Annotated in this window: 736 protein-coding genes, 4 tRNA genes, 2 other RNA genes, 6 pseudogenes and 4 riboswitches (2 of these 752 running past the window's edge); of the genes and pseudogenes, 360 read left to right on the top strand and 388 right to left on the bottom strand. The window is 38.4% G+C overall.

Annotated features, from left to right (window positions below):
* Together QF042_RS14815 and QF042_RS14810 are read right to left on the bottom strand one after the other, a co-directional pair.
* Nucleotides 1-224, bottom strand: partial view of a DUF294 nucleotidyltransferase-like domain-containing protein gene (locus tag QF042_RS14815; protein ID WP_307529686.1) — the 5' portion only. 1228 nt of this gene lie to the left of the window's left edge; 224 of the gene's 1452 nt are visible here — the first part of the coding sequence; the start codon lies at nucleotides 222-224; its stop codon lies beyond the left edge, outside the window.
* A complete protein-coding gene (locus QF042_RS14810; protein ID WP_307529684.1) occupies nucleotides 214-891 on the bottom strand; it encodes a 3'-5' exonuclease in 678 nt (225 codons plus the stop codon). The genes QF042_RS14815 and QF042_RS14810 overlap by 11 nt, the downstream gene beginning before the upstream one ends.
* A 250-nt stretch (nucleotides 892-1141) precedes the next feature.
* Here QF042_RS14810 and QF042_RS14805 point away from each other — a divergent pair, with 250 nt between their 5' ends.
* Nucleotides 1142-2431, top strand: a complete 1290-nt coding sequence (locus QF042_RS14805) for a pitrilysin family protein (RefSeq protein ID WP_307529682.1) — start codon at nucleotides 1142-1144, stop codon at nucleotides 2429-2431.
* An 11-nt stretch (nucleotides 2432-2442) separates the two neighbouring features.
* Nucleotides 2443-3726, top strand: a complete 1284-nt coding sequence (locus QF042_RS14800; protein WP_307529680.1) for a pitrilysin family protein — start codon at nucleotides 2443-2445, stop codon at nucleotides 3724-3726.
* Nucleotides 3727-4600: 874 nt separating this feature from the next.
* Here QF042_RS14800 and QF042_RS14795 read toward each other — a convergent pair.
* From QF042_RS14795 to QF042_RS14785, 3 genes are all read right to left on the bottom strand, one after another.
* Nucleotides 4601-5341: an MIP/aquaporin family protein gene (locus QF042_RS14795; protein ID WP_307529678.1), complete on the bottom strand. Its 741-nt coding sequence runs from the start codon at nucleotides 5339-5341 to the stop codon at nucleotides 4601-4603.
* Nucleotides 5342-5449: 108 nt separating this feature from the next.
* A complete protein-coding gene (gene glpK, locus QF042_RS14790; protein ID WP_307529676.1) occupies nucleotides 5450-6940 on the bottom strand; it encodes a glycerol kinase GlpK in 1491 nt (496 codons plus the stop codon).
* 14 nt (nucleotides 6941-6954) lie between these two features.
* Nucleotides 6955-8547, bottom strand: a complete 1593-nt coding sequence (locus QF042_RS14785; protein ID WP_307529674.1) for a glycerol-3-phosphate dehydrogenase/oxidase — start codon at nucleotides 8545-8547, stop codon at nucleotides 6955-6957.
* A gap of 158 nt (nucleotides 8548-8705) precedes the next feature.
* Between QF042_RS14785 and QF042_RS14780 the strand changes: the two genes are divergently transcribed.
* Together QF042_RS14780 and QF042_RS14775 are read left to right on the top strand one after the other, a co-directional pair.
* Nucleotides 8706-9470, top strand: a complete 765-nt coding sequence (locus tag QF042_RS14780; RefSeq protein ID WP_108198946.1) for a DeoR/GlpR family DNA-binding transcription regulator — start codon at nucleotides 8706-8708, stop codon at nucleotides 9468-9470.
* A gap of 44 nt (nucleotides 9471-9514) precedes the next feature.
* A complete protein-coding gene (locus tag QF042_RS14775; RefSeq protein WP_057934181.1) occupies nucleotides 9515-9904 on the top strand; it encodes a response regulator transcription factor in 390 nt (129 codons plus the stop codon).
* 67 nt (nucleotides 9905-9971) lie between these two features.
* Here QF042_RS14775 and QF042_RS14770 read toward each other — a convergent pair whose 3' ends face one another.
* Nucleotides 9972-10649 (bottom strand): acetyltransferase, encoded by a 678-nt coding sequence (locus tag QF042_RS14770; RefSeq protein ID WP_307529669.1) that lies wholly within the window; start codon nucleotides 10647-10649, stop codon nucleotides 9972-9974.
* 713 nt (nucleotides 10650-11362) lie between these two features.
* Here QF042_RS14770 and QF042_RS14765 point away from each other — a divergent pair.
* The 27 genes from QF042_RS14765 (at nucleotide 11363) to QF042_RS14635 (ending at nucleotide 41532) form a co-directional block, all read left to right on the top strand.
* A complete protein-coding gene (locus QF042_RS14765) occupies nucleotides 11363-12121 on the top strand; it encodes a polysaccharide biosynthesis/export family protein (RefSeq protein ID WP_307529667.1) in 759 nt (252 codons plus the stop codon).
* Between the two features lie 22 nt (nucleotides 12122-12143).
* A complete protein-coding gene (locus tag QF042_RS14760) occupies nucleotides 12144-14432 on the top strand; it encodes a polysaccharide biosynthesis tyrosine autokinase (RefSeq protein ID WP_307529665.1) in 2289 nt (762 codons plus the stop codon).
* A 450-nt stretch (nucleotides 14433-14882) separates the two neighbouring features.
* Entirely contained in the window at nucleotides 14883-15431 is a 549-nt protein-coding gene (locus tag QF042_RS14755; protein ID WP_307529663.1) for a UpxY family transcription antiterminator, read from the top strand.
* Nucleotides 15424-16722: a nucleotide sugar dehydrogenase gene (locus QF042_RS14750; RefSeq protein WP_307529660.1), complete on the top strand. Its 1299-nt coding sequence runs from the start codon at nucleotides 15424-15426 to the stop codon at nucleotides 16720-16722. Before QF042_RS14755 ends, QF042_RS14750 begins: the two co-directional genes overlap by 8 nt.
* Nucleotides 16723-16726: 4 nt before the next feature.
* Nucleotides 16727-18169, top strand: a complete 1443-nt coding sequence (locus tag QF042_RS14745) for a lipopolysaccharide biosynthesis protein (protein WP_307529658.1) — start codon at nucleotides 16727-16729, stop codon at nucleotides 18167-18169.
* The gene (locus QF042_RS14740) at nucleotides 18166-19323 is read left to right on the top strand and encodes a DegT/DnrJ/EryC1/StrS aminotransferase family protein (RefSeq protein WP_307529656.1); all 1158 of its coding nucleotides are present in this window, start codon (nucleotides 18166-18168) and stop codon (nucleotides 19321-19323) included. The genes QF042_RS14745 and QF042_RS14740 overlap by 4 nt, the downstream gene beginning before the upstream one ends.
* 14 nt (nucleotides 19324-19337) lie before the next feature.
* The gene (locus QF042_RS14735) at nucleotides 19338-20207 is read left to right on the top strand and encodes a glycosyltransferase (RefSeq protein ID WP_307529654.1); all 870 of its coding nucleotides are present in this window, start codon (nucleotides 19338-19340) and stop codon (nucleotides 20205-20207) included.
* 6 nt (nucleotides 20208-20213) lie between these two features.
* Nucleotides 20214-21308, top strand: a complete 1095-nt coding sequence (locus QF042_RS14730) for a glycosyltransferase family 4 protein (protein ID WP_307529652.1) — start codon at nucleotides 20214-20216, stop codon at nucleotides 21306-21308.
* On the top strand, nucleotides 21305-22522 hold the full coding sequence (locus QF042_RS14725) for an O-antigen ligase family protein (RefSeq protein ID WP_307529650.1): 1218 nt from the start codon (nucleotides 21305-21307) through the stop codon (nucleotides 22520-22522). The genes QF042_RS14730 and QF042_RS14725 overlap by 4 nt, the downstream gene beginning before the upstream one ends.
* A 55-nt stretch (nucleotides 22523-22577) precedes the next feature.
* The gene (locus QF042_RS14720) at nucleotides 22578-23852 is read left to right on the top strand and encodes a DegT/DnrJ/EryC1/StrS aminotransferase family protein (RefSeq protein ID WP_307529648.1); all 1275 of its coding nucleotides are present in this window, start codon (nucleotides 22578-22580) and stop codon (nucleotides 23850-23852) included.
* Entirely contained in the window at nucleotides 23849-24451 is a 603-nt protein-coding gene (locus tag QF042_RS14715; RefSeq protein WP_307529646.1) for a sugar transferase, read from the top strand. Before QF042_RS14720 ends, QF042_RS14715 begins: the two co-directional genes overlap by 4 nt.
* 6 nt (nucleotides 24452-24457) lie before the next feature.
* Nucleotides 24458-25558 (top strand): glycosyltransferase, encoded by a 1101-nt coding sequence (locus QF042_RS14710; RefSeq protein ID WP_307529644.1) that lies wholly within the window; start codon nucleotides 24458-24460, stop codon nucleotides 25556-25558.
* A 20-nt stretch (nucleotides 25559-25578) separates the two neighbouring features.
* The gene (gene asnB, locus QF042_RS14705) at nucleotides 25579-27420 is read left to right on the top strand and encodes an asparagine synthase (glutamine-hydrolyzing) (RefSeq protein ID WP_307529641.1); all 1842 of its coding nucleotides are present in this window, start codon (nucleotides 25579-25581) and stop codon (nucleotides 27418-27420) included.
* A 4-nt stretch (nucleotides 27421-27424) separates the two neighbouring features.
* Entirely contained in the window at nucleotides 27425-28318 is an 894-nt protein-coding gene (locus QF042_RS14700) for a hypothetical protein (protein WP_307529640.1), read from the top strand.
* A gap of 12 nt (nucleotides 28319-28330) precedes the next feature.
* A complete protein-coding gene (locus QF042_RS14695) occupies nucleotides 28331-29413 on the top strand; it encodes a glycosyltransferase (protein ID WP_307529638.1) in 1083 nt (360 codons plus the stop codon).
* Nucleotides 29414-29532: 119 nt separating this feature from the next.
* Complete coding sequence (locus tag QF042_RS14690; protein WP_307529635.1) at nucleotides 29533-30624, top strand: NAD-dependent epimerase; 1092 nt, start codon at nucleotides 29533-29535, stop codon at nucleotides 30622-30624.
* A 210-nt stretch (nucleotides 30625-30834) separates the two neighbouring features.
* A complete protein-coding gene (locus QF042_RS14685; RefSeq protein WP_307529633.1) occupies nucleotides 30835-32238 on the top strand; it encodes a polysaccharide lyase family 1 protein in 1404 nt (467 codons plus the stop codon).
* A 78-nt stretch (nucleotides 32239-32316) separates the two neighbouring features.
* Entirely contained in the window at nucleotides 32317-33474 is a 1158-nt protein-coding gene (locus QF042_RS14680; protein ID WP_307529631.1) for a glycosyltransferase family 4 protein, read from the top strand.
* Between the two features lie 50 nt (nucleotides 33475-33524).
* Nucleotides 33525-34328, top strand: coding sequence for a phytanoyl-CoA dioxygenase family protein (locus tag QF042_RS14675; protein WP_307529630.1), 804 nt, complete (start codon nucleotides 33525-33527; stop codon nucleotides 34326-34328).
* Between the two features lie 11 nt (nucleotides 34329-34339).
* Nucleotides 34340-35311, top strand: coding sequence for a hypothetical protein (locus QF042_RS14670; RefSeq protein WP_307529628.1), 972 nt, complete (start codon nucleotides 34340-34342; stop codon nucleotides 35309-35311).
* On the top strand, nucleotides 35308-35802 hold the full coding sequence (locus tag QF042_RS14665; RefSeq protein ID WP_307529626.1) for a GNAT family N-acetyltransferase: 495 nt from the start codon (nucleotides 35308-35310) through the stop codon (nucleotides 35800-35802). Before QF042_RS14670 ends, QF042_RS14665 begins: the two co-directional genes overlap by 4 nt.
* 40 nt (nucleotides 35803-35842) lie before the next feature.
* Nucleotides 35843-36880 (top strand): GNAT family N-acetyltransferase, encoded by a 1038-nt coding sequence (locus QF042_RS14660; protein ID WP_307529624.1) that lies wholly within the window; start codon nucleotides 35843-35845, stop codon nucleotides 36878-36880.
* Between the two features lie 28 nt (nucleotides 36881-36908).
* Entirely contained in the window at nucleotides 36909-37967 is a 1059-nt protein-coding gene (locus QF042_RS14655) for a GNAT family N-acetyltransferase (protein ID WP_307529622.1), read from the top strand.
* A gap of 31 nt (nucleotides 37968-37998) precedes the next feature.
* Entirely contained in the window at nucleotides 37999-39927 is a 1929-nt protein-coding gene (locus tag QF042_RS14650; protein WP_307529620.1) for a nucleoside-diphosphate sugar epimerase/dehydratase, read from the top strand.
* Nucleotides 39928-40061: 134 nt separating this feature from the next.
* Nucleotides 40062-40478 carry a hypothetical protein gene (locus tag QF042_RS14645; RefSeq protein ID WP_307529617.1) on the top strand — a complete coding sequence of 139 codons (417 nt, stop codon included), beginning with the start codon at nucleotides 40062-40064 and terminating at the stop codon, nucleotides 40476-40478.
* Nucleotides 40479-40631: 153 nt separating this feature from the next.
* On the top strand, nucleotides 40632-41189 hold the full coding sequence (locus QF042_RS14640) for a hypothetical protein (protein WP_307529616.1): 558 nt from the start codon (nucleotides 40632-40634) through the stop codon (nucleotides 41187-41189).
* Nucleotides 41190-41232: 43 nt separating this feature from the next.
* Entirely contained in the window at nucleotides 41233-41532 is a 300-nt protein-coding gene (locus QF042_RS14635) for a hypothetical protein (protein WP_307529614.1), read from the top strand.
* Between the two features lie 598 nt (nucleotides 41533-42130).
* Here the strand turns inward: QF042_RS14635 and QF042_RS14630 are convergent.
* A complete protein-coding gene (locus tag QF042_RS14630) occupies nucleotides 42131-43144 on the bottom strand; it encodes a zinc-binding alcohol dehydrogenase family protein (protein ID WP_307529612.1) in 1014 nt (337 codons plus the stop codon).
* A 229-nt stretch (nucleotides 43145-43373) separates the two neighbouring features.
* On the opposite strand from QF042_RS14630, the gene QF042_RS14625 reads away from it, so the two are divergent.
* Nucleotides 43374-44288: a pentapeptide repeat-containing protein gene (locus tag QF042_RS14625; RefSeq protein ID WP_307529610.1), complete on the top strand. Its 915-nt coding sequence runs from the start codon at nucleotides 43374-43376 to the stop codon at nucleotides 44286-44288.
* Nucleotides 44289-44752: 464 nt separating this feature from the next.
* Here the strand turns inward: QF042_RS14625 and QF042_RS14620 are convergent.
* The 5 genes from QF042_RS14620 to QF042_RS14600 form a co-directional block, all read right to left on the bottom strand.
* Nucleotides 44753-44842: transfer RNA gene (locus QF042_RS14620), tRNA-Ser, on the bottom strand.
* A 94-nt stretch (nucleotides 44843-44936) separates the two neighbouring features.
* The gene (locus tag QF042_RS14615; RefSeq protein WP_307529608.1) at nucleotides 44937-45926 is read right to left on the bottom strand and encodes a YihY/virulence factor BrkB family protein; all 990 of its coding nucleotides are present in this window, start codon (nucleotides 45924-45926) and stop codon (nucleotides 44937-44939) included.
* Between the two features lie 8 nt (nucleotides 45927-45934).
* Nucleotides 45935-46342: a thioesterase family protein gene (locus tag QF042_RS14610; protein WP_057934757.1), complete on the bottom strand. Its 408-nt coding sequence runs from the start codon at nucleotides 46340-46342 to the stop codon at nucleotides 45935-45937.
* Entirely contained in the window at nucleotides 46342-47397 is a 1056-nt protein-coding gene (gene mltG, locus QF042_RS14605) for an endolytic transglycosylase MltG (protein ID WP_307529604.1), read from the bottom strand. Before mltG ends, QF042_RS14610 begins: the two co-directional genes overlap by 1 nt.
* A 19-nt stretch (nucleotides 47398-47416) precedes the next feature.
* The gene (locus tag QF042_RS14600; RefSeq protein WP_307529602.1) at nucleotides 47417-48187 is read right to left on the bottom strand and encodes a PASTA domain-containing protein; all 771 of its coding nucleotides are present in this window, start codon (nucleotides 48185-48187) and stop codon (nucleotides 47417-47419) included.
* A gap of 235 nt (nucleotides 48188-48422) precedes the next feature.
* Here QF042_RS14600 and QF042_RS14595 point away from each other — a divergent pair, with 235 nt between their 5' ends.
* The 3 genes from QF042_RS14595 to QF042_RS14585 all read left to right on the top strand — a co-directional run bounded on the left by QF042_RS14595 (nucleotide 48423) and on the right by QF042_RS14585 (nucleotide 50720).
* Nucleotides 48423-49409 carry a D-alanine--D-alanine ligase gene (locus QF042_RS14595; RefSeq protein WP_307529600.1) on the top strand — a complete coding sequence of 329 codons (987 nt, stop codon included), beginning with the start codon at nucleotides 48423-48425 and terminating at the stop codon, nucleotides 49407-49409.
* A 205-nt stretch (nucleotides 49410-49614) separates the two neighbouring features.
* Nucleotides 49615-50199, top strand: coding sequence for a Crp/Fnr family transcriptional regulator (locus QF042_RS14590; protein ID WP_307529598.1), 585 nt, complete (start codon nucleotides 49615-49617; stop codon nucleotides 50197-50199).
* Between the two features lie 128 nt (nucleotides 50200-50327).
* On the top strand, nucleotides 50328-50720 hold the full coding sequence (locus QF042_RS14585; RefSeq protein ID WP_307529596.1) for a DUF983 domain-containing protein: 393 nt from the start codon (nucleotides 50328-50330) through the stop codon (nucleotides 50718-50720).
* Between the two features lie 95 nt (nucleotides 50721-50815).
* Here the strand turns inward: QF042_RS14585 and QF042_RS14580 are convergent, their stop codons facing one another.
* Together QF042_RS14580 and QF042_RS14575 are read right to left on the bottom strand one after the other, a co-directional pair.
* Nucleotides 50816-52117: an IS4 family transposase gene (locus QF042_RS14580; protein ID WP_307526034.1), complete on the bottom strand. Its 1302-nt coding sequence runs from the start codon at nucleotides 52115-52117 to the stop codon at nucleotides 50816-50818.
* A 543-nt stretch (nucleotides 52118-52660) separates the two neighbouring features.
* Nucleotides 52661-53116 carry a hypothetical protein gene (locus QF042_RS14575; RefSeq protein ID WP_307529594.1) on the bottom strand — a complete coding sequence of 152 codons (456 nt, stop codon included), beginning with the start codon at nucleotides 53114-53116 and terminating at the stop codon, nucleotides 52661-52663.
* A 101-nt stretch (nucleotides 53117-53217) separates the two neighbouring features.
* On the opposite strand from QF042_RS14575, the gene QF042_RS14570 reads away from it, so the two are divergent.
* Entirely contained in the window at nucleotides 53218-54111 is an 894-nt protein-coding gene (locus QF042_RS14570) for an IS982 family transposase (protein ID WP_307529593.1), read from the top strand.
* A 510-nt stretch (nucleotides 54112-54621) separates the two neighbouring features.
* Here QF042_RS14570 and QF042_RS14565 read toward each other — a convergent pair.
* The 5 genes from QF042_RS14565 to QF042_RS14545 form a co-directional block, all read right to left on the bottom strand.
* Entirely contained in the window at nucleotides 54622-55383 is a 762-nt protein-coding gene (locus QF042_RS14565) for a copper homeostasis protein CutC (RefSeq protein ID WP_307529592.1), read from the bottom strand.
* A 24-nt stretch (nucleotides 55384-55407) separates the two neighbouring features.
* Nucleotides 55408-56286, bottom strand: a complete 879-nt coding sequence (locus QF042_RS14560) for a YegJ family protein (RefSeq protein ID WP_307529589.1) — start codon at nucleotides 56284-56286, stop codon at nucleotides 55408-55410.
* Nucleotides 56287-56328: 42 nt separating this feature from the next.
* Nucleotides 56329-57363: a N(4)-(beta-N-acetylglucosaminyl)-L-asparaginase gene (locus QF042_RS14555; RefSeq protein WP_307529587.1), complete on the bottom strand. Its 1035-nt coding sequence runs from the start codon at nucleotides 57361-57363 to the stop codon at nucleotides 56329-56331.
* A 164-nt stretch (nucleotides 57364-57527) separates the two neighbouring features.
* Entirely contained in the window at nucleotides 57528-58331 is an 804-nt protein-coding gene (locus QF042_RS14550) for an amidohydrolase (RefSeq protein WP_307529585.1), read from the bottom strand.
* Between the two features lie 20 nt (nucleotides 58332-58351).
* Entirely contained in the window at nucleotides 58352-59497 is a 1146-nt protein-coding gene (locus QF042_RS14545) for a methionine aminotransferase (protein WP_307529583.1), read from the bottom strand.
* Between the two features lie 282 nt (nucleotides 59498-59779).
* Here QF042_RS14545 and QF042_RS14540 point away from each other — a divergent pair, with 282 nt between their 5' ends.
* Together QF042_RS14540 and QF042_RS14535 are read left to right on the top strand one after the other, a co-directional pair.
* Nucleotides 59780-61312, top strand: a complete 1533-nt coding sequence (locus QF042_RS14540; protein ID WP_307529581.1) for a DUF2271 domain-containing protein — start codon at nucleotides 59780-59782, stop codon at nucleotides 61310-61312.
* The gene (locus QF042_RS14535) at nucleotides 61278-61967 is read left to right on the top strand and encodes a PepSY-associated TM helix domain-containing protein (RefSeq protein ID WP_307529579.1); all 690 of its coding nucleotides are present in this window, start codon (nucleotides 61278-61280) and stop codon (nucleotides 61965-61967) included. Before QF042_RS14540 ends, QF042_RS14535 begins: the two co-directional genes overlap by 35 nt.
* A gap of 231 nt (nucleotides 61968-62198) precedes the next feature.
* On the opposite strand, the gene QF042_RS14530 is transcribed toward QF042_RS14535, so the two are convergent.
* A complete protein-coding gene (locus tag QF042_RS14530) occupies nucleotides 62199-63425 on the bottom strand; it encodes a multidrug effflux MFS transporter (protein WP_307529577.1) in 1227 nt (408 codons plus the stop codon).
* A gap of 192 nt (nucleotides 63426-63617) precedes the next feature.
* On the opposite strand from QF042_RS14530, the gene QF042_RS14525 reads away from it, so the two are divergent.
* From QF042_RS14525 to QF042_RS14515, 3 genes are all read left to right on the top strand, one after another.
* Nucleotides 63618-64388 (top strand): queuosine precursor transporter, encoded by a 771-nt coding sequence (locus QF042_RS14525; protein ID WP_307529575.1) that lies wholly within the window; start codon nucleotides 63618-63620, stop codon nucleotides 64386-64388.
* Nucleotides 64389-64426: 38 nt separating this feature from the next.
* Nucleotides 64427-64876, top strand: coding sequence for a hypothetical protein (locus QF042_RS14520; RefSeq protein ID WP_307529573.1), 450 nt, complete (start codon nucleotides 64427-64429; stop codon nucleotides 64874-64876).
* Nucleotides 64877-65011: 135 nt separating this feature from the next.
* The gene (locus tag QF042_RS14515) at nucleotides 65012-65812 is read left to right on the top strand and encodes a type II toxin-antitoxin system antitoxin SocA domain-containing protein (protein ID WP_307529571.1); all 801 of its coding nucleotides are present in this window, start codon (nucleotides 65012-65014) and stop codon (nucleotides 65810-65812) included.
* 420 nt (nucleotides 65813-66232) lie between these two features.
* Here QF042_RS14515 and QF042_RS14510 read toward each other — a convergent pair whose 3' ends face one another.
* The 3 genes from QF042_RS14510 to QF042_RS14500 form a co-directional block, all read right to left on the bottom strand.
* On the bottom strand, nucleotides 66233-67477 hold the full coding sequence (locus QF042_RS14510; protein WP_307529569.1) for a homoserine dehydrogenase: 1245 nt from the start codon (nucleotides 67475-67477) through the stop codon (nucleotides 66233-66235).
* A 145-nt stretch (nucleotides 67478-67622) separates the two neighbouring features.
* Nucleotides 67623-68723 (bottom strand): homoserine O-acetyltransferase, encoded by a 1101-nt coding sequence (gene metX / locus QF042_RS14505; RefSeq protein ID WP_307529567.1) that lies wholly within the window; start codon nucleotides 68721-68723, stop codon nucleotides 67623-67625.
* A gap of 41 nt (nucleotides 68724-68764) precedes the next feature.
* Nucleotides 68765-70096 carry an O-acetylhomoserine aminocarboxypropyltransferase/cysteine synthase family protein gene (locus tag QF042_RS14500; protein ID WP_307529565.1) on the bottom strand — a complete coding sequence of 444 codons (1332 nt, stop codon included), beginning with the start codon at nucleotides 70094-70096 and terminating at the stop codon, nucleotides 68765-68767.
* Between the two features lie 263 nt (nucleotides 70097-70359).
* Nucleotides 70360-70470: riboswitch (SAM riboswitch) on the bottom strand.
* A 208-nt stretch (nucleotides 70471-70678) separates the two neighbouring features.
* Here QF042_RS14500 and QF042_RS14495 point away from each other — a divergent pair.
* A complete protein-coding gene (locus tag QF042_RS14495) occupies nucleotides 70679-71695 on the top strand; it encodes a hypothetical protein (protein ID WP_307529563.1) in 1017 nt (338 codons plus the stop codon).
* A gap of 154 nt (nucleotides 71696-71849) precedes the next feature.
* Here QF042_RS14495 and QF042_RS14490 read toward each other — a convergent pair whose 3' ends face one another.
* The gene (locus tag QF042_RS14490; protein WP_307529561.1) at nucleotides 71850-72965 is read right to left on the bottom strand and encodes a PLP-dependent aspartate aminotransferase family protein; all 1116 of its coding nucleotides are present in this window, start codon (nucleotides 72963-72965) and stop codon (nucleotides 71850-71852) included.
* Between the two features lie 123 nt (nucleotides 72966-73088).
* On the opposite strand from QF042_RS14490, the gene QF042_RS14485 reads away from it, so the two are divergent.
* The 6 genes from QF042_RS14485 (at nucleotide 73089) to QF042_RS14460 (ending at nucleotide 78577) form a co-directional block, all read left to right on the top strand.
* Complete coding sequence (locus QF042_RS14485) at nucleotides 73089-73583, top strand: hypothetical protein (protein WP_276904671.1); 495 nt, start codon at nucleotides 73089-73091, stop codon at nucleotides 73581-73583.
* A 684-nt stretch (nucleotides 73584-74267) separates the two neighbouring features.
* Entirely contained in the window at nucleotides 74268-75461 is a 1194-nt protein-coding gene (gene mqnE, locus QF042_RS14480) for an aminofutalosine synthase MqnE (RefSeq protein ID WP_307529557.1), read from the top strand.
* A 100-nt stretch (nucleotides 75462-75561) separates the two neighbouring features.
* The gene (locus QF042_RS14475; RefSeq protein WP_307529555.1) at nucleotides 75562-76185 is read left to right on the top strand and encodes a histidine phosphatase family protein; all 624 of its coding nucleotides are present in this window, start codon (nucleotides 75562-75564) and stop codon (nucleotides 76183-76185) included.
* Between the two features lie 216 nt (nucleotides 76186-76401).
* Entirely contained in the window at nucleotides 76402-77127 is a 726-nt protein-coding gene (locus QF042_RS14470; protein WP_307529553.1) for a menaquinone biosynthetic enzyme MqnA/MqnD family protein, read from the top strand.
* 265 nt (nucleotides 77128-77392) lie between these two features.
* On the top strand, nucleotides 77393-77965 hold the full coding sequence (locus QF042_RS14465) for a Fic family protein (protein WP_307529551.1): 573 nt from the start codon (nucleotides 77393-77395) through the stop codon (nucleotides 77963-77965).
* Between the two features lie 6 nt (nucleotides 77966-77971).
* On the top strand, nucleotides 77972-78577 hold the full coding sequence (locus QF042_RS14460) for a hypothetical protein (protein WP_307529549.1): 606 nt from the start codon (nucleotides 77972-77974) through the stop codon (nucleotides 78575-78577).
* A gap of 118 nt (nucleotides 78578-78695) precedes the next feature.
* On the opposite strand, the gene QF042_RS14455 is transcribed toward QF042_RS14460, so the two are convergent.
* Together QF042_RS14455 and QF042_RS14450 are read right to left on the bottom strand one after the other, a co-directional pair.
* On the bottom strand, nucleotides 78696-79010 hold the full coding sequence (locus tag QF042_RS14455) for an HPF/RaiA family ribosome-associated protein (RefSeq protein ID WP_215127322.1): 315 nt from the start codon (nucleotides 79008-79010) through the stop codon (nucleotides 78696-78698).
* Nucleotides 79011-79084: 74 nt separating this feature from the next.
* The gene (locus QF042_RS14450) at nucleotides 79085-79834 is read right to left on the bottom strand and encodes a phospholipase D-like domain-containing protein (RefSeq protein WP_307529545.1); all 750 of its coding nucleotides are present in this window, start codon (nucleotides 79832-79834) and stop codon (nucleotides 79085-79087) included.
* 538 nt (nucleotides 79835-80372) lie between these two features.
* Here QF042_RS14450 and mutS point away from each other — a divergent pair.
* The 4 genes and pseudogenes from mutS to QF042_RS14430 all read left to right on the top strand — a co-directional run bounded on the left by mutS (nucleotide 80373) and on the right by QF042_RS14430 (nucleotide 84982).
* A pseudogene (gene mutS / locus QF042_RS14445) lies at nucleotides 80373-82986 on the top strand (DNA mismatch repair protein MutS).
* A 75-nt stretch (nucleotides 82987-83061) separates the two neighbouring features.
* Nucleotides 83062-83589, top strand: a complete 528-nt coding sequence (locus tag QF042_RS14440; RefSeq protein ID WP_307529543.1) for a C40 family peptidase — start codon at nucleotides 83062-83064, stop codon at nucleotides 83587-83589.
* A 313-nt stretch (nucleotides 83590-83902) separates the two neighbouring features.
* Nucleotides 83903-84370, top strand: coding sequence for a TlpA family protein disulfide reductase (locus QF042_RS14435; RefSeq protein WP_307529541.1), 468 nt, complete (start codon nucleotides 83903-83905; stop codon nucleotides 84368-84370).
* A gap of 6 nt (nucleotides 84371-84376) precedes the next feature.
* Complete coding sequence (locus QF042_RS14430) at nucleotides 84377-84982, top strand: thioredoxin family protein (RefSeq protein ID WP_307529540.1); 606 nt, start codon at nucleotides 84377-84379, stop codon at nucleotides 84980-84982.
* Nucleotides 84983-85975: 993 nt separating this feature from the next.
* Here QF042_RS14430 and QF042_RS14425 read toward each other — a convergent pair.
* A complete protein-coding gene (locus tag QF042_RS14425) occupies nucleotides 85976-87163 on the bottom strand; it encodes a DUF1624 domain-containing protein (protein ID WP_307529538.1) in 1188 nt (395 codons plus the stop codon).
* Nucleotides 87164-87452: 289 nt separating this feature from the next.
* On the opposite strand from QF042_RS14425, the gene QF042_RS14420 reads away from it, so the two are divergent.
* The 3 genes from QF042_RS14420 (at nucleotide 87453) to QF042_RS14410 (ending at nucleotide 90544) form a co-directional block, all read left to right on the top strand.
* Nucleotides 87453-88877, top strand: coding sequence for a glycoside hydrolase family 125 protein (locus QF042_RS14420; protein ID WP_307529536.1), 1425 nt, complete (start codon nucleotides 87453-87455; stop codon nucleotides 88875-88877).
* Nucleotides 88878-89166: 289 nt separating this feature from the next.
* Nucleotides 89167-90366 (top strand): GAF domain-containing sensor histidine kinase, encoded by a 1200-nt coding sequence (locus QF042_RS14415; RefSeq protein ID WP_307529534.1) that lies wholly within the window; start codon nucleotides 89167-89169, stop codon nucleotides 90364-90366.
* Nucleotides 90350-90544, top strand: coding sequence for a hypothetical protein (locus QF042_RS14410; protein ID WP_307529532.1), 195 nt, complete (start codon nucleotides 90350-90352; stop codon nucleotides 90542-90544). Before QF042_RS14415 ends, QF042_RS14410 begins: the two co-directional genes overlap by 17 nt.
* Before the next feature lie 272 nt (nucleotides 90545-90816).
* Here QF042_RS14410 and QF042_RS14405 read toward each other — a convergent pair whose 3' ends face one another.
* The 3 genes from QF042_RS14405 to QF042_RS14395 form a co-directional block, all read right to left on the bottom strand.
* On the bottom strand, nucleotides 90817-92118 hold the full coding sequence (locus tag QF042_RS14405; protein WP_307526034.1) for an IS4 family transposase: 1302 nt from the start codon (nucleotides 92116-92118) through the stop codon (nucleotides 90817-90819).
* A 345-nt stretch (nucleotides 92119-92463) separates the two neighbouring features.
* Entirely contained in the window at nucleotides 92464-92817 is a 354-nt protein-coding gene (locus QF042_RS14400) for a nuclear transport factor 2 family protein (RefSeq protein WP_307529530.1), read from the bottom strand.
* A 184-nt stretch (nucleotides 92818-93001) separates the two neighbouring features.
* Complete coding sequence (locus QF042_RS14395) at nucleotides 93002-95269, bottom strand: glycoside hydrolase family 95 protein (protein ID WP_307529528.1); 2268 nt, start codon at nucleotides 95267-95269, stop codon at nucleotides 93002-93004.
* Between the two features lie 221 nt (nucleotides 95270-95490).
* Between QF042_RS14395 and QF042_RS14390 the strand changes: the two genes are divergently transcribed.
* The 6 genes from QF042_RS14390 (at nucleotide 95491) to QF042_RS14365 (ending at nucleotide 106138) form a co-directional block, all read left to right on the top strand.
* Entirely contained in the window at nucleotides 95491-97644 is a 2154-nt protein-coding gene (locus QF042_RS14390) for a GH92 family glycosyl hydrolase (RefSeq protein ID WP_307529526.1), read from the top strand.
* A gap of 108 nt (nucleotides 97645-97752) precedes the next feature.
* The gene (locus QF042_RS14385; RefSeq protein WP_307529524.1) at nucleotides 97753-98046 is read left to right on the top strand and encodes a hypothetical protein; all 294 of its coding nucleotides are present in this window, start codon (nucleotides 97753-97755) and stop codon (nucleotides 98044-98046) included.
* Between the two features lie 318 nt (nucleotides 98047-98364).
* Nucleotides 98365-98514: a hypothetical protein gene (locus QF042_RS14380; RefSeq protein ID WP_307529522.1), complete on the top strand. Its 150-nt coding sequence runs from the start codon at nucleotides 98365-98367 to the stop codon at nucleotides 98512-98514.
* Between the two features lie 1309 nt (nucleotides 98515-99823).
* On the top strand, nucleotides 99824-103219 hold the full coding sequence (locus tag QF042_RS14375; protein WP_307529520.1) for a TonB-dependent receptor: 3396 nt from the start codon (nucleotides 99824-99826) through the stop codon (nucleotides 103217-103219).
* 9 nt (nucleotides 103220-103228) lie between these two features.
* A complete protein-coding gene (locus tag QF042_RS14370) occupies nucleotides 103229-104719 on the top strand; it encodes a RagB/SusD family nutrient uptake outer membrane protein (protein ID WP_307529518.1) in 1491 nt (496 codons plus the stop codon).
* Nucleotides 104720-104752: 33 nt separating this feature from the next.
* On the top strand, nucleotides 104753-106138 hold the full coding sequence (locus QF042_RS14365; RefSeq protein ID WP_307529516.1) for an arylsulfatase: 1386 nt from the start codon (nucleotides 104753-104755) through the stop codon (nucleotides 106136-106138).
* Between the two features lie 638 nt (nucleotides 106139-106776).
* Here QF042_RS14365 and QF042_RS14360 read toward each other — a convergent pair.
* The 3 genes from QF042_RS14360 to QF042_RS14350 form a co-directional block, all read right to left on the bottom strand.
* On the bottom strand, nucleotides 106777-107823 hold the full coding sequence (locus QF042_RS14360; protein WP_307529514.1) for a toll/interleukin-1 receptor domain-containing protein: 1047 nt from the start codon (nucleotides 107821-107823) through the stop codon (nucleotides 106777-106779).
* A gap of 93 nt (nucleotides 107824-107916) precedes the next feature.
* Nucleotides 107917-108564 (bottom strand): hypothetical protein, encoded by a 648-nt coding sequence (locus QF042_RS14355; RefSeq protein ID WP_307529512.1) that lies wholly within the window; start codon nucleotides 108562-108564, stop codon nucleotides 107917-107919.
* A gap of 47 nt (nucleotides 108565-108611) precedes the next feature.
* A complete protein-coding gene (locus QF042_RS14350) occupies nucleotides 108612-110651 on the bottom strand; it encodes an ATP-binding protein (protein ID WP_307529510.1) in 2040 nt (679 codons plus the stop codon).
* 246 nt (nucleotides 110652-110897) lie between these two features.
* Here QF042_RS14350 and QF042_RS14345 point away from each other — a divergent pair, with 246 nt between their 5' ends.
* From QF042_RS14345 to QF042_RS14335, 3 genes are read left to right on the top strand one after another with little or no spacing between them, the layout of a single operon-like run.
* A complete protein-coding gene (locus QF042_RS14345) occupies nucleotides 110898-112772 on the top strand; it encodes a DUF4209 domain-containing protein (protein WP_307529508.1) in 1875 nt (624 codons plus the stop codon).
* Nucleotides 112773-112774: 2 nt separating this feature from the next.
* Nucleotides 112775-113260, top strand: a complete 486-nt coding sequence (locus tag QF042_RS14340; RefSeq protein WP_307529506.1) for a hypothetical protein — start codon at nucleotides 112775-112777, stop codon at nucleotides 113258-113260.
* Nucleotides 113238-113660: a hypothetical protein gene (locus QF042_RS14335; protein WP_307529504.1), complete on the top strand. Its 423-nt coding sequence runs from the start codon at nucleotides 113238-113240 to the stop codon at nucleotides 113658-113660. The genes QF042_RS14340 and QF042_RS14335 overlap by 23 nt, the downstream gene beginning before the upstream one ends.
* Nucleotides 113661-114077: 417 nt before the next feature.
* Here QF042_RS14335 and QF042_RS14330 read toward each other — a convergent pair.
* The 3 genes from QF042_RS14330 to QF042_RS14320 all read right to left on the bottom strand — a co-directional run bounded on the left by QF042_RS14330 (nucleotide 114078) and on the right by QF042_RS14320 (nucleotide 115709).
* Nucleotides 114078-114150: transfer RNA gene (locus QF042_RS14330), tRNA-Lys, on the bottom strand.
* 187 nt (nucleotides 114151-114337) lie between these two features.
* Nucleotides 114338-115036, bottom strand: coding sequence for an NUDIX domain-containing protein (locus QF042_RS14325; protein WP_307529502.1), 699 nt, complete (start codon nucleotides 115034-115036; stop codon nucleotides 114338-114340).
* Between the two features lies 1 nt (nucleotide 115037).
* Nucleotides 115038-115709 (bottom strand): HAD family phosphatase, encoded by a 672-nt coding sequence (locus QF042_RS14320; RefSeq protein WP_307529499.1) that lies wholly within the window; start codon nucleotides 115707-115709, stop codon nucleotides 115038-115040.
* A 192-nt stretch (nucleotides 115710-115901) separates the two neighbouring features.
* On the opposite strand from QF042_RS14320, the gene QF042_RS14315 reads away from it, so the two are divergent.
* On the top strand, nucleotides 115902-116183 hold the full coding sequence (locus QF042_RS14315; RefSeq protein WP_307529498.1) for a hypothetical protein: 282 nt from the start codon (nucleotides 115902-115904) through the stop codon (nucleotides 116181-116183).
* Nucleotides 116161-117054, top strand: coding sequence for an aldose epimerase family protein (locus QF042_RS14310; RefSeq protein ID WP_307529495.1), 894 nt, complete (start codon nucleotides 116161-116163; stop codon nucleotides 117052-117054). The genes QF042_RS14315 and QF042_RS14310 overlap by 23 nt, the downstream gene beginning before the upstream one ends.
* Nucleotides 117055-117209: 155 nt before the next feature.
* On the opposite strand, the gene QF042_RS14305 is transcribed toward QF042_RS14310, so the two are convergent.
* The 5 genes from QF042_RS14305 to QF042_RS14285 form a co-directional block, all read right to left on the bottom strand.
* Nucleotides 117210-118379, bottom strand: a complete 1170-nt coding sequence (locus tag QF042_RS14305) for an alpha-hydroxy acid oxidase (protein WP_307529494.1) — start codon at nucleotides 118377-118379, stop codon at nucleotides 117210-117212.
* A gap of 424 nt (nucleotides 118380-118803) precedes the next feature.
* Nucleotides 118804-119625 (bottom strand): amidohydrolase, encoded by an 822-nt coding sequence (locus QF042_RS14300; RefSeq protein ID WP_307529492.1) that lies wholly within the window; start codon nucleotides 119623-119625, stop codon nucleotides 118804-118806.
* 10 nt (nucleotides 119626-119635) lie between these two features.
* Entirely contained in the window at nucleotides 119636-119965 is a 330-nt protein-coding gene (locus QF042_RS14295) for an L-rhamnose mutarotase (RefSeq protein ID WP_307529490.1), read from the bottom strand.
* 1 nt (nucleotide 119966) lies between these two features.
* Nucleotides 119967-120821, bottom strand: coding sequence for a fumarylacetoacetate hydrolase family protein (locus QF042_RS14290; RefSeq protein WP_307529488.1), 855 nt, complete (start codon nucleotides 120819-120821; stop codon nucleotides 119967-119969).
* Between the two features lie 33 nt (nucleotides 120822-120854).
* Entirely contained in the window at nucleotides 120855-121619 is a 765-nt protein-coding gene (locus QF042_RS14285) for an SDR family NAD(P)-dependent oxidoreductase (RefSeq protein ID WP_307529486.1), read from the bottom strand.
* A gap of 264 nt (nucleotides 121620-121883) precedes the next feature.
* Here QF042_RS14285 and QF042_RS14280 point away from each other — a divergent pair, with 264 nt between their 5' ends.
* The 7 genes from QF042_RS14280 to QF042_RS14250 all read left to right on the top strand — a co-directional run bounded on the left by QF042_RS14280 (nucleotide 121884) and on the right by QF042_RS14250 (nucleotide 137334).
* On the top strand, nucleotides 121884-124619 hold the full coding sequence (locus QF042_RS14280) for a hypothetical protein (RefSeq protein ID WP_307529484.1): 2736 nt from the start codon (nucleotides 121884-121886) through the stop codon (nucleotides 124617-124619).
* Nucleotides 124619-126172 (top strand): glycosyl hydrolase family 65 protein, encoded by a 1554-nt coding sequence (locus tag QF042_RS14275; protein WP_307529482.1) that lies wholly within the window; start codon nucleotides 124619-124621, stop codon nucleotides 126170-126172. The genes QF042_RS14280 and QF042_RS14275 overlap by 1 nt, the downstream gene beginning before the upstream one ends.
* A gap of 513 nt (nucleotides 126173-126685) precedes the next feature.
* A complete protein-coding gene (locus tag QF042_RS14270; protein WP_307529480.1) occupies nucleotides 126686-128272 on the top strand; it encodes a glycoside hydrolase family 28 protein in 1587 nt (528 codons plus the stop codon).
* 1 nt (nucleotide 128273) lies between these two features.
* Complete coding sequence (locus QF042_RS14265; protein ID WP_307529478.1) at nucleotides 128274-131090, top strand: glycoside hydrolase N-terminal domain-containing protein; 2817 nt, start codon at nucleotides 128274-128276, stop codon at nucleotides 131088-131090.
* A 179-nt stretch (nucleotides 131091-131269) separates the two neighbouring features.
* The gene (locus QF042_RS14260) at nucleotides 131270-134677 is read left to right on the top strand and encodes a malectin domain-containing carbohydrate-binding protein (protein WP_307529476.1); all 3408 of its coding nucleotides are present in this window, start codon (nucleotides 131270-131272) and stop codon (nucleotides 134675-134677) included.
* A 152-nt stretch (nucleotides 134678-134829) separates the two neighbouring features.
* Entirely contained in the window at nucleotides 134830-136344 is a 1515-nt protein-coding gene (locus QF042_RS14255; RefSeq protein ID WP_307529473.1) for a sodium:solute symporter, read from the top strand.
* A gap of 57 nt (nucleotides 136345-136401) precedes the next feature.
* Nucleotides 136402-137334, top strand: a complete 933-nt coding sequence (locus tag QF042_RS14250) for a dihydrodipicolinate synthase family protein (protein ID WP_307529471.1) — start codon at nucleotides 136402-136404, stop codon at nucleotides 137332-137334.
* A gap of 414 nt (nucleotides 137335-137748) precedes the next feature.
* Here QF042_RS14250 and QF042_RS14245 read toward each other — a convergent pair whose 3' ends face one another.
* Entirely contained in the window at nucleotides 137749-138618 is an 870-nt protein-coding gene (locus QF042_RS14245) for an AraC family transcriptional regulator (protein ID WP_307529469.1), read from the bottom strand.
* A 222-nt stretch (nucleotides 138619-138840) separates the two neighbouring features.
* Here QF042_RS14245 and QF042_RS14240 point away from each other — a divergent pair, with 222 nt between their 5' ends.
* The 7 genes from QF042_RS14240 (at nucleotide 138841) to QF042_RS14210 (ending at nucleotide 153574) form a co-directional block, all read left to right on the top strand.
* Complete coding sequence (locus QF042_RS14240) at nucleotides 138841-140481, top strand: fucose isomerase (protein ID WP_307529467.1); 1641 nt, start codon at nucleotides 138841-138843, stop codon at nucleotides 140479-140481.
* Nucleotides 140482-140488: 7 nt separating this feature from the next.
* The gene (locus QF042_RS14235; RefSeq protein WP_307529465.1) at nucleotides 140489-141157 is read left to right on the top strand and encodes a DUF3826 domain-containing protein; all 669 of its coding nucleotides are present in this window, start codon (nucleotides 140489-140491) and stop codon (nucleotides 141155-141157) included.
* Between the two features lie 502 nt (nucleotides 141158-141659).
* Nucleotides 141660-144815, top strand: coding sequence for a SusC/RagA family TonB-linked outer membrane protein (locus QF042_RS14230; protein WP_307529464.1), 3156 nt, complete (start codon nucleotides 141660-141662; stop codon nucleotides 144813-144815).
* A gap of 11 nt (nucleotides 144816-144826) precedes the next feature.
* Entirely contained in the window at nucleotides 144827-146713 is a 1887-nt protein-coding gene (locus QF042_RS14225; RefSeq protein ID WP_307529462.1) for a RagB/SusD family nutrient uptake outer membrane protein, read from the top strand.
* A 47-nt stretch (nucleotides 146714-146760) separates the two neighbouring features.
* Nucleotides 146761-147750: a hypothetical protein gene (locus QF042_RS14220; protein WP_307529460.1), complete on the top strand. Its 990-nt coding sequence runs from the start codon at nucleotides 146761-146763 to the stop codon at nucleotides 147748-147750.
* A 719-nt stretch (nucleotides 147751-148469) separates the two neighbouring features.
* Nucleotides 148470-151718, top strand: coding sequence for a SusC/RagA family TonB-linked outer membrane protein (locus QF042_RS14215; protein ID WP_307529458.1), 3249 nt, complete (start codon nucleotides 148470-148472; stop codon nucleotides 151716-151718).
* Between the two features lie 11 nt (nucleotides 151719-151729).
* Nucleotides 151730-153574 carry a RagB/SusD family nutrient uptake outer membrane protein gene (locus QF042_RS14210; protein WP_307529456.1) on the top strand — a complete coding sequence of 615 codons (1845 nt, stop codon included), beginning with the start codon at nucleotides 151730-151732 and terminating at the stop codon, nucleotides 153572-153574.
* Nucleotides 153575-153794: 220 nt separating this feature from the next.
* Here QF042_RS14210 and QF042_RS14205 read toward each other — a convergent pair whose 3' ends face one another.
* On the bottom strand, nucleotides 153795-154187 hold the full coding sequence (locus tag QF042_RS14205) for a hypothetical protein (RefSeq protein WP_307529454.1): 393 nt from the start codon (nucleotides 154185-154187) through the stop codon (nucleotides 153795-153797).
* Between the two features lie 654 nt (nucleotides 154188-154841).
* On the opposite strand from QF042_RS14205, the gene QF042_RS14200 reads away from it, so the two are divergent.
* From QF042_RS14200 to QF042_RS14120, 17 genes are all read left to right on the top strand, one after another.
* Nucleotides 154842-156497: a polysaccharide lyase family 1 protein gene (locus tag QF042_RS14200; RefSeq protein ID WP_307529452.1), complete on the top strand. Its 1656-nt coding sequence runs from the start codon at nucleotides 154842-154844 to the stop codon at nucleotides 156495-156497.
* Nucleotide 156498: 1 nt separating this feature from the next.
* A complete protein-coding gene (locus tag QF042_RS14195; protein ID WP_307529450.1) occupies nucleotides 156499-158139 on the top strand; it encodes a polysaccharide lyase in 1641 nt (546 codons plus the stop codon).
* 185 nt (nucleotides 158140-158324) lie between these two features.
* Nucleotides 158325-161486: a DUF6298 domain-containing protein gene (locus QF042_RS14190; RefSeq protein ID WP_307529447.1), complete on the top strand. Its 3162-nt coding sequence runs from the start codon at nucleotides 158325-158327 to the stop codon at nucleotides 161484-161486.
* Between the two features lie 202 nt (nucleotides 161487-161688).
* On the top strand, nucleotides 161689-163089 hold the full coding sequence (locus tag QF042_RS14185; protein WP_307529445.1) for a glycoside hydrolase family 140 protein: 1401 nt from the start codon (nucleotides 161689-161691) through the stop codon (nucleotides 163087-163089).
* Nucleotides 163090-163392: 303 nt separating this feature from the next.
* Complete coding sequence (locus QF042_RS14180; RefSeq protein ID WP_307529443.1) at nucleotides 163393-164322, top strand: glycoside hydrolase family 43 protein; 930 nt, start codon at nucleotides 163393-163395, stop codon at nucleotides 164320-164322.
* Nucleotides 164323-164448: 126 nt separating this feature from the next.
* Nucleotides 164449-166278 carry a six-hairpin glycosidase gene (locus QF042_RS14175; protein WP_307529441.1) on the top strand — a complete coding sequence of 610 codons (1830 nt, stop codon included), beginning with the start codon at nucleotides 164449-164451 and terminating at the stop codon, nucleotides 166276-166278.
* A 185-nt stretch (nucleotides 166279-166463) separates the two neighbouring features.
* Nucleotides 166464-167882, top strand: a complete 1419-nt coding sequence (locus tag QF042_RS14170) for a sialate O-acetylesterase (RefSeq protein ID WP_307529440.1) — start codon at nucleotides 166464-166466, stop codon at nucleotides 167880-167882.
* Nucleotides 167882-170656, top strand: coding sequence for a glycoside hydrolase family 2 TIM barrel-domain containing protein (locus tag QF042_RS14165; protein ID WP_307529438.1), 2775 nt, complete (start codon nucleotides 167882-167884; stop codon nucleotides 170654-170656). Before QF042_RS14170 ends, QF042_RS14165 begins: the two co-directional genes overlap by 1 nt.
* A 110-nt stretch (nucleotides 170657-170766) precedes the next feature.
* Nucleotides 170767-173505, top strand: a complete 2739-nt coding sequence (locus tag QF042_RS14160; protein WP_307529436.1) for an alpha-L-rhamnosidase — start codon at nucleotides 170767-170769, stop codon at nucleotides 173503-173505.
* A 248-nt stretch (nucleotides 173506-173753) separates the two neighbouring features.
* Nucleotides 173754-174419 (top strand): DUF3826 domain-containing protein, encoded by a 666-nt coding sequence (locus QF042_RS14155; RefSeq protein WP_307529434.1) that lies wholly within the window; start codon nucleotides 173754-173756, stop codon nucleotides 174417-174419.
* Between the two features lie 93 nt (nucleotides 174420-174512).
* Complete coding sequence (locus QF042_RS14150) at nucleotides 174513-175649, top strand: exo-alpha-sialidase (protein ID WP_307529432.1); 1137 nt, start codon at nucleotides 174513-174515, stop codon at nucleotides 175647-175649.
* 1 nt (nucleotide 175650) lies between these two features.
* The gene (locus QF042_RS14145) at nucleotides 175651-177174 is read left to right on the top strand and encodes an acetylxylan esterase (protein ID WP_307529430.1); all 1524 of its coding nucleotides are present in this window, start codon (nucleotides 175651-175653) and stop codon (nucleotides 177172-177174) included.
* A gap of 5 nt (nucleotides 177175-177179) precedes the next feature.
* Nucleotides 177180-178109 carry a sugar phosphate isomerase/epimerase gene (locus QF042_RS14140; protein ID WP_307529428.1) on the top strand — a complete coding sequence of 310 codons (930 nt, stop codon included), beginning with the start codon at nucleotides 177180-177182 and terminating at the stop codon, nucleotides 178107-178109.
* A gap of 70 nt (nucleotides 178110-178179) precedes the next feature.
* Nucleotides 178180-180702, top strand: a complete 2523-nt coding sequence (locus QF042_RS14135) for a right-handed parallel beta-helix repeat-containing protein (protein ID WP_307529426.1) — start codon at nucleotides 178180-178182, stop codon at nucleotides 180700-180702.
* A 134-nt stretch (nucleotides 180703-180836) separates the two neighbouring features.
* A complete protein-coding gene (locus QF042_RS14130) occupies nucleotides 180837-181922 on the top strand; it encodes a Gfo/Idh/MocA family protein (protein WP_307529424.1) in 1086 nt (361 codons plus the stop codon).
* A gap of 261 nt (nucleotides 181923-182183) precedes the next feature.
* Nucleotides 182184-183773 carry an SLC5 family protein gene (locus QF042_RS14125; protein WP_307529421.1) on the top strand — a complete coding sequence of 530 codons (1590 nt, stop codon included), beginning with the start codon at nucleotides 182184-182186 and terminating at the stop codon, nucleotides 183771-183773.
* 162 nt (nucleotides 183774-183935) lie between these two features.
* Complete coding sequence (locus QF042_RS14120; RefSeq protein WP_307529419.1) at nucleotides 183936-186101, top strand: alpha-L-rhamnosidase C-terminal domain-containing protein; 2166 nt, start codon at nucleotides 183936-183938, stop codon at nucleotides 186099-186101.
* A gap of 868 nt (nucleotides 186102-186969) precedes the next feature.
* Here the strand turns inward: QF042_RS14120 and QF042_RS14115 are convergent.
* Nucleotides 186970-187743: an IclR family transcriptional regulator gene (locus QF042_RS14115; protein WP_307529417.1), complete on the bottom strand. Its 774-nt coding sequence runs from the start codon at nucleotides 187741-187743 to the stop codon at nucleotides 186970-186972.
* A gap of 274 nt (nucleotides 187744-188017) precedes the next feature.
* Here QF042_RS14115 and QF042_RS14110 point away from each other — a divergent pair, with 274 nt between their 5' ends.
* The 18 genes from QF042_RS14110 to QF042_RS14025 all read left to right on the top strand — a co-directional run bounded on the left by QF042_RS14110 (nucleotide 188018) and on the right by QF042_RS14025 (nucleotide 214916).
* On the top strand, nucleotides 188018-190777 hold the full coding sequence (locus tag QF042_RS14110) for a family 78 glycoside hydrolase catalytic domain (protein WP_307529415.1): 2760 nt from the start codon (nucleotides 188018-188020) through the stop codon (nucleotides 190775-190777).
* Nucleotides 190774-191880, top strand: coding sequence for a glycosylase (locus QF042_RS14105; protein ID WP_307529413.1), 1107 nt, complete (start codon nucleotides 190774-190776; stop codon nucleotides 191878-191880). Before QF042_RS14110 ends, QF042_RS14105 begins: the two co-directional genes overlap by 4 nt.
* 1 nt (nucleotide 191881) lies before the next feature.
* On the top strand, nucleotides 191882-194458 hold the full coding sequence (locus QF042_RS14100; RefSeq protein ID WP_307529411.1) for a glycoside hydrolase family 2 TIM barrel-domain containing protein: 2577 nt from the start codon (nucleotides 191882-191884) through the stop codon (nucleotides 194456-194458).
* A gap of 181 nt (nucleotides 194459-194639) precedes the next feature.
* Nucleotides 194640-195800 carry an ABC transporter substrate-binding protein gene (locus tag QF042_RS14095; RefSeq protein WP_307529408.1) on the top strand — a complete coding sequence of 387 codons (1161 nt, stop codon included), beginning with the start codon at nucleotides 194640-194642 and terminating at the stop codon, nucleotides 195798-195800.
* On the top strand, nucleotides 195797-196948 hold the full coding sequence (locus tag QF042_RS14090) for a CaiB/BaiF CoA-transferase family protein (RefSeq protein ID WP_307529407.1): 1152 nt from the start codon (nucleotides 195797-195799) through the stop codon (nucleotides 196946-196948). Before QF042_RS14095 ends, QF042_RS14090 begins: the two co-directional genes overlap by 4 nt.
* Nucleotides 196949-197132: 184 nt before the next feature.
* Nucleotides 197133-198296, top strand: a complete 1164-nt coding sequence (locus QF042_RS14085; RefSeq protein WP_307533294.1) for a CaiB/BaiF CoA-transferase family protein — start codon at nucleotides 197133-197135, stop codon at nucleotides 198294-198296.
* Nucleotides 198289-199527, top strand: coding sequence for an extracellular solute-binding protein (locus QF042_RS14080; RefSeq protein ID WP_307529406.1), 1239 nt, complete (start codon nucleotides 198289-198291; stop codon nucleotides 199525-199527). The genes QF042_RS14085 and QF042_RS14080 overlap by 8 nt, the downstream gene beginning before the upstream one ends.
* Nucleotides 199524-200606: a Gfo/Idh/MocA family protein gene (locus tag QF042_RS14075; RefSeq protein ID WP_307529404.1), complete on the top strand. Its 1083-nt coding sequence runs from the start codon at nucleotides 199524-199526 to the stop codon at nucleotides 200604-200606. The genes QF042_RS14080 and QF042_RS14075 overlap by 4 nt, the downstream gene beginning before the upstream one ends.
* 180 nt (nucleotides 200607-200786) lie before the next feature.
* Nucleotides 200787-201233 carry a MaoC/PaaZ C-terminal domain-containing protein gene (locus QF042_RS14070; RefSeq protein ID WP_307529402.1) on the top strand — a complete coding sequence of 149 codons (447 nt, stop codon included), beginning with the start codon at nucleotides 200787-200789 and terminating at the stop codon, nucleotides 201231-201233.
* A gap of 135 nt (nucleotides 201234-201368) precedes the next feature.
* On the top strand, nucleotides 201369-202670 hold the full coding sequence (gene fucP / locus QF042_RS14065; protein WP_307529400.1) for an L-fucose:H+ symporter permease: 1302 nt from the start codon (nucleotides 201369-201371) through the stop codon (nucleotides 202668-202670).
* Nucleotides 202671-202776: 106 nt separating this feature from the next.
* Nucleotides 202777-206202, top strand: a complete 3426-nt coding sequence (locus QF042_RS14060; protein ID WP_307529397.1) for a glycosyl hydrolase — start codon at nucleotides 202777-202779, stop codon at nucleotides 206200-206202.
* Between the two features lie 3 nt (nucleotides 206203-206205).
* A complete protein-coding gene (locus QF042_RS14055; RefSeq protein WP_307529394.1) occupies nucleotides 206206-208230 on the top strand; it encodes a glycoside hydrolase family 127 protein in 2025 nt (674 codons plus the stop codon).
* Nucleotides 208231-208378: 148 nt separating this feature from the next.
* A complete protein-coding gene (locus tag QF042_RS14050) occupies nucleotides 208379-209806 on the top strand; it encodes a sialate O-acetylesterase (protein ID WP_307529392.1) in 1428 nt (475 codons plus the stop codon).
* 286 nt (nucleotides 209807-210092) lie between these two features.
* Nucleotides 210093-212234, top strand: a complete 2142-nt coding sequence (locus QF042_RS14045; RefSeq protein ID WP_307529390.1) for a DUF5703 domain-containing protein — start codon at nucleotides 210093-210095, stop codon at nucleotides 212232-212234.
* Between the two features lie 110 nt (nucleotides 212235-212344).
* Entirely contained in the window at nucleotides 212345-213133 is a 789-nt protein-coding gene (locus QF042_RS14040) for an SDR family oxidoreductase (RefSeq protein WP_307529388.1), read from the top strand.
* 122 nt (nucleotides 213134-213255) lie between these two features.
* On the top strand, nucleotides 213256-214275 hold the full coding sequence (locus QF042_RS14035) for a zinc-binding alcohol dehydrogenase family protein (RefSeq protein WP_307529387.1): 1020 nt from the start codon (nucleotides 213256-213258) through the stop codon (nucleotides 214273-214275).
* Between the two features lie 183 nt (nucleotides 214276-214458).
* Nucleotides 214459-214653, top strand: a complete 195-nt coding sequence (locus tag QF042_RS14030) for a transcriptional regulator (protein ID WP_307529385.1) — start codon at nucleotides 214459-214461, stop codon at nucleotides 214651-214653.
* Between the two features lie 8 nt (nucleotides 214654-214661).
* Complete coding sequence (locus QF042_RS14025) at nucleotides 214662-214916, top strand: virulence protein (RefSeq protein WP_307529384.1); 255 nt, start codon at nucleotides 214662-214664, stop codon at nucleotides 214914-214916.
* Between the two features lie 377 nt (nucleotides 214917-215293).
* Here QF042_RS14025 and araA read toward each other — a convergent pair whose 3' ends face one another.
* The 4 genes from araA to QF042_RS14005 all read right to left on the bottom strand — a co-directional run bounded on the left by araA (nucleotide 215294) and on the right by QF042_RS14005 (nucleotide 220629).
* A complete protein-coding gene (gene araA / locus QF042_RS14020; RefSeq protein ID WP_307529383.1) occupies nucleotides 215294-216784 on the bottom strand; it encodes an L-arabinose isomerase in 1491 nt (496 codons plus the stop codon).
* A gap of 424 nt (nucleotides 216785-217208) precedes the next feature.
* A complete protein-coding gene (locus QF042_RS14015; RefSeq protein ID WP_307529381.1) occupies nucleotides 217209-217910 on the bottom strand; it encodes an L-ribulose-5-phosphate 4-epimerase in 702 nt (233 codons plus the stop codon).
* A complete protein-coding gene (locus QF042_RS14010; RefSeq protein ID WP_307529379.1) occupies nucleotides 217907-219607 on the bottom strand; it encodes a ribulokinase in 1701 nt (566 codons plus the stop codon). Before QF042_RS14010 ends, QF042_RS14015 begins: the two co-directional genes overlap by 4 nt.
* Nucleotides 219608-219756: 149 nt before the next feature.
* On the bottom strand, nucleotides 219757-220629 hold the full coding sequence (locus QF042_RS14005; protein WP_307529376.1) for an alpha/beta hydrolase: 873 nt from the start codon (nucleotides 220627-220629) through the stop codon (nucleotides 219757-219759).
* Between the two features lie 263 nt (nucleotides 220630-220892).
* Here QF042_RS14005 and QF042_RS14000 point away from each other — a divergent pair, with 263 nt between their 5' ends.
* Nucleotides 220893-221420: a DinB family protein gene (locus QF042_RS14000; protein ID WP_307529374.1), complete on the top strand. Its 528-nt coding sequence runs from the start codon at nucleotides 220893-220895 to the stop codon at nucleotides 221418-221420.
* A 1-nt stretch (nucleotide 221421) separates the two neighbouring features.
* Nucleotides 221422-221868: an SRPBCC domain-containing protein gene (locus QF042_RS13995; RefSeq protein WP_307529372.1), complete on the top strand. Its 447-nt coding sequence runs from the start codon at nucleotides 221422-221424 to the stop codon at nucleotides 221866-221868.
* A gap of 68 nt (nucleotides 221869-221936) precedes the next feature.
* Here QF042_RS13995 and QF042_RS13990 read toward each other — a convergent pair whose 3' ends face one another.
* Nucleotides 221937-222215 (bottom strand): DUF6150 family protein, encoded by a 279-nt coding sequence (locus QF042_RS13990; RefSeq protein WP_307529370.1) that lies wholly within the window; start codon nucleotides 222213-222215, stop codon nucleotides 221937-221939.
* A 134-nt stretch (nucleotides 222216-222349) separates the two neighbouring features.
* On the opposite strand from QF042_RS13990, the gene QF042_RS13985 reads away from it, so the two are divergent.
* Nucleotides 222350-222748: a VOC family protein gene (locus QF042_RS13985; RefSeq protein ID WP_307529368.1), complete on the top strand. Its 399-nt coding sequence runs from the start codon at nucleotides 222350-222352 to the stop codon at nucleotides 222746-222748.
* A gap of 44 nt (nucleotides 222749-222792) precedes the next feature.
* Here the strand turns inward: QF042_RS13985 and QF042_RS13980 are convergent, their stop codons facing one another.
* Nucleotides 222793-223245: a VOC family protein gene (locus QF042_RS13980; protein ID WP_307529366.1), complete on the bottom strand. Its 453-nt coding sequence runs from the start codon at nucleotides 223243-223245 to the stop codon at nucleotides 222793-222795.
* 1012 nt (nucleotides 223246-224257) lie between these two features.
* Between QF042_RS13980 and QF042_RS13975 the strand changes: the two genes are divergently transcribed.
* The 7 genes from QF042_RS13975 (at nucleotide 224258) to QF042_RS13945 (ending at nucleotide 235795) form a co-directional block, all read left to right on the top strand.
* Nucleotides 224258-228286 (top strand): DUF5977 domain-containing protein, encoded by a 4029-nt coding sequence (locus tag QF042_RS13975; RefSeq protein ID WP_307529364.1) that lies wholly within the window; start codon nucleotides 224258-224260, stop codon nucleotides 228284-228286.
* 48 nt (nucleotides 228287-228334) lie between these two features.
* The gene (locus tag QF042_RS13970) at nucleotides 228335-231781 is read left to right on the top strand and encodes a DUF6443 domain-containing protein (protein WP_307529362.1); all 3447 of its coding nucleotides are present in this window, start codon (nucleotides 228335-228337) and stop codon (nucleotides 231779-231781) included.
* 4 nt (nucleotides 231782-231785) lie between these two features.
* Entirely contained in the window at nucleotides 231786-232214 is a 429-nt protein-coding gene (locus QF042_RS13965; RefSeq protein ID WP_307529360.1) for a DUF5958 family protein, read from the top strand.
* A gap of 210 nt (nucleotides 232215-232424) precedes the next feature.
* Nucleotides 232425-232652, top strand: coding sequence for a hypothetical protein (locus QF042_RS13960; protein WP_307529358.1), 228 nt, complete (start codon nucleotides 232425-232427; stop codon nucleotides 232650-232652).
* Nucleotides 232653-232808: 156 nt separating this feature from the next.
* Nucleotides 232809-233060: a CPCC family cysteine-rich protein gene (locus QF042_RS13955; RefSeq protein ID WP_307529356.1), complete on the top strand. Its 252-nt coding sequence runs from the start codon at nucleotides 232809-232811 to the stop codon at nucleotides 233058-233060.
* Nucleotides 233061-233306: 246 nt separating this feature from the next.
* Nucleotides 233307-233525 carry a hypothetical protein gene (locus QF042_RS13950; RefSeq protein ID WP_307529354.1) on the top strand — a complete coding sequence of 73 codons (219 nt, stop codon included), beginning with the start codon at nucleotides 233307-233309 and terminating at the stop codon, nucleotides 233523-233525.
* Between the two features lie 827 nt (nucleotides 233526-234352).
* On the top strand, nucleotides 234353-235795 hold the full coding sequence (locus QF042_RS13945) for a hypothetical protein (RefSeq protein ID WP_307529352.1): 1443 nt from the start codon (nucleotides 234353-234355) through the stop codon (nucleotides 235793-235795).
* Between the two features lie 219 nt (nucleotides 235796-236014).
* Here QF042_RS13945 and QF042_RS13940 read toward each other — a convergent pair whose 3' ends face one another.
* From QF042_RS13940 to porV, 9 genes are all read right to left on the bottom strand, one after another.
* On the bottom strand, nucleotides 236015-236911 hold the full coding sequence (locus QF042_RS13940; protein ID WP_307529350.1) for an AraC family transcriptional regulator: 897 nt from the start codon (nucleotides 236909-236911) through the stop codon (nucleotides 236015-236017).
* Between the two features lie 170 nt (nucleotides 236912-237081).
* Nucleotides 237082-238080, bottom strand: coding sequence for an aldo/keto reductase (locus QF042_RS13935; protein WP_307529348.1), 999 nt, complete (start codon nucleotides 238078-238080; stop codon nucleotides 237082-237084).
* Between the two features lie 179 nt (nucleotides 238081-238259).
* The gene (locus tag QF042_RS13930; protein WP_307529346.1) at nucleotides 238260-240812 is read right to left on the bottom strand and encodes a hypothetical protein; all 2553 of its coding nucleotides are present in this window, start codon (nucleotides 240810-240812) and stop codon (nucleotides 238260-238262) included.
* 43 nt (nucleotides 240813-240855) lie between these two features.
* Nucleotides 240856-241374: a DUF4402 domain-containing protein gene (locus QF042_RS13925; RefSeq protein WP_307529344.1), complete on the bottom strand. Its 519-nt coding sequence runs from the start codon at nucleotides 241372-241374 to the stop codon at nucleotides 240856-240858.
* A 14-nt stretch (nucleotides 241375-241388) separates the two neighbouring features.
* Entirely contained in the window at nucleotides 241389-250634 is a 9246-nt protein-coding gene (locus tag QF042_RS13920) for a hypothetical protein (RefSeq protein ID WP_307529342.1), read from the bottom strand.
* Nucleotides 250555-251937 carry a fibronectin type III domain-containing protein gene (locus QF042_RS13915; protein ID WP_307529340.1) on the bottom strand — a complete coding sequence of 461 codons (1383 nt, stop codon included), beginning with the start codon at nucleotides 251935-251937 and terminating at the stop codon, nucleotides 250555-250557. The genes QF042_RS13920 and QF042_RS13915 overlap by 80 nt, the downstream gene beginning before the upstream one ends.
* 40 nt (nucleotides 251938-251977) lie before the next feature.
* Nucleotides 251978-252832: a hypothetical protein gene (locus QF042_RS13910; RefSeq protein WP_307529338.1), complete on the bottom strand. Its 855-nt coding sequence runs from the start codon at nucleotides 252830-252832 to the stop codon at nucleotides 251978-251980.
* A 59-nt stretch (nucleotides 252833-252891) separates the two neighbouring features.
* Nucleotides 252892-253398 carry a DUF4402 domain-containing protein gene (locus QF042_RS13905; RefSeq protein ID WP_307529336.1) on the bottom strand — a complete coding sequence of 169 codons (507 nt, stop codon included), beginning with the start codon at nucleotides 253396-253398 and terminating at the stop codon, nucleotides 252892-252894.
* A gap of 321 nt (nucleotides 253399-253719) precedes the next feature.
* Complete coding sequence (gene porV / locus QF042_RS13900; RefSeq protein WP_307529334.1) at nucleotides 253720-254961, bottom strand: type IX secretion system outer membrane channel protein PorV; 1242 nt, start codon at nucleotides 254959-254961, stop codon at nucleotides 253720-253722.
* Nucleotides 254962-255309: 348 nt separating this feature from the next.
* Between porV and QF042_RS13895 the strand changes: the two genes are divergently transcribed.
* The 3 genes from QF042_RS13895 (at nucleotide 255310) to QF042_RS13885 (ending at nucleotide 258987) form a co-directional block, all read left to right on the top strand.
* Nucleotides 255310-255570, top strand: a complete 261-nt coding sequence (locus QF042_RS13895; RefSeq protein WP_307529332.1) for a hypothetical protein — start codon at nucleotides 255310-255312, stop codon at nucleotides 255568-255570.
* Between the two features lie 11 nt (nucleotides 255571-255581).
* Complete coding sequence (locus QF042_RS13890) at nucleotides 255582-255989, top strand: VOC family protein (protein ID WP_307529330.1); 408 nt, start codon at nucleotides 255582-255584, stop codon at nucleotides 255987-255989.
* 1174 nt (nucleotides 255990-257163) lie between these two features.
* Complete coding sequence (locus QF042_RS13885; RefSeq protein ID WP_307529328.1) at nucleotides 257164-258987, top strand: ABC transporter ATP-binding protein; 1824 nt, start codon at nucleotides 257164-257166, stop codon at nucleotides 258985-258987.
* 880 nt (nucleotides 258988-259867) lie between these two features.
* Here the strand turns inward: QF042_RS13885 and QF042_RS13880 are convergent.
* On the bottom strand, nucleotides 259868-260359 hold the full coding sequence (locus QF042_RS13880) for a hypothetical protein (RefSeq protein ID WP_307529326.1): 492 nt from the start codon (nucleotides 260357-260359) through the stop codon (nucleotides 259868-259870).
* A gap of 391 nt (nucleotides 260360-260750) precedes the next feature.
* Between QF042_RS13880 and tcmP the strand changes: the two genes are divergently transcribed.
* Both tcmP and QF042_RS13870 read left to right on the top strand, forming a co-directional pair.
* Nucleotides 260751-261914 (top strand): three-Cys-motif partner protein TcmP, encoded by a 1164-nt coding sequence (gene tcmP, locus QF042_RS13875; protein WP_307529324.1) that lies wholly within the window; start codon nucleotides 260751-260753, stop codon nucleotides 261912-261914.
* A gap of 1 nt (nucleotide 261915) precedes the next feature.
* On the top strand, nucleotides 261916-262677 hold the full coding sequence (locus QF042_RS13870) for a DUF5131 family protein (RefSeq protein WP_307529322.1): 762 nt from the start codon (nucleotides 261916-261918) through the stop codon (nucleotides 262675-262677).
* A 706-nt stretch (nucleotides 262678-263383) separates the two neighbouring features.
* On the opposite strand, the gene QF042_RS13865 is transcribed toward QF042_RS13870, so the two are convergent.
* Nucleotides 263384-263971, bottom strand: coding sequence for a hypothetical protein (locus tag QF042_RS13865; protein WP_307529320.1), 588 nt, complete (start codon nucleotides 263969-263971; stop codon nucleotides 263384-263386).
* Between the two features lie 92 nt (nucleotides 263972-264063).
* The gene (locus QF042_RS13860) at nucleotides 264064-264975 is read right to left on the bottom strand and encodes a HEPN domain-containing protein (protein WP_307529318.1); all 912 of its coding nucleotides are present in this window, start codon (nucleotides 264973-264975) and stop codon (nucleotides 264064-264066) included.
* A gap of 375 nt (nucleotides 264976-265350) precedes the next feature.
* On the opposite strand from QF042_RS13860, the gene QF042_RS13855 reads away from it, so the two are divergent.
* From QF042_RS13855 to QF042_RS13835, 5 genes are all read left to right on the top strand, one after another.
* Nucleotides 265351-265671, top strand: a complete 321-nt coding sequence (locus tag QF042_RS13855) for a hypothetical protein (RefSeq protein WP_307529316.1) — start codon at nucleotides 265351-265353, stop codon at nucleotides 265669-265671.
* A 19-nt stretch (nucleotides 265672-265690) separates the two neighbouring features.
* Nucleotides 265691-266329, top strand: coding sequence for a hypothetical protein (locus QF042_RS13850; RefSeq protein ID WP_307529313.1), 639 nt, complete (start codon nucleotides 265691-265693; stop codon nucleotides 266327-266329).
* Nucleotides 266330-266408: 79 nt separating this feature from the next.
* Nucleotides 266409-266918: a DUF416 family protein gene (locus QF042_RS13845; RefSeq protein WP_307529311.1), complete on the top strand. Its 510-nt coding sequence runs from the start codon at nucleotides 266409-266411 to the stop codon at nucleotides 266916-266918.
* A 23-nt stretch (nucleotides 266919-266941) separates the two neighbouring features.
* Nucleotides 266942-267406 carry a DUF4265 domain-containing protein gene (locus QF042_RS13840; RefSeq protein WP_307529310.1) on the top strand — a complete coding sequence of 155 codons (465 nt, stop codon included), beginning with the start codon at nucleotides 266942-266944 and terminating at the stop codon, nucleotides 267404-267406.
* Nucleotides 267407-267409: 3 nt separating this feature from the next.
* The gene (locus QF042_RS13835; protein ID WP_307529308.1) at nucleotides 267410-267958 is read left to right on the top strand and encodes a hypothetical protein; all 549 of its coding nucleotides are present in this window, start codon (nucleotides 267410-267412) and stop codon (nucleotides 267956-267958) included.
* 129 nt (nucleotides 267959-268087) lie between these two features.
* Here QF042_RS13835 and QF042_RS13830 read toward each other — a convergent pair whose 3' ends face one another.
* Together QF042_RS13830 and QF042_RS13825 are read right to left on the bottom strand one after the other, a co-directional pair.
* A complete protein-coding gene (locus tag QF042_RS13830) occupies nucleotides 268088-269419 on the bottom strand; it encodes a Gfo/Idh/MocA family protein (protein WP_307529306.1) in 1332 nt (443 codons plus the stop codon).
* Nucleotides 269420-269799: 380 nt separating this feature from the next.
* Nucleotides 269800-269872: transfer RNA gene (locus tag QF042_RS13825), tRNA-Lys, on the bottom strand.
* Between the two features lie 183 nt (nucleotides 269873-270055).
* On the opposite strand from QF042_RS13825, the gene QF042_RS13820 reads away from it, so the two are divergent.
* The 3 genes from QF042_RS13820 (at nucleotide 270056) to QF042_RS13810 (ending at nucleotide 273236) form a co-directional block, all read left to right on the top strand.
* Entirely contained in the window at nucleotides 270056-271177 is a 1122-nt protein-coding gene (locus QF042_RS13820) for a formylglycine-generating enzyme family protein (protein WP_307529304.1), read from the top strand.
* A gap of 103 nt (nucleotides 271178-271280) precedes the next feature.
* A complete protein-coding gene (locus tag QF042_RS13815; RefSeq protein ID WP_307529302.1) occupies nucleotides 271281-272567 on the top strand; it encodes a sugar MFS transporter in 1287 nt (428 codons plus the stop codon).
* A gap of 162 nt (nucleotides 272568-272729) precedes the next feature.
* Entirely contained in the window at nucleotides 272730-273236 is a 507-nt protein-coding gene (locus QF042_RS13810) for an HAD family hydrolase (protein ID WP_307529300.1), read from the top strand.
* Between the two features lie 1618 nt (nucleotides 273237-274854).
* On the opposite strand, the gene fsa is transcribed toward QF042_RS13810, so the two are convergent.
* Nucleotides 274855-275514 carry a fructose-6-phosphate aldolase gene (gene fsa, locus QF042_RS13805; protein ID WP_307529298.1) on the bottom strand — a complete coding sequence of 220 codons (660 nt, stop codon included), beginning with the start codon at nucleotides 275512-275514 and terminating at the stop codon, nucleotides 274855-274857.
* Between the two features lie 86 nt (nucleotides 275515-275600).
* An RNA gene (ffs, locus tag QF042_RS13800) (signal recognition particle sRNA small type) lies at nucleotides 275601-275700 on the bottom strand.
* A 423-nt stretch (nucleotides 275701-276123) separates the two neighbouring features.
* Between ffs and gltB the strand changes: the two genes are divergently transcribed.
* Entirely contained in the window at nucleotides 276124-280623 is a 4500-nt protein-coding gene (gene gltB / locus QF042_RS13795; protein WP_307529296.1) for a glutamate synthase large subunit, read from the top strand.
* Between the two features lie 3 nt (nucleotides 280624-280626).
* A complete protein-coding gene (locus QF042_RS13790) occupies nucleotides 280627-282093 on the top strand; it encodes a glutamate synthase subunit beta (protein ID WP_307529294.1) in 1467 nt (488 codons plus the stop codon).
* Between the two features lie 482 nt (nucleotides 282094-282575).
* Here the strand turns inward: QF042_RS13790 and QF042_RS13785 are convergent, their stop codons facing one another.
* Entirely contained in the window at nucleotides 282576-283778 is a 1203-nt protein-coding gene (locus tag QF042_RS13785) for a DUF763 domain-containing protein (protein WP_307529292.1), read from the bottom strand.
* A gap of 521 nt (nucleotides 283779-284299) precedes the next feature.
* Here QF042_RS13785 and QF042_RS13780 point away from each other — a divergent pair.
* Entirely contained in the window at nucleotides 284300-285403 is a 1104-nt protein-coding gene (locus tag QF042_RS13780) for a metallophosphoesterase (protein ID WP_307529290.1), read from the top strand.
* Here QF042_RS13780 and QF042_RS13775 read toward each other — a convergent pair.
* Entirely contained in the window at nucleotides 285389-286480 is a 1092-nt protein-coding gene (locus QF042_RS13775; RefSeq protein WP_307529289.1) for a sensor histidine kinase KdpD, read from the bottom strand. The genes QF042_RS13780 and QF042_RS13775 overlap by 15 nt on opposite strands.
* Nucleotides 286481-286637: 157 nt before the next feature.
* Here QF042_RS13775 and QF042_RS13770 point away from each other — a divergent pair, with 157 nt between their 5' ends.
* Entirely contained in the window at nucleotides 286638-288104 is a 1467-nt protein-coding gene (locus tag QF042_RS13770) for a glycoside hydrolase family 130 protein (protein WP_307529287.1), read from the top strand.
* Nucleotides 288105-288313: 209 nt separating this feature from the next.
* Here the strand turns inward: QF042_RS13770 and QF042_RS13765 are convergent, their stop codons facing one another.
* Entirely contained in the window at nucleotides 288314-290584 is a 2271-nt protein-coding gene (locus QF042_RS13765) for a glycosyltransferase family 4 protein (protein ID WP_307529286.1), read from the bottom strand.
* Between the two features lie 129 nt (nucleotides 290585-290713).
* Here QF042_RS13765 and QF042_RS13760 point away from each other — a divergent pair, with 129 nt between their 5' ends.
* Nucleotides 290714-291484, top strand: a complete 771-nt coding sequence (locus tag QF042_RS13760; protein ID WP_307529284.1) for a Ku protein — start codon at nucleotides 290714-290716, stop codon at nucleotides 291482-291484.
* A 178-nt stretch (nucleotides 291485-291662) separates the two neighbouring features.
* On the opposite strand, the gene QF042_RS13755 is transcribed toward QF042_RS13760, so the two are convergent.
* The gene (locus QF042_RS13755; RefSeq protein ID WP_307529281.1) at nucleotides 291663-292781 is read right to left on the bottom strand and encodes an alpha/beta hydrolase; all 1119 of its coding nucleotides are present in this window, start codon (nucleotides 292779-292781) and stop codon (nucleotides 291663-291665) included.
* 134 nt (nucleotides 292782-292915) lie between these two features.
* Here QF042_RS13755 and QF042_RS13750 point away from each other — a divergent pair, with 134 nt between their 5' ends.
* From QF042_RS13750 to QF042_RS13740, 3 genes are read left to right on the top strand one after another with little or no spacing between them, the layout of a single operon-like run.
* On the top strand, nucleotides 292916-293284 hold the full coding sequence (locus QF042_RS13750; RefSeq protein WP_307529279.1) for an STAS/SEC14 domain-containing protein: 369 nt from the start codon (nucleotides 292916-292918) through the stop codon (nucleotides 293282-293284).
* 15 nt (nucleotides 293285-293299) lie between these two features.
* On the top strand, nucleotides 293300-293452 hold the full coding sequence (locus QF042_RS13745; protein WP_307529277.1) for a hypothetical protein: 153 nt from the start codon (nucleotides 293300-293302) through the stop codon (nucleotides 293450-293452).
* 25 nt (nucleotides 293453-293477) lie between these two features.
* Nucleotides 293478-294284 carry a mechanosensitive ion channel family protein gene (locus QF042_RS13740; RefSeq protein WP_307529275.1) on the top strand — a complete coding sequence of 269 codons (807 nt, stop codon included), beginning with the start codon at nucleotides 293478-293480 and terminating at the stop codon, nucleotides 294282-294284.
* A gap of 4 nt (nucleotides 294285-294288) precedes the next feature.
* Here the strand turns inward: QF042_RS13740 and QF042_RS13735 are convergent, their stop codons facing one another.
* Nucleotides 294289-294657, bottom strand: a complete 369-nt coding sequence (locus QF042_RS13735; RefSeq protein WP_307529272.1) for a response regulator transcription factor — start codon at nucleotides 294655-294657, stop codon at nucleotides 294289-294291.
* A gap of 147 nt (nucleotides 294658-294804) precedes the next feature.
* Here QF042_RS13735 and QF042_RS13730 point away from each other — a divergent pair, with 147 nt between their 5' ends.
* The 4 genes from QF042_RS13730 to QF042_RS13715 all read left to right on the top strand — a co-directional run bounded on the left by QF042_RS13730 (nucleotide 294805) and on the right by QF042_RS13715 (nucleotide 298460).
* Nucleotides 294805-297018, top strand: a complete 2214-nt coding sequence (locus QF042_RS13730; protein WP_307529270.1) for an ATP-binding protein — start codon at nucleotides 294805-294807, stop codon at nucleotides 297016-297018.
* 1 nt (nucleotide 297019) lies between these two features.
* Nucleotides 297020-297439, top strand: a complete 420-nt coding sequence (locus QF042_RS13725; RefSeq protein ID WP_307529268.1) for a response regulator — start codon at nucleotides 297020-297022, stop codon at nucleotides 297437-297439.
* 74 nt (nucleotides 297440-297513) lie between these two features.
* Nucleotides 297514-298098: a biliverdin-producing heme oxygenase gene (locus QF042_RS13720; protein ID WP_307529266.1), complete on the top strand. Its 585-nt coding sequence runs from the start codon at nucleotides 297514-297516 to the stop codon at nucleotides 298096-298098.
* Between the two features lie 182 nt (nucleotides 298099-298280).
* The gene (locus QF042_RS13715) at nucleotides 298281-298460 is read left to right on the top strand and encodes a hypothetical protein (RefSeq protein WP_010602585.1); all 180 of its coding nucleotides are present in this window, start codon (nucleotides 298281-298283) and stop codon (nucleotides 298458-298460) included.
* A 297-nt stretch (nucleotides 298461-298757) separates the two neighbouring features.
* Here QF042_RS13715 and QF042_RS13710 read toward each other — a convergent pair whose 3' ends face one another.
* Together QF042_RS13710 and QF042_RS13705 are read right to left on the bottom strand one after the other, a co-directional pair.
* Nucleotides 298758-299804, bottom strand: coding sequence for an HmuY family protein (locus QF042_RS13710; RefSeq protein WP_307529263.1), 1047 nt, complete (start codon nucleotides 299802-299804; stop codon nucleotides 298758-298760).
* A gap of 25 nt (nucleotides 299805-299829) precedes the next feature.
* Nucleotides 299830-301902: a TonB-dependent siderophore receptor gene (locus tag QF042_RS13705; protein WP_307529261.1), complete on the bottom strand. Its 2073-nt coding sequence runs from the start codon at nucleotides 301900-301902 to the stop codon at nucleotides 299830-299832.
* A gap of 178 nt (nucleotides 301903-302080) precedes the next feature.
* Between QF042_RS13705 and QF042_RS13700 the strand changes: the two genes are divergently transcribed.
* Nucleotides 302081-303016 carry an AraC family transcriptional regulator gene (locus QF042_RS13700; protein WP_307529260.1) on the top strand — a complete coding sequence of 312 codons (936 nt, stop codon included), beginning with the start codon at nucleotides 302081-302083 and terminating at the stop codon, nucleotides 303014-303016.
* 21 nt (nucleotides 303017-303037) lie between these two features.
* Here QF042_RS13700 and QF042_RS13695 read toward each other — a convergent pair whose 3' ends face one another.
* Nucleotides 303038-304054: a LacI family DNA-binding transcriptional regulator gene (locus QF042_RS13695; protein WP_307529258.1), complete on the bottom strand. Its 1017-nt coding sequence runs from the start codon at nucleotides 304052-304054 to the stop codon at nucleotides 303038-303040.
* A gap of 669 nt (nucleotides 304055-304723) precedes the next feature.
* Between QF042_RS13695 and QF042_RS13690 the strand changes: the two genes are divergently transcribed.
* From QF042_RS13690 to QF042_RS13655, 8 genes are all read left to right on the top strand, one after another.
* Nucleotides 304724-305818 (top strand): MBL fold metallo-hydrolase, encoded by a 1095-nt coding sequence (locus QF042_RS13690; RefSeq protein ID WP_307529256.1) that lies wholly within the window; start codon nucleotides 304724-304726, stop codon nucleotides 305816-305818.
* A gap of 50 nt (nucleotides 305819-305868) precedes the next feature.
* A complete protein-coding gene (locus QF042_RS13685) occupies nucleotides 305869-306231 on the top strand; it encodes a hypothetical protein (protein ID WP_307529254.1) in 363 nt (120 codons plus the stop codon).
* Nucleotides 306232-306286: 55 nt separating this feature from the next.
* The gene (locus QF042_RS13680) at nucleotides 306287-307069 is read left to right on the top strand and encodes a hypothetical protein (RefSeq protein ID WP_307529253.1); all 783 of its coding nucleotides are present in this window, start codon (nucleotides 306287-306289) and stop codon (nucleotides 307067-307069) included.
* The gene (gene miaA / locus QF042_RS13675) at nucleotides 307069-307992 is read left to right on the top strand and encodes a tRNA (adenosine(37)-N6)-dimethylallyltransferase MiaA (protein WP_307529251.1); all 924 of its coding nucleotides are present in this window, start codon (nucleotides 307069-307071) and stop codon (nucleotides 307990-307992) included. Before QF042_RS13680 ends, miaA begins: the two co-directional genes overlap by 1 nt.
* Nucleotides 307993-308113: 121 nt before the next feature.
* Nucleotides 308114-308632 carry a hypothetical protein gene (locus QF042_RS13670; protein WP_307529249.1) on the top strand — a complete coding sequence of 173 codons (519 nt, stop codon included), beginning with the start codon at nucleotides 308114-308116 and terminating at the stop codon, nucleotides 308630-308632.
* Nucleotides 308633-308784: 152 nt separating this feature from the next.
* A complete protein-coding gene (locus tag QF042_RS13665; protein WP_307529247.1) occupies nucleotides 308785-309336 on the top strand; it encodes a hypothetical protein in 552 nt (183 codons plus the stop codon).
* 96 nt (nucleotides 309337-309432) lie between these two features.
* On the top strand, nucleotides 309433-309963 hold the full coding sequence (locus QF042_RS13660) for a DUF3347 domain-containing protein (RefSeq protein WP_307529245.1): 531 nt from the start codon (nucleotides 309433-309435) through the stop codon (nucleotides 309961-309963).
* 132 nt (nucleotides 309964-310095) lie between these two features.
* Nucleotides 310096-311385, top strand: coding sequence for a citrate synthase (locus tag QF042_RS13655; protein WP_307529243.1), 1290 nt, complete (start codon nucleotides 310096-310098; stop codon nucleotides 311383-311385).
* Nucleotides 311386-311557: 172 nt separating this feature from the next.
* Here the strand turns inward: QF042_RS13655 and QF042_RS13650 are convergent, their stop codons facing one another.
* The 5 genes from QF042_RS13650 to QF042_RS13630 form a co-directional block, all read right to left on the bottom strand.
* On the bottom strand, nucleotides 311558-312676 hold the full coding sequence (locus tag QF042_RS13650) for a DUF3667 domain-containing protein (RefSeq protein WP_307529241.1): 1119 nt from the start codon (nucleotides 312674-312676) through the stop codon (nucleotides 311558-311560).
* 15 nt (nucleotides 312677-312691) lie between these two features.
* Nucleotides 312692-314071, bottom strand: coding sequence for a nucleoside permease (locus tag QF042_RS13645; protein WP_307529239.1), 1380 nt, complete (start codon nucleotides 314069-314071; stop codon nucleotides 312692-312694).
* 183 nt (nucleotides 314072-314254) lie between these two features.
* Nucleotides 314255-314869, bottom strand: a complete 615-nt coding sequence (locus QF042_RS13640; protein WP_116249859.1) for a bifunctional nuclease family protein — start codon at nucleotides 314867-314869, stop codon at nucleotides 314255-314257.
* 71 nt (nucleotides 314870-314940) lie between these two features.
* The gene (locus QF042_RS13635; RefSeq protein WP_307529236.1) at nucleotides 314941-315909 is read right to left on the bottom strand and encodes an electron transfer flavoprotein subunit alpha/FixB family protein; all 969 of its coding nucleotides are present in this window, start codon (nucleotides 315907-315909) and stop codon (nucleotides 314941-314943) included.
* A gap of 101 nt (nucleotides 315910-316010) precedes the next feature.
* Nucleotides 316011-316748 carry an electron transfer flavoprotein subunit beta/FixA family protein gene (locus QF042_RS13630; RefSeq protein ID WP_307529234.1) on the bottom strand — a complete coding sequence of 246 codons (738 nt, stop codon included), beginning with the start codon at nucleotides 316746-316748 and terminating at the stop codon, nucleotides 316011-316013.
* A gap of 127 nt (nucleotides 316749-316875) precedes the next feature.
* Between QF042_RS13630 and QF042_RS13625 the strand changes: the two genes are divergently transcribed.
* Both QF042_RS13625 and chrA read left to right on the top strand, forming a co-directional pair.
* Nucleotides 316876-317211, top strand: coding sequence for a tetratricopeptide repeat protein (locus QF042_RS13625; protein WP_307529232.1), 336 nt, complete (start codon nucleotides 316876-316878; stop codon nucleotides 317209-317211).
* Between the two features lie 36 nt (nucleotides 317212-317247).
* Entirely contained in the window at nucleotides 317248-318465 is a 1218-nt protein-coding gene (chrA, locus tag QF042_RS13620) for a chromate efflux transporter (protein WP_307529231.1), read from the top strand.
* 550 nt (nucleotides 318466-319015) lie between these two features.
* On the opposite strand, the gene dnaB is transcribed toward chrA, so the two are convergent.
* Nucleotides 319016-320578: a replicative DNA helicase gene (gene dnaB / locus QF042_RS13615; protein ID WP_131532207.1), complete on the bottom strand. Its 1563-nt coding sequence runs from the start codon at nucleotides 320576-320578 to the stop codon at nucleotides 319016-319018.
* Nucleotides 320579-320777: 199 nt separating this feature from the next.
* Between dnaB and rlmB the strand changes: the two genes are divergently transcribed.
* Nucleotides 320778-321545, top strand: a complete 768-nt coding sequence (gene rlmB, locus QF042_RS13610; RefSeq protein WP_307529227.1) for a 23S rRNA (guanosine(2251)-2'-O)-methyltransferase RlmB — start codon at nucleotides 320778-320780, stop codon at nucleotides 321543-321545.
* Between the two features lie 531 nt (nucleotides 321546-322076).
* Here rlmB and QF042_RS13605 read toward each other — a convergent pair.
* Nucleotides 322077-323169, bottom strand: a pseudogene (locus QF042_RS13605) (mannose-1-phosphate guanylyltransferase).
* 14 nt (nucleotides 323170-323183) lie between these two features.
* Nucleotides 323184-324152 carry an SIS domain-containing protein gene (locus QF042_RS13600; protein ID WP_307529225.1) on the bottom strand — a complete coding sequence of 323 codons (969 nt, stop codon included), beginning with the start codon at nucleotides 324150-324152 and terminating at the stop codon, nucleotides 323184-323186.
* A 91-nt stretch (nucleotides 324153-324243) separates the two neighbouring features.
* Here QF042_RS13600 and recQ point away from each other — a divergent pair, with 91 nt between their 5' ends.
* From recQ to QF042_RS13575, 5 genes are all read left to right on the top strand, one after another.
* Nucleotides 324244-326433, top strand: coding sequence for a DNA helicase RecQ (recQ, locus tag QF042_RS13595; RefSeq protein ID WP_307533293.1), 2190 nt, complete (start codon nucleotides 324244-324246; stop codon nucleotides 326431-326433).
* Between the two features lie 109 nt (nucleotides 326434-326542).
* The gene (gene kdsA, locus QF042_RS13590; RefSeq protein WP_307529223.1) at nucleotides 326543-327355 is read left to right on the top strand and encodes a 3-deoxy-8-phosphooctulonate synthase; all 813 of its coding nucleotides are present in this window, start codon (nucleotides 326543-326545) and stop codon (nucleotides 327353-327355) included.
* Nucleotides 327356-327569: 214 nt separating this feature from the next.
* A complete protein-coding gene (locus QF042_RS13585; RefSeq protein ID WP_307529221.1) occupies nucleotides 327570-328193 on the top strand; it encodes a (2Fe-2S)-binding protein in 624 nt (207 codons plus the stop codon).
* Nucleotides 328190-329173 (top strand): xanthine dehydrogenase family protein subunit M, encoded by a 984-nt coding sequence (locus tag QF042_RS13580; protein ID WP_307529219.1) that lies wholly within the window; start codon nucleotides 328190-328192, stop codon nucleotides 329171-329173. The genes QF042_RS13585 and QF042_RS13580 overlap by 4 nt, the downstream gene beginning before the upstream one ends.
* Before the next feature lie 2 nt (nucleotides 329174-329175).
* The gene (locus QF042_RS13575) at nucleotides 329176-331299 is read left to right on the top strand and encodes a xanthine dehydrogenase family protein molybdopterin-binding subunit (protein ID WP_307529217.1); all 2124 of its coding nucleotides are present in this window, start codon (nucleotides 329176-329178) and stop codon (nucleotides 331297-331299) included.
* A 647-nt stretch (nucleotides 331300-331946) separates the two neighbouring features.
* On the opposite strand, the gene QF042_RS13570 is transcribed toward QF042_RS13575, so the two are convergent.
* The 4 genes from QF042_RS13570 to QF042_RS13555 form a co-directional block, all read right to left on the bottom strand.
* Entirely contained in the window at nucleotides 331947-333560 is a 1614-nt protein-coding gene (locus tag QF042_RS13570; protein ID WP_307529215.1) for a S8 family peptidase, read from the bottom strand.
* A 154-nt stretch (nucleotides 333561-333714) separates the two neighbouring features.
* Entirely contained in the window at nucleotides 333715-334311 is a 597-nt protein-coding gene (locus QF042_RS13565; protein ID WP_307529213.1) for a DUF4142 domain-containing protein, read from the bottom strand.
* Nucleotides 334312-334369: 58 nt separating this feature from the next.
* Nucleotides 334370-334816, bottom strand: coding sequence for a GNAT family N-acetyltransferase (locus QF042_RS13560; protein WP_307529211.1), 447 nt, complete (start codon nucleotides 334814-334816; stop codon nucleotides 334370-334372).
* 165 nt (nucleotides 334817-334981) lie between these two features.
* Nucleotides 334982-335473, bottom strand: a complete 492-nt coding sequence (locus QF042_RS13555) for a YajQ family cyclic di-GMP-binding protein (protein WP_307529209.1) — start codon at nucleotides 335471-335473, stop codon at nucleotides 334982-334984.
* A 77-nt stretch (nucleotides 335474-335550) separates the two neighbouring features.
* Between QF042_RS13555 and QF042_RS13550 the strand changes: the two genes are divergently transcribed.
* From QF042_RS13550 to QF042_RS13540, 3 genes are all read left to right on the top strand, one after another.
* Complete coding sequence (locus QF042_RS13550; protein WP_307529207.1) at nucleotides 335551-336162, top strand: hypothetical protein; 612 nt, start codon at nucleotides 335551-335553, stop codon at nucleotides 336160-336162.
* A gap of 100 nt (nucleotides 336163-336262) precedes the next feature.
* Nucleotides 336263-338323, top strand: a complete 2061-nt coding sequence (gene ppk1, locus QF042_RS13545; RefSeq protein WP_307529205.1) for a polyphosphate kinase 1 — start codon at nucleotides 336263-336265, stop codon at nucleotides 338321-338323.
* The gene (locus tag QF042_RS13540) at nucleotides 338323-339204 is read left to right on the top strand and encodes an exopolyphosphatase (RefSeq protein WP_307529203.1); all 882 of its coding nucleotides are present in this window, start codon (nucleotides 338323-338325) and stop codon (nucleotides 339202-339204) included. Before ppk1 (QF042_RS13545) ends, QF042_RS13540 begins: the two co-directional genes overlap by 1 nt.
* A 348-nt stretch (nucleotides 339205-339552) precedes the next feature.
* On the opposite strand, the gene QF042_RS13535 is transcribed toward QF042_RS13540, so the two are convergent.
* The 5 genes from QF042_RS13535 to QF042_RS13515 all read right to left on the bottom strand — a co-directional run bounded on the left by QF042_RS13535 (nucleotide 339553) and on the right by QF042_RS13515 (nucleotide 344605).
* Nucleotides 339553-339921, bottom strand: a complete 369-nt coding sequence (locus tag QF042_RS13535) for a DUF5655 domain-containing protein (RefSeq protein WP_307529201.1) — start codon at nucleotides 339919-339921, stop codon at nucleotides 339553-339555.
* A 5-nt stretch (nucleotides 339922-339926) separates the two neighbouring features.
* Complete coding sequence (gene pgl / locus QF042_RS13530) at nucleotides 339927-340652, bottom strand: 6-phosphogluconolactonase (RefSeq protein WP_307529199.1); 726 nt, start codon at nucleotides 340650-340652, stop codon at nucleotides 339927-339929.
* Between the two features lie 147 nt (nucleotides 340653-340799).
* On the bottom strand, nucleotides 340800-342314 hold the full coding sequence (gene zwf / locus QF042_RS13525) for a glucose-6-phosphate dehydrogenase (protein WP_307529196.1): 1515 nt from the start codon (nucleotides 342312-342314) through the stop codon (nucleotides 340800-340802).
* A 30-nt stretch (nucleotides 342315-342344) separates the two neighbouring features.
* Nucleotides 342345-343760 (bottom strand): NADP-dependent phosphogluconate dehydrogenase, encoded by a 1416-nt coding sequence (gndA, locus tag QF042_RS13520; protein WP_307529194.1) that lies wholly within the window; start codon nucleotides 343758-343760, stop codon nucleotides 342345-342347.
* Between the two features lie 86 nt (nucleotides 343761-343846).
* Entirely contained in the window at nucleotides 343847-344605 is a 759-nt protein-coding gene (locus tag QF042_RS13515) for an ROK family protein (protein WP_307529192.1), read from the bottom strand.
* Nucleotides 344606-344767: 162 nt separating this feature from the next.
* Between QF042_RS13515 and QF042_RS13510 the strand changes: the two genes are divergently transcribed.
* From QF042_RS13510 to QF042_RS13480, 7 genes are all read left to right on the top strand, one after another.
* A complete protein-coding gene (locus tag QF042_RS13510) occupies nucleotides 344768-345988 on the top strand; it encodes a sterol desaturase family protein (RefSeq protein ID WP_307529190.1) in 1221 nt (406 codons plus the stop codon).
* Between the two features lie 647 nt (nucleotides 345989-346635).
* Nucleotides 346636-349809, top strand: a complete 3174-nt coding sequence (locus QF042_RS13505; protein WP_307529188.1) for a SusC/RagA family TonB-linked outer membrane protein — start codon at nucleotides 346636-346638, stop codon at nucleotides 349807-349809.
* A 10-nt stretch (nucleotides 349810-349819) separates the two neighbouring features.
* Complete coding sequence (locus QF042_RS13500) at nucleotides 349820-351385, top strand: SusD/RagB family nutrient-binding outer membrane lipoprotein (RefSeq protein WP_307529186.1); 1566 nt, start codon at nucleotides 349820-349822, stop codon at nucleotides 351383-351385.
* A 25-nt stretch (nucleotides 351386-351410) separates the two neighbouring features.
* On the top strand, nucleotides 351411-352973 hold the full coding sequence (locus QF042_RS13495; protein WP_307529184.1) for a DUF5689 domain-containing protein: 1563 nt from the start codon (nucleotides 351411-351413) through the stop codon (nucleotides 352971-352973).
* 96 nt (nucleotides 352974-353069) lie between these two features.
* A complete protein-coding gene (locus tag QF042_RS13490; protein ID WP_307529182.1) occupies nucleotides 353070-354476 on the top strand; it encodes a calcineurin-like phosphoesterase family protein in 1407 nt (468 codons plus the stop codon).
* A 217-nt stretch (nucleotides 354477-354693) separates the two neighbouring features.
* Complete coding sequence (locus tag QF042_RS13485) at nucleotides 354694-355593, top strand: glycerophosphodiester phosphodiesterase family protein (protein ID WP_307529180.1); 900 nt, start codon at nucleotides 354694-354696, stop codon at nucleotides 355591-355593.
* Nucleotides 355594-355622: 29 nt separating this feature from the next.
* The gene (locus tag QF042_RS13480) at nucleotides 355623-356321 is read left to right on the top strand and encodes a GDSL-type esterase/lipase family protein (protein WP_307529178.1); all 699 of its coding nucleotides are present in this window, start codon (nucleotides 355623-355625) and stop codon (nucleotides 356319-356321) included.
* 372 nt (nucleotides 356322-356693) lie between these two features.
* On the opposite strand, the gene bioD is transcribed toward QF042_RS13480, so the two are convergent.
* The 4 genes from bioD to QF042_RS13460 all read right to left on the bottom strand — a co-directional run bounded on the left by bioD (nucleotide 356694) and on the right by QF042_RS13460 (nucleotide 359806).
* Nucleotides 356694-357302: a dethiobiotin synthase gene (gene bioD / locus QF042_RS13475; RefSeq protein WP_307529176.1), complete on the bottom strand. Its 609-nt coding sequence runs from the start codon at nucleotides 357300-357302 to the stop codon at nucleotides 356694-356696.
* Complete coding sequence (locus QF042_RS13470; RefSeq protein ID WP_307529174.1) at nucleotides 357303-358424, bottom strand: pyridoxal phosphate-dependent aminotransferase family protein; 1122 nt, start codon at nucleotides 358422-358424, stop codon at nucleotides 357303-357305.
* 73 nt (nucleotides 358425-358497) lie between these two features.
* Complete coding sequence (locus tag QF042_RS13465; RefSeq protein WP_307529172.1) at nucleotides 358498-358950, bottom strand: hypothetical protein; 453 nt, start codon at nucleotides 358948-358950, stop codon at nucleotides 358498-358500.
* Between the two features lie 79 nt (nucleotides 358951-359029).
* On the bottom strand, nucleotides 359030-359806 hold the full coding sequence (locus QF042_RS13460; RefSeq protein WP_086546492.1) for a LexA family transcriptional regulator: 777 nt from the start codon (nucleotides 359804-359806) through the stop codon (nucleotides 359030-359032).
* 133 nt (nucleotides 359807-359939) lie between these two features.
* On the opposite strand from QF042_RS13460, the gene QF042_RS13455 reads away from it, so the two are divergent.
* On the top strand, nucleotides 359940-360290 hold the full coding sequence (locus tag QF042_RS13455; protein ID WP_086546491.1) for a GIY-YIG nuclease family protein: 351 nt from the start codon (nucleotides 359940-359942) through the stop codon (nucleotides 360288-360290).
* 91 nt (nucleotides 360291-360381) lie between these two features.
* Here QF042_RS13455 and blaB3PEDO read toward each other — a convergent pair whose 3' ends face one another.
* The 3 genes from blaB3PEDO to QF042_RS13440 all read right to left on the bottom strand — a co-directional run bounded on the left by blaB3PEDO (nucleotide 360382) and on the right by QF042_RS13440 (nucleotide 367066).
* Entirely contained in the window at nucleotides 360382-361239 is an 858-nt protein-coding gene (gene blaB3PEDO, locus QF042_RS13450) for a PEDO-2 family subclass B3 metallo-beta-lactamase (RefSeq protein ID WP_307529168.1), read from the bottom strand.
* A 27-nt stretch (nucleotides 361240-361266) separates the two neighbouring features.
* On the bottom strand, nucleotides 361267-364440 hold the full coding sequence (locus QF042_RS13445) for a peptidase MA family metallohydrolase (RefSeq protein WP_307529166.1): 3174 nt from the start codon (nucleotides 364438-364440) through the stop codon (nucleotides 361267-361269).
* 175 nt (nucleotides 364441-364615) lie between these two features.
* Nucleotides 364616-367066, bottom strand: coding sequence for a transglycosylase domain-containing protein (locus tag QF042_RS13440; protein ID WP_307529163.1), 2451 nt, complete (start codon nucleotides 367064-367066; stop codon nucleotides 364616-364618).
* Nucleotides 367067-367210: 144 nt separating this feature from the next.
* Here QF042_RS13440 and QF042_RS13435 point away from each other — a divergent pair, with 144 nt between their 5' ends.
* The gene (locus tag QF042_RS13435; protein WP_307529162.1) at nucleotides 367211-368089 is read left to right on the top strand and encodes a polyphosphate kinase 2 family protein; all 879 of its coding nucleotides are present in this window, start codon (nucleotides 367211-367213) and stop codon (nucleotides 368087-368089) included.
* Here QF042_RS13435 and rnpB read toward each other — a convergent pair.
* From rnpB to QF042_RS13385, 10 genes are all read right to left on the bottom strand, one after another.
* Nucleotides 368089-368468: RNase P RNA component class A (rnpB, locus tag QF042_RS13430), an RNA gene on the bottom strand. The two genes, QF042_RS13435 and rnpB, sit on opposite strands and share 1 nt — an antisense overlap.
* A gap of 158 nt (nucleotides 368469-368626) precedes the next feature.
* Nucleotides 368627-369049, bottom strand: a complete 423-nt coding sequence (locus QF042_RS13425) for a cytochrome c (RefSeq protein WP_307529160.1) — start codon at nucleotides 369047-369049, stop codon at nucleotides 368627-368629.
* Between the two features lie 56 nt (nucleotides 369050-369105).
* On the bottom strand, nucleotides 369106-369756 hold the full coding sequence (locus tag QF042_RS13420; RefSeq protein WP_307529158.1) for an SCO family protein: 651 nt from the start codon (nucleotides 369754-369756) through the stop codon (nucleotides 369106-369108).
* A gap of 147 nt (nucleotides 369757-369903) precedes the next feature.
* Complete coding sequence (locus QF042_RS13415; protein ID WP_307529156.1) at nucleotides 369904-370164, bottom strand: YHS domain-containing protein; 261 nt, start codon at nucleotides 370162-370164, stop codon at nucleotides 369904-369906.
* Between the two features lie 101 nt (nucleotides 370165-370265).
* Entirely contained in the window at nucleotides 370266-370709 is a 444-nt protein-coding gene (locus QF042_RS13410) for a hypothetical protein (RefSeq protein WP_307529154.1), read from the bottom strand.
* A gap of 10 nt (nucleotides 370710-370719) precedes the next feature.
* A complete protein-coding gene (locus QF042_RS13405) occupies nucleotides 370720-371697 on the bottom strand; it encodes a transporter (RefSeq protein ID WP_307529152.1) in 978 nt (325 codons plus the stop codon).
* Nucleotides 371660-372670: a cytochrome-c peroxidase gene (locus QF042_RS13400; protein WP_307529150.1), complete on the bottom strand. Its 1011-nt coding sequence runs from the start codon at nucleotides 372668-372670 to the stop codon at nucleotides 371660-371662. The genes QF042_RS13405 and QF042_RS13400 overlap by 38 nt, the downstream gene beginning before the upstream one ends.
* A gap of 27 nt (nucleotides 372671-372697) precedes the next feature.
* On the bottom strand, nucleotides 372698-373468 hold the full coding sequence (locus QF042_RS13395; RefSeq protein WP_307529148.1) for an MbnP family protein: 771 nt from the start codon (nucleotides 373466-373468) through the stop codon (nucleotides 372698-372700).
* Nucleotides 373469-373672: 204 nt separating this feature from the next.
* Complete coding sequence (locus QF042_RS13390; protein ID WP_307529146.1) at nucleotides 373673-373957, bottom strand: hypothetical protein; 285 nt, start codon at nucleotides 373955-373957, stop codon at nucleotides 373673-373675.
* Nucleotides 373958-374436: 479 nt separating this feature from the next.
* Entirely contained in the window at nucleotides 374437-374646 is a 210-nt protein-coding gene (locus QF042_RS13385) for a hypothetical protein (protein ID WP_307529144.1), read from the bottom strand.
* 205 nt (nucleotides 374647-374851) lie between these two features.
* Here QF042_RS13385 and QF042_RS13380 point away from each other — a divergent pair, with 205 nt between their 5' ends.
* Nucleotides 374852-375586: a hypothetical protein gene (locus QF042_RS13380; RefSeq protein WP_307529142.1), complete on the top strand. Its 735-nt coding sequence runs from the start codon at nucleotides 374852-374854 to the stop codon at nucleotides 375584-375586.
* Between the two features lie 210 nt (nucleotides 375587-375796).
* Here QF042_RS13380 and QF042_RS13375 read toward each other — a convergent pair whose 3' ends face one another.
* Nucleotides 375797-377533, bottom strand: a complete 1737-nt coding sequence (locus QF042_RS13375) for a phospho-sugar mutase (RefSeq protein ID WP_307529140.1) — start codon at nucleotides 377531-377533, stop codon at nucleotides 375797-375799.
* 183 nt (nucleotides 377534-377716) lie between these two features.
* On the opposite strand from QF042_RS13375, the gene QF042_RS13370 reads away from it, so the two are divergent.
* Nucleotides 377717-379030 carry an aspartate kinase gene (locus QF042_RS13370; RefSeq protein WP_307529138.1) on the top strand — a complete coding sequence of 438 codons (1314 nt, stop codon included), beginning with the start codon at nucleotides 377717-377719 and terminating at the stop codon, nucleotides 379028-379030.
* On the opposite strand, the gene QF042_RS13365 is transcribed toward QF042_RS13370, so the two are convergent.
* Nucleotides 379019-379183 (bottom strand): hypothetical protein, encoded by a 165-nt coding sequence (locus QF042_RS13365; protein WP_158273013.1) that lies wholly within the window; start codon nucleotides 379181-379183, stop codon nucleotides 379019-379021. The genes QF042_RS13370 and QF042_RS13365 overlap by 12 nt on opposite strands.
* 165 nt (nucleotides 379184-379348) lie before the next feature.
* Here QF042_RS13365 and lysA point away from each other — a divergent pair, with 165 nt between their 5' ends.
* Entirely contained in the window at nucleotides 379349-380518 is a 1170-nt protein-coding gene (gene lysA, locus QF042_RS13360) for a diaminopimelate decarboxylase (RefSeq protein ID WP_307529135.1), read from the top strand.
* 64 nt (nucleotides 380519-380582) lie between these two features.
* Here the strand turns inward: lysA and QF042_RS13355 are convergent, their stop codons facing one another.
* The 4 genes and pseudogenes from QF042_RS13355 to QF042_RS13340 all read right to left on the bottom strand — a co-directional run bounded on the left by QF042_RS13355 (nucleotide 380583) and on the right by QF042_RS13340 (nucleotide 383279).
* The gene (locus QF042_RS13355) at nucleotides 380583-380795 is read right to left on the bottom strand and encodes a hypothetical protein (protein WP_307529133.1); all 213 of its coding nucleotides are present in this window, start codon (nucleotides 380793-380795) and stop codon (nucleotides 380583-380585) included.
* Between the two features lie 42 nt (nucleotides 380796-380837).
* The gene (locus tag QF042_RS13350) at nucleotides 380838-381650 is read right to left on the bottom strand and encodes a hypothetical protein (RefSeq protein ID WP_307529131.1); all 813 of its coding nucleotides are present in this window, start codon (nucleotides 381648-381650) and stop codon (nucleotides 380838-380840) included.
* Nucleotides 381651-381663: 13 nt separating this feature from the next.
* On the bottom strand, nucleotides 381664-382044 hold the full coding sequence (locus QF042_RS13345) for an SRPBCC domain-containing protein (protein WP_307529130.1): 381 nt from the start codon (nucleotides 382042-382044) through the stop codon (nucleotides 381664-381666).
* 43 nt (nucleotides 382045-382087) lie between these two features.
* Nucleotides 382088-383279, bottom strand: a pseudogene (locus QF042_RS13340) (acyl-CoA dehydrogenase family protein).
* Between the two features lie 113 nt (nucleotides 383280-383392).
* Between QF042_RS13340 and QF042_RS13335 the strand changes: the two are divergent.
* Together QF042_RS13335 and QF042_RS13330 are read left to right on the top strand one after the other, a co-directional pair.
* A complete protein-coding gene (locus tag QF042_RS13335; protein WP_307529128.1) occupies nucleotides 383393-383758 on the top strand; it encodes a dihydroneopterin aldolase in 366 nt (121 codons plus the stop codon).
* Nucleotide 383759: 1 nt separating this feature from the next.
* Complete coding sequence (locus QF042_RS13330) at nucleotides 383760-385175, top strand: FAD-binding oxidoreductase (protein WP_307529126.1); 1416 nt, start codon at nucleotides 383760-383762, stop codon at nucleotides 385173-385175.
* Nucleotides 385176-385325: 150 nt separating this feature from the next.
* Here QF042_RS13330 and QF042_RS13325 read toward each other — a convergent pair whose 3' ends face one another.
* Nucleotides 385326-385766 (bottom strand): acyl-CoA thioesterase, encoded by a 441-nt coding sequence (locus QF042_RS13325; RefSeq protein WP_373459071.1) that lies wholly within the window; start codon nucleotides 385764-385766, stop codon nucleotides 385326-385328.
* Between the two features lie 122 nt (nucleotides 385767-385888).
* On the opposite strand from QF042_RS13325, the gene QF042_RS13320 reads away from it, so the two are divergent.
* Both QF042_RS13320 and QF042_RS13315 read left to right on the top strand, forming a co-directional pair.
* Entirely contained in the window at nucleotides 385889-386323 is a 435-nt protein-coding gene (locus QF042_RS13320; RefSeq protein ID WP_307529124.1) for an Hsp20/alpha crystallin family protein, read from the top strand.
* A gap of 365 nt (nucleotides 386324-386688) precedes the next feature.
* Nucleotides 386689-388005: a nicotinamide mononucleotide adenylyltransferase gene (locus QF042_RS13315; RefSeq protein ID WP_307529121.1), complete on the top strand. Its 1317-nt coding sequence runs from the start codon at nucleotides 386689-386691 to the stop codon at nucleotides 388003-388005.
* Between the two features lies 1 nt (nucleotide 388006).
* Here QF042_RS13315 and QF042_RS13310 read toward each other — a convergent pair whose 3' ends face one another.
* The 11 genes from QF042_RS13310 to QF042_RS13260 all read right to left on the bottom strand — a co-directional run bounded on the left by QF042_RS13310 (nucleotide 388007) and on the right by QF042_RS13260 (nucleotide 397068).
* Nucleotides 388007-388198: a Txe/YoeB family addiction module toxin gene (locus tag QF042_RS13310; protein ID WP_307533289.1), complete on the bottom strand. Its 192-nt coding sequence runs from the start codon at nucleotides 388196-388198 to the stop codon at nucleotides 388007-388009.
* Between the two features lie 70 nt (nucleotides 388199-388268).
* A complete protein-coding gene (locus tag QF042_RS13305; RefSeq protein ID WP_307529119.1) occupies nucleotides 388269-388499 on the bottom strand; it encodes a DUF2683 family protein in 231 nt (76 codons plus the stop codon).
* 10 nt (nucleotides 388500-388509) lie between these two features.
* Nucleotides 388510-389208 (bottom strand): LytTR family DNA-binding domain-containing protein, encoded by a 699-nt coding sequence (locus tag QF042_RS13300; RefSeq protein ID WP_307529117.1) that lies wholly within the window; start codon nucleotides 389206-389208, stop codon nucleotides 388510-388512.
* On the bottom strand, nucleotides 389205-390248 hold the full coding sequence (locus QF042_RS13295) for a sensor histidine kinase (RefSeq protein WP_307529116.1): 1044 nt from the start codon (nucleotides 390246-390248) through the stop codon (nucleotides 389205-389207). The genes QF042_RS13300 and QF042_RS13295 overlap by 4 nt, the downstream gene beginning before the upstream one ends.
* Before the next feature lie 203 nt (nucleotides 390249-390451).
* A complete protein-coding gene (locus tag QF042_RS13290; protein WP_307529114.1) occupies nucleotides 390452-391675 on the bottom strand; it encodes an ABC transporter permease in 1224 nt (407 codons plus the stop codon).
* An 11-nt stretch (nucleotides 391676-391686) separates the two neighbouring features.
* A complete protein-coding gene (locus QF042_RS13285) occupies nucleotides 391687-392433 on the bottom strand; it encodes an ABC transporter ATP-binding protein (protein ID WP_307529111.1) in 747 nt (248 codons plus the stop codon).
* Nucleotides 392433-393626 carry an efflux RND transporter periplasmic adaptor subunit gene (locus QF042_RS13280; RefSeq protein WP_307529108.1) on the bottom strand — a complete coding sequence of 398 codons (1194 nt, stop codon included), beginning with the start codon at nucleotides 393624-393626 and terminating at the stop codon, nucleotides 392433-392435. The genes QF042_RS13285 and QF042_RS13280 overlap by 1 nt, the downstream gene beginning before the upstream one ends.
* A gap of 44 nt (nucleotides 393627-393670) precedes the next feature.
* The gene (locus tag QF042_RS13275; protein ID WP_307529106.1) at nucleotides 393671-394144 is read right to left on the bottom strand and encodes a TolC family protein; all 474 of its coding nucleotides are present in this window, start codon (nucleotides 394142-394144) and stop codon (nucleotides 393671-393673) included.
* A gap of 21 nt (nucleotides 394145-394165) precedes the next feature.
* Nucleotides 394166-394972 (bottom strand): TolC family protein, encoded by an 807-nt coding sequence (locus QF042_RS13270; RefSeq protein WP_307529104.1) that lies wholly within the window; start codon nucleotides 394970-394972, stop codon nucleotides 394166-394168.
* 288 nt (nucleotides 394973-395260) lie between these two features.
* Nucleotides 395261-396283, bottom strand: a complete 1023-nt coding sequence (locus QF042_RS13265) for an LD-carboxypeptidase (protein WP_307529102.1) — start codon at nucleotides 396281-396283, stop codon at nucleotides 395261-395263.
* A gap of 623 nt (nucleotides 396284-396906) precedes the next feature.
* Nucleotides 396907-397068, bottom strand: a complete 162-nt coding sequence (locus tag QF042_RS13260) for a hypothetical protein (protein WP_307529100.1) — start codon at nucleotides 397066-397068, stop codon at nucleotides 396907-396909.
* A gap of 344 nt (nucleotides 397069-397412) precedes the next feature.
* Here QF042_RS13260 and QF042_RS13255 point away from each other — a divergent pair, with 344 nt between their 5' ends.
* On the top strand, nucleotides 397413-398711 hold the full coding sequence (locus QF042_RS13255) for a DEAD/DEAH box helicase (RefSeq protein WP_307529098.1): 1299 nt from the start codon (nucleotides 397413-397415) through the stop codon (nucleotides 398709-398711).
* A gap of 145 nt (nucleotides 398712-398856) precedes the next feature.
* On the opposite strand, the gene QF042_RS13250 is transcribed toward QF042_RS13255, so the two are convergent.
* The 4 genes from QF042_RS13250 to QF042_RS13235 all read right to left on the bottom strand — a co-directional run bounded on the left by QF042_RS13250 (nucleotide 398857) and on the right by QF042_RS13235 (nucleotide 403044).
* Nucleotides 398857-400137, bottom strand: a complete 1281-nt coding sequence (locus tag QF042_RS13250) for an OmpA family protein (protein ID WP_307529096.1) — start codon at nucleotides 400135-400137, stop codon at nucleotides 398857-398859.
* 236 nt (nucleotides 400138-400373) lie between these two features.
* Nucleotides 400374-401039 carry a YdeI family protein gene (locus tag QF042_RS13245; protein ID WP_307529094.1) on the bottom strand — a complete coding sequence of 222 codons (666 nt, stop codon included), beginning with the start codon at nucleotides 401037-401039 and terminating at the stop codon, nucleotides 400374-400376.
* 241 nt (nucleotides 401040-401280) lie between these two features.
* Nucleotides 401281-401811: an RNA methyltransferase gene (locus tag QF042_RS13240; RefSeq protein ID WP_307529091.1), complete on the bottom strand. Its 531-nt coding sequence runs from the start codon at nucleotides 401809-401811 to the stop codon at nucleotides 401281-401283.
* A 66-nt stretch (nucleotides 401812-401877) separates the two neighbouring features.
* Complete coding sequence (locus QF042_RS13235; RefSeq protein ID WP_307529089.1) at nucleotides 401878-403044, bottom strand: galactokinase; 1167 nt, start codon at nucleotides 403042-403044, stop codon at nucleotides 401878-401880.
* 76 nt (nucleotides 403045-403120) lie between these two features.
* On the opposite strand from QF042_RS13235, the gene QF042_RS13230 reads away from it, so the two are divergent.
* Both QF042_RS13230 and QF042_RS13225 read left to right on the top strand, forming a co-directional pair.
* On the top strand, nucleotides 403121-404170 hold the full coding sequence (locus QF042_RS13230) for an aldose epimerase family protein (RefSeq protein WP_307529087.1): 1050 nt from the start codon (nucleotides 403121-403123) through the stop codon (nucleotides 404168-404170).
* A 3-nt stretch (nucleotides 404171-404173) separates the two neighbouring features.
* Nucleotides 404174-404569 carry a DUF1398 domain-containing protein gene (locus QF042_RS13225; protein ID WP_307529085.1) on the top strand — a complete coding sequence of 132 codons (396 nt, stop codon included), beginning with the start codon at nucleotides 404174-404176 and terminating at the stop codon, nucleotides 404567-404569.
* A gap of 150 nt (nucleotides 404570-404719) precedes the next feature.
* On the opposite strand, the gene QF042_RS13220 is transcribed toward QF042_RS13225, so the two are convergent.
* The 4 genes from QF042_RS13220 to ribD form a co-directional block, all read right to left on the bottom strand.
* Nucleotides 404720-405580 carry a nucleoside phosphorylase gene (locus tag QF042_RS13220; RefSeq protein WP_307529083.1) on the bottom strand — a complete coding sequence of 287 codons (861 nt, stop codon included), beginning with the start codon at nucleotides 405578-405580 and terminating at the stop codon, nucleotides 404720-404722.
* 67 nt (nucleotides 405581-405647) lie between these two features.
* Entirely contained in the window at nucleotides 405648-406262 is a 615-nt protein-coding gene (locus tag QF042_RS13215; RefSeq protein ID WP_307529081.1) for a YigZ family protein, read from the bottom strand.
* Nucleotides 406249-407118, bottom strand: a complete 870-nt coding sequence (locus tag QF042_RS13210) for a DMT family transporter (RefSeq protein ID WP_307529079.1) — start codon at nucleotides 407116-407118, stop codon at nucleotides 406249-406251. Before QF042_RS13210 ends, QF042_RS13215 begins: the two co-directional genes overlap by 14 nt.
* Nucleotides 407119-408171 carry a bifunctional diaminohydroxyphosphoribosylaminopyrimidine deaminase/5-amino-6-(5-phosphoribosylamino)uracil reductase RibD gene (gene ribD, locus QF042_RS13205; protein WP_307529076.1) on the bottom strand — a complete coding sequence of 351 codons (1053 nt, stop codon included), beginning with the start codon at nucleotides 408169-408171 and terminating at the stop codon, nucleotides 407119-407121. It abuts the gene before it with no gap.
* An 80-nt stretch (nucleotides 408172-408251) separates the two neighbouring features.
* On the opposite strand from ribD, the gene prmC reads away from it, so the two are divergent.
* Nucleotides 408252-409139 carry a peptide chain release factor N(5)-glutamine methyltransferase gene (prmC, locus tag QF042_RS13200; RefSeq protein ID WP_307529073.1) on the top strand — a complete coding sequence of 296 codons (888 nt, stop codon included), beginning with the start codon at nucleotides 408252-408254 and terminating at the stop codon, nucleotides 409137-409139.
* Nucleotides 409140-409287: 148 nt separating this feature from the next.
* On the opposite strand, the gene xerD is transcribed toward prmC, so the two are convergent.
* Nucleotides 409288-410187, bottom strand: a complete 900-nt coding sequence (xerD, locus tag QF042_RS13195; protein ID WP_307529071.1) for a site-specific tyrosine recombinase XerD — start codon at nucleotides 410185-410187, stop codon at nucleotides 409288-409290.
* A 49-nt stretch (nucleotides 410188-410236) separates the two neighbouring features.
* Here xerD and aroQ point away from each other — a divergent pair, with 49 nt between their 5' ends.
* A complete protein-coding gene (gene aroQ, locus QF042_RS13190; RefSeq protein WP_307529069.1) occupies nucleotides 410237-410653 on the top strand; it encodes a type II 3-dehydroquinate dehydratase in 417 nt (138 codons plus the stop codon).
* A 183-nt stretch (nucleotides 410654-410836) separates the two neighbouring features.
* Here aroQ and QF042_RS13185 read toward each other — a convergent pair whose 3' ends face one another.
* Together QF042_RS13185 and QF042_RS13180 are read right to left on the bottom strand one after the other, a co-directional pair.
* Entirely contained in the window at nucleotides 410837-411850 is a 1014-nt protein-coding gene (locus tag QF042_RS13185) for a glycosyltransferase family 2 protein (RefSeq protein ID WP_307529067.1), read from the bottom strand.
* Between the two features lie 5 nt (nucleotides 411851-411855).
* A complete protein-coding gene (locus QF042_RS13180) occupies nucleotides 411856-412731 on the bottom strand; it encodes a lysophospholipid acyltransferase family protein (RefSeq protein ID WP_307529065.1) in 876 nt (291 codons plus the stop codon).
* A gap of 39 nt (nucleotides 412732-412770) precedes the next feature.
* Between QF042_RS13180 and QF042_RS13175 the strand changes: the two genes are divergently transcribed.
* From QF042_RS13175 to bioB, 4 genes and pseudogenes are all read left to right on the top strand, one after another.
* Nucleotides 412771-413382 carry a WbqC family protein gene (locus tag QF042_RS13175; RefSeq protein ID WP_307529063.1) on the top strand — a complete coding sequence of 204 codons (612 nt, stop codon included), beginning with the start codon at nucleotides 412771-412773 and terminating at the stop codon, nucleotides 413380-413382.
* A 3-nt stretch (nucleotides 413383-413385) separates the two neighbouring features.
* Complete coding sequence (gene corA / locus QF042_RS13170) at nucleotides 413386-414507, top strand: magnesium/cobalt transporter CorA (protein ID WP_307529061.1); 1122 nt, start codon at nucleotides 413386-413388, stop codon at nucleotides 414505-414507.
* Nucleotides 414508-414842: 335 nt separating this feature from the next.
* Entirely contained in the window at nucleotides 414843-416192 is a 1350-nt protein-coding gene (mgtE, locus tag QF042_RS13165; protein WP_307529059.1) for a magnesium transporter, read from the top strand.
* A 109-nt stretch (nucleotides 416193-416301) separates the two neighbouring features.
* Nucleotides 416302-417305 (top strand): annotated as a pseudogene (bioB, locus tag QF042_RS13160) (biotin synthase BioB).
* A gap of 151 nt (nucleotides 417306-417456) precedes the next feature.
* Here bioB and QF042_RS13155 read toward each other — a convergent pair.
* Nucleotides 417457-417867 carry an organic hydroperoxide resistance protein gene (locus QF042_RS13155; RefSeq protein WP_307529057.1) on the bottom strand — a complete coding sequence of 137 codons (411 nt, stop codon included), beginning with the start codon at nucleotides 417865-417867 and terminating at the stop codon, nucleotides 417457-417459.
* Between the two features lie 445 nt (nucleotides 417868-418312).
* Here QF042_RS13155 and QF042_RS13150 point away from each other — a divergent pair, with 445 nt between their 5' ends.
* Both QF042_RS13150 and QF042_RS13145 read left to right on the top strand, forming a co-directional pair.
* Nucleotides 418313-420685 (top strand): gliding motility-associated C-terminal domain-containing protein, encoded by a 2373-nt coding sequence (locus QF042_RS13150; RefSeq protein WP_307529055.1) that lies wholly within the window; start codon nucleotides 418313-418315, stop codon nucleotides 420683-420685.
* Entirely contained in the window at nucleotides 420685-421683 is a 999-nt protein-coding gene (locus QF042_RS13145; RefSeq protein ID WP_307529052.1) for a PorP/SprF family type IX secretion system membrane protein, read from the top strand. Before QF042_RS13150 ends, QF042_RS13145 begins: the two co-directional genes overlap by 1 nt.
* A gap of 55 nt (nucleotides 421684-421738) precedes the next feature.
* On the opposite strand, the gene QF042_RS13140 is transcribed toward QF042_RS13145, so the two are convergent.
* Nucleotides 421739-423898 carry an FUSC family membrane protein gene (locus QF042_RS13140; protein ID WP_307529050.1) on the bottom strand — a complete coding sequence of 720 codons (2160 nt, stop codon included), beginning with the start codon at nucleotides 423896-423898 and terminating at the stop codon, nucleotides 421739-421741.
* Between the two features lie 754 nt (nucleotides 423899-424652).
* On the opposite strand from QF042_RS13140, the gene QF042_RS13135 reads away from it, so the two are divergent.
* Nucleotides 424653-426005: a PhoH family protein gene (locus QF042_RS13135; RefSeq protein ID WP_307529048.1), complete on the top strand. Its 1353-nt coding sequence runs from the start codon at nucleotides 424653-424655 to the stop codon at nucleotides 426003-426005.
* Between the two features lie 248 nt (nucleotides 426006-426253).
* Here the strand turns inward: QF042_RS13135 and QF042_RS13130 are convergent, their stop codons facing one another.
* A complete protein-coding gene (locus QF042_RS13130) occupies nucleotides 426254-427465 on the bottom strand; it encodes a TCR/Tet family MFS transporter (protein WP_307529046.1) in 1212 nt (403 codons plus the stop codon).
* Between the two features lie 534 nt (nucleotides 427466-427999).
* Between QF042_RS13130 and gyrA the strand changes: the two genes are divergently transcribed.
* The 3 genes from gyrA (at nucleotide 428000) to QF042_RS13115 (ending at nucleotide 432951) form a co-directional block, all read left to right on the top strand.
* Complete coding sequence (gene gyrA / locus QF042_RS13125; protein WP_307529044.1) at nucleotides 428000-430591, top strand: DNA gyrase subunit A; 2592 nt, start codon at nucleotides 428000-428002, stop codon at nucleotides 430589-430591.
* Between the two features lie 26 nt (nucleotides 430592-430617).
* A complete protein-coding gene (locus tag QF042_RS13120) occupies nucleotides 430618-431706 on the top strand; it encodes a tetratricopeptide repeat protein (RefSeq protein WP_307529042.1) in 1089 nt (362 codons plus the stop codon).
* A gap of 156 nt (nucleotides 431707-431862) precedes the next feature.
* The gene (locus QF042_RS13115) at nucleotides 431863-432951 is read left to right on the top strand and encodes a lipopolysaccharide assembly protein LapB (protein WP_307529040.1); all 1089 of its coding nucleotides are present in this window, start codon (nucleotides 431863-431865) and stop codon (nucleotides 432949-432951) included.
* Between the two features lie 127 nt (nucleotides 432952-433078).
* Here the strand turns inward: QF042_RS13115 and QF042_RS13110 are convergent, their stop codons facing one another.
* Nucleotides 433079-434110, bottom strand: a complete 1032-nt coding sequence (locus QF042_RS13110; RefSeq protein WP_307529039.1) for a hypothetical protein — start codon at nucleotides 434108-434110, stop codon at nucleotides 433079-433081.
* A 106-nt stretch (nucleotides 434111-434216) separates the two neighbouring features.
* Here QF042_RS13110 and QF042_RS13105 point away from each other — a divergent pair, with 106 nt between their 5' ends.
* Nucleotides 434217-434918 (top strand): endonuclease V, encoded by a 702-nt coding sequence (locus QF042_RS13105; RefSeq protein WP_307529037.1) that lies wholly within the window; start codon nucleotides 434217-434219, stop codon nucleotides 434916-434918.
* A 15-nt stretch (nucleotides 434919-434933) separates the two neighbouring features.
* Here QF042_RS13105 and QF042_RS13100 read toward each other — a convergent pair whose 3' ends face one another.
* The 4 genes from QF042_RS13100 to QF042_RS13085 form a co-directional block, all read right to left on the bottom strand.
* On the bottom strand, nucleotides 434934-435278 hold the full coding sequence (locus QF042_RS13100; protein WP_307529035.1) for a hypothetical protein: 345 nt from the start codon (nucleotides 435276-435278) through the stop codon (nucleotides 434934-434936).
* The gene (hemF, locus tag QF042_RS13095; protein ID WP_373459070.1) at nucleotides 435279-436193 is read right to left on the bottom strand and encodes an oxygen-dependent coproporphyrinogen oxidase; all 915 of its coding nucleotides are present in this window, start codon (nucleotides 436191-436193) and stop codon (nucleotides 435279-435281) included.
* 106 nt (nucleotides 436194-436299) lie between these two features.
* Complete coding sequence (locus tag QF042_RS13090) at nucleotides 436300-437532, bottom strand: MFS transporter (protein ID WP_307529033.1); 1233 nt, start codon at nucleotides 437530-437532, stop codon at nucleotides 436300-436302.
* 101 nt (nucleotides 437533-437633) lie between these two features.
* Nucleotides 437634-437855, bottom strand: coding sequence for a coproporphyrinogen III oxidase (locus tag QF042_RS13085; protein WP_307529031.1), 222 nt, complete (start codon nucleotides 437853-437855; stop codon nucleotides 437634-437636).
* A 415-nt stretch (nucleotides 437856-438270) separates the two neighbouring features.
* Here QF042_RS13085 and QF042_RS13080 point away from each other — a divergent pair, with 415 nt between their 5' ends.
* The 4 genes from QF042_RS13080 to QF042_RS13065 all read left to right on the top strand — a co-directional run bounded on the left by QF042_RS13080 (nucleotide 438271) and on the right by QF042_RS13065 (nucleotide 442152).
* Nucleotides 438271-438756, top strand: a complete 486-nt coding sequence (locus QF042_RS13080) for a DUF4442 domain-containing protein (protein WP_307529029.1) — start codon at nucleotides 438271-438273, stop codon at nucleotides 438754-438756.
* An 11-nt stretch (nucleotides 438757-438767) separates the two neighbouring features.
* The gene (locus tag QF042_RS13075) at nucleotides 438768-439397 is read left to right on the top strand and encodes a helix-turn-helix domain-containing protein (protein WP_307529027.1); all 630 of its coding nucleotides are present in this window, start codon (nucleotides 438768-438770) and stop codon (nucleotides 439395-439397) included.
* Nucleotides 439398-439420: 23 nt separating this feature from the next.
* Nucleotides 439421-440617 carry a serine hydrolase gene (locus QF042_RS13070; RefSeq protein ID WP_307529025.1) on the top strand — a complete coding sequence of 399 codons (1197 nt, stop codon included), beginning with the start codon at nucleotides 439421-439423 and terminating at the stop codon, nucleotides 440615-440617.
* A 176-nt stretch (nucleotides 440618-440793) separates the two neighbouring features.
* Nucleotides 440794-442152 (top strand): MATE family efflux transporter, encoded by a 1359-nt coding sequence (locus QF042_RS13065; RefSeq protein ID WP_307529023.1) that lies wholly within the window; start codon nucleotides 440794-440796, stop codon nucleotides 442150-442152.
* Between the two features lie 247 nt (nucleotides 442153-442399).
* Here QF042_RS13065 and QF042_RS13060 read toward each other — a convergent pair whose 3' ends face one another.
* The 8 genes from QF042_RS13060 to QF042_RS13025 all read right to left on the bottom strand — a co-directional run bounded on the left by QF042_RS13060 (nucleotide 442400) and on the right by QF042_RS13025 (nucleotide 448834).
* Entirely contained in the window at nucleotides 442400-443134 is a 735-nt protein-coding gene (locus tag QF042_RS13060) for a hypothetical protein (RefSeq protein WP_307529021.1), read from the bottom strand.
* A gap of 38 nt (nucleotides 443135-443172) precedes the next feature.
* Nucleotides 443173-443856 carry a pseudouridine synthase gene (locus tag QF042_RS13055; protein ID WP_307529019.1) on the bottom strand — a complete coding sequence of 228 codons (684 nt, stop codon included), beginning with the start codon at nucleotides 443854-443856 and terminating at the stop codon, nucleotides 443173-443175.
* Between the two features lie 192 nt (nucleotides 443857-444048).
* Nucleotides 444049-444951, bottom strand: a complete 903-nt coding sequence (locus tag QF042_RS13050; protein WP_307529017.1) for a histone deacetylase — start codon at nucleotides 444949-444951, stop codon at nucleotides 444049-444051.
* Nucleotides 444951-445811 (bottom strand): bestrophin family protein, encoded by an 861-nt coding sequence (locus QF042_RS13045; RefSeq protein ID WP_307529015.1) that lies wholly within the window; start codon nucleotides 445809-445811, stop codon nucleotides 444951-444953. The genes QF042_RS13050 and QF042_RS13045 overlap by 1 nt, the downstream gene beginning before the upstream one ends.
* A gap of 3 nt (nucleotides 445812-445814) precedes the next feature.
* Entirely contained in the window at nucleotides 445815-447128 is a 1314-nt protein-coding gene (gene kynU / locus QF042_RS13040; RefSeq protein WP_307529013.1) for a kynureninase, read from the bottom strand.
* 64 nt (nucleotides 447129-447192) lie between these two features.
* Nucleotides 447193-447681: a pyridoxamine 5'-phosphate oxidase family protein gene (locus tag QF042_RS13035; protein WP_307529009.1), complete on the bottom strand. Its 489-nt coding sequence runs from the start codon at nucleotides 447679-447681 to the stop codon at nucleotides 447193-447195.
* A gap of 53 nt (nucleotides 447682-447734) precedes the next feature.
* Nucleotides 447735-448340 carry a DNA-3-methyladenine glycosylase gene (locus QF042_RS13030; RefSeq protein ID WP_307529007.1) on the bottom strand — a complete coding sequence of 202 codons (606 nt, stop codon included), beginning with the start codon at nucleotides 448338-448340 and terminating at the stop codon, nucleotides 447735-447737.
* A gap of 14 nt (nucleotides 448341-448354) precedes the next feature.
* Nucleotides 448355-448834: a GAF domain-containing protein gene (locus QF042_RS13025; RefSeq protein WP_307529005.1), complete on the bottom strand. Its 480-nt coding sequence runs from the start codon at nucleotides 448832-448834 to the stop codon at nucleotides 448355-448357.
* Nucleotides 448835-448941: 107 nt separating this feature from the next.
* Here QF042_RS13025 and QF042_RS13020 point away from each other — a divergent pair, with 107 nt between their 5' ends.
* The gene (locus QF042_RS13020) at nucleotides 448942-449655 is read left to right on the top strand and encodes a DUF3291 domain-containing protein (RefSeq protein WP_307529003.1); all 714 of its coding nucleotides are present in this window, start codon (nucleotides 448942-448944) and stop codon (nucleotides 449653-449655) included.
* Between the two features lie 16 nt (nucleotides 449656-449671).
* Nucleotides 449672-449923 (top strand): hypothetical protein, encoded by a 252-nt coding sequence (locus tag QF042_RS13015; protein WP_307529001.1) that lies wholly within the window; start codon nucleotides 449672-449674, stop codon nucleotides 449921-449923.
* Nucleotides 449924-450588: 665 nt separating this feature from the next.
* On the opposite strand, the gene QF042_RS13010 is transcribed toward QF042_RS13015, so the two are convergent.
* From QF042_RS13010 to QF042_RS12980, 7 genes are all read right to left on the bottom strand, one after another.
* Nucleotides 450589-450924, bottom strand: coding sequence for a Dabb family protein (locus tag QF042_RS13010; RefSeq protein ID WP_307528998.1), 336 nt, complete (start codon nucleotides 450922-450924; stop codon nucleotides 450589-450591).
* 93 nt (nucleotides 450925-451017) lie between these two features.
* Complete coding sequence (locus QF042_RS13005) at nucleotides 451018-451518, bottom strand: YMGG-like glycine zipper-containing protein (RefSeq protein WP_307528996.1); 501 nt, start codon at nucleotides 451516-451518, stop codon at nucleotides 451018-451020.
* A 129-nt stretch (nucleotides 451519-451647) separates the two neighbouring features.
* The gene (locus QF042_RS13000) at nucleotides 451648-452373 is read right to left on the bottom strand and encodes a diphthine--ammonia ligase (protein ID WP_307528994.1); all 726 of its coding nucleotides are present in this window, start codon (nucleotides 452371-452373) and stop codon (nucleotides 451648-451650) included.
* Complete coding sequence (locus tag QF042_RS12995) at nucleotides 452363-453049, bottom strand: Sir2 family NAD-dependent protein deacetylase (protein WP_307528992.1); 687 nt, start codon at nucleotides 453047-453049, stop codon at nucleotides 452363-452365. Before QF042_RS12995 ends, QF042_RS13000 begins: the two co-directional genes overlap by 11 nt.
* 26 nt (nucleotides 453050-453075) lie before the next feature.
* The gene (locus QF042_RS12990) at nucleotides 453076-454017 is read right to left on the bottom strand and encodes an ABC transporter substrate-binding protein (protein WP_307528990.1); all 942 of its coding nucleotides are present in this window, start codon (nucleotides 454015-454017) and stop codon (nucleotides 453076-453078) included.
* A 211-nt stretch (nucleotides 454018-454228) separates the two neighbouring features.
* A complete protein-coding gene (locus tag QF042_RS12985; protein WP_307528988.1) occupies nucleotides 454229-454816 on the bottom strand; it encodes a DUF6580 family putative transport protein in 588 nt (195 codons plus the stop codon).
* A 39-nt stretch (nucleotides 454817-454855) separates the two neighbouring features.
* Complete coding sequence (locus tag QF042_RS12980; RefSeq protein WP_307528986.1) at nucleotides 454856-456724, bottom strand: TonB-dependent siderophore receptor; 1869 nt, start codon at nucleotides 456722-456724, stop codon at nucleotides 454856-454858.
* A gap of 97 nt (nucleotides 456725-456821) precedes the next feature.
* Nucleotides 456822-457018: riboswitch (cobalamin riboswitch) on the bottom strand.
* Nucleotides 457019-457102: 84 nt separating this feature from the next.
* On the opposite strand from QF042_RS12980, the gene QF042_RS12975 reads away from it, so the two are divergent.
* A complete protein-coding gene (locus QF042_RS12975) occupies nucleotides 457103-458350 on the top strand; it encodes a serine hydrolase (RefSeq protein ID WP_307528984.1) in 1248 nt (415 codons plus the stop codon).
* A 106-nt stretch (nucleotides 458351-458456) separates the two neighbouring features.
* The gene (locus tag QF042_RS12970) at nucleotides 458457-459860 is read left to right on the top strand and encodes a sigma-54 dependent transcriptional regulator (RefSeq protein ID WP_307528981.1); all 1404 of its coding nucleotides are present in this window, start codon (nucleotides 458457-458459) and stop codon (nucleotides 459858-459860) included.
* A gap of 188 nt (nucleotides 459861-460048) precedes the next feature.
* On the opposite strand, the gene QF042_RS12965 is transcribed toward QF042_RS12970, so the two are convergent.
* From QF042_RS12965 to QF042_RS12935, 7 genes are all read right to left on the bottom strand, one after another.
* Nucleotides 460049-461599, bottom strand: coding sequence for a chloride channel protein (locus QF042_RS12965; RefSeq protein WP_307528979.1), 1551 nt, complete (start codon nucleotides 461597-461599; stop codon nucleotides 460049-460051).
* Nucleotides 461600-461648: 49 nt separating this feature from the next.
* Complete coding sequence (locus tag QF042_RS12960; protein WP_307528977.1) at nucleotides 461649-461840, bottom strand: hypothetical protein; 192 nt, start codon at nucleotides 461838-461840, stop codon at nucleotides 461649-461651.
* A gap of 75 nt (nucleotides 461841-461915) precedes the next feature.
* Nucleotides 461916-462638, bottom strand: coding sequence for an RluA family pseudouridine synthase (locus QF042_RS12955; protein ID WP_307528975.1), 723 nt, complete (start codon nucleotides 462636-462638; stop codon nucleotides 461916-461918).
* Between the two features lie 233 nt (nucleotides 462639-462871).
* Complete coding sequence (locus QF042_RS12950; protein ID WP_029274338.1) at nucleotides 462872-463561, bottom strand: response regulator transcription factor; 690 nt, start codon at nucleotides 463559-463561, stop codon at nucleotides 462872-462874.
* Nucleotides 463562-463664: 103 nt separating this feature from the next.
* Nucleotides 463665-464777, bottom strand: a complete 1113-nt coding sequence (locus QF042_RS12945; protein WP_307528970.1) for a TlpA disulfide reductase family protein — start codon at nucleotides 464775-464777, stop codon at nucleotides 463665-463667.
* A complete protein-coding gene (gatB, locus tag QF042_RS12940; RefSeq protein ID WP_307528968.1) occupies nucleotides 464777-466240 on the bottom strand; it encodes an Asp-tRNA(Asn)/Glu-tRNA(Gln) amidotransferase subunit GatB in 1464 nt (487 codons plus the stop codon). The genes QF042_RS12945 and gatB overlap by 1 nt, the downstream gene beginning before the upstream one ends.
* Before the next feature lie 113 nt (nucleotides 466241-466353).
* On the bottom strand, nucleotides 466354-467541 hold the full coding sequence (locus QF042_RS12935) for an ATP-binding protein (RefSeq protein ID WP_307528966.1): 1188 nt from the start codon (nucleotides 467539-467541) through the stop codon (nucleotides 466354-466356).
* A gap of 318 nt (nucleotides 467542-467859) precedes the next feature.
* Here QF042_RS12935 and QF042_RS12930 point away from each other — a divergent pair, with 318 nt between their 5' ends.
* The 3 genes from QF042_RS12930 (at nucleotide 467860) to QF042_RS12920 (ending at nucleotide 469721) form a co-directional block, all read left to right on the top strand.
* A complete protein-coding gene (locus tag QF042_RS12930; RefSeq protein WP_307528963.1) occupies nucleotides 467860-468459 on the top strand; it encodes a hypothetical protein in 600 nt (199 codons plus the stop codon).
* Between the two features lie 110 nt (nucleotides 468460-468569).
* A complete protein-coding gene (locus QF042_RS12925) occupies nucleotides 468570-469091 on the top strand; it encodes a hypothetical protein (protein WP_307528962.1) in 522 nt (173 codons plus the stop codon).
* 126 nt (nucleotides 469092-469217) lie between these two features.
* Entirely contained in the window at nucleotides 469218-469721 is a 504-nt protein-coding gene (locus tag QF042_RS12920; RefSeq protein ID WP_307528960.1) for a hypothetical protein, read from the top strand.
* A gap of 79 nt (nucleotides 469722-469800) precedes the next feature.
* Here the strand turns inward: QF042_RS12920 and alaS are convergent, their stop codons facing one another.
* On the bottom strand, nucleotides 469801-472419 hold the full coding sequence (gene alaS, locus QF042_RS12915; RefSeq protein ID WP_307528958.1) for an alanine--tRNA ligase: 2619 nt from the start codon (nucleotides 472417-472419) through the stop codon (nucleotides 469801-469803).
* 116 nt (nucleotides 472420-472535) lie between these two features.
* On the opposite strand from alaS, the gene QF042_RS12910 reads away from it, so the two are divergent.
* From QF042_RS12910 to QF042_RS12885, 6 genes are all read left to right on the top strand, one after another.
* Nucleotides 472536-472871, top strand: a complete 336-nt coding sequence (locus QF042_RS12910; protein WP_029274329.1) for a MerR family transcriptional regulator — start codon at nucleotides 472536-472538, stop codon at nucleotides 472869-472871.
* A gap of 153 nt (nucleotides 472872-473024) precedes the next feature.
* On the top strand, nucleotides 473025-475256 hold the full coding sequence (locus tag QF042_RS12905) for a helix-hairpin-helix domain-containing protein (protein ID WP_307528953.1): 2232 nt from the start codon (nucleotides 473025-473027) through the stop codon (nucleotides 475254-475256).
* Nucleotides 475257-475258: 2 nt separating this feature from the next.
* Complete coding sequence (locus QF042_RS12900) at nucleotides 475259-477346, top strand: ComEC/Rec2 family competence protein (protein ID WP_307528951.1); 2088 nt, start codon at nucleotides 475259-475261, stop codon at nucleotides 477344-477346.
* Nucleotide 477347: 1 nt separating this feature from the next.
* The gene (locus QF042_RS12895) at nucleotides 477348-478124 is read left to right on the top strand and encodes an enoyl-CoA hydratase/isomerase family protein (protein ID WP_307528949.1); all 777 of its coding nucleotides are present in this window, start codon (nucleotides 477348-477350) and stop codon (nucleotides 478122-478124) included.
* Between the two features lie 21 nt (nucleotides 478125-478145).
* Nucleotides 478146-478793 (top strand): DUF4412 domain-containing protein, encoded by a 648-nt coding sequence (locus QF042_RS12890; RefSeq protein ID WP_307528947.1) that lies wholly within the window; start codon nucleotides 478146-478148, stop codon nucleotides 478791-478793.
* Between the two features lie 98 nt (nucleotides 478794-478891).
* Nucleotides 478892-481063 carry a S9 family peptidase gene (locus QF042_RS12885; protein ID WP_307528946.1) on the top strand — a complete coding sequence of 724 codons (2172 nt, stop codon included), beginning with the start codon at nucleotides 478892-478894 and terminating at the stop codon, nucleotides 481061-481063.
* A 34-nt stretch (nucleotides 481064-481097) separates the two neighbouring features.
* Here QF042_RS12885 and QF042_RS12880 read toward each other — a convergent pair whose 3' ends face one another.
* Together QF042_RS12880 and QF042_RS12875 are read right to left on the bottom strand one after the other, a co-directional pair.
* On the bottom strand, nucleotides 481098-481808 hold the full coding sequence (locus QF042_RS12880; protein WP_307528944.1) for a DUF3307 domain-containing protein: 711 nt from the start codon (nucleotides 481806-481808) through the stop codon (nucleotides 481098-481100).
* Nucleotides 481808-482419 (bottom strand): SatD family protein, encoded by a 612-nt coding sequence (locus tag QF042_RS12875; protein ID WP_307528942.1) that lies wholly within the window; start codon nucleotides 482417-482419, stop codon nucleotides 481808-481810. The genes QF042_RS12880 and QF042_RS12875 overlap by 1 nt, the downstream gene beginning before the upstream one ends.
* A 155-nt stretch (nucleotides 482420-482574) precedes the next feature.
* On the opposite strand from QF042_RS12875, the gene QF042_RS12870 reads away from it, so the two are divergent.
* From QF042_RS12870 to pdeM, 6 genes are all read left to right on the top strand, one after another.
* A complete protein-coding gene (locus tag QF042_RS12870) occupies nucleotides 482575-483603 on the top strand; it encodes a ligase-associated DNA damage response exonuclease (RefSeq protein WP_307528940.1) in 1029 nt (342 codons plus the stop codon).
* Between the two features lie 2 nt (nucleotides 483604-483605).
* Nucleotides 483606-485201, top strand: a complete 1596-nt coding sequence (locus QF042_RS12865) for an ATP-dependent DNA ligase (RefSeq protein ID WP_307528937.1) — start codon at nucleotides 483606-483608, stop codon at nucleotides 485199-485201.
* Nucleotides 485202-485593: 392 nt separating this feature from the next.
* The gene (locus QF042_RS12860) at nucleotides 485594-486214 is read left to right on the top strand and encodes a DEAD/DEAH box helicase (RefSeq protein WP_307528935.1); all 621 of its coding nucleotides are present in this window, start codon (nucleotides 485594-485596) and stop codon (nucleotides 486212-486214) included.
* Nucleotides 486215-486242: 28 nt separating this feature from the next.
* Nucleotides 486243-487688 carry a helicase-related protein gene (locus QF042_RS12855; protein ID WP_307528934.1) on the top strand — a complete coding sequence of 482 codons (1446 nt, stop codon included), beginning with the start codon at nucleotides 486243-486245 and terminating at the stop codon, nucleotides 487686-487688.
* A 10-nt stretch (nucleotides 487689-487698) separates the two neighbouring features.
* Nucleotides 487699-488073, top strand: coding sequence for a hypothetical protein (locus QF042_RS12850; RefSeq protein WP_307528932.1), 375 nt, complete (start codon nucleotides 487699-487701; stop codon nucleotides 488071-488073).
* Between the two features lie 76 nt (nucleotides 488074-488149).
* A complete protein-coding gene (gene pdeM / locus QF042_RS12845) occupies nucleotides 488150-488788 on the top strand; it encodes a ligase-associated DNA damage response endonuclease PdeM (protein ID WP_307528931.1) in 639 nt (212 codons plus the stop codon).
* Here the strand turns inward: pdeM and trxA are convergent.
* From trxA to QF042_RS12820, 5 genes are all read right to left on the bottom strand, one after another.
* Nucleotides 488785-489081: a thioredoxin gene (gene trxA, locus QF042_RS12840; RefSeq protein ID WP_307528929.1), complete on the bottom strand. Its 297-nt coding sequence runs from the start codon at nucleotides 489079-489081 to the stop codon at nucleotides 488785-488787. The two genes, pdeM and trxA, sit on opposite strands and share 4 nt — an antisense overlap.
* Nucleotides 489082-489274: 193 nt before the next feature.
* On the bottom strand, nucleotides 489275-489889 hold the full coding sequence (locus tag QF042_RS12835; protein WP_307528927.1) for a hypothetical protein: 615 nt from the start codon (nucleotides 489887-489889) through the stop codon (nucleotides 489275-489277).
* Between the two features lie 73 nt (nucleotides 489890-489962).
* On the bottom strand, nucleotides 489963-491312 hold the full coding sequence (locus QF042_RS12830) for a dihydrolipoamide acetyltransferase family protein (RefSeq protein WP_307528925.1): 1350 nt from the start codon (nucleotides 491310-491312) through the stop codon (nucleotides 489963-489965).
* Nucleotides 491313-491368: 56 nt separating this feature from the next.
* The gene (locus QF042_RS12825) at nucleotides 491369-492613 is read right to left on the bottom strand and encodes a competence/damage-inducible protein A (RefSeq protein WP_307528923.1); all 1245 of its coding nucleotides are present in this window, start codon (nucleotides 492611-492613) and stop codon (nucleotides 491369-491371) included.
* 4 nt (nucleotides 492614-492617) lie between these two features.
* Nucleotides 492618-495188, bottom strand: coding sequence for a putative LPS assembly protein LptD (locus QF042_RS12820; protein WP_307528921.1), 2571 nt, complete (start codon nucleotides 495186-495188; stop codon nucleotides 492618-492620).
* 164 nt (nucleotides 495189-495352) lie between these two features.
* Here QF042_RS12820 and QF042_RS12815 point away from each other — a divergent pair, with 164 nt between their 5' ends.
* The 3 genes from QF042_RS12815 to QF042_RS12805 all read left to right on the top strand — a co-directional run bounded on the left by QF042_RS12815 (nucleotide 495353) and on the right by QF042_RS12805 (nucleotide 498128).
* The gene (locus QF042_RS12815) at nucleotides 495353-496216 is read left to right on the top strand and encodes an N-acetylmuramoyl-L-alanine amidase (RefSeq protein ID WP_307533285.1); all 864 of its coding nucleotides are present in this window, start codon (nucleotides 495353-495355) and stop codon (nucleotides 496214-496216) included.
* Nucleotides 496217-496228: 12 nt separating this feature from the next.
* Nucleotides 496229-497005 (top strand): N-acetylmuramoyl-L-alanine amidase, encoded by a 777-nt coding sequence (locus QF042_RS12810; protein ID WP_307528919.1) that lies wholly within the window; start codon nucleotides 496229-496231, stop codon nucleotides 497003-497005.
* Nucleotides 497006-497174: 169 nt separating this feature from the next.
* Nucleotides 497175-498128: an MlaD family protein gene (locus QF042_RS12805; protein ID WP_307528918.1), complete on the top strand. Its 954-nt coding sequence runs from the start codon at nucleotides 497175-497177 to the stop codon at nucleotides 498126-498128.
* Between the two features lie 302 nt (nucleotides 498129-498430).
* Here the strand turns inward: QF042_RS12805 and QF042_RS12800 are convergent, their stop codons facing one another.
* The 4 genes from QF042_RS12800 to QF042_RS12785 form a co-directional block, all read right to left on the bottom strand.
* On the bottom strand, nucleotides 498431-499336 hold the full coding sequence (locus tag QF042_RS12800) for a ribonuclease Z (RefSeq protein WP_307533283.1): 906 nt from the start codon (nucleotides 499334-499336) through the stop codon (nucleotides 498431-498433).
* A 70-nt stretch (nucleotides 499337-499406) separates the two neighbouring features.
* Nucleotides 499407-499784 (bottom strand): STAS domain-containing protein, encoded by a 378-nt coding sequence (locus QF042_RS12795; RefSeq protein WP_307528916.1) that lies wholly within the window; start codon nucleotides 499782-499784, stop codon nucleotides 499407-499409.
* Nucleotides 499785-499827: 43 nt separating this feature from the next.
* A complete protein-coding gene (locus QF042_RS12790; RefSeq protein ID WP_307528914.1) occupies nucleotides 499828-500772 on the bottom strand; it encodes a phosphoribosylaminoimidazolesuccinocarboxamide synthase in 945 nt (314 codons plus the stop codon).
* 97 nt (nucleotides 500773-500869) lie between these two features.
* Nucleotides 500870-501829 carry a PhoH family protein gene (locus tag QF042_RS12785; protein ID WP_057934214.1) on the bottom strand — a complete coding sequence of 320 codons (960 nt, stop codon included), beginning with the start codon at nucleotides 501827-501829 and terminating at the stop codon, nucleotides 500870-500872.
* A 103-nt stretch (nucleotides 501830-501932) separates the two neighbouring features.
* Between QF042_RS12785 and QF042_RS12780 the strand changes: the two genes are divergently transcribed.
* From QF042_RS12780 to QF042_RS12765, 4 genes are all read left to right on the top strand, one after another.
* On the top strand, nucleotides 501933-502712 hold the full coding sequence (locus QF042_RS12780; protein WP_307528911.1) for an S-adenosyl-l-methionine hydroxide adenosyltransferase family protein: 780 nt from the start codon (nucleotides 501933-501935) through the stop codon (nucleotides 502710-502712).
* A 193-nt stretch (nucleotides 502713-502905) separates the two neighbouring features.
* Nucleotides 502906-504059 (top strand): IS3 family transposase gene (locus tag QF042_RS12775; protein ID WP_307528909.1). Its coding sequence is split into 2 segments (ribosomal slippage): nucleotides 502906-503140 and nucleotides 503140-504059, totalling 1155 coding nucleotides; the frame shifts between segments, so codons are not numbered across the junction.
* A gap of 229 nt (nucleotides 504060-504288) precedes the next feature.
* Nucleotides 504289-504813 carry a hypothetical protein gene (locus QF042_RS12770; RefSeq protein WP_307528907.1) on the top strand — a complete coding sequence of 175 codons (525 nt, stop codon included), beginning with the start codon at nucleotides 504289-504291 and terminating at the stop codon, nucleotides 504811-504813.
* Between the two features lie 50 nt (nucleotides 504814-504863).
* A complete protein-coding gene (locus QF042_RS12765; RefSeq protein WP_307528905.1) occupies nucleotides 504864-505010 on the top strand; it encodes a hypothetical protein in 147 nt (48 codons plus the stop codon).
* 65 nt (nucleotides 505011-505075) lie between these two features.
* Here the strand turns inward: QF042_RS12765 and QF042_RS12760 are convergent, their stop codons facing one another.
* The 10 genes from QF042_RS12760 to QF042_RS12715 all read right to left on the bottom strand — a co-directional run bounded on the left by QF042_RS12760 (nucleotide 505076) and on the right by QF042_RS12715 (nucleotide 515068).
* A complete protein-coding gene (locus QF042_RS12760) occupies nucleotides 505076-506026 on the bottom strand; it encodes a D-2-hydroxyacid dehydrogenase (protein ID WP_307528903.1) in 951 nt (316 codons plus the stop codon).
* A 62-nt stretch (nucleotides 506027-506088) separates the two neighbouring features.
* Entirely contained in the window at nucleotides 506089-507162 is a 1074-nt protein-coding gene (serC, locus tag QF042_RS12755; protein ID WP_307528901.1) for a 3-phosphoserine/phosphohydroxythreonine transaminase, read from the bottom strand.
* Nucleotides 507163-508000: 838 nt separating this feature from the next.
* Nucleotides 508001-509191, bottom strand: coding sequence for a TonB-dependent receptor (locus QF042_RS12750; protein ID WP_307528899.1), 1191 nt, complete (start codon nucleotides 509189-509191; stop codon nucleotides 508001-508003).
* Complete coding sequence (locus QF042_RS12745; protein WP_307528897.1) at nucleotides 509151-509654, bottom strand: hypothetical protein; 504 nt, start codon at nucleotides 509652-509654, stop codon at nucleotides 509151-509153. Before QF042_RS12745 ends, QF042_RS12750 begins: the two co-directional genes overlap by 41 nt.
* Nucleotides 509635-510423, bottom strand: a complete 789-nt coding sequence (locus QF042_RS12740; protein ID WP_307528895.1) for a carboxypeptidase-like regulatory domain-containing protein — start codon at nucleotides 510421-510423, stop codon at nucleotides 509635-509637. Before QF042_RS12740 ends, QF042_RS12745 begins: the two co-directional genes overlap by 20 nt.
* 83 nt (nucleotides 510424-510506) lie before the next feature.
* Entirely contained in the window at nucleotides 510507-511178 is a 672-nt protein-coding gene (gene rpe / locus QF042_RS12735) for a ribulose-phosphate 3-epimerase (RefSeq protein ID WP_307528893.1), read from the bottom strand.
* Nucleotides 511179-511519: 341 nt separating this feature from the next.
* Complete coding sequence (pnp, locus tag QF042_RS12730; RefSeq protein ID WP_307528891.1) at nucleotides 511520-513655, bottom strand: polyribonucleotide nucleotidyltransferase; 2136 nt, start codon at nucleotides 513653-513655, stop codon at nucleotides 511520-511522.
* A gap of 175 nt (nucleotides 513656-513830) precedes the next feature.
* Nucleotides 513831-514115, bottom strand: a complete 285-nt coding sequence (gene rpsO / locus QF042_RS12725; protein WP_029275143.1) for a 30S ribosomal protein S15 — start codon at nucleotides 514113-514115, stop codon at nucleotides 513831-513833.
* Between the two features lie 290 nt (nucleotides 514116-514405).
* The gene (locus tag QF042_RS12720) at nucleotides 514406-514858 is read right to left on the bottom strand and encodes a hypothetical protein (RefSeq protein WP_307528887.1); all 453 of its coding nucleotides are present in this window, start codon (nucleotides 514856-514858) and stop codon (nucleotides 514406-514408) included.
* Between the two features lie 6 nt (nucleotides 514859-514864).
* Nucleotides 514865-515068, bottom strand: coding sequence for a hypothetical protein (locus QF042_RS12715; protein WP_307528885.1), 204 nt, complete (start codon nucleotides 515066-515068; stop codon nucleotides 514865-514867).
* A gap of 103 nt (nucleotides 515069-515171) precedes the next feature.
* Between QF042_RS12715 and QF042_RS12710 the strand changes: the two genes are divergently transcribed.
* The 6 genes from QF042_RS12710 (at nucleotide 515172) to QF042_RS12685 (ending at nucleotide 521253) form a co-directional block, all read left to right on the top strand.
* Nucleotides 515172-515591: a thioesterase family protein gene (locus tag QF042_RS12710; protein ID WP_307528883.1), complete on the top strand. Its 420-nt coding sequence runs from the start codon at nucleotides 515172-515174 to the stop codon at nucleotides 515589-515591.
* Nucleotides 515592-515928: 337 nt separating this feature from the next.
* Nucleotides 515929-517353, top strand: a complete 1425-nt coding sequence (locus tag QF042_RS12705; protein ID WP_307528881.1) for an MATE family efflux transporter — start codon at nucleotides 515929-515931, stop codon at nucleotides 517351-517353.
* Between the two features lie 298 nt (nucleotides 517354-517651).
* Entirely contained in the window at nucleotides 517652-519439 is a 1788-nt protein-coding gene (gene lepA, locus QF042_RS12700; RefSeq protein WP_307528879.1) for a translation elongation factor 4, read from the top strand.
* Between the two features lie 84 nt (nucleotides 519440-519523).
* Nucleotides 519524-520444, top strand: coding sequence for a bifunctional 5,10-methylenetetrahydrofolate dehydrogenase/5,10-methenyltetrahydrofolate cyclohydrolase (locus QF042_RS12695; RefSeq protein ID WP_307528876.1), 921 nt, complete (start codon nucleotides 519524-519526; stop codon nucleotides 520442-520444).
* Between the two features lie 125 nt (nucleotides 520445-520569).
* Nucleotides 520570-520830 (top strand): DUF6364 family protein, encoded by a 261-nt coding sequence (locus tag QF042_RS12690; RefSeq protein WP_307528874.1) that lies wholly within the window; start codon nucleotides 520570-520572, stop codon nucleotides 520828-520830.
* A 3-nt stretch (nucleotides 520831-520833) separates the two neighbouring features.
* On the top strand, nucleotides 520834-521253 hold the full coding sequence (locus QF042_RS12685) for a PIN domain-containing protein (RefSeq protein WP_307528872.1): 420 nt from the start codon (nucleotides 520834-520836) through the stop codon (nucleotides 521251-521253).
* Between the two features lie 85 nt (nucleotides 521254-521338).
* On the opposite strand, the gene QF042_RS12680 is transcribed toward QF042_RS12685, so the two are convergent.
* Complete coding sequence (locus QF042_RS12680; RefSeq protein ID WP_307528871.1) at nucleotides 521339-521674, bottom strand: Rieske 2Fe-2S domain-containing protein; 336 nt, start codon at nucleotides 521672-521674, stop codon at nucleotides 521339-521341.
* A gap of 107 nt (nucleotides 521675-521781) precedes the next feature.
* Between QF042_RS12680 and QF042_RS12675 the strand changes: the two genes are divergently transcribed.
* The 6 genes from QF042_RS12675 to QF042_RS12655 all read left to right on the top strand — a co-directional run bounded on the left by QF042_RS12675 (nucleotide 521782) and on the right by QF042_RS12655 (nucleotide 526199).
* Nucleotides 521782-522405 carry a 7-carboxy-7-deazaguanine synthase QueE gene (locus QF042_RS12675; protein ID WP_086546275.1) on the top strand — a complete coding sequence of 208 codons (624 nt, stop codon included), beginning with the start codon at nucleotides 521782-521784 and terminating at the stop codon, nucleotides 522403-522405.
* A gap of 38 nt (nucleotides 522406-522443) precedes the next feature.
* Nucleotides 522444-524192 carry an OmpA family protein gene (locus QF042_RS12670; RefSeq protein ID WP_307528867.1) on the top strand — a complete coding sequence of 583 codons (1749 nt, stop codon included), beginning with the start codon at nucleotides 522444-522446 and terminating at the stop codon, nucleotides 524190-524192.
* Nucleotides 524170-524331, top strand: coding sequence for an OmpA family protein (locus QF042_RS26340; protein ID WP_373459101.1), 162 nt, complete (start codon nucleotides 524170-524172; stop codon nucleotides 524329-524331). The genes QF042_RS12670 and QF042_RS26340 overlap by 23 nt, the downstream gene beginning before the upstream one ends.
* A 12-nt stretch (nucleotides 524332-524343) precedes the next feature.
* Complete coding sequence (locus tag QF042_RS12665; RefSeq protein ID WP_307528865.1) at nucleotides 524344-524637, top strand: hypothetical protein; 294 nt, start codon at nucleotides 524344-524346, stop codon at nucleotides 524635-524637.
* A 22-nt stretch (nucleotides 524638-524659) separates the two neighbouring features.
* Entirely contained in the window at nucleotides 524660-525076 is a 417-nt protein-coding gene (locus QF042_RS12660; RefSeq protein ID WP_307528864.1) for a DUF6526 family protein, read from the top strand.
* A 472-nt stretch (nucleotides 525077-525548) separates the two neighbouring features.
* Nucleotides 525549-526199, top strand: a complete 651-nt coding sequence (locus QF042_RS12655) for a YceH family protein (protein WP_307528862.1) — start codon at nucleotides 525549-525551, stop codon at nucleotides 526197-526199.
* Nucleotides 526200-526948: 749 nt separating this feature from the next.
* Here QF042_RS12655 and fabF read toward each other — a convergent pair.
* The 5 genes from fabF to QF042_RS12630 are packed head-to-tail and all read right to left on the bottom strand — an operon-like array spanning nucleotide 526949 to nucleotide 530337.
* Nucleotides 526949-528199, bottom strand: coding sequence for a beta-ketoacyl-ACP synthase II (gene fabF / locus QF042_RS12650; protein ID WP_307528860.1), 1251 nt, complete (start codon nucleotides 528197-528199; stop codon nucleotides 526949-526951).
* Between the two features lie 11 nt (nucleotides 528200-528210).
* Nucleotides 528211-528429: a DUF2798 domain-containing protein gene (locus tag QF042_RS12645; protein ID WP_307528858.1), complete on the bottom strand. Its 219-nt coding sequence runs from the start codon at nucleotides 528427-528429 to the stop codon at nucleotides 528211-528213.
* Nucleotides 528430-528442: 13 nt separating this feature from the next.
* Nucleotides 528443-529213 carry an SDR family oxidoreductase gene (locus QF042_RS12640; RefSeq protein ID WP_307528855.1) on the bottom strand — a complete coding sequence of 257 codons (771 nt, stop codon included), beginning with the start codon at nucleotides 529211-529213 and terminating at the stop codon, nucleotides 528443-528445.
* Nucleotides 529214-529224: 11 nt separating this feature from the next.
* Nucleotides 529225-529710 (bottom strand): PaaI family thioesterase, encoded by a 486-nt coding sequence (locus QF042_RS12635; protein ID WP_307528853.1) that lies wholly within the window; start codon nucleotides 529708-529710, stop codon nucleotides 529225-529227.
* 39 nt (nucleotides 529711-529749) lie between these two features.
* The gene (locus tag QF042_RS12630) at nucleotides 529750-530337 is read right to left on the bottom strand and encodes a TetR/AcrR family transcriptional regulator (protein ID WP_307528851.1); all 588 of its coding nucleotides are present in this window, start codon (nucleotides 530335-530337) and stop codon (nucleotides 529750-529752) included.
* Between the two features lie 147 nt (nucleotides 530338-530484).
* Here QF042_RS12630 and QF042_RS12625 point away from each other — a divergent pair, with 147 nt between their 5' ends.
* From QF042_RS12625 to QF042_RS12615, 3 genes are all read left to right on the top strand, one after another.
* Nucleotides 530485-531396: an AraC family transcriptional regulator gene (locus QF042_RS12625; protein WP_307528849.1), complete on the top strand. Its 912-nt coding sequence runs from the start codon at nucleotides 530485-530487 to the stop codon at nucleotides 531394-531396.
* 89 nt (nucleotides 531397-531485) lie between these two features.
* Nucleotides 531486-532322 carry an SDR family NAD(P)-dependent oxidoreductase gene (locus QF042_RS12620; protein ID WP_307528847.1) on the top strand — a complete coding sequence of 279 codons (837 nt, stop codon included), beginning with the start codon at nucleotides 531486-531488 and terminating at the stop codon, nucleotides 532320-532322.
* Between the two features lie 20 nt (nucleotides 532323-532342).
* Nucleotides 532343-533194, top strand: coding sequence for an SDR family oxidoreductase (locus QF042_RS12615; protein ID WP_307528845.1), 852 nt, complete (start codon nucleotides 532343-532345; stop codon nucleotides 533192-533194).
* A 275-nt stretch (nucleotides 533195-533469) separates the two neighbouring features.
* Here the strand turns inward: QF042_RS12615 and QF042_RS12610 are convergent, their stop codons facing one another.
* Genes QF042_RS12610 through QF042_RS12595 form a run of 4 tightly spaced genes read right to left on the bottom strand, consistent with a single transcriptional unit; the run spans nucleotide 533470 to nucleotide 534844 of the window.
* A complete protein-coding gene (locus tag QF042_RS12610) occupies nucleotides 533470-533889 on the bottom strand; it encodes an arsenate reductase ArsC (protein ID WP_307528843.1) in 420 nt (139 codons plus the stop codon).
* A gap of 19 nt (nucleotides 533890-533908) precedes the next feature.
* Nucleotides 533909-534169, bottom strand: coding sequence for a DUF6428 family protein (locus QF042_RS12605; RefSeq protein ID WP_307528840.1), 261 nt, complete (start codon nucleotides 534167-534169; stop codon nucleotides 533909-533911).
* On the bottom strand, nucleotides 534159-534476 hold the full coding sequence (locus QF042_RS12600; protein WP_307528838.1) for a DUF6428 family protein: 318 nt from the start codon (nucleotides 534474-534476) through the stop codon (nucleotides 534159-534161). The genes QF042_RS12605 and QF042_RS12600 overlap by 11 nt, the downstream gene beginning before the upstream one ends.
* Before the next feature lie 38 nt (nucleotides 534477-534514).
* Nucleotides 534515-534844, bottom strand: coding sequence for a helix-turn-helix transcriptional regulator (locus QF042_RS12595; protein WP_307528835.1), 330 nt, complete (start codon nucleotides 534842-534844; stop codon nucleotides 534515-534517).
* Nucleotides 534845-534986: 142 nt separating this feature from the next.
* On the opposite strand from QF042_RS12595, the gene QF042_RS12590 reads away from it, so the two are divergent.
* Nucleotides 534987-535400, top strand: coding sequence for an EamA family transporter (locus tag QF042_RS12590; RefSeq protein WP_307528833.1), 414 nt, complete (start codon nucleotides 534987-534989; stop codon nucleotides 535398-535400).
* Nucleotides 535401-535650: 250 nt separating this feature from the next.
* On the opposite strand, the gene QF042_RS12585 is transcribed toward QF042_RS12590, so the two are convergent.
* Nucleotides 535651-537936, bottom strand: coding sequence for a GH92 family glycosyl hydrolase (locus QF042_RS12585; protein WP_307528831.1), 2286 nt, complete (start codon nucleotides 537934-537936; stop codon nucleotides 535651-535653).
* A 667-nt stretch (nucleotides 537937-538603) separates the two neighbouring features.
* On the opposite strand from QF042_RS12585, the gene mnmA reads away from it, so the two are divergent.
* Nucleotides 538604-539695 carry a tRNA 2-thiouridine(34) synthase MnmA gene (gene mnmA, locus QF042_RS12580; RefSeq protein ID WP_307528829.1) on the top strand — a complete coding sequence of 364 codons (1092 nt, stop codon included), beginning with the start codon at nucleotides 538604-538606 and terminating at the stop codon, nucleotides 539693-539695.
* 365 nt (nucleotides 539696-540060) lie between these two features.
* Here mnmA and QF042_RS12575 read toward each other — a convergent pair whose 3' ends face one another.
* The gene (locus tag QF042_RS12575; protein WP_307528826.1) at nucleotides 540061-540378 is read right to left on the bottom strand and encodes a hypothetical protein; all 318 of its coding nucleotides are present in this window, start codon (nucleotides 540376-540378) and stop codon (nucleotides 540061-540063) included.
* A gap of 291 nt (nucleotides 540379-540669) precedes the next feature.
* On the opposite strand from QF042_RS12575, the gene QF042_RS12570 reads away from it, so the two are divergent.
* Entirely contained in the window at nucleotides 540670-541032 is a 363-nt protein-coding gene (locus QF042_RS12570) for a response regulator transcription factor (RefSeq protein ID WP_307528825.1), read from the top strand.
* A 318-nt stretch (nucleotides 541033-541350) separates the two neighbouring features.
* Here the strand turns inward: QF042_RS12570 and QF042_RS12565 are convergent, their stop codons facing one another.
* The 5 genes from QF042_RS12565 to QF042_RS12545 form a co-directional block, all read right to left on the bottom strand.
* Nucleotides 541351-541947, bottom strand: coding sequence for an FMN-dependent NADH-azoreductase (locus QF042_RS12565; protein ID WP_307528822.1), 597 nt, complete (start codon nucleotides 541945-541947; stop codon nucleotides 541351-541353).
* 451 nt (nucleotides 541948-542398) lie between these two features.
* Nucleotides 542399-543145: a glycoside hydrolase family 97 catalytic domain-containing protein gene (locus QF042_RS12560; protein ID WP_307528820.1), complete on the bottom strand. Its 747-nt coding sequence runs from the start codon at nucleotides 543143-543145 to the stop codon at nucleotides 542399-542401.
* 4 nt (nucleotides 543146-543149) lie between these two features.
* A complete protein-coding gene (locus QF042_RS12555) occupies nucleotides 543150-544349 on the bottom strand; it encodes a glycoside hydrolase family 97 N-terminal domain-containing protein (RefSeq protein WP_307528819.1) in 1200 nt (399 codons plus the stop codon).
* Between the two features lie 65 nt (nucleotides 544350-544414).
* The gene (locus tag QF042_RS12550) at nucleotides 544415-546016 is read right to left on the bottom strand and encodes an FAD-dependent oxidoreductase (protein WP_307528816.1); all 1602 of its coding nucleotides are present in this window, start codon (nucleotides 546014-546016) and stop codon (nucleotides 544415-544417) included.
* A 284-nt stretch (nucleotides 546017-546300) separates the two neighbouring features.
* Nucleotides 546301-546984, bottom strand: coding sequence for a DUF4142 domain-containing protein (locus QF042_RS12545; protein WP_307528814.1), 684 nt, complete (start codon nucleotides 546982-546984; stop codon nucleotides 546301-546303).
* Between the two features lie 167 nt (nucleotides 546985-547151).
* Between QF042_RS12545 and QF042_RS12540 the strand changes: the two genes are divergently transcribed.
* A complete protein-coding gene (locus QF042_RS12540; RefSeq protein WP_307528812.1) occupies nucleotides 547152-547463 on the top strand; it encodes a hypothetical protein in 312 nt (103 codons plus the stop codon).
* A gap of 56 nt (nucleotides 547464-547519) precedes the next feature.
* Here QF042_RS12540 and QF042_RS12535 read toward each other — a convergent pair whose 3' ends face one another.
* From QF042_RS12535 to QF042_RS12525, 3 genes are read right to left on the bottom strand one after another with little or no spacing between them, the layout of a single operon-like run.
* The gene (locus tag QF042_RS12535; protein ID WP_307528810.1) at nucleotides 547520-548344 is read right to left on the bottom strand and encodes an ion transporter; all 825 of its coding nucleotides are present in this window, start codon (nucleotides 548342-548344) and stop codon (nucleotides 547520-547522) included.
* Between the two features lie 34 nt (nucleotides 548345-548378).
* Nucleotides 548379-549008 (bottom strand): SDR family oxidoreductase, encoded by a 630-nt coding sequence (locus tag QF042_RS12530; RefSeq protein WP_307528808.1) that lies wholly within the window; start codon nucleotides 549006-549008, stop codon nucleotides 548379-548381.
* A gap of 23 nt (nucleotides 549009-549031) precedes the next feature.
* Nucleotides 549032-549232: a hypothetical protein gene (locus tag QF042_RS12525; protein ID WP_307528806.1), complete on the bottom strand. Its 201-nt coding sequence runs from the start codon at nucleotides 549230-549232 to the stop codon at nucleotides 549032-549034.
* A gap of 188 nt (nucleotides 549233-549420) precedes the next feature.
* Between QF042_RS12525 and QF042_RS12520 the strand changes: the two genes are divergently transcribed.
* From QF042_RS12520 to QF042_RS12505, 4 genes are all read left to right on the top strand, one after another.
* On the top strand, nucleotides 549421-550770 hold the full coding sequence (locus QF042_RS12520) for an alpha-L-fucosidase (protein ID WP_307528804.1): 1350 nt from the start codon (nucleotides 549421-549423) through the stop codon (nucleotides 550768-550770).
* 233 nt (nucleotides 550771-551003) lie between these two features.
* On the top strand, nucleotides 551004-551255 hold the full coding sequence (locus tag QF042_RS12515) for a hypothetical protein (RefSeq protein ID WP_307528802.1): 252 nt from the start codon (nucleotides 551004-551006) through the stop codon (nucleotides 551253-551255).
* A 42-nt stretch (nucleotides 551256-551297) separates the two neighbouring features.
* Entirely contained in the window at nucleotides 551298-552017 is a 720-nt protein-coding gene (locus QF042_RS12510) for a DUF481 domain-containing protein (protein ID WP_307528799.1), read from the top strand.
* 390 nt (nucleotides 552018-552407) lie between these two features.
* Entirely contained in the window at nucleotides 552408-552581 is a 174-nt protein-coding gene (locus tag QF042_RS12505) for a hypothetical protein (RefSeq protein ID WP_307528797.1), read from the top strand.
* A 476-nt stretch (nucleotides 552582-553057) separates the two neighbouring features.
* On the opposite strand, the gene cobA is transcribed toward QF042_RS12505, so the two are convergent.
* Complete coding sequence (gene cobA / locus QF042_RS12500) at nucleotides 553058-553822, bottom strand: uroporphyrinogen-III C-methyltransferase (protein WP_307528795.1); 765 nt, start codon at nucleotides 553820-553822, stop codon at nucleotides 553058-553060.
* Nucleotides 553823-554173: 351 nt separating this feature from the next.
* Between cobA and nirB the strand changes: the two genes are divergently transcribed.
* The 7 genes from nirB (at nucleotide 554174) to QF042_RS12465 (ending at nucleotide 564603) form a co-directional block, all read left to right on the top strand.
* Nucleotides 554174-556588 (top strand): nitrite reductase large subunit NirB, encoded by a 2415-nt coding sequence (gene nirB, locus QF042_RS12495; protein WP_307528792.1) that lies wholly within the window; start codon nucleotides 554174-554176, stop codon nucleotides 556586-556588.
* 37 nt (nucleotides 556589-556625) lie between these two features.
* The gene (nirD, locus tag QF042_RS12490) at nucleotides 556626-556973 is read left to right on the top strand and encodes a nitrite reductase small subunit NirD (RefSeq protein WP_029276048.1); all 348 of its coding nucleotides are present in this window, start codon (nucleotides 556626-556628) and stop codon (nucleotides 556971-556973) included.
* 58 nt (nucleotides 556974-557031) lie between these two features.
* Nucleotides 557032-557427, top strand: coding sequence for a hypothetical protein (locus tag QF042_RS12485; protein ID WP_307528787.1), 396 nt, complete (start codon nucleotides 557032-557034; stop codon nucleotides 557425-557427).
* A 34-nt stretch (nucleotides 557428-557461) separates the two neighbouring features.
* Nucleotides 557462-558829 (top strand): MFS transporter, encoded by a 1368-nt coding sequence (locus QF042_RS12480; RefSeq protein WP_307528785.1) that lies wholly within the window; start codon nucleotides 557462-557464, stop codon nucleotides 558827-558829.
* 36 nt (nucleotides 558830-558865) lie between these two features.
* The gene (locus tag QF042_RS12475; RefSeq protein WP_307528783.1) at nucleotides 558866-562414 is read left to right on the top strand and encodes a nitrate reductase; all 3549 of its coding nucleotides are present in this window, start codon (nucleotides 558866-558868) and stop codon (nucleotides 562412-562414) included.
* A gap of 197 nt (nucleotides 562415-562611) precedes the next feature.
* Nucleotides 562612-563118, top strand: a complete 507-nt coding sequence (locus QF042_RS12470) for a nitrate reductase associated protein (protein ID WP_307528781.1) — start codon at nucleotides 562612-562614, stop codon at nucleotides 563116-563118.
* Between the two features lie 3 nt (nucleotides 563119-563121).
* Nucleotides 563122-564603 carry a rubredoxin gene (locus tag QF042_RS12465; RefSeq protein WP_307528779.1) on the top strand — a complete coding sequence of 494 codons (1482 nt, stop codon included), beginning with the start codon at nucleotides 563122-563124 and terminating at the stop codon, nucleotides 564601-564603.
* Here the strand turns inward: QF042_RS12465 and QF042_RS12460 are convergent.
* Nucleotides 564598-565182, bottom strand: coding sequence for a molybdenum cofactor guanylyltransferase (locus QF042_RS12460; protein WP_307528777.1), 585 nt, complete (start codon nucleotides 565180-565182; stop codon nucleotides 564598-564600). The two genes, QF042_RS12465 and QF042_RS12460, sit on opposite strands and share 6 nt — an antisense overlap.
* Nucleotides 565183-565644: 462 nt before the next feature.
* Nucleotides 565645-566289 carry a Crp/Fnr family transcriptional regulator gene (locus QF042_RS12455; RefSeq protein ID WP_307528775.1) on the bottom strand — a complete coding sequence of 215 codons (645 nt, stop codon included), beginning with the start codon at nucleotides 566287-566289 and terminating at the stop codon, nucleotides 565645-565647.
* A 235-nt stretch (nucleotides 566290-566524) separates the two neighbouring features.
* On the opposite strand from QF042_RS12455, the gene QF042_RS12450 reads away from it, so the two are divergent.
* On the top strand, nucleotides 566525-566725 hold the full coding sequence (locus tag QF042_RS12450; RefSeq protein WP_121285015.1) for a hypothetical protein: 201 nt from the start codon (nucleotides 566525-566527) through the stop codon (nucleotides 566723-566725).
* A 444-nt stretch (nucleotides 566726-567169) separates the two neighbouring features.
* On the opposite strand, the gene QF042_RS12445 is transcribed toward QF042_RS12450, so the two are convergent.
* Genes QF042_RS12445 through QF042_RS12435 form a run of 3 tightly spaced genes read right to left on the bottom strand, consistent with a single transcriptional unit; the run spans nucleotide 567170 to nucleotide 572140 of the window.
* Complete coding sequence (locus QF042_RS12445) at nucleotides 567170-568471, bottom strand: PepSY domain-containing protein (protein ID WP_307528772.1); 1302 nt, start codon at nucleotides 568469-568471, stop codon at nucleotides 567170-567172.
* A gap of 37 nt (nucleotides 568472-568508) precedes the next feature.
* A complete protein-coding gene (locus tag QF042_RS12440; RefSeq protein ID WP_307528770.1) occupies nucleotides 568509-569756 on the bottom strand; it encodes a DUF4374 domain-containing protein in 1248 nt (415 codons plus the stop codon).
* 14 nt (nucleotides 569757-569770) lie between these two features.
* Nucleotides 569771-572140: a TonB-dependent receptor gene (locus QF042_RS12435; protein ID WP_307528768.1), complete on the bottom strand. Its 2370-nt coding sequence runs from the start codon at nucleotides 572138-572140 to the stop codon at nucleotides 569771-569773.
* 270 nt (nucleotides 572141-572410) lie between these two features.
* Between QF042_RS12435 and QF042_RS12430 the strand changes: the two genes are divergently transcribed.
* Nucleotides 572411-572992, top strand: coding sequence for a DUF4142 domain-containing protein (locus QF042_RS12430; protein ID WP_307528767.1), 582 nt, complete (start codon nucleotides 572411-572413; stop codon nucleotides 572990-572992).
* 124 nt (nucleotides 572993-573116) lie between these two features.
* On the opposite strand, the gene QF042_RS12425 is transcribed toward QF042_RS12430, so the two are convergent.
* The gene (locus QF042_RS12425) at nucleotides 573117-573794 is read right to left on the bottom strand and encodes a competence protein (RefSeq protein WP_307528765.1); all 678 of its coding nucleotides are present in this window, start codon (nucleotides 573792-573794) and stop codon (nucleotides 573117-573119) included.
* Nucleotides 573795-573985: 191 nt separating this feature from the next.
* On the opposite strand from QF042_RS12425, the gene QF042_RS12420 reads away from it, so the two are divergent.
* The 3 genes and pseudogenes from QF042_RS12420 to QF042_RS12410 all read left to right on the top strand — a co-directional run bounded on the left by QF042_RS12420 (nucleotide 573986) and on the right by QF042_RS12410 (nucleotide 577961).
* On the top strand, nucleotides 573986-574204 hold the full coding sequence (locus QF042_RS12420; protein WP_307528763.1) for a hypothetical protein: 219 nt from the start codon (nucleotides 573986-573988) through the stop codon (nucleotides 574202-574204).
* 473 nt (nucleotides 574205-574677) lie between these two features.
* Nucleotides 574678-576765, top strand: a complete 2088-nt coding sequence (pta, locus tag QF042_RS12415; RefSeq protein ID WP_307528761.1) for a phosphate acetyltransferase — start codon at nucleotides 574678-574680, stop codon at nucleotides 576763-576765.
* 1 nt (nucleotide 576766) lies between these two features.
* A pseudogene (locus tag QF042_RS12410) lies at nucleotides 576767-577961 on the top strand (acetate/propionate family kinase).
* Between the two features lie 201 nt (nucleotides 577962-578162).
* Here the strand turns inward: QF042_RS12410 and QF042_RS12400 are convergent.
* Both QF042_RS12400 and QF042_RS12395 read right to left on the bottom strand, forming a co-directional pair.
* Nucleotides 578163-578546, bottom strand: coding sequence for a VOC family protein (locus QF042_RS12400; RefSeq protein ID WP_307528755.1), 384 nt, complete (start codon nucleotides 578544-578546; stop codon nucleotides 578163-578165).
* Nucleotides 578547-578781: 235 nt separating this feature from the next.
* Entirely contained in the window at nucleotides 578782-579258 is a 477-nt protein-coding gene (locus tag QF042_RS12395; protein WP_307528753.1) for a DinB family protein, read from the bottom strand.
* A 114-nt stretch (nucleotides 579259-579372) separates the two neighbouring features.
* On the opposite strand from QF042_RS12395, the gene QF042_RS12390 reads away from it, so the two are divergent.
* Nucleotides 579373-580446 (top strand): aminotransferase class V-fold PLP-dependent enzyme, encoded by a 1074-nt coding sequence (locus QF042_RS12390; RefSeq protein WP_307528751.1) that lies wholly within the window; start codon nucleotides 579373-579375, stop codon nucleotides 580444-580446.
* Here the strand turns inward: QF042_RS12390 and QF042_RS12385 are convergent.
* Genes QF042_RS12385 through QF042_RS12365 form a run of 5 tightly spaced genes read right to left on the bottom strand, consistent with a single transcriptional unit; the run spans nucleotide 580443 to nucleotide 586484 of the window.
* The gene (locus tag QF042_RS12385; protein WP_307528749.1) at nucleotides 580443-581417 is read right to left on the bottom strand and encodes an L-histidine N(alpha)-methyltransferase; all 975 of its coding nucleotides are present in this window, start codon (nucleotides 581415-581417) and stop codon (nucleotides 580443-580445) included. The genes QF042_RS12390 and QF042_RS12385 overlap by 4 nt on opposite strands.
* A 7-nt stretch (nucleotides 581418-581424) precedes the next feature.
* Nucleotides 581425-582576: an ergothioneine biosynthesis protein EgtB gene (egtB, locus tag QF042_RS12380; RefSeq protein WP_307528747.1), complete on the bottom strand. Its 1152-nt coding sequence runs from the start codon at nucleotides 582574-582576 to the stop codon at nucleotides 581425-581427.
* Entirely contained in the window at nucleotides 582576-584147 is a 1572-nt protein-coding gene (locus QF042_RS12375) for an ABC transporter permease/substrate-binding protein (protein ID WP_307528745.1), read from the bottom strand. Before QF042_RS12375 ends, egtB begins: the two co-directional genes overlap by 1 nt.
* Nucleotides 584140-585099 (bottom strand): ABC transporter ATP-binding protein, encoded by a 960-nt coding sequence (locus QF042_RS12370; protein WP_307528743.1) that lies wholly within the window; start codon nucleotides 585097-585099, stop codon nucleotides 584140-584142. Before QF042_RS12370 ends, QF042_RS12375 begins: the two co-directional genes overlap by 8 nt.
* A 2-nt stretch (nucleotides 585100-585101) precedes the next feature.
* Nucleotides 585102-586484, bottom strand: a complete 1383-nt coding sequence (locus QF042_RS12365) for a mercuric reductase (protein WP_307528741.1) — start codon at nucleotides 586482-586484, stop codon at nucleotides 585102-585104.
* A 194-nt stretch (nucleotides 586485-586678) separates the two neighbouring features.
* Between QF042_RS12365 and QF042_RS12360 the strand changes: the two genes are divergently transcribed.
* Nucleotides 586679-586813 (top strand): hypothetical protein, encoded by a 135-nt coding sequence (locus QF042_RS12360; RefSeq protein ID WP_307528739.1) that lies wholly within the window; start codon nucleotides 586679-586681, stop codon nucleotides 586811-586813.
* A 292-nt stretch (nucleotides 586814-587105) separates the two neighbouring features.
* On the opposite strand, the gene QF042_RS12355 is transcribed toward QF042_RS12360, so the two are convergent.
* From QF042_RS12355 to QF042_RS12300, 12 genes are all read right to left on the bottom strand, one after another.
* A complete protein-coding gene (locus tag QF042_RS12355; RefSeq protein WP_307528737.1) occupies nucleotides 587106-589667 on the bottom strand; it encodes a M1 family aminopeptidase in 2562 nt (853 codons plus the stop codon).
* A gap of 12 nt (nucleotides 589668-589679) precedes the next feature.
* Complete coding sequence (locus QF042_RS12350) at nucleotides 589680-590861, bottom strand: NRAMP family divalent metal transporter (protein WP_307528734.1); 1182 nt, start codon at nucleotides 590859-590861, stop codon at nucleotides 589680-589682.
* Nucleotides 590858-591619 (bottom strand): 5-oxoprolinase subunit PxpA, encoded by a 762-nt coding sequence (locus QF042_RS12345; protein ID WP_307528732.1) that lies wholly within the window; start codon nucleotides 591617-591619, stop codon nucleotides 590858-590860. Before QF042_RS12345 ends, QF042_RS12350 begins: the two co-directional genes overlap by 4 nt.
* The gene (locus QF042_RS12340; RefSeq protein ID WP_307528730.1) at nucleotides 591616-592620 is read right to left on the bottom strand and encodes a biotin-dependent carboxyltransferase family protein; all 1005 of its coding nucleotides are present in this window, start codon (nucleotides 592618-592620) and stop codon (nucleotides 591616-591618) included. The genes QF042_RS12345 and QF042_RS12340 overlap by 4 nt, the downstream gene beginning before the upstream one ends.
* A complete protein-coding gene (gene pxpB / locus QF042_RS12335; protein WP_307528728.1) occupies nucleotides 592617-593357 on the bottom strand; it encodes a 5-oxoprolinase subunit PxpB in 741 nt (246 codons plus the stop codon). The genes QF042_RS12340 and pxpB overlap by 4 nt, the downstream gene beginning before the upstream one ends.
* 213 nt (nucleotides 593358-593570) lie before the next feature.
* Entirely contained in the window at nucleotides 593571-594344 is a 774-nt protein-coding gene (locus QF042_RS12330; protein ID WP_307528726.1) for a GDSL-type esterase/lipase family protein, read from the bottom strand.
* A 51-nt stretch (nucleotides 594345-594395) separates the two neighbouring features.
* The gene (locus QF042_RS12325; RefSeq protein WP_307528724.1) at nucleotides 594396-595709 is read right to left on the bottom strand and encodes an ATP-binding protein; all 1314 of its coding nucleotides are present in this window, start codon (nucleotides 595707-595709) and stop codon (nucleotides 594396-594398) included.
* Between the two features lie 84 nt (nucleotides 595710-595793).
* Nucleotides 595794-597410, bottom strand: a complete 1617-nt coding sequence (locus QF042_RS12320) for a Na+/H+ antiporter (protein ID WP_307528722.1) — start codon at nucleotides 597408-597410, stop codon at nucleotides 595794-595796.
* 303 nt (nucleotides 597411-597713) lie between these two features.
* On the bottom strand, nucleotides 597714-598586 hold the full coding sequence (gene cysM, locus QF042_RS12315) for a cysteine synthase CysM (protein WP_307528720.1): 873 nt from the start codon (nucleotides 598584-598586) through the stop codon (nucleotides 597714-597716).
* Nucleotides 598587-598598: 12 nt separating this feature from the next.
* Complete coding sequence (epsC, locus tag QF042_RS12310; protein ID WP_307528718.1) at nucleotides 598599-599411, bottom strand: serine O-acetyltransferase EpsC; 813 nt, start codon at nucleotides 599409-599411, stop codon at nucleotides 598599-598601.
* Nucleotides 599412-599623: 212 nt separating this feature from the next.
* Nucleotides 599624-601507, bottom strand: a complete 1884-nt coding sequence (locus tag QF042_RS12305) for a heparinase II/III family protein (RefSeq protein WP_307528716.1) — start codon at nucleotides 601505-601507, stop codon at nucleotides 599624-599626.
* A 40-nt stretch (nucleotides 601508-601547) separates the two neighbouring features.
* The gene (locus tag QF042_RS12300) at nucleotides 601548-604154 is read right to left on the bottom strand and encodes a hypothetical protein (RefSeq protein ID WP_307528714.1); all 2607 of its coding nucleotides are present in this window, start codon (nucleotides 604152-604154) and stop codon (nucleotides 601548-601550) included.
* 353 nt (nucleotides 604155-604507) lie between these two features.
* On the opposite strand from QF042_RS12300, the gene QF042_RS12295 reads away from it, so the two are divergent.
* From QF042_RS12295 to QF042_RS12275, 5 genes are all read left to right on the top strand, one after another.
* A complete protein-coding gene (locus tag QF042_RS12295) occupies nucleotides 604508-604678 on the top strand; it encodes a hypothetical protein (protein WP_307528712.1) in 171 nt (56 codons plus the stop codon).
* Nucleotides 604679-604943: 265 nt separating this feature from the next.
* The gene (locus QF042_RS12290) at nucleotides 604944-606032 is read left to right on the top strand and encodes an acyl-CoA desaturase (protein WP_307528710.1); all 1089 of its coding nucleotides are present in this window, start codon (nucleotides 604944-604946) and stop codon (nucleotides 606030-606032) included.
* 64 nt (nucleotides 606033-606096) lie between these two features.
* On the top strand, nucleotides 606097-607338 hold the full coding sequence (locus QF042_RS12285) for a serine hydrolase (RefSeq protein ID WP_307528707.1): 1242 nt from the start codon (nucleotides 606097-606099) through the stop codon (nucleotides 607336-607338).
* A gap of 74 nt (nucleotides 607339-607412) precedes the next feature.
* Nucleotides 607413-608111, top strand: coding sequence for a GDSL-type esterase/lipase family protein (locus tag QF042_RS12280; RefSeq protein ID WP_307528705.1), 699 nt, complete (start codon nucleotides 607413-607415; stop codon nucleotides 608109-608111).
* Nucleotides 608112-608176: 65 nt separating this feature from the next.
* Complete coding sequence (locus tag QF042_RS12275) at nucleotides 608177-608905, top strand: esterase family protein (protein WP_307528704.1); 729 nt, start codon at nucleotides 608177-608179, stop codon at nucleotides 608903-608905.
* 21 nt (nucleotides 608906-608926) lie between these two features.
* Here QF042_RS12275 and QF042_RS12270 read toward each other — a convergent pair whose 3' ends face one another.
* Complete coding sequence (locus QF042_RS12270; protein WP_307528702.1) at nucleotides 608927-609448, bottom strand: hypothetical protein; 522 nt, start codon at nucleotides 609446-609448, stop codon at nucleotides 608927-608929.
* 205 nt (nucleotides 609449-609653) lie between these two features.
* On the opposite strand from QF042_RS12270, the gene QF042_RS12265 reads away from it, so the two are divergent.
* Both QF042_RS12265 and QF042_RS12260 read left to right on the top strand, forming a co-directional pair.
* On the top strand, nucleotides 609654-610436 hold the full coding sequence (locus tag QF042_RS12265; RefSeq protein WP_121285161.1) for an HAD-IIA family hydrolase: 783 nt from the start codon (nucleotides 609654-609656) through the stop codon (nucleotides 610434-610436).
* An 802-nt stretch (nucleotides 610437-611238) separates the two neighbouring features.
* Complete coding sequence (locus QF042_RS12260) at nucleotides 611239-612540, top strand: IS4 family transposase (RefSeq protein WP_307528698.1); 1302 nt, start codon at nucleotides 611239-611241, stop codon at nucleotides 612538-612540.
* 241 nt (nucleotides 612541-612781) lie between these two features.
* Here the strand turns inward: QF042_RS12260 and QF042_RS12255 are convergent, their stop codons facing one another.
* From QF042_RS12255 to QF042_RS12220, 8 genes are all read right to left on the bottom strand, one after another.
* The gene (locus QF042_RS12255) at nucleotides 612782-614284 is read right to left on the bottom strand and encodes an alpha-L-fucosidase (RefSeq protein ID WP_307528696.1); all 1503 of its coding nucleotides are present in this window, start codon (nucleotides 614282-614284) and stop codon (nucleotides 612782-612784) included.
* 23 nt (nucleotides 614285-614307) lie between these two features.
* Nucleotides 614308-615966: a beta-N-acetylhexosaminidase gene (locus QF042_RS12250; RefSeq protein WP_307528695.1), complete on the bottom strand. Its 1659-nt coding sequence runs from the start codon at nucleotides 615964-615966 to the stop codon at nucleotides 614308-614310.
* A gap of 57 nt (nucleotides 615967-616023) precedes the next feature.
* Nucleotides 616024-617457: a hypothetical protein gene (locus tag QF042_RS12245; RefSeq protein ID WP_307528693.1), complete on the bottom strand. Its 1434-nt coding sequence runs from the start codon at nucleotides 617455-617457 to the stop codon at nucleotides 616024-616026.
* A 389-nt stretch (nucleotides 617458-617846) separates the two neighbouring features.
* On the bottom strand, nucleotides 617847-618122 hold the full coding sequence (locus tag QF042_RS12240) for an alpha-L-fucosidase C-terminal domain-containing protein (protein ID WP_307528692.1): 276 nt from the start codon (nucleotides 618120-618122) through the stop codon (nucleotides 617847-617849).
* Nucleotides 618123-618376: 254 nt separating this feature from the next.
* Nucleotides 618377-620122 carry a RagB/SusD family nutrient uptake outer membrane protein gene (locus QF042_RS12235; protein ID WP_307528690.1) on the bottom strand — a complete coding sequence of 582 codons (1746 nt, stop codon included), beginning with the start codon at nucleotides 620120-620122 and terminating at the stop codon, nucleotides 618377-618379.
* Between the two features lie 11 nt (nucleotides 620123-620133).
* Nucleotides 620134-623223, bottom strand: a complete 3090-nt coding sequence (locus tag QF042_RS12230; RefSeq protein ID WP_307528688.1) for a TonB-dependent receptor — start codon at nucleotides 623221-623223, stop codon at nucleotides 620134-620136.
* Between the two features lie 90 nt (nucleotides 623224-623313).
* Nucleotides 623314-624942, bottom strand: a complete 1629-nt coding sequence (locus QF042_RS12225; RefSeq protein ID WP_307528686.1) for a RagB/SusD family nutrient uptake outer membrane protein — start codon at nucleotides 624940-624942, stop codon at nucleotides 623314-623316.
* A 9-nt stretch (nucleotides 624943-624951) separates the two neighbouring features.
* Entirely contained in the window at nucleotides 624952-627858 is a 2907-nt protein-coding gene (locus QF042_RS12220; RefSeq protein WP_307528684.1) for a SusC/RagA family TonB-linked outer membrane protein, read from the bottom strand.
* A 609-nt stretch (nucleotides 627859-628467) separates the two neighbouring features.
* Between QF042_RS12220 and QF042_RS12215 the strand changes: the two genes are divergently transcribed.
* A complete protein-coding gene (locus tag QF042_RS12215; RefSeq protein ID WP_307528681.1) occupies nucleotides 628468-632547 on the top strand; it encodes a hybrid sensor histidine kinase/response regulator transcription factor in 4080 nt (1359 codons plus the stop codon).
* A gap of 517 nt (nucleotides 632548-633064) precedes the next feature.
* On the opposite strand, the gene QF042_RS12210 is transcribed toward QF042_RS12215, so the two are convergent.
* From QF042_RS12210 to QF042_RS12175, 8 genes are all read right to left on the bottom strand, one after another.
* Nucleotides 633065-635275 (bottom strand): alpha-galactosidase, encoded by a 2211-nt coding sequence (locus QF042_RS12210; protein ID WP_307528680.1) that lies wholly within the window; start codon nucleotides 635273-635275, stop codon nucleotides 633065-633067.
* 46 nt (nucleotides 635276-635321) lie between these two features.
* The gene (locus tag QF042_RS12205; RefSeq protein WP_307528679.1) at nucleotides 635322-637364 is read right to left on the bottom strand and encodes an alpha-galactosidase; all 2043 of its coding nucleotides are present in this window, start codon (nucleotides 637362-637364) and stop codon (nucleotides 635322-635324) included.
* A gap of 4 nt (nucleotides 637365-637368) precedes the next feature.
* Nucleotides 637369-639705 (bottom strand): glycoside hydrolase family 95 protein, encoded by a 2337-nt coding sequence (locus QF042_RS12200; RefSeq protein ID WP_307528677.1) that lies wholly within the window; start codon nucleotides 639703-639705, stop codon nucleotides 637369-637371.
* Between the two features lie 191 nt (nucleotides 639706-639896).
* Nucleotides 639897-641117, bottom strand: coding sequence for a DUF4998 domain-containing protein (locus QF042_RS12195; protein WP_307528674.1), 1221 nt, complete (start codon nucleotides 641115-641117; stop codon nucleotides 639897-639899).
* A gap of 26 nt (nucleotides 641118-641143) precedes the next feature.
* Nucleotides 641144-642379: a DUF5000 domain-containing lipoprotein gene (locus QF042_RS12190; protein ID WP_307528672.1), complete on the bottom strand. Its 1236-nt coding sequence runs from the start codon at nucleotides 642377-642379 to the stop codon at nucleotides 641144-641146.
* Nucleotides 642380-642397: 18 nt separating this feature from the next.
* The gene (locus QF042_RS12185; RefSeq protein ID WP_307528670.1) at nucleotides 642398-644329 is read right to left on the bottom strand and encodes a RagB/SusD family nutrient uptake outer membrane protein; all 1932 of its coding nucleotides are present in this window, start codon (nucleotides 644327-644329) and stop codon (nucleotides 642398-642400) included.
* Nucleotides 644329-647580, bottom strand: coding sequence for a TonB-dependent receptor (locus QF042_RS12180; protein ID WP_307528667.1), 3252 nt, complete (start codon nucleotides 647578-647580; stop codon nucleotides 644329-644331). Before QF042_RS12180 ends, QF042_RS12185 begins: the two co-directional genes overlap by 1 nt.
* 1701 nt (nucleotides 647581-649281) lie before the next feature.
* Complete coding sequence (locus tag QF042_RS12175; RefSeq protein WP_307528665.1) at nucleotides 649282-650304, bottom strand: GntR family transcriptional regulator; 1023 nt, start codon at nucleotides 650302-650304, stop codon at nucleotides 649282-649284.
* 290 nt (nucleotides 650305-650594) lie between these two features.
* Here QF042_RS12175 and QF042_RS12170 point away from each other — a divergent pair, with 290 nt between their 5' ends.
* Both QF042_RS12170 and QF042_RS12165 read left to right on the top strand, forming a co-directional pair.
* Complete coding sequence (locus QF042_RS12170; RefSeq protein WP_307528663.1) at nucleotides 650595-651497, top strand: tail fiber protein; 903 nt, start codon at nucleotides 650595-650597, stop codon at nucleotides 651495-651497.
* A 235-nt stretch (nucleotides 651498-651732) separates the two neighbouring features.
* Nucleotides 651733-651933, top strand: coding sequence for a YtxH domain-containing protein (locus QF042_RS12165; protein ID WP_307528662.1), 201 nt, complete (start codon nucleotides 651733-651735; stop codon nucleotides 651931-651933).
* Between the two features lie 251 nt (nucleotides 651934-652184).
* Here QF042_RS12165 and QF042_RS12160 read toward each other — a convergent pair whose 3' ends face one another.
* Nucleotides 652185-653621, bottom strand: coding sequence for a SusD/RagB family nutrient-binding outer membrane lipoprotein (locus tag QF042_RS12160; protein WP_307528660.1), 1437 nt, complete (start codon nucleotides 653619-653621; stop codon nucleotides 652185-652187).
* Nucleotides 653622-653632: 11 nt separating this feature from the next.
* A complete protein-coding gene (locus QF042_RS12155; protein ID WP_307528657.1) occupies nucleotides 653633-656800 on the bottom strand; it encodes a SusC/RagA family TonB-linked outer membrane protein in 3168 nt (1055 codons plus the stop codon).
* A gap of 325 nt (nucleotides 656801-657125) precedes the next feature.
* A riboswitch (SAM riboswitch) is annotated at nucleotides 657126-657232 on the bottom strand.
* A 137-nt stretch (nucleotides 657233-657369) separates the two neighbouring features.
* Between QF042_RS12155 and QF042_RS12150 the strand changes: the two genes are divergently transcribed.
* Nucleotides 657370-658638 (top strand): peroxiredoxin, encoded by a 1269-nt coding sequence (locus tag QF042_RS12150; protein ID WP_307528656.1) that lies wholly within the window; start codon nucleotides 657370-657372, stop codon nucleotides 658636-658638.
* A 1214-nt stretch (nucleotides 658639-659852) separates the two neighbouring features.
* Here the strand turns inward: QF042_RS12150 and QF042_RS12145 are convergent.
* The 12 genes from QF042_RS12145 to QF042_RS12090 form a co-directional block, all read right to left on the bottom strand.
* Nucleotides 659853-661529: a trypsin-like peptidase domain-containing protein gene (locus QF042_RS12145; RefSeq protein WP_307528654.1), complete on the bottom strand. Its 1677-nt coding sequence runs from the start codon at nucleotides 661527-661529 to the stop codon at nucleotides 659853-659855.
* Between the two features lie 3 nt (nucleotides 661530-661532).
* The gene (locus QF042_RS12140; RefSeq protein WP_307528652.1) at nucleotides 661533-662117 is read right to left on the bottom strand and encodes a TlpA disulfide reductase family protein; all 585 of its coding nucleotides are present in this window, start codon (nucleotides 662115-662117) and stop codon (nucleotides 661533-661535) included.
* Between the two features lie 59 nt (nucleotides 662118-662176).
* Nucleotides 662177-664045, bottom strand: a complete 1869-nt coding sequence (locus tag QF042_RS12135) for a protein-disulfide reductase DsbD domain-containing protein (RefSeq protein WP_307528650.1) — start codon at nucleotides 664043-664045, stop codon at nucleotides 662177-662179.
* Between the two features lie 20 nt (nucleotides 664046-664065).
* On the bottom strand, nucleotides 664066-665199 hold the full coding sequence (locus QF042_RS12130) for a TlpA disulfide reductase family protein (protein ID WP_307528648.1): 1134 nt from the start codon (nucleotides 665197-665199) through the stop codon (nucleotides 664066-664068).
* A 171-nt stretch (nucleotides 665200-665370) separates the two neighbouring features.
* Nucleotides 665371-666792, bottom strand: coding sequence for a PKD-like family lipoprotein (locus QF042_RS12125; RefSeq protein ID WP_307528646.1), 1422 nt, complete (start codon nucleotides 666790-666792; stop codon nucleotides 665371-665373).
* 10 nt (nucleotides 666793-666802) lie between these two features.
* Entirely contained in the window at nucleotides 666803-667612 is an 810-nt protein-coding gene (locus QF042_RS12120) for a DUF4843 domain-containing protein (RefSeq protein ID WP_307528643.1), read from the bottom strand.
* 30 nt (nucleotides 667613-667642) lie between these two features.
* The gene (locus tag QF042_RS12115; RefSeq protein ID WP_307528641.1) at nucleotides 667643-669133 is read right to left on the bottom strand and encodes a RagB/SusD family nutrient uptake outer membrane protein; all 1491 of its coding nucleotides are present in this window, start codon (nucleotides 669131-669133) and stop codon (nucleotides 667643-667645) included.
* Nucleotides 669134-669165: 32 nt separating this feature from the next.
* Complete coding sequence (locus QF042_RS12110) at nucleotides 669166-672498, bottom strand: SusC/RagA family TonB-linked outer membrane protein (protein WP_307528639.1); 3333 nt, start codon at nucleotides 672496-672498, stop codon at nucleotides 669166-669168.
* 273 nt (nucleotides 672499-672771) lie between these two features.
* Complete coding sequence (locus tag QF042_RS12105; protein WP_307528637.1) at nucleotides 672772-673890, bottom strand: FecR family protein; 1119 nt, start codon at nucleotides 673888-673890, stop codon at nucleotides 672772-672774.
* Nucleotides 673891-674036: 146 nt separating this feature from the next.
* Complete coding sequence (locus QF042_RS12100) at nucleotides 674037-674621, bottom strand: RNA polymerase sigma factor (protein ID WP_307528635.1); 585 nt, start codon at nucleotides 674619-674621, stop codon at nucleotides 674037-674039.
* Nucleotides 674622-674930: 309 nt separating this feature from the next.
* Nucleotides 674931-675422, bottom strand: a complete 492-nt coding sequence (locus QF042_RS12095; protein ID WP_307528632.1) for a DUF1772 domain-containing protein — start codon at nucleotides 675420-675422, stop codon at nucleotides 674931-674933.
* A 297-nt stretch (nucleotides 675423-675719) separates the two neighbouring features.
* Nucleotides 675720-675941, bottom strand: a complete 222-nt coding sequence (locus QF042_RS12090) for a cold-shock protein (protein ID WP_307528630.1) — start codon at nucleotides 675939-675941, stop codon at nucleotides 675720-675722.
* A gap of 121 nt (nucleotides 675942-676062) precedes the next feature.
* Here QF042_RS12090 and QF042_RS12085 point away from each other — a divergent pair, with 121 nt between their 5' ends.
* Nucleotides 676063-676788: a LytTR family DNA-binding domain-containing protein gene (locus QF042_RS12085; protein WP_307528628.1), complete on the top strand. Its 726-nt coding sequence runs from the start codon at nucleotides 676063-676065 to the stop codon at nucleotides 676786-676788.
* 144 nt (nucleotides 676789-676932) lie between these two features.
* Here the strand turns inward: QF042_RS12085 and QF042_RS12080 are convergent, their stop codons facing one another.
* The 4 genes from QF042_RS12080 to QF042_RS12065 all read right to left on the bottom strand — a co-directional run bounded on the left by QF042_RS12080 (nucleotide 676933) and on the right by QF042_RS12065 (nucleotide 679986).
* The gene (locus QF042_RS12080) at nucleotides 676933-677112 is read right to left on the bottom strand and encodes a histone H1 (RefSeq protein WP_307528626.1); all 180 of its coding nucleotides are present in this window, start codon (nucleotides 677110-677112) and stop codon (nucleotides 676933-676935) included.
* Nucleotides 677113-677327: 215 nt separating this feature from the next.
* Entirely contained in the window at nucleotides 677328-677858 is a 531-nt protein-coding gene (locus QF042_RS12075) for a hypothetical protein (protein WP_307528624.1), read from the bottom strand.
* Nucleotides 677859-677868: 10 nt separating this feature from the next.
* Nucleotides 677869-679071, bottom strand: coding sequence for a chromate transporter (locus QF042_RS12070; RefSeq protein ID WP_307528622.1), 1203 nt, complete (start codon nucleotides 679069-679071; stop codon nucleotides 677869-677871).
* A 63-nt stretch (nucleotides 679072-679134) separates the two neighbouring features.
* The gene (locus tag QF042_RS12065) at nucleotides 679135-679986 is read right to left on the bottom strand and encodes a chromate resistance protein ChrB domain-containing protein (RefSeq protein WP_307528620.1); all 852 of its coding nucleotides are present in this window, start codon (nucleotides 679984-679986) and stop codon (nucleotides 679135-679137) included.
* Nucleotides 679987-680262: 276 nt separating this feature from the next.
* On the opposite strand from QF042_RS12065, the gene QF042_RS12060 reads away from it, so the two are divergent.
* From QF042_RS12060 to QF042_RS12045, 4 genes are all read left to right on the top strand, one after another.
* On the top strand, nucleotides 680263-681417 hold the full coding sequence (locus QF042_RS12060; RefSeq protein ID WP_307528617.1) for an AraC family transcriptional regulator: 1155 nt from the start codon (nucleotides 680263-680265) through the stop codon (nucleotides 681415-681417).
* Nucleotides 681418-681591: 174 nt separating this feature from the next.
* Nucleotides 681592-682203, top strand: coding sequence for a Crp/Fnr family transcriptional regulator (locus QF042_RS12055; protein ID WP_307528615.1), 612 nt, complete (start codon nucleotides 681592-681594; stop codon nucleotides 682201-682203).
* Between the two features lie 120 nt (nucleotides 682204-682323).
* Nucleotides 682324-683124 (top strand): type I methionyl aminopeptidase, encoded by an 801-nt coding sequence (gene map, locus QF042_RS12050; RefSeq protein ID WP_307528613.1) that lies wholly within the window; start codon nucleotides 682324-682326, stop codon nucleotides 683122-683124.
* A gap of 106 nt (nucleotides 683125-683230) precedes the next feature.
* A complete protein-coding gene (locus QF042_RS12045; RefSeq protein ID WP_307528611.1) occupies nucleotides 683231-683560 on the top strand; it encodes a hypothetical protein in 330 nt (109 codons plus the stop codon).
* Nucleotides 683561-684170: 610 nt separating this feature from the next.
* On the opposite strand, the gene QF042_RS12040 is transcribed toward QF042_RS12045, so the two are convergent.
* Both QF042_RS12040 and QF042_RS12035 read right to left on the bottom strand, forming a co-directional pair.
* Nucleotides 684171-685175: a 2-hydroxyacid dehydrogenase gene (locus QF042_RS12040; protein WP_307528609.1), complete on the bottom strand. Its 1005-nt coding sequence runs from the start codon at nucleotides 685173-685175 to the stop codon at nucleotides 684171-684173.
* A gap of 56 nt (nucleotides 685176-685231) precedes the next feature.
* Nucleotides 685232-687991: a glycoside hydrolase family 2 protein gene (locus QF042_RS12035; RefSeq protein ID WP_307528607.1), complete on the bottom strand. Its 2760-nt coding sequence runs from the start codon at nucleotides 687989-687991 to the stop codon at nucleotides 685232-685234.
* A gap of 199 nt (nucleotides 687992-688190) precedes the next feature.
* On the opposite strand from QF042_RS12035, the gene QF042_RS12030 reads away from it, so the two are divergent.
* The 3 genes from QF042_RS12030 to QF042_RS12020 all read left to right on the top strand — a co-directional run bounded on the left by QF042_RS12030 (nucleotide 688191) and on the right by QF042_RS12020 (nucleotide 691857).
* Nucleotides 688191-688445, top strand: a complete 255-nt coding sequence (locus QF042_RS12030) for a hypothetical protein (RefSeq protein WP_307528605.1) — start codon at nucleotides 688191-688193, stop codon at nucleotides 688443-688445.
* A gap of 17 nt (nucleotides 688446-688462) precedes the next feature.
* Nucleotides 688463-688681 (top strand): KOW motif-containing protein, encoded by a 219-nt coding sequence (locus tag QF042_RS12025; protein ID WP_307528603.1) that lies wholly within the window; start codon nucleotides 688463-688465, stop codon nucleotides 688679-688681.
* Between the two features lie 467 nt (nucleotides 688682-689148).
* A complete protein-coding gene (locus QF042_RS12020) occupies nucleotides 689149-691857 on the top strand; it encodes an outer membrane beta-barrel protein (protein WP_307528602.1) in 2709 nt (902 codons plus the stop codon).
* 150 nt (nucleotides 691858-692007) lie between these two features.
* Here the strand turns inward: QF042_RS12020 and QF042_RS12015 are convergent, their stop codons facing one another.
* Nucleotides 692008-693132, bottom strand: a complete 1125-nt coding sequence (locus tag QF042_RS12015) for an AI-2E family transporter (RefSeq protein WP_307528600.1) — start codon at nucleotides 693130-693132, stop codon at nucleotides 692008-692010.
* A 227-nt stretch (nucleotides 693133-693359) separates the two neighbouring features.
* Here QF042_RS12015 and mnmE point away from each other — a divergent pair, with 227 nt between their 5' ends.
* From mnmE to QF042_RS12000, 3 genes are all read left to right on the top strand, one after another.
* Nucleotides 693360-694718: a tRNA uridine-5-carboxymethylaminomethyl(34) synthesis GTPase MnmE gene (gene mnmE, locus QF042_RS12010; RefSeq protein ID WP_307528598.1), complete on the top strand. Its 1359-nt coding sequence runs from the start codon at nucleotides 693360-693362 to the stop codon at nucleotides 694716-694718.
* A gap of 181 nt (nucleotides 694719-694899) precedes the next feature.
* The gene (locus QF042_RS12005; protein ID WP_307528596.1) at nucleotides 694900-695181 is read left to right on the top strand and encodes a hypothetical protein; all 282 of its coding nucleotides are present in this window, start codon (nucleotides 694900-694902) and stop codon (nucleotides 695179-695181) included.
* Between the two features lie 236 nt (nucleotides 695182-695417).
* Nucleotides 695418-695897, top strand: coding sequence for a hypothetical protein (locus QF042_RS12000; protein WP_307528594.1), 480 nt, complete (start codon nucleotides 695418-695420; stop codon nucleotides 695895-695897).
* A 269-nt stretch (nucleotides 695898-696166) separates the two neighbouring features.
* Here the strand turns inward: QF042_RS12000 and QF042_RS11995 are convergent, their stop codons facing one another.
* The 7 genes from QF042_RS11995 to QF042_RS11965 form a co-directional block, all read right to left on the bottom strand.
* Nucleotides 696167-697174: an NAD(P)-dependent alcohol dehydrogenase gene (locus QF042_RS11995; RefSeq protein WP_307528592.1), complete on the bottom strand. Its 1008-nt coding sequence runs from the start codon at nucleotides 697172-697174 to the stop codon at nucleotides 696167-696169.
* Nucleotides 697171-697731 carry an alpha/beta fold hydrolase gene (locus QF042_RS11990; RefSeq protein WP_307528590.1) on the bottom strand — a complete coding sequence of 187 codons (561 nt, stop codon included), beginning with the start codon at nucleotides 697729-697731 and terminating at the stop codon, nucleotides 697171-697173. The genes QF042_RS11995 and QF042_RS11990 overlap by 4 nt, the downstream gene beginning before the upstream one ends.
* Before the next feature lie 77 nt (nucleotides 697732-697808).
* Nucleotides 697809-698048, bottom strand: a complete 240-nt coding sequence (locus tag QF042_RS11985; RefSeq protein ID WP_307528588.1) for a dihydrofolate reductase family protein — start codon at nucleotides 698046-698048, stop codon at nucleotides 697809-697811.
* Between the two features lie 429 nt (nucleotides 698049-698477).
* Complete coding sequence (locus tag QF042_RS11980) at nucleotides 698478-699032, bottom strand: peroxiredoxin (RefSeq protein WP_307528586.1); 555 nt, start codon at nucleotides 699030-699032, stop codon at nucleotides 698478-698480.
* 34 nt (nucleotides 699033-699066) lie between these two features.
* Nucleotides 699067-700599 carry a hypothetical protein gene (locus tag QF042_RS11975; protein WP_307528585.1) on the bottom strand — a complete coding sequence of 511 codons (1533 nt, stop codon included), beginning with the start codon at nucleotides 700597-700599 and terminating at the stop codon, nucleotides 699067-699069.
* Between the two features lie 10 nt (nucleotides 700600-700609).
* Complete coding sequence (locus tag QF042_RS11970) at nucleotides 700610-703621, bottom strand: SusC/RagA family TonB-linked outer membrane protein (protein WP_307528583.1); 3012 nt, start codon at nucleotides 703619-703621, stop codon at nucleotides 700610-700612.
* A 15-nt stretch (nucleotides 703622-703636) separates the two neighbouring features.
* A complete protein-coding gene (locus tag QF042_RS11965; RefSeq protein ID WP_307528581.1) occupies nucleotides 703637-705859 on the bottom strand; it encodes a transferrin receptor-like dimerization domain-containing protein in 2223 nt (740 codons plus the stop codon).
* Between the two features lie 78 nt (nucleotides 705860-705937).
* Nucleotides 705938-706042: riboswitch (SAM riboswitch) on the bottom strand.
* A 332-nt stretch (nucleotides 706043-706374) separates the two neighbouring features.
* Between QF042_RS11965 and QF042_RS11960 the strand changes: the two genes are divergently transcribed.
* On the top strand, nucleotides 706375-707259 hold the full coding sequence (locus QF042_RS11960; RefSeq protein WP_307528578.1) for an EamA family transporter: 885 nt from the start codon (nucleotides 706375-706377) through the stop codon (nucleotides 707257-707259).
* A gap of 79 nt (nucleotides 707260-707338) precedes the next feature.
* Here QF042_RS11960 and QF042_RS11955 read toward each other — a convergent pair whose 3' ends face one another.
* The 6 genes from QF042_RS11955 to QF042_RS11935 form a co-directional block, all read right to left on the bottom strand.
* On the bottom strand, nucleotides 707339-709858 hold the full coding sequence (locus QF042_RS11955) for a glycoside hydrolase family 38 C-terminal domain-containing protein (protein ID WP_307528576.1): 2520 nt from the start codon (nucleotides 709856-709858) through the stop codon (nucleotides 707339-707341).
* Nucleotides 709859-710129: 271 nt separating this feature from the next.
* Nucleotides 710130-711275: a retropepsin-like aspartic protease gene (locus QF042_RS11950; RefSeq protein WP_307528575.1), complete on the bottom strand. Its 1146-nt coding sequence runs from the start codon at nucleotides 711273-711275 to the stop codon at nucleotides 710130-710132.
* Between the two features lie 305 nt (nucleotides 711276-711580).
* A complete protein-coding gene (locus tag QF042_RS11945; RefSeq protein WP_307528574.1) occupies nucleotides 711581-711973 on the bottom strand; it encodes a helix-turn-helix domain-containing protein in 393 nt (130 codons plus the stop codon).
* 100 nt (nucleotides 711974-712073) lie between these two features.
* The gene (locus QF042_RS11940; RefSeq protein ID WP_307528572.1) at nucleotides 712074-712763 is read right to left on the bottom strand and encodes an alpha/beta fold hydrolase; all 690 of its coding nucleotides are present in this window, start codon (nucleotides 712761-712763) and stop codon (nucleotides 712074-712076) included.
* A gap of 123 nt (nucleotides 712764-712886) precedes the next feature.
* Entirely contained in the window at nucleotides 712887-713258 is a 372-nt protein-coding gene (locus QF042_RS26335) for a VOC family protein (protein WP_373459069.1), read from the bottom strand.
* Between the two features lie 408 nt (nucleotides 713259-713666).
* Nucleotides 713667-714125 (bottom strand): MarR family winged helix-turn-helix transcriptional regulator, encoded by a 459-nt coding sequence (locus tag QF042_RS11935; RefSeq protein ID WP_307528570.1) that lies wholly within the window; start codon nucleotides 714123-714125, stop codon nucleotides 713667-713669.
* 562 nt (nucleotides 714126-714687) lie between these two features.
* Here QF042_RS11935 and QF042_RS11930 point away from each other — a divergent pair.
* Nucleotides 714688-715812, top strand: a complete 1125-nt coding sequence (locus QF042_RS11930) for a polysaccharide lyase family 1 protein (protein ID WP_307528568.1) — start codon at nucleotides 714688-714690, stop codon at nucleotides 715810-715812.
* A 112-nt stretch (nucleotides 715813-715924) separates the two neighbouring features.
* On the top strand, nucleotides 715925-716230 hold the full coding sequence (locus tag QF042_RS11925) for a hypothetical protein (RefSeq protein WP_307528566.1): 306 nt from the start codon (nucleotides 715925-715927) through the stop codon (nucleotides 716228-716230).
* A 221-nt stretch (nucleotides 716231-716451) separates the two neighbouring features.
* Here the strand turns inward: QF042_RS11925 and QF042_RS11920 are convergent, their stop codons facing one another.
* The 4 genes from QF042_RS11920 to argS all read right to left on the bottom strand — a co-directional run bounded on the left by QF042_RS11920 (nucleotide 716452) and on the right by argS (nucleotide 724250).
* Nucleotides 716452-718092 (bottom strand): RagB/SusD family nutrient uptake outer membrane protein, encoded by a 1641-nt coding sequence (locus QF042_RS11920; protein WP_307528564.1) that lies wholly within the window; start codon nucleotides 718090-718092, stop codon nucleotides 716452-716454.
* Between the two features lie 20 nt (nucleotides 718093-718112).
* Nucleotides 718113-721076, bottom strand: a complete 2964-nt coding sequence (locus QF042_RS11915; protein WP_307528562.1) for a TonB-dependent receptor — start codon at nucleotides 721074-721076, stop codon at nucleotides 718113-718115.
* Nucleotides 721077-721593: 517 nt separating this feature from the next.
* A complete protein-coding gene (locus QF042_RS11910; RefSeq protein ID WP_307528559.1) occupies nucleotides 721594-722367 on the bottom strand; it encodes a TSUP family transporter in 774 nt (257 codons plus the stop codon).
* Nucleotides 722368-722477: 110 nt separating this feature from the next.
* Nucleotides 722478-724250, bottom strand: a complete 1773-nt coding sequence (gene argS / locus QF042_RS11905; RefSeq protein ID WP_307528557.1) for an arginine--tRNA ligase — start codon at nucleotides 724248-724250, stop codon at nucleotides 722478-722480.
* A gap of 618 nt (nucleotides 724251-724868) precedes the next feature.
* Between argS and QF042_RS11900 the strand changes: the two genes are divergently transcribed.
* The 5 genes from QF042_RS11900 to QF042_RS11880 all read left to right on the top strand — a co-directional run bounded on the left by QF042_RS11900 (nucleotide 724869) and on the right by QF042_RS11880 (nucleotide 732159).
* Complete coding sequence (locus QF042_RS11900; RefSeq protein WP_307528556.1) at nucleotides 724869-726314, top strand: arginine deiminase family protein; 1446 nt, start codon at nucleotides 724869-724871, stop codon at nucleotides 726312-726314.
* A gap of 87 nt (nucleotides 726315-726401) precedes the next feature.
* Nucleotides 726402-727316: a citrulline utilization hydrolase CtlX gene (gene ctlX, locus QF042_RS11895; RefSeq protein ID WP_307528554.1), complete on the top strand. Its 915-nt coding sequence runs from the start codon at nucleotides 726402-726404 to the stop codon at nucleotides 727314-727316.
* A gap of 817 nt (nucleotides 727317-728133) precedes the next feature.
* A complete protein-coding gene (locus QF042_RS11890; RefSeq protein WP_307528552.1) occupies nucleotides 728134-728712 on the top strand; it encodes an alkylphosphonate utilization protein in 579 nt (192 codons plus the stop codon).
* A 987-nt stretch (nucleotides 728713-729699) separates the two neighbouring features.
* The gene (locus QF042_RS11885) at nucleotides 729700-731088 is read left to right on the top strand and encodes an arginine decarboxylase (RefSeq protein ID WP_307528550.1); all 1389 of its coding nucleotides are present in this window, start codon (nucleotides 729700-729702) and stop codon (nucleotides 731086-731088) included.
* Nucleotides 731089-731262: 174 nt separating this feature from the next.
* Nucleotides 731263-732159, top strand: coding sequence for a DUF72 domain-containing protein (locus tag QF042_RS11880; RefSeq protein WP_307528548.1), 897 nt, complete (start codon nucleotides 731263-731265; stop codon nucleotides 732157-732159).
* A gap of 319 nt (nucleotides 732160-732478) precedes the next feature.
* On the opposite strand, the gene QF042_RS11875 is transcribed toward QF042_RS11880, so the two are convergent.
* A complete protein-coding gene (locus tag QF042_RS11875) occupies nucleotides 732479-732976 on the bottom strand; it encodes a DUF1579 domain-containing protein (RefSeq protein ID WP_307528545.1) in 498 nt (165 codons plus the stop codon).
* 94 nt (nucleotides 732977-733070) lie between these two features.
* Between QF042_RS11875 and QF042_RS11870 the strand changes: the two genes are divergently transcribed.
* From QF042_RS11870 to QF042_RS11850, 5 genes are all read left to right on the top strand, one after another.
* On the top strand, nucleotides 733071-733784 hold the full coding sequence (locus QF042_RS11870) for a 3'-5' exonuclease (protein WP_307528543.1): 714 nt from the start codon (nucleotides 733071-733073) through the stop codon (nucleotides 733782-733784).
* Nucleotides 733784-735490 carry an ABC transporter ATP-binding protein gene (locus tag QF042_RS11865; RefSeq protein ID WP_307528542.1) on the top strand — a complete coding sequence of 569 codons (1707 nt, stop codon included), beginning with the start codon at nucleotides 733784-733786 and terminating at the stop codon, nucleotides 735488-735490. Before QF042_RS11870 ends, QF042_RS11865 begins: the two co-directional genes overlap by 1 nt.
* Before the next feature lie 6 nt (nucleotides 735491-735496).
* Nucleotides 735497-736537, top strand: a complete 1041-nt coding sequence (locus QF042_RS11860) for an exo-alpha-sialidase (protein ID WP_307528540.1) — start codon at nucleotides 735497-735499, stop codon at nucleotides 736535-736537.
* Between the two features lie 298 nt (nucleotides 736538-736835).
* On the top strand, nucleotides 736836-738968 hold the full coding sequence (gene rnr / locus QF042_RS11855; RefSeq protein WP_307528538.1) for a ribonuclease R: 2133 nt from the start codon (nucleotides 736836-736838) through the stop codon (nucleotides 738966-738968).
* A gap of 46 nt (nucleotides 738969-739014) precedes the next feature.
* Nucleotides 739015-739989: a polyprenyl synthetase family protein gene (locus QF042_RS11850; RefSeq protein WP_307528536.1), complete on the top strand. Its 975-nt coding sequence runs from the start codon at nucleotides 739015-739017 to the stop codon at nucleotides 739987-739989.
* 175 nt (nucleotides 739990-740164) lie between these two features.
* On the opposite strand, the gene QF042_RS11845 is transcribed toward QF042_RS11850, so the two are convergent.
* The 4 genes from QF042_RS11845 to rplU form a co-directional block, all read right to left on the bottom strand.
* Nucleotides 740165-741318 (bottom strand): IS3 family transposase gene (locus tag QF042_RS11845; protein WP_307528534.1). Its coding sequence is split into 2 segments (ribosomal slippage): nucleotides 740165-741084 and nucleotides 741084-741318, totalling 1155 coding nucleotides; the frame shifts between segments, so codons are not numbered across the junction.
* Nucleotides 741319-741465: 147 nt separating this feature from the next.
* Nucleotides 741466-742302 (bottom strand): hypothetical protein, encoded by an 837-nt coding sequence (locus QF042_RS11840; protein WP_307528532.1) that lies wholly within the window; start codon nucleotides 742300-742302, stop codon nucleotides 741466-741468.
* Nucleotides 742303-742776: 474 nt separating this feature from the next.
* On the bottom strand, nucleotides 742777-743193 hold the full coding sequence (rpmA, locus tag QF042_RS11835; protein WP_307528530.1) for a 50S ribosomal protein L27: 417 nt from the start codon (nucleotides 743191-743193) through the stop codon (nucleotides 742777-742779).
* Between the two features lie 52 nt (nucleotides 743194-743245).
* Nucleotides 743246-743557: a 50S ribosomal protein L21 gene (gene rplU, locus QF042_RS11830; protein WP_025146774.1), complete on the bottom strand. Its 312-nt coding sequence runs from the start codon at nucleotides 743555-743557 to the stop codon at nucleotides 743246-743248.
* A gap of 1790 nt (nucleotides 743558-745347) precedes the next feature.
* Between rplU and QF042_RS11825 the strand changes: the two genes are divergently transcribed.
* The 3 genes from QF042_RS11825 to QF042_RS11815 are packed head-to-tail and all read left to right on the top strand — an operon-like array spanning nucleotide 745348 to nucleotide 748965.
* The gene (locus QF042_RS11825; RefSeq protein ID WP_307528525.1) at nucleotides 745348-746307 is read left to right on the top strand and encodes a GLPGLI family protein; all 960 of its coding nucleotides are present in this window, start codon (nucleotides 745348-745350) and stop codon (nucleotides 746305-746307) included.
* Nucleotides 746304-747248, top strand: a complete 945-nt coding sequence (locus QF042_RS11820; RefSeq protein WP_307528523.1) for a carboxypeptidase-like regulatory domain-containing protein — start codon at nucleotides 746304-746306, stop codon at nucleotides 747246-747248. The genes QF042_RS11825 and QF042_RS11820 overlap by 4 nt, the downstream gene beginning before the upstream one ends.
* Nucleotides 747172-748965 (top strand): hypothetical protein, encoded by a 1794-nt coding sequence (locus QF042_RS11815; protein ID WP_307528521.1) that lies wholly within the window; start codon nucleotides 747172-747174, stop codon nucleotides 748963-748965. The genes QF042_RS11820 and QF042_RS11815 overlap by 77 nt, the downstream gene beginning before the upstream one ends.
* A 370-nt stretch (nucleotides 748966-749335) precedes the next feature.
* Here QF042_RS11815 and QF042_RS11810 read toward each other — a convergent pair whose 3' ends face one another.
* From QF042_RS11810 to QF042_RS11795, 4 genes are all read right to left on the bottom strand, one after another.
* Nucleotides 749336-750832 carry a M56 family metallopeptidase gene (locus QF042_RS11810; protein WP_307528520.1) on the bottom strand — a complete coding sequence of 499 codons (1497 nt, stop codon included), beginning with the start codon at nucleotides 750830-750832 and terminating at the stop codon, nucleotides 749336-749338.
* A 5-nt stretch (nucleotides 750833-750837) separates the two neighbouring features.
* Entirely contained in the window at nucleotides 750838-751200 is a 363-nt protein-coding gene (locus QF042_RS11805; RefSeq protein ID WP_307528518.1) for a BlaI/MecI/CopY family transcriptional regulator, read from the bottom strand.
* A 469-nt stretch (nucleotides 751201-751669) separates the two neighbouring features.
* Nucleotides 751670-752170 carry a hypothetical protein gene (locus tag QF042_RS11800; RefSeq protein WP_307528516.1) on the bottom strand — a complete coding sequence of 167 codons (501 nt, stop codon included), beginning with the start codon at nucleotides 752168-752170 and terminating at the stop codon, nucleotides 751670-751672.
* Between the two features lie 99 nt (nucleotides 752171-752269).
* Complete coding sequence (locus QF042_RS11795; RefSeq protein ID WP_307528514.1) at nucleotides 752270-753652, bottom strand: dicarboxylate/amino acid:cation symporter; 1383 nt, start codon at nucleotides 753650-753652, stop codon at nucleotides 752270-752272.
* Nucleotides 753653-753954: 302 nt separating this feature from the next.
* Here QF042_RS11795 and QF042_RS11790 point away from each other — a divergent pair, with 302 nt between their 5' ends.
* The 3 genes from QF042_RS11790 to QF042_RS11780 all read left to right on the top strand — a co-directional run bounded on the left by QF042_RS11790 (nucleotide 753955) and on the right by QF042_RS11780 (nucleotide 755723).
* Nucleotides 753955-754452, top strand: coding sequence for an RNA polymerase sigma factor (locus tag QF042_RS11790; RefSeq protein ID WP_086546642.1), 498 nt, complete (start codon nucleotides 753955-753957; stop codon nucleotides 754450-754452).
* Entirely contained in the window at nucleotides 754439-755038 is a 600-nt protein-coding gene (locus tag QF042_RS11785) for a hypothetical protein (protein WP_307528512.1), read from the top strand. The genes QF042_RS11790 and QF042_RS11785 overlap by 14 nt, the downstream gene beginning before the upstream one ends.
* Before the next feature lie 118 nt (nucleotides 755039-755156).
* Nucleotides 755157-755723, top strand: coding sequence for a DUF922 domain-containing protein (locus tag QF042_RS11780; protein ID WP_307528510.1), 567 nt, complete (start codon nucleotides 755157-755159; stop codon nucleotides 755721-755723).
* On the opposite strand, the gene QF042_RS11775 is transcribed toward QF042_RS11780, so the two are convergent.
* From QF042_RS11775 to QF042_RS11745, 7 genes and pseudogenes are all read right to left on the bottom strand, one after another.
* On the bottom strand, nucleotides 755712-756083 hold the full coding sequence (locus tag QF042_RS11775; protein ID WP_307528508.1) for a diacylglycerol kinase family protein: 372 nt from the start codon (nucleotides 756081-756083) through the stop codon (nucleotides 755712-755714). The genes QF042_RS11780 and QF042_RS11775 overlap by 12 nt on opposite strands.
* Nucleotides 756084-756485: 402 nt before the next feature.
* Nucleotides 756486-757106 carry a hypothetical protein gene (locus QF042_RS11770; RefSeq protein ID WP_307528506.1) on the bottom strand — a complete coding sequence of 207 codons (621 nt, stop codon included), beginning with the start codon at nucleotides 757104-757106 and terminating at the stop codon, nucleotides 756486-756488.
* Nucleotides 757107-757164: 58 nt separating this feature from the next.
* Complete coding sequence (locus QF042_RS11765; protein ID WP_307528504.1) at nucleotides 757165-759075, bottom strand: beta-N-acetylhexosaminidase; 1911 nt, start codon at nucleotides 759073-759075, stop codon at nucleotides 757165-757167.
* 1812 nt (nucleotides 759076-760887) lie between these two features.
* Complete coding sequence (gene trxB / locus QF042_RS11760) at nucleotides 760888-761844, bottom strand: thioredoxin-disulfide reductase (protein WP_215128265.1); 957 nt, start codon at nucleotides 761842-761844, stop codon at nucleotides 760888-760890.
* A gap of 291 nt (nucleotides 761845-762135) precedes the next feature.
* Nucleotides 762136-763299 (bottom strand): annotated as a pseudogene (locus QF042_RS11755) (dipeptidase).
* A gap of 107 nt (nucleotides 763300-763406) precedes the next feature.
* On the bottom strand, nucleotides 763407-764051 hold the full coding sequence (locus QF042_RS11750) for a hypothetical protein (protein ID WP_307528501.1): 645 nt from the start codon (nucleotides 764049-764051) through the stop codon (nucleotides 763407-763409).
* A gap of 136 nt (nucleotides 764052-764187) precedes the next feature.
* Nucleotides 764188-765816, bottom strand: coding sequence for an acyl-CoA carboxylase subunit beta (locus QF042_RS11745; protein ID WP_307528499.1), 1629 nt, complete (start codon nucleotides 765814-765816; stop codon nucleotides 764188-764190).
* A 202-nt stretch (nucleotides 765817-766018) separates the two neighbouring features.
* Between QF042_RS11745 and QF042_RS11740 the strand changes: the two genes are divergently transcribed.
* Both QF042_RS11740 and QF042_RS11735 read left to right on the top strand, forming a co-directional pair.
* A complete protein-coding gene (locus QF042_RS11740) occupies nucleotides 766019-766462 on the top strand; it encodes a DUF2721 domain-containing protein (protein ID WP_307528497.1) in 444 nt (147 codons plus the stop codon).
* Between the two features lie 7 nt (nucleotides 766463-766469).
* Nucleotides 766470-766925, top strand: a complete 456-nt coding sequence (locus QF042_RS11735) for an iron chaperone (RefSeq protein ID WP_307528495.1) — start codon at nucleotides 766470-766472, stop codon at nucleotides 766923-766925.
* Here the strand turns inward: QF042_RS11735 and QF042_RS11730 are convergent.
* The 5 genes from QF042_RS11730 to guaB all read right to left on the bottom strand — a co-directional run bounded on the left by QF042_RS11730 (nucleotide 766922) and on the right by guaB (nucleotide 774733).
* Nucleotides 766922-767461 carry a hypothetical protein gene (locus QF042_RS11730; RefSeq protein WP_307528493.1) on the bottom strand — a complete coding sequence of 180 codons (540 nt, stop codon included), beginning with the start codon at nucleotides 767459-767461 and terminating at the stop codon, nucleotides 766922-766924. The two genes, QF042_RS11735 and QF042_RS11730, sit on opposite strands and share 4 nt — an antisense overlap.
* Nucleotides 767462-767521: 60 nt before the next feature.
* Nucleotides 767522-767983 carry a MaoC family dehydratase gene (locus QF042_RS11725; protein ID WP_307528491.1) on the bottom strand — a complete coding sequence of 154 codons (462 nt, stop codon included), beginning with the start codon at nucleotides 767981-767983 and terminating at the stop codon, nucleotides 767522-767524.
* A 139-nt stretch (nucleotides 767984-768122) separates the two neighbouring features.
* The gene (locus QF042_RS11720) at nucleotides 768123-768716 is read right to left on the bottom strand and encodes a TIGR00730 family Rossman fold protein (RefSeq protein ID WP_307528489.1); all 594 of its coding nucleotides are present in this window, start codon (nucleotides 768714-768716) and stop codon (nucleotides 768123-768125) included.
* A 1261-nt stretch (nucleotides 768717-769977) separates the two neighbouring features.
* Nucleotides 769978-772557 (bottom strand): TonB-dependent receptor, encoded by a 2580-nt coding sequence (locus QF042_RS11715; RefSeq protein ID WP_307528487.1) that lies wholly within the window; start codon nucleotides 772555-772557, stop codon nucleotides 769978-769980.
* A gap of 706 nt (nucleotides 772558-773263) precedes the next feature.
* Complete coding sequence (gene guaB / locus QF042_RS11710) at nucleotides 773264-774733, bottom strand: IMP dehydrogenase (protein ID WP_307528486.1); 1470 nt, start codon at nucleotides 774731-774733, stop codon at nucleotides 773264-773266.
* A 228-nt stretch (nucleotides 774734-774961) separates the two neighbouring features.
* Between guaB and QF042_RS11705 the strand changes: the two genes are divergently transcribed.
* From QF042_RS11705 to QF042_RS11685, 5 genes are all read left to right on the top strand, one after another.
* Nucleotides 774962-775711, top strand: coding sequence for a sterol desaturase family protein (locus QF042_RS11705; RefSeq protein ID WP_307528484.1), 750 nt, complete (start codon nucleotides 774962-774964; stop codon nucleotides 775709-775711).
* Nucleotides 775650-775970: a hypothetical protein gene (locus QF042_RS11700; RefSeq protein ID WP_307533343.1), complete on the top strand. Its 321-nt coding sequence runs from the start codon at nucleotides 775650-775652 to the stop codon at nucleotides 775968-775970. The genes QF042_RS11705 and QF042_RS11700 overlap by 62 nt, the downstream gene beginning before the upstream one ends.
* 143 nt (nucleotides 775971-776113) lie before the next feature.
* Complete coding sequence (locus QF042_RS11695; RefSeq protein ID WP_307528483.1) at nucleotides 776114-778120, top strand: DUF3857 domain-containing protein; 2007 nt, start codon at nucleotides 776114-776116, stop codon at nucleotides 778118-778120.
* Nucleotides 778120-780015: a DUF3857 domain-containing protein gene (locus QF042_RS11690; protein WP_307528481.1), complete on the top strand. Its 1896-nt coding sequence runs from the start codon at nucleotides 778120-778122 to the stop codon at nucleotides 780013-780015. The genes QF042_RS11695 and QF042_RS11690 overlap by 1 nt, the downstream gene beginning before the upstream one ends.
* Before the next feature lie 8 nt (nucleotides 780016-780023).
* On the top strand, nucleotides 780024-780305 hold the full coding sequence (locus tag QF042_RS11685; RefSeq protein WP_307528479.1) for a pyrimidine/purine nucleoside phosphorylase: 282 nt from the start codon (nucleotides 780024-780026) through the stop codon (nucleotides 780303-780305).
* A 122-nt stretch (nucleotides 780306-780427) separates the two neighbouring features.
* Here QF042_RS11685 and QF042_RS11680 read toward each other — a convergent pair whose 3' ends face one another.
* Together QF042_RS11680 and QF042_RS11675 are read right to left on the bottom strand one after the other, a co-directional pair.
* Nucleotides 780428-781699, bottom strand: a complete 1272-nt coding sequence (locus QF042_RS11680; protein WP_307528477.1) for a pitrilysin family protein — start codon at nucleotides 781697-781699, stop codon at nucleotides 780428-780430.
* Nucleotides 781692-782936, bottom strand: a complete 1245-nt coding sequence (locus tag QF042_RS11675) for a pitrilysin family protein (protein ID WP_307528475.1) — start codon at nucleotides 782934-782936, stop codon at nucleotides 781692-781694. Before QF042_RS11675 ends, QF042_RS11680 begins: the two co-directional genes overlap by 8 nt.
* A 152-nt stretch (nucleotides 782937-783088) precedes the next feature.
* Between QF042_RS11675 and QF042_RS11670 the strand changes: the two genes are divergently transcribed.
* Nucleotides 783089-784213 carry a CofH family radical SAM protein gene (locus tag QF042_RS11670; RefSeq protein ID WP_307528473.1) on the top strand — a complete coding sequence of 375 codons (1125 nt, stop codon included), beginning with the start codon at nucleotides 783089-783091 and terminating at the stop codon, nucleotides 784211-784213.
* 161 nt (nucleotides 784214-784374) lie between these two features.
* Here the strand turns inward: QF042_RS11670 and QF042_RS11665 are convergent, their stop codons facing one another.
* Nucleotides 784375-785268 carry a ferritin-like domain-containing protein gene (locus QF042_RS11665; protein ID WP_307528471.1) on the bottom strand — a complete coding sequence of 298 codons (894 nt, stop codon included), beginning with the start codon at nucleotides 785266-785268 and terminating at the stop codon, nucleotides 784375-784377.
* Between the two features lie 18 nt (nucleotides 785269-785286).
* A complete protein-coding gene (locus tag QF042_RS11660; RefSeq protein ID WP_307528469.1) occupies nucleotides 785287-786012 on the bottom strand; it encodes a ferritin-like domain-containing protein in 726 nt (241 codons plus the stop codon).
* A gap of 120 nt (nucleotides 786013-786132) precedes the next feature.
* Between QF042_RS11660 and QF042_RS11655 the strand changes: the two genes are divergently transcribed.
* The 6 genes from QF042_RS11655 to QF042_RS11630 all read left to right on the top strand — a co-directional run bounded on the left by QF042_RS11655 (nucleotide 786133) and on the right by QF042_RS11630 (nucleotide 792203).
* A complete protein-coding gene (locus tag QF042_RS11655) occupies nucleotides 786133-786687 on the top strand; it encodes a LytTR family DNA-binding domain-containing protein (RefSeq protein ID WP_307528467.1) in 555 nt (184 codons plus the stop codon).
* Nucleotides 786680-786919 carry a LytTR family DNA-binding domain-containing protein gene (locus tag QF042_RS11650; RefSeq protein WP_307528465.1) on the top strand — a complete coding sequence of 80 codons (240 nt, stop codon included), beginning with the start codon at nucleotides 786680-786682 and terminating at the stop codon, nucleotides 786917-786919. The genes QF042_RS11655 and QF042_RS11650 overlap by 8 nt, the downstream gene beginning before the upstream one ends.
* Complete coding sequence (locus QF042_RS11645) at nucleotides 786909-789914, top strand: two-component regulator propeller domain-containing protein (protein WP_307528463.1); 3006 nt, start codon at nucleotides 786909-786911, stop codon at nucleotides 789912-789914. Before QF042_RS11650 ends, QF042_RS11645 begins: the two co-directional genes overlap by 11 nt.
* Nucleotides 789915-790165: 251 nt before the next feature.
* The gene (gene scpB, locus QF042_RS11640; RefSeq protein ID WP_307528461.1) at nucleotides 790166-790732 is read left to right on the top strand and encodes an SMC-Scp complex subunit ScpB; all 567 of its coding nucleotides are present in this window, start codon (nucleotides 790166-790168) and stop codon (nucleotides 790730-790732) included.
* Between the two features lie 87 nt (nucleotides 790733-790819).
* Nucleotides 790820-791011, top strand: coding sequence for a hypothetical protein (locus tag QF042_RS11635; RefSeq protein WP_307528459.1), 192 nt, complete (start codon nucleotides 790820-790822; stop codon nucleotides 791009-791011).
* Between the two features lie 73 nt (nucleotides 791012-791084).
* Entirely contained in the window at nucleotides 791085-792203 is a 1119-nt protein-coding gene (locus tag QF042_RS11630) for a GNAT family N-acetyltransferase (RefSeq protein ID WP_307528457.1), read from the top strand.
* A gap of 131 nt (nucleotides 792204-792334) precedes the next feature.
* On the opposite strand, the gene QF042_RS11625 is transcribed toward QF042_RS11630, so the two are convergent.
* From QF042_RS11625 to QF042_RS11590, 8 genes are all read right to left on the bottom strand, one after another.
* Nucleotides 792335-793264: an EamA family transporter gene (locus QF042_RS11625; protein WP_307528456.1), complete on the bottom strand. Its 930-nt coding sequence runs from the start codon at nucleotides 793262-793264 to the stop codon at nucleotides 792335-792337.
* A gap of 4 nt (nucleotides 793265-793268) precedes the next feature.
* A complete protein-coding gene (locus QF042_RS11620; RefSeq protein ID WP_307528454.1) occupies nucleotides 793269-793748 on the bottom strand; it encodes an Lrp/AsnC family transcriptional regulator in 480 nt (159 codons plus the stop codon).
* A 119-nt stretch (nucleotides 793749-793867) separates the two neighbouring features.
* Nucleotides 793868-794188: a helix-turn-helix domain-containing protein gene (locus QF042_RS11615; protein ID WP_307528452.1), complete on the bottom strand. Its 321-nt coding sequence runs from the start codon at nucleotides 794186-794188 to the stop codon at nucleotides 793868-793870.
* 144 nt (nucleotides 794189-794332) lie between these two features.
* A complete protein-coding gene (gene murC / locus QF042_RS11610) occupies nucleotides 794333-795685 on the bottom strand; it encodes a UDP-N-acetylmuramate--L-alanine ligase (RefSeq protein ID WP_307528450.1) in 1353 nt (450 codons plus the stop codon).
* Between the two features lie 146 nt (nucleotides 795686-795831).
* Nucleotides 795832-796671 carry a 50S ribosomal protein L11 methyltransferase gene (prmA, locus tag QF042_RS11605; protein ID WP_307528448.1) on the bottom strand — a complete coding sequence of 280 codons (840 nt, stop codon included), beginning with the start codon at nucleotides 796669-796671 and terminating at the stop codon, nucleotides 795832-795834.
* Entirely contained in the window at nucleotides 796671-797432 is a 762-nt protein-coding gene (gene tpiA / locus QF042_RS11600) for a triose-phosphate isomerase (protein WP_307528447.1), read from the bottom strand. The genes prmA and tpiA overlap by 1 nt, the downstream gene beginning before the upstream one ends.
* Before the next feature lie 47 nt (nucleotides 797433-797479).
* Nucleotides 797480-798646 (bottom strand): putative sugar nucleotidyl transferase, encoded by a 1167-nt coding sequence (locus QF042_RS11595; RefSeq protein WP_307528445.1) that lies wholly within the window; start codon nucleotides 798644-798646, stop codon nucleotides 797480-797482.
* A gap of 73 nt (nucleotides 798647-798719) precedes the next feature.
* Nucleotides 798720-798968, bottom strand: a complete 249-nt coding sequence (locus QF042_RS11590) for a type B 50S ribosomal protein L31 (RefSeq protein WP_025142617.1) — start codon at nucleotides 798966-798968, stop codon at nucleotides 798720-798722.
* A 379-nt stretch (nucleotides 798969-799347) separates the two neighbouring features.
* Here QF042_RS11590 and QF042_RS11585 point away from each other — a divergent pair, with 379 nt between their 5' ends.
* Nucleotides 799348-799515, top strand: coding sequence for a hypothetical protein (locus tag QF042_RS11585; protein WP_307528440.1), 168 nt, complete (start codon nucleotides 799348-799350; stop codon nucleotides 799513-799515).
* Between the two features lie 7 nt (nucleotides 799516-799522).
* Nucleotides 799523-800212 carry a hypothetical protein gene (locus QF042_RS11580; RefSeq protein ID WP_307528439.1) on the top strand — a complete coding sequence of 230 codons (690 nt, stop codon included), beginning with the start codon at nucleotides 799523-799525 and terminating at the stop codon, nucleotides 800210-800212.
* A gap of 12 nt (nucleotides 800213-800224) precedes the next feature.
* Here QF042_RS11580 and QF042_RS11575 read toward each other — a convergent pair whose 3' ends face one another.
* A complete protein-coding gene (locus QF042_RS11575; protein WP_307528436.1) occupies nucleotides 800225-800509 on the bottom strand; it encodes a hypothetical protein in 285 nt (94 codons plus the stop codon).
* A gap of 310 nt (nucleotides 800510-800819) precedes the next feature.
* Nucleotides 800820-801227, bottom strand: a complete 408-nt coding sequence (gene mce, locus QF042_RS11570) for a methylmalonyl-CoA epimerase (protein WP_307528435.1) — start codon at nucleotides 801225-801227, stop codon at nucleotides 800820-800822.
* Nucleotides 801228-801344: 117 nt separating this feature from the next.
* Here mce and QF042_RS11565 point away from each other — a divergent pair, with 117 nt between their 5' ends.
* The 4 genes from QF042_RS11565 to QF042_RS11550 all read left to right on the top strand — a co-directional run bounded on the left by QF042_RS11565 (nucleotide 801345) and on the right by QF042_RS11550 (nucleotide 805722).
* A complete protein-coding gene (locus tag QF042_RS11565; protein WP_307528432.1) occupies nucleotides 801345-802556 on the top strand; it encodes an IscS subfamily cysteine desulfurase in 1212 nt (403 codons plus the stop codon).
* Nucleotides 802557-802671: 115 nt separating this feature from the next.
* The gene (iscU, locus tag QF042_RS11560) at nucleotides 802672-803085 is read left to right on the top strand and encodes a Fe-S cluster assembly scaffold IscU (RefSeq protein ID WP_025142622.1); all 414 of its coding nucleotides are present in this window, start codon (nucleotides 802672-802674) and stop codon (nucleotides 803083-803085) included.
* Between the two features lie 85 nt (nucleotides 803086-803170).
* Complete coding sequence (locus tag QF042_RS11555; RefSeq protein WP_025142623.1) at nucleotides 803171-803497, top strand: iron-sulfur cluster assembly accessory protein; 327 nt, start codon at nucleotides 803171-803173, stop codon at nucleotides 803495-803497.
* 308 nt (nucleotides 803498-803805) lie between these two features.
* The gene (locus tag QF042_RS11550) at nucleotides 803806-805722 is read left to right on the top strand and encodes a long-chain fatty acid--CoA ligase (protein WP_307528425.1); all 1917 of its coding nucleotides are present in this window, start codon (nucleotides 803806-803808) and stop codon (nucleotides 805720-805722) included.
* 73 nt (nucleotides 805723-805795) lie between these two features.
* Here the strand turns inward: QF042_RS11550 and QF042_RS11545 are convergent, their stop codons facing one another.
* The gene (locus QF042_RS11545; protein ID WP_307528423.1) at nucleotides 805796-806485 is read right to left on the bottom strand and encodes a DUF2461 domain-containing protein; all 690 of its coding nucleotides are present in this window, start codon (nucleotides 806483-806485) and stop codon (nucleotides 805796-805798) included.
* Between the two features lie 234 nt (nucleotides 806486-806719).
* On the opposite strand from QF042_RS11545, the gene QF042_RS11540 reads away from it, so the two are divergent.
* The 3 genes from QF042_RS11540 (at nucleotide 806720) to QF042_RS11530 (ending at nucleotide 809383) form a co-directional block, all read left to right on the top strand.
* On the top strand, nucleotides 806720-807046 hold the full coding sequence (locus QF042_RS11540; RefSeq protein ID WP_307528421.1) for an MGMT family protein: 327 nt from the start codon (nucleotides 806720-806722) through the stop codon (nucleotides 807044-807046).
* 278 nt (nucleotides 807047-807324) lie between these two features.
* Nucleotides 807325-809034 carry a lysine--tRNA ligase gene (gene lysS / locus QF042_RS11535; RefSeq protein WP_307528419.1) on the top strand — a complete coding sequence of 570 codons (1710 nt, stop codon included), beginning with the start codon at nucleotides 807325-807327 and terminating at the stop codon, nucleotides 809032-809034.
* Between the two features lie 136 nt (nucleotides 809035-809170).
* Nucleotides 809171-809383 carry a hypothetical protein gene (locus tag QF042_RS11530; RefSeq protein WP_057934006.1) on the top strand — a complete coding sequence of 71 codons (213 nt, stop codon included), beginning with the start codon at nucleotides 809171-809173 and terminating at the stop codon, nucleotides 809381-809383.
* 71 nt (nucleotides 809384-809454) lie between these two features.
* On the opposite strand, the gene QF042_RS11525 is transcribed toward QF042_RS11530, so the two are convergent.
* Nucleotides 809455-810009, bottom strand: a complete 555-nt coding sequence (locus tag QF042_RS11525) for a pyridoxamine 5'-phosphate oxidase family protein (RefSeq protein WP_307528416.1) — start codon at nucleotides 810007-810009, stop codon at nucleotides 809455-809457.
* Between the two features lie 176 nt (nucleotides 810010-810185).
* On the opposite strand from QF042_RS11525, the gene QF042_RS11520 reads away from it, so the two are divergent.
* Entirely contained in the window at nucleotides 810186-810683 is a 498-nt protein-coding gene (locus tag QF042_RS11520; protein ID WP_307528414.1) for a YdeI/OmpD-associated family protein, read from the top strand.
* 259 nt (nucleotides 810684-810942) lie between these two features.
* Here QF042_RS11520 and QF042_RS11515 read toward each other — a convergent pair whose 3' ends face one another.
* On the bottom strand, nucleotides 810943-811482 hold the full coding sequence (locus QF042_RS11515) for a DUF2892 domain-containing protein (RefSeq protein ID WP_029280631.1): 540 nt from the start codon (nucleotides 811480-811482) through the stop codon (nucleotides 810943-810945).
* Between the two features lie 114 nt (nucleotides 811483-811596).
* Between QF042_RS11515 and QF042_RS11510 the strand changes: the two genes are divergently transcribed.
* The 3 genes from QF042_RS11510 to QF042_RS11500 all read left to right on the top strand — a co-directional run bounded on the left by QF042_RS11510 (nucleotide 811597) and on the right by QF042_RS11500 (nucleotide 813660).
* Nucleotides 811597-812115, top strand: a complete 519-nt coding sequence (locus tag QF042_RS11510; protein WP_307528409.1) for a thioredoxin family protein — start codon at nucleotides 811597-811599, stop codon at nucleotides 812113-812115.
* Between the two features lie 202 nt (nucleotides 812116-812317).
* Nucleotides 812318-812998, top strand: a complete 681-nt coding sequence (gene ung, locus QF042_RS11505) for a uracil-DNA glycosylase (RefSeq protein ID WP_307528407.1) — start codon at nucleotides 812318-812320, stop codon at nucleotides 812996-812998.
* Nucleotides 812998-813660, top strand: a complete 663-nt coding sequence (locus QF042_RS11500) for an alpha/beta hydrolase (protein ID WP_307528404.1) — start codon at nucleotides 812998-813000, stop codon at nucleotides 813658-813660. The genes ung and QF042_RS11500 overlap by 1 nt, the downstream gene beginning before the upstream one ends.
* A 200-nt stretch (nucleotides 813661-813860) precedes the next feature.
* On the opposite strand, the gene QF042_RS11495 is transcribed toward QF042_RS11500, so the two are convergent.
* Entirely contained in the window at nucleotides 813861-814331 is a 471-nt protein-coding gene (locus QF042_RS11495) for an Lrp/AsnC family transcriptional regulator (protein ID WP_025142637.1), read from the bottom strand.
* Between the two features lie 127 nt (nucleotides 814332-814458).
* Here QF042_RS11495 and QF042_RS11490 point away from each other — a divergent pair, with 127 nt between their 5' ends.
* Together QF042_RS11490 and QF042_RS11485 are read left to right on the top strand one after the other, a co-directional pair.
* Nucleotides 814459-815121: a metal-dependent transcriptional regulator gene (locus QF042_RS11490; RefSeq protein ID WP_307528396.1), complete on the top strand. Its 663-nt coding sequence runs from the start codon at nucleotides 814459-814461 to the stop codon at nucleotides 815119-815121.
* Nucleotides 815108-816973 (top strand): Nramp family divalent metal transporter, encoded by a 1866-nt coding sequence (locus QF042_RS11485; protein ID WP_307528394.1) that lies wholly within the window; start codon nucleotides 815108-815110, stop codon nucleotides 816971-816973. Before QF042_RS11490 ends, QF042_RS11485 begins: the two co-directional genes overlap by 14 nt.
* A 121-nt stretch (nucleotides 816974-817094) precedes the next feature.
* Here the strand turns inward: QF042_RS11485 and QF042_RS11480 are convergent, their stop codons facing one another.
* Nucleotides 817095-817574: a redoxin domain-containing protein gene (locus tag QF042_RS11480; protein WP_307528393.1), complete on the bottom strand. Its 480-nt coding sequence runs from the start codon at nucleotides 817572-817574 to the stop codon at nucleotides 817095-817097.
* Nucleotides 817575-818267: 693 nt separating this feature from the next.
* Here QF042_RS11480 and smpB point away from each other — a divergent pair.
* Nucleotides 818268-818717 carry an SsrA-binding protein gene (smpB, locus tag QF042_RS11475; RefSeq protein WP_307528390.1) on the top strand — a complete coding sequence of 150 codons (450 nt, stop codon included), beginning with the start codon at nucleotides 818268-818270 and terminating at the stop codon, nucleotides 818715-818717.
* A gap of 77 nt (nucleotides 818718-818794) precedes the next feature.
* Here smpB and QF042_RS11470 read toward each other — a convergent pair whose 3' ends face one another.
* The 3 genes from QF042_RS11470 to QF042_RS11460 form a co-directional block, all read right to left on the bottom strand.
* Entirely contained in the window at nucleotides 818795-819451 is a 657-nt protein-coding gene (locus QF042_RS11470) for a protein-L-isoaspartate(D-aspartate) O-methyltransferase (RefSeq protein WP_307528388.1), read from the bottom strand.
* Nucleotides 819452-819687: 236 nt separating this feature from the next.
* On the bottom strand, nucleotides 819688-822168 hold the full coding sequence (gene priA / locus QF042_RS11465) for a primosomal protein N' (protein ID WP_307528385.1): 2481 nt from the start codon (nucleotides 822166-822168) through the stop codon (nucleotides 819688-819690).
* Nucleotides 822168-822554, bottom strand: a complete 387-nt coding sequence (locus QF042_RS11460) for a DUF423 domain-containing protein (RefSeq protein WP_029279875.1) — start codon at nucleotides 822552-822554, stop codon at nucleotides 822168-822170. Before QF042_RS11460 ends, priA begins: the two co-directional genes overlap by 1 nt.
* A gap of 90 nt (nucleotides 822555-822644) precedes the next feature.
* Between QF042_RS11460 and QF042_RS11455 the strand changes: the two genes are divergently transcribed.
* Both QF042_RS11455 and QF042_RS11450 read left to right on the top strand, forming a co-directional pair.
* Entirely contained in the window at nucleotides 822645-824213 is a 1569-nt protein-coding gene (locus tag QF042_RS11455; protein ID WP_307528383.1) for a hypothetical protein, read from the top strand.
* 31 nt (nucleotides 824214-824244) lie between these two features.
* Nucleotides 824245-825651, top strand: a complete 1407-nt coding sequence (locus tag QF042_RS11450; RefSeq protein WP_307528382.1) for a DUF5723 family protein — start codon at nucleotides 824245-824247, stop codon at nucleotides 825649-825651.
* A gap of 5 nt (nucleotides 825652-825656) precedes the next feature.
* On the opposite strand, the gene tsaB is transcribed toward QF042_RS11450, so the two are convergent.
* The 9 genes from tsaB to QF042_RS11405 form a co-directional block, all read right to left on the bottom strand.
* Complete coding sequence (gene tsaB / locus QF042_RS11445) at nucleotides 825657-826352, bottom strand: tRNA (adenosine(37)-N6)-threonylcarbamoyltransferase complex dimerization subunit type 1 TsaB (RefSeq protein WP_307528380.1); 696 nt, start codon at nucleotides 826350-826352, stop codon at nucleotides 825657-825659.
* Nucleotides 826353-826544: 192 nt separating this feature from the next.
* Nucleotides 826545-826697 carry a hypothetical protein gene (locus QF042_RS11440; RefSeq protein ID WP_307528378.1) on the bottom strand — a complete coding sequence of 51 codons (153 nt, stop codon included), beginning with the start codon at nucleotides 826695-826697 and terminating at the stop codon, nucleotides 826545-826547.
* Nucleotides 826698-827639: 942 nt separating this feature from the next.
* Nucleotides 827640-827870 (bottom strand): membrane protein insertion efficiency factor YidD, encoded by a 231-nt coding sequence (gene yidD, locus QF042_RS11435; RefSeq protein ID WP_108201106.1) that lies wholly within the window; start codon nucleotides 827868-827870, stop codon nucleotides 827640-827642.
* Entirely contained in the window at nucleotides 827854-828252 is a 399-nt protein-coding gene (locus QF042_RS11430; protein ID WP_307528372.1) for a ribonuclease P protein component, read from the bottom strand. Before QF042_RS11430 ends, yidD begins: the two co-directional genes overlap by 17 nt.
* 67 nt (nucleotides 828253-828319) lie before the next feature.
* Complete coding sequence (rpmH, locus tag QF042_RS11425) at nucleotides 828320-828478, bottom strand: 50S ribosomal protein L34 (protein ID WP_010601723.1); 159 nt, start codon at nucleotides 828476-828478, stop codon at nucleotides 828320-828322.
* Between the two features lie 447 nt (nucleotides 828479-828925).
* Nucleotides 828926-829660: a LytTR family DNA-binding domain-containing protein gene (locus QF042_RS11420; RefSeq protein ID WP_307528370.1), complete on the bottom strand. Its 735-nt coding sequence runs from the start codon at nucleotides 829658-829660 to the stop codon at nucleotides 828926-828928.
* Nucleotides 829638-830699, bottom strand: a complete 1062-nt coding sequence (locus QF042_RS11415; RefSeq protein WP_307528368.1) for a sensor histidine kinase — start codon at nucleotides 830697-830699, stop codon at nucleotides 829638-829640. The genes QF042_RS11420 and QF042_RS11415 overlap by 23 nt, the downstream gene beginning before the upstream one ends.
* Nucleotides 830689-831036 carry a DUF4288 domain-containing protein gene (locus QF042_RS11410; protein WP_307528366.1) on the bottom strand — a complete coding sequence of 116 codons (348 nt, stop codon included), beginning with the start codon at nucleotides 831034-831036 and terminating at the stop codon, nucleotides 830689-830691. The genes QF042_RS11415 and QF042_RS11410 overlap by 11 nt, the downstream gene beginning before the upstream one ends.
* Before the next feature lie 23 nt (nucleotides 831037-831059).
* The gene (locus QF042_RS11405; protein ID WP_307528365.1) at nucleotides 831060-831824 is read right to left on the bottom strand and encodes a LiaF domain-containing protein; all 765 of its coding nucleotides are present in this window, start codon (nucleotides 831822-831824) and stop codon (nucleotides 831060-831062) included.
* 131 nt (nucleotides 831825-831955) lie between these two features.
* On the opposite strand from QF042_RS11405, the gene QF042_RS11400 reads away from it, so the two are divergent.
* Nucleotides 831956-832828, top strand: a complete 873-nt coding sequence (locus tag QF042_RS11400; RefSeq protein WP_307528363.1) for a ChaN family lipoprotein — start codon at nucleotides 831956-831958, stop codon at nucleotides 832826-832828.
* A 216-nt stretch (nucleotides 832829-833044) separates the two neighbouring features.
* On the opposite strand, the gene mscL is transcribed toward QF042_RS11400, so the two are convergent.
* Nucleotides 833045-833428: a large conductance mechanosensitive channel protein MscL gene (mscL, locus tag QF042_RS11395; protein ID WP_307528361.1), complete on the bottom strand. Its 384-nt coding sequence runs from the start codon at nucleotides 833426-833428 to the stop codon at nucleotides 833045-833047.
* A 160-nt stretch (nucleotides 833429-833588) separates the two neighbouring features.
* Here mscL and rpoN point away from each other — a divergent pair, with 160 nt between their 5' ends.
* Entirely contained in the window at nucleotides 833589-835061 is a 1473-nt protein-coding gene (gene rpoN / locus QF042_RS11390) for an RNA polymerase factor sigma-54 (RefSeq protein WP_307528359.1), read from the top strand.
* 949 nt (nucleotides 835062-836010) lie between these two features.
* Here the strand turns inward: rpoN and QF042_RS11385 are convergent.
* The 7 genes from QF042_RS11385 to QF042_RS11355 all read right to left on the bottom strand — a co-directional run bounded on the left by QF042_RS11385 (nucleotide 836011) and on the right by QF042_RS11355 (nucleotide 842555).
* Nucleotides 836011-836697, bottom strand: coding sequence for a PorP/SprF family type IX secretion system membrane protein (locus tag QF042_RS11385; RefSeq protein WP_307528357.1), 687 nt, complete (start codon nucleotides 836695-836697; stop codon nucleotides 836011-836013).
* Entirely contained in the window at nucleotides 836666-837022 is a 357-nt protein-coding gene (locus tag QF042_RS11380; RefSeq protein ID WP_307528355.1) for a type IX secretion system membrane protein PorP/SprF, read from the bottom strand. Before QF042_RS11380 ends, QF042_RS11385 begins: the two co-directional genes overlap by 32 nt.
* A 1-nt stretch (nucleotide 837023) precedes the next feature.
* Entirely contained in the window at nucleotides 837024-839141 is a 2118-nt protein-coding gene (locus QF042_RS11375) for a PKD domain-containing protein (protein WP_307528353.1), read from the bottom strand.
* 31 nt (nucleotides 839142-839172) lie between these two features.
* Nucleotides 839173-840582, bottom strand: a complete 1410-nt coding sequence (locus tag QF042_RS11370; RefSeq protein WP_307528351.1) for an IgGFc-binding protein — start codon at nucleotides 840580-840582, stop codon at nucleotides 839173-839175.
* A 266-nt stretch (nucleotides 840583-840848) separates the two neighbouring features.
* Nucleotides 840849-841061, bottom strand: coding sequence for a hypothetical protein (locus QF042_RS11365; RefSeq protein WP_307528349.1), 213 nt, complete (start codon nucleotides 841059-841061; stop codon nucleotides 840849-840851).
* Nucleotides 841062-841118: 57 nt separating this feature from the next.
* Complete coding sequence (locus QF042_RS11360; protein WP_086546713.1) at nucleotides 841119-841259, bottom strand: twin-arginine translocase TatA/TatE family subunit; 141 nt, start codon at nucleotides 841257-841259, stop codon at nucleotides 841119-841121.
* A 441-nt stretch (nucleotides 841260-841700) separates the two neighbouring features.
* Nucleotides 841701-842555, bottom strand: coding sequence for an HD domain-containing protein (locus QF042_RS11355; protein WP_307528344.1), 855 nt, complete (start codon nucleotides 842553-842555; stop codon nucleotides 841701-841703).
* Nucleotides 842556-842778: 223 nt separating this feature from the next.
* Between QF042_RS11355 and QF042_RS11350 the strand changes: the two genes are divergently transcribed.
* Both QF042_RS11350 and QF042_RS11345 read left to right on the top strand, forming a co-directional pair.
* A complete protein-coding gene (locus QF042_RS11350; RefSeq protein ID WP_307528342.1) occupies nucleotides 842779-843432 on the top strand; it encodes a TetR family transcriptional regulator C-terminal domain-containing protein in 654 nt (217 codons plus the stop codon).
* 7 nt (nucleotides 843433-843439) lie between these two features.
* On the top strand, nucleotides 843440-844744 hold the full coding sequence (locus QF042_RS11345; RefSeq protein ID WP_307528340.1) for an AarF/ABC1/UbiB kinase family protein: 1305 nt from the start codon (nucleotides 843440-843442) through the stop codon (nucleotides 844742-844744).
* Nucleotides 844745-845313: 569 nt separating this feature from the next.
* Here the strand turns inward: QF042_RS11345 and QF042_RS11340 are convergent.
* A complete protein-coding gene (locus QF042_RS11340; RefSeq protein ID WP_307528338.1) occupies nucleotides 845314-845670 on the bottom strand; it encodes a two-component system response regulator in 357 nt (118 codons plus the stop codon).
* A gap of 268 nt (nucleotides 845671-845938) precedes the next feature.
* Here QF042_RS11340 and QF042_RS11335 point away from each other — a divergent pair, with 268 nt between their 5' ends.
* Nucleotides 845939-846541, top strand: a complete 603-nt coding sequence (locus tag QF042_RS11335; RefSeq protein ID WP_307528336.1) for a GIN domain-containing protein — start codon at nucleotides 845939-845941, stop codon at nucleotides 846539-846541.
* 274 nt (nucleotides 846542-846815) lie between these two features.
* Here the strand turns inward: QF042_RS11335 and QF042_RS11330 are convergent, their stop codons facing one another.
* From QF042_RS11330 to QF042_RS11310, 5 genes are all read right to left on the bottom strand, one after another.
* Nucleotides 846816-849140, bottom strand: coding sequence for a GAF domain-containing protein (locus QF042_RS11330; RefSeq protein ID WP_307528334.1), 2325 nt, complete (start codon nucleotides 849138-849140; stop codon nucleotides 846816-846818).
* Between the two features lie 243 nt (nucleotides 849141-849383).
* A complete protein-coding gene (locus QF042_RS11325) occupies nucleotides 849384-852986 on the bottom strand; it encodes a BamA/TamA family outer membrane protein (protein WP_307528332.1) in 3603 nt (1200 codons plus the stop codon).
* Nucleotides 852987-853402: 416 nt separating this feature from the next.
* Complete coding sequence (locus tag QF042_RS11320) at nucleotides 853403-854308, bottom strand: SdiA-regulated domain-containing protein (RefSeq protein WP_307528330.1); 906 nt, start codon at nucleotides 854306-854308, stop codon at nucleotides 853403-853405.
* A gap of 268 nt (nucleotides 854309-854576) precedes the next feature.
* The gene (gene ppk1 / locus QF042_RS11315) at nucleotides 854577-856616 is read right to left on the bottom strand and encodes a polyphosphate kinase 1 (RefSeq protein ID WP_307528328.1); all 2040 of its coding nucleotides are present in this window, start codon (nucleotides 856614-856616) and stop codon (nucleotides 854577-854579) included.
* Nucleotides 856616-857836: a Pycsar system effector family protein gene (locus tag QF042_RS11310; protein ID WP_307528326.1), complete on the bottom strand. Its 1221-nt coding sequence runs from the start codon at nucleotides 857834-857836 to the stop codon at nucleotides 856616-856618. The genes ppk1 (QF042_RS11315) and QF042_RS11310 overlap by 1 nt, the downstream gene beginning before the upstream one ends.
* Nucleotides 857837-858215: 379 nt before the next feature.
* On the opposite strand from QF042_RS11310, the gene QF042_RS11305 reads away from it, so the two are divergent.
* Nucleotides 858216-860402 carry an alpha-galactosidase gene (locus tag QF042_RS11305; RefSeq protein WP_307528324.1) on the top strand — a complete coding sequence of 729 codons (2187 nt, stop codon included), beginning with the start codon at nucleotides 858216-858218 and terminating at the stop codon, nucleotides 860400-860402.
* Between the two features lie 1012 nt (nucleotides 860403-861414).
* Here QF042_RS11305 and QF042_RS11300 read toward each other — a convergent pair.
* From QF042_RS11300 to QF042_RS11290, 3 genes are all read right to left on the bottom strand, one after another.
* On the bottom strand, nucleotides 861415-862356 hold the full coding sequence (locus QF042_RS11300) for an ROK family protein (RefSeq protein WP_307528322.1): 942 nt from the start codon (nucleotides 862354-862356) through the stop codon (nucleotides 861415-861417).
* Nucleotides 862357-862626: 270 nt separating this feature from the next.
* On the bottom strand, nucleotides 862627-863553 hold the full coding sequence (locus QF042_RS11295) for a sugar phosphate isomerase/epimerase (protein ID WP_307528320.1): 927 nt from the start codon (nucleotides 863551-863553) through the stop codon (nucleotides 862627-862629).
* 318 nt (nucleotides 863554-863871) lie between these two features.
* On the bottom strand, nucleotides 863872-864435 hold the full coding sequence (locus tag QF042_RS11290) for a porin family protein (protein WP_307528318.1): 564 nt from the start codon (nucleotides 864433-864435) through the stop codon (nucleotides 863872-863874).
* Nucleotides 864436-864669: 234 nt separating this feature from the next.
* On the opposite strand from QF042_RS11290, the gene QF042_RS11285 reads away from it, so the two are divergent.
* The gene (locus QF042_RS11285) at nucleotides 864670-866268 is read left to right on the top strand and encodes a solute:sodium symporter family transporter (RefSeq protein WP_307528316.1); all 1599 of its coding nucleotides are present in this window, start codon (nucleotides 864670-864672) and stop codon (nucleotides 866266-866268) included.
* A gap of 4 nt (nucleotides 866269-866272) precedes the next feature.
* Here the strand turns inward: QF042_RS11285 and QF042_RS11280 are convergent, their stop codons facing one another.
* Nucleotides 866273-867280: a GlxA family transcriptional regulator gene (locus tag QF042_RS11280; protein WP_307528314.1), complete on the bottom strand. Its 1008-nt coding sequence runs from the start codon at nucleotides 867278-867280 to the stop codon at nucleotides 866273-866275.
* Between the two features lie 95 nt (nucleotides 867281-867375).
* Here QF042_RS11280 and QF042_RS11275 point away from each other — a divergent pair, with 95 nt between their 5' ends.
* Together QF042_RS11275 and QF042_RS11270 are read left to right on the top strand one after the other, a co-directional pair.
* A complete protein-coding gene (locus QF042_RS11275) occupies nucleotides 867376-867930 on the top strand; it encodes a dihydrofolate reductase family protein (protein ID WP_307528312.1) in 555 nt (184 codons plus the stop codon).
* Between the two features lie 31 nt (nucleotides 867931-867961).
* The gene (locus QF042_RS11270) at nucleotides 867962-868351 is read left to right on the top strand and encodes a VOC family protein (protein ID WP_307528309.1); all 390 of its coding nucleotides are present in this window, start codon (nucleotides 867962-867964) and stop codon (nucleotides 868349-868351) included.
* 208 nt (nucleotides 868352-868559) lie between these two features.
* Here the strand turns inward: QF042_RS11270 and QF042_RS11265 are convergent, their stop codons facing one another.
* From QF042_RS11265 to QF042_RS11240, 6 genes are all read right to left on the bottom strand, one after another.
* Nucleotides 868560-869009 (bottom strand): SRPBCC family protein, encoded by a 450-nt coding sequence (locus QF042_RS11265; protein WP_307528306.1) that lies wholly within the window; start codon nucleotides 869007-869009, stop codon nucleotides 868560-868562.
* 684 nt (nucleotides 869010-869693) lie between these two features.
* Nucleotides 869694-870800, bottom strand: coding sequence for a glycoside hydrolase family 105 protein (locus QF042_RS11260; RefSeq protein WP_307528305.1), 1107 nt, complete (start codon nucleotides 870798-870800; stop codon nucleotides 869694-869696).
* Nucleotides 870801-870832: 32 nt separating this feature from the next.
* Complete coding sequence (locus tag QF042_RS11255) at nucleotides 870833-871168, bottom strand: hypothetical protein (RefSeq protein ID WP_307528303.1); 336 nt, start codon at nucleotides 871166-871168, stop codon at nucleotides 870833-870835.
* Between the two features lie 49 nt (nucleotides 871169-871217).
* On the bottom strand, nucleotides 871218-872888 hold the full coding sequence (locus QF042_RS11250; protein ID WP_307528301.1) for a RagB/SusD family nutrient uptake outer membrane protein: 1671 nt from the start codon (nucleotides 872886-872888) through the stop codon (nucleotides 871218-871220).
* A 10-nt stretch (nucleotides 872889-872898) separates the two neighbouring features.
* Nucleotides 872899-875964 (bottom strand): TonB-dependent receptor, encoded by a 3066-nt coding sequence (locus QF042_RS11245; RefSeq protein ID WP_307528299.1) that lies wholly within the window; start codon nucleotides 875962-875964, stop codon nucleotides 872899-872901.
* Nucleotides 875965-876176: 212 nt separating this feature from the next.
* The gene (locus QF042_RS11240) at nucleotides 876177-877748 is read right to left on the bottom strand and encodes a family 43 glycosylhydrolase (protein WP_307528297.1); all 1572 of its coding nucleotides are present in this window, start codon (nucleotides 877746-877748) and stop codon (nucleotides 876177-876179) included.
* Nucleotides 877749-878020: 272 nt separating this feature from the next.
* On the opposite strand from QF042_RS11240, the gene QF042_RS11235 reads away from it, so the two are divergent.
* Nucleotides 878021-881200 carry a two-component regulator propeller domain-containing protein gene (locus tag QF042_RS11235; protein WP_307528295.1) on the top strand — a complete coding sequence of 1060 codons (3180 nt, stop codon included), beginning with the start codon at nucleotides 878021-878023 and terminating at the stop codon, nucleotides 881198-881200.
* A gap of 2 nt (nucleotides 881201-881202) precedes the next feature.
* Entirely contained in the window at nucleotides 881203-881985 is a 783-nt protein-coding gene (locus QF042_RS11230; protein ID WP_307528293.1) for a DNA-binding response regulator, read from the top strand.
* Nucleotides 881986-882037: 52 nt separating this feature from the next.
* Here QF042_RS11230 and QF042_RS11225 read toward each other — a convergent pair whose 3' ends face one another.
* Together QF042_RS11225 and QF042_RS11220 are read right to left on the bottom strand one after the other, a co-directional pair.
* Nucleotides 882038-883393, bottom strand: coding sequence for a Gfo/Idh/MocA family protein (locus QF042_RS11225; protein WP_307533282.1), 1356 nt, complete (start codon nucleotides 883391-883393; stop codon nucleotides 882038-882040).
* A gap of 8 nt (nucleotides 883394-883401) precedes the next feature.
* Nucleotides 883402-884139: a DUF1080 domain-containing protein gene (locus QF042_RS11220; RefSeq protein ID WP_307528290.1), complete on the bottom strand. Its 738-nt coding sequence runs from the start codon at nucleotides 884137-884139 to the stop codon at nucleotides 883402-883404.
* A gap of 612 nt (nucleotides 884140-884751) precedes the next feature.
* Here QF042_RS11220 and QF042_RS11215 point away from each other — a divergent pair.
* Nucleotides 884752-886395 (top strand): family 43 glycosylhydrolase, encoded by a 1644-nt coding sequence (locus tag QF042_RS11215; protein WP_307528287.1) that lies wholly within the window; start codon nucleotides 884752-884754, stop codon nucleotides 886393-886395.
* A 441-nt stretch (nucleotides 886396-886836) separates the two neighbouring features.
* Here QF042_RS11215 and QF042_RS11210 read toward each other — a convergent pair whose 3' ends face one another.
* From QF042_RS11210 to QF042_RS11195, 4 genes are read right to left on the bottom strand one after another with little or no spacing between them, the layout of a single operon-like run.
* A complete protein-coding gene (locus QF042_RS11210) occupies nucleotides 886837-887838 on the bottom strand; it encodes a DUF4973 domain-containing protein (protein WP_307528285.1) in 1002 nt (333 codons plus the stop codon).
* 19 nt (nucleotides 887839-887857) lie between these two features.
* The gene (locus QF042_RS11205; RefSeq protein ID WP_307528283.1) at nucleotides 887858-889936 is read right to left on the bottom strand and encodes a RagB/SusD family nutrient uptake outer membrane protein; all 2079 of its coding nucleotides are present in this window, start codon (nucleotides 889934-889936) and stop codon (nucleotides 887858-887860) included.
* 11 nt (nucleotides 889937-889947) lie between these two features.
* Complete coding sequence (locus QF042_RS11200; protein ID WP_307528281.1) at nucleotides 889948-893028, bottom strand: TonB-dependent receptor; 3081 nt, start codon at nucleotides 893026-893028, stop codon at nucleotides 889948-889950.
* Nucleotides 893029-893049: 21 nt separating this feature from the next.
* A complete protein-coding gene (locus QF042_RS11195; protein ID WP_307528279.1) occupies nucleotides 893050-894435 on the bottom strand; it encodes an IPT/TIG domain-containing protein in 1386 nt (461 codons plus the stop codon).
* A gap of 1361 nt (nucleotides 894436-895796) precedes the next feature.
* Here QF042_RS11195 and QF042_RS11190 point away from each other — a divergent pair.
* From QF042_RS11190 to QF042_RS11180, 3 genes are read left to right on the top strand one after another with little or no spacing between them, the layout of a single operon-like run.
* The gene (locus QF042_RS11190; RefSeq protein ID WP_307528277.1) at nucleotides 895797-897005 is read left to right on the top strand and encodes a GAF domain-containing sensor histidine kinase; all 1209 of its coding nucleotides are present in this window, start codon (nucleotides 895797-895799) and stop codon (nucleotides 897003-897005) included.
* A gap of 31 nt (nucleotides 897006-897036) precedes the next feature.
* On the top strand, nucleotides 897037-898278 hold the full coding sequence (locus QF042_RS11185; RefSeq protein ID WP_307528275.1) for a YaiO family outer membrane beta-barrel protein: 1242 nt from the start codon (nucleotides 897037-897039) through the stop codon (nucleotides 898276-898278).
* Nucleotides 898278-899444 carry a hypothetical protein gene (locus QF042_RS11180; RefSeq protein ID WP_307528273.1) on the top strand — a complete coding sequence of 389 codons (1167 nt, stop codon included), beginning with the start codon at nucleotides 898278-898280 and terminating at the stop codon, nucleotides 899442-899444. The genes QF042_RS11185 and QF042_RS11180 overlap by 1 nt, the downstream gene beginning before the upstream one ends.
* On the opposite strand, the gene QF042_RS11175 is transcribed toward QF042_RS11180, so the two are convergent.
* From QF042_RS11175 to QF042_RS11135, 9 genes are all read right to left on the bottom strand, one after another.
* Complete coding sequence (locus tag QF042_RS11175; protein WP_307528271.1) at nucleotides 899445-900644, bottom strand: LTA synthase family protein; 1200 nt, start codon at nucleotides 900642-900644, stop codon at nucleotides 899445-899447. It lies immediately after the preceding gene.
* Nucleotides 900645-900654: 10 nt separating this feature from the next.
* Entirely contained in the window at nucleotides 900655-901467 is an 813-nt protein-coding gene (locus tag QF042_RS11170; RefSeq protein ID WP_307528269.1) for a hypothetical protein, read from the bottom strand.
* A 2-nt stretch (nucleotides 901468-901469) separates the two neighbouring features.
* Entirely contained in the window at nucleotides 901470-902795 is a 1326-nt protein-coding gene (locus QF042_RS11165; RefSeq protein WP_307528267.1) for a glycosyltransferase family 2 protein, read from the bottom strand.
* Between the two features lie 95 nt (nucleotides 902796-902890).
* Nucleotides 902891-903955, bottom strand: coding sequence for a HEAT repeat domain-containing protein (locus QF042_RS11160; protein ID WP_307528265.1), 1065 nt, complete (start codon nucleotides 903953-903955; stop codon nucleotides 902891-902893).
* Nucleotides 903952-904314, bottom strand: coding sequence for a response regulator transcription factor (locus QF042_RS11155; RefSeq protein ID WP_307528263.1), 363 nt, complete (start codon nucleotides 904312-904314; stop codon nucleotides 903952-903954). The genes QF042_RS11160 and QF042_RS11155 overlap by 4 nt, the downstream gene beginning before the upstream one ends.
* A gap of 574 nt (nucleotides 904315-904888) precedes the next feature.
* Nucleotides 904889-909211 (bottom strand): PAS domain S-box protein, encoded by a 4323-nt coding sequence (locus QF042_RS11150; protein ID WP_307528261.1) that lies wholly within the window; start codon nucleotides 909209-909211, stop codon nucleotides 904889-904891.
* A gap of 530 nt (nucleotides 909212-909741) precedes the next feature.
* Nucleotides 909742-910194, bottom strand: a complete 453-nt coding sequence (locus tag QF042_RS11145; protein WP_307528259.1) for a GNAT family N-acetyltransferase — start codon at nucleotides 910192-910194, stop codon at nucleotides 909742-909744.
* 340 nt (nucleotides 910195-910534) lie between these two features.
* Nucleotides 910535-911248, bottom strand: coding sequence for a DUF3891 family protein (locus tag QF042_RS11140; protein ID WP_307528257.1), 714 nt, complete (start codon nucleotides 911246-911248; stop codon nucleotides 910535-910537).
* An 82-nt stretch (nucleotides 911249-911330) separates the two neighbouring features.
* Nucleotides 911331-912860 (bottom strand): DEAD/DEAH box helicase, encoded by a 1530-nt coding sequence (locus QF042_RS11135; RefSeq protein ID WP_307528256.1) that lies wholly within the window; start codon nucleotides 912858-912860, stop codon nucleotides 911331-911333.
* 231 nt (nucleotides 912861-913091) lie between these two features.
* On the opposite strand from QF042_RS11135, the gene QF042_RS11130 reads away from it, so the two are divergent.
* Nucleotides 913092-913457: a PleD family two-component system response regulator gene (locus QF042_RS11130; protein ID WP_307528255.1), complete on the top strand. Its 366-nt coding sequence runs from the start codon at nucleotides 913092-913094 to the stop codon at nucleotides 913455-913457.
* A gap of 84 nt (nucleotides 913458-913541) precedes the next feature.
* Here the strand turns inward: QF042_RS11130 and QF042_RS11125 are convergent, their stop codons facing one another.
* The 6 genes from QF042_RS11125 to QF042_RS11100 all read right to left on the bottom strand — a co-directional run bounded on the left by QF042_RS11125 (nucleotide 913542) and on the right by QF042_RS11100 (nucleotide 919161).
* Nucleotides 913542-915014, bottom strand: a complete 1473-nt coding sequence (locus QF042_RS11125; protein WP_307528253.1) for a PAS domain-containing sensor histidine kinase — start codon at nucleotides 915012-915014, stop codon at nucleotides 913542-913544.
* Between the two features lie 15 nt (nucleotides 915015-915029).
* A complete protein-coding gene (locus tag QF042_RS11120; protein WP_307528251.1) occupies nucleotides 915030-915827 on the bottom strand; it encodes an alpha/beta fold hydrolase in 798 nt (265 codons plus the stop codon).
* Between the two features lie 413 nt (nucleotides 915828-916240).
* A complete protein-coding gene (locus tag QF042_RS11115; RefSeq protein ID WP_307528249.1) occupies nucleotides 916241-917365 on the bottom strand; it encodes an ATP-binding protein in 1125 nt (374 codons plus the stop codon).
* Nucleotides 917366-917774: 409 nt separating this feature from the next.
* Nucleotides 917775-918392 (bottom strand): hypothetical protein, encoded by a 618-nt coding sequence (locus QF042_RS11110; RefSeq protein WP_307528247.1) that lies wholly within the window; start codon nucleotides 918390-918392, stop codon nucleotides 917775-917777.
* A 36-nt stretch (nucleotides 918393-918428) separates the two neighbouring features.
* Entirely contained in the window at nucleotides 918429-918770 is a 342-nt protein-coding gene (locus QF042_RS11105; RefSeq protein WP_307528245.1) for a hypothetical protein, read from the bottom strand.
* Nucleotides 918771-919087: 317 nt separating this feature from the next.
* Nucleotides 919088-919161 (bottom strand) — tRNA-Ile (locus QF042_RS11100).
* 225 nt (nucleotides 919162-919386) lie between these two features.
* Between QF042_RS11100 and QF042_RS11095 the strand changes: the two genes are divergently transcribed.
* Nucleotides 919387-921480 (top strand): HRDC domain-containing protein, encoded by a 2094-nt coding sequence (locus QF042_RS11095; protein ID WP_307528242.1) that lies wholly within the window; start codon nucleotides 919387-919389, stop codon nucleotides 921478-921480.
* Nucleotides 921481-921487: 7 nt separating this feature from the next.
* On the opposite strand, the gene QF042_RS11090 is transcribed toward QF042_RS11095, so the two are convergent.
* Nucleotides 921488-922456: a hypothetical protein gene (locus QF042_RS11090; protein WP_307528241.1), complete on the bottom strand. Its 969-nt coding sequence runs from the start codon at nucleotides 922454-922456 to the stop codon at nucleotides 921488-921490.
* Between the two features lie 215 nt (nucleotides 922457-922671).
* On the opposite strand from QF042_RS11090, the gene QF042_RS11085 reads away from it, so the two are divergent.
* Nucleotides 922672-922746, top strand: the 5' portion of a protein-coding gene (locus QF042_RS11085) for an Hsp70 family protein (RefSeq protein ID WP_307528239.1). 1134 nt of this gene lie beyond the right edge of the window; the window shows 75 of its 1209 coding nt (coding positions 1-75); it begins with the start codon at nucleotides 922672-922674; its stop codon lies beyond the right edge, outside the window.

The following is a 922746-nucleotide window of genomic DNA, read 5'->3' as shown; positions in this document are numbered from 1 at the left end:
GAATTCAGTTGTTTGGCAATTACATTATCCCTTAAAGTAATATCGGTTACGAAACCCAGATAAACATCCTGATCATTTTTAATAAAGAGGCAACTGGTTTTCTGTTCTGACATTTTAATTGCAGCTTCAAAAATAGGGGTGCCGGGGCTGCAACTCACTATTTTCTTGAAGGTAATGTCTCCAATACGGGCAGTATATATTTGATCGGCTAATTTATCTTCCATTAAAAAGTTCCTGTAAAATTCTTTTAAACGAAAATTCTTTTGTCTTTTTCTTTTCCAGGTTAAAAGTATGCTCCTGATGGTAGGCTGAAGTTAAGCTAATTTTGCCTGTTTTTAAAAGATGAAAGAAAATCTTTGCCGTGTTTAGTGTATCAGATAAAGCATTGTGTGTATTTTCGGGTACTTCATTAAATAAAATGGTATAAAATTTATCCAGCTTCAAATGACTAATTACCGTGTTGGTGATATAGGGTGCACTTGCCTTCATCGTACAGAAAAATGCCAAGTTTTTAAATATGTTTTCCTTGCCGATGCGGTATAATTCAACATTCACCATATGATAATCGAGCTCAATAAAATGCCCGATAACTAAAGGCTGGTATTTTTCTATATCTTCAGAAAACTGCAACATTACTTTTTCTTTGTTTTCGCCATGCGTATGCAAATATTCAGGGGTGATTTTGTGGATTTTTAAAGCAGCCTTATCAATGGTGAAATCGGTATTTTTAATGTAGTGGTTCTCCCGCTTAATTTCCTGATAAGACTGATCATAAATAATCCAGGCAATTTGGACAATATGAGGCCAGTTCTTTTCTTTAGAATAAGGCGCCGTCCAATTTTTAGGTAGACCTGAAGTTTCGGTATCAACAACGAGGAAGTATTCTTGCAATTTTAAATGGTTAGCGTATAAGATTGAACTATTTCAAAGGTAATTATTTAACCATATAAACTATAATTATTCATATATGCTTTCAATAATGGCGATTTATAAATAAAGCGTTTTTTATTTGTTAAAGTGGAAGATTAACACTTATTTGGTGTTAAAATTTAATTAAAATATGCGCTCTCTATTATTTAGCTCCCTGGCCTATATATTATGTCTTAGTTCTGCTTTTGCTCAGGAAAAACTCGGAGAAAACATGCACTTCAAAAAACTTGATAACGGTTTGGAAGTGCTGGTCGTTGTAGATCGGACGGTACCGCTGGTTACCATCGAAATGGCCTGTAGAAATGGTTCTTTTACCGAAACCGATGAATTTAACGGCTTAAGTCACCTTTACGAACATTTATTTTTTAAGGCTAATAAAGATTATCCCGATTTCGAGCGTTTAAATTCGAGAATGAACGATCTTGATATTAATTCGAATGCCACTACGCGAGAAGAAGTGGTGAATTATTTTTTTACACTTCCTGCTGCTAATTTAAAGCCAGGTTTAAATTTAATGAACTCCTCTATCCGTTATCCAAAATTCATAAAAGAAGATATGGCTTTGGAAAATGAAGTGGTAAATGCCGAGTTTACGAGACACGAATCGAGTCCGGTATTTGCTTTGATAGAGGCCAATTCGCGACATATGTGGGGTGCAAATTATTCCCGTAAAAATGTAATCGGTAGCCATGAGGTAATTTTATCAGCTACTCCATCAAAAATGGATTCTATTAAAAATAAATACTATTGGCCAAATAACGCTGTTCTGGTAATTGCCGGCGATGTTAAAGTTGATGAGGCCTTTAGCTATGTAAATTCTGTTTTTGGAAGCTGGAAACGATCACCTGTTGATCCTTTTGTTAAATGGCCAATTCCAGAGTTTAAACCACTTCAAAAAAATGATTATTATTTTGTAGAATCGAATAAGAGCCCTGTTCCATTTATGCTTTTTAGCTGGCATGGTCCCGATACCAGAAACGATATTCCGGCCACTTATGCTGCCGATGTTTTTTCTTTTATTGTTAATCAAAACGGCTCTAAAATGAAACAGGCACTCATTAATTCCGGATTGGCCCAACAGGCAGATGTAAATTATTATACGCAAAAATATACCGGGCCAATTAGTTTGATGGTGAGTCCTAATCCAGCAAAAATAAAAGAATGTTATCAGGAAGTACTGAAGCAAATTTCGCTTTGGGCCAATGACGATTATTTATCTGATTTACAGATTGAAAGAGCCAAAAGGTTATTGTCTATTGAACAGGTTGAAAGGAGAGAGGTTACTTCCGATTATGCACATTTACTTTCATTTTGGTGGGCTTCAGCATCCATTGATTATTATACTCATTACGAAGAAAATGTAAATAAAGTAACAAGGAAAGATTTGCTCGATTATGTACGCAAGTATATTAAAGACAAACCTTATTGTGCTGGCCTGATGATGGATAAAGCAGGTATGAATGAAGTGAAGCCAGAAACATTTTTTAAATCAGCTAACTAACCTTACGCTCCATGAAAAGATTCATATTTTTTATAAACTTAATCTTAGTTTTTCATATTGCCAACGCGCAAACCAAAGCCATTTCATTTGATGTAAATGGTTTAAAAGTGATTTTAAAACCTACACAGAAGGAAACGGTTAGCATGAGCATGTTTTTTAAAGGTGGTGTAATGAATTATAATGCGGAAAGGGCAGGGATTGAAAATCTGGCTTTGGCATCTGCAGCTACCTGCGGTACTAAAAATTACAGTGTTGTTGATTATCAGGAGTTAGCTGATGAGTACGGAATTGATATTTCAGGCTCATCAGGAACTGACTATGGCACCATTAGCATGGATTGTATTTCTAAATATCTTGATCAGGGCTGGAAACTTTTTTCAGATGCAGTAGTTAATCCTGCCTTTGATAAAACGGAGTTTCAAACCACTAAAGAGCGTATGATTACCGGTATTTATCATAGTCAATCTGATCCTGAAACAAGGATTGAGCAGTTGGCCATGGAGAACATGTTTAAAGATTCGCCTTACAGCATTAATCCTTTGGGCACAAGCAAAACTGTAGGTGGCTTTACCGCTGAAATGGTGAGCAATTATTACCATAACGAATTGCTGAACAAGAATAAAATGTTTTTGGTAGTGGCTGGAAATATTACAAAAGAAGAACTGGAAAAGAAGATTCAAGCTTCTTTTAGTGCACTTAAAGGAAAAGACTATACACCACCAACTTACGATCGTAAGACTTTAACAGGAGAGCATTTGGTAATAGAACAAAGAGATATTGCAACCAATTACATGAGTTGCATTATGAATGCGCCTACCATGACGAATGCCGATTATTATGCTTTTGTGCTAACCATTAATGCATTAAGCGGGAGTATGAATTATGAACTGAGAACTAAACTTGGTTTGTCGTATGCACCAGGAGCAACGGTTAAAGTGCAACAGATTCCTTATACTTCTATGTTTGTAAGTACCACTCAACCTAAAAAAGCCTTTAAAGCAATGGTTACGGTTTACAACAATATTAGAGAAGGGAAGTATGGTGAACGTTATCTTGAGGCATTAAAAAAAGATCATCGTGACAGGTACTACAGGCATCAGGAGAGCGCAAGCTCGATTGTGAAGGATTTAGGTGAGGCTGAAGTTCTTGGCGATTATAGTATAACTGAGAATATGGTGGCAAACTTTAATAAAGTAAGCTTGCAAGACATGAAAGATTCTTTTGGGAAATATTTAAAAGGTGCCATTTGGATATACTTAGGCGATGAACAAGTAGGAAGAGCAGCATTTCAGTAACTTTTATGGGTCGTCATTGCGAGGAGGAACGACGAAGCAATCTAATAAGATAAATTTAAAGATTGCTTCCCCGATAAATCCTATCGTGTGGACACTCTTTGTTAGCACATATTCCTAAGGCGATCGTCATGCTGTCCCGAAGCTTCGGGATCAGTATCTTTCCTGCTATTAAGAGCCCCCTGATTCTAAAAAAAACTATCAAGTGTCGGCACAAATATTTGTTTATTTTTCCGCTCTATGCCGCGGTGGCATGGTACTTTGAAGCGCCAAAGTACCCAAAGCGCTTTGTCAATCCAGCAATGTGGCTTCTCACCACCCCACGCTCATCAAAAAAACAGTGGCACTTCGTTTTGTGTTCAATTTATATTAAAATTGAATTCAGCGCTAATGAACACAAAACCACTGCGTTTCAGGTTTGATAATGCTATTTGGGCCATTGTACACCTGTTTTTTTGATTCTCCCGCCACTTGGGATTGACAGCGTCCTTCGGTAAAGACTGTGGTTTATTAAAGCCAGCTGGCATGATGCCCAAACCATTCTGGAAAAAGATGTGTCCACACGATAGGAACGTTCGGGACTGCGTTTCAGTCGAGATGATGATTTCCCTATTTTTATTGTACCTGCACTTGCGATTTCTTTAATTCGCATCGAAAGAATTAATTACTTGTTCGTGAAGTCAGATGTTACTATCTGACACTAAATAAGTTTTGAAATTATACTTCTTCAATGTTCGTGATGTCAGATGTTACCATCTGACTGATAGACAACGTCGTGTGAGTTGGGAACAACAGACACCACAAAGTATTTAACCACAGATGGTAACATCTGACTACACAACTAAAGCCTTCTCGCAATGACGATAAAGAGGATGTATTACTTACTAATCAGTAAAAATGCAACTGCGGCTAATACCGAGCCGATTATCGGACCAACAATTGGTACCCAGGCATAACCCCAGTCGCTACTTCCTTTTCCTTTCATTGGGATTAAAAAGTGAATAATCCGGGGACCTAAATCTCTTGCCGGATTTATGGCGTATCCGGTTGTTCCTCCCAAAGCCAAACCAATTACCCATACTAGAAATGCTACTGGGATGGCGCCCATTGAACCTAAGCCAATAGGGGTGGTAACCGTTTCTTTTGTGCCCATACTGGCATCAGTAAAATAAAAGATTACGAAGATTAAAACGAAAGTGCCAATAATTTCAGACACCAAATTTGACGACATATTTCTAATGGCTGGGGCAGTTGCAAAAGGTGCGGCCTTTAAGCCCTGATCATCTGTGGCATCGAAATGATCTTTGTAAATAAGCCAAACCAGAAAAGATCCTGTCATTGCACCAGCCAGTTGTGCAATAATATAAAATGGAACCAATGCCCAGCTGAAGCCTTTTCCGATGGCAAGTCCGAGTGTTACAATTGGATTTAAGTGCGCTCCACTATACGGGCCGGCAACAACAACGCCTACAAATACGGCAAGCGCCCAGGCAGTTGTAATTACAATCCACCCACTATTATTGCCTTTGGTGCCTTTAAGTACTACATTAGCTACTACACCGTTTCCTAAAAGAATCATTAGTGCAGTACCAATAAATTCTGCGAGATATACATTCATCGTAAAAATTTTAAGCGATTCATAATTAATTTACTATTCAGAAATAGATTAATACTTATTCCGGAATAAAAGACCCTGAACTAAATTCAGGGTGACGACGGCTCTTTGTTAGTCTTCTGCATTTACCCTGGCCGCTTTTATTGCCCTGTTCCAGCCTTTTATTCTTTCTGTATTATCAATTCCTGCTTCAGCAACAAAAGTTCTGTTAATTTTCCATTGCGAACGGATTTGATCTATACTTTTCCAGAAACCGGTAGCTAATCCGGCCAGGTATGCCGCACCAATAGCGGTAACTTCGGTTACATCTGGTCTGATTACTTTACAGTTTAACAGATCGGCCTGAAACTGCATCAATAAATCGTTAGCCGTAGCGCCACCATCTACCCTTAATTCGGCAATATTTACGCCTGCATCTGCTTCCATAGCTTTCAAAACATCCATGGTTTGATAGGCTATACTTTCTAAGGCTGCCCTGGCAATATGCGATTTGTTTGTGCCGCGGGTTAATCCAGTTATGGTACCCCGTGCATGTTGATCCCAGTGTGGCGCGCCTAAGCCTGCAAAAGCAGGAACAACATAAACCCCATCGGTATCTTTTACTTTTTTAGCCAATGTTTCTACATCTGCCGATTTAGAGATGAGACCCATTTCATCGCGAAGCCATTGTACAACAGCGCCTCCAATAAAAATACTTCCTTCTAAAGCGTAATTTACCTCTCCATTAATCTGCCAGGCGATAGTAGTTAATAAATTATTGGCAGAAATCTTTGGCTTCGACCCAATATTCATCAACATAAAACAACCCGTACCATAGGTGTTTTTTACCATCCCGATTTCGGTACACATTTGCCCAAATAAGGCCGACTGCTGATCGCCAGCTATGCCTGCAATTGGAATTTTTGCTGCCAATATACGGCCAGCAGTTTCACCATAAACCTCGCTCGATGATTTTACCTCCGGAAGCATTGCTTTCGGTATAGAAAAAAGTTCAAGCAATTCGTCATCCCAGCTTAAAGTGTGGATATTGTAAAGCATGGTTCGCGATGCGTTACTAACGTCGGTTACATGTTTCTCACCTGCTGTTAATTTCCAGATTAACCAGGTGTCGATGGTTCCGAAGGCAAGTTTTCCCGCTTCAGCCTTTTCCCTGGCACCTGCAACATTTTCTAAGATCCATCTGGCCTTAGTAGCAGAGAAATAAGAATCTATAATCAGCCCCGTTTTTTCCTGTATTTTACTGGCCAAGCCTTGTGCTTTAATTTCATCGCAATAGGCAGAAGTACGCCTGTCTTGCCATACAATGGCATTATAAATAGGTTGTCCGGTTTCTTTATCCCAAACTACTGTGGTTTCGCGTTGATTGGTAATGCCGATAGAATCAATATCGCCTACCGTTAAGCCTGCTTTAACGATCACTTCTGTTACAACAGCCAATTGTGTCGACCAGATTTCCATTGGATCGTGCTCTACCCAACCAGCTTTGGGATAAATCTGTGTGAATTCTCGTTGTGCAATGGCAACAATTTCGCCATCGTGATTAAAAATAATTGCTCTCGAACTTGTGGTTCCCTGATCGATAGACAAGATGTATTTACTCATAATTAGGAATTTGGTTAATTGGCTAAAGCCGATTCGGTTATTTTAGGTGTTGAATGATAAATATAACCATCGGCTAATTTATTAAAAGTTTCGATTTGGTTAATTTCCCAGTTTTTATCAGCAGATAATTCTTTGGCTAAGAGCGAAGCTACTCTAGGTGCCATATCTTTAGCTGCTTGTGCATTAATAAACAGAATCCTTAATCGTCTGCTTAAAATATCTTCTACCGTTTCGGCCATTTCGTTTCGTGCAGACCAAAGTACTTCGGCTTCTGTATAAGGAAATGCAGGGTTTAATTTATTTCCAAGATTTGGATCTTGTGCAATTAAAGCTTCAATTTTACTGCGATCAGATCCATATATAGCTAAATGATGATCTGCAATAGTGGTCGAGTTGCCATGGATGCTTAAATTTTGGGTTACGCATGCTTTCGATTCTAAACCTGCATGAGTAATGGCCAGATTAACAGTTTCTTCTGCCATTCGGCGGTAGGTAGTCCATTTACCACCTGTAATGGTAATCAACCCCTTTGCAGAAACAATCAGTTTATGGTCTCTGCTAATTTCTTTCGTACTATTTCCATCACCATTGGTAGGGGCAGCCAAAGGGCGTAAACCTGAGAATACGCTTAAGATATCTTTTTCCATGGGTTTGCGGTTAAAATAACTTGCCGCAGTACTCATAATAAAATCTACCTCTTCTTTTAATGCCCTGGGTTCTAAACTATGCTCATCTAACGGCGTGTCCGTTGTGCCTACCAGTAAATGTTCATGCCATGGAACGGCAAATAAAACACGTCCATCCGAAGTTTTGGGGATCATTAACGCCGATTCGCTATTTAAAAAACTTTTATCAAGCACCACATGTACGCCTTGACTAGGTCGCACCATTTTTTTTGAATTCGGGTTATTCATTTGCAGGATGTCATCTACAAACACACCTGTTGCGTTAATTACTACCTTGCCATTATATTTAGCCACTAAGCCGGTGATCGTATCTTCTGTTTCAATACCAGTAACCGTATCGCCATTTTTTAATAAACCAGTTACCTTTGTATAGTTCAATAATGATGCGCCCTTTTCGATAGCGGTTTGTGCAATGTTTATTGCTAAACGGGCGTCATCAAACTTTCCATCGTAATACCTGATGCTTCCTTTTAATCCCTTTTCTTTAATACCTGGCATCATATTTAAGGTCTCTTTTTTAGAGAAAAATTTAGATTTGCCGAAGCTATATTTACCCGCTAACCAATCGTAAAGCGTAAGCCCGGTTAAATATTTTATAACAGAGAACCAATCGTAGCAGGGAATCAGGAATTCTTCTTTATTTACCAGGTGTTTTGCATTTTGTTGTAATAGGCCACGTTCTTTTAACGCATGTTTAACCAAACCGATATCACCCTGGGCAAGGTAGCGAACGCCACCATGTACGAGTTTAGTACTCCGGCTGGATGTTCCTTTGGCAAAATCAGATTGTTCTACCAGTAAAGTTTTAAAGCCCCGGCTTGCAGCATCTAATGCTGTGCCCAAACCTGTGGCACCTCCGCCGATAATAATGAAGTCCCAATTTATGTTTTCTGCTATATGATGCGGGTGTAATCTTTCCATTTAAATCTGTAAAAATAATAAAACGAAACAATACGCAATTATAAGAAATCATAATCGAAATAATATAATATGTGTGTTAAAAATTTATTAAATATTTGTGTAAAATATTTTAAAGAATGTTTTTATTGCTAATTTGCAGCACGCTAATTAAATATACTATGATGAATTTGGCTGAGAGGCACCAGTTTATTTTAAGTCGCCTGCAACGTGATCAATACATAAATGTAGTGGATTTATGTAAGGAATTGAAAGTATCGTCTGTAACAATAAGAAAGGACTTAAAACTACTGGAAGATAAAAGCCTTCTGTTTAGAACACATGGAGGTGCAACTGTAAACAATCCCTATACGGTAGATCGCCCGGTTAATGAGAAAGAGAAAATACAATCTACCGAAAAGAATAAAATAGGCATTGCTGCTGCTGCATTGTTAAATGATAATGATTCTATTGTGATTGCATCGGGTACGACAGTGCTTTATTTTGCGAAGAACATTGCGCCTGCAACAAATTTAACGGTTGTTACTTCTGCATTAAATGTAGCGCTTGAATTAATGCGCGAGCCTAGTATTGAAGTGATACAATTAGGTGGCCTGCTTAGAAAAAGTTCTTCATCGGTAATGGGCGCTTATGCAGAACAGGTTTTGCAGGATTTTTATTTTAACAAATTGTTTTTAGGGGTTGATGGGATCGATCTTGATTTTGGTTTAACCACTACAAACGCCATGGAAGCACATTTAAACCGTAAAATGATCGGTGCATCGCAAAAAACAATTGTACTGGCCGATTCTACTAAATTTGGAAAAAGAGGCTTCGGAAAAATATGTGGATTAGAAGAAATTGATCATATTATTACCGATAAAGGAATTTCTGAACAAATTGTTAAACATTTAGAGAGTTTAGGTGTTACTGTTACTATTGTATAGCGCATTCCACGCAAACGGTATATCCCAAACATTATAATTTGAATATGGAAAGAAAACGAATACACATTTTAGAGGATGATCAGGAGATCAGAAACGTTATTGAAATTCTATTAAAGGATGAGGGCTTTGAATTACAACTTTCATCATCATTTGCTGAATTAAAGAAAAATATTCAGGATGCAATGCCTGATCTTTTCTTGCTTGATGTAATGTTGCCGGATGGAAACGGGGCAGAAATTTGTGAAGATTTAAAAACCGATATTTTTACTAAACACATCCCAATTATTGTAATGTCTGCTCAGAATAATAGCGAACAGAAAGCTATTGATGCATTTGCAGATGATTATATCAGTAAGCCTTTTGATATTTATGATGTTTTGGAGCGTATTAATGCACAGTTAAAACGCAGCGCAGAAAATAGAACAAAAGTTTAATTACATTTAGGCTAAATAAAAAAGGGAAGTCATAAAAATGGCTTCCCTTTTACGCGTTAAGCATTTCTTAAGGCTGTTTAACCTCCTGAGCTTTGTTAAACATTACAAAACGTTTAGAATCTCCTACGCGTTGTGGTACTGTAGCGTTAGAAACAATAGCATAATCTTCAGTATTCTTGTTTATAAAAACACCTCCGCCAATAATGTTATGGCTGCCAATGGTAATATCTTCTTTAACAGCGGAGTTTATACCTAAGAAAGAGTTATTGCCAATAGTTACATTACCCGCTAATATATTACCCGATAATAAAACATTGTCTCCTATGGTAGAGTGATGGCCGATTCGGGCACCTATAAGCATACAGTTATTGTTTATAGTAACAAAAGGTTGTATATCGCAACATTGATCGATAAAAGTGTTATGGCCAAATACTAAATCGGGCCACACATTAGCTTTCGAAGAAATATAATTTGCAAAACTATAGCCAGATTCACTTACCTTTTGGTATACACTTTCTCTGGCGCTGTTTCTACCAATGGCAATATGCATTTTATGGGTTTCTGGAGGGCAATCTTTAAGCACCTGTGCGAAGCTTAATATGGGTAATCCCAATAACGTATGGCCTGCAGGAGGCACATAGGCATCATCAACACAAAATGCATCAACATTATAATCGCTGTCATTCATAAATGAGTAACAGATAAATTCAGCCATTTTTCCAGTTCCATAAATAATAACTTTCATATTTCATTCTTTTTTGGTTTCTTACGAATTTATGCATAAAACATGCTTATAAACCCTTTTAAAACATACTGTGCACATTTTGCTAATTCATGTTTACAGCATTTACAGTTGCGCATTTTACTTAATTTTCGGTCTTGCTTAAGGCGTCTGACTTTAATGTTAATCGTTTTATCTCGGTGGATTGCTCACAGCGAACAGTTGTTGATGAAACCTCAATACTACTGGGCAACATGTAATTTTTAAAAGCTTAAAAATGTATTGTAAAATATGTTGCACAGAAATATGCGAAGCGCAACATATAGCCTGTTAGTTAGGGTAAAATAATCTGCTAACCCATCAATCTAAGCTTCGTGATCAGTGGTTTTGATTTGAAATTTTATAAAAATCATTTTATACCTCCTATAAATTGTAGTATTAAACAGCTTTTTTAAATGTTAAAACATTTTCTGCTGTTTTTTGAGTTCGACCGGTTAAGATTTTAACCGAAACCGAGCTTTTTTGAGTGAAAATCCCGCCAGAATATTATACAAGTTATGCGTTGTAAAATTTACAAATGATGTGCAATTTATGGGCACAGCATTTAATATGCTGTGCATGCTGTTTATATTTTATACAATTTAAATACAACCCCAATCTGTCTATAAAACATTGAATCTTAATTGCATAGCTTAGTTCTCAATAAATCAAAACAAAAACTAAACATTACTTAAGCTATGAAGAAAGTAATATTATTTATCGCAATATATACAGGCATTATCACCGGATGCGCTCCCAGAAGAGATCTTGTATACTTCAGTAACCTGGCTAAACAAACTAGCGAAGTGAAACTTCAAGGTCAGGAAGTTAAAATTCAGCAGAATGACCTTTTAAGTGTAAGCATAAATAGCTTAAATCAAGAATCTAATGTATTATTTGCTGTTAATACCAGAAATGCAAACGCTGATAATAATTATAAAATAGAAGGTTACCGGGTAAGTAAAGACGGAATGATTAACCTACCCGTTGTAGGCAACATTCGCCTGGAAGGTTTAACCATTGAGCAAGCACAGGCTAGCATCTCGAAAGAATTAGATAAGTATGTTAAAAAGCCGGTAGTTGATGTTCAGTTGGTCAATTTTAAAGTAACGGTAATTGGTGAAGTAAACCGACCGTCGACCTTTACCGTGCAGGGAGATAATATTAACCTCTTAGAAGCATTGGGCATGGCGGGCGATATGACCGTTTATGGCAAAAGAGAAAATGTTTTGGTGATCAGACAACAGGATGGCCAAAGGGTGATGAAAAGACTTAACCTCAATAATCAGGATGTAATGGATTCTCCATTCTTTTATCTGAAACAAAACGATGTGGTGTATGTAGAGCCAGATAAATCAAAAGCGATTGAATATAGTCCTAATACACGCATTATGCCAGTAGTTATTGCTTCTATATCAGCAGTTGCAGTATTAATCACAGCAGTTCTTCGTCGATAAACGTCTCTTAAAACATTATATCATGCTTAAACAAAGTACAAATGGTGGCGCAAAAGATTTTGCAGAAACTATGACAAGATTTGCCAGGAACTGGCACTATTTCTTAATCAGTATCATGATTTCTATGGCTGCTGTATATGCTTTTGTATACGTTACCCCGCCAAAATACAAGGTAAGCAGTACACTTTTAATCTCTGATGATAAAAATGGTGCAGCAATGTCTAACAGTACCGCTTTCAGCGATCTTAATATGTTTCAAACGGTTAAAACGGTTGATAATGAAATTGAGATTTTAAGGTCGAGAGATTTGATTTTTAAGGTATTAAAAAAACTAAACTTAGAAACCGCCTATTTTAAAAAAGAGGGGATCAGGGAAAAAGAGCTTTACGGAAAAACCTCGCCACTTGTAGTTACCGCTATCAGTTTAAAAAATGGCGCCTACGCCAGAAAAATTAATGTTTCTTATCTGGATGAAATCTCTTACATCATTCAGGACAGCCTGAATACTAATATTGTGAAGTATGGCGATACCATTAATACTAAAAATTACGCCATTAAAATAAATAAAGGTCCGGCTTTTAAAGCAGAATTTGGTAAAATTAAACTGCAGTTTAAAAACCTCTATAAAATGACAGAGGCTTATAACCTGGTTTCATTAAAGATAGTTCCGGTTGTTAAAGATGCCAATACCATTACCATTAGTTTGAACGATGTTGTTCCACAGCGTGGAATTGATATTCTTAACGATCTGATTGAAACCTATAATATTAACAACGTTAATAATAAAAATACCATTGCCCGAAATACCATTAAATTCATCGATAACCGCCTGAAATACCTGGTTGCAGATCTTACAGGTACTGAAGAGGATGTAGAGAGCTACAAACAACAAAACCGTGTTACTGATGTTAATATGGATGCGCAGATGAATGCTGCACGCTCAGGAGAATATAATCAATTATTAGAAACATCTTCAGTACAACTGAGGTTATTGCGGTCTATCGAAAATTATTTCAGAGGTAAACAAAGTCAGTTTAACCTGGCTCCGAGTGCAATGGGTTTAAAAGATCCGATTTTGAATTCATTAATTTCAAAATTTAACGATCTGCAATTGGAAAGAAACAGGATGCTGCGTACCGCCAACGCAGAAAATCCCTTGGTACTAAACCTTAACGAACAAATAGCAAGCTTAAAAACTAATATTTTGGAAAACCTATCCAGCATTAAGCAAGGTTTTGTTATTGAAAGAAATAACCTGAGTGCCAACTACTCTCAATTCGACAATAAAATTAAATCGGTACCTACAATAGAGCGTGGTTTATTGGAAAGAAGCCGTGAACAAAGCGTAAAATCAGGTTTATATAAATATTTGTTGCAAAAAAGAGAGGAAACTGCTTTATCACTTTCTGCTACCGTTCCAACCTCACAAGTGGTAGATAAACCGGCTTACAATACTATACCAGATAGCCCTAAGCAGCCACTTTTGTACCTGTGTGGGTTTATTTTTGGTTTTTTTGTTCCGGCTGGGGTAATTTATGCAAAAGGATTTTTTAACAATAAGGTACAAGATGCCAGTACTATTGAGTTAACAGGCGCAAAAATGCTGGGTGAACTTTCTCATAACCTCGATAAAAGTACCATTGTGTTTCAAAAAGATAACCGTTCTACCATATCAGAGTTGTTTAGGTATATCAGAATGAATTTAGGACTGATGTCTAACAATATCGAAAATAAAGTAATGTTGGTTACCTCTAGTATGAAAGGAGAGGGTAAAACATTCTTTAGTGTAAATCTGGCTACCACCTTAGGTATGCTTGATAAAAAAGTGGTTGTACTGGAGTTCGATTTAAGAAAACCTGATCTCTTGAATAAGGTTGGTTTACAACAAACTACCGGGTTAACTGACTATTTAATTGGTGAATCTGTGTTAGATGATATTATTAAACCCACCAATGTTTCTGAGAACATTTCTGTTATTGGATGTGGCCAATCGCCTGAAAATCCTGCTGAGGTAATGATGAGTCCTAAAATGGATCTATTATTTGATGAACTGAAAGAAAGGTTCGATTACATCATTATCGATACTTCGCCGGTTGGCCAGGTGGCCGATGCCTTTAGTTTAGCCGAATATGCCGATGTAAGCATTTATCTGGTGCGGTATAACTATACCAATAAATACCAGCTAGCCATATTGAAAGACATTTGCGATAACAATAAACTTAAAAATCCGATGGTTGTTTTTAACGATGCCAAAAGAGAGAAAAACCAAAAATACAGTTATGGTGGTTATGGTTATGCCATGGCAAACTAAAGCTACTTGTTTTAAAAGAGAATACCAATACCTTTTACCAAATAAACGTCCCCAAACGATTTAATTCCGTTTACAAACAATAAAGCCAGGATGCTTAAACTGAGCATCGATTAAAGCATTTACTGCCTGTAAACAACTCCTGATTAGATTGCCATTTGCCTAAAAAGCAAAAGTTAAGATTTGAAAGTAAAATTGTCATGTAAGTGATATAGCGAAGCTGTATCCGGCCCACTTAATAAGGGGTTTAGCATACGATTTAAAATAATTAACCAATAGCTATCATGTAAGTGATATAGCGAAGCTGTATCCGGTGAGCAAACAAATTTAGAATAGTGTTTAATGGTTAACTGTGTAAAGCGGTTAATTGGTTAATCGGGAAATACAAATTGCAATTAACCGGTTCTAACAGTTTAAAAAAATTAATCAATAAACATAACCCCATCAAAAAAAATGGAATCTACAATTAACATCAGGCCCTCGTTCGCAAAAAAATGGTTTGTGATCTATACTCGTCCCCGCTGGGAGAAAAAAGTCGATCGTATGCTGCAAGAGCAAGGTTTCGAATCTTTTTGCCCTGTTCGTAATGTAGAAAATCAATGGGCCGATAGAAAGAAAGTAGTTAGCCTTCCACTTTTTACCGGGTACGTATTTGTGAAAATAGATGAAAGAGAGGGTTACAAAATCAGGTATACGCTGGGGGTTTTAAACTTCATTAACTACATGGGTAAACCTGCAGTAGTTCGGGATGGTGAGATTGATAAGTTAAAACAGATTATGGATACCTACAATGATGTAGACGTGGTGAGTTTAACCGGTGTTTCGAAAGGAGACCGTGTTCGGATCAGTAATGGTCTTTTCCATAACCAGGAAGGAGAGGTGATCCAGATCCAAGGTAAGTATGTTTTAATGTCATTCGATCATTTAGACTGCGCTTTAGTTACCAGAGTGCCCATAAGCAACCTAACATTAACCGTAAATACGCAACAACATTATGTATAACGCTGAAGATAATCTGAAAATGGCGGTAATCGGCCTTGGCTACGTTGGCTTACCGTTGGCAGTAGAATTTGCTAAAAAATACAAAGTATTTGGCTTTGACATTAACCAGAGCAGGATTGCAGAATTAAAAGCCGGATATGACAATACATTGGAAGTGAATGAAGCTGAATTAAATGAGGTTTTAACGTTCGAATGCACAACTTTAAAAGGCCTGTACTGTACCAATGAAATCGAAAAATTACGCAGCTCGTCGGTTTACATTGTTACAGTGCCAACGCCTGTAGATAAGAACAACAGACCAGATTTAACGCCTTTAATTAAAGCAAGTACGGTTGTAGCTAAAGTTTTAAAGAAAGGTGATATAGTAGTTTATGAATCAACAGTATATCCCGGTGTAACTGAAGACGAATGCGTGCCTATTCTAGAAAAAGGATCTGGTTTAATTTTCAATAAAGATTTTTTTGCTGGTTATTCTCCTGAACGTATTAATCCTGGAGATAAAGAACATACTGTTGCCAATATCTTAAAAATCACATCAGGTTCTACCCCCGAAGCCGCCGAAAAAATAGATGAGCTGTACCGGTCGGTAATTACAGCCGGAACTTATAAAGCTTCATCCATTAAAGTGGCCGAAGCGGCTAAAGTAATTGAAAATGCCCAGCGCGATATCAATATTGCTTTTGTAAACGAATTGGCTATGATTTTTAACCAGATTGGCATCGATACTTCTGAAGTTTTAGCCGCGGCTGGAACCAAATGGAATTTTCTAAATTTTAAACCAGGCTTGGTTGGTGGGCATTGTATTGGTGTAGATCCGTACTATCTGGCCCAAAAAGCACAAGAAGCTGGTTATCATCCTGAAATTATTTTAGCCGGCCGACGTGTAAACGATGGAATGGGTAAATATGTAGCTGATCAGATCATCAAAAAAATGATCGCTAAAAACATCCACATTGTAGGAGCAGAAGTCCTGGTGTTGGGTTTTACATTTAAAGAAAACTGCCCTGATGTACGCAATACCAAAGTAATTGATATTGTAAGACGGTTGGAAGAATATAAAGTTAAAGTAACCATTCATGATCCCTGGGCAAATGCCGATCAGGCCAACCATAACTATGGCATTATCTGCGAAAATGGTTCATCAAAAACCAGAAAGTACGATGGAATTATACTGGCAGTAGCACACGAAGCTTTCAATAATTTAAATATTACAGCATTGCGTAAACCAGCATGTGTGGTGTACGATATCAAAGCGGTATTACCAAAATCAATAGAAACGGTTCGATTGTAAGGTCATGAATTTAACATATAAAGCGCGATCGGGCATTATATGGTCGATTGGACAGCAGTTTAGTGTTAAATTCATAAGCCTGTTCGTTACCATCATATTGGCCCGCTTGTTAAGCCCTGCAGAATTTGGCTTAATCGCAATGCTCTCTATTTTTATTGCTGTAGGCAATTCGTTAATGGATAGCGGATTAACATCGTCACTAATCCGGACAAGGACCGCAGGACAAAAGGATTTTTCTACTATATTTTTTTTTAACCTGTTCGGAAGCATCATCGTGTATGGTGTTTTGTTCTTTGCAGCACCGCTAATTGCTAGTTTTTACAGGCAGCCCTTGCTTACCAATATTGTCAGGGTTTATGGATTAACTTTTTTAATTAATGCCTTTTTCAGCATCCAAAGTACTTTATTAACGAAGGAAATGAAATTTAAACTGCAAACGGTAATTCAAATACCTGCAGTAATATTGGGTGGTTGTTTAGGTATTTACCTTGCAAAAAATGGTTATGGAACCTGGAGTCTGGTTTGGATGAGTTTGCTCAGCGCGAGTATTTCTACCGTATTGCATTGGTTTTATTCAGATTGGCGGCCACGATTGATTTTTAATAAAAAAAGTTTCAGAAAGCATTTTCATTTTGGCTATAAGATGACGCTTTCTGGTTTGTTGGATACCATCTATCAAAATCTATATACCGTAATTATAGGTCGCTTTTATGCTGCAGCCCAATTGGGGTTTTATGCCAGGGCAGATAGTTTAAGTCAATTGCCTATAGGTATTATTTCTACAGCAATTAGTAAGGTAACCTATCCTATGTTTTCGAACATCAGCAATGACGATGCAAAACTTAAAATGGTTTACCGAAGGTTAATGCAGCAGGTATTGTTTTGGAATGCGCCCATCCTGATATTTTTGGCGCTTATTGCTCAACCTTTAATCTCCTTGCTCTTAACCGATAAATGGCTGCCTTCTGTACCTTATTTTCAGATTTTATGTATTGCAGGTATCCTATATCCCGTACATGCATATAACCTGAACATTTTAAAAGTTAAGGGTCATAGCGGGCAGTTTTTGAAATTAGAAATTATAAAAAAGGTGCTTAGTGTAATCGGAATTATATGTGTAATTCCATTTGGCATTATGGGGCTGCTATATTTTCAACTCTTCTTTACTGGTTTTGCTTACTATATCAATTCAACATATAGCGGTAAATTAATCAATTACCCACTTAAAGAACAGCTTCAAGATATCTTACCTATTTTAATGTTATCTAGCCTGTTAGGTATTGCTTGCTATTACCTTGATGCATGGTGTTTAGCACATTATCACCTCAACAATGTTTTCCGCATTATTGGCATAAGCATTATCTATGGCAGTTTTTACCTCGGTATAAGTAGCAGCATCAAACTAGCTGCCCTCGTTGATTTTAAACAATTAATTCTCAAACAATGATACCTGTAACTAAACCCTTTTTGCCAAAACAGGCAGATTTTAAAAGCTATGTAAGTAGCATTTGGGCCAGACAGTGGCTCACCAATAATGGTCCGTTAGTAAATGAGCTGGAGTTAAAGTTACAGCAATACTTAGGGCTACCACATTTGTTATATGTAACCAATGGTACTATCGCATTACAACTGGCCATACAGGCTTTAGAAGTTAAAGGTGAAATTATTACCACACCATTTTCTTTTGTAGCAACCACCAGCAGTATTATTTGGCAAGGCTGTAAACCTGTTTTTGTTGATATTAATGAAGATACACTCAATATAGATCCTAATAAAATTGAAGCAGCGATTACGCCCAATACCTCTGCAATTTTAGCTACGCATGTTTTTGGAAACCCCTGCGATATCGAAGCGATAGATCGCATTGCAAAAAAACATCGATTAAAAGTAATTTACGATGCCGCTCATTGTTTTGGTACAAAATATAAAGGCAAATCTATTTTCGCTTATGGCGATATAAGTACAACAAGTTTCCATGCTACAAAACTCTTTCATACCATTGAAGGTGGGGCTGTTTTTACTCAAGATCCTGAAATTTTAAAGCGAATGGCGCTGATGCGTAATTTCGGTTATAGTGGGGTAGATACTTTTTCAGAGGTCGGCACCAATGCTAAAAACTCCGAATTTCACGCCGCAATGGGCCTTTGCAATTTAAAGCATATCGATCAGATTTTAAGTAAACGCAAAGAACTATCACTGCATTACGAAATGCGGCTGAATAAAATTGAGGCCCAGTTTCAAGTTATTCAAGGCGATACGGAATTTAATTACGCTTACTATCCTGTAATATTCCGATCAGAAGAAATTATGCTCGATTGCATGAAACAGTTAGAACTCGTTCAGGTGTATTGCAGACGATATTTTTATCCTTCTTTATCGGCCTTGCCATATATCGACAAGGTAAATATGCCAATCTGCGATTCTATTTCAAGACGCATTATGTGTTTACCACTTTACCATACCTTAACCAGTGCCGATCAGGATTTAGTGGTCAGGATTATTTTGAGAACGCAGAATTACCGCAAAAAACAAGTGCTTAAACTTGCCGATTATGGCACGTTGGTTAATGGCAGTATAGGCATGGTAGTTAATGGCAATTAAGAGCAGCTTCTATTATGAAACAAGACGATACAGATGTAATGGTTAGCATTTTTTGCATCACTTATAACCACAGTAAATTTATTGCGAAAGCCCTGGATGGATTTCTGATGCAGAAATGCAATTTCAAAACAGAAATTATTATTGGCGATGATTGTTCTACCGATGGAACCACAGAGATTATTGACGAATATGTTGCCAGGTATCCTGGTAAAATTAAGCGCTTAAAAGCACCTCAGAATATCGGCGCGACGAAAAACGTTATTCGCGTGGCCTTAGAAACCAGAGGGAAATATGTGGCCACTTGCGATGGTGACGATTATTGGACAGACCCATACAAGCTGCAAAAACAGGTTGATTTTTTAGAAAACAATCCTGATTACGTAATGTGTTGCCATTATACTCGGGAAATTAATTCAGATGATACTGAGCTGATTTACATGGATTTTAGCCCGGTTCCTTTACAGTATAGCTTTAACGATCTGATTGTAAATAAACAAGCCGAAACATGTACAGCAACTATTGTTTATCGCAATATCGACGCCATTCGAAACCTTTACAAAAATGACTGGCTTTTAAAATGTTATGCCTGCGATAAGATATTGAAACTTTACTGCACCTGGGTAACAGGTAAAAAAGTATATGTTTTGCCAGAAGTAATGAGCTGTTACAGGCGTCATCCCGGTGGTATCTGGAGTCCGGTGTCTTATGTTCCATTAAAAAAAATGCAACTGAGCGATTTCTATATTATTATTAAAATTTTCACTTATACCGGTTTGCAAAAAGCTAAGCTTTTGTACTTCTACTTTAGAAAATACTTCTTCTTCGAAGTGAAATATAAAACATTTAGAAACGCCTTCCAGACCATTAAAACGATTGTAAACTAATTCGAAATGGCTACTAAATTATGCTTCGTAATCAACAGTTTAGAAGGTGGTGGTGCTGAGCGGGTAATTAGCAATCTGGCTAATCACTTTAGCGATAAAAATTGCAGCGTTACCATGATTTGTCTCAACACGGCTAAAGTTAGGTATGAAATAAATAAAAAAGTTAAAATCATAAACCTGGTGGAGCGAAAAGGTCATCAAACTCTTTTAAACAGGCTTAAATATGCTTACCTAACTTTTTACCGGTTACTTTCTGTATTAAAGAAAGAAAAACCAGTTTGTACCATTTGTTTTATGACATCTGCAAATATTTGGGCTGGTTTATGTTGTGTGATTTTAGGTTTGCCCTACCTGGTTTCGGAGAGAACTGCGCCGGTTTATACATTACATCAATACAATAAATTGTTGAAGTGGGTTGTGTTTCATATTTATAGGAAATCAAAAGCCATTGTTTTGCCCGCATTTGAGATGTTTAAAGGATTTAAAAGAATTAAACAGTTCGAAAAGCTGCACAATTTTAAGACCATACACAATCCAATCCATCACTTTTCTCATTCAAACGCAGCCGCCGTTAATAGTAAAAGATTTATACTCTCTGTCGGAAGATTATGTCACGAGAAAGGCTTCGACAACCTTATTGAAGCCTATAGTAAACTGGAATTGACTGATGTTGATCTTTTAATCTCCGGAGAAGGACCGGATAGAGGAAGTCTCGAAAAACAGATTGCCGATTTAAATCTCAAAGATAAAGTTAAGCTGATTGGTTTTAAATCTAATCTGCAGGATTATTATGCACAAGCTGAGGTTTTTGTGCTTTCTTCAAGGGGTGAAGGTTATCCTAATGTGCTGGTAGAAGCAATGGGAATGGGCTGTGCCTGTGTAGCAATGGACTGTGAATTCGGCCCTTCAGAGATTATCAAACACGGAATTAACGGACTTCTGGTTGCTAAAGAAGATATAGCAGGACTTTCATTGTCTATTGATAAAATACTTAATAACAGATATTTAAGAAGTGAATTTTCAGAAAAAGCAAAATCAATCAATGAAACAAATTCTATTGAACGCATTTCTGCCAACTGGGAGCAACTCATCATGTCATGATTAAAAAAATAATGTTTCTCTTTTTGTTGTTCGCCTACGTTTACGCAACAACATTCAATATCTTCATGACTGGGGTTTTCAGAATTCCGGCACCCATGGTTTTCCTGGCTCCGTTAATTTATTTCTACCGCACAGAAGAAACATCTTTTCTATACGGCAAAGAGTTATTTATTTTCTTTATTGCTGCCCTGTTTTTCTATGTCATAGGTCAGGCAGATGTTACCGGTTTTTTTGCCCTATTAATTGTTGCGGGCTGTTTTGCCTTGTTATTCAACTATGTTATTGGCACTAATTTAAAGCGAATGAACATCGCTGTCGGATTTTTCTTCGGCCTGTTATTGCTTTCCGGAATTATTATGTTTATCGATCATGAGTACAATATGGCGCCTATACGTTCGCTTTTAGTGCAGGAAGACGTATTGCAGGCGCCAGCAGGTATATCGACCACTATTTTTACTTTCGGCTACCAGATGGCTGCTTTAACACCATTTCTAGTGATTAACGCCATACTATTTAAAAGAAGCTGGCTAATTAACCTTCTCTTATTTGGATTATCGCTCTCCCTTATTTTCTTCGGCATGCAAAGATCGGTTTTGGTGGCTTTTGCGGTTGTAACCGGATTGTTTTTCTTAAGCTATTATAAAGCCAAATCAATTTTAATATTTGGTGTGTTTTGCGCCATATTTTTTATTGCGCAAGGCTCAATTGAACAATTTTCTGAAGGTAAAAAGCAACAAAATATTTTAAATAAGAGTGCTGAAAATGCGAAGGGTAAAGAAGAACGCGGCGATTTGATGGGAGAGAACATCCAAATTATAACCGAGTATCCTTTTGGACTATTGTTTTATGGAAAAACCTGGAATGATGTAGTACAGCACAACTTTGTTTATAAAAAAGGACCTATTGTAATTACCTCTCATAATGCCTATTTAATGTTTATTACTTATTTGGGGCCTTTGCTGGGCTTTATTTTACTTGTTTTATTATACCGAAAAGTCGGGAAGATTATTTTTTATGCTTTTCTACATATTAAAGATAAGAAGAATGCACTCCTGGTCTGTTTAAGCTGTTCTTTTCTGGCTATATCCATCAACTCATTTTTTCATAACGAATGGCTTCTGGCTACAAGCGGCCCCACGTTGTTTCTTTACTTTGCCATTCTACAACTCTCCAAAATCAAAATGGAAGATCCCATTCTGGTTAAATCCAATTAACAGTTCAGGTTATCCTACCTACAGGTTATTAATTCTCACAATTAAATTGACGAATATGAACATTCCATTTTCACCACCGTTTATCGATCAATCTGTGGTTGATCAGGTATTAGATACTCTTAATAATAAGTGGATCACAACTGGGCCTAAAGTGAAAGCCCTTGAGCAAGAAATTAAAAGTTTCACCGGAACGAAAGAAGTGGTATGCGTTAACTCCTGGACATCTGGCGCTATTTTAATGTTAAAGTGGTTTGGTATTAAAGCCGGTGATGAAGTAATTATTCCAGCTTATACTTACAGCGCTACAGCCTTAGCGGTTCTTCATTGTGGCGCTATACCCGTTATGGTTGATATACTGGATGATTTTAACATCGATCCGGATAGGGTAAAGGCCGCCATTACGACTAAAACAAAAGCCATCATTGCAGTGGATATTGCCGGCTGGCCTTGCGATTATACCGCATTAAAAGCGCTTATTACCGACCCAAAAGTGCAGAAAAAGTTTAAGTGCGGATCAGAAAAACAATCGCTGCTAAAAAGAATCCTGTTAATTTCTGATGCAGCCCATTCAATTGGTAGTTTATTTCACGATAAACCAGCTGCTCAAAAATGTGATGTAACTATATTTTCTTTTCATGCTGTGAAAAATATTACAACAGCAGAAGGTGGTGCGATATGCTTAAATCTTCCGTACCCATTCGATTCAGAGGCAGAATACAGCTATTTAAAAATGTACACGCTTAATGGACAAAATAAAGATGCACTTTCCAAATCAAGAGGCGGGGGTTGGCGTTATGATATTTTATTCCAGGGATTAAAAATCAATATGCCCGATATATGTGCTGCTATTGGCCTGGCGCAGATCAGAAAATATAATCAAGAACTTTTACCTCAACGGAAAAAAATTGCCCTTCAATATTGCGCTGGCTTTCAGCACGAGGATTGGTTTATTGCCCCGCCTTTGGTGAGTACACAGAGAGAATCCTGCTATCATCTTTTTCCGATGCGGGTTAAAGGGCTAACTGAAGAACAAAGAGATCAGGTTATTGATGACCTGGCGTCTTTGGGTATTGCAAGTAATGTTCACTTCATTCCAATGCCAATGCTTACTCTATTTAAAAATCTGGGCTATAAAATTGAAGATTACCCAATGGCTTATCAGAATTATGCAAATGAAATTTCACTTCCTATTTATCCACAATTAACGGAAACAGAGGTAGAGTTCATTATCAATTCGGTGATCAGCTGTGTGAGTATACAATTGAATAACCGCATTAAAACTATAGAGGAAACTTTTATTGTACATAAACAAATGGCAGTAGCATCATGAAAAAGAATAAAAAAAGAGTGTTCGACGTGGTATTCGCAAGTTTATGCCTAATTCTTTTCAGCCCACTTTTAATCCTGATTGCGATTTTGGTTAAACTCGATTCTAAGGGGCCTATCTTCTTTAAACAGATCAGGGTAGGGCGAAATATGAAAGATTTTCACCTGGTAAAATTTAGAACCATGTGCGTAGTCCAGAGTAGCCATAGCTTGCTCACCATCGGGAATCACGACAACCGAATTACCAGGGTTGGTTATTGGCTAAGGAAATACAAATTAGATGAACTGCCACAGCTTTTAAACGTTTTAAAAGGGCAAATGAGTTTTGTAGGCCCGAGGCCGGAAGTTCGAAAATATGTAAACCTCTATAATGATGAACAGCGTTATGTTTTATCGGTTAAGCCTGGCATTACCGATTGGGCTTCTGTAGAGTTTTGTAATGAAAACGAACTTCTTAAACATGCTGAAGACCCTGAAACTTATTATGTGGAGCGCATTATTCCGGCAAAAATAAAACAGAATATGAGGTATATCAACCATAACGATATCCTAACCGATTTCAAAATTATTTGGTTAACGATTAATAGAATTGTCATCAACTAAAACAGCATGTACGCTTCACAAAACACTATTAAAGAAGAAGTTAATATTAAAAAGAAGGTTTTCTTTGTACTTAGCTCATTAACTTCGGGCGGCTCAGAACGTGTATTCTGGAACCTGGCCCAGGGATTTAACAAAGATAAGTTTGATGTTACCATTGTGATTTTAGATTCAACGGTGAATTGTTTCTCGATGGATTTAGCTAGTGTTCGTTTTATAGATCTAAAAACGAAAAAAGCATCTAAATCTTTTTTTGCGCTTTACAACTTGCTAAAAAAGGAAGCGCCTCATACCGTTTTTTCCACTACCGATCATATCAATATTTTAGTATCGATGGTTGGGCGCTTTTTGAAAATTCCAATGCTTATTGCAAGGGCTTCCAATATCCCGCACGAACAAAGATTGTTTGCAGGATTTAAATCGAGATTTTATGAACTTTTTGCCAGCGCAAGTTACAGGGGTTACAAACAGATCGTTTGCCAGTCGGAAGAAATGAAACAATCATTGATCAATACCTATAATGTCAATCAAGAACTGATTAAGGTGATTGCCAATCCAGTATTGAAAACCAATAAGTTAAAGGAGGTTAAAATACCTGATAAAATTTATAGGTTATTAGTTGTGGCCCGGTTTGCACTAGAAAAAGGCTTAGACAGACTGGTTGATATTATGGCGCATTTGCCAGAAAATTATCACCTCGATTTTGTGGGAACAGGCGTACTAAAAGAGCAGATTAACGCCAAAATTAAGAACCTCCGGCTAGATCACAGGCTTAAAATTTTAGGGGAGATTAAAAACATCCATGAGGTAATGGTTCAGCACGATTTAATGGTACTCAGCTCTTACACTGAAGGTTTCCCCAATGTGGTTTTAGAAGCGCTTACCGTAGGCTTGCCGGTGGTAACTTTTAAAGTGAGCGGAATCCCGGGGTTAATTATCGATGGCTTTAACGGTTTTGTTTTAGAGCAGGATGATTTAGCAGGCTTTAGGCGGCGAATTATCCAGGCCTGCACCCAAGGCCAATGGAACCCGGCAGAGATTAGGCGAAATGTATATCAGAAATGTGCACTGGATAAAATCAGCGCCCAATACGAAGAATTAATCAATTAACAACCTAAAATATTATCCTTATGTGTGGAATATACGGCACAACCATACCTTACTCAAATGGAACTATCCGAGAGAAAATGGCTAGAATCAGTTTTCGGGGTCCAGATTATACTGGCATTCAACGTTACGATCAGGTTATTTTTGCACACAATAGATTGGCCATCATCGATCTCGATGCCCGCTCCAATCAACCGTTTTCATATATGCACCTCCATATTGTTTTTAACGGCGAAATATACAATTACAAAGACATTAGAAAGGATCTGGAAAGGAAAAACTACCCGTTTAACACTAGCTCCGATACCGAAGTAATATGCGCGGCTTATCTGGAATATGGTGCCGATTGCTTAACCCGCTTTAATGGGATGTTTGCTTTTGTGATTTATGATACCCATAAAAATGAACTGTTTGGTGCCAGAGACCGCTTTGGTAAAAAACCTTTTTATTATGCACACGATCATCTTTCATTCGAATTTGCAAGTCAGCCATCACAAATTAATATAGACAGGAGTCTTAGTGTTAACGAGGAAGCCATTAATCAATATTTGATTTGGGGTTATGTGCCAGAGCCTCAGTCTATTTATGCAGAGGTAAAGCAATTGCCTGCTGCTAACTATTTTAAATACGATCTTAAATCTCATCAGCTTAAAATTACCGAATACTGGACTTTGGATTATGGCTGGAAGAACAAGTTTGAAGGTAGTTATGAAGAAGCTAAAGAAGCTTTATCACTCATTTTGGCCGATGCGGTTAAAATCAGGATGAATGCCGATGTACCATTGGGCGTATTTTTATCTGGTGGTATAGATTCATCGTTAATTGCAGCTTTGGCCACAAAAGAAATCGACCATGTTAAAACGTTCTCCATAAAATTTAACGAGAAAGGTTTCGATGAAAGTGCCTATGCCAATCAGGTTGCGAAACACTTGGGCACCGAGCATTATACTATTGAGTGTAATTACAATGATGGTATTGAGTTAATTGAAAACTTTAACCGCTTTTATGATGAGCCTTTCGCCGATTCGAGTGCGATACCCACCATGTTACTCAGTAAAAATACCAGGAAATATGTAACTGTTGCGCTGAGTGGAGATGCAGGCGATGAGGCTTTTTTAGGTTATCACCGTTATAAATGGATTAAACAGGTAAACAATTTGTTTTATGCGCCACATGGCGTTAGAAAAGTATTGGCAGGCTTAATTAACCAATCGCCAAGTTACCGCCATAAATTAATTGCCATGGGCATTTCTATGGAAGACGTAGAAAAACTATATGTGAAGATGTTTGGCAATATGGAAAACTCGTGGGTAAAACAACCCGATTTGGCTAAATATAACCCATTGATGCATATTTTAACCAATCCATCTAAACCTTTGTTAGAACGTATTTCTGATTTTGATATCAAAACTTATTTAAATGGCGATATCAATACGAAGGTAGACCGCGCATCAATGGCCTTTTCGCTGGAATCGCGCTCTCCTTTAATGGATTATCGGGTAATGGAATTTTCGCGAAGCCTGCCCACAGCATTTAAATATACCAAGGGAAACCAAAAACGGATATTAAAAGATTTATTGTTCGATCATGTTCCTGCCCATATGTTCAATCGGCCAAAGGCTGGCTTTACTATGCCGTTTCAACATTGGTTTAGGAATGAGCTAAAAGATTATGTGATGGATAATTTATCTGCCGATAATCTGAAAAACATTCCTGGCATTCACCTAAAAAGAACACAGGAAATTATTAAAGAGCATATGACTGGAAAGTGGAACAGGTATCCACAGATCTGGAAATTGCTGGTACTCTCTCAATGGTTAATTAAAAATAAATCAACGGCAAATACAGCTTCATTAGTAGCATAATAGGATGAATGCAACAATTAATCTCTTTAATAAAATATTCTCTGCTGATAAATGGAACATTGGTTTTGTTTATCAAACGCCTGAAGAGCTGATCAGCACAAAAAAGCTTAGCACGGCTATAAACTGGTTGCAGGAAGATACCATCGATTACGCAGCTGATCCTTTTGTGGTGAGTGTAAATAATGCACCAAGAATCTACTACGAAGAACTGGATTTTTGGAAAGGGAAGGGCGAGATTATGATGATTGATGGATTTGACTTTAAAAACAAGAAGAAAGTGCAGGGCATTAAGCCAGATGCGATCCATTTATCTTATCCTTATCTTATTGAAGAAAATGGTTGTTTATACTGCATTCCAGAAACATCAGAAGCGAAAGAAATATCACTTTATCAGGTTGATCAGGAGCATCCGGATCAATTAACCAAAATAAAAGTGCTGGTTAGCGGAAAAGCTTTTGTAGATAGTTCGATTATTTATCACGAAAATAAATATTGGCTTTTTACCAGTGTATCCGGAGATCATCATCACCTGTATATTTATCATTCAAAAACTTTAAATGGCCAATACACCGGGCATTATCAGAACCCCATCCCTGTAGAAAAAGAACTTAGCAGGGCTGCAGGAAGTTTATTTAAAGTTGGTAAATCGCTGTACCGGCCAACACAAAACCCCATCAACCGCTACGGAGGTTCAATTATCATTAACGAAATTGAAATACTCAGTGAAAAAGAATTTATAACCACCAATAAATTCGAAATATTACCAGATAAACCCTACAGTAAAGGGCTCCATAACATCAGTTTCGCTAATAACATTATTGTAATAGATGGCAAGCGGAAAGTATTGAGCCTGATGATGCCGTTCAAAAAAATTGTTAGAAATCTTAAGAAAAGATAATTACCATTCCAAATGAATACACCAGCACAAAGAATGATTTTCATTTCGTTAACCGATGCTCCTAATGGTGCTGAAAATGTGCTGCTGATGATGGCGACCGCTGTTAAAGGCGAAATATACTTTTTAAAGAAACATGCTTTTACAGGACTTAAAATTTCGGAAGGCATTGTTAAAAGATACTTATCCAAGAAAACAATTTTTTTGGGTTTTATAAAATTGATACCGCTACTCAGAAAATATAAAAAGGATGATGTGGTCATGAGCACACACCCGTATTTAAATGCTTTTTTGGGTTTTTTGAAACGTATAGGTTATCTCAGGTCTAAATTAATTGTACGCGAATGCACTTCTGTTTTTACCCGTTTTATCGGAATTAAAAAACGCATTTATCAAATCATTTACCGCATGGGTTATCCGGCTGTAGATTTAGTGGTTTGCCAAACAGCCTTAATGAAAATACAGCTGCTTGATCATAATAGATTTTTATCAAAGCAAAATATATTGGTTCAACCCAATCCCATCGATTTTAATAAGATTATTGCTAAATCTGCCCAGCCTTTAATTAATGGCGACGCCAAACTAGATTTTATTTGCTCCGCAGGAAGGTTGATCCCGGAAAAAGGATTTCCGGTTTTGATTAAAGCTTTTAAAATGATTCAGCAAGATTATCCTAAACTGAAATTGCTGTTGCTTGGAGAAGGAAAAGAAAGACAATCATTAACCAATATTATTCAGGAAAATAATTTAAGCGATTCGGTTTTTTTAAAGGGACAGGTAGATAATCCGGCTCCTTATTTTAAACAGGCAAAACTTTGCGTGGTATCTTCCATAAAAGAAGGTTTTCCGAATGTGCTGTTAGAAATGATGTCGGTAAACAATGTAGTAGTATCTACACTTTGCGCAGGGGGCATCAGCGAAATTCCGGCTATTGCCAAAGTTGAAGTAAACAATGTAGCAGCCCTTGCCGAGGCGATGGGCAAAAAATTAAAGCAAAACCAACATCAAAATTCTGAAACTGCGATGCAGTATTTATATAGCCGCAGGCCGGAAATATTTGCACAATCTATTTTAAACGCTTTACAGCACTCAAACTAATCCGAAAATATAACAAACCATTGCCGCATTTTTTGATGGGATGCTTTGCTGTATTCTTAAAAACGAACAAACGAGCCTTTTTCGGGGCCATTCTTAACTGTTTCTCAAACTTAAATTTTATGAAAATTTTAATTACCGGTACAGCCGGATTTATTGGTTTCCATTTGGCAAAACGCTTATTGGAAAGAGGAGATGTTGTTGTGGGCATTGATAACATCAACGATTATTATGATGTGAACCTAAAACATGCCCGCTTGGCCCAAACTGGTATTAACCATGCCAATTTGGTTTATGGTGTTCCTCAGGTAAGTGATAGATATGAAAATTATACTTTCATAAAATTAGATATCTGCGATAAAGAAAGTTTAGAAAATTGTTTTAAAACCTATCAGTTCGATGCGGTTTGCAATTTGGCTGCTCAGGCAGGTGTAAGATACAGTTTAACTAATCCGGAAGCCTACATTGAAGCAAACATTAAAGGATTTTTAAATATCCTGGAGTGTAGCCGTCATTTCCAAATTGGTCATTTATTATATGCCAGCTCTTCGAGTGTTTACGGATTAAATAAAAAAATGCCATTTTCTGCACACGATAATGTAGATCATCCGGTTTCATTATACGCTGCATCTAAAAAAAGCAACGAATTAATGGCACATGCTTATAGCCATTTATTTAATTTACCAACCACTGGTTTACGTTTCTTTACAGTTTACGGTCCCTGGGGCCGCCCGGATATGGCCTTATTCTTGTTTACAAAAGCAATTTTAGAAGGTAAACCCATTGAAGTTTTTAATAACGGGGAAATGAAAAGAGATTTTACCTATGTAGATGATATTGTTGAAGGTATTGTAAGAGTTTTTGATCAACCAGCACAGGCAAATCCAAACTGGAATAATCAAAACCCCGATCCAGCTACATCTGCAGCACCTTTTGCCGTGTTTAACATTGGGAGAGGGGCACCGGTTAACTTGTTGGATTTTGTAGAAGAAATTGAAAAAGAAACGGGATTAACTGCGCAAAAAATATTTATGCCCATGCAAGATGGCGATGTAGCAGAAACATCAGCAGATATAGATGATTTAAAAAACTTATTAAATTATGAACCCGCTGTTTCTGTACAAAAAGGTGTAAAGAATTTTGTAAACTGGTTTACAGCATTTTACCATCCTAATTTACAGCTGGTTCCTAAAACAGTTGGAGTTGTAATTTAGTTTGTCATGACTGTGTAAACTAGATGTATTATAAATTTTATTAAACTGAATTATTAAACTGTCAATTTACTATCTGTAAGCAATTGGTTTACAGTATCAATAATAACAAATATTAAGCCTATTATTTAATTATCAGCGTTTTAACTGCATTTTCTTAAGTATACTCATTTATCGCATATAGCGTTAAGTTGTAAATTTAAAAAATAGAAAATGCAGAGAATGACAAAATTGTTTAAAAAAGTGAGTTTAATTGGTTTAATATTATCAACAATTATCTTCTTTAGTAATTGTAAAAAAAGTGTGAAGGCCGATGACGCCTTGACTGACAGTACCGAATTGTTTTCAGGCGATTCAGCATCAGTATTAGCAGCTACAAGTGGCAGTACTGGTCAATTAAGCCTTTCCGGATTAAAATCTGAAGGAGGTTATGCATATAAAATTTCACAATCAATTTCTGGTGGTGACAATTCTACCTCAAAAGAACAATCAATTTTACGATTATTTGAAAACGGAGTAGAAATAGGTCCTGCCCATAGTATACACGATGATATCAGGAATTTAGGTAAAGGCAGGTTTAGCCATTGGGGTACTACGGTAATATTTTCAGCATCTGACAATACCGACCCAAGAACTAATGGCCGTTCTTATACTTATTTAATGGGCGGTACAAGTGCTGCTTTACTACCGGCAGAAACTGTAACTCCTCCTCCTACAAATACAACTATCAATGCAGCCTTAGCAGGTTATGCTTTGGTAAATGGTAAAACAACAGGCGGCCAGGGTGGTGTTGAAACTACAGTAACCACACTTGACCAGTTAAAAGCAGCTGTTGGTGATAACATTACACGTACTATTTATGTGAGCGGTACCATTAAAGGCGCTGGTAAAGATATTGTATATGTAAAATCAAACAAATCTATTATTGGCAGATCTGGTGCTGTTATTGAAGGTGTGAATTTATTTATTTATACCGTAAGCAACATTATCATCCAGAACATTACCTTTAAAAATTACGTAGAGCAGGCAGCCGTGCAAATTAAAGATGCTGCTCACCACGTATGGGTAGATCACTGCGATTTCTCTACAGACCGTAGTCATGGTTGGGAATATTGGGGTAAAGATATTACCATTACCAGAGAATCTGATTACGTAACTGTTTCATGGAGTAAATTTCACGATACCAACCTATCAGTATTAATTAGTGGCGGTATCGAAGGTCACGAAGCTGATAGAGGTAAACTGCACGTAACCATGCACCATAACATGTGGTACAACATTACAGAGAGAGAGCCTTCAATGAACTATGGCAGCGTGCACATGTTTAATAACTATCACCTTAACAATGCTGGTTACTCTATTGGTACAAGAGCAGGTGGTATAGTGAGAACAGATAATGAGTATTTCTCAAATTGTGTTAAACCATTAACTACAAAAGTGGCAAGTGATCCGGAAGGATATTTTAGCGGCATTACCACCAACATTTACGATAAATGTGGTGCAAACAATATAACGACGGCAGTTTCTACCTGGGTTCCAGAGTATGATTACAAATCATTCCTTAACGATGCAGCGAGTGTACCTGCTATTGTTACGGCAAATGCTGGTGCCAGGTAGGTAAACCAAAACCTTCATATTTTTTCTGCAATAAGCCACCTGGATAGGTGGCTTTGCAGTTTAAATTAAAATTTTGACATGATGAATAATATAACCAGGAAAAAGATCTTTATCGTTTGCGACTCTTCCAGATCTCTGCTCGATTTTAGAGGGAAGCTAATCGAAAAGATGCAGCAACATAATCAGGTTTATGTGTTTACGCCAAAAATTGAACAAGAATCGGTTCGAAGTAAACTAAAAGAACTAAATGTGATTACCTACGAAAGTAAATTAGACGGTAGTAATGTTTCTATCTTATCCGATTTAAGGTTTATTTTTTCGCTGTATAAACTCATCAGGCAAATAAAACCCGATATTTTTTTTCCTTACACCTTTAAGCCTGTTATTTATGGCTCTTTCTTAGCTAAAATATGTAAGGTTAAATTAATTGCCCCAATGCTTACCGGTTTGGGTTATAACTTTACCGATAATTCTTCCAGTAATAAACTAATTGTTAAAATAACGAGGCTTTTATTAAAACTGAGTCTGAAGCCCAATCCACATTTAAATATTATTTTTCAGAACAAAGATGATTCTCAACGTTTAATCGACCTGAAGATCCTGAATAAAAAACACCAGGTTTATGTGGTCAACGGATCGGGTGTAGATTTAAGTCACTATCACTATTCCAAACCCAGTATCTCGCCCATAACTTTTTTAATGGTATCGAGGCTCATCAATGCAAAAGGCATTAAAGAATATTACGATGCCGCTAAATTGATCAAACAACGGTTTCCACAAGCCGTTTTTAAACTGATTGGGCCCTATGATCCTAACATTGATGCCATAGCGCCTGATCTATATCAAAAAATTGCCAACGGAGATACCATTCAATACATGGGGCAGGTTGATGATGTGCGGCCCGATATTGAGCGAGCCTCGGTAATGGTGCTTCCTTCTTATTATGGAGAAGGCGTTCCGCGCTGTGTGCTTGAAGGAATGGCCATAGGTAGGGCTGTGATTACCTGCGATTCTGTAGGATGTCGGGAAACCATTAATAAAGACCCAGAGCAAGCCAACGGATTTCTTATTCCGGTTAAAGATGCAAGCGCACTAGCCAATAAAATGGAATATTTTATGAATAACAGTGATGCTATTATTGCTTTTGGAAACAAAGGACATGAATTTGCAAAAACAAAATTTGATGTGAATATCGTTAATGCAGAACTCTTTAAGATTATGCATTTACAGGCTTAACCACCCTTTGCATCAATAACTAACCAAATAAATAAACTAAACCTAAAATTGTGAACAATACATTTATTTACAAACGGGCCACTTTAGCCGACTTTAGGGAAGCTATTGATGAATATGGATGGGTTGTCTATGAAAAGGCAATCAATCAGAAATTAATTTCAGAAATAACGACTGGTTTCGAAACTTCCTATCTTTTAAGAAGAGAAATACAGGTTTTAAATGGAATTGATGAAAATATGGAGGGAACATTACATCATTTGCTTGAGAAAGATAATTTCGCTATCGAGCTTTTGAGTAAGTTGTACTGTCACAGAGAAATCCGTGATTTTTTGGGTGGAAATTATATTCTTAATGGAATAAATGGCGTAATTAATACCAAAAAAACCAAGTCTTATATCCAGGATATCCATCGCGATGTACGTACGTTTTCTTCTGAATCTAAATTTATGATCCAGATGATTATCGTGCTTGATGATTTTACCATATTTAATGGGGCCACGCACTTTTTATCGGGCTCTCATAAATTGGATATCAAACCCGAAGAAAAGCATTTTAAAGCTTTCGCTAAACAAGCGATTACCAAAAAAGGAAGTATTATACTATTTGATTCCAATATCTGGCATGCAGGAGGCATCAATTTCACCCGTAAGCAACGCAGAGCTCTAACCTTAGGTTTTACTAAACCTTATATTAAACAACAATTCGATTATCCGAGATTTTTGGGGTATGAATTCGGCGAAAAAATAGATGACGATTTAAGGCAGATTATTGGTTATAATGCCAGGGTACCAGCCAGTTTACAGGAATATTATAAACCTGTAGAAAGCAGGATGTATAAAACAGATCAAGGGTAGAAGATAATGCTATGGAAAGAGAAACGCACTCACCTAAAACTATTGGTGGCTACATACCGCTCGAGTTATCAAAAGGAGCGCTTTATTACCCTGATTTAATTGCACTTAATACAGGCAGAAATGCGTTGGAGTATGTGTTAAGGATAAGAAAGTACACCACCATATATCTTCCATACTATACCTGCGAGGTTTTGCTGGAACCGCTCAAAAAACTAAATATACATTATCGCTTTTACCATATTGACGAAGATTTAGATCCGGTTATAGATTTTGAGATAGGCGAACGTTGCTGCCTGCTTTATACCAATTACTTTGGCCTTAAAACGGAAACCGTTAAAAAGTTAGCCAAAGAAATCAAGAATCTGATTATAGATAATGCACAAGCTTTTTTTTGCAAGCCAATAAACAATTGCGACACCTTCTACTCGTGCCGGAAATTTTTCGGCGTACCCGATGGTGCTTATCTTAATATCTCTACAACATTGGGTCTAAATTTAAAACAGGATCAATCAATAGACCGGTTCTCTCATCTGATTAAAAGTATTGATATTAATATAGAAGAGGGTTATACTGATTATATAGAAAACAACAAACAGCTGTGCAATAACGAAATAAAAAAGATGTCGGTATTAACAGAAACCATTCTTTCGGGTATTGATTACGATAAGTGCGCCGATAGGAGAAGAAAGAACTTTGCTTACCTGGATGAGCACTTAGGGCAGGAAAATATCTTGAGGTTAAACTTTTCAGGAGAAGATGTACCGATGGTTTACCCGTTTTTGGTAGAAGATCCATCTGTAAAACAGCAACTCATCAATCAAAAAATATTTGTGGCTACCTATTGGCCTAATGTTTACGAATGGGCCCATATTGATAGTTATGAATACTTTCTGGCTAAGCATCTTGTTTCATTACCAATCGATCATCGCTACAACATAGCCGACATGAAAGTAATTGTTAAAGCTTTAAAACCGTTCATATGAATACTCAAATTTACTTAAGGCCGCTAGAATTAAAAGATGCTAATGTGTCTTATAAATGGAGAAACGACCCTGAAGTATGGTCGTACACCAAATTTGTATTAAGGGACCCCATTACAGTCGAAATTGAAAAACAATGGCTTTTAAATAAGCTGGATCTGTCCAACGAAAAACGCTTTGCTATCTGCGTAAAAAACACGAATGAATATATAGGCAACATTCAGCTACTCGATATTGACAATGAGAGTGCAGAATTTCACCTCTTTATTGGCGAAAAGAAATATTGGGGAAAGGGTATAGGTTATAACGCTTCTTTAATGTTATTAAAATATGCCTTTTATAACCTTAATCTTAAACACATCTTTTTAGAAGTACATTCAGATAACCTGGCTGCGTATTCTATTTATAAAAAAGTAGGTTTTCAACGTGTTTCGCAACAGGCTGATTTTATAAAAATGGTAATTAATTCTTCTGTTTTACTTACCGCAAATTGACCTATTTACTTTAAATCTACCCTAATTTAATAGCTCAAAAATGAGAAAGATTATTACAATTGATGATAAACAAGAATGGTCTGCTTATGTAAAGCGTGCTCTACAGTACGATTTTTATCACACCTGGTATTACCACTCTTTAGATAAAAGCGGTTTGCCCATATTGTTTGTGTACGAAGAAGGCGAAAATTACATTGCCTTCCCACTTTTAAAGAGAAATATCCCTGGTTCCGATTTTTTTGATTTTACATCGGTTTATGGATATACCGGCCCCATTTCAAACATGGATTTTAATGCGCTGGATGATGCTTTTATGGAACGCTTTAAAAGCACATTCATCACTTTTCTGGAAACCGGACAAAACGTAACTGTTTTTTCCAGATTACATCCGTTTTTTAATCAAGAGCGGTTAATGAAGAAGTTTTCTGGGCTACACGCCAATGGAAAAACAGTTGCAATTGATTTAACCACAACCATTGAGAGCCAACGGGCGGGTTACCGGAAAAGCGTAAAGGAAAAAATCAGACGTTTACGAAAGCGGGATTATGAAGTCAGAATTTCAACCGATATTAATGACGCGAGTATATTTTCTGAAATATATACTGAGAATATGATTCGCATAGGCGCAAAAGACCATTACTTATTTAATAATGCCTATTTCGTTGCGCTACTTTCTTCTGATGAATTTGATAGCAAACTTTTTTTGGTGTATAAAGATGGTATTGCCATATCGGGCGCCATTGTAGTTTGTACAAAAGAAATTATGCAGGTGCATCTTTTAGCTACCAAAACCACCTATCTGTTCGAATCTCCCGCTAAATTATTAACTGATGAAATTACTGTAATTGGCAGGCAATTAGGATATAAATATTTTAACCTGGGCGGTGGCGTTAATTTTAAAGAAGATAATCTTTTCGGCTGGAAGATGGGTTTCTCTAATTTATGCTTCGAATTTAATAGCTGGCGGTATATTGCCAATAACGAATTATACAATACACTTTTAAGCGAAAGATCGCTTGATCCTTTTTCAAATGTTGACTTTTTTCCACTCTACCGTAGTCCTGTAATTGCTTCGTAATTAATTAATATTTCTTTTTATAATGGATATGCTGATTGAAAATAATGCTAGAGGCACTACTTTGCAATTAACTTTACAACAAAAGAATGATTGGATAAAGTATATTAGTCTGGCTGCCGATTATGATTTTTATCATACCTGGCACTACCATGCTATGGCAACCAATGGGAGGCCCATTTTATTTGTGTATTGCGAAGCCCAAAATTTTATCGCCATACCTTTATTGGAACGTGCAATCCAGGATACACCATATTACGATCTGCATTGTGTTTACGGTTATTCAGGCCCGGTTTCTAACCTGAAATTTGCGGAGATGAGCGATAATTTGAAAGAAAATTATCTATCTGCATTTTTAGCATTCTTACAGAAAGGTAGCTACGTTTCTGTTTTTTCCAGGCTTCATCCTTTTTTCGATCAAAATATACTGTTACAAAAAGCCGATGGTATATATGAAAATGGAAAAACAATAGCTATTAACTTACAACAAAGTTTAGAAGAACAGCGGAAACAATATCGGCAAACAACAAGAGATAGCATAAAGAAGTGTAGAAGGTTTGGTTATGTTGCTCTAGAAGCTACTTTACAGAAAGATATTGCCGCATTCACAAAGCTCTATCAGTCTAATATGAACCGCATCAGTGCGACAGATTTTTATCTTTTTACTGAAGAGTACTTTACTAAGCTGGTTAAGTCAACAGAATTCGATTGCAAGCTAATCTTGGTTTATTCAAACGAGGATATTGTTTGCGGCAGTATCATTATATGCACTAAAGGCATTATTCAAGGCCACTTAATTGCGACTAGTATCAATTATCTTAAAAATTCTCCAGCTAAATTTTTGGTCGATGAAATTAGTGAGCTTGGGCGCAAATGGAAAATGAAATACTATCATTTAGGTGGTGGGCTTGGTTTTAAAGAAGATTCGCTTTTTGAATGGAAACTTGGTTTTTCGAATATGGTTTTAGACTATTACACTTGGCGTTTTATTGCCAATAAGGCTGTTTACAATCAGTTAGTAGAAAAATCGGGTAACCAAATACATGCAGATGCAGATTTTTTCCCTCTTTATAGAATGGTGCCGCAATAAACTTTACACAAATATTTAATGATTCTCAATTATGAAAAAGTTCTTTTTTCCAGATAAAGCACACTCAAGGTGGTTAATTTTATTGATCGATCAGATGATCGTTGTTTGGACATTGTTTATCTCTATTGTATTAACCAATACCTTAAGCTATGTCGACGTTTTTAATTCTGGTAATGCTGTTTATGTGGCACTTTATTGTTTCATTGCTGCAGGTGTTTTCATTTCTTTAAGAATACACACCGGCATTATACGGTATTCCAATACCGAAGATATTTTGAGGGTTTTTCTGGCAGTATTTGTAACCAGTTTGCTCTTTATCAGCGTAAACAAAATACTTTCGCAACGGTTTCAATTGCTTTGGCACCAGATGGATAAAGCATTGATATTAAATTTTTTCATTTCCTCATCGCTGCTTATTCTCATGCGCATTTTGGTAAAAGGGGTGTTTTTCTTTTTTAAAGAACTCAAATCAGAGACCAAAGAGAATATTCTGATTTATGGTTCGGAAAAAAAAGCGATTCTGATCAAAAAAGCAATAGAACAAAATGAAGATTCTAACCTGAACATCATTGGCTTTATTGATGATAACAGGGATCGCGTTGATAAATACCTCGAGCAGAAAAAGGTATACCATTCTTGCTCGGTTGAACTATTAAAAGGAAAGCACAATATCAAAAAAATACTTTTTGCCGAAGATGCACTAAACACTTTAAACAAAAAGAAAATCATCGATATCTGTGTGAACGAGGGCATTAAAGTAATTATGGTGCCACCATCAGATAAATGGCTGTACGGTAAGTTAGATTCGCACCAGTTACGCGATCTGAAAATTGAAGATTTGTTAGAACGCGAACCGATTAAGCTCAACAAAAAGAATATCCTGAAGGATTTAAGTGGTAAATGTATTTTGGTTACAGGCGCTGCGGGCTCCATCGGATCGGAGATTGTTAGGCAGGCCTTACAGTATAATCCTAAATCGGTAATTCTCTGCGACCAGGCAGAAACGCCGCTTCACGATTTAAAGCTAGAACTGGAAGATAGCTTAAACGCCGCAAATGTGAAGATATTTATGGCCAATGTGCAGAATGTAAACCGGATCAGAACATTATTCGAACTTTATAAACCTGAAATTGTTTTCCATGCTGCGGCTTACAAACATGTTCCCATGATGGAAAATAACCCGGCTGAGGCCATTTTAACCAATGTGCTGGGTACTAAAAACATGGCTGATATTTCAATGGAATTTGGAGTAGAAAAGTTTGTAATGATCTCTACTGATAAAGCCGTTAAACCAACCAACGTAATGGGTGCATCCAAACGTTTAGCCGAAATTTATATTCAGTCGCTAAACAGCCCTGAGATTATTTCAACAGGAGAAATTACGACACAAGCATCATGCACCCGTTTTGTGACCACTCGTTTTGGAAATGTTTTGGGTTCAAATGGCTCTGTTATTCCAAGATTTAAAAGCCAGATTGAAAAAAGGGGGCCCATTACAGTAACCGATCCGGAAATAACCCGGTACTTTATGACCATTCCCGAAGCCGTACAATTGGTAATGGAAGCGGGAGCAATGGGCAAAGGAGGAGAAATATACCTTTTCGATATGGGTAAACCAGTTAAGATTGTCGATTTAGCTGTAAATATGATCAAGTTAGCAGGCTTAACGCCTTATGTTGATATTGATATCATGTTTACAGGGTTGAGGCCTGGAGAGAAGCTGTACGAGGAACTTTTGCTTATTGATGAAGAAATTATACCTACCCATCATCCAAAAATTAAAATATCGCAAAAAGTAGCCTACAATTACTTGTACGTTAATCAGATTATTAAAGACCTGATTGTACTGAACAACGATGGCAACGATCTGAATATGGTTAAGAAAATGAAAGAAATTATACCTGATTACATCAGTAATAATTCGAGATTTGAAGAATTAGACCTGTTGGTTGCCAATTGATTACCGTAAAAACACCCTAATAAAATTATTTTATTTTTGTTCGCGAAATAATTATTAAATTGCATTAAATAGTAATAGTCGTCCCAGATTGTTGATCGAATTTAAATGTTTTATTTTAAATTAAATTAACTGCTATGAGTTTAAATGTAGGTCAGGTTCTTGAGCGTGTTGTACGCAGAGACAGAATGGGGATAAGTGAATTATCCCGGAAATTAAAAGTAAGTAGAAGAACTATTTACAATTGGTTTGATCAGAAAAGCCTAAATCCCGAAATTATTTGGAAAGTAGGTACTGTGATCGGTCACGATTTTTCTGTTGAGTTACCCGAAACTTTTTCTAAGAACAGTAACTATATCAATGAAGCTTTTGATTCACATACAGAAGATCAAACCAAAGGTGATGCGAATTCTGTATATTTCTGGATGAATAAATACATCAAGTTACTTGAAAAATATAACGAAATATTAATTCATAACAACACTGAAAAGGATATTTCTGAAACTGTTGCACATCATACTATGCCAAGAAATAACAATCGGTCTATTTCTTAAGCCATTACTGGTATTTTAATTTATCTTAAACTAATATCTTCTTAGGGTTTACCATCCTGGCGAACTCTCCCTTTTTTTATAGTATCTCTCTAAATAATTCACCATAAGCACGCGCTATGGTGATGGATTTCTATTCACTAAAATTTTGAAATCATGAAAACAATTAACGCATTAACTCTACTGTTACCATTGTTCGTTTTTCAAGGCGCAAAAGCACAATCGCAGGTTTATGGTGGTACAGGTATTCGGTACTCAGTTGGTATCGAAACGGGTTTGGCAACTGGCTATTTGGCCGAAAAGTATGAAGCACCCCTGGGTGTTTCCGTTCAGGCCGAATTTCCCATTACCGAAAGCATTTTATATGCCTCGGTAAATACCGGGTTCAATAACATGTTTGTATCAGGCAATTACTCCCATTTGGTTGATGATTTACAGCTTGTGCCAGTTAAAGCCGGTTTAAAATATTTCTATAGAAGTAACCTTTATCTGCAATCGGAAATAGGTTTTTCCTTCCTTTTAAATAAAACAAATTGTGTTGAGGGCAAAAAAGCGGCATTTGTATATGCGCCGCAAGCAGGAATGATATTTTATCTGCACAACAATAATTACATCGATGCCGGATTACGCTATGAAAGCAATGGCAAATTCTATCACTGCGACCATACGAACAACTTTGTAGGCTTCAGAATTGCCTGGGGCTTTAGTTTATAAAAACGGATATTCCTTAGTAATCATCTTTAATAAGCTTCATAATATGAAAGCAAGTATACAATACAATACAATGAATGGATTGTGGATCCTTTTTATTGATTGTAAATATGAGGATTCTCCGAAATACATCAGGATGATTACGAAAATTATAGTCAAAATGCTATCGGGAACGATCATTCCTGGTAATCGCCGAAGGGTTAGATCAGGCAGGCATTATCTTATTCATGAGCATGTTGTAGAATTACATACCGACGAATGGTTTCCATTGGTACTGGCAAGCGAGAGAAAAGAGCTTTTAGAAGGCATTAAATCTATTTTTATGGATATGAGTGGGAAAAAATAATTCTCCAGTTTATTTTATCAATTAAAAATACGGGAAGGTTGCTCCGAAAGGAGTAGCCTTTTCTTGTTTCTGGGTTAGCGTACGCAATAAAGGTTGTAACGTAAAGTTAAAATCCATCCGAATCTGTTACGTGAGCTGTAGAAACGCTTAATTAAGCATTTAAACTGGTCCTTCGACAAACTATCAATGACAGATTTCAAAATCGGTCGTCATTTCGACTGAAGCGCAATCCCGAACTTTCGAGAGAGAAATCTTTTAACGTATCTCCACTGCGGTCGAGATGACGATACCTAGCAGTATGTCATCTCCACTCCAATGTTCTTTCTAGAACCTCTACTATTGACAGATTTCTATAGAAAGGTCGTCATTTCGAGGAGGAATCCCGAATTTTCGGGAAAGCAATCTTTCCTGCTAGTGATCCTGCTATAAAGATTGCCTGCCTGCAGCAGGCAGGCTTCGCCAGCTGAAAAGCCTGCTCGAAATGACGATAATCTGAGGAGATTTATCTCCTTAAAATCCCTGTTATTTATATTGATTTTATACAATAAATTACCTTCAGCATGACAATTCTATATTTGATACAATCGGCATCTAATCCCTAATATTCGATTACAACCTTACCAATCGTTTTTCCGCTCTCTAATAAGCGGTGTGCTTCTTTTAGGTTATCAGCTGTAAAGCCATTCAAAGTAGTGTTTAAAGTGGTTTTAAGGGTGCCGTTATCAAAAAGTTCGGCAAGTTTATTTAAAATATGGTGCTGCTCTTCCATATCGTCGGTTTGGTACATCGAACGGGTGTACATGAATTCCCACGAAAAAGTAACACTTTTATTTTTTAACTTATTCAGTGCAATAGGATTGGCTGAGCCAGTTATAGAAACAATATGCCCCTGTGGTTTTATCAGTTCTGCTATTGCATCCCAATAAGCATTTAAATCAACAAAATCTAGTATAAAGTCTACTTCCTGATAACCTGCTGCACGTATTTCTTCTACCAGGTTTTTATGATCCACCACCAAATCAGCTCCCATGGACAGGCACCATTCTTTAGTTTCGGTACGCGAAGCTGTGGTAATTACCTTTAGCCCGCTTATTTTTTTTGCGAGTTGTATCGCAATTGAACCCACACCACCGGCTCCTCCAATAATGAGTATACTTTTCCCCTTATCTTTTTGATCGCTAATGCGGATACGGTCGTACAACGATTCCCATGCGGTAAGCGCGGTTAAGGGCATAGCTGCAGCTTCTGCATGGCTGAGCTTGCCTGGCTTTAAGCCTACAATCCGTTCATCTATCAATTGATATTCAGCATTGCTGCCACTGCGGGTAAGATCGCCAGCGTAATAAACTGCATCACCTGGTTTAAAAAAAGTAACCGCCTCTCCAACAGCTTCTACCGTTCCGGTCGCATCCCAGCCTATCACCTTCGGCGTTTCCAATATCGTATCTTTAGCACTATTCTGACGTATTTTATAATCAACCGGATTTACACTAATCGCGTTTATCTTAACCAGTATATCGCGTCCGCTTGGTTGCGGAACAGCTGTTTCAAATTCGATAAAACTTTCTTCTGCCGAAATGGGTAGTGAGGTTTTAAATCCTATAGCTTTCATTGTCTTTTTATATGAATATACAATTTTTATGATTTCTGTAAGGCAAATATAAACTGATATTGCGTTATTAGCTTTTAGAAATTCGCTTGTGACTTAAATACAACGGACAGTTGCTAAAAAGCAACAATAAGTAGGGGAATTACAACTATAATGAGCGGCTGACTTGCTGAATCTGGCTAATTGACTAGCTACTTTTGCCATGTCGAAAGATTAAAAAAAGACAGTACATATGGATGCAAAAATGATCGGCAACAAAATTGCCGGAGCACGAAAAAAAGTAAATATGTCTCAGGCCGGACTTGCCGGACATGTATTTGTAAGCCCACAAGCCGTTGGAAAATGGGAGCGGGGAGAATCAATGCCAGACATTATTACCTTAAACCAACTCGCCAAGATTCTGGATGTAGATCTCAATTATTTTTCAGAGAATCTCTCCTCTCCAAATGCCATCAGTGCGGTTGAAGAGACAACACCAGAGGTAAAGAGTTTAGCAGATTCGCCTCAACCACAGCTACTGACCAATTTTAGTGGGAACGATCTTGCCAGTACCGATTTTTCTGGTATTATTGCGCATAAGCTCAAATTTAACGGGAGTAATATACGTGGCTCAGATTTTACTGGTGCTGACCTGACTGGCAGTTCGTTTCTGGGTAGCGATGCACGCGAAGCCAATTTTCAAGGTGCAAACCTCACCGATTCCAGCTTCTCGGCTACTGATCTTACGGGTGCTAATTTTGATCAGGCCATTTTGGTGTGTACAAAATTCTATGCTTTAGAACTGGCTGGGGCAAAAATCAGCAATACCAAACTAACTGGGGTAAAACTGAGCAAAACCGATTTAAGGAAAACAGTTTTTGAAAATTGCGTGTTTGAGGCTGTAGACTTTGATTATTCGGATCTGCGCGGACTCCGTTTGGATGGGCAGACTTTTATAGGGGTTTTGTTTCACAACGCAGCACTTAACGAAACTACATTTAAAGGCACAACGCTTAAAAACGTGTCTTTCCGCTCTACCTTCGCCCTCACCAATAAATATTACAGAGCCATTAAAACGATCTGTTTTGAAGGAGCAATGATGGATAAGCTAACCTATGCTTCACTCAAAGGTTTGGGTGCAGATTTATCGAAGGTTAACCTGGTGTAATTAGGTATATTTATGTGGATGCTGAATAACTAGAGTTCGTTTCTAACGTATTGACTTTTACAAAAGGCTATTTGATTTCGAGTAGCCTTTTTTATGTTAAGCATTCGTTTTCTTCTATTGCGCTAGTATAACTCACTACTATCGAAATTTTTAATAGTTCTTATTAACAGCAGTTGAACCGATAACCTCTTTTAATCAAACAAGATATGACCACGATCCAAACCACCCTTACCAGTGTAAATTTTAGTGTGTAGCATGTAGAGCTGGCTGAATCTGCTTTTACAATACTTAACTTGTTGAGGTTTTTAGAGGGATCAAGATCAATATGTTAATTCACTAAAATAAATTCAGGCGATGGCTTGGGCACGAGGCACTAAGACTCGCGCCAGAATGCAATAGAGTTTGCTAAAAAAAAGCCTGCTATCGTAAGATTTGCAGGCTTTTGTTGGTTTTTGAAACCATTTTGGCGGAGAGTGGGGGATTCGAACCCGCGGACCCTTTAACAAGTCAACAGTTTTCAAGACTGCCGCAATCGACCACTCTGCCAACTCTCCGCCGCAAAAGTACGAACTCCCGTTAAATCTGCAAACTATGAATGCTTTTTTTTTATATAAACTTGATAATTACTTAACACAGAGGAAGAAAAAATTATTTCTTCTGTATATTTTCTTCAATTGGCTCTGATTTTTTGAATAAATTAAAAGTTGGGCGGATAATCTTCACACTTCTTTTACTTACATCCACGCTGGCATTCAGTTCAAAACCGATCAATAAAATCAAAGAGTTGAGGTAAAGCCAGATCATGATTACGATTAATGTTCCGATAGAGCCATACACTTTGTTGTATGAAGCAAAATGGTTGATGTAGAAAGAAAAACCCCAAATAGTAAGGAAAGCTAAAATGGTAGCCAGCCAGGAACCTGCACTAAAGAAACGCCACTTTTTTGAATGTGCTGGCCCGTATCGATATAAGATAGATACCGTTAAAAAATATAAAATAGCCAGTAGTGCCCACTGGGTAAACTGTACAGCAAAGGCCAAGAAACTACCTTTAATGTGGAGTTCGTTTGTGATCTTATTCAGTAAAACTTCTCCCAGAGTCATGGCGCTGATGCAGATGATAATGGAAAAACAAATAATCGTAGTTAATACCAGTGCAATTAAGCGTTGTTTTAACCAGCCCCTGGTTTCGATAATCAATGATGATTTATTAAAAGCCTTCATTAAATTTTTAACGCCATTTGTAGCAAAAAATATGGCTGATAAAAAACCGAACGATAACAAACCCTTGTTCTGGTTTTTGATAATGTCTTTTAACGTAGTTTCAAAGGCATCAAAAGCGTTGTGTGGCAGTACAAGCTGTATTAAATTTAGAAGCTGATCCTGAAAGCCTTTGATCGGAATAAAAGGAATTAACGTAAATAAGAAGATAATGCCAGGGAAGATAGCCAGCATGAAACTATAAGCTAATGATGATGATTTGTTTACCAAAGCATCTTTACCAATTTCACGAAAGAAAAATGTAGCTACAGTATACAATGGAAGTGGACTAAAACCAGGCAAAACGCATCCCTTTGTCCATTCGATAAATCTAGAATAGAGTTTAAGATGTAATAATTGCCTATGTAACCATTCCATTGTATTTGTTAATTAAAAAACACCGATAGTTTTTCCATAAAATTTTCGGGTGGATTTGTAGGTTTATTTTTCTTCATATCAACAAAAACCAGTGTAGTGGCCCCAATGTTTATGAGTTCTTCTTTTTCGTTATACAACTCGTACTCGAAAAAAATCCTGATGCCCGGTAAAGTTTTGATGATTGTTTTTACCGTAATTTCCTGATCGTAAAGGGCAGGTTTAATGTATTTGCACTTTAATTCTAAAACAGGCATCATAATTCCGTCAGCTTCCATAGAGCTATAGCTCATGCCTAAACTGCGCAACATTTCTACCCGGCCTACTTCATAATACTGTGCATAATTGCCGTAATACATATAGCCCATCTGATCGGTTTCGCCATATCGAACCCTGATTTTTGTACTGTGGCTATACATTATTTAAATATATTTCTTTTGTTTAAAGCTTCACGGTATTTCTTTGCATTGATTTCGTGCTGTGCTTTATTTTCTGCGAAATTATGGTAGCCAGAAAAATCTTCTTTGGCACACATGTAAATGTAATTGTTATTGTCGCGGTTTAGTACAGCATCAATGGCGTTAATACTCGGCATCATAATCGGCCCGGGAGGTAAACCTGCATACTTATAAGTGTTGTAAAGCGACTGTACCTGTAATAATTTTCCGGTTACTCTTTTCACCGTAAAATCGTTGTTGGCAAAAATTACCGTTGGATCAGCCTGTAACAATATGCCTTTATTTAAACGGTTTAAATACAAGCCTGCTATAATTGGCATTTCTTTATCGTAAAGTGCCTCTGCATCAACAATAGAAGCTAAGGTATATATTTGTACCGGAGTCAGGTTTAAACTTGCTGCTTTTTGTTTGCGATCGGCAGTCCAGAATTTATCGTATTCTTTGTGCATGCGCTCAAAGAAATCAACCGGAGAAACATTCCAGTACATTTCATAAGTATTCGGAATAAACATAGCATATACGTTATCCTGGTTAAAGCCATATTTGCTAATCAGCGCAGTAGAATCTAAAACATTGATAAAGCTTAACGAATCGGCTTCCAGATTGCTGGCCAGGTATGCCGCAAAATTTTCTTTCTTACGGATATTATGGAATTTCAATTTAACGGGATCTTGATTTCCGGCTTTAATTAAGTTGATTAAACTGCGGTTGGTCATCCCTTTGGTTAAACGGTAACGGCCGGGTTTAACATTCGTGGCTAAATTCATTTTTCCGGCAGCTGCAGTAAAAGAAGAGATGCTTTTTACCAGATCTTTCTTTTTAATCTCTGCAATTAAATCGTCGTAACTGCTTCCTGTTTTGATATATAAATATTTTTGATTTTCAGTAATGTTAGGGGCAAAGTAAAGCCTGTAAATATTTAACGCAAAGTAACCAGCAATTAAAATAACAACAAGTGCAATAACTATTGCCACTTTTTTGCCTGTACTCATGTTCTTTTTTTCTACTTCAGTCATCTGTAAATATGATACGTGTTTATTGTTGTTTGTTAGATAGGGTAATGTTAATCTTGGTGCCTATAGCCACTTTGGTTAGCGAATCAACCAGCATAGGATCTTGTTTAGTAATAACAGCAGCAGCACTATCGGTAATAGGGCCATCGTAAATAATGGTGCCTAAACTTAAGTTCGAACCTCTTAAGCTAAATTTAGCTTCATCCATGGTTAATCCCATGAGTTGTGGGATATCTACTTCTTCGTTTCCACGCCCATCGCCCAAAACCAGGTTAATCCTCGAGCCAACAGGCACAATCTGTCCGGCAGCTATCGGCTGGCCGCCAAAGGAGGCTTCTAAAACCACATCACGGCTTACATCTGGCTTATAGGTCGTATCTCCAAGTTTTAATCGCGAACTTTCTATAATAGCTTGTGCTTCCCTTAAAGTTTTAAACGCTATATCAGGGAATTTTGTATTCGGTGTTTTTCCTGCATTAATCGTTAAGTAAATGGTACGGTTATCTTTTACAAAAGTATTGGGGTCAGGATCCTGATCAATCACAATTCCCGCAGGTTGATCCATTATAAAAACAGAATCGACTTCGTATTTTAGTCCGGCGTCTTCTAGTTTCTTAACCGCCTGCTCAAATGATAAACCTTTTACCATAGGTACATTTAAGCCCTGGCCGTGTTTGGTATAATATCTTAAACTAAAAAAAGCGATCAATAGAAGTACTACAACGGTTATTATTGCAGCTAAAATGTTGTTTCTAAACGATTTGGTTTTTAAATAATCTATAAATTTAGACATGAATCTTAAATTGGGTTATGCGTATAAGCTCAAATGTAACTATTTTAATGATTGATTGAATTATAGAATCCATTCCTTCATTCAATCCATCTCTAATTCTTTCATTCAATCATTCTCTAATTCATTCATTCAATCATTGAATAATTCTCTCAATCAATATTACTAAAGCACAAAGATATTTATATTTTTGAGGATATATTTATATTCAATTTCTATTTACAAAAGGATTTTTAACATGAAGAAAACGATAGCATTGTTAACAGGCGGTACCACAGGCGAGTGGGTTGTTTCGGTGAAAAGCGCAGCCACTATTGCTCAAAATATCGACCCGGATTTATACGATGTGTATAAAATTATGCTGAACGAAAAGAGCTGGTTTTATGAACCTGCCGATTCTGTTAAAATTGAAATTGATAAAAATGATTTTTCCTTAACGCTGGAAGGAAGAAAAATTAAGTTTGACGGCGTTTTTATTGCCATACATGGTTCGCCTGGCGAGGATGGGAAATTGCAGGGCTATTTCGATATGTTAGGTATTCCCTATACCGCGTGCGATGCATTAACTTCATCAATTACCATGAATAAAGGTTATACTAAGGCTGTTGTTGAAGGTATTGATAACCTTTACACCGCAAAATCTGTTCAGATATTTAAAAATGGAAACTATAGCTTAAATCAAATTAAACAAGATTTAAGATTGCCTTATTTTGTTAAACCAAACAGTGGGGGCAGCAGCATTGGCATGAGTAAGGTGAAACATGCCGATGATCTTGAAGAAGCCATTGAAAAAGCCTTTAAGGAAGATACTCAGATTTTAATCGAAGAGTTTGTGAGCGGCAGGGAGTTTTCGATCGGCATTTTTGGCGCTGAAGGAAAGATTATTGTTTTGCCAACTACAGAGGTTATTCCAGCAAATGAGTTTTTTGATTTTGAAGCCAAGTATACACCAGGCGCAACTGAAGAAATTACCCCGGGTAGAATGAATGAAGAAGAGGTGAGTCGTGTGCAACAGGTGGTAAAAGATGTATATAAGAAACTAAATTGCAGGGGAGTGGTACGCGTTGATTACTTTCTGGAAGAAGGAACCGGTAAGTTTTATTTTATCGAAATTAATACCATTCCTGGCCAAACGGCAACCAGTTTTATTCCGCAACAGGTAGCCGCCATGGGGATAACACTTAAAGAATTTTATACCCGTTTAATGAAAGAAACGCTGGGGTAATTTTTGAATATGAGTCATATATATATATAGCGTCATTTCGACCGTAGTGGAGAAATCTTTGATCTTAGTTTAAGAAAGTATCTTTTTCAAAGATTTCTCGACTCCGTTGCACTTTGCTCGAAATGACGACCGACTTTTGAAATCGGTAATTGATAACAAGTTTAGGCTGAGCGAAGTCAATTGAGACAATCCATTTTGATTTTTTATGATGAATATCCAAAAACTGATTGATAAGGGTTTAAAACTCAAAAGCTATCCTAAAGATTCTGTCATTTACGAGCCCGGTATGCAACCGCGCTACGTATATTTTATCAAATCAGGTGAGGTAAGAATGGTTACCGTGAGTGATGAAGGAAAGGAATTTATTCAAGGCGTTTTTAAAACGGGGCAGTATTTTGGTGAACCTGCTTTATTAATTGACAGGCCTTATTTAGCTTTTACTATTACCAATAAAGATTCGCACATTATTGCTGTAAATAAAGAAGATTTCTTTGATCTGATTAAAAATGAGCCCGATTTTAGTATGGATCTGATTCGTACTCTAAGTAACCGCCTTTTTTATAAATCGATGATGCTGGAGGAACTGGCAAGCGAAAAGGCCGATCATCGGCTGCTAACCATTATCAATTACCTCCTTAATGATATTGCTGTAGGTGAAAATTTAAAGGTAACGCGACAGGAATTAGCCGATATGACTGGTTTGCGGGTAGAAACAGTTATCCGTGGAACTAAAATACTGGCCGAAAAAGGCCTGATTAAAACAGTTAAAGGGAAAATAGTAAAAGTTTAGGATATATTAATCAGGTATTAAATACGCCAATGGACCAATGAACTAATTAACGAACTCTTAAACATGATGTAGATCATAAATTAGTTTTTAATTTTAGGCTTATCTTTGTGCTATTAAATTAGAAGATTATGGCTGAGTTATCTAAATTCCAGGCTTTTGTACAGTGTAAATGTCCGCGCTGCCGCAAAGGTGATATTTTCACCGGGAGTGCTTATTCTTTCAGATTACAAAAAACAAATATTAATTGTCCGCATTGCAACTTAAAATTTGAGCGTGAACCAGGTTTTTTCTATGTTGCGATGTTTGTAAGTTATGCCATGAATGTTGCAGAAATTATTACTATTGGAGTAGCATCGTATGTTTTGGGTTTGCCTTTAGTTTATGAAAACCTGTGGTATTATGTGAGTTTAATCTTAGCGGGTGTTTTATTATTATCGCCAATTAATTACCGCTATTCGAGAGTTATTTTGCTTCATTACCTTACCCCAGGCTTGCATTATGTTCCGGGAAGTGGAGATTAGTAAATTACAAATAAAAAGAGGCAGTATCATAAAACTAATTTCTCTTCAGGTTTTGTCTCATGTTGAGGTTCCAGATGAATCGCATGCGCGTCAAGTTAATCTGAAAATAGTTGGTTCAAATTAATCCTATGGTTTCTTTTTTCATATTTACAGTACTTATCTATCACATCCCTGCACTGTTTACTGCCTATAGCGATTAACTCTTTCATGTTCAATACAAATAACTGTACACATTTGATCAAGCTAATTGTGCCTTTGGCATATCGGATAACTGGCAGGAATATCTTTTGCATAAACAGGCACATAAACATCAACAAGAGGTATACGTTTGTGCTGATCCGTTTTTCATTGGTACAACCATTATGCAGCAACTGCTGTAGGTGGAAGCCACTTTTCCAGGATTTGAATACAATCTCTATCTGCCAACGTACCCGGTATGCCTGATCGGCCTGGGCAGCTGTCCAGGTTTCTTCACCTACATTGGTTATCAGTACCGTATACTCCAGCCATCTGTAATAGTCCTGGCTGTGGTTCAGTCGCCTGTCCCTATCCTGTTTGGCCTTTCTGATTCTTTGTGCTGCAAGCTGCTTTGGCAGGGGAATCATGATCATTCTCACTTTTACATTCTTTTGTTTGCCTATCATTAGCCACATATCCCTTTTCGATCTGCTTTTCAGCAAGTCTTTCAGGTGTAGTTGTTTTCCATTGCAATCGTACATATTCAGACCAAAACGTAACCTGCTCAGAAAGAAGGCACCTTTGCCGGTAAGCTTTTCGAAGACCTCCAGTACAAAATACCCCAAATCTCTGATAAGCAGTTCGCCGGCTGATATCTTTTCAAGGATTTGCTGACTGGCCGATTGGTCATTATCGGTAAAGGAACCCAACGAGAAATGCAGGAACTGCATATTGCATATATCGATGAAGGCCTGTATACGGGCTACTGCCTTTTGTTTGCCCTTACTGAAATTACCTCTGAACACTTCTGAGAGTTTCTGGGGGAGATGTAAGGTGGTGCTGTCTTGTAGGATGACCCTTTTAAAATGGCTGAAAAGATTGCTCGGACGTCTATATCTGTAGAAGATACCTTGCAGCAACACATGCTCCAGAAGTGCTTTGGCAAAAGCTACCGATGATGGCCCCAAACGATCAAATACTGCTTGTTTGCTTACAGGAGTTCCGCTAAGCTGGCTAATATGAAAAGCCCATTGACTGAATGTGTTTTGCATTTGAGAACAGCTTAACACAAAGCCCATAACAAAATCTATCGGAGAAATCTTCTTTGCACTGCGCCGGAGAAAACCACTACTTCGGGCTATAGTAGCAACGGTTGATCCACCAAAAAAAATATTAAATCTTTTCTTTATTTTTGAATTGAAAAAGCGGCTTGTAGACATTGTTAAATGTGTTAGAACTACAAGTTGCTTTTTCTCTTTCAAATAATAATCACATACTTTTCAACCTCTGTCAATATCATTAACTTGACGCGCATGAGATGAATCGGGACAAGTAATCAAAACGCTCTGCCAATGCTATTTAATCTAGTCCATCGAGAGGCTATCAATGACAGAATCCGTTAGTGTGGTCGTCATTCCCGCGCATGCGGGAATCTTAATGCAAGCGATTTAAGATTATCTGCGATGAGCACTTCGTGGTTCCCAATCAAGTTACCAATGACAGATACTAAATATCGGCGTCATCTCGACCGGAGCAACGCGTAGTGGAGAGATCTTTGGCCTATGTTTAAAGATTTCTCCACTGCGGTCGAAATGACGCTATTCACTTCCTTAAATCACGTCATTTATATTGATTTTTATACAATAAATTAATCCTAAGGATTACATCTATTTATGATACAGCTTCTTTTTCGCTATTTCTTCATTGGATGTTGAACATATTCTGATAATCTGACAACCTTTCCGTTTTTCAATTTAATATCGTTAAATATAAGCCACTGTATCGGATTTGCCTTCTTTGGTTGTAGAAACCTGGCTGTACCATAGGCTTACCCATTCTTCGCTTTTATCTTTGTTCACCACAGATTCCATATCCTGCATTTCGATTTTAAAGCCCTTCATTTTATTAAACTCACCCTGTATTTCTTTCAGGAACTGAGCTTTTGTCCCTTTAAATTTGTAGCCATCTACATCCAAAGCCATACTGTCAGCAAGTACCTTGCTCATACTGGCCGTATCTAAATTTTCGAATGTTTTAATAAGCGTCATTGCGGTTATTGCATTTTTGGTATCGGGATTCATTTGCCAATTTTGCACTTGCTTAATGGTATAGGGATACTTGGTGTTATCTGCTGTTGCAGTATCAGCAGTTTTAGCTTCCTTGTTTTGACATGCTGCAAAAAGCAAGGCAGCCATGATCAGGGATGATAATTTCTTCATAACCTGAGTTCGATAATTATTTTATGATAAAATTGTAATCATGCTAGTAAATATTTATATTTAAGTATCTGACATTCAAATATTTATATTTACAAAGAAGCATGATTACATACGATAAAGTTACCGATATTTTCTGCATAGTTGACGAATTCTGCAAGAACTTTAAGCAAAACACTAAAAACTTCATAATTGGAAAGGTTTCCAGACGCCCACCTACAATGTCCGATAGCGAGGTCATCAGCATTTTGCTATTGTTTCATATGAGCGGATTTAAATGCTTTAAGCATTATTATATCTTTTACTTACAGAAGCATATGCAGGATGATTTCCCAAAAACGGTATCTTACAATCGCTTTATAGAACTTACCCAAAGTGTGATCATGCCATTAACCATATTCCTTAAAACATGTTGTTCGGGTTCGTGTACCGGGATCTCGTTTTTAGATTCTACTCCGATCAGGGTTTGTAAGAATAAGCGTATCAAAGCCAACAAGGTATTCAAAGGCACCGCAGAGGTTGGGAAATCTACAATGGGCTGGTTCTATGGCTTCAAGCTTCACCTGGTTATCAATGACAGGGGCGAAATACTGAATTTCCTTATCAGTCAGGGAAATATGGATGACAGGGAACCCTTAAAAAGGGAAAGCTTCCTTAAAAAGATATTTGGGAAGCTGTTTGGAGACAAGGGCTACATCTCTAAAGAGTTATTTGAAATCCTTTTTACCGATGGCTTACATTTGGTCACGGGCATCCGTAACAATATGAAAAACAGCCTTATGAGTATGAATGATAAGATTATGCTCAGGAAGAGATCTGTTATAGAAACCGTGAATGACGAACTGAAAAACATCTGTCAGATTGAGCATTCCAGACATCGTTCATTCATAAACTTTATCGTAAATATCCTAGCAGGATTGGCCGCATATAGTTTTTTCCCAAAGAAGCCATCTATAAAATATGAAACTGTCAAAACCAATCAATTGTATGCTTTTTAATTGTCGAGTTCAGGTTCATAACAATTAGTTTTTTGGTTAATTAAATATAACTAATTGCCTGGAGATTAATTGAATGTATACCGTTTTTATTCGTGGGTTTACATACTCAAATTGGAACAACAGCTAAATAAAATGAATAAAAATGTAAACCAAGCTCAAAGTATTGGATGCTAAAAATGATTTTAACAATTTATAGCATGATGCGAATAAAAATATAACACGCCTATCCTATAATTAGTTTTTTATTAGAAAATGAACGTTCAGTAATGCTTCTGAAACAGCAGCCCCGTTATTCGCTATAGCTCCGATAAAAGATCGGAGGCTGCCGCTTCTACCGGGTTTAGGAACAGAGGCCCGTATAAAAAGTCATCAATTTTCCCTGCTAAGCTAAAATTATTTTTAGCATATCATCCTCGTTTGCAACGGAGGATGAAGGGGAAGGACGATTTATCGCCTTTAAATTACTCTTTTCACATTACAAATGCGGTGCGGTCGAAATGACGATTGAAATTAATGATTTATAGAACTATTTATACAATCAACTAATGCTTTCACTTTTGTTTCTGATGTGAGTTCGTACCGGTATTCGTCTTCCATACTACCCATTTTAGTTTCCGTATTTCTGAATTCCATTTTACTTGGTACAAATTCCTTAGCAGAGGCATGGAATTGTGTGGCACCGGTTTGATCAATGAGGTTTTTGATGTTGTTTTCATTTATCCCCGCACCAGGCATGATGGTAATCCGGCCATTTGCCTTTTTCACCAGCTGCACTAGTCTTTCTGCGCCCAGAATTGCAGAAGAAGCACCTCCGGAGGTGAGTACTCTTTTTATGTTGAGTGCGATTAAATCTTCCAGCGCCTGATCCATATCGTTGCTCATATCAAATGCCCGGTGGAAAGCTACCTCCATAGGTTTGGCTAACTCAATTAATTCAGCACATCTTTCTTTATCGATAGTGCCATCAGCTTTAAGTATTCCGGTAACGATACCTTCACAATTTAATGATCTGCAGATTTTTAGATCTTCTTTCATTAATTCAAACTCAATTTCAGAATATAGGAAATCTCCACCACGCGGACGTATAATTGGCCATACTTCGATGGATAGATTTTTCTTGGCTAATGAAATTTGGGCATAACTTGGTGTGGTGCCACCTTCTGCCAGGTTATCGCACAACTCCACTCTTTTCGCCCCGCCATTTTGGGCAGCCAATGCCGATTGATAAGAATTAGCGCATACTTCTAAGCAACCAATTGCTTTTTCACTCATTATGTTAGATTTAGTTAATTTATATTATTCCTGTGGCCCTGCAGGTCCTAGCACTACCCATCCCTTCGGAGATTTGTAGGTATTAAGTAACTGTACTGATTTTCCGCCATCCGGATACCAGCATACTTCTGTAATTACCCAGTGGGTTTCATCAACTTTTTTACGTTCGGGAAAAGCATTTTGAACGGTAGAAAAATCAGGAAAACCATGTTCTTCTATATTGTTAATGAAAGATAGTTTAAGTACTTCTGCCGTTTCATTGATCGTATGCTGATCAATCTCCATTTTCATCACAGAAAGTAAAGATTTAGCTTCTTCAAAAAAATCCTTACAAGCTATAGCAGCATCAATATCTTTATTGTTGTATGCTTTTTCGATCGCCAGGATAGCACCTTCTGGTGTTTCGAGATTGGCCTTGAAATGATCAACACCTTCATCAATATATAAACCTATACTGTTGTCAAATGCTGCTTTCTCTTTTTCTGCAACGCCATCCCTGATGGCCCGTATGGTATAGCCGCCAATTAGCCTGCCGTTTTCAATAATCATCCAATCTGAAATTAAATCGCGCCTTATGCCGATCTTTTGATTAAATTTTACTGAACGAATGTTTACCGGTTCGTTGCCAACGGTACCAAATAAGTTCCCTTCATCATCAAATTGCGGATCTGTTAACCAAATATGTTCGCCTTCATCACCATCGGTAATGAGAACTTTAATAGAAAAATAGTTCTGGTATGCCTGTGGGTTTTTTAAACTTTTTTCGAAATACCAAAGGGTTAAGTTGGCTTTTTCGATCGCCCAGTTCATGCGCTCATCTTCGTTGGGCACATAAACCATATCTGGTTCACCCTCGCGTTCGGCGACATTTTTCTTTCCGAAAATTTTAGATAATAATCCCATTTACAGGTTCATTTTGTTTATCGTTTGGGAAAATTCAATAGATTAATAATAGCTTTTGCCTTTGATTAAAAGATCTTGTTTTTCTGCATTGCAAACAGCATAACTAAAACCTTGCTGAATGGCATAAGCACCATATTCGCCCTTTTTATTGATGGCTAAAAATCCTACCTGTATATTCTTGGCGGTTTCGGGCTTCTTTTTAATGATCCGCATTACGGCTTCTTTGCATGCGGCTTCGGGCGTATAACCCTGACGCATTAATTCGACCACCAAAAAAGATCCAACGTTTCTGACCACCTCTTCACCTACACCGGTTGAGGTTGCACCACCAACTTCATTATCTACATAAAGGCCAGCCCCAATAATAGGACTATCACCAATCCTTCCATGAAGTTTATAGGCCATACCACTGGTTGTACAAGCGCCAGAAATATTTCCTTTAACATCGATAGCAAGCATGCCAATGGTATCGTGGTTATATTGGTTTCCGGGAAGTTTTTGCGGAGCAGCTTTTTGATAGAGTTTATTTTCGATATTCATTACAGGCGCATACTTCGCTGTCTTTAACCATTCTTTCCACGCCTTTTCACTGGCAGGAGTAAGCAAGTTTTCCTTTTTAAAACCCTGCTCTAATGCAAACTGCAAAGCACCATCGCCAGCCAACATCACATGTGGCGTTTTTTCCATCACTTTACGCGCTACCGAGATAGGGTGTTTAATATGTTCGAGCGCTAACACGGCGCCGCAGTTACCAAGTTCGTCCATAATACAGGCATCAAGAGTAACGTGGCCATCGCGGTCTGGTAAACCGCCATATCCAACAGATTGATTGTGCTCATCAGCCTCCGGTACCCAAACACCTTGTTCTACCGCATCTAAGGCACGTCCGCCGGTTGATAATACCTTCCATGCATCGGCATTAGCCGCAATCCCAAAATCCCAGGTAGAAATTACAATCGGGAAGTTTTCTGCTTTTGTTTCTTCTTGTGGAATGATATTGGCGATACTCTTTTTATCAATAGCCAGCAATCCTGCCGATAGGGCAGATGCTTTTATAAATTTGCGGCGGTTAAACATTTTGATGGTTAAGTGTTTGTGATGGTTAATCGTTTAATTGATCGATCGCAAGTTTTGAAAATTACGATTCGAAATATTGATTATTTTTTAAATTGTTGTGATTGCTAAATTGTTGAGACTATCGTTCCCATTTGATCATTGTGATTTAAATATTGGTTATTAATTTAACTAATGGTAAACCGATCTGCATCCTTTAAAAACGGAAATTGCCTTCTTACTTTAACCAGTTCTTCGTAATTGATACTGAATGTATATAAATCTTCGTCTTCAGGTTTATAATAAACGGTATTGCCATATGGATCCAGGCACATCGATAATCCGCTATGGTAAATCTGGTTTCCATCATGCCCAACACGGTTTACAGCAATCACATAACTTTGGTTTTCAATTGCCCTGGCCGGGATTAATGCCTTCCAATGGGCCGATCTTTTATCTGGCCAGTTGGCAACCAGGAGTAAGATATCATATTCCTGGTCTACATTACGCAACCAAACCGGAAAGCGCAAATCGTAACAAATGGCCAATCTGATTTTCCATCCTTTAAGTTCGACAATAAGTTTTTCTTTACCAGGACTAAAGTGTTGATCTTCATCACCCATGCCAAACAAATGGCGTTTATCGTAATGCTGATTTTTGCCATCTGGCTCCATCCAGATCAAACGGTTAAAATATTGATTGTTTTCTTTTATAATGATACTTCCTGTAACCACACAATTGTATTGGTGCGCCATTTTTTGCATCCATTGCATCGTTTTTCCACCCATTTCTTCAGCCAAGGCTTCAGAATTCATACTAAAACCTGTATTAAACATTTCGGGCAAAATAATAATATCAGTTTTCTCCCTTACACCCATCGATAATCGAAGTGCCAGATTTAAGAGGTTTTTCTCAATGTTCTCCCAAAAAAGATAGGCCTGAAAGACGGTTACTTTCAGATTTTCTATTTGGGTGTAAACAGGTGCTTCCATTGTATATAGGTTTAGTCTGGTTAAACGTTTTTTAATTTCTCTGCCGCTAAGGCAAGTGTAGCGTCTTCTTTAGCAAAGCAGAACCTGATGATTTTATGATCCGTTGCTTTTTGGTAAAATGCAGAAACCGGAATGGTAGCCACTCCAAACTCCTTGATCAGTCTGATGCTAAAATCGGTATCCTTCTCATCGCTAATGCTGCTGTAGCTTGCGCATTGAAAATATGAACCATTACAAGGCAAAAGTTTAAAACGGCTTTCGGCCAGGAGGCTTCTAAAATAATCTCTTTTCTGTTGAAAGAAACTACTTATTTCAGTATAATTTTTTGGCTCTTTAATGTAATCGGCAATAGCCTGCTGCATGGGACTATTAACGCTGAAAACATTAAATTGGTGTACCTTCCTAAATTCTTTGGTTAATTTCTCTGGCGCCAAACAGTAGCCCAGTTTCCAGCCTGTAGCGTGCAAAAGCTTGCCGAACGAGGCTACAATAAAACTTCTTTGCTTTAATTCAGGATAGAGCATTACACTTTGGTGCTTTTGTTCATCGTAAATTAAATGCTCATAAACTTCGTCGCTCAAGATTAAAATGTCGGTGCCAGTGACGAGTTTAATAAGCGATTTCATATCATCTGATGATAAAATACTACCTGTTGGGTTTTGTGGCGTATTTAAGATGATCATTCTGGTTTTTACTGTAAACAGCTTCTTAACCATATCCCAGTCAATGGCATAAGTAGGCGGGGCAAGTTCGTATGTTTTAACCAGGCCACCTAACAGTTTAATTGTAGGTGCATAACTATCGTAAGCGGGTTCGAAAATAATAACTTCATCACCTGCATTAATAATGGCCGCCAATGCGGTAAAAATAGCTTGCGTTCCACCTGCTGTAACGGTAATTTCAGTATCGGGATTGTATTTTATGTTATATAGTTTTTCAACTTTCTCTGCAATGGTTTCTTTTAAAAAAGTAGAACCAGGCATTGGCGCATATTGGTTAAAACCATCTTGCATGGCTTTATTTACCAATTCAACTAGTTTTGGATCGCAGGCATAGTCAGGGAAGCCCTGAGAAAGATTAATGGCATTGTGTTCTGTTGCAAGTTTACTCATCACCGAAAAAATGGTGGTACTTACGCCAGGGAGTTTAGATTGTATATTAAGCATCTTGTAAGCGAAAATAGGAAAAAAAAGCTTAAAGCGTAAAAAGCTATGACAAAAGCAAGGTTACTTAATCGGGTTATTTCAATTATACCTGTAACAAAACTATTTCAGGATCATTAAACCCTTGCACTAAATTAACGTCAAAAAGAACGCATTAAACAACTTAATTATAGGCGAATTTTATAGGTGAAATTTTGTATTATTTCAAATATATTTCTTCTTATTTAAAATTATTCCAGATAAAGCCGTTTCTTTGCGTTTTAAAATCTCAATTATCCATTAAATATGAAGTTTAAACACTTAACTGTTGCCTTTTTATTGGTCATAAGCGCATCTGCATTTGTTAGCCCGAAAAAAGCTTTAAGAACATTTGTTTCCAACTACGAAAATGTATTGGGCACATCGTTAGAATTAAAATTTAAGACAACTAGCCAGGTTGATGCAGATTTAGCAGAAGAGCGTGCATTAAACGAAATAGATAGGCTGGATAATATTTTAAGTGCTTATAAAGCTAACAGCGAATTTAGTAAATGGATGAGTAGTGGTAAACAAACCACTAAAGTTTCGTCAGAATTGTTTGAGGTTTTAAAACAGTTTGAAAGTTATAAAGTGTTAACCAATGGTGCCCTTGATGCATCAGCTAAAGTAATTGGCGATGTTTGGAAAAAGGCAGCTGCCGAAGGCCGTTTGCCATCTACTGCAGCATTACAAAATGCAGTTACTTTGGTAAAGCAAAAACATTATGTATTAAATGAGCAGGATAAAACCGTTACGCGTTTGGATGATGTGCCATTAGCATTAAATTCTTTTGCAAAAAGTTATATCATTAATAAAGCCGCTGAGAAAGCTGCACAAAGCCCTGGAATTGAAAACGTAGTGGTGAATATTGGTGGCGATATGGTAATTAAGGGAAATCAACCAGAAACCATTGAAATTGCAAATCCTAAAGCTGATGCTGAAAACGATGCTGCACTAACCACAATCAAAGTGTCGAACATGGCCGTGGCAACAAGTGGTAATTATCGCAGAGGTTTTAATGTAAATGGCAAATGGTATTCGCATATTGTTGATCCACGCACCGGAAAGCCTGTTTCCGAAATAATTAGTGCAACGGTTATTGCCCCTGATGCTAGTGAAGCAGGTGCTTTAGCTACTTCCTTTAATGTGCTTTCTCTTGCCGAGATTAAAGCAATGACTGCAGTTAGAAATGATATCGCATACTTGTTAATTACCAAAAATGGCGAAGAAATTAAAAGCAAGGAATGGGCTAATTACGAGGTTGCTTTAAGGAAACCAGCGACTGTTTTAGAAAAAGCAAACAAAGCAGATAAACTTTGGAATACTAAATATGAATTAGTAGTAAACTTAGAAATTGCCAATATAGAATCTACCGATGGTAAACGTGTTCGTCGCCCGTTTGTGGCCGTATGGATTGAAGATGCTGCTAAAACACCTGTGCGTAACCTGGCCATTTGGTATAATAAACCACGTTGGCTGCCTGATTTAAAATCATGGAACCGCGCCAATGGCGAAGAGTTTAAAAAAGGAGCAGAAGGCAAATTGAGCTCAACGAGTTCGGCTACACGTGGCCCTGGTAAATACAGCTTATCATGGGATGGAAAAGACGATAGCGGGAAGTTGGTAAAAGCAGGTACTTACACTGTTTTTATTGAAGTAGCCCGCGAGCATGGAACTTACCAGGTGATTGCTCAGGAAATGAAATTTACCGGCTCAGCAAAAAAAATAGAATTAACGCCAAATACAGAACTAACATCAGCATCTCTTGACTACAGAAAAATCGGAACCTCAAAAAAATAACATCACCGTTGCACCTAGCGGCCTCGGAAAAAAACAGGTTAAAAAAGATAACGGGAAGAGTAAGGGTAAAAAACGTTTAGCTGGTTTATCGCGCTGGCTGCATATTTATTTATCGATGGTGAGTTTTACGATTCTGCTATTCTTCGCTATATCGGGTTTAACCTTAAATCATGCAGATTGGTTTACTTCAGGCAAGGAAGTGATTACCAAAGATTCTGGATCAGTAAACTTGAAATGGGTAAACCAACCAGATACCAATAAAATCAATAAGTTGCAGATCGTCGAGTTTTTTAGGCGTAAACACGCGGTTAAAGGCGCATTGAGCGATTTTAGAATGGATGACAGAGAACTGAGCTTAACCTTTAATGGGCCTGGTTACCTGGCCGATTCTTTTATAGACCGCGAAACCGGTAAATACGAATTAACCACAACCCGGTTTGGCGCGGTGGCTGTGATTAATGATCTGCACAAAGGCAGGGATTCTGGTAAGGCATGGTCGTGGATTATTGATATTTCGGCGGTGCTGATGACCTTGGTGTCTATCTCCGGAATTATCTTAATCTGTTTTATCAAAAAGAAACGATTGAGCGGCTTTATCATTGCAGCAATGGGTACAATTGTTTGCTATTTAATTTATAAATTATTTGTACCATAGTTTAACACCAAGACACACTATCATATTTGTGATTCCAATAGAAAGGTCGTCATCTCGACTGGAGTGCAATCCCGAAATTTCGGGAGAGAGATCTTTGAAGCAAAAAAATGAATTTAAAAGATTTCTCCACTTCAGTCGAAATGACGACCCCTCGAGATTGATTTTTATACAATAAATTAACCCTCAGGATGAAAATTCTATATTTATGATACAGCCTTTTGTTGTAAAATATTAATGGGCTATAACTGCCGAATCAGACGATGCTTCTACTTCAGTGGTGATAAACCTCCTGCCGATTAACAAGCAGCATAAAGCGATAAATGCGGCTGCTGTCATGACCAAGGGCATAGGCACAACCGAGTGTTCGCTAAATAAACTTACCATTACCGAAGCCAAAGCGCCTAACCCCATTTGCAAGGCACCCATCAAGGCAGATGCACTGCCGGCGTTTTTGGAAAAGGGTGCAAGCGACAAGGCGGCAGCATTAGGATTAATTAAGCCTAAGCAAGCTAAGAACAATGCAATAAAGCCTATTGTAGCATATAAATTTAACCAGTTATTTAAAGCAAAAATCAAAAAGATTAAACTGAAAATACATTGCGCAATAAGTGCATAGGTTACAATATTTTTGCTGGTAAACCATCTTAATATCAGGCTATTTACCTGGCTTGAACCAATAAACGATACCGATAACAGCGCAAAAATCCATCCATAACCAGTCTTACTTACTTCGTATATTTTCATAAACACCTGAGGCGATGAAGATACATAAGCAAATAAACCTGAAAAGGTAATTGAGCTGATTAAAGCATAAGTGTAAAATTGAGGTTCTTTTAAAACGGTAAAGAAATTGGTTAAAATGGGTTTAGGTTTTAAAGAGTAACCCGGATCAGGTTTATAACTCTCTGGTAATTTGAAAATTGATGCAAGGAGCATTAAAACCGCCATTAATCCTAAAAACACAAACACATATTTCCAGCCTAATGCCGAAATTAAGTAGCCACCTGCAGTTGGGGCAAGCATAGGTGAAACAGCGATTACCAGCATTAAGGAAGCAAATACTTTCGGGCTTTCTTCTACAGAAAACAGATCTCGCACCATAGCTACCGAGGCTACTGCGGTGGCACAGCTTCCAATGGCTTGTACAAAACGTAAAACAATTAGCTGGTTAACATCTGTTACGGCCAAACACAAGAAAGAGGAAAGGATATAAAGTGCCAAACCAAAATATAGCGGTTTCTTTCTTCCAAATTTATCCAAAAGCGGGCCATATAATAACTGGCCGGCAGAAATCCCGATAAAAAAGCTCGAAAGTGAAAGGGCTACAGTTGATTCATTGCTTCTTAAATCCTTTGCAATATCAACGAAACCAGGCAGGTACATATCGATAGAGAAGGGGCCAAGGGCTGCTAATGAACCTAAAATGAGTATGAGATAGAAGTGTTGTTTTTTAGCCATGAAGATTACCGGATTTTGATGGCTCAAAGATTGGGAGATTTAATTTCTTAACCTATTTTTATGGTCGAACGATTGTAAAAATCTTTTTTTGCTAAGCTATAAAGGGATACCTGCGTAATCTTTGTGTTATCTAGGTTAAAAATATGATGATCGCTATGCTAAATCTGCTATTTATTTATAGATTTATAGTCTATGACTTTTAAGACAAAAGAAAGCCGTTTACTACTCATTCTGGGTAGCTTTTTTGTAGCAAACGCTATATTATCAGAGTTTATTGGTGTTAAATTGTTCAGTGTTGAAGAAACGCTGGGTTTTAAAAAGTTCGATATAAATTTATTAGGTGTTCCACATCTATCCTTTGTAATGTCGGCAGGGGTATTAACCTGGCCAATCATTTTTATTATGACGGATATTATAAATGAATATTTTGGTGTTAAACAGGTCCGGTTCTTATCCATTCTTACCGCCATATTAATTTCATTTGCCTTTCTTGTAGTTTGGGGATCTATGCATTTAACTGCTGCCGATTTTTGGGTGCATCAAAATATAAATGGCGAAGACCTTAATATGAATAATGCCTTTGCAGGGATATTCGGACAAGGGATGTGGATCATTGTAGGATCGATTACTGCCTTTATTATCGGCCAAATGGTTGATGTAATGATATTTCATAAAATTAAGAGAATAACAGGGGAGCGGGCGCTTTGGTTACGTGCTACAGGCTCTACTTTGGTCTCTCAGTTTATTGATAGCTTTGTGGTTATATTTATTGCATTTTATATAAACCCTCAATATCATTATAGCTGGCAACAGGTTTTCGCCATTGGCTTAGTAGGCTATACCTATAAGTTTGTAGTTGCCATTTTAATGACCCCTATTTTGTATATTGTACATGCCATAATTGATGGTTACTTAGGAAAAGACCTTGCACATAAGCTAATCAAAATGGCTGGCAGAGGATAAATATTTAAAACAACACAATAACCAAATACATCCGATTTATGAGAAACATTTTAATACTCTTTGCTGTGCTTTCATTATTTTCATGTACCAACAAAGATGGAAGCAAAAAAGATTCAGATCTTGATATTCATGGCACCTGGCAGTTATTATCGGCTACAACCATTGAAAATGGAACAAGTCAGACTACAGATTTTTCGGGCAAGTTGAAAATGATCAAAATTATTAATGGTACACATTTTGCATTTTTAAAGCATAGTCTTAATCCAAAGGACACAAGCAGTTTTGATGCGGGAGGAGGAAGTTTTGTGTTAAATAAGGATGATTATACCGAACACCTCGAATATTACAAAGATAAAAACTGGGAAGGCAAGACTTTTAAGTTTAAACTCGTCATTAATAAAGATACTTTGATTCAGAAAGGTGTTGAAAAGGTAGAAAAAGCAGGAGTAGACCGGGTGATTATCGAGAAATACATTAAGGTAAAGTAATAGCCTAAACGTTTTATCTGCTCCCTTTATCAGCTTGAAGTTTTCCAACTTACATACATTATTTAGAATAGAGGATTTGTTCTTAAAACTATCATTTCGTTGTTTTATTTTAAAACATGTTGTATATTTGTGGTTATGGGAAACGAACTATCAAAAAAGGAAATTGGCGAACGAATAGCTAACCTACGTTTAAGAAAAGGTTTCTCGCAAGAAGATTTAGCAAAAAGTATTGCGATTTCAAGACCATCTTTAACCCAGATAGAATTGGGGAATAGAGTAGTTAGTCTTAGTGAGATGCAAAAACTCTCGATGGTGCTGGGCTTTTCTTTGGATGATTTTATGACCAAAGATTTTCTGGCCAATCAGAGTTTAGAACCATCCAATGAAATACACGAAGAGATTGTTGAAGAGCGTATTTCTGTTCCAACCTTAAATATAAATAAGTTTAAAAATGTTTTGCTTTATATTTTGGAGCGCTGCGCTGGCAAGCCTAATGTTGGAGAAACCGTTCTGTATAAATTGCTTTATTTTTCTGATTTTAACTACTACGAGTTATATGAAGAGCATTTAACAGGGGCGAAGTACAAAAAGTTGCCCTATGGTCCTGTCCCCCAAAAATTAGATTCCATTATCAATCAAATGATAGACGCAAATCAGCTTCAACGAATTAAGACAGAATTCAGAGGCTATCCACAAAAGCGCTATTTACCACTCGAAAAAGCCGATTTAACTGTACTTAAAGCAAGTGAAAAAGATGTTATAGATAAGGTTATCGAACAAATGAGCGATTGGTCGGCTACAGCGATAAGCGATTATTCGCATAAAGATTTACCTTGGGAAGTTACAGAAGAAGGCAAGGATATTAGTTATAATTTAGCTTTCTATCGGGAACTACCTTATTCTGTTCGAGTTTATGATGAAGAAGAAAATAATTAATTATGCTCTTTGAATCAATAGAAGAGTTTAATAAGGATATTAAAAAGCTTTTAAAGCGATATCGTAGTTTGCAATCTGATTTGGAAGATGTAAAGATCATTTTGAGGGTAAAGCCTGATGAGCGCAATCCTTTTAGTTTTCGTATTGATAATTTAGGTATTACCACATGTGTAATTAAAATTAAAAAATTACCTGCGATAGTTTAAAAGGCCGGGGAGCGAACTCTGGTTTGAGGTTAATTTATGCATACTTTGTCGAAGAGAAAAAGATAATCTTCATTGAACTTTACCATAAAAACGATAAGGAAAATGAAGATAGGCAACGTATTGTAGAAAATTTTAAATAACGCAAAAGGTCGGACTCGCTCCGACCTTTGTACTTAACAACAAAACAAATAAAAAAATTAACCTTAAAAATAAGTTATAGGCTTGCCAATTCCTCGGCAAAAACATTTTCACTCAATTGCTCTTGTTTGTAAATCTGTCTGCCTGTGTAAGCCACAAAAACAGATTCATCCAAAAGCAAGTCGCGGTTTTTAATTAAACTTTGTAGCTTAACAGTACCAACCACATATTTATAGCTGCTTGCAGCATAACGTTCGCTGATGTTGTCAAATTCCAATAGGGTAATCAGATCTTCATCGGCATAACGCAGATAGATTTCCAACAGAATATCTTCAGTATGTTTTACACCGTTTTCTGAGTGGTATTTTTTGTATTCATAACGGTAATCGTAACGTAAGGCGGCAATGTCTGAAAGTACAGCGGCACCGGTAGGATGGCCACCCGCACCTTTACCATAGAAAAACTGCTTATCAGCAAAAGCCGCCTGAACGGCAACTGCATTATATTCGTTCTCCACATTGTAAAGAAAATCATCCTTTGCTACCAGTTTCGGCAGTACATAAGTCACAATATCTTTTGTGTTTACCTTACGTGCAGTAGGAACCAACTTAATTTTAAAGTTTTTCTCACGTGCATATTTAATGTCATGGTTAGAAAGGTTCTGAATACCAATGTTTAAAATGGCATCAGGATTTACAAATAAACCATAAGCGTGTGCTGTAGCAATGGCCAGTTTATATTTTGGATCGTAACCTCCCACGTCTAAAATCGGATCGGTTTCCGCGAAACCTAAGTCCTGTGCTTCTTTTAATGCCGAATCGTAACTTTGGTTTTCGTTAAATATTTTCGACAGTATGTAATTGGACGAGCCATTAAAAATTCCACTCAAAGCATGGAATAATTCATTATCGTAGTATTCTTCTAAATTGCGGATAATTGGAATACTGCCACAAACAGCGCCTTCATACAATAAAGAAGTACCATGCTCTTGCTGTAAATCTACCAGTTCTTTCAAATGCGTGGCGATCATTTTTTTATTGGCAGAAACTACATTTTTACCGTTTTTTAATGCTGTAGTTACAATTTCATAAGCCGCATCTGCATCATTAATTAATTCTACAATCGTATTGATCTCTGTATTGTTCAGTATTTCGTTGCGATCAGTAGTAAAAAGATCTTTATTAAGGGTACGTTTCTTTCTTGGGTCTTTTATCGCAATTTTAATGATCTCCAGGTTTAAGTTCTGGCTTTGGATGATATCCAATAAACCTTGTCCTACAACGCCGAAACCAAATAAACCGATTTTTAAATTCTTACTCATTATTTTAGACTTGATTACACAGATAAACAGATTACACTGATTAACTATATTTATTTTATATTATTTTTTGTTGATTTGATGGTACAGATATTAGCTGTTCTCTTTATTTTTCACCCTAAACCCTAAACCCTAACCTTCTACCTTTCTAAGCGGTATGCTGTAATTGGATGATTTTTTTGTTACGGCTTTCTTTAATGAAATTTCCGATTACGTTAGTCAAGGCATCAGTTTCGATCAAAAATCCATCATGTCCATAATCCGAATGCAAGGCGCTAAATTCTGCTCCCGGAATATGATCGGCCAGATATTTTTGCTCTGACAGCGGAAACAATACATCGTTTTCTATTCCAATTACCAAGGTATTCGCCGTAATTAATTTTAGTGCATCGGCAATACTTTTACGGTTGCGGCCCACGTTATGGCTGTCCATTGCTTTGGTTAAATAATAATAACTATAAGCATTAAAGCGATTAATCAGTTTCTCTCCCTGATAATTCTGGTAAGAAGACGATCTGAAATTATCTGTCTTATCGTTTACACTTTCAACCTGTGTACTGCCATAAGCGCTGTAGGTTCTATAACTTAAAAGTGCAATGCTACGGGCTGTTTTTAAACCTTTACTGCCACCGTTTGGTTGGTTAGCATAAAAAGTTCTATCGGTAGTAATGGCCAAACGCTGACTTTCGTTAAAAGCAATTCCCCAGGGAGAATGCGCCGCATTGGTAGCAATTAAAATCAGGTTTTCAATTTTATTCGGTTCCGAAATACTCCACTCAACAGCTTGTTGCCCGCCTAAAGAACCACCTATTAATAATTTAATATAATCAATCCCTAAATGCGAAGCTAATAACTGGTGTGCCGATACTAAATCGCGGATGGTAAATTGTGGAAACGAAAGGTAATAAGGTAAGCCAGTTACCGGATTGGTGCTCAACGGGTTTGTGCTGCCATAATGCGAACCCAAAACATTGGCACAAACGATATAATGTTCTTCTGGATTGAACAAAGCATTTTCTCCAAATAAACCTTCCCACCATTCAAAAACATCAGCATTGGCGGTTAGTGCATGGCAAACCCAAATCACATTATCTTTATTTGCATTTAATTTGCCATAAGTTTGATAAGCAATTTGCAGATTGCGGATTTTTTTTCCGCTCTCTAGTTTGAACTGTTTATTATAATGATATGTTGCTCCTAAATCCCCTGAAGGCGACTTTGAAGTGCTATCGTTTTTACTGTTATGCATTTTGTAATGATGTTGTGGTTTTAAAAAGCCCCTAAAGGGGTTTAGGCTTGTAAATGCTCTGTTGGAACTGTAGCATTAATTGTCGCAAATGCTTGTTCGAAATCGGCTTTAATATCATCAATATGCTCAATGCCTACCGAAACCCTTAATGCATTTGGTTTTACCCCTGCGGCTAATTGTTCTGTTTCGCTTAATTGCTGATGTGTGGTGGCTGAAGGCTGAATAATCAGCGTTTTTGCATCGCCAACGTTAGCCAGGTGCGACACCAGTTTTAAACTATCAATCACCTGCGAAGCATTTTCTTTGCTTCCTTCTAATTCGAATGATAATACAGCACCAAAACCGTTGCTTAGATATTTTTTAGCCAGATTATTGTATTTACTGCTAGCAAGGCCAGGATAATGTACCTCCTTAACTAAAGGGTGGTTTTCTAACCAGGTTGCTAATTCTAATGCATTATCTACATGGCGTTGAACGCGGAGTGATAAAGTTTCTAATCCTTGCAATAAAAGGAATGAATTGAAAGGCGATAGGGCAGGTCCCAAATCTCTTAATCCCTCCACACGGGCACGGATAATAAACTGGATATTCCCGAATGGTCCACCGATGCCGAAAACATCGCTGAAAACCAAACCATGGTAACCTTCTGATGGCTCAGAGAATTGAGGGAATTTACCATTGCCCCAATTGTAGTTTCCACCATCAACAATAACCCCACCAATGCTTGTTCCATGACCGCCGATCCACTTTGTTGCAGACTCGACAACTATGTTGGCACCATGTTCTAATGGCTTAAATAAATAACCTCCCGCACCAAAAGTATTGTCGACTATTAAAGGTAGATCATATTTTTTTGCAATTGCGGCAATTTTTTCGAAATCAGGTACACTAAACGCCGGGTTGCCAATGGTTTCTAAAAAGATTGCTTTTGTTTTATCGGTAATTTTATTTTCAAATTCTTCAGGTACATCAGGATTTGCGAAATCTACGTGTATCCCCAAACGTTTAAAAGCTACTTTAAACTGGTTATACGTTCCGCCGTAAATGTGAGAGGAAGAAACGATGCTGTCGCCAGCTTCTAATATATTGTTTAACGCTATAAATTGAGCTGCTTGCCCTGATGCCACTGCCAAAGCAGCTACACCACCTTCTAAAGCGGCAATACGTTTTTCGAAAACATCATTTGTAGGATTCATAATCCTGGTATAGATATTCCCAAATTCTTTTAGCGCAAATAAATTGGCACCGTGTTCTGCATTTTTAAAACCATAAGAAGTGGTTTGGTAAATAGGAACAGCCCTTGAACCTGTTGTTGGATCTATTTCCTGGCCAGCGTGTAATTGTAAAGTTTCAAATTTATATGATGTTGACATGATTTCTATTTTTTTAGTTGATGTGATGAGATAGCAGAGATTAAGAGAATCTTAAACCTAACAGGGCGTATCCCGATTTCCCGGGACCTTCCAATTTGAAAAGAAACAAAAAAGGAAGATTTTTAAATTACTGTATGCAACAGCACATACAAGTAATCGCACGCATATCGCAACAAATAAAAGAAATAGAAGCTCTTTCTACCTTTTTAAGGTTTGCACTGGGTTCGCTTAGCGATTGAAGATTTAATGTTTTCATCAGTTCTAATTTATATCTCCAAATAACACCATGTTATCCGGTCAGGAATTGGCACCTTCTCTTTCTGAGGGTTGCCAGTGGGTCATCGAGCCAGTCTCTCGCCACTTCTTTATAAATCAACCTGTGAAGATTGACTTTTATTTAGCTTTCTACCAAATAATATTTCAAATGTCTGAATTTAATTTTAATCCACAAAATAAAATTTCGAATTTACATTAACTAGTTGAAAATGAATGGAGTATTTTTATGATGGCATAACAAACTTAACTTTTAATATAAAATTTACGCTTAAAATTCTAAGTTTGTTTTCCTATCTAAATTTAATCATGATGAAAAATACAAAAGTTCTCTGTTTAAGCCTGCTATTAACTATAGTGTGTTTAAGCAATGCAAACGCGCAATTTGGAGGTTTAAAAGACAAATTATTAAAAGTTGGCACCGCTCAGGGTGCTAAAGCTTTAGGCGTAGATAAATTTTTAAAACAGCCCGCTGCCATTACCACCAGCTTTGAAGATGTAAATAGAGAAGGCGAAAAGCTGCCAGATTTTATTAATTCTTTAAATTTAAAAGCCCAGCCATTATATTTATTGCCTAAAAATCCAGAGGGTGGTTTTTTGCTTTGCGAAGGTTTGTACGAAATGACCAATAAAAGCTACTGCTTAAAAGCCGGAACTTTTGCTCCATCAAAAGGTGACGGTTATATGTTTGCACCCGTTTTGGGACCGAAAGAAGAAATCGTGGTTTCTATACTGAAAAGCGCAGAAAAACATTCGGATGTAGAACAACACGATATTCAGGTGTTGTTATGGACCATTATTGCCAGAACAAAATTTGCCGATTTTAACGGACAGGTTAAACTTACTGCAGTAAAATTATTAACGCCAAAACAACTTACGCAATTAGAAGGTGGTGCTTTAGGAGTTTTACCTTTCGATATAATGGAAAAAGCTAAAGACCAATTGCCTGCAGGTGTAAGGGCCGTTTTTGAGGCAGAAAATAATATCCGCCAGCTGGTAGCTTCTGGAAATTACACTTATGCCGACATGGAAAAATATGCTATTATAGCAGGTATGGCTCCTCCAAGAAGCGATGTACCGAGCGGTATCTGGACCAAACACCCTGATGGTTATTATGTGCGTTATTTTCCTTCAGGTTATTCCATTACCAAAGTACAGGTATATGTACCAAAAGAATTATTAGCTAATGGAACTAAACTGATTTATGATGCTGCCGGTGATATTGCCTGCCCAGCCAATACAGGATCACAACGTTTAGCGCAAACGAATGAGCCGCTGGAAGCAAATTATTCAGCTAAGTTGACTACGATCTGTAATCCTAAATAAGATTTTAAATTGGTTGTCGTCATTCCCAACTTGATTGGGAATCCTAATGCAATAACGCTTTAAGATTCCCACCTGCGTGGGAATGACGATCATTCTTTTCTGAATTTCTTGTATAAAACCTATAAGGTCTCTAAGACCTTGTAGGTTTTATATTTTAACCCAACGCCTGTGCTAAATCAGCAATAATATCATCTACATGCTCTAAACCTACAGAGATACGGAGTAAATTTTTAGGCGTTTTACTATCAGGGCCTTCAACTGAATAACGGTGCTCAATCAAACTCTCTACGCCGCCTAAACTGGTGGCCTGAGCAAATAACTGAACTTTATTGACCACTTTATGGGCAGCCTCAACATCACCTTTAACCAGGAACGACATCATCCCGCCATAATCTTTCATTTGTTTTTTTGCAATGTCATGCTGTGGGTGACTTTCTAACCCTGGGTAAAAAACGGCTTCAACATTCGGATGTTTGTTTAAATAACCCGCTATAATTTTTCCATTTTCGCAATGGCCTTTCATGCGATAGGCCAGGGTTTTAATGCTTCTGGTTAATAGGAAACAATCGAAAGGGGAAGGAACCGCACCACCGGTTTGCTGGATATTTTTGATTTTCTCCCACAGCTCATCTTTTTTGGCTGTTATTAAAATTCCGCCCAGCACATCGCTATGACCGCCCAGGTATTTAGTACTGCTATGCATTACAATATCAGCGCCTAATAAAACCGGATTTTGTAAAACAGGAGAAGCAAAGGTGCTGTCGCAGACCAAGGTGATGTTTTTAGCTTTAGCTATTTTGGCAATCTCTTCGATATCTGTAACCTTTAATAACGGGTTGGATGGGGTTTCAATCCAGATCAGTTTGGTATTGGGCTTAATGCTCGATTGTATCAGGTTTAAATCAGTTTGGTCAATAAAATCAAATTCCAAACTATCGTTAAAAATAGTAAGCAACTGTTTTTTAATTCCCCAGTACATATCATCCGGTGCAATAATGTGGCTGCCGGGTTTCAACGCCTGAAATAAAACCATTCCACAGGTATTTCCAGAAGAAAAAGCTGCTGCATCTTCGCCATATTCTAATTTGGCTACAGTGTTTTCTAAAGCAGACCGGTTTGGATTGCTTACCCTGCTATACATATGCCCTCCGGGATAACCCCCGTCTTCATCGCGAAAAAAAGTGGTTGATAAATTAATAGGAGGAGTGACATCGCCTGTAGTGCTTTTTACAAGATTAGAAGCGTGAATAGCAAGGGTTTCTGGTTTCATAAAATTTGATGTTTATCGAAATAATATCGGGATGCAATTTAATAATTTGGCGCTAATTTAAGGTTCGTAATGGTTTTGGCAAGATTTATGTAACAACTTTGACGAAATTTAAATTAAACAAAAATGAAAAGATTATTTATAGCTATCGCAATAGCATGTTCTACTTTAGTAATGTTACAAAGTTGTAATACTGCAAAAAGAGTAACTGCAGGTGTAACAGGTAGCAGAGGTACAGTTGTTCGCGAATGGGTAGTGAGCAATGTAGCTTTAGAAGGATTGCCTGATGGCGCTGTTCAAGGATTGTTTGGAGAGAAATCTTATAAATGTTTCCAGGGAAGTACATGGAATTTAACTAATAGTGGTAATGGTTCTTATACCTTGCCTGCATCGAGTACTTGTGGTTCGGTAATGCAGACTATTTTCTGGTCGGCAGCCCCTAAAGATCAAACGTTCCAGTTTAAGAAAATATTTGAAGGCGATAAAGCTAAAAACGTAACAGAAGGTTACCGTTTAGTATTAACTGATCTTTCCAGCACACAAATGATCTTGAAATCGCCGATCGAATTTGGTGGCAAAACTGCAAACATCGTTTTAACGTTTGTACCTGCAGCAAGATAATAGATAAAAATATCAACCTGTGAAAAACATATAAAGCACTTCTGAAAAGAGGTGCTTTTTTTTGTAACCGTTGCTGATTTATTTAATTGATAGTTTTCTCTAAAGTGTCGTCATTTCGAGCGAAGTGCAACGAAGTCGAGAAACCTACAAAGATAGATCTCTCCATTCCACTGCGTTCCAGTCGAGATGACGATTTTCGTTGTGGTTTTTTCTTGATATGTCACTCTGAGGGATAATTTATTAAATAAAATCAATATGAATAACAGAAGAATTAAGAGAAATAAATCTCCTCAAAGTGTCGTCATTTCGAGCGGAGTGCAACGCAGCCGAGAAATCTATCTTCCAATTTAATTTGGCTCATAGATCTCTCCACTCCGCGTTGCTTCGGTCGAGATGACGAACCTCTCTCTTGGAATCTGTCATTGATAGCTTAGTCGAAGGATTGCCACGGAAACACGGATTTACGCGGAGGTTTGGCGTTTGTTTTTTCCGTGACTTCCGTGTTTCCGTGACTAATATTAACACCTACAGCTAAGCTTAGATAAAAAAGCAATCAACATCTGTGTTTATCAGTGTTCATCTGTGGTTAATAATCAAGAACAACATTCAAAAATCGCGGTTTGTTACAAGAAAATGATTTTCAAATCGGCTCATTATTGTATTTTTGTTCAAAATAAATCAGGAATGAATACAACTGAGCAAGTTGAAAAAATATTAGCTGATACCAATTTATCAACTGAATTACAAAACATAGCACACAAAGTTCTTCTCGGAGAGCGTATTACCTTTGATGAAGGTGTTTATCTGTATGAACATGCTGAATTAGGTTACCTTGGTGTTCTCGCAAATTTTATCCGGGAACAAAAACACGGTGATAAAACTTATTTCAACCGGAATTTCCATTTAGAACCAACCAATCTTTGTGTTTACGACTGCAAATTTTGCTCGTACTCCCGTTTAATCAAACAAAAGGAAGAAGGCTGGGCCTTAACTATGGAGCAAATGCTCGATATCGTTAAAAAATATGATGGTGAGCCTGTAACTGAGGTGCATATTGTGGGTGGAGTACTTCCTCAATATGATGTTGCCTTTTATTCTGCTTTATTTACCGCAATTAAACAGCATCGCCCTGATTTGCACGTGAAAGCATTAACGCCGGTTGAGTATCATTATATTTTTAAGAAGGCTAAAATTGATTATGCAACAGGTATGCGTTTGATGAAAGAAGCTGGATTAGAATCGATACCAGGCGGAGGGGCAGAGATTTTTCACCCTGAAATCAGAGAACAGATTGCTAAAGATAAATGTACAGGCCAGCAATGGTTAGATATACATGAAGAATGGCATAAACTAGGTATGCGCAGTAATGCGACAATGCTTTACGGACACATCGAAAAATATTGGCACCGGGTAGATCACATGGAAAAATTACGTGATTTACAGGATCGTACCGGTGGTTTTCAGACTTTTATTCCGCTAAAATTCAGAAATCAGCATAACCAGATGAGTAATGTGCCTGAAACTTCAGTAATTGAAGACTTAAGAAATTATGCCATTGCCCGTATTTATATGGATAACTTCGACCACATTAAGGCTTATTGGGCAATGATCAGTCGCGAAACAGCTCAGTTATCATTAAATTATGGTGTTGACGATATTGACGGTACTTTAGATGATACCACCAAAATATATTCTATGGCTGGGGCTGAAGAGCAAACGCCTGCAATGAGCACTAAAGAACTGGTGAATTTGATTAAACAGGTAGGAAGAAAAGCAATAGAGCGCGATACTTTATATAATGTGGTTACTGATTTTGAGAACGTAGTTTTTGAAGAAGAAAAGAAACCGCAATATTATAAGTTACCGGTAGTGAATTAATGAGGGAATGACTTAATGATAGAGTGAGTGAATGCTTAGGATAATGGATGTTAGATTTACATTCAATCATTCAAAATTCACTCATTCAATAACTTAATAAATGAAGGAAATATACATCATACGCCACGGCGAAACGGAACTCAATAGACAAGGCATAGTACAGGGCAGAGGTATAAATTCTGACTTAAATGATTTAGGCAGGTCACAGGCGGAGGCTTTTTACCAAAAGTATAAAGATGTTCCTTTTGATAAGATTTACACTTCTGATTTAAAACGTACCTGGCAAACCGTTCAAAAATTTATAGATGCTGATTTACCCTGGGAAAAACTTTCGGGGCTGGATGAATTGGCTTGGGGCGTTTGGGAAGGACAACCGAATACGGAGGACGCACGTGATGCTTTCCGAGAGATGTTGCAAAACTGGCAGGATGGAAATTACACGGCTCATTTCGAAGGTGGTGAAAGTGTTCAGGATGTTTACGAACGTTTAAAACACCCCATGAAAGTTTTAATGACCAGACCTGAAGAAAAAACAGTTTTACTTTGTATGCACGGCAGGGCAATGCGTGTTTTCTTATGCTTGCTACTGGATAAACCACTCAGCGAAATGACTGAATTTCCGCATCAGAATACCGTGCTTTATAAGATGGGTTTTGAGGATGGAAAGTTTAGCGTTCTGGAATTTAACAGTGCCGTTCATTTGGACGGTTTAGTGATTGGATAAGTCCAAGATAATTCGTCATCCTGAACTTGTTTCAGGATCTGTTGGCACGATAAAAAAGATTTATATAATGGTTCGTGAGGACTCAAACCATGGCTAATAAATGGTTTTCGAACATGGAAAATTTACGGTGCTCGAATTTAACAGTGCAGTGCACTAGACGGTTTAGTAATTGAATAATACGCTTAACGCCAAACGCGAAGCGCAAAACATAACACCTTGAATAAGATTAAAATATCGGCTGTTGCTTACACCAATACCAAAGCTTTTATATACGGATTAGAACATTCGGATATTATAAATAAAATTGATTTAAGTTTAGACATCCCTTCAGATTGCGCAGCTAAAGTGATTAACGGTCAGGTTGATATCGGTTTGATGCCTGTTGCTGCCATTCCTTTGGTCCCTAATGCCAATATTGTTGCCGATTATTGTATTGGAAGTGATGGTGGGGTAAACTCTGTGTTCATTTTTAGTGAAGTTCCCGCCCGGGAAATTAAAACGGTAAGATTGGATACCCACTCGCGTACATCGAACAATTTGGCTAAAGTATTGCTTAAGTTCCATTGGAAAAAGGAAGTTGAATTTACTACTGATCCAAATGCAAAAACGGATGCTTTTGTTTTAATCGGTGATCGAACCTTTGGCAAAAAAGACGATTTCGCTTACGCCTACGACATGGGTGAGGAATGGAAAAATTTTACCGGGTTGCCATTTATGTATGCGGCCTGGGTAGCCAACAAAGAAATCTCACAGGAATTTAAAGACGAATTTAATGCAGCTTTAAAATTCGGACTGGAGCATAGAAAAGAAGTTTTAGCGGAATTGCCTGAAAGTACTAATTTCGATCTCGAAGATTATTTATACCATAGGCTTCAATTCGATGTTACCGATGATCGGAAAAAAGCATTGAATCTGTTTTTGGGGTATATAGAGCAGTTATAAAATTAGAATCGCTTTTTACAAAACCAAACCCTAAATTAGCGTAAAAACGAATTTCGTAATGTTTAATGAACTGAAAATTATTCCTGTTGAATTGCTAGAGTCTTATTACGAACTAGTAGACAGTGATTTAGGTTCGAAGTTTGAAAATTTAAAGGACGCAGATATTTCGACCGAATCTTTTAATTTTTACACTTCAGTATCGGCGATCACATCGTCGCGGATAGAGGGTGAGCAAATGGAGGTAGATAGTTATATTAAACATAAGATGTTAAATATAGATTATCAACCTGATTTAGTTCAAAAACCAAATGATTTATACAATGCTTATATATTTGCTCAGCAAAATAATCTAACCAACAAAAACTTTTTAAACAGCCATAAATTAATAACCAAACATTTATTGCCAGCAAATAAACAGGGTACTTACCGTAAAGGTAATATGTTGGTAATGGAACATAAAACAGGAAGAATACAGTACGAAGCTGCAGCTGGAACTGAGGTTGATAATCTTTCTAAAATTTTATGGGAAGACATTCAAAAACTCGTTATTGCGGATCTAGATCATCAGCAGGTTTTCTATTTTGCTTCTTTTATCCATGTTATATTTGTTAATATCCACCCTTTTGAAGATGGTAATGGAAGGGCAGGTAGGTTATTGGAAAAGTGGTTCCTGGCTCAGAAACTTGGAAAAAAGGCTTGGTATTTACAAAGTGAACTAAACTATTATTCTAATATTAGTGAATATTATAGAAATCTTAATCGATTAGGTGTCTTTTTTGAAGAACTTGATTATAAAAAGGCTATTCCATTCTTGTTGATGTTGCCAAAAGCACTATAGTTGTTTATGATTAAACAGATCAAAAGGAAGAAATGCCTTGCAGCATATCCGATATTTCCGCAAAGAAATTATAATGAGGATATTGAAGATTACGATTATTTCTATCCGGACACTTTTTCCAGTTACATTTTGATATTAAAATCGAAAAGCTATAAAAAGCATCTTAAGAATTTGGGAAAAGAAATGTCCAGCCTTTGTACTGCTTTGAAATCGGGTACTCTTATTTTTCTTGGCGACGAAAAATTAGCATGGCGGTTTCGTGAAGGAAAATATAAAAACTTCAAAAAGGGAATGAAATATCTTGCAAATGAAGGTATTAAGAAAATCTTCGCTGGTGGTTTAGTAGTTGGCGAAGGTAGTATGGTTCAATTCATTAAACACCTTGCTAATCTGATAGCCATAAATGGACTTATACCGTACGTTCACTTTACTGATGAAGCTCAAAACATTGTAGCCTCAATTTGCAAATACGGAAATGTTCATGTAAGTGTAAGGAACGAGGATAGCAATAATTTGTTTAAGAATGTCGTATCAAATACCAGATTTGAATTTTTAGAGGGAAAATGTTATTCCCACTTCGAGATTAAAGGCAGAAAATCAGCAATGCATTAAAATAACAAAAAAGCAATCATTCCGATTGCTTTTTTTTTTTAACTATTCCGTCGGATAGACCCTGAAATAAATTACCTTGGTGAGCTCGCCAGGGCTCGGTTCAGGGTGACGTCCAAGGTTAGTGGGTTTTCATTTTCCCAGCCACCTTTTCGAGTGTGCTTTTTAGCTTGGTTAAAGCACCTGTAATGGCTAAATCGTAGGTATTCCCCATATTAGTGACCGCAATAGGGTCTTTTCCGGTAATTCTAGCCTCTAACAAACATCTTTTGTCGTCTAAGCCATCCTTACTGCCGTTTTCATCAGATAAATGAACCTCCAGACGTGTGATTAAATCGCTATATCTGCTTAAGCCTTCATTTAATTGTGTTTGAATTTTTTCATCGTATTCCTGGTGTATGGTTAAGTTTTTGTCGGTATTCAGTTGGATCGTCATAATTAAATTATTAAGTTGAATTTATACTAATGTAACAGTTATAGAGGCAAAACGTTTTAAAATTACTGTTAATTTTAGTTAATAGGTTCAAGGTATAATTGTTTCCCCCAAAGTTGTAAATCTACTGCAGGCATATAAGGATTTTCAAAAAGCTCATCAATTTCCAGCTTTATCTTCTCAATCGCTTTGGCATCTGTTGTTCTGATTCGGGTTTCATGGTTAAACTGAGTTCCGCTTTGGGTAAAGTTTAATGATCCCATATAGGCTATTTGATCATCGATTAAATATATTTTACTGTGAATTAAAGATGTTTTCTCATTAGACATATATACTTTGAAAGGAAATAGCTGTGTATAGCTGTAAGAATAAATCTGAAGGTTTTTTATTTTAGTCTTGTAAAAACTTCGTATTAAAAAAAGAACAACAATGGGTACAAAAACAAGAAATACTTTAAGGTCTCTGAAATAATAGGCCAACGCAATCAATAAAGCTATTAAACCATAGCTGATGCGTGAAAGTGTTTCTGCAAACTTAATCCACTTATTCCTGACTATTTGCTTGTTAAAATCAGTATTGCGTTTTTGAATAATGAGTTTATAGATATTTCTTTCACGATCACCATAAAAATCTTCGATATTGTTTGTTGTAATTAACTTAACATTAATATTTTTATTTTTTAAATATATCAACTCCAAAATCAAGTCTGGTGATAAGTAAGGAGATATGATTTTGACAGAATGTTTAGCATTATTCATGTCATCCATTAGCTTTTTGCCTGCTCCCTTTCCAATGTAAATATCACAAAGTGCATTATTGTAAAACATGTTTAAAATATTGAGTTTCTATTTTTAATCTATTTCTATTATTCAGTTACATTTATGATTAAGTTAAGGTTTTTTCTTAAATAAGCATTTTTATAAAGCCTACTTTGTGCCTAAACCTGGTAGGGAACACGAGTGCAACGAAGTAAAGCGGATAACAGGACTGCGCAACCCGAAATGAACAGAACCCTTCCTTTTCAAATAATGTTTAACCGTTGAAGAAAGAAAACTATTATGCAGTTGGTTTTAAGCAGACTTTTGTGCCTAAACCTGGTAGGAGCGAACACGAGTGCAACGAAGTAAAGCGGATAACAGGACTGGATAACCCGAAATGCTCAGAACCCTTCATTTTCAAATAATGGTTAACTGTAGAGTAATGGTTAACTGTTTAAATTGTATAAACTGGTTAACTGTCATCCCCTCAATTAACCGATTTAAACAATTAACCGGTTAAACAACTATTTTTTTTAACTTTTCAACAAAACAGCCGTAGAATGCTTATTCGTGTTATCTTTATGGCTTTTGTAAATTAATTTCAGTTTTGGCTAAAGACACAAATAAAGAAACCCCGTTAATGCAGCAATACAACGCGATTAAAGCGAAGTATCCGGGCGCACTTTTACTATTTAGGGTTGGCGATTTTTATGAAACCTTTGGCGAAGATGCCATTAAAACGGCACAGATTTTAGGCATCGTATTAACCAGAAGAGGTACTGGCCCTAATGGCGGTGCTTTAGAACTGGCTGGTTTTCCGCATCATTCTTTGGATAACTATTTATCGAAACTGGTGAGGGCAGGACAACGCGTAGCCATATGCGATCAGCTCGAAGACCCTAAAACCACAAAAACCATTGTTAAACGCGGTGTAACCGAATTGGTTACACCTGGCGTAGCTTACGGTGATAATATTGTAAACCAAAAATCGAACAATTTCCTGGCCTGTGTTTTCTTTGATAAAACGCAATTGGGCGTTTCATTTTTAGATATATCAACAGGTGAATTTCTAATTGCGCAAGGTAACAGCGATTATATTGATAAACTTTTGCAGGGCTTTAAGCCAACAGAGGTTATTTTTCAGAAATCGAAGCGACAGGCGTTTACCGAGCACTTCGGCGACCGTTTTTACACTTTTGGTTTAGATGAATGGCCTTTTACAAGTGATTTTGGAAACGAAACCCTGATGAAACACTTTGAGGTTTCCTCTTTAAAAGGTTTTGGTGTAGAGCGTTTGCAGAGCGGAATTGTAGCTGCAGGTGTTATTTTACACTATCTGGGCGAAACCGAGCACCGTAATCTACAACACATCAGCTCGATAGGCCGTATTGAAGAAGACCGTTACATGTGGTTAGACCGTTTCACCATCCGTAACCTTGAATTGGTGAATTCGCCTAACGACAATGCGGTAACCTTGTTCGATATTCTGGATCATACCTGTACCCCAATGGGTGCGCGTTTGTTGCAGAAGTGGATCATCATGCCATTAAAAGAATTGAAACCCATCCAGGAACGCCTTGGAATGGTGGAGTATTTTGTAAAACATGAAGAACTGCAGGGCGAATTTTTAAATAACATTAAACAGATTGGTGATTTAGAACGATTGATTTCTAAAGTAGGTCTGCAACGTGTGGGCCCCAGAGAATTGGTTGCTTTAAAACGTGCACTATATCATATTGAAGCGGTTAAAAAATTGGCTGCCGATTCTAAAAATCCTTTCCTCATTAAGATAGCCGATCAATTGAATCCATGTTTGGCCATACGCGAAAGGATTGAAAGGGAATTACAGCCCGAGCCACCGGCATTGCTGATTAAAGGAAATGTAATTGCCGACGGAATTGATGAAGATCTAGATCGCTTGCGTAAAATAGCTTTCGGCGGTAAAGATTATCTGGTTCAGATACAAAAACGCGAAGCAGAGGCAACGGGAATACCATCGTTAAAAATTGCCTTCAATAATGTTTTTGGTTATTATTTGGAAGTTACCCATACGCATAAAGATAAAGTGCCTGAAGGCTGGATCCGTAAACAAACGCTGGTAAATGCCGAGCGTTACATTACACCAGAGCTTAAAGAATACGAAGATCAGATTTTAGGTGCCGAAGAAAAGATACAGGCCATTGAAATCCGGTTATATAATGAACTGATGTACGAAACCGCCAGTTACATTAAACCGATCCAACTTGATTCGTTTTTAATTGCACAGCTTGATTGTTTATTGTGTTTTGCACAGTTGGCAGTTAAGAACCACTATAACAAACCCAAAGTTACCGAAAATAAGGTGCTTGATATTAAAGGGGGCCGCCACCCGGTAATTGAAAAGCAATTGCCTGTGGGGCAGGAATACATTACAAACGATGTATACCTGGATACGGAGAGCCAACAGATTATTATGATTACCGGACCCAACATGGCGGGTAAGTCGGCTATTTTAAGGCAAACTGCGCTGATTGTATTGATGGCACAAATGGGGTCCTTCGTTCCTGCTAAAGATGCGGAAGTTGGAATTGTAGATAAGATTTTTACCCGTGTAGGAGCATCAGATAATATTTCTTCAGGAGAAAGTACGTTCATGGTCGAAATGAATGAAACAGCCAGTATCCTGAACAACATTTCTGATGATAGTTTAATTTTACTCGATGAGATTGGCCGCGGAACGAGCACCTACGATGGTATTTCAATCGCCTGGGCCATTGCCGAATTTTTGCATCAGCACCCAACAGCACGGCCAAAAACCTTATTTGCCACCCACTATCATGAGTTAAATGAACTGGCCAATACCATGCCGCGCATCAAAAATTTTAACGTATCGGTAAAGGAAATGACCAATAAGGTGATTTTTTTTAAGGAAACTGGTTCCTGGTGGCAGTGAACACAGTTTTGGTATACACGTAGCGAAAATGGCGGGTATGCCGACAAAATTAATTGGTCGCGCGAACGAGATATTAAAGAAACTGGAAATAGACCGGACAGAAGGGCAGAGCATTAAAGACAGCATTAAAAAGGTGCAGAACCAGGCTTATCAGTTGCAGATGTTCGCTATTGATGATCCTGTGCTGGTAAAAATCCGCGATACATTGAATAATTTGGATGTAAATGCATTAACGCCAGTAGAAGCTTTGTTAAAACTGGATGAAATACAACGATTGATTAAGAATTAAGAAAGGTGTAGGGTGTGGGGTTTAAGGCATAAGGTTTTAATCCCTCAACACCTAGCAACTAACGATACTGAAACTATGGAAAGAGCCGTAAACCCTAAATCTTACACCCTTAGCCTTAATAAAAATATTTTTTATATAATAGCACTCATGCTATTCCTATCGTCATGCGGTGCTCGAAAATACACCGTTAAAAGCGATACGAAAGCTTCGAGAGCGGCCGATGCAATGGCGAATTTACAAAGCAAACCGCTTTATCGTTTCATTACCGACTGGACTGGTGTAAAATATCGTTTTGGAGGTTTAGATAAAGGAGGGATTGATTGTTCTGGTTTTGCTTTTTTGTTGGAGAAAGAAATTTATGGGATTACACTTCCTCGTATTTCACGCGAGCAAGCCAATGTGGTGAAGCGTAAAAATATCGATAATTTAAAGGAAGGTGATTTGGTGTTTTTCTCTTTTGGCGGTAATGATGTAGATCACGTAGGGGTATACCTCAATAATGGCTTTTTCGTGCATGCAAGCACTACTCGCGGTGTAATTGTTGATGATTTAAACCTTCCTGCTTATCAACGTGTATTGGTTAAATCGGGATCGGTTAATTAGTTTTTTGCCCGTTGGTTGAAACCAACGGTAAGCTAAACCAAATTTTATAAAGTAAATTAGCCATAATCAAAGTTTTAAGCTATTTGTATAGCGGCTTTTTATAAAAGCACGGTTTTAGGTTAGCTAAACCTGACAGTAGCGAACACGAAGTGCAAGGGAGTAAAGCGGATGGCAGGGCTTTCGGAACCGATGAAAACTGAACCTTGCTTTTCAAGGTATAATAAACTAAATTGGTATTCATGCCTATCTCTCAGACACTCGCTTTGCTCAGAATGACAATAAAACAAAACCAAACAAATTTCGTTATCCATTTATGCGTATATTTTTTGTAATCTGCTTATCTTTAATTACTTATTCAGCTGCTGCGCAGGTAAAATTGCTCAGATTGGATGAGTTGGAGAAACGCATTGCCAATGGAAAAGACACCACTTTTGTCATCAATTTCTGGGCAACCTGGTGTTCGCCATGTGTGTCCGAGTTGCCGAATTTCGAGAAATTACGTTTAGCCAATTTAAATAAGCCGGTCAAGGTGCTTTTGGTGAGCCTGGATTTTAAATCAAAATTGCAAAAGGAAGTGATTCCATTTGTGCAGAACAATAAAATTAATGCGGAGGTATTTCTTTTAAACGAACCCGATCAGCAACAGTATATTGAACGGGTCGACAAAAAATGGTCGGGTGCTATTCCGGCTACATTATTTGTAAACAAGAAAGCCAGACGTTTTTATGAGAAAGAATTTACCGAAACTGAACTGAAAAATACTTTGTTAAACATAAAATAGATCGTTATGAAAAGATTGATTTTAATGACTTTTATGCTGATCTCGGGATTCGCATTTGCACAGACTGACGGTTATAAAGTTGGCGATGTAGTAAAAGATTTCTCGCTGAAAAACGTAAATAACAAAATGGTTGCCCTGGCCGATTACAAGGATGCAAAGGGATATATTGTTGTTTTTACTTGTAATACCTGCCCCGTGGCAAAAGCCTATCAAGCGCGTATTTCGGCTTTAAACGCTACTTATTCTGCTAAAGGTTACCCGGTGGTGGCTATTAATCCAAACGATGCCGGAGCCGTTCCGGACGAAAGTTTTCAAAAAATGCAGGCTTTGGCCTCAGAAAAGAAATTCAATTTCCCTTATTTATTAGATCCCGATCATGTGGTAACCAAACAGTTTGGTGCAACCAGAACACCACATGTATTTGTGCTGCATAAAACTGACAAAGGAAATGTGGTTGAATACATTGGCGCGATAGATAACGATCCGGAAGAAGCAAACAGTACAAAAATGGAGTACGTTAAAAATGCAGTTAACGAATTATCAGTTGGTAAAAAGCCTGCAATTGCATCAACTAAAGCTGTTGGCTGTGGGATAAAATGGAAAAAAGGATAAACAAGGAGATTATATCAAAATGTAGATTTGTTATCCAGTGGGTTAATTTATTAGATAAAAATCAATATAAATGACAGCGTGATTTTAGTGGATTGATAGGCTGCGAGGGATCGTCATTCCCAACTCGATTGGGAACCACGCAGTGCTCATCGAAGATAATCTTAATGCAAGGGCTTTAAGATTCCCGCCTGCGCGAGAATGACGACCACACTAATGGATTCTGTCAATGGTAGGGTTAATTTATCTTATAAAGATCAATATAAGTTACAGAATTAAAGGAATAAATCCCCTCCAATTATCGTCATCTCGACCGCAGTGGAGAGATCTTTTGACATAGTCCAAAGATTTCTCCATTCCACTACGTTCCAGTCGAAATGACGCTGAATTTAGAAATTTGTACTATCAATTAAATAAAATATCTATCATTGATAGCGTAGTTGAAGACCTTACCCAAATATTTCCCGCTAATTTCGCAGATTAACTTTCATGGTTTTTGTTCGTCCGGATTTGTGACCTGGTTTAGCCGTTTTGTAATTGCAAATCGCGTCTAGTTTTTATATTTATTTTTAGCTTTTGCAGCACCAACCATAGTTCCTAAACCCGATCGGCGTGCAAAGCCCGCAGACCCGAAGCATGAGGGCGAGGACTTGGAACAAAGAGCGGGACAGCAGGCCTCCAAAGATCATTGTCCGTTCATTTCCAAATCTTTTTGAAACGCAAAACCTAAGGCACTGTCATTCTGAGGGATAAATTACCTTCAATTATCGTCCTCTCGACCGCAGGATAGATCTTTTAACATAATTCAAAGATTTCTCCATTCCACTACGTTCCAGTCGAAATGACGCCCAATTTTAGAAATCTGTAATTTGACAGCCTGTCGAAGGGCCCGTTTAAATACGCTTTAAGGTGTTTCGATAGGCTCTCCTTAGGAGTCATTTGGACGAGATAACAGCATCTGAGGTGAATCACCTTTATGAAACACACCTTCTTTGTTTAAACATAGCTTAACCACCATTGTCTGTGTGTTTGCTTATATTGTTTAAACCATCTGCAAGGAAGATACAAAGAAGCTACCGTGCAAAACCATATCAGATAAACGATCGGTAAACCAAAGCCAAATGTTGCTGGTCTGAATAAAAACGGAACCTGTATAATTTCCTTGGTGTTATGCCCTGTGGCAAAAAATACCACTACCAGGAGGGTATGCAACAGGTAAAAGTGTATTACATAATAAAAGAAAGGTACGGCACCATACACAGCAGTTATCCTGGTAAACCAGTTGCTCAGGTTTTCGGTGAAAGCCAAAAATAACATGGCCGGACCTAATGTCATAGCGGTATATTGTAAGGACGGTGGATATTTACTTACATTAAAAAAGACAAGTAAATTCTTAAAGAAATCGTGGTATTCTTTTCGCGGGGCAGGATCGCCATAGATATTGATTAACCTTAGCGAGATAAACACAAATATAGTGAGCAAGCCTATAATTAATAAATTGCGCTGTCTACGTTCGGCGGCGTAACCTTTTTTATACCAGGCACCAACGCCATAGCCCACAAACATTATACCCGTCCACGGGAGGATGGCGTAAAATACGCCGATGAGGTGATTGCTTGAAAGCGGTACAACAGTTCCTGATGCCGTGAAGAATATTTTTAAGATCAAACCACCATTGGAATCTGTTGGAGCGGGAAATAAATTAAAAAGATTATGTCCGAAAACCAATATCAAGCCGATTATGAGCACGGCCTTATGTGAAATTCGACTGGCCAATGCCAGGAATACCATACTACAGCCAATAGCCCAGATCACCTGAAGAATAATAAAATTGTACGATGGATTAAAGGTTAATCCGAGTGTAATCACCATAATTTCGATCAGTATTAGCCATAAACCCCGTTTTAATAAAAAAGAACTTGCCTGGGCTGGTGTTTTATGCTGTGCCGATAAATAGGCAGATAATCCTGATAAGAAAACAAAGGTTGGTGCACAGAAGTGTGTAATCCAACGGGTAAAAAACAACATGCCTGTAGTGGTGTCTGGATTTAGCGGATCGCCGGTCATGGCCCCAACATGAAAGAAATCTCTCGTATGATCCAGCGCCATAATGATCATCACTAATCCGCGTAATATATCGATGGATAAAATTCGTTTAGATAAGGTAATGTTGTTAGCATTCATAAGAATAGGTTTGGTTATTTAAATATACTCATTCATAATTATTTTTCTGACATACTTTATTACCTTTAGCTTTCGTCAAAAATGTTACCTGAGCCTATTTCATTATGATGTATAAGAAAATCGATTTAGGAATAGCTAAATTGACTATAATGATTTTGATGTTCGAGAAATTATAATAATATTTGTTAAGCGCTAACCGAATAAGATCTTACCACTACTATTTATCATAATCGATAATGGATAGATTTCGTTTAGTAGAAATTAAACTAAAATATCATAACACATCATAATGAAAAGAAGAACATTTATACAAAACACAGGCTTGTTAGGGGCAGGAGTTGTCGCATCGAAATTTTCTTTTGCCGCTAATCTTGCACCAGAATTTCCTGTGGTACGTGTAGCAGCCGCAAAACGACACTTTCAAAGTAAAGCTGTAGATGCTGCCATTAAAACTTTCCAGGCAAACGTTAAAAATCCCGAATTAGCCTGGCTGTTCGAAAACTGTTTCCCAAATACTTTAGATACTACGGTTTATCATTCAGAAAAGGATGGCAGGCCAGATACTTATGTGATTACCGGAGATATCGACGCGATGTGGCTACGTGATAGTTCGGCGCAGGTTTGGCCATATCTACAATTTGTAAATGAAGATGAGCCACTTAAAAAGTTAATAGCTGGCGTAATTATCCATCAAACCAAGTGTGTTTTAAAAGACCCTTATGCAAATGCTTTTTATGGCGATTCTACTAAGGTAGGTGAGTGGAAAACTGATAAAACGACCATGCAAGCCGGTGTGCACGAGCGCAAATGGGAAATAGACTCTTTATGTTATCCCATCCGCCTGGCTTACCACTACTGGAAAAAAACCGGCGATAAAACACCTTTTGATACCAATTGGAAAAAAGGAATTGAAGCCACTTTAAAAACGTTTAAAGAACAACAGCGGAAAACGGATAAAGGACCATACCATTTTCAGCGGGAAACTACCCAGCCTACCGATTCATTACCAATGGCCGGTTACGGTTTTCCTGTAAATCCCGTTGGCCTGATCTGTTCAGCCTTTCGTCCGAGTGATGATGCCACCATTTTTCCATTTTTGGTTCCCTCAAACTTTTTCGCAGTATCAAGCTTAAAGCAAGCGGCTGAAATGATTAAAGCTTTACAGCATGATCAGGCTTTGGAAAGTAGTTTGTTAAACCTGGCTGATGAAGTGAATGCAGCGCTACAGAAACATGCTATCGTTAATCATCCTAAATATGGCAAAATTTACGCCTTTGAGGTAGATGGTTTTGGAAGTTCGTATCTGATGGACGATTCTAATGTGCCAAGTTTGTTGGGTTTACCTTATTTGGGTGCAATGAAAGTTGAAGATCCTATTTATCAAAATACAAGGAAATTTGCGCTTTCTAAAGATAACCCATATTTCTTTAAAGGTACAGCTGCTGAGGGCATTGGTGGCCCGCATGCTGGTCAGGATATGATTTGGCCAATGAGTATCACCATGCGTGCCTTAACATCGAAAGATGATGCAGAAATTAAATCGTGCATCGATATGTTACGTAAAACACATGCTGGCAAGGGCTTTATGCACGAGTCTTTCCATAAAGATAACCCGGCAAACTTTACAAGGGCTTGGTTTGCCTGGTCTAACACCTTATTTGGTGAGTTGCTTTGGAGAACTTATCACGAAAAACCAGCTTTATTAAAAGCTTAATATAACCGACCGTATTGATTGGTGGTAGTGACTGATTTTGATATGCAGTTCAATTCCCAATCAATACGGTTTCGTTTTGTCTTTCCTAATCCTCTCCAGATAAGGCACAAAAGATATTGCAGCCTTACTAGTTTACGTTATGTTGCACAATTTGACGGTAATTATGACAAATTTATACGCAATTTAGGAATAATGTGTTCAATCTATGTAAAAGCTATGTTAGAACACTAAATACTACTCTTTGCACAGGTAAATATTTGTAAATTGCTTCAAATTATCTCCTATAGCATTGCGAAAATTTAGTAAAACCATACTTGATGATATTGAATCCATAAACAAGATTCCTGCTGTTGCGCATATTTTAGAAATTGTTTGTAGAACCACAGGTATGGGGTTTTCGGCGATAGCCAGAGTAACATCTGATAAATGGATAGCCTGCGCTATTCGTGATGAAATAAACTTCGGATTAGATGTGGGTGGAGAACTTAAACTGGGAACAACCATTTGTAACGAGATCAGACAACATAAACAAGCTGTTATCATTGATCATGTGGCAGAAGATCCTGATTTTGCCCACCACCACACGCCATTAATGTATGGCTTTCAGAGCTACATTTCAGTACCCATTACGTTAAAAAACGGAGTATTTTTTGGTACACTTTGTGCCATAGATCCTAAACCTGCTAAGCTGAAAAATCCAACAGTAACAGGCATGTTCACCATGTTTGCCGACTTAATTGCCTTTCATTTAGATGCACTGGAAGAACTGGCCAAAACCGAGCGGGCATTAAAAAAAGAACAAGAAATTGCTGTTTTAAGAGATCAGTTTATTGCTATTTTAGGTCACGATTTGCGAAACCCACTAAATGCAATTTTGAACAGTGCACAGCTTTTATCGCGCTTAAATTTAGATGAACGCAGTGGTCGTATCACTAAAATTATTAAAGATTCATCTTTTAGAATGAATGGTTTAATTGAAAATATGCTCGATTTTGCCAGCGGTCGTTTAGGCGAGGGAATTACCATCTGCAGAACAGCAGACGAAGATCTGGAAAAGCTACTTCTCCAGGTAGTAGAAGAGTTGCAGGCCATTTGGCCATCCAGAGAGATTAGAGTAAGTTTCAATTTTGATTACCCGGTTAATGCAGACGGGAAGCGACTGGCACAGCTTTTTTCTAATTTATTGGCCAATGCCTTAAATTATTCTCCATCAGATTCTACAGTTGAAATCAGCGCTTTGAGCACCGAAAAAGAGTTTAATCTTCGTGTGACGAATCAAGGTAAACAAATTCCGGCAGCTGCAATGGGTCGGCTGTTTCAGCCTTTCTCCAGAGGTGAAGTAGAACCCAATCAAAAGGGCCTGGGCCTGGGTTTATATATTGCATCAGAAATTGCCAATGCCCATAACGGAACACTTAAGGTTTCTTCTACACCTAAAAAAACATGTTTCACCCTGCACATACCTATTACAAATGACAGCAATAAGTGATAACTTGCCTACCTCTACACTTTTAGAACTGAAAGTAGGAGATGAGATTACAAACGGGAATGATCAATCAGGTACAATAAAAAGTATCGAGATCAGTGAAACTGATGAGTATTTAATGTTTCTTTTTCAGTTGGAAAACAGCCCCATTATTATCAAAAAACTTAAACAAATCTGTTAGTTATATTCTTATTCGTCATTTCGACTGAAACGAAGTGGAACGGAGAAATCTATTTTTAGTTATTTATTTGACAATAAAATCGTAAAAGATCCTTCGCTCCGCTATCAATGACTTTTAACCTGTCATCCAACTCTTTTGTTTTGGCTAAAAAACTGATCTCTATCAATGACAGATACTTTATTATGCTGATAATAAGTGTTTTATACCTATCAGTTACGAAGCGTCGTCATCTCGACTGAAATGCAGTCCCGAACGTTCGCATGCGCGTCAAGTTAATCTGAAAATAGTTGGTTCAAATTAATCCTATGGTTTCTTTTTTCATATTTACAGTACTTATCTATCACATCCCTGCACTGTTTACTGCCTATAGCGATTAACTCTTTCATGTTCAATACAAATAACTGTACACATTTGATCAAGCTAATTGTGCCTTTGGCATATCGGATAACTGGCAGGAATATCTTTTGCATAAACAGGCACATAAACATCAACAAGAGGTATACGTTTGTGCTGATCCGTTTTTCATTGGTACAACCATTATGCAGCAACTGCTGTAGGTGGAAGCCACTTTTCCAGGATTTGAATACAATCTCTATCTGCCAACGTACCCGGTATGCCTGATCGGCCTGGGCAGCTGTCCAGGTTTCTTCACCTACATTGGTTATCAGTACCGTATACTCCAGCCATCTGTAATAGTCCTGGCTGTGGTTCAGTCGCCTGTCCCTATCCTGTTTGGCCTTTCTGATTCTTTGTGCTGCAAGCTGCTTTGGCAGGGGAATCATGATCATTCTCACTTTTACATTCTTTTGTTTGCCTATCATTAGCCACATATCCCTTTTCGATCTGCTTTTCAGCAAGTCTTTCAGGTGTAGTTGTTTTCCATTGCAATCGTACATATTCAGACCAAAACGTAACCTGCTCAGAAAGAAGGCACCTTTGCCGGTAAGCTTTTCGAAGACCTCCAGTACAAAATACCCCAAATCTCTGATAAGCAGTTCGCCGGCTGATATCTTTTCAAGGATTTGCTGACTGGCCGATTGGTCATTATCGGTAAAGGAACCCAACGAGAAATGCAGGAACTGCATATTGCATATATCGATGAAGGCCTGTATACGGGCTACTGCCTTTTGTTTGCCCTTACTGAAATTACCTCTGAACACTTCTGAGAGTTTCTGGGGGAGATGTAAGGTGGTGCTGTCTTGTAGGATGACCCTTTTAAAATGGCTGAAAAGATTGCTCGGACGTCTATATCTGTAGAAGATACCTTGCAGCAACACATGCTCCAGAAGTGCTTTGGCAAAAGCTACCGATGATGGCCCCAAACGATCAAATACTGCTTGTTTGCTTACAGGAGTTCCGCTAAGCTGGCTAATATGAAAAGCCCATTGACTGAATGTGTTTTGCATTTGAGAACAGCTTAACACAAAGCCCATAACAAAATCTATCGGAGAAATCTTCTTTGCACTGCGCCGGAGAAAACCACTACTTCGGGCTATAGTAGCAACGGTTGATCCACCAAAAAAAATATTAAATCTTTTCTTTATTTTTGAATTGAAAAAGCGGCTTGTAGACATTGTTAAATGTGTTAGAACTACAAGTTGCTTTTTCTCTTTCAAATAATAATCACATACTTTTCAACCTCTGTCAATATCATTAACTTGACGCGCATGCGAACGTTCGGGAGAGAGAGCTACCTAGGCAGATTTCTCGACTGCGTTGCACTCCGCTCGAAATGACGATAGTTTGAGGGAGCTATCTCCTTATTAAGGACAGATGCTTTATTTAACTGATATAAGTATTTTATATCTATCAGTTACGAATCCGTCATCAACCCTCCATTGTATTTGAAAAATTATAACCTCTACCATTGACAGATTCCCATAGAAGAGGCATCATCCGATAGCCCTGTGCTTTCTATCTTACAATATTGGCCTCGGATCGAATATCACCTGAAACGACTTAATCTTTTCGTCGGCTAACTGGTACCAGCCACAGGCATATATAGTGCTTTTACCCATGTTAATATCGTACCACAAACAAACATCCTCATGATCTAGAAATACTTTTTTAACATCGTATTTGAATTTCATTTTCTTCATGTCGTCGATATAAATATCGGCTCCATTTCTTTCGCCCATCACCCCTTTGAAAGTCATATTATCATGCAATTGTGCTCTGGCCATTTCAAAATTTTCGGTGTTTAAGGCATTGATAAAATCAAGTACAACAACCTTTGCATTGTGTTCGGTTAACAGTTTATCGGATGTGCTCATAAGAAATTTATTTATTACTAAACGAAAGTTAGATTCAAAATGTTTGGAAGGGAATGATTGAATGACGGAGGTGAATGATTGAATGAGTGAATTTTGAGTGATTGAATGGCTAATCTATATCAATATGTAATTCAGTCATTCTCTAATTCTGTCCTTCACTCATTCAATCATTCTCTCATTTGCTTTAGCCTTCAAAATGATATACTTTTCCGACGCGTGTTTTAAAACTGTATTTGAAGTCGTTTCCTGATTTTTCTTCGTCAATACCCTTTGTTATACGTTTTAATGTATTTGGAGATCTCACAATACAATCTTCACCTGATAGCGATTTGATTGATAGCTTTACAATTTTACCATCTTTCCATTGCAGATCTGTAATTTCGAAGTTGCCCCTGGCTCTTAATCCTTGAATACTTCCTGTTGACCATTGATCGGGTAGGGCTGGTAAAAATTGCAGTTCACCCGCCTGGCTTTGCAAAAGCATTTCTGAAACACCGGCAGTGTAACCAAAATTTCCATCAATCTGGAAGGGTGGATGAGCACAGAAAAGGTTGGTGTAAATTCCGCCACCTTTATTGTAATCGGTACCCGAGCCACCCACTGGCGTAATGAAATTCTGCAATATTTTGTAGGCGTGATTACCATCCTGCAGCCGGGCCCAGAAATTAATTTTCCAGGCCATAGACCATCCTGTTGATTCGTCACCACGTGCGGTTAAAGTTACTCTGGCGGCTTTGGCAAGTTCAGGTGTTTTAATGGTACTGATTTCTCTACCGGGATGTAAACCAAAAAGATGAGAAATGTGCCTGTGTTGATCTGTGGGGTCATCACGGTCGGTTTCCCATTCCTGTAATTGTCCCCATTTGCCAATTTTTGGTTTTAACAAATGTGCTTTAAGATCTGTAATGTGTTTTTTATAATCACTATCAATGCCTAAAATTTCAGCTGCCTCTATATAATTGGTAAACAAATCATATACAATTTGCTGATCATGCGTTACGCCATCTTCAGTTGGCCCATGCTCTGGCGACCAGCCTAATGGTGATACCAAAGTACCATCTGGCCTTCTTTTTAAGTGGTCATCCCAAAACTCCGATATTTCTTTGATAATTGGGTAGGCAAAATTTCTCAGATAATCTTTATCCCTGGTAAAAGCATAGTGCTCCCACAGCGCCTGCGCATACCAGGCACTTCCAGGTGTGTTCCATAAAAAACTCATTCCGCCGAAAATATTATTTTCCGTTTGTACGGTCCACCCACGGGTATTTGGATATTTTTTGCGCGTGGCGATGGCACTTACCTCCCGCATGCTGTTGATGTAATCCAGATAGGGAATATGACACTCTGAAAGGTTGGTCGGCTCCGCCAGCCAATAATTCATCTGGATATTAATGTTAGAGTGATAATCGCTACCCCACGGTGGGGTATTACTTTCATTCCAAAGCCCCTGCAGGTTGGCTGGTAAACCTCCCGGTCTTGATGAACTGATCAGGAGATATCTTCCGTATTGAAAAATTAGCGCTTCTAAGGCTGGGTCGGGCGTTTTTTTATAATTGATAAGCCTTTGATAAGTTGGTAAACTGTCATTCTTAATATCATGCTGACCTAAATTAATTGCCAAACGGTTAAATAACTGCTGGTAGTCCTGAATATGTGTTTTTAACAGATTTGAATATGATTTCGTAGCCGCTTGCTTCAGTATACGGTCTATTTTTAAAGCTGGTTCTTCTCCTTTCCAATTCTGACTGCGTTGATTACTGTAATTAGTAGCAGCGGTAAAGATGATGGTTATGGCATTGGCATTTTCGATTTTTAATTTTTCACCATCCTCGTCTTTAACGGCATGGCTGCTCCCGTTTTCGATTTTAACCAAAGCAGTAGCCTGAAAAGGCATTCCGTTGTTTAATTTGCCTGTAAACTGAATGGTATTTCCATTAACCGTTATATTACCCTGATGTGCATTTTTAAGTCTAACCGTGCCCGAATATGATTTTTTTTGATCAGAAGTCAATCTTAAAACCATTACTTTATCCGGAAAGCTGCAAAAATATTCACGTTTATAACTGACTCCGTTTTGCTTGTAATTGATGGAATGGACGGCATCAGTTAGATTTAATTCGCGTGTATAATTGCTGAAATTTTGTTCTTTATTGTCGAACTCAATCAATAGATCTCCAAAAGCCTGGTACATCCCCCGATCATTTTCATCTCCCGTCCAGAGTGTATTATCATTAAACTGAATATGCTCCTGATTTACACCGCCGAAAATCACACCACCAATCCGGCCATTTCCAATAGGGTAGGCTTCCGTCATCCATTTGGTTGCCGGCTTGTTATCCCATAGTAATAAAGATGGTTTTTCTTTCTTTTGAGCGAAAATAGGTGGAGAAAAACTAATGGCTAAAAATGAGATTAGCGTGCAGAGAATAGCTTGCTTGCAATTAAAAAACATGTGGGTTATTTGATTAGTGTGTAACCAAATATATAGATAATCAAACGATTGTGCTATTGGCGAAGTAGACGAATGCTTATCGATTATTGGCATACTATTCAATTATTTAAGCATCGGGTACTTGCATCAGCGAAATTAATTGGTAACTATTGTGATATTTTTGATTGGATTTTAATAGATTTTCTATATTTGGTATGACACACTAAAACGTTTTATGTAAAATGAAATCGCTAACCAAATTTTTATCCTTAATCTTCTTTTTCAACCAAATGGGCATTTATACTGCTCAAAGTCAGTCAAAAACTTCTTTTACCAAATACGTAAATACTTTTATCGGTACTGCGCCTTTAACTGATCCTAAAATTTTAGGTTATGAGTTGCCACAAGGTTGGCGATCGTGGGCGGGTTTAACCTTTCCGGGTAGCTCATTGCCTAATGCTATGGTGCAATTAAGTCCAATTACCGAATTTGGATCTGGTGCTGGTTACGAATATGAAGATGATACCATTTATGGCTTTGCACACACCAATAAAGGGCATTGGAACCTGTGTAATATTCCGATATTGCCGTTATCTCATGCTAACGGTAAGTTCGGATCGAAATTTTCGCATAAAAATGAAAGTTCAGCACCAGGTTTTTATCAGGTTTATCTGGATGATTATCAGGTTAACGTGAAGCTTACTTCTACCTTAAGATGTGGATTCCACCAATATGAATATAAAAATCCCAGTAACAGACAGATTCTTTTCGACATGGGAAAGGCCAATAGCAGGGTTTCTACCTGGAATATCGAACAAGTTGGTACTTCGGCTATACAAGGCTTTCAGGGAGGAGAGAATATTTACTTCTATGCAACTGTAAATGGCAAGATCGAAAAGCTGGAACAGAATGATATAGGTAAACGTTCAGGTTATGCCATTGTTCACCTCGCCGATGGTAGCAAAGGACCTGTAGAACTTAAGATCGGCCTATCGTTTGTCAGTACGGCCAATGCTAAAGAAAACCTGGAAAAGGAAATCGGCGATAAAACTTTTACGCAGATTCGCAATGAAGCCACTGAAAAATGGGAAGCGCTTTTGTCCAACATCCAGGTAAAGGGCGGAACGGAGAAACAAAAACAGATGCTGTACTCTTGCCTGTACAGGTCTTTTTTATGGCCGGCTTTGCGGAGCGATGTTAATGGTGAGTTTAAAGATGCTAAGCACAATGTGGTAAAAGGTGATTTCAATTATTATACTGAACCATCGCTTTGGGATACTTATCGTAATAAAGATGTGCTTTTAGGACTGATTACACCTAAAGTAACCTTAGATGTAATTAAATCGATGAAAGATGTTGGCGATAAAACGGGCTTTATTCCCACATTTTTTCATGGCGATCATGGTGCATCTTCTATTGCAGGAGCTTATTTGAGGGGAATTGATGATTTCGATATCAAAGGTACTTACCAGATTTTGTTGCGTAATGCCAATGTAGAGGGTGGTGCCCGTCCATTTGTGAAAGAATATATTGAGAAGGGTTATATCTCAGATCCAGATGTTAAAAACCCACATGTCGAAACCAAAGCTAAAGCTGGTGTTTCTAAAACACTGGAATATTCGTATGATGATTATTCGTTAGCACAGATTGCTAAAAAACTTGGCGACAGCGCCAATTACCGGATTTTAACGGCCCGATCGAAAAACTATAAAAACATGTTCGATCCGGCTACGCGGTTTATGCGAGGCAGATTAGAGAATGGCGATTGGATCAAACCTTTTAACCCACAATATCCTTATTATGAATATATGTACAGAGAAGCCAACGCCTGGCAGGTTTCGTTTTATGCTCCTCATGATATGAAAGGTTTAATCGAACTCTATGGCGGTGCCAAAGGGTTCGAGTCCAAGTTAGATTCCTTGTTCACTTTACCCTGGAATCCGAAATATATTGCACGGAATGTCGAAACGATGATTGGTCAATACTGCCAGGGCAACCAGCCAGATCATGAAGCCCCTTTTGCTTATACTTTTATCGGGAAACCAGAAAAATCACAAAAAATTATCGATAAAATCTTAAATGAACTATATGGTATAGGGAGCGATGGTTTGGCGCTTTCGGGAATGGATGATGCCGGCGAAATGTCTGCCTGGTATGTATTCAGTTCTTTAGGTTTATATCCGTTCTCTGCAACTGATGCCGAATATTTGGTTACTGCTCCACTTTTTGATGAAGTTAAATGGAAAACCAGTACAGGGAAACTATTAACGATAACCAAACCGGGTAAGGGAAGGGGTATTAGCCAGATTAAAGTGAATGGGAAAGCAAATAATGGATATTTCATCTCACACGATCTGTTTAAAAACGGCGGTAAAGTAGAGATCGTTACTCAATAGACTTATATTGTTTAGTTAAGCGAAATATTTATTCACAAAGCGGTTTTTCTAAAATAGGAAGCCGCTTTTTTTGTTGATTTAAGCTGCCTTAAAATAAACGATGTCGAAATGAACAAAGGAGTTATAATAGGAATAGCGTTATTGACAATAGTTTTTATTTCCAGACAATTTTATACTTTATCTGATACTTATATTAAAAAACATACTTGGTTGCATGGGGAAGGACATGGTTCCGATCTTTTTCTCTTCGATAAAGACGATGATATTCGAAGTGACACCATTTATATAAACGGACAAGCCGAAGGGTTTATCCTGAAAAGAGGTTATCGTCCACTTATTCCAAACTATTTGGTAATAAAATCATTGAGCACAAATGAAATTGGAACCTTTCATGAAAAGTAAAAGAGGAATAGGGCAATGTCATTAAGTTAAGTGCCATTGTTGTCAGTCTGAGCTTGTCGAAGACGTTTTAAGTAATCGAAAAACAAAAAAAACTTTTGTCCTTCGACAGGCTACCATTGACGTTATTTTGTAATTATCTTAAATATGCGTTATTTATATCGGACGCGTATTTCCGCCCAACAAGGCCGTAGCACTGTATCCCCGTTCTACTTAAATCCGGCCTAACAAATTTTTCGGGTTCCACAGACCCAGCCAACCTACTAACTTCGAAAGAAAACGGCGAAGCCCTCATGAATGCAGCTGAAAACTATAATACAAATGAATAAATTTTCAGCCGGTGTTTTTTGTTTTTTCATGGATCTTTATGTTTTCAACGGCATTCAAGCTAGCTGCGCTGGTCTTTTTGACACCAAAAAGAAAGAGCCCATCGGCGGCGGTGAGCCGAGGAAAGCATGTGCTGTAGGGTAAAGAATAATTAATTAATACGTCATTTATATTGATTTTTATACAATAAATTAACCCTCAGGATGACAATGTTTTTTTGTTTTTTCCTTAACTTAATGACATTGCGAATAGGGGGTGATCAGGAACTGGATTATCATAAATTTTCATATTTTAGTTGCAAAATAGAGTACCTGATACTCAGATTGTTGACTCAAATGTTAATTGCATGGCAAGATATACGGTAACACAAAGAAGCAGATACCCTTTTGTTTTTATTGAAATAGCTGGTATTTCCATATTTTCAGCTTATTGGTTATGTAAACATTATGAATGGGACTGGATTGTAGGCATTGCCATTTTCGTGGCTTGCATTGTCGTTATGGGAATGCTGTTTTTCCGATTCCGGATTTTCCGGTATATTTTTTCAATTGTATTTTCATTATTCTGGGGCTTTTTAGCCTTTACGTTTGCTTCCAGCGTAAGTAAGTCCGACTTGAGCCACTGGATAGCGCTCATCTTGGTGTTCATTATCAGTCTTTTTATCCATCGCAGCTATTTCTATATCGAAACGAATACTGAAAGAATAGATATCAGAGGTTGATTAAACCTACCCGCCAGGTCTTACTGGCCATCTTTGTTCTGGGATACGACAAAATGTTTTATGAATAGCATAATTTTTATACCTATAAATTTTTATGCCATCGTTGCCGGAAGTCGAAAAATTATCAAAATCGTAAATTTTGTTAAATGTTTGTAAGGCATGGTAAGATAATATAGTTTTGCCTACTAATACTATAGATTTTATATACATTATGATTTCCGAAACTTTTACTTGTTTACTTATTTTAGTCCCAGATACATCAAGTGATAGTTCTTGTTGCTGTTGTTAAATCTGATTTTCTATCTATTTAACCGTCTCTTCTCTAGTTTTTATTTTTAAATACCCAATATGGAAAGAGAAAAATCAGATCTGAATAAATCCGTTAATGCTTTTGGTGGTTATATGATCTTCGCCATGTAGTAATGTCCTGAAGTTATGGCCAACGGAAATTGGAAGTATAAATATTGAACTGTCAATTTAGACACCAAATAATAAAACATGATACTTAAGGTATAGAAAGGAGCTTGCAAACAGAGAATAGTCACAAACAATACAGAAAGGGAAATGCATTTCTGCACTTCCCTAAATTTCGACCACTTACCGGAGATCAATTGGCGTTGCATCCGGTCAATTTATTCAATGATCATGTTAAAATTATGAATTTTGCACGGGAATTTCTCCTACTGATGAAGCTTGTTGCAATTTCATGATTGGCATAAACCAATATATATTATGAAGATAAGCGGAAAGTCCTGGAAGGACTCGCATAACACACCTTTGTCTAATTTCTTTTTACGGTCTGGCTTAACAGGAATTCTTCTGATTTCCGTAATCTTACAGGCCTCAGCAAAAAGAAGCGGCGAAGGAAAAAACATTAACCTCCTCTCTCACCCAAAAATAGCTGTTGGAGCAAATCTCACAGCATACCGTATCCCCGGTGGTTCTTCGGAGATTTCAAATTTTGCTGGTCTACGATCGGAGAGAATCACCATTAAAGGGAAAGTAACAGATGAAAGAAACCTGCCTCTACCGGGTGTAAGTGTAAGGCTCAAAGGAGCTGCCCAGGTGGTATCAACAAATCTCGATGGCGAATTTCAACTGGTTACTGAGCTAAATCAGCCTACTTTGGTTTTTACCTATGTAGGTTATAAAACCCAGGAAGTGGTTTACAACGGTCAGCCGCTTACCGTAAAACTAGATCCTGATCAAAGTAAGCTCGAAGAGGTACTTGTGGTAGGGTATGGTACCCAGAGAAAAAGCGATGTACTAGGTTCGGTAGCCACTTTTAATGCAAAAGCAGTAGAAGAAAAACCGATATCAAGAGTTGAGCAAGCGCTTATCGGTCAGATGGCTGGCGTTCAGGTAAGGCAGCAAAGCGGCACGCCCGGAGCTGGTTTAAGTATTCAGGTACGTGGGGCTGGCTCCATCACTGCAGGCAACGAACCACTTTATGTATTAGATGGCTTCCCATTAGATGTGGCCAGCCAAAATGCCTCCGGAGGTATTTCAAACAGTCCACTAGATAACCTTAATCCAAACGATATCGAGAGTGTTCAGGTATTGAAAGATGCAGCAGCAGGGGCCATTTACGGTTCGCGTGCCGCAAATGGGGTAGTGATTATCACCACCAAAAAAGGTGTTGCTGGGAAACCCAGAATTAGTGTAAATGCGAATGCAGGTATCAGTTCGGTAGCCAGAAAGGTCGATATGCTGAGTGCCGATGAATGGGTTGCCCAGGCAACAGAGCTGGCTAACACTGCATGGGTAGCCTCTGGTACCGGAAGAACGGCTACCCAGACCAACGCTGAAAGAGCTACAATCTTAGGCCTTGCTCCAGGTACCATTAACACCTCTTTTATGACCGATCCGAGATGGGCACAGCCTGGACACCCCGGACTTGATTATGTAGATTGGCAGGATGCCATCTTTACCCATGCACCTTATCAAAATTATGAGGTTTCGGCAAGTGGAGGATCAGAAAATGTGACCTACTTTATTTCAGGCAACGTACTTAATCAAAACGGAACACTGATCAATTCCAATTTTAAGAACTATGGTTTAAGGGCTAATGTGGAGGCGAATGCCAGCAAGAAACTTAAATTCGGAATCAATCTTGCGCCATCATATTCTGTTAATAATGCTCCGCCAGGCGAGGGTAAGGATAACCAGCTCATGAATGCTTTACAGATGGTGCCGGTAGTCGAAAGTTCAGCAGGATTAAATTCCGGCGCTTATGGAAACAGTACTTACACCTGGGCGAGCCCAAGGCTGATTAGTCCGTATGCCTATCTGGAAACTGCTGTAAACAAGGTTAAAACTTCAAGACTATTGGCTTCGATATATGCAGATTATCAAATAGTTAAAGGACTGTCATTAAGATCGAGCGTAAATTACGATAATGTAGACAGAAATACCTCGAAATATACATCCGATCAGGTTACCGTTGGTGCAGCATCGGCCTTGTTAACCAATCCCGGTCTTTACTCAACCGGCTCTTACGCAGTAACCAAGAAACAAAACTTTCTTAACGAAAATACGCTGAACTATAGCACAACAATTGCCGGTGTCCACAAGATTTCAGCGATTGCAGGAGTGTCGTACAATATAGTGCATACCGAAGGGGTAAGCCTTGCAACGGCCGGAGGTTTTGCCAACGATATCATCAAAACCTTAAGTAATGCCATTGCTAACTCAGCCGGGGTAACCACTACAGGAACATCGACGGCTGCTAATAATACGCTATTTTCTTACTACAGCAGGCTTCAATATGCTTTTAAAGACAGGTACCTCTTATCTGGTACCATCAGAAGAGATGCCTCTTCTAAATTTGGTTCCGAAAACCGATGGGGAACCTTTCCTTCAGTATCTGCCGGATGGAAGGTTTCAGAAGAATCTTTTCTTAAAGATGTTAAAGCCATCAGCGAGTTAAAACTAAGGTTGAGCTGGGGTAAATCGGGGAACAACAATATTGGCGACTACAATGCCATCAGCACCCTGGTAAATTCGAACTATGTATTTGGTGGCAATACGCCAATAACGGCCACTGGTCAGGTGGTTTCCGGACTTGCAAACAAAGCACTGAAATGGGAAACATCAAACACTTATGATCTTGGTGTAGACCTGAGCCTTTTGGCCAACAGGATCAATTTCACTTTCGATGCCTATCATAAAAAGAATACCGATCTGCTGTTAAACTTACCCGTATTATCTGCAAGCGGTTTCAGTACAAGTCTGCAGAATATAGGTGCAGTGGTAAACAAGGGCCTGGAGTTCGGCCTCAATACCGTAAATGTAAAAACGGCCAACTTCACTTGGTCTATGAGCGCCAATATTGCCTTTAATAAAAATACCGTAACCGATCTTGGCCCAACACATGCTGATATAGAAATCGCATCTGCCTATAGCGGTAGCAATGCGCCATACCTGTTAAGGGAAGGGCTTGCTGCATTCAGCTATTACATCACCAAAACAGATGGGATTTTAACGGCTGCTGATATGGCCAATCCAAGCATAGCGAAGGTATCCGGACAAAAAGTTGGAGACGCCAAGTACGTGGATACCAATGGCGATGGGAAAATCAGTGCTGCAGATAGAGTAGTTGGTGGACAGCCTTCTCCCAAATATACCTGGGGTTGGACAAACAACTTTAAATACGGAAATTTTGATTTGGGCATACAGTTGTATGGTCAGCATGGAGGATCTATACTTTCATACCTGGGCCGTGCAATCGACTTTTCGGGAAGTACAACGGCAAATGTTCTTGGCGTATGGAGAGACCACTGGACAGCGGCAAATCCTAATCCGGATGCACCAAGGGGAAAATTAGGCGCAACCTATACCTATCCAAATGTAACATCTGATTGGGTTTACTCCAGTGATTTCTTTCGGGTGCAGAACATTACTTTGGGCTATAACCTGAAAGGATTGATCAAAACCCCTGGCATTTCGTCGGCAAGGATATTTTTGGCATTAGAAAACTATTTCTCTCACGATAAATACAAGGGCGGCGCGAACCCGGAAGCGCAGAATACGAATGTAAGTGGCGATGCCAGTTATGCCATATCGGGCGATTATGGTTCGGCGCCATTAAGTAAAACAGCTTCTATTGGTATAAACATTGGCTTTTAGTAAAATAAGATGAAAACGAAAATATACTTAACCCTGTTTTCCGTACTGCTGATATTGAGCAGCTGCGAAAAGCAATTAAATCAAACACCAGAGTCGAGCTTAGCTGCCGATAATTTTTTCACCAATAACAACGACTTTCTCCAGGCGGTAAATGGTGTTTATGCGCAACTGAGCAATTATCCAAGTCAGGCTTTGTGGCTTAGCGAAATGCGTAGCGATAATCTAAATGCCACCTCTGATGGTAACCGTGACTGGGACGGAATCAATAATTTTACACAAAGCATTACTACTACAGGATTTATCACTACGGCCTGGAAAGCCAATTTTAACGGGATATATAATGCAAATACCGTTCTGGCAGCATTAGAAACAAAGGGAAGTGTGCTTACCGCTGCAAACGCAACACGCTATACTGCCGAAGTCCGTTTTTTAAGGGCATTTTATTATTTTTCTCTGGTACGAACTTTCGGACAGGTGCCATTGATATCGACGGTAAAGAGCGCTGCTGAAGTATCCACTATTCCCAGAAGTCCGGTAGCGGAGGTTTATGCCCTGATCGAATCTGATCTGCAGTATGCAGCGGCCAATCTGCCTGCAGCTTTTACCGGTGCAGATCTTGGAAGACCGACTTCCTATGCTGCCAAAGGACTGTTGGGACTGGTTTATCTCACTAAATCAGGACCTACTTATGGTATAAACGGACCTGGCCTTAACAGCAATGAATATGATAAGGCCGCTGCCTTATTCGATGCTGTACTTACCGGGAGCCCTTACAGCTTTGCCGCTAATTATGCATCAATATTTTCTTATACCAACGAGAACAATAGTGAAGTTGTTTTCGATGTACAGTTTGCCTCAAGTTTAAACGGAGCAGGTTTCCCCTCACATTTGGTGCCTGTAGCTTATTGGACCAGTAACGGGATTTCTAACAGTTTTGGGAACGGCTATGGAGCCAGTACTTTTCCGGTATCAAAAAGTTTGGTAAATGCTTACACCGCCAATACGGTTAGCGGAACAGATGTGCGGTATCCTTTCAATGTAGCGACTACCTATACCGCTGGCCCTTTTATTAAAAAATATATCGATGTAGCCAAAAAAGGCTTGACGGGAAAAGACTGGCCTATTAACTTTATTGTATTGCGTTATACTGATATACTTCTCATGAAAGCCGAATGTATTCTTCATGGTGCTGCAGGTGCTCAAAGTGATGTTGATGCTGCCGTGAATAGGGTGAGGGCAAGGGCTGGCGTAGGTGCATTGTCGAATGTGAATATTCAAACCCTGATGCAGGAGCGGCAAAGAGAATTTTTAGGCGAAGGACTCCGCTGGAACGACCTTGTGCGGGAAGGACTGGCCGTTTCGCAGATGAATACCTGGAGAGTAACCGATGCGATCACGAAAATTAACGAGATTGTACCAAACTATGTGATTTATCCGGTGCCTGCATCAGAAATTCAGACTGCACCAGGCCTTTATATTCAAAATCCTGGTTATAACTAGTATATGATGAGTAGAATATTTAAATTTAACAGCATGATCAAAAGAAGTTTAATCATCATCGGTTTTTCGCTCCTGTACAGTGGAGCAACGTTTGCCCAGCGAAAGCCAGGGGAAAAGCCTAACATTGTTTTTATTTTGGCAGATGACCTGGGTTATGGAGATGTTGGTGTTTATGGACAAAAACAGATCCTTACGCCTAATATCGATAAATTGGCCAGTGAAGGAACGCGGTTTACTGATTTTTATGCGGGTGCGCCGGTGTGTTCGCCATCGAGGGGATCAATTCTTACAGGCCTTAACACCGGGCATGCTACGATTAGGGGAAATGCCACCGAACAAGGAGGGCTTGCCGGGAAAAAGGGAAAAAATGTAGTGTATCGGGCCAACCTCACCAAAGATGATTATACCATTGGAAACTTGATGCAGGATGCCGGTTATAATACCGCTTTGGTTGGGAAATGGCATGTAGATGGATATGATTCGCTCGCCACACCCTTACAAAGAGGCTTCGATCAATTTTCAGGTTGGCTCATCAATATTCCCTCTACCTATGCCAGCACCTATTGGCCAGACCATCGTTACATCAATGGAAAGCTTGTGACCGTAGAACCCAATACCAATGCGAGAAAGGGATATTATGAGACCAATATCTGTACGGATGAGGCATTGGCTTATCTCAATACGCAGAAAGATAGCAAAAAGCCCTTCTTTTTAATGTTGAACTTTAATAACCCGCATTCTCCGCTTGATGTGCCGGATCAGGCGATCTACAAGAATAAAGATTGGCCAGAGGACATGAAAACCTATGCCGCCATGGTGTATTATTTGGACCAATCAGTCGGTAAAATAAAAGATTACCTCATTAAAAGCGGACTATCAGAGAATACGATTGTGTTTTTTGCATCCGATAACGGCCCAAGGTCGGAGCCGACCAGCCAGCTGAAAGCGGTATCTGAATTCTTTGATTCGAATGGTCAACTTAAGGGATACAAAAGAGATATGTACGATGGTGGAATCAGAATCCCATTTATTGCATGGGCACCCTTCATTAAAAATGCGCCGAAAATAAGTAATGTGCCGGGCTATTTTCCTGACATTATGCCAACTTTTGCAGAGATTGCCGGTAAAACCACCGGATTCCGTACCGATGGCACCAGTATATATCCTTTGATTAAGGGTGGTAAGATTAAAACCGATCGCTTTTTATATTGGGAGTTTTTTGAATTGGGTTTTGAACAAGGTGTACGTTATGGGCGGTGGAAAGGCGTAAAAAGACACCATAAACTCGAACTTTATAATATCAAAACAGACATAGGCGAAACCCATGATGTAGCAGCGGCTCATCCTGATATTGTCAGGAAAATTGAGGAATACCTTCTGACTGCAAGAACAGATTCTCCCTACTGGACAGTAAAATAAAGACAGGTAATATTATAGCTAGGGTAGCGGATGTTATCCCTAAGCTTTTGTATAACAGATTCTCACTAGGAAACCCTTGGATTTGTCTTTGTTTACCTATAAGTACACAGCATTAATAAGAAATAGTAGCCTTTTAATTGGAAATACAGTCATTATCTACTGGTTTTTTATCCGCTATTCATTTAAAGTAAACATGTTATTTTCCGGACTGATCGGCACAACGGCTTATGCTAAAACTGATTCGATAGGTGGGGAGCCCAATGGGGGACAACAAATTTAAATCATAAAATGGCCAGCGAATTCACCATCATACAGATTGGATTAAGTTGCATTTGATTGATTTATCTTAGAAAAGCTTTTGCTTAAATACTATTAAAGCAAAAAGACGCAAGTTCTTGAGTCTTCGTGATCCCGCTGGGATTTACACCTCGTGTAAAAATCAACGTTTGCAATATTTTAGAGTGGTTTTGAAATTCGAACTCCCCGAATAACGCACCTTTTATTTAATAGAGAATAGCTGCAAATGCTATACATAAATATAGCATTTTATACTAAAAAATGCAAATCAAAGTATCTTCTATATTTAATTCTGTCATAACCAACAACATTTTAATTACTCTTAGTATGTTTATGAATGCTTATTTCTCTGATCTCTTGTCTGTATAAAAGCGTTCCAAATAACGATGGAACATATGCCTTGTTTCCTTGAAAAGGAAATAGTTATCTTTCGATTCTCCATGGAACTCTCTCATTATTGGATGAGAAAGCATTTCAGTTGCACGTTCAAAAGCGCGGATGATTTTTTCACGCTCAGCATTACTTTTAACCGCTTTTAAACCTCGGTAGGTATCAACACCTATTTCATAAAACCAGGGAAAATCGTCCTTGTACAAACTGACTAACATCAAAAATCCGATAGACGGCTCTTCATCTTCAAATCCAAAATGAAGCATTTCTTCCAGCATCATAGGATGTGATTTTCTTCTCTTTCTACGCATATCGGGATCAATTCTATTTTCAATTCTTGAAGGGAGGCTATCAAACATAATCTTAACCTCTTCAAATAATTTGGCTACAGAATTTTCATCTACACTTTCGACTTTTTCAATTTCGCCACCATCTTCTGTCTTTTTTTCTGTGATCTCCTTAACCTTTTCGACAAATTTATCTACTAGTAACCTTACTAGGCTTTTGTCAGGATCTAATCCTGGAACCTTCATGACCAGTTCAAGTACGAGCTTGGTAATGGATTCCGAATCACCACTGTTGTTCTGAAATAGGGCAAATGGCCCAGTTATGGCAGAACTAAAAGGAATACCTAGTGCGATTCCAATCACCTTTTTATCAAGTTTACCTTTTGCCACACCAGCTTCATATAGAATCCAAGGCCTGTCCACGCTGTGTTGGGTCAACAAGCAAACAACATCAGATGCCTCATCAATCTTATCCATAATTGCTGGATACCATTCCATACCATATTCTATTCCTTGAGTTCCTTTTTTATCTGATGATCTGAATGATTTTAGTGCTCCAGCACTCGCACTTTTTAATAGATTGCTGAATTCTTCGGCCAGTTCTGCATCTCTAGTATCATGGCTAATAAATACTAATGGATTAATATTTGAGCTGATGTTTTCATTTTCAGATTGTGTTGTTGGATTAGTTACCTTTTTTCTAGGAGACATACTAAGAATGGTTTAGATAAGATTAATGTTATTTCGGTTTAGGTAGCGATTGTTAAAGAGAGCAACACGATCATAATGTTTAATGGATAAACCTTACACATCAATCAAATTTTCGAGGATAATTTCTACTTCCAACCTCATTTCCTGTAAGTCTTCAATGGCCTTGTCTAAATGATAGGTTAAGCTACCAATGGCGTATTTATCACCGTAATGCTGGGATGTATTTTTTTTATCAAAGACCTTAATTTTTTCCAAATATCCTGGCAGCGTGTTAATACTCGCAGAAACCTTACTGGCTTTTAATGATAATTCTTCAATTTTGCCTGAAAAGAATAATTTGGCCTCTGTTTGGTATTCCAGGGATAATTCAAAATCGCATAGATAATATAGATAAATTTCAATCCTAGAAATAAGGTCATGAGAAGGAACAGACTTATATCTCTTGTCAATAATATATTTAATGCTCATGCTGTCTGTATGAATTTTAGCTGCAAACTGGGCAGATCCTCTATGTCCCACTACTCTTGTCAATACCGGCCTTAGGCGTTCAATCTTTGCTTCTCTCACCTCCAGCATTTTAGCAAGTAATTCATCTAATTCTTTTAGTGTTGGATAGCCGCCTAGAAACAGGCGCTCTATATCTTTAGGGCTCAGCCCCATTGAATAAGCAATAAATGGTCGTTTAATTATTTCTGCTTTTAATCTTTTCCATTTTCCTTTTTGAGGCGTTGTAAGTTCCATTTAGATATTAATTGGGCTTAAATAATTTAGTCTTGGTATTTTCTATATCAATTGTTTTGTACTGCTTTTAACCTGACAGTATTAGTAATGGTTTGCGAGCCTGAAATATCCAATTTAATCCCCTTAATATTAAGTTCTTCTTGGATTGCTTTCTGATCGAAATCAAGTTTATCCAGCAAGTATTTATGTTTAATAGTAAAGCTTCTGAATACATCATCCCATGTCATTGCAAAAACCTCTAGGTTTCCCCATGACTTTACTAGGTATCGTTTACCCTTATCCTTAAATTCATCATATTGCTTTTCGATATATTCGTCAACCTTGTTGCTGACTACGAAAAATTTCCATTTTCTGGTTTGTGAATTGAACTGATCTTCCCGTGTAATGAAGTCCATATAATCTTCGATCTGCCTAAGTTGATCCTTTCCAATTGTTACGTTAGGGCGTTTAAGTTCTACCATAATATTTTCCTCTATATCATCATCGTGATTGTTAGGATCAGGAATACTTCTTTGCCGACACATAAATAGATCTGGCCTGCGGTTTTTTTCTTCATCTTTTAGCTTGGATTTAGACGGTTTGGATAAACCGTCAACCAGATATAGATAATTAGATAATAGTTTTTCAAAACCTTCATTGGCGGTTACTAAATGAAATTGCTCGCCAAAAAGCCAATAATTATCGGCAATTGCATGTTGAATATGATCCCTTTCGTTAGAAAAATGTTTGAGGTCAAATACTAGAGTTTTTAAAAGCTCCACTGTCTTAAACCTGCTCTCTATCAGATTTATAGTTTTCGTAATATGCCCAAAGCTCGTTTTTTTAAGAAGGATGGAAAGGTTTTCACGTTCTTCACTTGATATACTCACAATACCTTCAAGAATAGACAATATATTCTCACGTTCATCTGTGTCCAACAAGAGATTGATGAACCCAATGCTTGTTTTCTCCTGAGTCTCGTTTAAGCCCTTGAATATTTTGGGTTGAATACAATATATTTCCCTTACAACTTCTACAAGGTCTTTTCGCTTTTCCTGTTCATATTTGTTGTTCTTAAACTTTGGAAAAACGCCATTTTTCTCATACCGGGATATAAGTTCATCGGCAGCATTAATGCGAACAAATTCTTTCTGCTTTAAATTGATTATTCTTTGCAGTTCCTTAACTAGTATTTTAAATACCGGGCTGTTCTGTGTTTGCCCAAAAATTGGCTCCGAATCCTCATTGTCGGAAAAAGTGAAATCGTTAAAAAAGTCTGACTCAATATAAATACTATGAAAGAAATTAATAGCATTGTTATTAAATGAAGTGAGTTGCTTAAAAAGCTCTTTTTTCTCTCCATTTAAAAAGTAATAATAGAACTTATCGCCGATTTTTTCATTCCATCTGACGTAAGTAATAATGAAATTGTGGTCTACGCCTTTAATATCAGTAATTATCCTGTTGGAAACTTCGTGATCTCCCAATATGTCATCATATTCCAAAGGTCTTCCATTGATGCTCAGCGTATATCCTTTCTTACTATTGAGAAGTAAAAACCAGCCGAATTCATATTTTAAATAATTTATGAAATCATCACATTGAAAAGAATAGGCCGTCACGCCGTGGAGATTGGTTAGTTTTAGCCACGTGCCTGTTTCTTCGGTATCGGCTATTCTTTTATTCTCATCGTTATAGTGGTCTTTATCATTAGCGTGTACTGTTACGTCATAGGCCAAGCACTTTTCGGAATCAGGATCTAAAAAAACGGTAGACCAAACAGCTGTACCTGCAAAGGCAATAAAGGAAAACCGACCCTTACCTTTTTTTCCCCGCACATAGGAAGATCGTTGGAAAGAGCCTCGTTTTACAGAGTCTAAAAAAGAGCCAAATGTCTCACTTAAGTCTGGAAAGCAAATGCCTGTACCGTTATCAACGATATTGATTTCATCAATATGGTCTATCTCGTTGGAGCTGAATTTGATGTCGATTTTGGAAGCTCCTGCATCAAAACCGTTCCAGATCAATTCTGAAACAGCGTCCATGTAGTCTTTGGTTATTCCAGCAGAATCAATACTGTTGTTGTTTACACCTACTTTATTCTTCATTGTATTTAAGTGTTTAGCCTCTCTGTTTACATTATGATGCGAAAATGGCATATCAACATCAGATCGTGAAGTTATTAATTTATTGGTTGAATTCATCATGGCAGAAATGTGGCATGCAATTTACTAAATAAATTAGTAAATTGATTAGCTATTTTAAAGGAATAATATAAATGATAGCACCGTTTTAAAATAGTTAGTTAGAAATTACAGAGGAAGATTTGCAAAAATATCGATACCTTTAACTTTATGAGTGTCATATCTGATTTTTATAAAAGTCTAGAAAAAGTTGATTTTTTAAGAGATGAATCTGAAATCGAAATAAATTCCCAATATATTGGGATTATTGAGGAGATAGAAAAGACGGATCTGGATCAGGCGGTGCTCCTCAACAGAGAGCGAGAGGCATTGATGTTTGTTAAAACAGCAGAAGAAGGCTTGACTCCAAAAATTACAGGAACAGGAACTGATGAAGATGGCAATCAAATTCCAATACAGTGGCCTGATAGTAATAATTTCCGGGAGGAAGATTATTCTAATATAGAAAAACGCTACAAATCAACCCAAAACAAATATCTTAAAACAGAATTTGGGCTTTTTCTTTTCTATTCCAAGCGGCTTAAAAGGAATGAAGATTTATTAGAACTGTTGGAGGTGTTGCAAGAAAGATGTGATATCCTCTGGGATTTATCCGACTCACAAGAAAAAAATTATAACCTGCTCAAATATTTTGCTTCAATAAAGCAGCTACTGAATATCGCATCTGCCAGGAGAAAGGCGGAAATTACTATTGCGAGTGTTTATGATAAGATGTTAAATAAGATATATTCAAGACATTTAAGCTGGAATATAAACAATTTTGGTCTTATGAGATTCATCGTGGACTCAACAGGATTGATAAATGAACGGTCAAAGGATATTTTACAGATGGGTTTGGATCTAAAAGTAATTCTCGACAAAAATGAGCAGGTTATTGATGCTATCGCGGCTAACGATCCATGGGAGATTATTCCTATATGCAGTGAAAGTGATCGCCTCGCTAATAAAATAACGGACGAGCGATATAACTGGAAAAATAGAATTGCATATCAATATGAAAGGCTTGCCGAAAACGCACCAAATTATAATAATGTCGCTGTTACATTTATCGATAAGGCATTAAGGATTTATCGGGAAATAAAAAGTGATGCCGACTATGAACGACTATCTCAAAAATATCAGAAGCAACGCACTGAAACAAGTCTTTCTGAAATATCGATGGCAATTCCAGATGAAGCCACCGAACGGATTACCGGAAACATTAATAGGCTTATAACTGATGGTGGAACCACTGATATTATTGCAGTAATTACGCAGACACCCATGCTTGCAGATGTTCAAACAATCAGGAGTATGGCGGTTGCACTTGAAGGAACAGCCCCTTTCATGGAAATGATTCCCAAATATGTTCAGGACAAGTTTGGAAACACAATAGAGTCCTATGTTTTAGAAGATGAAAAAAAAGAGTTTTCTTTTCTACAACATTACTCCAACCATTTTCAGCTTGCTTCGCAAACACTAATCCAGATAATCGTCGAAAGTATAAAGGCGGGTAAGCTGTCGGCAGACGCGGTCTTGGAGGTCTTATCAAAAACTTGGGTAGGAGAATCTTCAGCCCGGCGTATCAGTGGACAGGACATACCAATAAGCCACTTGAAATTAATAGAACCAGGTATCAGAAATCTATTTTTAGAGACTGAAAAATGGCTGAATGGTGAAGAAGTTCTGCCAGATTATATACTCAGCACCGATTCATTAACATTAAAGATTGAGTATCTTCTAAGAGAATTTTGTCTCAAGTTAGGGATCGTTACGTTTAAGCAGCGTCCAGACAAAAGAGAACAGAATATAGTTATGGAAAAGCTTTTTGATGACCTATTAAGAGATTTAAAAGACGATCTTGAAGAGGATAATTATACTTTTATAAGATTCGTAATGAGCGATAAGATGGGACTGAACCTCCGAAATAAGATAGCGCACGGATTGGTAGATAATGTGGAATATGGTATTGAATCACCTTTTCTGGTACTTTCTATCATACTCAAATTAGCGCATTATAATTTTGAAAACACTCCACAGGTTTAAATATGGCGACAATTGTAAAAAAAAAATCGGACGTAGAATTCAAAAATATCTGGACGTTATTCCCAGATACACCACCTCCGGCAATAACCTATACCAAGACACCCCGGTCTATACCTCTATCGAGCAATGTGTCTGTGAGATATTTTAAACTGCTGTCAAAAATAGATTACTTCGCATCAAAAGAAATTGGTCAGGGGGACTCAGAATATCATATCTCAGGCTCTACTTTCTACGTTACGAAGGAAATTTTAAAATGGCTTTCTATCAAACGTTTCATTGAAAGAGATGTTGCAATCCATATTTTTTCTAATCAAGACAATGGTATACAGATTGAACTTGATGGACAATACCTTAAGGCAGATATAGAGATACTTGATTCTACTTCAATTGAGGTTAGGCGCTATACTGGCTCTGATAATACTGTCACAAAACATGAGTTATCAGTATCCTCTCTTTATTTACTGGATGATTTCGTTAATCAAAGTTGAAGCTATGCCAATTGAAAAATATACAGTGCTGCCTGATGATGATATATTAAGGAGGGTGAAACTTCCCCCACCGAATCGTGACCAAAATGACTTGATGAAAATTATGCCAGACGGCAGCATGCGGCTAAGCAGGATTGCCTTCCGACCAGATCCAAAAAGAGATGTTAATGGGCTATCTGTAAATATAGTAGCCTTGGCACCTAGTCTTGAGGAACTTTTTGACTCAAACACTCACTTAGGGGTAGTACTTAAAGCTAGCGTCTACTTCGATCTTAATCTGTCTATTACACATGACCCTTTAACTGAAAAAGTTGAGCATGTAGATTATTCTCATGCCTTGGTTCTTCAGTTAATGAAACAAGAAGGTTTACAGGCTTCTCTTGCAGAAAGTTATTTTTAATTGTTAAATTGACTCTATTTTAGAAATTGAGTGCTCGAATAGTCAATTATATGAAACCGTTAGCAGCAATACATAATTTTAAAGTAATCATCCGGACTAGGTGGCTAATACTCAAAGCCATGCCCAACAAATATTTCAAACCCCACGAAGCATTCAACCTCAATCCACATCCTTATGATATAGGTGTTTTACCGGCCTGAAAAATTGTTTCGAGGATAATCTTTTTATAAAAAAGCTTTTTACATCACCTGAAAAAGAATACCCAGCCTTTTACAATATCACCTTGTTTATTTTCTAGGAAAGGAACCAGATGACGAGGAGGGATTTTTCACCTTCGTCTGGCAGATTGTCTTAAGACGTATTCGAATCCTAGCGGGGATAAAACAAAAAAACCTCACATTTCTGTGAGGTTTCTTGTGATCCCGCTGGGATTCGAACCCAGGACCACTACATTAAAAGTGTAATGCTCTACCAGCTGAGCTACGGAATCATTCCTTTTGTTTAAGGAGGTGCAAATATAGGGATTTATCCTTTTCTTGCAAACATTTTTAAAAAATGTTTTTGACGTTTTTTTGTATGGTTAAAATGAGCTGCTCTAACTGCTTGATTTTAAATTTTGTATGTTTAAAAATGAGCTGAGAATTTATTTTAATACGCTCACCAATTCCATATCAGATCTATTGAATTGCTTTAGGAATAAAGTTTAAAAACGATTGGAATTGTGCTTTGTGTTTGTTTTTATCTAATTTAAAATAAAAAGCCCCGCGGCGCGAACTCGATTTATCCTTATCGGTCTGTTTAATTAATAATCCACTGGCTGTAATCTTGCGGATAAAGTTCCTATTGTCTATCGGCGAATCGTAAACCTGTTCATATAAAGCCTGCAACTGCGGTATGGTAAAACGTTTTGGTAAAAGTTCAAATAAAATAGGGTGGAGGGCGGCCTGATAACGGATTTTATCCATTGCAGCCTTAACCATCATATCATGGTCGAAAATTAACGCTGGAACTTCTTTTAGCTTAAACCATTCGGCATGGTACTGATCATTGATCTGTTTACTGTATTTATTAATATCGATCAATGCGAAGTAGACTACCGAAACAGTACGTTCGATGGGATCCCGATCCGGACTCCCATAAGCATGAAGTTGCTCCAGGTAAACGTCGTGTAATCCTGTTAATTCTAATAAAATCCTTTTGGCCGCGCCATCAAGATCTTCACTTTCACCAATAAAACCACCCATCAAACTCCATTGATCTTTTACAGGTTCTATTGCCCTTTTTATGACCAAAAGTTTCAGCTGATCGCCGTCATAACCAAAAATTATGCAGTCTACTGCAACAAGAACAGGTTTTTGATTTAAATATTTTCCCATGTTAAAAAAGCGTATTTAATTTAGCATCGTTGTAATCTGTAATATAACCTAAGATATTCGGATAACCTTCAAATTCTTCGATGGTATGTGTGGTGGTTAATACTATACAGGGCATACCTGCATTTAAAGCCGATTCTACACCCTTGGGCGCATCTTCGAAAACCAGGCAGTCTGCCGGTGCAATATTTAATGCTGCTGCAGCCTTTAAAAAAGTTTCGGGATCTGGTTTGCTCGTTTTTACATCATCTGCACTCACTATTGCAGCTAAATACCGGCGGATATTTAAACCATCTATTACAAAATCGATATTAAAAGGTATTGCAGCAGATCCGATCGCCATTGGAATGTTGGCTTGCTTTGCGCGATCCAAAAAGACATCCAGCCCTTCAATAAGCGCTAAATGCGGCATATAACCTTGCTGATAACGCTTTTCTTTATCGATGGAAAGGCGTTCTATTTCTTCAGCGCTAAATTTATCTTTTCCGAAAACGCGTTCTAAAACTTCGTGGTTTTTGCCATACATTTCTTTTTTTACGCTTTCGTAATCAAGTTTGGCACCTAAATCTTCTGTCATGATGCTGTACCAGGCTAAAGTATGGTATTCCATATCGTTAATCATCGTACCGTTCAAATCAAAAAGAAAAGCCTTTGGCTTGAAATTTAAATTATGCATATGGCTGCTAAATTATGTGATTTTTTTTACTGTTGGGAATCCTTGTCGATATTATGAAAAATAATAATTATAATCGTTACTTTAACGTTAATAATTTTTTGCTACATTAGCCTTAACCAAAAATAAATCAATATGAAGCCGTTTCTGATTTTGCGCGCAATTGCAGGTCTGCTTCCTCAAATTTTTAAACAAATGAAAAAAATATTCTTTAAGGCTTTGCCCTTCGCTACATTATGTTTAGCTGTTGCTTTTACTTCTTGTAATCCTAAATCAGATAAAGGGGCACAAACAACCGGGCAAACTGATTCATTAAAATATACCACCACCATTGATGGGAAAAGTGTAAAGCTTTATACTTTAAAAAATAAGCAGGGCGCTTCGGTTTCCATTACCAATTATGGTGGGAGGGTAGTTTCGCTTTTGGTTCCCGATAAAAACAATAAGTTAACCGATGTGGGTTTTAGGCTACGATAGTGTAGGTTCGTACCGTAAAAAAGGTGAGCCATTTTTTGGTGCCTTAATTGGCAGATACGGTAACCGCATTGGTAAAGGTAAATTTACGCTTGACGGAAAAGAATATACTTTACAACTTAACGATGGTGTTAACACCTTGCATGGTGGAACAGATGGATTTTTCTCTAAAGTTTGGGAGGCTAAACAATTAGATAGCCAAAAATTAGAGTTGAGTTATGTTTCCAACGATGGCGAAGCCGGTTATCCTGGGAAATTGGATGTTAAGGTAACTTATACGCTAACTGACGATAATGCTTTGCAGATCGATTATTTGGCTACTACTGACAAAACGACCGTAGTGAATTTAACCAACCATGCATATTTCAACCTCAATGGGGAAGGCAATAAAACAATCTTAGACCATGAATTAACAATTGATGCTAATGCTTATACGCCGGTAGATTCTACACTGATTCCAACCGGGAAATTAACGCCTGTAGCAGGAACAGCTTTTGATTTCAATAAAGCCAAAACCATCGGAAAATCAATCGAAGAAAGTGATCAGCAGTTAAAATTTGGCAAAGGTTACGATCATAATTTTGTGTTGACCCATCATGATGGCAAAACGCCAGTGGCTACCGTTAAAAGTCCCGTTACAGGTATAACATTGGAGGTTTATACAACCGAGCCAGGAATACAATTTTATAGTGGCAACTTTTTAACCGGTGCTGATAAGGATGGTAAAGGTGGAAAGTCATATCCTCACCGTTCAGCTTTCTGCTTAGAAACACAACATTTTCCTGATGCACCAAATCATGCAAATTTCGCATCGACAGTGCTTAAACCAGGCGAAACTTATAAAACGAGTACAACATATAAGTTTTTGAAATAACATTAACGTTGTATCATAAATATAGAATTGTCATCCTGAGCTTGTCGAAGGACCTACTATAACACCGTTACGGCGTTTCGACAGGCTCAACGTGACAAATTTCTGGAGTAACTATGTTTATGATACAACCTCTTATTTCACTTACAAATTCCGCTTTAAGGATTTAATAACCGGTCAGGAAATTGTGTAATTTTCTCAATGGTTAATTGTTGCATGATCTGGTATAAATGAGTTTTGAACATATTGATGGTATGATCACCTCCTTCATTACCTAAAGCACCAACTCCATACATAAAAGGTCGGCCCATAAAGTTGAATTCAGATCCAACGGCATGTGCTCTCGCTAAATCAACGCCTGAACGAATACCTCCATCTAACATGATCTTCAATTTTGATTTGTATAGTGGATTGTTCGCCAATTTGATTAGTGAATTGATGGAGGATTCGCCTGCGTCAATCTGTCTGCCACCATGATTGGAAACAATCACACCATCAGCACCGATTTGGATAGCAGCCTGCATATCTTCATCAGTCGCGATTCCCTTCAGTACTAAAGGTCCTTTCCAAAGATCACGAATGGCAGAAACTTTTTCGATATCAACCTTACCGGTAAATGTTTTGTTCATGAATTGTCCCAGTTGCGACATGTCCATTCCTTTTTCCATATAAGGCTTTAAGGTCGCAAATGATGGAATTCCGTGTTGTAAGGTTTTAATTCCCCATAGCGGACGGGCAAAAGCCTGCAGGATATTATTGATTGACATTTTTGGTGGAATGGACAAGCCACTCTTAATTTCTTTATATCGTAAACCAAATGCAGGCACATCTACCAGAACAACTAATACCGGACATTCAACAGCTTTTAAGCGATTTAAGATATCATCTCTCAAGCTATTCTCCGTAGGATGGTACAATTGAAACCATGCTTTTCCTTCAGATACTTCGGCAATTCGTTCGATACTACTGGTAGATACGGTGCTTAATGTATAAGGAATATCGGCTTTAGCGGCAGCCTTAGCTAAAATTTCGGGTGCATTAGGCCACATCAAACCTTGTAAACCAATCGGAGATACCCCAAATGGAGCACTGTAACGACGGCCAAATAATTCAACCGACATGTCGATATCTCCACCAATACGTAAGTAATTTGGTTTAAGGTAAATATTGTCGAAGTCGCTCTCGTTTCGCGATAAATTAAGTCCCTCATTACAACCACCCTCCAGGTAGTCAAAAGCAAATTTAGGAATCCTTGATTTTGCCTTTTTTCTTAAGTCGGCTACAGAAGGGAATTGAGGATTGTAAGGGAATGTAATCTTTTTACTCATATTTAAATATTGTATTGGTCAGATTCTATTTTAGAAAGCGAAAACTAATATTTTATATTATATTTTCCATCCTGCTCTATCTGCTATTTTGTAATTATTGTTTTATGTGGGTATAATTACAGTTATAATGTAAAATACGATATGCTATTACATGATCGTTTTAAACGAGCGTTAGCTATAAAGCTTAATCCGTCATTTCGAGCGGACCCGATAGCTATCGGGTGCAGCGAAGCCGAGAAATCTGTTTAAACTGACATGAGAGATTCAAAGATTTCTCCATTTTGTTATGGTCGAGTCGAGATGATCATTCCAGCGCATCGTCACCCTGATCCGATAGCTATCGGATTTATTTCAGGGTCTTTCATGCACGATAGATCTCTCCATTCCACTGCATTCCAGTCGAGATGACGGTCGTTTCATAAAACTAAACTCCATAAAAAGCTTTCGCATTATCAGTAAAAATTAATTTCCTTTCAGCTGCAGTGAACTGCTCAGTGTACTTAGCAACTAAATTAAACCAATTCTGGTAAGGCCTGCTGAGCAACACTACCGGCCAATCGCTACCATACATTATCCTTTTAGGGCCAAAATGTTCGAATACGATATCAAAGCAATTAAAAAGCTCTCTTTCTGTCCAGTTTTTCCAGTCTGCTTCAGTAAGTAAGCCAGATACTTTGCAAAGTACATTTGGGTTTGCTGCCAAGGTTTTAATATTTTCAGACCAGGTTTTTATATCCTGACTTTTAACATCCGGCTTGCCACAATGATCCAATACAAATGGTTGATCGGGGATTTGATCAACCATTTTAATAATATCAGCTAGTTGATTGTGATAGCACAATAAATCGTAGGTGTAATTGTATTTTTTTAAAAGATTAACGCCGGCAATAAATTGTTTGTTCAGGATAAAATCAGCGTTTTCGGCCTGTAAAATATGTCGCCAACCTTTAATGGTTTTGAAATTGCTCCAGTAAGTTAAACGTTCGTCTAAATTTGGATCAAGTAAATCTATCCAGCCCACAATACCTTTTATAATTTCATTTTGTGCTGCCAGGGATAACAAGAAATGATTTTCTTCTTCCGATTGACTGGCCTGCACCGCAATACATCCTGTAATTTGAAGATCGTTGTACACCGCTGTAAGGTCTTTTGGAGAAAAATCATTACGGATGGCAAGCATATCTTCATTTATCCAGCTATCTCTAACCGGATCAAAATTCCAAAAATGTACGTGTGTATCAATCATAAGAATTGGTTTAAAGTTTAAATATCTGATCCATTAAGACCCATTTTTCTCCTGGTTTCGAACCTGGCAGTGCCTGCTGAAATTTCCACATTAAGTTTTCCCATTCCTGCACTTTTGGGTTGGCTACATCGGCTTTTGCTTTTTCCTCAAACGAAAAGTGCTCATTCACGTCCATAATCATAAATAACCGGTTACCTAATAAATAGATTTCTAAATCATCAACGCCAGAAGAAGTGATACTTTCCTTAATTTCCGGCCAAACCGATTGATGATACTGCCTATACTCTTCTATAAGCTTTTCATCATTTACAAGATCAAGCGTTAAGCAGTACCTTTTCATATTAATTTCCGCCGTAAGACTTAACTGTTTGTTTGCTTGTGCCTAAACCATCAATACCCAGTTCTACCACATCACCAGCTTTTAAATACCAGGGTTCAGGTTTTTGACCTAAGCCCACGCCAGCAGGTGTTCCAGTTGTAATTACATCACCTGGTAAAAGCGTCATGAATTGGCTGATGTAAGCAATCATGAACGGCACATTAAAAATCAGGTTTGAGGTATTGCCATCCTGCATGGTTTTTCCGTTCACCGTTAACCAAAGGCGAAGATTGTGCACATCGGCAATTTCATCCTGGGTAGCAATAAATGGCCCGATAGGCGCGAAGGTATCGCAGCTTTTTCCTTTTACCCATTGTCCGTTTCTTTCGATCTGGAACTCGCGCTCACTGTAATCATTATGCAAAACATAACCTGCAATGTGATCTAAAGCATTTTCTTCGGCAACATAACTTGCTTTTTTGCCAATCACAATAGCCAATTCTACTTCCCAATCCGTTTTTTTACTGTTTTTTGGGATGATCAGATCATCATTAGGTCCAACAATAGCAGAGGTAGCTTTGAAGAACAAAATTGGCTCTGATGGAATTGGTGCGTTAGTTTCTGCAGCGTGGTCTTTATAGTTTAAGCCCACACAGATTATCTTGGAAGGGCGGGCCAGAGCAGGGCCTAGGCGCACACCTTTGTCTACCTGAGGTAAATCAGCAGATTGAATAGCAGACTTTAATTGCGCTAAGCCATCACCACCAAAAAATTCTTCATTATAATCTTTAACCAATGCAGAAACATCGAAATAATTATCGTTTATAATTACTCCGGGTTTTTCAGCTCCGGCTTCGCCAAATCGTATTAATTTCATTATAAAATGCTTTATCGTATTTAAAAATATTGATTAATTGTTTAATGTCGTAAATCCACCGTCAATCGGGTAATCGCAACCCGTAATAAAAGAGGCTTCATCACTGCAAAGATATAAAGCCAGGGCACCTACTTCTTCCGGTTTGGCCATTCTGCCGATCGGCTGCGTTTTAGAAAGCTTTTCAAACATTTCAGGGATATTATCCGGGTAGTTCTTCTGTAAAAAACCATCTACAAAAGGCGTATGAACCCTTGCAGGTGAAATAGAGTTACACCTGATATTTTCGCCAATATAATCTTTGGCTACACTCATGGTGATCGCTTTTACAGCACCTTTTGCAGCACTATAAACGAAACGATCTGGAAGGCCTATTAATGCAGCAATTGATGCCATATTGATAATTACCCCTCCGCCAGCTAAACGGATCTGTGGAATAGCAGCGTGCAAACAGTTATAAACACCTTTCACGTTTACGCGCATTACACGGTCAAAATCAGCCTCTTCCGTAGTATCAGCTTTTCCGATATGCGCGATACCTGCATTATTGATCAGAATGTTAATATGCCCGATCTGGTTAAAAACTTCGTGAACCGCTTTATGGTCTGAAACGTCACAGCCATAGCTGAAAGCTTCTCCGCCATTTGTCTTAATTTCATCTAAAGTATCCCGGGCCTGCTCAGTTCCTAATTCGATGATATGAACCTCAGCACCTTGTTTGGCTAAAATAGTTGCAATAGCTCTTCCTATGCCGCTTCCCCCGCCTGTAACTACGGCTTTTTTGTTTTTTAGTGAAAACATGTATATGATTGGTTATAAATTATAATTGATTAGCATACAAATAAAATAAATATTCTTGATTAAAAATTTTATCTTCTTGTCTAAATATTAACAGATATTGTCATACGCCATTCTGGATATTGAAATGGCCTTACCTTGCATAAATTTTACAAAGTCGATCGTTTAAATTACTTATATTTGAATAATATATTTATATTTAAATACAAATATTAACCAAATATCACCTTAACCTATCATATAGGTTTTGTTATTAGAGCCTTTTGAATGAGAAATTTTCTGATTTTTATTTCCTGTTATTTTCTATCGATATCATTTTCAGATGCCAATATTAAGGCGCCGAAAACAATTGTAATTTCTACGGAAAACCATGTGCGTGTGCGTTTTGGTGCCGAAAAGCTATCAAAAGCTTTAGCTAGGTTGAATTATTCAGCCAAAATCGAACAAAAAGATAAACTTACTGCAATTAACAACGTTATTGCGATTGGTGTGTTTTCAGATAAACTTTTTGCCAATAATCTTCCGGCAGAGATTAAAAATAAAATTTCAACGACCAAAACAGAGGGCTTTCATATCTACACCGGAAAAAACGGGATGCTTTATGTAATTGGCAACGATGCATCGGGCGCTTTATATGGTTGTATAGAATTGGTCGATCAGATCAGCAGCACAGGTAAATTACCCACGCAGATAGCACTTTCCGACCAGCCTGAGATGGTGTTAAGAGGCACTTGTATCGGTTTACAGAAACCTGATTATCTCCCGGGACATGATGTATACGAATATCCTTATACGCCAGAAACTTTCCCCTGGCTTTACGATAAAGCTTTATGGATTAAGTACCTGGATATGATGGTAGAAAACCGTTATAACTCGCTTTATTTATGGAATGGACATCCTTTTTCGTCGTTGTTGCGTTTAAAAGATTACCCTTATGCAGTTGAGGTGGATGATGTTACTTTAAAAAAGAATGAAGAAATCTTCCAGTTTTTAACCAAAGAGGCGGATAAACGCGGCATCTGGGTGATCCAGATGTTCTACAATATCATTATTCCAAAACCTTTTGCAGATAAACATGGCTTAAAAACACAAGATAGGAACCGCCCCATTATTCCTTTAATTGCCGATTATACCCGTAAATCGATTTCATCTTTTGTAGAGAAATACCCAAACGTAGGTTTAATGGTGGCCTTAGGCGAAGCGATGGAAGGTGTTGGTCAGGACGACATTGATTGGTTTACCAAAACGATTATCCCAGGGGTTAAAGATGGACTAAAAGCTGCTGGCATTAAGGAAGAACCTCCGATTGTACTCCGGGCGCACGATACCGATGCGCCTAGCGTAATGAAAGCTGCGTTGCCCTTGTATAAAAACCTGTATACCGAAAACAAGTTTAATGGCGAAGCTTTAACCACATATACACCGCGTGGCGCATGGGCCGAATTAAACAGGAAATTAGCCGCTATTGGTACCATTAATATCTCTAACGTACATATTTTAGCCAATTTAGAGCCATTTAGATACGGATCGGCTGATTTTATCCAGAAATCAGTTCAGGCGATGAACAAGATTTATGGTGCAAAAGGTTTGCATTTGTATCCTCAGGCCAGCTACTGGGATTGGCCTTATTCGGCTGATGAGGTAAAAGGAAGATTATTGGAGGTAGACCGCGATTGGATCTGGTACAAAGAATGGGCAAGATATTCCTGGAACTCGCAAAGAGACCGTAGCCAGGAAATAACTTATTGGGGTAAAGAACTGGCTAATAAATATGGTGCTAATTTAGCAGGTGGTAAAGCTATTCTGAATGCCTACGAAGAATCAGGTGAAATATCGCCTAAACTTTTGCGCAGGTATGGCATTACCGATGGCAACCGACAAACACTAACCCTGGGCATGTTGATGACGCAGCTGATTAATCCGTTCCGTTATGGCTTGTTTACTTTAATGTACGAATCGGAAGCCCCAGAAGGTGAAATGATCATTGAGTATGCCGAGAAAGAATGGAAGAAACAGGGCCATATTGGCGAAACTCCGGTTCAGGTGGCACGCGAAGTAGTTGAACATGGAAAAAAAGCCATTCAATCTATTAATGAAGCTGCACCCGGTGTAACCAAAGATACTGCAGAGTTTAAGCGGCTTAAAAACGATATCTATTGTTATGATGAAATGGCTAATTTTTATGCCGAAAAAGTTAAAGCAGCACTATGGATACTAAGATATAAATATTCTAACCAGGTAACTGATTTGGAGCAGGCATTGCCTTTTCTCCAAAAAAGTGTAGATCATTATGCTCAATTGGTTAAACTGACAGCACATAGTTACCTGTATGCCAATAGTATGCAAACCAAGCAGCGAAAAATTCCGATGCGTGGAGTGGATAAAACCTTTATTCATTGGAAAGAGATGTTACCTGTCTTTACCAAAGAACTTAATCATTTTAAACGCAGTATCGATTCTTTAAAATCAATAAAACAGGGAACGGTTGCTGCAATTGTGCCTTATCAAGCTGCTGATGTAAAAGTTTTAAATGAAACCGAAAGTTATGTGATTGCGAAAGATGTACAGCTCTTTTCAGATACTGCTATTAAGATAAAAGAAGTTGCAGCGCAACTGGTGGGTTTAAAAGGAATCAAACTTGCAAAAGAAAAACAAATTAAAACAGGTACTGAAATTAAATTCAGCACCAAAGCACCTGTAAAATTGCTGATAGGCTTTTTTAATCAGAAAGATCCTCAATATCTTGCTCCTCCACAGTTGGAAACCGATGCAAGTGCCAACAACTACGGACAATCGGAAATTAAAATATCAAATGCCCTCGTACCTTATGGTTTTCCACCAGTAAATGTTCATGCTTATTCTTTCCCGGCAGGAACACATACTTTAAATTTAGGTAAGGGAGCTTGTTTAGTTTTAGGTTTTATTGACGATAAACAGGAACTGCGGATTTTTAACGCAGGTTTGGATGGCAGAGGAAAAGACATCGATTGGTTATTTGAATAATGATGAATACAAGAAATTTAATTGCAACAGCAGCTTTATCGGTATTAACAATTACAGGTTTTGCGCAGCAGAAATCAATTCTGGGAACTGAAAAATTGAAGAAATATGTCACCTATTTCAATTCGATCGACACGGAAGCGGTTAAAAACCATGTACCCAATGCCGATGCCTTTACATGGCTGGCAGAGCAGGCGCCTTTATTCGAATGTCCTGATTCAGTTTTGGAGCAAAACTATTACTACCGCTGGTGGACTTACCGTAAACACCTGGTTAAAACGCCTGAGGGTTTTATCTTCACCGAGTTTATCGAACCGGTTAAACATGCCGGAAAATATAATTCCATCAGCTGTGCATTAGGTCACCATATTTACGAAGGCAGGTGGCTAAAGGATAATGCTTATTTAAAAGATTATATCAAATTCTGGCTTTACCATGCCGATGTTGGTCAAACGAAGCAACGTTTCCATCAATTTAGCAGTTGGGTGGATGATGCTGTTTATCAGAATTATCTGGTAAAACCCGATCAGGAATTTTTGAAGGAAATTTTGCCTGCATTGGATAAAGATTACGGCAAATGGGAATTGGAAAGGCAACTTAAAAACGGTTTGTTCTGGCAGCATGATGTTAAGGATGGCATGGAAGAATCGATCAGTGGATCGCGAAAAGATCAGAATCAACGACCAACCATAAACAGTTATATGTATGGTAATGCTATGGCTTTGCATAAAATTGCCACACTTTTAGGTGACGGAACGCTTGCCAGTAAGTATAAAAATAAAGCCGTAGTACTGAAAAAATTGGTGCAGGACAGTTTATGGAATGTTTCTTCCTCGTTTTTCGAAACAAGAAAAGCCAAAGGAGGTTCATCGGATGTTAGAGAAGCCATTGGTTTTACACCATGGGAATTTAACTTACCTGATGATCAGTCAAAATATGCAAAAGCATGGGATCAGTTGCTTGATACTGCAGGATTTAAAGCACCCTGGGGATTAACCACGGCCGAAAGACGAAACCCAACATTCAGAACAAGGGGAACAGGGCATAGCTGTGAATGGGATGGTGCACTGTGGCCTTTTGCCAGTTCGCAAACTTTAAAAGGATTGGCCAATCTATTAACCAATTATAAAAAACATGGTAAAATGAATGCCGGAGTCTTTTATCAGGAACTACATCAGTATGCTGCTTCTCACATTAAAAATGGTAAACCTTACCTAGGTGAATACCAGGATGAGAAAACAGGAGAATGGTTAAAGGGTGATAATCCACGGAGCAGTTTTTATAACCACTCTACCTTTAATGATTTAATTATAAATGACCTGATTGGCATAAAGCCGCGTCAGGATAATGTGCTTGAAATTTCTCCATTAATCCCTAAGAATCAGTGGGACTGGTTTATGTTAGATCAAGTAACCTATCACAATAAAGTGGTGACAATTTTATGGGATAAAACCGGAAAAAAATACAATAAAGGCAAAGGATTATTGGTATTTGTAGATGGTAAACAGATTTACAAAGGCAAAGATTTGAAGCCTGTAAAAGTGCAGATGAATTAATAAAATACCCAGGCTAACGCTCGTTTTTAACGAGCGTTGAATAATTAATTGTTTTTAGTGATAAAATCGTAATACTATTTTGCACTCGTTTGGAAACGAGCGCAAGCGTGAATTAATGAAATACCTTGGTCTGTGTACTCACAGACCGAAATAAAAATTGATTAAGGGGCGATAAAATCGCTATTCTCACGCATCCTCGTTACAAACGAGGACGATGTGGGTTCGTGGAGACACGAACCAAGGCTTGCGGGTAAAAATCGATAAAATCGCTGTTCTCGTGCATCCTCGTTATTCCAAGGGAATCACTTTGTGACAAACGAGGACGATGAATGACGATAATCGTAATAGTATTTGCACTCGTTCAGAAACGAGCGCAAGCATGAATTATGAAATACCTTGGTCTGTGTCCGCACAGACCGAAATAAAAATTGATTAAGCGGCGATAGAATCGCTATTCTCACGCATCCTCGTTACAAACGAGGACGATGTGGGCTGACAATAAAATATAACCAAATGAAATATTCCATCAACATCATTAAAGCTTTAATTTTCATCCTTGCTTTTGGCATCGGCTTAACTGCAAACGCCCAGTCTTATTACAACGTAATTAAATACGGTGCAAGAAACGACAGCAGTAAACTGGCTACAACAGCGATTAAAAATGCGATAGAAGCGGCATCAAAAGCTGGCGGTGGTACTGTTTATTTCCCTGCTGGGAAATATCTAACAGGTGCCATACATTTAAAAAGCAATATCACCATATTCATTGATGCAGGTGCCGAATTACATTTCAGCGATAATTTTGATGACTATTTACCCATGGTAAAAAGTCGTTACGAAGGTGTTGACGTAACCAGTTTTTCGCCATTGTTTTATGCCTATAAAGTAGAGAATATTTCGATTATCGGCAGAGGGATTATTGATGGACATGGTAAAAAATGGTGGGATTTTGTAGAAGGTTATAAAGAGGGACAGCCCCGGTCGAAATGGCAGACTACTTTTGATGGCCTTAATAAAGATATCATTTTGCCGGACGATCCTAAGCAGATGAAGCGCGGCTTTCTTCGTCCGCCGTTTATACAACCTATGTTCTGTAAAAATGTATTGATTGATGGGATTACGATCCGTAATTCTCCATTCTGGACGGTAAATCCTGAATTTTGCGAAAATGTTAAGGTTCATGCGGTTACCATCAACAATCCACATTCACCAAATACCGACGGGATAAATCCTGAGTCGTGTAAAAATGTGCACATTTCAGATTGCCACATCAGTGTAGGCGACGATTGTATCACCATTAAATCAGGCAAAGATGCGCCGGGCAGAAAAATGGCTATTCCTGCAGAAAACTATGTGATTACCAATTGTACCATGTTGTCTGGCCATGGTGGGGTGGTGATCGGCAGCGAAATGTCGGGCGATGTACGGAAGATTGCCATCTCTAATTGTATTTTCGATGGAACAGATCGTGGTATCCGCATTAAGACTGCGCGGGGAAGGGGTGGCGTAGTGGAAGATATTAGAGTGAGTAACATCATCATGAAAAACATAAAAGATCAGGCGATTGTATTGGATATGCAGTATGCAAAAACCAGTGTAGAACCCGTTTCCGAACGCACACCTATCTTTAGAAATATCCATTTCAGTAATATCACTGGTCAGGTTAACCAGGCTGCTTATTTAAATGGTTTAGAAGAAATGCCTATCGATAATATTACCTTCAATGATATTAATATGGATGCTAAAACTGGCTTTTCTATCAATAATTCTAGTAATATTGAGTTTCATAATGTGACGGTAAATACGGAATTAGGTGCATCGTTAAAGGCTTTAAAAGTGAATAATTTAATTGTAGATGGTTTAGAAAGCAATAAACCTCATGCCAATGCAGCAGTAATCGATCTTACAAACGTATCAGATCTGTTTCTGTACAATGCTTTTCCAACGAAAGAAACTGTTACTTATTTGAAATTAGGCGGGGCGGAAACTAAAAATATATTTTTGGGAAACAATAATTTTAGGCTAGTGAAGGTGGCCGTTAAAAAAGAAAAGGAAGTAAGCAGTAACATCGAAATTATTTCGGGAGATAAAGGACAATAACATGAAGTTTAAACTTTTATTAAGCACATCATTTTTATTATTGACTGCTCATTTTAGCAGCTTTGCACAAGGAAACAACCACACTTTATGGTATAATAAACCAGCCGAAAAGTGGACTGATGCCTTGCCCATTGGTAACGGAAGGTTGGGAGCCATGATTTTCGCCGGTACTGCGGTTGATCATATCCAATTTAATGAGGAAACTTTATGGACAGGGAAGCCAAGAGATTATAACCGTAAAGAAGCCTATCAATATCTGCCTGAGATCAGAAAACTACTTTCGGAAGGAAAACAGGCAGCAGCTGAAGCTTTAGCACAAGAACATTTTATGGGCTTGCAAAGCAGTTCTGGTGACAGAAAAGTTTGGGTAAATGAAATGAAAGCCGGGAAAGGTATCCAGGGAAATCCTGCACTTGCAAACTTTGACGACAAGCTATGGAAAACTATAAAAGTACCTGCCTACGAAGGATGGGAAACCGTTGGTCTGGCCAATTTAGATGGAGCGGTCTGGTTTAGAACAACTTTTGATGTGCCCGAAAACTGGACTGAAAAAGATCTTGTACTCGATCTTAACCGCATCCGTGATCAGGATTTTACTTATGTAAATGGCGAATTGGTGGGCAACACCGATAATACAGAGCCAAGAAAGTATACCATACCTGCAAAACTGATTAAAAAGGGCAGAAATGTAATTGCCATCCAGGTACTTAATTATTTTGATAAAGGCGGATTGGCCGGTTATAAAGACACCACAAAAAAGATTGGAATTTACCCGGTTGGAGCAAGTATTGAACAGGGTATTTCGTTAGTTAAAGATTGGAAATATAAAATTCAGGATGAAAATCCGCCTGCTGTTCCGCAATACCAGGGGAGTTATCAGCCTTTTGGCGATTTAAACTTATATTTCAAACAAACAAAATCTATTGTCAGTAATTACAAACGGTCTTTGGATATCAGTACGGCTATTGCGAAAACCACTTATACTTTAAACGGGGTAAACTATGTGCGCGAGTATTTCGCAAGCCAACCGAATCAGGCTGTTGTGATCCATTTAACGGCCGATAAAAAAGCGTCTATTAGCTTTGATGCCGAACTTTCCAGCCCGCACCGAAAGTCGTCAGTAAAGGTTTTGGGTAATAACGTCATTGCTTTAACTGTTCAGGTAAAAGATGGTGCATTGAAAGGCGAGAGCCGTTTAACCGCTTTAATTAAAAATGGATCAGTTAAAGTTGTTAATGGTAGGATTAGCATCAATCAGGCCGATGAAGTAACGCTTTATTTGACGGGAGGAACTAACTTTATTAATGCACAAGATGTTTCCGGAAATCCGGCAACTGCAAATATTAAAGCTTTGAATGGATTAAAAAGTAAAACTTATCAGGAAATTAAGCAGAACCATATTAAAGAATACCAAGGTTACTACAACACTTTTAGTGTCGATTTTGGCCGATCAGATCATGAAAACCTTCCTACAGACGAAAGACTGGCAAAATTTGCTACTGCTAACGATCCTGCTTTTGCAGCTTTGTACATGCAATATGGGCGGTATTTGTTGATTTCCAGCTCGAGGCCAGGTACACAACCAGCCAATCTTCAAGGGATTTGGAATGATCTGCTTACACCACCATGGGGAAGCAAGTATACCACCAATATTAACCTCGAAATGAATTATTGGCCAACGGAAATGCTCAATTTATCGGCCTTGAACGAACCACTTTTTAGCAAAATTAAAGGCTTATCTAAAACTGGTGCTGAAACTGCAAAGGCATATTACAATGCCCGTGGTTGGGTTTTGCATCATAATACCGATTTATGGAATGGAACAGCGCCCATCAACGCTTCCAATCATGGTATCTGGGTAAGTGGTGGCGGTTGGTTAAGTCAACATTTATGGGAGCATTACCAATTTAGTAAGGATCGTAAATTTCTGGAAACTGAAGCCTATCCTTTAATGAAACAAGCTGCTTTGTTTTATGAAGATTTTTTGGTGAAAGATCCCAAGACAGGATGGTTAATCAGTACACCATCTAATTCGCCTGAAAATGGAGGTTTAGTGGCTGGTCCGACAATGGACCACCAAATTATCAGATCTTTGTTCAAGAATTGTATTGCTGCATCAGAAGCCCTCAATATCGATACGGATTTTAGAAAATCGTTAACGGAGAAAGTTAAACAGCTAGCACCAAACCAGATCGGAAAATATGGCCAGTTGCAAGAATGGTTGGAAGATAAAGATGATACGACCAACAAACATCGCCATGTTTCTCATTTATGGGGCGTTTATCCTGGAAATGACATCACCTGGGATGGCGACGCAAAGATGATGCAGGCGGCTAAACAGTCATTACTTTATCGTGGAGATGATGCTACTGGCTGGAGTTTGGCCTGGAAGATTAATTTTTGGGCAAGGTTTAAAGACGGCGATCACGCCATGAAATTGGTAAAAATGTTAATGAAACCAGCTAATAATGGCGCAGGTTCCTATGTGAATCTTTTTGATGCGCATCCACCTTTTCAGATAGATGGAAATTTTGGTGGTGCAGCTGGAATGGCTGAAATGATAGTACAGAGCCATCAGGGTTATTTAGATATTTTACCGGCATTGCCAACGGCTATTCCCCATGGTGAAATTAAGGGGCTCCGTGCCAGAGGTGGCTTTGAATTAAATTTAACCTGGGATAAAGGACTATTAACTTCGCTAACGGTAAAATCTAAAACCGGAGGAAATTGTAAAATCCATTACAAAAATAACAACATCAATATTGAAACGAAAGTTGGTGAAAGCTATAAACTGAATGGAGATTTGAAAGCGCGATGAATCAACTTACGAAATCTAAAAGAGTTTGGCGGGAGAAGATTTCGTCAGTCTTAGCATGTAGTTCTGTAAATACTTCCGAAGTTTGCCACCGCACCACCTTACAAAACTTCGGAAGAAATTACCCGCTTCTTTTATTGGTACTGTTTTGTTTCAATTTACCTCTTAAAGTATCCGCACAGATGCGGAAAGACATTTCCTTAAACACCAATTGGCTCACTATTGCCGATGAGAAAAACAAAAATGCTTTTGATGGTTTCCAGGTAGGCAGCTACAAAACCATAAACTGGAAAACAGTAAATGTACCACACAACTGGGATCAATACGAAGGTTACCAACGGAAACTTCATGGCAATAAACATGGTTATGCCTGGTACCGCAAAACATTTAGAACCAAAGAAATTAAACAGGGAAAACGGTTTTTTCTATATTTCGAAGGTGTAGGTTCTTATGCAAACATCTGGTTAAATGGTAAAAAAGTAGGCTATCACGCCGGAGGTCGAACAACTTTTACATTAGACGTTACCGCTGCAGTTAAACTGAACAATCAGGAAAATATTTTGGCAGTTAGAGCAGATCATCCTGCAAACATCCAGGATTTACCCTGGGTTGATGGCGGATGTTCCACCGAACGTGGTTTTTCAGAAGGCTCACAGCCCATGGGTATTTTTCGTCCCGTTCATTTAATCGTAACCAACGAAGTTCGAGTTGAACCCTTTGGTGTACACATTTGGAACGATAATAAAATTTCAGAAAAGGAGGCGATTTTGAATTTGAGTACCACAGTTAAAAATTATAGTTTAAAGCCTAAAAATGTAAGCATTGTAAACAGATTGCTAGATTCGAACGGAAAACAGGTTGAAGAATTGATGAAAACAATAACTGTTCCTGTTAGTAAAGAAATCCAGATCGATCAACAGACTGATAAAATCATTAATCCGAAACTTTGGTCGCTTGAAAATCCATATCTCTATACTTTACAGACTACAATAACGGAGAATGGAAAAGTTATAGATGAGCTGAAAACACCTTACGGTATCCGCTGGATTAGCTGGCCTATTGGCGAACAAGCGAACCAGAAACAGTTTCTATTAAATGGTAAACCTGTTTTTATTAATGGCATTGCCGAATACGAGCATCTAATTGGTCAGAGCCATGCTTTTAGTAACGAGCAGATCAGGTCGCGGGTGATGCAAATTAAAGCAGCAGGTTTTAATGCCTTCCGTGATGCACACCAACCCCATAATTTATTGTACTCAGATTATTGGGACAAGGAAGGCATTTTATGCTGGACGCAAATGGCTGCTCATATCTGGTATGATACGCCCGAATTTAAGAAGAATTTTAAATCGCTATTAGCAGACTGGGTAAAAGAACGCAGGAACAGTCCGGCGGTGGTATTATGGGGTTTGGAAAACGAAAGTACTTTGCCAGAAGATTTCGCAAGGGAATGCACGGAGCTGATCAGAAAACTTGATCCTACAGCGTCATCACAAAGAAAAGTAACTACCTGTAACGGCGGAAAAGGAACAGATTGGGATATACCTCAAAACTGGACGGGTACCTATGGTGGTAATCCTTTGAGCTATGGCGAGGATCTTCAAAGGCAGGTTTTGGTTGGCGAATACGGTGCGTGGAGAACAATCGATCTTCATACCACAGATGCCAATGGAAAAGGTTACACCGAAAACAAAATGACAGATTTAATGGAAACCAAGGTGCGCCTGGCCGAATCGGTAAGAGATAAAACCGCAGGACATTTTTTCTGGCTGTATAGTTCGCACGATAATCCGGGCAGGGTACAAGGGGGAGAAGGGTTAAGAGATCTGGATCGGGTTGGTCCGGTAAATTATAAGGGCATGTTTACGCCTTGGGAGGAACCTACTGATGTTTTGTATATGTTCAGGGCAAATTATGCACCGAAACAAACTGAACCTATGGTGTATATCGTTTCCCATACCTGGCCAAACCGTTGGACAAAACCCGGAATCAAAGACAGTGTTGTGGTGTATTCTAATTGCGATGAAGTAGAACTTTTTAACGATATAAACGGCCAATCTTTAGGCAGGAGAAAACGTGGTGTAATAGGTACACATTTTCAGTGGAACAAGCCTGAGATCCAATATAATGTATTGTATGCCGTGGGTTATGTGAACGGAAAAGCTGTGGCTAAAGATCAAATGGTATTGCAAAACCTGCCTGAAAGCCCAAATTTTAATGCTTTAATTCAAGATAAACAATTAACGGCTCCCGCTCAAGGTTATAATTATATATACCGTGTAAACTGTGGAGGTGACGATTATACAGATGCCAACGGCAGTAAATGGTCTGCTGACAGGAAGTTAACTTCGAAGCATAATTTTGGTTCAACCTCCTGGACGGCAGATTTTACGGGTATCCCTGCTTTTTTTGCCAGTCAGCGCCGTACCTTTCAACCCATTGAAGGCACCAAAGACTGGAAGCTTTTTCAGACTTTCAGATATGGCAGAGATCAGTTAAAATATCATTTCCCGCTGCCTGACGGAGAATATCAGGTGGAACTTTATTTTATCGAACCCTGGCTGGGTATTGGCGGAGGTTTTGATGCCAAAGCCATGCGCTTATTTAATGTGGCCTTTAACGGTAAAACGGTAATTAAAGATTTAGACATATGGAAAGAAGCTGGAAGTAATGCTTTGCTAAAGAAAACAATCAAAACGACTGTTAAAGGTGGCTTTTTGGATATCCATTTCCCGGAAGTAAAAGCTGGTCAGGCCGTTATTTCGGCCATTGCAATTGCTGGTTTAAAGCCGGGCATCCAGCCTGCAGCGCCAGGCAGTTCACTCTTGTCTAAAATTAAAAATGCAGAGCTAAACAGTTGGCTGGATATTGGAGAAGAACAGTTTAGAAATGAAAATTCGACCTTTACGGATCTGCCTTCCAATTTATATGGTGCAGAGTGGTTAAAAGCCTCAAGGGGGCAGGATCGCATTGAATTCACCGCTACCGATACAGTAGACACTTTTATCGCCCTGAAAAACAATAGCAGCGTGCCTCAGGGATTCGAAGATACGAAAACCTCAGTACGAAACAGTAGCGACGAAAGCTTTAATCTCTACAGAAAAAGACTCGTTCCTAACGAAAGGATTATTTTCGATAGCAGAGCAGCCACTGTTTTTGTACTGCCTGTTACTCATTTACAGCCGGCATACGATTTGAAAACGACTACTACCTATAAAGCTACCGATGGTATTTTAGCAGGCAAAGATGTCGTAAAATCTGTATTGATGGATAAGGAACGTGTAGTTTTCAATGCTGCAAATCAGGGAAGCTTAACCTGGCAGATTTCGGTTGGGGTGGCAGATACCTATTCTTTAACCATTAAATATCATAACCCATCAGGGTATATTTTAAAAGGAAGGTTAGAGTTCTCATCAGCTGATGGCACCCTGATGAAAACAGAAAGTGTTGAATTTGTACCAACCAAAACGGGCAAATGGAACTATTTGAGTACCAATACAGGAAGCATGATTAATGCCGGAACTTATCAACTCAGATTAATTGCAACGGAAGCTAAAGGACTAGCGGTTGATGCTTTAGATGTTCAATAAGATAAGATGGTACAAGATGTGGCCAAAATCTTATATTAATATAGATATTTAGACATGCATATTTGTTTTAACCAAATTAATAAACGAGCCAACAAATAATGAAAGGACTTCCTGTCGTCGATCTTGCAATAATCTTCATTTATCTTGTTGGAATGATATTAGTTGGGGTTTATTTTTCCAGGAAAAATAAAAACTCCGAGCAATTTACAAAAGCTTCGGGCCTGATTCCCGGATGGGCGATAGGTTTATCTATTTATGCGACATTTTTAAGCAGTAATACCTTTTTAGGTGTACCTGGTAAGGCTTTCGGGAGCAATTGGAATGCATTTGTATTTAGCATTTCGATGCCGTTAGCGGCCTGGATCGCTTCAAAATACTTTGTCCCTTTTTACCGGAATACTGGCGAAATATCGGCCTATACACATTTAGAAAAACGTTTTGGTGCATGGGCAAGGGTCTATGCAGTGGTATGCTTCCTGTTAACGCAACTGGCAAGGATGGGATCGATATTTTTTGGAATTGCCTTGAGTTTACAAGCACTTACAGGCTATTCTATGCAGGTGATTATGATCGTAATGGGCATTTGTATCATTGTTTATACCGTTTTAGGAGGAATTGAAGCGGTAATATGGACGGAAGTGGTACAAGCTGTAGTGAAAACTTTTGGCGCTTTGCTTATTCTCTATTTAATTATTTCGAATATGCCGGGAGGTGTTTCGAAGATTGTAGAGATCGGACAATCAGCCAATAAATTTAGTTTGGGCAGCTTTAAATTTGATTTCATCGGGTCGTCGTTTTGGGTGGTACTGCTCTATGGATTTTTCATCAACCTGAACAACTTTGGGATGGATCAAAATTACATTCAGCGTTACCATACGGCGTCATCAAGTAAAGCAGCTTCAAAATCAATCTGGTTGTGTGTATGGTTGTATATCCCGGCATCACTGCTCTTTTTTATTATAGGATCTTGCTTGTATGCCTATTACGAAATTAATCCTGATCTGGTGCAATCGATTAAACATCAGGTAGCCATTGAGCGTTTGCCCTTACATGCTTCGGCGGCAGAAGTATTAAAAGTGCAAAGTGCATTACAACCAGCAGATTATGGTGATAAAATTATGCCACATTTTATGGTCACTAAAATTCCAATCGGTTTGGTTGGTTTGATTGTGTCGGCCATTTTATCGGCCGCCATGAGTACCATTAGTTCAGGGATGAATGCCTCAGCAACGGTGTTTTCGGTTGATATTTATAAGCGGTATTTTAAACCTGATGTAACCGAGAAGCAGAATTTATCGCTGTTACATTTAGCCACCGTTGGCTTTGGTTTATTGGGTATGATTGCTGGCATTGCCATGATTGGTGTAAAAAGTATTTTAGATGTATGGTGGGAATTATCGGGGATTTTTGCAGCAGGAATGTTGGGGCTGTTCCTGTTAGGGATCATCAGCAGGCAAACTAAAAATCATGAAGCCATCACTGCAACAATAATCGGTATTGCCGTAATTATATGGATGACATTTTCTTCACTTCTTCCTCCGGAATATGAAGTTTTTAGAAATCCATTGCATAAAAATATGATCATAGTGATTGGCACTTTAACCATTTTTTTAGCAGGGCTTTTTCTAACGAAAATTAAAAACAAAAAGACTAAAACAGCCAATTAAAATCACTCTGATTTTATCCAGGCATTATAAAGAACAATTTACCATATCAAAATTATAATGGAAAACTCACAAAAAGGGTTCATCCCGGTGATGCTTACGCCTTTTTTAAGCAACGGAAATATAGATTATCCGGCACTTACACAGCTTACCGAGATTTATTTGCAGGCTGGCTCATCGGGTTTATTCGCGAATTGCTTATCAAGCGAAATGTTCGAATTAAGCGATAAAGAAAGGATACAGGCCATAAAACATGTGATAAAAGTAGTAAACGGGGCAGTACCTGTAGTAGCTACCGGAACGTTTGGAGGGGAAATCAGTAAACAAGCAGATTTTGTGAAAGAAGTGAGCGATGCTGGGGTAGAGGCCGTGATTGCCATTACCAGTTTACTTGCTGAAGAAAATGAAACTGACGATATTTTTAACGAAAGAGTATTCGATCTTTTGGATCAAACAGATCAAATTCCACTGGGGTTTTATGAATGTCCGGTACCTTATAAAAGGGTATTAAAACCGCAACAACTGGCCGATTTCGTTTCTACTGGCAGAGTAATTTACCACAAAGATACCTGCTTAAACCTTGCACAGATTAAAGAAAAACTGAAACTGACATCAGGCAGAACTTTTGGACTTTATGATGCCTATATTGTACATGCGGTAGAATCATTAAAAGCTGGAGCTTCAGGCTTATCGTGCATTCAGGGCAATTATTTTCCTGAACTCATTGTTTGGCTTTGCGACCATTACAATGATGAAGCTTTTAAAAATGAAGTACAAGTGGTGCAACAGTTTTTAATCGATAATATGGACGTCATGCATAACGTTTATCCAGTGGTATCGAAATATTTTCTTCAAAAACGAGGTCTTAATATTTCAACTTTTACACGCAGAAATGTAGGCTCGTTTACGCCAAGTATAATAAAAGAGGTAGAAACATTGTTTGATGATTATACCTTACTGCGCAATAATTTAAATATTAAGGTTTTTATATAGTGGTATATTCGTCATTTCGACCGAAGTGGAGAAATCTTTGTAAATAGATCTCTCTCCCGAAAGTTCGGGACTGCGCTACAGTCGAGATGACGATAAATTATGTTCATTTCGTCATCCTGAACTTGTTTCAGGATCTATTTAGCTCGTAATTTTTGTCGGTTCTTCATTCCCAGAGGTCAGTTTTTTAGCAAAAAACAAAGGAGTTGGATAACAGGAAAGATAAATCGTCATCTCGACCGCAGTGGAGAGATCTTTTAACATAGTCTAAAGATCTCTCCACTCCGCATTTGCTTCGGTCGAGATGACGCAATTTTAGAATCTGTCATTGGTAATCGTAATGCAATAAGCTTTAAGATTCCCGCCTGCGCTGGAATGACGACCGCCCTTTAAAACCTGCGAGCTATGGAAAAGAACTTAATTCAAATATTTCCTTTTATAGTCCAAAGGCGTCATCCCTGTAACCTTTTTAAAGTGCCTGTAGAAATTGGATACATTGTTAAAACCACAATCGAAACAGATCATTTCGGTAGGCAGTTTGTTCTCGATCAGGAAACGGCAGGCATGGCTCACCCTAATTTCGATGAGAAAATCATAAAAGGTTTTTTTCGTCATCAGTTTAAAATACCTGCAAAAAGAAGTCACGCTTAAATTACTCAACGACGCTACTTCTTCCAGTGTAATATCCTTTTTATAATTACTCAAAGTATAATTGCAGATTTTATTAATGCGGAGCGTTTCAGATTCATTACTTTGATAGAATGTATTTTTACTGGTTACAATAGTTGAATATTCTTCTGTTTCTGCCAATGTTTTTAAAATAGATAACAAAATGATGATCCTATCCAGATTTGTAGCATCAACAGCAGCCCGCATTAAATCAACCAGTTTATCTTTGGCTTTTCCCTTAATCACCATCCCGCTTTTTGCCTTTTCAAATAATTTAGGAATCAGATAAGCTTCGGGCAAAGTAAGCATGTATTTCCCCAGGCAATCGGGCAAGAAGTGAATCACCATAGCCTCGGTGGTAAGATCAGGGTTGTTTTGAAAATATTCATCTTTACAGCGCCAGGTATGTGGTAAGTTTTCCCCTAAAAGTACCATCTCATCTGGTACAAAATTACTGATGTTATCACCGATAAAACGAACGCCTTCGCCCTTGATTACATAATGCAATTCCAGCTCTGGATGGTAATGCCAGATATTCCCGAAATCAGGTTTGATATCATGACGGATACTAAAAGAACTTTGTAAGGTAATTGGAACTTTATGAAAATGAGGTTTCATGTTAAAATAAATATTTGGTTAGGGCTCTGTTAACTATTCTATAAATTATTCAACAGCGGTCTAAAGTTAACGAGTTTAATGATAACATCCTATATTAATTTGATAAAAACCATTAGAAAATAGTGTTTTTCATTGCTGAGTTTTGTATCTGGCCGTAAAGGCATAACCCAAATATAAGCTGGCAAATAATTTTTATATAAATTATTTGTTTATTAATAAATTATGAGACAAGGCAAACAGAACGAAATTCTATTGGTTTCCAGCGGAGATTTACGACTTTCGGCAAATCAAAACTGCTGGGCAGCTCAACTTGAAATGGAGCGAAAATTAACGGCAGCTATAGCGCAATTTGGCTGGAAAGTTAAACGTGCCCATCCTTATAATTCAACAAAAAAACATGGCTTTATCGATTCGCAAAGAATGGGCATGGATATCTTTAGAAATATTGATCCTGACCAGCCTTTAATTGTAGCAGAAAGTGTTTGGCAGTACTCTCATCACGTATTGGCAGGACTTATCACGCATCGCGGACCAATATTAACCGTAGCCAATTGGAGCGGCCAATGGCCTGGTTTGGTAGGTATGTTAAATCTAAATGGTTGTTTAACCAAAGCTGCTATTCCTTACAGCACTTTATGGAGTGAAGATTTTACCGATGACTTTTTTACAGAAGGGCTACATCAATGGCTATCAACAGGTAAAATCAGCTACGATCAAAGCCACGTAAAGAGTTTTGCACTCAGTAAAATCCCGATGGGCGATGACAAGACGGGAAGAACCTTTGCCAGAAATTTAAAAGAGCGCAAAGTAATTATGGGGGTGTTTGATGAGGGCTGCATGGGTATGTACAATGCTATCATACCCGATGAACTATTACATAAGACCGGTTTTTTTAAAGAACGTTTAAGTCAATCGGCATTATATGCTGCTATGATGAAGGTAACAGATGCTGAAGCAGAGGCTGTTTTAGACTGGCTTTTACAAAAAGGCATGACCTTTAACTGGGGCACTGAAGAAGAAACCCAGTTAACCAAAAGACAAACCCTTGAACAATGCAAAATGTATATTGCAGCCTTAAGGATTGCAGATGAATTTAGCTGTGATACGATTGGGATACAGTACCAACAAGGTTTAAAAGATTTAACTGTTGCCAGCGATTTAGTAGAGGGTTTATTAAATAATGAAGACCGCCCGCCTGTATTTTCTGAAGATGGTAAAGAACTTTACCCCAAACGTGCTTTACCGCATTTTAACGAGGTAGATGAATGTGCAGGTTTAGATGCCCTGGTCACGTACAATCTTTGGAAAGAATTAGGAATGACCGGAGAAAATACCCTACACGATATCCGTTGGGGTGAATATTATAAAAATGATGGGGTAGATGGTTTTGTTTGGCTGTTTTTGATCTCAGGCGCTGCACCACCCGCACACTTTATAGATGGTTATGCGGGGGCAAGCAGCGACAGGCAACCTGCTATGTATTTCCGTTTAGGCGGAGGTTCGTTAAAAGGCATTAGTAAACCAGGCTTTATTGTATGGAGCCGCATATATATAATGGATAATGAAATACATTGCGATTTGGGTGTTGGGGAAGTAGTAGCTTTGCCTGAGGAAGAAACCAAAAGACGTTGGGATGGCACAACTCCTGAATGGCCGATTATGCATGCCATTTTAAAAGGTGTAAGTCGCGATCAGCTAATGGCCAGACATAAAGCCAACCATATTCAGGTGGTTTACACCAATTATGAAGCCGGGGCACACGAGGCTTGCCGGATTAAAGCCGCTGCCTTAGATGAACTTGGCTTAAAAGTGCATTTCTGCGGAGATGTAAACCTTACTAAAAAAGAAATTCAATTTAAATAATCAAAACATGAAATCATCAATTTTAGCTTTGCTGTTAACCTTCTTAAGTGCTACTGCAATTTTTGCCCAGAACAATGCAGTTGCCGATAAAGAAGCTTATACTAAAATGATTACTGAACGCTCAGCCAAAATTGCAGCCAATCTGGGCATTACTGATGCGAAGAAAACAGAAAAGGTAACAATGATCATCAGGGATCAGTATAGTAATTTAAATGATATTTATGCTGCACGCGACATTCGTGTTAAAGCAATTAAAGAAAAAAACAAAGACAATAAAGTGGAACGCGATTCGGCTCTCGCTAAAGATGCCCGCATTGTAGAAGCATCATTGGCAAAACTCCATAAAAAATACATCGGTAAACTCTCGTCTCAACTAACTAATGAGCAGATTGAACTTGTCAAAAATGGTATGACTTACAATGTATTACCGATTACATACAAAGCTTATCAGGAAGAAATTTTAACCTTAACAGACAATCAGAAAAAACAAATTTTGGTTTGGTTGACAGAAGCGCGCGAGCACGCAATGGATGCAGAATCATCAGATAAAAAACATGCCTGGTTTGGGAAGTATAAAGGCCGCATCAACAATTACCTCTCGGCAGCCGGATACGATTTAAAGAAAGAAGGAATAGAGTGGGAGAAGCGGAGAAAAGCAAAAGCACAAACAAACTAGCACGGCTAATGGAGCGCATTTAAACGCTCCATTATTTTTTTATATTTTTTATTCAAGAATATTTCATTTATATATGAATTTATGTTTATATTGTAATATGAATTAAATTACTAAATAGCTTATAGCGAGCGGGTTATTTTAAATCGATAAGATTGTATAATAATCGGTGCTATTTTTTTAAAAATAGATTTTTACTTCATTAATGTAAAGTTAAAATATACTTTCTAACCAATAATTTTTACTCTAAAAAAGAAATATGAGCCACCACACAGACAATTAATGTGAGATAGATTTTTTAAAATAACGCTGTCTAATTCTTTTGCCTAACTAGCAAGCTGTAAAAAGCAAAACAAACAAACCATCCTTAACCGGAAACACTATTGAATAAACTGTATAAAGCAATTGCGATTACAGCTTATGTATGCTAAATGAATTGATCAGACACAAGGCCTGATTATATCAGATTAGCTGTATTTAGTAGAAAACTAACCAAATAACAAATATGAACTCAAAATTTTTACGAAAAACCTCATGGGTTTTAGTGCTCATGCTAATCACATGTACCGCTGTTTTTGCTCAACAAAAGCAAATCACAGGTAAGGTGGTCGACAAAAAAGACGGGCAGCCCGTTCCTGGCGTAACTGTTGGGATACGCGGCAAAACCAATAATGTAAACACTAACAATAACGGAGAGTTTGCCCTGGTAGCCGATCCTGCAACAGATGTACTCGTATTTTCTTATGTGGGCTACGTTCGGCAAACCATTCCATTGGCTGGGAAAACAAATATCACCGTAAATTTTGTTGAAGACAATACAGCATTAGATGATGTGGTGGTTATTGGTTATGGAACCAAGAAAAAATCAGAAATTCTAGGGGCTGTAGCAACTATTAGTGGTGCTGAAATTCAAGATATTCCTGCACCTAACTTAGCAGGCGCATTGAGGAATAGAATCGCTGGTGTTGGAGTGAGCCAATCATCAGGCCGACCAGGTTCGCCAATTACCTTAAATATTAGAAATTCTACTACGACCACTGCTGCCGCTGGTACAACAGATGAACCACTTTATGTTGTAGATAATATTACGGTAACAAGAGAAGCCTTCGATAATATCGATGCCTCAATGATTGAAAATTTAACATTTTTAAAAGATGCTTCTGCTGCAATTTATGGTGCTGCTGGCGCTAAAGGTGTTATTCTGGTTACTACAAAAAAAGGTAAGATAGGTAAACCAAGCATCACATATAATGGTTATGTGGGCATTTCTGACGCGATTAAGGTGCCAAAGATGTTATCCGGATATGAGCATGCATTATTATTAAATGATACGTTCCGCTCTCAAGGTGCTGCTGCATCGGAATACTTTGCTCCAGAAGATTTAGATTATATCAAAACGCTGGATTATAAAAGCTGGTACGATGAGGTTTGGCAAGCGGCTACGACACAAAGACATAATATCGGTATTTCTGGTGGAAGTGATAAAATTACCTTTTTCGCAGGTGGAAGTTACCAGGGTGAAAATGGAAACTATGCAGGGATGAAATTTAATAAGTATTCATTCAGAAGTGGTGTAGTTGCAACAGTAGCGAATGGCTTAAAAGCTGATGTGAATTTTAACGTTGATTATGGTACGAAAGAATTACACCATAATGCCCAAGATAATGATGCACCTTTTTTTGAAAGACTTATAACAATTCCAAGGTGGGTTCCAATTAGTATAGACGGAAAATATGTAAACTATAATGTTAACGGAGTTAACACTAGTAATATCAACCCGCTAGCCGTTGCTGAATCGGGTTATTACAATAATGGTTCAAATAAATCATACCGCATTAATGCCTCAATAACTTACGAGCCCACCTTCTTGAAAGGACTTGTAATTAAAGGCCAGGTTTCACAATCAAGTGGATCATCAAAAAACACTCAATATATACCACCTTTTACACTTTACAATTTTGCTAAAAGAGGCAATAACCTAGAGTTATTCACTAATCAATTACCTGTTGGTACTGCAGCCACTTTTCAGCCAACAAGTGCAGCCAATTCAAGTTTCACACCCGGCTTAGTTGATAACAATAGCTATCAGTTTTTCCTAACGCTTCAATATGCAAAAAGCATTGCTAAACATAGTTTTAGTGTTTTAGCTGGTGCCGAGCAAAGTGAGGGAAATTCGCAAAATTCAACTGTTCGTTACACAAATCAGCTCATCCCAGGTGTGGACCAGTATTTTGCTTATGATATTAATACATTGGTGGCATCAAACTTAGATAAAACAGCAGTTTCAAAGCGATCTGGTTTTGCCCGTTTTAGTTATGATTTTGATAAAAAATACCTAATAGAAGGTATCGCCCGTATCGATGCCTCGTCTAACTTCGCACTGGGCAATCGTTGGGGTGTATCACCAAATATTGGAATTGGATGGATAGTGAGTCAGGAAAATTTCTTTAAAAATAGCAATGCACTTGGCTTCATTAATTTCTTAAAATTAAAAGCAAATATTGGTATTACTGGTGATGATAGGGTTGGGGTTCGTTTATGGCAAGATAGATTCCAGATTGATGTAACCAATGGATATATCTACGGAAATGCCAATTCCAACAGCTTGAACCGCTCGCGTTTGGCTAATCCTGATATTACATGGGAAAAGAAAAGAACAATCAACGTTGGTTTAGAAACTGCAATGTTTAACAACAAATTAGATATTAGTATTGAGGCGTTCCAAAACTATACTTATGATGCTTTCGAATTAGGTGCTAATAATCAATATCCACAATATTTTGGTACGCAGGCACCAGTGTTAAACTACAGACAACTATATAACTGGGGTTCTGAATTTAGTATTGGATATAAAGCGAAACTTGCAACAGATTGGAATCTTAGTGCGAGCATGAACTTCTCTTATGGCAATTCAGTTACAGATAGGATTCTTTATACAGCAGGAAACTTAATTAACAATACATTTCCTAACTTACAATTATTCGGTACTGACCCACGCAAGTACAATACCAGCAATTATGGTTTAACTAACCTCGGCATGTTTAGAACGCAGGGAGAAGTTGATGTCTGGATGGCGAAATATCCTAATTATAGGATTTATGATAGAATTCCACAAGCTGGGTGGTTGTATTATGAAGATACCAATGCTGATGGAGTAATCTCTGATAGCGATTTAGCGCCATTGTATAACAATACCAACGCATTTTTTTCATCTGGTATCTCACTAAATTTAACTTACAAAAACTTCAGTTTAAACACTAATATTAATGCACGATTTGGTGGTAAAATTTTCTACGACAGCAGAGCGAGAACGGCTCCATCAAGAACTAGAAATACCTTATCTATCTGGACAGATCGTTGGACATTAGACAATCCAATGGGTGGTAAATATCCAAGATTTGATGATCCATCATTAGGAATAAACTCTGATTTTTGGGCTGTTGATGGAACGATGATCCGCATCAATACCATGACCTTGAGTTACAAGGCGCCATCAGAATTTGCAAGAAAATTAGGCATTGGCGGTGCGCGTATTCTACTTACTGGAAATAACCTGTGGACCATTGTGAATCCACTTCCTTATAAAGATCCATATACTTCAAGTGCTTGGGATTATCCGATGTTGAGAACAATTTCTTTGGGATTAAGTGTTAACCTATAATTTTTTGAGCAATGATTAATCAAATAAAAAACAATATAAAAAAAGCAGTAGCTATTTTAACTTTAGCTGCACTTTTGCCCGCCTGCGTAAATAAAGATGAGTTTTTCTTGTTACCTGATACCGGTGGTATCGATCAGGCCATATGGGATAATGAGGGTTCTGTACAACTACACCTTAACAGGGTGTACGATGTAGCCATGTATCAATTTCCATTACAGCTAGTTCCTGACCGTTATGGCGTTCACTATGCAAGTGATGAGAACTATTTTCCTGATGGTGATGCAAATGCAAAAGCAGCACTTGGATTACAAGGTGTGTTGGGAAATAACGATGTGAGGTATACTGGTAATACCTATGGCGGTAACCCAGGGAATAATAAGTATTGGGATATTGCCAGGTGTAATGATGCTATTGCCAATCTTCCTAACAGTACGATGCCTTCCCCCAAAAAAAATGAATTGCTTGGCCAATATTATGCACTAAGAGCAATAACCTATTTCGAACTGGTTAAAGTTTACGGTGGTGTTCCACTACCATTAACGCCGCAGGGAGGTGACAGTATTTACGATGAAGGTAGAAGACCGGCTAAAGAGTGTTTTGCGGCAATATTAAGCGATCTAAATAACGCTATTAACCTATTAGAAGGTTTTGCACCAAATGATCTCGACGGAAGAGGTAAAATAACTAAATTGATTGCCACATGTTTAAAAGCAAAGGTGTTATTGTATTGGGCTAGTCCTCAATTTAACCCTACAAATGATGCAAAACATCCTTACCAAGCCTCAAGATGGGCTGATGCTTTAACGGTTAATAAAGAAGCTTATGATATGTGCGTTTCGGCCGGAAAAAAATTAATGCCAAATTATTTAGATGTTTTCCGTGTAGAAGGTACAAACAATACTGAGGCCATTCTGGTAAGAACTTATTCTAATACAGTACCAAATAGAGGCAATCAAACTGAACAGCGTGTAAGGCCAACTTCTGAAGGTGGAAGTCCTAATACATACTTTATGCCTACAACAAAAATGTTGGATGCCTATCCAATGAGAGATGGAAAACCATTAAACACATCTACGGCTTTTCCATATGACGCCACCATGTTCTGGCAAAATAGAGACCCGAGGTTTGAAGCTACGTTTGCTACAAACGGATCAGTATATCCTTTGAGTGGAAACGCGAATAGGAAACAGTGGAATTATAATTTAGCAGTTGGTGAAAGTAGTGGAAATGCGGTGTATGTTAAGCGTTTCTCTACGCCTAGTTTAACAGCAAGCTCTTCTGTTTACAATAGTTCTGTTGGTGGTGGAAGTGGTATGGATTGGATTGAACTTAGATTTGCTGAGGTAATGTTGAATTATGCGGATTGTATGAATGAAACAGGAAATATCGCTGGTGCAAAAGATTTAGTCAGACAAATCCGTCAAAGAGCCGGAGTAGTTGCCGGTGATTCAGATTACGGACTTGCGTTGGCAGGAAGCACGCCACAATTGCGGAACTTAATTCTTAACGAAAGACAAATTGAATTCGCTTTTGAAAATAAACGTAATTCAGATTTGAGAAGATCTCGCACCATGCACTTGTTAACTGGGAATATGTCAAAATTGGAAGTTCAGTTAGTGAATCCTCCATCAGGATCGGACCAAAAAGATAAAAAAGTATTAGAAGATCCAACAGTTCCAGGAGGTACAACATCATTCAGAGAAACTTTAAACATTAACGATAAAGCAACTTATACAAAGTATTTTAAAAATGTTGTGATCACAAACACTACGTATTTACCATATAACGTACCTGAATTTCATTACTTCTACACCTTCCATAATGATTTTGTGAGTTTTGGTAATAAAATCCTTCCAACTATCGGTTGGGCCGGTGGTACGTTTGACCCACTTGATTAGTATTTAAAGAATAAATGTTTCAGTTGATCTGATTAAAAATTAAAATAATGAAAACTAGATATATTAATAAGTTACTCATCGGGTTATCCTTCATTCTTTTCGCTTCTTGTAAAAAAGAATCGGCGAACATCTTTAACATGTTCGAAGACGTAACCGTAACTTTCAACAATAGCGATCCTCGTTGTGTTACTGATTATAAAGTAATTAACGATAAAGAAGAGGTATGGATTGATTTTACTATAAACTCTGCTAAAGAGGATATGTATTCTTACGTGTTTGAGGTTTCAGCAGGTACAGCTCAGGCTACACGTTATACGATTGCCATAACCGATCCTACCCAACGCAGAAGTTTTTCAGCAATTATTAAACTTCCAAATACCGCTCTCTTTCCAGCAGCTGCACTTCGTGATGGTAAACAAAGCTATCGTATCTGTGCGTTAAATGAAAAGGGAGTGTTCATTGGTGATGGATATAAAAAAGTAACAGTTGATGTAAATCCAAGTTTTATGATTTATGCTAACAGAGATATTTATTTGCCGGATACCGTTGCAAAATCTTTACCAAGCTTCTTATCACTTACTGACGCTACAGGTTTTAGTTACACAAATGCATCAGCTAATGCTGGGAAAATAGATTTTGGTATATATAGAAAACCAGGTTCCAATACTACAGTTCAGACGCCAACCTGGGTAGTTAATTTATATTCTCCAAGTGTTGCTACTAATCCATTAACTGTTTACAACATTAGTGGCTTTAGTCCTAAAAGAACAACTAAATTTAGTCAGCCTGTTACCGGACAAGCCAATGCATTTCTGACTACGGCAATTTCCGGCTCTTCTTTAGAGACTTTGGCTAAAGCAAGAGCAATTACTTTTAACGAAACTACTCAGACCCTTCCAGCTAACGGTTTGGCGGCAGGTAATGCTGTGTTTTTTCTTACGCCAGAAGGCAAATATGGCATGTTGTATGTTAATGCAGCTACTTCCGACTTGCAGAAAAGGCCTTACATCAATGTCAGCATTAAAATTCAGCGGTAAAATGCTTTAGTCAGCGGAGTATCACCGCAGCAATTTTATATTTTGGTTTGGAAAGGAGAGAGCTTATGGCTCTCTTTTTTGTTATAGGAGAGAGGCAATTAACTTTATTTTATAAATAAATTATCCCTCAGGATGACATATCCATATTTATGATACATAACCTATTTTCTTTTGTAAATATTTTCTTACAAAAGCTTTAAAATAAGCGTCAAAACAACGTTTTTGAAGTTTAAAATTGTTAAAATTCAATGTTAATATATTTTTTATTTAAATATTGTATTTATATATGAATTTAATATCTACCTTGTATATTGGTTAACCTAATCAGTTTAATTTGTTACAAGCATTTTTGCCAAATGATAATATACTACAATACCCGGAGAAAATTATACATAAAATAGTGATGTTTTGCGTGCAATTTTGAATTATAATATACTTTCTAACCACACTAATTATTGAGATCAAAATAAAGAATGAGCCAAATCACCGCATGTTATTTTCATTTTTTTTTCTGGAAAGCTTATAAGGTTGCTTCAGGAGAAATAATATATAGTAAATAATAATTTCAACTCATTAACCCTCTCCCCATATAAAGTTTAAAATTGAGGTGCAATAAACCTTTGATTAAGGATGTTCAGATCCTCAAGAATGGAATTATAATATTAAAAAAGTAGCTATAAACCTGCTTAAATAGAATTAAAAACTAACCAAATAATAAGATGAACTTAAAATTTTTACGCAAAATTTCTTTGTCCTTGCTATTGATGCTACTGGCAAGTACAATCCTTTTTGCTCAAGACCGAAAGATTACAGGTAAGGTTATCGATCAGGCCGATGGGCAGGGAATTCCCGGAGTAAATGTAAGTCTAAAAGGTGTGCCAAGCAATGTGAGTACAAACTCAGATGGCGTTTACACCATACAGGTAAAATCAAACAGCGATGTGCTTGTGTTTTCGTACATCGGTTATGCCCGACAAACCATTCCTGTAGGCACACAAACTACTATTAATGTAAAATTGGTATCTGATAATAAAAGCTTAGAAGATGTAGTAGTAGTGGGCTATGGTACACAGAAGAAAGCAACATTAACGGGAGCTGTTTCTGCCTTAGACTTAAAACAGGTAGAGGATGTACCAGCCTTATCTTTGAGTGCGGCGCTACGTGGCACCGCGCCGGGTTTAGCTGTTTCGGGAGGTACGCAGCGTCCAGGTCAAGGTACAACCATCACCATTCGTAACCCTGTGGTGTATTCAAAAGACAGTCAACAAGGAACGAACCCAATATTTGTAATCGACGATATTATTAGAACACAAGCAGATTTTGATTTATTAGATCAAAGTACGGTAGAAAGCGTTTCCATTTTAAAAGATGCCGAAGCTGCAATTTATGGTGTTTCTGGTGCTAATGGCGTTGTGATAGTTCGTACCAAACGTGGTAAACAAGGTGCTCCGCGAATTAGTTTCAGCAGTTCTGTTGGTCTTTCAAACGCTACAAAACTTCCACAGATGATGTCGGGTGTAGAATTGGGCAATTTTGTTAATGATTATTTAAATACTTCGGTTTACCAGCAAACAATAGCTGGTACTGAAGTGAACAATTTTATTAATGCTGATGGTTTTAAAGTAACCAACGGTGTAACTGCCACTACAAGAGAAACACAGTGGTATACACCTGATGAACTTTCTTACTTTTCTGCTAACAACCACAATTGGCTAGCTGAAGCATTTCAAACGTCCAATATTTACAGGCAAGCACTTAATATTAGTGGTGGTAGTGATAAAGTAACCTATTTTGTTGGTGCAAATTACACTACTCAAAACTCTAATTTTAAAGGTGTTAACTCTTATAAATATGGTTTAAGGGCCAGTATTGATGCTAAATTAGCTAAAGGCCTTTCTGTTTCAGCATCGATGAGCGGGGATGTTTCTTATACCAAGAGTTATTACTATAAATTAAACAGCACCTCAGAGAGTTTAGATAATGATGTGGCTACATTGCAGAATGTTAATCCATGGTCTGAATATTTTATTAATGGTAATCCTGTTGTACTTGGCGCTAGCAATACGGGAGGCTTAGAAAATGTAAACTTTTTCTTAATTCAAAATTCCGATAATTTTACAGGTGGCAAAACTTATGTTATGAATATGCTGGGTAAAATTACGTACGAAATTCCTGGAGTAAAAGGCCTGACAGCAACAGCTACATTCAATAAAAATATCAATAGTGCCAATACTAAGCAATTCGGAACTACCTTTAATTATTATAAATACGCAGGTACCGGCGATAACAATCATATTCCAGGTGGTGCCCTTTTAGGAGTGTATGCGATCAAAAATGGGGATAGGATTAGATTAAATCCTAGTTTTACAGATGCTTACCAGTTAAATGCAGGGTTAAACTATAACAGATCTTTCGGTAAACATAATATTAGCGCACTCGCATTGGTTGAACAAAGGGAAAGTGCGTTAGAAGGAGTTGCAGCAATGACAGAAGGTGTTGTTGCCGGAGGATTACCTTATCAAACATTTACGGTAGGAACACAGACATCAACCCAGTCGGGCCAGGTGAGCGAAACAGGCTTTCAGTCGCTTATTACCCGTTTAAATTACGATTATGATAATAAATACTTATTACAACTGGTTTATCGTAGAGATGGTAGTTCAAGATTTGCCCCTGGCAATAACTGGGGAGGTTTCCCAGCTGCATCATTGGGTTGGGTAGTATCTCAAGAAAAATTCTTTAAAGATAATGTTAAGTGGATGGATTTATTAAAATTTAGGGCATCTGCAGGGTTAACAGGAACCGACGCAACCAAAGCTTATCAATATTTAGCCTCTTATAATCTGGGTACTGGAAGCAGTGGCGGTGCCGTATTTAATGAAATCGATAGAAGTATTGCAATTAAATCGAATATTGCCATTCCAAACATGAATGTAATATGGGATAAATATTTTAAGACCAATTACGGAGTTGATATGGGTTTCCTTAAGAACAAATTAACGGTTACAGCAGAATATTTCTGGACACACGGCTATGGTTTGTTAACAACACTTAGTTCATCCGTTCCTGCTACAATTGGTGCGGCCGTACCAACGGAGAATTTTGCTGCTGCAAATATGTTTGGTTATGAAATTAGTGCAAGCTGGAGAGATAAAATTGGAAAAGTTAGTTATGGGTTTTCTCCGTTTTACTCATGGAGTGATAATAAAAACATCAAGATTGACGTAGCCTCTGGTATTGTAGGAACACTTGAAGATTTAACCGGAAAATCAAGTGATCTTGGATTATTTGGTTATAAATCTTTGGGCATTATTAGGACACAAGATGAAGCCAATGCAATAATAGCTGATAGGTTAAATAAATCGGCTGTAGCTGGTGATAAAACCAAAATTAAAATTTTAGATAACCCGTTACAACCAGGAATGATCAATTATGAAGACGTAAATGGTGATGGTGTAATTGATGTTAAGGATAAAACCTATGTTACCGATAGACAGAATAACCATAATAACTTAGGTTTAAATTTTAATGTGGGATACTCAGGTTTAAGCTTAAATGTTGTTATGGGTATTTCATGGGGTGGAAAAACAAGTATCGGCGGCTTAAAACCGAGCGGAACAGGGGCTTCTGTTTATGACAACAGAGCATCGTACTGGGCAGATCATTGGACAAAAAACAATACAGGTGCACAGTATCCAAACCCATATTTCTCTAGCATTTACGAGACCAGTGATTTTTGGCTGGTATCTGCAACACAGTTCAATGTTACAAATGCTAATTTAAGTTATTCAATACCTACAAAATGGACTGAAAAAATTGGAATCGGTAGTATTAGGGTTTTTGCACAGGCAACAAATCCGGTTCAATTTATTAATCCATTCCCAGGCAAATACAGAGATTTTCAAAGTCAGTTAGGAACATATCCAACTTTGAAAACATATTCATTCGGTTTAAATGTTGGACTCTAATATCTATTATTATGAAAAAGTATTATATTATAATTATAAGTTTTTGTACAGCATCATTGATGTTTACAAGTTGTAAAAAGGTTCTTGAAAAACAAGATCTGGGAAGTTTTACAGCTGATCAGGTATATAATGATTCTACCACCACAAAATTAAGCATTGATTATATTTACAGCCAAAATCAGCCTTCCTGGTTTGGTAACGTAGGTGGCTTAAGTGCTTCGGTAAGTAGTTTATCTGATGAGCAATTTGGAGATAACGTATTTGTTAAAGGAACAGCCACATCAGAATCGGTTACCGATTTGGGAGCTAGCAATACTGCTGGTAACTACTTTAAGATCAGAAGCATTAATATGTTTATCAGGGATGTTAATGCTGGCACAATGGATCCTGCTGTAAAAAAGAGATTTATTGCACAAGCTTATTTTTGGAGAGCATTCAGGTATTTCGAATTGGTAAAACTTTACGGTGGAGTACCATTGGTTTTAATACCATTGGATGCTGTTGGCGAGGATGCTAAAAAAGCAGCGCTGATTCCCAGAAGTTCAACAACCGAAACCTTTGCACAGATTTCAAGTGATTTAGATACCTGTATTAAATATTTACCGATTACCTGGCCAAAAAATGATGATTATGGACGTATCACAAAAGGGGCTGCCCAAGCATATAAAGGAAGGGTTTTGTTGACTTTTGCGAGTCCACAATTTAATCCGGCTAACGATGGCTTGAGGTGGCAAAATGCATACAAAGCTAACACAGATGCCATAAATACTTTGTCTGCCAATGGATTTGGTTTATATGCGAAATTTGATGCAACCATGTGGACCACCGAAGGATCTAATGGAGGAAGTCGCCCCCGCAATCCTGAAGCTGTTCTTGCAACACTCTACAATACCGGAACAACAGATATTGGACAAAATAACAACTCTTATCCCAACGCCAGCGTTCCGAAGTATATTGGTACAACAGGTGGATCAAATTTACCTACATGGGATATGGCAAGAGCTTTTCCTATGAAAGATGGTAAGGATACCCTAACTTCAAAGTATGCTTACAGTACTGCAACATTTTACAAAAACCGCGATCCAAGATTTGATCAAACCATAGCTTATAATGGTTGTAATTGGCCGCTAGCCGGAAATCCTGCCTATCGTTTATGGACTTACTATTTTACAAGATTAAATGCTACAACAAAAAAAGAAGAATTGGCTTCAACTGAGAGTGCGGCAACTGGTAGTGGCTTATACTTGAGAAAAGGAATCGATCCAGCTTTAACTTTAGCGAATTTTATAAATGCAGGAACTGATTGGTTAGAAATACGTTATGCTGAGGTTTTGCTTAATCAAGCAGAATGTGCTGCTGAGATCGGTAATACAGGACAATCACAAGAGGCATATGCTAATTTGATCAATATTAGAAAAAGAGCAGGAATTGAGCCTGGCACTGATGGTTTATATGGTTTATCTGCAGGAATGAATAGCATTCAATTAGTAAATACCGTAATGAAAGAAAGACAAATAGAGTTGGCTTTTGAAGGAAAACGTTTTTGGGATTTACGTCGGCGCAAACTATTAGAAAGTACGTTAAACGGTAAAAGGAGAATGGGTATCACAATAACTTTGAAGAATACCCTAGCATATACCGACTATATAACTGGTACAAGAGATGCGTCAGCCAATACAGACTTAGATGCGTTATACGCTGCAAGTTTTACTGTTAAAACAAAAAGCCAGGACACTTATAATATTGCTTATCAGCCAGCAACCTACTTTTTTGGTATCCCTACGGTATCACTTCAAAACAATGTTAATCTAAAACAAAATAACACTTGGGGTGGGCCATTCGATCCGTTAAAATAGTTAGCAAAGATCCTTAATGGCGGCTTATTACCGCCACAATTTTACAATATATTTGGTTTGAAAAAGGGGACAATTGTCCCCTTTTTTATTTGGAAAGTATTCTGTCCTAAAATAAGTTGATACATGTAAATCTTCAAATTAGCTGAACAAATAAAGCATAAATAAAAACCATCTCATAATTGATTTATGAGATGGCTTCTTTAAATTAAATGAAGGTTATTTAATAGCCTTCATCAATAGCCATAGAGGTATACTGATCGATTGTTACTCCATACCAAATAAAACCATCACTTCTGATTTTAAAAGAATAGGTTTCATTCCCCCAAATCCCAAAATCAAATCCATTAGGGAAATGAGAGCTTTGAAATTCAATATCATAGTTACCCGCTGGCAGTGTACCAAGAACTTTGGATTCAAAAGTATCATCGTCGGTATGAAAATAATAGGACTCTGTAGTTCCTACTTTGGTAAAGGTGATGTACCAATCATTATAATTGCCGCTATAAGGCAAATAGATCGGCACTTCAACATCCTGCGCTACAGCTCTCGTTAATCCTGTGAGTAAAAAGAAGCATAAAATTCCGCTGAACATCATAATTTTTTTTGTTTTCATAATATACTGATTTTAGTTAAAAATTTGGACTGATTTAAAGTTACGGACTAACTGAAGCGTTTTGATATATTATTTTATCGGCATGATGTAGAATATTATCCATAATATTGTGTCTATTATAATAGACCTCTTCGAAAATATACTTATTCCACATTTGTTAGTTAAAAATGGTTTATTGCAATTCTTGGCGGTTTACCTTAGTCGATGCTGTGTGAGGATTTAAAAGATTTACACCCAGCCGATTTTAAGCGGCCTTACAATCCCCTAAATAAAAACAATTCAAATTCTTAAAAACCTCTCATTTTTTATATTTGGTTTTTGGAAAGGGAACATTAATTTGTTTCAGTTTTTTTATTTAAGAATGTTACATTTATATATGAATTTTATTGCTATCTTGTACCATGGCTGCGAGAATGAATTTAATTTGTTACAGGCATTTTTACCAATTGATAAGATGGTACAATACCTAGCCAAAATTATACATTAAATAGCCGCTTTTTGCATGCAAATTTGAAAGATAATATACTTTCTAACCAAAATTATTTACAAGGATAGACAAAGAAATGAGCCATGAATTTCAACATAAACGATTAGTTTTTTTTCGCTGATCAAATAATTCGTAACTTCTTTTCTCTTCCCAACGAGCAAACACAAATGAAAAAGAATTTTTTAAATTTGTTGTGTACAACAGCATTAATTTTCTCCGCAAATTATACATTTGCCCAATACCCGAATATTCCGGCCAACATCAAAAAATCTTCCGATTCGATGATGAAAGAAGCTTATCACCAGTCTGATATAGCCTGGGAAAAGGCCAAGCCTATTATCGCAAAAGAAGCGGGTGAGGGCAAGCCATACATTCCTTGGGCGGGTAGGCCTACCGATCTGCCTCAATCTAAATTATTAGCATTTCCTGGCGCAGAAGGCGGTGGTGCATATAGTTTTGGTGGTCACGGTGGTAGAGTAATTGTTGTTAAAAATTTAAACGATAGTGGTCCTGGCTCTTTACGTGATGCCTGTGAACAAGGTGGGGCCAGGATTGTTGTTTTCAATGTTGCCGGAATCATCAGATTAAAAACACCATTAATCATCCGTGCCCCTTATATTACCATTGCAGGCCAAACCGCACCTGGTGACGGTGTTTGTGTAGCTGGCGAATCGGTTTGGTTAAATACACATGATGTGATTGTTCGTTTTATGCGTTTCAGAAGAGGTGAAACTTTTGTGGGTCGTCGCGATGATGCCATTGGTGGAAATCCGGTTGGAAACATCATGATTGACCACGTTTCGGCAAGTTGGGGTTTAGATGAAAATATGTCGATGTACCGCCACATGTATAACGATAGTACTGGTAAAACCGAAGAAAAATTAGGAACGGTTAACATCACTATACAAAACTCTATATTTTCTGAAGCTTTAGATTATTGGAACCATGCTTTTGGCAGTACCTTAGGTGGCGAAAACTGCGCCTTTGTGCGTAACCTTTGGGCCGATAACGGTGCCCGTAACCCATCAATAGGATGGAACGGCATTTTTAACTTCGCTAATAACGTGGTGTTTAACTGGAACAACCGCTCTACAGATGGTGGAGATTATACCGCACAATTTAATATCATCAACAACTACTACAAACCAGGTCCGGTTACTGAATTAAAAGATCCCATCAGTTATCGCATCTTAAAACCAGAATCTGGCCGCAGTAAATTACCTTATGTTGTTTTCGGACGTGCTTATGTGGCAGGGAATATCATCGATGGCAACGAAAAAGTAACTAAAGACAACTGGGATGGGGGCGTGCAGTTAGAAGATAAAAAAGGGAGCCTCATGTCGTTTGAAGCTGCAAGTAAATATTTTGCGGCGATGAAAGCAAAAGATCCATTCCCGATGCCGAAAATCAGCATCATACCAACCTTACAAGCAAAAGCGTATGTATTGGCAAATGCGGGTGCAACCTTACCAAAAAGAGATCCGGTTGATACCCGTGTAATTAAACAGGTAGCCACCGGAAAAATTGAAGTTCATCCTAACGCTAAACCATCTGCATTTCAATTCGAACACCGCAGATTACCTGGCGATTCTTACAAGCAAGGTATCATTACAGAAGTTTCTCAGGTTGGAGGTTATCCGGAATATAAAGGAACGCCATATAAAGATAGTGACGATGACGGCATGCCAGATGCGTATGAACTGAAAAATGGCTTGAACCCTAAAGATGCATCTGATGCAGCAAAAATCACTAAAAGTGGTTATTCGAACATCGAAGTATATTTAAATAGTGTGGTTCCAGTTTCAATTGTAAAACCTAGCTAATATGCGCACCCGGAACTCAATTTTTAGCATAATTGCTTTATGCGGTATTGGAAATGTTGCTTTTGCACAGTATCCTGTTATCCCTGAAACAATGGAAAAGAAAGCCGATTCACTTTTAAAAAGCATTGAAGAAAAATCGGAACTGCAATTTTTAAAAGTAAAACACATTGTAGATGAAGAGGCAAAACATGGCAAACCTTATATTCCATGGGCAGCTAAACCAGGTGATTTACCACAGGCTAAAACAGTGGCCTTTCCTGGTGCCGAAGGTGGCGGTGCTTATTCTTTTGGAGGCCGGGGTGGGAAAGTTTATGTAGTAACCAGTCTTGAAGATTCTGGTGCCGGAACATTACGTGAGGCTTGCGAACAAGGTGGAGCAAGAATTATCGTTTTTAACGTTTCAGGCATTATCAGATTAAAAACACCGCTGATTATCCGTGCACCTTATATCACAATTGCTGGTCAAAGTGCACCAGGCGACGGGGTTTGTGTGGCTGGCGAATCAGTTTGGATTAATACACATGATGTGATCATCCGTTATATGCGTTTCCGTCGTGGTGCAACTGATGTTACCCGTAGAGATGATGCCATTGGCGGAAATCCTGTCGGAAACATCATTATCGACCACGTTTCGGCCAGTTGGGGCTTAGATGAAAACATGTCTATCTATCGCCATGTTTATGATAAAAAAGACGGCTCTAAACCGGAGAAATTACCAACGGTAAACGTGACCATTCAAAATTCAATCTTTTCTGAGGCTTTGGATACCTATAACCATGCTTTCGGTAGCACCATTGGAGGCCTAAATTCAACTTTCGTCCGTAACCTTTGGGCATCAAACATAAGTCGCAATCCATCTGTGGGCATGTACGGCGATTTTGGTTTTGCCAATAACGTGATCTTCAACTGGTGGAACAGAAGTGCCGATGGCGGCGATAATGCCTCTTTTTATAGTTTCATTAATAACTATTATAAACCAGGGCCAATTACACCTGCAGGCGAACCAATTTCTTATCGTATCTTAAAGCCAGAGTCGGGTAGGGATAAAAAGTTTTCGAATGAATTTGGTAAAGCTTATGTAACGGGAAACATTATTGAAGGAAATGAAAAAGTAACTAAAAATAATTGGGATGGTGGCGTTCAACCTGAAAGCAAAAGAGATAAACAAAAACTATTAGATTCGATAAAAGTAGATAAACCTTTGCCTATGGCTAAAATCTCCATCATCGATACCAAAAAAGCTTATGATTATGTGCTGGCTAATGCAGGTGCATCTTTACCCGTTCGCGATGCTGTTGATCAACGAATGATTAAACAGGTTAGCACCGGTAAAATTGAGCATATTGAAGATGGTAAATTGCCTGCTAAACAAAGTTATGTAAAACGCCGTTTACCTGCCGATTCATATAAAAAAGGAATCATTTCTGATATTGCACAAGTGGGTGGTTATCCTGAATATAAAGGGAAACCCTATTTAGATACAGATGGGGACGGAATACCGGATAGCTGGGAAACCAAAAACGGACTTAACCCTAAAGATGCTAAAGACGCCACAAAGACGTCGAAATCAGGTTATGCCAATATCGAAGTTTATTTAAATAGTTTGGTTGATGTGAATAAAGTTAGACCTTCGAAAGGTTAAAGAAGAAAGACTAAAGCTGAAAGGCCGGGCATCTTCTATCGAAATCGTCATCTCGACTGAAGCACAGTCCCGAACTTTCGGGAGAGAGATCTATCAAGACAGATTTCTCGACTGCGTTGCACTCCGCTCGAAATGACGATCAAGAGGGGGAATCCTTAATGCCTTTGTGGTCAAAAAATTAAAATATGCCAAAAACTAACCACATATTAAAAGCCATGCGACTGAAGACCTTACCAATTTTGGTAATTGCTCTTTTAGTGACTAACTTTTCTTTTGCACAAAAAACAAAGCCTGTTGAGCCGCCAAAGCCGATCTTTAAAGGAAAGGATGGGAAAATGGCCTATACACCTGATGCAGATGGGAACCGGATTCCCGATTTTTCTTATGCTGGCTACATGGCTGGCGAAAAAGCCATTCCCAATGCAACAATAAAGGTAGTTGTTCCGGTTTCAACGGGCGATGCTACATTAAGGATTCAATCGGCTATTAATTATGTCTCGAAATTACCCCTTGGAAAAGATGGTTTACGTGGTGCGGTTTTATTAGAAAAAGGCACATATGAAGTCGCCGGAACATTGCGGTTATCAGCGTCTGGAGTAGTGCTTCGTGGAAGTGGAATGGACGAAAATGGCACTAAAATTTTCGCTACAGGTTTAGACCGTATTGGTGTAATCAGGATTTTAGGTCAAAAGAACAAGGTTGAGGAACAGCCTATTGCCATTACTGACACTTATGTGCCCGTAAATGCGAATAAAATAACCTTAACCAATGCCAGCGGATTAAAAGTTGGCGATCAGATTTTGATCCATCGTCCTTCAACCAAAGAATGGATTGAAACCCTGAAAACTGTAGAGTTTGGTGGAGGTGAAAGCGCTTTGGGTTGGAAACCGGGAACAAGAGATATTCATTGGGATAGAAAAATTACCGCAATAAACGGCAATACCATCACTTTCGACGCGCCAATTACAACAGCTTTGGATTCCAGGTTTGGAGGTGCTACCATTTCAAAATACAAATGGGAGGGCAGAATTACACAGTCAGGCGTTGAGAATCTAAAAATCGAATCCGATTATCATAAAGAAAATATTAAAGATGAATACCACCGCTGGACAGCCATCTGTTTAGAGAATGTGCAGGATGCATGGGTTCGCCAGGTGGTTTTTGAGCATTTCGCAGGCGCTGCCGTTAATGTACTCGAAACTGCAAAAAGAATAACAGTTGAAGATTGTAAATCGCTTGCCCCAGTTTCTGAAATTGGTGGTGAGCGCCGTTTTACATTTTTAACCACAGGTCAACAAACACTTTTCCAAAGGCTTTACTCAGAATATGGTTACCATGATTTTGCTGTGGGTTTTTGTGCACCCGGACCCAATGTTTTTGTTCAATGCCAGTCGTATTTGCCTTTTAGTTTTAGCGGCGCAATTGATAGCTGGGCATCTGGTGTGTTATTCGATATCGTAAACATTGATGGACAGGCTTTAAGTTATTTAAACCGCGGACAGGATGGCCAGGGTGCAGGGTGGAGCGCTGCAAACAGTGTATTCTGGCAGTGTAGTGCGGCGAGGGTTGATAATTTTCAGCCCCCAACAGCTCAAAATTGGGCGTTCGGAACATGGGCACAATTTTCTGGAAATGGTTACTGGGATATGTCGAATGAGCAAATTCAACCACGTAGTTTATATTATGCGCAGTTGAAAGATAGATTGGGTAATGAAGTAGAGGAACGGAATTTTGTTCTTCCGGTAGAAACAGAAGCTTCGAGTAGTCCACCTGTTGATGTGGCGCTAAAACTGACGAAGCTGGCCTACAAATCTGCTTTAACCGTTTCAGAATATATTGATGCAGCATCTGACAGGAATAAAATCCCGACAGATGCCGGTTCGGCAAAGAGCATAGATAAAATTGGTTTAGATAAAGTTGTTCAACCTGCAATTGCAGATGCCATGACAATTAAAAATGGCTGGTTAGTGCGTGGCAATGAAATTGTGGTGGGTAATCGTCAGGATGTACCTTGGTGGAATGGAAGTGCCCGACCTCATGGATTAAAAAATACGAAGTTCCATATTACGCGTTTTGTACCTGGCCGTTCGGGAAATGGCTTAACAGATGATTTGGATTCGATTACTGATGCCATGAAAAACGGTTCGGTTAAAGTGCTTGATCACAATTACGGCCTTTGGTATGACAGAAGGAGAGATGATCACGAGCGTATCCGCCGCATGGATGGCGATGTTTGGGCACCTTTTTACGAACTGCCTTTTGCCCGTAGCGGGCAGGATAAAGCCTGGGATGGTTTAAGCAAATACGATATCACCAAATACAATCTTTGGTATTGGGACCGGTTAAAGCAATTCGTCGATCTTGCCGATCAAAAGGGCCTGGTTTTAATCCATGAAAATTATTTTCAGCATAATATTATCGAAGCTGGTGCACATTATGCCGATTTTCCCTGGCGTACCGCAAACAATATCAACAACACGGGTTTTCCCGAACCTGTTCCTTATGCTGGCGATAAACGCATTTTTATGGCCGAGCAGTTTTACGACATTACAAACGAACATCGTAAAGCGATTCATAGGGCTTACATCAGAAAATGTTTAGAGAATTTTGATGGAAACACTGGCGTTATCCAATTAATTGGTGCCGAATTTACCGGTCCATTACATTTTGTGCAATTCTGGATTGATACGATTAAAGAATGGGAAAAAGAAACCGGCAAACATCCCATCATCGGTTTAAGTGTAACTAAAGATGTTCAGGATGCCATTTTAGCCGATCCGGAACGTGCCAGTGTGATTAACCTAATTGATATCAGGTATTGGCATTATCAGGCCGATGGAACAGCTTATGCGCCTCAAGGTGGCTTAAGTTTAGCCCCCCGTCAGCACGCTCGCTTGTTAAAACCAAAGAAAACCTCTTTCGAAGAAGTTTATCATGCTGTTTCTGAATATAAAAACAAATTCCCTGAGAAAGCAGTGATGTATTCGGGCGATAGCTTTGATAGTTTCGGATGGGCAATTTTAATGGCTGGCGGTTCTTTATCAAATGTTAATGAAATAGATAAAACAGTTCTTACTGCTGCATCTGCTATGAAACCTTTTCTTCCGGCAGGTAAATCAGTTAAACAATACGGGCTGGAAAACGCAGGCAAAGCTTACATTTTATATAATGCTTCTGCAGAAGCGATTAATCTTGATTTAAACAAGATCACAGGAAAATTCAATGTGAAAGTGCTGAATGCTAGAACCGGGAAAGTGCTAAAGGAAGAGAAAATTAACGCCAGTGCAATTGTAAAACTGAATAAAGTAGCTTCAGGAGATGAAGTTATCGTTGTAAATAAAATATAAAAGTGGGTTTTGCATTCTGAGCGCAGGGAAGAATCTTCAAGCGATGGAAACAAAACGTTAATAAACCACCATCAAAAACGGAAGTGAGCAAACATAAGCTGTATAGAATAGGTAAGAGATGCTTTGTACCTCAGCATGACAGCACGTTTTTTATTGGTGGGTGTATACACCCACCAACATTTGTAAATATATTAAACTGAATATGAATCTTAAATTAAAAATATTCCTGCTTGCTGTGTTTTCTTGCCTTGCTTTTGGCTGTAAACAAAAACCTCATTTTGGCGATAAAAGTCTTTTGGTTTCAGAAAACGGACGGTATTTAACCACGGGTGATGGTAAACCTTTCTTTTGGCTTGGCGATACGGGCTGGCTTTTATTGAGCCGCTTAACCCGCGAAGAGGCAAATACCTATCTCGAAGACCGTAAACAAAAAGGTTTTAATGTAATTCAGGTGATGTTATTACACGATGTGCCATCAAGAAATGTGTATCTGGATTCTTCGGTCGTTCATGCTGATGTTTCCAAACCAATGCTTACAACAGGCAACAATCCTAAAGATTCTTTGGCCTACGATTATTGGGATCACGTAGATTATATTGTAGATAAGGCCGCAGAAAAGGGACTTTACATGGCTTTAGTTCCGGTTTGGGGTACAAATGTAAAAGCCAAAAAAGTGAATAAAGATCAGGCAAAAGCCTATTCCGAATTTTTGGCTAAACGTTATAAAGAAAAATGGAATATCATCTGGTTAAATGGTGGTGATATTAAAGGGAGTGAAGGTGCCCCCGTTTGGAATACCATTGGTGAAACCTTAAGGGCAAACGATCCGAATCATTTAATTACTTTCCATCCAAGAGGCAGAACTGCTTCTTCACAATGGTTCCAAAATGCAAAATGGTGCGATTTCGACATGGTTCAATCTGGTCACCGCCGTTATGATCAGGATACCTCTAAAAATGAGAAATTACATTATGGAGAAGATAACTGGAAATACATCGAAGCCGATTATAAACTGAAACCGACCAAACCTACAATTGATGGTGAACCTTCGTACGAGGATATTCCACAAGGTTTGCACGACACTTTACAACCACGCTGGACAGATAGCGATGTGAGAAGATATGGTTATTGGTCGGTTTTTGCGGGTGCTTTCGGTTATACCTACGGTCATAATTCGGTTATGCAGATGTATAAAAAAACAGATTTAAAACCTGCTTATGGTCCAAAAGACCAATGGGTAACAGCAATAAATGCCCCCGGAGCAAAACAGATGCAATACCTGAAAAATTTAATGCTTTCACATTCATACTTCGACCGTGTACCTGATCAGACTTTGGTTGCTGGAAAAAATGGGGAAAAGTATGAGCGTGTTCTTGCTACAAGAGGCGAAGAGTTCGCCTTGCTTTATACTTATACAGGCAGAAATTTCAGTGTACAGATGGGAAAAATTGATGGTGATGAAGTAAAAGCATCGTGGTTTGATCCAAGGACCAGTAAAATTACGCCAATTGGAGAATTTGAAAATAAAGGCATAAAGGAATTTAACCCACCAGGCGAACCGGCAAATGGAAATGATTGGGTGTTGGTGTTGGAGGAGATATAAATAGTTAGGTCGTCATTCCCAACTTGATTGGGAATCTTAATGCTTTGGCCATTGTTTGTTTGTTAAGGTTCCCGCCTTCGCGGAAAAGACGGCCTTGAAGAGATAAAAAATGTCACCTGAGCGTAGTCGAAGGGCAATCTTTTCCGCTAGTTAAAAAGATTTCTCCACTTCGGTCGAAATGACGATAGATTAGAGCGGTCGTCATTCCCAACTTGATTGGGAATCTTAAAGCGTTTGTATTAAGATTCCTGCCTGCAAGGGAATGACGATCATTAAAGAATAAAATAACGAAATAAAATAACAGTGTACAAACTAAAGTCCATAACATCATTTCGCTTAGCTATAATTGGCCTGCTGCTTTGTGGATTAACATCCTGCTCAAAACAGGCTTACCTGTTTACCTCTTTCCACGAGCCTGCAAATGAAGGATTAAGGCTTTTATACAGCTATGATGCTTACCATTGGACAGATTTGAATAAAACTTTCCTGAAACCTGCCGTTGGCACCCAAAAGGTATTACGTGATCCATCCATCGCACAAGGACCAGACGGCACTTTCCATTTAGTTTGGACCTGCAGCTGGAAAGGCGATAAAGGTTTTGGTTATGCCAGTTCAAAAGACCTGATCAATTGGAGCGAACAGAAATTTATTCCGGTAATGGAAAGCGAGCCGAAAACGGTGAATGTTTGGGCACCTGAAATTTTCTTCGATGATGAAAGAAACGAATATGTAATCATCTGGGCTTCAACCATACCATTCCGCTTTGCTAAAGGAATAGAAGAAGAAGAAAACAATCACAGGATGTACAGCATTACCACAAAAGATTTTATCACCTTCTCGAAACCAAAATTATTTCTAGATCCAGGTTTTAGTGTGATCGATGCGGTGATTGTGAAAAGGACAAGCAAAGATTATGTATTGGTTTTAAAAGACAATACACGCCCGAACAGAAACTTAAAGGTCGCTTTCGCAACAGATGCTTTAGGACCTTACAAAAAGGTTTCGGAAACTTTTAGCCCAAAATTAACCGAGGGGCCAACTGTGGTAAAGATTGGAAAAGACTGGCTGATTTATTTTGATGCCTATGGACAAAAGATTTATTCAGCCTATAAAACAGCCGATTTTAAAACTTTTAAGGATGTGACTGCAGAAGTTTCGATACCCGAAGGGCATAAACACGGAACGATTATAAAAGTGAAAAGGAAAGTGATTGAGAACTTATTGAATCTATAAATGAATCGTCATTGCGAACTGAAGTAAGGGGAACGAGCGCGCGCGTGAAGCAGTCTATTTAGCAAAGAAGATTGCTTCGTTCCGATGGAAAATCGGAAACTCGCAATGATGAAATGAAATAAAAAAATGAAAATATTTAAAATACTTTGTTTAAGCATAACACTAACATTTGCAGCACAAAACTCGCAAGCGCAAGATACGGTGCGTTATACAGGCAAAACTTTGGTTAATGCAGATTACCACCACGGGCAACTTTCGCCGGTAATGGGTGTGCATAACATTCAAACTTTCCGTGCAAACAGAGAACACCCGGAACTGGCAGAAAACTTCGGCTGGACCTATAACCATGCACCGATGCTCGCTTACTGGAACAATAAATTTTATATCGAATATCTGAGTGATAAAGTTGGTGAAAGCATTCCACCAGGACAAACTTTGGTTCAATCATCAAAAGATGGTTACACCTGGACTAAACCTGAAGTAATATTTCCTATTTACCGAATCCCTGATGGCACCACAAAAGAGGGAAGAACTGATGTAGCAAAAGATTTAGATGCCGTAATGCATCAACGCATGGGCTTTTATGTTTCCTCTAAAAATGTATTCCTGGTTTTGGGCTTTTACGCGATCAGTTTCGACGCAAAAGACGACCCGAATGATGGGCATGGAATTGGCAGGGCTGTTCGCGAGATTCAGCCAGATGGAAAATACGGTCCGATTTATTTCATCCATTATAATCCCGGCTATTCAGAAAAGAACACTAAATATCCATTGTATACTAAAAGCAAAAGCAAAGCTTTTATTGAGGCTTGTAAGGAGTTATTAGCAAATAAATTAATGACGCAACAATGGAATGAAGAGGCCGATAGAAAGGATCCTTTAATCACTTTACAAAAACAATATAAAGCATTCAGCTATTATCATTTACCGGATGGAAGAGTGGTTGGTTTGTGGAAAAATGCCTTAACCGCAATCAGCAATGATAACGGCAAAAGCTGGCCGGAAAATGCTTCCCGTGCACCTGGTTTTGTAAACAGCAATGCTAAAATCTGGGGACAAAAAACATCAGATGGTTATTATGCAACGGTTTATAATCCATCAGAATACCGATGGCCGCTAGCCATTTCGACCAGTAAAAATGGTTTAGATTATACCAACCTTTTGTTGGTTAATGGTGAAATCACACCCATGCGCTATGGTGGCAATTACAAATCTTATGGTCCGCAATATGTACGTGGTATTGAAGAAGGTAATGGAAAACCTGCCGATGGCAAACTGTGGGTAACTTATAGCATGAATAAGGAAGATATCTGGGTTTCTTCAGTGCCTGTGCCTGTTAAAGATCAGGCTACCCAGCATGTAAATGATTATTTTGAGAAGCTTCCTAAAAGCAAAGAACTGGAAATGTGGAATATTTATAGTCCGCTTTGGGCGCCGGTTAAAGTTGAAGATGGAGCTTTGGTTTTAAGGGATAAAGATCCCTTTGACTATGCAAAGGCAGAGCGGATATTTCCGGTGGGTAGAAAAACAATTACCTCGTTTTCGGTTACACCAAAACAAAATAATTTCGGTTTGCTGGAAATCGAATTGCAAGATGCTAAAGGGATGGCAACCGTACGATTGACTTTCGATACCGCTGGTACATTAAGTGCCAAAGCTGGCGCACGTTATAAAAACTTCATGAAATATGAGGCTGGAAAGAGCTATGATATTAAATTGAAACTTGATGCGCACACCAGATTTTATACGATAACCGTAAATGGAAAAGATGTTTTAACTAGCCTGGCTTTTCAGCCGGTAGCCGATGTTTCGCGAATTGTTTTCCGTACAGGCGATGTTCGCCGCTTTCCAGATATAGATACACCTGCCGATCAGACTTATGACTTAAAAAATGCTGGTGAATCAACAAAAGAGGCAGTTTATTCGATTAAATACTTAAAAACGGAGGGATTTTGAGACAGTTTTCAGTTTTCAGTTTGAAGTTTAAAGTTTTTCCCTCGTTGCGTTCTAAAGCGTTCGTCATTCCGACCGCCTCATCGTCATTGCGAGGAGGAACGACGTGGCAATCTTTCCGGAGCGTCATTCCCAACTTGATTGGGAATCGTAATGCAATAGGCTTTAAGATTCCCGCATGCGCGAGAATGACGAAACTAATAATCCTCCTTTCACTATTCTCTTTCTCAGCCAACGCAAAAATCCTGCTGCCTCAAATCTTATCGAGCAATATGGTTTTGCAGCGGGATAAACCGATCAATATCTGGGGTTTTGCTTCACCTGGCGAAAAAATAGAAGTAGCTTTCGCAGGTCAGAAAAAGGAAACGGTGGCTGATAAAAACGGAAACTGGCTTATTATTTTAGCGCCATTAAAAACATCTTCAAAACCTCAAATGATGTCCATCAGCGGCTCAAATAAAATTGAACTCAGCAATATTTTGGTGGGCGAGGTTTGGATATGCTCAGGGCAATCCAATATGGAATATGCCATGCGTAAACTGGCCAAAATCCCCAAACCTAAAAACGAAAAGTTGGGTTTTCCATCAGATGAAGTTGCAAAAGCGAAAAATACCCAGATCCGGATTTTTTTAGTTAACCGTAAACAACTGAATAAACCAGATTCAATTCATAAAAGTTGGGCAGTAGCACAAGATTCAGCATTACGTTCTTTTTCGGCCGTAGGTTATTTCTTCGCCAAGGAAGTTCAGGAGAAACTGGGCATTCCTGTTGGCATGATCTCTTCGGCCATTCCAGGCAGTGCACTTGAACCATGGATTTCAGAAAATGCCTTTGCACAGGAAGATTATTTCAAAAATCAAAAAGTAAGTAATGATCCGGGCAAGTTTTATCCGACGATGATTGAACCTTTAACACCGTTTAAAATCAGAGGATTTCTTTGGTATCAGGGTGAAACAAATTGCTTTTTGAATGAGAAGATCAGTTATGCCTATAAAATGAAAGTCCTTATTAGCAGCTGGCGCAAAGCCTGGAAAGAAAACGACCTTGCATTTTATTACGTCCAGATTGCACCTTTCAACTACTCCAAAACCAAAGGTAAGGTACCTGTTGATGAAAATACAGAACCCGAATTTTGGGAGGCACAAGCGCAATTGTTACGACTGCCAAATACAGGAATGGTTTCTACTAATGATTTAACCGATTCGAACGAAGACTTACACCCAACATACAAATGGGAAGTGGGCAGAAGACTCGCACTTTGGGCTTTGGCTAATACCTATCATAAAAAAAATGATTTTTCAGGTCCGGTTTATAAATCCACATCTTTTAAAGAGGGGAAAGCTTTATTGGATTTCGATTATTTGAAAGCGAATTCAATAAAGCCTATAACAGGATTTACAATTGCTGGTAAAGATGGTAAATTCATCAATGCAGCGGCTGTTGCAAAAAATGGGAAGGTTGTAGTTTCTGCGAAAGAGATTAAATTACCTGTGGCAGTACGTTACAACTGGACGGAGAACCCATCAGGGAATTTTTACAGCAACGGTTTACCTGCTTTACCTTTCCGTACTGATAACCCCTTAACTAAAACTTTTAAAACCAATTAATGAAGCGCAGATTTATACTTTTCTGGTGTTTAATATCTATGTTTTGCTCGCTAAAAGCACAGCAAACAGAAAAATTATACCTATCGGGAACCGGAAACGACAATACGGTTAATTGGGATTTTTTCTGCACAGCTGGCGCAAATTCGGGAAAATGGACAAGCATTCCTGTTCCTTCAAACTGGGAACTGCAGGGTTTTGGAAAATATAATTACGGTTTCAATAAAGAGGAAAATAAAGGCAAAGAACAAGGGCTTTATAAATACACCTTTAAGGTTCCTGCAGCCTGGAAAAACAAAAAAATCAATATCGTTTTCGAAGGTTCGATGACGGATACTGAGGTTAAAATCAACGGAAAATCTGCCGGAGAAACACATCAGGGTTCGTTTTATGTGTTTAGATACGATATTTCTAAATTGGTAAAACTTGTTGGCGATAATTTACTTGAAGTAAAAGTATCTAAACATTCAGCAAACCAATCGGTTAATGAGGCAGAACGAAAAGCGGATTTCTGGATTTTTGGTGGCATTTTCAGACCTGTTTACCTTGAAGCGCTACCACAAACGCATATCGATCGAATCCAAATTAATGCGCAAGCCAACGGCAATTTGAATACGCTATTGAGTTATTCTGGAGATGCTGACAAAGTTGAAGTAGCACTTTTCGGAAAAGACGGCAAGAAGTTCGGTGATCAATTTACAACTCCATTAAAAAAAGGAAATAAAAATGTACAGTTGAATCATCAGTTTTCCAATCCGGCATTATGGTCATCAGAGTTCCCAAACTTATACACAGTAACCTTTACTTTGATCAAAGATGGTAAAGAGATTCATCAGGTTTCGAAAAAGATCGGTTTTAGAACGATTGAAGTAAAAGAACGCGACGGTGTGTATGTAAATGGAGTGAAAATGAAATTCAAAGGCGTAAACCGCCATTCATTTTACCCATCATCAGGCAGAACTACCAGTAAAAAAATCAGCATTACCGACGTTTTATTAATGAAGGAAATGAATATGAATGCTGTTCGCATGTCGCATTATCCACCTGATGGACATTTCTTAGATGTTTGCGATTCGCTGGGTTTATTTGTGATGGACGAACTGGCTGGCTGGCATGGCACCTATAATACGCCAACCGGAACAAAATTGATGAAAGAAATGATGTTAAATGATGAAAATCATCCATCAATTATATTTTGGGCGAACGGAAACGAGGGTGGGCACAACCGCGAACTCGACCACCTGTTCGCTGAAGAAGATCTGCAAAAACGACCTTTAATTCACCCATGGGAGGTTTTCGGTGGATTTGAAACCACGCATTACCGCGAATTTAACTATGGAATCGGCAATTACGATCATGGCCATCACATCTTAATGCCAACAGAATTTCTACATGGTATGTGGGATGGCGGTCATGGTGCAGGTATTGAAGATTACTGGAATGCCATGTGGAACAATCCGCTTTCAGCAGGTGGTTTCCTTTGGGATTTTGCCGACCAGGCCGTAGTTCGTACCGATAAAAATGGAGAACTGGATACCGACGGAAATCACGGTCCTGATGGGATTGTTGGTCCGTATCACGAAAAAGAAGGTAGTTTCTTTACCATTAAAGAAGTTTGGAGTCCTGTTTTTGTGGAGAAAAGAGAAATGACACCTGGATTTGATGGCTCATTCACCCTGGAAAACCGTTATGCTTTCACCAATCTCAACCAATGTACTTTTAGCTGGAAATTCAAAAAACTGAAAGCAGGTGAGGATGCTGAATTTAAAACAGGTAAAGCCGACGCACCAAACATCAAACCTTTCGAAAAAGGAAAATTACAGGTCAACCTTCCCGCAGATTGGAGAAATTTTGATGCACTTTATTTAACTGCAAACGGACCAGATGGTAAAGAATTATTTACCTGGAGTTTCCCGATTGCACTACCTCAAGATGATGCAGCGAAAATTGTGGTCAAAACAGGTGCATCAAAAGTGATTTTAAAAGAAGATGCCAAAACTTATCAGGTTTCGGCCAATGGGATCGGTTTAATTTTCGATAAAACAACTGGATTACTGCAACAGGCTAAAAATGCTAAAGGTGTAATTCCGTTTTCAAATGGCCCAGTTCTACAAGAGGGGGTAAATAATTTCAAAAATTTCACTACCAAAATAGATGGCCAAAACTTAGTGATTTCTTCCACATTTGATAAAAAAGAAAGCTATAACACTTTACAATGGACCATTTATCCATCTGGTTGGTTAAAAATGGAAGTAAAATATTTTCCATCGGATTACTTTACCACTTTTGTTGGATTGAATTTTTCTTACCCTGAATCAGAAATTAAAGGGGTTGAATATAAAGGAAACGGACCATACCGCGTTTGGAAGAACAGGATGAAAGGCACACAGTTTGGCATCTGGAAAAAGGATTATAACAATTCTGCAACAGGCGAAGCACCTTGGCAATACCCGGAATTTAAAGGTTATTATTCGAATATGTATTGGTGCGAATTTATGGGCAAGCAACAGTCATTCAAGGTGGTAACGGATAGGGAAGATGTTTTCTTAAGGCTATTTACGCCTAAGAAATCGAAAGATACAGAATATGATAATATGAGTCCGACTTTTCCTAATGGAGATATTTCCTTTATGAATGGTATTTCGGCCATTGGCACAAAAACACAAAAACCAGAAACAACCGGACCTATGGGAATGAAGAATATTTATTACGATTTTGATAAAGATCCATCAAGAGCATTGGATATGACCTTGTATTTTGATTTTTCAGGGTTGTAGGTTAACCGCAAAGAACGCTAAGTTTTTCGCAAAGGAAATAAGAAAAAGTAATTAAGGAATAAGAAAATCAGTGTAATCCATTAATCAGTGTAATCAACCGCAAAGCGTAAATGAACATTAAAATCTACATAGCGATCATCAGCACCTGGTTACTGCCATTTTCAAAAGTGGTGGCACAAATCGTTTTGCAGCATACCACCTGCGAAATGCTCGAAAATCCGTTAGGAATTGATGTTTTAAAACCACGCCTGGCCTGGCATATCATTTCTAATGAACGTAATGTAATGCAAACTGCTTATCAGGTTTTAGTTGCTTCTTCTTTGGAAAAATTAAATTCGAATGAAGGGGATTTCTGGGATTCCGGAAAAGTAAATTCTGCTGAATCCATTCATGTAGCTTATGACGGAAAAAGGTTGACCAGTCGTATGAAAGTTTATTGGAAAGTAAAAGTTTGGACAACTGCTGGTCAAAGTGATTGGTCGGCTAATAATTCTTTTTCAATGGGCTTGCTTTATTACAAAGATTGGCCAAAGGGCTGGATTGGTTTCGATAGGGCTTTTCCATGGGATAATATTAAAACCGATTCACGCTTATCTGCAAGATATTTCAGAAAAGAGTTTCAGAGTTCGAAAACCGTAAAATCTGCCACAGCATCTATCATTGGCTTAGGTTTATACGAATTGTTTATCAACGGCAAAAAAGTTGGAGAAGATGTATTGTCTCCGTCGCCAACAGATTACACAAAAAATGTAAAATACAACACGTATGATGTAACCGGTTACATTCTGAATGGAAAGAATGCAGTGGGCACAGTTTTAGGTAACGGCCGTTTCTTCGCGATGCGCCAGAATGAGAAGCCCTATAAAATTAAAACCTTTGGTTTCCCTAAAATGCTGCTGAACATCAACATCGTTTACACCGATGGAACAACCGCAAACATTGATACCGATGATAGCTGGAAAGGCACTGCCGATGGACCAATCAGAACCAATAATGAATATGATGGAGAAGAATATGATGCGACCAAAGAAGCAACAGGCTGGAATAAGGTAGGTTTTGATGATAGCAAATGGGCAAAAGCTGAATTTGTTCAGGAACCAGGTGGTGTGATCGAAGCTCAGATGAATGAAAACATGAAAGTGATGAATACACTTAAACCTGTCTCCATTACTAAACTTTCTGGTGGCCGATATATTTTAGATATGGGCCAGAATATGGTGGGTTGGTTGCAAATTAAGGTAAAGGGTTTATGGGGAAAGCAAATTAAAATGCGTTTTGCAGAATCACTACAAGATAATGGAGAACTCTTTACGGCTAATCTTCGCAATGCCAAATGTACCGATTTGTACACTTTAAAAGGAGGTGAATTAGAAACCTGGGAGCCTACTTTTGCTTACCGCGGGTTTAGATACGTAGAACTTTCAGGATATACTTACCAACCGTCAGTGAACGATTTCGTTGGAAAAATGATTTATGATAACATTAAAACGGTTGGTTCATTCGAAACTTCGGATGCGCTGACCAATCAGCTCTTTAAAAATGCCTGGTGGGGAATTGCCGGAAATTATAAAGGTGTACCGATTGATTGTCCTCAACGTAACGAGCGCATGCCATGGTTAGGCGATCGCGGTGCTGTGGCTTATGGAGAAAGTTTTCTTTTCGATAACGGACGGTTTTACGCCAAATGGTTGCAGGATATCAGAAATTCGCAAAAAGAAGATGGCGCTATTCCAGATGTTGCACCAGCTTTCTGGCGTTACTACAGCGACAATATGACCTGGCCTGGAGCGATGCTTTTGGTTACCGAAATGTTATACAAACAAACAGGTGATGTTTCTGCGGTGCGTGATAATTATCCCGCGATGAAAAAGTGGTTGGCTTACATGCAAGACCGTTATATGAAAGATTACATCCTGACTAAAGATAGTTATGGAGATTGGTGTATGCCGCCCATTACCATCGAATTTGGCCGTGGTAAAAGTGCCGATAAAAAATATCCTTCAGAATTGATTTCTACAGCTTATTATTATCATTTCACCCAATTGATGATGCAATTTGCCAGGGTAAGTGGCAATGATAGTGATGTAAAAGCATATGAACTTTTGGGAAATAAAATCAAAGAAGCTTTCAACCAGAAATATTATAACGATAAGGGTTATTATGCCTCAAATGCTTTAACAGATAACATTATTCCGCTTTATTTCGGCATGGTTCCACAAAATAGGGTAGATCAGGTATTTAAAAACATCATTTACACGGTCGAAGTTACCAATAAAGGCCATTTAAGTAATGGCTTGGTCGGTATTCAGTGGTTAATGAGGTGCTTAAATGATTATGGCCGACCAGATTTAGCATATACTGTGGCTATACAAAAAACTTATCCAAGCTGGGGTTATATGGTTGATAATGGTGCAACAACCATTTGGGAATTATGGAATGGGAATACTGCTGATCCGAAGATGAATTCGCAAAACCATGTGATGATGCTCGGTGATTTGCTGATTTGGTATTACGAAAACCTTGCTGGTATAAAATCAGAAAGTGCTGCTTTTAAAAAGATCGTCATGAAACCAGAAATGATTAATGGTTTAAACGCTGTAAATGCTAGTTACAACTCGGTTTATGGGCTCATCAAAAGTAGTTATACCAAAACGAAAGGTCAGTTCAACTGGAATATTACCATTCCGCCGAATACAACAGCTTTGGTTTATGTTCCAGCTGGTAATAAAAATGAAGTGACTGAAAAATTGAAATCAATAAAAGATTTAAAATTTATAAAAATGGAGAATAACAGCGCGATTTATGAGGTCGGCTCTGGAGATTATTGTTTTGTGGTGGATAGTAAATAATATAAATAGGTCGTCATTTCGAGTGGAGTGTAACGAAACCGAGAAATCATTTTAATTGGTTTAAAAGATTCCTCCACTACGGTCGGAATGACGAAAGATAAGGCGTTTTTCTTCGCCTCAACGTCATTGCGAGGCACGAAGCAATCTTACAACGGTAGCTAAAGCATTAGGATTGCTTCGTACCTCGCAATGACGACCGTTCACACAGAACTGTTAAAAAGTTAATAGCTAATAATTAAAATAGAATTATGAGAAAGATTTTAAAACCATTAATGTTGCTCACTTTACTACTAACCACAGTAAACGCATTCAGTCAAACAAAAGATATTGTAGTGCCAGAAGAAGTGCTAAGCAAATCGAAAGAATTCGTTGCTGCATTGAATTTAACCGATATGACTAAAAAGTCAGTTGTTGAAAATATAATTGCTATTCATTTAACTACTATTAGGGATTGGCATAACGATCATCCGTCATCTACAGTTCCTGATGGGGTAAACCCTGTTACTGGCAATAAATTAAGCGATTTAGACAAACAAATCATTGCTGATTCTGCTATGCCTTCCACTGTTCACCAGGCTTTAATGGATGGATTGAGAAAGAACTTAACACCAGAGCAGGTAGAAACCATTTTAGACAAATACACCATTGGCAAAGTAGATTTCACTATGAAAGGCTACAAAGCTATAGTTCCTGATTTAACTGCTGATGAAGAAACAAAGATTTTAGCTTTCTTGAAACAAGCCAGGGAACAAGCCGTAGACTATAAAAACATGAAACAGATTTCGGCCATTTTTGAGATCTATAAAACAAAATCAGAGCAAATGTTGAATAACAATGGCCGCAGTTGGAGAGCACTTTACAGTGCATATACTAAAAAGATTAAAGAAGAAAAAGCAGCGAAACAGAAGCAGTAGGCAGTTCACAGTTTGAAGTTTTCAGTTTTAGATGTAAAAATTAAATCGGTGAAATCAATTCATCTGTGTAATCACCCTCGAAGAAAAAGAAATATGAAATTAAAAAATATATACACTACAATCGGACTTGTTTTAGCAATCACACTAGGCGCCCACGCCCAGATAGAAAAATGGCAAGCAGGCGTTGTAAAACAAGAGTTTCTATATGATAAAGCGCCATTTCCATCATGTCACTCCGCAACCATTGCCGAAACACCAACAGGTTTAGTCGCTTCATTTTTTGGCGGAACAAAAGAACGGAATCCTGATGTAGAAATTTACATCAGCCGTTTTATTGATGGTAAATGGTTAGCGCCGGTTTCGGTAGCTAATGGCGTGCAGGCCGATGGTAAAAGATTACCTACATGGAATCCGGTTTTGTATCAGATACCAGGTGGAGATTTATTATTGTTTTATAAAATCGGACCAAAACCATCTGAATGGTGGGGCATGTTGAGAACTTCGAAAGATGGTGGAAAAACATGGTCTGATGCCACTAAATTACCTGAAGGTTATATTGGTCCTGTAAAAAATAAACCTGTTTTATTGAGTAACGGGAACCTTTTTGCACCATCGAGTAAAGAAGGCGACGGCTGGAAAATTCACTTCGAAGTGACCAACGACAATGGTAAAACCTGGAGAACAGTTGGCCCACTTCCTGAAAATGGCATTAAAGCCATCCAGCCAAGCATCCTTCAACATGGAAATGGAAAATTGCAGATTTTAGCCAGAACCGCCAATCGTGCAATTGTAGAATCCTGGTCTACTGATAATGGAGAAACCTGGTCGGCATTAACCAAAACTTCCTTACCCAATAATAATTCAGGTACAGATGCGGTAACCATGAAAGATGGCCGTCATGTACTGGTTTATAACCACGTTTTGCCTCCAGGCGAATTGGCCAAAGGACCTCGTACACCATTGAATTTTTCCATCTCAAAAGACGGGAAAAAATGGTCAGCAGCATTGATTTTGGAAGATTCACCGATCAGTCAGTATTCTTATCCCGCAGTAATTCAAACTGCTGATGGCATGTTACACTTTATTTACACCTGGAGAAGAGAAAAAATCAAACATGTTGTGGTTGATCCATCAAAGTTAAAATTGAAGAAAATTAAAAACGGTGTTTGGCCGAAGCTGAAAGGTTATACCGCACCTGTAATTACAGAAACTAAAAATGAGGAGGGGTAAGATGATAGATTTAACTAGATACGTCATTTCGAGCGGAACGCAGTGCAGTCGAGAAATCTATTATTTTAAAAAAGATTTCTCCATTTCGCTACGCTTCAGTCGAAATGACGACCAATCGATTGGAAGAAAAATGCGTTTAGCATTAATGCTACTTTTTTCCATTACTTCTTTAACTACATCCGCCCAAACCCAAAACACCGATAACCTCTATAAAAAACCACTTATCGATGTATTAAAAGAGATTCAAACCCAATTTAAGGTCCAAATCAAATATTCAGAACCACAGGTAAAAGACAAATGGGTAAACTATGCCGAATGGCGTTTCCGGGCCGATGTTGATCAAACACTTGCAAACGTATTAATGCCCTTGGATATGAAAGTAAATAAGGAGAAACCAGGTGTTTACAAATTAAAAGAATACGAATATTACCGTTGGGAAGTTCAGGATGGTTGGGCGTACTTAGACCAATTAGCCACAAAATATCACGATCAGGTAAGCTGGGAAAAACGTAAGGCAGAAATTAAGCCAGAACTATACAAAGCCTTACTGTTATCGCCGCTACCAGCAAAACCAAATTCAAAACCTATAGTAACCGCAAAAAGAATTTTCGATGGTTATTCGGTAGAAAACATTGCACTAGAAATTTTACCTGGTGTATGGATTAACGGTTCACTGTACAAACCATTGAACTTTAAAGGAAAAATCCCTTTGGTGCTTAGTCCTGATGGACATTGGGAAAAACAGCGATATAGAGCCGATTGCCAGATCAGATGTGCTATGATAGCCAAAATGGGGGCAATGGCCTTTAGTTACGATCTGTTTGCCTGGGGCGAATCGATGCTCCAGTTTAAATACGAAGATCATCGCAAAAGCCTGGCACAAACCGTTCAAACTTTAGGTGGCATCAGGATTTTAGATTATTTCTCTTCGTTAAAAGAAACCGATACCAGCAGAATAGGCATCAGCGGGGGTTCGGGTGCCGGAAGCCATTCTATTTTAATGACGGCAATGGATGACCGGATTAAATTAAGTGCACCGGTGGTTGCCATGTCATCTTACTTTTATGGTGGTTGTCCATGCGAAAGCGGGATGCCAATCCACCAATGTGGAGGTGGAACCGATAACGTAGAATTAGCTGCGATGGCTGCACCACGACCTCAATTATTGGTATCTGATGGAAGCGATTGGACGGCACATACACCCGAACACGATTTTCCTTACCTGCAAAAAATGTACAATTATTATGGTGTGAAAGACAAGGTTGAAAATGTGCATCTTCCGGATGAAAAACATGATTTTGGCATTAATAAGCGCATCGCACTTTACGATTTCCTGATCAAAAACTTCAAACTAAATGGTACTGCAATTAAAGATAAAGCCGGTAAATACAATGAAAGTAAAGTAACCATCGAAAAGGAAAATGCTCTTTATGTTTTTGGCGATAAAGGCGAAAAACTACCTAAAAATGCAGTGATGGGATTTGAAAATCTGGAAAAATTATTCCCGTTAGGCACAAGCAAATAGTGGATATGGAGCATCAAAACAGAAGGTCTTTTATTGGTAATGTAGCGCTGCTAACAGGCGCTTTGATGATTCCTGATCAATTACTTTTTGCTGCAGAAAAGAAAAACAGATATAAAGTTGCGGTAATTGACCTGATGATTCTCAAACGTCAGAAAATTAGTGCTTTGCCACTTGCCAAAGAAATTGGTGCAGATGGTTTAGAAATTGACATGGGTGGTTTAGGCGATAGAGAAACTTTCGACAATAAACTGGCCGATCCGAAAATCAGACAGGAATATCTAGACCAGGCGAAAGCGCTTAATCTCGAAATCTGCTCCCTGGCCATGACCGGATTTTACGCGCAATCATTTGCCAAACGGCCAACTTATCAGAAAATGATTCAGGATTGTTTGAATACGGCAAAAGCGATGAATATTAAGGTGGTATTTCTGCCCTTAGGAATTCAGGGAGATTTGGTTAAAAATCCTGAATTACGTGAGCCAATTATTGAAAGGTTAAAAGTGGCTGGAAAAATGGCCGCTAAAGCCGGAGTTACCATTGGAATTGAAACGGCATTAGATGCAACAGGCGAATTACAATTGTTAAAAGATATTGGCTGCAAGCAAGTTAAAAGTTATTTCAATTTCTCTAACGCCATTAAGAATGGGAGGGATTTACACGACGAATTAAGGATTTTAGGAAAGAAAAACATCATTCAAATTCATGCTACCAATGAAGATGGTGTTTGGTTACAAAACGATCCGAAAATTGATCTGAATAAAGTAAAAGAAACACTCGATGATATGGGTTGGAGCGGTTGGCTAGTGGTAGAAAGAAGCCGCGATGCAGCACAACCAACAAATGTAAAATATAATTTTAGTGCCAATACGAGCTACTTGAAGTCGGTTTTTCAAAACCATGCTTCGTCATTGCGAGGCACGAAGCAATCTTATTAGGAAAATGGAAATCGCGATAACCAAAAAGATGCAAAGCACAGATACAACAAAATACCAAATTATTTGGTCCGTGTCTCCACGAACCAAGCAAATTAAACCATTTTTTAGTCTGCTGATCTTTTTATCATTATTGTGCCTGAAAGTTAATGCAGTAGATATTTTTGTCTCCATAAATGGTGCAGATACTAATATAGGCACCAAAGAAAAACCTTTAGCCACTCTTCATTCAGCCCTACGTAAAGCAAGGGAATTACGGCGTTTAAATGATGCTTCCATTAAAGGTGGCATCCAGATTATTATGGGCAAAGGCTTTTATCAATTGCATGAACCTGTAGTTATCCGTCCTGAAGATTCCGGCACAAAAGATAGTCCTACCGAAATTATTGCAAACGAAAGAGTCGTGTTGAGCGGCGGTGTAAAAGTAAAAGGCTGGGAAAAACTTAATAAAGCAATTACTGGTTTGCCGAAAGAAGCATTCGGGAAAGTTTGGGTTACCGATATTCCAAATTTCGACGGCAGCGATCTGCAGTTCAGGCAGCTTTGGGTAAATGGGAATAAAGCTGTTCGGGCGAAAAACTATAATGGAGAAGAAATGGGCAGGGTTTTATCGTGGAATAGCGAAAAACAAACCTGCATTATCACACTGCAAAAAAATATCGACCTCTCTAAGGTTAAAGGCATGGAAATGTTGATCCATCAATGGTGGGCCATTGCGAATCTCCGTGTTAAATCGGTTAAAGTGATTGGCAATACTGCAGAGCTTTCTTTCATGCAGCCAGAAAGCAGGATCCAGTCAGAGCATCCCTGGCCAGCCCCATGGATCTCATCAAAAACCGGGAATTCTGCCTTTTATCTAAGCAATGCAATCCAGTTTTTAAATGAACCTGGCGAGTGGTTCGAAGATCTGCAAAACCACAAGCTTTATTATTGGCCAAAGGCGACAGAAAACATGTTAAATGCCGAAGTTATTGCTCCAGCTTTAGAAAATTTACTTAAAATCGAAGGAACGATTGATCAACCGGTTTCTTATGTAAGTTTAGAAGGTATTTCTTTCGGGCATGCTACCTGGTTGAGACCATCAAAGCAAGGTCATGTGCCCCACCAGGCCGGTATGTACATGCTCGATGCCTACAAACTCGATAAAGCCGGAACACCAGATAAACCTACACTGGAAAATCAGGCCTGGGTTGGCCGTCCGGTTTCAGCTGTGGAAGTTAATTACGCAAATAATACCTCATTTAAATCTTGTCGGTTCGAGCACCTGGCTTCTACAGGTTTAGATTATAATAAAGGAACTACTCATAACGAAATCGAAGGAAATTTATTCAAGGACATTGGCGGATCGGCCATTTTAATCGGGACTTTTTCTGATGAAGCTGTTGAAGTGCATTTGCCTTATAAGCCTACAGATCAAAGAGAAATTTCAAGTAATAACAGAATCGAAAATAACCTGATCACAGATGTAACCAACGAAGATTGGGGCGCAGTGGGTATCGGAGCAGGTTATGTTCAAGGAATTAAAATTCTGCATAACGAAATCAGCGATGTTTCTTACTCAGGAATCAGTATGGGCTGGGGATGGACGAAAACGCCAAATGCAATGGAAAACAATACCATTAGCGACAATAAAATCCATCATTACGGAAAACACCTGTACGATGTTGCGGGGATTTATACCTTATCTGCCCAACCCGGATCATCCATTACTGGAAATGTAGTCGATAGTATTTACAAAGCGCCGTACGCGCATTTACCAGATCATTGGTTTTACCTCTATACCGATGAGGGTTCAGCTGGTATTACCATCAAAAACAACTGGACACCGGCAGAAAAATATCTTCAAAATGCCAACGGACCAGGTAATCTCTGGGAAAACAATGGACCGAAAGCAGACGAAAAGATAAAACAAAATGCAGGCTTAGAAAAAGCTTTTCAATATTTATTAAGGGAAAAAGCAAATTATTCGAAAAGAGGCATCAATCAGGCTGTTGATCAATCAGTTGTATTCGAATTGCTTTTTAAGCCAAATAACCTGCCTGGTAACGGCGCTTTAAAGACTTTTGCAAAAGAAAACAACTTGCTGCCAGGTTCAAATTATAAATGGAACAATCGTTTGGTCATTTATACCTCTAGTTTGAAAGTAGAGAGTTTACAACAGACTTTGAAACGCTTAGGTGCTGTTGAAATCAAGTTGTATGATAACTTATTTTACGATTTCAACAGAGAAAAGAACTGTGGCGATAAACCTGTTGCAGAATGGGATAACATCATTTTATCAGCCAATTTGGTTAAGGACCAAAAAATGCAAAAAGAATACCTTGCTTATCACAAAACGCAATTTGAGAAATGGCCTGAAATTTCAAGAGGATTTTGTAAGGCTGAATTTCAACGATTAGCAATTTTTAAAAACGATCGACAATTGATGTTAATCATTAGTATCCCGAAAGGAAAAAAATTAGATGATTTAAATCCAAAAACTACTGAGAACAATCCAAAAGTAGATGAATGGAATGCGATCATGAAAAAATACCAGGAAGGTATTGAAGGCACAAAACCAGATGAGGTCTGGGTGTTCTTTAAACCAATAGAATAAATAAAGGAAAATCGTCATTGCTAGGAGGCACGACGAAGCAATCTTACAACTATGGCTACCTGCCGGGTGCATTAAGATTGCTTCGTACTTCGCAATGACAAAACTGAAACAATAACGCTTAGAAAAAAAATATCATGTTAAGATTAGGGATTTTAGGTTTAGGAGAGGGCAGAAGCACAATTTCTGCGTCTTTATCAAGTAGAAAATTTAAGCTCATCCAGATTTGCGATGCCAATAAAAAGCTTTGCGAAGAACGTGCTTTGGAGTTCGATTTTAAAAACTGGACAACCAATTACGAGGATATGTTAACCAGCGATAAAATCGATATGATTGCGATTTATACGCCAGATCATCTGCATTTCGAACACATTAAGCTTGCACTCGAACACGGAAAACATGTGGTTTGCACCAAGCCATTTATAGATGACCTGGCCCAGGCCAATGAGCTGTTAGCATTAGCGAAGAAATCGAGAAAAAAGATTTTTGTAGGACAAAGTTCACGCTTTTTCGAGCCTGCAATGCGCCAGAAGAAAGATTTCGATGAAGGTTTAATTGGAGAGTTAATTACAATAGAAAGTCATTATCATGCCGATCATCGTTGGTTTTTAGAGAAAGGCTGGTCGCTAAAACAGTCTTTTAAATGGCTGTATGGTGGCTTAAGTCACCCGGTAGATTTTATCAGGTGGTACATGCCTGATATTGAGGAAGTAATGGGCTATGGTATGTTAAGCAGTAATGGTTTAAAAGCCGGACTGAAAAACCAGGATACGATGCACTTTATCTTCAAAGCAAAAGATGGCCGGATTGCAAGGGTTAGTGGTGCTTATACAGGTCCTACGCAACCTGCAAGTCGCGATAGTGGCATGAGCTGCATTCTCCGGGGAACAGAGGGTGCAAGTCAGGCCGATTATCACGAACTGCGTTATTCGGTCACCACCAACACCGGGGAGGAAAAGATTATTACCTGGGGCGATTCGACTTTAAAACATTATTTCCGTTTCGAAGGACAAAGCCATCACGCAGGAGAATACCAGAATTACCTGGATTATTTTGCTGATAGTATCAACAACAACTTTACTGCTTACCCTGATTTAAAAGAAGGAATTGGCACGGTGGCGTTATTACAAGCGATGGATCAATCTTTAGAAACAGGTTTGCCTGTAAAAGTTGATGAAATATTAAAAGCAAATCATATTACAAGGGAATCGATAGGATTGTAATTGTTTGCCACGGAGACACGAAACTAAACCAAGCCATGGTTTGTGTCCTCATGAACCGTATAATTTGGTAGGTGAGGACACGTACCATGGCAAGAATAATAATATTAACCACAGATAAATAGGATGAACAGAGATACGTTTTTCCGTGGTTCGTGTCTCCACGAACCACTAATGACGAAATCATGAAAATCCTTGTATAGCCGTGTCCATCTGTGGTTAAAAACTATTAATATAACAAGCAAACTAACCAAAATAAACCTAATGGGAAACATTGTAGAACGTTTAACCAGTTTAGATTACTTTATCGTAATTGCTTACCTCATTGCACTGATGATCATTGGCTATCGGGCCAGTTTCTCCAAAAAGAAAAATGATGATGAAACCTTATTTCTAGCCAATAAATCTTTAAACTGGAGCAGCATCGGTTTTAATATGTGGGGCACTAACGTTGGCCCGTCAATGTTGCTGGCCTTTGCAAGCATTGGTTATAGCACCGGTATTGTGGCAGTCAACTTCGATTGGTATGCCTTTATATTTTTGTTTTTACTCGCCATTGTTTTTGCACCAAAATACCTTGCTGCCAAAGTAAGTACCATGCCTGAGTTTATGGGTAACCGATATGGCGATTCTACTCAAAATATCCTGGCCTGGTATGCTTTAGTTAAGATTTTAATCTCTTGGTTATCGTTGGGCTTATTTGCTGGTGGCTTTTTGGTTCGCCAGATTTTAGGTATTCCGATGTGGCAATCGGTTACGGTATTGGTAGCCTTTGCCGGATTGTTCACTTTTTTCGGTGGATTAAAAGCCATTGCCAAAGTAAACGTTTTTCAAATGATTTTATTAATTGCGGTTTCGCTTTCCTTAATGCTGTTAGGCTTAAATAAAGTGGGTGGAATTTCTGCATTGTATGAAAAAACGCCACATCACTTTTGGAATCTGGTACAGCCCGCCAGCGATCCAAAATACCCCTGGTATGCTATATTATTGGGTTACCCTGTTGCCGCTGTCGCTTTTTTCTGTACCGACCAATCGATGGTACAATCCGTTTTAGGCGCTAAAAACTTAAAGCAAGGGCAATTAGGTGTGAGTTTTATTGGATGGCTAAAAATTCTTTCGTTACCACTGTTTATTGGCACTGGAATACTCTGTTACGTGCTTTTTCCAGGTTTAAAAGATCCTAACGAAGCTTACATGACCATGGTAACCAATTTATTTCCTCCGGGTATGAATGGTTTGGTCATCGTAGTGCTCATTGCGGTATTGGTGGGAACAATTGGTTCATCTTTAAATTCGTTAAGTACAGTTTTTACTATGGATATTTATGTCAAAAAAATAAATCCACAAGCTAGTAACAAGCAGATTATCCGAATTGGCCGGTGGGCAGTTGTGGCAGGTTGTATTTTTGCCGTTATTGTAGTTTTAGCTATCGATAACATTAAGGGGCTAAACCTATTCGATGTTTTTCAATCCGTTTTGGGTTTTATTGCGCCACCACTTTCAGTTGTATTCCTGCTCACTGTTTTCTGGAAAAGAACCACGAGAAAAGCGGTTAATTTTACACTTTCAATCGGCTCTATACTAAGTTTGGGCATTGGGGTAGCTTATCTCTGGATTTTGCCTTCAGATAAATATACTTTCTGGCCACATTACCTCATGTTATCATTTTTCATTTTTGCCGGATTACTGATCATCGCGATTTTAATTTCATTGTTAGACAGGTCGCCAAGCATTTATACGGTTAATGAGGAACATCAGGCCAATATTGAAAAACCAGCTAAATCGGTTTGGATTTCGTGGATTGCATTGGCGGTGGTAATGGTTGCGCTTTACCTTTTCTTTAATGGACATTAAAATTGAAACGATCGTTATTACCAACTTGATTGGGAATCGTAAAGCCTTAGAAAGGCTTATTGGTTGCATTAAGATTCCCGCTTGCGCGAGAATGACGCCAGAACTAAAAAATGAAAGCAACAAATAAACCACAGATGAATCTGTGGTTAAAATTTCAATAATATGAAAAACTTAAAAAAAATAATTCTACTGGTAATTTTTACCTGTTTGGTAGCACCAGCTTTTGCCCAAAAAGCCTCTTGGATCTGGTATCCGGGCGATTTCGATATCTACATGAGTAATGTAATGCAGAACCGCAGAACAGAAAGAGGTTCGTTTTTCCCTGTTTTCTGGAAAATGGACAGTCATTATGTGCTGGTCGATTTTCACAAAGAATTTAATCTTACACAAGCAGAAGAAGTTAAACTTTTTGTAGAAGGAACTTATAATGTGAAAATTGATGGTCAGGCCATTGCTGGTTTTCCAAAAAGTATCCAGATTCCTGCCGGAAAGCATAAACTGAGTTTAAAAGTTTATAATCAGGCTCATGTTCCGGCGATCTTCGTTCAAGGTAAAACTGTGGTATCAGACGAAAGCTGGCTCACAACTTTTGAAGACAAAGAATGGATTGACGCCAGCGGAAAAACCTCCGATAAATCAGGAACTACCTTTGTTTCGGCAGGATCCTGGAACTTAACCGATCCGACTAAATTGCCTTCACAATTTAAATTGCCAGTGGTAGCACAATCGGCATTTAAAACTGAAAAAGTAAATAGGGGCGCACTATCTGATTTTGGAAAAGAAACTTTCGGGTTTATAAAAGTGCATGGTTTAAAAGGTAAAGGAAGACTGAGCATTTATTATGGAGAATCGAAAGAAGAAGCCTTATCTACTGATAAATGCGAAACCCTGGATTACCTTGATATAGACCTGGCACAGAAAAAAGATTCCATTATGCCACTTTCAAAGGCTTTCAGATATGTGAACTATCAAGCTGATGGAAATGTATCTGCCGATTCTGTTTCGATGTTATATGAGTATGCGCCCGTTATTGAACATGGCAGTTTTAAATCATCAGATACCGAACTCAACAAGATCTACGATGTAGCTAAATATACTTTCCATCTCAATACCCGCGAGTTTTTTATTGACGGGATAAAACGCGATCGATGGGTGTGGAGTGGCGATGCCTATCAAAGTTATTTAATGAACTATTATTCGTTTTTTGATGCACCAACTGTAAAACGGACTTTACTGGCTCAGCGTGGCAAAGACCCTGTAACCGCGCACATTAATACCATTATGGATTATTCTTTTTATTGGTTTTTAGGGATTTATGATTATTACAAATTCACAGGCGACCAAAAATTTGTGCAGGATATTTATCCACGAATGCAATCGCTTATGACCTATATCGGTGGAAGAAAGAATAAAAATGGCTTGTTGGAATGGATGCCAGGCGATTGGATTTTTATTGATTGGGCAGATAAACTGAGCAAAGATGGCGAAGTGAGTTTCGAACAGCTTTTATACGCGCGGAGTTTAGAAACGATGGCTTTATGTGCAAAACTGGCTAATGATACCGAAGGAAGCGCGAAATACGATAAGCAGGCAAAAGAACTGAAAGACAAGATTTTCAAACTTTACTGGAACCAGAATAAAAGTGCATTGGTGCATAGTCGCGTTGACGATAAACAAACAGAAAATGTAACGCGTTATGCCAATATGTTTGGGATTTTCTTTGATTATTTTACACCGGAACAAAAACTGGCTGTTAAAAAGAATGTGTTACTCAACGATCAGATCGCCAAAATCACCACGCCTTATATGCGCTTCTATGAATTGGAAGCCTTATGTGCCATGGGTGAGCAATCTTATGTATTAAAAGAAATGAAAAATTATTGGGGTGGCATGTTAAAACTGGGCGCAACTTCTTTTTGGGAAGAATATAACCCTGATAAAAAAGGAGCAGAACATTTAGCCATGTATGGCAGGCCTTTTGGCAAAAGCCTTTGCCATGCCTGGGGTGCAAGTCCGATTTATTTATTGGGAAAATATTATTTAGGCGTACAACCTACAAGTCCGGGTTACGAAAACTATACCATCGAACCTAATTTAGGTGGTTTAGCATGGATGGAAGGAAAAGTGCCCACAGCTCATGGAGATATTTCAGTGTTTTGCAGCAGGAAAGAAATCAAAGTTTCTTCTCCAACAGGAATAGGAAAACTAAAGATAAAAAGTAAAACCAAACCAGTTGTAAAAGATGCAGGTGTGAAAGAAGTTTCGAAAGGAATTTATGAAGTTACAATCGAAAAAGGTAAAGATTATAGTGTGAGGTATTCGGGATAAGATACTAACGGGTTGTATCATAAGTTGTAATCCCATTCGAATTTGTCACGTTGAGCTTGTCGAAACCTCTTGAGAGACTGGAGTTGCTATCTTTTAAACAAATCCTTCGACATGCTCAGGATGACAATCTATATTTATGATACAGCCTTTACGCTAACGCTCGTTTTTAACGAGCGTTGAATAGCTTGTTGTTTACAAACGATAAAATCGTAAAGTTATTTATGTACTCGTTGGGAAATGAGCGCAAACTTTAATGCAGTAGGTTCGCGTTAGGGATTGTAAGGGTTCAGTACCGATTAAGCATCTGTTTTTATTTAATCACGGCATGCTTGCTTGTTTCACAGGTCTTCATCGGTACCGGAGCGAAGCGGAGCCCTGCAAAGCCCCGGCCCTTTCCCGTATTTCACGGGATTGGGTAACGCCCAAATGAATTTGAGGTTTCCCGCACACTCAATTTCTACATCGGGATCAGCACTTTAATAAAAGGATAGATCCTGAAACAAGTTCAGGATGACGAGTGGAAGAAATTTCTGGGCTAACGAGCGTTAAATAGCTTGTCGTTTACAAACGATAAAATCGTAAAGTTATTTATGCACTCGTTGGGATATACGAGCGCAAACTTTAATGCAGTAGGTTCGCGTTAGGAATTGTAAGGGTTCAGTACCGATTAAGCATCTGTTTTTATTTAATCACGGCATGCTTGCTTGTTTCACAGGTCTTCATCGGTACCGGAGCGAAGCGTAGCCCTGCAAAGCCCGACCCTTTCCCGTATTTCACGGGATTGGGGAACGCCCAAATCAGTTGGCAATTGCAGTTGGCAGTTATATTAACGATTAGAAAGTCAAAGCCTCCTCTAGGGGGTGGGGGGCTAAACTCCAATCCGCTGCTCTATCTTTTTAACACATTTGTATGCCTCAGCCAGGATAACATCATTTGCGATGGTCTGATCTACATTTAACGCATTTAACATCGAAATGGTTAAACAGGCAATAATGCCATTATTACTTTCGATACCAATGGGTACCGAAATATCGGTTACACCCGAAACTGAATCACTATTTTTAAAATAAGAGCCAGTTTGTTGGATATCGGCTAAAGAACTTAAGAAATCTTCTTGTTGTGGTTTGGCATATTTCTTAAAAATAGCATTGTTTTTTAAAGTTGTGATACGCTCAGTCTCGGGCATATAAGCCAATAAAACTTTACCCGATGCGGTTAAAGGCAAGGGGAATAAATTTCCTTCTTCTATGGAAAGTGCAATTGGCCCAGGACTTTTGGCATGGATAATCACCATTACCTGGTTCATGTACAAGATACTTAAATGACACGATTGACGGATGGTATTGGCCAGTTCTTCCAATGGAAATTGTGCAGCCTTACGCAGCTCATCAATAGGAGAGTGCCGATGAGAAAGGTAAAAAAGCTTTAGCGACAGCCTGTATTTACCTGAAACCTCATCGCGTAAAATATAACCCCGACTTTCCAAACTCATCAACATCCTATAAATTTCGTTAGGTGTTTTCTCAATACCAATCGCAATTTCAGTTTGAGACAATGGGATCGATTGTGCTGATAAATATTCCAATATATCAAGTCCTTTATCCAAAGCAGGAGCCTGGTATTTCGATTCTTTTTCGTTCATGAGGGTTTAAATTTGGCTGTAGCGTATTTTTTACAATCTCAAACATACAAAATGCTTTCTTATTTATACAAGAGAAGATTTTGTATAATTTAAATACTAATATATGTTTTCATATTTAAAAAAAACATTTATATTTGAATTAGCGATAGCATTCTAAAGTTAATAAATTTATAAAGCTTAATTCTAAAGAATCGAGAATTTATTTCTGAAGGAATTATATCACTGATAACCATTTATAAACCTAAGCAAACGCCGAAATGGTGTAGATTAATTGATGAGTAAACTCGTAATCTTTTCCTGGCTTTACCTGTTAAGCATTCCGCTTTTTGCGCAAGATATTAAGGTTGCTCAATTAGATTGTGAATACCGGAACAATCCAATTGGAATTGATGTACAATCGCCGGGTTTAAGTTGGAAACTGCAATCATCAAAACACAATGTGATGCAAAGCGCCTACCAGATTTTGGTTTCGGGGAGTCGGAGCAATATTGATAAAAACATTGGGGAAGTATGGGATACTAAAAAAGTGAATTCAAGCCAATCCATTCAGGTACCTTATAAAGGAATGGAGTTATCATCAACCAAAACTTACTATTGGAAAATCCGTGTTTGGGATAATTTAGGAAATCAGTCTGCCTGGAGCAGTGCAGCCTATTGGCAAATGGGATTGCTGAATAAGGATGATTGGAAAGGCGCAAAATGGATTGCCTACGAAAAACTGGCCGATTCTAATATAAACAGCTTGCCAACTGACGGTAAAAAAGACAAATACAATAGCAATAATACCTTGCCTATGTTTCGCAAGGGCTTTACGGTAACAAAGTCAATTAAAAAAGCTACGGTTTTTATTTCTGGTTTAGGGCATTTCGAAATGAGTTTAAACGGATCGAAGGTTGGTGACAATTTTCTGGCGCCCGGCTGGACCAAATACGATAAAGAAGCCTTATATATCACCTACGATTTAACCAGGCAGCTTAAAAAAGGTGAAAATGCAATCGGTGTGATGCTCGGCAACGGTTTTTATTATGTTCCACCGGTTAAAGAACGCTATCGAAAACTTAAAGTGGCCTATGGTTATCCGAAAATGATCTGCAGAATACTAATTGAATACAGCGATGGTACTTCAGCAAATATTGTTAGTAACCAAAGTTGGAAAACGGCACCATCACCCATTACTTTTTCCAGCATTTACGGTGGTGAAGATTATAATGCCAATCTTGAACAAAAAGGTTGGAATTTAGCCGGTTTTAGCGATTCGAAATGGAAATCTGCTTTATGGGTTGATGGACCAAAACTGAATGCACAGAAAGAAGAACCGATAAAGATTTTTGAAAATTTCTCGCCACAAAATATTACTTCGGTAGCCAATAATGAATGGGTTTACGATATGGGCCAGAACGCTTCTGCCATTATCGAATTAAAAGTCCGGGGGAAAAAAGGCGATACTATTCGCATTACACCAGCAGAACTGTTAAAAGCCGAAGGTTCGGTAACACAAAAAAACATTGGAGGTCCGTCTTATTTTATGTATGTATTAAAAGGCGAAGGTTTAGAAACCTGGCGACCGAAATTCTTTTATACCGGATTTAGGTATCTCCAGGTTAAAGGAGGAGTTCCGATTGGTAAAGAAAACACATCAGGCAAAGCCATAATAGAAGGTTTAAAATCCTTACACATCAGGAATGCAGCTCAGCAGGTGGGTAAATTCTCTTCTTCAAACGAGTTGTTTAATAAAACTTTCAGTTTGATTGATTGGGCGATTAAAAGCAATATGGTAAGTGTTTTTACCGATTGTCCGCACCGCGAAAAATTGGGCTGGCTGGAAGAATTGCATTTAATGGGGAGTTCTGTACGCTATAATTACCATGCTGCACCTTTGTTTAAAAAAGCATTGCAAGACATGAAAAACTCGCAATTGGCTAGCGGCTTGATTCCTGAAATTTCACCAGAATATGTAAAGTTTGAATGGGGTGGTGATATGTTCCGCGATTCGCCAGAGTGGGGAAGCAGCGGGATTTTGATGCCATGGTATTTATATCAATGGTATGGCGATAAACAGGCGATGCTTGATTATTACCCGATGATGCAGCGGTACGTTAATTATCTTGCCACTAAGGCTAATGGCCACATCTTGTCGCAGGGCTTAGGCGACTGGTACGATTTAGGCCCGAACCCGCCAGGTGTTTCTCAATTAACCCCAATGGGTGTTACCGGAACTGCAATTTATTACTACGATTTAATTATCCTGGAAAAAATGGCCACGCTTTTAGGTAAAAAAGCAGATGCCCTGGCCTATGCCAAAATTGCCGCAGAAGTCAGAGATGCTTTCAATAATAAATTTTTTGATGTTAAAACCAAGCAATACGCTACGGGTTCGCAAGCCGCAAATGCAATGGCCGTATACATGGGTTTGGTTAAAGAAAAAGATAAAAATGCAGTAATTGAGAACTTAGTTAAAGACATCAGAGATCGTAAAAACAGTTTAACGGCAGGCGATATTGGCTACCGTTATGTTTTACGTGTTTTAGAAGACGCTGGAAAATCGGATGTGATTTTTGACATGAACAGCCGTTCTGATGTACCTGGTTATGGCATGCAGTTAACCAAAGGAGCAACAGCTTTAACCGAATCGTGGGCGGCCTTACCAACGGTATCTAACAATCATTTTATGCTGGGGCACTTAATGGAATGGCTGTACAGTGGCTTAGGTGGTATTCGTCAGGAAGAAAATTCTGTTGCCTTTAAGCACATTAAAATCGAGCCGGAAGTAGTTGGCGATATCACATCAGCTGATGTGAGTTACAATTCTCCTTACGGGGAAATTTCTACCAAATGGGCAAAAACGGCAAAAAATTTCACTTTAGAAGTTAACATTCCGGTAAATACAAAAGCTACGGTTTATTTCCCTGTTTTGCCGAATTATATCATCTCAGAAGAAAACAATTCGACAGTTGAGAACGCAGGAACAGAAAATGACAAAACCAAGATAGCTATCGGATCAGGTTATTATAAATTTAATTTAACGTACAAATGAAAAAGATAATCCTCATACTTTTTCTTTTTGTAAGTGCATTAAAATTAAATGCGCAAACTGTTAATCCTGTTTCAATAGAAACCATGGAAAAGATTTATCAGGAAGTTAAAACACCTTATAAATATGGTTTGGTAATGGTGCCAGTAGATAAAGAGCATAAAATGGATTGCCCGACGATCTTTAAAAAGGGTAAAGATTGGTATATGACTTATCTGATTTTTAGCGGTCGTGGTTACGAAACCTGGTTGGCTAAAAGTAAAGATTTATTGCATTGGGAAAACCAGGGCAAACTGATGTCATTTGGCGATGCAGGCCACTGGGATGATAACCAAAAAGCAGGTTACAATGCATTGCTAGATACCAAATGGGGTGGGAGTTATGGCATAAATCAGTTCGATGGCAAATATTGGATGTCGTATTTTGGAGGTAAGGAAAAAGGTTATGAAGTGGAGCCTTTATCAATCGGCATGGCTTACACCACGAAAGATCCATCAATGGTTCAAGAATGGAATAGGCTAGATAAACCTGTCTTAACTTCGGATGATGTAGATGTACGTTGGTGGGAAAACCGCAACAAACTTTTTAAAAGTACCGTAATTGAAGATAAACAAAAGCTTACTGGTCATGCATTTGTGATGTACTATAATGCAGTTGGCGATTCTTTGGCGAACAATAAAAAAACACGTTGGTACGAACGAATTGGTATGGCGGTTTCTGACGACATGATTCATTGGCAGCGTTTCAATAAAAATCCTGTAGTTCATCATCCGGTTGGTATTACCGGAGATGCTGTAATCCAGAAGATTAACAAAATCTGGGTAATGTTTTACTTTGGTGCCTTTTGGCAGGATAGAAAGGGTTCATTTAATCGCTTTGCTGCCTCGAAAGACCTTGTAAACTGGACCGACTGGACAGGCGATAACCTAATCGAATCATCAGAAAAATATGATGAATTGTATGCACATAAATCTTTCGTTTTGAAGTATAAAGGCACCGTATACCATTTTTACTGTGCTGTTAACAAGCAAGACCAACGCGGCATTGCCGTAGCGACTTCGAAAGATTTAAGTAAGAGCAAGTTAAGTTTTGTAAGCGGGAATTAGAATGAAGAAGCCCCAATTTAAATATAGAATTTTTGGTTTGACGCTTTTGATGGCGATGTCTTTGGGCGTCATTTCGACTGAAGCGAAGAGAAATGGAGAAATCTTTGAACTTAGTTGCAGCAATTACGACAAAGATTTCTCCACTACGGTCGAAATGACGGCGGCAGTAAAGAAGCCAAGCGCTGAACCCCGTACCAGAATTAGCTTTAACAAAAACTGGAAATTCTTCCTAGGTGATGAACCAGACGCTAAATCTCCAACATACAATGATCTTAAATGGCGAAAACTCACCTTACCGCACGATTGGAGTATAGAAGGTAAATTTGATGAGAAAAACCCTGCAAAACCAGAAGGCGGAGGTTTACCTACTGGTATAGGCTGGTACAGAAAGGAATTTACAGCGCCTGCTAATTTCAAAAACAGAATCATCAGCATCGAATTTGATGGCGTATATAAAAACAGCGAAGTTTGGATCAATGGTCAGTATCTGGGCAAAAGACCTTATGGCTACAGCTCTTTTTCTTATGAGATTAGCAAATATTTAAAAGCTGGAAAAAATAGTATTGCGGTTAAAGTAGATAACTCCGCTCAACCAGATTCGCGTTGGTACTCCGGCTCAGGAATTTATAGAAATGTATGGTTAACATCAGCTGCTGCCGTTTCAGTAAAACGCAATGGTGTTTACGTGAAAACTACTGTAACTAGTGGCGACAGAGGTCAAAGCTTTGAAAACAGGAATTTATCTCCTGGTGAAAGTGCTGCATTAATTGGTGTTGATATCGAACTCGAAAATAAATTCAACACAAAGGGGAAATATAAAATACTAACCACCATTTTCGATGATAAAGGAGCTAAACTTCAGCAAAAACAATGGCCAATGGCAGTTGATCAAAATACGCTGAAGTTAGTCACAAATGGTTTGTCTATTGCAAACCCGAAGTTATGGTCAGTTAATCAACCGGTGATGTACAAGCTGGTTACAGAGATTGTGCAAGCTGATGGGAAAATTATCGACCGTTATACTACACCATTTGGAATTCGCGACTTTAACTTCGACGCACAAAAAGGCTTTTCCTTAAACGGGAAACCGATGAAAATATTAGGCGTTTGCTTGCACCACGATCTTGGTGCCTTGGGTGCTGCAGTAAATGTGCGTGCCATGGAACGCCAATTGGAAATCATGAAAGCAATGGGGGTGAATGCCATCCGTACCGCTCATAATCCACCAGCCCCTGAGTTTTTAGATTTATGCGACAAAATGGGCTTCCTGGTAATGGATGAGGCTTTTGATATGTGGGTAAAAAAGAAAACCAAAAATGATTATCATCTAAATTTCCCAGAATGGCACCGAAGTGATTTGGAGGAAATGATTAAGCGCGATCGCAACCATCCATCCATTATACTTTGGAGTATTGGTAACGAAATTCGTGAGCAGTTTGATAGTACTGGCATTGCGATTACAAAAGAGCTGGTTGGCATTGTTAAAAATTTAGACAAGACACGTCCGGTGATTTCAGCACTGACCGAAACAAAAGCTGAAAAAAACTTTATTTACCAGGCCAATGCGTTAGATATTTATGGCCTTAATTATAACCATAAACTTTATAAAGATTTCCCTAAAAATTATCCGGGCGTTAAATTTTTAGCAACAGAAACTACCTCAGCTTTAGAAACCAGGGGTTTTTACGATACTGCCGATACCATCCGCCGTTGGCCAAGAGACGGAAAAACAAAGTTTACCGAAGGCAATAGCGAGTGGTCGGCATCAGCTTACGATAATGTTTCGGCATATTGGGGTTCTACGCACGAAGAAACCTGGGCAGCCGCTAAAAAATACGATCATGTATCAGGCTTATTCGTTTGGACAGGTTTCGATTATCTGGGCGAACCGTTACCATATCCCTGGCCAGCCAGAAGTTCTTATTTCGGAATTGTCGATTTAGCAGGTTTTCCGAAAGATTCGTATTATATGTATCAGAGCGAGTGGACCAATAAACCCGTATTACACATTTTGCCACATTGGAACTGGAAACAGGGAAAATCGGTCGAAGTTTGGGCTTATTACAACAATGCTGATGAAGTAGAACTTTATCTGAATGGAAAATCCTTAGGCAAAAAATCAAAACAAGGCGATGAGCTGCATGTATTATGGAACGTGAACTTCGAACCAGGCACTTTAAAAGCTGTATCCCGTAAAAACGGAAGGGAAGTTTTAATACGTGAAGTGAAAACCGCGGGAGATCCGGTGAAAATCGAACTAATAGCTGATAGAAAGAACATTAAAGCTGATGGCAAGGATTTATCTTTTGTTACCGTCCGCATTTTAGATGCTGCAGGAAATGTAGTGCCGAACGCTGATAATTTAGTCGATTTTAAGGTAGATGGTGTTGGTTTTATTGCTGGTGTTGATAATGGGTTTCAGGCAAGCCTGGAGCCTTTCAAAGCCGATTACCGTAAAGCATTTCATGGGTTATGTTTAGCCATACTGCAATCAACAGAAAAAACAGGAACAATTAAATTAACAGCAACATCAGCAGGTTTGGTTTCTTCATCGATCATAATTAATACTGGAAAATAATGAGAAAAGTAGCCTTGGTTCGTGTCCTCACGAAACACAATAATATTGAATCTATCAGTTGGTGTCTCAACAACCGAAATAAAATTTAAACAACATGGTTGGTGAGACACCAACCATTAGAGAAAAAACAAAATAAAAACTGGTCGGTGGAGACACTAATAGATAAATAAGAGGAAATAAAGTGCAGAAGACGATTAATTTAAAAGGAATAACCTGGAACCACAGTCGTGGTCTTTTACCTATGGTGGCAACGGCACAGCGGTTCTCTGAATTGCATCCAAATGTTCACATCACCTGGGAAAAAAGAAGTTTGCAGCAATTTGCCGATTTTTCGATCCAGGAATTGGCAGAACGTTTCGACTTGCTGGTTATCGACCATCCCTGGGCAGGTTTTGCCGCTAAAACAAAATCTATTGTGCCTTTGGATGTTTACCTTTCTGATGAATATTTAAAAGATCAGGAAGAAAATTCTGTCGGCCAATCTTACGAGAGTTACTTCTATGATGACCATTTATGGGCTTTGCCTATAGATGCTGCAACACCTGTAGCTGCTTCAAGGCCAGATTTGCTTGCTGAAAAAGGATGGCAACTGCCTAAATCTTTCGACGATTTATTGGCACTTGCTGATAAGGGTTTAGTAGCCTTTGCAGGCATTCCAATTGACGTTTTAATGAATTTTTATACGCTTTGCTGTTCCTTAGGCGAAGACCCTTGCCAAAATGATGAAGAAGTTGTTTCAACAGAAACAGGGGTTAAAGTTTTGAAAATGTATCGCGAATTGGCTGCAAAGATGGATAAAGCAAACTTCAACAGAAATCCCATTCAGGTGTATGAAGCGATGACTTTAACCGATGAAATTGCTTATTGTCCATTCGCTTATGGCTATTCAAACTATTCGCGTAACGGTTATGCCCGCAAAACCTTGCATTTTCACGATATGATTAGTTTAAATGGAAAAACCAACCTCAGAAGCACCTTGGGCGGTACCGGTTTAGCAATCTCCGCTAAATGTGAAGCAATTGATGTTGCTGCTAAATATGTAGAATTTGTGGGTTCACCAACTTGCCAATCGACTTTGTTTTTTGAAAGCGGTGGCCAGCCAGGGCATTTAGCTGCCTGGAAAAACGAAGAAGTAAACCGCCAGAGTCAGCATTATTTCTTGAATACCTTACCTGCTTTACAAAGGGCATTTCTACGTCCACGGTACCATGGTTCAATGTATTTTCAAGACCATGCAGGTGATGTTATTCGCGATTATTTAATGAACGGTGGAGATGAAATTCAGGTTTTAACAGCCATGAATGTATTATATCAGAAATCTAAAAGCTTGGTATTATCATGAACAGGCCATTAGAAGGACTTTTGGTTTTGGAGTTTTGCCAGTTTTTGGCAGGACCATCAGCCGGCTTAAAGCTGGCTGATTTAGGCGCACGTGTGATTAAAATTGAGCGGCCAAAAACAGGCGACGCTTGTAGACAACTATCTATTAAAAATCTTTTTGTAGACGAAGATAGTTTGCTTTTTCATACCATAAACCGCAATAAAGAAAGCTACGCTGCAGATTTAAAGAATCCTGAAGATTTAAAAAGATTAAAAAAGCTCATTAGCAAGGCTGATGTAATGACGCATAATTTCCGTCCGGGTGTAATGGAAAAAATTGGGTTGGATTATGAAACAGTACAAAATATTAATCCTAAAATCGTTTATGGAGTGGTAACGGGTTATGGAAATGAAGGACCCTGGAAAAATAAGCCCGGTCAGGACTTATTAGTTCAATCCGTCTCAGGTCTTACTTTTTTATCAGGCGTTGATGTAGACGGACCTGTTCCATTTGGCCTTTCCGTTTCTGATATCATGTGCGGAAACCATTTAGCACAAGGAATAATGGCTGCTTTAATCAAAAGAGCCAAAACCAACAAGAGTGTTTTGGTCGAAGTAAGCTTACTGGAATCAATCTTAGATGTACAATTTGAGGTATTAACCACTTACCTAAACGATGGTGGAAAATTACCTGATAGAAGCGGGGCGAAGGGAAGTGCACACGCCTACTTAAGTGCACCTTATGGCATGTACGAAACCGCCGATGGCTATATTGCAATGGCAATGGGCAATCTTCCCAATATCTGTGCAATCATAAATTGCGATATTACTGATTTGTATGTAGAAGCAGGATCGGCCTTTGAAAATCGTGATAAATTGATTGTCCGTTTGGCTGCAACTTTTAAAAAGGAAAACACTAATACCTGGCTGGAGCTATTAGAAAATCACGGAATCTGGTGTGCTGAAGTTTTAAATTATCAAACGGCAACAGTTTTGAGCACTTACAAAAACCTTGATATAGAGCAGCAATTGAACTTAGATGGAGGCAAAACAATCAAGACAACTGTTAGCCCGATCCGTTTGGATAACGAGAAGTTATTTGCATCGAAAGCTGCACCAAAACTTGGGGGGGATACTTCAGATATTAATAAAGAGTTTGAATTAAGTTAATAAAAATGGTCGTCATTTCGACTGGAGCGCAGCGGAATGGAGAAATCTATCTGAGAAAGACTTAATAGATCTCTCCACTACGGTCGAGATGACGATCATTCTTGTTGGGAATGACGCCCGATAAAAGATTGCTTCGTACCTCACAACGACGAGGTGCTGAATATTTAATAAAAAAAACAAAATGATGAAACCGCTTGAAGATTTTTTAGTTATCGATTTCAGCCAGTTTCTTTCTGGCCCATCGGCAGGTTTGCGCCTGGCCGATATGGGTGCCCGTGTAATCAAAATTGAGCGTTTAGGTGTTGGCGATATCTGCCGTACGCTCTATACCTCGAACCTGATTATGAATGGCGAATCGTCGGTTTTTCATGCCATCAATAGAAATAAGGAGAGTTTTGAAGTTGACTTAAAAAGTGAAGAGGATTGCGAAATGGTTCGCGAACTGCTGAAAAAAGCAGATGTAATGATTCATAACTTCCGTCCGGGCGTAATGGAGCGTTTAGGTTTCGATTATCAATCGGTTACCGCTTTAAATCCTTCCATTATTTATGGAGAAATTTCAGGTTATGGAACCGCTACTGAGTGGAAAAATAAACCAGGTCAGGATCTGCTCTTACAATCCGTTACTGGCCTCACTTCATTAACAGGAAATGCCGATAGCGGTCCTGTTGCCATGGGTTTATCCATTGTAGATATGTTGGCTGGCGCGCATTTAGCACAAGGGCTTTTAGCCTGCTTGTATCGTAAAGCCATAAAAAACGAGGGTGGCTTTGTGCAGGTAAGCATGATGGAATCGGCCTACGATTTCCAGTTTGAAACCATTACCACCTTTATGAATGATGGTGGAAGCTTACCTGAACGTTCAAAAAAGAACAATGCAAACGCATATTTAGGCGCTCCTTATGGTATTTATCAAACAGAAAACGGATATTTAGCCTTAGCGATGGGTTCAATCCCTCAACTCGGCCATTTGCTTGCTTGCGATAAACTCGAAGATTATGTTGAAGTAAGCGAAGCATTTGATAAACGGGATGAGATTAAGGCGATTTTAGCCGAACATCTTTTATCTGCAAGCACTGAAAACTGGCTTTCCATACTGGAACCAGCTGATATTTGGTGTGCCGATGTTTTAAACTGGAATGCGCTGATGGCGCACGATGGTTTTAAGGTTTTGAACATGATACAGGAAGTGGAAATGATAGATGGTTACAAATATAAAACCACCAGATGCCCAATCCGTATTGATGGCGAGTTGCTTACCTCATCAAAAGGTTCGCCTAAACTAGGGCAGGATAATGAGAAAATTATTGAAGAATTTATAACACAGCATACAACTGCAAATGCATAACCAGATAGAACCTTTCAGAATAGCCGTTCGTAAATTTGCACCCTTTGAATCTGCCATGCAGAAATTTTGGGAGCAATATTGCATGGTTTCGGGTTGCAAGCTGAAATTGGAAATGGTGGTAATGGATCTACACGAGCTTTACGACCGTACGATTACCAAAAAAGGTTTAGCTAATGGCGACTTTGATATTGCACATATCAGCACCGATTGTGTTTTGGAAGGTTATACCAACCAGGATTTCGAGGTTTTAAATCCTTTTATCAACAAAAACAAACCAGATGATTTTCCGAGGGGATGGAGCAAGTCGCTGTTAAGTTTACAGCGTTTTGGTTGGGAAATAGTTGGGTTGCCTTTTCATGATGGCCCCGAATGTTTTATTTACCGCAAAGATCTGTTTGAAAACGAAACCGAAAAAGCCAATTATTTAGCGCAATACGGAAAAGCTTTAGCCGTACCCGGAACCTGGGAAGATTTTCATCAGATTGCCAGGTTCTTCACTCGCCCTCAAGATAACCTTTACGGAACTATTTTCGCCTGTTATCCTGACGGCCATAATACCGTTTTTGATTTTTGCCTGCAATTGTGGACCAGAGGTGGAACATTAGTCGATAAACATGACCATATCCAGATCAATACACAAGCAGCAATTGATGGCCTTAATTTCTATCGTACAATTGTTAATGATAAAACCGCCGTTCATCCTAAATCAGCAGAGTTTGAATCTGTAGCCGCCGGAATGGCCTTTTCGCAAGGCGAAGCAGCGATGATGATCAATTGGTTTGGTTTTGCTGCCATGTGCGAAGTGGATGCAAATTCAAAGGTGAAAGGCAAAATCGATGTGGAGCCCTTACCTTCTGCCATTGATGAAAAATCAGCTTCTCTAAACGTTTACTGGCTTTATACCATTGCTAAGGGGAGTAAAAATAAAGATATCGCGTATGATTTTCTTCGTTTTGCCTTAGCCAAAGAGCAGGACAAACAACTCACCTTAGAAGGCGGAATTGGTTGCCGGATTTCAACCTGGAAAGATGAAGAAATCAACAAAATAATTCCTTATTACCATAAACTGGAAGTTTTACATGAGGTGGCAAATATGTTGCCCCAGAAGACAAATTGGGCTGCAATTGCGGCAATAATCGATCAGATGGTTTTGCAGGCCATAAATACTGATCGACCTACAGAAGAATTGATTCAGCTTGCGCAGAACCAGATTAACGAGATTGACAAATGAGTATTGATATAAAATATAAGCCAGAGTTACCAGAAACCAAACAACCCATCATCATTATAGGTGCTGGTGGTATTGTGGCCGACGCACACTTGCCTGCCTATAAAATTGCCGGTTTTGAAGTGCATGGCATTGTAAACCGAACCAAAGAAAGGGCGCAGAAACTGGCAGATACTTTTGGCATTCCAAACGTTTATAATTCGGTGGCTGAGGCCGTAAAACTGGCTCCTGCAAACACCGTTTACGATTTAACCATCATGCCTGAACAGTATATTGAAACACTACAACAGTTACCCGATGGGAGTGCTGTATTGATTCAAAAACCAATGGGCGATGATTTTACACAGGCAAAGGAAATTCTCGAATTATGTAGAACAAAAAACTTAAAAGCGGCCATCAACTTTCAATTGCGCTTTGCACCATTTGTAAGTGCGGCAAAATACCTGATTGATAAATGTTTAATTGGCCAATTATACGATATGGAAGTCCGCGTAACGATTAAAACACCCTGGGAAATTTTCCCTCATGTGATTATTCATCCGCGTTTAGAAATCCAGTACCATAGCATTCACTATGTGGATTTAATCCGTTCTTTTTTGGGCAATCCGGAAAGTGTTCTGGCCAAAACATTAAAACATCCTGCAAAGAATTTATCATCATCCCGCTCAACCATTTTATTCGATTACGGCGATACCATGCATGCGGTAATTAACACCAATCATGATCACGATTTCGGTCCCAATCACCAGGAAAGTTATATTAAATGGGAGGGAACAAAAGGTGCAATTGTAGCCAAAATTGGCTTGTTAATGGATTACCCTCATGGTGTACCTGATGTTTTTGAATATTGTATTATAGAAAATGGAAAACAAGCCGAATGGCAAACAGTAAAACTGGAAGGTTCCTGGTTTCCGGAAGCTTTTATTGGCACAATGGCCAATTTAATGCGGTATAATGAAGGTTCAACCGATGTTTTGCATACCAGTGTTGAAGATGTAATTCAAACCATGGCAGTTGTAGAAAGTGCCTACCAATCGAGTGATATTGGTGGGGTAAAGGTTAAAGAAAAATTAAATAATTAAATCGTCATTGCGAGGCTGGAAAATGAGCGAACCGAAGCAATCTGTTTTGCGACAAAGATTGCTTCGGCTCGATGAGAAATCGAAAACTCGCAATGACGGAATTATAATAATTAAATCGTCCTCGTTTATAACGAGGATGAACGAGAAAAGCGATTGTATCGCTTGCAAGAAACTAAAACTATGTATTTCAAATCAACATTTTTTGAAGATTATCAATTACAGGATAAACGTGTAACCTTAGGTCGCACCATAACAGAAACCGATTTTGTGGTTCATGCAGGTCATACCGGCGATTTCTTTCCGCACCATATGGATGCAGAATGGTGTGCAACACAACCGTTTAAACAAAGAATAGCCCACGGAACGATGATTTTTAGCATTGGGATCGGTTTAACTGCATCAGAAATTAATCCGGAGGCCATGAGTAAAGGATATGATAAACTGCGTTTCGTAAAACCCGTTTTCATCGGCGATACCATTCATTCCGAAATAACTATTTCAGAAAAAGGAGAGAGCAAAAGACCAGAATATGGCACCGTAACCGAGCACGTAGAAATCATTAACCAGCATGGAGAAGTGGTATTAGTATGCGACCATCTTTTGGTGGTGAAGAAAAAGGTCCATTAGTTCAATGGTCGGGCTGCCCTAGGCGACAACGTTAAAAACAACCAATTAACATCAATGAACGAATGACTAATATACCAATGACCTATTAATGAACCTATTTACAATCATAAATGAACTAACCAAACCAATGAACCAATGACTAATGAACCAATAAACACACAGTCAGAAATTATAACTGAGGGCGATTCGTCATCAGGAAAGAAATATTTATTACCATTCATACTCGTAATCAGCTTGTTTTTTCTTTGGGGAATGGCACATAATCTCGATTCGATTCTGATTCCGCATCTAAAAAAAGCCTGTAATTTAAATAATAAGCAATCGACTTTGATTGATACCTCGGTTTTCTTCGCCTATTTCTTAATGGCTATTCCAGCTGGAATGGTTTTGAAAAAATGGGGATATAAAGCTACTATGATTTCAGGTTTGCTGGCTTTTGCTTTCGGTGCGTTTTTATTTGTTCCAGCTGCCAATAACCTGTCGTACATTACATTTTTAATTGCGCTTTTCATTATTGGTTGCGGTTTAACCATGCTCGAAACTTCTGCAAATCCTTATGCTGCAGTATTGGGAGACCCTGCAAAAGCAACAAGCAGATTAAATCTTGCTGCATCTTTCAACGGACTGGCAGCAATGGTTGCACCAATGATCGGTGGACTGTTTATTCTTTCAGGTAAATCACACACTAAAGAAGAATTGGCAGCCATGACGGATGCAGGTAGAAACAGTTATTTCTTGGAAGAGGCCGCCTCAGTTAAAACACCATACATCACCTTAGGGATTATTTTATTGGTAATAGCTGCTGTATTTTACTTTATCCACCTTCCAGAAATTAAAACAAAAAGTATAGATGGCGAAGCTAAAGGGAGTTTTTTTGGCGCACTACGGCACAAACATTTAAAATGGGCGGTTGTTGCTCAGTTTTTCTATGTTGGTGCACAGGTTTGCGTAACCAGTTTCTTCATTAGAATGGCGCAACAGGGCGGAGGTTTTGATGAAAAAACCGCTGCATCATATTTGGTAGTTTATGGATTTCTATTTACCGCAGGCCGTTTTGCAGGAACAGCGCTTTTGCAATTTATATCATCAAATAAATTGCTCACCATTTATGCTATAATCTCCATTTTATTGTGTTTGGTGGCCATTTTAGGCAAAGGTTCTTATGTAGTTTATGCGCTGGGTGCAATAGGCTTTTTTATGTCGATTATGTTCCCAACCATTTTCGCGTTAGGAATAGAGGGGATAGGCGATGATACCAAGCCAGGCTCATCATGGTTAATCATGTCGATTGTAGGCGGTGCAATTTTACCGTTTGGAATGGGAAGTTTAATCGATATGTATGGAGATAATATTCAGATCGGTTACAGTATTCCGCTGGTATGTTTTCTGGTTATTCTCTATTTTGGCTTAAAAGGTTATAAAATCTCACACAAATAAATATAAGTCCGTCATTGCGAGGAGGAACGACGTGGCAATCTATTCTCGAATAAAGATTGTTTCGCAGGTTGAAAGCCACCTTTGGTATTTACAAGAAAATAAAAAAATGAAATTTAGGTTTAGCAAGATTGTAATATTCATTCTGTTGTCGTGCTTTTGCTTCGCGTCAATTGCTGGTGCACAACAGAACGAGAATGCAAAACCTTGGGTATTTTGGTATTGGGTAAAGGGGGCAGTTTCCAAAGAAGGCATAACGGCTGATCTTGAGGCAATGAAATCAAATGGTATTGGCGGAGCTTACTTAATGAGCATTCAAGGCCCGGATAAAACGCCAGCTTATAATCCGCCGGCAGTTCAGCTTACACCCGAATGGTGGAAAATGGTTGAATTTGCCATGAATGAAGCGAAGCGGTTAGACCTTAAATTAGGTATGCATGTGAGCGACGGTTTCGCACTGGCTGGTGGCCCGTGGATTACCCCAGAACTTTCTATGCAAAAGGTGGTATGGTCGAAGATAAACATCAGTAATTCAAATACTAAAATCACTTTACCTCAACCTGAATCAAAAGAAAGTTATTATAAAGATATTGCAGTTTATGCGTATCCTTCCCAAGTTGGCAATAACATTTCTACCAGAACGATTATCCCAAAAATTACGACAAGCAATGGTGCTGATGCTACCGGTTTAGTGCAACCGGGGAATAAAAAAAACTTCGGTTCAAATGAACCATGTTATATTCAATACGAATTTGAAAATCCTTTCACCTGCAGAACGATAAGCATTAAAATCAGCGGAAACAATTATCAAGCCCAACGTTTAGCGATAGAGGTAAGTAATGACGGTAAATATTTCCGATCCATAGGTAGGCTGGAAGCGCCCCGTCATGGCTGGCAAGATACCGATGAAGATGTAACGCATTCCATCAACCCAACCACAGCTAAGTTTTTTAGGTTCATTTACGACAAAAAAGGTTCAGAACCTGGTGCAGAAGATCTGGATGCAGCCAAATGGAAGCCATCACTAAAACTGGTTAGTCTGGAGTTATCATCAGAAGCGAAGATCAATCAGTTCGAAGGTAAAAACGGTTCAGTTTGGCGCGTAAGTAAAAGAAGTACCGAAGCGCAAATTGCCAAAAATGCATGTGTTCCACTAAATAAGATCATAAACTTAACCGATAAATTAAATCCCGATGGAACTTTAAACTGGAAAGTGCCAAAGGGAAACTTCACAATCTTAAGAATTGGCCATACTTCAACAGGCCATACCAATGCAACTGGTGGCGGCGGAATGGGTTTGGAATGCGACAAGTTTAATCCTGAAGCGGTCAAATTACAATTCGAAAGCTGGTACGGAGAAGCTTTAAAGCACGGTGGACCAGAAATCGCTCAAAAAGTTTTAAGTGTTTTCCATGTAGATAGCTGGGAGTGCGGAAGTCAGAATTGGTCTCCTTTATTTAAAGTCGAATTTTTAAAGCGCAGAGGCTACGATTTAACACCTTATCTGCCTATCATGACCGGATTACCGGTAGAAAGTGCAGCTGTATCAGAAAACTTCCTTTATGATGTCAGAAAAACCATCTCAGAATTGGTTGTCGATCAGTTTTATAAAACGCTGGCGCAATTAGCCAAAAAGAAAGGGGTAACCTTTACTGCTGAAAGCGTGGCACCAACCATGATGAGCGACGGTTTAATGCATTATAAAATGGTTGACATACCAATGGGCGAATTTTGGTTAAACAGCCCTACACATGATAAACCAAACGATATGTTGGATGCTATATCAGGAGCGCATATTTATGGTAAAAACATCATCCAGGCGGAGGCATTTACCACCGTTCGTATGGACTGGAACGAAAGCCCGGCAAATATGAAGACTTTACAGGATCGTAATTATGCCTTAGGAATCAATAAATTGGTGTATCACGTTTTTACACATAATCCCTGGACAGACCGGAAACCGGGAATGACCTTAGATGGCGTTGGCCTATATTTTCAGCGCGACCAAACCTGGTGGAAAGCAGGAAAAGCATGGATAGATTATGCAGAAAGAACGCAAAATCTATTACGGCAAGGAAAACCTGTTGTAGATATTGCCGTTTTTACTGGCGAAGAATTACCACGCCGTTCTGTTTTACCAGATAGGCTGGTAGAAACCTTGCCCGGTATTTTTGGTGCTGATGTAGTGGAAGCTGAAAAGAAACGTCTCGCAAATGTTGGTGAACCTTTAAGGCAAATTCCAGCTGGTGTTACCCATTCTGCAAATATGGCCGATCCTGAAAATTGGGTAAATTCCTTACGCGGTTATGCTTACGATAGTTTTAATCCCGATGTGTTAAGTACAGCAACTATTAAGGATAATAATATAGTTTTCGAGAGTGGCGCAACTTATAAAATTTTGGTGATACCGGGCAATATGAAGATGAACCCTAATTACCAGTATATGAGCTATTCAACGGTTAAAAAACTCTCGGAATTAATCAAGGCTGGCGCAAAGGTAATTGTTGCCGATAAACCTTTGTATCAAAATGGCTTAAAGCAAGTGAGCAAGATTGAGTTTGATAAAGTTGTAGAACAAATTTGGGGCGGAAACTTTGAGTCATTCAAAAATGGCGGTAAGCCAATTTATGCTAAAAAGCTTGGTTTAGGACAAATTTTCAAAGCTCCGTTTGAAGGTAATGATTTTACCAGTCTTGGTTTGGAAAAGGATTTAGATATCAACGAATTTCAGCCATTGCTAAGCTCCCACATTTTACCAACTAGAAATGTAGCATTTGTACACAGAAAAACTATAGATAACGATATTTATTTTATTACAAATCAAGAGAATAAGGAAAGGGAATTTAATTTTTCGTTTCGGGTGATTGGTAAAGTTCCTCGAATTTATAATGTTGTCACAAATAATAATATTGATTTAAAAAGTTGGTCGTTTAAAGATGGTAGAACTTATTTTAATCTAAAATTGCCAGCAAACGGTTCAATTTTCGTAACTTTTAGAGAGAAAACAGATTTAACTCAATTCAATGTTGGATCAAATTCTAGCAGATTCAAATCCATTCAAGATATTTCCAAATCATGGCAAACAAAGTTCGATACCGCTTATGCAGGTCCATCAAAACCTGTCATTTTTAATGAATTAGCCGATTGGACATTAAATGCCGATAGTTCGGTTAAATACTATTCCGGAACCGCTATTTATACGAAAAACTTCAGCTTCAACGGAGATCTTAATGATAAAATATGGATTGATTTAGGTGAATTCGCCAGTATTGCAGAAGTAAAGATCAATGGTATAAACTGTGGTACACTTTGGACTGCCCCACATCGGCTGGAAATCAGTAAAGCATTAAAGAAAGGCGATAACAAAATAGAAATCGAAGTGACCAATACCTGGGCCAACCGTTTAATTGGTGACAGTAAATTACCTGAAAATAAAAGAATTACGAAAACAACTGCGCCTTTCCGTTTAGAAGGTAAACCTTTAAATCCTGCAGGATTATTAGGGCCGGTGGTTATTCAAATGGAGGAGAAATAGGATATGAGTATGTTAAAAATTACCTTTTTTGTTGTTTTGTCTACAGTTTCGTTGTGTATAAAAGCGCAGGATAAAGCTTTGGTTAACACTTCAAATTCGCCTTATGCTAAATTGCACAGCATTAACATGACAGATGTAACCTGGACAAAGGGCTTTTGGGCAGATCGCTTTAAAGTGGCTACAGAAACCATGGTACCAAATATGTGGGCCATTTACAACGATCCCAAAATCAGTCACGCTTTTGAAAATTTCAAAATTGCAGCAGGATTGGATACCGGATCTCATTCGGGGCCATCTTTCCATGATGGCGATTATTACAAAACTTTAGAAGCCGTTGCAGTATTGTATGCCTCAACTAAAAATCCAAAATTGAACGCTATGATGGATCAAGCTATTGCAGTGATTGGTAAATCGCAGCGTGAAGACGGATATATTTATACCAAAGCCATGATTGAGCAACGGAAAACCGGTTCTAAAAACCAATTTCAAGATCGGTTAAGCTTCGAATCGTACAATATTGGTCATTTAATGACAGCAGGATGCATCCATTATAGAGCTACAGGTAAAACGACTTTACTTAATATTGCTAAAAAAGCAACCAATTATTTATATAATTTCTATAAATCGGCCTCTCCAACACTAGCGCGAAACGCCATTTGTCCATCGCATTATATGGGTGTGATAGAAATGTACCGCACGACAAAAGATCCGCGCTATTTGGAACTGGCCAAACATTTAATTGCAATTAAAGGTAAAATTGATGATGGAACAGATGACAATCAGGATCGGATTCCATTTTTACAGCAAACAAAGGCCATGGGGCATGCGGTAAGGGCAAATTATCTTTATGCCGGAGTGGCCGATCTTTATGCCGAAACGGGAAAAGACTCTCTATTAAATACCTTAAACTTAATGTGGGATGATGTAAATCAACACAAAATGTATATTACAGGTGGCTGTGGCTCACTTTATGATGGTACTTCTCCTGACGGGACTTCTTATAATCCCGCTGATGTTCAGAAAATTCATCAGGCATTTGGTCGTGATTACCAGTTGCCCAATTTCACTGCTCATAACGAAACCTGTGCGAATATTGGCAACGTACTTTGGAACTGGCGCATGCTGCAAATTACCGGTGATGCCAAATACGCCGATGTGATGGAACTGGCTTTACATAACAGTGTTTTATCAGGAATCAGCCTGGATGGTAAGAATTTTTTATACACCAATCCACTGGCACAATCGAATGATTTGCCTTTCAAACAGCGCTGGTCGAAAGATAGAGTACCCTATATCGCACTATCAAACTGTTGCCCGCCAAATGTGGTACGCACTATTGCTGAAGTAAGCGATTATGCTTATAGTGTTTCTGACAAAGGTTTATGGTTTAACTTATACGGTGGAAATAACTTAAGTACTAAATTAACTGATGGAACCAGGATTTCTTTATCAGAAGAAACGAATTACCCCTGGAACGGCAACATAAAAATCACCATGAAAGAAACAGGAAACAAGGCCTATTCGGTGTTTTTAAGAATTCCTTCCTGGACAAAGGATGCTAATATTACAATTAATGGAAAACGCGAAAATATTAAGTATACTTCGGGAACTTACGCCGAAATAAACCGTGTTTGGAAAAAAGGAGATGTGATCGAATTGAACCTTCCAATGGATGCCACACTGATCGAGGCCAATCCCCTGGTAGAAGAAAATAGAAACCAGATCGCTGTAAAACGCGGACCAATTGTTTATTGTTTAGAATCGACAGATTTGCCTGGAAAAAGTATTTTCAACGCTTTTGTGCCTACCTCAACTAAGTTCGAGGCAAAGTCCATCAATATCGATGGTGCTGAAATGATGAGTTTGGTAGGTAGTGCAAAAATAGTCGAACAGAACAATTGGAAAAATGTGTTGTACCGACCGATAGACCATAAAAACGAAGACATAGAAATAAAACTGGTACCGTATTTTGCCTGGGGAAACAGAGGACATTCAGAAATGTCGGTATGGTTGCCGGTGAGTAGATGATGTGTGGTCGTCATTTCGAGCGGAGTGCAACGCAGTCGAGAAATCTATAGTAGATCTCTCCATTTCGCTACGCTACAGTCGAGATGACGACTCTTTTACAAGATTCTATCAATTAATTGGATCAGATATTTAATTGTTATAAACAAAAATGAAACTAAAACTCTTCATATTCCTAAACCTCGCATATTGCCTCGTTGCATCGGCCACAGTTAAACCTGCATCCATCTTTACCGATCACATGGTGCTGCAGCAACAAAGTAGTGTGGCTATCTGGGGCTGGGCTAAACCCTCAACCAAAGTAAAAATCAATACTTCCTGGAACAAGCAAAACTATTCGGTTATTTCTGATCAGACTGGTAAATGGAAAGTTAAAGTTGCAACACCATCAGCTGGCGGACCTTATGAAATTGAACTTAACGATGGCGAAAAACTCGTTTTAACAGATATTTTAATTGGTGAAGTTTGGTTTTGTGGCGGACAATCGAACATGGAGATGCCAATGAAAGGTTTTAAAAGCCAACCCATAATTGGCTCAAATGAGGTGATTTTAAAATCATCAAACCAAAACATCAGATTGTATACCGTTCCGCGATCATCCATAATGGAGAGACAAGAAAACAGTAAACCTTCTCTGTGGAAATTAGCCGCACCAGAAACGGTTTCGAACTTTAGTGCTACAGCTTATTATTTTGGTTCACTGTTAAGCGAAATATTAAATGTGCCTATCGGGATCATCAACGATAGTTATAGTGGTTCAACTATTGAGGCATGGATGTCGCCCGAAGATTTAAAACCTTATCCCGAAATCAAGATTCCTTTAAAAGGTGACAGTATAAAAGAAGTTAGCCGCACTCCAACTACGCTATACAATGGTATGCTTTATCCGGTAATCGGTTATGGCATTAAAGGCGCAATCTGGTACCAGGGAGAATCTAATTACGAGCGTCCCGACCGTTACGAAGATCTGTTTCCTGCAATGGTTTCTTCCTGGAGAAAAAACTGGGATAATGGTGATTTCCCATTTTATTATGCCCAAATTGCACCGTACAATTATGCTCAGCTCCCACCAAATCATGTTGGTGCAAAATATAATTCAGCCTATTTAAGAGATGCACAGCGTAAATCTTTAACTAAAATACCAAATTCCGGAATGGCTGTTTTATTGGATATTGGCGAAGAAAAATCAATCCATCCGGCAAATAAGAAACAAGGCGGACAGAGACTGGCTTACCTGGCTTTGGCTCAAACCTATGGTATTAAAGGCTTTGGTGCAGCCAGTCCGAATTACGAATCATTAACCGTAGAAAAGAATACTGCTGTGATCAGGTTTCAAAACGTACCTAACGGATTAACTTCTTTTGGTAAAGAACTATCTTTATTCGAAATTGCAGGTGCCGATCAGAAATTTTATCCTGCTAAAGCTGTCATAAAAGGAAGCAGCATAACGGTTTCGGCCTCCGAAGTTAAAGAACCTGTTGCCGTTCGTTACGCATTTAAAGATTTTGTAATCGGCGATTTATTTGGAAACGATGGTTTGCCTGTTTCCTCTTTCCGTACCGATAACTGGGATAATTAATAATCGAATAATGATTTTTACCACAAAGACACAAAGGACACGGCGTATTTTGGCTAAGAACTTAAATGTTCTGATCTGTCTGATATGGTCAAAATTTTACCGTTTTAAACCTCCTTATACCTCAAATATCCTTAAATGTGTTAGGTGGTCAACAAACATACACCTAAAAAAACTAAACCTTTTCTTTGCGTTTTTAGTGTCTTTGTGGTTGATAAGCCCAAATACTTTTTCCCAAGAAAAAGACAATGTGGTTTGGACCTCACAAAGTAACCATTCAGCAGAATCAATGCCCGTAGGCGGTGGCGATATCGGCTTAAACCTCTGGGTAGAAAAAGGTGATGTTTATCTTTACTTATCACGTAGTGGAACATTCGACGAAAATAATACCTTACTCAAGCTTGGGCGTGTAAAACTGAGTTTAAGTCCGAATCCATTTGAAGGGAAAACCTTTAAACAGGAACTGCTTTTGAAAGATGGTTATGCCCGGATTTCAGGCAAAAATGCGAACCTAAGTGCTCAAATTAAGGTCTGGGTAGATGTATTTCATCCAGTCATCCACCTTGATGTAAAATCAAACCGAAAGATCATTGCCCAGGCCAGTTACGAAAGCTGGCGCTTTGAATACCGGGTAACCAAAGGCAAAGAAAATAACCAGAATTCGTACAAATGGGCACCTCAGGGCATTGTTAAAACATTTAAAGATGAAATAGCCTTTAAAAATAATGCGCTTCAATTCTACCATCAAAACAAAGCTGAAACCGTATTCGATGTTACCGTAAAACAGCAAGGATTGGAAGACAGAAAAGCTGATTTATTTAATCCTTTAAAAAATCTCATTTTCGGAGGCTCCATGCAAGGCCATAATATGGTGCCAGCTGGAAACTATGCCGGGATATACCTCAATACACCATTTAGAGCCTGGACTTTGAAGAGTAAAACGCCTTCCATTTCAAATCATATCACTATTACCTTAAACACTTTAAAAACAACATCAGTTAGCGAGTGGCAGAAGGATTTAAATGCTATAAAGAACAAAAACGACCAAAGAGCAAGTATAAAATGGTGGAATACATACTGGAAAAAGAGTTTCATTTACATCAGTGCTAAAGACGAAACGGCAAACCAATCTGCCAAAAACTATCAATTGTTCAGGTATATGTTGGGCTGTAATGCTTTTGGCAAATACCCAACTAAGTTTAATGGTGGCCTTTTCACCTTCGATCCTCAACTAACGGATAGCACGCTAAAATATACACCAGATTTTAGAAACTGGGGAGGAGGAACGCATACAGCCCAAAATCAACGCCTGGTATATTGGCCAATGTTAAAAAGCGGAGATTTCGACCTGATGAAACCTCAGTTCGATTTCTATCTGAACTTATTGAAGAATGCCGAAATTAGAACGGAAGAGGCGTGGGGACATACAGGCGCGAGTTTTACTGAGCAATTAGAGAACTTCGGACTGCCAAATCCTGCTGAGTATGGATGGAAACGTCCGTTAGATTTTAACAAAGGCATGGAATATAATGCATGGCTGGAATACGAGTGGGATACGGTACTGGAGTTCTGTATGATGATTTTAGAAACTGAAAGATATGAGGGCAAAAACATTGAAGAGTATCTTCCTTTGATTGAAAGCTCGCTTACTTTTTTTAAAGAACATTATACTTATTTAGCCAAACAACGAGGCGCAAAAGCTTTGGATGCCGAAGGACATTTGGTTTTATATCCAGGTTCTGGAGCAGAAACCTATAAAATGACTTACAATTCAACCTCTACAATTGCGGCTTTAAAAACAGTTCTGGAAAGATTGATTGCGCTGCCTTCTTTGTCAGAAACGAAGAAAGCCGAATGGGCAGCGATGCTAAAAACCATTCCTGCAATAAGTTTTAGGCAATTTGATAACCATACGACCATTTCACCCGCAAAGGTTTGGGAACGGATTAACAATCAAGAGAGTTCGCAGTTGTATCCTGTATATCCGTGGGGAATTTATGGCATAGGTGAACCTGGTTTAGATACGGCAATTAATACTTTTAAATATGATACCGACGTGTTGAAATTCAGAAGCCATATCGGATGGAAACAGGACAATATTTTCGCTGCAAGGCTCGGTTTAACCAATGAGGCTGCAGAGCTTACCACGGCGAAGTTAAAAGATTCAGGCAGGAGGTTTCCTGCATTTTGGGGGCCAGGTTTCGATTGGACACCAGACCACAACTGGGGTGGATCGGGTATGATTGGCTTACAAGAAATGCTGATGCAGGTTGATGAAAAGAAAATATATTTGTTTCCAGCATGGCCAAAAGATTGGGATGTTCATTTCAAGCTTTATGCACCATACCAAACCACTGTTGAAAGGGACTTTAAAGAATGGAAAATTAATAGATTTGAAAGTATTGCCGGAATCAAGAAAGGCAGATATTAAAATAATGATTAACTAAGAGGTAGCGTCATCCTGAACTTGTTTCAGGATGTTAACAATTAGACCCTGAAACAAGTTCAGGGTGACTACACACTACACTAACTAAAAGAAATATGGATTTACAATTAAAAGAAAAAGTTATTATCATCACTGGTGCTGCAAAGGGTATTGGTCGTAGTATTGCAGAAGTATTTGCCAAAGAAAATGCAATTGCAGTAATCGTAGGTAGAAAAGCAGAAGACAATCAGAAAGTTGTTGATGCTATAACTGCAAATGGCGGAAAAGCCGCTCAGTTTGTGGCCGAACTATCCAACCCCGACGATTGCGAAACCGTTGTGAAAAACATTGTAGGTCAATTCGGCAGAATTGATGGTTTAGTGAATAACGCAGGCGTTAATGATGGTGTAGGTTTAGAAAGTGGAAATTATAAAGACTTTATGGCTTCATTACATAAAAATGTGGTGCATTATTATTTGATGGCGCACCATGCTTTGCCAGAATTAATTAAAAGTAAAGGTGCAATTGTAAACATTACCTCTAAAACTGCAGAAACCGGACAAGGAAATACTTCAGCTTATGCGGCTGCAAATGGAGGAAGAAATGCCTTAACACGAGAATGGGCCGTAGAGTTACTGAAATATGGAATCCGTGTGAATGCAGTTGTTGTTGCCGAATGTTGGACACCCGCTTACGAAACCTGGATTGAAACTTTAGATAATGCCGAAGAAAAATTAAAAGAGATTACGACCAAAATTCCATTGGAAAACAGAATGACAACAGCTGAAGAAATTGCAAATATGACGGCTTTTTTAATGTCTAACAAATCAAGTCATACCACTGGGCAGATTATCCATGTTGATGGCGGTTATGTTCATTTAGACAGGGCTTTGGCAAACGCGTAATCACTGACAACGTCATTTCGAGCGGAGTGCAACGCAGCCGAGAAATCTATCTAAGCAGATCTCTCCATTCCACTGCGCTTCAGTCGAGATGACGATTTTTCTTATTCAATCATTAAATTACAATGAAAACCCTTACCTGTACAACACCTGGAACTTTCGAATATTCAGAAACAGCAAAACCTGAGCTTAAAAAAGACCATGCCATTATAAAAATTAAAAGAATCGGCATTTGTGGAACCGATTTACACGCCTTTGAAGGTACCCAACCTTTCTTTAATTACCCAAGAGTTTTAGGTCACGAATTATCTGGTGAATTGCTTGAAGCCGACGGAGCCGATAGTTTCAAAATAGGAGAGGCTGTTACTTTTATTCCATATTTTAATTGTGGCGAATGCATTGCATGTAGAATGAACAAACCTAATTGCTGCGTTAAAATGCAGGTTTGTGGTGTACATGTTGATGGTGGGATGCGCGAATATTTACAGGTGCCATCCAGAACACTTTTACATGGCGAGGGCTTGAGTTATGATGAGCTCGCTTTAGTTGAACCTTTAGCCATAGGTGCACATGGTGTGCGTAGGGCAGATGTTCAGCCTGGAGAATTTGTGCTTGTTATTGGGGCAGGGCCAATTGGTTTAGGTACAATGGAATTCGCAAGAATTGCCGGAGCCAGGGTTATCGCTTTAGATATTAATGAAGATCGTTTGGCTTTCTGTAAAGATAAACTAAAGGTAGCACATGTAGTTAATGCAATTCAGCCTGATGTAGTACAACAACTCAGCGATATTACCAATGGCGATATGCCAACGGTAGTAATTGATGCTACAGGTAATCAAAAGGCCATCAATAACGCCATCAACTATATGGCACATGGAGCAAGATTTGTTTTAATCGGACTTCAAAAAGGAGATTTAATTTTTAATCATCCTGAGTTTCATAAGAGAGAATCGACCTTAATGAGTAGCAGAAATGCCACTATTGAAGATTTTGAGCATGTAATCAAATCGATGAAAGCTGGTTTAGTAAATCCTACGAATTACATTACCCATCAGGTTAAATTTGAAGAAGTAAAAGACGAATTTGAAAGTTGGTTAGATCCAAAGAATGGGGTGATTAAGGCGATGGTTAGTATTGGATTGTAGATTATATTTTAATTATGCGTCATCCTGAACTTGTTTCAGGATCTATCATGCCGTACTACTTCTTAAAATAGATTGATATTTAACAATGGAGCATAATATTAAATGCATTTAAACCCATATATACAGCTATAACGAAAATACTTATATTTGTAATAACATTAAGTTTAACAATAAGAATCTGCAATGAAAATAGGTGATAGAGTTTCAATTTCTCCACAAGTTACCGATAGGACCGACTGGATTGATGGTGTTGTTATAGAAATAGAAAAGAACCCATTTGCTGGTATTGTGATTACAGCAAAATCAGATGATGGCGAAGTTTTCTTTGAAAAAGAAGATCTATTTAGATTTTTAGGTGAGGAAGCATGTACGCATTAAGCTTTGATATGACCATTTCTGATTTGAAAAAAGAATATGGTGAGAAATATCATAGTGCTTATGCTGAAATAAAAAATCATTTGACAGTTAGCGGCTTTTATTGGATTCAGGGAAGCACCTACGTTACAGAAGGAAATTTAACGGCAGTTTATAAAGCCATTCATATTCTATCCAATATTGATTGGTTTAGGAAGTCAGTAAGAGATATTAGAGCATTTAAGGTTGAAGATTTTTCGGATTTCACCTCTATTGTAAAAGGATAGATATTCATAATAAAAGGATCCTGAAACAAGTTCAGGATGACGATTGCATAAAAAAGCCTATAACTTCCTCGCAATGACGATCCTTTTTTCTCGAATCCTCACTGATAGCGGATTGCAACACAGCCGAGAACCCGAAGGCTCAGCGAAGCTAAGTCTATTTTTCAATTTACTTTTACTGTACCTTATAGATCTCTCCACTTCGCTTTGCTTCGGTCGAGATGACGATTTTTTTTATTTGAACCTTTCATCATAAAAAGATCCTGAAACAAGTTCAGGAGGACGATCAAAGGGGGTGACGATCACAAGATGACGATCGTATAAAAAAAGCCGATAATCCTAAGACTATCGGCTTTAGCATTGAGCATGCTTTATTGAAATTATTTATAAAAAACCTCATTCCAATGCAACTCATTTCTGAATTGATTGATTTTAGTATCAGCACCTATATTTACATATTCTAAACCTGCAATATTCGCAAAATCCAACAAATGCTCGGTAGTTAAATTCTGACTATAAGCAGTATGGTGTGCGCCACCTGCATAAATCCATGCGGCACAACCGGTTTTCATATCAGGTAGTGGTTTCCATAATACGCGGGCCACTGGTAAGTTTGGTAAATCATGTTCAGCTTCAACAGCTTTTACTTCGTTCACTAATAAGCGGAAACGGTTGCCCATATCAATTAAAGATGCATTTAAAGCATCACCACCAGCAACATTAAAAACCAAACGGGCAGGATCTGCCTTGCCACCAATACCCAATGGATGAACTTCTAAACTGGCTTTTCCACTCGCCAAAGAAGCATCAACTTCAAGCATATGTGAGCCTAAAACCATCGAATTTGCCGGATCAAAGTGATAGGTATAATCTTCCATAAATGCATTTCCACCGGCTAAACCAGCACCCATAACCTTACAGGCACGTACTAAAGCGGCAGTTTTCCAATCGCCTTCGCCTGCAAAACCATAACCATCTGCCATTAAACGCTGCGCTGCTATTCCCGGTAATTGAATCATACCATGCAAATCTTCGAAGGTATCAGAGAAGCCTTTAAAGCCGCCATCTTCTAAAAATTTCCTTAATCCCAGTTCAATTTTGGCTGCCTCATAAACAGATGAATGCCTTGCGCCGCCAGCTTTTAAATCATCGGCGATTTCGTAGGTAGCCTCGTATTCTTTCAATAAGGTTTGAATCGAATCTTCACTTATTCCATTAATTATAGCTACCAAATCACCTATGCCATAAGTATTTACAGCGAAACCGAATTTCATTTCAGCTTCCACTTTATCGCCATCTGTAACGGCAACATAACGCATGTTATCGCCAAAACGCGCGAATTTAGCGCCTTGCCAATCGTGCCATCCGGCAGCAGCTCTACACCAGGTATCAATCTGTTTTGCCACTTCATCATCCTGCCAATGGCCAACAACTACTTTACGGTCTTTACGCATTCGAGAAACCATAAAACCAAATTCGCGATCTCCATGAGCACTTTGGTTCAGGTTCATGAAATCCATATCGATGGTATTCCAGGGAATATCGCGGTTAAACTGCGTGTGTAAATGCAATAAAGGTTTTTGCAATACATTTAAGCCCCTGATCCACATTTTAGCAGGAGAGAAGGTATGCATCCAGGTAATCACCCCAATACAGTTCTCATCAATATTGGCTTGTTGTAAGGTTTCGAAAATCTCTTCAGTCGTTTTTACAATCGGCTTGTACACTACCGAAACCGAAATACTTCCGTTCTGGTTTAACGAATCGGCCACTTGTTGTGCATGTGCTGCAACTTGTTTTAAGGTTTCTTCACCGTACAAATGTTGCGTACCCGTAATAAACCAAACTTGTAATTTTTTTAAATCAATCATTACTATTTATGTTATTTTTAATTTATTCAATGCCATGGTCTGTGTCCTCACAGACCATTATGTATATCTTTTTTAAAGCGTACCACTCTTCTTCCTTGGTCTATGTCCTCACAGACCGAAATCTTTTTCTCTTTTTTGAAAAGCAAGGTTCCGTCTTTCATCGGTTATTGTAGTCCTGCTTTCCGTTTTATTCACCCACCTGCGGCCGGGTTCATGCTCACTCCAATCAGGTTTAAGTTACCCAGGTAAACCTTCACAAGTTAAACCCGACAGCAGCGGCAGCTCCCGATTCTTCATCGGGACTATAGCGAATGGCGGGGCTTTCGTTTCCTAAGCACCACTGCAATCGCTTTCCAAAACTTATTGTAACGCTATATCTCCGCATCCAGGACTAAAGACTTTAGACTCATGACTGAAGACTAACTCAACTCTGTCCATAATAAGCACCCTTACCATGTTTACGTTCGTAATGTTTCTCTATTAACGAATCTTTCAGCTTCGGTGCCTGCGGATTAATCTGCTCGGTTAACAAAGCCATTTGTGCCACAGTCTCTAAAACCGCACTGTTATAAACCGCTTTCTCGGCCGTTTTGCCCCAGGTAAAAGGAGCGTGGTTACCTACCAAAATCATTTCGACTTCTTTATAACTTAGGCCCAAACTTTCGAAGTGATTCATAATCTGGAAACCGGTTTCATACTCGTAATTCCCTTTAATCATTTCATCAGCCATTGGTGGCGCACATGGAATATCGACTGTTAAATGGTCGGCATGGGTGGTTCCGAAAATTGGAATTGCCCTTTGTGCCTGTGCCCAGGCGGTTCCATAAGTAGAATGTGTATGCACAATTCCGCCGATTTCTTCCCAGTGTTTATATAAAACAGCATGGGTTTTAGTATCTGATGAGGGACGTAAACTTCCCTCAACCGTATTTCCGTCAAAATCTACAATGACCATTTTCTCCGGCGACAAATCTTCGTAAGGCACACCGCTTGGTTTAATGGCAAAAACGCCTTTAGATCGATCTGCAGCACTCACATTTCCGAAGGTAAAAAGTACCAGTCCTAATTTGGGTAACTGCATGTTTGCCTGGTAAGCCTGCTCTTTTATATCTTGATAGTTGCTCATGATAAGTAAGGTTTTACATCTTTTTTGTTGTATTTCTCCAGATATCTGCCCAGTCCCAAATATTGTTGGTAATGCTGGCGGTAAAGTTTTTGCTTTTTAATATTTGGCTTATATTCTTTCTCAAAACCTGTTCCCATGGCCGCCATAGCTGCTTCGATATTTGGATAAATACCGGCTGCAACTGCAGCGAACATTGCTGCACCCAATGCACAGGTATGCTCAAAACGGTGAATTCTGATAGGCATTTCCAATACATCGGCCATCATTTGCATAATATAAGCTGATTTTTTTGCTACACCACCAATGCCGATAATCCCTTTTACCGGAACGCCCTGTTCTTTAAATCGGTCGACAATAGCCTTGGCACCAAAACAGGTGGCTGCAGCTAAAGCACGGAAAAACCGTGGTGCATCGGTTCCTAAACCTAATCCCGTTATGGCACCTTTAAGTTCCTGGTTTGCATCAGGTGTTCTACGGCCGTTTAACCAATCAATAGCCAATTCGGCATAGTCGCCATCTGGTAAAGCATCAGCCTGTTTGCTTAAATTAGCAATGATTTTTCCTTCCAGCTCTGCCTTTAATGCAGTAGCAGTAGCCTCATCAATTACATCAGACTCCGTAAGCAAATGATTTAATGGCCAGCTGATTAAATTCTTAAACCAGGCATAAACATCACCAAAAGCAGATTGACCGGCCTCTAAACCTGCCATACCCGGAATTACCGAGCCATTAACTTGTCCGCAGATACCGTTTATCAATTTGCCATGTAAATCCTGGTTGGGTGCAACTAAGATATCGCAGGTACTCGTACCCATTACTTTACTCAGGTAGTAAGGCTCAATCTGTCCGCCTACCGCGCCCATGTGTGCATCAAATGCGCCAACACCAATAACTACATCCGTATTTAAGCCCAGTTTCGTCGCCCATTCTTCGCTCAATGTCCCCGCAGAAACATCAGAAGTATAAGTATCGGTGAATAATTTATCTCTAAAGCCTGCTAAAAGCGGATCAAGACTGCTAAAGAAATCTTCAGGAGGTAAACCGTTAAATTCTTCTGCCCATAGTGCTTTATGCCCGGCAGCACAACGGCTGCGTTTCATTTCTTTAATATCATTTCCACCACAAAGCAAAAACGGAATCCAGTCGCAATGCTCTACCCATGATGCTGCACCTTTTTTAATGCTCGAATCAACCCTTAAAATATGTAGCAATTTAGACCAGAACCATTCTGATGAATAAATGCCACCCACATATTTAAGGTAATTGGTGCTGAATTTTGTAGCGTGCTCATTAATCTCGGCCGCTTCTTTAACGGATGTATGGTCTTTCCAAAGCACAAACATGGCATTTGGATTTTCTTCAAAATCTTTGGTCAAGGCAAGGGGAGTACCTGTGGCATCAACGGCAACCGGACTAGAACCAGTCGTATCAACCGAAATGCCTTTTACCAAATGTGCAATTTCTGCACCGCCGGCTTTTGCGAGGCAATCTTTTATGGTGTGGGTTAAACCTTCAATATAATCTAAAGGATGCTGGCGGAACTGATTAACAGCGGGTTTACAATATAAACCTTTCTGCCATCTTGGATAAAGAAAAACCGATGAAGCTATTTCCTTTCCGTTTGCGGTATCGACTAGAACAGACCGGACAGAATCTGTCCCGTAATCTACTCCAATTACATAGTTTGCTGTGCTCATAACAATAAATAAATGTCTAATTAACGTTTATTTTTTTGAATTAAAAAATTTTATTGCTTTTTTAATCAAAAACCTTCATTTTAACGTTTTAGTAGCATGATTTTGTATATAGGTTATGTATCCACCAGTGTTGGATATTTTTTTAAACCCTATTCTTTTTTCACTGCCTGGTATAGAAATTTAAAAGAATTAGACACCGCCTGATGCATAATCGTTGCATGGTTCTCTTGTGGTAAAAAATCAAAGAATACTTTTACATTTTTGTTTTTAAAACCTTTTATTTTTTCGGCCAATACATTTGCATCTACTTCCATTACCCGAGGTATTTCAGTTGGCGTCAGGCCTTCTTTACCTACAGCAATGTAAACATTAGTTGGCTGGTTAAAAGTACTTTCCTTTATTTCAGCGTCTTGAGTTAACAACGAACCATTATCCCACCACAAACTAGGGCTAATAATAATGTATTGATTAAAAAGTGTCGGTTTTTTGAGTAGAATTTCGCTTGCCAGCAAACCTCCTAAAGATTGACCGATAATGGTTTTGTTTGTATTCGTTCTATATTTTGACTGAATATAAGGTTCAAGCTCTTGTTCAATAAAGGAAATAAATTTATCAGAATGGCCGGCTGTGGGGTAGCTTTTCTTATCGCGCTCAATTGATGTAGGAAAAGTAAAATCCCTTTTACGATCGACAGTTGCAATCCCCACTACAATTGATTTAGGAACCTGATTTACCCATTCGAAACTATTAAACTGTACAAGCCCTACAATGTGAATAAAGTCTTCATCGGCAGCGCCATCAAGCAAATAAATTACCGGATATTTCGTGGTATCGTTTTGTTTATAACCTTCAGGAAGGTATATGTTCAAAGTTCTCTTTTCAGCAAGCACTTTTGATTGTATTTCATCTATTAGACCTAAAACAAAGGGCTTAGTTTTATCCGTTACATTAGGCTTATTTTTTTGTCCGAAAACTACGGCGGTAGAAAAAGTTAAAAGAAGAATTAAAAATGCTTTATTCATATGTTAATTGTAGAATGTTTGGTGCGTTATGATATACTTAACTTATACACCTTTTTTTTGGAAAAATACAATTTTCATTTGGCTCTATAAAATTGATGCCGCATTGCTATTGAAATAAGGTGCATTATTTAAAAAACATAAATTGTCTAAAACGACCCGCTATAATGTCCATTTAGACCGCTCTTAAACTATACGGTTTGGCCTAAATTTGCTTACCATTTAACACGTCGACATGTTAGCAATTTGAATCAAATATAAAAGATATGAAACTTAAAAAATTAGTGCTACTAATGTGTTTAACTATGGGCATTCAGTTGACAAAGGCGCAAGTAACCGCAACCGATCTGGTAAAGCAATGGGAAAGATCAAAAGCTTACACCAAAGAATACCTGGATGTAATGCCTGAAAGTGCATATTCATTAAAACCTACTCCCGAAATGCGGTCTTTTGCTGAACAGTTGTTACACCTTGCAGATGCCAACTATGGCCTGGGCTCCGATGCCATAGGCAAGCAAGATCCTTTTGCGCCGGGTGAACTGGAAAGAACTGTAGATAAGTCTAAATCCAATGTAACCAGGCTGGTGCTGGCCAGCTATGATGATGTAATTGACAATATAAAAAAGATGACAGACGCACAACTGGATGAAACCTTCAAAATGTTAGGTAAATTCGAAATGGACCGAAGAACGGCTTTGGCTAAGGTCTTTGAGCACCAGGCTCATCACAGAGGACAAACTACAGTTTATATTCGCCTTGCAGGCATCAAACCACCACAAGAAAAATTATTTTAAAATGGAAACCTTAAATTTCACAACTGCTATACTGGTAGACCAGACACCCAAAGAAGTTTTTGAAGCCGTAATAGCCCCGCAAAAGTGGTGGTCAGGAGACTTCGACGGAAATACAACAAATCTAAGCGACGAGTTTACTTACCGTTACCAGGATCTTCATTATTCAAAGCAGCATGTTGCCGAGTTAATCCCAGATCAAAAAGTGGTTTGGCTGGTCACCGAAAGCCAACTTAATTTTCTTGAAGATAAATCGGAATGGACCGGCACAAAAATAATCTTTGAGATTTCGCAGGAAGGCGATAAAACCAGACTTTTGTTCATTCACCAGGGAATACATCCTGGAATTGAATGTTACAATGCCTGCTCGACTGCATGGGGCCAGTTAATTAATCAAAGCCTATATAGCCTTATCACTACAGGAGAAGTGCAAAAACCTGTTTTAGGGTAAAGAAGTCTGCTATGGATACCATTAGAAGCAGCAAATGCACAAATCCTTATGGATTGCTGAAGACGAAGTTAACGAAGTTTGCCCCTATAGATGTTCTCTTTTTGCCACCCGGCTTCACCCAGACTATCTACAAAACATACTTTGATTTGCGCCATCCCGATAGAAGTAAAGAAAACCCAGCAGGTAGCATCCTGTTTGTTGCTGGTAGTAAACCAAAGGGCATCGCCACTGGCAAGGCCCAATGATGAAACCCGGTGTACCAGCAGATCTGCCTGGCTGCGATCGGTTACAAGTGCAATCCTGATGTGGGCTTCTCCCATTGACGTGGTTTGATAAATTCTTGCCATTTATTAGCTGTTAGCGGTGCTACTTTAGGGTGAGGGTTTCGCTGAAGAGATCATTGACCTAGATCTGCTCTGTAAACAGCGAGCTGTAAATATATGATATCCCTACACCAAAATAATAATTTTCAAATAGGATAATGACATTTATTGGTATGTTTGCCTGTAGTAAAAAAATATTTATGAGCAGTATTCCGCAGAAACTAAAGCACCAGCAGGTGCAGTACCTTGAATTTCTTTCCCGCGACCTAGAAAAGGTCAAAGCGTTTTATACAGCGGCTTTTGGATGGGTTTTTGCCGATTACGGGCCTGAATATACCGCTTTTGAAGGGGATTTTGTGGATGGAGGTTTTACCATTGGAGAGCCGTCGAAAGGAAGCATCCTGGTTGTACTTTACTCACAGGATTTAGAAGGGACAAGAGCAAATGTAATTCATGCAGGTGGCGTGATTTCAAAAGAAATCTTTGCTTTCCCTGGCGGCCGCCGGTTTCAGTTCCTTGATCCGGATGGTTATGAGCTTGCCGTGTGGTCATTATAAGGATGGGCCCGATGCACTATCCTTTTAAAAGAGGCCTCGGGTTATCATTTTTTGTGAAGCTCCTGCGCAAGCCCGATTAGAAGACCTTCTGATCCCCTGATGTAACAAAGTTTGTAGGCGTTTTCATATTGGACAACTTCACCAACAAGTGTGGCGCCGTGTTTTTGCAGTCTTAGCAACAACTCGTCGATATCCGAAACCGTGAACATTACACGCAGGTAGCCAAGGGAATTAACCGGTGCTTCGCGGTGGTCTGAAATGGTAACTGGTGTAAGAAACTGTGAAATTTCAAGGCGGCTATGGCCATCAGGGGTAACCATCATGGCGACTTCAACGTGCTGGTTACCCAGCCCGGTAACCTTACCTGCCCATTCTCCCTCGATTGTTGCCCGGCCTTCAAGTTTCAGTCCGATTTCTGTAAAGAAAGAGATTGCATGGTCAAGGGATGCCACAACAATACCCATATTATCCATTTTGATCAATTGGTTCTGTGCCATAAGGATTTAGTATAATTTTAAAATTAAGGAATTTCACAAAGTTAATCGACGTTTTATGGAATAAATTGTACAAATCGGAACAGCGGGTATATTCATTATGCGCACCGGGTGTCCATCTATCTTTCAGTCAATAATGAGTCCGCTACTAAAGATGTAATCAGATGTTAATATGGTTTAAATTAGGAAATATGTAATTTTAAGGCTAAAATAAAATTACCAGAACCCTACATCCACAATACCGATGATGATCATATGCCGTGATTATGGCTACGGTGGGAGTCCGTATGAAAATTGCACTTGCTAAATAGGTTAACTGGATCTTAACAAAGAGTTTTTTCAAAGAGGGTTCAGCAATTTAACGAGGATTGACTTTTTATATTTTTATTGGTAATATTATTGTTACCAATAAAATGATATCTATTTTTCCCCTATATTGTTTAATAATTATTAACCCCGATTAAGGTCTACGCTCAGAAAATAACGCTTAAATTTCTTAAGGTGATCTAAAACCCTTTGAAACCAGATTAGTGCACTCGATACTATTTCCTCTTTGCAGTCTTTTGTCAGTACGCTAAATCAACCGCTCATGTATATTTTAACATTTACTCTAGGCTGCTGTCATAAAGGACAGGAAACTACCCACTCCAATATCAAATTATTACTTTGCACTTAACGGGTCTATTGCGTATAGTCCAGTATTTGCTGATCTCTTGAATTTGATTGTTTTACATCTACAGCCTCTCATTGATTAATTTAAGGCGGTTTTTTTTACAACAGTTTCATTGTTGGCAATGGATATCTATTTGGTCTTATCATTACGAGCTCCAGTGTTAATCCAAAACCTTTTACTAAGGTAAGCTCAGGTCTGAAAAAACGTTAAGGCCCTCTTCTGGTAAGACAAATCTCCATAACTCAGTACTATCTTAAGCGAATAGACACGTGGGCGCAAGTTGAGATATAAATTAAATGCTTAGGTGACGAAATTTTTAAAATTAACTCATAATTAACCTCAATGAAACTAAAGTACAAACTCTCCCTTATTTTATTTTTATTTGTAACCATTTCTTTTGGTCAGATACAAAAGCAATTCCCCCTTAGTATGCCAACTGCAAATGCAGCTAGTTTAGGGAATTTTCTAGAAACCCCAGTTTCTAAATTCACCGGAGTTCCATCAATTAACATTCCGTTATACGAGATTTCTGAAGGGAACTTAAGTATTCCGGTTAGTCTTAGTTACCACGCTGGTGGTGTCAGACCTGATGCTCATGCCAGTTGGGTTGGACTCGGCTGGTCCTTAAAATCCGGAGGAGTCATCAGCCGTGTTATTAGAGGTAAAATGGACGAACTTGATTCGGATGTAGGCGGATTTTACGACAATCATACGCAGTCTCTGGGAGGTGCAGATTGGTCTAGCACTGCCAGACTACAGGAGAAAGCAACTCAGTTTATTACTGATCCCTCTCCTGATGAATTTTCTTTTAGTGTTGGAAATCTTTCTGGAACTTTTTTGATGGATGACCAGGGAAATTGGAAAGTAAGGTGCAATCAGGACGTAAAAGTTGTATTCAATAACAGTGATTTTATGCTACCGTTTATTCCTAATTATCTGCCAAATCCATATGGAAGAACCCAGTATTTCCGGACTTTTGGCAAATTTACATTAATTGCCGGAGACGGTACTAAATACGTTTTTGGCGGCACAACCGACGCAATTGACTATAGTCTGGATTTTTTTGGTCAAAATGCCTCCGATTGGATGGCAACTTCATGGTACTTAACACAGGTGATTTCGGCTGATGATAACCACACGATTAACCTCACTTATGAAAGGGACCAATTTACAAATGTAATTTATTCAAATAAATTTCAAAATTATTATATCATATCCACGGAGTCTGGTGATGGTTGCGATACCTATCCAGATACCTCAAGAACCAAGTTTCAAATCGGTGGTAATTTACTTGCCCCAGTATATTTAAAAAGTGTAGAAACATCTAAAGAGCTCCTGGAGTTCAATCGCTCGACATCTATTGAGTTACGACACTCGGCAGACACATACAGTACCTCTTACGCTTCTTATCAAAGAATTCAGCTTGATGCTAACGCACCATTGCAACAGAACATTATGACAATGATTGAGCGACAAAACACAAGTGATACAACGCTCTACAAATTCCTCCCTTACCTGCGACAGAACGGACTGACCAAATACCCTGGCACGCTTATCAATCTTCAATGGAAAAAACTTGATCAGGTGTCTCTTAAAGACAAATCTACTAACCAATTTATAAAAAGGTTCAACTTTAATTACACTAGTGATACAACAAGGCGCTTGACGTTACTATCTTTAAAAGAAAGTAATCCATCTGCAACTGCTGCTGATACTATCCCACCGTATCGGTTCTATTATGATGAAACCTATAAGCTTCCAGGATATCTGACCGGTTTGGATGATGATTGGGGTTACTACAAGGGCTCTATTACATCAAGCAATTATGCCTCACCAAGACTTGCAGACCCAGATAAAGTTATCGCCGAAACGCTCCGTAAAATTATCTTTCCAACAGGTGGATACAAGCTGTTTTATTTTGAATCAAATAATTTTACAGCAGAAATGGTTGACAGGGCTCATGGCAGACCTAACGTTCAAAAAAATGGAGGTGGACTAAGAATTAAAGCTATTCACGACTATGATCCTGTTTCTAAAACGATCAAAAGCACACGTTACTTTTATGTTAAAAATTTTGTCTCGCCAACACAGATCAATATGGTCTCCAGCGGATACTCCAAAAGTATGCCCGTGCATGATTTTAATTTTGCTCCACATTCACTTATAACAGGTGAGACTTTTAGGGCGCGCTTAAAATCACGAAACTCCGTTATACCACAAAGTGAAAATTCGGAGGGCAGTCCGATAGGTTATTCAGAAGTCGCAGAGGTTTTTCAGGATAATAGTTTTATTGTTAGTAAGTATACAAATTTTGATGATGGTCATTTAGATGAAGGCACTGTAAACTCCCTGTATCCTGATAAAGATATAACCAACGGATATACCTCACTATCCCTGGAGCGTGGCAAGCTAAAATACGAAGCCACATACAATAGCGCCGGTACGAAACTGAAAAGTACCGCGATTACCTATCAACCGATGCGAAACGACAGAACATACGTCAGGATGTCTGATGCAAGGAGATACCAGATTTGTTATTATTATGAATATGGACGTGGTCTTGGTGGGCCTTATCTTTATGAAGGAGGAGCCTACAAATTTTACACTTATCCATATGTTCCTGTATCTAAAGTGGATAGTGTTTTTGATGGTGCGAATCCAGTTATTACAACAACTAATATGTTCTATGATAATCCTCAGAATAAATTACTGACCAGAACAGAACAGATCAGGACAGATGGAAAAACCATAACAGGTGTTACACTTTATCCGCAAGACTATAGTTCCGGAACTCCATTTATTGATCAGATGATCACTAAGAATTTAACTTCATTCCCAATTGAAGCTGTAAGTTACCTAACCGATCCTGGTACAGGAAGTATTAAAATATTATCCGGGAAGATAATAACATACAATGCAGCAAATCCTTTTCTTAAGGATACTGATTTCAGCTTGGAGACTGCGTCACCAATTTTATTGAGTTCTTTCAAATTTTCTGGTTCTGTGGCCGGAAACTTACCTTATAATACATCTAAAGCACTTTTTAACAAACATGAGGCTTATAAAAGTAGCAACAGTTATGTCTATGACAGTTTCGCGAACCTCTCCCAGGTAAATACGGCAAATGGAATATCATCTGCGGTTCTTTGGGGCTATAACCATACTTTGCCTATTGCCCAGGTTGCGAATGCAAAAAGTACAGAAATCTATTATGACGGATTTGAGGAGCAAACTACTGATGTATCTACCGATACTAAAGTGGGGTTAAAAAGCAGGGTTTTAAATGGCGCCCCTCTTTCGCTTCCAAGCTTAGCGATTTTGTCTGACGGACGGAAATACAAGGTCAGTTTCTGGTACAAAAATACCAGTGGCAACTGGACTTTTTTATCTGCAACTTATACAACTTTGCCAGCTACGTTATCTGGTTATACATTGATTGATGAATTGCGGATATATCCTGAAGGTGCTCTAATGAATACGATGGGTTATATATCTTCCAGAGGGCAGGTAAGGTCTGTCGTTGACGAGGCTGGCCGGGAAAAAAGCTATCAATACGATGCTTTAAATAGATTAAGATTAGTGAAAGATCAGGATAAAAATATCTTGAACCATTACAATTATAATTTCTCGCCTGCAACGGCTGCAGCACAGGTCTTTTATTTTAACACACTTAAATCGGGTGTATATCAAAAAAATGACTGTAATGATGGGAAAACGGGTGCCTATACTACTTATTCTGTAGCGGCGGGTAGTTATGCCTCCAATATATCTCAGGCTGATGCAGATGCACTTGCCCAGAATGAAGTAAATGCAAAGGGCCAGGCGAATGCTAACCTGGCTGGAAAATGTTATTATTATAACGTAGCCAAAACCGGAACATTCAACAGAACGAATTGTGGTGCAGCAAGCCTGCCAACTCCGATGATTGTCAATGTAGCCGCTGGGACCTATACTTCAGAGATTTCACAAGCTGACGCTGATGCGCAAGCACAGGCCAAGGTCGATTTCGAAGGATCATTGGTCAATGTCAGCGGACTTTGTTATGTCCCTGTGGTAACGTTTTACGTAACAAATGCGCAAAATACAACAAGCAGTATCAAAGTAGCCATGAAAAACCTTTCTACAAACGTTATTTATAATACAACTGTAACTACACAGGGGCAAAGTAGTGCTACTGTGACCATACCTAAAGGAACATACAGCATTACGTTGACTAATACGGGTGTAGTAGGCAGTACATTAATGAAAAGGAATGGCAGTAATTACGAGTGTCACCTCGGCGGAACATGGAGCAATATTACGCTAGGAACCTTCGGCCATGAAAATCTCCAGTTTGTTATGAGCAGTGGAAGCTGCCCGCCATTAGATTAACAATAGTTCTAACGATTTCATTCAAAAGCATACTTATACGTTCTCGGCATGAATACGACATTAAAATATATCATTATAGTTACGCTTCTAATTTGCTATGGGGCATCAGTGTCTGCTCAGCAGCAGTTGACCTTGAACAATTACAGTGGTCAATCAGAGATCCGCGCCCGGGATAGCGTTGTGATGAAGGACGGCTTTACCATTCCCTACGGAAGCAGTGTAAGGATTTATACAGGAGCGAGTTTTGGTTCTTGTACTCCACTTGTCTCTCAGCCTAGTGCATCCCAGAATTATGTGCTAACCCGGAGTTTCAAGATTGCGGGAGTAACTGAGCAAACGCTGAACACTTCGCGGGGGATCTGCGAAGAGAACCAGGTAGTTGCTTATCTTGATGGGTTAGGTCGTCCTCTTCAAACGGTCACCATACAGGGCAGTCCTGAAGGGAAGGACATCATTCAGCCTTATGCATACGATGCCTTCAGCAGAGAGTCACAGAAATTTCAGCCCTATAGTAGCCCTGGGAACGGAGGTGCCTACCGTTCCAGTCCACTGACCGAACAACAGAGCTTTTACAATAACCCACCGTTAGGTGTTAAAAATACGAATTCGCCTTATAGCCTGACTATATTTGAAGCGAGTCCGTTAAATAGGATACTTGGGCAGGGTGCGCCCGGAGATGCCTGGCAGCCAGCAGCTGGTCACGGAATGAAAATGGAATATGGAAGCAATGCGCTGGATGAGGTAAAGCTATGGAGTATCAATAGTGGTAACAATGGTGCGGTTTCTACCACATGCCAACCTGGTAGACTTTACAAAACAATAAGTAAAGATGAGAACTGGAAAGATACAGATGGCAGAGGTGGCATTACTGAGGAGTTTAAAGATATAGAGGGCAAAATGATACTGAAAAGGGTTTGGGAGACCAATACAAAGTCCTTAAGCACGTATTACATACATGATGATCTGGGCAACCTACGTTATGTGCTTCCTCCAGCAGTTAACGAGAATGGTCTAAGTATGATAAGCAGTTTTGATGAAGGAGAGGCTGTTTTTAACAAATTTATTTATGGCTACCATTATGATGAAAGGAACAGGCTAATTGAGAAGAAAATACCTGGCAGCGGATGGTCATATATGGTTTACAATAAACGGAATCAATTAGTATTGAGCCAGGATGCTAACCAGCATTTAACTGCGCAGTGGATCTTTAATAAGTATGATGCGCTTGGTCATACCATTACTACTGGAATATACAGTTCTGGAAGTATCAGGGATTCCCTTCAGGCAAGCGTAAATAGGGAGGCTGGCCTTTATCCACTATGGGAAACGAGAACAGTCAACAGTGACTATACAGATGTTTCCTTTCCCAGGGGAATCACGGACTATCTGACCAAAAGCTACTATGACAGCTACGATTTTCCAGAAAATAGCTTCGGGATGCCGACAGCAGTGCAGGCCACCGAGGGACAAGCCAATGGCCTGCTTACGGGCACGCTTGTATCTACGCTGGGCAGTACGCAGAAACTGTTGACGGTGCACTACTATGACCAGGAAGGAAGAATATTGCAAAGCAAAGCGCAGCATCATCTGGGTGGAGCGGATGTTGTTGACAATACCTACAGTTTTGTTGACGAACTGACTGCTTCTATCCGTACGCATGTTGCTAATGGGGTAACCACGGTGATCGCAAATCGTTATGAATATGACCATATGGGTAGGAAACTGGCGACGATGAAATCGATTAATGGTGCTGCCGAAATAGTCTTGAATAAACTGGACTATAATGAGATCGGTCAGATCAGGGGCAAAAGTCTGCACAGTGCGGACAACGGAGTTACATTCTTACAGCATACCAACTTCGCCTATAATGAAAGGGGCTGGATGACTAACAGTATCAGTAGCGAATTCAATATGGAGCTCAAATATAACAATGGTACAACACCACAATATAACGGTAATATCAGTAACCAGTTATTTGCGAATGGTGGCAATAATACTTTTGTCTATAGCTACGATAAGCTGAACCGGCTAATACAATCCACAGCGGGAAATAGCCTTGGTGAACGTATCCGGTATGATGTAATGGGTAATATCGATAGTTTAACCAGGGATGGCTATGGTACCAATACTTACACAGGTTATGATGGCAATAAGTTAACTGCAATATCAGGCTTTGTCAACAGTACCTACACCTATGATGTTAATGGTAACTTAAAAAGTGATGTACAAAAGGGAATTACAGATATCAGTTACAACTATCTGAACCTGCCACAAACAATAACCGGAAAAGGATTGACCTACACGTACGATGCTACCGGTGAAAAACTTTCTAAGCAGAGTCCGGCTGGAACTATCAATTATATTGACGGAATTCAGTACAAAGCGGACGGAACAATAGATTTTATTCTGACAGGAGAAGGACTTGCAAGAAGGAATGGTACAGAATACACTTATGAGTATAATCTTACAGACCATTTGGGCAATGTAAGGGTTACATTTTACAAAAATCCTACTACCGGACAATTGGAAGTACTACAGCGTGACGACTATTACGCATTTGGTTTGAGAAAGGACCCCGTTGTAATAGCAGGAACAAATAAATATCTTTACAATGGGAAGGAGTTGCAAGAGGAGCTTAATGAGTATGATTATGGGGCAAGATTCTATGACCCAGTGATTGGTAGGTGGAATGTAATTGATCCATTGTCGGTAATTTACGAAGCAAGTTCACCTTATGTATATGGAAGTAGTAATCCAATTACATTTGTTGATCCGGATGGAAGATCAACAGAAGACTGGATGAACGAGCATGGGCTCACAGATAAGGATGTGACGAATGTTTATAAAGCCAATGATGAGAATAATGGGAATGATGATGTACCTAAACAGAAAAACACAAGCAATCTTGGCCAAAGTTTTATTGATGGAATTATGGCTGGAATAAACAGCACTATTGAGGGGGTGAAAGATCAATTTACTGTTAAGGGTTATTTAAAAGGCTTAGGGAACACGGTTACTTTTGGAGCCATAAGTTCTGGGGATATGTTGATTGGAGCTTATCAAGCAGCAAAAAATATCCCTAACTACACCGCAAATGACTACGCTCATGGTGCTGGTTTTGCTACTGAGAAGGTAGGAGAATACTTTGTTACTAAAAAAGCCGGATCCTTATTTAAGGGGAAAATCCCTACGACAAGTGAAATCCTGACCAATAGTCCTCTGTCTTCTTCTGAAGAATTAAGAATACAAAATGCAGCTGATAGAATAAAAAAGTCTATTACAGTGGTAGGAAGTAGAGCAAGTGGAAAAGCTGGAGCATATTCAGATTGGGACTATGTAATTCCAGGGATGACAAGTAAAAACTGGAGCACAATAAAAAACTCGTTACCGGGGGCTAAATCATATGATGATCTCATGCCCAGAAATATTGATGTCTTTAAGGGACCAGTTAGAGTAAATGAACCTCATATTACAATAAATCCAAGAAAAAAATAAATTTATGAATTTAGATATTGATATTTTAATAAATAAATACGGACAAGATTTAGATGTACTTGACCAAATTCAAGATGTTTTTGATAACCTTGATCAAGTCAAACAAGAGGAAATGTTAAATGGAATCACTTACCTAATCTTACAGTCAAAGCCTATTTATGAAGATGTTGAGGTAGCGATAAATTCCAGTGGTTTAAAGCCATCACTTACACCATGCATTTTATTGAAAAAGGGAGTTTTAAATGCTAACCTTCAAAAGATTATTAAATTGCCTAAAAGGGAATACAATAGTGTATTGAAATTATTTTTGAATCTATTCAAAATAGCTTATAAACGAAGATTTGATATAGAGAAAAACAAAAATGATAAATGGTGGTATTCGGATCTATCTGATGAAAGTAATATCAATAAAATCAGAAAAACAAATAGATAAATTGTATAGAATATAATTGGTTGGCCCCACTCGCCAATATTACGTATAATATAATTCGCTAAAATTCAAATTTATTCGAGATGCTTTGTTTTTTAATCAGCTCACTCAAACAATATAAGGTTGAAAAGCGATAATACAAGGTGGAAAAAGAACTACAGGCAAATATAAAGGTCAAGTTCCATACCAATAATTATTAAAGTTGAGTAAGTTATGGTAAAAGTAATATTAACAGGCTGGAGGGAAGACCTAGATAAAGTATCTTTGACAAAATTGCAAATGGAAATGTTGGGAAAATCGCTAAAAGAATCAAAGTTAAATGTAGATATTCTGTTAGATGATGAAGAAGTCCTTATAGAGATTCCCAATTTGGATTTAGCAAGTGAATTTTTGAAAGAAGCCGAAAAAATTGGGGTAAATTGTATCCTATCAATAGATTAGAAGGTATTACTTGTTGATCGTAATTCGCCATCCTCTCGCTTGCTCTCGCCTATGGAACTGTGGGAAATAAATAGATTTGTTGCAACCTTGAGGTCTAATTAATGAACTAGTTGATTTGCTGTTGTTTGTCGAGGATAGGTTGATACATGCAAAATAATGGATACAGAAAATAAAATTAAATGCGCTTGTTGTGGTTTTTTTACGATCGAAAAGGATGCGATTTCAACGATCTGCCCCATTTGTCTTTGGCAAAAAGATTTTTATCAAGAGGAGCATATTGATGATGATGGGGGACCGAATTCAATTTCTTTGCGAGAGGCAAAAGTGAATTTTAAGTCTTTTGGAGCTAAAGAGAGAAGGGTTTTAGGTTTTGTAAGACCACCTCAAGAAGATGAGATTGAAGAATAAGTAGATTTAGTATAGAATTAAGAAATTTATTAAATTATCTAATTAGGTTTTAAAACCAAGCCTTAAAGAAACTAAAAATACCATGAAATATTTCGTCGTAGACCGGCCCTGCTTTAATTAGATATTTTTTCGAAGTGATTGCATTAAAGCGCAAGTCGAGCCTTTGCTCAGGCTGGGACGCTAAGGCTTGCACTAGGATGTCTGCCCTTTTGTTTCTTCAATTATTCCTCACATTTTTAAATGATTATGAATATCAAACTTAAAGAATTATCAGAGTCTGAGTTTCATAGCTTGAATATACCCATTTTGTTTGAGGACAAATTGGAGGATAGAAATTTTGGTTTAATTTCTGGTAAAATATATAGCTATAAATTTGGTTGGCAAAGCACAGCGATCAAGCCTGTAGTAACAGAAATTGACGAATTTCGTTGTTCGATAGGAGTTGATTTAAATTTTGTAGTATAGAACTGTCAACAGGAAGAATGCTAACCACCATTTCTCTAGATTATTTTTTCTATGAAACGAAATTAATCGATGGATTTATTTATGTAATTACTGAACTTGAAATTATTAAAATCGGCTAGTACTATTAAAATCAATGCTAGATATGATTTACCCGATTATTTTGAGTACATGAAACTGACTGAAGGTGTCATTGTTGTTAAATGTGTTAATGGCGATGTAATAAATATAAATTAAGTGACCTTCATTTAATAAGTGAAATGAGAATCATCATCCGATAATTCCCCTGCTAGTCCGAGCGGATTGTAATTAGATAAAACGTGCTGGTGCGAGTTTTTAACTCGTACCAATATAGAAAGCCATAGTTCTAAAATTTAGAAAGTCGCAATCTTAAAACTTTCATAATTTTCGAAGCATAATAATCATAGATTATCTAAATTGCTGTAAATTAGATAACAGAACAAAATGAGCAGAAAATATAAGTTTTATAACAAAGAGAGCTATATTTTGTCAGCTTTGCAACTGTGTATTGGATTGATGTTTTTGTTAGGCTACAATATTTTAACATTTTGATAGAGCGTTTATTTAAAACCAAGCCTTAAACTAAAAATATCATGAAATATTTCGTCGTAGACCGGCCCTGCTTTAATTAGATAATTTTTCGAAGTGGTTGCATCAAAGCGCAAGTCGAGCCTTTGCTCAGGCTGGGGCACTAAGACTTGCACTAGAATATGATCAAGGAAGCATATCTTGCAGCAAAGCGGTTTGAGAAAACCTGGTGTATACTCCAATGCTATTAAATTTAGAATAAAACAAAATATAAAATTATCGTGAAAAAGACACTCTTAGTTATTGCCTTAAGCCTGTTTTCAATACTTCTGAACGCACAGAGCCTATACCCTGAAAAGTTTGAAGACTGCAAACTATCCGAATTCTGCCTGGATTGTGGAAATCCACAGGCACAGCCGCCAAAGACAGTCTTCCAGAATATCCTGCGTGGTATTGGCGAAAAAAACCTTGCGACACTCAAAGGTACGCTGGAAATGCAAATCCTGGTCGATCAGGAAGGCAAGCCCTGCTTGTTAAGCATCGATAACAAGACCAACATAGGTTCAACTGAACTCGGCATCAGGCAATCAGTCAATGCTACTGAAAACTGGACACCTGCAATAGATGGCACGAAAAAGGAAAACAGCTCGGTATCGCTCATCATGGAATTCGTAGATGGGAAATTCCGGGCCAAACGCAGGACATTTAACTTTACCAACCAATCCAATATGAAAGCCACCGGTACTCCCGACCGGAAGGGAAGTGAACGGGCAGAGCTTAGTGAGCGCTGGAAAGTATTTACCCAGGGCAACTCAGAACTGCCGTGGGATATGAGCAGGGCTGTGGCAGCCGATTTAAAGGGCGATATCTGGATCGGAACGGATAACGGGATTGCGAAAATATCAGACGGCAAATGGCAGCACTTTAATTCTGGAAATACCATTATCTCTGCAACGCAGTACAATAAGGCCCAGACGGCGTCGGTCCGGGACATGGCGGTTGATCAAAAGGATAATAAGTGGTTTGTGATCGGCTATGATGTTTATCGCTATGATAACCGTGTTTGGGCTAAATTCGATTCACTGAACTCACCCATTAACTGGGCAAGAAATATCGTAGTCGATCCTAAGGGGAATATTCTTTTCACGTCTTGGGATGGGGTAGCCAGGTTTGACAGCAGTAAATGGAGCATAATAAACAGGAAAAACTCAAAGCTTCCTTCTGATAAAATCTTGGGCGTGTTTGTGGATAGCAGGGATCGCACTTGGGTCGGTACTTTTGAGGGAAACGTCGTTATTGAAAAAGGTAAGACCACGGCCTTAAATGATAAGTCGTCACCATTATCAAAGGCATATATTTCCAAGATGTGGGAAGATAAAAAAGGCAACCTTTGGTTTTCGCTATACCATGAAAAAGGTGAAGACGCGGGGATGTATGTCCTCCCACCTGATGGAAAATGGCAGCGATTGTGGAGCGATAAGCCAACAATGTTTGCTGGTAACAGTATTAACGATTTCTTTTTAGATGAAGAAAAAAACACCTTATGGCTTAGCCAGAACAACGTTGGCATTATTAAGTACGACATTGTAAACAAAAAGACCGAAATCTATACCACCGAAAACTCTAATATTCCAAGTGTCAATATTGAGCGGATTACAAAAGATAGCGAGGGGGCAATCTGGGCAGCAACCTTTGCCGGAATAATCAAAACAGTGTTAAAATGAGAGACAAAGTTACATCACTATTATTCAGCTTGATCCATTATTGATCCTATTTCATTGAAATAGGACTTAAACACAAAGGGCGCAAGAAATTGCGCCCTTTGTGTAATTCTCTTGGCACAAAACCCGAGCCATTTTCTGGAAAATTTGAAGCTTTAAGTGATTCAATGTCTGCATAATTGGCCTATTCTTTATGTGAGCCCCAGTGGTGTATCTTAATTATCAGTTAAATGCCTGCCGGAATTCAAGAGGTGACAAACTGGTTTTCTTCTTAAATAACGTACTGAACGATTGTGCGTGTTCAAAGCCTAATGTATAAGCAATTTCGCTTACCGATAAATTTGTAGTCGAGAGTTTTTCTTTTGCCTTTTCAATTAACCGCTGATGGATATGCTGTTGTGTATTCTGCCCTGTATGCATGCGCAGTAGATCGCTCAGGTAGTTTGGAGACAGGTTCATGAGTTCGGCCATGCGTTGTACCGTTAATAGTTCGGGTTGCGTTGTCGTACTGCTGTTAAAATACCCATCAACAAGGCGTTCAAATTTGGCAAGCAATTGATGATTATGGTTTTTCCGGGTGATAAATTGCCGCTCGTAAAATCGATTGGAATAATTGAGCAGCAATTCAATCTGCGACAGGATAATTTCCTGAGTATATTTATCAATATGAAGGCATTCCTTATCAATCTTGTTCAATATGGTAATCAGATCATCTTCTTCTTCAGCAGAAAGATGCAGCGCCTCATTTACAGCATAAGAGAAGAAGTTATAACCGTTGATGTTGCTTGCCAAAGGATGGGCCAGCAAAAAGTCAGGATGGAAAATAAGCAGGTAACCTGATCCGCATTCCATGTTCTTCAGATCCAGGTATTGAACCTGATTGGATGCAGTAAAACTCAGCACACCCTTATCGTAATCATAATGTTGCTGGCCATAGCGTATTTTACCCTTGGCTTCCCTTTTTAGGGCCACGCAATAAAATCTGTTCACAAAACCTTTCCATACATCATCTTCCAGGAAAATACTTTCGGCGAGGTTAATTACACTTACCAATGGATGGCGTGGCGCGGGCAACGAGAGTAAGCGGTGAAATTCTGAGACTGATCTGATGGCATTCATAATACTAATTTAAACATTTTAATGTAGTGTAGCGAGGCTGTCTCATAATATAGATTGTCATCCTGAGCCTGTCGAAGGACTAGATTAAATAGCCTTGACAGAGCGTTTCGACAAGCTCAACGTGACAATGCGGATCGAATTAAATTTATGATACAACCTCGTACAATATGCTAATCATTAAGTCCCATACTAAACTCATCATATGGCTTACCTGTATCGGTACCCAATGGCACAATGCTTTCCAGTTTCAATAGCTCAGCTTCGTTTAATTCAATTTCGGTGGCCGCTATGTTTTGCGCCACATATTGTCTTCGCTTGGTACCCGGAATAGGCAAGATGCCCTTATTTATAATCCAGGCCAGTGCCAGCTGTGATGTGGTTATTTTTTTCTCTTCGGCCATTGCCTCAATTGCTTTAACCAACTCCATGTTCTTGTAAAAATGAGCTTCTTGAAAACGGGGAATTGCCCGGCGAAAATCATTTTCCGGCAAGTCATCCATGCTTCTAATCTGCCCGGATAAAAAACCACGTCCTAATGGGGAATAAGCAACAAAACCTATCCCGAGTTCATTCAAAGTATTCAATATGCCACGTTCTTCTGTTGTGCGCTCAAATAAAGAATATTCACTTTGTACCGCTGTAATCGGGTGAACCGCGTGTGCTCTTTTTATAGTTTCTGAAGATACTTCTGATAGTCCGAGATATCCCACTTTTCCTTCCTTCACCAGCTCGCTCATGGCCTCAATGGTTTCTTCGATGGGCGTGTTTTTATCAAGCCGGTGCATATAGTACAAATCAATATACTCCGTTTTCAGATTTTTAAGAGAACGTTCCACCGCTTTTTTCACATATTCTTTTTTCCCATTAATAGCCCAGGTCACTTTGTTGTTATCATCTATTTCCCAGCCGAATTTTGTCGCGATAATATATTTATCCCGATTACTGCCTATTGCTTTAGCAATCAACTGCTCGTTTTTAAAAGGGCCATACAAATCGGCAGTATCTAAAAAATTGCCACCTAATTCGAGCGATCGATGAATGGTCGCAATAGCTTCCTGCTCATCTGCCGCGCCATACATATTTCCTTCTTCAAAACCTGTCATACCCATACAGCCCAAACCTATAATGGGTACAGACAAACCTTCGCTTCCCAAATTTATTTTCTTCATTACCCTACTATTAATTTTTAATAGGTCAAAGTTCGCTAAGAACACTTTAATAGCTGTATGCAAAGCCCTGAAAGTTGTATGCAAATCAAGGATTAGCTAAAAATGGATTATTCAAAATGCTAAATAATTCAGTAACTGCTGCTCAGAACTTAAATCGTGATGATTTTGTATCAGGTTTTTTATTTTGGTGCTCGCTTATAGGTCGTAGATGGAGCGAGATTAAACAATAGATTACTGATTAGGGTGCCATCTATACTACGTAAAATAGTAAAATCAGTTGATCCAGGGGAAGCGATCAGGTGTAATTTTTCCAATTGACCTGGATCAATCTTCGCCGTATATTTTCCCGGAAAAAAGCCCAGGTAAGAAAAATAGCCGTCAACTTCCGAAATGGTTTGTCCGATTTTTACAGATCGCTCATTGTAAAAATTAATGATTAAACCACCCTGCCCTTTATCTTCTCCCTGTTCCTTTAAAATGACCCTACCGGATGCCTCCCCATAAACTACAATCGGAATGGCTATATTCTTCACATAATTAGGGTCAATAATAACGTTATAATTCTTTTTAGGGAGTTTCCAGGCCAGGCGGTCAAATCCGGAAGAATCCAGCTCAAGATTATAATTTGTATAGGCTTCAAGGTCAGTAATGCGGATAGTGGTGTCGCGGATAGATTGCGTAATCCGACCCCCATTTATCTTTATTTTCAAGCCCTGAACACGGGGTTCCGACTTGTCCTGCCGGTTATTGCCATTCAGGTCAAGGTAAGGAATTAACAGGATCGATCCCTGGCCAATACTGGAATGGTTATTGAAATTCGTAAAGCCACTATTACTATCATGTATCAAACTGCCGCTCAGCCCATGTAGCATCCTCACTTCATCATTACTCTTTCTAACAGATAACCGGGTTAGCGCAAAAGAAAAATCATAACGCACACCCAGTTCAATATTATTGATGTGACTATTGAAATTCCGTTCGTAAACCGCGTTGATATACCCATTCCGGAACACCCGCTTTTCTATTTCAGTTTTTACAGCGATAAGGCTTTTGTCAACATAATTAAATTGTGCCTGTTGTGTAATCAATAGGTTTTTCAATAGCCTGGTCGACAAAGAAAAATTACTGAACACATCCGGATTTGTCCCTTTTAGGAAATAAGAATAAGTTGTTACGCTTCCATTAAAGTTGCCAAGCGTAGCAGATAACATCCATTCAGCAGTCGTATATTTTGTGTTTGGAAGTATAAGTTGTTGAACGGTTATTCTGGTATAGGCAGAAAAACTTCGTGTACGAATGGGAAAAGAGAGGATTGCTTTCCTGTCTTCTACAAACGTATTGTTGATGGCGGTCTGGCCCTTTTTGTACCAGGTGTTGTTAAGTTCCAACTGTAAGCCTGATGGTAAGTTGTAACTTAATAATGCTTTAGAGCGTACGTTATGATCATATTCTCCCGATGCCAGCAGATTAGGGAGCAGGCGTACGGAAGTATTGATGAAAGGGATTTTAGTACCTGAGCTGATAGAGGAGAGGTATTCAATTCCACCTCCAACTGTTACATTTTTACTAATCCCGTAGTTGCTGCTGAAACGGGCAAAACGGGTATGGTTCGCATCTTCTACTATCCCAGTGCTGGCGAAATACTCAAATTCATCTTTAGGCAAAAAATTAAAGGGGATGTTAATATTTTGCTCCGTTGAACGCTCCTCTCCATAGGGGCCGTAGAAGCGCAGTTTTACCACCGTATTTCCGTATACAAGAGGCACATCGAAGGTGTAGAAACCTGAGGCATCTGCTTTTACATAATTGATCAGAACACCGTTTACATACAGCTCAACCGTCCAGTTCGGCTCTGTATGGTTGCTTAAGGTATAGGTTCCGAACGAGCGCCTGTAAGTTGTAGGCGCATTGGTAACCTGGATACCAATAATTGGCGCATAAATAGAAGCGATAGACCGTCCCTGGATTTTTCCCGCAAGGAACTGCTTTGCCAAGGAGCCGTTATTGTCTACATATCGCCATAAATAATATTGCTGCCGGGGATTTAATTTTTCATTGTTATGATAATTAAGCACCACATTCGTTTCGCCCCCGGCAAGCATACCCCCAAGACCAAGGCTTACCCTTGCATCTTTTGGCAAATCCTTATTCCCCGCAGAAGTGATGACCGCATAATCAGCTGCTCCAAAATAGAATAACGGATAATTCCGCCCGATAACGGTGTCGGCCTTAAATTCTCCTTTCAGCCGGCTCAGATTAGTACGCATTTGCTCCAGGCGTAGCTCACGAAGTATCGGTAGCTCCAAATCCGTATTGAGTATAACAGACAGATTGCGAAAATTAAAGGTGCAATTCAACCCAAAAATCTCACCGAAATAATCCGTCCGCAGGTATAGCTCCGTGGCCGTGCTGATCAGATCACCTTGCTTAAGCGGATAAACTTTGTCCCGGTAAATAATCCGATTTTTTGCCGGATCCATAAAAAACCTGGCTCCCGGATCGATAAATGTTCCGGATACTGAGTCAGGGTTTTTCGAGATGATATTAAGCTTCAGGAAATTAAAAATACTTATAACCGGAAGATAGGCCGTCTCGCCTTTAATCAGCGCCGGGATTTCAGCAGCACCTACACGCTGTACCTTTAAAAAGAGGGATAACTCTTCATAATCAGGATCTGTCTGTGCCTGGGAAATGTGGACATTAAAAATACAGAGCCCTGTTATCAGGATCATATTTGCCATAAAGCTACGCATCGTTGGTCTGGCCCGTTCCGGATTAAGGTTGAATAAAAGTTACTGAAAAAGTGCCGCTATAATTACCGGGCGGATTGGTCAGTGGATTGGTCAGGGTTAAAGTGCCGCCAATCCTGATCTGTGTGCGACCGGGAGAAGTTGCAGTGGCGATAAAAGGGCTGCCGGGGTTAGCATTTCCGATATGCAGACTGATGCTTCCGCCATTGCTCCCTGAGAGTGTGACATCGGGCCCGTTTACAATTGTGACCAGGGTACCGGGCTCTGCATCTACCTCAAAAATCGCTGGTGAAAAAGAGTAACCCTGACTCGTCTGGATTACGCTTCCCGTGGTTGACCTGGAGCCATCGGGATAAATGATGACTGTTCCGCCCGAGCTTCCCTGGTAAAAGGCACCGAAAATAAGTCCTTGTGCCGGATTCACATAAACCACCACTGGCCGTGGCGGATTCTCTGGAACCACTGATAGTGCCCTGTTTTTTATTTGCGCGTTTATCGAAAATCCGTTAAATAGTATTGCTAGTAAAAATATATATCTTTTCATCTTCTTCATTTAAATCATCTGCCACTGATTAATATCTTTTTGGTATGTGTACCGTGGGCTGTTATAAAACTGACCAGGTAAACCACATCAGGCGCCAGTCCGGTAAGTAGGTATGCCCCGTTTCCTTCAATTTGTCTTCTCGAAATAACCTGTCCGGCGATATTGCTGATAATCAGCTGCCCCCGCTGTTCGTTGAGCAATCCTATCTTCACATACATTGTTCCAGCCGATCCATATACGGTATAAATATCCCCGTTTGTTGTGTTGGCCCCATCTTTTGTTGTACAGCGTAAAGAGAACCGGTTTTCAACCGTTCCTTTCTTCAGGTTTACGGTATAAACCGGGTTCCGTTGTAAATTCTGATTAGTGCCTGTTACTGCATCTGTGAGGTAAAGGTTAAGATGAGCTGGCCAGTTTTCCAGTTTCCGAAGGTTAAACGTAATATTTCCGTCTTTCTCTATTTTTATTCCAAGTGGGATAACGGTGGCTGTATCCAGTTCTGCCAAGGCATTGATCACTAATTTTGAAGCGCCCCCAGCCATTGCGTATAAATTGGGAAGATCTCCGTTGTCGTTCATCAGCTTAACTGCTTCCAGCTGCCTGTCGAAACCCTGGGTGGCCTGCCCGTTTGTGTAGATTACAACCGGGTCTGAGGATTGTGCGTGATCAGAAAAATTAGCACTGAACCGGAGCAGCATCCGTGGGTTTGAATTCACGCTGCCGGCGGTGCCCATGATAGATTTATGAAAAACGGGCGAAAGATCATTCACTCTTACATTATTATTCATAGCCAGTGTTGCCGTTATAGGATAGGTACCATCGCTTACATGAACAAAAAAGCCCTGCATAGAAGCGATAACCGGAGCGGCTATGCCGTCACTGGATATACCGTTTACATAAGTACTGTATCCTCCGGTGTACTGGCTCACGCTTCCAGAATTAAAGAAGTATACCGCATTATCTATGTTTGTCCTGGTCCAGCCAACTAAAGCATCCCAGTTAATTGGCGAAGGGTAGGGGTTGCCGGCCAGGTTAAATCCTTTTGTGTACAACTGGTTATGATTGTATAGTGTGGTGCTTATTGCCCCGTTACTTACTGTGCCGGCCATGTTCACTGTTTTCGACGAAGTTGATGAGCCGAAATCTGCGGCATATCCCTGCAGGGGTACCAGGGCATTTGAAGGATTGGTATAAGAAGTAAACCCACTGCTTGCCTTGTCCTCTATATAATTATAAAAGTTAGGGAAGGTGGCATTCAGGTCAACCGTAGCCGCAAAGCTGTTTACTGTTGCGTTCTGAAAAGGCGAACTGAAATATTTGTACCCGAAGCCGGCGGCAAGGTACCGTTGCATGGTTACACTTCCAGATACACTACCTGCACCGCTTCCATCAATCAGAGCAGTTTTAGTTGCCGTTGAAACCAGTTTAAGGTAGCCGGCTGAATTAAACTGACCTGTACTTACCAGGAGAATATCCGTAAGGTCCAAAGTACCACCTAAAGTTACACCTGCAGTATTGTTAATCGTTAAGTTTTTGACCAGGTTTCCGGTAAAAGCTGCTGCCGCTATGTTTTGTGCAGCGGAGCCATTCATTTCAATTGTTCCATCACTCACGATAAAACTTCCGCTGTTGCTGATGCTCCCGCCTATTTTTAAGGTCTGGCTATTGATGTCTAGGGTACCTGCTGTAATGGACACATTATTCCTGACGATAAGATCAGATGACATCAGTGGAACGGTTACATTACTGCTGGCAAGACTTAAATTATAAATAGGGTTAGTGGAGTTGATCTCCATTGTTTGTGCCGCGGCTGTTGAAGCATTTCCCATTTGCAGTGTCCCGCCGGTGAAGCCGGTTCCGGTGGTGCTTAGGTTGTTGTAACCCAGGTTTTGCCCGGTACTTCCACCAGCATTTTGAATGATGATCGTACCGCCAGACATGCCAAACGTAGCACCCGGTACGTTCATGTTAAATGGCGCAACACCCGATGCGGTACTTCCCAAGGTATTTATGGTCATTGTTCCACCTTGTACGTTAAGTGTCCAGGCTTCGCCCGGATTACCTATCGCTGATGCCAGGTTAAAATTTCCTGCCGCAACAGTAAAATATGCTGTGCTTTTGGGCAGTACAACATTATCTGCTGTGTTACCCATATTTAGTACACCACCTGTAACTTTAACAAGTCCGGCAACTGTCCAGTTGATGTCAGCTGAGTTAATGGTTCCTGCGTTTACCCATAAACCGGCCGTAGCAGGGATTAAAAAATTACCAGTTGTAATATCAGCTGTAAAAGGAGTGATATTTACCTGTGGACTATTGAGGTTGAATGAACCGTTACGGAGGACCAGAAATCCATTTGGGGCAGAGAAATTAGCGGCTGTAACCTCAAGATAATTGGTATTTACAGTACCCATGTCAGTAGTGATGCTGTTAAAACTTGTTGTGGTACCTGGCCCTGTTATGGTTTGAACTCCATTTTTATTAAAGGTAGTGTTGCATAAACTGTTTGCATCGGGTCTCAGGTTTAGTATTCCGTTGTTTGTTACATCACCACTTATGGTTAACAGATGCGCCGCGTCAGAAATGGCAGCCACATTTAGTGTTGCCCCGCTTGCTATTGTGATAGCTCCAGCTACAGTAATTTTTTGTATGGTTGTATTCGTGCCAATGCTGACAGTTCCCGATGTTACACCAAGGTTGTTGCTAATTGTCGCATCCAGCAGGGTAACTATGCCCCCTGAATTTGCAGCATTAAGGTTGTAATATGGAATTGTGGTTACCGTTTGATCTGTCGTGCCGTTATAACTGATTGTTGAAACGTTTGCTGCTGTATTTGTTGTAGCACTTTCTGTCACAGCTAATATGCCGGCGATTCCTGTTGTACCGGTATTAAATGTCTTTAACCCTGCATTACTTAATGTAAGCTGGTTATAATTAAACGCCGGGATAGTCTGCGGTCCGCTACCATTAAAATTAACCGTGCTACCGGTTATGGTATAAGCATTGCTGCCAGGGGTAAATGTATTTGCAATACCAATGCTACCACTACTTGCGAGTGTACGGCTACCTGTCGAGCTGCTGATCAGGTTATAGTAGTTATATGCCGGAATTGTTTGGGCAGTGCTGCCAATAAACCCTACGGTTCCATTTCTTACATCAACTGTTCCGGATACTGTTGGGAAGGCCGCCGCGGTATTAAATGTTCCCGAATTGAGGGTGAAGTCTCCCGATACCGTTAAAGAGTTTCCGGCATTTGTAGTCAGTACAAGTCCGGTATTACTGAGTAATAAATTTTTCGTTGCAGCAACCACATTAATATTTATTGTATGGGCCCCGGTTAGCTCCACATTGTCGGTAGCTGTAGGTACACCATCCACATTCCAGTTTGCCGCATCACCCCAGTTGCTTGTTCCTGCACCGCCATCCCAGGTCTTGATAAAAATGCTCATCTCCCCAATTTGGAATTCCGCAAATGCCGTAAGCCCGGTTGCCTGGATCGTGGTTGATGTTGTGGTACCAACCATCGGGTAAATCCAGGAGCCACGCGCAAATGCACTAAATCCGCTAAATCCACCAACAACAAAGGCATTGGTCGCTACACCTGCATCCAGGTCTGCAGCCACAAAATTAAAAGTTACGTTATAGCTGGTAAATCCGACCCCGCTATTTGTCAGGGTCCAGAACCGGTTCACGCTTTTGCTGGGATTGATGGTAGAACCGCTGATTTCAGGATGGTCGCCCGAGGTGGTTGAAACGATGAGATCACCTGCAGTAGTCACACTGGCAAAAGTCAGAGAGACGGGTGTATAGCTTGTTGTATCACCGATCTCAAAGGTTTTTGTAGGTGCTCCGGTGGCTATGTTTTTCTGCAACCGGCCATTTATCCAGCCCGTATTCTGGGCGGCACCGGTAATGTTACCTGAAGCAGATTGTGTAAGTACATTGCTGCCGGTATGAATGTTCCCTGCTGTAAAGTTCAGCGTTCCATTTACGCCGACATTCGATAAAAGCTGTACCGAACCGGCAGTTTTGCTGATCGTTAAATTGTTGAAGGGAGAAATACTAAAAATAGTTTGTACCGCAGCTCCATTCATGGTAAAGGTAGAGGTATTTCCATTCAAAGTACCACTGTTTAAGATGTTGCCCGCAATTAAATGGGAATAGCTCCCTGCATTTAGGATGGCTCCGCTATTTATGGTAAAATTATTCGTAATGGTCCATGGTGAGGAAGGGGTGATCCCGGCAACATTGGTATTGGAAATTACGACATTACGAAATGAGGTGGGACTGCCCGCCAGGGTCGTTGCGCCAGCACCTCCAAATACTACCGTACCTGTGCTGGAGAAAATACTGCCCATGTTTAGCGTAGCAGCTGCTGTTGGAATAAAGTTTAAGGTGCCGCTGCTGGTTATCGTGCCGTTGTTTGTTAGCGCCCCTAATAAATTATGCGTAGCGTTTCCTCCGGTAAAGGAAACGCCACTTCCCACTGTAAGTGCGTATAATATGGTCCATCCAACACTCGGGTTTATACCACCAGTATTATTGAGGTTCAAAAATCCAAATTGGGGAGCAGACGTCGAATTTAAAACCGGTGATACGGTGCCGTTAAAATTTACCGTTAGTGCAACCGTGTTCACTGCATTGATCAGGCTTAGCGTTTGCACCACATTTCCGGTGAATGTAGTACTGCCTAAATTGTATAAAATACCGCTGTTCATGAGGTCGCCATTCATTGTAATATGGAGGGTTGAGCCACCACTTAAAGATCCGGTGCTGGTAATACTCAGCAAAGTGTTAAAAGTCGCATCATTTACAATGGTATAGCTCCCGGTAACGGTGGCCTTGTTGAATGTATTATTTCCTGATATGTTTTTAGTGGTGCCTGCAAAAAGGACTGTGCTCGCAGACGGGATGTAAGTCCCGCTATTGATCCAGTGGCCATTCAGCGTAAGGGTATTGGAGCCACCGTCAAAAGTTGCCCCTGTTTCGATAGTCAGATCACCATTAACCGTAATCGGTGTGTAGAGGGTTTTTAGCCCGGTATCCCTGAAAATTAAATTTCCGTATACTACACCGGGTAAAAGCAGGTGCTGGGTGCCAGTACCATTAAAAATTACAGTGCTAAGCGGACCTAAGGCGTAATTGGCAAATTTATTGGGTGCATTATCTGCCGCGATAATTAAGGTACCCGCATCTGCGATGATAGCCGTGCCGCCAATAACAGTCCTGTTAAAAAAGAAGGATTTGATGTCTAGTGTACCCGATGTTCCGGTAAGGTTCCCTTTTAAGATCACATCACCGGTAAGGACAGCGATAGTGCCTACGGGTTTATTTATTTCCAGATTATTAAAAGTAGATGCTGTGATGTTTTGTGTTCCGCCGCCGTTAAAAACTGTTTTTGTTCCGGCGTCATTATAAGTACCGCTGTTCGCCCAATTGCCTCCGATATATAAAATGCTACTGTTGTGCAGTATTGCCCCCGACGAAATGGTTACATTTCCTACTACTGTTGTCGTAGCTAAAATGTCCAGCTCCCCTGCAGTTACGCTCAGGTTGCCTCCAATGCTGAGGGTGTTGGCGATTTCTGCAGCAGCGGCGCTTTTGTTGATGTTGAGGTTATTGTAGCTTACAGCACCAATTACCTGGTTAGTTATACCACTGTAGGTTACCGTTCCTGCACCAGGGCTAAAGGATCCGTTCACATAGTTATGGTTTACAGCGATTACCAAATTTCCTGCCCCGCTGAAAGTAACATTGGCACTGCCCGACTGAGTTAGGGAGCCGCCCAGGGTTACCGTTCCTGTACCAATGTTCAGATTGATTGCATGGCCGCTTGTTCCGTCACTCAAGGATAAGTTTCCATTAACGGTGAGAGATTGATTACCCGCGTTAATGGCATGTGTTACATTACTGCTCCAGGTTCCATAAATATCTCCGGAAGTAAGTGAGCCTCCGCTGGCCATAGAAAGCGTTACCGCTTGTGCACTTCCAAAATTTATATTTTTAACATTTACTGTACTGCTGATGGTTGGCTGATTGATAAAAGCTATGGTGCCTAAATTCACAATATCAGTAGCTGAGGGTGGGGTTGATGCAGAGCCTTGTACGGTTGTCCAGTTGGCGGCGGTATTCCAGTTTGTACTCACGCTGCCGTTCCATTGCACTACATTTGCATCGTCAGAAAGGGTCCAGCGATTGGTGATATCTGATAAGAGACTTTGTTCTACGTAATTGGCTGTCGCGTCATTAGCCGTTTTACCAGAAGCAGCCCATGACGTTCCATTGTAACGCCACAATCCTATCGTGGTCTCACTGCTGCCGTTGAGTTCTGCGTCTTCATAATGCAGGCGTAGCGTTGCGCTGGTATAGGTGCCCGATGGAATGGTAATGGTGTAGAATCTGCTTATCGAGCCACCAAAAGGGAAATCACCCAGCGGACCAATAACAACGGATACGGTTACACTGTTGATGCCTGAAGGCCCGGTGAAAGTGACCAGATTATTAGGTCCTTCAAAAGCATAGGCCACTCCTGTTGTAAAAGCATGGTTCCGCTGAATATTACCAAGTATAATTCCATTGCCTGTCCTGGTGCCGGTAATGGTCAGTGTATTTGATCCGGTAAGCAGGGTACCCAGCGTCATGTTCACTGTAGCCGCAGCTACATTGCTTTGCAGGATTACACTTGTAGCCGCTGTGGTATTGTTTACGGTGAGGATATTAAAAGTTGTGGCCCCGGTAATATTTGTGGGTTGATTTCCCAGGAACTGGATCGTACTTACACCCGCGGTAAAAGTCCCAAAATTGTTCCAGTTACTATAAATGGAATGCGTAAAACCGCCGGGTATAAATGTGGTTCCGGCACCGATGGTGAGGCTGTTATTTATCGTTAAAGCCGCAATGGCGGTTTTGTTGTTTCCGTTAGAAAGGCTAAGGTTGTTATAGGTGATGGCATTGATGTTCTGGGCCCCGCTACCATTAAAATTTACCGTATTGGGTGCTGAAGAGGTAACATCCAGTATACCCGAATTGATGGTCAGGGCGCTTGCGATTCCCAGCGTTGAGCTCGCTGATAATTGTAAAGAAGTACCGTTAATGGTGGTATTGAAAAGATTGGCGGTTCCGCTTAATGTAGCGGTTCCGGTAAATGTTGCCGTACCGGCTGTTGCAGATAAACTACCGTTGACCGAAAGGCTGGAGGAGATCGTAAAATTAGCTGTCGAGGTAATGCTACCGGCAATTGAAAGTATGCCAAAGCTCATGGTGCCTGCGCCAGAAATTGTCTTTAAAGTTCCACTCATGGTAATTGCGCCGGTACTTGTTGTGAAGCTTCCGCTTACTGATAAATTGCCGGTAATCATCAAAGCGTCAGTCGTACTTACTGTGCCACTGATGGTCAGGTTATCTGGTGAGATTTCTGTTCCGCTAATGGTTTTGCCTGTGCCGGTCATTAGGACTGTCCCGCCCGAAAGCTGGCTGAAAGATCCTGATCCTGTAGTCGCAAGGTTTCCTGTTAAGCTGATACTGCCTGCCGAAAAGCTAACCAATGAAGCGGCAATCGTAAGATTATTAAAATTCTGAGTGCCGGACCCGCTTACCGTGCTACCAGGCCCGGTAAAAGTAATGGTGCCGGTATTGCCGTTGAATGTTCCGTTGTTTACCCAGTTCGCGCCAATACTATGTGAAAAGCTACTGCCGTTAAATGTAGTGGATGCGCCAATAGAAACATTTCCGTTGACGGTAATTATTGCTGCGGCAGTAAAAGTAACTGAGGTACCGGCCGCTAAATTGCTGCTCAGGTTCCCCAGCACGGTTAGTGCTGTTGCCGGAAAAGTTTTTACAGCGGCGCCGCCTGAACTGCTTAGCGTAAGATTTCCATACAATAGGTTCGCCACAATTTGGGCAGTTCCAGAATACTCTACGGTACTGGCTACCACTAAGGTATTCGCGGTAAAATTAACCGGGTAAGTATTTGTGCCCCCGATTTTTAAAGTAGCATTATTGGCGACCATTAGTGTGCCACCCGCAGTTGCTCTGTTAGCGGTAAAAGTACTTAGATCAAATGTTCCGCTATTTACAGAAAGATTACCACTTATACTGATGTTGGTATTTAGGGTAACTGTGCTGGCTGTATTTGCGATGACAAGGTTGTTAAAAGTAGTGCTGAATGTACCTGTAATAACCTGTGCTGTTGTGCTGTTTAGCGTTACAGTTGCTGTTCCCCCTATAAATGCGGTAGTTGAAACATTATTTGTCCAGTTCCCTTTGAGGATTAGGTTAAAGTTATTCGCATTTAATGTGCCTGCAGTAAGCAGCAGGTTGTTATTCACGGTAATTGCTGCCGGTAAAAGCAGGCCATTGCTGTTGTTCAGCGTTAGATTAAAGAAGGAAGTTATGCCGGTGAAGGTTTGTTGTCCACTGGTACCATTAAAACTGACCGTGCCCGAGTTCGTAAAAGTTCCGTTGTTGGTTAGCGTGCCGGCAACATTCAGTGTGCCGGTGCCGGTCAACGTTACACTCGCCCCCGTGTTAATGGTCAGGTTTTTAGTGCTCACGCTGGTACTGATATTCGGCATTCTCGTTGCACTGGCAGTGATGATTACATCTGTGGATGAACCTGGAACTACGCCGTCGCACCAGTTTCCGGCGGTTGCCCAGTCTGTACTCAGGTTGCCTGTCCACTGCCCTGTATTGCCTGTTGCGGTAACCCTCACATATGCTACAGATGCTACAGCACAGCCAGCTATTGTGGCTTGTAAAGTGTAAATGCCTGCGTAGGCGGCTGAAAAGGTTAAATTGGGGTTTTGCAAGGCAGAAGTAAAACCATTGGGACCCGTCCACGAATAAGTGGCACCGGCTACTGTTGTAGCCGTAAGATTAAGTGTAGTCCCTGCGCATACGGGTGAATTACTTCCTGCACCATCTGGCGAATTATATAAAACACCTACTTCTGTTGAAGAAAGCTCTCTGTGATAGATGACCGCATCGTCCAGCGTACCCTCGAAGAAATAGCTGCTAGGCTCGTTTGGCCAGGTAGATAGATCCGAATAACCAAGGCGCCAGTAGCCTGTAGTCGTTTCAGCGCTGGTCACCGTTGCATCGCTTGCCACGAGCGCTCCGTCTACATATAATTTTAAACCTCCCGCACCCAATGTGCTGGTAACCATGTGCCAGTTCCCGTCATTATAGGAGGCAGTTGTACTGAGGTACTTTTTCACGGCGCCGGGTGCAACTGCAAGGTATAATGTGCCTGTCCCGGTCATGTAAATAAAACGGTCCCTGCTTCCGTTGCCAACCCGTTTGCAAGCTGGAAAAACCGATTAACGCCCCGCCAGTTGTCGTGGTCGTTTTGAACCAGGTGGAGGTGCTCAGCGGCCCGGGGTTTACATAAACATTCCCTGTTGAAATGTAATGGCTTATTCCGTTAAAAGTATAGGCTTTACCTGCAATGTTAAAACGGTCGGCGGATAGTGTGGGCGTGCCACCCTGGAAAGTGCCGTTATTGTTCCCTGTAGCATCATTTGAATTTCCTTCTAACTTATAATACGAAATGAGACCACTGGACGGGAGTTGTGAAATTACAGGCCCTGTGCATGACGTAGCCTGGCTGCCACTAAGTGCGGTACTCATTCCCCCTTCTGTAATGGCGTAGACTTTCCAATAGTAGGTATTACCCGCCGTAAGGCCTGATTGGATTGAAGATGTGGCAGCTGCGGCGGTCTGACTAATAAAAGTATAGTTTATGCCGTCTGTGGAGCGATAAATTACAAAACCCCTTTCGTTTGAAGAAAGGTCGGCCCAATTTAAGGTCATTGACGTGTTTCCAACTGCCGAGAAACTAAGTGTGGAGGGCGCAACTGGGATGGGAGCAGTGAAGGCATACGTTCTTCCGGTTACTCTCTTAGTAGTGATGCTGGCCTCGGTTGTAGCACTTACGCTAGTACCTAAGTTATTTACAGACAGGTAATTTCCAGATCCCGTTGCGGTAGCGGTAATACCTATAGAGCCAGATGGAGAAGCAGCAGCGGTGGCATCAGAACGGTAAACAAACTCTACCTTACCACTTGTTTCGTACAGGTTTACCTGGAAGGAGCATACCGCACCTGAGGCAAGGTAATACCATTTCACGTTGAGGTATTGAAGGCTGAACACGCGGCTGCCCACGGCACCGCTGGTTTTATAGGTTACGTTGCTGGTCGCAACAATATCAAGATCATCCCAAAGCGGCGCGATTACCGGTCGTGGTGATCCCCCGGTAGCCAAACTATTGGTGTATATGTTATCTGCAGGGACACCGCCCATAGCAATCCAGCCATTGGTACTGGCAGAAATCCCCGTGTACCTGGCCCCCATATACCAGAAGTCAAACCCGATCGGGATCAACGTTGACAAGCCATCATCTGTAGATCCTGTCCAGCTTGTTGCACTGGCACCCGATAACGCCGTGAAAGTAGCGGTGGTGCCAGTGAATGTATAGTTGGTAACAGATTGAGCGGATAGTTGAAAGCTCAGAAAAACAACTGCAAGACAGGTGATTATACCCTTGAGAAGTATATTTCTTTTCATTTTTGGAGCGGTTAGATGCCCTTGTGTGCCGCGGACTGCTTTACAATAAGTTAAGCGATGATTCCGAAATTATGACCGGCTTCGAATCAGATGAGGTTGTATATAGAATTTGTAGTTTTCCTTTTCGATAATCAATGCCCAGGGATTTGTTGAGGTTGAATGCGAAGTGCCGTGTGTTAATCGGAGTATATATCGCAAAGCCTCTTGCAAGGCCCACGGGGGTAACCTTCCCTTGTTCGGAAATATGGTTCACTTTGATGTCACCATATGCGGAAGCGCTGCCAGTTCGGTTAAACGTCAGCTTTAAGACCGGATCATTTTGAACATCCAGGATAAATTCAGACTTTAGAATGCTTACTGTAGCGAGTGGCGAACCTACTCTGATGATCACCGGAATAGCGATGCCAAAAGTTGGCACCAGACTCACGTTTATGGACCTGGGTGGCTTATCAGGTGATTTTTCGGTAACAGGCTTCTCATTGGGTACGGCTCTGAAGTATAAATGTGATCTGTACTCGCCGGGGTTTAATCCACTGGTATTGATCACCTGAACCTTTACGGTTTGCGACTCATTGGGCATAAGTACTACACTTCTGGGAAAGAACCTGAAGTTCTTATCGGCGAAATACTGCCCGGAGTCTGGTACTGTGATGAGTTCAAAATTGCCGTCTTCAAGCATCCGGTACTGAATAACGGAGACCAGGTACTTTGCGGTATCAGTCCCATTGTTGGCTATGTTGAGTTCGAGAGTCCTTTTGTTGGCATCTTCAAAAAGTACCCTTCGGGGCATAATGACCAGGTTGCCCTGAGCCATTATACCGGGTATATAGATCAATTGCACCGTTATGGTCAGGACGAATGTCATGAGCATAACTATTCCAGCTTTATTCAGCATAAAGTAATTTCGATAGGCGATGAACGGTTGATGAGACCGTATATTAAAAAAGTAAAGTTCTAGTTATAGTTTACAGTTACGGTAAATGGAGTCGCTGAAGTATATGATCCTACTGCCTGCGATGCTACTAAATTTAGGGTTGCACCAACTTTGATGATTTGCGTACCTGCGGTAAGCGTACCTGTGGTCGCTGGTGTACTGGTAAAAGTATTAACCGTCATGTTATCGGTACCACTTGTAATGACTACTGAAGAAGGTAAGGTAATCGCATACGTATAAGCTCCTGAGCCCGACACGGTAAAAGAAGCTGCGGTAACCGTACCAACAGTTGTTGGTACGGTTACTCCCCCCGTACTCGTTCTTGTGCCTGCTGGGGCCAGGACTACTGTACCCACCGCTCCATTGGTAGCCACATTCCCAAAATTCATGTCAGCAGTTTTAGAGATGCTGATAGGGGTAACAATTGTTGCTGAAGCGTCAGCTGTTGCAGATGCCTGTGCAAATCCGGATGATACAAAACAAAATACGGAAAGCGTAATTCCAATAGCGATGATTGATTTTTTCATGGTGTGTATGATTATGTGAAATGATTGCAAGTTTATAGTTTAGAGATAATGGGAATGTCTCTGAAAAAATCGGTGCGGGCTGGAACGCTCTAAACTATTTGGTAATGCTGTAAAGGTATTAAATAATAACGACTATTTATAATAAAGCAAAGGTTTATTTTAATTTAACAAAATAAAAAGTTTCCAGTATTTTGTTTTAACTAATAAAATTCTATAAAAAATTATTTATAAAGCATTTTATTTAAACTTAAAGATGTGATTAGTTTGCTGTTCTGGTATTTAATTTTTAAATATTGATGTGCTTGCACTCAATTACCCTTATTATTTCCTCGCAGGACTAAAGGTTAAAGTGAACCGGAGGGTATTAGCGAGGGGGCTATTTTGTGCCCCTGCAATCATATAGGCCAGATCAAGCACAAAAAGCTGGTACTTTAAGCCTGCGCCTACTGTAAAATACCTGCGGTCTCCTTTTTCAGGGTTTTCATACGAATAGCCGCCACGCAGGGCAATCTTTTTATGATAGGTATATTCCATTCCGGTTCCGATACTTAACTCTTTTAATTCTTCACCAGCACCTCCCGGGGCATCGCTAAAGGAGTTGAAGATTCCCGCCGGAACAGATACATTAGGGTCCTTTCCGCTTATAATTTTTCCGTCATCATTATAAACCGGCTGGCTGGGAACCAGTAATTTATTGAGATCCAGGGAAAAAGTAAACTCATTTTCATCGTTAAAAATAAAAGTGGATGCCGCGCCGAGTCTCATATTGGCGGGCAGAAAAAATTTATTCCCTGCATCGTTATAGCCAATCTTTGTTCCAATATTGGAGATGTTCAACCCAAATGCCAGTAAGGCGTCGGTACCAAAAATGATGGTTGGTTTCCTTACATAGGCTGAAGCATCCATTGCAATAGCATTTCCGGCATAACCTGAACTTCCGGTAGAGAGTTGTCCCGAAACCAGGTCAGACCTGATGTACCTCAATGCAGTCCCCAGGGAAAAATTTCCAAATTTTCTCGCATAGGTAACATCAAACGCGAATTCATTTGGGCTATAGTTCCCTAAATCCTGGCTATTGGCATCAAAAAGCTGTACAGTACCTAGTGATAAATATCTTAAAGAGGTTCCTATGGTATTTCTTTCGTCAATTTTATAATAAGCACTAAGGAAAGCCAGGTTGATGTCTGCTTTTAAATTGCTTAACCAGGGAGAATAGGACATCGATATGCCATAAGGCTGATCCATGTAAGCAAGTTTTGAGGGGTTAATGGCTGAGGCATTTTGATCTGGCAAAGCTGCTACGCCGGCATCTCCCATAGCGCCTGTCCTGGCGTCGGGTATAATAAGTAAGAAAGGAACACCTGTAATAATATCAGTACTTAAGCTACCGTTCGTTTGAACGGTCTGAGCTTTTAATTGTAAGCAGCACAAGATTAAAAGAACACCAGTGGTAGTAACAAATAAAGAGATTGGTGTATTTATGTTGAAAATGTTGACTTTCAGTTTGCTATACATATTACCAATGTACTCATTAATTTTAATAATTCCATTCCTGACAGCCATAATTTTAGTATATTAGGTTAATCAAAACGGATGATCACCCGAATCAATCCATCTGATTAAAAATCCCCAAAAAAAATTCCAATTACACCTTTACGCCACATTTACCCCACGTTTAAGCCACCTTCCGGCCAGGCTTGCTTTTGGCCTGCTGTGTACCTGCCTGCACGCTGCTTCGCACTTGCTTTGGTTGAGTTAAGGCATCGTTGTAGATCAGGTACGTCAAAGATTTGCGTCACTTCAGATTGGCAGGTTAACAATAGCTCAATAAAAGGTAAATAGAAAGTTATCTTAAGGTAATGTTGGTGTATGGCTGTGTCAGAGCAGCCCGGGGTAAAGGGAATTTAATGTATGCGCATCAAGTATAGGGCAGAAGTTAGGGATCAAAGTTCGGAAAGGTTGATTGAACCTTTTGCCTTTTATTACCGTATGCAACAACACTGGACGCAATTGCCTTTTGCCCGTTTAGATAGGATGGAAGCGGCTATTGTAACCGATTTTAAGTTTGCTCCGCATCAGCTTAGTCTTCAGAAATATTTACAGGAAAAGAAAAAAATCATCAGCACTGACAAACTGTTGTCACAAGCCCCAATAACTTTGCAGCATCATTAAAACAATTAGCAATGAATTTAATATCAACACGCATTATTACCGATCAGGTAGAGGCACTTATTAATTTTTACGAACAGGTAACAGGCTTAACCGCCTCCAGGTACACGCCCGATTTCGCCGAACTGAAAACCAAAACCGCAACTTTGGCCATTGGCAGCACCCGTACTTTACAGTTTTTTGGTGGTAACCATGTGGCGCAGCCTGCACAGAACCGCAGTGTGATTATCGAATTTCGGGTTGATGATGTACAGCAATGCTTCGATCAGCTCGCTGCTTCCTTAAAAGGTGCCATCGTACAAGAACCCACCATCATGCCCTGGGGCAATCAATCTTTATTATTAAGAGATCCCGATGGCAACCTGGTGAACCTTTTTACACCAGTTACACCCGAAGCTATAGAGAAGTTTAACGGTAATTAACAGGCTGAGAATAATCGTCATTGAGAAAAACCTTTTTCAGCCGACAGCCTGTTCCGACCTCGGGAAAGCAATCTTTCATCATCTCGACCGCAGCGGAGAGATCTTTTAACATTGTAAAAAGATTTCTCCATTTCACTGCGTTCCAGTCGAAATGACGCCCAATTTTAGAAATCTTTCATTGATAGATAAAACATGGATCATATTAACGTACATTTTTAATTTTTAACACAAAGGCACAGAGAAAACGGAATACTTAAGCCCTTATCATCTTGAGGCCAGGAATTTTTTAGAAAAAAGTTTGGATTGAGGGTTACAGTTTGAGGTATCGTCATCTCGACCGCAGTGGAGAGATCTTTAACATCGTTCAAAGATTTCTCTCCCGAACATTCCTATCGTGTGGACACATCTCTGTTAATTTAATTTTTTTTTAGCGTGGTTGCCTAGGTCGATCGTCATGCTGAATTTATTTCAGCATCTTTCCTGCTATTAAGAGACCCCTGATTCTAAAAAAAAAATCAAGTTTCGAAACAAATATTTATTTATTTTTCCGCTCTTTGCCGCGGGGCATGGTACTTTGGAGCGCCAAAGTACCCAAAGCGCTTTGTCAATCCGGCAATGTGGCTCGTCACCACCCCGTGCTCATCAAAAAAACAGCAGCACTTTGTTTTGTGTTCAATTCTCATGACTCAGCGCTTATGAACACAAAACCACTGCGTTTAAGGTTTGGTAGTGCTATTTGTTCTATTCTGCATCTGTTTTTTTGATTTCCCGCCACTTGGGATTGACGGGCGTTCTTCGGTAAAACCTGTGTATTATTAAAGCAGGTCAGCATAACGCCTAAAAACCCGCACATTAAAGATGTGTCCACACGATAGGAAAAAGTCGGGGCGGACTCTCGTTCCTCCTCCCAATGACGGCCTTTCCGTAGGAATCTGTTAATGCTAGAGAATTAATACGGCAGAGCTCTTTGTACCAGAGTTTAAATCTGGTTGCTTTGGAAGAATAACCGCTAAATATTTTCCATCACCAGACTAAATAACCAAACTAACCTGCTTAAATAGCTAAAGATATTTAAAGTATTTTTGACGTTGATCCGTCTTCACTATCACAATCCTCTTTGGTGTTACTATAGGCATTAAAAAAGGAAATAATCCCAACGATCAACATCAAAATAATGGCAAGAAAACAGTTAAACAGCGGAAATGCACCTGGCGTTGAATTAGCAAAAGCAAAAATAACCAGAGAAAGTTTGGGCAACGTTGCCCGCTTGCTTACTTATTTAAAACCCTATCGTGGTAAATTTATTGCTGCGCTGTGTTTTCTATTCCTGTCCAGTTTGGTCGGGCTGGCCTTTCCATCTTTTATCGGTGCCTTAATTGATACGGCACAGGGCAAACACACCAACAATTACCTGCCAGGCACCATACAGGGCATTTTAATGTTAGCTTTTGCCGTATTAGCATTACAGGCAGTAGTGTCTTATTTTAGAATATTATGGTTTGTCAATGTAGCCGAACGTTCCCTGGCCGACATCAGGCGCGACACCTACTTCAAGTTGATCACCCTGCCTATGAATTTCTTCTCGAACCGCAGGGTAGGCGAACTGAACAGCAGGATCTCTGCCGATCTTTCACAGGTTCAGGACACTTTAACCACGACCATTGCAGAGCTGTTGCGGCAGCTGGTGCTGTTTGTAGGCGGTGTCGTTTTTATGGCCATTATATCGAAAAAGCTCGTTTTTGCCCTGCTTTTGGTCTTACCCGTGATGATTGTCTTTGCGGTGCTGTTTGGCCGTTTTATCAAAAAGATTTCGCGCCAGGCGCAGGATAAAATGGCAGAATCAAACAGTATAGTCGAAGAAACCTTATCGGGTATTGCCAATGTAAAAGCATTCGTAAACGAGGCATTCGAGGCCACACGTTACCGGAATACCATCCGCGAGGTAGCAGATATTGCCATCAGGGGCGCAAAATTCAGGGGCATGTTTGTTTCCTTTATAGTGCTGTGCGTTTTTGGTGGTGTACTGGCGGTAATCGGCTATGGCTGTGTGCTGGTTAGTCACCATGAAATAACCTTTGGCGAACTTTTAAAGTTTTCATTATATGCGATGTTCCTCGGCAGTTCTCTGGGCAGTTTTCCCGAACTTTTTGCCAACCTGCAAAAGGCTGTTGGGGCCAGCGAAAGGGTACTGGAAATACTGGGAGAGCAGGGCGAAGCCGTTTCCATAAACGAAAAGGATCAGGTGACGAGCCAAAGAATAGTGGGGAATCTTGCTTTTAACCAGGTCAATTTTGCCTATCCTTCACGGCCGGAAGCAGCGGTATTAAGCCAGGTATCTTTCGAGGCCAAAGCCGGACAAAAAATAGCCATAGTAGGTCCGAGTGGCTCAGGCAAATCAACCACAGCAGGATTGATACTGCAGTTTTACCATCCGCAAAGCGGCGAAATCCTGTTCGATGGCAAACCAGCCGCTGCCTATTCGCTTACGGATATCAGGAACCAGATCGCCATTGTTCCGCAGGATGTAATGTTATTTGGCGGAACGATATTGGAAAATATTGCTTACGGCAAGTTAACGGCTACAAAAGCAGAAATTATACAGGCCGCTAAACGGGCAAATGCACATGATTTTATCAGCGCATTTCCGGAAGGTTACGAAACCATAGTAGGAGAGCGCGGGGTAAAACTATCTGGCGGACAGCGCCAGCGCATTGCCATCGCCCGGGCACTATTAAAAAACCCGTCAATATTAATTTTAGACGAAGCCACTTCTTCGCTCGACTCGGAATCGGAACGCCTGGTACAAGAAGCCCTGGAAGAATTAATGAGCGGTCGCACTTCTATCATTATCGCACACCGTTTATCCACCATTCGTGAAGCAGACCGGATCCTGGTGATGGAAAAGGGGCAAATTATTGAATCCGGTACACATCAGGAACTCATCAAAAGTGAACAAGGGCTGTATAAGTACCTAAGCGGTTTGCAGTTTGAGGTGTAGCAGTAAAAGCTAGAAACAAAAATGGGAAAGAATTCGATTTATTTAGTCTTTCTCATCTTGTGATCACGCTGGGATGTGAACCTTGTTCATTTTTCGGCGTTTAATGGCTATCTGGAAGGTTTTTAGAAGCGACTTACCAAATTGCTCGCCTTTCGTTTTGATACGTTTTAGTTGCAATTGCTATAGTGTAAATATAGTATTTCTCTTTAAAATTTAAAAGTAATTTACATTACTAATTCCCTGGCGGTTCGACTCCGGCACTGGGCACTAAGCCATAGAAATCACTTTTCAAAGTTTTTTCCCAGGCTTTTTGTATTGTCTAATTTAATCTGATATATTAGCTGGGCTGCCGTGTTAGCAGAACTGCTTCGGCATTTATTTTTGGTAATCTACAAAATTCAAACAAGTCATAAATTGCTATTGAATATCTGCAAGGTAGCCCCTTAATGAATAAATGAAATTAACCATCTATTATTTTCTAGTTTTTATCTGTTGAATCAAATTAGAATATTGAAATTTAGGTGACTCAGGTACCTCGAGCCAATCAAATTGTAGATCAAATTGTTCCTCCCAAAGCGATAAACCAATACATGCAATATCCCAGCAAATATGTTCATCATCAATATTAATTGATTCGAGTGCATTGGTTATTCTGTCTTCAACATTTGGATGTCTAACCCCGGTCGTATTCGCACTGAAATAAAGCATTGATAGCAACCCAACGATTATTCCAACTTTCACGAAAATATCGCCCATAACTGGGGCACCTTTCAGGGTATGGCTTATGGCCTCCTCATCAGCTTCAATTTCGAAATTTAGATAATGAGAATTTGGCGTATCCGCTTCAAGTTGATCTATGTGTTTTTCTAAATGTGTGAGTTCATGAGGGGAAAATGATGGAGATAGATCCGCAACTTACTGCGAGGATGAATTTCATCGCCTCAGTGTAACAAATATTGGATTGCTCAATGTAATTTCTTTTTTCTGCTAAATATTTTTCAGGATTTGGCAAATTATCCTTATCCCAAACAGAATAAAATGCAATCAGGGATTTTCCATATGCAAAGAGTTCTCTTGCTTTAGCGATTTCATCTTCATTTATTTTATAAACTTCCTTCTTTTCTTTTTTATTAATTTTAGGATAATCAATAGTTTCAATGTATAGCGTGTAAGATATACACCATAAATAGGACAAAAATGACTCATGTAGCATAATCTGCCTATTTTCCGCATTTACCCGAGGTGAATTAATTCGATGATCTTGCTTTATTGATTCTTGAGCGTAGGTCATATTAATTAGCGGATTCAGCTTACCTTTGTCTACCATAGCTTGAAGTTTGTCTTTAAAAGCTGGATATGTGTTTCCAAACATATAAACCAGCATATTTTGTAGAACTCTTATTGGTTGGGTTCCTTCATGATGATCCTTTTTTTGATCTATAACCCCTTGTTGTTGCCCGACCCAACTTTCTCTAAGTTCTTTCTTTTCTTGCTCCGAAATCCTTTAAGATTTTCATAATTTGTTCTAATTCTTTATCATGGCCCATATTTTTTAAATTATTTTAAATTCTAAAATACAGATTTAATGCAGTCAATTTTACTATAAATTTTGATACAGCCTTTACGCATAATAATTCGATAATTAGTATTATTTTATTGTGAAAAATTAAACCTGATAATTGCTATTGCTTTTTACTTGATTAGGAAACACTGTCGTATTTTTAATATATTTATATTTTAAAAATAACTAACACTCTCAATAAATGGCTAAAATCAATGTGAAAAATGTAGTTTTGCCTCATAGTCAGGCGAAGCTGGATTTGTATAGGGATTATTTAAATGAGTACCTACCTGTCTTAATTAATTCGAAATTTGTTGAAAAAATTAATATCTACGACGTATTCTGTGGTGCTGGAATTTATGACGATGGAAAGCCAGGTAGCCCGTTGATTGCAGCACGGTGTATTAATGAAAACATAGTGCTTTTTGAAAGTAAAGGGGTTGAACCAACTCCGATTTCATTAACGGTAAATGATTTAGATATTGATAAATCACAATTTGTTGGGCAGCTATTAGAAGATCTTGAGGATGAAAACTTCACCACTAGATCTTTCAATTTGACTGCTGGTAAAATGTTTCAGTTTGTAAAAGAAGAAACAAATACATTTCCTAAAAAACACAGAAACTTAGCTTTTGTTGACCCTTATGGTTATTCAGATATCACTAAAGATAACCTTGAGGGATTAATTTCAAATAGAAGAACTGAGGTTATATTGTTTTTGCCAGTTTCTAATCTCTATCGTTTTTCAGAGATTGCAAAAAATGATGTTGATTCGAAATGTTATGATCATTTGCGAAGATTTATTTTTGAGTTTTTTCCTGAAAATTCTAAAATTCGATCTTCTAATGCTGATAACATATATGATTACATTAACGAGATTAGATTAGCATTTAGTTTTAATGACACATTTTATAGCTCCTCATATTACATTAAAAGAGATCATGTAAATCACTACGCTTTATTTTTCATAGGTCCACATATCTATGGATTAGAAAAATTTTTACAAGCTAAGTGGAAAAACGATTCCCTTGGACAAGGTTTCAATATAAAATATTCAATGCCTTCCTTGTTTGAAAGTGAACTTCAAGAGGTTGATACTTTTAATACTAAAACTAAACTTGAAGCGATCCTAAAGCTACACATAAAAGAGAATCCATATATCAATAATACTGATTTATACGTTTTTATCTTAAAAAACCAGTTTTTGCCGAAAGACGCTGTTTCGATTCTTACCAATTGGAAGAAAGATTCTCTTTTGACGATATATAATGAAAGCTTAGATTTGTTACCAGATACAAGGCATTTCTTTTTAACCTACACTAATTTCAAAGAAAAAACCAATGTATTAAAATTAAAATTTAAATAAAATGGCGCAATCAAATATTGAATGGACTGAATTAACTTGGAACCCAGTAACAGGCTGCACTAAGGTAAGTCCTGGATGCAAGTTCTGTTACGCAGAATCTATGACAAAGCGATTGACCGCAATGGGCGTAGAAAAGTATAAAGATGGATTCAAAATTAGAATTCATCCAGATACTTTAAATATTCCTTTTAGTTGGAAAAAATCGAAAATTGTATTTGTTAATTCGATGAGTGATTTATTTCACCCAGATGTGCCGATAGATTTTATAAAAGCGGTTTTTTCTGTGATGAATCATACACCTCAACATATATATCAGGTCTTGACTAAAAGGTCCGAAAGGCTAGCAGAAATTTCAAATTTGTTAAATTGGACTCCAAATATATGGATGGGAGTATCGGTCGAAAACGAGGATTATACCTACCGTATAGATGATCTTTCTACAACTGGAGCAAAAGTAAAGTTTTTGTCGATTGAACCACTTATTGGTCCAGTAATCACATTAAATTTAGGGAGCATAGATTGGGTAATTGTAGGTGGGGAATCAGGACATAAAGCTAGGCCTTTAGAAAAAAAATGGATTGACTTTGTGAAGAATCGTTGTGAAGAAAATAACGTGGCATTCTTTTTCAAACAATGGGGTAGACCAAAATTTAACGCTAATCAAAATGACCCAACAATTGATGCTAAACATCCTCAACATGCAAAAGGAGGGTGCGAATTAGATGGCGAAGTATTTAGAAATATGCCTGAACATGCAGCGTAGCGCTGTCAGAATTTTTTCTTTCTTACTGAAATGTTCCTAAACCAAGCCAAATTGGTTCAACTTAGTGTTGTTGAAATGCTCCAGTTGAAGGGGCGTAGAAATATTTGCTTACAGTTCCACAACAGCAATAATATTCCACCTATAAGTATAATGGTTTTTCGAATTTCCCTATTGGGAATTAAGTTTTGACGGCTCTTGCATATCCAAAAATTAAAATTGAATAAAAAAGAATGCCAGCTAAACATTAACCGATGGTTAATGGATACTGTTAAAACCTTATCCTCCGAAGCAGATTGCAAATGAAAGATTTTTATTAATCATCCAAAGAGCATTTTTTCTTAGCGATTTTTTTTCGCGCTTTTAGCAAGTACTCACTCCACATTTTTAGGACCTCTTTTTATGTTAGATGCAATAACATGGAGTGATCGTGATCATGTTGATCAACATACTTATGTAGTATTATACCTTACATTTTTTTTTAATATTCTTCCTAAAATCCCCTCTGTCCGTAGAGTTAAGCGCAGCGTCTCTACGGATATAAGAATAAAAAAGAGAAGTCGATGAAATTCTAAATCCTCGTGAAACTTTCGAGGAATGGATGGCCAAACAGAAAAGCCCACAACAAGTTGAAGATGTCTACGGAAAAGGTTTGGCGGTAGCCTGGTTTCGTTTGGCCCTTCGTTCAGTTGGCACTGAAAATAAAGTTCTAATTACCATCTTTTAAACGCTCACTGATCAGCCATGTAGCCTCGAACAGTTTGACCAATTGTTCGTAAACTGTGATTACTTCAGATTTGGAAAGGCTTTCTTCCATGAAGGAGCTGCTCAGCGCATTGTGAAGCCAGGTGTGCAGGATTTTTTTGTACCCGTCCAGTTTATAGAGCCTGAACATTTTCTTTAGTACAGATGAAGGCTTTACGATCTCCCGGATGCTCAGATTTTCAGGATAGTGCCGTAGCTTCTTCCTTTCCGTTTTGATGTACCATTTTGCGATATAAATTTCCTGTTTGTCATCGAAGTCAAGTCTGCCAAGCTTGTGGCGCTTTAAGAGCCAGGCGGCCTCTATCAGCTTTATGGTCAGTTCGTAATTGTAGACAAGGTAGTCTGGGCTACATTTTTTTTCTTCTACGGATTCAAGCGCTGCATCGTTTCGCCAGCGTTTCAGCATCTTCAAATGATTGGGCAACCAGGAGTAACTGAAAAAAACGTGTACCACTTTTATCGGATCGGTTATTTCATCGTTGTTAAGATAAACGATCCTGTTATCAGATGTTCTTTTTGTTTGCTTTTTCATTGGTCTATAATTTGTTTTTTATCGGTAATGAAGCTATCATGAGCAATATTCGTTTCTGTTTGAGAGCGTATGCTCATGATGGTTTCATAGTTTCAAATATTGGTTTGTAATATTTTTTCGATCTGTACATGATCAGCATTTTTTAAGGCTGCATAGTCTGATGCCGATTTGGCAAGCAGTTCTATTTTTTCGTTGCACATCCCCTTTGCCGACAAAAGAAAAGATGCGACCCGTTGATAAAGACGCTCCGCATCTTGCCGGGAAACTGTAAAATCATCTTTATAGCGTGAACCAGAATAGCTCTTTGCCATTATATCAAATAACCGCTCATCTTCGGAAGTAGAAAGGAAAAGTTGATAAGGGCGTTCAGAAAAGCAAGTGCACAAGCGGAGCAGGCGGTAAAGGTTATGAAATTCGGAACGGTAGGCGATATGAACCCTCACCAGACAGATACAAGTCTGTTCTACGGCCTGATGGAGCATAAAGGCACATATCCCAAACTGCTCCTTCTCCAGACATTCGGATGCGCACATCAGAAATCCATCAGCCAGCGGTATGTGATGTTCATAATGTTTGAGTGCCTTGATTGCACCCTTACCTGGGATATAAGAAGGTATCAGGTCACCATCCAATAGTCCATCCTTACTATAGAGCAGTTTTCCATAGGTAAGCACGCCGATAAAAAAGCGGCTGTTTTGCTGTACCGCCTCCATAACCGATTGCCTGCCATGGGAGATCACCGTAATCGTTCCATGCTGATAATAGCTGTTGGCGAAATCCTGCATTTCATAATCTATTCGGGTTGCCGTTTCGGTAACTACCAATAGGCAATAGTCGCATTTAAAATGACTTTGATTGTCATTAAAGCAGCCCTGGGAATGATAAGTGTAGCTGTTCTGCGAAAAGCTGAAGATCTGAAGTGGTACGAACTTCTGTGCGAGCCGTTGGGTAAACTCCCTAAAATGGTAAGCATGATCGGCCTCTGGTAATAATTTTGGTTCCATATTGATCTCATTTAAGTTTCTTTCAAATGAGTCGTAGAAGTGGAAGGCACAAAATAAGGCGTGGAACCCACTTCCCGTCTTAGTGGCCCTGAGAAGCCTTGGATACGGAAAAGCAGGCCCACGCCTATGACGTGAGCACTACACTTACCTCTCGTATCCGTTTGAAATTTCTCAGGTTTCTAAGACGAGACTCGAAGTGCGAATGCTTCAATATTTTGTGAAGTAATCGCTAAAAATAATTCTTTATTATTTCATACCCAAACGTAATGAAAAGTCTAGACAAAAACAAACTATTAGTACTTTTAAATTTACTAATAGTTCTTTTTTATACATGAATAGTAATCTATTGACGACTTTAGTTATAAACCCACTAATATGGCTAATTGGAAGAACAACAATAATAGTCCCGAAAAAGACCTTTCGTCAATAGGCGCAATGTTTGAAACCAACAAGATTAAAAAGATGTATGATATTTCCGAATTATACCCAACTAAGATCATCAAACTTTTAGGTATCAATTCAGAAAGATATTCTGTAAAACTGGCCGATCCAGAGAAATTTACAGTTTCTGAAATCTTGCGCTTGGCTTATATTTTAAATATCGATCCTAATTTAATCATCAATGTGATACAGGTTGAAACAGAAAAGAAGATAATTAGCAAGATTGGGTTGAATAAGGCCAAGCACACGAAATGAGCAAATTCTTTAATAATAAATGGATATTAACTATCTAACCATTGACGCCACCAATCCTGCAGCTGCTGGTAACAAGATAATTGTGCATATCTGCAATGATATCGGCGGGTGGGGAAAAGGTTTTGTGATGGCAATCTCAAAATGCTGGAAAAACTACTTATTACAGCCTGTATATACTTATATGCCCAATTATAAAATTCCGCTCTATATATTTCTATGCTTGACCGTATTCCTATCTGGCTGCTCAAACAGCGGGAAAATCATTCAATACGAATATAAAGGAGTAGTGATCACCAGGGTAAACAACTATCCAGAAGATTATTTTTATTATGGAAAATTCGACAATACCAAAGACCTGCCCAAGGAGTATATCCTTTCCAAATTCAGTGGCTTTGACGGAATGATGTCTGCTTTCCTGATATTCAAAAAAGATAAAACCGTAGAGGTTATCCCTGTAGCTGATGACTTCAGCGAAATAGGGAACAGCAAATCCTTGAAGCTAACCAACGAAATGGAAAACATCGACTTTATTCACTGGCGCGACAGCACTAAAAACAGCATGGATAGTATAATAGAAGTCTCAAATGTAGTGAAATTAGAGATCGAACTAAACAAAGCTGGACACTCCAAAGTGAAAGCCAAGTACTCTAACCAATAAAGCAATCGTATGGCTGCAGAATAATTAGCTATTATGAATTATAGACACCTTAATCACCATTGATAAAAGCAAAGAACAGATGATGACCAATTCAGAATTTATGACGTTATTTAAAAGCAAGGTTGACTCAGCCAGCCTGGATGTTCTTATAGATTTTGGTTTAGATATTTGTGAGCGACTACAACCAGAATATACATCGTTTTCGAAAAATCATAACTGGGGCGATCCTAATTTACTTAAAGAGTCCATAGAGTTTTGCCGTGTCGGTAAAGGAAATATGGTAAATTATTCAGATATTAAATCTTACCTCGATAAACTAGATCCAAATATCCCAGATATGGATGACTTTGGAGATTTTGATAGCAGCTATGCCCTGAACGCTTCTTGTGCGGTTTACGAGTTGCTTGAGTATCTATCAGATAAAGATAAGAGTCATATTTTTAATATCAGTACTTATATGACTGATACAATAGATTTCAAGCTGAGTGAAGCCGATGCAAATTTAACAAACGAAGAACTAGAGAACCATCCAGATATTGTTAATGAATGGCAGTATCAGCTAAGATGCTTGGATGTCCAAGTCAAGTGATAAATAATTTAACCTCTTTTAAAATGGCAGAAGAAGAATACGAAAAAATACTTTTCCAATTTCACAGTGATGTCCTTGATGAAGAAACCATCGAGACAATGTGGGCTGTAGTCATTGATAAAGAAAAAGGCCTTTACAAATTAGACAGTATTCCTTTTTATGCTCCGAACGTCGCGGCCAACGACATTATCTATGCAGAATTTGATGAAGATCAAGAACAGCTAACCTACAGACACACGGTAGAAGCGTCTGGTAATTCTACTGTTCAGGTTGTAATATTGGATTCTGGCACTGATACAAATGAAATTAGAGAAATGTTCGACTCACTTGGCTGTTCTAGCGAAAAGTACAGTGAAGGATATTTTGTCATTGATGTCCCAAGTAGTCTGAACTATTCAGCTGTACAAAATAAGCTAATAGAGCTGCAAAATGCTGGGATTCTCGATTATGCAGAGCCCTGTTTATCTAAAAAGCACGGGCTGGAGTAAATTATGAAAACCGAAATCGATATTTTATCTGATAGAGAAGCAGAAATTTGGGATTATGCCGGGTCTCAAAATGGAACGATGGACTTTGTAACCGAAAAACTTTCCGCAGAAGGAATATTCGACCGATATCGAAATATTCATAAATCTTATCTCGAACTCTATTTTCGCATTAATGACGAAACAATAAAGCTTGAAATCTTAAAGCGGCTGATATTTTTAAATTGGTATGCTCTGGTAGAGCCAAGTTGTTATACAGGAATTGAAAACCTTGACTATGCAACCGTATCTGAATCGTATTCCATCTTAAATCAATATTTAATCCATGGAAAAATCGATACTGAATTTAAGTGGATGTTGTCTTTTTATTCCAGTTGGGATTACACTATACTTCCATTTTCAGAAAATAAACTTGAAGCCTTAACTGCATTTGTAAAAGGGGTAGATACTTCCATTTTAAGCTGTCCTAAAAATCAGTTGCCAAAAGGAACAATGGATAACAGGGGACAGATGGGAATTTACTGGATAAGTATGTCAGTTGAAAAGAAAAATTAACGAATAGGCAATTCCCTAAAAGCAAAAAAACCCTGCCAATCGTGCGATTGCAGGGTTTTATATATTTTGATAGCCACTGGCTGATCATAGAGGGAAATGTATACCTCCTGATCTGTTTAAACTGTAGCGTTAAACTTTAGGTAAGCTGTAACCGTTGTGATACTGGGCCAACAGGTATTTGTCGTTGATCTGCTGGTCTGTAAACTGATGTTTAGCATGGTCCCATGATAATTTTTGTCCGCTTCTGAAGGCAAGATTTCCCATTTGGGCAACGGTAGCTACATGCGCAGCATCCTGTATGGAGCAGTTCAGTTCTTCTTTTTTTCTGGATCTCACAACACTAAAGAAATTGACCATATGATTGTCCAGTCCATTATCTGAAGATTTAACAAAGGGCTTGCTCACTTTATTGCCGCTTACCTTTTCTTCAATAACTTCCCAGCCTTGCCTGTTGAGGATCAGCGTGCCATTGTTACCGATATAGGCAATCCCATGGTTGCGGTTATAAGAGCCGTTATCGATGCCCATGGCAGAATCCCATACCATATTGAACTTGTCAAACTCATATAAGGTAGTGAGCGTATCAGGCGTTTCTTCATACAGATCGGGATAGGCGAAGCGGCCACCTAATGCGGATATGGTTTTTGGTACTGGTGAATTCATGCCCAGCAAGCCATAATCCAATAAATGCACGCCCCAGTCGGTCATTAAGCCACCGGCATAATCCCAGAACCAGCGGAAATTGAAGTGATATCTGCTGGCATTGAATGCTCTTTTATTCGCCGGCCCAAGCCACATGGCATAATCAACGCCTGCAGGAGGTAAGGTATCCGGCACTATGGGAGCAGGTTTCATCCAGCCCTGGTAACACCATACTTTTACCGTTCTGATATTTCCTAACTGGCCGCTCTTTACGAAATCGACAGCATCTTTAAAATGTTGCTGACTGCGCTGCCATTGACCTGCCTGCACAACCTTATTGTATTTTTCCTGCGCTTTGACCATGGTACTGCATTCGACAATAGAGTTGCCAACCGGCTTTTCAACATATACATCTTTACCTGCCTGTACTGCATGAATCATCATCAGGGCATGCCAGTGATCGGGTGTGCCGATAATTACGGCGTCGACATCTTTATTATCGAGCAGCGCACCATAATCTTTATATCTTTTTACTTTTGCGGCGTCAACATTCATCGACTTTAATTCGGCCATCCTTTCATCAAGCACGTTGGCATCACTGTCGCACAGGGCGGTGAGGTTTACGCCCGGTACTTTGAGGGCCGCTTTGAGGTCGGACCATCCCATGCCTTTGATTCCTATTACACCAATATTGATTTGGTCGTTTGCGCCAATAGTCTTACTGAAAAGGGCATAGGCAGGATTGTCTAAAGCAGAAAGCAGGGCAGTGGTTCCTACTGCAGTTGCAGCGTAGTTGAGGAAATTTCTACGGTTTAACATTTAATTTAGGTTAGATTTATACTGAAAGTAAATTACAAAATAATTAGTGGAGCATCCAGGATATGGGTAAAATTAATAAGAATGTTACCCATATCTGTGTTATCATAAAGGCAATTCAGCCCGAGATGCTGTCATGTTGAGCTTGTCGAAACACCTTAAAGAATATTTAAATAGGTCCTTCGACTACTTGTCCCGATTCTTCGGGAGGCTCAGGATGACAAATTTATGATACAACCTATTAATCGTATCTGTCGATAGTTTGAACGGACGTAGGCGATATCGGCCCTGAGCCTTTTACAAATCGAACCCAGGCCGGCGCTTCTATTCGAATCCCAGCCGGAATAAAACAAAAAAACCTCACATTTCTGTGAGGTTTCTTGTGATCCCGCTGGGATTCGAACCCAGGACCACTACATTAAAAGTGTAATGCTCTACCAGCTGAGCTACGGAATCTACTTTGTTTAAAAACGTTATCCGTTTCCTTTAAAGTGGTGCAAATATAGGGTTATGGAGTGTTTCCTGCAAATAAAAAATTGCGAAACGTGTTAGTGTATTGATTTATAGGCGAATTAATTATTTAGCTTCTCTTTTTTAAACTTAATTGATATTTTTATCGCACCCAATTTAATCTCCATCATGTATAGATTTCTTTCTGCTTTGTTTTTTTTGCCGCTGCTCTTCATACTTTCTTGTCAATCTAATCATGCTAAAGAAGAAGAAAAGGCTAAACACAGACAAGATTCTTTAGCCTCATGCGAAAAAAATATGCCTAGCCGGTTTGGTGCGGTAAAAGATTCTTCAAGTTTCGCCTCCAATAGTAAAGTGAGTCATGAAGGCATGATTTTAATTCCAGCAGGCGAATTTGCAATGGGCGCTTCTGATAAAGAAGGTAGAGATGATGAATACCCTCAACATCAGGTTAAAGTTTCTTCTTTCTGGATGGATGCTACCGAAGTAACCAATGCCAGTTTTAAAAAGTTTGTTGATGCTACCGGATATATGACTACGGCCGAGCGCAAACCAGATTGGGAAGAAATGAAAAAACAGCTTCCGGCAGGTACACCAAAACCACCTGATAGTGTTTTTGTTGCAGCGTCTTTAGTTTTCTATCAGCCTAAAAGTGTTACCACTTTAAATGATGCCTCGCAATGGTGGCGCTGGGTTAAAGGCGCCAATTGGAAACATCCACATGGCCCTAACAGCGATATCAATGGAAAAGAAAACTTCCCGGTTGTACATGTATCCTGGGATGACGCCATGGCCTATTGTAAATGGTCGGGTAAACGTTTACCCACAGAAGCAGAGTGGGAGCATGCGGCAAGAGGTGCACTGAAAAATGAAAAATATCCATGGGGGAATGAAGATATAGAGAAAGGCAAAGTAAAGGCCAATACCTGGCAGGGGAGCTTTCCGGTTAAAAATACCAATTGGGATGGTTTTAATGGTTTAGCTGCAGTGAAAAAATTTAAGCCGAATGGTTACGGGCTTTACGATATGGCGGGCAACGTGTGGGAGTGGTGCAGCGATTGGTACCGACCAGATTATTATAGCACGCTTTCAGGGTTGAGCAATAACCCTAAAGGCCCGTCAGATAGCTACGATCCCATGGAACCAACTGTACCTAAAAAGGTGGTAAGGGGCGGTTCTTTTATGTGTAACGCTTCTTATTGTAAAGGTTACCGGGTAACCTCCAGGATGAAAACTTCTGTTGATACCGGCTTAGAACATACCGGTTTTAGGTGCGTGAGCACCAATTAAAGCCCTTTTTAGTTAAAATTAAAATCACGCAAACGTTTGACCCATATTTTATCAGATATTATTGTTTAGTTTGGTCCGAACAAATTAAACTGAACCAAACTTTATGCAACAAACAACAAAACCAGGTCAAACGCAAGGGCCGAAACCACTTATTATTATCTGTGCCCTATTCTTTATTTTTGGCTTTGTAACCTGGGCAAACGGAACCTTAATTCCTTTCTTTAAATTATCTTTCGGCTTATCAAATTTACAGGCATTCTTTGTAACCTTTGCATCATACATGGCTTACTTCTTTTTAGCGCTGCCATCATCGTGGATACTGAAGAAAGTTGGTTTTAAAAATGGAATTGTTTTAGGTTTGGTAATTTTAGGCCTGGGTTCATTGATATTTATACCGGCAGCCCAAACCAGAACCTTTGGATTGTTTTTAACCGGCATTTTTGTTCAGGGGGCGGCATTGGCTTTGCTACAAACGGCATCAAATCCTTACTTAACCATTATTGGCCCAATTGAAAGTGCTGCAAAACGGATCAGTATTGCAGGTATCTGTAATAAGTTTGCCGGAATGATAGTGCCTTTGATAATGGGCAGTCTGTTTTTGAAAAACGCTTCAGAAGTGGAGAAACAGATCAAAGCGGCTACCGGCGCTGTTCACGAGCAGTTATTAAATGATGTTTTAGGCCGTGTAAATATGCCGTACATTGTTTTAGCAATCGTTTTCTGCCTTTTTGCCATTTTTATTAAATTCACTAACCTTCCTGAAGTTGAGGTAGAAGAAGATGTGATCGACGAAAGCAAAGGAGAAGTGGTAAAACATACAAGCATCTTTCAGTTTCCACACTTATTCCTGGGCGCACTTTGTATTTTTGTTTATGTAGGCGCAGAGGTTATGGCGGGTGATATTATTGGCATTTATGGTCGCGAGTTAGGCATTAGCGCAGAGATTAGTGGGAAATTAACCTCCATTACCCTTTTTAGTATGTTAATTGGTTATATCATTGGCATCATTACCATTCCAAAATACATCTCTCAACAAAAAGCCCTTAGAATTTGTGCTATTTTAGGGATCATATTTACCATTTTATCTTTTGCCATTTCGAGTTGGTTTGCTGTAATTTTTGTTGCCTTATTGGGTTTAGCCAATTCACTCATGTGGCCGGCAATTTTCCCGCTGGGGATTAGTCACCTGGGTAAATTCACCAAAATCGGTTCGGCTATTATGATTATGGGTATTGCAGGCGGGGCTTTAATGCCATTATTGTACGCTTTCTTAAATGAAAAATTACATGTTAACTTTCAAATGGCCTATCTTTTAACGGTATTACCTTGTTACTTATATATTCTCTTTTTTGCCATAAAAGGCCACAAAGCAGGATTGAATTTGAAATAACCAAAACCAAATAAATTTTATGATTAAGCCCGATCTTTAATTAGATTGGGCTTTCTTTTGCGATTAATTTTCAGTTATTTTGGCAAAATTATAAACGAGGTTGAATCTTGATATTCAATACTCAAATCTTGATACTTATATCACAATACTCATATCTCAATAATGAACAAAGCTATTTTTCTCGACCGCGATGGTGTACTTAATCACGAAATATACGATTACATCTGCCGTGTTGAAGATTTTGAAATATTAGAATACCAGATCCCCGTATTAAAAAAACTATTCGACGAAGGTTATCTGCTGATCGTGATTACCAACCAAGGTGGCATTGCTTTAAAGCGCTATACAGAAGAAGAATTGGGTACCATGCACCAGCTATTGAAAAATGCTTTTGTAGCTAAAGGAGCTGATATTAAAGCTTTTTACTACTGTCCGCACCACCCAACCGTTGGCGGCGAATGCAAATGCAGAAAACCAGCATCGGGAATGATTTTAGATGCCATTGCTCTGTACGATATTGACCCGGCGCAATCTATTATGATCGGCGATAAGCCCAGAGATGTGGAAGCGGCAAATGGGGCAGGGGTAAAGGGCATCCTGATCGAACCAGATGAGCAGATTAGTTACGAGAAAATAAAGGAAGTCCTTAGTCGTGAGTCTTTAGTCTAGAGCTCCTTTTAGGGTGCATAAAAAGTTCTAAGTCCAGAGTTACATTGATTTATGGATCAAGACTATTAACCAAGGCATTATCATTTGGGCGTTTTAACACGCTGTACACTATATCTTTTTGGCTGTCCTTCGACTACGATTTAAAATCGGTCGTCATCTCGACTGAAGCGCAACGAAACGGAGAGATCTATCCAGGCAGATTTCTCGACTGCGCTGCACTCCGCTCGAAATGACGATAGTTTGAGGGAGCTATCTCCTTTAACTTCTCAGCCATTCATATTGATTTTTATACAACTAATTACCACTCAGGATGACAGCCAAAAAGGATGCCGTTTCCATCGTTAACGCAGCATAACGCGATGACTTGCAAAGTTTAGAAAGGGAAGGAGCGGATAAAACTTAGTCAGCCCTAGCCTGCGGATTTCGATTACGCTTTCTTTACTAAACTTGCGCATCCAAATCAACAACAGCTTTATTTAACTGATAATAAGCGTTTACATACAACAGTTACAAATCTATCATCAACCCTCCCTTGTATTTAAAAATTCTAACCGCTATCATTTACAGACTTCAATAAAAAGCGTCGTCATCTCGACAGAAGCGCAGCGAAACGGAGAGATCTATCTAGGCAGATTTCTCGACTGCGTTGCACTCCGCTCGAAATGACGATAGTTTGAGGAAGCTATCTCCTTTAACTTCTCAGCCATTCATATTGATTTTTATACAACTAATTACCCCTCAGGATGACAGCCAAAAAGGATGCCGTTTCCATCGTTAACGCAGCATAACGCGATGACTTGCAAAGTTTAGAAAGGGAAGGAGCGGATAAAACTTAGTCAGCCCTAGCCTGCGGATTTCGATTACGCTTTCTTTACTAAACTTGCGCATCCCAATCAACGACAGCTTTATTTAACTGATAATAAGCGTTTACATACAACAGTTACAAATCTATCATCAACCCTCCCTTGTATTTAAAAATTCTAACCGCTATCATTGACAGACTTCGATAAAAAGTGTCGTCACATCGACTGAAGCGCAGCGAAACGGAGAGATCTATCTAGGCAGATTTCTCGACTGCGTTGCACTCCGCTCGAAATGACGATAGTTTGAGGGAGCTATCTCCTTTAACTTCTCAGCCATTCATATTGATTTTTATACAACTAATTACCCCTCAGGATGATAGCCAAAAAGGATGCCGTTTCCATCGTTAACGCATAATTCATTTTACGGAATTCCGAACTGGAAAAAGAACTTTTATTACTGCCACCTAGACCTGATTGAAATGGCATTCCGGTATCCGACTAATTTGTCTTTATCGAAAATTCACCGGAATATAATGGAAAGCAGGACTACAGGTACCTACGAGCACTGTTTTTGCGCTCCAAAAAAGAAATTTCGCAATGAATACGAAGTTTAGAAAGGGAAGGAGCGGATGAATAACTTCGTAAGTCAGAAGCTTCTGAAATTCTAATACGCTTTTCCCACCTCATACTTACAAAATCCTACAACGTCCAAACCCTTTGAGATTTCGTAAGATGCCCACAAACAAAAAATCCTAAGTCTTAAACCGGAAACCCGACTCAAGACTTAGGACTAAAGACTTTCGACTTATTTTATTCTATTTCCCGGCTGCTTTAGCGTGGTCAGCTAAAAATGTAGCTAAACCGCTATCGGTTAACGGGTGTTTTAATAAACCAACAATTGCAGCTAATGGTGCAGTAATTACATCAGCACCTAATTTAGCACAGTTTACAATGTGCAATGGTCCACGGATGGATGCCGCTAAAATCTGAGTTTCGTAACCGTAGTTATCAAAAATAGTTCTGATATCTTCAATTAAAGACAAACCATCGCTAGAAATATCATCTAAACGACCTAAAAATGGAGAAACGTAAGTAGCTCCTGCTTTGGCAGCCAATAAAGCCTGTCCGGCAGAGAAAATTAAAGTACAGTTTGTTTTAATTCCTTTTGAAGAGAAATATTTAATGGCTTTAACGCCATCTTTAATCATTGGAACTTTTACTACGATTTTCGGGTTTAAGGCCGCTAAAGCTTCACCTTCTTTAATAATCTCATCGAAAGTGGTTGCAATTACTTCAGCACTTACGTTATCATCAACGATATCGCAAATCGCTTTATAATGGTTAATTACATTTTGCTCACCTGTAATACCTTCTTTAGCCATTAAGCTAGGGTTGGTGGTTACGCCATCTAAAACGCCTAAGTCTTGCGCCTCTTTGATTTGATCAAGATTTGCTGTGTCAATAAAAAATTTCATGGTTATAAATTCTTAAATATTTGAGTTTCTATGATTGAACCCTGAAGAATTTAATTCCCCCTTCAGGGGATTAAGGGAAAAGAAAAAAAGGGCAAGCACCTTCTATCGCACCGCTACAACCTTCTACCCTTGCTGTGTTCCCACCCTGGGGGAGTTCAAAGGGAGCTGGTCGTAAAAGACTTGCCCGGCCACAAAGGTAGAAAAAGAAGTTGTTCCGCGAAATGCATTTTTGTATTTTTTTTTCTCTTTTAGGCTATGTGGCTGATTAATAAATTAATAAAATTAAAATGTGTATTTTTAGATAATAGAAGGAAATACAAGATGAGCAATATTTCGAGCACAATATTTATATATAAATAAAATATTCATAAATAAATCAATAAATAAAACGTTTTAGGCTGGATTTTAGCGGAAAAAGTGAATTTATTGTATAATATTACCATTATAAATTTGATAAATATTTATCGCTATTATTATCATTTTTTTAATTAAAATGCTTTAAATTACTTAAGGACTAAAATTTTTCTAAAAAGCGTGTCAACTCTGTAATTTAAAATTTGTTTTTCGTATCTTAGTGTTTCCTATACACTAACAACTAACGAGCAAAGAATGGAACCAAACAGTGGATTGTACGATGCGCAATTTGAACACGATGCCTGCGGTATTGGGTTCGTTGCACATGTGAAAGGGCGAAAATCGCATCAAATCATCTCTGATGCACTTACTATTTTAGAGAATCTAGATCATAGAGGGGCATGTGGAGCAGAACCAAATACAGGCGATGGTGCAGGTATTATGATTCAGATTCCTCACGAATTTTTTTATGACGAATGTTTAAAAGCTGGCTTTAGCCTGCCTGAAACCAATAATTATGGTGTAGGTATGTTATTTATGCCAAAGGATATCAGATCAAGAGAAGAGTGCAGAGAATTGATTTACCGTGCCGCCGAAAAACTAGGCCTGGAAATTCTAGGTTTTAGAAAAGTTGATGTTGATACAACAGATATTGGCAATATGGCCCTTTCTGTTGAACCAGAAATTGAGCAGGTATTTATTGCCCGTCCGTATGCGGTAGCGCCAGGCGCAGATTTCGAACGTAAACTTTATATTTTTAAAAACTACCTGATTAAACTGATCGTAAACACCGTTCACGGTGGTAAAGATTTTTATATTGTTTCGCTTTCAGCGCAAACCATTATATATAAAGGTCAGCTTACTTCATTACAGGTCCGTACCTATTTTACCGATCTTACCGATAAGCGCATGGTTTCTGCTTTAGGTTTAGTTCACTCCCGTTTTGCTACCAATACTTTCCCTTCATGGCGGTTAGCCCAACCATTCCGCTTTATTGCACATAATGGTGAGATTAACACCTTGCAAGGAAATTTAAACTGGTTTAGAGCAGGCGTTAAGTCTTTTGCTTCTGCTTACTTTACACCTGAAGAACTGGATATGTTACTGCCTGTTATTGATGAAACCAATTCAGATTCAGGCTGTTTAGATAATGTTATTGAATTGTTACTTCACGCTGGAAGAACCCTGCCTCATGTATTAATGATGTTGGTGCCAGAGGCATGGGATGGTAACGAAGATATGGATCCTGTTAAAAGGGCATTCTACGAATTCCATGCGACTTTGATGGAACCATGGGATGGACCTGCAGCGATTGCTTTTACCGATGGTAAATTAATTGGTGCTACTTTAGATCGTAACGGTCTTCGTCCTTCCCGTTATGCCATTACTTCTGATGACCGTGTTATTATGGGTTCAGAGGCTGGTGCATTAGCCATCGATCAAAGTACAGTAATCGAAAAAGGCCGTTTAACGCCTGGTAAAATGTTCGTTGTTGATATGGAGCAAGGCAGAATTATCAGCGATAACGAAATAAAAGAAGAAGTGTGTGGTAAAAGCCCTTATGCCGATTGGATTAATCAATATCAGATCCGTTTAGAGGAATTACCAGAGCCACGTGTAATGTTTACTGGCTTATCTACTGAATCTATTTTTAAATATCAACAGGTTTTTGGTTACAGCAGGGAAGATGTAGATCTTTTGCTCAAGCCAATGGCAATTGAAGGAAAAGAACCAATTGGTTCAATGGGTACTGATACGCCATTAGCTATTTTATCAAAACGTCCTCAGCACTTATCATCTTATTTTAAGCAGTTATTTGCACAGGTAACCAACCCGCCAATTGATCCGATCAGGGAGAAAGTAGTGATGAGTTTGGCCAGTTTTATGGGGAGCATGGGCAACTTGTTAGAAGAAACGCCAAAACAGGCACACTGTGTCGCCATTAAACATCCTATCTTAACCAATCAGGAATTAGAGAAATTAAGAAGTATTGATACAGGTGTTTTCCAGGCGAAAACATTACAAACTTATTTCAGAGCTGATGGCAAGCCAGGCGCTATGGCAAAAGCCTTAGACCGTTTGTGCCGTTATGCCGTTGATGCGGTTGAAGATGGTTTCCAGGTAATTGTATTAACCGATAGGGCTATTGACTCTGAGCATGCGGCAATGCCTTCTTTATTGGCCGTTTCTGCTGTACACCATCACTTAATCCGCAAAGGATACCGTGGTGCTGTTGGTATTGTGATAGAGGCTGGTGATATCTGGGAAGTACATCATTTCGCCACTTTATTAGGTTTTGGCGTTACAGCAATAAACCCTTACCTGGCTTTAGAAACCATTAATGAGTTTAAAGAAGAATCGGGTTTATCAGCAGAACAGCTGACTAAAAATTATATCTACGCGGTAAATAGCGGTTTACTTAAAATTTTCTCTAAAATGGGAATCTCTACCTTGCAGTCATACCAGGGTGCGCAGATTTTCGAAATTTTAGGTTTAAACAAACAAGTAGTGAACACTTACTTCACCGGAGCTGTTTCACGTATTGGCGGCTTAGGCCTGGATGAAATTGCAAAAGAAACTTTAATCAAACATCACCGCAGTTTTGGTCCGCTAACACTGACCGAAAACTTGCTGCCGGCAGGTGGAACTTATAAATTCCGTCGTAAAGGTGAAGCGCATTTGTTTAATCCGCAAACCATTCACTTGTTGCAAAATGCAACACGTAAAAACGATTACAATATTTTCAAACAATACTCTAAGTTGGTGAATGAGCAAACACAACAGGCTTACACCATCCGTGGATTGTTCGAATTTAACTATATCCGCCCATCAGTACCTTTAAATGAGGTAGAACCTACCGAGGCAATCTTAAAAAGATTTGCTACTGGTGCAATGTCGTTTGGTTCAATTTCTCACGAGGCACACTCTACTTTAGCTATTGCCATGAACCGTATCGGTGGAAAGAGCAATACCGGAGAGGGTGGTGAAGATGAAATGCGTTATACTAAATTGCCAAATGGTGATAGCATGCGTTCAGCGATTAAACAAGTGGCCTCTGCACGTTTTGGTGTAACGAGTTATTATTTAACCAATGCGGATGAGTTACAGATTAAAATGGCTCAGGGTGCTAAACCAGGAGAAGGTGGTCAGTTACCCGGACACAAAGTAGATGATTGGATTGCAAAAGTTCGTCACTCTACACCAGGGGTTGGTTTAATTTCTCCTCCGCCTCACCACGATATTTATTCGATCGAAGATTTAGCACAGTTAATTTTCGATTTAAAAAATGCTAACCGTGCCGCCAGGATCAATGTGAAATTGGTTTCTAAAGCTGGTGTGGGTACTATTGCAGCCGGTGTTGCCAAAGCACATGCCGATGTAATTTTAGTGTCTGGTTTTGATGGTGGAACGGGAGCATCTCCTTTAACATCTATCCAACACGCTGGTTTACCATGGGAGTTAGGTTTAGCAGAAGCACACCAAACTTTGGTTAAAAACAAACTGCGTAACCGTATCGTGTTACAAACAGATGGACAGCTTAAAACTGGTAGAGATATCGCTATTGCAGCATTATTAGGTGCCGAAGAATGGGGTGTTGCTACAGCAGCCCTGGTAACTTCGGGATGTATTATGATGCGTAAATGCCACTTAAATACTTGTCCGGTTGGTGTTGCAACACAAGATCCGGAATTAAGAAAACTCTTTACTGGTGATGCAGATCATGTGGTGAACTTATTTTATTTCCTTGCTGAAGAATTACGTGAGATTATGGCTGAATTAGGTTTCAGAACCATCCACGAAATGATAGGCCAGGCTGATATTTTAAAAGTACGCGAATTGCCAGCCGAAGACTGGAAATTGAAACACCTTGATTTATCAGCTGTATTATATAAAGCGGAAGAAAATGGTTTGCCTTTATTTAATACAGAAGGACAGGACCATGGTTTAGATCATGTTTTAGATCATCAGTTAATTGCCGCAGCACAACCTGCCATTGATCATAACGAACCGGTTTTTGCCAGCTTCAATGTGAAAAATACCGACCGTGCACTAGGTACCATGTTATCGAATGAAATATCGAAAGTTCATTTAGGAGCTGGTTTACCTCCAGATACGATCAACTTTAAGTTTGTAGGTTCTGCCGGACAGAGTTTCGGCGCTTTCAATACCCGTGGGGTAACATTATCACTGGAAGGTGAAGCGAACGATTACGTGGGTAAAGGATTATCAGGCGCTAGACTGGCTATTTATCCTTTCTCCAACTCAACCTTTGTCCCTGAGCAAAATATCATTATCGGTAACGTTGCCCTTTATGGCGCAACTTCTGGTGAGTTATTTGCCCGTGGTAAAGCAGGTGAGCGTTTCGCAGTACGCAACTCTGGTGCAACAGCTGTTGTTGAAGGAGTAGGCGATCACGGTTGTGAATACATGACAGGTGGTGAAGTGTTAATTCTTGGTGATACCGGAAGCAATTTCGCTGCTGGTATGAGTGGTGGTGTAGCCTGGGTTTATGATGCCAATGGAACTTTTGCACGTAAGTGCAACAAAGAAATGGTTGATTTAGATCCGCTGCAAGCTGAAGATGAAGAGCGTATTTTAGCCTTACTTAAAACGCATATCCGCTTAACGGATAGCAGAGTAGCTGAGTTTATCTTAAGCGACTGGAAAACTCAATCTGCTCATTTTGTAAAAGTATTCCCTAAAGAATACAAAGCAGTTTTAAGCAAACGTAATCAACAAGTAAAAACACACTAGGCCATGGGAAAAGTAACAGGATTTCAAGAATACGATAGAGTTGCGCCCACCAGAGAAGAGGCTGCAACACGTGTAAAACACTATGGGGAATTTTTAAACGAATTACCTTCAAAAGAATTAAATAATCAAGCTGCCCGTTGTATGGATTGCGGCGTACCTTTCTGTCAATCAGGTTGCCCGCTGGGTAATGTGATACCAGAATTTAACGACGCTGTTTATCAGGCTAAATGGGAACTAGCTGCCAATATTTTATTAAGCACCAATAATTTCCCTGAATTTACGGGTAGAATTTGCCCTGCACCATGCGAATCAGCATGTGTGTTAGGCATTAACCGCCCGCCGGTTTCTATCGAGGAAATTGAAAAACACATTATCGAAATTGCTTTCGAAAAAGGATTTATCAAAGCAAAAGCACCATTAATCAGAACTGGTAAAAAAGTTGCTGTAATTGGTTCAGGTCCTGCGGGCTTAGCAGCTGCTGCTCAGTTAAATAAAGTTGGACACGAAGTTACAGTTTTCGAACGTGATGATGCTCCAGGTGGTTTATTGAGGTATGGTATTCCTGATTTTAAACTACAGAAAAATGTAGTGGACCGCCGTATCGATTTAATGAAAGAAGAAGGTATCATCTTTAAATGTAATGCCAATGTAGGCGAAAATGTTGAAATAGGCACTTTGTTGCGCGATTTCAATGCGATTGTATTGGCTGGTGGTTCAACTATTCCACGCGATTTACCAATTGATGGCCGTTCGGCTAAAGGGGTGCATTTTGCAATGGATTTCTTAAAGCAACAAAATAAACGTGTAGCGAGCAGAGCTGTTGAAGCAGAAGATATTATGGCTACCGGTAAAAATGTAATCGTAATTGGTGGTGGTGATACCGGATCTGACTGTATCGGTACATCTAACCGTCATGGTGCAAAATCAGTTACGCAGTTCGAAATTATGCCGATGCCGCCACAGACCCGTAACGAGCATATGCCTTGGCCAAATTATCCAATGTTGCTAAAAAATACTTCTTCTCACGAGGAAGGTGCACAAAGGGCTTGGTCGGTAAATACGAAAAACTTTATTGCTGATGAAAAAGGGAATCTTAAAGCATTAAAAGTAGTTGATGTAGAATGGGAGATTGATGCAAACGGACGTCCGGTTACTTTTAAAGAAGTGGCTGGTACCGAAAGAGATCTTCCATGTGAGTTGGTACTTTTAGCAATGGGTTTCTTACATCCTCAAAAAGAAGGTTTAATTGAGAAATTGGGCGTGGAGTTAGATAACCGCGGAAACGTAAAAGCATCTGAACACACGTACCAAACCAATATTGCTAAGATTTTTGCCGCAGGTGATGTTCGCCGCGGACAATCATTAGTAGTTTGGGCCATTTCAGAAGGTAGAGAAGCTGCCCGTAAGGTAGACGAATACTTAATGGGAACAACTAAACTGGCATCGAAAGATGCAGTTGCATACGCTTAGTAGGTTTTAAATTCTATATTTTTAGGGTCGTGGTGCAAACCACGACCTTTTTTGTTTATGGCGTTAAATCCGTGTTTGGTGGCTCACCAAACAATTTGTTAAGATTATACCAACTACAATTATTTTTTTGCCACGGAAACGCTGAGAACACAGAGTTGGTTAACCACGGATAAATAGGATGAACACAGATTTATTAATGTCGTGAGAAAAAATGGTCTTTGAAGATCCTTTCGACTATGCTATCGTTAACAAATCTCGTAAGAAAGGTCGTCATTTCGACTGAAGCGAAGAGAAATGGAGAAATCTTTTAACATAGTTCAAAGATTTCTCCACTACGGTCGAAATGACGATACCCCCGACGCTATTCACTTCCTTAAAATCTTGTCATCTATATGATTTTATATAATAAATTACTCCTCAGAATGACAAATCTGGAAATAGATTTAGAGCGTCCCGTATTGCCGTGGCAAAACAAATCCTACTTAAAACAACTTCAACTGCTCGTCTCTCGGTGGTTTCTCTTTCCCAAAAACGGTTCTGCCACCATATTTCCAGCTTTCAGCACGTTCTTTTTGAATCACCTTTTCAAAATCCATATTCGGAACAAAGTCTTTTTCTGCATTACGGGCAATTTGATGTAGCGATTTTATTGCTTGTTGCTTATCGGTATTTCCAATCTTCGCTTTTTCAATTGCTTTTTGCAAAACACTTATCGTTTCATCATAAACATTTACCGGAACCGGGAAGGGATGCCCATCTTTGCCGCCATGTGCAAAGGAATAACGGGCAGGATCAGTAAATCGGGAAGGCGTACCATAAATTACCTCACTCACTAAAGCCATTGATTGTAAGGTTCTTGGGCCCATGCCTTCGAGCAATAATAATTCCTCAAAATCTCTCGGTTGCTTTTCTTGTGCCAGCCACAAAATACTTCCTAAACGTTTTAAATCTACATCTTTTGATTTTACGTCATGATGATTGGGTAATACCAGCTTTTGTATTTCACTAAGCATCCGCGTTGGCGATTCAGCTGTAATACTCATCATGCTCTGCCTTGTCTGATCAGCCTCATTAGCCGTTAGGTTCAGTATCTTGCCTTGATTAATACCACAAATACCCGTATGCGGTTCTTCGACAAAAGATTTTAAGTTTTCAGAATGCCAGTGGTATCTTCGCGCTGTTGAGCTGCTATCGCTCATGCCTTGTTGCACCACTGCCCAATCGCCTTCGTTGCTTAAAATAAAACTATGAAGGTATAATTGAAATCCATCTTGAATGGCAGTATTGTCTACCTTTGCACTAAGTTTACTAGCCCGAACCAATTCTGTTCCATTTAACCCAGTTTGATCAGCAATTTTTAAAAGTTCATTTGGAGTTTCTCTGCTGTGTTTTCCTTTGCCTCCACAAATGTAAATTCCCAACTCTTTTGATAACGGATTAATCGATTTCTTCAAAGCCCCCATCACCGATGTGGTAATTCCTGAAGAATGCCAATCCATACCCATTACCGCACCTAAGCTTTGAAACCAAAAAGGACTGCTTAAACGACGTATTACTTCTGCTTTACCGTATTCTAATAGTATAGCTTCTGTTATCGCTAAACCAAGTGTAGCCATACGCTGCGCCAACCATGGTGGTACATGGCCGTAATGTAAGGGTAAATCTGCGCTTCCTGATCTTTTCAATACTAACAAATTTAGTAAAAAAAATTTAATTGAATACTTTTATTTCCCATTCGGAATAAAATGAACAAATCCCTAGCGAATGACAGATTTAGAAATCAGTCATCATTGCTAGGAGGAATCCCGAATTTTCGGGAAAGCAATCTTTTCTGTTTGCTATAAGATTGCTTCATCCGACATATTTCCGAAACCTAAAAGCTAAAACGTTAATTATAATGATTTTTATGAAATAATTAATTCTACCATTGACAGATTTCTATAGAGGGGTCGTCATTGCGAGGAGGAACGACGAAGCAATCTTTCCTACTAGTGATCCTGCTATAAAGATTGCTTCGTCGGCTGAAAAAGCCTTCTCGCAATGACGATAATCTATTGAGATTTATCTCCTTAAATATCATGTCATTATATTAATTTTTATACAATAAATTATCCCTCAGAAATGACAGTTACGATGAAACAAAACGATTCATGATATTTTTTGTTATTTTAAGAAACTATAATACTTAGCTAAGGCTCATTTATACATGCGAAAATTCTTACAACGTTTACTCAGTGCCTGGATCATTCGCATGTCGAATAAATTTGGTTCAAGGCCCAACCGTAAACGTATCCACGCTGCTTTAAATAAACTTTACAAAAACATCAATGCAGCACCTGGCAAACGAGGGCTTATTTTTGAAGTTGCAGATACAGATAAATTTATCATTTTATCAGATCAGCATAAAGGTGCCCGCGATTATGCCGATGATTTTACGTTAGCCGAAAAGAATTACCTAAAAGCACTCGAATACTACGACCAACAAGATTTCCATTATATAAATCTGGGAGATAGCGAGGAACTTTGGGAGAATTTGCTGGAAACTGTAATTAAACACAATAAGGATACTTTCGAAGCAGAAAAAGCTTTTATTTCGAAAAACCATTTCACTAAGATATTTGGTAACCATGATTTATATTGGGATAATGATCCTTTAGCCGGATTTAACCTCAATAGAATTTACGGAACTAAAATCCGTATTTACGAAGGGGCCATATTAAGGATGCCGGTGGGAGAAAGTAAACTTGATATTTTCCTAACCCACGGACATCAGGGCGATTTACAAAGTGATGGAAACTGGTTCAGCAAATGGTTTGTAAGTACCATCTGGGCACCACTACAGTCGTACCTTCAAATTAACCCCAATACACCCGCCTACGATAACCAGCTTAAAACAGCCCATAATGCACTGATGTACAATTGGGTAACTACAAAAAAGAACATAGCCTTAATTACCGGGCACACGCATCAGCCCGTTTTCGCATCTTTAACGCATTTGGAGCGGATTTATATAAAATTAAACAAAGCCAAAAAGGAAAAGAATGCCAGTGAGCTTGCTTTTTTAAACACAGAACTTCATAAACGGATAAAAGAAGGAGATAAAGCACCACGCTTCGGCAAATACAAGCCTGGTTACTTTAATAGTGGATGCTGTTGTTTTAGTGATGGCGATATAACTGGTATCGAAATTGATAACGGTTTTATAAGACTAATAAAATGGTCGTATCATAGAAACGCCATACCAGAGAGGATTTTACTCGAAGAAATGAAACTCAGTGATTTATCAGATTTAAACCTATTTAATGGGTAACGTTACATAAAAAGTTGTACCCAAATCTTTTCCATCACTTTCAACCCATAACTTCCCTTTATGGATATCAACCAGTGCATTGGCAGTAATCAGCCCTAATCCATAGGTATTTTCCTGATTTGTACTTACCGAACTCAGCTGAGCGAATTTCATAAAAACTTTACCCAAATCTTCTTCAGTTAAGCCCACGCCATTGTCTTTTATCGCAATAGTAACCTCGTTCTCAGCCATTTGATTGGTGATGTAAATCTCTTTTCCTATCGATGAAAACTTAATGGCATTATTAATCAACTCACTAAAAACTATCACTAGTTTATCAGGGTCAGCAAAAATTTCAACAGGCTCCTTAATATCAATTAAAACGGTTTGGTTTTTACGCTTAAGAGATAAATTGAGTCCTAGTTTTACCTGTTCTAATATTTCTTTTAAATCTACTTTATCTTTTTTTGGCTTAAAGGAGTTAGCTTCTTTTCGGGCAGCACTTAAAATGTCATTCAGGTTATCAATCATTTTTTTCGATTGTGCATTAATCTTACCAGCAATTAATGAAGCCTTGTCCTCAATACCCGGAATGCGTCCTAGTAATTCAGATTGAAGTGAAATGGTCGTCATCGGGTTTTTAAGATCATGAATAAGTACATGTAAACGATCATCGTAGGCCCTTAAAGTTCTTCTAATTGCCATTCTAGACGCTAATTTTTCCATTACCATATTGGCTAAACGCTGTAACATTTTTAGCTGCTGCTCTTCGGCTGATTTAAATTTAGTATCGGCAACGTAAATCAGACCAAGTTCATCACCCTCAGGCGAGAGGATTGGAGTTGAAGCAAAAAAAGCAAATGCATCATTTTTTAGGGGTAACCCAATCGATGATCCCACCTGAGCTTTCATAAACATATTCCCATCTGTCTGAAAACCGATACCTGCATTCGGAACATCAAATATTTCAGCTGCCAATTGTGCAATCTGATCAAAAGCACTTTCTGCAGGTGTGCTTAAAATTTCATCGTATTTTAATTTTCCTAAACGCAAGGTTTCATCTGATGGAATCATGTTATCTGCTTTTTCGTAATGCATTTAAGGTTAATTAAATATATAAATGTGAATAACTAAAGATAAAAATTATGTGTAAATACTGTAAATATATAAACAATTAAGTCGTAAATTTCGTTAATTTAAAGTTAAAGGACATAAGACGAAAAGCGTTAAATTACTATCAAAAACAGCTTAAATAATGAGATTATACATAGAACGTAAACCTGTTAAGGTTAACCCGGATACCAAAAGAGTTATTGCACGTTTTTTTTTTAACGGAGAGGAGAGAGCATTAGAAGTAATTAAGAAGGTTTTAGAGTTTTCAGATGAAAAAGTGTTTTCGCTGATATCGCCCATATTACAGGAATATTCGAAAAGACACCGGAATATTACCAAGATTTTAACCCGGCACTGTAAAAAATTAAAAAAACAATTCGCGGTATTAGGCACAGAATTCGAAGATATTGATGAATATACCAGATTGCTGATTGGTGCATATTTTACACATGAATACTCCATAGAATCGGCCGCTTTTTTTAATCCGAGTATTGTTGATGATCCCGATCAAACTGATTTAGTAGAGGGTGAAAAGCGGGTAATTATCAGCTTCAGGGCTGTAGGTGAGGGGCATATTTCTTCAATTGTTTTTCGGCGTGCTTTAATTGATAAAGACAATAATATCCAGGTTTTACCTGTTGGAAATTATGTTGATGAGGCTGAGGTGGTAAAGAATGCCATTTACGTTAAAAAATTATTTCTAAAAAAAGCCGCTTATGCACAAATAGATCCTTCTGTATTAGAAGAAATTGAATTAAAACTCGATGATAAATTTGAATACACCAGCTTAAGTAATATCATTAAAGATTCTAAAAGTTTATATAAAGAAAATCCAACTCGGCTAATCGAGTACGATAAAATACTTTGGCTATCAGACACTTACCATACCATAACTTTTTCAAAAGATACTGACATTTCTGATCGTGTAATCTTTCCAATTTCAGAATTTGAACGTAAAGGGATTGAAGACGCACGTTTTGTGAAATTTATTAAAGACGATGGTAAAATATTATACTACGCCACTTATACCGCATTTGATGGTTCTTTAATTATTCCAAAATTAGTACAAACTGAAGATTTTTATGAGTTTAAAGTGATTCCACTTTATGGCGATGGTGCACAGAATAAGAACCTGGCGCTATTCCCACGAAAAATTAAAGGAAAATATGTGATGATGAGCCGGATAGATGGCTGGAATAATTATCTGATGTTTTCTGATAAAGTTAATGTTTGGGAAAACCCGGTTCTTTTAAAACAACCGCGCTACGATTGGGAGCTGGTACAGATTGGCAATTGTGGTTCTCCGATAGAAACAGAAAAAGGATGGATTGTAATTACACATGGGGTGGGGCCAATGCGTAGGTACTGTATTGGAGTAAGTTTATTGGATCTTGAAGACCCAAGTATAGAAATAGGCCATTTAAAAGAACCGTTAATTATTCCTAACAATGATGAACGTGAAGGTTATGTGCCCAATGTGGTATATTCCTGCGGATCGATTATCAGTAACGGCGAATTAATTATTCCTTATGGTTTATCTGATTACAGTTCTTCGTTTGCAACTGTAAATCTGGAATTGTTACTGGCTAAATTGCTCGAGAATAATTAGAGGTTTATCTGCTCGATCGTCCTGCTGAACTTATTTTAGCATCTGCAATAAAAGGGTAGATAGACCCTGAAATAAATTTACTTCGTAGCTTTCCGCTGCGCTACAGGTCAGGGTGACGGCCATCTAGTAAAATTAGTCAATTAACACTGCATAAAAAAGGCTGGTTCATTTCTGAGCCAGCCTTAATGTTTCCAAGACAAATTAAACTTCTAGCTACATTTATCTGCCTCCATTAAGGGAGAAGACAAAGTTTCATATTCTGCTTCTGCAGCTTTCAAGATAGCTAAATGCGAAATAAAATAAGCCAATGTACTTTCTGCACCTTGATTTCTGTTTACGCTGTTAAACTGCAATCCATCCGCACAACCATGGGTTTCAAAATCGTATAAAGGAATATGCAGGCTGTTTTTGCCCAAAAACCACATATAACTAATATGCATTAAATTCAAATATTTATCATCTTTAGTAATCTCGAAGGTTTTTGCATACAATAAAACCATCGCCATCGTTTCTATAGCCTGTTGATCGTAAATTGGATTTTTACCATGTTTTTTCATCCATCCGGCATTTCCGACAGGATTTAAATATCCGTTTTCGAATGAGAAACCATTCAAAAATTCGATACTTTCCATTGCAATCTTGTACGATTCTCTGTTCCCTGTAGCCTCATAATGATGAAGTAAAGCCAAAGGTAAAATTGCATTGTCATAGGTTAGAATATCTTCAAACCAATGCCAGTCGCCCTCTTTATTTTCTTTATAAGAAGCCACCAATGAACTGGCTAACGTATTAATTTCATTGGTAATCAATTCATCTCCTGGCTGGGTACACAGATAATAAGATAATCCAATAATGGTATTTGCTCTTCCCCGTAAATATTTTAATTTTTTAAAGTGTTTTACAGAATGTGAGAACAATTCCCTTCCAAATTCACGATATGAGTTATTTGGCGCCCTACAAACTAAATATCCCAATGCCCAAATGGTTCTGCCAAATGAATCTTCAGACCCTACTTCATCTAAATATTGTCTGTTAAAACTCAAAAAATTCCTGAAATTACCATCATCGGTTTGCATATATTGAATAAAGCTTAAATAAACAGGCATGAGTTTTAAAGCTTTAGGGTTTTTATCCTGTTCCACAGCCATTAACGCCATAATTAATGCCCTGGCATTATCATCAATACAATAGCCTTCCTTCAGGTTTGGAATGCCAAAACGGGCATGTTGTATAATTCCTGTATCATCAGTTAGTAACGAAATATGATTTAAACTAAGCGCAGGCATACCTTCTACATCGATTATCGGTGGGATAGTCCGTTCGGCTTTGGTTTTTGCTGATAACGCCTCATTTAACACTTTAAGATAAACACTTCCGATAGCCGGCCAACGGAGATTTAAGCCATACTCATAAGCATTTTGCTTCAGTTTTTGATATTTATCGTTATCACTTAAAAGTTCATTAATAATGCTGGCCAGTTGCGCATCATTTTTAAAATCAAATAATTTGCCTCTGTTATCGGCTAAAAGCTCTTGTGCATGCCAATATGGGGTAGAAACAACTGCGGCACCTGCACCAATGGCATATGATAAAGTTCCGCTGGTGATCTGGGCTTCATTTAAATAAGGCGTGATGTATAAATAACAGGCCGTTAAATACTGATGCAACTCTTCTTCAGATACAAATTTATTAACGAAAGCAATATTATTTTCAACGCCTAAATCTTTCGCCAATGCTTTCAAACTGTCGCGATATTCTTCACCATTATGTTTTACTACGCCAGGATGGGTATTGCCTAATATCACGTATAAAACATCAGGATGTTGCGCTACGATGTCGGGTAGAGCTTTAATTACGGTTTCTAAACCTTTGTTTCTACTAATTAAGCCAAATGTAAAAAGCACTTTTTTACCTCTGAATAATTCGCTCTGCGCAATTTCATTATTTATCACAGGCTCCAAATCCGGCACACCATGTTCTATCAGTTTAATAGATGCTTTCGGAATTTGATATACACTGGTTAAAAACATAACAGCCTTTTTGCTCATCACCACTAATTTAGCCGATTTAAGCGCAATCTCCTTTATAATGGTTTGCTGCATAAAATTTGGCTCTTTTAAAACGGTATGTAAAATGGTAATGAATGGCTTTTTTAACCTATTAATTAACGATAGTAAAAATACACCACTATTACCGCCATATATGCCAAATTCATGCTCAATAATGCAGGTATCTACGTCACTGTTATTGATAAAATCAGCGGCTTCGATATAATCCTGTTGATTTTGTTGACGGATAACGAATTTTACTTCGTTTGGATAATGATGTTCATTAACATCGTCTGATTCATTTAAGGCAATTACAAAACTTTTCTGTGAATTATAAGCAGGATTTAAAGTTAAGGCATTAACCAAATTCTGATTAAATGTAGCTAAACCGCATTCACGAGGAGGATAAGTTGAAATATAGGCTATTTTCATATGTATTCAAATAGGTTTGATACTTAAATAACATTGTATTATCTAAATAGTTTGTAATTTCCTCAATTTACGCTTAATAAAGCCAAAACAATCTGATTTAGACACTTGTTAGTAAGTAAATATTTAGCTATGAGATCAATATGGAAAGGTTCGATTGGATTTGGTTTGGTAAACATCCCGGTTAAGTTGTTTTCCGGTGTCCAGAATAGTAACCTCGATTTAGATATGCTCGATGAACGTGATCATGCCAAGATTAAATTTATAAGAGTGAATGAAAATAGCCATAAAGAGGTGCCTTATGAAAAAATAGTTAAAGGCTATTTTTTAAAAGACAGGTACGTTATTTTAGATAAACACGATTTTGAAGAGGCTGCACCTGAAAAAACTAAAATTATTGAACTGGAGAATTTTGTTGATATAAAAGATATTAATCCTATTTATTACGAAACTTCTTATTATACCGAGCCTGAAAAGCAGGGTAAAAAAGCTTATGGATTATTGCTAAAGGCATTAGAGAAATCGGGTAAGGCTGGCATAGCCAGGTTCGTATTAAGAAACACAGAAAATCTTTGTGTAATCCATCCGATGGAACAGGTAATTGTAATTACAAAAATCAGATTTGAACAGGAAATCAGGAGCTTATCAGAAATTAATAAGGTTGATGATATTACCATCACCAAAAAGGAAATGGATGTTGGTTTAGCTTTGATTAAACAATATAGTTCAAAATTCGATTTAAGTGCCTTTAAAGATGATTACAGCAGTGAATTATTAAAGATTATCAAAGCAAAAGCTAAAGGAAAACGAGCAACGGTTAAAAAGATGAAACCTCAAAAAGCTTCAAGCGATGATTTGTATGATCAATTGATGCAGAGTTTGGGTTCGAAGAAAGGGGCATAGTTAGGTTTAGAGGTTAGCGTAAAGGGTTTAGGGTTTGTACTACAACCAGAAATACATTTGGGGCTTGAGGCAATGTAGTAGTTAGGCAAATTCAAAAAATAATTTAACCACAGATATAAAGGATGGACACAGATACCAAGATCCGTGTTTATCTGTGTCCATCTGTGGTTAAAAACGCTTATTTAAAAGCAGCTTTCAATTGATTCGCTACATAAGCCTGTGCCGCTTTTGCTTCTGGCACAAGCAGCGCCATACCAAAGAATTCATGTGTCACGCCCTCATAATTTTTACTGTCAACTTTTACCCCGGCAGCTTTCATTTTATCAGCCAGCATTACACCATCATCGTGTAAAGGATCTATTTCGGCCGTTATAATGGTTGTGGCTGGGAGCCCTTTTAAATTGGCATTAACCAGTGATATTTTAGGGTCCTGCGCTTCAATCATAGTGTTTAAGTATTTTTCCGTAAACCAGCTCATCATTGCTTTGTTTAATGGTTTTGCATTTTCATACATTTTATATGATTCAGTATTCATATCTGCCTGAGCGATAGGATAGATCAAAACTTGGTGCACAGGAAGCATAATGTGTTTGTCTCTGGCCATAATGGACACGTTTGCCGCTAAATTACCACCTGCACTTTCGCCAACAACTGCAATCTTAGCCGGATCTGCCTTTAAATCAACCGCATTTTTTACTGCCCATTCGTAAGCTGTAAAAGCATCGTTATGCGCTGTAGGAAACTTATTTTCGGGTGCTAAGCGGTAGGCTACTGAAACTACAATTGCACCTACCTGCTCGGCCAAAGCCTGTGCAGATGCATGATAAACAGCTAAATTGGCAAGCACAAAACCGCCACCATGATAGTAAACAATGAGTGGATAAGGTCCGTTTCCTTCTTTGGGCGTATAAATGCGTAGATGGATTTTACCTCCGCTTACATCAATATCTTTACCCATGGTATCTAGCTTAGCAGCTGGTACAGTGATGTTGTTTTGTTTTACCAAATCCATCACGGCATCTGTTGGCGTATGATTCTTACGCGCATCAGCAGCACTTAAAGTCTCTATAGGCTTATCTCCATAACTACTTAATTTTTCGATAACTACCTGCATTTCCGGCTTTATTGTTTTTCCCCATTCGGGCGCTGGTCCTGCAGGTTTTAATGCAGCCATTACCGTAGAATCAGTTATAGTCGAATCGGTAACGGTAGTCGTTTTTGTTCCGCCCGTACAGGCAGAAAGCAAAACAGCCAGCCCACAAACAAGAGTAAGAGGTTTTAACAAGTTGGTTTTCATAGGATCGTTTTATATAAATATTGTTTCTATAACAGTATAGGTAAGATAGTGTTTTTGCCGCTACACAATTTCAGAATTTATTTAAATAGCAAACATCTTGGCGAATTAGTGTGTTCTTAACTAAACGAAATTTTATGCTAACAGAAATAACAGGACTACCAGATCATATTTTTGGTGTAAGAGCTACTGGGGAAGTGACGAATGACGATGTAAAGAGCGTTTTATTAACCGGCTTGAAAAGAACCGCTGAGCGATTTAAGGAAATCAGGTATCTACTTGTCTTAGAAACCGACGTAAAAAATTTCACAGCTGGAGCATGGGTAGAGGATGTTAAAGCTGGCTTACAGCATTTTACCAAATGGAAAAAAATTGCCGTAGTAAGTGCCGAAAAAGGAGTGGAGTGGTTTACTGATATTTTCACAGTAGCTACGCCAGGTAAATCTAAAGGCTTTAAACCGGAAGAGATAGAAGATGCAAAAGCATGGCTAAATACTGAAGACTAATTATTAAAAACACGTATGAAAAATTCTAAAACAGCGGCAGAAAGTAGCAAGGCTACTGCACCGAAAAATGCAAAAGCTAAGGGTGCTGATGATAAAGTAACATCAGCCAAAGATGCCAAAAAAGTAAATGTAACTAAAGACACTCCCGTTAAACATAAAAAACCGTAATCATTATAAGAAGAATCCTTAATTTATGAAGACTGATGCCAGTAATATCAATCACTTTTATAATAAAGCCTACGATTGGATAATCGATAAAGGACCATCTGTAATTTTAGGTGTGGTACTGCTTATTTTAGGGTTATGGCTGATTAAAGTATTAGGAAAATGGATGCAGGGCGGCATGCACCGAAAAGATGTAAATCCATCATTACGACCATTTCTAACCAGCTTGATGCTGATTACCCTAAGAATTTTATTGGCACTTACGGTAATGCAGGTTATTGGCATTCAGCTTACTTTTTTAACCGTATTGATTGGTGGTATCGGCGTTGCGGCTGGCTTGGCTTTATCAGGTACCCTGCAAAATTTTGCCAGCGGTGTATTAATTTTACTGCTGAAACCTTTTGTAGTAGGCGATAATATTATTGCCCAAAGTATGGAAGGAACGGTAACATCGATCCAAATATTCTATACCATTGTTAAAACATTTGATAACAGAACGGTAGTTATTCCAAATAGTAAATTATCAAATGAAGTGATTATCAATATCAGTAGGGAAGGTATTAGGCGATTGGATATAGAAATGAAATTTAGTTATGGTATCGATTACGAAAAAATTGTTTCAATTTTCAATAAAACGGTCGATGAATTTAAATCTTGTTTAATAACACCAGAACGAAGAATAGGTGTGTCTGCTTTAGAAGATAGCGGGTTTAAAGCAAGTTTAAATGTTTGGGTTAATGCGCATGGTTTTACAGATACTAAACTTTCTTTTTTGGAGGTATTGATGAAAAACCTAAAACTTGGGGGAATAAAATTACCTGGAATGCCTGAATAAAAAACTATTTTCTCAGTAGTGCATAAATTTTATCCATCAATTCGTCGATGTTAAAAGGCTTAGCCATAAAATCATCTGCTTCTATTCCATCTAATGCGTAGTTGTTAGCATTATAACGGGCAGAAATCATTAGAACGGGAATATGCTGTGTAGTCGCAGTATCTTTTAGTTCTTTTAAAAGTACCCTTCCATCAACGTCAGGCAGCATAATATCCATGATAATCACGTCTGGATTGAATTTCTGGACATGGTTAATAAAATCAGCACCTTTGTTTAATCCATCAACATTAAAAGCTTCGCTTTCTAAAATAAGGGTTATAACATCTAGGATTGCATGGTTATCTTCAATAACCAAAATACTTTTCTTTGCCAAAGTTGGGATGATTTTAAAAATTCAAACAAATATATAATAAAAAATAAATCTCAAATCCGAATTTACCAAATTAGAGTCATTCTAAAAACAGGCTTAATATTTGTTAATTTGTGACGTGAAATTAATTCACTGCAACATCAAATATATATGACTAAATTTTCTGCAGATCTTACCAATTGCGATAAAGAACCCATTCATATTCCTGGTAAAATTCAATCACATGGTTTTCTTGTAGCAGTTGATAAGAACAGCTTGTCCATTACCTACATTAGTGAAAATGCCGGAGATTTTTTAATGGAACAAGCCAGAAACTTATTAAACAAGCAACTTTCGGTCTTAAATCAGTTTATTAAACAACAAAATCCAGCCTTTGATATTGAAGACCTGCTTAAGCTGGGTATTATCCGTAAAAGCTTTGATGCCATCAGTCCCCATCCTGTTGAAATTAATGGCCTTTCTTTTTATTTGATTATTTCTTCATCAAAAAGCGACTGGCTATTAGAGTTTGAGCCAGTAACCTTACAATTCGACATTCAAAGTTCTATTGGTCGCTCTGCCTCATCTATGCTTCAAGGTAAAAGTATTTCGGCTTTGTTAAAAGGTGCTGCGCAAGAAGTTAAAAAGCTGATCAATTACGATCGGATTATGATCTATAAATTTTTAGATGATGGTCACGGCGAAGTTGTGGCAGAAGAAAAAGAGGCAGATTTAGAACCATTTTTTGGATTACATTATCCCGCATCAGATATTCCTAAACAGGCCAGAGATCTTTATAAACTAAATTTAACCAGGTTAATTGCTGATGTAAACATATCCGATTCGCCTATTCTTACTTTTAAAGAAAACGAAGCACTTGATTTAACCAACGGTGGTTTACGCGCAGTATCACCCATACATATTCAATATTTGAAAAATATGGGTGTTCATTCGAGTTTTAGTATTTCCTTAATCTCTCATGGCGAATTATGGGGTTTAATTGCCTGTCACAACTATAGTCCAAAGTTTATAGATTATAAAGCCAGAGAAGGCGCTAAATTAATCGGGCAGATCCTTTCTTCAGCATTAGAATATAGGCAGGAAGAAGAAGATGCAGAGGTTATCGAGCAATTTAAAAGTACCGCCAATGTCCTTTTAGAACACTTAAACCGCGATAAGTATTTAATAGAGGCCATAACTACCCACAAAAGAACTATTTTAGATGCAACCAAAGCTTCGGGTGTAGCCATCATTTTTGAAAATGAACTTAAAACCATTGGAAATGTGCCATCAGAAGAAGAAATAAAAGAACTTGCTGAATGGTTAAAAACGAACAATGATGAATCCATCTATTATACCCATCGATTATCTGAAATCCATTCTCCAGCTAAAATATACAAGTCAATAGCCTCAGGAATTCTTTCTTGTATATTAAATAAAGAGATGGGCGAAATGATCATCTGGTTTAAACCCGAAATTTTTACTACTGTAAATTGGGCTGGAAATCCAGAAAAACCTGTAGTTCCATCAGAAAATGGTTTGCAGAGCCTATCTCCACGTAAATCTTTCGAAATCTGGTCGCAGGTAGTTAATAATACATCTGAAAAATGGATGGCTGAAGAAATCGCCTCGGTTTTAAGGATACGCGAAATTATTATTACCGATATCAATAAAAAGGCTAACGAAATTAGGTTACTTAATGAAAAGCTACAGGCCGCTTATGAGGAATTAGATACTTTTAGCTATACCATTTCGCACGATTTAAGAACTCCGTTAACCTCAATAAAAACTTATGCCGAGCTTATGCTTAGGAATATGAGCATTGATGAAAATGGCAGGAAAATGCTCAACAGGATTTTAACAGGCGCAGATAAAATGAATTTCTTAATTAAAGAGATTCTAAATTTAGCAAGAGTTGGGCGTTCTGAGATAAATTTTGAAACCGTTGATATCGAATCATTATTAAAAGAAATAAAAAGCGAAGTGTGGTCTGCCTTTAAAGCCGATCGTACCGAACTAGTTTTGGGACAACTACTACCTATCAAAGGAGATAAGACCATGATTGCACAGGTTTTTAACAATTTGGTTGGTAATGCAGTAAAATACTCAGCCATGGTAGAGAAACCTAAAATTGAGATTTCTGCGTATATAGATGGAGCGGAAATCATTTATGCCGTTAAAGATAATGGTATAGGAATTGACAACCGTTATTACGACAGGGTTTTTGAGCTTTTTAAACGTATGGATAATGTTAAAGATATAGAAGGAACAGGAGTGGGACTAGCGATTGTAAAAAGGGTTGTAGAAAAACACAAGGGCCGGGTTTGGTTTGAGAGTAAGTTAAATGTAGGATCGACTTTTTTTGTAGCTTTTAAAAACAGATAAAATGAAAACACCAGATATATTTTATGTGGAGGATGATGTAGACTATGCATTTTTTATGCAAAGTGCTGTACAAGAGGTTAAGGATACGCTGAATTTGACTATTGTTGAAGATGGTACAGAAGCGTTACAAAAACTTCAAAATTTTGCTGAAAGTAAAACCAAGCCTAAATTAATATTGCTGGATTTTAATTTGCCAGGCTTATCAGGATTAGATCTCTTAAAATTTATACGGGATATTCCTTATCTCAAAACGACACCGGTAATCTTGTTCTCTACGTCAGATCATCCTGATGATGTTAAAGCATCAATAGAATTTGGCGCCAACGCTTACCTTACCAAACCCGATGGTTACGAGAACCTGGTTAAATGCGTACATTCGGTACACGATTTTTGGTTTAACCAACATCTTAGGTTAAATTAAAACTTTATAAATCCACATGGAGAGATTCGGGTATTAATCCGAATCTTTTCTTTTTAAGAATTAAACATCCCTATATGATTGCCAATTTATTGAGAGCTGAAACAGCAGAAAACCATAAAGCATTAGAATCCTTAATGTTTGTTAATGAGATTATGAACAATTCTTTAAGCATCGATCAGTATAAAAAGCTGTTAACCATTAATTATATCATTCACCAGAAATTAGAGAATACGCTCGCCAATATGTTAGATACAGATATTGCTGAGCAATTGGAAATGAAAAGTAGGTTAAAGCTCACTGCTTTAGAACAAGACTTAAATTATTGGAATATAGACAGTTTAACATTGCCTGGTTTAGATTTCGAATTGTTTGTTCCAGAAAAAAATACAGCCGAAGTTTTAGGTGCGTTGTATGTATTAGAAGGGGCTACATTGGGCGGAAACGTAATTAAAAGGCATATTTTAGCCAATCCAAATTTTAAGGATCACGAAGGTGGCATAAATTATTACGGTGTTTATGGCGATGAGCTGAGCTCAAAATGGAAAATATTTGTTTCTGTAATAAACCAGACCGTTGCAGAGGCAGATTATAAACGCTGTATAAATAGCGCCAACTTAACCTTCAATAACCTGATCAACTTATCGAAGCAACTGAATTAAGTTACCAGATTTTGGGTCCAAAATCTGAAAAAATACCTCTATAATAGTGCCAGGGCATTTTTTTGATTGTGTAAATGTGCAAAACTTCTTTCAAATAAATATTTGCTTTCTGTTGTTAATTCAAGGTAAATATGTATTATTGAAAAAATAAATTTTTTAAACCTTAAAAACATCAATTAGCGATGGAAAAATTCTCAAAAGTTAAAGCTGCTGTTGCTGCTATTGAAGCAGATGTAGAAAAATTTTATAATGCTGGCAATGCAGCTGCTGGTACTCGTGTGCGTAAAGCAATGCAAGATCTTAAAGTTTTAGCACAAGAAATCCGTGCAGAAGTAACTGACAAGAAAAACTCTGGAAAATAATATTTCGCGAGTAAGAAACAAAAAGGGTTCTGGTATGCCAGGGCCCTTTTTGCGTTTAGGCAAAATTGACTTATGAAGTCTGATAGAGCCATACCATTTAGACTTTCAAAGTTTCACGAAGCCACCAATCGTCTTCCTGAACTTGTTTCAGGATCTTAACGAGCTACCCATATAGATGCTGAATTAAATTCAGCATGACGCCCTTAAATTAATAATCCCTATAAAAAGATAAAGCTCCCCATCGCGGAGAGCCTATATCCAACTAACAAAACATATTTTTTCGAGAGCAGCCTTAACTTACATTATCCCTTTTTTTACCAATTTATATTCTATTACTGGTTTACCACGTTCACCGCCATCACCAGAAATGTAACTGTTGAATTTCAATTTATAATAATTACCAGTAGCATCTTTAATAATATAGCAAAGATCACCTTTAACTGCACCGCCCGTACCGGCCTGACTAGGCGAAGTTCTCCAGGTTGTTCCAATTACATCTTTTGTAGATAGGAAAGTAAGACCAGCTAAATCAGCTTCTGTAAATGTTGCATAAGCATCTTTTTTAGATACCATTGCCGCACTTACACCGCCTAAGTTATTGATTGAAACAAAATCCTGAACCCAATAAGGTGATCCTAAACCAGAGTTGAACGTATTATAACTCCATGAAATATCCCATGCGCTTTTTGCGGGTTCGGCCTGAACAATTTTATTGTTTTCTAATGAAACAAAAACCTGATTATAATCAGCACTTTTAGGTACATCTAAAGTTTTTATGACAGTTTCGTTTAGCCGGGCATATTGAATTTTGTAGCCAGAACCATTACGTGTAACTTTTAATTTAAACCACTTATCTTTATCCTTATTTCCTTCGTAGCTTAATAAATAAACTTTGTTTTCAGCTTCGGTAGCACTTACTTCAGCAAAAGCTGTTTTAGTGATATTTCCATCCCAATAATCAACTAACGACACAGTAAGCGGATCCATGATATCATGATTTAAATTAACTGTTGTTCCTGGGTCTGCCAGTGTAACAGCATTAATATCGGTTTTTGATGTTGCCGTTGCCGTAGTTTGATAGGAAGCATTAAGTATAACTCTGAATTTACCATCAGAAGTTAACCCGATATTAAAACTCTTTCTCTCCGCAGAAGATTGTTTGTCAGCGCTAAAATCAACATAAACAATATTTGTAAAGTTTGATTCTGCTGTTTTGCCATTAAGTGTTAAAGTACTTCCATCAGAAGGTGGAGCAACAAAAATAGGTTCATCTGTATCTTTTTTACAAGCCGTAAAGGTTACCGCCAAAAAAGCGACAGCGATCATTGAGTTCAGTTTATTCATCTTGTTTTAATTATGTTGTTTATTGTTAAAGTTTATTCCAGTTATAGGCTAGCCCAAGCACATACGATCGGCCATAACTATATGGAACATCGCCGCCTGTGCTGTGTGCTCCTCCAGTAGCGGTTGAGGTATTACTCAGTTGGGTAACATCAAAGAGGTTTTTTATACCTGCATTAATGGTTAAAGATTTAAACAGATTTTTGCTGAGCATTAAATCAGCGGTATGGAAATCACCGATTTTCGTCAGTTTCACGGAGCTGGGATCATTTTCTACAGTAAGTTTATAACTTGGCAGGCTCCCGGTATATTTATAGAACAAGCTGATACTGCCGTTTATTTTCGGGAGTGTATAAATTATATTAGAGTTTACCTCTGCAGCCCAGGCAAATTCAGGAGTTTCCATGTCTGGATTGCTCATTCTTAAATCATTGTATCGGCCTATATACGATACCCCTAGTGTAGCCTGAAGATTTTTATAGATCAATGTGTTTTCTAAAGTTCCACCAGTCGTTTTGTATTTATCTACATTAAATAGTGAGGTTATGGTGTTATCTGTAGGAGATTGAGCAAAATTAATCCTGTTTTTAAACAAATTATAGAAACCGGATAGGGTAGAACGGAACTGCAGATCTTTTGCGTGTATGCCTGCCCAGGCCAAAGAAGCATTAAAACTGTTCGATTCTTCTGCTTTTAAATTGGGATTGCCCAAAATGTTATGACTCGCATCTACAAAATCGTAATATAACTCCCTCAAGGCAGGAGAACGGAAACCTCTGGCGTAGGCCAGGCGAAAATCTAAATCTTTAGTCAAGGCAAATTTAGTATTTAAAGAAGGGATAACTGGAGGGGCATCGTAAATCGAATTTTTGATAAATCTTAATCCAGGTCTAAAGTTTATGCCTTCTGCTGGTTTAATCTCGGCAGAAATAAATGCTGCGTAATCATTAATTACAGGTGATCCATTAATTCTTTGTCCGCTAGCAGCATCTCTATTGTATTCGATACCAGGCTGAAATGAAACTGACTTATTTAGCACATAAATTGCAGTCGACCTAAAAATAGCTGAGTTGAATTTTGCTATATCTTGTTCGCCCTTATCGTCACTTAAGCGTTCTGTATTGTTCGTAAAATTATGGATAACAGTATGGGTTGATCGTTGCAGATCAGTATAACCTCCTATAGCTGTGACCTGTAATTTATGATTTATCCTCCATTCAGACTGCAGTTGTTGCGCATAACGTTTGGTGGTATAAGTGGACAGTTTCCCTTCAAAACTTGAGGGATTTATTCCAAAACGGGAATCGATGTCTTCGTTTAGTCCATCTAAGCGGTACCACATACTAAAGTTTTGATTTCTATAGCCAATTTTAGTATTACCAAGCCATTGCTCCTTAGGCTTCCATTGATTTTTATAATTATTAAATTCTTCTAAAAATGCTGTTTTCGGAGCCATATTCCAGCCACCAAAATCGTTATGCGATACACCAAGTAAAACACTCCAGCCTTTTTGCTGCCAGCTAACACTTAGATTCTGGTTATGCTGCCCCGCACCGTTGAGTAGGTTATATTCTTTTCCAGCGCTTTCTTCCTGTACTCGTGCATTAACACTTAACAATTGTTTTCCAGGATTTTTGGTTATAATATTAATTACACCGGCCAAAGCATCGGTACCATACACAACAGACATCGGACCTTCAACAATTTCTATCCTTTCAATGGTGTTAATGTCAATCTGATTTAAACTTTCACGGGCGTCTGATCGGTCAACCATCGGTACGCCATCAAGTAAAATTTTAATATTTCTGCCTGTCATCCCCATTAAAGAAACATCAGTTGTACCTAAGGTTAAATCGTTACTAAAGCGAAAGCCGAGTTCGGTATTTAAAACCTGCTGCACATTAGTTGCTGCCCTTAACTTAATCCGCTCTGCACTTATTGTTTTTACATTGTATACCGAATTCCTCAAAGTCTGCGTACCATATTGCCCCGTAATCACTACATCTTTTAAATCATTTGCCTTTGCAGTATCCACTTTAATTTCTTGAGCCACAGTAATAAATCCACAAAGCAATAAGACAACTGATAAATATATCTTCATTTATTTAGACTAATTATAAATAATTATGCAAATTTGTAGATAATCATAAAAAACAGATAACGTTAAACGGATAATTAATACCGCTTAACGGATTAAATGAATATGGAACCCATCATGATTTTCAAAACACAAAACGGGATGAATAAAATCATGATGGCTTTAACAATTATATATACAGATGAAAATTAAACTCTCCACCTATCCAAAAGGAAATATTGTTTGTAAGAATACCTATCCTGATAATTTTGATAGCATTAAAGATGTAAACGAGGCCGTTGTAACATTGGAAAAGGAGGGTGTAAAATACCACATAAAAGAAAAGTGGTTTAAGGGCATCCATATTAGCATTATGGAGATCCATCCGCATCAGGAGGAGAATTTTTGCTTTGAATCTTCTCAGCAACACATTGGCTTTCTATTTTGTCTGAGCGGTTCAATTAATTATTGTTATGATTATCGACAGGATAATTTTTTATCACTGATTAAAAACGAGCAGGATTTTAATATAGGTAGGGTTAATTCGATCAAATTTAATATAACAGTGAAAACCAGGTGCCTTTATATACAGCTCACAGAAGCTTATTTTCGCCAGGTAACAGGAGGAGAACTTGCTAATGATATCAAAGCCGAAATCCAAAAGTCCATCAGCCCGGAAATCGGGTTGATACTGCAGCAAATGATTTACCCTAAACACGAGGGTAGAGTAAAGCGTCTATTCCTGGAAGCAAGGATATTTGAATTGATTATCGCTTATTTTAATCAAAAACTAGAAAAACAAACACTCGTTTTAAAAAAGGAGGATATAGAAAAAATTCTGTTGGCTAAACAATTGGTGGAGTTCGATTTACAAAATCCGAATTCGTTAATGGAGCTATCGCGTCGGGTTGGAATTAATGATTATAAGCTTAAAAAAGGTTTTAAGGAACTAATTGGGCACACTGTATTTGGATATCTCTATAAGATCAGGATGGAAAAAGCCCATTATTTTCTATCCAAGGAAAAGAAAACGGTGAATGAAGTTGCCTTCCTTGTAGGCTATAAAAACGCACAACATTTTATCACTGCTTTTAAAAAGCAGTACAATATTTTACCAGGAAGTTTAAACAAAAGCTAAAAATTCAGCGCAAACGTTTGTTTACTCTTTTACCTCGTTTACAATCAAATCAGATTCTACTATGGTGTTATAATAAGCCTGGTTCTCAGAATTAGGGCTATGAATAAGATCTAACAGGATATTGGCGGCTTTTTGTCCCTGCAAATATGGATATTGCTCTACTGAAGCTACAGGCGAATTATCTAAGTAGCTGATAATAGGTAGATTTGCGTAACTCACAATGTCAAAATCATTAATTACATTCAGCTTTTTGAAATACTTGATCAAAAAGAGTGCTACATAATCGTTAAAGGCCACAATTGCCGTAGGTTTACGCTTATGATTTATAAATTGATTGGCAGCGTCGATAGTACCTTCCTCGGTTAAATCACAGTTTACCACCAACGATGGATCAAATTTTAAACGGTTAAAAGTAATCGCCTGCATATAGCCATCCTTGCGTTCCTCACTGGCGTACAAGGTACTTGGCCCATTAATCATTCCAATACTTCTGTGTCCTTTTTTCAAAAGATAGTTCACAGCCTTAACTGTTGCACTTTCTAAGCTACATGCCACATAATGTACGTTTTTGAAAGGTGGTATCCGATCAAAAAATACAACTGGTATATTAAATGAATTCAGTTTTTCGAAATGATCAAACTTTGAAGTGTCTTTACTGATGGATACCAATAAACCATCTACACGTTGATTTTTCATTTTTTCAACGAGCTTTACTTCCTGCTCATAATTATCGTGCGACTGCGCAAAAATAACCGTATAATTTTTCTTAATGGCTTCATCTTCAATTGCAGAAATAGCGATGGAGAAAAAGTGTTCTGATAACTCCGGTAAAATTACGCCAATAGTGTATGTTTTCCCTTTTTGAAAAAGAATTGCCGCATTATTAGGCTCATAGTTTAGCGACTTCGCCAGCTGCTTAATTTTCTCCCTGGTTACCGCTCCAATGCTCGGATGATCGTGCAATCCCCGGGAAACACTGGATGGAGAAATGTTTAAAATTCTGGCTATTTCTTTGATGGTTGTTGGTTTCGACTGCATTCTGAGTGCTAAACTACATTAAATTTCTTCAATATGTAATAATACAAAATTAATCAAACGTTTGCGCTGTTTTTTTCCCTCATTTCTTTCCTCTGCTATATAAATATCGATACTTTCGGAAAAGCTAACGGCGCTACGTTCTAAAAAATAATTATAGAAAAATTATAAACAGAAAGCAATTTTAGTCCCTTAAAAAATGATATACAATTATAAAAATGCCCCCCGATGATTAACAAAAAGTGAGACTGTATCATAAGTTGTGATTCCATTCGAATTTGTCACGTTGAGCTTGTCGAAACGCTTTTTGGGGCATTTAAACAGGTCCTTCGACAGGCTCAGGATGACAATTCTATATTATGATACAACATCATTTAAACAAAAAAGACGAGAAGTGTTCGTACCACTCCCCGCCAAATTGGGTTATTTTCCTGCAAGCAGGTACAAAAGTTATCTAAGCTATATGTTTAACCCTTTTCAAAGGTATAAAATTTATGCATGTTCCAAATAAAGCAGCGTCTTATTCTAATTATTTTGATTTTTTACAGCAAAGCCTCATATAGTTGAAGCATTGCTATTTAAGGCTGTAAGAAGTAATCCATTCGTCATATATCTAACTCAGGCTTCTTTTTTAAAATCATATTTCTACTTTGGTTATTATTAATTTTATAAATGATAGCTGTATACATTTTACTTTCTCTCGTAATCGCCTTCTTCATTATCACGAACCTTCCGGTTTTTGGCCGTTTGCCAAAGGGATTACGATTGGAAAAAATCCACCACCTGGCTAACTATCGTGATGGTGCTTTGCAAAATGAGTCGATAACATTAATGCAGCCTGAAGGCGTAAGTTTTTTTAAGATTTTAAAAGCATTTTTTTTCGAAAAACATCCTAATAAGGCTCCAGATCAGACACTTCCTTTTATTACACCTAACCTAAACGGAAGCCCCAAAAGCAATGCCCCTGAAATTATCTGGTTTGGACACTCGTCTTACCTGATCAAAATAGATGACTTAAGGATTCTGGTTGATCCGGTCTTTAGCAAAACCCCATCTCCATTTTCATTTATAGGAAGTAAGGCTTTTTTAGGTACAGATGTGGTAAAAGCAGAAGAATTTAAAAATATTGATGTCTTGATCATCACACACGATCATTATGATCACCTGGATTATCATAGTATTTTAAAAATCGCGCCACAAGTTAAAAGTATTGTTACTTCGCTGGGAGTGGGCTCACATCTTGAGCGGTGGGGCATTAAGACAGAAAAGATAAATGAACTGTACTGGAACGAATCGCTAACATTGTTTAATAGCTTGCAGTTAACAGCTGTACCTGCCAGACATTTTACCGGGCGGAAGTTTAAAAGGAATCAAACCCTCTGGTCCGCCTTTGTATTGAAAACCGCAAACTGCCAACTATTTTTAGGAGGTGATTCTGGCTACGATACACACTTCGCTAAAATAGGTGAGGAGTTTGGCCCTTTTGATTTAGCCTTGCTTGAGTGTGGGCAGTACAACGCCTATTGGCCGTACATCCATATGTTTCCCGAAGAAACAGTGCAGGCCGCAATCGATTTAAAAGCAAAAGTTTTAATGCCGGTGCATTGGGGTAAATTTAGCTTAGCCATGCACCCCTGGAACGAGCCTGTTAAAAGAGTCGTTGTAGCGGCAGCAGCAAAGCAGCTTCCTTTGGTTACTCCAAAATTAGGTGAAACAATAATTTTAAATGAATATTTGCCTACAGAAAACTGGTGGCTTGAAGAATAAAACTAAACAATAATTGTATTGTAGTGTTTAATTCTAAAATCAAATGCAATATGAAAACTGATCTTGTTGAAATTTTTCAGACCATTCGGGCCGGAATACAGCCCTACGCCACCCGCGGATATACGGTACACGAAAATTCGGAGAGCGGATATGATCTTTACAGCGAAAAAAATATAGCCTTAAACGGTGAAAAAGTAACGGAGCGCTTTTTTACGGGTGTTTATATTAATGGGAACGCAGTAGAAGTTAAAATCAATACCGATGAGTTTTCTACAACAAATCATAATTTAAGCGATTTTGGTCAAAACAAAGCAGGTTTTAAAATTTCGGCCCTCGATGATGCCAAATTAAAGGAAGTAGAAACTTTAGTAGAAATTATCCATACTAACTTTAAAGAAAAAGAATGGATTTAACAATCTGATGGTTAAATTTGCAGCAGATAATTTATTCTGAATAACCTTCTGCTGATTGAATAATTTAATTCCTGATTGTAACTGGCATCATCAATTGTGTTTAGCGCTTGCTAATCACAAAATTGGATGCATTTTTGTTTCAGAGGATAAATTTCGGTTATTACGAGTTGATCATCAATTAGTTATACACCTGGTAAGTTTAAACAATAAATTCACCTCCCAGGATCTCATTGCGCTGCAAGAAAAACATCATCAGGAAGGCACTAAACTCATTCACCTTTGGGAAGACCTGTGGCAATCAAAACCAGATCAGGTTTTAGGGAGAATAAAATCTTTGCTTGGCAAAAATATCCGTATTCACGGTAGAAAAACTAAAGTATTCAAAATTACTAAACCAGTTTCTGATTCTTTTTTGATTGAAAATCACTTGCAGGGATCAGTAAGTAGCCGCTATAAAATTGGTTTATTTGAAAAAGATGAACTCGTTGCTGTTGCTACTTTTTCGGCACTACGCAAAATGAATCATACCGAAAATTATAGATCGGCAGAATTGATCAGGTTTGCGGTTAAAGCAGGTTATTCCATTACCGGGGGGCTCAGTAAACTGATTTCCTTTTTTGCTGAAACATATAAACCTAATGACCTGATGACTTATGCAGATCGTGACTGGTCGGCAGGAGAGGCCTATATCAAATTAGGTTTTAAGCATACCGCAGTTTTGGAACCACAGATTTACGTGCTGGATGAAAATCTGAATCGTCAGCTTAAAAAAGACCATCAGGTTTTTGCACAGGAGGTGTTTAATACAGGAAGTTTAAAGTTTATTCTTAAATTTTAATGGATCAGCATAATCTCATCATTATTTTAGGGGCAACTGCCTCTGGCAAAACTAAGCTGGCGGTAAGCGTAGCGGATGCTTTAAATGGAGAAATTATTAGTGCCGATAGCCGTCAGATATTTAAACGAATGGATATTGGTACCGGTAAAGATTTGCAGGAGTACCATATAAATGGAAAAACAATTCCTTACCATTTAATTGATATTTTAGAACCTGGCGAACGTTATCATGTAGACGCTTTTAAAAACGACTTCTATCAAGCCTTTGAATCTATAACACAAAAAAACAAAATACCTATCCTTTGTGGCGGAACAGGAATGTATATCCACAGCCTGTTGCAAAATCAAACTTTTACAGCTATTCCGGTAAATCAACTGTTAAGAGATCAACTAAATTTATTATCGAAAGAGGCGTTAATTTCAAAATTACAGCGTGATAAAAACCAAAACATGGATCATGTTGATCTATCTTCTAAAAAGAGATTAATCCGTGCATTAGAAATAGCCGAATATTTAAAACATAATACACTGGAAACTGCAGAGCGGCCCGAAATTAAACCGGTTATTTTTGGATTGAAGAACGAAGTAGAAGTGACCAGAGCTAAAATCATAACGAGACTGAACGAAAGATTCAAAGCCGGCTTAATTGAGGAGGTAGCACAATTACTTAAAGAGGGCATTAATAAAGAAATATTAGTTTTTTACGGATTGGAATATAAATTTATCGTCAACTATCTGGATGGCCTATTCACTTTTGATGAGCTAAAGCTGAAACTTGGAACTGCCATTTGCCAATATGCCAAACGGCAAAATACCTTTTTCAGAAAAATGGAAAAGGACAATATCGGAATCATTTGGCTCAATGCATCAGCACCGGCAAACCTACTAAAACAGTTGATAGTTGAAAAGGTTTCACTTATTTAAAATTTAATTTTTATTGGTCATATTAACGTTGGATTAAGGCTAAATAGCATCAAAAAAGCCCTTTTGGCACAACCTTTGTATATGGAGATGCATATAGTTTAACTCAAAAACAATTTTTATAATGAAAACAATTACTAAAATCATTGCTACTTCAGCAGCTGTCGTGGCTTTATTCTTTACTACAAATGCTAATGCGCAATCTTCTCAAAAATTAGGAATAGGAATTATTGGTGGTATACCAACAAGCGATGCATATAGCGTGGCGCTTGGTGCAGATTTACGTTATCAATTTGATATCGATAAACAATTATCAATTCCGGTTACTGCTGGTTATACTCGTTTTTTAGGTAAAGAAATTGGCAATACTGGTGTTGATTATGCTGATTTTGGATATATCCCTGTAAAAGCTGGTGTTAAATACTTTTTCAATGAATCTGGTTCTGGAATTTATGGTTTAGCAGAATTGGGTGCTGGTTTCGGTACAAACGAAGGTAGCAAAACTTCTTTTGTGTATTCACCAGCTGTTGGTTACGCATGGAGTAACGGTTTAGATTTAGGTCTTAAATATGAAGGTTTAGCTCAGAGCGGAACTAGCACAGGATATGTTGGTTTACGTTTAGCATACGGATTTAGCTTGTAAGCTTAATCACATATAATATCTGGAGCCCCGACTTTTAGTCGGGGCTTTTTTATTTCATAACATTCTGAAAAAAATGAAAACCTGAAAATCCACAATAGATATTTTAACGTATATAAACTAAACCCTTAATTAATAAATTAAAATATCTAAAAATGAAAACAGTTACTAAACTTTTTGCAATGACATTAACGGCCCTTGCCACTTTAACCACTTTAAACTTAAAAGCACAAACAATGGGCACTACCGAACCAATGACAACCGGAAGCGGTATGGCTTTTAAAATTGGTGTTGGCGTAAATGGCGGATTATTTCCAGACAAATCTGAAATGGATTATGGTTATGGTGCAGATGTAAAACTTCAGTATGATTTAAGCCCTTTCGTAGCCTTAACAGCTTCTGGTGGTTATACCCGTTTAAAATGGAAAGGCAGCCCGCTTAAATTCGAATTTATTCCTTTATTAGGTGGTGTTAGGGTATTCCCGATCGAAAGAATGTACCTGGCTACTGAACTTGGTTCAGGTTTGGCCATCAAAGATGGCGCCAACATGAACTTTATTTATACCGGTGGTTTAGGTTATGAATGGAAAAACGGACTTGATCTTGGCGTGAAATATGAAGGTTATGTAAACAATAGCGCTTCTGATCTTTACTTCATGAAAACCGGACAATTTAACCTGAGGTTGGCTTATAATTTTAAATTATAATTAGAACATCATATAATTTTAAAGTCCCGATGAAAATCGGGACTTTTTTATTTATTTACCATTTTAATTGCTATTTTGAGCCGAAAACCAAATGCAATGAAAAGAATATTCGGAATAGCAATAATCACCGCATTAATGGCCTGCAATCAGGCTGATAAAAAATCATCAGAAGCAAAAGACTCAGCAAAAACAGATTCTGTATCGGTTAAAAATGAGGTTTCGATAAAAGATGAAAGGAAGCTGGCCATATTTACACAATATGTAGATTTAAAAAATGCACTGGTAAAATCTGATGCTGTAGCTACACAAAAATCTGCTGCTGTATTAAAAAATAGTTTAGCTGCCTACGAAGGTTGCGAACCTACCGCCGATATTGCCGGAAAAATTGCTACGAGCAGTAATCTGGTTTCACAACGAAAAGATTTTACCGTTTTAAGTGCTGATTTAATTGCTTTACTTAAAAATGCAGAAATAGAAAAAGGCACAATCTATGTTCAACATTGCCCAATGGCTAACAAAGGAAACGGTGGTGATTGGTTATCAACCGAAAAGGAAATTAAAAATCCCTATTATGGTAACGAAATGTTAGAATGCGGCAGGGTTGCTGAAGAGATTAAAGCAAAATAAGGTTTTAAATCTGATTTAATTAAGCATGATTGTTACGTCATTTTGACCAATTATTCATATTAATTTAACAGATTTGTTATGCATGTATATTAATTTTATATAATTTAGAAGCTATAAACACAATACAATAATATGTCAGATATTGCAGAGATAAAAGTTGATGGTAAGACAGTAGAATTGCCAGTAATTACAGGAACAGAAGATGAAAAGGCCATTGATATTTCGAAATTAAGAGATCTTACGGGCTTCGTAACTTTAGATACTGGTTTTAAAAATACTGGTTCTACCAAAAGTAAAATCACTTTTTTAGATGGTGAAAAAGGCATTTTAAAATATAGAGGATATTCCATCGAAGAGCTTGCCGCAAAATCGAGTTTTCTGGAAGTGATTTATCTGATTATTTACGGTGACCTTCCAACACAAAAACAATTGGAAGATTTACAGGCTGATATCAGTAAGCATACTTTGATCCATGAAGATATGAAGAAATTTTTTGATGGTTATCCATCAAGATCTCATCCAATGGGTCAGTTGGGCTCATTAATCTTCTCATTATCTACATTTTATCCTGAGTGTTTAAAGCCAAATCAAACCGCAGAAGAACAAGATTTAACCATCATTAAACTTTTGGCTAAATTTCCAACCATTGTTTCTTTCGTTTATAAAAAATCATTAGGTCATCCACTTATTTATCCAAAAAATAAATATGATTATGTAACCAATTTTCTTTGGATGACCTTTGGACAGCGAACAGAAGATTACGATGTAAATCCGATCGTGGTTAATGCCATGAATAAATTGCTTATTCTGCATGCAGATCACGAGCAAAATTGTTCAGCATCTACCGTACGTATTGTAGGTTCGTCTGACTGTAATTTATATGCTTCAATTGCTGCAGGTATTGCTGCACTCTGGGGCCCGCTACATGGTGGTGCCAATCAGGCTGTTATCGACATGCTTGAATTGATTAAAGCTGATGGTGGTGATACAGAGAAGTGGATTAATAAAGCAAAAGATAAAAACGATTCGTTCCGCATGATGGGTTTTGGACATAGGGTTTACAAAAACTTCGATCCAAGAGCTAAAATCATTAAAAAAGCATGCGATGATATCTTAGAAAACTTAGGTATTGATGACCCGATTTTAGAAATTGCTAAAAAATTAGAAGAAGCAGCTTTAACTGATCAATACTTCATTGATCGTAAGTTATATCCAAATGTGGATTTCTATTCAGGTATTATTTACCGCGCATTAGGCTTCCCATCTGAAATGTTTACCGTTCTATTTGCTTTAGGCCGTTTACCAGGATGGATTGCACAATGGAAAGAAATGCACGAAAACAAAGAACCGATAGGTCGTCCACGTCAGATTTATGTAGGTGAAACGGATAGAGAATTTGTTGAGCTTAAAGACAGAAAATAATTTCATTAAGCATAAAAAAACCACCCGATAGTATCGGGTGGTTTTTTTATGGGGTTATTTTTTATCGACTGATCGTCATCTCGACTGGAGCGAAGCGAAATGGAGAGATCTAATAATAGATTTCTCGACTGCGTTGCACTTCGCTCGAAATGACGATCTTTCTTATACCAGTTTAAGTAGCCACGTAATAAATCAGGTTTACCATGATCACTTCTGATACATTAAAAGCTATCCAATACATTACGATGATCCAAAACATTTTAAAAATAATGCTCCAGCGTTTCCGCTGGTAAAATACTTTTAAAGCATTATACATATACCAGCAGATCCAAACTACAACGCCAAGTTCAATAATATTGGTAACAATGGTACCCTTACCAAAAACATGTTTAATTAATGGATCGGTAAAAATTTGAACAATAAAATAGGCAGTCATGCCATGGATGGCAAAAATCAGGTGATTTAAATAATAAATATGATTTTTCCTGAAATTCCACATAATAAAAAGCGCCAATAAAGGCATTAACAAAAAGTATTGTTTTGGTCTGTTGTGTTCCAGTGTCTCTTGAATGACTTCAGATTTTTCGCCAATATTAATCGCTCTTTTTTTAATCATGCGCTCATACCAATTATCCTGCTCAATAAGTGGTAATTTCTTTTGTCTTACCAGGTAAGCAGCATAAGTACTGTCGTTTCTTTCAATATGGATGTCATTAAAATCTTCTATAAGGTCATTAATTGAATCTGATTTAAGTGAAGTATTTTCTACTTCAAGCCTTTTTAATTCTGCTTCCTGATCTGCAAAACCAAGCCTTTTAAAGTCTTTTGTTTTTATGACCTTATTCAGCGATTTTGCAGTTCTATTTGCAATAGCTTTAGGTACTCCTGGAAGCATAAGTGCTTTGTTAACACTATCCGTAACATTTTCATCTTTTTCTCTTTCAACCTTAATTGATTCATGAGCGTTTTTTTCTACATGTTTTGGCGAATACACCACCAAAAAGTATACAATAGACACGAAGATGTACATGCTCACCGGATTGATATACCTGGCTCTTTTGCCAGCTAAGTAATCGAGTGTAACCTGACCAGGTTTTGTTAAAAGAGGAGAGAGGGTTTGAAAAAATTTATTGTCGAAATGAAAGTAATGTGCAATACTATGACTGATAAAAGCCCAGAAACTTTCTTTTAATTCTAAATTTGGTTGACCGCAGTCGCTACAATAATGTTTCTCAACATGAGCGCCACAGTTTAGGCAGTTGTGTTCTTTTCTGTACTTACCAGCTGACATGGGGATAAATCGAAATTATAAATGGTTAATGGCTTCTACTTCTGCTCGGGTATGTTTGTGTTTAAATATGATTACAAAAACTATCGCAATAACTAAAACATAGATGGTGAAAGATAGCCAGATATTGTGCCAGTCTTTTACATCTAATGCCCTACTTAAATTTCCATTCTCTAATACACTAATTCCTTTGTTTTTCAAAAATTGAAGCAAATGTTTATTATCGGCTTCGCTCTTTACATATTTAGATAACGAATCGATACTGCTATAATAGGTAGTAAAATATTTATTAATCATCCAGCCTGATACTAAACTTCCAAACACCGCTCCGAAACCATTAGTCATCATCATAAATAAACCCTGGGCTGATGAACGCGTTTTTGGAGTAGTTGAAGTTTCTACAAACAGTGATCCCGAAATATTAAAGAAATCGAATGCCATACCGTATACAATACAAGAGGTGATGATCATCCATAAATTGGTAGAGGGATCGCCAAAAGCAAATAAGCCGAAACGCAATACCCAGGCAAACATGGCAATTGCAATTACCCATTTAATCCCAAACCGTTTCAAAAAGAATGGAATAGCCAAAATAAACAGCGTTTCTGATATTTGAGAAATGGATAAAATGATAGTAGAATAGCGGATTACAAAAGATTCGGCAAAAACCGGGAATAATTTAAATTCATCTAAAAAAACATCACCATAAGCATTTGTTAATTGTAATGCTGCCCCTAAAAACATAGAAAAGATGAAAAATAGAGCCATTTTATAATCAGCAAACAGCCTGAATGATTCTAAGCCAAGTTTTTGTGCAAATGTTTTTTTCTCACTGATTAAATTCAAAGGCTTACATGCCGGGAGTGTAAAAGAATATACACCTAATAATAAGGCACTGATACCTGCAATGTAAAACTGATTTGCACTTGCTTTATTGCCTGTTAAGTTGGTAATCCACATGGCTACAATAAACCCTACGGTTCCCCAAACGCGGATGGGTGGGAAATCTTTCACCACATCGAAATTGCCATTCTTTAAAGTTGTGTAACTAATAGAATTACTTAATGCTATGGTTGGCATATAAAAGCACATGGCTACCAGCATTACCCAAAAAAAACTATGCGGACTTTCTACCTGGGGCAAATAAAACATCGTAGCAGCATAAAGGATATGTAAAATAGCATATAACTTTTCTGCATTGATCCATTTATCAGCAAGAATACCTGTTATAGTTGGCATAAATAGCGATGCAATGCCCATTGTAGAGAAAATTACCCCAAAATCTGCGCCGTCCCATTGTTTGGTTCCGAACCAATAATTTGCAATCGTAATCAACCAGGCAGCCCATACAAAGAATTGCATGAAACTCATTATAGTTAAGCGAAACTTAACGTTCATAATAATAGTTTAGTTTGAATTATTGAAAGTAAAAGCTGAATATAGAACTATTTTGAATGATAATCCAAAATGAACCTAAATTATTTTAAACAATTTGGTTCATCTTAGAATTTAGCTTTTTATTTAGAGATTTTAGTAAAAATTCGAAGGAATTTTGAATGAATGAATACTTTTTAAGAAAAATTAAGAGGTTCCCCGTTTGTTAAGCTCATCTCTTAACCGCGCGGCCTTTTCATAGGCCTCTTCAGCAATAGCTTCCTGTAATTTTTGTTGAAGTTCTTCTAATGTTAAATCACCAAAGCCCTGTTGGCTGGTTGATGTTGGTACACTATCGGCTTCTGGCTCTTTTGCAATAGAATCCATATTTTCGAGAAAAAGAAAGTCATTACCTTCTATCACAATTCCTGCAGAAGCCAAAATAAACTCATAAGTATAAATCATGGCATTAAACCGAACCGCTAAAGCAATAGCATCAGATGTCCGGGCGTCAACTTCATGTGTATTTTTACCATCGCTGCAGATCAGCTTGGCATAAAAAACACCATCCACCAGATTGTAAATAATAATTTCCTGAATATTGATATGAAAAGTATCAGCCATTGATTTGAATAAATCATGTGTTAATGGCCTACTAGGAGTCATTTTCTCAATTTCTATGGCAATGGCCTGCGCTTCAAATGCACCAATAATAATCGGTAAGCGTCGGCGTCCATTTACTTCTCCTAAAACAAGGGCATAAGCACCAGATTGAGTCTGGCTGTAAGATAAACCTACAATATCTAATTTAACTTTTTTCATATTTGTCGATGTCATGTTGAGCTTGTCGAAACATTTAATTTAATCCTTCGACAGGCTCAGGATGACAAAAATTATCCTTTATGTGCTTTTAATGCTTCAATTAATTTTGGCACAACCTCAAAAGCATCGCCAACAATACCATAATCGGCCACTTTAAAGAATGGAGCTTCCGGATCTTTGTTAATTACAACAATCACTTTTGATGAGCTCACACCAGCCAAATGCTGGATAGCGCCAGAAATACCGATAGCAATATAAAGGTTAGGACTAATGGCAATACCAGTTTGACCAACGTGTTCTGAGTGTGGCCTCCAGTCTGCATCCGATACTGGTTTAGAACATGCTGTAGCTGCTCCTAATAAGCCAGCTAATTCTTCGATCATTCCCCAATTTTCTGGTCCTTTTAAACCTCTGCCGGCCGAAACTACTAATTCTGCATCCGGTAACGAAACTTTATCAGTTGCCCTAACAATCTCCTTAATAACAGTACCCAGGTCTGATTGTTTAATATCGGCTGCGAAGGTTTCTATTGCCGCATCTGCAACATTTTCTTTAACACCAAATGCATTTGGGTTTAAGGCAATTACTTTATTGGCCGATGTTAATTCGGTAATGGCGAATGCTTTACCAGAGAAGGCAGTTTTCTTAACCGAAAATTTGCCATCAGTGCTTGGTAATTCTACAGCACCGTCAGCTAAACCAGCTTTAAGCTTTACTGCAATACGCGGCGCTAAACCTTTACCAGAGAAAGAGTTAGACAGAACAACAATATCGGCACCTTCTTTTTCTGCCGCTGCAGCAATAACGCTCGCATAAGCCTGATTTACAAAGGTTTTTAATTGATCGGTATTTACATTTAATACTTTTGATGCGCCGTATTTACCTAATTCCTTTAATTCGCTGTCGGCCACATCGCCTATAGAAATTGCGGTTAAATTAGTTGATTGTTGATCGGCAATGGCTTTGGCATAAGATACGGCTTCAAATACAGATTTCTTAAATTTTCCCTCAGCTTGTTCTACATATACTAATACTGACATATATTTACCCCTATATCCCCTAAAGAGGACCCTTATTTTATAATGAAATTAATTCTATTTATTATCTCTTTATTTGGTGACTGAAAACTTCTAGCTGCCAACTAAATTACTTTGGCTTCGCTATGTAACAAGCTGATCAACTGTTCTGTTTGATCGGCTGGAATTAACTTTACCGTTCCACGAGGAGCAGGGGTTTCGTATTTGGTTACTTTGGTTACTTCTTCAATAGCAACAGCATCTACCACAACCAATGGTTTTGTTCTGGCGCTCATGATACCGCGCATATTCGGGATTTTTGGCTCTGCTACGCCTTCAGCACAACTGGCTACAAATTTACCGGAAACCGTTAACACTTCTTTACCACCTTCAATTTCTCGTTCAATTGTTGCTGTATCACCATCAACATCTAATTTTTTGATAATAGATACTGAAGGGATATCTAAAAATTCGCCAACCATAGCGGCAACCTGGTTACCGTTGTAATCGATAGACTCGCGACCAGTTAAAATTAGATTAAAATCTTTATCTTTTGCATATTCTGCAATCTGTTTTGCCACGAAATAAGCATCTCTCGGTGCCGCATTCACCCTAACGGCATCATCTGCACCAATTGCAAGCGCTTTTCTAATGGTCGGGTCGTTACCTGCTTCGCCTACATTAATAACCGTTACCGTTCCTTTACCACCTTCGGTTAACTCAATTGCCCGTGATAAAGCGATTTCATCATACGGATTAACAATATATTGCACTCCCGCCGTATTGAATTCGGTATTATCATTAGTAAAAGTTATTTTTGTCGTTGTGTCTGGCACATTACTGATACAAACTAATATTTTCATATGTTAATAGTGGTTTTTATTGCTATGACTTATCAAGCTGAATTTTTAGCTCATGATAATTTCATATGTTATATGTTTATTATATAAGGTCTTTCTGCAAATTTAATTAAAAAAGCAAGGAAATAAAATGTCATCAACCCGTTTAATCAAGTTATTAGAATTTTTAGAAAGTGATCCCAACGATCCTTTTATACTATATGCCTTAGCCACAGAGTATAACGCACAAAATGATAAGGAAAAGGCTTATTCTTTTTACCTTCAATTAACGGATAAACATCCCGATTATGTTGGCACCTATTACCATTTGGGTAAATTATTGGAAAAAGACGATCAAAAAGAAAAGGCAATCGCCATTTATCAGAAGGGAATGCAGGTAGCACGCAACAAAAGAGACATGCATGCTTTTTCTGAATTACAGGGTGCATATAATACGGCGGCTGGATTAGATTATGACGAGGATTAGTTCAGTTAACGGTTATCAATTTTCAGTTCTGAGCTAATGCAAACAAAACCTATAGCTGCAAAAAAACAGTGGTTATTTATTAGAAACGTAATCTTTTTTACATTTACTTCATTTGGAGGTGCACAGGCACACCTGGCGCTGCTGCTTAAATACTTTGTTCAGAGCACTAAATTTATCTCTGAAGAAGAACTTTTAGAGTTAAATGCACTGGCGCAGGTACTCCCTGGACCAGCATCTACCCAAACACTGGTTGGGATAGCCTGGAAAGTTGGCAAACTTAAACTGGCCATTATTACTTTCCTGATCTGGATTTTACCTACAGCAACTGTAATGACCTTTGCGGCAATCAGTTATGCTTTGCTCGATCAGAAACAAAAGTTTAATGACATTTTAGAATATATCCAACCAATTGCACTCGGTATTGTAGCTTACGGGGCATGGAAACTTGGTAAAAAAGTATTATCCTCGCAGGTTTCCATATTTCTGGCCATTGCCTCAGTTATTGCTACATTAGTTTTAAGAAATGCCTATGTGTTTCCATTATCAATATTGATAGGCGGAATGATCTCTTCAGCCATAGAAACACCAAAAGAAGAGACAGAATTAAGGGTTAAACTTTTTTCGAATATCAACCCACGGAAACTGGTTTATTTTATTGGTGCATTACTGCTGTTTGCTTTAGTAGGGGCGATCATCAACAGGACATCGCCTTTTAGTCTACCCATTCGTTTACTCGAAAACTTTTACCGTAACGGGATATTGGTTTTTGGAGGTGGGCAAGTACTTGTTCCCTTAATGTTTACGGAATTTGTAGAGATGAAGCACTATTTGCCTTCATCAGGATTTTTATCTGGTTTTGCATTACAGCAAGCACTACCTGGCCCAACATTTTCTTTTACCAGCTATTTAGGCGCATTAAGTATGAAGAATTTTGGATACGGATTATGGGGCCAAATTTTAGGAGGACTAATCGGGGTGATCGGCATCAACTTACCGGGACTAATCCTCGTTTTATTTATTGTACCATTTTGGGATGATTTAAAAAAGATCTCTCGAATCCGTCATAGCCTTTCCGGAATCAATGCCGTTAGCGTTGGTTTTATTATTGCTGCTTTTGTGCTCCTTTTAATACCAATGGGCTTTAACTGGGTATTTTTAGGAATTATGATCGCTACCTTTCTGTTGCTTAATTTCACCAGGGTAAGTCCGCCAGTTATTGTATTGGCGGGGATATTGATTGGGTATTTATTTTAGTATTTCCAAATCGAGTTTATAAAAAATAGTTAAATTTTGGAAAGCAATTGCAGAACCCTGTAGGTTAGTGCAGTCCCGCTTTCACTGCTGCTCCGATGAAACCTGTGAAACAAGCAAGCACACAATAAAAAGCAAAAAATACAGTGCTTAAATCGGGAGCATTCGTTCTATCGGGTTTAATTTGGTTGGTTCCCTGCTGTTAAGCTAGTCTTTCGCGCCAGTCACCATATTTTTTAGCTTTTATTGCAGCTGAAATCCTTTTTTGTCATACTTAGGGATAAGTATTGCATAAAAAACAATATAATTAACAGTGAATTTAAGGAGATAAACGGTCTCAAAGTATCGTCATTTCGACCATAGTGGAGAAATCTTTTAAATTCATTTCAATAATTTGCTTCGAAGATCTCTCCATTCCGTTGCACTCCAGTCGAGATGACGACCCTTGTACTGGAATCTGTCAATGTAGCTTGTCGAAGGGCAAAAAAGCTAAAAACCTTTATGCTAAAAATGAGATAAGTTTTGTTGCTAATAACAGCTAGATTGCTTATTCCTAAAACGGTGGATCATCATCATTATAATCATCCATTTTTGAAGGACGGATAATCACATTGCTTTGTTTTTCAAAATCCTGAGATGGGTACATGCCAGCGGATGGATCTGCAGCAAATGAATTTGGTGGTGCATTAAAATCATCTTCCAGATCCACGAACTTCACAAACTTACCTATGAATTTAAGTGGTACAATTCCGGTTTCACCGTTACGGTGTTTTGCAATAATAACCTCGCCAATACCAGCCTGTGATCGCCCTTGCTCGTCTTCAGTAATACCATAATACTCAGGACGATACAAGAACAATACCATATCCGCATCCTGCTCAATTGAACCCGATTCACGTAAATCGGATAACATCGGCCGCTTTCCTTGTAAACCTGGTCTGCTCTCTACCGCACGACTTAACTGTGATAGTGCCAGCACTGGAACATCAAGTTCTTTTGCAACAGATTTTAGTGCCCTCGAAATGCTACCAATTTCCTGCTCACGGTTACCACCGCCTTTTCCCTCGCCTTTACCATGCATTAACTGCAGGTAATCGACAATTACCAATTGAATATCGTATTGTGATTTTAATCTTCGGCATTTTGCCCTGAACTCGAAAATATTCAGTGCAGGTGTATCATCAATTAATAGAGGTGCTTCAGTTAAACGGCCAATTTTACTGTGTAGCTGCTGCCATTCCCATTCCTGTAAATTTCCTTTTCTGATTTTTTCCTGCTCAATTTCTGCTTCTCCAGAAATTAAACGATTAACTAACTGAACTGACGACATCTCTAATGAGAATACTACTGTTGGTTTTGCAAAATCGACGGTGGCATTTCTCGCACAGGTTAGTACGAACGCCGTTTTACCCATCGCCGGACGTGCAGCAATAATGACTAAATCCTGCTTTTGCCAACCACCGGTTATCCTGTCTAATCCTGTAAAACCTGTTGGCACACCAGTTAAACCATCAGTTTTAGTACGAAGCTCTTCAAGTGTGGCTAATGATTGTTTAATAATATCGTCCATTTTCTGTGTATCTCTACGCAGGTTATTCTGGGCGATTTCAAAAAGTCCTTTTTCTGCCTGATCTAAAAGATCAAAAATATCAGTCGTATCTTCGTAGGCATTTGTAATAATTTCGGTAGAGATTCTGATCAGTTCACGCTGAATATATTTCTGAGAAATAATACGCGCATGAAACTCAATATTCGCTGCCGAAGCAACCCTATTGGTTAAATTGGTAATGTAGTAAGCACCTCCAACTATTTCTAAAGTGCCTAATGTTCGCAGTTCAGCCGTTACGGTTAAAATATCAACCGGTCGCGATTTTTGAAATAAAATATGAATCGCTTCAAAAATTTTCTGGTGGGCAATGTTATAAAAAACCTCCGGTTTTAAAACATCAATTACAGCAGAAAGTGCATCTTTTTCGAGCATCAATGCCCCAAGAACTGCTTCCTCAAGATCTAATGCCTGAGGAGGGATTTTCCCTTGTGAACTTATGGTATTACTTAACCTGCTTTTTCTAGCAGTCATACTGTTCTTTCCGCCTTGTTCATTATCGATACTCATTCCACAAAAGTAATTAAATTTTGACGCGGTTGTTTGAATTAGTTACTAGCTGTTTGTTAACAAATTGAAGCATAATCAGATTAAATTTTCTAGGATTTTATAATCGCAAAAATTTTTAAACAATTTAATGTTAATAAGAATGATATAGATTAGGGCTAAAACATTTTATTTGAATACTTTTGCCTAACAATTTCAAAACATGGATAATTTTAGAAGACCGCAACGAGCAAAAGAGAATAATGAGTTTGTATTCGGTATCAGGGCCGTAATAGAGGCCGTTAAAGCAGGAAGAGACATTGAAACCATTTATCAGCAACGCGGTTTGGGCGGGGAGCTTTTTCTGGAGTTAAAAGCCCTTCTAAAAGATACTTTAATTCCTTTAAATTCGGTTCCGGTGGAGAAACTGAACCGCATGTCGCAGAAAAATCATCAGGGCGTAATTGCAGTTATTTCTCCAATTACCTATCAGAATATTGAAGACATTATTCCAGCTGTTTTCGAAAAGGGCGAAGTTCCATTAATTTTGGTTTTAGATAGCGTGACCGATGTCCGCAATATGGGTGCAATAGCACGTACAGCCGCTTGTGTAGGTGTTCATGCTATAGTTGTTCCGTTAAAAAATGCGGCGCAAATTAATGCTGATGCGATTAAAACATCAGCTGGTGCATTATTTAACATTCCGATTTGCCGCCATGCCAACCTGCACAAAACCTGCTTGTTTCTACAGGAAAGTGGCCTTCAGATTGTAGCTTGTACCGAAAAAACCAGTGATTTTATTTATGCCCCAGATTATACCATGCCCACAGCAATTGTAATGGGCTCTGAAGATGAGGGGATTTCTAATGATCTTTTAAGGGTAGCCGATCATTTAGCTAAAATACCAATGGCTGGAAAAATCGAATCGTTAAATGTTTCGGTAGCTGCCGGGGTAATTTTATATGAAGCTGTTAGGCAGAGAACCGTTTAATGTAAAGGGGATGTAAAATGGAGGATGTAATATTTTAACTAGATCATTCCTCGATTCGTCCTCCTGAGTGTTAATTTACTGTATAAAAATCAATATATAACTGACGTTTTTAGCTTAGGTTTTTGGAAATGAATGTCAGCATTCCATAGGGTTTAGCAGTCCCGCTATTCATTCCAGCCGATGCTGATTCAGTGCCGATTTTTCGGTAAAGAATCGGCATCCACTGCTATCGGGTTTATAGTGAAAGGCTTGTGCAAGGAATATATCTCCCAAGCTATCGATAGCGTTAAATGTTTCGACTGGAGCGCAGCCCAGAACTTTCGGGAGAGAAATCTTTGAACTATGTTTATTTGAATAGTTCAAAGATTTCTCCACTGCGGTCGAAATGACGACTGATTTTTACAATTTGCATGGGCAACCCGGTAGCTATAGGGATGTTTCAGGATCTTCCATTACAGGTAAGGTAGGAAATGTAAGATGGATGATGAAAACTATGCTACATCATCCATTTTACATCTTACCTCATCCATTCTAAATAAACTTGTTGCCAAATCGGGATTTAACTTCCGCTACAAACTCTTTAACCCTTTGCTCTTCGTTTCTTGGGCAGATCATGAGCCATATTATTGTTTTCAACCACGATATAATCGTGCAGCCCTTGTAGGACAACCAATTTATCTTTCGGAACATTTACCATACAGTTCGATGAATCGAACATCAATACCTGCTCTGAAGGAATAACAGCATTACCTACATAATCTTTATCAGCCATTTCATAAATAGAGGCCCAGGTCCCTAAATCAGACCAACCAAAATCAGATGGAAGCACATAAACATTATCTGCTTTTTCCATAATTCCAAAATCAATTGAAATATTGGTGCATTGGAAATAAGCATTATTGATAAAGGCTTTTTCTCCCTCAGTATTCAATTCAGACCTGCCAATATTAAATATTTCGTACATATCTGGCAGGTGTTTCTCGAAAGCGTTTAAAATTGCTTTAGCCGACCAGATAAATATCCCGGCATTCCACAAGAAATCGCCGCTTTGCAAAAATGATTTTGCCAATTCTAAATTTGGCTTTTCTGTAAACGTTTTAACCTTATGCAGATCAGTATCCGTGTTGAGTACATAATCTGTGTGCTGGATATAACCATAACCCGTATCCGGGCGGTTTGGTTTAATACCCAATGTGATTAAACAGTCATTTTTAGATGCAGCCTCTAAGGATTGTTGAATGGATTCGATAAAACCATCAATATTGGCAATGGTATGATCAGAAGGTGCAACCACAATAGTGGCATTCGGATTTAACTCCGCAATTTTTAAGCTTCCGTAAGCAACACAAGGGGCAGTATTCCTCATTAAAGGTTCGGCCAAAATCTGGTTATCTGTTAATTGCGGTAATTGTTCTTTAATTAAATCTGAATAAATTTCGTTGGTAACGATAAATATATTTTCAGGTGGACAGATTTTTAGAAATCTTTCGTAAGTACTTTGAATCAGCGTTTTTCCAACACCAAAAAAATCGATAAACTGTTTTGGGTATTCTGTTCTGCTTACTGGCCAAAAGCGACTTCCGACGCCACCAGCCATAATTAATGCATAATAATTTTTATTCATTTTATAAGTTAAAATTACACAATGCCTTCATTTAAAAGATCGTGTAAGTGGATCATGCCAAAGTAAGTATTTTGTTCCAGAACTAACAACTGCGTTATATTGTTTTGTTTAATAATCTCTAAGGCATCAACAGCTAAAGCATCAAATTGTATGCTCTTTGGCGTTCTGCCCATAATATCTTCAGCTTTTAAGTTTGCAATAGAATTGTTATTTTCTAACATCCTCCTAATATCACCATCGGTAATAATGCCAAGCACCTTATCGTCGTTATCAACAACAACAACAGCACCCAAACGGTTTTTACTAATTTCTATCAACACATCTTTAACTGGGGCGGATGGATGTATGGCAGGCTTTTCATTAGATAAGGCCAGGTCCCGGGCTTTTAAATATAATTTTTTTCCTAAGGACCCTCCCGGGTGATATTTTGCAAAATCAGATTCGTTAAAATCTCTACATTCCAATAAACAAATCGCTAAGGCATCGCCCAATGCCAATTGTGCCGTTGTACTGGTAGTGGGGGCCAAATTATGTGGACAAGCTTCTTTTTCGAAAGAGGTATTCAAAATCAAATCGGCTTGCTCGGCTAAAAAAGAATTCAGCTCACCAACCATCCCGATTAGAAGATTGCCAGATGTTTTTAACAAAGGAGTAAGGACTTTTATTTCTGGCGTGTTTCCACTCTTAGAGAGGCAGATTACAATATCATCCACCTGGATCATCCCCAGATCACCATGAATGGCATCTGCGGCGTGCATAAAAATAGCAGGTGTACCGGTTGAATTAAAAGTAGCCACCATTTTTTGTGCAATGATTGCACTTTTTCCTATACCTGTAACAATTACCCGTCCTTTGCCATGTAAAATGCTTGATACGACCTTTTCAAAATCGCTGTTAATATTCTTAGCAACATTTAATATTGCTGCTGCTTCAAGCTCTAATGTGCTTACAGCTGATTGGATTATTGATTTTTTACTTTTCAAAGAGAAAATAATTGTCTGTTAATACTTGAAATTCTTGTAAAATTATGTTATTTTGGATACAAAAATAGCATCGCATATTTTATTACACAAAATGGACGTGAAAAAGTCGTTATTTGATAACCTACAAAATTTCTTCGGGTTTGATAATTTCAAGGGTGATCAGGAGTCGATCATTACAAATATTTTAGAAGGCAATAACACTTTTGTTATTATGCCAACAGGCGGAGGGAAGTCTATTTGCTATCAGTTACCCGCTTTAATGAGCGAAGGAACAGCAATCGTGATCTCTCCACTAATTGCATTGATGAAAAACCAGGTAGACCAATTAAGGGCTTTTGGTGGAAATGACAGTATTGCTCACTTTCTTAATTCATCCCTAAACAAATCTGAAATTACTCAAGTTAAATCTGACCTTTTAAGCGGTCAGACTAAATTATTGTATGTTGCGCCCGAATCTCTGGCGAAGCAAGACAATATTGAATTTTTAAATCTGATTAAAATCTCTTTCGTTGCTGTTGATGAAGCGCATTGTATCTCTGAATGGGGGCACGATTTCAGGCCGGAATACCGTAAGATTAAACAGGTTATTGCAGGATTGGGGAATAACATTCCCATTATTGCACTAACCGCAACTGCTACACCAAAAGTGCAACAGGATATTATGAAGAACCTCGGAATGATGGAGGCAACCTTATTCAAATCTTCATTTAACAGACCTAACCTCTTTTATGAGATCCGCCCTAAAAGAGACATTACCAAAGAGATTATTAAATACATCAAATCTAATCCAGGTAAATCAGGTATTATCTATTGCCTTAGCCGTAAAAAGGTAGAAGAGGTGGCCGAAGCTTTAAACCTAAATGGAATCAGTGCATTACCTTATCATGCTGGTTTAGATCCAAAGGTTAGGGCCGAAACGCAGGATAAGTTTTTGATGGAAGATGCTGAGGTGATCGTGGCAACCATTGCCTTTGGTATGGGGATCGATAAACCAGATGTTCGCTTTGTAATTCACCACGATGTGCCTAAAAGTATGGAGGGTTATTACCAGGAAACTGGTAGGGCCGGACGTGATGGTGGTGAAGGTGTATGCATTGCTTTCTACGCTCAAAAAGATGTAGATAAGCTGGCCAAGTTTATGAAAGATAAGCCAGTTTCTGAAAGAGAAATCGGTACACAGATCTTAAAAGAAGTGATCGATTATGCCGAATCTGGCGTTTGCCGTCGTAAGCAGATTCTTCATTATTTCGGCGAAAACTTTAACGAAACAGGCTGTAACTGCATGTGCGATAACTGCAAAAAGCCTAAAAAACAATTTGATGCCGAAAGTCAGTTATCTACCGTATTAAAGTTTATTGAGAAATCGGGAGAGAAATTCGACGATGCGCACTTGCTAAACGTTTTCTTAGGCTTAGAAACGGCGCAAACCATTGCATACGAGCATAGTAAGCTTCCTGAATTTGGAATTGGTAAAGAAGAAGGTGAGTTAATGTGGAAATCAATTATCCGCCAGGCTGTTTTAAACAATTACCTTTTTAAGGATATTGATAATTACGGCTTATTAAAGTTAACGAAGCAGGGAAGAGATTTTATTGTTAATCCATATAGCCTTAAATTCATTTTAAACGAACCAATAGAGAACGGTGCTGACGATGATGATGATGATGTAAAACAAGGCACAGGCGCTTTAGATACCCATCTTTTATCCTTGCTTAAAGAGCAACGCAAAAAAATTGCGAAACAAAAAAGTGTTCCACCATTTGTAGTTTTTCAAGATCCGTCCTTAGAGGAAATGTGTACACATTACCCGATTACGATGGAAGAGCTTCGTCAGATTTCTGGTGTAGGTTCGGGTAAAGCAATGAAATTCGGGACACCTTTTATCGAATTGATTAAAAAATATGTCGAGGATAACGATATCGAACGTCCAATTGACCTGATTATTAAAACGCAGGCCAATAAATCACAGATGAAGGTTTCGATCATTCAAAATATCGACAGACAGATTGGCTTGGAAGATATTGCCGATTCGAAAGGCATCACTTACGAGGAAATTCTGAAAGAAGTAGAATCGATTGTAAACTCTGGTACGAAACTGAACCTAAACTATTTCATTGATGAAGTGATTGATGATGATAGGCAGGATGAAGTTTTTGATTATTTCAGGGCGGCCGAAAGCGACTCTATAGATGAAGCGCTTAATGAATTGGGTGAAACCGATTATACCCGCGAAGAAATTCAACTGATGCGGATTAAATTCATGTCAGAACTAGGAAACTAGATATTGATGGAAGATGTGAGAGGTGAGATGGATAATGTATCTATTTATCCTTCCCATTTTCCACTAGATTTTAGTTCTTACATTTTCCATCTTCCATAATACATTTTACATGCTTAACTATTTAGATAAATTAAAAAATACAGATTCAGGAAATTTCTTTTTAATGGCGGGTCCATGTGCCATTGAAGGCGAGGATACTGCCATGAGAATTGCCGAAAAAATTATCACAATTACCGATAAACTACAAATTCCATATATTTTTAAAGGTTCGTACCGGAAAGCAAACAGAAGCAAAGGAAGTTCTTTTACCGGCATTGGTGATGAAAAAGCGCTACGTATTTTAGAACGCATCGGCAGAGAATTTGGTGTACCAACGGTAACCGATATCCACGAAAGCGGAGAGGCTGCAATGGCCGCTGCTTATGTAGATGTGCTGCAAATCCCTGCATTTTTATGCCGCCAAACCGATTTGTTAATTGCTGCTGCAGAAACCGGGAAAGTAGTTAACGTTAAAAAAGGGCAATTCCTTTCTGCAGGTTCAATGAAATTTGCTGTAGAAAAAGTAAAAGAAGCTGGTAACAATAAAGTAATCCTTACTGATAGGGGCAATACATTCGGTTATCAGGATTTGATTGTTGATTATCGTGGATTACCTGAGATGCAAAGTTTCGGAGTACCCGTGGTGATGGATTGTACACATTCATTACAGCAACCCAATCAAAGTAGTGGTGTTACTGGTGGTAAGCCAGAACTGATCTCAACCATAGCCAAAGCGGCAATTGCAGTTGGTGCAGATGGCTTATTTATCGAAACCCATCCAGATCCTGCAAATGCAAAATCAGATGGTGCCAATATGTTACATTTAGACCTGTTAGAAGAAACATTAACAAAACTGATCCGGATAAGACAAGCGATATTATAAAATATATAAAATCGAACAATCCGTGAAGTAATAGGGTTTAATATTTGTTGATGTTAGCTCCGAGGTGTAACTTTTCCTTTACTACCAATTTTGAGGGGGGTTGCCTTAGTTTTTTATATTAAATTTAGAGATGGAACTATGCAGGAAGCGTAGTTTTATCAAAGAATTTTTAAAAATAAGGCCACGGTATACATCTACATTTAAATATCCAATTATGAAATCTTCCGATCAGAAAGCAAATCAGGGTGATAGCAGGCGCGATTTCCTTAAAAAAAGCTCTGTAATCACAGCCATTGCATTAACGCCCGGTGTTGCAGTTAAGGCTGCTGAAAGTAATGCAGATGAACGTTTTGCCGAACTTTTTGAGAAAATCCCCTTAAAACTTACGGTAAATAATAAAGCTTATCAAACAACAGTAGAGCCAAGAGTAACACTTTTAGATTATTTGCGCGAAGAATTGCACTTAACGGGCACTAAAAAAGGATGTGATCATGGCCAGTGCGGTGCCTGTACTGTTCATGTTGATGGACAAAGGGTAAATTCTTGCCTCAGTTTAGCAGTAATGAATGAAGGCAAGAAAATTACCACGATTGAAGGTTTGGCAAATGGCGATACTTTACATCCCATGCAGGCTGCATTTATCAAACATGATGGTTTTCAGTGCGGTTACTGTACACCTGGTCAGATTATGTCGGCCGTAGCCTGTGTGCGTGAAGGCCATACCAATTCAAGGGCTGAGATAAGCGAATATATGAGTGGAAATATATGTAGATGTGGCGCTTATCCTAATATAGTTGATGCCATTATTGAAGTAAAGGAAGGAGGTGAAACGGTATGATCAACTTTCAATATTTAAGAACAACCACGGCAAAATCAGCAATTGCCTTATTGGTAAAAGATAAAAATGCAAAATTCCTGGCAGGTGGTACCAACCTGATTGATCTGATGAAAAGAGGTGTTACTGCACCTGAAAAACTCATCGATATCAATCACGTTCCACTAAAACAGATTGAGCTGATCGGGAATAAAATCCATATTGGTGCCCTGGCTTCCAATTCTGCGGTTGCAGATCATGCATTAATCAAAGAGAAATTACCCCTACTTTCATGGGCTTTACAGGCAGGAGCATCAGCGCAACTTAGAAATGTAGCTACTGTTGGTGGTAACATGATGCAGCGTACACGTTGCGGCTATTTTTACGATACCGAAATGCCTTGTAATAAGCGTCAGCCTGGAACAGGGTGTGGAGCCATGGAAGGTTTTAACCGCATGCATGCTATTTTCGGAACTTCAGAGAAATGTATTGCGGTTCACCCCAGCGACATGTGTGTGGCTTTAATCGCGTTAGATGCTGAAGTGATATTGGCCAATGCCAAAGGAGAACGTAAAATGTCATTTAAAGATTTTCATCGCTTAGCAGGAGATACGCCGCAGTTAGACAATAACTTAAAGGTTGATGAGATGATTATCCGTTTGGAAATTCCGGTGAATAACCTGGCTAAAAATTACCATTATCTTAAAGTTAGAGATCGGGCTTCTTATGCTTTTGCACTTGTATCAGTTGCAGCAGCGTTTGAAATCAGCAATAATAAAATCATCGACGTTCGATTAGCAATGGGTGGAGTAGCACACAAACCCTGGCGTTTAACCGCATCTGAAAATTTTTTAAGAGGAAAAGAAGCCACCTTAACCAATTTTGAGCAGGCCGCACAATTGGCCATGAAGGATGCCAAAGGCTTTGGAGGAAATGACTTCAAACTAAAACTGGCCCCTAATACGATTATTGAAGCGTTGAATCTTGCAAAATCAAAAGCCTAGTTATGGAAAAGAGAATGTTAAAAGACGATAATGATCGCGTAGATGGAATTTTAAAAGTTACCGGACAAGCTAAGTATTTTGCTGAATATGAATTACCTGGTTTAACCTATGGTGTTTTGGTAACCAGTACCATTACCAGGGGAAGAATTACCGCACTGGATACTAAAACCGCTGAAAAAGCTCCGGGGGTAATTGCTGTTATTTCGCACTTGAATAAGCCATCAGCGGCTGCTTACGAGCAGGAAGGCGGACCACAAATGAAGATTTTTTATACCGATAAGATTTTTTACAACGGGCAGCCTATTGCTATCGTGGTAGCCAATACTTTCGAAAGGGCAACTCATGCCGCCTCGTTAGTTAAAGCAACCTATGCCAAAGAAGAATTTAATACTGATCTTGAAAAAGCTTTAAAAGATCCTAAAGCCAAAAAGCTTCAGGGACAAGCTGATTATAAACGAGGTTTAGAAAATGCCTATAAAACAGCAGAAGTAAAGCTCGAAGAAAGATATTTCCTGCCGATTGAAACACATAACCCAATGGAACTGCATGGGATTATTGCCGATTGGCGACCAAATAATCAACTTACCGTTTACGCCAAAACACAGGGTGTAAAAGCAACCCAAGGTACTCTGGCAAATGTTTTTAAAATTCCGATGGAAAACATCCAGGTAAATTCGGAGTTTGTTGGCGGTGGTTTTGGGATGGCATTACGTACCTGGCCGCTGGAAATTGCAACGGTAATGGCTTCTAAACACATCGGTAAACCTGTAAAAGTGGTCATAACCAGAATGCAGATGTTTACCATGGTTGGCAATAGACCCGCAGCGATACAAACCATTGGTTTGGGCGCAAATAAAGATGGTAAATTAACGGGGATTACGCACAGGGCATATGGCGAAACTTCCACTTACGAGAACTTTACCGAAGGTGTAGTGAACATGGCGAAGTTTATGTACCAGTGTGACAACGTAAATACTTCCTATGCCATTGTACCAGTTGATCTGGGTGTACCAATATGGATGCGCGGACCAGGCGAGGCTACCGGAGCTTTTGCACTCGAAAGTGCAATTGACGAGATGGCACATGCTTTGGATATGGATCCATTGGATTTTAGAATCAAAAATGATCCTGAAACCGATCAGCAGAAAAGTAAACCATTTTCCAGCAAGAATATTAAAGAAGCCTATAAAATCGGGGCAGAGAAAATAGGATGGAGTAACAGGAAAAATAAACCAGGTAGTTTGATAGAAGGGCCGTGGCAAACAGGTTATGGAGTAAGTGTTGGGGTTTTTAACGCCAACAGAGGGAAGGCCACTGTGAAGGGTATTTTAAAGGCTGATGGATCACTACTTTTACAAAGTGCAACCAGTGATATTGGCCCCGGAACAGGGACTGGCATGACATTAATTGCCAGTAAATTAATGGAGATTCCCGTAAATAAAATTACGTTCGAATTGGGCGATTCTTCTTTACCACCAGCGCCAAGTCAGGGTGGTTCGGCTACATTATCTACGGTGGGTTCGGCTGTGAATGATGTTTGTGTAGCGTTAAAGTCTGCAATTGCGGAGTTAGCAGCAAATTCAAATATGGATGCTACGGCTAATTTTGCTGATGTTTTAAAAAAGAATAATCTTCCGCAAATAGAAATAACCAAAGAGAGCCAGGGCGGTAAGGAAAGAGAGAGTTACTCGATGTATTCGTTCTCCATCCATTTTGTGCAGGTTAAGATTCATTCGTTAACAGGGGTGGTAAAGGTGAGTAAAATTGTTTCTGTGGGCGATTCAGGCACCATTGTAAGTCCGAAAACGGCCCGAAGCCAGATGCTGGGCGGTGCAGTTGGTGGAATAGGGATGGCTTTAACAGAAGAATCTATAATCGATCACCGTTATGGAAGATACATCAATAATAACTTTGCCGACTACCATGTTCCGGTAAATGCCGATGTACCGGAGATCGATGTTAATTTCATTAATAAACCTGATCCCTATATTAATCCGATGGGGGCAAAAGGTATGGGTGAAATTGCCTTGATCGGTTTTTCTGCTGCAGTAGCCAATGCCGTTTTTAATGCCACGGGTAAAAGGATTAGAACGTTACCGATTACGCCAGATAAGATTTTGGCTTAGTTATTTGTCTTTTGGTTTAATTCCAAATGCGGTTTGTCATCCTGAGCGTAGTCGAAGGATCTTTACAGCAAGATAGATACTGAATCAAGTTCAGTAGGAAGAATCTAAAAGGCGCATCGTGATTTTCAGCTTTCTCGGGGGGGATATTTTGGATTTATTGGCAATCTTAGAAAGATTGCTTCGTCGTTCCTCCTCGCAATGACGATCACTCAAACATGCTAAACAAAAAATGCGAACCGATTTTGGCTCGCATTTTTCATGAAGATTCTTTGACTCCACAATCATTGACAGAATCCGTTAGTGTGGTCGTCATTCCCGCGCAGGCGGGAATCTTAATGCAAGCGCTTTAAGATTATCTGCGATGAGCACTTCGTGGTTCCCAATCATTTACCAAAGACAGATTCTAAAATTGGCGTCATCTCGACCGAAGCAAATGCGGAGTGGAGAGATCTTTGGACTATGTTAAAAGATCTCTCCACTGCGGTCGAGATGACGATTTATCTTACCTGTCACCCAACTCCTTTGTTTTTGCTAAAAAACTGACCTCTGGGAATGACGATACCCTGCGGCTATTCATTACCTTAAAACCCTGCCATTTATATTGATTTTTATGAAATCAATTATCCTTCAGAATGGCAAACAAAGAATTATTTAGCAACAGCCTTACCTGAGTAAGTTGCTGCTAATTTTAATGCATTATAAGTATTTACAATACCTCCACTGATACAAAGATCAGAGAATGGAACAGAAATTTTTTCTGCACCCGGCTCTTCGCCTTTAGCATACTCTACGTTATGGTTAACCTTCGTTACCGATTTAACAATAATTTCTTTCACCTGAGCAGCAGTTAATTTTGGGTAATAAGAGCGGATTAAACCAGCTAAGCCAGCCACAACCGGGGAAGCCATACTTGTTCCGTCTAAGTTTTTGTATTTAGAACCCGGTACAGTAGAATAAATCTGAACACCAGGAGCAAAAACATCTACCTGGGTTTTGCCAAAGTTAGAGAAACTTGCTTTTAGTGTTTCATTATCTTTAGGACCTGAAGCACCAACGGTAATCCACGATGCAATAGTTTTCTCATCTAAATCTTTATGGTTAGGGAAATTGTTTTCTACATCGATATTCTTGTTTTCGTTACCTGCAGCCTGAACGATCAGCACATCTTTTGATGCTGCATATTTCATGGCTTCGTTAACAATGGCTTTATCCCAGCTATAAGCCTTGCCAAAACTCATGTTAATTACTTTTGCACCATTATCAACCGCATAGCGGATCGCATTTGCAACATCTTTATCTCTTTCATCACCATTCGGTGTACAACGAACACCCATAATAGCAACGTTATCAGCTACACCTAAAATACCAAGTTTATTGGTTCTATCAGCCGCAATAATACCTGCTACGTGTGTGCCGTGCATGGCATCCGGACCCGCAACATCATTATTGCCATAAAACTTTTCCTTAATATTGTTTGGATCATCACCAACTATTGAGCGTGGATCATAATCAAGGTTTAAGTTGTAATTGACCTGGCGAGTATAGTAATCTAAGCCTTCTACAATCTGATCTTCGTAAAAATCTTTAAAGCTGCCTTTTTCTAACTGTTGGCTCAGTACATTCTGGATCCTGCCTTCAACCTCTGTAGAAGGTTTAAAGTTTTTAAAATCTTCTACATTTGGGTTTTCTTTACCGATTTTTTTTACTACAGCATCTAAAGCTGTTTTGAAACCGGTGATACCTGCCAGATTTTCTTTAGCTTCTGCCAGTTGTTTTTCTAAGTCGGCTCTTTCTGCTTTAAAAACTTCAAAATCCTTTTTATCTTTTTCTGCTACATTCGCATCCGTGGTATTGGCAAAACGTGCCTGGTCGCGACGAACTAAACGGGTTAATTCTAAGGTTTCAAAGTTTACAGATTCTTTAGGACCGCCGATAAAGTTCCAGCCGTTTATATCGTCGATATAACCATTCTTATCATCATCCTTGCCGTTCCCAGCTATCTCTTTGGTGTTTACCCACATTATCCGTTTTAAGTCCTCATGTGTAGCTTCTACACCACCATCATTAACAGCTACAATAACTTTAACAGATTTTTTACCTTTTAAAAGTTCTTTATATGCTTTTTCGGTACTGATTCCGAATGTACTATCACTTTTAAGATCAAGATTTTGCCAATTGGCTTTTTGCGCATTGGCCAAAGTTGGTACTGCACTTACGAGCACAACACTTAAAAGCGCTCTAAAAATTCTACTCTTATTCATTTATGTATTTTTCTATTAAACGGCGAAAGTTAATTTTAATTTTTTAATTGGAAGAAATTGTATTAAAAATGATGTTTTTCACACATTTTAGTAACAAAAAAAATCCTGAAACAATCTGTTCAGGATTTTGATCTATACAAGGAAGTTAACTCTGTTATTTCATATTGGCAACGATTTTTTTGGCCATTGCATCGTGCGATTCGATTACGGTTAAAGTTTTGCCTGCCCATCCTTTAATTACCTGATCGCGGTTTTGCATACCCTGTTTAAATAAGGCTACTGTTTTTTCATGATCGGTAACCATCATATCCATATAATGTTTGTCAAAAGCTGTACCGCTCATTTTTTTCATTTCATCCAAATGGATCTGTTCATCTGCAGGCAAGGCATCAGGCGTAATTACCTTCATTTTTATGGCCAAAGCTTTTAATTCTGTATTGGCTTTGGTATGATCGGTTAACATTTTAGCTGCAAAATCTTTTACCTCAGCACTTTTTGCATTGGTTTGGGCAATTTTAGCGGCTTCAACCTCCATTATACCTCCAACAGCTGCTTTTCTTAAAAAAGTTGCACCAGCCTCATCAACACCTGATTCGGTGCTTTCGTTACCCGCAACATGGTTGCCGTTTACCATGTTGGTATCGCCGGCAACACTATCTTTTGTGGTTGCCGATTTCTTATCTGCAGTTTGACAAGCCTGAAAGGAAAGCGCAAAGGCAAAAGCAGTGGATAATAAAAATATCTTTTTCATGTTTTCTCTATGTTTTGATGTGTATGGAAAACAAGAGAGTTGAAAAAAGGTTTTATATCTATTCTGATACCTTACTATATGCGTTTTGAATAACGATGCCCATTTGGCTCTCGGGGTTTTTAATTGGCGAAAAACCAAATTGCTCATATAGGCCATGTGCATCTAAAGTAGCCAATTGATAACGCCTCAAGCCTTGTAAATCGGGGTGGAAGATCATAAAAGACATCATTTTTTTTGATAAGCCCAAACCACGATAACTTTCTTTAATATAAACATCACAAAGCCATGCAAAGGTGGCCTTATCGGTTACCCAACGGGCAAAACCCACTTGTTCTGTTCCTTTGTAAACGCCAAAGCAAAGCGAGTTTTCAATAGAACGTTTTACGGTATCAAAAGGAATTCCTTTTGCCCAATAAGACTCTACACTTAAGTAATGATGTATGGCTTCGAGATCTAAAAGCTCCTTTTTGTCAGAAAATATAAATCCGTTTTCGCTGATTTCCATTTTTTTTGAATGATTGAATTTTGAATGACTAAAATGAGTGAATGCTTTTAAAACCCATTTAGTACATTAATTCTTCAAGTTTACTCTACAGTTAACAAATTAACCAGTTAAAACAATTAACTTAATAGCAGTTAACCGATTAACCAATTTAAACAATTAACCATTCTAGTTCCGCATATTAATAAACTGCAATGGCTGACCAAAATCTTCATTCCTACAAAGATTCATCACAGCTTGCAGATCATCTATTTTTTTTGCGGTTACGCGAACCTGGTCATCCATAATAGCAGGCTGAACTTTTAATCCACTCGCTTTGATTTTCGCCACCACTTTTTTTGCTGCTTCCTTATCTAATCCCTCTTTAATGCTGATTTCTTTTCTGATCATGTTGCCCGAAGCCTGATGCTCATCGCCAAAATCTAAACTTTTCGGATCTAAATTCTGTTTCATCATCCGCGAAATAATCGAATCTTCGATAGCTTTTAAGCGCATATCGTCTTCAGTAACAATGGTTACTACATTTGTTTTTTTATCCAGATCGATCGTACTTTTCGACCCGTTAAAGTCGAATCGGTTAAGGATTTCTTTTTTAGCATTGTTAATGGCGTTGTCTAATGTTTGCGCATCAACTTTACTTACAATATCAAAAGAAGGCATGGTTTTAGCTTTAAAGTAAAAAAATAAGTAGATTTAAATAGAAATTAATCTATTCTCACAAAAAAACGAAAAATAATATGAAAACCACTAAACCGAAGTCTCAAAAAAAGATCACGAAGAAAGAAGCTAAAAAACAACTGGAGCAATCTATTACGGATAAGTTCTTAGAGGTGATTAAAAGTTTAGGTCATGATGTATCGGAGATTAGTACGGAGGTGGGTAAGGCTAGTAAACGGGTAGCTAAAAAATTAACCAAGAAATTTACCATCGTAAAAGCCGATGTGGGACAAAAAATTGATGATTTGTTACATGCATCAAAAGAGAAGGCAAAAGCAGCAAAAAAACCAGTTGCAAAAGCCGTAAGTAAGTCTGAAAAATCTGCCCAAAAAGTGGTTAAAAAAGCGATTGCAAAGGCTAAACCAGTAGTACAAAGTATTAAAGTTGCAGCGATAGAAACAGAAGAAAAAGCAGAAAAAGTATTGGCAAAACCAGTTGCAAAAGCAAAAGAAGCGGTAAAGGAAGCCACAACGGTAGCTAAGGAAGCGGCAAGTACGTCGGTTAAAGCACCAGCCAAAGCTACTAAAGCCGTTAAAAAGGTTGTGATCCCGGCTACTCCTACAAAAGCAGCAACAGTTGCTAAAGCTACACCTGCAGTTAAGAAAGTTGTAAAAACACCTGATAAAAAATAAATTTGTTAACGTTAACATGTAAATGAATTAACATCAATTTAACAAATTAATGTGCAGTTTTGAGCATCCCTGTTTTGACAGGGATTTTTTATTTTTTTAAATGAGCAATAAGAAGATTCCATTTTTTAACCGCGAAATCAGTTGGCTTTATTTTAATGAACGTGTACTGCAAGAAGCTGCCGACGAAACAGTTCCGCTGATTGAACGGATTAAATTTCTATCTATATTTTCTTCAAATTTAGAGGAGTTTTATCGTGTAAGGGTGGCCACCATGACCCGGTTAACCAATCTGAACGATAAGGCAAAAGCACTTTTGGGATTTAATCCAAAGAAAATCCTGAATGAGATTAAAAATATTGTTGTAAAACAGGAAAGAAAATTCGACCAGCTTTTTCAGGCTACCTTAATAAACGAACTTGCTCAAAACAGGATTTTTATTTTAAACGATACCCAACTGAATGTAAGCAGGGGCGAGTTTGTTAAAAATCATTTCAGGGATAAGATTTTATCTAATCTGGTTCCTATCATGCTGGATATGGATAAACCCTTTCCAGAATTGAAAGACCGGTATCTGTACTTTTTTGTTAAACTTTCGAAAAAGGATACAAAAGTTAAAGAGAAATATGCACTCATTGAAATTCCGCCTAATTTACCGCGGTTTTTGGTTCTACCCGAAACAAACGATCTAAAATTTATAATTCTAGCCGAAGACATTATCAGGTATTGTTTAGACGATATATTTTATGTTTTTACTTACGATAATTTAGAAGCTTATTCAATCCAGTTGACACGAGATGCCGAATTGGATATCGATAAAAACATTAATGATAAATTTATCGAGGATTTAAAGAGCAGTTTAGAAAAACGCAAAAAAGGGAAGCCAATGCGTTTGCTTTACGATTCGGCTATGCCTTTAAACATGCTTACTGTGCTGGTGAATAAGCTTAAGCTTGAGGCTGAAAGTTTAATTCCGGGTAACCGTTATCATAAGTTTGGCGACTTTATCTCCTTCCCAAATGTGGGTAAAAAGGAATTGGAATACGCGCCGAATGTGCCGCTAAAGGTTCACGATCTGCACAGAACCCAAAGTATGTTCAATAAAGTTGCCCAGCGCGATTATTTGGTAAATTTACCCTACCAATCGTATGATTATATTATTTTGTTCTTGCGTGAAGCTGCAATTGATCCCAAAGTAACCGAAATACAGATTACCTTATACCGGTTAGCAGAAAACTCAAAAGTAATCAACGCCTTAATCAACGCCGCTAAAAATGGTAAAGCAGTTTCTGTTGTATTAGAACTTAAGGCCCGTTTTGATGAACAGGCCAACATTTACTGGACCAGCCGTTTAATGGAGGAGGGGGTTAAGGTAAATTATGGTTTAACCGATTACAAAGTACACTCTAAAATTTGCCTGGTTAAACGGATCGAAAAAGATAAACCTGTATACTACGCAAACCTAGCAACAGGAAACTTTAATGAGAAAACTGCAGGTTTATACTGCGACCATAGCATTTTCACTGCAAAAAAAGAGATCACCAACGATCTGGTAAAACTTTTTGATGCGTTAAGCAAACGTACCGTAACCAAGGGCTTCAAGCATCTGATTGTTTCGCCACTGGAGAGCCGCTCGAAACTGGTCAATTTTATCAACCGCGAAATCAGAAATGCCAAACAGGGTAAGCTCGCTTACATCATGTTAAAAGTAAACAGCTTAGCAGATGAAGGGATTATTGCCAAACTTTACGATGCGAGCAATGCTGGGGTTAAAATTCAGCTGATTATCCGTGGTATCTGCTGTTTGGTACCAGGTGTGAAGGGCTTTAGCGAAAATATTACCGCTATTAGCATAATCGATAAGTTTTTGGAGCATGCCAGGGTTTATATTTTTGGTAATAACGGTAAAAACGATATGTATTTATCATCGGCAGATTTAATGAGCAGGAATTTCGAACACCGCGTAGAAGTAGGTTTTCCAGTCCTGGATCATGATGTGAAACAGGAGATACAGGATATCATCGATCTACAATTGCAGGATAATACAAAATCGAGGCAGATTAACGCCTTAAATAATAATAAGTACCACAAAAACAGATTAAGTAAAAAGATAAGGGCCCAAGTAGATATTTATAACTATTTAAAAACCAAGCATCAATCATAATGTTAAGATACGCAGCTATAGATATCGGTTCGAATGCGGTGAGGTTACTCATTGCTGATATTAGCAAACAGGACGGAAAATATAAATACAAAAAGAACACCCTTATACGTGTGCCGCTCCGGTTGGGAGATGATGCATTCTTAGATCAATATATTTCGGAGAAAAAATCTGCAGATCTGGTAAAAACCATGACTGCTTTTAAAAATCTGATGGATGTTTATCATGTTTCAGAATATTTAGCTTGTGCAACATCTGCTATGCGTGAGGCTCGTAATGGAGAAGATATTGTTAAGTTGATTAAAAAGGAAGCCGACGTTACTTTAGAAATTATTGAAGGGCAGCGGGAAGCGAATATTATTTATGCAAATCACATTGAAGAAGAGTTAGACGAAAATAAAAACTACTTATATATTGATGTGGGTGGAGGTAGTACCGAGTTGTCTGTTTTTGTAAAAGGTGCTCCGGAAGCTTCAAGATCCTTTAATATTGGTACAATCAGGATGCTCGACAACCAGGATAAGGAAGAAACCTGGGAAGAGATGAAAGATTGGGTAAAAGAGCATACAAAAGCATATAAACATTTGGCTGGCATAGGTACAGGCGGCAATATTAATAAATTATTCCGCATGTCGGACGAGAAGGATAATGCGCCTTTATCGTTGCAAAAATTAAATTCAATGTATAATAAATTAACCAGTTATTCATTGAAAGAAAGGATTAATACGCTGGGTTTAAACCCTGACCGCGCAGACGTCATTATCCCGGCCTGCGAGATTTATTTAACCTTAATGAAGTGGACAGGTATAAAACAGATTTATGTACCTAAAGTGGGAATGGCTGATGGGATTATTAAGCTGTTGATTGAAGAGAAATTGGAGTAAAGATGTTTTACCTGTGAAGCCGTCATTGCGAGAAGGCTTTTTCAGCCGACGAAGCAATCTTTATCGCAAAATTTGGTAATAGGAAAGATTGCTTCGTCCCTGTAGGATGGTAACATCCCACAGCACACTACATCTAACAGTACCTCCGCGATCGTCATCCTGAACTTGTTTCAGGATCTTTCTTATACGAAAAATGAACACAGAGTATATAGGCTTTTCCCGTGTTTAGTTGCTCACTTTTCCAGTGGATGGTGGCTCACCAAACACTTTTTTATTATAGCATTTATGGATTAATTGATTGGTTGGTGTGTCACCAACCAAGGAATAGGCTTTCCGCTGCGCTACAGGTCAGGGCGACGAATTTCGTTTTATCGCCATTTTCAAAAAACCTTTCACTTCATCATTAATATCTTCTTTAAAGAAAATCCTTAAATGATGATTAAACTGATCTGTTCCTGGCACCTGAGCAATTTTAGTAAAACAAAGATTATCTCCAAAGGGCTGATCAAAAAGAATAACCACATGAATAAAGTTCTTTCCCAATTGTGTAATATATGCAAAGCTGGTTTTTGATTCGATTGCAATCATAGACTTTGTAGGTTTGAGATTTACTGTACCAAATTCGGCCAATTGCTCCATAAAAAAACGGAACAACCCTAAGGTATATTCCGTTTTCCCGTTTAAAAAGTCTGATAAATGTTTTTCTTCAGACATCATCACCTTTAGTTTTCTAGTAATTTTGTTGCAGCCTCGTCGGTAAACCAGGTTAATTTCCCATCAATAGGATCGATTAATTGGGAAGGATATAAATCGACATTTTTTTCTGTGTCGCCAATAACATGTTTCAGCGCTTCAGCTTTATTCTCTCCAAAAACCAGGAAAGCAACGTTATCCGCTTTGTTAATTAATGGTGCGGTAAAGCTAATGCGGTAAGTATCCAATTTTTCTACGTATGCAGCAGCCACATTTACCTCTTCGTCTCTAACTAAAGTAGTATGCGGAAAAATTGAAGCGGTGTGTGCATCATCACCCATGCCCAAAAGGATCAAATCGAAAACGATGTCTTCACCATTAAAATGCTTGTCTATTGCTTTTTTATATTCGATAGCTGCTTTTTCTGGCGCTAAAGTGGTATCTACATAAAAAATATGATCTTCTTTAATACCTAGTGGATCAAGAATTGCTTTTTTAGCCATTAATCCATTGTAGTTATCATCATTGGCAGGAACGTTGCGTTCATCACCAAAGAAGAAGTATACTTTTTCCCAATCAATTCTGTGCTGCCCTTCGGTAGCAAGAAGATGGTAAAGTGCTTTCGGAGAACTACCGCCTGTAAGTACGAAATTGAAACGGTCGTTTTCTTCTATAGACATTTCTGCAATCTTGATTACATAATCTGCCAGATCCTGGTTAAGTTCTTCTAATGTTTTATATATGAGTAGATTCATTTTTGTAGATTAAATAATGTCATGTTGAGCCTCCCGAAGAATCTGGACAAGTAGTCGAAACACATACATTGTATTTAACTAAGTCCTTCGACAAGCTCAGGATGACAATTTATATTTATGATACACCCTCGACGACCGGTGGATAATTTATTCCTTATTCTTCAACGGCAAATTAAACCAGTGGAAACCATCTCTTGCAATAAGTGCTTCAGCTTCTTCTGGTCCCCAGCTATCGGCAGGGTAATTAGGGAAGTTGATTGATTTTTTGCTTTCCCATGTATTTAAAATTGGCATAACCAGTTCCCATGCCGCTTCTACCTGATCGCCGCGCATAAATAAGGTTTGATCGCCCATCATGGCATCCAATAATAAGGTTTCATAAGCTTCTGGTGTATCGCCCTCGTAAGTTCCTTTATAATCAAACACCATATCAACCGGGTTTAATACCATGTCTAATCCAGGTCTTTTGGCCTGTACCTGCATGCGGATACTCATTTCTGGCTGTATGCTGATGACCAACCTGTTTTGTTGCCAGTTTTCGGTTACACCTGATGAGAAAATCTGATGCGGAACATCTCTAAACTGAATGGTAATTAAAGATGAAGTTTGGTTTAGGCGTTTTCCTGTTCTTAAATAGAAAGGAATACCTTGCCATCTCCAGTTGTCGATATGGAATTTAACTGCCGCAAAAGTTTCAGTATTAGAGTGTGCATCAACACCTTTTTCCTGGCGGTATCCAGGAACTTCCTTACCTTCAACCCAGCCTTTGCTGTACTGGCCCCGAACAGTGTGAAAACGGATATCTTCTGCAGAAAAAGGACGCATAGCCCTTAAAACTTCAACCTTACGATTCCTGATTTCATCGGCATCAAAATTAATTGGTGCTTCCATTCCAACCAGACAAAGCAATTGCAGCAGGTGATTCTGGATCATATCTCTTAAAGCACCAGAGCCTTCATAATAACCTCCACGATCGCCCACACCTAACTGTTCGGTAACCGAAATCTGAACGTGATCGATATAAGACCTGTTCCATAATGGCTCGAACAATGCATTGGCAAAACGGAAAGCCATCATGTTTTGTACGGTTTCTTTACCTAAGTAATGATCGATACGATAGATCTGCTTTTCAGTAAAAATGGTGCTCAATAATGCATTCAGCTCCTTTGCCGATTCTAAATCATGACCGAAAGGTTTCTCTATAACGATACGGCTATTATCTTCATCCTGCGTAAGTTTATATTTTTGTAAACATTCAGCAATAATTGGGAAGAAGTTAGGTGCAACTGCCAGATAGAAAATCACTTGCGTTCCCACCCCAAATTCTTTTTGATATTTTTCTACAGCTGCTTTAAGGTTTTCGAAAGTTTTTGGCTGGGCAAAATCGGTAGGACAGTAGTTCATCGTCTTTGCAAAATCGTCCCATTTATCTTTTTTTACTTTTCCGCTACGCGAAAACTGGTTTACAGCATCTTCTAAAGCAACTTTGTAGCTGTCATCGGTAAATTCGGTCCTTCCTGTACCAATAACGGCAAACTTATCTGGCATGTAACCCTCTATAAACAAGTTATATAGGGCAGGTGCTAATTTTCTTTTGTTTAAATCACCTGTTCCACCAAATATTACAAAAATGGTAGGGTTTAATGCGGTTTTGGTTTTCATTTTATGTTCTTGTTCGTGAGTCTAATTAGTTTATGATAATTTATTCCAGTCGGCATGGAAAACACCATCTTTATCAATGCGTTCGAAAGTGTGCGCGCCGAAGAAATCTCTTTGTGCCTGGATTAAATTTGAAGGCATGCGGGCTGTTGTAATGGTATCGAAATAGGTTAGGGTAGAGGCAAATGCCGGAATACCCAGGCCTGAATTAATACATGCACTGATTGTTTTGCGCGTGCCTGGCAAAGTGCCTTTAATGATGTTCTGTATGCCTGCATCGCCGAATAAATGTTCCAATGAATTGTCTTTATCGTAAGCTTGATAAATGTCTTCTAAGAATTTAGCCCTGATGATACAGCCTCCACGCCAGATTTTGGCTATTTCCTGTAACTGTAAGTCGTATTGGTATTCTTTTGAAGCCTGAACCAGTAAATGCATGCCCTGTGCATAGGCACTGATCATAGAGAAGTAAAAAGCATCTTCCAGTTCATCAATAGTAACAGCAATTTTGGTGTCTTTTTTTCCGAATGCTTCTTCTAAAGAAACCCTCAGTTTTTTGAATTTAGATAAATCGCGGTTAGAAACAGCTTCGTTAATGGTTGGTATAGGTAACTGAAGCTCCATTGAAACCTCTGATGTCCATTTTCCTGTGCCTTTTGATCGCGCTTCATCTTTAATCTGATCTAAAAGATCGTTTTGTGTTTCCGTATCCTTAAAAACAAAAATCTCAGCAGTAATCTCTAATAAGAAAGACTGTAGTCTGCCTTCGTTCCATTTTTTGAATACCTTATATATATCATCGTTTGAATAGCCTAAACCATTTTTAAGGATACCATAAACCTCGGCAATAAGTTCCATAATGGCATATTCGATGCCATTGTGTACCATTTTAACAAAGTGACCGGAAGCTCCAGGGCCAATGTATGTTACGCAAGGATCGGTTCCAACTTTTGCAGCTACAGCATCAAAAACATCTTTAACTACATTGTAGGCTTGTTTATCTCCGCCTGGCATCATACTCGGACCAAAACGAGCACCTTCTTCGCCACCAGAAATACCCATTCCGAAGAAATGTAAGCCATCTTTCTCTAGTTCGTCAACACGGCGGTTGGTATCGGTAAAATGTGAGTTTCCACTATCGATAATAATATCACCTCTATTTAAAAGTGGTTTTAGTTCTGCAATAACGCTATCTACAATTGGTCCGGCAGGTACTAATAAGATTAAAGTACGTGGCGTTTGTAAGCTGGAAATAAAGCTTTCAATATCGTCAAATCCTTCTAAGTTGTGTTTCTTGCCTTCTTCTTCAAGTTTCGAGATCATTTTCCTGTCTTTATCGTAACCTGTAACGGAGAAGCCTTTATCAGCCATGTTTAATAATAAGTTCCGGCCCATGGTGCCTAAACCGATCATTCCCAATTTATATTTTTTCGAATCGTTATTTGCCATTTTTTATTTTTTCTAATGCATCCAAAATTAGGATTTACAAATTAATATTGCAGCTATTGTTGTTAAAAGATTGTAATAAAGATTAATTATTTTTTAGGCTCAACAGTAAAGATATTGTACTTGTCGGCCAGTTTCCAGAGTTTTGCGCCACCTTTAATTCCATCTCTGTTGGTTACAATTTTAATATTGCTTTCCAATTTAAAGTCTATTTGTTTAGAATTGCCACCGCCAATATATAAAGTATCGTAATTAAAAACTGTTTTATAGATTTCGATTACTTTTTTTAACCGTTTATTCCAGCGTTCAGCCCCGATTTTTTCGAAGGCCTTATTGCCGATATAATCATCATAATCTTCTTCTTTGTTAATCGGAAAATGTGCAAGCTCTAAATGCGGCAGTAACTCTCCATCAAATAATAAAGCTGTTCCAAAACCCGTACCTACCGTAAAAACAATTTCAAAACCTTTGCCTTCAACCACACCCAGGCCCTGTTGGTCAGCATCGTTTACCAAACGGACTAATTTATCCAGTTCGTTGGCTACACGCTGCGCAAGATCAACATCTGTCCATTTGTTTTTAGCCAAATTAGGGGCGGTTTTAACAATACCGTTTTTAACGTAGCCCGGAAAACCGATCGACACACGATTATAACTGTCAGGGAAGGGCTTAATCAATTCAACAATGCCAGAAACAATGTCTTTTGGCGTAGCCTCCGGTGGGGTTTTGCTTTTTAAATATTCGGTAAGCATATTTCCACTTTCATCCAAAAGAACCGTTTTTATACTTGTGCCGCCAATATCGATAGATAATATATTATTGTTTTCAGCTTTTTTCTTTGTAGCCATAATGGTGTATTTATAATTTCGAAGTTCTACAAATAAATTAAAACGGCAAACATTAAATCAAGATCGAAGTAATTTAGGTGTAATAATATATTCTATAAAATCTATGTATTTAATAGAATATATTTAAGTTTGTTCCGTTAAACTTAAAAGATCTAAATTGTTATGACGGTGAATTACCTTGCTTTTGCTATTCCAGCATTTTTTATTTTTGTATTTATTGAATTTAAAATCGCTCAGCACCAAAAGAAGGCGAAAATTTTTAAATACGAAAGCACTGTTGCAAATTTTAGCGTAGGTATTGCCGAAAGGTTATTGAATTTATTTATTGCTGCAAGTTTTTATCAGGTGTACGCTTGGGTATATGCACATTATTCCATTTTCGATATTTCTACCAAATGGTATGTATGGATATTATTACTGCTCTCAACCGACCTTGTTTGGTACTGGTACCACAGGTTAGGGCATGAGATTAATTTTTTATGGGCGGCGCATATCGTGCATCACCAGAGCGAAGAATTTAATTTATCGGCAGCTGCGAGGATTACTACTATTCAGGCCATTTTCCGCAATGTTTTTTGGTGTATATTGCCATTAATTGGTTTTCATCCCAATATGATAATTACCATACTTTTAGCTCATGGAGCCTATTCATTTTTTACACATACGCAATTAATTGGTAAACTGGGCTGGCTGGAAAATATATTGATTACACCTTCTTTACACGGCATTCATCATGCTTCTGACGAGAAATATCTGGATAAAAACTATGGCGACGTTTTTGTTTTCTGGGATAAATTATTCGGCACTTTTCAGACGGAAGAAGAGGCGCCTAAATATGGTTTAACACATCCTATTAAAAGTTATAGTTTCCTGTGGCAACATTTTCACTACTATTTAGAAATAGGAGAGGCGTATAAACGTGCAAATGGATTTAAGGCCAAGTGGAATGCCATTTTCGGGAGTCCTGCGTTGATGGATCAGAACATCCGGCCAATTTTAGAAGAACGTTACTTTCAGCATAAGAAACAGCACGTTGCTAAGCCCAAGTTTAAAACCTATTTAAATATACAGTTGATAACAGTAGTTGCGATGCTTACTTGCACTACATTGTTTTATAGTTATTTAACACCATTTAATAAAGGTGCAATACTCATCTTTATCTTGGTTACATTGATTAATATCGGAGCACTTTTAGAGCAAAGAAGATGGATTTATTATCTGGAATGCTTTAGGCTGATTTTGATTTTCGCCTTCTTTTTTTACACTTTTAATCTGGTAGAATATTTGATATTTCCGGTGATTATTCTGATAACATTAGAACGGATATTCTCTTTACGTAAACTTTACATGAAACACGTATTTGAGCATGTTAAGGTAGGTTAATGGTGTTTCTTTATCTTTCGATTTTTAGTAGCATATAAATGTTACAAGCTAATGTTTCGTTTTGTTGCTCTATTTCTTTTACTGGTACTAGTTCTTGTAATAAAATTATTACGTGATGCTGATAAGCCAATCATTCAACTAGCATTTATCTTCTTTTTCCTTGCCTAGTCCATGATAAGACACTTATTAGCTTTATTTTGGTACAAGGCGATTGTTTCATCTTCCTTGCACTCGCTAATATTTTTGTCTATTTAATTATTCAACTAAAAAATATTTCATGGTGATTTGTTTTATTGTTTTTAGTTTCGATTTGTTTTGCTAATTTTAATTAACGAAATATATAGTAAGTTAAATCAAATAAATCGCAACATATTCAGGTTGCTTTTCAATACGTTAATACTTGCTTAATATATTTTTAACATAAACAGGCTTACTTTGCCCGCAAATCCGGACAAATTAAATCGAACATATGAACCCTATTACTAACCGGATATACTTTAATAATTATGATCAAAAATTTTACTCAACAGATTTCGTGGCATCAATGCGTTCTGCATGTAAAGCAAAGCAGTCCCGATAATCACCAAAAGAAAAGTCGAACTTTTTTTAAGTGTAAACTAAAACGCTTTAGTTTTTTCATTTCTGTTATGCTGATACAATTAATTTGTATTAACGAAAGTTTTGCACAAACTCCGGCGCAAAATATTGTAATTAAAGGTACCGTGTTAGATGACCAGGATGGTCAGATATTAATTGGAACAACGATAACGGATAACAATAAGAAGTTTTTAGGCGTAACCAATGATAAGGGAAATTATACCATCACTATTGCTAAAGGAACTACTGTTCTTTATAATATGGTGGGCTATTCAACTTTGCGGAAAACGTTTAATAATAACGAAAACAATGCTACGATAAGGCTGGCTTCATCTACCAGTCAGTTAAGTGATGTGGTTGTTACGGCATTAGGCATAAAGCGTGAGGAAAAATCGTTAGGTTATGCAGTTTCTAAATTAGATAGTACGGCCTTTACCAATGCGGTTTCTAGTAACTGGACAGATGCTTTATCGGGCAAAGTTGCAGGTTTAAATTTGGTTAGAAATAGTGGCCCAGCCGGTTCAAATAAAATTATTCTTCGTGGTGAAAATAATTTGACAGGAGATAACGAAGCCTTAATTGTAATTGATGGCGTTGTGGCGAGTAGTTCGGCAAGGCGTACAGGCGGTACAGGAGGCGGTGTTTACGGTACATCAGGAGATATTATGCCTGCCGATTTTGGTAGTGGGTTAAATGATTTAAATCCTGATGATATAGAAAATGTAACCGTATTGAAGGGTCCTGCTGCATCAGCATTGTATGGGCAGCGTGGAGCAAATGGGGCTATCATCATCACAACAAAATCTGCCAGTTTAAATAAAAAGAAAGTTAATATCTCTTTTACTTCAAATAGTGCATGGGAAGAAATTAACAAAAGTCCTGATAGGCAAACACAATACGGCGCTGGGGTATCTGGCAATTCATATTACTCATATGGAGCGAGTGCCGATGGAGCAAACACCAATTCTACAAGTTCTACTTATGGCCCTGAGTTTTCTCCTGGAGCGATGTTTTTTCAATATGACCCTGCAACCAGAGCGCAAGGATTAACCAGAACACCATGGGTGGCAACTCCTGATCCAATTGATGCATTTTTTAAAACCGGTTTCGAATCATCCAATTCATTTGGTATAGATGGTACTTATAAAAAAGTGGGTTTACGCTTCTCTGCAAGCCATGGCAATAACGAATGGATTGTGCCAAATACAGGTTTGAAGCGAACTACTGCTGCATTAAATATTACAAGTAACGTAACTAAAAAACTAAACATTAACGCCAAGGTGCAATATAGCAATAGAAAAAGCGATAATTTACCAGCCACGGGTTATGGTAATCAGTCGTTAATGTATTGGTTTATGTTTGCACAACCAAATATGAATATTGATTGGTATAAAGATTATTGGGCAACAAACTTAGTTTACAGACAGTTTACAAATTTAACTACCACTTTCCCTGAAGGCCCTTATGCTATATCAGAGCAATATTTAAACGGACAAAGACGGAATGGTTGGTTAGGAAACATCCAAGCGACTTATAGATTTACGGATGCATTGAGTTTAATGCTTAGAGCATCGGGAGATTTGAATAATGATGTTCGCGAAACTCTTCGCCCTTGGGATGCTGCAGGTAATAAATTCGCACATGGTTCTTATCGCGTTGCGGATATACGATCTTACGAAATAAGTGCCGATTTTTTATTAAAGTATAATAAACAATTAACTAAAGATATTCAGCTTACTGCCAATTTAGGTGGTAGCCAAATGCGTAATCAATACAACAAGCTAGAAAAAAGAGCTGATGGATTAGTTATTCCAAATCTTTATGAGTTAAGCAATAACGAAAATCCTTTAGTTTATGCCCCCGATACGGCACAATACAGGCTCAATAGCTTTTATGCTTTAGCTTCTTTAAGCTTTAAAAACTACCTTTATTTAGATATAACAGCCCGTCAGGATTGGAACAGTACATTAGCAACAATTACCAGAACTGATAATGTTGGTTTTTTCTATCCTTCTGCAAGTTTGGCTTTTGTTGCTTCCGATTTTTGGAAACTACCAAAAGTAATCAGCTTTGCTAAATTAAGAGCCTCTATTGCCAGTGTTGGTAGTGGTGGCACCACACCTTACAGAACTGCTTATAATTATTTGTACGCAGCAGATGGTATTTACCCTGATAGCGGGATGAATAATCCACGTGTTTTGCCAAATCCCGATTTAAAGCCACTAAAAACGACTACAATTGAGCTTGGTTTAGATTTAAAATTATTTAACAACCGATTAAACTTTGATTTTGCGGCGTATAGCGGAAACACCAAAAATCAGATTTTGAGTCGCATTGTTGATAAGGCCTCCGGTTATAATGTTCAAGTAATAAATGTGGGTAGGGTAGATAATAAAGGCATTGAGCTTGCTATAAATGCTACACCGCTAAAATCTCGTACTTTTAAATGGGAGGTAAATGCAAACTTCTCGGCCAATAGAAATAAAATTAGAGAACTGGCAGATAGTTCAGTTGTGTTACGTACTGGTGCGCTAGGTGGCGGACAAGTGGTTGCCAATGTTGGCGGTAGCATGGGCGATATGTATGGTAGAGGTTATTTACGTTCACCAGATGGGCAAATAGTTTTTAATCCGACCACAGGAGTAGCGCTAGAAAATCCTGATTTGCTGTATTTAGGTAACACAATACCTCAATTTAGGTTTGGTTTTGGCACTAGTATTACTTATAAAAATGTTAGTGTTAGTGCATTGTTTGATGCACAATTAGGCGCAGTTGGGCATTCTTTAACATTTTCTAGAATGGCATCGTTAGGTAAACATAGTATTACCTTGCCAGGAAGATATAATGGCATAGTTGGCGACGGGGTACTTCTAAATCCTGATGGAACGTACCGTAAAAATGATGTGGTAGCCACCGATATGAATGCCTATTACGAATCAATTTATGGTAGTGGGCAAGCAGAAGGAAGTGTATTTAGAACGGATTACTTAAAATTTAGAGAAGCAAATTTAACATACAATTTTGGGCAAAAAGTGCTTAAAAGTATAGGTTTTACTAAATTGAGTCTAGGCGTTTATGGGCGTAACTTATTTATTTGGTCGCCTTGGCCAGCTTTCGATCCCGAGTTTGGAACATTAGCGGGAGGAGATATAGTTCAAGGTTTTGAAACAGGCCAATTGCCTTCAACCAGAACTTTTGGAGCCCGTTTAGTAGTTGGACTTTAATTTTATCAACATGAAAAATTATAAACAAACATTAGCATATACTTTTTTAGCCATTATTGGTTTAACCTTTAATTCTTGTACAAAAGACTTTACCGGAGTTAATACCGATCCTATTGGCAAGAGCACAACAACAGCAAACCAATTATTAGCACCTGCTTTAGTTGGTGTTCTTAACGCAAATATGAGCAGAAATTGGAATTTTAATAACCAACTAATGCAAGTAACGGTTGAAATTAACGATTCGGAAGGTCGTGTTTTTAGGTACGATGTACGAAGAACACAGGCAGATTATACCTGGAACAATTGGTACTTATTTTTAACTGATTTAAAAGATATTTATACCATTGCCAGCAAGCCAGAATCGCTAAACAAATCATATCAAGGCATATCACTTGTTGCTCAAACTTGGGTATCTCAATTATTAACTGATACTTATGGAGATGTACCTTATAGCGAAGCCAATTTAGGTAAAGAGGGAAACGTACAACCTAAATTTGACAGACAAAAAGATATTTATGCTGATATGTTTGCCAAATTAGAACAAGCTAACCAACTTTTAAAAGAGGGTACGCCAATTAATACCACTGGCGATCCTGTTTTTCAAGGCGATGTTTCAAAATGGAGAAGGTTTTGCAACTCGTTATATTTACGATTATTATTAAGGGCATCGGGCAAAGCCGAAGTTGCGCCAACTATAATTGCCAAAATAAAACAAATTGTTGATGGCAACCCATCAGAATATCCGATAATGCAAAATAATACCCACACGGCTAAAATTTTATGGAACGGAACAAACAGTAGTACCGCAGTTTTTTCATCACCATTTATGGTGAATATTAGAGCTGCTGATTTCAGAGGAATTCCTATTTGCAATTTCTTTTTGGGTAATCTGGTAACATGGGATGACCCCCGTATGAATAGTAATTTAACAGGTAACAATGTTAATCGTTTTTGTATAGATGCTGCACCAAATGGTGGTTTTGTTGGTATTCCAAGTGGTTATGCTCAGGGATCTGGTCTTTCGGTTTTATCTCACTTTAATTCTGATGCTGAAAATAAGCCCACCTTACAAACTGATCGTTTTACAGGTATAATTATGAATGCTGCCGAAGTTGATTTTATTTTGGCAGAAGCTGCTGCAAGAGGATGGATTAGTGGCCCAACTGAAAAATATTACTACAAAGGAATGGTTGATGCGATAAATTATTGGTTGCCAAATTACATCAGTACAACAACTGATAGTAGGTTTATTGATTATGTACAGGCAGCCAATTTAGATTGGGATTCAACACTTCCATTGGATAATACCACATCCGGAAATAGTCAGTTAGAGATGATTCATATACAAAAATACTACGCAATGTTTTTGGTGGATTTTCAGCAATGGTTTGAATATCGCCGTACCGGGCATCCTATTTTACCAAAAGGACCCGGTTTGGTTAACAACCAAAAAATGCCAGCAAGGTTAAATTATCCAGTGGTAACACAATCAACGAATCCAACTAGTTATAATAATGCAATAGCTGCACAAGGTGCTGATGACATAAATACCTTAATGTGGTGGCAGAAACCATAATTATTTAAAATTGAGTTAAAAAGTTATGAATAAAATAATAAGAAATATGCTGTTTGCACTAGGATGTATTGCAGTTATAATAAGTTGTAAAAGAGATACCGATTACGTATTATCAACACCTAGTATGTTTATCCCAAATGTTGATTTACGCAAAATTTATAAAAATACTGAAGTAACGCTTACAACCGAAAATATGCGTGGGGCCAGTATGGTTAAAGGACAGGTAATTTCTAATCATTCTACCAATAATTTGCCATCGGGTTTGCTCATCATTCAAAATACTAGAATTGTTGGTGGGCTAGATTCATTAAGAGGTATTGCCATAAACATTGGTGTTGATGCTGCAAAATATGTTCCTGGCGATTCTGTTCATGTTAAAATTGAAGGGGGAGTGTTGAAACGTGTTGATGGTACGTTACAAATTATGGGCAAAACTGCTGCTGATGTTACTAAAATTGCTTCAGGTAAAACTTTATATATTTCGAGAGGATATGGCAATCTAATAGCTACTTATCCAGATAGGTACGAATGTACTTTGCTAACTATTTATAAATGCACATTCAATCCAACATTATCTGCTACAGAAACCTTAGCAGGCGATAAAGTTTTAAATGATGGTACAAATGATTTCGGATTCTATACCAATCCAAACGCGTCATTTGCATCTGTAAAGCCACCATATTCTGGTAATTATAAAGGGATAATAATCAATAAAATCGTTAATGATAAAATACTTCCACAACTACGTATAACTAATGCTAATGATATTGGCGCTTTAAGCACTAACATTGATGCTCCTGAATGTGTAATTTCAGGCTTTATAAGTGATGTAAATGGTGGTGATGGCAACAATGAATACGTTCAGCTCAGGGCTACTAAAGATATTAATTTTGCCAACACGCCTTTTTCTTTAATAGTTTCTAATAATGCTGGAGCATCTGTACCAACGGGTGTACCAGCACAAGGTTGGGCAACTGGCCAGCAGCGTACTTACAAAATAAATCTAACCTCTGGCACTGTAAGCAAAGGCGAATTTTTCTATGTTGGTGGTATAAATAAATTAATTAACGGCGCTAATTCTACATCAATTGCCTCATCAAAATGGATTAGGGCATTAGATTATAATAAGGTGAGCGATCGTTTTAACTCAGCTAGTACAGTTACTGGTAATGCCACCACGGGTTTAATGGCAAATAGTGGTAATGCATTCGGGATGGCAGTATTTAGAGGTATTGAGGTTACCGGAGCTACTGTACCTATCGATGTATTGTGGGTTAGTACTGGCGGGCTTTTATATCAATCTGGCGGCGCCCCTAATTATGGTGGAGGTTACAGAATTGGTAATACTGATATTTACGATGTCATTAATCCCCAAAATTTAGTTCCTCAACCTTTTTACAGAGCAGGTACAAATACACAATCGTTAACCTATTTAACTGCAGATTTAGGCTATTTCTACCTTTTAGGCGGTGCTTATGATACAAAATTAAATAAATGGGTAAAAGCAAGAACGCAAACTCCAATTCTTTTAACTAAAACCTCAGCACTTACAGATATTGAGCCTGCTAACGCAACTGAAATAAGATAATAAATTATAAAAAGTTAAAAATATCTATAAAAATCTTTGTCATCTGCGGAAGAAATTATTTTATATTCTTCCGCTGTAAGTAAAAAATCATTCATAATGAATAGAAGATCCTTTATTCAAAAATCTGCACTTTTAGGTACAACGCTATTTGTTAGTATCAAAGCTTTTTCTTTTTCATCGCTATTAGAAAACAAAATTTCTGGTAGGATATTAAGTAAAGGAAAAGGAATAGCTAACGTTGTAGTTTCAGATGGCTTTAACCTAGTTCAAACTGATAAATCAGGCTATTACACCATCGAAATTAATCCCCTGGCGAAATTTGTCTGGATTAGCACACCTTCAGGTTACGAATTTAAAACTGAAAGTAACATTGCCCGCCATTATTATAAACCAGATACCGCAGGTAAATTAAATTTCGATCTTAAGCCGTTAAAACAAAACGACAACAAACACAACTTTATCATTTGGGCAGATCCTCAGGTGAAGAATAAAAAGGATGTTCAGCAAATGATGGAAACCGCTGTTCCCGATACAAGAGAAGTGGTTAAAGGAATGGGGAAAACACCTGTTCATGGCATCGGCGTAGGTGATTTAGTTTGGGATAATTTCGATCTTTTTCCTGCATACGATGAGGCTATCGCTGAAATTGGCATTCCATTTTTTCAGGCATTAGGAAACCATGATCAGGATTATAGGCAGGGTGGCGACGATACTTCAGATCGAACCTTTCAAGCACATTACGGGCCAACGTATTACTCTTTTAACAGAGGAAAAGCTCATTACGTTGTTTTAGATGACGTACGTTATTTAGGGGTGGAAAGAACTTACGATGGCTATATTACGCAAACACAATTAGAATGGTTGGCTAAAGATCTTCAACTGGTGCCTAAAGATGCATTACTGATCATCTGTCTTCATATCCCGGTACATAACTCTGTTAAAAACAACAATGATTTTTATGCCCTACTAAAAGATTTCAAAAACGTTCATATCATGTCGGGACATACGCATTTTAACAAGAATGTAATCAAGAATGGCATTTACGAACATAACCATGGTACCGTTTGTGGTGGCTGGTGGACAGGCCCGATTTGCGAAGATGGTACGCCGCGTGGTTATGGCGTTTATGAAGTAGATGGAACCAATTTGAAATGGTACTACAAATCGACAGGGAGAGATCGTAAAGAGCAGCTTGATATCTATGTTGATACCTTAACCAATCAAAAAAGATTAATTGCCAACGTTTGGAATTATGATCCTGAATGGAAGGTTGAATATTTCCTTGATGGCAAACCAATGGGCGCATTGGCACAACAAGATGGTTATGATCCACTGGCAGTAAAGCTGTATAAAGGCGATAAGCTACCAAATCCGAGGCCGTTTGTGGAGCCAAGATCAACAGACCATTTGTTTATGGCACATTTCGAGCCATCGGTTAAAAAAGTTAAAGTAGTAGCTACAGACCGCTTCGGAGAAGAATTTGAGGCTGAAATTAATGCGTAACTCATGTGCTGTCAGATCTTTGTCGTGCTGTCGTATGTTACCATCCGACAAATGCTAATTCAAAAATATCGGTGCTACCAGATTTTACCATCTGGCTGAATCTTTAAAAGTCTCTTTCTAAAATTAAATTTAAAATAGATTGATAGCGTCAGATGGTAACATCTGACGCCACTATAATCCCTTCTAAATTCTGACGCCACTATAATCCCTTCTAAATATGAAACTTAATACAACAGCAATTTTTATTTTCTTATCTGCATTTGCAGCTAAATCATTTAGTCAGGAAGTTAAATTTCCGGCATTTAGCGCAGAAGCACATCGTGGCGGGCGTGGACTTATGCCCGAAAACACAATTTTAGCCATGTTAAACGCTATGAAAATAGAAGGAATTACCACTTTGGAAATGGATACCCACATCTCTAAAGACAATAAAGTAGTGGTAACACATGACGATTATCTAAGTCCGGCATTTATGCTTACACCTGAAGGAAAAGACATTCCGGCAACTGATGCTAAGAAATACCCGATTTTTGGAATGAATTACGATGAAATCAAACAATTTGATCTTGGCACCAAATATTATGAGCTGTTTCCCCAGCAGAAAAAAGAAAAAACACATCTTTCTTTACTTTCCGATCTGATTGATGCCGTTCAGCATGATATTAAAACCCATAAACGCAAGCAGTTTTTCTATAATATCGAAACTAAATGCAGCGAAAGCGGCGATGGTATCACTAATCCTAAACCCGAAGCGTTTGTTAAGCTTTTAATGGATGTAGTTATAAAGAAAAAGATCGCTGATTTTGTAGTGATCCAGTCTTTCGATAAAAGGACAATTCAGATTATCCATGAAAAGTATCCGAAAATGAAAACCTCTTTTTTGGTTGCCAATAAAAAAACATATGAAGAAAATATTGCCGATTTAGGCTTTAAACCATTTATTTTAAGTCCGGTTTGGCAAATGGTGAATGAGGAACTGGTTAAAAAAGCACATGCAGATGGCGTAAAAATTATTCCCTGGACAGCCAATACTTTAGGCGATATCCAAAAACTAAAGGCATTAAACGTTGATGGCATTATTTCTGATTATCCGGATATTTTAGTTCAGGCAAAATAGTACTTTAGACCCTAATAACTAGATATAATATGAAATCACTTTTTAATAAGCTATTATTAGCTTCTTGTACATTATTACTGCTGAATTTAACGGCATTAAAAGCGCAGGAAGTAAAATGGGACAGCACCTATCGTCCGGGGAAATATGTGGAGCTGGTGGCTAAGTTTAAAGCAGATCCAAAGTCAAGAAAGGATATTGTATTTTTAGGCAACAGCATTACTGCCGGAACAGATTGGGCTAAACTTTTAGATCTTCCACAAGCAAAAAACAGGGGGATTTCTGGTGATATTACTTTTGGTGTTTTAGAGCGTTTGCAAGATGTGATTGATGGTAAACCAGCAAAAGTGTTTATCCTGATCGGTATAAACGATATCTCCAGGAATATTCCAGATAGTGTGATCTTAAGGAATTATAAAACAATGATTGCCAGAATCAGAAAAGGTTCTAAGAAAACGCACATCTATTTCAATACGCTTTTGCCAGTTAACAGTGCTTTCGAAAAATTTAAAAACCATTATGGCAAAGACGAACACATTCTTTGGTTGAATGATGAAATCAGAAAATTTGCGTCTAAAAATGTAACCGTTATCGATCTGTATCCAAATTTTACCGATCAGGACAAACATTTAAGGGCTGAGCTTACCAAAGATGGTTTACACCTTATTCCTGCTGGGTACCAGGTTTGGGCCGATTTTCTTAAAAAAGCTGGTTATCTAACAGAGCGTTAAGTTTAAAGAATAGTTGTTTGCAGGTTTAAGCTGGGCATATTTTTGGAAAGCAGGGATAGTAGAATTAGGCAGCAGCAATCCCGCTCTCGCTTCTGCTCCGATGAAAAATCGGGAGCATTCCGCTTGGATCGGGTTTAGGTGGCACTGCCAATACTACTATTAGAGGTGTGGATTCAATGAAGAAATAAATTCTGCTTTATGCTTTTCTACCTTTAATAGTTGCAGAAACTTTACATTCCTAAACCTGGGTGACGCGGTAGCTTCCGATTTCCTTCAAATCGGGACTACAAGCAGAAAACAGGACGAAACTTCAAAAGAAGCATCGACAACTGCTTTCCCAAAAGACATATTATATCTGGCTTGTGGGCTTTGTTAAATAAAAAGATTTTGGCCGACAGCCAGTACTTTTTCTCTATCGATATTTTTTAAATTAGGTACGCTACCTAGCTTTTTTATTTTAGCATATTGCTGAATATATCTTTCCGTTTCAAGATTTTCATCGCCATTGAAAATGACTCCTTTAATTGGGATTTCGTATTGTTTAAGTAGATTGATTGATAAAAGCGTATGGTTAATGCTGCCCAGATAGTTCTGTGAAACCAATATCACTTCTACATTCAACTTTTTGATTAGGTCAATAATCAGTTCGTTTTCGTTTAAGGGGACCATTAAACCACCAGCGCCTTCAATAACTAAGTGGTTATCAGTTAAAGGAATATTGATTTTATCAAGATCAATCTCAATACCATCTAATTTCGCCGATAAATGCGGTGATAGGGGCTGTGTTAATCTGTAGCTTTCTGGGTGGATAACCGTTTGTGTATTGCTAATTAAACGATCTATTGTTATACTATCGCTGGTATCTAAATCTCCAGATTGGATCGGTTTCCAATAATCTGCCTTTAATTTTTCTGTTAAAATGGCACTGATCAATGTTTTTCCGATTCCTGTACCAATTCCTGTGATAAAGTATTTAGCCATTTAATTTAATTCTTTAAGATGATTAACCAACGAAATAATTTCCTCGTCGGTATTAAAGGTGTGAAGGCAGATTCTGAGCCTTTCTTTGCCTGGTGCTACTGTTGGACTTAATATTGCCCGTACATCGAAACCTTTGCTTTGCAGTGTTTTAGCGGCCAGTTTGGTTGCTTCGTTTGATGAAAACAAAATCCCCTGAATAGTACTTTCGCTATCGAGTGCATCGATCTTCTGTTCTTTTAACGCTTTTCTAAACAACGCAATTTTTTGGTGAATAAGCTGATGATCAATTTTATTTAAGTGTTGGTACGCAGAACTAACCGCAACGATATTATGAATAGGAGCAGCTGTGGTGTAAATGAACGATCGTGCAAAATTAATCAGGTAATGGCGTAAGTTTTTACTTCCTAAAATAATGGCTCCATGTAACCCTAAGGCTTTTCCAAAGGTAACAATGCGTGCGAATACCTGATCAGTTAGGTTAAGCTGGTTGATCAATCCGCGACCGTTTGCGCCAAAAACGCCTATAGCATGAGCTTCATCCACAATCAGGCTGGCCTGGTAGCGCTCGCAAAGATTCGATATCGCTATTAATGGTGAAATATCTCCATCCATAGAATAAACGCTTTCTACCACCACAAATATGTTCCCTTTTGCCAGTTTAAGTTTGTTTTCAAGATCGTTTATATCATTATGAAGAAATTTATAACGTATAGCATGGCTTAATCTACAGCCATCTATAATACTCGCATGAATCAATTCGTCAGTGATAATCGTGTCGCCACGTTGCGGGATGCTAGATAGCAGCCCAACATTGGCATCGTAACCAGAGTTAAAGATTAATCCGCTTTCGGCCAGATGAAAATCGGCAATAAACTGTTCGGTTTCTTCCGTAAATTTGGTATTTCCGCTTAACAGTCGCGAACCACCAGCGCCATTCAGGTAATTAGGCAATGCTGCCAGGGTTTCGCCGATCAAATTTTTTAATTCACCAGATCTGGCAAAACCTAAATAATCATTTGAACAAAAATCAAAAGGAGGGATGTTCGTTGATAAATTCCTGATCGAAAGGTTATCTTTTCGTTCCTGAAGTTTACCATTAAGAAACTGTTCAATTTTGCTCATCGGTCAAAAGTAAAAAAAGCGCCCCGAATAATCGGAACGCTTTCAAAAATATAATTAATTAATGTTTGTACTATTATCCTTGTGCTGGAGGATTAGAAACTACAGGTGCTTTGTCTTTTTTACCTCTGCCACCCATTCCTTTTCTCATTTTCTCACCTTTTTCTTTGGCCTCAGCACGGAAGGCATCCATTTTGGTTTTTTGTTCAGCAGTTAAAATGCCATCTATTTTAGCTTTTTGCTCATCAATAGCTGCTTTACGCGCTTTCATTTTACCTTTCATGTCGCCTTGATCAGCAGATCTCCAGGCCTCCATTTTCTTTGCATTTTCTAACTCAATAGCATAAATTTTGGTTTTTTGATCAGCGGTTAAGCTTAGCTGTTTTTCTAATCTAGCGGTTACCCTATCTGCTCTTTGCTCGGCAGTCATTTTAGGCATTGCCCGTCTTACTCTCTTTGTAGTGTCTTGAGCAAATGCAGCGGTTAATCCCATTACTGCAATTGCTATTGTTAAAATTGCCTTTTTCATGTTATGTTCTTTTATGTGTTTGTTAAATCAATAGATACATAAAAACGCAAACAGTTTAATCGGCTGTTGTTAAAAAGTGTTAATTTTTATTTAACTGAGAGATTGATTTCTGCATTTGCGCCATCATTTGTGTCAAGGTTTCCATTGTTGGGTCTGGTGCAGGCTCAGGTAATGAGGTCGATATATATGCTTTGGCTTTCCAGATTTCCAGGATGTCGTCGGCAGCAATTGTATAAGCATCGTATACCTTATTATCTGATATCAGCTTTAAATCTTTATTCTCTCTGAAACGGTTACCCGCTCTTTTATATACTACACCTTCATTTTTACTAATCACGATGTAGGTTTCGCCAGTTTTTACCTCATTCCAGTTATCCAGGTATTCGCCAATAATCACACTGCCAGGTTGAACGGGTAACATACTATCGCCCATAATTTCAAAAGCCCTGAATGTACCTTGCCTTAATGCAGCTAAGGGAAGTTGAAATTTTGGCAGATCACTAATATATTGAGGGTCTGAAAAGCCGTTCAAGTAACCAGCACTTGCTTTAACCGGAACCAGTTCGATGTTTTCGCGGTCGTTCTGATCAACAGAAATACTGAGTACCCTAAGGTTAGATCCCTGGCTTTTTGGCTTCGGTTTCCAGCTGTCAGATATTTTCTCATTGATGAATTCATCGATGGTAAGATCAAAGTATTCGGCTATTTTTTTTAGCAAATCATATTTAGGTTCCGCCCGGTCTTCCTCGTAAGCGCCGATGAGCGATCTCTTGATTTCCATAATATCAGCGAAATTTTGCTGTGTATGGCCTTTTTTCTTCCTGAGGTACTTTAAATTATTTGAAATATTTGACATAAAAATAAATTTTAAAATAAATTTGGAATTACTAAAATAGTTAGTAATTTTATGCTCATAAAGTTAGTAATATTATTTTGATTTGCAAGAGGGTATACTAAATAGTTTAGTTTTAAGTTTTAAACATAAGATCATGAAAAAGTTTGTTTATATCGTTACCGACAGAAATCGTACAAGTATGCACGTGGGCATGAGCTCTGATTTAATGAAGACACTGGATTTCTACAAACAGATGCCAAACTTGTTTTTTGATAATGGGCAGCAATTAACCCGTTTGGTTTATTTTGAGGAGTTTAAAACAGAAGCACAAGCTTTGGTTCGTTTTAAATCAATTAGTCGGTTTACACGTATGCAGAAAGAGCGTTTGGTAAGGTCTTGTAATCCGGATTGGATTGATTTAACTATAGGCCTTGATTTTGAAAATATTCTTTTACATCGTAATATCAGCAATCAGGTTAAACTATCATTTACAAGTCTGTCTTAATTGTTGCGTTTATTAATTAAAAGAATTATACTATTTCCATAAAAAAAGCGATTATTTATGTTTTAATCGCTTTTAACAAGTTAGGGAAAGACTAATTTTTTATTTTTTCGAGAAAAATATTTTCCAGATCTCGAAGATCTTCGAAAAATTTATTTTTATCCATAAAAACTTTTGGACTATAAGGGTCTCCTGATTTACGTTTATCATGGAGATCAAATTGACTTGCGTGAGAGGAAACCCAAAGATCAAAGTCAAGCTTTTTCATTGCTTTAAAAGTTTCTGTATAATCTTTTTGAATATCCTTATATGATGTTATTTCTGAGAATTTTCTATCAACAATTATGGATGGCATATTGGCAATCAAAATCTTGTAGCTAGAATTCTTATCTTTCGTATCAAATATAAAACTACACGATCCTTTAGTATGCCCAGGATGATGAAGCATTGTTAAAGTAGTGCTGCCTAATTTAATTTTATCGTTATTCTTCAACAGGAAATCAGGTTTTACGGGTTTGAAACTTATGCCATATTTCCCAAGTTCATAATCCGATTTGCCGCCGGTTTCAAGGGCATCTGCATCTTTCTCATCTACATATAGTTTTGCACCGGTTTCTTTTTTAATCTCAGCCATTGCACCCAAATGATCAAAATGGGCCTGGGTTAAGAGCAAAATTTTGATTGATTTATAATCAAATCCCAAAGCTTTCATATTTTCTTTTATTATTGAAAGCGAATTAGCTAAACCTGTATTTATTAATATATTTCCTTTCTCTGTTACAATTAAATAAGAAGCTAAATCGTAAGTGCCAACATAATACAGATTACCTGCAATTCTAAACGGCTCTGTAGCTTGAGACCATTCTTTTGGATTATTAGCTGGCTCTGTCACTGTTTGAGCAAAACCCAACATGCTGCAAAACAATAAAACCAGTAAAAATATTTTTTTCATATGCAATTTCACAATTAAACTAGTTTTTTACCATCCTGGTGCAAATGTTAAACCGAATACTCCAGTTTTAACATCTTTCCTTTGGAAAGGAATTGCATAGTAAGGTTCTAATACAAAATAGCCAAAAACGTTTACCCGTACCGATATACCAACACTCATTGCCGGTACACGTTCTGTTGTAGATTGATAGGTAACCGGATTTTGTTTATCATCTTTAACCGGTAAACCATTGTTATCCAATACAGGTTCTGTAGTATAGGTTGGTTCACTTTTAAACTTTACTTTGGTATCGTTCGTCCAGGCTAATCCTGCATCAAAAAACAAGTTCAGATCAGAAAATAAAAACTTAGAGGGTATTGCTGCTAACTTTTTCGGGCCTGTAAAGGGAAGGCGAACCTCGAAATTAAAAACAGCTATTTTACTTCCGGTTAACTGGTTAATATCAAAAGATTCTGAAGATTGAGCAGAAGTACTTTTGTAAATCGAATTCGACTCATATCCTCTGATTAAATAAGGATAACCTAAATACATTGGATAAAGCCTGTCTGCATCTTTACCAATCCTTAAGGTGTTATAACTTCTTACCGCAAATGTTACTGGCTTAGCTCTCCAATATTTACGGAGATCTGCAGTTACACCGGCAAAATTGTAAGTGCCAAAATATTTTTCGCCACTTACACGGTATCTGAAACCATCAAGTGGACCAGTAAGACCAAAGATTGAGTTATCACCAACAAAGCCCGCGTTTAATTGATACAAGGTAAAAGAGTTAAACGGAATGCCATAGTCCTGAGAAGCAACATCATTAGAAATTCTGGTTTTGTCCTGACCAATGAAGTAACCAGCCGAGTTGTAATAATTGCTATATCGATCAATCCGATAGCTGTAATGCGAAAATGAACCGCCCAATTCAAATCGGTGAATTTTGCTAAATGGATAGGCACCAAAAACCTGAATCTGATCTTCAAACGTTCTAATAATATCTGTTCTGTCTGCCAGGGCATTAATAGTGGTATTATCACCAGTTGGGATATTTTCATATCCGTAAGACCTAAAACCAGATACATATGGAATGTGCGAAACGGCAGCACCCCAGTTAATTCTGCTCTTTTGATTGATGTAACCCACCAAACCACCAAAATCGTAAATTTCTCCATTTACCGATAAATTTGCTATAATCTGGTTGGTGCCCAAAATATCGCTAAACATACCTACAATACCGCCTGAAACACCAGTTCCAAAACGACTGGTAGAAACGCCAACACCACTATTGGCTAAATAATCTAACCTGAATTTTGGTTTGTAAGGAACAGTTTTCATCGAATCGGCTAGGGTTTTTTCGAAACGATCAAAATTGTTTAAATTAGAATTAATGATGTTTACACCAATGTTTTCCATTGGAGGAAGGATAGCGGCATCAAAATTTTCTTCGTGATTACCAATTCGTTTCGCTTTAAAGCTGCTTAACTTAGCATTATACAAGGTATAACGCTGGTAGCGATAATAGCTATACACAATATCATCCGTTGTGGAGACCGAAATGGCGGGCGAAAATTCGGTAATTCCACTAATTCCCGTAAAATAATCAGTTAACTGATCAACAGTATTATCTGCGAAATTGTATTTATATAAATTCCTAAATCCATCTCGGTTTGAAAGGAAATAAATATTTTGACTATTTGAAGAGAATTGTGCATTTAGGTTATTCGCTCCTGGAAAAACATCTAAATTGCTTACTGTTTTAGAAGCAATATCGTAAACAGCAAGGTTTATCGGCAATACGGCATTAACTACATTGGCCTGAATTGCTGCTCTATCTGATGAAAAAACCAATTTTTTACCATCAGGTGAGTAACTCGGCGCATAATCAGAATATACGTCGTTAGTAATTTGAGTAACTGTTTTGGTGTCCAGGTTGTAAGAGAAGATGTCGCTCTGTCCTTCAACCATACCCGAGAAAGCTACATCTTTTCCATTTGGCGACCAGGTTAAATTACCGAACTGCTGCACCTGATCCATTGCCGTCTGAGAAACCGTAGTTCCGTTTGAAACATTGATAATCATCATCTGGTTTTTGCCATGACTGAAGATACTAAAAGCAAATTGTTTACTATCTGGCGACCATGCACCGGCTGACTCTATAAAGTTGAAATCATCAATGTGACCATTCGAGATCTGGCTACTAAGCTTCCTGATAATTCTCCCGGTTTTGGCGTCTGCGAGAAATAAATCTATACCAAAAAGGTCTTTTTCAGACATGAAGGCTAAATATTTTCCGTCAGGACTAAGGGCAGGGGCAACGTTCATGTTGCCTGCATTTTTATTGTCGATGATTTTTGTACCCGTTATTTTAATCTGCGAACTATCTGCTTTTAACATTGGTTTATAATGCGCATCGATAGCATTTTTCCATAAACCCGATAATGTTTTATCATCGTATCCGAAAGTGTACCTAATGGCATTTTCGTAGCCATATTTTGCGGTATTTTTAAATAATGGAACAATAGTGGTATCGCCGTATTGAGAGCCTATGTAAGTCCAAAATGCCTGACCATAACGGTAAGGGAAATATTTGTTAGAGTTGGTTAAATCTTTTAACGAAGGGATATCCCGGTTTAACATGGCATCGCGCATCCACATGGAAGTAAATGCATCCTTTTTCCCGATTGACAAGTATTCGGCCATACCTTCAACCATCCATAGTGGTGTTTGTCCAACGTTTTCTAAGCTAATCGAATCTTTTTCGAGCAGAAGGTGGTATTGAAAAGCATGGACAAGCTCATGGCCTAAAACGTGTCTTGTTTGGCTATTTAACTCCATAACAGGCATAATTACCCTGTTTTTTAGCGCCTCAGTAACCCCGCCGGTACCAATTCCAATTTCTCCGTTAAGTACTGTTGTTTGTTGGAAATCAGGATGGTTATTATATAGAATAATAGGGTTTTTCTTTAAAAAAGTATCTCTAAAAACTTCCTGATGCATTTTGTACCAGGTTTCGGCATCCTGCGAAAAACGTTTTAAAAGTTTTTCGTTTTTAATGTAATAGTAAATCTCGAAATGGGGTGTTTGCAACACTTTAAAGTCGAGTTTTTTATACCTTACCTTGTTTTGTCCGAAGTATTGGGCCTGAGCTGAAAAAGAAAGAATAAGCAGGAGCAATAAAGAAGAATATCGCTTTAATAAAGTAGAGCCTATTTTCATATGTGTGGTTTTAGTAATAAAGTTCAATAATTTACGAAAATGAAATTGTAAGAAATTTGGAAAATAAAAATAGCAATTGTTTAAAACAGTATTAAAATTTTAACACTTTTTAAAAGTTTTTCTACTAATAAGTGCAAATAGGTAATATATCCAGCTTATTTATTGCAATAAAAAACTAAGGCTGATTGTTCTCGTTCTTTTTCTTTTCTTTTTCTTCCTGACGTTGTTTTCTTCTGAGTTCTCTTTCTTCCTTTTTGGTTAAGGGAACAGTAGCTGCTGGGGGAGTTTGAACAGGTTCAACTTTATTTTCTTCTTTTTTTACTTCAGGTTCAACGGTTACGGGGATAACCGTTTCTGGTGTTTCAGGCACAGTAAAATCTGTAGAATCTACCGCTAAACTATCCGTCGATGTAGTATCTCTAATAATCCGTGGGCTAGGGCAGTTGTAGGTCCTGGTAATATCAACGGTTGCTTTTGGAAACGGGCCATAAGTATAACCTGAGCTTGGATCGAGATATACTTTTTCCATAAACTTAGCAAAAATGGGTAGCGCCGTTCTTGAGCCTTCTCCTTGTTCACCGTTTTTAAAGTGTGCAGTTCTTTCATCACAACCCACCCAAACACCCGTTACCAGGTCTTTGGTTAACCCCATGTACCAGGCATCTACATAATCAGAAGAAGTACCTGTTTTACCGCCAATTTGATTGTTTTTTCTAAACAGATCCGGCCATTCCCATAATGCCTGCGATGTACCTTCTGGTTCTTCCATACCACCACGGAACATATAGGTCATTAACCAGGCAATTTCTTCTGTTAAAACCCTTTTTGTTTTAGGTTTAAACTCATCAATTAAATTGTTATCCTGATCGGTAATTTTCTCTACTAAAATAGGATCTGTTTTAATCCCCTTATTCATAAAGGTTGCGTATGCTTTTACCATTTCGTAAACCGTAACGTCGTTTGAACCCAAACTTACAGATGGAACAGATTCTAAATGGCTATCGATTCCGCACTCATGCGCATATTTTACTACATTATCCCAGCCCACCTTTTCGGTTACCTGAGCAGTAATGGTATTCACCGATTTTGCCATTGCCCACCTTAAACTCATTTCCCGGTACGAAACGCTGTAATCGGCATTTTTTGGTTCCCAATATTTGGTTTGGCCTTTATCCTGGTAAGCAATTTTAACAGGTTTATCAGTAAATTTATCACAAGGGCTCATGCCTTGTTCTAAAGCCGTTAAATAAGCAAATGGTTTAAAAGTAGAACCTGCCTGACGTTTAGATTGATTAACGTGATCGTATTTGAAAAACTTATGGTCGATACCACCAACCCAAACTTTAATTTTACCACTTGCTGGTTCCATGGTCATCATTCCGGTATTCATGATTTTTCCATAATAACGGATTGAATCTAAAGTAGAGAATGAAGTATCACGGTCGCCTTTATAAGTAAAAATCTGCATCCTTTTCTTTTTATTAAAATAGGCGGTAACAGAATCTGGATTGTTAGGGAATTTCTTTTGTAAAAGCGTATAAATTGGCAGGTTTTTCATCGCCCTGTCGGGATAATCAACCTTTTGTTTCTCCGAATCATACCAGGGATCTTCGTTGCCCCACACATTATAAAACCTGCGCTGCAAGATTCTCATCTGATCAGCAACTGCTTCTTCAGCATATTTTTGAAGTTTCGAATCGATGGTGGTATAAATTTTTAATCCATCTTCATAAAGATCGTAACCATTATCAGTGCACCATTTCTCCAAATATTTTGCTACAGCAGCCCTTAAATAAGAGTCGCCATCGCTGCCATCCTGCATTTTGCCCTCTTTTAGTTTAATCGGCTCTTTCGATAATTCGGTTAAACTGTCTTTACTCAGGTATTTGTACTTGTTCATCTGCGCAAGCACTACATTTCTTCTTTCTAAAGCTTTTGCAGGATTTTTAGTTGGGTTATATAATGTTGTGCCTTTTAACATACCCACAAGCATTGCAGCATCTGTAGTCGCTAAATCTTTTGCTTCCTTATCAAAGTAAATCCGGCTTGCCGTTTTTATTCCATAAGTATTGTTACCGAAAGAAACGGTATTCAGATACATGGTGATAATATCATTTTTAGAATAGTTAGATTCTAACTTTACAGCAGTCATCCATTCCTTTAATTTTACAATTAAGGTTCTCACCAAAGGTATTTTGATCAGTAATCCCTGCGATTTATTGTATCGTGTACGGTACAGGTTTTTTGCCAATTGCTGGGTAATGGTACTGGCTCCACCATCTTTTCCTAAACCAATAATTGCACGGCCAACTGCTTGCACATCGATACCCCAGTGTTTGTAAAAACGTACATCTTCGGTAGCAACCAGCGCCTGCAATACACTAGGCGCAATTTCATTGTAATTTACAGGCGTTCTGTTTTCTTTAAAATATCTGCCAATCAGTTTTCCATCGGCAGTGTAAAGTTCTGAACCTACGCGAAGGGTAGGTGCTTTAATATCTCGAACACTTGGTGAGTAGCCAAATAGCCATAAAAAGTTTAATTGAAGGGCAGAAAAGAAAATTATTATAAAAAATAAAACTATTGTAGGATAACGTAAGTACTTGTTTTTTATCTCTTTAAACATATTGGATAAGATGATCTTTAGGTAAAAGCTGTGGCGTTAAATATAAAAAACTCTATATGCAAATTAACGTATTTAATTTACTTATTTTTTAGTTCTATATTTAAATTATTGATGCATCGATTTATCTAAAAACAATACATGATTATGAAAAACGAATTTAAAGGATTAATTGTACAAGGAGATAAGAAATTTTCTTTAAAAAACCATAAAACAGATTTTACCGGCGGTTATAACAAAGAAAAAGCTAAAGATGCATTGATGAATTCGAAAATAGAACTAAACCATTTACAGGAGAAATTATATGCATCTGGGAAACATTCTGTGTTGATTATTTTTCAGGCGATGGATGCCGCTGGGAAAGATAGTGCAATTGAGCATGTAATGAGCGGACTAAATCCACAGGGATGCCAGGTGTATAGTTTTAAAGTTCCAACATCTGAAGAATATGAACATGATTTTTTGTGGAGGCATTATAAAGCTTTGCCAGAACGCGGTAGGATAGGTATTCATAACCGTTCGCATTATGAAAACGTATTGGTTTGTAAGGTGCATCCAGAATATATTTTAAGTGAAAATATCCCAGGTTTTAATGATGTTAAAAAGATCAATAAAGACTTTTGGCAGCAGCGCTACAAGAGCATCAAAAATTTCGAGGAGCATTTAACAGCTAATGGAACAGTAATTTTAAAGTTCTTTTTAAATGTGAGTAAAGACGAACAAAAACAACGCTTTTTAGAACGTATAGATGATCCTACCAAAAATTGGAAATTCTCTTCAGGCGATATTAAAGAAAGGGCATTGTGGGATAAGTATATGGAGGCCTATCAGGATGCAATTAACGAAACGAGTACAGCAGAATCGCCCTGGTACATTATACCTGCCGATAAAAAATGGTTTGCACGGCTGGCAATAAGCGAAATTATTGAAGATAAATTAAAAAGTCTTGATTTGAAGTTTCCTGTTTTGGGTGAAGAAGAGGTTGTTAAACTTGACGAAACCAAGCGTATTTTATTAAGCGAATAAAAAAATGCAGGTCTATAAGCCGGGTTCTGTTTCCTGATTGCTCAGGGTTTCTATCATTTATCCACTATAAACGTTGCCGTTTATCTCTAACGACCTACCCACTAACATCGGACGGGCAGCCCTACGTACGTTAGCCTATTTGGTCTTTCAACTCTCGGGGTTTACAAACCACTACAGTCGCCTGTAATGCTCGTGCGCTCTTACCGCACGTTTTCACCCTTACTCCGATAAATCGGGGCGGTATATTTTCTGTTGCACTAATCCGTAATTCAGGTTTTCATTCCTGAACCCCTTTCCGTTAGAAAGCGAGATGCCCTGCGTTGCCCGGACTTTCCTCTCTTCCGGTTTTACCCGAAACAGCGATAGAACAACCTGCATTTTGCGCAAAGATGAGCTTTTTTAACCACAAAGGCACAAAGAACAGGAAGTTTTTATCTCTAGACTACCGTCATGCTGAATTTATTTCAGCATCTTATTTCAGTTAAAGACCCTGAAATAAATTCAGGGTGACGACCGTATGGGATTATCGACCTTATTTTATTTACAATTCTGCAAATGTTTTGAAACTTCTGAGTAAGGCACAAAACCTTGTTTGTTGCCAAATGAATTGGTGATATAAACCATTACCTGGGCTACATCAATATCGGCTAGTTCGGGGAAAGCGGGCATTTTTTCTTTGTATTCTTTACCATGAATAATCAAAGATTCCTTCGCTCCTTTTTTGATGAAACAGGCCAAACGTGTTTTGTTTGCTTTAAGGAAAACAGAATCGGTAAGAGGAGGAGTAAGTTGGCCCAATCCCTCACCATGCTCGCCATGACAGTTTTGGCATTTGGCTTTATAAATATCTTTTCCATTCGACATGTAATTTTGCAGATCAATTGTTTCCTGGTTTTGGCAAGAAACGATAATAGCAACCAGTGAAAGAAAAATGATAGAATTGATGATGTACTTACGCATTGATATTTTGTGTTGAAAATCGTCATTTCGCTCGAAATGACGATTAAGTTATAACGCTATTTATTATACTCTGCTAATAAAACCGGAATGTCTTTTTTCAATTGCTCTACCTGGTCTTCCTTAGTACCATCGTAAGCACCACGGATATGCCTGTCTTTGTCTATTAAAACCAAATAACCTTGATGAATATAGCCATCTTTCGCCGTGCTATCTTCACCAACAGCCACTAAATAGTTTTTCTCGGCCAAAGTATAAACGCTGTCTTTACTACCATAAAGGAATAGCCATTTTGAACCGTCGACACCAAGTTTTTGTGCATATTTTTTTAAAACACTAGGTTTATCATATTTAAAATCGATTGTGTGTGATACAAACATCACGTTGGGATTGAGTTTAAATTCGCTGAAAACCGTCGCAAGGTTTCTATGCATGGTAGGGCAGATGGTTGTACATGAAGTAAAAAAGAAATCAGCTACATAAATTTTACCATCAGTTGCTTTGTTTGTGGTTACCACACTATCCTGATTCAGGAAAGACCAATTTGGAATAGTTTGATAAACGGTATCAATTTTCTCTATGCCCGCCGCATCTCTAACGGTTTCGGCATGACGCTCACCATAAAATGGAAGTTTTCTTTCTTGTTTGCAGGCGGTAAATATAGAAATGGCTATCAGGGATGTTGCCAGGTAAGCAGTAATTTTGTTCATGATTTTATTTTAAAAATGTAAATATACGAGGTAATTTTATTTAGAACATTAATTGTTTGGAATAGTCCGGGGTCAGATGTCCGAAAGTCCGAAGTTAGGTGCTTAAGCTCCATATCTTCCGACACCTGTCTTTGGACCCCCGACTAATTACTTTTTAATATACTTCGCAAGCTCCGCCACAAACTTTTGCTTACAGCTTTCTGAGCAGAAATTATAGGTAACTTTATTATAGACTGCGGTTTTAGCTGTTTCAGGTTTTACCTTCATTTTGCAAACAGGATCTATCGTTGCTTTCTTTGCAGTATCGATCAAATTTGTTTTTGGTCCGTCCACCACGTAGTTTGCATTTGATTTTAGTGCTATTGTTGTTAATCCAATTAGGACTATTGCCAAGATTGATTTTTTCATTTTGAATTTATTTTCAGTCTGGGGTCGGCAGTCTGAAGACGGAGGTTGGTGCTTAACAGCTAAGCTCCATATCTTGCGACTTCGGTCTTCAGACCTCCGACTCATCGACCATTTATTTTAACTTGATATACTTTCATTAATGAATCTGATTCTCTGGTAACCTTTATATAACTATCTTCCACAGCTCTAATTTTCACCATTTCCGATTTATAATAGTCCAGATCTTCTTGTTCTGTTTTCCCTTTAAAATCATCTTTAAAGAAGTGCATCCAATCCATCATCTTTTCATCAGCAGCATTTAATCGCGTAATTAAGTCGCTAATTTTTTTCTTTTGTACAGCTGAATCTGGAGAAAGTTTAATCTGATTGGAAACCAGGAGTGCATCTAATTTCATTTTATTCTTAATTACCTTTTCGCCATCGATCATTAATTTATCATGGATATTTAATACTTCCTGGCGAACTGCTTGGGCGTCAGGCTGTGTTTTACATGAAAAAAGTAAAACAGTTATCAGGCATAACACCGTAATATTTATTCTGTTCATATGTCGTGATTTAAAAATTATAAGTAATTCCAACGTAAACCTTTCCAGCACTCATCGGATGATCGGTTTCAGCCTCCCAAATATTCTTTTGTATTCCAGCGTTTAAGGCTATATTTTTATAAAAAACGTCGATACCAGCACCGCCCATCAGGTTATTCATCACGTGTTCTCCGGTTTTTTGGCCTTTGTATTTTTCTCCACCAGAATATTCGTAAAAAAACTGTGCTGATGGCATTATCTTTACATCCTTACCAATACTTTGAGTATAAAAAATGTTAAGGAAACTGGTCGTACTGTTAGCAATGCCTTCATCACGGCTATTGGTTCCATTAACTTTGTAAGAGGTATTTAAACTCGCCCCAAATTTACCCAATCCTACCATATAGTTCAGGTATACAAAGCCATCGGTACTTCCTGTTCCGGCTTGCATGAGTGAGGAATAACGGATACCTGCTGTATTTTTGAAGTCATTTTTACCTGTGGGTAATTTTATCCCTGCTCCGGCAATTAACTGTTGTTTGAAATTATCTTCCAGTTTTTGCACGAGATGGTAACCTGCGTATAAATTTATATCACCCATGCTCGAAATAGAAGAAGTATAACCATTGTAACGTTCACTATTGGAAACATAAGGTAAAATTGCATTGATTTCGAGTTTGCTATTGATGAAATACTTTCCCCTGATTTCTAAGGAGCGGTAAAGCTCATAATCACCAGGATCGCCTGCATGATTAGTTATGGGCGAATCCTGACTTCGTGCGGGAATAAAGAAACTTCCTCCATTGGGAAATAAGGAATGCGATTGTCCTTCATAACCACTAAAAGAACGATAGCGGTATAAAAGACTGATGCTGTTTCTGTTATAATACGGGGTGATACCCATAAAACAGCCGCAAATATCGCAGGCGAAAACCTGACTGCTCATGAGTACGAAAACTAAAATTAATAATTTACGACTCGTTGTATAGTGTATTTTTGATAAATTCATTGTCTGTTAATGTTTTTAAAAAGGCCTTGATCTGCTCTTTTTCTGTTGTATTTAAAGGAATACCATTTTTTAATTGGACATCTAGATTTGCTGATGCTTTAACACCCGAGTTGTAATGTTCTAAAACCTCATCCAAACTGTAAAATCGGCCATCGTGCATATACGGACTGGTATATTCGATGTTGCGCAATGTCGGTACACGGAACTTACCAAAATCTGAAGCTACTCCTGTAATGTGCGATCGCCCCTCATCTGTGCTTACTAAATCTAATCCGTTACTACGGTAAGAAAAATCAGTAAAAAAGGGCTCTGCATGGCAAGAGGTACATTTTTCTTTGAAGAGGTTGTAACCAGCCAGTTCTGTAGATGTAAAAGAAATACCACCCTCTTTGCGCATCACCTTATCATATTTTGAATTACCCGAAACCAATACCGCCGTAAATTGAGTAATCGACTTTAAAATCAACTGTGAGTTGATTTCTGTTGATCCAAAAGCTTGTTTGAATAAATCAGGGTAGGGTGCCGTGTTTTTCAGGAATGTAATGATGGTTGCTATATCCGTTCCCATTTCGCAGGCATCCGTAATGGCATTTAAAGGCGAAGTTTCGATATTTTTTACACCGCCATCCCAGAAGAAAGCTTTTTGCCAGGCCAGGTTAAATAACGGAGGGGTATTTCGTTTCCCCTGGCAGTTGTTTACGCCGTGGCTTACCTTATGATCGAGTTGCGTAAATGCCGCAAATTGCTGATGGCAACTTCCGCACGAAACACTTTTATCAGCTGATAGTCTGGCTTCATAAAATATTTTTTTACCTAGCGCAAAACCTGCATTGCTTAACTTATTGTCTTCGAAATTGTATGCCGGTGCAGGGAAGTTGGCAGGAACCGAAAAGGTAATTTTCCTTTCTTCCGGAGTTACTGCCTCTTCACTTTTGCTACAAGCATACATCAACGCAATGCTTAAAACAAGCATTGCGAAGACGGTTATTTTCCTTAACATTTAGTTGTGGATGTGATCTAACCGGAATAAGCCATTTGCATAGTTATTGGCTACAATTACAGAATTCCCCCCCCCCATGGCGAAGTACAAAGTAGAGAAACTGACATCGGTTTTCCCTGTAAATAATGCCGCTGCATTTACAATAAAATGCATATTCGGTTTGCCATCTGTTCTCACACGAAGTGGATTTGCCACATTAATCTCCGTAGCAAATGTTCTGATCGTATTGTTTGGATCGGCAACGCCACCGATGTGAAAGGTAAGTTCATTTCCGGTTGCTGGCGATTGTGGCGAAGTTCCTTCCAGTTTAACAAATATGTAACCGCTGTTCCATGTCCAGAACATACCATTGATAGGGTCTAATGCACCTGTTTGTGCACCTGCGAAATTACGGGCATAATCGACACCGATTGTATATTCAATTTTGGTATAATCGCCAGTTGGTACATCCTTTAACGTGATGTTGGTAGATTCTGCTTTAGAAGCGTCGATTAAGAAGTAGCTCTCTGGAATTAAATAAGTTGTGCCATCGGCCTTACTTAATTTAATATTGCTTACATAGTATTTAAATACATTGATTTTGAAATCTTCACCTTTGGCATTTTTATAGGTTGTGGTATTTAAAACCAATGGACTTCCATTTACCTGGTTTTCGAACTCGATAGAGAAAGTAGATTTGGTATCTGCAGTAACTTCGTTAGTGCTTTTTTTGCAAGATGATAATAGTATAATAGGGCATAACAATGCCAAAAAGTATGTTGAAATTTTCATTTTAATGAAATTGGATAAGTAAAAAATAATTTACTGTCATTCTGAATGCAATGAAGAATCTCTGGCATTTTAGTAGAAATTAACATTACAGAAAATGGCAAGCCTAGCGGTTCTTAGGAAGAAGATTCTTCGCTTCGCTCAGAATGACAAATAGCCATACTTTGCAATAGCATAAGCTTTTGCATAAAAACCATAAAAAATTACTTAAACCGTTTTCGGTGGATGAAAAATAGAGATAGAAAGATCTTTAACAGGTTTTTCGATGTAAAGATTTTCTGAAGTGATAATGAAATATGGTAGATGATGGTTTAATGCTATTGTCTGAAAACGAGGTTCAGCCTCTGTAACTCTTTTCAGGTTTTCATGCGCCTGTTTGTTTTTGCCATCCAAATCTTTTAATTTCTTGGCTAAGAAACATTGTCCATCACAATGTAATTCTGGATGTTCTTTGTTAATACAGAATACACTCGTAATGTATTCTTTGTTCATTTTATAGCCTGAATAGATCACCAGCTGCATGAAACCATTGCTAATGGTGCATGTAATGATTAGATATATTAAGATTTTTTTGAACATCGTATTGCGCTGCAAAAGTATTAAAGAAATTGGTTGCAGCAAAGAAAAAATAAGAAAGTGCAGCACTTTTTGATGTTAAAGACTTGTATTGGAATTATAAAGTTTAAAACTCTTTTATTTGGGTGCACGACAAATTGTATATTTCAATCTAGTCACGTCATGCTGAACTCGTTTCAGCATCTTTTAATATAGGAAAGATCCTGAAATAAATTCAGGATGACGATCGGTTACGCAATTTCCGTGCACCTCTTTTATTCCTTGCTCCATAAAGTAATTCTGCACAACTAACATCAGAAATAGCTACGTTGTTTTGACCAATTTTTTCAAAGACATCAATGATTAAATCATTGCCCTTATAAATTCGATAAAAATATTTGTATCACATAAAACCATTACCTTTTCCAAGCTTTATCTCTAAGTTCCGTTGAGCTAATGTTGTAGTCACTCCAAATGCCTTTAGATAAAGAAAATTTGGTTGCTTTAGTTGATTTCTTTGACGATACGGTTCTCAATTCAACATCAATGTCCGATGATTTTAGAAAAGCTAACAACGCATCAATTTTGCTTTGTTCTACATTATCTTTTAAAATCATCTCAGTCATAAGTCTATTCTTTAATATGTGTAAATATACGCAATCTATTTTTATCGGTAGGTTTTGCATCTGATGTTTTGTTTTTTGCCACGGAATCAAAAGGACACAGAAAATTTATTATTCACGCTTCTTCTGTAGCTAAATGCGCTAATTTCACCTGTGTTTTTAGTTAGTGTAGATTTTTATTTATCTTGCACTACACAAAATGAAACCTATGAAATTACTTAAAACTATTGCAGTGATGATGATACTATCATCATGCGCAAAAAAAGAGGTACCAGAAGTTCCTGCAACGTTTAACGATCCAAACTGGATCAGGATCGAAATTGCAGATGGGAAAGAAGCCCATGCGGTTTATGGAAATATTGATGATACTTTAATGGTATCTACGCTTACCGAAATTTATCAAACCACCGATAAAGGGAAAACCTGGCGCAAAACGAAGGTAAATAACCAGCCTATTTATGGTTTTCTGTCGGTTAAGGATACTGTTTTTGCACTGCAATCTAATGGTTTGCTGAAAAATAACCTAAGAATGGCAACCTTTAGCCAGTATTTTAGCTTAGATAAAGGCTTTACCTGGGATTGGTGCAGTAAATATGGTATTTCGGAACAAAGATTTCAGGAGTTTGCAACACTTTATTTAGAAAACCAGCTTAAAATTAAGCTAAAAGAAAATATCGAACCTTTTAATAAGAATTCAGATCCTTGGTCTGGTTATGTACTAAAAAGCGATATTCAAATTTTTAAAAATGGAACTTCAAAAATACTCCAGGTTCCTTTTGATAACCAGATCAACAATCTGCATGTAGATAAATCAGGGAAACTCTACGTTTCAGCTGGAAGAGCCATTCACGATAAAAAAACGGGTAAGTATTTATCTGCAGAAAAAAGTGAAGCTGCTATTATTTATATTTCTAAGAAAAATGTATCGCAGTTGCTTGATTAAAATCAATAGAAAAATTGTCGTCATTTCGAGCGGAGTGCAACGCAGTCGAGAACCACAAAGTGCTCAGCGAAGCTAAATCTATCTATATAGATCGCTCTCCTGAAAGTTCGGGACTCTGCTTCAATCAAGATGACGGCACTAAATAAAAAACACAGATGAAATAGCCTTCATCTGTGTTTATCCTTTTTATCTGTGGTATAAATGGTAAAACTATGCCTGTAAATCGGCCATTACCGCTTTGATTTTTTCACCAAGTTGTGCATTAACCTTGTCAAAATCTTTTCTATCAGCTAAAGGTGCATTAACACTGCAATAGAATTTAATTTTGGGTTCTGTCCCACTCGGACGTGCAGAAACAATACTGCCATCCTCAGTAATAAACTGTAAAACATCCGAAGTTGGATAATCCAGTTTGCTTACTTTTCCGCTTGCTAAATCAGTTTCCTGACTCAATTCGTAATCCTTCAATACCGAAACCTTCGATCCACCCAATGTCGCAGGAGGGTTTTCTCTGAATTTAACCATCATGGCTTTGATTTCTTCGGCACCTGATTTGCCTTTTTTGGTCAACGAAACCAGATCTTCTTTGTAAAGGCCATATTCTACATACATATCCAATAATGCATTGTATAAACTTGCACCTTTGTCTTTGTAGTAGGCCGTCATTTCAGAAATAAAAGCTGCAGAAACTACTGCATCTTTATCGCGTACTAAATCGCCGATTAAGTAGCCGTAACTTTCTTCACCACCGCCAATAAAGTATTTTTTACCTTCTAACTCTGTCATTAACTGACCGATGTATTTAAAACCTGTTAAGGTATTGTAATAGGTTACATTTTTCTTTTTGGCAATCTCTTCGATTAAATTAGAGGTTACAATGGTTTTTACAATAAACTGGTTACCATCTAATTTACCACTATCTTGCCAGGCCGATAATAAATAGTTAATCAACAAACTACCCGTTTGGTTACCGTTAAGTAGTACCCATTCGCCATTGTTATCTTTTACGGCAATACCCACACGGTCAGCATCAGGATCAGTTGCCAACACTAAATCAGCATCAATTTTCTTTGCTTTGTTCATTGCCAAAGTCAGCGCATCTTTTTCCTCTGGGTTAGGATACACTACCGTTGGGAAATTTCCATCTGGTGTACTTTGTTCTTCAACCAGGGTTACGTTAGTAAAACCAAACTGTGCCAAAGCTTTCGGAACCAAAGTAATTCCAGTTCCGTGGATAGGCGAGTACACAATTTTTAAATCATGCTGTCTTTTAATCGCTTCTGGTGAGATGGAGAGTGCAGCAATTCCATCTAAATAAAGTTTGTCTACGTCTTCTCCAATCAGTTCGATGTTGGCCTCAACACGGTCAAATTTAACTTCGTCGATACTTTTAATCTTATTTACTTCATCAATCACAAATTTATCATCGGGAGAAGTAAACTGGCCACCGTCAGCACCGTAAGCTTTATAACCGTTATATTCTTTAGGGTTATGCGATGCGGTTAACATTACACCACTTTTGCAACCAAAATGGCGTACAGCGAAAGAAAGTTCCGGTGTTGGTCTTAATGCAGAGAAGAAATAAACATGGATTCCGTTTGCCGAGAAAACATCTGCTGTGATTTTAGCAAAGTAATCAGAATTGTTGCGGCTATCATGCGCAATGGCCACTTTGATTTTCTCGTTCGGATATTTGTTGTTTAGGTAATTGGCTAATCCCTGTGTAGCAGTTCCAATAGTGTACTTGTTGATGCGGTTAGAACCTGCACCCATAATGCCACGTAAACCACCTGTTCCAAACTCTAAACTTCTATAAAATGCATCCGTTAATTCGGTAGTTGCATCTTTATCTACAAGGGCCTGAATTTCTGCCTTGGTATTTTCATCGTAATTTCCACTTAACCACTGATTAATTGTGGCTTGCGTTGATTGGTCAATTGCCTGCATTGAGCTGTTTTTTAAATTTAATATCTGGTGTTGAACAAATTTTAATGAATGATGTTTGGTTGAAACGTATTTATTTCAACTCATCCAAATTTTATTTTGTTGAGGGTGTTGCTTTTAAGCTGCTTTTGTTTAATTTCACGCCCCGATACAATAATAAAGAAAATTACATATTCCAGTATTAAAATGAAAATATTAAAATTTGGGGGTACCTCTGTAGGTAGTCCTGAGCGCATGACAAAGTTGTTGGATATCGTTAATCCAAATGAAGAACAGATTGTAGTTTTATCAGCCGTGTCTGGTACAACAAATAGTTTAGTAGAAATTGCAAATTATTTTTTAGCTGGAGATAAGAAGAAGGGAAGCGATTGTGTTGAAAATCTATATCAGAAATATAAAACTTTTGTTGTTGAATTGTTGCCTGCTGACGAGTTTCAGGAGCAGGGAAATGAAGTGATCGATTATCACTTTGGTTTCTTAGCTGGCTTAGCGAACGATATTTTCACTTCAATCGAAGAGAAGGTGGTACTGGCACAAGGTGAGCTATTATCTACGACTTTATACCATATTTATTTAAAATCGATCGGGGTGCCATCCGTATTGTTACCTGCTTTAGATTTCATGAAAACGGATGAAGATAACGAACCTGATATTCCTTTCACTACAAAACATTTAACGCCGCTTTTAGCGCAGCATAAAGACAATAAATTATTCATTACGCAAGGATATATCTGCCGCAATAGTTTCGGTGAAGTAGATAACCTGCGCCGTGGTGGAAGTGATTATACCGCATCATTATTGGGTGCTGCAATTCTGGCTGAAGAAGTTCAAATCTGGACAGATATCGACGGCATGCACAACAACGATCCGCGTATTGTTAAAGGAACCAAGCCAATTGCACAGTTATCATTTGATGAAGCAGCTGAGCTGGCTTATTTTGGCGCAAAGATTTTGCATCCTCAATCAGTTTTCCCAGCACAGAAATATAAAATTCCGGTTCGTTTGTTAAACACAATGGAACCTTCTGCAGCGGGTACTTTGATTACCCACGATAGTGAAAAAGGAAAAATTAAATCGATAGCTGCGAAAGATGGCATTACGGCAATCCGTATCCAATCGAGCCGGATGTTATTGGCTTATGGTTTCTTACGCAGGGTTTTTGAAGTTTTTGAGCGTTACAAAACACCGATCGATATGATTACCACTTCGGAAGTTGCCGTATCGTTAACGATTGATGAGACAGCCCATTTACCACAGATTATTGAAGAACTGGAAAGTTTCGGAACCGTTGAGGTTGATACCAACCACAGTATTGTTTGTGTAGTTGGCGATTTTGGTTCAGAAAAACATGGTTTTGCAAGCAGGGTTTTAGAAGGCTTAAAACATATCCCGATCCGCATGATTTCTTACGGAGGAAGTAACTATAATGTTTCGCTCCTAATCTTAAGCGAATATAAAACCGAAGCTTTAAGAAGCCTGCACAATAGATTATTCGAATAAGAGGAAAAAAGCGCCGATGATGACCAGCAATCCGATAAGGAAGTGAAAAGCCAGAAAGCTTGATGGTAATAATCCGTTTTTATATTTTTTGTAAGAGTTATATAATCCTGCAGAAAGAATAAGAACGATAAATATGGCTGCTGCTATCTTCATTTTTTGATAAATAAAAGAAACAGTACAATGAGGAGTAACACGATAAAAAATCGGATTTTTCCGTTGTATTGTTTCTGGGTAATTCTTCCATGCTTTAAATCCAGGTAGTTACCCAAATAAATTAGCCCAAAGAATAAAATTAAAATTATAATAAGGAATTTGAACATGTTCGCCGATAAAGATATATCAAAGTTTAACAATATTGAAACGCCTTTTTACTACTACGATACCGATTTGCTGCAAAAAACCTTGCACACTTGTGCAGATGCGGCAGCTCCATATCAATTCCATATTCATTATGCCCTAAAAGCAAATTTCAATACTGTGCTGCTTAACCAGATCAAAGAGATTGGTTTTGGTGCAGATTGTGTAAGTGCAGGTGAGGTAAGAAGAGCAGTTGAAGTTGGCTTTGACAATAAAAAAATTGTATTTGCCGGAGTAGGTAAATCTGATAAAGAAATTAATGAGGCCCTTGATCTTGATATTTTCTGCTTTAATGTAGAATCTATTCAGGAATTAGAAGTTTTAAATGAACTTGCCGGCAAGAAGGGTAAAACCGCTCAGGTGGCGATCCGAATCAACCCGAATGTTGATGCGCATACACACCACAACATTACCACAGGTTTGGATGAAAATAAATTCGGAATCAATTCCTGGGATTTACCGGAATGTGCTGATACTTTAAAAGCTTCTCCAAACCTTAGATTTATCGGAATCCATTTTCATATTGGTTCACAGATTACCAATCTGGATGTATATAAAAACCTCTGCGTTCGTGTAAACGAATTTGCAGCATGGTTTGAAGATAAAGGATTTAACCTTCAGGTATTAAACGTTGGGGGTGGTTTAGGTATCGATTATCATAATCCTGATCATCAGATTCCCGATTTCAAATCTTACTTTAAAATTTTCAGTGAGTTCTTAACGGTTAAGCCTGGTCAGGAAGTACATTTTGAGCTGGGAAGAGCTTTAGTTGGTCAATCAGCATCATTAATTACCAGAGTATTATACATCAAAAACGGAAAGAAGAAAAACTTTGTGGTTTTAGATGCAGGCATGACTGAATTGATGCGTCCGGCATTGTACCAAGCGTATCACAAGATCGAGAATCTTAGTCAGTCCGAAGTCCGAAGTCCGAAGTCCGAAGTCATAAAATACGATATTGTAGGGCCAATCTGTGAGAGTACCGATTGTTTTGGTAAAGAAGTAGAGCAACCTGAATCGTTCAGGGGCGATATTTTTGCCATCCGTAGTGCCGGGGCCTATGGAGAGGTGATGGCTTCAAAGTATAACTTAAGGGATGCAATAAGATCTGTTTATAGTTACGAGATATAAATTGTCACATTGAGCCTGTCGAAATGCTTCAAAGTTCTTCGACAGGCTCAGAATGACAAATCAATTATTTCTTCTTAGAAGCTACGAATACAATTACACCAGCTACCAAAATAATACCACCTGCATAAGGAGGCCAATTAACAGATTTTTCTCTGTCGGCAGATATTTGAATAGGGCCAGCATCAACTAGTTTTTCTTTTTTGGTATAAGTAAAGCCTGTCCAGATGAGCATGGCAATGCCAATAACAATTAATATAAGTCCTAAAGTTCTGTTCATGATATTTTATTTATATCAGAACAGCGATAGGTCGATTATGTTTTATTGAAATGAATAGCCAAAACTTAGCTTTTGCGCATAATTGACATTATCTGCCAGTTCGTACGAGAGAGAAAAGCGCTTGATATATAAGAAATAGTTAAAAACCCATCCTAGCGAATTTTTACCTCTAATGTCATCAGCAGCTTTAATACCAGATCTAAAACTATTCACAAAATTTGGTGTACCACCAATAAAAAGCCTAAAAGCATGCCGGATGTCGTGATCATTCCTTGCTCTCCAGATCACCTCAGTAGATAGTCCGGTAGTCCAGAGTATCTTTCTGTTTGTTACCGCCACATAATCTGGGATATGATTGCTATAAACCTCCTGTCTAAACTTGGTATAAGCCCCACCTTCAAAGCTAAGCGCATTTTCAAAGTTAATGTACCTAAAATCTGTATTTCCGTTAGCTGAAGTATTGTGAAGGCCGGCAGAAAATCTTAAGCCAACGCCACTGATTGATTTTTTGAAGGATGGAAGATAATTCTTTAAATCCTCTTCAGTGTAGTGGCTATCTCCACCTGAAGCTTTTCCAGCATAAGCGAAAATACCATAAGAAATGTTTGATTCTTTGAAAGTGTGCGAACGGCTTATGTTTGCCATTCCTAATTCGAAATCCGTGCCAGTAGTTGGCGACGTGGAACCAGCATAACTTGCTGATACATTTGTTAATGTTTTAATGCTATCAGCACCCATTGTTTTTGGCAAATACCCCATATTATTTCCAAGTACAGCTGGAGTAAGGAAAGATGTACAGGAAGTAAATGTGGTAAAGAAAAGTAAAGAAGAGAGAGCGATAATTTTATCTTTCATTTTTATATTTTGTTTATTCGTCAAAGAAATCTACTAAACCCGCCAAGAAATATTCCTGGATCCCATCTGTAAAATCTTTATAATCTTCATCAGGGATATTGGTTTGTTTAAATTCCAGTGAAGTTCCTTTTTTATCTTCGTGAAGTTTTATGGTTACAATAGAAGGTTCGTTTTCTTCTCCAAAATACCATTGTTGAACAATCTGTTTACCGTAAACAAACTCAATGTTTTTACCTGTAATATCACCGTCCCAGAAAGAAAACTCTGTTCCTGGTACTTCTTCAAATTCAACGTCGGCACCAGTCCATAACTTTATACTGGTTTCTTTGGTAAGGGCTAAATAAACTTCTTCTGGTGGGGCAGGGATGTAGGTGTATTTTTTAAAGTCTTTCATTAACTATTTATCTTAAAATTTTATTATCCTAAAAATATTTATGCTATTTAAATGCGTTTAATCCGGTTACATCCATTCCTGTGATCAGTAAATGTATATCATGTGTACCCTCGTAAGTTACTACTGATTCTAAGTTCATCATGTGGCGCATAATCGAGTATTCGCCTGTAATACCCATTCCGCCAAGCATTTGGCGTGCGTTACGTGCAATATCGAGCGCAATTTCTACACTGTTTCTTTTGGCCATCGAAATTTGCTCAGCTGATGCTCTATTTTCGCTTTTTAGCACACCTAAACGCCATACCAAAAGCTGGCCTTTGGTAATTTCGGTAACCATTTCTGCCAGTTTCTTTTGCTGTAACTGAAAACCGCCAATGGGTTTGCCAAACTGAACACGTTCTTTTGAGTAGCGCAAGGCTGTATCATAACAGTCCATTGCTGCGCCCAATGCGCCCCAGGCGATACCATAACGGGCTTGATTTAAGCAGCCCAACGGGCCTTTTAATCCGCTGATTTCAGGAAAAATATTCTCCTTAGGTACTTTAACATTATCAAAAACCAGCTCACCAGTAGCCGAAGCACGTAAACTCCATTTGTTATGCGTTTCTGGTGTAGAAAAACCTTCCATTCCGCGTTCTACGACCAATCCTCTTATTTTTCCAGACTCGTCTTTTGCCCAAACAACTGCAATATCAGCAAATGGTGCATTACTGATCCACATTTTGGCACCATTTAAAACATAGTGACTTCCTGCATCTTTAATATTGGTTACCATTCCACCTGGATTGGAGCCATGATCTGGTTCCGTTAATCCAAAACAACCCATCATTTCGCCACTGGCTAGTTTTGGAAGATATTTTTTACGCTGTTCTTCAGTACCATAAGCATAAATAGGATACATCACCAACGAACCCTGCACAGAAGCTGTAGAACGGATACCAGAATCACCGCGTTCAATTTCCTGCATCAAAATTCCATAAGCGGTATAATCCAGCCCCGCACCACCATACTCAACCGGAATGGTTGGACCAAAAGCACCAATATCAGCCAGGCCTTTTATTAAATGTTTTGGAAATTCTGCTTTTTGAGCATAATCTTCAATAATGGGGCTTACTTCTTTTTTTTACCCAATCTCTGGCCGTAGCACGAATTAATTTATGCTCATCGGTTAACAATTCGTCCAATAAATAATAGTCTGGTGCCTCGTAGAGGTCCTTTTTTACTGATTTGCTCATGTAATTTCGTGTTATCTGGTTAAGAAATCGCGTTCATTTCAAAGGTAACAATTTACGGCAATGGGCATTATATTCATGAATAAAAATTTAATTTTGCAGCTTACTAAACATACATGAGCCATTTCAAACAAACCGTAGCCTTAAAAGTTAAATGCTTTGCCCTACATGGTTATTACCCGGAAGAGCAACTTATTGGAAATCATTTTGTTGTAGATTTAGTGACAGAATTTACGCCGCAGGGTTTTGATGATGAACTGGCACAGACAGTTAATTATGAGGATCTGAATCACATCATCCTAGAAGAAATGAAACACACACAAAAGCTTTTAGAAACGGTTTTGAAGAATATCATTTCGAAAGTTATTGAATTGTATCCTTTTGTTGAAATGGTTAACGTGAGTATGAAAAAACTAAATCCACCCATGCCTGGTCAAATTGGGCATTCTTTTGTTAAATTATCGTATACATCAGCAAAATAAAATGAATTTTACAAAGATCAATCCCGAAATTTTAGCAGAAATTAAGGCTGCAATAGGAGCAGATAAAATTTTTACTGATGTAGAAAGTTTAGATAAATACAGTCACGATGAAACGGAAGACTTACGCTATCAGCCCGAAATTGTAGTGAAACCGACTTCTCCAGAAGAAGTGTCCGCTTTACTTAAAATCTGTAACGCACATCATGTTCCGGTAACGCCGCGTGGTGGTGGCACGGGCTTAAGTGGTGCCGCTCTACCCATTTATGGTGGCGTTTCTTTATCAATGGAAAAGTTTAAAGCTATCTTGGATATTGATACCGAAAACCTACAAGCAACTGTTGAGCCAGGCGTAATTACCGAAGAATTCATCAATGCTGTGGCCGAAAAAGGACTTCTTTACCCCGTTGATCCAAGCAGCAAAGGATCTTGTTTTATTGGTGGCAATGTAGCCCATGGTTCTGGTGGACCAAGAGTAGTGAAGTATGGAACGATACGTGAATATATCCTCAATCTCGAAGTGGTTTTGCCTAATGGAGATATCATTTGGACAGGTGCGAATACCTTGAAATATGCATCAGGTTATAATTTAACCCAGCTGATGATCGGTTCGGAAGGTACTTTGGGTGTTGTTACCAAAATCGTTACCAAATTATTGCCTAAACCTAGTCAATCGGTTTTAATGATGGGCTCTTTTAGCACGAATGAACATGCATGCGCAGCGGTTTCTGCAATTTTTAGGGCAGGGATAACGCCATCGGCTTTAGAGTTTATGGAGCGGAAAGGAGTGGAATGGGTAATTAAATTTGATGATATTAAGTTCGATTTAAAAGATGATGTTGCTGCATTATTGATGATTGAGTTTGATGGAGATGATTTGGACGATATTTTTAAAAACTGTGAGAAAACCAATATCGTTTTAGAAGAACACAGTTGTACGGAAGTATTGTTTGCCGATACTGCCGCTCAAAAAGAAGAACTGTGGCGGATGCGCAGAACCATGGCCGAATCGGTTAAATCCAACTCGGTGTATAAAGAAGAAGATACGGTTGTGCCACGTGCGGCTTTACCTAAACTCGTTAATGGTATAAAAGAAATTGGCACCAAATATGGCTTCGAAAGTGTTTGTTACGGGCATGCAGGCGATGGAAACCTGCACGTGAATATTATTAAGGCCGGAATGAGTGATGAAGACTGGAAAAACAAACTTAAGTTCGGTATTGCAGAAATATTCGAATTAACCACTGCTTTGGGCGGAACTTTATCCGGCGAACATGGTATCGGTTTGGTTCAAAAAGAGTTTATGCCCATTAAGTATTCAGAAATTCACTTGAATTTAATGAGAGGTATTAAAAATGTTTTCGATCCGAAGGGAATATTAAATCCTGGGAAAATTATGCCTGATACCCCTAACACTTAAATCACACATAAAGAGGTCGTCATTTCGAGCGGAGTGCAACGCAGTCGAGAAATCTATCTTTAGAGATCTCTCCATTTCGCGTTGCTTCAGTCGAGATGACGAATTTAGTGTAAAAAGACCCTGAAACAAGTTCAGGGTGACGATTTTACTTTATTGTTCTAACTGCTCAAAACCCAGCATTTTTTGCTTTTCCTCCTGTGGTACTTCAGTTGGTTTACCTGTGGCATAATCAACAGCAATGCAAACTGTTTTCCCTTTACTGCATATTATTTCTTCAGTTCCTTTTATTTTAACTATTTGATAGTCAAGATCAAAGCTCGTGTTACCGATTCTGGATGTTTTTACATAGATGGCAATTTTATCGTTCATTACAATTGGTAAAATGTAATCTAGCTCTGCATGGGCAATTACGATTCCTGTTTTCTTCCAGTCCCATTTTATAATTTCTTCCCAGTACTTTGCTCTGGCAATTTCCAGGTAGGTAAAGTAGATCGAGTTGTTTACATGCCCCATCAGATCGAAATCAACAAAGCGCAGGTGGATATTGGTTTTATAGTTGAATTTGTCTGAAAAACCCTTTATTTCTGCCAATTTGTCTTTTGATTTGGATTTTTTTTGCCAAAATGTCTTAAAAATCATAAATATTTGCTTTGGTATGTAAGTTGAATAAGGTGTATTATCAATTTAAAAATTAAAAATAAAGAATAAGCGATATGACACTAGTAAATTTTAACAACAGAACCCGTAACACAGCTCCTTACTTTAACAATGTTTTTGATTCATTGTTTAGCGATGCAGTAAGTAAAAACAAAATGGTTGATAAATCGCCAAATGTGAACATTTACGAAAATGAAACTTCATATGTAATTGAGTTGGCTGCTCCAGGTTTGAAAAAAGAAGATTTTCAGATCAATTTAAAAAAAGACATGCTTTCTGTTTGGGCAGAAGTTAAAAAAGACGAAACCCAGGTAGCTAAAGATTTTACACGTAAAGAATTTGATTATAGCTCATTTGCAAGGTCATTTAATTTACCAGATAGCGCTGATGGTGATAATATTACCGCCGAATATAAAGATGGTATTTTATCAATCAACATCAGCAAAAAAGACGATGCTAAATTACAACACAAAGAAATTGTAGTATCATAATAAAGATTTTCTCGAGAGAGGATTTTTCATAATAGTTTGGTTTTTTAAGGTTATGAAGCTTGCATCAGGTGAATTTGAGATAGATGTGATGGATAGTTGATGCAGGTTTCATAATAGTTTAGGTTTTATAAGGTTAATGCTGGATGGCATTAACCTTATTTTTTTATATAGTTCCCGTCATTTCGACCGAAGTGGAGAAATCTGCTGATTAGATTTAAAATATAGATTTCTCTCCTGAAAATTCGGGACTACACTTCAGTCGAAATGACATTACTCCGGGGCTTTGCCGTCGCTTAAGTATTTAGATTGATTTTAAGTTACATTCTTAAAATTAGCTTAATCTCAATTTTTTGTACTTTTGCGGCATGGAGAGAGAAATTCTGGATACGAAACGCAAAGCACTTAAAATAAACCTTGACCCAAGAATTTACGGCACTTTCGCCGAGATTGGAGCCGGGCAAGAAGTTTCGCGGAACTTTTTTAATGCTGGTGCAGCATCTGGAACCGTTGCTAAAACCATGTCGGCTTATGATATGACTTTTAGTGACGCCATTTATGGAGCAGAAGCCAATGGCCGTTATGTAAGTCAGAACCGCCTTTTGCAGATGCTCGATCACGAATTTGGCTTGCTCAATGAACGTTTATCGGGTGAAAAATACGAAAGTCGTACCTTTTTTGCCTTCGCAGACACTGTAACTACCCTAAATTACAAGCGTACCAACGAGCCTCATGGCTGGGTTGGAATCCGTTTTCAAAATGAGCCCGGTGGCCTGCCTAACGAAATATTTTTCCATGTGCGTTTGCTGGATACTGATGTAAACATGCAGCAACGCGTTTTGGGCATTATTGGTGTAAACTTACTTTATGCGGCTTTTTACCATTATCAGGATCCAAAACTGATGGTAGAATCGTTAGCTGATAATTTAACCATAGGTTCGGTAGAAATCGATCTGATTTCGGTTAAAGGACCGGCTTTCCCAGGGGTAGATAATATCTTGCTTAATCTGTATATGATTATGAAAGATTTCTCAGCAGCAGCAATTTTCGATTCGGATGCACACCCTCGTCAGGCTAAAGACCTTTTGTACAAAAAGGATATCATGATTTTAAGGACCAAATATGGTCAGAAATCATTGCCTAACTTTAATCTGTTTAATAAAGCCACCGATCAATTTAAGCGTACGAACAAAGTAGAAGAAGGAAATCTGGCGGTAATGATAGAGGTTTTGTTAACCAATGTTTTAACCGATGCACAAGAAACGCCAGATGATATCGATTTGGAAACAGTGGCTAAGCGTGCCCAGGAAATGTGCGATACCGGAAATATAGTTATCGTTTCTAATTTTACCCGTCACAACCGTTTGGCTAAATATTTGGCTAGGTGCAAGCCTAAAAGTGTTGGTTTAGCTACAAACATCAACAACTTAAAATTTGTATTCAACTCTAAAAACTTTACCGGCGAAAACTATTCAGGTCAGTTATTAAGCTATGTAAACGATATGTTTAATACCAATGTACGGTTGTTTGCTTATCCTTTCCTGGATAAAAAGACTAATCAGGTAATTACAACAGAAAATATGCCCGTTACACCAGAAGCCAAACCATTATTTGATTTTCTTTTAATTAACGGATATATTACTGATATTAAGGATTATAGTGAAGACGAGGTAAAAACGGTTTAATTTATTTATCTCCGTAATGGCCGAGGGCTGAAATTATTGTAACAGTTACTATATTTTCTTCTATTTTATAAATTAACCTATCTTTTCGATTTATCTGTCTTGACCAGAAACCAGATAAATCGAATTTTAATCTTTCAGGTTTTCCAATCCCTATTTCTGGGTGCTTTGACAGTTCGACGAAAATTTGGTTTATTCTTTTAACTGAGGCTTTATCTCCAGATTTATAATGCGTTTCTAAATCTTTTTTGCTAGTTTTTCAACTTCTATAAAATACTTTCCCATATATTTTTAGGGTCTTTAATTCTTGTTACATTGCCTCTTTCGGCACTAACAGCTCTTGCTTTTATTTTTGCTACAAATTCGGGATTATAAGGGCTTTCCTCTTCCTTTTGAAAAGAAACATTTAAGGCTTTCAGAACAGCTTCAATTGCAGCCTCTTGCTTTTTATTTTTAGGATGTGCGATTATAGTCATAACAATTATTTTTATAATCAAAAATACGAAATTATTTGATCAACTTTTCAATTACCTGTTTGTAACTGTCGCTTACCGGGAGCTCTTTGTCCTCAACAAATAATGAATTCTTTCTTATTGCTGTTATCTTATTTATGTTTACAATAAATGATTTATGAATCCTTTCGAAATGCTCTGGCAGTTCTTCTTCAATGTTTTTCATGCTCGAGCGCACTACGGCCGCTTTCGGACTGGTTGCGGTATGGATCTGAATATAATCTTTCAAACCCTCCACATAAAGAATTTCGTTAAAGTTAATCTTCATTAAACTGTAGCCCACATTTACAAACATATAATCCTGTTTGGGCAGGTTGAATTGCTTAGCAGACTGTTTAAGTTCGTACAGATCTTTGGCTTTGTTGCAGGCTTTCATGAAGCGATCTAGCGATACCGGTTTCATTAAATAATCGACCACATCAAGCGCAAAACCATCTAAAGCATACTGTTTATAGGCTGTGACGATAATCACCATTGGTTTTTTAACCAGGCTCTGAATAAATTGCAGTCCGGTAATTCCAGGCATCTGGATATCAATAAAAATCAGATCTATAGCTTGTTCCTGCATGATTTTATTAGCAACAAAAGCATCGTCGCAACTGGCTACCAACTCCAAAAACGGGATCCGGCTAATGTTATCAGCCAGTAATTGCAAGGCTAAAGGCTCATCATCAATGGCTAAACATTTTATCATACCGTTAATATTATAGTGAGGTTTACATTGAACCAGCCATCTTTTTTATCTATTTCCAATTGATGGTTTTTGCCATAAAGTAAGTTTAATCTCCTACTCACATTGGTTAAACCTATGCCCGAAGCAGCATCTTTTACCTCGTTTTCATCTGGATTAAACTTGTTTCTAACAATAAAGGTTAAAAGCCCATCTACTGTCTTTAAATCAACAAGTATTTTAGGACCTTCGATCATCCCAACACCATGTTTAAAAGCATTTTCGATAAATGGAATCAATAACATGGGTTCTATTTCATCAAACTCACTTTCAATATCAATGTTTGTTTCTATAGCTATTTTTTTGCCGAAACGTTGTTTTTGCAAATCGATATAAGCCCTTAAGTATTCTGTTTCAGTTTTAATGGATACTTTTTCTTCATCTGTTTCGTACAGCATGTATTGCATCAGTCCTGATAATTTCATTACTGTTGGCTCCAATTCATTGCTTTTCAGTCTTACCAGTGCCACAATGTTATTTAACACATTAAAAATAAAGTGTGGGCTAATTTGCGAGCGCAGGAATGAAAGTTCGGTTTTCATGTTCTCCTGTTGGCGCTGCAAAGATCTTTTTTCTTCACTGATCCGGTCCGAGATCATAGTAAAGGCGGTACTGGCGGCAATGGTTAATAAAAAAGTAGGTGTGTTAAACCAAAGCGTTCTGCCGAGGTTGAAATCAAAATTGGGCAGTAAAATTCTGAATAGTATGGAGTGAATGGTAATGGCTAAAAGTAAACAGGCAAAGAATGATACGCCGTACCACAAATATTTCTTTTTATAGAAAAATGATGGAATTAAAACCTTATTATTTAAATAAAATATGGCAATCCAGTAAAAGTAACTGATGAAATTTAATCGCAGGAACTGGTTTTCGTCGTAACTGCTTATTGGGTGAGGAGGGCGGCTTCTGTTTATATTAATGATGTAAGGCAAAGTGATTAAAACAACCCAAACCAGAATATGCAGGGTTACTTTTATCCACTTTTTAGAGAAATTAATCGTCATTATTTTTTGTTTGGCGCTTTGCATCACTAAGTTATTATTTATTCTGTTTTTTAACGCGTTTCGTCATGCTGAATTTATTCGCGACATAATGCAAAATATTTTAAGATTCACGCCTGCGCGGGAATGACGACCGGTCTTATATGTAAATAGAGTAGCGCATCGGGACATTAACCTCTCAAACTTAAACGCCCCAATGCTTGATGCTACTCGTATCTTAATGCATCGATCGGATCTAAATTTGATGCTTTTTTCGCCGGGTAATATCCGAAGAAAACACCTGTTACGGCACATACAATAAAGGAAATAATGATTGAGGACTCTGCAATTAAAATTGGCCAGTTTAAGAAATAGGAGATCAGGTAAGCTGAACTTACACCTAGAACCACCCCGATAATACCGCCCGTGATACTGATTAAAATTGCCTCTATTAAAAACTGCATCAAAACATCTTGTCCACGTGCGCCAATAGACATTCGCAGACCAATTTCCCGGGTACGTTCGGTAACCGAAACGTACATAATATTCATGATGCCAATTCCACCAATAAACAGCGAAATACCTGCTATTGCTGTTAAAAGAACGGTTAACATGCTGCTTGTCGAGCTAATAGTACTAATTAATTCGGCTTGTGTACGCACTTGGAAATCATCGCTTTCTGCAGGTGTTAGCCTGTGACTTTCTCTCACTGCATCCGAAATTTCGGTTGTTGCCGCCGCACTCGAAGCTTCTGTGGTCGCAGATGCATAAATGCTTTGCAGGTAATTGGTTGCGGTAATCCTTTTTTGCACCGTAGTGTAAGGGGCAAGGATAATATCGTCCTGATCCTGTCCGAAATTACTTTGCCCTTTTGGTTCCAAAATACCGATCACCTGGAAAGGAATATTTTTAAATCGTATAATCTGTCCGATCGGATTGCTTCCATCAGGAAATAGATTATCAATAACGGTTTTCCCTAAAAGACAAACTTTAGCAAAACTTTTTACATCATTCTCAGAAAATAAGATACCATCCTGAAGTTTCAACTGGCGGATATTCAAATAATCCGGACTTACACCTGTAATGGTAGTTGGCCAGTTGTAGCCACCTTTTATGGCTTGGCCACTGGTAGAAACTACCGGCGATAAACCATTTATATTTTTAGACTGCAGCTTTTGAATCGCAATAATATCTTCCAGTTTTAAGGTTTGAATACTGCTTCCTTGTAAACGCACACCACCAGGCTCGTTACTTTGAGGCATAATGGTAATCATGTTCGAACCCATACCTGATAGCGAGGACCTGATACTTTGTTTCGAACCTTCACCAATGGCCATCATGGCAATTACAGCTGCCACACCGATAATGATGCCAAGCATGGTTAGAAAAGCACGCAGCTTATTTCTTTTTAATGCTCTGAAGGCAATCTTTAATAAATTTATAATGCTCATGTCCTTACAAATTAATAATCATCAGATTCTGGTAAACTGGCAAGTGCTTCCTTAGCAGAACGTTGATTTTGGTTAATGCTATCCTTTTGGACTTTCCCGTCTCTCAGCATAATTGTTCTGGTACTAAAAGCAGCAATATCAGGCTCGTGTGTCACAAAAACGATGGTTTTACCTTCTGCATTTAACTCCTGCATTAGCGCCATAATTTCGTATGAGGTTCGGGTATCTAAATTTCCGGTAGCTTCATCGGCTAAGATCATTACCGGGTGATTAACCAAAGCCCTTGCTATAGCCACACGCTGTTGCTGACCACCGGAAAGCTGACTGGGTGTATGATCAAAACGCTCGGCAAGTTTTACCGATTCGAGCGATTTGATGGCTCTTTCCTTTCGTTCTTCTGCTGAAATCGTTTTATTGTAAAACAATGGAAGTTCTACATTTTCTAATGCTGATGTTCTGGGCAACAAATTATAAGCCTGAAAAACAAAACCGATCTTTGTATTCCGCAAACCGGCCAGTTCATCACGGTTTAAACTTTTAACATCAACACCATCAAGCAAATAACTTCCTTCTGTGGGTTTATCTAGACAGCCCAGAATATTTAAAAGCGTGGTTTTCCCTGAACCGCTGCTGCCCATAATGGTTACAAACTCACCGGCTTTGATATCAAAAGTAACACCTTTTAATGCCCTAACTGTTTGATCGCCCATTACAAACTCACGTTTTAAGTCGTGTATATCTAATATTTTCTGTTCCATTATTTCCTTCTGTTACCGCCTGGGCGTTTTGGCATAAAAGGACTAGATTGACCTTGACTTGCCGCCTGACTTTTACCCATGCTTTGTGAACCTGTAACTACTACATCTGTTGCCGCTAATCCTGATAAGACTTCAACATGTGTATTGTCGTTTATACCTGTTTTAATTTTTTGCTGTACCAGTTCTTTAGCACTTTTCTGTACCCAAACGTAAGCTTCGTTAACACCCGCTGGCTTCTTATCTGGATTAACCCAGGTCATCTGATATTTACCCGCCAATGTCGAGTCTGGAGCATATTTTATGGCCTTAGTCGGAATAAGTAATGCATTATTTACTTCTTTAGTGAAGATGGTAATGTTTGCGGTCATCCCCGGTTTTAACTTATTCGCATCATTCGAGGTATTGATAATGGTTTTATAGGTCACAACGTTTGATGAAATAGAAGGGCTTAATCTGATTTCCTGGATGGTCCCTTTAAATGTATCGTTCAAAAAGGCATCAACAGTAAAAGTTGCCCTTTCTCCTTTAGAAATATTACCTACATCGGCTTCATCTACAGAAGCTTCTACTTGCATTTTAGTTAAATCTTTTGCGATACTGAAAATGGTCGGTGTGCTGAAACTTGCCGCCACGGTTGTTCCCTCACTTACACTTCTCGAAAGCACCGTACCATCAATCGGCGAATATATACAGGCCAGTGACAGGTTTTTTTGGGCCGAAGCCAGTTGTGCTCTAATACTGTTGACCGATGCTTTTGACGCATTGTAAGTGTACAAGGCATTGTCATAATCAGCTTTGCTAACCGCACCAACTTTGTACAAGTTACTTTGGCGGCTAAAATTACCCTGTTGGTAAACCAATGCACTTTGAGCACTTACCAGATTGGCCTGATACTGATTTACAGTAGCCTCGAACAAGGTTTTATCCAATTCGGCTAGTAACTGTCCTTTTTTAACTTTCGAGTTAAAATCGGCGTAAAGTGTTTTTATAGTGCCTGATACCTGTGTACCTACAGCCACCGTATCAACCGGCTGAACTTTACCCGTTGCGGTAACATTTTCAGAAATATAACCTGTTTTAGGTTTCTCGGTTTCCAGAACAACAACCTGTTCTTTTTTGCGCAATGCGAAATACCAAATGGCAAACAAAGCTATTGCGCTACCGAGGATAATAAATATTGTTTTCTTCTTCATGATTCAAATATTAGTTGACTAGGCAATAGCCATCATCATGTTTTTTAGTTAGTTATAGGGATTCCAGTGTAAAAATTATAAATCTTGGTGTATAGATTTGCAGTATATTTTGCCTGAACAAATGCTTGTAAAGCTTGTACATACAGGTTTTTCTGTTGGAGATTTTCTACAATGTTATTGGTGCCTTCTTTTAAGGCTGCATTTGAAATTCTTAGCGCTTCACTAGTGTAATTAAACTGCTCTTGTGCAGCAGCATATTGGCTGTTTGCATTTTGCACATTGATATATGCGCGTTCTACATTTTGTGTTAATGTTGTTTTGGTATCTAAAAGCGATAGGCGGGCCTGCTCAATACTAATGTTTGCTTTAGCAACATTGGTTTTCGTTACCCTTCTATCGAAAATTGGGATGGAAAGCGTTAGGCCTATGTTTTGATAAAAGCTATTATTCAATTGATAGCCATAACCTCCGATACTATTATTATTGTAACCTGTATTCAGTGATCCACCTAAACTCAAGGTTGGGCGTATGGTTGATTTTTAATTTGCTTTGGCCAATTCTGTTGTTTGAAGCTGAATATTTAATTCGCCACTTTTAATTTCCGGACGGGTACGCAATGCTTTATCCTGTGCTGACGCTAAATTGTCTAATGCCGGAGTCACCGAAACCGTATCGGTAGTGCTTACTTCGAAAGCAGTGCTTGTTGGTAATTGCAGCAGTTGTTTTAGTGTTAATATGTTCTGCTGTAAAGTGTTTTGAGCTGTAACTAAAGTATATTTATCGTTGGCATAAGTTGCTTGTAACTGTAAAAGGTCTTTTTTAGCAATGGTTCCAAACTTAAATTGTTGTTCTGATTGTTTAACCTGTGCTTCACTGGTAGTCAGCAGATCTTTTAAATAGGTGATATTCTCTCTGGCCAGTAAAATATTCAGATAGGCTTGTGTAATGGAGATGGTAATGTCATTTTTAGCGGCCTCAACCGATAAGTTTGCTGTTTGCAAGTTTAATTCTTTAGCCTTAATATCATTTTTTAGATAACTTCCATTGTACAGAGTGATGTCTGAACTTAAGCCGAAGCCACTGGTATTTTGTAAACCAGATTTGTAATTGGTTAAAGCCTGCGATACGTTTCCGGTTAAATTTGGAAGCACAGCAGATTTTGATGCAATTAATTCCTGTTCAGCTGTTTGAGAACTCAGTTTTAAAGTATTAATACTGATGTTTTTTTCTTTGGCATATTCAATAGCGGTTTTTAAATCCCATACTTTTGGAATTTCCTGAGCTTTGGCTGTATAAGTCGCTACAAGCAAAATGAGTATGACAATATATTTGATGTATCTGCGCATGGCGAATAAATTTTGTGTCTTTAGAACTATTGAACACAAAAATATATCCGATAAGGGCCGCGTTTTTACAATTGAGACCAAAGGGGTAAATGCTGAGATGAAAGCTTAAAACTTTGAGATTAGTCAGTTTTGAGTTTTAACAGAAAGAGTAGGTTTGTATGTTATTTTGACCATGATAAAGCTCGTCATTTCGAGCGGAGTGCAACGCAGCCGAGAAATCTATCGAGGTAGATCTCTCCATTCCACTGCGTTCAAGTCGAGATGACGAAAATACGAATGGTAAATAGGCTAAACCGTTCGTAATACCGAGCCGGTTTCGTTTACAATTAAGGTATGGTTTACACCACATTTTAATGCGAAGTTGTTTCGTTGGTGACCAACCGGGAAATCAAAAGCAACAGGATAGGTGTATTCCTTTACTTTTTCCAAAACGCTATCATAAATGGTTTTGCCAAATTCTTCGCCAACATCATCAGGTTTAACTTTAAAACCACCAACGATTAATCCCTTTAGATGTTTCAGTTTGCCGCTGCGTTTTAGGTTCCACAACATTCTATCAATACTATAAAGGTATTCGCCAGTATCTTCTATGAAAAGTATTTTTCCTTTTGTATCCAAATCAGAATCACTGCCTGCTAAAGTTTCAATAATACTTAGGTTTCCGCCCACTAAAATGCCATCAACTTTTCCTTGCCGGTTATTCATGTTAATAGGAGCGGTGTAACCCATTTGCTCACCAATTAAAGCATTTTTTATAGATAGAATTGTTTCAATCTGTATTGGTTCAGCTTTACTCCAATCATCAGGAAAACTATTACACATTTTGGAGTGGATAGAGGCAATACCATAATTTTTGGCCAAATGACAGTGCAAAACGGTGATATCACTAAAACCGATAATCCATTTTGGCTTTCTTTTAAATAAAGAGAAATCCAGTTTATCGATTATCCGTACAAAACCATAACCACCACGAGCACACATAATAGCTTTGATTGTTGGGTCATCAAGCATCTGCTGAAAATCAGCTAACCGCTCTTCATCCGTTCCACCATAGGTAAAATCTCGTTTGCCGATTGTATCGCCAACTTTTATGCTAAATCCCCAACTTTGCATTTGTAAAACTGAAGGCTGGATCTGTTCCAGCGTAATGTACCCTGCTGGACTTGTAATCCCAATGTTATCACCAGGTTTTAAATAGGGAGGTGCTTTAAATGATGAACTTTCATTTTCTACGGTATTGGCCAGAGTTTTAAAAGCAGGAAGTACAGTTGTGGCTGCAATAAACGAAGAAAGGAAATGTTTTCTGTTCATCTAAAGTATTGTGATATTGATTGGACTAAGATATGATTTAAAATTTTTGCATAAAAGAAAAGGGATTTATATCCATAAATCCCTTTTTTAAACCAAACAAATTAATCTGTAAAAGATTAGTATAATGTGAATTATATAAATAACCCAAAATGAAATAAAAAGTTTTGAGATTTTTGAAAAAAAATAAACCTTATCATATTCATTGCATGTGAAATAACTTTTTAAATCACTGTATCTGCTAAATAGCCATGATGGAAACGGAAATACTTTTTGGTTCCGTTGTATTGTATTTCGAAAGCTTTTCCAAAAAGATTAGAGTGGACAGCAGGAGCAACCCTTCACTATAAGCACTGAAACTGCGCTTCTAATTAATTAAAGATAGGATGCTGATAGAATCCATACGTTGCGCTTAGGATGACTGCACCTAGGTAAAAGGTAAAGGCTACCCATCGCGGATAGCCTTTGCTAACAACAAAACAAATATAAGATAACCAAATCTTGCCTGATTGAGCAGAATCAGGAGAAAGTGCTATGAGATACACTTTGCGGCCTAGTAATGGATTCGAACCATTGTAAAGAGTTTATGAAACTCCAACCTTCCTATCGGTCAACTGGCCTTGTTTTTATAATTGCTTTAACGCCAAATAATCTCTTAATTCTAAAATCTGTTCTTTATTTATGCTATCTTCATCCTTTAGAAGCTGGGGCTCAACTTTTTCTGTTTGCAACGGATAAATGAGTTTCGAATATTCATCTATAGCCGGGTATTGAAAATAAATCGACATGATTTTAGCATTTAATTGTTCAACATATTTTTGTTAATGATTAACGTTGAGCAAATATAGAAATAAGTATATAATATCTATAGAATTAGTAGATTTTATTTTGATAAATATTTCAACTAATTCATTTTCAGTAAAATAATTTTTTTACTGCATCGCTTTTTAGCAAAAATTCAAACGTAAACAAATAATCCTAAAAGAAATGAACCTGATTTTCTTAGGATAAAGTGGTGGAATGACTACAGCTGTCAGGAACTTACCACATCCATTTACAAGCCTTTAAATTCAATTTCAGAAAAGCTAATTATTTTAAGGATATTTGCAGTTCAAATATTAAAATAGTAATTGTGTCTTTAGATAAATTAAAACTTAGCAAACCACTTGTAGCGGCCATGACTGATGCAGGATTTTTAACACCAAAAGAAATCCAAACCAGAACAATGTCGCGCATTTTAGGTGGACAAGATGTTATAGCGGTGGGACCGGAGGGTTCGGGAAAAACAACAACTTATGTTTTAGCTACTTTAATGAAGTTGAAGTACGCTTTTGAGGAAGCACCAAGGGCCTTAATCTTAGTGCCTGATGCAGAACACGTAGACCATGTTTTGGAACAATTTAAATTATTGAACCGTAACAATTCTTTCAGAATTTTGGGGATTGATAGCCGAGGTGCTGTTGATACACAGATGAACGAAATAACCGATGGTGTTGATATTATCGTTGCGGTACCCGATCGGGCACGTGCTTTATATTTAAAATTAGCCTTAAATACCAATAAGATTCAATTGTTTATTGTAGATAATGCAGAGCTTATTGTTAAAAAAGGTTTACAGTTGCCAGTAGTAGAATTGGCCAACAGTGCATATAAATCTCAGCATGTGGTGTTTACTGAAGTAATGCACGAGAAATTGAATCTAATGATTTCGCCTTTCATGAAAGATTCTACTACAACTATTGAGGTAGATGAAATTGGCGAAAAACAAGCGGAAGTTTATCAGCAGATGCTTTATCTGGTGCCTAATTTCAGAACCAAGCTTAACCTGTTAACCTTATTATTAAACGATACCGAGGTTTTTGATAAAGTTGTGGTTTTTGTAAATACACGTTTAACCGCACAAACAGTTTACAAAAACTTTAATCAGCATAAAGAAGGTGAGATTAGCATTTATCGCTCTTTGTTTTTTGATGATAAAGGCTATGATGATATTGAAGACTTTAAAGATAATCCAGAGGCAAGAGTTTTAATTGTAGCCAACGAGAATTTAGGAGAACTTAATATTGAAGGAATTCCTTTTATCCTGCACTTTGAATTGCCAGAGCAGAAAGAAATCTTAATCCAACGTATTGTTAAACATGGCAATGAAGATGTGGTGGCCATTACTTTTTCTACCGATATCGAATTGATTGAGGTAAAAAAAATTGAGCAGGCTATTGGTCAGAAATTAGAGGTGATGGAGTTGCCTGAAGATTTGAAAGTAGTTGATGCAGCTGCCAAACCAAAGAAAAAAAAGGTTGCTGAAGAAGATGAAACTTCCGAACGTGGTGCTGCTTTTCACGAAAAGAAGGCCAGCAATTTGAAAAATTACAATTATAGCGCTGGCACAAAAGCTAAAATGACTTATAAGAATAAAAAGGGGTTGTCTTAACGACGGGCGTCACGCTGAATTTATTTCAGGGTCTATTCCGCCAATAAAGATCCTGAAAACAAGTTCAGGATGACGATTTTAACATATAAAAAAAGCTCCTCAGAATTAAATCTGAGGAGCTTTTTTTATTGACCGTTATTTAACATTAGTATAAAGTAAACTCTACACGACGGTTTTGTTGACGACCAGCTGCAGTTTTGTTTGTTGCAATTGGTTGGTCAGGTCCGTAGCCTGTAGCTTCAATTCTTGATGCGTTTGCACCTTGAGATACTAAATAAGCTTTTACTGATTCTGCTCTGTCTTTAGATAAACGTAAGTTTAATTCTCTACCACCAGTATTATCAGTATGACCAGCTAATTTTAAGCTAAAGTTTTTCTCTACCAATAAACCAGCAACTCGGTTTAAAGTAGCAAATGATTTAGAACGAATAGTTGATTTACCTAAATCGAATTCTAAGTTAGAAATCGCATCTTTAACCACTTTACGGTCAGCTTCAGTAATTACTCTAGTTTCTTTAATTACTTCACGTTGAACTTTAATTGGGCAACCAGAACCATCAACAACTGTACCTGATGCAGTACCTGGGCATTTATCAAATTTGTTGGCTACACCATCATTATCATCATCGCCTAGATCTTTAGCATATTGATCTCTGTCGCGTTGTGCGTTTTGCTCAGCAGTAGATAATGCGCTTCTTAACTCAGCACTTTCTTCAGCGCTTTGTTTACGTAGGTTAGCCAATGAGCTGTAGTTTTGTAGTTGAGGTTTTTCTTTGCTACCCAATGCAAATTCTAAACCTGCGTGTGCATAGGCAAATCTGCTTTTCGGTAAAGATTCAGGAGATTTAATGAAATTAACATCATAACCCAAATCAATATTGATTCCTTTTGCAACACCTAATTTAACACCCGCACCAACCGGGATAAACCAACCTTCTCTGTTATTACTTTCGCTTACTATAGCACCACTTGTACTATAATCAGATGACATATAACCAGCACCACCTTTTAAATATGGGATTAAAACTGCATTTTCGTTATTGATGTTGATATTAGCAACGTTAAAAACCGCAGTTAATGCGCCAGACCATTCAACACTTTGTTGAAAATCAGTAGTTCCGTTAGTCGATTTAATGTTACCTCTTAAAAAATCTGCCTGCAAACCTAAAGATGGCAAAATCTGTTTTCTAACATTTGCTCCGTAACCGATACTTTTGAATTCTTTTGCGGTAACACTTCCCGAACCGAAAATGGTGTTAGGAGAAAGTATGCCTCCATGTACACCTACGCTCCAGGTACGAAAAGATTTTTCTCCAAACCTGGTACCAGTTGTAGTAGAGGTGGTTGGTGTTTCCTGTGCAAATAACTGTGATGATAAACCCAATAAAGCAATCAACATTGTTGATTTAGTAAATCTTGTATTCATGTTTTTCTATTTTGTAAATATTAGTCTCTTAACAGTTTTTATATCATACTGTTTTGAACTGACTAAGAAAAAATCCTGCCAAAAGCATAATTTTTCTTACAAATAGCATGTTATCAGAAGATTAGGAGGGTAAAATTATTTCACAAAAAAGTTACTTTGTATTTAAGATTCACATAATTTCTGTATAGTATTCTATACAGAAATTAAATTCAGGTCCATTTATTGTAGTTGTAATTCTACTCGTCTGACGGATTTCTCTTATTATTTAATAACATCTCTAAGGTTTTTTCGAGCCTGCTTGTACGCGTTTTTTCCTGTTTTGCAGATAAAATCCAGAGTACATATTCTTTCCTGTGGGTGTAAGCGAGTTGGTTAAAGTAATCGAATGCTTTAGGATGGCTTTCCAAAAGGATCTTTAAATCCTCAGGAAGTTTAACAGTTTTATTCACCGGATCAATATATTCGCCAAACTCATTGGTTTTAATGTGGTCATTCCTCATTCCGGATGGTTTGACTTCAGAAATGAGTTTTAAACGCAGAGCAGTCCAGGTTTCGTTTACTGCTGCCGATGCACATGGCGTTAAACCGAAAGTATTCAGTTCTTCCCAGCTTTTCATCAGATCCAGATCAGATTTAATCTTTGACGTTTTCTTAGGATAAAAGATCCAAATAATACTTTTAGCATCAATATATTTAAGGTTCTTTTTAATCTGCTGATCGAGCAGATCTTTGTTGAGGGTGAAAGCGATTAATACATTAAACTCAGCTTCTTCCTCATCATATTTTATTATAATATTTGAAGGGATATCGCCAAATATAGCACCCGCTTGCTCTGGAGCATTAGCTACCTTAATCACGTTACCAGGTTTTACCTGAAGTTTTTTTAAGAATAAATTTTCCATTTTATAAGTTAAATTTTAGCCATGGATTCATGGAGAAACACGGAAATGTTTTCTTCTTTTTTTTATTGCATCGGATGACTCTGTGTTCTTCGCGCCTTTTCTCTGTGTTCTTTGTGGTTAAAAAAATAGCCACGGATTCACGGAAAAACACGAAAATGTTTTCTTCTTTTTTTTATTGCATCTCATGACTCTGTGTTCTTCGCGCCCTTTTCTCTGCGTTCTTTGCGGTTAAATAGGCGGGTTACAGCCTCAATTTAGCGAAGAAATCCCAAAAAACAATACCGGCAGAAATTACAATATTAAAAGAATGTTTAGTTCCAAACTGAGGGATTTCGATACACTCATCAATTTTGGCCATTACTTCATCGCTCACGCCATCAACTTCGTTCCCAAAGATCAATGCATATTTTTTACCCGGATCGGGCTGGAAAGTGTTCAGCATGGTGCTGTTTTCAGCTTGTTCTATTGCAACAATCTCGTAACCCAAAGCCCTTAAGGCATCAACGGCCTGCAAAGTATCGGTATAATGAATCCAATCAACAGATTGCGTAGCGCCTAATGCTGTCTTCTCAATTTCGCGGTGCGGTGGTTGAGCGGTAATACCACAAAGTATCACTTTTTCTAACGCAAATCCGTCTGCTGTACGGAAAACCGAACCTACATTATGCATACTGCGGACATTATCCAAAACCACTACCACAGGTAGCTTTTCCTGTGCTTTAAACGCTTCAATATCCGCACGGTTTAATTCGTCTAATTTTAATTTTCTCATTATTTTTTTAAAAGGATTACACAGATGGAGGGATTACACCGATTGGATGTAATTTCGGAACTATGTTTATCCTTGGGCATTTGTTATTAAATATGGACCATTGCCTATTTCACTAATGTAAATGGCAGCAGGGTAGCCGATCTGATCGACGTAATAATCAGTTAAATGTTTTGCAAAGTCTTCTTCAAAGCCTTTCTCTAACAAAGCTATTGCACAACCACCAAATCCGGCACCCGTCATACGGGCACCGATTACATGCTCATAATCTGTGCAAAAATCTACTAATGCATCCAGTTCTTTTCCACTTACTTCATAGAGCGTTCTTAACGATTCGTGCGAGGCGTACATCAGGCGGCCAAACTCTTCCAGGTTTCCTCCATTTAATGCTTTAGCCGCTAAATGAACACGATCATTTTCTTTAACTACGTGCGTAGCACGATTTAAGATCGTTTTATCTGTTATTACATGACTGTGAAGCGCAAATTTCTCAGCGGTTAATTCGCAAAGATAATGAAGGTTTATTTCTTCGTTTAATAGTTTTAATGCCGTTTGGCATTCTGCAACACGTTCATTATACTTAGAATCAGTCAATTCGCGTGGTTTATTGGTATTAATGATGGCCAAAACATAATTACCGAGATCAACATCAACCATTTTGTATTTTAAGGTTTCACAATCTAACACAATGGCTTTGTTTTTTTCTCCAAAAGCAACGGCAAACTGATCCATAATACCCGAATTTAGGCCGATAAAATCGTTCTCTACACGTTTCGCTATTTTAACCAGTTCAAGCTTGTCGTAACCCAGATTGAAATAATTATTTAATGCATAAGCAGTGGCTATTTCTATAGAAGCTGAAGAAGATAAACCAGAACCGATTGGAATGTTTCCATAAAATAGAAAATCCAGTCCTTTAATTATTTTTCCATCCTTAATAAATTCATTAATTACGCCGATGGGGTAATTTGCCCATAAGCTACCATCTTTTTCGTTTATAGTATTGCTTGCTACCGCCGTTTGAACATCGAAGTTTAGACTTTTAAACCTAAATCTGCTCTCGTTATTCGGGGCAATGGCTACCCATGTTCCTAAGGTAATGGCACAAGGCATAACCAAACCGCCATTATAATCAATATGTTCCCCAATGAGGTTAACCCGCCCAGGTGTAAAATAAATGGCATCAGCTTTTTTATGGTATTGCCCGGCAAATTTTTCCTGTAGGTTAATGTTCATTTGGCTAAAATATATTTATAAAAAGCATTAATAATAGTATGTTTGTTTACGAAACAAAAGCCCTAAGTTACAATTTATGAGCGTTCAGCAAATACCTACCGGAAAAATTATTGATGGCGAAGAAGTTATCGCAATCGAACTCACCAATAGCAAAGGCACTTATGTCAAAATATTCAATTATGGTACCATTATCAACAAATTTGTAGTTAAGAATGCCAAAGGCGAAAAACAGGATATCGTTCTTGGTTTCGATACATTTGACGAATACCTCAATCCGGCTTATTTGGCAAACTACCCTTATTTTGGTGCTATCATTGGCCGATATGCCAACCGCATAAAAAATGGAAAATTCATTATTGATGATGAAACCTATCAGTTGGCACAAAATGCCGGTACCGATACACTGCATGGAGGTATAGTTGGCTTTGATAGAAAAGTTTGGGATATTGTTGAAATTAATGATGGACCACAATCTTCGGTTACCCTGCAATATGAAAGTATAGATGGAGAGGAAAATTTTCCTGGGAACCTGATTGTTGATTTAACTTTCGAACTTACTGAAAATGATGAATTGATTTTAAGTTATGAAGCAGAAACGGATAAAGCTACAGCCATAAACTTAACACACCATAGTTATTTTAATCTGGCTCCTGAGGGTGGAAATATCAAAAACCATAAACAACAGATTTTTGCTTCAAATTATTTAGAGCAAGATGATAATTATTCGGTAACAGGTAAATTGATCCCTGTTGAAGGTACTCCTTTGGATTTTATCAAATCTAAAGCGATAGGGCAGGATTGGAATGAGGATGAAGGCTATGATCAAACTTTCGTTTTGGATAAGATCTATGGCGATTTATCGCTGGCTAGTAAAACAATTGAAGAGGAAAGCGGTTTAGTTTTAAGCGTATACACTACAGAACCGGTAGCCCATTTGTACACAGCGAAATATTTAGGGGTAAAGAACGGCAAAGATGGAAAAGATTATGATAGTTATGATGCTTTTTGTGTAGAAACACAACACCATCCAAATGCCGTTAATATTCCAACATTTCCTAGTACCATTTTAAGACCAGATGGCCTGTACACGCAAACAACAATTTACAAAGTTTCATTAAACAGATAATTTATGTTCACGATCGAAAACATCCAGGCAGCAGAATCAAAAATTAAAACTGGTGCAGATTTTCCTCAGTTTATAAAAGAAATTAAGGAAATGGGTGTTAAGCGGAACGATGTTTACGTATCAAACGGCTTATCGATTTATTTTGATGATGAAGATAATGCTCAACAAGTAAGTCCTGATGAATATCCAACACTGACGATCAACACTGCATCTTCTTCTGATAAATTGGCGCATGCGTTGAAAATACACCAGGAGGGAGAAACTGATTATTTTACATTTTGCAAGCAAGCGGCAGATGCGGGTGTTGAAAAATGGGTAGCTGATCTGGATGAGATGACTTGTACTTATTTAGATGCCGAAGGTAATGAATTGGTGAAAGAAACAATACCAACAGTATAAAAATATTCCGTGGTGTCAGATGTTGCCATCTGACACTTCTTTTTTTTGTATAAATTCATGTTTTAGAGGTTTGTGCGCGCTGGGCTTATTTTTGACCATCTGAGACATCTTAGAACATTTAAGTTAATATTAGTGATGACTCCGCCATAACTAAATCCTTTCAAGTACCATTTTTATAGCTTGTTCTACTATTTTATTCGGTTCTTTGCTAAATTCAAATTTTATCCTGCTGGCTAGAATGGCATTAATAGAAAGTGCTTTATGGCCCAAAACCTTAGCTAAAGCATAAATTCCGGCAGTTTCCATCTCTAAATTAGTAATCCGGTATTGGTTACTCTTAAAACTGTTAATCAAGCTAATAAAATCGGGAACCGCGTTTTTAGCACGTACAATTCTACCCTGTGGAGCATAAAAGCCAGGCGCTGTAATGGTGATACCATGAACCATATCTTTGCCAATGGTATTTAACAGGCCTTCGTCGGCAGCAGTTAAATAGGGGTTCATATTTTTAAGGTGACCAAAATGGGCCTTAATATCATCCATTAAAAGCTGCTCATCACCAGATAATTGCTGGAGATAGTAATTCATTAGAGCATCCATCCCTAAGCCATAAGAGGAAGCCAAAATCGTTCCCATTGGAATATCCGGCTGAACAGCACCAGAGGTACCCACTCTGATCATATTTAATGAGGTAAGCTCTTTTTTAATTTCACGGGTTTCAAAATTAACATTAACCAATGCATCTAATTCATTGAAAACGATATCAATATTATCGGTACCAATCCCTGTTGAGAGCACGGTAACGCGTTTTTTACCTAAATAACCCGTGTGGGTAATAAATTCGCGTTTGCCTTTTTTAAATTCTATTTTATCGAAATATTTACTTACCTCGCCAACGCGGTCAGGATCGCCAACGGTAATTATAGTATCAGCAATATCACCTGGTAAAAGGTTTAGATGGTATATGCTGCCATCAGGATTGATAATTAAGTCGCTTTCGGATATTTTCATATTTGGTTTATCTTGCCCGCTGATCAACGTAGATTTTATCGGTGTTCACTCTTTTAATCTGTGGTTATTAAATCGTTTCCAGGTATTTTAATTTAACACCCTCAATTTTATCAAATTTACTTAAAACCTGATTGAGTTGTGCTTTTCTCACTTCAAATTTCAATATACAATCCATATCAAATTGTTGTCCTAAGATCAGCAAGTTTTCTTCTTTACTCAATTTCATCACCTCGTTCATTTGCAGGTATTCGAAATGCGCTTCGTAAACATCGTTAACCGTTTTGTTAATAATGGTAGATGCATTAATTGCTTCTATACTAGCGGTTTTATATGCATTAATTAAACCAGGTACGCCAAGTAATGTACCGCCAAAATAACGTACTACCACAATTAGGATATTAGTCAGGTCTTCTGATAATAAACAGTTTAGGATTGGCCTGCCCGCAGTACCCGAAGGTTCGCCATCATCATTAACCCTAAAAACAGACCGGTCAGGTGTCAGGCGATAAGCATAACAAAAATGATTGGCCTTAACATGTTCTGCACGAAGTTTGGTAATAATCGGCTTTATTTCTAATTCACTATGGATAGGGTAGGCATAAGCAATAAATTTGCTGCCTTTATCCCGAAATATACCTTCTGAAGTACTTTCGATGGTTTTATATGAATCATCGAACAGCATTCTGTGATAGTGTAATGAAGATAACGGCTGCAATTGCCAAAATTATACCTGCGTAATTTAATTTACTTAGTTTTTCTTTAAATACAATTACTCCAATTAAGGTACCTGCAATAATTACTCCTAAATTCATAGCTGCAAAAACGGTAGATGGATTTTCGGCCAATGCTTTATGGGCCTTCATGTAAAAAAGGATATTCCCAAAATTGAAAAAGCCTAAAATGAATCCACAAAGCACATTTACCATCTGTATTTTTATTTTGCCGGCCAGCACCATCGAAATTACGATCAGCAATGAAACAATAAAAGCCAGGCAAAAAACAGTAAAAAGCGAAGTGGTATAAGGCAATTCTTTATATAATGCAATTTGTTTAAAAAGAACATCGATTACCCCAAAACCGACGAAAACCATAATGGGATAAAGCAGGCTTCCTTTACTGCTTTCTTTTTGATCAGATTTCCGAAGAAAGGTTAAGAAAATAGCCACAAAACCGATCGCCAGACCAATAATCTTCAGGTTATTAAAATCTTCTTTAAAGATAAAATAAGCTGCCAGTATCGGGATAAATAGTGATAAACGTTGTGCGATATCGGTTTTAACAATGCCAAGATTTTTTACCGATGCTGCAAGGAATAAAAATATCGACGGCAACAGGATAGCCAAGGCAATATAAATTGGCCATGGTGCGGTAGAGGTGATTAGTTTAACATCGGGCTTAAAAAAAAGAAAACAAAAGCTTAATGCAGCAAGGTAATTGATGGTAACGGCTTGAATGATACTGATTTGGTACCGCTTGGCCAGCTTTAATAAAACGGCTACAGTAACACTACAGCAAATGCTTAAAATAATGTAAATCATTTATTTGATGTCGTTTAGATAGATAGAGAGTTTGTCATTTCCAATTTGTACTGCTTCCTGCAGATTTCCATTAATATTTGGAGAAGAAACACCCTCGCTCCAGCTGGTAGATGAAGTAAAAATACGTGCTTCATCCCATAGATTAGTACTTAAAAATTGATTTAAAATATTGGCGCCACCTTCAATAATTACCGATTGTATATCCATCAGATAAAGCTGAAAAGCAATTTTTTGCGCTAAATAAAAGTGCATATCCTCCATTTGGATATAATGGATATTCGCTATGACATCAGTTTTAACCTCATTAAAGATAATGGTTTTGGCTGCTGCATTAAAAATATGATTGGTTACTGGCACCTGAAGGTTCTTGTCGATTACCAGACGGATGGGATTTTTACCGGGCCATTCACGCGAAGTTAACTGCGGGTTATCCATAATGGCAGTCTGTTTACCAATCAGGATTGCATCTTCTTCGCTACGCCATTGATGAGCTAAACGTTTGGCCAAGGCACCACTGATCCATTTCTGGTGACCATCTTTTGTTGCGAAATAGCCATTCGCGGTTTCTGCCCATTTTAAAATAATATATGGCCTTTGCTTTTGGATCCTCGTAAAAAATCTTCTGTTGAAATAACGGCATTCATCATCCAAAATCCCACTCACCACTTCAATTCCTGCATTTCTGAGTTTCTCGATGCCTTTGCCATCAACACCAGAAAAAGGGTCTCTATTGCCAATCACTACCTTCTTTAATTGGTGTTTTACCAATAAATCGGCACAGGGAGGTGTTTTGCCAAAATGCGCGCAAGGCTCCAGGTTAACATAAGCGGTAGCCTGTTTCAATAGATTTTCGGCCTCATTACCATGTTTATCAAAAACAGCTTTAACGGCATTGGCTTCGGCATGTGATTTTCCATATTCCTGATGATATCCTTCTCCAATAATTTTGCCATCTACAACAATAACACAGCCAACCATTGGGTTTGGACTAACGTTTCCCAAAGCCAGGGCGGCTAAGTCCAGACAGCGTTTTATATAAAATTCATCGCTCATTAGGGCAAAAGTAGTAAAAAAAGAGTCATGGCCTTATCAAAAGAGATCTGTTATCATCTCAAATAAGTAATTTTGTAAATATGAAGATAGGAGAATTAGCGGAGCATTACGAACTAGAACTTGAGCAATTATACGATAGTAATGAAGCAAAAGCATTATTTAGTATTGCTGCCGGAAAGGTTTTAGCCTTATCTTCAGGTAAACTGATCATACAAAAAGATATCGATATCAGTTTTATCAATATGCAAAAACTTTTGAGCATCCTTAATGATTTGCAAATCGGAAAACCCATTCAACATATTTTAGAAGAAGCCCATTTTTACGGCTCTGTATTTAAAGTCAACGAACATGTACTGATCCCGAGGCCAGAAACAGAAGAATTGGTTGATTGGATGATTTCAGATAACAGTTCGCAGTTTTCAGTTAACAGTAACCATAAAATCAGTATTCTTGATATTGGAACTGGCTCTGGATGCATTCCCATCACACTTAAAAAACATTTGCCAGAAGCTGAAGTATCTGCCTTAGATGTTTCTGCCGATGCCATTGTTGTGGCCAAGCAAAATGCAAAACAACTGGGTGTAAAAATCAAGTTTATTGAAGCAGATATTTTGAGTTTTAAAACTGAAGAAAAATTTGACGTCATAGTAAGTAATCCACCTTATATCAGGGATTTAGAGAAAGCAGATATGCATAATAATGTGTTGGTGTACGAACCACATTTGGCCTTGTTTGTGAGTAATGAAAACCCATTAATATTTTATAAAGCTATTGCTGATTTTGCAAGAACAAACTTAAAACCTAACGGACACCTTTATTTCGAGATCAACGAATATTTAGGTAATGAAACTCTTGAAATGTTAGCTGCTAAAGGATTTATTGATATTGAGTTAAGGCAAGATATGCAAGGGAAGGATAGGATGGTTAAAGCTGTAAGTCCGATGTCAGAGGTCGGGAGTCAGAAGTAACCGAGCAATGGTATGAGCTTTCTCCGTTCGTCCTCCTGATCAGATAGTTATCGGATTTGTTTCAGGATCTATAACTGAAGAGTTATAGCATCGACGGATTACATTAAAGGTGCTTTGGTCTTTTAGCTTTAGTCTTTCTGCTCTTCAACTAAGATCTCGGATGAAACTGCGTAATCACCTCTCTTAAATAATCTCTATCAATGTGTGTATAAATTTCTGTAGTGGTAATACTCGAATGGCCCAACATTTCTTGTACGGCTCGCAAATCAGCACCACCTTCAATTAAATGTGTAGCGAACGAATGCCTTAAGGTATGCGGACTAATCGTTTTCTTTAATCCGGTAGATATTGCCAGGCTTTTAATCAGGTTAAAAATCGAAATGCGCGAGAGTTTAGCGCCAAAGCGGTTCAAAAAGATAAAATCTTCATGCCCCTTTTTAATATTTGCATGCACCCTAACTTCGTTAATGTAAATATCGAGCAGCTTTAAGGCTACGCTTCCAATGGGCACTAAACGCTCTTTATTTCCTTTTCCAATTACCTTTATAAATTCGATCTTCGGGAACAGATTCGAGATCCTTAATTCGGTTAATTCAGTTACCCGTAAACCACAGCCATATAAAACCTCCATAATGGCTTTATTACGCATCCCCTCGGGTTTAGAAGCATCAATGGCCTCTATAAGTTTATTGATCTCATAAATATTCAAAGTATCGGGCAATTTTCTGCTGAGTTTTGGTGCTTCAAGCAATGTTGTAGGATCATTTGAAATCACATCTTCGAGCATTAAATAGGCGAAGAAAGCTTTTAGTCCGGAGATTACCCGAGCCTGTGTACTGGCTTGCATACCCAACTCATTCAGCCAGGAGATAAAGGATTTTAGATCAGTTATGGCAACGTCAGTTAATTTGGGCTCTTTAGTTAGAGATTTAAAATACTGGCTCAATTTGTCAATATCACTCAAGTAAGCCTCGACAGAATTACCAGATAACGATCGCTCCAGCTTTAAATACGATTTAAATCCTTTAATATATGATGGCCAAAGCATGCTTTTATTTAAGATTTTTTATAACATTGCAACGTTACAACATTATATTATGAAAATACAAATTATTAACGGGCCAAACTTAAACTTATTAGGTGTTCGCGAGCCATCTATTTACGGAAGCACCAGTATTGAAGATTATATTAAAGAATTAAAAACGGTTTATCCTGATATTGAAATTGAATATTATCAGAGTAATGTGGAAGGCGAAATTATTAATAAACTGCATGAAGTTGGTTTTAGTTATGATGGGGTAGTACTAAATGCCGGCGGTTATACACATACCTCTGTAGCGATTGCTGACGCGATTGCGGCAATTAAAACGCCAGTAGTAGAAGTACACATTTCAAATATATATTCAAGAGAAGAATATCGACATGTTTCTTTAACCGGCAAAAACTGTCAAGGTGTTTTAACAGGTTTTGGTATAAAAGGTTATCGTTTGGCTATTGAAAGTTTGTTGATTTAATCAATTCTATTATTTCTGTCAGATGGCAACATCTGACAGGACTCCAGATCAAAAGAAATCCGTGATCGTCATTTCGAGCGGAGTGCAACGTAGTCGAGAAATCTATAACGGCTAATTAAAAAGATTCTCCATTCCGCTACCGATGAAAAATCGGTGAGCTTCAGTCGAAATGACGCAAGGTTCTTACTTCAAATTCGAGAAATATTTAATCTTCTTAATAAAAAATGCCCAAACAATGCTATTGTTGTATACTCCTGTATGTTGACTATATGCTTTTTGAACGGCTTTTCGCTTTTTGCTTGTTTTTGAAAGCGATTTAAGAAAATGCCAGTGGCCTTTGCTCACCGCCATTGTAAATTTAGACTTTCCGGTTAGCAAAAAGTGCCACCATGCAATAAAATCAATAAAAAATCTGATCGTAATTCGGAAAATGGCATCGCCAGCAGGAAGATTTTTCTGCATGATGATTAGGTTGTTTCTAAAATTAAGATAGGTTTTAAAGGGATTCTCTGTTTGCAATGTTCCACCGCCTACATGGTAAACTTCGGCATCCGGGCAGTACATAATCTTGTAATTGAGGTTCTTTAAACGCCAGCAAAGATCTATCTCCTCCATATGTGCAAAAAGATCGGCATCTAAACCTCCGGCTTCTTCCCAGCATTTACTTTTAATAAAAAATGCCGCCCCACTTGCCCAAAAAACTTCTGTTGTATCATTGTACTGATCATTATCAAACTCATATACATTAAACAGCCTGCCGCGACAGAAAGGAAAAGAATAGATATCCAGATAACCTCCGGCTGCACCTGCATACTCAAACTGTTTTTTGTTTAACTGCCATTTAATTTTAGGTTGCGCTGCTGCAATCTGTGCATCGCTTTCCATCAAATCAATTACCGGCTTTATCCAATTGGAAGTTACCTCCACATCAGAATTGAGCAAGATAAAATAATCAGCCTCAACACGTTCTAAAACCTTGTTGTACCCTCCTGCAAAACCGTAATTCTGGTCGTTCCGGATAATTTTAACGGTAGGAAAGTTTTCTTGTAAAAATGAAACAGAATCGTCGGTGGAGGCATTATCGCCAACCACAATTTGCAGATTATCATACTCTGAAAGCAAAATTACGGGTAAAAATTGCTTTAAATATGCTTTTCCATTCCAGTTTAAAATTACAACGGCTACTGATGGGTTCATTCTTTTTATTCGGGTTTAAATTTCCAGCGTTTATGGCTCCAAAGCCAATATTGAGGCTGTTCTTTAATAATATCTTCTAAAAACTTAAAGTGCAGATTCGTAATCGCGAACTCATCCATTTTAGCTGGATCGAGGCACATAGGCAAAACTTCTACATGGTAATAACCTTTTTTTACTACGCTGACTTTAAAATAGTATATCGGTCTTTTAGTAGATTTTGCTATTTTTTCTACGCCCAAAAGCGCAGCAGTCTGTTGGTGTAAAAAATTTACAAAATATTTGGTTTCTTCTCTTGTGGGAGATTGATCGCTAGCAAAACACAAAAGTGTAGGTTCATTTTTATAGGTGGCCATACCGCGTAGCGTTTGTCGCATGGCAATGAAAACATTACCATATTTGGTACGCATACAATCAAACCAGGTTTCAAAAATTTTGTTGTTAATGGGTTTATAAATGACCATGGTTTTGGCAGAGATACTAAGTCCTAAAGCTAAAGTGCCCAATTCCCAGTTGCCGTAATGGCCGGTACAGGCAAGTACACTTTCTCCCGCTTTAAAATGAGTTTCCAGTTGCTCCAAACCCGTAAATTTTACCCGTTTTAAAGTTTCAGCCCTCGAAATGCTGGTCATTTTAATAATTTCGAAAATGAGTTCGGCCAGATACAGAAAAAATTTTTTCTCAATAGTCTTAATTTCGGTGAGTGATTTTTCAGGAAAGGATTGTGTTAAATTCTGTCTGACAACTTTTTTTCTATAGCCTATTATGTAATAAAGCAGATAATATAGTAATCTTGCAAAAAAAAAGAGCAAAGACAAAGGCAGCAGCAGCGATAACAGGTATAAAAAAAATACGCCAACGTGCGCAATCCCTCTTTTAATCATTATTTTTAAAACGTTTCAACTACAAACATAAATTTTCCAATGCAGAATACAGCTATACTTCCATTATTTTATCTTCCACCAGTGGGCTATTTTAGTCTATTACAAAAACTTGGAGAGGATTTTTTAATCGAAAAACATGAGCATTTAGCCAAGCAAACTTACCGTAACAGGGCCAGTATTTATTCGCCTAATGGAAAACTGGATATTACCGTTCCGGTAGTTAAAGGTTCAAAAACACATACGCAAATGAAGGATGTGCGGATTAGTTATGATTTTAAATGGCAACGATTACATTGGCTGAGCTTGGAAAGCTGTTATAGAAGTTCGGCCTATTTTGAGTTTTACGAAGATGAACTTTCGCGGTTTTATAATCAAAAATTTGAATTCCTTTTCGATTATAACCTCGAACTGGTAGAATGGCTAAGCAAAAAATTAAAGCTGAACAAACGCTTCGAAGTAACCCCCGAGTATTTTGATGATATCGCTCCAGAGCTGGATTTTCGTACCATCATGAACCCTAAAAAAGACGAAGATATTGTAAACAATAAGCCATATTATCAGGTTTTTGAAGATAGACATCAATTTTTACCCAACTTAAGCATTGTTGATCTGTTATTTAATCAGGGTCCTCAGGCCCGGTTATATTTGTAATATATGGGAAAAAACAAGCCGCGTAACCGCCATAAGCACTATAAAGTTCCTGCCCCAGGTACCAGTCCGGGTTTATATGCTATTGATGAAGAAGCGTTAAAACCATTAATCGTACTTCATATTTATAATGATAAGAGTTATAAAAAAGTAGAGCTGGAGAACATCAATAACATTGATAAGCTAATTGAGAATAAAGATTTCTGTTATTGGTTTGATATTAAAGGTCTGGCCGATCCGAACATATTTGAAACATTATATTCAAAATTAGACATCAGCAGGCTTGTTCTGGAAGATATCACCAGTTCTTATCAGCGCCCTAAATTGGATGAATATGATAACGATACCTATATTTTCGCGGTAAGCAGGCACCTGTTTTTAGGTGAGGAAAATGTTTTAAACAATGATCAGATCTCTTTTATTTTGTCTGAACGCACTTTAATTACCTTTCAGGAAACTTATGCCGATTGTTTCGAGCCCGTAAGAAAGCGTTTGGAAATAGGGAAGGGCAACATTCGCATTGGCGGAAGCAGTTATTTAATGTATGCCATAATGGATGTAATTGTAGATAACTATTTTACCTTATTAAATTTTTGGGGTGAAGAGTTGGATGCAATCGAAGACCGCCTTTACGACCATCCCGACCGGAGAATTATGTACGATACGCAAGCCATTAAAAGATCACTGATTACAATTAGAAAAGTAGCCTGGCCAGAAAGAGATAAACTGAACGATATTATCCGTACCGATAGTCCATTGATATCCGACCTGACTAAAACCTACATGAAAGATGCTTACGATCATTGCATCCAGATCATTGATTTTATAGAATCACTAAAAGAGATTGCGTCTGCCAATATTGATATGAATTTATCGATCATCAGCAACCGGATGAACGAGATCATGAAGGTTTTGACCATCATTTCGTCCATATTTATTCCATTAACCTTTATTGCAGGAATTTACGGGATGAATTTTAGTAGGGAAGACCCTACAACCGGAAAAATACTGAAAGATAATATGCCCGAATTGTACGCCGAGCATGGTTATTTGTATACATGGATTGTAATGGCTGTGATTGCGGTTCTTCAGGTAATTTATTTTTGGCGCAAAGGTTGGTTTAAATAATATTTGACATAAAAAATTTCGATAGAAAAATCGTCATCTCGACTGAAGCGTCGCGAAATGGAGAGATCTATCTAGACAGATTTCTCGGCTGCGTTTCACTGCGCTCGAAATGACGGTAACTAGAGGTGAGTTTTGGGCCTAAATTCTCTATTATTTGTTGTTTTTTTAAAAATAAATTAATCCACAAAATGACTATGTTAGTAGGCTAATTATTTGACTCTAAATGAATAATTACTATTCAGTAGGATAAATAAAGAGATTGGAATAAATTTGAATAGGTTCTAAAATCAATTTTTAATATTTGTAGCTTTAGGGCGTTTTTGGTTAGGTTATAGATGCAGTCATTCGAAATAGATAAAAGCGACGTACTCAAGGTTAAAAATGCAATTTTAGCTGGCGATGAAACTTTAAAAATAGTTTTAAAGGAATATCATGCCTCAGAAATTGCAATTCTGTTCGAACGTTTAGACAAATCCGAGCAAAGGCACATTATCAACCTGCTTCCTGCAGAAATAGCTTCCGAGATTATTTCTGAGATGGATGAAGAATCTCACCCGGAAGACTTGCTCTTTGAACTCCATCCCGATAAACGTACCGAAATTGTTGAGGAACTGGATTATGATGATGCGACGGATATCATTTCTCAGTTAGAGGACCACGAGCAAAAAGAGATCCTGGAAGATCTTACTGAGGACCACGCTTCAGAAATCCGAAACCTTTTAACCTACGACGAAAAAACCGCAGGTGGTTTGATGAATACAGAACTGATTTGTGTAAACATTAACCTCACCAAAAAAGATGCAATTGACGAGATTATTCGCCAGAGCGAAGAAATGGAAGAGTTTTATACCATTTACGTGGTTGATGATGAGGAAATTTTTAAAGGTATAGTTTCGTTAAAAGACATCATTAAAGCAAAACACAACGCCAAGATAACGGAGTTGGTTAAGGTCGATGCCGTTTATGTACATCCTGACACCGATCAGGAAGAAGTGGCCAACCTGATTTCGCAGTATAACTTAACCAGTATTCCGGTAATAGATGATCACCAGAAATTGCTTGGTAGAGTAACTTTCGATGATGTGATTGATGTAATGGAAGCGGAAAGCACAGAAGATATCTTAAAAATTTCAGGGGTATCGGAAGATGAGGAATTGAGTGGTAACTGGGTAGAAGCAGTAAAATCGCGTTTACCCTGGTTAATTATCAACCTCGGTACTGCTTTCCTGGCATCATCAGTTGTGCGTTATTTCGACCCGACGATTAAACTAATTCCTTCTTTAGCAGCTTATATGACTATTATTGCCGGGATGGGTGGAAATGCTGCTACCCAGGCGCTTGCGGTAACGGTAAGGCGTATTTCGCTATATGATTTAACGGACAAGCAAGCTTATCGGACCGTTTTGAAAGAGTTTACCGTTGGTTTAATTAATGGTGCAGCTAACGGATTAATTGTCTTTATTTTTGCCTTCTTTTTTGATGGAAACCCAATGCTCGGTTTAGTTATCTTCCTGGCTATGACGGGTAATTTGGTTATTGCGGGTATCACTGGCGCGGGTATTCCACTTATTTTAAAACGCGTAGGTATCGATCCTGCCATTGCATCATCTATAATTATTACTACTTTTACCGATGTTTTTGGTTTCCTATTAATTTTAGGATTGGCCAGCAAACTTTTACTATAATCAGGATTTACTTGATTTAGGATACCAAGATTTAATGCTTGCAAACTAATTGAGCACCTGTTAATTTAACTAAGACTACATAAATTAAAATCTGTAAAATCTGATCCCGATGCAAAAAACAAGACACGATTGGACAAAAGAAGAAATATACGAAATTTATAACAGACCGTTTTTAGATCTGGTTTACGAAGCCGCAACCATTCACAGAGAAAATAAAGATTATAATGAGGTCCAGGTAAGTTCATTAATTTCGATTAAAACCGGTGGCTGTGCCGAAGATTGCAGTTATTGTCCTCAAGCTGCCCGTTACCATACCGATTTGGAAGTACAACCGCTAATGCAGGTTGGCCAGGTGGTTAGTGCTGCCGTTAAAGCAAAAGAGGGTGGAGCATCACGTTTATGTATGGGCGCTGCATGGCGGGAAGTACGCGATAACCGCGATTTTGATCGTGTAATTGAAATGGTTAAGGCCGTAAATGATATATGGATATGGAAGTTTGCTGTACTTTAGGCATGCTTACCGAAAACCAGGCACAACGTTTAGCTGATGCTGGTTTATATGCCTATAACCACAACATCGATACTTCTGAAGATGATTACAAACGCATTATCTCCACCAGAACTTACGATGATCGATTAAATACCATTAAAAATGTACGTAAAGCCAAATTAACGGTATGTAGTGGTGGTATTATTGGTTTAGGCGAAACGGTAGAAGACCGTGTTTCGATGTTGCAGACTTTATCAAACATGGAAAAGCACCCTGAATCAGTTCCCGTTAATGCTTTGGTACCCGTAAAAGGTACGCCTTTAGAAAATCAGCCACGTGTTCCAATCTGGGATATGGTAAGGATGATTGCTACAGCACGTATCGTAATGCCAAACTCAGTGGTACGTTTATCAGCGGGTAGAAATGAAATGAGTACGCTGGAACAGGCTTTTTGCTTTATGGCCGGTGCAAGTTCTATTTTCGCAGGCGATAAATTACTAACTACGCCAAACCCTGCATTTGTCGATGATATGGCCATGTTTGAATTGTTAGGACTAAAAACCCGCGATGCTTTTAAAAATGGCAGACCAGCAAATACAAGGATTGAACAGGAAGCCGTATAATCAAAAAACATAAACTAACAAAAAAGTCCCGACCAGAAATCGGGACTTTTTTGTTAATTTAGTGGTGTCAGATATTTCTATCTGACACTAAGTTGAAGCCTATTTTAATAGCCAGATGGTAACATCTGACTTCACACCATCTAACTTCACATTAAACAGCAGTAACTCTTACTTCGATATTTCCTCTGGTTGCTTTAGAATATGGACAGGCTCTGTGTGCTTTATCAGCCAAAGCCTGTGCTTCCTCATGCGAAATACCAGGAATGTGTACATCAAGGTCTGCAGAGAGCACAAATGCATTACCATCTTTATTAAACGAAACCAATACTTTCACATTAGCTTCACTAATATCAACACCTTCGCGTTCGGCAACTAAGCCTAAAGCCCCTAAATAACAAGGGCCCCATGCTGCTGCAAATAGTTCTTCCGGATTTGTAGCACCTCCTTGCCCGCCTAGTTCTTTTGGTTTTCTTAAATCGAAATCTAAAATTCCATCGCTCGATTTAATGTGTCCGTCTCTTCCTCCAGTAGCTGTAACTTCAGCTGTATATAGCTTTTCCATAATAATAATCTTAATTGATTTAGTTTAACAAATTATAGTTGTCTTTGTTTTTATATACTCCAAAGACTGCTTAAACATACTCTAAAGCGCATAAATGACAATTGTATGAATAATTTGTAATCACTTCATGTAAAAAACAGGTGTTTCCTCAGCTCATTAGCAACTAAAAATCTAAACAAAATTAGTTTATTAATCATGGTAGGATAGGGTAGGATAATTTTAATAAACTTAAAATCAATTGATTATGAATTTTGTTCTATAATATGGTAAAAGTTATCGTTTGTTATACTCATTTATAAGTATCCGGTTTCGTGTAAAAAAGCATGACTTTAGTTTGACACAGAAGCGTCGAACATACTAAAACGATATTTTTATATCATAACTGTTTAAAATCATCCCGTTGTTAAATAGATTGTTTTTGATGATGCTCATAGCAAGCCTTGTTATGCCATCTAAATTATGTGCGCAATTCTCTCCGGAGAATATCGGATTTGAAAATGGAAATTTTCAAAACTGGAAGATCTATGCAGGTTCTATTGCAATCGAAAATAATCAGAATGTAGTTACAATGAATGAAGTGTCCAAACCAATTTCAGGTCGACATACGATCATCAACAACAAAAATCTGCTAGATCCCTATGGTGGTTTTCGGTTGATCCCACCTTCTGGCGGAAACTATTCGGTTAAACTGGGAAACAATGTTACTGGCGCACAGATTGATGGAATATCGTACCTGATGACTGTTCCGGCAGATCAACCAGAATTTACATTAACCTACCAATATGCTATTGTTTTAGAAGATCCAGATCACCAGCCCTTTGAACAGCCCCGGTTTATTGCCAGAATTAAAGATGTAGAGAAGAACGAATACATTCCATGCGCATCGTTTGAATATGTAGCCACTTCATCATTGCCTGGCTTCAAAAAATCAGCGGAGTACGAAAGTGTTATTTATAAAGACTGGTCGCCTGTAACCATTAATTTATCAGGCTATCAGGGCAAACAATTGCTAATCGAATTTATCAGTACCGATTGTTCGAGAGGGCAGCATTTTGGCTATGCCTATGTAGATATCAATAATGTATATGGAGATTTAGTTACCGGCAATACTTATTGTGCCAGTGCCGATGCAGTTAGCTTATCTGGCCCGAGTGGTTATCAAACCTACAATTGGTACAGTGCTGACCGATCAATAAAATATGGCTCTGGGCAATCAATTAATATTAAACCCAAACCTGCCGATGGATCGCGTATCCTGCTCGATATAGTCCCTTATACAGGTTTCGGCTGCCCCAGCACAGTAAATACTGTAATCCATGGAATAGATTATGAGCTTAAGGTCTTAAAGAAAGATGTAGTTTGTCAAGACGCTGAAATTGACCTTTTAGATCCGAAATATATTCTTAATAAATCAGAAGGTTTTACTTACCTGGCTTATGAGGATAAGGATTTAACCAAGCCGATAAATGGTCCGGTTAAAATAATAGCTGACAAAACTTTTTATATTAAAGGAACCAATAACAAAGGTTGTGGAAGTGTAGTTCCGATTGAGATTTCGATATTTAACATGGCAAACATCAGTAGCAAGAATCCTGATGCGGTTTGTTATTCGGAGAGTGTCGACATTACAAATGCAGCATTATACCTTGGCAATTTAGAAGGGATTACCAGATCTTATTTTGCAGATGAGGCAACCACTCAAGTCATTTCAGATCCACAGCACATCAATAAAACAGGAAGATTTTTTATCAAACTTTCTAACCAAATGGGGTGCAGTAAAATTATTTCTATCGAGGTAAGCATAAAAAATAAGCCTGTTTTAAACGTGACCAATCCAAAACCGGTATGCGTTCCAGCAAAAGTAGATATTACTTCAGCCAATCTCTTTTCAGGTAGTTGTGCAAGTTTTAAGTACAGTTTTTATAGGGATCCAGAATTAAGTAACTTGATTACCGATCCATCACATATCGATCATTCAGGCACTTATTATGTAAAAGCAACTAATGCTGATGGATGTACAGTTAGCGATAAAATTGAGGTAACCATCAGCGATATGCCAGTGCTCCATATCAAAAATCCTGATACAGCATGTTATCCAGACAAGGTCGACATTTCCAATCCAGCCCTTTATAGTGGATCAGGCGACCATTTAAGTTATTCGTTTTTCTACGATGAGGCATTAACCAATCAGATTACTTTCCCTAAAGCCATTGCAAAAGCAGGAACCTACTATGTTAAAGCTTCGAATGATGGCGGCTGCTTTACATCGGGCAAAATACAAGTAAGTTTTAATACCGCACCAACTATCGTACTCCATAAACCAAAGGCGGTTTTTGATAATGGTTTGATCGATTTAACCGCACAGGAAATAACCAAAGGGAGCAGCCCGTTTGTAAAGGCTGGTTATTTTGAAGATACCGATTTAAAAAGACCATTGCCTGATCCTACAAAAGTGAACAGGGCAGGGGTTTATTATATTTCGATACAAAACGAAAAGGGCTGTACAGCTTCTGCACCAATAGATCTTGAAATTTTGCCACAGCCCAAAATCATCGTTCCAACGGCGTTTACACCACAGAAAGAAACCAATAACCGCTTGTATCCCTTTTTGGTGGGCATCCAAAAGTTGATCAGTTTTAAGGTATATAACAAATGGGGAATTCTGGTTTATCAGAGTGCCGATTTGGCCAATGGGGGTTGGGATGGACAGTTTAAAAGTAAAATGCAACCTCTTGAAACGTTTTCTTGGTTTGCAGAAGGCGTTGATATCTTCGGCGGTAAAATTCAGTCGAAAGGAAAAACTATACTCATATTATAATGTACAGATCGCTACTCATTTTATGTTTGAGCCTTGCTACAATATGTTGTTGGGCACAAGACCCGAAGTTTTCGCAATACTTCGCTGCCCCTTTAAGTTTAAATCCGGCATTTACTGGCTTTTTTGACGGCGATTATAGAATTGCAGCCAATACGAGGCAGCAATGGGGTAACCTGGGCGATCCTTACAATACTTACAGCGTGTCTGGCGATGTGAAACTTGTAGAAGACGAAAATTTCATTAATAGTTATTTCAGTTTGGGCTTAAGCGGTTTGTTTGACGAATCTTTAAATAAAGCCTTAAAATCGCAATACATCAGTGCCAGTGTTTCATACTACCAATACATGGATGAAGCGCATCGTTTTAAGTTTGGTTTAGCACCACAGCTTTCTTATGTTTCGAAATATTTAGATTACAATAAGCTTACCTTTGCTTCTCAATATAATGGAGGGGGTGGTTTTGATAGTTCGATGCCAAACTACCTTGATTTAAAGAATGATAAAACATCCTATTTCGATTTAAATATTGGGGCCAATTTTGCTGCTAATTTCGATTATTGGAGTGTTGCACTAGGTTATGCACAATATCATTTAACAAAACCTCAGGAGGCCATGCTAAGCAACAGCAGTGATGTTGTTGCAGCCCGTAAAACCATCAATTTAGGCTTGCTTTATCTGGTAAACAATAATGTAGATTTAAATTTTACAGGGGTTTATAATGCCCAGAAAAACAACAAGGATATTATTTTTGGTACTGTTTTAGGTTTAAAGCCGGGCGATGAAACTAAAATGAAACTGAATTTTGGCATGTGGTACAAATTTAACGAAGCTTCATTTTATCCTTATGTTGGCGTAGCTATGGGCAATATAAGTGCTGGTATTAATTATACAGTTTATGGAAGTAAATTAATGAGTGCTACGCCACGCACATACGAACTGTCCTTTATCTATAGGCATAACAATTTTAAAGGCTTTAAAGTGCCCTGTCCTAAATTTTAATTTAAATTGCTTCGTAGCTCTTTGCTTTATGGTTGGTGAGCTATCTTTCCGATAGCTAAAGCTTTATTTTTACCGATAGTTTGTAAATATCATAAGCTACTTTCTGGATGAGGTCGAATTGTTCCGGAATCAAGTCTTCACCTTTCTTTATAGCCAAACCTGGATCGTTTAACCTGATTAATGGCACATTATCAATTGTATTTGTTCCTTGTTCCAAGTTATTAATAGAAGTACCCAGTAAATAATTGGTGTTATTGGCAATAGGTTTTAAGGAATCGAAACTTTCGAAGATAAATTGATGTTCCTTATTGTATAACGAAAGCGTTGCAACATAAGAAGATAGTAAGTGGTTAAGCGCTGTAAACTGATGCACTTCCTTAATAAACAACTGTTTGCTTTTTGGCTCAGAAAACATTCTTTGAAATAGGGAAGCCAAATTCGCCGTACTTACATACACTTCTTTTCGTGCCAGTTTATATTCCGTTCTATTGTAGTTTTTCTCAAAATACAATCTCATTACCTGTTCATAATAAGCCTTGTTTGCCTTTAAAATATCAAGCATAGCCTGTTTAAGTTTTTCATGCTCCCAGGTTGGAAATAAAGAATAACTGGCCAATAATGCAATGCCAGAGCCTATAAAAGTATCATAAATCCTTTCGCGTGCCAGCGCTATCGATCCCATGCCCAGAAAATCGAATAGGATTAAGATATATGGGGTCATAAAGAGCACACTCACTACGTAATTTTTCCTTTGGAAACTATAACAGCCTATCATGCAGATCAACAGAATTACGAATAAGGTGTTTCGATCATGAATGTAAGTAATTACGCCCATACCAACAAAAGCCCCAACGGTGGTGCCGATTAAACGTTGGTAATTGCGTTCCTTCGTTAAACTAAATCCTGGTTTCGAAATGACCAGAATGGTGAGGAGAATCCAGTAACTATGCGAGAAATTGAGAATTTGAGCAACGATAAAACCCAAAAGCATCACCACTGTAACGCGTAACGAATGCCTGAAAGTAGAAGAAGTGTAAGTTAAATTCTCTGTAAACAGTTTAAAATCGAATTTTTGCCTGGTAATAAATTTCTCTGTATCTACCTCAGCTTGTCTGATATCTTTGCTGTTTCTAATTTTAAAATAGCTGAAAATGGTTTTAACCCTAGCCAGTATATTTTCGATATTCACCTCAATATTTTTCAGGGCAATAATGCCTATGGTATTGTACTCCTGGTTTTGATTGTTCTTTTCCAGATTATTGATCTTAATCTTTAGTCTTTCGATCTCAATCAGTAAACGTTTGGAAACAACCGGTGTTCCTCCGCTTTTTAAGGCAAATGCAATATCGTCAAGGGCATAAGAGATCCGTTTAATGGCCATTTCATAATCTGGTAATATACCTGCTTTATCAAACTGATCATGAAGCTGCTGATAGTTATAATAGGTCGACATGACCTGCTCGAAAAGATCAACCATATCGACAAACACCAATAGCAAAAATCTTCCTTCGGGAGTAGAATCCCTTACAATTTCGCGGGTTCTAAACAATAATTCCCTTACCGCATCTTGCTTTTCGTGCACCGAAACCTGAAGTTGTAAAAGATCTGAATAGGTTTTATCGTAATTGTTATTTTGATGATAGAATTTAGCTTTCTCACGCAGAAACTCTGCCACTTCTAAAATAGAATCACTTAACGATTGCTGTACCAAACGGAAGGGGCGGAGGCGGTACACAAAATAGCTTAAACCAGTATACCAAAGGCTTCCGGCCAGCACCATAACTGCATGTAATAATACATCCTGCCATGGGCGTACATCATCAATGCTTAATACCATAATGAGCAGCACGGCAGTACCTACAGATGCAGCCCTGAGGCCATAAATGTAAAACATCGAAAATACAAAGCTCGATACAGCCAGCAAAAAGCCAATAAAATAATGGTTTTTGTTGGTTAAGCCCGTAATGATAGAAAAGGTGAAAATGAGTGCAGTAGTAATTAGCATCGCATTTCTTCGGTGCACCATTGGTCCCGGACTATCTACTACACTAACACATAAGGCTCCTAAAGATAAAGTCATGCCGTACTTTAACATGCCAAACTGTGCAAGAATTAAAGAGGGGAGCAGCACGCCAATGGTAATGCGGAGACCGTCGGCAAAATACGTACTCAATAAAAAGTCTTGTATATTTCTAATAGGTTGCCTGATCTGCATGATACAAAAATAACATAATAGCGAAGTTTTTTGTTGCGATTAAAATTAAGTTTTTTGCTTTTTTTAAACTTTCAAGCAGAAAATAGATAATGTTTTGATTGACAAAACATTATGAGTTGTTTGTAAGTGCGCTTTTTGAAATGTTAATAACGATGAGGTAAACACGGAATGCTGAATACCAATAACGATTTTAAAAATTTAACATGTTGATAAACAGCATTTTTAGGTGGATAACTTTGTGAATAAAAACGTTCATTTTTCTCTTGACAAAAGCGTGTTTTCGTACTAAATTAGATCATATCAAATACGAAGTACTTTGAATTCTGATAAAACGATCCAAAAGAGATAAAGAACCGAAAGGGGAATTGTTTCGGAGCGTTTACAGGGAAAACGATTAATTTCAGAAAGGGTTAAACCGAGTAAGAATATATATAACCATCGAAAGATTGGATAATAAGAAAATCGCACAGGCCCAAACAGAGATTATTGAAAACTAAGAAGTTTACGGACAGAAGAGTTGGAAATAAATTTTCACGAATCGCAAAAGTTGCAAAACCTAACGATAACGGAAAAATCAAAGTAACAAGAATTAGGTGCTTTAAAATGCGACTACGGTTGTTTTTAGAGTTAAAACGGGGAACTGAATCGAAAGAAGAAGGACCCCGTTTTTATTTTGTCTAAAATTTTGATCTTTTGATCAAAAAAGAATAGCGAATTCTTCCGCATATCACCCCTAAAATATTAAATTTACCAAATGGCCAAAAAAGGTAAATCAGTCTCCAATCAATCAAAAAAGATATTCGTTTTAGATACCTCGGTTATTTTATACGATCATGATGCGATTAATAACTTCCATGAGCACGATGTAGCCATTCCCATTCAGGTTTTAGAAGAACTCGATAATTTTAAAAGTGGTAACGATACCCGGAATTTTGAAGCCAGAAGTTTTATCCGCCTCATTGATGAAACTTCAAAACAAAAACTAATCAGCGATTGGATTTCACTAAAAAGTTCTGACTCAGGAAAATTTAAGGTAGTTTTAAATGAAAAGCCCTTAACCATAAATGCGGAAGAAGTTTATGGGAAAGGAAAAACCGATCATAAGATTTTAAATGCGGCCTTAAGTTTAAAAGATGAATATCCTGATAAAAAAGTAGTACTGGTATCGAAAGACATTTGCCTGAGGTTAAAAGCGAAAGCTTTAGATTTAAATGCAGAAGATTATGAAACAGGAAAGATTAAAAATGTTGATGAACTTTACGCCGGAAAAACAGAACTTATAGATTTTCCAATTGAGCTAATTGAGGAGGTAAAAAAACAGCCTTTTATCGATGCCAGCGAGATCGAATTACCACCAAAAAACGCCAACCACTTTTATATTTTAAAGAATAAGAGAAAAACTGCAAACGTATTTTATAACAACAGTTTAAAAACGATTACTGCGGTTTCTACCGACCCGATATTTAAAATCAAACCCAAAAATATTGAACAGGCATTTGCCATTCATGCACTTTTAGATCCAGAAATTAAGCTGGTAAGTATACAAGGAAACGCCGGGACAGGTAAAACACTCCTGGCTTTGGCGAGCGCTTTAGAACAGCGTAAAAATTTCAGGCAGATTTATGTTACCCGGCCAATCGTTTCGCTGAGCAATAAAGATATCGGTTTCCTACCAGGTGATGCAAAATCGAAAACTGATCCTTTTATGGCACCCATTTGGGATAATCTACGGTTTATTAAAGAGCAGTTTATCGGTGATGATAAAATGTCGGAAAAAATTGATGAACTGATTGTAACCGAAAAGATAGCGATTGCTCCATTGGCTTTTATCCGCGGAAGAACCCTCACCAAAATTTTCTTTATTATTGATGAAGCGCAGAATTTAACGCCACATGAGGTGAAAACAATAATATCGAGGGCAGGCGAGCATACCAAAATCGTTTTTACCGGGGATATTTATCAAATCGATACTCCTTATCTCGATTCGGAAAGTAATGGCTTGTCATATCTGATCGAAAACGCGAAAAACCACCCGCTTTACGCACACATTACCTTGCATAAAGGCGAAAGGAGCGAGTTGGCAAATTTAGCAAATGAATTGCTTTAGGCTTTCTATTGAAAGAACATCTCCTTTTTTGCGTTCCGCCGAGGTTGTATCATAAATATAGTTTGTCATCCTGAGCCTGTCGAAGGACCTGCTTAAAATACTCTTTAGGTGTTTCGACAGGCTCAACATGACAGCATCTGAGTTGAAATTGACTTTTTGATGCACTCTCCTTCATCCAAGCAGGGTACGTATTTTTGTTCCGTGTGCTTCCGTGTGCTTTAGTAGATGATGACCGCGTTTAAAGCTTACTAATGATATTTCTTCAAACTCCTCAAACAGATAAACAAACCAATTAAAGTTAGCAACGCACTCAGTATAAATGGTGCGCCTGGAAAATAAACCGGAGCCTTACCTTCAATAAAATATGCAAAGATATGCGTCATTACCCAAGGGGCAAATATGGCCGCTAAACTTTGTAAACCTGTTAAAACACCCTGCATTTCGCCTTGTGCGTTCGATGGTACCTGGTTCGAAATCAAACCCTGCATGGCTGGTCCGCAGATTCCGGCTAAACCATAAGGTAGCATAAAAGCAAACATCATCCAGCCTTTTGACGCAAAAGCAAAGGCGATAAAGCCGATGATGTATAAAATGAGGCCGAAGTAAACAGCTTTCTTTTCTCCAATTTTAGGTAGGATTACCCTTATTAAGCCACCTTGAACGATACCCACTACCAGCCCCACAAAGCCTAATGAATAACCCACCCATGCCGCATCCCATTTAAATTTCTCCATGGTATAAAATGTCCAGTTGGATTGAACAGCGTGACTGGCAAAGTATAATAAGAATAAGGTAGCCATCAGGCCCAATAATGCAGGGTATTTGCCAATGCTTAACAACGAACCGATTGGATTTGCCCTCTTCCAGTCAAACGCTCTGCGTTTTTCAACAGGCAAAGATTCTGGTAATATAAAATAACCATATAGCCAGTTGACTAATGATAAACCTGCTGCAATCATAAAAGGAACCCGGGTGCCAAAATGGCTAAAAACTCCACCTAAAACTGGTCCTAAAATAAACCCAACACCAAAGGCAGCTCCAACCAAACCAAAATTCTGTGCTCTTTTTTCTGGAGGCGAAACGTCTGCAATGTAAGCTTGAGCGGTTGTAAAACTGGCTCCTGTAATACCCGCAATAATCCTTCCTACAAATAACCAAACAATAGAAGGGGCAAAGGCTAAAAAGATATAATCAATACCAAGACCGAATAAAGAGCTTAGCAATACTGGCCTGCGACCATACCGATCGCTCATTGCACCAATAATAGGCGAAAATATAAATTGTACCGATGCATAGGCAAGCGTGAGCCAGCCACCATATTCTGCTGCCAAACCGAAGCCACCACCGGTAAAATCCTGTATAAGTTTTGGTAAAACCGGAATGATTAACCCAAAACCTGTAAAATCGATCAGGAGGGTAACCATAATAAAACTCATTGCAGATTTCTTCTTGTTTGCCATTAGATGTAAAATTGAAACGTAAAAGTATCAGAATTACTTAATATTATAAATTTTAGTTATACAAGCCTATTAGGATTAAAAAAACATCCATTAAAAATCGTTATCTATTTGGTTTTGGAAAGCAGTTGTTGCACTAATAGGTAAATGCAATCCGCTAGCGTCGGGTTTAAGTGTGGCCGCCATTGTGCTACTATTTGTGGTTAATAAACCCGATTGCAGTGAACATCCTGATCCTTCATCAGGATAAAACGGAAAGCGGGAGCTAGGTGTGCTATGAAAACCGAACCTATCTTTCCAAAAAACATCTAAATTGAAGGATAATAAAAAACGCCAGTTTACAAAACTTGCGAAGCTTAAACTAAAAACGCTTTAAACTAACCTTCAATAAATTAAAATTCCGTTGGGAGTAAAAAACCTATCACAAAGGTCAAAACTTTTCCACAATGCCTTAATTCGGCTAAATTTTGTTAAATTCGCAAGGTTATAGTAACACCCTTTTTTTAATATCGTTTTAAGTAGCGAGAATAATAATTTATGGCAGAAGATTTAGAAAATCAGCAGAACGACAAAATCATTCAAATTAATATAGAGGAGCAGATGAAATCGGCCTACATTGATTACTCAATGTCGGTAATCGTATCAAGGGCTTTGCCTGATGTACGCGATGGATTGAAACCGGTACACCGCCGTGTTTTATATGGTATGCTCGATCTTGGTGTAACCAGTAATAAACCACATAAAAAATCTGCCCGTATTGTAGGGGAGGTATTAGGTAAGTATCACCCACATGGTGATGCATCTGTATATTTTACCATGGTTCGTATGGCTCAGGATTGGAGCTTACGTTACCCAATGGTTGATGGACAAGGAAACTTTGGTCACATTGATGGTGACTCTCCGGCTGCAATGCGTTATACTGAAGCACGTTTTTCGAAAATTGCTGAAGAAATGCTTGCCGATATCAATAAAGATACTGTAGATTTTCAGTTAAACTTTGATGATACCTTGCAAGAACCGACCGTTTTACCTGCAAAAATCCCTAACTTATTGGTTAACGGATCTTCTGGTATTGCAGTAGGTATGGCCACCAACATGGCACCTCACAATTTAACCGAGGTAATTGATGGTGTAGTAGGTTATATCGATAACAGAGATATTACTATTGAGGAATTAATGAAGTTTGTAAAAGCTCCGGATTTCCCTACAGGTGGTATTATTTATGGCTATACTGGTGTAAAAGAAGCTTTCGAAACCGGCCGTGGCCGTATTGTAATGCGTGCAAAAGCCGAAATCGAGAGCATTAAAGACCGTGAAGTGATCATTGTTACTGAAATTCCTTACCAGGTTAACAAAGCACAAATGATTGAGCGTACTGCTGAATTGGTTGGCGAGAAAAAACTGGAAGGTATTTCGAACATTAAAGATGAATCGAACAAAGATGGTATCCGTATCGTTTACGAAATTAAACGTGATGCAAATGCATCTATCGTTTTAAACAACCTATATAAGTATACTGCATTACAAACTTCGTTCAGTGTAAATAATATTGCATTGGTAAAAGGCCGTCCACAAATGTTAAATCTTAAAGATTTAATTGTGCATTTTGTGGATCACCGCCATGATGTGGTTGTTCGCCGTACCCGTTACGAATTGTCAGAAGCCGAAAAACGTGCACATATTTTAGAAGGTTATTTAATTGCTTTAGATCATTTAGATGAAGTAATTAAACTGATCCGTGCTTCCGAAACCCCTGAAGATGCCCGTTTAGGCTTGATGGAAAAATTCGGACTGAGCGATATTCAGGCACGTGCGATTTTGGACATGACGCTTCGTCGTTTAACAGGACTAGAGCGTGATAAGATTAAAGAAGAGTATGCAGAGTTAATGAAAACCATCGAGCATTTAAAATCTATCTTAGCAGATGAGGGTTTGCGTATGCAGATTATTAAAGATGAGTTAGCAGAAATCCGTCAGAAATTTGGTGATGAGCGTAGAACAACTATCGTTCACTCAGCCGAAGATATGAGTATGGAAGATTTCATCGATGATGAAGAAGTGGTTATCACCATCTCTCACGAAGGTTACGTAAAACGTACTCCAGCAACGGAATTCAGAGCACAGGGTAGAGGGGGAAAAGGATCTAAAGGCAGTACTTCAAGAAATGAAGATTTTATTGAGCACATGCTCGTGGCCACAAACCACAACTATATGCTGTTCTTTACTGAAGCCGGAAGATGTTTCTGGTTGAGGGTTTATGAAATCCCGGAAGGTTCACGAACCAGTAAAGGAAGAGCGATCCAGAATATCATCAATATTCCGAAAGAGGAAAAAATTAAAGCTTACATTAAGGTTAAGAACCTAAAAGATCAGGAATATTTAGAGAACAATTTCATCATTATGTGTACTAAAAAAGGTACCATTAAGAAAACTTCTCTTGAAGCGTATTCACGTCCACGTGTAAATGGTATTAATGCTATCAATATTAATGATGGTGATGTATTATTGGAAGCTTGTTTAACTAACGGACAAAGCGAAATAGTGATGGCATTGCGTTCTGGTAGAGCAATCCGTTTCAACGAAAGTACGGTTCGCCCTATGGGTAGAACTGCTACCGGCGTACGTGGTGTTAGGCTGGCACACGATCAGGATGAAGTTGTTGGCATGATTGCTGTAAACAATCCTGAAGTTACGGTGTTAGTAGTATCAGAAAAGGGATACGGTAAACGTACCGATATTGAAGACTACCGTGTAACTAACCGTGGTGGTAAAGGGGTAAAAACAATTAATGTTACTGAAAAAACGGGACAATTAGTTTCTATAAAAGACGTTACAGATAGCGAAGATTTGATGATCATTAACCGTTCAGGTATTGTAATCAGAATTCCGGTATCAGCATTGAGGGTAATGGGCCGTGCCACACAAGGGGTTCGTTTAATCTCATTAAAAGGTGATGACGAAATTGCATCGGTTACTAAAATTGATCACGAAGAGGATGAAGAAGAAACAGTAGATTTAACAGATGTTGTAGTTACAGACGGTGAAGAAGTAGAAGCAGATCCTACTCCTGAAGCTGATGATACTGAAGAAGAGGCTGATTCTGATAACGAAACGGAAGAAGAAAATTAACTAAAAATTAGATTAGAATAAAAATTATGAAAAGAGTATTTCTAAGTATAGTTCTAGCAGGTGCGGTAAGCTCTGCATTTGCTCAGAAAAGTGAAGTAACCGCGGCAAAAAACGACTGGGGTTTATTCCAGTTAACTTCTTCAAGCGCATCGACTCCATTGGCTAAAAAACTGGAGTCGTTAGCAAAAGGATTAGCTCATACAGATAAAGCTATTGCTGATGAAAAATCTAAAGTGATGCCTGAAGCGTGGTCTTATCGTGCTTTATTTGCTTCTTCTGCAGCAATTTTAGATTCAGTAAGCACTGCAAATGCCGATGCAAATTTGAAAATTGCTCAAGATGCAGTTGTTGAAGCGAAAAAGTTAGATACAAAAGGAAGTGAAAAAGATAATATTAGTTTAGCTGAAACCAATATTAGCAACGCAGTTAGAAATGGTGGCGTAATTGCTTACAATAAGAAAGATTACAAAACTGCCTACTCCAAATTTGTGGCAGCAACAGTAATCAATCCAAATGATACCGCCATGTATCTAAATGCAGGTATTGCGGCCAGACTTAATGAAGATTATCCGAATATGATTACCCAATTCAAAAAAGTAATCTCTTTAAATTCTCCACAGTCTAAAGATTTGTATAATGAGATTATCACAACTACTTTAAGTAAACAAAAGGATACAACAGCTGCTTTGGCCCTTATTAAAGAAGCGACTGCTAAATTCCCTGAAAATACAGAATGGATCAAAACTGAGACTCAGATTTATATTGATAGGGGTGATGCAGCAAAATCTGAGCAGATGTTAATGGCCTTGGCAACAAAAGAGCCTAACAATGCGAACTATCAGGTTTTATTGGGTAATATTTATTTTAGCCAGGCTTTAAAATTACAGGCCGACAGAAATAAGATTGACGCAAAAAAAGTAAAAGAATTTAACGAAGTAACAGGTAAAATGAATGCTTTATTAGATAAATCTCTTCCTTTTTACAAAAAAGCGTTAGAAGTTGATGCAAAAAATCAGGGTGCTTTAGAAACATTGAAAACAATTTATGGCTTCAGAAATGACACTAAAAATTACGAAGATGTTAAAAAACGTTTAGAGGCACTGCCTAAACAATAATTCTGATATCGATTTAAAAAAAGAGCGCTGAAATTTCGGGGCTCTTTTTTTTATGTTTATTTTTATGGTTTATTACGGTTTTACCACATTATTTATCTTATGCAGAATTGCTTTAAAATATCATTAATCGTCTTAATTTTTGTCTCTTTTAATGCTGTGGCCCAAAAATCTCAAATCCTTATTGCCAGAAATGCCGTGGGTAAACTGCAGGCATCTATAGCCAATAAAGAAGATGAGAAAAAGCAACTTGCTATTATAAACGAAGGTTTAAAGTCAATTGAGTCTGCAGAAAAAGATAATAAAACAAAAAACTGGGCCGAAACCTGGTCAATAAAATCTTACCTGACTTCATTTGCTGCATTAATCGATACTGATCCGAATAATGCCAACAAATTTTATGATAATGCAATTGAAGCTGTTACCAAAGCAAAATCACTTGATCGATATGATGACAATTCAGGCTTAATTAAAGCTTCAAACCACAACATCTTAATCAAAAAACAAGAAAAAGGCAATGAAGCTTTTTTTAATAACGATTTTAAAGAAGCATTTACAGATTTAAAAGAAGTAGGAGACAATTTCCCTGCAGACACTACTTTAGCTTTAAATACAGCTATTTGTGCATTAAATATCCAGGCTTATGATGAGGCTTTAACTTATTTTAAACGTGCGAAAGAAAACGGAATTAAAAATCCATCTGTTTTTCAGAAAATGGCACAAATGTATGTGGTTAAATCAGAAAATGAAACCGCAATTAAAACCTTGGAAGACGGACTTGTGCTTAATCCATTCAACCGTTTTTTAACCAACGATTATATCAATCTTTTACTCGATACCGAGAATTACAGCAAAGCACAGGGATTAATCGAAAATAATTTAAAAGTAGAAAAAGGAAGTAAGCTGCTATATTTTCTTTACGGTTATCTGCAGCAGCTTGGTGGAAATAATGCTACGGCTATTTTGGCTTATAACAAAGCTTTAGATACAGATCAAAATTATTTCGATGCCTTGTATCAATTGAGTTTAGCTTATATTAATACAGCCAACGAAACCCTGGGTAAAAATGAAGCAGATAAAACTGCTAAGTATAATGGATTAATTAACCATGCCCAGTTTGCTTTGCAACGTGCAAATGAAATTAATCCGAACGATAAGAAAACTGTTCAGTTACTGATCGAAATCTACACCAGAAAGAAAGCTAACGACAAAGTTCAGGAGCTTAGCCGAAAACTTCAGGAACTGTAATTGAGTTGGCGATTTGTATCAATAGGATAGTATAAGAAAATTTAACTTAACATAATATTAATTATAAGACATAATGCAGGAACAATTATATGTCTTTTAGGGTGTTTGTTTTGTCTTCACATTTAGTTTAGAACGCCATATTTTTTATATCATATTCAAGTGTAGCCCTCAAGTTCTCAAGTAGTTTGATATCAAGTTGCTCAATGGAATTTAGATAACCTCGTTCTAATGTGAATGTTGTTAAAATATCATTAATGTCTTTTACCATATTTACATCTTTATATTGAATCTCAACATCGTAACTTACAAATGAGGTTATTGGCTGACCAGAACTCGGTATGGCACCTTGAAGTTGACAGGTTTTAAATAATGTATATAAATTTGCATCTTGAGTAATAAAATACATAACTTGATCTATACATGTGTTAATTGCACTAAAATGTACCATACGCATATGGAATAAATCCCAGGCAGTACCCCAAAGTACTCTAAAAATATCATCTGGATGTTCTCCTTTTTTATCTAGAGCAATCATTTTTTTAAATCTAGAATCTCCGCCAAATATTCTGATTGCTAATTGAATCTCTGAAGCCATAGAGGCATTAAGGTGTTTATTGGACCAATGCAAGAATAACCTTAGATTTTTGATGACATTTTCCTTACTAGGATTATTCTTTTTACATAAAGAATAAATTTTCAGCACCGTGACATAGCTCATAAGCTGCAAGGGAAATAAACATTCCAACGCCCGACTATCAGTATCGTTTACTTCTACATAATAATTAAAAATTTGTTCATTTAACTTGGAAGTCTCAATAAATGGAGTATCGAATGTGTATGTAATCTTATTTACAAAATCTTGATATTTAGCGATATTTAGTTTATTCAAGCTTTCTTTGCACAACTCCATTGAGCCAAACTTTGAAGAAACTTCAATATTATATTGCTGGCAAAACAGTATCAATATTTCTACATTTGTTTTTGATTGTGTTTGTCCCTGCTTGTTTTCAAAATAACTAACTATGTCTAAACATAGATTGGCATCTAGATAAAAAAGGATTGAAGAGTTTTGATTTTCAGTACGTTGTCGTTGGATTGTATCTGAAAGTATGGTTTCACCATTATGAGTGAGTATGTAAAATGAATGTAGAGCAATCATAATTTCAATTATAACAATTAATTAAATATAACACAACACACAATGTAATAGATTGTATGAAGCAGTATAATAAAACAATAATGCTTAAGAATTTGTACTAATAACCATGTACGACCACTATAGCTTCGAAGATGCAGCCGCTTATCAGATTGAATTAGCCAAACAGTTAAAATTCCAACCGCTTGGTGAAATTAAAACCATTACTGGTGCAGATATTTCTTTTAATAAAAACAGCACAACGATGTATGCAGGAATGGTAATCTTAAGTTATCCTGAAATGGTTTTAAAATCATTCGCCTTAGAAACTTACGAAACGAGTTTTCCGTATAAAGCAGGATTTTTAGGTTTTAAAGAAATTCCGGCATTATTAAAAGTTTGGGCATTGATTGCAGATAAACCAGATGTTGTCGTGTTGGATGGAAATGGAATTTTGCATCCACGGCGCATGGGCGTTGCTTCGCATTTTGGAATTCTTGCTAACCAAGCTACAATTGGTTGTGCTAAAAGCCTTTTATATGGTAAAAATCATCAGCCGGCAAATGTTAAATATAACACTGCAGAAATTAAAAATAATGCAGGCGAAATGCTTGGCTTTGCACTGAGAACAAAAATCAATTGCGAATCTGTTTACGTTTCAGCTGGGCATTTAATTACGCAAGAAAAAAGCCTTGATGTCATTAAAAAATGCGTTGGAAATTACCGGATCCCAGAACCAACACGTATGGCGCACAACATTGTAAATGATTTTAGGATTGGAAAGCTAAAAGCAGGTTTTCATGAGGTGTCGCCCCCATTAACTTTGTTTTAAAGATTAAACCCAAAATTAATTCAAGCTGCAACCCTCTAAATTACCGTCCCAATTTTCTTTTTCATTGGTTACAATTTCCAGAAAATCTATTTTACCGTTGGTAACGTCCAGGCAATAAGTTAATTCATTTTTCAGGTTCGGAGCTGTTAGTTTTGGTTCGGCACTGAGTAAACCGTTTTCAAATTCTTCTTCTTTAAATTGCTTTAAGTAAACAAAATTTATAAACAGACCAGTATCGGTTTTTTTAGCATTTTCGACCATTATAAAATCTAAATGCTCAGACAGGTAGTTGAATTTTTCTAAATTATCCTGTATGATCGCTTTCAGCAGCTGAAGTTCAAAATCTTTTAATTCAGTCATTTAGATCCAGTTAATTCCTTTTTTAAGTAGTTGTTGGGTTTTGTATTCATCTGAATTAATTTCTGGTTGAACATTATAACCCCAGTTTGCCTGTGGTGGCAAACTCATTAAAATAGATTCTATTCTTCCGTTAGTTTCTAAGCCAAATTTCGTCCCTGAATCGTAGACTAAATTAAACTCTACATAGCGGCTACGGCGCTGATATTGCCATTGTTTCTGTGCTTCGGTAAATTCTTTATCGCGGTGACGGTCAATTAATTCTGTATAAATTGGTAAAAATGTTTCGCCAATATTAATGGAAAAATCTAAAATCTCCTCCCACGATAAATTGGTATTTTCAGGTTTTAGCCGATCGTAAAAGATACCGCCAATACCACGGGTTTCTTCACGGTGTTTAATAAAGAAATAATCATCGGCATGTGTTTTAAATTTTGGATAAAATTCAGCGCTGAAATCGTCGCAAGCCTGTTTTAGCTTATGGTGAAAAAAACGGGCATCGTTTTCGAACACGTAATGTGGCGTTAAATCGATACCACCACCAAACCAACGTGTTTGTTCGTTCAGTTCAAAGTAGCGGATATTCATATGGATAATCGGAACCAGCGGATGATTTGGGTGAATCACTATTGAAACGCCAGTGGCAAAAAAATCATCTTCGGTTACATTAAAGGCTTTTTTTATTGCTTCAGGCAGCTTGCCGTGCACTGCAGAGAAATTTACCCCCCCCTTTTCAATAATTGCACTATTTTGCATAATCCGGGTACGTCCGCCTCCCCCACCGTCTCGCTCCCAGAGCTCTTCTTCAAATTTCCCTTTGCCATCGGCAATTTCCAATCCTCTGCAAATTTCATCCTGTATTTGCTTATACCGTGCTGCTACTTCTTCTTTAAACATGATGACTTTTTCTATTTCCATACAAATTTAAAGGTATTCAAGCAGCTATATTGATTTATGTTTAGATAGTACATTTTATTGACATTGTCTCTTAGTTGAGAGTTATTTGTCATAAGTAGGAAGATTATTACTCTTCTAAATAATCCAAATCTTTGTTAAAACTTTCTTTTAACTGGCTCAAACCGAACATTGCAATCAGGGTTAAGATTCCCATTACTAAATAACCTGCAGTAATTAATCCGTATCTATGGGTTAAGAACTCGAATAAAAATGTAATAGGGATTAGTGCACCCCGAACAAAATTTGGAGCGGTTGTAGTTACAGTAGCCCTTATGTTGGTTCCAAATTGTTCTGATGCAATAGTAACAAAGGTGGCCCAATAACCTACAGAGAAGCCCATAAATAAGCAAATCCAAATAAAATTACCACCCGTTAAGCCGAAACTGGTTAGATAAACAACCACACTCGCCACAGAAAGTAAGTGAAAGATAAAGACTGTTTTTTTTCGCGATTTTAATACCTGAGAAAGTAAACCTGTAACCACATCCCCTATGGCAATTCCAAAATAGGTAAACATAATTCCAGTACCTGCTTTTAGTGGTTCTGTTGCGCCTAAAGCTTTGCCAAATTCTGGCGCTAAAGTAACCAGGATTCCTACCACAAACCATAATGGAATACCGATTAAGATACAATAGAGATATTTAGAAAAACGTTTCCAGTTGTTAAACAACATAAAAATATTTCCTTTTGATACTTCAGTTTGGTTAGCTGCATGTTTAAACATGCCCGATTCAAATGTACCTACACGCAATAAAAGCAAAACTAAACCCATGCCACCACCTACAAAGTAAGAGGTTTGCCAGGTAAATTCAGCTGCTACAGTTGCCGCAACAGCTGCACCCAGTAAACCAACAGCACCTACAATCATGGTTCCATAACCACGCTTTTCTTTATCCATGGTTTCTGCAACCAAAGTGATTCCTGCACCAAGCTCTCCGGCTAAACCAATGCCGGCAATAAACCTGATGATGGCATAACTATTAACCGATGTAACAAAACCATTCGCAATATTGGCCAGTGAATATAAAAGGATTGAACCAAAAAGAACTTTTATCCTTCCTAGTTTATCGCCGAGTACACCCCATAAAATTCCACCTAAAAGTAAGCCGAACATTTGAGAATTAATGATCAGGAAACCATCAGATTGCATGTCGGCCTGCGAAACACCGATTTCAGTTAAACTTTGAACACGAACAACAGAGAATAGAACAAGATCGTAAATGTCGACGAAATAGCCCAGGGCAGCTACAATGACTAAGAAAATTACATTACGGTTGTTTGCTTTTGCTTGAAGATCCATTTAATTATTTGGTTTAAGCACTGAAAGTACGCAATAACACAAATATTTAAAATAGATTTTTAAAATAAAAGCCACTCTGGTTTTAGAGTGGCTTTTAGCTCCTACATTGGAGGATTTTTTTTCGTTGTATCAGGTGGCGTTTTGGTGGTGTCAGGCACTTTTTTAGATGTTGTGTCTGGCGTCGTTTTAGTAGTATCCATCACTTTTGTAGAATCCGTCGTAGTACTGTCTGAAGAACCAGCCATATTTTTAGACGAATTGCATGCTGATGTGGCTATCATAAGAGAACCCGCAAAAGCAAGACTTAAGATTATTTTTTTCATAGTTTTTTATTGTTATCTATCAAAGTTAACAACCTTATAATCATTTGGTTTTATTTTTTTTTACTTCATAGTGGTTATTATATACCTATTGTATTGATTATTAACGAATTGTAAACATAAAATAAAGGAGTTATCTATGGTGAATTTTTAATTTATTTAGTAAGTCCGGTGATACATTTCAGCATATACCCCATAACCATCTACCAATACACCCTTTAAATTTCCAACATTTGAAGAAATAGCGTAAACAACGAGCTATCCGCCGGATCGTCTAAATTGAGGCAACGACTATCTAAATCTGTTAAAGCATCTATAATGGCATCATAAACATGCATAGTTCTAAATTATGGAAATATTACTAAAACAAGATCTGCAAAACTTTAAAAGGTGATAAAACTTTCTGATATTAGTAAGTATGATTATTTCTCAAAATACCCTTAAATGGGTAATGCGTTTTTACCCACCCCTATTTTTTCAACGCATTTGGGTTCAAAGATTTGAAAATGAATTTAGAAGCTGTACGGTTAAGCTTAGCAAGAGTTTTCTGAATAAAAATTATAACGGCTCTATTTTTGGAGGTACTATTTATGCAGCTACAGACCCGTTTTATGCCTTGTTATTTGATCAGTTGATGCAGCGCCGTGGCTTTAAAGTCCGGGTATGGTTAAAGAGTGCCTCTATACAATATTTAAAGCCTGGTCGTTCTACCTTATATTTTACCATAACCGTAACTGATGAAATGCTGAATGAAGCTGAGCATGCATTAAAAACCGTTGGGAAGTTTGTAAAAGCCTACCCAATGGATATTACCAATAAGGACGGTGAACTATGCGCCACTGTGATGAATGAAGTATATATCCGAAACCTGCATCAGGGAGAAACCCCTAGAGTTGCTTACTAATTTTTTAGATTATGCCGAGTATTAAGAGTTTAATTTTGCAGGGCGAAGGCGTTATGCTCGATTTTAAGAAAACCATTACCAATACCGAGAAAATTGCCAAGAGCCTGGTTGCTTTTGCCAATAACAAGGGCGGTAAACTATTGATTGGTGTAGCTGATGATGGATCTATTAAGGGAGTAAAATCTGAAGAAGAAGAGAAATACATGATCTTAACTTCTGCGCATCAGTTCTGCAAACCGGCAATTGAGCCTTACTTCGAAGAAATTTACGTTGATGATAAATTGGTATTGGTAGTTAATATTCCTGAAAGTGACACTAAGCCTCATTATGCACTTGATGATCAAAAAAAATGGTGGGCCTATATCCGTATAGATGATAAAAGCGTTCTAGCTAGTCGCATTATTCTTGAAGTGTTGAAACAGGAATATAAAAACAATGGTATACTCATCTCTTATTCTGAAAATGAAAAAAAGCTGCTCGAATACCTGGAACAGAACGGAAAGATTACGCTGAAAGAGTTTAGTAAGCTGTTGCGTAGTTCTTATCGTAAGGCGCAGAAAGTACTGGTTAATTTAATTTTAACCAATGTAATCAAATCGCATACTTCAGAAAAAGAAGAATACTTCACTGCAGTGAGGTAGCAAGTATCCCTAAAATATATTAAATGACACCTCTAAAATCATTATTCTTTTTTGTTATTGTTTTCTGTTCCTTAACGGTAAAGTCGCAAAATTATCAGGATTCTGTGCGCCTTAAGCTTCAAGATTATCTTGATCAAAACAATATACCAGGCTTTTCAGTAGCCATTTTAAATAGAGACAAAATCGTTTTTGAAAGCGGTTTTGGCTATGCTAATGTTGCTAAAAAACAAACATATACGCCACAAACAATTCAAAATATTGGTTCGGTTAGCAAAACATTTATCGCCGTATCGCTCATGAAAGCTATAGAGCAGGGTTATTTTGATCTGGAGACAGATATTAATACTATTCTCCCGTTTAAAGTCGTAAATCCTTACTTCCCTGATGAAGTTATTAAAGTTAAACATTTAACTACGCATACCTCAGGGATTTTGGATGATCAGGAAATATACAACCGGTCGTATCGTTTTGAGGGGCCAAAAGTTCAAAATGAGCCGTTAATGAAAATAATGAAGGAAAACCATTATACTGCTGATCTAAATGACACGACCTTAATCACCTTTTTGAAGGCTTATTTAACCCCTCAGGGCGCATTATACAAAAAAGAGAATTTCAGCAATTCGAAACCCGGCAAACGGGCTTCATACAGTAATATTGGTTCGGCACTTGCAGCTTACCTTATTGAGGTGAAATCCGGTATGTCTTTCGCCGATTTTACGCAGCAATATATTTTTAAGCCACTGCATATGAAAAATACAAATTGGTTTAAATCGAAACAAAATGCTGAAAAACAGGCAGTTCCTTATTTAACAAAAGATATCGCATTGCCTTTCTATCACCTGACTACTTACCCTGATGGAGGATTAAGAACTTCAGTTGTCGAGCTGTCGTTATATGTACAGGAGATGATGAAAATGCTTAATAATAACGCTGGTTTGATTAAGAGCGCATCTGCAATTGAAATGTTTAAACCGGTGTTTACACCTCAAAGCGTACCTGAGAATATGAGTTTGCAGACAAGAAACAAGGGCGTTTTCTGGAATATTTACAACGATGGGTATATTGGGCATGATGGAGATGACCCAGGTGCAAGTGCTAATATACTCTTCAATAAAACAACAGGTATTATCTTTATGAGCAATATTTACATTGCCGACAGAAGTAAAATCCTTTCAATCCTTAAAAAGTATGCTCCTTTGCTGGCAGCTTCTCCAAAATAGATTTCGGATATCAATTTTTGATCTGTGGGGAAACGATAAACCAAAGCATAAATTTGTTTATAATGCCGCTGGCTTTGATAATTCGGCGAAACAGGATGCCCTCCTTTTGTAAACCGAACATTAACTTTTCTACATCCCTATTTTTTGAGGTTTAAAAATCCGACCTTTGTAAACCTATGTTTTCTAAAATTTACACCAGGTATAAACCCTATTATAAAGAAAATCTTCATTTGGCGTTGCCAATTGTAGGTTCTCAGGTTGGTCACACTTTGGTACATATGGCCGATAGTATTATTGTTGGTCATTTTACTGATACCATTCAATTGGCTGCTGTTTCGTTGGTGAACAGCATATTTATGCTTATTCTGGTGATTGGATTAGGGATCTCCTATGGTTTAACGCCCCTTATTGCACAAGAAAACGGTCGTCAGAATTATGATGAATGCGGAAAACTTTTATCAAACAGTTTAATTATTAATATCTGTGTGGGTATATTTTTATACGTACTCGTTCAATTGGGAATATTTTTCGTGATCGATCACCTGGAACAGACGCCTGAAGTAGTACGTTATGCAAAACCCTATTTAAACCTGTTATCTGTTTCGATTATCCCTTTATTGATTTTTCAGACTTTTAAGCAGTTTGCTGAAGGTTTAGGATTTACCAAACAAGCCATGTTTGTTTCCATTTGGGGAAACGCCATTAATATTATTTTAGGGATCATTTTCGTGAAAGGAATGTTCGGCATTAAATCGATGGGTGTTAGTGGTGTGGGTTTAAGTACATTAATCGACAGGATTTTAATGGCAACTGTGATGTGCTTTTATGTGTTGCGTTCTCAACATTTTAAAAAATACCTGATCAGTTTTAAAGCAACATTTTTTGATAAAATAAGAGCGATTAAGATTGCCAAAATTGGAATGCCTGTTGCGATGCAATATTCATTCGAAATCAGTGCCTTTAGTGGTGCCGCAGTGCTTATAGGCACTATCGGTGCAGTAGAACAAGCAGCACATCAAATTGCGATTAGTTTAGCCGCAATGACCTATATGATTGCAAGTGGTGTAGCCTCGGCAGCTACCATTAAAACAGGAAATAATTTTGGCAAGAATAATTTCGACGATTTACGTAAATCTGCAATTGCCAGTTATCATGTTATTCTGCTATTTATGTGTTGCACAGCCGTTATTTTTATTCTGGCCAATAACATCATGCCTTTTATTTATACCGAAGATACGGCTGTTATTCCCATTGCCGCCCAATTGTTGATCATTGCTGGTTTTTTTCAGCTCTTTGATGGTACACAGGTGGTTGGTTTAGGTGTTTTACGTGGTGTTGGCGATGTTAATATCCCAACTTTTATAACTTTTCTGGCCTACTGGGTAGTTGGGATTCCCATTGGTTATGTATTGGGGTTTCATTTTAACTTAGGCGTTAATGGCATCTGGTATGGATTAACCTTAGGACTTTTAACAGCCTCTATCCTATTATTCATGCGTTTTCAGAATAAAACGAGGGCTTTGAAAGCCGGATAATTTTATCCTAAAAGTTGCGTCACCCTGAATTTATTTCAGGGTCTTTCATGCTAGGAAGTAGATCTCTCCATTACGCTGCGCTTCAGTCGAGATGACGATTTTCTATTAGATTCATATCAATAGTTTGAAAAAAGATACATTAATTAATTTTACTGAACAAACGATCATCCAGGCTTAATAGCATTAAATTAATGTGCGTTGTCAAAGTCATACAGATTCTTCGCTGTGCTCAGAACGACAGCTGCTGTTATTTACCCCCAACATTAACCACGACACCAATGGTGAAGATAGAATTACCTGCTGACATGTATTTACGGTTCTTTAAGCCGATATTACTGCTGGTGGTATATTGTAGCTGAAAAGTTTTACTGAGCGCCATACGCGTAAAAAATACCGGCTCAAAAAAGATGTTGTCTTCTTTTGGTTGAACAACACCATTTAAAAAGAACCTATCCATTTTAATATGGCTAATTCTTAATGCTGTACCGTAGTTAATTGGGAAATCGGTTCCGAATAAACGCAGGTTGTTTTTCTTTTTCGAACTATAATTTACCTGTAAAAATGTTTTCCGGTAATCTACTTCCTGCAATTCGGAGCTGATGAGGATATCATTTTTATAATCGCGGAAAGTGATATCGCTCCAACCCTTTCCTACACCTGCATAAATTTCTATAATCCGATTGTTGTCTGGGCCAAAAGTGTCGAAATATCCTCCGCCAATCTCAATAAGTTTGTGTCCGAAATCTTTGCTTTTTCTTTCACTATTCATTCTAGAACCGCTAAAAAGCACACCAATATGATCGGAAACGGCATAAGCACCATTAACACTGGCATTGCCTTTTAAAGAGATATGTGCACCGCCACTAAATTCGCCCTGTTTACTTAACATAGGGGTATTTGGAACGTTTGGCATATAAACAGAAGAACAACTGGCTGCGAAAAGCGCTAAAACTGGGAGTGTAAAACGTAAGTATTTAATCATAGATGTTATATAAACAGATTTTGATGGCAAAAATTGTGTTAAGGTTCCATTTTCATAAAATCCATCACTCTTTTAAATTCATCGTGTAAACCGGCTTTCAAATGAATTCTTTCTTTTGTAACGGGATGGGCGAATGCTAACTCAGAAGCATGGAGCAACATGGTTGTCATATCCCATTGCGCTTTAAAAAATTTGTTTTGTTTGTTGCAGCCATGTGTCCTATCGCCAATAATTGGATGTAGTATATGGCTAAAGTGTCTTCTTAATTGATGCATCCTCCCGGTTTTAGGTGTGGCCTCTACCAATGAATACCGTGAGGTTGGGTGTTTACCGAAAGCAACTGCCACCTCAGCCTTTTGAAGTGTTCTAAATGAGGTAAAAGCATCCTGCATCGTTCCGTTTTCTTTGGCTAATGGATAATCGATATCCATGGCATCGGGTGTGAAACCGCGAAGAATAGCTAAGTATTTTTTATCAGTTTCAGCATTCATAAATTGCTGGTGCATAGCAATTTCAGATGGCTTATCAAAAGCAAATAATAAGACTCCGCTGGTTTTCCTGTCTAACCTGTGTACCGGACTAACATGCTTGCCCACCTGATCTCTGAGTAACTGAAGCGCAAACTCTGTGGCATCTCTTGCAATAGAAGATTGATGTACCAATAGCCCATGGGGTTTGTTAATTGCAATTAGATTTTCATCCTGATAAATAATCTCCAACATATTGCCGCGAAGATAAGGATATTATGGTTTTTAAGATGCTTTTGAGATATTTTAGTACTAGTCCCGTCACCATGAATTTATTTCAGGGTCTTAATAGCAGGAAGATACTGATCCCGAAGCTTCGGGACAGCATGACGATTGCTTGAGGCAAACGAGATACAAACAATCACTATGATTTAGGTATGAATTGAATCAGGTAAATAAATCAAAAGCCAGTCGGTAAGTATTGCAGTGTGCATCTACAATATCTCTGATATCGGTGGAGTAACCACCGCCCATACTCACCTGCACCGGTAAATTTTTATCTTTACAGGCCTGCAGCACTATTCTATCACGTTCTTTACACGCGGCTTTGCTTAGGGCCAGCTTACCAAGCTTATCAGTAGAAAGTACATCTACTCCTGATAGATAAAATACGAAATCAGGTTTGGCCCTTTCAAATGCCCTTTTTAAATTTACGTTTAAGGATGATAGATATTCCTCATCCTGTACGCCATCATCTAATGGAACATCCAGGCTTGAAATTTCTTTTCTGAAAGGGAAATTTTTATCGCCATGCATTGAAAAAGTGAATACCCTTGGCTCTTTTTGAAAGATTTCTGCAGTGCCATTTCCCTGGTGCACATCTAAATCGATTATTAAGATCCGTTTAGATAAGATTTTATTTAACAGGTAATTAGCAGCAACAGCCTGGTCGTTTAATAAGCAAAAGCCTTCGCCCCAATTGCTGCCCGCATGATGTATACCTCCCGCAACATTAAAAGCAATTCCATTGCTTATTGCGAAGTTAGCTCCATCGATGGTACCTTGTGTAATCCTCAGTTCGCGTTCTAAAAGCTGTGCGTTTAAGGGGAAACCTATCCGCCTTTGATCTTTCGCTGAAAGTGTTAAATCCCTAAGCTGTTCCCAATATTTTTTTTCGTGTGTCAAGAGAATAATGTCTTCCGAAACTGGTTCCGGACTAAACAAATTCTGCTGCATTATGGTTCCTTCATGCAAAAGTTGTTCAGGTATCAACTCATACTTCAGCATCGGAAAACGGTGCCCTGCTGGTAAAGGATGTGCATAAAGCGGATGCCAGGCAATCTTAATCATTAGCCTAAAATCTCCTCTACATGTTTTTCTATATTAGTGCATATCTGATCTACAGGCAGGTCGTTTGCGTCTTCCCCGAATGGGTTCTCTATTTCTTCAGCTATCAGCTCTAAACTCGCTAATACATAGAGGATAAAGGGAACAATTGGCACCACGAAATAACCCAGACTAAATACCCATCCAATAGGTAAAGTGATTACGTAGATGAAGATAAATTTCTTAATAAAGGCACTGTAAGAATATGGGATTGGTGTATTTTTGATACGCTCGCAAGCACCGCAAATATCGGTAAATTGATTAAAATCTCCAGAAAGCACAATAAATTGCTCCTGTGAGATCGCACTCCTTTCGAGTAATTCGTATAACCTGTTAATTAAACTTCCTGCAATCTGGTTTGGCACGTGTTTACCTTCTTCAACCTCGATTAAAAGACTGTTTTTGCCAAAATACATCCTTTCGCGTAAATGTTCCTTTAAGGCAAAAGCATATTTAGGAATGCCGTATTCGAAAAAGCGGACATCTTCTTCTGTTAATTTAAGGGCTTTGATCTTCATGGCCAGGTTTCGGCTCACATTGGTTAATGACCCCAGCATCTTTCTGCCTTCCCACCACCTGTCATATGCTGTATTTGTTCTAAAAACCAATAACATCGATAATACAAAGCCCAATAAACTGTGCATCATGCCGATATTGGTTACATAACTGCTCTTAGAAAGCTGGAAGAAATTCAATTCAGCAAAAGCAACCAGGCCCGAAAAAATAGCTACAGCCAGCATTAAGGGCCACAGTTTTCGGAAGGTGTCGCTTTTGTGGATGTGAAAAATGAAGGTACTCCAATCTTTAGGGTTGTAATTAATCATTTCTTAATTTTTTATTTGATGAGCATTTGTTAGTAAAACGTCTTTACTTACTTTTAAAAGTGCCTGTCCAGCCAAATAAACATCCTCGAAAGAATTGTAAAGTGGAACGGCGCTTAAGCGAATTACATCAGGTTCGCGCCAGTCGCCCAGTACGTGGCAGGCCATCAAACCATCAAAAATCTGTTTGCCATTTCGTTGCGCAATGATGGATAATTGTGCGCCTCTATCTTTAGCTATCTTAGGTGTGATGATTGTATACTGCTCTACTCCCAGTTCTTTATTTACTTCATTTATAATAAATTCCAGATAAGCAGTTAAAGTAATACTTTTATTTCTAAGCGGTTCGATAAAGCCGGCCTGTTCGAAAATCTGCAGTGATGCATGGTATAAAGCCATAGGCATTACCTGTGTGCAGCTTACCTGCCAACCGTCTGCACCAGCTTCAGGAATAAAGCCTTTTTCCATTTTAAAACGTTTACTTTCCTGATAGCCCCACCATCCGGCGAAGCGATTCAATTCGGTATTACTGAAATGTTTTTCATGAACAAAGATTCCGCTTATTCCTCCCGGACCTGAATTTTGATATTTGTACGAGCACCAGCACGCAAAATCTATATCCCAATCGTGAAGCTTTACAGGAACATTACCTGCAGCATGTGCTAAATCCCATCCTACAATTGCCCCAATTTCATGCCCAGCTTTGGTGATGGTTTCCATATCATACCACTGCCCTGTATAATAATTGATTCCTCCGAACAACACTAATGCGATTTCATTGGCATTTTCTTTGATCTGAGCTATAATATCTTCAGTGCGAAGTATCTCTTCACCATTCCTAGGAAAAACTTCTATAATCGCTTCTTTTGGATCGAAACCATGAAATCTCACCTGGCTTTCTATTGCGTATTGATCGGATGGGAATGCGCCGCCTTCCATAATAATTTTAAAGCGTTTGCCTTTGGGCTGATAGAAGCTAACCATTAACAAATGGAGATTCACGGTTAAGGTATTCATTGGGCAAACCTCTGATGGTAATGCACCAACAATAGGTGCCATTAACTTTTTAAGCGCTTTATGGTAGAACATCCAGGGCTCATTCCCATCAAACCAACCTTCTACGGCGTAATTGGCCCAATTATCAAGCTGACCTTTCATAACTTCACTTGCAGCTTTAGGTTGAAGCCCTAATGAATTACCACACAGGTATATAAATTCTTTATTATTGTGATTTGGAAATAAAAACTGTGACCTAAAATGGCGGAGCTGATCAGCTTCATCAAGTGACTTAGCAAAGGATAGGGTGTTTTCGAAATTCATTGCGCCAATATTACAAAAAAAGCAGGTATTGTTTCCAATCCTGCTTTTCGATTCTTTCAGATTATTAAAATTTAATCGTATCGTGCTTACCCAGGTCGGGTGCATCTCCGGTAACAACCGCTTTTAACATACTAAATAAGACCACTATTTTTGATGATGAAGCATCCCAGTATTCAGCTTCTTCAGGAGTAACTTTTATCAGAATTAATCTTGGATCTTCTATTCCATCGGGAAACCAGGCCTTAATAAATGGAGAAAAATAAGCTTCTTTACGTACTTTATCATCTACCAGTTCGGCCTTACCCTTTACCGTTAAATAAGTGTTTTTTGATGGATCGCTATAAGCAAGCAGTACATTGTTTTCTTTTGAGATTTCCTTTGATTTAAGTGAGTATTCGTTGGTATAAAACCATAAGCTGCCATCATCTTCAATTTTTGCTGTACCCATTGGTCTGCTTCCTAATTCGTCTGCTGAAGAAAATGTGGTAAACATACAGGTGCGTACGCTTTCTGCCATTTCTTTCAGGATTGCTATGTTTTTCTCGTTTTTCATCTTTTAATTATTTAAAAGAAAAACAGGAAGTTCGCTAAAAGGTTTCTGTTAATTTAAACCTTATTTGGTTTACTTACATATTTGTTGCCTTTTACAAAGAACCGCCAAGGTAATAAAGCATGCTCTTTGGCATATGCAATGCCCACCCGGGGCGTAGCTGCAATATCTTCGTTTTGATACCGGATAGCATGGTCTTCGATCCAGATTTCATCACCGGTAAGATTTTTAGCGTTAAAAGCTCTATCTATCCCTAGTGCTTTTGCTGCAGAACCCGGACCAGCCGAAATAGCTCCTTTTGTATGTGGCATATTTCTTCTTTGCTCGATAATATCAATCCCAATCAAAGGCTCGATGCCCCTAATTAAAACAGCGTGAGGATCGTCTTCTTTTGAACTCACAATATTGAAGAGGTTATGCATGCCGTAACAGAGATATACATAAGCAACACCCCCACTACCATACATGGTTTCTGTTCGGTTGGTTCTGCGGCCACCATAAGCATGCGAAGCTTTATCCTTTATGCCAAAATAAGCTTCGGTCTCGACGATGATTCCTGCAGTGATTTCGTTATCGATTTTGGTGTACAGTATCTTACCCAGCAAATCTTTAGCTAGGCTAACCACATCTTCATTCAGGTAATATTCTTCTTTTAACTTCAATGTATTTACATTAACTATCTATTTAATAAAATTGATATAACTTGCTCTAAATAAGATTTATCTGTTTCATCAAATTTATTTAGAACTTCGCTGTCAACATCTAAAACCCCAATCACTTCCCCCTTCACAATCAAGGGTAAAACAATTTCTGATTTGGAAGCAGATGCACAGGCAATGTGGCCAGGAAATTCTTCAACGTCAGGAACGATAATGGTTTCTGCTTGTTGCCAGGATGCCCCGCATACTCCTTTCCCTTTTTTAATCCGCGTACAGGCTACCGGGCCCTGAAATGGACCTAGCACCAATTCGTCCTCTTTAATCAGGTAAAACCCTACCCAGAACCAGTTAAACTGTTCTTTAAGTGCTGCTGAAACATTGGCGAGGTTTGCAATAAAATCTGTTTCGCCGTAAAGCAAGGCATCTATCTGAGGGATGATCGATTGATATTGTTCTTCCTTTGATGTATTTCTGGTAATGGTTAAATCTTCTGCCATTTTAAATGTTCTATAATCAAAGTTAATTATGATTTGTGAGATCTATAGCAACAGTGATTTTTAATGACGAAAATTTGAATGATAACCTATTCTTAAAATCCTTAGTTTTGGGCATAATTAATCGTGAGTTTATGATTGTAGCCTTAACCATTACCAAATTCCGTAGCCTTACCATTCCCTTTGCTTTTATCGGGATGGCGATTTTAAGGTTGCCGCTATGGTTAAGTAAAAGCTGTAGATTTTGGAAGCTAATGGGAAGTGGAAAAGATGCCCAGGTAGATTTAGCTCCTGATTATAAGCATTGGGCGGTACTTACTATCTGGGATAACCGGAATGATTGTGACGGTTTTTATCGCGATTCTTTTGTGATGAAATGGTTTAGTTTCTTTGGAATTGAAAGTTTTACCATCTTATTAAACCCTTTATCTAGTCATGGATTATGGTCAGGAATACAGCCATTTAAAGCTGAAAAGACAAATAACATCCATGCAGGTAAGATTGCTGTAATTACCAGGGCAGCGATTAAATTTAACAGGTTAAAAGAGTTTAGGCAGAATATAAAAAGGGCGGCTGACGCCATGCGCACTGCTCCAGGTTTTATCTTATCAGCAGGTATTGGAGAAAATCCATTTTTCGATCAAGCCACCTTCTCCATCTGGACTGATGCGGATAGTATGAAAAATTATGCTTACAAATCTGTTGATCATGCTGATGTGATTAAACTTACCAGGGAGCGCGAATGGTACAGAGAAGAGTTGTTTGCCCGTTTCTCGATTGTAGATAGCTGGGGTACGCTTAATGGTACGTCTGTTGAATTGTAAATAAAAATATAAATAAATGAGAGTAGTAGCAGAACTTCCACATCCGGAATGTAAGATTACCATTTTTTTGATGAATCAAAAATATATCGTAAAGTTTGAGCAGGGTACCTTTGAGCAAAGTTATAAACTTGCTGAGCTTGATCTAAGTGGAGGTGGAGTTAATGATGTGTTCGAAATTATAGACGAAGCATTTATTCAAACAGTAATAGCCCGGTTTAAACTAATGCGTTCTGATTTTACTGCTGCATATAACAGGCATCAATATTAGCGATTTAATAATATAACTATTTGATTACCAGACATTTTATTTGCTTTTCGGAATTATATTTTGAATTTTAAGGTATTTTTAACTCCGAACATCAGGTTAAATGTTACTCTTTATTTAAGTGAATTAGCATAACTGGTTGATATATTGATTTTTAATTACATTAACAAAATATAATTTTATGTGCTCATTTTGCCAAATAAATGGGAGGTTTGGTGTTTTTCTTAACAAAGTTAATTTTTAAATCCCTGGAGATTACAGGAAGAGAAATCTTTAAATATGTTTAATTGGATACTTCAAAGATTTCTCCACTTCGGTCGAAATGACGATTTATCTTAAATCCTAAAATATCTTCATCGCATTTTACATGGCAAAAAGAATGCGCCCAGATGAATATCTGTATTCACTTGAGCGCATTTATATATTCTATTTTCATTCTTTAAAAGATCCTTCACTACTATTGGCAGATTCCTCGAATGGTCGTCATTCTCGCGCAGGCGGAAATCTTAAAGTTTATGGCATTACGATTTCCAATTTAGTTGGGAATGACGATTTCTAGAGGATTATCATCTCTTAAAAACCCTTTCTCACTAATATTTATTAATTATCCACCAGGATGACGAGACAAAGGGATTCCGTGTACTTCTTGTTTCCGTGGCTAGATTTTATTAAGAAACAACCGTATCGTGCACTACTACCCTGTACCAGTTTTTCGAGAATTTCTCTACAGCATCTAAATGCACTTTATCTTCCTGATAAGCATTATGGTCTGCAATATTGGCAAAAGTAATAGTTAGCGAATAGGTGAAAGAATTATCGGTTACAGGGCGTACAGGTGTACTTGCCGCTAAGCCGTAACTTAATGTTTTAATATATTTTATTGGTTTTAAACTTTCGAAGAAGTTAGCGAAATCTGCTATCTCAGTTTTAGTGAGTTGAGGTTTTAACCAGAACATTACAAAGTGTTGAATCTGTCCTTTATCTGCGGTTTGGGTTTCTATCATGATTCTTTTTTTTGCTAAATATATAAATCATTTTTTTGGGCACAAAAAAAGTCCCGATGTAAATCGAGACTTCTTATTATCTTCTAAAGCTTTTTAGTTTTTAGGTTGCACACGGCCAGATTTTCTGTCTTCACCTCTACCGATTAAATAACCGCCACCAGCTCCAACTAATCCGCCAATTATAGCACCTCTACCTTTTTTCTTATCGATTAAAGCACCACCAACTGCTCCTGCTGCACCACCAATAACTGCACCTTTAGCTGCATCGCTCCAACCTTTTTTCTTAGCTGTTGGTTGTGCACCACCATAAGCACTGCTAGAACCACCGCCAGAGCTTGCATAAGATCTAGATCTAGATGAGCTTGTCCTTCTGGCTGCAGCTAATTCTGCCTGGTGTTTGGCTTCTTTTTCCTGCTCTACTTTTGCAACTTCAGCCTTCTTAAAACTATCTAACCTTAAGCTATCTTTAACGGCCTTAATAGCCAATTCTTTTTCGGCCTGTTGTTGTTTTAATGCTGCTTCTTCTTTTGCCTTGTTATTACAAGCAAATAAAACTGAAGAACTTAATGCGATTACTACCAATATCTTTTTCATAACTCTTAATTTTAATATGACGCTTGTTTAGCTACCTAACCTTGCTAAACAGGTTTCAAATGGATGTGTGATTTAGTTAATTACCAATGCTTAAGAAAAAATGATGCCAAAATCTTTTGAATAGAAAAATTATTCCAACAAATCCATATACCAGAAGCCTGAAAGTGCTGTGGTTGAACAAGGTGAATCTTCATCTGTTGTGATTTTGCCTGGGGCATTATAAGTTCTGAATACCTTCTCTCCTGTGGTGAAATTGATTTTATTCTTGAAAATTGGTCCTTCAAATGCGAAAGTATGAAACTCACCATTTTCTCCGCAAGGATCAATATCTGGAGGTAATTGATCAATTAAATCATGGCTAATTACTTTTCCACAGAAATTTTCGAGATTTTCCTGTGTGCAAACAATGATGGTTTTATAGTTCAGATTCAAAAATTCATCGATCAAATCTTTAGTGTTTTTTTTCCAAAGCGGGAAAATAGCCTTGAGACCAATTTCGGCCAATTTGTTCTCCCGATAGCTACGTAAGTCCGCTAAAAAAATATCGCCAAAAATAGAATGGGTAATGCCCTCCTCTTTAAATTTAGAAAGATGCTTCTTCATCGTACTATCGTAGGTTTCCATATCGGGCATTTCGCCCAAGCGAATCTGATACAGTGGAATACCAATACTTTCGGCCTGTTTGACCAGCAAAGCTTCTCTAACACCATGCATTGAAACACGATTGTATTTTTCGGTAACTGTAGTAATCAGGTATCGGATTTCGATAGTAGGATCTTGTAAAACATAATGCAAAGCCAATGTACTGTCTTTACCACCACTCCAATTAAAAATGCAAATCTTTTTATCTGGCATTGGTCAGGATTTCTTTTAACACTGCAACGCCTTCTACAGCATTTTTTTCAATGCTGATTACATTTTTATAACGTTTTACATCGGGTGTTTTAGGATCAATAATGTATTTATCAACAAAGGAAGGGACAAAATCGATTAAACCTGCAGCGGGATAAACAGCTAATGATGTCCCGATGAGTACAAACAAATCGGCCTGTTTGCAGAGTTTAGCCGCTACTTCGATCATAGGTACCGCTTCGCCAAACCATACCACATGTGGACGAAGTTGAGAACCCAGCTCGCAAAGCTCGCCCATTTTAATTTCTGAACCTGCAATGGGATAGGTTAAGTTCGATTTTCTGTCAGATTGAGACCTGGTAATTACGCCATGTAGATGCGTTACTTTGGTAGAACCTGCCCTTTCATGCAAATCATCAATGTTTTGGGTAATAATCTCAACATCAAAATCTTTTTCCATTTCAGCCAGTAATTGGTGAGCCAGATTGGGTTTTGCAGCTAAAACCTGTCTTCTTCTTTCGTTATAAAACTCTTGTACCAATTCAGGGTTTCTTTCCCAGGCTTCGGGGGTAGCTACATCGTAAACATTATAGCCCTCCCATAATCCATCAGCATCCCTAAACGTTTTTAACCCACTTTCGGCACTAATTCCTGCTCCTGTTAAAACAACTAATTTCATAATTATGATTACGCAGATTTAAATGATTATACTGATTTTAGTGATTTAACAGACTGGCTGTGGCTGATGAATTTCTTGGCTATGTTTTCGCCTGCCTTAAATATCTCCGGGTGGAACATGCAGGCTAAAGCTTCTATACCTTCAACCAAAGTACCTACACTCGGTTGAGTGAACATATCAAAATCAGCAATATAAACCTGGTTGTTTTTAACGGCCTCCAGGTTTTTCCAGCCTGGTTTTGAAGTTAACAGCTCCATTTCTTCCATGCTTCTTTTCATATCAAAACCACATGGGGCAATAACTAAAACCTCTGGGTTATATTTCAGAATTTTATCCCATTGGGTTACGATAGAGTCTCCACCTGGATTAGACAACATATCAACCCCACCAGCAGCAGCAATCTGAAAAGGAATCCAATGTCCGCAATTATAGATGGGTTCGATCCACTCCATCAGCATGATCCTTTTTAACGGTGCGCGGTTTGCTCTAAGTTGATCTAAAATATGATCTGTTTTCTTTTGCAGACCTGCAAGGTAATTTAAAGCTACTTCTTCCTTTCCCAAAGCCCTGGCAATGGTAATGGCACATTCAAAAACATCCTGTAAGTTATTTGGCGATAAAGGAACAAGTGCAGGCTGTTTGCTAAGCTTCATTACAGCGGTTTCGGTACATACGGTATCGATATTACAAACCTCGCAGATATCTTGTGTAAAAACCACATCAGGCGCGATGCTTTCCAGTAGCGCATCATCTACCCAATACAAACTTTTGCCTTGTGCTTTTGATGCTGAAAAGATCCGGTCGATTTCGATACTCGAATAGTTTTTACCTTCTAATATGCATCTTACAACTTTTGGCTGATCTGCCGCCTCTTTAGGACATTCGAATGTAACCCCATGCAGGTATTCTTGCAGGCCCATATCGTAAATCATTTTTGTAGCAGCAGGTAAAAAGGAAACAACTTTCATATCTATATTTTTAAATCATCCTGAACTTGTTTTAGGATCTATTATTCTTAACGCCAGATATCCTAAGGTAAACCAGAACGTCTTATTAGATGCTGAAATAAATTCAGCATGACGAGGAGTCTAAGTTAAAAAAAATCCTCTTTTGAATCGAATCAAAAGAGGATTTCTATGTTGTTTTCAGCTATTTGGTATTATACCAAACAATGGATATCTACAACTCTTGTGTCTGCAGTTTTAATACCGGATATTTTGCTTTTAAGATTTCGAAAGCTCCGAAAAGTAATGCACCGTAAATCACTGTTCCTTCTAAGAATCTAATCTCGAATGGAATAGCATTAATTAAACAATCTATAAAACCATTAAAGTTTTGTGTATAAAGTGGATTATTATACCATGAACCAATATCACTTATAATCCAATGGATGAACACAATTACAATTGTAGATAGTAATAAGCTGGCTACATTTACTTTTTTTAATAAAAAACGACCGGCTAAAACCATTAATGCAATTGCCAGGTATGTCCAAAGTTCTTGAACTAAAAACATACCTACATACTTTTTATAAATGGTTGTATAAAGTACTAAATCGCTTAAAAACAAACTCAATAGCGGAAAAGCAAATGCTTTTAGATGATCTTTAAAATAGGCTCCTCCAAATAAAGCTACCGCTCCTATTGATGAAAAATTGGCAAACTTTAATTCATCAGAGTTGAATGTTACCAACAAACGTAAAGCCGTTATCGCCAATATCATTAACAACAAAATTAATGTACGTGGATTAAATTTTAAATGAGACATGCTATTTCTGGTTAATGTTTAAGCAAAGTTAAATTTTTATTAGCGGATATTAAAACTTACACCTGTATTAAAGTTGAAGCCAGGTGTATTGTAGCCAATAATTTCACTGTATTTTTCGTTCAGAATGTTTTTGGCATCAAAAAATATCTTTACGCGTTTCTTCGCCAATGCATACTCTGCATAAGCACTTAACAGTTTATATGATGGTAAAAGCTCATCAATAGATTTAGTGGTGAAGTAAGTATCGTAACGGTTTCCAAAATAACGGAAATTAGCGCTAATGTATAAATTACTTGTAGCCTGAGCACCTGCATTAATGCCAAAAGTATGCTTCGGTCTGCGGATTAAATAATTGGTAGTCCCTGTATTTCCTTCTACAAAAGCATAATAACCGTTAATGTTAAACACGCTAAACTTTACTGCAGGTTCTACTTCAAAGCCTTTAAATTTTTGGCTTGCCTGGTTAATGTAACCAGTAGTGTATACAATGGCATCAGTTAAATCACGTTTGAAACCTGCGATGCGTAAAGTGAAGGCCTCATCAGCAAGATTCAAGTTTACACCAGCCTCATAATTTTGAGATTTTTCTGGTTTCAGATCCAGATTGGCACCATATTGCCCAAACAACATATTCAGTGTTGGAATTTTAAATGCGGTAGATACTGTTCCAAATAATTTTACTTCTTTAATAATGTTGATGCTTGGGGTAATAGAGTAAGTATAGTTTTCTCCATATTGATCATGTTTATTGTAACGTCCACCTACTTCCAGATTAAAAATGCTTAAATCATGTAAAAACAATGATCCATAAGCGGCGAAAATATTGGTTGTTGGGCTTTTGGTATCAGTAACCAATTTCATTTTTCTGTTGTCAATACCTACCAGTAAATCTAATTTATCACCTAATTTCTGGTTGTAAAATAAATCAACCACATTCAGTTTACCAAAGTTTAAGAATTTACTTTCGAAACCTGCATAACTCGAATTTACATTGTTTGAGTTGCTCTCGTGGCTGTAATTAAGCGTTATTTTACCAGTATTGAATTTATACTCGGAATTGAAACCTGCACTAAATTGTTTTAAAACAGAATTGTTGGTCGGTAAGCCATCGCTAAATGCACCTTCATCTATTTTATAATCGCCATAGAAGTAACGTAAAAATGGGTTAACAGAGAAATTTTTGTCGAGTTTAATTCCGAAATTAGCATTTAAACCATCGGTTTTAAAGCCGTCTTTATCAAAGATGGCTGCACTTCCAACTGGTGCAACGGCTTCAGAAATCCCATCAGTTTTTAAATGCGTGTAGTTAATATTGTAAGAAAAACCTTCTACGCCACCATTTAAACCGATAGTTCCTTTGTAAGTTTCAAAGCTGCCCGCACTGGCTACACCATAAATGGTATTTCCTTTAGGTCCACCCTTTTTAGTTACGATGTTGATTACACCTGCAACAGCATCCGATCCGTAAATAGTCGACTGGCCACCTCTTAAAATCTCAATATGATCGATCTGATCGATTGAGAACAGACGTAAATCAAATGTACCACTAATACTTGAAGGGTCATTCTGGATAATCCCATCAACCAATACTAAAGTATAACCACTTCCCGATCCTCTAAAAAAGATACTTTTGTCTTTTCCCTGGTTGCTGTTTCCTCCGCTGATGATGATACCAGCCTGTTCGTTTAATAAATCCGGTAATGATTTGCCGTTACTGCGTTCGAGTACTTCGCGACTGATAATGCTGACCACTTTACCTGTTTGCGATTGTTTCTGATCGTTTTTTGTCGCAGAAATTACAACATCTTTAAGCTGTAAACTGTCTTGATTTTGAGCATTAGCCACCTGGCTAATCATTAACTGCGCTAGCCCTAGACTGGCTACAGTTAGCATTCTTTTTTTGTTCATTTGATTGTGGTTTTGCCCACAGCCAACAGATTAGGAAAGGAAATGAAAATACGAAAAACGTTATGTATCTCAATCCTAGCTTCAATCCCCGAAAGCTATGAAATTAAATGCTGAAGGCAGGTCTTCTGACTTACTCCCGGGTTTCCGGCCTTCCCATGCCGAACGAGTCGGAACAGTGGCAGATTGATTGGAAATCCGTTAAGGAGCTTACAGCTGCGGGACAGTTACAGATTTACACTGTATTCCCTTTTAATTCCGGGTGTAAAGCCGGAAACCAAAAGCGCTGCAAAAGTAACAAAATTAAACAACATGTAAAATGGATGATGGAAAATGGTGATTTTAATAGAAAAGGCTAAATTAGGAATCAAATTTTTACTCATGAAAAGGATTTTAATTATTGCATTTTCGTTAATCGGCATATCTGCTATGGCACAAAAAACCGATACTGTTTTTCTGAAGAAAATGATGGAAAGCAAACCCGAACTTTTTTCTTCGGTGCTCCATCATCCACATAAAAACGAAATACAAATTCTATATACCCAGGTTAACCGTGATGTAAAGAATAGACCTGCTTTTAAAACGTTTAGCTATAATTTAGATCCGCACCATTATTTTTATCCCGCCAGTACGGTTAAACTTGCTGCGGTGATTTTTGCCCTGGAAAAGGTAAACCGGTTAAAAAACACTGGTTTAACAGCCAAAAGCACCATGATTACTGATAGCGCCTATAAAGGACAAACCAAAGTTTTAAAAGATACAAGTGCTAAAAACGGGCTTCCATCAATAGAACATTATGTTAAAAAGATTTTGCTTACCAGCGATAACGATGCTTTTAACCGTTTATTCGAATTTATTAGCCGGGCAGAAATTAATGAAAAACTGAAAGCAAACGGATTAAACGATAGCCGTATTTTAAACCGCCTGGCCATTGGCGATGCCGGCGAATCTGCCAAACATACCAATCCCATTAAGTTTTATAATGGAGATCATTTGGTGTATGATCAAGCAGCGCAGTACGATCCAAAAGAATATGAATTGAAATTGACGAATCTGGTAATGGGCACCGGATATATGGATAGTACAAACAAGTTAGTAAACAAGCCTTTCAGCTTAGCAGGCAAAAATGCCTTCGCCATTAACGACCAACAAAAGCTCATGCAGAAATTAATTTTTCCTGAGGCTTTCCCAGTGAAAGAACAGTTTAATCTTACACCAGAAGATTATAAGCTTATTTACACTTATATGAGTAAATACCCTACTGAAAGCGATTTTCCCAAATACGATCCAAAAGAATTTTGGACAACCTACGCAAAGATGCTGTATTATGGAAGAGAACAGGTAACACCAGATCCAAATATTAGAATCTTTAATAAATATGGCGATAGCTATGGCTACATCATCGATAATTCTTATTTCGTTGATTTTAAAAATGGAATTGAATATTTCTTAACGGCGGTAGTACAGAGCAACGAGGATGGCATATTTAACGATAATAAGTACGAATACGAAACGGTTTGTTTTCCTTTTATGAAAAACCTGGGACGTGCCATTTATGAGCTCGAATTAAAAAGAGCTAAAAAGCAAAAGCCCGATTTACGTAAGTTCAAACTGGATTATGTTTATTAAAACCTTTCGCATCTTTTAAGGTTTATAGCGGATAAATTGTATAAAAAACTATACATTAACTAAAAAATAATATATTCGCATTTCAAAACTAAAGAATACATCTCTAATGGCTAAATTATTAATAATTGACGATGAGCGTGCGATAAGGAGTACTTTACGCGAAATTCTGGAGTACGAAAATTACGATGTTGAAGATATCGATAACGGTATTGATGGCCTCGAAATGATCAAAAAAGGAAATTTCGATCTGGTACTTTGCGATATCAAGATGAATAAGATGGATGGTATGGAAGTGCTCGAACAGGCACAGCTCATTAAACCCGATTTGCCATTCATTATGATATCCGGTCATGGAACAGTTGAAACTGCCATTGAAGCCAGTAAAAAAGGAGCTTTCGATTTTATTTCGAAACCACCTGATTTAAACCGTTTATTAATCACGGTCCGTAATGGTTTAGACCGTGGAAATTTAGTTACCGAAACCAAGGTTTTAAAACGTAAGGCAAGTAAAACCCGTGAAATTCTAGGCGAATCGGAAAGCATTTCTAAAATTAAGGAAACCATTGAGCGTGTTGCGCCTACCGAGGCCCGCGTATTAATTACTGGTGCAAATGGTAGTGGTAAAGAATTGGTAGCCCGTTGGTTACATGAGAAATCGAATCGGGCAGATAGTCCTTTAATTGAAGTAAACTGTGCGGCTATTCCATCCGAACTAATAGAAAGTGAATTGTTTGGTCACGAGAAAGGTTCTTTTACCTCTGCTGTTAAACAACGTATCGGTAAGTTTGAACTGGCTAATGGCGGAACTTTATTTTTGGATGAGATTGGTGATATGAGCCTCTCTGCCCAGGCAAAAGTTTTACGTGCTTTGCAGGAGCATAAAATTTCGCGTGTGGGTGGCGAAAAGGAAATTGAAGTAAATGTTCGCGTTTTAGCAGCAACCAATAAAGATTTATTGAAAGAAATCGAAGATGGTAACTTCCGTATGGATTTGTACCACCGCTTAAACGTAATCAATATCCATGTTCCACATTTAACAGAGCGTATTGATGATATTCCTGTTATTGCGCAAAACTTTTTAGAAAATATTTGTAGCGACTATGGAATGCCTGTGAAGAAAATAAACGAAGCAGGTATGGCTGCTTTAAAGGCCTTACCGTGGACAGGTAACGTACGTGAATTACATAACATGATTGAGCGTTTGATTATTTTGAGCGACAAGGTTATTACCGAAAATGATGTGCGCGCTTTTGCCAATCCTGGTGGTGGTACAAACATTGGTGCCGCAACCAGTGCACAGATTGCGGGTGCTGGCGGTTCGAGTCTGGCTTTTTCTTTCGATTCTTTTAATAATTTTCAGGATTATAAAGATCACGCAGAACGTGAATTCATCAAATTCAAATTGGAGAAAAACAACTGGAATGTATCAAAAACAGCTGATGAAATTGATATCCAAAGAAGTCACTTATATAGTAAAATTGAGAAGTTTGGATTAAAGAGAGCTGAGTAAGGTGAAAAGTTTTAAGGTTGGAATGTTTTAAAGTTGGAAGGTTTTCCGCTCAACATTCCAACTTTTAGAGATTCCAATAGATAAATCGTCATGTCGACTGAAGCGCAGCGGAATGGAGATATCTATTAATAATATCTATGAAAGATTTCTCCACTACGGTCGAAATGACGTTCCCGTAGGATTTAGGGTTACCCCATATAATCATTCTGTCTCATCAGCAATGCCCTGTATTTATTAAAAATCGCCGTTTTAGAAACGAAGCCTAGATATTGATTTTGCGCAGTTAACACCGGTAAAATCCATACATTATCCTGCTCCATTTTCTCTAATACCATTTTCAGATCATCATTTTCAGTAATGGCATTTGGTGCAGGTTGTACCAAATAAGAAGCTTGCAAATTTTCCTTATCAGGATGATTAATCATTTCGTTAAAAAGCTCTTCTATGTAAATTATGCCTTTAAAATCGCCCATTTCATCCGTAACAGCACATATATTTTTACGCGATTGCAAAATTTCATTCATCTTAACCGAAATATGATCATTCATGTTTAATCGAGGATAGGTTTTCTCAATCAGGTATTTCAGCTTCATCTGGTTTAAAACAGTCGTATCTTTATCATCATGCGATAACAGTTCGCCTTTATCAGCCAATGCTTTTGTATAGATAGAATGTTTTTGAGCACTGCGGTTAATCGCATAAGAAATGGCAGTGGTAATCATCAGCGGCACCATTAAGACATATCCGCCCGTAATTTCGGCAATTAGAAAGATACCAGTTAAAGGTGCGTGCATAATTGAGCCTAAGGCTGCGGCCATTCCTGCTACAATAAAATTGGATACATTTAGTTGAGCAATACCAGATAGATTGACCACATAAGCAAAGATAAATCCAATTAAACCGCCCATAATTAAACTGGGCGCAAATGTTCCGCCATTACCACCTGCACCCAGGGTTACCAGGGTAGCTATCGACTTCATAAAAATGGTTACCACCGTGAATAGGATAACCAAAGCAGGGATAGTATTATAATCTGAAAAAATACTATTATTGATCACCGCCTTATAGTCACCTTTTAGCAATTCTTTTATGGTAATATATCCTTCGCCATACAACGTCGGGAATAGAAAAACCAAAACACCAAGCATTAAACCTCCTGCAATAACCTTGGTGTACGGATGTTTTATTTTATAGAATAAGCCTTTTACGGCATAGTTGGCTTTTGTAAAATAAATAGAAAACAAGCCTATAAAGCAAGCTAATATTACATAGTAGAATAAGGCGTTAACCTTCCATCCTTCTGTAACTAAAAAGAAAAGTTGTTGTGTGTAAAATAATCGTGCTACTACTGCTGCGGTTGCCGCTGATAATAAGAGCGGGATAAATGCAGGAATGGTAAACTCAGGTAATAAAATTTCGATAGCGAAAACAATACCCGCCACAGGACTATTAAATGCTCCTGCAATACCCGCTGCTGCACCACAAGCCACCAACATGGTAATTTCACGATAAGACAAACCCAGTAAACGGCCAAGATTTGAGCCTATTGCCGATCCGCTGGTAACAATTGGTGCCTCTAAACCTGTTGATCCACCGAAACCAACAGTAACTGCTGCAGTTATAACCTGCGAATAAATATTATGTGCTTCTACCTTGCTCGATTTTTTTGAAATGGCATAAAGCAATGGGGTTAAGCCCGTTTCGAACTTCGTTCTCCGGATAAAGTATCTAATGTACAAAACCGTTAGAAAAATACCGATCATTGGAAAAATGAAATACAAGTAGTATTTATATTTCCAGTGCCAGTCTGATTGAAAGAAATTCTTCGATATGATGGGTTAAACTTTTTAAAACGGCTGCTGCAAGTCCTGCTAAAATTCCAACAATTACAGCAAGGATAACTAAGAAATTACGGTTTGATATTTTAGATTTTCGGTATTGATTAACCGCATCAAGGTAATTTACAAATCTGATGTACATTCTATTATTTTTAATAGAGGGCGAATAGTCCAAAAGTAACAAAAACAACGAAACGAGCCAATTTAAAGGGCCGTTTTACGCATCAAATTTATCCAATAGCTTAATTAAGGTTGCAAAATCTTTTGGATAAGGTGCATCGATCACAATATCTTGGTCATCTAATCCTTTAAAAACCAAATGCCTGGCGTGTAATGCGAAACGTTTCATAATGGGTTGCTCCTCCTCGCCTTTGGTTAATTTATAACCTCTCTTAATTGACGAAAGAAAAACAGGTTTGCCTTTGTACATATCATCGCCAACAATGGCTGCTCTTTGCGTAGCCAGGTGAATACGGATTTGGTGCATACGGCCAGTTATTGGCTTGCACTCTACCAAAGTGTAATGTTTGTAGTATTTTAACGAATCGAAAATAGTTTCCGCTCTTTTACCTTCTGCCCTATCAATGGTTACATTTTTATTGCCATCGTTTAAGATCGGAAGATCAACCGTTAACTGGTCGAAAATGACGTGCCCATCTACTACCGCATGATAGGTTTTATTCACCTTTCTTCTTTCGAACTGCATAGAAGCGTGGCGATAAGCTTCGGGGTTTTTGGCGATAATTAAAGCACCAGAAGTTTCTTTATCCAAACGGTGACAAACCTGTGCATCATCGCTATACTGTTTAGCCAGACGTAACACATTGGTTTCTCCAGATCCACCACGTTCATCGAGCGAGGCTAAAAATGGAGGTTTATTGATAACAATAAAATCGTTGTCTTCGAAAAGAATAAGGTCTTTAAAATTTGGAAACTTCAAACTGCGCTGTAATTAATGAAGCGCAAAAATACGATTTTATTTTTTTAAGGCGGGCGTCACCCTGAATTTATTTCAGGGACTCAATCAAGGAAGATGCTGAAATGAATTCAGCATGACGAATTTTTACGAGTATCGTCCTCCTGAACTTGTTTCAGGATCTAATTGAAGATTTTAAGTATAGAAAAACCGCCCCGATATTGATCAGAGCGGCTAATACCTATAACTTTTATAATTTAAGAAAGTTCAAACTTATAACCTACCCCTTTTACGGTTGATACATAAGTTTCACCTAGTTTTTCTCTTAGTTTACGAATGTGAACATCGATGGTTCTATTGGTTACTACTACCGAATCTTCCCAGATATTTTTAAGGATCGACTCGCGGGTATAAACTTTTCCTGGTTTTGAAGCCAGTAAGTATAAAAGCTCAAATTCTTTTTTCGCCAGTACTACCTTGTTGCCACCTTGAAAAACTAAATAAGCCTCACGATCGATTACTAAATCGCCAATTTCTAATTTATTTTCTGATACTTCTTCCGTTCCTGTATTTCGTCTTAAAATAGCATTAATGCGGCTAACTAAAGCACGTGGTTTAATCGGTTTTGCTATATAATCATCAGCGCCGACATTAAAACCTGCGATTTCTGAATACTCTTCACTTCTGGCGGTTAAGAAAACCATAAATGTATTCTTAAATTCAGGTATTGCACGCATTAAACGGCAAGCCTCAATTCCATCCATCTTAGGCATCATAATATCTAGAATAATCAAATCTGGATGCACCTTTTTCGCAACAGTAATTCCTTCCTGGCCATTGGTAGCAGTAAAAACCTGATAACCCTCTTTTTTAAGATTATATTCAATCAGCTCCAGGATATCTGGTTCATCATCAACAATTAATATTTTCTGACCTGCGTTGTTCATAGTTAAATATTTGTTACGAAAGTAGTGTCTATGATGCAATATTTAGTTAAGCCTAAGTTAAGAAATTGTTAATTACTTAAATTAGTTTAACATGGAATTTGTTTTAACGTAACGTCTTAGCTAAAAATGCCTCCAGTTCGTCGCCACGCAAGTTTTTAGCCACTATTTTTCCAGCCGGATCAACCAGGTAAGAAGTTGGGATTGCTTGCACCTGATATTTTTTTACCGTTACACCGTTAAAATCTTTTAATTCCGAAACGTGTGTCCAGGTTAATCCATCCGCTTTCACTGCACCTAACCATGCAGCCTTATCGGTATCTAACGAAACGCCAATGATATCAAAGTTCTTATTTTTATATTTATTATACACCTTAACTACGTTCGGATTCTCCTGACGGCAAGGCTGGCACCATGATGCCCAAAAATCGATGAGTACGTATTTACCTTTATAGTCTGATAAACTTACAGGTTTGTCATCAGCGGTATTAATGGTAAATGCTGGTGCGATCTGCCCCACCTGAACCGCTTTTAAAAGCGCCATCTGTTTTACAAAAGTATCAACAGTAGCATTGCCTTTAATTTCTTCTTTAACTTCACCAGCAAATTTTACCAGTTCAGCTTCGAATTCCTGCGGACTTAAAGTATTCATAGCATAGAAACTGGCAAGCGTTCCTTTATTATCTTTAGCAAATTTTATAATTTGTGTATTTAATTGGTTGATATAAGATTCATACTGGGGTTTCATCGATTCTAGCACGGCTGCCCTGTTTTGAGGTTGTGTTGCCACTTTTGCTTCGAAATCGGCCTGTAGTTTTTCTACCTGCCTGGCAAAATTGTTTCTAATGGTATTGAGTTCTGATAATTTTTCTACTTCATTTGCACCCGAAATTTTGTAAGCCATTGTTTTGTCGGCCAAATCAGCTTCCAATTTAATGTCGTCGCCATTTTTTGCAATTAACATAAATTCATGGTTACCTACCGATACCCTAAAGAAATCAACCGATGGCGTTTTACGAATGAATTTAAATTCGCCTTTTTCTGATAAATTAGTTGAATCGATTGCCACCATATTGCTATTTTGCATACCGTATAAAAATACTTTCTTCTCTGTTCCAGGATTTTGAAAAGTTCCGTCAATGGTAAAGCTATCTTTGGGTTTACATGCGGTGAAGGCAATCGCGATCAATATGATCAGGCTCAATTGTTTTAGTCTCATTATTTCAGTTTTTCAAGTATTAATTCATTTAATTTTTTAGCATCGGCTTTTCCTTTGGCTAGTTTCATTACATCGCCAACAAACAAACCTAAAACGCCTTTTTTGCCTTTCTTGTACGCTTCTACCTGTTGTGGGTATTTATTTAACACTTCATCAATAAAGCTACTTAATTCGTCTCCATTTTCAGAGATCAGCAAGTTTAATGATTGTGCCAAATCAATAACTTTTGCATTTTCGTCTAGTTCAACAGCTGGCAATAATTGTTGAATAGCAATTTGTTGTGTGATTTTTTTATCGTCAACCAGGTTTATAGCTTCGGCCAGTTGTGCAGGATTCACTTTAAAATCAGTTATTGGAATCCCTTTTTCATTTAAAACAGCTCTGATTGGACCAATTAACCAATTTATTAAGCTTTTTTTGTTGTGAACAGCTGATTGAGCGGAATTAAAATAGTTTAACAGGTCTAAATCTTCTGCAAAAAGTGCCGCATCAGCCTTGCTGATTCCAAATTCTGAAACCATTTGTTTTGATATTTCATTAGGAAGTGCGGGCATTAAAGATTTAATTTCGGCCAACCAAGTGTCAGAAATGTGAATGGGTTGTAAATCAGGATCTGAAAAATAACGGTAATCATTAGCCTCTTCTTTGGTACGCATAGGTGAAGTAGTACCTTTATCGGCATCAAAATTTAATGTGCTCTGAATAATCTTTCCTCCGTTACTAATCACTTCTACCTGGCGGCCAAATTCGAAATCCATTGCTCTACGTACGTTACGCATTGAGTTTAGGTTTTTTACTTCGCAGCGTGTTCCAAATTCGGTAGTACCAAATGGACGGATAGAAATATTGGCATCGCAACGCAAACTCCCCTCTTCCATATTGCCATCACTCACATTTAAATGTCTAACCAGCTTTCTGATTTCACTTAATAAAACAGAAGCTTCTTCCGAACTGCGGATATCGGGTTCGGTCACAATCTCGATTAATGGTACACCTGCACGGTTTAAATCAACTAACGAATAGTTGTCGTCCTGATCATGGATGCTTTTTCCAGCGTCTTCTTCCAGGTGGATCCGGTTGATCCCGATCTTCTTCGTAGAACCATCAGCCAATTGAAGTTCCAAAAAACCATTTACACAAATTGGTTGGTTATCTTGCGTAATCTGGTATCCTTTTGGCAAGTCGGCATAGAAATAGTTTTTCCGGTCGAAATGATTGATCTGGTTAATGGTACAGTTTAAAGCTAAACCAATACGGATAGCTTTTGCTACTACCTCTTTGTTTAACTTAGGTAAGGCCCCGGGCAATGCCAACGAAACCGTAGATATATTTTGATTAGGTAAAGCCCCGAAAGACGCACTATCAGCAGAAAATATTTTTGTGTTTGTATTTAACTGAACGTGGATTTCTAGTCCTGAAACGAGTTCGAAAGCAGTTTGGGGGCTTATTTCTTGTAAAGGCATTTAAAGCTTCGTGTTGGTATAAGTTTTATTAACCACAGATTTTACAGTTCAATACAGATTTAATCTATGGTTAAATATTAATGTGTCAAATATAGTTATTATTTAGTCTTTCGTTAAAAAAGGCTTGATGGAGAAATTTTTAGAAATTCTTGCCAGGGTAATCCTCCGGCTCCTACTAAAAGCATTTTATCTGGCTTATACATTTTGTTAAAAGCATCCATCCCGGAAGTGCCTGTAACCAAGCCTGTACTTTTAACTTCAATACCGATTACTTTACCGCGTTTTTCTAAAACAAAATCAACTTCATCGTTTCTATGTCTCCAATAAAATACTTTGTAACCTTCAACAAATGAAGAATTTAACAAGTGTGCTCCTATTGATGATTCTACCATTCTCCCCCATTCTGCTGGTTGTTTTTTTATTTCTTCAAAGAACTCGTTTCTTTGAGCACTTACCAAAGCATTATTATGCACCTGAAATTTTGGACTCGATGAACGCTTACGGATTACATCAGCCGCAAATTTCTCAATGCCTCCAAGTAAACCTGCTGTATCTAATAATTGCAGATAATGAGACAATGTTGTGGTATTACCTGCGTCAGAAAGCTGACCCAATATTTTAGTGAAAGATAAGATCTGCCCTGAATACACACAACCTAGTTCGAACAAACGTTTCATTAAAGCCGGTTTATCAACACGGGTAAGCATTAAAATGTCTTTTGAAATACTGGTTTCTATCAAAGCATTTGAAACATAATTTTTCCATCGCTCTTCATCGTTGATTAGACCTGCAGAGCCAGGATAGCCACCAAACCAAACATATTGTTCGGCAGTAAAACCAAAAGCACTTTCCATTTCGGTAAAGCTCCAATGCCCTAAATAAGTTAACTCAAACCTTCCTGCCAATGATTCGGTTAAGCCTTGCTGAATTAATAGCCTTGATGAACCCAGTAAAATTACCTTCAGGTTTAGCCCATTTCTCATGTCATCATCCCATAAACGTTTCACAATTTCACTCCAGTTATCAATTTTCTGAATCTCATCAATCACAAGAATATATTCATTAACACCGGGTTCTTTTAATAGTTCTCTGGTATTAAGCCATATTAGCTCTATCCAGGTTCGATCAGATGCCGCAACAGCATCTGCAGACTCGAATATATAAGGTATAGCAATTTCCTTGACCAATTGGCTGATCAATGTGGTTTTACCAATTTGTCTTGGTCCAACAAGTACCTGAATAAACTGTTTTGGCTCATTCATTACCTTTGTAAGTTTCTGTAAATAAGATCTTTGGAACATTTTTTACAATTTACTCAATGTATTGAGTAAAAATACTCAATATGCTTAGCAATTCAAAATGATTAACAAAATTCAACAATATTTAAAAATAATAACAGCTGCATTATCGATTTTTATATAAAAAATTATTTGACAAATAACTGTAATTGAGCTGATTACATGTGTTTTTACAATTTACTCAATAAGCTGAGTAAAATTACTCAATAACACATACAATCGTTAAAGAATGTTAAATGGAATAACGTTCATTAAACCAGAGTCTGTTTGATTTGTCTATCTCAGCAAACACACACAAGAAACCTTTAAATTAAAAATGTTATGAAAAAGTTAATTTTATTTGCTGCAGTTCTGATGATTTCATTATTCAGCATCAACAATGCCAAAGCACAGGTTAGCTTAAACATCAATATTGGCTCGCAGCCAGTTTGGGGGCCAACAGGATACAACCACGTAGATTATTATTATTTCCCCGACATTGATGCCTATTATTACGTGCCCACTGGTCAATATATCTATTCGAATGGAGGACGTTGGGTTTCAGTAAACAGCTTGCCTGCTCAATACAGGAACTTTGATTTGTACCATGCCTATAAAGTGGTGATCAATGAGCCAAAGCCATATTTGAGGAACAATATCTATGTAACCAAATACAGTAAATATAAAAACTACAGTGGTCGCCAAACGATTATAAGAGATAGTCGCGATAGTAAATATTATGTAGTAAAGGGCCATCCAAACTACAATCAAAGACCTACTAGAAATGTAACTGTAATTAGTAACAACAACCGCTCTAGCCGTGTAGTACAAAGAAATGTAACTAGGCCTTCCCAAAATAATGGTCGTCTACAAGCTAACAATGGTCATGATAATCATTCAGAGAGAAATAATGGACAAAGACGGGGTGACGACCGCCACTAACATCAATATTTAGTTGTAAATAAGGGAGTTTCGAAAGAGGCTCCTTTTTTATTTGATGATTTCTGGCACGTGTTTGGTAATGAATAATAAACACACAAATTAAATTAATTATGAAAAGATTATTTTTAGTTGCTGTAGTTATGATGGTTTCATTTCTCAGCATCCCCGCGAAAGCACAATTAAATGTAAATGTTAATATCGGATCGCAGCCGCTTTGGGGACCAACAGGTTATGACCATGTAGATTATTATTATCTACCTGATGTAGAAAGTTATTATTATGTTCCACAAAAGCAGTTTGTTTACTTAAATGGAAACGATTGGACTTTTGCAAACTCTTTACCTGCCAGATATGGTAATTACAATTTATACAATGGTTATAAAGTTGTAATCAATTCGCCTAAGCCCTATTTAAATTTCAAGAATGATAAAGTAAAATATGCAAAATACAAAGGTAACAAAGGACAATTTGTAATTAGGGATAGCCGTGACAGTAAATATTATGTTGTAAAGGGACATCCTCATGGCATGCCCCCAGGACAGGCTAAAAAGATTTATGGAAAAGGAAATAATGGAAAAGACCACGGAAACGACAAGGGAAAAGGCCATGGAAATGGCAAAGAAAAACACTAATATTTAATTTTATTGGCTGATTTATAAAGAGCTTCGAAAGAAGCTCTTTTTTTTATATATCTGTTACAATAGAAGTTTTGGCACAGCGTTTGAATTATTGAAATACACACAAATAAATGGATTATTATGAAAAAGTTATTTATCATCTCCGCGATTTTAGGTATCGTGGCTTTAACATCTAATCAATCTAACGCTCAGGTAAATATTAACGTAAATATTGGTGCTCAACCTACCTGGGTTCCGGCTGGTTATCAAAGCGTTGATTACTATTACCTTCCAGAAGTTCAATCTTACTATTACGTTCCACAAAGACAGTTTGTTTATTTAAGCGGAAACAGGTGGACAAGATCGAGATATTTACCTGCAAGATATAGAGGTTACGATCTGCATCACGGAAGAAAAGTGGTAGTTTATGGAAATAGCCCATATCGTAATTATAATACCCACAGAGTAAATTATTCACGTCATAATAATTACTATCGCTCATCTTATGGTGGTGGAAACCGGGTACGTTATAGCTCGCCAAGAAACAATTACAGATCTTACCGCGGAGATAATAGATATCATGATAGAAGTGTAAATTCAAGTTTATTCTCTAGAGGACATAGAGAAAAACATGGAAGGCATTAAAATATAAAAAAGAGGCTTTAGGGCCTCTTTTTATTGGTATCTCGTCATGCTGAATTTAGTTCAGCATCTTTTAATTATATTAGTGATGAGGAATAAAACTTTCAGCTTTTTCCAACACAACTTTTAATCCTGATGGGTTTTTACCACCTGCCGTAGCATAAAAAGGTTGTCCACCTCCACCACCTTGAATCTCTTTACCCAATTCGCGCACAATATTTGAAGCATTTAATCCTTTTTTAACCAGGTGATCGGAAAGCATGACGGTTATTCCTGGTTTACCATCAATTTCTGTAGTAAAAACCAGAAACAGGTTATCAACCATATCTTTCAAAGAGAAAGCCAGATTTTTAACGGCCTCGGCACTTTGCAGATCGATGTGTTTAGCAATCAGGTTAATGCCATTAATTCCCCTTACATGATGTACGATTTCATGTTTTAAGGTGTTTACACGTTCTATTGTCGATTTTTCGATTTCCTTTTTAAGTTTTGCATTTTCATCCAGTAAAGCCTGAACAGCTGCCGATAAATCTTTGCTTCCGTTTAGTAATGCTTTTAAATGTCCTAGTTCTTTTCTCTGGTCTAAGAAATACTGTTCTGCTTTATCTGCAGTAATGGCTTCGATCCGGCGAACACCCGCGGCAACAGCACTTTCAGAAACAATTTTGAATGAACCGATCTGCCCGGTAGCTTTTACGTGCGTACCACCACAAAGTTCCTTGGAGAAATGATCGTCAAAAGTAATCATGCGAACAAAATCGCCATATTTTTCGCCAAACAATGCTGTTACGCCACTTTCAATAGCATCTTGATAGGGAACATTACGTTGTTCCTTTAACTTAATGTTCTGTCTGATTTTCTGGTTTACAATTACTTCAATCTGTGCTAATTCTTCATCGGTTACTTTAGCGAAGTGAGAAAAATCAAAACGCAGGTAATCTGCATTAACCAGCGAACCTTTCTGGTTAACATGTTTACCTAAAACCTGTTTAAGGGCTGCATGTAGTAAGTGTGTTGCTGAGTGGTTATCTTCAGTTAAAATACGTTTATCTTCATCTACAACAGCCCAAAATTTACCCTCTAAATTATCAGGTAAAATATCAGTAAAATGAACGGTTAAGCCATTTTCTTTTTTAGTATCGGTAATATCTACCCAAAACTGGCGGCTATGATCTTCTAAACGTCCGGTATCTCCTACCTGACCACCACTTTCAGCATAAAAAGGTGTTTGACGCAGCACAATTTGATACTGCTCTTTACCTTTGGCTTTAACTTTACGGTATTTTAATATCTCGGTTTCAATTTCTAAATCATCGTAGCCTACAAATTCGCTCTGCTCTTCGGTATTTACCACAATCCAATCGCTTGTGTCTATTGCTGTTGCGGCACGACTATCGTCTTTTTGTTTTTTCAAGGCCTGCTCGTAGCCAAGCAGATCAACGCTCCAGCCTTTTTCTCTAGCCATTAATTCTGTTAAATCGATCGGAAAACCAAAGGTGTCTGATAATTCGAAGGCAAAAGCCCCTTCAACCACATCATTGGTGGCCTGGTATTTTTCGAAACGCTGAATTCCTGTTGATAAAGTCCTTAAGAAAGAAATTTCTTCTTCCAGTACCACTTTCTGAACAAAATCCTGTTGTGAAATCAGCTCATCAAATACCCCTTTAAATTGCTCAGCCAATAAAGGAACCAATTGATTTAGGAAAGGCTCTTTAAAGTTTAAGAAAGTATAAGCATAACGTACGGCCCGACGTAAAATCCTGCGGATTACATAACCCGCTTTATTATTAGAAGGTAACTGACCATCGGCAATAACGAAAGAAATGGCACGGATGTGATCGGCCATTACGCGCATGGCAATATCGGTTTTCTCATCAGTACCGTATTTAATACCAGATTTTTCTGCAATAAACTGAATCATCGGTTGGAAAACATCGGTATCGTAGTTAGAAGTTTTTTCCTGTAAAACACGTACCAAACGCTCAAAACCCATTCCGGTATCAACGTGTTTAGCGGGTAAACTTTGTAATGAACCATTTTTTAAACGGTTAAACTGCATAAATACATTATTCCAGATTTCGATAACCTGAGGATGATCGGCATTTACCAGGGTAGCACCGTCAACAGCAGCTTTTTCTTCGTCGGTACGACAATCTACGTGAATTTCAGAACACGGGCCGCACGGCCCGGTGTCGCCCATTTCCCAGAAATTATCTTTTTTATTTCCAGGTAAAATATGGCTTTCATCAACATATTGTTTCCAAAGGTCGTAAGCTTCCTGATCTTTTTCCAGACCTTCTTTCTCGTCACCTTCGAAATAGGTAACATATAATTTTTCTTTCGGAATTTTGTAAACTTCGGTCAATAATTCCCAACTCCATGCAATGGCTTCTTTTTTGAAATAATCGCCGAAACTCCAATTACCTAACATTTCGAACATGGTATGGTGGTAGGTATCAATACCCACTTCTTCCAGGTCGTTATGCTTACCCGAAACGCGTAAACAACGCTGGGTATCAGCAACACGAGTATATTTTATGGCCGCCTCCCCTAAAAACAAATCTTTAAATTGGTTCATACCCGCATTGGTAAACATTAAAGTGGGGTCGTTTTTAACCACAATCGGTGCGGAAGGAACAACATGATGTTGTTTCGATTCAAAAAAACTAAGGAATGCCTGTCTAATCTCTTTTGCTGTCATTTCAATATTATTGGAGGGAACAAAATTAAAATTTTATTGCGTTAATAAGGAAAAATCGAGCTACATTTGAATACTTTAATTAATCGATATAAGACACTCATAATCAAGCACAAAATATGCCGTATAAAGAAAGAGACATTAATAAAATGTATTATACCATGGGCGAAGTGACTGAAATGTTTAATGTTAACGCATCGCAGATCCGTTTTTACGAGAAAGAATTCGATATCCTGCAGCCCAAAAAAAATAAAAAAGGCAACCGTCTTTTCACACCAGAAGACATTGAAAACCTAAAAATCATTTTTAATCTGGTTGACGAAAAAGGTTTTACACTAAAAGGTGCTAAAGACTATTTGAAGAATAATAAAACAGGTGTTAGAGAGAATCAAAAGATTATAGATTCGTTAGAAAAACTGAAAGGTTTTTTAGTAAATCTGGCCGAAGAACTGTAAGCATTTTATTTCATTTATATTATCAATTTTCATTGCATTACTTTTAGGTAATTAAAAAAATACATTTTTTGTAGTTTTTTAATTATTTATCTATATTAGTATCACCAAAACAACAATCACCCTATTTTTTATTAACCGGTTTAACCCCTGCTTATGAAAATATGGTATGCATTGTTGCTTGTCTTTTTCCCCTATTCTTTTTTTCCCAAAAACCATTTGGGTGTCCGTTTATCTGCATCAGATAGTAATTGGTTGCTGCAAGCAAATCCTTTTCGAAATACACTGTTCTGTAGCCGGGAAATGGTAACCTCATGGGTTGTCGACCTTTATAATAAATTTCTAACTGGAGGTGGCTATGCGTTTAAGATCTTAATTGTTGCATTTGTAATGATTGGATTCATGGCAAATGCTCAAACCAACACACAGGAAACAGATATAAGTGATATTTTGGAGAGCATGGCTGAAAACCTCCCCGATGATTACGATATGACCGAGTTGATTGATGTATTAGAAAAATATCGTAAACATCCAATCAATCTGAATCGCACTTCAGTTGAAGAATTAAAGACTTTGGTTTTCCTGTCACCCTTACAGATTGGTAATTTCTTTGTACATATAAAGGAAAATGGTCAGCTTGCAGATGTGCTGGAATTACAAAGCATTGATGGTTTTGACATTAAAACTGTCCAAACCCTGCTTCCATTTGTAACGTTGACTAATATCGCTGAATATCAGCAGCTCAGTTTTAAAAACATTGTGCATGCTGGTGAAAATGATTTGATGATGCGCTTCGCGCAGACCTTACAAAAACAAAAAGGTTATACCGATTTACCCGGGAACCGGTATTTAGGCTCACCAGAAAGATTTCAGATGCGTTACCGATATCAATATAGCTCAATTCTATCGGCAGCCATAACTTTAGATAAGGATGCCGGAGAAAAATTTATCAGCAAGCCTTTTGATTTTTATTCAGGGAATATCGCACTATTCAAATTGGGTAAGTTAAAAAAATTGGTAGTTGGCGATTATACGCTACAGTTTGGACAGGGCTTAACCTTATGGTCGGGTTTTTCTTTTGGTAAAGGTCCTGATGTAACCAGCGTAGCTAAAAAAGATTTAGGTTTAAGGCCTTATAATTCTACTAACGAATATTCCTTTTTTAGAGGAGGCGCTGCAACGATTAATTTATTAAAAAATATAGACATTACTCCTTTTGTTTCGTTCCGCAATCTTGATGCCAGCCAAAAATTAGATTCGGAAGGAAATTTAGTCCAGGCAACGATTAATCAAACAGGGTTGCATAGAACGCCTACTGAAATTAAGAATAAAGGTGTTTTGGCACAAAGCGTGTTCGGCACTACAGTTCAATATGCCAAAAACGAATTTGCTGTTGGTGCAATTGCTTATCATACTAATTATAAGAATCGTTTTATTACGCAAACTGCAGCTTACGATCGGTATAGTTTCACAGGCAAATCGTTAACCAATTTGGGTTTATTTTATAATTATACGTATAAAAACATGTACCTCTATGGCGAAGCCGCTAAAGGTTTAGGTGGTGGCTTTGCCTATATTAATGGGGTACTCATTAGTTTGTCGCCAACAGTTTCTGCAGCTTTAACCTATCGCGATTATGCTAAAGATTATCACAGTTTTTTTAATCAAGCCGTATCCGAATCGAGCGAAGCGGTAAATGAAAAAGGATTGTATGCAGGTTTAAATGTTAACCCAAATAAACATTGGGCCTTTTCTTTCTACGGCGATTATTTTCGGTTCCCCTGGTTAAAATACCGGGTTGATGAGCCCTCAAAAGGTTACGAAGTTTTAGCTCAGGCCGTTTATATACCCAGCAAAACCTTTAAGATTTTAGTTCGATTTAAAACCGAACATAAACAACAAAATACCGATTTGGATGTTCCTGTAAATTTTTTAGACTATGTAAAAAGAGAGGGTTACCGGACAGAGGCAAACTGGCAATTGAATAATAATTGGCGCTTCCAAAACCGGTTAGAGATTTCTCAATATAAAAAAGGAAGTGCCAATAGGGAATTTGGTTATCTCGTTTATCAGGATGTAGATTATTCCCCGATGTTCGCTAAGCTAACAGGGAATGTAAGATTTGCCTATTTCAATACCCCGAGTTATAACAGTAGAATTTACGCCTATGAAGATGATGTTTTATACAGTTTTGCCTTCGGGATGTATAATGGGAAAGGTTTTAGGACTTATCTCAACCTGAAATATAATGTGGTGAAGAAACTAAATGTTTGGGTTCGATATGGCTTGTTTGTGTACAAGGATGTAGAAACTGTAGGTACTTATCTGGACGAAATTAAGGGCAATAAAAAATCAGAAGTTAAAATTCAGGTGCGCTATCAATTTTAATCATGTTTAAGGCTGAATATATTTTTGTCAGGATCCTGTTTCCTTTTATTTCAGGCATCTGTATTTTTTATTTCTTTCCTGCTTTAGTATATATTCAATGGTTGACCTTAACCCTGCTTGTAATTTTACTGAGCATTTTATTTCTAAATATCACCTATAAAAGATTTTATATATATCGTTACAAAGGTGCTATTGGTATTTTAATTTATATACTGTTTTTTAGTCTTGGCGGTTTGTTTTGCCTGCTCAATAACGAAAGTTTAAACCAAAATTATTTTGCAAAAACGGGGTGCAACTATTTAAAAGTTTGGGTAGAAAATGAACCTCAGCAAAGTAGCAGCATCGTGCGTTTTAAAGCAAAGATAGTATCTGGATATCAAAAAGATAAACAGATCAGCTTATCGGGCCAGCTGCTTCTTACCGTTAAATTAGATGGCTTAAAACCCATCAAACTAAAGTATGGCGATGAATTGATGATCTCGGTTAAATATACAGAAGTAGAGCCTCCATATAATCCTGCCGAATTTGATTTTAAAGCCTGGCTGGCTAGTCAAAATATTTATCATCAGGCATTTATAAATCAGGATCATATCGTTAGTACCAAAAATAGCGTTGGAAATCCAGTTATAAAGATGGCCTTAAACTTAAGAGAAAAGCAGGTAGCAAGATACCGGAGCTTGATTAAAAATGATGAAGCTTTTGCTGTGGCCTCTACTCTTATTTTAGGTTACCGTGCCGATTTAAGTAAAGAAACTTTATCGGCGTATTCCAAAACCGGAACCATCCATGCTTTATCGGTATCAGGAGCGCATGTAGCTATTATTTATGTCGTTTTAGATTTTCTGTTCTTCTTTTTGAACAAGAATCGGGCATTAAGGATTGTAAAACTGTTGTTTATCTGTACGTTGATTTGGGGATATGCTTTATTAACCGGATTATCTCCTTCTGTCGTTCGTTCGGCTATAATGATCAGCATTTTAATTACGGCCAAAGTTTTATCGAAGAAAACCAACAGTTATAATGTTTTGGCCTTTTCAGCATTTTGTCAGCTGGTTTACAATCCATTTTTAATCTGGGATGTTGGGTTTCAGCTCTCCTATCTGGCCGTATTTGGACTAATTTATCTTCAGCCTAAAATTTATAACCTCCTTTATACTGAACATCATTGGCTAGACAAGTTATGGAGTTTCACTGCTATGTCTTTAGCCGCACAAGTGGTCACCTTTCCATTAAGCATTTATTATTTTCATCAATTCCCACTCTACTTCCTTTTTGCGAATCTTTTCATCACCATTCCATTAATACTCATGATGTATTTAGGGATTTTGGTATTAATCCCATCATTCGGGTTTCTGGCTCCGGTTTTCGAATGGATAATAAATTTTACAAATGCTGTATTAAAGTGGATTGCCAATTTGCCATATGCTAGCTTTTCGTCGATATGGATTAATTTGCCTGAATTTGTATTATTGAGCTTGTCGCTAGGTTTATTCATTTATGCCTTGACGAAATTTAACAAACGATTTTTGTTCTCTTCTTTACTGCTATTTGTTTGTTATCAACTTTTAGTTGTGTACGATGATCTAAAGAACTTCCATCAAAGGAAAATCATTTTCTTTTCACTAAGAAAAAACTATGCGGCAGCTTTTATTCATGGGAAAGAAGCTGTTTTGGTTTCAGATTTAAATAGTAAAGATAAAAACTATAACTTTTCTATTGAACCGGCATTAACCCAATTACAGTTAAACAAGATATATGTTATTAATTTTAAGAAAGACACCGTTTTAGGGGAGTTTGTATTAAGGAACAACCAAATCGCCTTTTTTCAGTATAGGATACTCTTAATTGATGAAAACCTAAATGATAAAAAGATGAACGGAAAGGCTACTTTTTCAAGTATCTGGTTAAGTGGAAATACTAAATTTAATTTATCCAAAATGGACGTTGATATAAAATATAAAACTGCAATAATCGATGCCACTAATAAAGATTATAAAATTCAGATCTTAAAGAAGTATATGGAGAATATTGATACAGATGTACATATTTTAAAGAAAAATAAAGCATATTTGGTACAACTAACCCAATAACATGGAAAATCTGGTTTTATATCAGGTTGCTGAAAGAATAGCAACAATAACTATCAATAGGCCCGAAAAAAGAAATGCGTTAAACCCTCAACTTATCGCTGAATTAACTGCTGCATTTATAAAAGCATCAGAAGACGACCAGGTAAAAGTGGTCATATTGAATGCAAATGGCGATGCTTTTAGTGCTGGTGCCGATTTAGCCTATCTTCAACAATTACAGTACAATACATTTGAAGAAAATGTGGCTGATTCTAATCATTTAAAAACGCTCTTTACAACTATCTATTATTTACCAAAAGTGGTTATTGCACAGGTAGAAGGTCATGCCATTGCCGGTGGCTGCGGTTTGGCAACTGTATGTGATATCGTTTTTGCTACCCCTGAAAGTAATTTTGGCTATACCGAAGTAAAAATTGGTTTTGTACCTGCTATTGTTTCTTGTTTTTTAAAACAAAAGGTAAGCGAATCCATCGCTAAGGAAATTTTACTGACTGGAAAAACCTTTTCTGCGGAGCAGGCATTGAAATATAATTTGATAAACTTTGTAACAAATTCATCCGACATTCATCAAAAAGTAAGAGAATTTGCGTTAAGTTTGTGCACAGAGAGTTCGGGTAATTCATTAATGATTACCAAACAGCTGATTACGCAAACTGTTAATCCACATTTAGAAAAGAGTTTGGAAACTGCAGTTCAGATTAATGCCCGGGTAAGAGAAAGTGAAGATTTTAAAAAAGGGATTTCTTCATTTCTGAAAAAAGAAAAAATTAATTGGTAAATAACTAAAACTGAAATAAACATGTTCAAATCAATCAAAACCAGTGTTGTAGCTTTAATCTTAGTAAGTACTGCTATAATTGCCCATGCACAAAAGAAAATTGCTGAAGGTACTTTGGTATTTGCCGTAACGGCTAATGGTACAACAACCGACATTAAAACTAAATTTAATGGTAGCTTAACCAAAATAGAAATTGAAAATGGCCCTGCCATGGTTAACATCATTTCAAATACGGCAGATAAAACCGGATTATTATTAATTGATGTTCCGGTAGCTCAAAAACAGTTTGCAGTAAAGGTGAGCAAAACAGAAACAGAAGCACAAGAAGCTTTATTGCCAAAATATTCTGATTACAAAGCCACTGGCGAAAAACAGACAATTGCTGGATTTAATGCTGAAAAATATACCTACAAAGATGACAAAGGTGGAGCGCATGAATTATGGGCAACTAAAGATGTTGATATTGCTGCAATTACCAATGGTGGTTTCTTTAAAGGCTTAGGTGCACTTCCTGTAAAATATTCGGCAGTAATTAACGGCGTAAATTCAGACCTGGTTCTAAAATCTCTTTCTGAAGCCAAAGTTGGTGTCATTAACACTGAAATTCCTACGGGTTACGAAGTAGTAACTATGGACGAATTGAAAGCCATGCAAGGTGGTGGTGAATAATTAACCAATTCCAGATAATTTACAGCTTTTTAACTGCAGGCTTTTTATTTAAATTAGCCCAAAAGTTGAAAAGCTTTTTTTATGTCCAAAAACTATATATGATTAAAAGATTATTATTAAGATTATCAATTGCTTGCATAGCATTATGCGCGCTAATTGATGCAAAAGCTCAAAATATCAATTGGGCAAAAGACGGTAACTCCTATTATGAGGTTACCAGAAATGGGGAAATTATTTCTATTACACTACCTAAAAACGACCGGAAAACCATTATATCAAGAGCATTATTAACGCCAGCTGGAAAAAATGATGCTATTCCGGTAAGAAGTTTCCAGTTATCAGATGATGGTTCGAAAGCACTAATCTACACCAATAGTAAAAAAGTTTGGCGTTACGATACACGTGGAGATTATTGGTTGGCAGATTTAACTTCCAATAAGATCACTCAAATTGGAAAAGATAGACCGGCTTCATCTTTAATGTTTGCTAAATTATCGCCAGATGGCAGCAAGGTTGCTTATGTAAGCAAACACAACTTATATGTAGAAAATATTGATGGAACTGGAGCAAAGGCCTTAACCACAGATGGTACAGACCGGATGATTAACGGTACTTTCGATTGGGTTTATGAGGAAGAATTTGATTGTCGTGATGGTTTTAGATGGAGTCCGGATGGCAAATCTATTGCTTATTGGCAGCTGGATGCGACGAAGATCAAAAATTTCTTAATGATCAATAATACAGATTCTATTTATCCGTATACTATTCCTGTAGAATATCCAAAGGTGGGCGAAAATCCTTCCGCTTGTAAAGTTGGTGTGGTTGATATCGCAACAGCCAAAACAAACTGGTTAAATGTTCCCGGAGATCATATTCAGCACTACATTCCGCGTATGCAGTGGGTACCTAACAGTAATGATATTATTTTACAACAGCTAAACCGCGAGCAAAACGAAAGTATAGTATTCGTTTGTAATGCGAGTACAGGATCGGCAAAAGCTGTTTATACCGAAAAAGCTAAAGCCTGGATTGATGCACAGGATGAGTGGAAATGGCTAAATGACAATAAAGAGTTTACCATTGTATCTGATAAGGATGGCTGGAACCACCTGTATAGGATCAGTTTGGATGGAAAAAAAGAAACATTGGTTACCAAAGGCAACTATGATGTGATTGATGTAAAATTGATCGACGTAAAAAATAACATGGTTTATTTTCTGGCATCACCAACAAATGCTACTCAGAAGTATCTTTTTAAAACCAAGTTAGATGGCAAAGGTAAATTAGAACAGGTTACGCCTTCTGTTTTACCAGGAACACACAATTACGATATTTCACCTAATGCTGCTTTTACCCGCCATTCGTATAACAGTTCGCTTGTTGAGCCAATTACAGAGTGGATGAACTTTACTACAGGGAATCCATTTACCATGGACGGGAGCATTACTACGCAATTAGCTAAACAAGCAGCAACTAAAAACAAAGTTGAGTTTTTTAAAGTAACTACTGAAGATGGAATTGAAATGGACGGTTGGATGAAAAAGCCTGATAACTTTAATCCAGATAAGAAATACCCTGTGGTGTTTTATGTTTATGGTGAGCCTGCTTCAGCTACTGCATTAGATACTTATGGTGCAGGGAGAAACCGTTTATATGCCGGCGATATGGCTAAAGATGGTTATATCTATATTTCAATGGATAATAGAGGTGCACCCCTTCCAAAAGGAAGCGCATGGCGTAAAAGTATTTATAAAAATATTGGTGTGATTAATATCCGCGATCAAGCTATGGCCGCTAAAAAATTATTGGCTACCCATACTTATATGGATAAAGACCGCGTAGCTGTTTGGGGCTGGAGCGGAGGCGGTTCTTCTACGTTAAACTTGATGTTCCAATATCCTGAAATTTATAAAACAGGTATTGCAATTGCAGCGGTTGGTAATCAATTAACCTACGATAATGTTTATCAGGAACGTTATATGGGCACGCCTTTTCCAAGTAAAGAGGCATATATTAAAGGCTCTCCAATTACTTACGCTAAAAACTTAAAAGGTAATTTATTGTACATTCATGGTACAGGCGACGATAATGTGCATTACCAAAATGCCGAAATGCTGATTAACGAGTTAATCAAAAACGAAAAGGTTTTTCAATTAATGAGTTATCCAAACCGCACCCACAGTATCTCTGAGGGTGAAGGAACTGGCAAACATTTATCGTTAACTTATACTAAGTTTTTAAAAGAAAACTGCCCTCCGGGAGCAAGATAGAAAAAATTTAAAAGCAGCTTTCGGGCTGCTTTTTTTATGCAATAAACATTTGAGTAAGCATGGCAGTTACAATGGCGATGCCAAAGCTTAACAACGTTCCGATCAGTACATATTCTGTTAATTTAAGATCGTGCGCTTCTTTTAAATCGCCGAACCGAAATATAGATTTGGCCGCGAGTAAAAAGCCAACGGCTTCAAAATGATTGGTTAGAATAAACAAGAAAATCAGCACCCTTTCCAGTATTCCAATATATTTACCTGCATTTTGTAGCGACTGTGGGCTGTCTGGCTGGTTATCTGGAAGCCATTTAGCAATAATTACCCGCATAACAATCGATGTAGGCATCGTGAGAAATAAAGCCCCTGCTATTAAAATCCAGGTTTTGGTTTCATTGAAAAAACTGATATCTAAACTTCCTTTGTAAAAAAAGTGCCACACTATTACTATCGAAGTGAAATGTAAAACCTGATCAACAAAAAACAGTATCCGTGCATTTCTTTTAGTCTGAAAAATCGACTTTAAAGCATCAATCACAAAATGGAGTACTCCTATTGAGAGTGCTACCTTCCAAACGCCAAAGTTTAAGAAAATAAGGAATATCAAAGCTATATGGATGGCCACATGCAAATAGAGCTTTATTGATCTTAATTTTTTCCTTTCTTTATCTTTTACCCAAGCGTTTGGTTGTAAAAAGAAATCTCCAATTAAATGGACAAGAATAAGCTTGATTAAATAGATATCCATTATTTTAAAATCATTTGGTTCAATTTTTTACGGTAAAGCCTGTCCATTTCCATAATTTCGGTATAATGTGCACGCTTCAATGCTTCGCTTACAGATGATTGTGTCCGGCCCGAGATAGCCGCCAGTTCGCTTTGCAACAGGTTATTGTTCTCCAGGGCAAGTTTTACCATTTCGGCAGCTACAACTCCCCAGCTATCCATTGATATCAGAGATAACTTTATTAAAACGTTAATTTCCTCATCAAAATCAGCGGAATCAGTTTTAATGGCTAAATTAACCTTAGCCTGTTTTAAACTGTCAAAAGCCGCCCCTGAATTCACAAAAGCATCCCCACTGGATTCTGAAAGTTTCTTCCGTTTGTTTTTTATATCTCCAATTCCAATTCCCATCCTTACATCTGCAGGTTTATTTACCCTGATACACGCTTTTAAATAAGCAGCAGCCCTGATGGCGTTTTCTGGCTCAACTTCTACCTGAAAACTATCCCCCCGGTAAATCTCCCACTTACTATTCTGACCCGAAACTATTTTTAAAGCAGTTTTTAAGCTCAATAACCAGCTATCTTTAATCTTCCTTGAGCCTACAATATCACCTGTTATAATACAAATCATGCTACAATATCGAACTTATTATTCATATTTCAAAACTAATATCGGCTAATTACCCGATATTTCTATTTATCTGGTATTTAGCCGATATTTCAAATTATCGGGTATTTAGCCGATATCCATCTAAAACTAATTAATAAATTTATTGTTTAGTAGCTATGGCATTAATAGAATTCACCAAAAGAGGAATTTACTGTAAGCAGGGCGATTTTTATATCGACCCCTGGTGGCCTGTAGATTATGCTGTTACAACACATGGGCATAGCGACCATGTGCGTTTTGGAAATAAATATTATCTCTGTCATACCTTAACCAAACCTATTATAAAACGCAGGATCAGTGAAGATCTGAACGTAGAAACATTAGAATATGGAGAAAGCATTATCCGTAACGGAGTGAACATTTCATTTTTTCCTGCCGGACATATTATCGGATCTGCCCAGGTACGTTTAGCTTATAAAGGTGAAATTTGTGTAATCTCTGGTGATTATAAAATTGAAGACGATGGCATTACCACGCCCTTTGAACCTGTAAAGTGTCATTCTTTTGTTTCTGAAAGTACTTTTGGCTTACCAGTTTACAAATGGCAAAAGCAGGAAGTTGTTTTTAATGGAATCAAAAGCTGGATAAGTGATAATATTATACAGCAAAAAACAAGTGTATTAATTGCCTATAGTTTGGGTAAAGCGCAGCGTTTAATTAAAAATTTGGCTGGTGATATTCCTATTTATGTACATAACAGTATTGCTAACCTGAATGAAGTGATTATTGATGCAGGTGTAAAGCTTCCCAAAACCATCAGAATTACTCCTGAAACCACTAAAGACGAATTGCAGAAAGGCATTGTAATTGTGCCACCTGTCATGAGAGATAGCCGCTGGATCAAAAATTTAGCTCACCCCGTAACAGGTATTTGCTCTGGTTGGATGCAGGTTCGGGCGCATCGCCGTTGGCAAAGTGCCGATGCTGGCTTTGCACTGAGTGATCATGCAGATTGGCCAGGTTTAATGGAGGCTGTTACAGCAACAGGTGCAGAAAAAGTTTATGTTACCCATGGTTTTACGGCAGCTTTTAGTCGGTTTTTAAATGATGCGGGTATAGAAGCTGCTGAAGTGCTAACTAAATTTGGGCAAGAAGATGATGAGGAAAATAAAGTGGATCTGGTTGATCAGAACGAAAATAAATAAGGATGAAACGTTTTGCTCAATTAATCCAACAGCTCGAACTGAGCAATAAAACCAACGACAAAATTGCAGCATTGGTTAATTATTTTAACTATGCTGATGATAAAGATAAGGTATGGGTTATTGCATTATTTACAGGTAAAAAGCCTAAAAGACCAATTAAATCAGCCCTGCTTAAATACTGGGCCATAAACATTACCGAAACGCCCGAATGGTTGTTTGCCGAAAGTTATGCCAATGTTGGCGATTTAAGCGAAACCATTGCTTTGTTATTGCCACCCGCCGAAAACACTTCTGATTTTCAACTGCATAAATGGGTGGAAGACTTGCATGATCTGGAAGGCAAAGATGACGAAATTAAGAAAGAATTTATTCTGAGCGCATGGAACAAACTTGAAACACAGGAACGTTTTATTTTTAACAAACTGATCTCAGGAAATTTCAGGATTGGTGTTTCCAATAAAATGCTGGTGAACGCACTGGCTAAACAGAGCAGTTTAGATAGTGCCCAGATTATGCACAGTATTATGGGTAAATGGAATCCTTATGAAATTACCTTTCACGAACTGATAAATGGTATCCATGTGAATACCGATAACTCCTGGCCTTATCCCTTTTGCCTGGCCTATGCCTTAGAGCAAGAACCCGAAAAACTGGGTGATATTTCTGAATGGCAGGCTGAATGGAAATGGGATGGCATCCGCGGACAGATTGTAAAACGGAATGGAGAACTATTTATCTGGAGCCGTGGCGAAGAACTGGTTACAGAACAGTTTCCCGAACTGCATTTTATGATTGATGTTTTGCCTGATGGCGTGGTTTTAGATGGTGAGATATTGGCGGTGCAAGACAAACAGGTTTTATCATTCAGTACGCTGCAACAACGCTTAAACCGTAAAACAATTAATAAAAAACAATTGGAAGAAGCCCCTATTGGATTTTTTGTTTACGACATTTTAGAATATGAAGCAAAAGATTTCAGGGAAGAACCTTTAAGTATAAGACGAAAAATACTCGAAGGGTTAATTGGTGGTTTAGCTGAAAGTCCGGTGATGATATCTCCTGTAATCAGTTGCAGCTCTTGGGAAGAATTAGCGGCATTGAGACAAACTTCGCGATCGATTAACAGCGAAGGAATTATGTTGAAGAAGTTAACCTCTCATTATCACAGTGGAAGAAAACGGGGCGATTGGTGGAAGTGGAAAATTAATCCATATACGGTTGATGCAGTAATGATTTATGCGCAAAAAGGAAGCGGCAGAAGGGCTAATTTCTTTACCGATTATACCTTTGCTGTTCGTGATGGAGAAAACTTAGTCACGATTGCAAAAGCCTATTCAGGTTTAACAGATAAAGAAATTAAAGAAGTAAACTCATTTGTAACCCGAAATGCAATTGAGAAATTTGGGCCGGTACGCACGGTAAAACCCGAACTGGTTTTCGAAATTGCATTTGAGGGAATTGCTGAAAGTAAACGGCACAAAGCAGGATTAGCGTTGCGTTTTCCACGTATATTGCGGTGGAGAAAGGATAAAAAAGCCGATGAAATTAATACTTTGGAAGATTTGAGGCAGTTGTTAGCATCAACATTACAAAATTAAGCCATGATCTCCATAGAACAGATTAATATAAAAAATAATTTGAAAAGCAGGTTCCTGTGTGCATCGGAATCGAAAGCCCTGCCATTCGCTTTACTTCGCCCGATGAAAAATCGGGCTTGTGTTCGCTACTGTCAGGTTTAGCTTACTTAGGTTTGCCTCTCGATTTTAAACCCGACAGCAGCGATACCCTTTTTGTTATTAATAAATTTACATTTAACGGTAATCACAAAAAGGTAAAGCGAATGGCGGGGCTGCTGTAACCGAAGGACTACTGTTATTGCTTTTCTTCTTAAGCCATGGTCTGTGTCCGCACAGCCATTATTATAATTCGGGAATTTTCGGTCTGTGAGGACACAGACCGAGGAATAACTATCAAAGAAACAACATTAAGCATGGACCAAACCAAGACCAAAGGTTATAAAAAGATAAAAGCCTGGTTAAAGGCCAATAAGCGCAGGCCTTTTCAGTTTCAGGAAGATGCCTGGCAGTATTATCTGGATGGTTACGGTGGTTTGGTAAATGCGCCAACTGGATTCGGAAAAACTTTTTCTTTATTTTTAGCGGTAGTGATTGAAGCCTTAAACGCCTCAGAAGCTAATAACAAGAAAGCGAAAGACCGTTTGCAGTTAATCTGGATTACTCCGCTCCGCTCCCTGGCCAAAGATATTGCAAGGGCTATGCGCGAAACTTTATTGGAGCTGGAGTTAGATTGGCACGTGGGCGTCCGCAATGGCGATACCTCTCAGGCAGAAAAATTGCAGCAGAAAAAATCGATGCCCGAAATTTTGTTGATTACCCCGGAAAGCCTGCACCTGCTATTGGCACAAAAAGGTTCTTCAACCTTATTCAGAAATCTTAAGTGTATTGTTGCTGATGAATGGCATGAGCTTTTAGGGAGCAAACGCGGTGTGTTGGTAGAATTGGCGATATCGCGGATTAAAGGGCTCCAAAAGTTAGAGAAAAACCAGTTTTTAAGGAATTTGGGGGATTTCTGCCACCATTGGCAATATTGAAGAGGCGCTGGATGTGCTCGAACCAAATATGGAAGCCAAACGGATTATTGTTAAAGCCGATTTAGAAAAGAAAATCCTAATCAAATCAATTTTACCTGATGATATCGAAACATTGCCCTGGGCGGGGCACTTGGGTTTAAAGCTGGCTTATAAACTTTTACCAATTATCGAGAAAAGTAAAACCACTTTAATTTTTATCAATACCCGTGGACAATCGGAAATGTGGTATCAGCATTTGTTGAATATCGAACCCGAACTGGCCGGGCGGATTGCCATACACCATGGATCGATAGATTTTGAACTTCGTAACTGGATTGAAGATGCCTTACATACCGGACAGCTCAAAGCAGTTATTGCCACCTCATCGTTAGATTTAGGCGTAGATTTTAAACCTGTTGATACTGTTGTTCAGGTAGGGTCGCCAAAAGGTGTTGCGCGGTTTTTGCAAAGGGCAGGGCGCTCTGGCCACTCCCCTCACGAAATCTCTAAGATATATTTTTTACCTACCCATGCTTTAGAGTTAGTAGAAGCAGCAGCGATTAAAGAAGCGGCCAAAACCAACAATATAGAGAGCCGTGAGCCCTTTATTATGGTATTCGATACCTTGGTTCAGTATTTGGTTACACTGGCCATAGGCGATGGATTTGATGATAAGATTATTTACGAAGAGATTAAGAACACCCATGCTTTTAAACTTATTCTCCCTGAAGAATGGACCTGGGTAATGCAGTTTATTACTTCTGGAGGAGATAGTTTAAGTGCCTATACGGAATTTAAAAAGGTGGTTAAGGATGAAGATGGACTTTGGAAAGTGAAGAGCAGGCAATTAGCCATGCGACACAGGTTACATATTGGAACAATTGTAAGTGATGCCATGTTAAAAGTTAAGTTCCTCTCTGGTGGTTATATCGGCATGGTTGAAGAATATTTTGTTACCCGTTTAAAAGCCGGCGATAATTTTCGTTTGGCAGGAAGGGTTTTAGAATTTATCCAGGTAAAAGATATGACCGTTGTGGTGAGGGTAAGTAAACAGAAAAATGCAATCTCTCCAAGCTGGAATGGTGGCCGCTTACCCCTGTCTTCCAATTTAGGGTCTGTTTTACGAAAAAAATATAATGAAGCATTGGATAAAACGCATCAGGATGAAGAATTAGATGCCGTGTATCCTTTGTTTTTACTTCAGGAAAAACGTTCTCATGTGCCCAAAAACGACGAGTTGCTGATCGAACTCATTAATAATAAAGAAGGTTTTCATCTCTTTGCCTATCCATTTGAAGGGCGTTTGGTACATGAGGTTTTGGCGGCCCTGGTAGCCTATCGTTTAAGTAAATTGTTGCCCATCAGCTTTTCTATTGCCATGAATGATTATGGCTTTGAACTTTTAAGTGAAACGGAAATCCCTATGGACGAATCAATTGCCTACGAGGTTTTTTCGCCTGTAAATTTAACTGAAGACATTACGCGTGAGCATTAATTCAACTGAAATGGCAAGACGGAAATTTAGAGATATTGCCTGCATTTCCGGACTCGTTTTTCAGGGCTATCCAGGTAAATATGTAGCTAATAAGCATCTCCAGTCATCTGCTGGTCTATTTTTTAATGTTTTTAGCGATTACGATAAACATAATTTACTTTTGCGGCAGGCATACGATGAGGTTTTTTACCATCAACTGGAAGAGCCAAGATTGGCAGCAGCATTGGATCGAATCCAGCATGGGACAATTGTGATCACGAATCCTAAAAGTTTTACACCGCTATCCTTTCCAATTAAAGTAGATAGCTTGCGTGAAAATATGAGCTCGGAAGAATTGGAACAACGCATTGCCAGAATGAAGGCAGAATCGGAGAAAATTAAATAAATTACCTGTCACGTTGAGCCTGTCGAAACACCTCGAAAGTCCTTCGACAAGCTCAGGATGACATAGCATAAAATTAATGACCATTACAAGCCAGGGTGAAGAACTGATTTTAGACAAAGAAAGGGCTTTATTTTTACCCAAACATCAGCTCTTGGCTATAAGCGATTTACATTTGGGTAAATCTGCACACTTCCGTCAGGCAGGTTTGCAGGTACCTGCTACCATTGCCCAAACAGACCTTCAACGCTTAAGTTTATTGATTAAACAATACCATCCCAAAACATTATTAATTAATGGAGATATGTTTCATCACGGTTTAAATACCGATATTGATGAATTTTCTGTATGGAGAAAACAATACCAGGAACTTAATTTTCTTTTGGTAAAGGGAAATCACGACCGGCTTTCGAATGCCAATTATGCTGCAATGGATATCGAAATACATGAACCTAGTTTTTGTTTAGGCCCTTTTTGTTTTATCCATGATGCGCCAAATTGCACCGAAGAAGAATTATACCCGATTAGTGGGCATATCCATCCGGGTGTAACTATTGTAGGCAAAGCCAAACAAAGATTAAAATTCCCATGTTTTTATTTCGGTAAAGAGTATGCTGTATTGCCCGCTTTTAGTTTATTTACAGGGCTTTATACTATCTATCCAAAAGTGAATGAGCGTATTTTTGCGGTAACCCCCAAAAGTGTGGTAGAAGTTTAGGTATGGGCATCAATTACCTGTTTCAGTTGCGATGCCTGTAAAACGCCACTTTGCCTCCAAACCTGTTTTCCATTTTTGAAAAGAATTAAAGTAGGCACCCCCTGGATATTAAATGAAGAAGCTGCAGGCTGATTTTTATCGATATCTACTTTAATGATAGAAACAGCATCGCCAACCTGAGATTTTAACTGTTCTAAAACCGGCTTCATCATTTTACAGGGACCACACCACTCGGCAAAAAAATCTATCAGTACAGGTTTATCACCGTTAATTAAATCTGAAAACTTAGCCATGATATTTGTGTTTATTTAGAAACAACAAAAAATTAGATTGGTTTTTAACGAAAAATCGTCATTTCGAACGAAGTGCAACGTAGTTGAGAACCACGAAGTGCTCAGCGAAGCTAAATCTATAATAGCTCTCTCTCCCGAAAGTTCGGGACTATGCTTCAGTCGAGATGACGAATTTGATTGATTAATTATTCAATTAAGCACTTATAGGCAGTTCCGCACTTAACGCAGCAATCCAATCTTCAAATAAAGCCTTTTCGATTTTGATTACTTCAGCTGCATGATTTTCCCAATCATCAGAAAAACTGACCAATTGGTTCATCATTTCTTCCAGGTGCCCCTCTTCTTCCAAAATAATCGATTTTACATTTACCTTGCTTTTAGCTTCGTCTAAAACGGCTTGATAAATTGGATACAGTTCATCAGCACGCACTTCAATAGCATAAGTAACAAACAAATAGGCAGCGAATTTTAAATCATACCCGGAAAGATTAAATACAGCTTTTAAATAACGACAAACCGCAATATCTAAAGCATGCAAATAGTATTTTGTATGATTTGGAGATAACAACTCGGCATTGGTATAAGTTTTACAAAGTGCCTCATCAATCTTCGAAATCTGCTTTTTTAAATAATAAGCATGGCGATGTTCTTCTGCGGCATGTTTAAGAATAATCAGGTTTACATTTTCTTTATGCTCAGAAGCTGAAATCTTCTTTGCACCTGCATTTTCCATATAAGATAGCGTATTTAACCATTTGGCATGCAATACGTTATCTGAAACTATCGATTTTAAATTTGAAGCTAACATTCTAAATTGCTAAACTGGTAAATTATTTAACTATTGGCATGATGCCAACTGAGAACTGTAAATTGCAAACTGATTAAATCTCCCTGTTCAGATCCCAGCTTTCTAAATAATCTGCAACTCTACGCACAAACATTCCCCCTAAAGAGCCATCTACAACCCTGTGGTCGTATGATAAAGACAAAAACATCATGTGTCTGATTGCAATCACATCGCCATGTTCGGTTTCCAGCACTGCAGGTTTCTTTTTAATGGCGCCAACAGCCAAAATAGCCACCTGCGGTTGGTTAATAATTGGTGTACCCATTACATTTCCGAAGCTACCTACATTGGTTAATGTAAAGGTACCACCTTGCGTTTCATCAGGCTTTAGCTTGGAGTTTCTTGCCCTTGCAGCTAAATCATTAACTGCTTTTGTTAAGCCCACCAGATTTAACTGATCAGCGTTTCTGATTACCGGAACGATTAAGTTTCCGCTCGGCAAGGCGGCAGCCATACCAATGTTGATATTATTCTTTTTAATGATCTGTGTTCCGTTAACCGAAACATTGATCATTGGGAAATCTTTTATCGCTTTGGCAACCGCTTCTACAAATATTGGAGTAAACGTTATTTTTTCATTTTCACGTTTCTCGAAACTGTTTTTTACTTTATTGCGCCATAAAACCATGTTGGTTACATCAGCTTCAACAAACGAAGTTACATGAGGTGAAGTGGTTTTACTCATTACCATATGATCGGCAATTAGTTTACGCATTCTATCCATCTCAATAATTTCGTCGCCACCACTTACACTGGTTGTTGATGTTTTATTTACAACTGGTGCTGATGAAGTGACTTTATTTTCACTTGTTTGGCTTGTTGGCGGTGCAGGCGCTGTTATTGCAACAGTTTTAGTTAATATAGATCCTCCACCATTTTTCTTAGCAATATAATCTAACAGGTCATCTTTATTTAACCGCCCATCAGCGCCAGAACCTTTAATTGTATCCAGCTCAGCTAATGAAATATTTTCCTGGGCTGCAATACTTTTAACCAGAGGGGAATAAAAGCGCTCAGACGAGCTAAAATCAGTTGCTACAGTAGTATTTTCTGATGGTAGTTGTGCAATTCCAGGAATAGTCTCAATTTCCTCAGCTATTGGTTTTTCTGCAACCGGGGCTTCAGTTGTTGAGGGCTCTCCACCTTCAGTTTCAATAATGGCAATTACATCGCCCACCTGGGCAACTTCATCTGCCGCAAATAACTGTTTTACCAATTTACCGGCAACCGGAGAAGGAACTTCAGAATCTACTTTATCAGTAGCGATTTCCAGAATGGTATCATCTAAATCAATAGAATCGCCTGGTTGTTTTACCCATTTAATCACCGTTGCTTCCGCAACACTTTCACCCATTTTTGGTAACAATAGTTCGTATTGAGCCATATTAAATTACAGTATTTTATATTGGTAACGCCACAAAAATACAGTTTTTATTCTTTCTAAACTGTTTCTTTAAGTAGATTTAATAGCATGGCTAGTGCCGATGCTGCAGAACGTTCGATGTTTTGAATCCGTTTGTTGCTGAAATTAAACACCTTAGCTACAGTTTTGTGTTTTGAAGAAATTGCAATCCATACCGTACCTACTGGTTTGTCTTCTGTTCCACCATCTGGACCCGCAATGCCACTAACCGCAATAGCATAATCCGTTTTGAAATGTTTAATCGCGCCTTCAGCCATTTCGGTTACGGTTTGCTCGCTCACAGCACCAAAGGTATTTAATGTACTTTCTTTTACACCAAGGATAGATTCTTTTAGCTCATAAGCATAGGCCACCGCTCCACCCCAATACACCGAAGAACAGCCCGGATGCTGGGTAATTAAGTGTGCAATATATCCACCAGTACAACTTTCGGCAGTTGATAAGGTTAAGCCTCTTTCTTTCATGATATTCAGGATGGCTTTTTCCATCGGAATATCTTCATCAATTACGACAAACTTGGTCACTTTTGCCATGATCTGTTTGGCATAACCCTCAACTTCTGCTTTTAAAGCAGTTTCGTTATCTCCCTTGGCTGATAAACGCAAACGTACCTGACCTAATTTTGGCAAATAAGCCAATTTAATGTGTGCCGGTAAACTATCTTCAATTTCCTCAATCTCTTTGGCCAGAAATGATTCGCCTATATTTGCAGTAAGAATGGTTTTATGAACAATAAACGGAAGCTTAAATCTACTTGTGATTCTGGGTAGAATTTCGTCATCCATCAGGTACATCATTTCGTAAGGTACACCTGGCATCGATATAAAAATGGTGTCATTTTGTTCAAACCACATGCATGGAGCAGTACCATTTTTGTTTACAATAACCTCACAACCATCCGGAACATCAGCTTGCTGAATATTGATATCCAATAAAGGGCGCTTATATTTTTCAAAAATCTGACGGACCATTTCAAGTGCACCGGCATCATTCCTAAAGCCCATATTAAAATACTTTGCCAAAGTTTTTTTGGTAATATCATCTTTGGTTGGTCCTAAGCCGCCAGTAATTAAAACAATATCTGCCCGTTTTTCGGCAAGTTCGAGCGCTTCAATAATATGTTGCTCATCATCAGAAACTGAAGTAATCTGCTTAACAGAAACGCCAATTAAATTTAACTGTTTGGCCATCCAGGCAGAATTGGTATCAACGATTTGGCCAATGAGAATTTCATCACCAATGGTAATAATTTCGGCTAGCATAAATTTATTGGTATGTGCTGTAAAAACCTTGTCTTTTGCTCAATTTCAAATCCTGCAATATCGATGCCTTAACTTTTATGGTTACAGAATAACTTTTATAAGCTCCGTATGGCACCCAGTTTACACTCATATCCCAGCAGTGTAAATCCCGATAAATCGCTAAATTCATCGGGGTTAAACCATTGTTCTTAAAATCGTAGCCAGAGTTAAATGTAACTTTCCATTTTGGTGTTAAGTTAACATCGCCATTAAAATTTAGTGTATTTGAAATTGTACTGTTATTTCCGTCATTCGAATACTGAAAACTGTAAGAGAATGAGAAATTCCATGGAATATTAAAATCGACAAATGCATTCGGATCACGACTTATAGCCGCTAATTGTTCCGACTGTATATCGGTCATTCCTTTTTTGTTGGCTGCCTCCCCTAATTTATCGTTAGCCTCGTTTTTACGTTTTAACGCTTCTGGGTTTAAACTGTAATCGAATGAGAAACCAAAATTGGTTAAACGTGGCAGGAATTTGTTCTTTTGGAAAAATAAGCGATCTTCTCTTATTTTAATGGTTTGACCATTAACCGTTGTATCTTTTAAAGCATATGGATCTAAAGTTCCATTATAGTTTATTCCTAATTTATCGGTAAACTGTGATCGACCACTAAAACCAATAGTAGATAATTTATAAGATGGAGCCAGGAAATTATATGATCCACTAAAACTCAAACCCTGAATAATCGGGATCTTTTTTGAGCCTGTTCCTGTTGTATCATTTTTATTCCTCACCTTCAGTTCTACGGTATTATCCAACCCAAAACCAATGGATGCATTGGGGCCGCCAAATGAGCCCGGCTGTGCCATACCATCAAAAATGGAATATTTTAAAGGTTGCCCACTGGTATAAATCTGATTACCATGCTGATCTATTGCAGGTCTGAAAGGCCCCGCTCCTGCTTTGGTAAAATCTGGAGAGTAAGAGAAGGAAACGTTTGGAGTCATTACATGCCTTAATGCCTGAATTTTACCAGCCGGATTAAAATCTCTTCTTCCATAAATTTTAGTCGACATACTGGTTGATAAGCTGTAACTCCCTGCTCTTTTAAACCCACTGAGGGTGTCTTCTCTAAAAGTATAAGTGTTATCTGCAAACTGCGTATATCTTCTATTCACACTCTGGAAATTCCAAACTTCGTTGTAGGTACCACCTATGCTAAAGTTAAGGTATTTTAAAGCCGTAAATGACATATTTACAGGGATGCTATGCGAAAAACCACTTCTTAACCGCTTTAAGCCATCATTTTGAAACAACAAACTATCAAAAGTATCAATTCGGTTTGTTCCTTGTAAGCTATAACCTATGGTAAGTTTTTCATACCATTTTTGTTCGCCAACAGCATCTTTTGGACGAAATGGGTTAAATGTAGGTACATTGAATGTCATTTCAGGTAACCTTAACGATATTGCTCTTGTACTTAAAGTCTGATCACTTGATGCAGCCAAAGAGAAATTCATCCCGTTCGAATAGGCCTTCGCGTAACTGATACTACTACTTGTTGAGTTGGTGGCAATGGTGTTAATATCGTAAGTAGTACCTGCTGCAGTATTTTTATAATATCCCCTTTTTCCTGTCGATACTAATCTTACACTTGCACTAAATGTGGTACCAGGATTAGCATTGGCATTCTGGCTATGGCTCCAGTTAATGCTAAAGTTTTTGGTGGGGTTTCTAAAAGCCTCAGTACCTTCTAAACCATCTTTAAAACTAGAGTAAGCTAAGTTAATGTTACCGTTATATTTATATCTTTTGGTGTAATTACTCAGCAAACTTGTTTCATAAGAGCCATTGGTATAAATAGAACCTAAAAGTTTAGCATCCCAGTAATCGTTCAACCCCAGGTAATAACCACCGTTTTGCAAGAAAAAGCCTCTTGTCGCATCTTCACCTGGTGTGGGAAGGATTACACCTGATGTTCGTTTATTGGGTTTTGGAAAAAATGCAAATGGCAGTCCCAGAAAAGTGGGAATATCTTCAATAATCATGTAAACCGGTCCCGTAATAATCTGTTTCTCTGTTACCACTCCTTTAGAAATCATTAATCCAAAATGCGGATGGGGAAGATTACAGGTACTGTACATTACATTTTTAATGTGCAGCTCATCATCAATTTGTTTTTTACTCTGCCCACCAGAGAAGAAACCTCCTTCTTGTTCAGAAAAAACGCCATATACTTTCGCCCGGGTTGTTTCTGAATTGTAAAAAATAGAATCTGCTATGGCAGTTCCATCAGCACCCGACTTAAAGATTGGTTTTCCGGTATATCTACCAGTTTTCGGATCTTTAACACCACGGGCGAAAATGGAATTTTGCTTTTTGTCGTATTTGATATAAGCTGCATCTAGCTCAAAATCACCGTATACCACCCTTGCGTTTCCGTATAAATAGACAATGCTTTTATCGGCACTCATTTTTACTGAATCCTCTGCTTTGTATTCTACTTTTTGGTCGATACTACTATTATTTTTACCGGTCTTTTTAGTCGTATCCTTTTTAGTTGTGTCTTGCTGGATGATTTGTTGCAATGAAAAATGAGAAAATGCGTTAGCTTTACCAACAACAAGTGTTAATAAAATGACAGATATTAGTAAAATAGAGCTCTTAAGAAGTTTCAAATTCGTATTTGAATGTTATTTTTGCACAAATGTTTAATCAAAAACGTTCAAAATTAGTGAAAAATATACCATTGATGTATCTTAAATCCTTTTTAACAGTTATTATTTATTTAGTGTTATCAAATTCAATTGATAATCAAGCGTTTGCGCAAGAATATAAAATTAAAACAATTGTGATTGATGCTGGTCATGGTGGTAAAGATGGTGCAACCCATGGCGTATATTCTAAGGAAAAAGATGTAGCACTTAAAACTGCATTGAACCTTGGCCGGGCGCTTCAGGATAGTTTAAAAGATATCAGGGTTATTTATACCCGGCAGTCGGATGTATTTATTCCTTTATACGAGCGTATCAATATTGCAAATAATGCAAAAGCCGATTTATTTATTTCTATTCACTTAAATGATATGCCGGTTAGGGTATCGAGAGTGGTAGATTATTATAAAAAAGTAAGAGGTAGAAAAGTACCGGTTTACAGAACGGTAACCTCTAAAAGCACCTCAACGAGGGGAACAGAAACCTTCGTATCAGGAACTCGCCGTTTAGGTGAGCAGGATGAGGTGATCAAACGTGAAAATGCATCGATGTTTCTGGAAGAGAACTATCAGAAAAACTATGAGGGATTTATTGCGAACACGCCTGAGAGTGACATTATGTTATCGTTAATGAAACAAACCAATAGAGAAAGGAGTTTAAAGTTTGCTTCAATGCTTCAACAAGAATATGTTAATGCAGGCCGTATCAACCGTGGTGTACAAGAGAAAAGCCTTGCGGTATTGGCTCGTGCAGCTATGCCGGCTGTGCTAACTGAAATAGGTTTTGTGAGTAATCCGGATGAAGAAGACTACATGAACTCTCCTGAAGGACAAAATGAGATTGTGAATGGAATTATTAAAGCAATTAAAAATTATAAACGCATAGCAGAAACATCATTTTAATATTCCTGATGCATGAAGATTAAACTTCTGATTACAATACTTTTATTTTCGTTACTAGTTGCTGAAAAAGCTCCTGCTCAAGGTTATAAGATCAAAACAATTGTTATAGATCCTGGTCACGGTGGCAGAAAACCCGGTGCCTCTGGTCATTTTTCGAAAGAAAAAGATATTTCGTTAAAGATTGCATTAAAATTAGGCGCATTATTAAAAGAGGAACTACCTGATATTAAAATAATTTTTACCCGTAAAACGGATATTGATGTTGATTTGTACAGGAGGGCAGAAATAGCGAACGAAGCTAAAGCAGATCTTTTCATATCGGTACACTGCAATTCGATGCCACCTGGTAATAAGCATATTAAAGGGGTGGAAACATTGGTTGCGGGCTCGCATCGGTTAAAAGAACAAGACGCTGCCATCCGTGAGAATGCTGATATTAAATTGGAAAAAAATTACAAAAGCAAGTATGATGGGTATGATCCAGGCAATCCAAGTAGTTTTATCCTTTTATCACTTTTAAAAAATACCTTTAGAGACAAAAGCATTAAATTTGCCAAATTAATACAGAACAGTTATATCAGCAGGGATAAACGACTTAGCCGTGGTGTTAAAGAACAAGGGGTTTTGGTACTGCAGCGCTGTGGTATGCCCGCCGTTTTAACAGAAGTAGGTTTTATCTCGAATACAGAGGAAGAAAAATATATTAATTCCCAAAATGGACAAAATGAGATCGCCAATTCTATTTTGGAAGCAATAAAAACATACAAAAAAAATATTGAGGTTAAATAAGTGGCATTATAAATGATAGTTATTTTAACTTTGAAAAAAAATATAAAACTGATACCAAACAAATAGTGCGACCTTTGTGTATTTATAAGGTTTAGCACAAAAATTAATTACGCTCAAAACAAGTGAAGAAATGATACCTCAGCACTTGTAGCCATTAAATAAAACACTCATGAAGATTAAGAACGAAACCAAAGTAGGTATTTTAGCTGCATTTGCCATTGCTTTATTAATAATTGGATATAACTTTTTAAAAGGAAATTCAATTTTCTCAAGTGAAACTACATTATATGCAAAATATACCAGGGTTGATGGTTTAACCGTATCAAAACCTATCCTAATTAATGGCTATCAGATTGGCCGGGTGGCCAAGTTGGAGCTACAGGCTGACGGCAGTATTATTGCTACCTTAAGTGTGAACAGCAAATATGAAATTCCCGAAAACAGTATTGCCCGCCTAGAAGGTACTGATCTTTTGGGTAGCAAGGCCATTGTAATGTCGTTAGGTAACTCTAAAAAAATGGCAGAAGATGGTTACACCTTAAACGCTAATGTAGAGAAAGGGCTGATGGAGCAGGTACAACCCGTTCAAAAGAAAGCAGAGTTAATTATTAGTAAAATGGATTCTATTTTAAGTAGTGTGAATTCTATCTTGAATCCTAACTTTCAGAAAAACGTTGATAGGAGCTTTAACAGTATAGCCGGTACATTAGCCTCGTTAGAAACAACCTCTAAAAAAGTTGATGGTTTAGTAGGTTCGGAAAGTGCTCGTATTGAAGCAATCTTCAAAAATGTTGAAGGCATTACAGCTAACTTAAATAACAATAATCAAAAAATCAGTGATATTTTAACTAATATTAATACCGTTACTGACAAGTTTGCTGCTGCTAACTTTAAACAGACTTTAGATAATGCAAACAATGCCATTGCTGATTTACAAAGTGTAATTTCGGGAATTAAAGACGGAAAAGGCAGTTTAGGATTATTATTAAACGACGATAAAATGTATCAGAATTTAAATAATGCTTCCAAAAACCTTGATGAATTAATGATCGATTTAAAAGCTAATCCTAAGCGTTATGTACACTTCTCTGTATTTGGTGGTGGCAATAAAAAAGACAAGTAATTAATTTTTATAAATCTGAAAGCCTTGCAGTTTTGAATTGTAAGGCTTTTTTTTATTACAACAATTCTATATTAATGTTTTTTTGACACCCTCTCTTTTGTCATCCTGAATGCAATGAAGGATCTTTAAACGATGTAAAATGGATGGAATTAATTCTGCGGTAATCTGCGTTATTAGCGGGAAAAACTTCTGTTATAGGTTCCCGCAGATTTAAGAAGATAGACGCAGATTGTATTTAACTTTTGCTTTGCACCCAACTCTGTGAATCTTTGCATTCCTCTGCGGTAAAAATGATCAAAATATTAAAGATGGAAAGTTCTTCCTTCTACAGCCAATTCTGTATGCTCAAAAACAGATTGCGCTTCTTCTAAAAGCATTTGTAAGGTTTTATAACGTGAAGAAAAATGGCCGATGAGTAATTTCTTTACTCCATTAATTTTAGCTACCTCTCCGGCCTGCAAAGCAGTTGAGTGATGTGTTTCTTTAGCTCTATCCAATAAGTCGTGCATAAAGGTTGCTTCATGGTATAAGGTATCGCAATCTTTTATGGCAGCAAAGTAACTTTCATCAAATAAGGTATCAGAGCAATAGGCATAACACCGTGGTGCATCTGCCTCTCTGGTATAATCTTCACTACGTAAAATCTCGCCATTTGGCAGTTCTACATCAATCCCTTTTTTCAAGGCCGTATAATAAGCCAAAGGCACTTCATCAGCCTTCTCTTTTATCAGTTTGCGCTGGCGTTTCTTTTGCTGAAAGATAAAGCCTGTAGTAGGAATGCGGTGATTTAAAATAATGGTCTTAACTGTTAAATCACTATTCTCGAATATTTGTGTAGATTGATCGGCTTCGATAGGAAAAAACTCAATCGGATACCTCAATACTGTATCGGAATATTTGAACTGGATCTCTAAAATTTCTAATAAAGGTTTGGGGCCAAATATCTGCATGGGTTTTAACCTGCCATTTAAATGCAAACTGGATAGCAATCCGATTAAACCGAAGTAATGATCGCCGTGTAAGTGGCTGATAAAGATATAATCGATGCGGGCTGCTTTAAGGTTGTACTTGGTCAGTTGTTGTTGTGTACCTTCACCACAATCGATCAGGTAATATTTTTCATTACAATTTAAAAGCTGTGCCGAAGGATTCCTGTTAAATACAGGAGTTGCAGAACTGCTTCCTAAAATTGTAACTTCAAATTTCATCATGATAAGATATAAAAAGCCTCGTAGATTTTTAGAAACTACGAGGCCGGATTGTTATTTAAATATTTTGTTATTTAGCGCCTCTAAACTCTTTTTCCAACTCATCCATAAAGATAAAATCAGTAGCTTCGTCTATTGTATTAACAAACGTTACAGATTGAAATATGTTTGATAATTCGATAATCGATGCCAGCTCATCATTAATTCCGGTTACAATAAATAATCCGCCTGCCGATTTGCAAAGCCTGTCGCCAACCAATAAGCAGCTTAAATCCTGTGCATCACTACACTCCGTTACATGACTTAAATCAACAATTATATTTTGAAATCCCTCGGCACTAAGCAAATAAAACTCTGATTTCAAACCTGGAGCATTATCGTTTGTAAACTTATTTTCTTCTAACTTTAAGGTTACATATTTATCGTGTTTATCTACTGAAAATTTCATCTCTCTATTCTTTATTTTACTAATGTATAAATTTCTTTCGAATTTAAAGTGTTTCCAAAGCCTTTAAAACATTAGTTTCAATGCGGCTGGAAATTGCATCAGCATCAGCTTTTATAAAGGTCTCTCCTACTATTTTTTCGTAAAGTTCGATGTAACGTTCTGAAATTGAATTTACAATTTCAGGTGTCATTTCCGGAACAACCTGACCATCTTTACCTTGAAAACCGTTTTCAATTAACCATTTTCTTACAAACTCTTTTGAAAGTTGTTTTTGCGGCTCATCTGTATTTTGGCGGTCCTCGTATCCTTCCGCATAAAAATAACGTGAAGAATCTGGTGTATGGATTTCGTCGATTAAATAGATCACACCATCGGCAGCACCAAACTCGTATTTCGTATCTACTAAAATTAATCCGCTTTTTGCTGCAATTTCAGTTCCCCTTTGGTATAAAGCATGAGTATATTCTTCTAATTTCTCGTAATCGGTTATGGAAACGATTCCCTTTGATAAAATATCTTCTTTTGAGATGTCTTCATCATGCCCTACAGAAGCTTTTGTAGTTGGCGTAATGATGGGCTGAGGCAGTTTATCATTTTCTTTTAATCCATCAGGCAAAGAAACACCACAAACAGATCGCTTACCGCTGCTATACTCGCGCCATGCATGACCAGCTAAGTAACCTCTGATGACCATTTCTACTTTAAACGGCTCGCAGATACGGCCAATGGTGACCATTGGATCTGGCACGTCTAAAACCCAGTTAGGAACGATATCCTGAGTAGCAGCTAAAAATTTAGCAGCAATCTGGTTCAATACCTGCCCTTTAAACGGAATAGCTTCAGGCAATACTACATCAAAAGCAGAAATACGGTCTGATACCACCATTACCATAAACTGGTCCGCTATAGTGTATACATCGCGAACTTTACCTTTGTAAAAATTACTTTGATTTGGGAAATTAAAATGAGTTTCTTTTAGTGCTTTCATGAGGGGATAAAAATAGGAAAAAAGTCCGGAAGTCAGAAAGTCTTTAGTCCACACTCCATAGTCGATTTAGACTATAGACTACGGACTCAGAACTCATCTACTGAATATCGCCGTAAGCTTTCAGGATATCTTTCACCAATTTATGTCTTACCACATCTTCCCCGCTTAAGTAAATAATATCGATTCCTTTAATATCTTCTAAAATCCTTAAGCCATTAAATAATCCCGACATCTGTTTTTTAGGTAAATCGATCTGTGTAACATCGCCAGTAACGATAAATTTAGCAGTTGGCCCCATACGGGTTAAAAACATTTTTAACTGCATATCTGTGGCATTTTGAGCCTCATCTAAAATCACGAAACAATTATCTAAGGTACGTCCGCGCATAAACGCCAAAGGTGCAATTTCTATCGTACGGTTTTCGATATAGAATTTCAATTTCTCAGCAGGAATCATATCGTCCAATGCATCGTATAGCGGGCGTAAATATGGATCGATTTTTTCCTTTAAGTCGCCTGGTAAGAAACCAAGGTTCTCTCCTGCCTCAACCGCCGGTCGGGTTAAGATGATCCGTTTAATTTCTTTGTTCTTTAATGCCCTAACCGCTAGTGCTACGGCGGTATATGTTTTTCCGGTCCCGGCAGGGCCAATGGCAAATAGAATGTCGTTTTTAGCAATACTACTCACCATTTTGCGCTGATTTGCAGTTCTTGCCTTTACTAACAGACCGTTTGTACCAAAAACAATTACCTCGCCACCGCCTCCGGTAGGTTGTTCTACATCTTTTTTTACTACACCAGCTGCTTTTGCACCCAGTATAGATTCGACGTCGTTATTGGTAAGTGAGCTATATTTTTCGAGGTGTGCAATAAGCTGGTTAAACTTATCCTCGAAAGTCTTAAGTTCCTGTTCATCACCGAGAACCTTAACATCACTACCTCTCGCTACCAGTTTCAACTTCGCGAAAGCACCTTTAATCATTTCGTAATTCTCGTTATTCGGCCCCCAAAAGTGAGCAGGATTTACGGTATCCAGAGTTAATTTTAATTCGTTCAAACTGTAGTATTTTAAAAAGTTATCGGGGTATATTAATTAAAATTTGAATATTTGCAGACGCTTAGGCCTGTACACAAGAATAAGCAATAATAATGAATTTTTAATGGGGATAATTACTTTAACAACAGATTTAGGTTCAAAAGATTTTTACCAGAGTGCCCTTAAAGGTAGTCTGTTGAGTCTTATGCCTAATGTTAATTTAGTTGATATTACCCACGAGGTTCCATCATTTAATATTTCGTACGCAGCCTTCGTTCTAAAAAACGCTTACCCTTACTTTCCGAAGAATACGGTGCACTTAATCGGTATCGATTCTGTTTATAGCGAAAACACCAAATACATTGCTATTAAGCATCGCGATCACTTTTTTGTCGGGGCTGATAACGGTATTTTCTCCCTTCTTTTTGATGATATCCCTGAAGATGTGGTAGAACTGAACATTATGCAGGATTTAAAATATCTACACTTCCCTTTGGTTGATATTTTTGTTAAAGCAGCAACGCATCTGGCTAAAGGTGGCAAACTGAAAGACATTGGTTTACCTGTAGCAGAGATTGAGCAGAAGATGCTTTTACATCCTGTAATCGAACGGGATGTGATTCGCGGAAGCGTGGTATATATTGATACTTTTTGCAATGTAATTACCAATATAACCAAAGACCTTTTTACCAAAATCCAGAAGAATAGAGATTTTACACTGTATTTTAGAAAAAGTGAAACCATCACCCAACTGAGCTGGCATTATAACGAAGTGCAGGAAGGGGAAAAACTTTGCCTGTTCGGTATTAGTAACCACCTGGAAATTGCCATTAACAAAGGAAAAGCAAGTGGCTTATTGGGTTTGCATTTAGGTGATATTGTTCGGGTTGAATTTCATCCTTAATTGAGGCCAAAGCAGAAAGAATAAAGCTTAAAGCTGGATTTAACGAATAAGAGCAGTTTTCATGAGGCTGTATCAAAAATATAAAATTGTCATCCTGAGCCTGTCGAAGGACCTGTTTAAATGTCTGGAGTTGCTATCTTTGACTAGAGGTCTTGTTTGTCAGATTTAAACTTAAAACTTTAAATTTGAATATATGAGCAGACAAATGTTTGATGAACCCTTTAGAAAAATGGCCTTAGATTTAGCTATGGTTCGTGGATCGATCAAAGAGGTTGCAAAAGAATTAGGTATAAGCCCTAATCTACTAAGTAAATGGAGGGAACGGCAAGGAACAGCTAAACAAGATTTAGTAAACCTTACCGAAGACCAGAAACTGATCAATAAGCTTCAAAAGGAGCTTAAAGAGGCACAGCTAGAACGTGACATATTAAAAAAGGCGGTAGGCATCTTTTCCAAGGGAGACGGGAGATATTCGGATTTATAAAGGAACACCGGCAGATATTTCCTGTTGAAAAGATGTGTAGAACGTTCGCGGTAAGCTGTAGTGGCTTTTATTACTGGCTGAAACATCCATTGGGTAAGCGGTCCATTGATCAGGCTGAACTTTTGGTGCAGATCAAAAAGATTCACAAGGATAGTAAATACCGTTATGGCGCGCCCCGTATAACCTCAGAATTAAAGGCACAAGGAATCCTTGTTTCTAGACCAAGAGTAGCCAGATTGATGCGGAAAGCAAACATAAAAAGTATTACCCGCAATAAATATCGGGTGCAGACTACTGATCCTGACCATTTATATCTGCCTGCAGAAAATATTCTTAACAGAGATTTTTATGCGGCGGAGATTGGCCAAAAATGGGTCTCTGACCTTACTTATATCCGAACTGGTGAAGGCTGGCTTTATCTGACGACAGTAATGGACCTGGCAGATAGAAAAATTGTTGGCTGGGCGCTTAGCGAAACCATGGATGCCGGACAAACAACGATCGCAGCATGGAAAATGGCGATAAGAAACCGTCCGATTACCCAGGAATTAATTTTTCATTCAGACAGAGGATTGCAATACGCTTGTAATGAATTTAGAAAGCAATTGATGAAATTTTCAGTAAATCAAAGCATGAGCAGAAAAGGTAACTGCTGGGACAATGCAGTGGCGGAGAGTTTTTTTAAAACAATGAAAACAGAAATGGTATACCACGAAAATTTTCGCACCAGAAGCCAAGCCAGATTGGCGATATTTGAATATGTGGAGGTCTGGTATAACCGAAAAAGAAGGCATTCTACTCTTGCATACATGACTCCAAAAGAATTTGAAGAAATGCTAAGTAATAGAAAAAATGTTGCTTAAAAGAAAGCCAAGTAATGCTTCTCGAAATAATTGATCTGACAACGAAAAAACTCTAGTAAACTATTGCAATTCCAGTCTCTCCAAGCGTTTCGACAAGCTCAACGTGACAAACTCGAAAAAATTACAACTTATGATACAGCCTGATCTATGTTGAAAAGACTCTGAAATAAATTCAGAGTGACAAAATTTACAACCAAAACAACTTCAACCCTTTTCACGTTTATATCACATGAAGAAATACTTTTATCTGCTTACTATTGTATTATTGAACCTGCATGCATTTGCACAGCAAGATAGCACTGCTTATGCGGCACAGCGCGCTAAAGTAAATTCGTTGCTTGTAGAAAGAAGTAACAAATTTGGTCAGTATGATGAAAGTTTAAATCAGCGAACTGGAATATTTGGCTGGCAAACCAAACGTGATATTAAAAATTCCAATGAAATTCTTCGTCAGGTAGTTTTAACTGATAACAATATTTTCAAGGAGCTAAAGGTGTTAATGGAGTATAAAGATTTGCAGAATCAGCAGAAAGTAGCTGTTGCGGATAACTCTCAGCAGCGCATAGAACAATATATGCAAACAATTAAAAAATTGCAGGATCAAAATGCACAACTTAAAGAAGATTTAGATAAAAAGAATAAAGGAGGTTTATCAACCTATATTATTGCCTTTTTGATTTTAGTAATGGCAGGTGGATTTTACTTCTTCAACAAGAAACTGCAGCAATATGAAACCGCTAAAATCAACTCTTAAATTACAAATAGATTTTAACAGCTCTATAAATTTAAAGAAATAAACAGATTATGAAAAAAGCGCTGTTTAAAGTATTGGTTAAAATTAACCATGCAATTTTACCAAGTCTGTATAAAAAAGATCCGAATAAGCTTACCTCTTTTCAGAAGGGGGTATTGGGTTACCGCTATTGGGTGCTAACGAATGCGTTAGATTAATGGAATGTCATGTTGAGCCTGTCGAAACACGATTGTCCTTCGACAAGCTCAGGATGACAAATTTATTATTTCTTAAAATGCTCGATAATCAACGTTGCCAATTCCGTGCCGATACGTTCTTGTGCTTCGTTGGTTGATGCACCAATATGTGGTGTTAGGGAGATTTTAGGGTGTGTTAAAATTTCTGCCAATGGTGTTGGTTCGTTATCGAAAACATCTAAACCAGCGAAAGAAACTTTACCAGAATTTAGTGCTTCAATTAAAGCTGGCTCGTCAATTGTGCCACCACGAGAACAGTTTACAATACCTACTCCATTTTTCATCTTAGCAAATTCTTCTGCTCCTAAAATCGGTTTATCAGCAAATGGAGTGTGTAAACTAAAGAAATCACTTCCTGTAATTACTTCGTCTAATGAAACCGTTTTAATTGGAATACTTACTGATTTTCCACCCTGAAATTCTAATGTGATTTCTGATTCAGAAGGATATAAATCGTAAGCCAAAACATTCATACCTAAACCCAATGCCACTTTTGCTGTTGCGCGACCGATACGACCAAAACCGATAATACCAATGGTTTTACCACTTAACTCCGTTCCTTTAGCATAAGCTTTTTTAAGGTTATTGAATTGGGTTGAACCTTCTACAGGCATTTTACGGTTAGCATCCTGTAAAAATCTGATACCGGTAAATAAGTGAGAAAACACCAATTCGGCAACAGATAATGAAGATGCAGCTGGCGTGTTTACCACGTTAATCCCCTGGCTGCGTGCATATTCTACATCGATATTATCCATACCTACGCCACCTCTACCAATTAACTTGATATTGGGTACAGCATCAATTAATTCTTTTCTAACTTTTGTTGCACTACGAACAGTAATGGCATCGTAGTTTTTTAAAGCTTCTGCTAATTGATCCTGAGGTACGGTTTCAGTATCAACCTGGAAACCTGCTTTTTCTAATAATTCTTTTCCGATCGGATCAATCCCATCGTTTGCTAATATCTTAATCATTGTTATTTATGATTGCACAGATTAAAACGATTGCATCGATAATCTGCAGTTATAATTAATCCTTAATTTGCTTTTGCTTGTTGTTCTTCAAATAACTGCATGGCATCTACTAAAGCATGTACGCTTGTAATTGGCAATGCATTATACATCGAAGCACGGAAACCACCAACACTTCTATGTCCTTTAATACCAACAATACCTTGCTCCTCAGCATATTTCAAAAATGGTTTTTCCAATTCAGGATTTTCCATCACGAAACAAACATTCATTCTTGAACGGTCTTCAACTGCACAGGTCCCTTTAAACAACGGATTACGATCTATCTCTCTGTAAAGCGCTTCAGCTTTTTGTTTATTTTCCTTTTCAATCTCAGCAACGCCACCTTTCGATTTTAACCAACGAAGGTTTAATAAAGCTACATAAATGGAGAAAACCGGAGGTGTATTGTACATTGAATCATTATCGATATGTGATTGGTAGTTCAACATTGATGGAATTTTACGGTCAATTTTACCTAAAACTTCATTCTTAACAATAGCAATGGTTAAACCAGCAGGACCTACATTTTTTTGAGCTCCGGCATAAATTAAATCGAATTGAGAAACATCAATTACACGGCTCATAATATCAGAAGACATATCGCAAACAACCGGGACATTTGTTTTAGGTACTTCGAAAAGCTCAGTTCCGTAAATAGTATTGTTTGAAGTATAGTGGAAATAAGCACTATCAGCAGGGATTTCAAAATCCTTTGGAATAAAAGTATAGTTTGCATCTTTAGAAGAAGCAACCACATTTACATTGCCGATAAACTTAGCTTCTTTTAATGCCTTGGTTGCCCAAACACCAGTATCTAAATAACTCGCTGTTTGTCCATCGCCCAATAAGTTCATCGGAACCATAGCAAACTGTAAACTTGCACCACCTTGTAAAAATAAAACGGAATAACCCGACGGCACATTTAATAATTCCTTTACCAACTTATCAGCTTCAGCAACAACTGCCTCAAATTCGGTTGTTCTGTGCGAAATTTCTAAAATTGATAATCCATCGTTAAAATCTAAAACAGCCTGAGCTGCTTGTTTAAACACTTCTTGAGGTAAAATACAAGGGCCTGCGCCAAAATTATGCTTCATCTTATTATATAATGTTTTATGGCGTAAATGTAAAATTTTTAAAGGAGTTATGCCCATAAAATCGTAACATAAAAAATTAAATTTTGTTAAAAAAAAGTAGAAAATTGATTAATTTATTGCAGTTTTTGTAATTAAATCGTTTAACTGGAAACACTTGATTTATTTTGGTTTTACCTGGCTAAATAGAGCGATTGACATGCTTGATTGATAAAATCTGTGAGATCTTATTTAATGCGATTGATTCGCGTTAGGGATTGTAAGGGTTTAGTGCCAATCCTTCATTGGTACCGGAGCGAAGCGTAGCCCTGAAAAGCCTGGCCCTTTCTCGTATTTCACCTATCGTGTGGACACATGTTTTAAATCTAAATTTATTTTTGCCTCTTGGCTAAGGCAATCGCCATGCTGAATTTAGTTCAGCATCTTTTTTTGCTACTAACGAGCTCGATTCAAAGAACTGTCGTTTTAAGTACAAAAATGTTTATTATTTTCCGCTCTTTGCCGCGGGGCATGGTACTTTGGAGCGCCAAAGTACCCAAAGCGCTCTGTCAATCCAGCAATGGGCCTTTTACACAATCCTACACGCATCAAAAAAACAGCGGCACTTCGTTTTAGGTTTGGTAGTACTATCTGTTCTTTCCTGCAACTGTTTTTTTGATTTCTCGGGCCCTTGGGATTGACGGCGTTCTTCGGTTAAAACATTGTGTTATTTGAGGAAGCTAGCAAAACGCCTAAAAAATTAACCTCAAAAAGATGTGTCCACACGATAGGTATTTCACGGGATTGGGTAACGCCCAGATAAGTTGGCAACTGACAATTAGCGGTTTGCAGTTGACGAAACTTAGTTTTTCAACTTCACAATCAATTTCAGGTTAAACTGCCTACCTGTTAAATAATTAGGAATTGCATACTGTACATTATCTACATCTTTCAGCCATAAGTAAGAAACAGTATTATCGATATTCAGCATATTAAAAACCTCGAAAAAAAGAATAACTGAACTGAAATTTTTGTCCAGGAATTTAGGTTTGTGTAGTGCGGCGTCATCAAGAAAATCTTTGGAAAAACCGATATCTACACGCTTATACGATGGGATAAAAAACTTATCCAAATATCTTGGTGTTTGCGATGGTCCAATTGGTAAACGAGAACCATAAAGTGCATTAAGGTGTACTTTATATGTCGGGCTATTCAACAGCCTGTCCTGAAAAAATATGGAAAAATTCAGGCGTTGATCTGTTGGTCGTTTTAAATAACCCGGATAAATTGTCGTTCCATTTTGAACATAACTATCATCAATAATATCTTCATTGGCATGCATTACCGACATTCTGAAATAAGAAACCAGATCTTTAACAAACTCGCCGCCAATACTAAAATCTGCACCATAAGCGTAACCACGCGACACTTCATTCGCCAGGTATTTAATTCTCAGATTATCGATTTTATAAGGAATTAATCGATCTGAATATTTAAAGTAAGCTTCAGAAGTAAACTTCAATCTTGTTCCAAAGGCATCAAACGCATATTCATAACCCAATGAAGTGTTATAAGAACTTTGTGCCTTCTGATTGATATTGAGCACGCCCGAAAAATCACGAATGGTTCTGTAGGAAGGCGGTTGTTTATAAACACCGGCAGAAAACCTTAAAATTTTATTGTTCGAATTGGGGCGGTAAGCAATTAGCATCCTCGGACTGATGAGCAATTGTTTGCTTAACGAACTGTATGTAGCGCGAGCCCCTAATTGCAGTTCTGCCGAATTTGAAAGCGAATAACTATCCTGAATATAGGTACTGTAGTTTTTGATGTCGATATTATTTTGCATGTTAATCACATTTTGCAAAATAATGTTTTTCGAATTGTCCGGTAAAATAAAACCCGCAGAATCAGTGTAATTGTACTCGTTCAATTGGTCGTTATATTTCGAATTATCGAATTTTAAACCCCAGGAAAAAACATGATTGTTAAAATTCTGATCTACTTTTATTTCAGAAGCAAAGATTTGGGTATTTAAAACTATTTCTTCCATAATTATAATAACTGCCAATACCCCTGTTTTTATTGATCACGCCAAAATTTTCACCTGAAAAAGTATTGTCCACTTCATCAAAAATATAACTGCCGTTGATATCGAAACGTTCTCTTTCAATCGTACTAAAATAACTGTTTATAAACTTGATTACCAGGTTTGGTTTAGGTGAATAGGTAGCGGTAACGGCACTGCCTGCAGTTTGGTAATCATCAATCTCTTGTCCGGTATAATCAACATTTAACCTTAATGTTGTGCTCAAAGTCCCAAACTGAGTTTCCCTGTTGGTAGGCACCAATTTAAACTGACCGAGGTTAAAGCTCCCTAAAAAACTGATATTTAATTTTGATGAAAAATCATATTGATATAAGAACTGAGCATCGGCAAAATTTGGACTGTAACTCCCCTTTTCATCCTGTTTAATCAATACGCTCGAATTGTTTTTATAGCGTAAACCAGCCAAAAGAAAGCTGTTTTTGAATATCTTTTTTAGTAGTTAACGAGGTATTTAAAAGACTGGTACTAAAAATAGTTTGATTACTATCGGGCTTATCATACCTGATATCTAAAATCGATGAAAGTTTATCACCGTATTTCGCTTCAAAGCCACCTGCAGAGAATTTTGCTTTACTCACCAGATCTGAATTGATAAAACTTAACCCTTCCTGCTGTCCGTTGCGGATCAACACTGGCCGGTTAATTTCTACATCGTTTATGTAAATCAGATTTTCATCAAAGTTGCCTCCCCGAACGCTATATTGGGCACTTAATTCGTTATTTGTAGATACACCAGGCAGCGTTTTGAGCATGGTTTCAAAATTGCCGGAAACCAATGGCATTGATGAAACATCTGCAATATTAATGGTAGTGGTATTACTTAGCTGATTCTGTTTATTGGTAATGTTAACCTGCTCTAATTCATTAATATTGGGTATTAAATTTACCTGTTTGGTAATCCGCGACCCTGAGCGCTCATTAAACTTTATCGTTTGAGGTTGATAACCCAGAAGCGAATATTTAATGCTAAATGTTTTAGATTTTGAATAAATGGTATATACACCAAATTCATCTGTAACTGTTGATTGCGCCTGTCCGAGAACGATAACGGTAACCTGAGACAATGGCAACTTTTCATCGCTATAAACTATCCCCGAAACTCTAACTAAAGGCTGAGCTATAGCAAAACCGCAACCAGCAATTAAAAGGAAAAGGATCAGCCGAAATTTGAGCATTTTTAGTATCAAGGCAAAAGTATCAGGTATTAAGACTGTATCCGCCTCATCCTAAAAACAATTTAGCAATAAAACATTAACTATTAAATATTTATAACGCTAACTGTCAGGCTTTTCATTTTGGAAATGGTTTCTGATGGATTATCCGTGGCAAAAATTGCATTTCCAGCCACAAAAGCATTGGCACCTGCTGATGCTAATGTAGCAATATTTTGCAAACCAACGCCTCCATCAACCTCAATAATTAAGTTTTCGTTTACCCCTTGAATTAAGGCCTTTAAATCCTTTATTTTCTTGTAGGTATTGTGAATGAAAGCTTGCCCGCCGAAACCAGGATTAACCGACATGATGAGTACCAGGTCAAGATCTTCAATTACATCCTGCAATAAGGTTACTGGCGTATGAGGGTTCAAAGCCACACCAGCCTTGCAGCCAGATGCTTTAATTAACTGAATAGTTCTATGCAGGTGTGTGCACGCTTCGTAATGTACGGTGATTCGATCCGCTCCTGCTTTCGCAAATTCACCGATAAATTTATCAGGCTCCACAATCATTAAGTGTACATCCAACGGTTTAGTAGCATGCTTTTTTACTGCAGCCATTACCGGGAAACCGAAGGAAATATTGGGCACAAAAACACCATCCATCACATCAACGTGGAACCAATCGGCCTCACTGTGGTTAATCATTTCAATATCGCGCTGTAAGTTGCCGAAATCAGCAGAAAGTATAGATGGGGCAATGATGTATTTCATATTTAAGCTTTAATTCTTTAATTCGGTAAATAAATTGTTATTATAATTTGTATCAGCAAAATCTAAAAACGATCGTCACCCTGTTCCGAAATTTCGGGATCAGGATCTTAATAGCAGGTAAGGTGCTAATCCCGATATAAAATCTGGACAGCATGACGCTACGATGCAAGTTACAAAAGAACTCTGAAGTTTTTAAGTTAAGAAATAAAGATGCTGAAATAAATTCAGCATGACGAAGCGCATTAAGTCGATTTAAAACAAAAAAGCCCTTTCAGTTTTACACCGAAAGGGCTAATCATTAATATCTTCCGACTTACCGACTTTGCGGATATCGGACTTTTTTACGCTTGTGGCGCAGCTGGTTTTTCTGGTCTTGGCAATAAAACTTTGCGAGAAAGTTTCATTTTACCTTGTTTATCGATGTCTAATAATTTAACCTCGATTTTATCACCTTCTTTTAATACACCGTCCATGGTTTCTAAACGTTCCCATGAAATTTCAGAGATGTGTAATAAACCATCTTTACCTGGCATAACCTCAACAAATGCACCGAATGGCATAATTGATTTTACTTTACCTTGGTAAACTTCGCCAATTTCTGGTTTAGCAACGATGTTACGGATACGGGTAACCGCCGCATCAATAGCTGCTTTGTTATCTGCAAATACTTCTACAATACCTTTGCCATCAACTTCTTCGATAGAAATTGAAGCACCAGTTTCGCGTTGCATTTCCTGGATAATTTTACCTCCAGGGCCGATAATTGCACCGATAAATTCTTTATCAATTGTTAAAGAAACAATACGCGGAGCATGTGGTTTGTAATCTTCGTTAGGTGAGCTGATGGTTTTCTTCATCTCGTTTAAGATGTGTAAACGACCTTCTTTAGCCTGTAGCAAAGCTTTAGTTAAAACTTCGTAAGATAAACCGTTTATTTTTAAGTCCATCTGACAAGCAACAATACCGTTTTCGGTACCAGTTACTTTAAAGTCCATATCACCTAAATGATCTTCATCACCTAAAATATCAGAAAGGATTGCATATTTACCAGTTTTCTCATCGGTAATTAAACCCATTGCAATACCCGATACCGGCGATTTGATTTTAATACCTGCATCCATTAATGCTAATGTACCAGCACAAACAGTTGCCATTGATGATGAACCGTTAGATTCTAAAATATCAGAAACAATACGGATCGTATAAGGATTTGCTTCACCTTGAGGCAATACTTTTTTCAATGAACGTTGTGCTAAAGCACCGTGACCAATTTCTCTACGGCCAGCGCCTCTGTTTGGTCTAACCTCACCAGTTGAGAAACCAGGGAAATTATAGTGCAATAAGAATTTATTGTAACCATTAAAGAAAGCACCATCAATCATTTGCTCATCATCTTTGCTACCTAAAGTAACTGAAGTTAATGATTGTGTTTCGCCACGTGTAAATACAGCCGAACCGTGTGCAGCAGGTAAATAACCAACTTCACTCCAGATTGGGCGGATTTCTGTAGTCTTACGACCATCTAAACGGATACCTTCATCTAACAATAGATTTCTAATGGCATCGTACTGAACATCATGATAATAATGTTTAACCATTGCTTTAGTTAAATCTGCTGTATCTTCTGGCATTGCTTCGAAGAATTCATTAATAATGGCAGTGAAACCTTCTTTGCGAACATCTTTATTGCCCCCTGCTTTTGCTACAGCGTAAACTTTATCGTAAGTATCAGCATAAACTTTAGCTTTTAAATCAGCATCATGGTCTTCATGACTGTATTCACGTTTAACGGTTTTACCAGTAGCCTCCGTTAATTCAACCTGAACGGCGCATTGAACTTTAATTGCATCGTGTGCAAATTTTAAAGCCTCAACCATTTCGTCTTCCTGAATTTCATCACACTCACCTTCAACCATGCCTATATCGTTAGCTGAACCAGCAACCATAAACTCTAAAGTTGCACGCTCTAAATCGCTGGCCAATGGATTGATTACCAATTTACCATCAATTTTAGCAACGCGTACTTCAGAAATTGGACCGTTAAAAGGGATATCAGAAACTGATAATGCAGCAGATGCTGCTAAACCTGCCAAACAATCTGGCATTATATCTTTATCAGCAGAGATTAGAGAAATCATCACCTGTGTATCAGAGTGATAATCACTTGGGAACATTGGGCGTAAAGCTCTATCCACTAAACGAGAGATTAACACCTCGTAATCAGATAATCTTGCCTCACGACGTAAAAAGCCTCCTGGAATACGGCCTGTAGCCGCATATTTTTCCTGATAATCAACCGATAAAGGTAAAAAATCAGTACCTGGTTTAGCACCAACAGTTGATACTACCGTTGCTAACAACATCGTATCGCCCATTTTTACCACAACCGAACCATCAGCTTGTTTAGCCAATTTACCAGTTTCAATTTCTACAATTCTGCCATCGCCCAAATCGAACGATTTTTTTATTACATTCATTTAAATAGAATTATGGTGTGTTTTCCTCTTTCTACACACCGTTGTTTATATATGTATTGTTTTTGCAAACGCAAGATAGGATTAAAAAAGCCTATCTATAATAAAACCCGTTAAAAATTAACAGGGAATTAAAAAGCCATTCCCTAAAGAATGGCTTTTAATGATAAACTTGCGCTTATTTTTGTTTGATGATATCACGAAGCGATAAAGCTTTGATGATAGCACGATAGCGCTCAATATCTTTTTTGTATAGGTAAGCCAAAATACCGCGGCGTTTACCTACCAATTTTTGAAGTGACAACTGAGTAGAGAAATCTTTACGATTTTTCTTTAAGTGTTCTGTTAAGTGCGCAATACGGTATGTAAATAACGCTACTTGACCTTCTGCAGAACCCGTGTTGGTTTCTACTTTGCCGTGCTCTTTAAAGATTACAGCTTTTTTCTCTGGACTTAAATACATTCTTGAATAATATTAAAGCAATAAAAATTAATTAATTGTGGCGCAAAGATAAGTCTATTTTTATTTATAAGCAAGTGTTATTAAATGATAGTTAAAAGTCCCCTTTAGGGGATTTAGGGGTAAAGCAATGTTCAGTTTCAGTCGGTTGCTGCACTCCCGCCCTCGCTGCAATCTTTTTGTAAATGTCAGTCTGAGCCTGTGGAAGACCTGCATCAAAAAGGATTTCCGCTAAGTCGGGTTTAGAGAACTTGGGTTGGTGCAAGAAACTTAATTTTTCTTATTGATCCGTTCTAATTCCAAAACATCCAATTGATCTTAGGTCTGTTTGTTGCCCGCTTATTTTCTAAAAGGTGGTTATAATGAAGAAATCTGGCTTTAATTCCATTTATTTCATCAACTGTAGCCATTTCAAAGTACTCATTAAACTTCTCTTTATTCAGTCCAGGAATATCAGTCATTAGATCGGCATACATGCCATCATCCATTAAAACCTCACAATAACCCGCTATAATGGGAACATCTAATAGCATGTCATATTTACCATATCCCATCTTATCTAAGGCATTAATAAGGTTTTGCCTGTTCTCTTTTGTGTCTTTTAAGTAGATGTCTAAATCGCCAGTGGTACGGTTATAACCATATCGGTTAACGGCAAAGCCGCCAACAATAAGGTAGTGCACCTGAAATTGCTCGAATGTTTCCAGCAGCAAAAGCATTTCAGGGTTTTCCTTATCAAAAGACATATTAACTTATATGTTTGGCTTACGGATAATAATACCTTTCCCTTGTGGTGATTTTAAAGGTTGGCCACCATTCATGGTAACCGAGATATAATTAAGCTGCAGAACGCCAAAGAAGCGCTGCTCGGGGGTACGGCTCAAATAAACACTGTCACGCTCTTCAACAAGTGCTTCGCGTGGAGTATTAATATCATATAATTTGAGTTTTCCCATTTCATATCAAAAATACGAAAAAAAGATGAGATATATTTACATCAAGACGTCTTTACGTCATATATCAAAAGCTATTTATACTTTTGCAAAAAAATATTTATCCTTGGAAAAAAATCAATATAGCATTTTCGAAAGCGAATTACGTGTCCGTCCTGATGACATCGATATGTTTAACCATGTACATAACAGTAAATACCTGGATTATGTACTGGCAGCCCGCTACGAGCAAATGGATAAATTTTACGGTATGCCCTGGGAACATTTTACCAAACAAGGCTTGGGTTGGGTTGTAAGCCATGTAGATATTAATTTCAAACGTCCGCTGTTGATGAACGATTTAATGTTGATCAGAACAGGTATCTTAACCATTAACGATAAAGGTTGCGCTGTTCAGTTCGAAATTATCAACCAAAAAACGGGTAAAGTAGCATCAGATGGCATTTTTGATTACGTATTAATTGATCTGAATACAGGTCGTGGAACTAAGGTTTCAGAAGAAATGATTAAAGCCTACAGTATTTAAATATTGATTACACAGATTTAAGGGATTGCATGGATTAAAAAACCATGCGTCCTGTGTTTCGGTGGCAAAAAAACTAATAAATCCAACTGAATGGTCTGTGAGACACAGACAATGGATCAGTGGAAAAAATCAATCACCTTCTTGAAAATTAGTCATAAAAATTTGACAATTCAAAATTTTATTTATATTTGCATCATCAAAAAGACCAGAGCCATGATAGTATCTGCAATCCGTTTGAGGTTCTAAACAACCGAGGATTCCCTCCCATTTCAATTTTTTAGATATGTACGCTTAAAGGCGTATCATTGGTTTATACATTACACTTTACTTTTATTATATGTCACAGTCCACAAAGACGCAGGGCAAACTTTCGTCTTTTTTTGATATCCTCGTTCAATCTTTAAAAGGTCATGAGGTTGATTTAACTTCAATTAGTATTAAACGCGCAATCATTTTATTGGCAATTCCAATGATGCTAGAAATGGCTATGGAGTCGGTTTTTGCTTTGGTTGATTTATATTTTGTTGGCCACCTGGAAAATAGTAGCCATGCCATACAAACCGTTGGTTTAACGGAATCTGTGTTAACCATCATCTACTCATTAGCCATTGGGTTGAGTATGGCTGCAACCGCGGTGGTTGCACGGAGAATTGGCGAGAAAAATCCAGAAGCGGCATCAAAAGCCGGAATGCAAACCATAGTGATCGCTGTTTTCATCAACATTATAATCAGTATCCTGGGGTTAATTTATGCCAGAGACATTCTATTGCTCATGGGTGCTTCAACCGAAACTGCTGAGCAAGGTGTTCCATTCGTTCGCATTATGATGGGTGGTAGTATTATTATTGTACTTTTATTCTTAATTAACGGGATTTTTCGGGGTGCTGGTAACGCTGCAATCGCCATGCGGAGTTTATGGATCGCCAATATTGCGAACATCATCCTCTGCCCTATTTTTATCAATGGTTTAGGCCCTATACCTGCATTTGGGTTAACGGGCGCTGCAATTGCTACTACAATTGGTCGTGGTTTGGGTGTTACTTATCAGATTTATAATCTGTTTAGCGGTAAAAATATATTAAAAATCCGCATTAGTCATTTCTTGCCTGATTTTGCCCAGATTAAAGCTATCGTTAAGATTGCAGCTCCAGCTATTTTTCAATTTGTAATTGCAAGCTGTAGCTGGGTGTTTTTAGCAGAACTGGTTGCCACTACAGGTGGTGATACGGGATCGGCGGGTTACCAAACTGCATTACGACTGATGATGTTTTTCATGTTACCCGCCTGGGGCTTAAGTAATGCGGCAGCTACATTGGTTGGCCAGAATTTGGGAGCGGGCCATATAGATCGCGCTGAAAAATCGGTATTTCAGACCTTAAAATATATTATTATTTTCATGGCTGTAGTAAGTATGCTGTTCTTAACTTGTGGCCATTTATTCGCGGCATTTTTTACTTCAGATGAAAAAGTAATTGCCGTTGCAAGTAAAGCTTTAAAAATTTTAAGCGTTGGTTTTGTGATTTATGGAGCTGCAATGGTATTCAGTAGTGCATTTAACGGTGCTGGTGATACCTGGACACCCACAAAAATTAATATTTTTGCCTTTTGGTTGTTTCAGATTCCACTAGCTTATTTTTTAGCTAAGTTTTTAGAAATGGGACCAACAGGTGTTTTTATTGCCATTCCAACGGCTGAAGCGGGAATTGCAGTAGCAGCCTATATCTTGTTTAAAAAGGGTAAGTGGAAAAAAATTAAGGTTTAATTTTCACCCCGCCTGTCCTGTCGGGCAGGCGGGGTTAGGCACGGATAAGCACAGATAAATTAATTGAATAGCATTATCTGTGGTTATTTTAAGCATCAGGTTATAAAACCCTTCAAAAGAATTACCACAAAAATGGTTAATAAACCTGATTGGAACGTACACGGAATGCAATGGAGTAAAGTGGAAAGCAGGACTGCAGTAACCGAAAAACCATTGCACCTGCTTTTCAAATTAATGTGTTTGGCATCGATATTTTCTAGATTAAAAATTACCTTAAAAAGCATATCTTTGCGCAAAGATGAAGCATATACGTAATTTTTGCATTATTGCACATATTGACCATGGCAAGAGCACCCTGGCTGATAGGTTATTAGAATATACCGAGACAATTTCTAAGCGTGAAGCGCAGGCACAATTGCTCGACAACATGGATTTAGAGCGTGAGAGAGGCATAACGATTAAAAGTCATGCCATACAAATGAACTATAAAGTTGGTGATATTGAATACAATTTTAACCTGATTGATACACCTGGACACGTAGATTTCTCGTACGAGGTTTCTCGTTCTATTGCTGCCTGCGAAGGCGCTTTGCTTATTGTTGATGCTTCGCAAGGGATTCAGGCCCAGACTATTTCCAATTTATATTTGGCTTTAGAGCACGACCTTGAAATTATCCCGATTTTAAATAAAATGGATTTACCTGGGGCTATGCCTGAGGAAGTTAAAGATCAGATTATTGATTTAATTGGCTGTAAACGCGAAGAGATTATTCCAGCATCGGGTAAAACCGGAATGGGAATTCCTGATATTATCCAGGCGATTGTTGATCGTGTGCCAGCTCCTGTTGGCGACCCGGAAGCACCGCTGCAAGCATTGATTTTCGATTCTGTTTTTAATTCATTCAGAGGGATTATTGCTTATTATAAAGTGGTAAACGGCGAAATTAAAAAAGGCGATAAAGTGAAGTTTATCAATACTGGCAAAGAATATCTGGCTGATGAGGTTGGTATTCTAAAACTGGATATGTCGCCACGTAATGTGGTTAAAACTGGCGATGTGGGTTACATTATTTCTGGTATTAAAGAAGCCAGAGAGGTAAAAGTTGGAGATACGATTACCACTGTGGCCAGGCCGTCGTTAGATTCGATTCAAGGTTTCGAAGAGGTTAAACCAATGGTTTTTGCTGGGATTTACCCTGTAGATACTGATGAGTTTGAAGAATTACGTGAGGCGATGCACAAGTTGCAACTGAACGATGCTTCTATCGTTTTCGAGCCAGAAAGTTCTGCAGCACTTGGTTTTGGTTTCCGTTGCGGTTTCTTAGGAATGTTGCACATGGAGATTATCCAGGAGCGTTTAGAGCGCGAATTCGATATGACGGTAATTACAACGGTTCCCAACGTATCATACATTGCGCACACCACAAAAGGTGATGAGTTTATTGTAAATAATCCATCTGATTTGCCAGATCCAAGTAAACTGGACTCGGTTGAAGAACCTTACATTAAAGCAAATATTATTACTAAAGCTGACTTTGTTGGTCCAATAATGTCGCTTTGTATCCAGAAACGAGGAGCGATTACTAATCAATCATATCTAACATCAGACAGGGTTGAATTGGTTTTCGAAATGCCAATGGCCGAAATTGTATTCGACTTTTATGACAGGTTAAAAACACTTTCTAAAGGATACGCGTCGTTTGATTATCACCAAATTGGTTACCGTAAATCTGATTTAGTGCGATTAGATTTATTGTTAAACGATGAGCCTGTTGATGCGTTATCTTCATTAATCCATAGAAGCAACGCTTACGATTTTGGAAAGAAAATTTGCGAGAAATTAAGGGAATTGATTCCTCGTCAACAATTCGAAATTAAAATACAAGCATCAATTGGTGCTAAGGTTATTGCCCGCGAAACACTGAGTGCTTTACGTAAAGATGTAACAGCTAAATGTTATGGTGGTGATATTTCCCGTAAACGTAAGTTATTGGAAAAACAGAAAAAAGGTAAAAAACGTATGCGTCAGGTGGGTAATGTAGAAATTCCGCAAACGGCGTTTATGGCAGTTTTGAAATTAGATTAACCCCCTAGCCCCCTTAAGGGGGAATTATTGGCGAGTTTTATTAAGGTAAATCTTAAATTATAAAATTATAACGGAGCAAGTTATATGAGCAATGCAAATTCAAAGTCCCCTTCAGGGGATTTAGGGGTATTATTAGACGGTAAATACGTATCAGAAAAGGTTAAAGTTCAAATTGCAGAAGAAGCTGCTGAATTTTTAAATAAAAGTGGTCGCAAGCCACACCTGGTTGCCATTTTAGTGGGTAACGATGGCGGAAGCGAAACCTATGTGGCTAGTAAGATGAAAAACTGCGAAAAAGTTGGTTTTAAATCATCATTACATAGATATGATAACTCGGTAACTGAAGCTGAGTTATTGGCGAAAATTGAAGAAATTAATCAGGATGATGATGTGGACGGATTAATTGTTCAGTTACCCTTGCCTAAACATATTGATCCGGAGAAAGTAACTGAAAAGATCGATCATCGTAAAGATGTAGATGGTTTCCACCCAGTAAATTTGGGCCGGATGATGCGTAACCTACCTTGCTTTATTCCGGCAACACCTTATGGTATTTTATTGATGTTGCAAGAATATAATATCGACACTACAGGAATGCACTGTGTTGTTGTTGGTCGTAGTAACATTGTGGGTAGCCCAATGAGTATTTTGATGGCCCGTAACACAAACCCAGGCAACTGTACTGTAACGCTTACACACTCACGCACCAAAGATCTAAAAGAGCAGGTTCTCCAGGCTGATATTGTGATTGCAGCTATTGGTAAAAAGAATTTTATTACTGCCGATATGGTAAAACCTGGCGCTATTATTATTGACGTAGGTATTAACCGTGAAACTTCTGCTGAAACCAAATCGGGCTTTAAGTTGTATGGTGATGTAGATTTCGAGAACGTGGCACCTAAGGCTTCCTATATTACGCCTGTTCCAGGTGGTGTGGGTTTAATGACCATTGTAGGTTTATTGAAAAATACATTGGCATCAGCCAGAAAAGAGATTTATTCTTAAGCCTAAAGGTGAAAGCTTAAAGACTAAAGAAGGAAAAGCGGTTCAAGAAGATTGAATCGCTTTTTTTACGTGTAATATTTTTAAATGATACGTATAATTTTTATATTTGGTTATATATTAGAGATATGGATACTAAATTAACTTTAAGCTTTAATCAGGATGTTGTAGCAAAAGCAAAAAAGTATGCTGCCGATAACAACATTAGCTTATCCCGTTTAATAGAGCATTTATTAACCCAGGTAACGGCTAAAGAGTACAAATCTTTAGAAGACTTTCCCATTTCTGATTGGGTGAGCATGGTTGCTGAGGGCGAAGTAGAGTATAAAAAAACGCAAAAACCAACACGTAAGGGTTCAAAAAACGAGTATTTTTCTTCTAAAAAGTAATTGATGAAGATATTTTTAGATGCCAATGTCCTCGTTTCTGTTTTGAATAAGGAATATCCGTTATTTACCTATTCGTCGAGGATTTTGAGTTTGGCATCGCATCCGAAATTTGAAATATATACTTCTCCACTTTGTTTGTCCATTGCTTTCTACTTTGCCGGAAAGAAACATAAATCTCAATTAGCCAAGCAGAAAATCGATTTGCTTTGCCAACATATTAAGATTGCTGAAAATTCATCACAAAGCGTTTTGGACACCTTGTCAAATAAATTGATCCACGATTTTGAAGATGGTTTAGAATATTACGCTGCCAAATCTGTTAATTGTAAATGTATTATCACAGAAGATATTGAAGATTTTTATTTCTCAGAAGTTGAAGTTTTAAACTGTCAAGAATTCTTTAGAAGATATTTGTTAAATTGATTTTATAATAGACTCGTCACCCTGAATTTATTTCAGGGTCTTAATTAAATAGATGCTGAAATAAATTCAGCATGACGGGAATATATCATCCCCAAAGTTTACTCCACCAACTTTCTTCGAAACCAATATACAAGCCATCTTCACGTAATTCGGTTGGGTAGATGTTGATGTAATCACCCTGCCCTTCTGCGCCCCTTCCTGTAGCTAAACTGTACTCATATCGATGGATTGGGCAAACAACGTGTCCGTTTTTACACCAGCCACCACTAAAATGACCCCCGGCATGCGGGCAATGGGATTGGGTTGCAGTAATTTTGTCTTCATTGTTAATCAAACAAATTTGTTTTCCTGCAACTTCAATCGTTTTAATTGTATCAGGGCGAGGAATTTGATTACTATTTAGTGCCTTAAACCACTTCATTCTGCTAAAATACAGCAAATAAATATCACTCTTATTTCATCTTTCTATTAAATTTCAAAAGAGGAACAGCATCACCATATTTTTTTAGGATATTTGCATCCTCAAAAATGAAACAAGAAATACCAGAAGACGGCACATTACTTCCTTTAATGGAAGAATTTTATACTATACAGGGCGAAGGGTTTAATACTGGTAAAGCAGCTTATTTCATCCGTTTAGGGGGCTGCGATGTAGGTTGCCATTGGTGCGATGTTAAAGAAAGCTGGGACGCAGAAATGCATCCACTTACCCCGTCAGATGTGATTGTCGAAAATGCTGATAAATTTCCAGGTAAAGCTGTTGTAATTACCGGTGGCGAGCCCTTGATTTATAACCTGGATTATTTAACCAATAAATTAAAAGAAAGAGGTATTCTTACCTTTATCGAAACATCTGGTGCCTACCCACTTTCTGGAAATTGGGATTGGATCTGTTTATCTCCAAAGAAGTTTAAAGCGCCAAGACCAGATATTACACCATTCGCACACGAATTAAAGGTGATCGTTTTTAATAAAAGTGATTTTAAATGGGCTGAAGAATATGCCGCAATGGTATCCCCTACCTGTAAACTATATCTTCAGCCAGAATGGTCTAAATCAAAAGAAATTACACCATTAATTATTGAGTATGTAATGGCTAACCCTAAATGGGAGATTTCTTTGCAAACACACAAATTTTTAAATATTCCTTAAATTAGTTTACATTAGCTTTGATAACCAAATGTTAGTGTATGAGGTTTTTCCTATTCTTATTTTTTATTCTATGCAATTTTTGTGTCTTTGCTCAGGGTTCGGGCAATAAAAAAGCGCAAACCTTTTTCGAAAAAGCAAACCCATTAATTCAGAAGCAAGATTATACCTCGGCAGAACGGGCTTTAAAAAGTGCTGTTGAGGCTGATCCATTATTTCAAAATGCCTATATAGTGCTTGCTGGAGTTTACAAAACACAAAAGAAATATCAGGATGCCAGAATGGCTTACGAAAAGGCGATATTAATTAATAAAGTGGTGGCTCCGGAAGTAACTTATGGCTTGGCAGAAACAGAATTTGCTACGCAGGATTATTTAAAAGCAAAACAGCATTTTAATGATTTTTTGATACTGGATTCTTCATCTGATAGAGCAAGAAGAGCAAAAAAACACCTTTTAGACTGCGATTTTGCTGCCATCACAATAAAGAAACCTGTAAAATATAACCCAACAAATTTAGGGGAAGGTGTAAATACAACCGATGCGGAGTACTTTCCTGCGATAACTGCCGATGGCGAAACCTTGGTTTTTACCCGTTTGCTGAATGGCAATGAAGATTTCTGGACCTCTCAGTTTAAAAATAATTCATGGAGTCTTGCCACACCATTATCAAGCAAAATAAACACTGCCAAATATAATGAAGGTGCACAAAGCATTTCACCTGATGGTAAATATTTATTTTTTACGGGGTGCAACCGCCCTGATGGTTTAGGTAGATGTGATATTTATGTTTCTCACCGTGAAGGAAAAGATTGGGGCGAGCCTTATAATGTTGGTCAGCCCGTTAATTCTGAATTCTGGGAATCGCAACCTGCAATAAGCCCCGATGGACGGACATTATATTTTATCAGTAACAGACCTGGCGGATCGGGTGGTTACGATATATGGAAAAGTACCATTACCGATGATGCCAAATGGGGACCAGCCATTAATCTTGGGCCGGATATCAATACCGCTTTCGATGAGAATACCCCTTTTCTGCATGTAGACGGTAAAACTTTGTATTTTTCTTCTGATGGTTGGCCAGGTTTCGGCAATAAAGATATTTATTATAGCAGGCAGGAAAGTGATGGCAAATGGCAAAAGCCCATCAATATGGGTTATCCAATCAATTCTTTTGAAGATGAAAGTGGTTTAGTGGTAAGTGCCGATGGAAATTCAGGGCTGTTTTCATCAAATTTAAAGGGTGGTTATGGTATGCAGGACATTTACAGTTTTGGAATCCCTGAAGTAGCCAAACCGCTAAAGGTTTCTTATGTGAAGGGAATTGTAAGAGACCGGGATACTAAAAAAACGATCGAAACCAATGTTCAGGTGGTAGATTTGAAAACCAATAAAACTGTTTTTGATGATTATACTGATCCTGAGACCGGCCAATTTTTAGCTGTAATGCCTGTTGGGAGTAATTATTTATTTAATGTAAATGCTGAAGGATACATGTTTTACTCTGAAAACTTCGAGCTTAAGGAGGGGGATATTAATAAACCTTACCAGATTGAAGTTTACATTGAAAAAATAAAGCAAGGTGGAAATGTAACTTTAAGAAACATTTTCTTTGATACCAATAAGTTTAATCTTTTACCCGCATCTATCCGTGAACTGGATCTGCTTATCGACTTCTTGCATCAAAATGAAAACGTTCAGATTGAAATTCAGGGGCATACCGATAATGTTGGCGATGATAAATTAAATGAAAAGCTGTCTTTAAATCGAGCCCAATGCAGTTTATGAATACCTGGTCAAAAATAGTATCAACGCTAAAAAGCTTACTTTTAAAGGCTTTGGAGCGAGTAAACCTATTGCTGATAATAAATCTGAATCAGGTAGAAAAAACAATAGAAGAACCTCATTTGTAATTACTAAAATATAGTACATTTTATTTATGGAAAAAGAGATTGAAATTGAAGATTACGATATAGAAATTATAATGTTGGAACAATATAAGCACCTCAATATTATACTAGAAAATTCATATTGCACAGCATGCAAAAAGATGGCCACTATCACAAACTATAAGCCTTATTTAAATAAATTGAATGATATTATCTTGAAAGGCTTTTGTCTTAAATGTGGAGGGCAAGTAAATCGGTATATCGAAACCGGAGAAAATATTCAAAGCGCAGCGGTTGCTGAACATATTAAAAATGTGCTTAAAATTTCAAAGAATAAAAGGTAATAATTATATATAAAAAAATAAAATGTCTCAGCATTACGGAAACCATAAAAGATTTTACCCGCCTTTCCATTTCTTCACCATACCATTGGCGGTTTTAGGCTTGTGCTTTGCAATATATTGTTGTATTGCCATACCCACTATAATTACGGGCTTGCTGGTGCTTGCATTTTTCCTGATTGCGATTATAGCAGTAATGGCAAGGATGTTTGCGCTTAAAGCACAGGACAGGGCCGCCAGGGCCGAAGAAAAGTTACGTTATTATATCCTTGCGGGTAAAGCACTCCCTGATGAACTTAGGTTGGGTCAGATTTTGGCTTTACGTTTTGCTAGTGATGAAGAATTCTTAGCCTTAGTTGATAGCGCTGTGATTGATAAATTATCTCCTGGCGAGATTAAAAAAGCCATAAAAAATTGGCGTGGAGATTATAATAGGATATAAAAAATATCGTCCTGCTGGATTTGTTTCAGCACCTTCTGTGTGATAGAGACCATGAAATTAATTCAGGGTGAAGAACTCAAAAAAAAAGATCTATATTAAAGCGTTCGTCATTCTGAACTTGTTTCAGAACCTTTCATGCTATATTAGGCCCTGAAATAAATTCAGGGTGACGCATGGAGTAAGCGATCTAGACTAAAACTTCTTCCCTTTTTAATACCCTTATTACAGAAACTTCAACAACCAACTTGGATGCGCTACATCATATTCAGATGTTCTATTCGCCGTTGGTATAACCCCAATAATGATCAGTGATAAATTTCTCTTCGCTTCCGACCTGGATTTCTTCAACTTCGGTACTGCAGCAATTCGGAATTAGAATTTTCTATCAAGCAGTGTTTTCATTTAACTCACTAGAAATAAATCGTTAACAAAATAATTTTCAGAATACTCAACCAATTTATACTTTTATAATATGGACAACGTAAAACCACTACCCGATTTATCAGCAGAAGAACAACGCGTTTTAGGCGCATTAATAGAAAAAAGCCGCACCACGCCCGATTATTATCCAATGACTTTAAACAGTTTAACTGCTGCATGTAACCAAAAAAGTTCTCGAAATCCGGTTGTAAATTACGATGAGGAAACCATCACTTTAACACTAAACCAACTTAAAATAAAAGGTTTAATATCCACTGCTACAGGAGGATCAAGTCGTGCAACTAAATACAAACATAATCTGGCCATTGTTTATCCTTTATTGCCATCGGAGTTAGCTATAATCTGTCTTTTACTTTTACGCGGTCCATTAACACCCGGCGAAATTAATAGCAATTCGGGAAGATTATATGAATTTGAAAGTATAGAAGAAGTTTTGGAGCAACTTCAAAAATTATCAGACGAGGAGCCTGCATTTGTAAAGCAACTGGCTAGGAAAGCCGGTCAGAAGGAAGCCCGTTTTGTTCATCTTTTAGGCGAGCAGGCCGAAACCACCACAGCGCCTGAAAGCGAAACGATAGCCGTATCACAGTTTGATCCTACTGAATTGGAAAACAGAATAGAAAAACTAGAACTGGAAATTGAAGAATTGAAAGAACTGGTTAATTTACTAATGGATAAGTAGGTTTATTAGTTCATTAGCCATTGGTTTATTGGTTTGCTAACTTATCGACTTAACCAAATTGGTTTATTAGTCTGAGCGTAGTCGAAGACTTTTATAAATCAATTATCGTCTCTCGACGGTAAAAAACTATAGTCTTAGCAAGACGCTGAGGCTAGTATAGTTAAATTTTCCGTGCTTCTGTGTCTCCGTGGCAGAAAAAATATTAGGGTCTTAGCGAGACGCTAAGAACAGTATAGTAAAGCGGTTGTCAGTCTGAGCGTAGTCGAAGACCTTCATAAATGCATTCTTCGTCTCTCCGTGGCAAAAACAAACCATCGCCTTAGCGAAACGCTAAGACCAGTATGGGCAATCTTACTACATAGGTTATAGCGATCGCATTAAGATTGCTTCGTTGTGCCTCCTCGCAATGACGACATCACTTGTTTAACAAAAAAAGTGTTTGGTGAGCCACCAAACACTGAATAATTGGTTCACCAAACACTAAATAAAGTGTAGCTTTTTAGGCGATCATCATTCCCACGCAGGTGGGAATCTTAAAGCTTATTGCATTACGATTCCCAATCAATAAGATAGCACCAATTTACACTAAAACGAAAAAAGTGTTTGGTGAGCCACCAAACACTGAATAAGAGATCTTTGGACTATGTTAAAAGATCTCTCCACTGCGGTCGAGATGACGATTTATCTTACCTGTCCCCAACTCCTTTGTTTTTGGCTAAAAAACTGACCTCTGGGAATGACGAGAGTGCCTAAGCCTCATACTTTTTAAAAATAGTACTGGCAGTATGTCCGCCGAAACCAAATGTGTTATTTAAAACATAGTTAATCTCTTTTTTAATACTTTTGCCTAACACAAAATTCAATCCCTTAGGAATATTTTCATCCAGATTCTTAGTATTAATTGTAGGCGGCACCACGTTATCTCTGATTGATAAAATGCTGATTACACTTTCAACAGCTCCTGCAGCACCAAGTAAATGGCCTGTCATTGATTTTGTTGCACCAATCACAACCGGCAGCCCTTTAAAAACAGTATTAATCGCCTGTAATTCACTTAAATCGCCCAATCCAGTTGAAGTGGCGTGTGCATTAATATAATCGATTTTATCGGCAGTAATTCCAGCATCTTTTAAAGCTTTTGTCATACCCAAAGCCGCACCAATCCCATCAGGAGGCGTGCCAGTTAAATGATATGCATCAGCAGCCATTCCACCACCAATAATCTCGGCATAAATGTGGGCACCACGTTGTAAAGCATGCTCTAAATCTTCTAACACCAATGCTCCGGCACCTTCGCTCATTACAAAGCCATCTCTGTCGGCATCAAAGGGTTTAGAAGCGCCCTGAGGATCGTCGTTATTTTTTGATAAAGCCTGAGCGGCATTAAAGCCACCAACAGATGACTTGGTCAACGCAGCTTCAGAACCACCAGCAATCATTACACTCGCTTTTCCTAAACGAATGGTATCGAAAGCATTGATAATTGCGGTATTTGACGATGCACAAGCCGACACTGTACAATAATTCGGACCACGTAATTTATGACGAATCGAAATGGCTCCTGCAGCGATATCAACAATCATTTTTGGAATGAAATAAGGGTTAAATCTTGGTGTTCCATCGCCTGCATGAAATTCTTCCAACTGCGTTTCGAAAGTACTGATCCCACCATTTCCGGTTGCCCAGATTACGCCAACTTCAGCCAATTGATCATCGGTCATTGCTGTAAAATCTAATCCTGCATCTTTTATCGCCTGATCGCTCGAGCCGATTGCATATTGGGTAAAAAGGTCGTACTTTTTAATTTCTTTTTTCTCCAGGTATTCCTCAGGATTAAAATCCTTTACCTCACCCGCAAAGCGGGTTTTGAATTTACTGGCATCAAATTTTGTAATGGGGCCAATGCCACTTTTTCCTGCTAATATCTGTTGCCAAAATTGCTCAACGGTATTACCAAGCGGTGTTATTGCACCTAAACCTGTTACTACTACTCTTTTCATTTTAATAATTTTTAGTCAATATCCTTGAATAAATAATCGACCAATGATTGTACGCGTGGGGCAATAATTAATATAGCAGGAATGGCTACAATGTAAGAAATACCCCATGATTTTAACCAAACCTTCAAAAAGATCGATGTAAATCCAAGATTAACACCTATGGCCGCGAAAGTAACTATTCCTGTAGTAAAAACCGCCATAATAAATGCAAATGCCACCTTCTTTTTCATTCCTGCGGTATTTTTAATCTTCGACCGAATCAATCCAGGCTTTTCTATTTGCATTCATCACATTCAGGGCATCAACCGGCGATTGCCTGAACAGCTCATAAATTTTAGCAGTATCACCTACCCTGATTTCAAATTCATCATTAGCTAAAGCGGTTAAAAGCGCTTCTGCAACAACCGAAGGTTTAATACCATTATGACCACCTATTTCTTTTGAGAATTCAGTATCCACCAATGGTGGCATCAATTCGAAAATCTTAACAGAAGTTTCTTCTAAACTCAACCTTAACGAAGTACTGTAAGAATGTAGTGCTGCTTTACTGGCCGCATAAGTTGGTAAGGTAACCCCAGGAACATAAGCCACAATGGACGAAACGTTTACGATAGCCGATTCACCTTGTGCCTTTAAAACAGGTAGCAATTTTTGATTAATCCTGATAATTGATAAATAATTGGTCAACATTTCATCTTCTGCATTTGCAAAAGCATCTTGATTGGGGTCAGCTAAATTATATAGGATTGCTCTTCCGGCATTATTAATAACGATATTTAATTGAGGAAAATCTGTTTTAATTCGTACTACCAATTGATCCACATCTTCAGCTTTGCTCACATCAGAAAGAATGGTGGTTACATTTTGCAATGATGCTGCAGCTGCATCCAGCCTTTCCTGGTTTCTGCCAGTAATAATTACATGGTTATCTAAAGCAGTTAATTGTTTTGCGATTTCTAAACCGATACCAGCTGTTCCGCCGATCAATAAAACGGTATTTTGTGAAGTTTTCATTTTATATTTTTTTAAAATTTTAAGATTAAACAAGTGCTCACCGCATGAGCATAAACGGTATTATTTTCATCGATTAATTGTGCTTCCACTAAGGCAGTACGACCACCAAGGTTGATTACTTTCCCAATGGTTTTTAATTTTCCCGTTTGGATGGTGACAGCCTTCAGGAAATTTACCTTCAGCTCCAAAGTGGTGTATCCTTTTCCGGCTGGTAATAATGAGTGGACAGAACAGCCCATAGCCGAATCTAAAATAGCAGTGATTACCCCGCCATGCACGGTACCGATTGGGTTGTAATGAAATTCCTGTGGTGTAAATTCGAAAACTACGTTTCCTTTTTCGATCAGACTGACACTAAAATCCAAAGTATATAATAATGGCGGCAACGGAAATTTATGATCGCTCATGGCCTGTAAATAATCAATACCATCCATCTGCATCGCTTCTCTAGCGCCTCTCGTGGGGTCTTCCCAAATTATTGTTCTGGTTCTTTTCATAATTAAATACCGATCGGTATATTTTAGTTTAAAAAATTTTTAGCCGAGGCTATTGATATATTTTTTTAACGAATCCATAATTAAATTCCAGTGAGCTGGTTTTGCTGTAAGCCTCGAAATCATAATGCCCCCTTCTATTATGGCAATCATAGTGAGCGCAACCTGCTCTGGATCGTGATCTGCATTAATTTCTTTGGTCGATATCCCTGCCTCTACTAGTTTAGCAATTTTATTTTTCCAGCCCAAAACTGCCTTTAAAACTTTTTCCCGCAATTCAGGATGGGTATCATCAGCGTCAACTGCAGTATTTAAAACAGGACAGCCTCCTTCTGATACTGAACCATCAATAAATTTTTGGTAAATATTAATGTATACCAAAAGTTTATCCTTTATACTGGCTTGTTTTCTCATTTCAGCATCTATCCTGGATGAAACATTTTTCAGATTATAATCAAAAGCAGCCAATGCCACCTCATCTTTATTGGCGAAGTTGCCATAAATACTGCCCTTGGTTAAACCTGTAGCAGCAGCAATATCATTTAAAGAAGTACCTGCATAACCTTTCATATTAAAAATGGGTGCGGTTTTCTCCACAATGAAATTTCTCGTTTTTTCTGCTTTAGTCATGTTCTTTTAAATTGACGACGCAAATATATACCGATCGGTATATTAAATGCAAATATTTTTATCATCATAATCTCCTTTTAATTGTAGTCTTAATTTTCTCCAAAATGCAATAATTTATTTTACGTTTGAATTTTGTAACTTTGATTTATGAACAAGCCAGAAACCATTGAAGATTTTTACCAGAACAAATTCAAGTTCCTGCCAGATAACCTACAGAATGGCGTAGGTCATTTTAACGTTTTTAAGCTGGAAGATTGTTTAAAGGATGATCATAAACCAATGAGTTATAACCGCAGGGATTATTACAAAATCTGCCTTACCCGCGGACATAATGTTTACCACTACGCTGATAGAAGTATTGAGATTAATGGTACAGCTTTAATCTTTTTCAACCCGCTTGTACCTTATACCTGGGAACTGGCCAGCGGCAAACAAAGCGAGGTGACGGGTTATTTCTGCATTTTCACAGAAGCTTTCTTTACTGAAAAGATCCGCGGAAATATTGGTGATTTGCCCATGTTTACCCATGGAGGAAAACCTGCATACATTTTGAATGAACAGCAGGACAAGCAAATAGAGGCTATTTTTTCTAAAATGTTTGAAGAAATTAATACCGATTACATCTATAAATATGATCTACTCCGTAATTACATTACAGAAATCACACATTTTGCGTTAAAAACAGAGCCATCAGAAAATTTATTCAAACATACTGATGCCAATACCAGGATTACTTCTGTTTTTACGGAATTACTAGAACGTCAGTTTCCCATCGAAACGACTACGCAAAGGTTTACCATGCGCTCAGCCAAAGATTACGCTTCGCAGCTTTCAGTACATGTAAACCACTTAAACCGTGCAATAAAAGAAACTACCGGCAAAACCACTACCCATTATATTACTGAGCGTTTATTAAGAGAGGCTAAGGCTTTATTGAAACATACCGACTGGAATATATCGGAAATAGGTTATTGCCTGGGATTTGAAGAGCCTACTCATTTTAATAACTTTTTTAAAAAATTGACCAAGCACACCCCTACTTCCTATCGAATTGTTTGAATTTCGTAATCATCAGTTTGATTAACGTAATAAGCTGAAGCGATTTGTACTGTAATTTTGTCTTAACAAAAAAGGATAAAACTATGGGCATGAAAAAAGTTTGGTTTATTACCGGAGCTTCAAAGGGCTTAGGATTAAGTTTAGTTCATCAGTTGCTAAATGCTGGCCAATATGTAGCAGCCACATCAAGAAATATCGGTGAACTTAAAAAAGCAGTAAACAATGATGGCGGAAAATTCCTTCCGTTAGCAGTTAACCTCGCCGACGAACAAAGTGTTGAGGATGCGATAAAGGCGACCATTGCAAAATTTGAAAGAATTGATGTTGTGATTAATAACGCAGGTTACGGAATTGGAGGCAGTATCGAAGAATTAAGTGATGCAGAAACGCGCAATAGCTTTGATGTTAACGTTTTCGGCACACTGAATGTAATCAGAAAAACTTCACCTTATTTAAGGGCACAAAGAGCCGGGCATATCATCAACATCGCATCCATTGCAGGCATTGCCGGTGCAACAGGCTGGGCGGTATATGCAGCAGCAAAATCGGCAGTAATTGCATTATCAGAAGTATCAGCCGAAGATCTTAAAGAATTTGGCATAAAAGTAACTGTTGTTGCACCTGGTGCATTCAGGACCAGTTTCTTAACCACTGATTCGTTAACACTAGCTGCCAATCCAATTGCAGAATACGAAGAAGTTCGGGCAATACACAGCAAATACCTAAAAATGGACGGTCAGCAGATTGGCGATCCCGAGAAAGCTGCTGCAGCAATGATCTCACTGGCAAGCATGCCTAATCCACCCCTTCATTTGCTTTTAGGTAATGACGCTTTCCAAAGAGCAAGTACTAAAATAGAATCGCTACAGAAGGAATTTAGAGACTGGAAAGCCATTACGATTTCAACAGATTTCGACGAAAATTAATTCAATAGACAAAAAATATTATGGAAAATCAAAAAGTATGGTTTGTAACAGGCGCATCAAAAGGCCTGGGACTTACATTAGTAAAAACATTATTAAGCAATGGACTTAACGTTGCTGCAACTTCAAGAAACCTGAACGATTTAACAAACGCAGTTGGCGAACACGAAAACTTCTTACCGCTAGCGGTCGACCTGATCGACGAAAGCAGTGTAGAAGCAGCAGTTAGCCAAACGATCAGCAAATTTGGCCAGGTTGATGTGGTGGTAAACAATGCTGGTTACGGCATACTGGGTGCTTTAGAGGAATTAAGCGACAAAGAATCACGCCAAAATTTCGATGTGAACGTTTTTGGCTCGTTAAACGTAATCAGGAAAGTGCTTCCTCAATTGAGAAAACAACAATCGGGTCACATTTTCAATATTTCTTCAATTGGCGGATTTTCAGGAAATTTCCCTGGCTTCGGAATTTATTGCGCTACAAAATTCGCAGTGGTTGGTTTTACCGAATCGTTAGCCGCCGAAGTAAAATCAATGGGAATTAAAGCAACCGTTGTAGAACCAGGCTATTTCAGAACAGCATTTCTTACTGAAGGATCATTAGCAGTACCAAGTTCACCGATTGATGCCTATAAAGAGGTTCGCGACTCGCAAGCAGCACATCAGAACGACATTAACAACCAACAACCAGGTGATCCGGCCAAAGCAGTTGAGGTAATTATTGAAGCTGCAAAAAGTGAAAACCCACCGCTTCATTTATTCTTAGGCCCTGATGCTTATCAGGTAGCTGATGCAAAAATTGCAGATGTACAAAGAGATATGGCGAATTGGAAATATTTAGCTACTGCTACTAATTTCGATGAGGTTGATGCATAGTATATTATAGTGTTCGTCATTTCGAGCGGAGTGCAACGCAGTCGAGAAATCCATATTAGATTTCTCCATTTCGCTACGCTTCAGTCGAAATGACGCCGATTTTTGAAATCTGCCATTGGTAATTTATTCAGTATCTATTCTTACATGAAAGACCCTGAAATAAATTCAGGGTGACGTTATCTTTGTAAACATTTCGTTATAGTGCTTTCGGAGTATAAATACAATCCTACTAAACTCATCACGGATTGACAGTTAGTCGGTCCGTGATAATTTTATTACCTGTATAAATTTTTGTCTACAAAACCCTTAATATAAACCTTTACCAGATCTCTTGTATTTCTAAATTCGGCCATGATTTCTTCATCGGTACCTACCGCTTTTGCCGGATCGGGAAAGTTATGGTACAGTTTTGTAGCTTGTGTTGGGAAATACGGACAACTCTCCTTCGCATGGTCGCAAACCGTAATCACATAATCGAAAGGCACATAAAAATACTCCTCGATATTGTTAGAGGTTTGACCAGAAATATCGATTCCATCTTCGGCCATTACTTTTATCGCCCTTGGGTTAACACCATGAACTTCGATACCAGCACTATAGATTTTAGCTTTATTTTGAGCAAAATGTTTCAAATAACCTTCTGCCAGCTGACTTCTACAACTATTTCCAGTGCAGAGAACCAATACATTTTTCATTTTTATAAATTTCGAATGATTAACAACAGCCACTTTCAGGGCTGCAACTATTTTGGCCAGCGGCGAGATTAACCAGTTTTACCTTTGTTTTTTCGGGCTGAGCGGGTGCACAGCATTCTTCACCGGTTTCGGTGATACCACAACTTCCACCACGGTTAATCGCTTTACATTGGGTAGCATCAGGTGTTAAATCTAAAATCAGGTTCTCCCCATCAATTTTAAATTCACCTGGAAACATCTGCCTAGTATCGAATGCAGAATTGCCAAATTCAATTTTCACAATTCCATTTGGGATTTAATGGAAGTTTACTTTCTACCAGGTTAATAATGGATAATGCTTTTTTCACCTGCATGGCCCTACCCGTTTCCTCTTCAGTAGGCTCCCATAACTGTACTATAATTTCAGTCCAGGCGTTCATCACGCCTCCGCAATCTACGGAAACAATAGGCGCCTGTTTAATTTCGGTAATGTGATAATTGGCATTTACCCGTTTACCCGGAGCATATTGGAACTGTAATACCAATTCTGGATGTTGTTGAAGTTCAGCCTTAAAGCTGCTCCATTCCGTTGAAGATTTATTAATCATAATATTGCAATTTAACGATTGATTTAAATAAAAAAATTTTAACAGCAGTTCTGCTCGCCTTTATATGAGGCAAAGAAATCGCCCAGCCGTGTTTGTAATAACTGCCAGGTTTTAGGTTCTATACAGTAACAAATACTCACCCCTTCAATGGTTCCCTGAATAATACCCGCATTTTTAAGTTCTTTTAAATGCTGAGAAATGGTAGCCTGAGCTAAGCCAAGTTCCTCAACCAAATCGCCACAGATACACGTATTTGATTTAAGGATGCGCTGAAGAATCGCAATGCGCGCAGGATGTGCCATTGCTTTTAATAACGCTGCCATTTGATTCTGCTCTTCAGTGAAGATTTCTGTTTTGGTAAGTCCCATAATTTTATATCGCAATATTACGATAGATAAAATGGATATCAAAATTTATTTTTAAACCTTCTTAACACACTACAGAATTTCTATAGATTCAATGCTTTCTTTAGCGTATAAATATTTTGTATTTTAAATTAAAATTTAAATCATGTGGAAATTTTATGCAATACTCTCTGCTTTGTTTGCTGCTGCAACGGCAATTTTAGCTAAAGTTGGACTAAAAGGCGTTAATGGAAATGTGGCAACGGCTATCAGAACTATAGTAATCTTATTTATTGCCTGGGGAATTGTTCTAGCAACCGGAGAAATTTCCCAGCTTAAAACATTGAGTAAAAACAACCTGATATTTTTAGGTTTATCGGGATTGGCAACAGGCTTATCCTGGATTTTTTATTTTAAGGCGCTCGAAACGGGAAATGTTTCCAAAGTAGCCCCGATTGATAAGTTAAGTGTGGCCATTGCAATGGGCTTGGCTTTTTTGATCTTAAAAGAACCGATTGATGCTAAAACATTAGTTGGTGGTGGGTTGATTGTTGCAGGTAGTTTGGTGATTTTGCTTTGAAGATTTGGCTATATTTTTTAGCCACGTAGGCATAAAAACAGTCCATGAATGACTTTCCAGTAGTATGATCGTCATCTCGACTGGAACGCCGTGGAATGGAGAGATCTATCTCGAGATAGATTTTGCTTCGCAAAGCCTTCGGGTTCTAGACTACGTTGCACTCCGCTCGAAATGACGACATACGAAGGGTAAACAAAAAAACCGTTAACTAATTAAAGTCAACGGTTTAACAGATAATAAGGATATAAAATTATTTCTTAGGTTTCGAACTCATATAAAAAGTAAGCTTTCCACCGTTGGTGATATCTGCATGTTTGATTTTATGATCGGTAATTTCTTTGCCGTTCAATAAAACTTTCTCTACGTAAACATTTTTATCACTTTGTTTAATCGCCTCAACAGTAAATGTTTTACCGTTTTCTAAATTAATTACGGCGTTATTAACCAATGGACTCCCCAACGAATAAACATCAGAACCTGGTGCTACCGGATAAAATCCTAAGGAAGAGAACATATACCAGGCGCTCATCTGTCCACAGTCGTCATTTCCACCCAAACCATCTGCGGTGGGTTTGTATTGCATGTTTAAGATATGGCGAATCTGCGCTTGTGTTTTCCATGGCTGATCGGTCCAGTTGTAAAGATAAGCGATATGGTGTGCAGGCTCGTTTCCATGTACATAACCACCAATAATACCTTCGCGGGTAATATCTTCAGTATGTGCAAAAAATTCATCAGGCAAATGCATGGTAAATAAAGTATCTAAGCGGGTAGCAAATTTCTTTTTGCCACCCATCATTTCGATTAACGAAGCAGGATCTTGTGGCACAAAGAAACTGTAGTTCCAGCTATTTCCTTCAATAAAACCTTGTCCTTCGGTGTCTTTTGCATCAAATTCTTTTTTAAAGGTTCCATCAGCTAATTTAGGGCGCATAAAACCAGAAGCACTATCATAGTTATTTTTCCAGTTGTTAGAACGTTTGATAAATTCATCGTAAACATCCATGCGGTTTAATTTCTTGGCCAATTGTGCAATCGACCAGTCATCGTAAGAATATTCTAAGTTATTAGAAACCGAAATTCCTGATTTTTCTGCCGGGATATAACCTTTATCCATGTAATAACCAATTCCTTCGTAATCGCGGTGTTTTGCTGTTGCAATACAGGCATCTAATGCTTTGTTCGCATCGCCATTGTAAGTGCCCTTAATAATCGCATCAGAAATTACCGAAACACTGTGGTAACCACTCATACACCAGTTATCGTTGGCATAATGCGACCAGATCGGCAACATGTGCAAACTACTCTGATCATAATGGGCCAACATCGATTTCACCATATCGTTACTACGACTTGGTTGCATAATATTAAAGAATGGATGTAAGGCCCGGTAAGTATCCCAAAGCGAGAATGTAGTGTAATTGGTAAAACCCTCTGCTTTATGTATGCCTTGATCTAAACCTTTGTACTCGCCGTTAATATCGGTATAAGTTGTTGGGTTGATAAAAGCATGATATAAAGCAGTATAAAAATTGATCTTATTATCGTTAGAAGTAGTTACCTGTATTTTATTTAATTCTTTGTTCCAGGTAGCCTGTGCCTGGGTCTTCACTTTTTCGAAATCCCAGCCCGAAATTTCTGCACGCATATTCTGCAAGGCATTTTCCTGACTAACCGGCGATAAGGCGAATTTAATTTTGATCTTCTCTCCTTCCTGGGTATCGAAATCGAAAAACATTTTCAATTTTTTACCGGCAATTTCGGGGAAGTTCTGTTCCTGGTTAAACTTACCCCAAAAGCCTCTGTAAGCCTGTTTAGCATCATAACTTTTACGTCCGTAACTTTTAAAAGGTTTAGAAAAGCTCATTGCAAAATATACAGTTCGTGTTCTGGCCCATCCATTGGTTTGACGGTAACCGGTAATTAGCGTATCGTTCACTACGCGAACATAAGTCCACACCGTTTTTTCTTCGTAATTATAAATACCAGCCATCAGATCCAAAATAATATGCGATTGATCTGATTTAGGAAAAGTGTACTGGTGCATCCCTACCCTGGTGGTTGAGGTCAATTCGGCGGTAATGTTATCATCATCCAACTTCACTTTGTAATAACCTGCCTCTGCAACTTCATTGGCATGAGAAAATGCGGAACGGTAACCACCTTTTGGATTTGACGCAGTACCAGGATTTAACTGTAACTTACCTTGGGTAGGCATAATGAGAAAGTCACCTAAATCTGAGTGGCCTGTGCCACTAAAATGCGTATGACTAAAGCCGGTAATGGTTTTATCCTCATATTTATAACCTGCACAGTATTTATATACATCGCCATTGTATTTTCCGTTCACTTCGTAAGATAAAGTATCCGTTTCGGGACTTAGCTGTACCGAACCAAATGGAACGGTGGCACCTGGATAAGTATGTCCCATTTTAGATGTACCAATAATGGGCTTAACATATTGCACCAGATTCTGCTGTGCCGATGCCATCATGGCCGATAGCAAAAGACAAGGCAGGATAATTTTTTTAATCATATCTTTTTAAAATTTAGCTTGTTTTGTTGAAAATTCTAAGGTATTAATTTATCTTCAAATATGTATAAAACATAACACTAAAACGTTTAAGTAAAATAAAAAATACAATTCGAATTATTGAAGATACAATTTATATCTTTTTTGCTATTATTTTAAATTCTAATAGCCAGGGTTCCGAAAACCCGTAAACTGACAGCTGGAAATGGCTTACTGATTTGGGCGTTACCCAAGCTGCGCAAGGGTCGGGCTTTGCAGGGCTCCGCTTCGCTACGGTACCGATGAAGAATCGGTACTGAACCCTTACAATCCCTAACGCGCATCTATTGCCTTAAGATATTAATTGTTTGCGTTCGTTCCAAACGCGCGTATAAATAACTTGGCGATTTTATGATCGCATTAATTTAAGGTTTAGAACCACAGACCCCGGTTAAATAAACCTGATAGAACGTAAAGCCCACAGGTGAGGTACGAGCCGAGGACTTGAAGAGATAGCAGGACTACCGGCAGCCATTAACACAGAACCGCTCATTTTCAAAATAATATTGACCACCTAAGCACAACTAGTAGATAAACGCAAGTCATTTAGTCGCCGCTTTTTACAAGTAACTGACTTGCTTTAAATAATTTCAGCTAAATAAACCTTATTTTTGCATCCAATATTTTTAAGATGAGTAAACACGGTAGAATTCTGGTGGCCATGAGTGGCGGGGTTGATAGTTCGGTAGCGGCTGTAATGTTGCATGAGCAAGGTTATGAGGTTATTGGATTAACCATGAAGACCTGGGATTATGCCACCTCTGGTGGTAGCAGTAAGGAAACTGGCTGTTGCTCATTAGATAGCATCAATGATGCCCGTACACTCGCTGTAAACTATGGTTTTCCGCATTATATACTTGATATCAGGGATGAATTTGGCGATTATGTAATCGATAATTTTGTTGACGAATATCTTGCCGGGAGAACTCCAAATCCATGTGTGTTATGCAATACGCATATTAAATGGGAAGCACTTTTAAAACGTGCCAATAAACTCGATTGCGAATTTATTGCAACAGGGCATTATGCCAATATCCGTCAGCAAGACAGCGGCCGGTATGTAATTTCGAAAGGAAAAGACGAAAATAAAGACCAATCTTATGTATTGTGGGGAGTTTCGCAAGAAAACCTTTCGCGTACCAAATTCCCATTGGGCAGTTTTGCAAAATCTGAAATCAGACAGATGGCTTTGGATATGGGACAGGAAGAACTGGCAAAAAAATCGGAGAGTTACGAAATCTGTTTCGTTCCTGATAACGATTACAGGGCTTTCTTAAAACATAAAGTAGAAGATTTAGAAGACAGGGTAGCCGGCGGAAATTTTATTTTAAGTAATGGAATGATCGTTGGACAACATAAAGGTTATCCTTTTTATACCATTGGTCAACGTAAAGGTTTAGGGGTTGCTTTTGGCGAGCCTATGTTTGTAACGCAGATCCTGCCAGAGAGCAATACCGTAGTTTTAGGCAAGGCTGATGAGCTTGAACGCCGCGAAGCCATGGTACGCAACATTAACCTGATAAAATACGCAAGCATTGAAGAACCGATGAATGATGTAATTACCAAAATCCGTTATAAAGATGCAGGTATGCTCAGTACAATTGTTCAGGAGAAAGATAGAATGCGTGTAGTATTTGATCATAATGTTTCGGCGATTGCCCCTGGCCAATCAGCGGTATTTTACGAAGGGAATGATTTATTGGGCGGAGGATTTTTAGTTTAGACTCCCATCTGTTATATACCCAAGCGATCGTCATGCTGATTTATTTTACAAGTTGAAATAGTAATCAATTGTCTTGTAGCTACTACGTGGTCAGCATCTTAATAGCGAGGTAGACCCTGAAATGAATTCAGGGTGACGACCGAAAGAAAACAAAACGAGTTGCCAAATGGCAACTCGTTTTTTATTTGAATTTTATTACGCTATACTGGAGAAATCGTCATGCTGAATTTATTTCAGCATCTTTCATACCATCTATTTATTTTAAACTTCTATAATCTATCCATCATAAAAGTAAGTTTATTAATTAAGATTCCCGCATACGCGAGAATGACGACCGCTATAAAATATAACTATAAAGTATTTCTTTATAGTTCATTTCCCTTAAAAACATTAATAGAGGCTGTTTTCCAGTGAATGTAACCTAAATTACCACAGGTTTGGGCTACAAAGTTTTCTACATCCTCTGGCACATCGTTAACTACACGCCATCTAATTTTATATTTTGGGTTATAACTGATATAAACCACCAAATCATCACTACGTTGCCCAATGGCATGTAAATGCTGTAAATGGATATCCTGTAAATCTGCGGCAGCAATCCTCAATCTTTCATTCATGATTTTACCTAATGAAAGATCTGGTCTAAAATCTGTTTCGAATATGGCTAAAACGGTAACGGTCATATAAAAAATAAATATATCAGCAAACAAACCAAGCCAGAAGCTTTTTGTTTAAATCATCAATTAAATACTCAGAATTATCTATAATATTCCTTGTATCCTGTTTCTCCAAGAGCAAATCTATACTAAAAAAATTAGTATCAAAATTTATTTTTGTATTTTTTTTAGTCAGCGCAAAAATTATAGAAACGCATGACATGTACCACTAATAAGGTTAATAACCCTAACATTGTGTATAACTATCTTAAACATCTGATAGCTAGGTTAGTTATCTATATAACAAAAGTAGAGCTTATGAAAAAGTGCATCTATGTAGTGGAAGATAATCCGAGTATTAGAGAAATTATCGAATTTCTATTAATTGAGGAGCTTTATGAGGTGAAGACCTGCCCAAACATTAACGATTTCTGGCTTCAAATGAGCAAACACCGCCCTGACATGGTGATTTTAGATATTATGTTACCAGATGGGAATGGATTGGATATTTGCAATACATTAAAGCGAAATATTAAAACACATGATATTCCAGTCATGATGATGTCGGCCAATAACCACTTAAACGCCGTTAAGGCTAAATGTGACGCGGAAGATTTTATAAACAAACCTTTCGATCTGAACGATTTTGCTGATAGAGTAGAAAAGTATTTAGCGGCATAGTTTTGTCCAGAGTCTTTAGTCCACGGTCATTAGTCGATTTGAACGATAATCGTCGAGCGTAATGATAAATCTCATCATTAAGGAATTAAGCGCATTAAGTTTGGTGCAGGTAATCTTTAGTCCAAAGTCATTAGTCCGCAGTCCTCAGTCGATTTGAACGATAATTGTCGAGCGTATGATAAATCTCATCATTAAGGAATTAAGAACATTAAGTTTGCACTTAATTTTAGTTCAAAGTCATTAGTCCGCAGTCCTCAGTCGATTTGAACAATCAACCAATTTGCCAATGAACTAATGACCAATGAACTAATAAACCACTTAAATGGCTATACTTTCGATTGCTTTATCCAAAGCCACATCTTTTAAATCTGGAATGCTTACACCTTCTGCGCGATATGCCGTAATATCGGTCATACCCATAAAACCTAGAACCGATCTTAGATAAGATTCTGTAAAATCATAAGGTTTCATTGGTCCTTCCGAATATACACCACCAGAAGAAATGGCCAGATACACTTTTTTGTTTTTCACTAAACCTTCAGGGCCATTCTCAGAATAACTGAATGTTTGGCCTGCACGTGCGATATGATCAATCCATGATTTTAATGTAGAGGGAATACCAAAATTATACAATGGTGCGCCTATTACGATTACGTCAGCATCTTTAAGTTCTGCAATGGCCTCATTAGAATGTTTTATTGCTGCTGTAAATTCAGGTGTATGATGCTCTATCGGTGTAAAAAAAGAATTGATATGCACCTCTTCCAAATGTGGAAATGGCGTATTGGTAAGATCGTGTGTAGTTAAAGTGCTGTCAGGATTTGCTGCCTGCAATTTTTCTACAATGACCTTTCCCAATTTGGTACTGAAAGATGCTTCGCCCCTTGGGCTTGATATAAGATGTAATATTTTCATTTTTTTGCCTTTTTTATGTCTGGCAAAATTATAGATACGAAGTATCAAAAAGCTATTACTATACTAAAGGATAGCGCTATCCTCTAGTATAGTAGCTACTTCGTCCCAATAAAAAAGTGGCTAGATAATATCGAGAATCCGTCATTCCCAGAGGTCAGTTTTTTAGCAAAAAACAAAGGAGTTGGGTGACAGGTAAGATAAATCGTCATCTCCGCAGTGTTCCAAAGAAACTCCTTTGGAGGAGAGATCTTTTAACATAGTCCAAAGATCTCTCCACTGCGCATTTGCTTCGGTCGAGATGACGCCAATTTTAGAATCCGTCATTGGTAACCTGATTGGAAATCGTAATGCATTATAAAGTAATTTATATGCTTAAGATTCCCGCATACGCGAGAATGACGACAACATAAAAACTAATTACACTTTTGAGCATTTACCTTATTTAATTTCATTATTTAACCTGCTCAATTACAGCAACAAAACCACCATCTTTTACCATATTGATATCGATCGTTTCTCCAGCTTTAATTGGTTTTACGATACGTTTAAAATCCATCGCCTGAAAATCTGCATTGATGCCATCTTTGATCAGGGTGATCTGGTAGTTTGTGTTTGCTTTCAGGAAACTGGCTTCAACTTTCAGATCATGTTTTTGATCGTTGCCCATCGCGCCAACAAACCATTTTTCGCCTTTGCGTTTGGCCGTAACAATATATTCACCAACACTTGCATCCAGAATTTTGGTTTCATCCCAGGTAACCGGAACACTGGTAATAAACGAAGTGGTTTCTGGCTCTCTTAAATAATTAAAAGGATTATCAGCCAACATTTGCAGACCGCTTTCGAACACGATGTACATCGCCAATTGATGTGCCCTTGTACCAATACTCATTGTATTTACCCAACTTGGCTTATAATCCTCTTTATGTGCCGAACGCATAGCACCAGGCGTGTAATCCATAGGTCCTACTGCATTACGTAAAAACGGAAGAAATAAATTGTTGTTTGGCGTAGCCAGGCCACCGCCAATATTTTGTTCCATCCCGATAACCCCCTCATACGAAAGCACATTTGGATAGGCAACTTCTAAACCTGCAGGTTTAAATGCACCGTGGAAATCGACTAAAATGTGGTGTTTGGCGGCTTCTTTAGCTACACGGGTATAATAGTTCACCATCCATTGATCGCTCCTATCCATAAAATCAATTTTGACCCCAGCAATGCCCCATTTTTTCTAATGTTTCGAAAATATTGAAGTTATTTTCGACTGCCAGCCAGGTAAACCAAAGTACAATTTTTACATTTTTCTGTTTACCATAGGCAATTAACTCTTGCAGGTTAATGGTTGGATTAGGTTCAAAAGGATTAAGCGTTGTTTTCGCCCATCCTTCATCCATAATGATGTAAGGAATCCCAAATTTCGAAGCAAAATCGATGTAATATTTATAAGTATCCTGGTTATAACCCGATTTAAAATCGACCCCGTAAACGTAGGCATTGTGCCACCACTCCCAGGTTACCTGACCAGGTTTTATCCATTTGGTATCCTGCAATTGGTTAGGGGTGCTCAGTTTATACACCATTTGGTTTGCTGCTAACTGGGTATCTTTATCGGTAATGACCAAAAAACGCCAGGGAAATGATCTTTTACCAGCTGTTTTGGCAATATAATCGGCTTCTTTTAAAATTTTCTTGCTTCTGTCGCCATCTTCTCCAAAAGCCAAAGGTGCTTTAGGAAAAATAGCATCAACGGTTTTATCGTCTACCGCTTTAACAAATAAACATGGATAATCATAAAGATCAGCTTCTGATAACAAGGCTTTATACTTACCATTATTAAATAGGATTGGCAGCACACTCATCTTATCCTTGTTTACTTTTCCGAGTTCATTTTGACGGTAAAGAATTTCGTAAGAAGTTTTAAATCCACCAGTTTCTAAATAATCAGCTTTAACTGCATCGTTAAAATTGATGTGCACATCTTCGCTGTTTACAATGATCGAATCTTTTTTATTCGTGATGAAACGATAGGCAATGCCATCGTTATAAGCCCTGAATTCCACGCTAAAATCGCCTTTGAAGTCCAATCGCAATAAATTATACTGATTTACTACGGTACTGTTTTTAAGTGGAACAATCGGATTCGAACTGGTGTTAACCGAAGAAAGCGTTTTCTTTAACAGCTTTGCATTGGCACCCAGCTTTGCCTGATCTAAGTTTAACTGTAAGTATGAATTGGCCAAAAAAGGATCGCCATTAAAAGTTACCGCATAGCCAATTTTATCTTTAATATTTACCGATACTTTAATCCGTTTATCGGGCGATACCAACTCTATCGGAGCACTAAAAAGTTTTACTGCAAATAACAGTAGCAAAATGACAAATGATAATTTTTTTTTCATGTTTGATCAGGTTTCGTTCTGAGAAATTTGGTTTTGTGTGCTTTAAATGATTTTAATAAATCGTTTTAGTGAGTTAAAGTTAAACACTGTTTTTGATTTAACAATAAGTTTTTTAATTGATTGTATTTTACATCCTGAATATTGATTTTGTGATCGATAGCTAAAGATGCAGCAGTGGCCGCCGATTCGGCCAAGATCATGAATACGGGTTCCATCCGCACAGAGCCATAGGCAATATGCGACGATGACAAACAGACCGGCACCAATAAATTTTTACATTCGGTTCTCTTGGGTACGATGGCCTGATAAGAAATGCCATATGGTTTTGGCGCTTTAACACCAATATCGCCTTCATTCTGCACATAACCCGCTGGCGTAACGTAGCGTTGAACATTATGAGAATCTAACGCGTAAGAACCCATCCCAATTGGATTGGGTACTTCTTTTTTGCCAAGCACTTCATGCTCGGTCATTACGAAATCGCCGACCATTCTCCTGGCCTCACGGACATAAATCTGATAAGGCCAGTTTCCGTTATCTTTAAATTCGTCTTTCGCCAATCCCCATTTTTTAACCTGCTGTTGAATATCTTTCGGCATCCTGGGGTCGTTCGCCATAAAGTACATTAATCCTTTTTGATAATTTTCATGGGCCTTAATTATCTCTTTCCGCTTTGCATAGGTGGCTTCCGGATAATCGTAGTTCATCCCAATAAAATCGGTGCTAAATGGCCCATGGTTATTGGTATCTGTTTTATGGTTAGGAATGGGATCGTATTTATTAAAAAGTTCGTTCCAACCCGCATTAAACACCCTTAAAAGTAATTCGTAATCCATTGGATTGTAGCGGTCTGGTTTTGGAAATTCGATTCTGTTTTCCGGCCGATCGGTAAGGCACATCCGGTAGCAATATGCCTGAAGTTTATGGTCTGCCGTTCCGTTTGGCCCAGGTTGATCATTAGAAATACCGGCCAACAAACCGCTCGTTTTATCGCCAGGTTTTTTATAGGGATCGATGTTGTTTTTAAAATAATGTGAATGCTGAAAAACCATGGCCTGTACACCGTTCCATTGTTCCTGATAAACCGCATTTGCTTCTCGCCCTACATGATAATTCACCTTTGCTGCAGCCATCAGATCCCCTTCGTAGGTGGCATCGATAAACATTTTGGCTCTGAATATCTTTCCAGATAAAGTTTTAATACTGATTATTTTACCATCCTTCATCTCCACTCCTGCCTCTCGCGCTAACCCCTCATCACGATATACGGTTAATTTGTTTTCCTTAACAAAATCTTCCATAATCTGCTCCGCAACATGAGGTTCGAAAATCCACATGGTCCGGTCTTTTCCATCAATAGCAGGCGTACCCTGTCCTTTGTTACCGTATTCTTCTTTTTTCTGCCAATTCCAGGCATTGGCCTGTTGGTAGTGCTGATAAACCCGTTGATAAAATGTTCTGGCTAAACCACCAATTACGGATTTATCGCCCGTATCGGTAAAGCCAAGGCCCGAAGCAGATAAACCGCCCAAATGGACATCCGGCGAAATTACAATCACACTTTTGCCCATTTTAGTAGCTTGTACCGCAGCAATTACTCCAGCTGATGTTCCGCCATAAATTACAATATCTGCATGATGTCCATCTTTGCGCTGACTATAAGCCATTAAGGACATGCAGCTAAGCACTGCAAAACAGATCAAAATTTTCTGAGTTGATATCGTCAGTAAATGCAAATAAAAGCTACAGCGTTTACTATAAATTTCTGCATATGGGGCTTCACTTTTTTGTTGTGAGAGGACGAACAATTCTGCATCTGAAAAATGCTTTAATTAAAGACATATATTTGGCTGGGTTTAAACAAATATATTAATTATTTAAACTTACGAAACCAATATAAATCGATTTAGATGAATATAAAAGCAAGATTACAATGCTGAATAATTATACATTATTTAGCTAATGCATTAGCCTGCTTTAAGTGTTTCTTTAATACAGGCAAATATTTACTGGCATATGCTTTAACCGCACGATCAGTAGACTGCGCCGCTTTTTCAAATAATGCAACCGCATTTTGATGATCGGCAAGCATCATCTCAACATAAGCTTTATCAAATGAAGCCCCGCTTAAATTATTCAAATTATTGACCGCACTGGTAACATCAATTTCATTGGCATTACTACCAGTTTTTTTTACTTGACCAGTATTGCCGGCCTCGCCTTCGGCATTTTTGCTTCGAGAGGTATCTTTCAGATTTTCAGGTGATGAATCTACCCTGCCATCTGGTCGTAGTTCACCTTCTGGCCTGCTCATTGGCAAATTTACTTTCTTAAGTTTCGCCAATGTCCTCAATTCTTCGTTGGCCTTGGTATGATCTTCAACCATCATCTGGCCAAATGCCTTTATCTTTTTATCTGTTGCTTTCTCCGCCGCAAGTTTCCCTGTCAATACCTCTTTCATTCCGGCAATAGCCGCCTGTTGCAAAAATTGTGCAGTTGTTAAACTATCTTGTTGATGAATATAATCAAATGATTTTGTATAATGCCAATCTGCTTTTGCAATTGCATTAAATGAAGTAACTGAAATGATCATTCCCACTACAGCTATTTTCCTGGTATTGAAATGGTTTTTCATTGTAAATTAGTTAAGGTAAATTATATTAATAAACCTTGTTAACGCCTAAAAAGTTTAGGCAAAATAGATTAGCTGCCCTAAAACTTACAACTTACAGGGCTTAACAATTTACATTTTTTCTAAACCTAATCTGTTTTCAACCTGTTTTATATGAAAACGTTTATATTATGGAAAATCTAGAAAACAATCAACCAGAAGAAGAAATTCAAAATATCGAACAGTTTCAGGTCGACCGTTCGGTGGGAAATGCAGCCGATGGTCATGCTACTCCTGAGCCATCTGAAGATGATGAATATACAGTGGATGAAGTGCCATTTGCTGATGGCGAAGGCACACAATTAAATGAAGAAATAGAAGGTCCGGAAGACGAAGAAGAAGATGATGATGAAGCAGAAACGAATGACTATAATGAATCGGATATAGAAGAACTGGATAAAGATCCAAATGCTTATGACGAGGAAGACAGTGAAATGTTATAAGCCAATCATTTCATTTCCGTATAAAGGGTGCCAGATAAGCAATTGTCTGGCATTTTTTATTTAAACAAAGATGATCCGCAATATTTGCAAAACAGGGCATCACTATCATGCCCTTCTCTACTACAACTTGGGCACGATTCGGGTAATTCTTTTTTCTGTCTGGCAGCAACAGCAATATCGTGGGTAATGATTCCTGTAGGCACAGCAATTATGGCATAACCAATTAACATCACCACAGAGGCTACAAATTTACCCAACGGTGTAATGGGTGAAATATCGCCATAACCCACTGTTGTTATCGTAACTATGGCCCAATAAATACTTTCAGGGATATTTGAAAAACCATTTTCCCGCTTTTCTACCAGATACATAATAGAACCGAGAATAACAGTGATGGTTAAAACCGTTAACAGAAAGATACTGATTTTACGGACACTATTTTTTAATGCCTGGGTCAAAAAGTTAATCTCTGTTAAAAAATGTCCGAGTTTAAATATCCTGAAAACACGAAGCAACCTCAATGCCCTAAAAACCAATAAAGATTGCGCGCCAATAAAAAATATGCTTAAATAAGATGGTAACAGTGCAACCAGATCGATAATTCCTAGAGGACTAATTACATAACTGATGGGTTTTCTGATACTCACCAGTCTTAAAATGTATTCAAGGGTAAAAAGCGCGGCAAAAATCCACTCCATGATATTAAACAGCTTGCCATAATGCTGATGAATACTGATAACGCTATCCAGCATCACCACAATAATACTCGAAAAAATGGCAATCAATAAACCCACATCAAAAGCTTTACCTGCAGGCGTATTCGATTCGTAAATGACTTCGTGCAGTTTAAAACGCCAATCTTTAGGTGGATCTGATGCCATGGAAATGGTTTAATGATGATTAAAGGTAGCGAAATTAACCGTTTACCACTTCACCACCATTTACATGTATTACCTGTCCGGTTATGAAAGATGCATCATCCGAAGCCAGGAACACATAAGATGGTCCAAGTTCTGACGGTTGCCCTGCCCTTTCCATCGCTGTTTCTGATCCAAAAGATTTAATCTTTTTTTCATCGAATGTAGATACAATAAGCGGTGTCCATACAGGGCCAGGTGCTACCGCATTTACACGGATACCCGTTTTGGCTAAATTTGTAGCGAGCGAACGTGTAAAGGAAGTGATGGCTCCCTTTGTAGAAGAGTAATCGATCAGATTTGGCGAAGAGCGATAAGCCGTTACCGAGGTGGTATTGATAATGGTATCGCCTGCCTGAAAATGTTCAAGTACCTCGTGTGCAAAATAGAAATAGCCAAATATATTGGTACGGAAAGTATCTTCAAGCTGTTTGTCGTCGATTTTCTTTGGATCTTTCTGAGGCACCTGTATTCCGGCATTGTTTACCAGAATATTGATCTTCCCAAACTTTTTAACTGTGGTTTCTACTGCTTTTTTACAAAATGCAGGCTTTTTAACGTCCCCTTTAATTAACAAACAATTTTTACCTTCAGCTTCAACCAGCTGTTTGGTTTCCTTTGCATCCACATCTTCATCTAAATAAACAATCGCTACATCGGCACACCTTCCCTTGCAAAATGAACCGCTACCGAACGCCCAATGCCGCTGTCTCCACCGGTAATCAACGCTACCTTATCCATTAATTTTCCAGCACCTTTATAACTTGCTTTAATTACTTCTGGCCTTGGATCCATTTTGGCTTCTATACCCGGTTGTTTATTTTGTTTAGCAGGTGTCTTTTGAGTTTTCATCTGGATTAATCAATCAAAGTTTTCAATAATACCTACTAAACAACCTGTTGCCTGCAAAGTTTTCGTGACGGAGATCATCATTCACATTTTAAACCAATTTAACTTAATATTTTGCTAATATCCCATTATTATCGAAGCCTATATCGCAGTAAATTAGCTATTTAAATTCTAACCAAGTGAAACCACAAATGAGAAAAACAATCTTAACAGCTTTATTCATCTTAAGCTTAACCTTACCTAATTTCGCTCAAAAACGTTTGGGCAATGAAACTCCAGCTCAAAAGATCAAAAGAATGGAATGGTGGACGGATGCCCGCTTCGGCATGTTTATCCACTGGGGCCTGTATGCACTACCAGCCCGTCACGAGTGGGTTAAAAGCAATGAACACATTACCAACGAAACTTATCAGAAATACTTCGATCAATTTAATCCTGATTTATTTAACCCTAAAAAATGGGCGAAAGAAGCTAAAGCAGCAGGAATGAAATATGCCGTGTTAACTACCAAACACCATGAAGGATTTACATTGTTTGATAGCAAATACACTGATTATAAAGCAACCAATACACAAGCCAAAAGAGATTTGGTTAAAGAATTTGTTGAGGCTTTTCGTGCAGAGGGTATAAAAGTAGGTTTTTATTATTCGCTGATTGATTGGCACCACCCAGATTTTCCCGTAGATATTTACCACCCTTTAAGACCAGATAAGGGCCACGAAGATCAATATGCAGTATTGAATAAAAACAGAGATATGGCCAAATACCGCAAATACCTTTACGATCAGGTAACCGAGCTACTTACTAAGTACGGCAAAATCGACATTCTTTGGGCAGATTTCTCTTACCCGGGTAAAAATGGTAAAGGTCGTGATGATTGGGGTTCGGTAGCACTACTTAAGCAGATTAGAAAACTGCAGCCACAAATCATTGTAGATAACCGTTTGGATCTTAATGATTATGAAGATGGTACAGATTTCGAAACGCCAGAACAGGTTAGTCCGAAAGAACTGGAAAAATACCGTGGCAAAGTTTGGGAAACCTGCCAAACCTTTTCGGGTTCCTGGGGATACCACCGTGATGAGAATACCTGGAAAAGCAACAGAAAACTATTAGATTTACTGATTACATCTGTAGCCAATGGCGGTAATTTACTCTTAAACGTTGGTCCTACCGCCCGCGGCGAATTCGACAACCGTGCTGTCACAGCTTTAGATAGTTTAAGTCTTTGGATGCATGCCAATTCGAAATCTATTTACCACTGTACTTTTGCACCAGCAGGGTTTAAAGCACCCGAAGGAGCAAAACTCACCTATAACAACGACACTAAAAAACTATATGTGCATTTGTTCGAATATCCAAATACGGGTTACCTTACGTTAGATGGATATAAAGACAAAGCAAAGTACGCACAGTTTTTACACGATAATTCAGAAATACAGATCGATACAGAAAAATCGACGGGAAATACATTAGTATTAAAACTACCTAAGCAAAAGCCCGATTTTGAAATCCCGGTAATTGAATTAACGTTAAATTAATCCAGCTATACAATCTGTAAGAAGCTATATCATAAATATAGAATTGTCATCCTGAGCTTGTCGAAGGACCTATTTTAGATGTCTTACGAGGCGTTTCGACAGGCTCAACATGGCAAATTCGATGCGAATTACAATTTATAAGACAGCCTCTTTTTTGTGAAATAATGATGAAGTGTTTAAAGATGAATAAAACTTATTTCGATTTTAGTTTGTATAAAACCTAAACGAAAGAAATGAGAATAAAAGGCACCTTTATATACACCCTTAAAACGGGCGAAAACGCGTTAATCTTGCTAACTGAAAATAAAATTGATCAGGATAAACTTTATCATTATTTAATGGTCGATGCCTATCGGTTTAAAAAAGAAATTGTGCAGGAAGAGCCACAGATCGAACTGATATCTGCAGGTTATAAAAATGAAAATGATGAGGTGATTTGGAACCATGAATATATTCCTGTACCGAAATGGTACGATCAGAATTAAATCAGACTAAACATATTGATAAAGATCAATGTTAAAATGTTTATGAAGTTTTTTGCACCCTTCTTCTTTTTGTTACTATTTTATACCAGATCACTCGCACAGTATACCGACAGTACTCATTATCATGTACTGCTTACTTCAACCGGATCGATTAACCGAACAAATGATGATCGGGCCTATTTGTTAAATAATGCACTCAATTTTGGGTTGAAAAAGAAAAGTTTTGTTTTAAACTCCAGTTCGGCATGGCTTTACGGCAAACAGAATAATAATTTAACCAACAACGATTTTTCTACCACACTTAACTTTAATCTGTATAAAACCTTGCCACATTTTTATTATTGGGGCTTGATTAATTACAATACCAGCTATTCTTTAAAGCTTAAAAACCAGCTGCTTGCCGGTGGTGGCATTGCCTATAGCATTTTAGATAAAGAAAATGCATACATTAACATCAGTAATGGTGTACTTTTCGATCAGAGCAGTTTAATTGTAGGTGATAGTTACCACACCTATAGAAATTCGTTAAGGTTACAATATCATTTTATGATCAAAGAACTGATTACCATTGACGGGAATCACTTCTTACAAAATTCTTTTAACAGAAAGGGTGATTACATTATCCGCTCATCTGCAACCCTTGGATTAAAACTTCGCAAATGGATCAGTTTAACAACAACATTTAACTATAACAAGCTGAATATTACCAACAGCGAAAATTTAAACCTTACTTATGGATTAACGCTTGATAAATATTTTTAGATTAGTCTGGAGTCCTAAGTCTGTAGTTGGCAGTGGAGTCTATTGCTGATTACCCAGATTCAGTCACCCTGAACGGAGTCGAAGGGCAATTTACAGATATTAAATCAGTTGATGGATCAGGAGCGCAATTTGCAACGATCAAGGTTTGCCCCCGCTTTCCCCTTTATCCCGAGAACTATCCTACCGTGAGGACAGATCTTTTTGAGGTTAATTTTTTAGGCGTTTTGCTAGCTTCCTCAAATAACACTTTGTTTTAACCGAAGAACGCCGTCAATCCCAAGGGCCTGGGAAAATCAAAAAAACAGTTGCAGGAAAGAACAAATAGTAGTACCAAACCTAAAACGCAGTGGTTTTGTGTTCATAAACGCTAATTTAAAACTTTGATAAGTATTGAACACAAACCCCGAAGGGCTCAATCAGGCCGAAGAAAACACACAATACCTGATTAAACGAAGTGCCGCTGTTTTTTTGATGCGTGTAGGATTATGTAAAAGGCCCATTGCTGGATTGACAGAGCGCTTTGGGTACTTTGGCGCTCCAAAGTACCATGCCACCGCGGCATAGAGCGGAAAAAATCAATGTTTGCATTTAATTAATGATTTTTAGAAAAAAAATGCTTTTTAGTAGCTGGAAAGATGCTAATCCCGAAGCTTCGGGACAGCATGACGATCGCCTTAGGCAAGGGGGCAAAAACAAATTAGATTTAATAGTGTGTCCACACGGTAGGATGAACTATCGGGATGCTCACTCCAATCGGGCTAAGTGGCGCTGCCTTATTAAATGACGGGGAATTACCTAATGAACCAGCTCTGCGTACTCCGTGCCATTTTCTCTGCGTACTCTGCGGTTAAACGGCGATAGTATTGTAGACGTTTGGTACCGATTAAGCAGTTTAAACAGTTAACCCTATAGCTGACCATTAAGGAATTAAGAAGGTTAAGGATCGTTATAAGCAACCTGGTTATCAACCATGAACCAATAAACTATTAACCAATGTATTAATAATCCAGGACAAATTAACCAATGACCAATGAACCTTTCTATGCCGACAACAACTCTCCATGATTTAAATTTGCATAAGCTTTAGCCTGCACTACATTACCAATTATAATAATTGCCGGATAAGTTAAACCAGCGTTTTCTGCAGATTCCTGTAAATTCTTAACCGAACATACTACTTGTTTTTGATTGGGTAAGGTAGCATGCTGAATAATTGCTGCAGGCATATCACCTAAACCTGCATCGCAATAGGCTTTAGAAATTTCGCCAACTTTTTTCATCCCCATATATATAACTACTGTAGCCGAACTTTTCATCGCACATTTTAAATCGTTGGTTAAACTTCCGTCCTTTTTAGTTCCGGTAAGTATCCAAACACTTTCGCTAATTCCACGGTGTGTTAAGGGCACATCGATAAAACCTGCTCCTTGCATACTACTTATACCCGGAATATAATGACATTTAATCCCTCTGGCCTCCGCATAAATCAATTCTTCGAATCCTCTACCAAAAATAAAAGGATCTCCACCCTTTAAACGCACTACTACCTGGTAATTTTGAGCATTTTCGACAATTAATTCATTTATTTTCTCTTGTGGCGTGTATTTTCCATAAGGTTGCTTGCCAACATAGATCATTTTACATGTTTTCGGAGCAATTTCTAGCAATTTTTCATTACTTAAGTTATCATAAAGAATAACTTCTGCTCTTTTTAGCACATTAAAAGCTTTCATAGTGATTAATTCCGGATCACCAGGACCTCCACCCATTATAAAAAGTCCAAAATCAGTAGTTTTTTGATTCATAATTTTAATGATTTAACTATTTAAGTATAAAAGTGATGAAAATTTATTAAAAAGTTAAATATTTAATGATAAAAATCACACAATAACAACTTTTTATATAATTAAAGCATATATTTGACTATCAAAAATCATATAAATATTAAATTATATATTTTTAAAACGATTATTTAATAAAATAATACCAAAAACAAATAATCCGAAACAAAAAACAACCAACAGAAACTAAAAAACACTAAACACCTTTAAGATTTATGAAAGAACCACAAATAATCGTAATAGGAAATGGAATGGTGGGGTATAAATTCTGCGAAAAGCTTAGATCAAAAACTTCTTCTTTTAATCTTATTGTTTTTGGAGAAAGAACCCCGTAGAGCTTACGATCGTGTTCATTTAAGTGAATATTTTAATGGCAAAACAGCCGAAGACCTCTCCCTTTCTACAGAAAACTGGTATCAGGAACAAAATATTACCTTATTTCTCAATAACCCAGTTACTAAAATAGACCGCGACCTTCAAAAAGTTTATACCGCCAATGGTTCAGATTACAGCTACGATATTCTTGTTTTTGCTACGGGTTCTGGTGCTTTTGTTCCTAATATCCCTGGAATTGAGAAAGAAGGTGTTTTTGTTTACCGTACAATAGAAGATCTTGACCTCATTAGTGGCTACGCAAAAAAAGCCAAAACGGCTTCAGTTATAGGAGGCGGTTTATTAGGATTAGAAGCCGCTAAAGCATTGATTGATCTGGGTATCGAAAAAACCAGTATTATTGAATTTGCACCGCGCTTAATGCCAAGACAAATAGATCCTGCCGGTAGCGACATGCTTAAATCGAAGCTTACAGATTTAGGCTTACAGATCCATTTAAATAAAAACACCACGAGCATTGAAGGTGATGGCCGTATTACTGCATTAAAGTTTAGTGATGATACGGCTTTAGATGTTGATATGCTGGTAATCTCTGCCGGCATAAAACCACGTGATGAACTAGCTAAAGCCTGCGGCATTGAGGTTGGTCCACGGGGCGGAATTGTAGTTGACGAAAAAATGCAGACCAACGATCCAGCTGTATTTGCTATTGGCGAATGCGCCTTATACGACGGAATGATTTATGGTTTAATTGCTCCAGGCTACGAAATGGCAGAAGTATTGGCTGCAAACCTTTGCGAAGGTGATAAAGCCTTCACAGGCTTTGATATGAGCACCAAACTCAAACTGATTGGCATCGATGTAGCCAGTTTTGGTGATAATTTTATTACCGAGCCGGATTGCCGTACCATCATCTTCGAAAACAAACACAAAGGCGTTTATAAAAGAATAAATGTTAGTAATGACGGGCAATACCTTTTAGGAGGTATATTAATTGGAGATGCAACAGCGTATAACTTGCTGTTGCAGACCTCTAATAACCGCATTGTATTACCAGAAAACCCTGAAGAACTGATACTGGGTGCGCGTGGAGGAAGCGAACCTGCAGGCGGAGCCGGAATTACAGGTTTACCAGATAGCGCATTAATATGTAGTTGCGAAGGTGTTAGTAAAGGCGATATCTGCTCGGCAGTAGCAGATGGTTCTTGCGAAAATATTGATGACCTGAAAAAATGCACCAAAGCAGGTACAGGCTGTGGTGGCTGTTTGCCGATGGTAAAAGATTTAATGACCTACACCCTAAAATCACAAGGTAAATACATCAAAAATGTAATATGTGAGCACTTTAATTATAGCCGACAAGAGCTTTTTGACCTCATTCATATTCATGAATTAAAAAGTTATGATGCAGTATTAGATGCTTTAGGTAAAAATGACGGTTGCGAAGTATGTAAACCATTAGTATCGTCATTACTTGCCAGCCTTTGGAACGAAATGATCCTTAAAAAAGGAAACGACGTGGCTCAGGATAGCAACGACCGTTTTCTGGCCAACATCCAAAAAGGCGGCTCATACTCTGTAGTACCAAGGGTTCCGGGCGGCGAAATTACTCCCGACAAATTGATTGTAATTGGCGAAGTAGCTAAAAAATATAACCTGTATACCAAAATTACAGGCGGTCAGCGGATAGATATGTTTGGCGCGCACCTTAACGACCTGCCTATTATCTGGGAAGAATTAATTGCTGCAGGCTTTGAAAGCGGCCATGCATACGGAAAGGGCTTAAGAACAGTAAAAAGCTGTGTTGGCAGTACCTGGTGCAGATTTGGTTTGCATGATAGCGTAAGTTTTGCCATCCGGATTGAAGAAAGATACAGAGGTATACGTGCACCACATAAATTCAAATCAGCGGTAAGTGGCTGTATCAGAGAATGTGCAGAAGCTCAAAGTAAAGATTTTGGCATTATTGCCACCGAAAAAGGCTGGAACTTATATGTATGTGGCAATGGAGGTAGCAAGCCTCAACATGCTTTATTATTGGCAACAGACTTAGACAGTGAAACCTGCATCCAGTATATTGATAGATTTTTGATGTTTTACATCCGTACTGCCGATCCACTTACCCGAACAGCAACCTGGCTGAACAAAATGGAAGGCGGAATAGATTACCTGCGGAATGTAATTATCAACGATAGTTTAGGGATGGCGGCCCAGTGGGAAAGTGAAATTGAAAATTTAATCGCCTCATATAAATGCGAGTGGAAAGAGGCAGTTGAAAACCCTGCAATCAGAAAAAGATTCTCTCATTTTGTAAATGCACCAGAAGACAAAGACCCTACCATAGAATTTGTTGAAATGCGCGGACAAAAAAGAACCGCCGAATGGAAAACAGTTTAATCAATAATCTTTACAAACCTTATAAAACCCAAAAATCATGAACGAACAATCAAATTGGCTAGCAGCCTGCCGAGTCGAGGATGCCATTGAGAACGGTGGCGTTTGCGTAAAACATGGTGAAGATCAGATTGCACTTTTCTATTTCACCAGAAGAAATGAGTGGTACGCCACACAAAACGAATGCCCGCACAAAAAGCAAATGGCATTGAGCCGTGGAATGATCGGATCTACTACCGACGAACCTAAGGTAGCCTGCCCTTTTCACAAAAAAACATTCTCATTAAGCACTGGCGAATGTTTAAGCGGCGATGAATGTGCAATAAAAACCTATCCTGTAAAGATAGAAAATGGAACTGTTTATATTGGCACTACGCCAAAATCTTAACCTGACCCAGTAAGATTTAAACTTTTTCTGATAAAAATTTAACCCAAACCAAACTGATATGAAAATTTCTAATTATGTAGCCATAACAGGCTGCCTTGCACTTACCTTGTTCTGTTTTTCTGCTAAATCGCAAACTAAAGCGGTTTTATTCGATGGAACTATCGTTGCTGGTTACGTTGATCACGGCGCTTTTATAAACTGTACCGGACCAAGCATAAAATTCAGCAAAAAACCTTACGCTATTTTACTGGGCCTACTCCCAAGTTTACGAATCAAAGAAGATAAAGTGGCTGCCGGTGCGCCAAAAAATGCTGCCCTTACTCCTAATCTCGGTTTTGGTTTAACGGCAGCATTTCACCATATAGCCTTACAAGTACCTTTATATTACAACCCTAAAACCGCAGTCAAAAATGGCGAATGGAACGTCGGCGTAGGTTTAGGCTATAAGTTTTAAAAAGAACCAATTTATCACGCTTAAATCAACCATTATGACACAGAATACTACAACTAAACCACTAGATAAACTTAATATATTTTCGATTAAAGGTGTTCAGATGAAGACCTTTCATATTACATGGTTAACTTTCTTCTTCTGTTTCTTCGCCTGGTTCGGAATGGCACCTTTAATGAAGATAGCAAGAGAGCAGCTTCACCTTACTAAAGATCAGGTGGGTAACATCCAAATTGCGTCAGTATCGGCTACTATTATTGCCCGCTTACTCATCGGAAGATTGATTGATAAATTTGGCCCTAAACTGATCTACACCTGGCTTTTGGTACTTTGCGCCATTCCTGTGCTGTTAATCGGAACCAGCCATTCTTACACTTCTTTTTTACTTTTTCGCTTAGCTATAGGCGTAATCGGAGCATCATTTGTAATTACCCAATTTCACACCTCAATTATGTTTGCTTCGAACATTAAGGGAACCGCAAATGCAACTGCTGGTGGTTTTGGTAATGCCGGTGGTGGTGCCGCCAATTTATTTATGCCACTAATTGCATCCGGAATTACCGCCCTGGGCTTTTGCAGTACCGAAGATAGCTGGAGATATGCCATGATTTTTCCCGGAGTAATGCTTTTAGTATGTGCCTTTTTATACCATCGCTATACTTTAGACACCCCAAAGGGAGATTTTAAGGATTTAAAAGACGAAAACATAAAAAGCACCAAAAATACATTTTTACTCGCCGCAAAAGATTACCGCACCTGGATTTTAACCATTGCCTACGCTGCATGTTTTGGTGTAGAAATAACGGTAGATAACTTTGCGCCAATCTTCTTTACTGATTCGTTCGGTGCAACAATCGCTATTGCAGGGATGGTTGCCGGTATTTTTGGATGGATTAATATTTTTGCCAGGCCATTGGGTGGCATTGTTGCCGATAAAATTGGTAAAACATGGGGATTTGATGGCAAAACACTTCTACTCGCACTCTTGCTTTTGGTAGAAGGAATCGGCCTGATCTGGTTCGCTAAATCGGGCAATATCGGAATGGCCATTTTTATGATGTTTGTTTTCGGTTTAAGCTTAAAAATGGCCAATGGCGCAACATACAGCCTCGTTCCTTTCATCAATCCACTTGCAGTTGGTAGTGTAGCGGGTATTGTAGGTGCGGGTGGAAATATTGGCGCCATGCTGATTGCATTTATGTTTAAAGCCAAAGCTGGTCATGCCACTAAAAATGTAATCGAGAATGGCCTTAATGTTCAAAAAGATTTGATTGATTATACCAGCGCCTTTACTTTCCTCGGTTTTATTATCCTCGGGATTGGTGTTGCAGTATTCATCTTCAGAACCATTATGGCACAAAAAACATCACCAGTAGAAGACCTGGTACTTACTCCTGGCAAATAAACTACGCCAACAAAACCATTCATACAAGCCGATCATTTGAAAGAAGAAAAAAACATATCGCCGAACAAAACAACCACCTGCTGCTATTGTGGGGTGGGCTGTGGTATTGTGGTAAATAAAGATATCCATGAACGCATAACTGTTGAAGGAGATAAAAATCATCCTGTAAACAAAGGCATGTTGTGCAGTAAGGGCATGAATCTTCATTATACCGCGAACGATAAAAGCGATAGGCTGCTTTACCCTGAAATGCGGTACAACAAAAACATGCCCCTTCAAAGGGTAAGTTGGGATACCGCACTAGAAAGAACAGCAGCCGTTTTTAAAGCATTGATTAAAAAACACGGCCCCGATAGCGTTGCTTTCTATGCCAGCGGACAGTGTTTAACAGAAGAATATTACGTAGTAAATAAATTAATTAAAGGATTTATCGGTAGTAATAACATCGATACCAACAGCCGTTTATGTATGAGCAGCGCGGTTGTTGGTTACAAAATGAGTCTTGGTGAAGATACTGTACCCATTAGTTATGATGATATTGAAATTGCTGATTGTATTTTTGTAGCAGGCGCAAATCCAGCATGGTGCCATCCTATCCTATGGCGCCGTGTTGAAGCCGCAAAGCAGAAAAATCCTGATTTAAAAATTATTGTTAGCGACCCCCGGAAAACACAAACCTGTTCAATCGCCAATGTTCATTTACAGCTTAATCCAGGTACCGATATTACCCTTCATCATGCCATTGGCAGATGTTTGATAGAAGATGGAAAAATTGATGCTGATTTTATCATTAACAGTACTAATGGTTACGAAAAATACCGGGCTACTGTTTTTGCAACTTCATTGGAAGAAGCGGCAGACATTTGTGGTATAGCAGCGCATGATATTCGTTTGGCTGCATCTTACATCGGCAATGCAAAAGGTTTTATCAGCATGTGGACTATGGGACTTAACCAAAGTGTGGTGGGCACCAACAAAAACCTTTCGCTAATTAACCTGAACCTGATTACAGGTCACATAGGCAAACCCGGAAGCGGTCCTTTCTCGCTTACCGGACAGCCAAATGCCATGGGTGGCCGCGAAGTTGGTGGCTTAAGTAATTTGTTACCTGCACACCGTGTTTTAACTAATGAAAATCACCGTAATGAGGTCGAGAAATTCTGGCAGATCCCATTGGGTACCATACAAGCTAAACCCGGATTAACCGCCACCGAAATGTTCGATGAGCTGAATACCGGAAAACTTAAAGCAGTATGGATTTTATGCACCAATCCGTTAATCAGCCTGCCCGATGTCCGCGTAGCGGAAGAAGGATTAAAAAAAGCAAAGTTTGTAGTCGTTCAAGACATTAGCAACAAAGTAGAAACCTTAAAATATGCTGATGTGGTATTGCCTGCAGCAGCCTGGATTGAAAAAGAGGGCACCATGACCAATGCGGGGCGTTATATCTCTTACCTTAGCAAGGTAACTGAAGCCCCTGGAGAAGCGCTGCCAGACTCAGAAATTATCTGCCGATTTGCAAAAAAAATGGGTTATCATGGTTTCGACTTTAATAATGCAGCAGAGATATACGATGAGCATGCAGCTTTAACCGCAGGAACCAACATTGATATCAGCGGTCTTAATTATCAGATTTTAAAAGAAAAAAGAGCCGTTCAATGGCCATATCCAAAAGAAGAAAAAGCATTCGGAACGGCCAGGTTATTTACCGATCATCAGTTTTATACACCAGATAAAAAGGCCAATATCCTATCATTTGATGATCAGAACCAATCAGAAGCTTTAACACCAGAACATCCACTGATTTTAACCACCGGAAGAATCAGGGATCAATGGCATACACGGAGCAAAACTGGCAAAGTGAATAAACTGAATCAGCACATCAGCGAATCTTTTTTAGAAATTAACCCATTTGATGCTGAAATTCGGAACATTAAAGACAATGATATCATCGAAATCTCCAGTTTACGTGGAAATGTTCGTGTAAAAGCAAAATTTTCGGAAGATATTAAACCGGGAGTCGTTTTTATGCCCATGCATTGGGGTAAAATATTAAAAAGTGATTTAAACCGTGTCAATAATCTCACCAATAACCTTGTCGACCCACAGAGCAAAGAACCAGATTTTAAGTTCAGTGCTGTACAGGTAAAATTATACAAAAAAGCACGGCAAAAGATCATAGTTATTGGTGCAGGTGCTGGCGCTTGCGGTTTTGTTAAAAGCTATCGGGCTTTAAATACTGAAGATGATATTGAGATCTTTAGCAAAGAGAATTTCCCTTTTTACAATAGGGTGCTTCTTCCCGATTATATCATTGGCACTTTACCCTGGCATAATCTCATTAAAATGAGCGATAGCGAGGAAACTGATTACAGAATCAAGTTACACCGCGGTTTAGGCATCGACAAAATTAACAAAGAAGATAAAACGGTTACCGATAGCAGTGGCCAAACCCACCATTACGACGTTCTGCTTTTGGCTACCGGAAGCAGGGCTTTTGTGCTTAAGGATATCCCTAAGCTAAACGGCATATTTACTATGCGTAGTCGTAACGATGCCGATAGCTTTAAAAAACATATCGATACTACAAATGGAAAAGTAGTAATTGTAGGTGGCGGGTTACTGGGGATCGAGCTGGCCACTTCCCTGGCCGAAACCGGATCAAAAGTGACCATCATCCAAAGGATCTCGCGATTAATGGGCCGCCAGTTAGATGCATTGGGCAGTGAATTATTGCACGAAGAACTGATTAGCAAAGGTATAGAAATTTTCTACAACGATGAGGTAGACCGGATTATCGGCGAAAAAAGCATTTCGGGTATCCGGCTAAAAAGTGGCTTATTGATTGATTGCGAATCGATGGTAATCGCCATTGGCACAGTCCCAAACACCGAGCTGATTAAAGAAGCAGGAATTGAATGCAAACGCGGCGTTGTGGTTGATGAATACCTGAGAACCAATGAAAAAGACATTTATGCCATTGGTGAAATTGCAGAATTTAAAGGTCAGATGTACGGCATCACTGCAGCAGCAGAACAACAGGCCGAAATTGTAGCACGGTTTCTCTGTGGTGATATTGCGAAATTTTATCAGGGCAGTTTGCTGATGAATATCCTTAAAATGCATAGCTTAGAACTATGTTCTTTAGGCCTCGCCGAAATACCGAACAACGACCCCACTTATGAGGAAATTGTTTTTATCGATAAAGCCAAGCGGTATTATAAAAAATGTATTGTACACAACGATAAATTAGTTGGAGCCATATTAATTGGTGACAAAAGCGAATTTTTAGAGTTTCGGAACCTGATTGAAAATAAAATGGAGCTGAGCGAAAAGCGGCTTCAATTGTTAAGGAGTGGCAAAACAACCGAACCCATTATTGGCAAAACCGTATGCAGTTGCAACAATGTTGGCGAAGGCAACCTGATCAACAAAATAAAAGATGGTTGTAAAGATCATTTACAACTTTGCCAGCTCACAGGTGCCGGAATGGGCTGTGGCAGCTGCAGACCAGAAGTAAAAGCAATTTTAGATTCGTTTGTAAATGTGTTAAAAACGGAACCTAAGCCTGCGTTGGCAGATTGATTATAATTTTGCGGTCAGTCATTAGCCTTAATCACAAATAAGGATTGTCATCCTGAGCTTGTCGAAGGACCTTATTAATTATGCTTTGAGGTGTTTCGACAAGCTCAACATGACAGCAAGAGAAGAGAATTTAAATTATTGAGATTACCTCTTTTTCCAGCAAGGTATACTATTGAAAAATGCTTAAATTAAACAAAATGATGAAAGTAAAAATGGAGCCTTCAGAATTTAAAAACCTTAAAGGGATTGAATATTTTAAGTTCGAAGAAGATTTTATTGAAGAAAATATACGCTGTATCCCTATGGTAGTGCGTTTTAAAATGGATGCCGCAGGAATAAAATTAAAACTGGCAGAATGGAGTAAATTCCATCCATCCGAAAGAATCCAACTGGCTTTACTCCCGGTCTCAACTCAAGAACAAACAGATAAGTATCATCAGTTTCTGATTGGACTGATTGCGAAATATACCGGAAACCAGGCCACCACACTGGCTATTGATCCACTGCCCGACTGGGGAAATTTACACCAAATTCCTATGATGCTTAAAGAAAAACTGGCTGAATTGCAGCTGCACCTTTCTATAAGCCAATGGCGTAAACTCACCAATATCCAAAGATTTGCACTTTTAAAATTATGCCGGCCAGGGCACGAAAACAAGAATTTCCCGAAAGCAATAATAGAATTTGGACTTCTAAATAGTTAAGCTATGTATCAAACCATTATCATTAACTTTCCAGGCGGCATCATATCACCGGGCAATCTGTACAACATTCTGGTTGCGGCAACAAAAGCAAGGATTCAATATGTTCGTTTTGGCCTCCGCCAGCAGTTATTGATTGATACTGCAACCTACAATATTGACATATTTACGGGTGAAATGGATAAACTTGGGATTGATTATGAAGTAGACAGCAATAATTTCCCGAACATCATCAGTTCTTACCCGGCTGAAGAAATTTTTATCCGAAAAACCTGGCTTACCGAAGGCGTATACAAAGATATTTTGGATGATATCGATTTTAAACCTTCAATAAAAGTAAATATCTGCGATAGCGACCAGAGTTTCACGCCCATGCTAACGGGCAATATTAACTGGATTGCCTCTTCAGAATCAGAACATTACTGGCATTTGATTATCCGCTTTCCAAAAACCAATGTAACCTACGAGTGGAATCAACTTTGTTACACCAATCATATCGCACAGGTTACCAAAGCGTTAGAAACTATTATTAAAAACAACCCAACGCGCTTTGTAGATAATGCTTTGGCTAATGGCGAGGATCTCTTTGCACAATTAGATCAAGAGAATTTAATTCTTAAACCAGCAGAAAATACAGTATCTCTATCTTCATTTATTCTGCCTTACTATGAAGGTTTAAACCGTTATAACAATAAATATTGGCTGGGTATTTACAGGCGCGATGAACTATTCAGCATCGCGTTTTTAAAAAAACTATGTCAACTTTGTCTAGACACCAAACTCGGTCAATTGTGCTGTACTTCCTGGAAAACCATTATTATAAAAGGGATTGACGAGAAAGATAAAAGCCTTTGGAATGCCTTGCTCGAAGAATATGAGATTAATATGCGACATGCGGCCAACGAGCTAAATTTTCAGATAGAAGATAACTGCAACGAAGGTTTAGCACTAAAAAACTTCCTGGTTAAACATTTAAGCATTGATGATACCCGAACATTTGGGATTTGCTTTGGCATTAAAACCCGCAAAAAAAGTGAGGTTTTTAGTAGTATCCTGATTCAAAAACGCCATCTCATTAATTTATTGGGCATAAAACTGTTCCCCGTTTATGATATTTTATGTGCGAAGGATTTTAACCCCAACGAGCGTACCGGCGAAATTTTTAGCCGAAGCAACCCTAGTTTCCTGTTACCAGAACAAGTAAGACGTTCGATATTTAAGTTCTATAAATATCGTTTAAATGCCATTAAAACAGGTAAACAAAAACAAAACTTCCAGGCAGAAGAAACCGTAATAAAAGATGGCGATTTTTTATATCAATGTAACAACTGTTTAACGGTGTATAACGAGCGGATCGGAGAAATTGAAAACAACATTAATCCGGGTACTGCATTTAATGATTTACCTAACGATTATTGTTGTACGCTTTGCGATGGGGAGAAAGATAATTTCACTAAAATTGATCAATCGGCTTTGCAATTGTTATAAGCCATTTATTTCGGCATGGGAATTAAAATTACCAAAATAACGGTAATCCTGATCCTCAACAGCAATTTCGCAGACCCGTAAATTGCCCAATACATATTTCATACTATGTTTAACCAGCGTATCATTTTGCAGCATAAAGATGATGCTTTTTAACCCTTCCGATTTATAAATTCCACATAAAGGCTCCTGCTGATCATCTTTGGTAAAGATATAGGCACCGAAAGAATCATCAGCTTTAGCCGAATGCATAAGTTTTTCCAATAACCTGGTTTCCATCAGTAAGATATCGCAGGCCAATAAAAACAAATCTTCTTCAGGATTTGATAAATGTGCAGAAAGCACACCCAATAACGGACCTCTGACATCAAGTGAAGGATCATCTACGATCAACCGCTCATTGCCGAAATAACCTGTATAAGTGGATTGTTGCAATGGATTAACTGAAAACTTTACAGGGAGGTCAAGCGATCCCAATTTATCAGCTGCCACCTGCCCCCAAAGTTTATCCTGATGGTTAAGCAAACCTTTATCAGTGCCCATGCGCAAACTTTGTCCACCACATAAAACGATTCCTAACATATAATATCAATAATTAAAAAACCAAGTTAAACAAACGAAGCAAGTGTATTAAACTGCACTTCGAGTACGCTATCAATGACAGAATCCATTAGTGTGGTCGTCATTCTCGCGCAGGCGGGAATCTTAAAGCACTTGCATTAAGATTATCTGCGATGAGCACTTCGTGGTTCCCAATCGAGTTACCAATGACAGATTCTAAAATTGGCGTCATCTCGACCGAAGCAAATGCGGAGTGGAGAGATCTTTGGACTATGTTAAAAGATCTCTCCAATGCGGTCGAGACGACGATTTATCTTACATGTCACCCAACTCCTCTGTTTTGCTAAAAAAAACGGACCTCTGGGAATGACGATACCCCAACACTATCACTTTCTTAAAATCATGTCATTTATATAGATTTTTACTCCATAAATTAACCTTCAGTGAGGCAAAAACCGAATTTTAAAAAATTACAAACCTTAATTATTTACTACTCAAATCTATTAATCCAGCCTCGTTTAAAATACCGATCTGCTTTCCGTTAACTACAACTAATTTTTCAGCGAGCAGTTCATTCATCGTCCTAAAAACGGTTTCGTAAGTTGCACCGGTAAAGGCAGCCAGATCCTGACGGCTTAAAGCCAAATTTAAAAAGCCTTCAGCATTTAAGCCAAATTGATCTCTCAATCCTAAAATAGCTACGGCAAGCCTCCCTTTAACCGACATTAAAGCCAAATTACGCATTTTCTTTTCTGATGCATGTAACTCGTCAGCGTAAAACATCAATAAGCCATAGGCAAATTCCTGGTTTACTTTTATTGTGGTTTTAAAAAATTCAATATCAACAAAACAAAGTTTAGTGGTTTCTAAAGCAGTTGCAGAGATTGGGTAGGTAGAAATGCTGCTGCTAATTCCCCGATGACCGAATATGGCGCCGTCATTTGCAAAACGTAAAATCAGTTCTTTATCTCCCCAGTGCTTATGCACTTTTACATTGCCTGAAGTTACAAAATAAACACCACTAACAGGATCGCCTTCTTTGATAATCACCTCTCCTTTTTTTGCGATAAAATTCCGTTTATGACCTTCAATAGCAGAATGCCATTCTTTTAATGTAAGTCGGCACATAAAGCAGGTTTTAAGATCGCAGCTACTATTTTTCTTCATATTTATCAGGATGTTGGGTAAAAATAGCAAATGATTACACAATTTTACCCTATCGCACACAATTCCCGTGGTTCTTCACTATTGTTGAAAATTTTATGAGAATAAAACTCCCTGAAATAGAACACTTAGCATTTTTTATATACACGCTTGCCACAAAGAAGTTTAAAGATATGCCATCAAATCATAATTTTGTGTTATGGCAAATACAAACGTTAGAAAATCAATCCAGAATAAGATCGAATCATTAGGTAAGGAAATTGAAACCTTACAGGCAGAATTAAAAAGATGGGAAAAAATTGCAGCCGATTATGAAACCAATTCGGAAAGTATTGATTTGATTTTATCGATACAATTACCTGAAAAACCTGAGCCAAAAGCTAAAAGGGTAAAATTGTAAACAATTAAAAAAGAAGAGGCTGTATCATATTTGTAATTCACTTTGAATTGTCACCTTGAGCCTGTCGAAACGCCTTGTAAACATTAAAACAGATCCTTCGACAAGCTCAGGATGACAATTCTATTTTATGATACAAACTCTTCTTTTGTCGTTGCATGCTGTTCCAATTTTTATGTGGGGATCAAGGTGTAGGAATCAAATTACCAATGATAGAATTCTATAGAAAAGTCGTCATTGCGAGGCACGAAGCTAACCGAACGATTGAGCTCATGAATGCCTTTAAAAATATATGCAAAAATGAATAATCTTAATGCGATCGCTAGGTATGAAAGGTATTAATATTTAAATACCCACCTATAATAGTAGGATTGCTTCTTGCCTCGCAATTGACGATCTCCTCTACCGAGACAAATCTGTGTTTATCTGTGGCTAAAAAACCCTAACCTATTCCAAAACTTCTTCCACTTTTTTAACCGGAATTTTGCCCCTCGGCTTTAAAACAGCAGGCTTATTTCCACCTTCGGTTAAAACAGGCTCTTTTTTTACGGCTTTCTTCTTGAATTTTCTGCCATACCAGATCAGGAAACCAGTAATGGGTAAACTTGCGCCAATTAATGATGCTAAAAAAGCCATCACTTTGCCGGGAAAACCTAAAATACTTCCTACATGGATATCGTAATTCATTTTTCGGAGTTTTCCACCAAAGCCAGCTTCTTCGTAAGAAATGGAATAAACGCCTTCACGCTTAAACTCCTTTAAAGTATGCTGATCGAAAGTATAACCCTGGTTATTGTAAAACTGGCCCGTATTGGGATAAACCGTAATATTGATCGTTGCCTTCGCTTTTGAAGTATCGGGAAAATTATAATAAAAGCCCTGCGATTTAGGATGACGGCTGATTACTTTTTGCCAGGCGAGATCCATTGCTTTTTGTGGGGTATAAAATTTTCCAACAGCCAAAGAATCCGATTCTAAGCGTTGAAAATCGCCTAACTTATCGCCCCCTGAAGTTACCCAATACAAACCTTCGCTGTACCATTTAATGCCATAAACCATTCCCGTTAAAGCGATAAAAAGCAAAAATATCAAAGAGTAAAAGCCAAGTACATTGTGAAGGTCAAGATTTACCCTTTTAAATGAGGCACCCCATTTTATTTGGAAACTTTTATCAAGGGTAGATTTGTTCCATTTTTTTGGATACCACCAAATTAAGCCTGTAATTAATAAAACCACAAATATCATGGTACCATAGTTTACAATCGGTCTGCCGATCGCATAAGGCAACCATAAGAAACGGTGACCGTTCAGGATAAACCTAAAAAAATCTACTTCTCCTTTTTTATGGACTACAGTGCTAATCACTTCACCGGTGTAAGGATTAATTTTTAAACTGGTTCCTCCGCCTCGTCTTCCCTCATCTTTTTTCCCTCTCAAATTTAAGCTGATTGCCCTGCCCTGTTGGTATTGTGCATACGAAGGAATTTTTTCAGGATAAAGTTTGAAAGCAATGGCACTAAGTTGTGATGGCGTAATAACAGGCCTATCCTGCTTTTCAATTTTGGTTTCAGGCTCCAATAAACCTGTAATTTCTTCATTAAAAACCCAGATACAGCCCGTTATACAAACAATAAGAACAATGACGCCCGATACCAGGCCTAGCCAGAGGTGAAGCCATTTATTGATCCTGTTAAATAGCGAATCTTTATTTTTTTTCTTTACAGGAGTAGTTTTGTTTACCGTTGCCATTGTTCTCTTTAGTTTTTTTGAGATGATAATTTTGTAGTTATTTTAAATGCTGAACGGCAGTAATTACCCCACCTTCTACTTTTAAGCCCCTTGTAGCGGTTGCTGTGGCAGCATCGATCTTATATACGTAGCTTGTACCATCGCTTAAATTGAAACCCAGGTAAGCCAATTTTCCATCTTTTGGTGTATAATTGTTTGTGGTGATGCTAGAAATGGCAGTTTCAGCAGGCAACCCGCTAACTTTTTTGAATGTTTTATCAACCACGTTTAAAACACCGATTGTTTTACCTACCACATAAGCACCTTTATCTGCTTTTAATACTGCATTTACAATGAAATTGTTGCCGCCGATATAAATCCAGTTGGTAATTACATAACCACCCGAAACAGATTCAAAATCAAGGAAATAAGTTAAATCAAACTCAGTTGTACCCGCTTTGATTTTGGTAATGGCCGATGGTTTGGTAGACGTGATTTTCGAATCGGTCAGCACATCAGTTGTTTCTGTATTATCATCAACAGCTACCGAGCTAGAAAATGCATAAACATCACCATTTTCAACTACGCCCAGCCCATCAGTAAAATATCTCCCAATAAAACTTGTACGGTCATCTTTAATTACTTTCTCTAATTTCATTTCAGGATAAGAATAAACGGCTATCCAGGCTGTATTTGGATATTTTGTCCAGAATCTACTGCCGTTAATCGAGAAAAATGGTGCATAAACTTTGTTTCCAACCTGTTTAATCCAGCTAAAGTGGGCAATTTCTCCATTGTTTGCAGGCGCTGTGGCATCTAATGTGCCTTCGCCAGAAATTAAAAGGCTGTTGGTATTTACTTTATACCAGCTTGCTGTTGGAGCGGCTAAATTTCTTGGGATTTTAACCAATAACAAATCATCATTAACTGGTGCAAAAGCCTGAACTGTTTCGGTTTGAAAATTAGATACCTTGTTTAGTTTACCAGCCAGAATATTGTAGGTGGTTACCGCACCTGGATTTCCCTGTCCGTAAAGCATACTGAAAAACTTATTGTTGTGCGTAACATAATAACGATAGGTTCCATCTTGCTCTACTCCGTTTCCTGCGGTAGAGATTGTGCCTTTATCCAGATCACTGGCAGTAAGCAAATAATCGGCAACACCTGTAGAGGCTACTGGTGTAACAGCCAGGATAAAGTTTCCTGGGTCTTCCGGAACGGTTTCGCCTTCTTCTTTTTTTGAACACGAGGTAAGTACGGCAGCGAAAGCTAAAGCTATAAACGCTTTGGTAAAGTTTGTTTTCATATTACTTTTTTGTATTAATTATTTATTTTATTGATAAAATATCTCAGGTTGAGGTAGAACGCCCTTCCCGGTTTTTGAAGACTAAAATTGTCGAAGAGGTCGGCATTAGTGATGTTTTTGGCTTCCAATCCAATATTGTAGCGACCTTGTTTTAAGCTGTAAACAAAGTTTAAGTCGTGGTTAAACTGCTGTGGAATAACTTTTTTGTCGCCAACTGCACCCTGACTAGGCCAGTACAGCCAAAAGGCATGCACATATAATAAGTTATAGCCTATAGACAGGTTATTGCCTTTACGGCCCACATCTTTTAAAGAAACAGAAACGTCTCCATTGCCATATAAATAAGGGATATTCGGCATCTGATCGAGGTATACAATACTTACATTTGTAAATTTCTCTCCGGTACTTGGATTAATCTCGTATTTCTGAAGGTTTTTTAGGTTTTGGTAAGTCACTGTGGTACCAATACTCAGCCAGTTCTTATACGAATATCTGATTTCTGCATCGCCACCTACCGTACGCACGCCATCACGATTATCGGCAACAAGTTTTGATTGATTTTGATTCAACCGGTTGTAAATAAAATTGGTGGCGTTACGGTAAATACCATTGGCCGTAAAAGAGAAGTTATGTTCCTTGTTGATAGAGAAACCATAGCTAAGGCCTAAATTAAAATTATCGCTTTTTTCGGGCTTTAAGCTTGGGTTGGCATCCTGATTTTCTACATCACCGAAAATCTCCTGTGCCTCTGGCATGCGGTTAGTAAGCTCGTAAGAGGCTTTTAACTGCATATTCCGGTTAATAAAGTAAGTAGCTGCAGCGCCATAACCCAGCCTGTCGATACTATTTTTACCAGCAGTGCTGCCACTTCCGTTAACATTGCCCTGATTAATGTACTTTCCGAAAACTGTTGCACTCCATCGGTCTTTCACATCGAAATTATAGCCTAGCCCCAAAACATTTTTATTGGTTTTCTTTGGCCTTTCGTAATCTGCATTGCTTGGGTTTAACTCGTCGTTACCTTTTCGGTTAAAAGTGGTAAATACATTGCTTACCGCTACAGATTGATTGTCGTCAATCTTATAGTTCAACATGGTTGTGGCCAGGCCATTGTTGTTTTTGTATTTGTATAAACTCCTGGAGCGTTCGCCATTTGTTCCGTTAGGTTTGCTGTTTCCATACCAATCGTACCGAACATTTAAAGTATCTATATTCTGTTCGTTACCTAAATTGTAGTTGGCGTTAATGGTCACATCTAAACCTTTAATCAGGTTTTCTTTCTTATATTTTAAGGTGGGCATTAAAATGTTCCCCCTGCGGTGCCAGCCACCAAAAACTGAGACCATCCTGGCTCCGGTTTGTATTTCTTTATAATTTTGACCAACAGTAATTCCAAACAACAGTTTATCCGCATAGCTTTTACCCACTACACCCACGTTTGCGATTAACGTTTCATTGTGATAAGTATCGTTAAACCTCCTTAAAGATGCAGTGGGTGCATAAGCGCCGGTATAAATATCAGAGGCTTCTACATTTACCTTATAATTGTTATCCGAATAATTCTGAAAGGCATTTAATTGAAAAGTTAAGCCGTTTGCTGAAGTAACTGCCGCGTTGATTACGCTTCTGTGCGTATTAAATGATCCAAATGAGTAAGAAACATCAACATAATTGCGGTAACGATCGCCGGTTACAATGTTAATGGCGCCACCTAAGGCATCAGAACCCAACCACATCGGCACCACACCTTTATACACCTCAATCCTATCGGCAATATTAATGGGAATGTTGTTAATTTGAAATGATGATCCGAAATTGTCCATTGGGATCCCATCAATAAAATACCTCACATGATTACCAGAAAATCCATTTAAAGAAAGGTTAAAATTGGAACCAACCCCTCCTGATTCTCTTACCCGTATACCCGCTACACGATCTAAAGCCCCAGAAATATCAAGTGTTGTATTGTAAAGTTTTTTGGCATCAACAGAAGTTACGTTAAAAGCCTGCCGGTTAACTTCCTGATTTGTTGTTCTACCGATAACGTTAACGGTTTCCATTTGTTCAGAAGATTCTGACAGGCTCAAACTGAGGTTCCCGGCCTGCCCATCGGTAATATTAATTTCCTTTTTCTGTGTTTTAAAACCAACTGCAGATACCTGTAAAGTGTGATTACCTCCAGGGATATTTAAGAGTTTAAAATTTCCGTTTTGATCTGTTAAGGTGCCATAATTGATTTTGTGGATTTTAACCGTGGCTCCGGGAAGAGGCTTACCATCACTGGTTTTAATTTGCCCCGAGATACTCGACAATCGATTTTGGGCAGAAGTAAAAATTACACAGGCACATAACATGCCCAATAGCAAAATTTTCTTAATTTGCATGGCTTTTAATGGAGATTAAAGGTGAGCCGGATTTCCGGTTTAGCCACACGGGTCCGAACCGTGTGGCATTTTTATTTTCGGCAAATATAGCCTCTATTTAGATCAAGTCCAAATAAGAATTGACAAATATTTAACCACAACATCTTAACGACCCTAAAACAGGCGTAGCTTTCTGATTACCAAACCGTTGTCTGAATCCAAAAATATTCAAAAAGCTTAAAACCCTTTTGCGCTAAAACATGTTATCCATATACAACAAAAACAATGTATATGAAAAAGTTAATGTATGTAATGGCCATTTCTGCCCTAGCCTTCCAGGCTTGTAATGGTGGAAATAAAGATGCCAAAGAAAGTGCCGACAGTTTAAACATGGCAAAAGATACCACCACAAATACCGCGGCTACCGGAGGGATTACAGTGGAAGAAGCTGATGCCAAATTTACTACACAGGCAGCTGTTGGCGGTATGGCTGAAGTAGAATTGGGAAAAATGGCCCTCGAAAAAAGCAGTAATCCCCAGGTTAAAGAATTTGCAACCATGATGGTTAAAGACCATGGTATGGCAAATACCGAATTAACTGCGATAGCAAAACAAAAAAATATTACGCTTCCGAGTACAGTAGATGATGAGCACAAGAAAAAAATGGATGACCTAAGCAAAAAAACGGGTGCTGATTTTGATAAAGCCTATGTTGATGCTATGGTTAGCGGACATAAATCTACCTTAAAATTGATGGAAGATGAATCAAGAGATGGGAAAGATGCAGATCTTAAAGCATTTGCCACTAAAACTGCACCCATTGTTCAAAGCCATTTGGTAATGATCAACAAGATTAATGACAGCATGAAATAATAGTTTAGCGTATTAAACCTCTTAAGGTAACACCAGGGGTTTAATACGTTATTTTTCCATTATACGGATGTTCTTTACAGAGGTCTGTATTGTAATTCCAGATGCGCTTCTTACTCATTTTATCCTAAATTTCCGGCGGGGTGTGCCAATCGATAAAGTTTTTTCTCCTCAACATTTTTAGGTATGGATAATTTCCATTTAGTTGTTTACGCTGTTTTAGTTCATATAAAAAATGTCCCCCTAAGTCAACAATAATTTTAGCGGTAGCTGAATACCATACACTATGCGGTTGTTTCCAGCAAAAAGAATATAAGTTTGAGGTGAATTTAATCTCCTGAAGTTCCGGATGGTAAAAATTAAGTATTTTTGGATTGGCTATTCCCTGCATTACCTCTGCTTTCCTAACCATCGAAAGGTGATCGGAATGACAGAACTCATAATCCTTTAGTTTCGGATCATCCACATCAGGCAGATGTTTCAATATTTTAAAGCCTTTAAATTTTTTACCGTTTAATACCCATATCAAATTAGGATAAAAAGCCTCCCTACTGTTGAGTTCGGTAAGTGTTATTGGGGAATTTTGAAACTCAATGGTATAACCTGATGGCGTAAATATGTCCGCCCGATGAATATCAGTATTAGCCACATCGTAAAAGGCAACCTCTCTAAACGACGGCGGAAAAGCCAACTTCCAATCCCGGTGCCACGCCGTTTCTTTTCGGTAAAATTCCTTTTTAAGTGAAGAAACATCTGGAACAATTTCAACACGATGAATATCTTTTCTTATTTCACTATTATCCATTCTCTGGCCACACGATTAGAAAAACAATTAATTAGGGATGCACAAATTTAAACTAAAATTTTTAGCACAAAAATAAATTACAGATATAACCAGACAATATTTAAAAATCATTGTGATTGAGCATTAGGCAGATACTGTCTATCAGATGAATTTAATTCGATCCGCTTAAAATAGAATGATAACTTTGCGGTATGACCATCCAAGAAGTACAGCAGTTAGAAGATTTTTTTGCCCAGGCCGGAAAGCAGCAGGTTCCAATTTATCTTAATCAGGCTACCGTAATTACTGATTATGCTCATTTCCTGGAAAGTCACTTTATGCCGCTAAAACTCAATCCCGATGCAAAAGTAAATCTGCCACTTATACATAGGCTGAAAATGTTAAAGTTATTGATCGAATCAAATGCATAAAAGCGATTCAATTTAACTGTTACAGCTCCACTATTGGCAAGAAGGGCCAATTTGAATCTCTCTTTGAATCACAACAAGTAATCGAAATCCTCATAACGTAGTAAACTAGTCCTTCCACAGGCTATCATTGACAGAATCCGTTAGCGTAGTCGTCATTCCCGCGCAGGCGGGAATCTTAATGCAAGCGATTTAAGATTCCCAATCAAGTTGGGAATGACGATTACCTCTAGGCTATCACCTCCATAAAACCCTTCCTGTCACTCATATTGATTTTTATACCATAAATTAGCCTTCAGGATGACAAATCTATATTTGTGATACAAACAATCATGCCTTTCCTATTTATGGCTGCTTAAATATCTGGCTCAGGTTTTCTAATCGATTGGTAAAACTTAACCTACTTTAGTTTTTAAAATAAATATTTCAGACTATATTGGGCATAATTGGTTATTCCTATACTTTGATCCTTATTTATGACTAAAAATATATTCATTGCTTCGGCCGAGCCCTATACCGGAAAATCAGTAATTGCATTCGGGATGATCAATATGTTATTGGCCAAAACCCAAAAAGTAGGTTATTTTAAACCGATTATTGCACAAGACGACCCGAATAAAAAGGATGAACATGTAGAAGCCATGTTAGATTATTTTTCGCTCCCTGTTAAATATGAGGATGCTTTTGCCTTTACACGACAGGAAATGCTCCACCAATCAGAAGATAGCGGAACGATTATCAATACCATCATCAGTAAATATAAAAAGCTTGAAGATAATTATGACTTTACGGTAATCGAGGGTAGCGACTTTTTAGGTGAAGGCATGGCCTTTGAATTCGAATCGAACGCCTTAATGGCCAAAAACCTGGGTGCACCTGTTTTAATAGTAGTATCAGGAAAAAACAAAACCGCAAGTCAGCTTTTTAAATCAGCCATCAATATCTACCGTAATTTCCTGCTGCGCGATGTACAGGTATTAGGTGTAGTGGCCAATATGGTGAATCCAGAGGAGGCAGAGCGTATTAAACAAGCGTTAACCAATCAATTGCCAGCAGAACTGCTCATAGCCGTTATCCCGACTGAAACTGGTTTGCAAAGTCCAACCATGAAAGAAATTACTTTAGCCTTAGGTGGCGAAGTGCTTTTTGGATCTGAATTATTAGACAACCAGGTTGATAATTTTGTAACCGGCGCTATGATGTTGCCTAATTTTTTAAGGCACATTAAAGATAACCTGCTTATTGTTACTCCTGGCGATCGGGGTGATATTATTATTGGCGCCCTTCAAGCTAATTTATCAGCCAATTATCCAAAAATTGCAGGTATTGTTTTAACCGCAGGTAGTTTACCCGATGAGCCGATTATTAAATTGATTGAAGGTTTACAGACCATTATCCCAATAATAGCAGTCAAGAAGGGAACCTTCGAAACCACTACAACCATTGGTAGTATCCACTCAAAAATCACAATTGAAAACAAAAAGAAAATTGCAGTCGCGATAGAGCTTTTCGAAAAATATGTTGACATTAAGGCACTTGATGATAAAATTATCACTTTTAGCTACCAGGGCATTACCCCACATATGTTTCAATACCAATTGGTTAAATGGGCCAAACGTGATAAAAAACATATCGTTTTACCAGAAGGAAATGACGAACGTATTTTAAAAGCAGTGGAGAAGCTGATTACCCAGGATATTGTAGACATCACACTTTTAGGCGATCCAGCCGAAATTATCAATACCATTAAAAGACTTGGATTGAATCTGGATACCAATACTTTAAAAATACATAATCCCATACAATCTGCCCATTACAATGACTATGTAAATACTTTACATGAATTACGAAAAGCCAAGAATGTAAACTTGGAAATGGCCAGAGATATGATGACCGATGTTTCTTATTTCGGGACCATGATGGTTTATAAAGGCGATGCCGATGGAATGGTTTCGGGTGCCGTTCATACCACCCAGCACACCATCAGACCTGCTTTGCAGTTTGTTAAAACAAAGCCAGGCGTATCGGTGGTTTCATCCATTTTCTTTATGTGCCTGCCAGAACGGGTGGCCATATTTGGCGATTGTGCGGTTAACCCTAATCCTACAGCACAACAGCTGGCAGAAATAGCCATTTCTTCAGCAGAAAGCAGCGCCAAATTCGGCATTGAGCCCCGCATTGCCATGTTATCTTATTCTTCTGGCACATCAGGGGAAGGTGAAGATGTAGAACGCGTAAGAGAAGCCACTGCCATAGTTAAAGCAAGGCATCCGGAACTAAAAATTGAAGGGCCGATACAATATGATGCCGCAGTAGACCCACTTGTAGGTAAACAAAAACTACCTGGATCTGAAGTAGCGGGCAGAGCGAGTGTACTCATCTTCCCCGATCTAAATACCGGAAACAATACCTACAAAGCAGTACAACGCGAAACCGGGGCATTGGCTATTGGCCCAATGTTGCAAGGCTTAAACAAACCGATAAACGATTTGAGCCGTGGCTGTACGGTAGATGATATTTTTAATACTGTTGTAATTACAGCAATTCAATGCCAGGATATTTAATATGAACATTTTAGTAATCAATTCAGGAAGTAGCTCTTTAAAATACCAGCTTTTTAAAATGCCAGAAAAAGCGCCTGTTTGCAGCGGACTGGTAGAACGGATTGGCATTGAGGGCTCGTTTATAAAACATACGGTTTATACCAATAACAAAAAGCACAGTATAGAAGAAACAGGTTTTATATCCAACCATGGTGAAGCATTAAAACAGGTTTTGGCATTATTAACCCAGGGAGAATATGCAGTAATTGCGAGTCCTGATGATATTACCGCTGTTGGTCACCGTGTAGTGCATGGTGGTGAACATTTTTCTGGTCCGACCATTATTACTGATGATGTAAAACATCAGATCAAAAAGTTATTTTCGCTTGCCCCTCTGCATAATCCGGTTAATTATAAATGCATTGAAGTGGCCGAGCAGACTTTTGTAAATGCCAAACAAATTGCCATATTCGATACCGCATTTCACCAAACCATACCAGAACAGGCATATCGTTATGCCATTCCAGAATGGTATTATAAAGAGCATGGCATTAGGGTATATGGATTTCATGGCACCAGCCATAAATATGTAAGCGAACAGGCGATTAATTGGTTAAATAAAAAAGACACTAAAATAATCAGCATTCACTTAGGCAACGGCTGCAGTATAACGGCTATTAAAAATGGTAAATCGATAGATACCAGCATGGGTTTTGGGCCTCTAAGTGGATTAATGATGGGCACACGTTCCGGAGATAGATCCATCAGTTATTTTTCACTTAATGGAGCATGCTGGATATACTTTAGAGCAGTTAAGCACCCTGGTTAACAAACAATCGGGACTTTTAGGTGTAGGTGGCTCAAGTGATATGCGCGATATTAGAAAAATGGTTGGAGAAGGAAATGCAGCTGCAATTTTAGCGCTAAAACTGTATGCCTATAGGATCAAGAAATTTATTGGTGCTTACGCGGCTATTTTAAATGGCATAGATGCGATTGTATTTACAGCAGGTGTGGGTGAAAACGACAGCAGTATGCGCGAGGCCGTTTGTTCTTCACTCGATTACCTGGGCATTGAATTGGATCCAGTTCAAAATACAGCCTATAAAGGTGAACGGAAAGAGATTAACACAGCTGATTCAAAGGTTAAGATATTGGTTATCCCAACTAATGAAGAATACGAAATTGCACATCAATGCTTTGGGCTGATAGGTTAATTTCAAGACTCACAAAGTTTAATCCTGGGACTGAATACCTGGAAACTTTGTAAGCCTTATTTAGGGCAAGATTATCTTTGGTCGGTGAGCCACCGACCATGGAATTTCGCTTTAAGGAAAAAAAACTTCTTAAGTTTGGCCTGGAAAGACTTCCAAAGTTGGTAAAGCGCCAGGCCATCACGCAAACTTCGGAAGTCATGCCTAAGCAGTTTCCAAAATGGACAAAATATTGCCAGCAGGATCTCTAAACCAGGCAATGTTTGGCCCACCGTTTCCCCTGGAGATGCCTTTACTGTCCGTTTTAAGATACGCTTCATTGTAAATCTCGAACTTTATTCCCTTGGCAATAAGTTCGTCGGCGGCTTGATCTATATTTTCGACAGGAAAATTAAGCACCGTAAAAGTTGCCGGAACATGATTAGGCTTTGGATAAAGTAATACATTTGCTGATCCGGAAATAACCAATTCAATTAAGCCCATTGGATTATCTTTAACTTCGATACCCAATACTCCCTGATAAAAATCTTTTGCTTTCTGTACATCGTCTACAGAAAATGAGCTGAATGCTTTTGAGTTTTGTAACATAAATCTTTTTCTTTTTTCAAGTTCATGAGAACGAACAGTTAAATTTAGCTGATTAAAACCATAGTAACCAGCCGCATAAGCGGCAAAGTACAGGCCCAAACGAGACAATATCATTAAGCTAAACCCGGGCACAATCAAATATAATTAACCACTACTTATCCCGATTTGGCGAGATGGAAAGGATGTACACAGAGATAATCCGTGTTTATCTGTGTACATCTGTGGTTAAAAACGCTCAACTTTTCCAGGCGCCCAACAAACGCCTGATCACCACAATTTCAGCAATATGATAGGCATTATGATCGGCAATCTGCAAGGCCTCACGTAATACACTTTGTCCATCGCCATGCGGAATTGGCATATATAAATCTGAAGAATCTAACAAAGCAATAAATTCTTTCAAATCAGCATCAATCTGTTTTAGTGTATTGTTCCAGGTTTGTTCATCCTTAGGCGCCAGTTCTTTAGGCCAATATTCGTCTGGCCATTTAGGCGATTGATGCGATCTGTCCTTACTAAATTCAAGCATATCCCACTGGGCGATTTTAATGTGTTCGGCCAATTGCCAAATGCTATAAGGTAAGTTGTAAGGCTTTTCGCCCAAGAGATTAAAAGGCAGATTGGCAACAGCATCTTTAAACCCTACATGTGCTCCACCCCCATTTAATAATTTTTTAAGTTCTGTAACCAGTAACAATGTTTGATTTTCCATAATAACATGAGCAGATTGTATTAACCTAACAAACGTGATTCTCATAGGTTTGTATAAAAATCAATTTCAGGACAGCATTTATTTTTTTAACGCACAATTCTTTTAATTTTGGGCATGAACCCATCTTTTCCGATCCTCACAGCATATACTTATCTCAATACTGCTAATTCAGGCATTTTATCTACCAATCTGGCAGAATGGAGAACTAAACATGATCAAGACTTTATTGCCGGAGGAAGTATTTTCAGAATGGAAAATCTGCCCCTCATTACCGAGGTCAGAAATAACATGGCTAAATTTTTCAGTTCAAAATCCGAGAACACCTATTTGGTTCAGAATTTCTCAGTTGGTTTTAATACTTTATTGAGTGGATTGGATAAAAATCACCGTTTTCTGTTATTGGAAGAGGAATATCCATCTGTGAGTTATCCTGTAATCAGTATGGGTTTTGAATACCATAGCATAGCCATTGATGAAAAGTTAGAAGAAAATATTGTCAGTGCCATTGAAAAATTTAAGCCTACTGTGCTGGCATTTAGCATCGTGCAATACATCAGTGGATTAAGGATGGATGATGAATTTATCCAGAAACTAAAAACCACATACCCTGATCTTTTATTGATCGGTGATGGCACTCAGTTTTTAGGCACAACCAATTTTAACTTTGAAAAATCAGGTTTGGATGCTTTGATCGGAAGTGGCTACAAATGGCTTTTAGCTGGATATGGAAACGGTTACGCATTTCTTTCCGATCGAATGAAAGATGCGATTTACAGTAAAAACAAATTGGCCGAGCTGCCTACAGCACCCTTTTTAAAAGGAAAAGACCATTTATCGATGTGTTTCGAACCCGGGCATTTAGACACTTTAAATTTTGGCACACTCAAAGAAAGCTTAAATTATCTTGGCTCAATGGGTTTCGATTGGATTGAAAAAACCACACAGGCAATTTCCAACAAAGCCAGGCTAGCATTAAATTCAAGGGGATTAATTCCAGATTGGATATTGGAACGAAAATATCAATCTACCATTATGAGTATGCCATTGGATCAAAAAACAGTAGAGAAAATCGCAGCAGCCAAGATACTATGTTCACCAAGGGGAACAGGCACGAGGATTTCGTTTCACTATTATAATACAGAAGAAGATTTAAACCAATTGCTCCGGGTTTTGGATAACCGCAGCTAGTCTACCTTCCAAATGGCATCTACAAAATATTGATGTTGATCGAAGAAACGCTGAAGCGGTTTAAATCCGGTTTTTTCTGCAAGCTGGTCGATATCATTAAGCGAATATTTTTGTGAAATTTCCATGAAAACATACTCGTTTTCTGCAAAATGAATGGCATTAGGACCAATATTAACAATCTGTTTTTTTAAACTGATGAGATAACTTTTACAGGCTCCAGATGCAGGATCGTAACTGGCATAATGCTCAAAATTGTTCAGATCGAAATTGCCATTTAACTCTTTATTGATGCGCTGAAGCAAATTAAGGTTAAATGACCTGGTAATTCCACCTTTATCATTATATGCAGCAAGAATCTGTTGTGGATTTTTTTTCAGGTCGAATCCAATGATCAACAAATCCTTAGGTGAAAGCAGCCTTTTTAATGATGAGCAGAATTTTTCGGCATCAGCTATACTCATGTTTCCGATATTTGCCCCCATAAAAAGCACCACTTTTCTACGGTTAGATTGTTCTGTAGCCCTTTTAAGCATATCAAAATAATCGCCATTTAAACCTTTCATATCCAGTCCGGGAAGTTTTTTAGGCAAATTTTCTTCCAGATCAGAAATTACGTGAGCAGAAATATCAATCGGAAAATAACTAAATTCCAGCTGACTATCCAATAGTGATTTTAATAAATGAATAGATTTTGTGGCATCGCCGGCACCAAGTTCGATTAAATCAAAAGTGGTTCCATCGGCAGATATTGCCTGAGAAATCTGGTTGGCCTGATATTGCAGGATTTCCATTTCTGCATTGGTTAAATAATATTCCTCCATTTCCATAATCTGCTGAAAAATACGGTCTCCTGTAGCATCGTAAAAATACTTAGAAAGCATAAATTTTGGTTCGGATTGTAAGCCCGTTAAGGTTTCCTGGAGGAATTGTGTTTTGTTGTCTGTTGTCGTTTCGATAGTGGTGGTGGTCATATCTATACTATTTTACTAATCGGATGCCTGTGTATTGCCACCTTAAATGCGGGTGGAAGAAATTTCTATAAGTAATACGCGAGTGGTTTTCGGAAGTGGCGATTGATGCACCACGAAGTACTTTCTGGTTAACCATAAACTTTCCATTGTACTCGCCAATGGCGCCAGGCGCTTTACTGAAACCGGGATAAGGCAAATAAGCACTTTCGGTCCACTCCCATCGTTCGCCCCAGTTAAAGTGTTCGGCTGCTATTTCCCATTCAAATTCAGTTGGTAAACGCATGCCTTTCCAGCTTGCAAAAGCATAAGCCTCATAATAACTGATGTGGCTTGCCGATGCATTTAAATCAATCGGTAAAAGCCCTCCTAATGTGTAATTGAACCATTTTCCGTTGATTAAATGCCAGTACATGGGTGCGCTAATGTTGTTGTTTTTCACCCAATCCCATCCTTCGGCATGCCAGAAATTAAAATTCTCATAGCCGCCCGCACTAATGAATTCGATAAATTCGGCATTATTAACCAATGTTTTACTGATGGAGAAATTGTGCAGGTAAACTTTATGCCTGTTTAATTCATTATCGAAACTAAAATCCTTTCCATCATAACCGATCTCATAAATACCCTCCGGGATATTGACAAAACCATTCTGTGTTTCATTTACGGCTAAAACTTCTTTTCGGTTTTTCGAATAGACCGGAAAAAGCGGGTTATTGCCTAAAATGTATTTAATATCGGTAAGCAAAAGTTCCTGGTGTTGCTGTTCGTGATTAAAACCTAAAATCAATAGTTCTTTTACCTCATCTGCTAATGTGCCATCTAAAAATTTAACCATGGCTTCGTCTACATAAGCCCTGTACTGGTAAATCTCATTTACACTAGGTCGACTTAAATTACCCCGATCTGTCCGGATTACCCGATTGCCAACAGTTTCATAATAACTATTGAAGACAAAATTATACTCATCGTTATATACCTGATAATTAACAGAAAAAGGCTTTAATATAAAGGTTTCGAAGAACCAGGTGGTGTGCCCCAAATGCCATTTCGGTGGACTAACATCCACAATTGGTTGTACCACATAGTCTTCTGTTTGCAGGGGTTCGCAAATTTGTTCGGAGTATTTCCTAATCTGCAAGTATTCTTCTACCAGTGTCATTAATTTTTATCAAGATAGTTTTTAAGGTCTGTGATGGTATTAACATTCAGATCTTTTGATTGTTTTTGCCGCATCATTAAAGCATACGAATTATTAAAACCTATTGGTTTAAGCCATTTGATCTTAAACTTTTTTTCAAATTCGGTGTAGACATAATCATAAGTTTTGTCTTTATCGTGCGCCATTTCTTTCGCAATTTTTGGGTCGGGCTGCAATAAAACCAGTAAGCCTGTTCCGGTATATTCGGGATAAAAATCGATCTGATCATTCATCAGCGCATCAAAGCAGATTTTTGTTCCACCAAGTCCTGTTTTTGTAGATACCTCATAATCTGTATTTCCTTTAATCAGCATACTGTACATTTCGGCCAATATATATTGCTCACCAAAAATTTTTGATCCTATCCTTACCATGCCGTTATGTCCATTTTTAGGTGCTTTGTACAAACCAGTATTGATAAGGAAATCTTTAGCCACACGTTCTGGTGTTTGGTGCAAATAATCGGTTCTGTAATTAAGGTCGGTCATGATCGAATCAGTAATTTTACCAGCAAGTAAATTCAAAGTTTCTGCCAACTGTGGAAATTGTTTCAATGCTTCATTCCGAACAATTGGTGCAGCATAGTAGGGCGGAAAAATACTTTTATCGTCTTTTAAAATTTTCAGATCGAAAGCTTTCAAACGACCGTCGGTAGAGTAACCGCTAATTACATCCAATTCTTCAGAAAAAGCGGCCTTATACATTACCGCATCGCTGATTACAATGGTGTGGATTTTTAAGCCATAGGTAGATTTCAATCCAAGATCGCCGTCTTGCCTGCCCATAAATTCAGGCGTAAATCCAGCGGTTAAAGTAGAGCCATAAGCCGATGGAAGTGCATAAAACCCACCCAATATTAAGATCACAACAGGCAAAATATATAACGCTTTTCTCAGTTTTTTAAAATCCATTTTCTGAACCAGGGAAAGTAAGGCATCGAGAATAATGGCTAATAAAGCAGCAGGAATAGCTCCAGCTAAGATCATATTGGTGTTGTTGAGTGAAATGCCTCCAAAAATAAACTCCCCTAATCCACCCGCTGCAATAAAAGAGGCCAATGTCGCCACGCCCACATTGATAACCGTTGCGGTACGGATACCAGCCAAAATAACGGGCATAGCCAAAGGCAATTCTACTTTTAGCAGTATCTGGCGCTTGCTCATCCCCATTGCCCTGGCCGCTTCTTTAACATGCTGATCGATGCCAATAATTCCTGTATAGGTATTGCGGATAATCGGTAACAAGGCATAAATGAGCAGCGCTACAATTGCAGGTTTTGCACCAATCCCTAAAACCGGAATCATAAAGCCCAATAAGGCAATGCTTGGAATCGTTTGCAATACCCCGGCAATCCCTAAAACAGTTCCCGAAAGTTTTCTTTTCCTGGCAATCAATATGCCCATTGGTAAGCCAATGGCGATGGCAAAAAGTAAGGAAATAAAGGTTAAACCAACGTGTTGCAGGGTTTGAGCAAATAATTTATCAGATTGCTCGTACATAAACTGCCATAAAGTTTGCTGATGCTCATTCATGTACCTGTGCGTTTTGAAATTGGTTAAATCCTTTGGTTAACTGTTCGAAATTGACTGTTTTGCTTTCTTTATTGGCACCAGAGACCAGCAGTTCGCTCTTATCAGAACTCCGCAACAATTCCATCGCATCCCATACATTCAAATCAGCAGATAAGCTTTTTCCATCTTGTAGTATTCCTTTAGGTAAATAAGGCCAAATATCCTGTAGATTAACTACTTTAAATTCTAACACTAATCGTTGTCCGGCTAAAAATTTCCTTGCGAAATCATTTATCGGTTGATAAAGCAATTCTTTTGGTGTTCCAATCTGGATAATTTTTCCCTTATCCATTAAACAAATGCGATCTGCCAATTCAAAAGCTTCCTGAACATCGTGCGTAACCATTACAATGGTTTTCCTTTTTAATTCTTCTAATCCCTTAAATTCTTTTTGGATACTGGTCCGGGTAACATTGTCTAAAGCGCCAAATGGTTCATCCATTAACAATACAGAAGGATCGGTAACCAAAGCACGGGCAAGGCCAACACGCTGCTGCTGCCCACCACTCAACTCATGCGGAAACATAAACAAGCTATTTTCAGGAAGGTGAAGTTTTTTGATCAACTCCTGCGTTCGGACTTTAATTTTTTCCTTATTCCATTTTAAAAGCTTCGGTACAATGGCAATATTCTCTGCAACGGTATAGTGTGGAAAAAGCCCAATATTCTGCATTACATAACCAATTCCTGTTCGTAAAATATCAGGATCTTGATTGATGATATCCTCACCATTAATCAAAATATGTCCCGCATCGGGCTCAATTAACCGGTTGATCATTTTTAGGGTAGTGGTTTTGCCACATCCACTGGTGCCTAACAACACCAGCGTTTCCTTTTCGTCTACTTTAAAAGAGACCTGATTTACCGCCTGGGTATCGCCAAAGTTCTTACTTACCGCTTTTAATTCGATCATATTTAGCCATCGATTTTCATAAATAGATTATTTAACGACTCGGAATAAGTTGGGTGTGCAAATACACAATATCTAATCCTATCGTAAGTGATACCGCCCTCCATTGCCATTTGAAGAACAGACATGATTTCTCCGCCTTCCGATGCCAGGATAGCGGCACCCAGTATTTTTTTGCTATCGGCATCTACAATTGCTTTCATCAGCCCTAAAGTTTCGTTTGTTTCGATACCGCGCCCCACATACGACATCGGCAGAACCGCAACTTTATAATTCAATTTATTCTCTTTTGCTTCTTTTTCAGAAATACCTATCCGCCCAAGCTGAGGATCAGTAAACATGCAGTATGGTACCGGCCGATCGTGAATGGAATAATTTGTGCCTTCCATTAGGTTCCGGTAAACGATAGTATAATCGTTATAAGCAATATGTGTAAATGAGGGGCCGCCTTTTACATCACCGAGCGCATAAATTCCTTTAATATTGGTTTCGAGTTTTTCATTAACAAGAACATGCCCCTTATCATCCAATTTTACGCCACAGTTTTCAAGGCCTAAATCTGCTGTTTGAGGGGTACGGCCTGTGGCTACCAATACATGACTCGCTGTTATTTCTTTCTTGGTTTTCCCAGACGCTAGCGTAATGCTAATCTGTTTTTTACCCTGCGCTATTTTCGTGATTTTAACATCAGTGATCAATTCGATGTTTTCGTCGGTTAAAATTTTGGTAAGTGCTGATGAGATATCCTGATCTTCGTGAGCCAATATGCCTGATGATTTTTCCAAAACGGTTACTTTACTGCCAAATCGATTAAACATTTGTCCAAACTCAAGTCCAATATAATTTCCACCTATGACCACTAAGTGCTCTGGGACTGTTTCAAGATCTAAAATTGTTGTCGATGTAAGATAATTAATTTCATTCAATCCTTCAATATCCGGTATGGTGGTTTTTGCACCGGTGTTGATAAAAATCCATTCGGCAGTTACTTTTTCTTCACCGTCATCGTTGAGTGTAATAGTCAGTTCTTTTTCACCACTAAATCTGGCCGTTCCAAATATAAGTTCAAGTCCTCTGGTGTTTTTAAGGCCTTTTTCAGAGGATGACCGGAACTGGTTTACGATATCGTCTTTCCGTTGTTTTATCTTTTTAAAATCAATTTTGATCGCTCCAACTTCTACGCCCAGTTCAGTTGCTTTTCTGGCTTGATACACCGCCCTTGCAGAAGCGATCATTGCTTTTGTCGGTGTACAACCATCATTGATACACGTACCGCCAACATACCTTTTTTCTATAATCGCTGTTTTTTTGCCCGCTTCGGCAAGTCTTTTAGCCAAAGGCGTTCCTGCCTGCCCTGCGCCTATAATTATTGCGTCGTAGTGTTTCATCGATTTCCAGATTAAAGAATTTGTTTTGTTATGAAAAGTATAACCTAAATAAAGAGATCAATGTTTGATCTTGATTATATTTTACGCTACATAAAGATATTACATCTTCAAATAAAAAAGTTACAAACTATATTCAAAAACCGACGTTAGATAACTAGCAGACATTTTATTAACAAACATAAACTAACCCAATTATGAACACTCAAACGACAGAAAACACGAATCTTACTGTTTATATCCAGGATGATACTTCGATTGAAGATAAGAGAGAAATTTTGTTGAATGGTTTACTGGATGATCTAAATAACGAAACTGAGTCTTTTAATTAATCACAGTTATTTCTTGCTTTTTATGTTAAAAACTGATCATTAAGAAGTTAAGAAAGTTAAGGTTAATTTCGACTTGTAAGGTTATGTAAAACTTGAACATTATCAGCGTATTTCTTAATGCCCTTAATGTCTTAATGGTAAATAAGGTTCCTAGCACTAAATTCGAAAAACGAAAAGGGCAAACAAATTCATGTTTACCCCTTTCAATCTAAATTAACGCTCTCGCGACAAAAGTATAAATTCTTCTTAAACCTGTATGTAACAAATTTATTTACATTAGGGTTAATACCACTTAATGCATAATGATCTGTGCCCGGCGAAGGTTATCGGTAGTCTGCAAAATTTTATCCCTTAGTTTTGGATTGTAAGCAGGATGTGATTTTAAGAATTCCTGTACAACTGCATTTGCTTCTTTGTTGTTATAACCCGAGAATATAGCAGCTAGCCACGATTGCGGAAAAAATATATCTCCTGTTTTCTGTATTTCTACCAATAAATCCAGGCTTTCTTTCAGGTAATGGATAGATGTTTTTTGCCTGATGGGGTGATGCAAATAAGATAAAGCCGTAGTTACCCAGGCTTCTTTCAGGCGGTTTTTCCGGTCTTTTAAGCCATTAAAGAAATGATCTCTTTCCTTCACATCTAAAGATAATGCGGGCATTAAATAAATCAACCGGTTTTTACGGTCTTCATTTTTGGTTCGCGCTAACTGATCTTTTAAGATCTTGTTAGTAGTATCTGTTTTAAGGGCCAGCGTTAAAGCTAGTGCGTTATAATCATCTTCTAATAACTTAATTCCATTTGGTGCCGTTTGCTTGAGCCAGATATCATACATACGTTTTCCGGCATCGACACTCAGATACACATTTTGATAAGCATTGAACAAAATCTTCTTATTATTTTGCAGTTGTTGTTGCTCCATTGCAGTCCAAATTGTTTTCTCTATACCTTCATGCATCGTATTCCGTGCTTCAGCCGCAAGAAAAGTCCAGTAAATATTAGTAAGGTATCCCGTAATCAGCCTAAGGTTCATCTCGTTTTTCTCAACGGATAATCCTTGTAAAAACACGTCTAAAAGTTCTTCAGGTTTATTGCCTTTGCCCGAAAGCATATTTTCGTAGGCATTGATGTAGGCCGATGCACGTTCTAATGGATCAGCAAGATGATAAAGATTTGCCATCATCTTCTGATCGATCGGAAAAAGGCCGTATCCGGCACCGTTTGCATTAAATAAAATATACTGTGGTTTTGGAAGACCTTTTGCTTCAGTTAAATCTGTATTGGCAGTCTTGGCGTTAACAACCAAAAACTTACTATAGTTTGGGTAAACCAGCTTAACCGTAAAAGATTGCGGCCATACCCGTGCCTGTCCTATCTCACTGTTTTGACTGATGATTAAATTACTTATTTTATCTCCATTGTATCTAATATCATAGCTAAAAACTGGTCTGCCAGGTTCATTTACCCAAACTTTATTCCAACTGAGGAGATCACTTTTGCTGTATTTACTTAAAATGGCAATTAAATCGTTCCAGGTAGCGTTGTTATAACTGTATTTTTTCAGATATTCTCTTATTCCCTGCTGAAAATTTTGTTTGCCCATTAACAATTCCAATTGGCGCATCATAATTGGTGCTTTATGGTAAATTATATTTCCATACATCGATCCGGCTTCTTGTAAGTTATCCAATTGCTGACGAATGGGATTAGCGCCCAATGTTCTATCTACGCCATAAGCAGCCGGATAATGGTCTTGTAAAAATTTAAGGTCGAAAGTACTTTTGCCCATTAACTTTTCAGTGACCTTATCGGCCATAAAGTTGGCAAAAACCTCTTTCATCCAAACATCATTAAACCACTTCATGGTTACCAGATCGCCAAACCACATATGTGCCGTTTCATGCGAAATCAGATTTGAACGTGAAATGAACTGATCTTTGGTTGCGCCCTGATCTAAAAACAATGCGGATGCTTTATATTGTACCTCTCCAGGGTGTTCCATGCCCCCAAACTGAAAATCCGGAATGCTGACAAAGCCCACTTTCTGAAAGGGATATTTTATCGCTGTCCAGTCTTCCAAAAAATCGATGGCATCGCGATGTGCAACAAAAACAGAATCTACACTGAGCTTAATTTTAGCTGAATCGGTTTCCCTGTGGAGAAATTCCATCTCACGATCTTTCATGTTTTTGTTTACATAAGTGTATTTCCCTGAGGTAAAAGAGAATAAATAGGTGGGTAATTTATCCGAATTATTAAAATGATAGGTGGTCGAATTGCCCTGTGCCCGCGAGTCTTTTTTAACGGCATTAGCTATTACTTTCCAATTAGTTGGAACGGTTAACGAAAGTAAAAAGTTAGCCTTTAAATCAGGCTGATCGAAGCAAGGGAATACCGTTCTTGCATGATCGGGAACGAAGAGTGCATATAGAAAATCTTTATTTCTGTTTAACGATTCGTTACCAGCGATAAATTCGATTTCTACATGGTTATTCCCCACCTTTAAATATGCCTGTTTTACTAAGATATGTTCCGCTTTAAAATCAATCGGTATGGTTTTTCCGTTAACCGATACTCGTTTTATATGATCGGCACTTTGCTTAAAGTCGACTTGCAGGTAAATTAACTTATTCAGTTTAAAATCAATATTTTCAGTTGATTGAATTGACGCTGTTTGTTCTGCTGGAATGGTAAAATGAAGCTGATATTGAATATTACTTATTGCTGCACTTCTGGAACTTGCTAATGCAAGAGAAACTCCAGGTTCAACGGCTATGGGATTAGCAACCTCTTGTGCTAAACAGCTAGCGCTTAATAGTAAGAAAAGGCAAAGATATTTCGTAATTGTGGTCATGTAAATAAAGATTTATTCTTTAATCATCTGTATAATGGTACCGTAACTCATCCAAACCATGGTTAATACCACAGCTAAACCTGTTAGCGTTAACCAAAGTGGTTGTTTATAATTTGCTATAATTTTAGTTCTATAGGCCGCAATAAGCATAATACCTAGCGCGATAGGTAAGATAAAACCATTTATGGCACCTACAGTAAGCAGTATTTTAACAGGTTTACCAATCAGGATAAAAATAACACAGGAGATAGATATAAAGGCAATGATAATCTCTCTGTTAAATTTTAAGATCAGTGGATGAAAACTCTTAATAAAAGAGATGGAGGTATATGCCGAGCCCACAACCGAAGAAATCCCTGCAGCCCATATTACTACACCGAAAATCTTATATCCTATTTCGCCGCTGGCCAATTTAAAAACCGAAGCAGCCGGATTGGATGGATCTAAAGTAAAACCTTTACTTACCACCCCCAAAGCAGCAATAAATAACAATATACGCATAATAGATGCCAATCCGATTGCACTTAATGCACCTTTATTTACGGCGCCCAAATTCTGGATTCCGGTTTGCCGGGCATCCAACAAACGATGAGCACCTGAAAAAGTAATATAACCACCAACTGTTCCACCCACTATAGTTAATACCGCCGTAAAACTAAACTGCGTAGGGTTTACAGCCCTTAATGCGGCTTCTGCCAATGGTGGCGAGCTGGTGTAGGCTATAATTAAGGCGAGTACAATTTTAATCAGTCCCATGGTTTTGGCAAAAACATCCATCGCTTTGCCAGCTTCTTTGTAAATAAAGATCCCTATTGCCATAATAGCGCTTATTACAGCACCCTGCCCTACGCTAATGCCGAATAATACATTAAGTCCTAAGCCAGCGCCAGCAATATTACCAATGTTAAAAGCCAAACCACCTAAAAAAACCAGAAAAGAAATAAAGTAGCCCAGCCCCGGGAATACCTTATTGGCTATATCTTGAGCAGGTTTATCAGCAACCGCAATAATCCGCCAGATGTTTAACTGTGCAATGGCATCTAATATAATGGATAGCAATATCACAAACGCAAAACTTGCGCCTAATTGCTGGGTAAAAACTGCTGTTTGTGTTAAAAATCCAGGACCAATAGCCGATGAAGCCATTAAAAAGGCCGCTCCTAAAAGTACACTCCAATTGTATTTTGGCTTCATATTGCTGGGGCTTTAACTACGATGCCTTCTTTTTTTAATCTTTCGGTTATTAATTTAGCAAAAGCAACAGCGTGTTCGCCATCGCCATGCAAACAAACCGTTTCCGCCCTAACTGTAATACGATTCCCGTTTACACTCTTTACTTCCTGGTTTAAAGCAAATCCCAATACCTGATTGACGGCATCTTCTTCATTGGTAATTAAAGCATTGTCTGCTGACCGAGGGGTAAGTAAACCATCATCCTGATAACTGCGATCGGCAAAAACTTCTGATGCAGTTACAATACCAACTTTTTCAGCTTCATCAATCATCTTACTTCCTGCTAAAGCATACAAGATCAGACCTGGATCGAAATCGAAAACGGCCTGCACAATGGCTTTTGCTAAAGCGGTATCCTTTGCAGCCATATTATATAATGCACCATGCGCTTTAACATGATGTAATTTACTACCAGCTGCTTTCACAAAACCGCTTAATGCACCTATTTGGTATAAAGTAAGCTGATAGGCCTCATTTGGGGTAATCTTCATTTCTCTACGACCAAAGCCCTGCAAATCGGACAAACCAGGGTGTGCACCAATGGCCACCCCTTTTTTCAAGGCTAAAGCTACAGTTTGCTGCATTACAGCCGGATCGCCAGCATGGAAACCGCAGGCAATATTTGCCGATGAAATATAATCCATCAGTTTTTCATCATTGGGCATGGCATAATTCCCAAATGCTTCTCCCATGTCGCAATTAAGATCGATCATTTTCATGTTTTAATATATTTAAGGCTTATTGCCATGGTAATCAATGATAAATCGTGTTCCCTTTCCAGGTAAAGCGCTTCTGCCTCATCTCTCGAGATTTCAGAAAAATGAATTACATCTCCAGGTTTTAACTGAGCGCATAAAGACAAATCAACCGCTGCAACGTGGGCGATACGTGGATAACCACCTGTTGTTTGGCAGTCGGCCATGAGTATCACCAAATCGCCACTTCCAGTTACCTGAATAATCCCGGGTGTTACTGCTGTACTAAGCAATTCCTTTTTAACTCTCCTCACCAATGGCTTTCCAGATAAATGATAGCCCATGCGATTACTCCTTCTATGAATGGTAAAAGAATTGGTTAAAAATGAAATAATGGATGTGGCATCAAACCAGCTGATTTCATTAGCGAGTACAACTCTAATGCTTTGTCTATTCTCCGGCAGTAAACTCTCTCGCGAAATGCGCCAATTCGGGTAGGTTAACGATCGATCGATCAATTGTTCTAATATCCCTTTTGATACTTCGGTAATTATAGTACCACTGACCAAAACATCTGCTTTTTGCAATGCCCTCCCCTTAAAGCCTCCAAAAGCAGCAGTAAGATAAGTGCTTCTACTTTCCATTATATCCGGTACATCCCACCCACCAGCAATAGCCAGATAGGTACGTGCTCCAATTGTATTATGGATCAACTTTATAACAGACCCAGCCGGAAAAAATAATGGCTTTTCTGCAGGCATTAATTCATTATTGTAAACTAAACATGCACCATCGCCAGAATAAGAGACCAGAATAGCTGTTTCAGCTTTAAATGAAGCATCTGCATAGGTAAATTCGATCGTGGCATTATTATCATCGTTACCAACTGCTTTATTGGCCAACCGGTGAGCCAGTTCATCCATAACGCCTGAAACAGGTACAGCTTGCGAAAGATATCTGTATCGCCCCAGATCTTGAATAGTGCTTAACAAGCCCGGCTTAATCATGCTGATTTTCATACTCATATTTCAGCATAAGTATTAAACTCCTTTATACCAATGGCTTTAAAAGTAACCAGGTCGCCTCCCTTTAAAAGTGATGGCTGCGAACGGTTCACATCAAACATCTTTAATGGTGTTTTTCCAATAATCTGCCATCCTCCGGGTGTTTCCATAGGATAAATACCTGTTTGATTACCTGCGATACCTACAGACCCTGTGGGTATTTTGGCATTAGGAACTTCTTTTCTAGGGGTTGATAATCTGGAATCCATACCGCCCATGTAGGCAAAACCAGGCACAAAACCAATCATAAAAACAAGGTATTGCCCTGCCGTATGGATATCGATTACCTCAGTCTCGGAAAGATTATTGGTACGGGCTACCATTAAAAGGTCCGGACCAAAATCGCCGCCATAACACACCGGAATAACCAGTTTATTCGCTATTACCTTTGATTTTTCTCTTTTTGTTTGTGCAATTTTATTTAAATGTGCTGATACCTTTTCGAAACAAACTTCACCAGGAAGATCTGACAACATCACACTTAAGGGATCAAAAAAAACAGTTAATGTAGTATAGGCCGGAACTGTGGTAATTAAACCAGAAAAAGGATTTTGCAACAGCAATTGATTAAAATCGGTAATCAGGTCCAACAAATCGTTATCAATTGCCGTTCCGAATGTTATGGTTACCGATTTTTCGCTCAGCCCGTAAATTTTTAAGGGAATGTCTGTTTCAAAATATCCTACCTGCTCAGTCATACAAAAACAGTAAGATTTAATAATAAGTAATCTTCATAAAACGGGCCTAACAACTAAACTGCTGCTATAAAAATGGCTATATAATATCAAAATCACAAGTTTTGTGAATAATCCTAGCTAACTACATGCAAAAAACAAGGAAAAAGGTATTTTTAAATGGCTGTAAGGGTACTTGATTTTCAGCAATCTATTAAAAAATAGCCAAGTACGGCCTTAAAAATTCTTCTTCACTATCCGTTCAATCGCTTTACCCCAAAATTCGCCTAAAGATGCAGCACCTAACTTATTTGGATGTAGGTAGAAAGTACCTGCCTGCCCCTTTTCAGGGATCAACTCTGTTAGATGATGCTTTTTAAAATGAGCGAATGCTTTTTTATCCCCCACAAAAACATGCTTTGGATTAGTTAAACCATAATTTGCCACAAGGCTATCAATTTTTGGAATGTAAGTCTGTAATCTAGATAAACCCTCTTCCATATATTTTGAGCTGTTATAGGTATTGGGACTATACCAGATAGGATGCTGCAACACCACAATAGCCTTAGGGAAATCGGCCAATAACTTATCTACAATAGTTTTTACATTTTCAATATATCGGTCAGGCGAAACCGGAGCTCCATGCGGCCCTTTTATAGCGCTATCGTTGGTACCGAGCTTTAACGAAAAAATCAATAATGCCTCTTTATTGGTAAATGCATTGGCTGCTTCTTCAACTTTGTTAAAAGTACGGCCCGCACTGGGTAAAAAATCAAGAGTGGTATAACCGCTATGGCCCTGATTACTGAATTTAACTTCATTTATTCCTTTTTGCTTAAGCAGGTAAGCTACGGCTACAGCAGGTGGGGCATCAGCAGCATTGCCGATCTGAACGCCTTGCGTGATACTATTACCGATAAAAACAATATTAAGATTTCTCTTCTTATGCTGTGCAGATACTAATGTGATGTTAATTAGTACAATGCCAATTAATAATAGGTATCTTTTCATCTAAGCTGTTTTTATCGGTAACAAATTACTAAATTACTGATTAATATCAATCTAATTTTTCAATGGTTCAAGGCCTTTTATCAATTGCAATAGCTCATCCTGCTCTTCGGCTTCCAATTCGATTATGCTATTAAACATTTCAAAAATCTCATCGCGTTGGTTAGAGCGCATTAAGAGATCGATCAAGCGTACAATGGTTTTCTTCTGATCGGTATTTAAACTGCTAAACAATTTAGGCTCCACTTCATATAATGCCTTAATTAAATTAACCAGCGCTGGTTTTCTTAATTCTTTTTCTCTTTCGGTAGCATAAACCGGAAATATTTCATCCTGCTCGTAAGTTTCAACCAGGCGGTTGGCATATTCTTTTAAAAATGGTTTACGTTTACTTTTAAGATATTCTGTTAACGCTTTAATTAGAAACCGGTACTCTGCCGAAGATTTAGCTGCACCAAATATGGCCACCTGTCCTTCATTTTCGAAACTCTTAAAATCGAAATCACGAAAAAAATCACTATCGATATAAACACTATGAAAATAATCGTCGCTCTTTTTATTTAAGGTGGTGTAATCTTTATAAATTTCTTCTCCACCAGCCAAAAAATAGTATTTAGACAGTTCTTTGTGCAGGTTTTCTTTCCAGTGAACATATTTAATCTTAAAAGTAACTGCAGTATCGGGATAAAAAAGGTTAAACTCTTCTAAAGTTTTAACATTACTACTAAAATCTAATGCTTCGCCATTTACAATAATCGAATAATTTTTGTGTTTGTTCAATTCAATAAACCAACAGAATTCGCTGATCAAAAAAGGAAGTACTGTTTCTTCTAGATCTTGCTGGCTGATCCTCAAATTAGTAAAAGAAACTGTTGTTCCGGTTTTACCAGTACTACTCGGAGCCATGGTAAAATCGTGGCTATAACTGTTTAAAGCACCAGTGTTAATGTGTATTTCGCCATAACGGAACCCTTGTTCTGATTGGTAAGTGGTGTGCCAAACGGCATCATGCGCAAAAGTAAAAAAGGTAAGTCTCCCCACCCCATTACGACCATGCATTTTCGAAGTATGCTTTGGCGCTACAATCTGAATAGATTTTTCAGATTCAAAAAACGGATCAAATTTTTGTTGTAAGCGATCAAAATTAATTCCATAACCATTGTCAACAATGGTTAACTGCTCTAAAAGACCAAGCGGATTGGCCACATAATCCAGGCGAACGGTATTCGCGTTGGCATCAAAACCATTCCAAATGTACTCCGTAATGGCATGTTTTTCATTATAGTTTTTAAGTACCTTTTGTATTCCCTTTGAAGTGATATTAACCTTTACCGACATACTTACTAAATTAATTAGCAAATATATCATTATATTTTAATCATTCGGGTGCTACTTAAAGTGAGTTTATTTACACAACATTAAATGGCTAGCTTTAGAGTGTTATGAGAGTATTTATATATCCCGCTGACTAAAATGCCGGCGAAGTTTTTCTTCCTCGAGATCGAGCAACTCTAATTGTTCTCTGATCAGGTCATCATTAATCTGCTCTTTTTTATTTAGCCCTTTTAATAAAATACGCTGCTCAGCCATAATATCTTCAAGTGCAATGCGGTAGTCGTGATAAAAGCCTTCAGATCTTGAAATGTTTTCTTCTTTTTCCCAATCTCTCAACAATTCCATTTCAGCCTCGATACGGATTTTGATTGACCTGATCATATCATTATGTTCTAACGCATCACGGTATCTTTCATCCAGAATTTTAAGTGATAACATGGATAGTTTTTTCCTCACCATCTGCTTCTGCTGTTCAAAAGGGATGGTATAATCCGGATCGGGCATATCTACCCATTTAATCAGTGCTGGCAATGTTAAACCTTGTAAAACTAAGGTCACCAATATTACACTAAAGGTGATGAACAAAATCAGGTTGCGCTGAGGGAAAGCTTCGCCCGATTTCAAGGCTACCGGAATAGAAAGTGCCGCAGCCAGCGAAACTACACCGCGCATACCTGCCCAGCCAAAAAGCAAGGGTGCTTTCCAGCTTGGATTTGGATCGGCCGTGGTAATATACCGGCTAATGAACCGTGTAAAATACAAAGCACCGTAAGTACTCGCCAATCGCCCTAGAATTAATACCACGCAAATAATGGTGCTATAACGGATAGCAGGCAAAAGGCCATTTTCGCCTAAACCATTGATAATAACGGGAAATTCTAAACCGATCAGTAAGAAAACAAAACCATTCAGTACAAAGGCTACGGCTTCCCAAACATTAATGCCTTGCAACCGGCTTCGATGAGTAAGGATTTGATCTCGGCGGGCTGAAAGAAATAAACCTCCACTCACCACAGCCAATACGCCGGAAAAATGAAATTCTTCTGCAGTCACGTACATCACGTAAGGCGTTAAAAAAGTAAGGATAATATCAATATTGGTGGTGGTTGGCAACCATCGGTGCAAAGCGTAAAAAACCAGGGCTACTGCAATCCCAACCAAAATCCCCATTACAATAACCACTACAAAATTGCCTGCAGCTTTGCTTAAGACAAAACTTCCTGTCATTACCGCAGCCAATGCAAACCGAAATACAACCAAACTGGATGCATCATTCAGTAAACTTTCGCCCTCCAAAATAGTAGTGAGCCTTTTAGGTACTTTAACATTTTTGAGTATGGCCGATGCAGATACCGCATCTGGTGGAGAAATAATCCCACCTAACAAAAAGCCCAGGGCCAGGGTAAAGCCCGGAATTAAACTATGAGAAATTAAGGCAACAACTGTTGAAGTAAAAATAACAATGGGAAAAGCAAAACTGCTGATTACCCTACGCCACTTCCAAAAGTCTTTCCATGAGGTATTCCAGGCAGCTTCGTACAATAAAGGTGGTAAAAAGATTACAAAAATGAGTTCTGGTTCTATTTCTATATCTTGAAGGATCGGTAAAAAACTCAGGCCTAAACCTGCGATGACCAATAATATAGGATAAGCGACACGGATTTTTTGCGCCAGCATCACCACAAAAAGAATTACTGCAAGCAAAAAAGCGTATTGTATAATCAGTTGATGCATAAAATTTCTGGCCTGGTACTAAAATACAAATTTGAGCCGGAATGCCAAATCTCAGGTAGTATGTTCCTTTTCCGATAAAATTTGGATTTTCTATTATAAAGCTATAATTTCTCCCTGTAATAAGTCATCTCAAGTTTTTTATATTGGTTTAATTAATGAGGACCATCTTTTTTTCTTATCGCTTTCTTCATAGAAGGCAACCCTGGATGATTACATAGAAAAACCCTTTGAAATAGAAGCTATTATTCAAAGGGTCCGGATGCTTTTATCGAAAAAAGCACAATAAGATTAATAATTTATTGCTTAGCCAAAAAGATCGCTGCTGAGGTAACGGTCTCCCCGATCGCAAGCGATAAAAACAATGGTTCCTTTATCCAGTTCACCAGCAAGCTTCAAAGCAGCCGCACAAGCACCGCCCGAACTCATGCCCACAAATAAACCTTCTTCTTTAGCCATTCTTCTCGACATTAAGGTTGCTTCTTCCTGTGCAATATCCATTACCCGATCTACCCTTAGCGGATCGAATATTTTGGGCAAATATTCTTCTGGCCAACGCCTGATTCCCGGAATAGAAGAACCTTCAGTGGGTTGACAGCCTACAATCTGAATATCATTATTTTTTTCTTTAAAAAATCTCGAACAGCCCATAATGGTTCCCGTTGTTCCCATGGAGCTTACAAAGTGCGTAATCTCTCCTTCAGTATCTCTCCATATTTCTGGTCCGGTTGTTTTATAATGGGCCAGGTAATTATCTGGATTTGCAAATTGATTTAATAAAAAATACCCTTTTGAAACGCCTTTCTCTTCCGCATAATCCCTGCATTCTTCTATACTTTCTAACAGGGTTACCTTGGCACCAAAGGCTTCCATAGTTACCTTACGTTCGCGTGTAGAATTGGCTGGCATCACCAGTTCAATTTCTAAGTTATATAAACTTGCAATCATGGCCAACGCAATTCCGGTATTACCGCTTGTGGCCTCCACCAGTTTAGTTCCGGGAGTGATATCACCACGTTCTATCGCACTTCTGATCATATTGAGCGACGCACGGTCTTTAACACTACCGCCTGGATTGTTTCCCTCTAATTTGGCAAATATCCTTACCGCTGGGTTAATATTCAGCTTTTGAAGTTCAGCCATTGGCGTATTTCCGATCAGATCGATTATTCCTGCCATATTCTAATATATTTAATTGGTTTCTTTATGGTTTCTAATGGTAATTATTGGAGAATGATAAGCCGTAGAAAAAGCTGGGATGCTTTCAGTAAGCCATACATTTCCCCCGATGATACTATCGTGCCCGATGATGGTTTCGCCACCCAATATGGTTGCCCCAGAATAAATTACCACCCTATCCTCTACCGTTGGATGGCGTTTGCTGCCCGCCAATGTTTTTTTAACACTCAAAGCACCAAGTGTTACGCCTTGATAAAGTTTCACATAACGGCCTATTGTACTGGTTTCGCCAATAACAATCCCGGTTCCATGATCAATATGGAAGTACTCGCCAATACTGGCTGCAGGATGGATATCGATACCTGTTTTAGAATGCGCATATTCGGTAAGTATCCTCGGAACCAGCGGTATACCGAAATTATAAAGCATATGGGCAATCCTGTAGAAACAGATGGCATAAAAACCCGGGTAGGTTCTAATTACCTCAAACCTGCTTTGTGCAGCCGGATCACCTTCATAAATCGCTACTATATCGGTGTTCAATACACGGTAAAGCGCTGGTAGTTTTTCAAAAAACTGACCGGCTGCATTTTTACATTCACTATTTTTAAGCTTACAGCTGGCCGATATAATATCATAAAGCTCCAGCTCCAAAACAGCAATATATTCCTTTACTTCTATAATCGTTGAAAATACTTTTGGGGAGTTTTCTGGAAAAAGTACTTGAATTAGCTTTTCTGCCCAACGGGATATCACTTCATTGGATGGTATATTTGGTTGTTCAAGAGGGTTCTTAATAATTTGTTCAAAAAAATGGTCTTCCATAACTGGTGGTTATACCTGCCCGATCTGCTCATCGACTAGGTATATAGATTTAATCGCTAAATGTAAGTTTTGTTTTTTTAAACCAAAACAACTGGCGCAATTTTATGCTAAAAATTGCTCGACGATAACAATAAAATTCATCTATATACCTTTTAGATAGAATTACCATTAAAATGAAGGTTTAGAAAGCTGGGAAATGAAATAGATTAAGCTTACTTATTTTTAGGCCAGCTGGCTATCGGTTTAGCAGAAAAGTTCTTTTGTGATGGTTTCCCGGCATCTAGAGAAACTGAAATGGCCTGTTCACTATCAGCTTTGAGCCTTACTTCGAATCCTACAATAGAAGTCCCAGGATTTTTAGCGTCATAATCTGTAACCGGGTCCGTTGACCAGGTTTTCATTTTAACTTCGCCTTTTGTATCAACAAAGAGGTAGCATTTTTTGCTTTTGTAACTTAATTCGATGGTATGCTCATCAATAATTTGCACTGTAGCAGGCGTAACCATCGACCACCGAAGTGTTACATCAGCGTTTCCTACGGTTATTTCATCACGGATCAGCACCGTTTTTTTATTGATCAGGGCCACCCCTCTAATTGATTTCTTTAGTTTATCAGTATATAGAGTACTCAGATCGGCAACAGCGTTCATAAACTGACCATTATCAGCACTACTGATGAAAGCAGCATTGCCCTTAACATGCTGAAAAGTACTATCAATTGATAGGGTATTGTGTGCAAGATTATTATAGCGGAATATTTTCCAACGCTCTGCATTTTGTTTACTGTCCCAGAGATTAATACCTTTTGATTCGAGAGATTCGTATTCCTGCATCCCAAAATCCATTGCCCATCGTACGCCTTGCGACTCCATGATGAAAGAGCCTACATCCATATGACCATGACTAACTGAGGGCGAACCACCTTTAAACCCTACAAAAGTAGCCAGCGGATCAGTCCATGAACTCCGCATCAAAGCAACGGGATTAGGACCATTTCCGATCCAAAATTGCGCAGTTTTAGGCTGAATGTTATTAAGCGATAGTTTTGCACCCCAGATCATTGCAGATGGCAGTAACCTATTCTGTAATGGCATTTGCTCATCGAGCTGTTTTTTAGTTACCCAAAGTACGCCAGGATCGTTCAGTTTTGATGCAAACCAAAAAAGTGCAGGATTAAATTCAGCAACCGCCCTGCTATCAGAATAGTTAAAAGGTTTGCCCGAAGGGGCCGTCATATTAGCCAGATAATCAGCGGTTTTAAGGAAACCGGGCTGAGTGCTTAAATCAAAATCATGATGAAAAACACCTTCCAAAGCACTGATAAACATTACATTAAAAGAAGTGCCGTATTCCCAGTATCCATAACCTTCCGGATAAGCACCGTCTGGAGCGTATTGTTTCATGGGCAGGATTACACTTTTTACTGCCCGATTAATTAGTTTAGCTGATAAGGCAGGGTGCGCTTCAAAAGTAGCTATTGCGCCAAATGAGATTCCAGCATTGCATACCTGATTCCAGTTATTGGTAATATTTAACCAGTTATTATACTTGGTATCTGTTGAGGGCTGTATTCCCTTTTCGAGAATGGCAAGAGCGACTATACTTCTGGTTGATTGCGGTAAATCCTGATATAACCAATCGTAACCGATCGACAATGCCATTGTCATTTCACCCACATCAAGAAAATGACTTGGGTTCCAATCTTTAAAGTCAGATACAGCAAGCAACTCTTTTTCTGCTCTGGCTACATACTTTTTATCATGGGTAAGCCTAAAAGCATAAGAAAGGTAATAAATCCTTTTAAGTGCTTCTCTTGATACATCAAGCAAACGCTTGCCGATCATGACCCGTTCTAATACAGGTTTATTTAAAACCTGATCTGCCGCTGATAGTATAGCCTGATGAATTTGTTTAAACCTCCTATCGTTCTTTACATTTTCTAAGATCTGCTTTTCAAGCTCATGGTTTATTAATAACCTTGGATGAGGAGGCATCTTAAATGTTGAATCAATTTCCTTGTTTTGCCCTACTGCAAACGTTGAGCAAAACAAGGTTATGATCGTAAATATAATGGTGATAAGCTGATTTTTCTTCATGGGTTTACCGATCATCCTTACCAATGTTTATACCGAGAATCTATTTCTTCTGTTCAGATAAAAAAGTAACTAACGAAGCCAGTTCTTCATATGATAATGAATTCGCCAAACCTTCTGGCATCATCGAAGTTTCCATTTCTTTTCTCGATAGAATATCGCCTGCTTTTATGGTAAAAACCTCTCCTGCAATATTACGAACCACCACTTTGGCAGCTGTTTCTTCAGTAATAAAACCCATATAGGTACGGTCGCCTTTGGCTGTAATCAGTACCGAAGCAAATCCTTGAGAAATTGAAGCATTAGGTTTTAATATCGATTCTGCAATCTGCTCGCGGTTCATAATAGAGCCGATCTGCCCCATAAAAGGACCTTTCATTTTCTCGCTTTTGCTTAAACTATGGCAGGCAACACAACCCTGACTATTGAAAATATTTTTTCCTTTTAACGGATTGCCCTGTAATTTATTAATAGCCAACAATACATCTTCGATAGATGATTTACCTACCTGGCCTTTTTTATTTTTGATTTTATCCAAATCAATTTTTGGCTCTTCAGTAGCAGCTACTTTTTCTTCTTCGGTAAACTCAGGGATATCCATCCTCTGGCGTTCATTTAAATCAACATAAAATTGTTTTCCCTGTGCTCCGGCTTTTGTAGCCTCTTCTTTCAGAAATTTCTCAATAATAGGAGAACCTTCCCATGAAACAGCCTTAAAATATGGACCATGGGAATCTGGGCGTGTACCCCACCACCAGGTAGCATCATAGGCAATTTCTTTTTTGTACAAACGGCCTAATGTAACCAGGATCTGTTGTTTTAATTTCTCATCATTCGATTGTTTGTAGTTTTCGATTAGTCCGTTAACCGCTTTCTCGGTGTGGATATAACGCAATGCCCAAAGTGCAAGGGTAGAATTTTCGGTTTTAACTGCAGCAAGCAAAGCATCTACAGCCTGAAGATCAACCAAAGCCCGAACTGCTAAGTGAGGTAAAATAATGGCTGAATTTGGTGTTGCATGAGGTCCTTCAATACCTTTTGCAGGTGCTGTAAACGAAGCAGGCACCTTGGTTTGTAAAAGCACATTGGCAACTTCTGCCCTGCCCAAACGGTTTAAACCAATTATCGAAGCCGCCTGAACGCGAAGAGAAGAATCCTTTAAACCTTGTAAAAATGGTTCAACAGGTACTTTGTCTATATTGGCTTTACGATCAGCAAGTGCTTTTAGAGCAAATTCCTTCAGTGCTTTATCTTTAGTAAATTCTACTAAAGTAGTGATACCGTTTTCTTTGGTCAGCTGAGCATAGGTATACATACCAGCTATGCGAACATCGAGTGCTAAACCTTGGTCGGAAGCTACCTTTAAAGCCGTTTCAATAGCTTGTTTATTGTTTCGCAGCACCAGTTCTTGCGAAGCAGCTAAACGGGCAACGGCACTATTCGATTTAAGTAGCTCGGTTAGTTTTTTAACTGAAGCTTTTTTAACATCAGGAAAAGCTTTGTATGTCCAGTTGTTTGGCACTGCACGAACAATGTAGCCTTTATCCGGACTACCAGAATAACCTGCACCATCCCAAGCTGACAGATATAGCCTTCCTGAGCCGTCTACATCAAGGTCTGTAATCTGAGGGAGTTTAATAAACTCTTCGTCTTTTTGCGTAAAAGTCGGTCCATCAGCGGTTACTCTATGAATATAAAGCATGCTTCTGCCCCAATCGGCCATCATTGGTACATGGTTATATTGTTCAGGCCAGTTCGGTTCATCCATAAATAATGCTCCGGTACCCGATCCTCCACCTAAGTCGGCAAGTGCCGGAATAATTTCGTCGGTAAAATTCTGAAATAAAACCGGGTAACCATATTCACCAGATTGGATGTGGTGTGAGAAACGAACATTCCATCCTCCACCATCGTTGGTATTTTCTCTGGTAAAAACGTTCATGTAAGGATCAATAGCTACATCATAAACATTACGGGTACCATGTGTATATACTTCCATTTCAGTGCCGTCAGGACGGACACGCATAATCCCACCGCCTAACATGGTTAGTTTTTTACCTGAACGATCTACTGCATCATGGAATCCAAAATCTCCTACAGAAATGTAAATCCATCCATCAATTCCCATTCTTATACCATTAGTGGCATGGTCAGTGCCACGTTCGCGAATATATTTGGCATTGCTGATATGTTCAATAAGCGGCTTTTCGGGGCCATCGGCCTTTCCATCGCCATCTTTATCTTCGAAAACAACCAAATTCATGCCTGTAGCCTGTTTTGTTTCTTTCGAAAAAGTGGTATGCAATACATAAACCTGGCTGCCCTGAACAATAATTCCGCGGGGATTATCCACTTCGGCAAAATCTACATGTTCATCCATTTTACCATCGTTATCCTTATCTATCAATTTAAGGATATGGCCTTTACCAGGGTCTTTACCTAAAGAGCCGATCATATCAACACCAACATATACTTCTCCTGTTGGTGCCACTGCTAAACAGGCCGGGCTGGGTGTAACATCGGGCCCGGCGAAATTCGTTATTGTTAATTCGGGGGGTGATACGCGTTGTATTTTTGGTTCGCTAATAAAGTTTTTTAATCCAAAAAAAACCAGTGTAAAAGAAATTAAGCTTAAAGAAAATTTAATCATTTGTGTTAATGTTTTTTGGTCAGTTGTCTCGGGTAAACTTACAAAAAATATAAATTTCCTAATGCCACAATTTTGTGTTGTTTTTAATTCTTAACCGATTAATACTGGTAAGCCCTACCCGATTTATTAAAGCGAAAGTTAAATTACTTGTTTTATCTACAATAATACCTGCAAAACAGTCATTATTATAACAGAAATCAGAAAAACTACTAAGTAAACAGACAAAAACACCATAAAAACAAAAGAAAAAACCACCGTCATCATAATCAGGCAAATTATTTTCAAAAAAACTTGAATTATAGTATACATTTCATTATATTTACTAAATCCAACAATCATTAAATCAGTACGTTATGAAAAATATTCTTTATTTCTTCCTGACTGCCCTGATCTCCTCCATTGCGTTGTTAACTACAAGGGATTCTTTTGAGCCTGAATTGGTTTATAGCACGGTGGTATTAATATGGATGCTGTACATCTGGTACCATATTTATGCTGCTAATAAGAGGAACTACAGCGAGTAGCCTGTGTTTTGTTCGTTTTAATTCCCAAGCAATCATTAGTTGGGCTAAGTTTGCATGCCTCTATTTTCGAATCCAAGATTAGAAATTGTTTTTAATTTAACACGGTTGTCGGGTACATCAACAGTTAATTTATTATCTTCGTCGAAAACTAAAACAAAGTAGTTTACGTTTATAATTAAGCCTGGCCGATTAGCCGGGTTATACATAAAGCTTAATGAACTTGGAGTTTCGACCTCGTACATGGGGTAGATTAGCGCACAAGATCATGAAATCAAAAGCAAAATTCCCATGTTTATCGGGGAATACATTTTACACGGAAGTTCGCCGCAGAGTAAACAACGACTTTAAAGAAAACAATAGAAGTATTAACGCCAATGTACTGATGTGGTTTAAAGCCTGTCTTTTCCTTACCATATTTCTGGTACTTTATTTTTCAATACTTCTTTTAAACGTGCATAGTGCCATACTTTTAGGGCTCACCATTTTACTTGGCGCAACTTGTGCATTTATTGGTTTTAATATTTGCCACGATGCCATTCACGGTTCGTTTTCGAGCTCTAAACGCACCAATTCATTTTTTAGTTTTCTTTTTAATATGGTTGGGGCTAATCCATATGTATGGAACATTACGCACAATGTGGTGCATCATACTTATACCAATATTCCAGGTCATGATGAAGATATTGAAGTGGCACCGGGCTTAATACGAATCTGTACAGCGGATGAGTTAAAACCCCATCAACGCTTCCAGCAATGGTATGCCTTTCCTTTATATAGTTTGGCTTCGCTTTCCTGGGTGTTTCGTAAAGATTATAAAAAGTTTTTCCAAAAAAGTGTGGGTGCCTGCCAGAACAAGCATCCGAAGGTTGAATACTTTAACCTCTTTTTCTATAAGTTTCTGTATTACTTTATTTTTATTGGTTTACCCATATTGGTTATGGAAATCTCATGGTGGCAGGTTGCAATCGGTTTCGTAGTGCTTCACATGGCGCAGGGGTTAACCATGGGACTTGTTTTCCAACTGGCTCATGTAGTAGAAGGAACAACTTTCCCTTCAACAAATGCAGAGGGTAATATGGAAGAAGCCTGGGCAGAACACCAGATGCGTACTACAGCTAACTTTGCTACCCAAAGCCCTATTTCGGCTTTCTTTCTTGGTGGATTGAACCGGCAGATAGAACACCACCTTTTCCCTAAAATATGCCATGTTCATTATGGTCGAATCTCGGCAATTGTAAAACAAACCGCGTTAGAATTTGGATTGCCTTATCATGAAAACACCACTTTCTTATCGGCACTTCGCTCCCATTACCGCATCCTAAAAAGAATGGGGCAACCTGAGCCATTTAACTGATACAATTTTTTTTCTAAACGAGTAACAAACTTACTATGGCACAGTCATATTAAAAAAACTTGCTATGAGAAAGTTATTCCAATCCATTAGACTTAAAAAGCGCGGTCTTGCTTCACAAGGCTTTTACATTTTAGCAATCATTCTAAGCTTTTCATCCTCATTAATGGCACAACAGCTGAGAAGGATTGATGGAACAACTATTAGTACTGATTCACTAAATCATTACTTACCGCTGTTAATGGAAAAAGCCCACGTTATGGGTTTGGGGATTGCCATTTTCAATCAGAATAAAGTGGTTTATAAAAATACTTTCGGTTATGCCGATGGGGTAAAAAAAACAACGTTAAAGCCAACAGCCAATTTCTACGGAGCTTCTTTGAGCAAGTGCATTTTCACCATGATGGTGATGAAACTGGTTGAACAGGGAAAACTGGATCTGGACAAACCTTTGCAACAATACCTCCCAAAACCAATTTACGAATATAAAAAACAGACGAGGTGGCATGATGATTATAGCAGCCTTAAAAATGACCCATTATATCAAAAAATAACAGCAAGAATGTGTTTGGATCATACAACCGGTTTCCCTAACTGGCGATGGGATGTTGCCGATCAGAAACTGAAGGTAATGCAGGAACCGGGCTCACGTTACAGTTATTCTGGCGAAGGCATGGTGTATTTACAGGTCGTAATCGAAAAAATGACGGGAAAATCTTTGGAGCAGCTGGCTGATGAAATTGTTTTTGGTCCTTTAAACATGAAAAATTCTGCTTATACTTTTCTTCCGGCTTTCGAAAAAGATTATATCTTGGGACACGATGCTAAAGGCAAAGCCTACGAAAAAGACAAAGATAATGAAGCCCGCTCGCCTAGCACACTCGAAACAACTTTTGACGATATGACACTTTTTGTTGAAGGTTTAATGCAGAAAAAAGTGATTAATAACCGAACTACGAACGAAATCTTTAGCCCACAGATTGCTATACACTCGGTAGAACAAATGGGACCATTATCTCGGAAAGATACCAGTGCTAATGATAACATCTCATTGAGTTACGGTTTGGGTTTTGGTTTATTAAAATCGCCTTATGGTTGGGGAGCTTTTAAAGAAGGGCATGGTGATGGTTTTCAACATTATATGATTCTTTTTCCTAAGCAGAAAATTGGTGTATTGATCATGACAAACAGCGATAATGGCGAAAGTATTTTTAAAGAATTATTAGCATTAAGCATAGCAGATAAATATACCCCCTGGAAATGGCAAAGATATTTCCCTTATGATAGTGGAACAGCTAAGGAACAATAATAAACTTGACTCTATTTTCTACATCTTTATTTCTTGACCATTAAGAAATTTAGGACATTAAATTTTGGCTTATTATGAATGTACTAACGAACCAATGGCTAATGAATCAATACACCCACACCTATAACATAAACTTAACATACAATACATTTCTTCAAGAGGCAGATCTTTTTATCTTTAACCATATGTACTGGTACGAAGAAGAAGTTAAACAATTGGAAAAGGCGCATCGCTTAGACCGGGAGCATCCGGGTGTTATTTTCTATGGCAGTTCATCCATCCGGTTGTGGAATAGTCTCGAAGATGATTTTGATTACATGAAAGTAACTAATTTAGGCTTTGGCGGCTCTACATTAGCCGCATGTGTATGGTTTTTTGAGCGGATTATGGCAGACTACAGGCCGAAGGCACTGGTGGTATATGCAGGCGATAATGACCTTGGTGATGGCAGAAATCCTGAGGAGATATTTATCTTTTTCCAGCAGTTGATGGTTAAAGTTAACCAGCGGTTTGGCATATTGCCCTGTTATTTTATTTCCTTAAAACCCAGTCTTACCCGTTGGCAAATGGCCGACCAGTTTAGATATACCAATAACCTCATCGAAAGCGAAATTATTAAACTCAATAACCATTGGAAATTTATTGATGTGTTTAAGAAAATGCTCAATAAAGATGGCAATCCAAACTCTGCACTTTACGATCACGACGGACTTCACCTAAGTGAAGAAGGTTATCGTTTATGGGCAAGCATTATTAGAGAGAGATTAGGTTAATCATTACGCTTAATTAATATCCCGATAACATAGATGCCTTAATTTTCCACAAAAGAATTGAAGCTATGAACAGGGAATATCATAAATGGTTCAGCCAGAATCTTCAACGGGATATGGAGCTACTGGTTTTCGGCCATGCCGGAAGAGCAGTAATCCTTTTCCCCACCCGCATGGCCAGGTTTTATGATTACGAAAACTGGGGAATTATAGCTTCGTTAAGTGCCCAAATTGAAAATGGGGAACTTCAAATTTTCTGTGTAGATAGTATAGATGGAGAGAGTTTTTATAACGATGAGGTATTTCCATCGGTACGGATAGACAGGCATTTACAATATGAAAAATATCTCCTCGAAGAAGTATTATCGCTTATTTATCAGAAAAATGATGGCGATTACATAGAAACTGCCGGCTGTAGCATGGGCGCTTACCACGCTATAAACCTGGCCATGAAATACCCCTGGTTATTCAAAAAAGCAGTCGGTATTAGTGGAAGATACGACCTTACGGATAACATCGGTGATTTTAGAGACCTACTGAGTGGGTTTCATAGTGAAGAAGTTTATTTTAATATGCCAGCACAGTATATTGCTAATTTAAATGACGATCGTTTGCTATCAGCAGTTAGAAACATTGAAATTATTCTGGCGGTAGGAGAAACCGATCCATTTCTAAGCGGTAACCAGCATCTTAGCAACCTGTTATGGGAGAAAGGTATACACAATCAGTTACATACCTGGGAGAGCAATGCACACCGCCCCCATTACTGGCGAAAAATGGCGCCTATGTACATTTAATTTTTACATAAACGCCTAATCCTATTTTACGGCTAAATTAAAATATTGTTTAATGTGGATGGTATCTACAGGTATTTTAGATTTTTCGGCTGCCACAATAATATGAGCATCCAACAACCATTTTTCGGCTGAATTATTAGTGTTAGCCACTTTAATTCCTTTAACCGTACCTGCAATTGGAGTTAAGTTGAAATAATCGCATGAAGCGCAAGAAAACAGATGTTTTACCTTTCCAGCCAGAATATCAGCATCTGTTATTAAAAATTTATCACCCTGCATTGGTGCTTGCATGTATATACGCGTGGTGCTGAAGTTATTACTCTTCGTTGCCAGAAAAATCCGGTATTGCCCAGTTGTAAGTGCCATCTGTTGATCGGTCATTGCTGCATAATTAGTATACTCATACAAGCAGCTTCCTTCAGTACAAGGCGTTAGATTTTCTGCATCAATGGTAAATGGGTTATCAGTTTTCTTCTTACAAGCACTCAAGGTGATTAATGCAATTAAAAAGGTGACAGTTACTTTAAAAGCGTTTTTCATCATTTAATTTTCTATGAATACGGTACAAATTGAGGATATGCTACAACTCGAGCATTTTTTTATTAAATAAATGAACAAGACAGAAATACTGTTTATGCAAAACGGGAATAATTAGGGCAAAAAACTGACTGCTGAGAGACTTAATTTAACATTGGTTGAACAAGAAAATATTAAGTTTGCATATAAAGAGATTAAATCTACAAAATATATGAAACAAGGATTATTAATAGATATGGACGGGGTGATTTATAGCGGGGAAGAATTGATATTTGGCGCTGATAAATTCATTAAAAACTTAATTGACGAAGATATTCCTTTTGCATTTATGACCAATAACAGTCAGCGAACTGCTTTAGAGGTGGTGCGAAAATTAAAAGGACTTGGTATAAAAGTAGAAGAAAGCCATGTGTATACCAGCGCAATGGCTACCGGAAAATTTCTATCCGATCAAAGTCCAAATGGCACTGCTTATGTATTGGGAGAAGGTGGTTTATTAAGCAGTTTACACGATCATGGTATTACTTTGGTAAACACCGATCCGGAATTTGTGGTACTGGGAGAAGGTAGAAACTTTACGCTCGAAATGGTTCAGCGTGCTGTTGATATGATTCTTGCGGGCGCTAAATTTATTACCACCAACAGAGATCCATCACCAAAGAAACCAGGCTGGAATAATTTAGGTATCGCCGCAACGACTGCCATGATTGAGGAAGCAACCGGCAGAAAAGCATTTGTTACAGGCAAACCAAGTCCGGTGATGATGCGCTCGGCACGTAAATTTCTGGGATTAGAAACCAGTGAAACTACGGTTATTGGCGATACCATGGAAACTGATATACAAGGAGGCGTTCAGATGGGATATAAAACCATTCTGGTACTTTCAGGCATATCAAGCAAGGATACTCTAGGTCACTATGCTTTTAAACCTGATATGATTGCAAGCTCTGTTGATGAAATTAAGTTTCCATTGACCTGGTGGGAAGGTAAGTAGTTTAGAGTTTGAAGTCTTTAGTTTGAAGTTTAAACGTGTTGTCGGATAACCGTGTTGTCAGATGTTACCATCTGACAGGGAATGTAGCAATTCCAGTGGTAGTAGTTTTTAATTGCATTCATGAGGGCTGCGCCATTTTCTTCGAAGCTACTGGGTTGGCTGGGTCTGTGGAGCCCGAAAAATTTGTTAGGCCGGATTTAGGTAGAACGAGAGCACACTGCTATGGCCTCGCTGGACGGAAATACACTTGTATGTGTTTTGACTTCTAGTCCGATTTTCATCCTATCGTGTGGAGACATTTTTTTAAGATTAATTTATAGGCGTTTTGCTAGCTTCCTCAAATTACACATTGTTTTAACCGAAGAACGCCGTCAATCCCAAGGGCCGGGAAATCAAAAAAACAGTAGCACAACAGTACAAATGGCACTATCAAACCTAACACGCAGTGGTTTTGTGTTTCATGTTTGCAAAAACTTTCACCCTGGCCTAACGAACAAAACAAAGTGCCGCTGTTTTTTTGATGCGTGTAGGATTGTGTAAAAGGCCCATTGCTGGATTGACAGAGCGCTTTGGGTACTTTGGCGCTCCAAAGTACCATGCCTCCGCGGCAAAGAGCGGAAAAAAATCAACATTTATCTTAAAAACTATAGTTTTAAGATATCAAAGCTTGTTATTAGCAGGAAAGATGCTGATCCCGAAGCTTCGCATTAGCGTCAAGTTAATGATATTGACAAAGGTTGAAAAGTCTGTGATTATTATTTAAAAGGGAAAAAGCAACTTGTAGTTCTAAACACATTTGACAATGTCTACAAGCGGCTTTTTCAACTCTAAAATAAAGAAAAGATTTGATATTTTTTTTAATGGATCAACCATTGATACTATAGCTCGAAGCAGTGGTTTTCTTCAGCGCAGTGCAAAGAAGATTTCTCCGATGGATTTTGTTATGGGCTTTGTGTTAAGCTGTTCTCAAATGCAAAACACATTCAGTCAATGGGCTTTTCAGATTAGCCAGCTTAGCGGAACCCCTGTAAGCAAACAAGCAGTATTTGATCGTTTGGGGCCATCATCTGTAGCTTTTGCCAAAGCACTTCTGGAGCATGTGCTGCTGCAGGGTCTCTGCTACAGATACAGACGTCCGAGCAATCTTTTTAGCCATTTTAAAAGGGTCATCCTACAAGACAGCACCACCCTACATCTCCCCGAGAAACTCTCAGAAGTGTTCAGAGGTAATTTCAGTAAGGGCAAACAAAAGGCAGTAGCCCGTGTACAGACCTTAATCGATATATGCAATATGCAGTTCCTGCATTTCTCATTGGGTTCCTTTACCGATAATGACCAATCGGCCAGTCAGCAGCCCCTTGAAAAGATATCAGCCGGTGAACTGCTTATCAGAGATTTGGGGTATTTTGTACTGGAGGTCTTCGAAAAGCTTGGCGGCAAAGGCGCCTTCTTTCTGAGCAGATTACGTTTTGGCCTGAATATGTACGATTGCAATGGAAAACAACTACACCTGAAAGACTTGCTGAAAAGCAGATCGAAAAGGGATATGTGGCTAATGATAGGCAAACAAAAGAATGTAAAAGTGAGAATGATCATGATTCCCCTGCCAGAGCAGCTTGCAGCACAAAGAATCAGAAAGGCCAAACAGGATAGGGACAGGCGACTGAACCACAGCCAGGACTATTACAGATGGCTGGAGTATACGGTACTGATAACCAATGTAGGAGAAGAAACATGGACAGCTGCCCAGGCCGATCAGGCATACCGGGTACGTTGGCAGATAGAGATTGTATTCAAGTCCTGGAAAAGTGGCTTCCACCTACAGCAGTTGCTACATAATGGTTGTACCAATGAAAAACGGATTAGCACGAATATATACCTCCTGTTGATGTTTATATGCCTGTTTATGCAAAAAATATTCTTGCCAGTTGTCAGATATGCCAAAGGCTCCGTTAGCTTGATCAAATGTGTAAAGTTCTTTGTATTGAACATGAAAGAGGTAATCGCTACAGGTAGAAAACAGTTCAGAGATATTATAGATAAGTACTGTAAATATGAAAAAAGAAACCACAGAATTAATTTAAGCCAACTATTTTCAGCTTAACTTGACGCTCATGCGAAGCTTCGGGACAGCATGACGATCGCCTTAGGGATATGCGCTAAAAACAAATACTGGCTAATGTAGATGTGTCCATACGATAGGATTTTCATCGGGAGGCTCAACATGGCAAATTTGCCGAGAAATTGTCTTTTGATACAGCCTCACTACTTGATCGATATACCGCAGCGGTTTATTTTAAACCGTACTGAAATTAAAATTCAATAAAATAACGGGCACTCCTAACCTACATTTTAGCATCCATTAACTTTGCCGATTTTGCTTTTGGTGCTATCAATTTCATTTTAATTACAAATGCCTTATTGGGCTGAAAATCTTTTGGCAGTGTTACATCGTAATAGGTATTCTTATCCAGATCTAAACCGATGTCTGATTGTTTTAATTCCAATTTTTTGCTGTTGATTAAAAGCGCAGCTGTACCCGGAACTTGTTTTGCATTTTTAGGCACTGCAATACGCACAATGCTATTTACAGGTCGGTTAAAAACTGTTAAATAAAGGTTATCGTCTTTTTGCGTAAAGTAGCCTAATTTAGAAGGCGTTAATGCAGCATGGCGAACACCATACACTGCTTCAGCGTTGAGTTTTATCCATTCGCCAATTTCCTTCGCAATTTTATCCTCTTCCGGATGCATGTTTCCGTTTCCATCAGGACCAAAGTTTAATACAAAATTGCCATTCATTGATACCGAATGCATCAGCATATCCAATAAATCATCGGTGGTTTTGGTATAAATTCCCGACCAATCTTTCATATAACCCCAACCATTTGGCGGAATGGTCATTACCGCATCCCAATCGTTACCGTTTAACCACTCAAATTCTGCAGGTAACTTACGCTCCCAGCCTTGTTCATAATCGCCTAAAATGTTGCCATTCGAATCGAAGTGTCGCGAGCCATGTTCATCGTTACGGAAACGTGAGCCGATAATTAATCCAGGATGTTTTTCGCGGAGTTCTTTTTCTAAATTGTAGGTAAATTCGTATGCACTTTTCCAGGAGGCATCCCAGGTACCATCAAACCAGAAACCTTTAATTTTTGGATAGTTATCCAGCTGCTCTAAAAGCTGGTTTCGGGTATAAGCTAAAAATTTACCGAATTTTTCTTTTTCTTCGTCTGTTTTTTGGGCTTTACCCATATAATTTGGATTATTCCATTCTAAAATAGAAAAATAGAGATATACATCAATACCTTCGGCGGTATAGGCATCTACAATTTCCTTTACGATATCCTTTTTATACGGCGATGCAGAAACATTATAATCGGAATATTTTGTAGGCCAAAGTGCAAATCCATCATGATGTTTGGTGGTAAAAATGACATACTTTGCGCCCATATCTTTTGCCTGTTTAGCCCAACGTTTGGCATCGAAGTTTTTTGGGTTAAATTGCTTGTATAAGTTATCATAGGTTTTGGCCCAATCCTTAGGTGCGGTAGGCCCACCCCAGGAGCGGATCCATTCTGATGCTGCTGCACCGCCCCTTGCGCTTACCCCATTCCATTCGTTACCCGCAATAGCATAAATTCCCCAATGAATAAACTGGCCTAAACCATAACTGCGAAAAGCTTCCATATCAGCATCAGTACGGTGAGGTGGTGTTAACGTTCCATATTTAACTTCAACTTCTTTTGTAGGCTTGCTCTTTGGTCCTGTCCATTGTGCATCTGCACGATTTACTGCAACTATAGCAGCAAGGGTAACCAAGGCAAACTTTAATATATTCTTCATGTCCAAATTTTAGCGTGTTCTCGTTAATCTTTATAATTTAATGGTTTCCTTCTTCTAACTGGTATTTCAGGATTTTGTAAGGGCTTTGAAGGATGATAATAATAAAGTCCTGCTTTGCTATAAAGTACCAGATGTTGGCTTAAATTATTGCTAAAGGCTTTAAAATCTTTATGTTTTTGCGGTGTCCATGCGGCCTCTGCCAAGGCAGCAATGCGGGGAAAAAGCAAATAATCTAAACGGTTATCATGATCTACAGTTTCTGTCCAAAGGTTGGCCTGTATTCCTAAAATAAGCTGTTTTTCTTTATCATTTTCAGCAAAAGACTGTGCATCAAACTGGTATACCTGCTCAATCGGATTATATAGTTTGTTCCATTTCCTGCCGTATTGATGGGTGCTATCCTGCACAAAATCGAAATACAGCGGCAAGCGGGGGCATAAAACCGTTTGGTAACCTTTACTTAAAGCAGTACGGAGCTGAGCAGGTTTTTCCTGGCGCCACCAAAATATAATGGCTTTCTCTTTCGGCAGGTCAGCTTCAGCCATTTCATCCCAAAAAATAGCCCTGGCATTTAATTGGTAGAGCGAATCGGCCATACGTTTCATAAAATAATGTTCTACCGCAGCAGCATCTTTTAGCTTTTCACGTTCGCGGAGTTTTAAGATATCTGGATTACTTTTCCACTTTTCATTTCCATAACTCACTTCATCTCCTCCTAAATGGATTAAGCCGGCAGGGAAAAGCACATTGGTTTCTTGTAGAATATTGGTTAAATAACTGTAGGTTTTTTCCAGGCCTGGGTTAAAGGTAAACTCTGGATGCCCAATTGAACCACCTCCTGAATATTCTGGATAGGCTCTATTGGCTGCTGTAGCATGCCCTGGCATATCAATTTCGGGTATAACTTTAATATAGCGTTCTGCGGCGTAGGCTACAATTTCTCTAATATCGGCCTGCGTGTAAAACTGAGCTGGTAAATTAGGCGTTAAGTAATCTCCAATTCCTCCAATAAGCGCTAAATTGGGATATTTCTTAATTTCCAAGCGCCAGGCAGGTTCGTCGGTTAAATGCCAGTGAAAAGTATTCAATTTATAGAACGCCATCCAATTTAAAATGGATTTCACTTTTTGTTTACCAAAAAAATGGCGCGATTCATCGAGCATAAATCCACGCCAGCCATAAGCTGGTGCGTCGCTTATTTCAGCAACCGGAATCTGGTTGTTTTTATTGGTTACCGCCAATTGCAGCAATGAGATCATTCCATAAAAAATCCCGTTGGGATGTGTACCCGAAATTATAATTTGGCCAGGTTTGATACTGATCTGATAAGCACATGAATCTGCATGTTTCTTTCCTGCTCTAAGCACCAGGACAATATTTGCCGATTTTGCTTTCTGCTGAAGGGTAATTCCTTTTTGGCTTAATAATTCGTTCTGAAAATAATAAGCAATTGTTTTTAGCTGATCGTTATTGTAACTAATACTGCTGTAACTGTTAAGGGAAAAGTAGCCACTACCTTTTACAAATTGCACAGGCATCGGAATAATTCCCGGTTGCTGCGCAAATGCTGAAGAATATTTATCAGCTTTAAATTCTCCTAATACATTTTTTTGCACGGTTTGCCCAAACAGTAACTGGGCAAACAGTGCAAATAACAGGCTTAAAAAAAGTGCTTTTCTCATTTTTGGCTTTTTAGATTGAGCATCTTCAGATCAGTCTGTGTTAAAATTCTTTATTTATTAATTAACTGCAATTACTTTTATCGACGATGCCTTATCGTTAAAAGTAGAAACAAAAGTACTTGATGAGGTGAGTTCTATGCTACTTCCGGTAAAGTTATCTCCATCATACATGATTACTTTAACACCAAGCCCTAAATTAACTGATGACACATCATTATTACTAATGCCACGGCTAATTAAATCTGCTGTGGTATACTGACCAACGGGTAACGATACACCATAGCCACCATAACTGGCATTCTGATGAAACTTAGCAGAACCATTCGCACCAATTTGCGGCACACCATTTAAAAATGAAAATGAATAGGTTTTGCTTACATTACCGCCATTTTTCAATAGCAATTTCAACCTGATGTTATACGCTTCGTTATTTTTATAATAAAGCTCGCTAAAAGGAATGGTTGCTGAAATTGTATTTCCGGTACCAGGGTTCGATCTCCATGCCACTGCATTATAATCAGCATCACTACCACCCAAATCTGGATCCATGTAAATTAAGACATCATTTACCTCCTTATTGCTGGTAAACGATCCAGTAACATTAAAAGCCTGTGTTGTTGCATTGTAGGCAAACTGTGCATTAATCGTAGTTGTAGCACTTTCGTAAGGTATTTCTGTAGGCAAAGGATTCTGGAAAACTTCGTTACGGTTTAAAATGGCAGCATCAACCTCAGTTAAAAATGTTGGCTGACCTTTACTGAAAGTTACATTTCCTGATCCCATTAAAGAAGTACCCAAGGTTGGTTGTTCTGAAGCATATTTGGCATGATCATGAGGTAAATTTAAGCCATGACCCAGCTCGTGCAGCATACCACCAAGTAAATTTGATGTTGCATTCGGAATTTTATCAACCGCCATGTTTGAATTATCGGTAGCGAAACAATTTTTACCGTAACCATAAAAAGGCTGATCGAAACTGCCATCGGTACGCTGTGGCAATAAAATCAGCGTGTGGCTTGAATTTGAAAACTCCGAAGCATGTGTAGCTTTGTAAGCTGCAATTTCGTTCAGGATTTTAGTTGCTGAAATACTGGCATCGTAAGGGTAAGCTGATTGTGCAAACTGAGCTGGTATTTCGATAAAACGTACCAAGCCGGTTGAATCGATTTTGGGCAGCCCCATGTATTTATCATAACCATACCTTAACATTTCGGTATGGAACCAGCCCTGAAAATGAACCAGCAAAGAGGTTAAGCGGGTTTTGTAATCAGAAAGCGCTGGGTTATCGGTTGGCACAAACATTACAATGTTTAAGTTTTTGGTATTGGTAACAAAACTCGGCGGAGTGGTTCCCGAAGTAAGTGCCAATGTGGTTGGTTTTGCATTAGTCGTTTCTGGTTCTGAAACGGGTGCTTTTTTACAGGCGTTCATTAAAAGGCCACTTGAAATTATCAAAAGCAGCGCAAAGCAAAGTTGTTTTTTGTTTTTCATGTTTAATGGTTTAAAAGTTTATGGTTAATTGATTATTAGTTCAAGGGTTCATTGTCATTGGTTCATGGTTGATAGCCATATTGTTTACAGCGATTAGTTAAATTACAACTTACGTTAACTTATTAATTATCAGATTCAAAAGAAAGGTCGTCATTGCGAGGAGGAACGACGAAGCAATCTTTCATGCTAGTGATCCTTGCCATAAAGATTGCTTCCCCGAAAATCGGGGCAGGCTGTCGGCTGAAAAAGCCTTCTCGCAATGACGATAATCTGAGGAGATTTAATCTCTTAAATTCTCCTTCCATTAATATTGATTTTTATAAAATAAATATCTCTCAGGGTGACATTCCGCCGCAATTGACTCCGAACTGCTAACTCGGGGTTTATGACTAAAATGTAACCTTCAACACTCGCCCCATATTCCCACCACTTATCTGTAATCCTTCAGGCACCGAAATTCTAAGTCCTTTGTAATCCTGTTTCCAGTTGAGTTTTTCACCTGTTTCGTCGAGCATTACTGCTTTAACCTGAATCTGGTCGTTAGATAGCGACTTAATAATCAGTTCGCCATATTCGGTTTCGCTTAAAAAAATTTGCAGTTCATCTTGCTTTCCCGAATAAAACATAATGGGCTCAAGTGTTCTGATTTTGGTTATTGGGTTCATTGTTTGAGACAGTTAACTGATTTACTATTGTTCATTGGTTCACTAGTCATTAGTTCGTTGGTGGTTGATCAATTGGTCCTTCGAAATTGGCATTGCAAGACCAGATAAACGGGAGCTGAAGCAATCGTATTAAGATTATTCATTTTTGCAGTTGTTTTTGAAGGTATTCATGAGCTCAGTCGTTCGGTTATCTTCGTACCTCACAATGACGACCTGATCGACTCCGGACTCATGACTTCGGACTTAAGACGCGCTCACCATCCGGGGTTTTGAATCAGCACTGCACTCTTGTTAATTTCTGATTGTGGAATGGGGAAATAATACATTTGAGGGTTAGTAAACCTCCTGGTTTCAAAAGAAAAGCGGGCTCCGGTAACGGTTGATCCGCTACGCGTCCAACGCATGCCATTGGCCGGACCGTTTATTAAAGTTTCTGCCAGTTTCCATCTTTTGATATCAAAGAATCTAGTCGCTTCTTCATAGGTTAATTCTACCCTTCTCTCATTGCGGATTACTTCTCTCATTTGCTCTTTGGTTAACTGCAATGGCAATTGAAATGGCACTAAACCTGCTCTTTCCCTGATTTGCTCAATGGCCTGATACACTTCTGTGCCAGGCCCACTAAATTCGTTAAGTGCTTCTGCGTAATTCAGTAATATTTCGGCATATCTGATCGCCACCAAACCTATATTATTGGATATACCAAAATTGCCTCCAGCACCTTCATGACAAAATTTGCGGTATAAATATCCCGTTTTAGTAGAACCCGAGGTGCCTAAGCCATCGCCCGGGGCATTGGCGTACAAATTAACTACCGTTTTGGTGTTTGTGGTATTGTTTAACCACAAGCTGCCATCATATAATATAGAATAGTAAAAGCGGGGGTCCCTGTCTTTGTACATATTTGCTTCTACGTAACCTGAGCCCGCTTCTTTAATGTTCTTACCATTTTTCATCGGATAGGTATCGACCAGTTCCTGAGTTGGATAAGAGTAAGCCTGCCCTCCGCGGGAAACCGGAAGCAGAAAACCTTCGTACCACCTGTTTGTCGATTTCATGACCTGAAAAATATGTTCGGGGGTATTTCTGGTAATCATCATCTGATAATATCCATAACCAGGGGCGGTTGTATTATCTTTTACCAAATTGTATATGCCCATATCCATTACCGCCTTTGCTGCATCAGCGGCCAGTTTCCATCTGTTGTTATCTAAATTATCGTAACCTGCCAGATTTTTATTGGCGCCAGTACCGGGGTTTTGCCCGTTAAAAAGAGGACTGGCAGCCAGAAGTAAAACTTTTGATTTTAAGCCCAATGCAGCACCTTTTGTGGGCCGTCCGAAATCTTCAATTTGTGTGGTTACAGGCAAAGCTGCACAGGCATCTAATTCGCTAACCACATAATTTACCGTTTCGGCAAATGTAGATCTGGCTAAACCAAAATCGTCGGTTATGGCGTACACTTTATCGCCAATAATTGGCACACCACTGTAATTACGCAGTAAATGCCAGTAATAATAGGCCCTTAAAAACCTGGCTTCTAATTTTAAACTTGCTCTTCTGGTGGCCGAGATTGGAGATCTGTCTACGTTTGCCAAAAAAACATTTACCCGCCTGATATTATTGTAACAATTGTTCCAGTGGTTCTTAAACCGGCTAAAATCGGCCTGACTTTGAAATGTTGCCGAATTAAAGGCTGGTGCTATTTGTGCGGTGGCACCGCTCCATACGATATCCGAATCATCTGATGCATCACTGTACGACCACAAACCACCGCCCGTTAAGCCATTGTCGAGGTAGTATGTTCCGGCCAAACCGGTATAAATACCTGTTAAAAACCTGAATGTTAACAAACTATCTGCAAATACAGTAGCTTCATTAAGCTGCCCTACATCTGTTTTATCCAAAAAACTATTACTATCAGTTTTTTTGCAGGCAACAGCGCTTATCGCTAATAAACTAACTAATGTTAAAGTTTTTATATAATTTATATTTTTCATCTGTTTATATATTAGAATGTTACCTGTAAGCCAAGGTTTACAATTTTTTGTTGGGGATACGATGAATAGGCCTCTACCGTACCTGTAGAATTTAGAGACTCAGGGTCTACATCGTAAATTTTCAGGCTAAACCAGGTAATCAGGTTTGCGGCATTGGCATAAATACGGGCATTTGATAATCCGATTTTACTGACCAGTTTGTTTCTGAAGTTATAGCCTAGTTCTACATTTTTGAGTCGGATATAATCTGTTGGGCGTAACCAAAAGGTAGACTGGTCAAAGTTGGCCCCACCTAAGCGTGGTAATTCTGCAGTTTCCTTCGTTTCTGGTGTCCACCTTTTTAGGTGTATTTCGGAAGGTGTACCATTAGTAGTTCCGATCTGAAACATAGTGGAAGCACTTAAACTTCCTTTTGCGGCACCCTGAAAAAGGACTGAAACATCGAAGCCCTTGTAACTTGTACCTAATGAAAAGCCGTAGTTGATCTGGGGAATATTGGGGTTGCCAATCGGACCAATATCACCCTGATCGATCTTTCCGTCGTTATTGATATCGGCATACTTCAAATCGCCGGGTTTAACTGCCCGGCCAACAGATGTTGGACTATTGGCGATATCGGCCTCATCGTTATAGAAACCGATGTTGGTATATCCATAAATCTGTCCAATAGGCCGGCCTGTGCGCATCAGCAAGGGATTACCCTGATTATAGGGCTCATCGCGGTAAACTATTTTATTTTTATAGATGGAAATATTTCCTTTAACGAAATAGGAGAAGTTTTCTGATAGTTTATTCTGATATGACAGATCGAGCTCAAAACCTTTATTATTTACAATACCTAAATTTACAGGAGGTAACGAGATACCTGAGAAATTAGGCACGGTTTCCCTAACCGTTAAAATATCATACCTTTTATGGTTAAAATAATCGAAGGTTATCCCAAGTTTACTGTTCAGCAATTTAATGTCTGTACCAATATCGAACTTACGCTCCTGCTCCCATCTTACATCTTCATTCGCGAGCGCACCCGGAGTAATGCCATACTGTAAGCTGTTATTATCGCCAAACCAGTAAGAGTTTGCCGCCGTTGCCGGGGCATTATAAATTTCTTCATAGATATAACGGTAAGTATTCGGAAAATCATCAGAACCAACGGTACCCAACGAGCCCCTGAATTTCATATAGTTGATAAAAGGAAGTGCTTTTTTAAAGAAGGGCTCTTCACTAATGTTCCAGCCCGCACTTACTGCCGGAAATAAACCATTCCGTTTACTTGCTTTAAACCTATCGGTACCATTATATGCGCCGTTCAACTCGAATATGTACTTCGATTTGTAATTGTATCCAAGCCTGGCGGAATATCCTCTGAAATTCGCAGGAATATTCGCACCAGAAATATCCGTTAACTGGTTATACACGATGAGACCATATAAATTGTGGTTTCCGAGCTGGCGGTTATAATCTAAAATACCTTGTGCATTGATCTTGCGAAGGGGATAGTTCGATGTATTGGCATCAAATGTAGTAGTCGCCGTAAGCGGTTCTAACCTACTTAGCTCCGGAAAAACAGGGTCTAAAACATCCGATCCCGGCAGGTAGGCATAAGTAGGAAAACGCCCTCTGGTTAATGATCGGTTAAACTCTACATTATTGGTATAGGCTAAAATTGCCCTTACGGCAAGTCCCTTGGTCACAAAATCTAAATTTTGATTGGCCTTTAGGTTTAAGTTCAGGTTATTACTGTAATTTCTGTTGTAACCCGCATATTGCAAAATCCCAACCGGATTTAACGTTGCTGATTTTCTGCCCCCGTAACTCCCGTCTTCGTTTTTAACAGGGTAATTCCACGGGTTTAAAAGTCCGCTGCTTAATCTTCTCCAAATAGATACCGCGCCACCTGCCAGTACATCAGGCAGGTTTGGCTGGTTAATTTCATTAAACCTGGCCGAAAGATCCAGCTTTAAGGTTAAGGTTTTAGTTACGTTCAAATCAACGTTCGACCTGATATTGTATCTTTTTAAATAATAGTTACTGTTAAAATTTTCATCCTTTTGTATATTTTTTAAAATACCGTCCTGACTGACGTTGCCAAGTGCTACGAAATACTTTAAATTTTGGGTCCCGCCAGTAATGTCGATATTGTTGCTTTGTTGCAGCGCTGTTTTTCGCATTACCTCATTGTACCATTGTACACTTGGGTAGCGATATGGATCGTCGTTCAATTTAAAGTGGTTTAGCGCTTCCTCGGTAATCAATCCCGGAAAAGTCAGGTTGGGGTCTCTACCCTCATTTACCTCCATCTCTTTCAATAAGATTAAGGCATTATAAGAATCCAGTGGTTTTCTTCTTACGGTTGGCATTTGCAAGCCAAAATCGCTTCTGAATGTAATTTTTGGGGCAGAAATTGTGCCTCTTCGGGTGGTAATGGCAATTACACCATTTGCCCCCTTTATTCCATATATAGCCGTTGAAGAAGCATCCTTCAAAATGGAAACCGTTTCGATTTCATTAGAATTAAGCTGACTTAACTGCTCGTAAGGATACTCTACGTCATCTACAATTACCAATGGCCTGTTAGAGGCACCTGTATAGGTACTCACCCCGCGAATGTAAATATTAGCGGCATCTGCACCTGGCTGACCACTGGTTTGCTGCTGGAACAAACCGGGCAGCCTTCCTGCCAGTGCATTTTGAAAGCTTGCAGCAGGGCTCTGTCTTAATTCTTTACCCGATACCGTACTGGTTGCACCGGCATTGGTGATCTTCTTTTGTGGGGTAAAGCCCACTACAACTACTTCATTTAAATTTGAATTATCTTCTTTTAAAACAATATTTAAAGGTTGGCTGGTAATGGTTACTACTTTTGTGATATAACCAACAGAACTTATGATCAGTTTAGTACTGTTTGCACCAACTTTAATGCTAAAAGCGCCACTGGTATTGGTGATCACAATGTTTTTTGGGTTTTCTTGTTCTGTAACTGTTGTCGCAATCAGCGTTGTGCCCTTATCGTCTGCCACAACACCCCGTACAACTTTGGTTTGGGCGTAAACTAAATTAGTGATCAGCACAAGCAATATTATATTCAGTATTTTTTTCATCTGTATATAGTTTCTTTTTTATTGGCATGATTTCCATTTCACTCTCGTGATTTGAAACCTGTATGATTCTTATTTATATTAATGCCCTTACTAGTTAGACCATCCTGGGTTTTGAACCATTTTATTATTGGCTAATATTTCGGCCTGTGGTATGGGATACCAATACATTTTAGCATCGAAAACAGCATTTGCAGCATTGAAATAAGTATAAGAGAAGGCTGTTCCGTTTTTGATAATCTGAACCCCTCTAACTGGTTTGTTCAATTCAATTTCGGCCAGCTTCCACCTTCTCAGATCCCAGGTTCTGTGCTCTTCAAAAGCCAGTTCTATACGGCGTTCATTCTGAATTATTTTGCGCAATTCATCTTTGCTAAGTGTAAGTGATAAACCGTAAAGATTATTGGAACCAGGAAGAATTCCTGCTCTTTTCCTGATTAAAACCAAATTGTTAACGATATCGGCAACTGCTCCACCCGATTCGTTTAGCGCTTCGGCATGGTTTAATAAAATTTCAGCATACCTTAATAAGATGACGTGATGGGCCTGATTGGTGTAGGTAGTAGAAGTTTCAAATTTCCCCATAAATTTTCTCAGATAATACCCGGTTCTGGTCTGTGTTCTGTTCCCTCCAGGTTTATCCTGGCCGCCCTCAAATGTTTCAACAGGCCTTCCCAGCCAATTTTTGCCATTGTGCATAACTGTAGCTGTTAACCTGGGGTCTCTGTTTAAGTATGGGTTATTCGGATCATAAGTTGATCCCGGATCGGAAATCGCTTTTCCATCAAGCATTAAAAATGCATCAACCAGGTTTTGCGATGGGCTGGTTAAACCAACACCCTGTAAATATCCAATCGGACCGTTGTTGATTTCGATATTTGTATTTAAAGCATTCTGTTTAATAAAAATAAACTCGGTGTTTTTGGTGGCATTGAAATTGGCAATCCAATCGGTTGCTAAGGTATAGCCCAATGCTTTCACTTCGGCTGCTGCCTGCGCAGCAAGCGTCCATTTCTGGGCATTATTTGTCGGATTACTTAAAGGGCTGGCAGCATATAACAGCACTCTCGATTTTAGCGCCATTGCAGCTCCGATATTCGCCCTGCCCCAATCTCCATCACTAATGGCATAAGGCAGTAATGAGCTTTTTATGGCATCCAACTCAGCTACGATATAAGTATAACATTCGTCGAGCGTATTTCTAGGAACATTTATATCATCACTGATGGTAAATACTTTATCACCAATTAAAGGCACACCACCCCAGCGCTTAACCAGTTCGAAGTAAAAATAGGCACGCAAAAATCTTGCTTCAGCTTTAAACTGAGTTTTTAAAACTGCAGTTGTAGGCACTATGTCTACTTTGCTTAAAAAAAGATTGGCTCTTCTGATCCCCATGTAATTCTTGCTCCAAACATCATCAGGAAGGGTTGCAGATGATATTCTACCTGTACGGTAAAATTCTGCCTGGGTTCCTGTTCTTGATGGAACTGCATCGTCTGTTCCGGCATCTAAAAAGCTGCCATCTATCCTGTTGTACCAATCTGGCAACAACAAATAGGTTCCGTTTAAAAATTGTTTTGCATAATCAGCATTCTTATCAAGGGGATCAAAAATTAAGTCGCCGGTGATGCGGTCTAAAGGTTCTGCCTCAAATTTTTTCGAACAGCCAAATGCAAATAACAGGCAGATTATAGCGAAGTATTTAATATAATTATTCATAATCGAGATTTAAAACTGAAGGTTAACACCAAAATTGAATATCCGCTGATTGGGTACATTTCCAATCAACACTTCCGGGTCTACCCCATCTAAGGTTGTAGCGGTTAACAGGTTAAGACCATTGGCAAATACCCTGACATTGGTAAAACCGATTAATTTAATCAGGTTACCAGGTAAGCTATAACCTATTTCTACATTCCTTAATCTTAAATAGCTGCCGTTTTTTACCCAGAAAGAAGAAACCTGACTGTTATTTGGGTTATTCCCAACACTTAAACGTGGATATTCTGCCTGCGAAGCGGTAGCAGGTGTCCACCTTAACAAGCTGCTTTCTAAGGCTTGCCCATATCCGCCGGCTGCACCAGTTGGTGCAAAATTGATAAAGTTGAAATACACATTTCTGTTTGCTGTACCATTTAAGGTGAATGAAAAATCTAAACCTTTATAATTTATTCCTCCGGTTACACCGTAAAAGAAAACAGGCTTGGTACTGCCAATTGCAGTCATATCATAAGTATTGATGATACCGTCGTTATTTAAATCTTTATACTTTAGGTCGCCTGGAACTGGGAGGTAGCCGTCAACTTTTGGTCCGTTGTTAATTTCGGCAGTGTTGTTATAAAAACCATCTGCTACATAACCAAAATTTTGTCCTACAGGCTGTCCGGTTCTGTATTCGTAAGCATTTTTCCTAAAAGGTTCATCGTTAAAAATCACTTTGCTTGCACTCCACGAGCCGTTTGCAGAAATAAAATACTTAAAGCTGTTGATTTGATTTTGATATCCAATTCCCAGCTCAACGCCCGAATACTGGTTTTTACCAATATTCTCAGGTGGTAAAACAGCTCCAATTACTGCACTTGCATTTGTTCTTCTGGTTTGCAATAGATCATAATAACTGTTCTTATAATAATCGGCCGTAAACCATATTTTATCCTTTAAAATTGAAGCATCTAAGCCGATATTAAATTTCTTTGCTTTCTCCCAGGTAATATTTGGGTTAGCCAGCGGTCCTTCATCCTTTGTATTTGAAGTGGTTAGCGGATTTCTGCTGTAAAATGTATCGCCGCCATCAAAGTTTTGCAGGTATTGGAAATAACCGGCGGCAGCATTTGTAGCTGTTAAACCATAAGAAGCCCTCAGTTTTAACGAATTAATCGTGTTTTTTAAATTGGCAAAAAAACTTTCGTTCGCAATGTTCCAGCCCAAACCAACTGAAGGAAAGAAGCCCCACTGGTCTCCGGCCTTGTAACGGTCGTACCCCATGTAAGAAGTGGCCAATTCCAATAAATACTTATTATCGTAATCGTAATTAAACCTTCCCCCAAGCGATTGGTTAACCTGCGATAAAGCGCCACCCAAAACGTAACTATCTCTGATCAATAACAACTGGGCTTTAAAAGTATTTTTATCTATTGTTTTATCATAACCCAAATCGAAACGTGAAAAGATTTGTTGATTTAAATCAGTGGGCGATGAACTATTCGATTGTGTACCATCACCAGCTATTGTTTTATAGCTGGTTTGGTTTGTAGCAGGGTTTACTACTGGAGAATACACAGCAAAAGATTTACTTCTGTTAATGTTCTCGTTATAGTAGGAATTGAAAGATATTGCGCCACTAACATACAAACCAGGCAAAAAGGTATCGAGCTTTTGCATTAACGATACATCTGCCCCTAAATTTCTATTTACCGATGGCCTGTATCCCGATTTTATGGACATACCATACAGGTTATTTTGAAACTCTGTGTTTCCACCCAGCGAGCCATTTTCGTTAAATTTCGGATAGGCATTATTAGGGGTAGTTAACAATGCACTATAAATACTGGCTACTGTAGATCCGGGTTGATTGCTGTTTCTTATTCTTCCAAACAAGCTTAAACTGAGTGTTGTACTCTTTGTTAAATCAACATCTATGTTACTTCTGAAAGAAAACCGCTTGAAACTATTGTTGGTTTCATAAGTATTGATGGACGGATTGGTAACTAAAAAACCATTCTGGCTTAGATAGTCGAGGTCTACAAAATACCTTACCTTGTTACTTCCGCCTCTTAAATTGAGGTTTTGTCTGCTTACAGGTGCCGTAGCCTTTAAAATTTCATCGGTCCAGTTTACATTCGGGTGCGTAAACGGATTCGTACCATTTTTATACTTATCTAAATCGGCTGTTGTATAAATGGGTTGCCGTCCGTCATTTGCCAAAGCCTCATTAAATAAGGTAGCATAATTAAATGCATCCAAAAATTTAGGCCGTTCAATTTGCTGCTGAATACCATATTGACTGGTAAAGGTAATTTGCTTAGGCATATTTGCACCGCGTTTGGTCGTAATCAGTATCATACCGTCAGCGGCTTTCATGCCATATAGTGCAGTGCCCAGTGCATCTTTAATTACGGAGATGCTTTCTATTTGTTCGGGATCAATACTTAGGTACGAGCGTGGCACACCATCAATTACGACCAATGGTGTTCTTCCTCTTAACGATATAGTAGGTTCGTCAGAACCTAACTGGAAATTATTTTGAACCACATACAAACCTGGCAGTTTCCCGTACAGCATTAAGCCAACCTGTGGCGTAGGAAAACTCTTCAGTTCTTCTCCACTTATAGTAGCCGAAGATTGAATTCTTTTTACATTTTTCTGCGTTCCAAATAAAACCGGGACATCATGATCTGGCAAAGTTACCGCCATAGAATTCCTGAGTCTGGTTCTCAAAGAATCTCTCCATTTCGATAATGAATCGTTGGGGATTTGTCTGCTATTTTTTTTTGCAGACAGCGGTATCTGAAATTTCTTACTTTTTAAAGAATTGCTAAGGCTTGGGAATGCTAAAACATCAACACTGTTTGCCAGAAATAACAGCACTCCAAACAGCGTTATCCGTTTAATAATCGAAGTATAAGTTCCGTTCATTTAAAATAATTTATTTTGTTTATAAGTTCAATTGTGCAGGAGCGACTACTTAAAACACTGATTACAAGCTTATTCATCCAGCATTCGCTCAGATAGGATGATAGATTTGCATGCCTCATTACTTGTAAGCAGTAACTTGCATTGTTTATTAGAATATTGGACTGGATTTATGACTTAAGCATAAGCATCATCAGTTTAATTCGATTGCTGCAAATCGAAAACGGGAAAGGCGGATATATGCTACACGGCATAGTTCTCCATTGGTTATAGTTACATTTCATTGTTTGGGTTATTTTGTTGGTTGGTTGATTTGATGTAGTCAAACTAAAGTTGTGGATAGACTGTAATTAATTTTTGTGGTTAGTTTTCTTCATCTCATCTGGTTTGGTCAGTTTATTTAATCAGTAGTTCCTGCACCTGGTTATTGTGGAGTAATCACCTTAATTTGATTAATTCAAAACTGGCGTATTATCGCCTGAAAAAAGTCGAAAATTGTAAATGAAAAGGTAGAAAAACAGCAATCCTTTAATATTTTAATCAATTCGCCCTATATTTAATCGAAATACATCAACTGATTATATCCTTATAAAAAATCTAACCCGAATGATAATGCTGCGTTTAAGCGCGATATGGTTTTTCCTGATGCTTTTTATATGCACTTCCCTATATGCACAAAAGCCGATTGTTTTTAATCACCTTACGATGGAGAATGGTTTGTCACAAAATTCGGTGATGGCCATTACACAGGATAAAAATCAGTTTATTTGGATGGGTACCCGGCATGGACTGAACCGTTACGATGGATACCGTTTTATAGTGTACAGCAACAGCTCCGATAACCACAACAGCATTTCGGATAATGGGGTTACGACTTTGTTAAGCGACAGCAAGGGACGTTTATGGGTAGGTACCGAAAATGGATTAAATCTATACAATGAAAAAAGCGATCGTTTTATCAGGATCAACAAAAAGACGTCTGCAAAATCTTTTAGTCGCGATTCGGTAGAGTGTGTGTATGAAGACCCGCAAAAAAATATCTGGATTGGAACCAATAACGGATTAGACTTATTAATCGATGCCGAGAAGCAGATCTTTAAAAAGTTTCTTTTTGATCAATCCAACTATAAATCGGGGCTTAATTATGTTTTCTCGGTTTTTAAAGACGACAAACAGAACCTTTGGGCGGGCACCTTTAACGGTTTGGTGCGCATTTACCAGGTAAAAGGCAAATACCATTTCGAAATCTTCAGGCACAAAGCCAATGATGCAAATAGCATCAGCTCCAATGCCGTAAAAAGCATCGTGATCGATAAACAAAAAAGACTTTGGTTAGGTACCTACAATGGTTTAAACCTATTCGATTACAAACATAAAACGTTTACCCGTTATCAAACCAGTTCTACAGATCCAAATGCTTTGGTAAATAACGACATCAGGAAACTTACCTGCGATAAAGCAGGCAACATCTGGATCGGTACACAGGAAGGATTGAGTATCCTCGATCCCAACACTCGTAAATTCAGCAATTACCGTTACGATCCTGAGCAAAACAATGGATTAAGCCAAAACTCCATTCATAGCATTTTTCAGGATTTAAGTGGCTCCATGTATGTGGGCACCTATTATAAAGGTGTTAATGTGATTTATCCTTCCACTACGCCATTTACCGTGTACCGCAATTCGAAAAAACAACAAAGCTTAAGCAGCAATATTGTAAGCGCTATGTCCGAAGATCAATACCATAACCTTTGGATCGGCACCGAAGGTGGTGGCTTAAATTATGTAAACAGACGCAACAATACCTTCACCTACTATAAATCAGAACCAAACAGCAGCAACGGGCTCAACTCCAACCTAATTAAAACCTTGTGCCTTGATAAAACAGGTCAGCTATTAGTGGGTACACACCGCGGGGGGTTATACCTATTTAATCCCTCAGGTCGTAATTTTAAGAAAATAATCAATGTTAAAGATGTAAAAAATACGCCCGGTGATGCTGAAGTGATCGCGATAACGGAAGATAGCAACGGAATGGTTTGGGTGGGCTCCAGAGATGGATTATCTACCTTAAAAAAAACAAATGGACAGTATGCTTCTACAACAATTAAAAGTCCGTTAGAACAAAACCTGAGGAACAAGTATATCCAGGTTATATTTGAAGATAAGGCTAAAAATTTATGGATTGGAACGAAGGCCGGATTATATACTTACCACCCATCCACTAAAAGAATTATAGCCAATCAGAAAAAAAACAGTGCAGGCAGTTTAAATTCCGATCATATTAATTGCATTGTTCAAATACGGAACGGAAATATTTGCGTTGGAACTTCTTTTGGAGGTTTGAGCATTTTCGATAATAAAAGCAGAAAATTTAAGAATTATAACGAAAAGAATGGCCTGCCCAATGGTAATGTATTGGGAATAATTGAGGATGACGAAAATAATCTGTGGATCAGTACAGATAAGGGATTATCCAAAATGGTTACCAAAACGGGAAAGTTTATTAATTATACCAAAAGCGACGGACTAGCGGGCAACGATTTTAATATCCGATCATTTTTAAAAGATAGTAAAGGCGGGTTGTTCTTTGGCGGATACGATGGATTGACTGCGTTTTATCCAAAACAGATCGACATCAACAAAAATGTTGCCCCCATCACCTTTACCGGACTTAAACTGTTCAATCAGCCCATAGAGGTAAACGGTGCCGATGGGATATTAAAGGAGGCTATCCAAAACACGCAGCAAATCACCTTTAAACATGATGAAAACAATTTCAGCATCGATTTTGCGCTGTTAAACTATATTAAACCGGAGAAAAACAGTTATAGTTATATCCTTAAAGGCCATAGTAAAGCCTGGACAAAAACCGATATACCGAGTGTAAGCTACGCAGATCTTCCTTCGGGCAATTATACCTTTATGGTTACGGGCAATAATAACGATGGAAATCCAAGTGGTAAAGCAGCTTCATTAAAAATTACCGTACTCCCGCCCTTTTGGGCAACCTGGTGGGCCTACCTGATTTATCTGGCCTTTTTTTCGGGCTTGCTATTCCTCATTGTGCGTTATCTTTTTGTGCGTGCGCTGCTTAAACGTACAGAAGACATTCAGAAGATGAAACTGAATTTCTTTACCTACGTGGCCCACGAAATCAGGACACCACTTACCTTGATTCTTGGCCCGTTAGAAAATCTTTCCAAACAATATCAAAACGATACCGAACTAAATCGACAGATAATTCCGATAAAAAATAATGCCAACAGGCTAATGCGCCTTATTACCGAATTAATGGATTTTAGGAAAGCTGAAACCGGGCACCTTACCCTGCATGTTACTGAAGATAATATTGTCGATTTTATTAATGAAATTTTCATTTCCTTCACTCATCTTGCCCAAACCAATGAAATACAGTACGAGTTTGTACACGAGCAGGAAAACATCAGTCTGTTTTTTGATAAACGGCAACTCGAAAAGGTATTGTTCAACCTCTTATCAAATGCATTTAAATTCTGCGATAAAGGTGGAAAAATTACTGTTTCTGTAATGGAAATGGATGATGAAGTAGCCATTTGCATTTCTGATAACGGACTGGGGATACCTGCAGAAAGTTTAAAAAATCTTTTTAGCGATTATTTTCAGGTAGATGAACAACACTCCAATCAAATCGGTTCGGGAATAGGTTTGGCACTTTCTAAAGCAATTGTAGAGGAACATGGTGGACATATTTCCGTAGAAAGTACACCTGCTGAAAATGGCGAACGTGGTCTCACCAATTTCACGGTAAGGCTAAAGAAAGGAAAATCACATTTTAAAACCGCGCTTTTTGATGGCGTAAAAGATTATCCAAGCCATCCCGATATCTACACCCAACAGGCCAAAAAAGAGCTAACGATTTCAAAACCTGAAAAAGAAGCTCCTATTTCTACCGAGACTATATTGGTGGTGGAAGACAATAGTGAAATCAGACTGTTAATTACATCGCTAATTGACGGGCACTACCAGGTAGCGGAAAGTGAAAACGGATTACTAGGCTGGGAAACTGCTGTAGAAACATTGCCCGATCTGATTATCTGCGATATCATGATGCCGATAATGGATGGCATTGAGCTTTGCCGCAGACTTAAGGAAGATGAACGTACCAGCCACATCCCGGTTATTATCCTTACTGCCCGCTCCTCTCATATCCACCAGGTTAGTGGTTTAGAAACTGGTGCCGATGCCTATATTACCAAACCTTTCAGTCCTGAATTGCTTTTGCTGAATGTACGTAATTTACTGATGTCGAGGCAGGTCATGCGTCAAAAATTCTTGAAACACATCCATTTACAGCCGAAAGAACTCACCATTAATGCCATTGATGAAGCTTTCATGCTAAAACTTTTAAAATACATTGATGAACATATTACTGATGAAGATTTTGGGGTATCTGAGTTGGCTTCGATGGTAGGTATGAGCAGGCCTGTTTTGTATAAAAAAATCAGAAACCTAACTAACCTCTCCGTAAATGATTTCGTTAAATCGATCCGTTTAAAAAAAGCGATGGAACTGTTTAAGCAAAATAGATTTACCATTTATGAAGTGGCTTATCAGGTTGGTTTTAACGATCCAAAATATTTTAGCAGGGAGTTTAAAAAACAGTTTGGAAAAAGTCCGCGTGCGTTTATGAACGGTGGAATTGAGTCCTGAGTCTTCAGTCCAAAGTCCTTAGTCTACTCGGTCTGTCACTCTGAGCGGAGTCGAAGGATCTATATCGTGGATTAAAATTTAAAGATTCTTCATTGCATTCAGAATGACAAATTGATGGATCTTTAGGAAATAAAATTTAAAAATTGTTTGCTGGGCCACCAAACATGGAATGGGTCCAAAGTCCTTAGTCTCCTCAGTCTGTCACCCTGAGGGGAGTCGAAGGGCCTATGAGGCCAAATTCTAATTGAAATAATTGAGCATATCAAACCCAACGTCTCAACTCAACGCGTCATCCTGAATTTATTTCAGGATCTTAATACCAAAAACATTTGTCCTTCGACAGGCTCAGGATGACAATGTTTTTTGTTTTTTCCTTAATTTAATGGCATTACAATTCATAACAGCATTACAGCTGCATAAGGCAAAAGCGTCGAAAACAAAAATGGAGAAACCTTTAAAAGATTTCTCCTCCGAAGGAGTTCCTTTGGAACACTACGGTCGAAATGACGCCATTAATCTATTTTGCCTCTTCTAATTTTAGCACTACACTGGTTCTGGTGGCATTAACATTAGGATTAAAACCCACTTTCATCAGAAAATCGCCGGTATACGTTTTAGTATCATCTACCGATGATTTTGTACCTGGAAAAAGGTTAATCTCTTTAATCTGGTATTTCTTTGTTGCATCTAAACCATTCAATTTAATCGGGTATTTACTGCTTTCGCCATAACGGTAGTTGACCAGATAATTAAATATAACGCCTTCAGTTTTTTGGGCATTTAGATATAACATCGACGCTATGCTGCCGGTACGCGGATTTGCCAAACGGTATTGTTCGCCTTGCCAGATGGTCTGTTTCACATCATTATAGTTTTTAATGGCCTCCTGACAAAACTGAAGTTCCTTTTCGGGTAGTTTGCTTACCACAATATCAAAACCCAATTTGCCCATCATGGCTACATCGGTGCGGAATTTTATGGACTGTTTCCCCCAATCGGTTACATGGTTGGAGCTGGTGATGGCCGGATAAAAATAAGAGTATTCCCATTGCATAAATATGCGTTCTAAGGGATCGGTATTATCACTTGGCCAAAACTCTGTAAAATACTGTAAGGCAGCGTAATCTACCCTACCACCGCCACCAGAGCATAACATCATCGGTACTGTTGGATATTTTGCACGAATCCTTTGCAGTACACTATACAATCCTCTTACATAATCGATATAAAAATGAGATTGATTTTTTAGGTGCGCGGAGTATGCATTGTAAATTACCGCATTACAATCCCACTTAATGTAAGCAAGTTTAGGATTTTTAGTAAACAGACCATCTACCACACCGAAAACAAAATCCTGTACTTTTGGGTTACTCAGATCCAGTTCCAATTGGTTTCTAAAATAATATTCAGGTCGGTTTGGTTGTTTTACCACCCAATCAGGATGTTTTTCATAAAGTTCGCTTTTAGGGTTAACCATTTCAGGTTCTATCCATATTCCGAATCTCGTTCCTACATTATCCGCCTCTTTTACCAAAGAAGCTATTCCGTTTGGCAATTTTTGCTTGTTCTCCTGCCAATCGCCAAGCCCTGCATGGTCATCGTTACGCGGATATTTATTTCCGAACCAACCATCATCAAGCAAAAAGAAATCGACCCCCAGTTTTTTGGTATCTTTTAATAAATCAGCCAATTTCTGCTCATTAAAATCAAAATAAGTAGCTTCCCAGTTATTCAAAAGGGTTAACCTGCTCCCCTTGCCATCTAATATTTTATAGTTACGCGCCCAATCTTGCAATTTCCTACTGGCATCGCCTTTTCCCTGATCAGAAAAAGTATATAAAAATGCAGGGGTTGTAAAAACTTCGCCTGCTTTTAAGCTATAGGGTGATGCATAATTATTCATTCCGGCAATAATACGGAGGTTATCCTGGTAATCCAGTTCAAGATCGATCTTAAAATTACCACTCCATTCCATGGCTCCATACAAAACATTACCTTCATTTTCTTCAGCAGGTTTATCTAACGAAATCATAAAAACAGAAGGTTGAAACAAATTTGCCCTCGTACCCAATTTGCTATCCAAAGTTTTAATACCATGGGTAATTTCACTTTGTTCGGGTTGCATTTCCTTAGCCCAATCGCCATGATATTGATTTAACCAAAAACGCAGTGCTTTTAAGTGCAGATTAGCCGAGGCATATTTGTGCAGCACCACTGTCCCCTTTTCGTTATGTTTAATCTCCGTCCATTGTTCTATTACATCCTGTTTATAAAAAGATTTATAGAACAGGGTTACCTCAAAATTATAAACAGGATCTTTTAATCTGATTTTAAGCAAACTCACGTTATCATCAATAGCCGTAACCGTATGATCAAGATATTTCAGATCGAGCGAGTTATTGCCATCGGCATGGGTAACGCTAATAGCTGGTTCGACCAGGTTTCTTGATCCAGAAGGCGTATATGCCGAATTTAGCTGCCCTGTATAATCTTCTGTCTGTTTATATTGCGCTGTAATTTGAGCGTATTCTTGCTTATTGGCTAATTTCTTTCCAAAAAATATAGTATTTATATCTTTTTTTGCATCGGTTTGTAATACCAAAGCATGGTGTGCGGTTTCGATGGGGATGATGCTTTGGGCCTTAATATTTCCAACGGCAAAAAGTGAAACGGCCAGGGCCAATGCCCCATGCCTGATGTAACCTGCAATTTGATCTGGTTTGTTCATTTGTGTTTTCAATGTTAATCGGGTAATGTTTATAGGTAGTATTGATTTATTTCTTGAGCGTTATTTTAATAATAGTGGCATCTTTTCCAGCTAAATTTAAAACCTGGTTGTTTTTAAAATTTTCCATTTCATGGGTAAGTAAATTTTGGAAGCTGTATACTTCATCTTTATTTAAACCGATCCTCGAAAAATCTATCGCAAAAGATTTTATTTCTTCACTATAGTTAAATACAGCTAAATATTTTACGTTTCCAACCTGTTTTACAAATAGCTGCGATGCAAGTTTAGCCCTATTTCCTTCTATCGGAACAAACGCTTTCCCATCTTTTATCACCTTAAGGATTTCGGTATTGTTCAGTAGCCGCTGAGCGGTGCTGCTCCATTTACCATGACGGGAAAAATCATCACCATTAATGCAGGTACCTGTAACTATAGCTGATAGAAACCTGGCCGTATTTTCCTGGTCAGATTGATCAGAGAATACCACATGGTCTGCATCTATATAATCGTAAAGATAAGTTTGCCACCAGCCGTTGCTTAGTCCATTTAAGGTGTACTCTGTATCTTTTATGGATTTAAAGGCATCGCAGGCAATTCTGCGTACATGTACATATCTACCAGATGCCAAACTTGGCGATATGGCAGCGTAAACCAACATTTTATGATCCAACTGTTTTAATAAAAATTCCATGCCTGCTTTATAAGCCTGCATACCTGTGGTAATTTTTGGATCATAAAAATGATTAGATTCTATTGCAGCATGACCTAAAAAGTCGATTTTAATCATTTCAAAACCGCATTCCTTAAACTTTTTAATCACAGCAGCTATACGCTGTTGTGTGCCTGGATGTGTTGGATCGAGCGCCCTTGCACCATCAATATCGTGGTAGCCTGAGCCAATCTTCGTCCACATCTCGCCAAAAGTATAATTGCTGCCTTCTGCCTTGCGGTTAGCCCCTCCGGCAAATCCCCAGTCTACAAAGGGTGCCCAGTAAATTCCAGGCTTTAATCCTTTCGATTTTGCATAATCGGCAAAAGCTTTTAACTTAGAATAGTCGCCGGTTAAGCCCCCTTTTAGCAGGTTATCCCAGTAAGAATCGAGATCGATATAAGCTACACCGTTACTTCTGAAGGTTTTTAGACTATCAGCAAAAAAATCGACCACCTGATTGGCTTTTTCGAGCGTTATTTTCTCCTGCATTACACCCCAACTGTTCCAGCCCACTGGAGTTCCGGCGGTCCATTTGAAAATAATAGGCGGTTCTGCTATCCGGTTGGCTCGTGCATAGGTTTCCATACCCGAACGCCAATCGGCAAAAGCGCCAAAAAATACTTTAGCAGAACTGATCGTATTTCCTTTTAAATAGCCATGTTCAAGTTTATCGCGGGTAATGCTTTCTTTGGTATAACCACAAATTGCCTGTATCCCTATTTTTTTCTCGCCATCCATGTCAGTAATGATGCCGGTTTTCCAGTTACTGTGCTCTATCGATCCGATTACAAAACCATTTCTGGATTGATTGTGGTATAAAGCCGTAACCTCTGCACTCGGATTGCTTGTATTTGCCTTTAGTGGAACAGTGTTGTAAGAAATAAAAGTATCGTTATCAAATGGCACAAATAAACTGGTCGGCACGTCTGAAACCTCCTGATCGATTAAATTTCCGCTTAAAGGCACCATATGGTTAATGGATAAATCAACGCCTTGTAAAGTAAGGCTGATCATAAAATAGTCCTTACCCGCGTAAGTATAAAAAACCTGTTGCATAGTTGGTAACCCAAGCTGCTTTAAAAAGAAAACATGTTTAAAACCATTCCCAAAGCCATCTTTAATGGCAGTTTTGGTGTAAGTGATCTGCCGGTAATCTTTGGAGCTAAATGTCTTTTTCTGGAAAACAGCCTGCGAAAAACCATTCAACAACAATTGAGTAGCTTCATTTAACACGCCAAAAGTACCCGTTTTAAGGTTATAGTCTATTTTGCCTGCTTTGCCATAATTGATTATAATGGCTGATGCTGACTGTTGAGAAAATAGCACGATCAGTAAAATCGAGAATAATTTATGCCTGAATAAAAACTTAAAAAACATGTATTTACTTAATTTTAGTCGACATTATTTCGGTTAATTTTCCATTCATTTTTAGCTTTACCTTTTGTGGTATGGCCGAAGCAACTCTGTAATTTGTAATTTTGCCATCTTTCCAATTCATGTCAACGGTAAAGTTACCCCTTGCTTTTAATCCTTTAATTTCGCCAAAAGCTTTCCAGGCATCAGGAATGGCAGGTAACAGTTCGATAAAACCGTCATGGCTTTGGATCAGCATTTCTGCAATAGCTGCCGATGCGCCAAAATTACCATCAATCTGAAATGGTGGTCCGGCCGATAACATATTTGGATAAACACCTCCACCGGCTCCATAATTAATATCAGTCCTCAATGTAGGTTTTAAAATCTCTCTAAACAATTTAAAAGCCCTGTTTCCATCCTGTAGCCTTGCCCAAAATAACTGTTTATAAGCAATTGACCAACTGGGTCCATCATCTCCCCTCACTTCAAGCGTTTTTTTTGCCGCCTCCGCAAGTGCCGGAGTAGATGTTGGGGTAATTAATCCGGCAGGATAAACCCCATATAAGTGTGAAATGTGGCGGTGCTGTGGATCGGTTTCTTTATAATCTTCCAACCATTCCTGTATACGTCCATCTTTACTGATTATCCCCACCGGAGGAATAGACTTTAATTTCTCCTGTAGTGAAGCACTAAAAGCCGCATCAGTTTTAAGGAGTTTAGCAGCAGTAATTACATGGCTAAAAAGTTCTCTCACAATTTGGTTATCGATTGTTGGTCCCATCGAAATACTGGCCGTTTTTCCGTTTGGAAGATAAAAAGTATTCTCTGGCGATACCGATGGCGAAGTAACCAACCAACCCGTTTTTGAATCTTTAATTAACGCACTTTGATAAAATGCCGCTGATCCTTTTAAGATAGGGTAAATGCTTTTCAGGTATTTTAAATCACGACTGTAGGCAAAATGATCCCATAGATTGCTGCACAACCAGCCCGAACCTGCATTTGATGCACCCCATGAGGCACTTTCGCCCGGTTCGGTAAAACCCCAAACATTTGTAATGACGTGTGCAATCCATCCATCGGCATTATAATATGCTTTCGCCGTTTTTGCACCAGGTCCGGTTAAATTCCTTACCAATTCAGCCAGTGGAAGATTTAACTCCGAAAGGTTCGCAGTCTCAATAGCCCAATGGTTCATCTGTACGTTTACATCTAAATGGTAATCGCCATTCCATGGGGTATTAATCTGGTTTGCCCACAATCCCTGAAGATTTGGTGGCAATAACCCAACCCTTGTACTGCTGATGCTTAAATAGCGACCGAACTGGAAAAACAAAGCGCTTAATGAAACATCATTTTTGTAATCTTTATAGAAACGATCTAACCTTGCATCTGTTGGCAATTTGGCTGATTCGCCTTCTCCTAAATTGATTTTTAACCTGTTAAAGAGTTTACCAAAATTGGAGCTATGATTTGCAAGTTGCAAACTATAGGCTTTCTTTTTAGCCGCTTGTAAAGTCTGTTTTACCCTCGCTTCAAAATCAGCATGTTTAAAATCGGTTTCTGCTGCAACGTAAATAATAAGTTCAGTTGCGTTTTTCACTTTAAGGATGTTTCCTTCGCTTGTTACCGTGCCGTCTTTAAGTTCGGTACTCACCCGGCTTAGGTATTTCATTCCTTTACCATCAGTGCCGTTATCCAGTTGACCAAACATCAGCAGTTCATTACCTTCGCTGGCTAATGTTGCTTTTTCTGGCCTGCTGATGGAAATATTACAGTTGAGTTTATTAGGTTGATCGGCTGTGAGGCGGATGATATTTACATCATCATCAAAACTGCAGAAATACTCTCTTTTGTATTTTACTCCGTTGAGTGTAAATTCTACGACAGCAACGGCTTTATCTAAAGATAAGGATCTTTTATAGGCCTGTGGGCGTATATCTTTTACTCCATGATAATCAAAGTCTAACTGCAGCTTTCCAAGCGTTTGATATTTGCCCCAGGTTGCACCTCCAGATCCTTGCCCTTTACAAACAAAATCGCGGTTAACCAATTCCTGTGCTTCATCGTTTTTACCTTCCAATATAAGCTGCCTGATTTTGGGCAAACTTTTATATGCTCCGTAATTGTTGGCATCTTGTTTCCCACCACTCCATAAAGTGATATCGTTTAGTACAATATTCTCCCTTGTAATGCCCCCATCTGGTGTCATGCCCAATTTGCCATTACCTAAAGGAAGGGTTTCCTCCCAAATTTTAGCAGGTTTATCGTACCACAACACCAAAGGTTTCTGCTGGGCAGGCGCAGTTTTACTAAAAAAGAAAGAAAATAGAACAAGAGTAATTAAGTGCTTAATATACATGGTTTCATTTGTGTGTTGTTGTGCTATATGAATTGAATTCGATTATTATAGGATCGTCATCTCGACTGGAACGTAGTGGAATGGAGAGATCTATCTTGCTAGATTTCTCGGCTGCGCTGCACTCCGCTCGAAATGACGATCGCGTGCGGCTTCTCATCTTTATATTAATCAAATTCAATTATATAAAAACATTACTGTTTATTCCAGAATCTGATTTCGCTCATATTGCTATAATTACCATCGCCGGTGGTTACATGTTTAATCCGGATACGGATATAACGAATTGGTTTTCCTGCGTTATCCAGTTCTGCAGTTATTGCGTTTTTGCCGTCATCCGTCCTGGTAACATCTTTTAAAAGTGTCCATCCTTTACTTGTTGCTTCAGCTGGCCAGCCATTATTACTTGCCGATAAAGTAGTTGTGGCATTGGTTAAATCGGCTGTTCCCCAAACTTCAAAACGATCAGGATTATTGCAACAATCTCTTCCGGTTTCTTCCATACGCGATAAATTGGTATACACTTTACCTAAATCGAATGTAATTACATGTGGCATACCGCTGTTACCTGCACTGTGAAAAATATTTGGATAGCCCTGTGGTCCTACGCTTCCATCCCAAAGTTTACTGATGCTGGTACCCGATTCGTAGGTTGGTGCATCACCTGGCAAATGCACTTCGCTAAAAAGTGAGCGATCGCAAAGTACATAAGTAAAAATTTTGGGGAAGGTGGAAAAATCGCTTACCGAAAATACATCCAGCGAGCCTTTTCCTGGGATATAAGAAGATTTATAGCTAATATCGGTTCCTGCTTTATAATCTGTAAGGGTGATGGCGGTATCTGCTGGCAGAAGCGTTTTATCTACACTGGTACCTGCTGTATTGGTGTATCTCACAACCGTATTTACATTGATGGTATCAGGCGTTTTAAAATTCAGCTGAACAGAACCATTGCTGTTTATCACATATGGAGTAGTGGCATTATAAGGCCTGTTCAATAAACCAGATTGATATAATGGACCAAAAACCCGCACATTTCTAGCCTCTATCGGGATAGATTTATGCCCCTGCGCATCGTAAGAATAGATGGTAAAAGTGTAGGTATACTCACTCAGATTCGGAATAACCACTTTTATCGTATCTGTGGGGTTATGACTGCTGGCCGTAACGACAACCGAATCAGCGTTGTTGTTCCAATAAACCACATATTTACTTACACTTGGATCCGGGCTTGGATTCCACCATAAAGCAGTTCTTAAATTACCAGGTTTGGTTACAATATTGGCCACACGGCCAGGATAAATAATTTCTCCATCTTTTAAAAAATCTTTAAAAGCAAGATCATCTTTGGTACAGCTAAGTATTACTGTAACCAACAGCAGTAGCAAACCGCTAATTTTATATATACTTTTCATGTTCGAAAATTTATCTTCTTATTTAATTATTTAGGGTCGCCATAAAAGGCCATCTCCATGGCATGTGCAAAAGTACCGTTTGACCATGTAGTGCTTACCGATAAACGAACGTAACGTGCTTTAGGGGCGGTTAGCGGAAAATTGAAACTTACACCTGCCTTTACAAAATCATTATCTGCGGTGGTATGTGCTACCGGTGCCAAACCCGAAGGTGGATTGGGATAATTATAATTCCCCATGTTTATCCAATCGCCTATAACAGTACCAACTGGAGCAGCTAATGGCAACTGGGCATCTCGTGGTACAGCCACATCAGAACCCCAGATAGAAAATACCCTGGGATTTCCATGCCCGTACGCAAATTTGTCGCTCCCATCTGGTCGTTCCCATAAAATAAACCGACTTAATTTTGCACTGATACCCAAACCAAATGTTGCTATTGCAGGCATTGCACCACCCGGCGCAGTGTGCCATCCGTTCGAGTTGCCATCTGTTTTGCCATCCCATAAATAAGGAAGATCCCAGCCGTAGGCAATTACCCCATCCGATGGAAGTCTGTACTGAAAAAACTTACCTCTATCCAACAAGGTTTCAAAAAACGGAGTAACGGTTTTATAGGTTGTATCAGAAATATTTCCAAAATTATCAGTTACATAATAACCAATCTTTTTGGCAACCGGTGCATAACCCCTAACCGAATAATCGAAAATTTCGGTTTTGCCATAATGCTGATCAATAACATCGGAAGTATTGTTATCGCCAACATTTAAAAGAATGATACCCAGGTTGTTTTTTAAAGGATTAGTTCCTGTAATTTTTATGCCACCAAAATCAGCCTCGGCATTAATGGTCGGTTTTAAAAGCAGGTATGGAGGTGTGTCTGGATTTATCTTAACCACAACAGGGTCAGACTTAACCTCTGCCCTGCTTACGGCATACAAAGTAACATCGTAACCCTGTTTTTTCGCAAAACCATCTACCATAATAGAATCAGAATAATAACTTGATTTTGTTTCTCTGGTAGTTACCCCGTTTATTTTGTACTGCGCCAATACATATAACAGGTTTTTTGAATTTGGCAAAGAATAGGTAATGTATGCCCCGCCATTAAAATTATCAACTTTAATATTGGTTACCACCCCAGGCTTGGTCATATCAGACGAAGCAGGATCGTTATAACTTTCCATTTTTTTACAGGCCGCAAGGCTTGTTAAGAGAGAAGCAATAAGGACCAGGTATATATTATTTTTAATACTCTTCATGTCTTTAAATATTTTAAACTACCAATAAGGGTTTTGAACTAAGTTTGGATTAACCACCAGATCGTAGCTTTTAATTGGCCACAAATAATCTTTCAAACCAAATACCGGAATAAACTGTGTAGTTGGGCGGTAATAATTTATCGCTTCTGCATTATTGATGCTCCAGCCTTGTATCGGATTGTTTAGCACCGCCTGAAGTTCTTTCCATCTTCTTAAATCCCAGCCACTCTGGCCTTCAAAACAAAGCTCAATTCTTCTTTCCTGATGGATAATCTGTCGCAACCCTTCTTTGGTATTAAACTTGTTTGGATTTTTAGCGAAATTTGTCCACGAGGCTTGTACACCTTGTAAACCAGCCCTTTGCCTTACTTTATCAACATAAGTAAATACTTCTGCGGTGGGTCCATTCACTTCATTTAATGCCTCTGCATATAATAAATACAACCCTGCCAGTCTGATCAATGGCAAACGGAAGGCTGAAGGTTGAAAACCATCATCATAAACAGAGGCATAACTTACCAGTTTCTTTGGCCAATAACCGGTAATATTTAACCTGATGTTATCACTTGGCGCCGCAAATCCGCTACCTCTTGCCAATACATAATACAAAGGATTGGCCGGATCATCCTGATTATTCCTTCCATTTCCAAACCAAATACCTCCGTCAAAAGCAATATCTGCATAGAAACGGGTTTCGCGGGCAAAATGACCTTTTATCGTTTCGTAACCCTGCTGAATGTAATATCTGCTGGCATTGTCGCCAACTTTAATCGTATTCCTGCCGGCATAATCCCAGGTTTTATCTTCAGTAATCGGCACACCATTAACGGTATAAAATAGCTCCTGTGTATTTATTGGAGCCGAAAAAGTAGAAGGATTGGAAAAATTATTGACAGCAGATTTTGCCGTAAGTCTTGGCGTAGCAAATCCTTGATAGTTAAACTCAGGGTTTGATGCCCATATGATTTCAGAATTCAACTCCCATCTTTCCGCTACAGCATTCTGCACATCTAATTCTCTTTTTAACGAATCGGATAATTTGCCCACTGTTGATGGCGAATTGAAGGTATACAATTTAATCCCCTGTGCTTCGGCAGCGGTAATGGCAATTTTTGCAGCATCGGCAGCTTTCTTCCATTTTTGGGCGTCGTAAGCTGCAGGAAAAAGACTAACGCCATCTTTATCCTTAAAACTCACATAATCGGGATTGCCGTTAAAAAGTGGGCTTGCCGCTGTAGTTAATACATCAGCCTTTACCGAAAGTGCAATTACACTGGTTACCCTGCCCAACTCCGTTGCCTGACTGGTAATAACCGCAGGCAGATCAGGAATAGCCTCATCCAGTAGTGAAATGATATAATCTACCGTTTCATTTACCGGTGCTCTTTTTATCCTTACCTCATCTGTTGCACTGTTTATGGCTAAATTGGTTTTAATCAGCGGTATTGGGCCATACATTTTAAATAACACATAATGATAATAGGCCTTTAAAAATTTGGTTTCTGCGGTCCAGCGTTTCTTTTCTGTAGCACCTAAATCAATAGGTTTATCGATATTCTCAAGCATAATGTTACAGATCCTGATGGAGCGCCAAAGACTATAACTTCCTTCTTCTCCATCCCAGGTATTTAGTCCAGGCTTTGCAGCTGTTTGTGTCCCTCTTAATAAATTAAAGCCTGTTCGGTTAAAACCTTGAAAATTATCAAGTGTATTCGAATAAATCAGCTCTGATGAAGTGGTAAAACTTGGGTTTGAGGCCACATCATTCATCCGTTGCAGGTAAGCATAACACGAATACAGGTAGTTTTCGGCTTCGTTTCTGTTTCTAAAGGCATAATCAAGTGTACCAATATCATCAGGCGTTACATCCAGGTATTTTTTACAGGATACAAAACTGCAAAGCATTAAAAGAATGCAACTGTATTTGAAATATTTTTTTATCGTTTTCATTATAAGGTTACGTTAAGACCAACATTAAATACCTTTTGTATTGGATAGGCAAAACCGTTTCCGCCTTGCTCCGGGTCCCACATTTTAAAAGGACTCCAGGTAAGCAGGTTTAGCCCGTTGAAATAAATCCGGCAGGAGTTCAGCTTTATTTTTGTAGAAATGCGCTGAGGCAGGGTATATCCGAATTCTACTGATTTTAGCCGCATTAAACGTCCATTTCTCATCCACCAGGTACTGGTTTGTGCATTATTTTCTAAATCGGCAGAGTTAACTGCAAGCCTTGGATAAAGCGCATATAAATTCTGGTTTTCTGGTGACCAGTGATTATCTGCAAAATCTTTCAGCAATTGAGTATTGCCTAAAATATATTGCTGATTGCTAGGAACAAAAGGACTTACCCGCGTTGGGTCGATAAAGAAGGTCATTCTATCCTGTCCGGTAAAAAAGGCAGAAAGGTCGAAACCTTTGTATGATGAACTGAACCCAAAGCCATATACCACTTCTGGCGATTGAGGGAAACCGATATAAGCCTTATCAGCGTCATCAATTCTACCATCGTTATTTAAATCGCGGTACTTAATATCGCCGGCGCGTGGTGCTTTACCATTTGCAGAGAAAATCTGTGTTGGCGAGTTTTGTACTTCTTTATCATCAACAAACAGGCGTTCGGCAATGTATCCATAGTTTCTGCTAATGGGCTGGCCGGTGGTGTAACGGTAAGACTCTGCCCATTGTGGTTCTTCGTAGTTAATGTATTTGTTTTTGGCAAAAGTTAAATTAGAGCGTACGGCGAAAGAAAATGCATTCACATTAAACTTATAATCTAACGATAAATCGACCCCTCGAGATCTGGCCTCACCAACATTGGCTCCTACACTGGCTTCTAAACCAAGCGTGCTAGGCAGGTTGGCACGGCCCATATAAATATCGTAGCGATAGTTGTTATATACCTCGGCAATTAAATTTAAGTTTTTGAAAAGTGTAGCTTCTAATGCTAAATTGGTTTGTTGTGAGGTTTCCCAGGTAACATCTTTATTTTCGTAATTGTTTATGAATACGCCACTGCGGTTAGCGGCGCCATTAAACCCAAATTGAGCATAATTGCCTCCTCCATTTAAATTCACTTCTGAGATATAAAAGAAACGTTGTGCCCCAATGGCATCATTACCCACAATACCATAACTTCCTCTTAATTTTAAACGGTTAACCACATTGGCGATTCCACCGGTCCAAAATTTCTCGTTAGAAAGAACCCATCCGGCACCAATGGTTGGAAAAAAACCAAAACGATGGTCTTCCGAAAACCTTTCAGACCCATTATAGCCGAAATTAGATTCTAAAAAGTATCTGCTTCTATATGAATAGGTTAATCGTCCGGCTAAACCCAAATTCCGGTAAGGGAGCGAATTTTGTAACGAACTGGCGTTACTGTAAACGGTTTGTTGTGCCGTACCAATTAATGTTCCGCTAACATTGTGGTTACCAAAAGCTTTATCATAATTAACTGATGCCTGTGCATATAAAAAAGTATTGATATTGGTATTACCAGGATTATAAGACAGGTATTCTTGTGCGATATTCGGTGCACCACCAGTTACAGACGAGTTAAGCCAGTTTAAAACATAGGTATTGCTTTGCTTATCGTAAGAACCAATATTATAATAAAATGGAGAGTATGCTCTTTGCGAATCGAAATAAGAGTACCTGTTGGTACTAAAAATAGATTTAAATGAAAGGCCTTCGGTAAAAAAATCTAATTTTTGATTGACTTCAAACTGTGCCGACATACGCGACTCGGACGAATTTTTATGTCCACGTAACATTGCAGCGTAAGGGTTATTATCCAAAATACTGTTTACACCTGCACCACCTCTATTTCCAAATAGAATATGTTGTGCATTTTGATTGGCGGCATCGGCCGGATAGAACGCGGGAAAGGAAACGGGACTGGTGTGTACCGCAATATTATATAAATCGGTAGAAAAACCACCATCTGTTGCCAAAGGACCATTATATTCACTAAAATTACCCGACAGGCGAACGACCATTTCGGTTGTTTTACTTAAGTCGATATTAATGTTGGAGCGCAATTGGTAATTACGGAATTTCACATTATTATCGTTGTTATTCCGCTCGTCCTCTTTAAGTATCCCATTATCTAAATTGTAAGAACCTGCAATATAGTAGCGGGCAACACCGCCACCGCCGCTAATGCCAATATTGGCCCGTTGTGTGCTGGTGCGTTTTTTAAACAGCATATCTAGCCAATCTACAGCAGGATAAACATATTCGTTATAACCTGGACTTTTATTTATTGTAGCCTGTGTATTAATAATCTGATTAGGTGTAAACATGGGATCCATGCCTCTGCCAATTGCAGCTTCGTTAAAAAGCTTCATATAGGTAATTGGATCAGCAAGTTGCAGGCTCTTTACCGATTGGGAAGCAGAATTTTCTAATCGGAAGCTTATTTTGGCTTTACCCTCCTTACCCGATTTGGTGCTGACTAAAATTACGCCATTCGCGCCCCTTGCACCATATAAGGCAGTTGCACTTGCATCTTTAAGGATAGAGAAGCTTTCGATATCATCTACCTGAAGACGTGCCAGATCCGAACTCGTTAACTCTACGTTATCGATCAAAATCAACGGATCCTGCTTGTAACCGAAAGTAGTTACCCCGCGGATAAAAAACTGCGAGTTATCCTGACCGGGCTGTCCGCTGCGCTGATAACCGATTACCCCGGCAATCTGACCAGAAAGTGCATTGGTTAAATTGCTTGAAGGTATTTTAAGGTTGCCTACTTTTACCGTTGTAACAGAACCTACCAATGCTTCTTTACGTTGTTTCTGTCCTAAGGCGGTAATTACTACCTCTTCAGATAGCATATTCTCTTCCGTTAATTTAATGTTCAGCACATTAGCCGCACCAACCGTCGCCCTTTGCTCCCGGTATCCTACGTAAGAAAATCTAAGTATTTCTCCCGGTGTTACATCAAGTACGAACTTTCCATTATTATCGGTCTGTGTACCCACATTAACCTTATTTACAACTGCTACAGTTACACCAGGCAGCCCTACCCCAAGTGTATCTGTAACCTTACCCGTAATGGTTTTCTTTCCCGTTTGAGAAAAACCTTTGTTGGGCATAAAAATCAGGAAGAATACAAGAATCGAACCCGTCAATATCATTGCATTTCTTAACCTGTTGGACACCGATAAGTGCCCACAAAACAAAAATAATTGCTTCATTTGCTAATTAGCTTTTAAATGATTGAATTAAAACTATTTGAGGTAGATTATAAATGGCAGTGATATTAATGCCCTTTAAGATGTTGCAGATCTGATGGTCGCCATTTAGCGATCATAAAAGAAGGAAATTGCTCTCCATTAAAGTAATTTGTAAAATTTCTCATATTGTTGGGTTATTTGGTTAATGAAAATGTATCGGGACTGGAACAATTATCAGCTCATTACTTATTTCAGATTCTATAAAGAGAAACAAAGCGCTGAAACGCAAGTAAATGACTATTTTATCCTATCCTATCCTATCCTACTATTTTCGATTACAATTATAAACAAAAAAATTAATATTCCAACTTTCTAAAAATAAATCGTTTAAGAAAAAAAACAGGATTAGCAGATAGATAAGAAGCATGGAAAAAGAACTGCGCCTTCATTATGGCAAGGGAAAGTAATTTAAGATAAATGCTCTTGGCGTCATATGAGGAACAAACCATTCGGTTATAAACCTGACAGCAGCGAACACGTAGTGCAACGAAGTAAAGCGGATAGCAGGGCTACAAAGGCCAAGAACTACAGCGCGTTCGTTTTCGAATCAAGAATATTAACGCTTATAATTAGGAAATGAACGGTTCAGCGCTCCTGGAGGTCTTCAGTCCCGCTCTCCGTTACTTCTGGTGCTGATTCAGTGCCGATTTTTCGGTAAAGAACCAGAACCACTGCGATCGGGTTTATCAACAAAGTTTGTATGCTTTTGGCATCCATATCAGGAGCAGGCCATTCGGATATAAACCTGACAACAGCGAACACGTAGTGAAACGAAGTAAAGCGGATGGCAGGACAGAACCCAAGCTAAGCATTACAAACCGTTCGTTTTCAAATCAAAAACATTAATATTTAACGTGAGTTTTGGGTCTTAATTTCGTCACTGCGAACTGAAGGAAGGGTTTTGCGTAAGAGTGAAGCAATCCTTTTTGATAATAAATACATGATAGATTGCTTCGGCTCGCTCATATCCAGCCTCACAATGACGCAATATTTTATAACAAACTGATAGTCAGATAAAAATATACAAAACTCATGTTATTTAAGTTAGGTGGTGAACAGCTCAACGCTCCTGGAGGTCTTCAGTCCCGCTCTCTCTCCCGACTTTACGTCGGGACACTGCGATCGCGTTTAGTAACAAAGTACTGGTCCTTGTGGCAACATACCAGAGCAAAATGTTCGGTTATAAACCTGACAGGAACGGCAGCCTCTGATTTCTTCTATCGGAGCTACAGTGGATGGCAGGACTACAAAGGCCAAGAACTACAGCACGTTCGTTTTCAAATCAAAAACATTGATAAATGAACAGTTCAGTGCTCCTGGAGGTCTTCAGTCCCGCTCTCCGTTACTTCTGGTGCTGATTCAGTGCCGATTTTTCGGTAAAGAACCAGAACCACTGCGATCGGGTTTATCAACAAAGTCTGTATGCTTTTGGCATCATATCAGGAACAAGCCATTCGGTTATAAACCTGACAGCAGCGAACACGTAGTGCAACGGAGTAAAGCGGATGGCAGGACAGAACCCAAGTTAAGCACTACAAACCGTTCGTTTTCAAATAAATAGCTCTTGATGTATTTACACCGCCTCCTAAGTTTTTGAATAAGAAATCGCAGCAGTAAGAAAAATGGACAGTGTGAATTGAACAGCTGTTGTTACGAAGTTTGCTAAAGTGAATTCCTCCTGATCAGTTTATTCTCCATGATATGTTTAATGGGTTTCAAACTGAGTACAAATTCGGCTGCCAAACGGCCCATATGCGCAAAATCGATTGAAAATGTGGTAATCCCGTCAAATATGATCTCTTTAACGTTATCATCATTATGCGAAAGAATACCTAAATCTTTGCCCACCTTTAAGCCTTTTACCTTGGCATCTTTTAACATTTCCCAAAGTTCGAGGTTGTGGATGGTGAAGTAAACTTTACCGGGCGCAATACTGCCAGATTTATAACTATTTTTAATTACACCATTAATCTTAAACGCTTTTACGAAACGTTTAAAGGAAACCAGCACCTCATTGGGCTCAGCAGATGAAGGTTTAAAAAAGAAAACAAACTCCGAAAATTCTTTTATCCGGGGTGCCAATTGCAAAAAAGCATCGTATGAAGCTTTCTCAAACTCCTGAACAATGTATGAATATTCGCCTTTCAGCGCTACATACCGATCCACAATCAGGAGTTTTTCTTTTGGTAACTGTTCTAATATTTCTTTGGCTTCGTTACTTTCTATCGGTGCAATAACATACAAACCATACTGGCCTTTATTGCTGTTGATAATAGATTCGAAAACACTTAAATTATTGTGGTGGAAGTATACATCAACCTGAATATTTTCGCCTAAATGGTCGCGGAAGTTCTGGTAAAAAGTTTCCTGAAAGGTATCGAATGCATAAATTAGTAAACAAACTTTAAGGTGCTGTTCAGTATCATCGGTAGCCACAAAATAACCCCTTCTGTTTTTCGATTCTAAAATCCCCCGGCTGATCAGTTCTTTATATGCTTTGCCAATGGTTTCTTTGGCAAAACCTGTTTCCCTCATCATTTCGTTAACCGAAGGCAGAATATCTCCCTTAGCAATCAGTTTATGGTTTAAGCCATTGATGATTCCCTGAACAAGTTGTTCGTGTTTCGATAAAGAATTTATGATGCTCAAATCCTTGATTTCAATGAACAGCTTTTCTTTATTCATGCAGCAATATTTGGTTTAATCGATTTACTGGAAGTTAATTTGGTCGAAATATATAAATTTAATGGTGATAATCTGTAAAAATTAATTTCTTCGACTCAATTCCGATACGTATGCACGTCGTCTAACAGGGGTAAAAAAAGCATTAAGTAGAACTTAGTTATGACATGATTTATATTATATTTGGGGCTTGCGTGAAAAAGAAGACATTTAAACGTATGACAAAAAAATTTTCGATCGAAATTTAAATCAGACTTCTTATCCTATCCGTAAAATAAATTAAACTCTTTATTATGAAAAAAACACTATTAACATTAGTAATTACTTTATTAAGCTGCTATTCTTACGCAACCAATTTCAAAACAAAAACTTACAATAGGTTTGTCGATGTATCAGTAAGCTTTACACCAACGGCCATAGGTTGGTACAGAATAACCGAAGTTGGTTTCCAAGGAGGAACAATACAGATAACGGGCAATTACGATAATAGGGTAACTGATGTAGAATTTCAATATAATATTGGAGGATGGCGGGTTGGTGGTTCGATACAGCAAACACGCTATTCTAGCTATAATAATGGATGCGTGGACCAAGTGAGAATTAGTAGCGATGGCCTTGCAAACTCTTATCTTGATATTCATGTTAGTTCTGCGACTGTTCCTGGGGTGATTTATATTTCTGGGCGCGGGATGAATATGAATATACCAAGTTTTATAACAAATCCAACAATAAATGCTGAGGCTGGTTCAACAGATGTAAATGTTTTAACTTTAACTCATGGATTCAATTCTACCCAAGGAGCCACATTTGCAGTAACAAGCGGTAATGTAGGCATTGGCACAAGTCATCCTGATGCTAAATTAACCGTTAAGGGTACTATCCATACCCAAGAAGTGAAGGTAGATTTACAAGTGCCTGGTCCAGACTATGTATTTGACGACGATTATAAATTAATAACCTTAGCAGAAATTAAAGATTATATTGTTAAGAACCACCACTTGCCAGAAATTCCGTCCGCAGTACAGATGGAAAAAGAAGGACTAAACCTCGGTAATATGAATATTAAGCTATTAAAGAAAGTTGAGGAACTAACTTTATATCTAATAGAAAAAGACAATCAATTGATGGAACAGAAAAAAGTTAACCAATCTTTACAACAACAAATTGATAAACTTGCAAAGCAAATAAACAATTAGTATTTAACCATAAATACTATTGTTGTTTAACATCAAAATGGTTGTTTTGATAACCATTTGCCTAATAGGGGAATTTAGAGAATTTTTGTTTAGGATATACCTAATGCACGCTCCAACATGTATATCATCCTCGGCTTTCCTCCATTTCATGCCAACTGTGTAACAATCGGTATTGGAAATTGTCTAAAACTTTTAACGATCTCAAAATGTTTAACTAATAAAAAAAGAAAAGAACATGGGAATTTTAAAAACAGCAATTATTGGCGCCGCAGTTTATGCTGGCGTAAAATATATCACCAAGAAAGATCCAATTACCGGACAATCGATAGTTGATGAGTTATTAGATAAGGCTCCAGGATGGGCAGAGAAAGCAAAAGGATATACCGAAGATCTGAAAACCAGGGCAAGCAATGCTGCTGAAGACTTAGCTAGATGAATACCTGGAAGAAATAAGGAAGCTCTATCCCAGAGGTACCTTTTTCTTTAGATATTTTAGAAAACAAAAGAGGCTGTATCATAAATATAGATTGTCATCCTGAGCCTGTCGAAGGACCCGTTTAAATGCCTCGCAAAGCGTTTCGACAAGCTCAACGTGACAAGTTTGAATGGAATCACAACTTATGATACAGCCTCTTTTTGTTTTAGTGTCAGATGGTAACATCTGACATCACGATAGTTAAGAATGCATTAAAAAGCATCAAACCAAAGTTTGGTGGTTAATAAATCTGCTCCCTGGCTGCTGACGGCATTTTTATAATTCTGTCCGTTTAATGATTGCTCGGTACCTGGATAGATAAAACGTACCGGAATTTGCCCATTAAGCACCGTATTTACAGAAGCAGTTAACTGCGGATAATCTAATCTTCTCCGCTCCGCCCAGGCCTCCAGGCCTTGCCCAAATAAGGCAATCCATTTTTGCTCGCCGATTGATTTTTTATAATTACCTGCATCATATTGTACTGAAGCCTGATTTAGATAATCTTCAACGGCACTTCCACCTATACTGTATTGATCAAAGGACGCCCTGATGGCCTGTTTATATAGGTCAGCTGCATTTTCTGCCGTAAAGCCTCTTGCAGCGGCTTCAGCCCTATCAAAAAGCAGTTCGGCGTAACTAAAAATTACTGCTGGTGCTTTTGGTGCTAAAAAGTAAGCACCTGGTCTTGAAGAGTTTGCCAATCCTATTTTGCTCGCTTCTGAGTTTGTTGAGCCATTTGGAATACCAACGTAATTTTGCGGCGTAGGATTAGCAGTTTTACTGGCATAAACCTGTAATCTTAAATCGTTTAAGCTAAACAATTTATCTATTAAGGTTTTACTAATGCGGTAATCTTCCCTGGTTTCGAATGAAGCAGCCACCGGATTTTGCTGTGGCGAATCGCTGTAAATCACCTGGGCAATATCTGCTCTGCTGCTAATATAGCTACCTCCTTCGGCCTGTACTTCATCAATTACCTGCTTTGCTTTAACAGGTTCCTTATCAGCAATACGCAAGGCGATACGAAGCCTTAAAGAATTAGCAAATTTTTTCCATGAGGCAATATTGCCACCGTATACGATGTCTCCAACAACAGCTTTTCCCGAGGCAGGATCTAAAAATGTCTGAGCTGTTTTTAAGTCGTTTAAAACACTGTAATATACATCCTTTTGCTTATCGTAAACAGGTGTGATAAACTGTTTGATTTGTCCGGCCTGGGTATATGGAACATCGCCATAGGCATCAGTAAGCAATAAAAACACCCAGGAGCGTAAAACCAGGGCCACCCCTTTGTAATTTGGATTGCCTTGTGCATCGGCCAGTTCGATGATTTTATTATAGCCCGCAATACTCTGCGCATAACCTGTTGCCCATAAAGACGTAAAGCTACTGCTGGAGTAGATAAAACGGTCTTCTTCGGTATATTGTACTTTTGCCCATTGCTGTGTAAAAAGCAGGCTCGAATTCATATTATTGGTTACGCCCCAATAGGCATCGGCGGTAACTTTAGTGGTACCCGTAAGTAAATAATCGATCTGTGGAATCTCTGTTGCATTAGGATTGATGTTTACTTCATCAAGCTCTTTTTTACAAGATGAAAATGCCAATGTTAAAATGGCCAGTATATATAGTTTATTATTTTTCATGATGGACATATTTAAAATTTAACATTCAGATTTATACCGTAACTGCGTGTACTTGGGTTAGAAAGACTTTCTAAGCCTTGGCCGTTTCCGGTATTAAAGGCAACCTCAGGATCAATATCAACTACATTGCGGTGGATGATCCACAGGTTACGGCCAACAAGTGAAACGGAAACGCCCTGTAGATTTAAAGGACGGATCCATTTTGCCGGCAAGTTGTAGCTCAGTTTTACTTCACGGAGTTTTACATAAGAGGCATCGAAAATATTAGATTCATCAATGGTACGGAACGATTTATAATATTGCTGGGCAGGCAACACTTTTTCATTGCGTTTACCATCAGCTGTTACGCCATCAAAAACCATCCCATCATCATAAACCGTTACACCTGCAGGGGCAGCTCCATTTACCCTCACCGTTCCTTTGTTTTTATCATTGTCAGGATAATAATAGGATATACCTCCATATTCTGCAGCTCTTCCTGGCAAGGTAGAAGCTAACACGCCTGTGTAAGTACCTGTTGCATAGGTGCCATTGTAAATAGAACCACCAATACTGGCATCAACCAACACACCTAGGCTTATACCTTTATAACTAAAAGTATTGTATACTCCACCAATCCAGTCTGGTGTATATTTACCTAAAACCTGTTTGGTCGGATTTGTAGCCGGTGCTCCTGTAGCATTAACAATGATATTTCCATTACCATCTCTTAAGAAGGCTGTTCCGAACAATGATCCATAAGGTTGTCCAACCGTAGCAATTACCTGAGCAGAATTGGTAGCTACAACATAGTTAGTCAATAATTTTTCAGCGTCCAGTTCTATTACTTTGCTCCTGTTGGCTGCAAAATTCACATTAACATCCCAGGTAAAGGCTTTTTTTACCGGAGTAATGCCCAATTGTGCTTCTATTCCTTTATTGTTGATTTTCCCGGCATTAAGCAATTTAGAGCTAAAGCCTGTACTTTGGCTTACATCAACCGCCAAAATCTGGTTGTAACTATTGGTATTATAAGCACTTACATCTAAACGCAACCTTTTATTAAAGAAAACAGCTTCAACCCCAAGTTCTGAGGATGTAGTGGTTTCGGGTTTAAGATTAGGATTAAGGTCGATACTACTGATATTAAGCTGAGGATTTCCATTAAATGGTGCACTAAATGGATAAGTATTGATCAAACGATAAGGATCGGCATCTTTACCTACTTTAGACCAACCTCCGCGTATTTTCAAATAATCAAGTGTTTCGCTTTTAATATCGAATGCTTCGGTAGCTATGAAACTTCCATTAAATGAAGGATAAAAATAAGATCTGTTCTGTGCCGGCAAAGTAGACGACCAATCGTTCCTTGCCGTAATGTTGGCAAAAAGATAATTTCTAAAACCAATCTGACCTGACGCATACACACTATACGATTTTAAGCGCGATAAGTTATTAGAAGATGTTAACGGGTCGCGTGAATTTTTTAGGGTATACAATCCTGCAACGGCTAACTTTGGTGCACTTTGATCATTCTGTTCTATATATTGCCTGCGGATATTACCACCACCCAATAACTCCAGGCTAAAATCATCATTTAACTGCTTGTTAAAGTTCAGCGTGGCATCGGTATTGTTTTCGTTAACGGTAAATGCACTTTCGGTATAAGAACCAAAAGGCGTTCCGTTGGTGCCATAAGCAATTCTGATTTTACGCCTGTCGTTATAATAATCGGTTCCTGATCTGAAATTAAAATTAAGTCCGTCAATAATTTTATAATTAAGGGCTACGCTTCCAATAATCCTGCTTCTGTTTTGCGAAACCGTATTTTCATAAGCGACCCAATAAGGATTGCTATAATAGTTATTGTTCCAGTTAAACGTTTTTCCATTCTCGTCCAAATAGTCTTTTAACTGGTTAATATCAACCTGACGGCCAAACCAGGTAAACTGTAACATGGTACTGGTTGATCTTGAACCGCCTGTACCTGGCAAATTATCAGAAGCAAGTTTACTGTAATTTGCGTTAGCGGTTATACTTAACTTAGGAGTAATCCGTAAAGTGGTATTTAGTACGAAAGCATTTTTTCCCTGACCAGAATTGGGCACAATACCAACTTGTTTCAGGTTATTGTATGATAAGCGGTAATCGAATTTTTCGTTAGCATCTGCAATAGATACACCGTTATTTAATGCATATCCGGTTTGAAAGAAATCGCGTACGTTATCTGGATGTGCTACGAACGGAACGGCTACACCTTTCGAAAAAAACTGTGGAATTAATCTTCCGTCTAATTTTGGTCCCCAGCTTTCATCTACCCCATCATTTAATCCTTTACCAGCACCATCTACATAACTGAACTGACCTTCTGACCCCTGCCCGAAGGCATTTTGATAAACTGGCAAAGTAAGCAGGCTTTCTAAAACAGCATTCGAATTGATTTCGATACCAATTCCTTTTTTCGATTTACCTGTTTTAGTTTTGATCAAGATCACGCCGGCTGCAGCCCTCGAACCATATAGTGCCGCAGCGTTTGGTCCTTTTAACACACTCATTGATTCTATATCTTCAGGATTGATATCTGAAATGGTATTGGCATAATCTCTTGCCCCAGCCGAATTTAACTGCGAATTATCTACCGGAATCCCATCAACCACAAATAAAGGCTGGTTATTTCCGGCAATAGACGTTTCACCTCTGATGACCACACGTGATGAACCCATACTCCCCTGGCTGTTGGTGACACGCACCCCTGCAATTTTTCCGGCAAGTGCATCCACCAAATTAGATTCTTTGGCTTCAGCCAAATCCTGTCCTTTTAATTCCTGAACCGCATAACCCAGCGATTTCTTCTGCCTCGAAATACCCAATGCTGTAACTACTACTTCATCCAGCGCATTATCGCTCGACTGAAGAATGACCGAAATCGGGCCAGGATTTTTATTGATTTGTATTTCCTGACTCTTAAAACCGATATAAGAAAATACTAATGTGCCTTTATCTGGTGCATGAATTGAAAAAGCACCCTTCCCATCTGAAATGGTTGTTTGTTTGGTTTCTTTTATTAAAATGGAAACACCTGGGAGTGTTTCGCCATCTGCCGACTTTACCGTTCCGGTAACCGTGACATCTTGAGCGGAAAGCTTTTGTGCCATGAAGAGCAGAAAGATAAACGCTATTGATTTTAAATTTTTAAACATATTGTGTAGTTAATAATTAGTTAAAAGGGATAATAATTTGGGCAAAACAATTCCACCACGACAAAAACGTGTTTTGTTTTAAAAAAAAATAATGGAATGGTTAGTCTAAAAAAGCCTGTTAAAACGGAGCAATTTTAACAGGCTCCACGCATTCGGAAGCATGTGTTAAGGTTTATTTCAATGGATTTCAGCTCATCTGTCTTTTTCATTTGAATGATTTTATTTAATGCATATTTAATTTCAAGAACGCATTCAGGGCAAAAAAAAAGCACCCCTTAAATCAGAAGTGCTCCATATATTTTTGATAAGGATAACGCAAACAACTGACTTAACTACCCCAGATTCATCTGAGATGGAATTAGCACCATTTCTAAAAATTAGATGGTTGCTAAGGCTTCACAGGGCCATTCCCTCCGCCTTTCTTGATAAGTATTTTAAAATAACTGGGGCAAAGGTATAACTTATTCCATTTATCCTATAGTTTTTATAGAATTTTATTGAAATATTTTTTCTTTGGCAATTACATCCATATCTTTGTCTACTAGTTTAGTCGACAAATACACATCCCAATGAAATTAAAATCCATTTTAACAGCCATATTGGCCATATCAATAACTTTTACCTACGCTCAGGAACATGTTGCATTAGCAAATAACCAGGCGGCAAAGCTTCAAGGGAAAAAACAAAAAGCATTTGTTGCCCTCGGCAACTGGCGTGGAATAGCTAAAGTAAAGGAAGGATTAGAAATTCCTTTCAACTTCGAGATCAGCGAAAAAAGCGGTCAGCAGAAATTATATTTCCGCAATGCTGAAGAGCGTTTCGAAGGTGGCCTTGTAAAACAAACATCCGATTCACTTTTCGTAAAACTGGATCAGTTTGATAACGAACTCGCATTTGCTATAGATGGTGACCAATTAACGGGTGTTTTAAGAAAACAAGATAAAGCAGGCAAACCTTTGGTCATTATTGCTGAACGAAAAAATTACCGTTTTAAAACAGATAAACCTGCAACAGCAGACTATTCTGGTAGTTATGATGTGGTTTTTACATCGCCAAATGGCAAAGAAGAAAAAACAGTCGGTTTATTTAAGCAGACGGGGAACAAACTTACGGGTACTTTTCTCCGCGTAACCGGCGATTCGCGCTATCTGGAAGGTGTTGTAGAAGGAAATGAATTCCAACTTTCGAGCTTTATTGGCTCCTCTCCTGCCTATTACAAAGGAACTTTCCAGGCAGATGGCTCGTTAAGGGGTGAAATTTTAGGCGCAAGGGGCAGTCAGCCTTTTACGGGAACTAAAAATAAAGATGCTGCCCTACCCGATCCCTATAAACTCACCTACCTCAAAAAAGGATACAAAACACTTGATTTTAGCTTTCCTGATATCAACGGCAAAAAGATTTCGTTAAAGGATGAAAAGTACAAAAACAAGGTGGTGATTTTAACCATCACCGGAAGCTGGTGCCCAAATTGTGTTGACGAAGCTACTTTTATAGCGCCCTGGTATAAAGAAAACAAGAAACGTGGAGTAGAAATTATTGCGTTGCATTACGAGCGCTCCACCGAACCTGAATACGCAAAAAAGGTGATGACACGTTTCCGCGAACGTTTTGGAATTGAATACGACCAGGTTATTGCAGGCACTGCCGATAAACAAGTGGTATCTGAATCGTTGCCTGCACTCGATTCTTTTTTATCGTTCCCAACCACAATAATCATCGATAAACAGGGTAATGTAGCACAAATCCATACTGGTTTTAATGGCCCGGCCACCGGCAAATTTTATGATGAATTTGTGAAAGAATTTAATACGGAGATTGACACATTGTTGAAGAAATAATTTATCTTATCGATTGTTCTTAACACGATCGTCACCCTGAATTTATTTCAGGGTCTTAGCAATAGAAAAATCGTCATCTCGACCGTAGTGGAGAGATTTTTTAACATCGTCCAAAGATCTCTCCACTCCGCATTTGCTTCGGTCGAGATGACGCCAATTTAAAATCTGTCATTGGTAAATGATTGGGAACCACGAAGTGCTCATCGCAGATAATCTTAATGCAATGAGCTTTAAGATTCCCGCCTGCGCCTATCGTGTGAACACATCTACACCAGCCTGTATTTGTTCTAAGCACATATTCCTAAGGCGATCGTCATGCTGAATTTATTTCAGCATCTTTCCCACTATTAACTGGTCCTGATTCCTTCAGAAGTAATAATTTGGGGACAAATGTTGATTTTTTCCGCTCTTTGCCGCGGGGGCATGGTACTTTGGAGCGCCAAAGTACCCAAAGCGCTTTGTCAATCCAGCAATGTGGCTTCTCACCGCCCACGCTCATCAAAAAAACAGTGGCACTTCGTTTTGTGTTCAATTTATATTAAACTTGAATTCAGTGCTAATGAACACAAAACCACTGCGTTTAAGGTTTGTAAGTGCAATTTATTCTATTCTGCACCTGTTTTTTTGATTCTCCCGCCACTTGGGATTGACGGCGTCCTTCGGTAAAGACTGTGGTTTATTAAAGCCAGCTAGCATGATGCCCAAACAATTCTTAAAAAAGACGTGTCCACACGATAGGCCTGCGCGGGAATGACGACCGATTTTGAATAAGCGGGTTAATTTAAAAAAGGTCCTTCGACAGGCTCAGGATGACAGATCGTGCATCAGATTCCTTGCAGAAAAAGAGTGTTTAGCCCCGGGCATAGCGGCATCCCTGAAGCGCAGCGGAGGGATACAGCGAAGCACGGGAACAGACTTTAATAGATGCACTGGCGCTGCGCTCCAAAAACAAATGTATAAAGTCTCGTTTTTTTTGTAAAGCAAGTCTAGCACTCTTCGGTTTAGACAGTCCTTCTTTCCGCTTCTATCTTTTTGTGGAAGTAATTGCATACATGATGCGCTTTTCTATCCCATAGTTGTCATTCTGAACGCAGTGAAGAATCTTTTAACACAGACTTATTCAATAGAAAAGTCTTTGTCCAGACTCTCTTTAGCTAGAGATTCTTCACTATGTTCAGAATGACATTTATTTTTGGACAAGATTAGGAAGATATTTATTGCATTATCTTCAAAACAAAATCTATTATTGTTTTCTTCGGAATCACCACCGTCGTCGTCCGGCTGAACCTGGCGATATTAATGCCATAAAAATTTCCTTCCCAATCGAAAACGGGCGAACCGCATGCATTCGGTTTAATCGCCGCATCGTGCGTAAAAACAGCATTAAACCCATCTCTTCGTTCAGATTTTCCGCCTTCAAATTTTTCTGCGGGATGGTTAAAGACCGATTGCCCTCGTCCGTCCAGTTTAAAAGTTTTCTTCATTTTCCCTGAAGGGTTTTCCCATTCAAAAGAAACCTCATCATCTGCCCAATATTTCAATATTTCTGGCGCAAATTCATTTGCTTTTTTAATAGTCTTTCCATTGATACTGATCAGTTCGTCGCCCACTTTTATACCTGCTTTTTCTGCCGGGCTGCCCTCTTTGATTAATGAAAACTGGACTGGACTCGAATTGTACACCACCATTGCACCCAAATAAGGTTGACTGTTAATTTTTGGTAAATTAAATAGTGAACTACCTACAACACTTCGCATTACTTTACCAGCGGGATCAATGCTATAAAGAAGTTTACCCATCTCTATTCCAACAGTATCGCGATTAGAAATATTTAAATCAATTCCACCATTTATGTGTTTTTCAAGCTCAAATAAAACCAGGTCGTTTTCCTGATCTTTTCCAATTAGCTTAATCGGCATGGCGGTTCCATTAATATAACACTGGGCTTCTTCACCTATCATCGTGTTTTTACTCAGTAAAAACTGTTTTTTAACTCCACTTGATGTTTTAACATTTAATAAACTGGCATTAATCTCCTGAGTTTTGCCTTTTATCACACTTTTGATGGAAAAGCAGCTATTTCTAAGGGTGGGCACATCAAAATCAGGGTGTAATGCCTTTTGTTTATTTTCCTTTTGCAGAACCAAAGACAACGGGTCTACTTTCACCTCATCCACCTTTTCGGGAAAAGCGGTATAAAGCCTTTCGCTGTTTAGGGCTGTCCAATATCGGCGGTAAAGGTCAACAGGGATTTCAAAATTCATGTCCTCCGAAACATCAATGGCACTGTGCAAACCAATTACACGGCCATGGTAATCAAATAAAGGACCACCAGAATCGCCAGGCTCCATTTTACAGGTGGAGCGGATAAAACCATATTCATTTTTCACTTCTGCAATATTTCCTAACCTTAAGGTTGGCAGCGTTTGATTTAAAGTTTCGGGATATGAAATACTGATACAAGGTTCATTTTTAAGCAAGCTCGCTGAATAACCTATTTCTGCAAATGGCCAGGTACCTTTATCCGTAATTTTCATCATGCCCACATCTGGAATGCCTGGCGTCTCTTTATTTTCTATTTTACCAAGGGCCAGCGCGATGCATTCGCGGCCATCAGGAAAAAAAACCTTATAATTTTTACCAGGCAAAATGGTGTGTGCAGCGGTTAGGATATAACCATCGGCACTAACCACCACCCCACTAAACTGGCCACTGGTTCTTTGGTTCTGCTGCACATCAAAACCCCACATCCGTACACTCGCCGGATATGCTTTTTTTACGGCTTCGGCAATGGTTTTCTGGAATTTGGCAACCTGTTTTTTCTGGGCCACAGCATTTAAGCTGAGGAGCATAACTATCGTTACTACTATTCCCTTTATGGAATTATTCATTTGTTATTTATGATTTTTTGCCAGGTTAATCCGCTCAGAAATTTCTTTGAGTGCATCGGCATCGGTTCCCGTAAACCCAGTGAGTTTAAATACAATATTGCCTGCTTTATCGATAATAAATTTTGCAGGGATGGCACTTACGCCGTAAGCTTCAACCGCAGCATTACGTCCAGCTTCATCTTTCAGGTCCATTAGCACCTGAAAATTAAAACCCGATTGAGCCATGTATTTTTTTACATCTTCAACCGGTGTTTTGGTGGTTTCCCAGGTATGGATAAATAAAAATTTTACTGAAGGATCATTTTTATAGGTATTAACGGCAAGCTGCATCGCCGGAAAAGATTTTTTGCAGGGTACACACCATGTCGACCAGAAATCGAGCACAATTACTTTTCCTTTTAGATCCTTTAGCGATACCACATTGCCGTCAAGGTTTTTTAAGGTAAAATTGGGTGCAGGTATTGCAATCATTTCTGCGAGAAGTTTGTGGTGAAGAGCAGCTGCTTTATTCGCAGGAGATTGCGCCCGAAGCGAAGTACATACAATTACACTCAACATAAACAGGCAAAGCCTGATAATAGGTTTCATATTCTTTTAGGGTAAAACAATAAGGCCATTTTACAGGCCATACCGTGTGTATAAGTAGCTTAAATAGATATTTCTAATATTTTCTCTTTCGGTGGATAACATTTGGTTTCATCACACACCTGATAGTACAGGCCGCATTTAATTTTAGTACCGGCTTTTGCCTTGCTGTAATCAACCATAATCCTAAAGTTTGCCTTTCCTTCAAAAATAAACATGCCCGCGTTGCCCGGATAAGGAATAGCTGCTGTTGTTTTCCATTCCTGATCAGCTACGGCGCCTTCAGGAAGTTCGAGACGGGTTTCGGTAACCACAAATGGATTATCTTTAGCTACATAGGCATAGATATGCCAGCCTTTTAAAATTTTGGCTTCGATAAGTAAACTGTCTTTTTTATCTCCACTGCCAGGAATAAACCTTGCCGAAACTGCAACCGGATCGGCTGTGGTCGGTTCACCACTTATAATCGCTTTTGGCAATTGGGAGCTTTGTTGTTGGCTAACAGGAAGACTTTTTCCATAGGTATTGACCATGAACTTAAAGCCACCAGATTCGGTGTAGAATAGATTGTTACGGTTTAGATTGAGCCATTTTCTCCATTCCGCTGCTTTACTGAATTTTTCAGTAGTGTAACGTTCGAGCAATCTTTGGGCCATCGCTATCTCTTTGTTGGCCTCCAACAAACTTACACATTTATCTAAAAGGGCCACTTTACGATTAGAAATACCAAGTTTTTGCGCATCACGATCCAATTGAAGCGTATACACGCCAGAAGGATAAAAATACTCATAATTTTGGCGGTAGTATTTGTGATATAGGTTAATATTCGTGCCGTAAATAGCAAATAAACTATCACCAGCATAACCTTTTACATAATCATCAAATGATTGGGTATCATTGGTTACCGGCATTTTCAAAAACATCTCATTACCATGACCAATATCTTCACCCTTTGCTTTTTTATCCTTTAATTCCTGCTGCATTTTCAGCATACGGAGGTTACCTTCACGCCTTGATACAATGGCCTGATTATAAAGATCTTTGCTTAACCGATAAATCAGTTCGTCTATACCGCTACGGGTTTCGATCTGTACTTTTTTAACAATAGCCGAAAGGTGATCGAATTTTTTAATGTAACAAATGGTGTTTACAAAAACATCTTTGGCTTCATCCGTCATGTAATCAGGAGAACCTGCAAAACCCCACATAAAGTAATTTCCCTGGCGGCCTAAAGCCACTGCTTCAGCATTTTTAAGACAAACACCACCTGAAATAGATTCAGCATCAGGCGAATCGTTAAATCCTTCGCCATGCGAAACCATACCAATCAGGTAAGGTTCTTTTGAAGAAAGCCCTTGCTTAACCACCTGCCACATCTCCATTTCTTTTGGTGTGTCAACACCTTGATGACCGTTAAAAAAAGAACCTGGTGTTGTTTTTTTCACCATGCTTAGTTTTACGGCATTTGGCGTATTAAAAATGGGATGATCGGTTTTGATGTTCAAGGCTTCATCATCCAAACACTGACAATACCAATCGAATTTTAAACCTAGAGGCAAGCCTACATTTGGTGCCATGGCATGCATTAAAACCATCGGGCGATTAAAGCCTGGAGGCAGTGTTACAGGGCCTGCATCCATCAGCGTTACATCCACCTCATCCGACATTTCTACTTTATAATCGGCTACATCAACCACCTTAACTTCGATAAAGCGCTGTTCCAAAAAAGCTTTAAAATCGGCCATTCTGGTTTTGTATATTTTTTCTACAACAGCTGGGGTAGTTGAATAATAAACTACATTTTTAGGCATGGGTTTATCGGGATTATAGCCCACATACAAAACCTTTAAGGCAATTTTATCCCGATATTTGGCACTTGCCAAATTGAGCAATGAAACCAGCATCAGGCATGCGGTTAGTATCCTTTTCATCATCTATTTTTTAACAATGATTAATTGAATATCTCGGCAAGTTTTTTGTTCAATGGTTCGCCGCGCAAGCCATTGCCGATAATTTTGCCCTGCGCATCTACCAGAAAACTTGCAGGCACAGCACGTACACCGTATAAACGACCCACTTCGTTGTTCCAACCTTTTAGATCAGAAACATGAATCCAGTCTAAACCATCTTTTTCAATTGCCTCTAACCAGCGTTCTTTTACATTATCTAATGAAACTGAAATAATTTCGAAGCCTTTATCTTTATAGGTTTGGTATTGTTTTACCAGGTTCGGATTTTCGGCCCTGCATGGGCCACACCAGCTTGCCCAAAACTCAACAAGTACCACTTTTCCTTTTAAACTGGCTAACGAAACTGGCTTGCCAACCACATTGTTCTGGGTAAAAAGCGGTGCAACATTTCCAACAGCAGTAATGCCGCTTGCAGCAATACGCTGGGCAAGTTCTTTGCCCATGTCGGTTTCGCGGTATTCTTTATTTAAAGCATTAAAAAGTGGTTCAACTTTGGCTACATCTACCTTGCTTCCCGCAGCTTCTGATAATGCCACCAAAGCGAAATAAGAAGTTGGGTGTTCTTTAGCAAATTGGAACTGTTTATCGGTTCTGTTCTGGATGTTTTTCCTGAAACGCAGATCTACTGCTTTCATGTAAGCGGTATCTTTTTGCTGCTCAGGTGTACCACGGTTAAAATCCATATTAACGGCTTTGGTAAGGGCCATAATGGTACCTCCTATAGCTTTGTTATACGCATCATATTCCTGGTAAACTTTCGAGCCACTAAAAACAGCATTTTCCAAAGAATCTTTTGAAGTGATCGTTACCTGTTCCTTACCAAAATAAAAGTAAATCACATCTCCGGTATAAACCGCCTTACCTTTACCGCCACCAGTGTGATCGAGTGCCATACGGGCGTAGGCATTGCCAGAAATATGTCCGGTAAACTTGAAACTTCCGTTCACTAGCGCTACTGAATCTTCGTGACTTACGCCATTGTCCATGTAATCGATATAGGCCTTTGCCGGAGCACCCAAGGTGCCTATTTTACCTGTTAAACTAAAATTCGGCACTTGTGCCAAGCATAAAACTGGAAATAGAAAGGCTAATACTGCTAATTTTATAATTTTCATTTGTATGTTTCTTTATGGTTATAATTTCCATGAGGCTGTATCATTAATTGTAATTCAATCGAATTTGTCACGTTGAGCCTGTCGAAACGCCTTGTAAGACATTTTAAACAGTTCCTTCGACAAGCTCAGGATGACAATTCTATATTTATGAGACAGCCTCATGGACTAAGATTATTTTCTGATGGCGATATCTACAGGAGCGCCTGGGATGCCTTCGATCTTTTTAATGAATACACCATTCATTCCGGTACTTATATTAAGAAAAGAAACGGTTTCTTCTGTTCCTACCATCAGCGTTTCTTCGTCTTCCGTAAGTTTTAGCATCGTAATTTTTTTTCCACTAAAGCTAGTGGCCAGTTCTCTGAGTTCTTCATTTACAGGATTATACCGATAAACTTTACTACCATTGGCAATATAGATTACGCCATTTTTAGCACCACTCCATTTTGTATTTTCGTTAATTAACTCCTGACGTACAAAAAGACGTTTATGTTGAGGCGTAAAGGTAAACGGCCCGTTAAACTGAACATTGAACTTTAATTCATAGATCTTTCCATCGGTTCCTTTGCAATAGGCAAAACAGTCTGCATTATTAAGTTGCTCCAAATGAACAAGATCCATACCTACATTGGTAGGATCGAAAACATTTGTTGTGGTAACCGAGTATTGGGTGCCAAAATAAACAGGCGCTCCATAAAGATTAATCCGGACAAACTGCTTTCTGTTTCTGTCGAAGCCAATAAAGTAAGTAGCCGATTGCGTAAAGCTCATCACAAAGGATGGAGCCAGTTCATAATCACCATCAGCAGGTAAACCGAACATTCCATAAGTAGCTGCCTGGTCCCATGTACTCGTTGTTCCACCGTAAAATTTACCATTTACAACCCCCATCATTACGCCTTGAGGATGCGAGATCAGTGATCCAACTTCAAGCCCATCCGGTGATGTAAAGAAGTTATCTTTGAGTGTATTTGGATATTTTGGATCTTCCTGCATGGTATTGGGCTCCAGTCTGATTCCCCCATTTTTGGTAATAATCCAATAACCCAATAATGTACCTCCAGTAAATGTATTCCTAAGCAGAAATAAATTTGTAGGGTTTGCAGGCAAATCTTTCCCCTGCATTGCCCTGTACAAACGGGCCTGCACACTACCATCTGGTTTTACAAATGAAAACTGTGTTATCCCATTTTCAACACTTAACACTGTTGTGCCATTGGCAAATTCGGTTCCGCCATCTATAAAAAACTTATGGTAATATTTCATTCCATTTGCTTTGTTAAAGACGGTAAGACGGGCGGAGTATCTTTTAGCCTGTAAACCGAATATAATCCTTAAAGATGGTCCGGTATAAAGTACATCATTCCCTTCCATCACACTGATTTTCCATTGAAGTTCTATATTGGCCGCATCGACACCTTCTATTTTGGGTTTGATGATCAAACTATCACCTACACTTGCTGTGTAAACAGAATCGAGGTTGGCCAGCTTAGGCTCAATAGGCATATCGATATCATAATTACCAAGATCCTTATGGCATGCAGCAAGCGTAACCACACCAATTATTAATAAGATTAATCTTTTAATATTCATGTTTTTATATTTAAATAACCTCATTGCCGTTTTCATCTATAAAATAATATTTACCATTCTGCATATTTTTTCTCAAAAGCGTTTTTTTGGCTGGATTGCTTTTATTGTAGAAATAATAGCTATCAGTACTACCAGCAGTTACCGCTTCAATTACATAGCCTTTCGCTTCATTTTTAGTCACCCAATTAAATGGATTATTTAGCATAGTGGTTAATAATCCTATATAATAGAGATTTTTGGGTGCGTCCAGTCCGTCGGTAGTAAGGGAGGTTTGCCCGGTTACCAGAATAAACAACTCGTGTTTGGTTCTCGAATAAGGAGGAAGCGGCCAGGCATCCCACCAAACTGGTTTTTCTAATTTGGAGGAGAATACTACTTTTGCCCTGATCAGATAAGGGTTCTCGATGCCCAGATCTGGTGTACCGGTTAATTTAATCAGTATGGAAACTGATCTGTTTTCAAGTTCCTTATCCTTGTTATAGATCACCACAGGAATGTATCCTATTCCTCTATTTGGAAGAATTGAATATTGAGATTTCAAAGCTTCATAATGAATTCCGGGAGTCGCTGTAGAAGAATCTTGGTCTACCCGTGCACTAAATTTTCGCTCCACATCTGTTCTAACTCCCGATAAACGTACGGGTAACCATACCGTATCCTGGGCTCGTGTAGGATTATAGGCAAAGGTTCTTACTATACTATCTTTATCGCCATTATAAATGTCGAAATAGACATTAGCACTGTGATCAAAACGCATTTCTTCTGCTTTCTTGCAAGAAACAAGACAGATGATTGCGAATATTAATATGTATATTTTCATAATTTGCTATTAATAAAATTTCAAATTGTTTTATCTGCCGCCATAAACAATCTCATCATTAGGAAGAGGAAGCACAAAAATATTATCGGAAGCAGGAATAGTTACACCGGTTTGCCCTATTATACCTCTATTAAGCCTTTTGTACATATAGAACAGCTGACCTTCTGCTAACCATTCCTTACGAGCATCCTTAAGCAGTTCTTTTAATAGATCTTCTTCGTTATTTATAGCCAAAGGATCACCTATTTGCCTTGCCTCTCGAACTTGTGTAAGGTAATTGACTGCGGCTGTGGGATTGTTTGCATATGAACACTCGGCAGCGATGTAATACATTTCACTAAGCCTGATTGCAGGAGCCATCAGGTAATGTAGATTTGCATTTACTTCAGCGCTTAAAGGGTTTCTGCGGTATTTAACAATGTCATAAGATCTTGAAGATTGGCTCGAAGTTGCGGATAACCAGTATTTATAACGGGAATCACTTGCTCCGGCTGTTGCCTTCTCATAAATATAATCTGCAGCGTCCTCAATCAGATAAAAGCCTCTGGTGCCACTTTGAAACCAATTCTCTTTTATCTCTTTTGCAGCACCTGGTATATACCATCCAAAAACAAGCTCCTTATAAAGAATACGATCTTTTTTGGAATCTTCGAATGCCTCAAAATCACTTTTTGCAGTCCATGGGAATTTTTTCGAGTCGATTACCTCCTTAGCATTCAATAAGGCTTTAACCTTATCATTTTTATAGAGGTAAACTCTGGCAAGCGTTCCGCATACCGCATAATAATTCAAACGATGCCTTCTGTTCTGCAGGAAAAGACTCGGGTTCTTCTCTTCTGTATTTTTCAGCGTATCGGTAACCAAAGGATAGTTCACCACATAACTGGCACTCCGAATCGGATCGGCAACTAATAGCTGTTTCGACTCCTCTAAATCTTTGGTAATGAGATCAATGGTTTCTGACACGGTAGAAACCGGAGTAATTTCCTTCGTGTATTTGTTTGCATATGGAATTCCTTTTGCAGCTGGGTTTCTCAAATAAGAAGGCGCAAAAAGACGCAACAGGTCGAAATGCAAATACGCTCTTAAGGCAAGTGCTTCTCCTTTGGTAATGGCATAATTATTACCACTAAAAATGTTCTTTTTTGCATCTACATTTTCGAGGATCAGGTTACAGTTTACAATGGCATTATATAAGCCCGCCCATATTTTATCCTTTCGCTTAATAAACTCGCCATGTTTATAATTGTACAAGGAGGTTTGTCTATAATCCTGTCCGTCATCACGCATCGAAAAATTTTGGGCCAGCACCTCTGTGGTACCAAATGTAAGTTCTTTACCGTAGAGATCTGATTCTGTACTGCGGTTATACACACCGTTTATGGCTTCCATAAAGCCACTTTCGGTACTGAATAAAATTGGAGCAGCAATTTCTGATTCCGGCTCAACTTCCAGCCATTTCTTGCAGGAACTCAATAACCCTGTTATCAAGATAAGGCATATTAACAATCTAATTTTCATGTTCTTATATTTTAAATCTGTTCATTAATAGCTTAAAAAGCTGCTCTAACAGAAAAGGTTAAACTCCTCGTAAACGGATAATTAATTCCTCTTTCTTCTTTTACTGATGACCAGCGCACGACATCATTGGCCGTTATCTGAAACATGAGACTCGACATCGATAATTTAGATGCGATTTTTTTATTCATATCATAAGAAAGGTTTACTGATTGAAGGTTGATCAGATTATCTGGCTGTATAAATCTCGAGCTTACATCGGTCTCGCCGTTATCCGCTATATTTTTATAAAAAGAGAGGTCGCCAGACTGCTTCCACTTTTCTTCGAATACACGCTTATCAACATTATATTTTGGATCAGCATTTTCAACACGCTCTACCAAGGTTAGGTTATATTTGTCGCCTCCGAAAAAAGTTTGAAACTGCACATACAGGCTGAATCTTTTGTAGTTAACCGTTCCACCAAAGTAGCCGCTCACTTTAGGATTAGGATCGCCTATCACCACATAATCTCTCTTATCATAATCATACGTAAGCGTACCGTCTTTTTTGAGGTATAATTCACGTCCGTTTTCCGGATCTATGCCTAATGAACGCACGCCATAAATGGCATTGAAAGGTTGCCCTTCGCTAAATCTAAGTAATGGAATTCCCCGGTAGCCACCATCTCCTGGTTTCAATGATTGTAGCTCGTCTGCTCTATCATTGTATTTTTTTAATGCGTTTGAGATTCTTACCACCTTATTTTTGTTGGTAACCATACTTGCGTTGAGATTTACAGACCAGTCTTTGCTTCTTACTGCATCTATGGTTAGCCCCAACTCAGCGCCTTTGTTCTCCATGTCGCCAAGGTTTTCTTTATAAGATAGAAAGCCTGTTGACGGAGGTAAAGTAATATCGGCCAGAATATCTTTGGTAAACTTCTTATATATTCTCGGCGTAATCATTACACGATCTTTAAACAGACCGATATCGATACCAATATCCGTCATCCTCGTTTTTTGCCACCCAAGGTTTTCATTTCCATAACTGTTTACTCCGGCACCAATACCCGATGAATACCAGTTTCCTGTATTGTACTTATAAATGGTTTTTGATAAGTAAGGATCGAACTCTACTGAACCGGTAAGACCTGTAGAAGCTTTTATTCTCAATTGGCTAATTACACTATTACCCTGCAGAAATTTCTCCTGGTGTACATTCCATCCTAATCCGAACGACCAAAAAGGAGCCAGTTTATTGTTTACTCCGAATTTAGAAGAACCATCAATACGAACGGTTCCATCCATAAGGTAACGGTTTTTATAGGAGTAGTTCATCGTAAAAAAAGAGCCAAAAAGTCGTGCTTTTTCGAGCCTGCTTTGCGGTTTTCCATCTTCAGCATAACCCTTGGCAAAGCCTATGCTTGTAAAACGATCATTAGCAAATCCAATAGCGGTAAATTCTTTTTGATCGCGCAGCTCGGTACGGGCATTTACACCTACTAACGCGTTAAAATAACTGCCACCAATCTGCTTTAGCCAGGTTAACCTAATATTACTATCCCAATAGGTTTCTTTCATTTCCCTATTCGTGTATTCGCCCTTTTCATCTATTTTATCTGTTGTGTACAGGTAATATTTATTTGCCTGGGGAGAGGTGAATACATCATCAGAATTTGATCGCGTGGTTAAACTCATTTGCGCCCTTAACCGAAGGTTGTTCGCCACCTCTACATCAGCAGAAAGGTTATCAATAATTTCGGTGTACTTCGATTTGTTGAAACTGCTTAAGCCAGCATCAAACAGCGGATTAAAGACATATTCTCTAGATCGGTCTTGTTTTTCATATATATCAGAAATCCTCATTGTCATACCATTGGCATCCTGCAATGGGTAATAAGGATTCATCCGCACATAATTAGAAAAATCGCCATATGGAGATTCGGTAGCACCTACTTGTGTTACGGATAATTCATTTCTGAACTGAATTTTCTTCACATTATACTGGAAACTCATTCCTCCCGAATATTGGTCCCTTGCCGACCCTTTCATTGCTCCTGGTCTGGTTTGGTAGCGAAGGTTTACATTATACCTAAATGCTTGTGAACCACCATCCAGATTTACGGCATGCTTATGCCCTATGGTATTACGCAGGGGTTGCGATAACCAATAACTATTCACGCCACCAACAACATTGGCTTTCTTATGGTAATAGATTTCATCGAGCTGATCTTGAGACACTTGTTGTTTCGAGGAATTGTATAAGCCCGCCAAGACTTCATAATCTAGTTTTTCAGCTGCATTTAACACCTGGTAATCAGTTAGATCTGCAGCTGTAAGATTTAATTCGTAATTGTATTCTATCCTTAATTTCCCCTCTAATGGTGTTTTAGTGGTAATCACAATTACACCATTGGCCGCGCGCGAACCATAGATTGCCGTTGCAGCCGCATCTTTTAATGAGGTAACCGATGCAATTCTATTCACATCCAGATCAAATACTTTCTGCACGCTTACTTCATACCCGTCAAGCATAAAAACAGGCATGTTTGCTGTTCCTTGAATTTCGTCCCTTCTCAATACCTGTCCATCGCCACTGGGTAGTGCAGAAGCTCCTCTAACGTTGATAGAAGGAATTCTGTTAGGGTTAGAGCCTGCCAGATTATTTTCTATCAGTTTAAAAGAAGGATCGAACGTTCCGATACTTTGAAGCAAATTCTGTGGGTTTACCCTTCTCAGCTGATCTCCGGATATCGTAATCGCATTACCGGTATAGTTATCTTTTTTAATCGTTTGATATCCCGTTACCACCACATCGTTCATTTGGGTCATTTTAGGAACCAGCTGAATATTGAGCGTTTTTCCGCTTGTGGCTTTTGCCTCCAGCAAGTCGTAGCCGACATAACTAAATACCAAAATGCTTCCCTCATCAACATTGACTTTAAATTCGCCTTTTTCGTTGGTGATGCCTACACTGGTACCATTTTTAACCGAAACATTAACGCCCGGAATGGTTTCGCCTGTGGCTTTGTCGATTACCACACCCTTTACTTCAACTTTTACAGCTACATGTTCCGAAGTAGCAGGTAAATTCTCTTTTCTGCTGATGACGATGGTTTTATTAACAATACTATAGCTCAGATTCTGATCTTTTAAAGAAGCGTTTAGTACATCTACTAAAGAAGCTTTAACGAACTCGACTGTAACATCAGGTTTATCCTGAAGCAGCTGACCTTTGTAAAAGAAAAAATAGCCCGTTTGCTTTTTTATCTCCTTAAAAACCTGTTTAAGCGAAGTTTTTCTACGGGATAAGGTTACGGTTTGAGAAAAGGTGGCTGCCGAAACATGTAAGGCGCCAACCAGTAGTAAAATCGTAGTCAATTTCATGACCAATAAAAATTTAATCTTTACCCTCCGCATGTCGCACACGGGGTTGTAAAGGGTAGTTAATTTCATACCTTTGTAATGAATGAGGTTAAAAAATAGCAGCTGGGTTTCGAAGCAAGCTGCTTGTCCAAATTTCTACCGGAAGCGTTATCGCGCTTTCGGTTTTTTAAAGGTAGGATGCTAAATTTCTGGTAGTTTTTTCATCATAAAGTTTAGTTAGTTCGTGAATTGGTTGGTTGATTTCTTGGCTGTTTAAAGAAAAGCCATTCTTATTTATTTTGCTGATACGGTAAGTACCTTGCCTTTTACTTCAATATGAACATGGTTAAGTTCTAATATTTTAAATACCTCTGCCAGGTTGCTATTTCTTGGAATTTCGCCAACATATTTTTCTGGTGTTATTTTGCCCTGATAAACAACATCCACATCATACCAGCGCGAGATCTGCCGCATAATGGTTTGCAAATCGTCGTTGTCAAATGAGAAAATATTATTCTTCCAGGCCATTTCTTTATCGATATCAATTTGGCGATCAACAATTAATCTGGCATTGTTCGTATTTAATTGCGATTGTTCTCCAGGATGCAGGTTTACAGTGCCCGAAGCCGTACTCACTTTTACGGCACCTTCTAAGAGCGTGGTTTTAACCGCTGTCTCATCGTTGTAAGCGTTAATATTGAAATGCGTACCCAAAACTTCAACAGTTTGTGCATTAGTTTTCACCCTAAAAGGACGGCTATGGTCTTTTGAAACTTCAAAGTAAGCTTCTCCGTTGAGTTCTACTAGCCTCTCATTTTTAGCAAAGGCATATGGATATTTTAATGTAGTGGCTGCATTGAGCCAAACTTTTGTGCCATCAGGCAAACTCACCTGATATTGTCCGCCCCGCGGTGTACTAATGGTATTGAAGCCTGTAAGTGAGGTATTTGGATTTTCTTTAATGATATACTCGAGCTGCCCGTTTTTCGCCTTACGGATGACGATGCCATTTTGCTTGGCAATCTGACCGTTTTTCGCCTCGTCCAGATCAACCACCGTACCATCAGCAAGCGTTAGCAATGCTTTATGCCCTCCGGGAAGAATATCCTTTAATTCCGTTTTGGCAGTTACTGGCGAAGTATTGCGACCGCTCATAAAATAGAGCCCTAAACTAAAACATAAAATAACACTGGCAGCAATCGCGATACGCTTAACCGTGATCAAGTTCATAGACCTTCCACTCGGACTTAACCTGCTCCAAACTTCTACTTTGCTGGTTTCTATAAGCGAATGTTTAGGAGCCTCTTTTTCAAAAGGGAATTGCTGATACCAATCTTCAACAATGGCAATCTCTTCTGGCGTACAATTACCTGCAAGGTATTTATCTAAAAGTTTTTTCGCATTTTTCTCCATTAAAAAAGAAATTAGTTTGGTTGATTAATGTATATACGGCTAAGGTATAGCCTTGGGGGTATCGTAAAATTATTTTTTTTTCAAAAATAGTCTCAATGCGAATAATTTAAAGCGAAAAGATTGGATTTATACCTAAATACAACAGGTTATCGATAGGTTTTCAAAAGAAAAGCAAGATAAATAACCACTCCTAACCTCGATTTAAGTATTCTTAATGCTTTTTTAACCTGGGTTTTAACAGTTAACTCAGAAAGGCCTAGTTCGAGTGCAATTTCTTTATGCGATTTATTCTCTTTTCGGCTTAAAATAAATATTTCGCGCATTTTGGATGGCAAAGCATCAATTTCCTGCTCAATTAATTGTGCCATTTGCTTTTCACGAACCATATAATCAGTCAACACATGATCCTGATCAATGTAATCCTGTAATGAATCAACATATTTGCTTTCCACTTTTTGATGCGCAAACACATCCAGCACACGGTTACGCACAGCTGTATATAAATAAGCCGATAAATTACCTTCAGGCGCTACCTGCAAACGTTTAACCCAAAGCGATTCGAACAACTGATGTAACACATCTTTTGCTTCTTCATCATCATTTAAGCGTTTGCTGGCGTGGATAAAAAGTAGTCCGTAAAAGCGGTTGTAAATTTCGGTAAAGGCCAGTTCATCACCTTGAGTTAACAAGAATGCCAATTCGCTATCAGAATATGAACTGTAAACACGCATAGAGATCACACAAAGATAATATAAATACAATCGGTTTCATTGGCTTGTATCGGGCCTTATCTTACTTATCTCTTGGTATTTATAACTTTTTCACATAAATCGGCATATTTTATGGCTTAAAAAGAAAAAATGAACAATTTTTAAAGGATTTGTCATTAAAAAAAGACCAAAAAAAGATGTAGATAATGATTATTGCATTTCAATTGATAAGATACCAACAGATAGATTAAGCGTTTTTAACCACAGATACACACAGATAAACACAGATTCGATATCTGTCTCCAAAGCTATAAACTTGAAATACCGGTCTTAAGCGTTTCGGCTTAATATTGCGGCATAAGCTACTAATACGATACAGATAAATGAAACAATGGTCCGGATCCGATGAAATAAATTCCAGCTTGGTTCAAATTTATCACGTAATGCCGTTAGGTCTGTTGCATTAAGTTTATCCAGATCTGCGCCATCTAACAGGTTATTAAGCGGTACATTGCCAATGATGGTAACCAGAAAAACACCGCCAAAGTATAATAAAGTTGCTGCTAAAAGCAGATAAAACACCATGGCTTGGTCCCTAAAAAACCAAACACTTAGAGGTAATAGAACCAGTGCCCCCATGAAGGAAATAAAAAATAACGGATTTAAAATAGCGCGGTTGATTGATTGCATCGCTTGTAAAAAGGAAGTATCGGAAAGGCGTGCAAGGCCCGGGATAACTGAACAGGAGTATGCATAAAAAAGACCACCAATAAGTGCAGTAGAAACTGTGGTTAACAAAAGAACCAAGGTTTTGAAATTCATAAACAATTGCTTTAAATATATCCGTACCCTAAAATTGTTACGAATCTAAGCAAAAATGTTATCCGAAAAAATAAATCCAATCTAAGAGAGAGCGTCAATTTAGACAGGAAGAGTGTTAAATCAGATATAGAATTGACAGGTAGATGTAGGTATTAATTGATGTGCAGTTCAGCTAAAAATTGCAATAAGAATTAACTTCTATTCTTTCATTTATCAAGGCGAAGATCGGGTTACCATTTCTTTTTAAGCTTTCGGTTACATAGATCGGTTTATTTTCGTTATAGATCGGTGTAAATGTTATTCAAAGCCCATATTCAGCACTACAATATTGGTAGCCTGGCATCCCACCTGCCCTTGTTCTAAATTGAAACGAACCTTGGTTCCTACAAGTAAAGAAGGACGGTAAATCCCGATCAATTGCTGGTTATCTGCATAAACCATTTCGTTTCCACCATCGGGTGCGATAAATCCGAAACCTCGTATCGGATTATACCATTTAATCACTCCTGTATACATCATAAAGCAATTTTTTACCTTAAATTAGCCAATAGAAAGAAAAATTTGGGCGAAACAGGATAAAGCGTTCTATTTTCGGTATGAAAAGGTGTAATTTCGTTATGTATACAAAGAAGATTAACAAATGATTAAGTGTATAGCCATTGATGACCAACGGAACTCGATTTTGGGTCTTGAAAAATACATAGCGGATACCCCGAATATGAAGCTTCTGGCGAGTTATACCGATCCAATGGTGGCTTTGAACGAGCTTAAAAAGATTGACCAGGTAGATGTGATATTTATGGACATTCAAATGCCACAGATTTCGGGCATCGAACTTTCTAGAGCAATCCGCTCAAAAACCAGGAAACTGATATTTACCACCTCCCATGAGGAATATGCCTTTGAAGCATTTGAAGCAGAAGCAGATGCGTATTTACTTAAACCCTATGGATACGCTAAATTTGCCTTAACCGTAAACCGTGTTTTTGAGGAAGAAATAGAAAATGTAACGCAGGAAACTTATTTTTTGGTCAAAAATAAATCAGAAGACCACAAAGCGGTTTTAGTGCGCTATTCAGATATCATTGCTTTCGAAAGCTTCCACAACTATATCAAAATACATACAAGAGAGAAAGTAATTATTGCTTATTTAAGCCTGAAAGATGTTAAAGAACAACTGAACATTAAAAAAGGATTTATCCAGCTGCATCGGGGTTATATTATTTCTATCCATCATATTTTACATATAGATGGAACCAGAGTAACGCTTTCTAACCATACCAGCTTTACGGTTGGCGACCTTTATTACAACGATTTCCGCGATTTCTTCACCGATAAACTCGTGACTAGTAAACGCAACAAGTAAATATTTAAGAAGAGCATAAAGAGAAAAGGTCCAAAGACTAGATTAAAAAGACAAATACGTAATTAACCAGTATTCAACCTAAAAGGACGGTAAAAAGAAAGACCGCGTAAAAACGAGATCTTTCTTTTTAAAAGCAATAACAAATTATTTAGTGCTATTTTTTTTATCAGTTACTTCAGCTCTAATTTCCTGGGCTAAAACTTTTAAGTCTTGCATGGCTTTACGTACACGTGTACCTGCTGCAGCATTACCACCATCATAAAATTTAGTTACATCTGCTTCAACCGAAGAGATTAGATCTTGTACTTTTTTAAATTTGTCCATAATTTTTCTTTTATAGGGATGTTAAACATCCATTAATTAAATAAATATTGCTTTCCGCTCTACAATAAACGGGCCGCAAAACTATTGCTTTTTATAAATTAAACAAACGTTTATGCCGAATCATTATTGCGAATGGTATGGAAGGCCAATAAATATAAAGCATTAGCAGCCATATTAGCCTTATATCATTTAATTTTTGAGAAAATTGGGACAACTTAAAAACCTATTCCAACCTGTACGCCTGTACCGATCGATGCAGGTTGTTCATTTCCGAACCTCACCGGAAAGGGTAAGGCAACATACATGTTGGTGTGTTTTCCCTTAAGTAAAACCTGATTGACCACAGGCGTGAACCCAAACCTGCCGCTGGTTTCAAACGCAGCCCGGCCGATAAAAGTAAAGCCATGCCTAAAGCGGAACATCACACCTGGATGGAAGAGAACAGAATTGACTTTGGAGATCCCATGTTCGGTCCTGATGGACGGGACCACTTCGAAGCTGACCCCAAAATCATCGCTCTTTAAAATGTTAATCCCAAAAGGGAATCCAATGGTATAAATGCCCGAGAAATTATCAGTAAAGCCATTCTTGTTCCAGCTGCCGATCGGATTGAGTACCGCCAGATATCCCGTTACTTTGGGATAGGTTTGTGGCTGTTGTGCCTTTGAGGTGAAAAGACATGCGTTTGTGAAGAAAACCGTCAGCATAATTATCCAGACATGGGATGGATTTTGTATTTTAAACATATAGAAATTATTAGATAAGTTTGATAAGAAGTCCAATGATAGCAGCCGCACCGATAATATAGGGTTCCTGTAGTTTCTTGATGTACACTAGTGCGAATAATGCTGTGATTGCAATAACTGCCGTCCAAACATCGGTAATCGATCGTATCGCTATCACAACGACCGAACCAACAAGCGCGCCAATTACTGCAGCAGTTATGCCTTCTACAAAGGCCTTGATACTGGTATTTTTGGCAATCTTTTTAAATGAGGGAGCAAGGGCTACCGTAAAAATATAACAGGGAAGAAAAGTGGCCATTGCGGCGACACATGCTCCTGGAAAACCGCCCACCAGATAACCAATAAACCCTACCGTAATTACAACAGGACCTGGTGTTATCATGGCAACCGCCACAGCATCAACAAACTGGTGCTCTGTTAACCATCCAAATTCCTTAACTACCCCGCCGTGAAGGAATGGTACGATGGCCAAGCCGCTGCCAAACACAAATGCCCCGGCCTTTGCAAAGAACCATCCAATCTCCTGTAAGGTCTTTCCATCATAGTTCCAAAAGCCGGTACTGACTAATAAACCAGCTGAAAGAGCAGTTGGTTTCCTGATCCATTTAGGTGGGGCCTTAATCACCATGTAGATCAGCCCACAGGCAACAAATAGCAACATTTCTTCCCTTTCGGTTATAACCGTTATCACAATGCCTGTTATGTAAAAGAGCCATAATATCCACTTGGATTTGATGGCTGGCCAATTCAGTTTGCTGATTGATTTAATGGTGAGCTTATAGGCGCTCATGGAAATGATTCCTATTACTGCGGCTCCTACGCCATAGAAAACAGCCTGCATCCAGGCAATTCCGCCATAAAGCTGATAGGCCATGCCAAGCAAAACAACCATAATAAATGAAGGGAGTACAAAAGCAAGTCCGGTTAATGTTGCTCCTAACAGGCCGTGGCGCACAAAACCGATATAGATGCCAAGCTGAGCGGCAAGCGGTCCTGGTGCCAATTGTGCAAGTGCAAGACCTTCGTTGTATTCTTCATCCGTTAACCACTTTTTGTCTTCTACGAGATCGCGCTGCATATAACCCACCAGTGCTACAGGGCCACCAAAGCCCCAGGTTCCCAGTTTCAGGAAATAGATGGTAATTTCGGCTAAACTGTATGATGGCTTTGCGATACTGTTTTGGCTTGCTTTGTCTGCGCTATTTTTCTCCATGGATTAATCTTTCTGTCCTGCAATACTCGACATTAGATATCCCCTAAAATTGTACGAATTTAACTATTTTGTATCCTTTTTACTTTTATGCAAGTTTTTTCTAAAAACCGATGGGTTTTCTCCAAGCTGCTTCTTAAATATCCTATTGAAATGGCTCTGGTCGGAGAAACCAGTAAGATATGCGATTTCGGTGAGCGAGTAAGTTGAATTCTCCATAAAGTTTACTGCTTTTTCGATGCGCATTTTCCGGATATATTCTCCGAAAGATAGATTATCGAAGTATTTAGAAAATTCCCTTGAAAGATAGGCTGGATTGATCTCCAACGAGTCTGATGCCTGTTGCAAACTCATGCTCATATTGGTGTCCATCTGGTCCTGGATCATTTCTTTCAGCTCCCTTGTCCATTCTGGTGCTTTCTGGGAACTTGATTTTAGGTAGCGGTTATAAACATCGAGCAATAAATGCTCTACCGGAGCCTGGGTATGTTTTTGCTGGTGAAGGTGTTTTGCCCAGGTATAAAGTCCATCGTAAACGATCATTCCCAGGCTGAGCAGTTCCTGGTCATTGGTGATGTTAGAGGAGAGGCCTAAAAAAATAGCAGACAGGCCGGCTGCCTGTGGGGCAAAATCCAACCTGTCCGTATCCGCACCGCGGATGATAGCCGCCATTCGGTCTAAGGCTACATCCTTTATCTTATGCTTTTTCAGGAAATAATCAAATGTACACCTGTCATCGTAATGGCTATATTCCACACCAGGAAGATCAAACGGGATCGCACCAATCTTTTCAGCCGTGGCAATTACCTGTTCAAAGGGAACGTAGATGATTTCTGCTTCCGGATCAATGAACCTCTTGATCAGCCATGGACAGGCGATTCGGTCAATTTTTGGTCTTTCGCGGGTGATCCATTTCATTTCTTAACAATAGCTTAGGCGCTAAAGTTAATCAATGGCAGCCAAATTCGTATGATATTATCGGATTTCAGTTGCACAACAGCTACGTTACGTGTAGCTGCTGCAGCGTTGCTATATTATCCTGATTTTTAGCTTTTTACACATAAAACATCGTACAATAACATAATTTACAATGAAGGTAATTTAATTTAACAATTATGTTTTATCTTGCTTGAAAATATGCAGTCTTTGAATCTCATTGTTAGTACCAGTTGTTTATTCTTACTTTTATTCTCCATGCATCTTTTTTTCGCAAAAAAGGGGAATAAACTGCTTAACATTCTGCTTTCAGTTATATTTTTGGCCCGATTTGGGCAAATCTTAACTTCATTACTTTTTAAATCTGGCCAGCCCAATACCTTAGCTTTTTTTCATCAGACTTTTACTCCGTTTTATTATGCTGCCCCAGCCTGTTTTTATCTTTACATCACCGGGTTTCTTCAAGATCGTAAAAGTCTACAAAAAATAGAATGGCTTCATTTTGTACCAGCTTTACTGGCTATTATCCATGTTATTCCCTGGCATTTTTCTACAACACTCGATTGGGATAGGATAGGAAACCAGTTAGCTGAAAATGGTTACTACTCACTCAAAGCAAAAAGTGGCTTGTTTCCTCCATATTTCCACTACCTATTTAGGCCAATACTCATATTTAGTTATTTGTGCATTACCTGGATTGCCGTACTCCGCCTAAAAAACAAGCCACAACAGCACATCGAAGGTGAAGGCAGAAAATGGATCATCTTTTTTCTTCGGATTGCTACTTTTTTCCAGTTGTTTAGTTTGGTGCCTATTGTTTTAAGAAGCCTACACATCCCATATGTTAATGCCTTTTTTATTATGCTTAATTGTTTGGCCTTACTCGTCATTTTGTTATATGCACTCCACAAACCCTATATTTTTTATGGCTATTTGCTGGTGGCTGTAAACTGGACTAAAAAACCTGCAATTAAGAAAGCAGAAACTGGAGCTACATTCGTTTCCTTACCAGAAGAAGATTCAAAACCTACAATTGCAGCAGTCAAAAAAATTAATCTTTTGGACGCGCAACTATCTGACTATGCCCTTGCTATGGAAGAAATAATGGAGCAGGAACAACTTTACCTGCTTCACGATTTTCAGATTATCAGTTTGGCAGCAAAACTTAACATCCCGATTCACCACTGCTCTTTTGTAATTAACAAACACATCGGAAAAAATTTCCGCGACTGGATAAACAGTTATCGGGTAAATCATTTTTTAAAGCAGTACCCGCTCAAATCAGATAAAATAACCATCGAAGCTCTGGCTTCTGAAGCCGGCTTTAAAAGTCTGGCTACATTTTACAATGCGTTTAAAAAAGAAACAGGCTTAATGCCAACCACCTATTTTGTACAGGAATTAGGCCGTTAACCTGTTATTAAGCCATTTTTAGTCTAACGATCGTATCGTTGGAGGCCACAACCGCGCTGTATTTCGTCAAATATCAAAATACCAGGTATCTTTGATTTCCGATCAGCATATGAGTATGGTGTTTCAAATGAGTATGCTTTAATCGTTTCTCAGCAAGCTAAACAAGCCTTAACTATGCCTTATTCAACATCATTTTTACGCCCGCTTTTCGATTATATGGAGCAGTTCCATCCCCTATCTGAAGCCTTTAAGGCCGAATATGAAAAATCTTGCAGGCTCATCCATGTTAAAAAGAATAAACACATCCTTTCACCTATAGACAGTAACGCTTCGCTTTATTTTTTGGTAAACGGACTCGTACGTGGCTTTGTACGTGATGGCAAGAAGGACATCAGCACCTGGTTTAACTTTGGGAATGAATTAATAGGTGCCATACGTCATCCCGATCAGCAGACCAGTCATTCTGTAGAGTATCTTCAGGCGCTGGAAGAATGCCAACTCATCTGTATTCCATATACCCTGATCGATTTGATGTATACCAATTATCCAGAGGCCAACCTGATCGGCAGAAAAGTATTGGCGCTTCATTATTATGCCGCATCAGAAAGATCAATCCTGGCCAGGATACCAAAAGCAATGAGCAGGTACCGCAAACTTCAACAAAGCGATTTGGATATCAACAGAATCCCGCAGCGTTATCTGGCCAGTTACCTCGGCATGCGTTTAGAAACGCTGAGTAGAATCAGACATAAAGTTTTAACACTCGATTACAGGCTGTGTTCTTAATTTAGCAACAAACATTCTATCATTCAGTCATTCCATCATTCAATTATTCCATCATTCGGTCATTCCATCATTCAACTCTTCATCTTTTTCCTTTCGGCTTCTTTTGCTAAATTTGCAGCAATGATTTTATATAAAACCAACGAAGAAGTAGAGCTGATGCAGATCAGTGCCTTACTGGTAAGCGATACCCTTGCAGAAATAGCTAAAATATTAAAGCCAGGCATCACAACGCTCAAAATTGATAAAATAGCCAATGAATTTATACTTGATAATGGCGCTGTACCTTCCTTTTACAATTACAATGGTTTCCCCTTTCATATTATTACCTCGGTAAACGATGTGGTCGTACATGGCTTTCCGACTAAAGATGAGTTGAAAGATGGCGATATTATCTCAGTAGATGTGGGTACCATAAAAAACGGTTTTCATGGCGATCATGCTTACACCTTTATCATAGGCGAAGTATCGGCAGCGGTATTAAACCTGGTTAAAACCACCAAAGAATCACTTTTTCTTGGAATTAAAGAAGCTGTAGTGGGTAAACGCATTGGCGATATTGGTGCAGCTATTCAAAGCCATAACGAAAAACAGGGTTATGGCGTAGTAAGAGACCTGGTAGGCCATGGTTTAGGTAAAGATATGCACGAAGATCCGCAGGTGCCGAATTATGGGAGGAAAGGTAATGGTTTGCTCTTAAGAGAAAATCTGGTACTGGCTATAGAACCGATGATCAATATGGGTAAAAAGAATGTGTTTCTGGATGATGACGGCTGGACGATCAGAACAGCGGATGGAAGTCCATCTGTGCATTTTGAACATGATGTTTGCATTAAAAAAGGCGAAGCACTTATTCTTTCTGATTATGCCCCTATTGAGGCTGCAGAAAAGCAGAACAGCAACCTTAATACTTCTTATTACTAAATAGTATACAATTAGCCCATGGAGATTTTGTGGTGATTAACGCCCTGAAACTCCCTGCATGCTATCTTGGTGGTGAAAAAGAAAATGGTTCGTGAGGACAGAAACCATGGCCATAAAACATTTTGTTGCTAATCATTTGGGCATGTCCCAAGCTGTGCAAGGGTCGGGCTATCCGTTGCAATCTTTTGTTGTGCTTTCGACTACGCTCAAGCTGACAACAAAAGGATTTCCACTGCTATCCCTCATGCAAACTTCAAAGCAGTTTAAAAATCGGCAGTTATACGTTTGCACTGGCCACCTAAACCCGATGGCACGGATGCCGATAGCGCATAATTGTTCTTTTTATCAACAACTATCGGCAGAAGGAACAGCGGGGCAAAACCAAACCGAAGAACTAATGGAATTGCTTTCCAAAAAAACTACGCTACACATATAAGGATTTTCACGCCAAATGGATCCTGAAATAAATTACCTTCGGCAAGCTCGCTTTACTGCATAGCTTTTCGCTGCGCTTACGGTCAGGATGACAATTCCGTGTAGAGTTATCAACTTTAATAGCCAGTTTGCCAAAAAGTTCACAACTCTGGAATTTCATGATCAATAATTATCTATTGCACTTTAGCATCTTGGTGGTGAAAAAGAAAAATGATTCGTGAGGACAGAAACCATGGCCATAAAACATTTTGTTGCTAATCATTTGGGCATGCCCCAAGCTGCGCAAGGGTCGGGCTATCCGTTGCAATCTTTTGTTGTGCTTTCGACTACGCTCAAGCTGACAACAAAAGGATTTCCACTGCTATCCCTCATGCAAACTTCAAAGCAGTTTAAAAATCGGCAGTTATACGTTTGCCCTGATCACCTAAACCCGATGGCACGGATGCCGATAGCGCATAATTGTTCTTTTTATCAACAACTATCGGCAGAAGGACAGCGGGGCAGAACCAAACCGAAGAACTAATGGAATTGCTTTCCAAAAAAAAAACTACGCTACACATATAAGGATTTTCACGCCAAATGGATCCTGAAATAAATTACCAGTTACCTTTTTACACCAATATTGCATCTGAAACTATCTCTTCAGCATTATCTTCCAGCAATATCTTAACTGTTTTTAAGGTAGACTCGGCAATTTCTGTTAAGGCCTCTTGCGTAAAAAAAGCCTGATGCCCCGTAAGCAAAACATTCGGAAAGCTGATTAATCGCTGAATATCATCATCACCAATAATACTCCCGGAAAGGTCTTTAAAAAAGAGTTGTTCTTCCTGCTCATACACATCAATTCCCAGCGCTGCAAGCTGCCCCGTTTTTAATGCTTCAATTACCTCACGCGTATTAATCAATCCCCCTCTACTTGTATTGATTAAAGTCACACCTTTTTTCATCGTCAATAAGCTATTCGATCCAATCAGATAATGGTTCTCTGGTGTAAGCGGGCAATGCAACGAAATAATATCAGCTTCTTTTATTACTTCATGAAAAGGCAAATACTTTACGCCTGCACTTTGTAATGATTTATTCACAAAAGGATCAGAAGCTAATACCCTGCAGCCAAAACCAAGCATAATTTTACAGAAAGCAGCGCCAATTTTCCCTGTGCCAATTACTCCTACTGTTTTACCAAAAAGATTAAAACCCATTAAACCTGAGAGCGAAAAATTTTGCTCCCGTACACGATTATAGGCCTTATGGGTTTTTCGGTTTAAAGTAAGTAACATGGCCACTGCATGTTCTGCAACCGCTTGTGGCGAATAAGCCGGAACACGGCAAACGCGAATCCCGTATTGTTTGGCCGCATGTAAATCCACATTGTTAAAGCCTGCACAACGTAAAGCAATAATTTTCACCCCTTTCTGTGCCAATGTGGCGATAACATCAGCAGTTAGTTTATCGTTCACAAATACACACACCACATCAGTACCTGCTTTTATCGCGTCAGCAATATGAGGCCCCAAATGGGTTTCCCAAAATTCCAATTCAAAATTATACTGCTGGTTACAGCTTTCAAAAAATTCACGGTCGTAAGGCTTCGCAGAAAAAAACACAATCTTCATCTTGATAAAAATACGGATTAAATAGGACTTAGCTGTGCTGTTTAAAATTGTGCATCCTAATGCTTATTCCCAAAATCAAATAATAGGGTACCCTTAAAAGTCTTGCCATCTGTTTTGTTTTTCTGACTCTGAGCCCCTAATAATAAAGCCGACTGAAACTTGGTACCAATGGCACTTATCCCTTTTAAAAAGCCAATATTCCCTTCCGGAAAGGCAGGTTCTACATTGTTATTGCTTAGTGCCGCAGCTTCACGGGCAGGCCGGAACATTTGCAAATAAGTATCCTGATCAGGTATATAAACTGTAAATGGAGTTTCCTTATTTTCTATAGTCACCCAGTTCACTTCTGCATGGTAACCTTTAAACTCAGGGTAGCCCCAGGTTTCGCCGGTAATTGAATTATTATAGTCCTTATGCCAAACCCCAAACTGCTGCCCTTTTAACCTGTTTTTCCAAACCCGGTATGGGCCACGGCCAAGGTATTTCATTCCAGTCGTTTTATCCTCGGGGTAATTAAACGTAATCCCCATAAAATCAGCCTCGCCCTGTTGGTTAAATTCATATTCGAGTTTTGCCAGCTTTCCGGTTTCAAATGTCCACTTTGCATGCAAATTACCAGCACCCTGGTAGTCAGACTCCACAATATACTTTGCTCCTTCTGCCCGATGGCTAAAATTTTTCAATTGGGTGTTTACACCGGCCAACGCCGGACCTTTTGACAAAGAAATAACGGTATTACCTTTAACAACTTTCTCCAAATAACCCGTTGCCTTTTCAAAATAGTAACTAATCCCCTCCTGTTTAATCAGGAGCGACTGGTTAGTCTCTTCAGCTTTTACTCCTGAATTGGACAGCGTAGTTCCTTGCTTCTCTGCAATCAAACGGGCAGCTTTTATTGGCCAACTCCAGGTAAATATTTCCTTTTTGTCAGGCCCATAAGCCGTTAAATATAAGGCATCGCTTTGTGTCCACGAATTTGGCAAAGCCAGACCAAGCGTACCCTTTGCGCCGGGTTTAAGCTTAGCAGTTGCTGCCCCACTGGCATTTACAATAGCTTTCGTTCCTGCTGTGTTGGCTGATGGGAAACTAACTAATTTCCATTTAAAAGTACATTGGGCAAGATTGGTAAAATTGAAACGGTTCTCAATCGCGATTTTACCTTTAAAATCACTGTCAATTTTTGGCAAATCAACAAAAACCGGAGACCATATCTCTTTTATAGTATAAAAACTGGCTTCCTTTTCGCGATGCGGCCCAACAATTCCGTCAGGAGCATGGTTTCCATCACCATCGTAAATACCGTTTTTATCTGTCCGGATTACGTTTTCATCAACCAAAGCCCAAATGAACCCACCAGCACCATGCGGGTGAATGAGCATCTGATTCCAGAAATCGTCTAAAGCAGCACCCGCACCACCATCATAAAGGGCATGCATAAACTCTGTTGGAAAGAAAACTTCCTGACCTGAAGTAGCCGCCTTAACCATATAATTATAATCCGGGTAATGTTTAGTATCAGTTCCGTTAAACTTCTCCCAAGGGTGAATTACAGTTCGTTTCTGTGGATCGTATAAGGCATAATCATTGTCCAGATCGGTATTAAAACCTCCCTCATTGCCATTGGCCCAAAAAATAATGGAAGGATGGTTTACATCCCTGATTACAAGTTCTTTTACGAGCCTGTGTCCAACGGTATTATCATATTTTGCCTGCCAGCCTGTTAACTCATTAATTACGTATAAACCTAACGAGTCGCAGATATCCAAAAATTCTGCATCTGGCGGGTAATGCGACATGCGAACGGCGTTCATGTTCATTTCTTTCATTAACCGCACATCCATTAAATGTACTTCACGGCTTAATGTACGTCCGCTTTCAGGCCAAAAGCTGTGGCGATTAACACCTTTTAAAATCATTTTAGAACCATTAACATAAAAACCGTCGCCATTTCGCAGTTCAAGTGTTCGAAAACCGAATTTTTGCTTCACCTGATGAACAATCTGCTGTTTATTTTTAATCCGCACCACAACCTGATATAGATTGGGGAATTCGCTGCTCCATAATAAAGGATTTGAGAAAGTTGCCTTCAGGGTTTGCACATTATTCTCCAAATTCGGTTTCATAGAAAAGGCTTTGCCTACATTTTCGCCAGTTAATTTTTTCACCTGGGCTTCAAGAATATCATCAGCAGCTAAATTTTGGCCATAAACATCAAGCTGAAAGGTACCATCGGCCTTCGCATTAACGGCAACTCTTTCTATAAATTTGTTTGGAACAGTTTCCAGATAAACCGGCCGGAAGATGCCGCCAAAAATCCAAAAATCGCTTGTTCTTTCTGCTTTATTAATGGAAGCATTTGCCGAAACCTTATCAACTGTTACTTCCAGTAAATTCTTCTCTCCGGGTTTCAAGAGCGCAGTAATATCATATTTAAAACGATAAAATCCGCCCTGGTGCAGATCTCCGGCCAGCTTTCCGTTAATGCTTACCTTAGTATCGGTCATAGCACCTTCAAAAACCAGGAATACCTTTTTGCCTGTTATTTTACCCATCTGGAATTCATAACGATAAATCCCCTGTTCATTGGCTTTAACCTTGTCGTGCCCGTAGTTGTAACTTCCAAAACCCTGTAACTCCCAATTAGAGGGCACAGGGATTTTAGTCCATATGCCGCTTTTTCGACCGCCCGTGCAATAAAAATCCCATTGTTTGGAATAGTCTTTATCTGTTCCGGAAAGATAGATTTTAGTGGTTTCCTGCGAAAAGCCAGCGTAAGAAACCAACAACAACAATAACAGTATTAATCTTTTGATCATAATATATTTAGCATTAGAATAGATTCGATTTTAAATAAAGTTTTAATTTATTAAACCGAGCGTTTACAAGATAATGGAATTTATGATTAGATGAGGCTGCATCACTACCATTTTACATCTTTCATTCTTCATCAATTTAAATTAAACTTTAAAAACATTTAAATTTCATAATTTTAACTAAGAAACCTAATTTATCTTTATGAAAAGCAACAAACTATCTGAACTTACCATAACCGAATTAAACAAACAGAAAAAACAATTAAGCGGTCTGTTAATTGGAAGTGCTATTATCATGTTGTTTTTGTTTGCTACACTTGTATACCTCATTGTTAAAAAACAAAACTTTGTACTCCTTGCGGTTATTCCAGGTTGTCTGATCGCCTGGTTACCGGTCATAATTAAATTAAGCCAGCTCAATGCCGAAATCAAATTACGCAACTCGGAAATAAATTAAAGCCTGTAAAAACTAAAATGGAGACAATAAATTTAAAAGATGGTGACCAATGCATTGTGGTTAAAGGAACGCATGCAGGTAAGTTTGGCAGGGTAAGCGATATCAATACGAGCAAAACAGGGCATATTACCATTACTGTTGAACAAGACAATGCTGTTAAATTCAAAACACTTGGCAGGAATGTAGTATTGAGGGACAATTTATTTCTTAAAAATCAACATGAATCACGTATATAATATAATTGATTATTTTTTGTCCTATAGCTCCTTACCCAAATATTTCCCGCTGATTTTGAAGATTACCGCAGATTAACTTTCCAGTTTTTTTTGGTCCGGATTTGTGACTTGGTTTAGCTGTTTTGTAATTGCAAATCGCGTGTAGTTTTTATTTATTTAGCTTTACGATACAAACCATTGTTCCTAAACCCGATCGGCGTGTAAAGCCCGCAGGCCCGAAGCATGAGGGTGAGGACTTGGAACAAAGAGCGGGACAGCAGGCCTCCAAAAGCCACTGTGTGTTCATTTCCAAACCTTTTTGTAGCGCAAAAACCTAAGGCACTGTCATGCTGAGGAAAAAATCACCTCCAATTATCGTCATCCGATAGCTATAGAACGCGAGAAAGCTTTTTATTTAGCCTGCTATACCGGCGAAAGAAAGCAAAGAAAACACCTCATTTACAGCTAAAATAGCCAAAATTAGTAACATGTTGATTACGCTGAACCGTGTTAACACGCTGCTCCGTACTTTTATGCCACACACAAATAAATCCATGGGGGCTTTTACTAAAACGTTTTTATTACTCCTGCTCTTTGCTGGTACTTTTACCAACAGTAATGCGCAAAATTATACTGTAAAGGGTATCGTGTTAGATACTGCAGGCTTACCATTACCCGGTGCGGTAGTCAGGATTAAATTTGGCGCCGACAGTTTAGGCACATCCGCCAATCCAGATGGCACATTTGCAATAGATAAAATTAAAACTAAACAGTTTATCTTATCGGCCGCTTTTATCGGCTTCGATACCTTTATTAAACAGTATCAGATCGAAAAGGGTAATAGCTTAAACATTACCGACATCAAACTTAAACCATCGTCGAACACATTAGAGGGCGTAGTGATTTCGGGTGTTCCTCCTGTTAAGGTAACCGAAGATACCGTGAGTTTTAACGCCAGGGCCTTTCCGGTTAGAGATGGTGATGCGGTTGATGAAGTGCTGAAAAAACTACCTGGCATTAAGGTAGATAAAGATGGTAATGTAACCAGTCAGGGTTCGCCAGTAACCAAAATACGGGTAAACGGTAAAGATTTCTTCGGAACAGACGTAGCCACAGCCATCAAAAATCTTCCGGCCGATATTATCAAAAACCTCCAGTTTATCGACGATTATGGCGACCAGGCCAAACTTACAGGCATTAAAACGGGTGAGCCAGAAAAGGTACTAAACCTGACCATTGAAGAAGATAAAAAGAAGGGCTATTTTGCCAGGGCTTCTGCAGGTGTGGGTAACGCCGATCGCTACAACACCAATATTCGGGGAAATAGCATGAAAGGCGAACAGCAGATTTCATTCGATGGCACTTCGGCCAATGCCAATATGCGTGGCGGTGGCGGCGATGGCATTACCACCAGAAATGTTGTCGGTCTTAACTATAAAAATGAGTTTAGTACCAAACTCTCTGCAGATGCGGGATATAATTTCAATAACAATAAAAACAATACCATTAGTTCTACCTATACTCAAAGTGTTTTACAGGATGCGGGGCAAAATCCGTTAAACAGACTTGAAGATGCCCAAAACAACAGTAAGAGCGATAACTATAGCCATTGGTTTGGTGGTAATTTGGAGTATAAAATAGATACCATGAATTACCTTAAAATTTCTCCGAACTTTTCTTACAATACCAATAGTGGCAACAATACGGGTAGTTCACTTATCACTCAGGATACCCTTTTCACCAGAAGAGAAAGCAACAATTTCAGTCATTCGAATAACTTAAATGCCCGCACCAATATATTTTACAACCATAAATTTGCGAAGAAAGGGCGAAACCTGAGCTCCTGGGCTAATCTCAATTATACCAACGGCGAAAATGATGGCAATGTATATAACAAGTATATCAACATTCATGCTAACGTAACCGATTCGGTACTCCAAAACCAGCTGAACAACCAGAATAACCGGAATTTAGGACTTAATGTTGGTGTTTCGTATATGGAACCACTCTGGAAAAAAACCTTTTTAGAAGTAAATTACAACTGGAACCGGTCATCAACAAATAATTCAAGAGATGCTTATGATATAGCTGATGGCAATCAGGTATTTAACACTAACCTAAGCAATATTTACGATTATCAGTTCATCACCAATAAAGTGGGCCTGAATTACCGATATATCGGCGAAAAGTTAAACTATACACTCGGTATCAACGCACAGCCTGCATTGCTTCAGGGACAGAATTTAAGTAATGATGTTCAAACTGTTAACCGTACTTTTAACCTCATCCCATCTGGTCGGTTTTCATATAAATTTTCTAACCAGCAATCATTAGATGTTAATTATTGGGGAAGAAATAATCAACCTGGATTTTTACAACTGCAACCTATATCCGACAATTCGAACCTGCAAAATATTGTTACCGGAAACCCAAATCTTAAACCCGAATTTATCCATAGTCTCAATGCCCATTACAAACAAGCCGACTGGAGTGCGGGGAAAGTGATCATGGCCAATTTTAAATACGAACGCACTAACGACAGGATTGTAACCACTAAACAGCGTGTACCTGGTACCGTTAATCAGCTTACCAGTTACATGAATACCGACGGATACTACACACTTCAGGGCGATTACGACATTAGCAAACCATTATCGGCTGAGCGAAAATTTACCATAGGCTATTCGGGCTCGTGCCAGCTGAACAATAACATTACTTTTACCGATGATAGCCGGATAGAAGCACGCAATATGGCCTGGCGCCAGGAACTCGAATTCAGGGTAGACCTGAAAGATATTGTTAACTTTGAAGTAGAAACCGCTTACTCCCAAAATCTGACCAGGTATTCGAATGATACCTTTACCGATCGCCAATCTAACCGGTTTGAGTGTGGTATAGAAGGTCGTAATTATTTCTTTAAAGATCTTACCCTGGGCTACGATTTCACCAAGCAGATTAATTCAGGTTTTGATAATGGTGCCGTGCGTAATCCAACATTACTTCGTTTATCAATGGAATATAAGTTTATGAAGAATGATATGGCCGCTATCCGTGTAGAAGGATTCGATCTTTTTGATCAGAACTCTGGTATATCGAGAGATGTGTTTGATAACGTCATTGTAGATAGGCAGGTTAACCGGTTGGGAAGGTATTTCATGTTATCACTGATTTATAGGGTACGTAAATTTGGTGGTTAAGATTAGTTTACATTTTTCACGACCAGGATAAATTAAATATCATCTACGCTTATCTTTCTAAATCTGCGGAAAACCTACGCACCAACTACTCCCGCAGATTCACTGATTCCGCAGAGCCAATTACATTTCCCATCTTCCATCTCCACCAACCTATCCTTTTTCTATTCCCGTTTTGGTAGCCACTGGTTTTTTCTTCCGGAAGGTTGGAAAAGTCATCGGGCTTCTGGCCGGGCGCTCATCTCCTAATAACACACCCCATTGTTTAAACGACTCTGTACGATCGAAGACAATTTTGAGTACAGCTACACTAGGCAGCGCGAGGAACATCCCGGAAACACCTGCTATGCTACCACCGATAAATACCCCGAGGATGGCAAATAAAGCATTAATTTTCACTTTAGACCCTACAATGCGTGGCATGAGTATGTTGTTATCTAAAAACTGAACAAATGCAATTACACCTAAAACGGTAATGACAGGCCACAATTCTTGAGATGAAGTAAGTGTTAACAGTACCCCTATTAAGTTACCAATTAAAGCCCCTACATAAGGGATCAGGTTTAAAATGGCAAAAATTACCCCGATTAATAAAGCATGTTTTATACCGATTAACATCAATATCCCACCCAACAAAATGGTCATATAAGTGATCTGGATTAACAGTCCGATTAGGTAGCTTTTAATGATCGATTCGGTTTCATAAATCGCTTCTTTCACTTTTGGATGATCATCGGTTTTAAACCACATAAAAATAAAGCGCAATAAAATGTCTTTATAAAAAAGCATCAGGTAAATATAGATCGGCAATAAACCAATAAATACAAAAATGCCACTTAAGGTTACAGCGGCGCCCCCTGCAAGTGAGGTCCCCATGTTCATCAAATCGTCGCTTTTAGTTTGTATGAAGGCTTTTTGCTGCTTATCGTCGTAGTGGGTAATGCGGCTAATCCAATCGCTCAACGAATTGATATGCTGTGTTACGTTCGCTTTTATCTGCGGAAAATCTTTAACCAAAATGCCAATCTGGTTCGAAAAAAACCAGACAATTAAAGCGACAAAGAGCGCAACCAATAAAATGGATAGCACGATGGACAACGATTCGGGTATTCTTTTTCTTTTTAAAAAGCGATACACCGGTAGTAACATAATACTGATAAAAAAAGCCATCAACATGGGCATGATAATATCTCTTCCAATTACCATCACGGCTACAACGGCCATCAGCCCTAATAATTCTATAGATCGTTTAACGGTCAGGGGTAAATTGTTCGTCATAAAAGCTTATTCTGATTTGAGGTTTATAACACAATTGTTTTCTAAATGTTTTAAGTTACGAAAGTTAGCTGGGAGTTTAAGCTGGCATAGCTTAATCAATTTCAACCATTAATCAGTTTAGCGTTTGGCGTTTGGCAATTAACCGATTAACCAATACTTTAAAAAATTACTTCTCTTACACGATATACCCATAGATTAGCCTTATTTTTGCAGCTTTAATACCGCACATGAATAATCAAGATACCATTATTGCTTTATCTACTCCCCAGGGTTCTGGCGCCATTGGCGTTATCCGTTTATCTGGTCCGGAGGCTATTTCCCTTACCAATACTGTTTTTGCAGGAAAAGATTTAGAAAAGCAGGCTTCGCATACTTTACATTTTGGCCTGGTTAAAGATGGCGATCATATTGTTGATGAAGTGGTGGCAGGTTTATTTGTTGCTCCTAAATCGTATACCAAAGAAAACGTGGTAGAAATTTCCTGCCATGGTTCTAACTATATTATCCAACAGATTATTAACCTGTTAATTGACAAAGGTGCCCGTGCTGCCAAACCCGGCGAATTTACCTTACGTGCTTTTTTAAATGGTGCTTTCGACCTGAGTCAGGCAGAAGCAGTTGCCGATTTAATTGCCTCCAATTCGAAGGCTTCGCATGATGTGGCGATGCAACAGATGCGCGGTGGCTTTGCCAACGAATTAAAAGGATTACGAGAACAATTGATCCATTTCGCTTCGATGATCGAACTTGAACTCGATTTTGCAGAAGAAGATGTAGAGTTTGCCAACCGTGAGCAATTAAAAAACCTGGTGAACAAGATCAATTATGTTTTACAACGCTTAATCTCCTCTTTCGAAATGGGAAACGTGATTAAAAATGGGGTTCCTATTGTAATTGCAGGTAAACCTAATGTGGGTAAATCTACCCTATTGAATGCCCTCCTGAACGAAGAACGCGCTATCGTTTCGGATATTGCCGGAACCACACGCGATACCATTGAAGATGAACTTACCATTGGTGGCATTGTTTTCCGTTTTATTGATACGGCCGGAATCCGCGATACAGCCGATATCATCGAAGCTTTAGGCGTAGAACGTACCTTAGAGAAAATGAAACAGGCCAAACTGATCATTTATATGGCCGATGCCGCTCAAAGTATTTCAGAAATTGAAGAGCAGATTCGGGGTTTAGCGCAATTGGCTATCCCCTATTTAATTTTAGTCAATAAAGCTGATCTTCTTGCTGATGCGCAACGTAAAGCTTTGAAAGCTTTAGATGTTGTTTTTATTTCAGCTAAAGAAAAACAGGGTATCGATGAACTTAAAACCACTTTATTGGAGCAGGTAAACTTGCATCACATTAATACCAGCGAAACCCTGGTAACGAATATCCGCCATGTAGAAGCGTTAAAACAAACCGAACACGCCCTGCAAAGGGTTTTGGCCAATGTAGATAATCCGGTTACCTCTGATTTCCTGGCAATGGATATTAAACAGGCATTGCATTATCTTGGCGAAATTACCGGTACTGTAACGACAGATGATTTGTTGGAGAATATTTTTACGAAGTTTTGTATTGGCAAATAACTCTCTAAAACAACCACTAATTTCGACAACTCAGTTTAAAAATGTATTGACATGAGAAATAGGTGATAGCCGAATAAAGCCAGCTGGTTTCTACCATATTTGCTGCTGATCGGTAAAGGGCATCGGGGCATTTTGTTTTGGCCACAAACTATTATGAGGGGTTTTCCGTTTATTGTTTGATATGAGTACATACACCATCCAGGAACAGTTTAATCAATACTTAGATCTTCTGAACAAAATCCACAATCTCGGTCATGATATCGATGCTTCGATCAATGAGGTGGAAATATCAGATATTGAAGCTAAAAGGAATTCCTTTAAACAACGGCTGCAGATGGTTACTAAAAGCTTGATTTCATCCCTTAAGGAAATGGACGGCAAGTACCCTATCCATAATTACCTTGGCAACCAGACTACATATCTATTTGTTGAAGATAATAAACTGAGATTTGAATATCATTAGACAGCATTTTTAAAAACAGTTGCCAACCTGCCCAGCTGTGGGTTTCAAAAACATGTTTTCCATATATCTGTTTGTTCGGGTTGTAAAGGTTTTCCGCTTTGGTTTCAACCTAAAGCCGGCATTCCGAATAATCTAATAGGGTTTCCGATTCCGTTTTCCTACAACTGCAGCTTCCAAACTATACCAAAGATATTTTCCTTATCTTCACAACACCGGTATGTATCATGTTTTAAATTATGAAAGGTGAAATAGTTTTATATAGAAGAGTGCGCAACTATGTTGGCTGTTCTGTTATGGTAGGTCTTTGTTTGCTTACCGTCTTTATCATGATGATCCTTTTCTATATTGCAGAAGACAAAGAGATGGTACATCAGCTTTTTTATTACGCAGCAGTAATCATATTTACCTTATTGGCCATTCAGGTGATAGCCTATAGGTCTAAGCAAGGAGCAGAAACAATACTTTTAACGGTATCGGCAGATGGGCTCCACTATCATGAGCATGAAACATTTATCCAATGGAGTGCAATAACAGAAATACAGATTATTGACGAACGCTTATCCGTTTCTGTTGATGCCTCGCCAGCCATGGATTTTAAACTCAATTTGTTGGATACAGATCTAAAGGGAGCTTCCAGTGACTTATGCCAGTTGCTTAACCAATATTATTATCCCAAACGTATTTACATCCATGAAACCTTCCCTACTGGCTTATAAATAAATTCAGTGTTTATCCACAACATGATCAAAGTCCCAAGCGCATAATGGCAGGCGACCAAAAGGAATAGATTTTCACGGTTGGAAAAAGGAAGCACCCTGGCAACGCAAAAAACGCTTAGGAAGGGAACTCCGGACCAAAGCCCCACCGCGCGGCCTTTTCCTATATCCCCACTCTGTATCATGAGTGCCCTTAAGCGAAAGTTCTTCCTTCCATACGATCAGCTGCGTAACCGGCTGCTGTAATATTGTATCGGCGGATTGTGTTTTCATTTTTGATTTTCCAAAACAATTCTTTTTAAAGTTTTTCCTGCTTTAACTATTTCTATTGCTTTGTTCATTTCAGCGAATGGCAACACATCCACCTTACTTTCAATAGCGTTCTTTGCTGAAAAGGCTAACATAATTTTCATATTTTTCCGGCTACCGGTGTAACTTCCAAAAATGGTGCGTTGGGCATAGTCATACAGTAAACCGGCGTTAAGGGATAGCTTATTTAAGGGTTGTGCTACCAAACCAAGCTTTCCCTGCGGTTTTAGCATTTTTAAATACAGGTCCAGGTTAAACTCGACATTTAATGTAGAGAGAATGAAATCAAATTCTTTGTCATGATCTGTCAAATTGTTTAGATTCGAGCTATCAATATATGTGGCTCCCAATTGAATAATCATATCCTTTTTTTCAGGAGAATGAGAAAAAGCTGAAACGCTATGTCCCATTTTATGAAGGAACCGGATCGCTAATTGGCCGAGTCCTCCAATTCCCGCCACTGCAACGGCAGAATTCTTTTTCAATTTCGCCCTGACAATTGCCGAGTATACGGTAAGACCTGACGATAACAAAGGAATTGATTTTGCAGCGTCTATTTTTCGCGGAAGCTTGAAGGCAAATCTTTCATCAACAATAATATGTTCTGCCAAACCTCCGTAGCAATCAACGGCAATTACTTTCTGTCTGGCGCAGAATTGCTCATTACCCTCTTTGCAAAACGGACACTCAAAACAAGCCTCCTGCTGATAACCAACTCCGACACGATTTCCAATTTTCAAGTCTTTTACTGCAGAACCTACCTTCTCTATTACACCTATAATCTCATGACCGGGTACAAGTGGAAATTTTGTATCGCCCCAATCATTGTTAATACCCTGGATATCCCCTGTAGCAATACCGCAATGCGTTATTTTTACTAATACCTCACGGCTACTGATTTTCCTTTCATAGAAAAAAGGCTCCGCCTTTCCACCTTGTTCCTTAATTGAATAAGCTTCGATTCTCATAATGATTTGATGTCGTTTGCAACCGGGGTTAGATCCTCATTAAGTTGGTGACCGCCATGAGCCATTTCACGAAAAATTGCCCAGGGAATATTTTGCTTATACAATGTGAAGTGATCAAATGGAACTACCTCATCATCCTTGCATTGATAGAAAAAAGTTGGAATGTGTTTAGGCAGTTTATCAGAAAAGTCTTCCTGTAGTTTAAGAGGCTGCTTCCAGTCTTCATCACCGTTCCAAAATGGTGGTGCGACAAGAAAAACTGCCGCAATATTTTCTTTGATTTTATTTTCAGAAAGATGCTTCAACAACATGGAAGCTCCTAAAGAGTGACCTACTAAAATAATTTCGCCTTTAACAGAAGAAATCTCATTGCCTATTTGCTTTGGCCATCCCGCTCCGAAATATGGTTCTTCATCTGTGAGCATCTTTGGGAAATGTATTTTGTAAACTGTTCCCAAAGCTTTTCGTAAAGAAGCAACTAACTCTACATCTCCTTCATAACCACCTTCACCTGCTCCGTGAATAAATAATACTTGTTTGCTTAGTTGCTTTTTCATCTGAGATTATTTTTGAATTTTATAACGAAGTTGAATAGTGTTTGTATTTAATTTTGTAACTTCTAATAGACTTAATTTTAAATCAAGGTCTTTATTTTAAAGAATAGTAAACCACTTCCAAAAAGCACTGGTTCTACTACAAAATAAATATCATCAACAAGTTCGGCATTTAAAAAATAACTTATTGTCATTTCACCTCCAATAATTACGGCTTCGGTATGTCCCTTTTTTTCAAGCATTTCTACTATTTCAGCAGCATCCCTTTTTGTAAAAACTACTGTGGGATTATTAGATTTTGTTTGTTCGTGGTTTGTCAATGTTGTCTGACGAGATAGATGCGGCCGAATTCAGGAAGATTAAACATGATGCCAGTGAACAGATCAGACTGAAGCTAAGCTGAACACGGTTGTTGAACAAAGTTCGAACCTTTTAAACATAAAACCAATAGCAGAAAAAGCCATTTCGAACCTGGAAATGCTGAATAGGTGGTTTGATGATTCGAGTATCGTAGGACAAAGGGGCCAAGCGCAGTCTTTAATAAAAAAACCAATTTGTGGACGAATTAATCGAACTCGGCCGTTTTTCAAAAATTCTTTCAAATGGATAAAATCCCATATTGATTTCTTACTTTAACCAATAGGTATGAACCTCGTCCTATCAAAAACCAGTCAGCACGTAGCTGACTGGTTTACTGCCATTTTTTAACGACAAGCTATTTCAGGACAAGACCAAAGCAAGCAACATTCTTACTTGCTTGCTCTTTTAGTTAATTCTTCAACATTTTTAACCAGAAGGCTAAATTCTTCTTTATCATATAATCTGGTCAAAAACCTGATGTAACCATCCCTGTCGATAACTACGTTACGCGTTACGCCCGCTTTTTTATCGGCAAATTTCTGGAAGATTTTAGCGCCAGGATCTAAAGCCAATGGATAAGTGATATTCATGTCTTTATGAAATTTCTGTACTACCTCTAATGGTTCATCCCGATCAACACCGATCAATATCACATCTTTATCTTTATAGGCCTGCCAGATGTCCTTTTCTAAATAGGGCATTTCTTCTCTGCATACTTTACACCATGCGGCAGTGAACTGTAGAATGACGATTTTTCCTTTTAATTCTTTTAACGTGGTTTTCTTTCCGTCATGCAGAACAAGTTCAAAATCATCAGGGGCTTTATCCCCTACTTTTACCAGATAGCCTCTGCTATCGGCATTTGGGTTTTCGAATTTTGGTTGTTGTGCAAATCCACTTAGTGTAAGCAAAACTGCGGCTAAAGTTAATAGTTTAATTTTCATGATATTTAGTTTCTAAAGGGTGATAATATTGTTGTTATTTTTCAGCGGCTTTCCAGCCTTCATCAAGTGCGGTGGCTACTTCACCATATTTTCCTTTTTCGCCGAAATAGGCATTTCCTCCGAAAGTATAAACGGGTTGTTTTACCAGATCGAGCTGGAGTTGTGGCAAAGGATATTCAGTTGGCGTACCGCCTACGAGTAAATTGTTCCTGCGCATAAACGTAAATGGTAGAAATGCACCACCAGCGCCATCTATTTCAATGGCATATTCATAATGCAATTGCTTTCTCAAATCAGCCTGGTTTGCAGCAACATCAGGAAGCGTTCCTACGGCTTTTCTTGCAGCGGCCGGATCATTTAGTATTGCAGCTGCGCCAGCGTAATCCTTCAGCCAAAATTTAGATTCAGCCTTTAGTAACCTGATCTCTTCAGCCAGGAAATAAGGATTAACTGCACCTGGTGAGTTTAGCGTGTTGGCTGTATTATACCATCTTTTTCGGTACCAATTGGTAAAAAGCCCACGTCCACGCGATTCGATAAATATTCCAAAACTTGTGGTGTATCCAAAATAACTATCGAAACGTTTATCGTTGCTGTTAATGTTGGGTAATATTCCGGTTAAAGGGTAAAATTTAGGGGTATTTCCGGTTTTGTCGGCCAAATAGGCAATTTTAAGATCTGGTGGTAACCAACCAGAACCATCTGAGTTACGCTGTAACAAATTGGTCAATAACTGATTGTAATAGCCCCCTGTTACGGTGGTGATCACAAAATCGGTGGTAAATCCTTTTTCGGCGTAAGCCAATACTTTATTCCATTGTGCATCGCCAATTTTTTCTGCTTCGGTCTTATCACGGGCTTCAGAAGATAAAATCCTTGCAGCCATCGAATTGGCCAGTTTAATAAAGTCGGCTTTACTGAATGTTTTTCCGCTGAGGAAGTCGAATTTAAACTGTGCATTCGCTTCGGCCAGTGCTATAGATTTGTCAATCAGCTTGATTCCGTTCGCAATTAAGGCCTTGTAAGAATCCGGAAAATCTTTGGTGCTTAAGTTCACATCATCGACAATAATGCCACGGTCGAAAATAACACCAAGATACCCTTGTGCTATTCCTTTGGCATAATAGGCCGCTATAAGACAATCCTGTGTTCTATCTGTGCCTTGTGTATCGTAGATCTTTTTACCCTGTTTTTCAATAATATCCAGTGCCAGGGTGGCATCTAAATTGGCCTGGTAAAAGCTATTGTAAAAAGTATTCCAGGTTATTGCGCCACGGTAAGAAGTATTATTATTAAGCCTTAGACGTGGTTCGTTCGCAAAATCCCACCATGAAGAATTTCCATTGGTATTTGTGGTCTGGTCGGCCAAAAGACTAAAATGTGTACCCGAGGCACTTGTAGAAGTACTAAACACAGTTTGAACACTACTTGTTGTGAGCTTAAGCCCGAGATCTTTAATCTGATCGATGGCTTCCTGATTGGTTAACGTTGTTGGATTATCGAAATCTGTTTTTTTGCAGGCGCTAAGGCTTAAAGCAATAAGTGATATGTAGAATATATTTTTCATTTTCTGTTCGTTAAAAGTTTAGCGTAAGTTTTGCGCTGTAAATGCGATAGGTTGGATAATCGTAAAAATCCTGATTGCCTTCTGGCGTTACTCCGGTAAAGGATGTCCAGGTGTATAGGTTACGGCCAACCAACGCAAGTCTGGCATTACTTAATACCCGGTTTATCCCAATAGCTTTTAGGGGCAGTTTATAGCTTAACGAAACTTCTCTTAGCGACACGTAGCTGCTGTTCTGTAACCAGTAATCGGTGGTTTGCTGGGCATTAAAAACTGCTGTGGTAAAAGCAAGCGGCAAACCTGCCTGTGCTGCCTGATCAGAAAATGGAGAACGGTATTGATAGGTAAGGTATTGTTGGGTTTCATTATATTTCTGGCCACCTTTTTTCCAATCCAACACGGTATATAGCGATAAAGGACCGATATTGAAGGTATTAGAAAAACCGACAATAAAATCGGGCTGTGCATCTCCAATAATTTTCGAATTACCAGTAGCTGCATTTTGGTACAACAAAGGCGTTTCAGCTGCAGTACCTTGCTGACTTTTCAAAACCACAAAACCCAATTGATTAATGGCAAAATCGCTCAGTTTGTAAATCCCACCTGCTGCATTGGTAACCAGCCCCTGTGCATTGGTTTCCAACTGATCCAATCCTGTTAGCACACTATAACCATAAAAGGCAAATGGACTTGCTCCTGGTGCTTTTCTAAAATCGCCATCTGTAAACTCTGGTACGTCGCCCAATGAGGTTATTTTACTTCTAATCCTGCTAAAAGTTATTCCGGTATTCCAGGTAAAGGCATTTTTGGTAATCACATTGCCATTAATTTCGAGTTCCAGCGAGTTCGACTTTACAGCACCTAAATTCCCATAAATCCTTGCCGAACCTGTAGTTGGTGGAAAAGCTGGTACCAGGATAAAATCGTTTATACTTTTCGAAAAAGCATAATTGGCCTGAATATTAATACGTTTAAACAACTGCGCATCAATCCCAAATTCGAGTTCGGAGGTGATGGCTCTTTTCAGATTTGTATTTTCACGCTGATTGTAACTTACCCCGCCCGAACTCGACAGTGAAACCTGGCTATCCTTAGCACCAAATGGAGGCAAACTTCCGGCCTTACCGTAGGCTACCCTCAATTTTAATTCGTTGATGATGCCTAGTTTTACATCTTCTGTTAACCGATATGCCGTAGACACCCTTGGGAAAAATGCTGTTCCAACATCAGCACCAAATCTCGAACTGTTATCCAGGCGGCCCAGTACATCCACGAAAATCTTTTCTTTCCATGCGGCTTTTAGGTTTAAAAAGTAACCGTAGTTAACCGTTTGCTCCCAGGTAGAGCCAATGCTTCTGCTATCGGCTGATGCCGCAGCCAAACTTTTAACCGGAGCACTCAGGTTATAACCTGAAGCAGATAAGGATGTGATCCTATTTTCTTCATATACGGCTTTTAAAGTGGCTCCGAAATCGAAATCGTTAAATTTGTTATTGTAGTTTAATTGAGCCTGACCATTTTTAGAAGTGGTTTTTGAAGTGCTTTCGCCATAGTAACCGTTGTTCCTTGTAATATCTGCAGAAATAGTCTGAAAACCAATCGGATAATAATCCGTTTCATTGTAGTTTTCGTTCTGTATTGAAGTGTACACCTCTGCATTTAATTTATCGGTAAACTGGTATTTCACTTTTATACCGGCAAGCAAATTATCACTGTTGTTTTCATATTCACGGTAACTCAGCTGATAAAAAGGATTATTTACATTGAAATTCTGAATATCAAAACCATAAGGTTTAAAAGCATATTTCCCTGAAGCATCGCGTTCCTGCAGATTGATAAAAGGTTCGTAAAGTGAAGTAGCATATAACAATGAACCACTACCACTTGATGATATCGAAGATGAGGGCGTTTTGTTGTTAAAGTATTGCAGGCTTAGGTTTATCTCTAAATTTTTATCCGGTTTATAGCCAAAATTAAACAAGGCAGTTTGTCTTTTATCAGCACCCACAGGCTCTGCAACCCCACCTTTATATTGGTTTTGAAAAGAGGCATACAAAGTATATTTATCTCCTGCAGTTGATGCGGAAACAAAATTTGTAAAATATGGATTGTTATTTAACATATTCGTCACATTATCGTATACATTTTGATATGGGTGAAGATTAAGCGAATAACCGTTAGCTTGTACATCGATGGTCCTTGCATTGCCATTAAGCACAAACGAGCCATCGGAATTGACCTTAAAATGGTGGAACTGTGAGGTCGGGGGTGTATTTTGCACATTGCTTAAGCCAAATTCATTATCGACAATAATATTTACCTTTCCGGTACCTTTTCCTTTTTTGGTGAGCACCTGGATAATTCCGCCCTCACCCCTGGTACCATAAAGGGCTGAAGCAGCAGCACCTTTAACCACTTCAATCGATTCTATATCCTGCGGATTTAAGTCGGACAGATTTAATGCTGTTACAAACCCATCTACCACCAAAAGCGGTGCAATATTGCCCGATACCGATTTAGCGCCACGCAGATAAACCGTAGCCCCCGAATTACCAGAAGATTGGCTGATCTGGATCCCTGCAACTTTTCCTCTTAAAGTTTGAGAGGCATCTGTTGCCGGAACAGTATTAATCTGATCGTTATTCACTTTTGTTAGCGCAAAGGTTAGTTTTTTACGACTGGTACCTTCTGCAACGCCCGTAACGACCACATCGGATAAAAGATGGACATCTTCTTTCAATTCCACATTAATTTCCGATCGGTTATTAATAGCTATCACCTGTTCTAAATAACCCTGAAAATGGATGGTGATACTATCCGCTTTTTGAGATAGGTTTAAGCTAAATTCTCCTTTACCATTGGTACTGGTGCCAACTTTGGTGCCTTTTAACTTTATGGTAGCACCTATAAGTGGCTGCTTATCTTTACTGTCGGTAATCTTACCGCGAATGGTATTTTGGGCAAAAGCCTGCAAACTGCTAAGCAAAACAAAGCAGACTATTAACTGGGTAAAAAATAGTTTCATGTTTAGGGATTATAATTAAGGATGACTGGTTTGGTTGAGAAATTGTGTGAGTTTTAAGATTGAGGTTGTTAACACGAGAATTTGTTCCTGTACTTCTTTTGCATGATACTGCTCAATGGCTTCTCTCACACCGGGAAGTGTTTTAACGCCATAACCGGTATACAAACCAGGTGCATAAATGCTGTGTTTGTACCATGGCCTGCCAGGCAAACCTGTTGAAAGAAGCAATTGTTTTTCTGCCTGAAAAAGTAAGGTATTCAGTTGGTCAGTTTTAGTATCCGAAGCGAGTGCAGCGATTACGGTCTGATTAAGTTTTGATGATGCAGTTTTTAAACTATCTACTGCGAAGTTTAGTGCTTTAAAATCAAATTCAGGCAATTCAACCTGTACAGGAGGATTTTTCAAGTTTTCTTTGGGATCATTGGCGAACTGATAAGCACCACTTGAAATGAGTTTATTCTGGCTTTGGGCGCCTTCTTTAAGCTGTTTTGCCAAAGCGTTTACTTCGGTAACGTAAGTAGCTATTTTAGCCTGAAGATTAGAAAAATTAAATGGAAGTACATCTGCATTGGCTAAACGCAACACTGCTCTTCCGGCCGTTTGAGATAAAGCCAATCCATAATCAAAACCGGGATCTTTAAACTTTACAAAATTATCATAAGTATCGAAATTGGTATGGTACTCTCCTCCTTCATCCTCACCACCAAAACCAAGACTTAAAGTAGGTATGCCGAGGTGCTGCAAAAATGCCGAATAATCTGATCCTGTGCCGAGCGCTCCCAGATCAAGTGTTTGGGTATCTTGTATTTTCTTACGTTCGGAAAGCGAGGCTGTAGAAATAGCTTTATTAGCTTTCCACCGTTCGAAAATGTTCGTATTTACCTGAGGATCTTTTACATCTTTTGAAATTTCTGAAACAAAATTTTCTAAGGCATGCGAGCCGCCCGCTTCTAAAAAGCCACGGCCATTACCATCCGAATTGATGTATGCAACCGCTTTACTGTTTAACTCGGCCGCATGGTCTTCTACCCATTCTGTTGAGCCTAAAAGGGATTGTTCTTCTCCATCCCAGGCGATATAAACAAGTGTACGTTTAGGTTTTATACCTGCCTTAGCCAATTTCCCAATAGATTTTGCTTCTTCTAATAAAGACGCTAAACCACTTACCGGATCTGCAGCGCCATTTACCCAGGCATCGTGGTGGTTCCCACGAATGATCCATTGGTTTTTAAATTTACTTCCTTCTAATTTAGCTACAACATTGTATGCCTGCACAATATCCCAGTTAAAAGCCAGATTTAAACGAACCAAGGTACTTCCATCTCCAATGTGATAGGTAACAGGCAGGCCACCGCTCCAATCGACAGGTACCACCTGACCTTTAAGTGCAGCAAGCAATGGCAAAGCATCGTGATAGCTGATGGGCTGAACCGGAATTTTAAGAATCGTTTTGGCATCTGCTCTCTCCAACCTTTTGGCATCCTGAGTAGAACCGATTCCGGGCGTTAACGGATCACCGGGATAAATTACCATATCCATTACCGATCCCCGTTGAACAGCAAATTCTGGCTTATAAGCGCCTAGCGGATATACATCTCCTTTTACAAAGCCGTCATCTTTTGGGTCTGAATAAATGATACAGCCCACTGCACCATGTTCGTAGGCTATTTTAGGTTTAGTGCCTCGCCACGATCGGCCATATTTTGCAATAACAATCTTGCCTTTTACGCTGATGCCTAAACGCTCCAACTTTTCATAATCAGCTGGCAGACCATAATTTACAAAAACAAGGCCTGCACTTACATCGCCATCGGCACTCCAGGCATTGTAAGGGGGCAATTGCCCTTGCTGTGCGGTTGCTAAATCTTCCTTAACAGCCTTTTCTTGGAGCGAGGCACTGTATTTGTTGCCCCCTAAAAGTTCTACCGAACGGGATTTAGGTGTTGGAAATAAAACATAATAAGTCTCTATTTTTGCATCCCAGCCATAGCTTTTAAACTTTTCCAGTACAGATTCTGCTACCGTTTTACTGCCCCTAGAGCCCAGGTGATGGGGATGGGCAGAAAGCTCTTTTATGGTAGACCCTATATTTCCTTTATTAAGCCCGGCATCAAATTTCTGTTCAATATCACGTTGTATCGGAATATTTTGTATTTTAAATCCACTCAGTTTCTCCTGCGCCACTAAAGGAAGCCAGAGCAATTGAATAGCCGTGAAAAAGGTAAAAGTTTTTTTCATTTTCTGATTTTTTTAGGAATTCTTTTACCAGAAAAACTTTGAGCGACCTCAAAATAATTAGCATGCGGATGCATAACCAACTTATCTTCTCCACCCCTGGGCAGAAAGGAATTAGCACCTTTTACAAGTGTATAGGTTGCTCAGACGTCTTAGGGCCTTTCCCTCGGTCTCTCTGGATAAGTATTATATAATGATGCAAAAATAATAAAATAATCTACTAATCCTATAGATTATATATTATTTATTAAAATGGATATAATTTGGTAACTGCAGAAGCCTGCGAAGCAAAAACCAACGATAAATTAAGTAAAAATATTACACCTTTATTTTAATGGACCTGGCCTGACTTTTTTAAACAGTAGGCACAGCTAATTACGCTGTACAGCTTATTCATATCTTTCCAAACGTTATTGATACTATCTTTACAGGCAGTTCTTTAGTATTTTACATGGTGTGGCTTAATAACTCCTAAGATTTTATAATATTTGTGAAATCAACATTATAGCAACTGTCTTGTGAAAATCGCAAAATATTACCTGGCCGCTATATTCGCTTATGCGACCTGGGGCTTTTTTAGTTTAGTTTTAAAACCTTTAAGCGGATATTCTTCGGTGGATATTTTATTTTACCGCATTTTTAGCTGCGCTATATTGATGGTATTAATTACCGCGTTGTTTAAACGTAGCGAATTAGTTAAAACCTTTTCTAATATTAAGGCCCTGCCTTCGAAGCAAAGACGAAATATGCTTTTGCTGAATGTAGGCGGAAGTGTATTCTTAAATATCAACTGGTTCTCGTTTATTTACGTGCTTAATCATGTAAGTATTAAGGCTACCTCGCTTGCCTATCTGGTTTGCCCCATCATTACTACATTGCTTGCTTACTGGCTTTTGCATGAAAAGCTTAACAAAATACAATGGACGGCCGTTGGGTTAAGTATAATGGGCTGCCTGATGCTATCGTATGCCAATATTATGGACATGGTTTACGGCATTGTTATTGGGTTTACTTACGCCGCTTACCTGGTAAGCCAGCGTAAAATTGTTGGATTTGATAAGTTCATCCTTCTTACTTTTCACATTTCGCTTGCCGCACTGATGCTGCTGCCCTTTTACCCTGCCTACAGCGGACCTGTACCTACAGAGACACTATTTTGGTTACTAATAGAAGTTATAGCAGTTGGTTTTACAGTGATCCCGTTGTTTTTGAATTTGTATGCCTTAAAGGGGTTAAGCTCGTCAACAGTGGGTATGTTGCTTAATATTAATCCAATTATTGGATTTGCGATAGCAGCTATGGTATTCCATGAACCCATTACTCCATTACAAATGGCGGCATACAGTATCATTTTCATATCGGTTGTCGTTTTCAATGTGCATTACCTTTTAAAGAAAAAGTAAAGGCATCTGCCTGGTGGGTTTTAAAATTAGTAATAAAAAAGATTTAGCAGCTATTGAAATGTAACAAAAACAGATAAACTTATTGCAAATAAATCTTAATGGTCCTCAGTCCAAATTGCGGAATAGGCAGATTAACGGCAGTGATGCCATTTTGCTTTTTAAGCAGCTTTAAAGTTTGTGATTTTGTATGGTTAAGCTCGACAAGTTCAGCCTTTTTTATGGGTATATTAAAATTTAAATTAAGATTGTTTGATACAGCATTGGCATTAAATACACGGAACAACAAAGCACCATCTTCCATAGTAAGGGAGGAGATTTCGTAACCAGGTTCAGCGATCTGGAGCAGCGAAAATGAAGGCTTTTGCTCTTTATTATTTGTCACAACCTGCAAAGGTTCGTTCCATGTAATACTTTGGCTCCAAACCTCTGCCTTATCCCACTTATTTCGATGTGGAAAAAGTGCATAATGATATTGCGAAGCACCTTTTATGTCATAATTCCGTCCCCATAAACCCACCCCTGAATATTGAAGTGTTAAGCCTAAAATACCAGTTTCATTATGCGCATAACTTGTGGTATGATCGTTTAACAAAGCCATTCCATAGTGATCATCGTGATCGCTTACATCCACCCAATTCACAAGGACATTGTTCTTGATACTGTCCCAGGTATTAAAATAGGTATTTTTCAACCTGCTTTCCATTACATCGAATGCCGCGTTTTTATACACTTTTTGAGCTGCAATATTCAATGGAAAAACAGCCTGCAATTTTAAACTGTCGTTATAAAATGCTTTTTTAAGATCATTCGCCTTCCATCCGCTTTTTTGTGCATAGTCCTGTCCTATCCCCGCATTGTTTTGCCAGTTTACAGTTGTTTGTACATCTATCCTGCTATCGTATTTTTTAAGCGTAATGTATTGTGTAAATGCATGGTTACTGATTTTTCCTTCGATTTTTAATCTGGTCATCAATAGGCCGTCTTCCACAACAGTTATTTTTGCTACCTGATCTTTTGAAGAATAAAAAGTACTGTCCTGATAGAAATAGCCCCTCATTTCATTAAATGATCGTTTGCTTTTTTGATCTACAAATTGTTTATTGCATAATTTTTTGGCAATCAGACTTTCAATAATCCCGCCTTTGGCTGCATTAAATGCGATTTCGTAATCCTCATTATTGAAAGTGTACAGATTTCCTTTTACTGAAATGTGGGTAATAGGTTTAGCAATTTTAGTCTTGGAAGGTTTTATGCTATAATGAACATCACCTAATGCCGGAGCCAATGCTTCGAACAATAAAAAGCGGTTGCCATTTTCGGTAATAAGCTGGGTGTTAACTTTTTTATGGTCTTGCCCTATCACTATTGGATTTGTCAATCTTTGATCTAACTGGATTTTGGCAATTTCTTTGCGCGCATAAGCTTGCGAATTGTAAACCCTTACATTAAATCCATTGGGATTTTCGGATGCATTTTTATCCGCAATATTCAAAATGCTGTCGCAAAGGTGGTTCGATTGATCCGTCCAATATGTGACTGCATCGGCCCAGCTCCATCTTTTTTCTTTGTTAACAATATTATAAGGCACAATCCACGAGTCGTGGTGCTGAGCAAGTAAGAGGTTTTGCCAGGCAGCGTCGAATTTTCCACCAATCAGTTTGCTTTTATTGGCCACTGCATTTATAGCATCAATTTTTTCGGCAATAGTGATCTTATTTTCAGCAATCCTGGTATTTTGAGCAATTTTCTGTAAAACCTGCGCACCCCATACTAAACTCACCTGAACATCTTCCTGATTAAAATTCCAGGTTTTAAGATCAGTCTTATCTGCGGTATTCTCCATATAATCTCTCCAGGTTTTATAGGTAAAATCTTTAGGTTTACCCAACCAGGGACCGTTTTCCCAACCCGCATCCTGTAAACACATGCCAATGGGGTTTTGAATCCCGTAACGGTAGGCCGCAGAAATATATGCTTCAGAATTGTTCCAGGCCTGGGTTTGCCAAGTCGAATTTTGGAGTAGTGCTTCTGTTTCGTAACGCGGAACGGTAAGCAATACCGAACCATCAGATCCTTTCCATTTGATCAGTTCGCCACCAAAAGCACGCGTATAACCGCCCCAACAGGTATTTGGATTTTTTAATGAGGCATAACGATAGCCGAATGATTTTAGGATTTGAGGCAGTGCACTCGTAAAACAAGGTTCTTCGGAAGAATAGGTATAAAATTCGGCTTCTGGAAAATGTGCTTTTATTGTCTTGATCCCTATTTCAAACTGCCTGATTACAGATTCGCCCTGGATGTTAAAAAGATAACTCTGCCCGTAAGACGGATTAACAAATTCCACCCTGCCCTTTACCGATTGGTCTTTAACGAATGTTTTAAAACGGTTATAATTCGTCAAGTCGTTTTTTTGTACCACATCCCAGGTAACAGGTTCAATTTCTAAATTAATTTTCCAAAAACTGTTCTCTTCCAGTTTATCGGCAATAAAACCGGTATAACCTACCGGATAATGCCCCCAGAAACCTCCATGATAACCATCAATAAAAAACTTATTTTGTGCATCAGCATGCAACATTAAAAGTGTTAGCATCATGAGGGCAAATATTGGCTTAATGGGTCGCATATTTGTTGAGTAGGAAAAGATGATATTGGTTAGAAAATGTTGAAAATAAAGCTAAATCAATTTAGCAACTTATTCAAAAAAAATTAGGTCTCTATTTCCAGTTGATCTGGAGTAAACTTGCTAAAAGTCTGCTCTGCAAGAACTTCTTCTTCAATCAGGTTACACAGTGTTTTCACATCGGCTACAGTGTTGCCCGTAAGTTCCTGATAACGTTTGGTAAACCACCTGGTCGACAGATTTTTTAGTTTTCTAATTGGATATAGTTCTTATTAAAAGAGATAATCACTTTTTTATACTGACGTAAAATATCTTGTCCAATATTTCCAAAATTGGCTTTACCATATGTGCTGTAATTATTTTTGTCTATTTTAAGTTTTGGCAATAGAATAGTTTGATCTCCTATATTCAGATTGACGTTTTTTATTTCTAGTACTTCGTTTATTACTTCGTGGCCTCCAGCCCCTGAGCTTTTATCAATAAAAGTGTTGGATTTAGTTTTTATATCACTTTCAAATAAATCGTAAAAGGATTTATAAAATAGTGATTCCTGCGCACCGCTATCAAAATTAAAAGGCAGTGTTTTGTTTTTATAAGTAAGCATTAAAATAGGTCTTAACTGGTCTACAAACAAATTTCTTTCTCTTTTCTTTTTCTGGTTTCGCCTTGAAAAACTAATGCTTTCTTTTTCGATTATTATCGTCCCCAGATCTTTTGCGACTGGAAATCCAATAATACCATTTATTACATAAGTGCCATTGGCAAAAGTAAAAGCGCTATCGGGATAGATGAGAAAAGGAGTATTATATACAGTAAGCGCACCAATATTCAGTAAGGGCATAATACCAATGGATACCTTATTGCTAATACCCGTAAAACTCATAATCTCAATGTTGTTGTCAGGCATAATGAGTATTCCCATTTTTTTTCCCATACTTTCAGTAATGCAACTTATTCCAGCGCCAGTATCAAACACGAAATTTGTATCCACATTATTTGCACTTACATTGCAGGTAATCAAACCTGCTTTATCTTTTTTTGTTGTAAGCGTAATTGTTGTATAATTCTTAATTTGCTGGGGTGGTTGGTCTTGCAAAGCTTCCCAAATGCGTTGGCTGTTTATTTCATCTCCCAATGCTACACTATCGAATTGCGATTTAAAGGTTGTGGTTAAAACTTTTGAGGTTTGAAACGCATTTTTGTAATTAAATAATTTTATCCAGTTGTCATTTCTTAATCTCCAATATTCAAAACTGTGCCTTGCTTTTTTATCCGATACCCTGTTTAAATACTGATTTGATAAAATTGGATTATTGCAGACGTTGGCGAATGCACCTTTGTATAGATAATAAGAAGAATCGCTTTTATGCCTGCTACATAATTTATCCATTTCGAGGTATTGATGACTATCATATAAGTTTTTAAGACTGTCGCAAATGTTTATTTGTGCATAACCGTTATAATTGATTACAACCAATATTAAAACAAAAAGGTTCTTTATAGCCATATATTAAGTATGCTTTGTTATATATAGGTGATGTAACTTTAGTAGGTGAAGGAGTTTTGGATTTGGATGTCAAATAAATCCACGACTACCATAAAATGCCAAAAAAACCATCATTTTACTATAAGTCGTTAATTGGAAAATGGATTAATTCGTTGCTACCTGGTTCATCGCTTATGAAATATTCGCTATCATTTTTTGAAGCGTTGATATTGTGGTTTGGTAATCTGAGTCCGAGATATCCATAGCCGCTTTTTTTCTAAACGCCAGTTGAGTCGAAAAGCAAGATTTGTATAATTCCTTCCATCAACTGTCAAAGTCAGCATATCAGTATTATTAACCTCCAATTGTTTTCTGTTGATGAATTTTGTTAAAATGGCTCCTACTAATTGATCGTCAGCAATTGGGTCCATTAATTCAATAATTTCACTGATTAAAATTTCTGGTTTCTCGTAGATAGAATTCAAAACTTGCCATTCCATTCTATTCAAGCCATGTTTAGATTGAATTCCATCTATTCCTTTTGTCAAACAGCTATCTGCAAGTTTTAGGTAATATCCGATTGGTAATTGTTTCTGGTTCATTTTAGATGTTAAATTCAAAACTCAATAGTCGCATACAGTTTGGCATTCGGCCTCAGGCGTATATTAAAAACACCATATTGGCTGCTCGTTATTTGTTTTACTAGGTAAATTTATTTTCCAGTTTACATAAAATATCTGTTAATTGATCTGGCTTTTCTTTCATCACATTATGTATAGAATGAATGGTTTCGACATGCCAACCTTTCGATTTCTTTAATTTTTCATATTGTTTTAAAAATGGTGTTTCATCCCATCCACTGAGATAAATAAACGCTCGGTTATGAATTTTTTTATAATCGCCCTTTAAGTGCAGATTTTGCATAAATGTTGCCAAAGGATGGGGTCTTCTTCGCCTATCCTTTCCTGGTGGATTGCCGACTGTGATGCCGTTTTCGCCTGCTCCCTTTACAAAAAGGTTTCGGTAAGCATCGCTTGTAAGATTCCAGCAGCTATCACCATTCTTAGGAACATATGCATCAATATAGACAAGTCCATAAATTTTTTCTGGTATCTTATCGGCAACTCCGGTAATTACCATCCCTGCATAACTATGTCCACATAATATTATATCAGTAATATTATTCTGGTTCAAAAAATCAACCACAAATTGAATGTGAGTTTCTAGATTTATTAGTTGACTTTCTTTGTATTGCTTTGATTCAAGGCCTGGTAATGTTATTGCAATACATTTCTTTCCCAAAAGCTTCAGTCTTTTTATAATTGGGTCATAAACCCACGCACCGTGCCAGGCACCAGGAAGAAAAATGTATGTCTTCTGTATGACTTTCATTTTGAATGTTTATTATCTTAGAAATATTTAGAATCAGAGGGTTTTATGATCAGAGGCATTTACCATTTTACAATGACCGCTAATTGCTATTTTGATTGGCGAATCTAAAGTTAATCTGTGCGCCTACTCTGTCATATAGTGTCCAATTTCAATGAAGAGATTGTCAAAATAAAAATAGAACCCAAAACTATTACGGATTTTGCTAGGTTCATGTTCAAGGTGTATTCCATCTTCTTTTAGTTGTTTATATAAGTTGTTTACCTCGTCTTTCGAATTAAGTATAAAGCCAAAATGAAAGTTTTGTGGATAGGTCGAAACGCCATTTTTATTAAAAGTTTCAGACATTAGTGTAAAAATAAATCCATTACTGTCATTAAGTACTACAAGAAGATTATCTCCTTTTACATCTATACATTTAAAATTGAAATGTTTTTCAAAAAACGATCTGGCTGTTGATACGTTGGGAACTGTTAAGTTCAGATGATTTAAATTCATTGCTATTTATTTTATTAATTTAATTTTTTGTTCCCAATTTTTTTGTAGCTGAATAGCCAATGATTCCCTTTTTCGGCAAGTAGGTCAACAAAAATTCTAATCATTAATTTTCGCATCTTTTGTTGAAATGCATTCTTCAATTACGTTGTCGCTTCCTCGTTTTATTCCTTCCAATACTATTTTTTCGATTCTTGGTCTTCTTTTTTTCCAAAAGTTTCAAATGCCCGTGCTAATGATTTTTCAGCCGAATTAGCTTTACCAAAAAGCATTACTTCTTCTAGTCCCATTAAACATGAGTTCCGCATCTGTAACGCCAGGCATAACCAAAAAATCCGATTTACGTAAATGAAAGTCATATTTTCGTTTGGGCATTGTTTATGGTGCGTAGTATAAAAAACTTCATCACGCTCACTTTTCATTCAACTTACTTGTTATGTCCTGCATGATTTCAATACAACTAGTCATATATTTTTCTATTATTTGCACCTCTTCATCATTGAAATTTTCCATTAATGCAGTCATTCTTGTTTGTATTTCATCAAACACACCACCAGATAACGCCATAATGTTTGGCACATTTGGAACGACAATTATTTTTCGCCGATCGGCTGGATCAAATTCCCTTTTTACCAACCTCTTTTTTTCGAAACGATCAACAAGCCCTGTAACAGCTCCCGTTGAAAGCCCGGTTAGATTTGCCATTTCACCTGCTGTCATCGTTCCCTTTTGAATAATATACCCTAAATACTTATGATCAGTACCCGACAATCCGGCCTTTCTTGCAATGGCTTCATGCATTTGGATTGTAGTGTCAGAATTAAGCCGCCCTAAAGTGGCGATATTAGAATGTTGTTTTTTATCTTTCATACCTAAATAAGTTACCACAAAAGTATCTTACTAACAAAGATAAATTGATTTTAATATATTCCAAATTAATTTCATCTTTTTTTGGGGAAGTGTTTTCAAGGAGTTGCTGCCTTTGGACGTTTCTCTATGTTGACCACTACTTTTCACCAGCTTTACTGAAGCGTTAATTAATTTGAAGAAAATAGTTCATCGAACCATACAGATTAACGAGTGAAGAAAATTAGTTAATAGACTATTCCAGGGGCCTAAAAGTCTTGTCGACCTGCAGCAAGGAAGGATAAAATGAGTACCAATATAACAGTGGAGCAAATCTGCACACACTGCGGCATGACATTTTTTTTCCTTTTAGCCAAGCAATTTTTTATGATGGCTTGACTCCCTATGCCGAACGGATCTGATTGTACGCAATCGATAACGGGAACGTTTGCACAAATATTTAGACACAAAAAAGCTGTTTAAACGGATGCAAAATGTAACTTAATATATACAACTAACCAAATATTAACTTACAGCAAACTTTCTGTCCTGCTCTAAAATTCTAACCGTACAAAACAGACCAAAAATGAAAAACAAAAATTTACGCCATTTATTAATGGCGATTACCATTTCTATCCTGATTTTCGGCTGTGAAAAATCAGCTCGGCTGACTATCCAACCTGAAAATACAGGACTTTCAATCAATCAGCCAGCTTCTAACCTGGCAACTACAGAAGCTATATGTTCTGCCAAAGGCTGGGCAGCCCAAAACGGCGGTACCACGGGCGGCGGAGAGGCCAGTGCCACAGTAGTCACAAATTATGCCGCACTCAAGTCTGCGATAGAAAACACAGGGATCAAGGTGATCCAGGTAAACGGCACCATTACAGTTCCATCCGGAGGAAGGATTTCCTTTCAGGACCAGACCGGAAAAACACTTTTCGGTTCTTCAGGTGCAAAGATCGTTTCGGCAGACCAGACCAAGGCCGGCTCGGGCATCATGTATATAAAAAGATGTAAAAATATCATCATCAGGAACCTGATCTTTGAAGGCCCTGGCGCTTACGATGTTGATGGTTGGGACAATGTCACTTTAGACGCCTCCACCAATGTCTGGGTCGACCACTGCGAATTCAGGGACGGGGTTGATGGTAATTTTGATATCAAGGCTGCCTCTGATTTTATTACCGCTTCATACTGTAAATTCACTTACCTGAAAGCGCCCAGGGCAGGTGGCCCGGGTGGATCTGACGACCACCGGTTTTCTAACCTGATCGGATCAGGTGATGATGTTACTTCCGACAGGGGACGCTTTCGGATCACTTTTGTACGCTGCTGGTGGGCCCAGGGCTGTGTTGCCAGGATGCCAAGGGTAAGGTTTGGCAGTGTGCACATCGTAAACAACTATTTTAACAGCACAGCAAGTAAAAACGGCATACAGGCTGGCCTGGAATCAAATCTTTTGGTAGAGTCAAATGTGTTTGAGAATGTTAAGATCCCTATTGATCTCATGAGCAACAACGCTACTGCTGTCCAGGTCAAAAACAATATTTTTACATCCGTGACAGGAAATACTGCCGGTAACGGCGTAACAGCCTTTACCCCGCCCTATAGCCTAAGCGTTCTCAGTGCTTCATCTGTAAAAGCCAATGTTACGGCTTCCAATGGCGCTGGGGCTACACTTTCTGGCAATTCCTGTACTACTTTATAGTACAATGGCAATAATATAAATAACAAGGCAGGATTTGATAGTAGAGCATATGCAAGTGGTTAATTTAAGTTGATCAATATCCTGAAACAGTGCCATCAGAACAGTGGCAAAAATGTTTACCAATAGGATGACTGATCAGGGCTGGATCATGAAAGATCCAGCCTTGTTAACCATATTTTATGATTGGCAAACCGCTGTCCGGTGCGTACTGGAAACATTATCGATGGTAATCACCTACCCTATAGCTTCTTGTTCTGCACTGGTATTCATTGTCTATACCCGTCCTTCAACAGGAATACATGAACATTGGTTACAGGGACAAGAAAGCCAGTTTCAGGAATCCCTAATCCTCCTTTTGAAGTTTAGAATGATCAGAACGACACCACCGAGAAAGGATGTTTTCTTCATTCAACCGTAGGCGTTCTCTGGCAATGCCACCAAATATCATACTTGCAAGTAGGACCGTTCCAATAGGAAGGACCTCGTTTCAGTTTGAGGCAGGCTTGTCATACCATAATTCCAAAAGATTTGGGGATTGCTGTGCACTTGTGCCGAAAACTGTAAGTATCAAAACACATGACAATAAAGTTCTTTATAAACATTTGGTCTTAATTTATATTTGGTTAATTCCGCAGCATATTATTGATACCCGGGATTCTGTTTAAATTCGTCCTTATTGGATACCGCATCAATCTGGGTCCGCGGAATTGGACGTACCAGATGAAAGTCCTGAATGGCGGTAGCCACATTAGGATTATTGGCCTTTACCCTTTCAATTAATTTTCCTGTCCTTTTCAGATCGAACCAACGGAGCTGTTCACCGGCAAATTCTCTGGCACGTTCATCCAGTATCAGATCAAAGCTTACCTGATCGGCAGTGACCTGCATGTCAGCGATTTTACCCGGTTTAGCTGCCCTGGTACGGACTACGTTTAAATAAGTTGCAGCCTGTGCAGGGTTCCCCAGACTGAATTCTGCTTCAGCAGCAATCAAATAAAGTTCTGAAAAACGGATCACAAATGCATCCCTTGCACTCTGGGCTTCATTGGCACTACTCCGTGTCGGATCATCAAATTTATTGAGCGAAACATAATGGAGCTGATCCTTTACAGTTCCATTGGCATTGTAAATGGCATTTCTATCAAATGTTTTATACAGCTTTCCCACCGGGGCATAAACTTTTTTCGTAGCAAAAACCGCAGTATCGCCAATCGCCATGCCAGCGGGCCTGGAAGTGCTGTTGGCATACCAGACCGTTTTATAGGATCCTTCGTACCGGGAGTCGTTGTCGGAATAAAGATCAAGTAAAAATCTTGTCGGCATATACCTGTTAAAGGGCCTGCCGTTGGCAATATCCCTGACCATCCCGGGTTGATCATCGTATTTCATGGCAAACAGAAGATGGGCATTGCTGCTTCCCCTACTGTGTCCGAGTGGGTTTAAAATGGGGTCTGCCAAATCGTTAAGGGAAAGGTTTACCGAATAGTTTATGGCATAAACTATTTCCTTGTTCTTCAGGTTCGACATTTTCCACAGATCAGCATAATTTGGAAGCAGGGTAAATCCATATCCTCCGTTGATCACCGCTAAGGCCATTGCCCTTGCTTCTGTATATTTCTTCTGAGTAAGGTACATTCTGGCCAAAAATGCCTGTGCAGCAGGCTTGGTAACCCTTCCATAGTCAGCAGTTGTGACCGGAAGACGCTCTATTGCAAAAAGAAGATCTTCAATGATCTGTTTGTTAAACGTCTCCACAGGTGTCTTATTCGCTGTAGTGATTACCCCTTGCGTTTCGTTGAGCGAGAAATGTACTCCACCCCAGGTCTCCACGATGTGCCAGTAATAGAATGCCCGGAGAAACCTCAGTTCGGCCTCTCTAAGGGGTCGGGCAGTAGCAGACAAACCTGCACCTGAGATCCTGTTGATTCCGGCGTTGCACAGGTTTACTGCTGCATACAACTGTTGCCATTCGGTTGTAATGGCTGAATTGGTGCCCTGCAGGTTAATATATTGGGTCAGATCTGTTGTTGCATCACCGGCTCCGCTCATCCAAAGGTCTGTTCCCATTTCCGACATGCTGAATCCTTCTTCTTTACCATACCACCATCTTTGATAGGAATATGCCGCATTTACCAATGTTTCGAATCCTTCGGGCGTGGTGAACACACTTTCTGCGGTAATTCCGGAGGGATTATATTCTTCTAATGATTTTTGGCAGGATACTGTTAAGGTTAACAGGCCCATGGCAAGTAATACCTTATAAATATATTTTTTCATCATAATATTTTCTTTTTGATTTTCTAGAAAGTTGCGTTCAGTCCGAAAGTATAAAGTTTGGTCATGGGTGCATTTTCTGACCCGCCACGTTCAGGATCATACTCTTTGAGCACACTTGATCTGGTATAGGTAAAGGGGTTTCTTGCTGTTGCATATAAACGGACACTTTTGATAAAGCTCTTTTGAATAACCTCTTTCGGGATGGTATAGCCAAGGGTAATATTGCGCAACCTGATATAGGAACCGTCAACATAGCCCAATGAGCTTGAATAAAGTGTGGATGCGAAGGAGATATTTTTATTCGGCCTCGGATAGTCATTGCTTGGGTTTTCAGGGGTCCAGTAATTGATTGCTGTAGTGCTGTTCCCCACCCCCTGGGTATCATACCTTCTTAGAAAATCCGGATAGATCGTCTGTCCAATCCTGGCAAAAACATAAACATTCAGGTCCCAGGATTTATAGGTAAATGTATTTTCCAGTCCGCCACTCCATTTAGGCCGGTTGGTCCCTATGATCTTTCGGTCATTGGTGGCATCTATTTTACCGTCGTTGTTTAAGTCAGCTACGTGTATATCACCAGGCTTCTGGCCAAACTTTGCAGCCTCTGCCTCCTCGCCGGTTTGCCATATACCGATTTTCTGATAGTCATAGTATGCCTGAACAGGTGAACCTACGAACCACGAGTTCAGCACATCAGACTGGGCTCCTCCTGCCAGTTCGGTTATTTCCTCCACATTTCTGCTGAAGGTCAGGTTTGTGGTCCAATGAAAATCCTTTCCTTCGAAATTCCTCGAAGAGATAAAGATCTCGAGTCCCTTGTTTCTTGTTTTTGCAATGTTCTGGGTTACCGTTGTCACCCCATCTGTTGGCGGAAGGCTTCTGTTAAGTAATAGATCATAGGTTTTAGAATCATAATAGTCTATGGTTGCGGTAATCCGGTTTTTAAACAATCCTATTTCAATACCAAAATCGCTCGTCTTGGTCTTTTCCCAGGTCAGGTCAATGTTTCCGATCCTGGGCGAATAGGCATAGGCGGGAACAGCGGTTTCATCAAAACCGAAAGCGATCCTGGACAGGCTGCTCTGGGTTGAATAAGCATTGATGTTATCACTCCCGGCTATCCCGTAACTATACTTTAGTTTCAGGTCACTGATCACTTTATTATCCTTAAGGAATTTTTCATCACTCACTCTCCAGGCAACGGCAGCCGAGGGAAAAAATGCCCAATGGTTTGCCTCTGCCAATTTCGAGGAGCCATCGGTACGTCCTGTGGCGGTTAACAGATATTTCCCTTTATAAGAATAGTTGATCCTTCCGGCATACGATATCAGGTTGCTCATATTGTAGGCGGTGGTTACAGCCTGGTTCTGGGAGTTGCCAAGTCCGTAAAAAAGCTGCGACCTGAGCAGTTGGTTTTCACCCGATGCGGCAATATTATCAGATCTATTGAACAGTAAACTGTTTATTCCCGTTAGGGTAAATGAATGGTCCTTGATTTCCTTGTTATAGGTAACAAAATTCTCGATATTGATCAGGTGACTGTTGGATGCCGAGTAGGTCGCTTTTGGTACTGAACCATTACGATCTATCGAATAGCGGTCAGCAAAGGTACCGGTCCTGTCCGTGTTTAGGTTAGCTCCAAGATTTGACCTGATAACAAGGCCTTTTAATGGCTTAAGCTCCATATAGGCCGACAGGAGTGTCCTGTTGATAATAGATTTACTGGAATACACATCAGGTTGCTCATCGGCAAGCGGATTTACTGAGGTGCCCGAAAGGGGATAAATGATCAGGTTGCCCTGCTGATCGAAAGCGTCCCCAAGCGGTGATATTTTGTTTGCCTGGTTCAGTGGGTCCCTGCGGTTGTTGATTTCATAATGGGTAAACTGGGCCTGCATCCCTGTAGTAAAGTACTTCCCGATATTCTGATCCAGATTGAGGCGCGCGGAATAACGATTTGAGCGGTCGTTTTTAAGCAGTCCTTTTTCATCAAGATAATCAAGTGAAAAATATGCCTTTGTCTTTTCTGTTCCTGCCCTTACCCCTATCTGATAATCCTGCTGGCTTCCGTCGTGGAGCAAAAGATCCTGATAGTTGGTATACTGGTTATTCTGAATGGCAGCATATTCTGCCGAGTTAAAGATTTTGATATCATCTGCAGGGCTCGCCCAGTTACCGGTAGTCCGATAAGCCTGACGACGCTGTTCAACGAACTGTTGACCATCCATGATACTTGGATAACGTGCTACCTGTGATATTCCGTAATAGGAGTTTAACGAAACCACGGCCTGTCCGGATACACCCTTTTTAGTGGTCACAATAATAACGCCGTTTGCACCACGCGAACCGTATATTGCTGTTGATGAGGCATCTTTTAAGATTTCCATAGAAGCGATATCATTTGCATTCAGATCCTGAAGACTGCCATACTGCACGCCATCCACAATAATCAGCGGACCATTGCCTGCTGAGATGGACCGTGTTCCCCTGATATTGATGTTCACCCCTGATGAAGCAGACCCGCTGCTACGGGTAATGTCTACACCGGGCACCTTTCCCTGAATGGATTCAAGCGGATTGGCTGAAGGCACCTTGGCGATATCTTCCCCTTTCACCGATACCACAGACCCCGTAAGGTCTCGCTTCTTTACCGTTCCGTAGCCAATCACTACAACATCGTTAAGTGTAGTCTCATCCGGGGCCATTTTCAAAGTAATCTGGCTCTGGTTGCCCACCGTTATTTCCCTGGTCAGGTAACCTACATAGTTAAAAACAAGTATAGCGGTATTCCCTGGTACATTGATAGCGAACTTTCCGTTACCATCAGAACTCGTACCTTGCGTAGTGCCTTTTACCAGGATACTTACCCCTATGAGGGTTTCACCAGTTTTAGAATCTGAGATCTGACCGGTAATTACCCGGGTCTGCCCCCAGGACAAGACGCTGAGCAGGCAAAACATTGCCATTGATAGATAGAATTTGATCATAATATTTGGTTAGGTTATTATTTAATAAGCACATGGTTACCTAATACATATGTGCGGTTTAATTATCGGTATTGGTCTAGAGGTCAATTCAAATCAAGCCCCTCACATGGGAAAAATCCTTTTTATTTTGACCGGGTCAATCTGATTATCCGTTCCGGCTACAGCCGGAACGAATCAAACACTAAAACAATCTTACGAATTTTTAATCCGGATAATGTCTTCTTAAGGATTTATTTGTGCAATCGTTTGCATTAATTCCTGAACCTATATCCTTCATGCGTTTTACCATTAAAGTATTTGAATGAGGGTACACGTAGATTATCAGAATAAGATGTAAGAGTATACGAACAGGACTTCCATCCAGACGTTGCCAGATATGCATGACTGGGAGACAACTCACCACTCGGATGGTTATGTGCCAATTGTCTTTAGATGACCGTAATTTCTGTTTCGAAAAGTAATCTGAGAATTTAAGTTAAAACCTATCTGCAAAGTATTTTATTTTACATTTTCCCTTTTACACCGCATACGCTTTCAAAATGTCATATGCAAAGCGTAGAATTGTTCCGAAAACAACAATCAGAAAAAATACCCGTACAAATTTATTTCCTTTAAGCAAGGCCAGTTTTGTGCCGAAGAAAGCACCGGTTAGATTAAACAGCGCCATTGGGATGGCGTACTGAAACAGGATATGCCCCGTAGAGCTGAAATAGATAATGGCCGCCAGATTAGTCGCCATGTTTACAATTTTGGCATGCGCGCTGGCACCAATAAAATCGAAGCCCAATACCGCAATGAAAACCAAAATGAGGAAAGAACCTGTGCCCGGACCGATTAAACCATCATAAAAACCGATCAATATCCCAAATAAAGCAGCCATTAAAACCTGTTGTTTAAGGGAATGGTCTTTCTCTTGGTGGATACCAAATTGTTTGTTAAAGTAGGTGTAAAGTGCAACTAAAATCAGCACAACGAGGATCACAGGTTTAATGACCGAATTATCGATCCTGCTCACCAAAAACGCACCCAGCAATGCCGCTAAAAACGCAGTAAGTACACAGGCCGCAAGTACCTTGTAATTAAAACGAACCTGTTTCGAATATTTGAAAGCGGCTAGCGTTGTACCTGCCATTGATGGGATTTTGGTAGTGCCTAAAAGCGTGGCTACAGGATAATGGGGCAAAATAAGTAAAATGGCGGGAGTTTGTAATAAACCACCGCCACCTACAATAGCATCTATAAATCCGGCCGCAAAAGCCACTAAGCAGAGTAAAATCAGTTCGTACATCATGAGCCAAGATTTTTAGGATGATAGGATTTCAAGATCATATCTGCATCTTACATTTTCCATCATCCATCTTACATCTAACCTCTTCCATCATCCATCTCACCTCTTCCATCTTACATTCTTTCCGGAGAGGTAATCCCTAAAATCAACATCCCGGCATGAATGATATCGGCCGTTTTTTTGCTCAGGTTTAAACGGAACTGTTTCACTTCACCCTCTTCGGTTTTTACAATTGGCGGTACCTCATGGTAAAATTTGTTGAACAGTTTAGCCAGTTCATATAAATAGTTGGCCAAACTTGCCGGACTATAAGCCTTAGCGGCAATAGCAATCTCTGCAGGATATTTAGCCAACTGAAGAATCATTTCTAATTCCACGTCGCTAATTCCGCCAAACTCCAAACCCCCAACGCTAAACTTATACTCAGATTTACTTAACAGCGACTTAATCCTTGCATGTGTATATTGAATAAACGGACCTGTATTCCCCTGGAAATCGATACTTTCTGCAGGATTGAACAATAAACGTTTCTTAGGCTCCACCTTTAAAAGGAAATATTTCAAGGCACCTAAACCTATATTTTTATACAGCTCTTCTTTATCCTCTTCACTAAAATCGTTGGTTTTACCCAGTTCTTCCGTTTTCTCGCGGGCGGTGCTTACCATGCTTTCAATCAACTCGTCAGCATCTACAACAGTTCCCTCGCGGCTTTTCATTTTACCATTTGGCAAATCGACCATTCCGTAGGATAAATGGTATAAACCTTTTGCCCAGCTTTTGCCTAGTTTTTCTAAAATCAAGAATAATACCTTGAAATGGTAATCCTGCTCATTCCCTACCACATAAATCGACTCATTCATATTGAAATCATCGTGTTTCATTTCGGCAGTACCTAAATCCTGTGTAATGTACACCGAAGTTCCATCAGCACGCAAAACCAGTTTCTGGTCTAAACCATCGGCAGTCAAATCGATCCATACCGAACCATCTTCCTTTTTAAAGAAAACACCTTTGGCCAAACCTTCATCAACGGTGCCTTTTCCTAACAGATAAGTATTACTTTCGTAGTAGAATTTATCAAAATCAACCCCCAGGTTTTTATAAGTTACATTAAAACCAGCGTAAACCCACTCGTTCATGGTTTTCCAAAGTGAAACCACTTCCTCATCTCCTTGCTCCCATTTCAAAAGCATTTGTTGCGCCTCCTTAATCAACGGTGCATTTTTCTTGGCTTCTTCTTCGGTTTGTCCTTCCGCTTTTAAAGTATCAATCTCTTTTTTGTATTCTTTATCAAAAATGACATAGTATTTCCCAACCAGGTGATCGCCCTTTAAGCCTGTACTTTCTGGTGTTTCGCCATTGCCCCACTTTTGCCAGGCCAGCATCGATTTACAGATGTGGATGCCACGATCGTTAACCAGGTTTACCTTTACCACATCATAACCATAAGCTTTAAGCAGTTCGGAAACCGAGTAACCCAACAGGTTATTACGCACATGTCCCAGGTGAAGCGGTTTATTGGTATTTGGCGATGAATATTCGACCATTACCTTTTTTCCGTTCGGTGCATACACTCCAAAATCGGGCGATAAAATTTCTTCGTTAAACTGTTTCAAGAAATAACTTTCGGCAATGCTTAAATTTAAAAAGCCTTTAACCACATTAAATTTGGTGATATCGGTTACGTTAGCAACCAAATATTCGCCAATTTCAGTGGCCGTTTGCTCTGGCGATTTCTTCGAAATTTTGGTAACCGGAAAAACAACTATCGTTGCCTGTCCTTCAAATTCTTTACGGGTTTCTTGTATGTTGATTACACCTTCGGCTACTTCTTCCTTATAAAGTTCAAGAATGGCTTTCTGTGTTTCGGCAATAATAAAATTCATGCGCCAAAAATAGAGAAAAAAGTCCGAAGTCAGGAGTCCGAAGTCCGAAGATTTTTTATCTTAAATTTCAATTTTAACTGTTTTTAAAGCGTTTGAAAAGCTACTTTAGTGCCAGTCGGTCCCAATAGTCCTTCTTTCCGCTATAGTCCCGATTGAAGGAATCGGGAGCTGCCGCTTCAATAAGGTTTAGGGATGTTGGTTCTGTGCAGAAAAAAGTCCGAAGACAGGAGACCGGGGTCTGAGGCCTAATAAATCTTCCGACCTCTGACTTTCCGACCTCCGACTTTTAAAGGGTTTGGAAAGGTAATGTAGTGCCAGTCGGCTCCGATAGTCCTTCTTTCCGCTATAGTCCCGATTGAAGAAATCGGGAGCTGCCGCTACAATAAGGTTTAGGGATGTTGGTTCTGTGCAGAAAAAAGTCCGAAGACAGGAGACCGGGGTCTGAGGCCTAATAAATCTTCTGATCCCGGACTTTCGGACGCTCAAAAATTCCAATAGTTTAGAGAGGTCGGTTCCTTGCAATAAATAAACCCTTCTAAGTATCAGTCTATCTCAAATCTCACCTCTCAATTCTCATATCTAAATTTTTCTAATAGATTTGCAATAACTAACTTTTTTATGATTGAGCAGAACCCTAATTTTAAAGTGAACGTAAACACCGAAATCGGCAGGTTGCGTAAATTATTAATCCATAGTCCTGATAGTGGATTAGGCAAAGTAGTACCCTCTAAGGCACAAGATTGGCTTTTCGAAGATATTGTACATTTAGATACCATCCGTAAAGGCGAATACGATTATTATATTAAACTGTTGATGTATTTTCTTGATCCTGAAAAAATTAAAGGAAAACTCGCCGAAATAGATTCAGAAGCGTCCAACCGTAATTTTTATAAACCCAACCACCCCGATTTCCATAATTCTACATCCGTAATTGAGATTCAGAACCTGTTAAGTGAAATGCTGGAGAACGAATCTATCCGTAAAAAACTGGTAGCGGCTGTTTGTGCCATCGAAGGCTGTACCTATAAAGTACAGTTAGAATTAACCAATACCGATCCGAAACAATTGGCAGAGATTTTTATCTCTGGAACATTGGCCAACGATACGATGATTTTTGCGCCAATCCCCAATTTAATTTTCACCAGGGATGTGGGTACCACCATTAACAACCATATCCTGTTAAACAAACCGGCAAAAAAAGCCCGTGTGCGCGAAACACTTTTAATGCGTTATATTTTCTTTAACCACCCTTTGTTCGAAGAATATCGCAACAACATTCTGGAGATTCCGGATGTGACCATGCATTTTTTACGCCCAGGCGATGAACCTGCTTTCAGCACCACTTTAGAAGGTGGCGACGTGATGATGGTGAGCCCCAACCACGTATTAATTGGCTGTAGTGAACGGACATCAGAACATGGTGCCAACGAAGCGATTAAGTTATTGTTCGATCAGAATGTGGTAGAAAAAGTTACGGTGGTAAAAATACCGAGCAAACGTGATTATATGCACCTGGACACTGTTTTTACACAGGTTAAACGCAATACCTGGGTAATTTTAAATTCCATTGCCCATTCGCCTAAATATAATCCTTACGAACCGATTAACTTTTTAAAAGAGCCCGAAAAATTGGAGGCGACCACTGCCATTCAGTTTACAAAAGCCAATCCACAAGAGCCGAAACATTTCGAACATGTAGAAGCTTTGTTAAACGATATTAGTCAGAACGATTTAAAAAGTACCGAACCTACCAAAATCATCTACAGCGGAAACAACCAGTTCCCTTACGATTCGAGAGAGCAATGGACCGATTCCTGCAACCTTTTAGCCATTAAAGAAGGGGTTGTTTTAGGTTACGATAGAAACGATAAAACGGTTGAAGCCTTTAAAGCTGCTGGCTTTGATGTGGTGGATGTTAAAGACCTGATCCAGGATTTAGAAAGTGGCAAAGTAAATGCTGAAACCATAACCGATACTTTGATTTTAATGCCTTCGGCAGAACTATCTCGTGCCCGTGGCGGTTTCCATTGTATGAGTTTACCGGTATTAAGGGACAATTTGTAATTAGCGACCCGTCATCCTGAATTTATTTCAGGATCTCCGTATTCAGATCTTGAAATAAATTCAGGATGACGCATAAGAAAAATAAAAATGCAAACAACCAATCATATTTTAATGATCCGCCCCGTTGATTTTAAATTCAACGAGCAAACAGCGGGAAATAATAAGTTTCAAATTGCAACAACCGAAACCAATGTACAAACAGCGGCCTTAAAAGAGTTCGATGCCTTTGTTGATTTACTCCGGCAAAACAATGTTGATGTAACGGTAGTAGACGATACTTTACAGCCTGAAACGCCTGATTCTATTTTTCCGAACAACTGGGTTTCCTTCCACGAAGATGGCTCAGTATATCTTTATCCAATGTTTTCTGAAAACCGCAGGTTAGAACGCAGGAAGGAAATATTGGAGGATTTAAAAGAAAAATTCGAAGTTAACCACATCAGCGATTTGAGCTTTTATGAACATCAACATGCATTTTTAGAGGGCACTGGAAGCATGGTTTTAGACCGTACCAATAAAATTGCTTACACCTGTCTGAGTGTGCGCACTGATGAAGAAGTGCTGAATAATTTTTGCATGCTTACCGGATATAAACCAGTGGCATTCCAGGCGGTTGATGGATCTAATTTCCCGATTTACCATACCAATGTAATGATGTGCATCGGCGACCGTTTTGCTGTAATCTGCCTGGATTCGATTAAAGATCCAGAAGAAAAATTAAAGGTTACCATTAGCTTAAAAGGCAGTGGAAAAGAAATCATCGAAATCAGCCTGGAGCAGATGAACAAATTTGCAGGCAACATGCTGCAAGTTAGCAATGCCGATAACAAGAGCTTGTTGGTAATGTCTGAACAGGCATACCTATCCCTAACTGCTGAGCAGATTGCTGCATTACAACAATATAGCAAGATTATTTATGCTCCGCTTTACACCATCGAAAAAAATGGTGGAGGCAGCGCAAGATGCATGCTGGCTGAGATACATTTGCCAAGTAAATCGTAGCTATAAAAGATTAACTGGTGAGCCAACAATCATGGGAATGAGTTATTAATGAAATGTTGTAAAAATCAGTCGTCATTTCGACTGGAGCGCAGTCCCGAACCTTCGGGAGAGAAATCTTTGAACTCTATTTATTAGATAGTTTAAAGATTTCTCCACTAAGGTCGAAATGACGATTTATCTTAACCTGTCATTCCTAAAATAATATAATAATTACCTCACTCGCTCGCCATGGTTCGTGTCTCCACGAACCATTGTATTTTTTGCCACGGAATCCCGGATAGCACGGAAAACCCAGGATAGATGCACTCGCTATTAAACCTTCATTAGCAGCACCAGCCTAACTTAAATAAACCTGATCGTAACGAACACGAGCGCAACGAGTAAAGTGGAGAGCAGGGCTAACCCAAACCAATAAAAACAGGAACCTGCTTTCCAAATGATCAGCAAGCATTTATTTCTTTTTCAAACGCCGTGGTTCGTGTCTCCACGAACCATTGTATTTCTTGCCACCCAATCTAGGAGAGCACAGAAAACCCATTCGACAGATGCACTCGCTATTAAACCTTCAATAGCAGCACCTTCCCAACTTAAATAAACCTGATCGGAACGAATACGAGTGCAACGAGTAAAGTGGAGAGCAGGACTAATCCAAACCGATAAAAACAGATGATCGGCAAGCATTTATTTCTTTTTCTATCAAACAAAACTTCTAAAAGATTTCTCCTCTAAAGGAATTCCTTTGGAACAGTACGGTCGAAATGACGATCCGCGTGATTCCGATTAGTTTTATTACTTTCGCCAAAAATCCAGTATCAATATGTCTTTAACACAAGAATTACAAACCCGTTCAGGTAATAAATGCGAATTATGCACCGCTGAAACCCATTTATCGGTGTACGAAGTACCGCCAACCAGCAATGCCAATAGCGATAACAGCATTTTAGTTTGTAAAACCTGCTTAGACCAGATTGAAAAAACGGAACAGCTTGCCCCTAGCCACTGGAAAATATTAACTGAAACCATGTGGTCGGAATTTGCCCCCGTACAGGTTGTTGCGTGGAGAATGTTGAGCAGGTTAAGAAATGAAGTCTGGGCAGCAGATAGTCTGGATATTTTATACCTTGAAGATGAAACGTTAGAATGGGCTAAAAAAACCGGCGACCATGAGCAAGATGGTACGGTAGAATTTCATCAGGACAGCAATGGCACGCGCTTATTTGAAGGCGATACCGTGGTTTTGGTTAAAACTTTAGATGTTAAAGGCTCAACTTTGAGCGCTAAATTGGGTACTGTAGTTAAAAACATCCGGTTAGTTCATGATAACATCGAACAAATTGAAGGTAAGGTTGAAGGACAGACTATTGTAATTCTAACCAAATACCTCCGCAAAGGATAAGATTCTATTTGGCCCCAGAGCCTGTATTATATTTGTGATTCCATTCAAACTTGTCACATTGAGCTTCCCAAATAAATCGGTACAAGTAGTCGAACGCTTTACTGGGGCATTTAAACAGGTCTTTCGACAGTATTATATTTGTGATTCCATTCAAACTTGTCACATTGAGCTTCCCAAATAAATCGGTACAAGTAGTCGAACGCTTTACTGGGGCATTTAAACAGGTCCTTCGACAGGCTATCATTGACAGAATCCGTTAGTGTGGTCGTCATTCTCGCGCAGGCGGGAATCTTAAAGCGCTTGCATTAAGATTATCTGCGATGAGCACTTCGTGGTTCCCAATTGAGTTACCAATGACAGATTCTAAAATTGGCGTCATCTCGACCGAAGCAAATGCGGAGTGGAGAGATCTTTGGACTATGTTAAAAGATCTCTCCACGGCGGTCGAGATGACGATTTATCTTACCTGTCACCCAACTCCTTTGTTTTTTGCTAAAAAACTGACCTCTGGGAATGACAAAAGCCCGAGGGTAATCATTCCTTAAAACCATGCCATTAATATTGATTTTATGCGATAAATTAACCCTCAGGATGACAATTTTATATTTATGATACAGCCTCATAAATATCAATCAATTAATGAATTAACTATAATTGATTAGCCGCTCGCTATTAAACCTTAAATAGATGCACCGACCTACATCAATAAACCTGATCGGAACGAACACGAGTGCAACGAGTAAAGTGGAGAGCAAGACCAACCCCAACCTATAAAAATAGGAACTTGCTTTCCAAATCCTTAACCCCACCTCTATTACTAATTGTTTTACAGATAGTTAACAAAATAGCCAGGCCAATTTTTTGCTAAAAACAATTTCTACTGGTTTTTTGTCGCTAGGCTAAGCGTTTCCTTACAGTAAAAATATTTTCAATACCGTTTAATTCTCGATTTAAAATTACACTTTTGCAAAAATTATTTAAAAGTAAATGCAGAGTTACTCAGAATTTCTTGATCTAAGTGTTGGTTTCCCGCAAGAGGGTTTCGATGTTATAGATGATGAATTATATTTTCAGGATTTAAACCTGATGGAAATGATTGAAACTTACGGTACTCCCCTACGTTTCACGTATTTACCCATGGTAAGTAAGAAGATTCAGCAGGCGAAGATTCTTTTCCAAACCGCTATTTTAAAGAACAATTATCGTGGCGATTACAAATATTGCTACTGTACAAAAAGCTCGCATTTTAAGCATATTGTAGAAGAAGCTTTAAAAAATAACATCCACCTGGAAACTTCTTCGGCTTTTGATATGCCGATGGTTGACGCTTTAGAGAAAAAAGGGGTATTAACGAAAGATACTACCATTATCTGTAACGGCTTTAAAACCTACCAGTACAAACAATATATCATTGATATGTTGCACGATGGTTATACCAATATTATCCCTGTTTTAGACAATAAAGAGGAATTTAACCTTTTTGATGATGAAGTAGATATCGATACCCCCTGTAATTTAGGTATCCGTATTGCTGCTGAAGAGCAGCCAGATTCGCAGTTCTATACTTCACGTTTAGGCGTACGTATGGAAGATATTATCGATTTTTACAACAACAAAATCGTTCATAATCCTAATTTCAGAGTTAAATTATTACACTTTTTCATTAACTCGGGTATTACCGATTCGCCATACTACTGGAACGAGTTAGAGAAATATGTAACGCTGTATTGCAAGTTCAAAAAAATCAATCCTGATTTGGACACCCTTGATATTGGTGGTGGTATGCCATTTAAAGATTCGTTGGTGTTTGATTTCGATTACGAATACATGGTAAACGAAATTGTAAAAAGGATTAAAGAAATCTGTGCCATCCACGAGGTAATGGAACCAGATATTATTACTGAATTTGGGAAATATACAGTTGCCGAGGCTTCCGGAATTCTATATAAAGTATTGGGCCGTAAACAACAGAACGACCGTGAGCGTTGGTTAATGTTAGATGGTTCTTTCATTACCAATTTACCTGATGTTTGGGCATTGAACCAAAAATATATCCTGTTACCAGTTAATAATTGGGACGCTGAATATGAACGGGTAAACTTAGGTGGCATTACCTGCGACGGGCAGGACTATTACAACCAGGAAGCACATATGAACAGTGTATTTATGCCGAAAACGCGTAAAGTACAATACTTAGGTTTCTTCCATACGGGTGCCTACCAGGAGGTATTGAGCGGTTATGGTGGCATTCACCACTGTTTATTGCCAAGCCCTAAACATGTATTAATTCGCAGAAACCGCGATGAAAGTTTCAATTTTGAGGTTTTTGGAGAGGAACAGAACAGTAAGCAAGTATTGAAGATTCTGGGTTACTAGGTCAGTTTGCAGTTGCAAGTTTTCAGTTTGGAGATATGAAAAACATAAACTTTCCACAATAAGCCAAAGCAAAGAACAAGTTTCTTATTTTTACAATATTAAATACCTTAGTTAAATTAACTAGGGTATTTTTTTGCCTTAAACCTTTTACCTTACACCTAAAACCTTCAACAAATGCAATTCGGTAAAGTAGACGATCCTTCGATTATAGATTTCACCCTTCCTGCTGATGCTCCTGAAACAGCGGCAATTTTAGCAGCAAATAAACCTAAACAATCTTTCCAGGCTTACGTGGGTTGTGCCAAATGGAATAAGGCTGATTTAAAGGGCTTTTATCCAAAAGGAACAAAAGACGAACTGACTTATTATTCCACTCAATTTAATTCAATTGAGTTAAATGCTACTTTCTACGGCATGCCTACCCGCGAACAGGTAATCACCTGGACGCAAAAAACACCTGCAGATTTTAAGTTTTTTCCAAAACTGACCAATACCATCAGTCACTTTAAAAGGTTAATCAACGTTAAAGAACCTGTAGAGCAGTATTGCGATGCCATCAGTAATTTTGAAGATAAACTGGGCATGGCTTTCCTTCAATTACACGATAATTTTAAACCTAAAGATTTCGAAAGGTTAAAAATAGTAATCAATGAGTTTCCAAAAGTAATTCCTTTGGGTGTTGAAGTGAGAAATGGCGAATGGTTCTCAAATCCAGCCATTGCCAATGAGTTTGCGCAATTGTTTCAGGAAAATGGTGTGGCGAATATTATTGTAGATACAGCGGGAAGAAGAGACATGCTGCACATGCGTTTAACCTCACCTACGGCCTTTGTGCGTTTTGTTGGCGCCAATGATGATGAAATTGATAAAAGACGCTTAGACGATTGGATTGAAAGAATTGTGAGCTGGAAAGAACAGGGATTACAAAACCTGTATTTCTTTGTCCATCAAAATGTAGAGCTTTCCTCTCCGCTATTTTCTGCTTATTTTACAGAGAAACTGAATAAAGCTGTTGGGACTGGTTTAAAAATTCCGGTTATGGCCAATCAGGCTTCCCCAAGTTTATTTTAGTTTTTTTACGGTACGTCATTCTCGCGCATGCGGGAATCTTAATGCTTTGACATGGGACTTAAGATTATCTTCGATGAGCGCTTAGGGGTTCCCAATAAAGTTACCAATGACAGATTCTAAAATTGGTCGTCATTTCGACTGGAGCAAAGCGGAATGGAGAAATCTTTTAACATAGTTCAAAGATTTCTCCACTGCGGTCGAAATGACGATCCATCTCCTACTGTTGGTCGAGATTTGCAATCTCGTCTGAATGAGTTGTGGATTTTCAATCCACTTAAAGAATTCGAAAGTCGCGATTACAAATCCCGACCAACAATATTTACTTTCTCTTATAAATCGTCTCCGTAGCTTTTGCTTCTTCCCCTTCCGGCGAAACGTTATATGCGGTTAATATAATTTCATCTGCATTGATAATTTCCAGTGTTGTTCTCCAGCCCCAAAGCTGTTCGCCATATTCCGGACTACCATATTCACCAACAACTGAAAAGCCATTTGACGTAGCTTCACCACTCGAAAGCATGATTTGTGTCCCCATGTGAAAGCTATCGATCCAACTTATCGTAAATCTTTGGTAAGGAATATCGAAACCAATAATCATTTTGCCTTCAAAAGCTTTTCCTTCCAAACTTCCCTGGTAATCAAAAGAAATAAAACGGTTACCCAGGATAGCAGTAATTTTTGCTTCAGATAGAGATTCATCTGCCAGCACGTCTTTTTCGAACCAGGTTTTGGTTGTACCTTTCCAGTTACCAATTAAGCTTTGAAGCTTTTGGTGAGCGCCATCTATTAAAGATTGCTCGAATTTACTTTTCGCCATAAGCAAACTTATAAATATAGTTGTAATGTTTAATGGTTTGCATAGAAGATTTTGAATTGAAAATTGTAAATTGTTAATTGAAAACTATCTATGTATGCTAAAGGCGTTAGATCTCAATCAGGTAATGGTTATCGATATCGAAACTGTGCCTCAATATCCATCCTTTCAAGATGTACCTCCCCATTTCCAGGAACTTTGGGAACAAAAAACACATTATCAAAGAAGTTCAGACCAAACACCTGAAGAATTTTACGAAAAAGCCGGCATTATGGCCGAATTCGGTAAGATTATTTGCATCAGTTTGGGAATTTTTAATGTGCAGAGCAAATCTTGTTCGCTAAGAATCAAATCTATTTTTGGTCATGATGAAAAAGAGATGCTGCTACAATTTTCTGCTTTGCTGAGTAAACAAACGCCCGCCTTAATGTTTTGTGCGCATAATGGAAAAGAATTCGATTTTCCCTATTTATGCCGAAGACTTTTGGTTAATGGCATAGAAATTCCGGTTCAATTGCAGCTTTCGGGCAAAAAACCCTGGGAGATAAACCATATTGATACAATGGAGCTTTGGAAATTCGGGGATTATAAACATTTTACTTCCTTAAACCTGTTAGCGGCTATTTTAGATATTCCTACACCTAAAGATGACATCAACGGAGCGCAGGTAAGACAAGTTTATTATGAAGAAAAAAATCTCGATAGAATTGTTACCTATTGCCAGAAAGATGTAATTACTACCGCCCAGGTGTTATTAAAATTTAAAGGAATGGATGTAATTTCAGCAGAAAACATTACAATTGTATCCTAATGTTAAACGTAGAAAATCTAAATATCGATTTCTATAACCAGGAAGAAAAAACCTGGTTTAAAGCGGTAAAACAGATCAGTTTTAATGTAAAAAAAGGAACTGTTTTAGGTATTGTCGGCGAATCTGGCTCTGGAAAATCAGTTACCTCTTTTTCTATCATGCGTTTGCATGATGAACGTGCGGCAAAAATTACGGGAGAAATAGATTTTGAAGACATCAGCCTTCTCAATCTCAGTTCAAACGAAATCCGCCAGATCAGGGGAAACCAGATCTCAATGATTTTTCAGGAACCCATGACTTCGCTCAACCCCGTTTTTACCTGTGGGTATCAGGTGGCCGAAGCCATCATGTTGCATCGAAAGGTAGATAAAGCGGAAGCCAAAAAGCATACTATTGCTTTATTTAATGAAGTGCAGTTACCACGACCAGAAAAAATATTTGATAGTTACCCACACCAAATATCAGGCGGACAAAAGCAAAGGGTAATGATTGCCATGGCCTTAAGCTGCGATCCTAAATTATTAATCGCCGATGAGCCCACTACGGCACTGGATGTAACCGTCCAGAAAACAATCCTGCAACTTCTCTTAAAATTGAAGCAGGAACGCAATATGGCAATGATTTTTATCTCGCACGATTTGGGTGTAGTAAATGAAATTGCCGATGAAGTTGCTGTAATGTACAAAGGCGAAATCGTAGAACAAGGTCCGGCAAAATCTATTTTTGAAAATCCACGACATCCATACACTAAAGGTTTGCTCGCCTGTAGGCCCTCACCTAATCTACAATTAAAAAAATTACCTGTAGTGGCCGATTTCCTTACCGGAAAAATTGACGATGCTTCAGCACATTTACAAGCTTCAAATCAATTAACCACAGCCGAAATTGCTGCGCGAAGGGAAAAACTTTATGTACAGAAACCCTTACTTCGGATTAAGGATCTATGTACCTGGTACCCCATTCACAATGGCCTTTTCGGTAAAACAACCGATTATGTAAAAGCCGTTGACCAGTTAAATTTTGAGGTTTTTCCTGGTGAAACCTTAGGTCTGGTTGGCGAATCGGGTTGTGGTAAAACCACTTTAGGACGGACTATTTTAAGATTGATCCAACCTACATCAGGAGAGATTATTTTTAATGGAGAAAACATTACACACATCGGCAAAACAGCCTTAAGGAAGTTAAGGAAAGATATCCAGATCATTTTTCAGGATCCTTATGCTTCTTTAAATCCAAAATTAAGCGTCGGTCAATCGATTTTAGAGCCATTACAGGTGCATAAATTATATAGTAGCGATAGCGAGCGTAAGCAAAAAGTGTTAGAATTGCTTGATAAAGTAGGTTTAAAAGAAGAGCACTTTAACAGATATCCACACGAATTTAGTGGCGGACAAAGGCAGCGTGTGGTTATTGCCAGGGCTTTGGCTTTACAACCTAAATTTATCATCTGCGACGAATCGGTATCTGCTTTAGATGTTTCCGTGCAGGCGCAGGTTTTAAACCTCATCAAAGACCTTCAGCGCGAATTCGGACTCACTTATATCTTCATTTCTCACGATCTGGCCGTTGTAAAACATATTTCAGACCGTATTTTGGTGATGAACAAGGGAAAAATTGAGGAAGAAGGTTTTCCTGAACAGATCTTTTATGCACCAAAAGCTGCTTATACCCAAAAGCTGATCGAGGCCATTCCAGGACACCAATAATAAAACATGCTTAAATCTCTTTCAATTGTTTTTACACTGATTTTTCTTTCTTTAAACGTTTATGCGCAAAAAGTAGAGATCATTCAATCAACCAGTATTTTTGAAAAGGCTCCATTCGAGGCCTGTCATGCCTCAACTTTGGTTGATTTAGGCGAAGGAAAAATAATGGCCGCCTGGTTTGGCGGTAAACATGAAGGCAGTAAAGATGTGGTAATCTGGTCGTCAATAAAAACCGGGACACAATGGAGCCAACCAATCGAAATCGCAAATGGGATAAAAAACGATACGAGCAGATTTGCCTGCTGGAATCCTGTCCTTTTTAAAACAAAAAAAGGCACATTATTTTTACATTATAAGGTCGGTCTAAATCCCAGAACCTGGTGGGCAGAATATAAAACATCCGCTAACAACGGTAAAACATGGTCGAAAGCACACAAATTGCCCAAAGATTTCTTAGGGCCAATTAAAAATAAACCCGTTCAATTACCAAATGGAACAATTCTTTATCCCTCAAGTACAGAAAGTTTAGATGAAAAAACATGGGCCATCCACATTGAAAAATCAGATGCTGAGGGTAAAAACTGGAAAAAGATTGAAATTAACTGCGATACTTTCGGGGTAATCCAACCTTCTATTCTCAGCTATCCAAACGGGAGATTACAGTTATTATGCAGAAGCAGACAGAATGTGATTGTAGAAAGCTGGTCGGAAGATAACGGCGAAACCTGGTCTAAATTAACGGCGACAACATTACCCAATCCGAATTCAGGCAGTGATGCTGTAACCTTGATTGATGGCAGACAATTACTGGTTTACAATCCGCTACCAGCTGGTAAAAACTGGTGGGAAGGACGTTCTACCTTAAAATTGGCCATTTCCACCGATGGTAAAAACTGGCAAGACATTTATACCTTAGAAAACCACGATAAAGGCGAGTATAGCTACCCGGCCATTATTCAGGATAGAAGCGGGAATATTCACATCAGCTATACTGCCGAGCGGAAGAAAATTAATTATATGGAGATTAGGTTAGTCCATAGTCCATAGTCCATAGTCCATAGTCCATAGTCCATAAGATGGAATGAAGGTTAGAATAAGGTTTAATCTGGAATATTATTTATTTGGTTCATGGTTAATCGTTGACAGTCAATAACAATTTTCTTTAACCCGCCTGGCTATCAACTATGAGCTATTAAACCATCAGCAGATAGCCCGTTTGCTGTACAAATAAACCCAATGGCCGATGAACCAATGAACTTTAAACCATCATCCATTTTACATATTATCCCCTATATTTTTCATCCTGAGCATCTTTTCTGTATCTTCGGTAAATTCATTTTAGCATATGGCAAAGAAAAAATCGGCAAATATAAAATTGGTTCTGAATCAACTGGTTAGTGATGTTTTTGAAAAAAACAACAATCAATTACTTAATTACAAGCAGGTTTCGGCTAAATTAAATTTGAACGATCAAGAATCTAGAGAAACTATTCTCGAAGTCTTAAAAGAAGGCAAAAGTGCGGGAATTTTCTTAGAACCGGAAAAAGGTAAATTTAAACTCAAAGAGTTGCAGAACTTTATTATTGGCACGGTTGATATGACTGCCGATGGTTCAGCGTATATCGTTCCCGAAGATGAATTTGAGAAGGATATTTTTGTAGCTCCGCGTAAACTCAAAAATGCATTACACGGCGACACCGTAAAGGCTTATGTTTTCGCAAAGAAAAGCGGTCGTAAAAATGACGGCGAAGTTGTCGAAATTATTAAAAGGGCAAAATCAGATTTCACAGGTGTAATCAAAATATCAGATCGTTTTGCATTTGTAATTGCTGATGATAAAAAAATGATGCATGATATTTTTGTACCTCTGGCCGATATCCATGAGGCCAAAAACGGGCAGCGTGTATTGGTAACCTTATCAGATTGGCCAGAAAGCGCCAAAAATCCGATCGGTATTGTTAAACATGTACTCGGCAATCAAGGTGAAAACAACACCGAAATGAATGCCATTTTAGCGCAGTATGGTTTTCCTTTGGAGTTTCCACCACAAGTAGAGCGCGAAGCCAATGCCATCCCTGAAGAAATTCCTGCAGCAGAAATTGCCAGAAGAAAAGATTTTAGAAACGTATTAACCTTTACCATTGATCCGGCAGATGCGAAAGATTTCGATGATGCCATTTCTTATCAAAAACTCCCTAATGGAAACCACGAAATTGGCGTGCACATTGCCGATGTTTCGCATTATGTAATTCAGGGAACGGAATTAGATAAAGAAGCCTATAGCCGTGCAACTTCAGTCTATCTGGTAGACCGCGTAATTCCCATGCTACCAGAACGTTTAAGTAATGGCGTTTGTTCATTACGTCCGCACGAAGATAAATTGTGTTTTGCAGCAGTTTTTGAATTAGATGAACAAGCCAATATCCAGTCTGAATGGTATGGCAGAACAGTGATCCACTCGGATAGAAGATTCAGCTACGAAGAGGCGCAGGAAGTAATCGAGAATAAAGAAGGTGATTATGCAAACGAAATCCTGAAACTGAACGAATTGGCCTACATCCTTCGCGACCGTAAATTCAAAAATGGGGCCATCAGTTTCGAAAGTACCGAAGTTAAATTCAAACTGGATGAAGCGGGCAAACCCATCGGTGTTTACGTAAAAGAGCGTAAAGATGCCCATAAACTGATTGAAGATTACATGCTTTTGGCCAACCGTAAAGTTGCCGAGTTTATTGCGAAGAAAACTAAGGGAAAAGATAAATTGACCTTTGTTTATCGTGTGCACGATTCGCCAAACATGGAAACCTTAAATACTTTTGCAACTTTCGCTTCCCGTTTCGGTTATAAAATCAATACCAAATCGGATAAGGAAATTGCCAAATCGCTGAACAATTTAATGGCCGATGTTGAGGGCAAAAAAGAGCAAAATATATTAACATCACTCGCCATCAGATCAATGGCAAAAGCAATATATTCTACAAAAAAAACCAGTCATTATGGGCTGGCTTTCGAATATTACACACACTTTACTTCCCCTATCCGCCGTTATCCGGATGTAATGGCGCACAGGCTTTTACAGACTTATTTAGACGGTGGTAAATCGGCCGACATGGAGTTTTACGAAGTAGCCTGCGTACATTCTTCGGCTATGGAGAAGAGAGCCGCCGATGCTGAACGTGCCTCTATTAAATACAAACAAGCCGAATACTTGGAAAACAATATCGGTACGGAGTACAAAGGTATTATTTCGGGTGTTACCGAATGGGGCATGTATGTAGAGATTGAAGAGAACAAATGTGAAGGCATGATTCGTTTAAGAGACATATCAGACGATTTTTATGTACTTGATGAGAAAAACTACTGCATTGTGGGCCAACGTAAAAAGAAAAAATATCAGCTTGGGGATGAAGTAATGATCAGGGTGAAAAAAGTAGATCTTTCTAAACGTCAAATCGATTTCACCTTAATTCCGGATTAAAAATTTAAAATTGTGCCTTAAACACAGCGTTTACGCAACCATTACAATGCATACTACAGAGCAATTACAACAAATTTTAGATACTGCAATACAAAATTTAAAGTTTCCGGATCACCCTAAACAGCTTTACGATCCGATTACTTATATCATTAATCTGGGTGGAAAACGGGTAAGACCCCTATTGGTTTTAATGGCTACCGAATTATTTGGTGAAGATGCCAATGAATCGATCTATGCTGCTATGGCTATTGAGATTTTTCATAATTTCACGCTCGTTCATGATGACATAATGGATAATGCACCACTCCGCAGAGGAAAAGCCACCGTACACGAAAAATGGAGCACCAATATTGCCATTTTAAGTGGTGATGTGATGATGGTGGAAGCTAATAAAAACCTTGCGAAAGTTAATCCAGCCTTTCTTGGTCCGGTGTTGAATGCCTTTAATGCAACCGCTCAAGGGGTTTGCGAAGGTCAGCAATTGGATATGGAATTTGAAGGCCGTGATGATGTGAGCATTGAAGAATACATCAACATGATCAGGTTAAAAACGGCAGTGCTTTTGGGTGGTGCCTTAAAACTTGGAGCCATTATCGCTGGTGCTTCAGAAAAAGATGCCGACTTAATCTATCAATTTGGTGAAAATATAGGTATTGCCTTTCAACTACAGGATGATATTTTGGATGTTTACGCTGATCCTGAAAAATTCGGAAAACAAGTTGGTGGCGATATTATTGCCAATAAAAAGACTTTCCTTCTGTTAAAAGCTTTCGAACTGGCCGATGGAGAAACCAGGGAATCATTAAATACCTGGACAGGATATAAAGAGTTTAATGCACAGGAAAAAGTAGATACCGTACGCCAGGTTTACGATACTTTGGATATACAGGATATTGCAAAAGAAAGCATGAACAATTACCTTAGCAAAGCTTTGGCCGTATTTGCCCAGATTAATGTAAGCGAGGAGCGAAAATCAAATCTTTTAACGCTTACCGAACAGTTAATGACCAGGGAGTATTAATTAAAAAGAGTTGTCAACTTTTATAGCCAAACGGCCCGAAAGTTGACAACTCTATATTTCCATTTACTTGTCAGTCTGAGCCTGTCGAAGACCCTTTTATATGGAATTGCAATAGTTTACTAGAGTTTTTTCGTTGTCAGATCAATTATTTCGAGAAGCATTACTTGGCTTTCTTTTAAGCAACATTTTTTCTATTACTTAGCATTTCTTCAAATTCTTTTGGAGTCATGTATGCAAGAGTAGAATGCCTTCTTTTTCGGTTATACCAGACCTCCACATATTCAAATATCGCCAATCTGGCTTGGCTTCTGGTGCGAAAATTTTCGTGGTATACCATTTCTGTTTTCATTGTTTTAAAAAAACTCTCCGCCACTGCATTGTCCCAGCAGTTACCTTTTCTGCTCATGCTTTGATTTACTGAAAATTTCATCAATTGCTTTCTAAATTCATTACAAGCGTATTGCAATCCTCTGTCTGAATGAAAAATTAATTCCTGGGTAATCGGACGGTTTCTTATCGCCATTTTCCATGCTGCGATCGTTGTTTGTCCGGCATCCATGGTTTCGCTAAGCGCCCAGCCAACAATTTTTCTATCTGCCAGGTCCATTACTGTCGTCAGATAAAGCCAGCCTTCACCAGTTCGGATATAAGTAAGGTCAGAGACCCATTTTTGGCTAATCTCCGCCGCATAAAAATCTCTGTTAAGAATATTTTCTGCAGGCAGATATAAATGGTCAGGATCAGTAGTCTGCACCCGATATTTATTGCGGGTAATACTTTTTATGTTTGCTTTCCGCATCAATCTGGCTACTCTTGGTCTAGAAACAAGGATTCCTTGTGCCTTTAATTCTGAGGTTATACGGGGCGCGCCATAACGGTATTTACTATCCTTGTGAATCTTTTTGATCTGCACCAAAAGTTCAGCCTGATCAATGGACCGCTTACCCAATGGATGTTTCAGCCAGTAATAAAAGCCACTACAGCTTACCGCGAACGTTCTACACATCTTTTCAACAGGAAATATCTGCCGGTGTTCCTTTATAAATCCGAATATCTCCCGTCTCCCTTGGAAAAGATGCCTACCGCCTTTTTTAATATGTCACGTTCTAGCTGTGCCTCTTTAAGCTCCTTTTGAAGCTTATTGATCAGTTTCTGGTCTTCGGTAAGGTTTACTAAATCTTGTTTAGCTGTTCCTTGCCGTTCCCTCCATTTACTTAGTAGATTAGGGCTTATACCTAATTCTTTTGCAACCTCTTTGATCGATCCACGAACCATAGCTAAATCTAAGGCCATTTTTCTAAAGGGTTCATCAAACATTTGTCTGCTCATATATTCAAATTTAAAGTTTTAAGTTTAAATCTGACAAACAAGACCTCTAGTCAAAGATAGCAACTCCAATAGTTAAATCAAAAAGATTGTCCTTCGACAAGCTCAGGATGACATGTTTTTCATTTAAACGCTCAAAATTTTTATCTGTTAGGCTTTTACTAACTTATACTTTATCCAGAAATCAGAGGATTTAGATGCCGATTCGCCGCCTTCCGGTGGTCGTTGACCACCACCTCCCATTCTTCCACCACCACCCATACCACCGCGGCCACTACCGCCCATTCCATGGCTACCGCCCGATCTGCCTCTACCACCACTTGCGCCTTCAGGCCTACCTTCTCTTTTATAGCCGGATTTATTCGGCTCATTAATTTTGATATTGTAAACCAATGGCTTTTTGAAATCCAATCCTACCTGTAATTGCGCTAATGGAATACTCAATTCATAAATAAGATCTCTGTTGGGATGAATACTCATTCCGGTTTCAATGCCGTCCTGGTTCATCGCTGGTAACTCACCATCTACAATATTTTTAAAGCCTGAAACCCGGATGCTTTTATTCATTGCAGCTGGATCATGTAGCTCGTTATCTTTATCAGGTGATAAGGGAGTGTGCTCGCGGTGCTCCTCTCCTTCTTTTGGCATTGGAGGCCTTTCCATTAAAGGAAAAGTTAATTTCATTCCATCTTTTTTCTTGCCCTCAGTATTGATATTTAAGGTAATACCACCCCTTAGTACACTAAAAGTGGTTTGTGGATCTAGCGATTCGATAATGATATACAGGTTTTTATCATCGTTTGCCAGAGCAAAAGCCAGTTTGGTAGCATCGTTGTATTGGTTAAGCGGTTCGCTCCATTCGTTCGATATGCCATCGGCCTTAAAGGGTTTTACCATGCGGATATTCTCTTCTACATCCTGTGCCTTAAGCGAAAGGCCACCTAACATAATAGAAAAAACAGATAAACTGAGTATTTTAAAATTCATCGCAAATAATTAAATAATGATATACGAATGTATCGCGATGAATTGTTAAATTTTGTTATTTAACAGGCTTTAACATTAGTTGAGGTTGGAGTTGGGAGTTTGGAGTTTGGAGCAAGTAACCAATTTCCACCTCGATAGGTCACCCTGAGCGGAGTCGAAGGGCTAATAGATAGTTTTGAGTTGGGAGTTTGGAGCCGATTAACAGTTTTTTAGTCCTAAGTCTGAGGCCAGAGTCGATTCTAAAATCGTTAAGAAAATTAAGATCTAGCGATCGTTGTAAGATTGCTTCACCGATGAAGGATCGGTTTCGCAATGACGAACTTGATGTTTGGAACAATTAACCAGTTTAAACAATTAACCAGTTAACCCATAGACTATCAAACCAATGAACGAATGACTAATGAACTACTGAACCATATAAAACAAAAAAGTCCCGATTTTCATCAGGACTTTTCATTATAAGTTCGTTACTAATTATTCTGCAGGTGCAGCTTCTTCAGTAGTTTCGTCTTTTTTAACTGCTTTTTTAGCTGGAGCTTTTTTTGCAGGAGCAGCTTCTTCAGCTACAACTTCTTTCTTTGCAACCTCTTTTTTAGCAACTGGTGCTTTCGCTACTGCTGCTTCGATTTCAGCTTCAGTGATAGGAAGGATAGAAACATAAGATTTGTTATCTTGTTTCTTTCTGAAAATTACAGTACCATCAACTAAAGCAAATAAAGTGTGGTCTCTACCAATACCAACACCTTTATCAGGGTGGTGTTTTGTTCCACGTTGACGTACTAAAATGTTTCCAGCGATAGCTAATTGCCCACCGAAAATTTTAATACCTAAACGCTTACTATGCGATTCACGTCCGTTTTTCGAACTACCGGCTCCTTTTTTGTGTGCCATGATTTTATATTTTGTAACTCGCTAAAAAGCGAATTATTGGGTTAACAATTAATTATAGAGTGATGTCAGAGATCTGAATCTTAGTGAAAAACTGGCGGTGACCATTTTTCTTTTTGTAACCTTTTCTACGTTTTTTGTGGAAAATAATTACTTTATCACCTTTTAAATGAGATACGATCTTAGCTGAAACTTTAGCACCTTTAACTGCAGGAGCACCTACAGTAATTGCACCACCGTTGTCAACCAACAATACATTATCAAATTCAATACTAGCGCCCTCATCTCCTTGTAATCTGTGTACAAAAAGGTGCTGGTCTTTAGCAACTTTAAATTGCTGCCCTGCTATATTTACTATTGCGTACATTGTTTAAATATTAGTTTTTTAATTTTTATTTAACGAGGTGCAAATATAGAACAAATTCAATTAACACACAAACACATATCGAAAATATTTTTCACTAAAATCATACAGGATCAGGATTCGGAGGATTTAAGGATTTCAAGATCGATTTGACGAATATTTTAATTGCATTTTTCGAAAATCATGGTTTGATAATTCCAGGGCTTAACCTACCCTGTTGTCTAGTGTGGCGAATAATATAATTGGAGTGCAAAACATCAAGTTTCTTCCCGTTTTACACTTATACACTTCGCTTACTCATACCTCGTTGCTACAGGGTAACGTTTCAACCGGGGCTAGGTGGCCACAGCAGTATTTCATTTGTTAGGTTGCAAGGCGCACAAACCCGTGTTCCTAAACCTGACAGCAGCGGCAGCCTCCGATTTTTCTATCGGAGCTATAGCGAATGGCAGGACTAAAGGCCTCCAAGAACCACAAGTCGCTCATTTCCAAATCACCCATAAGCAAACAATCTTTACTTGGAGCCCAAGGCCTGTACAAAACATCAACTTTCTTCCCGTTTTACGCTATACGCTTCGCTTCCTCGTACCTCGTTGCTGCAGGGTAACACTTCAACCGGGGCTAGGTGGCCACAGCAGTATTTCATTTGTTAGGTTGCAGGGTGCACAAACCCGTGTTCCTAAACCTGATTGGAGAGAATACGAAGTGCAACGGAGTAAAGCGAAAGCGGGACTGAAGCCTGCCAAGAACCACCACACCTTCATTTTCAAATAGTAAAAAATTGTCCGTATACTATTCAAACTTCGCGACAGATCCTTCGACTCCGCTCAGGATGACATATCGAAAAGAATTTACGTGTTTGTATATCTCCGCCATTAAATATAATTTTAATTGCATTTCTCGAAAATCATGGTTGGATAATTCCTGGGCTTAACCTGCTCTGTTGTCTAGTGCGGCAACAATATAATTGGAGCGCAGAACGAGTACAAAATCAACTTTCTTCCCGTTTTACACTTATACGCTTCGCTTCCTCATACCTCGTTGCTACAGGGTAACGTTTCAACCGGGGCTAGGTGGCCACAGCAGTATTTCATTTGTTAGGTTGCAGGGCGCAGAAACCCTTGTTCCTAAACCTGATTGGAGCGAACACGAAGTGCAACGGAGTAAAGCGAAAGCGGGACTGAAGCCTACCAAGAACCACCACACCTTCATTTTCAAATAGTAAAAAATTGGCTGTGTACTATTCAAACTTCGCGACAGATCCTTCGACTCCGCTCAGGATGACATATCGAAAAGGATTTACGTGTTTGTATATCTCCGCCATTAAATATAATTTTAATTGCATTTCTCGAAAATCATGGTTGGATAATTCCGGGGCTTAACCTGCCCTGTTGTCTGGTGCGGCGAACAATATGATTGGAGCGCAGAACGAGTGCAAAACATCAAGTTTCTTCCCGTTTTACACTTATACGCTTCGCTTCCTCGTAGCTCGTTGCTGCAGGGTAACGTTTCAACCGGGGCTAGGTGGCCACAGCAGTATTTCATTTGTTAGGTTGCAGGGCGCAGAAACCCTTGTTCCTAAACCTGACAGCAGCGGCAGCCTCCGATTTTTCTATCGGAGCTATAGCGAATGGCAGGACTAAAGGCCTCCATGAACCACAAGTCGCTCATTTCCAAATAAAACTAAATATTTGCTAACCAATCATTCGTTAAAAAATGTTAAAGCGTTTTCCCAATTACGAATATTTCGTAGATTTACGAAAATTAAATAGATAACTTTAAAAACAAATCTCATGAAACTAACCCTAACCATCTGTTTAGCAACCGCCTTAACCATTTCGGCAAAAGCCCAAAGCCCTGATAAGGCTTTAGCAAGAGTAAGATATACGTTTACGCATATCCAGGATACTACGCAGCGCGATAAACCTAAAACCGAGAACATGTTACTGGTAACTGGAAAAAATGCTTCTGTGTATACCAGTTATGATAAACTGAACCAAGCGTTAAATACCCAAAAGCAGATTCAGGAGCAAATGAAAAACCAAACAGGCAACTCGAATATCAAAATTGAGGTGAAAAGTGAAATGAAAGTTCCATTAACACAAGAAGATTATTTCTTTTTTGCCAATGAACATAAAATGATTACCAAGGAACGTCTCTTTAACAATTACCTTGTTGAAGAAACCGCTCCGCAAATTGATTGGAAGATTTTAAAGGACACGATGAGTTTTTCTGGAATAGCCTGCCAGAAAGCAACCACGAACTTTAAAGGTAGAAACTGGATTGCCTGGTTCGCTACAGAAATACCTTTCCAGAGCGGTCCATGGAAGTTAAATGGATTGCCAGGCTTGATTGTAGAGGCCTATGATGAGAAAAAAGAAGTAAAGTTTACGTTTGCAGGTCTGGAAAATGTAAAAGACGATGCCAATCAAGCAAATTCTGGTGATGATATTAAAATTGCATCGCCAAACGGTGGTGTTGGGGTAGTAAAAATGGTGGGAATAGATGTAAGCACCTCTTACTTGGGACCAGAAATTAAATTGCCAGCTGATGCCATCAAAACGACCAGAAAAGAATTAGACAAGCTCAAAGCGGCGAGAGATAAAGACCCACAAGGATTTATGCAGGCCCAAATGGCAGCCAGTGGTATGCAAGGCTCATTTAAAGCTAATCCTGCTCCCCGCCCGGCCGGAAGCACAGCCATAACGAAAGTTGAAATCAACAACCCGATCGAAATTCCGGAGAAAAAATGAGAAAATGCGCGATAATGCTGGTGTTCTTGCTTACTGCTTTTTCAGCCTTGGCACAAAAACCAATCAAAGGTTTGGTTAAGGATAGCAATGGAAAAGCGATTGAATCAGTAAACGTAAGCCTAAAAGATGCTGAAGGGAATATCATCAATTTCACGAGAACCAATCGTAATGGAGAATTTAATATTCCTTTAAAAAATGATCAGGTCATGGGTTATAAAATTGAAGCATCGAGCATTGGTTATAAAAAACTGAGCACCGCTATAACGGATGTAAACAAAAGCTATAACCTCGTTTTGCAAAGCAGTGAAACAATACTAGAAACCGTAACGGTAAAAAACCGACCATCTTTAAAGGCAAATGGCGATACCTTAAATTATAGACCATCTGATTTTGCCGACAAACAAGACCGGAGCATTGGCGATGTCCTCAAAAAAATGCCGGGTATCGAAGTGGCAGAAAATGGAAAGATCAGCTATAACGGAAAAGCCATTTCTAACCTCTATGTAGATGGCGATAATCTTTTGGACGACAAGTATAACATCGGCACTAAAAGTATCCCACAAAGCGCTGTAGATAAAGTACAGGTGATTCAGAATGACCAGCCAATTAAAATGATGCGCAAAAACAACATGAGCGATGATGTTGCGCTGAACCTGGTGATTAAAGACGATGCTAAACTGAAGGTAATGGGCGATGCAACGGTTGGAGCCGGAACGCCCAACCGCTTTGACGAAAACCTAACGGCTATGCTTTTTAATAAAAAGCTGAAGTTCATCAATAATATTAAAGGCAATAATGTTGGTAACGATCCGGGTATCGACCTTACTTCGCATAATTTATCGGATTATCTAAAACGGCTCGATAATGATAAACCCAACCGGGCTGTTATCTACAGGAGCAGCAGGTGTACCGTCGTTACCACAAAGCAGGTATCTTTTTAATAAAGCCGGACTCATCAATTTAAACAATTTATATAAGTTTAATCAGGATCTACAATTGAGGGCAAACCTTTCTTACTTATACGATCAGCGCGACCAACAATACAGTAAATTTTCGGAGACCTATCTTTCGGGCCAAACCATCAGTTATTCAGAATCGCAGCACAATGCCATTAATCCGCAAAAACTCCGCACTCAATTTAACCTGAACGGAAATGCAGATAAATATTACCTGAACAATAATTTTGTATTGGATTATGCCCCATTTAAAACCTCTTCGGGTTTTGTAATTAACTATGTGGCGGCTAATCAGATATTGCGTCAGGAGACCCTTGATATTTCTAACGAATTTAATTACCGAAAAAAATTGAAGTCGGACGACGTGATCAACCTCTACTCCTATTTAAACCGGACAACACAGCCTGAAATATTAAACATTACACCAGGACTTAATGCCGATATCTTAAACAACGGAAACAGCTACCTTGGCTTAAGCCAATACATTAAAATACCCACCTGGTACACCAACAATTATGCATCTTTTGCTTTTGTAAAAAACAATTTTGTGCAAACCTATAAGGCAGGTTTTAATGTACAACAACAACAGCTCAACTCTGAGCTTTACCGTACACAAAACAACCAGCAAACAGAACTGGTTTCAGATAATGCAGTAAATGATCTGGACTGGTTTAAAACTAAACTCTATGCAGATGCGACCTATGAATTTACAAACGATAAATTGAAAGCAGGACTGAGTTTACCCTTAAGCTATAATCAAATTAATTATAGGGACGAGTTAAACCAACTGGATAAAAGCTTGCACAAATTATTTCTAAATCCTTCTTTTAATTTAAAATATCAAACCAGTCCAGAGAATTATGTAACGGCAAATTATGCTTTCCGCAATGATCTTGGTGGAATTGATGATGTTTACCGCGGTACAATTTTAAAAAATTACCGATCACTTTTTGCTAACAATGCACCAATTTCGGAATCGAAAACCCATAACGTTGGGGCTAGCTTTAATTTTAGAAAAGCGATGCAGATGTTATTCATCAATTTAACGGCTAATTACAGCGATGCCGAACTGAACACCATTTCTTCGTACAGTTTAAGCAACAACACCCAGCAAAGGGTTGTATTGCCACTAAGCAACCACATTCGTACACTTTCTTTCAGTACAAACGCAAGCAAATACTTATTTGACCTGAGAAGTACAGTGAATGTGGGCATAAATTTTTCGCAGCGTAAATACGATCAATTGCAAAATAACGAACGATTTGCCTTTAATGCTCAAACCGTTTCTTACAAAGCTGGCATAGAAGCGAAAATCACCAGTTTCATCAATTGGTCATACCTCACAAATTTCTCGGTAACCGATAATAAAGCTCAAATTGCCAATGGTATAAAAACAAATTTTCAGCAGCTCAGGCAGCAGTCTACACTAGCTATTGCCACCCTGAAAAATGTGTATTTAAACTTATCAGCCGAACATTTATTTACGCACCAATCTACACAGCCGAATCTGAAATATCTTTTTGCAGATATGAACATCAAATACAAACTCTTAAAAATGAAAACAGATTTAGAATTTGGCGTAACGAATCTGGCTAATATCAAAAGGTTTGATGCGATTTATCTTTCGGCCAACTCGCTCACCAACGGAACATATTACATACCAGGAAGAGTAGCTATGTTAAAGGCGACTTTTAACTTTTAGATAGCTTCATCGTCTCGACTGGAATGTAGCGGAATGGAGAGATCTTTGAACTTAACGCTGTGAAAATCTTTTTGATCTGCGGGAAAAACAAGCAATCGGCTATTCGTTTTCCCGCAGATTTAAGAGGATAAATGTAGATTTTCATCACTAGCAACATGCGTGTACTTTATTAAATAGCTATTGGATGAAGAGATCTTTGAACTTAAATCTGCCAAATCTTTTTGATCTGCGGGAAAAATAAACAATCGGCTATCCATTTTCCCGAAGATTTAGGAGGATAAACACAGCTTTTTTATCTCTAGCAACACAATCTATACTTTATTCAAGCAGCAAGTTTAAAAGATTTCTCGGCTGCGCTCGAAATGACGAATTATGGCTTCATACTAATCTGAATCGCCTGGTTATTTCTATCGACTTTGAGATCAGAAATCTTATTCACATTCAATTTATCAAGCTCCTCTTTTGAGATTTTATTACCATTTAAAAAATAGGTTGTGGTTTCGTTAACGATAGTCCCATTGCCTGTTACATGCTGGTTTCTATCTTTAACATCTGAGATTTTGGCTGTTGATTTTAAAAGATAAAACATCGCAACACCGTTTCTCCTGGGCATTGGCAAAGATTCGAAATCAGCATCTTTTTTAGCTACAATTTTTATATCAACCATTTTATGGTCTGGATTTATGGTATCAGCAAAATTAAAATGCTGCACAAAGGTTTTTCCCTTAAAATCACCATCTGTTTTAAAGCTCATGATCTTCACTTGCTTACCTAAACCTTTTAAAGTTTCTTCTATCGATTTTCGAGAAGAATCTGCCCCGTCTACAATGCTTTTAAAAATAAAGGTCATTCTGGTGGTTGTATCCGGCAATTTCAATGTGTCAATTAATATTCTCTTTTTTGCTTTAGCCTTTAAAATCGTTTTTGGCTGTACATTAACTTGAGCAATTTTATCTGGCAAAACATCATTCATCATTTTAGTTAAGGGTGCTAAGCTTTTCCTTACTTCCTTTTTATCAATGGTAAAAGCGAGTGTGATACAAAGCAATACAGGCAGGACAAATAAATACCGGGTTAAGTTTACTTTCGAAGAACTTTTCGCATTCATCATTTTAATCCGCTTTTTAAGGTCGGATAGATTAAAATTATTCACAATAGCTACCGATGGTTGCAACGTTCCAACCTCTAACAAACTGTATTGATATGCCTTTTTATCAATACCTTTCTTTAAAATTTTTGCGTCAGTAATAAATTCAATGTTTTCCCTTACCGCTTTTTTCATTAACCAAACGCCTGGATTAAACCAGTAAAAAACCACACAGATTTCGGCCAGTATAATATCTAAAGTGTGCCATTCTTCTACATGCACGCGTTCATGCTCGAGGATATTACCCAAATCTTGTTTTTTATGTAAATGCGGATTGATATAAATGGTTTGCCAGAAGCTAAATGGGCTTACTTCATCATTTAAAATCCTCACCTTATAATCATCTAAATGATCGGGTGAAGAATTTTTATGCATTCTATAAAGCGAAATAAACTGCACCAGTAACTTCATGGCCATTAATACAACGCCAACATAAAAAAGCAGGGTTAACCCTTGCCAAAATATAGAAACGGCGCTCTGTTGCGCTAATTGACTTACCTGTTGATTAAATTGCGGAACGAAGGCAGGCACGGCATTCTGAGCAGCAAAAAATTCCGTGAGGTTAATAAATGGGTAGGCAGAAGAAAAGACAATTCCAAACAGCAGAAATATCCTGTTGATGGAGTAGAATGTTAGCCGGCGCAATACCAGGTGGTAGGTTGCCGAAAACAAGATCAGCACCAGATTAATTTTCAGTAAGATGATAAAGAAATGTGGCATGGCATTTACTTTTCAGGGTTCTCAATTAAATTTATAATCTCTTTAAGTTCCTCCGCAGTGATTTTTTTATCCTTCGCAAAAAAAGCAACCAGCTCTTTATAAGAGCTTTGGAAATAATTATTTACAAAACCACTCATAAAACGCTTTTTATAGTCCACTTCCTTAACCTTTGCACTATAGCGGTTCGCATTCGCGAAACGTTCGCTGATCAGGTAACCTTTGCGCTCTAAATTCTTGATGGTTGATGCCAATGTGGTATAAGGCGGTTTGGGGTCAGGGATTACATCCATAAAATCTTTGATAAAGCCCTTACCTAACTGCCAAACGGCCAGCATGGCTTCCTCTTCCTGTAATGTTAATTTTTCCATTATTACGAATATATCGTAAATATACGAAAACATGCTAAAAGAAAAAGACTTTAACAAAACGCTAACATTTAGCGCTTTATTAAAGTATTTGGTTCATTGGTCATTAGCCATTAGTTCATTGGTGAATGGTTAATCGGTTAACCGACTCCAAACGCCCAATTCCAGGCTGGTTAATTACCCTTCGACTCCGCTATCAATGACAGATTTATTAAATTGGACGTCATTTCGACTGGAACGTAGTGGAATGGAGAAATCTTTGAACTATGCTAAAAGATCTCTCCACTGCGGTCGAGATGACGATACCTCACAATCTACCATTCGCAAAAAACAGTCATTAATATGGATTTTACACAATAAATTACCTCTTAGAGTGACATACCGGGCGGATCGATTAATCGACTCCAAACTCAAAACGCCCAACTCCAGACTGACTACAAGCAATTTGGCTTCGGACTCCCGACTCCCCTATCTACTTCCCGCTTCTTTTTTCAGCTTGTAATAAGGTTTCCTGAATAATTTTTCTCATTTGAACAGCTGCATCCAGTAATTTTGGATTACCATCAAAGTCGCCATAAATGGTTACGTGTTTTGATTTTTTTTTATAATTGAAAGTGATATCATAACGCGGTACCAACCTGGATTTATCACTTTTTTTCCCAATCGTATCCGGAAAATTCCAAAGGCCGATTTCATTTGCCTTGCTATGCATGTATAACACATCGTTACTCTTTAAAAAGAACTTTTTGGTAACCACTGAGTCCTTATTATTTACGTACTGGTAAACACCAGTCTTTGAATCATATGTATTTTCCAATGTATCTTTTAAGCCATAGCTATACTGCATTGACACAAAATCATCCTTGCGGAAAGGTGCATTCTGAATGATCGGTTTATAGTAGATATAACAATAAATGATCATCGGAACGATAATGGTAATGGCTAAGAATATTTTTTTTCCTCTACTTGACACTTGATATTGAATTATTGAATGAATATTTAATTATTGAATGAGAGAATTGTTGAATGATTGAGTTATTGAACGAGACAATAGGACTCAAGACTGCCGACTTTAGACTACGGACTCCTTAAGCTCCCCTTCCCACTTACTTACTACTGCTGTTGCAATGCTATTTCCAACCACATTTGTTGCAGAACGGCCCATATCCAATAAAGGATCGATACCAATTAACAAAGCTAATCCTGCTTCAGGAATATTGAAACTTGCTATCGTACCTGCAATTACCACCAACGAGGCTCTTGGCACACCTGCAATTCCTTTACTGGTTAACATGAGGATTAAAAGCATAGAAATTTGCTGTTCAAAACCTAAATGGATACCATAAGCCTGTGCTATAAATAAAGAAGCAAAGGTCATGTACATCATCGAACCATCTAAATTGAACGAATAACCCAATGGCAGTACGAAACTTACAATTTTATCTTTACAGCCAAAACGTTCTAACAGCATCATTGTTTTTGGATAAGCCGCTTCGCTACTTGCTGTACTGAAAGCCAGGAGTGCAGGCTCTTTCATATCGTTCACCAAACGGAAAATTCGTTTCTTCAATACTAAAAATCCTAAGAAAATTAATACAGCCCAAAGTATGGCTAACCCCAGATAGAATTCGCCTATAAATATGGCATAGGTATTAAGTACGTTTAAACCTTGTTTGGCTACAATGGCGGTCATTGCCCCAAAAACAGCCAATGGTGCAAAATTCATTACATAACCGGTCATTTTTAAGATTACATGCGCAATAGCATCGAATGCTTTAATCACAATCTGCCCTAAATCGCCAATAGCAGCTGTGGCTACCCCAAAGAATAGCGAGAACACAACGATCTGTAAAATTTCATTGGTTGACATCGATTCTGCAATACTTTTCGGAAAAACGTGTGCGATAAAATCTTTCACGCTCATTGATGCTTTCTGGATACCCGTATTTACCAATTGATCAGGCAATGATAATTTCATGTGTCTTCCAGGCTCAAATAAGTTCACCAAAATCATCCCCAACACCAGCGACATTAACGACATAGCCAGAAACCAGCCTAATGTTTTACCGCCAATTCTACCTACAGCTTTAATATCGCCTACTTTGGCTACACCAACCACTAAGGTTGTAAATACTAATGGCGCAACAATCATCTTAATCAAGCGAAGAAAAATATCGCTCAACAGGGTAAAATATTCTAATTTTTTCTCCCTGATATCTTCGTTTTCTTTTTTGATTTTAGCGTTTACTTTTCTTTCGGCCTTAAGCTGTGTATAACCAATACTGGTGGTATCGGTCGTTTTGGCAATGCTAACCTCAATACTTTTAACTTTCGCATCGGCGGTGAGTATTTTCTGGTTATAGACATCGATTGAATTGACATTTAAAATATAGCCCAATGCAATACCCGCAATCAGCGCTAAAAAAATGAAAAGCGTGAGTTTGTTTTTCTTCATGAATATAAAAAGTTTGTGGCAACTTAATTTGGTAAAACTACGATATTTACGGCGTGTAACAAATTTTGATAACAGGTGAATTAAAAAATATATTAACGTCATTGAGTTAAGCCATTCTGCAAAGCAGAAATAATTTAACCACAGATAGAAAGGATGCACACAGATGTGAAAATCCGTGTTTATCTGCTTGCATCTGTGGTTAAAAACTTTTAAGTCAATAACATTAAAAAATATATTATTTTTGATTCCTGCTGTAACAAAAAACGTACATCATCATCTAAAACGCAACTATAAACCCCTAAATGGAACAAAAAGACAAGCTATTTAAAGAGATCTTCGATTCAAATTCCAAAAAGATATTCCATTTATGTTATGGTTATACTGGCGATACCGACGCTGCAAATGATCTTTTACAGGAAACATTTTTAAAGGTTTGGCAAAATCTGGATAAGTTCAGGAACAAATCTTTAATTTCTACGTGGATTTATAGAATTGCAGTAAATACCTGTTTAACCTATTTGAGATCAGAAAAAAGACAGGCAAAAGATGAATTAACAGATAACATTATAGAAAATAAGGTAGAAGAGTTTTCAGAGAAAAATGAACAGGTTGCCCTACTTTATAAATGTATATCGAAGCTCGAAGAGAATGACCGTTTGATTATTACGATGGTACTTGATGAGTTACCATACCACGAGATTGCCGATATATCAGGAATAAGCGAAGGCAATTTAAGGGTAAAAATTCACCGAATTAAACAAAAATTAACAGAACTATATAGCCAGTATGCAAGCGTTTGATCAAATACAGGAGTTGTGGCAAAAGCACGAGGTAGAAGTTAAAGTTTCTGCTGATGAGATGTTGCAACAAGCGAAGAAAGAAGTAAATGGATTAAAGCTAAAATCTGCTTTAAATATTTTTGGAATGCTGGCATCCTTTATTGCTATTGCCTCATTATGGATATTTATGCATTTCGAATCATGGACCACCCATGTTGGCATTAGCATTACCATTGTTGCTATTGGGGTATATACACTTATCCTATATCGCGATCACCGTTTGATTGCAAAAAATGATGCTACCGCACATCCACACGAATACCTGAATAACTTAAAGACGTATCAATTAAACCGCTTCAAACTTTACAACTCACTATATTGGTTTTACGCCATTGCATTATCACTCGGAATTATATTTTATTTCATCGAAATTTTAACCTATTTGAGCATGCCTCAAAAAGTAGCTGCAATTGTATTAACTTTTTCATGGATACTATTCTGCTCCACAATATTACGAAAGGCGGTAATGAGCAGGGAAAAAGAACGCATTGCTTTACTAATAGAAAAATTTGAGCGCATTAGCGGACAGATTTCTGTTACGGAGTAATTTTAGGCACGGTTTTTTCATTGTAAAAATCAACACATGAAACCATCATGATTTACCCATCAACAATGGAATAAAAAATCATGATCGCTTCATCACCGTTGAAACTAAAATTATACAAGTGAAAACACGATTGATTCTCTTCTTATTTTTGCTTGCACTGCCCTGCACTTTTGCTTTTAAACAAGATTTCACCCAACCGGTTCAGCTGAATTGGGAAACACACTTTAAAGGTAAAGCGGATATGCGCTCGCCGTTTTTTGCCTTAACTGCCATGACATGGAGGTATAGCTATGAAAGCACTGTTTACCGTAACCGGGTAGCCATTAAGCTTAAAAACGATGTGAGTATAGATAAAACCAGATCATGGGTAAAGTGGGATAAAATTAAAGACCCCGAAATCAGGACCAGTCTTTTACACCACGAGCAAGGACATGCGGATATTCAATATATTTTGCTTTTAGAAGCCGAAAGGGTATTGAAAAACAGAAACTATTCGGTAAGCAACTATAAAGCTCAAATATCTGAGCTAGCCAATCAGATCAGCGAATATTTCGATACCATGCAACGTAACTATGATGAAGAAACCGAGCATGGTAGCAACCATAAAATGCAGGCCCGCTGGGATGGCATTATCCAGGATAAGATTGAAGAATCGAGGACTGCTATGGCCGAATTACAAAAATAGTTTTGGAATAAAGACCATAAGGCCAACCGCTACCGCAAGAAACACAGCCACCAAAACCGCAGCAGCAGCCAAATCTTTTACGACTTTAATTTTAGGGTGATAATCTGGAGAAACCACATCGGCCAGTTTTTCGATAGCAGAGTTTAAAATTTCGGCTACAAAAACAGCAGAAATAACGGACAGAATAGCAATCCATTCTAAGGCAGAGATGTTTAGGTAAAAAGATAAACCAATGGCTATTACTGCGGCAAACAGATGAACCCTACCATTATGATCGTTAACAAAGAACAGTCTTAGCCCATTAAAAGCATATTTAAAGCTCTTGATCCGATCGATGATAGAAAATTTTTCGTTGTTCATTGTTAACATAATGGTTAATAGCATGAAAGATCCTTCGACTACGCTCAGGATGACGGATTTGCAAAGGGCAATCGTCTTTCCCGCGCAGGCGGGAATCTTAATGCAACGTACAAACCCTACCAGGGCATTGCGATTATCTTCGATGAGCACTTCGTAGTTCCCAATCAAGTTGGGAATGACAATATGTAGGTGTCATCCCGCCCTAATGTTTTTATCAAAAACCAACCTTAGCATGACGACCGTTGAAGTGGATATAACTAAGATCCGTCATCCTGAATTTAGTTCAGGATCTATATCTAAATAGGCAGATGCTGAAACAAGTTCAGCATGACGATCCTTTAAAAAATGATTGCTCGCCTTACGCAACACGCGCTATGCCTTTGGCCTTTCACCTTTAGTCTTTCAGCTCTTACCTTTCTCCTCTCCAGGCTTTACCTCACTGGTAGAAAAACTATTCCCGCTTAATTTATATTGATAGGTCTTTGTAATTGTTTTAGTGCTATCCACAGCATCTTTTACAGGGAAAGAGCGGAACAGGTCGCCATTTTTAATAAAAAAATTATCGTTACCCGTATAACCTTTCTTTTGATTGGCACTTAACGAAGGGAAACTGATTTTATTGAAATCGCCACCTGCGTATTCAAAAACATTTAAATCCGAAACTGTTTTTTTGCTTAAGAGCTGAATATACAATTCAGGATTTCCATCATTGTCTAAATCCATATTCCAGGCATCGATGATAACACCTTTACGATCTACGGCAGCAGACCGGTAATTGTTGCGAACTGAATCAGACATCAGAATCTGATAACCTCCTATAGAATCGGCCCCTTTTCCCCAGCTTACAATTTCGAAATTTAATCCGGGTTTTACTTCTATATCTTTATAAAAATGGAAGGGATTTTTCTGCACTTTTACGGTTTCTGTCTTAATTTCTTTCGGTTTTTCTTCTGTGCATGCAAAACAAAACAGCATCCCTGTGATTAACAAGAGATACTGTAGTGTATATTTTTGTAATTTCATTCTTAGGGCGTTTTGGTTGCCCCAAATTAAGTATTTTAGCCTAGCAAAGCAACAATTTTTATTTCTTTGCTTCCGCTTTAACTTCAGGTGCGCCGTTATTTAAAACAGTTTCGGTAACTACACTTCTTCTACCGCTTGGTGCAATTACAATGGTTTTTAACACTCTTTTTTCTCCCTGTGGAACGGTGATCTTAACCGGAGTGGTATATAAAAATGCATTTTCTGATGGACGGGCCAAATCAATGGTATAATAAATTTTAGCTCCGGTAACTGGTGCCTTTAAATCAATCGTAAATTCTCCTCCGGTTAAAGGTTTATCGCTCTGACCAATAGGTGTTGGTACCCAGAAATTCACATTCATTTTATCTAAACGGGCTAAATGTGCTGGCAAACGTTGTTCAGAAAAATTCTTTAAATCTTTACGCTCAACCGGCGACCATGCAATTTCTGCTAAAGCCAATAAACGTGGGAAAGCATGATTTTCTGCTTTTGCAGTTGTTTTAATATACTCCGACCACATATTTGCCTGTACGCCTTTAATGTATTTTCGCTCATCAGCGGTTAACACTTTCGGAATGGGATCGTAAGCATAAATCTTTTGATAAGGAGCAAATCCACCAATGGTTACCGGCTCATCAGGAGAATTAGATTGTTTATGGTCGATATATAAACCCATAGAACCAGGTGTCATAATAACATCGTGTTTTTGTTGTGCTGCAGCTATTCCACCTTCTTCACCTCTCCAGCTCATTACAGTTGCATTTGGTGCTAAACCACCTTCTAAAATCTCATCCCAGCCAATAATCGAACGTCCTTTTGCATTAACGTGTTTTTCTATAGTCTGAATAAAATAGCTTTGTAATTCATGCTCATCTTTAAGGCCTTTCTCTTTCATCAGGTTCTGACAAAAAGTAGATTCTTTCCAGTAGGTTTTAGGTGCCTCATCGCCACCAATATGAATATATTTTGAAGGGAAAATAGCAATAACCTCATCTAAAATATTTTCTAAGAAAGTAAAAGTATTTGCTGATGGTACAAAAATATCATCAAAAACGCCCCAGGTTTGTTGTACCTGTTTACCTTTTCTGCTACCTGCCCATGGTGTTTTATCGCTGATAAAAGTATCACGGTCAGGAAAACAGCTTAATTCAGGATAAGCAGCAATTGCAGCAGAAGCATGTCCGGGCAATTCAATTTCTGGTATTACAGTGATGTATTTAGCAGCTGCATATTTAACAATATCTTTGGCTTCTTCCTGCGTATAATAACCTTTAACTGGTGTAAGATAATTGCCGTTACCCGGATAATTACCAATAATCGATCCATTACGTGAAGAACCGATTTCTACCAGTTTTGGGTATTTTTTAATCTCCAATCTCCAGCCCTGGTCATCAGTTAAATGCCAGTGGAAAGTATTGATTTTATAATAAGCCAACTGATCGATGTACTTTTTGATAAAAGAAATCGGGAAGAAATGACGGCTTACATCCAACATCGTTCCGCGATAAGCAAAACGTGGATAATCATTAATATTAACTGCTGGAATGGTGATTTTATCGGCAACTTTATCTGGCATCATTTGCATAGCCGATTGAACGGCGTAAAACAGACCTGCACCTTTTCCGGTTAAAACAATTTGTTTCGGTGTAACTTTAATGGTATAACCTTCGGCAGGCAATTGATCTGCTCCAACAGATGTTAAAATAATAGCCTTTTGGTTAGGTTGGGGGATTTTAGTTTCTCTTAACGCAAAACCCGCTTTGGTAACGATAAAAGCATTTAATAAATCAGACATTTTTGCGCCGTCGATGCTTTGATTTACTAAAACTGTGGTTTTATCTAATACGAAAATTCCGTTTGCCCTGGTAATGGCTGCCGGTGCAGGTATGATACCCAGGTTGGGATCACTCTGCGCAAATGCACTTGTGCTGATTAATACTCCAATAAAAATCGATAATGCTTTGTTCATGTTGTAGTTTTTATAGCTATTTTGATTATTTGAACCAAGATAGAGATTATGGAGATATTATAAATCCCACATTCTTGTTACAATCAAGATCAACCGTTTGACTGCACTACATAACACACATAAATCTAAACATTAATTATAAGGCGGTTTTTTGATAATGTATTTATGAGGGAAACATTAGTATTTTTTGGAAATCAGGTACAAAAGCATTTGGTTGATGACAATCCCGCTCCCGCTTCTGCTGATGGAAATATCGGCATCCCGCTTCGATCGGGTTTAGGCAGCACGGCCTGTTTAACTATTTGGGGTTGCAAAGCGCAAAATAATTTCCAAGCAACACGCTATTCAACCTTAAATAGTAGTAGAAAACCAAGTATTTGGACCTGATTGCAATGGAAAGCCCGCAAGCGAGGTACGAGTGCGGACTTGAAATGTAAAGCAGGACTGACAATAAAAAGAGCAACTGTAATTGCTCTCCAAAAAACATCAATCACAAAAAAGAAAAACCGTCTCTTAGAACTCCTTCTGATAGATCTCTCCATTCCACTGCGTTCCAGTCGAGATGACGATTACTTTTTTTTGGAAATCAGGTACAGAAGCATTTGGTTGATGACAATCCCGCTCCCGCTTCTGCCGATGGAAATATCGGCATCCCGCTTCGATCGGGTTTAGGTAGCACAGCCTGTTAACTATTTTGGGTTGCAAAGCGCAGAATAATTTCCAAGCAACACGCTATTCAACCCTCAATAGTAGCAGAAAACCAAGTATTTAGACCTGATTGCAATGGAAATCCCGATTTTTCATCGGGAGCGGACTTGAAATGTAAAGCAGGACTGACAATAAAAAGAGCAACTGCAATTGCTGTCCAAAGAACATCAATCACAAAAAAGAGAAACCGTCTCTTAGAACTCCTTCTGATAGATCTCTCCATTCCACTGCGTTCCGGTCGATGACGACTACTTTTTTTTGGAAATCAGGTACAGAAGCATTTGGTTGATGCCAGTCCCGCTCCCGCTTCTGCCGATGGAAATATCGGCATCCCGCTTCGATCGGGTTTAGGTAGCACAGCCTGTTTAACTATCTTGGGTTACAAGCGCAGAATAATTTCCAAGCAACACGCTATTCAACCCTCAATAGTAGCAGAAAACCAAGTATTTAGACCTGATTGCAATGGAAAGCCCGCAATCCCGATTTTTCATTGGGAGCGGACTTGAAATGTAAAGCAGGACTGACAATAAAAAGAGCAACTGCAATTGCTCTCCAAAAAACATCAATCAAAAAAGAGAACTCATCTCTTAGAACTCCTTCTGATAGATCTCTCCATTCCACTGCGTTTCAGTCGAGATGACGACTACTTTTTTTGGAAATCAGGTACAGAAGCATTTGGTTGATGACAGTCCCGCTCCCGCTTCTGCCGATGGAAATATCGGCATCCCGCTTTGATCGGGTTTAGACAGCACAGCCTGTTTAACTATTTGGGGTTGCAAAGCGCAAAAGAAGTATTCTAGGCATCACGTTATTCAACTTAAATAGTAGCAGAAAACCAAGTAATTTAGACCTGATTGCAATGGAAAGCCCGCAATCCCGATTTTTCATCGGGAGCGGACTTGAAATGTAAAGCAGGACTGACAATAAAAAGAGCAACTGCAATTGCTCTCCAAAAAACATCAATCAAAAAAGAGAAGCCGTCTCTTAGAACTCCTTCTGATAGATCTCTCCATTCCACTGCGTTCCAGTCGAGATGACGATTTTAACAAAAAAAAGAGAAACCATTACTGATTTCTCTTCTTCAAAATATTTTTGAAATTATTTTTAAGCTTCTACTGGATGTTCTTTAGCAGCCAAGTACCTTTCGGCATCAAGCGCAGCCATACATCCAGAGCCTGCAGCAGTTACCGCTTGCCTGTAATACATATCCTGCACATCGCCACAGGCAAAAACGCCTTCGATATTGGTTAAAGTAGAACCTGGTTTGGTAGCTAAATAACCAGTTTCATCCATATCCAACTGACCTTTAAAAATATCAGTATTCGGCTTGTGACCGATAGCCACAAAGAAACCTTCTACTGCGATATCAGACTCAACACCTGTTTTGTTATTTAAAACTTTAACGGCAGTTACATTTTTGCCGTTACCTAAAATTTCTTGTGTTTCGGTGTTGTAATGCACCACAATATTTGGTGTTGCCAATACACGGCTAACCATAGTTTTAGAAGCCCTGAACTCGTCTCTACGCACCAATAAGTGCACAGTTTTACAAAGTTTTGCTAAATAAGTTGCTTCTTCAGCTGCAGTATCTCCAGCGCCTACAATGGCAACATCCTGTCCTTTAAAAAAGAAACCATCGCACACGGCACAGGCCGAAACACCAAAACCATTGTATTGTTGCTCACTTGGCAAACCTAACCATTTAGCTGTTGCTCCAGTAGCAATAATTACGGTATCAGCTGTAATGGTTTTAATTTCATCAACCACTACTTTATGTGGTGTTGAAGAGAAATCTACGGAACTTACATAACCAAAACGGATATCGGTACCAAAACGCTCGGCTTGCTTGCGGAAATCTTCCATCATTTCTGGTCCCATAATTCCTTGTGGATAGCCTGGAAAATTTTCTACATCTGTAGTCTGTGTAAGCTGTCCGCCAGCTTGCATACCAGTATACATAATTGGTTTTAAATCAGCTCTGGCAGCATAAATTGCAGCAGTATAACCTGCAGGACCCGAACCTATAATTAAACACTGAACGTGTTCGTTTTCTTGTGACATTATATTGTGTGTTTGAAATTCATTAATCGTAGCGCAAATTTAATGCTTTAAATATTTGCTGGCAAGTGCACATTGTCAACATAGTTTACTTATTAACAGTGGAGCGCAAAGTGCATGGCGTTTGGCGCTTAGTGCTCAGGCACATTAGATGCTTCAGGATGATACTTGTGGTGTCAGATGTTACCATCTGATACTGATTACGTATATGTGTGATGATTTTTTTACCAGTAAGATGGTAACATCTGACCGCACAATATAACTGCCAGATGGTAACAGCCAACAGTACAAAAATCACCCTCCTTTGTTTTCTCTGATCAACCGGATTACATTACCTCCCAGGATTTTCTTAATGTCGCTTTCCGAGTATCCGTTTTTTATTAATTCGTCGGTAATTTTGGGATAATCGGCTACGCTGTTCATCCCTAAAGGAAAAGATTCGGCACCATCAAAATCTGCACCCAAGCCAACATGATCAACGCCAATTAATTTCACTACATGATTAATGTGTTTAACCAATAGCGATATTGCCGGCCGTGTAGCATCAGCATCCGCCTGATGGTTATAAATTAAGGTATCTATTGCATTGCTCCTGCCATATTTAGTGCTCAATGTTTTAAGCTCGCTATCATATTTTGCAAAGAAAGCTTTTTGCCTGGTGCTGAAAGTAGAGTCTAAGAAACCGCTGTAGAAATTAATACAGACTACCCCACCATTTTTGCCGACAGCTTTAATCTGATCATCTTTTAAATTTCGCGGAACTGGATTTAATGCATAAGCACAGCTATGGGAAACAATTACAGGCTTAGTTGAAACTTTGATGGCATCATAAAATGTTCTTTCGCCTACATGTGATAAATCAACCATTACGCCGAGTTTGTTCAAGCGTTTAACTACTTGTTTTCCAAAATCGCTTAAACCCGCATTTTCAGGTTTCACCTTACCCGAGGTCTCTTCGGCCGCAGAACTCGACTATGCTGTACTGTTGTTCCAGGTTAAAGTAAGATAAGCCATTCCGCGCCTGGCTAAACTATCAATATAATCTAATCGGTTCTCAATCATGTGCCCACCTTCTACGCCAATCATTGCAGCCAGTTTTTGTTGTTTAACAGCCTGTTCTAAGTCTTTCGCTGTTATTACCAATTGAATTTGATTAGGATATCTTTTGATCAAACTATAAAGTGAGTCTATTTCCCGATTCGCTAAAGCATATCCACCTGTTTCATCGCACCAAATGGAGAAAAATTGAACATCCAACCCACCTTGTTTAGCCCGCACTAAATCGAAATTACCTTTAGACTGAAGTTTGCCAATATCGATACCCGATTTGATCTGATTGAAGAGTATATCTCCGTGGGTATCAATCACAATCGCATTTTGATGAATTTTATTCGAATTTTGGGCAAAAAGATTGATTTGTACAACAATTAGACTAAGAAAAAGGCAAATATTTTTCATGTTTAAAGATAATATTAATTGTTTTTCCACCACTAAGAAATAAAGGAACTTTTTGCTAAAACTCGGATGTGCTAAGATAGCTTAGGTAGCAAAAAAAATCATAATAATCAGATTTTACTTGAATAAAAACCCTCAGTTAGATAAAAAATGGTATCGATAAAATATAAAATTCCATTTCTTGAAAGTACATTTTCATCATGCAAATCTTCGAAAATAACACCTAAATTGCTATTAATATAATCATTGTTCCGGCTATTATTAAAATCATTATAAGATAAAAATTGCTTTACGACATTTAAGTCTGTAATTTCTGTAGCCACAATAAACTCTTGCTTAACAACAGCACAAAGTATATCATCAATAAATTTAAAACCTAAAAAGATGTAAGCTGTTGCTCTAAAAAAATAATTGTGGATAAGAAGGCTATTAAAATAATCAAGCCAATACTCGTAAAATATAGAATCGTTGATTTTGATTATGTGGAAATCATCATAACGATAAACCCTTTGTTCAGCGCCTGCACTGATAAAGTTATCTTCAGAAATTTCTTCAAGAAAAAACAGCTTTTCTTTAAAAGCAAAATCGGTTAAGCAGATTGTTTCTTCACTTTTGAGATACTTTTGTTTTTCAGTTCGGAAGCTTGCTTTCTCATTTGTTCTAAGGAAATTTTGGACTTTTTCAAGTTTGCTTGTTGGCCCAATTGATCCATCTCCATTAATGATATTTTGTAATTCATCTTTAATATTTTTCATTGAAAGCTTAGATGCAAAGATACTAATTTATTTTTTTATACAAAGGAGCTAAGATGGTTCTCCTTCCAAACAGATAATGCTTTATACCATTTTATTGCCTAAGCTTACTATTGCTAAAATATCTGGTAATGCAGCTTTATGTTTGCATAATCCCAACATTAAACTTCCTGGTAATCGGCGATTGATTGGCCGCTTCAATTCCCATCGAAATAACCTTCCTCGTCTCTAATGGATCGATAATACCATCTACCCAAAGCCGCGATGCGGCATAATAAGGTGTGGTTTGACTATCGTATTTATCGGTAATTTCTTTTAGCAGTTCGGCTTCTTTTTCAGGTGTAATTACCTCGCCTTTTGCTTTTAAAGAGGCTTCCTGAATCTGAAGCAGGGTTTTTGCCGCCTGTGAGCCACCCATTACCGCAATTTTAGCTGTTGGCCAGGCATAAATCAACCTCGGATCGTAAGCCTTGCCGCACATGGCATAATTGCCTGCACCATAAGAATTGCCCAATACAATGGTAAATTTTGGCACCACAGAATTAGCCACAGCATTAACCATTTTAGCACCATCTTTAATAATACCACCATGTTCTGATCGGCTGCCCACCATAAAACCGGTAACATCCTGCAAAAACACCAGAGGGATTTTCTTCTGGTTACAGTTCATAATAAAACGGGTAGCTTTATCTGCACTATCAGAATAAATTACACCACCAAACTGCATCTCTCCTTTTTTCGACTTCACCACTTTACGCTGGTTGGCCACAATGCCAACTGCCCAGCCATCAATGCGGCCTAAGCCACAAACAATGCTCTGTCCGTAACCTTTTTTGTACTCTTCAAATTCAGATTGATCAACCAAACGGTTAATGATATCCATTATTTCGTATGGTTTGTCGCGGTTTTCAGGGAGGATCCCGTACAGTTCTTCTTCTTTTTCGTTAGGCTTAGCAGGTTTAATCCGATCGAAACCTGCGTTTTGAGGAGCCCCCAGCATACTCATGATATTCCTGATGCTATCTAAACAAGCCTGATCATTGGGATGCTTATAATCGGTAACACCAGAGATTTCGCAATGCGTAGTGGCCCCACCTAAGGTTTCATTATCAACTTCTTCGCCAATGGCCGATTTTACCAGATAAGAACCCGCTAAAAATACGGACCCCGTTTTATCAACAATCATCGCTTCATCGCTCATAATTGGCAAATAAGCTCCTCCAGCAACACAAGCACCCATAATAGCAGAAATCTGCACTATCCCTTCCGACGACATGATGGCATTGTTACGGAACATCCTTCCAAAATGTTCTTTATCAGGAAATATCTCATCCTGCATGGGGAGGTACACACCAGCACTATCAACCAGGTAAATTACCGGCAAGCGGTTTTCCATGGCAATTTCTTGCGCACGGAGGTTCTTTTTCGCGGTCATTGGGAACCAGGCTCCAGCTTTTACCGTGGCATCATTGGCCACAATCATACATTGCCTTCCGCTTACATAACCTATACCGCACACCACTCCTGCCGAAGGGCATCCACCTTGTTCGGCGTACATTCCATCAGCAGTAAAGGCTCCAACTTCTAAAAAGTTAGAATCTTTATCAATTAAATAAGCAATCCGCTCGCGCGCCAGCAGTTTTCCTTTTTCTTTTTGTTTTGCAGCGTTTTTTTCGCCACCACCCAGGTATATTTTTTTGAGTCTGGTTTTCAGCTCGTAAACCAACTGTTTATTTACATCCTCGTTTTTGTTGAATTCGATATTCATGGTGGCAATTTAAATTTAATTTCAGAAAAATAGCATTGACCAAAACGGTTTCTGGTCTACCGGTCACTTAACCGCAAGGTGCGCTAAGTCTTTTTAACCACAAAGATCCTGAAATAAATTCAGGATGACGACAGTTTATGTAATTTGTGGTGTACCTAAGGAGATATCCATTTAAAATGATATTTTTGGATAAATCCTAAGAATGGAACTAACCATCAATATTCCTGCACTATTGTTTCCTGCCATTAGCTTAATTATGCTGGCCTATACCAACCGGTTTCTGGCTCTGGCCAGTTTGGTAAGAAGTTTAAAATCGAAATATGAAGACGGCGATAAAAATGCAGCACTTCACCAACAGATTGAAAACTTACGTTACCGATTAAGGTTAATTAAAAATATGCAGGCTTTTGGCGTACTCAGTTTCGCAAGCTGCCTTTTTTGTATGTTTTTCATTTACCTGGAATGGAATACGGTTGCCGAAATCCTTTTTGGATTGAGTTTGATCTTCTTTATGATCTCGCTCATTATCTCGTTGATCGAGATCCAGATCAGCACAAAGGCACTGGAATTGGAACTGAGTAGTTTAGAAGAATTGGATAATCCCTCGATAGTAAGCAGGTTAAAAAAGAAGTTTGATAAAAATTAGCATGCAGATGGAGATTAACACACCAGAAGAATACTTAAACAGTATCGCTGAAGAAAGAAAAGTACCTGTTTCAAAACTGAGAGATACGATTTTAGAAAACTTACCCAAAGGTTTTGAAGAAAAAATCACTTATGGTATGCTGGGCTACGTTATTCCGTTAGCACTTTACCCTGCGGGTTACCATTGCACACCGCAACAGGCTTTACCTTTTATCAATGTTGGTTCGCAAAAGAATTTTATTGTGATGCACCACCTGGGTCTGTATGCATTTACCGGTTTACTGGAATGGTTTCAGGCTGAATATCCTAAACACTGTAAATATAAGCTTGATATGGGCAAAGGTTGTGTCCGTTTTAAAAAGCCAGGTGATATTCCATACGCACTGATTGCCGAGCTCATCAGAAAAGTAACGCCAGAGCAATGGATTGAGCATTATGAAAAGGTGTATAAGCGTAATGGCTAATTTTGATAAACTACGCCATCAATCTTCAGTTTTTTAAACTTTTCGTCCCGGCCTTTACCTTTTATATATTTTACCTGCGATGGGTGTCCTTTTAAATTTGGATGATAAATCGGATCAAACGAAAAAGTCATTTCGGTATCCGATTTTTGAACCACCGTTACTTCGTTATCATTTTCATCTTTTGCTCCTGTAGTGAAAAACTTATCGCCAACCTTCGCATTAAAATCGGCCCGGGTATAAGTTTTCAAAGGATCATCAGGATAGCTTTCCACCAATTTATTCTGCTCATCAATCCTCAAATAAACGGTACTCACTGCATCGCCGCCGACCAAAGAATAAAACTTGTAAAAAAGCTTTTTATTGATGCGAACAGTATCCTTGATTTCAGTATAAGATTGAGCATTCATATACCATAAATTACCAATCTGCATCGGCAAAAATGAATCGGCAGCCCTGTTTTGAGCCTTATTCTTCTGGCAAGAAACGATAGCGAGACTAATTAAAATAAAACTTAAAGATTTCCAGTTTACGATCATGAGGCATTTGTTTTTCCTTATTTAATGTTAAAGATAAACAATGCGCTACATTGTAAGGTATTAATTTACAAAATGATACAAGAAAACTACCTCTCCACTAAAGGCAGGTTTCTTTTGATCTTCAATTTCCATTTCGATAGCCATATTTACCTTCGTTACGCCTCGGAGATTAATGATGGAAGCTAGCTTGGCTTTTAACCTTACCTTACTGTTTACGGTAACGGCTTGTGCGAACCTTAAACTTTCGATACCATAATTGATCTCCATTTTTAATTTCTGGATATCAACAATTTCTTTCCATAGATAAGGGATTAATGAAAGTGTTAAATAGCCATGCGCTATGGTTGCTTTAAAAGGTCCTTCATTTTGCGCCCGCTCTTCATCAACATGTATCCATTGATGATCTAAAGTAGCATCGGCGAATTTATTAATTTGTTCTTGTGTAATGGTGTGCCATGAAGAAACGCCTAATTCCTTGCCAAGGTATTGTTCAAATTCTGCATGGGAGCTGATGATTTGCATTATTGTAATTTTAGGTCCTCTAAAGGTGTTTTTATAATATTATTGTTGTTTGTATTGTTAAATTGCTGGTTAATCGTCTAATGATATAAGCACTCTGGCTATGAACCATTGACTATTAACCATAAGCATCTTGCTATAATTAACTCAGATTCCTTTCTCTAAACCAAACTTCATCAGGAATAGCAGAAAAACTGTCCATTTTATTAATTAATATTTCAGCATCTGCCTCATTAAAAACCAAATCGCGATTGGCCAGTTTCAAAAATTTGTTTTGAACCATCATGTCCATTTGAGCAAATAAGGGATCGTAAAAGCCATTTACATTTAATACCCCGATTGGTTTATTGTGCAGGCCAAGCTGTAACCAGGTTAACACTTCAAAAAATTCTTCCAATGTACCAAATCCACCAGGTAAGATGACAAAACCGTCGCTCAAATCGGCCATTTTCTGTTTCCGCTGATGCATATTTTCGGTAACAATCATTTCGGTTAAACCCTGGTGACCTACTTCCTTATCCATTAAAAACTGAGGAATTACCCCCGTTACTAAACCACCCAATTCCAGAACATCGTTAGCTAACACGCCCATTACCCCAACACTACCACCACCATACACCAATCTGATCTGCTGTTTCACAAGTGTTTCGGCCAATTGCTTTATTACCTTACGGAGTGTTATATCGCCATTAAAGTTTGAGCCACAATACACACAAACCGAGTTAAGCTTATTCATTTTTTTTAAAATTTACCGAAGTTAATATTTTATCGGCTTTCTATAAATTTTAATTCTGCACAAAGCTGTTACAGGTCTATTTTTTGAAGTTTTAACCTCCAAAAGCGATAGCTTATTTTACTCTTTTTCATTCTACCTTTAAATTTCCTGATCAATGTCATTAAGTTAAGGAGAAACAAAAAAGCATATCATCCTGAGCCTATTGAAGGACAAATGTTTTTTTCCGACAATAAAGATCTTCGACAGGCTCAGACTGACAATAGATATACCTAACTTAATAACATTGATCTCCCGCTAATGAGCTATCGTGTGGACACATCTCTGCTAATTAGATTTGTTTTTAGCCCTTTTCTCTAAGGCGATCGTCATGCTGAATTTATTTCAGCATCTTTCCTGCTATTAAGTAACTCTAAACACAAATATCGATTTATTACGCTCTTTGCCGCGGGGCAAGGTACTTTGGAGCGCCAAAGTACCCAAAGCGCTTTGTCAATCCAGCAATGTGGCTTCTCACCGCCCACGCTCATCAAAAAAACAGTGGCACTTCGTTTTGTGTTCAATATCCTTTTAACCTTAAATGCAGCGGATAAGAACACAAAACCACTGCATTTCAGGCTTGGTAGTGCTACTTGTTCTTTTCAATACCTGTTTTTTTGATTCTTCTGCCACTTGGGATTGACGGCGTTCTTCGGTAAAGACTGTGGTTTATTAAAGCCAGCTAGCATGATGTCCAAACCATCCTAAAAAAAGATGTGTCCACACGATAGGCTAATGAGGGAAACTAGTTCCTGGTATTTAATCTCCATAAGAATCACTGGCAGAAGTAAAATAGACCTGATGGAAGTGGGCACGAAGCCAATCCTTCATTGGCGAAGTAAAACGGACAGCAGGATTACCGCAACCGAAAAGCACAGGAACCCCGCTCTCCTTAAAAACAAAAAAGGAATGGCATTACACCACTCCTTTTAACCAAATATAAGAGAGAAAGATTTCGCTTATTATTCTGCCATTCAAATCTCCTGGTGATAAGCGTAAATTAGTTTCTGGTATTTATTTCCATAAAAACCACTAGCAGAAGTAAAATAGACCTGATGGAAGTGGGCACGAAGCCAATCCTTCATTGGCGAAGTAAAACGGACAGCAGGATTACCGCAACCGAAAAGCACAGGGACCCCGCTCTCCTTAAAAACAAAAAAGGAATGGCATTACACCACTCCTTTTAACCAAATATAAGAGAGAAAAGATTTTCAGTTAAACAATCTTAGAAAGAATAACGCAAGGTAGCACCATAAGTTCTTGGATCGCCAAGTACACCTGCATACAAACCGGAGTTACCTGCTGCTGCCTGCAACTGCTCGTAATAATTTTTGTTTCCGATATTTCTGCTCCACACAAATGCAGAGAATTTATCAGATTTGAATCCTAACCTGGCATTAAACAAAGCATAACCTTTAACATTTAATATGCTCGAGGGTGTAGGATTTGAAGAATACTCTGAACGGTAACTGGCATCAGCAGCAATAAAATATCTACCCAGCTTGGTTGCTAAACTGCCAGGCGCGCTGAATTCTGAACCACCAGAAATATTCCATTTAGATATACCTGGTAATCTGCCTCCTGAAGCATCTTTAAATGCTACCTGAGTAGCTACACCATTCACTAATTCTGTATGTCCGGTTTCTTCTAAAGGCAGTGGTGCATTGGTAAATTTAACATATTTGCCATCTAGATAAGCCAAAGCAGCATTTAAAGTTAAAAACCTTTCTAATTGATAAGTTCCGTCAATTTCCAGGCCTTTTACCCTTACTTTTTCAGCATTTGCCAAATAGCCCCTGTTTACGCCCAACTGTGGCGATTGCACATTGGTCTGGTAATCTTTAATATCAGTATTAAACAAACTGAGATTTACAATAGCACCTTTAAATGGCTTTGTTTTAGCACCTAACTCATAATGTTGTACATACTCCGGTTTAACAACAGCTACAGATAAATCGGCTGCTCCTGCTGAGGTAGTTGGCAAACCACCTACATTAACACCAACCGGTTTATATGCGGTAGAAAAAGTTCCGTAAACATTTAAGTTATGAGTAGGACGGTAAGATACTGTAAAGTTACCAGATAAATTGTTATTATCTACCTTGGTTATAAACTGCTGATTTGCATACACAGCCGCTTTAAGTGCCAATAATGCCGCATCGGTAGTTTGTAAACCACCATAAGTTACCCTATCGTAATCAACATCTTTTTTATCATAGGTATACCTTAAACCTGGTAATACGTGCAGGTTCGTTAAAACTTCCCAATCAACCTGTGCAAAAACAGCAGCACTTAACGATTTGATAGTGGAGTTCGTTTTAATCCCGAAGCCATCTAGTAAGCCTGGGGTTGAGTATAAAGCCTGACTGCCGGTATTACTGGTTTGTACAAATCTCCACTGATCCTTACCCACTTCTTCTGTTTGTGACAATCCTTTTAAATTCTGCCCCAATAGATACACACCGATTACTCCACTTACTTTGTCGGTAATATTTCCTGCATACCTTACCTCCTGCGAGTATTGATCGTGGCGTGAAGTACCCTGCGATTTGGTTAATGCAGCTAACTCAGAGAAATCCCTGTCGTTCGTAGGATCCCAGTTCCAGAATCTCCAGGCAGTAGTAGAAGTAAGCGTTCCATTACCTATTTTATAATCTACATTTAAAGATATACCACCTATTGATTGATTATGTCTCCAAGGCGTATTGGTATTGATCTCTCTGGAAAAAGGATCGATTTTAGGTTGTTGATAGCCTAAATCAGATACAATTTTGGCATACTGGCGGTAAGCACTTCTTTCAGTCGTAGTTACGCCTGCAATTACCAATGGATAACCTGCAGGATGCTGAATGCTCACATCGCCACTTAACAATACCTGCAATTTATCAGAAGGTGTGTAATACAACTGACTTTTAAACCCAAGATTGTTTTGTCCGCTGTATTTGCGCTCTTCCCTGGTGTTCCAAATGGTACCATCACGCTGTGTACCCGAAATTGAAATTTTTGCAGCAAGATCTTTTGCAAGAGCACCTGAAACGGAAGTTTTAGCCTGGATAAAATTATAATTTCCAACGCTCAATTCTACTTTTGCACTTGGCGTTAAGGTTGGTTTGGTGGTGGTGATATTAAATGCACCAGCGGTGGTGTTTTTACCAAATAAGGTCCCTTGTGGACCGCGAAGGATTTCAATCTGCTCGATATCCAGAAAATCGGTAGAGGTTGCAGCCGGACGGGCGTGATAAACACCATCTACGTAAAAACCTACACCTGGATCGATACCATCGTTGGTTAAACCGAATGTTGAGCCTAATCCCCTAATATTTAAAGTAGTATTTCTGGCATTAGAAGCATATAACTGTACTGAAGGAACCAACTCTTTTAAACGGTTAACGTTAAATGCACCAGCATTTTCTGCTGCCTGTCCACCAATTACGGTAATTGGAATGGGCACATCTTGCAAAACCTCCGAACGCCTTCTCGACGTTACCACAATTTCATCCAGCAGTGCGCTTTCTACCAGAACCAACTCAATGGGTGTTTCCTGTGGTTTTAAAAACTGAAAATCCTGGGGTTTAAAGCCAACTGAACTAACTTGTAAATAAAATGGAATTTCTTGCTTTACATTAATGGTAAAGGCACCATTATCATCGGCTACAACGGCTTGGTTTGTACCTCTTACCTTTATGGTTGCATGTGGTATGGTAGTGCCATTACTTGCCTTTATTACACCCCTTACCGGTGTCTGAGCAAAAACAAAGTTTGCAGAAAGTATTAATGAAAAAAAAATGAGTAAACTTTTGTTCATGATTGGTTATATAGTTTGTTTAAATGTTATCAGTTAATAGGCTTGTAAATTGTTTTATTTTGTTTGAGAATAGCCACAACAACTACAGGCGGGTTTTTTGTCCAAATTTCATAACTTATATAAATCCTATGGATTTAGTCGACAAATATATCAAAAAAAGTTAGCTGCCAAATTTTATTTTGTGATTTTTCTATTTTTATGATTGAGCTGGGTTATTATTAGCCACAGAAACACGGATTGGCACGGAAAATTTTAAGAAAATAGCTCCACTATCTTTATTACATTTTACGCAATAAAATAGTTAGTCTTATATTCAGCAAGCTGATATAGAGATCTTTTTAAGGACCTTACAGGTTTTTAAATGCGCGGTTCGCGTTAGGGATTGTAAGGGTTCAGTGTCGATAGTTCATCGGTACCGGAGCGAAGCGCAGCCCTGAAAAGCCCGACCCTTGCGCAGCTTGGGTAACGCCATAACATACTGGCTTTCAATATTTAAATTATCCTTTAATTAATAGGATCTTTTTAGCATATTTTTACCTTAATGTTCTTGGTGGGGAGCTGAAGTCATTTAAAAAGCCGAAAGACTTTGTACGAACAAAAACGAGGCTATCGTAAAACGATGCCCCGCTAATATTGAATTCTATAAAAATATTGACTTATGAGATTGCTTCGTTCCTTATAATGACGATTATTCGAAAAAGATGCCTTATCTGGTATAATTTGGTGCTTCTTTAGTGATGGTAATATCGTGTGGGTGACTTTCGCGCATACCTGCAGCTGTAATCTGTACGAATTGTGCTTCTTGTAATGCTTCTATAGTTGCCGCCCCACAGTAGCCCATGCTGGCACGTAAACCGCCGATATATTGATACATTACTTCTGCCAAAGTACCTTTAAATGGCACGCGACCCACAATTCCTTCAGGCACTAACTTTTTAATATCATCTTCCACATCCTGGAAATAACGGTCTTTAGAACCCTGCTCCATCGCTTCAATTGAGCCCATTCCACGGTAAGATTTAAATTTACGTCCTTCGTAAATAATGGTTTCACCTGGCGATTCTTCTACTCCTGCAAATAACGAACCTGCCATCACTGTACTTGCACCCGATGCGATTGCTTTGGCAATGTCGCCAGTGTGTTTAATACCGCCATCAGCAATAACAGGTACTCCAGTTCCTTTTAAAGCTTTTGCGCATTCGTAAACTGCATATAACTGCGGAACACCAACACCGGCAATAATTCTGGTGGTACAGATAGAACCCGGGCCTATACCTACTTTAACTGCATCGGCACCAGCATCTGCCAAAAATTTTGCAGCTGCACCGGTGGCTATATTTCCAACAATCACCTGTAAATCTGGGTATTTTGCTTTAACTTCTCTTAATTTATCAACAACACCTTTAGTATGGCCATGAGCAGTATCGATGGTAATTACATCAACACCGGCATGAACCAAAGCATCAACACGCTGTAAAGTATCGGCTGTTACCCCTACCGCAGCGCCTACCCTTAAACGGCCACGTTCATCTTTACAGGCAGCAGGATAATCCTTAACTTTAGAAATATCTTTAAAAGTGATTAAACCACTTAAGTATCCATCTTTGCTTACTACTGGAAGTTTTTCGATTTTATGGTTCTGAAGAATTTCTTCTGCCTGAACCAAAGTGGTTCCTTCTGGCGCAATGATTAAATTTTCTTTAGTCATTACCTCAGAAATTGGTCTCTTCATATCCTTTTGGAAACGTAAATCTCTATTTGTAATAATACCTACTAGTTTATTATCGCTACTTACCACCGGAATACCACCAATTTTATGCTCTTTCATGATTTTGAAAGCATCGGCCACAACAGCTGTTTCCAATAAGGTAACAGGATCCTGGATCATACCACTTTCCGAACGCTTAACTTTACGTACTTCGGCAGCTTGTCTGTCTATAGTCATGTTTTTATGTAACATACCAATACCTCCGTTTTGCGCAATGGCAATGGCAAGTTCGGCTTCAGTTACAGTATCCATTGCCGCAGAAATCAATGGAACATTAAGTTTAATTTTTTTCGTTAAAAAAGTGGTTGTATTTACTTCACGGGGCAGTATTTCGGAATATGCGGGTACTAAAAGTACGTCGTCATACGTTAAACCTGTGGCAATAAACTTTGTGGAATCGAGTTGCATAGCAAATAAATTAGGATTTATTATTTGCCAGGCAAAGATACAAAAATTGAGGGGAAATAAAAGCATAAAGATAAAAATGCTTAAATATTGAGCTTGCCTGACAATTGCATTAGCGCTAAAATGGGCAGGCTTTCAGAAGTTATTAAGGGATAATCCCACTAAGTATTTAGCGATTTAATTTGATTAAGCTCGATATTTATATAAATTCATCGAACCAAATATATAAACATGATTGATTTTCTGGAAGGAACGAAGGAATGGCTGATTGGCTTTTTCGGCTTATCGGCAATTTTACAACTGTTGCAAACCAATGATTATAGCCAGTTTATGAGCTGGAAAGGAATTAGTGCACTTATTGGTCCCTTAATCCCCTTTCTATTGGCTTTTGAAATCATCAGGATGACATTTTACCGCCGTTTTAAAGTGGTTGATTATCGCATCTCTTTCTTTTCATTGGTCTTCAATTCATTTATTGGCCGCATTATTTCAATCGGAATGGTTTCCCTTTGTATAGGTTTATTTGGGAAATATGCCATTTTTAAAACCGAAATTACCTGGTACTGGCTCATTTATGGCTATGTAATATGGGAATTTGGTCATTTTATTTACCATTTTTTAGCGCATAAAGTAAGGCTGTTTTGGTGTTTACATTCTACTCATCATGCACCCGAAACCATGAATCTATCCGTAAATTTTGCTCATTTTTTTCTTGAAGCACCATATGCAGACCTAATTAGAACAACAACCTGTATACTTTTAGGCGTGAGCCCTTCACTGCTTTTTTTAATTATGTTTATTGATGGTGTTTGGGGATCTTTTATCCATATTGGAGAAAACATCTCAAAAGATGGCCGTTTCGGTTTTTTAAATAAAATAATCCTTACCCCTTCTCATCATCGTGTACACCATGCCAAGAATGCATTGTATATGGATACCAACTTCTGTAACCCTGTTACCCATCTGGGACCATGTTTTTAAAACCTATCAGGAAGAAGATAAAACGATAAAAATTGAATACGGTATTACCCGGGAAATGAAAAAACATAGTTTTTTAGACGCTTATTTCGGCGAAATTGTTCTTTTGGCTAAAGATGTATGGCACGCACCAGGGATTAAAAACAAGTTTCTATACATTTTTATGCCTCCCGGATGGAGCCATACCAAAGAACATAAAACAGCAAAAATAGTGAGATCTGAATATCTGAAAACTTACAAAACTGAAATGGCCAACCCATAAAAGCGATAACAGATTACCTTATAAAATTTTGCATAGCCATACAGGCTGATTTAAATTATACATCAAAAATATCTTGTCAATTAATTGATCATATTTCGCTGAATCTTTTTAATATTGCATTAACCAAAAAACTAATTTTATAAATGCAGAAAAATGCGCTCCAATTTCTGACTTTAATGCTATGCATTGGAGTTAGCACCCTCTATGCCCAAACCACTCAACCTATAAAAAGAGAATTCAAGTTTGGTAAAATTGCTCCAACAGAATTTGAGGTGAAAGCCACAGGACAGGATTCTTCGGCTTCAGCGATTAAACTGTTTGATGTTGGCGACTGTTATTTTGAAATCGGGCCTTCTTCTGGTAGCTTTATTTATGTTTTTGAAAGGCATATCCGTTACAAAATCTTAAACAAAAATGGTTACGATCTGGCTAATTATAAAGTAGAACTTTATAAAAATAGTAACTCGGCAAAAGAAGACCTTACTTTTATGGATGCCGCAACTTATAATATGGTTGATGGCAAAATGGTGACCAGCAAACTGAATAAGGATGCCAAATTTACCGAGGAATTTAACAAAAACTATGTCATCAAAAAATTTGCCTTGCCAAATGTTAAAGAAGGCTCCATTATCGAATTTAAATACAAAATCAAGTCAGATTTTATTTTCACACTGCGTGGCTGGAAATTCCAGTCAAACATTCCAACACTTTGGTCGGAGTACAATGTAAAAATACCTGAATACCTAACTTATAAGAACAACCTAAGTGGGTATTATCAGGTCGACCATCCGCTTCACCAAAATGTAAATGCAAGCTATGTATCAGGCGTAAACTCTACTGCTGTTTACGATAAATATTGTGCTGCTAATGTACCTGCGTTGAAAGAGGAGCCTTATGTAACCACAATGGATGATTATATCCCTAAAATAAAATTTGAACTTAGGGCAACCCAGTTTCCGGGTGAACTTTACCAGGACTTTAATGGATCGTGGTCAAAAATTATTAATGGGCTGGCTCAAGATGAAAAATTTGGCGGTTTTATTAATAAAAACAGTTATGCCAAATCTGTACTTCCAGGCATTTTAAAAGGAGAAAAAGATACCCTTGCTGCTGTAAAGCTTATTTTCGACTATGTTAAAAACAACTTAAAATGGAATAAAGAATACTCGGAATATGCTAAAGAAACCAATCCAAAAAGTATCTTCGAAAAGAAAACAGGTTCGTCTGCTGATATCAACCTTTCCTTATTAAGCTTATTGAAAGAAGCGAAAATAGAGGCCTACCCCGTTTTGATCAGCACAAGGGAAAATGGAGAACACCCAGGATATCCGGTAGAATCGGCGTTCAACAACGTAATTGGTGTTACACAGATCGGGAATACACTCTATTTTCTTGATGCTACAGATAAAGATCTTCCTGCTGGTATGTTAGATTATGAAAACCTGAGTCACCAGGGCTTTTATATGGATTTAAAAAGCTTTAATGGAAAATGGCTTTCTACAGAACCAAGCGTATTGAGTGAAAAGATTTTTGTTTATAATATGACGCTTGATAAAGACCATAAGTTAACGGGCAAAATTAATCAATACTCAAAAGGCTATAGCGCACTAAACCTTCGCAATAAATATAGAAAAACTAATAACGAAACCGAATTTGTTAAAAACTTCAAAAAAGACAAAACAGGCCTCGAAGTTTCTAATTATAAAATAGACAACCTCGACAATCTTGATGAGTTGTTGACTGAAACGATGGATGTAGTAATTGAAGACAATGTGGAAGAAGCCGGAAACCTGGTATATTTTACCCCTTTGCTTTTCGAAAGAACCAAAGAAAATTTATTCAAATTAGAGCAACGAAAATTCCCGGTCGATTTTGCCTATCCATTTAAAGAAAGTTACCGGATTACGATTAACTTCCCTGAAGACTACGAAGTAGATAAGCTGCCAAAAGGTGGGATTTATAAACTGCCGGAAGAGAATGGAACATTTACCATCAATTACATTGCAGAAGGCAAAACCTTAATGGTAAGAAGTATTATAAATGTAAACAAATCGCTTTATACACCAGAAGAATATTTCGACTTAAAAGAATTATTTAAAACAGTTGTAGAAAAGCAGGCTGAACAGATCGTATTTAAAAAGAAAGTATAATGAAATACTATTTAAGTTTGGCGCTTGCGCTTGTAAGCATTAATAGTGCATTAGCACAAATAGATTACGATGTAGCGAAGATTCCTGAAAACCTGAAAAAGGATGCTGTTGCTGTCATCAGGAACGAAGAATCTTTTTTTGATGTTAAGGGTTTGGGTGAGGCAAAAATGGATTATAAAGTGGCGATAACCATTTTAAACAAAGCCGGTGAAGAATATGGTGAAATGGCTGAAGGTTACGATAAATTTAGCAGTATCTACAACATTAAGGCTACCCTTTACGATGCTGCAGGAAAAAAGGTAAAGGACTATAAAAGTTCAGATATAAAAGACCAAAGCCTGATTTCGGATTTTTCGATCTTCGAAGAAAATAGACTTAAACTCCTAAAATTTGTAAGTATAACTTATCCATACACCATAGAGTATAGCTATAGTCAGGATTATAAAGGATTGCTTTATTTTCCTTCATGGCGCGACCTGAAAGGTTTTGGAGTATCAGTAGAAAAATCGGCCTACACGATTCAAAAGGCAAAAAACTACAAAATGAGATACATTACGAGTTTGAATTTACAGACCGACTCGGTAATTAATGGAGAAAAAGTACAGTACAAATGGAAGAGTACCAACGTTGCAGCAGTTGCTGAAGAGCCTTTAAGTACCGATATCGATAATATTTCTGCATGGGTAAAAGCCTCTCCTAATCAGTTTGAATACGATGGTTCGACAGGAAATTTCGATAACTGGAAAAATTTCGGGTCATGGCTTTTCACCTTAAATCAGGGTGGAAATAAACTTCCGGAAGCCACCAAATTAATGGTACAGAATTTAATTAAAGATGCCAAAACAACAAAAGAAAAGATCCGCATTTTGTACAACCATTTGCAGCAAAATACCCGTTATGTGAGTGTACAATTGGGAATTGGTGGCTTTAGGCCTATTTTGGCCGAAAAGGTAGCGCAGGTTAATTATGGCGATTGTAAAGCACTTTCTAATTACATGAAGGCTTTATTAAACGAAGCAGGAATTGCCTCAAATTTAATTGTCATTGGAAACGATATGCCAAGCTTAAACCTCAATTACTCGAGTATGGGGCAGGCAAACCATATGATTTTGTGTGTTCCATTGGCAAAAGATACTACGTTTTTAGAATGCACCAGCCAATATAACCCAATGGGATTTATCGGTTATGGCAATTCTGACCGGAATGTATTAATGGTTACCGAAGATGGAGGAAAAATAGTGCATACCCCTGCCTACAATGCCAAAGAAAATTATCAGATCAGAAAAACCAAAATTACATTGGCAGAAGATGGTACAGCCAGCTCAGAAATAAAATCTACTTATGGTAATGCGCAGTTTGAAGAAAATTTTTCGATGACATTAATGGAACCTGTGGATCTCCGGAAAAAAATAATTGAAGAGAGTCCCATTCCGGTAGCCGAGCTGATTAGTTATAAGTATGCACAGCCAGATAAAACGGTACCAGTGCTTACTGAAGAAATTAACTTTAAAACCAACCCGTTGTTAACCAAAGGTGGAGATAAGTTGTTTTTGGTGATCAACCAGGTTAACCGTCGCGAGAGCGTGCCGCTTAAAGTAGAGGTCAGAAAAACGTACTTTGCTGTTCCGTTCAGTTACAATGATGATGATGAAATTAGTTACATTTTGCCAAAAGGCTATAATGTAGAGTTTATTCCAAAAGATATTGCGATTAGCTCTGAATTTGGCTCGTATAGTGCGAAATTTAGCGTTAAGGATAATATGATTGTTTACAGCAGAACGCAGGCCATGAACAATAAAAAGTATCCGCCAGAAAAATATGGTGAATATGTAGATTTCTATAAAAAAATTTACCAGGCTGATAAGCAAAAAGCCGTTTTAGCAAAAACTTTATAAATGAGCATATGATTACTGAAAACCAATATTTTGATGGCAACGTTAAATCGTTAGGCTATGAAACCGCCGAGGGAAAATCGACTATCGGCGTTATAAATCCTGGAGAATATACTTTTGGAACCGCACAGAAAGAAATTATGCATGTTATTGAGGGTGAGCTATCAGCACTTTTACCTGATACAGCCGATTGGAAAAGCATTAAAGCAGGAAGTAATTTTGAAGTGCCTGCAAACTCCTCATTTAAAGTAAGGGCCAACGTGCAAACGACCTATCTTTGCCAGTACAGATAGATTTATATAAGGTCGTCATCTCGACTGGAACGCAGTGGAATGGAGAGATCTATCTCGACAGATTACTCGGCTTCGTTGCACTCCACTCGAAATGACGACCTCTCTAGAGGATTAATTTACCCTTATTTCTTCCCGATCACCACCTCTGTAAAATGATCGGTTCTGAGGTATTTATTCGCCAAAGCAAGTAATTCTTCAGCAGTAATGGTTTTAACCTTCTCTATATATTTTGTATAGTAGTCGTAATCCAATCCTGAGAAGTAAATATTCTTGAATTTATCGGCGTGTGAGAATACATTTTCCAAACTGCCCAGCATTGATCCCAACATGTAATTTCGAACCAGATTCAGTTCTTCTTCCCCTACCAGTTCATTTTTTAACAGCTCTATTTCTTTGTAAATCTCTGTTAATGCAGCCGAACAAACATCGGCACCAACTTCTGTAGCGATAAACAGATAACCTGCTTGCTGTAATGAAGAAATACCAGAACCAATACCATAAGTGTATCCTTTATCTTCGCGGATATTGTTCATCAAACGTGATCCAAAGTAACCACCTAAAACAGTATTTAAAATCTGAAGTCCAGAAAAGTCTTCATGTTTACGATTAATTGCCAACTGTCCTATTCTGATTGCCGATTGTAAAGCCTCTGGTTTTTCGGTATAAACAAACTGTTTTTCCGTTGCGGTGAAATCGAAACTATTCTTTACCGCATTACTTTTTTCCCAATCCTTTCCGAAAGCATCGTTTAACAGATTAAAGCTTGAAATATCAAACTTCCCTGAAGCGATTATGGTACAATTATTTGGTGCGTAGGCAGCCTTAAAATATTCAATTAAATCTTCACGTTTTAATGCATCGTAATGGTCTGCTTTAATATTTACGCCATAAGCCGTATCGCCAAATAAAGCTTGTGCAAATTCTTTTCTCGAAAGAACATCATTTTTCTTCAGGTTTACCTGTAGCTTTTGCTTCTGATTTTGGATATAAATATCAAGCTCATCTTGTGGGAACTTGCTTTCTGATAAAACATCCTTCACAATGGGCAATACCGAATGTAAATGTTTATTTAAAGTATACAATGTAACCGAAGATTGATCCTGGACATATTCTGTTTGGAAAAATGCGCCATAAAAATCAATTTGTTCTGCTATCTCTTTTGCCGATAATTTATTTGTTCCATTATTAATCAGGGCACTTACTGCAATGGCCTGTAATGGTTTTTCCAATTTCCAGTTTACGTTATCAAAAATAAATTCAATACGTACCAGATCCTGTTCTCCAGAATAAATCGTAAAAACGGGTACACCATTATCTAATACTTTTTTTTCCGGATGGATAAAATTTATTGTTGATACCTGCTTAAAATCAGGCGCCTGTTGTCTGTTAAGCATTTTCTTCAGTTAAATAATATAAAGTTGACGATGAATTTGGTTGGAAAGTTTCGTTGGATATCCTTTTGATATCTTCTGCCTCTACTTTTAAAAATTCTTCGGTTTCCCCGTTCAATAAAGCTGCATCTCCCAGTAATTCGTAATAAGCCAGGTTCATCGCTTTATCTAGCAGGCTCATCTCAGAAAAAACAAGTACCGATTCTACCTTGTTTTTTACCTTCTTTAATTCGTTATCAGACACCAGTTCGGCTTTTAATTTTTCCAGCTCAACCCAGATTGCCTTTTCTGCCGTTTCCACGGTTACACCTTCTACCAGTTTACCTTCAACAACAAACAAACCTGGATCTAAACTGCTCGAAATGTAGGCATTGATATCGCTAAAAAGTTTCTGTTCTTTCAGCAAGCTGTTATACAAACGTGAAGATTGTCCACGCGATAAAATATCAGATAATAAATCAAAAGCGTAATAATCTTGATTTAACCTTCCCGGCATTTTAAAAGCCATATAAATTGCATTTAAAGGCACGTTTGCTTTAACGGTTTCTTTTCTGGCTTCTGTTTGCGGTTCTTCCTGAATCAGATCCCGGTTATATTTATCACCAGCTGGGATCGGTTCGAACCATTTTTCTGCCAGTTTTTTCACATCTTCTGTTTTCACATTGCCACCCACTACTAAAATTGCATTTTGTGGAGTATAATGTTTCTTAAAAAATGCTTTCACATCGTCCATTGTTGCATTTTCGATATGCGAAAGTTCTTTCCCGATAGTTGCCCAGCGGTAAGAATGCTTTTTATAAGCCAACGGACGCAACTTTAACCAAACATCGCCATAAGGCTGATTAAGATAACGTTGCTTAAATTCTTCGCTCACTACATTCCGCTGGGTATCTAAGCTTTTTTCAGAGAAAGCCAGGCTCAGCATGCGGTCGCTCTCCAGCCAAAATGCTGTTTCCAGGTTTTCAGCAGGCAGTGTGATGTAATAATTAGTGATATCGTTACTTGTAAAAGCGTTATTCTCACCTCCTACGCGCTGCAAAGGTTCGTCATAATTGGGGATGTTTACCGATCCGCCGAACATTAAATGCTCAAACAAATGCGCAAAACCGGTTTTTTCCGGGTCCTCATCACGGGCACCCACATCATATAAAATATTTAAAACTGCCATTGGAGTTGTAGCATCTTCATGCACCAAAACTTTTAAACCATTGGCCAGCGTAAAACGATTAAAATCTACCATATTTATTTTTAGAACCGTAAAGATATAATAAATGATTTCACGGATGAGGAAGATTGAATAGATTTTGGTGTATTAACCGCGTTTGTTATTTTTTTGACAAACCTTAAACCTTACACCTTCAACCTTCCCTCCCTTTTCCTTATCTTTGTACTATGAATATAGCCGATTTACTGCAACGGGCATTACATTTCGATTTTTTGAGCCTTGAAGAAGGTGTACATTTATATCATCATGCCGATACTGCATCTTTGATGTTTGTAGCAAATGAATTAAGGAAAATCCAGGTACCCAGTGGCAAAGTAACCTGGCAAATCGACCGTAATGTAAACACCACGAACGTTTGTATTGCCAACTGTAAATTCTGTAATTTCTTCCGCAGGCCTGGCCACGACGAAAGTTATATCACTGATATCGAAACTTATAAGGTAAAGATTGAAGAGACTTTTCGTTTAGGTGGAGATCAATTATTATTACAGGGTGGTCACCACCCCGATTTAGGTTTGGCATTTTATGCTGACTTATTCAGAAAACTGAAAGAATTATATCCAGATCTAAAATTGCATGCTTTAGGCCCGCCAGAAATTGCACACGTTGCAAAGCTCGAGGGGATGACACATACTGAGGTATTAAAAGCATTAAAAGAAGCAGGCATGGATTCGCTTCCGGGTGCAGGTGCCGAAATTTTAAACGACCGCGTGAGGCGTTTAATCTCGAAAGGTAAATGTGGCGGACAAGAATGGCTTGATGTAATGCGTGCATGCCATCAATTAGACATCACTACTTCGGCAACGATGATGTTTGGCCATGTGGAAACCATAGAAGAACGCTTTGAACATTTGGTATGGATCCGTCAGGTACAGAGCGAAAAACCTGCCGATGCCAACGGATTTTTAGCTTTTATTCCCTGGCCTTTCCAAGATGATGGCACTTTACTAAAAAGATTACGCGGAATTAGCAACAATGTAACAGCTGATGAATATATCCGTATGATCGCTTTAAGCCGCATCATGTTGCCTAATATTAAAAATATTCAGGCCAGCTGGCTAACGGTTGGTAAAGCCACCGCACAGCTTTGTTTACATGCAGGTGCAAACGATTTTGGATCGATTATGATCGAAGAAAATGTGGTATCGGCGGCTGGTGCTCCACACCGTTTTACCGCGAATGGCATTCAGCAATCTATTAAAGCCGCAGGTTTCGAACCTCAGTTACGCGGACAAAAATATAACTACAGAGATTTACCTGAACATTTGGAAGAGCAGGTAATTACGTACTAGGTTATTTGAGATGGATGATGGGAAATGTATTTTATTATACGCATTGATCTTAAAATCCTATCATCTTAAAAATCTTGTTCAAAAAAGGGAAGTAAAACCAAGTTCTACCTCCCTACCTTAAACAAACATTACCTAATCAATAACGTCAATATTTTGCTGTATTATGAAAGCTTTTTACCGTCCCTTAAAAATAAGTTGGCAATGGTAATTACACTGGCTTTATCTAAAGGCTCATCAAAACTTTCTACCGCTATAGCTTTGGTAATACCTGCATTACCACCAATACCCACTATGTTTGCACCAGCTTGTACAGTTAAATCTTCGCCAGCATAAACAGCATCTACCTGAGGAACTCCAGAATCATTTGCCTGACCTGAAGCGCCAAGACTAACCCATGGTTTATATACTGTACTACCAGCTGCTGTACGCATTTGGCGGATGTGAGATGCGTGACGGGCTTCAACTGAGTGGATTTGCAAAGCGGTTTGTAATACACCTGGGCTAACCAATAAATTCCCTGCCTGGCCCTTGTATGCCCTCACTCCAGTATCTTCAAAGCCTTGTGCTACCGCTAGAAAGGTATTATAATCAGAGTATACGGTAGCAAATGTTCCACCTGCTCTAAAATCGGTATCTGCATAAGCAATTGGTGCACGTGCTGAACTTCCTAAAGCGCCTACTAATAAATCAACGTGTGCTTTTTCATGATCGCGAATGGTAGTAATGGCTGCTTGGCTGGCTGCATTAGGAAAATTAAAAGTAACATCAATTACTGCCGATCCCGGAGTCTTTCCTACGATACAGTGATTATAAAAATGGTATTCTAAATACTCTAGTGATAAAGCAAAGTTTAATACATCAACAACCGCTGCTGGTAAAGCAGTTTGTCCATATGCTTTTTGGAACATTGAACCTAAAGCCAGTGGCATAGCGGCTAAAGAGATTTTTTTACCCATGTTGAAAAAGCTTTTCATTGCAGCTCTTCTTGGATTTAATCTTTCATAGATTTCTCCGTCAACTTTTTCAATTTCTTCTAATATATTTACGATATTCATAATTTCTGATTTTAAAAATTAAAGATTGATAACATTAATTTTGGTTTTAATATATTTTCCGGCAGCAGCTAAAACCTTATCTGGTGTTAAAGCTGCATCTAAACCGCCAGCATTATTAGCACCTAAAGCAGAAAGACTGTTCAAATCAGCAAATGTTCCATTTGAGATCAGATCACGAACATACGCTGCGTGGCGGGCTTCAACAGAAACAATTTTACCTGCTAACAATAAATAAGTACCGTTTTTAATTCTTGGTCCGGCGCCATTGTATGCCGCCACACCCAAGTCTTCGAAAGCCATTGCCGCACCTAAAACACCAGCAGAACTGGTAAAATCAATTGATGAAAAATCCACCTCCAAACTTCCAATTGCGGCGGTGCCTAAAGCGGCTTTAAAAAACTCTCTGTGGGCAATTTCATGAAACTGAATATCCTGGAAATATGCTTTTTGAGCTGTAGTGAAAGATGCAGGAGGTGCTGAAGCAACTTTAACATAAAATGCAGCTTCTAATTGCTCTAAAGCATATGCATAATTTAATACACCGAAATCATCTTTAAAATCAAGCGTTGCACCTCCCATTACAGGATTATCATAACCGCGATCTTTTTTACAACCTGCAGCTACTAAGGCAATACCTGCAGCGCCTGCACCTGCGTACTGAAGAAAAGATCTTCTGCCTACAGTTTTGCTAAATAAACTTTCATCCTGAAGTTCACTTTTTGTTTCTAGTTCATTGTTTTTCATAGTCATCTATGTTTAGTGGTTTTGAATTCGTTTGATGATACATACGTGACAATTCCAAGACTGGTTTTTTCTCTTTGCATTTTTTTTTGTAAGACCATTTTAATACATTCACCAACATATATGACCATATTAAAAGCCATTATTGTTGATGATGAGGAATTTGCACGCTCATCATTATTTTTTTTACTGCAACAGAACTGCCCGCAGGTAGAAATTACTGGTATTGCAAGGTCTGTAGCGGAAGCAAAAGATATTTTAGCGCATCACCCCATTGATCTGATTTTTCTGGATATAGCCATGCCTGGAGGTAATGGCTTTGAGCTTATTCCCGATGCACAAAAACACAATGCCGCCGTTATATTTACCACTGCTTATGATCAATATGCACTAAAAGCGATTAAGGCTAACGCACTCGATTATTTGTTAAAGCCTATTGATATTGATGAGCTTAAAATAGCTGTAGATAAGGTTTTTCAACACATTAAGCGCTTTAAAGGTCAAAATGAAAACGACGAAAGGATCAATAATCTGGCTTCCAGTTTAAGCTCACGATCAGAAATCAGAAAACTTACGCTCCCTTATGGCCAGGGTTTTAAAATGATTGATATTGATGATATTATTTACATTGAAGCCGATAGCAATTATTCTATTGTACACTTAAATAACCATGAATAAAATAACAGTTTCGAAAGTTTTACGGGAATTTGAAGAGCTTTTACCTGGGGATCAATTTGTACGGATCCATAAGTCGAGCATTATAAATCTTAACCATTTAAAAGAGTATAATTCAAAAAACGGACTTCAGGTTTTCTTAAAAAATGGTGAAAGTATTAATATTTCGCGAAGAAGAGCAAGCGATTTTTTTGAAAAAATAAAGCTATTTACAAAGACAAACAGTGATCATTAAACCACGCATAAAAGCGCTTTTATTTGCTGAAAAAGCAATTCTGAAGTTAAACTTCGGCCGCTCTTTTATTGCTTTTTTATTCGGGCTCATTATATTTAGCGCTCCAAAAACCCTGCTTGCGCAAACCACCTATCTTCCACATTATACCTCTAAAAATGGTTTAGCCAGCAATAACTGTTATTACATTTTACAAGATAAAAAAGGTTTTATATGGATCGCCACCGATAATGGACTGAGCCGTTTTGATGGGACAAATTTTCAGAATTTCACCATCGAAGACGGACTTCCAGATACACAGATCCTTCAGATGAAAGAAGATAAAGAGGGACGGTTGTGGTTTTTTGCCCTAAACGGTCAGCTGAGCTACTTAAAAGAAGGAAAATTTTATAACCAGGATAACGATGAACTGCTTAAAAAGCTAAACTTTAATACGGTAATTGTTTCCTTTTTAGTAGATAAATCGGGGCGGATTTGGCTCGGCACAAACGCCAACCTGATTGTTTGCTGGGATGGAAAAACCATCAAAAAATACATTTCTCCAAATCCAAATGATAAGTTTATCAATGCCTTTATCCATGAGGATGAGCAAGGTAATATATTTTCTTACAGCGATTTAAGCGTTCAGCAGTTTAACGGGAAAACTTTTTCCATGGTCAATTCAAAAGTGCAGCCCCTTTCTTACATGACTGCTGCGAATAGCCGCCACAGATCTTTATTTTACCTGGACAGTGGGGGATTAAAACAATATAGACATGGAAGCATCAACGATCTCATCCCAATTCCTCAGAACCTGATCAAGAACATGTCGGGATATTTTTATTACGATGTTGCTACCAAAGAGGTTTGGTTATCGAATGCCAATGGAGCCTTCGCGCTCGATAAAAGCGGAAAAACAGTCCAATACCTTCAGGATATTTCGGTTAACCAGGTAATTAAGGATAGTAACCAGAACATGTGGTTTGCCACCAATCAGGGAATTTACATGCTTCCTAATACGAATAACCGATTATCGATTATCGATGCAGAATCTGGTCTGAGCAGCAATGTAATCAAAAGCATTACCAAAGATGGGAAAAACCGCCTCTGGCTGGGTACCGATGATGCTGTAATCGACGTGTTAACCATCAACAATTATCAGGTAGATGAAATAGGGTTAGACGATTTTAAGAAATACAAAACGATTAAACAGATTACTTTCGACCCAAAAGATCAGTCGATATATTTTGCCTCTGATTATGGAATGGGCGTTTTCAGAAACATTTATCGCGGTACCAACGAGGTAAGTTATTTAAAAGAATCTAACAACTCCATGTTTGTAATTAAACACTTCAGCGTGGGCGAAAATAACGACCATTTGGCTTTAGCTCTTTCATCAGGTGTAGTCTTTTTATCAGACAGGAGAAACAAATTTGAATTTAACGCAGCAAAGTATCGTGAAAAAGAAGATTTCTTTAAAGATCGGTCCTACCATGTTTTTTATGATCATGAAGGTAGTTTATGGTTCTCAAACATCAATGGATTATCTCAGTTTTCTAAAGGAAAACTAATTAAACATTACGAAAACCACCAGCTGTTAACCAAACGAATAAACGACATTAAACAGCTGGCTGATGGCACATTGATTTTAGCAACCGATGGCTATGGCTTAATTTTTTACAAAAATAATCAGATTACCAGGCAAATCACTCAAAAAGATGGCTTAACCAATAATATCTGTACTAAAATATTTGTAAAAAACAACGAAATATGGGTATTGACCAATAAGGGAGTTAACAAAATTGCAGATTATCCTAAGCAACCCACGGTGGCTAATTTCGACTATGGCAAAGATCTTTTAAGTGATGACATCAACAGTTTGTTCATTGATGACAGCACCGCTTATTTTGCAACAAACAAAGGCCTGATCTTATTTAAATACAACAATAAAAACATCGTTAAGAATCTTCCTAAGGTATACGTTACCTCTATTATTAAAGATAACGAGCGTTTGCCGGTTGATCAGGGCAATTTTACTTTTGAAACGGGTAACAATACCATTCTGTTTACCTTTAGCGCAGTCGATTTTACCACCAGCGATATTACCTATCGTTACCGTTTAAATGAAAATTCGGCCTGGGTAGAAACCCGCACCAGGCGGTTAGATTTTTCTTCGCTACAATCAGGCGATTATGTATTTGAAGTAAGTGCAAAAAGCCAGAACGGTAATTGGGGCGAATCGGCAAAAATCGCATTTACCATTAAAAAGCATTTTTGGCAAAGCCTGTGGTTTTTATCTATTTTAATATTGCTTGTAGCTTATATCTTTTACAAGGTAGCTGTTTACATTACCCGCAAGCAGAAAGATAAGGAGCAAGCACAATTGTTATTAAGGAACAAAGTACTCATGTTAGAGCAACAGGCTTTGCAGGCGATGATGAATCCACACTTTGTATTTAATGTGATGAACTCCATTCAGCATTATATCAATACACAAAATACGGCTTCAGCAAATAAGGTTTTAACGGGCTTTGCCAGATTGATCAGAAAGAACCTGGAGATCTGTACAAAAAGTTACATTTCTTTGGAAGAGGAACTGGAATATTTAAACCTTTATTTAAAACTGGAGAAAAACCGCTTTGGCGATAAATTAAAATATATTTTTAACATCGATGAAGAAATTGATAAAGAAGAAACCTTTATCCCATCTATGTTGTTGCAACCTTACGTAGAAAATGCAATATGGCATGGTATTATGCCAAAAGAAACCGGTGGTGAAATTCTGATCAACATTAAACTGAAGGATGAATTCTATCTTAACATCGAAATTATTGATGATGGGATTGGAATTGACAACTCTTTAAAGGATAAAAAGGAAACACACATTAGTAAAGGCATGCAGCTTACCAAAGAAAGATTGCACCTTTTAAGTCAGATTGGAGCAAAACCTATACACTTAAACGTAAGGCAAAACACCACAAATGGTACAACAGTATCCATTTCTATACCGTTAAAATAGAAAATTTACCGTTTACTCAATTATTAATACCACTCACTAAATAGAATCTTGATCGAACCATGTTTAGCCTTAAACTTGTGTTAGAAATAAACGATAGTGTTTATCAAAGACGTTCTTATAGAATTGATATAGATATTTAATAACCTAACCTAAAACTATATCTTAATTCAGGTTTCATTTGTGTGTTGAAAGCGGTCTTGTTTTTAAAAGCGAGACCGCTTTTTTTATGCCCAAAAATTCTATTTTTGTATATGCCCAATCACAACATCACCAGGCACATTGAAGCCCTTGTATTTTCTTCCAGCCAAAGCATAGGTACACAAGAAATTATACTTGCCCTAAATGCTGTTTTCAATGAAGAATTTACCGAAGCACAAGTATTCGAAAGCATAGAACAGATAAAGGAAAAATATAGCCATGATGATTTTGCCATCGAATTGGTATTCTTAAACAATGGTTATCAGTTTCTCACTAAAAAAGATTACCATGAAACGGTTAACCAACTTCAGTTACATCGCTCGAAGAAAAAGCTAAGTCAGGCCGCTATGGAAACGCTGGCAATTATTGCCTACCGCCAGCCCATTACTAAATTAGAAATTGAACAGATAAGAGGTGTAAATTCGGATTATTCAGTGCAACGCCTGTTGGAAAAAGAGCTAATCAGTATCGACGGAAAAGCAGAAACTCCCGGCCGGCCTATTCTGTATAGCACCAGCACATTATTTATGGATTATTTTGGCTTAAATAACCTAAACCAACTTCCTCAATTAAAAGATATTGTAAAGGAGGAAAATACTGTAGGAGAAAATGTGGAATAAATAAATTAATTTCTTTGCTTCCAGATTGTTATTAAAAAAAGTTTTTTTGTATTTTTAAACTATAAAAGCAATTTTTATTTTTGTGTTATGAAAGCGCCAAAGAAACTCCCAACTAAGCCGACTACCAAGAAACAGGTAGACGAAGATGATGATCTTGAAGATGACGATATTCTAACAACAAAAAAGAAGCCGCTAGATGATGACGATGATGATTTTGATATCCCATTAGATGATCTTGACAACTTCGATAATTTCGACGATGACGACGAAGACTATTAATATTTGAAAAAATATATATTTGAAAAAGCATCCGCCCGCTTGGTAGGATGCTTTTTAATTTTAAAATCTGCCCATGCAAGTTATATCAGTAAGCAATTCATCATTAAAAAAAGACTTTCTAGACACACCCAAAATTCTATATAAAAACGACAAAAACTGGATCTGTCCGTTGGATAGTGAAGTTGAAAATGTTTTTAATCCCGAAAAAAACACCTTTTTTGCGCATGGAAAATGTACACGCTGGGTTTTAAAAGACGATGCAGGAAAACTGATTGGCCGTGTAGCAGCTTTTATCAATGAGAAAAAAGCGTACCACTATGATCAACCAACAGGTGGTATGGGTTTTTTTGAATGTATTGATGATGAAAAAGCTGCCTTTCTTTTATTCGATACGGCTAAAAACTGGTTAACCGAAAACGGAATGAAAGCGATGGACGGTCCAATTAATTTTGGCGAAAACGATAGCTTCTGGGGTCTATTGGTTGAAGGCTTCACCCCTCCTTCTTTTGGCATGAACTACAACTTTCCATACTATCAGAAATTTTTCGAAAAATATGGTTTTGTTACCGAATATGAGCAATTAACCAATCACATTAACCTTACTATTCCTTTTCCTGAACGCTTTACAAAAATTGCCAACTGGGTAAGAAATAAACCGGGTTATACTTTTGAATATTTCAGCAAAGCCAATTCCAGCAAATATATTACTGATTTAATGGAAATATACAATGATGGCTGGCAGGATTTTGAAAACTTTGTTCCTATAAAAAAAGAAACCCTGGAAGAGAGTTTTAAAAGTATGGAACCTATTATGGATGAACACCTGATCCAGTTTGCATACTTTAATGGCGAACCAGCATCCTTTGTGGTGTTAATCCCTGATGCTAACCAAATGATTAAAGGCTTTGATGGGAAACTTGGTTTAATTGAAAAATTAAAGTTTGCTTACCGCCGTTGGGTAGGCGTTACCCGCATGAGGGCAATTGTGATGGGTACTAAACCTAAATTCCAAAAACACGGCTTAGAATCGGTTCTTTTTATCCGTTTAGGCGAATATGTATTGCCTAAAAACCAGTACAAAGAACTCGAATTAAGTTGGGTAGGCGATTTTAATGAACAAATGATCGCTATCCATAAGGCCACAGGTGCAACGTTTGGCAAAAAGCACCTTACTATGCGGAAGATATTTTAGTTATTTAACGTCATTTCGACTGTAGCTTACTAATTTTTCATCAGTGGCGAAATGGAGAAATCTTTAATAGTGCTTAAAGATTTCTCCATTCCGTTGCACTACAGTCGAAATGACGATTCCACTATAATAATCTACGCATTTTTATATTTTGGTAAGTTAATTAAAAGCACACTTCCCAAAATAATCACCAGTCCGATTACTTGCGTAAGTCCGATTACTTCATTGGTAAAAGTTAAACTTAGCAAAACAGCGACTACCGGATTTACATAAGCATAGGTACTCACTTGCGTAGCCGGACGTACTTTAAGCAGCCACACATAAGCACTAAATGCTGCAATTGAGCCAAACAGAATAAGGTAAATAATCGATAACCAGGCATCAAGCGGTATATTCCCCCAATCGAGCAATTTAAACTCAGATTTGAAAAATCCTCCGGGTAAAAAAGCTATACTAGCCATCAACATCTGCCACCCTGTGTTTACAGAAACCGAGCTACCTGTAGTGGGATGATATTTCGAATAAAGTGATCCTCCAGCCCATGCTATTGGACCAAAAACGAGTAATACCATACCTATAATTTGCAAATTGCTTTGCGGTTTATCCAGCGCCTGCATGATCTGGTCGCCAAATAAGAGCACAACACCTAAAAAGCCAATCACTAAACCCGACACAACATATTTGTTACTCAGATTTTCTTTCCAATGCGATTTATCTAAAATAACGAACCATATTGCTGCCGAGGCCACCATTATAGCCACTAAACCGCTGGGGATAAACTGCTCTACCCAGATTACGATTCCGTTACCTAAGCCTAACATTAAAATGCCGCTTATTGCTGCAATTTTCATTGTTTTTAGGTTAAAAATCTCCTCTCCTTTAACCTTACACCAAGTTAACATCAAAATACCTGCAACAGAAAAACGGAATGCGCCTAAAATAAATGGTGGAAACCCGACCAGGGCCTTTTGAATGAAAAAGTAGGTTGAACCCCAAACGATATATACAATAGCGAAAGCCAGGTAAACCATTACCGGAGATGCTGTTTTATTTGAATTTGCCATATGCTTATTTTTCAGGGATTACTAATTTTTGTTGCTCTTTAACTGTCTCCAATACAATCGTGGTTTTTACCGATAGAATATTAGGAATCTTACTAAATTCATCCCGCAGTAAAGCCATTAGCGAGGCAGAATCTGCTGTACGCACTTTAATCAGGAAACAATCATCTCCTGCAATTACGTGCACTTCCTGCACATCAGGGATCTTTGCCAGTTCATTTGCAGTATCGTTGCAGCTAAAACTTTGAGACGATTTCATCGAGATAAAAGCCAATAATTTTAAATCGAGTGCAATGGGGTTTATTTTGGCGTTATACCCGGTAATTATATTTTTCTTTTCCAGTTTTTTTACCCGCTCCAACACAGCCGAGGGAACCAGATCTAATGCCTTTGCTAAATCTACATTCGAGATCCGGGCATTATCCTGCATAAGTCTGAGTATAGCCAGATCGATATGATCAAGGCTAATATTATTTTCGATTACCATTCTATAAAAATATAAATATTTAGAATAAAATTCAATTTATTTTAAATAAAAATGAACTTTATTCTTTAATATATTTTTATAATGACAATTAGTCGGCTAAACAATAGATAAACCGCATTTTATATTCCAAGCTTATCATACAGATCGATAACCTTTTTACGGAGTTTATTAATTTCTTCTTCCTTTTCGATCAGTTCTTTTTTAAGCGCAATGAGGTCTTCTGACGAGTCTGATGTTGCTGATTGCCCAGTGATCAGCTCTGTTACCGAAACCTTAAACGTTTTGGAAATCTGCAGTAAACGGGAGATGTTGAGATCGGTTTGACCTGTCTCGATTTTACAAAAAGCCGGAGTAGAAATATTAAGTTTTTTAGCCGCATCAGCTTGACTTAAACCTAAGGCCAGCCTGCTTTGCTTAATGTGATCTCCGATGCTTTTCATAGTTTTTTAGATATGAGATACTAGATATGAGACATTAAGAGATTTGAAACATGCGATTTGAGATATGAGATCTGAAAGGTAAGATTTCAGAGAGCGAATCCCTCTCAAATCTCACTTCTAGCATCTCAAATCTCTTTTACTGTCTCACTTCTCTAAAGAAGCCGCCAGTTCAGGCAAATCGAAACCTGCGTAATTACCAGAGCTCATCATCAACAAATTGGCATCTTTGTAATTTAAGCTCAACAAATAAGCTTTCAGCTTTGCCGCATCATTAAAAAACTTCAGTTTTGGATTGGCAAAAGCCTGCTGAACATCGTCTTCTGAAAAAGGTTCCATCCGTTTTTGTTCGAAAGATTTAATGTCGATAAATACAATTGCCTCATCGGCTTTATCCATAGCGCCTGTATATTCTTTCAGGAAATCTTTGTTCAAACTGCTAAAAGTATGCAATTCGATACAAGCAACCAGTTTTCGGTTGGCAAACTGTCCTTTAACCGCATCGATAGTGGCTTTCAGTTTTGACGGGGAATGCGCAAAATCTTTATAAACGTTTGTAGATTCATCAGCTGATATTACTTCTAAACGTTTAGCTGCTCCTGTAAATGAAGAGATGGCTATATCAAATTCTTTTTCACTAATATCTAACTGTTTGCACACCAATTTGGCTGCATTCAAATTCATCAGATTATGATCGCCGAATATTTTTAAAGCCGTTTCTTCTGGAAGCAAATAAGTAATTCCATTTCTAATTTCATGTGCTGGAATAGCATAAGCAATCTTTGAAACATTCGCTTTTGACTGCGTTACGATTTCATTTAAATCAGCATCTGCCTTGCAATAAATTAAAATACCGTTAGATTCAATGGTATCAATAAACTTATCGAACTGCAAAGTATAATCGGCATAGGTTGGAAAAACATTGATGTGATCCCAGGCAATGCCACTAATTACTGCAACATTTGCCTTGTAAAGATGAAATTTAGGTCTCCTATCAATTGGAGAAGACAAATACTCATCTCCTTCTATAATTATTACCGGTGCTTCTTCCGTAACTTTCACCATGGTTTCGAAACCAGCCAGCTGTGCACCAACCAGATAATCGAAATCGCGTTTATAGTAATTCAGCACATGCAAAATCATGCTGGTAATCGTTGTTTTACCATGACTACCACCAATCACTACGCGTAATTTATTTTTACTTTGCTCGTAAATGTATTCAGGATAAGAATAGATTTTAACACCTAATTCTTGAGCTTTCAACAATTCAGGATTATCGATCCGGGCATGCATGCCTAAAATTACAGCATCTAAATCGTTTGAAATGCGATTTTCATCCCAGCCCATTTCAGCAGGCAACAGGCCATATTTATCTAAACGGGATTTTGCAGGTTCAAAAATCACATCATCAGAGCCTGAAATCTGATAACCTTTTTTATGTAAGGCGATAGCCAGGTTGTGCATTGCACTTCCACCAATCGCAATAAAATGTATGCGCATGTAAATTAATTATTGAGTGATTGAATTAGAGAATGATTGAATGGGGAATTAATGAATTAGGAAATGAGACTTGGTATAAATGATTATAAGCCAATAAACTCACTCATTTCAATTATTCTATCATTCACACATTCAAAATTCAATCCTTATTTTTTCTCAAACTGGGTCGCAACCCAATCGCCATTTTGTTTATGATCAACGTATTTGATGCCATATTTAGCACATTCAGCGGTAATCATTCCTAAATCAGGATCTAAATAAAATCCACTGAAGAAAATTTTACCCCCAGCTTTCAATACTTCAGCATAACGGTGAATCTGATCTAAAAGGATATTTCTATTAATATTGGCAAAAATAACATCATATTCTTCGTTAGGAATCACCTCTTTACTCCCGCAAAGTGCCTTTAAATTATCTACCTGGTTAAGGGCAGCATTTTCTATGGTACTTTCGTAACAGATATCATCATAATCGATAGCCATTAAACTTTTAGCGCCTAGTTTTGCAGCCAGAATAGCCAGGATACCTGTGCCGCAGCCCATATCGAGGATGTTTTTGTCCTTTAAATCGGCAGCTAAAATATACTGCATCATCATTGTAGTAGTTTGGTGGTGACCAGTACCAAAAGCCATTTTAGGATCGATTACAATCTCATAAGGATATGATGGCTGTGGTTCATGAAAGGTTGCCCTCACATAACACACATCATCAATAATTAGCGGACTAAAATTCTTTTCCCATTCGGCATTCCAGTTTTCGTCGGCAACATCTTCTAAAGTATACGTTGTTGCAAATTCTTCACTATAATTCGCCAGGAGCTCTTTTAATTCCTGCTCATTAAAATTATCCTTGATTACGAAAGCCGTAAAACCGCCCTCACTATCTTCGAAAGTATCGAAACCTAAATCGGCAAGATCGCTGATAAGCAGATCCTGTTGATAGTCTTCGATACTTTTGAATGTAAATATTGCTTTTATGTATTGCATTAGCTATTTAATGCTTTAATAATATCTGTAAAATCGCGCGATTTTAATGATGCACCACCAATTAGACCGCCATCAATATCGTTTTGAGAAAATAAACTTGCAGCGTTGCCTGGATTACAGCTACCGCCATATAAAATGGTTGTATCATCAGCCACATTAAAACCATAGTTAGCTTGAATTTCACTGCGGATAAAAGCATGAATATCTTGCGCTTGCTCTGGAGAAGCGGTTAAACCTGTACCGATAGCCCAAACTGGCTCGTAAGCAATAACCAATTTCTTAAAGTCTTCTTCAGTTAAACTAAAAATACCTTCTACCAATTGTTTTTTTAACACTTCATAATAACTGCCGTTGTTACGCTCGTCTAAAGTTTCGCCAATACAGAAAATTGGCGTTAAACCATTTGCCAAAGCAACTTTAGTTTTTTCAGCTAACAAAGCATCACTTTCAGCGAAATATTGCCTGCGCTCTGAGTGACCCAAAATAACGTATTCTGCACCAACAGATTTCACCATTTTAGCTGAAGTTTCGCCTGTATATGCACCACTTTCTTTATCACTAATATTTTGAGCGCCAATTTTAACATCGTCACCACCCAATTTTGCCAAGCTGTTTAAATGAATAAACGGTGAGCAAATAATAGCCAGCTGATCGCCTTTGCGCTCATCTTTAACCATATTTACGATTTCGCTGAACAACGAAACACCTTCGTTATAATCTAAGTTCATTTTCCAGTTACCGGCAACAATCTTTTTTCTCATTTTGTATTATTTAATGCTTGGTTGATCTTTTCAGATCAGGTTTTATATTAAAATCGTCTATACGATTCAGTTAATTCAAATACTTTAGTAATAATATCCTTTTCTACTTCATCAAAAGCTATATTTTTCCGTGCAAATACCTTTTCGGTTGTTTCGAACATTTTATTCAATTTATAGGTATCGAAGCCACTGGCACCTCCCCAGCTAAAATCGGGTATATGATTGGGTGGGAAGCCTGCACCAAAAACATTAGCTCCAACACCAACTATACTACCAGTATTAAACATCGTATTGATACCGCTTTTGGAGTGATCGGCCATAATTAAACCACAGAATTGCAGATTGGTATTACGCATTTTTTGACTTTCGTAATCGTAAAGTTTTACTTCGGCGTAATTGTTTTTTAAATTCGAATTATTGGTATCGGCTCCAATATTACACCACTCACCCATTACCGAATTACCCAAATACCCTTCGTGACCTTTAGCCGAATTGCCCCAAATTACCGAATTGTTAATTTCTCCTCCAGCACGGCTATTCGGGCCGATTGTAGTACCCGAATAAATTTTAGCACCCATTTTTATTGATGAATTCTCGCAAAGAGCAAAAGATCCTCTGATCAAACTACCTTCCCAAACTTCAGCATCTTTACCGATGTAGATAGGTCCGTAAGTACTATTTAACACACTACATTCGGCTTGAGCACCTTCTTCGAAAAAAACATCATCACCAAGCAATTGGTTGGTACCACTTATCTTTGCAGAGGTACGTCCTTCGGTTAACAATTTAAAATCTTTTCTGATTTCACCCGGATTATTTCCGAAAATATGTTCTGGATAAACAATCTGGATAAAATCACCTTTATATTCAACCGGTCGTAATGATTTAACTGATTCTAAATCATGCTGATCTGCTATATATGCGATAACGACATCTCTTTTATAAAGTACCTCGCCTGCTTTAAGCCCGGTTAGGGCATTAAGTAAAGCTTCATCCGGACAAACAGATCCGTTTATAAACAAATCGGCATTGGGTTTAGGCGCAAATTTTACAGAGAGGTAATCTTGAGTTTGAAAACCGAAATCGGCTTTTAAATGTTTTGCCCATTTCTCGGCAATGGTTAAAATACCAATGCGTAAATCGGCCACAGGCCTGGTAAACGTAAGTGGACGCAAGGACGCCCAGCAAGAATCATCAAATAGATTGATTGTCATAAGCAGCAAAAATAAAAAAAGTCCCGATGCTTTTGGCAAAGGGACTTCAAAAAATGCTTTTTTGTTGCTAAAATTATTTCTTAGCGTAACGGTTTTTGAATTTATCGATACGTCCTGCTGTATCAACCAATTTCATTTTACCAGTATAAAAAGGGTGTGAAGTGTGAGAAATCTCTAATTTATAAAGAGGATACTCGTTACCATCTTCCCATTTAATTGTTTCTTTAGTATCTACGCAAGATTTTGTTAAGAAAGCATATTCGTTAGACATGTCTTTAAAAACAACTGGTCTGTAGCTTGTTGGGTGCAAATCTTTTTTCATCGTGTTTTTTTTCTTTTAATTGTGATGAAGCTATCTCGCTAATGCTTCGATGGTTTCATTTGAATATTATTTTTAGTTATTTGTGTGAAAGCATCAAGAACATTTTTGCAATTTGCTGGCAACAACGCTTATGATATTTCCTATTAGTCTTTCTACCTCTATTTTAGAGGATGCAAATATCTTAATTTTATTTTTGATTTACAAGCCTAAATTGAAATTTTAAATTATAAGATTTTCAGGCATCTGTTTTACTAAAACTGATTTAAGCGATGTTTATTGTAAAACGATTATTCACTTACCTATAACAGCAACAAACCTAAACTTTTTTGAGTTTAATATTGTTTTTCAGATATTTAAAAAATATATGTAAATTTGATATATGAGAAAAGACAGCGAGTTCGATGGGATTATCCATTCTAGCAGTAGCGGAAAGCTCTACATTAAAAGCCCCGATTTCTTTGCACAGCCAAGGATCAGACAAATGGTGGGTGCTTTAATGGAATCGAGTATTTTCAAAAAAATAGAAAAGGACAAAAGCAAGAAATAGTATATAGATGCCTTTTAACCTGCTCTTATTTCCTCTTGTAGGCGGCTACTATATTCTTATTAGGTTCAGATACCTTAGATACGTACAATATCGTTTAGAAAACCAACGTGTATTGTTAAATTCTGCTTTTGCAGGCATACTGCTTTTAGGTGTATGCTTTTTATTAAGAGCATTATTCATCGCCATTTCTCCTGAAACGGTTGAGCAATTAAGCAAATTACTGCCCATCCACACGCCTTATTTCGGAACAACCAGCATGTCGTTATTTGTTGCCGTAGCTGCGACAGAAACCGCAAACCTCTTTATCAACAGGCTTAAAGCCATTAAAAGAGCAATATCTACATCGGGAAATGAATTTGAACTTTTATTGAGTTCGTCTTTTTTCGACGCTCACCTTTTACAGTTTACCATGGATAGTGGAAAATTCTACATTGGATGGGTAAAAGAATTACCAAAACCGTTTACCACAACCTATATCCGCATTACCCCTGCATTTAGCGGCTACCGCAAGGCTGACGATAAAGAACTGGTTTTTACCACCCAATATTTAACAGTTTATGCCAGTTATATTGAAGATGGCTCTGTAGCGAATACCGATGAATTAAAAACCGACCTCGTACTAAAAGCGGATAAGATTAATTCCATTTCGTTTTTTGATATGGATATGTACAACCGCTTTAATCCGGCGCAAGAATAAACTTTCTAAAATTTAATCCTTTTTCCTACCGTATTTGTTCCAGGTTTCTATTTTGGCCTTCTGACGGGCAATATAGGCATCGGCAATTACTTCGGCCGAGCTCGAACCTTCAACCGTCTCTAGTAGTTCCTTTAATTTATATTGATCTACATCAGCCTTATACAAGATATGGATCAGTTTGGAAAAATCGTTATCAATTAAATAAGCAAAGGCATCAACCATTGCATCACGTAATTGACTTTCGGAAAGATCACCTGGTATATCGAAATCTTTGCTGATGATACTAATTAATGACATGGATTAGGACTTTTAAGATACAGGGAACAGGATTTTCAGGATGATAAGATTTTAAGATCAGAGTTTATTAATATTGGGTTTAGGCAATTTGCATTATCCGAAGAACCACAGGCCAAAATTAAATAAACCTGATAAAAGCGGCAGCTCCCGATTCTTCATCGGGACTATAGCGGTTAGCAGGACTGCAGATGCTATGAAATACGAAACCCTACGTTTTCAAAATTATAATGAAGTTATTAACCGCTTTAAGATCCCCGCATGCGCGAGGATGACGGTATCGAAAACTAAACTCCATCCTCCACTTCATCTCTTATATCCATTTAATTTCCTGACAGATCTCAATTAGCACGCCATTGGTATCTTTTGGATGTACAAAACACACCATTTTATTATCCGCTCCTTTTTTTGGCGACTCGCTAAGCAACACGAATCCTTCTTTGTGCAAACGCTCCATTTCGGCAAGGATATCATCAACCAGAAAAGCGACATGATGAATCCCCTCTCCCTTTTTTTCGATAAATTTAGCAATTGCACTATCTGGAGCAGTAGCCTGAAGAAGCTCTACCTTATTTTCGCCCGTTTTAAAGAACGCTGTATTTACTGATTCGGATGCAACTTGTTCTGTTTTATAGCAATCGGTGTTCAATAGTTTCTGATAAATATCTATGGAACTGTTAAGGTCTTTTACCGCGATGCCGATGTGTTCTATCTTATTCATAGATTATAAGGTTATGTGAATGTAAAAATGCAGCTTTTCTCTATAAGGTCATAGCTATTATTTATAATTGTTAAATAAGTTTTTTCGTATCTTTGTGTTATAATTAACAGAATAGAGATGAAACAGCCGATATATTTAGATAATAATGCTACTACCCCGTTAGATCCAAGGGTGTTGGAAGCAATGCTACCTTACTTTACTGAGAAATTTGGAAATGCCGCAAGTCGTAATCACGCGTTTGGCTGGGTGGCTGAAGAGGGTGTAGATTATGCCCGTGAGCAGGTAGCCAAATTAATCGGCTGTACTGAAAAAGAAATTATTTTTACATCAGGTGCTACTGAAGCCGATAACCTGGCTATTAAAGGTGTATTTGAAATGTATAAAGAAAAAGGTAACCACATCATTACTGCGGTTACTGAACATAAAGCGGTTTTAGATACTTGCAAACACCTGGAGAAAAACGGTGCACGTGTAACTTATTTAGGCGTTAAAGAAGACGGTTTAATTGATTTAGCTGAATTAGAAGCTGCTATGACTCCTGAAACTATTTTGGTTTCGATTATGTATGGCAACAACGAAATTGGTGTAATTCAACCGGTTAAAGAAATTGCAGCAATTGCACACCAACATGGTGCTTTATTTATGACTGATGCTACGCAGGCAGTTGGTAAAATCCCCGTTGACGTAAATGCGGATGGTATTGACTTAATGGCTTTCTCTGCACATAAAATGTATGGTCCGAAAGGTGTTGGTGTACTTTACGTTCGCCGTAAAAACCCAAGGGTTAAAGTTACTGCACAAATGGACGGCGGTGGCCACGAGCGTGGAATGCGTTCTGGTACCTTGAACGTTCCTGGTATTGTAGGTTTAGGTAAAGCTTGCGAACTTTGCCGCTTAGAAATGGAAACTGAATCAGTTCGTTTAGCTGCTTTGCGCGATAAACTGGAAAGTACTTTGAGCAAAATGGAAGAGAGTTATGTGAATGGTAATACACAACACCGTTTACCACACGTAGCCAATATCTCTTTCAAATATGTTGAAGGCGAGGGTTTAATGATGGCGATGAGTGATTTGGCGGTATCTTCAGGATCGGCTTGTACTTCAGCATCTTTAGAACCATCATACGTATTGAAAAGCTTAGGTTTATCTGATGATTTAGCACACTCTTCTATCCGTTACGGTTTAGGAAGGTTTACTACTGAAGCAGAGATTGATCAGGCTATTGAAGTGACTCAAAAAGCGGTTAATCACTTAAGAGAACTTTCTCCACTTTGGGAAATGTTTAAAGAAGGAATTGACTTGAGTAAAATTGAGTGGGCAGAACACTAGGACAGTTTGGAGTTGGCAGTTCGCAGTTTTGAGTTGCTAACTGATAATTGAAAACTGGCAACTGATAATTAATAAATAAAACTATCTCCGAAAGGAGACTTAAGAAATAGAAATCATGGCATATTCAGAAAAAGTAATTGACCATTACAATAACCCACGTAACGTAGGTACATTAAATAAAGACAGCAAATTTGTAGGAACAGGATTAGTTGGTGCACCTGAGTGTGGCGACGTAATGCGTTTACAGATTGAAGTTGGCGAGGATAACGTAATTACTGATGCTAAATTTAAAACATTTGGTTGCGGTTCGGCTATTGCCTCATCTTCTTTAGCTACAGAATGGTTAAAAGGAAAAACAATTGATGAGGCTTTATCTATCGACAACATGGATATTGTTGAAGAATTGGCTTTACCTCCGGTAAAAATTCACTGCTCAGTTTTAGCAGAAGATGCAATTAAATCGGCTATTAACGATTACCGCGTTAAAAATGGCTTAGAGGCAATTGTATTAGAAAAATCGCACCACTAATAAGTATCAAGTATTTAGTATCTAGATTGAACTATTACAGTCTTGATACTTGCAACTAAATACTTGATACTAAATACCCGATACTATGATCACAATAACAGATAAAGCAAAAGAAAAAATCACCCACTTAATGCAGGATTCGGAAATGGGTTCTGATTATTTTTTACGCGTTTCGGTAAAAGGCGGTGGTTGCTCGGGTTTATCATACAATTTAGATTTTGATAACGAAGAACAAAAAGGCGATCAGTTTTTTGAAGACAGAGGAATTAAAATTGCTTTGGATATGAAATCTTTCCTTTACCTAGCCGGAACTGAATTAGATTTTACTGATGGTTTAAATGGAAAAGGTTTCAACTTTATAAACCCAAATGCCAGTCGTAGCTGTGGCTGTGGCGAGAGTTTTTCAGTTTAATCGGATCTTAAATTTATAGAAAAGGGTTTCATTTTATGGAGCCTTTTTTCGTTTAAAAAGATTTTCATTTTATAGGATACTTAATTGTTATTTCCCGCAGATTTTCGCAGATCTAAAATTCGCAGATGGAGCAGATTTATTCCAATACTATAACACAGAATCATATATCGCTAAGTAAAAATCTCTTTTAAATCTGCGTGCCTTTTCTGTGTAATCTGCGGGAAGAATGAAACTCTAGCCCCAATTTGTATTTTTAAACCAAAAAGCGTTATTATTGTTAATTATAATTAGCGAACCAAATTACGAGCATGCCATTAATAAACGAATTTTCAACTGTTCCTACCTTATTGCGGAATGTTGTTAAAAACATTCACAAGCCTCAGGAAACCTTTTTAATCCACAAACAGGGTGCAGAATGGGCTGAAATTTCTTATGAAGATACTTTAAAAAGAGCTGATGCTGTTTCTGCATTTTTCCTGGAAAAAGGAATAAAAAAAGGCGATCGTTTAGGCTTAATGATTGAAAATTCTCCTGAATATGTATATTATGATCAGGGAATCCAGCAAATTGGTGTAATTAACGTATCCATTTACCCTACGCTTTCTGAACAAGAAGTAGCCTATATTATTAACGACTCAGGCATAAAAGCTATTCTTGTAGGGAACAACTTTCTATACCGTAAAGTATTAAAGGTAGCAGCTAATTGTAAACAGTTAAAATATATTATTCCAGCTTTTAAAGATTTCGAAAAAGTTGTTGTTCCTGATGATGTACATGTAGAAGTTATTGCCTTTTCTGATATCCTGGCGCTTAAACATCAGGTTACAGCTGCAGAAAGGGCTGACATTGATCAATGCAGAAGTTTAGTTTTATCTGAAGATGTTTCCTCTTTAATTTATACTTCAGGAACAACAGGAATCCCAAAAGGCGTAATGCTCACTCATTATAACTTTGTGAAGAATGTGGAGGTTTGTTTACAACAGATCCCCGTGATTGATCAAACAGAAACTTTCCTCTCTTTTTTACCCCTATCTCACGTATTTGAACGTACGGCAACCTATCATGTTTGCTGTGCCCAAGGCTGTAAAATTGCCTTCGCACAGAGTTTAGAGTTATTGGCCAAGAATATGGGAGAAGTTCGCCCTACCGTGATGAGCTGTGTTCCGCGCCTTTTAGAACGGATACACGATAAAGCCATAAAAGGAGGAACTGCAGGTGGAGGTACAAAAGCAAAAATATTTACCTGGGCGCTAGAAACAGGCAATAAATATCGTGTAGCAAAAGAGGCTGGTAAAAATCCTGGCTTGATTTTATCGGCCAAAAAAGGAATAGCAGAGAAACTGGTTTTCAGTAAAATTAAAGAGAAAACCGGCGGACGTTTAAAGTTTATGATTTCGGGAGGTGCTGCACTACCCAAAAATGTGGGTGAATTTTTCGGCGATTTAGGTATTAAAATATTAGAAGGATTTGGCTTAACAGAAACATCGCCGGTAATGTCGGTTACTGAATATCACAGACAGGTTTACGGCACGGTTGGCCGTGTAATTCCTGGCATTGAAGTGGGCATACAAGATGTTGAAAGTAAAGAAATGCTCAGTATCCAAACGCATAATACTTTTAACGAAGAATTTGAATGTGCTGAAGGTGAAGTTATTGTCCGCGGCCACTGTGTGATGAAAGGTTATTTTAACAAACCTGCCGAAACCGCCGAAGCGATAAATAAAGACATGTGGTTCCATACCGGAGATATCGGTCGTTTTTACAAAGGTAATCTGCAGATTACAGACCGCTTAAAAAATATGATCGTAAATGCTTACGGCAAAAATGTTTACCCTACGCCGGTAGAAAATATTTACCTGAAAAGCCCAAAAATTGATCAACTTTTTTTAATCGGAGATAAACGAGAGTTTATTACAGCAATTATTATCCCGAACAGAGAGACATTGGAAGAAACCTTTAAACTTAAACCATCATTTTTTGAAACGGCTGATCCTTTTATTCGAGACCAGGAAATTATGGACTGGATGGAGCAGGATATTAAAAAAATCTCTAATGAACTGGCAAAATTCGAGCGCATTAAAAACTTTAAGATCAAGCGTAATCCTTTCAATATAGATGAAGGAGAAATCACCCCTACAATGAAAGTTAAGCGCCGTATTGTAGAAAAGAAATATGCCGAAGCCATTAACGAAATGTATGAGGAAGGCATCGAAGCCGAATTATAATTAAAAAAGGGGCATCATTACTAAACTGGTAATCGTGCCCCTTTAATTTTTGGCAACAGTATTATAAAATTAACTATAGTTCCATTCCATTTGCATCGGTTGTTAATATTTCGCTCATATAATCAACGAAGGGTCGCATGTTTTTAAATTCCTGATTACAATATCCTAAGTAATCTTTACTTAAAACTTCCTGATCGGTAAATCGATGAACTAATAAAAATTGTTTATAGCGTAGCAAATCGATATCCTCATGATCTCCATCAAAACCCTTTGGAGCTGTTTTCAGTTGCTCGCCTTTCAAGGTCTCGAAGGAAGAAATAAAAGTTTCATCATTTAATATTTCTCTTAAGGGCGTGGCATCAAAACTTATATTTTCCCTTATTAATTTCAAATCCTGGGGAGAAGGTCCGAAAAAGCCACCTGCCACAAAACTATTGCCTGGTTCGATATGAAAATAGTAACCACCCCTTCTTTGTTTGCCAGCCCGTTTAAAACTTCCGCTCCAATGTGTTTTGTAAGGTGTTTTATCGCTTGAAAAGCGGGTATCACGATAAATCCGGTATAAACTTTTCTTTCCAGACGGTGTTTCAATGACATCATGGGTATTCATAAGGTCTAATAAATCCTGAGCAAAAGATTCTATGTAAGCCAGTTCTTTCTGGTAGGCTGTTTTATGATCATTGAACCACTCACGTTCATTGTTATTTTTTAATAACCTTAAAAACTCAAAGCTAGAAGGTGGTATTTGTTTTATATCGGGCATCGTTTTTTAAATGGGCTAAATCATTCCAAACAAATATAACACCTGTAAAACACTAAATTCATATCGCTTAATAAATTTACCCGATGAAATTCTAAAAAGCGTGAGAAGGGTTCTGCCTACGTAGTAGCTATTAGACCAATGAAACTATATAAAAGCCGCTAATAAAATAAATTCCGAATGACTAATTATGAGAGAGATATATTTAATAGCTTTACATATCATTTGCCAAAAACGATGAAACACGATTTATTTTTTGAACAGGTTTGGGATTTAACCAGAGAAATACCCAAAGGTAGAGTAACTTCGTACGGCGCAATTGCTAAAGCAATTGGTACGCCTAATTTATCCAGAATGGTTGCCAGAGCCATTGGCGCTTGTGGGGCCGCAAGGCCTGCGGTACCTTATTATAGGGTAATCAGTAGTAATGGCTTGCTGAGTGGCGATCCATCATCTACAGCTAAAAGGCAGGAACTACTCGAAAGCGAAGGCGTCGAAATTAAAAACCTTAAAGTTCAAAATCTTAAAAAGGTATTCTGGGATCCGTTAATTGATATGGAATAAATACTGCTAGTAAAGTTTCTGATCATCTATTTTTTATCACATTGGATTTTAACATCCTAAATGCGGTTTTATATCAAATAAAGCATTTAGTAATTACAATAGCTTTCTTATCTTTGCAACCATCTGTTTTAAATGGATAGCTAATTGGTATTGAAAATTGGATTTTTCCAATATAAAATTCAAAATTTTGATCACCAAATTATTCCTTTTTCATTAAAGCACACTAATTTAACAATAACAAAAAATGCAAAATTATTTTTTTGCGAAAAATACCTGAAATGAGTATAGGATTATCTGAACAAGAAATATTACGACGTGAGTCGCTAAAACAATTACGTGCATTAGGCATTGAGCCATATCCTGCAGAAGCTTATGAAGTAAATGCTTATGCGGCAGATATATTAGCTAATTATGAAGTAGATAAGACAGCATACAAGACCGTAGTATTAGCAGGTAGAATTATGAGCCGCAATATTATGGGCGCTGCTTCTTTTACGGAGTTACAGGATTCTTCCGGCAGAATTCAGATCTACTTAAAGCGTGATGAACTTTGTCCTGGTGATGATAAAACCTTATATAACACGGTATTTAAAAAACTTTTAGATATCGGCGATTTCATTGGGGTTAAAGGATATGTATTCACCACGCAAACAGGAGAAATTTCTGTACATGTTACTGAATTTAAGGTGCTTTCGAAGTCACTACGTCCGCTACCAATCGTTAAACGTGATGATGAAGGAAATGTATACGATGGATTTACTAATCCGGAATTGCGTTACCGCATGCGTTATGTAGATTTAACAGTAAACCCTGACTACAAACAAATTTTCATCAAACGTAGCAAGGTAATTAACAGTATGCGTAATTACTTTGATGAGCAAGGTTGGATGGAAGTAGAAACCCCTATCCTTCAGCCTATTCATGGTGGTGCAGCTGCTCGCCCTTTTGCCACACATCACAATACCTTAGATATGCCACTTTATTTGCGTATAGCAAATGAACTATATTTAAAAAGATTGATCGTTGCCGGCTTTGATGGTGTATATGAGTTTGGTAAAATGTTCCGTAATGAGGGAATGGACCGTACGCATAACCCAGAATATACTTCAATGGAAATATATGTAGCCTATAAAGATTATATCTGGATGATGGCTATGGTTGAAGAATGTTTAGAAAAAGTAGCTGTTGCAACAAATGGTTCTGCTGTAGTTAAAGTTGGTCAACACGATATCAATTTCGAAGGGCCATACGAAAAACTAACCATGTACGAATCAATCCGGAAATATACCGGGATTGATGTGTCGGCCATGACAGAAGACGAACTTCTGCAAACCTGCGCAACCTTGGCTATCGAAACCGATTCGACAATGGGCCGTGGTAAATTAGTAGATGAAATTTTCAGTGCAAAGGTTGAAGCGAATTTAATCCAGCCTACTTTCATTACCGATTACCCAATCGAAATGACACCACTTGCTAAAAAACACCGTACAGCAGCAGGATTGGTAGAGCGTTTCGAAATTTTTGTTAATGGTAAAGAAATCGGAAATGCGTATTCAGAACTTAACGATCCAATTGATCAAAAAGAACGTTTCGAAGATCAATTGAAACTTGCCGATCGTGGCGATGCTGAAGCCATGGCAATGGATGATGATTTTGTTCGTGCTTTGGAATACGGTATGCCTCCTACTTCAGGTTTGGGTTTCGGTATCGATCGTATCGTGATGTTAATGACCAACCAAAGTACCATCCAGGAAGTTTTATTCTTCCCGCAGATGCGTCCGGAGAAAAAGAAAATAGAAATGACTCCGGAAGAAACAGCATTATATTCGTTGATTGCTGAAGGGCAACAATATCTGTTAACTGAGGTAAAAGGAAAACTAGCCGATTGGAGCAACAAAAAATGGGATACAACCTTAAAAGCTTTAACAGCAAAAGGAATCTTAAAAGTTGCGAAAACGGATGATGGCTTATTCCTATCACATAAATAGTTAAATCTGAGCCCTGAAAAAGAGGATTAAGGATTTGATTTTAACAAAAACATAACATAAACTTAAAAGGCTTGCTAACAATTGTTTAGCAAGCCTTTTATATATTTACAGCAATCGATAATTAAAAACCATTGCTATGAATACGTCAAGTTTAGAAATCAACGAAAGAGAATACTGCATTAAATTAAGCAAGGATGCTTTTGATTTAACCCTGGTACGCCAGTTAATAAAAAGAATCCAGGCCGAAGCTTTGTTTTTCTCAAGAGTACAAGCCGAAGAAGAAGATATCTTAAGCAAAAGAGCTCAAAGAGAAGAATTAGAGGGATTTGATTATTTAGGGGATAAGTAAAATACGACCGTCACCCTGAATTTATTTCAGGGTCTATAAGATGCTGAAATAAATTCAGCATGACGAAAAATTTAATCAACCTCCAAAGTTCCCTCTACAGAATCATCCATTGTTTTTCCTGTAATAACTGAGGCTGCCATTTTCAAAAATGCAACGGCAGTGCCATGTTTGGTGTCCCAATAATATCCTTCAGAAGGGATAACCTTAATCAAGGTAATATCCGGATCGTCTTTCCCACCCTGGAACCAGGTTTTAATAAAGGGACTCCAGAGCTCGTCAATTTTAGCCTGATCCCTACTGATTTCTGAAATTCCATAAATATTTACAAAACCTGAATGCGCTCCCGCCTGAAACAATAGATGTGTAAAAGGATCAGTAGAAATCTCCTCATTTTTATGACTGTCTTTCATACTCATAAACCAAATATTCCCTTCATCATCAACCTGCTGAATGGCCATTGGTCTTACCGATAAGGGTATACCAGTTTTAATATTGGTACAGAAAAAACAGCTTTCGGCCTTTTCGGCTAAGCCCCTGAGTTTTTCGATAGCTTCTTTGCCACCCAAATCTTTAATATTATTTTCTTCCTGAGTATGGTTAGTACTTCCTTCTTGTGATGTTGCCATAGGTATTAGATTTTATATAAACTACAATAGAAAATAGAATTTGGTTTTGATTTTTTGCTAAGAGCGGAGGGCGGAGAGCGCGTAGCGGTTGGCGATGAGTGTTTAGTGCATCCATAGAGAATGGATTTATTGACCTATGATTATGGATTTTTAATGAAAGGCAATATCTTTAATCAATGGATATCAGAAAACCGAAACCTTTTGTGGCCGAAATTAAAATTATTGGCATCAATCCCTTTGTATTTGTACCAGAGGAAGCATTAAACTATGTATTCCATCAGGCAGGAAAAAATAAAGGTCAGCTTCCAATCACAATGAAAATTGATGGGCATGAGTTTAAACAAACCTTAGTAAAATATGCTGGCGATTGGCGTTTGTACCTGAATACCCCTATGCGAAAAGCAGCAGGCAAAGATGTTGGGGACATTGCAATCTTTGAAATTGAATTTGACACAACCGAACGTTTAATAGTTATGCACCCGAAGCTGGTGAAGGCTTTGGCAGAAGATAAAACAGCTAAAGATGTATTCGATAGCCTTGCTCCCTATTTACAAAAAGAAATTATACGGTATATTGCCAATCTTAAAACAGAAGCAACGGTAGATAAAAATGTTAAACGAGCGATCAGATTTCTTTTAGGTGAGGAAAGATTTATTGGAAGAGATAGACCATAACTACCATAGGGATCCTTCGACAAGCTCAGGATGACATTTCTATATTATTTACGTAATGTATTCCAGACGCAAACCCTTCATCATAAATCCGATTGCAGTGATCCCGATGTAAAATCGGGAAAAACGGAAAGCGGGACTACAGCCCCCGAAGAAATGTTGCCCATTCATTTTCAAAAACAAAAAATGGGTACACAAAAATCTGACTGAACAAAAAAGCCATCTCAACTTCTGAAATGGCTCTATATATGATCTGATCAACCTATCTGTAACGAACTTGCTGTTGCTTGTCCATCATGCCCATCTGATCTTTCATTTGTTTAATCTGATCGGCCAGTAATTTATTTTTATCTGCTTTTTTCGCTTCGGCAAGATACATGGTTGCTTCGCGTTTGTTACGCTTAGCCATTGCAATGCCCGCTAAACTTAATTTCGCCAAAGCAATATTATGATCCATCTGCATGCCTAATGCAAGCGATTTCTTGAAATACTTCTCACTCTGCATCGGTGCTGTTCTGCTTTCAATTAACCCGATCAATAAGTTATAATAACCATGTTGAACTTTAATCAACTGTGTTTCGTAATTGGTAATCCGATCTAAAAACATTTTTGCTTTAGGCATGTTATCTTTTCTAAGAAACCATTGTGCTAAAAGCATGTTCTCGTTAAAGAAATAAGTTACCAGTACAATTATTCCTAATAAAATGGCAACAATACCCCAAGGCCAAAAGCCGAAAATAAATAAAGCTACTGCGCCACCCAGTAAAGCAAACCCCGCAATTAATCTGATAATATTTGGCATAAATTTTATTCTAATTATTTTTTTTGCAAATATCGTGTTTAAATGGCAGAAATTAGATTTTAAAACAATAATTTCATTAAAAATTTAAAAGCTCAAAAAAACCATCTCGTAAATATGAAAATCCTCTTATCCATAACCCTAATCGTACTTGCAATGAACGTTTCTGCACAAGAAGTTAATAAAAAAATCCACGATCAAGTCCACAATAAAGACATATTAATTAATGCTTGTACGCGTGAGGGCATTACCGCTTTTCCTGAGTTTAAAGAAATGTACGATCCACTTTACGCGGCATATATACCGGATGCGGCAACACTGATCGAATTGAAAAAACTGGTTAAGAACGAAAAAATCAAAATTGTTTTAGGTACCTGGTGTGGCGACAGCAAAGCAAACGTACCAAACTTCCTTAAAATTTTAGACGCCTTGCACTTTAAAGAGAAAAATGTAGAAATTATTGCGGTTGATGGAAATAAAAAAGCTGAAAACGGCATTATAGATGGCTTAGATATCGTAAGGGTGCCAACTTTTATTGTTTTTGATAAAAAAGGAAAAGAACTTGGACGGATTATAGAGGGACCTAAAACAACACTCGAAGGTGATCTGTTAGTTATTTATAAGAAAAAATCTTAAACTTTTTGAGGAAATTTTGGTTCATAGTTTAATGGTCCATGGTTGATAGCCAAGGAGTTCAGAACTGATAGCTTAATACTTACGGGCTCATAGTTTAATAATTTATAGATAATGCCCATCGTTTAAACTGAACACCCAAATCATTGACTATAAACTATCAAACCATCAACCATATTACACAACACATCTTACATCAAAAAACATGTCTGCAGCATTAGAACCAGGTTGGTTAGCCGTTTTAAAAGAAGAATTTGAAAAAGACTACATGAAAAGTCTTAAGTCTTTTTTACAGGAGGAGAAACAGAATGGCGCAACGGTTTACCCAAAAGGCACTGATATTTTCAATGCCTTAAACACCACACCATTTGATCAGGTAAAGGTTGTCATTTTAGGTCAGGACCCTTATCATGGTGCTGGACAAGCGCATGGCCTCTCTTTTTCCGTACAACGTGGTGTAGCGGTTCCACCCTCGTTAAAAAATATATACAAAGAGCTGGAAACTGATATTGAAGGTTTTAAAACACCAAACCATGGACATTTAACGCATTGGGCTGAACAAGGCGTATTGTTGTTAAATGCCACTTTAACTGTTCGTGCTTCAGAAGCAGGCTCGCATCAAAACCGTGGCTGGGAAATTTTTACCGATGAAATTATTAAGGCTTTATCTCAGAAACGCGAACATATTGTATTTCTGTTATGGGGTAAATATGCGCAGCAGAAAGCGGCTTTAATCGACCAGAGAAAGCACTATGTATTGACAGCTGCTCACCCATCGCCGTTTTCGGCCCACAGTGGCTTCTTCGGATCGAAACATTTTTCGAAAGCAAATCAGCTCCTTGTACAAAATAACTTAACACCTATCGACTGGAATTTACCAGCATAATGAATACTTATTTTATCAGCGGTTTAGGTGCCGATAAAAGAATTTTTTCTAAGCTAAAGCTGAATGAAAAGATCAATATCATTCATATAAATTGGATTACGCCAAATAAAAATGAATCATTAGCATCATACGCCGAACGATTAAGTAGCGCGATAGACATCACCCTGCCTTTTGCCCTGGTGGGCGTTTCTTTTGGGGGGATGATTGCAGTAGAAATTGCAAAAATATTAAGACCTGCAACAACGATTATCATTTCGAGTACAATGATGAGTACTCATTTACCAGCATTATACCGCTTTGCAGGGAAACTTGGACTGTTAAAATTTATTCCCGCAAGACTCTTAAAATCATCGAATAAGCTCACTCAAAATTACTATTTTGGTACACGTTCGAGCAATGAGAAAACATTGCTAGGCCAGATTATAAAAGATACTGATCCTTATTTTTTGAAATGGGCCATCGGGAGTATTTTAAGCTGGAGGAATAAAATCAAACCTAAAGATATCTACCATATTCACGGCACCAACGATAAAATTCTATATGCTAAAACAGCACAACCAGATTTTATCATCGAAAACGGAACGCATTTTATGGTGTATCAAAATGCTAAGGAAATTTCAGGAATTATTGATCGGATAGTATTGAACAGTGAAATCGACTAACCTTACTTAATACGTCATCCTGCGGCAGATCGTCATTTCGAGCGGAGTGCAACGTAGTCGAGAAATCTATGTGATCTCTCCATTTCGCTACGCTACAGTCGAGATGACGACCGTTCTATTAGCTCCTGTTATAGATACATTCCTATCAAATCGGAATTCGCAATGGCGATAGTTTTTAAAAGCCCCTCACAGCGTTTGGGTTAATACTCTAAAGGCACAATCGGTTCTTTCTTCGTGGTCGACATAATCATCATCGTTTGGAAAGTTTTAACCACAGAGATCTTACTGATTTTATCCATAATTAAACGTTCGTACGCTTTAATGTCTTTCACATAAACCTTTAACAGAAAATCAGCCTGACCAGTAACATGGTGGCACTCTGTGATTTCTTTAATTTGATTTACTTCATCCAAAAAGATCTGGATGGTGTTATTTTTATGAAAATCGAGTTGAATCTGGATAAAGGTTTTGATGCCTAGACCCAGCTTTTCTTCATCTACCAATGCATGATAACTTTTTATATATCCTGCCATTTCAAGCTTGCGCACACGTTCTAAAGTTGGTGCAGGTGATAAACCAATTTCTTGGGATAAAAGCAAGTTGGTAATTCTTCCGTTCTCTTGAAGAATTCTTAAAATTTTAAAGTCAATTTTATCTAATTCAGATGCCATATGGTGTTAAAGGTATTTCAGAATACAAACATAACCAAATTATATTCTAAATTTTAACATAATTTATCATATAAATTTTAAAAAATAATTTTTAGATTTACCTAAAAATAAAATTAGATAAACATAAATGCAAAGTTACACGGAAGAGAACTATCTAAAGACTATTTATCATTTAGCAGAGAAAACAACCAACGTTCAAACCAATGCTATTGCAGAGCAAATGCAAACCAAACCAGCATCGGTTACCGACATGATCAAGAAACTAGCCGACAAGGGCTTGGTTGATTATATTAAATATCAAGGGGTTACCTTAACCGAAATTGGCAAAAATACGGCAATAGAAATTGTCCGTAAGCATAGATTATGGGAAGTTTTTTTGGTAGACAAATTAAACTTTAAATGGGACGAGGTACATGATGTAGCAGAAGAGTTAGAGCATATTAAATCAATTGAGCTGATTGAAAGACTGGATGAGTTTTTAGGCTTTCCGAAAGCAGATCCTCATGGCGACCCCATTCCCGATAAAAACGGAAGATTTGCCAAAACCCAGTTTATAAAATTAATCGAACTAAAAATAGGCGATCGCGGTACCATTACCGGCGTTACCCAGCACAGTTCGGCATTTTTAAAGCATTTAGAAAAGTTAGGCCTCACTTTGGGCAAACAAATCGAGATCAGTGATGTTACCGATTTTGATGGTTCAGTAGAAATCATGTTATCCGATAAACAAGTTAATATTAGTAGAGAAGTTGCAAAACATATTTTAATCAGCAGTAATGGCAAAAACTGAGTCCTTAAGTGAAGTACATCAAAGCGTAAATACAGATAAGCGGAAAGGCTGGAAGAGAATTCTGGCCTTTATTGGCCCGGCTTATTTAATTAGTGTGGGTTACATGGATCCAGGTAACTGGGCAACCGATTTAGCGGGTGGTAGTAAATTCGGTTACCAATTGATCTGGGTTTTACTGATGTCGAACCTCATTGCGCTACTCTTACAATCCTTAAGTGCCCGTTTGGGGATAGTAAGAGGGCTGGATTTAGCACAGGCCTCAAAACAGGCTTATCCGCGTTGGGCAAACATTCCATTATTTGCTTTAGCACAAACCGCAATTATTGCCTGCGATCTCGCCGAAATTATTGGGATGGCCATTGGTTTACAACTGCTTTTTGGTTTACCGCTAATCTGGGGTATCTCCATTACCATTTTTGATACTATTTTACTTCTATTCCTCTTAAATAAAGGCATGAGGGCCATGGAAGGTTTTATCGTTTCGATGGTTTTTATTGTCGGGATTTCCTTTCTGGTCGAAATGTTTATCGTAGAACCATCATTAAAAGAAGTAGCCAGGGGATTTGAGCCTTCGATACTAAATGGTGATGCACTTTATATTGCCATCGGGATTATTGGCGCAACGGTAATGCCGCATAATCTGTATTTACATTCATCTTTAGTACAAACCAGGAAAATCGAACGTAGCAACAAAGGAATTAAGGAGGCCTTAAAATTTAACCTCATTGATACAACAGTTGCATTAAACCTTGCTTTTTTTGTTAACGCCGCCATATTAATTCTTGCCGCCGCTGCCTTTTATAAAAACGGGTTACATGAAGTAGCCGAAATTCAGGATGCACATAAACTACTTTCTAATATCTTTGGCAATGTAGCCCCAACCCTATTTGCTATAGCGCTAATCGCTGCCGGACAAAGCTCTACCGTTACCGGAACATTAGCAGGGCAGATTATTATGGAAGGCCATATTAATTTAAGGATCCAACCCTGGTTAAGGCGTTTGATTACCCGCCTTCTGGCTATTATTCCTGCATTTTTTACCATCCTACATTACGGCGATGATGCTCTTGGTGGATTATTGGTATTAAGTCAGGTGGTATTAAGCTTGCAATTGGGTTTTGCCATTATTCCATTAATTCATTTTACATCAGATAAAAAACTGATGAAAGATTTCGCAATTAAACCATGGGTTAAGGTATTGGCCTGGGCAAGTGCCGTGGCCATTATCGCGCTGAATGTAAAGCTGGTAATAGAAGAAATAAGTGGTTGGGCGAAAGAGGCCAACAACTGGTGGATTTACGTTATCGTGGTGCCTGCCCTAATTCTGATTGTTTTATTGCTGCTTTATGTTTTCTTTCATCCATTATTAGAGAAAAAGAGAAACGACGCAAGACAGATGGTGCCTCATGGAAATGCTTTGGATATCGGCAAAATAGACAAGATCAATTACAAACGGATTGGTATCGCGGTTGATTTTTCTAAAAACGACAGGAACACCATTCGCCATGCCCTGATTCAAGGCGGCAAGGATGCACACTATTATCTGATTCACGTGGTGGAAACTGCTGCCGCACGTTATCATGGCAACGACGTAATGGACCATGAAACACAGAGCGATGCCGCTAACCTGGAGAAATACAAAATCAACCTCGAAGACCTTGGTTATGATTCTACCCCATTTATTGGATTTGGGAGCACAGGTAAAGCCATAGCCGATATTAGCAACAAAAATGAAATGGAATTATTGGTAATGGGTGCACATGGTCATAAAGGCTTAAAAGACCTTATATTCGGCACCACAGTTGATTCAGTAAGGCATAAGGTTAAAATCCCGGTATTAATTATCAGGTAAGATTATTTCACTATTTCCTTTAGTTTATAACTTGAGAGGAGCTAGTATTTAACCACAGATAAAAAGGATGGACTCAGATATGGAAATCTGTGTTGATCTGTACTAAATAAACAATAATAGATTATTTATTGATTACAGTCATTAGTTTTTTTACACCACCATCTCCCGATTGGTACATGAGCAATTTACCAGTTGAAGAATATAAGTACATGGATGGGTATTGCTTTGGCAAAAAGGTTGGAATAAACATACGTTTTTTATCCTGCAATACCATTACATTGGGCTTGGCATTTAAACCTTTGGCATACGAATTGAAAAACTGTGGAATGATATAAGCCTCATCCATAGTGATCATGTAAATATTAACGTCCTTAAACTTGGCGTAATTCGTATTCAGCATTTTGCTTTCTCGCTGGCAGTGCTCACAGGTACAATCAAATAATATAAAGAGGTTCTTTTTTCCTTGTTTAATATCGTTGTTTGAAAATGGTTTTCCATCCAGTTTGTAAAAGGTGAACTGTGGCAATAACGTAGGTTGCTGTGCTTTTACCTGAAAAGTTACGGCTAACAATAAGATTAAAAGTAGGTTCCTGAATTTCATTTTTAATATTTAAAGCTCAAACTTAAACGAATAATTACGAACATAATAATATATCCTTAGCTTTTACAAACAGATGAACATTTTTATTGATCAACATTACTTACCTGAAGCTTAAAAAATCATTGAAATATTTTGGAAACGAAAGCCAGTTTTTCATGGCAGCTACAGCCCCGCCATCCGCTTTATCCCGATGAAAAATCGGGATGCCCGCTCTTGTCGGGTTTAGGAACAAGGGCCTGTTTCAAAGCAGTGCTGTCCTTATTATTGGTAAGTTAAAGGTTTGCGTTAATTGCACTAACCTAGGTTAATAAACCCGATTGACGCGGAAACCAAAAGCTTTTTCTGCTTTTGTTGCAGCAAAAGCGGGGCTGAAGGTACCGAATGCTCCGTCCGCACATTTTCAAATAGTAAAGAAGTCAAGTTTAACGATGTAGCTATTCAAACTTGACTTCTTTGATCTGTATAATTAAAAATTAAAAAAAATCACACCAATTTTTAGGATATTTGCAACGGGCTAATGACAATGGCATAAACGGTCGTCATCCTGTCCCGAAGTTTCGGGATCTGGATCTTTACAATTATAAAAGATGCTGAAACGAGTTCAGCATGACATGGCGGCATTTATACCTGCATTTGTAGTCCCAACTTTATATACAATTGTATATATTGCCATAACATTACTTTATTAACATTTTGAAAAACGACATCAACATAAAGAATAAAAGAGCATATTTCGATTACAATCTTTTAGATAAATACGTAGCAGGGATTGCGCTTTTAGGGACTGAAATAAAAGCAATCAGACAAGGTAAAGCCAACATGACCGATGCATTTTGCATGTTTATTGGCGGCAATCTTTACGTGCGCAACCTTCATATTTCCGAATATTCGCATAGCTCATTCTATCATCACGATATTAAACGCGACCGTGCCTTATTACTTCAAAAGAAAGAAATTAGAAAATTAAAGCTGAAAGGCGAAGAAAAAGGTTATACCATTGTTCCTTTACGTATTTTCATCAATGAAAGAGGTTTCGCTAAAATAGAAATTGCTTTGGCTCAAGGTAAAAAAGAATTCGACAAGCGCGATAGCATTAAAGATAGAGACACCAAGCGTGAGTTGGATAGAGCGATGAAGAGATAGGTTAGTCTTTAGTCATGAGTCTTTAGTCCCGAGTCAAAATCAACTAAAGACTCATGACTTTGGACTCAAGACTAGAATTACCATGCCTGGTCGCCCACTAAAGGTACAAACCTAAAGGTATCCAATACTATTTTTTCGTAGTCGGTTTCGCTTACGCGGATAACAGTGACCATTTTTTGGGTTTTCTCATCTCCTACCGGGATAACCAGAATGCCCCCTATTTTTAATTGTTTTAATAAGATTTCCGGAACCAAAGGAGCGCCAGCGGTAACGATTATTTTGTCGTATGGTGCGTGGGCAGCAATTCCTTTCGAGCCATCGCCACAATAAAAAGTAGGCCGATACCCCATTCCAGGCAAAATCTGAATCGTTCTGTTGTAAATATTCTCTTGTCTTTCTATCGTAAAAACGGTAGCACCCAGCTCCATTAAAATACAGGTTTGATAGCCCGAACCCGTTCCGATCTCGAGTACTTTATCTCCTTTTTTAATATGCAGTAGTTCACTTTGATAAGCAACGGTATAAGGCTGGGATATCGTTTGCCCATCACCTATTGGAAAAGCAATATCCTTGTAAGCCTGGTTCCAAAAAGTTTCGTCAAAAAAGAAATGCCGTGGAACTTTACCTATGGCTGTTAACACATTTTCATCTTCAATCCCGCGAGATTTTAACAACTCAACCAGTTTTTTTCTCGCTCCACGTTCCCGGTAATTATCAACAAATTTATACGCCATGCGCTTCAAAATTAGCTTTTTTTAACGGTGATACAAGGGGGAAAATGAGAGAATGATTGAATTAGTGAATGATTCCCTGAATTAGAGAATGATACATTATCCACATTTGAGAATTATCGAATGAAGAGTTATTGAATGAGAGATTGAGAGAATGTTAGAATGAACACACCCACTCAATCATTCAAAACTCAAACATAAACTCATTCAAAATTCAGTCATTCAATAATTCACTCATTTTAATACGGGTCTACATCAATTTGTGTAAAAACGCCTTTAAATTCTTTGGTGGCATTAAATTGAGTCAGGGTTTCTCTTAATGCATCTTTAACTTTTTGAATGGCAGTATGCTTATCAGCTTTAATAATGATCTGCTTAATATAAAGATTCCGTACCCTGCTTACCAATGGTTGTTCGGGACCCAAAACCCGTTTACCAAACTTTCCTTTAAGGATATTTGCCAGCGTGAATGCCGCGTGATCCAGAACATGTGAATCTTTATGTTTAACGTACAAAAATATCATCCTGGAAAATGGCGGATAAAGAAATTTCTCGCGTTCAACTATTTCGTCGTTGTACATGCCCTCATAATCGTTGTTCACCACTTGCTTGATAATACGATTTTCAGCATCGTAAGTCTGGATACAGACATTACCCTGATCGGCCCTTCTGCCTGCCCTACCCGCAACCTGAGCCAGCAGCTGGAAACTTCGTTCGTAAGCACGAAAATCAGGATAACCTAAAAGCGTATCGGCATTAATTACCCCAATTAAATTCAGGTTGTCGAAATCCAATCCTTTGGCCACCATCTGCGTACCGATTAAAATATCAGTTTTCTTCTCTTGAAAGTCGTTTAAGATCTGCTGCAGTCCATTTTTTGTCCTCGTACTGTCCATGTCCAATCGGGCAATGGTAACTTCCGGATAAAGTAACCTGAGTTCTTCTTCAATCCGCTCGGTACCAAATCCTTTTTGCTCTACATGCACCGAACCACAAGCCGGACAGATATTTACGCTACTTTGTTGATAGCCACAATAATGACAATGTAATTTGCCACTGCTTTTATGATAGGTTAAACTTACATCGCAATTTACACATTTCGGGGTATAACCGCAGGTTGCGCAGATTAGAATAGTAGCATAGCCCCTCCTGTTCTGAAATAACACAATCTGCTCTTTTTTAGAAAGTGCCAGATCAATATCTTTAATCAACACACTCGAAAAATATGAGCTCATTGTTTTTTTCTTCGTTTCTTCCGAAATACTTACCACCTGCTGGTTCGGAAGCTGAACCCCGCCGAAACGCTCTTTCATTTCTACAAGCCCGTATTTACCCTGTAAGGCATTATAATAACTCTCTAAGGATGGCGTAGCTGAACCTAAAACAACCTTGGCCTGGTGCAGATAACCAAGATAGATGGCTGCATCCCTCGCCTGATAACGTGGTGCCGGATCGTATTGTTTGTAAGACGGTTCGTGTTCTTCATCAACCACAATCAGTTTTAGGTGTTCGAAGGGAAGAAAAACGGCTGAACGGGCACCAAGAATTACTTTATAAGCACCTGTGCGCACTTTATTCCAGATTTCAACACGTTCACTATTATTAAATTTAGAGTGGTATACCCCAATTGCATTACCGAAATAACGTTTGATACGTTCTACAATCTGGGTTGTCAAAGCAATTTCGGGCAACAGGAACAATACCTGCCCATTGGTATGTTGTATTATTTTCTCGATCAGCTTAATATAAACCTGTGTTTTTCCCGATGCGGTGACACCATGCAGCAAAACCACCTCTTTTTCTTCAAAATGCTGATTAATCTCACCTAATGCTTTCTGCTGACCAGCGTTCAATTCAAAATTCACACTGAATTCTTCATCATGAGCGGCCAAACGGCTAACCGGCCTTTTCATCACCACAAAAATATCTTTGTCCGTTAATGCTTTTAGCGCTGCTGCTCCACAATTGCTTTCTTCTAAAAGCTGTTCTTTAGAAATTGGGAGATTTGATTTCTGTAATTTCAGGTAAGCCAATAAAGCGTCTAATTGTTTAGGGGCTCTATCCAAAACATTAAAGAGCTGTTTCAGGTTTTCCTCATCGCTATAAAAATCGTTTAATATGATGAACGATTTTAGCAAGGGTTTATATTTCTGTACCACCTCTTCTGCCACCAGAACCAGTTCTTTATCCAGCAAATGATTGATGATCGGATATACGGTTTTCTGCCCCAGCAGCTTAGAAACATCATTAACAGTAAGTTTCTGTTGTTGTTTCAGTGCATTAATAATGATCTCTTCCTTATCGGTGAGCTCGGTTTCTTCATTATACTCATCGCGGAGCATCAGAATGGTTTCGCTGGCCAGTTTTAAACTTGCTGGTAAGGCAGCCGCCATTACATCGCCTTCGTTGCACATGTAATAATTGGTCATCCATGTCCAGAATTTGAGCTGGGTAGGTGTAATTACAGGCTCGCTATCTACTACATCGATAATATATTTGGCCTCATAAATTGTTGGCGGCACAGTGCTAATTCCACTAATTAAAGCCGTATAAATTTTATGTTTTCCAAATTGCACCACTACCCGTTTTCCAACGGCAATCTGGTCGTTTAAATCAAAAGGCACACGATAAGTATAGTTTTTCGCCAAAGATAATGGCAAAATAACTTCAACAAAAAGTGTTTCTCTTTCTGCAAAAATATCGTTTTCGAAACTATTCATTATTTATCTTTAAATGCCGCAAAAAAGAGCATTATCCATCCCAATACAAATAAAAGCCCACCAATTGGCGTTATTGGGCCAATAAATTCAGTAAATCCTAAATGCGATATGCTCCGGGTAGCCAATAAATATAATGAGCCTGAAAAAAGGATAATCCCAAAAGTGAAGCAGAAATAAGCGATATTAATCAACTTGTTCCGATAACGGGCGAAGGTAGAAAGGTATAATAGTGCAAATGTATGATAGAACTGATAATCAACGCCTTTTTGCCAAATTTCTAATGATGGTCCATCAATTAAGGCCTTTAAACCATGAGCACCAAATGCGCCCAGCAAAACAGCAACAGCACCAAAAAAAGAAGCAGTAAGGATTATTCGTTTATTCATAGTTATTTGCAAGTAGCAATCGCTAAATTAATAAATTGACAAAGAACTTCTCACTAATCAATGTAATAAATTAAATTTGTTGCACAGCAGATGAAAAAATTCGTAATTCTAACAAGTGCATTATTTTTAGGCGTGGCCTTTATGGCTTACCTTTATTTTTCGAAATTGGGCACTGATAATGAAGCGAAAGACCTGGCGCTGCAATCGGCAACCAATAACGCAGCTTTAGTGTTTTCTTTTCAGAACGACAAAGGTTTTTACGATATCATTGAAGGACAGCAACTTATCCAGCAGGTATTAGGAAAAGATAAAATGAGCCTCTTAAAACAGCTGAAAACAAACATTATCGACGATAATCAACTAAACAAACACCTGAAGGATCAGCAGGTTTACATTAGTGTATTACCCGATTCGGATAAAACCCTGAACTTCTTAATCACCATACAGATACAAGGTGATAATGACATCAAAAAATTCTATGAGCAATTAAAACATAAAAAAGCGATCAGCGAAAATACTAAACACCTGTATACGGTGAAATTAAACGATAGCTTGTCGGTTTATTTAGGCGTACATGGCCAGGTATTAACTGCTTCAACATCCCTTAAACTAATCAATGATGCTAATGTACGGTTAACGGAAAATCCCTTTACTGAATACATTAAGGAAAATAACCGGCAAATTAAAAATGTACTTACCCATGTTTATATCAATTTTAACCAGGCGCCGTTATTGCTCAAAAATATTATTGCGAGCAATATTAATGGAGAAATTGCAATTTTTAATAAACAGAACAGTTTTGCCGTACTTAATTACAATTTTAGTAAAGAAAAAATCCTTTTCAGCGGCAATACGGAGTTAAAAGACCAGTACAATTACCTTAAACTGTTCGAAAATACTGCAGCACAAAATACATCCATACAAAATATCCTGCCAGATAACACCGCAAATTATGCGCTTTATGCTTATGATGATTATAGCAAATGGCTTAAAAAGTTGAATAGTTGGCAGGATCAGACGAAAATACTTTCAAAAACCAATACGGTAATAAAAAATGTAAAAGATGATTACAGAACAGATTTAAATTCGATATTTACCACCTATACGAAGAATCAGTTTATTCTTTTTCAGTTAAGCACCAGCGAAAAACTAGGCGCAATTTCATTAACCAATGGGGAAAAAGTAAAACAGCTGTTGCTTGATGTAAGTGCAGATTATAACGAAGACATTAAGCTCTTTAAATCATCCGATATCCTGTACAGCTATTTCGGCGAACCTTTTAAAAAATTTGTGAGGCCTTATTATGCCATTGTAGATAATAATTTAGTTGTAGCCAATAATGCAAGCACGGTGCAGTCATTTCTAAATGATTATAAAAACAACAGGCTTTTAATACAAACCCCACAATATTTAGATGCGGTGAACCAGATTTCGACCACCTCAAATGTGAGCTTTTACATTAATACCAAAAATTCGGCAGCTATTTTCAGGCACAACATTCAACTGGATTTTTACAAACATTTACGGGCCGATAGTGGTTTAAAAAGTTTCGATACTTTTTATTACCAAATGAGTGCAGACAAAAACAAGTTCATTACTAACTTGCTTTTAAACAAATATTTACAACCAGAAATACCAGATTCATTAAGTAACCGTTAATAAGAGAAACCACTCCAAGAAACTATTTTACATGAAGAAACTTTTACTTGCGTTACTGGCAATAGCTAGCTTCGGGGTTGCAAATGCACAACAATATGCACTTTTTGGCACTAAAACCATGTTCGATGCATTCGAAAACCCATCTCAAAAATCTTTCACCTTAGATTCATCACGAAGATTTTCTTCTAATTTCTTCCTGCCTTACTTTGGAACAAATGCAATTAACAAGGGAAGCTCTAAATTTGCCATAAGAAAATTAACACAGGAAGGTGTTTTTGACACCAGAAGTTTACCGATCGGCACTGGAGAAGTGAATCATTTTTTCGAAAACAGTAATATCTATGTAGCTGCATTCAGGCTTTTCAAATCTTACAAATACCAAAAAGAAATGGGTTTTTCGTGGCAGATGAGATCGGATGCCAATATCGAATACACCAATGAAACCCTGGCTATTTTCGATTCTTTTGAAAGATTTAACAAGGGACAGCAATACACCGGAATATTCGATACCAAAGGCTACGAGCAGAGTTACCACCAATTTAGCTTTACCTACCGTGAAAACTGGGATAAAAGGCTTGCTTTTGGCTTAAAAGCCAGTTTATTGAGCGGAATACTCTATAACAAATTAGATGTTTCCAATTCCTTTTTATATATCGACCCTGCAGCCGACGCCTTGTTAATTGGCTTGAAAGGAACTTATTCCAGTAATTTTTCTGATTTTGATGAGGTAAATAAGAAAAATTTCTTTCCAAACTTTAAAAACCCGGGCTTATCATTAAGCTTTGGAACCAATTACACCACTAAAAAAGGCCTCTTCTTAATGGCCAATATCAAAGATGTAGGTTTTATCTGGTGGCGAAGTAATACGCAGCGTACTATGATAGATCAATCTAAAGTGATTGAAAATTTAGAGGATCAATCTAATACCAATCAGGAAATAAAGGATATTTTTCTGCTTTCAGAGGAGAGTAAAAAGTTTTTAGCCCCAACCAATGCAAAACTTGATGTTTACCTGTCTAAACGGTACGGATTTTACAAACCAGGATTAGCAGTTTCGAAAAACCTGTTTTACAAAGGCGGAGACATTGCTTTTATAAATACTTTTATTGTCAACGATTTTTCGGGAAGTATTACCCCATTATATAACTTAAATGGTGTTTTTATGGTCGGGTTGCAAGGAAAATACCAGACCCCGAATTTCGAATTGTTTATGGGCACCGATAATTTAGTGGCTACCAGTTTTCAAACTTATGGAATGATTAAAAATGATGCTACTGTAGGCAGTGGCCCAAATGGCGCTTCTTTTTATATGGGTGTAGGCATTAAATTCGGCAACGTGGTTAACCATCCGCAATTTGCCGATGTAATACCAGGTATAAATGATAATGAAGGTGGAAGTTTCTTTAAAAGTTTGTTTTCGGTCTTTAAAAGAAAGTAAACAGCTTAACCTTGTGCTTGTTGTTTTTTAGATTGTGTAACTACAAAGTCTTTTAAATAAAAGGGCTCAAAATAGGCTACATCTTCAAAATTACTTTTATTGAAAGCATCATTCGCTAATCGCGACATGTAAGTTGCAGCGTTGAAATTTGTTGCATCGAATTTTGCATTTTGATGTGTTAAAACCTCAGCGCACTTGGCAGCCCCATCTCCTAAAAAAGTAACAGTTTGTTGTGTAAGATAATCTGTGAAACTTGTTTCATCAATAATTTTCGCTTCGGTAGGCGTAATCACATTTAACGAACGGTCGAAAATTGAGGTATAAACCTCCATTCTGCGAGCGTCGATCATTGGGCAGATTAAACCAGCATAATCAGGATTTTCGATTAAGTAACCGGCAGCCATCATTTCCAAAGTTTCGATAGCAATTAAAGGCTTATCTAATGCATAACAGAGGCCTTTAGCGGTAGAAACACCAATCCTTAATCCTGTATATGACCCTGGCCCTTTACTTACTGCAATGGCATCTAATTCCTGGTAACTTAACCCTGCGCTTTTGAGCACTTCATCAATGAACAGGGTTAAATTAGCTGCGTGCAGGTTCTGCCCTTGCTCTTCTTTAAAAGAAAATGTTTTGCCGTTGATAGATAGTGCAACAGAACAAACTGCTGTAGCGGTTTCTATTTGAAGTATTTTAGCCATTATGCAAAGATAAGTAAAAATGGAGAGAAGATAAGTTTGGAGTTGAGGGTTTGGCGTTTGGAGTTGATTTAGTCAATTTAAACTATTAACCGTTAGCCAGTTTGGGACAATTACCCCTCGTGATGTGTCATCCTGAGGGATTAATTTATTGTATAAAATCAATTATTAATGACGTATATAATTAATTATTTTTTACCCTACAGCACATGCTTTCCTCGGCTCACCGCCGCCGATGGGCTCTTTCTTTTTGGTGTCAAAAAAACCAGCGCAGCTAGCTTGAATGCCGTTGAAAACATAAAGGCCCATGAAAAAACAAAAAACACCGGCTGAAAATTTTTCTTTCAAAGTTAGTAGGTTGGATAGGTCGGTGGAGCCCGAAAAATTTGTTAGGCCGGATTTAAGTAGAACGGGGATACGGTGCTACGGCCTAGTTGGGCGGAAATACGCAACCTGCATAAACCACTCATATTTAAATCATTACAATAACGTCAATTAGCGTAATCGAAGGATCTTTACCCAAATCTTTCAAATGAATTAACTGGAAATTGGTCTCAATTAACCCATTTAGCAATTTAAAAGATTGCTTTCCCGAAAGTCCTATCGTGTGGACACATCTTTTTTAAGAATGGTTTGGGCATAATGCTAGCTGGCTTTAATAAACCACAATCTTAACCGAAGGACGCCGTCAATCCCAAGTGGCGGGAGAATCAAAAAAACAGGTGCATAATAGAACAAATTGCACTTACAAACCTTAAACGCAGTGGTTTTGTGTTCATTAGCACTGAATTCAAGTTTAATATAAATTGAACACACACCCCAAAGGGCTCAATCAGACCGAAGAAAACACAAACAGTACCTGATTAAACGAAGTGCCACTGTTTTTTTGATGAGCGTGGGCGGTGAGAAGCCACATTGCTGGATTGACAAAGCGCTTTGGGTACTTTGGCGCTCCAAAATGCGCCAGCATTCTTGAGCACAGCTAAAAACAATGTTGACTGCGAAAAACTACCATGCCCCGCGGCAAAAAGCGAAAAAAAGCAACATTTATCTCCGAAATATAGGTTTAAGATATTAAAGCTTGTTATTAGCAGGAAAGATGCTGATCCTGAAGTTTCGGGACAGCATGACGATCGCCCTAGGAATATGTGCTAAAAACAAATACAAGCTGATGTTGATGTGTCTACACGATTGGAAAAGTCGGGACAGGCTGGCTCGTTCAATCTGCCTTATAATGACGAATGTTGCTATGAACCAATGACTAATGAACAACTGAACTAATAAATCTCTCTACGGAACAGGGTCGTGCCCATGTTTGCCCCATGGATGACAACGGCCAATGCGTTTCAGCGCCAGCCAACCACCTTTAAATGGCCCATGCTTTTTAATGGCTTCTATACCATATTGCGAGCAAGTTGGGGTAAACCTACAATTTGCCCCTAGCATTGGCGAAATGGCGTATTGATACACTTTAATTAAACCTAAAAAAAACCATCCAAAAATTTTATTGATGAATTTCATTGGGCTGGATTAAATTTTGAAAGCGCTTAAAAGCAGCAATCAGTTTTTTCTCGATAAAGACAAAATCATATTTTTCTTTACCTACAAATTGAATAGAAATCAAAAGCAATCCCTTATCAGTAGGTAAAGGCATGTATAATTTATCTTGTTTATTTAAGCGATAAGCTTCACGTATGCGACGCTTGAGCAGATTGCGATCTACTGCCCGTTTATATCTTTTTTTAGGAACATTGATTACCACCTGCGCTTGTACATGAGCTGGTTGGTCGACAAAAAGATAAGAAATCCGAAAGGGGTATAATAAAAAAGAAGAACCGTTTTTAAACAACAGGTCTAAATGTTTCCTGCTGCATAACCGTTCTTCTTTCCTGAATGTGTACATATATTTTTGATTGATAACTGCAGATTTTGATCTGCCGATCCCGAATTAACGGAAAAGCAATCAAAAATTATGCTTTATGCTTGCGTTCGTCAGAAACTGTTAATCTTTTTCTTCCTTTAGCACGACGTGATGCTAATACTCGTCTGCCGTTAGCTGTTGCCATTCTTTCGCGGAAGCCGTGTTTGTTTCTTCTCTTTCTTTGCGAAGGTTGGTATGTTCTTTTCATGACTGTATATTATCTATTGTAAAATTAAGAGGTGCAAATATAAAGCGATTTCTCTACAAATGCAAGAGTGATTAATTATTATTTTTTCTATTTAATGCAAATGTAATAATTCTTTTGAAAAACTGGGCTAATGTTCTCATTTTAGACGATTGCTTGCGTTATTTATTTCATCAAACGTTCCTACGGAACGAAAATATGCATATTGCATTTTTTCTACCCATGATCCGTTCCTACGGAACGGAGTATATAATATAGGCGTTAGAAAGGAACTGCCAGTTAATAGTAGCAACGGCAGCCGTAAAATAAACCTGATTGGAGTGGAAATCCTTTTGTTACTCTGAGCGAGCTTGTACTGAGCGTAGTCGAAGTAAAGGGCAAAAAGATTATAACGGAAAGCAGGGCTGACGATAACCTGAGCACCTGATTGCTTTCCAAATAAAAATCTTTCTATAACCCTAACGCAGCCTTTAATTTCACATAACCTGTTTTGCTTACCGGCAACCAGATATCAGACTTTAACAGCACCACATAGCTATCTTTTTCTTTTAGCTCTATTTTGGTCACCTGGGCCAGGTTAATGATATAAGACCTATGTATACGGATAAACTGGCTCACATCGAGCGTTTGTTCGAAATAAGCCATGGTTTTGTTCTTATAAAAAGCACCATCAACGGTACTTAATTTCACATAATCATCATCAGCCTCTAAATAGTTGATATCGGCAACAGGAATAATCTTAATGACGCCGTCTTTTTTAACCACTACCCTATTATTTTGGGCTGGACTTAAAGCTGCAGCATCCAAAACAGCCTCCGTATTTTCGGTTTGGTTTAATTTGCCTGGTAGCTTTTTAATAGCCGCATCGAAGCGTGATTTATCAATCGGTTTAAGCAGATAATCTACCGCATTAACCTCAAAAGCTTTAATGGCAAACTCATCAAAAGCTGTGGTAAAAATTACGGCAGGTTTATCTTCCACCAGCTCGAGCATTTCGAAACCGCTAATTTTGGGCATCTGTATATCCAGAAAAATTAAATCAGGCTTATGCAAGGTAATGGCTTTTAAACCTTCAAATCCATCACCACATTCGGCTACAATCTCTATTTCTGCATGATCTGAAAGGTAATATTTCACAATATCTCTTGCTAAAGGCTCATCATCAATTAGTATTGTTCTGATCATTTTTTTGTGGAATTTTTAGGGTGGTAATATATAAATTATTTGCCTCAATATCGGTTTGTAGCAGATGCGTATTCGCAAATAACAAATATAACCTGCGTTTAATGGCACTTAAACCAAATCCTGTTCCTCCGGCGGCCTTCATTTCCGGATCGAAGGGGTTTTGTACCCGCACTTGTAAAATATTATATTCAACGGTAACATCTATCTTGATGGTAATGCCTGCTGAAGTATTATAAAGTCCGAATTTAATGGCATTTTCTACAATGGGCTGCAATAATGTACCTGGCAAACAAAGGTTTAAGGTATCTTCGGCAATATTAACCTCAATATTTAACCTATGGCTAAACCTTACTTTTTCGATATCGAGGTACAATTGGATATACTCCATTTCTTCCTCAACCGAAACCCATAATTCATCATCGCGTTTTAAGGTGCCACGAAGAAAAGAAGCTAATTTTGTAATCATTACTCCCGCCTCTTTTGGGTTAACCATGGTCAGTGCAAATACCGAATTTAAACTATTGAAAAGAAAATGAGGCTGTAATTGATGTCTTAACTTATTTAACTCAGCCTCTTTGGCTAAACTTTTAGCTGCCGATAGTCTTTCGTGTGTTTCTGACTGTTCTTCTAATCTATACCATAAAATATTAGCTAAAGCACACCAGGCTAAACACATAAAAGAAATTAAGCCCCTGAAAGCAAAAGAGAAATTGTAAAAATCTTTATATTCCTTATAATCAGAAAAAATATAGAGCACCATATATTTTGATGCAAAGATAATCACAAAAGTAAGCGCAAGGGTAATGATCAGTACATACAGTATCCGCTCGTTTTTGGGCTGATAATACCCAAGCATATTACTAATACCAATACAGGCCAAAGCCAGCAAAAAGTTATTGGTTAAACTATCGGTTATCGATATCCACCAGGAAAAATTAACTACATAATGCAATCCGGCACCACACAATACAGTCCACACTATTGCTATGGTGAATGATATTTTCTGTATTTGCGGAACGGATAAAGGTCTAGTTGTCAAAATGGTTTTGATTAGTTAATGATTTATTGCGGTGCGCCAGCTTTTCCAGATATTGCTCTACCGATTTGGGCTCAACAATTTTGGAAGTTATTTCAACACCATCGGCAAGTTCTTCGACTTCCGATATTCCCCCTACACCTAAAAACTTCCATACTACTTTATCTCCTTTACAATTGTTAAAGGGCGGATTAAAATGTACGGCATTCAATTTAGCCTTATCTAAGGCCTGCGCTATCCCTTCTGCCAGGATTAAACGCGTTTGTTCATTAAACTGAGGTGTATGTTTTCCTTCACCACAAATTACCTGATAGATACAATTTACTGCAAACCATTTCATAGGCGATGTTTTATAATAGATGTTTAGAAACTTTTTATCTCGATTCCGCCAAATAGCGCTGTACCATCTAAAACCAGTGTTTTTGTCATTTCTGAAACAGGCATCACATGCGATCTTTTATCTTCTACACTACCAAATAATGCCGTTACGTTCGATTTTATAGCCCAGTTTTGTGGTACAATTAATTTAATCCCTCCAAAAACCGCAGTCACATCAAGCGATACTGTTTCAGAAAAATCAGCCTGAGTCATTACAATGTCTGCTCCGCCAAATACCGCAGTAATATCGCCACCCTGAAAGTTTTTAGAGTAAACGGTTTGATTACTACCCCCAAAAACAGCCACTACATCAATAACATCATTATTATTTGCCGTTTTCTTATCGGTAGCATCCTCAAAATCAAAACCGGCTTTGTTCTTATCTTTACGTTTTTTCTTAAAAACAAAGGCATCCTTTGGTCTGAAGATTAAAAAACCGCCTACTATAACCAAACCAATACCTAAAGCATATTTAGATAGGTTAAGGTCCAACCCAGGTATATTACCTAAGGTATTGTAAGCGCCAATCAAAATTAAGATCAGCCAGGCTATTCCTTTAAAGTTACGACGAACGCCGATAAATACACCAAGTACAATTAAAAAATTGGACCAGCTGAATATCCATCTCGGAATATTTAATCCCATATTGTTCAATAGAAATGCAAATCCGATGATGACTATGAGGAAACCGCTCCAAACCCTTCCTGAGTTTTTAAGCTGGTTGTTATCGTTATTATTAATATTTTCCATTTGTGTTTATATTTAATAACCAAAAGTATTGATAAGCACCCGATCAAAATAGACCTAGCTTGCAAAAACTCAGTAAAGGGCGGTAAGTGCCCTTATTTTATCGGTGAAAATTATTTTGTTATTTTGATGCCATGAAATTTTCCCTATTAATGTTTGTTCTTACTATTTCTACCGGCTTGTATGCACAGGAAATAAGTAGCCATTACAAAATTTACGATGTAAAAAAACAGAAATCCATATCAATAGATGACATTGTTACCGATATGGATCAGGCAGATGTTTTATTCTTTGGCGAAGACCACAACGATTCTATAGGGCATTATCTGGAAGCGGAGATCTTTAAAAAACTCCATTCAAAATATCCATTAAAAACCGCGCTATCTTTAGAAATGTTCCATACCGATGTACAACCTGAAGTAGATGAATACTTAGCAGGATTAATTTCAGAAAAGAACTTTGTTAAAGAAGGCAGAGCCTGGGGAAATTACAAAGATTACAAACCTTTAATAGAATACGCCAAACAAAACAAGTTAAAAGTGATTGCTGCAAATGCGGCTACGCGTTACAGCAATGCGGTTACCATGGGAGGGCTTAAAGTTTTAGAAAATTTCCCAAAAACATCATTCAATTTTTTACCACCCCTACCTATTGATACCGCTCAGGGTAGATATTATGAAAAATTTACAGAGACTTTACGTGGCCACAGCATGGGTTCAATGAAGATTTACCAGACCCAAAATTTATGGGATGCTACCATGGCATGGTCGATAAATAAATTTGTTAAGGCAAACAGGGGCTTTAAGGTGTTTCAGCTTAATGGTCGTTTCCACAGCGATGAAAAACTGGGAACACTGGCAAAACTTGCCCAATCTAACCCAAAATTAAAAATCCTGAACATTTCCTCATTTTCTGATGAAAGCTTTACCAATCCAAGTTGGGAAAGATTTAAAAATCTAGGCGATTATGTGATTATTACAGATCCAAAGGTAAAAAGGAGTTATTAATCTGAATCGGTTAAAATGTTCAGCAGATATTTATCATTCGAGTCGTCACCCTGAACCGAGCCTTCGAGCTCACCTAAGATAATTCATTTCAGGGTCTATTTTGCAAGAAGATGAAAGATGCTGAAATAAATTCAGCATGACGAAAGTACTTGAAAAAGAAGATATTAAACAAAAAAGCCGTGCTGATGATTTTACATTCGGAACGGCTTTTTTATATTATGCTTTAGTTTTTAACAAATCTCTTATTTCGGTTAATAGCACTTCTTCTTTTGTTGGTACCGGAGGTGCTGATGGTGCAGCCTCTTCTTTCTTTTTCAAATTGTTGGCACCTTTAATAATTAAGAAAAGAACAAAAGCGATACATATAAAGTTAATTACAGCTGCGATAAAATTACCGTACTTAACGCCATTCCAGGTAAGTGTTGCAATATTTTCAGCTCCAGCGGCCTTTAAAGCCGGATTTAACAACAAAGGAGTGATGATATCTTCAACCAGCGAGTTCACAATTTTACCAAATGCAGCTCCAACAATAACACCCACAGCTAAATCAAGTACATTTCCTTTTACAGCAAATTCTTTAAATTCTTTTATTAACCCCATAATATTCCGTTTTAAGTTTATACTAAAATTAGTAAACTAAAATTGCAATGCAAATGTTTAGAAAATAATTTTAAACCCAACATATCGTTAGCATTTAGCTCAATTGCTGAGAATATCTGAAATCTATTGTTTATTTTTGCCATATTCTTTTATATTTAATATGCTAAAGCAACACTTACAACAAAAATTATTACAAAAGTTATCACCACAACAAATACAGTTTATTAAACTGCTGCAGGTGCCAACCGTTGCTTTAGATACCCGTGTAAAAGAAGAACTCGAAGAAAATCCAGCACTTGAAGATCCGAGTTTAATGACTCAGGATGAGCCAAAGAGCGAATATGATGATTTAAATGATGGACCTGAAGATTACGAAAAATCATCAGAAGATACCAGCATGGATGAATTTAATGTAGATGATTATTTACAGGATGATTCAACCAACGATTACAGCACCAACTACAATAATGGCGACGACGATGAGGAGAAGAAAGAAACCCCTATAGCCATTGAAAGTACTTTTTTTGAAAGTTTACAAGAGCAATTAGACCTTATTCCCCTCTCCGATCAGGATTTTATTATTGGCAAACAAATTATTGGCAGTTTAGATGATGATGGTTATTTACGCCGTCCGCTGGGTTCCATGATCGATGATCTAGCTTTTTCTCAGAATGTTATGGTGGAGGAAGATGATGTATTGGACATGTTAAAACTGATCCAGGGCTTCGATCCTCCAGGCATTGGTGCAAGAGACCTGAAAGAATGTTTGTTGATCCAGTTAAAAAGAAAAGACCCAAATAATCCGATTATAGTTAAAGCAATGAATGTTGTAGAAAACTATCTGGATGAGTTTACGCGTAAACATTACGATAAATTAGAAAAAAGTTTAGGTTTAGATAGTGAAGAACTTAAAGAGGTAGTAAACGAAATTTTGCGTTTAAACCCGAAACCAGGTGATGCCAATCAGGTTACGACCAAACAAATGCAGATTATTCCTGATTTTCATATCAGTAATAATGATGGCATATTGATTTTGACATTAAATTCGAAAAATGCCCCTGAACTAAAGGTAAGCAGATCTTACCAGGAGATGTTTGAGCATTACGACAAAGCTTCATCCAAAGATAAAAAGCTAAAAGAGGCTGTTCAGTTTGTTAAACAAAAATTAGATTCTGCCCGGTGGTTTATAGATGCGATTAAACAAAGACAACAAACTTTGTTAAAAACCATGAATGCCATTATGCATTATCAATATGAATATTTTTTAACGGCCGACGAGCGGAAAATGCGTCCGATGATCTTAAAAGATATTGCAGATAAAATCGATATGGATATCTCCACCGTATCGAGGGTGGCAAACTCTAAATATGTACAAACCGAATTTGGCACTTTCTTGTTAAAATCCTTTTTCTCAGAGGCTATCCAAACCGAAAACGGTGAGGAAGTTTCGAATAAGGAGGTTAAAAAAATATTAGAAGACTGTATAGGCAACGAAGATAAACGCAAACCTTTAGCAGATGAAAAATTAACCGAAATTTTAAAAGAAAGAGGTTATAACATTGCCAGAAGAACTGTTGCGAAATATCGTGAGCAGATGAATATTCCGGTAGCCAGACTCAGGAAAGAACTTTAGTTTAGTTGGCAGTTTTCTGTTTTCAGTAACAGTAAATTATCAATTGTAAGCATTGCATCCGATATAAGCTATCTATTTTATTGTGATTGGGAAATGAGCAGTTCTGTGTGCTTGGCAGCTTTGGTCCCGCTTTCCATTCCAGGTCCGTCCCGATGAATCCTTTCGTGTGGATATATCCTTTGGTTTGGTTTTTTATACGTTTTGCTAACTTGCTTTAATAAATTACAGGTTTTACCGAAGAACGCCGTCAATCCCAAGGGTCTGGAGAATCAAAAAAACAGGAGTAGTTCATTACAATTGGCACGAACAAACCTGAAACGCAGTGGTTTTGTGTTCGAAACACCGAATTAAAGCTCAAAAGAGCATTGAACACAAAACAAAGTGCCGCTGTTTTTTTGATGTGCATGAGATTTGTAAAGGGCCCATTGCTGGATTGACAAAGCGCTTTGGGTACTTTGGCGCTCCAAAATGCGCAGCATTCTTGAGCACAAATAAAAACAACATGATCTGCGAAAAACTACCATGCCACCGTGGCATAGAGCGGAAATAAATAAATTTTTGTACCGACACTTGATAGTTTTTTTTAATCAGAGTCTCTTAATAGCAGGAAAGATGCTGAAATAAATTCAGCATGACGATCGACCTAGGCAACGATGCTAAAAATAAATGAAATAACAGAGATGTGTCCACACGATAGGATGAATCGGGATTTCTCGCTTACGGGCTTTGCATTGCAATCGGGTTTAAGCACAAAGTTTGTGCACCTTGCAACCTCAAAAATGAAAAACTGCCTTGGCCATTTAGCCCCGGCTGAAGCATTACCCTGCAGCAACGAGGTACGAGGAAGCGAAGCGTAAAAGCGAAAGGCTGGAGGAAACTTCCTGTTCTATACAGGTTTTGCGCTCCGATCTATAAACAAAAAAATCATAAAATCATGAATACCAGAAGATTACCACATTTTAATATACGATGGCACCTTATAGATATTATTCAGCAATAGGCCCAATACAATTTCGTGGCTGCCATTGCTTACCTGATTTAACTCAGATGTGGTAAAATCGTAAGAATAAGTTAAGTTAACCATCTTCCCAATATTGAAACCTGCCATTGCAGCAAAAGAATCGTCTTTACGATAGCTCCCACCCAACCAGATTTTATCTTTAAAAGCCAGTTTCAGGTTTACATCAACAGAAACAGGTGCAGGCGATACATATTTTACCATAACCGATGGAATGGCTGCTATTTCGTCGTCAACAAAAAATTTATAGCCTGCAGTGGCAAAATAATGAGGTACTTCTTTACCCAGATTATAGCTATTGTCTCCTGTGAAACTTAACTTCTGCGGTAAAATTTGCTGCACAGAAACCCCTGCAAACATCCTGGCGCCATATAACCATAAACCAATACTCAAATCGGGCTTTACCTGATTAATCAATGCCCTGTTCATTACCGGATCTATCGGTGTATCGAAAGTAAGTGCATTAACATCTAACGAGATGCTCGAAACACCTGCTGCCACCCCTGCCGATAAATTGAAATTATTACTCAATTGCAGGTGATAAGCATAGGTAACATTAGCATCCAGTCTTTTTATCGGACCAGTTTTATCTAAAACAGCGGTTAACCCCCATTCCATGGTGCGATGGGGAGGACATGTAGTTTTGCATATAGTTCCGGTCCATCGGATTACCTGTTTGCTCAGGGAAAGAGGTTAGCGCATTACTCCATAACTGATTATCGCCCAGCGCCCAATGTGCCGATACAAATGAAGTTTGAGGTGCATCGGTAATACCCGACCATTGTTTACGGTAACCCGCTTTAAAATCAAGGTAATTTTCAATTCCTGAGAGCGCCGGATTTAGCAGATATTGATTAAAAATATACTGGGTATACTGTGGCTTTTGTTGTGCAAAAACCTTAAAGGTTGCAAAAAGTGCAAATATGATAATAAGCTTCTTCAATTTATCTGATTATAGTGAGCGGTCCTGTTATTGTTTTTCGTCCGTTACGGGGGTTAATGATATAATAATAAACACCTACCGGAAGCGGTTCATTTTGGTAATTCCCATCAAAAGGAATTTTATATCCAGTGCTAAAAAATACCTTATTCCCGTTTCGGTTAAAAATTTCGACAGTGGCATTTGGATAAGATTCTAAATATTTAATCATCCAGGTATCGTTCACATTATCACCATTTGGTGTAAAGGTATTGGGTGGATTTAAACCTTGCAAAACTTTAACCAGTACCGTAGATGTTGTGGCACATCCATCTGGCTGTGTGGTTGCTGTAAGCGTATATTCAGTATCGTTATCTGGCGATGCAATCGGATTTAATACATCCGTTTTGTTCAAACCTGTTGCAGGCGACCATTTAAATTTCAAATTAGTACCTTCAGCGGTTGCAGGAATTTCGATCTGTCCGCCTGCTAAAATGTAAACCAATGTACCTGCGTTAGCCACTGGCGATTTGTATACCTCGATTGTATTGGTGATCGTGCCAGGGCAACCATTATCTCCTGTAAATGTATAAGTGATGAGATGTGGCCCAAGTCCGGCAATTTTCGGATTAAAGGTACCATCCGCTCTTATACCATCGCCTCTATATACGCCTGGCGTTCCATTCATTTCTTCACCAGCTTTCTGTTTAGCCTGCGTAATTAAAACTGTACCGTCTGCCTCGCAAACTGGGGCCATATCATCAAATACCAACTGCGGAACCGGTTTTAAAGTAAGTATTTGATCTGAAAATTTAGAACAATTTTCTCCGGAATAAGCTACAAGCCTGATGTTAAAGGTTCGGTCGATAGTGCCACCAAAACTATCGTACTTAAGAACAAAAATTTCGTTATTATCCGGATAAGCGATGGTTTTATAAATAGAAGTTTCCCTACCAAAATCTCTATAAATCTCAATCTTTGTGATGTTGCCTGTAAATACGGTAGATGTATTTTTAATCATGATATCTTCACTCACACAGCTATGGTCATTTATAATCTCAAAATCAGCTTCTTTAACATCACCGTTAACTGTAAATCCTTTTGAAGCTGATATTTCGCAGCCATCCCGATTCTTCACAATCAAAATCACATTATAATTTCCCGCGGTTGCAGGTGTAAAAGCACCATCAATACCCGATGAAGTGGCTACTACATTATTGTTATTATCCATGTATTGCCATTCAAAAGTTAAACCTGTTGTACTTCCATCTGCATTTTTGGATGTATTTCTAAATCTGGCCACGCCATCATTCAAACAAAAATCAGGAAGTTCGAAATCAGCGGATTGTGGGTTAATTAAAGTTACCATTTTGCTTTTCATTACACTCACACATCCTTTATCACTTTCAGTAGTTAGCGTAATGGTATAAGAACCAATGGCACTATATTGATGAATAGGATGCTGTTCAGTAGCGGGAGTACTTCCGTCGCCAAAATCCCAGGTCCATTTTACGATAGTGCCTGGATTTTCTATCGTCGATTTTTCAGTTAAAATAATCGGTTTGCCTACACATAAACCTTTCACATCAAAATCGGAGATGGGCTGAGGATTAATCACAATTGGAAATGCCGAAGATGTTTCAGAACATTTAGAATCTGTTATCGCCGTTAAAACCACATTATAATTCCCCGGACGATCATAAACATGAACAGGGTTCTGTTCAGGCGATGTTTTCCCATCACCAAAATCCCATAACCACTGTGTAATACTCCTCGAATTTGAATTGGATGTACTTTTATCGGTAAATTGGACACCACTAGATTGGCAACCGGTAGCCGGTAATTCGAATGCGGCCTTAGGCTGATTATCTACCGAAAAATCGATAATTAGTTCTTCCGTATTACCACAATTATCAGCATTGGGCTTAGTCGCAATCACTTTAAACTGATAGTCGCCCGGAGTAGGATAATTCAAATCGTTAGGATACTTGTAAGTGTAATAGGTATTATTGTCATTTGGCCTCGTGAAGAAGTTTATTGCCACGGGATTATCATCAGTAAAGCGCGCTGCTCCCTGAATTTCCCAATCTAATTTAATGGCCTGATAAGGTAAATTTATGGTTAAACTGATGGGCTCCCCCAAACAACCGCTGCTAATAGGTTGCCCAGTAACACTACTGGTGGGTTTGAAAAGTAAAGTTCTGAATATTTGCCCCGGCTAAGTATGCATAAGACTCTACCGTTCCATAACCATATGAAATTGCTGAAAAACCACCTGCTGCAGATAACCGGTGTTGAGGCTGCGTATTGGTCACATCAATTACAGCATAACTAAATACATTATCAATCGCTGTAAAGTTATTCACGGGGTTACCATCCAGCCTAAATGATGCTATGTCGACTGTTTTAATAATTACATTCAAATAGTATCTCGTAATCTGGGTAGGAACTCCTACCGATCTCAAATCTGAAAAAACCGTAATATTATTTAACGTTTGCTCTACGGGGTTAAGTACAGTTATTTCAGGATCGCCTGGAAATTGTGCTTGATTAGTATTGCTTCCATTGTTTTGATTACAAGTTTGTGAGGTTTGATATTGTGCAACAGCAATTGGTTTCGAACCTGAAATTACATTTGCTGAAGCAGAAAAAAATGTAACCACCGCTCCTTTACTGTAAGGATTAGAAAGCGGAGTTCCGTTAGCATTGGTAGTACTCCCATTAACGGTTAATATAGTATTATCATCAGCTACAATTATTCTTATAATATCGGTATTACCGTGAAGGGTATTATAAAAAGGTGCTGTTACAAAATTTCTCCCCCATGCAGAAACCGGAAAAACCTGCTGATACAGGTTATCGCCCCCACTTGGATTACGGCTATTACCTTCATCACAAAATGCTGCCCAGGTATTACCTGTAAATACGGCCACGGGATTACAATTTAAGGCTTTGATATGGCTTCCTGTTAAATCGCCAACTGATTGATATTGGTAGATATCGCCTTTGTTTAACTTAATAGTAAAAGTTGTATTGGCTGTTCTTCCTCCATACCTTTCGCTTTGTTTAGGTGTAATTTCTACATCTGTATTATCAGTTGTTGCAACAATTGTAAATTGCGAAAACCCCTGTTGATTTCCATGGTTCTCATAACTAAAGGCATAATATTCTTGTCCAAGTGTATTTGTTGGTAATACTAAGGTACCACCCGTACGGGCATTATTAGAAATAATACTATACAATGATATCGCTTTAGTGGTAACCACGTTAATGGCTTTATTAGGCTCTATTAAATTGGAGCTGCCCATTAATACGGCGTATGCATTTGGATTGATTACGAATGGCAAACAGGTATTGGCCGGAATAGTGGCGCCAACCGGAGATACCAGAATCCCCCCGATATAAACTTTATAGTCAGTAGCCTGATCTGCAGATAAAAACAAGGTTAATCTGGAGTTATTACCATCAATATGCCCTGCATAAGGAACATAAAAATCTTTTCCCTTATTTGATGTGTTTTGAGCAAAAGACAAGGATGTTGCAAAAAGCAAGAAAAACAAAACCAATAACCAATGCCTGCTCATCACTTATCAGCTTAGTTTGAAAACGTTAAACATGTTTGTTTGATTAGAGATGCAATATACTATTAATCAAATCACAAGAAAAAACAATTAATAGATTTTAACAATTTTTAAGCAGAAAAACCGTCTTTCGTGTAATAAACTATAGAAGTGGTGTAAAAAAGTTTCAAATACAAATGTAATGGTATTCGAAAAACGGGGTCGGGAATGATGACAATATTATGCAAAACAAAAAAGCCACCTTATTAAAGTGGCTATAAGATAAATATTCAGTTACTGCCTTGGTCGGACTGATCGCCGCTACCGTATTTTGCTGAGAAATCTTTGGCTTTCTCATCTGCAACACTATCGTTATGATCTTCAGGCTCCAGATTTTCGTCTAAACGGTCATTCCAATCATTTAATCCCTTTTCGGGATGCCTTGCATTTTCTGCTGTAAAATCGGATTTTGATTTAGCCAGATCTTCTTTTTTATTTTCCATATTGGCGTTTATTTTAGATAAAACAGCTCCATGAACAGAAAGTTTTATTCGGCACAATTATTTAACAGGAGGTTCATCTTTTGCATCCTTAAATTCTTTCACACTTCTCCCTATTCCCCGCATCAATTCAGGTATTTTTTTGCCACCAAAAATAAGCAGGATAACCACTCCTATTAAAATAATTTCTATTGCAGACATATCTTTATATTTTTCACAATATACGTTAATTCTACTGAAACGGTTTGGTTGATTGGTTCAATTAGCCATTGGTTTTATTCTCGTTATATAGGAAAGCCCTTGAAACAAGTTACCATTGACAGACTTTCAATAAAAAGCATCGTCATCTCGACTGGAGCGCAGTCCCGAACGTTCGGGAGAGAGATCTATCTTGGCAGATTTCTCGACTGCGTTGCACGCCGCTCGAAATGACGAAATCTTGGGGGAGCTATCTCTTTGAATTTCTATGTTATTTATATTGGTTTTTAGACAATAAACTGTTCCTCAGGAGATTCAATGAGTCATAATCCTTTCTTTCTGTATTTCGATCATAAATTAGTTGATTGATGATAACCATTGGTTATTGATTCAGGAGAAAGAAACGAAGCGGATAATCGACACTAAACACCTACCCCCTAAACGCTAAACCAACAAAGCATTTAATGTTCTTGTTTTGATTTTAGGTACTGCGCCATGGCGCATAAATTCGGCAAAACCTTTTAACTGTTTAATCGACTTAATGGCTTCATATCCTTCATAGGATGTTCTAATTTTATTCAGCAGCATGGTATCTGTTTTAAACATATCACTTTCAACCAATATTCCTTTATTTAGAAATTTCTTAATTAGTTCGGCCATTTTGCCATTGGCATATAAATGAAGTGGCAATTTAAACAGATCATTATTCAGCTTCTTGAAGGCTTCATTAATCCAAACCACTTCAGTTTCTGCACTCACCGCTATTTTTCCATCCTTCAAAACAATTGAAGTCAAGAATTCGCGGGCACGCTGACGGGAAATTATCCCACCATGAACACCATCACGTAAAGTGTAGTCCAAACGATCGGCACAGAGCGCCGGCAAGGGCTGCTCTAAAATATCAAAGGTACCATACAAAATCTGGTTAACATTATATCCATAATTCAACAGCACATCTGGCACTTCAGATTTACATAAAACTTCAGCAAAAACCTTTTCATGATAATCTTCATCTGTATTGCCAAAAACATAATCGCCTACATGAGAAAAAGCTGTATGCGAAATGTCATGCAGCAACCCGGCAATTTGCTCCAGTTCTGAACCGCCTAGCATCCGGATTAACATGGTCACTCCTATGGCATGCTCCAAGCGCGAATGGCAAATATCTGGATTGACCAAAAATATAGCACCGCTTTGATGAATCCCCCCTAACCTTTTTAAAACATCGGTATTTAACAGATCAGAAAATACCATTGGCAGTTCCATTTTACCATATAAAAAATCGTTTACCTGGATCATATTGCTTACTTTAATTAAAGGAATAATTAACTACAAAAATACTAATTATTTTAGCTTTATTGTAAAAAATTATCCACATTAAAATTTTTTAAAACTAAATTAATTAGCTACAAAACCAACTTTCAAATATTTTGAAAGCTATTATTACAATTTCATGATCAACAAAAAACCAACAGCAAAAACAAGCCCATAAATTAATCGTTATACTTGTAAAAACAGCTATATGGCAACCGCTCAGCAAATTAGAAATGCATACTTAGATTATGTTTTAACGAACGATGAAAAACCAAAATCGGTTTATATTTTTGTAAAAAAGCTTAAAATTACCGAGGCCGATTTTTATCAGTTTTTCTCTTCATTCGAAAGCATAGAAAAAACAATCTGGTTCGAACTTACTTTCGAAACTATTAACAAAATTAAAGAGCAGGAAGTTTGGCTCCAGTATACGGCCAGAGAAAAAATGCTTTCTTTCTTTTACAGTTACCTGGAAAACCTGAAAAACGAACGCAGTTTTGTGATTTACAGCTTAAAGAATCACCGTGGTAAATTTTCTACTCCCGATGTTCTGGCTGGCGTAAAACCTATTTTCGAAAACTTTGCACAAGAAATTATTGAGGAAGGTTTAGATAGTGGAGAACTCGCTGAACGCCGTTTTTTAAGCAAAAGGTACAAAGATGCCTTATGGATTCAGTTTGCTTTTATTGTAAATTTCTGGATCAACGATGATAGTGAAGGATTCGAAAAAAGTGACGAAGCCATCGAAAAAGGTATTAATGTAACTTTCGATCTTTTCCAGCATTCGCCAATCGATAATTTATTGGAATACGGCAAGTTTTTATCCAGGAATGGAAAATTTGCAGATAAGATGAGGTTTTAAATACCAGATGAAGACACAAAAAAGTATTCCAACTACCAAGGTAGAACGTTCTGCAAAATTTGTTAAAACCGGTATCCAGATTGGGGGCAATTACATTAAACATTACTCCAAAAAATTGTTTAACCCTGAAATGGACCGTGAGCAATTAAATGAAGATAATGCTACTGACATTTATAAATCGCTGAGCGAATTAAAGGGAAGTGCCTTAAAAATTGCACAAATGCTGAGTATGGATAAAAATATCCTGCCCAAATCGTATGTTGATAAATTTACCCAGTCGCAATACAATGCCCCGCCCCTTTCGGGTCCATTAATTGTGCGAACTTTTACAAAAAATTTCGGTAAAACTCCAGAAAATATTTTCGATAGCTTTAACTTAAGCTCCAGCAATGCAGCTTCTATCGGGCAGGTACACCAGGCTACGCTTAATGGCAAAAAACTAGCCATTAAAATTCAATATCCGGGTGTGGGAGATAGTATTTCATCTGATTTAAAGCTGGTAAAACCTTTCGCATTCCGTTTATTGGGCATGTCGGAAAGGGAATTAAATATTTATATTAAAGAAGTTGAAGAACGTTTACTCGAAGAAACAGATTACGAACTGGAAGTTAAGCGTTCAATTGAATTTTCTGAAGCCTGCAAAAACCTCAACCATGTGGTGTTTCCGAAATATTATCCTGAATTATCCGGAAAGCGGATCATTACCATGGATTGGATTGATGGCTTACATTTAAAAGAATTTTTACAAACTAATCCTTCTCAAGAGCTACGCAATAAAATCGGACAGGCGCTGTGGGATTTCTACAATTTTCAACAGCACGAACTAAGGGCGGTACATGCCGATCCACATCCCGGAAACTTTATGATTACACCGGATGAAAATTTAGGTGTAATTGATTTTGGTTGTATTAAAGAGATACCTGATGATTTCTATTACCCGTTTTTCTCCTTAATTTCTACTGATGTAATTAATGATAAAAATAAAACGATAGATGCCTTTAGAAAACTTGATATGATCCATGCAGATGATTCTCCTGAACAGATTGAGTTTTATTATAAATCGTATAGGGAGATGATCAGCCTGTTTGCCAGACCTTATACCAGTAAATCTTTTGATTTTAGTAAACCTGATTTTTTTGAACAGCTATATCTCTACGGTGAAAAAATTTCTAAAATGCCAGAGTTTAAACAAGCCCGCGGGGTAAAACATTTTATTTATGTTAACCGAACAAATTTTGGCTTGTATACGATATTACATGAACTAAAGGCTACTGTTAAAACAGATACTTATAAGCCTGATGTTAGTGCTTAAAAGTCGTCATTCCGAAGCGCATGCCATAAGTGAGAAGAAAACCAAAATATTGTCATCCTGAGCCTGTCGAAGGACATTTTTTTTGTTTCGATTAGTAAAGGTCTTCGACAGGCTCAGACTGACAACGAGTATGTTAACTTAACGAGAAATTGCCCAAGGCCTCGGGAAGAAATCTAAGTTGCTTTATTATTACTTCCTTCCTCAATTAATACTGACCATTAAGAAATTAAGGTCATTAAGGTTTAAACTACGACGTTGCAGAAGGACAGTATCTTTCAAGAAGAATCCATCATTTCGGGGGCTAATTTGTCGTATAATAATCAATATAAATAACATGATTTTAAGGGCTTGAATAGCCTCAGGGTATCGTCATTGCGAGAAGGCTTTTCAGCCGACAAAGCAATCTTACAACGATCGCTAGTAGCGTGCGCTTTAAGATTGCTTCGTTCCTTATAATAACGACCTTTCTATTAGAATCTGTCATTGATAGCGTAACCGAGAAATCTACTTTTAAATTCACGAATAGATTTGTCTCCATTCCGTTGCACTTCAGTCGAAATGAAGATAGTTTACGAGTTTTTCTTTACCACCTCAACCATATGATCGATATCAAATGGTTTTTCGATATAATCATCAGCTTTGCAATCTTCTGCCTGTTGAGGTAAGTTATTGGATGTGGAGGTGAGCACGGCTGATACATCTTCCGTTTCCGGATCAGACTTAAGTTCCTTAATTACTTGAGAGCCTTTCTTTTTACCCTTAATGTGATCATCTACAATTACTACATCGGGTTCAATTTCGTCTATTTTATCTATAGGCTCGGTGGTTAGCGATGCCGTAACATCAAACCCCTCCTCCTCCAATACCTGGTCCATTATATCAAGGATATCTTTATTATCCTGAACAAGTACAACCTTTTTCTTCATAAATAACAGACTAAAATTCTCACTAAAGATAAAGAAAAAGACTAATCCAATAATAGATCTTAAAATATTTTACAAATGCTTGGTAAAAGTTTCAAGTTTTCGTCTTGAATTAATGCCTGTTCGTCGAGTATTACCTATCGATTGTATAAAAACGCAACATTGCCTGCAACGTTTTTCATTTCACTGCGTCTTATCTACAAAACCATAACAAAAAGACTTAAGCATTTAAATAACAATTAATTAACATTTAATTATTAAATAAAATATTATGAAAACCTCAATCAAAACACTAATCGCCACTTCATTAACAGCAATCGTTTTATCTTCTGCTGTATTTACCACAAGCGTTTCTGCAACAGAAAAAGAACCGGATGCCATATTAAAAATATCGGCTTTTAAAAGAATTTCTGTAAAAGGAAATATAGAACTCACCATTATCCAAAGAAGCAATCCTGGTATTTCTTACACTGATGATAACACCGGAACAGCAAAAGTGATGCAGGATGGGGATAATTTAAAAATCACTTCAACCAGCACCGAAAAAGCAAAATTAACCGTTTATGTAAACGATTTTTACAGAATTGAAGCTTCAGAAAATGCAATTGTTAAAACTGAAGGAAAATTAAGAACTAAATATCTTCAGATCTTTTTAAAAGGAAATGCACATGCCGAAATCAATACCAGCTCAGAAGGTTTATACACCGTAATTTCAGATCAGGCAGATTTAAAATTAAGCGGTTCTACTGATAATCATACTTTGGTAATGGGTAAATCACAAAAATTAACCATCGATAGATTTGCAGCTTTGAAAACTAACATCAGTTCTGTAGAAACTGATGCAGTTGAAAAAGAAATTGCAGCAATCAAGTAATTATAAAAACACACAAATGAAAAAGGCTTTCTGATCGGAATCAGGAAGCCTTTTTTGTTGTTAGGGAAAATGTAAGATGGATGATGGAATGCACAAAATTAATTATATACTAGACCTTATTAATTATATACTAGACCTTCAGCAGCAAATCCGTCATCTCGACTGGAACCCAGTGGAATGGAGAGATCTATCTAAATAGATTTAGCTTCGCTGAGCACTCCGTGGTTCTCGACTACGTTACACTCCGCTCGAAATGACGACCTCATACGGATTATTAGTGCTGCAACACTTTAGCAATTTCCTTTTCGATAGATTTGATCTCTTTAGGTTTAAGTTTTTTAGCAGCATCTGTTTTAGTTGCTACTTTATTTTCCAGATATTTCACACCTACCCTTAAAGCTTTTAACCCGGAAACACCTTGAAGTTCATCTAATTCCAGTTGCTCTAGATCGTCGTTTAAATAACCTTGAACCTGCATATATTTAATGTACTCCAAATATTCTTTGGCTTCTTCAGGATTGAAATAAACCATTGCAATTTTATGGGGCTGCGTTAAACGTTCAGTTGTACCTTTAACCAATACTTTATCAATACGTTTTTTAACAACTTCGTAACGAATATTATAAGCACCTTCTACGTCAAAACGGCGTTCGTCATTCCTAAAGCTAATATCGATCGCATTAGAGTGGATAAAGATCAACTGTGTTGTTTCTAATGCACGAGGCATTTCGTCAATTAATCCTTTAGATAAACGCGCAATATCGACCATTGAGGTTAACTGCCAAAGGCGGATATTTTTTAGGTACAACAAATCAAATGGCCGATCTGGGGCAATTTCCTGTCCGATATAAATATCGTACTCTACTCCATCTGTTCTGAACTTGGCAAAATAACAAGGGTAAGAGGCCTGTAAATTAGCCTGCGATTTCTCCAGGTATTGGCTCACTTCGGTATTGATCAACTGCATCGAAACTTCGAGTTGCCTGCGATTTGCAAAAGCAGCGCCGGTTTCAGGAACAATTACTTCGAAATAACGATCTACAAACTCAGCAGTTACCGGATAATTACCTTTTATAATCGATAAAAAAGGATAAACTTCGATTTCTAAAAACTCGTTCAGTTTGTTTTCTTCATTTGACGAAGCAAAATCACCGATGCGTTTAATCCAATCTTTACAATTAAACAATAGTTTATTGGTAAGTTCTAAAGAAACATGTTTACGGATGGCCTTTAAAGTATCAATTAAACTGTTTAACTGTACTTCCATGTCATCTTTTAAAGCTTTATTCCGCTCGATGGTAGAATTACGGATATCAATTGCGCCAAAAAGCGGATACATATGTTTAAAGGTAATCGTTTCGATTTCCTTTAATTTATGGTGACTGTTATTTTGTTGAAGAAAGTGCCAAACAGCTTCATTAAATTTCCATTGTACCGATGGTTGTAAAGCGGTAAACTTATCCATCAGCACTTCGTCCATTTTAGCATCAAATTCTTCAATACTGTATTGGAAAAGCTGACCGATTAAAGGCATTGCCGGACGTAACCTCGATAAAAGTTTATCATCAACCACTACTTCCTCACTCGAATAAACCTCTAAAACACCTGCCAACTGGGTATTGTAATACACCGGTAATACCGAATAAGAACAAACTCCGGCAGCTTTTAAAACCCTTAGAAAAGGATCTTTATCAATCTGATCGTCATTGATTGAGCTTACAAAAATTGACCGCGGGTTTTCTTTGTACTTATCAACCAACGAATAAAAAACCTCTTCTTCGAGATTGGATGATTTTGCCGAATTAATCAGCATACTTTGTGAAAATTCCTGATTATCAAAAACGAGCTTGTTGTTAACGGTTAAAAAAGGCATTAATCCAAATTCGAGTTTTCCGTTTCCGCTAAGTGTTTTTAAAGCGTGAATTACATGCGTATAGGCTTCAGTTTGATAATTGTGATTAACAAGCGCATCGCGAATACCATCAATGGCATGTTGCAAGGTTACATCTGTTATAGAGATAATGCTGAATCCTTCGAAATGGAAATTTTGTAAAGGCAAATGCTTCACCAGGTATTCCAGTTCAGTTTCGTCCTGGAAATGTTTACCCAGTTCTTCAAAATTAAGCTCAGGTAAATCGCCTTTATGCATAATATCTACAAACTTGGTATCTGTTTGGATATTATAGTATTGTGTAAGCTTTGTTTCCTGATTAATGTGCGCATAAATGATCTCATTTTTCAGTACCGAAGCAAAATTATAAAAACGGCCTAAAATAACATTGTAGATAAACTTAAGCTGTTTTTTCTCAACAGGTTCATTGTCTTTAGTTACCTTATTTTTAGGATCGTGATCCTTAAAAAATTTATAGAATGCATTGGTGCTAAAGAAAATCTGATCCGGAATTGGGGTACTTAAAGCCCAAAACAAATCATCTTCATTATCCATCAAAGGTGTTAGAATAGTGAAAATTAATTCTAAAGTATCTTTATATTTTGATAAATCTTCGGCACTGATGTTGCCAAGCAGCACATCGTCTTTTTCAATTTTTTGAAGTAAAAACCTGTAAAATTCTGATTTTACCGATTTTTCTGTTTTCAACCTGCCTTTTAAATACTCCACAAGGGGGCGAAAAGACAGAGATGATTCTACCTGGCAATGTATACATTCGTTTTTATTTATTTGTATTACATTGGTATTCATTGTATAAGTTTTGCTATAGTGTAAAATTTATAGTTATCTATTTAATTACTAATTCATTGCAAAGATACATACTCGTTAAAGCAATGTTAGTCTGCTGAACGTAATACTTGGATATTACATCTATTAATATGTTACACAAATTTAGTACCTAAAATTAAGTGATACGTATGGATACCATCCGTCAGAAGAGTGTGCCATTACAAATCGCACAACTGTGAGTGATGCAGGAGCGAAATAAACCCCTCCTCCTACGCCATGGTGCCATAATGTAGAGGCTTCATCTCTTTTCCATACCCGACCTACATCATAAAAACCCAGCAAGCCAACTTGTCCGGGTAAAACATAGCTTACTAAATCGCCAAGTTTAGCGCGTAACTCTAAATTATTGTAAAACATGTGTTCGCCAGCAAACCTAAACTGACGATAGCCTAAAAGGTTCCCTTGTCCGCCTAAAAATAAAGCCTGGTAAAAAGCAGGTTTACCAATGGTTATTCCTCCACCGAAACGATCGGCTAAAATGAAGTTTTTTCTGCCATCCAGATTTTTATATAATGCTATACTCGCTGTAAACTGTCCATAAGAGTTAGAATATTTATTCACGCCTTTATAACCCAATAGTTTAAAATCTACGAAACTACCCAGGGTTGGTAACAAATCATTGTCACGCGTGTTGTTGGTGAAATTTACAAATGCGCCTGCAAACATCTTTTCGTTTCTAACGGTAAGCGAATCAGACGAATGCAATTGTGATGGATTTTCGATAAAACGTCCATCATTATCTTCCTGATTAAATTTATAATATTGGTATGATGGACCTACGCTAAAAGTAGATTTAGGACGGCGCCACCTGATTGAGGCATCAACCTGGTAAAGATTAAAACGTGCACGGTAATAACTGATGTTATCGTCATCATTGAAAGGTGTTTCATTTCCCAAACCAAAGAAATTCTGTGTGTTATTTGGTGCGAAAGCATCAGCTTTTAAAACAAAATCGCCCTTACCTAAAGCTTTTAACCACTCACCTTTATAATTAAACCTAAAAGCCTTAGTCGAAAATGAATGTAAAAAGGAAATGGTCTGTGAATTGCCGTAAGGCTGTTTTCTGAAACCAGGATTGGTCTGTTTGTAGATCAAGCCCAATAAAACACCATCATCATTATTGTAACCTGCGTTTAACAACCACGATTTCCGACGGTACATATCTTTTGGGATGTAGCTGAAATTCGAAGTATCGTTAGAGATTATTTTTCTGATTTTATTGGCATCTTCTCCATTATAAGTTGCCTTATCGGTTCTACCATATAACTTTACAGATCCATTACTATTTGCAAAATCGTAAACTTTAGTGCCCTTTCCACCGATAATCCGCAATTTAATGTTCGAGTTTTTATTGTTCAGGATCAAGCTATCGTTACCATTGTGCATGTATACCCTGATCTCTTTGGTTACTTTCGGATCAAATTTCCGATCGAAAAGCTCATCTTTAATATTTCCCTCTTTAGAAATCTTATTAATTTTTACGCGTAATCCATCATTCCCCGCATCTGTAATCTGAATCAGTTCATTTTTATTGGTCACCTCGATATCTACAATGCGGTTAAAGAAATGATAATACTGGTTCATTAACTTTGGCAGAGTGGCTATCCTGTTACGCATCTGTGCCAAAAAGGCATCGTGGTGTAATGAATAACTTGGTTCAGGAAGTTTTTTCAATGCTTTTTCGAAAACAGCGTCATTATAATTTGCGCAGAAATCTTTCACAATTTTATCAAATTCCGCCTCGTCAATATTGGCGGTCCAGCGACTGCTGATTTCTCTTCCTTCCCATAAAAACCAATTGATATCTTTTATGCCACGCTCATAACCCTGCATCATGGGTAATAAAGATGAAGATTGTGTGTAGCGCTGTAAAAAGCCATCTGATCTAAAAAATACCTGATCACGATCTCTTGGCACCGGCGAGTAAAGCGAACCATCTTTGGTTTTGGTTTCTTTCCAACGCCATTGGTCTTCATGCCTGTCCCAATCGCCGAGTAATACATCAAATGCCCTTGCTTTTACCCAAGCTGGCCCGTCTAATCTATTATCGTTATCGTCGGTTAGTTTTTTATCCATTTTCGGAGAACTGTCTGATTCTCCCGTTGGTTCCCTTTCTTCGAACAAACATAAAGTATTAGCGAAAGCGGATTCAAATTCGCCTAAATTATCATCAGGAGAGACCCAGCCAATAATCGGGTTGCTATGTGGGATACCGCCAGCCTTAGCCAGCTCAGGCACAACAAGGGCCGAAAATGGATGCTGTGCCGACATATTGTCTTTAATCACATCCTTAGCAAATGTTTCTCGCAATGCGGCTGGCAAAAGCACTTCAGGGTATTTTTCAACACTCCGTAATACATATTCTTTACCATCTTTATCTTCTAGTCGTAAGGAGCGCGATTGATTACCCCCTCCACGCTGGGTAGCCTTTAAACCACCCATCATTTGGGAAACCCTTAATACAGGGACTTTTGTTCTAGCCGCATATTCCTTACGGTAATTTTCGCCAAATACATAACGATGGAAACGCCCAACGCTATCGTATTCGGGTTTAACGCGTACAAAAATACTATCCGCGGTAATCGCTTTATCTCTATTTCTTACTTTTTGAGGAATGGTTTCGAACTTTTTAACGTAACTGTAAACCTTTTTAACGCTCGTATCTGAATAAATATAATATTCGTAGCGCATATCGTTGTTTTTCAACTGATCGGCCACCACATAACCCTGCTGCATTTCGTGAAACAACGAAGTTTTACCTTCTTTATTTGGCGATACTTTCGATCCTGAACCACTGATAATCTGCAATTGTTTTCCTTTAATTAACTGCAGGCCGTGTTCATGCCCGGCAACATAAGTTACATTAGGATAATCGCCAAATACACCGGTTATTGATTTAATCATATCCTTATACGCCGGGTGATTTAAATCTTCGGGACTTAATAAGGTGGAACGGAGTAAAGGATACACGGAGCCCAAAACAGGCATTGGAATGTATAGGTTTTTATTTAATGAGGTTAAAGGGAAAAGATGATTTCTTAAATTAAAATAACCACCATGAGGGCCATAACTCTGAAATGGGTGGTGTGAAGCCAGCAGAATAACCTTGTCTTTGTTCTCTTCAAGCAGTTGTTCCATTTTTACTATAACCTCATCTTTAGTCCTGCATTCGCATTCGCCGTTAGGGTTTGATTTATTATATGGAAAAACCCACCATTCGCTATCGTAGGCAATGATGGTTAATTTATCGGTTAATTTAATCGCTACAGGATCAGGACATCCATTTTCTGGTATTAATCTCAATAATGGATCATTCTGCGCCTTAAGGAAATCATCTTGTGCCTTAATTTTGGCCAAACCCTTAGGGCCAGATTTATCCCAATCGTGGTTGCCAGGAACAAAATAAACTGCAGCACCCATTTTACGCATAGGTTCGAACTGAGAACGCAGAATCTTTTTAGTTTCCTCTTCTTCTACACTTCCAGGCAAGCCCATTCCTGTTGGATAAATATTATCGCCCAGATATACAACGGTTGTTTTTTTGGGAAGGATCTGCTTTGCAGCATTTTTTAAATCCTGCATTTGCGCAGGGTTCATTTCGCCCGCATCGCCAAAAAGAATTACACGGTATTTTACATCATCCTGCGCAAAGGCAATGAAGTTGATAAAAAATAAGATGGTAAAAAGGGTAAATCTTTTAATCATAGACTCAGCGTTTGTATAAAGGTAGTTATTTTAAAATTATTTTATTTCTCCCTAGTACCGTCACCCTGAATTTATTTCAGGGTCTAAATCAGATACAAATTAACAATGACAGATTCGATGGAAAAGTCATCATCAAGTTTTAATTTAATTCATAAACATCAGAACCATAGAATTGATTCTTTTTGTCCTAAGGCTCATCCTTGCCTCGGCTCGCCGCCGCCGATGGGCTCTTTCTTTTTGATGTCAAAAAGAAACAAAAAACACCGGCTGAAAATTTTTCTTTCAAAGCAACTGCTTTGGCCTGCTCAGTGGTTTCCGAAAAATTTGTTAGGCCGGACTAAAGTGGAACGGGGATACACTGCTATGGCCTAGCTGTGCCTAATACATATTTTATAGGAGAGCAATCTTTATGTTACTTATTTTTTCAATTTAAACATTAAAACATTTCCTGCTGATAAAGTACCGCCCTCGTTAGAGATATAAAGGTTCTGATCGCGATCAAATGCAATACCTTCTGGTTGATTAAAGAAACTGCCTTTTAGTGGATAAGTTGCTTTAATTTTGAAGTTTGCATCGGTTACTACCAGCAATTTATTTACAGATGATAGCACATACCACTCGTTGGTTGAGGTATTTTTGGCTAAGGCAGATGGACGAAACTTGATTTTGGATTCGCCAGATAATTCTGCTATTTCTTTATAAGATAAAGCGAAGGTTCCACTTGCTGTAAATTTGCCATCAGCATATTTAAAGGCATAAATATCGGTCTGATCACTTTTATTTTTCTTAATTTCTTTAGTTAAAAGATACACCAGACCTGTTTTTTCATCAGCAGCTAAGCCTTCGTATTCTGCTTTAGGCACCAGATCTTTAGTTTTAACCACATTTGCAACTTCTGGTTTATTGATCTCGCTAATGGGAAAGCTATGCAGTTCGCCATTACTTTTTAACACAATTACGGTGTTATTCAGTATAGCCAAATCTTCGTAATCGCCTTTACCTCCAAATTTGGTGAATTTCGATTCTTTATCAGTTAAACCCAGATGAAATAAATCGCCATCTTCATCCTGTATCGCAAATACTTCTTTCGGATCTCCATTATGAAATACAATTCCGGAAATTTCGAAAAGATTTTGTGGCATGTTATATTTTACCGGATTTGCTAAATCGTACGGAAGGCTCGATTTTTCTCCTCCGCCTGCAGAAATTGTTTCGGTTGAATCACTTTTTTTATCATCGCGGTTAGCATTTACACAAGATATACCTAAAAAGGCAACGGCAACAAATAAGGTAGAGGCGAGGAAAGTTTTATTGTATTTCATAAGGGTAAAATTATTCTTGTTTAATGTCCATGGTCTGTGTCCTCACAGACCATCAATAAGTAATCATGTGGTCTGTGAGGACATAGACCACGGGTAAAAGGGTAAAATTTAGTTGTTGTTTATTTATTAATCGTTATCTCGACAGCATAGTCGTCATCTCGACCGTAGCGGAGAGATCAACTGAAGTCTACTTTCATAGATTTCTCCATTTCGTTGCACTTCAGTCGAAATGACGACCGCTTGGTAGAACTTCAATCGAAAGGACGATTTATTTATTTTTTAATAACGTATAAATATCGTATTGAGACTCGACAGGAACCCCACCATTTTTAACAGGAATATTATTCATGTTTTCATCTATACAAACCGCCTGCACGTTATCTTGTTTTTGAATTTCGATAATATCCATAATTTCTTGTTTAATCTGCTCATTATAAATCGGAAAACAAACTTCAATCCTTCTATAGATATTCCGGTTCATCCAATCAGCAGAGCCCAGGTATACATCATTCTTTCCTAAATTATGGAAAATAAAAACACGTCCATGCTCTAAATAACGATCAACAATACGGGTAACCTTAATATTTTCGCTCATTCCCGCTACGCCTGGAATTAAGCGGCAAATGCTTCGCACAATCATTTCGATCTTTACACCTGCCGATGATGCCTCGTAAAGTTTGTCGATTAAAACCTTCTCTTCGAGATTGTTCATTTTAATGGTAATACCTGATGGTTTACCTTGTTTGGCGTGTTCAATTTCTCTATCTATCAGGTTAAGAAAAACTTGCTGTAAATTAAACTGGGCCACCAACAAATGATTAAACTTAATCAGGTCGGAAGAAGTAGGTTTAACCCTTTTGGCCAGAAAAATAAAAAGTAATTCTACCTCTCGCAGCATTTCTTTATTGGCCGTCATTAAAATATGATCGGTATAAAAAGCAGCTGTGCTTTCGTTAAAGTTTCCGGTAGCAAACAAACCTGAATAACGCATTCTATTACCAGTTTGGCGTTTCACTAAGGCTACTTTGGCATGAACTTTTAAAGCGGTAACACTATAAATAATATCAACGCCAACTTCCTTCATTTTTTTTGCCCACTTGATGTTATTGGCCTCATCAAAACGGGCTTTTAGCTCGACCAAAACCGTAACTTTTTTACCATTTTTTGCAGCGCTGATTAAAGCATTTACAATTTTCGAATCGCTGGCAACACGGTAGAGCGTAACATATATTTCCCTTACATCTTCATCAATAGCAGCTTCGTTAAAAAACCGCAGCACACTATCATAACTCTGGTAAGGCGTGTGTACAATGATGTCGTTTTTATAAATGGCCTCGGTTAACGATCCATCTATCAAATCGGTATTACAGAGTTTTGGCCAGTTTTGGTTGGATAACCTGGGCGAATTTACAGGAAAACCCATAAAATCCTTCAGATTGTGGTACTGCCCACCTTCCATCCTGTTGGCCTTTTTTAAATTGAAAAGTTTTTTAAGCAGTTCGAATACATTAGCGGGTATACCGGGTTGGTGGAGAAAACGTGTAGCTAAACCCGAATCGCGTTTTAACAATTGTTTTTCCAGCTGCTCTGATAAACTACCCGAATATTCATCTTTCAGATCTATTTCGGCATCTCTGGTGATTTTGAAACTATAACATCCGGTAACTTCGCCTTCCGGAAAAACACGGTCTAAATGAAAACGTACGATATCATCCAGAAAAACAATAAAGGTTTCATCGCCTGTTTCTACCTTATAAAAACGTGGCAGCTGATTGGAAGGGATATTTAAAATAATCACTTCTGCACCTTCTTTCTTGTTTAATGTAATCAGAAAATACAGCTCATTATTTGAAGGAAAGAAATTGGTGTCAGCATTAATGTAAACAGGCTGCAAAAAAGCCATTACCTGGCTCAAAAAATATCGGGTTATACTTTTCTGAATTTCTGGAGGGAATGGCTGCCCATAAATTAAGTTAATCTTATTTTCTTTGAGCAAGGGAATAAGATCTGATTTAAGTACCTTACCGTATCGCTGTTGTTGTTCTGAAATAAGCAGACTGGCCGTGCTCAGCAAATTATCATCAATGCGAATATCGTTATCTTCCTTATTGCTCAATTTCTCTAAAGCGAGTAACACCGGCATCCTTACACGATAAAACTCATCGAGATTGGAAGAGAATATCGACAAAAACTTAATGCGTTCTAAAAGCGGAACAGTGTTTCGCTCAGCTTCCATTAAAATACGCTCGTTAAACTTTAACCAGCTTAAATCTCTATTAAAAAATGAGGTTTCTACTAGCTGTTCCATTAAAGTTTACCGTAAGCTGCGTAAGCAATTACAAATGCAAATACTGCTGCAATTAAACCAAACATGAAAATATTATAAGCCAGGCGAATCAGTTTATACTTTCTGCCCAAAACTACGCCTTGCGAGTATACATCGGTAATTAAGGTTCCATATAAAAAATCTTTATCGTTCATCACCTTAATCATACCATCGGTATAACTGGGTAAACTCATTTTATAAAAGTTACCGAAAAACAATAAATTCACCTTTTTCTTATCCATATCTTCCTGAGTGAATTCCCCCTTCGGAATTGCTGGACGGGTTGATAAAATGGAAACAACCACACAGGTTAAACTCACTATTAACAAAATAAATGTGGGGATAATCAGGTTGCCATGATCTTCCAACCGCCTTAACAATAAACTTACGATTAAGGAAAGCATGATCGAATTTACCGTAATCAGGATATGAGCCTTGTTATCGGCCATATCGCTTAGGCGTTGGTTATTGGATGAAGTGATCCTAAACATGGTTTCGATACCCTTATCTGGTCTATCATCTTTATCCTTCTTCTTTTTGTCATTCTCTTTTACAATGGCAGGTGCAAAATTTACAGGTTCTGCTAATTCTGTACTAATTTCCTCCTGAGCCGTTAATTTACTTTTCAGTTTGCTGATATTTTTCTGTTTCTGATCGCTCAACAACAGATTAGCATAATCGGTATGGTAATGATGCGATTCCATAAACTGGATATCTTTTTTGCGCCAATCTCGTTTACTGATATCTTTTTTATAGATGAGTTCATTTTCTTTGTGCATTAATTTACCTTTTGCACGGAAATCGGACAGACCTAAATGGAACAAATCTGCATCGCAAAGGATTTTATCAATTTCAGTTGTAGGTTTCTGGGGGATTTTAGTGGCTAATATGGCACTTTTAACATGATCACGGATTTCTTGATTAATCTGATGCTTTGCTAAAAAATCATCAGCTAACTCTGCTCCTTTTGCTTCGTGGTTTAATGCATCTTCAAAATACCCTGTATCGTGAAACCAGGCTGCAACGGTTACAGAAAAAAAATCCTGCTCATTTAGCTGGTAATGATTGGCAATTTGCTGCGCCGCATTTACCACTTCTTGTGTGTGTTCCAGGTTGTGATAAACTAAGCGTGGATCGCTATGGGTACGGAAGTAATCGCCAACGTACTTTTCTACATCTTCCTGCAATTTTTTATAGTTCATGAGCGTATCTGGGGTTGCGATAATTTAATGTGATGAAGGAAATGCATTTCTTGAAAATCTTTAAAGCTGAAAATCGTATTATTTTTTATAATTATAAAATTACGCTAATTTTTTAAAAACAACGCTGATCTCCCCTCAACAATAATAATGCCTTGTTTATTTTACAATAAGATTTAAAAATGGCTGGCTTTACAACAACAATCTGATGTTATTAGGTTTAATCTTGTCAAAAAAAGATAATACTTTGATATAAACAGCGAATTCATTGACGCCAGAAAGTGCTAATTTCACCTTTAACATTTTGATTGATTGCTAATCGTATTTTAATTTGATGCTAATAATATGAGGTGCATCATCTAAACTTTTACCCAGATAAATAATGAAAAGAAAGAACACACTTTTGTTTTTACTCTCAATGGCAACAGGCCTAAACAGCTTTGCGCAGAAAACCATAGAAATTGCTACAAAAAACAATGTACTGATCCTGGAAACAGATCGTGATAACACCCTATTATCAACATATCTTGGCAAAAAATTAGATAATGCGAACGAATACCCAGGCATACAGGCATTAGATAAATACAAGCCTGGCTCAGATGATCTTTTAAATAAACGGGAAGCTTATATTGCCTCAGGCTCACTTAATTTATTAGAACCCGCATTAACCGTAACGCATGCTGATGGAAACAAATCTACGGTATTGACATTTTCGGATGTGAAAACCGAACAGCTGGATCAGAACAGAAAATTAACCAGTGTTATTCTTAAAGATTTAAAATACAATTTTCAGGTTACCTTAAAATACCTGGCCTATTTTAATGAAAACGTAATTGAGCAATGGGCAGAAATTGAACATCGAGAGAAAGGCACCGTAGTGCTAAACAAGTATGCTTCTGCAAATCTTACCCTGAGTGGAAAAAAATTCTTCCTTAAAAACCAATATAGTGGTGCTACCCGCGAAATGCGTTCGGAAGAGCAGCAATTGCTGCATGGTATAAAGACCATCGATTCGAAATTAGGAACCAGGACAAACCTGCTTCATTCTTCTTCGTTTATGGTTTCGATAGATCAGCCTGCTACTGAGGATATGGGTGATGTAATTGCGGGATCGTTAGCCTGGACAGGAAACTTTAAGTTAGATTTTGAAACTTTTGATGAATATTACCTCAGGATAACTGCCGGGATTAATAATTTCTCGTCGAACTATACTTTAAAGGCTGGTGAAAATTTCGTTACTCCCCGCTTTATTTATACTTATTCATCCGAAGGAAAAGGTTTAGCCAGCAGAAATTTGCATGATTGGGCCAGAAACTATCAGATATTAGATGGAAAAGGTGAAAGATCTACCATATTAAATAACTGGGAAACTACTTATTTCGATTTTAATGATGAAAAATTAAACGAGTTAACAAAGGATACCAAAAAATTAGGGGTTGATGTTTTTTTATTGGATGATGGCTGGTTTGGAAATAAATACCCCCGCAATGGATCTACTTCTGGTTTGGGCGATTGGCAGTATAACAAGCAAAAACTAAAAAATGGAATCAGCTCATTGGGTAAAGAGGCTACAGCAAATGGTGTAAAATTTGGCATCTGGATAGAACCAGAAATGGTGAATCCTAAAAGCGAGTTATACGAAAACCATCCCGATTGGATTATCAGACAGCCGGAAAGAAAAGAATATTACATGCGTAACCAGTTGGTGTTAGATTTAACCAACCCAAAGGTTCAGGATTTTATTTACAAAACTGTTGATGATATTTTTAAGGAAGTACCGGAAGTTGCTTTTATTAAATGGGATTGTAACTCTTTGATATACAATGCAAACTCTCCTACTTTAAAAAACCAGGATCATTTTTATCTTGAATATATCAGGGGATTAAATAGCGTTTTGGATAGGATTAGAAAAAAATATCCTAAAACGCCAATGATGCTGTGTGCCGGAGGAGGCTCGAGAGTAGATTATGCTGCACTACAATATTTTACTGAGTTTTGGCCTAGCGATAATACCAATCCATACGACCGCATCTTTATACAATGGGAATATTCATATTATTTCCCTTCCATTGCTGTTGATAACCACATTACCGATATGGGTAAACAGCCTCTTAAGTTTAAAACAGATGTGGCCATGATGGGAAAGCTTGGTTATGATGTACGTGTGAATGAGTTAAGTAAGAATGATTTGCTTTTTAGTCAGAATGCAGTTAAAACCTATAATAGCTTAAAAGATATTATCTGGCATGGCCAGCAATACCGTTTACAGGATCCTTACGAAAATAAAATAGCTTCAATTACCTATGTAAACGATGCTAAAGATCAGGCTATTGTTTTTAATTACTATGTGGCAACCCTTTTTACCAATGGTGTGATATTACCGATTAAACTAAAAGGATTAGACCCTGCTAAAAAATATAAAATAGAAGAAATTAACCTGTATCCCGGTACTAAATCGCCTATTGACAGTACTAAAATTTACTCTGGCGACTTTTTAATGAAGGTAGGCTTTAACCCGGAAGCAAGTGCAAACAGAACAAGTGTGGTTTTAAAGGTACAGGCGATATAAAATGTTTAAAATCTAACTTCATGAATCTTCGGGATCAGCATCTTTCCTGCTATTAAGTAACTCTAAAACAAATACATTTTGCGCTCTATGCCGCGGTGGCATGGTAGTTTTTCGCAGATCATGTTGTTTTTATTTGTGCTCAAGAATGCTGCGCATTTTGGAGCGCCAAAGTACCCAAAGCGCTTTGTCAATCCAGCAATGGGCCCTTTACACAATCTCACGCACATCAAAAAAACAGCGGCACTTCGTTTAATCAGTTTCTGTTTGTGTTTTCTTTGGGCTGATTGAACCCTTCGGGGTTTGTGTTCAATTCTCTTTAGCACTTTAAATTAGTGTTTATGAACACAAAACTACTGCGTTTAAGGTTTGGCGGTGCCATTTGTGCCATTCTGCACCTGTTTTTTTGATTTCCTTGGCCCTTGGGATTGACGACGTCCTTCGGTAAAGACTGTGGTTTATTAAAGCCAGCTAGCATGATGCCCAAGCCATTCTTAAAAAAGATGTGTCCACACGATAGGAAGAATCGGAACAAGTAGTCGAAAACACCTTCAAGAGTATTAAACGGGTCCTTCGACAGGCTACCATTGACGTTATTTTATAATTATCTAATATGAGTGATGTATGCCGACTGCGTATTTCCGCCCAACTAGGCCGTAGCACCGTATCCCCGTTCCACTTAAATCCGGCCTAACAAATTTTTCGGGCTCCACCGACCCAGCCAACCTACTAACTTTGAAAGAAAAATTTTCAGCCGGTGTTTTTTGTTTCTTTTTGACGCCAAAAAGAAAGAGCCCATCGGCGGCGGTGAGCCGAGGAAAGCATGTGCTGTAGGGTAAAAAATAATCAATTATATATGTCATTAATATTGATTTTTAAACAAAAAATTAACCCTTAGGATGACAAATCCTATATTTATGATACAACCTCTTTTTTAAAATTTAATACTTTTGTTTCCTACTTATTCACCGAAAAAGGATGCAGTTTTAGATTAGCACCTATTATTTCCGAAGAATTATTTCTCAGCATAATCAAATGCCTTAAATTTTTGAAAAACATTTGCTGCACAGCCAAGCAAACCTGCCTTGTTGCCCAACCTGGCAGCAACCACCAACTCATTACCGGGTGCAATAGGTACGGCTAAAGTTTTTATCCTTCTTTCTATCTCCCGAACATAGAAAGCGCCAGACTCGCTTATGCCTCCACCGATTACAATCTTTTGTGGACTAAATATATTTATAAAACTAATAATGCCAGTAGCCAGATAATCGAAATGCGATTCCATAGCTTCAACGGCATATTCTTCCCTGGCCAGGTATTTTTCTACCATATATTTGCCATCAATCTCTTCTGGTGGATTAGGGTGAATAGACTGATAATGGTTAAGCAGTGCCGATACTGAGGCATAGGCTTCTAAACAACCGCGACCTCCGCAGGCACAGGCAACCCCGTTGTGCTGTACAACGATATGTCCTAACTCCGTACCTCTATTTCTAAATCCTCCGTAAAGTTTGTTATCAATCATCACTGCGCCGCCTATTCCCGTGCCCACTGTAAGAAAAACCACATCACTACAATCTTTGGCTGCCCCATATGTTACCTCTCCAAGCCCCATTAAATTGGCATCATTATCCATTACAATATTATAACGTGTTACTTCTTGCAGGATTTCGCCTAAAGCCAATTGTTTAAACCCAGGTAAATTATCGGCACCAGCAATAATTTTGTTGTTGTAAATAATCCCCGGAAAACCAATACCTACCCCAAGAATAGGGTTTTTAAATTTTTTAGCACAGGTATGGATCGCCTCTACAATAACCGCAATAATTGCCCCCTGTGTTTTAGCATTTTTTAGCGATACAATAATGGAATATAAAATTTCGCCATTTTGGTTTACCACTCCACATTTGAGTGAAGATCCACCAACATCAATTCCGATAGCATATGATTGTTCCATGTTGAAATTATTTAAAGTAATCATATACCGAACCTGGTTTAAACCTTTTTTGCATTGCTTTAATAGATATGTTTTTATTGTTTCAATTTCGCATTTAAATATAGGCTAAAAATAGAATTCCTGATAGGCCTGGTATTAAATTTAGGCCAAAAAATTTGAACTAAACGGATAATAGAAGATATTCCACGCAAAAATAAAGCACACAATTACTAAAGTATAAGAATTAGAGAAATTTTTCTACAAACACATAGAATTATAACCTTAAAAAACTTACAAATATCTTTTTCTCCATACCTGCATCATATATACATTTATTTCCCATTGATCGGCCACTGGCAGGTTGGTAAACGGAATGGTTGGCAGATAACTGGGCGGTCCAAATTCAGTTAACATGGTAAGGATTTTACCCTGTTGTTTTTTTATGGCAACCACTTTATCCCACCAGGCAAAATGAGCTTCCACTGCTTGCTTCCATTCCGGAGCTCTTGGATCGCTTACTTGCGGCCCTTCAGCATGGCCAACCCTCGAGTGAACGTGATCGGTACGTGAAATAGCAAGGGCCACAGTTTCTGGTTGATCTTCGAGTAAACTTTCGCTCACATTACACCAATGAGAAATATCGAGGGTTAGCCTTAAATCAGGGTTTTCCTGTAAATATGGTAATGATGCCGGAGCCGAATAAAGCATACGCGACCGATGGGTTTCATGATAAATTGGAACTCCCGTTTCTTTAGCATACTGAACCGTAAAATCAATGAATTTTTTGTTATCCTGGTATTGAAAAAAATCCTTTCCGGAGTGAGCATTTATATACAAGGGTTTTTGATACCGGTGTTCAATAGCTTCTTTAAGTACTTTTTTAAAAGTTGCAAAATGCGGTACAGGAAGAGCTTCGTCACCACGGCAAAGAAAACCAACTTCTAATTGATATTTTTTTAACGCTTTAAATAATTCTTCAGCAATTTCTGAGGACCAGAGGATTTCTATTCCATCATAACCTGAATCTTTTGCCTTTTTGCAAAAATCGGTTACCGAGCCATTAAAGCCCCAATATGGCGCCATAATTTTTAGTGCGAAACCATTCGTCCATTTTTCAGATCCGGAAGAAGGTGTACTAAATGTTTCCATTGGCGTTAAAAATAAAGCAGATGTGAGTGCCATGCTACCACCAATAAAATCGCGTCGGTTATATTTCATTTGATATAAGTTTACGGATTCAAGTTACACATTTTTAGTTTTAAAGAATTTAGTTCATAACAATGGAATAAATGAAATCGTTCTTTGAAGATGACATGGGGCGAGGTATCGTCATCTCGACCGCAGTGGAGAGATCTTTAAACCATGTTAAAAGATTTCTCTCCTGAAAGTTCGGGGCTGCCCTTCAGGAAATGACGATCGACTTTATAAATCTGTCATTGATAGGAGACGCAAAAAGCCCTTCAGAATGTCCTGAAGGGCAAATTTTATAGTAAAATAAGGATATTTTTATTATTTTCAGGTTGATTAACCTACGCTTTAAAACAATTTAAATCCAACAGAGAGATTAAATAAACCACTTTTTTCACCTAGTCCTTTATTAATTTTTGTAATGCCCCTGCTGTATCTGGCATCAATACTAATATTACCAATATCTACACCAGCATTAAGCACCCCACCGAAATTAAGTTTTTTATAATCAAAGCCAACTGGTCCCTTTGCTTCGTTAAGGGTATAATTAATATCAGGACCTGCAGACACCCTAAAATTTAAAGATTCCGTGTCGATCAACTTGTAGCCTACCATAAGAGGCAAATTAATTTGGTTAAATTTAGGTGTATAGGTGTTAGATGCATAAACATACGAACTCTTAAAGCTAACATAGTTCAATTCTGGTTGAAAATATAGCGATTTACCAACACGGGCGAATACGCCAAAATTATAACCTACCTTTCCTTTTTTATCTGTTATGGCCTTAAAACTTGTTGGCAATGTTCCATAGTTTACACCAGCTTTTATACCAAATACCAGGTCAGAATCTTGTGCTTTTGCCGCTCCTGCTGTAATAAACATAACAGCAACTAATAAATAAAACTTGTTCATTTTCATACTTTTTGTTTTTTTAAATAATTGAATATTTATTGTGTTTTGAAAGTATGACAACAACATTTGGATTTACCCCTACTACGCTATTAAAAAAATATGAATTGATTTTTTTTTCAATTATGGATTAACTGAATTTTATTACCTTGTAAATTAAAAGGCAAACAAAAATTATAAACCTATATAGTGTGGCCCGATCTACTTTATGCTAACTATTTTCGAAAAGCAAAGCACATGAACACTACAGCCTTTGTTGCTTTTATTGTGGTAACCTTTCTGGTAGCGCTGATTTCGTGGTTCAAAACCCGAAAGCATAAAATTACGACCTCCGCCGGGCTTTTTCTTGCCAATCGTACCTTAAGCTTTACCGCCGTAGGAAGTGCTTTATTTTTCACCAACATCAGCGCAGCCGAATTTGTAGGCAGCAGCGAATCGGTATACATCAACAACATGACGGTAATGGCCTGGGGCATCAGTTCTGTATTTGCCATGTTATTGGTTTCTGAATTTGTAATCCCGGTTTATTTAAAGGGCGCCATGTCTACAACCCCCGATTTTCTGGAAAGTCGGTACGATCCGCAAACCAAAAAACTGGTCTCCTTTCTTTTTTTGATCAGCTATCTCGTTAATTTGTTGCCTATTGTATTGTACAGCGGTGCAGTGGCACTAAATGGCTTGTTTCATTTTTCCGATATCTGGAACATCAGTTATGGCAGCAGCATCTGGATTTTGGTTTGGTGCATTGGGCTTGTTGGCAGTTTATATTCTATTTTGGGCGGCTTAAAAGCCATCGTTATTTCAGATCTGGTATTAGGTGCCTGTATGTTTACCGGCGCATTATTACTTGCCTATTTTGGGGTGAGGCATGTTGGAAACGGAGATCTGCAACAGGGTATACACACCATTCTTACCTCAAAAACCGAACACTTTAATTCAATAGGAAAAGCAGGCGATGCCATTCCTTTTTCGACCATTTTTACAGGTATGATTTTGATGAACCTCTTTTATTGGGGCACTGAACAGGTAATTGTGCAACAGGCATTGGCTTCATCTGACCTTAAAACCAGCCAGAAGGGAATTGCTCTGGCCTGTGCGGGTAAACTCCTTGGTCCCTTATTATTTATGCTGCCGGGGATTATTGCTGTACACCTGTACAGCAATATGCAGAATACCACTGAAGTTTTTTCTAGGGTGGTAAGCGATGTTTCGCCTCCTGTACTCAGCGGTTTTATCGCTGCAGTTATTTTTGGCGCGGCCATTACCTCATTTTCGCCAGGATTAAACAGCGCAAGTACCTTGTTTATCCTTAATATTTATAAACCAGCCAAAGAAAAGAAAGGCATAGTGGTTACCGAAGCCAATATGTTAAAAAGCTCGAAAAGATTTGAAATGTTTGCCTCGCTACTGGCCATGTTCATTGCACCATTATTTATATTCTCTAATGACAGCTTTTATACCTTTATGCAAAAGATAAATGCCGCATTCAGTATTCCCATCTTTACCATTATGTTTGTTGGGTTTGCAACCAAAAAAGTTCCGCCAATTGCCGCAAAAATAGGCCTGGGATTTTGCTTTGTAGCCTATATCCTTACACAAATGGTTTTTGATACCGGTATCCACTTCCTGCATGTACTGGCTATTCTTTTCGTTGTTACCACCGCCATTATGCTCATTATTGGAAAACTATATCCCATGAAAGCGGCCTATGTAGCACAGAATAAACAGGTTGTTGATTTAAAGCCCTGGAAAAACCGTTATTGGGTAAATGGACTCTTGTTACTGATTATGGTTTTATTATTTTTATTGTTCTCCCCTGCATATCTCGCTAATTGATGATTTAAGCCCTCGCATATTTTCGTTTGTACTCCATAGGCGATAAGCCCGTAATGCGTTTAAAGATTTTTCTGAATGCTTTCAAATCGTTATAGCCCGTATCCTCCATAATAAATGGCAGCTCTTTGTGGTTCATTTCGATGGCTTTTTTGGCTGATTCTATCCTTACCCTTTGCAGATACTCTAAAGGTGTATTATTGGTGGCAGCCTTAAACCTACGGATAAAATTACGTTTTCCCATATTCACCAGACTGGATACCTCATCCATTGCGATATCTTTCTGGTAGTTTTCTTCAATGTATTGCTGGGCCTTCAAAATGTCTTTATCTTCATGCTGATGTTGTCCTGTAAATACCTTAAAATGCGCCTGGCTGGTTCTGTCCATTTCAATGGCAAACATCTTGCTGATCCATAAAGCAGCTTCGCGGCCACAAAATTTCTCGATCAGGTAGAGGATTAATTTAAGGGAAGAAAATGCTCCACCGCTGGTATAAACACCATCCTGATCGGTCGTTACTAAATCGCTTTTCATCCTGATTTTGGGGTAACGTTTCTGCATATCGGCGGCTACCGCCCAGTGTGAGGTCACTTCCTTACCATCAAGCAAACCCGCTTCGGCCAAAAAGTAACTGCCTACACACAAACTGGCTACTTCGGTTCGGGTGGCGTACATTTCTTTGATCCACTTAATGGCAGCTTGGTTTCTGCCTAACACGCCATCGTTACCTACACTGAATGAGGGGATAATAATCAGGTCAGCTTCTTGTACATCCTCATAATTTAACTGCTGGATATTAGCGTTGTTAAAGTGAAAGGGAATTTCGTGGTCTTTCTCTGCAACCAAACTTAGTGCAAATACTGGTTTTTTACCGACACGCTCCATATAACGGTTGGCACCATTCAATAAATCTACTACACCAGTAACCGAAGAAGGCACAGCTTCATCGAAAATATAAAGGCAAACATTTAACATTCTTAAATAGTTATTTTTAATGGTAACTAAATTAGACATTTTATTTGTCACTTTTACGCCCTTAAGTTGTCATTTATGCCACCTAAATGCTATCGATAATCTACAGAGATTTGTAAAAGGTAAAGCAACAGAAAATGGGCAAATTAAATGTATTCAATTTTATCAGTCTGGATGGCTATTATAAAGATGCCAGCAATGGTATCAACTGGCATCAACACGGCCAGGAAGAGGGCGAGTTCAGTGCAAAAAATCTGGAGTACGGTAGCATCTTGCTCTTCGGCAGGATAACTTATGAAATGATGGCATCGTGGTGGCCATCGCAAAATGCTATTGATGCGATGCCAGAGGTAGCCAGGGGCATGAACCAGGCAGAAAAGATTGTATGTACCAATACGCTGCAATACACCAATTGGCAAAATACACGGATAATGAATGGAGATATAGTGGCTCAAATAGCTGAGCTGAAGAAAACATCGCCAAAAGATATTGCCATTTTAGGCAGCGGCAATCTGAGTACTCAACTGGCTGAAGCAGGTTTGATTAACACCTATCAAATCATGATAGATCCGGTAGGCATTGGCAAGGGCACCCCTATCTTTAACGGCATGCAAAGACAATTGAATTTGAAATTAACTGATACCCGCAGCTTTAAAAGCGGTACCGTATTATTAAGTTACGAGGCGTTATAATTAAGAATCAATATCTAAAGACTATATCATTATGAAAACAAAAATTTGGGCCAATTTAGGCGTTAAAAATGTTGAGAAAAGCAGAGCTTTTTACACCAAACTCGGTTTTGAAAAAAATGCAGGACGCGAGAGCGATGAATTGGCCAGCTTTTTATTTGGAGAGGATAATTTTGTGATACACTTTTTCAAGGAAGATAGTTTAAAAAAGGGCATGAAAGGCGAACTGGCCGATTTGAGCAAGGGCAACGAAGTAATTTTTACCCTTTCGGCCGAAACAACGGAAGAGGTAGATGAGTGGGCTGTAAAAGTAAAAGATGCCGGCGGTTCGGTATTCTCGCCACCAGAGGAATTTCAGGGCATGTATGGTTGCGCCTTTGCCGACCCAGACGGGCATAAGTTTAATATCTTAAAATGGAAGTAAGATAGACAAGCGGTCTGCGATAATACAGACCGCTTTTTTTAATTGATCTGCCATACCTATCGCTACGTTTCTACAAAAAGACATAATCATTTAGCAAAATCGTTTAATATCAGAACATAAAAAACCCCTCCAAATTACTTTAGAGGGGTTTAAGCCTTGAGATTAGCTGGAGCTATGTATTTTAGAAAATATAATTTCCCTAAATAAATTAAGCATCGGGTATTTCCGGTTCTACCAGCTTAGCTAACTTTTCAAGCGATTCCTGCCAACCCAGGTAACACATCTCTACAGGTATAGCTGAGGGAATTCCTTCCTGTGAAATTTTAATTTCAGTGCCCACCAAGGTTTTTTTCAGCCAAACTGAGGTAATCATCTCACCAGGTAGGTTTGGATCATCAAACTGATCGGTATACTTTAGAAACTCGTTTGGTGTAACTTCAAGATATTTTCCACCGAATGAATGACCATTGGAGGTAGAAAAATTTTGAAAGGACATTTTAAAAGAACCTCCCAACTCTACTGTCATTTCGTGAACAGTACAAAGAAAACCATATGGAGGTAACCATGAAGCAATTGCCAGGGGCTCCGTGAATGCGCGGTATATTTTTTCTGGCGATGCTTTTAAAACTCTGTGCAATGAAACGGTGTTGTTCGACATAATATCATTTTTTAATTCCCTACTCTTTAGGCTTTTCGGTTGCGCCCGTTTTTGGAATGGTTGCTGCTCCACTAACCTATTGGTTTTAAATGTTAATTCCTGACTACACAAAGATGGCATGTAAGTTCGAGTTTGCCAGTGGTAATATGCGACAATGTTGGAGGGGTTTTACGGTCGGCGTGACCGATCTGTATCCCAGGAGTTAGTAAGATGTCTGATGGATTCCTGCTATTCTCATCCTTCTTGCAGTTTTTTGGCGATTGTAGGCACAACCCGGATTCTGCTACCGAAATTTTGTACCACGAAAACAGGAATTACCATCTAATTACAAGAAACCTATAAGCGAAAATTACCTTGGTCAAAATGAAGTTAGTTTTTCAAACCAATATCCAGCCCTTCCCTGTCAGGGCAAGGAGCGGCATCCTTTTGGAACAAAAGATACTTGCGACAAAGAAAGTTAAAAGGATTATAATTATCAGTAGAGGTTTTGCTGCTGCTTTATAAAGAGATAACCTGGGGACAATGCCCCAGGATTATCAGCGTGTGCACTCGCCATTAGTATGAGATCAGCCGGCGTTATATACCAAATACGGCACACAAAAGATCATTTTTTTGTTATACCAGACGATTAACTATTAACAATTAAGATTACACCTGATTCATATTATTAAGTTATACAGTAACTTACTTTTCCAGCAATGCAAAAACGCACCATAGGTATGGAGATTGCCCGTGCGAGTCGCCAACATTCCGTGGACGGTCGTAATAATACTGTTTATCATTTTTTTTATTTGTACCTACGCAGACTTCTGCAACATCTCCTTTTTCGTTGATGTAGGGCACCAGTGCCAGCCAGGCTTTCCTCGCCACCGGAGCATATTCCTGTTTATCTAACCAGCCATGTTTTACTCCACTAATTAACGCATAGGTAAACATCGCCGATCCTGACGTTTCGGCCCAACAGTCTGGCTCGTCAATCAGCTGGTTCCACATTCCGCCTGGTCTTTGGTAATCTTTCAAGCTTTTCATCATTGTTACATAACCTTTAAGTATGCGCGGGCGGTCTTTATTATCTTTAGGTAACAACCGCAACAGTTCCGTCATGCCTGCAGCCATCCAGCCATTACCGCGCCCCCAGTAAAAAGGTACATCAGGTGCATGGTAGAAAAGACCATTAGGCCGCTGTAATTCATCCAGATAAAGTACCATTTCTTTAGCGGCGCGATCGATATATTTTTTATCACCTGTGACTTTGTAAGCCTGGGCCTGAACAATGGTAATCATGTACATGTCGTCAATCCACAAACGGGTTTGCCATGAAAAACCTTTATCAGCCCATTCGTTTTGCTGCAAACTTGCTTTTTGCGGAACCGCCCATTGGGTATCTGCATAAGGCATGCCTAAGTCAAAATACTTTTTATCCTTGGTAATCTGGTACAATTCCAAAGGCAGGCTGCCGAACATATTCAAATCAACATGGTTCATAATGGGCAATAGCTGCTTTTCCTGAGCGGTTAATTTCTCAAACCGCTCTTCCAGACGCGACAAGAGCGCTTTATCTTTTGTTAATTTAGCATATTTAAGTGCTCCGGTCCAATTGAAAGTTTCCGGATAGCTGATCCATTTCCCGGCGTGGAGCATGTGTTTTTTATCGAGAAAGCGGTAAGCTAAACGTTTCCCTACTTCTTTTGGGCCAAATCCTTCAGGAAAATCTTTTAGCGGATTGTTCTGGGCAAACAGGAACTGGAATGGAATTAAGAGTACAAATAAGGCAATTAATTTTCTACACATTTTGATTGATAATTAGTTTAACGTTTTTTTGATTACAGGAAAAATTTTTCCTTCAGAAAAATATAATCAGAAACCACATTTAACATGGTTTGATAATAAATATTCCTACTCTGCCCTTCTACATTAAAGCAGACCACATGGCCGACACCATCTTCTATTTCAGAAACAACCAATCTAAAATCAGACGAATAAAGCCAGGAATGCAACGCTGAATCGGATTGATCGATGTAGCATTCTACACTATAAGCCCTGGGCGGTAAATCTGTAAAACTTAGGCTATATGCCACTGGCAATTGCACGATACCATAACCTAAAAGATCGATCAGGACTTCTATTCTTTTAACTACTTTTTCGGTCATTTTTCCCATACCATCGTCTTTAGTGACAAGTATTTTCTATAGTGATTTTGCCCAGCAATTAATAACCAGCATTTTGTTCCAGTTTTGCCCCATTGTTTCGTTCAATTTCGGACGCAGGGATTGGCCAGAGGTTATAGGTAGTTAAAACATCGTTATAATAAGGATTACATTTTTTTACGCGATCGTAAACCAGCCCCAGCCTCATCAGGGTAACCCGTCTTTTTTCTTCGGAGCCCAGCTCGCGCATACGCTCGTCCAAAATATAATCGATATTTACATTAGCCGGCAATACAGCAGATGCATTTGATCTGCTGCGTACCACATTAATATCTGCAGCTGCTTTATCCGGCTGGTTTAAACCCAAATAAGCTTCGGCTCTCAACAGGTAAGTTTCTGCCAGCCTGAACATGTATTGATCAGCATAAGTTCCGCCTGCGCTTGCCTTAAGCAACAGTTGCGATTTATCCTGGAACATGCCATCAGGATGATCGCCCGGGGTGGTTACCTTTGATTGAAAAGCATAGAAATCTCTTCTTGGCACGGTTATACCTGCAGGTGGATTAATGGTAGATATGGTTTGCCCGAAACGCGGGTGTGCAGGGTTGGTTACTTTAAATTCGCGCACAAAATTAAAAGGTGCATTTCTAAGGTCGTTATTAAAATCGCTTTGCCAGATTACATCCGAAAAATATTTGGTCGGTATTGCCCAACCGATTCCCCTGCCACCAGTATAATCGCTAATTGGATACAGAAATGGCTGGACACTGCTACCAGCGAGCCTAAAGTTTAAAAATTGTGGAGCAAAATGTCTTTCCATCTGATAAGAACCACTAATACCTGTAGAAACGGCGCCGCCGCCCGGCACGTCTGTTTCAAACTGGATTACCCAAAGGCCTTCCTTATTGGTGCTATTTTTTCTATTTTGGTTACCTCTTTGAAAAAGATCCCAATACACATTTTTTGTAGCATCTGACGCTTTAACTCCAAATCTGGTGGTCATGAGGCCAACATTGGGATTACTGATTACAGTAGAGGCAGCATCTGCGGCATTTTGAAACTGCCCTGCGGCCAGGTATACTTCTGATAAAAGATGATACGCCGCAAGGTTGTTTACCTCTCCATCCTGCACCAGATTAATGGCTGGCAAATTTAACACTGCAAATTTGAGGTCGCTGATGGCCTGCTCCAGTACCGCAGCTTTGGGTGCCCTTACATAATCTGTTTTGGGTGATACCACCTCTGTTGTATTTAGGGGTACACCACCATATAGATAGGCAAGTGTACGGAAGGCCATACCCCTGAAAAACTTTGCTCTCGCTTCCATTAGTGTTTTATCGGCTGGTGCTAATTCAGAAGCTGGAATCCGGCCGATAATGGTATTGGATTCAGCAATTATCTTGTATAGTGAAGTCCAGTGGATCAAAGGGATTTCGGTACTCAATGGCGAATAGGCCGCAACCATATTGGTGTGCCTTGTGGTAGCCGGCTGACCATCAAAAACCAGATCGCAACCAAACACATAATCGAACGGCCTTTGTTCTCCGCTGTTGTAAAACTCACTTCTTACCCGGCCATATAGATTGTTAACTGCAGCATCAAAATCTTTAACAGTGGTGTAGGCATTTGTTGTACTCAAGAAATCGAGCGGTTCTTCGTCCAAAAAAGACTTCTTGCAGGAGAAAAACAGGATGGTAGTTGCAGCTATAATAGTAAAGGTTATCTTTTTCATCGCTTTTAGTTTAAAATGTAACATTAAGGCCCACAGAATATCCTTTAAATACAGGCCTTCCGTCGTTGGTTAATCCTTGATTGGTTTCCGGATCCCAACCGTCCCACTTGGTCCATGTAGCCAGGTTTCTTCCACTTACAAATACATTTAGGTTTTGTAGTTTCATCCGCTCAATCAGTTTTCCGCTAAATTTATAAGAGAGCGATACATCCTGTAAGCGCACAAAACTGCGGTTTTGAAAAAGTGGCGGATTTAAGGTTGCTGAAATAATAGAACGGGGATATTTGCCATCCGGATGATCGGGCGACCAAAAATCTATCCCACTCATATAATTGTTCCTGATAGAGTTATCATCTCTGATGAGCCTTGGCGTATTGCCCGCGAGATAAGATTTATCCCCGCCCTGCACCGAATTTAAGAATATACTTAAGGTGAAATTCTTATACTGAAACTTATTCAGCAAACTGATCCTGTAAGCTGGAGCTGATGACCCTAAAACAGTTCTGTCGCTGGCATTGATTGCCCCATCGCCATTTTGATCAACGATGCGATAGGTTCCCGGCGAATAGCCCGTTGGAATCTGCTCTCCAACCTGCCAAATTCCATTCACCTGATAGTCGTAAATTACGGCGGTGGATTGACCGATGAAAAGCCCACTTTGCGGAAGATCATCTTCAAGGCCATCGCCATTAAGATCGCCCAACAGTTTAACCACCTTATTCACATTTCTGGCAAAATTTAAGGCAGAAGTCCATTTAAATTTGCCACTATTGATATTTTTCGAGTTTAAAGAAAGTTCAAGTCCTTTATTGTTCAATTGCCCGATGTTGGTGAGGATATTACTGAAACCCGTAACCACAGGGATATTAACAGAATACAGAAGATCGGTTGTTTTGGTATCATAATATTCAATTACACCTGAAAGCCTGTTTTTGAAAAGGGTAAATTCCAAACCCAGATTTGCACCTGTGGTACGCTCCCATCTTAAATCTGGATTAGACAACGAATTAACCTGCTGACCAAACTGCGTAGAACCGCCATCACCAAAAACGTAGGAAGCACTCACTCCTACATTGGCCAATGAAGAATATCTTGAGGTCTGATTTCCGGCAACGCCGTACCCTACCCTTAATTTAAGGTTGTCTACCCAATTCACTTTAAAAAACGATTCTCTCGAAATATCCCAACCTGCAGATATTGATGGAAAAATCCCATATTTGTTATTTTCTGCAAAGCCAGAAAATCCATCCCTTCTGATCGTACCGGTAAACAGGTACTTACTTTCGTAATTATAGTTTAAACGGAACATCTGATAATTAAGAGTTTCTTTCCAGGCATTGGATATTGCAAACCGGTTAGTGCCCTGTTGCAGGTTGTCATAACCCAGGGTCAACCTTGAAAAACCTGTTGCGTAAGCCCTGGTGTAGCTGTTATCGCGTTCAATGGCACCATATAGTAAAGTTCCGGTAAAGCTATGTTTGCCAATAACTTTATTATAAGTTAAAAGGTTATCAAAGGTATAATCGTAATAAGTGGTATTTTCTTTTGAAGCCTGCCCTGTAAGGTTAGCATCATACATATTGGAGATGTTTTTAAAATCGAGGCGGTAATTGTTACCGAAACTTATTTTATAGCTCAAACCTTTAACGGGCAGCTGTAAATTACCGTAAACATTGGCAAAGAAATAGTTGTGACGGTCGTAATCATCAGCCTGATAGGTTAACAGCGGATTGGTTACATTCGTATTAAATGGATTAATTTTCAGGTTTCCATTATTATCCCAGGGAAGGATTAACGGAGACATTAAATTGATATCTACGAAATTTGGCTCTACCCCGTCCTCATTCACAAAAGTCCCGAAGGATTGCAAGCCAATGGTAAGCCAATCTGTTGCTTTTGTTTCGATGTTTGCCCTGATGGTTTTTCTTTTAAAAACATCGTTTTTGATAAAACCCGAATTTCTGGTTAAACTGCCCGATAAAAGGTAATTGATCTTATCGGTTCCGCCCGAAACGCTAAGCTGGTTATCTACAATTGCTCCGGTTTTAGTAGCTTCATTATACCAGCTAAAATCATTTGGCAGGAGGTTTCCCTGCGCATCTTTCATCGATGCATCAACTTTGCTTACCAGGTCGAATGCCGGATTAGGTTGCGTAAAATCAGGAGCTAAAAAAGCCTGATCATAGTATAAATATTTAATATGATCCAAATATTCATCCCTGGCCATTGGTTTTAAATCAATATTTGGTTTTTGGGTAGCATACTGAGAAGAAAAAGAGATTCTGGTTCTACCAATAGCACCTTTTCTACTGGTAATGAGGATAACACCATTTGCCGCCTGGGCCCCATACACTGCCGTAGCACTTGCATCTTTCAGTACGTCTATCGAGGCAATGTCATCCGGATTAATCGAAGTTAACGAGCCATTGTATTGTACTCCATCTAAAATAATCAGTACATTTTGGTTCCCGCCCAGCGTATTTTGCCCCCTAATGCTAATACCTGGCGTTGCACCGGCGCGGTTAACCTGCCCAACATTTAAACCTGGAACCGTTCCCTGTAAAAGGTTTGCCACGTTAGTGGTAGGTGCATTTCTAAAATCATCGAGATTTGCCCGCACTACTGATCCGGTAACATCAGCCTTCTTTTGGGTACCATAACCCACAACCACCACTTCATCAAGGTTAGCTTGTGAAGATTTTAAAATGACATTAATGTTTTTAAGATTGCCTACCGCTACTTCCTGCACATCATAACCGATATAAGAAAACAAAAGAACGGTTTGTTCATTGGCTACATTGATCTTATAAACACCATTTTCGTCGGTTACAGCTGTCGTTGTACCATTTTTAACCTTAACAGACACCCCCGGTATCGGCGATTTTGTTTTTTCGTCTGTTACTTTACCGGTTATGCTAATATCGGCCTGGCCAATGCCTGCAAACCAAAGTTTTTTATTTAGTATTGTGGTTATATCACCTTTATTATTGGCATTTGCCGTTGTTGCAATGGCCAATACCGCGACCTGTAAAAAAGTTATGGCTATAATTCTTTTGAATAGAACTTGATATTTCATATTTGGTTAAGTTATTGGATGCGGAAACCCTAGGGTTAAATCGGCATTAATGGCTAAGCAAAACTTGCAAAGCCGCAAATGTTTTATATTTGGTTTCCTGGTATCAAAGTAAAAAAATGCTGGTAACAAAAACTGTTCATTCCTTTGTCGTTTTATCTCAAATTGATCTTTATTGTTAATACTTTGGGAAGCTTATAGCCCACCAAACACTATTATTCTCCAACAGGAACCGGAATATTCAGCCCTGTTGCTACAGCAGTTCCAAAATTTGGCGAGCCATCCGCATTCCAGGTCAGCTTTTGCATTCTCGGCGTTCTTGATCCATTGGTGGTATTGGCAACGCTACGGGCGTGGTAAATAAACCAGTTTTCGCTATGCAACACTCCATTGGGATCAGTATAACTACTGGTAAAAAATCCATTATGGCCAGGGCCATAAACACCGTTGGCCTCGCTTTTAACAAACACCTGCTTTTTATTGATCCAATCGCCGGCTACCATGGGGTCGCCCCCATCTTTTAACTGTATTTGCGCTAAACAGTAATTATCACTGCTGTACCTGCTGGCAGAATAAATAATAAATACCGGACTGTCGGCATCTTTTCTGAGCATGATCGGTCCTTCATTAACACCCGCGCCCAATGAACCACTTGGTTCGTATTTTTCCCAATTGTTGGTTGGCGATGATATTTTTATCCTATCGCTGCTTATTGTCCATGGATTAGCCATCTGCGCGATGTAGATATACTGTTTGTACTTGGTGGCCACATTTTCCCATCCCGACCAAATAAAATAGTTTGTTGTGCCTATGGTTAATACTGAACCATCGATAGCCCATTGATCGCTCGGATCGCTTATTTTCCCTTTAAAAGTCCATGTACCGGTGGTTGGGTCGGCATTTGGGTTTTCCAGCACAAACATGCGGTGGGTAACGTCGCCCCCATCATTTGCTGCAAAGTAGAGATACCATTTACCAGATAGGAAATGTAATTCGGGCGCCCAGATATTAGAAGAATAAGCCGCACCAGCCGGAGGTGTCCACACCACGGTTTCTACTGCTGTAGATAATAACGACATCGACCTGGTTTTTCTCAGTCCGATATTATTGCCCCGCGTATACATAAAATAATAATAGCCGTCTTTTTGGGCAACATAGGGGTCGGCCCTGCTCGCGTTGATCAGTGGATTCTGGAAATTCGTATCATGAAAGTTAAACATCCCCTGTGTACCTGTTAGCACGGTTTTTTGCCTTATTTTAGCACCTGGTGTACCGCTTTCGGGGTCAACAGCCATTTTCATCCCTGTGGCTTTGTTGGTAAGGGTATATACATTATTGCTACCCGTATAAGCGATAGCCCACTGTTGCGCATCACTGCCATCGTCTGTACCTTGTTGTAAAATAGCTCCAGATGTTGCTGATGGCGATTTTAAACATTTATTGCTGGTGATATTGATCAGTTTGTAATAAGTAGCATCGGTTTTCACCAGCTTCCATTTCTGTCCATTGTTCGGGAACCAAAACCATTGCTGGATGGCCGCATTTTCTGCCGTTGAGTTACCCGTAACTTCAACCACAGGACCATCTGGTAAGGATGCCATCCCACGGATCCGATATATTGCCCCGTCAATTAAGGTGCCCAAGGGAGGTGCCGCAGCAATTACGTTTAACGCTGCCAGTTTTTCGATCTTGTTTACCTCGGTATTCTCGGTTGACGGTCCTTTCTGACAAGAACCTGTTAAACCCAGAAATGCAGCTGCCAGATGAATCAATAATTTGTTTCTCATAAAAAATACTAAAACTGCAAAGGCATGGTACCGCCGAGAGAAGAAATTTGCAGCAGGGTTATTAATTTGGTTATTTCAAATCAAAGTAAAGGAATGATGCCCGTAAAATTTGTTCATCTTTTTGTCGATATGTCTCAAATCAATTTCCAAAAACCATTCAAGCAACTGATAATCAGAACGCAACAAAATATCTGTTTAAAATTGGACTATCAGGTACTAAAACACAGGTTACACAACAATCCGATTTACATATATTTGATATTAACTTGAATATGCGGTTTGTATTATTTTTCGTGTTATGGAGTACATTTTTTGCAGGCACTACCTGCGAAGGGCAATCTTATTATTTTAAGCAATACCAGGCTGATGATGGTTTGGCGCATAATTCGGTACACGCTATCATACAGGACAAAAATGGTTTTATCTGGATTGGCACCAGAGGTGGACTAAACCGCTTTGATGGCTACACTTTTAAAACCCTAAAGAACGAAAAAAGTAAATTTGGGAACATCGGCAATAACATTATCATCAGTCTTATTGAAGATAAAAAGGGGATGCTTTGGGTTGGGACCGGCCGCGGAATTGTAAAATATAACCCATATAATGAAATATTTACCCCGCTGGAACAGGCACCACAGAACTATATTAGCCACATTATAATCGATCATCATAACGATCTGTATTTTTTGGCAAACAATCAGCTACATAAATATATCCAGAACAGCAACAAGGTAGTGAACCTGAAAATTTCGGCCTCATGCATCGCTGTTGATTCACGGAGCAATATCTTGTTGGGAAATGATGATGGCCAGTTGATTACCTATCATCCGGAAAACGGATCTAAAGATAGTGTCAGAATAATCAGTCGCGAGGTTCCGGTAAACCTGCGGTCGATCAGTAAAATATTTCCCGCTGCCGGCAATACTTTATTGATTGGCTGTTTTAAACAGGGACTAAAAAGTTATGATACCAAAAGCGGTCTAATTAAATCGTTGATTTTGCGAAACAGTGATAATACTGATATTTATGTGCGAGATATTACTGCCGGAGAAAATCAGGAATATTGGATAGCCACAGAATTTGGCATATATATTTATGATCTGGTAAACAATACCTGCAAAAACCTCCGTAAAAAAGCCGGCGACCCCTACTCCCTTCCTGATAATGCGGTTTATACAGTCTGTAAAGACAATGATGGTGGCATGTGGGCTGGTACTTATTTTGGTGGACTGGGTTACTATTCAAAGCGCAATGCAAGGTTCGAAAAATATTACCCACTGCTTGGAAGCAATTCTATTTCAGGAAACGCGATCAGAGAAATTTGTCCTGACGAAAAGGGCAGTTTATGGATAGGCACCGAAGACGCAGGCATCAATAAACTGAACTTAAAAACAGGTATTTTCACCAATTATACCGCTAAAGGCAAGAAAGGGGACGTATCGTATCCGAATATCCATGGTTTATTTGCATTCAACAATCAACTTTTTATTGGTCCATTCCTGCACGGGCTGGAAATCATGGATATAAAAAGGGGAATTATAACGGACCGGTTCAAAACCATTGTTGAAAAAAATGAGGCGACAAGCGATTTTGTGCTGTCTATATACGTCTCCAGAGATGGTACCATTTATGTGGGTACAGGCTATAATACCCGATCAGGACTGTTTGTGTTTAATCAAGATGCCAGAACATTTAAAAGGATCGAACAGATTCCCAATTCATCCGTTTACGACATATATGAAGACAGTTTCGGTTACATCTGGACAGGAAGCCTCACTCGGGGTGCGTTTTATTACCATCCTAAAACAGGCAAACATGGCAACATCAGCTTCGGTGACCAAACTAAGGACAAGACCATAAGCCAGTTTGCAGTTTGTGGTATAATGGAAGACAGCAACCATGCTATGTGGTTTACCACTCAGGGTAGCGGCTTAATCAGGTTAAGCCCGGATAGGAAAGTAATAAAAAAATTCAATACCGAAAATGGTCTACCCACCAATATTCTGTTCCGTGCCCTTGAAGATAATTCTAAATGTCTATGGATAAGTTCGTTCAAAGGAATGATCTGTTTAGATCTACGTACAGAAAAAATAAAGATTTACACTAAATCCAACGGATTGATTGCCGATCAGTTTAACTTCAGTTCTGCTTATAAAGATCCAAATGGTAGAATGTATTTCGGATCCGTAAGGGGCATGATTTCTTTTAACCCAAAAGATTTTGAGCAAAAAGATACCGCACCACCCACTTTTATTACGGGTTTCCAGATCAACAATAAGGAAGTTCTTCCCAATATTGAAAATAGTCCGCTTAGCAAATCAATTTCTTATACCGATACGATTGTAGTTGCCCACGACCAGAACAATTTCAGCATCGAATTTGCTACACTGAACTACTCCTCGCCCGAAGTGACCAGGTATGAGTATGTGATGAAAGGTGTAGATCAGGCCACAACCTACCTGAACAACAATAGAAAAGCTTATTTTACAGATTTATCTCCAGGCAGTTACACTTTTCTGGTAAGGGCAAAAAGTAATGTAGGGAGTTGGACCGGAAAAGAGTGCCGCCTTTTTATTAAAATCCTTCCACCATTTTGGAAAAGTATTACGGCATACATTTGTTACCTGTTGATGATCGCAACCGGGCTTTTTCTGGCTATACGCTATTATCACCGTTATATTGAGCGCAAAAACCTCAATAAATTACAGTTATTCGAACACGAAAAGGAAAAAGAGATTTACCAGGCCAAGATCGAATTTTTCACGAATATTGCGCATGAAATACAAACGCCGCTAACCTTGATTTTAGGCCCTGTTGAGATGATGCTGGAGGAGGCAAAGGAGCAGCCCCTAAAAAGCAGTTTGCTCATGGTCGAAAAAAATGCGAACCGCCTGGCCAAACTGACCAATCAGTTGCTCGATTTCCGCAAGACAGAAATGCACCAGTTCGGCTTAAATTTTGTAAATACGGATATCAATAACCTGTTAAAGGAACAGATAAATGCTTTTGAGCAGGAAGCTCAAAAAAGCAACATCTCCCTTGATCTTGAACTACCCAAAACGCACATCATTGCATTTGCCGATAGAGAGGCCTTGATAAAGATTTTTAACAATTTAATCTCCAATGCGATTAAATATGGAACAAATAAAGTAAATGTACGGCTCAGTACTGCTGGTGAAACAGAAGGTCGTTTTAACGTTACTTTCGCCAATGATGGGAAAGGCATTCCCCAGCAATACCGCGCGCAGATTTTCGAACCGTTTTTCAGGTTATATGGCAAAGATAAACCGGGTACGGGTATAGGGCTTTCGCTGGCAAAATCGTTGGCCGAACTGCACAATGGCTCACTCATGTTATTAGAAGGTGATGCTGACAAAGTGGTTTTTGAACTAATTTTGCCTATACATCAAAAATTTGAATTTAAATTGAGTAGCTGGAAAAAGATAAAATAAACATGACTGACAGTATTTTAATTATTGATGATAATGAAGATATTCTTGAGTTTTTAACTCAGGTATTCGGGAACACCTACAAATTGCATTTGGCCATTAATGGAGAGGTTGCGCAGGAAATTCTGGATAATGAAATCGTAGATCTTATCATTTCGGATATTATGATGCCCGGGATTGATGGTTTTGAACTTTGCAGGCTCATCAAATCGAACGTAGAATATTGCCACATCCCCATTATCTTATTGACATCTAAAAACACATATAAGGCGCATATTGAAGGGTTAGAAGTGGGTGCAGATCTTTATATCAAAAAACCATTTTCGCCGCAGCTGTTACGTGTTCAGGTGGCCAACCTGCTCCAGAACCGCTTAAAAATTAAAGCCCATTTTGCAAGTGCGCCTTTCGAAGATGTGCGTGTAGTGGCAAACTCAAAAATTGAAGAGGCATTTTTGAAAAGGCTAGACGAATATGTGCGTAAAAACATTCAGGACCCTTATTTGGATATCGATCAGCTTGCGGATCATATGCACATGAGTCGCCCTACCCTATACAGGAAGATAAAAGCGATTTCTGCCCTATCGCCAAAAGAACTGATTGATGTTACCCGCCTTAAAAAGGCCACCAAGCTGATTGCTCAGAACGAATTCAGCTTTTTTGAGATTGCGAAGATGGTGGGTTACAGCTCTCAAAGCTTATTTAATAAAAATTTCCTACGATATTTTAAAGTCACTCCCCAGGAATATATGAATTCGCTTAGTAAGGATACCAAGGATGAAGAAATTTAAGCAAAAAAAAGATGACCAGATTTAATCCAACCATCTTTTATTCATAGTACGGTTAATATTTGAATACTTTTCCCTCTACCATAACCTGCTGACGAGTGACGTCAAAGCTTGCTTTTCCTCCGGTGCGCACAGCAGCATTGGTCATAATATTAGCAATTGAATGTTGATAGCCTGCCTCAACAGGCGCATTAGGTTCTTTTCTACTGCGGATGCACTCCAGCCAGTTGCGCATATGGTTAGAACTTAACACATCTGCACCTGTATTGGCTGATGCCGCTGCCGCAGAAGGTGCAGCAAGTTTAATTTCGGGCAACAGGTTCGGCTTCATTTTCATCGCCGCCGCCGCTCTTGCCGTTAAACCACCATGCGGCGATATGGTATTGGTCATGAGGTTTAATTCTCCCCCATTCGAATAGTAGATTTCTGCCGGTCTTTCATCCCCGTTATGCATTCTGGAGGTAAATACCACCTGGAAACCTTTAGTCATATCGTCAAGCGGGCCATAGTCAAACACAGCAGTGGTGGTATCCCAATTGCGGCGACCGTCTTTCCATTGATAAATCCCACCGTTTGCAGTTACACTTCGCGGGTGAGATAATCCGGTAAACCAATGCACCGTATCAATTTGATGGCTCATCCATTGCCCGGGCATACCTGATGAGTATGGCCAGAAAAGGCGGTATTCGAGGTATATCCTGGGATCAAAGGCTTCGTATGGCCGGTTTAACAAAAAGCGTTTCCAATCGGTATCTTGTTCTTTCAGCTTGGCCACCAAATCGGGGCGGCGCCAACGGCCAGGTTGGTTTACGTTCCAGCTCAACTCTACCATGGTAAGACCACCAAATTTACCTGCTTTGATAAAATCGGCAGCAGCCTGGTAATTTTGTCCACTGCGGCGTTGCGAACCAATCTGCAGAATCTGTTTCGAAGACCTCACCGCTTTCAATGCTGCATTGGCATCATCCATGGTTTCGGCAAAAGGTTTTTCGCAATACACGTCCTTTTTGTTTTTAACAGCCTCTATGGCGTGCAACGCATGTGCAAAATCCGGTGTACTGATGATTACGGCATCAAGGTCTTTCAATGCATAAAGTTCGTCATTGTTTTTACAGGAAGTAATGTTATGGCCGATTTTACTTTTAATGTGTTCAGCACCTAAATCACGACGGTAACTCCATAGGTCAGAAAGGGCAACAATATCAAAGTTAAGTTCCTTATTATGGTTCAAAAAGCACGGGAACAGCGTATCTTTAAAGCGATCAGAAAAACCAACCACGCCAACCCTAACCCGGTTATTGGCACCGATAATATTCGCATAACTTTTGGCCGACATCCCAAAAGTACCTGCATAAGTTCCTGCTGCAGCAATAGCTGCCTTTTTTATAAAGTCTCTTCTCGATTCTTCCATAACACTCATTATTTAAGTATTTTTATTTTGATGTTTCTGTACGAAACATTGTTGCCGTGATCCTGGATCAGGATATGTCCCTTTTTAGCTTCTCCAAAGTTTTTCCATGTTTTGTATTTACTTCCAGCCACCAGTTTTCTGAAAGCTTCTGATCCGCGCTCATACTCCACCACTTTTACGCCGTTTAACCAATGTTCTACATGGTTGTTCGGGTAAACACGAATCTCACCACTATTCCATTCGCCGATGGCTTTAATTACCGAAGCAGGTTTGTTTGATGGAATAAGATCATACAAAGAGGCAAGCTTTCGGTTACCGTTTTTCCCCAGTTTCGCATCAGGATGTTTTTCATCATCCAGTACCTGAAACTCAAGACCGATGCCAGACAGATTGGTTTTTTCTTCTTCAGTTACAAAATATTTTATCCCACTGTTGGCACCTGCAGTAAGTTTGAAATCGAATTTTAATATGAAAGCCGAATATTTATCTTTGGTTACGATATCGCCACCTGAACCCTGCTCTTTTCCATTGGATGCCAATACCGTTAAAATTCCATCTTTCATCCCCCAACCTTTGGCAGGAAACTGTGCTTTAAATATCGCACGCCAACCGCTTGCATCCTTGCCGTTCCAGAGCAATTTAAACCCTTCCTTTTTTTCGCTTTTGCTGAGTATATTTTGAGCATAAGTTAGGTTTACGGCAAAAATGCCCAATATTAGCAAGTAAATTAACCTGTGGTTTTTCATTGAATTTTAATTTATAGTTATTTTGATGTGTTTAAAGATTTGAGTTTGCAATTACTTTTGCGGGTGCTTAAAGAACAAACACACAATAAGTGTGATAGCGCTTCATTGGTATCCGCTTGCCGGTAGTCGTAGCATTTACAATATGATTTGATTTACGGGTTTATAATTGGTTAATGCCAAAGTAAGCCAATGTACCTTGTAAAATATGTTCAATTTATTGTTGATTTGTCTCATTTTACCTGATCAAAAACCGTAAAAAAAGAAGAATCGCCAGATTAAAAGCTCGTTTATAAACACATAACCGAACAGACAAAAACACAATTAACACATTAAAAATCAATAACTTAAAAATAAAAAATAACTAAAAACGGATTAAAAAAGAGTAGGTTGCGCCACAATGATTAGTAATAAAACATTCATTTGTGAGTGGTGCTCCAACTTTGGCAGCCCTTTCTCCCTGTGTATAATTGTTTATTTTCGGAAAAATAACCAAATACCAAAAAGACAATTTATACCTTGAAATACATGATCACTTTTCGATTATCTACATTTTTAAAAAAACATATAAACGGTGTTGTAGGAGCAAAAAAAACGAACAAAATAGCAGCAAAAATGCCCTGTAACTTAACAATACAACCTTTGTGTACTTGCATGGTTTATTTGCTGATTAGCTTTTGCCTGTTTTCCTGCGGACTAAAAAAAACACAAACCGAAAACTCCCACACAGAAAACATTACGCACCTGCTGGTAAACCCCGCCCTCCCAGGCGATAATCCGGATCCTTCTATCATTAGGGTTGGAAAGGTGTATTACGCCACTTCTACCACAAACGAGTGGGCTCCTTATTTTACTATATATAAATCAACCGACCTTAAAAACTGGAAACTGATCAACCATGTTTTTCCGGATGGATTTAAGGATATGAAAAACCAATGGGGCGAAAATAACTTTTGGGCATCGGAACTGGTTTATGATCAGAAACAGCACCGGATTTATGCCTATTATACAGCGCACAACAGGGAAACAAAAGGTAATCCGGGTTTACAGTGCGGCACAGCCTGGATTGATGCAGATAAAATTGAAAGCGGTAAATTTACCGATAATGGTCCCGTTATTATTGAAGATGAATGTGGCGCAATAGACGCATTTGAATTGCCACACAATGGCAAAATTTATGCTTTCTGGAAAAATGACGGTAATGGCTGTGGCAAAGAAAGCTGGATCTGGAAACAGGAAATTAATGCTAGCCGGACAAAATTACTCGGGCAAAAGAGCAAAGTATTTACCAATAGTCAGCCTTGGGAAACCGGATTGGTTGAAGGCGCTTGTTTTTTTACTTTGGGAGAATATGTTTACAGCCTCTATTCTGTTGGCGGCTGCTGTGATGCAAAATGCAATTACAAAACAGGAATTGCCAGAACGAAAGACCTGAATAGTGGTGTTTGGGAGAAATACAGCAACAACCCGATAATGGTGAGTAACGACAAGTGGAATTGCCCCGGCCATGGCACAGTGGTAAAAACTGCAGACAACAGGTTGTTTATGCTGTACCATGCCTTTAACAAAAGTTATGATGTTTTTGTAGGCAGAGAGGGCATTATAGAAGAATTAATTGTTGGTGTTGATGGCTGGCCTGTATTGCATAATGCAACCCTCCCCAACCGGCCAAAGGCCGACCTTAATTTTGTCGACAATTTTGAAAATGATCAAAAACTTGATCTTGCCTGGCAATGGCCTTCCAAATCGCAAAGGCCAGCGATGTCTTTTGATAAAGGGTTAACATTAGCAGCATCTGATGAAAACCATGCACTTGGCACCTTTCTGGGTCAGTACATTAAAACGGTAAATTTTAGCATCAGTGCCGAAATAAAGCCCAGTGCAGCAAAAACAGGAATTTGCCTGGGCGGTGCCATTTTTAAAAGCAAATGGCCCGGCGAACTTGGTGGAATAGGCATCACAGCCTCGAAAGATGGCTTTGTTGTTTTTGATAATTTTGAAGGTGCATACACGATTCTTAAAGCATCAAAAGAAAGTTTAGCTGGCCCGGTGCAATTGAAAATGCAGATCAGTAGCGGTGGGAAACAAATAGAATTTTTTCATAAAAAACAAGGAGCAGAATGGCTTAGTTTTTATCGTACAGATTTTTTAGCAGCCAAATATGTACCCTGGGGAATGGGATACAGAGCCGGTATTGTCGCAAAAGGAAATCTTTCGCAAACAGGGACTTTTAGCAGTTTTAGATTAATGAATAATTAATGATGCCATTGAAAGCTGATTATTTTAGATTGAGGAATAGTAAATCTTATCCAGAGGATTAATTTATTGTATAAAAGCAATATTAATGACAGGTAAATTTGCGAGAAATAATATCGTCATTTCGACTGAAGCTTACCGATTTTTCATCGGTAGCGTAATGGAGAAATCTTTAAACTTTTTGGTAACATAGTTCAAAGATCTCTCCACTCCGCTTTGCTTCGGTCGAGATGACGATTTTTCTACTGGGGGTTACAATTGTAGCCAGTCAAAGGACTTGCTTAAATATCTCACAAGCGTTTCGACTACTTACCCCGATTTCTAGACAAGCTCAACATTGACAAATTCCGAATGAGCTTACAAATATGATACAGCCCCTTTATTTTCTATTAGCCATTTACCGGACACTAATATTTTAAAAAACCTGATCTTTAAACAGCTAGCCTACCATTGAATTTGCTGATCCTGATCCGGTATCAATGTATTCAGGTCGCGCTGCATGGATAATGTCCCATCCACTTTATATTTTAACCTTTGCCCGGGCACTGTAGTATAATCCTCAAACTCATAGGATAAATAAAGGGTGGTGTAAATATGTTTCAGGTATGGAAGTTTTGGGTCCCAGGCTTCATCTCTGGTATAATATGATTGAAGTGCACCGATTTTAAATTTATTATTTGCAGTATTATCGCTCCAGATTTCTAACTTTTTCTTCTGTATATCGATATTCTGATCGGTAAACTTAATAAATACCTTATAGTTTTTGCGGTCCAGGTAATCTATATCCCTGATTCCGGCATATAGAAAAATAGTTTTATCATCCACCACAAAAGTTCGGTGGGTATTTAGGGTTAAGGGTTCAGTATCACCATCGAGAAATATTTTATACAAAGTACCTCCATATTCTCCAGAATAATCATTAAATGGAGTAATCCGCAGCATAGCCCTACGATAATATTTTTGTGGATTGGCCTGATAATCATAAGAAGGATCGTTTAAGATCTGTAACGGTAATACCCATTTATCAGATTGATCCAGATCTCCCAAAGTAAAATCGATGGGTACAGTAACTGTGCTTACCCCTGCCGGTACATCTATGGTTTGGGGCATCGTATAATACTTCTGGTCCAATTGTTTAAAATACAGCTCCTGTCGGTGCCCATACTGCTCCTGATTTAATTTTGCCAGCGTATCAGGGTCTAAGCCGAGATGTATGGTACGGCTTTTTAGATTTGGTGTAGAACCACTGATGATAATCGGAAGGTTAAACCTCACCTTTCCTGTGGCATTATAACGTAAATAACTCCAACTTACTCCCTGGGCAGTCGGATTTGATTTAAATGATGCTGTTTGGACGAATTGTTCTTCCTTCCATTCATCATTACATGAAACAAAGCATGCCGCTGTTGTTATCAATAAAAATAGGATATATATATACTTCTTCATTTTTTGCAGATTATAATTGTTATTCAGGATTTGTCCAGCCCGGATTTTGTGTCAGGTATTTGTTGCGCTTCAATTCGTCAAAATGAATTGGCCAAAACCACATTTTGAGCGTAAAAATGGAAGGTAATGATGGTGTTTCAACCACGCTATGGAAAAGGTCTGCCTGCGCTTTAGTGGCATAGGCATTGTATCCATAAACCGGGGCCGACTCTTCCGATTGCGCATCGGTCCAACGGCGCAGATCGAAATAGCGGTGCCCCTCGGCAAATAACTCAACCTGGCGTTCTCTTTTCAATCTTATACGAAATCTATTTGGATCAGCATAAACATCACCCGGATAATCAGCTAATCCGGCACGGATGCGGATAGGCTGAATTCCTCTTTTCATTTCCGAAATGTTCCTTGAAATTACCTGTGTTTTACTTCCGTCCCACGATGGGATGTTATAAGATCCGTTCAGCTCATTTAAGGCTTCTGCATAAATCAGCAATACTTCCGCATAACGGATAGCAGGATCAACTTTTTGTTTCATACGGCTTTGATCATAAGCGGTAAGCGCCACATTGCTGATATCATCCGGATGCACATATTTTTTAATACCCACCCCCGTACGTGGCCAGTAGGTCGTATTTTTATAACCATTAGGATCGCCCCGATAGTAGAATATCTGTACATTACTTTTTTCATCTCTTACGCTTTCTGCATTGAGGAGATTCCATGTAGAACCGTTATATGATACCGACGCATAAAAACGGGGCTCGCGTTGTACGAACTGTTTATTTACCCCAACGCCCAAAGGCCCCAACTCTGGGTATTTGGTCAGTTCCGTCTGCGTTACAAAACCCGTTGTGCGGGGCTGCGTATTATAGCGGCCCTCATAGCCCTGTCTTCCGGCGTACATGCTGTTCATTCCTGGTATATCGTTACCATCATTCATGGCATAGGCATCAACCTGCTTTTGAGTCATGCCATGCGAATTGTAGCCCTTGCCCTCCAGGCGCGGCAACTGATGCAGTACCAAAACGTTTATGCCTTCGCCTCCCTGATTTTGGCCATGAGTGAAAATCAGTTCGGGATTTTGATAGGCAGGAACTGTTCCGTTAAACAAAGCGCGGTACGACTCGTAAGGATCGATATCGCTCCAGCCCGAAGGCCAGGCACTATTAGAAAAATTACTGTCAAATGGAGGAGTAACAGTTGCCGGATAAGCAGCATCGCCTGTTGTTTTTTTATAAGCAACATACAAACGGTATTGGCCCATATCTATTACATCCTTGGCAGCGGCAGCAGCCCTGGCCCATTTGGATTCATCATAGGTTCGGGAAAGTAAGGGTTTGCCATCTTTGGTAGCCAGTGCCGCAGCTACATCAGCAGGTGCTTTTCCGTTAGCCAGCGGACTTGCTGCATACAAAAGTATCCGGGCACGGAGCGCTAGAGCTGCACCACGGGTTGGCCTTGCTAGCTGTTGTATCCCCTGCTGAAGTGAAAGTCCTTTAGCGGCTTCTACCAGTTCGTTCGAGAGGTAAACTGCACATTCTTCGTAGGTATTCCGTGGCTGTGCAATTTCATCATACTCTTTGGTGTAATCAATCCCTTCATTGGGTACAATCGGCACCGGACCATAGGTACGTAACAGTACCCAATAAAAGTAGGCTCTTAAAAACCTTGCCTGCCCCTTAAGATTTGCAATTTCTTTTGCGGTAAACTGCTTATTGATGTCAATATTATTAATAAATATAGAAGCTTGACGGATGCCTTTATAGGCCACATTCCAAATTTCTTTGCTTTCGCCATTCAATCCATTTTCAGTGTATTGTCCGTTTTTCCATCTTTTGTACCCATCGCTTTCATCACCGTAATACATATCATCAGCAAAATTAAAGGGCATGTATTTCTTGCTGCTTACATCCTGCATAAAATTACTGCCCAGAAATGAGTAGGCCTGCGCCAACCATCTGTTTGCATAATCGGTATTGGTAAAAACCTCTTCTGTGGTTAACCGCTCATCAAAGAGGTAATCAGAGTCGAGAAATTTTTTACATCCGCCAGCAATTAAAATAATACCTGCGAAAGCTAAAACGATAACTATTTTTTTCATATTCTTCTTGCTTATAAATTAACTGATACCCCTAATGACATTGTTCTGCTAAGCGGGTAAACTTTCCCTGTTGAACTCCCAAGTTCCGGATCCCACAGTTTAAATTTGGTAAAGGTGAGCAGGTTGGTGCCGATAAAAAAGAAACGCACATTATTGAGGTGAGCCTTGTTTACCAGGGTTTTAGGCAGCGAATAGCCAATATCCAATGTTTTTAAACGCAGGTAAGAACCATCTCTTAGCCAAAAGGTAGATGCACGGTAGTTATTGGCATTTGGACCGTAGGTTAAACGGGGATAATCTGCATTGGGATCTTCATTTTCACCTAATTTCCAGCGGTTGCTATTGGCTACATCATTCAGGATATTTCCCCAATTCTGACCTAAGCTGAACATGTAAACCGACGATCCGTTAATAAAATAAGTAGACTTTCCTACACCCTGAAAATGCACATTGACATCAAGACCTTTCCAGCTCGCCGAGAGCCCAAATCCGTAGGTAAGATTTGGTCTGGTTGTTGCGCCAATAGCTACAATATCATTATCATCGATAATACCATCGCCGTTAATATCCTTGTATTTAATATCGCCCGGCATTACCTCACCAAAGGATTGTTTCGGGCTATTGCGGATATCATCATAATCTTTAAACAGACCTAGATCCATCAGCCCCCGGGCTTGATCTACCCGATGGCCTTCCTGTAGCTTGTAGGTGTAAATCGTATTTTCTTCATCTCTTTCCAGGATTTCATTTTTGCTATAGGTCACATTGCCGCGTAAGGTGAGATCTATATTGCTTACCTTTTGTTTATAAGTAAAACTGCCATCAAATCCGGCTGCTTTTACCTCGCCCACATTGGCAGAGGGATTATTTTCCAAACCTACATACCCGGGCAGAAAATTCCGGCTCATGTAAATTCCTTCACGGCGTTCGCGGAAATAATCAACCGATCCGCTAAACTTGTCGTGGAAAAGTGAATAATCGATTCCCAGATCTTGCTTGGTGGCAATTTCCCAGGTAACATTAGGAGAGGCTACTGAAGAATAACGGATACCTGTCCATGGATTTGAAGAATCAAAATCACCGAAATTGTACCCGCCTGCAGCCATTTGTTCCAAGGTATATAGATAAGGAAACCTGATATCGCCTAAGTTGTCGTTCCCTGTTTTTCCATATGAATAACGCACTTTAAACATATCTACCCATCCCAGTTTTTTCACTATGGGTTCCTCTCCGATATTCCATGCTCCGGAGATGGCAGGAAAAAATCCGAATCTATAGTCTTGGTGGAAATTTTCAGAACCCGTGTAACCGAAATTGAAATCAACATAATAGCGCGATTTCCAGTTGTAATTGGCCCGTCCGGCCAATCCCTGATTCCGGCGTGCAATTCCGTTTTTTAAATCCGAACCGATATTTTGTGTAAATACCTTCGATGCCTGACTGTACTTAACCATGGCCCCGAAATTGTGGTCGCCTATGTTATTGTTATAATGTGTTTCCCATTCAAAGAACTCACGTTTATCGCCGTCCGAACCAGAAGTTTGTGTCATTTTCTGTTCTTCTTTTATGCGTTTAAATACCAAATTGCCTTCGGTATCGCGGTAACGGTTGGCGCTCCACAGTTCAGGGAACTTGTAGCGTTTGATATAGTTATTGTTATAAGTATCATAACCAAAGCGGCCAACAAAGCGGAGACCTTTGGTAATGAAATCCAGACCCTGGTTCAGATTTAATGTGGTTTGGATGTTATTGCTCCAACTTTCGTTGTAACCGGTCATGGTGCCCTGTACCCAGGGATTAAAGCGGTCCATATCATTGTCTGGATTGGTATCGCCATCATCACTTGCAGGGATCTTCCCGTCTGAATATACCAGTGGAGAGGTAATTGCATTGTATCCCATCAGCGCCGTCCATATTGCATCACTGCCCACTCCAGGGTCATTTTGTTTCCGTAACGAACCCGAAACACCTACTGTAAGTAAGGTAGATTTGGTGATATCCATATCAACGCTTAAACGATAAGTATACTTGTTAAAACTGGCGTTGGTATTGTAGTCTTTCAATGCATCATCTACCTTATACATTCCCTGCTGATTCTGGTAGCTTCCCGATAAATAATAACGCGCAGTTTTTCCTCCTCCACTTAAATTGATCATACTGCGCTGGCTTTTTGCTGCATCACGCAACACCACATCCATCCAGTTTACATTGGGAAACAGGTCGGGATCTAAGCCCAGCCGCAGTATCTCGAGTTCTGGCCTCGAAAAAAGAGGCTCCTGATTTCTAACAATCTTTGCCTCATTCGCCATTGAGGCATACGCATAGCCATCCACAAATTCGGGTAGTTTGGTAAGTGTATTATAAAAGCCTTCTACTTTTGCATTAATATTTACTTTACCTTCCTTGCCACGTTTGGTTTTGATTAAAATTACACCATTTGCGCCTCTGCTCCCATAAATAGCCGTTGCCGAAGCATCTTTTAATACAGAAAAGGATTCCACATCTTCCACATTGATTTCGTTCATGTCACGTTCAAAACCGTCGATTAATACCAACGCTGCATTGCTGGCACCGAAAGTAGAAATACTGCGTACCCAAAATTCCGAAATGCTGCCCGGACGCCCTGAGGTTTGCATGGCCTGGATGCCCGGTACCACGCCCGCCAGTGCATCTGCCATCGATGTAGAAGGGTTAGATTTGAGCCGGTCTACATTTACAGTTGTAATGGCCCCTGTGATGGATATCTTTTTTTCTGCACCCGTACCGGTAATTACCACCTCGTTCAATACACTGGCATCTGATTCTTTCAGGCTAATATTTACTACGCGCTGCTCTTTTACTAATACTTCCTGTTTTTCGTAACCCATGTAAGTAAATACCAATGTCTGGTAAGGAGGCATTTTGATACTGAATTTCCCATCACCATCGGTAATTGCCCCCAGCCCGGGCAGGTTGGCAACAGATATGCTTACCCCTGGTATGGGCTGTTTGCCCATGTCGGTTACTGTTCCCTTTACGGTTACTTCCTGTGCGAAAACATTAAGAGAGACTCCAATCAGCACCATGCACGTTAGTAAAATTAATCTCATCATTATATATTTGGTCTTCATCAATTATTCTTCTTTAGCTATTTTTCGGATAAGCCAATTGCCGGTATCACCGATATAAAAACATTTTTTCACATCATCATAGGCAATGGCCTGCGGGTTATTGAAACGGGCTTCGGTACGTAAATCGCCATCGGCATAACCGCTTGTACCATTGTTCCCCCGTCCGGCGAATGTACTTACCCTTCCTTGTGGTGTTAAAATGCGAACTGCATGGTTGGCCTTGTCGCAGAAATAGAAATCGTACTGATCGCCTCCCGCTGTTTCATATTCCGGATTTTTAACAAATACCCCCTGTACCGGGCTGTTCAAACGTGCGTTAGTACCGATTCCGTCGGCATAACCTGCAGTACCTGCTGCACCACAGATGGTATATGGCGTTTTGAATGTTTTCTTGTCGTGATCATAATCGGTACGCATGATAAAATGTTTTTCAAATTCGACCAGATAGGCATAGTCTCCGGAGGGATGCATCACCATGTAAACGGCTACTGCGCTATAGGGATTGGAGAACACCAGTTTATCTTCTTTGGTATTGAAGTCATACCTGCGGATATCACCCGCTCTATACCGTGAGTAGTATAACTCTCCATTCTGTGGATGAACTATTGTACCATTTACACCCCGGGCATAAACCTCGATTGCTTTTTTCTGAATAAAATTAGATTCACGGGTGAACAGGTAATTGCCATTTTTGGTATCGCTGGAATGGTTGTGAGAAACAATCATATCCTGATTTCCGTCCATTCTCCAGTTTAATATCGATACCCTGTCGAGATCCGTTCTGAAGTAACTTACATATTGCTTCTCGAAATCAATCAGACGGCAACTGTTTACATCGGCGGAGAAATAGAGGTGGTTATAGTTTTTAGGATCGAAGGTGAGCCACAGTATGCCCTTAAATCCACCACAATCGTTAAAGGGGCCCTCCTTTTCCTCAAAATTACTCGGCACCTGATAGTATTTCCCCAAAAAGGTAGAAACGAGCAGTTTTCGGGTATAAGAAAGTGGTTCTTTTGAGATACCATGGGCCAATTCCTCATTATTGCCACCAAGAACACTAACTTTTATATCGCCAGCATAGGCCTTTTCAGGAATGATACAATAAATGGCATTATTTTTTACACCAACAACTTTGGCTGGCTTCCCTCCGATCATCACTTTTATTTTGGAAATATCGTTCCCGAAATTATCACCATATATCACCAGATTGTTTCCTACACTTCCGGCTTTAGGGTAAAAATCGCTGACGGTTACGGGCTTAGATGGATCGTAGCCAACTTCCTGCGACAACTCATCCTGTTTACAATGTGTTAAGGAAAGCGCAATCAACCCGAGCAGCATCCAACGGATTTGCCAACGCCTGGTTTTAACCTTTTTTTTAATTTTCATATACATATTGCTTTTATCCGGATTTTAGCCGGGTTACACTGGATTTTATTATTTCTTTCCTGAGCTGAACGCTAGCCAATAAATGGTTATGGTATTATTGCTTTATAATTTCGAAATAGCTGGATCGTAATACTGTTAAACTAACAACATGGACATATTTCCCTGGAATGGGCATAGCAATGTCCTTCGGCTTTACAACTGTAGTGCCGACCACGGATCAAAACAGAGCCGTTACTTATGCAGAAAATATTATTTTACCAAGCTGCAAACCCACAACATTGTGTAGGATATGCGTAACTCTCTTTGTTTTAGTTAATGGTGTTTTAGATAAGCTAAATCGGTAAATCGTTTTATGGTGAATAACAATAATTTTGATCCATTAATAACATCTGATTGGCAACATACTGCAATCTAAATGTTCCACTGCCTGCAACGCTATTAATACCACAACCGGCTGTTTTTAGCATTTGCTCACAGGATCAATACAGATTTGTTTTATTCTGGTACGAGGAATGTACCTGAACTGATAAGTATTTATTGAGCATAGCATAATTTTTTTTGTAATTTCCCTGATTATTGGTTTTAGATAAATTACTGATTATCAATCGTCTGAAACAAATAATTTGTATCTCATAAAAAGTATTAAAACTGCAAAAGCATGGTGTTGCTGATGGAAGAAATTTGCAGTAAGGTTTGTTATTTGGTTAATTGAAATCAAAGTAAAGGAATAGCAATATCATTATCTGTTCAATATTTTGTCGATTTGTCTCAACTTTAGAATAATCCCATTCGTAAAGCGCTCAGAAGACGATTTAATGCTAAAAGAAAATCCAGCACCTGTCTTTACATATTCCAAATTCGAGTCTTATACATTGGCTAAATTCTGATTATGAGAACAATATTGCGCAAAGCGGTTCTGTAGCCACTACGTGGCGACATTCCAACCAGGCATGACCCACTCAATGATGCTGATCATTGCAACTTCTCATTCCCAGAACATGCAATAGCCGTCATGCGGAGGCCTCCATGGGGACAGGAATTTTAAATAAAACCGATGATAGTTATTATCTTTAGCCAGGTATAACCGCCGTAATGTTATACCTTCGGATTTCCATTATAACCGCTCTTATATCGATCCAGATATAATGGTAATTCTTTTCGAAAGCACAGCCCTTAGACCTCATAAGATCTACCTGTTCAATATTTTGCTATTACTGCTAACAAGAATATAATTATAGGTTGTGTTCCTAAATTTTTGCCGTCAAAACCGTATCTTCGGCATGTTTTGATAGGACAATAGTACGCCTATAGATAAGCAAATGGTTATTCCACTGGTTATTCCACGTTAGAAACATAAGCACATGTCTGAAATAAATTATCCTGTACCATACAATGAATCCGAAAGGCTTTTAAGGTTGTCCGATCTCGATATTGATTACGGGAGCCTGTCTGAAAGTTTTAAAGACCTTACCCATCTGGCCGCGAAAGTAGCCGGTACAGAAATCTCATTGGTTAACCTCATCGACGCCTATACCCAGTGGACGGTAGGCAGACATGGCCTTGATTTACAGCAGATGACCCGGGAAGAGTCTGTGTGCCAATACACCATTACACAAAACGATCAGTTCGAGGTACCCGATCTTTCGGCAGATGACCGCTTCAATAAAAATTTCTATGTCGGTGCTCCGCTGTCCCTTCGCTATTATTTTGGTGTACCACTTAAGGATAACGACGGATTAAACATCGGTGCCCTTTGTGTGCTGGATACCGGATTGAAAACACTGAGCCCGGAAAAAATCGAGCTACTGAAAATCATTGCTGCAGAGATCATGAACAGGATAAAAACCTATCAAACCATGGAGTTGCTGCAAAATAATTTAAAAGATATTAAGGAGTCAACCAAAAAAGTTGCTCATGATATTCGCGGACCAATTGCAGGGATAATAGGTTTATCTGAAATTATTACTGAGGAAGGGAAAAGTGCCAATTTAGATCAGGTAATTGAGTTTATCAAATTAATTCATAGTGGAAGTAAATCAATTTTAGACCTTGCCGACGAAATACTTTCTGATAATGATGAAGTGAAAGCTCCAGGCGTCAATGAATTTGACCTCAGTAGTTTCCGCACCAAGCTTCAGGAGCTCTACGAACCGCAGGCAACCTACAAAAAGATCAATCTGAAAATCAATATTAACCCGGACAAAAAAAATATCGTCTTTTCGAAAAACAAGCTGCTGCAGATTAACGGGAACCTAATTTCTAATGCAGTAAAATTCACCCCCAGCGGTGGTACAATAACCGTAGACCTGGATGTGCTGGTGAAGCCGGAAACAAATATTTTACGTATCGTTGTTGCCGACAACGGAGTCGGAATCAGGGAAGACGAAATTGTACAAATCTTAACTGGAGGCATTGGCACAAAACAAGGCACCGGAGGTGAAAAAGGTTACGGATTTGGCTTATCGCTGGTAAAACACCTCATCGATAAATTGAAGGGTGAAATGTTCATCACCTCTGAAAAAGGACAGGGAACAGTCTTCCGCATTGAACTTCCTCAACGCCATTCGTAATTTTCTGTCTGCTAAAAATCTAGTTTTTGCTATGAAGCCCAAATTTTATTTATTGCTATTATCAGCCCTGGTATTCTCCAAATTCTCGCAAGCGCAGGAAGGCAGTGCAGACGAGTTGTTTACCCAGGCAAGAACTGCAGCCTTCGAATCAAAAGACTTTCCTAAGGCCATTGCACTCAGCAAAAAGGCCTTGGCTAAAAGTCCGGACTATCCAGATATCAGGATTTTTTTAGGCAGGGTTTACACCTGGAGCAAGCAACCTGATAGTGCCAGGCAAGCTTTCGCCCTGGTTTTAGCAAAACAGCCCGATAACAAAGATGCACATCTTGCTAATTCTACCCTCGAATTTTGGGAAGACAATAATGAAAAGGCCCTGCTCGACGTGAATAAAGGCCTTACTTTCCATCCTACAGACGATGAGCTCCTGCTGTTGAAAGCTAAAATACTCAACAGCTTAAAAAAATGGACTGAAGCGAATGCAACTATTGAAGAGGTGCTAAAACGATCACCCAACCTTACCGAGGCACGCACACTTGCCGCAAGAGTAAGGGAAAATTCTTCCAAAAACAAAATAGGGCTCAATTACGACTTTGTATACTTCGATAAACAATTCGATGACCCGTGGCACATAGTGAGTATAGACTATAGCAGGCAAACCAAATTGGGCTCTGTTACCGGAAGAATAAACTATGCGAATCGTTTTAACCGCAACGGCCTTCAGTTCGAGGTAGACGCATATCCCCGTATTTCAGACACCTTCCAGGCCTATATCAGTGGTGGGTACTCTGATGACGTAGGCGTGTTTCCTCACTACCGTGCAGGCTTTTCATTATATGCAAACCTACCGGCAAGCTTTGAAGCAGAAGCTGGATTTCGATATTTAACCTTTGGCGAATCAACCTGGAGCTATACCGCATCAGTAGGAAAATACTACAAAAGCTTTTGGTTTAATTTCCGGACTTTTTTAACCCCTTCCAACGATCAGGTCTCTCAATCGTTCGCCTTAACCACCAGGTACTATTTCGGTGGTGCCGATGATTATTTTAGCCTTCGCCTGGGCACTGGTTTATCACCAGATGACCCCCAAAATAATGTTTTAATTGGAAACACGGCTTACAAGCTGCGTTCAAACAACATAACGATCGGTTACCGGAAAGCGTTTAAATCGCTTAATATCCTCATCGTAAACCTCGGGTTGGAGAACCAGGAATACCGGCCTAACACCAAAGGCAATCAACTTGATCTTGGTATTGGCTACATAAGACGTTTCTAATGACAAGGAAGGTAAAGAAACTATGGATTGCACTGGCTGTTGCCGCCGGCATTCCATTAACGATGTGGCTCTGCTGGTATTTAAACCCAAAAACCAAAATGGTTGCTGCCATAATCGACAAAACAGTTCTTACGCCCGCCGGCCAGGAACATATTTCCTTCTTATGGATTCTAAATCATGAGAAACTAACGAAAACAGCAAGCACGTTTTATAAAATTGACCGCGATTATTTTGGTTTCTTCCCTTTAGAGGGAGAAAAATTCCGCCTGAAGGGACTGGAGCGGTTCAACAATGATCAGCTACAGCAATTAAGTGAGGATATTAACCTGGTTTATTTTACTGATACTTACGGCATTTATCGGAACGAATGGTATACCCAAAAGAATAATAACGAACGCTCCGGAATGGTTTATGGCGGGATGAGCAGCCAGGATATTGAGTTATTAAAGCAGATGAAGCAGAAAAAGAAACTCATTATCACAGAATTTAATAGCATAGGAAGCCCCACAAGCCAAGAAACCAGAAAGCAGTTTGAGGATATGTTCGCGATGCACTGGACCGGCTGGACAGGCCGCTTTTTCGAAAGTCTTGATACGACAAGAAATAAGGAACTGCCGCGGTGGCTCATTAATAATTATAAACGGGCAAATAACAACAACTGGCCATTTAAAAAGTCGGGCATTGCTTTGGTTAGCAATCAAGACAGGGTCATCATCCTGGAGGATGGCCGCGACTTAAAAAACCCGATGCCACACATTATCAGTGGTGAATACGGACAAAAAGTACTGGGCTTGCCCGAAGAGATTAAATATGCATTCTGGTTTGATGTCATTCAGCCGAACAGAGCGATTAATACCCAGGTTGCCAGCTTCAAGATGGATGTTAACCAAAAGGGGCAGGCGCTTTTGAAAGCAAATGGCCTAAGCGCTGTTTTTCCTGCCGTGTTGATGCACAAAGAAACCGATTATCGCTTCTATTACTTCTCCGGAGATTTCTGCGACAACCCAGTCAACCTATCTTCCTCTTATTTCAAAGGAATTGGCGCTTTCAAGTGGATATTCTACGATACCAGTAATCCAATGGAACGATCCAGCTTCTTTTGGAATTTTTACCGCCCGATGATGACCACCATCCTTGATCAGGAACGGGAGTACCATAACAAATAGCTATTTCTTCGTCGGCAGATATTTTAGAATTACCGATGGTGGCAGTACCCTTGCCTTTGTACCCAAACCTGCATTTTTTCGCTTAAAATTTTCGAAGGCATTTTTGATGCGTTCGTAACTCACCTCATCTCTTACTAACTCCTCTTGCATATTGTCACCTATTTGATAAAGCGATGTGCCGTTTAGGTGATACGCGCCGTGGATAAAATCGACCATCTCAGTTTTGGTCTGTATCAGTGGGTAACTGTGCACATTCCTGAATGAGCGGGCAGTATCAAGTCCTGATCCGAGCCAGCTTACAGCGCCAGGTAAGTCTATACCATAGCCTGACTGAAGATATGCCAGTAAACTTGGCGTCACATCAAAATGTGTAGATATGGATGCAAATTGCGCACTACGCTTTAACAGCGGCGAATAAATAATTAAAGGTACATGATAGCGGTCTATCTTGTTACTCATCGGAATTTCTGGCATCCGGTGATCTCCTGTAATTACAAAAATGGTGTTGGCATAGTCTTCTCTTTTCTTATAATTGTTAAAAAAGCTCCTCAAAGCATCGTCGGCATATAAAATAGTACCATACTGTTTTTTGTAATTACGATAATTGTCTTTCTTAGCTTCGTCGAATCCTAATTCCGTCATCCGCTGTTCAAACCTGGAATTGTATTTTTCCTGTTCGTTAATCAAAAAAGGATTGTGCGTGGTGACCGTTAAAATTACGTTCAGCTCTGCAGGTTTAGCAGCTTTTGAAGGCCTGTTTGCCAGGTAATATTTGTATAGCTCCTGATCTCCGTATCCCCAGGAAAACCCATTTTCTGCCGGCAGCTTGAGGTAGCCTGCCGAAAAGGACTTGAGGTCTCTGATTTCATCAACGCTGTTCTTTTGAAGAAATAGGTTCATATTATCGAAGGTTGCGTCTCCTCCATAATAGAACGAAGTTTTATAGCCATTGAATTTTAGTAAACTGAACAAAGAAAGATGATCTGGCATTTGCTGTCCCTGCTCAAGAAAACCATTTTTACCGAAAGGCAAAGATCCCATTAAAGACGGGAGCACTGCAAACGTGCGACCACCAGCACTTAAAAAATTTTTCCAGTAAAGGCCTTTATTGGCTAATGAATCGACAAAAGGAGTGAAATTTCCCAGATAGGCGCCTTCATTGGTAAACGCCCGGCCCAAGCCCTCAACGATAATGATCACCAGATTCGGTTTACTGTTCGTTTTGTTGAAAAAATGGTGTCAGAACATCACGATCATTCGCTTTCCTATAAAAAGGGTATTCCGATCCGCCAAGGTAACTGAAAGTAGTGGGCGCAATACTGCCGTCGCCATAATCACCAATGTAGGCATCAGCATAAATATCCACATCCTCATCCCCGGGATAAAAATGAATATACGAACTGCTAAAAAAGTAATCGGCCTTGTTCAGCGCGAGGTTATTGACAAAAAGGTTTTCAAAGTTTTTTTGGAAAAGATGCCCCTCGCCATTGGTCATAAAATAAAAAACAGACAGCATAGGTAAGGACCAGGCCAGCCATAACGGAACCTTGATACGGTTAGGCAATCGCTTAAGTGCAACTACCAAGAGCACAATCACGCATAAAAAACTTAGAATTAACGGCAGGCTTACCGTACCGGATGCGCCAACAGTTTGCTTGATATCGGCGAAAGAATAACCATAAAAATCTGCGCCCAAGGGTACCAGGGCCGTAGCGAAATACTGGCAGAGAACCAGTTGAATGAAGATGATAATGGCAACGAATACTTTAAAGCTAACTTTAGCCAGTATAGGATGCACAAAAAACAGCGGAACAAATAAAATAAATTCAAAAATCAGCCATTTAAGCCAAAAGCTCAGATCTGCCAGCCATGACCACAGCATAAAACTAAACAGCTTAGCCGGGAATTGGTGGATTAATCCATTAGTCAGAACTTCTACAACTCTGATCACAATTAAAGCACTAAGCCAAACGAGGGCGATTTGCAGAAAAACTATGGTTGCTGATTTAAAACGACTGATCATGGTTAAACTTTTTCTTTTGTAAATCCCTTCCTGGTCATTTCTCCCCAGGAATTCTTCTTCCTCAGTAGATCGATATTACCCTTTATAGCCGACCATACCACAAATGGATGGAAGATCAATGGCTCCAGAAAAGCGGTAAGAATTAAAAGCAGGAGATTTCTGTTCGTTTTGTATTGGTTATAAGTGAGCACCTCCATCAATATTGCAAAAACTGAATATAAAAATCCGAAGCTGAATATAAAAAGTAATAAGCCCAGAAAGAAAGACCATTGGACCAATCCGAAGCTGGCAAGGACAATAAAGGCGATAAATCCGAAAAACTCCACTAAAGGGGCCAAAAATTCAAAGAAAAACCAATATGGATAACTAATCATACCCAAAAGGCCGTATTTGGGATTAAAAAATATGACTTTATGCATCTGTAGGGTTTCTATTGTGCCCCGGGTCCAGCGATTTCGCTGTCGCCCCAGTATTTTAAACGTCGATGGCGCCTCTGTCCAGCACAGCGGATCGGGGATAAAGCTCACTTTGTGCGCAATCCCCTTTTCTTCCATGTACCGTCTCATTCTTACTACCAACTCCATATCCTCACCTACTGTTTTGTGATTATATCCTCCGCACCTGATCACGATCTCTTTATCGAATGCGCCGAAAGCGCCTGATATGAGCAGCAAACCGTTTAAGCGACTCCAGGCCATCCGACCCAGCAAAAAGGCCCGAATATATTCCAGCGTTTGAACACGTGGCAGGAACTGCCTGGGAAGCTTAACTTTGAGCAAACGCCCATTTTCCACAATACAGCTGTTGGCAATACGAATTACCCCTCCCGTTGCAATCACCCGCTCTTTCGTGTTTTCTAAAAATGGCTTGGCCAGTTTCAGAATAGCATCCTGCTCTAAGATACAATCAACATCGATGCAAACAATATAATCGTTGCTTGAAACGTTTACACCAACGTTTAAAGCGTCTGCCTTTCCGCCATTTTGCTTGTCAACAACGATTAACTTTCTGTAAACAGCTTTTCTGCTTCTATAAACGCCTCTAACTTCCTTGGTTTCAATCTGGCCGTTAATAAAAAAGTCAGCCTTATAAAGATCATAAACTTCAATCAGCTTTGATAATGAATCATCTTTACTCCCATCGTTAATGATAATTACTTCAAGGTTAGTGTAATTGATGGATAATAAAGATCGCACATTCTCGATAATGTTTGCCCCCTCATTATACGCTGGCGCTAAAATACTGATACTTGGCGCCTCCCTGGAACCAGCCAGCACGCCATAATCTGTAAAACTATTTTTACGCAGGTAATTGCGGATCTCCCCCATCGAAAACGCCGCAATAAATATGTAGCAGGACAGAAGTAACAGTGAATAGGCTAATAGCCCATAAGTAAAAAAATCTGTTAAAAACGATTGCCAGCTCACCATTTAATCTCGCTTTTTAGTTGAGGAATCATGTCTCTTAAGGGGTAAGTTTTCGATCTGGGATCGTTAATCAGGTATTCCAGGCCAGTAGCACTACCGTTGACAAGCGCGCGCGCAACCGCAAATTTCATTTCGTGCTTCTCGGCTCCCAGGTAACCTAGCAGCGTTGAAACATTTTGCACCCCGCCAATCACTGCGATCGCATTCAGGATAGCGATCTGATTTTTGTAGGTTTCTGCATCGAACCTGCTCAGCAGTTCTTCTGATGTACTTTCAGTATATATTTCGGTTAATGTTGAAATCGCCTGTTTCCGCACACTGACATCGCCATGATCGAGGCAACTTACAGTGTTCTCATAAAGCTCATATCGATGATAATTCCGGACTAATTTAAGGGCAAAAATGACAACACTCGGATTGCCGGAGGTTAGCCATTTGTCAATTCCCGTCAACTCGGCCTGTGGTACTGTAGACAATTCTTTTAAAAGCCTGATCTGCTGCCACTCCGTCATCTGGTACGAGATGATATCAAGGAAACGAAGTCCTTCGAACCCAAAAAGATTCAGTACGGCAATCTGTGCCTCAATCCGAACCAGGTCATTTTTATTATTGGTATAACGGTATATCCTGGTGAGATGCTCTTTAAGGCCCATCGTTCCAATCTGCTGAATAGCATAAGCCAGCACATGCCATTTTCGGCTTTCCAGTAATCGGAGTGCCTTTTTATCCAAACCAAGCTGAATGTATAAATGACGCAGGTTTTCACCATACCGCCCTGACATGTTACGCTTCGCTGCAATAATTTTTTTCACAAATTGCTTACAAAATCTCTTGTTCTCCAGGTTGGCTTTTAACCGTCGGGTTACGGGAATTAAAGCCAGTTGCCCCGCATTGTCCTCATGAAAGAATATAGTTTTACGAAGTAGCAGATCTATCATCCTGTCCCACTTAACATATTCCCTTCTCCAGGTTTTTCTGACAAATAAATAAAAAGAAAGAAATGTGATCAGGCAGATCGCCAGCGCGAAGAAAAATGATAGCAGTACTTCAAAAAAAATCATCTCCTATTAACTACTGCAAACCGCTTTATCCGCACAGAAAGTTCGTTAGGACTAAAGGGCTTCGTTAAATAGTCGTCCGCACCTAAACGAAAAGCTTCAAGTACGATATCCTCCTGTCCCATTCCAGAAAGGATGATAATGGGTGTTTGGCGATTTTCTCTCACCGCAGCTACAATTTCCAGGCCCGAAAGGTAAGGCATCATCACATCGGAAATAATCAGGTCAGGTTGATATTGATCTATTTTCTGCAACGCATCTCGTCCGTCACGCGCCAGGATAACCTCATGGCCGTCTTTTTTTAAACGAAATTCGACTGTCCTGAGCATTAACTCATCGTCTTCAGCAATTAATACCCTCATATTAAAGTTATTTGGATGACTCTTTGTAAAGTTAATACATTTCAATGGACAATACGAATGCAATCAGTAATAGTGATCAAAGAAATACGCAATATGCAAACACTGGATAAATAGTACCGAATTGAGCACTTAAAAGTAGAAAGTGCTTGCAAACCACTTTTCGTAGAGCAGGAGAAAGTCCGTAATTTTAGAAAATGGAGCCCAGGAATTTTTAGCGGACAACTACAAGTTTTGAACTACAACTAAACGGTGTAAAGTTGATCCAGTTTCAAAATAACAAGTATTTTGAACAGTTCGATTTATTATCTGATTTTAAACTGAATCATGGAGCGTCGTTTGTACAGAATCTTAGCGTCAACCAAGAATGCAGCGGTTTGAACCCGACAATCCTGAGCTTTCTAGGCGCATCCCGGATCGGGACCTATGCAGCTACTTAGTGTCAGCCTCAATACGCCGAGGCATGCGAGAATATCCTTTTGCTAACAGAAGCTTAAATTTATATCATCCACTGGCTCAGCCCTGCTTATCAGCTGTTCTGGTGATTCCATGCTTGGGAATATACCCGAAGGATATCTTAACCGGCATACCTCTCCAGTACAGGAATTGTGGAAGCAATAGTTTCCCTTAATTCCGCCACAGCCTGCAAGAAAGCAGCAAAATTGGAACAAGGTATGACCTGTAGTTTCGCACTGATCATCACCAGCTTCTCTAGCCCGGCAGTACTTGACATTCCATTGAGCTTATGTGCCAACGAAATCACCATCTCGTAATCAGCAGGCCGGATTTCCCTATCAAGCTCTCCGAGGGCAGCATGTAGCTGATTTATGGCAATACCAATAATCTCGTGCAGCTTTACGCTATCGTCGTCAAAATATAACCTTAGTCTGTTGATATCAAAATGGGGGCGGTCTATCGCTTCATCCGAAAAAGGTTTTTCCGTCCTGAACAACCATTTATCAATTATTGCCGCTATATTTTCTTCCAAAACCGGTTTGGTAATAAAATCATCCATACCAGCCTCAATACTTTTCTCCCTTTCGCCCATCACGTTTGCCGCTGTCAGGGCAATAATGGGAACCTTTGTGCCCTCCTCCCGCGACCTTATTTTTCTGGCACATTCATATCCGTTCATTTCAGGCATTTGTATATCCATAAAAACAAGGTCAAAAACTTCGTCCTGAAAAACGGCGGCTCCCAAAGCTCCGTTTTCCGCTTCTACTATAAGACATTTTGGGTTTATTTTTTCCAGCAGGGTACGGGTAAGAAACCGATTTACCTCGTTATCCTCAATAATTAAGAATCTGTATGCCGGGCTTTGCCCAGTGTGAACAGAGGTGGAATGCTGACGGATCTGATCGAATGTCTCGCGTGTCCTTATCCTGGTTAGGGCGAGGTAAAGATCGGTCATTTTGATCGGTTTTAGCAATTTGTTACCAATACGGAGATCATTGCAGGCTTTGATAATCGTTCCGTCATCCGATGAACTGTGCAGTAGGATCAATGGAATTTCCCCGAACTCGGATGGAAAATTTTCCCTGATCTTAGCTGCAGTTTCCAATCCGTCCATGTATTGCATGTGGTAGTCGAGTAAAACGGCATCATAGGCCTGTCCCTCTGCCAGCAGATGAAGTGCTTCAAAACCATTTCTTGCATGATCGGAAGAAATGTTTTTAAGCGCAAGCATTTCGGCCAATATCTGCCTGTTATTGTCATTATCATCGACTATCAGAACTTTTTTGATGCTTTCCATTCCTATCCATTCAACCTGGTCTCCCTGTTCGCACTGCATGGTTACATCAAAGTAAAAGGTACTTCCTTTGCCTGGCTCGCTCTCCAGTCGAAGCTGGCTATCCATCATATTTAACAGCTTATTGGAGATGGCCAACCCTAACCCAGTACCGCCGTATTTCTTTGTTGTTGAGGAATCTTCCTGTGAAAATGCCTCAAAAATTTTCATCTGCTTGGTTTTCGCAATCCCGATCCCGGTATCTCTTACAGAGAACCTCAGCAGATGATTATTCTCCTTAATCTGCAAGGATTCGATTTTAAGCTCGATCTCCCCTTCTGCCGTAAATTTTGCCGCGTTTCCCAGCAGATTGATCAGCACCTGTTTAAGCCGCAGAGCATCTGCCCATATAAACCTTGGCAGGCCCGGTTGAAGATTTAGCAGCATCTCCAGGTTCTTAGTGTGAATCTGGTAATTGGTGATATCGCTGGCCTGCCATGCAATTTCATACAGATCGCACCTATAGATATCAAGTTCAAACTTACCGGCCTCGATTTTCGAGAAATCAAGGATATCGTTGATAATTCCCAACAGGGCGTTGGCCGACTGATGGACAATTTTAAGGTACTGGTGTTGGGTATCATCCAACTGCGTTTTCAATACCAGATCGGTAAAGCCGATTACGCCGTTAAGAGGGGTTCTGATCTCATGGCTCATATTCGCCAGGAACTCAGATTTTGCATAGTTAGCAAAATCTGCACGCAACCTTGCCGCTGTGAGCTCCTGACGGTGCTCGACGCTTGCAGAAATATCGTGCGTAAAAATCATCATTCCGCCAATAGATTGATCAGAAGTGTACCATGGGGACATTTCCCAAGCAATATGGTGTGATTCTTTATTTTTTGGGTCGATATAAACATCCTCTTCTTTTTTAATTGTGAGGCCACTAAGCACCTGTTTATGCACCGCCTTCCGCTCTTTTGAAAGGTTTGGAAACAGTTTATAATAGGACATTCCCTTGATACTACCTTCGATCTGGGTATAGGCCTTTACCCATGTTCTGCTCGCGATCAAGAACCGCATATTGGTATCAACCATGGCCACTGATGCCGGAGCATTTTCGATGAAGGCAATCAGTAGCGCCTTTTCAAGGGCGAGTTCACGCTGAATCGCCTCTTTTTGGGTAACGTCTACAGATATACCCAAGTAGCCAATCGTACTGCCACTGCTCCCTTTTATAGCAGTGATGGACAGTGATACCCTCACCCGTTTGGAAGCTTTTGTAATGAAGGTGAAGACCCTCTCCCTTTCTGAACTGTCTGCACACTGCGCATAAAAACCAAATCCGGCAACTTCAATGCCCGCTGAGGAGCTGAAATCGGCACAGATTTCAGAAACCTCCTTTTGGTCATGGAACATGATGGGTGTTTGTTTTCCGACCATTTCTTCTGCTGTATATCCGAGCAGGCGCTCAGACCCTTTGTTAAATACCGTGATTGTCCCATCCAGATCAGTTGCAATGATGCTTACCCCTGTGGCCGCCGAGAGCACTTCATCCAGGAGCTTTTTGGATTCCAGGACTTCAATCTGGGCACGTTTTTGCACGTCTATATCCTGAATTGTGCCATATACCCTTATAGGCATCTGATTTGACATTTGAGCCTTGCCTATTGCCCTTACCCAGATTTCCCGGCCCTTGAAATCAGTGATCTGAAGCTCCTCATCCCATTCCTGTCCGGTACGCATACAATCATTAATAGCTTTTAAAATTATATTCCTATCGGCTCCGGGCCTATAAAAAGCTACTGCATTGTCAATAGTCGGGATGAATCCATCGGGAACACCGTGGATTTCGCGTGTTATTTTAGACCAATGGAGTTTTTGGTCCTTGAGGTTCAGTTCCCATCCACCTATCTTTGACATACCGCTGGTCTCCTCAAGTAGATCCCTCGTATGAATCAAGTCCATCTCCAGTTTTTTCTGGTCAGTAATATCCACCGCATTCCCCACCACATAAGCCTCGCTCTGAAGGTCTTTTTGCAAAGTATTTGAGTACAGCCATAACCGTTCCTCGCCTGATTTACGCTTAATAATCATGTGCCCCGTTGAATGGCCCTTTTCAACTATATCGGCCAAATAGTGCCTCAAATTTGCATGCCTTTCCCGGGGAATGAGGTCGAAAAGACTTTTACCAACAATTTCCGTCCTACGGTAACCCAGCGATCTTGCCCCTGAGGGGTTTAAAGAAATTAACTTTCCCTTAAGATCATGTGTGCACATTAGACCCTGGGAGCTTTCAAAAAACGCCTTCGACTTTTGCTCGCTAACCTTTAAGGCCTGGTTCTTTTCTATATCGGCGGTTACATCCCTGCCTATTGCGAACACATCACCGCCCTCTTCCTCAAATGTGGCCGTCCATTCAATCATTCTGTACCCACCACCCTTTATCGCTATCTGATGCGTAGGGTCTCCCTGCTGTTCACGGTTTTTAAGCGTCTGCCAAATCTTCCTGGCTTCCTTAAGTCCATCGGCAGGTACAATATCCAAAAGCGTTCTCAACATTAATTCCTGCTCCGTCCAGCCAAATTTGGTAGCAAAACTTGGGTTCATCCGTTTAAATTTCAAGTCCTTATCCAGGATACAGATCAGGTCATCAGAATGTTCAAAGAGCAGGCTGATATTCCTGTTTTCCGCTTTTTTAATCCTTCCATGAATGAGGAATTCGATGTCTCCGATAAGCAGTAAAAGCAGTCTCTTCTGTGACGCTGTGATTTCCTTTGCCATGGTATCCATCACTGATAACGACCCTAGAACGGTCCCGTTAGCATCTTTAAGGGGATAGCCTGCATAGAACCTGATCTTTATCTCATCACCTACCTCCGGATGTTCATTAAAACGCCTGTCGGAAAGAATATCCGCTACGATAAAGGTTTCATGGCTATTTAAGGGATATGCGCATAATGGCAGGATAGCCGGTAGTTGACTAGCGCTGAGCCCTATAATCGCCTTATGCTGAATTTCGGCACCATCTGAAAAGGAAATCACTGAAATCCTGCTATCGCAGATTAGTGAGGCCATTTCATTAACCCGATCAAAATCACTTTCATGCCCATTGCCTATAATTTCATGGAAATAGGACCTCCTTATACCTGTTGTTAGATCTTCTTGCATTTACAATGTATTTATTCAACAACCGCAAAGTAAATGGATAAAAGTTACCAGGTTAGCAGTTCGTTTCACCAGTGCATCAGTAATTAATGGTAATCTTTCCAGCCATACAAACCCATGGGTTAGTTTTAAATATCGGGAAAAAATTGCAGCTATATCGAAATTGATCTTCTTTTTTTCCGGAAAGGTACTTTTTTTGACCCGGACAGGTTACCTCAGGCGTATGCATTATGTTTTTTTGCCCGGGAGGCATTACGTTTTCTTTCTCAAAGAGAGCTGGTATGGTATGAGTAGCTGAAAATGAAATATCTGTAGTACGAAAAAATCATTAAATGTCACAAAACCTGACAGACGATTTTTCAAGCGGTTCCTGCGGTTCACTATTAAGCCATTTATTGACCGCGGCCATGAGTTTGTCTGCTTTTTTCTGGCCTGAATTCCGGTCTTAAATTGAATTACAGGATTAAATGAATCTACCGCCAAGGTAAAAGCTGCCACTATCCCCGGGCGTCACACCAAGATGGCTTGCCCTTTTAATCCTTTTCGCAATGTTGCCTCAGCTGTTTGGGACCCTGGGGCCATATATAGGCCGTAGTCTGCTTTTTCCACCCCAGGCTCTTATAAAAGCGATCGGCTCCCGGGGCAGCACTAAGGTTAACGAAATGATAATTTTCTAACTGGCTGTTCAGCGCCATAACCAGGTATCTGCCCAGTCCCCGGCCCTGATGGGCTGGGTCTACCACCACATCGGCCAGCATGGCATAATACCTTCCGTCACCTATAACCCTGCCGAAAGCGATGATCATTTCCCCATCATAGATAAAAAGTGTGGAAGTACTCATCTTAAAAGCTTTTTCTATCTCTTCGGCCAGGCGGTGTTTCCAATTAATTTCCTGAAAGAGTTGGAGTACACGTTGCCAGTCGATGCTGGTTAAATCCGGGTTTAACTGATAATGGTATGCAGAGTGTTTTTCTGGTAATGTCATTTTTATATGTCGAATACGGTAGAGGGATAAAACGAACTATTATGATGGCGCTTAAAAAACGGGCTGTAAAAGTAAGGGTAAATTTATGGATCAAGGCTTTAACAACCGGCAGCTAACGGCATAACGCAACAACGGGATAACGCTTTGGAATGGCCGCTTTTCGGTCATTACGTGCTAAAGCAACCATTATCCCGGTAATAAATGTAGCCAGGATCAGGCAGATCAACAGCCACTCAAAAGAATCCAATTTTCTCATCACCATTAATAACCATCCTTAACCGGCTAAAGTTTTTAAAAAACAGGTTTATGCTGATCGGTTTGATGGAATACCAAAACGAGATCATTCCCTGGAGATGATCAGCTTTCGAAGTTCAAGCCCTGCATTGCGCAGGGCCGCTCTAAATGCCTCATCGTTTTCGAAAGTTATTTCATTCAACGTAAGCCGCTCATAACATACCTCAAAATTATCGACCTCAAAGGGCCATGGTTTAACGATAAGCTGTTGCCCCCGCTGAAAAAACCGGAAAGATGTGCCGCCCGGTCCTTTGCCGATTTCGAGAAGGCGCTCTTCGGGCGGAATCTGGTCCTGGCAGATGAGCAGTGAAAAAGCGTCACAGAATTCGAGCAAAGCATAAGCGCGGTCTACCTCGCCGGTGCTGCTCTGAGCTTCCCTGGCCCACCTCTTCTCAAGCTTTTTAAGCCCGGTAAGGTAAGCCTTGGCCGAGGCTTCAGCACCATGGGTAAAAGAAATATGTCTTGCAAACAGCAGTGCGATAAAACGGCTCTTACTGATGGCATTATCCATCATTTCCCTGCAGGCCGATTCATCAAAACCGGTCATTTTGAAATCAAGGGGTCCGCCGCTATCTGATAACAGCGGACCACGGACAAACTCGTTAAAAACATCGTCGTGCTCCGTAGTAGCCGTGAGGGTTTCTACCCACCGCCGGGGCTGATCGGAGATTTTCCATCTCGCACAGATCTGCCCGGCCAAAAGGCCATGAGCCCTTTGGGTGATGATTTCCCATCCGCTGTTGCAATAATTAACAATCAAAATCTTTCCTCCCTGTAAACTTAACGCCTGCCCTTTTCGGCCCCGGCTTTTCGGTATCTGTTTCCATCAATCCCGGCTTAGGTTAAACTGCTGCACGCATTGCCGCCCGCCTCGACATTATTTTTTCGATCAGGCCGTGCAAACGGCTCCGGTAGTCGCTGCCCAACCACTTTATATAGTTTTTGGTTACTGCACCCATGCATTTGCCGTATTGTTTTATCCTCCAGTCGATTTCTTTATCGAGTTCCTGTGCCAATTCAAATGCCTTGCTCACCGTTTCAGCATTGTCAGTGCACATCATTGCATGTTGCCTGATGGAATCGCGGAGCACGGTTTTTGCTTTTTCCCCTTTCTCCATTGCGGTTTGATAGGCCGCGAGCACATCAAATGCTATCCCCGTGCTGTTGGGAAACCTGTTCCTCATTTCGGCAGGCATCTGATGGATATCGTCGCTTGCCTTTGCCAGGATCTGGTGATAGATTTCGGGGCTTTCAAATACATGCTGCCAGTCTACCGGTGCATCCCATTCCCCAAACCTTTCTACATTATTGCCAAGGTCGATAATATTGAAAGTCTTTTTACCGGGCAAACGCCTTGCTCCCCTGCCGATCATCTGGTGATAAAGGGTAAGTGAGGTAGTAGCACGGTTCAGGATAACCGATTGCACAGACGGTTCATCAAAACCAGTAGTTAATATGGATACTGATGTTAATATCGCTCCCTTTGTTTTTTTAAACCATTTTAATATTTCAACCCGTTCTGCATTTTCTGTCTGGTTATCCAGGTGGCGTATGGGATAACCGGCCTGCTGAAAAACTTCCAATACCTTTCGTGAGGTAAAAATGCCGTTATTGAAAATCAATGTCTTTTTCCCAAGAGCATGTTCCCTGTAGGCATGGAGCAGAAGATCGAGCATTACTTTGGATGAATATAGCTCATCGGAGCTGCTTACCGTAAAATCACCGTGCATGCCCCTGTTCAGCGTATTGAGTTCTACCTCATAGCCAAAACTCTTTGGCTTTGCCAAAAAACCCTGTTCGATCAGGGAACTTATCTGCTCTCCAAGCACCAGCTCACTGTAAAAGCTTTTCATCGGAAGCGCTGCATCTGCCGAAAAAGGTGTGGCCGTTACCCCGATTATCCTGGCGCCTGGAAATTTTTTAAGCAGTTTGTGGAAGGAATTGTGATGGGCCTCATCTACAATCACAAGGCCTACCCCTCCGGTATCGATTAAACCATCATCGATCCTGTGTTTAAGGGTTTCAACCATGGCCACATAACAGTAATAATAATCTTTTTTGGCTATCCGTTTAACTGTGCTGTCTACTACTTTATTAAAAACGCCTGTGTTTTTCAATGCCAGCGAAGTCTGTTTGCATAACTCCTGCCGGTGGGTCAGCACAATTACCTTCTTTCGGTATTCCTTTATAAAACGATCGGCAATTTCGGAAAAGATAACTGTTTTGCCGCCACCTGTAGGCAGCTGGTAGAGCAAGCGCAGCTGATCAGCCCCGGTCTGCATTTTTTCAAACAGGGTTTCGATCGCATGCTGCTGATAGGGATATAATTTTTTTGCCGGGCTATGCGCAGCCGTGGGAGATAAAATCTGCATGGTGTTAAAACCATGGAAGCTGGCTGAAAGTTTTAAGACAGGAAGGGATTTACCGGAAGATAAAAACAAAGACGGCAGGTTTGAAAACCAGATCACCGTTTGATCAGATTTCAAAGGGGTACACGGCATTACGATAAAAAACAACCGGAAGTTTCAATTTCTGTAGCCCAGCTAAAATATAAAACAATTTCAGGCATTTACCGATTATTATCCTAATAAGTTGGTTAGGTTATGGCAAAAAGAATATACGTCCTCGAAGATGATCAGGACATCAGGGATATTATACAAATGATCCTTACTGAGGAAAAATATGAAGTGATAAGCTTTTCGAGTATTCGTGAATTCATGTCAAAGGACAAACATGATCAGGCAGACCTGTTCCTTCTTGATATCAGTTTACCCGATGGTAACGGAATCAATGTATGTGAAATGCTTAAAAAAGATGATAACACTGAAAAAATACCTGTGCTCATGATGAGCGCACACTCGAGTCAGTACGAGGTAGAAAATTCGTGCGGCGCACAGGGTTTTATTGCTAAACCCTTTGATATATATAAGCTGATAGAACAGGTTGGCCACAGCATCCGCTACAGTTAACAAAAACAGGCTTGCCAGCTCTGGAGTAAAAATATCCTAAAGGATGGAAGGTAATTGGGTGTGGCTGAACAAAATGTTCACCGGCTATTCTTCTGACAAGGGAATCGTAAACCAGAAACTGGCACCCTTTCCAGGCGAACTGTCTACACCGATTGTTCCATCGTGCTTTCTGATTATTTCTGCCGAGATGTAGAGGCCGAGGCCCAAACCTGATACCTGTGCACCATTACTGTCTACACGGTAGTACCTGTCAAATAAATGTTCCTGCTTATCTTTTGAGATACCTGGTCCATCGTCAATCACCGCAACTTTGATAGATTTGCTTAGCTGCCGGACACTGATTTTGATGATTTTTGACTGGGGAGCATATTTTACCGCATTATTGATAAAATTTGTAATAACCTGCGATATCCTGTCTTGGTCGCCAAACAATGTGAGTGACACGTCACCTTCAAATGTTACTCGATGCAAATCTTCATTGAGGTGGTTACAGCAGTCTTTTAGGATTTCAGATATATAAAAACTCTTCTTGTTCAAATGCAGCTGTCCCTGCGACATCTGGCTTGCATTTAGCAGATCAGAAATAAGTGTGTTCACTTTTCCTGCATTTCTGATAGCCTGATCAATGAGGCTGATTATCTTCTTCGACTGGATTTCAGACTTCAGCCGGTCCAGTAACTGAAGTGATGCCTTTAAACTCGTAACCGGGGTTTTCAGCTCATGGCTGGCTATGCTGATGAAATCATCTTTTTTCTGCAGGGCCTTAACATGGTCGTCTATATTGAAGCATGAACCGAACCATTTGGTAAGTTTACCATATTCATCTTGATGTGGTGCGCCTTTGATCAAATGCCATTTATGTATACCTTGTTCACCTTCCAGCCTCAATGTGATATTCAATTCCCTGCCAGTACCAAAGCACGCGCGCCATTCAGTCATAAACAATTTCCGTTCTTCAGGATGAATTCTGAGCAAAAGACGGCGGGAATGGACAATCCGGTGATCAATATTAAAATACTGAAAAAACCGCTCATTGACATAGTCGATATGCCCATAGGTATCGGCCGTCCAGATGATTTCGGGAATGAGATCGGCCAGGAAAGCAAACCTTTTTCTTTCCAGGTCTGCCTGTTTCTTGGCAATAACAAGTTCCTTTTCAAATTTTTTACGGTCGGTGATTTCATACAGTGCCGCGTTTATCGCAGCGATCTTATTATTACCATCCCTGATCGTAGTGGCGCTCAACAGAACAGGAAGGATTTCACCTTCTTTTCCCATCAGCTCATAACTAAGCTCCTTCACCTTTCCGTGAACATTGATCATAGGCCGGAAAAACATTTCAAAATGCATATTGCCTCCTTTTGAAATAAGATCGGAAAACTTTTTTTTGAAAAGAAGATCGTCCTCCTGTTCTCCCAGCCATTCCAGTAGCGTATGGTTGACCTTAATGATCGTCCCATCCGGGATAAACGATACATAACCACAGGGGGCATACTGATAAAGTGCCTCTATGTCGATCAGCGACCCAATATTTTCCCTGTTATATACTGTCGGCAATGTTCGATTGGTTAATTAATTGTTCAGATAAGCTTTAATAGCTGTAATGGTTTCCTCTGGTTCGCTGATATGGGGGCAATGCCCGGTAGCCTTCATTATAACAAGCTGATTGCCCTTAAGGTTTGCGTGAATGTAATCGCCAACCTCCAGCGGTGCAATGATATCATCTGAGCATTGTAAGGTCAGGCTTTCAATATTTACGTCTTTCAGATCATGTCGGTTATCGGAAAAGAAAGTAACCTTTGCAAATTCCCGGGCTATGTCGGGATCGGTAGAACAGAAACTGCTGGTCAGAAATTCACCGAGTTCCGGTCTGTCAGCATTCCCCATAATCGCAGGGGCCAGTGCGCTGGACCAGCCCAGATAATTGTTGTCCATAAACTCGAAGAGTGCTTCCAGGTCCGGCCTTTCAAATCCGCCTTTATAACCCTCATCGTTTAGATAACGGGGTGAAGGGCCTATAAAAATAAGTTTTTTAAAAAGTGCAGGATTAATCTTTGCCGCCAGAAGACCGATCATAGCACTTACGGAATGGCCGATAAAAATGGCGTCCTGAATGTCGAGCTCAGTGCAGACTTCCAAAATATCTTGTGCATATCCATTAAGCGTACCATATCTCACCGGGTCATATTGGCTCAGATCGGATTTACCGGAGCCGACATAATCAAACAGGACAAGTTTATACTCATCAGTAAAGGCATCAATAATGAACTTCCAGGAGTTTTGATCACAGCCGAAACCGTGGGCAAACACAATTACCTTTTGGCCGTTCCCGATGATATTTACGTTATTTCTTTTTATTGGGGACTTCATAATGGTAGATATGATTAAGCTGTTAAAGGTATCAAATTAAACCACTTGCCCGGCCGGGCTTTGGGTATTTCTGCACTTTTGTGCAAATTTTGCGATCTTTCAACATTCATTTTGTTAATGATAAATTATTTTAAACCAGACTGTAAAGGATATTTTCACCACTATAGCCAGGTTGCGAAGGTAGTAACTCTTATAGGAGCGGAATGTGATCATGTGCAATGGATGATCCCGTCAGCGCTTTGCTTTGACCGCGATTCAAATAACCGGAAGTATGCTAAGCAGGGTCAATGGTGTCTTGATTTCGTGGCTTAACATGCCCATAAATCGTTCTTAGGTATTCTCCATCTTTTGTCCATATTCTCCATAACTACACCCGTGAATGCACGTTTACCCATAAGTCGGTTTTTGTACTATCAGAACCTGAAAGTAGTCGTTTTGTTTGAAATTACCATTTCTAAATCAAAATGAAAAGTTGATCCTTCGTCTTCCTGACTGTAAACCTGAATTTGGCTGTTGTGCTGACGCAGGATTTCAGCTACCAGGTAAAGTCCAATACCGAACCCCCCTATGGTTTTCACTTTATCATTAGTTACCCTGTAGAAACGTTCAAACAGTCTTTTTTGATCTGTTTTACTGATACCCAGGCCTTCGTCACTTACGTAGATATTTACTTTTCCCGGCTGCTTTCTACAGCCAATAGTGATCGTACCACCCATAGGCGAATATTTGATGGCGTTGCTTAACAGGTTCATTAGGACTTGTCCTATTTTCTCACGATCAGCAAAAAGTGTAACCGCTTCGCAATCAATTAGTCTAACTTTATGCTTGGTGTCTAATATGCGGGCATCTCCGGTAATTTCCTCAACCAATGGATATAATTCAAAAGTTTCTTCATTAAGGCGTATTTGGCCTTCCTCCACCCTTGCCAGATTCAGAAAGTCATGAATCATAGCGGTCATTTTTTTAGCTTGAGCCTGAATCTTTGTAGCTGCCTGAAAATTTATCCCTTCGTCCTTTTTGGTGTTTTTCATCAGTAGCTGACTATAAGAACTGATAGTAGTCAATGGAGTTTTTAATTCGTGACTTACCAAAGAAACGAAGTCACTTTTGCGCTGATCCTCTCGTATTTTTTCGGTAATATCTCTAGTAAAACAGCGGGTATGAACAAATTTTCCGTTTTTTCGAAGAACATTGGAATTGATCAGTACATGCTTGATTGATCCGTCCTTGCATTGAAGTTTGGCGGAATAATCCAGCAGTGTTTCATTATTGGTAAGACGCGTCAGTATGTCCTGTATAACTTCCTGGTCTGCATGAAAGTTACTGATCGGGAATCCGATATACTCTTCCTTTGCATACCCCAAAGCATCAAGTTCAGCTTGATTAGCCCATATAATTATTCCTTCTCCATCCACCCAGTGAAGTGGCATCGAAGCGTTTTCAAAGAAATCAGTCAGTTCTTCAACCTTAAGTTTCAGATCTTCATTTTCTTTTTCGTAATGGGCAAGCTTTTCTTTCAGTTTTTTTGTGTCTTCCATAGGTATAGTCGAACAAACATTTCTGTATTGCAAAATTCTATGCGAAAGATAGCGATTAAAATTTATTTTTCTTTGTCTACTGGTATTTCAGTAAAACTTTAAGGAGAGTACAATTTGGGTTTACCATCAAGCAATTAATGGAGGGTATCTCAGAGCAACCAAATTATTAGGATCAAAACGGAAACTATTATTTTACAACAGCGAATAGGAGCTAATATTAAGGTGTAAATAAATTTTACAAACATGAATACTCAGAATATTTTAAATCCCTCCGAAGAATTTTAACAGGTTGAAAGGAAATTTGAAATCACTTTCGCCTATAGAAATTATATGACACAGAAGGACAATCAATGGCTAAAAGGATTCTGAATTTGTAAGTAAGTATAAAATCTTTTTATTGACAGGCATGCTAATTGATGCCAACAATGATGAAGTACGCGTTATCAGGTTTTTTTACGATCAAGTCCATATGTTCTTCAAACTCAACAAGATTAGACACTTCATCTTGTAAAAAAACACCAAAAACGTCAAGATCAGCCTCATTGGATATCAATACCTCCAAAGTCTCGCTGCTCTTCCATTCTGTGGAAATAATTTCAGGATATGCACCCTTCAATAGCGAAGGAAAGCCTTTGCGGGAAAAGGCTTCAGAAAGCTGGCCCGCAATTTCCCACAGATGAGGAGTCAATTCTTCATCTAAAGTATTCCACTGCATGCCCCGACCTTCATCACGCCACATACTGCCGGTATAACGTCCGTCAAGGCTTACACTATAACATTCACCGCTACTTTCAACTATTGCCTGTTTATCACCATCATCAGTGTGAATCTCGAAAATATACCTTTCCATATTTAAATTGGGTTCTTTAGTTCCGTCAGGTACACCTGCATTCTTTTTTTTACGGGAAAGCAGGTATGCCGCAGTCAATGAGAATCCTAAGATTCCACCGATTAATATCCCCTTATGGTGCTTATATGTCCATTCTTGTATGACTGAAATACAGGCCCTTCTGTCCTTGGTACGCATACTATAAGAACACGGGCTTGTATAGATTAGTTTTGATTAATAATTGATCTCCGTAATAGGCAGGTAATCCGATCTGAAATAATCAACTAAACTGTTATAGACGGTTACAAGCGGCTTAGCACTGCTCGCTTCGGGAGTTTTCTTTTTAGTATCAATGAAGCCCTTACAGAAGGCTAAGAAGTCGATTACTTCGGACACCTGACCTTCTTTAACAGCAACCAATTTATCTCGGATTTCAAATGCAGAAGCTCTTCTAACAAATGTATCATTATCGCTGATCCAATCTCGATACACTTTCAGTAATGAAGGCAACCCTATCAAGATAAAGTTATCCTTGATGATAAGTGTATCCTTTTTACCAAGTTGTTTTATTGACACGAAATGTTCAGTATCAATGTAAGCCGGTTTTTATCGTGCCAAATTCTGATCTTCACATTCCATGTTTGATCAGCTTTTTGATCTTTTTTAATTACGATTGCTGAAACAGTTGCCATAGATTCAAATATTAGATTTATTACCCCCTAAGTTTTAGATGAAACCGAGCAAAGCTCCTAAGTTTCCTCTACTAAATTAATCAAAAAATGCTGTTGAATCTTAAGCGCAAAATCGGAAGAAACAATCAAAAATTGTCAGAAACGGCTTTAAAAGACACAAAAAAGCCCCTCAGGCTATCCTGAAGGGCGACTTTTTGTAAGTGGGCCCACCTGGGCTCGAACCAGGGACCAAAAGATTATGAGTCTTCTACTCTAACCAGCTGAGCTATAGGCCCGGAAAAAAGGTTATCCTTTTTTGCGAGTGCAATGTTACAAATTTGAATTGAATTTTCGAAAATGTTTTCCGCATTTTTTCATAAAAAGAAAGAATATAAACTCATTTTCAAGTGCTTAATTTTATTTTTCATTTTATTGATCCTCTTTTCTGAATAAAATTGTGGATAAAACACCAATTAATCTGTCCTTAAATCAATTTCGAATAGGTTAATTTTGTAATTGATATGAATACGCCCGATCCGGACAACCAACTTCTTTTAGATTTTTTAACCACCACCAACCAGCCTGTTTTTCTAACTGGTAAAGCTGGAACAGGTAAAACTACCCTCCTACGCAAGATTAGGGATACCACAAAAAAGAATTTTGCCATTGTTGCACCTACTGCTGTGGCGGCAATAAATGCTGGTGGCGTAACGCTTCACTCCTTTTTTCAGATTCCTTTCGGCCCTTTGGTTCCGGTTGTTGATGAAAATGCGGAAACGAATTTTAAATACTCGGATGAAAAAACAAGGTTATTACGCTGCCTTGATTTATTAATCATTGATGAGATTAGTATGGTTAGAGTTGATCTAATTGATTTTATCGACCGCACTTTAAAGCGCGTTAAAGGCTCTAACCGCCCCTTTGGTGGCGTTCAGGTATTAATGATTGGTGATCTTTACCAGCTCTCTCCTATTTTTCATGATGCCTGGCACATCCTGGGGAGTTACTATTCCAGTCCCTACTTTTTCGATAGCCTGGTTTTCAGGTCTACGCCAATGCTTACCTTTACTTTAGATAAAGTTTACCGCCAATCAGACCCCATATTTCTGGATATTTTGAACGGCATGCGAGAAAACAGTCTCGACGCTGACCTTCTTGCAAAACTGAACGAACGTTACGATCCATCTTTAGATCAGGAATGGAAAGATGACTACATTACTTTAACGACCCATAACCAGCTGGTTAACGAAATTAACCAGGGCTGTTTAGAAAAGTTACAAGGAGAAATTTTCGAATTCAATGCAGAAGTAAGTGGCGATTTCCCTAAGGATGCCTATCCTACCGATGAAAAACTTCAGTTAAAACTGGGTGCGCAAGTCATCTTTATCAAAAATGATTCCTCGGGCAAAAAGCAATTTTATAATGGCAAAGCGGCAAAAATAACTGCAATTAATCAAGATTCGATAAAAGTAACTTTCACTAATGGCGGCAGGGAAATCGAAGTAGAAAAAGAAATCTGGCAAAATGTTAAATATAGCCTGAGTGCCGAAGAAAATAAAATCGACGAAACCAGCACCGGATCATTCTCTCAGTATCCTTTTAAACTGGCCTGGGCCATTACTGTACATAAAAGCCAGGGATTAACCTTTGATCAGGCCATAGTTGATGTAAGCACCGCATTTACCCACGGACAGGCTTACGTAGCACTCAGCCGTTGCAGAAGTTTAGAAGGACTTATCTTAAAATCACCTGTGGTTGCCGAAAACATCATTACCGATGCAAAGGTCATCAGTTTCACAAAAACCACTCACCAGGATAAACCTACAGCTGATCTGCTTGCACGTTATAGTCAGCAATATGCCTGGGGATTGATCCATGAATTGCTGGATTTCTCGCTGATCGCCAAAGATTGGGAAAAACTCGGGCGTTCCAAACTGATCGACAAAGACGAGAAAAATGCCTTTTTATCTATTTACGAACAGGGAACCCAGATTCTTCAGCACGAGATTTTTAAAGTAGCCAGGAATTTTATTGCAAAGGAATTTTCTAAAATAAGTACCGATGAAAATCCGGCAAATGAAAGTGCTTTTATGGAACGTTTGCAAAAAGCATCTGATTATTTCGTTCCAAAACTGGAACAGCTTATTACCTTAACGGCTAGAATTGTGGCCATCAACTTTTATAATGATACACACTCTGATAAACTGCTTACGGCATTAAATGATTGTAAAGATGCACTCCAGATCAAGCTGGCTTTATTTAAAATTTCGTGGAACCCCTTTTCGATCAAAGATTATATCAATACTTTGCACGCAGCAGGCAATAAACAACCGGAGAAAAAACCGGTTAAATCGAGCATCAAACCAAAAGAGATTTCCAATCCACAGGTTTATAAAAACCTGGTCGAATGGCGGAAAACAATCGCACAGCAACGGGGCACCCAGGATTATGCTGTACTTTCTGACTTAGCACTACTTTCTATTGCCGAAAAAATGCCCAGAACTACCGACCAACTGGCAGCACTTAAAAGCGTAGGGATTGGCAATGCAAAAGAACTTGGCCAGCAGATTACCCGCATTGTAAACGCCCATTTGGGTACAAGTGAGTTATTTTAATCTTCGGCTAAGCATTTATAGCTTTTACGATAAAAAAAACATTTAAAACGATATAAATTACCAAAAGTGTAAGAGAAAAAATCCGGTCAAATTTTTGAGCTTTTTCTTCCTTCCCTCTTTTAATCATCTTAAGTGAAAAGGCTGTGGATATAATAACAATCAGAATAAATATAAGGGTGATGCCGTGCAGGGTATCTACCAGTGTAAAAGTTGTGGATTCGGGAAGTGAACCATCAATAATGTATTTATTACCAATTACGGCAAAAAGAGAACCTACGCTTAACCCAAAACGCGAATCGATACTATCTGCATGGATATAAAAACACATATAGGCAATTAAGAATGCCACATACATACCCAAAAACATTTTCCAGAACAGGCCAAAAGCATCTCTGCTAATTCCAATCCTCACCTTATAACTACTATATTCGGTTCTTGGCACTTTTATACCTGGATCGCCAAAAGCCGTTTCATAAATTTTATTAGCTGCAGAAGTTTTTAAACTGTCGATATTCCACCCGCGTAATGTAAATCGCGGATCAAATTGTTTGCCCAGCGTATCAGGCACAAATATCAATGATGAGGAATCGAATTGTGAATTTTCTACAGAAAGCCTCAGCAGTTGATGGTCGAATGGAAAATTGTTAATCGACCACGAATCTTTCATTACGCATTGCAGCTTCATCAGCATGTATACTTCATTCCCTGTGGTATCGATGGTAGAAAACGACTTACTAACCGTTTTAGCTTGAGGCACTTCAAGGTTATCAACAAAATTAAATTCTTTGTTTTTATATTTTAGCCACAGCCAGAAGTTAATGGTATATTCTTTGTCTTTAAAATCTATATCGTGTATACTGGTAACGTAAATTCCGGTTTTTACGGTATCTGGTGTATTTTTCTGTGCTAAAGAAACTGTAATGATGCAGAAAAGCTGGAGCATTAAACCCAGTAAAAAGAGTTTGGCGGTTTTCAACTGTGTTTTAATTTAGGGTGTAAACAATTTCTTAAATATACAGAATAAGACTTTATTTATAAGTGATATTTTTAGCTTATAAAGCTTTCAGGCCTCGCTTTTTTTTAATACTTTCGCAACCCCATTTTAGTCGCCAACCACAGCATACCAAACCATGAGCAAGTTTTTATACGGAATCGATTTTGGAACAACCAATTCGGCACTTTCTATTTTTGATGAAGAGAAAGAAAGAAATTGTAGATACGATTTCTATTCCCTCGTTAATCTATTTTACAGAAGTAAAAAGCATG

The sequence above is a fragment of the Pedobacter sp. W3I1 genome, assembly GCF_030816015.1.
GTDB lineage: Bacteria > Bacteroidota > Bacteroidia > Sphingobacteriales > Sphingobacteriaceae > Pedobacter.
Note: the sequence above shows the minus strand (reverse complement) of the source record. Positions and strands in the feature narration are given on the sequence as shown.

Coding starts and splice junctions, on each gene's coding strand:
- QF042_RS12295 (WP_307528712.1), top strand. CDS start 604,508: ATGAAAAATATTCTTTATTTCTTCCTGACTGCCCTGATCTCCTCCATT.
- QF042_RS13425 (WP_307529160.1), bottom strand. CDS start 369,049: ATGCGTAAGTACATCATCAATTCTATCATTTTTCTTTCACTGGTTGCT.
- QF042_RS11280 (WP_307528314.1), bottom strand. CDS start 867,280: ATGTCTAATTTAGTTACCATTAAAAATAACTATTTAAGAATGTTAAAT.
- QF042_RS11130 (WP_307528255.1), top strand. CDS start 913,092: ATGGCAAAAAGAATATACGTCCTCGAAGATGATCAGGACATCAGGGAT.
- QF042_RS14755 (WP_307529663.1), top strand. CDS start 14,883: ATGGAATCTACAATTAACATCAGGCCCTCGTTCGCAAAAAAATGGTTT.
- QF042_RS11575 (WP_307528436.1), bottom strand. CDS start 800,509: ATGTCATTAATTAGTATCATCAGCAAAGATTTCGATATACCAGGTGAT.
- QF042_RS12255 (WP_307528696.1), bottom strand. CDS start 614,284: ATGAAGAATATATTAAAGTTTGCCTTGGTTACCCTTGCTGCTATAGTT.
- QF042_RS13150 (WP_307529055.1), top strand. CDS start 418,313: ATGCCATCTAAATTATGTGCGCAATTCTCTCCGGAGAATATCGGATTT.
- QF042_RS11510 (WP_307528409.1), top strand. CDS start 811,597: ATGAAAATCCTCTTATCCATAACCCTAATCGTACTTGCAATGAACGTT.
- QF042_RS12930 (WP_307528963.1), top strand. CDS start 467,860: ATGAAAAAGTTAATTTTATTTGCTGCAGTTCTGATGATTTCATTATTC.
- QF042_RS12305 (WP_307528716.1), bottom strand. CDS start 601,507: ATGAAGAAAAATCAGCTTATCACCATTATATTTACGATCATAACCTTG.
- QF042_RS13075 (WP_307529027.1), top strand. CDS start 438,768: ATGCCGAGTATTAAGAGTTTAATTTTGCAGGGCGAAGGCGTTATGCTC.
- QF042_RS13995 (WP_307529372.1), top strand. CDS start 221,422: ATGGAAACCTTAAATTTCACAACTGCTATACTGGTAGACCAGACACCC.
- QF042_RS12385 (WP_307528749.1), bottom strand. CDS start 581,417: ATGACCACCACCACTATCGAAACGACAACAGACAACAAAACACAATTC.
- QF042_RS14200 (WP_307529452.1), top strand. CDS start 154,842: ATGAAAAAGAATTTTTTAAATTTGTTGTGTACAACAGCATTAATTTTC.
- QF042_RS11730 (WP_307528493.1), bottom strand. CDS start 767,461: ATGATCGTAAACTGGAAATCTTTAAGTTTTATTTTAATTAGTCTCGCT.
- QF042_RS14750 (WP_307529660.1), top strand. CDS start 15,424: ATGTATAACGCTGAAGATAATCTGAAAATGGCGGTAATCGGCCTTGGC.
- QF042_RS12625 (WP_307528849.1), top strand. CDS start 530,485: ATGAACAAGCCAGAAACCATTGAAGATTTTTACCAGAACAAATTCAAG.
- QF042_RS13280 (WP_307529108.1), bottom strand. CDS start 393,626: ATGAAGAAGAAAACAATATTTATTATCCTCGGTAGCGCAATAGCTTTG.
- QF042_RS11400 (WP_307528363.1), top strand. CDS start 831,956: ATGAAATTTTCCCTATTAATGTTTGTTCTTACTATTTCTACCGGCTTG.
- porV (WP_307529334.1), bottom strand. CDS start 254,961: ATGGCTGTCAGGAATGGAATTATTAAAATTAATGAGTACATTGGTAAT.
- QF042_RS13510 (WP_307529190.1), top strand. CDS start 344,768: ATGACGGTGAATTACCTTGCTTTTGCTATTCCAGCATTTTTTATTTTT.
- QF042_RS13690 (WP_307529256.1), top strand. CDS start 304,724: ATGATAGCTGTATACATTTTACTTTCTCTCGTAATCGCCTTCTTCATT.
- QF042_RS12110 (WP_307528639.1), bottom strand. CDS start 672,498: ATGAAATTGACTACGATTTTACTACTGGTTGGCGCCTTACATGTTTCG.
- QF042_RS12660 (WP_307528864.1), top strand. CDS start 524,660: ATGTCTCAGCATTACGGAAACCATAAAAGATTTTACCCGCCTTTCCAT.
- QF042_RS13445 (WP_307529166.1), bottom strand. CDS start 364,440: ATGAAAATAGGCTCTACTTTATTAAAGCGATATTCTTCTTTATTGCTC.
- kdsA (WP_307529223.1), top strand. CDS start 326,543: ATGCTTAACTATTTAGATAAATTAAAAAATACAGATTCAGGAAATTTC.
- QF042_RS14365 (WP_307529516.1), top strand. CDS start 104,753: ATGATCAAAAGAAGTTTAATCATCATCGGTTTTTCGCTCCTGTACAGT.
- QF042_RS12170 (WP_307528663.1), top strand. CDS start 650,595: ATGAAAAAAACACTATTAACATTAGTAATTACTTTATTAAGCTGCTAT.
- QF042_RS14500 (WP_307529565.1), bottom strand. CDS start 70,096: ATGTCAACATCATATAAATTTGAAACTTTACAATTACACGCTGGCCAG.
- QF042_RS13410 (WP_307529154.1), bottom strand. CDS start 370,709: ATGAACAGAATAAATATTACGGTGTTATGCCTGATAACTGTTTTACTT.
- QF042_RS11980 (WP_307528586.1), bottom strand. CDS start 699,032: ATGAAAATTAAACTATTAACTTTAGCCGCAGTTTTGCTTACACTAAGT.
- QF042_RS11525 (WP_307528416.1), bottom strand. CDS start 810,009: ATGGCAACATCACAAGAAGGAAGTACTAACCATACTCAGGAAGAAAAT.
- QF042_RS14260 (WP_307529476.1), top strand. CDS start 131,270: ATGCGGAAAGACATTTCCTTAAACACCAATTGGCTCACTATTGCCGAT.
- QF042_RS13390 (WP_307529146.1), bottom strand. CDS start 373,957: ATGAACAAAGAATACATTACGAGTGTATTCTGTATTAACAAAGAACAT.
- QF042_RS13660 (WP_307529245.1), top strand. CDS start 309,433: ATGAAAAGAATATTCGGAATAGCAATAATCACCGCATTAATGGCCTGC.
- QF042_RS12045 (WP_307528611.1), top strand. CDS start 683,231: ATGGCCATAAAACATTTTGTTGCTAATCATTTGGGCATGTCCCAAGCT.
- QF042_RS12240 (WP_307528692.1), bottom strand. CDS start 618,122: ATGAACCCAATAACCAAAATCAGAACACTTGAGCCCATTATGTTTTAT.
- QF042_RS12330 (WP_307528726.1), bottom strand. CDS start 594,344: ATGAAAAGATACCTATTATTAATTGGCATTGTACTAATTAACATCACA.
- QF042_RS13460 (WP_086546492.1), bottom strand. CDS start 359,806: ATGTCAAATATTTCAAATAATTTAAAGTACCTCAGGAAGAAAAAAGGC.
- QF042_RS12345 (WP_307528732.1), bottom strand. CDS start 591,619: ATGAAAATGATCGATCTTAATTGCGACATGGGAGAAGCATTTGGGAAT.
- QF042_RS14190 (WP_307529447.1), top strand. CDS start 158,325: ATGCCAAAAACTAACCACATATTAAAAGCCATGCGACTGAAGACCTTA.
- QF042_RS13085 (WP_307529031.1), bottom strand. CDS start 437,855: ATGAAAAAAATAATCTTAAGTCTTGCTTTTGCGGGTTCTCTTATGATA.
- QF042_RS11930 (WP_307528568.1), top strand. CDS start 714,688: ATGAAAAACAAAAATTTACGCCATTTATTAATGGCGATTACCATTTCT.
- QF042_RS12160 (WP_307528660.1), bottom strand. CDS start 653,621: ATGAAAAATAATAAACTATATATACTGGCCATTTTAACATTGGCATTT.
- QF042_RS12815 (WP_307533285.1), top strand. CDS start 495,353: ATGTATCTTAAATCCTTTTTAACAGTTATTATTTATTTAGTGTTATCA.
- egtB (WP_307528747.1), bottom strand. CDS start 582,576: ATGACACTGGTAGAAGAATACTTGCAGATTAGGAAATACTCCGAACAA.
- QF042_RS12075 (WP_307528624.1), bottom strand. CDS start 677,858: ATGTTTAAAATACAAAATCCATCCCATGTCTGGATAATTATGCTGACG.
- aroQ (WP_307529069.1), top strand. CDS start 410,237: ATGAAAATACAAATTATTAACGGGCCAAACTTAAACTTATTAGGTGTT.
- QF042_RS12810 (WP_307528919.1), top strand. CDS start 496,229: ATGAAGATTAAACTTCTGATTACAATACTTTTATTTTCGTTACTAGTT.
- miaA (WP_307529251.1), top strand. CDS start 307,069: ATGGATCAGCATAATCTCATCATTATTTTAGGGGCAACTGCCTCTGGC.
- rpoN (WP_307528359.1), top strand. CDS start 833,589: ATGCTAAAGCAACACTTACAACAAAAATTATTACAAAAGTTATCACCA.
- QF042_RS13750 (WP_307529279.1), top strand. CDS start 292,916: ATGCTAACAGAAATAACAGGACTACCAGATCATATTTTTGGTGTAAGA.
- QF042_RS13250 (WP_307529096.1), bottom strand. CDS start 400,137: ATGAATACAAGATTTACTAAATCAACAATGTTGATTGCTTTATTGGGT.
- QF042_RS11745 (WP_307528499.1), bottom strand. CDS start 765,816: ATGAATATCGAATTCAACAAAAACGAGGATGTAAATAAACAGTTGGTT.
- lysA (WP_307529135.1), top strand. CDS start 379,349: ATGTTCGCCGATAAAGATATATCAAAGTTTAACAATATTGAAACGCCT.
- QF042_RS14045 (WP_307529390.1), top strand. CDS start 210,093: ATGCCCGTAGGCGGTGGCGATATCGGCTTAAACCTCTGGGTAGAAAAA.
- QF042_RS11240 (WP_307528297.1), bottom strand. CDS start 877,748: ATGAGAAACAAATTATTGATTCATCTGGCAGCTGCATTTCTGGGTTTA.
- mqnE (WP_307529557.1), top strand. CDS start 74,268: ATGAATACAACTGAGCAAGTTGAAAAAATATTAGCTGATACCAATTTA.
- QF042_RS11200 (WP_307528281.1), bottom strand. CDS start 893,028: ATGATGAGATTAATTTTACTAACGTGCATGGTGCTGATTGGAGTCTCT.
- QF042_RS12250 (WP_307528695.1), bottom strand. CDS start 615,966: ATGAGAAAAGCACTTTTTTTAAGCCTGTTATTTGCACTGTTTGCCCAG.
- QF042_RS11135 (WP_307528256.1), bottom strand. CDS start 912,860: ATGCAGATTTTATCTCCCACGGCTGCGCATAGCCCGGCAAAAAAATTA.
- QF042_RS14295 (WP_307529490.1), bottom strand. CDS start 119,965: ATGAAAAGGTACTGCTTAACGCTTGATCTTGTAAATGATGAAAAGCTT.
- QF042_RS14300 (WP_307529492.1), bottom strand. CDS start 119,625: ATGATTGATACACACGTACATTTTTGGAATTTTGATCCGGTTAGAGAT.
- QF042_RS12515 (WP_307528802.1), top strand. CDS start 551,004: ATGAGAATAAAAGGCACCTTTATATACACCCTTAAAACGGGCGAAAAC.
- kynU (WP_307529013.1), bottom strand. CDS start 447,128: ATGAATTTCGAAAACACCCTATCCTTTGCTAAGTCACTTGATGAAGCT.
- tcmP (WP_307529324.1), top strand. CDS start 260,751: ATGGCTAAAATCAATGTGAAAAATGTAGTTTTGCCTCATAGTCAGGCG.
- QF042_RS13270 (WP_307529104.1), bottom strand. CDS start 394,972: ATGCGCAGATACATCAAATATATTGTCATACTCATTTTGCTTGTAGCG.
- QF042_RS11580 (WP_307528439.1), top strand. CDS start 799,523: ATGCCTTTTAACCTGCTCTTATTTCCTCTTGTAGGCGGCTACTATATT.
- QF042_RS13140 (WP_307529050.1), bottom strand. CDS start 423,898: ATGCAGATCAGGCAACCTATTAGAAATATACAAGACTTTTTATTGAGT.
- QF042_RS13100 (WP_307529035.1), bottom strand. CDS start 435,278: ATGACTGAATTAAAAGATTTTGAACTTCAGCTGCTGAAAGCGATCATA.
- QF042_RS14230 (WP_307529464.1), top strand. CDS start 141,660: ATGAACTCAAAATTTTTACGAAAAACCTCATGGGTTTTAGTGCTCATG.
- QF042_RS11955 (WP_307528576.1), bottom strand. CDS start 709,858: ATGATGCTAACACTTTTAATGTTGCATGCTGATGCACAAAATAAGTTT.
- QF042_RS14055 (WP_307529394.1), top strand. CDS start 206,206: ATGAGTATGTTAAAAATTACCTTTTTTGTTGTTTTGTCTACAGTTTCG.
- QF042_RS12465 (WP_307528779.1), top strand. CDS start 563,122: ATGTATCAAACCATTATCATTAACTTTCCAGGCGGCATCATATCACCG.
- QF042_RS14475 (WP_307529555.1), top strand. CDS start 75,562: ATGAAGGAAATATACATCATACGCCACGGCGAAACGGAACTCAATAGA.
- QF042_RS11725 (WP_307528491.1), bottom strand. CDS start 767,983: ATGCAAATCATCAGCTCCCATGCAGAATTTGAACAATACCTTGGCAAG.
- QF042_RS13905 (WP_307529336.1), bottom strand. CDS start 253,398: ATGAAAAAATCAATCATCGCTATTGGAATTACGCTTTCCGTATTTTGT.
- QF042_RS13005 (WP_307528996.1), bottom strand. CDS start 451,518: ATGAAAAAGATATTGGTAGTAATCGCATTAAGTTCTTCAGTTTTATTT.
- QF042_RS13855 (WP_307529316.1), top strand. CDS start 265,351: ATGGCTAATTGGAAGAACAACAATAATAGTCCCGAAAAAGACCTTTCG.
- QF042_RS11550 (WP_307528425.1), top strand. CDS start 803,806: ATGCCATTAATAAACGAATTTTCAACTGTTCCTACCTTATTGCGGAAT.
- QF042_RS14795 (WP_307529678.1), bottom strand. CDS start 5,341: ATGAATGTATATCTCGCAGAATTTATTGGTACTGCACTAATGATTCTT.
- QF042_RS13935 (WP_307529348.1), bottom strand. CDS start 238,080: ATGAAGAAAATAAATTTGGGAAGCGAAGGTTTGTCTGTACCCATTATA.
- QF042_RS14385 (WP_307529524.1), top strand. CDS start 97,753: ATGAACAAAGGAGTTATAATAGGAATAGCGTTATTGACAATAGTTTTT.
- QF042_RS12550 (WP_307528816.1), bottom strand. CDS start 546,016: ATGGCTTATAGTCAGCGCAAAGATGGACATCATGCAGATATTGTAATT.
- QF042_RS14210 (WP_307529456.1), top strand. CDS start 151,730: ATGAAAAAGTATTATATTATAATTATAAGTTTTTGTACAGCATCATTG.
- QF042_RS11190 (WP_307528277.1), top strand. CDS start 895,797: ATGTCTGAAATAAATTATCCTGTACCATACAATGAATCCGAAAGGCTT.
- QF042_RS12055 (WP_307528615.1), top strand. CDS start 681,592: ATGCCTTATTCAACATCATTTTTACGCCCGCTTTTCGATTATATGGAG.
- QF042_RS12225 (WP_307528686.1), bottom strand. CDS start 624,942: ATGAATAATTATATTAAATACTTCGCTATAATCTGCCTGTTATTTGCA.
- QF042_RS13120 (WP_307529042.1), top strand. CDS start 430,618: ATGAAAAGAGTATTTCTAAGTATAGTTCTAGCAGGTGCGGTAAGCTCT.
- hemF (WP_373459070.1), bottom strand. CDS start 436,193: ATGGAAATAGAAAAAGTCATCATGTTTAAAGAAGAAGTAGCAGCACGG.
- QF042_RS14775 (WP_057934181.1), top strand. CDS start 9,515: ATGGAAAGAAAACGAATACACATTTTAGAGGATGATCAGGAGATCAGA.
- gltB (WP_307529296.1), top strand. CDS start 276,124: ATGGAACCAAACAGTGGATTGTACGATGCGCAATTTGAACACGATGCC.
- QF042_RS13790 (WP_307529294.1), top strand. CDS start 280,627: ATGGGAAAAGTAACAGGATTTCAAGAATACGATAGAGTTGCGCCCACC.
- QF042_RS12355 (WP_307528737.1), bottom strand. CDS start 589,667: ATGACCACAATTACGAAATATCTTTGCCTTTTCTTACTATTAAGCGCT.
- QF042_RS14305 (WP_307529494.1), bottom strand. CDS start 118,379: ATGAGTAAAAAGATTACATTCCCTTACAATCCTCAATTCCCTTCTGTA.
- QF042_RS14510 (WP_307529569.1), bottom strand. CDS start 67,477: ATGAGTAAGAATTTAAAAATCGGTTTATTTGGTTTCGGCGTTGTAGGA.
- QF042_RS14315 (WP_307529498.1), top strand. CDS start 115,902: ATGAAAAAAATATTCTTTAAGGCTTTGCCCTTCGCTACATTATGTTTA.
- QF042_RS11430 (WP_307528372.1), bottom strand. CDS start 828,252: ATGTACACATTCAGGAAAGAAGAACGGTTATGCAGCAGGAAACATTTA.
- QF042_RS14485 (WP_276904671.1), top strand. CDS start 73,089: ATGAAAAGATTATTTATAGCTATCGCAATAGCATGTTCTACTTTAGTA.
- QF042_RS14715 (WP_307529646.1), top strand. CDS start 23,849: ATGAAAAAGAATAAAAAAAGAGTGTTCGACGTGGTATTCGCAAGTTTA.
- QF042_RS14130 (WP_307529424.1), top strand. CDS start 180,837: ATGTTAAGATTAGGGATTTTAGGTTTAGGAGAGGGCAGAAGCACAATT.
- QF042_RS13970 (WP_307529362.1), top strand. CDS start 228,335: ATGAATACGACATTAAAATATATCATTATAGTTACGCTTCTAATTTGC.
- QF042_RS13130 (WP_307529046.1), bottom strand. CDS start 427,465: ATGGCAAACAAGAAGAAATCTGCAATGAGTTTTATTATGGTTACCCTC.
- QF042_RS12640 (WP_307528855.1), bottom strand. CDS start 529,213: ATGAAAACTTCACAAAATACCGTTTTATTGATCGGCGGAACAGCTGGT.
- QF042_RS12865 (WP_307528937.1), top strand. CDS start 483,606: ATGAAACGTTTTGCTCAATTAATCCAACAGCTCGAACTGAGCAATAAA.
- QF042_RS12065 (WP_307528620.1), bottom strand. CDS start 679,986: ATGAAATGGATCACCCGCGAAAGACCAAAAATTGACCGAATCGCCTGT.
- QF042_RS12115 (WP_307528641.1), bottom strand. CDS start 669,133: ATGAAAATTAGATTGTTAATATGCCTTATCTTGATAACAGGGTTATTG.
- QF042_RS13710 (WP_307529263.1), bottom strand. CDS start 299,804: ATGAATAAACTGAACTCAATGATCGCTGTCGCTTTTTTGGCGGTAACC.
- pnp (WP_307528891.1), bottom strand. CDS start 513,655: ATGAATGTAATAAAAAAATCGTTCGATTTGGGCGATGGCAGAATTGTA.
- QF042_RS14725 (WP_307529650.1), top strand. CDS start 21,305: ATGATTAAAAAAATAATGTTTCTCTTTTTGTTGTTCGCCTACGTTTAC.
- QF042_RS11195 (WP_307528279.1), bottom strand. CDS start 894,435: ATGAAAATTAAAAAAAAGGTTAAAACCAGGCGTTGGCAAATCCGTTGG.
- QF042_RS12030 (WP_307528605.1), top strand. CDS start 688,191: ATGAAAAGCAACAAACTATCTGAACTTACCATAACCGAATTAAACAAA.
- QF042_RS11900 (WP_307528556.1), top strand. CDS start 724,869: ATGATTGAGCAGAACCCTAATTTTAAAGTGAACGTAAACACCGAAATC.
- QF042_RS14570 (WP_307529593.1), top strand. CDS start 53,218: ATGATTACATACGATAAAGTTACCGATATTTTCTGCATAGTTGACGAA.
- QF042_RS13055 (WP_307529019.1), bottom strand. CDS start 443,856: ATGTTGGAGATTATTTATCAGGATGAAAATCTAATTGCAATTAACAAA.
- QF042_RS13815 (WP_307529302.1), top strand. CDS start 271,281: ATGCAACAAACAACAAAACCAGGTCAAACGCAAGGGCCGAAACCACTT.
- QF042_RS14370 (WP_307529518.1), top strand. CDS start 103,229: ATGAAAACGAAAATATACTTAACCCTGTTTTCCGTACTGCTGATATTG.
- QF042_RS11735 (WP_307528495.1), top strand. CDS start 766,470: ATGGAGATTAACACACCAGAAGAATACTTAAACAGTATCGCTGAAGAA.
- QF042_RS12080 (WP_307528626.1), bottom strand. CDS start 677,112: ATGGACAAATTTAAAAAAGTACAAGATCTAATCTCTTCGGTTGAAGCA.
- QF042_RS11595 (WP_307528445.1), bottom strand. CDS start 798,646: ATGACAATCAATCTATTTGATGATTCTTGCTGGGCGTCCTTGCGTCCA.
- QF042_RS12860 (WP_307528935.1), top strand. CDS start 485,594: ATGGACCAAACCAAGACCAAAGGTTATAAAAAGATAAAAGCCTGGTTA.
- QF042_RS12925 (WP_307528962.1), top strand. CDS start 468,570: ATGAAAAGATTATTTTTAGTTGCTGTAGTTATGATGGTTTCATTTCTC.
- QF042_RS14215 (WP_307529458.1), top strand. CDS start 148,470: ATGAACTTAAAATTTTTACGCAAAATTTCTTTGTCCTTGCTATTGATG.
- QF042_RS12880 (WP_307528944.1), bottom strand. CDS start 481,808: ATGGATATCTATTTAATCAAGCTTATTCTTGTCCATTTAATTGGAGAT.
- QF042_RS14235 (WP_307529465.1), top strand. CDS start 140,489: ATGAAATCATCAATTTTAGCTTTGCTGTTAACCTTCTTAAGTGCTACT.
- QF042_RS12185 (WP_307528670.1), bottom strand. CDS start 644,329: ATGAAAACGATAAAAAAATATTTCAAATACAGTTGCATTCTTTTAATG.
- QF042_RS14520 (WP_307529573.1), top strand. CDS start 64,427: ATGAGAAACATTTTAATACTCTTTGCTGTGCTTTCATTATTTTCATGT.
- QF042_RS14250 (WP_307529471.1), top strand. CDS start 136,402: ATGGAAAACTCACAAAAAGGGTTCATCCCGGTGATGCTTACGCCTTTT.
- QF042_RS13860 (WP_307529318.1), bottom strand. CDS start 264,975: ATGGAACCAAAATTATTACCAGAGGCCGATCATGCTTACCATTTTAGG.
- QF042_RS12950 (WP_029274338.1), bottom strand. CDS start 463,561: ATGAACAACGCAGGTCAGAAAATATTAATTGTTGATGATGAACCAGAT.
- QF042_RS12990 (WP_307528990.1), bottom strand. CDS start 454,017: ATGAAAGTTGTTTCCTTTTTACCTGCTGCTACAAAAATGATTTACGAT.
- QF042_RS13260 (WP_307529100.1), bottom strand. CDS start 397,068: ATGTCGATTTATTTTCAATACCCGGCTATAGATGAATATTCGAAACTC.
- QF042_RS13780 (WP_307529290.1), top strand. CDS start 284,300: ATGCGAAAATTCTTACAACGTTTACTCAGTGCCTGGATCATTCGCATG.
- QF042_RS14740 (WP_307529656.1), top strand. CDS start 18,166: ATGATACCTGTAACTAAACCCTTTTTGCCAAAACAGGCAGATTTTAAA.
- QF042_RS13890 (WP_307529330.1), top strand. CDS start 255,582: ATGAATTTAATATCAACACGCATTATTACCGATCAGGTAGAGGCACTT.
- scpB (WP_307528461.1), top strand. CDS start 790,166: ATGCCCAATCACAACATCACCAGGCACATTGAAGCCCTTGTATTTTCT.
- QF042_RS13480 (WP_307529178.1), top strand. CDS start 355,623: ATGAAATCACTTTTTAATAAGCTATTATTAGCTTCTTGTACATTATTA.
- QF042_RS13845 (WP_307529311.1), top strand. CDS start 266,409: ATGATGACCAATTCAGAATTTATGACGTTATTTAAAAGCAAGGTTGAC.
- pdeM (WP_307528931.1), top strand. CDS start 488,150: ATGACCATTACAAGCCAGGGTGAAGAACTGATTTTAGACAAAGAAAGG.
- QF042_RS12705 (WP_307528881.1), top strand. CDS start 515,929: ATGTCACAGTCCACAAAGACGCAGGGCAAACTTTCGTCTTTTTTTGAT.
- QF042_RS11840 (WP_307528532.1), bottom strand. CDS start 742,302: ATGAATTTTAAAATACTCAGTTTATCTGTTTTTTCTATTATGTTAGGT.
- QF042_RS11650 (WP_307528465.1), top strand. CDS start 786,680: ATGAATAAAATAACAGTTTCGAAAGTTTTACGGGAATTTGAAGAGCTT.
- QF042_RS12560 (WP_307528820.1), bottom strand. CDS start 543,145: ATGGATAGGAGCGATCAATGGATGGTGAACTATTATACCCGTGTAGCT.
- QF042_RS12235 (WP_307528690.1), bottom strand. CDS start 620,122: ATGAAAAATATAAATTATATAAAAACTTTAACATTAGTTAGTTTATTA.
- QF042_RS14340 (WP_307529506.1), top strand. CDS start 112,775: ATGGCGACAATTGTAAAAAAAAAATCGGACGTAGAATTCAAAAATATC.
- QF042_RS13265 (WP_307529102.1), bottom strand. CDS start 396,283: ATGAACAGAAAACATTTCCTTTCTTCGTTTATTGCAGCCACAACTGTA.
- rpmA (WP_307528530.1), bottom strand. CDS start 743,193: ATGGCACACAAAAAAGGAGCCGGTAGTTCGAAAAACGGACGTGAATCG.
- QF042_RS13485 (WP_307529180.1), top strand. CDS start 354,694: ATGAAACTTAATACAACAGCAATTTTTATTTTCTTATCTGCATTTGCA.
- QF042_RS11555 (WP_025142623.1), top strand. CDS start 803,171: ATGATCACAATAACAGATAAAGCAAAAGAAAAAATCACCCACTTAATG.
- QF042_RS11950 (WP_307528575.1), bottom strand. CDS start 711,275: ATGGATAAATTATGTAGCAGGCATAAAAGCGATTCTTCTTATTATCTA.
- QF042_RS11695 (WP_307528483.1), top strand. CDS start 776,114: ATGCAGAAAAATGCGCTCCAATTTCTGACTTTAATGCTATGCATTGGA.
- QF042_RS12140 (WP_307528652.1), bottom strand. CDS start 662,117: ATGAAACCTATTATCAGGCTTTGCCTGTTTATGTTGAGTGTAATTGTA.
- QF042_RS11990 (WP_307528590.1), bottom strand. CDS start 697,731: ATGAAAAAGCAACTAAGCAAACAAGTATTATTTATTCACGGAGCAGGT.
- QF042_RS13455 (WP_086546491.1), top strand. CDS start 359,940: ATGAAAAAGTTTGTTTATATCGTTACCGACAGAAATCGTACAAGTATG.
- QF042_RS13435 (WP_307529162.1), top strand. CDS start 367,211: ATGAAAAACGAATTTAAAGGATTAATTGTACAAGGAGATAAGAAATTT.
- QF042_RS13755 (WP_307529281.1), bottom strand. CDS start 292,781: ATGAAAACCAACTTGTTAAAACCTCTTACTCTTGTTTGTGGGCTGGCT.
- QF042_RS13740 (WP_307529275.1), top strand. CDS start 293,478: ATGAAGACTGATGCCAGTAATATCAATCACTTTTATAATAAAGCCTAC.
- QF042_RS11095 (WP_307528242.1), top strand. CDS start 919,387: ATGAATACGCCCGATCCGGACAACCAACTTCTTTTAGATTTTTTAACC.
- QF042_RS14050 (WP_307529392.1), top strand. CDS start 208,379: ATGAAACTAAAACTCTTCATATTCCTAAACCTCGCATATTGCCTCGTT.
- QF042_RS12260 (WP_307528698.1), top strand. CDS start 611,239: ATGTCTACAAGCGGCTTTTTCAACTCTAAAATAAAGAAAAGATTTGAT.
- prmA (WP_307528448.1), bottom strand. CDS start 796,671: ATGCAATACATAAAAGCAATATTTACATTCAAAAGTATCGAAGACTAT.
- QF042_RS12570 (WP_307528825.1), top strand. CDS start 540,670: ATGAAAAAGTGCATCTATGTAGTGGAAGATAATCCGAGTATTAGAGAA.
- pgl (WP_307529199.1), bottom strand. CDS start 340,652: ATGAATCTACTCATATATAAAACATTAGAAGAACTTAACCAGGATCTG.
- lysS (WP_307528419.1), top strand. CDS start 807,325: ATGAGTATAGGATTATCTGAACAAGAAATATTACGACGTGAGTCGCTA.
- QF042_RS11500 (WP_307528404.1), top strand. CDS start 812,998: ATGAATACTTATTTTATCAGCGGTTTAGGTGCCGATAAAAGAATTTTT.
- QF042_RS13775 (WP_307529289.1), bottom strand. CDS start 286,480: ATGCATTACGAAAAAGCAGATAACATGATTCCATCAGATGAAACCTTG.
- QF042_RS12760 (WP_307528903.1), bottom strand. CDS start 506,026: ATGATTAAGATATTAGCAAACGATGGGATTGATCCGATCGGAAAAGAA.
- QF042_RS12320 (WP_307528722.1), bottom strand. CDS start 597,410: ATGCATCAACTGATTATACAATACGCTTTTTTGCTTGCAGTAATTCTT.
- QF042_RS12035 (WP_307528607.1), bottom strand. CDS start 687,991: ATGATCAAAAGATTAATACTGTTATTGTTGTTGTTGGTTTCTTACGCT.
- yidD (WP_108201106.1), bottom strand. CDS start 827,870: ATGAAATTCATCAATAAAATTTTTGGATGGTTTTTTTTAGGTTTAATT.
- QF042_RS14495 (WP_307529563.1), top strand. CDS start 70,679: ATGATGAAAAATACAAAAGTTCTCTGTTTAAGCCTGCTATTAACTATA.
- QF042_RS13650 (WP_307529241.1), bottom strand. CDS start 312,676: ATGTCAGCTGGTAAGTACAGAAAAGAACACAACTGCCTAAACTGTGGC.
- QF042_RS14060 (WP_307529397.1), top strand. CDS start 202,777: ATGAAATTTAGGTTTAGCAAGATTGTAATATTCATTCTGTTGTCGTGC.
- QF042_RS11860 (WP_307528540.1), top strand. CDS start 735,497: ATGCTTAAATCTCTTTCAATTGTTTTTACACTGATTTTTCTTTCTTTA.
- QF042_RS11540 (WP_307528421.1), top strand. CDS start 806,720: ATGAAACACGATTTATTTTTTGAACAGGTTTGGGATTTAACCAGAGAA.
- ctlX (WP_307528554.1), top strand. CDS start 726,402: ATGCAAACAACCAATCATATTTTAATGATCCGCCCCGTTGATTTTAAA.
- QF042_RS12555 (WP_307528819.1), bottom strand. CDS start 544,349: ATGAAAAAAAAATTATCATTTGTCATTTTGCTACTGTTATTTGCAGTA.
- mce (WP_307528435.1), bottom strand. CDS start 801,227: ATGAATAAGATAGAACACATCGGCATCGCGGTAAAAGACCTTAACAGT.
- QF042_RS11765 (WP_307528504.1), bottom strand. CDS start 759,075: ATGAACAAAGCATTATCGATTTTTATTGGAGTATTAATCAGCACAAGT.
- QF042_RS12020 (WP_307528602.1), top strand. CDS start 689,149: ATGTTGATTACGCTGAACCGTGTTAACACGCTGCTCCGTACTTTTATG.
- QF042_RS13145 (WP_307529052.1), top strand. CDS start 420,685: ATGTACAGATCGCTACTCATTTTATGTTTGAGCCTTGCTACAATATGT.
- QF042_RS11205 (WP_307528283.1), bottom strand. CDS start 889,936: ATGAAAAAAATAGTTATCGTTTTAGCTTTCGCAGGTATTATTTTAATT.
- map (WP_307528613.1), top strand. CDS start 682,324: ATGATTTTATATAAAACCAACGAAGAAGTAGAGCTGATGCAGATCAGT.
- QF042_RS13495 (WP_307529184.1), top strand. CDS start 351,411: ATGAATAAAATAATAAGAAATATGCTGTTTGCACTAGGATGTATTGCA.
- QF042_RS12695 (WP_307528876.1), top strand. CDS start 519,524: ATGAGCAATGCAAATTCAAAGTCCCCTTCAGGGGATTTAGGGGTATTA.
- QF042_RS13245 (WP_307529094.1), bottom strand. CDS start 401,039: ATGGAAAATTTATTCTTAAAAAAACTTCAGGTAAAACCTGGTAACGTG.
- QF042_RS13110 (WP_307529039.1), bottom strand. CDS start 434,110: ATGATTGCTCTACATTCATTTTACATACTCACTCATAATGGTGAAACC.
- QF042_RS11675 (WP_307528475.1), bottom strand. CDS start 782,936: ATGGTAGATTTTAATCGTTTTACGCTGGCCAATGGTTTAAAAGTTTTG.
- QF042_RS13880 (WP_307529326.1), bottom strand. CDS start 260,359: ATGTTTGGAAACACATATCCAGCTTTTAAAGACAAACTTCAAGCTATG.
- QF042_RS14650 (WP_307529620.1), top strand. CDS start 37,999: ATGAAAAAGTTCTTTTTTCCAGATAAAGCACACTCAAGGTGGTTAATT.
- QF042_RS11820 (WP_307528523.1), top strand. CDS start 746,304: ATGAGAAAATGCGCGATAATGCTGGTGTTCTTGCTTACTGCTTTTTCA.
- QF042_RS14290 (WP_307529488.1), bottom strand. CDS start 120,821: ATGAAATTAATACGATTTGGCGAAGCCGGAGCTGAAAAACCCGGAGTA.
- QF042_RS11655 (WP_307528467.1), top strand. CDS start 786,133: ATGACCATATTAAAAGCCATTATTGTTGATGATGAGGAATTTGCACGC.
- guaB (WP_307528486.1), bottom strand. CDS start 774,733: ATGCAACTCGATTCCACAAAGTTTATTGCCACAGGTTTAACGTATGAC.
- QF042_RS11910 (WP_307528559.1), bottom strand. CDS start 722,367: ATGATGTACGAACTGATTTTACTCTGCTTAGTGGCTTTTGCGGCCGGA.
- QF042_RS13355 (WP_307529133.1), bottom strand. CDS start 380,795: ATGAACAGAACTTTAGGACTTATATTAATTGTTATTGGCATTGCCATG.
- QF042_RS14710 (WP_307529644.1), top strand. CDS start 24,458: ATGTACGCTTCACAAAACACTATTAAAGAAGAAGTTAATATTAAAAAG.
- QF042_RS13655 (WP_307529243.1), top strand. CDS start 310,096: ATGTCAGATATTGCAGAGATAAAAGTTGATGGTAAGACAGTAGAATTG.
- QF042_RS12230 (WP_307528688.1), bottom strand. CDS start 623,223: ATGAAAAAAATACTGAATATAATATTGCTTGTGCTGATCACTAATTTA.
- QF042_RS12125 (WP_307528646.1), bottom strand. CDS start 666,792: ATGAATATTAAAAGATTAATCTTATTAATAATTGGTGTGGTTACGCTT.
- QF042_RS12445 (WP_307528772.1), bottom strand. CDS start 568,471: ATGGCAACGGTAAACAAAACTACTCCTGTAAAGAAAAAAAATAAAGAT.
- QF042_RS13330 (WP_307529126.1), top strand. CDS start 383,760: ATGAATTTTACAAAGATCAATCCCGAAATTTTAGCAGAAATTAAGGCT.
- QF042_RS13285 (WP_307529111.1), bottom strand. CDS start 392,433: ATGGAACAGAAAATATTAGATATACACGACTTAAAACGTGAGTTTGTA.
- QF042_RS14730 (WP_307529652.1), top strand. CDS start 20,214: ATGGCTACTAAATTATGCTTCGTAATCAACAGTTTAGAAGGTGGTGGT.
- rpsO (WP_029275143.1), bottom strand. CDS start 514,115: ATGTATTTAAGTCCAGAGAAAAAAGCTGTAATCTTTAAAGAGCACGGC.
- QF042_RS13835 (WP_307529308.1), top strand. CDS start 267,410: ATGAAAACCGAAATCGATATTTTATCTGATAGAGAAGCAGAAATTTGG.
- QF042_RS12535 (WP_307528810.1), bottom strand. CDS start 548,344: ATGGCATCAGATCCACCTAAAGATTGGCGTTTTAAACTGCACGAAGTC.
- QF042_RS11635 (WP_307528459.1), top strand. CDS start 790,820: ATGAAAGCGCCAAAGAAACTCCCAACTAAGCCGACTACCAAGAAACAG.
- QF042_RS13540 (WP_307529203.1), top strand. CDS start 338,323: ATGTTAAGATACGCAGCTATAGATATCGGTTCGAATGCGGTGAGGTTA.
- QF042_RS12015 (WP_307528600.1), bottom strand. CDS start 693,132: ATGACGAACAATTTACCCCTGACCGTTAAACGATCTATAGAATTATTA.
- QF042_RS12180 (WP_307528667.1), bottom strand. CDS start 647,580: ATGAAGCAATTATTTTTGTTTTGTGGGCACTTATCGGTGTCCAACAGG.
- QF042_RS11875 (WP_307528545.1), bottom strand. CDS start 732,976: ATGGCGAAAAGTAAATTCGAGCAATCTTTAATAGATGGCGCTCACCAA.
- QF042_RS12365 (WP_307528741.1), bottom strand. CDS start 586,484: ATGAAACACTACGACGCAATAATTATAGGCGCAGGGCAGGCAGGAACG.
- QF042_RS11290 (WP_307528318.1), bottom strand. CDS start 864,435: ATGAACAAGTTTTATTTATTAGTTGCTGTTATGTTTATTACAGCAGGA.
- QF042_RS14015 (WP_307529381.1), bottom strand. CDS start 217,910: ATGAGCAACTATCAAGATATAAAAGAGCAGGCTTACCAGGCAAACATG.
- QF042_RS14405 (WP_307526034.1), bottom strand. CDS start 92,118: ATGTCTACAAGCCGCTTTTTCAATTCAAAAATAAAGAAAAGATTTAAT.
- QF042_RS14670 (WP_307529628.1), top strand. CDS start 34,340: ATGGAAAGAGAAACGCACTCACCTAAAACTATTGGTGGCTACATACCG.
- QF042_RS14225 (WP_307529462.1), top strand. CDS start 144,827: ATGATTAATCAAATAAAAAACAATATAAAAAAAGCAGTAGCTATTTTA.
- mscL (WP_307528361.1), bottom strand. CDS start 833,428: ATGGGGTTAATAAAAGAATTTAAAGAATTTGCTGTAAAAGGAAATGTA.
- QF042_RS11995 (WP_307528592.1), bottom strand. CDS start 697,174: ATGAGAATCGAAGCTTATTCAATTAAGGAACAAGGTGGAAAGGCGGAG.
- QF042_RS14325 (WP_307529502.1), bottom strand. CDS start 115,036: ATGGGAAAATATTTAAATCAAAAACCTGTTCTTGTTGCAGTAGACTGC.
- QF042_RS12120 (WP_307528643.1), bottom strand. CDS start 667,612: ATGAAAATATACATATTAATATTCGCAATCATCTGTCTTGTTTCTTGC.
- QF042_RS11145 (WP_307528259.1), bottom strand. CDS start 910,194: ATGACATTACCAGAAAAACACTCTGCATACCATTATCAGTTAAACCCG.
- serC (WP_307528901.1), bottom strand. CDS start 507,162: ATGAAGCATAATTTTGGCGCAGGCCCTTGTATTTTACCTCAAGAAGTG.
- QF042_RS12520 (WP_307528804.1), top strand. CDS start 549,421: ATGAGAAAAACAATCTTAACAGCTTTATTCATCTTAAGCTTAACCTTA.
- QF042_RS14580 (WP_307526034.1), bottom strand. CDS start 52,117: ATGTCTACAAGCCGCTTTTTCAATTCAAAAATAAAGAAAAGATTTAAT.
- QF042_RS11215 (WP_307528287.1), top strand. CDS start 884,752: ATGCCCTGTAACTTAACAATACAACCTTTGTGTACTTGCATGGTTTAT.
- QF042_RS12130 (WP_307528648.1), bottom strand. CDS start 665,199: ATGAAAATTATAAAATTAGCAGTATTAGCCTTTCTATTTCCAGTTTTA.
- trxB (WP_215128265.1), bottom strand. CDS start 761,844: ATGTCACAAGAAAACGAACACGTTCAGTGTTTAATTATAGGTTCGGGT.
- mgtE (WP_307529059.1), top strand. CDS start 414,843: ATGCAGTCATTCGAAATAGATAAAAGCGACGTACTCAAGGTTAAAAAT.
- QF042_RS11885 (WP_307528550.1), top strand. CDS start 729,700: ATGCAGAGTTACTCAGAATTTCTTGATCTAAGTGTTGGTTTCCCGCAA.
- QF042_RS11160 (WP_307528265.1), bottom strand. CDS start 903,955: ATGATTTTTTTTGAAGTACTGCTATCATTTTTCTTCGCGCTGGCGATC.
- QF042_RS14550 (WP_307529585.1), bottom strand. CDS start 58,331: ATGGAAGCACCTGTTTACACCCAAATAGAAAATCTGAAAGTAACCGTC.
- QF042_RS13705 (WP_307529261.1), bottom strand. CDS start 301,902: ATGAAGATATATTTATCAGTTGTCTTATTGCTTTGTGGATTTATTACT.
- QF042_RS12620 (WP_307528847.1), top strand. CDS start 531,486: ATGAAAAAAGTTTGGTTTATTACCGGAGCTTCAAAGGGCTTAGGATTA.
- cysM (WP_307528720.1), bottom strand. CDS start 598,586: ATGGCAGGAATAATCGATCTGATCGGAAATACGCCAATGGCTGAACTT.
- QF042_RS14630 (WP_307529612.1), bottom strand. CDS start 43,144: ATGAAAGCTATAGGATTTAAAACCTCACTACCCATTTCGGCAGAAGAA.
- QF042_RS14425 (WP_307529538.1), bottom strand. CDS start 87,163: ATGAATGCTAACAACATTACCTTATCTAAACGAATTTTATCCATCGAT.
- QF042_RS12895 (WP_307528949.1), top strand. CDS start 477,348: ATGGAAAATCTGGTTTTATATCAGGTTGCTGAAAGAATAGCAACAATA.
- QF042_RS12040 (WP_307528609.1), bottom strand. CDS start 685,175: ATGAAGATTGTGTTTTTTTCTGCGAAGCCTTACGACCGTGAATTTTTT.
- rpe (WP_307528893.1), bottom strand. CDS start 511,178: ATGAAATACATCATTGCCCCATCTATACTTTCTGCTGATTTCGGCAAC.
- QF042_RS13730 (WP_307529270.1), top strand. CDS start 294,805: ATGACTAAATTTTCTGCAGATCTTACCAATTGCGATAAAGAACCCATT.
- QF042_RS14280 (WP_307529484.1), top strand. CDS start 121,884: ATGAGAAATTTTCTGATTTTTATTTCCTGTTATTTTCTATCGATATCA.
- QF042_RS14625 (WP_307529610.1), top strand. CDS start 43,374: ATGGATGCAAAAATGATCGGCAACAAAATTGCCGGAGCACGAAAAAAA.
- QF042_RS14155 (WP_307529434.1), top strand. CDS start 173,754: ATGAGAAAGATTTTAAAACCATTAATGTTGCTCACTTTACTACTAACC.
- QF042_RS12435 (WP_307528768.1), bottom strand. CDS start 572,140: ATGCAAATTAAGAAAATTTTGCTATTGGGCATGTTATGTGCCTGTGTA.
- QF042_RS12245 (WP_307528693.1), bottom strand. CDS start 617,457: ATGAAAAACAAAAAACAACTTTGCTTTGCGCTGCTTTTGATAATTTCA.
- QF042_RS11805 (WP_307528518.1), bottom strand. CDS start 751,200: ATGGAAAAATTAACATTACAGGAAGAGGAAGCCATGCTGGCCGTTTGG.
- QF042_RS13220 (WP_307529083.1), bottom strand. CDS start 405,580: ATGAAAATATCCGAAAGCGACTTAATTATCAATCCTGATGGCAGCATA.
- QF042_RS11450 (WP_307528382.1), top strand. CDS start 824,245: ATGAAGAAACTTTTACTTGCGTTACTGGCAATAGCTAGCTTCGGGGTT.
- QF042_RS12135 (WP_307528650.1), bottom strand. CDS start 664,045: ATGAAAAGGATACTAACCGCATGCCTGATGCTGGTTTCATTGCTCAAT.
- QF042_RS14420 (WP_307529536.1), top strand. CDS start 87,453: ATGAAAAGAAGAACATTTATACAAAACACAGGCTTGTTAGGGGCAGGA.
- QF042_RS26335 (WP_373459069.1), bottom strand. CDS start 713,258: ATGAATTTAAATCATCTGAACTTAACAGTTCCCAACGTATCAACAGCC.
- QF042_RS12425 (WP_307528765.1), bottom strand. CDS start 573,794: ATGGATAATAGTGAAATAAGAAAAGATATTCATCGTGTTGAAATTGTT.
- ribD (WP_307529076.1), bottom strand. CDS start 408,171: ATGAGCGATGAATTTTATATAAAACGCTGTCTGGACTTAGCCGCCCTG.
- QF042_RS12590 (WP_307528833.1), top strand. CDS start 534,987: ATGTGGAAATTTTATGCAATACTCTCTGCTTTGTTTGCTGCTGCAACG.
- QF042_RS11530 (WP_057934006.1), top strand. CDS start 809,171: ATGAATACGTCAAGTTTAGAAATCAACGAAAGAGAATACTGCATTAAA.
- rplU (WP_025146774.1), bottom strand. CDS start 743,557: ATGTACGCAATAGTAAATATAGCAGGGCAGCAATTTAAAGTTGCTAAA.
- QF042_RS13565 (WP_307529213.1), bottom strand. CDS start 334,311: ATGAAAAAGATATTTTTATTATCCACTGCTTTTGCCTTTGCGCTTTCC.
- QF042_RS12300 (WP_307528714.1), bottom strand. CDS start 604,154: ATGATTAAATTTTCTTTAAGCTTAATTTCTTTTACACTGGTTTTTTTT.
- xerD (WP_307529071.1), bottom strand. CDS start 410,187: ATGCTTTGGCCATCATATATTAAAGGATTTAAATCGTATTTAAAGCTG.
- QF042_RS14085 (WP_307533294.1), top strand. CDS start 197,133: ATGAAACCGCTTGAAGATTTTTTAGTTATCGATTTCAGCCAGTTTCTT.
- QF042_RS14465 (WP_307529551.1), top strand. CDS start 77,393: ATGTTAAATATAGATTATCAACCTGATTTAGTTCAAAAACCAAATGAT.
- QF042_RS12430 (WP_307528767.1), top strand. CDS start 572,411: ATGAAAAAGTTAATGTATGTAATGGCCATTTCTGCCCTAGCCTTCCAG.
- QF042_RS12350 (WP_307528734.1), bottom strand. CDS start 590,861: ATGAAGCCAAAATACAATTGGAGTGTACTTTTAGGAGCGGCCTTTTTA.
- QF042_RS12395 (WP_307528753.1), bottom strand. CDS start 579,258: ATGGAAAATCAAACATTGTTACTGGTTACAGAACTTAAAAAATTATTA.
- QF042_RS13500 (WP_307529186.1), top strand. CDS start 349,820: ATGAAAAATTATAAACAAACATTAGCATATACTTTTTTAGCCATTATT.
- QF042_RS13385 (WP_307529144.1), bottom strand. CDS start 374,646: ATGACTGAGATGATTTTAAAAGATAATGTAGAACAAAGCAAAATTGAT.
- QF042_RS13630 (WP_307529234.1), bottom strand. CDS start 316,748: ATGAAAATATTAGTTTGTATCAGTAATGTGCCAGACACAACGACAAAA.
- QF042_RS11155 (WP_307528263.1), bottom strand. CDS start 904,314: ATGAGGGTATTAATTGCTGAAGACGATGAGTTAATGCTCAGGACAGTC.
- QF042_RS11325 (WP_307528332.1), bottom strand. CDS start 852,986: ATGATTAAAAGATTTACCCTTTTTACCATCTTATTTTTTATCAACTTC.
- QF042_RS11485 (WP_307528394.1), top strand. CDS start 815,108: ATGGCAAAAACTGAGTCCTTAAGTGAAGTACATCAAAGCGTAAATACA.
- tpiA (WP_307528447.1), bottom strand. CDS start 797,432: ATGAGAAAAAAGATTGTTGCCGGTAACTGGAAAATGAACTTAGATTAT.
- QF042_RS12665 (WP_307528865.1), top strand. CDS start 524,344: ATGGAAAAAGAGATTGAAATTGAAGATTACGATATAGAAATTATAATG.
- QF042_RS14585 (WP_307529596.1), top strand. CDS start 50,328: ATGGCTGAGTTATCTAAATTCCAGGCTTTTGTACAGTGTAAATGTCCG.
- QF042_RS13240 (WP_307529091.1), bottom strand. CDS start 401,811: ATGAGAAAATTAAAATTAGACGAATTAAACCGTGCGGATATTGAAGCG.
- QF042_RS14100 (WP_307529411.1), top strand. CDS start 191,882: ATGAAGAAGCCCCAATTTAAATATAGAATTTTTGGTTTGACGCTTTTG.
- QF042_RS14285 (WP_307529486.1), bottom strand. CDS start 121,619: ATGTTTTCACTAAAAAACAAAAAAGCCGTAGTTACAGGCGGGGGAAGC.
- QF042_RS14575 (WP_307529594.1), bottom strand. CDS start 53,116: ATGAAGAAATTATCATCCCTGATCATGGCTGCCTTGCTTTTTGCAGCA.
- QF042_RS11365 (WP_307528349.1), bottom strand. CDS start 841,061: ATGGAAAATAAAAAAGAAGATCTGGCTAAATCAAAATCCGATTTTACA.
- QF042_RS14590 (WP_307529598.1), top strand. CDS start 49,615: ATGATGAATATCCAAAAACTGATTGATAAGGGTTTAAAACTCAAAAGC.
- QF042_RS12885 (WP_307528946.1), top strand. CDS start 478,892: ATGATTAAAAGATTATTATTAAGATTATCAATTGCTTGCATAGCATTA.
- QF042_RS11770 (WP_307528506.1), bottom strand. CDS start 757,106: ATGAAATTACAAAAATATACACTACAGTATCTCTTGTTAATCACAGGG.
- QF042_RS12685 (WP_307528872.1), top strand. CDS start 520,834: ATGAAGATATTTTTAGATGCCAATGTCCTCGTTTCTGTTTTGAATAAG.
- QF042_RS11300 (WP_307528322.1), bottom strand. CDS start 862,356: ATGGAACAATCATATGCTATCGGAATTGATGTTGGTGGATCTTCACTC.
- QF042_RS14450 (WP_307529545.1), bottom strand. CDS start 79,834: ATGTTTTACAATAATGCACTTTGTGATATTTACATTGGAAAGGGAGCA.
- QF042_RS13415 (WP_307529156.1), bottom strand. CDS start 370,164: ATGAAAAAATCAATCTTGGCAATAGTCCTAATTGGATTAACAACAATA.
- alaS (WP_307528958.1), bottom strand. CDS start 472,419: ATGACAGCAAAAGAGATTAGACAGGCATTCCTTAGTTTTTTTGAATCG.
- QF042_RS11565 (WP_307528432.1), top strand. CDS start 801,345: ATGAAACAGCCGATATATTTAGATAATAATGCTACTACCCCGTTAGAT.
- QF042_RS11590 (WP_025142617.1), bottom strand. CDS start 798,968: ATGAAAAAAGATTTGCACCCAACAAGCTACAGACCAGTTGTTTTTAAA.
- iscU (WP_025142622.1), top strand. CDS start 802,672: ATGGCATATTCAGAAAAAGTAATTGACCATTACAATAACCCACGTAAC.
- QF042_RS13370 (WP_307529138.1), top strand. CDS start 377,717: ATGAAAATATTAAAATTTGGGGGTACCTCTGTAGGTAGTCCTGAGCGC.
- QF042_RS12390 (WP_307528751.1), top strand. CDS start 579,373: ATGAACCCATCTTTTCCGATCCTCACAGCATATACTTATCTCAATACT.
- QF042_RS12470 (WP_307528781.1), top strand. CDS start 562,612: ATGATGAAAGTAAAAATGGAGCCTTCAGAATTTAAAAACCTTAAAGGG.
- QF042_RS14185 (WP_307529445.1), top strand. CDS start 161,689: ATGAATCTTAAATTAAAAATATTCCTGCTTGCTGTGTTTTCTTGCCTT.
- QF042_RS13405 (WP_307529152.1), bottom strand. CDS start 371,697: ATGAATTTATCAAAAATACACTATACAACGAGTCGTAAATTATTAATT.
- QF042_RS13685 (WP_307529254.1), top strand. CDS start 305,869: ATGAAAACTGATCTTGTTGAAATTTTTCAGACCATTCGGGCCGGAATA.
- QF042_RS14175 (WP_307529441.1), top strand. CDS start 164,449: ATGAAAATATTTAAAATACTTTGTTTAAGCATAACACTAACATTTGCA.
- QF042_RS13715 (WP_010602585.1), top strand. CDS start 298,281: ATGGAAAAATTCTCAAAAGTTAAAGCTGCTGTTGCTGCTATTGAAGCA.
- QF042_RS12975 (WP_307528984.1), top strand. CDS start 457,103: ATGAAAAGGATTTTAATTATTGCATTTTCGTTAATCGGCATATCTGCT.
- QF042_RS12805 (WP_307528918.1), top strand. CDS start 497,175: ATGAAGATTAAGAACGAAACCAAAGTAGGTATTTTAGCTGCATTTGCC.
- QF042_RS14545 (WP_307529583.1), bottom strand. CDS start 59,497: ATGCTTAATATACAATCTAAACTCCCTGGCGTAAGTACCACCATTTTT.
- QF042_RS12600 (WP_307528838.1), bottom strand. CDS start 534,476: ATGATTAATAAATCTTCAACGGAATGGAGCAGCTTTAAGGCTGAACTT.
- QF042_RS11970 (WP_307528583.1), bottom strand. CDS start 703,621: ATGAAACTATTTTTTACCCAGTTAATAGTCTGCTTTGTTTTGCTTAGC.
- QF042_RS12870 (WP_307528940.1), top strand. CDS start 482,575: ATGGCATTAATAGAATTCACCAAAAGAGGAATTTACTGTAAGCAGGGC.
- QF042_RS13080 (WP_307529029.1), top strand. CDS start 438,271: ATGATTATTTCTCAAAATACCCTTAAATGGGTAATGCGTTTTTACCCA.
- QF042_RS13295 (WP_307529116.1), bottom strand. CDS start 390,248: ATGACGATTAATTTCTCTAAAAAGTGGATAAAAGTAACCCTGCATATT.
- QF042_RS12150 (WP_307528656.1), top strand. CDS start 657,370: ATGAAATTAAAATCCATTTTAACAGCCATATTGGCCATATCAATAACT.
- QF042_RS11720 (WP_307528489.1), bottom strand. CDS start 768,716: ATGAATAAGCTTAACTCGGTTTGTGTGTATTGTGGCTCAAACTTTAAT.
- QF042_RS14610 (WP_057934757.1), bottom strand. CDS start 46,342: ATGTATAGCCACAGTACAAAAATCAGGGTTCGATATGGCGAAACCGAT.
- mltG (WP_307529604.1), bottom strand. CDS start 47,397: ATGACTGAAGTAGAAAAAAAGAACATGAGTACAGGCAAAAAAGTGGCA.
- QF042_RS12675 (WP_086546275.1), top strand. CDS start 521,782: ATGAAACAAGAAATACCAGAAGACGGCACATTACTTCCTTTAATGGAA.
- QF042_RS14400 (WP_307529530.1), bottom strand. CDS start 92,817: ATGAGCACATCCGATAAACTGTTAACCGAACACAATGCAAAGGTTGTT.
- QF042_RS12090 (WP_307528630.1), bottom strand. CDS start 675,941: ATGATGTATACAGGAGTGATTAAATGGTATAATCCGATACGAGGTTTC.
- QF042_RS13395 (WP_307529148.1), bottom strand. CDS start 373,468: ATGAAAATTTCAACATACTTTTTGGCATTGTTATGCCCTATTATACTA.
- QF042_RS12585 (WP_307528831.1), bottom strand. CDS start 537,936: ATGATTAAAAAAATTATCCTGCCTTGTCTTTTGCTATCGGCCATGATG.
- QF042_RS14525 (WP_307529575.1), top strand. CDS start 63,618: ATGACTTTTAAGACAAAAGAAAGCCGTTTACTACTCATTCTGGGTAGC.
- QF042_RS11350 (WP_307528342.1), top strand. CDS start 842,779: ATGGCAACCGCTCAGCAAATTAGAAATGCATACTTAGATTATGTTTTA.
- QF042_RS12360 (WP_307528739.1), top strand. CDS start 586,679: ATGAACACTCAAACGACAGAAAACACGAATCTTACTGTTTATATCCAG.
- QF042_RS14360 (WP_307529514.1), bottom strand. CDS start 107,823: ATGTCTCCTAGAAAAAAGGTAACTAATCCAACAACACAATCTGAAAAT.
- QF042_RS13010 (WP_307528998.1), bottom strand. CDS start 450,924: ATGATAGAAACCCAAACCGCAGATAAAGGACAGATTCAACACTTTGTA.
- QF042_RS12670 (WP_307528867.1), top strand. CDS start 522,444: ATGAGGTTTTTCCTATTCTTATTTTTTATTCTATGCAATTTTTGTGTC.
- QF042_RS13585 (WP_307529221.1), top strand. CDS start 327,570: ATGAAATCTTCCGATCAGAAAGCAAATCAGGGTGATAGCAGGCGCGAT.
- epsC (WP_307528718.1), bottom strand. CDS start 599,411: ATGGAAGACCATTTTTTTGAACAAATTATTAAGAACCCTCTTGAACAA.
- QF042_RS13105 (WP_307529037.1), top strand. CDS start 434,217: ATGTACGACCACTATAGCTTCGAAGATGCAGCCGCTTATCAGATTGAA.
- QF042_RS13400 (WP_307529150.1), bottom strand. CDS start 372,670: ATGCTTGTTTTAAGCATTGCGTTGATGTATGCTTGTAGCAAAAGTGAA.
- QF042_RS11265 (WP_307528306.1), bottom strand. CDS start 869,009: ATGTCGAACAACACCGTTTCATTGCACAGAGTTTTAAAAGCATCGCCA.
- QF042_RS14265 (WP_307529478.1), top strand. CDS start 128,274: ATGAAGTTTAAACTTTTATTAAGCACATCATTTTTATTATTGACTGCT.
- QF042_RS11880 (WP_307528548.1), top strand. CDS start 731,263: ATGCAATTCGGTAAAGTAGACGATCCTTCGATTATAGATTTCACCCTT.
- QF042_RS11685 (WP_307528479.1), top strand. CDS start 780,024: ATGATTACTGAAAACCAATATTTTGATGGCAACGTTAAATCGTTAGGC.
- QF042_RS14355 (WP_307529512.1), bottom strand. CDS start 108,564: ATGGAACTTACAACGCCTCAAAAAGGAAAATGGAAAAGATTAAAAGCA.
- QF042_RS11120 (WP_307528251.1), bottom strand. CDS start 915,827: ATGAAGTCCCCAATAAAAAGAAATAACGTAAATATCATCGGGAACGGC.
- QF042_RS12280 (WP_307528705.1), top strand. CDS start 607,413: ATGAATGTACTAACGAACCAATGGCTAATGAATCAATACACCCACACC.
- QF042_RS12480 (WP_307528785.1), top strand. CDS start 557,462: ATGACACAGAATACTACAACTAAACCACTAGATAAACTTAATATATTT.
- QF042_RS13380 (WP_307529142.1), top strand. CDS start 374,852: ATGAAATTACTTAAAACTATTGCAGTGATGATGATACTATCATCATGC.
- QF042_RS13975 (WP_307529364.1), top strand. CDS start 224,258: ATGAAACTAAAGTACAAACTCTCCCTTATTTTATTTTTATTTGTAACC.
- QF042_RS12290 (WP_307528710.1), top strand. CDS start 604,944: ATGAAATCAAAAGCAAAATTCCCATGTTTATCGGGGAATACATTTTAC.
- QF042_RS12645 (WP_307528858.1), bottom strand. CDS start 528,429: ATGAAAAAGAAGGTGGCATTTGCATTTATTATGGCGGTTTTTACTACA.
- QF042_RS14410 (WP_307529532.1), top strand. CDS start 90,350: ATGACAGCAATAAGTGATAACTTGCCTACCTCTACACTTTTAGAACTG.
- QF042_RS12440 (WP_307528770.1), bottom strand. CDS start 569,756: ATGAAAACAAACTTTACCAAAGCGTTTATAGCTTTAGCTTTCGCTGCC.
- QF042_RS13840 (WP_307529310.1), top strand. CDS start 266,942: ATGGCAGAAGAAGAATACGAAAAAATACTTTTCCAATTTCACAGTGAT.
- QF042_RS12855 (WP_307528934.1), top strand. CDS start 486,243: ATGGAAGCCAAACGGATTATTGTTAAAGCCGATTTAGAAAAGAAAATC.
- QF042_RS13645 (WP_307529239.1), bottom strand. CDS start 314,071: ATGAACGTTAAGTTTCGCTTAACTATAATGAGTTTCATGCAATTCTTT.
- QF042_RS11680 (WP_307528477.1), bottom strand. CDS start 781,699: ATGCTTAACAGACAACAGGCGCCTGATTTTAAGCAGGTATCAACAATA.
- QF042_RS11690 (WP_307528481.1), top strand. CDS start 778,120: ATGAAATACTATTTAAGTTTGGCGCTTGCGCTTGTAAGCATTAATAGT.
- QF042_RS14170 (WP_307529440.1), top strand. CDS start 166,464: ATGACGAAACTAATAATCCTCCTTTCACTATTCTCTTTCTCAGCCAAC.
- QF042_RS12510 (WP_307528799.1), top strand. CDS start 551,298: ATGAAGTTTTTTGCACCCTTCTTCTTTTTGTTACTATTTTATACCAGA.
- asnB (WP_307529641.1), top strand. CDS start 25,579: ATGTGTGGAATATACGGCACAACCATACCTTACTCAAATGGAACTATC.
- QF042_RS14690 (WP_307529635.1), top strand. CDS start 29,533: ATGAAAATTTTAATTACCGGTACAGCCGGATTTATTGGTTTCCATTTG.
- QF042_RS14635 (WP_307529614.1), top strand. CDS start 41,233: ATGAAAGCAAGTATACAATACAATACAATGAATGGATTGTGGATCCTT.
- QF042_RS11370 (WP_307528351.1), bottom strand. CDS start 840,582: ATGAGCAGGCATTGGTTATTGGTTTTGTTTTTCTTGCTTTTTGCAACA.
- QF042_RS14165 (WP_307529438.1), top strand. CDS start 167,882: ATGAAGCGCAGATTTATACTTTTCTGGTGTTTAATATCTATGTTTTGC.
- QF042_RS11345 (WP_307528340.1), top strand. CDS start 843,440: ATGAAGACACAAAAAAGTATTCCAACTACCAAGGTAGAACGTTCTGCA.
- glpK (WP_307529676.1), bottom strand. CDS start 6,940: ATGAGTAAATACATCTTGTCTATCGATCAGGGAACCACAAGTTCGAGA.
- QF042_RS11260 (WP_307528305.1), bottom strand. CDS start 870,800: ATGTGTAGAAAATTAATTGCCTTATTTGTACTCTTAATTCCATTCCAG.
- mnmE (WP_307528598.1), top strand. CDS start 693,360: ATGAATAATCAAGATACCATTATTGCTTTATCTACTCCCCAGGGTTCT.
- QF042_RS11110 (WP_307528247.1), bottom strand. CDS start 918,392: ATGCGTACCAAGGACAGAAGGGCCTGTATTTCAGTCATACAAGAATGG.
- QF042_RS13930 (WP_307529346.1), bottom strand. CDS start 240,812: ATGATCCTGATAACAGGGCTCTGTATTTTTAATGTCCACATTTCCCAG.
- QF042_RS11750 (WP_307528501.1), bottom strand. CDS start 764,051: ATGAAAAATATTAAAGATGAATTACAAAATATCATTAATGGAGATGGA.
- QF042_RS14785 (WP_307529674.1), bottom strand. CDS start 8,547: ATGGAAAGATTACACCCGCATCATATAGCAGAAAACATAAATTGGGAC.
- rlmB (WP_307529227.1), top strand. CDS start 320,778: ATGGATAATTTTAGAAGACCGCAACGAGCAAAAGAGAATAATGAGTTT.
- QF042_RS11670 (WP_307528473.1), top strand. CDS start 783,089: ATGAATATAGCCGATTTACTGCAACGGGCATTACATTTCGATTTTTTG.
- QF042_RS14105 (WP_307529413.1), top strand. CDS start 190,774: ATGAAAAAGATAATCCTCATACTTTTTCTTTTTGTAAGTGCATTAAAA.
- QF042_RS13550 (WP_307529207.1), top strand. CDS start 335,551: ATGAAAACCACTAAACCGAAGTCTCAAAAAAAGATCACGAAGAAAGAA.
- QF042_RS13505 (WP_307529188.1), top strand. CDS start 346,636: ATGCTGATACAATTAATTTGTATTAACGAAAGTTTTGCACAAACTCCG.
- QF042_RS11165 (WP_307528267.1), bottom strand. CDS start 902,795: ATGGGGGAGATCCGCAATTACCTGCGTAAAAATAGTTTTACAGATTAT.
- metX (WP_307529567.1), bottom strand. CDS start 68,723: ATGCATAACAGTAAAAACGATAGCACTTCAAAGTCGCCTTCAGGGGAT.
- QF042_RS13060 (WP_307529021.1), bottom strand. CDS start 443,134: ATGATTAAATACTTACGTTTTACACTCCCAGTTTTAGCGCTTTTCGCA.
- QF042_RS14680 (WP_307529631.1), top strand. CDS start 32,317: ATGATGAATAATATAACCAGGAAAAAGATCTTTATCGTTTGCGACTCT.
- QF042_RS11810 (WP_307528520.1), bottom strand. CDS start 750,832: ATGCCACATTTCTTTATCATCTTACTGAAAATTAATCTGGTGCTGATC.
- QF042_RS14745 (WP_307529658.1), top strand. CDS start 16,727: ATGAATTTAACATATAAAGCGCGATCGGGCATTATATGGTCGATTGGA.
- prmC (WP_307529073.1), top strand. CDS start 408,252: ATGAAGATAGGAGAATTAGCGGAGCATTACGAACTAGAACTTGAGCAA.
- QF042_RS11455 (WP_307528383.1), top strand. CDS start 822,645: ATGAAAAAATTCGTAATTCTAACAAGTGCATTATTTTTAGGCGTGGCC.
- QF042_RS13050 (WP_307529017.1), bottom strand. CDS start 444,951: ATGATTAAGATTGCCTGGCATCCGCTTTATGCACATCCTTTACCAGCA.
- QF042_RS12910 (WP_029274329.1), top strand. CDS start 472,536: ATGCCGTATAAAGAAAGAGACATTAATAAAATGTATTATACCATGGGC.
- QF042_RS12875 (WP_307528942.1), bottom strand. CDS start 482,419: ATGATTTGTATTATAACAGGTGATATTGTAGGCTCAAGGAAGATTAAA.
- QF042_RS13580 (WP_307529219.1), top strand. CDS start 328,190: ATGATCAACTTTCAATATTTAAGAACAACCACGGCAAAATCAGCAATT.
- QF042_RS11660 (WP_307528469.1), bottom strand. CDS start 786,012: ATGAAAAACAATGAACTAGAAACAAAAAGTGAACTTCAGGATGAAAGT.
- QF042_RS11275 (WP_307528312.1), top strand. CDS start 867,376: ATGGGCAAATTAAATGTATTCAATTTTATCAGTCTGGATGGCTATTAT.
- QF042_RS11975 (WP_307528585.1), bottom strand. CDS start 700,599: ATGAAAAATATATTCTACATATCACTTATTGCTTTAAGCCTTAGCGCC.
- chrA (WP_307529231.1), top strand. CDS start 317,248: ATGCAAACAAAACCTATAGCTGCAAAAAAACAGTGGTTATTTATTAGA.
- QF042_RS13290 (WP_307529114.1), bottom strand. CDS start 391,675: ATGAGCATTATAAATTTATTAAAGATTGCCTTCAGAGCATTAAAAAGA.
- QF042_RS13765 (WP_307529286.1), bottom strand. CDS start 290,584: ATGAAAATAGCCTATATTTCAACTTATCCTCCTCGTGAATGCGGTTTA.
- QF042_RS13090 (WP_307529033.1), bottom strand. CDS start 437,532: ATGGATCTTCAAGCAAAAGCAAACAACCGTAATGTAATTTTCTTAGTC.
- QF042_RS11360 (WP_086546713.1), bottom strand. CDS start 841,259: ATGTCTGCAATAGAAATTATTTTAATAGGAGTGGTTATCCTGCTTATT.
- QF042_RS13465 (WP_307529172.1), bottom strand. CDS start 358,950: ATGAAAAAGGCAATTTTAACAATAGCAATTGCAGTAATGGGATTAACC.
- QF042_RS12740 (WP_307528895.1), bottom strand. CDS start 510,423: ATGCTCAAATTTCGGCTGATCCTTTTCCTTTTAATTGCTGGTTGCGGT.
- QF042_RS13350 (WP_307529131.1), bottom strand. CDS start 381,650: ATGAAAGATAAAATTATCGCTCTCTCTTCTTTACTTTTCTTTACCACA.
- QF042_RS14615 (WP_307529608.1), bottom strand. CDS start 45,926: ATGGAATGGTTACATAGGCAATTATTACATCTTAAACTCTATTCTAGA.
- QF042_RS11915 (WP_307528562.1), bottom strand. CDS start 721,076: ATGATCAAATTCTATCTATCAATGGCAATGTTTTGCCTGCTCAGCGTC.
- QF042_RS13915 (WP_307529340.1), bottom strand. CDS start 251,937: ATGAAAAGAAATATACTTCTCAAGGGTATAATCACCTGTCTTGCAGTT.
- QF042_RS13440 (WP_307529163.1), bottom strand. CDS start 367,066: ATGTTTAAAGAGATAAAAAACAAGTACTTACGTTATCCTACAATAGTT.
- QF042_RS11515 (WP_029280631.1), bottom strand. CDS start 811,482: ATGCCAAATATTATCAGATTAATTGCGGGGTTTGCTTTACTGGGTGGC.
- QF042_RS13070 (WP_307529025.1), top strand. CDS start 439,421: ATGACACCTCTAAAATCATTATTCTTTTTTGTTATTGTTTTCTGTTCC.
- QF042_RS11115 (WP_307528249.1), bottom strand. CDS start 917,365: ATGGAAGACACAAAAAAACTGAAAGAAAAGCTTGCCCATTACGAAAAA.
- QF042_RS14735 (WP_307529654.1), top strand. CDS start 19,338: ATGAAACAAGACGATACAGATGTAATGGTTAGCATTTTTTGCATCACT.
- QF042_RS13665 (WP_307529247.1), top strand. CDS start 308,785: ATGAAAACAGTTACTAAACTTTTTGCAATGACATTAACGGCCCTTGCC.
- fsa (WP_307529298.1), bottom strand. CDS start 275,514: ATGAAATTTTTTATTGACACAGCAAATCTTGATCAAATCAAAGAGGCG.
- QF042_RS12770 (WP_307528907.1), top strand. CDS start 504,289: ATGAAGAAATACTTTTATCTGCTTACTATTGTATTATTGAACCTGCAT.
- QF042_RS12100 (WP_307528635.1), bottom strand. CDS start 674,621: ATGCGTGTTTACAGTTCATATTCTGATAGCGAATTGGCATTCTTGTTA.
- rpmH (WP_010601723.1), bottom strand. CDS start 828,478: ATGAAAAGAACATACCAACCTTCGCAAAGAAAGAGAAGAAACAAACAC.
- QF042_RS12085 (WP_307528628.1), top strand. CDS start 676,063: ATGATTAAGTGTATAGCCATTGATGACCAACGGAACTCGATTTTGGGT.
- QF042_RS13635 (WP_307529236.1), bottom strand. CDS start 315,909: ATGTCAGTATTAGTATATGTAGAACAAGCTGAGGGAAAATTTAAGAAA.
- QF042_RS12325 (WP_307528724.1), bottom strand. CDS start 595,709: ATGATATATTTGCTAATTAATTTAGTAAGTATGTCGGTAAAGGTTAAT.
- QF042_RS13830 (WP_307529306.1), bottom strand. CDS start 269,419: ATGTTAAACCGTAGAAATTTCCTCAACTACGCTGCAACTGCAGTAGGA.
- QF042_RS14245 (WP_307529469.1), bottom strand. CDS start 138,618: ATGAAACCTCATTTTCATAAAGTTCCAATTACCTTACAAAGTTCTTTT.
- QF042_RS13870 (WP_307529322.1), top strand. CDS start 261,916: ATGGCGCAATCAAATATTGAATGGACTGAATTAACTTGGAACCCAGTA.
- QF042_RS14430 (WP_307529540.1), top strand. CDS start 84,377: ATGAAAAGATTGATTTTAATGACTTTTATGCTGATCTCGGGATTCGCA.
- QF042_RS12680 (WP_307528871.1), bottom strand. CDS start 521,674: ATGAAGTGGTTTAAGGCACTAAATAGTAATCAAATTCCTCGCCCTGAT.
- QF042_RS12000 (WP_307528594.1), top strand. CDS start 695,418: ATGAAAGGTGAAATAGTTTTATATAGAAGAGTGCGCAACTATGTTGGC.
- QF042_RS14275 (WP_307529482.1), top strand. CDS start 124,619: ATGATGAATACAAGAAATTTAATTGCAACAGCAGCTTTATCGGTATTA.
- QF042_RS14515 (WP_307529571.1), top strand. CDS start 65,012: ATGGGAAACGAACTATCAAAAAAGGAAATTGGCGAACGAATAGCTAAC.
- QF042_RS13215 (WP_307529081.1), bottom strand. CDS start 406,262: ATGCTGTTCGATGATTCATATAAAACCATCGAAAGTACTTCAGAAGGT.
- QF042_RS14490 (WP_307529561.1), bottom strand. CDS start 72,965: ATGAAACCAGAAACCCTTGCTATTCACGCTTCTAATCTTGTAAAAAGC.
- QF042_RS14720 (WP_307529648.1), top strand. CDS start 22,578: ATGAACATTCCATTTTCACCACCGTTTATCGATCAATCTGTGGTTGAT.
- QF042_RS14640 (WP_307529616.1), top strand. CDS start 40,632: ATGAAAACAATTAACGCATTAACTCTACTGTTACCATTGTTCGTTTTT.
- QF042_RS13365 (WP_158273013.1), bottom strand. CDS start 379,183: ATGAAGATAGCAGCAGCCATATTTATCGTTCTTATTCTTTCTGCAGGA.
- QF042_RS14320 (WP_307529499.1), bottom strand. CDS start 115,709: ATGCATAATTTAAATTTCAAGCCAAAGGCTTTTCTTTTTGATTTGAAC.
- QF042_RS13235 (WP_307529089.1), bottom strand. CDS start 403,044: ATGAACATTAACCTACAGGAAAAATTTGCCGGGCAATACCATAAAAAA.
- QF042_RS13960 (WP_307529358.1), top strand. CDS start 232,425: ATGGTAAAAGTAATATTAACAGGCTGGAGGGAAGACCTAGATAAAGTA.
- QF042_RS13950 (WP_307529354.1), top strand. CDS start 233,307: ATGAATATCAAACTTAAAGAATTATCAGAGTCTGAGTTTCATAGCTTG.
- QF042_RS14310 (WP_307529495.1), top strand. CDS start 116,161: ATGTGGGTTTTAGGCTACGATAGTGTAGGTTCGTACCGTAAAAAAGGT.
- QF042_RS11520 (WP_307528414.1), top strand. CDS start 810,186: ATGGATATCAGAAAACCGAAACCTTTTGTGGCCGAAATTAAAATTATT.
- QF042_RS13910 (WP_307529338.1), bottom strand. CDS start 252,832: ATGCTGAATAAAGCTGGAATAGTTATGCTCATGACATTCGTCCTGACC.
- QF042_RS12615 (WP_307528845.1), top strand. CDS start 532,343: ATGGAAAATCAAAAAGTATGGTTTGTAACAGGCGCATCAAAAGGCCTG.
- QF042_RS14665 (WP_307529626.1), top strand. CDS start 35,308: ATGAATACTCAAATTTACTTAAGGCCGCTAGAATTAAAAGATGCTAAT.
- QF042_RS13625 (WP_307529232.1), top strand. CDS start 316,876: ATGTCATCAACCCGTTTAATCAAGTTATTAGAATTTTTAGAAAGTGAT.
- QF042_RS14560 (WP_307529589.1), bottom strand. CDS start 56,286: ATGGGATTATTATCTAAAATTTTCGGAAAGAAAAATGTCGCCGAACGC.
- QF042_RS14390 (WP_307529526.1), top strand. CDS start 95,491: ATGAAATCGCTAACCAAATTTTTATCCTTAATCTTCTTTTTCAACCAA.
- QF042_RS14455 (WP_215127322.1), bottom strand. CDS start 79,010: ATGACGATCCAACTGAATACCGACAAAAACTTAACCATACACCAGGAA.
- ppk1 (WP_307528328.1), bottom strand. CDS start 856,616: ATGGAACAGCTAGTAGAAACCTCATTTTTTAATAGAGATTTAAGCTGG.
- gatB (WP_307528968.1), bottom strand. CDS start 466,240: ATGCCTTTACAAGAAATAAGCCCCCAAACTGCTTTCGAACTCGTTTCA.
- QF042_RS12005 (WP_307528596.1), top strand. CDS start 694,900: ATGAGTACATACACCATCCAGGAACAGTTTAATCAATACTTAGATCTT.
- QF042_RS11305 (WP_307528324.1), top strand. CDS start 858,216: ATGAAAAGAAAGAACACACTTTTGTTTTTACTCTCAATGGCAACAGGC.
- QF042_RS11945 (WP_307528574.1), bottom strand. CDS start 711,973: ATGAACCAGAAACAATTACCAATCGGATATTACCTAAAACTTGCAGAT.
- QF042_RS11625 (WP_307528456.1), bottom strand. CDS start 793,264: ATGGCAAATTCAAATAAAACAGCATCTCCGGTAATGGTTTACCTGGCT.
- QF042_RS13865 (WP_307529320.1), bottom strand. CDS start 263,971: ATGAAAAAGCAAACAAAAAGAACATCTGATAACAGGATCGTTTATCTT.
- pta (WP_307528761.1), top strand. CDS start 574,678: ATGACTAAAAATATATTCATTGCTTCGGCCGAGCCCTATACCGGAAAA.
- QF042_RS14075 (WP_307529404.1), top strand. CDS start 199,524: ATGAGTATTGATATAAAATATAAGCCAGAGTTACCAGAAACCAAACAA.
- QF042_RS13035 (WP_307529009.1), bottom strand. CDS start 447,681: ATGAAAAACGAGAAAAACATAGCAATCCTGAAAGAAATGGCAGAAAGC.
- QF042_RS11355 (WP_307528344.1), bottom strand. CDS start 842,555: ATGATCCAGGTAAACGATTTTTTATATGGTAAAATGGAACTGCCAATG.
- QF042_RS12210 (WP_307528680.1), bottom strand. CDS start 635,275: ATGAACAAACCAGATCAAATTGCAGGTTACATCAGGCATGGGGCATTG.
- QF042_RS13955 (WP_307529356.1), top strand. CDS start 232,809: ATGGATACAGAAAATAAAATTAAATGCGCTTGTTGTGGTTTTTTTACG.
- QF042_RS11775 (WP_307528508.1), bottom strand. CDS start 756,083: ATGAACAACGAAAAATTTTCTATCATCGATCGGATCAAGAGCTTTAAA.
- QF042_RS14555 (WP_307529587.1), bottom strand. CDS start 57,363: ATGTTTAACCGCCGCAAATTTATAAAAGCATCTGCCCTATCGGCAGGA.
- fucP (WP_307529400.1), top strand. CDS start 201,369: ATGACTAATGAACCAATAAACACACAGTCAGAAATTATAACTGAGGGC.
- QF042_RS12715 (WP_307528885.1), bottom strand. CDS start 515,068: ATGGGAAAACTCAAATTATATGATATTAATACTCCACGCGAAGCACTT.
- QF042_RS13925 (WP_307529344.1), bottom strand. CDS start 241,374: ATGAAAAGATATATATTTTTACTAGCAATACTATTTAACGGATTTTCG.
- QF042_RS11785 (WP_307528512.1), top strand. CDS start 754,439: ATGCAAGCGTTTGATCAAATACAGGAGTTGTGGCAAAAGCACGAGGTA.
- QF042_RS11295 (WP_307528320.1), bottom strand. CDS start 863,553: ATGAAATATAACCGACGCGATTTTATTGGTGGTAGCATGGCACTCACA.
- QF042_RS12220 (WP_307528684.1), bottom strand. CDS start 627,858: ATGAACGGAACTTATACTTCGATTATTAAACGGATAACGCTGTTTGGA.
- QF042_RS14140 (WP_307529428.1), top strand. CDS start 177,180: ATGGAGCATCAAAACAGAAGGTCTTTTATTGGTAATGTAGCGCTGCTA.
- QF042_RS14270 (WP_307529480.1), top strand. CDS start 126,686: ATGAAATATTCCATCAACATCATTAAAGCTTTAATTTTCATCCTTGCT.
- QF042_RS14090 (WP_307529407.1), top strand. CDS start 195,797: ATGAACAGGCCATTAGAAGGACTTTTGGTTTTGGAGTTTTGCCAGTTT.
- QF042_RS14010 (WP_307529379.1), bottom strand. CDS start 219,607: ATGAGCACAGCAAACTATGTAATTGGAGTAGATTACGGGACAGATTCT.
- QF042_RS14700 (WP_307529640.1), top strand. CDS start 27,425: ATGAATGCAACAATTAATCTCTTTAATAAAATATTCTCTGCTGATAAA.
- QF042_RS13640 (WP_116249859.1), bottom strand. CDS start 314,869: ATGAAAAAAGTTAAATTAGATATTGTAGGTTTATCTTACAGCCAGACT.
- QF042_RS12750 (WP_307528899.1), bottom strand. CDS start 509,191: ATGGAAGAAATAGTTTTAAATACCCAAATCTTTGCTTCTGAAATAAAA.
- QF042_RS14040 (WP_307529388.1), top strand. CDS start 212,345: ATGGATTTACAATTAAAAGAAAAAGTTATTATCATCACTGGTGCTGCA.
- QF042_RS13670 (WP_307529249.1), top strand. CDS start 308,114: ATGAAAACAATTACTAAAATCATTGCTACTTCAGCAGCTGTCGTGGCT.
- QF042_RS14030 (WP_307529385.1), top strand. CDS start 214,459: ATGAAAATAGGTGATAGAGTTTCAATTTCTCCACAAGTTACCGATAGG.
- QF042_RS13570 (WP_307529215.1), bottom strand. CDS start 333,560: ATGAATAAGAGTAGAATTTTTAGAGCGCTTTTAAGTGTTGTGCTCGTA.
- QF042_RS12655 (WP_307528862.1), top strand. CDS start 525,549: ATGGACAACGTAAAACCACTACCCGATTTATCAGCAGAAGAACAACGC.
- bioD (WP_307529176.1), bottom strand. CDS start 357,302: ATGGCTAAATACTTTATCACAGGAATTGGTACAGGAATCGGAAAAACA.
- QF042_RS12165 (WP_307528662.1), top strand. CDS start 651,733: ATGGGAATTTTAAAAACAGCAATTATTGGCGCCGCAGTTTATGCTGGC.
- QF042_RS12825 (WP_307528923.1), bottom strand. CDS start 492,613: ATGCTAGCCGAAATTATTACCATTGGTGATGAAATTCTCATTGGCCAA.
- QF042_RS12370 (WP_307528743.1), bottom strand. CDS start 585,099: ATGATCGAATTAAAAGCGGTAAGTAAGAACTTTGGCGATACCCAGGCG.
- QF042_RS14540 (WP_307529581.1), top strand. CDS start 59,780: ATGAAGTTTAAACACTTAACTGTTGCCTTTTTATTGGTCATAAGCGCA.
- QF042_RS11310 (WP_307528326.1), bottom strand. CDS start 857,836: ATGAACTATAAAAAATTGCAGGAAGATGTAGAAAAGTACGTTGGCGAT.
- QF042_RS11255 (WP_307528303.1), bottom strand. CDS start 871,168: ATGGGAAAAATGACCGAAAAAGTAGTTAAAAGAATAGAAGTCCTGATC.
- murC (WP_307528450.1), bottom strand. CDS start 795,685: ATGCGCATACATTTTATTGCGATTGGTGGAAGTGCAATGCACAACCTG.
- QF042_RS14565 (WP_307529592.1), bottom strand. CDS start 55,383: ATGAGTGAAAAAGCAATTGGTTGCTTAGAAGTATGCGCTAATTCTTAT.
- QF042_RS13015 (WP_307529001.1), top strand. CDS start 449,672: ATGAGAGTAGTAGCAGAACTTCCACATCCGGAATGTAAGATTACCATT.
- QF042_RS13850 (WP_307529313.1), top strand. CDS start 265,691: ATGGATATTAACTATCTAACCATTGACGCCACCAATCCTGCAGCTGCT.
- QF042_RS12270 (WP_307528702.1), bottom strand. CDS start 609,448: ATGATGAAAAACGCTTTTAAAGTAACTGTCACCTTTTTAATTGCATTA.
- QF042_RS14145 (WP_307529430.1), top strand. CDS start 175,651: ATGATAGATTTAACTAGATACGTCATTTCGAGCGGAACGCAGTGCAGT.
- dnaB (WP_131532207.1), bottom strand. CDS start 320,578: ATGAGTATCGATAATGAACAAGGCGGAAAGAACAGTATGACTGCTAGA.
- QF042_RS14440 (WP_307529543.1), top strand. CDS start 83,062: ATGGAAAGAGCCGTAAACCCTAAATCTTACACCCTTAGCCTTAATAAA.
- QF042_RS11210 (WP_307528285.1), bottom strand. CDS start 887,838: ATGAAGAAGTATATATATATCCTATTTTTATTGATAACAACAGCGGCA.
- QF042_RS11470 (WP_307528388.1), bottom strand. CDS start 819,451: ATGGCGTATAAATTTGTTGATAATTACCGGGAACGTGGAGCGAGAAAA.
- QF042_RS11790 (WP_086546642.1), top strand. CDS start 753,955: ATGGAACAAAAAGACAAGCTATTTAAAGAGATCTTCGATTCAAATTCC.
- QF042_RS12565 (WP_307528822.1), bottom strand. CDS start 541,947: ATGAAAATATTACATCTTATATCAAGCCCAAGGGGCGAAGCATCTTTC.
- QF042_RS13745 (WP_307529277.1), top strand. CDS start 293,300: ATGAAAAATTCTAAAACAGCGGCAGAAAGTAGCAAGGCTACTGCACCG.
- QF042_RS14000 (WP_307529374.1), top strand. CDS start 220,893: ATGAAACTTAAAAAATTAGTGCTACTAATGTGTTTAACTATGGGCATT.
- QF042_RS12540 (WP_307528812.1), top strand. CDS start 547,152: ATGGAAAATCTAGAAAACAATCAACCAGAAGAAGAAATTCAAAATATC.
- QF042_RS11920 (WP_307528564.1), bottom strand. CDS start 718,092: ATGATGAAAAAATATATTTATAAGGTATTACTTGCCATGGGCCTGTTA.
- QF042_RS13315 (WP_307529121.1), top strand. CDS start 386,689: ATGGAGAGAGAAATTCTGGATACGAAACGCAAAGCACTTAAAATAAAC.
- pxpB (WP_307528728.1), bottom strand. CDS start 593,357: ATGACTGAGCAGGTAGGATATTTTGAAACAGACATTCCCTTAAAAATT.
- QF042_RS12420 (WP_307528763.1), top strand. CDS start 573,986: ATGACCATCCAAGAAGTACAGCAGTTAGAAGATTTTTTTGCCCAGGCC.
- QF042_RS11180 (WP_307528273.1), top strand. CDS start 898,278: ATGACAAGGAAGGTAAAGAAACTATGGATTGCACTGGCTGTTGCCGCC.
- QF042_RS12800 (WP_307533283.1), bottom strand. CDS start 499,336: ATGAAATTTGAAGTTACAATTTTAGGAAGCAGTTCTGCAACTCCTGTA.
- QF042_RS14765 (WP_307529667.1), top strand. CDS start 11,363: ATGAAGAAAGTAATATTATTTATCGCAATATATACAGGCATTATCACC.
- QF042_RS12890 (WP_307528947.1), top strand. CDS start 478,146: ATGTTCAAATCAATCAAAACCAGTGTTGTAGCTTTAATCTTAGTAAGT.
- zwf (WP_307529196.1), bottom strand. CDS start 342,314: ATGAAAACCAAAACCGCATTAAACCCTACCATTTTTGTAATATTTGGT.
- QF042_RS11870 (WP_307528543.1), top strand. CDS start 733,071: ATGCTAAAGGCGTTAGATCTCAATCAGGTAATGGTTATCGATATCGAA.
- QF042_RS14150 (WP_307529432.1), top strand. CDS start 174,513: ATGAAATTAAAAAATATATACACTACAATCGGACTTGTTTTAGCAATC.
- QF042_RS13515 (WP_307529192.1), bottom strand. CDS start 344,605: ATGGCTACAAAGAAAAAAGCTGAAAACAATAATATATTATCTATCGAT.
- QF042_RS14435 (WP_307529541.1), top strand. CDS start 83,903: ATGCGTATATTTTTTGTAATCTGCTTATCTTTAATTACTTATTCAGCT.
- QF042_RS14375 (WP_307529520.1), top strand. CDS start 99,824: ATGAAGATAAGCGGAAAGTCCTGGAAGGACTCGCATAACACACCTTTG.
- QF042_RS12835 (WP_307528927.1), bottom strand. CDS start 489,889: ATGTTAGCTTCAAATTTAAAATCGATAGTTTCAGATAACGTATTGCAT.
- QF042_RS14645 (WP_307529617.1), top strand. CDS start 40,062: ATGAGTTTAAATGTAGGTCAGGTTCTTGAGCGTGTTGTACGCAGAGAC.
- QF042_RS14600 (WP_307529602.1), bottom strand. CDS start 48,187: ATGTCTAAATTTATAGATTATTTAAAAACCAAATCGTTTAGAAACAAC.
- QF042_RS13695 (WP_307529258.1), bottom strand. CDS start 304,054: ATGCAGTCGAAACCAACAACCATCAAAGAAATAGCCAGAATTTTAAAC.
- QF042_RS11460 (WP_029279875.1), bottom strand. CDS start 822,554: ATGAATAAACGAATAATCCTTACTGCTTCTTTTTTTGGTGCTGTTGCT.
- QF042_RS12795 (WP_307528916.1), bottom strand. CDS start 499,784: ATGAAATTTTCAGTAGATAAACACGATAAATATGTAACCTTAAAGTTA.
- QF042_RS12790 (WP_307528914.1), bottom strand. CDS start 500,772: ATGAAAGCACTAAAAGAAACTCATTTTAATTTCCCAAATCAAAGTAAT.
- QF042_RS13180 (WP_307529065.1), bottom strand. CDS start 412,731: ATGATTAAAAGAGGGATTGCGCACGTTGGCGTATTTTTTTTATACCTG.
- QF042_RS11940 (WP_307528572.1), bottom strand. CDS start 712,763: ATGAAAGTCATACAGAAGACATACATTTTTCTTCCTGGTGCCTGGCAC.
- QF042_RS11545 (WP_307528423.1), bottom strand. CDS start 806,485: ATGCCCGATATAAAACAAATACCACCTTCTAGCTTTGAGTTTTTAAGG.
- QF042_RS13700 (WP_307529260.1), top strand. CDS start 302,081: ATGAAAATTAAACTCTCCACCTATCCAAAAGGAAATATTGTTTGTAAG.
- QF042_RS13885 (WP_307529328.1), top strand. CDS start 257,164: ATGGCAAGAAAACAGTTAAACAGCGGAAATGCACCTGGCGTTGAATTA.
- QF042_RS13920 (WP_307529342.1), bottom strand. CDS start 250,634: ATGACCGGGACAGGCACATTATACCTTGCAGTTGCACCCGGCGCCGTG.
- QF042_RS12455 (WP_307528775.1), bottom strand. CDS start 566,289: ATGTGCCGACTTACATTAAAAGAATGGCATTCTGCTATTGAAGGTCAT.
- QF042_RS12830 (WP_307528925.1), bottom strand. CDS start 491,312: ATGGCTCAATACGAACTATTGTTACCAAAAATGGGTGAAAGTGTTGCG.
- QF042_RS12635 (WP_307528853.1), bottom strand. CDS start 529,710: ATGAAAAGAACCAGAACAATAATTTGGGAAGACCCCACGAGAGGCGCT.
- QF042_RS11235 (WP_307528295.1), top strand. CDS start 878,021: ATGCGGTTTGTATTATTTTTCGTGTTATGGAGTACATTTTTTGCAGGC.
- QF042_RS12215 (WP_307528681.1), top strand. CDS start 628,468: ATGCTGCGTTTAAGCGCGATATGGTTTTTCCTGATGCTTTTTATATGC.
- QF042_RS13025 (WP_307529005.1), bottom strand. CDS start 448,834: ATGGCAGAAGATTTAACCATTACCAGAAATACATCAAAGGAAGAACAA.
- QF042_RS14195 (WP_307529450.1), top strand. CDS start 156,499: ATGCGCACCCGGAACTCAATTTTTAGCATAATTGCTTTATGCGGTATT.
- QF042_RS14070 (WP_307529402.1), top strand. CDS start 200,787: ATGTATTTCAAATCAACATTTTTTGAAGATTATCAATTACAGGATAAA.
- QF042_RS13210 (WP_307529079.1), bottom strand. CDS start 407,118: ATGATTTACATTATTTTAAGCATTTGCTGTAGTGTTACTGTAGCCGTT.
- QF042_RS13335 (WP_307529128.1), top strand. CDS start 383,393: ATGAGCCATTTCAAACAAACCGTAGCCTTAAAAGTTAAATGCTTTGCC.
- QF042_RS11740 (WP_307528497.1), top strand. CDS start 766,019: ATGGAACTAACCATCAATATTCCTGCACTATTGTTTCCTGCCATTAGC.
- QF042_RS12265 (WP_121285161.1), top strand. CDS start 609,654: ATGAAACAAGGATTATTAATAGATATGGACGGGGTGATTTATAGCGGG.
- QF042_RS12720 (WP_307528887.1), bottom strand. CDS start 514,858: ATGTCTTTTGATAAGGAAAACCCTGAAATGCTTTTGCTGCTGGAAACA.
- QF042_RS12595 (WP_307528835.1), bottom strand. CDS start 534,844: ATGGGACTTACCAAAACAGAAATCTTCACTGAAGAGCAGAATCAAATG.
- QF042_RS13985 (WP_307529368.1), top strand. CDS start 222,350: ATGACATTTATTGGTATGTTTGCCTGTAGTAAAAAAATATTTATGAGC.
- QF042_RS11935 (WP_307528570.1), bottom strand. CDS start 714,125: ATGAAAGATAAAAAACAACATTCTAATATCGCCACTTTAGGGCGGCTT.
- QF042_RS11700 (WP_307533343.1), top strand. CDS start 775,650: ATGCATTGTATATGGATACCAACTTCTGTAACCCTGTTACCCATCTGG.
- QF042_RS14380 (WP_307529522.1), top strand. CDS start 98,365: ATGAATAAATTTTCAGCCGGTGTTTTTTGTTTTTTCATGGATCTTTAT.
- QF042_RS14660 (WP_307529624.1), top strand. CDS start 35,843: ATGAGAAAGATTATTACAATTGATGATAAACAAGAATGGTCTGCTTAT.
- QF042_RS12850 (WP_307528932.1), top strand. CDS start 487,699: ATGGCAAGACGGAAATTTAGAGATATTGCCTGCATTTCCGGACTCGTT.
- QF042_RS14035 (WP_307529387.1), top strand. CDS start 213,256: ATGAAAACCCTTACCTGTACAACACCTGGAACTTTCGAATATTCAGAA.
- QF042_RS11615 (WP_307528452.1), bottom strand. CDS start 794,188: ATGAAAAGCATCGGAGATCACATTAAGCAAAGCAGGCTGGCCTTAGGT.
- QF042_RS14780 (WP_108198946.1), top strand. CDS start 8,706: ATGATGAATTTGGCTGAGAGGCACCAGTTTATTTTAAGTCGCCTGCAA.
- QF042_RS14125 (WP_307529421.1), top strand. CDS start 182,184: ATGGGAAACATTGTAGAACGTTTAACCAGTTTAGATTACTTTATCGTA.
- QF042_RS11825 (WP_307528525.1), top strand. CDS start 745,348: ATGAAACTAACCCTAACCATCTGTTTAGCAACCGCCTTAACCATTTCG.
- corA (WP_307529061.1), top strand. CDS start 413,386: ATGGGAAAAAACAAGCCGCGTAACCGCCATAAGCACTATAAAGTTCCT.
- QF042_RS13155 (WP_307529057.1), bottom strand. CDS start 417,867: ATGGAAAAGCTATATACAGCTGAAGTTACAGCTACTGGAGGAAGAGAC.
- blaB3PEDO (WP_307529168.1), bottom strand. CDS start 361,239: ATGAAAAAAATATTTTTACTGGTTTTATTGTTTTGCAGCATGTTGGGT.
- QF042_RS13940 (WP_307529350.1), bottom strand. CDS start 236,911: ATGAATGCCATCAGATCAGTCTCAGAATTTCACCGCTTACTCTCGTTG.
- QF042_RS13490 (WP_307529182.1), top strand. CDS start 353,070: ATGAATAGAAGATCCTTTATTCAAAAATCTGCACTTTTAGGTACAACG.
- QF042_RS12970 (WP_307528981.1), top strand. CDS start 458,457: ATGGCTAAATTATTAATAATTGACGATGAGCGTGCGATAAGGAGTACT.
- QF042_RS13965 (WP_307529360.1), top strand. CDS start 231,786: ATGAATTTAGATATTGATATTTTAATAAATAAATACGGACAAGATTTA.
- QF042_RS14530 (WP_307529577.1), bottom strand. CDS start 63,425: ATGGCTAAAAAACAACACTTCTATCTCATACTCATTTTAGGTTCATTA.
- QF042_RS11965 (WP_307528581.1), bottom strand. CDS start 705,859: ATGAAAAAAACTTTTACCTTTTTCACGGCTATTCAATTGCTCTGGCTT.
- gyrA (WP_307529044.1), top strand. CDS start 428,000: ATGGCAGAAGATTTAGAAAATCAGCAGAACGACAAAATCATTCAAATT.
- QF042_RS11865 (WP_307528542.1), top strand. CDS start 733,784: ATGTTAAACGTAGAAAATCTAAATATCGATTTCTATAACCAGGAAGAA.
- QF042_RS11480 (WP_307528393.1), bottom strand. CDS start 817,574: ATGAAATTCAGGAACCTACTTTTAATCTTATTGTTAGCCGTAACTTTT.
- QF042_RS11620 (WP_307528454.1), bottom strand. CDS start 793,748: ATGGTAATCGAAAATAATATTAGCCTTGATCATATCGATCTGGCTATA.
- QF042_RS13990 (WP_307529370.1), bottom strand. CDS start 222,215: ATGGCAAGAATTTATCAAACCACGTCAATGGGAGAAGCCCACATCAGG.
- QF042_RS13230 (WP_307529087.1), top strand. CDS start 403,121: ATGAGCGTTCAGCAAATACCTACCGGAAAAATTATTGATGGCGAAGAA.
- QF042_RS12960 (WP_307528977.1), bottom strand. CDS start 461,840: ATGTACATCAGATTTGTAAATTACCTTGATGCGGTTAATCAATACCGA.
- QF042_RS12630 (WP_307528851.1), bottom strand. CDS start 530,337: ATGACTAAAGCAGAAAAAACGAGAAATTTCATTGTGGAGAAAACCGCA.
- QF042_RS14655 (WP_307529622.1), top strand. CDS start 36,909: ATGCTGATTGAAAATAATGCTAGAGGCACTACTTTGCAATTAACTTTA.
- QF042_RS11815 (WP_307528521.1), top strand. CDS start 747,172: ATGATAAACCCAACCGGGCTGTTATCTACAGGAGCAGCAGGTGTACCG.
- QF042_RS12485 (WP_307528787.1), top strand. CDS start 557,032: ATGAAAATTTCTAATTATGTAGCCATAACAGGCTGCCTTGCACTTACC.
- QF042_RS14685 (WP_307529633.1), top strand. CDS start 30,835: ATGCAGAGAATGACAAAATTGTTTAAAAAAGTGAGTTTAATTGGTTTA.
- QF042_RS13725 (WP_307529268.1), top strand. CDS start 297,020: ATGAAAACACCAGATATATTTTATGTGGAGGATGATGTAGACTATGCA.
- QF042_RS11220 (WP_307528290.1), bottom strand. CDS start 884,139: ATGAAAAACCACAGGTTAATTTACTTGCTAATATTGGGCATTTTTGCC.
- QF042_RS11170 (WP_307528269.1), bottom strand. CDS start 901,467: ATGATCAGTCGTTTTAAATCAGCAACCATAGTTTTTCTGCAAATCGCC.
- QF042_RS11270 (WP_307528309.1), top strand. CDS start 867,962: ATGAAAACAAAAATTTGGGCCAATTTAGGCGTTAAAAATGTTGAGAAA.
- QF042_RS11495 (WP_025142637.1), bottom strand. CDS start 814,331: ATGGCATCTGAATTAGATAAAATTGACTTTAAAATTTTAAGAATTCTT.
- araA (WP_307529383.1), bottom strand. CDS start 216,784: ATGATTGATTTAAAAAAATTACAAGTTTGGTTTATTACGGGTACGCAA.
- QF042_RS11925 (WP_307528566.1), top strand. CDS start 715,925: ATGTTTACCAATAGGATGACTGATCAGGGCTGGATCATGAAAGATCCA.
- QF042_RS14805 (WP_307529682.1), top strand. CDS start 1,142: ATGCACTTCAAAAAACTTGATAACGGTTTGGAAGTGCTGGTCGTTGTA.
- QF042_RS13535 (WP_307529201.1), bottom strand. CDS start 339,921: ATGATGTCTGAAGAAAAACATTTATCAGACTTTTTAAACGGGAAAACG.
- QF042_RS12175 (WP_307528665.1), bottom strand. CDS start 650,304: ATGAATAAAGAAAAGCTGTTCATTGAAATCAAGGATTTGAGCATCATA.
- QF042_RS11890 (WP_307528552.1), top strand. CDS start 728,134: ATGTCTTTAACACAAGAATTACAAACCCGTTCAGGTAATAAATGCGAA.
- lepA (WP_307528879.1), top strand. CDS start 517,652: ATGAAGCATATACGTAATTTTTGCATTATTGCACATATTGACCATGGC.
- QF042_RS12275 (WP_307528704.1), top strand. CDS start 608,177: ATGAACAGGGAATATCATAAATGGTTCAGCCAGAATCTTCAACGGGAT.
- QF042_RS12375 (WP_307528745.1), bottom strand. CDS start 584,147: ATGAATGAGCATCAGCAAACTTTATGGCAGTTTATGTACGAGCAATCT.
- QF042_RS13375 (WP_307529140.1), bottom strand. CDS start 377,533: ATGCAGGCAATTGACCAATCAACGCAAGCCACAATTAATCAGTGGTTA.
- QF042_RS12285 (WP_307528707.1), top strand. CDS start 606,097: ATGAGAAAGTTATTCCAATCCATTAGACTTAAAAAGCGCGGTCTTGCT.
- QF042_RS13300 (WP_307529117.1), bottom strand. CDS start 389,208: ATGATAAAATGTTTAGCCATTGATGATGAGCCTTTAGCCTTGCAATTA.
- QF042_RS12460 (WP_307528777.1), bottom strand. CDS start 565,182: ATGTTAGGAATCGTTTTATGTGGTGGACAAAGTTTGCGCATGGGCACT.
- QF042_RS11150 (WP_307528261.1), bottom strand. CDS start 909,211: ATGCAAGAAGATCTAACAACAGGTATAAGGAGGTCCTATTTCCATGAA.
- QF042_RS12070 (WP_307528622.1), bottom strand. CDS start 679,071: ATGGAGAAAAATAGCGCAGACAAAGCAAGCCAAAACAGTATCGCAAAG.
- QF042_RS14460 (WP_307529549.1), top strand. CDS start 77,972: ATGATTAAACAGATCAAAAGGAAGAAATGCCTTGCAGCATATCCGATA.
- QF042_RS13470 (WP_307529174.1), bottom strand. CDS start 358,424: ATGAGCAAAATTGAACAGTTTCTTAATGGTAAACTTCAGGAACGAAAA.
- QF042_RS11340 (WP_307528338.1), bottom strand. CDS start 845,670: ATGAAGAAAAAGGTTGTACTTGTTCAGGATAATAAAGATATCCTTGAT.
- QF042_RS14220 (WP_307529460.1), top strand. CDS start 146,761: ATGAAAACTAGATATATTAATAAGTTACTCATCGGGTTATCCTTCATT.
- QF042_RS12610 (WP_307528843.1), bottom strand. CDS start 533,889: ATGAAAAATGTATTGGTTCTCTGCACTGGAAATAGTTGTAGAAGTCAG.
- QF042_RS12945 (WP_307528970.1), bottom strand. CDS start 464,777: ATGAGACTAAAACAATTGAGCCTGATCATATTGATCGCGATTGCCTTC.
- QF042_RS11715 (WP_307528487.1), bottom strand. CDS start 772,557: ATGAACAAAAGTTTACTCATTTTTTTTTCATTAATACTTTCTGCAAAC.
- rnr (WP_307528538.1), top strand. CDS start 736,836: ATGGCAAAGAAAAAATCGGCAAATATAAAATTGGTTCTGAATCAACTG.
- QF042_RS14255 (WP_307529473.1), top strand. CDS start 134,830: ATGATATTAGTTGGGGTTTATTTTTCCAGGAAAAATAAAAACTCCGAG.
- QF042_RS12980 (WP_307528986.1), bottom strand. CDS start 456,724: ATGAACAAAAAAAGAATGCTAACTGTAGCCAGTCTAGGGCTAGCGCAG.
- QF042_RS11410 (WP_307528366.1), bottom strand. CDS start 831,036: ATGAAATGGTTTGCAGTAAATTGTATCTATCAGGTAATTTGTGGTGAA.
- QF042_RS14395 (WP_307529528.1), bottom strand. CDS start 95,269: ATGTTTTTTAATTGCAAGCAAGCTATTCTCTGCACGCTAATCTCATTT.
- QF042_RS13345 (WP_307529130.1), bottom strand. CDS start 382,044: ATGAAAGACTTTAAAAAATACACCTACATCCCTGCCCCACCAGAAGAA.
- QF042_RS11385 (WP_307528357.1), bottom strand. CDS start 836,697: ATGGAATGGGGGTTAACCGCTGTTTTAGATAAAACTGGTCCGATAAAA.
- QF042_RS12195 (WP_307528674.1), bottom strand. CDS start 641,117: ATGAAAAGTATATATAAAATTAGCGGTTTGCTACTGCTGTTGGTTACA.
- QF042_RS12525 (WP_307528806.1), bottom strand. CDS start 549,232: ATGAAAACTCAAAAGACACCTGCTAAACAAAATAAACAACCGGGTATA.
- QF042_RS11230 (WP_307528293.1), top strand. CDS start 881,203: ATGACTGACAGTATTTTAATTATTGATGATAATGAAGATATTCTTGAG.
- QF042_RS14025 (WP_307529384.1), top strand. CDS start 214,662: ATGACCATTTCTGATTTGAAAAAAGAATATGGTGAGAAATATCATAGT.
- QF042_RS13065 (WP_307529023.1), top strand. CDS start 440,794: ATGTTTTCTAAAATTTACACCAGGTATAAACCCTATTATAAAGAAAAT.
- cobA (WP_307528795.1), bottom strand. CDS start 553,822: ATGAATCAAAAAACTACTGATTTTGGACTTTTTATAATGGGTGGAGGT.
- recQ (WP_307533293.1), top strand. CDS start 324,244: ATGGACGTGAAAAAGTCGTTATTTGATAACCTACAAAATTTCTTCGGG.
- priA (WP_307528385.1), bottom strand. CDS start 822,168: ATGAATAGTTTCGAAAACGATATTTTTGCAGAAAGAGAAACACTTTTT.
- QF042_RS11705 (WP_307528484.1), top strand. CDS start 774,962: ATGATTGATTTTCTGGAAGGAACGAAGGAATGGCTGATTGGCTTTTTC.
- QF042_RS12545 (WP_307528814.1), bottom strand. CDS start 546,984: ATGAAAAACCATTTCAATACCAGGAAAATAGCTGTAGTGGGAATGATC.
- QF042_RS12060 (WP_307528617.1), top strand. CDS start 680,263: ATGCATCTTTTTTTCGCAAAAAAGGGGAATAAACTGCTTAACATTCTG.
- ppk1 (WP_307529205.1), top strand. CDS start 336,263: ATGAGCAATAAGAAGATTCCATTTTTTAACCGCGAAATCAGTTGGCTT.
- QF042_RS13760 (WP_307529284.1), top strand. CDS start 290,714: ATGAGATCAATATGGAAAGGTTCGATTGGATTTGGTTTGGTAAACATC.
- QF042_RS11320 (WP_307528330.1), bottom strand. CDS start 854,308: ATGAAATACAATAAAACTTTCCTCGCCTCTACCTTATTTGTTGCCGTT.
- QF042_RS13560 (WP_307529211.1), bottom strand. CDS start 334,816: ATGGAAATCAGCGAAAACGGATTTATATTTTCTGACAAAAAGGAGCTT.
- ung (WP_307528407.1), top strand. CDS start 812,318: ATGTCTGCAGCATTAGAACCAGGTTGGTTAGCCGTTTTAAAAGAAGAA.
- QF042_RS14350 (WP_307529510.1), bottom strand. CDS start 110,651: ATGAAGAATAAAGTAGGTGTAAACAACAACAGTATTGATTCTGCTGGA.
- QF042_RS13185 (WP_307529067.1), bottom strand. CDS start 411,850: ATGAACCCATCAGTAGCCGTTGTAATTTTAAACTGGAATGGAAAAGCA.
- QF042_RS14115 (WP_307529417.1), bottom strand. CDS start 187,743: ATGAACGAAAAAGAATCGAAATACCAGGCTCCTGCTTTGGATAAAGGA.
- gndA (WP_307529194.1), bottom strand. CDS start 343,760: ATGGCAAATAACGATTCGAAAAAATATAAATTGGGAATGATCGGTTTA.
- QF042_RS11405 (WP_307528365.1), bottom strand. CDS start 831,824: ATGGAAAATATTAATAATAACGATAACAACCAGCTTAAAAACTCAGGA.
- QF042_RS14695 (WP_307529638.1), top strand. CDS start 28,331: ATGAATACACCAGCACAAAGAATGATTTTCATTTCGTTAACCGATGCT.
- QF042_RS11245 (WP_307528299.1), bottom strand. CDS start 875,964: ATGAAATATCAAGTTCTATTCAAAAGAATTATAGCCATAACTTTTTTA.
- QF042_RS11850 (WP_307528536.1), top strand. CDS start 739,015: ATGCATACTACAGAGCAATTACAACAAATTTTAGATACTGCAATACAA.
- QF042_RS14335 (WP_307529504.1), top strand. CDS start 113,238: ATGATTTCGTTAATCAAAGTTGAAGCTATGCCAATTGAAAAATATACA.
- QF042_RS11335 (WP_307528336.1), top strand. CDS start 845,939: ATGAAAACCTCAATCAAAACACTAATCGCCACTTCATTAACAGCAATC.
- QF042_RS14205 (WP_307529454.1), bottom strand. CDS start 154,187: ATGAAAACAAAAAAAATTATGATGTTCAGCGGAATTTTATGCTTCTTT.
- trxA (WP_307528929.1), bottom strand. CDS start 489,081: ATGGCTAAGTTTTCAGATTTAATTAACGGTGATAAACCTGTACTGATA.
- nirD (WP_029276048.1), top strand. CDS start 556,626: ATGAACGAACAATCAAATTGGCTAGCAGCCTGCCGAGTCGAGGATGCC.
- QF042_RS12905 (WP_307528953.1), top strand. CDS start 473,025: ATGAAAATATGGTATGCATTGTTGCTTGTCTTTTTCCCCTATTCTTTT.
- QF042_RS11420 (WP_307528370.1), bottom strand. CDS start 829,660: ATGATCAGAACAATACTAATTGATGATGAGCCTTTAGCAAGAGATATT.
- QF042_RS11225 (WP_307533282.1), bottom strand. CDS start 883,393: ATGGAAGAATCGAGAAGAGACTTTATAAAAAAGGCAGCTATTGCTGCA.
- QF042_RS12400 (WP_307528755.1), bottom strand. CDS start 578,546: ATGTTACAAAACTCAAAAGCATTCAGCTCATTTTCTGTAGACGATGTA.
- QF042_RS11585 (WP_307528440.1), top strand. CDS start 799,348: ATGAGAAAAGACAGCGAGTTCGATGGGATTATCCATTCTAGCAGTAGC.
- QF042_RS13895 (WP_307529332.1), top strand. CDS start 255,310: ATGCGCATCAAGTATAGGGCAGAAGTTAGGGATCAAAGTTCGGAAAGG.
- fabF (WP_307528860.1), bottom strand. CDS start 528,199: ATGAAAAGAGTAGTAGTAACAGGTTTAGGTGCAATAACACCGCTTGGT.
- QF042_RS11490 (WP_307528396.1), top strand. CDS start 814,459: ATGCAAAGTTACACGGAAGAGAACTATCTAAAGACTATTTATCATTTA.
- QF042_RS14160 (WP_307529436.1), top strand. CDS start 170,767: ATGAACATTAAAATCTACATAGCGATCATCAGCACCTGGTTACTGCCA.
- QF042_RS14345 (WP_307529508.1), top strand. CDS start 110,898: ATGAGTGTCATATCTGATTTTTATAAAAGTCTAGAAAAAGTTGATTTT.
- QF042_RS14005 (WP_307529376.1), bottom strand. CDS start 220,629: ATGAATAAAGCATTTTTAATTCTTCTTTTAACTTTTTCTACCGCCGTA.
- QF042_RS12920 (WP_307528960.1), top strand. CDS start 469,218: ATGAAAAAGTTATTTATCATCTCCGCGATTTTAGGTATCGTGGCTTTA.
- QF042_RS14110 (WP_307529415.1), top strand. CDS start 188,018: ATGAGTAAACTCGTAATCTTTTCCTGGCTTTACCTGTTAAGCATTCCG.
- QF042_RS13420 (WP_307529158.1), bottom strand. CDS start 369,756: ATGAACAAAATTACTGCTTACCTGGCAACATCCCTGATAGCCATTTCT.
- QF042_RS12190 (WP_307528672.1), bottom strand. CDS start 642,379: ATGAAGAGTATTAAAAATAATATATACCTGGTCCTTATTGCTTCTCTC.
- QF042_RS13320 (WP_307529124.1), top strand. CDS start 385,889: ATGACACTAGTAAATTTTAACAACAGAACCCGTAACACAGCTCCTTAC.
- QF042_RS13720 (WP_307529266.1), top strand. CDS start 297,514: ATGATTGCCAATTTATTGAGAGCTGAAACAGCAGAAAACCATAAAGCA.
- QF042_RS14595 (WP_307529600.1), top strand. CDS start 48,423: ATGAAGAAAACGATAGCATTGTTAACAGGCGGTACCACAGGCGAGTGG.
- QF042_RS14760 (WP_307529665.1), top strand. CDS start 12,144: ATGCTTAAACAAAGTACAAATGGTGGCGCAAAAGATTTTGCAGAAACT.
- QF042_RS13770 (WP_307529287.1), top strand. CDS start 286,638: ATGAGATTATACATAGAACGTAAACCTGTTAAGGTTAACCCGGATACC.
- QF042_RS12025 (WP_307528603.1), top strand. CDS start 688,463: ATGGAGACAATAAATTTAAAAGATGGTGACCAATGCATTGTGGTTAAA.
- QF042_RS13980 (WP_307529366.1), bottom strand. CDS start 223,245: ATGGCACAGAACCAATTGATCAAAATGGATAATATGGGTATTGTTGTG.
- QF042_RS14120 (WP_307529419.1), top strand. CDS start 183,936: ATGAAAAACTTAAAAAAAATAATTCTACTGGTAATTTTTACCTGTTTG.
- QF042_RS12575 (WP_307528826.1), bottom strand. CDS start 540,378: ATGACCGTTACCGTTTTAGCCATATTCGAAACAGATTTTAGACCAGAT.
- QF042_RS12985 (WP_307528988.1), bottom strand. CDS start 454,816: ATGTCTCATTTAAAATTTAATCCACGTACATTAATTTTGTTGTTAATG.
- QF042_RS13045 (WP_307529015.1), bottom strand. CDS start 445,811: ATGATTAATTACAACCCTAAAGATTGGAGTACCTTCATTTTTCACATC.
- QF042_RS11795 (WP_307528514.1), bottom strand. CDS start 753,652: ATGAAGAAAAACAAACTCACGCTTTTCATTTTTTTAGCGCTGATTGCG.
- tsaB (WP_307528380.1), bottom strand. CDS start 826,352: ATGGCTAAAATACTTCAAATAGAAACCGCTACAGCAGTTTGTTCTGTT.
- QF042_RS14240 (WP_307529467.1), top strand. CDS start 138,841: ATGAGACAAGGCAAACAGAACGAAATTCTATTGGTTTCCAGCGGAGAT.
- QF042_RS11250 (WP_307528301.1), bottom strand. CDS start 872,888: ATGAAAAAGATAACCTTTACTATTATAGCTGCAACTACCATCCTGTTT.
- QF042_RS12200 (WP_307528677.1), bottom strand. CDS start 639,705: ATGTATATTAAGCACTTAATTACTCTTGTTCTATTTTCTTTCTTTTTT.
- QF042_RS12095 (WP_307528632.1), bottom strand. CDS start 675,422: ATGAATTTCAAAACCTTGGTTCTTTTGTTAACCACAGTTTCTACTGCA.
- QF042_RS12105 (WP_307528637.1), bottom strand. CDS start 673,890: ATGGAGAAAAATGCGAAAAAACTTTTAGATAAATACCTTGCAGGTAAT.
- QF042_RS13000 (WP_307528994.1), bottom strand. CDS start 452,373: ATGCCAGATAAAAAGATTTGCATTTTTAATTGGAGTGGTGGTAAAGAC.
- QF042_RS14800 (WP_307529680.1), top strand. CDS start 2,443: ATGAAAAGATTCATATTTTTTATAAACTTAATCTTAGTTTTTCATATT.
- QF042_RS12450 (WP_121285015.1), top strand. CDS start 566,525: ATGGCAAATACAAACGTTAGAAAATCAATCCAGAATAAGATCGAATCA.
- QF042_RS14080 (WP_307529406.1), top strand. CDS start 198,289: ATGCATAACCAGATAGAACCTTTCAGAATAGCCGTTCGTAAATTTGCA.
- QF042_RS12145 (WP_307528654.1), bottom strand. CDS start 661,529: ATGAATAATTCCATAAAGGGAATAGTAGTAACGATAGTTATGCTCCTC.
- mnmA (WP_307528829.1), top strand. CDS start 538,604: ATGAGTAAACACGGTAGAATTCTGGTGGCCATGAGTGGCGGGGTTGAT.
- QF042_RS11665 (WP_307528471.1), bottom strand. CDS start 785,268: ATGAATATCGTAAATATATTAGAAGAAATTGAAAAAGTTGACGGAGAA.
- QF042_RS11630 (WP_307528457.1), top strand. CDS start 791,085: ATGCAAGTTATATCAGTAAGCAATTCATCATTAAAAAAAGACTTTCTA.
- QF042_RS11185 (WP_307528275.1), top strand. CDS start 897,037: ATGAAGCCCAAATTTTATTTATTGCTATTATCAGCCCTGGTATTCTCC.
- QF042_RS13555 (WP_307529209.1), bottom strand. CDS start 335,473: ATGCCTTCTTTTGATATTGTAAGTAAAGTTGATGCGCAAACATTAGAC.
- QF042_RS12690 (WP_307528874.1), top strand. CDS start 520,570: ATGGATACTAAATTAACTTTAAGCTTTAATCAGGATGTTGTAGCAAAA.
- QF042_RS13810 (WP_307529300.1), top strand. CDS start 272,730: ATGAACAAAGCTATTTTTCTCGACCGCGATGGTGTACTTAATCACGAA.
- QF042_RS12205 (WP_307528679.1), bottom strand. CDS start 637,364: ATGTTTTTTAAGTTTTTATTCAGGCATAAATTATTCTCGATTTTACTG.
- QF042_RS12995 (WP_307528992.1), bottom strand. CDS start 453,049: ATGAAATTAGTTGTTTTAACAGGAGCAGGAATTAGTGCCGAAAGTGGG.
- QF042_RS12155 (WP_307528657.1), bottom strand. CDS start 656,800: ATGTTTAAAAATTTAAAATCAATAGCGTTTATCTTTCTGCTCTTCATG.
- QF042_RS13175 (WP_307529063.1), top strand. CDS start 412,771: ATGCAGAATACAGCTATACTTCCATTATTTTATCTTCCACCAGTGGGC.
- QF042_RS13820 (WP_307529304.1), top strand. CDS start 270,056: ATGTATAGATTTCTTTCTGCTTTGTTTTTTTTGCCGCTGCTCTTCATA.
- QF042_RS13575 (WP_307529217.1), top strand. CDS start 329,176: ATGGAAAAGAGAATGTTAAAAGACGATAATGATCGCGTAGATGGAATT.
- QF042_RS12765 (WP_307528905.1), top strand. CDS start 504,864: ATGAAAAAAGCGCTGTTTAAAGTATTGGTTAAAATTAACCATGCAATT.
- QF042_RS13225 (WP_307529085.1), top strand. CDS start 404,174: ATGTTCACGATCGAAAACATCCAGGCAGCAGAATCAAAAATTAAAACT.
- QF042_RS12935 (WP_307528966.1), bottom strand. CDS start 467,541: ATGTTCCAAAGATCTTATTTACAGAAACTTACAAAGGTAATGAATGAG.
- QF042_RS12340 (WP_307528730.1), bottom strand. CDS start 592,620: ATGAGTATGAAAATCAGCATGATTAAGCCGGGCTTGTTAAGCACTATT.
- QF042_RS13135 (WP_307529048.1), top strand. CDS start 424,653: ATGGCCAAAAAAGGTAAATCAGTCTCCAATCAATCAAAAAAGATATTC.
- QF042_RS12780 (WP_307528911.1), top strand. CDS start 501,933: ATGGGGATAATTACTTTAACAACAGATTTAGGTTCAAAAGATTTTTAC.
- QF042_RS12900 (WP_307528951.1), top strand. CDS start 475,259: ATGTTTAAGGCTGAATATATTTTTGTCAGGATCCTGTTTCCTTTTATT.
- argS (WP_307528557.1), bottom strand. CDS start 724,250: ATGAATTTTATTATTGCCGAAACACAGAAAGCCATTCTTGAACTTTAT.
- QF042_RS11285 (WP_307528316.1), top strand. CDS start 864,670: ATGAACACTACAGCCTTTGTTGCTTTTATTGTGGTAACCTTTCTGGTA.
- QF042_RS14770 (WP_307529669.1), bottom strand. CDS start 10,649: ATGAAAGTTATTATTTATGGAACTGGAAAAATGGCTGAATTTATCTGT.